The organism is Sorangium sp. So ce124 (assembly GCF_051525235.1).
Lineage (GTDB): Bacteria > Myxococcota_A > Polyangia > Polyangiales > Polyangiaceae > Sorangium > Sorangium atrum.
This window is the reverse complement of record NZ_CP150312.1, coordinates 749,728-1,672,473: the sequence shown is the minus strand read 5'-3', so window position 1 is coordinate 1,672,473 and position 922,746 is coordinate 749,728. Positions and strand designations below refer to the sequence as shown.

The following is a 922,746-nucleotide window of genomic DNA, read 5'->3' as shown; positions in this document are numbered from 1 at the left end:
AGAACGTCAACCTCGATCCGCGGCTCTTGCGTTACGGGATCGGCGCCGGTCTGCGGGTGAACACGCCCATCGGCCCCCTCGCCTTCGACTACGGCTTCAACCTGGATCCGCGCGACGAGCTGGACGAGATCGACGGTGCACTCCACTTCTCCGTAGGGCTCTTTTGACAGGCCGCGTCGCGCGCGAGGCGGCTCCCAACCGCATGATGATAACGAGGCTCCCCTGATGAACCGTTCACTCCGGATATGTGCTCTGCTCGCCCTGACATCGACCCTCACGATCGCCGGCTGCGGCGACGACGAGAGCGCCGCGCCGAGCAGCGCGGCGAGCACGTCCGGCGCCGGCGGGTCCGGCGGGCAAGGCGGGCACGGTGCGGCCGGCGGATCGGCGGGCAACGGCGGAGAGGGCGGGCAAGGCGGCTCGGCTGGCGGCGACGCCACTGGCGGCGGCGGAGCGGACGGACAAGGCGGCGCGACGAGCAGCGCTTCGGCAGGCGGCGATGCCGCAGGCGGCGGCGGAGCGGACGGGCAAGGCGGCGCGACGAGCAGCGCTTCGACGAGCAGCGCCTCGACGGGCGGCGGCGACGCCGGCGGCGGCGGCGCCTCGACGAGCAGCGCCTCGACGAGCAGCGCTTCGACGGGCGGCGGCGATGCCGGCGGCGGCGGTGCCTCGACGAGCAGCGCCTCGACGAGCAGCGCCTCGACGGGCGGCGGCGACGCCGCTGGCGGCGGCTCGGTGAGCAGCGCCTCGACGGGCGGCGGCGACGCCGCTGGCGGTGGCTCGGTGAGCAGCGCATCGACGGGCGGCGGCGACGCGGCCGGCGGCGGTGGAGCGGGCGGGGCGGCGGAGTGCGGCGACCTGCGGTGTGACGCCGGCGAGACGTGCGATTCGTGCGCCACCGACTGCGGCGTGTGCCCTCCGATCCCGCCGGTCTGCGGTGATGGCGTGTGCGAGGCCGGCAGGGAGAACTGTCAGGCGTGCGCCACCGACTGCGGCGTGTGCCCGCCGGCCGAGTGCAGCCATGACCTCTGCGAGGAAGGCGCGCCCCTCCTCATGGGCTGCGACCCGTGCGTGACCGAGCTGTGCGCGGAGGACCCGGCGTGCTGCATGAGCAACTGGGACACCCACTGCGTCGCCGGCCTCACCGCCGCCTGCGGGCGGGCCTGCGGGTGCGCCCACGACCTCTGCGAGACGGGCGCGCCGCTCGACGCGTCCTGCAACAGCTGCGTCGAGACCGTGTGCGGCGAGGACGGAGACAGCTTCTGCTGCACGATCGGGTGGGACGAGAGCTGCATCGCGCTCTCGGAGATACTCTGCGACGCCACGTGCCTGTGAGCTCGGCTCGCCGCCCGAAAGGCGAGCCACGCATGGCGCTGTAGCGACGGCGCTCCGCCGTGGACCCGACCGGCTCGACGGATGGAACGCCATCGTCCCATGCCGCCGGGCCGCGCGCCGACGCCGCACGATCGGCGTCGGCGCCCCTGGCGAGCCCCCGGTTGCCCCCTCGGACGGCGGCCGGCCGACGTCGCGCCCTCGGACCGCCGCCGGCCCCGCGCTCAGCGCGCCGTCGCCGCCTTCATCTCGCGCACGAAGCTCGCGACGGCGCGCGCAGCGGCCTCGGGATCACCGACGTTCGCCGAGACCCGCTGGACGACCGCGGACCCGCTGACCACGCCGAACGCCCCTGCGGCGAGGGCGTCGCGCACGTGCTCGGGCTTCGAGATGCCGAACCCCAGGATCGCGGGCGGCGCGCCGAACCGGCGCAGCGTCTCGAAGAGCGCGCCGTGGCCGAGGCGCAGCTGCTCGTCCGCCCCCGTCACGCCCTTGCGCGTGACGCAGTAGGTGTACGCGTCGCACCGCTCCGCGAGCCGCTGCAGCGTGGCCTCCGAGGCGTTGAGCGGCGCGATCAGCACCGGCGCCACCCCCACGGCGCGCGCCGCCGCCACGTACGGATCCGACTCCTTCACCGGCACGTCGGCGACGAGCACGCTGTCGACCCCGGCCGCGGCCACCGACGCGTAGAAGCCCGCCAGATCGCGGTGCTTCACGAGGTTCGCGTACGTCAGGATGCCGATCGGCACCTCCGGCGCCTCCGCCCGGAAGCGCGCCAGGAGCTCGATGCAGTCGGACGGCCTCACGCCGGCCTCGAGCGCCCGCACGGCGGCGGCCTGGACCGTCGGGCCGTCCGCGATCGGATCCGAGAACGGGATCCCGACCTCGATCGCGTCCGCGCCGCCCTCCACCGCCGCGCGCAGCAGCCGCGCGCTCGTGGCGAGGTCGGGATCCCCCAGCATCAGGAAGGGGATGAACGCCCCCTCGCCCCGCTGCCGCAGCCGCTCGAATGCGCGATCGTAGCGCGTCGTCACCGTCTCCCGACTCATGTCGACCTCCCGGGATCGAGCAGCCTCTGCGCCTGCTCCATGTCCTTGTCTCCGCGGCCCGACAGGTTCACGACGAGCACCGTCTCGCGCCCTGCCTGCGCCGCCTCCGCCACCATCTTCAGCGCGTGCGCGATCGCGTGCGCCGACTCGAACGCCGGGATGATGCCCTCGCTCCGCGAGAGCCGCTGGAACGCGTCGAGCGCCTCGTCGTCCGTCGCCGCGACGTACGTCGCCCGGCCCGACGTCATGAGGTGCGCGTGCTCCGGCCCGACGCCGGGGTAGTCGAGCCCCGCCGAGACCGAGTGCGTCTCGGCGACCTGCCCCTGCTCGTCCTGGAGGATGTAGGTCTCCGACCCGTGCAGCACCCCCGGGCGGCCCTTGAGGAGCGTCGCCCCGTGCTTGTCGGTCGACAGGCCGTGGCCCGCGGGCTCGACGCCGACGAGCGCCACGTCCTTGTCCGGGATGAACTCGGAGAAGATCCCCATGGCGTTGCTGCCGCCGCCCACGCACGCGACCACCGCGTCGGGCAAGCGCCCCTCGGCCTGCAGGATCTGGGCGCGCGCCTCGCGGCCGATCACCCACTGGAAATCGCGCACGATCGTGGGGAACGGGTGAGGCCCGGCGACCGTCCCGATCAGGTAATGCGTGTCCTCGTAGCTCTCGGTCCAGTAGCGCAGCGCCTCGTTGAGCGCGTCCTTCAGCGTCTGCGAGCCCGAGGTCACGGGCACCACCTCGGCCCCCATGAGGCGCATCCGGAAGACGTTGAGCCGCTGCCGCTCGACGTCCTTCGCGCCCATGTAGATGCGCGTCGGCATGCCGAGCAGGGCCCCGATCATGGCGGTCGCGACGCCGTGCTGGCCGGCCCCCGTCTCGGCGATGAGCCGCCGCTTGCCCATGCGCCGCGCGAGCAGCCCCTGGCCGAGCGCCTGGTTCGTCTTGTGCGCGCCGCCGTGCAGCAGGTCCTCGCGCTTGAGGTACAGCTTCACGCGCGGGTCGCCGGTCAGGTTCCGGCACAGGGTGAGCGGCGTCGGGCGCCCCGCGTAGGTCGTCAGCAACGCGTCGAACTCCGCCGCGAACGACGGATCGCCGCGCGCCTCCAGGTACGCGCGCTCGAGCTGCTCGAGCGCGGGCACGAGGATCTCGGGGACATAGGCGCCGCCAAAGGCGCCGAAGCGGCCGCTTTGCTGCATGGTGATTGCCTCGATCGTCGGTTGTGCGTTGTGGGTCGTGAGAGGTGCCGTCAGGGGGAGGGGCGGTCCGCCGGGGCCGCTGGGTCAATGTCGTGGCGCGACGGGCCGCGCGCGCTGTCGAAAAGGCGCACGAGCAGGTCGGCGCACTTCTCGCCGGGCGCCCGCTCGACGCCCGACGCGACGTCGAGCCCCCACGTCCCCACCCGGCGCGCCGCGGCGATGTTGTCCGGGTTCAGCCCGCCCGCGAGCAGGCTCCGGGCGCGCGCCGGGTGGCCGTCGATCGCGCTCCAGGCGAACGTCCGCCCCGTGCCTCCCCGCGCCTCCGCCGTGCGCGTGTCGAAGACCAACCGATCGGCGCTGCGCTCGGCCTCCGCGCCAGCGCCCGCCTCGCCGGCCGCGCTGGCTGCCTCCCCGGACGGCGCCATCGGGACCGCCTTCCAGACCTCGCACCCCTCGGGGAGCGCGCGCCGCAGCGCCTCGATGAACGCCGCGTCCTCGTCGCCGTGGAGCTGCACGGCGCGCAGCCCGATCGCCCGCGCCGTATCCGCGACGAAATCCACGGATTGATTGAGGAAAACGCCGACGAAGGGCAGCCCCGCGGCCGTGGCGACAACGATCTCGGCCTGCTCGCGCGTCACCCGCCGCGGCGAGGTCTCGGCGAAGACGAGGCCGCCGAAGCGGGCCCCGAGCCGCTCCGCCTCGCGCGCGTCCCCGGGCCGGGTCAGGCCGCAGATCTTCACCCTGCCGGTCACCAGCGCGCGCGCGGCGTCCGCGATGTCGGGGCTGCGCATGAGCGACGTGCCGACGAGGAACCCGTCCACCGAGGGCGCGAGCCGCTCCACGTGGGCGCGCGACTCGACGCCCGACTCGGCGATGACGATCCGATCGCGCGGCACGCGCGGGGCGAGCCGCTCCGAGACGGCGAGATCGACCTTGAGCGACTTGAGATCGCGGTTGTTGATGCCGATCACGGGCGCGGGCAGCGCGAGCGCGCGCTCGAGCTCCGCCTCGTCGTGGACCTCGACGAGGCAGTCCATGCCGAGCGCCTCGGCGGCGCCCAGGCACAGGAGCGCGGTCGCGTCGTCCAGCACCGACAGCATGAGCAGGATCGCGTCCGCGCCGTGCGCCCGCGCCTCGATCACCTGGTAGGGCGTCACGACGAAGTCCTTGCAGAGGATCGGGACGTCCACGACCGCGCGCACGGCCTGGAGGATCTCGAAGCTGCCCTGGAAGAAGGGCTCGTCGGTCAGCACGCTCACCGCGTCGGCGACGCCGTAGTACGCGGCGGCGACGGTGTGCGGGTCGAAATCCGGCCGGATGAGGCCCTCGGACGGGGAGGCCTTCTTGCACTCCAGGACGAACCGCGCGCCCGGCGCGGAGAGCGCGCGCCGGAGGCTCCGCGAGGTGGGCGGCGCGCTCGCCCGAAGGCTGGCGAGCGGGTTCCGCCGCTCGCGCTCCGCCACGTCCGCCCGCTTCCGCTCCACGATGCGCGCGAGCACATTGCCCTGCTCAGCCATGTTTCGCCTCCTTCCGCGCTTCCTGGGCCCCGTCCCGGCTCAGCGCCACGAAGCGCGTGAGCCGCTCCGCCGCGCGCCCGGAGCCCAGCACGTCGAGCGCCAGGGCCGTACCTTCCCGCAGCCCCTCCGCGCGCCCGGCGATCCAGAGCAGCGCGCCGGCGTTGATCGCGACGGCGTCGCGGTGCGCGGGCGCCCCGCGCCCGGCGAGCAGGTCGCGGAGCCACGCCGCGTTCGCCGCCGGGCCGGCGCCCCGGAGCGCGTCGATCGGCGCCGGCGCGACCCCCGCGTCGGCCGGATCGATCGTGAGCTCCTCGACGACCCCATCGCGGAGCCGGGCCGCGCGCGTCGGGGCGTGCAGGGCGACCTCGTCGAGCCCCCCGCCGTGGACGACGAGCGCGGCCTGGCACCCGAGCATGCCGAGCGTGCGCGCGGCGTGGGTGACGAGCTCCGGATCGTAGATGCCCATCACCTGGATCGGCGGCGCGCTCGGGTTCACGAGGGGGCCGAGCAGGTTCATGATCGTGCGCACCTTGAGGGCGCGGCGCACGGGCATCGCGTGGCGGAGCCCGGCGTGGTACTGCGGCGCGAAGAGGAAGCAGAAGCCGACCTCGTCGAGGCAGCGGCGCGAGACCTCGGCCGGCGGGTCGAGCCGGGCGCCCAGCGCCTCGAGCGCGTCGGCGGACCCGCACTGGGAGGAGACCGAGCGGTTGCCGTGCTTGGCGACCGGCAGGCCTGCTTCGGCCGCGACGAAGGCGACGGCCGTCGACACGTTGACGGTGGACTGCCCGTCTCCGCCGGTGCCGCAGCAGTCGGCATAGGCATAGGTCGGCCGCGCGAACGGCACCGACGTCCCCCGGAGCGCGCGCGCCGCGCCCGCGATCTCCGCGGGGGTCTCGCCCTTCGCCTTGAGCGCGACGAACAGCGCGGAGAGCTCGATCTCCGTCAGCGCCCCGGCGATCAGGTCGCGGAACAGCGCCTCGGTCTGCTCCGTGGAGAGGTCCACGCCGGCGCAGAGCGCATCGATGACTGCATGCATCATGGTTCTCTCCTCATGTTCACGGCTGTTCTGGCAGACACTGATCCTCGGGACTCGGGCGTCGCGCCGCGGCGCACTGCATAGCGGACAAAAGCGAAAAGGCCCACCGTTGTTCCGGCGGGCCCTCTTTCTTCTTTCCTTCAGGTCGTCCTCCCCGCAGGGAGGCGCTTTACCCGGGATAAGGGCCCGCCGTGGTACAGCACCAGCGCCACCAGCGCAGCCCTGCCACGCACGAACCCACCTCGACGGCCGAGCACGACGCGCCGCCGAGGACGAAGGCCTCGGAACAGCAGCGAGCGCAGGACGCGGGGAGCGCGCGGGACATGCGGGGAACATAGCTTGCGGGTGCGACGAGCGTCAAGCGGGTTCCGCGGGCCTTGAGCCGCCGCCGAGCTGCCGCTTCAGCCGCCATGGCCCGAGCTTCCTCGGATCAGCGAACCTCCGAGGCCTCCGCGCTCTCCACCGCCATCCGCGGGCGGCGCCTCCGCTGGACGGTCCTCGTGCCCTCGCAGGCGGCCAGCGCCGGCATCGCGACGGTGAACAGCGGCCCGGAGGCCGGCGCGGGATACCGATTCTCGCCGGCGCTTCGGTAGGCTCTGACGATCGAGAGCGCGCTGTCGAAGATCGCTGCAAGCTCGGGCCGGCGCCGCATCCCATCCGTCCTATGGCAGACGAGATGACAGGCGCTGAAGTTCGCAGGGAAGCCATCGCTTGGCGCCAGCTTGTGTCGCGCAAGGAGCGTCGGTCACCGTGCATTGGTCAACTGAGCGTCAACTGCACGCGCGATGATTCGCCGTTGACACCAGCACATCGTCTGGCGTTCCCTTTCCCTCCATGAGCACCATGGAACTCGAGGGGGCGCTGGACGGCGCTCAGCTGCGCCCGGTTGGCGTGATCCGGTCCTTGCTCAAAGAGCGCAGCGAGGCGCCGAGGCAAGGATCGGAGGGAGCGCCGGATGCCTGGCTCGAGGTGTACCCGTGGGCGGCGGAAGGACTGCTTGGCCTCGCCGTCGGCGACGAGATCATCGTCATCACGTGGTTTCACCAGGCGCGTCGCGACGTCCTCCAGGTCCACCCACGGTCCGACGCGCGCAGTCCTCTCACGGGCATCTTCGCGACGCGATCTCCGGACAGACCGAACCCCCTCGGCCTCCATCCGGTCTTCGTGCGCGCGTTCGACGGAGTCCGCCTGCGGATCGGCCCGATCGAAGCCATCGACGGAACACCGGTCGTCGACATCAAGCCAGCGCTCAGGTGAGGCGTGTGGTATGCAACCACAACCAGCGTCGTTGCAAGGGTCGTGGTCGCAGGTAGGCCACGAGAGAGCACGGAAAGGTTCATGTTGAGGATAGCCATTCTTGGAGGCGGGATCGCCGGGCTGGGCGCGGCGATCGCCCTCGCCGGACGGGGGTTCGACGTGGAGGTCTTCGAGAGGCACGCTGCGCCGACGGACATCGGCGCGGGGATCGTCTGCTGGCCAAACGCCTCGTTCGTGCTCCAGGAGCTCGGGCTCCTGGACTCCGTCGCCGGGCTGGCAGGGCGCCCGACCCGGATGCGGAGGGTCTCGTGGACCGGCGAGGAGCTCGGCGCGCTGGACATCCGGAAGCTGGACGAGCTCATGGGGTCCCCGAGCCTCTCGGTGCTGAGGAGAGAGCTCCAGGCGGCGCTGCTGTCCCGTGTCGACGGGCTGGGTGTCCGCGTGCGGTACGGGCACGCCGCCGATCGCATCGAGCCCTCGGCCGCCGGCCCGGCGAGCGTCCACTTCGCGAACGGAGCGACCGTCGCGGCGGACGTGATCCTCGGAGCGGACGGGCGGATGAGATCGGTCGCGAGGGCGTTCGTGCACGGCGACAATCGCCCGAGATACCAGGGCTTCGTCAACTGGCTTGGCACATTCGAGAGCGATCGCGCGGTGTTCTCGGAATCGCAGATCGAGGTGATGGACTGCTGGGGTGTCGGCGTGCGCTTCGGCGTCGTGCCCGTATCTCGGTCGAAGGCGTACTGGGCCGGCGCCGCGGCCTGCCCTGAGGCTCGGGGCAAGGAGCCAGCAGATTACCGGGCCGAGCTCCGCGCCCTCTTCCGCGGGTGGCCGAGCCCGATACCGGAATTGATAGAGGAGACGCCCTCCGAGCGCATGAACAAGATCTATGTCCACGATCACGATCCCATCGACACGTGGCATCGAGACAACGTCTTGCTGATCGGCGACGCCGCGCACGCGGCGCTGCCCACGTCGGGCCAAGGCGCCAGTCAGGCCCTCGAAGACGCGTGGCACCTGGCCGAGTGCCTGAGCAGCGCGGCCTCCCTCGAGGAGGCGTTCACCGCCTTCACGAAGCGCCGCCACGCCAAGAACGCCGCGATCAACGCGGGCGCCCGCGACCTCGCGCGCTCGCTGTTCGCGACCGATCCTGCGCTCTGCGAGGCGAGGGATCGCAGGAGCAAGGCGACCGACTACGAGGCCATGGTCCAGGGCATGGCGAGGGGCTGGTCCAGCGGACTGCCGATGAGCGGGCGTCCGGGCGCCGCGTCGGCTCGGCCCCAGGCCTGACGAGCCCGGGAGGGCCGCGGCGCCGGCACGTTCAAATTCCGGCTGCCGCCGCCCCCGGCTCGTCCGCTCCCGCAGGATACTTTGCGGCCCGGTACACCGATGGTAGGCCCCGTTCTCCAGGGCGCACGACCTCGCAGCCAGGCGCGACCGGCCCTCGCGAGGCGCCCGCGCGGCCCTCCCCCCTGCGTGCCCATGATCACCGCCGAACCAGGTCCCCCGCCGCCGCCGAGCGCAGCCGGCTCTCATGACAGCGTCCCGCCGCGATCGCAGAGCGGTCCGTCCGCCCGGCAGAGCGCGCCGCCGGGGCGGTCCCTCCCCCCGCCGGGGCGGTCGGCCCCTCCGCCGCCGCGCCGCAGCGCCTGGACCACCCGCCTCGGCGAGGCCTGCGTGCTCGGCCTCGGCGTCGCCTCGCTCTCCGCCGTGCCGACCGCGCTGCGCACCGCCCGCGCCGGCGCGTCCTTCCTCGACGGGCTCCTCGTCGGCACCGCCGTCCTGCTCCCGCTCGTCACGCTCGCGCTCATCCTCTCGCGCGCCGCCGGCCGCGGCTTCCGCGGCATCGTCGGCGCGGGCGGCGAGCGGCTCGCCGTCCTCCGCGTCGCGCTCTGGATCGGCGTCGCCTTCCCGGTGCTCGCCGCGCTCGCCGCCCTCCTCAAGGCGACGACCCACCACCGAGGCCTCGCCGGCGCGACCTTCGGCGTCCTCGGCCTCGCCGGCGTCGCGGCGGCGGCGCTCGTCACCCAGCGCCTCGTCGCGCTCGGCGATCGCCTCGCCGCCCGTGGCGTGAAGCCGTGGCTCCTCGCCGTCGCCGGCACGGCCATCGGCGTCGTGCCCCTCGTCGCCGCCCTCGCGCCGCTCGCCGCCCACGCGGGCAACACGAGCGGCGACGCCGGGGCCGCCGTGCGCGCCGCCATCGTCGACGGCGCCATCGCGCTCGTGGCGACCGCGCTCGTCTCCAGCGTCGACCTCAGCGCGGCCGTCGGCCGCCTCGCCGGCATCGCGGGCGTCCCGCTCGCCGCCCTGGTCCTCATGACCGCGACCGCCCGGATCGAGTCGTTCCCCCCGCTCGGCCAGGCCGTGCGCGCCGGCGGCGGCCTCGCGGCCACCCTCTTCAGCGCGCTCGAGCAGTGGACCGACCGCGACGGCGACGGGATGGGCTCGCACTTCGGCGGCCTCGACTGCGACGAGGGCGACCCCACCCGGTATCACGGCGCGCGGGAAACGCCGGGCGACGGCATCGATCAGGACTGCAGCGACGGAGCCCACGAGGGCGCCGCCCCCCTGCCCACCAGGGCCGTCGCTGGCTCGCCTGCCGGCGCGCTGACGACCGCGGCTGCGGGCACCAAGCCTGCCGCCGCTTCCAGCGCCGCGTCGACCGCTCCCGCCGGCGTCCCGCCGGCCGCTCCCGCAGGCGCCACGACGGCCGCGCACGTGCGCGCCGCGTCGGCGCCTGCCGCGCGCGACGAGGGCGGCGCGGTCATCCCGGCCGTCCTGACGAAGTCCATCTCTCCCGCCGGGACCACGCCCGCCGCGCCCGCCGCCGCGCCGACGCGCCCCGACGTCCTCCTCATCACGCTCGACACGGTCCGCGCCGACCACACCTCGGCCTACGGCTACGGCCGCGACACCAGCCCGCGGCTCGCCGAGCTCGCGGCCCGCGGCGTGCTGTTCGAGCGCGCCTACGCCGCATCGAGCGAGACGCAGCGGGCCATCTCGCCGCTCGTCACCGGCCGCCGCCTCAACCGGGCGGCGCGCGACCGCCGCGAGTGGCCGACGCTGCTGCCCGAGAACGACACCCTCGCGGAGCGCATGAAGCGCGCCGGCTACCTCACCGCCGCGGTCAGCTCGTTCACGTGGATCAGCCAGGAGCGCGGCTTCGATCAAGGGTTCGACCGCTTCGAGACCGTCTACGGCGACGCCCACCCGGAGCGCGAGGCGACAGGCCACCTCGCGGTCGAGAAGGCCATCGAGCTCCTCGACGGATACGCCCAGCGCACCCAGCCGATCTTCCTCTGGCTCCACCTCTTCGACGCCCACGAGCGCTACGTCGCCCACCCCGGCATCCGCTTCGGCTCCGGCAGGACCGCCGCCTACGACGGCGAGATCGCCTACGTCGACCGGCAGCTCGGCGCCCTGCTCGACGCCGTGGCGAAGGGCCCCCGCGCAGGCCGCACGGCGGTCATCGTCCACGGCTCGCAGGGAGAGGGGCTCGGCGAGCACGGCCCCGTCGGGCACGGCGTCGAGCTCTACGAGGAGGCGATCCGCGTCCCCCTCGTCATCGCCCTCCCCGGCGCCGCGCCGGGCCGTTACCCGCATCCCGTGAGCACGGTCGACATCGCGCCCACCGTCCTCGACATCGGCGGCGCGGAGGCCACGGCCGTCGAAGGCGCCTCCCTGACCGCCATCGCCACGGGCGCCGAGCGCGCGCCCCGGGGACCGGTGTTCGCTCGCACGGCCCGCCGCGCCGCGGTCGTCGACGGGCAGCTCAAGCTCCTCGTGATCGAGCGAAAGAAGCGGGCGAAACAAGACCGGCTGCTCCTGTTCGATCTCGGGAGCGATCCCCGCGAGACCCGAGACCTGTCCGGCGAGCGGCGCTTCGAGGCCGACCTCGGGCGGCTCCGCGAAAAGTTGTCTGCCTTCGAGTCTCCCTCGCAGTAGAGTTTACTGCGAGGGATCATGCACAGATTCGCCCCTTCGACGCGGAAGCCCGCGCCCCCGCGCGCGAGGGCGCTGCGCGCCGCCGTCGCCGTCGGCTTCGCGGTGGCCCTCGCCTCGCTCGCGCTGCTCGTGGTGCGGCTCGCGGATGCGCCGTCCGTGCCGCTGACGCTCGGCGCGGGCGCCATCACGGGCTCGCTGCCGCGGCGCCTCCGGTTCGAGTGGCGCCTCGTGCGCGATCGCCACTGGCAGATCGCCTCGTCGCCTGCCGAGTCGCGCGAGGCCACCGACCAGATCGAGGGCACCCGCGGCGCCTGCCCGACGGGCATGGTCGAGGTCTCCGGCCTCATGAAGCTCGACCCGGCGCCGAAGGCCCAGGGCGACCTGCGCTCCATCGACGAGATGCAGCGGACCACCTGCAAGCACTGGATCAGCAGGGACTACCCCGAGCGGTGCGCGGAGTTCGATCGCGAGAAGTGGCTCTCGATGTCGAAGGACCTCGACACGAAGCCGATGCACTTCTGCATGGATCGCTACGAGTACCCCAACCAGAAGGGCGTCTATCCGTTCATCCTCGTCTCGTTCTACGAGGCGAACGAGCTCTGCGCCGAGGAGGGCAAGCGCCTCTGCGACGAGGCCGAGTGGACCTTTGCCTGCGAGGGCGAGGAGGCGCGCCCCTACCCCTACGGTTACATCCGCGAGCCTGAGGCGTGCGTCGTCGATCAGGCATGGCGCCCGTACATCGAGACCGCGCTGCGCCCGCGGGGCGGCCCCGCGGCCATGGCCGAGATGGACCGGCTCTGGCAGGGCATGGCGTCGGGCGTCCAGCCCCGCTGCCGGAGCCCCTTCGGCGTCTACGACATGACCGGCAACATCGATGAGTGGACCCGTTCCGTCCGCGAGGGCGAGCGCCCCTCCATCCTGAAGGGCGGCTACTGGGGCCCTGTCCGCACGCGCTGCCGCCCCTCGACCCGCTCGCACGACGAGAACCACATGTTCTACCAGCAGGGCTTCCGCTGCTGCGCGGACCACGGCGCCACGATCGGCGTCCCCGCGGAGCGCGCCGTCTCCGGCGACCCTGCCGCCGCCCCGCTGCCGCGCGAGCTCCGCTGACGCGCTCGCCGCCGCGCACACGAGCGCGCGGCCGCTCGCGCTCGCCGCGCAGTCGACCGCGCTCGCCGCAGCGCGTATCCTCTGCGCTGATGGACCACCCCCCCGCCGGACAGGGTGCCTCGCCTGGCCCCCGCGACGTGCGCGCCGAGCACGCCGGCACACGCCTCGCTGCCCGGGCGGAGCCGCCGGGCGCCGCGCCGGCCCCGCCGCGCGCGCGCCAGCTCGATCGGCTGACCGGGCTCGTGCTCCTCGCCGCCGCCGCCGTCGTGCTGATCCCGATGGCGCCTGTCGTGTTTCGGGCGGTCGCCGGCGATCGCTCGCCGGTGCAGAGCGCTGGCCGGTTCGCGCACGTCCTCGACGGGCGTCCCCCGGCGGATCGGGGCGCGCAGGTCCACCCTCGTTTCCCGTTCGACGAGGATCCAGGCTCCGACGAGCGCCCATCACCTCACGACGACGGCCCTGCCTTCGACGACGAGGAGGACCCGGGCGCGCCTGGGCGCCTCCAGGCGGGCATCGCCGCGCGCGGCATCACGCTGCTCGACGAGCCGCGGGCGGACGGCGCCCGGGTCGGCTCCATCGCCGCCGGCGAGATCGTGATGATCGTGCGCGAGGCGGGCGCGTGGGCCCTCGTCATGAAGAACGGCGGGGGCGACCTGCTCATGGGCTGGGCCCGCCGGAGCGAGATCGCCATCCGATGAGCGCGCGCTCGCCGGAGTCGCCGCGCGCCTACCGCGGTCGCCTGCTCACCCCGATCCCCGCGTCGCCCGACGGCGCTCAGGTCCGGACCATCGACGACGCGCTGCTCGTTGTCGGCGGCGACGGTCGGATCGCCCAGGCAGCGCCGTTCGCCCCGGGCGCGTTCCGCGGGCCGGTGCTGGACCTGCGGCCTGCGGTGTTGATGCCGGGCTTCATCGACGCGCACGTCCATTTCCCGCAGACGCGCGTCATCGGCAGCGCCAGCGGCCCGCTGCTCGACTGGCTGGAGCGGTCGGTCTTCCCCGAGGAGGCCCGCTTCCGCGACGAGGCCTATGCCACGCTCGTCGCCGGCGAGTTCACGGGTCGGCTGCTCGCGTCGGGCACGACCACCTGCATCGTCTTCTCCAGCTCGTGCGCCGGCGCGACCGACCGGCTGTTCCGCGCCCTGCTGGCCGCCGGCCTGCGCGGCATCGCCGGCCTCACGCTCATGGACCAGAGCTGCCCGGAGGCGCTCCGCGTCCCTCGCGACGAGGCCATCCCCGCCGCCCGGGATCTCGCGCAGCGCTGGCACGGCGAGGGCGGCGGCCTCCTCGAGTTCGCGATCACCCCCCGCTTTGCCCCGAGCTGCTCCCGTCCCTTGATGGAGGCGGCCGCGCGGCTCGCCCGCGATCACGGCCTCCTCGTGCAGACGCACGTCGCCGAGAACCCGGCCGAGGGCGAGGCCACGTTGCGCGCCCACCCCTGGGCGCGCGACTACGTCGACGTCTACGACCGCGTCGGCCTGCTCACCGGGCGCGCCCTGCTCGCGCATGCCATTCACCTCTCGCCGCGCGAGTGGGACCGCCTCGCGGAGACGGGCTCGTCGGTCGTCCACTGCCCCGACTCGAACTTCTTCCTGGGCAGCGGCCGCATGCGCCTCTCCGACCCGCGCGCGCGCGGGGTCCCGGTCGGGCTGGGCAGCGACGTCGGCGCCGGCCGCAGCTTCGACATGCGCCGCAGCATGTCGAGCGCCTTCGACAACGCCCTCTGCCTCGGCGACCGCCTGACCCCCGCCGATCTCTTCGTCATGGCCACGCAGGGCACCGCCGACGCCGTCGGCCTGGGCCGCGTCGTCGGCAGCCTCGACGTCGGCAAGGAGGCGGACTTCATCGCCGTCCGTTTCCCCGAGCACGTGATCGGCGAGGCCGAGACGCTGAACCACCTCGTCTTCGCGTCCGACGCGACCGTCCAGCGCGCCTTCGTGCGCGGCCGGCCTGTCTACCCCTGACCGGTCCCCCTCTCCTCCTCGGCGGCCTCATAGACCTCGAGCTCCCAGACGAGGATCTCGAAATCCCGCCGCAGGATGTACCGTGCGCCGTCGTCCCCGCGCACCTTGAAGTAGAGGTGATCGCCCCCGGGCCACCGGTCGAGGATCTCCGTCACCCGCACGCGGCGCTCCCCCAGGGTGACCGTCTCGGGCTCCTCGCTCCCGCCGTGGCCGGCACGGCACGCCACATCGACCCGCATCTGCCTTTCGCGCAGGGTAGCAGGTGCGGGCGCCCGGCTCCCGCGATCCCTCCACGGAGAGGGCTCGCTCGGCCGGGCGCCCCGAGGTGGCGGCGCTCCCGGGGCGTCGCGCCCGGGAGCGCCTCCTCGCTCAGTTCGGGTTGACCGAACAGCCGTAGAGCAGCTCCATGCCCGCTGTGTTGTCCTGCGCCGCCATGGCGCACGTGTCCTCGCACAGCTTGATGATCCCCTCCTCGATGTAGAAGGACGAGGACGTCCCCGCGCACTCCTCGAGGCTCTTCACCTGCGAGAAGGTCCTCTTCTGCCCGCCGTTGCTCGGCGTGAACTCGATCTGCACCGTCTTCAGGTCGATCGAGTGCCCATCCGGCGCCTTGGGCACCTCGATCTCACACGACAGCTTGGCGCCCGAGATCACGCTGTCCGCGATGGCCTGGAACACCGCATCGTAGGTGGCGTGCTGCTGGATCGGGTATCTCAGCCCGCCGGTCATGACGCTGAGGACCTGATACGTCGTCCCGGGATCGACCGAGTCTGGCCGGCACTGCTCCCAGGTGGCGGGCGCCTCCGGCGGCCAGGGGGCGGTCGGCGGGTTGTTCTCCTTGATGCCAACGAAGCTGAAGAACTTGTAGTTGCGCGCGTCCTTCGAGCCGAAAAGTTCCGGCGCGATCGCCGTCAGGGCCGCGTCGAAGGCCTCTGCCGATTTGGTGCCGCCGGCGACGTTCTTGTTCGCGGGCTCGTCATCGTCGACGTCGCGGAGCTCGATGTCAGCCCCCTCGTCGAAGACCGCCTTGTCCGCGCCGAGCGACTTCGTCGTGCAGTCGACGCCGTCATCGGTGATCTCGACGAACACCTTCAGCGAGTCCGTCCGCAGCCACTGCGACCACCCGGCCGACGTGGTCTCTCCCTTGGGCGGGATCGCCCCATTGAACGTGTCGATCGCCAGACAGAGCGAGTCGAGGCTGCCGATCTCCAGGCTGTACTGGTAGAAGTGCGGCGGGTTGCTGTTCGGGTTCTGCGGGACCGGCGAGCAGCTCCCGCTGCCGAGCGGCGCCTCGATGCAGACCGACTGCTCGACGTCCGAGCTGCCGTGCTTCGAGAGCATGATGACGCGGTAATCGATCTTGCTCGCCGCGATGATCGAGGCGAAGTTCTGGTTGATGTTCCGCTGAACGCTGTTGATCTCGTCCGTCATGCTCCCCGAGTTGTCGATGATGAAGATGATGTCGGCCGGGCGCTGCTGGTAATCGGCCTGCAATCGGGTCGCGATGCACGCCGTGTCCTCGTTGAGCCCCGCGTCCTTGTCCCCGGTCCCTGAGCCGACATCGAACTCACCGCCGTTCCCGAACCCGCTCCCGGACGTCTCGCCGCTGCCGCCGCTGCCGCCGCTGCCGCTGCCGCTCCCAGAGCCGCTGTTGCCGGGGCTCGCCTCACCACCCCCGCCGGAACACCCGCCGATGGCCGCCGCGGCCGCAAGCAAACCCAGACCAACCAGCCCAACAAGCGTCTTCGTCGAGAGCTTCAAATTGACCTCCAAATCGGGGAACGCGACAATGCGCAGCGACGGATGTTACCAGACTCACGTCCCGATGGACGCGATCGACATGAAATAATCTAGCCCGACAGGAGGTAGACAACCGACCACCGTTGTCGGTCCAGGGACCTTGTCCACGACCATTCGACTCGCCCTCTGGGACAGGCTCACCAAAGGAGCGAGGAGATGGCCGAGGGCGGGTGAATGGGAGCGACGCCCGACGAGGCGGCCCGGGGCAGCCCGGCGAGACCACCCTCGGGCACACGCGGCGAGCGCGGCGCACAGCGATCCTGGCGGCTCCCCTCGTCCGTTCCGCGGCGGGACTCGCACCTTTGCGACGGCCGGGGGGAGCTAGACTGCGCTCTTCGAGGCGACGAGTTCGCGCGCCGCCGCGAGCAGGCGCTCGGGCGTGTTCGCCTCGGGCTCTTCGGTGACGAGCTCGACGAGGCGCTCCAGGAGCTCGCCGACCAGCCGGCTCGGCGGAATGCCGAGCTCCTTCATCAATCGATTGCCGTTCACGGCGAGATCCTTGGCGGAGAGCGCCGCGCCGGCCGCGAGCAGCGCGTCCACGCGCTCCCGGAGCCGCCCTATCGTGGCGATGTCCTCGGTCGCCTCGCGCCCCTTGCCGAGCGCGTCGGCGAAGCCGATCTCGTAGAGATCCGGCGCCAGCGCCGGGGTCACCCGGCGGAGCCAGCGGCGCACCGCTGCGTCCGTCCAGGTGTCGTCGTAGCAGATCAGGTGGTGTCGAATGAGCGCCACGATCCGCGCGCGCTCGTCGTTCGAGAAGCGGAGCCGCGTGAGGATCGGGTCGGCCATCTCGGCCCCGACCCGCTCGTGCTCATAGAACGTGTAGTCCTTCGTCTTCTCGGAGAACTCGCGCGTCCTCGGCTTCCCGATGTCGTGCATCAGCGCCGCCACGCGGAGGATCGGCTCGGGCTTGCACGCGTCGAGGCAGGCCATCGCGTGCCCCCACACGTCGTAGGCGTGCCACCGGTTCTGCTCGCACCCGACAGACTCGATCATCTCCGGGCAGGTGATCGCCAGCAGCTCCGTCCGGCGCATGATCTCGAACGCCACGCTCGGGCGTCGCGCGCGCATCGCCTTCAGCCACTCGTCGCGCACCCGCTCCGCGCTCACGCAGCGGAACGTCTGGTGCGACCGCGCGGTGCCCATGGCGCGCTCGGTCTCGGGGTCCAGCGTGCCCTCCAGCGTCGCGGCGAAGCGCGCCGCGCGCAGCACCCGCAGCCCGTCCTCGGCGAACCGCGCGCCCGGATCCCCGACCGCGCGGATGATCTTCGCCTCGAGATCGCTCCGCCCGCCGAACGGATCGATGAGGTGCCCGTCCACCGGATCGATCGCGATGGCGTTCATGGTGAAGTCCCGCCGCGCGAGATCGGCGGTGATGTCGTCCACGAACTCGACCCGATCCGGCCGCCTGCCGTCGCTGTAGGTCCCGTCGCCGCGCAGGGTCGTGACCTCGTACGGCACGCCGCGCACGAGCACGGTCACCGTCCCGTGCTGGATCCCGGTCGGGATCACCTTCCGGAACGCGGCCACGACCTCTTCCGGCCGCGCGTCTGTCGCGACGTCCCAGTCCTTGGCCTCCTGCCCGCGGAGCAGGTCGCGCACGCAGCCGCCCACGATCCAGCCGCGCTTGCCGCGCTCGCGGAGGCGGCGACAGATGCCGAGCACGTCCTCGGGGACGGCGTCGATGAGGTGATCGATCGGGGTCACGCCTGCGGCTTATCACGGGCCACGGCGAGCAGGGCCCCCGCCGAGCGCGCGCTCACCTCTTCGGGTGAGCCCAGGGGTCCCGGACATCCGGGTTCTTGGGGGTCCGGGTCGCCGGCACCGCCGGCGGCCGGCCCGCCCCGGGCCTCGCCTTCGGACCGCTCTTCTCGTCGGCCTCGAGCTTCACGAGCTTGCTCGGCTCGGTGCCGTCGAGCACCACCGTGCTTGTCTGGTACCCCTCGGCCCGGATGTCGATCGTGACCGTCTGCCCCTGCTCCACGTCGATGCTCGCCGGCAGCTTCAGCTCCACGCCGTTGCGGTAGCCGACCGCCGTCTCCGGCACCGCGGCCAGCGCGACCGCCATCTTCTGCACCGGCGGCGGCTCGGGGGGCGCCGGCTTGGCGGGCGCCTCGACCGGCGGCTTCTGCGCCTTCTGGGCGTTGTCCCTGGCAGACCCGCTCGCGCCGATGACGAAGATCGCCGTCACGATCCCCACCGCGGCCGCCGCCCCGGCCACCCACACGTAGCGGGGCCAGTGCGAGCGCGGGGGCGACGGCGGCGTCGCGGGGACGATCACCTTCGAGGTCTTGAAGTAATCGTGCGGCACGTTGAAGCCGCCCGAGCGCGCCATCATCTCCGCGACCGCGCCAGGCACGCCCCCGCACTTCACCTGCTCGAGGTCGGTGTGGAGATCGCCCATGGTCTGGTAGCGCGACTCCGGCTTCTTGGAGAGGCACTTCAGGATCACCGCCTCGAGCCCGGGCGGGCAGTCGGGGCCGCCGACGAGCGCGCGGATGGGGACCGGCGCCTTGTACATGTGCTGCGTCAGGATCCCCATGAAGTTGTCGGCGTTGAACGGGAGCTGGCGGCTCACGAGCTCATAGAGCATCACGCCGAGCGAATAGATGTCGGTCCGGTGATCGATCGGCGCCCCCGCGGCCTGCTCCGGGGACATGTAGTGCGGCGTCCCGAACACCGCGCCGGCGCGCGTCAGCTTGGTCGTCGTGCTCGTCGACACCTTCGCGATCCCGAAGTCGAGGATCTTCACGAAGTTCGGATCGCTGCCGCGGGCGACCACGAAGACGTTGTCCGGCTTGAGATCGCGGTGGATGATGCCGGCGTCGTGCGCGGCGGCGAGCCCCGCGGACAGCTGCAGCGCGATGTGGCAGATGCGCTCCATCGGCAGGTCGTTCGGCGAGTCGATGAGCTGCGCCAGGCTCACGCCTTCCAGGTACTCCATGACGAAGTACGTGGAGCCGTCCGGCAGGTCGCCGAAATCGGAGATGTCCACGATGTGCGGGTTGCCGATGCTCGACGCGGAGCGGGCCTCCTGCACGAAGCGCTCGAAGATCTCGCGGTCCCGCGCGAGCTCCGCGCGGAGCACCTTCACCGCGACGCGCTTGTCGATGACCTTGTGGCGGGCGAGGTAGACGAACCCCATCCCGCCCTCGCCGAGCAGCCGCTCGATCTTGTACCGGTGATCGAAGGTCGTCCCGATGTAAGGGTCCTTGGCGCCCGGCGGCCGCCGCTCGCGCGGCTCGACCTCGTCCGGCGGCGGGATCTCCAGGGAGGGCTCCCCTTCGCTGATCGGCACCGGGCTCGTTCGCCCGCTGATCTCGTCGGCGTCGGGCTCGCTCTGCCGCCCGAGCCGCGGGGCCATCTGGCGCAGCGGCGGCGGCGCCCGGAAGCTCGGCGGAGCCCGGAAGCTCGGCGGCACCTCGCTCGCGGGCCCCTCGACCCACCCCGCCCTGGAGGGCCTCGACGAGGGGCGGAGCTCGACCTCCACCGGCACGTCGTCATCGGCGCCGCCCGGCTCCACGGAGGACGGCGCGAACGCGGCCGCGACACCGGACGAACGAGCCCCGCCAGCCGCGCTCGTGGGGCGCGACGGCGGTGCCTCCTCGAGCGCGCCTTCCTCGGCGTTGAAGACCCTGCTGCGCGCGGTGTGGTGCTCGTTTTTGGTGGCGCTCATGAAAGGCTCGCGGGCAGAAGTGCACGCCACATGCCGGCAGCTGCGACAGGATTGGATTCTAGCAGGCGTTCGGTCCGGGAAGCGAGATCATGCGGACCCCGCGCGCGAAAGGCCGCGGTGAGCGCGCGTCGACCGCGGGTCGGCCCGTCGCCGACCATGGCGGCCCAGCGTGCCGCGCGCGCCGCGTTCTGCTAGGAGGGCACCGCGATGAGCTACCCTATCGAGGTCGCGCTGCGATATCTCGGCTCCAAGAAGCGGGCGTTCATCTCGGTCGGCACCACGTTCGCGATCCTCGGGGTCGCGCTCGGGGTCGCGGCGCTCGCGACCGTGATGAGCGTGACCGGGGGCTTTCAGGCGGAGTTCCGCGAGAAGGTCCTGGGCGTCAACGCGCACGTCCTGGTGATCAAGTACTCGACGGACTTCCGTGAGTACCGCACGATCATGGAGCAGGTCTCCAAGGTTCCCGGCGTCATCGGCGTCGCGCCGTTCAGCATCAACCCCATGATGCTGACGCACGGCGACGCGACGGCGACCGGCGTCCTGGTCAAGGGGGTCGACCCGGCCAGGAGCCTCGGCGTGGGGGCCGAGGGCGCCTCCACGGCCGTGCTCGACCTGCCCCGTCACATCCTCCCGGGCGGCGATCTCGCCGGGCTGCGGCGCCCTGGCTCGAAGCCCGCCGAGCGCGCCGTGCCGTCGTTGCCCGACGTCCCCGTCCTGGAGCCGGACGCGGGGGCGCGGGGCGCGCTCGCGCCGGACGCGCCCGCGCCGGACGCGGGCGCCGAGATCGATCTGCTGAAGGCCTACGAGGCGCGGATCCGCGAGGACGAGCGCGCCGCGGCCGCGCGCGACGCCGCGCTCGCGCCCCCGACGTCGCGCGCGGCCGAGGCGGACGGCGCGCCGGACGCCAGGGACGAGGAGGCCGAGGTCGCTGTCGCCGAGGGGGCCCCGCGGGGCGCGATCGAGCCGCAGGGCGGCTATGGCAGCGTCCTCCCTGATGACGACGAGCTGCCGCCCGAGGTCGATCCGGACCCCTGCGCCGACAAGGAGCAGATCGCCAGGATGCCGGGCATCGTGATCGGCGCCGCGCTGGCGAAGAACCTGTCCCTCGAGCTCGGCCAGTGCGTCACCGTCACCTCGCCCACGATCGGCTTCTCGTTCGCGAACGGCGCCATCAAGCCGCCGGTCGCCAAGCGATTCCGGGTCATCGCGATCTTCGAGGCCGGCTTCGAGCAGTACGACACCAAGCTGGCGTACGCCGATCTCTACGAGACGCAGGCGTTCTACGACCAGGGCGACACGGTGACCGGCGTCGAGATGAAGGTCGACGACATCGACAACGCGAGCGGCATCGCGCGCGAGATCAGCAAGCTCCTCGGCAGCGGGCTCTATTACACGATGGACTGGGAAGAGCTGAACCACGGGCTCTTCACGGCGCTGCGCATCCAGCAGATCGGCATGAGCGCGGTGCTGGCGCTCATCATCGTGGTCGCCGCGTTCACGGTGATCGCGACGCTCATCATGGTGGTCCTCGACAAGAAGAAGGAGATCGCGGTCCTCAAGGCGATGGGGGCCACGGACGCCGCCGTCCTGCGCATCTTCCTCTACCAGGGCGGGATCATCGGCGTCGCGGGCACCACGCTGGGCCTCCTGCTCGGCGTGGCCGTGTGCAAGGGGCTCCTTGTGTACGGCTTCCCGCTGGACCCGAAGGTCTATTTCATCTCCCACCTCCCCGTCCAGGCGCGCCCGCAGGAGTTCATCATCACGGGCTGCATCGCCATCCTCATCTGCCTCGCGGCCACGATCGTGCCCAGCCTCTACGCCGCGCGCCTCCGCCCCGCCGAGGGCTTCCGCGCGCAGTGAGCCCCCGCCTCCCCGCGCCCCTGTAGGCCCACCTCGGGCCGGGCGACGCTGAAGGCCTCCCCCTCGATCCCAACGCGTCGCGCCGGCTACCGCCGAGAGGCGGAGTAGAGCTTCTGCTGCCCGTCCTTGTTGGACGCCAGGTAGAGCGTGCACTCGTCCGGAGAGAGCGACGGGGTCATGACGGCGACGGTCGGGGCCAGGTTCGGCAGCAGCATCCTCGCCGGCTGACCGTCCACGGGCAGCCCGTCGTCCCCGAGCGCCACATAGAAGCTCCGCAGCACCGACGCCGCCTCGCACTCGCCGCGCGCGCTGTAGGGCGCCTGGAAGAAGAGCAGGCTGCCGTCGGGCGTCACCCACGGGGCGAGGTCGTCTCCCTGCGCCGGGCAGTCGCCTGGCAGGTGGATGTCGAGCACCTGCACCTCCGCATCCTCTGCGCGCTTCGTGACGAGCCGGCTCGTGGTCCCGCCGCCCTCCTGGTGCCTGCTCATGAACCAGTACCGGTAGGAGGGCCGAAGCCCGTGGGCGACCGCCACGGAGCGGCTCCCCCCGTCCGGGTTGAGCGCAGGGAGCGCGTTCGCCTGCGTCGCCTCGATCCCATCCGCGACGAGCAGCTGCGGGAGGCTGCCCGGCTCGGTGGGGAGGCGATCGAAGAGCAGCGAGCCCGCAGGGAAGCCTTCGACCGGCGAGGGCGCGTCCAGGGGCAGGAGGAGCGGACCCGACTCCTGGCCCGCATCGTCGACCACGAAGCTCGAGACGGCCTCGCCAGCCGTCCAGGGCCGCCCGGTGGCCGTGGCGATCTTCGTGTCGTCCGATCCGAACTTGGCCGTGTAGACGAGCCGGAGCGTCGCCTCGCCCTCTCCGGCCTCGGCGCGCACGCGCGGGAACGCGGGCATCGCCCCCGCCACCTCGACCTCCGAGAGCGCGCCGAACGACAGCACGCCGCCGCGGGCCGCGCAGGAGACGCACGTCTCGCTGGCCGTGCAGAACTCCCCGTCCTTGCACGCGCCGCACCCGCCCGCGCCGCCCCCGCCCGACGTGGCGGACGACGAAGCCGGGCCCCCGCCTCCCCCGCTGCCCCCGCCCCCATCGCCGCCGGCGCCGCCAGCGCCGCCGGCGCCGCCCTCGCCGCCGCTCGACGACGTGGACGTGGCGTCCGCGCCGGCCGCCGTGAACGGCTCGCCGCAGCCGGCGAGCGCGCACAGCGCGGCGAGCGAGAAGGTTCCGTAGAAGCGAAGCGTGCGCACCCGAGCTGCCTCCTGTCGTGGTCCCGCCGCGCGGAGCCGGCGTGCGCGGTCAAGACGCCTTGTTGTAGTCCGTGTCCTCGAGAAGGATGACGTTCGTCTTCGAGCGGGTCTCGCCGACGCTGGTCACGTAGACCGCGGGCTTGTCCTGCACCGGACACACCTTCTCGCACGCGCCGCAGCCGATGCACAGCGACGGATCGACGTGCGGACGCTGCACGTGGACCATCTTCATCGGCGGCTCCTTGCCGCTCTCGGCCGCCACCGGCTCGCGCTTCGGGATGTCGACCTCCTCGACCCAGATCGCCTTGGGCGACGTCGGGCAGAACTCCTCGCAGACGATGCACGGCACGCTCATCGACCAGGGCAGGCAGCGCCCCTGATCGTAGAACGCGGTGCCGATCGAGATCGGCTTCTGGCCGACGCCCATCTTCTGCTCCTCGGTGATCTTCTGGATCGCTCCGGTCGGGCAGACGTCGCCGCAGAGGACGCAGGAGTGCTCGCAGTACCCGATGCGCGGGATGACGATCGGCGTCCAGAGCCCCTCGATGCCCGCCTCGAAGAACGCGGGGTGGATCGCGTTGTTGGGGCAGACCTTCATGCACTCGGCGCACCGGATGCACCGCTCCAGGAACTCGCGCTCCTCGACCGAGCCCGGCGGCCGGATCACGCGGTGGTCATAGTTCGCGTCGAGCACGTCGGCGATGCGCGCCGTCGGGATGATCACCGCGCCGGCCGCGGCGGTCGCGAGGGCGGTGCGGCGGCCCGTGTCGGGCGTCACGAGGGCGCTCTTCCGGTTCGGCAGGAAGCGGAACTTGATGACGTCCTCGGGGCAGGCGCTCTCGCAGTTGAGGCACATGTGGCACTCGTCCTGCCGCCACTTCACCCCGCCCTGGGGCGAGTCGGCGCCCTGGCAGTGCACGAGGCACAGATTGCAGTCGGTGCACTTCGCGTGATCCTTCTGCATCCCGAAGAGCGCGAAGCGCGCGAACACGCCGAGGAACGCGCCGAGCGGGCAGAGCACGCGGCACCAGAACCGCGGAATGAAGCGGTTCATGAAGAGGATCGCGACAAACAGGATCCCGACGAACCACGTCTGGTGGAAGTAGAACTGCTTCGTCTGCCACACGCTCGCCGCGAGGAAGTCCTGCGTGTGGTCCGCGGCGAGCTGCACCGATCGGCTCCCGGTCCCGGCCGCGGAGCCGGTCACCACGCTGGCGACGTACTGCGCGGCCGGGATGACGGCGAGCCCGATCGCCCGGACCGCCACGCAGATCGGATCGAACAGCCCCCCGATCGCGCTGCCGGCCACGCTCGCCGCGAGGAAGGCGTACATCAGGTAGTACTTCACCCGCTGCCGCGTGTACGTCTTGTTCGCCTCGACGCGCTTGCCGCCCTTGCCGTAGCGCGACGGGAAGATCCACCCGAAGAAATGGTGGAGGGTGCCGAAGGGGCAGATCCAGCCGCAGAACACGCGCCCGAAGACGAGCGTCAGCGCGAGGATCCCGAGCGACCAGAGCAGGCCGCGGTAGACGGTGTGCGTCGAGAGCAGGGTCATCGCGCCGACGAACGGGTCGGCGAGGAGGAAGCCCTCGACGGGGAGCGGCAGGCGCACGCGCGCCTCGGCGGAGGCGAACGAGCCGCGGAAGCCCGTCTGGAACAGGAAGTAGAGGAACAGCCCGAGGCAGCCCGCCTGCACGGCGCGGCGCACCCAGACGAGCACCTGGATCACCTTGCGCGCCGGCAGCCCGGAGCCGGGCCGGCGCTTCGGGGCGGGCCGGACGATCGAGCCGGCCTTGCGCACCATGCGCGACAGCGCGCCCCAGCGGGCCTCCTTCGCGGACGCGGCGGGCGGCGCCGCGCTCCCCTTCGCGGGCGGCGCCGCGCTCGGTGCGGCGGGCGGCGCCGCGCTCGGTGCGGCGGGCGGCGCCGCGCTCCCCTTCGCGGGCGCCGCGCCCGCTCCTGCCGCCGGTTCACGCTGCGCCGGCGCGGCCGGCGTCGGATCGAGGTTTGCCATGAGTACTACACCTCGGCGAGCCGCAGGTTCTGCCAGTGCATCGTGCCCAGGCCCCGCTCGTGGCCCATCTTCAGGTACGGGATCTCCTCCGGCTTGCGGCCGATGAGCTGGCAGCCGTACGCGTCGGCGGCGACCTGGTCGGTCGTCGCGATCACTGTGTGCATGTCCTTCGCGTCGGCGACGTTCCCGCCCTGCGGCCCGTTGCGCATGAGGACGCGGACGGCGTCCACGATGGTGAGCGTCGGCTGGATGAACGTCGCGAGATCGGCGATCGACACGTCGATGTTCTGGTGGAGGCGGTTGCGCCGGCCGCCGAGCGCCCCGTACCAGTTCTTCATCGCCGCGGTGTACCTGGACAGGTTGTGGTGCTTCGCGATCGGGACGTTGATGACCTTGTCCGCGTTGACGAGCGGCGTGTAGACGGGCCAGTCGTCGAGCACCTCGCCCTTCAGGCGCATGCCGCGGAAGCGGTGCGCCGCGGGGATGACGACCTCCGCGCCGACGTCGTAGGCGGCCTTCCAGATGCCGGAGCGCTGGAAGCAGCGGTTCGGCTCGTTGCACGAGGCGTCCGTCACGATGACGGTCTTGGCGCCGGCGTCGTAGGCGAGGCGCACCACCTCGGCCACGACCTTGGGGTTCGTGTTGGCCGCGTGGATCGGCGTGCGATCCCAGCCGATGTTCGGCTTCACCACCACGATGTCCCCGCGCGAGATGAAGCGCCGCATCCCGCCGAGGGCGTCGACCGCCTTCCGGACCAGGGCGGCCGGGTCCGGTGCGCCCCCGGCGACCGCCTCGGCGCCGGCGCGGGCGACGACGAGCTGCGGCAGGTCGGCAGGAGCGTCGCGGAGCCGGTAGTCCCGCGTCTGCTGGCGCTCGGCTGCGGCGGCGGCGCTGCCGCCGCGGTCCCACCGGACCGCCGCGAGCCCGCCCGCGCCCCCGAGGACGAGGCCCGCCGCGCTCAACCGACGCAGCATTTCACGTCGAGAAATGTCACCCATGGCCCTCGCCTTCCCTGGACCTACGGATAGCCTCCCCGGGCGATCGCCACAAGCAGAGGTGGCCTGGCGGCAGCGACGTGCGCCGCCTCCCGGCGCTTCCAGCGACGGCGCTCAAGGAGGAGCCGCGGTGGACGTCGCTGGGGCCGCCGGGGTTGCTGGGGCCGCTGGCGTCGCCGGAGCGCCTGCGGCGGGGGAGGCGCCCGTGTTCGCCGGCTGCGGCGCTTGCGGCGCCTGCGGCGGCGAGCCGCTCGCGGCGGGCGGCGCGTGCGCAGGCGGCGCGTGCGCAGGCGGCGGGGCGGCGGGCTCGTCCGGCTCGTACGGGTCGGCCTTCAGGCGATCGCGCTCCGCAAAACAGCTGGCGCGCTCCGCGTCGCACGCGGCCCGCAGCTGCGCCGCGTTGGCGAGGTCCGCCGAGCGCTGGTCGGCGAGCGCCCTGGCCTCGTCGCGCTCGGCGGTGACGGCGGCGCGCGCCTTCTCGACCTCGGCGAGCCGCTCGTGTTCGGCCATGGCCGCCTTCTGCGCGGCCGCCGCGCTGTCCTCGCACGTCTTGAGGCGCGCCGCCTGGGTCGCGTGCAGCGCCTGGATCTCGCGGGCGTGCTCCGCCTCCGACGTGGAGCCGCTCTTCTGGAGGGTGGCCAGCGTCGCGTTGAAATCCGCGCGATCCTGCTCGCGGGCGCCGCGGCACGCGATCGCCTCGGACTGGGCGATCTGGTGGCTGGCGACGCAGGTATCGAGCTTGTCGAACGACTCGGCGCCCCGCTGGCGGGCCTGCTCGAGCTCGTTCGCGAGCCGCAGCGTCTCGCGCTTCGAGAAGCCGAGCAGCACGACCGCGCAGCCCACGAGGGTCATCGCGCCGGCCGCGATCCGCGCGCGCAGGTAGGACGTCTTCTGCTTGATCCGCAGCCGCTCCGCCTCGCGCTCCGCCTCGCGCTCCGGCTCGAGCAGCACGTCGAGCTCCTCGGCGAGCTGGGTCATCGACGGGCGCTCGTTCGGATCGATCGCGAGCCATCGCCTGAGCGCGGCCTGGAACAGCTCGCGCGGGCGCCCGGTGAGGTCTGGCAGCGCGTTGTCGGCGAGCGGCTTGTCGGCGCGGACGTCGTGCGCCTCGGCGAGCTCGGTGCGGCTCTGCGCGGACTCGCCCGGGAAGTCCCTGGGGTTCACGAGCGAGTAGAGCAGGGTCGTGGCGAGCCCGTACGTGTCCATCTTCTCCGAGAGCGGCACGGCGCCGGGGAAGCCGTTCAGCGCCCGGAGCTGCTCGGGCGAGGCGTAGAGCGCGGTGCCGGCGCAGAAGGAGGCCTCCCGCTCCGCGGCCACGCCCAGGTCGAGCAGGATGGGGTGGACGCGGCCTGCGAACCTCGCGAGGAAGATGTTGTCGGGCTTGACGTCCTGGTGCCGGAGCCCGGCGGCGTGGAGCGCCTCGAGCCCGCGCGCGACGGCGAGGAAGATGTCGTGCGCCTCGCGCAGGCCGAGGGGGCTGCGCTCGAGCCGCTGGGCGAGGGTCTCGCCCTCGTAGACCGGCATGGTGAGCCACACGTAGTCGGCGTTCATGCCGTGGTCCTTCAGCTGGACGACGTGCGGGTGCCCGACGGTCGCGAGCATGACGAGCTCTCGCTCGACGTTCCGCATCGCGTACAGCGAGCGGGGCATGAGCTTGAGGGCGACCTGGTGCTCGGGGACGTCGATCCGCTGAGCGACGTAGACCTTGCCGAACATGCCCTGCCCAAGGAGGCGCCCGAGGCGGTAGAGCCCGCCGACGATCTGGCCGACCTCGGGGAGGATCGACGGGCCGCGGCTGCTGCTCCTCGCGGGGTCGTCGGTCCCGCCGCGCGACGTGGTGCGCACCAGGCTGGACGGATCCGCCACCGTGACGGCGAACGCGTGGACGATCGTGGTGCGGAGGTTGGGGTCGACGGGCGGCACAGCGATTGCCAGAGTAGCGGAAGCAGCGAGCGCTGAGAAAGAAGCCGGCGGACGGAAGACGGCCGGCGCGGGGCGTTTATTCGCGGAGGCTGGCAGAGGCGCCGGCGGGCTCACGTCCTCTCGCTCGGAGCGTCGCGTCGACGCGGAGGTGCGCCACCGTGGCTATCCTGGCGCTACGGCTCCGGGAGAAAACGGACGTCGAGCGTCGCGCCTACGTGCACGAGTCCACCCGGCTGCCGCTCACTCCAGCGAGAGCTGCGGCGGCCGCCCGCGCAGGGCGCTCCAGACGGCCAGCACAAGGACCTCTCCGCTCTCGCGGTCAACGACGTAGTAGACCAGGTAACGCGATGTCGGGAGTGGAGCGCGGCGAACGCCTTTGATCCGCCGGTGCGCGTGCGGTGCTCCGGCCTCGGGCGCTGTCCTGAGCAGGCTGAGCAGGGCCGCGAGCTCCTCGCGGAACAGGGAAGGAGCGGCAGGTCGGTTCTCGATCCACCATGCGGCCGCTTCCCTCGCCTGGCGGACGGCTTCTCTGGTGAGCCGGATGCGGGCTCGCTTCATCCGCGCGCCGGCTCGAGGCGCGCGATCTCCTCCAGAAACTCGTCCGCGTCGATCGTGCCTTCGCGCGCGCTCGCCAGCGACACCTCGAGCGCCTCGTCGAGACGAGCCCGCTCTTCTCCGTCCAGGTCGTCGTTGTCGGCCACCACGAGATCGATCACGGTCCCCTCGGCAAAGCTCGTCGGCTCGTCGAGGATCAGCCGGCCGCCGTGCACTTTGGCTCGCAGCGCGCTCATGACCGCAGCGTACCATCCGGGGTCCGCCCAGGGAAGCTCAGCAGAAGCGCTGGGCTTCCCTGGGGGCAGCGTCGCTCGACGCCTGTGTCTCGGGCTGCGATCGCGCTCTGGATCGCTTGCCGCGGCGAGGCGAGCCCCCTCGCCTGCCGCTCAGCCTTCCAGGGGCATCGCTGGCGCCGCCGGCGAAGGCGTCGCCGGCGCGGGTGCTGCGGGCGAGGGTGCCGCCGTCGCCTTGGCCCGCCGGGCCGCTGCGCGCTTGCGGCGCTCGTACGCGCTCGTCACATCGCGCACGATCTCCGGCTGGCCACGGAACACGAAGCGCGCCGCGTTCCGCACGAGGCCCATGCGCTCGACCAGCAGCGTCGCCAGCTTGTTGCGGAGCAGCAGCGCCTCCTGTGCCTGCCTGGAGATCGCCTCCGCCTGCGCCGGCCGGCTCCGCAGCTCGACCGCCACGGCGCGCGCCTCGTCGAGGTGAGCCGGCTCGAAGCCGCCGAGCCCGTCGAGCGCGTCGCGGTGCTTCTCCCCGAGCAGCGCGTAGTCGTCCAGCGCGCTCGCCAGGGCGTCGGCCGTGTCGGGATCCTCCGCGTGCGCCGCGTCGATGCGGGCCAGCATCTCGTCCTTTGCGTCGTCCACGCCGTCGTCGAAATAGAAGGTCAGCGTCGCCGAGATCTCCCCCAGCAAGAACTTCCCGCGCTCGCGAGGGCTCTTGTTCTTCTCGACGGTCAGGAGATACCGCGTCTGCGCCTCCTGCGTGGCGCGCTGCAGCGAGAGGATCTCTTCTGCCGTCCTCGGCCCGAGGCGCGCGGCGTCCCCCTTCTTGCCGTCCTTCGGGACCGCCGACTCGAGGCCCAGGCGGGTCACCCGCTTCTGGGCATCGACCTGTGTCTTCCAGTACTTGTCGCAGAACTTCGCCACGTCGACCGCCTCCCCGAGGAGCACGTGCAAGGGCACCGTGATCGCCGGGAGATTGCCGGCGCTCATCTGCTGGACGACGTCCGACCACTGCTCGATATCGCTCTTCTTCTTCGCCATTTCGACCTCCCCTGGGTCGCGGCGCCGGACCCCCTGTCCGGCGCGGCAATCCCGGGCATCCATTCCGGAGAGCCGTGAACCGGGCTCCCCTTCACAAGGACCTCGACGCGTCACTCCCGAGCTCGTGCGCCCCGAGAGGCGCAGGGCCGTTATCGAAGCGCGCGAGGCTCGGGAGCTTCGCGACACGGCCACAGGGATACACGTGGCGTGCCTGGACAGAACGGCTCCAGGGACAGAGGACGATGCGTCGGGATGTCCCTGGCGCGTCGCCCCCTGTCCCTCGCGGCACGCATGTGGGTCCCTGACGCTTCATCGCACGTCCCTGATACGCAGCCTCCCTGTGCCTTGCGGGAGCACCTCGGCCCGCGCCCGGCTCTTGCCCATGTCCCTGGTGGCGATCTCTGTGTCCCTGGCCGCCGTCTGCCTGTCCCTGGAGGCTTCCCTCGGCCATCGGATCGGTGGGATGGTCGAGGTCGGGAGTTCACTCTCCTGACAACTTGCCGCAAGCGCTGTTGCACGCGACCGGGGTATCGCGCGGCGCGAGGGGCGCGTGCCGTCGGAGGCGCCGTAAGGCGATGCGGGATCACGCAATCCTTTGCGCGAGCGCCGGAAACGGCACGAGGGCCGCGGCATGCATTCGGGCCACGCAGCGGAACGCCCCCGCTGGAGCGAGAAGCTCGCGCGCAGGGGAGCGCGCTGGCCTGGTCGATGCACAAAGGCGCCCGAGATGCGCCACGGTGCACAACGGTGCCACCTGGCGCTGTGAGATCGGGAATCCACGCAAATGTTCGCCAAAGCCGCGCTCGTGCTCGCCGCCCTGGAGCTCGCCGGATGTGCCGTCCTTCGATCGCCGGCGGCGCCGCCCGAGCTCTCCCACGCGCTCTCGGCGATCCGCGCGGCGGAGCGGGAGGGCGCGGGCGCGGACCGGCGCTCGGCGATGCACCTCGCGCTGGCGAAGAGCGAGCTCGCCCAGGCGAGGCGGCGGCTGTCGGTGGGCGACAAGGAAGGAGCCCGCTGGCTGCTGCGGAGGGCCGAGGTCGACGCGGAGCTCTCGACGCTCATGGTGAGGGAGGCGGGGCTCCGCGACGCCGCGAGCCGCACGCTGGACGAGGCGAGCACGCTCGCGGGGCGGGCCGAGTGACGGGCCGCGCGCGCGCCGCGGTCCCGCTCGCGCTGGCGCTCTCGCTCGCGGGCTGCGCTCGGAGCGCGGCCGGGCCGCCTCCCGAGCTCGTCACGGCGCGCGCCGCCGTCGTGCAGGCGCGGGACAACCCGCTCTCCCCGCTCGCGATCGCCGAGCTGAAGCAGGCCGAGCAGGCCCTCGCGATCGCCGAGCGCGAGGAGCGGAAGAACCCGCGCTCGCCCTCCGCGCGCGACGCCGCCTACGTGGCGCGGCGGAGGGCGCAGTGCTCGCTGCTGTCCTCGCTCGTGCGCGCGAACCAGAGCGCCCTCGAGCGCGCGCGGCAGAGCCAGCGCTCCGCGGAGCACCGGCGCGCGCGCGCCGGCGGCGAGCCTGCCCCCGCGGCGCCCGCCCCTGCCGACGACGTCGATCTCGACATCGCGCTCGATCGCGCGCGCATGCGGCCCCAGCAGTCCGCCAGGTGATCGCGGCCGCGCTCCTGCGCTGCCGTGCTCGCCGCGGCGCGCCCGCGTGACGCCTGATTTGCCGCGGAATCCGGGCGGATCGGCCCCAGCGCCCCAGCGCGCTGCATACCGCCCAGGGCGTCAGCGCGGCCTCGGCGGGACGATTTCTCCTGGGAGTGGCCAATTTTTGGATCCAAGATGCGCGCGACGCGCCTCCGCCAGCGGCGAAAGCGTCCCGGAGGTCAGCGGCGGTCGAGGTTCGATGGGACACCCGTCCCGCGAGGAGAGCGCGATGAAGGAAGGCGCGAACGTGATACTGGTGCCCGTCGACTTCGAGGCGGCCTCGATGAAGGCCATCGAGCTCGCGAGGGATCTGGGCGCGAGGCTCGGGCACCGGGTCGTGCTGCTGCACGTCTATCAGCTCCCGGTCTACACGTACCCCGGGCTCGAGCCGGCGCTGATGCCCGGGTTCCACGCCGAGGTGAGCGCCGCCGCGTCGCGCGCGGTCCAGCAGCTGTCGGCGCAGACAGGGGGGCTCTCGACGGCGCTGCGCGAGGGCGACCCTGCGACCGAGATCCTCGCCGCCGCCGAGGAGCAGGGGGCGGCGATGATCGTCATGGGCACGCACGGCCGCCGGGGGATCACGCACCTCTTCCTCGGGAGCGTCGCCGAGCAGGTGATCCGGAAGAGCAACATCCCCGTGCTCACGGTGCGCGTGGCCAGCTGATCCTCGGCGGCGCCTCGCGGTAAGCGGACCGGCGCGGCTGCCGGCCGGGGCGCGGCGGGCAGGGCCGCGCTCGACTGGGTTAAGGCAGGCTCGACCGCGCTCGACGCGGGTCAGGGCCCCGGCTTCTGCGTCGCATGCGGCGCGTGGAGTTCCTCGCATGTCGCCCCTGTCTCCGCGCGATCTCGCGCTTCCGCCGAACCTCCTGAGCTTGGCCCGGCTGCCGCTGGCGGCGCTGTTCCCGATCGTGGCCACGCAGCCTGCGCTCGCCCTCACCGTCCTCTGCTGCGCAGGCCTGACGGACGTGCTCGACGGCTGGCTGGCCCGCCGCTCCGGTCAGGTGACGCCCACCGGGGCGATCGTCGACCCGATCGCGGACAAGGTGTTCGCGCTCGCGGTGGTGGGCACGCTCCTCGAGAGCGGCGCGCTCCCCCTCTGGGGCATCCCGGCGCTGCTCGCCCGCGAGCTCCTCGAGCTGCCGCTCGCGCTCTGGATCGCGGTGAGCCGCCGCTTCCAGGGCGCGCGCCTGTCGGCGGCGAGCGCCAACATCCCTGGCAAGCTCGCCACGGCGGTGCAGTTCGCGGCGGTCTTCGCCGCGATCGCGCTCCCCTCGGCGCTGACCGCGATGCTCGCCGCGTCGGCGATCGCGGGCGCGGCCGCGGGCGTCTCGTACTGGGCGCGCCAGCTCCGCCGCGTGCCTGGGGCGGCGGCGTAGGCGACGCCTGGAGGCGCTCCTGGTGTAAGGTCGGCCGAAGCGGCGCGTTGAGCGCCTGCCACCGGCTCCATGCTCCGAGGAACCATGCGAAGAACGCTGCCCGTCTGGGCTCTCCTTGCCTCGCTCGCCGGCCCCACCGCCTGCAGCTCCGCCCCTTCGGCGGCGCGCGACGCCTCCAGCTCGCCGTCGTACGGAGCGGCGCCGGCCCCGGTGGCAGGGATGCCTCCTGGCGTCATGCAGACGACCGGCGCGTCGACGCGCTCGGGATCGGTGCGCGAGGAGTCGTACGACGCCGAGGTGTCGGCGGCGGGGGATTTCGCCAAGGCCGCGCCGCCGCCGGCGTCCGGCGGCGGCGCTCAGCCCCCGGCGGCGAGGCCGGCGCCGACCGCCGCTACGCCGCAGCCGGCGCCGACCTCGTCCGGCGCCGCGCCGCAGGGCGCGCCCCAGGCCGCCGGCGAGGTGAGCGCGGCGCGCGCGCCCCTCCTCGTCTACACGGCGGACATCGCGATGGCGGTGTTCGAGGTGGGCGCGTCGCTCGGCAAGGTCGAGGCGCTCGCGCGGGATCTCGGCGGCTTCCTCGCCCGCCGCGACGATCGGACGATCACGATCCGCATCCCCGCCGCGCGGTTCGACGAGGCGCTGAAGCGCCTGGAGGGGCTCGGCGACATCCTCCAGCGCAACGTGGTCGCCGAGGACGTGACCGAGGAGTTCCTCGATCTCGGCATCCGCATCCGGAACGCGCGTGCCGTGCGCGATCGCCTGGAGAAGCTCCTCGAGAAGGCCGCCAAGGTCGAGGAGTCGATCCAGCTGGAGCGCGAGCTCGCGCGCGTCTCCAGCGAGCTCGAGCGCCTCGAGGGGCGGCTCAAGTTCCTGCGCGATCGGGTCGCGTTCTCGACCCTCACCGTGACCTTCCAGCCGCGCTCGACGGAGACCCTCGCCCCGTCGGGACCGCGGCTCCCCATCGACTGGCTCAACGAGCTCGGCCTCTCGCGGCTCCTCAACCTGTGAACCGGGCGCCTCCGATGAACCACTCCCTTCGCCACGCCTTCGTCCTCCTCGCCTCGCTCGCCGGAGCGGCGGCGCTGATCGGCTGCGGCCGGCCCTTCGTCCCGGCGACCCCGCCGGGGTTCGTCGACCTCGGCGATCGCTACGGCGACGACGAGTACCGCGCGACCACCGCCGAGGGGCTGGTGATCGGGATCCGCGCGTTCGAGAACGATCCGAAGGGCGACCTCGCCTTCTGGTCCCGCGTGATCGAGAAGCGGCTGCGCGAGGGCGGCGGCTACGCGCTGCTCGGCAAGACCGACGTGAAGGCCCGGAACGGCCAGCCGGGCGTCCAGCTGCGCTTCGGGCACGACGAGGGGAAGGAAGCGCACCTTTATTACCTCTCCGTCTTCGTCAACGACGATCGCGTCTTCCTCCACGAGGCGGGCGGCGCGAAGGCGCTTGTCGAGCGGCATCAGCAGCAGATCGACTGGGCTATCCGCAACTTCCTTCCGGAGTGACGCGCGCTGCCCGCGTCGGCCGCGCGCGCGTCCCTGCAGCCGCGGCGCCGCTGCGCTTGCTCGCGGAAGCCCTGTTTGCTACCTGGCGGACGTGCGTTCCCGCCCCATGCCCTGTGACGCGCGGCAGCGCCGGTCGAGCCAGGCGCTGCTCCTCGCCCTCGCGGCCACGCTCGGCAGCGCCGACGCCCTGGCGCACGGCGGAGGAGAGAAGCCGCTCGCCGCCGTGCCCGCGCCGCCCCCCGGCGACGGCGCCAAGGCGGCGCAGATCCTCCGCGAGATCGAGGGCCGCGTCGCGCCCCCGCCCGCAGCCGTCGCCGGCGAGAAGGCCGCCGACGGCGAGAAGGGCGCTGTCGGGGCGCCGCCCGTCGAGCCGATCGCAGCGAGCGGGCCTTCGCCGACCGCCGCGAAGGTCGTCGCCGAGCCGGTGGCGCAGGCGAAGCGCGCGCTCCAGCGCGCCCACGGCGCGCGCGCTGCGGGCGACGCGGCGCACGCGCGGCAGCTCGACGCGGTGGCCCTCGAGTGGGCGGAGACGGCGAGGACGCTGCTGCGCGCCGCCGCGGCGGAGGCGACGGCCGTGGAGGCAGCGAAGCGCGCGCGCGAGGTCGAGACGAAGCTCGAGCGGGCGCGCGCGCTGCTCGAAGAGACGCAGGCGCGGCGAGGCCGCGCCGCGGCGGAGCTCGATCGGATCGAGGCCGAGGCGCGCGAGGCGACAAGGACGGCGGCGGACGTCGAAGCGCAGCGGATAGAGGCCGGCAAGAGAGGGGCGGCGCCCAAGGAGGCGAGGCCGGCGACGCGGGGGGCCGAGCGGGCCGCCGCCGCGGCGCCAGGCGCCGGGCCCAAGGGCGGCGCCGCCAAGGCGACGGCTCCCGCGGGCCAGGAGGGCAGGCCTTGAGCGCGCGTCGCCTCGCAGGGGTCGCCATCGCGGCGGTGCTCCTCGGCGCGTGCGCGCCGATCCCGCGGCCAGCGGTGCTCGATGATCTCGAGCATGTCCGCGCGGGGGCGGTCGCCGCCGAGTCGAAGCGGTACGCGCCGGGCGCGTTCGCGCGGGCGGAGAAGCTCCGCGGCGACGCGCTCGCCGCGCTCGAGAGCGAGGATCGATCCGGGGCGCAGATCCTGGGCGAGCAGGCCATCGCGGCGCACGCGCACGCGCACGCGCTCTCGCGGGTGGCTCGGGCCGAGGCGGCCGAGACCGAGGCGAAGGCGCAGCGCTCCGCCGGCGAGGCGTCGCTCGCGGGCATCGAGGCCGAGCAGTCGCGCGTCGCGGCCGAGGTCGACGCGCTCGACATGCGGACCAAGGTCGCCCGTGACGCGCAGCCCGTGGTCCCGTCGGGCAAGGCCGACGCGGATCGCGAGAAGGCGCGCCTCGCCGCAGCGCGCTCGCTCGCGCTCCAGGCCCGCCTGCTGTGCGGCGCGGCGCGCCTCCTGATCGCGCCGGCGCCGCCGGACGGCGCGCAGCCCGCAAGCGCCGGCCCTGCAGGCGCGCAGCCCGCTGCCGCGACCCCTGCAGGCGCGCAGCCCGCTGCCGCGACCCCTGCAGGCGCGCAGCCCGCTGCGGCGAGCCCCGCCGGAGCCCAGCCCGCGACCGCGAGCCTCGCTGGCGCCCAGCCCGGCAGCGCCGAGCTCGCGGCGCAGCTCGAGGGAGCGACCGCCGCGATCAAGAAGCTCGACGCGGAGCTCGCGGAGGCGAGCGGCTCCACCCGCGCCATCCCGGCGCCGATCGACCAGGCTTCCCGCGCCCGTGCGGGCTGCCTCGCCGCGCTGACGGCCGCGCGCCGCGCCGCCACGCCGGTGACCCGCGCGCCTGGCGCCGGTGATGCGCTCCTCGCAGAGCTGTCGGCCGCAGGCACCTGGTCGCCCGTCCGCGACGATCGCGGCATCGTCGTCACGCTTCGCGGGCTGTTCGCCGGCAACGCCCTCACGAAGGCCGGCGAGGCGCGCCTCCACGACCTTGCGCTGGTCGCCGCGGCGCACCCCTCCTTTCCCGTGGCCGTCGTCGTGCACACGGACCGGGAGCTCAGCGCCAGGGAAGAGCCTGCATGGGCGGCGCGGGCCGATGCCGTCGTCCGCGCCCTGGGCCCGGCGCGAGGAGCGGTCGCCGCGGGGGCGCCCGCGAGCCCGTCCATCGCGCCGTTCCTCGCGGGATCCGCGTCCCCGGTCGTCGATCCGGGGGGCAGCGAGCGCGCCCGCAACGCCCGGGTCGAGATCATCTTTGTAACCCCGGAAACCCTGTGAGGCGCGATGGTCCCGGCCGCCGGAACTCCGCTCGCCTCGGAGAGTCGTTCTCGATGATGCGCTCTTCCACCTTCGCCCGAAGCGAAAGCAAGCCTGCCGTGCTCGCCTGTGCGCTGGCCGCCGCCCTCGGGAGCGCGTGTCAGGAGGACGGCAAGACGTCCCAGAAGCACGCCGCGGAGCTCTGCGCCAAGCTCGCGCCGCTGGTCGCGGAGGACGTCGGCCAGGTGCGGACCGGCCTCCCCGCGGGCTCGCAGAAGCTCGCGGCGCTGGTGGACACCGACCCGGGCGCAAACCTGCTCGGGCTCCAGAAGGCGATCGCGGGAGCGCGCGCCTCGGTGAAGGAGCTCGAGTTCGCCAAGAGCACCTTCTTCTCTTTCGCCGATCCGAGCGGCACGGTGCTGCGCAGCGAGGCCGATCCGGACATGCTCGCGAACAGGTCCGTCCTGGCCTCGTTCCCCGAGCTCAGGAAGGTGCTGGCGCCGGGCAGCGGCGTCGTCGAGGCGTTCGGGGAGATGCAGGAGATGCGCGGGGTCAGGAACGGCCCCGATCTCCAGTGGGTCGCCGTGCACCCGGTCACGCGGAGCGGCGGCGAGCTCCAGGGCCTCTTCGTCACGGGCTGGTCGTTCCGCGCCTACGCGTACCGGCTGCAGGAGGCGGCCAAGCGCGACATCGCCGAGCTCGCCAAGCGCGACGGGTTGAAGTCGACGCCGCTGCTCTACGTCTTCGCGTGGAAGGGCGCGAAGGCGTACGGCGGACCGGTGACGCCCGACGTCAACACCGAGGCGCTCGAGAAGCTGGACCTGCCGGCGAAGACCGCCTCGGGCCCCTGGAGCGGTACGGTGGAGATCGCCGGCCGCACCTTCGGCGCTGCGGCGCAGCGCGCCCCGGAGCTCGCCGCGGACGCCGGCGTCGCCGCGCTCGTCTCGACGCTCTGAGCGCGAGCTCCGGGGCGGCCCCCCGGCCTGCGGCCCGGGTGCCGTGACGGTCGGCGGCGGGCCTGGGGGAGATCTCCTTATCGAGCGCTACCGTGCTAGGCTGTGGCGACTGGCTCGCGCTGCCGAGCTCACCCCCATGCCGGCTTCCATCGATCAGCTTCTCAAGGTTTGCCGCGAGGTGATCGCGCCGCTCGTCCGAGCCGACGGCGGTGAGCTCTACATCGTGGCCGTCGAGCCCGATCACCTGACGCTCCACCTGGCCGGCGCATGCTCGGGCTGCCCCGGAGCCATGCTCACCGCGCGCGCGGTGATCGAGCCAGCGGTGCTCGCTGTCGCGCCGTCCGCACGGGTCATCGTGACCAACGGCATGCGTGTCCCCGATGGCGCCTCCCTCGCTTGAGGCGGGCACCCGCTGCGGAGACGGGCCCATCTCGACGTTTTCGGTGCTCAGCGCACTGGAGTGCGCTTGCGCGCCGAAAACGCCGATCTGGGCCCGTCTCCTGTGCGGGTGACCGCCTCAGCTGGGGCTACCGGGACGGGGCCGGAAAAGAGCTACTTCTTTTTGCCGGGCTTGTCGGCGGAGGGGGGCGGGCCGGGAGGGGGCTCTTCCTTGCGGACGGCGGAGGCGACGGCGGGGTCGATGGCGTTCGTGTCGGCCGGCTTGTTGGGGCGAAGCGACTCGAGGCTGCCAAGCGTCACCAGGTCCTCGTAGGCGAACGCGATCTCGGAGTCGCTCCGCTCGATCGCACGGAAGTGCGTGGCGGCGTCCTTCCAGTCGACCTCGTTGACGTAGCGGCCCTTGTCCGGAGCGGGCGGCGTCACGCGGCCAGGCACCCCGAACGCCGTCGCGAGCTTGACCACGGCGGACGCATAGTCCTTCCCGCGGGCGGCCTTCTCGCCCAGCGGGTGCTCGTCGATGATCTTCCAGAGCTTGTCCTGGATGAAGAAGAAGTACCGCTTCCCGCTGTCGCGGGTCAGCGTCATCATCGATTCCTTGTTGAGGTAGGTGTACTCGCCCTTGAGCGGCGTCCCGTCGATGCCGGTCGGCAAACTGCCGAAGTCGATGCGGCTGCGGCGGAACGCGCTCTTCTCCTCGGCGAGCTCCGCGTCGAGCGCCCTCATCTTCACGCCGGGCGAGATCGCCTTGTAACGCGGCACGTACGCCTCATCGAGCATCTTGTCGATGACCGCCGCCACCTGCTTGGTGGTCATCCCCCAGGCGATGCCCGCAGGCGTCAGCGCGATCGTCTTCTTCGTCACCGGCGTATCGGCAGGCTTGGCAGGAGCCGCGGCAGGCGCCCCGGCCGTCCCCCGCTTCTGCTGGGCAGCCGCCACGGTCGCACTCGTGATCGCCGCAAGGCCCAGCCCCAGAGCCAGCGCCGCTCCCAGGAGCCTCTTCGCTTTCATGTTCCTCCTCCAGCCGGCGCAGGCCCTGTCCCTGCGCTCTGTGCAATCGCAAAAGCCAGGAAACCCAGCCCGGCAAGCCGGAGAACGCTAGCACCTGCGGTAGGACAGGAGAATAGGTTCTCCGCACCGAGCGGGGTCGACCGCCGTTGGACGATCGCTCGGGTGGATCGATGGAGAGCGAGCGCAAGGCGGATCGCGAATCGGATCGCGACGAGGGCAAAACAGGCTCGGCAGCGCGTGTGGCCGGTGTGTGCCGGGTCCTGACAGGGAACGGCCGACGTGCTACGAGCTCTGGCCCCAAGGATGATCCCTGCCGCCGGTGCTGCACCTTTGCGCCTTGCGCTCGCCGCGCTGGCGGCCCTTGGCCCCGCCGGCGGCTGCGTCGCCGATCACGAGCGCCCCGCGGCGTCCGTCGATCCAGAGGCCGGCCTGCCCGCATGGGAGGGGCGCGCGCGCGAGGTCTTCGACGACAACATCGAGCCGGCCGCCGTGGGCTTCTCGCTGGACGGCCCCTCGCCCAGATCGGACCCGTTCCTGCGCGAGAGGGCGCAGACGGCAGACGTTGTCGCGCGGGTCCGCGTCAACACGGTGACCGTCGACTCGATCGGCGAGCAGAGCACCTACCACCTCGGGATCCAGGTCGGCTACCCTCCGCTGGCCACACCCCGGGCGTCGGACCGGACGTTCGAGCTCCACATCCGGCCGCAGAGCCGCGCGTTCGGCGTCGCGAAGGCGATCGACGCACGGCTCCGCGGGCTCACCTTCATCGCCTTCATCCGGCGCTTCGCCGGCGAGGCTGGCGAGCCGGAGATCCACTGGCACCTTTCACCTGATACAGCGGAGGTCGCCGCGGCCGTCAAGGAGGCCGTCGTCCTCGGGGAGCTGTCTGCGCCGTGAGCAACGTGAGCATCAAGACGGTCAAGGAAGTCGACGCCCTCCGCACAGCCTCGCAGATGGCTGCGGAGACGCTCCTCGGCGTCGGCGAAATGATCCGCGCCGGCATCACCACCGAGGACATCAACACCTTCGTCCACGAGGACACGATCCGCCGCGGCGGCTACCCCGCGCCGCTCAACTACCACGGGTTCCCGAAGAGCGTCTGCACCTCGATCAACGAGGTGGTCTGCCACGGCATCCCGTGCGACCGCGTCCTCGTTCCGGGCGACATCATCAACGTGGACGTCACCACGATCTACAACGGCTTTTACGGCGACACGTCCGCGACCTTCTACATCGGCAAGCCGTCGGCCGAGGCGAAGCACGTGACCGAGGTGTCCCGGCGCAGCCTGCAGCTCGGCATCGCCCAGGTCCGGGACGGGGCGCGCCTCGGCGACATCGGGGCCGCCATTCAAGAATTCGCCGAGGGCGAGGGCTGCTCGGTGGTGCGGGCCTTCGTCGGGCACGGCATCGGGCGGCGCTTCCACGAGGCGCCGCAGGTCTCGCACGTGGGCAAGTACGGAAGCGGCGCCCGCCTCCGCGCCGGCATGTGCTTCACGATCGAGCCGATGATCAACCTCGGCACCTACGAGGTCGAGATCCAGGAAGACAAGTGGACCGCGCTGACGGCCGATCGCTCGCTGTCGGCGCAGTTCGAGCACACCATCGTCGTGACGAGGAACGGCTGCGAGGTGCTGACCCGTCGCAGCCGGCCGCTCGCGAACAGCGAGATCTTCGCCGATCCGTTCGCCGTCTCCGCGGCGCGAGCGCTCTGACGCAGAGCGCGCTCGACGCGCTCGACGCGCTCGACGCGCTCGACGCGCTCGACGCGCTCGACGCGCTCGACGCGCTCGACGCGCTCGACGCGCTCGACGTCAATTGCGCGCCGCGCCCGGACCACGCGCGCCGGCCAGCCCCGGCCACGAGGGCCGACGCGGCGGTGAGCTGACGTGGGCCGGATCTGTCGATCGGGACCGAGTTTTGTCGACCGTCCAGCCGGCGATTGGGAGTAGAAGCAGGGGCATGGCCTTGGACGAAGCGTCGCGTGCCCGCATCGCGCCGTATGTGTCGAGCCCGACGGCCGACGTCTTCTCGCTGTCGGGTCTGCCGGAAGAAGTCATCGCCGTCCTGTTCGCGTACTACTCGCGCAGCCGGGACGATCTGCGCACCAACCTGGCGCGCCTGCTCGGCGACGAGGAGCTCGACGTCGCCCCGGAGGCCGACGGCCGGCCGCGCCGGGGCCTCGCGTTCGCGTCGGACAAGGCGCGGAGCTTCCACGAGAAATGGGTCGTGGGCTACGGCCACGCGTCGGTCGCCGAGCACGCCGTCGTGCACCTCGCGATCGAGAACGTCAGCATCGTCGCCTCCAAGGTGATCGAGGACCTGCGGCTCGGCTCGTACACGGAGAAGAGCACGCGCTACGTGGTCTTCGATCAGCACTCGTTCATCGATCTGCCGGAGCTCGACGCCGAGCACGCCGCGAAATACAAGGCGTCCAGCGAGCGGCTCTTCGCGACCTACCTCGACCTCGTCCCCAGGGTGACCGAGCGGCTCGGCGCGCGCTCGCCGAAGCCCGAGAAGATGTCGGACGCGGCCTACAAGGGGGCGCTGCGCGCGCAGGCGTGCGATCTCCTGCGCGGCCTCCTGCCGGCGGGGACGCGGACGAACATCGGCCTCACCGCGAACGCGAGGGCCCTCGAGATCCTGCTCACGAAGATGCTGTCGCACCCGCTCGAGGAGGTGCGCAGGGTCGCCCGCGACATGCACACGGCGGCGCTGGCCGTGACGCCGACGCTCGTGAAGTACGCCGCGCCGAACGAGCTCCGGCAGACGCTGCAGGCCACGGTCGCCGCGGCGATGAAGCGGGTCTACACGCCGCCGGAGGAGGGCGTGAGCGCGACGATGGTGATCAACCAGCCCGTCCGGCTGGTGCGCTACGACAAGGACGCGCTGGAGCGCGTCGCGCTCGCGCTCGCGTACGACGGCAGCGATCCGGGCGTGCACGCCTACAACCTGAGCGACGCGCTCCGCCGCGCGACGCTGCCGGAGCTCATCGGGATCGCGAAGGCGGCGTGCGAGAAGCGCGGCCCGTACGACGCGCCGCCGCGCGCGTTCGAGGCGTCGAGCATGACCTTCGAGCTGATGCTCGACTACGGCGCGTACCGCGACCTGCAGCGCCACCGGATGCTGACGCCCGCGACGCAGCGGCTCACCTGCAGGCTCGGCTTCGAGACGCCGCAGGCCCTCTCGGAGCTCGGCCACGCCGAGGCGTATCAGGACGCGATGCTCGCCGCGCGCGACGCGTGGAACGCGATGGAGGAGCGCTACCCCCTCGAGTCGCAGTACGCGGTGCCGCTCGGCTTCCGCGTGAGGACCCTCTGGACGCTGAACCTGCGCGAGCTCTTCCACGTCATCGAGCTCCGCTCGGCGAAGCAGGGGCACACGAGCTACCGGCGCATGGCCCAGGGTCTCTACCGCACCGCTATCACGGTGCACCCCTGGCTCAAGGACCTGATCCGCGTCGATCTGAACGACTACGCGCTCGCGCGTAGCTGATCCGCGCCAGGCCCTGGGTACGCCGTCGCAGAGCGGCGGTCACCCGCCTCGGGTAGGCCGTCGCAGAGCGCCGGTCCCCCGCCTCGGCTACGCCGTCGCTCTAGAGCCGCGCCGCCTCGATGAGCTCCGTCGCGGCCCGGATGGACGCGCCGGTGACCTTCGCCCCCGACAGCATCCGCGCCACCTCGGCGATGCGGTCCTTCTTGTCGACGCGCGTGACCGAGCTCTTGGCGATGCCGCCCGCGTTCTCCTTGGCGACGACGAAGTGAGCGCCGGCGAACGCCGCGATGGGCGCAAGGTGGGTGATGCAGAGCACCTGGTGGTGGCGCGCCACGTCGCCGATCGCGCGCCCGATCTTGTCGGCGACGGCGCCGCCGACGCCGCTGTCGACCTCGTCGAAGACGTAGAGCCCGGCGGGCCCGCACTCCGCGAGCACCCGCTTCAGGGCGAGCAGGGCGCGCGAGAGCTCGCCGCCCGAGGCGATGCGGCGCAGGGGGCGAGGCTCGATCCCCTTGTTGGGCGAGATGAGGAACTCGACGCGGTCGATGCCGTCCTGGCCGAGGCGGGCGCCGTCGACGACCAGCTCGGCGCGGTCGCCGCCGTGCGGCTCGATGTCCACGACGACCCGCGCCCCGCCCATGCCGAGATCGGCGAGCTCCGTGGAGATCGCGGCGCCGAGCTTCTCGCCGGCCTTCCGCCGCTTCGCCGAGAGCTTGCGGGCGCGCTCGGCGGCGACGGCGAGCAAGGCGTCGCGCCGCCGCTCGAGCTCCGCGACGTGGCTCTCGACCCCCGTGAGGCGCTCCAGCTCGGCCGCGAGGCGCGCCCGCGCGGCGAGCACGTCGTCGAGCGTGGGGCCGTGCTGCCGGAGCAGGCCCTCGAGGCGGTACATGCGATCCTCGATCTCGGAGAGGCGATCCGGATCGGCCTCCGCGCGCTCGGCGTAACGGGCGATCTGGCGGGCCGCCTCGCTGAGCTCCGTCCAGCAGCCGTCGACCGCGCGGGCGACATCGTCGAGCGCGGGATCGATCTCCGCCGCGGCCCGGAGCTCCGAGGCGAGGCGCGCGAGCTCGTCGCACATCGCGTCGTCCCCTTGATCGAGGCGGGACGCTGCGCGCCGCGTGATGTCGTGCAGGCGGCCCGCGTGGCGGAGCCGGTTGCGCTCGGCCGCGAGATCGGCGAGCTCGCCGGGGCGCGGCGACAGCGCGTCGATGGCCTGGAGCTGGAAGGAGAGGAACGCCTCGCGCTCGCCGCGGCCGCGCTCGAGCTCGCGGGCGGCCCTGAGCTCGGCGGTGAGCGCCTCGAGCGCGCTGACGTCCGCCGCGAGCTCGCTGCGCGCAGGCACGAGGCGGCCGAAGCGATCGAGGTAGCCGAGGTGCGTCGACGGATCGGTCAGCGCCACGCTCTCGTGCTGCGAAGCGACGTCGGCGAGCTCCGGGGCGAGCGCCTGGAGCTCGCCCGCGGTGCAGAGGCGGCCGTTCAGGTAGGCGCGCGAGCGGCCAGTCGCCTGGACCACGCGGCGGACCACGAGCTCGCCCTCGCTCGCGATGCCGGCGGCGTCGAGCATCGCCATCGCGCGATCGGAGCCGCGCACGTCGAAGAGCGCCTCGATCTCGGCCTCGTCCGCGCCGGGGCGGACCTGCTCGGCGCTCGCGCGGCCGCCGAGGACCAGCGAGAGCGCACCCACGACGATGGACTTGCCCGCGCCCGTCTCGCCGGTGAGCACGTTGAACCCAGGCTCGAGCCGGAGCTCGAGGGCGTCCATCAGGATGAAGTTCTTGACCCGAAGCGCTACCAGCACAGCGGCGGGAGGATAGAAAGCTTTCGACCCGTCGTCAGCGGATCTTCACCTGCTTCATGACGGTGACCGGAATTCCTTCGAAAGGCGGCACCGCGACGTCGCGGAATGCAGCGGCGATGCACCCGGCGGTGGCGGTCCCGACCAGGTCGCCCCCCTCCACGCGCGCCGACATGGCCTTCCCCGTGGGCGCGAAGGTGACGGCCACGCGGGCCGTGCCGGTGAGGCCCTCGCCGGTGCACCCGGCGGCGGCCGCCGCCGCGGACGCGAGGACGCTGGACGCCGCGCTCTGATCGAAGCGCGCTGGCTCGTCCTTCGCCGGAAGGAGCGGCGCGCCCGGCGGCGGCTGCTTGCCCGTCGGCTTGGCGCGCTCGGGCTCGCTCGGCGCCGTGGCCCGGGCAGGGCGCTCGGCACCATCAGGCTTCTCGCTGGCTCGCGGCGCGGAGGTCGCCGCGGGCGCGGCGGTCGCCGTTGGCGCAGCGGTGGCCGCTGGCGCGGCGCTCGCCGCCGGCGCGGTGGTCGCTGCTGGCGCGGCGGTCGGCTCGGGTGCCGCCCCAGGAGCAGCCCCTGCCTGCACGGGCTGCGGCGGTGCAGCTGGCTCGCCGGCCGGACCGGCGGAGGCGGCCAGCGCCTGCTCCGCAGGGCCGGGAGCGGCGGCCGGCGGATCCGCGGCCGGCTCGTCATCCAGGGACGGCTCCCGGTCGGCGGTCTGGCCAGCGGGAGCCGTCGCGGCCGGCGACGGAGGCGGCGCCGCTTCGAGCGCGCCGCTGCTGTCTGCGTGGGCGTTCTGGGTCGCCACGGCGCTGGACGAGCGGCCGTGAGCCTGCGCGAGGTAGAGCGCAGCGCCGAACACGATGAAGACGACGGTCACCCAGCCGGCGAGCGCCAGGTTCTGGCGCGATGCCGGCGTCGAGAAGGCGCGCAGCTTCTCGGATACGAGGGAGCCGGCCGTGATCGAGGTGCGCACCGGCGTCTCTTCCCCGGACGACGTGTGTCCCTCGACGGCAGGGAGCTCGGGCTCGACGGGCTGCGCGGGGAACGAGGGGTCCGAGCTCCGCCCAGCCGCGGCGTCGTCGAACAGCCCGCCGTTGATGCTCAGGATCTCGTCATCGGCCCGGTCCTCGTTGCGGCGCGCTTCACCCTCCGCGCCGGGCGGCGGCGCCATGCTGCGCAGGTCGATCAGGCCCGAGGTCTCCTTGCGCTCGGCGCGCCCGCGAGGCTCGGTCTGGCTGGGCCAGTCGCCCGCCGCGTGGGCCGTCGACCGCGGGGAGAGGTTCGTGAGCGCGAGGGGCTCGTACGACGGCCGCTCGTCGCTCCCCTGATCCCGCTGCCCTCCCGCGGCGCCCTGCGCCTCGGCCGCCTTGGACCTGGCGCGGTCTCGCCGCTGCTCCTCGGCGGCGCGCGGCGAGCTCGCGGCCGGCGACGGGGCGAGCGAACCCAGCAAGGCGAGGTCCGCTGGAGAGGCGTCGGCGGGCTGCGCGGCGCTCGGGCCGGACCGGGCGCGCCGCGCCGACGGCATGGGCTGCGGGGCGAGCGCCGCCATGGCCTGCACATCCTGGAGCCGGAGCTCGGGCGACGAGCGGTGCGACGACGGCCGGCCCTCGTCGATGGACAGCGGCGCCGACGGTATCTCGGAGAGCGGCGCCGGCGGCATCTCCGACGGCGGCGCGATGGGCCGCGAGGAGCCGCCAGCGCGCGGGACAGCGGCGCTCCGCGGACGCGCGAGCGCCGCCGTGACGCGCTGCTCGCGCCGCGCAGGCGGTCGCGCCGGGACCGGCGTGCGCGGGGTCGCGCGGGGTGCGGCGGCGGGCTCGAGCGGAGGCGCGGGCTGGCTCGCGCGCTCCTCCTCGAGGGCGTGCGAGCCGAACGAGAGCGAGGGCGGCTCGATCCCCGGAGAGAGCATCTGCGCGAGGTCCTGGATCGAGACGGGATCCGAGTCGGCGGGAGGGAGCGCGGACGGGCTCCGGCCGGCCGGCGCCGCCACGGCGCGGGGCGCGTCGTCCCAGGAGAGGCCGGCGAACGTGCGATGCCGCGCCGGGACCTCGCGCCGGCCCAGCCCGCCGTCCGGCGTCACGACGGCGTGCTCGAGCGAGGCCTCGGCCGCCGCGTCGAACGCATCCAGCGGGTGCGCCCTCGGGCTGGACTCGGGCGCGGCGTCCAGGTCCTGCTGGGCGATCCGCTCCGCGAGCGTGAGCCCTCGCCTGCGCGCGGCCGGCGCCGGCGCTGCGCGCCGCTCCGTGTCGCCCGCGGTCTCCAGCCGGCGCTGGATGTCAGCGCCCGGGAGCGTCGTCTCGGCGTCCAGCACATCGCTCGACAGCCCGGCCCCCGTCTCCGAGCGGCGCCCGGAGGAAGGCTTCACGCGCTCGGGCTCGCTCGATGGTTCCCGCCGGTCGCGTCCGTTCGCGGAGCTCGGAACGCCCGAGGGGGAAGACCGTGGCTCACCCCTCTCGGACGCTGACTGCTTGCTCTTCGCGCGACACGTCTTGCAGACAAACGGCAAGGACGGACGCATCTCGCGTCCTACACCGATCTCCACGTAGGTCCTGCAGAGAGAGCAGGCGAGTTGCACCTTGAGAAGAGAATCGCGCAGCTCGCCAGCACGCGCAATCTTCTTCACAGGTGACCAGGGCGGTCGTCCTCGGGTCCGCCCGCTCCGCCCGGCTCGGGGCCGCGGGATTCCGCCGGATCCCGCTGGATTTGCCTAAGCGGAGGGTTCGTCGGCGAGCGCGGGCACGGGCGCGGGCGGGCGCACCCAGCGTTGCTCCAACCACTCCAGCGAGACCGGCGCGCTCCGCAGCGCCGCGTCGACGGCCCGCGCGACCGGATCGGGGGCGGGGGCGGACCCGGAGGCGCGGGTCGACAGGATCCAGTTCGACAGCTCGTAGTGGTGGAGGAGCGGCGCGAACCGGTGGGCGTCGAAGCCGGCGAGGATCTCCGCGGCGCGGCTCAGGCGATCGCAGCGCACGAGCGCCGTGGTGACGTCGAACAGCAGGGCGCGGAGGTCCTCGAAGGCGCGCTCCGGGTCCGCGGACACGCCCTCCAGGAGCGCCTCGAACCCGGCGTCGGAGAGGCCGGCCGCCTCGGCCGCCTCGGCCATCGCGGGCACCTGCGTGGCCAGGAAGTCGGAGCTGGGAGCGTGCCCAAGGAGGCGCCCGACGAGGTACAGATCGAACGCGCTCGCGATGGCCTCGGCGAGCAGGAGCGACTCCGCGCTGGGCGGAGCGCCGCCGCCCGCGGCCGTGAGCGCGCGGTGGGCGAGGTGGTGCCACGCGACGTGCGCGACGACGTCGGCGGCGACCTGATCGCCGGCGATCAGGTCGCCTTGCTCGCTCTGGCTCCAGAACGTCAGGTTCAAGAAGACGACGCGATCCCAGCTCGCATCGCCCTCGGGCACGCGAAAGCGGTACCCGTCGCGCCGGAGTGCCTGCTTCAGATCGTCGTAGAGCGCGACGTGCCGGAAGGAGCGCTCGTCGTCGATGGTCAGCTCGTCCAGGGTCAAGGTTCGCAGCTTCACGCGGCGGACATTAGACCCGGAACGTTTCGTCAGCCACAGCGGAGGCCGGGGGAGGACGGCCCCGGCGGAGGCCTGGAAGAACCGGGCGGCGTCGCGTGTTTTGGGCCGAGGGCGGGGTTTTCCCGACCAGGGCCGCAAGTTCTCGCCCCTGGCCGGGTGTTGCAAGCGCCGCCGGCTTAGGCATGATGCGCCCGTTCCTGCGCCAGCCGAGGAGGCACACCGAATGATTTCCGTCAGGTCTCTCTGTTCTATCGCGCTCGTGCTCGTCGCCAGCGGTGCTGCCGGCTGCAAGGAGGACCCGCCTCCTCCCCAGCCGGAGCCGGCAAGCTCCGCGGCGGCGAACGCGAACAAGGGAAAGGCGAGCCTGCGGACGCCCGTGTCGCCGATGGCGAAGGTCGACCCGCAGTCGATGAAGGAATACCGCGTCGACGTTTGCTACTTCGGGACGCTCTCGCTGAAGCAGGCCCGCGACGCGTACCTCGCGAGCCTCGGCAAGGACGAGCCCAGCGAGAAGAAGATCCCGAGCTTCGGCAACGACGATCAGGCGAAGGCCGGAGACGCCGCGAAGGGCCCGCTCCCCGCGAAGGCGCCCGCCGCCGCCGCCGCGCCGAAGACGACAGGCCTGCCCGGCACCGCTGCGGCGCCGGGAGGCACCAGCGCCCCCGTCGCCAAGGGCCCGACGGCGCCGCCCGGCAAGGTGGATGAGCGCCGGCCTATCAACTTCAGCGCGCGCGCGCCGCACGAGCGCAACGCGCGCGCCTGCACCGTCGCCCTCAGCCTCAAGGAGCCGGCCATGGCGGACGTCGACGCCGCGCTCGCCGAGTACGCGCCGTTCGCGACCGAGCTGGCGAAGAACATCGCCGCGGCGGCCAACTACTACCAGCGCGAGGAGTACAAGAAGGACAGCTTCGCGAAGGGCAAGGAGCTCCACGCGAAGCTCGTCGCTGACTTCCAGAAGCTCGACGCGCACTCCGACAAGCTCGGCCTCGCGGTGTCCGCGTGGCACTCGTCCCACCTGCCCGACCTCGCGAAGGCGGAAGCGGGCCAGAAGGAGGCGATCACGGCCCTCGAGGACGCGCGCGCGCTCATGCTGATCCTCGCCAGCAAGAGCGTCGATCCCGCGGCGGAGAAGACCGCGCTCCAGAAGCTGGAGACGTCCGCGGCCGCGCTCAAGGAGTACGGCTCGACCCACCAGACGGACCCGTGGGCCAAGATCATGGAGCCCGCCCTCGCCGGCTTCATCCGCGACGTGAAGGCGGCGGAGCCCAAGCTGACGGACAAGGGGATCACCTCCCCTGCCCTGTTCCTGCCGGTCGTCACGAGCTTCGTGTCGGTGATCGAGGGGAAGCACCGCGCGCTCTCCCGCTCGCTCATGGCGAAGAGCCAGGCGGCGACGCGCGAGGCCGCCGGGGCCGTGCAGCCTGCCGCGCCTGCCGCGCCGGCCGCCCCCGAGCCCGAGAAGGAGTGACGCGCCCGGGCGCGCTCCCCGCGAGGGGGGCGCGCGCCTCCCTCGAGGGAGGCACGAGCGCGACCGCGCCGCGCCTCCGCCGGGGGCGCGGGCGCGATCAGAACGGGCGGCCTGTGCGGCGGGCGATCGCGAGGCGGTAGAGGGCCTCGTACTGCCGCGCGGCTTGCGCCCAGCCGAAGTTCTTCTTCATCGCCCGCAGCTGCATCGACCGGAAGTAGGCCGGGTCGGCGCGGTAGAGGTGCACCGCCCACGCGACGGTGTTCCCGAGCGCGCTCGACGACATCTCCTCGAACTTGAAGCCCGTGACGTTGTTCTCGACCGTGTCGTCGAGGCCGCCGACCGCGCGCACGACCGGCAGCGTCCCGTAGCGCTGGCTGTACATCTGGTTCAGCCCGCAGGGCTCGTAGCGCGACGGCATCAGGAAGAGGTCGGCGCCCGCCTCGATGCGGTGGGCGAGCCCCTCGTTCATGCCGACGTAGACGCGGAAGCGGTCGCTCGCGCCGGAGATCCGCGAGAAGAGGTCCTCCGCCCAGCGCTCGCCGGAGCCCAGGACGATGAGCTGGACGTCGAGCGAGAGGATGTGATCGAGCGCGCCCGCGAGGATGTCGATCCCCTTCTGGGTCGCCAGGCGGCTGATGAGCCCGAGGAGCGGGACGTCGGGGCGCTCCTCGAGCCCCATCTCTCGCTGGAGCGCCGCCTTGCAGAGGCGCTTGTTGCCAAGATCCTCGGCGGAGAACGGCGCCGCGATGTGGGGATCGGTCGCGGGGTTCCAGATGGAATCGTCGATGCCGTTAAGGATCCCGATCACGTCGGTGCCGCGATCCCGCAGCACGCCGTCGAGCCCCTCGCCGCCCTCCCACGTCTGGATCTCCTGCGCGTACCTGGGGGAGACCGTGGAGACGAGCGTGGCGTTGTAGATGCCGCCCTTGAGCAGGTTGATGCTGTCGTACGCCTCCAGGCAGAACCTGTGGAACTGATCCCATCCGAGCCCGGTCGTGGGGAGCTGTCCCTTGTTGAACCAGCCCTGGTAGCCGAGGTTGTGGATGGTCAGCACGGACGCGGCGCGCGCGAGCGGCGACCGGTGCTCGAGCACGTTGAGGTAGAGCGGGACGAGCGCCGACTGCCAGTCGTGGACGTGGACGATGTCCGGCCAGAACTCGAGCGCGTGGCAGAGCTGCAGCGCGCCGCGCGAGAGGAGCGCGTAGCGGGCGAGGTTGTCGCCGAACTCGCCGTGCGCGTCGCCGTAGATGCCGTCGCGATCGTAGAGCACGTCGTGCTCGAGCAGGTACACGCGGGGCGCAGGCGCGCCGGGCGTCCCGGGATCGAGGCGCGTCTCCCAGACGGCGGTCCACGCCTCGCCGCCGCCGAGGGGCACGCCGAGCGAGAGCGGTAGGCGGTGCGGCACGAAGCGCTCCGCCGGAGGCTCGCCGTCTCCGCCTCGGGCCGCGTCGGCCGCCGGGACGGCGTCGGCAGCCGGGGCGGCATCGGCAGCCGGGGCGGCATCGGCAGCCGGGGCGGCATCGGCCGATGGAACCGCGTCAGCCGCTGAGCCAGCGAGCCCATTGCCGGCGGCCGCAGCGGCGACGGCCGGCGCGGCGACGGCCTCGCTGCCCGCGGGCCGCTGCTCGGCGAGCGCGATCTGGCGGGCGAGGTAGCGCTTGGCGACACGGTACGCCGGCATCACGACGCGCACGTCGTGACCGGCCGCGGCGAGCGCGATCGGCAGCGCGCCCGCCACGTCGGCTAGACCACCTGTCTTGCTGAAGGGAACGCACTCGGACACCACGAAGAGAATTTTGAGGCGCGGCATGGACATGGGGAGGAGGGGGAGCGCGCCCCCGACTCAAGGCGAGCGCGTCGCGTTCCTTCTACCAGCTTCGCGCGCGATCTTGACCACGCGATCGACAGAGCGCGCGAGACCGAGCGCCGACGTGTCCACCGCGAAGTCGGCCTGCTCATAGAGCGCGCGCCGCGCCTGGAAGAGCGCCCGGAGCTCCTTCATGGCGTCGGCCCGGTTGGCCATGGGGCGCGCGTCCCCCTGCTCGACCACACGGCGCCAGTGGTCCTCGGGTGTCGCCCGCAGCCACACCGTCACCGCACAGCGCCTCAGCCGCTCGAAGGTCGCCGGATCGGTCACCAGGCCGCCGCCCGTGGCCACGATCCCGTGGACGCGCGCGCCTTCGAGCCGCGCGAGCTCCTCGCGCTCCAGCCGCCGGTAGTAGGCGTTCCCGTGGATCTCGAACAGGGCGGCGAGGGTCATCCCCGCGCGCGAGGCCACGAGGCCGTCGAGCTCGAGGAAGGGCACGCCGAGCCGCGCCGCGGCGCGGCCGCCGATCGTGGTCTTGCCGGCCCCGCGCAGGCCGAGCAGCGCGACGAGGGGCGCGCCCGCCCCTCCCCCCGCCTCGCAGGCCGACCGGCCGCGCGGCGGCGCCTCCTCGCCGAGCTCGCCCGCCGAGAGCAGCGCGGCGGCCGAGGTGCCCAGCGCGCGGCCGATGTCCTCGAGCCGCACCACGGAAACGTTCGCCCGTCCGCTCTCGAGCAGCACCAGGAAGCGCTCGCTCACGCCGGCGAGCTCGGCGAGCTCGCGCAAGGTGAGCGCGAGCTCCGTCCGCCGCTGCCGGAGCCGACCGCCGAGGCGCGCGAGGATCGGCGGCGCGCCGTCCGCCTCGCCGGCCTCCGGCCCCTGGCCTGCGCGCGCCCTGCGCGATGTCTGACGGGACGCCATCTCGTCGGTGCAATATATTTCATGAAAGCCGGACCAACAAGAACTATACTGCTTGACTGAACCCCGGCGCGGTGGTGGGCTCGTCGGGTATGGAAGCGACCACCTCTCCTCCTTCCGCGGCGCCGGCGCCGCAGACCAGGGCCCGGGAAGACGGCTCGTCCGGCGAGGACGCGCCCCTCCGCTTCGAGACGGAGCCAGGTCGTTACAGGCACTGGAAGCTCTCGTTCGAGGGGGCGATCGCGCGCGTGGCGATGGACGTCGACGAGGACGCGGCGGCGCGGCCCGGCTACCAGCTGAAGCTCAACAGCTACGACATCGCGGTCGACATCGAGCTCGCCGACATCGTGCAGCGGCTGCGCTTCGAGCACCCCGAGGTGAAGGCGGTCGTCGTGACGAGCGCGCAGCCGCGGATCTTCTGCGCGGGCGCGAACATCTACATGCTCGGGTCGTCGACGCACGCGTTCAAGGTCAACTTCTGCAAGTTCACGAACGAGACGCGCCTCGCGCTCGAGGAGGCGTGCTCCGAGAGCGGGCAGCGCTACCTCGCGGCGCTGAACGGCGTCGCCTCGGGCGGCGGCTACGAGCTCGCGCTGGCGTGCGAGGAGATCTTCCTCTCCGACGACGGGAGCAGCGCCGTCTCGTTCCCGGAGACGCCGCTGCTCGCCGTGCTCCCGGGGACCGGGGGGCTCACGCGGCTTGTGGACAAGCGCAAGGTGCGGCGCGACCTCGCGGACGTGTTCTCGACGCTGGCCGAGGGGGTGCGCGGCAAGCGCGCGGAGCAGTGGGGCCTCGTCGATCGCTCGATCCCGAAGAGCCGCTTCGAGCAGGCGGTGGCCCAGCGCGCCGCCGAGCTCGCGGCGGCGACGCCGGACAGGGCGGGGCCCGGGGTGAGGCTCCCGCCGCTCGAGGCGCGGCGCGCCACGGCGGGCGACGTGTCCACCTGCGACTACCGCCACGTGTCGATGAAGGTCGACCGCGCCGCGAGGACCGCGGAGATCCGCGTGCTCGGGCCGGACGGCGAAGGGCGCGAGGTGTCGATGGACGCCGCGGAGATGCGCCGGGCGGGCGCGGACCTGTGGGCGCTCCGCGCGTTCCGCGAGCTCGACGACGCGCTGCTCGACCTCCGCTTCAACCACCCGACGGTGGGCCTCGTGCTCCTGCGGACGTCCGGCTCTCCCGCCGCGGTGCGGGCCGCGGACGAGGCGCTGTGGGCGAGCCGCGACGACTGGTTCGTGAAGGAGGTGCTGCTCCACATGCGGCGCGTGCTCAAGCGGCTCGACCTCACGGCGCGCAGCGTGTTCGCGCTGATCGAGCCAGGCTCCTGCTTCGCGGGGAGCCTGTTCGAGCTCGCCCTCGCGGCGGACCGCTCCTACATGCTGGACGGCGGAGGGGACGAGGGGCAGGCAGGGGCGCCCGCGTCGCCCGCGTCGCCCGAGTCGCCCGCGTCAATTGCGCTGAGCTCGCTGAACTTCGGTCCGCTCGTCATGTCGAACGGCCTCACGCGGCTCGCGTCGCGCTTCCTCGGCGCGCCGGAGCGCGTGGCAGCGCTGAAGGAGAGGACGGGCCTCCTGTCCGCCGAGGAGGCGCTGGAGGAGGGCCTCTGCACCTTCGCGCCGGACGCGATGGACTGGGACGACGAGGTGCGGCTCGCGATCGAGGAGCGGGTGAGCCTGTCGCCCGACGCGCTCACCGGGATGGAGGCGAGCCTGCGCTTCTGCGGACCGGAGACGATGGAGACGAAGATCTTCTCGCGGCTGTCGGCCTGGCAGAACTGGATCTTCCAGCGCCCCAACGCGGTGGGCCAGCGGGGCGCGCTGACGGTGTACGGGCGGCCGGAGCGCCCCGAATTCGACTGGAGGCGGACATGAGCGCGGTGGTCAACTCGGAGAGGATCCCGAACAACGTCGACCTCGGGTCGGACAGGAAGCTGCAGCGCGCGCTCGAGGCGTGGCAGCCGAAGTTCCTGGACTGGTGGCGGGAGACGGGGCCCGAGGGCTTCCAGGCGGACGACATCTACCTGCGCACGGCGATCAGCGTCGATCACGAGGGGTGGGCGCATTTCGACTACGTGAAGATGCCGGAGTACCGCTGGGGCATCTTCCTCGCGGATCGGGTGGCGGACCGGACGATCGGCTTCGGTGACCACCTGGGCGAGCCGGCGTGGCAAGAGGTGCCGGGGGAGCTCCGGAACATGCTGCGGCGCCTGGTGGTGACGCAGGGGGACACGGAGCCCGCGAGCGTGGAGCAGCAGCGGCTGCTCGGCCAGAGCTGCCCGAGCGTCTACGACCTGCGGAACCTGTTCCAGGTGAACGTCGAGGAGGGGCGGCACCTCTGGGCGATGGTGTACCTCCTGCACAGCCACTTCGGCCGCGACGGCCGGGAGGAGGCGGAGGCGCTCCTGGAGCGGCGCAGCGGCGACCCGGACAAGCCGCGGATCCTGGGCGCCTTCAACGAGCCGTGCACGAACTGGCTCTCGTTCTTCATGTTCACCTACTTCACGGATCGCGACGGCAAGTACCAGCTGCTCGCGCTCGCGGAGAGCGGCTTCGATCCGCTGTCGCGCACGACGCGGTTCATGCTGACCGAGGAGGCGCACCACATGTTCGTCGGCGAGACGGGCCTGCTCCGCATCGTCGAGCGCACCTGCGAGCTGATGAAGCGCAACAGGAACGAGGACGCGCGCGCCGAGGGCGGCATCGATCTGCCGACGATGCAGAAGTACCTGAACCTCTGGTACTCGCTGTCGCTGGACCTCTTCGGCGGGGAGATCTCGTCGAACGCGGCGTCGTTCTTCGCCTCGAGCGTGAAGGGCCGCGCGAAGGAGGCGTCGTACGACGACCACCGGGCGCTCGACGGCGTGTACGTGTTCGACGTTCCGCACGTGCCGCACGTGCCGCAAGCGCCCGCCGCCGGGGGCGGCGCGGTGACCGGTTGGCGGCGCGAGGAGGTGCCGCTGAGGAACGCGATGAACGAGGTGCTGCGCGACGAGTATGTGGCCGACTCGCAGCGCGGGATCGACAAGATGAACCGGGTGATCGAGGCGTCGGGCGTGTCGTTCAGGCTGAGCCTGCCGAGCCGGCGCTTCCACCGGAGCTCGGGGATCTACGCGGGGCTCCACTTCGACGTCGACGGCAACCCGCTCTCGAAGGAGGAGTGGGAGCGCCGGCGCGACGCGTGGCTGCCGACCGCGAGCGACGAGGCCTACGTGAAGAGCCTGATGGAGAAGCCGGTGTTCGATCCGAAGCAGATGGCGAACTGGATCGCGGCGCCGGCGAAGGGGCTCAAGGGCAAGCCCGTCGACTTCGAGTACGTGCGGCGCGGCTAGGGCGCGCCCGCGTCAGGGGGAGGGGCGCCCGCGTCGGGGGGAGGGGCGCCCCCGCCTGCGGGCGCCTTCTTCGGCGGGCCGCCGTGCTCGGCGGCGAGCTTCTTCACGAGCCCGTCGAGGAGCACCTGCTCGTGGTACTGCGGCATCGCCGGGAGCTGCACGGCGACGTGCACCCCGGCGCGGCCGTCCACGACCTCGATCGCCCCCTGCGTCGCCCTGCCGCCGCTCTCCGGGCTCCGGTACTCGAAGAGCAGGTAGCCATTGGAGACGTCCTTCTCGACGATCTTGAAGCCGAGATCGACGCGCACGAGGCGCAGCGCCGTGCCGAAGGTCTGCTCGAAGGTGTAAGGCGACTCATAAGCGACGCTGGCGCTGGCGTGCCGCTCGCCGAGGCCGCTCGCCACGGGGACGGCGAGCGCGATGAGGACGACGAGCGCGATCGACGGGAGGCGGCGCATGACCGCGGCGTAGAGGGGCTGGCGAGGGCGGGCCAAGTTCCTTGCTGCCGAGCGAGCGGCTATGCTGGCGTCGACCTCGATGGACCGACCCTACGTCGAGCAGCTCCGCATCCGGGGCTACGGCTGCGTCCAGGACGCGACGCTGGAGCTGACGCCGCTGCATGCGCTCATCGGGCCCAACGACAGCGGCAAGAGCACGGTGCTGCGGGCGCTCCGCACGCTCTCCTCCGTCCTCGAGCGGGCGCTCGGTGCGCCGTCGCCGGACACGCTCGGGCGCGCCGGCCCCACGAGCAAGGCCCCGGACGGCGCCGTGTTCGAGGTGTCGGCGGCGAGCACGACGTGGCGCGTCGAGCTCGACGCCGGGGGGCGGGTCCGGTCGATGTCGTTCCCCAGGGACCTCGAGCCCCCCTCCCTGCTCGACGACGCAGGCGGGGACGACGACGCGGGCGGCGGGCCCAGCCCCGAGCGCCCTGCCATGGACATCGTCCAGGCGCTGCGCGGGGCCCAGATGCTCCGGCTCGATCCCGACGCGCTGAGGGCCCCGCACCCGCTCATCCCCGACGGGCACCCGCTCTGCTTCGCCGACGAGCGCGGCACCGGCCTGCCGGCCGTCTACGACGCCGTCATCAGCCGCGACCTGTCGGCGTACGTCGATCTGAACGAGGAGCTCACCCGCCTGTTCCCCAGCGTGAAGAGCCTCCACCTCGCCAACCCGAGCTCCACGACGAAGGCCATCGGCGTGAAGCTCGAGGGCGGCGCCGTCGTGCCGGCGTCGCTGATGAGCGAGGGCATGCTGTACTACCTCGCCTTCGCGGCGCTGCCGCACCTCGATCCGATGCCCCTGCTCCTCGTCGAGGAGCCCGAGCACGGGCTGCACCCCGCGCGCATCGCCGACGTGATGCGCGCGCTGCGCCTCGTCTCCGAGAAGACCCAGGTCCTCCTCGCGACGCACAGCCCGCTCGTCGTGAACGAGCTGCAGCCGGAGGAGGTCACGGTCGTCACCCGCGCGGGCGAGCACGGAATGAGGGCCACGCGCATCCTTGAGACGCCGGGCTTCGAGGATCGGGCGAGGGTGTACGCGCTGGGGGAGCTCTGGCTGAGCTACGCCAACGGCGGTGACGAGGCGCCGCTCCTCGGAGGAGGGCCGCGGCCGTGATGAAGGCGCCCGAGCGGATCCGGGTCTTCCTCGTCGGCGAGGGCGAGAGCGAGCTGGGCAGCCGCGCCGGGGCGCCCGCCTACCAGTCGGACAAGCACCCCGGCGTGCTCTTCACGCTGCTCTCGCGCGTCCAGCCGAGCGGATGGGTCGTCGGCGGCGCCCGCGAGTGGAAGAGCATCCGGAAGTACCAGGCGCGCGGCGCGGCCCACGAGGACACGCACCACGTGCTGGGCGCGGCGCTCGACGCGCAGGAGGCGGGGTGCGAGATCCTCGCGTTCGCCCGCGACATCGACCGCGATCCGGCGCGCCGCGAGGCGATCGCGGAGGGCATCCGGCGCGTCTCGTCGGCCCTGTCCTCGCCGCCCGACGTGATCGGCGGCGTGGCCGCGCCGGCGCTCGGAGGCTGGATCCTCGCGCTGCTCGGCGAGAAGGCGACCGAGGAGATGTCGCCCCTCAGGGCGCAGGCGATGCTCGCGGCGAAGGGCATGATGCCGGGCGACGGCGCCGCCATGGTGCGCGTGACGGAGGACGCCGACCTCGACGCGGTCCCCCCGGACGCCACGTCGCTCGGCGAGTGGCTCGCGCGCGCGCGCGCCGTGCTGCCGCGGCGGGCAGGCCGCGGCGTGAGGTGAGCGCTGACGCTCTCACGATGGAACAGCCGTGGTCGGAAGGGGCTACCCCAGAAGTCGAGGCGCGCGAGCTGCTTCGGCAGCGACCTTGCCTAGCGCGCGAACGGCGCGCGCGGAGGCCGGCCTGCCGCGTCAGCGGCGGCGGCACTGCGGCGGCGCGGAGAGCGCGGCCCTCGCCGCCTCGCGCAGGCCGTGCGGCGTGTCCTTGTCGAGGAGCGGCTTGAGACGCGCGGGCAGATCCGCAGGGTGCACCGACCCGAGCGCCGCGAGCGCCGCCGAGCCGAGCCGCTGATCGTGCTCGCCGATGGGCGACTTCGCGCGGAGCGCGAGCCGCGTCCACAGGTCGACCGAGCTCGCGTCGCACATCGCCCCGAGCGCGAGGATCGCCCGCGCGCGCACCTCGACGTCCTCCTCCTTGTCCTCCGCCCGGTCGCGCACGACCTCGATGTGCGCGGTCGCGCGGTGCGCGCCGAGGCCGTCGAGCGCGTGCTGGCGCACCTCGGGCGAGCTGTCGGCGAGCGCCCCGACGAGCGCCCGGTCGCCCGCCGTCGTCGCCGGCATCGCGCCGATCGCAAGCGCAGCGCCGCCCCGGATGAACGTCCACGGGTCCGAGGTGAGCCGCGCCGCGAGCGCCTCGCCCGCGCCAGCAGGCAGCTTCGCGCCGGCAGAGACCGCGCGCGCGAGCGCCACGATCGCCGCCTCGCGCACGCGCGCGTCCGGATCGGAGGCCGCCGCGAGCAGGTCCGGCGCGAGCGCCGGCACGTCCGCCGCGACCTCCGCCGCGCGGAGGCGCACGTGCGCGTCCGCGTCCTTCCGGAGCGACGCCCGGAGGTACGCCTCCGCCGGCGCCTCGCCCGCGCGCGCGAGCGCCGCGGCCGGCGCCTGCAGCAGGTATCGCCGCTCGAAGGGAGCGCCGCCCGCCGAAGCGAGCGCCTGGAACGCCGCGCCGCCGCCCTTCACCCGCCCGAGCGCGGGCCCGAGCGCGCGCAACAGATCGAGCTGCGCGTCCTCCGGCCGGGCGCGGAGCCGCTCGAGCTGCACCTCCTCCTCGACCACGGAAGCGGCCCGCTCGCTCCGCGCCGCGAGCGCGAGCGCAGCGCGGAGCTCCCTCCGCGCTCCGCCGCGCGCCCCGGCGAGGGCGTCGAGCAGCGCCGGGATCGCCTCGGCCGGCGCAACGAGCGCGAGCTCCCGGGCCGCCGCCACCCTGGCCGCGGGCGCGCCCGCCTTCACGATCTCCGCGAGCGCCGGCGCGGCCGCGCGCCCGCAACGGCGGATGCGATCGCGCGCGTGGTGGAGCTCCGGATCCGGCTCTGGCGGCGCGGCGCGAGGGGCGCGCCCCGGCGCCGATGCCAACCCGGACGCGCGCCCCGCGGATGCCGCGCCGGGTGCGAGCTGCGCCGCCGACGCCGCGCCGGACGCCAGCCGCGCGGTGAGGAACGGGATCTGCACCGCGCATGGCGCCGTGTCGATCACGCCCCGGGCGAGCTGCCTGCCCGCGGGGTCGAGCCTGTCATAGCCGGCGATCGCCGCCTCGACCGCCTCCGGTCCGCCGCGCGCGAGCAGCGCCGCCGCCGCCCTGGATCGCTCACCGCCGCCCGCGAGCGCGCCCACGAGCGCCGCCGGGTTCTGCCCGTCGAACGCCGTGCGCGCCGTGACCTCGGCGATCGTGACCCGCACCTCCGGAGCGGAGGGCGCGCCGCGGCCCCCGGCCCCCGCCGGCGCGTACGCGTCGTCGAGCACGACGGCGATGCACGAGGCCTTGATCTCCTCGGGGAGCTTCACCTCGTAGCCGGCGGACTCCTTGAGCCACGCGTCCTCGGGCAAGCTCACCTGGAAGAGCCGATCGGGCGTCGCCACGAAGAGCGTGCGCGGCGCGGCGCCACCCTCGACGCCATCGGACGGCTTGATGCGCAGGCCGAGGCCCGTGATCCCGACCTCGTCCGCCGACGAGAACGACACGAACTCGCCCCGGCCCGCGCCCACCTTGCCCTCGGACCACGCGGTCTTCGGATCGCCGTCGGCGATCTCCGCGAAGCGCTTGCCGACCGCGCTCGACGCGGCGGTCGGGCGCAGCAGCCGGAAGGTAGCCACCGGCGCGTCGGCGTCGCGGCGCTCGGCGACCACCTTGCCCGCGGCGCGCCGCTCCTCCGCCGAGAGGTTCTGGAAGCTGGCCCCCTTCAGGAGCATCATCGTCCGGGGATCGACCTCGCTCGCGCCGACAAGCGCCGGCCGCCCGCAGAGGGTCACGTCGTCTCGCAGCTGCCCGAGGAGCACGCGGTTGCCGCTGCCGAGCGGCTCCACGACCACGGCGTCGCTCCGCCCCTCGCCGTGCTCCCCGGTCGCGACGCCGGTCCAGCCGCTCCAGAGCACGAGCGGCTCCGTCCCCTTCCCCGCGAGCGGCGCCGCGAGCAGCATCACCCAGCTGCCGCCCGCGCCTTCCGGCGCGCCGGCGCCCGCCGGCTTTCCTGCGGCCGGCACCTCGATCTTGGCGAGGCGCTTGCCGTCGGCCAGGGTGACCGGCACGACGCGCGCGCCGCCGAGCAGCGGCGCCACCTCGGACGGCACGGCGAGGACCTTGCCTCCGTCGGGCGCGCACGCCGCCGCGGCTGGACAGGCGCGGGCAGTGACCCCGCCCGCATCGATGCGGACAGCGAGCGCCTGCTGGCCCGCCGCGTGAGGGAGCACCACGGGCGCGACCTGCGCGGCGGCGCTGCCACCGACGGCGGCGGAGGCTGCGATCAGCCCGGCCGCGGCGCCAAGGCGAGGCCGCCGGAAACGAAACGGCGATCTGGACATGCGCGCCATCCTAATCGCCCGGCGCGGCGAGACCCCTCGAGAGTTGGCGCCTCGAGCACAGCGCCGCTCCCACCCGGACCGGCGCTGCGTCGCGTCGTCCGGGCTTGCCCGCCGCGCCCGGCGGGCCCGCGCGCCCTCGCTACTTCGGCGTCTCCGAGGCGGGGATCCAGAAGCCGCCCTCGTCCGGCGGCGTCATCCCGAGCGCCTTCGGGAGCACGTTGGTCCAGCCCGCCACCGTCTCGAGCAGGTAGATCTCCGCGCCGGCCTCGATCTCGCCGATCGGCTTCTCCTTCTCGTCGCGCCGCGCGCGCACCGGGATGGCCCTCGTCGCCTTCACGATCGGCGGCGCCTTGTCGAGCGCGAGCTGCGCGCCGGCCACCGCGGTCGTCGGCGGGATGTACTGGTCCATCATCTCGCCCTTCTTCAGCGGCTCGAGATCCTTGAGGCGCGCCCAGGCGTCGATCGTGAGGTCGCCCCGCGACATGATGTGGACGAAGCCGGGCTTCGCCTCGGTGCTCCAGAAGAGCTGGGCCGCCCCCTCCAGCATCTTCAGCGTGAAGATCACGTCGCCGCCAGCGCGATCGAAGAGCTCGATCGTCGACGTCTTCATCAGGTAGCCGCGCGCGCTGCCGGGGATCTCCATCTTCATGGAGACGCCGCGCTGCAGCGCGAAGGCGTCGCAGGGCGCCGAGGCCTTCGCCGTCTGCCCCTCGGACCCGGAGATCAAGAGCTCCGCGCGCAGCGAATCACCCGTGGCCGCGACGAGCTTCACCTTCTGCGCGCTCGAGATCCACACGTGCCCGGCGATCACCGGGATGTCGCGCGTCGTGAACACAGCGACGTCCGAGGGCGCGATATAACCGTCGATCCGCAGCGCAGGCGAGCTGTCCGACGTGCTCAGCCGCGCGCGGCCCGCCGCCGGATCGGCCGGGATCGCGCTCAGCGTCATCGGGACCAGCGCGCCGGTGAAGCTCGCGACCGCCCGCCCGCCGCTCGGCGCGTCATGCAGCCGGGCGCCCTTGGCCACCGGCGCCGTCCCCTTCAGCTTGCACGCCGGCCCCGACACCGCCTGCCCGACCGTCGCGGTCGCCTGTGCGGCCGCCCCCGTCACCTGTGCGGCCGAGACCACCACCTGGGCGGGCTCTGCCCTCGCCTCGGAGACGGCCGGCGCGCCCGGGAGCCCCGCGCAGAGCCCCCCCCCAAGAGCCAGAAGACCGAGTCCCAGAACGTTGCTTCTCATCCACTTCCTCCGACACAGGCCGGCAGCCCGGCTCGCGCGGCGAGCCCGAGCGCGGTCTCCACCTGTCGAGTCTCCCTGGAACCGCCGGCCAGCTCTGCGCGGCGGAGCACTTCAGGGCCGCCCGGCACGCCGAGCCGCCCCTGCCGTTGGTCGGATCATCCTAGCGGATCATTCAGGCCTCGCCCGAGAAAGGTCCTCCACCGCAGCGCTTCGAGCGTTTCGGGTGTATGGAGCAGGGCGCCCGACGCGGCACGCGCCGGGTCGCCCGGCTGGACGGTACCTGCCTCCCCGGGAAGCCACGCCATGCACGGATTCGATCTCGCCTTCGCCTCCCCCCGCAAGCTCCCCCGCGCCCGCGATCTGCGCGGCAACGTCGCCGTCCTCGATATCGCCTTCGCCTCGGAGGCGGGGGGCAAGAGCTTCGAGACGGTCACTCTCCCCCTCATCCAGGACCTCGGACCGCGGCTCGCCGCCTGGGTCGACCACCACGACAGCGCCCACCACGCGCGCTTCGCCGGCGATCCCCGCTTCGTCCTGTCGACCAAGGCCGAGCACGGCGCCTGCCCCGAGATGATCACGCCGGAGCTCGTCGCCCGCGCCGGGCGCGTCGACACCCTCGTCTGCCACGTCGACTTCGACGGCCTCGCCAGCGGCGCGAAGTGGATGCGCGGCGGCGTCGAGCCCTACCCCGGCTGCGACGACGACGCCCGCGCCATCGACACCCGCATCGGCGTCCCGGGCCCGGCCGCCACCCGCATGGACCGCGCGCTCCGCGCCCGCCCCCGCGATCAGGCCCTCTTCGGCCTCATCGTCCGGCACCTCGCGTCAGGCCTCTCCGACCCGTCGCTCTGGACCCCCATCGACCAGGCCGGCGCCGAGCTCGCCACCATGGAAGCCGAGACCCGCCGGATCGCGCTCCGCTACGAGCGCGTCGAGCCGGGCCTCGTCCTCGTCGACGCCTCCCAGCGGGGCGGGGCCTACGACAAGACCCTGCTCCTCCTCATCGGACAGGAGCGCGCGCCCATCTCCGTCGTCGTCGACAACGACAGCATCACCTTCGCCGCCCGGTTCGACAGCGGGGTGAACTTCCTCGAGACCTTCAAGATCTCCGGAGGGATGCCGACCCGCATCTCCCTCCAGCGCTCCCGGCTCCAGGACGCGCTCGTGGCCCTCGGGGTCAAGCCGACCGACGCAAGCCGGCTCGCCGCGACCCCCTGATCCCCCTCCTCACCGCGATCCCACCGACATCGTTGACGCTGTGGGCCTCGGCTGCTAGGGGGCATTGCAGATCTGCAATTTGCAATTCTGCAATGACCATCTGATCCGAGGCGTCACGTCTGCGCCGAGCGTGAGGGGTATGGCAGCGACAAACTTGTCTTCGACGGCGAGCAGCGGTGTCGACGAGCTCCTGTTCCGGAACGACTCCGTCTCGCTCTGTCTCCTGGTCAATCGACGGCACCGGACGCTCCGCATCGTCGACTTCCGCGCGGGACCTACGCCGTCCAAGCGGAGCTTCGTCCTGTCGACCGCCAAGCGCGAGGGGGTCGAGAAGATCTTCACGCTGGTCGAGCGCGACGAGGTGCCGACGTGGACCCGCCTCGGGTTCACGCGGGAGGGGTCGATCCCCGGCTTCTACAAGCGCAGCGACGCCTGGATCCTCGGGGCGGTCGTGTCCGAGATGACGTCGCGGCTGCGCGCGAGCGGCGACGGCGAGGAGGGCGGCGAGGGCGACGACGTCGCGGCCTCGCCGGCGGTCCTGCTCGCGGAGCGCACGATCGCCCGCGCGCGGCGGCTGCTCCGGGAGGCCGAGGGGCGGCCGCTGCCCGCGGTCAAGATCGCGCCCGCGAGCGGCGTCGAGCTGCGGCGCGCGGCCTCGGCCGCGCAGCGGGCAGGGCGGGCGCTGACGGGCTTCGAGCCGTTCGGGCGCGACGCGGTGCGGACGGGCTACGTGCTGTCCGCGCGGGGCGGCTTCACGCTGCACGCCGCGTGGGAGATGCAGTCGTGCTTCGGCAACTCGTTCCTAGAGCTCCTGAGCTCGCCGCGCCACGAGTCGGAGCGGCTCGCCACGACAGCCGCCATCGGCGCGCTCTGCGACCGCCTCGTCGAGGAGAAGGCCGTGAGCACGTTCACCTTCGCCCCTGCCGACGACCAGGAGCTGTGCGCCGCCCTCCTCGCGAACGGCTTCCGCCGCTCGGCCGTGCTGGCGCGGCACCTCGTCGTCGGCCGCGCCCGCAAGGACGCCATCCTCTGGGCGAAGAAGCTCGTCGCGCCCGAGGCCTGAGCCGCCGCCCGCGGGGCCAGGGCTACGGCGCGATCGTGACCTCGTACTCCTCGATGACGGTGTTGGCGAGCATCTCGTCCGCCATCGTCTTCAGCCGCTGCTCGAGGTCGGGCGCGCTGCCGAGCGAGGGGTCGAGCTCTATGCGATGGCGGTGCGCACCTGCGCCCCGCGACGATTCATGGGCGCGGCCGCGCCCGCCTCACACCCCCAGGTTGCGCGGGATGCGCACCGCCGGGTCCTCGAGGTCGGGGACGAACGCCGCCCCGGTGATCCGCTCGAACGCCTCGATGTAGCGGCGGGACGCCTCGATCCGGACCTCGTCCGGGATCGAGGGGATCGGCCCGTCGCCCTGGAAGCCGCGCGCGGCGAGCCAGCGGCGCACGTACTCCTTGTCGAAGGACTCCGGGTCCTCGCCGGCCGAGAAGCGCTCGCCGTAGGACGAGGCGAACCAGAAGCGGGACGAGTCGGGGGTGTGGATCTCGTCGATGACGACGATGTTCCCGTCCCGGTCCTTGCCGAACTCGTACTTGGTGTCGACGAGGATGAGCCCCTGCTCCGCGCACGCGCGGGCGCCATGCTCGAAGAGCGCGAGGGCCATCTCGGCGGCGGCGTCGAAGTCGCGCGGCGCGATGGTGCCGAGGGCGAGGATCTCCTCGCGCGAGGCGGAGATGTCGTGCCCGCCCTTCGGCGCCTTGGTGCTCGGCGTCAGGATGGGCTGTGGCAGGCGCTCGTTCTTCCGCAGGCCGTCGGGGAGCCGGTGGCCGCAGAAGACGCGCTCGCCGCGCGCGTAGTGCGTCCAGATGCTGGTCGAGGTCACGCCCGTCACGTAGGCGCGCACCACCATCTCGACCGGCAGGGGCACACACTCGATCGCCTCGAGGACGTTCGGGTCGGGCTGGGAGATCATGTGGTTCGGCGCGACGCTCCGCGTGCGCTCGAACCAGAAGGCGGACAGCCGGTTCAGCACCTGGCCCTTCAGCGGCAGCGTGCCGAGCACGCGATCGAAGGCGCTGATGCGGTCGGTGACGACGAGCAGGCGGCGGCCGTCCGGCGTCGTGTAGCAGTCCCGCACCTTGCCCTCGTAGCGGGCGAAGGGGCCCGCGAGCGAGGTGCGCTCGAGCACCCTGCCGAGCGCGGTGCGCAGATCGTCCTCGGTGACCATGGGGCGCGGCTTACCCGGGCTCGCGGGCCGAGTCGACAGGTTTCGCAGGCGCCGGCCGAGTTCCCTCCCCTGCGCCCGCCCTGGAGCCCCGTTGGTCTCCGGCCGGGGGGGTGGTAATAGGGCCGCCCATGGCAAACCGAAGAAAGATCGCCCTTATCGGCGCCGGCAACATCGGCGGGGAGCTCGCGGCCCTCATCGCGCGCAAGGAGCTCGGGGACGTCGTGCTGTTCGACATCCCCCAGAAGACGGACTTCGCGAAAGGCAAGGCGCTCGACCTCGAGCAGAACGGCGCCGTCCTGGGCTACGACGCCTCGATCAAGGGCACCTCGAGCTGGGCGGACTGTGCAGGGGCCGACGTCCTCATCGTCACGGCCGGCATCCCGCGCAAGCCGGGCCAGAGCCGTGACGACCTGGTCGCGACGAACCTGCCGATCATCCGCAGCGTGGCCGACGGCGCGAAGGAGCACTGCCCGAACGCGCTGGTGATCGTCATCTCGAACCCGATCGACGCGATGGTCTACGAGTTCAAGCGCCGCACCGGCTTCCCGCGCGAGCGCGTGCTCGGCATGGCGGGCGTGCTCGACAGCGCGCGCTTCCAGCTGTTCCTGGCGCGCGAGGCGAACGTCTCCGTGAAGGACGTGCGCGCGATGGTCCTCGGCGGCCACGGCGACGACATGGTGCCCATCCCGTCGGCGTGCACGATCAACGGCGTGCGCGCGACCGAGCTCATCAGCAAGGAGAAGCTCGACGCCCTTATCGCGAGGACCCGCAAGGGCGGCGGCGAGATCGTCCAGCTCATGGGGACGAGCGCCTACTACGCACCCGCCTCGAGCGCCGTCGCGATGGCCGAGAGCTACCTGCTCGACCAGAAGCGGCTGCTCCCCGTCGCGGCCTACCTGGACGGCGAGTACGGGTACAAGGACATCTTCATGGGCGTGCCGGTCATCCTCGGCGGCAAGGGCATCGAGAAGATCGTCGAGCTGCCGCTGACCGCAGAAGAGAAGGAGATGCTCGCGAAGAGCGCGAAGAGCGTGCAGGGCATCACCGACGTGGTGAAGGCCTCGAGCTAGCGCCGGACGCGCGGCGCGCCGCGCGCCACGAAGAGCACGCGCGCCAGGAGCGAGAGGGAGAGGAGAGAGCGAAAGGCTCTCCCTCTCCCTCGGCGTTTCAGCGGTTCACATCACACCGCCGTAGAGGCCATCCAGCACGGCCGTCAGCTCGCGCCGAGGATCGCGGGCGAGCTCGCCGGGGCTCGCGCCGCCCGCCGGCATCTCGGTGGCCGCGTCGCCGTCCCCCGCAGCGATGTCGCTGATGCGCTGGCAGATCAGGTTCATCATCTGCCAGCCCTCGGTGAGCGCGCCCCGCAGCGGGCCGAGGTCGAGGCCGGGGAAGCCCTTCAGAAGGCTGTGCCCGAGCTTGAAGTGCTCGGCGTCCACCTCGGCGTGCGTCGCGAAGTAGTCCGAGTCGGGGAAGATCTGCTGGGCCGCCGTGAGGAGGACGTCGGCGCAGCGCTCGATGACGAAGTGGACGAGGACCGTCCGCTCCTCGGTGGACGCCGAGCCCATCCGCTCGATGAACCAGGACGACGCCGCGGCGATGCCGCGGTCCCAGGACGGCGAGCTCCGCGGATCGTGCATCCGGGAGAGCCTCCGGTTGTGCCCGACCTCGTCGGCGAGGTGGCGCTCGGCGATCGCGATGGCCCCGGGGTGCGACTCGAAGACGACCCTGGCGCACAGGACCTTCTGGAACGCGTTCGACCAGATCTGGAGCGCGCCGAGCATCCGCCGCTTCACGTCGTCCCGGAGGGCGCGCTCGGACCGGATGAGCTGCATCAAGGGGCTGCCCGCGAACTCCCGCGCATGGACCTCGTTCTCCTCGACGAGGAGATCCACCGGGGACACGGCGCGATCCGGGGCCCCCTCCTCCACGCTGTCCTCCCGCCCGAGCGCCGCGCACAGACACGGCGTTTCCCAGCGAGCCTCGCTTTCATCGAACTCCTCGAAATGGACGGATAGAGCGGAGAGCCCGTCCGGCGCGCCGCCCACGAGCCCCTGAAGCCCGCCGGGAGGGACCATCACGACGTCTCCCGCCCGAACGCCCCGGCGCGAGTCCCCGATGACCTCGCCTGCGCCCTCTGTGATGACGAGCATGCCTTTGCCGGGGAGCGAACGAGGCTTGAGCGGCTGATCTTCGAGGAGGCGGATCCATCTCAAGGAGAGGCGGCAAGCCTCCGGCAGGTAAGCCGAGAGCTCCGAGTGTTTCCGGATATCCTTGAATAGCCCTAGCAGGGTGCGCTCATCCGCCTTGAGAGGCTCGATCGCGAGGATGTCGGCTGTGTTGACTACGCGCATCTACACGGTCCTCCGGGTCGACATGATGGTGTGTCGACTCTGCACGGCTTGATCGCTTGTGTCTAGATCACACTCGGGCATGGAGGCGAATCCTACGGGCCTGAAAAGGAAGAACTCCTGCAGTTCTTTTCATTCACACTTCCCGCTCCCCGCGCCGCTGCTTCTCAACATCTATGCTTTCCTGCTCGTCTGTTTCTCTGCGCCTCTGCTTCCCTGCCCCTCTGCTTCCATGATTCCATGATTCCATGATTCCATGATTCCGTGCTTCTATGCTTCCCTTGCTTCCCCGCTCACGTGTTCGGCCGCAGCGGAGGCGCCTGCGCGCCTATGGTCGGCGGGGGGCGCGGCCAGCGCGGGCGGACGACGCACGAAGCCCGGGACGGCCATGCGTTGTGGCAGGATGCGTGCATGAGCCAGCCGCAGCTCGTACCCGCCATCCGCCGCGCCACCGAGGCAGACCTGCCCGTGATCGTCCATCTCTTCTCGATCCCGGACGAGGGCAACGCGAAGACGGACCACCCCGGCCCGCCGCTCGATCCGCGCTACGGCGAGGCGCTCGCCGCCATCGCGGAAGATCCGAACAACGCGCTGCTGGTCGCCGAGGTCGACGGGCGCGTCGCCGGCGCGTTCCACCTGACCATCATCCAGTACGTGGCGAACCGCGGAGCACGCGTGGCGCAGATCGAGAACGTCATCGTGGACCCGGGCCTGCGGGGCCGCGGGATCGGCGAGGCGATGATGCGATGGGCCATCGACGAGGCGCGGCGGCGGGGGTGTTTCCGGGTGCAGCTCACCTCGAACAAGGCGCGGCTGCGCGCGCACCGCTTCTACGAGCGGCTCGGCTTCGTGGCGAGCCACGAGGGGATGAAGCTGAAGCTGTAGGCACGAGCCGCCGCGCGGCGGGCAGGATCGCCATGGCCCGAGAGGCGCCGCCTCAGCGGCCGCTCACGAGGAGCGGCTCCCCCTCGGCCCCGAGCAGCGACAGCGGGAAGACCTGCGCTCCGGCCAGCACGTCGCCGCAATAGAGCTCCACGTCGGGGCCGCGCAGCGGCAAGGCCGCGATCTCCTCCAGCGTGACCCAGCGCGCCTCGAGCGAGTGCTCGTCCGGCTGGCTCTTCGGGGGCGTGGCGTCCCGAGGGCGCGCGAGGAAGATCACCCGGAAGCGCGCCTGCAAGGGGCCCGGGCTGTGCTCGATGCGCAGGATGCCCTCCAGCTCCACCGGCACGCCGGTCTCCTCCAGCGCCTCGCGCCGCGCCGCCTCCGCGAACGTCTCCCCGGGCTCGACGCGGCCCGCCGGCAGATACCAGCGCTGGTCGTGCTTGCGCTCGTGCACGAGGAGGAACCGGCTCCGGTGCCTCACCAGAACCACAGCGATGCACCAGGTCGGGATGGCCGTGCGCGACATGATCGAACCTGCGACAGCTTATCCGGGGGCGCCGTTCGCCAGAAGGGGGGACGCGCGGACCGCCCCGGCGCCGCGCCAGCCGGAGCCGCAGGCCCGGGGGGCTCGCTCGGCACCGCGAACGCGGCGATGGTGAGCACCGCCATGAGGGCGCCGAACACGAGGAGCCCCATGAACAAGGCGATCCCGGCGTGCAGCGCCACGGTGGCGACGACCCAGGGCAGCCGCGTGCGGCGCGGCCAGATCAGGAAGCCATAGCCGATCTCCACGAGCAGCACCGTCCACCCGGCGACCGCCGCGAGCCAGGGGGCGTGGGCGAGCCACGAGAGGTCGAACTGCCGGTATTCCGGCAACATGACCGAACGCCAGATCGCCTCGCCGTCCCACCACGGCTCGCCCGCGGCCTTTCCCAGCCCGCTGACCAGGTAAGCAAACGAGAGATGCAGCTGCACCACGCGCAGCCCGAGCCGGGCCGCCGGCGTGGGTCCTCCCTGCACGCGCCCGAGCCGGCGATCCATGGAGAAGGCGGCCTCCGAGGGCACCCAGAGGAGATAGAAGAGAAAGATGCTGGCGAAGCTGTCCACGCCATAGACGGTGGAGCTCGCCGTCGTCACCAGCACCAGGTGGGTGAGCCACGCCAGGAAGGCCGCGGCCCTTGTGCACCAACCGCCCAGGAGCGCGGCGAGGGCAACCACGTAGATCACCCCCGTGCCCAGGATGACCGGATCCTCCCCGATCCCGAGCGGGGCGAGCAGCTCCACCGCCCAGCCGATGCGAGGCAGCTCGGTCCTCGCGAACACGTCGCGCAGGGGCCCCTGGAGGATCCCGGACCGACCGTAGAGCTCGAAGAGCGCGGGCGCGACGAGCGCCGCTTGAAGCAAGAGCACGGCCGCGAGCCCGATGCGGAGGGCCGCGAGCGGCGCCGCCGAGGCCGGCGCCAGCGCGAAGCGCTCGATCGAGCGGAGGACGCGCGCGCGCTCGCTGCCTTCGGCCGGCTCGTGGACGCAGTTCGAAGGGTCCTTCACCGCGCACCGCCGCTCGCCTCTCGAGAGGTCCGGAGCTTCGAGCGGATCATGAACTTCGCCTCGTACTGCAGGTTCCAGCTGGACCTCTTCCCCTCCCGGTACTCCCGCATCGACGGTAAATCGTACGTCTCCAGTCGGACGAGGACGCTCTCGGCCGCGGGGTGTCTCGCCAGCACCTTGCCCGCCCACGAGGCGGCGATCGAGCGCTGGATCGTCGGGTCCTCCACGTTCAAGAAAGGCGTGATGAGGTTCAGGATCCGGATCTCCGTCTCGCGGCTGGCGCCCGACTCGAGGGCGTCGGTGATGGTCGCGCCGCCGGCGTCCGAGACGTGAAAGCTGGCCCTCGGCAGCGGGGTGATGCTGTCAGCAAAGAAGGCATAGCCGCTCTCGGCCCCGGAGAGCGCGCCGTAATACGCGAGCGCCCGCGCCGGCCAAACATCTCCCTCGGGATAGATCTGGAGAGCCCCCATGACGACGAGGCCTAGATGGCCCACGACGGCGACCAAGGCTGCGGCGTGGCTCCGGCTGTTCGGTTTTTCCTCCATGCTGCTCCCTCCGGTAGTACCCGCTCGCGATCCTGACCGACGAGAGCGAGGCGAGATGGGGCCGCCCGTCGCGCTCTCCTGCCTCGCGGCGCCAGCGCCGCCACGCCGGCGCGCTCAACGCTTCATCCTGCCCCCATCGGGCGTCCACCGGCCGAAGGTGTGAGGCCCCATCGGACCGCCACCGGCCATGTCACCGTCAGTACCCGTACCAGAGACGATGCCAATGACCGTGCCAAGGACGATGCCAGTACCCGTGCCAATGACCGTGCCAGTACCCGTGCCAATGACCATGCCAGTACCCGTGCCAATGACCATACCAGTACCCGTGCCAGGGCCTGTACCAGGGCCGCTGGCGTGCAGGACGAGCGTCGGGTGCATCCGCGGCGACGGGAGCTCGTGTTTCCGCGACGAGGACGAGCTCCTCGACGGGCGTCGTGGTTGCGGCCGAGGCGAGCTGCGCTACCCCGAGGCATGCGAGCGTCGCGGCCAGCATGCCGATGATGTTGATGCGCTTCATGTTCATCCCCCCGTGCGACGGCTGCTCATGATGAGCGCCGAACATGGCCGTGCGTCCTCAACGTCCATGCAAGCCGCACGCCCCGGCCGCATCCGGCGGAGGGCCGTCGCTTCCCCTCTCGCGGGGTGACAATCACGATAAAAGACCCCATCGGCCGAGTATCCCGTCGGCGCACTACGCGATGTGTGACGAGAGAGGGAGAGTGCTGATCATGCAAGACAACCGGATCTCTCACGGGGCAAGCGCGCAATGAGGGCACACATCGTCCTGCCCTCGAACCACGCGGAGCTCATCGACCAGAGGCCGCGACCTGCCGCTCGAGGGTCACCTCCACGCAGCGCTCGCCGAGCACTCGGAGCCCCCGGGCGCTCCGGCCCACCGCGACGCCGACCATAGCTCACGCACCCTGCCCGGTGCGCGCGCCGCTCGATCCCATGAGGGCGCGCGGCTCGACGCCGGACGGCGACGGCAGCTCCTGCGCTATTCCTGCCAGAGAACGCCGAGCTCGATCTCCACGGCGTCGAACGGCGCCGCGCGCACGGTGACGTCACCCTCCCACGCCCCCACGCGCGCGAACCGCCCACCGTCGATGCGGTAGACCTCCAGGAGCCGGAGCCGCGGGTCGATCAGCCAGTAGTGCGCCACGAGTTCGCGCGCGTAGATCTCCATCTTGTCGCGGCGATCGAGCGCCTCGGTGGACGGCGAGATCACCTCGCACACCCAGTCGGGCGCGAGGAAGATCGCCGCGTTCCGCATCGGGATCTGCGGCATCCGGTCGCGGCGCCACGCGGCGATGTCAGGGATCACGATGTCCGGATCGGTGCCGAGGTGCAGCTCGGGCTCGACAAGCAGCGCCCACCGGCCAGGCCCCTTGATGCCCCGACGGAACGGCAGGTAAAGCTCGCCCGCGAGCACCGACGTCACGTTGCGGGAGAACACGGAAGGCCGCGGCGTCGCGTGGAGGACGCCGTTCAGGACCTCCGCCACCTGATTCGGCGGCGTGTCAAGCACATCCTGGTACGTGGCGCGACGGGCGCAGTCGGACATGCTCGGATGTTAGCATGCACGCCGCGCGCGGCGGCTCGCCCGGCGAAATTCCGTGAGCAGCCCCCCTCCGATCGCCGCGGGTTCGTTGTAGATTCCGCCGCCATGAGCGAAGCAGCCCCCTCCCCCACGCAACGCCCCCGTCCGCTCGTCCTCTGCATCCTCGATGGATTCGGCGAGCGCGAAGAAAAGGACCAGAACGCGATCGCCCTCGCGGCGATGCCGAACCTCGACGCGATCAAGCGGGACTCCGAGAAGACGCTGATCGGGACGAGCGGCCCCGACGTCGGGCTCCCGGTGGGGCAGATGGGCAACAGCGAGGTCGGCCACCTGAACTTCGGCGCGGGGAGGATCGCGCTGATGGACATCTCGCGCATCGACGTCGCGATCGCCGAGAACAAGCTCGGCTCGAACGAGATCATCGACCGGACGTTCCGCGTCGCGCAGGACCGCAAGTGCCGGGTGCACCTCTTCGGGCTCGTCTCCGACGGCGGCGTCCACTCGTCGCTCGACCACTTCCTCGCGCTGATCAAGCTCGCGAAGTTCCACGAGGTGCCCCTCGTCCTGCACGCGTTCCTCGACGGCCGCGACACGCCGCCGAAGAGCGCGTGGGGCTACGTCGAGAAGATCGAGGAGGCGCTCCAGGGCATCGGCGTCATCGGCACCATCTCGGGCCGGTACTACGCCATGGACCGCGACAAGCGCTGGGACCGCGTCATGAAGGCCTACACCGCGATCGTGCGCGGCGAGGCGCCGCGGGCCGACACCGCGTTCGACGCGATCCAGCAGTCGTACGCGGCCGGGAAGACGGACGAGTTCGTCGAGCCCGTCCGCATCGGCGACTACAGCGGCATCAAGGGCGACTTCGTGGCCGACTTCGCCTCGCAGGAGCCCCGCTGGGAGTGGCAGGGAGAGGAGGTCGGCCTCTCCGTCAACTTCAGGCCCGACCGCATGCGCGAGATCTCGGCGATGCTCACGCGGCGGAACCTGCCGGCCGAGGTGCTGGAGCTCCTCTCGGACCGGGGCAAGCCGGTCTTCGCCTTCCAGGAGCACTGTTACAGCGGCATGACGGAGTACGACGCGGCGCTGAAGCTGCCTGTCGCGTTCCCGAAGGACGAGGTGACCGAGTCGTTCCCCGAGGTGATCGCCCGCGCCGGGCTCACGCAGCTCCGGTGCGCGGAGACCGAGAAGTACGCGCACGTCACGTACTTCTTCAACGGCGGCCGCGAGGAGACGTTCCCGGGCGAGGACAGGAAGCTCGTGCCCTCGCCGCGCGACGTCGCCACCTACGACAAGAAGCCGGAGATGAGCGCGGCGGGCGTCGCGAGCGAGGTCGTGGCCGCGATCAAGAGCGGCAAGTACGACTTCATCCTCGTGAACTTCGCGAACCCGGACATGGTCGGGCACACCGGCATCCTCGAGGCCGCCATCCACGCCAACGAGGCGGTCGACAAGGGGCTCGGCGCCATCGGGGACGCCGTGCGCGAGGCCGGCGGCGCGCTGATAATCACCGCGGACCACGGCAACTGCGAGCAGATGAAGGACGAGCACGGCAACCCGCACACCGCCCACACGCTCAACCCGGTGCCGCTCTACTACCTGAACAAGAACGACCCCGGCATCGTGCTCCGGTCCGGCGGCCGCATCTGCGACGTGGCGCCGACGATGCTCGAGATCCTCGGCCTCCCGCAGCCCGCGGCGATGACGGGGCGCACGCTCCGCGTCCGACAGCGGTAAGTGGGCGCCGACCAGAGGCAGCTCGGCCCGTACATCCTGCGCGAGGCCGTCTCGTCGCGGGCGCTCACCGTGACGTACCGGGCCGAGCACGCGGGGCTCGGCCGGGCGGCGCTGATCAAGACGCTCAAGCCCACGGTGTCGGCCGCGAGCGCGTTCGCGGCCGGCCTCGAGCGCGAGGCGAAGATCCTCGCGCGCATCCGGCACCCGAACATCATCGACATCCACGACTTCCAGCGCGACGAGGACCGGATATGGCTCGTGCTGGAGCCGCTCTCGGGGCCGACGCTCGCGGCCCTGTGCGCGCGCGCCGGCCGCCTCGACGAGGGCGCCGCGGCGGCCATCGCGCTGGAGATCGCGCGCGGCCTCGGGCACGCGCACGAGCGGGGCGTCGTGCACCGCGAGCTGCGCCCCGAGCGCGTCATCGTCACGCCCGCGGGCGGCGTGAAGATCCTCGAGTTCGCGGCGGCGTCCGACGGCCGGCAACCCTCGCTGCCGGAGCCGTTCGAGGGCAGCGACACGTTCGCGCGGCCCGACTACATGGCGCCCGAGCAGATCCTCGGGGCGGAGCCCGGGCCTCAGGCGGACGTGTTCGCGCTGGGCGTCGTGCTGTTCGAGATGCTCACCGGGGTGCGCCCGTTCGACGAGCCGAAGGGGGGGCCGGAGGACGCAAGCCGTGCTTCGAACCACGCGTCGAATCAAGCGTCGAAGCGCGCGTCGGCCGCGCCCGGCGCGCCGCGCGAGCGCGAGGAGGACCGGTGGGCCGAGGGCAGGGCCGTCGCGCACCGGATCCGCAACGCGCCGCCGCAGCCGCTGCGGGGGCTCGTGCCCGACGTGTCGCGCGGCCTGGAGCGCGTGGTGCTCCGGTGCCTCGAGAAAGAGCCGGAGCAGCGCTACGACAACGGCCGCGCCGTCGCGGACGCCCTGGCCGAGGAGCTCGCGGAGCGCGGTCATCCGCAGCCGCGCGCGCTCATCGCGAGCGCCCTCGCGGCTGCCAAGCTCGGCGGCGACGAGCTGCCGCCCGCGCAGGCGCCCTCCGCGCGCCCCGCCGTCGGGCAGCGCAGCGCGCCGTCGCTCGCGCCCGACGTGGGCCGGCTCGTCGGCGTCTTCGCGCTGATCGTCGCGGGCGGCGCGCTCATCGAGCTCAGCCTCCGCCAGCACGACGCCGCGGAGCCGCCCAGCGCCGAGGTCAGGCAGCCCGGCGAGCGCTCGGAGGAGCGCGGCTACCTGAAGGTCCTCGCCAGGCCGTGGGCGGAGGTCGTCATCGACGGGGAGCTCATCGACGTGACGCCGATGGCGCGGGCGATCCCGCTCCAGGCCGGACGGCACTACGTCACGTTCCGGCACCCGAACGCGCCCGAGGAGAAGCGCACGATCACCGTCTCCGAGGGGCAAACGGTCACGCTCGACGTGAGCATGCGGATCGATCGCAGCGCGATCGACGCGGGCGCGCCGCCGGTGGAGGACAGGGACGCGTCGCCCTGACCGCGGCGCCGGCCACGCCTACACGGCGCCGCCGGCTGTCCCCGCGCCGTTCGCGCCGCAGGCGCCCGCCGCGTCTCCCTCGCCGCTCGCGCCGCCCGCGGAGACCGCAACGCCGTCGCCTCCCTCGCCGCCCGCGCGGCGGCGGAGCGCCTCGAGCGCGAGGAGCGGCCGCTCCCGCTTCTCGTTCAGCTCGCCGAGGCACTGGCCGCTTCCGCGCTCGAGCGCGCGGCAGCAGTCGGGCCGCACCTCGTAGATCGAGCACAGGAAGCGGCCGAGCTCCGCGTCCAGCGTGAGCGCGGCGCAGCGGCCGTCCTCGATGCGCATGTAGCAGCGGTTGCCGATGAAGCGCGTGAGCCCTCGCGCGCGATCGTCCATGCGATCGTAATCGCAGCCGAAGACCCGGACGTACTCCGGCAGGGTCGAGAAGCAGCAGGTGCCGCACGCGGTGCACTCGGGGACGGCCGCATCTCCCTCGCCGCTCGCGCCGCGCGCGCGCACCGCGCCCGTCGCGGCCCGCTCGCCCTTGCGCGTCAGAGCCGGACCTCCACGTGCGTCCCGCGCTTCAGATCGTCGAGCCACTTCTGCTTGGCCTTCGTCATGATCTCCGCCTGCAGCCGCTGGAAGACCTCCGGGCGAGCCGCCTCGAGCGTCGTGAAGCGGGACGGCTGGCGGCTCAGGAGCTTCATGACCACGAACGCGTCGCCCGCGCGCATCGGCGCGGTCACGCCGCCCGGCTCGATCGCCATCAGCGCGGCCTCGAGCTCCGGGGCCATCACCTCGCGCTGGCCGGTCGCCGCGGCCTGCGTCCCCTGCGGCGCGCGGACCCCGAGGTCGCCGCCCTCTTCGCGGGTCGCTGTGTCGTCCGAGAACTGCCGCGCGAGCGCCGCGAAATCCTCGCCGCCGCGCGCGCGCTCCGCGAGCGCCGCGGCGAGCGCGCGGCGCTCCTCGACCGCCTCGGCGCTCGATCCGGGCAGGACGCGCAGGACGATCCACGCCGGGTGGTAGTCGCGCCGCCGGCGCTCCTCGCGCACCAGCCGATCGAAGGCGGACCGCACGTCCTGCTCGGTGATGCGCACCCGGCCCTTCACCCGGAGCTGCAGCATCTTCCCCTCGAGGATCTGCCGGCGGATCTCGTCGCGGTACTCCTGATCGGTGAGCCCCGAGCTCGCCCGCGCCATCCGGAACAGCTCCTCGACCGTCACTTGCTCCGCGGCCGCGATGTTCCGGAAGGCGTTCTCGATCTCCTCGGAGGTCACGCGGATATTGGCCTTCTCGGCGGCCTGCCCCTCGAGCTCCTCGTCCACCATCTTCTGGAGGAGATCGCGGAAGACCTGCGACTCGGCCGCCGCCTGCTGCGCGCCCGGCGGGACCCGGGCCTGGATCTGCAGCAGGAAGGGGCGAGCCCGCTGCCGCAGATCCGAGAGCAGGATGGCGCGATCGCCGACGACGGCGACGATCCGCTCGCTCACGACCGCGTGGGCGAGCGGCGAGGCGAAGGCGGCGGCGGCGACGAGCCCGGCGAGCGCGAGGCGGAGCGGAACACGCATCGCGCGCCTCTACCACTGGGCCCCGGGCGGTTCCACGCGTTTCCGGCCCCGCGCGGCCCGGGCTCAGCCGGAGCCGGGGTACACCGTCCGACGGGACGCACGCTCGCGGACGGCCTCGCGCGCGAGCGCGTCGGCGCGCTCGTTGAGCACCACGCCCGCGTGCCCCGGCACATACACGAGGCGCGCGCGCGGCCGCGCGGCGAGCGCCTCGCGCAGCGAGGCGATGAGCTCGGCGTTCGCCTTCGCCTTCCACCCCTTCTGGAGCACGCCGATCGAGTACTGGCTGTCCGTGTGGATGACGATGGGCCGCCCCGGCTCCTCCACCTCCTCGAGCGAGCGGAGGATCGCCGTCAGCTCGGCGATGTTGTTGGTCGCGGTGCCGAGGAACTCGCTGCGCTCGATCCGCCGGCCGCCGTCGATGATCACCACGCCGAGCCCCGCCGGCCCCGGGTTCCCCGAGCACGCCCCGTCCGCGTAGACGATGACGGCCCCTTCCGGGACGGGCGCCGCGCCGGACTCCCCCCGCGCCGGCGCCTTGCGCTGCGCGCGCCCGGCCGGCGCCGGGGCGGCCGCGCCCGCCTCGGGCTGCTCGCCGGCGCGCGCCTTCACGACCGCTTCCGCAGGCCCACAGGTGTCGTCGGGCAAGACCTTCGGGTCGACCACGGTCAGGTTCTCGGCGCGCGCCTTGTATCTGCGGCCGTCGTGCGGCTTGTAGCGGATCTCGACGCCACCGCCCTCCTCCGCGACAAAGGCGCCGGCGGCGTCGGCGCGAGCATAGACCGTTTGACCTCGAAGCGATGCGCGGACCCAGGGCACGGGCGCACCCTGGCATGGATCGAAGGCCGCCGGTACGGGGACCATGCCAGGCGAGCGCGGCCGATCGGGCCGGCCGGGCGCGGCCGCGCCTGCCCTCGTCGCAGCCCTCAAGGCGCGCTCGGCGGGCGGCCCGCGCGCGGCGGCGCCGCCCTGCGATCACGGCTCGATGCAGAGCGCGAGGGACCACGCGGTCAGCGTGCCGGAGTCGGACCCGGCGTCGTCCCCGACCCGGAGCGTCCACGTGCCGTTCGCCGGCCCCGAGAGGAAGGCCGCGAACGACGCCTCCGGGCGGAAGCAGCCGCGGAACGGCGCCATCGCTCCCGTGACCGCGGTCGCGCAGCCCATGTCGAAGACGGTCTTCCGGTAGTTGTCGCCGGAGCCGCCGTTGTCGCTCGACACATCGACCGTCGTACCCGACGGAGAGGTGAGCGAGATATCGAGATCTCCGTCGAACGAATGCGCGATATCGAGCTCGAGCGTCACGCGCCGGATCGTGCCCCTCGAGACGACCGGGAGGACGCTGGCAGCGACAGCGCGATCCGTGACGGTCTTGGGTATGTCCGTGGACGACTGCACCCACAGCACCTGCCCGGGCGAGCACGCGCCGACGGCATTGTCGCAGCCGAGCGCGCAGTCCGGGTCGGCGCAGTCCGTCTCGCCATCGAGGTCGTCGTCCTCCGCGTCGCCGCAGTTGCGCTCCTTCGAGTACGAGCACACGCTCGGCGTGCCCCGGCAGGTGTACCTCGCTTCCACGACGCAGCCCGCGCTGCAGCCGTCACCGCTCGACGTGTTGGCGTCGTCGCAGCCCTCGACGCCGTCCCGCACGAAGCCGTCGCCGCACCTCGCGGCGCGGCAGGTGATGGGGCAGGCGTCGGTGCTGCTCGTGTTTCCGTCGTCGCACTCCTCGCCGGCCTGGATCACGCCGTCGCCGCAGCCGTCGAGGAGGCACCCTGGGCTGCACCCGTCGCCCGCGTTCCGGTTCCCGTCGTCACACGCCTCGACGCCGGCGCGGACGAATCCGTCGCCGCACACGGCGCGCGCGCAGCTCGTGGGGCAGGCGTCGGTGTTGTTCGCGTTGCCGTCATCGCACGCCTCGACGCCCGCGCGGACGAACCCGTCCCCGCACGAGGCGGCGACGCACGTGGTGAGGCACGCGTCCGTGTTGCTCGTATTGCCGTCATCACACGCCTCGGCGGCGGTGTTGACCACGCCGTCGCCGCAGACCGGCGCGGCGCAGGTGCCTGCCGAGCTGCACACGTGGCTCAGGCAGTCGCGCCCGACGGCGCAGCGCATGCCGGCGGCGCACCCGACGCACGCGGGGCCGCCGCAGTCGATGTCGGTCTCCGCGCCGTTCCGGACGACGTCGGTGCACGACGGGAGGCACGTCGTCCCTGAACAGCGGCCGCCCAGGCAGTCGCCGTCCGCGGCGCACGCCTTGCCGGTGGCGCAAGGCGAGCACGCCGGTCCGCCGCAGTCGACGTCGGTCTCCGCCCCGTTCGTCGCGCCGTCGGTGCACGACGACGCGCGGCACCTGCCGTCCTCGCAGATCCCGCTCCGGCAGTCCGCGCCGGTGAGGCAGGCCTCGAGATCCGCGCACGGCACGCAATCCGAGCCGCCGCAGTCGACGCCGGTCTCGGCGCCGTTCGTCGCGCCATCGCCGCAATCGGGCGCGACACAGCGGTTCTCGACGCAGACGTTGCTCAGGCAATCGCCGGCGACGAGGCACTCGACACAGGCGCCGTTCCCATCGCAATAGCGCGCTCCGGTCGCGTCGGGTCCGCCGCACTCCGTCGTCGCCGGCGCCGGAAGGTTCTTCGGCGCCCCGGCGACGCAGACGTCGGCCGAGCACGGGTCTCCGTCGGAGAAGGCGTCTTGGTCGTCATCGAGCTCGATCACGGCGCCATGCCCATCGCAAACGCGCGCCTTGCAGTCGCCCAGGACCTGCTCGCCCACGGGCTTTCCCCGCGGCGCGGCGTCGAGGCCGCACCGGCCGCCTTCGCACGTGCGCCGCTGACACGCGCCGTCGACGCCGGGACAGTCCGCGGCCGTGGCGCAAGGCGCGGCTTCCCCTCCGCCCCCGCCGTCCTCGCCGCCTCCGCCGCTCCCGCCGCTCCCGCCCTCGCCGGCCTCCGGCCCCGACGCCTGCCGGGGACGATCGCAGTCGACCGCGATCAAGGCAGCAGCGATGACGAGCGGCGACAGGACCTTCGTGAACGGAGCGCTTCTGAAGAGGTCCGCTCGCACTGACACCTCGATTCCTCCGCTTCTGGCGGGAACGGCGACGTCCCTTCAAGGCTCGATCCGAGCCTGACGGACGCGCAGGCGGTCGTTCATCGGCGCACTAGACTGATATGGAATCGAGAGGACGCCAGCAGCCAAACTGCTCGGGAGAGCCCCTATCGCGACGCGCGGCGCCCGCAGCGCGCCGGGCCCTCCACAACGCCCATGACGGCGGACAGCGCGCCGAGGAGTATGCGGCCCGGGCGCCGGATGAGCTCCAGCGTCGACCAGGAGACGAGGCGCCCGCGAGCACGACGGGGCGCGGGCGCACTGCATGCCGCATGCCGATGTGAGGCAGCCCTCTCACCTCCGAGCAGCGCGCCCGGCAGATGCTTGACATCCCCAAGCCGTTCTGGATTTCATTCCTTCTTCTGCATCCGTTCGGGATACCACCTTGCTCCTCCGAGCCGCTCTGGATTTGATTCTCTCTCAAGCTGTCCCCGCTGGCGGAACCCATGTGCGCTCTCCTGCCCACCACCGGCCTCGATCCACGCAGGCGTAGGCGATGCAACCACTGCTGAGCACCTCGCTCCGCCCTGTATGGAGCAATCTACGCGCGACCCGAGCCTCGGTACGCGAAGCCCTCGCGCAGTACCCGAGCGCGCTCGTGGACGCGGCAGAGATGGCGGCCTGCGAGCTGCTGGAGAACGCCATCAAGTACGGCGAGGAAGTCCCCGCAGCGCGCGCCATTCGCTTCACGCTCAGCATGACCGAGGACAGGATCGAACTCGTCACGATCAACGGCTGCACCGATCACGGATCGGTCAATCGGCTGCTCTGCCGGATAGAGTCCCTGCGCAGCGCCCCCGACAAGACGGAGCTCTACATCGAACAGCTCCACGAGCTGCTCGCCAGCCCGCGCGACGGCGCCAACGTAGGGATCTACAGGATCACGATGGAAGGCGGCTTTGCGCTCGACGCGACGTACGCAGACGAGACGGTCACCGTGACAGCCACCAGGAGAATCCATGACCGAGTCGACATTTGAGCGCGACGGGCTGAAAGTGCGCATCTCGGTGGCCGCGGACTCGTCGCGAATCGAATGGTCGGGCGTCAGCGACATCCGCAGCCCCGCCATGTTCCTCAATCCTCTCTTCGAGGACTGGACCGGGAAGACCAAGAACACGGTCGTCACGGTGGATCTGACCAGGCTCGAGTACATGAACTCGGCCACGGTGAAGCCCCTGGTGGATCTGATAAAACTGCTGGATCAGACCAGCCTCGGCGTGGTCGTCGTCTTCCGCGACAACGACTGGCAGCGAGCGCACCGCAACTGCATGTCGGCGCTGGCGCGCACCCTGAAAAAGACAAAGGTGCAGTGATCTGGGGTGACCAGACCATCAGCGCGCGTGCAGCCCAGCTCTTGGAGCGAGACCGATCCCCATGAATCCACCATGATCACCTTGTCCGACCGGTACACCCTGAACGCGAAGGTGCGCGAGACCCAGAGCTCCGAGGTTTACCGCGGCTACCGCACAATCGACGGGGCGTCGGTGCTGGTCAAGCTGCTCAGGAGCGAGCGGCCGACGGCGCTCGAGCTTGCGCGCCTCCGCCATGAATATGACGTGTTGACGTGGCTCGACACGCCCGAGGTCGTCAAGGCCATCGGGCTGGAGCGGCACGGGCACGGCCTCGCCCTGGTCATGGAGGACGCGGGCGACGCGTCCGTCGACAAGCTGATTCGATCGGGCCGCCTGGCTCTGCCGCGCGCGCTCGAGCTGGCGCTGGCGATGGCGCGGACGCTCGCGGCGGTCCACCGCAGGCACGTCATTCACAAGGACATCAAGCCCCATCACTTCTTCGTCACGGACGGCCCGAGCTCGCTCGTGCTCGTCGACTTCGGGATCGCGACCCGCCTCTCCCAGAAGGTCGACGCGCTCTCGGGGGTCACGCAGCTGGAAGGCACGCTGGCGTACATCGCGCCCGAGCAGACGGGGCGGATGAACCGGAGCGTGGACTTTCGAGCCGATCTGTATTCGCTCGGGGTCACCCTGTACGAGCTCTTCACCGGCGCGCTGCCCTTCGACGCCAGCGATCCGCTGGAGCTGGTGCACAGCCACATCGCTCGCAGCCCCCGGGCGCCCGTGGCATCCAGGCCGGACCTGCCGCCGGTCCTGTCGGACATGATCCTCAAGCTGCTCAGCAAGACCGTGGAGCAGCGCTACCAGACCGCAGCTGGGTTGCAGCACGATCTGCAGCGCATTCTGGATCAGGTGAAGCGGGCTGGCGCGGCGGAGGTCTTCGGTCTGGGCCAGCGCGACAGATCCGATGAGCTCTCGATCCCCGAGAAGCTCTATGGCCGGGAGCGCGACCTCGATGCGCTCCTGGAGGGCTTCGGCCACGCCAAGCAGGGCAGGAGCGAGCTCGTCCTCCTGTCCGGACAGGCGGGCGTCGGGAAATCCGCGCTCGTCGAGGAGCTGCACCAGCACATCCTCGGCCGGGCGTACTTCGGCGCAGGAAAGTTCGACTCCCTGGCGCGGAGCGTCCCCTACGGCCCAATCGCCCACGCTTGCCGTGCTCTCGTCCGGTCCGTGCTCGCGGAGCCCCCGGGCGTGCTCGAGCAGCGGCGGCGTGAAATCCTCGAGGCGGTCGGCCCGAACGCGGGTCTCCTCACCGATCTGATCCCCGAGCTGAAGCACGTCGTCGGCGAACACCCCCCCGTGCCGGCGCTGGGGCCGACCGAGTCGCAGCGCCGCTTCGAACATGTCTTCTTGAGCTTTCTAGGTGCGCTGGCGGCTGAAGAGCACCCGCTGGTGCTCTTCCTGGATGACCTGCAGTGGGCGGACGCCAGCTCGACCCGCCTCTTGCTGCACGTGCTGACGGCCGCCGGCGCGCGCCACGTGCTCGTGATCGGAGCTTACCGGGAGCTCGAGATCGACGCCGCGCACCCGCTGTCTCTGTTGCTCCAGGAGCTGCGCCAGGCCGGCGTCCGGAGGCGTGAGATCACGCTCGGCCCGCTCGGGCAGCCGGACATCGCGCACCTCCTCAGCGACACGCTCGGGTGCGGCTTCGAGGCGGTGAGCGGGCTCAGCGCTGCCTTGCTCGAGAAGACCCGCGGAAACCCCTTCTTCCTCGCGCAGTTCTTGACCGCGCTGCACCGAGACGGCCTGCTGCGCTTCGACCACGCGGACCTCGCCTGGAGGTGGGACACGGGGCGGGTGTGGGAACGGCTGGCGACGGACAACGTGATCGATTTCATGGTGTCCGAGCTGCGGAGATTGCCGCAGTCGAGCCAGGACGTGCTGCGCTTCGCCGCGTGCGTGGGGCATAACTTCGACATGGCCACGCTGGCCGTCGTGTCTCAGCGCTCTCACAGCGACGTGGCGGACCACCTCTGGGAGGCGCTGCGCCAAGGGTTCATCGCCTCGCTGGACGGCAAATACCGCTACAGGGCCGAGGCTCATCACGACGCGACCGGGAGGGTCGACGGCGCGCTCGACGCCACGTTCCGCTTCTCGCACGATCGCGTCCAGCAGGCGGCCTACTCGCTGTTCGGCCCGGAGGAGCGGGACGCCGTCCACCTGCGCATCGGTCGGCTGCTGCGGGAGCGCGGCGGCGCAGATCCGGGCGATCGTGAGCTGTTCGCGATCGTGGATCACTTGAACCGCGGCGCGCGCCTGATCGTCGAGCCGGCCGAGCGGCGCGGGCTCGCGCGCTTGAATTTGAACGCTGGCCGCAAGGCGCGCGCTCGCGCGGCGCCCGACGCGGCGGTGCACTACCTGAGGGCGGCGCTCGACGTGCTCGGGGAGACGGGGTGGATTGAAGAGTACGAGGTCGTCTGCGCCGCTCACCTGACCATGGCGGAGTGCGAGTACCTGACCGGGAACCTGGACTCCGCGTTCGGGCTGCTCCAGGTCGTGGAGCGGAACGCGCGGTCGGTGGTGGATCGGGTCATGGGGCGCAACCTCGAGGTGCTCCTGCTCACCAACACAGGCAGGCTCGACGTCGCGTGCGCGAAGGGCATCGACGCGCTGAGACTCCTGGATCTGGAGTTGCCTCCTCTGGAAGACAAGACGGCTCTCGGCGCGGCGATCGGCGCCGAGTTCGGAGCGTATCAATCCGCGATAGCGGAGTCGGAGATCGAGTCTCTGGAGACGGTGTCGGTGATGAGCGACGCCCGCGAGCTCGCGGTGCTCCACACCCTGGCCACCAGCATTCCGGCAGCGTTCCAGGCCATTCCAGAGCTTCATTTCCTCCTCGTGCTCAAGGGAGTCCAGCTGCTCCGTCAGGGCACGGCGCCGCTCGCGGGCTTCTTCTATGCGCAGTACGCGATCGTCCACCTCGCCATCACGGGCAGCCGGGAGCACGCGTTTCGCTTCGGCCGGCTGGGCCTGGAGCTGGCTACCCGTGGGGGCAGTCCGGCCAGCAAGGGCCAGGTTCATTTCCTGTTCGGGGTCTTCATCGCCCACTGGCGTCAACACATATCGCACAGCCTGGAGGTGTTGCGGTCAGGGCTGAGGATCAGCCTCGAGATGGGCGACCAGATCTACGCGTCTTACTGCGCTGCGTTCATCCTGTACTATCGCATGTATGCCGGCGAGAGCTTGCACGACCTGGAGGACAGCCTCTCGACCGCCCGCGACCTCGCGGACAGGACGGGTGACGTCGTCAACCAGGGCATCTGCAAGGTCGCCCAACAGGCCATCCGTGCGCTGACTGGCCAGACTCGACACCCCGCGACCCTGGAGAGCGCGGATTTCGACGAGAGCGCCTTCATGGCCTCTGCGCCGCTGCCGACGCTGGCGATTTACGGGGTCGCGAAGACGACCGCCCAGTATCTCGCTGGCCGCTTCCGGGATGCCCTGGCCACCAGCGACAGCTGCAAGCTGGTCCCTGGCTTCTTCTATCACGCCGAGCACGTCTTCTATCGGGCGCTGATCCTGGCCGAGCTGACCCGCACGGCGGCTCCGAAAGAGCGCGCCGGACTCCTGGACCGCCTGCGCGCCGACGCTGCCACGCTCGAAGCCTGGGCGCAGTCCTCGCCCGCCAACTTCGCGCACCGCGCTGCGCTGGCGCAGGCGGAGATCTCGCGGATCGAGCGGCGCACCGAAGGCGCGCTGGATCTGTACGATCGCGCGATATCCCTCGCCCAGGAGCACGGCTTCGCGCACGCCGAGGCCATTGGCAACGAGCTGGCTGGCCGATTTCACCTGGACGAGCGCAGGAGCAAGGTAGCGGGCGCCTACCTGGCCGAAGCGATCTACGTGTACCAGCGCTGGGGTGGGACGTGCAAGGTCGAGGAGCTGAAGTCGAAATACGCTCACGTGCTCCGGAGCAGCGCGGCGCGCTCATCCCCCCTCAATCCAGCAGACGAAACGGCAGCGAGCCTGCCAAGGACGACAAGCCAGACGACCGGCCAGACCTCCAGCACGCTTCGTCCCGGCGAGAGCCTCGACCTCACGGCGGCCATCCGCGCGACCGAGGCGATCTCCACGGAGCTCGTCATCGATCGGCTGCTCGAGCGGCTGATGCGGACGCTGCTCGAGAACGCCGGAGCGCAGCGAGGGTGCTTGATCCTCGATCGCGCCGGGGTGCTCACCCTGGAGGCGAGCATGACCATCGATCCCGATACGATAAAGCTCGACGCCCGTGCGCTGCGGGGCGGCTCGGAGGTCCCGGAGTCGCTCGTGCGCTACGTGGCGCGCACGGGCGAGCTGACGGTCCTCACGGACGCGCACCGTGACATGCGCTTCGCCTCTGACCGGTACTTCACGCAGGCTCGGCCCAAGTCGGTGATGTGCGCTCCGATGCTCCAGGGCGGAAAGGTCACCGGCGTCCTGTACCTGGAGAACCGTATCACCGCGGAGGCGTTCAGCCCTGCACGGTGCGGGCTCTTGCAATTCCTCGCGACGCAAGCCGCCGTGTCCCTCGAGAACGCGATGCTCTACGGGCGGCTGGAGGCCGCATCGCAGGAGCTCCGGCGCGCGAACGAGAACCTCGAAGCGCTCGTCGCCGAGCGCACCGCCGAGCTAAGGCGCCTGGTCGCGGAGCTGTGGAGCGAGATGGATCTCGCGCGCAAGATTCAGACGGTGCTCCTTCCGCAGCAAAGTCGTCTGAAGGACTACGACATGGCCGCCCTGATGACGCCGGCCGAGAGCGTCGGCGGCGACTACTACGACGTGGTCCAGACGGGCGGGAGCAGCTGGGTCCTCATCGGCGATGTATCCGGCCATGGTGTCACCGCCGGCCTGACGATGATGATGGTCCAGACCGCCGTACGGACCATCCTGACGACGTCGCCGCGCGACGGCGAGCCTCTCACCCCTGCAGTCGTGCTGAGCCGGGCGAACCGCGCGGTCCGGGAGAACCTGCTCCGCGTGAGCCCCGATCAGTACATGACGATCGTCGCGCTGGAGCTCGGCCGCGGGGCGGTCCGCTACGCAGGCCTCCACCTGGACATCTTGATCTACAGGGCGCTCTCCAACACGGTGGAGCTCGTCGAGACCAGCGGGATGTGGATCGGGATCGAGGACGACATCACGGCGCTGCTCCGGGACGACGTGATAGAGATAGGCGCCGGGGACACGATGCTGCTGTACACCGATGGGCTCACGGAGTCTGTCACCCCCGCAGGCGGAATGCTGGAGACCCAGGGGCTGGCAGAGCGGTTCCAAGCGCTCGCGGCGCAAGGGTTATCGCCGAGCACCATCGTGAAGGGCCTCGTGGGCCCCATGGCAGGGCAGCGGCTTCGTGATGACGTCACCGTGATGGTGCTCCGCTACTCTCCGACCGAACGGCCGGCGGCTGCGAACTAGGGTTCAGAAGCCCGCTGCGAGCTGCGCATACAGCGCGGCGTACTCCGCCATGATCGTCCTGCTCGCATAGCGGTGCACGGCGCGCCGGCGCGCATCCTCGCCGAGCTGCGCCCGCAGGGAAGGGTCGTCGCGCAGGGAGCGGAGCGCACCCCGCAGCGCCTCCTCGTCTTTCGGCGCCACCAGGAGGGCCACCCGACCGCCCTCGCCCTGGATCACCTCCGGCACTGCGCCGACCGGCGTGACGACGCAGGGCAGGCCGCTGGCCATCGCCTCCAGCAACGCGTTGGGCAGGCCCTCGCCATGGCTCGGTAGACAGAAGACGTCCGCGTCGCGGTAGACCGCGGGCATCGCGTCTTCGGGCATCTCGCCGAGCACGTTCAGGCGGCCCTGCCGCTCGAGCTCCGCGAGCACCTCGTCGAGGCGGCGGGACGGGCCGGCAGCGCCGCCTGCGTCGCGAGGCCCCACCAGCGCGAGGGTCAGGCCATCGACCGCCAGCACGGCCCGCGCGAGCTCGAGGACCCCCTTCTGCGGCGTGACGAGCCCCGCGAAGAGCACCCGCAGAGGCTGGCCGGGCGAGCGCGGCGCGGCTGCGGGGTGGAAGCCGTCGGTGTCGACCGGGTTGGCGATCCGGACGACATGGTTCCCTGGAACCAAGGCCCGTACGTAACACCGCAGCTCCTCCGAGAGCGTGATGACGGCTGCAGCGCGGCCCAGCACGGCGCGCACGGCCTGTCGAGCCGGCCAGGGCAGGGCCCGATGCCAGGCGATGATCTGCGGTGACAAGCGCAGGTGGAGCACGGCGGGCACACCCGCGCGACGACACAGCTCCACCGCGAGGCCGTCGCGCGCGGTCGCCCAGAACAGGGTGGTGCACAGATGGACGACATCCGGCCGGCGTCGCGCGAGCAGACGGTGAAGCGCAGCCAGCGCTTCGCCCGCGCGGACCACGCGCGCGGGGCGAAGCCTGCTCGTGGGGTCGATCGAGGCGCCTCGTGGCGAGGTGTCGATGACGTCCGCCTCGATGCCCGCCGCTGCCGCCGCGTCGAGGTAATTGCGCATCCACCGCGTGATTCCGCCGGCCGGCGGCGGGAGGGGGCCCCAGAGCGCGACGCGCATGTCCCTAGAAGCGCGCCTCGGCCTCGATCTGGTCCCAGCGCTCGCGGAACCACGCCACGGTGCGCGCGAGCCCCTCGCGCAGGCCCGTCCGCGCCTCGAAGCCCAGGACGCGACGGGCCTTGTCGGTCGACGCGACCCGACGGCGCTGCGTATCCCACGCTCGGCGCGCGACGAACCGGACGCCGGCGCGGTTGCCCGTCATTTCATTGATGGCTTTCGCGACGTCGATGATGGCGATCTCCTCGCCAGACGCCAGGTTGAACGCCTCGCCCGAGGCGGCCGGCGCGGCGCCCGCCCGGAGAAACCCATCGACGATGTCGCCCACGTAGGTGAACGAGCGGGTCTCCTCTCCCGTCCCGGTGATCGGCAGCGGCTCGCCGCGCAGGGCCCAGTAGACGAAGTTGGGGATCACATTGCGGTATCGGCCAGGGACCTCGCCCGGACCATACGAGTTGAAGGGGCGCACCCGCACGGTGCTCAGCCCTTCGTGGCCGGCCGAATGATCGCAAAAGTAATTGCAATAGAGCTCGCCGAGCAGCTTGGTCGCCTGGTAAGGCGTGTGGACATCGAGCGCGAGGTGCTCCTCGTGGACGGGCCGCGGCGGGTCGCTGCCGTAGGGCGCGCACCCGGACGAGGCGAAGACGACGCGCTGGGCCCCGCTGCGCTGCGCGTGCTGCAGCACCCGCAAGGTGCCGAGGCCGTTGACCTCGAGATCGCGCTCCGGGTTGTCCACCGAGTTCTGGTTCGCGAACAGCGCGGCGAGGTGGAAGACATGCGAGGGCTGCTCCCGGAACACCGCCGCGAGCAAGCCGTCATCGACGACGCTCCCCTCCACGAAGCGCACGTTGCGCCGCGCCGGGATGCCCCAGCGGGAGGAGGAGGAGAGGTCGTCCACCACGATCACCTCCGCGCCCGCGTCGGCCAGGGCCGCCGTGAGCGAGCCGCCGATCGCGCCCGCCCCTCCGGTCACGATGATCCTCCGGTCCTTGTAAAGCTGCATGGTGCTCACCGTTGTGTCTGTCGTCTCGCCCATGAAACGTTGCTCACCGCAATGCACCGGTGCATTGCGTCCCTCGATAGCCCCCCCAGCCCCGCGCCGGTGCCCGAGGGCGCCGGCGTCTCCACGACGACGCTTCACCGCGCTGCGCGCGCGAAGATCTCCTCATAACGACGCACGAGCGGCTCGCGCGTGAACCAGCGAAGGAAATAGAGCCGGCCGGCCTCCCCCATCGCGCGCCGCGCCTCCGGCGTCATGCCGTGCAACCGCCGCACGGCGTCCGCGAGCACCGCCGGGTTCTCGGGCTCGCAGGCGAGCCCCGCCCCGCTGCTGCGCACCAGATCCGCCGGATCCCCGCCCGCCGCGACGAGCACTGGTCTGGCGGCGGCCATGTAGGCCGGGATCTTCGAGGGGATCGTGATCTCGAAGCGCGGATCGCGCCGGAGGTGCGAGAGCGCCACATCGGCCAGCGCGAAGAAATGCGGCATGCGCTCGTGGGGTTGCTGGCCGATGAAGACGACGTTCGAGAGGGCCCGCGCCGCAGCCTCGCGCCGGAGCCTGGGCGCGTCGTTCCCGTCCCCGACCATCACGAACCGCACGTCGGTGAGGTCGCGCAGCCGATCGGCCGCGTCGAGCACGCTGGAGAGGGCCTGGGCAGGGCCCATGTTGCCGGCGAAGAGGACGACGAACCGCCCTGACAACCCGTGCTCCGCCGCGAGCTGCGGGTCGGGCTCCACCGGCCTGTATATCCGATCGTCGGCCCAGTTCGGGATCAGGTGCACCTTGTCTGTCGACACGCCTTTGCGGGAGAGCTCGCGCTCGAGCCCCGGGCTGATGACGGTGATCGCCGCGGCGCGCCGGAAGAGGGCGCGGTTCACGCGATCGATGCCAGCGAACACGAGCCTGTTATCGAGCATGCCCGAGGCTGCAGCGGTCTCGGGCCACAGATCCTGGACCTCATAGACCCACGGTATCCGGCGGAGCGCGGCGAGCCAGGAGGCGGCGATGGCGTGGCTCGGTGGGGGATTGTGGACCCAGGCGACGTCCGCCGGCCCGGAGAGGGCGGCCCCGAGCAGCGCTGTCGAGGCGGCGAAGCTCGCGTAGTTGAGCGTCCGCCGCACGCGCGATCGGCTGTGATCCGGGTAGCTCGGGAGGCGTATCACCCTGGCGCCGCTCGCGTGCTCCACGTCCCAGAGGCGCTGTCGGTAGCCCGGGTAGGTGCGGCCATGCGGGTAGTTCGGGAACGCGGTCACCACCGTCACCTGGTGCCCGCGCTCGGCCAGCGCCTCTGCGAGCAGATGGGGGCGCGCGACCGGCTCGGGGTGATACCACTGCGACAGGAGAAGAATCTTCACTTCCCGCGCTTCGATGCACCGGAGCTCGCGGGCATTCACGCGATCCACGGCGGACGGCACGGTGATGCCGCTGGCGCCGCGGGTCGCGCCGGACGGCTGCGACGCGCACGCCGGGAGCGCTTCGAGCAGCGCTGCGAAGATGCACCCCCGGCGGCGAACGCCGTCTCGTCAGTACTCGACGTCCTGCTTGAAGATGAGCTCCGAGGACGGCGACTCGGGATTGGCGGTCTTCTCGAGGCTGATGACGAGCTCGAACCGGGTGAGCGGCACGCTCACGTCCTTGAGCTTGCCGGTGCGGGTATCGGGGTCGAAGTTGAGCGCGCCGATCCGCTGCCAGGGCGAGTCGCTGTCCGGGCGCGCCCAGACGACGTAGGCGGTGCTGCTCGAGTCGAGGCGATCGGGCGGCGGGAGGTCCTTCGCGTTGATGTCGAGGCGGGTCATGGCCGCGTCGAAGTTGACGTCGGCGATGATCACGGCGTCCGCGCCCGGCGCCTTCCCGATGCCCTGCGGCGTGTAGCGCAGCGGGCCGCCGCAGCCCGCCATCAGCGCGCACGCAAACGCCACGACAGCGAGCCGCAGCACCCTGGAAACATGTCCTCTCATCTCGGTAGCTCCTCCTTCGTCCCTCTGCTGCGGGCGAAGACGCCTCGCGAACCGCCAGCACCGGCCGGCGGCCGAAACAGCCGCGGCATCATAGCCGCTTTCGGCCACGCCGACGGCGCTCGACGCAGCAGGAGGCGGCCTGGCCCGCCGGACGTGCTCGACACGCCGCCGCCTCGCGCCCCCCGCCGCCTCGCGCGCCCGGCCGGCGAGGCGCCGTCCGCGAGCGCAGTCCAGACCCCCAGCGTCGGGGAAGGGCGCGGATCGGACGGATCGCATGGCGGAGCGCCGCCTATAGACTAAAGTCTCGAAATCGAGATGGATTTGGCACACACACGGCTCGGAGCGCGGGGCGACCGCTGGTCGACCGGGCGCGGAGTCCTCGATATTCGAACGCCCGCATCCGACGTCGTGACGAGGCGCCTCGAGGGGTACGCGTCGCTCGATCTCATCGAGCCGGCGATCAGGCACCTGGAGACCCTCGTCGAGGCGGGCGTGCACCCGGTCGTGTTCGACGATTTCGAGCTCGGCACCGGCTATGACAGCGACGTCCGGGCCAGGCTCACGGCGTGGCACCTGCGGAACCCCGGCAAGCTGAAGGAGGTCCATATCCTCGTGCGGCCGGGGCTCGTCGCCATGGGCGTCACGGTCGCCAACCTCGCCACGGGCGGCCGCTTCAACGTGTACACCGACCGCTCCGCGTTCGAATGGGCGCTCGCTGGCGTGCTGACGACGAGGATCACGGCGGGGCCCGCCTCGTCGGTCCGCGCGCCGTCCCCGCGCTGACGAGCGCCCCCTGGCGCGCGGATAGGCGGATCGCGCGCCCTCGACCCGAGCTCAGGGGTGCTGCACGACCCCGTTCGCCGGAGCACCCCTGGCGCCGAGCGTGATCTCGCTCATCCGCTCCGGGTGCTTTCCTTCGATGCCATCGTAGTGATGGCGGATCGCCGCCATGTCGGCCTCGATGTCGCCCGTCGGGTGGAACACGTGGAGGATCCCGCCCCGCTTCCGGGGAAAGTCGAGGTATCCGAGGAGGATCGGGACGCCGGCGCCGAGCGCGACGTAGTAGAAGCCCGTCTTCCAGCGCTTCGTGCGCGAGCGCGTGCCCTCGGGCGCGATGACCAGGATGAGCTCGTCGCGCTCCTTCAGCACGTCGACCACGGCCGCGACGAGGTTGTTCCTGTCGCGGCGGTCGACGGGGACGCCGCCGAGCCACTTGAAGAAGAAGCCGAACGGCGGCTCGAAGAGGGTGTGCTTGCCGAGCCAGGAGAACTCGAGGTCGAGCACGTAGCTGACCGCGAGCGTGAACGGGAAATCCCAGTTCGAGGTGTGGGGCGCCGCGATGATCACCGCCTTCGACGGGAGCTCCGTGATGCCGTCCACGCGCCAGCCGAACACGGACAACCAGGTGCGGCCGACGAACCGGCGAACGGCGCGGCGCGCGGCGAAAAAGCGTGGAGCGGGTGCGTTCGGCATGGAGGACCTCGACGGTAAGCAGCCGGAGGTTCGTCGCTGCCCAGGTGGAAGTCACGTCACCTTTCCGTCATCCCGCGCCGCTCGATCAACGCCGTTCGATCAACGCCGCTCGATTCCGTGCGGCTTGCCCTCGCCGTAGCCCGCCAGCGTCTGCACCCCGATGACGGCCTTGTCGTGGAGCTCGTCGAGGTTCGCCGCGCCGGCGTAGGTGCACGCGGACTGCACGCCGGTGATCATCTCGATCAGGATGGCGCCGACGCTCTCGCGCCCCTCGTGGATGTAGATCCGCGACGTCGAGATGCCCTCGCGGAAGAAGGCCTTCTTGGCGCGCTCGAACGCGTCGAGCTCGGCGGTGCGCTCGCTGACCGCGCGGGCGCTCGCCATGCCGTAGTTCTCCTTGTAGAGCAGCCCATCGCGGTCCTCCATGACGTCGCCCGGGCTCTCGTACGTGCCGGCGAGCGTCGTCCCGACCATGACGCGCGAGGCGCCGGCGGCGAGGTAGAGCGCCACGTCGCGCGGGTGACGGACGCCGCCGTCGGCCCAGACGCGCTTGCCGTGGCGGCGCGCCTCGCGGGCGCACGCGAGCACCGAGGAGAACGTCGGCCGGCCGGCGCCGGTCTGCATGCGCGTCGTGCACATCGCGCCGGGGCCGACGTTCACCTTCACGATGCCTGCGCCCGCCTCGATGAGAGCCCGCGTGCCCTCCGCCGTGCACACGTTGCCGGCCACGAGCGGGACGGCGTCGCCGACGGCGCTCCGCACCGCGCGGATCGCCTCGATCATCCGGCGCTGGTGGCCGTGCGCGGTGTCGAGCACGATCGCGGAGACGCCGATCTCGATCAGGCGCGCGGCGCTCTGGGCCGCCTGCGCGGAGATCCCGATCGCCGCCGCGACCATGAGCTCGCCGCCGCCGTCGAGCGTCGGCTTCAGCAGCTCGAGGCGCACGGCGTCGTCGCGCGTCAGCACGCCGTGGAGCCGCCCGTCCCCGTCGAGCACGGGGACCGCCTTCACGCGGGCGTCCTCCATCAGCAGGAAGGCCGTCCGGTTCGGCGTGCCGACCGGGATGGTGATGAGGCGCGACGACATGAGCGCGGACGCGGGCGTGTACTGGTCCCGGTCGCGCAGGTCGGCGTGGGTGACGATGCCGATCGGCCGCCGCTCGTCGTCGACCACGACCACCATGTCGTGCGATCGCTTGCGGATGATGCCGTGCACGTCGCGGAGCGTCGCCCGCGGGGAGACCGAGAGGGGCGTGTCGTAGCGCGGGTCGGCGCGCTTGATGTGGCGGACGATGCGCTCGACCGTGTCGAGATCCATGTCCTGCGGGAGCACGCCGAGGCCGCCGAAGCGGGCCATCGTCTCCGCCATCCGCTTGCCGGTGACCGCGTTCATGTTCGCCGAGACGATCGGGTGCGAGCCGCCAGGGAAGTCCGCCGGGCGCAGGTCGGTCTCGAGGCGGGAGCCGCCGGCGAAGTACCCGGGGGTCAGGAACACGTCTTCGAGGGCGAGCTCCAGGCTCTCGTCATGCTCGGGGTGGAGAAAGCGCATGCACAGCTCCGAGGGAGGGGGATGGCGCCGCGAAGGCGGCGCGGCGCGCGCCAGTCTAGTGCCTGACGGTAGGGCGCGGTCGACGCTGGTCGCGCGACGAGCGCCCTCCCCGCCGGCCGACCGCTTTCACGGGGGCTGGCGGGCGCGATGGGTGGAGGACGCGTCGGCGATGACGCGGTCCAGGATCGCGGCGATTCTGGCCGCGGCCGCCTCGGACGACAGCTCGGCGGGCGGAGGCGCCGGGACCGGAAGCGCGCCCGTCTCCCGGAAGCGCGCGAGGTGGCGCGCGAGCGCGGCGGCGATGCCGTCCGCGTCGTCCGGCGCGACGCGCGCGTTGTCGCTCCGGTACGAGAGCAGATCATCGACCTCGCGGTTCGCGGTCACGCTGACGACGGGCATCCCCGACGCGGCGTAGTCGTAGGTCTTGGCCGAGACGCGAAGCACGACGTGGGGGCTGAGCATCGCGAGCAGGACGTGCGCCCGCCTGAGCTCGCCGAGCACGTCGCGCTGCGGGACCGGGGGGAGCGCCTCGATGTACGGCGTGAGCCCCATGCGCTCGAAGCAGGCGCGATCGTGATCGGACATCCGGCCGATCTGCCGGAGGACGACGTCGTCGGACGCGAGCCGCTCGCGGTCGATGAACCGCCGCAGCGCGGCGCCTATCTGGTCGGCGGAGGCCTCCTCGCGGATCGTGCCGAGGTGGAGCACGACGAAGCGGCGGGGCGGCTCGGGCGCCGGCGCTGGCGCGTACAGCGCGAGATCGAAGTGGTTGCGCACGAACGAGGACTTCGGCGTGAGCTCGGGGAAGCGCGCGCGGTAGGCCTCGAGCGCGGCCCGCGTGTTGAAGATCACGTGGTCGGCGCCCTCGAGCCAGCGGCGCTCCAGGCGCGGGACGATGGCGCGCCGGGCCCGCTCGGCCAGGCCGGACGGCGGGCCGTTCCCCGTCTCGTGCAGCGAGTACGGGTCGCGCATGTCGAGGACGAGCGGCACGCCGAGCGCCCGCTTCACATGGAGGCCGACAGGGCAGGCCGAGTACGGCCCGGCGCTCACCACGACGGCCCGCGCGCCGGTGCGGCGGGCCAGGGCCACCGCCGCGCGCGCCCCGCGCGGGGCGTGCGCGATCCAGCGGTCGGTGATCGCCTGGAAGGGGCGGAGCCCGACGAGCGGCCCCGCGCGCCCCGCGGGCAGCGGCGCCCGCGCGCGGAGGGCGCGCAGCGCGGCGCCCACGGCGAGGACGGCCGGATCGAGGTACTCGTCGAAGACCTCGACCTCGGGCGGCAGCGCGGCGAGCAGCCCGTCGTCGCGCTGATCCTCGGGGAAGGTCCCCGACAGGACGGCGGGGCGGAAGCCGTGGCGCGGCAGGTGCCGCGCCAGCTTCACCCAGCGGAAGGCGCCGACGCTCGTCTGGGGAGCGAAGGCGGGGGAGATCAGCAGGAAGGGGCGCACGTTCGATCCTCTCGCGGGCAAGCGGGCGTCCACGACGTCAGCCCTCGCCGCGCACCCCGCGCTCGAGCAGGTCCGCGTAGAGCGCGAACAGCGCGTCGAAGTGCTCGTCGCTCGTGGGCAGCCGCTCCCCGGCGGCCCGCGCCGCCGCGACGCGCTCCTCCCGCGGGCGCGCGAGCACCCGCTCGATCGCGGCGGCCACCTCGCCGGGCGAGGCGCGCGGCGCGTACACCTCGGCGGCGCCGGGCTGCACGAAATCCAGCGCGGCGCCGGCGGCAGGGACGACGAGCGGCAGGCCCGAGCACAGCGCCTCGCCCAGCACGAAGCCGAACGTCTCTGCGGCGCCCCCGTGGACGAAGACGTCGGCGCTGGCGTGCAGCGCCGCGTAGGTGGCGCGGTCCTTGGCGAAGCCGAGGAAGGTCACCTGCGGCAAGGCGGCCGCGCGGCGCTCGAGACGCGCCCGCTCGGGCCCGTCGCCCAGCACCGCGAGGGCGATCGGGCGCCGCGCGGCGAGCTCCCGCGCCGCGTCGATCACGAGCGCGACCCGCTTCTCGACGGCGAGCCGGCACGCGACGAGCAGCAGCGCGGCCGACGGTTCGTCCGCGAACCGGCCGAGCAGGCTGCGGCGCAGCGCCGCGTCCGCGCGGGAGGGGCCGAAGTCGCCGCGCTTCACGCCGAAGGTGACGCGGTGGACGCGCTCGCAGCCGTGGCTGCGGAGCTGCTCCGCGATGAACGTCCCGGGGGCGATCGTCGCGTCGAACCGCCGCGACAGCGCGCGCGGCCAGGCGAACAGCGCGCCCTCGAGCGCCCGGGCGACCGCGCGCGGGCGCACCCGGTCGAGCAGCGGCGCCGCGTAGGTGCTGATCTGATCCGAGTGGTAAACGAACGTGCGGAGCGGGACCTCGCGGGCGCTCGCCGCGACGAGCGCGGCCGTGTACGGCGCGCTCGCCTGGACCACGTCCGGCGCCTCGCGGCGGATGATCGCCCGCGCCGCGCCGAGCCGGAGGAGCGCGTGGTAGGTCGGGTCGTACGGCATCGGCGGGCCGGCCACCCGCACGATGCGGCCCCGCTCGAGCGGCACGACCTCGTCGCGCGGCCCGGGCGCCACGACGACGATCTCGTGGCCGCGCCGGCTCCCCTGGCGCACGAGCTCCTCCAGGTACGACCGCACGCCGCCCCCGCGGGACGAGAAGAACTCCGCGACGTCGAGGATCTTCACGAGTGGTTGCTCCCGCGCAGGAGGAGGCCGCCCTTCCACGAGCGCCGCATCCGCGCAGAGCGGTTCATGAGGTGGAGCAGCGCCGGGAGGAACAGGAGCGCGCACGCCACGCACGCGATCTCGCCGCTGACCGCGACCCAGCCGAACGAGTTCAGCGCCTGGTTGTCGGCGAAGATGAGCGATCCGTAGCCCAGCACGGTCGTGTAGCTGCAGAGGGCCACGGGGCCGGCCGAGCGCTTGACCGCGAGCGACACGTCGCCGCCGAGCAGCCGCGCGCGATCGAAGACGTTGAAGGGGTACTCGCAGCCGATGCCGAACGTGATCGGGAGCGCGATGAAGTTCAGGAAGTTGATCTTGACGTCGTGTATCGCCATCGCGGTGGCCGTCCCGAGCACGCCGAGCACGAGGGCCAGGAGGACCGCGAGCGCGCCCGCGATGCTGCCCGTCGCGAGCACCACGACGGCCGTGACCGCGAGGAGCGAGGCCGCCGTCGCCAGCGGGCCGTCGCGCTCCATCGACCGGATCATCTCGGCGAAGACCGTCGGCCTGCTCGCCGTGACGACGTGGGTCCCGTCAGGGAGGACCACGTTGCCGGTCGTGTCGGCCATCCGCAGGAGGTTCCTGCCGTTCGAGAACGAGACGTTGTTCTTGTACTTCACGTAGAACACCGTCCCCACGACGCCGTTGTTCTCCTCGAACCTGCGGCGGATGAGGTCGGGCAGGTCCTTGGGGCCGATGACGCGCAGCGACTCCGGCGGCTTCATGGCGAGGACGCGCTCGCGCTCCTCGGGGCGCAGGGCCTTCAGCACCCGCGGGGTCAGCCGGTCCCGGATGCGCTCCAGGATCTCGATCTTCCGCTGCTGCTCCTCGGCCGTGCCGGGGAGGGCGTCGGCGATCGTCGCGACGTCGGCCACGAGCTGGCCCTGCGGATCCTTCGCGTCGTTCGCCAGGATCTGCGCCTTGATGGCCGGCACCTGCTCGGGGGCGTCCGCGAGCATCATCGCGCCGGCGACGTTCATCTTCCCGCCGAAGACCTCGGACGCCTTGAGCGACCAGCTCCCCGCGCCCTTCTCCCGCGAGCTCTTCGAGCCGAGGCGCGCGAAGTTGTACTCCCAGGGATCCCGGATGTACGCGGGGAGCTTCCACGCCGCGAGCGCGACGATGACCGGCGCGACCGCGAGGAACGCGAACGGCCACCGCGACGTTACGCGCGCGAGCGCCCGCGCGCCGGGCCCGGAGGTGCCCTCGTCCGAGACGCGCGGCGCCGGATCGCGCATCCAGCGCGGGAGCCTCGCCTGGATGCGCTCGATCGCGACGAGCGTCGCGGGCACGAGCGGCACGATGGACGCCCACACCATGAACATCCCGACGAAGCCGATCGTGCCGAACTGGCTGAAGCCGCGGAAGTGCGTGATCGTGAGCGATCCGTACGCGATCGCCGCCACGCTCGCCCCGACGAGCTCGGCGCGGAACGCGTTGATGACCGCCTCGCGCCGCGCCTCGTCCGCGGGCATGCCGCGCGCGCGGAAGTCGCGGTACCTCGACAGGAGCACGATCGGGTAATTGACCCCGTTGCCGACGATGATCGCCCCGAGGAAGGCGCCGACCGTGTTGACGTAGCCGTAGGTCAGGGTCGCGAACGCGTACCCGGCGCTGGCGCCGAGGGCCGTGGGGAACATGATCACCACGAGCGACCAGGGCGAGCGGTAGTAGATCATCACGCCGCCGACGATCAGCACGAGCGCGATGACGGTGGCCCACACCGCCTCGCTCACGAGCGACTTCTGCTCGGCGATGGCGTTCGGGATGTCGCCCGCGTACCCGACCTGCATGGCCGGGTGGAACGCCGCAGGATCGAGGCGCGAGACGAGCGCGGTCACCTGGTCGAGGAGCTCCGCCGCGCGGCGATCGCCCATCCCGGCGCTGCGCGAGACGATCCGGAGCGCGACCATGCGCCCGTCGGGCGTGGCGAAGTAGCCGCTCGGGAACTCGTCGATCTTCTTCAGGCGCCGCTGGAGCTCCTGCCACGTCTCGTCGAGCGACAGCCCTTTCTTCGCTGGCGCCGGCGCCGCCGCCGCGCCCGCCGCGCCCGCGTCACTCCCAGATGCCCCGCCAGCCTCCAGGTCCTCGATGAGGCCGCTCCGCAGCGCGAGCTCCAGCTCGATCGCCTCGTCCGCCGCCTCGAGCTCGCGGACGCTCGCGTAGAGCCACTTGTTCGCGTCGAAGAAGCTGCGGACCTCCTTCGTGCCGGACTCCACGTAGCGGATGAGCCCCGGCGGCCCGCACGCCGCCCGGCAGGCGTCGTCGCCGCACGCCGCGGCGCAGGCCGCGCGCTTCCGGAGCGGCTCGTTCAGCTGCTCCGCGAGCGCGTCGATGAACCGCTCGTTCGCGCCGCGATCCGGCGACTCGGCGATGACGATGAGCTGCGCTCCGCCGTCCACGCGCTGGGCCTGACGCTCGTAGGCCTGGAACGCCGGGCTGTCGCGCGGCAAGAGCTCCCGGAGCTCCGTGCGCAGCTCGAGCCGCGACGCGTACCCCCATAGCCCTGCCATGGAGAGGAGGGCGAGCGCGATGATGAGCCAGGGACGGCGCCCGCTGAAATCGACGAGCGCACCGATCATCCTGAGGAGCATTCGAAGGACACCTCGAAACCGGGAACACCTCGAAGCGGCCGCGTGCGGGCCGGCTTCGGGCCGGTCTTACCACGCGCGCTAGGCGCAGAACGACGGCTGGATGCCCTTGGGCCGCGGCGCCGCCGCAGGGCGCAGGTGGCCGAACGCGAAGAGGCCGCCGGTGAAGCCCATCCAGGTGCGGAAGTGCCGGAAAGTCTCCAGCCACTGGAGCGCCTTCGGCCCGTCGACGAGCGGGCGCAGGTTGGACTGCCTCGCGTGCTCGCGCGCGTTCGCGAACGCGTTCGCGAGCATCCGCTGCACGACGAGGGGCGAGGACCGCTCGCGCGCCCGCTGCGCGGCCGCGTTCCCGAGCCGCGCGGCGGCGAGCGGGTCGCGCGCGAGCGCGATCACGGCCTTGCCGAACGCAGCGTTCGCGCTCTCCTCGGCGATCGGCCCGCGGCCCGGGTCGATCAGCAGGCCGTTGTGGCCGCTCTGGATCTGCGAGCTCACGCCCATGCCATCGGCGAACGCGACCGTCGGGGAGCCGCACCACAGCGCCTCGCTGAGCACGTTTCCGAACGTCTCGCTCAGCGAGGAGTGCAGGAAGAGGTTTGCGTGCCGGTAGTAGTCCGAGATCTGGCTGTACGGCACCTCGCCCGTGAAGATGACCCGGCGCGCGACGCCCAGCTCGCGCGCGAGCGCCGCGTACGCCGCGCTGTCCGGCCCGTCGCCGACGAGCGTGAGCGTCGCCTGCGGCTCGTGCGGGGCGATGTGCTCGGCGAAGATGCGGATCAGCCGGTGCTGCGACTTCTCCCGGGTGTGGCGGCCCGCGCAGACGAGGCGCGGGCCGCGCGTGTCGAGCCCGCGCTCCTCGAGCAGCTGCACGTACGGGTCGGGGCCGAGCGGGCGCTCGAACACGTCCTCGGGGACCATCCGCGGGATGACGTGGATGGGCACCGTCACGCCCCGTTCGCGCCAGTAATCGCGCAGGCCCTCGCTCAGCACGACGAGGCCGTCTCCCTGGTTGTACAGGTCCACGAAGAGCCGCTCCATCGGCGCGCGGAGCGTCTTGTGGAGCACCGTGTGGACCGCGCCGATCCGGGAGACCCGCTCCGGCAGGAGCACGTCGTACGCAGCCGCGAGGTGCGTCGTGTTCACGCAGAGCAGCGGGACGCCGCGCATCTTGCGCAGCCAGATGCCGAACTCGATGAGCAGGGTCGTGGTCTGCGCAAAGCAGATGTCAAAATCCCACCGCATCGGATCGAGCACCGAGGATCCCACGGGGATCGGCAGGTGCACCCCCGGGTAGGTGCGCAGCGGCAGGCTCGGTAAGGCGACGGTCCCGGGAGGGACCTCCTCGGCCGAGGCATCCGGATCCCGAGGTCCGATCAGTGTTGCCTGGTGACCACAGGTGTTGAGCGCGCGATACAGGGCGCGCGTCTGGAAGACCGCGCCGTTCGCGTAAGGAATGCGCGTGAAATCGCTGAGGATGGCGACCTTGAGCGGCCGCCCGTTGGCGCCGGAGAGGGCAGCGAAGGGATTCTCTGGAATGGCCGCTTGCGCCCTGACGGAGGCGTGCCCTCCCCGCGCGGGTCCCGTCGACGGCGTGTGGCGCGCCGGCGCGATCGCCTCGTGCGGCGCGCGATCGCTCCGGTGGTCGCTGAGCGGCAGAATTGCATCCATCGTCATCTTCGTTGCTCCTGGAGAAGCGGCGCGAACCGTGGTCGATGGCCGACCGAGGCGCGCGGCGTGACGGGCGGTAGGGCGTTCGTGTCGCGCCTGCGACAGCCGTGTCGCGCTGCGGCCGCGAGCGCGGCCTGTTGCTCGGCACAGCAGCCGTTCCTCGTCGGCCGATCGGCCTGTCGGCGGTGGGCGTAATTAGCAAACCTTATGCCGCTAGTGTTGACTTCGGCCATGGCGCGAGGTGCGAACGTCGCGATGCACCTCATCACGAGGCGCCCGCGCACGCCTCGTCCAGCAAAGCGAGCACGGCGGAAGGCGCGCTCGGCAGCGCGCGCTCCAGGTCGATGCGAGCGAAGTCGGCGGCGCGGCAGCGATCGAAGAAGCGCCCCACGACGGCCGGCGAGAGCGCCGCGAGCGAGCTCGCGACGGCGACGCCGGCCCGCTCGGCGAGGAGCGCGTTGAGCGTCTGCTCGTTGTGGCGATCGTCGTAGAGCGCGAGCACGGGCTTGCCGGCGAGCACGCACTCGGCGAGGACGTTGCTGCCGGCGGTGGTCACGACCGCCGACGCGCCCTCGAGGTGAGCGAGGAACGCGCCCGGATCGAAGGGGCGCGCCTCGACGCCGGGCACGTCGAGGCCCGGGTCGCCGAACGCGACCACGCGCCGGCCGTCGCGCGCGACGAGCTCGAGCACGCGGCGCGCGTCGCACTCGCTGAAGTAGCAGACGACGGCCCCGGGCTCGCCGGCGCGCGCGGGGGCGAGCCGGCGCTCGGGCCGCGCAACGAGGGTGCCCGGCGTCTCCGGCTCGATCGGCAGGAAGTGGACGGCGACCGCGCGGCGCGCCCGGCTGGAGGCCCAGGTCGTGCGCCGGCACGCGAGCACCCGCAGCCTCGGCAGCCCCTCGGGCAGGCGGCAGCGCGAGAAGACGAGATCATGGCCGAGCGCGACGGCGGGGATCCCGAGCGCGCGCGCGGCGAGCAGCGACGGGACGTCGCCGTCGCTCACGATGGCGTCGGGCCGGAAGCCCGCCTGCTCGACGATCTCCTTCGCCAGGCGGCGCGGGAGCTCGATCACGCCCGCGAGCCCGCGGCGGATCGGCCGCACGAGGCGGTGCTCCGGGAGCGCGCCGAGCAGGTCCGCCGCCTGGCCGCCGCCGTAGATCCGGAGCTCGTCGCCGCGCTCGCGGAGGGCCCCCAGGATCGGGAGCGCGCGGCTCGCGTGCCCGCGCCCGCGCCCGTGGACGTAGTAGCCGATCTTGGCCACGGGCCGTCAGAGCTCGATCTGCTGGCTCGGGACGGCGCGGATCTCGCGCGGGCGCCCCGCCACCATGACGCCGAAGCCGTCCAGCAGCCGGTTGTGGTGTGCGACGATCGCCGCCGCCGCGAGCGCCGGGCTCTCCGAGGTGCCGTGCGCGTCCGCGGCGAGCGTCACGTCGAAGCCGAGGGTCACCGCGCGCCGGCAGGTCGTGTCCACGCAGAACTCCGTCTTGCAGCCCGCGATGATGAGGTGCTCGACGCCGAGCTGCTCGAGGCGCTCGGCGAGATCGGTCTCGAAGAACGCGTCGCAGGCGAGCTTGCGCACCCGCGCCTCGCCGCCCGCCGGCGCGACCTCTCGGTGGATGTCCCACGCGGCCGAGCCGACCTCGCCCACCTCGTCGTCCTGCACGAAGATCACCGGCACGCCGCGGTCGCGGGCGCGCGAAAGGAGCGCTGCGATGCTCGAGAGCAGGCCGCTCGCCCCCTGCACGGGAGCCTCCCCGGCAAGCACGCCATTCTGGACATCGATGATCACCAGCGCACTTCTCGGCTTCATCTCATTTCCTCGTGGATCGCCGCCATTGCCGAGGTCTCGGAGCGAGCGCGGAGCGCCTCTACAACGGACGCCCCGCCGGCGGAACCCCGGAGGCGCGCGCCGTCCGACGGTGCGCGCTCGCCGGGTCGCGCTCGCGCCGCGCGGCAACGCGTACCACGTGGGCAGCGCGTACGACGTGTGCGATGCGCGCCACACGTACATTGCGTTCGACACGTGCGTTGCGTCATTTCTCACTCCTCCAGACAGGCGACGCGCGCTTTGACTCCGCGCCAGCGCAGGGCTCCAATGGCCTGCGATACGGCCTGCGCCGCACCATGACCGCCTCGAGCAGCTTCCATTCGACGGGATCCCAGGGACCTCGAAGCGCCAGCTCGGCGGACGAGCGCCGCGCGATGGCGCGGGGCCTCCCCACGGCGCTCGTGACCTGGCCCACGTTCGCGGCGCTCGACGTGTTCGTGGTGCTCGCGGTGTTTCCGAGCGCCTCGGTCGCCCGGCTGCTGCTCTACCGGCTGCTCGGCGAGGTCATCCTGCTCTGGCTGTACCTCCTCGCCCGGCGCGAGCAGACCTCGGCAGAGCTCCTCGACGCGGCGCACGTCTTCGCGGTCTGGAGCACGGGGGGGCTCATCTCCGTGATGGCGCTGGAGTTCGGGGATCTGACCTGGAACTACATGCACGGGCTGTCGATCGTGATGCTCGTCGACGCGACGATCCTGCCCACGCACTTCTCGCGATCGCTCCGGATGACGATCCCGGTGGCGCTCAGCTTCCCCATCATCATGGGCGCGGGGGCGTCCCTCGACCCGGCGCTCGCGGCGCAGTGGACGTCGCCGCGGTCGCTCGTGATCTTCGCCTGCAACTACATCTTCGTGCTCGCCACCGCGATCCTGGTGTCGGCGGCGAGCCACGGCCTCTGGTCGGCGCGCCAGCAGGTCTACGAGGCCCGCAAGCTCGGCCGCTACCGGCTCGTGGCGCCGGTCGGTCGGGGCGGGCAGAACGAGGTGTGGCTCGCCTGGGACGAGTCGCTCCGCCGCGACGTGGCGCTGAAGCTGCTCCGCAGCGAGAGCAAGTCCGAGGGCGACGTGCGCAGCTTCGAGCGCGAGGCGCGCGCGACGAGCCGGCTCACGTCGCCGCACACGATCCGGATCTTCGATTTCGGCGCGAGCAGCGATGGCATCTTCTACATCGCGATGGAGCACCTGGCCGGCGCCGACCTGGCCACCCTGGTGCGCGATCACGGCCCGATGCCGCCCTCCCGGGTCGTCCACTTCGCGCGGCAGGCCTGCCTCTCGCTCGCGGAGGCGCACGACGCCGGCGTCATCCACCGCGACATCAAGCCCCACAACCTCTACATCACGCGCGTGGGCGACGATCAGGACGTGCTCAAGGTGCTCGACTTCGGGATCGCGAAGCAGGTGAGCCTGGAGGGAGACGCGAGCATGACGGACGTCGGCGTCATCAAGGGAACGCCGACGTACATGTCCCCGGAGATGATCTCGGCCGGCGCCGTGGACGCCCGGAGCGACATCTACTCGCTCGGGGTCACGCTCTATTACCTGCTGACGGGCGTGGCCCCCTTCGACGGCCGGAGCTTCGGCAAGCTCGTCTACTCGCACCTGACGATGCCGCCGATCCCGCCGTCGCTGCGCGCGCCCTGGCCGCTGTCGTCGGAGCTGGAAGAGGTGGTGATGCGGTGCCTCGCCAAGCGGCCAGGCGACCGTTACCAGAGCGCGCGCGAGCTTCTCGCGGCGCTCGACGCATGCGAGCCGACGCCGGCGTGGACTCCGGACGACGCAAGGAGCTTCTGGACGGCGCGCGCCGCGATGCCGCGCGCCGAGCCGCCGCCCCCGGATCCCGGCCCCACTGTGCGCCTGCGGCCAGAAAAGGCCGTGCCCGTGACCTAGAGCGCGGGGTGCAGATTCGTGGGATACGGGCTCAGCCGCTAGGCAGGCGAGTGAGGCGTACGAAAGTACGCCGCAGCGAGCCGAACGACGCGGATGAGCCCGTAGCGCACGAAGATGCGCCCCGCGCGGCCCTTCAGGCCTGGCTCACCCCGAGCTGCGCGCCGTCGGGGAACCGCCGCGAGGGGGGCGGCGCCCATCGCACGGACGCAGGGGGTTGCGCGTCCGCCTGGAGCGCGGGGCGTTTGTCGATCACGGGCACGCGCAGCGGCGCAGGCGCGAGCGCCGGCGAGCGCCGCTCGCTCCGCGCCAGGACGAGCGTGTCGTGGAGCGCGCGAGCGCTCTCGTCCCACCCCTTGCACCCGGAGAGCGCCGAGATCCGCTCGGGATCGTAGGGCGCGTGCGCCGCGCGCTCCATGGCGCCGGCCAGGGCGGGGAGATCGCCGGGCGAGACGAGCTCGCCGAGCTCGGGGCGGCTGATCACGTCGGGGATGCCCCCGACCCGCGTCGCGACCACCCGGCGGCCCGACGCGAGCGACTCGATCACGACGTTGGGCGTGCCCTCGTGGTGGCTCGGCAGGACCAGCGCATCGCAAGCGGCGACCCAGCGCGCCACCTCGTCGTGCGGCAGGCGACCGGTCATCAGGACGCGCCCGCCGAGCCGCTCCGCCGCCGACCTGCAGGCCTGCTCGTCCGCGCCGCTCCCGACCAGCGCGAGGTCGATGTCGGGGTGCGCGGCGGCGATGCGCTCGAACGCGGCGATCGCGTCGAGCGCGCCCTTGTCCCGGAGCAGGTGGCCGACGTAGAGCAGCAGCCGGCGCTCCGCAGGGCGGCCCAGGGCGGCGCGGGCCTCGCGCCGGTCGCGGGGGTGGAACATGCCGCGATCGACGCCGTTCATGACGACATCGATGCGGTCGCGCGGGACGCCGAGCGCGTGGACCCCCTCGGCCAGCTGCTTGCTCACGGCGACGACGCGGGCCGCGCGCTGGAGACCCCACTCGAGCGAGGGCCTGACCGCCGGTTGCCGCGAGAGCACGTCGACGTCCGAGCCGTGCACCTTGACGACCGCCGGGACGCCGAGCAGCTCCGCGAGGCACACCGCGGCGAACCCGTCCGGATAGGCGAACGAGCCGACGATGACGTCCGGCGCCGGACGGTGGCGCGCCAGCTCGAAGAGCATGGACGCCGCATAGAGCGGGCCATTGAGATAGGGCGCCACCTTGGGCACATAGAGGAACCGCGGGTGGCGCACCGGCAATCCCTCGATCACGTCCTCGCGAGGCGCGTCGCTCGACATGGACCACCGGGAGAACCTGGAAGCCCACGGAAACCAGGGGATCGTCGCAAAGACGTCGATGTCGCAATACCTCGAGAGCGCGGCGAACTGCCGCCGGTTGAACGGCGCCTGTACCGGGTTTGTCGCGTTCGGGAAGATCTTGGTGATAAGCAGGACGCGCATACCTCTGCTCCTTCGGACTGGCCCGCTCGGTTCGACGGAAATCCTCCGATCAAGGGAGCATCTCGCCGCGCGGTCGAGCGGTGTCGAGCAGAGAACATGCCACTGCGAGAAAGCTGGAAACGGGGCAAGGAATGGGAGGAGCGCGCCCATACGAGCGATGAGTGAACAGCCATGCTGCCCCAGCGAGGCAAATTGCCACGCGCCGTAGGTGACCTCGGCAGAAAAGGTGGGCAAACAGCGCGCAGCGCCGCCGAGCGCGGCATTTGCAACGAGAACGGTATTTACAAAGAGAGCTTCGCGACGAACGCGTCGCCCTGGCCTGCGCTCGAGAGCGATCCTTGACCGAAGTTGATGGCGCCGTAGAAACGGCCGGCGATCAGCACGCTCGCGCCTGAGCCTGCCGCCACGTCGAGGCCGACCTGCGTCTGGACGTCGCCGAACAGCTTGCTGAACACGTGACCGCCGGAGGCGCCGAGCTTGACCAGATAGACATCGGTCTTTCCTCGGCTCGTCAGCGGCCCTCCGCCGAAGTCCGCCGAGCCGAACAGCGGCCCCGCGAGCAGGAGATTGCCGGCGGAGTCCACCGCGACGCTCGCGCGCGCCCCGGTCTCGAAATCGGTGAGCAGCTGGTCTTCGGCGTCGCCGAAGCGCCGGCTCATGAGGTGCGCTCCGGCGCCGGAGAACCTGGCGACGAAGAGATCCCGCCCGCCGGCGCTCACCAGCGGATCGCCGCCGAGGTCGATGGTCGACGCGAACGTGCCCGTGAGCGCCACGTCGCCGGTCGCCTGGTGGACCGCGACGTCGTGCGCCTCGTCGGCCTCGGCGCCGCCGAACCGGGCGCTCCAGACGTGGTCGCCGGAAGGACGGAGCTTGGCGAGGAAGATGTCGGAGAGGCCGGCGCTCTCGAGCGGCGCGCCGCCGAGATCGATGGATCCCTCGAAATAGCCCGCGACGAGCAGGTTGCCGTCGGCGTCGGCCGCGATCCCATGGGCGTAGTCGTCGCCTTCGCCGCCGGCGCGCACGGCGAGGAGCGTCCGGCCGTCCTCCGAGGCGAGGCGCAGCACGAAGGCGTCGCGCTTGCCCGCGCTCGTGAGCTCGCCGGCGCCGAAGTCGACGGTGCCGTTGTAGCCGCCCGCCACGAGGACGTTGCCCGCCGCGTCGACGGCGATGCGGTCGCAGCGATCCGCGCCGGATCCGCCGAAGATCTTGCTCCAGATGTGCTCGCCGTCGCCGCCCAGCTTGACGACGAACACGTCGTCGCTCCCACGCGACGCGAGCTCTCCGCCGCCGAGATCGACGCGGCCGAAGGCGCGGCCCGCCACGAGGACGCTGCCCGCCGCGTCGACCGCGAGCGCCATCGCGAACTGGTTGCCCTCGCCCGGGAACACCTTGCTCCAGAGGTGCGTGCCGAACCTGTCGAACTTCGCCACGAAGGCGTCCGTGCCGATGGCGGTGAGCGGGCCGCCGCCGAAATCGACGGTCCCCTCCAGCTGGCCGGCCACGATCACGTTGCCGTCCGCGTCGAACGCGACGGATCGGGCGTACTGGCCGCTCGCGTCGCCGAAGCCGCGGCTCCACACGTCCTCGCAGGCGGGCGTCGCGCCGTCGCAGTCCTCGTCGTCCGGCGTGTCGCACGCGTCGAACGCGGGCACGACCTCCCCCATGCACGGGCCCCACGACGTGCCCTCGGCGTTGCAGACGCGCGTGCCGGCCGCGCAGCGCCCGACGCCGCTCGTCCCCTCCGGGCCCGTGTAACACGCCTCCTGCGCGCTCGGCGTGCACACGCAGCCGGGACAGCCGCAGTCGAGGCCGCTGCACGAGGCCGGCGTGAGCTCCGCGATCCAGGCGGCGACACACGCGATCTCCTCGGACGAGTACGGGGCCCCGCCGAGCGGCATGCGCGCGCCGCACGAGGGCGCGTCGGTGAGCCGCACGTAGAGCGCGCTCTCCTCCGGCCGGTCCGGGTCGGCGAGCACGCCGGCGCAGCTCGTGGCCTGGCGGCCGGCGACGCGAGCGCCGACGCCGAGCGTGACGAGGTCGAGGCCAGCCGCGGGCTCGCCCGGTCCGTGGCAGTTCGCGCCGCCGCACCGCTCGGCGAACACCGCGGGCACGTCGGCGCACGCGGGCTGCGGGCCGCCGTCCCGCCGGCCGAACCGCTCCTGGTCGTCGATCGTCCCCGGACACCCCGCGAGCAGCGACAAGGCCGGCGCGACGAGCGCCGCCGCCGTGAAGCGCCCGCCGCGACGGGCAGACACGGCGCGCGCCGTGCGCGCCGAGCGCACCTCACTCCCCATAATAAGCCACCCCCAGGTGAACGCTGAAGAGCTGATCGAGCGCACCGCCCGCGATGTACGTGTCCTCTGGCTCGGAGTCGAAGTCGTAGAAGAACCGCGCGTACGACGCGCCGGCGCGCGCCTCGAGCCCCGGCGCGAACGGGGCGGCGACCGCGATCCGGAAATCGACGCCTCCGGCGCTCGGCGCGCGAAAATGAGACGCGAGGGCCCCCATCGAGAGGGGCGCCTGAACCCCTCCCCCGGCCTCCAGCGCGACCGGGCCGACTGGCAATCGCCCTTCCACGCCGACGCGCAAGGCGAGGTACGACACCGACGCGGCGTCGCGCGACGCGTCGCCCGTCGACTCGATATCGAAGTCGGTCCAGCGGAGTCCGCCGCCCGCGAACAGGACCGGCCCGTCCTGCCCGGCGAGGCGGTAACGGCCCCGGAGGCCGGCGTGGAGCCGGCTCCACGAGGTCGATACGCTCGCTCCCCCGGCGCCCTCCGAGTCGAGGCCGAGCGCGCGAGCGTACGAGAGCTCGACACCGAGGTCGCGGAGCACCGGGACGGCGCTTCGCGCGAACGGGTACAGCTCGCCCCGGAGGGACGGCATGGGCACGCCCAGCACCTCGTAGGTGCGGAGGTTGTCGGAGAGCAGATCGCTATAGGACAGCGTACGACCCGCTATCTCGAGATCGACACCCGCGCTGAAGAGCGCGGTCCCCGCGGCGGGCGGCCGGGCGCCCTCATCACGCTGAGCGCGATCGGCGCTGGACGCCGCGCCGGCATCGGCGAGCGCGGAGCCTGGCGCAGACAACGCCAGGAGCGCCGACAGCGTCGAGAGCGCCGCGCCGAGCAGCGCGGCCGCAGAAGAGCGGCGCGCGCGGCGCCGCGACCCCCGAGGAGAGACAGGACAGGCGAGCGTTCGCCTTTGCATTGGGCGCGAGCATAGTCGCTCCGCACACCGCAGGTCGAGCCGCCTTCGAAGGCCGGAGTCCGCGGCAACGCCGTAAGACACGCGCGCACGGGATGATCACATCGGCCCCGTGCTCCCACTTGATTCGGCCGCTCCGAGCGCGGCTCCTATCCGGGAGCGGCGGTTTGCCATACGCTGCCTCGAGGATGGCGAGTTGGCGCGCCGCGCACACGGCTGCGCCGCGCACGCTGCACGGAGGGGAGCGCACCGTCCCGTGCTCGCGCTCGCGCTCGTCGAAGAGGCACCATGGCTGAACCAAGAGCTCTCCGCTGGCCCATCGGCCTGCTCCTCCTCGCCTCCTGCACAGGGCAGTTCGGCGATCTCCCCGCGAACGACGAGGGCGGCGAGGCGACGGCCCCGCTCTGCGCCTCGATCGAGCCAGGCGAGTCGCCGCTCCGCCGCATGACACGGGTGGAGTACGACAATACGATACTTGATCTCCTCGGCGACGACAGCCGCCCTGCGAGGGGCTTCGTGCCCGAGGAGGAGTCGCTCGGCTTCAACAACCAGGCGGCGGCGCTCGTGGTGAGCCCGCTGCTCGCGGAGCAGTACATGACAGCCGCCGAGGGCATCGCGGCGCGCGCGGCGGGCAAGCTGCTCGGCGAGGCGCCCGCGTGCCGCGAGGCCGCGGCGGGCGCCGCGTGCCGCGGCGAGATCGCGGCGCTCATCGCGTCGCTCGGCAAGCGGGCGTTCCGCCGGCCCCTCGCCGAGGACGAGATCGCCGAGCTCGCGGCGCTCTTCGACCGCGGGCTCGGCCTCGGGGACACGCCCGACGACGCGTCGACCGGCCTCTCGCTCGTCGTCCAGGCGATGCTCCAGTCGCCGCACTTCCTCTACCGCGTCGAGCTCGGCATGCCGGATCCGGTGGAGAGCGACGTCGTGCCGCTGACCTCGTACGAGATCGCCTCGCGGCTCTCGTACCTGCTCTGGGGCACGATGCCCGACGACGCGCTCTTCGCGGCCGCCGAGAAGGGGACGCTCGGCACCGCCGAGGAGATCGAGGCGCAGGCGCGGCGCATGCTGGACGATCCGCGGGCGCGCGAGGCCGTGAAGAACTTCCACCGCCAGTGGCTCGGGCTCTCGAAGATCGACGAGATCGCCGCGGGCGGGAGGGACCCGGAGCTCTACCCCGAGTACCGGGACGAGCTCCTGCCGCTGTTCCAGGCCGAGACCGAGGCGTTCCTGGATCACGCGATCTTCGAGGAGGACGCGAGCGTGAGCACGCTGTTCACGGCGTCCTATTCGATGATGAACCGGGAGCTCGCCGAGCTCTACGGCATCAAGGGAGGCCCGAAGGGCGAGGCGTTCGAGCGGGTGGAGCTCGATCCGTCGCAGCGGGCCGGGTTCCTGACGCACGCCGGGCTGCTCTCGCTCTACGCGAAGCCGAACCGGTCCTCGCCGGTCCACCGCGGGCGGTTCGTGCGCCAGAGCCTGCTCTGCCAGATCCCGCCGCCGCCGCCGGACGTGGTCCCGGAGCCGCCGATGGTCGACCGGACGAAGACGACGCGCGAGCAGTTCTCGCAGCACGTGTCCGACCCGGGCTGCAGGAGCTGCCACGCGCTGCTCGACCCGATCGGGTTCGGCTTCGAGCACTACGACGCGCTCGGCCGCTGGCGGGACGCCGAGAACGGCATCCCTGTCGACGCCAGCGGCGAGCTCACGCAGACCGACACCGACGGGCCGTTCGACGGCGCGGTCGAGCTCGCGCACCGGCTCGCGGAGAGCGAGCAGGTGCGCGCGTGCGTCGTGAAGCAGTGGTTCCGCTTCGGCTACGGCCGCGCCGAGCAGCGCGAGGACGCGTGCAGCCTCTCGCAGGCGACGGAGGCGTTCGAGGCGTCCCGCTACAACATCAGGGCGCTGCTCGTGGCGCTCACCCAGACCGACGCGTTCCGCTACCGGCGCGAGATCCATGTGGGAGGCGACGTGGGAGACGACGCAGGGGGCGCCTCGGAGAGCGCCCCGGAAGGAGAGCCGTGATGAAGCCGTTCCGACTCAGCCGCCGCGCCGTGCTCAGGGGCCTCGGCGGCGCGGCGCTCACGCTGCCGTTCCTCGAGGCGATGGGCTGCTCGAAGCGGCTCGCGCCGGCGTCGGAGCAGACGGGGCGGGCCGCGTTCGGGGTCGAGTTCCCGAAGCGGTTCATCGTGCTCTACACGCCGAACGGCACCGTCCCGCCGGACTTCTGGCCGTCGTCCTCGACGTTCCAGAACGGCGAGGAGCTGTCGCCCATCCTCGCGCCGCTCAAGGATCACAACAGGGATCTGCTGGTGCTCGGCAACGTGAGCGCGCTGTCGGCGCTGACGGGGCCGGGCGACGCGCACCAGAAGGGCACGGGGCAGTGCCTGACGGCGCGCGCGATGCAGGAGGGCGACTTCCCGGGCGACGCCGGGCTGTCGTGCGGCTGGGCCGACGGCATCTCGGTCGACCAGGAGATCGCGAACCACATCGGCACGAAGACCAAGTTCCTCTCGCTCGAGCTCGGCGTGCTCGTCTACGGGGCGACCGTGGGCGCGCGCCTCGCGTACCGCGGGCCGGCGCAGCCGCTGCCGCCGGAGAACAGCCCGTACGCCGCGTTCGACAGGCTCTTCTCCGACCTGTCGGTCGCGCCCGCGGACGCGATGCGGAAGACCGAGCAGCGCAGGGCGGTGCTCGGCAAGGTGGCCTCGGACTACGACCGGCTGCGCAAGCGGCTGGGCGCCGCGGATCGGCTGAAGCTCGACGGGCACCTCGCGTCGGTGGAGGACATCGCGTCGCGCCTCGATCGCGGCTCGGCGCCGGCCTCCCCGGCGTGCGCCGCGCCGACGCTGACGCCGGATCTCGACGTCGACAAGGTCGCCAGCATGCCGGAGCTCTGCCGGCTCCAGCTGGATCTCATCGCGATGGCCCTCGCCTGCGATCTGACGCGGGTCGCGAGCCTGCACTTCACGAACTCCGCGACGACCAAGGTGCTGAGCTTCCTCGGGCCGGACATCACCGAGGGCCACCACCCGATGGCGCACAACGGCTACGCCGATCAGGTGAACCGCGGGCGGCTCACCAGGATCAGCCGCTTCTACGCCGAGCAGCTCGCGTACCTGATCGCCAAGCTGAAGAGCATGCCGGAGGGCGACGGCACGGTCTTCGACAACACGGTGATCTTCTGGACCAACGAGCACGCGGACGGCAATCACCTGCGCAAGAACATCCCTTATGTCGTCGCCGGGAGCGCGGGAGGCCACTTCAAGACGGGCCGATACGTCGTCCAGAAGAAGGAGGTCGCGCACAACGACCTGCTCCTGTCGCTGCTCCACGCGATGGGCGTCGAGGCCGACACGTTCGGCGACCCGGACTACTGCACAGGACCGCTGGTAGGGGTCTGACGAGCCGAGGGGCGCGGGGCGCCCCTCGAGGCGGCGCGGGGCTCACGCCGTGGTGGGGGTCGCGCGGGGCGGCGCACCACCGCGGCGCGCGAGCGAGACGCCGGCGCACCCGCCACCGAAGCGCAAGCGCGCCCGGCTTGCTGCTCACTGCACGATATATTCCCAGACGGGGGTGGTCTCGACCTTGAGGTCCGTGCGCTGGGTGTCGTTGCAACCATCGGAGAAGGCGCAGAAGAGGTTTCGCGCGGCGACGCGAACCTTGTACTTTCCATCAACGTACGGCGGCGCTCCGACGTAACGCGGGAAACAACCGGCGCCAAAGATCTCGCCGCCGCCGTTGCTCCACTCCCCATGGGCCTCGACCGTGCTGACGGTGGGCGACAAAGAGAAGTTGGTGCTCCATACGTAGTAGCCCGCTAGCACGTGAGTCCTCTCGCAATCAGCCTCATTGTCGATGTTACCCCAGCCGCCCTTGGGCTGGGCCCAGATCTGAAGATCGGCGAGGCTGGAGGCAGCCGGCAGATTCCTGTATTCGACGACGTACTGGTAAGGGCAAGTCGGGGGGTTGTACGTCCAATCCGGGCTTGTTTGCACGCTGAGGGTCGTGTTGATGGCCCCGTCCGCGGCGTCCAAGGTGGACATGTTGAGCGTCCCGCAGCCCTCGTCGCCGATGGCCTGCGGGGCCTCGCCGACCCGCTCGCCGGCCAGCTCCGACTCGAGCGATTCACCTTCAACGCAGCCGACGGCAAGCACAGACAACACCGCCGCAGCGGTCAAGAACAAGGCTTTCATGTGTTCCTCGATGGTTTGGAAGAATTCAGTCACGGCCTCTGCTCTCCGGGAGGCGGGCCGCGCGCCGCACATTGCAGAGACCATGCCGGATCCGCGATGCCCGGAGCGCGTCGCCCATGACCCGCGACTCCGCGGTTGTCAGGTGGGCTTTCCTCGACGCAAACGCGAGAAATCCCGCGACTGAGCGAGCTCTGCCGGGAGGAGATACCGGCATCGCTGCCTGCCACCGCGTGTCGCGTATGTCACGATGGATCCATGACATGTCACGCTGGGGCCGTGACATGTCACGCCGCTTGTCTCAGGAGGCCGAGGAATACGCGACCATGGCAGCACGCGAGCGCACCACCCGATGGCGCACGACGGCTATGCCGACCCGGCGAACCGACAGCGGCTCATGAAGCTCAGCCGCTCCTGCGCCGAGCACGAGCTCCCGCCCCGCCGCCTCCAGCCCAGCGCCACGACCACAACAGGCCCCTCACCAGCGGCCTCCGAATCCGGTAGGACGGGGCGCTCCCATGGATTGCTCGGCCGTCCCCACCTGCGCCGTATCGGGATCGTGCGCGAGGAGGAGGCCGGCCGACAGGACCGCCGCGACGACCGCACCGGCGCCGGCGATCCATACCCACGGCGGCGTCCCGCCGTGCTTCTCGGCCGGCACCAGGCCGACGTGGACGCTGCTCAGCGCCTCGTCCTGAATCAGGACCCGGGCCTGGTAGGGCACCTTCCCCGGCGCCGTCACCCTCACCACGTGACGGCCGCTCGGCACGATGCCCTCCCACTGCCCTTCGCCCAGGAACTCCCCGTCGAGCGCGAGGCGATCGCCCGGAGAGGCGAGGATGGAGAGCCTGCCGCCGTTCATCGGCCGCGCCAGCCGGACGTCGAGCGCCAGCTGGGCGCCAGGGGCCACGCTCTCCACGCGGAGATGCTCCTTGAACCCCGGCTTGAAGACACGGATTCGCCTGGTGCCGGCGTCGACGATCACCTTGCCCGGGAGCGGCGTCTTCCCGATCGGCTGGCCGTCGATCGTCACCTCCGCGTCCTGCTCGCTCACGGCGATGTCCAGGTGACCGACGAGGGCGCGAGCGTTCCGCTCGACCTCGGCGATCGTCGCCCAGTCCTCCGGGAGCAGGACGCCGCGGTCCTCCTGCTTCAACCTCTCCACCAGCGCGAGGAGCCCGCTGTACCGGTGCATCTTCGACGTGCAGGCGATCATGTTCCAGAGGAGGCGCGCGTCCTTCGAGCTCTCGTACGCGCTCTGGAACTTGAGGAAGGCGCTGGCGAAGTCGCCGTTGCGGAAGAGCGCCTTGCCGGACTCGTAATCGGCCCTGGCCTCACCGCTCAGCCGCTCGGCGACGGGGGCAGCAGGGGCCTCGGTCGGCGCGGGGGCGGTCGGCGCGGGGGCGGTCGGCGCAGGAGCCTCCGCCGGCGCGGGCTGGGGTGGCTGCGCGGCCGCGCCGCCGGCCGTGGTCAACACCACGATGGCGACCGCTGACGCGAGCCCCGTCGCCGGGCGGCGCGAACGCACCGGCGCCTCGGCTGCATCCGGCTGGAATGCGAGATGCCGCCGGTCGGACGCGGGAGGTTCCTGTCTCATTGGATAGGTAGTTCCAAGGGATTCGTCCCTCCGGGCGCCGACGGCGCCTTCGGCGTTGCCGACGCGCTCGTCGCCGGGGGCGCGCGCCGGCCCTGAAGCGCCGCCCCGGAGGGCGCCGCATCGGTGGCCGGCGCGACGACCGGGGAGACAGACGGCTGCTGCGGCGGCAAGGCGTCACGGACCGCCGGCGGCTCCGGCGCGATCAGCGGGTCCGCGCCCCGCGCCCCGGTGTCCTGCCGCGCGCGCGCCGACACCGGTTCGTCCCGAGAGGCCGCCGCGGCCTGCAGCGCCGTCGCCTCCGGCGCTCTGCCGGGCAACGCCACCGCGCCCCAGAGGGCGAGCGCGAGCACGGCGATCACGACCGCCCCGAGCGCCACCCCGAGGACCCTGCGCGACCCAGGCTGCGCGGGCGTTCGCGTGAGCCCCCGCGTCGTGGGCAGGAGGCTCGCCATCGTGCCGGACGGGGCGCTCGGAGGGCCGCTGGCCGGCACGGCCCGCGGCGCCGGCACGGAACCGGCCGTCGGCAACGCCGGTTGCGCCCCCGCCCCGAGGATCCGCGCGGCGCGCTCCGCGCGCTCGTGCCCGCCCGCCGGCGCGAAGGGGACCAGCGCGCGCGCCAGATCGGCCACGGTCTGCGGCCGCCGGGCCGGATCCTTCTGGAGGCAGTGGAGGATCGCAGCCTCGAGCGCCGGTGGGATGTCGCTCCTGAGCGCGGTGGGCGGGATGGGCTCGGCGCTCGCGACCTGCAGCACGAGCTCGGCGAGCGCCGGGGCATCGAACGGCGGCTGCCCAACCAGGAGGCGATAGAGGAGCGCGCCGAGCGCCCACACGTCGGAGCGGGCGTCGACCGAGCGCGACGACCGCATCTGCTCCGGAGACATGTAGACGGGCGAGCCGAGCATCTCCCGCGTCTGCGTCAACGACCCGCCGACGCCCTCGGTGCTGCCCGGCACCTCCTTCGAGACCCCGAAGTCGAGGACCTTGATGAGCGTCGCCCCGCCGGGCGTCGTCGTGAGGAAGAGGTTCGCCGGCTTGAGATCGCGGTGCACGATGCCCGCGGCGTGCGCCTCGGCCATCGCCAGGCAGGCCTGGAGGACGTAGTCGGCCGCGTCCACGACGCTGAGCGTGCCGCGGGCGCGGAGCACATCGGAGAGATCTTCGCCGTCCAGATACTCCATCACGATGTACGGGATGCCCGAGCCGAGCTCGCCGACGTCGAACACCCGCACGACGTGCTCGCCCTTGAGGCGAACCACCGCGCGCGCCTCGCGGAGAAACCGCTGCACGAGCGCCGGGCTCTCCGTGCTGAGAAGGAGCTTGATCGCGACACGCTGCGGAAGGAACAGGTGGCTGGCGGCGACCACGATGCCCATGCCGCCTCGGCCCACGACGCGATCGACCCGGTACTTGCCGGCGATCACGTCTCCTTCGACGACAGGTGGCTTCATGAGAGCTCCGCGCTTCACGCCCGGCCACGGGGCGTGCTGCCATCCGAGCCTGCTGTGGTCGATGGTAGCACAGGTGCGCCCCGGCCGGTCCATCGACGGATGGCTTGCCCTCGTCTGCGATCGCCGGCCAGAGGGCGATACGATACGACGATGAAGCGCTCACCTCGATGCATCTCAGTGGCGGTAAGCTCGCTCGCGCTGCTCGCCCAAAGCGCGTGCGGCGGCGCGGTGGTCATGGACGGAGGAGGAGGCGGGGCCGGCGGCGCGGGCAGCACGAGCAGCACGAGCGGCCAGGGATTTCCGGATGGCCCGGATGGCCCGGATGGCCCGGTCTCGACGACGAGCTCGGTCACGCCGTCGCCGACGACCTCGGGCGGCGGTGGACGCCGGGTGAGCGCGATCGTCTTCGGCGACTCGAGCGTGACGCTCCGTATCGCCACCCTGGCCCTGTCCTGCAGCGATCCCGACGCGAACCCCTCGTACTCGCCCTGCAGCGACTGGTGGGACCTGGAGCTCCGCATGCCCGAGTCGATGCTCGCCGTGGGCGAGGTGGACACGGCGAGCGGAGATCTCACGATCTTCGGGACGTCCTCTCGCGCGGACTGCAGCAGCACAGGGGCCGTCAGCGGCGGAGGCAACGCGGGATTCGGCAAGCTCACCATCACGGCGATCGACCCGACCTCGGTCACCTTCGAGCTCTCCGACGTGGGCAGCGTGTTCGTCGACGACGACCCGAACGGCCGCTACGTCGCGCCCCGGTGCGCCCCGCGGTAGTGCCGCGCTGCCCAACGACGGATCGGCCGGCGAGACACCGATGGATCCCCACCGAGGTCCCGCCGCTGGTCGGCCTCACCGGATCACCGGCCGCACAGGCCCGATGACGGGGGCGCGGCGCCTGCGCAACGCCGGTCGACGCGTAGCACGGTTCGATCGCCATCGTCTCTTGCGCGCCAGACAGCATCGCTCGTACGGTTCGCAGGTCGCGCCACGCACGCGCCCCTCTCTCTGGACATCGCATCTGTTCCTCGTTCCCCGAGGGGCGTGACATGCCTGTCGATCCGCCGCGAGGCGCTCGCTCGGGACGCCGCGCGCCGGACCGACCGCGTTTCGCTGGAGATGCCCATGCCGCACGCCCGAACGCTCGACGACGATCCCCTCCGCCCCTCGGCGCGGCGCGCGGCCGCAGCCCCCCTCCTCGTCGCGCTCGCCTTCGCCGCCTGCGCCGGACACGAGCCCGCCGGGACCGAGGCGGGCCGAGCGCCGCCGGAGGGCGCGCCGGGCGCCTCCTCCTCGCCTGCCGCGGCGCCGGCGCCGCACGCGCCGCCGTCGTTCGATCTCGATCAGGTCATCGAGCGGATCCACTTCGCGTTCCGGCCCGACACGGAGCGCGCCGCGACATGGACCGGCGGCCACGCGACGTACGCCGTGCGCGCCGACGCCGGCGGGTTCCGCGTCGCCCCCGTGGCGCACGACGCGGACGCGCCCCGCAGAGGCGCCGCGGCGGTGTTCTCGACCGTCGCGATCGGCCGCGCTCCCGCCGCCGGCGCCGGCTCGCGCGCGCCGCACGGCGAGCCTCGCACGGCGCGCGAGCCGGACGAGCCGGCGCGCGCCACACGCGTCGCGCGCGTCGCTGACGACGGCCACCTCGTCGTCGCCCGCGCCGGCGTCGCCGAGCACCTGCGCAACGGGCCCGCCGGCGTCGAGCAGAGCTTCGAGTTTCCCGCCGCGCCGGCAGGGGACGGGGATCTCGTGGTGCGCGTGCGGGTCGACGGCCTCCGCCACGCCGGAGCCACCGAGGGCGGCCACCACTTCATCGATCCGGCGAGCGGCCTCGGGCTGCGCTACGGCGTCGCCACCTGGATCGACGCGCGCGGGGCCGCGACGCGGGTGCCGGTGGCGTGGGACGCGGCGGGGGAGCTCGCGCTCCGGGTGCCGGAGGCGCTCGTCGAGACGTCCGCGTACCCAGCGGTGCTCGACCCGATCGTCTCGCCGGAGCTCGTCATGGATGAGCCGATCGAAGCGCCGTCGCTGGCCGCCCAGAGCGACGCCGCGGTGGCGTCCGACGGGACGAACTTCCTCGTGGTGTGGTCCGACTGGCGGGGCGATCTCACGACCTCCTCCGACGGCGCCGACCTCTACGCGGCGCGGATCGCCCCCGACGGTACGGTGCTCGATCCGCACGGCATCCCCATCAGCGCCGGGCCCGGCGCGCAAGAACAGCCGGCCATCTCGTGGGACGGGACGAACTACCTCGTCGCCTGGAGCGACCATCAGACCGGGACCAATTCGCAGGTCTACGCCGCGCGGGTGAGCCCCCTCGGGTCGGTCCTTAACCCCGGGGGCATGCTGCTGAACCCGGGCTACAGAAGCGGCGCCTCGCCGAGCATCGCCTTCGACGGCACGCGCCACCTCGTGGTGTGGATCGGGGTGCCGCCGGACAGCGCGACGAGCTCGCTCGTCGGCACCTTCGTCACCCCCGAGGGGGTCGTCACGATCGCGCCCGCGTTCACCGGCATCAGCGGCAGCAGCCCGGTCGTCGCGTCGGCGGGGGGCTCGTTCGTCGTGGCGTGGTCCAGGTACAACAGCGGCACGCTCGACTACGAGGTGCGGATGTCGCGCGTCTCCGCCGCCGGCGCGATCCTCGACCCGGCGGGGATCCTGGTGGGCACGGGGGCCTGCCCTCGCCTGGCGACCGATGGATCCCAGTACGCCCTCGCATGGGTGAGCAAGTGGGGCTCTGTCGAGCTGACGCGCGTCGACGCCGAGGCGACCCGCCTCGACACGACCTTCGTCAACTCCGGGACGCTGGCGGACTTCACCTGTGCCGCCGTCGCCTTCGACGGATCGAACTACCTCGTCGGCTGGCCGACGGACTCACAGCAAATGACGATCCGGCGCTTCCCCCCCGCCGGGCCGCCCCTCCCGGGGACGATCGTCGCCGGGCAGGCGAGCCAGCGAACGAGCCCCGCGATCGCGTCGGGCGGCGGACGATCGCTCGTCGTCTGGCGGCGCCCGAGCCCGTCCGGCCGCCCCCAGCCGCGGGAGCTCACCCTGTCGCGGATCGCCGCGGACGGGGCGCTGCTCGCGCCGAGCGACGTGCCGCTGACGCCGGGGTCGAACCGCCAGCTCGCGCCGGACGCCGCGTTTGACGGGACGAACTACCTCGTCGTCTGGGACGACACGGGCGCCGACGGCGATCGCGATATCTATGGCACGCGCGTCTCGCCGGCGGGGGAGCTCCTCGATCCGGGCGGCATCGCCATCGCCGACGCGCCCGGGGAGCAGGCCGCGCCCCGCGTCGCGTTCGACGGCGAGAACCACCTCGTCGTCTGGCAGGACGATCGCAACGCCGCGGCCTCGATGACCGACATCTACGCCGCGCGGGTGACCCCGCGCGGAGAGGTGCTCGCCGCGAGCCCGCTGTGCACCGCCTCCACAGCGCAGACCTCGCCCGACGTGGCGGCTGGGAGCGGCGCCACGCTGGTCGCATGGACCGACGCGCGCAACGGCGGAACGAGCATCTACGCGACCCGGGTGGAGGGCGGGCGCTCGATCGACGGGAGCGGCTTCGGCGTCACGGCGCATCGGGGCTACAAGCCGGCGGTCGGCTTCGGCGGGGGCCAGTTCCTCGTGGCCTGGACGACCGGCGGAGTGATCGTCGCGAGCCGCGTCGGCGTCGATGGTCTCGTGCTGGACCCCACGGTCATGCAGCTCTCGGACAGCACCTCGTCAGCCCCGGACGACAACAGCCCCGGGCTCGCGTTCGACGGGGTGAACCACCTCGTCGTGTGGCTCCATCCGAACTCGTACAGGGTCCAGGGCCGCACCGTCCCGACGTCGGGTCGACCCGGGGAAAGCTTCCAGATCCACTACGCGCAGAGCCAGCAGTTCAGGGGCGTGACCGCCACCTTCGACGGCGTGGCCCCCGTCATCGCGTGGGAGCAGGTGACGGGGACCCAGTCCGCGATCGTCGCAGCCCGGCTCCTTTCAGGCGGCGCGCTGGCTCCTCCCGGCGTCTTCGCGATCGAGAGCGCGTACGGCCCCGCACGCGGCCCCTCCCTCACCACGAACGGCGCCGGGCAGTCGCTCGTCGCGTACGCCCACTTCGACCCCGCCGCGGGCGTCGGATCGTACCGCACGCGCGGCCGCTTCATCTCTCTCTCCGAGCGCGGCGCCGCGTGCTCGAGCGCGCACGACTGCGTGACCGGCTTCTGCGTGGACGGCGTCTGCTGCGACAGCGCGTGCGGCGGCGATGTCCGCGGCGACTGCCAGGTCTGCAGCGTCGCGGCGGGGGCGGCCGTCGACGGCGAGTGCACGCCGCTGAACGGCGTCGCGTGCGACGACGGCGCCGTCTGCACGACCAACGACACCTGCCAGGCTGGCGTCTGCGTCCCGGGAACCCCGGTCACCTGCGCGCCCCCCGATGCCTGCCACCAGCCGGGGACCTGCAACACCGCGAGCGGCCGGTGCCGCTACGCGGAAGCGCCGAACGGCACCGCGTGCGACGACGGGGACGCGTGCACCCAGACCGACGCCTGCCAGAGGGGCGCCTGCGTCCCGGGAAGCCCGGTCACCTGCGCGCCCCCCGACGCCTGCCACGAGGCCGGGACGTGTGATCCTGCGACGGGCGCGTGCTCGAACCCGGAGCGGCCCGACGGCGCGCCCTGCCCCGGCGGCACCTGCGTCGACGGCCTCTGCAACGACTCCATGAGCGGAAGCGGCGGGGGGACCACGAGCGGCGCATCGGCGACCTCGGGCGGCGCATCGGCAGGCTCGGGCGGCGTAACCGCGGGCTCAGGCGGCGGCGCAGGCGCTGGCGGCCCAACCGCGGGCTCAGGCGGCGGCGCTGGCGCCGGCGGCGCAACCGCGGGCTCAGGCGGCGATGCGCCGGGGGCAGGTGCCCCGGACGACAGCGACGGCGGCGGATGCGGGTGCCGCACGACGCCGGCCGCACCGGCCGCCCACGGGGCGTCGCTCGCGCTCCTGGCGCTCGCGTTCCTCACGCGCCGGCAGCGGCGTTCCTGAAGCACCGAGCGCGTCGATCGAGCGAGAGATGAACCGCCATGACGCCAAGGACGCCAAGGACGCCAAGGTGCGTCTCTCTCCCTGGCGTTCTTGAGCTCCGGTAGCGCACGTCATCGGATTGACAGAGCATCTGCTCGCAGGCGAGCGGAAGATCGCAATCGAACAGACTGATGTGCTGCTGGACGACATCGCCAGCCGTCTTGGCCTTGGCCGGCGCTGTCGGGGATGGCAGCCGAGGTGGGGGTTCTTCACTCCAGCACGATGCTCACGCTCTTCGTGCCCTCGTATCCGTCGCCGCGCACGGTCACCGCGAGCTCCAGCTTCTGACCTTCGAGGGCCTCGCGGCCCCACGCGAAAGGGTGGTAGAGCGCGCCGTCCGACACCAGGAAAGAGCCGGTCTTGATGAACTGGACGTTGAACTGCGCGGCGGCGATCCCCTCGGGATCGTCGGCGAGCGGGCCCTCGAACGCGTTCGCGAGGCGCACCACATGGCACGTCTCCTCCGCGTCGCCGGGCAGAGCCTCCACCTGGACCCAGGGCGTGATCATCATCGAGCCCTGATTGCCGAGGATCAGTCGCACGCCGGTGCCGTTGGCGTAGGGCACGAACGTCCCGGACGACGCGTCGCCGATGTCGACGGCGCGGGTCTCGGTGAAGTCCTCGCCGAACAGCGTGGGACAATCGCTGGCTTCCGCGGGGATCGACGGCTCACGGTCGACAGGGCCACACCCGGAGAGGGACGCGAGAAAAGAGAAGGCGGACGGTAACAGGCAGGATCGCATTGCGCGCGTAGAGCTCCGAAAAAGCCGGGACGAGCCGGGCAGGAGAGACGCCGGCTCGCAGAGGCGCGAGGGCGAGGGGGAGCTGTAGCACGCCGGGTCCGGAGCAACCTCGGCGAGCAAAGCGCGTCCGAGTGGCACGCACGCTGCTATCGGCTCGCTGCGATGCTGAACTCATCACGGCGAAATGCCGGCGGCCCCGCGGATGCTCTGACGTTGCTGTCACGATCACGCCGATCTGTGTCGCCTCGATTCGCGCTCCTCCGCCACCCCCTCTTCCTTGGCGCCCTGGCGCTCCTGGTGGTCAACGACCACCTCCTGAAAGGCGCCGGGCTCTTGCCGGGCGCCCTCACTGGCAAGCTCAGCGACCTCGCCGGCCTCGTGGTCGCCCCCGTCCTCGCAGCGGCGCTCGTGGACGCGCGCACGTCGCGCGGGCGAGCGCTGGCGTTCGCTGCGGTGGCCGCGCCGTTCGCGGCGATCAAGCTGTCGGCCGCAGCCGCGCAGCTCCTCGTGGGGCTCGTGGGCCTCGCGGGGATCAGGTGGCGTATCTGGCAAGATCCGACGGACCTGGCCGCGCTCGTAGTCCTCGTCCCGGCATGGCGCCTCTCGGCGCGCGCCGCTTCCAGCCCGGAGCTCTCCGCCCGGAGCGTCGAGGAAGGCTCGCGCACCGCCTGGGTGCTCGAGCGCGCGATCCTGGGGGCGTCCGCCTTCGCCTGCGTCGCGACCGGCACCCCCGCACCCGAGGGCTACTCCACGGACGCCTATCTCATCAATGCCACGCCCGGGACCGTGGACGTTCGCGTGCGCTGGGTGGACGCGTCGCTCGATTGCTCCGCCGTCACCTCCGGCGATCCGACACGCATGTTCGGGCCGAGCGCGTTCAACCTCGGGATCACGTATCGGCTGGACCCGCAGGACACGCTCCCGCTCAACCGGACCGAGGCCCACCTCGCCACAGGCACCTTCGAGGAGACGGCGCCGACCTCGGAAGGGCCTTGCGAGGTGGTGCTGATCGAGACGGATGGACTGCGGCCTGTGATGGCATGGTGGTCCGACCTGCAAACCGTCCAGATTCCGCAGAACGTGAACGACAACAGCGATTTCTGGCAGGACACGGAGACGGTGGCGGGGCGCGTCGCGCTGAAGTCGAACATGGTGGTGGCGCCCGGACAGGTGAAGACGGGCGCGCTGCAGACGAACGTCGCACCCTCGGTGTGCGCTGGCGCGCCTCAATCGTCCTTCCAGTGGGCCGCCCCCTGGCCGAAGCCGGTGGTCGGCGAGATCGCGAACATCGATGCACTGTCGGACGGCTGCATCGAATTGGCCATGATCTATCCGAGGCTCGGTTCGGGCGATGGCTCGGGCGGCGCAGGCGGCGTGGGCACAGGCGGCGCGGGTGCTGGCGGAGCCGACGGCAGCGGCGCTGGCGGCGCGGGCGCTGGCGGAGCCGACGGCAGTGGCGCTGGCGGCGCGGGTGCTGGCGGAGCCGACGGCAGCGGCGCTGGCGGCGCGGGCGCTGGCGGAGCCGACGGCAGTGGCGCTGGCGGCGCGGGTGCCGGCGGAGCCGACGTCGGTGGCGCTGCCGGCGCGGGTGCCGGCGGCACCGGCGGCGAGGGTGGAATGGGCACCGGCGGCGAGCCGGACCCGAGCTTCACCCCTCGGACTTACTATCTGTGCATTCCGATCGAAGACTTCCCGTTCTCGGCGGGCGAAACGGTGCAATGGTCCGACGACGGCGACCACCTCGAGGTCTCGGCCGTCGACTCGGCGAAGCGGCTCGAGGTCTATCACAACGTCGTCGACCTCCAGCTCGGGGGCCTCACTGCCTCGCTCGAGGCGACCGGGTGCGAGGGCGATCGGCTGGACTGCGGCGCCTACGTCACCGACGCGATGGTGGCGGTGCAGAACGGCGGCGAGAAGACCCTGCTGAGACCTGGAGACGCCCTCGAAGGGCCGAACTTCCGCGTGCGGGTGGGCCGCGCCGAGCGCGTGCTCGCCGGGCGTGACGAGTGCGACGCGGGCTACCAGACGCCCAACGCGTCCGCGGACCTGTTGATTGCTTACGAATGAGGAGGAGTCACATGCTGTCGAAGAGGAAGCTGATCTCACTCGGTCTCTGCGCCGCCGCCGTCGGTTGCTCCACCCAGAGCGACGACGGCGCGGGCAGCGAAGCCCCCGCAGGCTCGGTCAACGTGGCCCAGGGCGGCGCGCAGGACATCTCCCAGTTCCGCGCGATCGTGAAGGCGGGGAAGGTGCCCACGCTCGACACGCTGGACCCCGTCGGGTTCTTCGCCGAGCACGCGATCGACCTGCCCGACGCCGACTGCGGCAAGGACGTCTGCGTTCACCCGTTCCTCGCGGTGGCGCCGCGCTTCAACGGGGGCAACTGGACGATGGCCTTCGTCGCGATGAACACCGCGGTCGACCCTTCGACGCTGGACAGGCCGCCCGTTCACCTGGCGATCGCCGTCGAGAGCAGCAGCTTCGCCGGCATCGATGAGGACGCGCTCGACGCGGGGATGGGAGGGCTGCTCGCCAGCCTGCGTCCCGAGGACCGCGTCAGCGTCATCCGCTATGGCGAGAGGGTCGAGCGCCGCGCCTTCCTCGCAGCGCCGGGGTCGGCGGAGCTCACGAGGCTCATCGCCGACGAGCGCCTCGGCGACGGCACCGGCGAGCTCGTCGGCCTCTACGAGGGGATCGCCGCCGCCGAGAACGCGTTCGAGGAGGGCGACGCGGCCGGCTTCGAGGGCGCGCACCGCGTGCTCCTGCTCACGAGCGGGCACGCGACAAGCGGTATCACGGACCCCGACCGCATCCTCGGCCTTGGCGAGGCGCTTGTGGAGAACGGCACGGCGTTCGGCGTGATCGGCGTTGGCGAGAGCTTCCTGGTGAGGATCCCGTCGGCGCTGGGCTCGATGGGCGCGGGCACGTACGCGTACGCGCTGACCGCGGGCGACCTCGGCGGTCTGCTCTCGGAGGAGGGGAAGACCACGCTCTTCCCGCTGGCGACGGCCTTCAGCCTGGAGGTGATCCCGTCCGCCGGCTACAAGGTGGGGCGCATCTACGGGACGAAGCGGGCGACCGCCAGCTCCGTGGGGGCGACCCTGGAGATGCCGGCGCTGTTCATCGGCCAGCGCGACGGCGCGACCGACGTGGGCGGCAGCCGCCGCGGCGGCGGTGGTGGTCTGTTCGTGGAGCTCCTCGCCGACGCCTCCCTCGCCGACGACATCGGGCCGGACAAGGCGGCCTTCCAGGTGACGGCAGGCTGGACGTCGGCGAAGGACGGAGCCGGGCAGAACGTCGACACCACGCTGCTCAACGCGCTGCCTCCGGGGCAGAACCCCGACTCGAGGTGGTGGAACATCTCCGACGGCGGCTCGGGCAAGCCGTACATGATGCTCAACATGTACCTGGCGCTGCGCGGCGCGCTCGACTTCTACCAGGCGGGCGACTGCCGGCGCTCGCTCGGGGTCATCGAGATGATGAAGGCGCCGATTGCGGCGTGGCTCGGGAAGTACCCGGACACGGACATCCAGGACGACAACAACCTGATGTTGACGTTGCGACAGAACATCGAGGATGCCTGTCGTGAATCGCAGTCGTCCACGGAGCCCACGCCGCCCCTCGACTTCGACGGCGGCTGCGGCTGGCTGTGACCGCCGCCTTCGCCCGCTGAACGTCGCTCGGCGGCGGCGCAGGTCGGACAGGCGGTCACGGAGCGCCGACGTGCATCACGGGTGCCCGATACCAGCGATCGCCCGGAGCGCCTGAACCGTGTTGTCGAGGTGCCCCCTGGCCTGGATGAGGTGGCTGATCGTCCTTCGGATCTCGCGCACCGCCGGGCGGAAGATATAGAGCCCCTCGAGGAAGAGGACCCCCAGGGTCACACACAGCAGGATCAGCTCGACGAGCCGGAGCCGCTCGATCCGCGCCGTCGCCTCCTGGGCATACTGGGAGACGACCCGGTCCATCCCGATCAGGAAGCCCGGCTCCGCCGCGAGGATCGCGGCGACGATCGGCTGGATGGCGGCCGCTTCGACCGGCTTTTCACCGCCGGCGCCGACCGCGGCGAGGAGATCCTTCGCGTCCCGGAGCATGCTCTGGTGCAATGGCTCTATCGCCTGGAACATACGGGTCACCTCCGGCGTGTTCTTCCCCGGCAATCCCATCCCGGGATCGCCGTGCTGGAGAGCGCGATGCGACCGCTCCCAGAGCGCCATCGCCTGCGCCAGCTCGTCGGCGCGGCCCTTGCGCTCGGCGGGGTCGGTCGTCACCTGGAACGTGAGCGCGGCCTTGCTGAGCCGCTGGCTGAGCATTCGCTGGCGTCCGGCCACGTTGACGATGTGCGCGTCGCTCGTCTGCTGGTTCAACGCGTGCTGCACGAGGAGCTGCGCCACGACCGACAAGAGCGCCACGGCGCCGAGCGCGCTGACGTACAGGCGCGTCAACCGGCGGGTCGGTGCCAGGAGCTCGGAGGAAACCTGCGCCATTGTTCTCCCTCCATGGGCGAGGATGGAGACATTAGCCGAGCGTCGGAACGAACATGTATCGCTCATGTTTCCGGAGATTGCTTTGCGCGCGTTGCTCCGCGCTCCGCCATTTCAGGCGGACGCATTCAAAAAAGCTGAGATCTCATGACCGCTCCATGGTAAGACTCGCACGAGAGCGCTCCTCGCGAGGCCCCTTTGCGCTGGCCTTACAGTGGCGTCCATGGAACCAGGAGAATGTCTCATGCAAGAGCGTACCGCGTCGGCCGCGGGCGGCGCGCCGCCGAGCACGGCCGGAAACGCACCTGAGCTCTTGCCGAAACAGTTCGGCAAATACACGCTCCTGTCGAAGCTCTCGTCGGGGGGCATGGCGGAGATCTTCCTCGCGCTGCATCGCTCGTCCTTCGGCTTCGAGAAGCTCGTCGTGATCAAGCGCATCCTGCCCTCGATGAACCAGGATCCGTCGTTGATCGACATGCTGCTCCACGAGGCGCGCGTCGCGGCGACGCTCTCGCATCCCAACGTCGTCCAGACGTTCGACGCCGGGCAGGTGGACAGGACGTATTTCATCGCGATGGAGCACATCCACGGTGAGGACGTCGGCTCGATCGGGCGCGAGGCGGCGGAGCGCGACCCGGGAGGGATCCCGCTCGAGCACGCGCTCAGCGTCATCCTCGGCGTCTGCGCGGGGCTCGCGTACATCCACGACAAGCGCGGCCTCGACGGCACGCCGCTCGGCATCGTCCACAGGGACATCTCGCCGCGCAACGTGGTCGTGAGCTACACGGGCGACGTGAAGATCGTCGACTTCGGCATCGCGCGGAGCGGGCTCGGCGACGTCGAGGAGCAGAAAGAGAACGTGCTGATGGGCAAGTTCGCCTACATGGCCCCGGAGCACGTGGCGGGGGATCGCATCGACCATCGCGCGGACATCTTCGCCGCCGGCGTGGTCCTGTTCGAGATGACGACGGGCAAACGGCTGTTCAAGGGCGGTACCCAGATGCGGACGCTCCTCCAGATCCACGGGTCGGAGTATCCCCTCCCGAGCGCGATCAAGCCTGGCTACCCGAAGGGGCTGGAGAAGATCGTCCTGCGCGCGCTCGAGAAGCGGCGCGAGGATCGCTACCAGTCGGCCCGCGAGATGCACGCGGCGATCGAGGAGCTCATCCGCGACGAGCGCATCCCCGTCTCGCCGATGGGCCTCACGGCATGGATGGAGTCGCTCTTCCGGGACAAGCTCGCTCGCCACAAGGAGGCGCTCCTCGGCGTCAGGCAGCTCATCGACGTGATCGCGGCGCAGCAGCAGCGCTGGTCGCTGGAGATGAGCGGCGGCGCGACCGTCTCGCAGAGCGGCGTCCCGACGAGCACGGGCCCGACGACCTTGAGCAGCCCGCCGCCGCTCGCGGGCAAGGGAGGTGTTGCGGCGCTCATCCCGGCCGCCAGCGCGCTCGCGCTCGTGCCTGGGTTCCTCTACATGCAGGGCCAGCTCTCGGAGCGGCACGCCGAGTTCATGACGATGGTCCACGACGCCCAGGCGAGCCGTCAGGAGCCGCCCGCGCCGGTCGAGGCGAAGGGCTCGCTGGAGATCACGAGCAAGCCCGAGGGCTGCGCCATCTGGGTGAACGGCGAGCATCACCCCGTCGCCACGCCGGCCAAGCTCCGCGAGCTTCCGCTCGGGCGTGAGCTCCACATCAAGCTCACCAAAGACGGATACAAGCCGTACCGCACGGCCGTGAAGCTGAGCGATGAGGTGCGCTTCAAGGAGGTCGTGGCCGATCTGGAGAGGCTCACGGCGACGGTGGTGCTCTGGGTCGATCCGCCGGCCAGCGTCTTCGTCGACGGGAAGCTCTGGAAGGGCAATCGCACGAGGATCGAGGGGCTCACAGTGGGTGAAGGACACCGTTTCGTGCTGTCCGCCCCTGGGCATGCGTCCAAGACGCTGATGGTCAACGTGGAGCCAGGGGAGATGAAGACGCTGAGCGTCCGGCTGCCGAAGCTCGGCGCGCAGGCGCCGGTGGAGGAGCGCGCCGAGGGCGCGCAGTGACGCCGCGCAGCGCGCGTTTCCCTCGTCAGGCCTGGATCACGGCCTGCTCGCCAGGATCACCGCGCAGGAACGCCAGCGCCGCGCGGGCGAACGGCTCCTTCCACTCCCCGAAGATGGGGCCGTGTCCGCCGTTCGGCAGGATGCACAGGCAGGAGCGCGGGATGGCGCGGTACATCTGCAGGGCGATCTCGGCCGGGTAGAGGGGATCGCGGTCGCCGCTCACGATCATCGTGCGCGCCGTGATGGTCGACAGGTGGGGGGGCGTGAAGCTCATGTCGTCGTGGCTGGCCGCGAAGCGGCGCGGCTGATTCCACAGCGCTCGGATCTGCGCGTCGCCGAGCGCGTGGCGGCTCCTCATGTCCCGCCATTCCACCTCGGAGCGGCCCTCGTCGGAGACGAGGCGCATGATCGCCCTGGCCTGCTCGGGGAAGTACGGTGTCGCGGACACGAGGACCATCGACTCCATGCGGTCCGGTTGCTGCGTGGCCAGGTGCAGGAGGCACTTGGCGCCGAAGCTTAGGCCGATGGCCCGGAACGCCTTCACCCCGAGGTGGTCGAGGAGGGCGAAGACGTCGGAGGCGCACTGACGGATGGTGAGGGAGCCCGCCGGGTTGGTCGAGCGGCCGTGGCCGCGCAGATCGGGGGCGATGACCGTGTGTCCACTCCCGAGCTCCGCGAGGTCGAACACGTGATCCCAGTCGCCGCTCGCCCCGGTGAAGCCGTGGAGCAGCACGAGCGGCGGCCCTTCGCCGCGAAGCTCGTAGTACATCTCGATGTCGTTGATGGGCGCGGTGCGCCCGGTGGCCGTCGCTGTCGCCATTCGCTCCTCCGATCGCTCGACCGCGGCTGATCCGCGGCCGGTCACACGCGATCTGTAAGCGACGCTCTTCGCTCTTGATAGCTGTGCCCTTCTCGCATAGAATGCCAGTCGGTCGGTGAGGGGACGGTCCGACCGGCGTATTGGGCGGAATGTACTGAACACACGCTCAGCGTTCGCGGTCCTGGTGACAGCGCGTGTTCGTCAGCCGCCGACGAAATGGCGCAGGAACTCGTCTGCCTCACGGAGGATGCGCGGGATCGAGGCGACGAGCTCGTGGCCGTCGTCCACCTCGATGAGCCGGACATGCCGCTTCCCCGCGGCGAACGTCCGCGAGAGCTCGATGTCCACCACGTCATCGCTCCGGCCGTGGACGATCAGCGTCGGTACCCGCACGTCCGGCCAGCCGCCCGAGCGGTCATCGACCTCGGCCGCGTCGACGGCGAAGCCGAAGTCCACCCGGGCTCGCTTCTTCTCCGCGTAGTCGTCGACCTCGAGCCACCCCCGCTCCTTCCACGCCTGAAAGCCCTCCTCGCCGAGCCGCTGCCGCCATCGCTCCATGATCCGGAACGCCGGCGCGAGCAGCACCAGCGCGCACACCCGCGCGTCCTCCTCGGCGACGCGGCACGCGGTGAGGCCACCGAGGCTCGATCCCATCACGACGGCCCGCTCGCGCTCTCCGCCGAGCGCTTGCTTCACGGCGTCGATCATCGCGCTGAGGCGCAGACGCTCGAGCGAGGGTATCCGCAGGTTGAGCCGCTCGACGGCGACCCCGCGCCGCCCGAAGTGCGCGGCGACCTGGACGCCCTTGGTCGAGCTCGGGCCCGAGGCGAAGCCGTGCAGGTAGAGCCAGCGCGGGCCGGCGGCGGAGGGCGGCGTCTCCCTGGTCATGCAGGCGGGGAGCCTACTCCCTCCACCGCTGCGCGACGATGCGGTATGACGCGCCGGAGAGACGCCATGATCCGCCCCGCGACCGCCGCCGACATCCCCACCATCGCCCGCCTCATCCGGATGCTCGCCGAGTACGAGCGGCTCGCGCACGAGGTCACCTTCGAGGAGAGCGAGCTCGAAGCGCACCTCTTCGGCCCGAGGCCGGCAGCCGAGGTCGTCCTGGCCGAAGCGGAGGGGATCCCGGTGGGATTCGCGCTCTTCTTCCAGAGCTTCTCGACCTTCCTCGGCAAGCCCGGGATCTACCTCGAGGACCTCTTCGTGCTCCCCGAGCACCGCGGAGCGGGCCACGGCAAGGCCTTGCTCGTGCACCTCGCGAAGCTCGCGGTGGACCGCGGCTGCGGGCGCTTCGAGTGGTCCGTGCTCGACTGGAACGAGCCGGCGCTCGGCTTTTACCGGAAGCTCGGCGCCAAGCCCATGGACGAGTGGACCGTCCACCGCGTCACCGGCGAGGCGCTCGCCCGGCTCGCGCAGGGCTGACGCGCCCGCGGCCTGCGTTGCTCGTGGCGGCGCAGCGGAGCACCACCGGCTGCTGCTGGAGCAGCAGCGACCGCGATCCCTCCGCGCGCCCGCGGCCTGATCGCGCCTGGCGCGCCCCGCTCCGGCGGCCGCCGCGCGCGCGGGGATTTTGGTACGGATGTTGCGGTTCATGGCGAATCGCCCGTCGCACACGCCGGGTGTGCTGGCAACGGCAGCGCGACTCCTGGACTCGGTCGCGACATGCCCTAGTGCTCATCGTACATGAGCGAGAGTCCACATCGCCCCTCCAGGGCCGCCGCAGGCGCCGAGATGTCTTCCAACAACCTCACCGGGCTCGGCGTGCTGCGCCACCGGAGCTTCGCGTTCTACCTCGCGGCGAGGCTGCTCTCCGCGGTCGCGGTGCAGATGCAGAGCGTCGCGATCGGCTGGCAGGTCTACGCGCTGACCGGCGATGTCTTCGATCTGGGCCTCATCGGCCTCGCCCAGTTCGCGCCCTTCTTCGCGCTGATCCTCTTCGCCGGCCAGGCGGCGGATCGGTTCGACCGGCGCCGCATCATCACGGTCGGCCTCGGCGTGGAGCTGGTCTGCTCCCTCCTGCTGCTCGCGTTCACGGTGTCTGGCCTGACCGTGGTGTGGCCCGTGTTCGCGGTGCTCGTGCTGTTCGGCAGCGCGCGCGCCTTCATGATGCCGGCGCAGCAGGCGATCCTGATGAACCTGGTGCCGCAGGAGAGCTTCAGCAAGGCGGTCGCGCTCAGCTCATCGAGCTTCCATGTCGCGGTCATCGTCGGGCCGACGCTCGGCGGGCTCCTCTACCTCGCCGGGTCGAAGGTCGTGTACTCGATCGTCGGGGCGCTGCTCCTCGTCTCTCTCGCGCTCATGAGCCTCGTGCGCGCGGCCCAGCAGGCGAGGCGCGCCGAGCCGACGTCGTGGAGCGCGGTGCTGGAGGGGCTGCGCTTCGTCTGGTCGAAGCCGGCGGTGCTCGGCGCGATCTCGCTCGACCTGTTCGCGGTGCTGTTCGGCGGCGCGGTGGCGCTCCTGCCCGCGTATGCGCGCGATGTGCTCCACGCCGGCCCGACCGGCCTCGGCCTGCTCCGCACGGCGCCGGCCGCGGGCGCCGCGATCACCGCCGGCGTCCTCGCCTTCCGGCCGATCACGCGCCAGGTGGGCCGCTGGATGTTCGGCGGCGTCGCCGTGTTCGGGCTCGCCACCATCGGCCTCGGGCAGACCCGGAGCTTCACCGTCGCGCTCATCGCCCTGTTCCTCGTCGGCGCAGGCGACATGGTGAGCGTCTATATCCGTCACATCCTCGTGCAGTTCGAGACGCCGGACTCCATCCGAGGGCGGGTGAGCGCCGTCAACGCGGTGTTCATCGGCGCCTCCAACGAGCTCGGCGAGTTCGAGTCCGGCCTCACCGCCAGCTGGCTCGGCCTGCTCCCGGCCATCCTCCTCGGCGGCAGCGCCACCCTCGTGGTCGCCGCGCTGTGGGCCCTCGGCTTCCCCGTGCTCAGCCGCATGGACCGCTTCCCGCACGCGAAGCGAGATCCCGAGGAGAGCGCGGACGGCGGCGGAACGGCCGAGGCCGCCGCGACGACGTGAGGAGCTGCCCGGCGCCTCGCCGCGCGACGCCGTCCTCGGGAGCCGCGCTGCTCGTCGTCGAGGGACGACCTCAGGCCAACACGGCGAGCAGCTGCGCAATGAGGATCTTGCCGATCATCGCCAGCGGATACACAAGCGCGTACGCGACGTACGTCTCCTCGGAGCGCTGGGACAGCTCGAAGGCCGCCGCCAGCGTGGCCGGCTGGGTCTGCAGGCCGCTCGCGCCTCCGAGCGCCGCCACGACGCCCGCCCCGCCCCAGCGCCGCATCAGGACCAACGCCAGCGCGCTGGTCGTCACGGTGACGCAGGCGCCGATCGCGATGATAGCCAGGCCCTCCCGGTTCATCAACCCCGCGAGCTTGCCCCCCGCGTTCACGCCGACCCCCGCCAGGAACAGGAGCAGTCCTATCTCTCGCAAGCTCAGGTTCGCCTCGTAAGGCAGCGCCCACATCAGCTTGCCGGTCCGCCCCAGGCGACCGAAGATCAGCGCGGCCACGAGCGGCCCTCCGGCGGTCCCCAGCGTAACGGACGTCCCGAAGAGATGGATGGGCACCCGCGCCAACAGCAGGCCGACGCAGAGGCCCACCGCCAGCGCGACGTAATCGACATCGATCTCGCGCTCCGAGTCGCCGAGGAAACTGCTGAGCTCGCCCAGGCGCTCGACGGGCGCCACGACGCGAAGGCGGTCCCCCAGCTCGAGGCGGAGCTCGTCGGAGGGGATCAAGTCGAGGTCGGCCCGGCGCAGGCGCGTCACCTGGGCGTTGAAACGGCGCGCGAGGTCGAGCTCCCCCAGCGTGAGCCCGACGAGCTCGCGCTTCGAGACCAGGACCCGGCGCATGTCGACCCTGTCGCGGCGCAGCTCCAGACGCTCGCTCGAGACCCTCCCGAAGAACTCGATGGCGGATTGAATCGACGAAAGGGTGCCGACCACCGTGATCACGTCACCCGCGTGAAGCACCGTATACTTGTTCGGGACCGAGTCGACCTCACCACGCCGAAGGCGGGAGACAACGACGCCGAACTCGTCGCGCACGCGCAGCTCCCCGATCGAATGTCCCAGCACGCGGGGGTTCGTGACCTCGACGCTCCTCGACGCGATCGCGACGCGCGACGCGGCTTGCCGCGCGACCTCGCTGGCGAGCTCGTCGCGGCGCCGCTTCGCGAAGCCACGTCCGAGCAGGAGCGCCCCCAGCACGCCCGCCGGGTAGGTCAGCGAGTAGGCGAGCGCGGGGATCGCCTCGAGCGCGGTGCCGGAGAGCCGGCTGCTGACGGCGCCGAGCGCCGGTGTATTGGTCAGGGCCCCGCAGAACAGGCCGGCGATCTGCGCGCGGTTCAACCCGAAGAGCCAGCCTGCGACACACGCGAGCAGCGCCCCCCAGGCGAGCGCCGCGGCGCACGCCAGGTTCATCCCCAAACCGCGGCTGCGCCACGCGGCGAAGAAGCCGGGGCCGCTGGTGAGGCCGACACAGTACACGAACAGCAGCAGGCCGAGCTCCTTGATCTGCGGCGCCAGCTCCAGCTCACCCAGAGGGTGCAGCCAGGCGCTGAGCCCCAGACCCGCGAACAGGACGCCGGCCGTCCCGAGCCGCAAGCCGCGATATTCCAGCCGCCCAAGCATCAGCCCGAGCAGGATGACGGCGAAGAGCAGGAGCAGTTCTTCTCTCGCAAGAAGCTCGTACAGGCCGGTCATGGTCTTCCTCTACATGTCGAACAGCTCCTCATGCAGACGGACCTCCTCCTCCGCCGCGCCGCGCGAGATGCCCATCAGATCGGAGAACGCATCGATCGAGCTCCCTCTGCGACCTGACTCGACACAGACCAGTACTCAAGAAGTCAATGCCGCCAGGCTATACATTCGAGACGTCACGCTCCAACCAGATGCATCACGCGTACCGGAGAGGCGATGCCCCGCGTCGCCTCCCCCGCGCTCGCGCGAGCGGTGCTTTTGCTGCGCTGAGCGCGCAGAATCCGCGCCGGTTCATTCGACCCACGCAGCGCGCGATCGCCCAGGAACGCCCGCTCCACCGACGCCGCCGCGACCCCCTTGGTCCTACCGGCGCGAAGGACGGCGAGCCGAGGTCCACGCCGGCACGCCCGCGCCGCGCCGCGCGCGAGGCGAGATCGCGGCGAGCGCGCGGGCAGGGGCGCTCGACCCCGGGCGGCCCCCCTCCCCTGCCCGACGCCACGATGAGGTCGCGCCGGATTGTCGCGCTCCGCGGCGTCCCCTATCCTGGCGAGCGTCTGTCGGGGGCAGCGCACGTCGGGAGGTTTTCGGATGGATTCGGAGGAGCAGTCCTCAGCCGGTGAGTTCGAGTTCGATATCGGGGTGTTCAACCTGGATGAACGCGGCCTGGACGCGCAGCCCTTCGGGATCATCCGGCTGGATCGCGAGGGCACGGTGCTCTCCTACAACCTCTACGAGGAACGTCAGGCACGCCGGAATCGTCAGGACGTCATAGGAAAGAACTTCTTCACCGACATCGCCCCCTGCAGCCGGGTGAAGAAGTTCCACGGGCGCTTCCTGGACGGGGTCGAGCGGCGCGAGCTCAAAGCCACCTTCGGCTTCGTGTTCCACTTCCCTCACAAGACACGGCACGTCGACGTCTCGCTGTTCTACAGGGCGGCCCCGCGACAGCAGGACGATGCGGTCTGGGTGTTCATCCGCGGTTGACCGGCGTTGACCGGCGTGGACCGAGCCGGCGTCGCGCCGCCGGCCGGCGCTACTCCGAGCGGAGGGCCTCGATCGGGTCGAGCCGCGCGGCGCGCCAGGCAGGGTAGAAGCCGAAGACCACGCCGATCGTGACCGAGAGGCCGAGGCCGAGGAAGAGCGACCAGGGCTCGACCTGGAACGCCCAGCGGCCGACCACCTGCGCGAGCAGCGCGCCGGCGAGCCAGGAGAGGGCCAGCCCCGAGAGCACGCCGAGCACGCCGCCGAGCAGCGAGACGGCCGCCGCCTCGCACAGGAACTGCAGCAGGATCGCGCGCGGCGAGGCCCCGACCGCGCGGCGGATGCCGATCTCCCGCGTCCGCTCGGTCACGGTCACCAGCATGATGTTCATGATGTTGATGCCCCCCACGATCAGCGCGACCACGCCGGTGCTGAGCAGCAGCATCTTGATGATGTCGATGACGAGCTGCTCCTGGCCGTGGCTGTCCTTGTCCTCGATCCTGAAGTTCTTGACCCCGTGGTGGCGGCGCTGGAGCGTCGCGTCGATGACGCCGCGGAGCGCGGCGAGCGGCGTCCGGACGGTGACGAGCGGATCCTGCCGGACGTACAGGCGGTCGGTCCTGTGCGACGGCGCGTAGAGCGCGTCGTAGGTGGTCTGCGGGACGAGGACCTTGCGGTTCCAGATGTTCGTGTCGTCCGTGGAGCCGAGGATCGGCCGGTCCTGGAGCACGCCGACGACCGTCCACACGTGGCCGTCGGCCGTCATGTGGAGGGGCTCGGCCTGCGCGGCCCGCGCCGGAGGGCCGCCGAAGAGCTCGGCCCAGACCTCGTGGCCGACGACGCACACGCGCCGCCGGGCCGTGAGATCCGCCTCGACGAGGAAGCGGCCCGCCGCGAGCTCCAGGTCGTAGAGGGCCGGTGCCGCCGGCACGGCGCTGACGAGGGAGATCCGCTTCTTCTTGCCGCCAGCGCGGGCCTCGGTCGGGCGCACCGACTCGCTCAGGGCGGAGGCGCCGCCGAGGGCGCGCGACGCGGCGAGCGCGCTGGCGTCGTCCCGCGAGAGATCGCGCCGGGTGCGGCGCCGGTCGCCGACGCTCACCTCCGCGGGGTGGACCTGGATGAGGTCGGCCTCCACGGCCTGCTGGCCTGCCCGGAGGAGCGCCTCCTCGCCGCCCGCGAGGAGCGAGGCGAGCAGCACGATCGAGCCGGTGCCGATGATGATGCCCAGCAGCGTGAGCGCGGCGCGGGTCCGGTCGGTGACCACGGCGCGCGTCGAGTGGAGGAGATCGTCGAGCCTCATCGCCGCATCGCCGCCACGGGGTCGAGCCGGCCCGCGCGCTGGGCAGGCAGCCACCCGAAGACCACGCCCACGCCGGAGGAGACGAGCAGCGCCGCGACAACGGCCGGCGTGGAGACCGCGCCGACCCAGCTCGGCGTGAAGCGGAGGATGATCGACGAGGCGAGCTCGGCCGCGGCGGCGCCGCCGACGACCCCGAGCAGGCCGCCGAAGCCCGAGAGCAGCGCCGCCTCGGCCAGGAACTGCGCGCTGATGTCGCGCGGCGACGCGCCGAGCGCCTTGCGGATGCCGATCTCGCGCACGCGCTCGGACACGCTCACGAGCATCATGTTCATCACGCCCACGCCGCCGATGAGCAGCGCGACGCCCGCGATGAGGCCGACGATCGCCTTCATCGTGGCGAACACGGCCTCGAATTTCTGCATGATGCTGCTGAAATCGAGGAGGGTGAAGTCGTCGACGCCGTGGTGGCGGTCGACGAGGAGCGCGTTGATGATGCGCTTCACCGGGTCGTTGTTGCGGACGTCGTCGGTCTTGATGACGAGCAGCGCCGAGGTGCCCACCGCCTTCTCGACGTCCGCCGCGGTGTCGAACGGGGCGACGAGCAGGTCGACCCAGCTGAAGCCGAAGTTGACGCCCATCCGATCGGCGTCGGCGAGCACGCCGATGACCCGGCAGCGCAGGGTCCCGACCGTCACCCACCGGCCGATCGGGTCGCCGCGCCAGAGCCGCGCCGCGAGCTTCGGGCCGGCGACGCAGACCCGGGCCCTGCGGCGATCCTCCTCGTCGGAGAACGTCCGGCCGCGCGCGACGTGCATCCGGAAGGCGTCGAGGAAGCCGCTGTCGGCCGCGACGAAGTCGGTGCGATCCTCCTTGCCCTCGTCGGAGGTGACGTCGCGCGAGCCGAGCATGGCGTACATCGTGTGCTCGGCGACGTGGGGGACGCCGCGCGCGAGCCGATCGCGATCCCGGCGGGTGAAGCCGGTGACGTACATGGTCTTCTTCCGCTCGGCGCGCTCCGGCGCCTTCGGGGCGACGAGGATGAGCCGCGCCCCGCCGAGCTGCTCGATGCCGCGGCCCAGCGTGAGCAGGCCGCCCTCCGCGAGCGAGGTCATGAGCACGATGGCGAAGGCGCCCAGCGTGATGCTGAGCACGGTCAGGAGCGACCGCAGCTTGTGCGCCGAGAGGGCCTTCGCGGCGATCGCGAGGTAGGCGGACCACCTCACATCTTCGTCTCGTTCGCGGCCGCCGAGGGCGGGTTGATGAGCACGCGGGCCCCCTCCGGGACGCCGTTCACGATCTCGACGTCGCGATCGTTGCGCGCACCGAGCGCGACCTCGACCTTCTCGGTCGTCTGCTTGCCGTCGGGGCCGTCGACCACGCGCGTGACGAGCTGCTTGCCCCCCTCGTCGGCGACGGCCTCGATGGGCAGCGAGACAACGCCCGGCCTGCTGTCGAGCCGGATGCGCACGTCGGCGGTCATGCCGGGCTTGATGAGGCCGTCGATCTGGGTGAGCTCGGCCTCGACCGGGAAGACGTCGACCTCGCGGCCCTCGAGCTTCACCGAGGCGGGCGCGATCTTGGTGACCCTGGCCGCGTACGTCTTGCCGGGGAGCGCGTCGAGCGTCAGCGTCGCCGTCTGGCCGAGCGCGACCTTGGCCACGTCGATCTGGTTGAGGTCGACCTTCACCACGAGCGTCGAGAGATCGGCCACGGTGAGCAGCGCCTTTCCGTTGAAGGTCGACTGCACCCCCGGCGTGACGACCTCGCCGGGCTCGATGTTGCGCTGGATGACGGTGCCGTCGAGGGGCGAAGAGATCTTCGTGTACCGGAGCTGGTCCCTGGCGGCGCTGAGCGCGACCTCGGCGAGCCGGATGGCGACGGTCTTCTCGGTGAGGTCGTGCTTGGCCACGTCGAGCTCCTGCGCGGGGACGACGCTGGCCTCGACGCCGGCGGTCCGCTGCGCGACGACGCGCTTGGCGAAGCCCGCGGCGGCCCTGGCCCGGGCGAGCTCGGCCTCGGCGCGGGCGACCTCGCGCTCGTAGTCGGTCGGGTCGAGCACGAGCAGCAGCTGGTCCTTCTGGACCCGGGCGCCCTCGTCCGCGAGCACCTGGGCGACCTGGCCCGCGACCTTGGACTTGAGCTCGACCTGCTCGCGGGCCTCGATGCGCCCTGTCTCGAGGATCTCGACGGCGAGGTCGCCGCGCTTCGCGGTCACGACGAGCGCGGGGTCGATGGGCGCGGGGCCGGAGCCGGCCTTCGCGAGGACGACGGCCCCGCCCCCGGCGAGCGCCAGCGCCCCGACGAGCCACGGCCAGAGGCGCCGCCGACGCCGGGCGCTCACGAGAGGCCTCCGGGAGGCGACGACGACGGTCCGGGAACCGATGGCGCTGGTGCAGGAACCGATGACGTTGGTCCAGGAATGGGCGACGAGACGTCCACGCGACGGCCGCGAGGGCCGGTGTCCTCGACGATGGCGCCGTCCCTGAAGGTGACGACGCGGGTGGCGTAGTCGGCGATCGAGCGGTCGTGGGTGACGACGACCACCGTCATCCCCTGCGCGTGCAGCGCGCAGAAGAGCTCCATGACCTGCCGGGTGGTGGCGGAGTCGAGCGCGCCTGTCGGCTCATCCGCGAGGAGGAGCGGCGGCTCGTTGACGATGGCGCGGGCGATCGCCACGCGCTGCTGCTGGCCGCCGGACAGCTGGTTCGGCAGGTGGTGCGCCCGGTCGTCGAGGCCGACGCGCGCGAGCGCCCGCGCGGCCCGCGCCCGCCGGTCGGTCGGTCGGACGCCGGCGTAGACCATGGGCAGCTCGACGTTCGCGAGGGCGGTGTCGCGCGGCAGGAGGTTGAACGACTGGAAGACGAACCCGATCTTGCGGTTGCGGAGCTGGGCCAGCTCGACCTCGTCGAGCTCCTCGACCGGCTCGTCGTCGAGGAGGTAACGGCCGCCGGTCGGGCGGTCGAGCGTGCCGATGACGTTCAGGGTCGTCGATTTGCCCGACCCCGAGGCGCCCATGATGGCGACCATCTCGCCCCGCGAGAGCTCCAGCGAGACGCCACGGAGCGCCTGCACCTCCACCTCGCCCATCCAGTAGACCTTGGTGATCGCGTCGAGCTTCACGAGTGCAGACATGAGGGTCCTCGGCGGTGGCCTGCGCGCCGTCCACGGGGACGGCCGCGGCGCGCGCGAGCCCGGTTCACCTGACCCGCGCGTGACGCACCAGGGTGCGCCGCGCTCGTCGCTCCGGCCATCACGCTGCGAAGGCCGGCGAGCGCGCTGAGGCGTAGGCGAAGCGCAGCAACGAGGCAACCGCAGCGCAGGAGCGCGGCGGTCGCGCGCCGAGGCCACGGCGAGCGCGGCGTTGGCGGCGCTACAGCCCGGACGTTTCGACGAGCGCCAGGATCACGGCCCCGACGCCGTACGAGAGGTCGTCGCGGAGCTCGACGGTCGCGTAATCCTCGAGCTTTCCCACCGTCGTGGGCCCCGAGGTTCCGGTCACGACCGGCCGCCCGGAGCCGTCCTCCTCGATGCGCGAGCGCACGCCCGTCATGGCGCGGTCGATGGCGGGGCGCACCGAGGCGTCGAGAAAGCCGTGGCGCAGCCCGCGCGCGAGCCCGACGGCGAAGAGGGCCGTCGCGCTCGTCTCCAGGTAGATCTCGCCCGGGCGGTTCATGATGGTCCACCACAGGCCGCTGTCCTGGTCCTGCGCGCCCAGGACCGCCGCGACCTGCCGATCGAGCGTCCCGGCCACGGCGTCGTCGCGCTCCCCGCGCGCCGCGCGCACGCGGAGGTACTCGTAGCCGGCCGCCGTGACCCAGGCGTTGCCGCGCGCCCAGTACACGTCCGGATCCTGCGGCGCCGGCCAGTCGTACGCGTGCCGGAAGAGCCCAGGCTCGTCCTGGAGGAGCGACGTGAAGATCTGGAATTGATTCGAGAATTCGTCGAGCGGGCGCGCCTCGCCCGAGCGCTCTCCGGCGCGGACGAGCACGTTGCCGAACATGAACAGCGAGTCGACCCAGAGGGTGGGCTCGAACAGCGGCGACACGCCGAGGTGGCTGATGCCGCCCTGCTCCGTCCGGCGGGCTTCCTCGTAGAGGTAGCGGAGCACGTCGTCGACCACCTTCGCATAGGGGGCCGCGCACGTTTCCTCGTGGAGCTCGAGCGCGGCGATGGCCGGCGGGCACCGGTCGCTCGTCGTGATCTCGTAGCCGTACTCGAGGTGGTGGTCGATGTAGCGCCGGTAGTAGTCCCGGTAGGGGGAGTGCTGCGTGACGCGGTACAGCTCGACAAGCGAGAGCACGACCGTGCCCTCGCCCCAGTCCCACGGGAGCGCCTCCGCCGGGTGCTCGGCGATCCAGCGGTCGGCGACGGCGCGCGCCAGCGCGATGCTCTCGGAGTCGGGCGCGCGCTCACGCGCGAACGCGTCGTCCGCCGACGGTGACGTCGGCGTGCACCCCGCGCCGGAGCTGGCCGGCTGCCCGGCGTCCGGCTCCCCCGCGCACCCTCCGGCCGCGGCGGCGCTCGCCGCGACGGCGACGAGCACCGCGCGGAGGCGCGACGACCAGCGCGACATGGGAGTGCGAGCGCTCGGGGGCATCTGGTCGTGGCCGTGAACGTGGTCGTGAACGTGGTCGTGGTCGTGAACATGGTCGTGGTCGTGAACGTGGTCGTGGCCGTCGTCGTGAACCGAGGGATCGGCAGAACGTGCACGTCCACGCTCTTGTCGTCGATGACCACGACCACGTTCACGTCCACGTTCACGTTCAGGTCGACGTTCGCGACGGGGCATCTCACTCCTCCACGGCGAGGCCGCTCGCGTCAGGCGAGGTGACCCGGGGTTTCCCGTCGACGACCACCCTCGTGCCCCGGGCCATCAGCGCGAACGGCCGCTCGCCCTCGATCCGCAGCACGACGAGCTCCGCGTCGGTCTCGAGGACCTGCCCCCCGGGCAGCTCCAGCGCCTCCGGGGCTCCCTTGCTCCTCAGCACCGCCACGTCGGTCCCGCCGTCGCTCTCGATCTGCCACGCGACGACGCCGGGCCCCGCCTCGATCGGCGCCGCCTGGAGCGGCGCGTCGGGGCCGGCGTCCACGCCGACCTTGTACGGCAGGAGCACCGCCAGGAACCCCGGCGCCTCGGCCTCCACCGTCGCGTCGATGACGGCGTGGTCGGCGGCCTTGCGGTCCTCCTCGAACTCGTGGACGTGGGGCACCGTGAGCGGCGTGTACGGCGGCTCCACGACGGCGAGCCCCGGCGACGTCGACTGCACGCGCGCCTCGACGCCCGCCCGCGCCCGCTCCCATCGGCCGCCGTCTGGGAGCAGCTCGAAGGTGCCGCCGGACGTGAGCCCCGCGTAGCCGTGCAGCCGCCACGCGTGCTTGCGGGCCGCCGGGTGCGACGTCGAGAGGCGGTCGCCGACCACGAAGTAGCGGCCGTCGATGAAGGCCACGGATCGCTCGACGTGCGTGTCCTGGTAGTCCTGGTGCGCCTCCGCATAATCGACGGCGTCGCCGTCGTGGGTGTTCCGGAGGAAGGCGTCCGCGTCGCCGAAGTCGTCGAAGAGCCCCTTGTCGGGCGCGGATCGGCCGTCGATGAGGATCACGTTGTGCGACGGCGACTGGCTGGTCTTGGCGTTGTCGAGCGAATCGGGCTTGTAGTAGCCCGCGTCGATCAACAGGTACTCTCCGTAGGCCGCGAGGGAGAACGACGTGCCGTCCACGTGGTCGTGGATCGCCTTGCGCGCCGAGCCGTGCTCCGCGAGGAGCAGGAGCCAGCGCGCGTCGTCGCCCCAGTCCGAGCGGAACACCGCGTTGCCGGCGTCGGGGAAGAAGCGCGTGAGGAAGCGCGGCGCCTCGGGGGCCACGGCGTCGTCGAGGTAGAGCAGATGATGGGCGATGAGGTCGCTGCCGAACTCCATGGCCTGGGGGTCGCCGCGGTTCTGCTCCCAGTCCCAGAGGTACTCCCCACCTCCACCGAAGGAGGTGAGCAGCGGGCCCCCGTTGAACGGGGTGAAGACGCCGTCGTCGACCGGCGGCCGGCTGCCCCAGGGGAGGCGCAGCGAGAGCGACCAGTCGACGGCCTTGGTGAAGAGCCCGCCGCGCAGCGGGACCTCCAGCGCGCCCTGCTCGCCCTCGACGCATTCATGTCCGGCCCACGGGTCCTGGTCGGAGCGGGTGCGGCAGTCGCGCGTGAAGGCCACCTCGCCCTCGAGCGCGTTGTCGAGGGCGATGAAGAACGCCGCCGTGGGCCCCCAGGCGAAGCCGGAGTAATACGGGCCTTCGGACGCCCCGCCGTCGGGCTGCACGTACTGGCCTTCCGGGCCCCAGAGGTAGTCGAGCTCCGAGATCGACCAGTTCCACCAGGTCGAGGCCGCCGGGTGGTCGGGGAACGCGAGCGCCACATAACCGATCGCGTCGGCGGTCCGGATCGGATGGTTGTTCTGCGCCGGGCGCAGCAAGAGATCTCGATAGAAATCCTGCTCCAGGTATTTGGCGAAAAACTGACCGGTGATGTCGGTGATCTTACTCTCGGCCTGGGCGGACTCCTCGGCAGGGAACCACGGCGTGGCGCTCAGGAGATCCCACGCGTTCGTGTACCCCATGAGGACCTTCGCCATCCGGATGTTCATGTCGAGGACCGTGTTCGTGTCCCAGTTGGTCTCCAGGCGGCGCAGGAACTCGCGCGCCTTGTCGGCCGCCGCCCGGTCCTCGAACGCCCAGGCGAGGAGGGCATTCGCCTGCGCCGTCGAGGCGTTGTTGCCGTTCGTCTTGTAGTCCCATGAAGCGGGGTCGGGCTCCTCCTCGTAGGGGCGGCCGGCGCGGCGCTTCAGGGTGGCGAGGATCGAGGCGTAGGGCTCGCGATCGACCCGCGAGCGCAGGAGATCGCGGTGCTCCGGGCGCGCGAGGAGCCGAGGATGGACGCCGGTGTCCCGCGGCTCGCTCGGCCCGGGGGCGTCCGTGCCGCACGCCGCGGCCGTGAGCGCGGCGCACGCGAGCGCCGGAGCGAGGGTGTGAAGAGGGAGAGGAAAGCCGCGAGAACGTGATTTCATGGAAGGATGGGTGCGGGCTCAGAGGGACGAGCTGGTGCGTGAGGCGCAGCGTATCAGCTCGTCCGGGCCTCGAGCCGCCCGAGTTCTCGCTGCCGTGGGGGCGATCACCACGTGCCCGCGATAGGCAGTCTCGGCAGCCAATGGCACACTGGAAGATCCGACCAGAGCGGAGAGAACAACGTTGGCTACGCGCGGTCGCGAGGAGAATGCGGGAAAGGAGGAGCCTTCTGTGAGGCCGCCTGGTCAGCGCGGCAGGCGCCACGGGGAGCGTGTCCTGCGAGCTGAGCAGCGCCTGTTGCGGTGGCCTGGCGCGGGCTGCGTCGAGCGCGCCCGCGGCCATCTCCGCGTGAGGGGGTGCGCGCGCAGGGTGGTGCGATCCTGCGCGAACGTCTGGCTGCTGTCGCGGAACGCGACGGGCGGGGCGGAGCGACCGCGCCGCTCGCGCAGGGCCCTCGACACAGGGGCTTCCCGCTGCGCGGTCTCCCGCTTGCATTGCCCGGTCCCGGTGGGGGGAGTCGAGGAGGTTTGATATGGCGACCGAGCAGAAGCAGGGACCGGGGGCGCAGGGGCAGCAGGGCGCCGGCCTACAGGAGGGCCGCAGCGAGAGCAGCGTGGTCCCCGACAAGGACTACAACTTGGTCAGCGTGCTCTACCATGTGCTCAAGGGCGCGGAGACCCACTCACAGTACATCCAGGATGCGAAGAAGCAGGGTGATCAAGAGCTCGCCTCCTTCTTCAGCGAGGTCCGGCAGGAGGAGCTGCGGCTCGCGGAGCGCGCGAAGCAGCTCCTCGGACAGCGGCTGAGCGGGGGGCGCCAGGGCCAAGGAGGGGCCCGCGCGAGCGCGTAGTACCGACGCCGCCCCTTCGGCCTGCGCGGTTACTGGAGGGTCGGCGCGGTCCACTTCATCCACTTGGCCAGATCGGCCGTCGCCCCGTCGCCCTTGAGCAGGTTGGTGTCCGCGGTGCCGCCGCCGACGAGGAACTTCTTCACGTACGCCTCGAGGGCCGCCCTCTGCGAGGACGGGAACGCGCAGTGGTTATGGCCGGTGGTCTGCCAGTAACCCATCCTGTCCTGCACCCCGAGCCCCTTCCAGATCTGCTGGGCGATCGACCCCGCCGTGAAGGTGCTGTTGATGCCGAGCCAGTCGATCCTGTTGTCGATGACGAGCAGGGCGCGCGGCGCGACGAGCCCCATGACCATGTGATGATCGAACGGCAACGACGTCACCCGGTTGCCGAAGGTCGAGCCGAAGTTCGCGCGGAACCACGGCTGCTCGTTGGCCGCGTTGGACAGCGTCTGCACGTTCTCCCCGGCGCTCGCGCCCGCCTGCGAGACGCGCCAGCTCGCCGAGCCCCCGGCGCCCGACTCCTGGGGGATCGTCAGCACGATGCGCTCGTCGAACGCGCCCACCGTGAGGGCCCCCTTGCCGTTGCGCGAGCAACCCGTCACGGCGATGCGCTTCGGGTCGATGTTGGCGCCCGGGGTCTTCTCCAGAGCGTCGATGATCCGGCTCACGCCCCAGGCCCACGCGATCATCGAGCTGGCCGAGTGGTTGCTGCCGTAGAGGTTATAGAACGTGCCCGTCCCGCGCGAGCCGGCGCCGCTCTGGGCGCCCATCGCGTTGTTGTCGAAGGTCGCCATCGCGACGCCGTTCTGGCTGAACACGGTGTTGTCCAGATTCGAACCGCCGATGCCGATGACGAGCGGGATCGGACCGGCAGGCGCCCCGGCAGGCCGGCTGATGTTGATGGAGAAGGAGGCGCTCTTCCCTGCGTCGTTGACGTTGACCGTCAGCTTGTTCGCCGAGAACTGCCCCGTGACATTGTCCTTGGACACCACGGGCTTCGATCCGGACTCATACGTCTCGACCTGCGACTTGATCTCCGCGCGCCGGCACGCCCACTCCGACTTCTTCGTGATGCGTGAACCGCTCAAGCTCAGGAACGGATCGTGATGCGTGTCGAACACCGGGAGAGACGAGGCGGCAGGCAACGTCGGCATGGGGCAGCTCGCGCCGCTGTCCTCGACCGCGCCCGTGCTCCCTCCGGCACCGCCGGAGCCGCCCGACCCGCCCGAGCCGCCCGCACCGGAGCCGCCCGCACCGCCGGAGCCCCCTGCCCCGCCCGAGCCGCCTGCCCCCGAGCTGCTGCTCGACGAGGTGCTGCTGCTCGACGACGAGCTCGCGCTGCTGCTCGACGAGGTGCTGCTGCTCGACGACGAGCTGCTGCTCGACGACGAGCTGCTGCTCGACGAGGAGCTCGCGCCCGTGCCGACCGTGCCTCCGCTGCCGGTGACCGACGCGACCGCGGGCCGCCCGCTGCCGTTTGCGCAGAACCCCCACGTCGTCGAGCCGTTCTGAGCGATCGCTCCGTTGTGGCTCACGTTCGTGGCGGTGAACTGCCCGCTCGACCGCGTGACGTTCACATTCCACGAATTGGCCAGGGTCGCGCCGTTGAGCCTGACGCCCACGTTCCAGGCGTTGGTGGCCGGGGAGCGGGACTTGTTCTTCACCGTCACGTTCGCGCAGTAGCCGCTCCCCCAGTCCGACTGAATCGCGATATCCGCCGACATCGAGCCGTCGGCGCTGTCCAGTGCGCCGTCCAGCGTGTCGAGCTCCTCTTCGTCGATGGGCTCGACGGCGCACGCAAGCAGACCGAACGCGAACGCAGCCGAGATGTAGCCAAGCAAGTGAGTGGTACGCATAAGGTTCTCCGTGATCGAAAAAGCTGAGTCGCAGGCTTCTGCTCAAGGTGGATACATGCACCGGTGAGACGCCTGCGAACCCTCGTTCTATTGGTAGAGCTCAATATTCCCGGCCAGCGTGCGCCTGATCATCAACGCCTCGCGGACCTTGCCGATCCCATGCATGGCAACCACGGTGCTCGTCGGACAGCGACTCACATGCGGATACCCCGCGGTGGGGCGGGGCACCATGAGAAAGCAAGAGCGACTCGGAAACGCAGCCGCAAGGAGCGAGCGCTCCGGGCAGCGATCTCCCCCTGAGTCGATCCTCCGGATCGTGCCGTCGTCGCTCAGGCTGCCTGGGCGAGCGCCATCGTCGAACTACGCCGTTCCGAGGTTGGGCGTCACGCCGGCTTGCGCCCCGACACCAGATAGAACGTCACCCCGCCCGCCCCGCCGAGCGTGCGTGCGAGCGCGGCCTGCTTCCACGCGCGCGCCTCCTGCATGGCGATCGCCCACAGCCGCTCGAACTGCGCCGGATCGCCGCCGCCGGCCAGATACCAGGCGTGGGCCTGGTCGCGGGTGCCGCCCGTTCCGAGCCAGATGCCGCCGTCGATCCACGCCAGCACCTGGCGCAGCTCCGCGCGCTCCGTGGGCGTCTCGTACGGCGGGATCAGCGCGGCGCACTTCTCCGACTGGCACACGTGGAGATCGCCGAGCCCTGCCTCTCGGAACAGGCCTGGCAGCCGCTCGCCCACGGAGCTGTCCCCCTGTCCCAGCGCGCGCTTGCCGTCCTGGCAGATGGCCTCGAGCTCGATCAGCGCGAGCCGGTCGGCGCGCGACAGGCCGGGCGCGGTGACCAGGGCGGTGGCCTTCTCGGCGAAGTTGTTCGGCTCGACCGCCAGCAGGAGGCCGCCGGGGCGCAGGACGCGGCGCATCTCGCGCAGCACCCGCAGCGGGTCGGCGACGTGCATCAGGACCGTCTGGCAGGTGGCGAGGTCGACGCTCGCGTCGGGCAGCGGGAGGGCCTCGGCGAGGCCCTCCCGGTACGACGTGCGCGCCGCGACCCCGTACGCCTCGGCCTCGGCGGCGGCGCGCGCGACGAACGACGGTTCACGATCGACGCCCACCAGGGTGGCGTCGCCGTGCAGCACGGGCAGGAGGGTGCGACCCCAGTGCCCTACGCCACAGCCGACGTCGACCGCCGCGCGCACCTCGTCGAGCCGGAGCCGGCGGGCGATGAGCTCGACGAAATCGCGGTTCCACCAGGTATCGCGCCAGTCACCCTCGAAGCCGACGAGCCAGCTGTAGTCATTGGCCTCGAAGGCGGGCGGCGGCGGAGGAGCCGAGGGATCAGCGGCGCTGGACACCGCCATGGCATAACACAGCCACCGCGCGGCCCGGCGCCGATCCACGATGCGGCGCCACGCGGGGCCTCTGGAAGCGAGCCCGGCCGGCAGCGGTCACCCGAGCGTCGGCGCCGTCCACTTCATCCACCTGGCCAGATCGGCCCTCGCCCCGTCGCTCCAGAGCACGTTGGTGTCGGAGATACTGGACCGCAGCGCGATCGGGTGAGCATTCCCCGGGGAAGGCGCCTCGATCAGGGTTATTGGCCGCTTCAGCCCGCATTTCTGACGGTTTTTGCCCTGACCCCGCCCAGATGCAGGAGCGTTGAACACTTCGCGTACGACCGTACAAGGAGCAACCTCTGGCGAGGCGGGGCAGGGATGGCGGAGCCGCGGTGCTCTGCGGTCTTTCACGGCGCGTTTAGCCCTTGACGGGCGTCGAGATTCACCCTCGAGATCGGTGAACCGGTTTGCTCACTCTATTTCCCAAGCCACCTTCCATGGAAAGGCTGATTCAGATGGCGCCTCCTTCGGAAAACAAGATGTCACGTTGCGCGGGTCGACCGCCCACCAGACGGCCGCATTCGATGAAGATCCTGAGGGTACCGCTCCTCGTTGTCGGGCTCTTGAGCGCGGCGCTCGCGGGCGCCTGCTCCTCGAGCGGCACCGATGAGCCGAACGAGGTGACCGGCAGCGGCGGCTCCAGCTCGTCGGGGAGCCCCAGCGGGGCCACCGGCACAGGCGGCGCGAGCAGCGGCGCGAACGGCAGCGCGAACAGCGGTACGGGCGGCGGCGCCTCGGTCGGCCAGGGTGGCGTGGACACGGGCGCATCGACCGGGAGCACGGGCGGAATGCCGGGCTCCGACGAGGAGTACCCCGTGCCGAACGCCCTGCCGGACGAGACGGGCGCAGACCTCTGGCTCAGGTACCCGAAGGTGCCGATTCCGGGGCGCCTCGCGGAGTATCAGGCGGCCTTCAAGCGCGTGGTCAAGTCGGGGACCGGCGCGAGCCTCGACGTCGCCCAGGCCGAGCTCGTCAAAGGGCTGAGCGGATTGACGGGCGGAACCGTCGAGACCGGCGCGGCCGTCGAGGGACCGGGCGCCGTGGTGATCGGGACGGCCACCTCGGACGCCATCAAGGGCCTGCCGCTCGCATCGCGCCTCGGAGCCCTGGGCCCCGAGGGCTACCTCGTCGAGGCCGCCGACGTCGGGGGCCAGCCGGTGATCGCCGTGGCGGGCAACTCCGAGGTGGGCGTGCTCTATGGCACCTTCGCGCTCCTCCGGCACGTCCAGAGCCACAGCTCCCTCGACAAGCTGTCGCTCACCGGCTCTCCGAAGATCGGCCACCGCATCCTGAACCACTGGGACAACCTCGATCGCAGCGTGGAGCGCGGCTACGCGGGCCGATCCATCTGGGACTGGAGCGCGCTGCCCGGCACGATCTCTCCCCGTTACAAGGACTACGCGAGGGCCAACGCCTCCATCGGCATCAACGGGACGGTGCTGACGAACGTGAACGCCAACGCGCAGGTCCTGACGCCCTCGTACCTCACGAAGGTCAAGGCGCTCGCCGACGTCTTCCGCCCTTATGGCATCAAGGTCTACCTCACGGCCCGCTTCAGCGCGCCGGTCGAGATCGGCAACCTGAGCACGGCCGATCCGACCAACTCCAGCGTCAAGCAATGGTGGACGAACAAGGTCAACGAGATCTACCAGCAGATCCCCGACTTCGGGGGTTTCCTTGTGAAGGCCAACTCCGAGGGGCAGCCGGGGCCGCAGGATTACGGTCGGACCCACGCCGACGGCGCCAACATGCTCGCCGACGCCCTCGCGCCGCATGACGGCATCGTGATATGGCGCGCCTTCGTCTACTCGGACACCAGCCCCCCGGACCGCATCAAGCAGGCTTACGAAGAGTTCAAGCCTCTGGACGGCAAATTCAAGAGCAACGTCCTCGTGCAGGCCAAGAACGGCCCGCTCGATTTCCAGCCACGAGAGCCGTTCCATCCGCTGTTCGGGGCCATGCCGAAGACGCCCCTCGCCCTCGAACTCCAGATCACGAAGGAGTACCTCGGCGAGGACACGCACCTCGCCTACCTCGGCCCGCTCTACGAGGAGGTCCTCAAGGCGGACACCTACGCGGCCGGCGAGGGCTCGACCGTGGCGCGGGTCATCGACGGCACCCTCCACAAGTATACGACCACCGCGATCTCGGGCGTCGCCAACGTCGGTGACGACGCGAACTGGACCGGGTCGCAGATGAACCAGGCGAACTGGTACGTGTTCGGGCGCCTGGCGTGGAACCCGGACCTCTCCTCGGAGGCCATCGCAGAGGAGTGGGTCCGGCAGACCTTCTCGAACGACCCCGTCGTCGTCGAGCCGGTCGTTCAGATCATGATGGAGTCCCGCAAGGCGCTCGTCGACTACATGACGCCCCTCGGCCTCGTCCACATCATGGGCAACGACCATCACTACGGGCCAGGGCCGTGGCTGAACAGCCTGAGCCGCGCCGAGTGGAACCCGGTCTACTATCACAAGGCGGACGCGAACAGCATCGGCTTCAACCGCACCTCGTCGGGCAGCAACGCTGTCGCCCAGTACGCTGCGCAGGTAGGACAGAAGTTCGGGAGCCGGGACACGGTGCCGGACGATCTCCTGCTCTTCTTCCACCGCGTCGGCTGGCAAGACAAGGCGAAGTCGGGGAGGACGGTCTGGGAGGAGCTCGTCCATCGTTACAGCCAGGGCGTCGATGAGGTGGGGGTGATGCGAGAGACATGGAAGTCCGTCGAGGGCCGTATCGATGGCAAGCGCTTCGGTGACGTGAGCGACTTCCTCCAGATCCAGCACTACGAGGCGCGCTGGTGGCGCGACGCGTGCCTCGCCTACTTCGGCTCGGTGTCGAAGCTCCAGGTCCCGAGCGGCTACGCTCCCCTGGCGAACACGCTGAGCTTCTACCAGGGGCTCCGCTGCCCATCCGACGTGAAGAAGCCCCGCTGCTCGCAGGTCTATACCGGGAATCCGTCCCCGGCCATTCTCCAGTGAGAGCGCAGTGAGCGCGGCGGGCCGGCTCGATCTGGCCCGCCGCCTGCCAGCGATCTTCACGCCCCTGCCCCTGTCGAGCGCACAGCATCCTCCGGATCTCGCTGGCTCCGCGATCGGAAGCGGGGTGCAGGTTCGTGTGATAAGGGCTCAGACGCCAGGCAGGCGAGTGAGGCGTACGACGGTACGCCGCAGCGAGCCGAACGACGCGGCTGAGCCCGTAGCGCACGAACCTGCACCCAGCTGTAGTCCGGTCGTAATATCGGAGTCATCGCATGACCTCGTCGTGGTCGGCGATCGACGTGAGCGCACGCGCGCTGTTACCGTCCCGCTGGCTCATCCATCAGAGAACGGCGTGATGCGCGTTGGCTGCCAAGGCCGTCAGGAGGTGCCTTATGACGCTGGCTTCGAGTCGAGCATTGTTGTTGTTGATGGCAGGATGCGCCTCGGCCTGCAGCGCGCCTGGACCGCAGGCGGCTGGGAATTGTCGTGCCGAGCGGCCCGCGGCGCGCGCGCTCCGGCCGAGCGGCGCCGCGCCGGTGGAGCTGGAGCGGATCGTGAGCAGGGCGCGGGCGAGGTTTCGATCCACGCGACGAGGGCTCTCCGCCGAGGGCGCCGCCCATCGGATCGACGTCGAGGGCGGCGCGGCGCGGATCCGCGCGAAGCCCTCGGCGAGGGCGGCACGCAGGGGGCGAGCGAGGCAGCTCCAGGCGCTCGTCGAGGCGCGCTCCGCCGCCGAGCTGGCGGCGCGCCGCCGCGCGCTCCGCGGGCCTCCCCTCGAGGGCGCGCCCGGCGAGCTCCAGCCAGGAGGCGCGCTCACGCTGACGACGCGATCGATCGCCCGCGCCGGCTACGAGTGCGTGGACGGCGATGGCCGCGCGCGCATCGCGGCGGACGGCGGCGCGGAGCGCGCGTTCGCGACCTGCAGCGAGCTATGGAGGAACCACGAGGCGAACGCCGAGCAGGCGTTCCGGTTCCCCGCGCGGCCCGGGGGGCGCGGCGATCTCGTCGTGCGCGTGAGCGCCCGGCTCGGCGCCGCGGACGCCGCGCCGTCGGTCGCGAGCGACGCCCGCGGCCTCGTCCTCGGCGACGCGCCCGGCCAGCGGTTCGTGTACGGCCACGGCGCGTGGATCGACGCGTCGGGCCGCCGCACGCCGGTGCCCGCCCGCTGGGCAGACGGCCACATCGAGCTGCGCGTGCCCGCCTCGGTCGTCGAGGAGAGCGGCTATCCGGCGCTGCTCGATCCCGAGGTGGGCCCGGAGATCGGGACGGAGCCGCCCGTGTCCGTCCAGCAAGACGTCGGGGTCAATCCGGAGATCGCGACCGACGGGACGAGCTACGTCGTCGTCTTCGAGGATCTGTCGCGCATCCGCGCGGTCCGCATCGGCGCGCGCGGGGACGTGCTCGATCCCGACTGGCTGGATCTGGGTGAGGCGTCCGCCGGGCAGTACCTGCCCAGCGTGGCGTACGGAGGAGGCCGCTACCTCGTCACCTGGAGCCAGTACGGCGACGACGACCGGATCACCATCCGCGGCCGCGTGATGCGACCCGACGGCGCGCTCGAAGGGTCGGCGAGCTTCGCGATCTCGACGTCGGACGAGGGCGTGTATCCCTCGGTCGAATGGAACGGGGAGCGCTTCGTGGCCGCCTGGCTCAGCCTCGCCGACGATGGGGCCGACGACGTCCGCGCGACCCTCATCGACCCGAGCGGCAGCGCCGTTCCCGGCGCCGAGCGCGTCCTCTCCACGAGCGGCCGCGCGTCGCGCCCGGCGGTCGACGCCGGCGCGGACGTCTCCGTCGTGGCCTGGGACGACGACGTCGCCGGCGGCGGTGCGCGCGCCGTCCGCGCGGCGCGGGTGGCCAGCGACGGGACCGCGCTCGACGCCGGCGGCGTTCCGATCTCGGAGGGGCCGGACAACGCTCGGCTGGTCGCGCTCGCGTCCGGCGGGACGAGCTTCCTGGCCACATGGGTCCGGGACGATCCCACGAGCACGATCCGGGGCGCGGTGCTGCGCGCAGACGGCACGATCACGGCAAGGGACTTCCCGATCTCGCGGCCGAGCCCGGGCACCGGGGCCCCCGCCGCGGCGTTCGACGGCAGCAGCTATCTCGTGGCGTGGGCCGACGAGCGGGACGGTCGCGCGATGTACGGGGCCCGCGTCTCGGCCGACGGCGTCGTGCAGGGGACCGACGACGTGAGGCTCGCGGACGGGTCGCCTGGCTCCGTCCGGGATCCGGACCGGAGCTCGCTCGCGTGGAACGGCTCGCGCTTCCTGCTCGCGTTCCACGGCCAGGGCATCGAGGGCAGCCTGATCACCCCGGATCTCGAGGTGGCCGCGGGTCGGCTCGGGCTCAGCCCCCTGCCGAGCAGGCAAGGCACCCCGCGCGTGGTCTGGACCGGCGAGAGCTACCTCGTCGCCTGGACCGACGAGCCGGACCCGGAACCGGAAGGAGAGCGGACGACCGCGCGCGCTGTGCGCGTGAGCGCGGCCGGCGAGGTTGTCACCCCGGTCGGGATCGAGCTCGCGAGCAGCGCCTTCGCGATCGACCTGGCCTCGAACGGCGAGGGCGCGTCGATGCTCACCTGGAGCGCGATGGGCGCCGGCGGGGATCACCTGCGGCGGGTGTCGGGCGACGGCGCGCTCGGGGAGAGCGTCGCTATCTCGTCGCTCCACCTGTCGGCGACACCGTCGGTCGCCGGCAACGGCGACGGTTATCTGGTGACCTTCGTGGAGAGGACCGCGGAGGAGCCCTTCGTGTACACCGCGTCGGGCCGTCTGCTCGACGCTTCGGGGAGCGCTGGCCCGGTGTTCCCCATCGCGCCCTCGGTCGGGGCGGAGTCGCACGCGATGCCGCTCCACGCCGGGCAGGACTACCTGGTGGCCTACTGGAATGCGGGCCTGCGTCTCGTCCCCGTGAGCCGCACGGGGGACGTCGGGGAGAGCTTCCTGCTGTCGAGCGCATCGGCCGCCATCGCCGGGGCGACGGACGGCACGGACACGCTCGTTGTCTGGACGGAGTCCGTCGATGGCTGGCCGGAGGGCGGTGATGGGCCGGTGCGCGGTCGAATCTACGGCACGGGCGGCTGGCGGGGCGAAGCGTTCCTGATCTCGCCGACCAGCGCTGGTTACGCGGCGGCCGTGGCCTGGGGCGGAGCGAGCTACCAGGTGGTGTGGGAAGAGGCGGAGACGCACCGGCTCCGGATCCGCGCCGTGGCCCCGGATGCGACGCTGGGCATGGAGGCGCTGCTCGTGGATGACGATTGCAATGCGCCGATGCTGGCCCGCGGCGAGGATGGCCGGTTCCTCCTGAGCTATTGCAAGCTCGGCCCTGCTGCGCGAACGCGTCGCGTCGTCTCGCGGCTGCTCAGCTGGGAGCCCTCGCCCGGACCCGGCGCAGGCGGCGGCGATGCGGGTGGAAGCGGCAGCGCCGGGCTCGGTACGGGCGGAGGCGGCAGTGTGGAGCCGGGCGCGGGCGGAAATGGCGGTATGGATCCGGGGGTGGGCGCAAACGGCGGCCCGGAGCCGGGCGCGGGCGGGAACGGCGGCGCAGAGCCGGGCGCGGGTGGCCGAGCAGCGAATGGCGGGGGCGGCGGCACCTCCAGCGTTGCCGCCGACAGCAGCAGAAATGACGGGACCGACGACACAAGCAACGACGCACGATGCGGCTTTCACCGCGCTGGCAGCAGGTCCGGGTACCTCGGTCTCACCGTCGCCCTGTTGGGCCTCGCCCTCATCGCGCGACGCCGCGGCGCCAGGTGGTCCTCCCCCGCCTGCGCGGCCGCGCGCAGCTGCTCGCCGGGCATCGTGCCCCAGAACAGGTACGAGAGCCACGTCGCCATCCCGTCGCCCTTTACCGGGCGAGCGCGATGGCGAACGGCGCGAGCCCTCGCCTTCGCAGCACGGAGGGGACGAGCAAGGCGATCGCCTCGGGGCCGCGAGCGGTCTCGATGTCTCCGAGATCTTCGATCCAGTCGGCCGGCCAGCCCAGATCGCCCAGCAACCGTCCGACGACCGCCTTCGCGCCCTCGTCGTTGCCGGAGAGGAACGCGGTCGGGGCCGCGCGCAGGCTCGTGGGATCCGCCATGACGGTGAACAGCATGGTGTTCAGCGTCTTGACCACGGCCGTCTCGGGCAGCGCAGCCTGCAGGCGCTCGGCGACGCTGCCGTTCGGGTAAAGCAGGCTGCCGGGGAGGCCGTCTCGGCCGCGCAGCGTCGCGTTGGAGACGTCGACGAGGATCTTTCCCTTCAGCGCGTCGCGGAGGGCGCCGAGCCGCTCCACGCTCGTGTCCCCCGGGGTGGCGTTGATGACGATCGAGGCCAGGCGCGCGGTCTCCGCGTGATCCCTGAGCTCGACGCGCGCCCCCGACCATTTCACCGCCGCTTGCGCCGGGTCTCTGGCGCCGATCGTGACGGCGTGCCCGGCGCCCGCGAGCTTGTTCGCGAGGACGGTGGCGACGCGGCCCGAGCCGAGGATTCCAATGCTTCCCATGACGTGATCCATGTTCAGCCCCCTCCCCTCATCGGATGGTCGACAGGACGAAGGCCGCGCCGGCGTGGAGCCCGGGCGCCGCGGCCAGGAAGTCCTCGCTGGCCAGGCTCCAGCGCTCCCCGCGTGTGTCCGTGACCGCGCCCCCTGCCTCCTCGACGAGCAGCGCCCCCGCGAGGAGCCCGGAGCGGATCTGGCTGTACTGCCAGAAGACGTCCATCCGGCCGGCCGCGACCCGAATGAGCTGGAGGGTGGCCGGGACCGAGACGCGCAGGACGAGCGCGCTTCGGAGCATCGCGGTGACGGACATGCCGATCCGCCGGTACGTCTCCTCGTCCTCGCCCGGCCTCGCCTGGCCGGTCCCGACGAAGGCAGCGCCGAGCTCCGTCTTCGCCGACGCTCGAATCCTCCTGGTCCCGAGGGTCGCGCCGGCGCCCTTCCGGGCTGCGTACGTGTCGCCGGTCAAGGGCAGGTGCACCGCTGTCAGGACCGGCTCGTTGTCGCGGACGAGGGTCGCCGTGACGCACCAGTCCGCCATCCCGTGAACGTGGTTGATGTTCCCCTCGACGGTATCGGTGACCCACCACTCCCCTGGCGGGAGGGGCCCGCACTCGAGCTCGTCCTCGACCCACCGGGCCTCCGGGCGAGCGCGCGACAACGGCTCGCGAAGCGCCTCGAGGGAGACCGCATCGTTGGCGCCGAGCGCGGCGAAGATGTCCTCTCGGCTCCTCGGGCGCGGCTCTGTCGAGAAGCGGCCGACGAGCCGCTCGCCTGCCACGGAGAGCGCCGCGACGACCGCGGGCAGCAGGGACTCGTCCTCCGCGCGGCCCGCGCCTCGGCCTCGCCCCATCGCATCGTTGTTCATCTGCTCGGAATGAATCGACATGAATCCTCCTCGGGCGAGCGGCTCGCGCGTGCTCGTGAGCCGCTGAGCCACTGAACCGCTGAACCACCGCGCGGAGGAATAAACCCTGGACGACTCATGCCGTCCAATGCATAGTTGATATGAGGAAGAATTACCTCCATGCATATCGACCTGAACCTGTTGCCGGCGCTGGACGCGTTGCTCGAGGAGAGGAGCGTCAGCGCTGCGGCGGCCCGCTTGCATCTGTCCCAGCCCGCGATGAGCCGGACGCTGGGGCGCATCCGGGACGCCACGGGGGACCCGATCCTGGTGCGCGCCGGCCGGACGATGGCGCTCACGCCCCGCGCGCTGGCCCTGCGACAGGAGGTCCAGGCCATCGTCCAGCGAGCGCACGCGGTGTTCGCGCCCGAGCGGGAGCTCGACCTGGCGAGGCTCGAGCGGACCTTCACGGTCCGCTGCCACGACGCCCTCACGACGGCGCTCGGCGCGCGGCTCTTGCGAGCGGTGCAGGAGCAGGCCCCTCTCGTGAAGGTCCGGCTCCTGGCCGAGCCTGCGGGAGATACGGACGACCTGCGCCAAGGGCGCGTGGATCTCGAGATCGGCTCGACGGAGCCCGCGCTCCCCGAGATCCGCGGGGAGCTCGTCGGCGAAGATCGCGTCGTCGTCGCCCTCCGCCGGGCTCACCCGCTCGCGCGCGGCCGGCTCACCGCCAGGCGCTACGCCGAGGCGCACCACGTCACCGTCTCGCGCCGTGGCCGCCTGCGCGATCCGATCGACGACGCGCTCGAGGCCCTGGGGCTGCGGCGGCGCGTCGTCGCGGCGGCTCCCACGTGCGCGGCGGCCATCCATTTCGCCCACGAGAGCGATCTCGTCGTCGCGCTGCCGGCGCGCGTCTGTGGTCCCGTCGTGCGGGCGCTGGGCCTCGGCACCCGTCCGCTGCCGCTCGACGCGCCGGAGCTCAGGATCGTTCAGCTGTGGCACCAGCGCTGCGAGGGCGACAAGGCGCATGCATGGCTGCGCGGGCACACGCGCGAGATCCTCCGAGCGATCTGTCGTGGAGAGGCGTGATCCAGGAGAAGCGTGCCAGTCGGCCGGCGCTCACGGGCATGGCGTTGGCCAGCCTTGCGAGCGCGCTCCGCCGCCGGAGGTCCGGCTGGCGCGGCCCTCACCCCCTCCGCCGGCGGCGCGGGGCCTTCTCGGCCGCCGCCGGCGCCCCGGCGCCGTGGCCGCAGCGGCCGAGCTCCTCCCAGAGCGCCTGCGCGACGACGCCGTGCGGGCGGTCGCGGCGGCGGATCACGAAGAGCTCCATGGTGTCGGCCACGAACTCGGGGACCTGCAGCGCCACGAGCTCACCCGCCGCCAGCGCGCCGGCGGCCACGTGCTCGGGCAGCCCGCCCCAGCCCATGCCCGCGAGGATGACCTCCTTCTTCGCCGCGACGTCGGTGACCGTCCAGCGCAGGCCGCCCTCCAGCACGTTCAGGGACGGCGAGGCGCTCCCCCGCGCGCTGTCGCGCAGGATGATCTGCGCGTGCGCCCGCAGCAGCGCGGGCGGGATCGGCGCGCCGCAGGTGGCCAACGGGTGATCGAAGCGCGCCACAGGGATCACCCGCACATCGCAGAAGCGCGCCGTCTCCACCGCTGAGCCGTCGATCCCGAGCTTCGTGGCGACCGCGAGATCGGCGCGGTCCTCGCGCAGCGCGTCGGCGGCGCCCGCCAGCCGCTCGGTGCCGAGCTCGATGCGCACCAGGGGATAACGCGCCTGCAGCGCCCGGAAGATGTCCATGACGGGGCCGAGCGGCGTCACCGCTTCGACGGCGAGCCGCACGATCGGCTCCGCCTTGCCCGAGAGGCGCATGCCGAAGCTGCGCAGCGCCTCGGTGCCCTCGATGACGGCCGCGGCGCGCTCGTGGAACAGGCGGCCGGCGTCGGTGAGCGTGGCGCGGTACTCCCGGCGATCGAACAGCTCGACCCCCAGCTCGCGCTCGAGGTTGCGCACCAGCTTGCTCACGGCCGGCTGGGACTTGTGCAGCCGCGCGGACGCGGCGCTGAACGTGCCCTCGCCCGCGACGGCGAGGAAGGCGACGAGCTGATCGTAGGTCATGGCGGTGCCCCGCAGGATCAGAACTTGTGGTTATGGAGTTGATAGAAACATACCACTTTCTTGGTTCGAGGGGTGGTCCTAGGTTGTCGGTGCGAAAGGAGCGACACTCCATGTCCACCAGAATCGATCGCGTCATCATCACGGGCGCCAGCAGCGGTATCGGCCTCGACCTCGCAAGGCGCTTCCTGGCCGAGGGATCGAGCGTCGTCATGAACGGCCGCGACCCGGAGAAGCTCGAGCAGGCGCGGCGGAGCCTCGACGGCGGCGCGCGCGTCGTCGCCGTGCCGGGCCACGTCGGTGATCGCGCCACGGCGCGGGCCGTCGCCGCGGCCGCGCTGGAGCGGTTCGGCGGCGTCGACGTGCTGATCAACAACGCCGGGGTCTTCGGCGTGAAGCCGTTCCTCGAGAGCACGGAGGAGGACCTGGAGCGGTTCTTCACCACCAACGTGAAAGGGACGTTCCTGATGACGCAGGCGGCGGTGCCGCTGATGATCGAGGGCGGCGGGGGCTCGATCATCAATGTCGGCACGGTGCTCGTGCAGCAGGCCATGGCGCGGATGCCGGCCTCGGCCGCCATGGCCAGCAAGGGCGGCGTCCACGCGCTCACCGTCTCGCTGGCCGCCGAGCTCGCCGCCCACAACATCCGCGTGAACACGCTGGCGCCCGGCGTCATCCGCACGCCGCTCATCGGCGAAGGTGCGGACTCGCTGGCCTCGATCCACCCGCTGCAGCGCGTCGGCGAGGTGCGGGATACGACGGAAGCGGCGCTGTTCCTGGCCAGGGCCGGCTTCGTGACAGGCACGACGCTCGACGTCGATGGAGGCTACTCCCATGGGCGCTGACGGCCGGCAGCGCGTGCTCCTGATGGGGCTCCAGCTGGCGGACGAGGCGTCCTACGCCCGCTACCGCGCCGGCATGATGCCGATCCTGCTGTCCCACGGCGGCGCGTTCGGCCACGATTTCGTCGTGGCGCGCGTGCTGAAGGGGGATGAGCGGATCAACCGGGTCTTCACCCTCCTGTTCCCCGACCGCGCGGCGCAGGAGCGGTTCTTCGCCGACCCGCACTACCGCGCCGTGCGCGCCGAGCTCTTCGAGCCGGCGGTCGCGGCGGTCTTCGTCCTCGGCGAGCTCGAAGCGGCGGCGGGGTGAGCGCCAGCGCGGTCTGACACGCCCGCTCGATACAAGCAGGCTTCGTTGCGTTCTCGCTGCGCGACACGGCGGTGCTCCTCGTGGAGCCGAGAGCATCCGTGACCTGGGAGCTCACCATGCCCTCCCCAAGCCCCCCGCGTCGTCAGGACCGGCGCGGCCTCGGGCCTCGGCCGAGCGCTCGCCCGAGACGTACGCGCAGGGCATCCGCGATGGGGCGCCGAAAGCCATGCAGGTGGCCGGCTGATGGCACCTGCTCAAAAACGTTGCGGAAGTTCCGGTAGACGCTGACCCCCTGCTTCAGCAAGAGTGCGGGAGAGCCATTTTTACTGTCGCTCTACACCCCGCGGGGACGGCGCCGGGCGAGCCGTCTATCGCGCATCGAACACCCGCTCGCCCCGTCGCACGGCGCGCGCGCCGTGCAGCGCGAAGGCCGGGCGGGAGCAGTGCGGCACGAGCCTCTCGCGCCCCTGATCGTCATCCGCTGCGATGCGCCTCCGCTCCTTCGAGCGCACCGGCAAAGAAAAGGCTCGGGGGAGCCACGGATCCCCCGAGCATCGAGCTCCCTCATCGAGGGCGCTCTGCGCACTGGCGCCAGCTGCCAGGCGCCCTCAGCGGTTCTTGTGGCTCTGCTCTCCGGCCCTCACGTGCTGCTCGTGGCTGCCGCCGCGCTGGCCCTGTCCGCTCCTGCTGCGCCCGTCGTCGTTCTCCGCGCCATCGCCCCGCGCCTCCCCGCCCTTGCGGCCGATCTCGGCCATGTGCTCGCGGTCCTGGCTCACGCTCTCGCCGCCCTTGCGGCCGATCTCGGCCATGTGCTCGCGGTCCTGGCTCACGCTCTCGCCGCCCTTGCGGCCGGCCTCACGGGCCTCCTCGGAGCTGAACTCGTGGGCCGTGCCCTTCTCGTGCGCGGCCCTGCCGCCCGTGCTCGCGATCTCGCGCTGGCGGTCGTCATCCATTGCAGCAAACCCACGGCTATTACCCTGATTCTGTGCCATGTTACACCTCCAGTGAGCTTCTTGCGACGCAGTCTATACTGCGTCTTGTTTGTTCCACGCCGGCGATGCCGGCGCGTTCACCACGGGGCCAGTGCAACGGCAGTGCCAGAGCGGAGCCCGAGAGCGCGGCTGTCACCCGCGGACCCGACGAAGAAGGGCAACCGTTCCCAGGGGATCATGCCGACGGCGGTGATGGAGTGATGAGGGGAGCGCGGCGTTCGATGGGAAATTACGTATCGTTGAGGCGCGAGCGGCGCTCGACGAGGCGCCGTCAAGGGGACATCGCCGCGCGCCGCGCTCTGCCGAAGCGAGCCGTCACAGGCGGGCTCTCCGCGGGGCAGACTGCCTCATGGGGTGAGTGCTCACGGGACATCGCGCCTCGCTTCATCTGGCCAACGAACGAGACAGGACACGATGCATTGCCGTGAAGCGAGAGAGATTATCACTAAATCTTGTGCGAACGTCCATGAGGAGCTTTTTTCTTGCAGCTTCCGTCACGCTCCACGCTCGTGAGTGCCTCGGCGCCCGAGCCACGTCCGCATGGTCATCGCCCGCGCCAAGTACCGCGAGGCCGGCGCGGCGGACACTGCCGAGCCGACGATCGTGACCGCACCTCTGCCGCCGCAGATCCTGCCGCGCGCGCTCGCGACACCTTCGCCCCTGGCGCACATCCTCAGCGACAAATTCTGCGACGGCCTGCCGTTCCATCGCCAGGAGTGCTAGACTCGCCGCATGGGACTCTTGACCTTCAGCATCAACGTCACCCTGGACGGCTGCGTCGACCACCAGGAGGGAATCGTCGACGACGAGACACGCGCCTTCTTCACCCACCTCATGGACGAGGGCGGGGCGATGCTGTGGGGCCGCGTCACCTACGAGATGATGGAGAGCTACTGGCCGGCGGTCGCCCGCGGCGACGAGGAGGCGCCGCCGGCGATCCGCGAGTGGGCGGTCAAGCTGGAGGCCAAGCCGAAGTACGTGGTGTCGTCGACGCGAAAGGACTTCCCGTGGACCAACAGCCACCACATCGCCGGCGACCTGCGCACGGGCGTGCAGAAGCTCAAGGACGCGACCCCGGCCGGCGTGCTCCTCGGTAGCGGCAAGCTCGCGGCCGAGCTGGACCGGCTGGATCTGATCGACGAGTACAAGTTCCTCGTCCACCCCAGGATCGCCGGCCACGGCCCGACCCTGTACCAGAGCGGGCTGCCCAGCACGCGACGGCTCGAGCTGGTCTCGGCGAAGCCGCTCCGCGGCGGCGCGGTCGCCATGCACTACCGGCGCGCGCGCTGACTCAGAGCAGCCCCATCGCGCCCAGCTCGCGGGCCAGCGCGTCGTCGGGAGCCTCCTTGCCGCGCGCCAGTGACATTCTGAGCGCCAGTGGTGACGTTGTCGGCTATGTTCGCTGCTCCGATCGCGACGGCGCGGAGGACGATGGCCCGGCCGAGCACGACCGTTCCTGGAAGCCGCCTGGCCGGGGCGCGGTGGACGCGAACCAGCGCTCAAGCGCGTCCACCAACCCCTCGACGCCTCCCACGTCGCCGGCCCAAGCAATGCACCCGTCGGGCCGGATCAGCATCGACGGGCCTGCGTCGGCCGGTAAGCAGCGCACCCGCGTGAACCCGGCGGCGAGACCGGCCGCGTGCCCGTCAGGAGACGCGTCGAGCAATATGCCTTCGCCTTCCGCCATCTCCGCGAACAGCGATGTTCGAGCGTCGGCGCGGCCGACCGGGCGATCGCCGGTGAGGCGTCCGACCAGGTCTCGCTCCGCGCCGAGGTCGTAGCGCGTGGCCAGACCGCTCGTCAGTCCGTCGAGATGGCCATTCACGGCGTCGATCTCCATCAGCTTCGCGAAGATCTGCCGCATTGCGCTCGACTGCGGGTCGGACCGCGTGAGCGCGACCTGGGCGAGCGTGTTGGCCAGCACGGCCTCGGCCACGGGCCGCCGCTCGGACGTGTAGCTGTCGAGCAGGCTGTCCGGCTTGTCGCCGCGAACGACGGCGGCGAGCTTCCAGCCGAGGTTGGCCGCGTCGACCAGCCCAAGGCTCAGCCCCTGGCCGCCCAAAGGCGAATGGATGTGCGCCGCATCACCCGCGAGCAGGACGCGATCCCGGCGGTACGTGTCGACAAGACGTGCGCTGTCCGTGAAGCGATTCGCCTGTTCCATCGCCGTCACGCGGACATCCGCGCCGCTGATTCGGCGCAGCACGCCTTCGATCTCCTCGCGCGTGACGGGCGCATTGCGATCGACCGGCGGACCGCTGAAGTCGTGCATCGCAAGCCAGCGAGGCCGAGGTCCGTTCATGACGACGCCCTCCGGCGTGCGGGTCGACCCGCGCGGCAGGCGCTCGGGGTGGTCGAGGTCGAGCACGGCCTGGTACATGAATTGGCTCGGCGGCGTACCGGGGAAGGCAAAACCGGCCATCTTGCGGATCGAGCTGCGCCCTCCGTCACATCCGACGAGCCAGGCGCAGCGCGCATGCTCCGGCCCGTCCGGGGAAGCCCAGTGGAGCGCGACGCCATCGTCATGCTCGTCCAGGCCCGTGACCTCGCACCCGCGCCGTACCTCTATGTCGAGCGCGGCCGCCCGCGCGCCCAGGATCGCCTCCACGCCCTGCTGGTTCACCCAGAGCATGCGCCGTTCGGGCTCGCCCACTGCTTCTGATCGGAGGGGGAGAAGGGCGAAATGCCCCCTGGACCTGTGTGCCTGCACCCGCCTCTCTGCGCCCACCGGTCCCATGGCCGCGAAGTGGCGTTCCTCCGCCTCGGCGAGCGCGGGGCCCATGCTCCGGCGCTGGAGCGCCTCCACGCCGAGCGGTCCGACTGCAGTCCCCTTCAGGGCGACGCTTGGCGCAGTGAGCCGCTCGAGCACCATCACACCGGCGCCGCCCAGCTGGAGCTCGATCGCGAGCAGGAGCCCGACCGGCCCGGCGCCCACAACCACGACATCGACTTGCTTGTCCATCGGCTATGAATCCATCGAGCACTACGTACAAACACCGATCAGCTATCGGCCACAGAAGGCACTGAGAAGTTGTGAGTCTGTCCAGCCATCAGTCGATTGGTCAGCCGAAGCCGCCGGACCAGGTCCATCGAGCTCGTCGCCTCTGGTGATCTCCCCCACGAAAAGTCTCACGGATCGGCTCTGCGCCGCAAGGCCCAGATGCTGTTTAGCGCCATAGAGCAGCTCCGTCAGTCCGACCGGTGACTGCTTATCGGCATGCAGCCACTGCCGCGGGCGATCTCAGCAGAGCCCGCGGGGGGATGATGCCTGTGATGCCTCATCCCATCTAGAACATCCCCGGATCAAGCCGCACCCCTTCGGACCAGGGCCCGCAGGCGCGGCGAGAGGGCGCGGCCCGAGAAGAAGAGGTCGCGGAACCAGCGCTGCGCCGGGTCGTCGTCGTGGCGCTGCGACCACACGGCGACGACCTGGGCGGCGGGCAGCTCGAAGGGGGGCGCGAACACCCGAAGCCCGAAGAGCTCGCGGGCGCGCTGGGCGACGCTGCTCGCGATCGTGCAGAGGAGGTCGGAGCTGCGCACGGCGAGGGGCGCGGACATGAAGTGAGGCAGCCGCAGGGCCACGCGCCTGGTCTTGCCGAGGCGGGCCAGGGCGCGGTCGACGGCGCCGTCGCGGTGGCCCTCGACGCTGACGAGGACGTGGCCGAGGGCGACATAGGTGTCGAGATCGAGGCGGCGCTTGATCGCCGGGTGGCCTTTGCGGGCCATGACGGCGAAGGGTTCCTGGTAGAGCGGGGCGCGGCGGAGGCCGGCGGCCGGCACCGGCTGCGAGGCGCCGAACAGGGCCAGATCGATGTCGCCGCGGACCAGCGCGGGGGTGACGTCAGGGGAGAAGCGCTCGATCTCCAGGCGGACGAAGGGGGCGTGTTCGCCCAGGTGGTCGAGCACGTCGGGCAGCGTCGTGAGCTCGAAGTAGTCGACGGTGGCGACGCGGAAGGTGCGCGCCGAGGTGCGCGGCTCGAACGGCTCGGGGCAAGCGAGGGCGCGGCGGAGGTGCTCGAAGGCGGCGGGCAGGGCCGCGCGGAGCTGGAGCGCGCGCGGCGTGGGGGTGAGACCGCGGCCGAGGGGGACGAGGAGGGGATCGCCGAAGAGCTCGCGCAGGCGCGCGAGGGAGTGGCTCATCGCCGACTGGCTGACGTGGGCGCGGCGCGCGGCGGCGCTGACGCTGCCCTCGACGAGCAGCGCCTCGAGGGCGGGGAGGAGGTTCAGGTTGATGCTCCGTATATCGATCTCGCTCATGCCTGGTATGAGATACATCCCATTTTCCTCATGGGTCCAGCGACGCATGCTGGGCGGCCTATGAGAGCATGCGACGCCGAGGTCATGGTGACGGGGGATACGGGGTTCATCGGGCGCTGGCTGCTGGCCGAGCTGACCCGGACGAAGTCCGTGGCAGCGCCGGTGCGCCGGGCGCGGCAGCGGGCCGCCGAGCTTTCCGCGTTCGTCGACGCGCACGGCGGCGATTCGCGGCGGCTCCTGGTGGTCGAGGGCGACGTCGAGGCGGCGTCGCTCGGTCTGTCGGAGCGCTTCGAGCAGGTGCGCGACGTCTATCACCTGGCGGCGCGCTTCGCCTTCGGGCTCGGCGTGCAGGAGGCGCGGCGCTGCAATGTCGAGGGCTCGCTGCACGCGGCCGAGTGGGCGCTCGGGCGGCCCCACCTGCGGCGCTTCGTCTATCTCGGCGGCTACCGCATGATGCACGCGAGCGCCCGGCCGGGCGCGGAGAGCGTGCTGACGCAGCGAGCGCGGGACCGGCTCTATCGCCAGCACGGCGCGTACGAGGGGTCGAAGCACGAGTCGTTCCTCGCCGTGCGCCGCTTCGCGGCCGAGCGCGGGCTGCGCTGGACGGCCGTGCATCCGAGCAGCGTCATCGGCGACTCACGCACCGGCGAGACCACGCAGCTCACAGGCGTCGGCGAGATGGTCGAGCAGCTCTGGCGGGGCCGCCTGCCGGCCCTGGTCGGCAGCGAGCGCACCTTCCTGCCGCTGGTGACGGTCGACTACCTGGCGCGCTTCCTGGCGAGCGTGCCCGAGCGCCCGGAGACCGCGGAACAGGACCTCTGCGTCCTCGACCAGGCGACTCCGCGGCTGCCCGCGCTGGTCCGCGGCATCGCCGCCCACCTGAGGCGCAGCCCCCCGGCGTGGGTGCTGCCCCTCGGCCTGGTGCGCCTGTTGCCGGAGGCGCTCACCGGGGTGACGCGAGAGAGCCTGTCGTTCCTCGCCGAGGATGCGTATGACACGAGCGCGGCCGACGCCCACGCCCGCGCGGTCGGTCTGGCGATGCCGCCGATCCACACCAGCGTGGAGCGCTGGTGCGACTACCTCGTGGCGACGCGCTTCGGCGCCACACCCGGGAATGCGCCCGGCCGCCGGCCGGCGTCCTCCGTCGCCTGATCCGCGATCGGGGCCGCCCCATGGTCAGCGACGACTCAGGGCATCGGGTACACGAGCGAGAGCCCGGCGACGCACATCTCGTCGAACGTACTCCCCTCGCCGTAGGCCACGTCGATCGTCGAGATCATATTCGCCTCCTTGAGCGCCTTGACCACGTACGGGTTCTCCGTCGAGTTATTGTACGTGCACCGGATCTGGAGCACATCGCCCGGCTCGAGCGTCGGGAGCATCTCGATGGGCGCGTCGTAGGAATACGAGCGCTGCCAGGAGAACTCCCACTTCGGCGCGTGCGCCAGGCACTCCTCCTTGGGTTGATCGGGTGAGCCGTTCGCCCGCGTGACCGTCACCTTCTCGTCGAAGCCCAGGTAGTGCATGTGCAGAAAGTCGCCATAGATGCGCGTGCCCGGCGGGAACGGCATCTCTTGCGCTGCGGGCGAGTCCGGGGCCGGGATCGTGAGCTGCTCCGTCTCGACGTGGCTCTTGCTGTCCGCGGGGATCAGGAACTCGACGCCGTTCTTGTCGTCCGGACCCGGCAGCAGCCCGAAGCCAAGCTGGCCGACCGGATCATCGAAGTTGCCGATCAGGTGGTACAGGAAGCCGTACTTCGGCTTCTCTTTGGTGAGCCTGAGCTGGATGCGCGTCAGGTCCGGGTCGGCCGTCGTGCCGGCGGGGTGGTAGTGGATCTGCATCATGATGAGCGACCCCTTCGGGATCAGCTGACCCACCCCCTCGGGCAGATCGACCGGGTCGGCGCCGGGAGCCCAGGCTGTGAGCATCTGGAGCGATCCAATCTCCACGCCATTCGGGACCTCGCCGGCGCCACACGGAAAGCTTCCGTCGGGGCCCGCCAGGCTCGCGGACTTCCCCTCCGGATCGATGGAGATTATCCCATGGTGAACGACCTTGTGGTTGCCGGGCACCATCTGTAAACCATTGAGGTACTGGTCCTCGGTGAGCCCGGGATCGATGATGAAGCAGCGGAACTCGTCCTGCTCACCGGAGGTGACGTAGGGCTCGTTCGGATGAACCTCGAGGGTCATGCCCGGCAGGCCGGGGCTCTTCGGCGCGAACGGGGCGGGCGCGTCCTTCGGATCACCCTTGGGGGTGCCGGCCTCGCTCCAGGCCTCCAGCGTTCTGATCTCCTCGTCGGAGAGGCGGATGTCGCCCTTCCACGCGTGACGGGTCGAGCACTCGTCCGTGTCACGCACGGCGAAGGGCGGCATCGTGCCCGCCTTGGTCGTCTGGACCATGAGCGCCGCGACAGCCTTGGCGTCGTCGTACGCGGTAAGGCTGAAGGGCGCGATATTGCCCGCGGAGTGGCAGCCCATGCAGCTCTTCTGCAGGATGGGCTCGACGTCTTTGTGGAAGGTGGGGCTACTCCCGGTAACCTGGGGCTCCGTGGGCTCGTCGCCCCCGGAGCAGCCGGTGAACGAGGCGACGCCTGGCAGGGCGAGGGCGAGGGCGGACAGCGAGGCTCGGACGAAGGAACGCGAGCGTATTGAAGCAGGCATGAGACCTCCGGGCAGCCGGATCCATCACGAGCGGAGGGTCCGGGCGCTTGGCAAGGAGCCACGTTTTGTTCGACGGCGTTTCAGATATGTGTACCATGCATATAACCGCCCCCTCCGAAGCGTCAAGGAAATTTGTGCAAAATACACGGATCACAAAAGAGACGCTCCGCGAGCTCCACGGAGCCATGGTCGACCTGATCGCGCTCGTGAATCAGCCGCAGCGCGATCAGGCGCTGCTCGCGGAGGCGGGCATCTCCCTGGATCGAGCCCTCTTTCCGCTGCTGGTGGGGATCGAGCGCTTCGGGCCGGCTGGCCTCCTCGGCGACCCGGGGGACCAAGGTAAGATTCAGACAGCTCGGCGCGGCGGCGGTCCGGCGCGGGCCGCGGTGGCGTCTGCGTGTCATGCTGGCCCAGACACCGCGCCAAGGCACGCTCCCTCTTGCCGGTCGTGCCCTGGCCCATGCTGCCGCGAAAGGAGCTCCGAACCCTACCTCGCTTGACGACGTGCTGTTCCGGCCACCGCGTCGCGCGACGACACCGCCGGGGTGGCTCGCTTCCATCCTACCAAGGAGCGTTCATGCGACTGTCATTCTCTTCGGCACACTGCGTCCTCGCCTTGGTCGCCGGGCTCACGGGCATGCTCGGGTGCTCGGACGACCCTGGTCCCGGCAGCAGCGCGCCCGAAGCGGGCCCGCCCAGCGAGCCCGACGCGGGCGCGCCCGACGGCAGCCCGCCCTCCTCCGCGACGTTCGGTCCACTCGGCGATCGGCCGGATCTGCCCGTCGACGGGCGGCTCACCATCGACGGCCTGCTCTCTGCGGTCGATGTCGTCCAGGACAGGGACGGCAGGCCCCATATCTATGCCGAAACCCTCGTGGACGCGATGCGCGTCGAAGGGTATCTGACGGCGCGCGACCGCGCGCTTCAGCTCGAGATCTTGCGGCGCACCGCCGAGGGGAGGCTCGCAGAGCTCTTCGGCGACCTCGATCCCACCACCGTCGATCAGGACATCGCTCTCCGCCATGTCGGGCTCGGTCGGATCGCCAGGGCCCAGTACGACGCGCTCCCCGAGGGGGAGCTCCGCCAGATGCTCGACGCGTACGCGGACGGGGTGACCCAGGTGTTCAGGAAGATCCGCTCCGGGGACATCCGCCTCCCCGAAGGCGCGGCGGGGATACCCGCCAAGGCGTTCACCGACTGGAGCGGCGTCGACTCGCTCGTGATCAGCCGCTTCCAGAGCTACCTCCTGTCGTTCGACGCCGAGCTGGACATCACCATGCAACAGCTCTTCGACGCCGCCCGGACGACGTTCGCGTCGAGCAGCGCAGATCCGCTCGCGCAGAAGCGCGCCGGCTTCGAGCGGGACTTCCTGAGGTTCGCCCCCTCCGAGCCCGCGGTGACCAGCAGCGGCTACCCCGCCTCCCCGGCGCGGGAGAAGGCGCAGAAGGCGGGGGACAAGGCGGCGAAGAGAGCGTCTCGCGCGCGACGACCGGGCCGCGCCGCGCCGGGCCGCGCGAAGCTCATTTCGTCGCTGACCGGCTATCTGAGCGCGGTCCAGCGCGCCAGGAGCAAGGTCGCCCCGGAGGGCTTCGGCTCGAACAACTGGGCCATCCACGCGAGCCGGAGCGCGACGGGGCACGCGCTCGTGGCCAGCGATCCCCACCTGTCGCTGAGCGCGCCGGCCGTCTGGTATGCCGTCTCGATCCATGTCACCGCGCCCGAGGGCAAGGACGCGAGCCGCGATGTTCACGTCGGGGGCGTCGCCTTCCCCGGGATTCCGGGGATCATCCTGGGCCACAACGAGCACGTCGGGTGGGGAGCGACGGTCGCGATGTACGATGTCACCGATGTCTATGCCGAGAAGCTCACGCCCGACGGCAAGGCCGTGCTCTTCAAGGGCAATCCAGTGCCCCTCCAGACGGTCGAGGAGGTCATCGCGATCGCTGGCAGGGAGCCCTATACCTACCGTGTCCCGATCGTGCCCCATCACGGCCCGCTCCTGCCGACCATCGTCGACCACGCGGTGGTGGATCCGGACCCGGCCGTGGGGGCGCTCAGTGTCCGCTGGACGGGGCTGGAGCCGACGAAGGAGCTGGAGGCCATCTTCGGCCTGCTGCGCGCTCGCTCGGTCGATGATGCGCAGGAATCGCTCTCGAAATTCAGCGTCGGCGCACAGAACTGGGTGATGGGCGACACAGCGGGCGACATCCTCTGGACGACGCACGCGGCGATCCCGACGCGGTCTCCTGAGGCGTTCGCCTGGGACGCGGCCACCTCTACGGGCGTCCTCCCCTGCATGGTGCTCCCCGGCGACGGGACCGCGGAGTGGACCGGGACGCTCCCCGAGCACCTCATCCCCCGGGCGAAGAACCCGCCGGCGGGATACGTCGCCACGGCGAACAACGACCCCATCGGGGACTCCCTGGACAACGATCCATCGAACGGCGCGCTCCCCGACGGCACCCCCATGTACCTGGCTTGCAGCTTCGACATCGGGTTTCGCGAGGGCCGCATCCAGGAGCGGATCGATGCCCACGAGGGACCTCTGTCGCCGGAGGATTGCGCGGCGATCCAGGGCGACATCAAGTCGGCGCTCGGCGCGAGGCTCGTGCCTCACCTCCTCCGCGCCATGGACCGCGCCGAGGAGGAGCGCTCGACGCCCGGTACTCACCCCGATCTGAGCGCGATCGTCGCGGACGCCGCATACGGCCCGCAGCGCCTCGCCGCCCTGCGGGCGCTCCTCGACGGCTGGGGCAAGGAGGCGGACTACAAGGCGGCCGCCGGCATCGATCTCGACACCGCCATGCCGCTCGCGGACGAGGGCGATGGCCCCGGCGCGCTCGACGCCCGCGCCTCGGAGGCGGCCTTGGTCTTCAACCTCTGGCTCGTCCGGGTGGCGCGCCGGGTGCTGGGCGACGAGCTCGGCCAGATGGGCTTCTCGTCGTTCTCCCGGGAGCTGTCGGCGAAGGCGCTCCTCCATCTGTTCTCCGCCGATCGGGAGCAGCTCGCCACCTTCGATGCGGCCGTGCAGGACAGCGCGCTGTGGGACGACATGGGCACGCCAGCGGTCGAGTCCAGGGACGAGCGCGTGCTGCGCGCCCTGCTCGACGCCCTCGCCTGGCTCGATCGACAGGGCGGCTCCGGGGCTGCGGCGCCCCGCTGGGGCGCCTTTCACACGGTCACCCTCGACGCGGCCCGTCGCAACGGCTCGTCGTGGAGCTCGACCCGGCGGGGCCGAAGGCGTGGAACGCCATTCCCGGAGGCAATGTCTGGGACGCCGAGAGCCCACATTTCCGCGATCAGGCGGAGCTCTGGCGAAAGAACCAGACGCACCTCGTGCCGTTCCTGCTCCCCGACGTGATCCAGGCGAAGGAGTCGCGCACGGTGGTCGAGGCGCCGTAGCCGGCGCGTCCTCCGAGGCCCACCCCGGAAGTCCGGGCTGCTCTCGGGGCAGCGCTTCGAGGCGAGGGGCACGAAGTCCATCCAGCTGGTCAAGACGCCCGCCGGCTGGAAGATCAGCGCGGTTGCCTGGGACGACGAGCGGGAAGGGCTGAGCGTCCCTCCGGCGCAGGACGTCACACGACGCAGCCTGTAGCCGATAGGCGCTCGCTCCTCGGAAGGCTGTCGCGAGGTCAGGAGCGCGTCGCTGGAATGCCGAAGCCATGCCCTTGCGCCGGCAGAGACCGCCCGGCGGAGACCGGCGCCGTTGGGCATCGGTGCGCTTCATGGAGTGAACGCCGGCCGCGACCTCTCTCTCCCCTCCGGTGCTGGCACCAGGCCGAGCAGCCGGCCGAAGAAGGTCACGGCGAGCGGCGCTCCAGCGGCCCTGGCCAGCCGCGACCCGGGTAGCTACCCCTCGGCGCAGCGCTCGATCAGGACTGCGAGCTGCTTCTTGCTTGCGGCGTAGCGGTGCCGCCAACGAAGCGCGCGACCTCCATCGCGTCGCGGGAGCCGCCGCCGAGCCAGCCAATGCGGGGTCATGCCAATAAAGGTCGTTGGCTGACATGGATAACCAAGTCACGCTGGGTGCTCACCAACATTTCTGTCGATTTCGTATACATCCATACATCCAAGCGAGCGAACGATCGCTTCTCTACACCTTACTTCACATCGGCGGGCGGGCTGATCACTTCAGCTCTGCATCGAAATTTGCAACCCTGATGTGAAGAACGACCGAAGTATGCGACCTAATTGGGCGGTCGTTTGATCTTCGAAAGTGTTTCGTCTTGACCGGACGTATCGATCCGAGAATAAGTCGTTGTACGAGAGCGCCGGTATCCGCACCCTCTGGTGCTGGATGGTCTGCACCGATGGTTCGCGGCGCGAAGGCATGCAGCGGGAGGCTCCTCTTCTGCCCCCTGGTGCCTTCGCCCGTCACGGTCCTGTCCACCACAGCGGTTCGACGACGCCGGGGGAGGAAAAGCCATGCATTCGATTTCTCGAGGCTTCGGGTCGCGGTCGTTTGCCGCCGGGAAGCTCATCGCCGCGCTCGTGGCGATGACGATCGTCGAGCGCCGCTCGATAAGGACGTGACTGCGGAGGGGCCGCCCAGGCCCCGATTCGAAGTCAGTCGCTGAACGGGTAACCCCACAGACGAAGCAAGTCTGCGACGGGGCACGTGTGTGCCTTCAGTCAAAGGAGACTCAATGCGTAAAATCAGCCACTTCCTTGCCTTGACCTTCTTGGCCGGAATCTCCGGCGCGCTCGGCTGCCTGGGCGGCCCCGATTCGGACGAACCGGCTGAACTGGCAGAAGAAGACGTGGGCGCGAGCGAGGAAATGCTGGTAGCGCGCCCCGCCGCGCGGCTCATTTTGACCGACCCCGTCATCGCCCGCCTGAAGGCGCGCGCCGCGGCCGGCGACGCCGCTTGGACGGCATTGAAGAAGCGCTGCGACGATTACACGACCGGCACGATGTACCCGCCGAGCGGCAGTTCCTACCCGGGCTACCCGAACGTCGGGCAAGGCTATCAAGGTGACGAGTATCCGCCGGTCGTGCGCGCGCTGGGCATCTGCTATCGCGTGACGACCGACACGGCCGCGCAGGCTCGCTACGGCGAGGCCGGCGTTCGCCTGCTGGAGGCCATGAGCACCCCGGTCGCGTCCGGGGGGCAGAAGCCGTCGACGGACCAGGGTTACGGCATCCGAAACTACGTGGTCGGTATGGCGTTCGGCTACGACTGGCTCTACCCGGCGCTGCCGGCCGCGACCAGGACGCGCCTGGTAGCTTCGATGAACACGTGGATCGATTGGTACGACGAGAGCGGGTTGATCAAGAACGACCCGATCGGCAACTACTTCGCCGGCTACTACCTGGCCAAGACCGCGGCGGCGCTGGCGACCGAGGGCGAGAACCCCAAGGCCAGCGTGTACTGGAGCGACGTCGCGACGCGCATGTGGGGACAGCTCGTGAAGCCGAAGTTCACGAGCATGATGGGCGGCGGAGGCTGGCCGGAGGGCTGGGGCTACGGCAGCAGGGCCGTCTTGTACATGGTCGAGGCGCTGTGGGCGACCAAGACGGCGACCGGCCTCGACTGGTGGAAGGAGCTGCCGCTGGCCCGCGAGGAGGCGACCTATGCCCGGTACTTCACGTGGCCCTCACTCAAGCACATGGACGACCAGGGCACGATTCGTGCGGGCATCGACATGCGTCCTTCTGCGGCGCTGTTCCTCGGTCTGGCGACCATGCTCGAGCAGCAGGGTGACACCTCGGCGGCCGTCGCGCGCGGCTTCGCCGCCGACGTGATCGCGGCGGCAGGCGACGACTCGGCGCCGTGGTCCAAGTTCTTGTATGGCGATACGGGCGCCGCCAGGAGCGGGTACCAGTCGAGCGCCTTGTCGCACTTCGCGGCCGGCCCTGGCCACGTCGGCATGCGCTCGTCTTGGGACAAGACGGCCGTGTGGGGGGCGCTGTCCGGCGGCGCGTACATCAACGCCGCCTACTCCGGTGAGCAGATGTTCAACGCCGGCGGTCTGAGCGTGGTGGTCGGCGATCAGCCGGTACTGATGAACGCGACCGGCTGGTTGCCCCAAAACTGCGGCAACGCCTGCGAGAACCTGGTGAACGACGACAGCTACGGCACGAGCCAGCGCCGGCTGCACAACACATTCTTCGTCGACGACGCCACGAACCGGTACAACCCAGGACAAAATTCGCTCTCACCGGTCGATTCGAACGCCCATGTAGAGCGGTACGAGGACCGCGGCGCGTTCGTGCGCGCGCGCGCCACGGGCCTCGGAGACCAGTACGGCGGCCCCACGGTCAAGCCGGTCTCGCAGTTCACGCGCGACGTGGTGTTCTTCCGTCCAGGCAGCTTCGTGCTGTTCGACCGCACGACGGTGGCGAAGGCCAGCGCCGACCAGTGGATGAGCTTTCACACGCCCGTGGCGCCGCGTCAGGTGACCACCGCCGATGCGACACAGAAGCGCTTCGACGTCGTGGTGGGTACGACGCTGGTCGGAAGCGTGCGCACGCTGCTGCCGAAGAGCGCGAGCACGACGACGACGACTCTGCCGGCTTCGACGGCGCGGCTCGAGGTGCACGCTCCGGTGCGCGCGGCGGCGCAGCAGTGGCTGACCGTCGTCTCGGCGGGCGCGACGCTGGGCGAGCAAACGCGGCTGTCGTCCGCGGACGGCAACGTCCTCGCCGGCAACGTGGTGGGCGTCGAGCTTTCGGCGCCGCAGAATCAGGTCGTGCTGTTCTCGGCCGATCAGGCCGCGACCGGCGCCGTGTCGAGCGCGGAGTACCTGGTCTCGCAAACGGCAGCCGAGCACGTGCTGGTCGACGTTGCGCCCTCCAGCTCCGGATATGCGGTCACGGCCGTCGCCTCCGGCGGAAAATGGCGCATCCGCGTGAGCGCGGGCGGCGCGCTGCAGGTGTCGGGCGCCAGCAAGACCTTGAGCTTCAAGGTCAGTGCCACAGGCGCTGTCACGGCGGGCTCCTCGACGCCTCCGACGTCGACGCCGACCACACCGACGCAGCCGACGCCGACCGAGCCGACGCCGCCGACGCCGACCGAGCCGACGCAGCCGACGCAGCCGACGCCCAGCGGTACAGCGCAGACGTTGACCTTCACTCAGGGCGTCAATGGTTACACCGGCGTGCAAGATCTGAGCATCTCCAGTCTGAATTACTCGTCCAGCAACCCTGTCGGTACGGTCTACAAGATTTACGACGTGCTCCTCGCCGACACGCGCAGCTACACCACCAAGGCGCTCATTCGCTTCGACGTATCGCAGATCCCCACAACCGCCACGGTGACGGCCGCCACGCTCGACGTGACCTTCGAGAGCTGGGTTGGGCCGCAAGCCCTGAACGGCAACTTCATGAAGACGCCGTGGAGCTACAGCTCCGCGACGCTGGGCTTCACCAGCGGGGGCGCGGGCAGCAACTGGACCGCGCCGGGCATCGGCTCGGGCGACGTGCAGGGACCGACCTTTCAGTTCCTGAACATCGACGCCAGCGGCTATCAGCGCAGATCGATCGCGCTCGACCCCGGCAGCGTGCAGAGGTGGGTCCGGAGCAGCGCCGCCAATCAAGGCCTCGTGCTCGCCAACGCCGCGACCGGCAAGGATCTGCGCATCTGCTCGAGCGAGGTGGCCAATGCCGCGAGGCGTCCCACGCTCTCGGTGACCTTCCAGTAGCACCGCGCAGCCGAGCACAGGGGTGAGTCGTGCGAGAGTCGCATTTCGGCTCCCCCGCCCTGCGCCGGACTCCCGCGCGTCATCAATTATCCATACATCGACGATGAGGCAGCCCTGAGGTCAAGGCCGGGGGACGACCTCGTTCGTGGGGTTGCCGTCGATGTCACCGACCACGTTGTTGGACCAATCAGCGTACGTACACGTCGCGCACGACGTCGTGTAGCCCCAGTGGCTCGGGCCGAAGACGTTGTTGCGCAGGATCATGTCCTTGCCGTTCTCGGGGTAGAAGTCGTAGGCGCCGAGCGAGACGAAGTTGTCGTGGACATCGTAGTTCTGCAGCGTCGAGCCATCGACGCCCTGGGTGAAGAGCACCGCAGTGATGGCTTGCCAATAGTTCGGCACTTCGTTGCCCGTGGCGGCGTCGACGCCGGGCTCGAGTCGGTTGTGGCTGATCTCGAGCGGCCCGCTGCCCCCGTACGGGAAGATACCGCCCGTATGCGCGAGCGAGGGGTCCGCCAGGTGCGCGATGTAGTTGTCGTGCAACCAGCTCTGCTCGACGGTGGTGTTTTGGCCGCAAAGGCACATGCCACCGGTATTGGCCACGTCCACCCGGGTCAAGCGGATGGTGCACGTCGCGCAGGCGTTCACGGCATGCTCGGTGAGGGCGGCGTTCGTACCTCCGAGGCCGACCGGCTCGGGGCGAATGGTTGTATCGCTGATGTTCAAGGTGAGCGGCGCGGACTCGTCGGCGTTGACCAGGATGCTGCGGTTCGTGGAGCCGGGCGGCGGCGCGATGATCGAGTTGGTGATGTTGACCGTGCCGTGGCAGCCGGTGCCGATGTAAATGAACGCATGGAAATACATGTGGTCCAGATTGACAGTGCCGTCGCAATCGTACAGATCCCACTCTTTGCTCTGGTCGTCGCTGGGCCACACTTCCGTGTACCCGGGCGGCACCGGGAGCTGGGGATTGGATTGGGCGTAGGTGCCCACGCCGGGTGCGCCGACGGTGAAGCGATCGGGGTAGCCCTTGGCGCTTGGCGCGTCGCCGCCTCCTGCTCCGCCACCGCTTCCGCCGCTCGTGCCTCCGCCGCCGCTGCCTCCGGCGCCTGAAGACATGGATGAGGAGCTCGACTTCATCTCGTCGTCACCGCACCCTGCGAGGAGGGCGCACAGCAAGACCACCCCCGGCAAGCTCGGTCCGAGACCCGCTGCAGGACGATTGGTCGCTCTCTTCATGAGATCTCCTTCGCTTTCGGGGACGTCGCGTCGCTCGTGTTCGGGGTTGCAGCCGAGCAGTCTACGGCCTGCTGCACGCCGGTCCTCAGCCTCATGGGCCACTCGTTTTCGGGGTCATGGGATCCGGAGGACGGGCCGAAACGACGGTCGGTGAACGTGCCGCGTATCGAGGGCGGCGTCGATCGAATTCATCAACGCCCGGCGCCTTGAGGCGACGTGAAAGGGGATCCCTATCGGCTGTGGACGGCGCTGACCGAGTCGGCGCGCCCAGCATAAAAATGCAATTCGGTGCGAACAGGGGGATGCCGCCTCGTTCCACGTATCGAACGCGGCTGTTCCAGATCGTCGCCTGGCGCCGCTCGGAGTAGCGCAGCATACTCTGGACGTGATTTTTGAGCCGTCGCGGGCGGATTTCGTACGCCCGCCTTCGGGCCTGCCGCTCCGGCCGTCCCTTCACCGGTTTCAGCCAGGTGCCCCATGGGTCTGCTCGGAGACGCCGTCGCCGAGCCTGGCGCGCCGCAATCACAGGCCCCGTCACGTTGATTGCTGACGAGCGCTGGCTGCTGGCGGAGGCGGACTCCGTCGGTGCGAACGATCGTCTGAACAGAATCATGATGTGGAGGCAGAATGAAGAAGAGAGAACTTGGTCATAAGCTTGGTCTCGCGGTGTGCGCGGGCGCCGCGCTCGGCCTCTCCACGGGCTGCTCGATTGAAGGCGCGTCGGACGAGCCGCTCGAGGCGTTCGCGTCGCATTCGTCCGCGATCATCGGCGGCCAGGTCGCCGAGGCGAGCCCCTGGGCCGTCCAGGTCTTCGACGTGCGCGGGAGCACCGGCGACTTCTACCAGTGCACCGGCACCCTGGTCGCGGCGCGCTGGGTGCTCACCGCGCAGCACTGCATCGCGGACGAGGGCGAGACGTCGGCGGTGCGCGTCGGCAGCAACACGTACCGCGAGGGCCGGCGCATCGCGGTCGACGCCGTCGAGGTGCACTCGGCCGACGCCGACATCGCGCTGCTCCACCTGACCGAGAACGCCGATGGACCTTTCGTCCAGCTGGCCCAGGCGACGTCGGTCGCGACCGGCAGGGACGCCACGGCCTACGGCTGGGGGAGCGAGGGCACGCCGCTGGTGATGGCGCCGTCGCTCAAGAAGGCGACCATCCACATCGACGGCTGGTACTCCGCCGAGGAGCTCATTGCGACGGGCGTGACGGGCGCGGGCTGGAGCGGCGACTCCGGTGGCCCGTGGTTCGTCGACGGACGTCAGGTCGCCGTGTTCACGGCCTCGAACGGGCAGGACGGCACGAACCTGCACGCGAGGCAGCTCGGCGTCGACGTCGCGCGCCACCGCGCTTGGATCGACGCCACGATCGCCGGCGGCCCCACCGTCCACCCCAGCGGCCAGGTGGTGCTCCACGATCTCTCGAACTTCTCCGGCGTCTCGCAGGGCTTCGGGATCGGTCGCTACGACCTGCCGAACATGACGATCATCGGAGACAACCGCGCGAGCGCCATCAGGGTCCCCGCCGGGCTCCGGGTCACGGCCTTCATGCACGGCGACTTCGGGGGCGAGGCGCGCGTCTTCACCTCGGACACAAATCTCGTGGCCGCGGGCTTCGACAACACCATCTCGAGCATCGTCGTCGCGAACGCCTCGGACCCGCAGCCGGACGTGGTCACCTTCTACGAGAACGCCAACTTCTCGGGCGCCTCGGTCGTGTACGGCGTCGGCTCCTCCCTCTTTTACAGCACCCCATGGGACCAGAGGGCCAGCTCCGTCCGCGTCCCCTCGGGCTTCAGGCTGACGCTCTACAACGGGCTCTGGCGATACTCGGGCGAGTGGCGCGTCTTCACGACGGACGCGAACCTCGCGCCCCAGAACTTCGACGACAAGACCCGGAGCTTCCTCATCGAGCGCTTGTAGGAGCGAGCGCGCGGAGCGGCCAGCGCTCCTCGCGCCGCGAGCCGAGCCCCGAATCGTCCCCGCGCCGGCCGCGCGAGGCATGAATACGCCACTGTCGCCACCTGGAGCGGAGCTGTCGACGCTCCCGTTAGATGATGGGTGGGGGCCGCTTTTCGCTCACGCAGGACCTGTCCATGGTCCATTCGACAGCTGTCCGCCTGGGTTGCGCGCGTTTGCCGAAACGCCCTAACAGGATGGAGATGCCTTGCGGCTGGATCCCGTCCTTCGAGGCTCGAGCTCAAGATGATTTTCGCCGGCGTTGCGCCGATGCCAGCGCTCGATCACGTTGACCAGGGCCGCGTGGATCCGGCCCAGCGCTGCCCCGAGTCCGGGCGGAGGCTCGTCGCACAGCGTCGGCGCGGCCGAGAGTCCCAGCCGGTCCTGGATGATCTGCTGAGCGCGGCGAATGGATCGTGGATCCCGGCGGTCGAAACAGATGGCTTCGCCAAACGACTCGCTGGCCTCGGGGCCTTCGTCCTCCGCGGGCCCGATGTACAGGGTCACGGTGTGTCGTCCCACTGTGGCTGGTGGATCGATCAGCATGTTCCTGCAGCGTGACCCGCGCTCGTGACAGAACGGTGGCGCAGGCGAAGACTCTCCGTTGCAGCGCGGCGCCCGCCCCGCAGGCCGTGGAGTGGACGTTGCCCCCGATGCACGGATAAGTTGCTGATACAGCGTCACTTTTCCGGGAGGGATGCGGATCGCGTAGGGTTCTCCAGCTCAACCAGAGCGTCCAGCGTGGCTGTACGGTGGGACGGCAACTACGAGGAGATTGACTTTCGGAGCCGCGCGCGGCGTCGTTCCACGCGCAGCGGGAGCCGTCGGGTGCCGCGCGTCCAGGGCGGCGATCCGCCGGTGCACGGTTGGCTGTAGAGGGGGTTGACCACCGAACGGCCAGAACGGCCCTGGGGATCGAGGCGAGCCTGGAGAGGGGGGAGGGGCCAGCGCAGGTCGCGCTTGAGGTGGTTCGCTCGGGGCGGGCGCTGGCCTCGGGGGGGCTCTCGTGTTGCTGGCCGATTACCGGTTATCGACCGATCATCGGTCAGTCACGGTGCGGCGCGCAGAGCAGGCCGTTGTTGTAGTCGTCGAGCTTCGTGGCGAGCGGCTCGCCGGTCGACCAGGGCGAGTTCTTGCCACCCTCCTTCACGTTGCTGCCGAGCGCGTTCTTCTTGAGCCAGGCGTCGGCCGCGGCGATGGTGTCCTCGATGCAGCTCGACTGGTTGCCGATACCGACGTTGAGCTTGGCGACGATGAGGTGCTTCGCGATGATGTAGGTGACGTCGCCCTTCGTCGGACGGCTGATGATGTCGAGCAGCTGGGACTTCGTGTACGTCTTGCCGCCGATGGTCAGCTGCGAGACCTTCCACGCGCTCTCGTGGTTCTTCCAGTAACCGGGGGAGCCGGTGCCGGGAGAGGCGCTCTGGCAGACGCCGCAGTCGGCCGCGCAGCTCGAGCAGTCCTCGGAGCCGGCCTTGCAGACGCCATCGCCGCAGACCGGCGGGCAGGCGCCGCAGTCGGCCGCGCAGCTCGAGCAGGTCTCACCGACCGCGCATACCTTGTCGCCGCAGACCGGCGGGCAGATGCCGCAGTCGCTCGGGACCTCGAAGCAGTTCTCACCGGCCTCGCAGACGCCGTTGCCGGGGACCGCGGGGCAAGCGCCGCAGTCGCCGGTGCAGGTCGCGCAGTCCTCGCCGTTCTCGCAGACGTTGTTGCCGCAGACCGCGGGGCAGGCGCCGCAGTCGTCCGAGCAGGTGCCGCAGTCCTCGCCGGCCTCGCAGGTGCCGTTGCCGCAGACCGGCGGGCAGGTGCCGCAGTCGGCCGCGCAGGTGCCGCAGCTCTCGCTTCCGTTGCAGGTGCCGTCGCCGCAGGCGGGCGGGCACACGTCGCAGTCGGCGCTGCAGCTGCCGCAGTCCTCGCCGGCCTCGCAGGTGCCGTTGCCGCACTGGGGCGGGCAGACGCCGCAGTCGACGGCACAGGTGGAACAGCTCTCGTCGCCGCCGCAGACGCCGTTGCCGCAGGAGAGCTGGTAGCCGAAGTCCGCGTCGAGGAGGTCTTGTGCCCAGCCGAGCGAGACCACGCCCACGTTGTCGAGCCCGCCGTCGGGGTCGGCCGTCGGCTCCTGTCCGGCGAGCGGGCCGCTCGCCATGAAGTTGTCGGGCGTGATGACCACCGAGTAGGTGCCCGCCGGGAGCGTGTCGAAGAGGTAGAAGCCGGGCTGGCCGGTGTAGGGGCTGGTGCCGGTGATGGTGAAGTCGATCAGCTGGGTCCCCTGGAACAGCTCGACACGGACGCCGTTGACGCCGAGCTCGCCGGTCTCCGGCTCGTAGAGCCCGTCGGCGTCGCTGTCGAGCCAGACCGTGTCGCCGATCGACGAGTAGGTCACGTAGCCGAAGTCGGCGTTGGTGATGTTCTCACCCACGCCGAGGGACACGCCGAGCGGCTCGTCGTCGCTCGTCAGGAGGTGGCCGAGCGGGAGCGTCGTGTCGTCGACGTCGACGACATAACAGCCCGCGTTGAGCTCGGAGAACCGGTAGATGCCGTTTGCGCCGGTCACGGTCGTCTGGAGCGCGGCGCCCTCGGCGACACCGTCGCAGTTCGTGTCACCGAAGAGGTCGACGACGACGCCGGAGATGCCGAGCTCGGAGGCGTCCTCGATGCCGTCCGCGTTCGCGTCGAACCACACCTTGTCGCCGATCGAGCCCTTCGGCACCGTGTAACAGACCTCGAGGAGAGGCCGGTAACCCAGGTCGGTGTGGGCGCTGCCCTTGTACGACGTCTTTCCGCTGGCGCCCTCCTCGAGGAGGATCCCGTAGCTCGGCGCCGTCCCGCTCACCCAGCTCTGCACCATCCCGGTGAGGTCGACGGTGGTCCACCCCGTGACGTTGGGCACGAACGAGGTGAACGCGGCGGGGTCCATGCCGCCGAAGTTGTTCCACGTGACGAGCTCCTCGCTCCAGGGGGCGAGCACCTGGTGGACGTACACGGTCTTCGCGGTGCTCGTGTACGTCAGGGCGTAAAACTTGGCCGACGTGACGAGAGAGCCGGCGGGGATCGGGCTCAGATCGAAGCGGAACAGGGCGCGCTTCTCTCCGACCGAGCTGGAGTACCCGGTGTTGACCTCGAAGGGGGACGGGACGTGGTAGCTCGGAGCGAGGCTCCATATCTCCGCGTTGTAGATGTCACCCAGGACACCCCGCTTGATCACGGTGCACGTGGGAGACGGAGCGGTGGTGTTGGCGAGGCTGGTGGCGGTGATGAACAGCGTGGCGAGCGCGGCGGAAGATGCGATTACGATCTGCTTCATTGGTAGCTCCTTGAGGTCCTCACGGGTGAACCATTGCTGGAGCGTCATCCGAATAGCAGGCACCATGACACACGGGTCAGGCGAGGTCGGTTTCGCGGGCTCCGGTCGGAATGGGCCCCCGCGGGCTGATCAGGATCGGATCAAGTACGCGGGTGCTTTTGCTTCGATCGGAGAGCGGATGCGCAAGGTGACAGTGTTTAAGTTAGCAACTCAGAGATGAAGATGTCCAGATCTTTTTGAAGACGGACAAGAAAAATGCATCGAGTCGCGCAGTGACAATTTTGGGTCGTGCGGTGACGCTTTTCGTCGTCTCGCGTGGCCTCGCGTCTTCTCGCGTCTTCTCCCGTCTTCTCGCGACCCGTGGGGAGGAACGCAGAGATGAGCGCGGTCTGTCGCATCGATGTCGCGTCGAGTTCGATGGCCAGTGCGCGGCGCGCGGTCCGCGGATTCTCGCGTGCCTCGCGCCGCGCGTTCGGCGGTGGCGCGCCACGACGCCCAGCGGGCCCAGCGGCCCTCTCCGACCCTTCGCAGGGGCCGAGGGATGAACAGGATCGGATCAGGTACGCGGGAGTGCCTGACGAGATTTGATGCAGAATGCGCACGGGACCATTTTTCAAGATAACGAGTCTTCGCGTCGCCTGTCTAGATCCTTTTTTTGCGGCGTGAGCTTTTTGTGCGGCTCTTGGCCTCGCGTCTCGCGTGCGGGTGGGTGTTGGGTGCCGGGCGCAGTTCGTCGCACATCGTTCGTCTCGCACGTCTCCCACGCGCCCATCGCGCCCGTCGCGCCCGTCGCGCCCGTCGCGCCCGTCGCGCCCGTCGCGCCCGGGGCCGTGTGCCTCGGCCGCCCGCCAGCGCCCGCGGGCTTTGCTGAGCTCGCCCGCACGCTGAGGGGCGGTGAGGTGGCCCACCGGATGAAGTACCCGACGGCGTCGCGGTTCGGGCATCACGTCAACGGGCACGTGGGGCAGGATGGTACTGGACCGCCGGGAGGCGTTTGGACGCGATACCCTCCTACCCTCTACCCTCTTTCCCCGACAGCGTTCGGCGCGCGCTCGAGGGTCGACCGGCGCTAAGGTCGCGCTCATGACGTCCACCGTGACCCGCAACACCGGCTCCACCATCAAGTACGCCGTGATCACGGCGGTGCTCGCCGGCCTCTCGTTCCTCTGTTTCCACGCGATGGTCGGCCGCTCCGGTCCGCTGTGGCTGCTCTGTCTCGTCGGCGGCCTTGGGCTCGCGGTGTTCGCGCTCGGGTCGCTCCTCGCCGCCAAGGATCTCGCCGGCACCGCGACGTGCCCCCGCTGCCAGGCGACGCTCGTGGAGATCGAGCTCAACCATACCGACGACCCGGCGTTCTGCGACAAGTGCCAGGCCGCGTACCTCGTCGACAAGCGCGTCCTCACCGTGCTCGCCGGCGACTACGTCCACCCCAAGCCGGGCTTTCCGGTGCCGGTGACGAGCGAGACGATCCGCTGGCCGGAAGGCTGCTGCGTGTGCGCGAAGCCGGCGACCCGCGGCGTCGAGGCGAAGGCGCACGACGGCGAGACAGGGACCAACGCGGCCGTCGCCGCGGCCGGGCTCGCGCTCGGCAGCATCGCCGTGCGCACCGGCGGCGGCACGACCTACACGCTGCGTATCCCGCACTGCGCCGAGCACGACGACGGCGCGAAGGTCGAGATCCAGAGCAACAACAAGCCGCCGCTGCAAATCCGCTTTCGCTCGTACGCCTACCAGCGCCGCTTCCTCGAGCTGAACCCGACGCCGGCGAAGGCCGCGTAGATCCGCTTCAGCGCTTCACGTTCGCGCACGTCTCTTCCGGGCGCGGCGAGCGCAGGGTCGTCTCGAGACGACAGCGTCCGGAGACGGCGACTTCGTCGTTCGGGTCGAGCGCGCTGCCCTCCTCGAGGTCTTCGACCGCACCCGCCTCGTCGTGGAGCAACTCACGCAGTCGCATCCGGATAGGCGCTCACCCCGCGGGCCCTGCCGCCGGGATCGGCACGCGGCCGATCGCGTAAGGCAGGATTCGTGCGATGTTGCGCGCGTCGTCGATCCCGCGGTGGTGTGTCCCGTGGAGCGGGAGTCCGAGCCGCTCGAGCGCGCTCGCCATGCCGTAGCGCTGGGTCACCCCGAGCGCCGCGGAGAAGCGCTTCTTGATGTTCATGTGCCCCTGCAGCGGCAGGGGCACGCCCCAGCGGGCCGCGTCGATCTCGAACTGCTTGCGATCGTAATCGCCCCACGAGCAGAAGAGCGCCTCCCGCTGGCCGACGAAGCGCCCGAGCGCCGCGATGGCTTCGGGGAACGTGGGCGCGGAATCGACGTCTGCTTGCGTGATCGTGGTGAGCTTCGTGCAGAACTCGGTGAGCTTCGGCCGGATGACCGGGCGCACGAAGGTGGCGAGCTCGCTCACGGGCTCGAGCGTCGCGCCGTCCACGAGGACCGCGCCGATCTCGATGATCTCCATGATGCGCTCGGGGATGCGGCCCTCCTCGTCACATGTCGCCTCCAGATCGATCACCAGGAAAAATGCAGGATCCTTTCCCATGTCCGTCCTCCTTTCTGCTGAACCTTGATACGATCCGCTCTCAGAAAATGCCCGGACACGAAACCGGACAGGCCGCTCCCGCAGGCTTTTCCTGGGAGGATTACGTCGCCTGGCTCGTCGCGCAGCACGGCTCGTTGACCGCGGTCGCCGAGCGGCTCTCCTCCCTGCGTGGCTACGAGGACGACGTCACCTCGATCGAGCGCGCCCTGCGCCGGCTGCGGACGCGTGGCCAGCGGGACGGCGGGACGTGGGGGGCGCGCGCGCTCGCGGCCTTCGGCTTGCCGGACGCGCTCACCGAGCGCGCCCGCTGGATGGGCGCCTATCACTCGCGGTTCACCGACCTGCCCCTGCCCCTCGCCCAGGACCTCTTGCGCCTCTGGGATCGGCCGCCGGTGAGCGAGGATCCGACCTCCCACGTCTTCCTCGCCCTCGCCCACGCCACCTGCGCGCTGCGCGGCGACGACCGCGAGGCCGGAAAGACGCACCTCGCCCGCATCCGGCCGCTGCTCGGAAAGGCCCCGCCCGAGGCGCGGGTGGAGGCTCTGCTCACGGAGGCCTTCCTGGCGAGCCGTGATGACGTCGCGCGCGTGGCCGGCCTGCTCGACGAGCTCGAGCCGCTCTTCGAGCTGCCGATGCCCGCCCACGACCGAGCCTGCCTGTTCGCCCGGTGGATCGATCAACGCGCCTTCGAGCGGAACCGTTCCTGGGGCGGCAAGCAGCCGGATCCGGCGGCTGCGGAGGCGCTTTACCGGCGCGTCCCGGAGGACGGTCCGGCCTTCGCGCGGGCGCGGCGGGCGAACGGGCTGGCGTATGCGCGGTGGAAGCAGGGTTTCCCCGAGGAAGGCGCGGCGCTCGCGCGCGAGGCGTGCCGGCACGCGGGGGACGGCGGGCACATGCGGATGCGCGCGATGGCGCTGAACATGCTGGCGCGAATCGTGGCCGGCGAGGAGGGCGCGGAGGCGAGGCGGCGGGCGATGGCGATCGCGAACGAGCTCGAGGACGAGGTGCTCAGGCTGCGGTTCGAGCGGCGAGCGGGAAACAAGGGGTGAGGCGGATCATGACGCCTGCTCGACCTTCTCCTTATTCTTATTCCTTCTCGGCATCGGCGGCCCCCGGGGAGCAGCTTCTGGTCGTCGCGCAGCTTCCCCTCGATCCCCCGGAGCGCGCAGGAAAAAGAAGCCGGATCGCTGCGCGAGAAAGTGTGACGCGGCGAACCGAAGTGGCGGGATCGCGAGCGTCGGAGTAGCGGCATGGGCTTGACGACCATCCCCCCGGCGGAAGGACAATCCTCCACGATGATAACGGCCCGTCCTCCTCCGATGACGGCCGAGCTGCTCGAGCGCACGGACGGATACGTGGTGGCGGTGTGGCGGCGGCTCATGCTGCTGGTCTGGCAGGACAAGGCCAGCGCAGCCGGGATCGATCGCTCGCGGGAGCACTTCGCCCGCTGGTCGGCGAGCCAGCCGGACGGCGCGGTCTTCGTCGTCGTCCTCCCCCGTCATCTCACCGGACCGCCGGACGAGGAGAGCCGGGCCGCGATGCAGCGGGCGGTGCGCTCCCCTTCCCGGCACCTCAGGGGCACGGCAACGCTCGTCGAGTCGGAGGGGTTCATCGCCTCCTCGGTCCGCTCCATCATGATGGCGCTGACCACGGGGCGGGCGCCCAACGTCTTCCGGACGACCGGCGAGCTCGCGACCTGGGCGGCGACGCTCCTGAAGGACCCCGAGCTCACCGCCGTCGGCCTCGCGGAGGCGATCCGCGTGGCGCGCGAGGGTTGAGTCAGCCCGCGCGGCTACGCGGCGTCCCCAAGCGCCTTGCGGCGCAGGACGGGTGCTCTCCCAGCGCGGCGGCCCTCGGGTGGGCGAGCGCGCTGAACATCGGTGGGCGCGCCGGATCAGTCCTCGTCGACGGTCTGGCGCCTCTTGGGAAAGACAGGCCATCGTCAGCGGGACCGTCGCCGGCGCGCGCGTGAAGGGGTGATGAGGGAAGACGGCGCGCGAAGGAGCTCGACGAAGCGCGCGAGCGGAAAGCGCGCAGCCGCGTCGCGCCTGTAGACGGCCGCCCACTGCTCCGGGAGGCCGTCGCGGGTGAGGCGGCGCGCAGCGACCTCGCCGCGCGCGATGTCCGGCGCGACGGCCCACCGGGAGACGAGCCCGACGCCGAGGCCGGCCTTGACCAGATCCACGAGCGCGTCGGTGAGCGGGATGCGCGCGGCGAGCGGCATCGGCGCGCGCTCGCTGGCGATGAGCTCGCGAAGTCGCTCGACGTCGCTCCGCGGGGCGTCGTGGGTGAGGAGCTTCTCGTGACCGAGCTCGATCGCGGTGACGTACGGACGCGCGGCGAGCGGGTGCGACGGTGAGACGATGACCGTCCACTCGTCGTCGAAGAGCGGCTCGACGACGAGCGCGCGATCGCGCACCGGCGAGCTCACGATGGCGAGCTCGATCTCGCCGCGAAGGAGCGCGGCGACGGGCTCGCGCCGCGCCTCGATCACGATGCGCACGTCGACGTGCGGATGGTCCTTCGCGAGCGCCGAGAGGACCGGTGGGAGCCAGTAGTACGTGGTGAAGCACTCGACGGCGATGCGGAACACCTCGTGCCTGCGCGATCCGGCGTACTGCAGGTCCCGCTCGATACGCGCCAGATCGACGAGCATCGTGCGCGCGGCGTCGAGCAGCCGCGCGCCGGCCGGGGTGAGCTTGAGCTGGCGCCGGACGCGCGTGAACAGGACGACCCCGAGGCGGCCTTCGAGCTCGGCGAGCTGATGGCTCACGGCGGACTGCGTCAGGTGAAGGCGCGCCGCGGCGCGCGTGGGCCCGCCCTCTTCGGCGATGGCGCGGACGAGGCGGAGGTGGCGGATCTCGAGCATCTGGGACATGAGCTGCCCTCATGAAGCCATGCGAAACATGAGTTTCTCACATGCCGATACGACGATCATAGTGGATTCATGAACACGACGACCTTCCGCCCTCAGCAAGATCAGTCCTTCGAGACCGTCGCGCCTGGCATCCAGTTCAGCTTCCTGCGCCGCCACGACGGCGGCAGCGGGCTGACGGTGCTCGTTCGCATGGAGAAGGGGGCGCACGCGCGCCGCCACGACCACCCCGGCGGCGAAGAGACATACCTCGTCTCGGGGAGGCTTCGGATCGGCGAGCGGGTGCTCTCGCCAGGCGACTACCTCTGGACGGCGCCGGGCGAGCGCCACGACGGATACGCCGAGGAGGAGAGCGTCTTTTTCGTCGTCCTCCCAGGCGGCCTCGACGTCATCGACGCGCGCTGAGCGGCGGCCCTCGGGGAAGTACTGCGGTGAGCGCGTCCCCGCCGAGGTGTCTCACGCGCGCGTCAGCACCTCGAGGAGGTCACGCCGGGTACGCGGGGAGCACGAGGTCGCTGGCGGCGCTCGTGACCATCTTCTCGAACCAGCGGGAGAGCGGGCGCGAGGTGAGCGCCCGGTACATCGCGTTGCGCAGCGCGAGCTGCACGCGGGTCGGCGGTGCGTAGAACGAGCCGACGTGCTTCGCCCCCTGCTGGCAGCGCCGGGCATACCGACGGATCCGCGCTTCGTAGCGCTGGAACGCGGCGCGATGGTCTCCCTGCGCGACGGCGAGCTCACCCGCGAGCACGTATGCGCAGACCACGGCGAGGCCGGTCCCCTGTCCGCCGAGGGTGCCGCCGTAGCCGGCGTCGCCCAGGAGCACGACGCGACCGCGTGAATAGCAATCCATGTCGATCCGCCCCACGGCGTCGAAATACAGACTCGGACTCTGCCTCATCGCCTCGAGCAGACGCGGCACCTCCCACCCCATCCCCGCAAAACGCTCGGCGAGGATCGCCTTGTGCTGCGCCACGTCGCGCGGATCGTGGTCGAGCGGCCTGGAGGCGAACATCAGTAGCGCCGTTGCCTCCTCGGGGCGGCGGGCGCTCGCGATGCTGGCCGCCCGCCCCGGCTCGCTGAAGATGAGGCCCTGGTGATCGAGGCCGAGGTGGTTCGGCGCGGCGAACGTCGCCACATAATGGCCATGGAAGCGCAGGAACCTCGATTCGTCGCCGAACGCGAGCGCGCGCACGCGGGAGTGCAGCCCGTCGGCGCCCACGACCAGGTCGAAGCGCCGCGGCCGGCCGCGCTCGAACGTGACGTCGACGCCGCCGGGCGTCTCGGTGAACGAGGCGATGCTGTCGTCGAACACGAACTCGGCCGCGTCCTTCGCGGCCTCGTGGAGGATGCGGCTGAGATCGCCGCGCTCGATCTCGACGTCGCCGCTCGCAAACGCCGCGGGGAGCGTGACGATTCGCCGGCCGGCCTCGTCCACCATGGCGAGATCCCGCATGTGGGTCTGATGCTGTCGAATCGCGTCGAGCACCCCCATCTCGCCGAGGACGCGCAGGTGCGTCGGCCCGCGGAAGTCCACGGCGTTGCCTCCTGCCCGCAGGGCGGGGGCGCGCTCCACCACGGTGGGGGTGAACCCGCGACGCGAGAGCCAGTAAGCGAGCGCGGGGCCTGCGATGCCTGCGCCGGAGACGAGGACGGTGCCGTTCGACATGGGGACCTCGGGGAGGAAGGTTGCGTACGACGTACGCAACCTGTCGCGTACGACGTACGCACGAGCATGGCGACGACGGCGGCGCCCGGCACCCCCCTAGGGCGCCATGGCCGAATATTCTAGGCTAGAACAGCTGCGGCCGCGCGCTGTATCCCGGCGGCATCGCGCGTTCCTTCAGCGGACCATCTGTGCTAGTACAGTCACCATGCCTCCGGTGAAGCGCGGTGCGTCGACGAACCGTCGCAAGTCGGGCGAAGGACCGCCCTACGTGCAGATCGTGAACGAATTGCGCGCCCGCATCGCGTCCGGGCGCCTCCGTGCGGGCGATCGCATCCCATCGACGCGCCAGATCGTCCGCTCGTTCGGCGTCGCGCACGCCACCGCCACCAAGGCGCTGTCGACCCTGCGCCACGAGGGGCTCATCCGATCGATCCCGCGCTCGGGCCACGTGGTGGCCGAGGGCGATCGCGCGGCGCGCGAGCCGTCCGAACGAGGCGGCGCCCTGACGCGCGAGCGGATCGTGCAGATCGCCATCCGGCTCGCCGACGACGAGGGGCTCGACGCCCTCTCCATGCGCGGTGTCGCCGCGAAGCTCGGCGTGCCGACGATGTCGCTCTACCGGTACGTGGAGGGGAAAGACGCGCTCGTGCTCCTCATGATCGACGAGGTGTTCGGCGAACACCCGCTGCCGAGGTCGCCTCCTCGCGATCTGCGCGAGGCCCTGATCCGCGCGGCCCGCGCGCAGTGGGCGCTGTACCGGCGGCACGGGTGGCTCGCGCACGTGATGCCGCTCGCGCGGCCGGTCGCGCTGCGCAACGTGATCGCGCACGCCGAATGGATCCTGCGAGCCATGGAAGCCCCCGGGCTCGACGCGGTGACCCGGATCGAGGCGCACATGACGCTCTACAGCTACGTTCGCGGCGTCGCCGTGAACCTAGAGTCGGAGCGCGAGGCCGAGGCGACAACGGGGATGACCGAAGCGCAGTGGAACGAATCGCAGGGGGCCGCGTTCCTGGCGATCGCGACGTCGGGGCCGTATCCGAGCTTCGCCAGGCTGCTGAACGAGCTCTCGGGCGGGTACGACTTCAACCTCGATCGCGTGTTCGAGTTCGGCCTCCAGCCGATGATCGACGGCCTCATGAAGACGCTGCGGCCGCGCGAATGAACGGGCGCGCGGCGCAAAGCGCGCGATGAGCGAGCGGGCCCCCGCCGTGAAGGCGTAGCGCCGAGGCCTCGACCCGGCAGCCGAGGCGTTCACCAGGGCGAGGGGGGCAGATAACTACCCCCGTGGCGGCGTGTGCATTTTTGCACGGGCCTGGGCGCACATTGCGAATCGACGGTTCGTCCGCCGGCGAGTACCAAAGCATTGCAACGACGGCAGGGCAGGCCCCGCGCCGCCCGCCCCATCGCGGGGGCGCGCGCCGCCCCGACCCGTTCAGGGCGCCGTCCTCCCACGCACCAAGGAACCCCAATGACATTTCGTTCGACTCACCTGTCTCTCCTGGCACGATCCCTTCCGGCATCCATTCTTTTGCATACAGCTTGCGGCACCCCTGGCGTCGATCTCGAGCCCGCGCCCGACGACCCCCCCGTGGCCGAGGTGTCAGCCGGGCTATCGTCTTCGACGACCGTCATCCACCGAGAGATTCCAGTCCGGTTCGTTCAGTTCGTCGACGGCACCGACGACTCGCTCGGCCGCACCGCCCTGAACGAGCAGATCGCCGGCGCGAACGCCGCTTTCGTCAAGGCGGGCATTCGCTTCTCGCTGGCCGCATCGGTCGTCGTCACGAGCCCGACCTTCACCACGATCGGCGGCAGCTACGCCTGGCCCTCGCCCCCCTCGTCGGCGCCCCCCGTCGCCTTCAACCCCGGCTGCGCGGCACCGGGGCTGAGCGGCACCGAGTCGGAAGAGATGGCCCTCTTTCGCGCCGCCTCGCTCTGCGGCAACGAGAACGAGATCGTCGTCTTCACCGTGCGCTCGAGCAGCCAGGCCTGGGGCGCCTACCCGTGGGAGGGCAACGGCATCATCATACAACGCTACAACATGGGCGCGGGCAACCGCACCTTCGCCCACGAGCTGGGGCACTACTTGGGCCTGTCGCACTCGTTCCGCGGCGCGGGGCTCGGCTACGATCTGTCGAACCCCAACCTGAAGAACCCCGCGACCGGCGCCCCGGCCAAGCTCGCCGACTTCTGGGACCTCGTCTACAAACCCGCCGACCTGCCCCCGGCGACCACGACCAACGTCTACTTCTCGAGCCGAGCGCAGGCCGCGGGCTACCCCGAATCGTCGCTGCGGCCCATTCAAGGCAACAGCGCCTGGGCGCAGAACCCGCTCGGCTTCGCCTGCTACGCCTCGCTCAACAACTGCCCCCCGGCCGAGCCCGACCGCACGTTGCGCTTGGCCGTGCCGCGCACGGGCTTCGAGTACGCCGACTGCAACCAGGCCGACCCCGGTTACAGCCAAACGTGCCTTTGCGTCAGCTTCCCTTCGGCCTGCGACATTCTTTATACGGGCGACGACGGCTTGAAGGGCCTCGGCCTCACGCTGCCCGGCCACACGCCGTCGGCGCCGAACCTCGGCGCCAACCTCATGAGCTATAACTACGATCCGGGCTACACCGGCGACCGCTGGTCGCTCAGCGACTCGCAGGTCGAGCAGGTGAAGCGCGTTCTGAGCTACGACGTCGACTCGTCGTGGTTCGCCGGCGCCCGGGGCAAAAGGCCCGCGCTCGGCATCGGCAGAGGCTGGGGCGACTGGGAGTCCGTCGGCGCCTGGGCACGGGGGCTTCCTGCCGCCGCGACCAAGCCGTCGGGCCAGCTCGATCTCGTCGTCAGAAACGCCGACGCCACCTTCGGCAACAAGGTGCAAATCCCCGGATCGCCCCCCTCGTGGTGGCCGTCGCAGCTCGGCCTGGCGGGCCTAGGCGGCTCGTCGAGCAAAGCGCCGGCGCTCGTCCGGCGGGGCGACCACCTGAACGCCTTCATGCTCGGCAACGACAACTCGGTTTACCACAAAGTGTGGGATCCACTCCTCGCCGGCTGGTGGCCCTCGCAAACCACGTGGGACTCTCTCGGGGGCCCCGCTTCGGCACCGCCGGTCGCCGTCTCGCCCGACCCCGACTCGCTCGACGTATTCACGCTGGGCGCGTCGGGCAAGGTCTTGCACAAGTCGTGGTCGACCTCGACGGGCCAGTGGTCGCCCTCTCCATCTGACTGGAACGACCTTGGCACGATGGGCTCCGCGCCGACGGCCGCCTCGTGGGGCGCCGGCCATATCGACGTCATCGCGCTCGACGCGAGCAAGCGGGCGTACAACAAGGTCTATAACGCGTCGGCCGGCTGGTGGCCCTCCCAGACGGGCTGGCAGGGTCTCGGCGGCAAGCAGTTCGCCGAAACCCCGGTCGTCGATTCGTGGGGCGCCGGCCACCTCGACATCGTCGGCCGCGGCGCTGACGGCCGCGCGTACAACAAGGCCTGGGACGCCTCGGGTTGGTCCCCCGGCCAGACCGAGTGGTATGACATGGGCGGCAATCTCGCGGGGCCCCCGTCGCTGGTCTCGTCGGACGTCGGCCACCTCGAAGTCGTCGCCCGGAGCACGGATGGTCGATTGCTTTACAAAGAGTGGAGCGCGGGCAGCTGGTGGCCCGGGCAGACCGCGTGGGCGACGCTCGCCGTCGATGTCGGCGGCGACCCCGTCATCGTGAGCTCGGCCCCGGGCAAGCTCGACGTCTTCGTCGTGGGGCCCGACGGCACCCTCTGGCACCGTTCGCGGGACCTTTAACCCCGAATGGCCCAGGGCAGGGCGCCGCTCGTCAGCGGCGCCCTGGGGTCCCGAGGTGCCCGCGCAACGCCTCGGTGACGAGCTCGATGACCGCCCTCACCGGCTCGGCGAGGGGCGCCTCTTTGCGGTACACGATCGAGATCCGGCTCTTCCCGAGGCTCTCGCCCGTGAGCCGCCGGAGCGAAGGCTCGAGCGAGGCGAGCAGGCAAGGCAAGATGGCGATGCCCATGCCCGCGACGCAGGCGGCCAGAAGGTCGCTCACCTCGCGGTACCGCATGAGCACGCGGGCGCCCTCGCTGCGCTCTTCGAGCCACCGGGCCAGAGGGGCGTTGCTGACGCCCGCCTCGAAGCCCAGCAGGTCGTGCCCCCGGAGGTCGCACGAGCCAGCCGAGGCCGGGTGCCGCGCCAGGTAGGCTTCCGAGGCATACAGCGACCAATCGAGCTCGCCGATCTTCTTGGCGATGAGATCGTCGCCGTCGACCGTGCCCGAGCGCAGCGCGACGTCGGCCTCGCCCTTTCTGAGGTCGGCCGGGCGGCTACCGCTGAGTATCTCCAGGACGATTTCGGGGCGGGCGGCCTGGAAGGCGCCGATGTGCGGGGCGAGCAAGCGGCCGAAGGCCGAGGGGGTGGCCAGCTTGACCCGGACCGTTTGCGACCGCACGGCCGCTTGCACCGCGAGCGCCGCCTGCTCCATTTGCTCGAGCAGCGGCGCGACCGTCTGGCCTATCGCCGTGAGCGAAAGCCCCTCGGGGCCGCGCGTGAGCAGCGGGGCGCCCAGCGCCGATTCGAGCGCCACGAGCCTGCGGCCTACCGTCGAGTGCTCGACGCCCAGCGAGCGCGCCGCGCCAGCCAGCGTTTTGGCCCTCACCGCGGCGAGGGCGTAGCGAAGGTCGTTCCAGTCGAGGTCTGACGGCTTGGTCACGAGGGGTAGAGCTTAGCCCAGTGTGCCTTCAGGTGGAACGCCATGAGGCTGGCCGGCACGGACAGCGCCCCGGCATTTCTGGCGGGACGATTCCGCGGCGCTGAACCGTCGCGATCCGTCGTTTTCCCGGGGATTTTGGGAGAGCGTGACGACGGATCGCACCCCCTGGATGGAATGAGGCAGCCGAAGCGGCGCCTGGACCCATGATGCCGATTGCACCGACCCGAGCCTCCGCTCGACGCGTTCGCGCGGCAGGGCCTGCGAAGACAGCCCGCAGCAGCGTGGACGTCGGCCCATCGGCAGCCGAGGGTGCAGGAGGCTCGGAGGCGTCAAGGGTTCGCGAGCGGAGCTCGCCGGCTCCGCCGCCCTTGACTCCCCCTGCGCGCTCCGGCCGGACAAAGCTGCGGGCGCCAACTTCTCTGACACGGGGGGAATATGCTGGATATCGAATCCATTCGCGTGCATGACGACATCGACGAAAGGAAGCTTACGACCGTGAGGTGGCCCGATTTGAGGAGCCGGATGCTAGCTTCACGAAGGCGCGCACAGCGCCGGCGGTCTCGTCAGCGCGGCCGATCAGGAGCAGCTCGGCGAAGACGTTCTTCGGCGCGACGAACGAACGATAGACGATGCGGGGAACCTTCACCTGAGTCAGCGGTTTTGGAGCCAGCGCCACGCCCAGGCCTGCGCCGGCCAACGACAGCATGCTCAAGGTGGTGTCGGCGCGGTGGACCCGGCGCGGCTCGCGTCCTATCACGAGAATCAATCTCTTCAGCACGTCGCCACCGGCCTCTTCCGATGGGAACATGATGAGCGGCTCTCCGGCGAGCATCTTCGGCGTCACGCGCCTGTGCGCCGCGAGCGTGTGCTCCTCTGCCATCGCGACCACCAGCGGCCAAGCGCCGATCGGTTGGACGCTCAACCGCGGATCTACCTTGAGAGCGAACGCCGGGCAGTAGCCGACGTCAACCTCGCCGGTCAACACGGCTTCCGCCTGCCTCGAAGGTGGCATCTCGCGCAGCTCGATCTCCGCGGCAGGATGGGCTTTGCGGAACGCTCGCAGGTGGTCCGTCATCTTGCCAGTGAGGATCGCGTTGCCCGCGTAACCGATGCGAACTTCGCCGATGTCGCCGCGCAGCGATTGCTGGACGATCGCCTTGGCCCGCTCCGCCTGCGCGACCGCCCGCTGCGCCTCGACGACCAGCAATGCGCCGGCTTCGGTCAGCTCCACGCGCCGGCTCGTCCGCACGAACAGCGCGCCGCCGATCTCGCTTTCGAGCGCCCGAATCTGCATGCTCAGCGCCGGCTGAACGATGTGCAGCCGCTGCGCGGCGCGGCCAAAATGGCGTTCTTCGGCGACGGCCAGAAAATAGCGAAGGTGTCGTAGGTCCACGACATTCGACCGTACCATGAATCAATCAGCAGATCAAATCGATCGATTGTATCAATATATTGTTATTTTGGTGAATGGGCAGCTATGGTCTTCCTGGCCGACGCGCCCGCTACCTACTGGCCAATGCTGATAGCCAACGGAGTCACCGGTGTGCGGGAAATGGGCGGCTCGTCACAGCGGATCGATCGTGCCCGCCGGCTCAATGACGCCAGCGCGGCAGGGCGCGTCGACGCTCCCGAGATCGTGCTCATCCCCGGGAACATCATCAGCTCCACCGCATCGCCGCGCGAAGCGATCCAGACCGCGAAGAAGCAAGTTACTGTGAATTTCAACGCAAGGTGGCCGCGCCGATGAGGGAATCGGGCTATTCAACCAACGAGAGTCAGGAGCCTATCACCATGAACCGAAGTACCCTGGGAAGAGTAGTTCTCACGTTCGTTCTGGCGAGCAGCGCCACCGTCGCTGTCGGCGTGGACTGGAATAAAACCCACCTGTTCAACCCTGCATGGCATGAGCATGCGCGCTTTCACGACGCCCTCATGCTGCTCATCCTGTGTGGCGTGACGATCGTCGGATTGTGGATGGTGTGGCGGCGGTCCATGGAGCCGCAGGTCGGGTTCAACGTGGCGGCCTGGATCGTCGTCATCATCTGGACGCCCTTCTTCTACATTACGTGGCTCATCCCGGGGACCAGCCTGCTCGCGGGACCCGACGTGCCGCTCCCGGTCGTCGCTGGCATCCCGCTCTACCCGAACGTGCTCATCGCAGGTACCGAGCTCTTGCTCGCGGCGCTCGCCTACAAGCTCTTCCACAGCGATCCTGCATCGACGGCAGCGCGCGTGGCGAACGCCTGACGAGGAGAGGCGCTTCATGAAATCCACGATCCAAAAGACGATGGGATGGGCTTCATGTCCCGGCGCGCGCGCCCTGCTCGTCGCCACGCTCGTCTCGTGGCCCTCCGTGAGCTGGGCGCACCCGGGCGGCGCCGATGCGGGATTTCTGAAGGGCCTCTTCCATCCCGTGTTCGGCGCGGACCACCTGCTCGCGATGGTGAGCGTCGGTGTCGTCAGCTCGCAGCTCGGCGGAAAGCACCTCCTCCGGATCCCCGCCACGTTCGTCGCCGCGATGCTGGTCGGCGGCCTCCTGGGGATGGCGCGATGGCCCATGCCCCTGGGCGAGCTTTGCATCGCGGCGTCGGTCGCGGCGCTCGGTCTCGGCATCGTCACCACGACCCGTGGCTCCTCACCGTTCCTGCTCTCCGGATGCGTGGCGATGTTCGGTGTCTTTCACGGACATGCTCACGGCCTGGAGATGCCTCATGCGGTCAGCCCGGCGCTGTATGCCATGGGCTTTCTGCTGAGCACGACCGTGCTTCATCTGTGCGGTCTCGTCCTCGGCGAGCTCGCCGCCGGTCGAGAGTCCCTGTCGCGGGGGCTGCGCTATGCCGGCGCCGCCGTGATGGGGACGGGGATGGTCCTTCTGGTGCGCGGGGCGGGCATCTGACTGGAAGCGGCTCGCCGCGACGGATGCAAGGCGAAGAGGGCGCGCGCCCACGCGGTCAGCGACTGGATGGAAATGGTGCGCGAGCGTCGGCACCCAGGACACGCCATGCGGCCGCGCGCGCCATGCGGTCGCGCACGTCGTGGCCGACCCATGCGGCACTTGCAAGGGGCGGATGAAGCTCGTCGCCATGGTCACTTGGCCAGGGCGTGAGTCATCTCGTGGCCCAGGATCACCTGCGGCGGCTGCGCGATCATCGCGCCGGAGGCATCGAAGGCATTGGAGCGATCATCTGGATTGTACTGAATGACCGAGCCCGTCGAAGACGGCGGCTCGCCGGGGGCGGCGATGGCTTGGTACGATGCGTAATTCGCCGAGTCACCGGGCGGCCCGTTCGCCGCCGAGGCGCTCGGCCGCAGGATGGTCGCGGTCGAGCGCACGGGCGGCCTTCGGCTCCTTGCCGCGCGCAGCGAGCCGGCCGGCGGATGGCGCCGCGGGGCGGCGGCGCCGACGCGCTGACGCAGCTCCGCGCGATGTCCCTCAGGGATCACCCATGGAGGGCGCGGCGGTGCACCAGGTCCCGCCCAGACAGGCGGAAGCTATGGCAATCGCTACTGTTTCCGGCGGTTGCCCGTCATCGATCGGTTTCTCGGGCGGGACTGTTGCGCGAAGGCGAACCGGTGCGATCCGTCGTTCCCCCCGGAATTTGGGGAGAGCATGAAGACGGATCGCACCCCCTAGATGGGATGAGGCAGCCCACGGGGCGCCTGGACCCATGATGCCAACTGCACCGACCCGAGCCTCTGCTCGACGCGTTCGCGCGGCGGGGCCTGCGAAGACAGCCCGCAGCACCGTGGAGGTCGGCCCATCGGCAGCAGCAAAGCGTGCTGGAGTGCTCGGAGGCGTCAAGGGTTCGCGAGCGGAGCTCGCCGGCTCCGCCGCCCTTGACTCCCCCGGCGCGCTCCAGCCGGACAAAGCTGCGGGCGATGGGCGGACGGAGGCCTCCGGCGGGGGCTCCAGGCTCCGGAGAGGAGCGAGCAAGAAAGAGCCGCTTGGAGCAGCGAGCAATGTGGCTGACCTCTCGCCTGCAGGGTTGCCTGCGGGCACCCCCACGCGTTCGAAGACGCAGAAGACGGGGGCCCAGGAGAGGTCAGCCATGCGAAGTGTAGCGCTGGATCTGGGGGTGCATGAGATCTCATTCTGCGAGGTGGCCGGCGGGGCCGTGATGCTACGACGCACGGTTCGCTCGCTCGATTCGCTCCAGGATCTCCTCGGCCCGTCGTCCTCGCCGGCCCGGGTGGCGATCGAGGCGTGCCGCGAGGCCTGGGCGGTGCACGACACGCTGCGCGACTGGGGTCACGACGTGCTGGTCGTCGACACCACGCGAGCTCGTCAGCTCGGCATCGGCCAGCACGGCCGCAAGAATGACCGCCTTGATGCCGAGGCGTTAGCGCGCGCCGTCGAGCGCGGGGGCATTCCACTCGCTCACGTGCTGTCGCCTCACCGGCGGGCCATTCGCCACCAGCTGGCTGTCCGGCGCGCGTTGGTTGAGACGCGGGCCCAGTACGTCACCACCGTGCGTGGCATCCTGCGCGCTTGCGGACACAAGCTCGCGACGTGCGCCATCGAGGGCTTCCTCACGGTGCTGAGCGCTGCAGCCTTGCCGGCCGAGACTCGCCAGCTCGTTGGACCTCTGGTGACAGCGCTGGAGATGCTCACCCCTCAGATCGCGCTGGCCGATGCCGCGCTCGAGCAGCTGTGCGCCCACGAGCCGGTGATCGTGCGGCTGACCACGGCACCCGGCGTGGGGCTGGTCGTCGCCGCCGCGTTCGTCTCGGTGGTGGACGAAGCCAAGCGCTTTCACCACGCCCACCAGCTCGCCTCCTATCTCGGCCTGGTCCCCCTGGAGGACACCTCCGGGGGGCGCGACAAGCAGCGGCTGGGCTCGATCACCAAGCAAGGCAACGCCTATCTGCGCGCGCTGCTGACGCAGGCTGCGCACACGATCCTGCGGCACAAGAGCGGCGACGACCCGCTGAGCCGATGGGCCAAGGCCATCGACGAGCGCCGGGGTCGCCACATTGCGGTCGTGGCGCTGGCGCGGCGGCTGTCGGGGGTGCTGTGGGCCATGTGGCGCGACGGCACGGTCTACGATGCGCAGAGCGCAGCGGTCGCTTCGGCCAAGGGCCTGCGGCTGCAAGCACAGTCGATCGAGCAGCAGGCGCAAAGCATGAAGGAGGCCGCGGTCAAGGCGCGCCGCCGGCAGCGCTCGATCGACAAGGGACTCGGCGCCGCTCGGGCAACGGCTCGGTCGAGGCCGGTCTCGACCCCAAGGAGGGTCTCGATGCACTGACTTTCCCCCTACGGGAACGTGCGCCACGAGCGCGTCACGCTGGGAGCGTGAAAGAGGGCCACGTGGATGAGCGCGGAAGCCGTCCGGGTGATCGGCCTGTGGGTCGAACATGCCGTCCCCTAGAAGGCGCCTCCACGGTCCCGTTTCGGACCCCAGCATGCATCCAGGCCACCAGGGCGACCGCCGGCCTGTGAATGCGGATCGTCGATCGAGCCACAGCTCGCTCCTGCGGACGCGACGAGGTGCTCAAGCACAAGCGGAACGACGCCCGACCAGGACGAAGGGAGATGTCCATGCCGAAACGACCCGCACTGACGAAGCCGAGCGCCGTCGCTGCCGAGCCGAAGCCGGCCAGCCGCGCAAAGAGAGCGCTCAAGCCCTTGACCTCAGGGCTGCCTCATCGTCGGACGGCATGGGCCCAACCCGGGCCCAGCGGTCAAGCCCCGGGCCTGGGGAGCTCGCCGTGACCGATCCGTCGCCTCGGGCCGCCGTGGTCGCCTCGCTCGCCAGCACCCTGAGCCGCGCCGTCGCCCTCGGGGATGAGGTGGCGGCCCGGGTCGTTCACGAGGCGATCGGTCGGCTGCTCGGGCTGCCGGTGACACCGGAGGGGTGAGCAAGCTCGGGCCGAACGTCGAGCCACGGCTTTGCGGCATCGACGCCGCTGCCAACCTCTTCTCGCTCATCGCAAGCTGCAAGCTTCACCGCCTCGACCCCGAGGCCTACCTCGCCGACGTCATCCGCGTGATGCCCTACTGGTCGCGCGAGCGCTACCTTGAGCTCGCCCCCAGGTACTGGGCGCGCACCCGCTCTCGCCTCGTCGCCAAAGAGGTGAAGCTGCCCCTCGGGCCGATCACCGTCCCGCCTCCGCTTGCCGCGGAAGAGCAACGCGCGACGAGCTGACCGGGCCGGTTCCATCGCGCCCATCCTGCACCAGCTGACCGAGCTTGGGGGCTACGGCGCTTCATACAGCGCTTACACTTTTAGTGCCTCGCGTGCCCCTTAATTTGTAGGGTTTCAAGTGCCTGGACGTGCGCAGCGGCTCGACCGCCGACGGCGCGGCCGTGAGGCAGTACACGTGCAACGGGGGCAACAACCAGCCGTGGGAGAGCTGGTAACGCAACGCCCAGGTCCAGTCCTGGCGCCGTCCGTTGCAGCCGATGGACCTCCTGCAGCGTCAGGGGATGGGGTCACCTTCACGCCACAGCCTGCGGGAGTGAGCGCCCCGCGCCGTGGCGGTCCTTCGCGGCGCCAGGACGACTTGAGCGAGTCTGGCGCAAGTCGGCCCGGTCTTGCGCAACCTGGGCCTCGTTGCTGAAGCTCCTCTGCGCCGACGAGCACCGGAGCGCCGGCGCTCCGGGGAAGCGCGCCGCCCACCCGCATGGCCTCGAGGTTGCTACGCGGCGAAGGAGCGCTCGGCGCGCGCTCGCGAGCCGAGGCGTTGCCTCGTGCGCGAGGGCGCCGCCCGTCGCGGTGCGACATCTGCTTACCGGAGTATCATGACAAGAATCACTGCGTTCTCGCTCGTGCTGGCTACCAGTGGTCTCGTGCTCGCTTCCCGTGCAGGCGTGGCCCAGGCGGCTGCGCCGTCCGCCCAAACCCTCGTATGGAGCGATCCGTACGATCAAGCGTACTGGTCGCGGCCGCACAACACGTACCAAAAAGAACAATTCGACCACCTCGACTACGCCCTCTGGGACGGCTTTTACGCCCTCGAGCTCGACATCCACGAGTACAAGTCCGTGGGCGGCCTCCGCCAGTTTCCGGTCAAGCACGACTCGGGCGACGGCGACACCAACAACAACTGCACCTGGGGCGCGGGCGGGTACTTGCGCGACTGCCTGAACGACATCCGCAACTGGAGCGACTATAACCCGTATCACCCCCCGATCTCGGTGCAGATCGACCTGAAGGTCGGGTTCATCGGGGACGCCTGGCGCGACGAGCAGTTCGACGAGCTGCACCGGCAGGTCGCCGCGGTCTTCGGTGACAAGCTGTACCGGCCCAATCAGCTCCGCATGCGGACCACGCCCGCATACGACAGCCTCCGCGCGTCCGTCGCGATCAACGGCTGGCCGTCGCTCGCCGAGCTGCAGGGCAAGGTGCTCGTCTTCATCATGGGCGGCCCGCTGCTCGACAAGAACGACACGCAGGAGAACTATGTCCGGCGCTACCGCGGCGACGCGAACTTCTTCGTCTGTCCGAACGCCAACAACCCCGACGACTTCTACTATTACGGGAATGCCGAGGATTTCGACGAGTACGAGACGAACAAATGGGTCGTCTGCGGCAACGTTGGCTCGCCGAAGTACTGGAAGGACATCGCGGCGGCCTCTCACGCGAACCGTCAGCTCATGAACCTGTGGGAGAGCGGCATCGAGTACGACGAGTTCTCGAGGATGTACCGGGCCGTCGGCTGGGGCGCGTCGATGATCAGCCGCGGCAACAGCGACACCTTCGGCGGCAAGCTGCCGCTCAACGGCCGGCGCCGGTCGGTGCCGGTCGAGTTCTCGATCGCCAACGAGGGCAACAACAAGTGCGTCGACGTCCGCTACGGGAGCTACAGCAACGGCTCTGACGTCATCCAGTACTCGTGCACCGGCGCGACCAGCCAGCGCTGGATCTACAGCGACGAGGGGCAGCTCCGCGCCAAGGGGGACCCCGATTACTGCTTCGATATCGAGGGCGGCGACGGCGATCTGGAGGACCGGTACCACCTCTGGGACTGCGACGGCGGCGAGAGCGAGAAATGGCGCCTCACGCCGGAGGGGTTCTGGGTGGGCATGAACGGCCGCTGCATGGATGTGCCTTATGGCAGCACGTCGAACAACGTCCGGCTCTGGCACTACGACTGCAACCAGAGCACGCCCCAGAGGTTCTACCTGAGCTGGTGAGGACGCGCGGGACCGCGGCTTGCCGGCCTCATTGGGGTCAGGCTCGGCGCGACGTGCTGAGTGCCAGTCCGAGGGCCGCGGTGTCCTCGGCCAGCCGGCGGCGAACCTGATCGAGGACGTCCTGCCCGAGGTGGCGCACCGTCCGTGGGTGTTGACGTTTCCGTGGCGGCGCAGGCTCGCCCAGGACGGGGCGTTGTTCGGCGTGCTGACCCGCCTCTTCGTCGAGAGCGTGGAGCGGTTCTACGAAGAGCGCGCCGCGCGCCGAGGCGCGTGGGGCGTGGCCAAGAGCGGCGCGGTGACCGTCGTGCAACGCACGTCCGGCGACATGCGGCTCAATCCGCATCTGCACGTGGTCTTCCTCGACGGGGCTGATCACGACGACGGCACCGAGCTCGTGTGGAACGAACTCGGTCACCTGCGAACGCGCGAGGTCGGTCAGGTCCTAGAGCACGCCGTCGGGCGGATGCTCCGTTACCTCCGGCGGCACGGGCATCTCGAGATCGAGCACGACGTCGAGGAGGACGACGAGCCCGAGGCAGCGCTCTGTGCCTCCGCCGTCTCGGGACGAGAGCCGCGCCATACGTCGTCGCCCCGCAATGGCTCCGCGGGCTCTCGCCGTCTTGTCCGAGCGCGCTCGCGTACGACAAGCCGCTGTGCGCTGCGCTCGATGGCTTCACCTTGCACGCAGCGACGCGCGCCGGTGCGCACCATGCCGCGGCGAGGGAGGCGCCGCTGCGTTACGTGCTGCGACCCCCGATCGCAAAGGAGCGCATCGAGCCGCAGCAGGACGGCCTGGTGCGGCTCTCGCTCAAGCGCGCCTTCGCCGACGGGACTGCCCTTGTGGACATGGATCCGCTCTCGCTCCTGTGCCGCCTCGCGGCCAGCGTCCCGCCGCCGCGCTTTCACACCGTCAAGTACGCTGGCGTGCTCGCCTCGGCAAGTCGCCCACGTTGGCGCGCAAGCGCATCGGACCGCGCCCTGCGAAGCCACAAGAGCCTACGAAGGCGGACGATGACGCCGCTCCGAAACGCAAGCGTGGCGGCTATCGGGCGGTCGACAAACCGCGCCGAGCTCTTGCGCCGCACATGTGCGATCGATGTCCTCGAGTGCCCAGCTTGCAAGGGGCGGATGAAGCTCGTCGCCATGGTGACCGAGCCAACGAACATCGCCCGCTTCCTCTCCGCGCTCGGCGAGCCGACCGATGTTCCAGCACGCTCTCCCAACCGGGGGCCACCGTACTGCAAAAGCACCGTTCTGCGCCGCAAGGCGCCCGGTGACGCCGCATAGCGTCTCGCGACGCGCCTCCCGGGCCAGACCAACGCCCGGACGGACACGTGTGCCACGGCACGCCGACGCGCCCCCGCAGCGCGCTCGGCGCCGCCCGGACCACGCTCTTTCGACCCAGGACCGAGCCATCACGACGCTCGCGGTCCCACCCTTTCGTTTTGCTGCGCTACACTTCTTCGCGCTGCGATCCGGCTTCTTTTACCTACGCGCCACCTCCTCCGGGACGTGGATCAGGAGCGCGCGCGGCATGTCCGGGAAGACGAACACGCGGAGCGGGGCATCGGAACTCGCCAAGACCGGCGCCTGGCAGTCGCGCGGCGCGATGCCGACCACGGCCGCCAGCCGGCCACGTTCCTCCACGTCGTAGACCATCACGCCACGTCCCATCGTCTACCTGCCTCCTGCGAAAGGCTCTGTGGTTCGCTCCAGCGGAGCGAGCTCGATCCCGAGCTCCGCCGCGAACCGCGTGACCTTCTCGTCGAGCCGGTACGCCTCCCCGAAGACGACGCGCGAGAACTCCCCGTCGTGGACCCGCCGCATCAGCTCGGCCTCGAGGTTGGGCGTCATCGGTCACCTCACCACATCGCCGGCCCGTCGAATTCGAGCATGTCGGTGGTTCATCAGAACCGTGCCGAAGCACTAGGCTCGGAGCCGCTCCGTCCCCCGCTCGCCCAGACCGGCCAAGACGAGCGCCGCCTGCTCCGAGGTAACGCCAGGTGCAGCACCCGTAACACGATCCTCCTGGACACCAATTCACCTACATGATTCATTGGATTCATCGGAACAACCCAGGCTTTTCAGGAGCACCATGGAAGAGACGAGCAGGGAACTCTACTCCGCTGTGATGTCCGCAGGAGCGAAGCCCATCCTCGATGACGCCGCTTACGTCGGCACCATCCCGGACCACTACCATCATGAGATTGGCCCATTCCTATTCGAACCCTACGCACGCCACACCGCCGAGCGGCTCAAGGCGCTGGCCCCGAGGCGCGTCCTCGAGACGGCGTGCGGCACCGGGATCGTGACCCGCCGGCTGCGCGAGGCGCTGCCGGAGGGCGCCCAGCTCGTCTCGTCCGACCTGAACGAGCCGATGCTGGCCGTAGCCCAAAAAACTGTGGGCCCCACAGCGGCCGTTGAGTGGGTGCTGGCGGACATGTGCAAGCTGCCCTTCGCCGACGGCGAGTTCGATGCGATGGTGTGCCATTTCGGCCTGATGTTCGTGCCCGACAAGCGGGCCGCGGTGCGTGAGGCGCGGCGGGTGCTGAAGCGCGGAGGTCGCCTGCTGCTCACCACCTGGGCCCCGCTCGAGAGGAATCCGATCGTCAAGCTGGCCCACCAGACCGTGGTCTCGCTGTTCCCGGAGGATCCGCCGGAGTACCTCCGAAGGGCGCCGTTCGGCTATGGAGATCCGGACGCGCTGGCGGACCTGCTCATCGAGGGTGGCTTCGGGGACGTCAGCGTGGACGTGGTGGAGAAGGCGGCCACGTCCCCCAGCGCGCGCCAGCTGGCCGCCGGGCTGATCGAGGGCTATCCCCTCGCGGACGAGATCAAGGCGCGCGACCCGTCTCGCCTCCCGGCGGCGGTGGACGCGGTGGCCAAGGCAATCGCCAGGCAGTTCGGCGACGACCCGGTGAAGAGCCGGATAGCGGCGCTCGTCGCTGCGGCAACGGCGTGACCGCGTGAGCTGAAAAGTAGGCTGTCAATAGGCGCGCCTTCTCACACCGGTCCCGCCGTCGGCCCCTCGTAGGAGGGCGTCCACGCTTGCTTCTTTCTTTGGAACGTCGTCGCTACTTTGGGCGGGCGCCTGCGTGCACAGACCGGACAGCCCTGCCCATGGCCCGTTCGGCGGGTGACCCTTGACTTCCAGACGTGTCCAAACTGGCACCTCCACCAGACGGATCGAAAGCTTCCTGTGGTCACCCATTGGGGGGTGAGCGCCGCGTTCAGATTGGGGTGCCACTCCGATGACCGTGTGGATTGCGATGATGCTGTTGGCTTAGGCCGTAGAGATCAGCGACACACGAACGGCACGAACCAGAGGGCCAGCACGGTCGCTGCGAGCTTCACGGCTTCACCTCGTCGTACCGACCCGCCTCGATCGCCTTCAGCGCGCGCGACACGGCGTTCTCGCCGGTGCGCATCGCCCGGATCGTTGGCAGGTCCGCCTCGCGGATGCGCCAGTAGCCGTTGAAACCGCTGGCGCCGCTGCGCGCAGGCTTCCCGTCCGCGAGCTTGTAGTAGTCGTCCGCCGAGTAGTGCCCGTCCTGCATCTTCCTCCGCACCACGACCTGAGTCGCCGTCCGTCGAACGACCTCGCCCGGGAGCACCTCCCTGCTGGACGCGTAGAAGGACGCGAACTCGAGCGTCACCTGCGGCCCTTTCGGGCGGCGCTCTTCGGCCAGCGCTCGCCGCACCCCGCCAGAGGCCACATCAGCGGCGCGCTTCTTCATCTGCTCGACCGCCAGCCTCACGACGCCGGATTCCGCCACCGCCTCGCGCTCCAGCACGTTCAGCGCATCGCGACGCTTTTGGGCTGCCTCCTCGGCCGCCCGGATTGCGTCGTCGATGCTCACAGGCCGCCTCCGGCGTCCACCCCGATGAGGCCGTCGGCGGGCGCCAGCGCGCTACCGGTCGAATTCGCCAGCCGCTTCGCCCACGGCGAGGCCTCGGACTTCCCGGACGCAACCTCGGAGGCTCTGGGGTTGGCAGCGGGCGCGCCGACGAAGGTCCATTCCTCTGGCGCCGCCGCGCCGTCGAAGAAGTACACGCGTTGGCCGAACGGAAGCAGGCACGCCAGCAGGCCTTCGCGGTCCTCCTGCACGGAGATCTCCCGGCGCTTCGAGTCGCGCCAGGTCTGCCCCGCTGCGAGGTGCGGCCTCGGCACCTCCACCCTGGCGACATCGAGCCCCTCCCGCACGACGCGCTCGACCACCGCGTCGAGCGACTTCTCGACAGGGCGCGCCTCGCCCTCGACCGGCAGCGCCAGGATCGCCTCCGCGAGCTTCTGCAGCGGCTCCCACGGCTCCCAGTTCAGCACCAGCGACGCCGCGCGCTGCCGCATCTCGGCGGCGCCTTGTTCGCTGGCGCGCCGGACCTGTTCCACAAGCGCATCCAGGTCGCCGCGGAAGCGATTGCGGATTTCACGCCATCGTGATCGCTCGGATCACCGCATCGTGATCGCTCGGATCACCGCATCGTGATCGCTCGGATCACCGCATCGTGATCACCCGGATCACCATCGTGATCAGCGGGATCACGGTCGTGATCGCGCGGATCGCCGCTCGTGATCGCGCTGGTGCATCCTGCGCGGCGCACGAGGCTGAGGCGTAGCGGCGCTGGACGTCGGGTCCACCCACCCGGGCCTCGAAGGAGGGTCCCAGGTGGCAACGGAGCGACTGTCCATGCACAAAACGCGAGAGATTCTTCGGCAGAAGTGGCTCCTGAGCCGTACGCACCGGCAGACGGCGACGAGCAACGGCACGAGCCCAGGGGCGGTCGGCAGCGTCCTGGCGCGCGCCAAGGCTGCCGGCCTCACGACCTGGGAGCAGGTCATGCAACTGGACGACGAGGCGCTCGAGCGAGCGCTATACGGCACATCCGTCGCCATGCCGGGGGTCGCGCCCACCGAGCCCGACTGCGCCTGGATTCACCGCGAGCGGCACCGGCCGCACGTGACGCTGGAGCTACTGCACCTGGAGTATCTGCGGCAGCATCCCAACGGCCTCCGGTACACCGCGTTCTGCAACCGGTACCGGGCGTGGCTCGCGCGGCGCGGCCTGGTGATGCGCCAGGTGCACGTCGCGGGCGAGAAGATGTTCGTGGACTACGCGGGGAAGAAGCCGACCCTCGTGGACCCTGCCACAGGCGCCATCACCGAGGTCGAGCTGTTCGTCGCCGTGCTCGGCGCCTCCAGCTACACGTACGCCGAGGCGACGCGCAGCCAGAGGGGACCGGACTGGATTGGCAGCCACTGCCGCGCCTTCGCATTCTTTGGCGGTGTACCGCGCGCTGTCGTGTGCGATTACGTGGCGCGTCACATAATCGCACAGCAGCACGCGCGGGACGCCGTCGAAGTCGGCGAACGCCTCGACGTGCCCGCGCACGAAGAAGGGCATCGCCGCGCCCGGGAAGAAGCGCAGGAAGATCCGCCGCGAGTAACTGAGCACCATGACGAAGGCCCAGAGCGGGCGCAGCGCCCGGCCGACAGCCATCTTGCCGAAATGCGCCCAGTCGACCTGCGCTTGCTCGCCGGGCAGCGTGCGGAGCCGCTGGAATGCCTCCGCCGGCTTCTTGGGGCGCAGACGGCCGATCACCCGGCGCAGATGATCGGGACCGCCCGGATAACCGCGCTCCTTCAGCATGCCGAAGAGGCGACTCGAGCGCAGCGAGGGATACCTGCTGAGCTGCTCAACGATGAAGGGCACGAACGGGTCGACCATCGACGGGCGCGGCGCGACGACCTTTGGGTCGACGCCCGCTTGCCCGAGCACGCGTTGCACGGTGGTGTGGTGCAGCCCGAGCTGGGCGGCGATGGTGCCGATAGGCCACTTCTCGCCGTGGTAGAGGCGCAGGATGTCGGCCTCCTTGTCTTTGGCAATCACCGCCGCCTCCCGTCACCGCGGAGGCCCGCGTGGGACGCGGGGAGCGCGTTGGTGAACAGTTGGCCGAGCGCGCCGCTCGCGTATGGCCCAGGGCGGAAGCCGCGCTCCGCAGAGCGAGCAGCGGCCGACATCTCGGATTCGATCGTCATCGTCGTCCTTTCGGCCGGGGGTGATCTCCGGCGCGAGTTGGGACATCGATGCGACCGCGGCTTCCGTCACCCCGTGATGCGTCACTTTCCGCGCGGAGAACTTGTCCCGTTGCCGATCGCGATACCGGGCCTGGCGAGCGGCATGGAGGCGGCGAGCGCGAGGCCGGGTCCGGTAGGCGGCGCCGGCGCGGCGGAGCGACTCACGACGCCGGATCGGACGGCAGTCGGGGCAGAGGTGCTGGCCGCGATCGCAGCGACGGCAGAGGCGCAGCTGGACGCGGCAGCGGGTGCAGAGGGCGAGGCGGTAGGCGGACGAAGGCAACGGGCTCCATGCCGCCGCTTTCTGGACCTGGAGCCCGGCTTGTGATGAAGGTGGGGGACTCCGGCAACGCGGAGCTCCAGAAGGCCCGAGGGTGGCAGCCCTCGGGCCTTCGACTTTTCGGCGGGCGCAACATCTACGCCGCCGAGGCGCGCGCGGCCCAGATCGGCGTAGGTGCCGGCGGTGAACGGTGAACGCCGGCGATCACGTGGCCGCGATCTTCACCGGCCCGACGCGGAACGCGATGATCACCGACAACACGTGTGCCCACGGCACGCCGATGCGCCCCGTAGCGCGCTCGGCGCCGCCCGGACCACGCTCTTTCGGCCCAGGACCGAGCCATCACGACGCTCGCGGCCCCACCCTTTCGGTTTGCTGCGCTACGCTTCTTCGCGCTGCGATCCGGCTTCTTTTACCTACGCGCCGCGGCTCATCGCGGTGAGCGGCTACGGCCCGCCGACCGCCGACGCGGAGGATCCCGGCGTGTTCGACGCCTACATGGTCAAGCCGATCAGCATGGAGCGGCTCGGCCAGCTTATCTCAGGCGCTGGAGGGCCGGCGGGTGGTGGAGCCGGCGTCCGGTGATGGGGCGCTCGACGCGAGGGCCCGGGGGCCATCGCGCGCCCCGGCGCGCTCAGCCCGCCTGCCGGAAGATGACGGCGGCGCCGAGCGCCGCGCTGGCCGGAACGAAGATGTCCCCGGAGGCCGATACCCTCAGCGGGAAGCCGTTCTCCTCCAGCAGCTTCCGCGCGGCGCCGACGTCCCGCACCGCGACCGCGTAGGCGACGAAGGCCGGGAGCGCGGGGGCGCGCTCGCCCGGCAGGATCGCCTCCAGATCGGCGCTGGCGACGAGGGTGATCCGGGAGCCTTCCAGATCGAAGACGCGCGCCGGTCCGTCGGCGCGGGCGGGGCGGCCGGTGTACTTCTCGTAGCGGTGCTCGACCTCGGGCAGCGTAGCCTCGGCCACGCAGAGCACGGCGTCGACGAGGTCCACCGCGCCGTTCGGATGATCCATGTGCAGCTGCGCCTGCAGCAGCTCCGCCTGCACGTCCTCCACCATCGCGATCCTCCCCTCGGGGACGTTGCCTGACCCGGCCTCCTCCGGATCGCCGCTGTCGAGCTCGATCAGGCGGACCGGCGCCATCCGGAGCCCCTCCGCGGTCTCCACCGGCCGCTGCACGGTGTTGACGCCCCCGTGACGGACGCCCTCCGCGCTGAGCCGGCCGGCGACGGCCGCGGCGTCGGGCGTGCCGAGCACGAGGATGTGCAGGCCCTGGAAGCGCGCGAGGCACGCGGCGATCCGGGCGACCGTGGCGCGGATGGCCTGCATGATCCGCGGCAGGTGCTCGGGGGGAGCCTGGAGGGGGATGAGCTTCGCGCCGGCGGGGATCCGGGTGGAGCCGTCGTCCCTGACGCAGGTCATCAGCTCGACGAAGCTGCGCGGGAAGTTGGCGTGGGTGTTCGCCGCGCCGAACGGCCGGGGAGGCTCGCCCTCCGCGGGCGACAGCGCGGGATAGGCGGGCGGCGACAGGTGAAAGCCGAGGCGCCGGTAAAGCTCGAGCCCCTCCTCCATGTCGCTCACCACGTGGCCTACGTGATGCAGGTGATTGATGTCACGGTCCATTCCAGATCATCTCCCGTTCAGGTCGCCGTGGAAGGCGTAGCCGGTGTGCAAAGGATCCATGACCATCTTGATGAGCGAGGCGCCCACCTGGGCTCGCCTCGCGCCGTTGTCGAGGCCGCGCCCCACGCAGCCCGAGAACGATACGTAAATCGTGCCCCGGCCGGCGGCGTCCTCCACGATCAGCAGCGCGTCGGCGGGAGGCGGAGCGGGCGGGTGCAGGCACATCTTCGGGTCGGCGTCGGGGTTCGGGCCGGCGGGCGCCTGGTTCAGCACGGCGGCCAGCGCGGCGGCCTCCGCCCCGGTGAGGCGCGCGGAGGACTGGAGGGCGTCGCCGTGCTCGCCGTAATAGCAGACGGCGATCGAGGTCGGGCTGGCGGGCGATAGCGCCGACGGCGCGCTCGGGTGCGTCGCCTCGGGGCGCCTCGACGGCGGGCGCCTGTCGGGGCAGCCGTTGTGGTCGACGGTGGCGAGCTGCGCGCTGTCGAGGATCCGGCGGGTGACCTCGGGGTCATGGGTCCGGACGGAGATGAGGATCTTGCGCGAGGGGATCCTCAGCCAGCCGAAGTAGCGGCCGTCCGCGCCCCGCCCCTCGATGCGCTCGGCGCTCACGCCACCGAGCGACACCTCGCGGCGCGCGAACGCGGGGTCGGCCCCCACGGCGCCCGGCGCGTCGAGCCCTATCTCGGCGACCTCTTTCGTCGGCTTCTCCGGCGTGAGGCACTGGCGCTGCGCCCCCTGTCCCCGGACGGCCGTGGGCCTGTCGCTCAGGCCGCAGCCGTAATCGTTGACGGCCCAGTGGGCCGGGACCGAGATCTGCACGCCGAGGGAGCTCTCTTGCCGCCACGCTGCAGGGGCAGCAGGCGGCGGGGGCGGCGTGGCCGGAGCGGCGCTGGAGGGCGCCTGCCCGGGGCGCGCCGGGGCCGGCGCGGCGCTGGAAGGCGCCTGCCCGGGGCGCTCCGGGGCCGGAGAGGCGCCGCAGGCGGCAGATGCCAGCGCGATCAACGCTGCCGCGAGCCCCCGCCGCGCCGTCGCTGCTTCGTCATTCCAAGATCTCTCTGCCACGCTGCCCCTCCTCGGCCCAACGATGGCCCAACCCGGACGCCGGGGCCAGGGGTGGGAGAACGGGCGGCTGGGCTCAGTCCTTCGTGGCCATCAGCCAGTCGTAATAACCAAGGTACGTCGGCGTGATCCGCGTCGCCCGCAGCGGGCGGGCGTCCGAGGAGGTGCAGGGCGTGTCGGTGGCGGTCTTCCCGCAGAGCGACCCGAAGTGCACCGCGCTGATCGACCACTCGCCGTCGTGCAGCGCGTAGAGCACCGAGCCGCTCTGCCCGGCCGACGCGTCGCAGGAGTGCTGGTAGTTACGATTCCACCCGTCGGCGTCAATGCCGCTGTAGTTGCCGATGCTGCAGGAGTTGGTGTCCCCGTACACGTGCGCCGGCGCGCAGGTGTCGACCCCGGGCGTGACCGTGCACGACTCGTTCGAGAGGCCCTGGCAGGGCTCGTCGATCCGGCTCACGCCATTCTGGACGAAGTTGTCGCAGGCCGGGTAGCCGCGATTGAACACGTTCACGCTGCCGAGCGCCGTCGCGTCCAGCAGCTTGGCGATGAAATGACTCTGCCCGTCGAACGTGCCGCCGTTGAGATCGTCCCACATCACGACGAAGCCGATGTCGTAGGGGTCCGTGTCCGAGTTGTTCGTGTCCTGCCACTCCGGCGGGACCAGGTACCACTTGATGTTCGACGTCGTGGTACCGAGCACGCTGCTCCCGTTGCTCTGCACGTGGTCTTCCTCGACGGGGCTTATCACGAAGACGGCACCGAGCTCGTGTGGAACGAACTCGGTCACCTGCGAACGCGCGAGGTCGGTCCGGGCTGGGGTCGTGAGGGGGTCCCCGAAAGGATGGCGGGGATCCATGACCCAGCGTGCATGGAGGATCGAGTGGAGAGCGCGGCCCCAGCCGACGGTTCATCTCGGCTCAGCCTGGCGGTCGGCCTCGTGATCGACGCCGCGGAAAGCCCCCCGCTCGGGCTGCGCAGGAGCGGGGACGACGGCGCCAAGAGGAGCAACGAACCCAACGCAAGCAACAGCAACGAAAGGAGAGACCATGAGCCAACGAGCCGCCCTCTATGCGCGCGTCTCGACGGCGCGGCAGGAACAGGAGCAAACGGTGGCGTCGCAGCTCGAAGCGCTCGAGAACGCAGCGACCGCCATGGGACTCACGGTGCCGGCAGAGCGACGGTACATCGATGACGGCATCAGTGGCGCTCGCCTCGATCGGCCGGGATTGGACGCGTTGCGCGACGCAGCGGCCGATGGGCTGATCGACGTGGTGCTCGTACACGCTCCCGATCGGCTCGCGCGCAACTACGTGCATCAGGTTGTGCTGGTCGAGGAGCTGACGAACCGGGGAGTCCACGTGCACTTCGTTGAATGCCCCGCGACCGAGCGTGCCGAGGACCGCCTGCTCGTGCAGATGCAGGGCATCATCGCCGAGTATGAGCGCGCGAAGATCATGGAGCGCACGCGCCGCGGTCGTATTCACAAACTGCGTGCCGGGCAGATGCTCCCTTACAGCTCTGTCGCACGCTATGGCTATCCCATCGAACGCTCTGCCGATGGGCTGCGGCGCACGGTCGTCATCGACGAGGTCGAAGCCCAGCATGTACGGGCGATGTACCGGTGGGTGCGTGAGGAGGATCTCAGCTCACGCGCCGTCGCCAGGCGACTGAACGCACAGGGGATACGTCCTCGCAGGGCGGCGCGGTGGACCGAGGGCCGCGTCTATGGGGTGCTGACCGACCCCACCTATACTGGCATGGCGACCTACGGTCGTCGGATGTCGGTCGAACCGGCACGACCGAAAAAGCCGGGCTCCTACCGAAAGCACCTCAAGAGCTCCAGCCGCTTCCGTCCCAAGCAGGAGTGGCTCATCATTCCGGTCCCTCCGATCGTTGACGAAAAGGAGCAAGCCGAGGTCCGCGCGATCCTCGCGAGGCACCGGTGGCAGGCGCCGCGGCACCTCAAGTACGACTACCTTCTCCGGTCGCTCGTCGTCTGCGGTGAATGCGGGTGGCGCATGGAGGGCCATCGACAGGCCCCGCGGTCCGGCGTGCCCTACGAGTACTTCTATCATGGATGCCGACGCCGCCTCGCCGAAGTGCGCGGCCATGACAAGCGGTGCAAGGCCAAGTACATCCGTCGCGACGAGCTCGATGCGGTGGTGTGGGACGCGCTGGTATCGTGGATTCAGCCCCCTGAGATGCTGCTGCAAGAGGCTGAGGCATGGCGCTCGAGCCGCGCAGGAGAGGACCAGAGTCGCCGTGACCGTGCCCGTCTCGAGAGCGCCGAGCGCAAGCTCCAGACTCACGTCGAACGGCTGGTCGACGCCTATCAGGCCGGCGCGATATCCGTCGAGGAGCTCAAGGCGCGGCGCGATAGGCGCCGCGCCCCGCCGCGATCGAGCTGCTGCCGGGGTGCGCCACGAGCCACCTACCCCGAGGCCCGCAGGGCCGACTTCTGATGACCTACAAGTTCCTCACGCAAGCTGTGCGGTGGTAGCGGCTAAATCGCTCGCCGTGGCGCTTGGGAGGTATGGGGTCAACGCCGGGACTTGATTACCTCGTAGAGGGCGGTCCAGTTGTCGGTGCCGTGGCCGGCGGCGATCGTCCGGTCGTAGTGCGACTTGACCGCCTTGGGCACGTCGACGTCGACGCCGAGCGTCTCGCTGGTGCGCACGATGTGATCGGCGGTGGCGCCCATCATCAGCACGGTGCTCAGGTCGCCGGGGTGCACGCCGGTCTCCAGGCTCTTGGCCAGCTCTTGCCCGCCTTCCAGCATCACCGGGATGCCGGTGAACGTGTCGAGCGCGTCGGGCAGGAAGTCGCCCACCGGCACGCCCGCCGCGCTCACCAGCGCCGCCGCCTGGAGGAGTCCCGACAGCGCGGTGAGGAAGACGGTCAGCTGCGCTTGGTACCACAGCTGGGCCAGACCGGGATCCTTGCCGACGTAGCGCGGTGCGCCGAGGAGTCGGAGCACCGACTCGTGCTCCCGGAGCAGCGCCTCTGGACCGCTGTAGTACACATACGCGGCCTCGGTGCCGACCATCGGGGCGGGCACCATCACGCCGCCGGTCAGGAAGCTGGCGCCGTGCCTGGCGGCCCACGCCGTAGCCTCACGCGAGGCCTCCGGTGTATCGGAGCTGAGGTTGACGAGCACTTTGCCGGCCAGCGTGCCGGTGGAACCACCGAGGATGTCGTACATCGCCGGGTAGTCGGTGAGGCTGAGGATGATCAGCTCGCTGGCCACAAGGGCGTCGGCCGGCGTGGGTGCCAGCGTGGCTCCCGCAGTGACGAGCTCAGCGGCCCGGCTCGGCGTGCGGTTCCATACCGTCACGGGGTGCCCGGCGTTCATCAGCGTGGTCACCATCGCTCGACCCATCGGGCCGAGGCCGATGACGGTCACCGGGGCGAGATCGTGAGATGAGTTCATCGGGTGCTCCTCAGTTCTTCGAAGATGCGGGCGAAGCCTTCCTTGCCGTGCCCGGCGGCGATCTGGCGGCGGATCATCTGGTGCACCGGTTGCAGCACCTCGGCGCTCACGCCCTGCTCGGTGCTCGCCGCGACGAGCTTGGTGAGGTCGGAGAACTCCAGACTTTGCTGGCCCTCGCCCGCGTAGTCCTTGGCGTCGATTGTGGCGGCGAACCCGGCGAACGCGCCCGTCATGGCGGCAAGGAACGGGGTGGCGCGGGCGGCGAACTCGGTCGCCGACACCCCCTCGGAGCCGACCATCGCCGCGCCGTGCAGGAAGCCGGCGAACATCGCGTGCATGCCGGCGAGCATCGCCAAGTCGTAGAGCGAGGCCATGCCGGCGTCGGATCCAAAGTAGGTGCTCTTACCCCACAGGTCGAGCAGCGCCCGGTGTGCGTCGAACGCGGTCTGCGAGCCGCTGTAGAGGATCGCGGAACCCGGGCCGCCAATCATCTCGGGGACGGCCATGATCCCGCCGTCGAGGTAGTCGATGTCATGGGACGCCGACCACGCCGCCAGCTCACGAGCCTGGTTCGGCGTGGTGGTCGTGAGGTTCACGAGGGTGCGCCCGCGCAGGCTCCCTGCGGTCGGGCCGAGCACCTCGTGGACCGAGGCGTGGTCGAATAGGCAGGCGACGATGAGGGGGCTGGCGGAGACGGCAGACTCGGCGGAGCCCGCTGCGGTAGCGCCGCGAGCGACGAGCGGCCGTGCCCTGGCGGGCGAGCGGTTCCAGACGGTGGTGGGGTGCCCGGCGTCGATCAGCGCGGCAGCGAGAGCGGACCCCATCGCGCCGAGGCCAAGCACCGTAGTCGGGGTGGTGTTGTTTCTCATGCCAAGCCATCATTGGCTCGCACCGCCGAGCTGACAAGTACCTACTTTTTTGTTTGATACACACCTTTTGGTAAGGATCGAGCGGGCGCAGTCATGACGCAAAGGAGTTCGATGGCAACGACAGCAAGACGTGGTCCGTACATCTGCGGCATCGACGCCGCGATGGACGTGGTGTCAGGCAAGTGGAAATCGCTGATCCTGTGGGAGCTAAACAATCACGGCACCCGCCGCTTCGGCGAACTGAAGAGTGGCCTGCCGGGCGTCAGCGAGAAGATGCTCATCCAGCACCTGCGCGAGATGGAGGAGGACGGACTGATCCATCGCGAGGTGTACCGCGAGGTGCCACCAAAGGTCGAGTACTCGCTCACCGAGCACGGCCGCACGCTCAATGAAGCTCTCCGCCCGCTGGGCGCCTGGGGCACCGAGCGGATGAAGCGCCTCAAGGCCGGCCAGCGATGATCCCGCCGGGATCTGGGCAAGAGGGCTCGGAGAGAACACGGCTTGTGCTTGAGCGCCTCGTCGCGTTCGCAGGAGCGAGCTGTGGCTCGATTGACGATCCGCATTCACAGGCCGGCGGTCGCCCTGGTGGCCTGGATGCACACTGGGGTCCGAAACGGGACTGTGGAGGCGCCTTCTGAGGGACGGCATGTTCGACCCACAGGCCGATCACCCTCGATGCTTCCGTGCTCATCCACGTGGCCCTCGTTCACGCTCCCAGCGTGACGCGCTCGTGGCGCATGTTCCCGTAGGGGGAAAAGTCAGTGCATCGAGGCCCTCCTTGAGGTCGAGACCGGCCTCGACCGAGCCGTTGCCCGAGCGGCGCCGAGTCCCTTGTCGATCGAGCGCTGCCGGCGGCGCGCCTTGACCGCGGCCTCCTTCATGCTTTGCGCCTGCTGCTCGATCGACTGTGCTGGCAGCCGCAGGCCCTTGGCCGAAGCGACCGCTGCGCTCTGCGCATCGTAGACCGTGCCGTCGCGCCACATGGCCCACAGCACACCCGACAGCCGCCACGCCAGCGCCACGACCGCAATGTGGCGACCCCGGCGCTCGTCGATGGCCTTTGCCCATCGACCTAGCGGGTCATCGCCGCTCTTGTGCCGCAGGATCGTGTGCGCAGCCTGCGTCAGCAGCGCGCGCAGATAGGCGTTGCCTTGCTTGGTGATCGACCCCAGCCGCCGCTTGTCGCGCCCCCCGGAGGTGTCCTCCAAGGGGACCAGGCCGAGATAGGAGGCGAGCTGGTGGGCCGACGGAGCGCGCCGTGATAAACCGCGTTCTCCAGCAGCGGCTGCAGCAGCAATGCCGGAAGGACGCAGTCCTCCGCCGAGCGGCTCACGTCCCACTCGAACGCGAGCCGCCCGACGTGCCGAGACTCCAGGATCCGAGCGAAGCCCCGGAGCCAGCTCACTTCCTCGCGCATCGTGTGATGGTGGCGTCGCGACTCCTGCATGGCGTCTCGCAGCAGGTCCCCGAGCGTCCTCGCCGGGCCCGGCGGCGCCCGTCTTGCGGATCGCCTCGAGCCGGCTGAGCGTCCACAGGAGCGCGGCCGCCGCCGGCGTGGGCAAGCGGCTCGCGCATTGGTGTCCCGTGCAGATCCTTTGCATCCACGATTGTGGCCGTGTCGGGATCGAGTTACCGAATCCCCTCGAGTAGGTGTTCCTTGCTCTCCCGTGCCGCCATCCCCTCCTCGGTGCCAGGTCGCGGATCGGGCGACTCAGGATCTAGCGGAGCGGCCATGAGAATCTCGGCGGAGCGGTATCGCTGTGCAAAGTAGGCAGAGGCACTGCGCGCGGTGATGCGGTACATCCACCCCGCAAACAGCGCCCACCGCCGCCGAGTCTGCGCCGGTTTGGTCTCGTGACCGAACTTGTTGAAGTCAGGATCGAACGGCGCCGACCCCGACCGATGATGCCGCGGTCCCCTCGACAGCGAGCGACGGGGCGGCAGAGGGCGGCCCGTTGGACCCGCGTTGGGCCACGTCGGAGCCGCCCTCGGCGGTGAAACCGGCGGAAGCTATCGGAATCACTATGATTTCTGACGACCGCCCCTCTCCGACCGGGAATTCCTGGCGGGATTTCTGACCCGCGATCCCAGCGCGCTCAGCGCGCGGGCCGGTCGAGCGCCGCGAGCGCCTCCTGCGCGCCCCGGTGTTTGGGATCGAGCCGCAGCGCCTCCTCGAGGTGCTTCTTCGCCTCGGCGAGGAGCTCGGCGCGCCGCTGCTGCTCCTGCTCCTTGTCCGCCAGCGCCCGGAAATACAGCGCCATGCCGTGCGGCGCCTCGGCGCTGCCCGGATACGCCTCCTTCGCGGCGAGGAACTGCGCCCGCGCGCCCTCGAGGTCCTGCCGGGCGAGGAGCTGCCGGCCCTTGCCACACAGCGCGCTGGCCAGGATCGTGCGCCCTATCGGGTAATCGTTCGTGGCGAGGGCGGCTCGCGCCATGTCCACCGCCCGATCGTGCTCCTCTCTCCACGTGAGAAAGTTGGCGTAGTTGCCCTTGGCCCAGGCGGACTTCGGATCGAGGCGAACGATCGCCAGGTAGGTATCCTCCACCGCCTCCCACTCACGCATGGCCTTGTAGACGTCCGTGAGGATGTCGTAAGCGCGCGCCAGCACCTGCGGGTTCTTGCTGGCCTCGATGATCCGCTTCGCGCCCGCGAGGGCCTCCTCCGTCTTCCCCTCGCGCTCGGCGAGGGTGGCCGAGAGGAGGATCACGTCGTCGGCGTCGGGACGGAGCGCCTCCGCGGCCTCGACCATCCTGCGCGCCTCGCCGTGGTTCTTCTGGAACATGTAGGCCCAGCCTTTGACCACATGGGCGTCCAGACATCTGGGATCGAGCTCCAGCGCCTTGTCCGTGTGCTCGTGGGCGCGCACAAGGCTGTCGGGCTCGTACTCGTTGCCACGGAGATAACCGCTCTTGTAGGCGAGGCGGCCGAGCGCCGCGTAGGCCGGCGCGTAGGCGGGGTTCGTGCGGATCGCCTGATCGAGGAGCGCGCGCGCCTGCTGGCGGACACTCTGCGATCTGGCCTCATCAAGCAGCGCGTTGGCGTCGCGGACGAGCGACGCCTCGACGGAGGGCGACGGCTCGGGGACAACCGGCGCTGGCGTGTAGTCGGCGGGCGGCACCGGCGGCCTCCACACCTTGCCCGGCGCCGCCCAGATGCGGATCTGGTTGTTCCCGCCCCCCGCGGCGAACTGCGCGCCGCCCGGGTGGAAGGCGAGCGCGATGACGCCGTTCAGGCCGGCGCGCAGCTCTCTCGTGAGCTTGCCCGAGTAAACGTCCCAGACCCGGATCCTGTCGTCCTTGCCGCCGCTCACCAGGGTGTCGCCGTTCGGTGAGAGCGCGAGCGACCAGACCTCGTCGGTGTGCCCGGAGAGCGTGGTGAGCGGCTTCCGGCTGCCGAGGTGGGAGAGGCGGATGGTCCGATCGTCGCTCGCGCTGATCACGGTCTGCCCGTCGGGCCCGATCACGATGCGGTTCACCGGCCCGGCGTGGCCCGAGAGCACGCCGATCTCGCTGGCCGTCTCGACCGACCAGACCCGGACGGCCCCGCGGTCGTCGCCGCTCAGGACCACGCGGCCGTCGGCCGTCATGGCGACGGACATCACGCGCCCGCCGTTCTGGAACGTCTTCTCGTTCTGGCCAGTCCGGATCGAGAACACCCGCACGGTCCCATCCATGCTCGAGACGGCGACCCGGCCGCCGTCGGCGGACAGCGCGAGATCGGTGATGACCCCGGCGCCGGCGTCGAGCGTCTTCAGCGGCGCGCCGGAGTCGACGTCCCAGAGGCGCACCGTCGAGTCGGCAGCAGAAACAAGCGTCTTGCCGTCCGGCGTGAACGCGATCCCTCCGATGCGCTTCGTGTGCCCGGCGAAGGAGCGCAACGGCTGGCCGTCGTCGAGGTTCCAGAGCTTGAGCGCGAGATCGTTGCTGCCGCTCGCGAGGCGCTTGCCCCCCGGGTCATAAGCGACCTCGAAGATCGCGGACCAGTGCCCCGAGAGCGTGCGCAGAGGGGCGAAGGACGCCCGTTCCTTCGCTTCCTTCGCGGCGGTCGTCGCGGGCGCGCCAGGCGCGTCGCGCGAGACGGCCGCGGTGGGGAGCGGGACCGATCGGGTGCGATGGACGACCAGGGCGGCGCCGCCGGCGGCCGTGAGGCCGAGCGCGACCGCGGCCGCCGCGAGCAGGCCCCGCCGGGGGCCACGTTCCGCCGGACGATCGAGCGCGAGGAGCGCTTCCCTTGCCGTGGCGAACCGGCGATCCAGGTCGGGATCGAGCATGCGATCGAGCCAGTCGGCGAAGTGGGGCGAGACCTGGACGCTGCCGCGGACATCGAACCGCATGCCTTTCTGGGGCAGATCCGCGGGATCGCGGCCGGAGAGCACGTGCAGCAGCGTGGCGCCGAGCCCGTAGAGATCGCTCCCGGGCGCGGCGCGGCCGCGGAACTGCTCCGGGGCCATGTAACCGTACGTGCCCACCACCGTGCTCCCTCCCGACGTCGTGTCCCGCGCCTCCCCCACGGCGCCGAAATCGACGAGGTACACGGAGCCGTCCTCGTGGCGGAGGAGGTTCTGCGGCTTGATGTCGCGGTGAACGATGGGCTGGCTGAAGCCCTGGAGATAAAGCAGCGTCCGCAGGACGTGCCGCGCGATGGTCGACGCCTCGGCCTCGTCGGCGCGCCATCCGTCCTTGACCCAGGCCGAGAGCGGTCGCCCCGGCGCGAGCTCCTGCACCAGATAGAAGCAAGGCCCCTGCGCGCCGTCGAGCTTGAGGTAATCGATATAGCGAGGAATGCTGGGGTGGGTGAGGTTCGCGAGGACCCTCGCCTCGCGCTCGAACAGATCGAGGGCCTTCCACTCCGCGCGCTTCCAGATCAGGAGCTGTTTGACGGCGACGCGCCCCCCGGTCGAGAGGTCCTCGGCCTCGTAGGTGATCGCGTTGCCGCCGCGGCCAAGCACGCGGACGACGCGGTACCGGTCGGCGAGCACATGACCTTCAGGGTACGCAAAGTCCATGACGAGCGAGAGGATAACATGCTGCGTGCGCGGCTCTCCGCAGGGTCCGCTCCGCCGGAGCGCCGGAATCGTGCCCGGAGGCGAGGGCAGCTCCGGGGCCCAGGGACGTCGTGAATTCACGCAAATGAGCCAATTCGTTCAACAATGCCTCGATCGAGAGGCGCTGTCGCTCACGTGAGCAGCGCCGACATCGCGCGGCGGGATCGGTGGTCCGACCAAGCGCTGATCGCGAGGAGCCTGGCAGACGCGCCGGGCGATCGCCGAGCCGTGGAGCCATCTGCGCCAGCCGCCGGAGCCGGACGGGCAAGCGCCCTCGAACGCCGGGGCCTTTCTGCCTGGGACGCCGGAACCACCCCGGATCGCCCGGCGTGTGGCGGCGCCCGCTGAGCCGTTGTAAACGCGGGGCGTGACCCAGGTGCGCTCGATCTTCGCCCCAGGACTCTTCGGACACCAGGTAGCGATCGTCACCGGCGGGGGCAGCGGCATCGGCCTCGCTTGCGCGCGTGAGCTCGCTTACCTCGGCGCGAAGGTCGCCCTCTGCGGCCGCCGGGCCGACAAGCTCGAGGCCGCGGCGAAGGCGCTCGCGGGCGACGGCGTCTCCGGCGACGACGTGCTCGCCGCGCCGTGCGATATCCGCGAGCCGGAGCAGATCGCCGCCTTCGTGGGCCAGGTCCTCGGGAAATTCGGCCGCGTCGACGTCCTCGTGAACAATGCCGGCGGCCAGTTCCCGAGTCCGGCCATGGACATGACGCCGAAGGGCTGGGAGGCGGTCGTGCGCAACAACCTGAACGGCACCTTCTACATGACGCGCGAGGTCGCGAGGCGCGCGATGCTCCCGGCGCGCCGCGGCCGGATCGTGAACGTCACCGCGTCGGTGAGCCGCGGCTTCCCGGGCATGGCGCACACGGGCGCCGCGCGCGCCGGCGTGGAGAACCTGACCCGCTCGCTCGCCGTCGAGTGGGCGGCGCTCGGCATCCGCGTCAACGCGGTCGCGCCCGGCAGCAACATCCGGTCGAGCGGCACGTCGCAGTACGGCGACGAGCTGCTCGAGCTCGCGCGGCGCGCCACCCCGCTCAAGCGCCTCGCCACCCCCGAGGAGGTCTCGCGGCTCATCGTCTTCCTCGCCAGCGACCAGAACGACTTCATCACGGGCGCGGTCTACGGCATCGACGGCGGGCAGCCGCTCTGGGGCGACATCTGGTCCGTCCCCGAGCCGGACGGCGCGCCGAGCGCCCCACCGGACGCGAAGGGCTGAGAGGGCGCGGCGTGACCTATCCGCCCCCGTCCCCTTCCGCCGAGCACGACGTGCCGGAGCTCATGCCCGACGCGCTCGACGACGACACGACGACGCCGTACGGGCCGCCGTCCTCCGGGATGCCGCCGTCCGCAGGGCCGCCGCCGTCCTCCGGGATGCCGCCGTCCGCAGGGCCGCCCGCCGAGCCGTCGTTCCTCGGGGACGCCGCGCGGCGCGTGCGCGACTACTTCCTCGCGCTCGACCCGACCTTCCTGTCCGCGATCGCGCCGCTCGCGCTGATCGCCGTCATCCTCTTCACGCGCGCCCCGTCGACGAACTACATCTTCGACGAGCAGGAGGCGCTCCTCGCCAACCCGTACGTGAACGCGAAGGGCGGGATCGGCTTCCTCGACGCGATCCATCGCGATTTCTGGGGACTGCCGCCCGACCGGAGCGTCGGCTCCTACCGCCCGCTGCCGAACTTCCTCTGGCGCACGATCTGGGCGGTCACGAAGCAGCCGTTCTTCCACCACTTCTACAACGTCCTCTTCCACGCCGTGAACGGCGCGCTGCTCACGTGCGTCACGTTCTGGCTCACGCGGCGGCGCGGGCTCGCCTACCTCACCGGGCTCCTCTTCGTCGGCTGCGCGGTGCTCACCGAGGCGGTGAGCGGCATCGTGGGCATCGCCGACGTGCTCGGGGGCATGGGGGCGATCGCCGCCCTCGCCGCCCTCGCGCTGCCCGCGTGGGCGATGCCGTTCGGCGTGTTCGCGGCCGTGCTCTTCGGCCTCTTCTCCAAGGAGAGCGCGCTCGTCTGCGTGCCGCTCGTCCCGTTCGCCGCGCTGATCGCCGCGCCGCTCACCCACCCCACGCGGCCGGCGCGGCTCGTCCGGGCGCTGCTCGCGCTGCTCGCCGCGGGCGCGGCGTTCGTGCTCTACGTCGAGCTCCGGCGGCGCTGGTTCCCCGCGCCCATGCCGGCCGAGCTCGCCGCGCCGCTCCCCGAGGGCGCGCCGCTCGTGAAGCGCGCGCTCCACGAGGCGCTCGTCTGGTTCCACCAGGCGCCCCTGCCGCGCGATCCGCTCAACAACCCGCTCGGCGCCGCGGACATGCCGCACCGGATCGCCGGCGCGCTGCGCGTCTACTGGCGCGGCCTCACCCAGATCGCGTTCCCGTGGACGCTGAGCGGCGACTACTCGTACCCGCAGGAGCCAGTGCCGGACAGGCTCGTCTTCTTCGGCAGCGTCGCCGGCGCCGCGATGATGGTGCTGCCCCCGCTCGGCTCGCTCGCGCTCTGGATCGCGGCCCTCCGCCGCGAGCACCTGGAGCGGCGCGAGCGGCGCTCGGTGCGCGCCGCCTTCCTCGTCGACGGCGGCCAGGCGACGTCGCGGAGGTGGCCGCTGCTCCTCGCGGGGGCGCTCCTCGCGATCGCGGCGGCGGCGCTCGCCGCGTACGACTGGCACGTGCTCCGCCCGGCGGGGCGCGTGCCCCTGCTCCGGGCGCTGCCGCTCGTGCTCTGGCCGCTGCCGTTCCTGCCCGCGTTCCTCCTCGGGCTCGGGCTGCTTGTCGAGGGCGCGCGCCCCCTGCCCTGCCCGGCGACGGCGGACCGGAGCGCCTGGGTGCCGCTGCGCCGCGGCTACGCGGGGCTGTGCATCGCGGCGATCGGGCTGACCTGGGTCGTGGTCAGCTACTTCCCCCACTCGAACATCCCGGTCGTCCTGCCGACGGTGCGCGCCGAGCGCTTCTGGTACTTCCCGGCCATCGGCTCGTCGCTCGTCCTCGCCGTCGCCTTCTCGTGGCTCCACGAGGCGCTCGCGGGCTCGACCCTCACGCCGCGCGCGCGCTGGTCGTGGAGGGCGTGGGTGACGCCGGCGCTGTTCGTGCTCTTCTTCGGCTTCCAGTGCGCGCAGGCTTACCGGCACGCGATGGACTACCGCAACGACCTCGATTTCTGGGCGGCGACGAAGGAGGCGGTCCCGAACAGCGCCAAGGCGCACCTCAACTACTCGGTGATGAAGGGCGCCCGCGGCGACCTCGAGACCCGCCTCGCCGAGAGCAAGATCGCGATGGATCTCGCCCCGACGTGGCCGATGGCGCACGTGTACACGGGCGACACGCTGTGCCGGATGCACCGCCCCGACGAGGCCTTCCCGCATTACCAGCGCGGCATGGAGCTCGGCCCGAACGAGCTGAGCCTGATCGCGCTCGCGCTGCAGTGCCTGCACGACGAGCAGCGGCTCACGGCGCACGACGCGGAGCTCCGGCGGCTCGCGGAGGAGCACCCCGGGACGTGGCTCGCGTACCTCGCGATCGACACGCTCGACAACGGGGCGACGCACGGAGGAGTGGACCCGAAGTACCGGCCGCGCGGCTACAACGAGGGGCCGAAGGAGTGACCGCGGCCTGGCACGTCTACATCCTGCGCTGCGGCGACGGGTCGTTCTACACGGGGATCGCCCGCGACGTGAAGGCGCGCGTGGCGCAGCACGCGGCGGGGCGCGGGGCGCGGTACACGCGCGGACGGGGGCCGCTCGCGGTGGTCCACGTCGAGGCGGCGGCCGACAGGGGGGAGGCGCAGCGGCGGGAGGCGGCGATCCGGAGGCTGGGGCGCGCGGGGAAGGAAGCGCTCGCCGCGGGGGCGGCGGGGGTGAGCCGGGGCGGCGCGGGAGCGAAGGAGGAGACGCCCTCGTAGCTCGTCGCCCAGGTGCGTCTCTGGTCATGAGAGGTCGTCGAGAGCTGCCCGGCCCTCTTAGCCCCTGTTCGCCGCGAGGTGCGGGAGCCCGGCCGCTGGCGCCCTACGTCAAACGGGTCGACGACCTCGCGAGATCCCGTCGAAGAGCCCCCGCCAGGAAGCCCGAAGCCGTCCCGGCGCCCCCATTCGGGGCGGGCGGGACGCCGTGAACCCATCCGGGTGACGTGGGTCGTCCACGCGGGAGATGGGTAGCACCCGTCTCCCGGTGGACGTGCCTCCAAGAAAAGACGAGCAGCACTCGTCTCCGCGGTGGACGCGCCTCCAAAAAAAGACGAGTTGCACTCGTCTCCCGGTGGACGTGCTTCCCCCCAAAGACGAGTAGCACCCGTCTCCGCCGTGGACGTGCCTCCAATAAAGATGGCTCGTACCCATCTCCGCGCTGGAGAGGCCGCCGCCGGACGCCGCGATGCCCTGGCCACCCCACCTCGCCGGGCGCCGCGGTGCACGATGAGGCTCGCCCTGCTCCCATCTGGGACACCTCCGCGCTGTACTCGACCGGCGAGACGCCGCCGTGCCCGGCTGATCACGGCCGAGCCCGCGGCCCGTCGCCGCTGCGAAAACTTCATTCCCGTCCGACTCGCGATCGGTCGGCACGCGGCCCCAGACATCCGTCCCGCAACCGAGGACATCCGCACCGTGCGCAGAGACGAAAGCACCGCGGGCAGAGACGCCGGCCCTGCGCGACCTCCTCGGCGAGGCGCGGCTCTCCACTGTAAGGAGCGCTGTGGGGGCACGGTTGATCCCCGCCGCGGGAAGCATGGTCCTCGCACCCATGATCGACATGGCGCCGCCCTATCAGCTTTCGGTCGACGGGCTCGCGGGTGACCTGTTCCAGATGCGGTCGTTCTCGGAGAACGAGACGATCTCCAAGGCGTACGATCTCGAGGTCGTGGTCACCGCCGAGGCCGGCGACGCCGTCGAGCGGACGCCCTGGGCCGGCGCGCGCTCTTCACCGCTCCACGTCGGGCCCCAGCCGCGCCTTTTCCACGGTGTCGTCACCGCTGTACGCGTCGCCGGGGGGGACCGGGGCGACCACCAGATCGAGTACGCCCTCCGCCTCCCCCGCCTCTGGCTGCTCAAGCGCCGCTGGCGCACCCGCATCTTCCAGACGATGCGCGAGTCCGATGTGGTGACCCGAGGTCCTGGGCGAGGCCGGGATGGCCGCGCGCTGGACGTCCAGAGAGCCCGCCCGGCCGCTCCACATGCTGTGCCGAATCAAGCAGTTGCGCTAAATGCTGGCCGATGTCGATCGAGCAGAACGGCGCCGAGCCTCCCGCGATCACGGGCAGCACCCGACGGATCGTGCGCGTGGCCGTCGCGCAGCTCGCGTACCATCCGGCAATCCACGGCTCACTGGCGGATCCACTCGGCAAGTCGGATCCGGAGGGGAAGCTGCCACTCTCGACCCTGCCGCCCGGCCTCGTGCCGCCGCCGGACGCGCTAGGGAAGGCCTACAGTGAGCTCTCGAAGCGCGTCGAAGCTGCGTACCTCGGCCAGCTCGTCCAGAAGCTCCGCGCCGTCGTCGAAGCGTGCCGTGCCTGGCGCGTGCGGCTCCTGGTGCTCCCCGAGTACAGCGTACCCGTGGGAGCGCTCTCGGCCATCGCCGCCGCGGCCGGCGACATGGTCGTGGTCGCGGGCTCGTGCTTCGTCGACGCGGCGGTTCGCAAGAGTCCTGTCTACGAAGCGCTGGGCGCGCCGCGCAAGCCACAGCTTCGCTGGAACGTCGCGCACGTCCTCCATCAGGGGCGCATTGTGAAGCTCGTCCCGAAGCTGCATGCGGTGGGCAAGGAGCAGCGGCTCATGATGGTAGGGGCGACGGAGTGGACTCCTGTCGAGATGCCGGACGATTTCGGAGGCCCGCTCGGTATCTTGATCTGTCTCGACTTCCTCGATCGCACGTCGGACCTACACGGCGAGCACGTTCGCCCGAAGCTCGATCTGTGCCGCGCCCTCGCCGTCCCAGCGCTCACGCCCGAGGGCTCGCGCGTGTTCTTCGAGGGGCACCACATCGAGGAGAGCGGCCCCGAGCGGCGACCGGTGCTGTTCGCCAACCACGCTCCCGGCGGCGGGTCCACCATCGTGGCCGGCGAGCGGACCATGCAAGAGGCGCGCGAGTTTCCGCTGCACGCAGGCGTGCTCGACAAGGACGAAGAGGGGGTTCTGGTGACCGACCTCGACTTGGCGGTGATCGGGATCGGCAAAGGAGGTCGGTACGGCGAGTCGCTGCCATGCGTGCCCTTCGCCGCGGCGTCCCTCGTATATACTGGCATCACCCCGGAGCTCGCGAGCTGGCTCTCGGAGTTGCGCGAGGTGCTGCCGGAGACGCCGAGCGACGACGAGGCCGACGTGCTCGACCGTGCGATCGAATGGCTGAGCAATCATCCCCCTCCGCGCGCGAGCGCTGCTCCAACACAGAAGCGACGATGGGATCGGATGCTCGGAGGCCTCGCGCACGAGAACAGCCTCGAGGCCCTGCGGCGTCTCACCCGAGAGATAGTGCTTCCGCCGGAGGTGCTCCCGCTTCCCGCCGTGCAAGACGCGCTCGCGAGCGGCGCGGCGAGGGAGATCCAACGATGGATCCTGGGAGGCTACGCAGGCGCCGAGCCCTTCGCGACTGTCGCCGCGCAGCTCACCGAGCACGCTCGCAAGGCGGAGGCTCGACGCGCCGCCTGGGCCGACGCCGCGCGGAGCGCGTGGGCGGGCATCGCCGACGCGACGCGCGGCCTCGCAGGGCAAACGCCGCACGCGATCGTCACGCCGCTGGATCGCGCGACCGACACGGTCGAAAGCCAGGTGGTGAAGGCGGCCCTGGACGAGGGTAACGCCCTTGCTGAAAAAGGACGGCTCGAAGAGGCACGCACGGCGTTCGAGCGCGCCCTCGTCGAGGCCGAGCGACAGGGGGAGGCCAATGAGGTCCACGGGGACAAGTGGCGCGGGTGGGTTGCTCGCGCGGCGATCGGCGCCGCGATGTGCTCGGCGAACTTGCAAGACACGGATCGGGCGCGCGCACTCCTTGACCGTATGCCCACGGACGCTCTCGACGCACGCAGGCGCGTGCGCGTAGCCAACCTCTGGGCGGGGCTCGGAGAGGTGGAGCAGGCGCGCGCGCTCCTCCCCGCCGCGGAGACGCTCTCCGGGGAAGGTGCGCGCGAGGCGCGCGACGTCTTGCTCCGCATCGAGCTCGCTGAGGGACGCATCCCGTCCGACGAAGACCTCGTGTCCTCGCCGGACGTCGCCCTGCTCGCGGCGGTCGCGCTTCTTACGAAAAAACACGATTCGGAACGCGCGGCTCAGCTCGCGCTCGGAGCGCTCGATGCGCCGAACGCAGGGCCGTTGATCCATGCAGAAGCACTGCGCGTCTTGATCGCGTCGCTCGTGGAAACGACGCTCGAGCGACCTCCGTCGGTCGCGCGCATTCCGCGGGAGGTGCGGCCCAAGGTCGTAGAGGCCATTGAATCCCGGCTGCCGGAGGTCATGTCGTCACCGCTGCCCGCAGCGACGCTCGATCCATTGCGCACCGTATGGCAGACGCTCCTCCAGATCGCGGACGACACGGACGCGCTCTCAGCGCTGGCGGAGATGGCCACAACGGGTCAGGTTGAAACGGAACAACAGGCGGCGCTTCGCGCGGCGATGCAGACCGCGGAGCGCCTGGCGCGCGAGGGGCACGTCGAAGCCGCGCTCCAGGTGTTTCCGTCGGATGATCACCCGTGGATCAGTCGGCTCTACCGCGTCGATGTCCTCCGGATCGCCGGCCAGCAGGATCGCGCACTGGCCGAAGTCCTGCGCCTCTCGAATGAGCTGCCCGGGCGCGCGCGGATCGAGCTGAAGACGACCCTCGTCCTCTCGGAGGCGGGCCGGCAGAGCGAAGCCTTGGAGCATGCCCAGGAGGCCTACAAGGCCCTGCCTACCCGTGGCCTGCGCGTGCTGGTCGCGGAGCGCCTCCTCGCGCTCCAGCGCGGTGATAAAGCGTGGGACCTCCTCGAGGGAGACGAGCCGTCCGCCGGGCCACGCATCCTCCGAGCGCTCGCCGTCGCGGCCGACCAGGCGCACCCCGAGCGTGCGCTCGATCGCTGGCAGAAGTACGCAGCGGCGAACCCGCACGACGTGTCGGCCAAGATTCACATCGCTCAGATTCTCTTCGCCCAGAACCAGTCCGAACGAGCGGCCGAGGCAGCGTGGACGACGTTCGAGGCCCACGCGGATGTGCTGACGGTGGCCGATCTTCATCGGCTCGCCGTGCTCCAGGGCGCTCCGCTGTTGGACGCCGAGCAGCGGCGCCGGGTTCAGCTCATCGCCGCCACGCTGCGGCGGAGGTTCCCGGGAGATCCGAACGCGGAGCGGGTCCGGCTCGCACTGCTCACGAGGATCGGAGCGCTGGAAGGAGGCGGCGAGCGCATCGACTTCGCGCTGCTTCAGGGCACGGGCTTCGTGCAAGCGATGACGACCACCGAGATGATCGGCTGGATGCGCGCGCAGAGCCAGTTTACGACCCTGGTACAGCGGCTCGGCAAGCAGGGGAACTTGCCCATGGCCCTGCTCTGCGGTGCCGTCGCGCCACCCGTCGCCGTGCCGGTGGTGATCGCTCGTCTCATTCATGGCAACTCGGGCGAGGTCCCGTTCTCACCTCCGGTGGGCCTCAACGATGTACCGTCGGGGTTCCGGCTGGAAGCATCACAGCAGCTCGTCTCCGAGGTGGAGCTGTACCTCCTCGGCGCGCTCGGGTTGCTTGCAGCAGTGCGAGAGAGGATCGCGGGAGGGAGCGTCCACCTCTTCCGCAGCGCGTGGATGCGCGTCGTCGAAGATCGCGGGGCGCTGAACGCCCAGGCGGACGAGCAGCGCCGCGAGGGGCTGAACGAAACGGTGGCCGCGCTGGCCCCGTTGCCGCGCCTCGTCGCCGGGCCGGAGCAGAAGGGGATGTCCGACGAGCAGATCGCGTTGCAACGCGGTCTGATGATCCTCGCTTCGGCAGGTGATGGAGAGCTGCGTGATGCGAGCGGCCGCACCGAAATACCCGAGGAGCGACGAATCTCTCCACACGTGGTCATCCAGTGGCTCGCGGAGGACGGGCATATCTCGGCAGGCGTCACGTCGGCTCTCGGCCCATTCTTCGAGCGGGACAAGGAAACTCCGCGCCCCGACCCGATCCCGGCGCAAGTGCTGGTGAGCGCATTTTTCCTGGAGAGATTGCACGAGCACGGTGCGCTGAGGCCCTTCCTCGATCTGTTCCCGGGGGCGCACATCGGCGAGAACGAGTGGAGGAGCCTGCTCGGGCGACAAGCCGAGGCGGTCGCGGATCGGAAGGCGGCAGAGCTGGCGGCGGACGTCCATGCGTGGATCGTCGACGGCATGCGCGATGGTGTCGTGCACATCCTTCCGGATCCGAACCCGCAAGGCCTGCCCGCGCTGCTGGATCCGGAAAACGTCGACGCTCGGCGGCTCATCGAGGAGCCGCTTCGGTGGGCCGCCGGCTACGCGGACACGCTCGCCGCCCATCCTTCGTGGTGGCGGCTGACGGCGGACTTCTTCGGCTCGACTGCGCCGCTCTCCGCGGAGGCGGCGCCGTTCCTCGCGTTCCACGATCGAGCGAGCGAAGGCGCGGCGCTGATCAAGCGCCTGCGCGCCGGCGCCGAGCGGCACGTCTCGCTGCCGATCCTGCTTCGCGCACTGCTCGGCTCCCCGGTCGAGAAGACACAACGCCATCAGGCGCTCTGGAAGCTGGCGGAGCTCGGTTTCCCTGATGCGCTCGGAGAGGACGACATCCTGGCGCTCTTCCTCGAATACAAGGGGCTCGACGGTGCCGCCCCGGCGCGCATCCTGGATCGGCTGGAGTGGATGGCTCGGGAGCCGGGCCACTTGGGTGGCGACACAGCACGCCTGCGCCTTGCCGCCGCGTATGCAGCGGCCGTGTTCCGTGCGTTCTGCGGCACGCCTTCAAGAGACCTGGATGACCGCCCGACGAGCGCCGAAATGCCCGAGGTCTCTCCACTCCCCGTCGCGGACGCGACGGCGCTGAGCCGGACGCTACTCGGTCGCGCGGAAGCCCTCTCCCAGCGACAGAGAATCGATTTCCTGGATACGGTGATTCGCTTCTTGGCGGCCTCCACGGCGTCGAATCCGCGGCTCGCCTGGGAGCGCAACGCAGCCAGCGACGACTGGGAGCGAAAGGTCGATGGCCCGCTGACTACGCTATGGGAGTTCGTTCAGTCCTGGGCGGGGCCCGATGGACAACGACGCGCCGCGTACGAGCGTGGGGTTCGCGAGGTCTGGCTCCTCGTCGACAGCGAGAGTGACGAGGCGCGGCGCCCGCTCATCGCCGCGGCGCTCGACCACGCGGTCGAGGTAAGGCACCCGCCCGGCGGACTTCACTTCACGAGCGTGGCGATCGAGGCCGAAGCCATCCTCTCCGCGCTCTGGACGTGGCGACCCACCAGCGTCCGCGGAATCGATCTTTCGGGCCCAGGCATCCCGAAACGAACGATAGCGGAGGAAGACGTGCTCGCGTTCGGCGCACGACCGGAGACGCAGCTCGATTCGGATCCAAGCGGGCGTTTCGTGGGGTTCGGGTTTCCGGTGGAGCGTACGTCGGCGAGCCTCGACGTGATCGCCCCCTCCGAGGCAATCCTCCTGCGGCAAGCGCCCGATGACGACAAAACGCGGGAGCTCGCGACTGTGCTGATGCAGGCGCAGGGGCCTCACGATGGTCGCGCGTATCGCTTGCTCGCCGGCCTCGCGCGCCATCCCTCGCGGAGGTCGATCCGCCGCGCGGTCGCCCGTAGGGCCGCGTCGGCGCTCTGGCGAGCGGTGCGCGACGATCCCACGTACCTGGTGCGCTGGCCGCGCTCCCGAGGTATTGGTTCGAGCGGCGCCAAGCCGACGCTCCACGAGCTTCGCTCCATCCTGTCCGAGCCGAAGGAACTCGGCCCGGAAGACGAGCAGCTCGGCCGTCTCGTGTTCGATCGTGCTTACGACGAACATGGCTTGTGGTACGCGCGAAAAGATGATGATTCGTTGTTGAAGATGGCTTTCGATGTGCCGGGGGATCTCATGTTCGGGGCCGTCAGGCACATGCTCGCGGACAATTACGAGGGGCGCGTCGCCAGCGCGCTCGATATCGTCGAGAATTGCGAGGATCACCCCATCGCGCGGGTGGGCCAGTCTATCTTGCTGCTCCGCGCGGGCGCGGCTCGAAAGCCACTGCTGAAGCTGCCCTCCGGTGAGAGCATCGATCTGAGGGAGAAGCTGCCGGACGTGCTTCGGAAGGTCCTCGCTCGAACGATAGCCGCGCCTGCCCCAGGTACGCTCGCCGCTGCCGAAGCTTCACTCCTGCGCCTTTGCACGCAGGTGCTGTTCGATATCGCGCGCAGCCAGGTTCTCTCCATACGCGACGGGCTCTGGCTCACGTACCGACTCTTCCAATGGCTGTGCGCTCAGCTCGACGCGCTTCCCTCGGACGCCCGCAACGCCGCGCTGCTGAGCCTTACGGCGCTCGCACCGCCGAATGCGACCCCCATGGACCGCCTCGACCCGCGCGGATTCGGCCGCGAGAAGTTCGATCATCGGCTCGCCACGGCGCTCTATGCGCTGGCAGCCATGCAGCTCCCCGATCTCCTCGTCGACACCGCGATTCCGTCGCCCGGCGCCATCCCGTATCGCCTCGCATGGCAGCCCGCCATGATCGATAGCCTTGTCGGTCTCGCAAGTCGGCTCGATGAGAGCCCGGGGCTTCGGTCCGTGCTGCCTTGGTACGCGCCCGACAACATCAGCGATCTGGCGCTCGTCGCGCTACTCCGCATCGATCCCAATGCCTTCGCTCGCGTACCTGGACCCGCTCGGCTTGCGCGCATTCGACGCCTGCCGGAAAACCCCGAAACGATGGATGCGGGGGAGCAGGCGTTGTTCCTACCCGTTGTGATGCAGGCCGGCGTTCACGCCGGCTCTCTCTCGGAGGAAGAACGTCAAGAGCTGCTCTCGCGGATCCGCGCCCTACCGGCGGGAGGGGATATTGCGAGCAGGTGGCGCATGCAGGTGTTGCCGGCCCTCTATCCGACCCGTGGTACGGACGTCACCGAGGCGGAGGCGACGCACGCCGTGCAGGAGCGGCTCGGCGATCCGCTGGCGCCCATGGCGCTGACCTTCCTGCTGCTCGGCACTGCAGCGCGCGACCCCAACCGAACCGGCGCCGTTCTGGATGGCGTGCTCGAGGAAGCGGCGCGCCGGAATGTTGATGCCATGCCACTGGTAGCCGGCGTTGGACGGGTGGCGCTCTTCGTCAACGCGCCCGTAAGAACCACGCTCGTGGAGCAGATCCGGGCGCTCTCCACCAAGCCCGCGTTCAAGGACGATGAGCGCATGCGCGAGCTGATAGCGGCGCTGGAGTCCAGATGATCGAAGCGATCAGGTCCGGATTTGCGCCAGCAGATCCCGGATGGTTCCTGCGTGCTTCACGGCGAGGTCAGCCTGACCCTTCCAATAACGTTGTCGCGCTTCGGGTGTAGATGGTGGCGCGGAGGGCGGGCGATCGATCTCGTAGTCGGCGTCCTTGCGCGCCTTCATCAGTGCGAAACCCTTTACGCTGATGGCAATTTCTTGGCGGGGTCTCGGTTTTCCTCGGGTGGCTTCAAGCGCCTTCCACACGGACGTATGGGACTCCAGTTTGCCCACGGAAGCTAAATTTTTGCTTTCGACATACTCGCGCGCGAGGTGATACGCGGAGTAATATGCTCGACTCACCGCGGTTCGCAGAGCGGCCTCCGAGGGCCCCGGTGGTGCTGCGGGCGGCGGTGCCTGTTCCCCGCCCTCGCCCTCCGGCGGGGCTGGCGGCGCCACCGGTCCCATCGCCAGCTGCTGCGCGAGATCGAGATACGCTTCCCATCGAAAGCTCATAGAAGCTCCAGACCGATGTGGACACTCCCCTGTCCCCGCTCGACGTTGTCGATCCACCACTCTTCCTGAAATCGATCGAGCGCTCGTCCCGCATCCGATGCATTGAGCTCCGCCACGATCACGAGATAGAGCAGGTGGTCCACCGTGACCTCACCTACATCGACCATCGCGTCGAGGACGAATCGCGCACCTGCGCCGAAGAACTCGGGGATCTTACGGCAGGTTTCGGCGATCAAGGTGCGCGCCGGCCCTGGAATCCGCAAGAGCAGCTCGCGGGCACCTGGGCGGTAGACGAGCTGGGGAGGAAGCCGCATGGGCGGCTCGCCGCCTCCCGTCAACAGCGCTTGCGGCAACGGCTTGGCGCGAGGCGGGGAATCGTCGTCTCTCGGAACGTAGGCCACGGCACTCACGCAACGACCTCGGAGGTGAAGAGGGTGGCCAGCCGTCGAACATCGTCGTCGACACGCAACGCGCCGTCCACGAAGATCCTCCCCAGCGTCGGAGTCAGCAGAGGGACTTGATGAAGGCGTCGCTCGTCGATCAGGAGCCCCAGCGTTTCACCCACGATCTCAGCCGGCTGCGGAAGCGGAGCAACGCTCTTGTTCACCAGGACGTGGGCGGCCCCGAACGTGCGCGCTTGTAGGATGACGTTCTCGTAGACGGGCAGCAGATCGTTGTCGTCCGGCGTCGTGACGACGTAGACCCGCGCGTCCCAAACGACGTCGCCGCTCGTCCAGTCGGGGTACCCTTCGAGCCGCTCTCGTTGCTGGATCGCGCTGGCGAGTCGCAGCATCTCCGCACCGAAGCCGAAGAGCCCGGGAGGCAGATCCACGACGACGTCCGAGACCTCGGGCCACTGCACCGACAGACGATGGAGGACAACCGTCATAGCGCCCATCCAATCGTACGGTTCGAGGGTGAACCATCGCAGGCTCTCCACGACGTCCTCACGAAGGGCGGAAGAGGGCAAGTACCAGACGTCGTCATCGGCTTCGTGGTGCCACAGCAAGCCGTCGATTCGTGGATCCTTCAGCTCCTCCGCCTTTCCCAGAAGGAATGGCCGAAGCGCGTCGTTCAGAAACGGCGGAGGTAGCCCGCGCTTGTCCCTGGAATCGCGCCGGAGCCGCCGGAGGCGCTTGACATCTTCGCGCGACAGGAACCTGCCGGTGGGCGCCGCCTCGATGTCAACCGTCCCATCCGAGAGCAGCGTTGCGTCGGGTGCGAGCAGGCGCAGGCCGTCCGCGAGCGAAGTGCCGGTCATGTCCGCATCGACGACGACCGGGAGGCGGTCGCGCCCCTCAGCGAGCAGCTTGGCGCACGTGACCGCGAGCGTGGACTTGCCAACGCCCCCTTTGGCCGACGCAAAAACGTGTAGAGTGATCTCCCTCGGCATAGCGCTCGTCCGGGCGGGCATGGGACGTCTCTTCGCCGGGTCACTACCGCTTCTAAGCATGCGCTGCAAGTCGCTTCGCCCTTCGACAGCGGGAGGAAAGCCTCCGCGCAAAGCCATTCCGACCTGTCAAGAATTCCCGCCAACGACCGGCAGTTCACGTAACGTACAAAAGTGCGGGGCCTGCCGGCGAGCGTGCGCGTTGCGCTCGATGACGGGTGGAAGAGCTGTATCGAGGCGCCGCTCCGTATCCGGTCCTACGGGGAGCTACGCGCGCACCTGACCAGCGAGGCGTGAGGGAGTCGCCGCCGCGAGCGCGCCTCGGGGACGCCGGCGCCGAGGCGGCCACCGCCCACGTCGTCGATCTCGGAGCGAACGACGCCGCGGAGCGGCACGCCTGCCTTGCCCACACGCTCGGTCGCCTGGCTTAGCAATGCTTTCGTTTCCCTTCAACCCTCGATCGGGTACCTCCTCCTCCGATCCCGGCTGCCCGGGGCCTCGCGCCGTGGATGCCGTGGTGATCGGGGCGGGCCCGAACGGGCTCGCCGCGGCCGTCGCGCTAGCCGGCGCCGGGCTCGCGGTGCGCATGTTCGAGGCGCGCGACACGATCGGCAGGGGCGCGCGCACGGCCGAGCTCACGGGCCCCGACTTCCGTCACGACGTCTGCTCCGCCATCCACGCCACCGCGGTGTTCTCGCCGTTCTTCCAGATGCTGCCGCTCGCGGAGCACGGCGTCGCGTGGATCCACGCCGAGGCGGCGCTCGCCCACCCGCTGCCCCACGGCAGGGCCGCCCTGCTCTATCCGGATCTCGGCCGCATAGCGGAAACGCTGGACGAGGAGGACTCGGCGTCCTGGCGCGACCTGTTCGCGCCGCTCCTCGCGCAGGGCGACGCGCTGCTCGCCGAGCTGCTCGGCCCGCGGCGCCTCCGGCCGCGCCACCCGCTCCTGCTCGCGCAATTCGGCATCTCCGGCGTCCGGTCGGCGGCGGGGCTCGCGCGCGACACCTTCCGCGGCGACGCCGCGCGCGGGCTGCTCGGTGGCTGCGCGGCGCACTCGTTCCTGCCGCTCGAGGCGCTGTTTTCGGCGTCCTTCGGCCTCGCGCTCGCGCTCGCCGCGCACGCGGCGGGCTGGCCGATCGTGCGCACCGGCTCGCGGGCGCTCATCGTCGCGCTGGCGGCCATCCTGCGCGCGCGCGCGGCGGCGAGATCGAGACCGGCCGCGTGGTCTCCTCGCACGGATGGCCCCGGGCACGCCGGCCGGGCGCTCCGCATAACCGGCAGGCGTGATTGCGAGCGCGCTTTCCGGCAGGCGCCGTACTACAATCGCCGACGTGAAACCGTGCCCCTTCTGCGCGGAGCAGATCCAGGACGCCGCGATCAAGTGCCGCTTCTGCAGCAGCATGCTCGATGAGCGAGCGCCCGTGGCCGCCACGGCCCTCGCTGCGCCGCTCGCCCCCGCTCCCGGCGCGCTCACCCCCGCCGCCCCGGCCGGCGGCGCGCTCGCCCCCGCGCCGGGCGCGGCGCGCGTCCTCTTCGAGGGGACTCCGAGCTGGAAGGCGTGGTTCTGGTCCTACCTGGCGGCGGGCGTGCTCTCGCTCGTGCTGGTGGGCCTCATCTGGCTCGGCATCCTGCACTGGAAGCGCAAGAGCCTCCGCTACAAGATCACCGATCGCACGATCGACTACGAGGCCGGCCTGCTCACGCGCCGGATCGAGACCCTGCAGCTCTGGCGGGTCCTCGACATCGACCTCCGCCAGACGTTCATGCAGCGGCTGCTCGACGTCGCGGAGATCCGCGTGTTCACGAAGGACGCGAGCGACCCGGAGCTCGTCATCCGGGGGCTGCCGGCGTCGCGCGAGCTGTTCGAGGCGCTCAAGAACGCGGCGGAGCTCGCGCGCCAGCAGCGCGTGCTCGGCGTCGTGCAGTGAGCCCGCCCCACGAAGCCTAGATCGGAGCCCGACCATGCCCCCGAGGCGATCCCCTCTCGACGAGCTCCCGGACGTGCGCGACGGCCTGACCCGCGCCGAGCGCATCATCCTCTGGAAGCTCTCCGAGCTCGAGAAGGAGTTCAACGGCCGCAACGTGCCCACGGCCACGCTCTACGGCCGCGTCGTCGAGCACATCGACCTCTCGGTCCCCGAGTTCCAGCGGCTCATGCAGCGCCTCGTCGGCGTGCGCTGAGGGCGCCACGCACGGCGCGTCACGCCCCTCGGCGAGCTCGCAGCGCGCACCCCGTCCTGTGACGGACGACCGCGGAGAACTCGCCGGGCGCTGCCGCCGGGCGACCCCGAGCGCCGCGCGGCGGACCTGGCGGTCGCTCACGCCGGGCCGCCGGCCGTGAGCCGGCTGGACGTGCGGTGGCGCGCGCTCCTCGATGCCGGCGCAGCGCGACGGCGCGGCGGAGCAAGCTGCGCGAGGCCGCGGCGGAGCGCGACGCGCGCGGGCGCCGGGTCATCGGAGGCTGCATGGCCACGCAACCTCCGAACGCGCGGCGAGAATCCCCGATCGGCCTCTATCGCCGCCCCTCGCCGCTGCTACTCGCAGCCCCGCTCCTCTTCCGGTTCCGGTCCGGGCGAGCTGCAGCCCCGCAGGCTGACGGCGGCATGGAGGCGGGCCTCTTCGATGCGTGGATAAACGATAGAGGACGTCGGCCGTGAATGGCTCCTCTTACCGATTACCGAGGACCATCGAAGAGGGTCGTGACCGACGCCTGACCCGTGTCGATTCTCCTTCTTCGTCGTCGATCTCCCACGTTGGCGGCCGGTGGACGGCAAGAGCGCGAGCGCGGAGGCCGCGCGGATCAGCGCTACGCCTTTGACGCCGGCGCCTGTGACGATGAAGACAAGTTTGATGAAGCCGCGCTCAGAGCCTGCCCGTCCCGGGCTGCCACGCAGGGTCATGGGAAGACGAGCACCCCTCCGCACGCCGGAGGCTGGAGAGCGGAACAATGGCGGATCCCAAGGAAAGCGACGCGAACGAGCCTCCGAGCGGCCGAAACGTGCGGCCGATCAGCCCTTCCTTCTATGGCAACTACGCGGAGAAGTGGGCCGTGATCGTGGGGATATCCAGGTACAAAGATGCGGGCCTCAACTTGAGATACGCGGCTCGCGACGCGGAGGACCTGGACAAGCTCCTCAAGACGAGCTGCGGCTTCAAGAGCGCCAATGTCCAGCTCCTGCTCGATGAGCAGGCGACGACAGGCAGGATCACCTGGGCGCTCCGGAGCTTCCTCAAGAAAACTGCCAGGGACGATATCATCGTCCTCTACTTCGCGTGCCACGGCCAGCCGGACGTGGGGGCTCGAGGCAACATCTTCTATCTGATCACATGGGACACCGACCCCAGAGACGTCGGGTCCACGGCCCTGCCGATGCGGGAGGTGCAGAACGCCCTGAACGACTACGTGCTGGCCGAGCGAGGGCTCATCCTGGTCGATACCTGCCACGGCTCGCCGATCGGCGGCTCGACGCGGGCGCGGAGCGTCGACGCGGGCGACGTGATGAACCAGCAGGCGGAAGCGCTCAGCAAGGCGCAGGCGGGGATCGCGACGATCTCGTCGACGCGAGCGAACGAGACGGCGCAAGAAGGCGCGCAGTGGGACGGCGGCCACGGCGTCTTCACCTACTTTCTCCTCAAAGGGCTGCGCGGCGAGGCCGCCGAGGACGACACCGGCAAGGTGACCGTGAGCAGCCTCTACGATTACGTGAGCAAGAACGTGACGGAGGCCACGGAGCCCACGCCGCAACACCCCTGGATCAGCGGAAACGGCTTCGACAACAGCCTGCCACTCGCCTGGAGGTCGACGCTCGACATCGAGGAGCGGCTGGTGCTCGGCCGCCATCTCGCCGACATCGCGCGGCTCCTGGCCGATCGGGTCAGCATGGACCTGGCCAGCGCGCTCTTCGTCGAAAACACGGTGGACCTCGGCCTCGCGCGCCTCGATGCCGGGGACGTCGACCGCGCCATCCCGATCTTCCAGGCCGTGGTGAGCCAGGGCGGAGAGGGCGCCGTCGAGTCGGCGTACTACCTGGGCCTCGCGCTCGCGAAGGCGCACGGCGAGGGCGCGGCAAGGCAAGCTCTCGAGCTCTTCCTCGCGAAGGCCCCCGACGACCCGCGAGCGACCTTTGCGCGCGATCTCTTGACGAATCCGGAGCGCCGCGCGAGCGCGGGCACCCGGCGCGCGCTGCTGATCGGCGTCAACCACGATGCCCGGGGGACGAGCGAGGACGTGGGGGAGGAGAAAGACGCGCGCTCGCTCCGCGAGGTCTTGATCGACCGGTGGGGCTTCGCCGCCGGCGACGCGACCTTGCTCTGCGGGCCCCAGGCAACGCGTGACGGCATCCTGAGCGCGCTGCAGAAGCTCGTCGATTCAGCGTCCGAGGATGACGCGGTGGTCGTCTTCTACAGCGGCATGAGCGGCCCCTCGCCCGCCGGAGCCTCCATGATCCTTCCCTACCGCGTCAGCAGCGGCGGCGCAGCAGCGGACGCCGGGCCCCCCGACGCGTCGATCGCGCAGGACGAGGTTCATAGGAGCCTCCAGCGCATCCGCTCACGGCGCAAGACGCTCATCCTGGACACGAACATATCGCCGAAGCTGATCGAGCTCGCCCGCGGTGCATCCTACGCCGCCCTGTTCGGAGCCGGCGCCGGACAGTATGCCATCACCGTGCCCATCGATGAGCGCTACGGCCGCCGCGGGCTCTTTTCATGGGCGCTGGTCGAGCAGCTCAAGACGGCGCTACCTGGCACCACGCTGGACGAGCTCAGGGACAGAATCGCGGCGACCATGCACACACGTTGGAGCAAGCGTCAGCAAGATCCGCACCTGAGCGGGACAGGACCTCTGTCCCACCGCCTCGATCCGGTGAGCATTGACCATCTCACCCTCTTCGAGCTGAGCCGGCGCCGACGCTTCGACGGGTTCGCGCGCCACGAGCTCGAGGCGCGCTACGCTGCGGTCCTTCGCACGTTCCCCGCGCCGCCGCCCGAGCTGCACTACGCCGCCGGTCGCGGCTTCCTCGAGCAAGGAGCGTACGTTCGGGCAGCGGAGGCGCTGGCCGCGTCGGCGAGCGCGCGCGCGCCCACCGAGCCGGAGGCGCTCATGGCGGTCGGCGTCGCCCAGATCGGCGCTGGACAGCGGGAGGCCGCGGCCGGCTCGCTCCATGGATACCTCGGCGCCTTTACCCCGACGGAGCAGGCGCCGCTGGCAAAGGACGTGACCACGCTCATCACGCGGCTCGAGCAAGGCAACCGCTTCGCTGTCATCGTCGGAATCGACGCGTATGGCCATCCGGGCGTGCCCCGCCCCCGGGGCGCGGTCAACGACGCGCACGCGCTGGTTCAGGTGCTCATCGATCGGTACGGGTTCCTGTCGGAGAACGTGTGCTTGCTCCTCGACGGCGCCGCGAGCCGCGCCACGATCGTCGCGGCGTTCAAGGACCTCGCCGCGAGGCCGGAGGACGCTGCCGCGCTCTTCTATTTTGCCGGCAACGGCTCCTTCGACGCGAAAGGTGATCCGACGATCGTGAGCGCGGACGGGCGGAGCGAAGGCGTGCTCGACATCGCGCTGCGCGAGCTCGACGAGCTCGCCGGTCGGGGCTCGGCGCGGCTCGTCACCATCATGGACGCCGGCTGGACGAGCAGGACATCCGCTGAAGGGGCGAGGTACGTCGAGGCGGATCCGCGGCCGGTCCCGCTTCGACGCGTCCTGATCGGGCCCCGGGGCTTCGAGGTTCCCCCCCGCGTCGGCAGGCTGACCGCGCTCAATGGATCCATCAACATGGCAAGCACGAGCGACGACTGGCCGATGGTCGAGAAGCTCATGCCCCTGTCGCCGCCCGGCTCCGGCGACGCGGTTCACGGTCTCTTGACCTACGAGATGGTCAAGGTGCTGAGAGCAGCCCAGCCGACCGCGCTGACGTGGCGAGGGCTGTTCGGGATGATCCCGGCGACCCTTAACGTGGACATCACCGGAGAGGGAATGGAGGAGATCGCGTTCGACGACAGGCTCCTCGACAGCGCCCGCGCGTGCCTCACGAACCTCGATCGCGAGCCGGCCCGCCGTGCGCTCGCCGTGCTCGAGCGCGCTGACATACCCAACCGACTCCTGTGGCGTGGGATCGCCTACTCCATGCTTGAGAACTACAAGGACAGCATCGAGGCGCTCGAAGCGTTCATCCAGGAAAAGGAGGGGAAGCTGTCGACCGCGGCGCACTATCACCTTGGCCGCGTGCTCTTCAGGAGCAGGCGTGACCTGGACCGCGCAGTGAGCGAGCTGCGATGGGTGACGCAGCAGGATCCCACGGACTCCGCCGCGTTTCTTTATCTGGGCAGGGCGCTCCGTGCCCGCGCCAGGAGCGACATCCGAGGGGAGGCGGCGATGGCCTACGCCAAATACCTCGAGTCCGGCGCGCCTCCCGGCTACGAGAACGAGGCATGGAGTTTCCTGACAGCGAGAGGAGAGTAGCGCGCCTAGATCTAAATGGTCGAAGCGCGATCATATCGACTTCATCAAGATCGCCTATCCCAGGTGATCTGCGCCGAAGCCCGACATCGATAATCCACCCGTTCGAGAGACCTCATGAACGACCAACGCAGCTCCGGCCCCCACGACGCGAGGATGAGCGAACCGCGGACGTCGAGCCCGACGTTCCGGGCCTTGCTCATCGGCATCGACTTCTATTTTCGGAACTCTCTCCCGAACGGCGCGACGTACTTGTCGCTGCACGGCTGCGTGAGCGACGTCGACCGCGTCGAGAAGGCCCTGCGCGCGCGGGTGACCATGCCGCACGACATCAGGACGCTCCTCTCGTCAAACGTCGGGGACGAGGTGCCCGGTGGGCCGGAGAGCGCTTGGCCTACCTACAAGAACATGAAGGCGGCGCTGGATGGGCTGCTCGCCCGTACGCAGCCGGGCGACCACGTGTACATCCACTACTCCGGCCACGGCGGCCGCGTGCTCACGAAGTTCACCGACCTGAAGCCCGGCGGGTTTGACGAGACGCTCGTGCCGACCGACATCGGCGACGGCTCGCGCTACCTGCGCGACCTCGACCTCGCGTATTACCTCGACCAGCTCACGAGGAACAACCAGGCGACCGTGACCATCGTGCTCGACAGCTGCCACTCCGGCGGCGCGACGCGTGGAGTCAGCATCGCGACGCGCTGCGCGACGGGCGCCCGCGAGGGCACGGATCCCACGCTCGATACAGCGGAGCGCCCGACGGACGGCGTAGCCCCCGACGACGAGCTGTTCGCCGCGTGGACGCGGCTCGCAGCGACGGGCAGCGGGCGGCGCGCGGCGATCGCCACGACCTGGCTCCCCGAGGCCAGGGACTACGTGCTCCTCGCGGCGTGCCGCGACGTGGAGACCGCGCTCGAGGTGCGCTCGGAAGGTGGCCAGTCGACGGGCGTGCTGACCGCGGCGTTCCTAGAGGCGCTCGAGGGGCTCAGCAAGGACCAGACCTGGAAGGCGCTCTACGAGGGCGTGCTCGCGAGCGTGCACGGCAAGTATCCGTCGCAGACTCCCCAGCTCCTGGGTCAGGAGGAGCGGCAGGTCCTCGGGGCCGAGCTGCGGCCGGTCGTGCACACGGCGAGGGTCGACGGGATCGACGCTCCGAACCGGAACGTGAAGCTGAGCGCCGGTCTCGTGATGGGCACCCCCGTGGGCGCGAAATTCGGGATCTACCCCCCGGGGACCACGGACTTCACGCAGGTCAACCTGCGCGCGGGAGTCGCCACCGTCTTCAAGGTGATGGCCGTGGAGAGCTGGGCGTCGCTGGAGGAGGGCGCCGCGATCGATGCTGTAGCGCTGGGCGCGCCCGCGCTCCTCGAGGACCTGGGAGCCATCGAGCTGCGGCGAGCGGTCAACCTCTTTCACCGGAACGACCTGCCGCCCGAGATCGATCAGGATCAGGCGCTCGGCGCCGTGGGCGCGGAGATCAAGACGAGAGGGCGAGGGTTCCTCGAGCTCGTCTCCGGCGGGACACCGCACTACCAGGTCGCTCTCGACAAGGATCGTCGCTACGAGATCTGGGACCCGTCGGGAGAGGCCATCCGGAATGTGGGGACGGTGGCGATCGGCGCACCGGATGCCGCCAAGGTCGTCGTCGATCGGCTGATCCATCTCCTCCGGTATCAGGCCATCCTGAAGGTCGCCGATCCGACCTCGGGGCTCAAGGACCGTATCCGCATCGAGCTTCTCGCCCCGCCGCAGGGGTGGTCGGAGAGCAGGCCGCCCGAGGGCGGGACCGTGATCAAGCCGGACGGCGACGCGTGCGTCATCGAGCCTGACAACTGGCTGTTCGTCCACGTCGTGAACGAGAGCGACAGCCCTGTCAACATCGCCGTCGTCGATCTCGGCGATGACTGGGGGATCCGTGCCCTCGAACCTCCGCCGCCTGAGGGGCACATCCTCCCCACGCGGCGATATTCCACCGTGGACGCCAGGAGCGAGGCCCGTTTTGCGTTGCAGTTCTTCCTTTCCCAGGGGCGCGCCTCGTCGCTCGACGTCATCAAGATCTTCGCGACCCTCGGCGATGCGGATTTCTGGTGGCTCCTGCACACGTCGATCGACAGCCCCGTGACCCGGTCGCTGGCCACGAGGGACGCGGCCGCATACGACGCGCTGTTCCGGCTACGCGAGGCGCTCGACGCGGAGGAGAACACGCTGCGCGACGTGCGCCCCAGGTCAGCGCCGGGTGAGGCGTGGACCGCGAGACAGCTCCGCGTCGTCACGCGGCGGAAGTGAGCCTCGATGGAGCGGGTACGTGACACGGAGTGCCTGCTCGTCCCGGCGCGCGACGCCCCTCGTCAGGCGGCCCGCTGCTCGAGCGCGGCCCGCAGCGCCGAGACGGAGGCGCTGCGCAGGTACACGACGGGCGCCCCGTCCGCCGCGAGCGTCTGCATCTGATCGCGCAGCGCGTGCGAGACCATCGTCACCATGATCACGATGAGCGCGATCCTCCCCACGCCGTGGCGCGCGCCCGGCGGCACGCGGTTCTCGTAATGGCGCAGCGACCAGCCGTGCTTCTCGACCACATCGCGGTAGCGGCTCGACATGCCGCCGCTGCCCCCGATGACGAGCACCGTCTGATCCTCGCGCTTCCTGTCGACCGCCTGGGAACGCCGCTCCGCCTTCATGCCGTGTCTCAGAGCAAGGCGTAAGCCACGCTTCTCGAGCGGTCATCTCGGCGCAAAACCCGTCGTTCTGGTCTATTCCCGGGGATTTCCGGGCAAATTGTCGGTGAGGCGCCGGGACCTTTGTCATCGTGACAGGGCGACCGCGCGGGCTCCGCAGTGCTGGCCACGAGGGCGCGCGGGCGCGCCGGCGCTGTGGTACGAGAGCGGCCCGCCCTCTCCTGCCGCCATGCCGTCTCCCCCCGCACCGCCCAGCGACGCGCCCCCGCCCGGCACCGTCGAGCGCTGGGCCTGGGATTACGTCCTCTCGACGGACCTCGAGCACAAGCTCGCTCCGCCGCCCGTGCCCTCCCTCTGGGAGTCGGATGCCAAGCTGTCGGCGCCGGGCGCCGCGCCCGCCCCGCCGCGGCGCCTCGAGCGACCTGGACGGCCCGCCGCGCTGCGCATCTCGGAGCGCGCGCAGAAGAGCCCGGGGCCCGAGGCGCTGCGCAATCCGGCGCGCCGCGCGCAGCTCTTCCATGCGTTCCTGCACCACGAGCTCCAGGCGGCGGAGCTCATGGCCTGGGCGCTGCTCGCCTTCCCCGAGACGCCGCGCGCCTTCCGCGGCGGCCTCGTCAGGATCGCCCTCGACGAGGTGCGCCACATGCGGCTCTACGCCGCGTACCTCGCCGCGATCGGCCACCGCTTCGGCGACTTCCCTGTGCGCGACTGGTTCTGGACGCGGGTGCCCGCCGCCGCGTCGCCCGCGCAGTTCGTGGCCGTGATGGGCATGGGCCTCGAGGGGGGCAACCTCGACCACACGGCGCGCTTCGCCGAGCGCTTCCGCGCCATCGGCGACCTCGAGGGCGCCGCGCTCACGGAGCAGGTCGGCGCGGAGGAGATCCCGCACGTCCGCTTCGGGGTCCGCTGGTTCCGCCGCTTCACGCAGGCGAGCGGGACCGCCGGCCAGGCCGCGCCTTCCACGTCTGCCGCAGGCGCTCCGGCCGCCACGGGCGGAGCCGCGCCTCGTGGGCCGGACGACGCCGCGCCGCCGCCCGGTGCGAGCGATTTCGAGGCCTGGGTCCGTCACATCCCGCCGCCCCTCTCGCCGCTGCTGATGCGGGGCGAGCCGATGAACCGCCGCGACCGCAGCCGCTCCGGCCTCTCCGAGCCGTTCCTCGACGCGCTGGCCTCATGGACCGAGCGAGCGCCTGGGTCCTGAACTTCGACGCCGACGAGGAGCTGGCGCGCCCCGCGGGGTACACCCCGCGCGCCGCGGTCGCCGGCCGGGCGCCCGAGCTCGCCGGCCGGGTCTCGGCCCTGCTGCGCCCCGGCGACGTCGTGCTGAGCCCCGAGCTCCCCTCGCCCCTCGTGCCGCCGGCGCCTCCTGGAACGCCGCTCGTCGGCCGCGCGTGGTGCCCAACGCCCCGCGCCCGGCGCCTCCTCGACCGCGCCGGCGTCGCCCTCGCGGAGGCGCCGCCGCTCGACGTGCTCCGGCGCGTCAACCACCGGAGGTTCTGCGCGGACCTCGGCCAGACGCTGCCCGGCGCGCGCTACGTCGCCTCGCTGGCCGAGCTCGAGGCCGCGATCGCGGAGCCCACGCCGACGGGCCACTGGCTGCTCAAGCGGCCGTTCGGGTTCGCCGGGCGCGGCCGGCGCCGTGTCGCCCGCGGCGCCCTGCTGCCCGACGCGCGGCCCTGGGCCGTCGCGTCGCTCGACCCTGCGTCGCCGGACAGCGGCCTGCAGGTCGAGCCCTGGGTCGAGCGCCGCGGCGACTTCTCGCTGCACGGGCACGTCGCCCGCGGCGGCGCGGTGCGCCTCGGAGACGCGTGCATCCAGCGCTGCGACGCGAACGGGGCGTACCTCGGGGCCTCCCTGGCCGGCGAGGGCGACCTCGGCGACGGCGAGCGCCGGGGGCTCGTCGAGGCCGCGCTGGAGGCGGGGCAGGCGCTCGCCGCGGCGGGCTATTTCGGGCCGTTCGGGATCGACGCCTTCCGCTGGGAGGGCGAGCGCGGCGCGCTGCGCTGGAACCCGCGGTGCGAGATCAACGCGCGTTACACGATGGCGTGGGCCATCGGCATGGGCAGCGCGCGGCCTGATCTGGAGTGACCGAGGCCGTCCCCCAGGGCAGCGAGCACGAATTCTGGCAGCGGCGCCCTGCAGTCGAGCGCAGCGTCCTCCGGAGCTGCTCTCTTCCTCGCGCCAGACGCTCCTGGATCGTGCTGGGGTCCTGACCGAGCTCGGCCGCAATCTCCTCCACCGTATGTCCCAGAGCGGCGTCCACCACGACGTCGCGCAGCGCAGGATCGATCCGGTCCAGGTGGCGGAGGCTGAGCCGCGCCTCCACCTGCCCGAACGGCGACGGCATAGGGTCATCGATCGCCGCATGCGCATACGAATCGCGGCCTTTCTCCCACCAACGCTGGAACTCTCTGTAATGCGTCGTGTGGTGCCACACGACCACATCCAGCCAGCGCCTCGTGGCCTGCTTCATCGACAGGTGCTCGCGCGCAGGGACCGCTCCTGCCTCGACTGTCCTCCATACGGAGAGCAGGATATCCTGCATCACGTCATCTCGGTCGCACTCTGGAACCTGGAGCCGGCGCAGCCTGTCCCTGATCATGGGCCTTTGCTGCACGATGGAATCGAATGCAACGCGCACCTCGGGGCGCATGCCCACGTCCACCGCATCCGAGGCACGGTGGCGCTCACCCATGGCTCCCGACTCCCGGAAGTGTCGTGTTCAGCGGAGAGCGCTCTGCGTCCTCCCAATCGGACGCGCTGGCGGAGCTCGCCCCCGCTTCATCACGCTGCAGTGGGAAGCTCGTCAACGTCGCAGCTCGCCCGGCGAGCTCCGCCCCTGCGGGGGCGCGGACAGGGATCGGCGATCGAAGCCGCGGCACCGGTGGCGGCGGGAGCTTCGCCCGCGGGCTCCTGGCCGCGAGCTCGGGAGACGGCACCACGGGCGGAGGAACGTCGAGCGCGCGAGGAGGCATCGTGGGCGGAGGCGGCGGCACCGAGCTCGGCGCCGGTGACGATGCCGACGCGGGACGCGCCGAGCTCTCGCGCCTGGTGACGGGCTCGCCCACCTGGATCACCGCGGTCTCCTCTGCGTCGGTCCGGTAGTCGTCGTGCAGCCGCCACAGGCGCTCCCAGTACCGAGCAGGCGTGCCGGTGAACGCCTCCAGCTGCCGGGCAAGGCCGGGCGTCATGGGAAGGTCGCTCCTGAGCAACCTCTCCACCTCCCTCGACGATAGCCCCGTGCTCTCGGCCAGCTTTCTCCTCCACGAAAGGTTCGTCGCGCAGAGCGACTCGAGGACCCTGCCTGGCCTGGGGACGGGGCGCGCGCGGACGTCTGTCAGCTCTGCGAGCGCCGCATCGATGTGACAGTCCAGCAGGCGCCGGTATCGATCCCGCTCCGCCGCTGCCTGCTCCTTCGCATCGGTGAGGGCTGCCGCCTCGTCATCCTGCGCGTGCTCGCGCGCCTCGCGAAGCCCGCGCTCGCGTCCGAGCGCTTCGCGCGCGGTGACCGCGAAGCCGATCGCGACGCAGGCTATCATCGCGAGCCCGAGCGGCGAAATGAGCCACATCGCACCGAGCAGATCCTCCATCGTAGTCATCGCGTTTCGTTTCCTGGACCTGACCGTTCTTGTCGGGAACAAGGCGGATCGAAGCCTTGTGGTGTCCAAAGACATCACAAGCGTCACCGCCTGCTTGCCGTCAGAGCACTGCCGGGGGCTCAGCGCAGCTGTCGGAGCATTGCCTCGCGCTCGGCGGCGAGCAGCCCATCGGGGAACTCCCGCGCGTGGGCGTGCAGCAGCTGGAGCGCCTCGACGTCGGCCATGGCATTGCCGGCCTCGATAGCCCTCCGGGCCTGGTCGATCAGGCTCCTCTCGTGCTCGCTGATGACGGTCGGTCGAATGGCCCTCGCCGGAGACGCGGGCCGGCCGCTGGTCCTGGTCGAGGGAGCGGGCGTGCTGCTCGCCGCCGCCTGCGCACGTGCGCTTCCTTGATCGCTGACCGACGAGCTCTCGTGCGCGATGGGCGCGGCGGGAATCGCGGCGCCGTGCGCGCCGTCTCGCGCAGGGGACGCCACAGCATCCTTCACCTCAGGCGGGGTGACAGGGACGCGGACCACCGCCCCCCCGAGCCATGATTCCAGGTCGGCCAGGGGCGGCACGGCGGAGACGATCGCGCCGGTCAGCAGGACGAGCGCCGACTGAACGAGGATCCTCACCCCCAGATGGCGCAGCGAGGCCACCCACGACGCGCGACGTCCGAAACCCAGCGCGAGCGACAGGAAGGCGCTGTCGTCCCTTCCGTGCGAGCGCTCCTGCGCCTGCCATCGCTCCCGCTGCACCCGGAGCTCCTTGTGCGCCCGCCAGTGTCGCGTCTTCACCGTGGCCAGCGGGAGTCCCTGCTCGGCGGCGATCTCGGCGAGCGGGACGTCCTGGAGATCGTGCTTGATCACGAGATCCCTGTACTTGGGATCGAGCTGGTCTATCAGCTCCCGCGTGAACTCTTCCTGCTGCCGTCTCCGGAGCAGCTCTTCCGGGGTGGGGCACTCGTCTCGGATCTCGCACTCATCGAACGACGTCAGCACCTCGCCGCGGCAGCGGGCGTCACGTACGTGGTTGCGCGCCTGGTTGACGGCGATCGTGACGCGGTACGGGGCTGGGTCTCCCCCCGGGTCGAGCCGCTTGTCGGCCTCCAGCCCCCGCAGCAGCGCTTCCTGGGCGACATCCTCGGCGTTTCGCTCCGGCACGCCGTGGCGCCGCGCGAGGCGCCGGAAGAGCTCGAAGCCGGGGGAGACGGGAGCTGGCTTGTCCACGGTATGCAGCACACTTGAGCGGGTCGAAAGGCTTCAAAGAAATGAGCCGACGAGCAATTTTGGTCGGACAATGTAGACAAATGTAGCATTTATAACCCCATTCAGTCAGGCATGGCGGTCGGCTGAGTGCATTCAATCAACCGACCAAAAATTCTCACCAAAACGGATCTAATCTGGCGATTTCTGTCGGTTGACGCCAAGAGGACGGCATCACTAGCGTGACTGGATGCGTTGCATCGCGCATTCGCTCTCGATCTTTCTTGCGCTCGGGGTCGCGACAGGACTCACGCGCTCGGCCAGCGCGGACGACATTCAAGCGAAGGCGAAACCGAGCGGCAGTTCATCGGTCAAGGACCATGTTCGCCGTGGTCAGAGAGCGCGCACTGCCGGGCTGTGGGTCGAGGCGCACGCTGCCTACAAGGCGGCTTTCGACGCCGCCGACCCGACGACCAGCACCGAGCGAGAGCGCGCGGAGCTCGCCGGCGAGCTCGGCCTTTGCGAGGTCGCGCTGCACAGGTACCGCGACGCGGCCGAGCACCTTGCCAGGAGCCTGGAACAGCGCGAAGCGCTGCCGGACGCGCTCCGGCGGCGATTCGAGGCAGGACAGCGCGAGGCAGCGAAGCACATCGCGACGCTCGTGCTCGGGATCGATCCCCCCGACGCCGAGGTGTTCATCGACGGCGAGCGAATCGACCACGTTGCACGGACCTACACGCGCTTCTTCGAGCCAGGCAAACACATGGTCCGGGCCCGCGCACCGGGCCGTGAGGACGCGCTCCATTCGTTCCTCGCCGTGGCAGGCGCGGAGCATGAGATCACGATGCAGCTGTCCCGTACGGCGGCGAGCAGCGCCAACGAGGCGAGCCGCGCCAACGAGGCGAGCCGCGCCAAGGAGACCGCGACATCGGCGCCGGCCTCCACGCGCAGGTTGCCCGCCGCGCGCGCGCAGACTCCAAGCCCGTGGGCCTCTTGGCCGGGGACGCTGCGCATCACGGGGATCGCCGTCACGACGGCTGGCGTGGCGGTGGGCACCATCCTCATCGTTCGGGCGGGCAAGCTCGATGACGACCTGAGCGCCCGGCGTGACCTGCTCCAGGCCGAGCCGTCATCGAGCGCGTCGATGTGCTGGCACGCGCCTCGAAACTCGCCGTGTGGCGAGCTGGCGCGCCTTCAGGACGCGCGCAACACGTACGGCCGCGCCGGGCTGGCCGCGGTGATCACGGGCGGTGTCCTCGGGGCCATGACCGCCGCGTCATTCCTCACGGACTTCTCGTTCCTGGGATTCAAACCTGCTGGCGATCGAGTCAATGTCTCGCCTGTGGCGAATGGAAGCGAGCTCGGCGCGCGAATCGAGGGGAAATGGTGAGCACGAGGGCGGCCGAGAGAATGGGAGCGCTGACAGGCCGAGGCGCCGTGAGGTCGGTCATCGCCCTCGCAGTCTGCTTGTGGGGAGCCGGTACGCTGACGGCTTGCGCTGGCTATTCCGATGATTGCTCGGAAAAGCTGGCGTGTGCTCCCGAGCCGGAGCCTCCGCTCGACCCGTGCGCGGGAGAGCCCAGCACAGCGCCAGCGCTCGACAAATGCGGCGTGTTCGTCAGCGAGAACGGTGACGACAAGCACCCCGGCACGAAGGATGCGCCCGTGAAGACCTTGCAACACGCGGTCGGGCTCGCCGCGCACGGGCGAGGCCACGGCGAGGCAGCGACCCGGCGCGTGTACGCTTGCGGCGGGAGGTTCGAGGAGGCGCTCGCATTGCCCTCGGGCGTCGATCTCTGGGGCGGGCGGCGCTGCGAAGACGGCGGGTGGTCGTACGAGGGGTCGTTCGGCGGGCCGGATCACCCGACGATCATCGCTCCGGCGGAGGGGATCCCGCTGCGGGTCCTCGGGGGGAACGACGCGGTCATCGCAGGGGACGACGCGACCTCCGTGATCTTCGGCGTGCACGCCGTGGCGGCCGACGCCTCCGCGAGCGATGGAAAGTCGTCGATCGCGATGATCTTGAGTCCGGGTGCCAAGGCAAGAGTGGCGTCGAGCGATGTCATCGCGGGCAACGGCAAGGACGGGGAGGCGGGCAAGGACGCGCTCAGCGTCCGCGCGAAGGACGGCGAGCAGGGGAACCACGGCGCGGACGCATGTACCGCGGACGCCGCCGTGGGCGCCCTGCCCGTCGTGACCATGTGCGACGATGGGAGCGAGTCGACGGGCGGATACGGCGGCGATGGCGGACTCGACGTCGGCCGCGATGGCATGCCAGGAAAGCCGGAGCCTGCGGAAAATCCGCAAGGCTACGGGATTGCGGGGCTCGGCGCGGGCAGCGATCCGTGCACGAAGGGGGGAGACGGTGCGCCCGGTGCCAGCGGTGGCCGCGCTGACAGCGCGGCAGGTGAAGGCTACCTCGACATCCACGGATGGGTGGGCGTCCGGGGTGAGGATGGAAAGAAGGGCGGCGCCGGCCAAGGGGGGGGCGGCGGCGGCGGCAGCAAATCGCGTGGGCCCATGGTTGCGTGTCCTGGAGACCGCCCTCAAAGCGGTGCGGCCGGCGGCTCGGGGGGGAGCGGGGGTTGCGGCGGCCAGGGAGGCCGGGGCGGCGGCTATGGCGGAGCGAGCATCGCCATCGTTGCACTGGAGGACTCGGAGCTAGAACTCGACGCCACGAAGGTTGTCGCAGGCAACGGCGGCAATGGCGGGGTCGGCGGAACTGGTCAACCAGGCGGCGTTGGCCGGTTCGGCGGCCACGGGGGGAAGGGCTTCACTAACACGAACATGTGGGAGGCATGTGCTGGTGGCCTCGGCGGCGACGGCGGCCGCGGAGGTGATGCGGGCGGCGGGCTCGGCGGCGCTGCCGTCGGCATCGCGTACGTGGTCCCCCATCTGGCCATCCTGCCCGGCACGACCTTCGAGGTTGGGGGAGCTGGAGAAGGCGGCCCCGCAGGCAACGCCGATGTCAATGAGGAGGTGGGCAGCGGCGCGCGCGGCCCACGAGGTCAACTCTATCGTTTCGGTGCGGCAAACGAGCCGCCCCGTTGAGTCGCTCACCGCGGCGCCGCCGTCGAGGAATACCGATGATGTCAAAAGACACGATGGTCTTGCCCCTTGCCCTCTCTCTCGTCACGGTTGGCTGCGAGAGCGCGCCAGGCCCCATCGGCGCCGATGATCCGCCGTGTGCGCTCACATCGTCGTGCCAGGACGAAGCACCGCCGGAAGCCCTCTGCCTCGAGCACCTTGCGGCCGATCGGTTCGACGACGGCTGCGGCATATTCGTCAACACTTTTTTCTTTGGCGGCGATGACGCGAATCCAGGCACCAAGGCCAAGCCGGTTGGCTCGCTCCGGCGCGCGATTGCCCTGGCGCGCATCGGTCGAGGAAGGGTGTTCGTGTGCAGCGACGTCTTTGAAGAGTCCGTCATCCTACCCTCTGGCGTGGACCTCTACGGAGGCCTTCATTGCCAGACATTCGAACGCTTCAAAGAGAGTGTCACGACCGGCATCACCATCCGGGAGCGCCCATCTCCCATTGTTCTGACGGTCGAGCCGGCAGGCGCAGGCGACACCGGGGCGGCCGATGGCGTCTCGACGATCGACCACGTCGACATCTCCGGCGGAACCCATATCGGGATGCTCGTTCGTTCGGGCTCCGCGGTCGAGTTCACCCGGGGCGCGATCCACGGATCCTACGGAGTTGGTGGCGGCCATGGCGAGAGGTGGCCCGGGTTGAATCAAGCCCCGGACGGGCGGCACGGAATCTACGGGGGGGATGCGTGCTCGGCAGCCACCGTCGCCGGCGGACCCGCGGTGGTGAACCCGTGTGAGGACGGGCTCCCGAGCGTCGGCGGCAAGGGAGGCGACGGGCGCGCCAACGGCGCTGGAGATGGAGAGGCCGGCGAGCCCGTACCCGCGCCGAACCCCGGCCACGAGGGGCAGGGAGGACTCGGCAACCGCGAAGACGGTGGTTGCGCCAGCGGCTTCTCCGGGAAAAGCGGCACGTGGGGCGCGGCCGGCGCAGCTGGCAAGGGCATCGGGCGGCTCACGGAGACCGGATGGGAGGGCGACAAGGCAGCCGAGGGGGGCCGCGGCATGCCGGGCCAGGGCGGTGGCGGAGGAGGCGGGCGTCGCGGCGGGCTCGCTGTGTGCGACGTGGCCTCCAAGGGGGGCGCAGCGGGCGGTTCGGGCGGCGCGGGGGGCTGCGGAGGTCGAGGCGGCCAACCGGGCGGGAACGGCCGTCCAAGCATCGCCATCGCCGTGCTTCACGCCAAGCTGACCGTGCGCGACAGCCTGCTCACGACGGACAACGCCGGGGGAGGTGGTGACGGCGGGCCGCCCGAGCGAGGCGGCGACGGCGGTCGAGGTGCACCGGGCGGGGCCGTGGGGGACGGCACCTGGTCGTGTGGCGGCGGCGAGGGAGGCCGAGGAGGCGACGGCGGCTACGGCGGCCCTGGACGCGGCGGCGACTCGATCGGCATCGCCTACCTCGACGAGGACCAGCTCACGCTCGAGGGCGTCAGGTATGAACTGGGACCGCCGGGCAAGGGCGGAGTGAGCTGGGATTGGTCTGGCGAAGAGATCAAGGGGGAGGACGGCATCGCCGTCAAGACGCTTCGCTTCCGCGAATAGGAATCGACACGCTCGAGTCATTGTCAGCAGCCTGCCGCAGGCGCGGCGCCATACGGTCCCATGGCTGCCCCCCCGCAACGTCAGCGCCTACGACAGCTGCTCTTTGCCTCTCCACCTGCAGGTCATCATTGTGTTGTTAAGCCAATTTTTGTCCTGGTCCATGCGAACCCGGCTGAGCTGCGCTCTGCCTCCCAATCAATTGGAAGATCGAGGACCTCCCGCAATGAAGGGTCAGCGTCCAGGATGTGGTTCATTCCTACCACCCGTGGAATCGCATCGGAGCCGTGGGAATCGCCACACAAAAACTGCCAGATTCCACCCTCGTGCGCCACCAGCAGTACAGGGCGGCTCCCCTCGAAGATGTGTTCGCAAACATATGCTGCACATTCGCAAACAGGCATCGGCTTCTCCACTCCTAAGGCGCCAAAGCCCCGAGCGTCAGGGCAATCCCACCAGCGGTCTACGTCCACCCTAGCCTCCGGTGTTCTATGGGCCAGCACGCCTCCGGCGTCCAGCTGCTCGTGACCCACGCCGGCGAAAGGAACGGACCCGAGCAGCAACCCGGCGACGAACCCTCCCTCGATCTGGACATAGGGGTTCTGCGACCAGTCGATCGGCGCCGTGGTCATTGGCTGGGGCACATACCCGGACGAGTTTCCGGTCGTGCTGACATCGACAGGCGGGGCCGCCGCGCCGACCTCCGCAGCTTCCCGCGGACCTTCTACCAGGTTGGGAACCGTCTTGAGGCATTCGAGGCCCATGCAACCGGACTCGATGATGCGCTGTACTTCGGGATCCGTGGTATACTCCGGATCGGCCGGAACCGGGGGATCCGGTTCGAACCCGCTCGGATCCACGAAGTTGAGCGGGCTGTTGAGCACGTAGCTGTACGGATTCCAACTCTGCCCGAAGGACGGAATCGAAACGATCGGGTCGGTCGTCAAGAACCGCCCGATCCTGGGATCGTAGATCCTGCCCTTCATGTTCACGAGCCCGAGGTCGTCGTCGCTCTCGTGCCCGGTGAACCCCTGCGTCGTCTCGCTCGGGAACGACGCCGGCGGGCGCTCTGCCCACACGGGGTTCCTGCGCTGCCCGAACGGGCCGTAGCTCCGCCGCTCGATCACGTCGCCGTCCTCGTCGGTGACCGCATCGACCGAGCCGAGATGGTCGACATGCACGTAACGGGTGCCGTCGTCCGCTCCTCCCCGGGTCACGATCGCCACCACGCGCTCCGGCGAGTGGACGTGATACCGATGCTGCACGGTGCCTGACGCCGCATCGGTGACCCGCTCGTACAGATCGCCGAAGTAGAGCGTCTCCTTTTCCGGCGTGGTCTTGCGGATCCGCTGCTGGTCGCCGTCGTAGCCGAACGTGATGGTGCTCGCGCCCTGCGTGATGCGCTCCGGCAGATCGAACGGCGTATAGCGCACCGTGGTGCCGCCGGGCCGCGCCGTCTGATTACCGACAGCGTCATGCGCGCAGGTGTCCGTACCCGCGCCGGTGATCGCATGTGGGTGCAGCGGGTCGTCATACGAGAGATCACCGACGTCCGACTTGAAGGTGAGATTGCCGTTCGGGCGGTAGTCGTAGCGGAGCGCGCAGGGCGCCGCCGAGCTCTCGATATCGCCGAAGTACGCGCACGTCAGCCGATGGAGCGAATCGTACCGGAAGCGCTCCGTCGTGTTCTCGGGCTGGAGCGCATCGGTGCGGCGCGTGAGATTCAGGAGATCGTCGAACCCATAGTCCAGGTCTTGCACCTCCCCCGCGCCGCTCTGCGTCGCCATGTGCCTCAGGCGCTGCTTGTCCGCGAAGTACCTCCGCTCCGTGACGGCGCCGTTGCCGAACACCTCCTCCCGGAAGCGCCCCGCATCGTCCACGTCCGTCAAGCGCCAGTAGGCGAGGTTCGTTCCGCTGTCGCGCACGGCGATCACGTGGCCGTGCGCGTCGTGGCCGTGCGCCACGACGAACGGCGTCGCGCCGGCCGGCGCCGGGTACGCGACCGTCTCGACGCGGCCGAGCTCGTCGTAGCCCACCCTGGCCTCCAGGGGAGAGCGCTCGCCGTCGATGCGGAGCGCGATCGTGTCGAGCTGGCTGCGGCCGGTGTACACGTACGTTTTCTCCCCGTCGGGGCTCGCGAGCGTGTGGAGCTTGCCGACGCCGTGCGCCGCGGTGTCCCATGTCCACGTGGTCGTCAGGCGCTCGCCGCCGTCCTGGTCCACACGCGAGCGGGGTCGACCGAGCGCGTCGTACGTCCACGAGACCTTTCGCTCGAGCGCATCGGTCGACGAAATCAGCTCGCCGAAGCCGTCATGGATCGAGACCGTCGTGCCCCGATCGGGATCGTCGAGCTGCCGGACGCGGCCGAATGCGTCGCGCGTCGTGCGCGTCACTGCCTCGCCCGGATCGGTGACCGTGTGCAGCAGGCCAAATGGGCCGTACGCGTAACGGGTGATCCCGTCGGCCGCGTCGGTGATGGTCTTGATGCGCCCCAGCGGGTCCTGCTCGGTCACCGTCACATGATCGAGCGGGTCGGTGACGCGCACCAGCAGGCCATCGTACGCCGTCGTCGTGACCGCGTTCCACGGCGTCGTATGGCGCACCTCGCGGCCTACGGCATCGTACTCGTAGCGATCGTACAGGATCGCGCTCTCGGGCGTGTACTCCCTGACCGGCACCGAGCGCCGCGCGATGCGCTCGCCCAGCGCGTCGTAGCCGATCTCCTGCATGATGCGCTTCGCACCGCCCGAGTTCTCCGACGGCTCCGGTTCGGGCCCGTATCCTAGCCACCGGATCGGGCGGCCGAGGCTGTCGAACTCCACCGTATCGTCGGCACCGCCAGCCGTGGTGCTCCGCTGCCTCGCCCGCCACGCATCCTGCGCCGGGCCACCGTCCTTGGTTCGGGAGAGCGCGACAGTCGTCGTCGTGCCATCCGGGCGCGTCTCGCGGCCGAGCCGCCCGAAGCCGTCGTGCGCCCACGTCGTCACGAGCTGATTCGGATCAACCTGCTTGAGGAGCACGCCTAGCGCGTCGTCGAAGTCCACGAGCGTGGCATGCCCGGCCCCGTTCACGTGCTTCTCGGGGAAGATGCCCTCCTCGTCGAAGTCCACGCTGGAGGTGCGCTTGTGCCCGAAGGCGTCCTCCGCCGTGACGCCGATGATGGTTCCGAAGTCGTCGCGCGCATAGGTGAGCTTCAGCTTCGTGTCCGGCAGGCCATCGTCGCTCTCGGTGGATTCGGTCTCCACCTCGCCGTGGATCGTGCTCGTTCGCTTGAGGGTCCGGCACTGCGACATCCCCGCCGCCGCGCTGCACTCCTTCTGCGTCTCGAGCTGGCCGAGGACCCAGCGCTCGGTGTCGTTCTTGAACGACCGCGTGACCTTGAGCGTCAGGTCGACGCCCTCCGTCCAGACCTCCTCGGCGCGCACGTTGCCGAACGTGTCGAAGTCCGTCACCTTCGATACCGAATCGCGCAGCAGCGTCGCGCCGTCGCCGCCTCGCCCGATCTCCCGGACGTACGCCTCGACAGAGGGCGTCGCGCCGCTCGGGGGCGGATAGACCCCTTGCGCTCGCCTCACCCGGCGCTCGGTGGGTAGCGTGGAGTACGTGGCGCCGTCGTTGGTCGGCACGAGCGTCCGCGTCACGTCGCTGAACGAGAGCTCGATCTGCTCCGGTCTGAGCTGGCTGGGCAGCCCCGGAGCGCCGTGCCACGTCCGCTGCACACTCCCCGCGAAGGGAAAGATCTGCAGCTCGTCGTCGAAGGTGACGTGGTCGTAGACGTCGATCGTCACGGCACCCGTATCCAGATCGGTGACGATCCGCTCGCCGAACCCGAGAAATCCGCGGCCCAGACGGTGGTAGCGTCCGTCGCGGTAGCCGACCTCGAAGCGCCTTGCTCGATCCGCGCCGTTGTTGAGCGCGTACGCGCTGACCACCCGGCGAGGGCCCACGACGCAGCGCCGCGGATAGCCGCAGTCGTCCGCCGCGCTGGACCGCGCGACGTAGAGCGCGCTCCTCCGGTCCGGATCCTCTTCCGCGCCTCCGCTCGTCACCGGCGCATCGATCAGGTGGCCATACGAGATGCTCACGTTGGGCACGAAGCCCGGCTCGGTCGGCTCGTGCGCGTTCATCCCGTCAGAGACTGCGACCAGGAGATCCTGGTCGGCCGAGAGGTTCTGGAAGACGTTGAACACGCCGCCGAGCGGCAGGATCACGTCCTGGGCCCCGTCCCCGTTGAGATCGCCGGTGCGCGGCCCGTGCGGATCGGCGAGCGTGATCGCGTCACCGAGCTTGGCCTCGAAAGGAACCCCTGCGTCGACGAGCTCGAACGGCGGCCCCGCCAGGTCGCCCGTCGCTTGCAGGACGGCCCAGGAGGGGAGGACATTGGAGCCACTCAGCAGCATGCCTGGTGGGACGGGCATGAGGAGATCCTGCCGTCCATCGCCGTTGAAGTCGAGCGGCACCGCCAGGCGGAAAAGCGCGTCCTGGTCCGGGACCCCCAGCACATCGCCGAAGCTGAACGCGTCGACGGTCCGGAACGGCGATATCACGAACGTCGACCCTGTGTTGAGGTAGGTGTAGAGCTGGCCACTAAAGCCGGATTCGACGGCATCGGGCAGGCCGTCGCCGTTGACGTCGAGAAAGACGACGCGGCCCTCGCGCGGCACGACAGGGAGCTTGGTGTCGATGACCCCCCAGCGTCCCTCGCCCCGGCGCATGATCGCCTCGTAGCTATCTTTGATGAGGGCCGTCCCGTCGTCAAACAACCTCACGGAGGGCACGATGAGATCGATCTTGCTGTCGGCGTCGACGTCGAGCGTGTGGAGCTCCATTGCGCAGGGATAGCCGGTGAGCAGCTCGATCGACTCGCCCGTGGGGTCGAATCCCGCGGGCGTCGCGCCGCGCGCGGGCCTCCAGAGGTGGACGGTCCACACGGCGGAGAGCGGGTCCGGCACCAGCTCCTCGGCGTGGTCCTGACACTGGATCAGATCCGGCACCGAGTCGCCGTCGAGATCGGCGAGGTGCACCGAGGCGCCGGCGCGTCTCAGGCTCGGCGGCGCAGGCGTGACCCCGAGCGGGAACGGCCGGCGGATGCCCGTGTCATGGAGCGCGAAGGTCCGGTCCGACTGGGACAGGAGCACGTGCCATGTGGTCTTGGTGTCGAAGACGTCGTGGAGAAAGACGTCCATCTGCCCATCGTCGTTGTAATCGAGGACCGTCCCGAGCTCGGGCTGAAGAAGGGCCGGGTCGGACGGTCCATCCGGATCGGCGACGAACAGCCAATCCTCTAGGAAGGCGAGCTCCGGCGACGCGAGAAAGGACGGCGAGGCGCGTGGCCCGAGGTTGCGCGCCACCCGCCACGCGGTGATCGGATGCGACGGCGTGCTGGGCCCTGCGACGATGTCCGGAATCACGAGATCGTCGAGGCCGTCGGCGTCGATGTCGAACACCATCGGGCTCGCCTTCTCGGAGACCGGCTTGTCGATGTCCGTCGTGAGCCGCTCGAATCCGGGCTTTCCGCGGCTGTACTGAAACCGTGTCGGGGGCTTGCAGACCCCGTCGCTCGCGCACTCCTCGACCTGGGTGAGGAGGGTCCGGCTCGTCGTCGGGCTCAGCTCGTAGCGGAAACCGTAGCTCCGGACCAGCGCGTCGCCCGGACCGAGCATCTGGATCTCCTCCAGGCGAAGCGAGCGCTGGAGCGCCATGCCGCCCGAGTAGCCCGTACGAACCGCGGCCGAGTCCTTGGTCCCGTACACGAATCGCACCGCCCGGGAAGGCTCGAGCGACGGCGTGCCCTCGAAGCCCGTGTATCGAATCTCATCCACCGCGTATTCGGCGGTATGGCCGTCCTCGGCCTCGGCGAGGCAATATGCGTACGTCATGGCGTTGCCGCGGCCGTCTCGGGCCTCGTTCGCGAGCCATGCGCGCGGGACGCCACCTCGCGCGAGCGGCTTGCTGCCCTCGGTACGCCCGTACTCCACGACGCGGCCAGAGGGCAGATACGCCTCGAAGAAGAGCGCCTCGGCGTGCCCACCACCGTCCGGCGGATAGTGACCGACCACCTTGACGAAGGTATCCGGAAACGTCCGGTACTCGATGGTCCCCGGCGCCTGCCTCACGGGCACGAGGCGCTGGCCGTCGAGGCAGAGCCCGTCGTCTCCGTCGTAGCGCACGCCGCGGATCTCCCCGTCTTGCGCGAGGCTCTTCGGACATGGTGTGATCGCGGACAGCCCGGTGAGGGAGAAACCGTTGCCGAGCACGCCGTCGCCGCCGTCGCTGCGGTAGACGATCTGGAGCCCAGGCCCCATGCCCGCACGCGAGGGCGGGGTGGCCAGGTCCATGGTGTACACCGACTCGCCGGTGCTCGTGGTGGAGAACGTCCCCGGGATGGTGCCGGCGGCGACGGTCTCTACCTCTGGCGCGGGGCGGGACGTGGCAGGGCTGTGCGCGCGCTGTGTCCGGCAGGCGACGAGGCCAGGCGGGTCCGGAGGCGGCTCACCGAAGACGCACTGGCACCCGCCCGACCCGAGCACGCAAGCGAGAAACATCCAGAGCGGGATGGATGCCCGGAGCAACCAACGCGGAACTGGCGCCATAGTAGCCTCCCCGGCGGACAGCAGTACCACAGCGTCGCATCGCAGCGACGACGCGATCGGCGTTGCCTACCTCGACGAGGACCAGCCCACGCTGGAGGGGGTTACCCACGATGTGGAACCGCCGGGCATCGGACGCTGGAGTCTCTGACACGGGCGACGATCGGCGCGCCAGCGCCGGCGCGACCCGTGTTAGGATCTCATCATGGCCGAGCTCATGCCGACGCCGGACGCCGCGCCTTCGCATCGCCTCGGAGCGCGTCCGGCGCTCGGGGCACGCGCCCAGGAGCTCTTCGAGGAGCTCTGCCCCTACCGCGGCGACGGGCTGCGCAACCACTGTCTTCGCGTGTTCCACTTCACGATGCTGCTCCTCGAGCGCCGCCGCCAGAAGGCCGATCCCGACCTGCTCTACGCGCTGGCGATGATTCACGATCTCGGGCTGCTGTGCCCGGGCGAGCAGGGCGGAGACTACATGCAGCGCAGCCGCTCGCTGTTCCACCGCGCCTTCGCCGCGAGGTCGTTCGAGCTCTCCCCGTACGACCTGCGCGTGGCCGACGAGTGCCTCCTCTACAACCATCGCTTCCGCCCGACGCCGGCGTTATGCCCTGAATCCACGGCGTTCCGGCAGTCGGTGTGGATGGACCACTCCCTCGGTGTGCGCCGCTACGACCTCGACGCCACGTCGGTGCGCGACGGCTTCGCGCGTTATCCCCGGAGCGACTTCAACGCGGTCCTCCTCGACTTCGCCCGGCGCGTCCTCACGCGCGAGCCCTGGACCCTCGTCGACGGCATCTTCATGTGAGGGGTGGACGGCATGTCGACCCCGCGCGGCGCCATGTTCCAGGACCCCGCCGACGCGCGGCGGCTCGCCGTCGTCGCGATAGCCGAGGTGACCCTTCTGGGGATCGTCGTGTGGAGCGGAGTCGGCGCCCTCGCCGGAGGGCTCCTCTGGGCGGCCGGACTCGCGGGCTGGACCTTGATTGAGTACCTGCTCCACCGCTTCCTCTTCCACCTGCCGGCGGAGCACCCGCTCGCCTTCGTCGGCGCCCGTATCCACCTCGCGCACCACGAGGCCCCTCACCGAACGCCGATCGTCAAACCACCCGCTGCCACGCTCGGGGCCTTCTCTGCCGGCTTCTGCGCGACCGCGGCGGCCGCCGGGGTCTCTCGCGCCGCGCCGCTCTGGGCCGGGCTCGTCGCCGGCTATTTTCTCTATGAGCTCTCCCACCTCGCGGCGCACCTGCTCGGCGAGGCGGAGCACCCTCTTCCAGCGCAACGCCGCCACCACCTCCGGCACCACGCCGCGCCGCGCGCGCGCTTCGGGGTGAGCTCCGCGCTCTGGGACCGGGCGTTCGACACCGGGCGCGAGGCAGGTCGGTGAGCGCGGCTGGACACGGCGGCTCGCCCGACCCTGCCCCGCTCGACGACTCGGGCCGGGCCGAGCTCCGGCGGCGCAGGGTGATGTCGATGCCGCGGTGGTACTCTCCCTGGCTCCACCTCGCGAGCACGGTCGGCCTCGGCTGTGGGCTCGCGGCGCTCTCGCTCACGCGGTTGCGAGGCCTGCGGGCCTGGGAGCTCGCCGCGATCCCGCTTTTCTTCGTCTTTTGCAACGCCGTCGAGTGGCGGGCGCATCGGGGTCTGCTCCACCGGAGGCGGCGCTTTCTCGAGGCCTTCTACGACCGGCACACGCCGGTGCATCACCGCGTGTTCGTCGAGAGCGACATGGCGATCCGCGCACCGCGCGAGCTCGGCTTCGTTCTGATCCCTTCCTACGGCATCGCGGGAGTCTTCGCGCTGACCCTGCCGCTCGCGCTCGCGCTCGGCGCGGCCGGTCAAAGCAACCTCGCGTCGCTCTTCGTGGCGACGTGCATGGCGTACATGGTGCTGTACGAGTGTCTCCATCTCTCGTACCACCTCCCGCCGGACAGCAGGATAGGCCGCAGCCGCCTCGTGGCGCGGCTCCGGCGTCACCACAGCGCGCACCACCGGCCGTCGTTGATGCGGCAGTGGAACTTCAACGTCACCTTCCCGCTCTGGGATCTGGTTCGCGGGACGTACCACCGCGGCGGCGGCGCCGCGGACGCGGCGATCCGGGATGGGCGCTCCAGATCTGCGCTCGAGCGCCAGGAACGGTGATGTCCAGAAGACATGCAGGTCGTCACGAAGGGCAACGAGGTCGGCTGGAGCGCGTACCAGGAGTGAATGAACGCCGGCGCGCTCGCCTCGACCGGCCAGAGCCACGCGATTGTGATCGCTCACATTTTTTCTGATGTCAGCGATGATCCGTCGGTCCACGGCCAAGCTCGACGTCGGATGGCTGGCAAGTCTCCTCCGGAGCGGCGCGTCAAGAGGGCGGGCGCAGGGCCACGGTATTGTTCGATGTGGATTCCAATTTCGGGATCGAGGCTCGCCTCGCGCCGGTTCATTTGAGTTGACATGGACAATGTGAACGTTCACAATTTCGTCTCCGGGTGTCGTTCCGCTTTGTCCCGGGTAGCCGTCGTGCGCACCGGACTCTTGATCCTTTGTATCGGGATCGATCTCTGCGCCGACTCCAACCGGGTGTCGTGAATGCAAGCCATGGCGAGATCGCGGGGGCTCACCCGCGCTGGGCTTGCTCAGGTGGAGCCGATCCAGGTGAGACAATCCTGGCGGAGGGAACAGCATGGCGATAGATAGGACGAGATCGTGGTTCGGATTGACGATGACGGCGTGCCTCGCCGGCGCATGCGGCGGCGCGCAGACCGTCGACACGCCCCCTGCGGCGGCGCCGCCCGCGCCGGCGGCGACCCCCGCGCCGGACGCCTCTCCAGCGGCCCCGGCCGCCAAACCCGAGCCACCTGGTGGTGAAGCCGTGAACGCAAAGCCCGCTTCCGTCTCCAAGGCGCCCTTCGGCAACGCCGATGGCAAAGAGGTCATCCTCTACACGCTCACGAACGCGAACGGCCTGGTCGCGAAGGTGATGACCTACGGCGCGACGGTGACCGAGCTCCACGTCCCCGACAAGACAGGGAAGATGGGCGACATCGTCCTCGGCCACGACAACCTCGACGGGTACCTGAAGAGCAGCCCGTACTTCGGGGCGACGGTCGGCCGCGTGGCCAACCGCATCAAGAACGCGCAGTTCCAGCTCGATGGCAAGACCTACAAGCTCTCCGCGAACAACGGCGCCCACACGCTGCACGGCGGCAAGAAAGGCTGGGACAAGGTCGTCTGGGACGCGGAAGCGACCGAGACGCCGGACGGCCCGTCCGTCAAGCTCACGTACGTATCGAAGGACGGGGAAGAGGGATACCCCGGCACGGTCAACGCGACCACGACCTACACGCTCACCAACAAAAACGAGCTCAGGGTCGAGATGTCGGCCACGACCGACAAGACCACGATCGTCAACATGGCCCACCACAGCTACTTCAACCTGGGAGGGCACGGCTCGGGCTCCGTCGCCGACCAGGAGCTGACGCTGCACGCCGACAGCTACACCCCGCCGGACGCCACCGGCGTCCCCTCGGGCCAGATCAAGCCGGTGAAGGGGACGCCGCTCGATTTCACCGCCGCCAAGCCGCTCGGCAGGGACCTGGAAGCCATGGGCGGCAAGCCGGTCGGATACGACCACAACATGGTCGTCAGCGGCGACCCGCACACGCTCCGCGAGGCGGCTCGGGTCAAGGATCCGAAGACCGGTCGGGTGCTGACGATCGAGGCCGATCAGCCGGGGATCCAGTTCTATACAGGCAACTACCTCGACGGGTCGATCAAGGGCAAGGGCGGCGCGGTCTACAACCAGTACAGCGGCCTGTGCCTCGAGCCGCAGAAGTTCCCGAACTCGATCAACGTCCCGGCCTGGAAGAACGAGGTCATCCTCAAGCCCGGCCAGCGCTACGCGCAGACGGCCGTCTTCCGGTTCACCGCCGAGTAGCTCGTCGACGGTCACCCGCGCGGCCTCGCGGCGCCTGCGCGCTCACACGAACGTCACGATCGGCTTCACGTCCGCCGACCGGCGCGCGAGCGCCCCGGCCCGACGTCGGTGCCGCACACGCCGATGGCGTGCAACGCAATCCAATCCCAGGAGGATCCATGACCCGCTCGATCCCATGCAGTATCTCGCTCCTTGTCGCGCTTTCAATCGCTGCTTGCGGGTCCGACAAAGACGCCGCCGACGGCTCGGGCGGCAGCGGAGGAAACGGAAGCAGCAGCAGCAGCAGCTCTTCGAGCAGCAGCAGCAGCAGTTCTTCGAGCAGCAGCAGCAGCTCTTCGAGCAGCAGCGGCAGCACCTCGGGCGCGGGCGGCACAGACGACCCGAACCCGAGCGGCGGGGGAGGACAGGGCGGGACGGTCGATCCGGTCGGCACCGAAGGCGACGGCGATTTCGAGATCGGGCCCAACTACCAGGACGCCCCGGAGATCAAGAGGATCGACGGCGTTCCCCAGGGGCGGACGTTCGCGTTTTCCCTGTCGTCCCGGGAGAGCGAGATCTTCACCGGCCACGATTCGACGTTGAACGACAACGCCAAGGGGGATTTCAACCGCCGCGTGGAGGTCGCGATCCCCGCGACGTACGTCGACGGCGCGGAGGCGCCGTTCATGGTCGTCCAGGACGCGCGCGACAGGAACGAGATCATCAACACGATCAACAACTTCGTCGCGGACCCGAACAGCCGTTTCCCGAGCGTCATCGCCATCTTCGCCGCGAGCGGAGGGGGCGACTCGTACGGCAGCGAGCGGGGGCTCGAATACGATACCATGTCGGACGCCTATCAGAGGTTCGTCGATACGGAGCTCCTCGAGGCGGTCAAGAACGACCGAGCCGTCCACGCCGCGTACCCCAACCTGAAGTTCACGAGCAACCCGGACGGCCGCGCCACGTACGGATGCAGCTCGGGCGGGGCGGCGGCGCTCACCATGGGCTGGTTCGGCCACGACACCTACCGCAAGATCGTCACCTACTCCGGCACGTTCGTCGACCAGCAGAACCCCATCGCGCCCAGCGAGGCCGAGTATCCCGACGGCGCCTGGGAGTACACGGAGGGGCTCATCCGGGAGAGCCCGCCCAAGCCGTTGCGCGTCTTCCTGCAGGTCGGCGAGAACGACCTCGGCAGCACCAGGGATGAAGCCAGCCACCACAACTGGCTGATGGCGAACCAGCGCGTGGCGGCGATCCTCAAGGAGAAGGGGTATCATTACCGCTTCGTCTACGCGAAGGGCGCCAGCCACTGCGACGGGAGAGTGATCAAGCAGACGCTCCCCGACACGCTGCGCTGGATGTGGCGAGGATATCCGGTCGATTGACGGTACGGACCGGCGGCCTGGGTAACGGTTCAGACCGGCAGCCTCAGCTACCTGGCACGGCCGTCACGTTGCCCGGCGGCGGCATGCGCCCATACGTGTAGTCCTCCAGGATCTGCATCATCTCCTTGCGGCGAGCCCGCCACTGCTCCGCCGTGCTGACGTTGCTCCTTCGACCATCGTGAGCGGATCGGGCACCTCGGGGGTGACAGGGAGCTCGTCGACCGGGATCGGGGCGGAGTCGTCGACCGTCCCGCACAACGCGCCGATGCACAGACGCGTAAAGCGGGTGCTCCGACGCTCGATCCTGGATGTCGCTCCAGGCGAGGATCAGGGCATCGGGATGACGAAGGTGGTGATGGAAAAGGCCGGGACCGTGACCACCAGGCGATAGTCTTCGATCGCCATGTCGGGGAGCCGATCGAGGTCCTCCGTGCGCGAGGTGCGGTGCACTTCCGCGGCGGGGCCGACCGCGGGGAGCCGGGTGAGATCGAGCGTGTAGCCGCGGCTCGCGTTGCGATCCCCGTTGCGGACCACGAGCGAGAGAGCGCTCCCGTCGGCGCTGACCGCGGCCACCATGTCCTCGCTATCGACGTCGACGAAGCGCGCGCCGGGCCGGATGTAGCGGCTGAAGCCGGCATGCATGTAAAAGCGCTTGAGGGGCGCGTAGGACTGCTCGCTGTCGTTCAGCGTGAAGCTCGCCCAGCTGCGCGACGGATCGCCCGACTGCCAGTCCACCCAGGCCTCCGGCTTCAGCTCGCGCAGATCCTTGATGATGCGCTCGGCCATGAACAGCGCCGCGTCCGTGTCGTCGCTGATGTTCTGCCCGAGCGGCCCCGACTCCGATTGCCACAGCCGCTTGCCCAGCCTGGTCGCGAGCTGCCGGAGCTGGTCGCGCTGGCTGCCGGCGTACGAGTGGACGTTGAGCTGCTGGAACGCCGCGTTCGTCTCCGCGCCGAAGGCGCCGATGTTCCGGACGGCGTCATCCATGCTGTTCTCGTCCGACGCGCTGACCACCGTCTCGCCGAGGCCCTTGCTGGTCAGCTGCCTGGCCACCTCCTGGATGATCTTCTCCTGACTCGCCCGGTCGAAGTGGCAGCCCTCCTGGGAGCCGTTCGATTTCCACCAATCGGCGAAGGGCTCGTTCAGCGGCTCCAGCGTGCGAAAGGTGATCCCGTACTCGTCCCTGTAGTGACGGACGACCTCCGTGAGGTAGTGGGCGAAGTCGTCGTAATGGTCCGCTTTGAGGTTGTCTTTGCCGTTGCTGCTGCCCGAGGCGCAACCGCTGTTCGTCATCCAGTAAGGGGGAGAGTTGGAGAACGCCTCGAAGATCAGATCCGCTCCGCGCTCCGCGATGCGCAGGAGGACGGCGCGCTGCCTGGCGTCGTTCGCCCACGTGAAGGTCCCGTCGGCGCTCTGGAACCCCGGCATCTCGCGGTGCTCCTTCATGTGGTCGTGGGACGGGTTCTCCCCGCCGCCGATGTTGTAGCGGAACACGTTATAGCCGAGCCCATTCACCGGATCGACGACCGCCTCGACCACGGCGTTGCGCTTGGCTTCCTGCCATCCGCCCACGTGATCGGCCCACCAGCACAGGCTCGTGCCCCAGCCCTCGAAGGATTGGTGCGCCACGCTCGTGTCGACCGTGACGAGCTCCGTGCCCGGAGCGGCGGTCACCGTGGGGCGTGGCTCGCTCGGCGCGCCCCCGCTCGCGCCCGACGAGCCGCCGCTGGTCGAAGCCGCGCTCACCGCCCCTGCCCCGCCGGAGCCCGCCAGCGCCCCTCCCGAGCCCCCCTCTCCTCCTGCTCCGGTCGAGGGCGCGCCGCCGCTTCCTCCGTGCGACCCGGCCTCGCCCGAGGGAGCTGCCGAGTCATGGCCGCAGCCCGATACGAGGACCAAGGCGATCGCGAGGAGGGACGAGGTTCTCGACGTCCTGGTCATCATGGGCCGTTTCCGAGCTCGGGCGCCTCCCGGTCGCTCCACGGTGAGAGGTCTCAACAGCTCTCCCAGGTGGTCGATGATCTGTCCGGCCGGACATGGCGCCGAACAGGCAGCGTCTTCCCGAGAGCGGCAACATGAGAGCATGACGGCGCGGAGCGTGGAAGATGGGACCCGAGCCGCCCCCGTCTTCCCGCCCTCATGTAGTTCTCTTGCGCTGTTTCACAAGGCTCGGCGCGTCAGGTATCCAGCGCGCCAGGGATCCAGGGCGACGGGGTGAAGCGCCTGCCACGGCAGCTGTTCGCAGCCCCACCGTACCGGGGGGCGGTTGCGCGACCTCGTCCGCGGCTCGGCCGGGTCGAGCCTTGGACCAGCGGCAGGAAGGGCTCTATGGGCCGTTGTCGCCACCGAGCCCTGGTGCTAGCCATGATCACGAGATCGGCTGCAGGGAATTGAATCACTTCGCCAAGGAGGAGCCGTGAATTTAACTTTGTTAAAACATTTTACTATCATCGTGGGTTTGGTTGCCGTGGGCTGCGCGGGGCCGGACGACGACTCCTCTGCAGAGACCGGAGCGGGTGGCAGCTCGTCTGGGACGGGCGGCGTGACCGCGGGCAGCACCGGCACCACCGGCACCACCGCCACCACCGGCAGCACGGGGGGCCCGGGCGGGTCGACGACGAGCGGGACCACGGGCAGCACCACCACGAGCGGGTCGGCCACGAGCGGGTCGGCCACGAGCGGGTCGGCCACGAGCGGGACCGGGGGCTCGGACGGGGTCGGGGGCTCTGGCAGCACGACGACGAGCAGCTCCACCACGAGCAGCTCCACCACGAGTAGCTCCACCACGAGCAGCTCCACCGCGAGCACCACGGCCTCGACCGGAACCGGCAGCACGCCTGTGGCGTGCACGGAAGGCGACGCGAAGATCTGCGACAACAAAACCGGCCAGCACTGCGGGTACACCTACGAGTACTGGAAGGACAACGGAAGCGGCTGCCTGGTCAACACGAATGAGGGCTTCAGCGTAGACTGGAGCAACATCAACAACCTGTTGGGTCGTAAAGGCATCAGGCCCGGAACCAAGGACCTGGTCGTCACCTACGATGCCGACTACCAGCCGAACGGGAATTCCTACCTGACCATCTATGGGTGGACGAAAAACCCGCTCGTCGAGTATTACATCGTCGACAGCTGGGGCAACTGGCGTCCGCCGGGCGGAGAAGGAAAGATGGGCACCGTCAACAGCGACGGAGGCACCTATGACATCTATCGGACCCAGCGTGTCAACCAGCCTTCCATCGAAGGCAACAAGACGTTCTATCAGTTCTGGAGCGTTCGCACGCAGAAACGCACGAGCGGAACCATCACCGTCGCCAACCACTTCGACGCATGGCAGAAGGCGGGGATGAGCATGGGGAGCTTGTACGAGGTCTCGATGACCGTGGAAGGATATCAAAGCAGCGGGAAGGCCAACGTGAAGTTCTCGATGGAATGAGCGCTGGGCCTTGAGCATCGTCGTTCCGGCCAACCGCGAGAAAACATAGGCGTTCACGCGCTGAGGGGGCTCCGGCTCATCGGAGCCCAGGACGAGTGAACGGCGCTTTCCCGGAACCTCGGTTGGCAGGGCGCGGTGTCAGGCGGCTCGCGGCGGGCGGCGGCGCGATCGGTGGAACGGGCGAACGGGCGAACGGGCGGCACGTGCACGAACGTTCGCCCGACGGGAGCGAAAGTCCGGATTTCTGGCGGGCGGAACCCGTGCGGCGCTCGAAGGTGGACCGCCCGTCGGGTACGCTGCGGCCCGGACATGAAACAGCACGCGCCGCGCTCCCCTGACGCCCCGGCCCCCGGGGCCCACGCGAACGCGCCATCGCTGCCGTCGCCGCCTTCCAGCGCCACCACGCGGGTCCACAAGACGCGCGTCCCCGAGGCGTTCGGGGAGGCGCCCACGATCATGTACATGCCGGGCGACGAGCCCGATCGCGCGCCAGAACCTGCCCCGCCCGCCGCAGCCAAGCAGGCCCAGCCCACCGCGGCCGGCGGCGCCGCTGCGCCCGGAGACCGCGACCGAGGCGCTATCGACGAGGTCACCTTGCGCATACCCTCCAGGGCCGGCGCCCAGGCCGGGGACGAGGCCACCCTGCGCATGCCCTCCAGGGCCGGCGCCCAGGCCGGGGACGAGGTCACCCTGCGCATGCCGCCCAGAGCCAGCACCCCGGGCGGGGAGCACGACGACCGCACGCTCAAGATGCCCGAGCGGCCAGCGCGCGGCACGGCGACGGACGAGGACAACGCGCCGACCGTCAAGGCAGAGCCCAAGGCGTCCTACGTCGACCTGAATGCCGAGGACGAGGACAAGCCCGGGGACCTCAGGTCGTCCGCCCGCGCCTTCCTCAAGCGCCATCACAAGAAGCTCTGGTGGCTGCACACCGCGTATGCGCTCAGCCTCGGCGCCTTCGTGGTGACCTTCGCGCAGAAGGGGTTCCAGCACGCCCGCTTCCTCGCGGTCACGGTCAGCGTCGCCTGGCTGCTCGTGCTCCTCTTCTTCCGGCTCTTCGGCACCGGCGCCCGCCAGGACTTCGCGACGGCGTGGCGCGGCGCCCGGCTGCGCTTCCTCGTGATGACCTATGTCCTGAAGAACCTCTATCAGGGCATGCTCTTCTTCCTCCTCCCGTTCTACTGGAAGAGCGCCAGCCTGGACGCGCCGAACCGGTGGTTCGTCCTCCTCCTCGCCGCCTGCGCCGTGCTCTCGACGCTCGATCTCGTCTTCGACCGCGTGCTCATGCGCTGGAAGACCCTCGCCTCGGTGTTCTACGGGGTGACGCTGTTCGCGTGCCTGAACCTCGTCATCCCCGCGCTCCTCCCCGACACCCGCACGCTGTACACGCTGCTCTCCGCCGCCCTCGTGTCCGTGCTCGGCTTCTGCACGCTGCACCTGCCGTTCGGGGCGCTCTGGAGCCGGATGGGCGTCGTGTTCCTCGTCGTCGCGATGGCCGCCGGGGTGGGGCTCGCCTACGGGACGCGCGAGCTCATCCCTCCCGTCCCGATGCACCTGTCCTCCGCGGCCGTGGGCCCCTCGGTGCTCCCGGACGGGCGGCTCGCCATGTCCGTGAAGTCGCTTCATTTTTCCGTGATCCGCGAGCTCCGCGCGGTGACCGACGTGGTGGTGCCGGGCGGCGACGGCGATCGCCTCCTCCACGTATGGCGGCGCGAGGGGCGCGAGGTCCTCCGCGCGCCGGAGGAGACGCTGCGCGTGCCCGGCCCGGAGGGCGCGGTGCGGCTGAAGTCGCAGCTCGTGGGCGGGAGCCTGCCGCGCCGCCTGGCAGGACACTGGACGGTGGATGTCGAGACCGAGGACGGCCAGCTCGTCGGCCGCACCGCGTTCGAGGTGACGGAATGAGCTGGCCGCTCCGGGACGAAGGTGGCGCGAGCGCCGCAGAGCGGGCGCGCTGGGTCGACGCCGGCAACATCGCGAACGGGTTCCTCGTGTTCGGCAACGTCGTCACGGGCTTCATCGCGATCGGCAACGTCGCGCGCGGCTTCATCGCGATCGGCAACGTCGCCGTCGGCGTCGTCGCGATCGGCAATGTCGCCCTCGGCGTCGTCGGCGGCTTCGGCGCGACGATCGCCGTGGGCGCGTTCGCCGGCGCGGGCGTGCTCGCCCTGCCGGTGCTCGACGGGGTGGCGGGCGTGGCCAGCCTGCTCGATCTGAATCCGTTCCTGTCGGCGCTCCCGATCGCCCTCTGGCTCCTCGCCGCGCGCGTCTTCCGCGGGCAGCGCGCGCCCCGGCTGGGGCCGGATCCCGAGCTCGCGCCGCTCTCGTCGGTGCTGGGCGGCGAGCGCTCCGAGGGCTGGGTCCGCGGGCGGGTCGAGCGCGCGGGGGACGGCGCGCTCCGCCTCACGCAGCGCGGCCGAGCTGTCGAGCTGCCCGCGACCCCGGAGGCGCTGCGCGCAGCCGCGGCGCTGCTCCCCGAGGGCCGCGGCGCGCGGCTCTTCGCCCTCGTGCGGGCGGAGGAGCACGTCCGCGGGGGCGAGGGCGGCTACCGCGCGGCGCAGGAGCGAGAGCGGGTTCTCACCGTCGCCGATCTGCTGGCGCCGCCGGCGTGGGTGCCGCCGTGGATCAACGGCGCCGAGGTGCAGTGGTGGCTCGCGCGCGCGTGGAACGTCGGGGCGGTCGTGGCGCTCGTCCTGAGGGCGGCGCAGCTCATCGCGGGCGCGATGCGATGAGCGCCCGCTGCTTCCCGACTCCGTTACTCGTTACTCGTTACTTCGTTACTCCGTCCCTCCGTTGCTCCGCTCCTCCGCCGCCTTCCGCTCGCTCTCGGGCACCATGGCGGAGTCGCCTCCCTCGATCTCCGGAGGCAGCGGCAGCCGGACACGGAACGTCGTGCCCTGGCCAGGCTCGCTGTCGACCACGATCTCCCCGCCGTGCGCCCACACGATCAACCTGCAGACGTAGAGGCCGACGCCGAGCCCGCTGTGCGCCTCCGGTGTCCACCGGAACGGCTCGAAGAGCCTGTCCCGCTGCTCCGGCGTGATGCCGACGCCGCGATCGTGCACGGAGATCACCGCGAAGCCGGCCTGCCGGACGACCGACAGCGTGATCGGCTGTCCAGCGCCGTGCCGTGACGCGTTCGACAGCAGGTTCGTGATGACCTGCTCGATGCGCGCGTCGTCCCAGTAGCCAAACACGGATCGGTCGAGCTGGAGCTCCAGGGAACACCCGTCGGCCTCGAGCTGCTCTGCCACCTGCCGGGCGGTCCTGCGCGCGATCTCGTTGAGCTCCGTCCTCGCCAGGTTCAGCGCCGGCGGGCCGGTCGCGAAGCTCGCGACGACGAACATGTTGTTGATGACCTGCGTGATCCGGGCGAGCTCTCGCGACGACACCTTCAAGAAGCGGCTGATGTCCTTCGGGCCCAGCGTCACCATGAGCGGCTGCGATCGCGATCGCAGCATGTGCTCGTACAGGAGCCGCAGGCTCGTCAGCGGCGTGCGCAGCTCGTGCGAGGCGAACCGCAGGAACTCCTCGCGGACGCGGATGGCCTCTTTCAGCTCCGCCTCGGCGCACTCCAGGCGACGGACACGATCCTCGAGCTCCGCGCGCAGCGCCTGCTCGCGCCGCACGCCGGTGGCCAGGTCCTTGGCGCGCCGCTGCAGCAGGATCGTCAGGACGAGCGTGGCGAACACCATCACGCCCCAGGCGGTGAGGACCACACGGCGCGTCACGACATACACGCCATAAGCGCTGGATTTGTCGATCTCGGTCGCCAGGCCCAGGTCGAGCTCGTGATCCCACAGCCACGAGCCGACGACCTCGACGCCGCGGTAATCGCGGTATCCCTCGACGTCGACCCCGGCGATCCCCGCGACGGCGCTCGTTGCCATGCGCGTGAGCGGCTGCTCCATGCGAGGCAAGGGGCGCGCGGAGCCGTCCGGCACCTCGCCCCCGGGATCGCGTATCTCCACGTTGAGGCTCGTGCGCTCGCCGGCCGCGAGGAGGCCCATGTCGCGGAGGTTCTGGGCGAACCTGAGCTCCGTGACGACACGGCCGTGCCTGTCGAACGCGTAGGTCTCCCCTGCCGCGCCGACCTGTCCGCGATGGGCGATCTGCGTCAGCTCCTTCCCTGGATCGATGCGGAAGGCGAGCGCCGCGATGATCTCCCCTTCCCCGGCGATGGAGCGCACCGGCGCCGCGATGACGAGGACGGGGGTGACCCTGCCGAGGACGGGAGACCGCATGGCGAAAGGGGTACCCATGACGGTCGAGCCGCGCAGGGCCGCGGCGATGGTGTCCGGATCGTGGGCGCTCAGCGTCTTGGTGGCGAGGAGCTCATCGCGATCCGAGGCGATGTGGGTGCCATCCAGCGCGATGACGTCGAAGCCGAGGAACTGCTCCCGCTCGACGACGTTCTCCAGCTCCAGCCGCAGCTCCTGGAGGTACGGGCTATCGCGGAGCGAGCCATCGCTGCGGCGCAGCTCGACCTGAGCGGCGATCGCGCGCCGCACCCTCGGCTCGTTCGCCCAGAACCCCGCGGCGCCCTTCGCCTGCCGCGCCCACGTCAAGAGCCCTTCGCGGGTCGTCGAGAGCACCGCCTGCAGCGTCGCCGCGATGTTCCTGCGATGGACGTCCTGGATCTCGTGGAGGCTCAGGAGCAAGACGACGCCGATCGGCAGCAGCGCCGCGAGGGGCATCCAGTCGAGCCATTCCTTGCTTCGCCGTTCGTTTCCCATGCATGACGCAGGCGAGACGCAGGGAACGGCTCCTCACAAACCACGCCACACACCACGTGTGAGCGCGCTTCACGCTCGCCCGCTCGGCCCGGACCCGCCTCGATCCCCCGGCGCCGAGGCGCGCCGGCGCATCGTGTCGATCCATCAATGCGCAGGCGGGCCCGAGGGCGCGGGGCTCCCCTCCACCATCGAGGGGCTCCCGCTGTACACCACCGCGTCGAGCAGCCGCTCCTCCCGCACCAGCGCGAGCGCCGGCGCGTCCCGGCGCACGGAGATGCTGCCGCCGGGATCCGCGAACCCGCACGCCTCCGCCCCCCGCTGCGAGCCGATCTCCCAGAGCGCCTCGGCCGGCGTCGCCCCGCCCTCGCCCCGCAGCGTCACGCGCCGGCCCGTCCGCAGCCGCTCGCCCAGCTCGACGCCGCGCATGTCCTCGAACGGATCGGTGATCACGTGGCTGTCGATCCCGACGCACAGCCGGACGCCCGCCGCGCGCAGCGCGCCCACGTCGGGCAATCCATCGCCGAGGTCGCGCTCGGTCGTCGGGCACAGGCACGCGAACGCCCTCGCCGCGCCGAGCAGCGCCGGCTCGTGCGGCGCGAGGTGCGTCGCGTGCACCGCAACGAAGCGCTCGCCGAGGACCCCGCGCTCGGCGAGGAGCTCCACCGGCCGCCGGCCCGTCTCGGCGAGGCACGCCTCGATCTCGGCCGGCTGCTCGGCGACGTGCATGTGCACCATGAGCCCGCGCTCCGCGGCGTACCGCGCGATCTCGCCGAGCCACGCCGGGGGCACGGCGCGCACGCTGTGGGGCGCCACGCCGACGCGCACGTCCTCGCGGCCCGCGTAGCGCGCCCGGAGCGCCTCGACGTCCGCGAGGGCCGCGTCGAGCGAGGCGTCCGAGAAGCGCCGCTGCGCCCCCTCGGGCGCCCTGCCCGCGCCCGCGCGCGAGTAAACGACCCGGAGGAGCGCGATCCGGAGGCCCTCCTCGCGCGCGGCCTCGATCACCGCGTCCGCGAGGACCGTGCGATCCGCGTAGGGCGCGCCGCCGGGCTGGTGGTGCACGTAATGAAACTCGCCCACCGTGCGCACGCCCGCGGCGCGGAGCTCGCGATAGGCCACCTTCGAGATCGCATGAATGGACTCCGGCGTGAGCGACTCGGCGAGCGCGTACATGGCGCTGCGCCACGACCAGAAGTCGTCCGCCCCCGACGGCCCCGGCCGCTGCGCTTCACCGCGCATCCCGCGCTGGAAAGCATGGGAGTGGGCGCTCGCGAGCGCCGGCAGCTCGATGGCTCGCTCGGTCAGCCTCATGCCGCACGTCGCTCCCGTCGGTCCCGTCCATCCCGTCTATCACGCCGGGATGGCCGGGGAAAGGCGCGGTCGGCAGCGCGGCCGGCGCTTGGCCGCGAGCCAGCGCGGAGTTCGGTGCCGGAGCGGGGAGCAGGCGGCCCGAGGCGGGCCGCGTCCGCCTCCGATCACCCGTCGTTCGGCGTCGTGAAGAGCTGGAAGCAGCCAACGCCGAGCTTGCCGCAAGCCCCGTCGAGCAGCGTGTCGCCCCTGTCGGTTTGCTCGTAGAAAGCCATGGTGAGCGCGCTGCACGCGGGGAGCACACCGCGCGTGTACGCTCGCATCTCGGCGGCGCAGGCGTCGATCTCCGCGATGGTGGCCGTGCACTGCCTCGGCTGGCCGCAGGGCTCTGCTTCGACCTCCACGAGGGCCTGCTCGATCAGCTGCTCTGCCTGGCTCGGGTCGGCCATGCACCCCTCGACCAGCTCGGAGCACTTCGCCTGCAGCTCGGCGTCGTTGGTCCCGGGATCGTCCCCGTACGCCGCGCCGAGCACGCCCTGCATGAGGCACACGTACTCGACGGTCACCTCCTCGGCGCTGCAGCGGCGATACCCCTTGCACGCCTGCTCGACCTCCGCTGGCGAGAGCTCGCTGACGAGCGCCGACGTGTCGAGTCCGGAGCAGGATTCAGCCCCGGAGCCCCCGCCCTCCGTCGAACCCGTCGAGCCCGTCGAGCCGCTCGGCGTCGCCCCGTCGTCGTCTCCCCCGCAGCCCAGCCCCGAGAGGCCGCAAGCCAAGCACGCCCCCACCACCCCAGCCCAGAACGTCGTTCGCATTCCTCTGCACTCCCGATGAAAGGTCAAGAATCGAGCCCTGCCGCGGCAGAACCACGTTTCCTTACGCCGGGCGGCTTCGATTCCTCCCTGACGAGTCCGTCACGATGCTGCTCGCGGCGCCGCCGCAACCCCAGAACGTGGTCGTGGTCGTGGTCGTGGTCGTGGTCGTGGTCGTGGTCGTCAACGATAGGCCGTGAACGACCACGGCCACGACCACGTGAACGACCACGACCACGTAAACGACCACGTAAACGTAAACGTAAACGACCACGACCACGATCCGGCCCCGGCCATCTGGACCTTCCCCGGGCCTTCGTGGCCCGAGCGCGCCTCACCGCTTCGGCTCGACCTCGAGCTCGGGCAAGCCCGCGAGCTTCACCTCGACGTCCGCCGCCGGCGGAGCTTCACGCGCCTCCTCGCGGCGGGGCGCCATGACCATCAGGGCGCGCGGGAGGCACTCCACCACGAGCGGAGTCGTCCCGGACTCCTCGCCGTCGATGAGCACGTTCTGGGGCGGCTCGGTGGTGATGCTGACCCGCCGGGCGGCGAGGAAACCGACGTTGTCGCGCTCGGCCGGCTCGCCGTCGATCGCGGTCCTCAGGAGGTGCAGCCCGGTCGCGACCGCCTCGACCAGCGTCGTGGCCGACACGATGGTGAGGTCGAGCCGCCCGTCGTCGGGGGACAGGACGGGCGGCCCCTGCGCCAGCACCGTGCGCGGAGGCGCCATGTTCGCGACGGTCACCGCGACCGCACGGCAGTGGATCCGCTGGTCCTCCGTCTCGATCTCGACCGCGAACGGCTCGAGGCTCATCAGCTTCTTGAGCCCCGTGCGGATGTACGCGAGCACACCCCAGCGCTGCTTCTCGTCCTGCGGGGTCTCGCCGACCGTGTCGGCGTGCAGCCCGACCGCCGAGAGCAGGATCATGGTCTTCCCATTGGCGCGGGCGGCGTCGATGCGCGTCGGCTCGCCGTGGACGAGCACCTCGATCGCGCCCTCCAGGTCGTCGGGGATTCCCAGGGAGTGCGCGATCGAGTTCGCCGTTCCGAGCGGCAGGATGCCCAGGCACGCATCGGTCCCGAGGAGCGCGGACGCCACGCTGGAGATCGTCCCGTCGCCGCCCGCCGCGATCACCAGCGAAGCGCCTTCGCGGCGCGCTGCATCGGCGCAGGCGGCGGCAGAGCGGTCCGCGCTCGTCTCGTAGACGCTCAGCGTGAGCTCGCGCTGGAGCCGGGCAGGCAGCGACTCGACCACATCACCCGCATGGCCCGCAGCAGGGTTGACGATCAGCGCCGCTCTCCGCTCGGTCATCGCGGCATCGTAGAACGCCGAACCGGTTGAAACCCCAAGAAAAATCGGCAGGGTGGCCGCGAGCGGCGCCAGCGCGAGCGGCTATCGCCGCGGCCGTACGGCTGTGCCTGCGTGCGCCACGCGCGCGACAGCGACGCCCCGCCGCGCAGCCCCGAGGCGCCGCTCATCGCACGGTGGCACGGCAGTTGTACCGCGATGTTGTTCATGAGACTTCAGCGAATCGGTCGACCGGCTTGCCTTGCGCTCGCGCTCCTCGCCGCGGGGACGCTCGCCGCCTGCGGAGAGGACTCGTCAGAGGCGACGGGTGGCAGCGGCGCCACGAGCAGCGGGGGCGCCACCGGCGGCGAAGGAGGCGCGGGCGGCGACGGCGGGGGGAATGGCGGGAGCGCCGGAGGCGGCGCTTCATGGCCCGTCGACACCTACCCGATCGACATCACTCCATCGGAGGACTGGAAGAACCAGATCACCTTCCCCTTCGAGCCCTTCGCCGCCTGGCCCCCGACCTTCCAGACGCCGGGCTGGGTGAAGTTCACCGTGCTGATGCACGATCCCACCAAGGTCTATTACCAGGACAGCAACAAGTTCCCGTTCCACGGCGAGTTCGCCACGACGCGGCTCGACCCGTTCTTCGACATGTCGCAGGCCGAGTTCGACCAGGTCTCGCTGCACGAGGAGGGGCAGAAGGCCATCCTCGGCGCCGTGCTCTTCCCGCCGACCCCGGAGAGCGTGCCGGAGTACGGTATCCAGCTCGTCCGCCAGGAGGCCTACGATCCCGAGGTGGCGCGCGTCGTCCTGGAGCTCGTGAAGGACAGCGTCATCGCGCCCCAGGGGGCGCAGCCCTTCTATTTCCCGACGTACGAGCAATCGGCGTCGGCCGCGGAGAACAGCGCGTTCTTCGAGGCGAGCGGGTTCCCGGTGAGCTCGGTCGAGCGGTGGCTGGACGGCGACGCGTGTTATGCGACGGGCTGGGCCGTGGGCCGGCTCCGCTATGTCCCGCCGGACGCGATCGACGCCGCCTATGCGAGCGGCGAGCTCCGGGCCGAGGACATCCTGCTCACCGACTCCATCCCTGCGGAGGTGCCTTATGTGGCGGGCATCGTCTCGCTGTCGCCCGCGACGCCGAACGCGCACACCGCCCTCCTCGCGACCTCGTTCGGCATCCCCTTCGTCTACCTCGGCGATCCGGCCGCCGCGGAGGCGGCGAAGGCGCTCGACGGCGAGGAGGTCGCGCTGCGCGCCTCGCTGCAGTACGGGGCCATCTGCCGCGCCGCGCTCTTCGAGGCCGGAGGGATCGCGCCGGCGGACAGGGAGCAGCTCCTCGCGCTGAAGCGGCCCGGCGAGCTCGGGATCCAGCCCAAGGAGCCCCTCGGCGCCTACGCCGGGTCCACCGAGGATCTCGGCCCCGCGGATATCGTCCATTTCGGGGGCAAAGCCGCGAACTATGGCCTGCTGCGGGACGCCATCCCGGAGAGCTCCGATGTCGCGGTCGCGCTGTCGTTCGATCTCTGGGACGATTTCCTCGATCAGGTCATGCCCGGCGGCCGCACGCTGCGCGCCGAGATCGCGGAGCGCCTCGCAGGCCACAGCTACCCGCCCGACATGCTGGCGCTCAAGGCCGATCTCGCGGCCATCCGCGCGCGGATCACCGGGGAGACCGCCTTCTCGGCGGGGCAGCGGCAGGCGATCGAGGCGGCGCTCGAGGGCTTCACGCCCACGAAGAAGATCCGGTTCCGGAGCTCGACCAACGTGGAGGACAGCGCCGTCTTCACGGGCGCGGGCCTCTACGACAGCTACAGCGGCTGCCTGGCCGACGATCGGGACGCGGACCAGGAGGGGCCGAGCCTGTGCGACCCCGGCGAGGCCGGCGAGCGCGGCGTGTTCCGCGCGATCCGCAAGGTGTACGCGAGCTTCTACAACGACAACGCCTTCCTCGCCCGGCTCCTCCATGGCGTGGACGAGGCGGAGGTCGGCATGGGCGTCCTCGTCCATCACTCCTATCCCGACGAGGACGAGATGGCGAACGGCGTCGCGACGCTCACGCGGCGCGAGCTGGTCAATGACCAGATCCAGATCGTGACGCAGCTCGGGGCGACGTCCGTCACCAACCCGGAAGGCGGAGCGCAGCCGGAGGTCGTGACCGCGAGCCTCTTCGACCAGGAGACCTCCGTTTACCTCCTGTCCGGCTCGACGCTCGTCCCGCTCGGCGGCCACGTGATGCGATGGGAGGACGATTACCACGCGCTCGCCGCCCTGCTCGGCCGCGTCGAGGCGCGGTTCAGCGAGCTGAACCCCGGCAGGAAGTCGTTCCTGCTCGATTACGAGTTCAAGAAGATGAAGCCTGGGAACCTCGTCGTGAAGCAGGTGCGCGAGGTCGCGCTCCCGGACACGACGCCGAGCCTCACGCCGTTCCTGCTCGACGAGCCCCGGGAGGTCTGCACCTTCCAGGGCGAGTTCGGCGACGTGTTCGCGAACCACCGGCTCAAGGTGCGCGCGAGGCTCTCGGCGAAGAGCGGGTTCCTCACGCCGGCGGCGCTCGCCGGCACGCTCTTCGAGGACGCGCGGCTCGACTACCTCTCCGGTGGATCGGTGGCGACGCTCTCGGGGAGCCCCGCGGCGTGGCCGGCCGCGTCCCACGCGTACGATAGCGAGACGACCACGGACTCCTTCGTGGACGGCGCCGGGGCCTCGGAGATCACCTATTCGCTCGCCGCCTCCCCGGTGCCCGAGCTCCTGCCGCCGTCGCTGGGCCCGCTGGTCGCGCTGCGCGACGTCGGGATGATGCTGAGCGCCGCTTACGCCACGCCCGCGCCGGCGCTCGACTGGGACGGCACGCCGCTCGCGGTGTCCTCGGAGGTGGTGCAGCTCGACGCTTGTCCCGCCGACGGCCCCCCGGTGGCGGGCGCGCTGCTCCAGGAGCGCTCGCTCTCATGGACGTCCGGCGTCACCGTGGAGACCGCGTTTTACTGGCCGCCGGCCCCCACGGGCCCCACGGCGGGGTACACGGCGCCGCTCCACAAGTGGGTGGGGACGCGCATCGAGGGGCTGACGAGCGCTCCGATCGTGCTCAAGGGCTATCACGCGCAGACGTACCACCCGCAGCACCACAACTTCTCGGAGGACTTCATCTTCGAGCCCCGCCTCGAGCCCGGTCTGGATCCGGCGATCCTCGCCGAGCTGGAGCAGAAGGGCATCCGCCTGATCTACGTCCGGACGTCGGACGGCGGCGGGGAGAGCGCGAAGCTGTGGACCCTCGATCCAGCGGGCGTGTTCCACCAGATCGACTGATCGGCGCACGGGCGGCCTGCGGAGCCCCGGCGAGCCCCGCCGCCGCCTGAGGCTCCGCCGGGCGCGTCACTTCTCCTCGAAGCGTACCACCGGGCTCGACCGCCGCTCCAGGCGACCGCGCGATGTGGACCGTGGCCGGCGCGCGCGCGGAGTTGACGCGCGGAGGCCGCGGGTGGACCAGAGGCGCCGGCTGTTCCTGCTGACGAGGAGAAGATCATGAGCCTTTACGACAGCTCGTTCCCCCAGATGACTCGCATGCTCGGCCAGGTCCTGGTCTGGCTCGACAAGGCGGAGGCCTACGCGCAGCAGAAGAAGTTCGATCCGGAGGTGCTCCTCGCCGCGCGCATCGCGCCCGACCAGTGGCCCTTGAGGCGTCAGATCCAGACCCTCATCGCCTGGCCCGTGAGGCTGGGCGCGCTCCTCACCGGCGTGGAGCCGCCGCAGTTCGAGACGCGCGACGAGACGATCGCGGAGCTGCGCGCGCGCATCGGCAAGACGATCGAGCAGGTGAAGGCGCTGAAGCCGGAGCAGCTGAAGGGCGCGGAGGACCGCACGCTTCCGCTCTTCTTCCTGCCGGGCAAGGGCATGAAGGCCCCGGACTTCGTGTTCCAGTTCGCGCTCCCCAACTTCTACTTCCATGCCACCACCGCGTACTCGATCCTGCGGCACAACGGGCTCGACGTCGGCAAGGGCGACTTCATCGGGTCGCTCGACCTCCGCGACCTGTGACCGAGGCCGGCCTCGGCCTCCCCGCCGGCCTGCGACCCCTCCCCGCCGGCGCTGGACGTCGGCCCCACGCGGCGCCCGCTCAGCGCGCGCTCCCCTGCCGGTCGGCGAGCGCCGCGAGCGTCTCCTGCGCGACCAGCGCCGAGGACGCCGGGTTCTGTCCGGTGACGAGCCGACCATCCCGGACGGCGAACGGCTTCCACACCGGCCCTCGCTCGTAGCGCGCGCCCAGGGAGCGCAGGCGCGATTCGAGGGCGAACGGGACGACGGCCGCGAGGCCCACGGCCTGCTCCTCCTCGTCCGAGAAGGCGCTCACGCGCCGCCCCTTCACGAGCGGCTCGCCGCTCGCGAGCCGGACGTTCACGAGCGCGCCGGGGCCGTGGCACACGGCGGCGACCACCTTGCCCTGATCGAACGCGCGGCCGAGCAGCCTCGCCGTGGCGGCGTCCTCGGCGAGATCCCACATCACGCCGTGGCCACCGACGACGAAGTACGCGTCGTGCTCACCGGCGATCCCGTCGATGCGGAGCGTCGACGAGAGCTTCGCCTTCGCCCGCTCGTCCTCGAGGAACGCCCGCACGGCGTCGGACGGATCCTCGGCGCTCTTCGGGTCGGCCGGCGGCTTGCCGCCCTGAGGCGACGCGATGTCGACGTCCGCCCCGGCCTCTATGAACGCGCGGTACGGCGCGGCGAGCTCCTCGAGCCAGAACCCGGTCGGTTGCCCGGTGTCGCCGAGGCGTGCGTGGCTGGTGACGATCAAGAGAACCCTCGCGTTCATGGCGTCTCGCTCCTCTGGGCGCCTCTGCGCCCGTTGCGGTCGCGCCCCTCGCGCCCGAGGCGCTCGGGCCCGCGGTGACGGGATGAACCTAGGCCTTCGAGTCGATGCAAACCAGCGAGATGATCTCACGCTATAGATGAGCCATGCTCATCAATTACGAGCTGCTCCGCACCCTGCTCGAGGCCGGCGTCGCGCCCACGTTCGCCGAGGCGGCGAGGCGCCGCCGCGTCACGCCGTCGGCCGTGAGCCATCAGATCAAGGCGCTGGAGGCGCAGCTCGGCGTCCCGCTGTTCGAGCGGGTCGGGCGCAACGCGCGGCTCCTGCCGGCGGGCGAGGGCCTGGTCGGCGCGCTGCGCGAGGCGTTCGCGCGCATCGACGACGCGCTCGCCGCGGCGTCGGACGACCACCGCGAGGTCCGCGGGGCCGTGCGCATCGGCGGCCCGGGCCCGTTCTCCCGCATGTGGCTGCGGCCCCGGCTCGCTCGGCTCCTCCGCGAGCACCCCGAGCTCGTCATCGACGTGCGCTTCGACGTGCCCTCGGTGCTCACGCGGCGCCTGCTCGCGGGGGACGACGATCTGAGCCTGCTCGTGGGCGCCGAGGACACCCCCGGGCTCGAGGCGCGGCCCGTCTACGTCGAGGAGTTCTCGGCTGTCGCGTCGCCTGCACTCCTCGGAGCGCGCGGCCGCCCGGAGACGGCGCGGGAGCTCGCGGAGCACAGGTTCGTGGTCTTCGACGCGGATCTCGCGATGCACGCCGCCTGGTGGCGGGCCTCGTTCGGCAGGAAGGCCCCGCTGCCGCCGAAGATCGCCTGCCGCATCACGAGCCTCGACGAGATGCTGGCGCTCGCGATCGCGGGCGTCGGGATCGCGGTCCTGCCGAACTACTTCATCGCCGAGGCGGTCGCCGCGAAGCAGGTCGTCGTGGTGGGGCCGCGGCCGGCCAAGGGGCGCCGGGGCGCCCGGAACACGATCCACCTGGCCTGGCGCAAGGGCGCGGCGCAGAGCGCGCGCTTCCGGGCCGTGCAGGCGGCGCTGCTGGAGGAGGGCTGAGCGCCGAGGCCGAGCGCGGGCTCACCGACCCGTACCGCGGGGAGTGCTGGGCCTGGAACGTCCGCCGCCTGTCCAGAGTCCGCACGCTTCACCAGGCGCGGGCGCACCGTCGAGCGATTCAGCCAAACGACGGGCAGCGCGGCAGCTACACTCCACGCCGAGAGCCCATGCTGACCTCGATCACACTCGAGAACTTCAAGAGCTTCCGGAAGGCGGCGATCCCGCTGGGCCCCTTCACCCTGCTCGTCGGGACGAACGCCTCCGGCAAGAGCAACCTCCGCGACGCGTTCCGCTTTCTCCATGGCGTCGGCCGCGGCTATTCGCTGGCGGAGATCTTGGGAGAGAAGTACGGCGAGGGCGGCGAGCTTCAGTGGAAAGGGCTCCGAGGCGGTACAAAGGAGGTCGTCTTCGGAGGAGGAGCGGAGTTCTCGATCGGAGCAGAGCTCAACGAGATTGAGAACCAATACCACATAAAGTATCGAATCTCCGTCGCGACCGGGCTCTCGAACGCTGCTCCCAGGGTCATACGCGAGGCCCTCTACGGGAGCACAGACATGGACTTCGACTCGCACCCCGCTGAAAACGCGCCTACGCAGAGAGACAACGACCGCTTGCTCGTGCGCCTCGCGCGAGGTGGTGAGGAATCCACGTTATCAAGCTCGCCTGCGATAAGCTCGCCTGCGATCGCGCAGGTCAGGGATCCCCGTTACGTCCGGAGACAAGCAAAGCGAACGCTGCACACGCTGCGCTCGATGCGCTTTTTGGATCTCTCACCGGACGCTGCCCGGCTCCCCTCGTTGCCAGGCCGACAGGTGCTCGGGGATCGCGGCGAAAACCTCTCGTCCGTGCTGCAAGCGATCTCCCAGGATCCGAAGCGAAGAGACACGCTCCTCGAGTGGATCCGCGCCCTCACGCCGCTCGACGTGATGGATCTCGAATTTCCCCAGGATTTCGCCGGACGCGTCCTCGTGCACCTCGTGGAGCAGGGCGGGCGCAGGATCTCGGCCTACAGCGCCTCGGACGGCACGCTGCGCTTCCTCGCGATCCTCGCCGCTCTTCTCGACACCGACTCTGCTCATTTCTATTTTTTCGAGGAGATCGAGAACGGCATCCATCCGACGCGCCTTCACCTCCTCGTGCAGCTCATAGAACAACAGTGTCGCACCAGGGATGTCCAGGTCATCGCGACGACCCATTCGCCCCAGCTCCTCGGCTTCCTCAGCCCCGAGTCCAGGGAGAGCGCCCTCCTCATCTATCGGCTCCGCGGCGCCGACGAGTCCAGCGTGCGCAAGGTGGTCGATCTTCCCGACCTGAACCGGGTCCTCGAGACGCAGGACCTCGCTCGCCTCCACGCTTCGGGCTGGCTCGAGGACATGGTCGAGCTCATGGCTGACGACGCAGGCGAGGCCGCCCAGTGAGCTATCGCGTGCTCGTCATCCCCGAGGACTTTCGCAAAGATCAGTACGTCCTCGAGCCCATCATCACAAAGATGTTCGAGGCGATCGGCCGTAAAGCCAAGGTGCTCGTCTGCCGCGATCCGCTCCTCGGCGGCGTGGACCAGGCGCTTCGGTGGGAGCGCCTCCGGGAGATACTCCTGCGCTATCAGGCTATGATCGAGTGCTTCCTGCTCATCGTCGATCGCGACGGCAAACCGGGGCGGCGCGAGGCCCTCGATAGACTGGAGTCGCTGGCCAGCACCGCTCTTCCCCCGGGGAAACGCTTTCTGGCCGAGAACGCCTGGCAAGAGGTTGAAGTGTGGCTCCTCGCCGGGCACGATCTGCCCTCCGAGTGGGCGTGGAAGGAAGTACGGGCCCACGAAAACCCGAAGGAGCAATACTATCAACCCCTCGCCGAGAAGCGCGGTGTCCTCCAGGAGCCGGCAGAGGGGCGCGGGCTCCTCGCCCGCGAAGCGGCCTCGCGGTACAGCCGCATTCGCTCCCTGTGCCCGGAGATCGCGGACCTCGAGCGACGCCTCGGCGCGTAGCGCCCCCGCGCCCCGTACAGGCTCACCCGCCCCAGTCGACCTTCGGCCTCCCCGGCGGCGTGACGTTCGGCATCTCGTGGAAGAGCCCCCGCGCGAGGTCGGGCAGCGGCGCGCACGCCTGCTCGCCCAGGTTGGTGAGCTCCAGCGGGTCGTCGAGCACGTTGAAGCAGTGGTACTCGCCGTCCCACTCGCGCGCCTCGATCTTCATCGGCCCCTGCATCATCCCCCAGTTGCGGAACGCGCAGCCCCACACCCACGTGCAGTTCGTGAGCGGCATCGGCGCGACCGTGCGCTCCGGCCGCGTCAATGGATGCCCGATCATCCGCCGGCGGAACGGATCGAGGCCGGGCTCGTCCCAGAGGCCCATCAGATCGAGGAACGTCGGCGCCAGGTCGAGGTGCCACACGAACGTGTCCTTCGCGCCCTCGATGCTCGCCCGCTCCTCCGGCGCGAGCGTCCCCTCCGGCGCGTCGACCCACGTCGGGACGAGGATCTCCTCGTCCCAGAGAGAGCTCGTGTGGCCGAGCTGCCAGTGCTCCCGGAACGACTCGCCATGATCCGACGTGTAGACGATGACCGTGCGCTCGCCGCTCGGCGTCCCGCGGATGTGCTCGATGAGCCGGCCGACCGCCATGTCCGACAGGTAAACGACGTTCTTGTAGTAGTTCTTGAAGTGCTCGTTCTTCTCGGGCGCCTTGGTCAGCTCGCTCGGTTGAAACGGCGAGTGGAGCGGATCGCTCACGTACGGGAAATGGACGTTCGAGTAATGGACGACCGCGAAGAACGGCTCGACGAGCTCGTCCCACTCCTCGATCACCCGATCCGTGAGCTGCCGATCATAGGCGCCGTAATCGAGGTCGGCGCCCGGATCGAGCTGGGTCGCGACCGCGCGGTGCGAGACCGGGATATCCTGCACATAGAGCCGGGCGTTCCCGAACATGAGGTTCTGGCTCGTCCAGTACGCGGTGTCCCACCCGGCCGCGTGGGCGTAATCCCAGAGCAGCGGGGCAGAGCCGAGCACGGCGAGGCTCTCCGTCGGAGGGACGCCGGACCAGATGTTCGAGATCGAGATGGCCGTCGTCGAGTCGTGAGCGCGCATCTGCAGGAGCGGCATGCGGCGGGGCGCGGCGGCGTTGGAGAACGGCGTCGCCTTGTCGCAGGCCGGGTCGTACGCGACGCACGTCACGTCCGCCCGCTGGCTCTCCTGCAGGATGAGCACCACGTTCCGCGGCCGCGCAGGCCGCGCCGAGAGCCGCGGCACGCGCTCCGGGTGGCGGCGCTGCACCCGCAGATCCGGGGAGTCGTTCGTGATGCCGAGGTGCTCCTTCACCAGCGCGGTGATGCCGTGGAAGTAGATCATGTCGGCCGACGACGACTGGATCACCCGGTAGCTCACCGGGATCATCGCCACGCCGGCCAGCGCGAGCGGCACGACCGCGGCGGCGAGGCGCCGCCGGAGCCGCCGGGGGCGCACGAGCCGGCGAGAGAGCCGGAGCGCCCCAAGGGCGAACCCGAGCGCGACGGCGAAGTGGGCGATCACGCTCGGGTGCCCGAGCGGGAGCGTGCCCACGATCGACCAGGGGATCGACTGGGAGTGGATCTGGGAGTCGATCGAACAGTAGATGTTGTAGAGGGCGTGGAAGCCCCCCTGGACGCCGCACGCGAGCGTGAAGAGCGCGACGAACAGCGCGCCCACGGCGCCGCGCGCCGCGCCGCGGCGGCCCGAGGCGACGTAGAGCAGCAGGCCCCAGAACCCCAGCGACGCCGCCACGGTCGCGGCGTACCCCGCGGCGTGCGGCCGATCGAACGTGGTCATGTGGCGGGCCCGGCGCAGCACGTCGAGGACGAGGAGCCAGAGCGCGGGCGAGGCCAGGAGGGCAACGCGGATCAGCCGGCCGCGGCGGAGCGCGGCCTTCCGCGCGGCGCGCGGGCGGGCGCGGGCGAGGTCGCGAGCGGCGCGAGCGTCGGCGCGCGCGGGGCGATCGTCCGCGTGCGCGGGCAGGCTGATGGCGGGGGACGCGGGCGGCTCGGCGAGCGCGCCGCCCTCTCGGTCGATGTCCTGGGTCATCCGGATCAGTCGTGGCGAGGCACCGCCGCGAGGTCGCGGAGGTGGGCGGGGACGTCGACGCTGCCGGCGGGGCCGCCGTAGAGAGCGTCCGCGAGCCGGGGCAGGTCGCCACAGGCGGCCGGCCCGAGGTCGCGCTGCTCGCGGGGGTCGGCGAGCACGTCATAGCAGTGCCAGGCGGTGTCCCAGGCGCGGGATTCGAGCTTCATGTTGCCGCGCATCATCCCCCAGTTCTTGAACGCGCAGCCCCAGATCCCTGTGCAGTTCGTGAGCGCCAGCGCCGCCGGCCCCGGCGACGGCCGGAGCAGGCTGTGCCCGACCATCGCCGCCCGGTACTCCGCGAGCTCCGGCTCCTCCCAGAGGCCCATCAGGTCGAGCACGGTCGGCGTCACGTCGGTGTGGAAGACCGGCTCGTCCCGGGCCGCGCGCAGCGCGCCCTCCTCCGCGGCCGTCAGGGTGCCCGGCGGCGCGTCGACCCATCCGGGCACCCGGATTTCCTCGTCGAGGATCGAGCCCGTGTGGCCGAGCTGGCCGTGCTCCCGGAACGCCTCGCCGTGGTCCGACGTGAAGACGATGACGGTGCGCTCGCCGACCGGAGAGCTGCGGACGAAGCGGATGAGCTCCGCGATGGCCGCGTCCTGACGGTGGACCGCGTTCCTGTAGAAGTTGCGGTACGCCTCGTTGTCGTCCGGCGCCTTGCTCTCGAGGGCGGGCTGGAACGGCGCGTCCTCCGGGTCGACGAGGTAGGGGACGTGGGTGTTCCCGAAGTGAGCGACCGCGAGGAACGGCTCGCGCAGCGAGAGCACCTCGGACTGGACGTGCGCCGACAGCAGCCGGTCGTCGGCCCCGAGATCGATGTCGGCGAGCGGATCGAGCTCGGTCGCGCCGCACTGGTGCGAGACCGGAAGGTCCTGCACGTAGAGGCGCGAGTTGGCGAACATCATGTGGTGGCTCGTCCAGTAGGCGCTGTCGAAGCCGGCGGCGTGCGCGTAGTCGAAGACGAGCGGCGCCGTGTGGAGCGCCTCGCGGGTCGCCGTCGGCTGGAGGCCGGACCAGAGCACCGCGAGCCCGATCGCCGTCGTCGAGGCGTTCGAGCGCATCTGCGTGAGCGGGAGCCGATCGGGGACCGCCGCGTCGATGCGCGGCGTGCCGGGGCACGCGACGGGCGCCTCGCCGGCGTCGACAGGCACGGGCACGCGCGCGGAGCACGTCGCGTCGGCGCGCACGCTCTCGGTCAGGATGAAGAGGACGTTGCGCCGCGGGCCCGGCCGCGGGGTGACCGGCGGCAGCGAGGGCGGCGTGCGGAGCCCGGGGCGCACCTGCGCCGTGGTCTGGACGCCGGCGAGCTCCTTGAGCAGGCCGCCGATCGCGTGGAAGTAGATGACGTCGGGCGTGGAGGCCTGCACCGTGCGGTAGGAGCACGGCAGGACGAACGCGGCCACCACGACCGCGGGCGCGGCGAGGCGGGCGGCGCGGGCCCACGCCGTGCGGCCGGGCCGCACGATCCGCCGGCCCAGCCACACGAGCGCGATAGCGAGCAGGAGCGGCGGGAGGACCGAGCGGAGGAAGTTCTCGCCGTCGGCCCGGAGCTGGCCGAAGAGGCTGGCCGAGAGCGAGGTCCCGAAGAGCGTCGCGTCGAGGTTGAGGTACGTCGCGTACTGGCGGTGGAAGTAGAGCTGGCCGCCGAGCGACAGCGTCGCGAGCGCCACGAAGAGCAGCGCCGCGAGCCACCGCGACGCGCCCCGCCGCGACGAGGCCGCGAAGAGCAGGAGCCCCCAGAGCGCGGCGCTCTCGACCATCGCGCCGACGTAGCTCGCGATGTGCTTCCCGCCCAGATCGAGCAGGCGATCGCCGCGGATGTGGACGTCCGCCACCACGATGAGGAGCAGCGGGAGCGCGAGGAACAGGCGGCCGTAACGGCGGCGGACGCGGGCGACGGCGCGCAGCCGCGCGCGCGCCGCGGCGCGATCTGCGCCCAGATCGCGGGCGAGGCCGCGAGACGAGCGGCTTGCGGCGTCGGCCTCGACCGACGGGGGATCGTTGAGCGCCTTGGAGCGGAGCACGGAGGCGCGCGAGTTTACCGAGGACGTGGCGTATCGGGAACGTTTCTGAGTCGGCTCGGTGGCATCGGGGTGACGGCGCCGGCCGGGATTGCCCGCCCGGGGGACGAGAAAACCCTTCGACCGCCGCGCGAGGCGTGCCATGGAGGCGTTCGCATGGCGGAGCAGCTCTTCCTGAACGGGATCCGCGGCGCGCAGCAGGCCTCCGGGGCCGCGGCGCCGCCGGCCGAACCCGCGTCGACCGAGGCCGCCGCGCAGCCCGAGCCGCGGCCGGCGCCGGGCGCGCCGACGCCCGAGCCGCCGCTCGAGACGGCGGCCAGGCTCAGCGCCGAGCTGGAGGCCGCGCTCGTGCGCGAGCTCATGGCGGCGTACCAGAGCCTGAACTACACGCATTTCCGGCGAAAGCTGCGGTCTGCATCCATCGAGCTGTCCGACGCCGCGAGCCGGCTCGGGCGATGGGTCTCGGAGGCGCGCGCGATCGAGATCTCGCGGCCGCTCGTCCTGACGCAGCCCTGGGGCGTCGTGATCGAGGTGCTGAAGCACGAGATGGCGCACCAGTACGTGCACGAGGTGCTGGGCGTCAGGGACGAGGCGGCGCACGGGCCGGCGTTCCGCGAGGTGTGCACGCGCCTCGGCATCGACGGGACGGCGGCCGGGATGCCGGCCGCGGGGCGCTCGCCGGCGGATCCGGCCGCGCGCGGCGACGGGGACGCGTCGGAGGCGAGCGTGGACGCGCGGATCCTCGATCGCATCGCGCGGCTGCTCGCGCTCGCCGACAGCCCGAACGCGAACGAGGCGCAGGCGGCGATGAGCGCCGCGCAGCGGCTGATGCTGAAGTACAACCTCGACGTCGCGAAGGCGCGCGCCGCGCGGCAGTACGGCTTCCGCCACCTCGGCGCGCCGAGCGGCCGCGTGGGCGAGACCGAGCGGATCGTCGGCGGCATCCTCGGGAAGCACTTCTTCGTCGAGGCGATCTGGGTGCCTGTCTACGTGCCTCTCGAGGGCAAGCGGGGCAGCGTCCTCGAGATCTGCGGGACGCCGGCGAACCTTGAGATGGCGGCCTACGTGCACGCGTTCCTGCACCACACGGCCGAGCAGCTGTGGCGCGAGCACAAGCGGACCCACGGGGTGAAGGGCAACAAGGACCGGCGGACCTACCAGGCCGGGGTGATGCTCGGGTTCCTGGAGAAGCTGAACACGGAGCGGAAGGTGTCCGTGGAGCAGGGGCTCGTCTGGGTGAGGGACGCCGATCTGGACGGCTATTATCGGACGCGCCACCCGCACGTGCAGCACCTGCGCCACGCGGGCAACCAGCGGACGGCGGCGCACGCGCACGGGCGCGAGGCGGGGCGAAAGATCGTCCTTCACCGCCCGATGCAGGGGGCGACGGGCAACCGGGGCATGCTGCTGCCGCCGGGCAAGAAGGGCTGAGCTCGCGACGCTGGATCCGGGCCGCGCGACTCGGACGGACGACGGGGACGACGAGAACGACGGGAGACAGCGCAGCGCCGGCGTCTCGGCGGCGGCGCGCGCTCGACGCGCTCGTTGACGGAGAAGGAGCGGTTCCGGCACGATGGCACGGCGCGCGGGCCAACCTGGGAGAAGAACGAGATGCCGCTCCTGTTCACCATTGAAGAGCGCTTCGATGCGTCGCCCGAGGACGTCTTCCGGCTCGCGACCGACATCGATTCGTTCGGCGACTGGATGCCCAATTTCGTGCGTGCAGAGAAGCTCACGGGCGCCGTCGTCGGCAAGGGCGCGATGTGGCGTGAGACCCGCAAGATGTTCGGCAAGGAATCGACCGAGCTGTTCGAGGTGACGGCGGCGGAGCCCGGCAAGCGTCTGGACCTCTTCGTCGACGGGCAGAAGGGCACCACGGGGCGGGGGGCCTACCGCTTCCGGTATGTCTTCGAGCCCGAGGGCGCCGGCACGCTGCTCAAGATGGAGGGCGAGATCGCCGGGATGGGCTGGTTCATGGAGACGGTGGGGCGGCTGTTCATCGGCAGCTTCAAGAAGGCGGTGCACGGGGATCTCAAGGCGATGAAGACGCACCTGGAGCGACGGCGGGCGAGCTAGCGCTGCGCCGACTGGCCCCTGGAGGGGCGCTGGTCCCGGCCGCCCGGCCCCCGGAGAGGGTGTCCGTGGGGCGGCGCGGGGGCCCCACCGAACTCGCCCGATCGACGTCCTCTCTCCGGCGCGCTGCGCACGCCGGAGAGAGGACGTCGATCGGGCTCAGACAGCGGTCCGTCCCCCGCGCCGCCCCACGGACACCCTCTCCGGGGGCCTCTTCGGTGTTCATCAAGCTCGTTCGGTCGCGCTCGGGGCACCAAGCGCGACCCCCCAGCGCTCACCAACGTAATCGTGGACGTGGTCGGTTTATCATCCCTCGACACGAGCCCAGCGGACATATCGCTCGACACGAGCCTAGAGGACATCCGCTGATGCAGCGAGGGCGATCGTGCGCGGCTCCGGCGCGCTTCCTGCGTTGCGCTGGGGCGGAGGGCGTAACAGCATCCCGGAATGGCGATGCGACGGCGGAAGGACGCGGCGAGGTCGAAGTCTTCTCTTATGCTCGATCGGCTGCCGTCTATCCTGCTGCCGCTGTTTGCGGCGTTCTTCGTGGCTATCGCGAGCTTCGTGATCTCCGCTGGCTACGCAGAGCACCGGGCCACCGAGATCGACGCGGCGGCCATGAGCCTGGCGGAGAACGCCACGCCGAGCATCATGGCCCTGGCGGCCGCGCGCGCCGAGCTGAGGCATACCCAGGCGCTCCTGAGCGACCTTGTCAACGACGCCGCGCTGGGCCGCCCGCGCGACCGCCGCGAGCTTGACGAGGCGCGCGACAATCTATCCCGGAGCATCGACGTTTACCTCGGCATGCCCGTCTATCCGGGCGAGCTCAAGCAATGGCAGACCGTCGCGCAGGCGCTCGGCAAGCTCGATCTGGACACCGATCGGGCCCTCTCGCTGGTGGCGAACGGCCGTCCGGACGAGGCCAACAAGCTCGTGGATGGCGCGCTGCGGGCGGACTTCAATTCGACGAGCGAGGCTGTGATGGACAGCATCGAGATCAACGCGCGGCAGGCACGTCATCTGGCGATCGAGATAGCAGCCAACCGTGTCCGCTCTCGTCGGATCGCGTTCGTGCTCAACACGGCGAGCGTGACGTTCGCGGTGCTGGCCTGCGCGGCGGCCGCCGTGCAGATCCGGCGCCATGTGAGGCTGCTCTGGCAGCAGGGCGTGCTCCTGGAGCGTCGAGCGGATGAGCTCGAGCAGTTCGCCGGCCGGGTCGCGCACGACGTGCTGAGCCCCCTCGGCGCGGTTGCGCTCGCGCTCGACCTCGCCCTGCGGCGGTACGGTGAGGGAGAACCGGCGCGCAAGGCGCTCGAACGGGGCCGGCAGGCCATCATGCGAGTCAAGCGCATGACCGACGGACTCCTGGAGTTCGCTCGCGCGGGCGCGAGGCCGGAGCCAGGCGCGCGCGCCGAGGTGCGCCCCGTCGTCGACGATCTCATGGCCGAGCTCGTCCCTGCCGCGACAGAGCTCGGCGCGGAGCTCTGCGTCGAGCCCTTCGCTCCGTGCGCGGTGGCCGCGAGCCCCGGCGTGCTGACCAGCATCCTCGCCAACCTGATCCGCAACGCGCTCAAGTACCTCGGCGACGCGGCGGTCTGTCGCGTCGTGATCCGGGTGCTCGACGAGAGAGATGCTGTGCGGATCGAGGTGGAGGACACCGGGCCCGGCATCGCGCCGGCCCTCGAGCAGATGGTGTTCGAGCCCCATGTCCGAGCGCAAGGCGCGCGAGTGCCGGGCCTCGGCCTGGGACTCGCCACCGTCAAACGCTTGACAGAGGCGCACGGCGGCCGCGTGGGGCTCCGCACGGTCGTGGGCAAAGGGAGCCTCTTTTGGTTCGAGCTGCCCAGAGCGAGCGCCGCGTCAGCGCGCGCGTTCGAGATCGGCTCGAGCTCCAGCGCGTGACCTCCGGGATACTGCGCCCGGTCGCTCTGCGAGCGACGCGAGGACGCCGCTCGCGAAAGAGCGAAAGAGCGGCGCATCGGCGAGCGGGAGACCCACAGGCCGTGGAGCGAAGGCTGCCTCATCGTCGATGCATGGATCCCCATGGCGCCTCGCACTTGTACAAGGATGCCCCCTCGGGCGACCCGCGGCGCCTCGCACTTGTGCAAGGTTGCCCCCCTCGGACGACCCTGGTCTCTTTCCGTTCACACCGATCCGTCTTTGTTGACCCGGTGCGCGGCCCCAGGCACCATCGGCGCGCAGCGCCCGGCCGGCCTGCATGGCTGGAGGCTCGACTCCGGCTCGCTCCCCTTCCCTAACAAGCTGTTGAGGTGCTTTGATGCCCGTTCGTACAATGCTCTTGCTCTGCTTCGCGCCCTTCGTCATTGGCGCTCTCCAAGGTTGCGGCGGTGATGACGGCGGGGGCGACACCTCCGGGGGATCGCCGCTCGGTGAATGTCCGCCGGACTCGGCCGCGCAGGCGGATACGGGCTACCAGGCGCTCCAGACCCAGTGCGCGCCCTGTCATTTGTCGACCTCGGAGGGCGCGTCGCGCATCGGCGCTCCGGAAGATGTCAACGTCGACGACGCCGCCAGCGTCAGGGCCGAGGCGGCGGAGATCCTCGCGGAGATCCGGATCGGCGGGGCGAATGGCGGGGACGGGATGCCCATCGGCTCGAAGCTCTCCGACGACACGATCGAGGCCATCCGGGTCTACCTCGCCTGCGACGCGGCCCAGTAACGCCGCGCCCGCTTTTCTCACGTCCGAACGCCGGAGCGCCAGCTCACGAGCGGGCGCTCCGGCGGCTCCCCGGCGCGCCGCTCGCCTCGATACGCTGTGCGACCGCGCGATCCGGAGTATGGTGCAGGCATGTTCAGGCTGGATGCCCGCTCCGGGGCCGCCGCGCTCGCGCTGGCCACCACGCTCGCGCTGACCGCCTCGCTCGGCGCCTCGTGCGTCGGCGCGCCCGCCGCGCAGCGCGGGGCGACGGCCTGCCCGCCGCTCTGCCCACAGCCGGCGGCCCCGCCGAGCGCAGCGCCGCCGGGTCCCGTCGTCCCGGGCACGCCGGGCGAGGCGCCGGCGTTCGACCCCGAGCGCCTCACCCTCGTGCTCGACGACCCGCGGCTCGCGCAGGTGCAGAAGCTCGTCGAGCAGGAGGCGTACGCAGGCGCGGCCGCGGCGATGGCCCAGGCGCTCTCGGCGCCCCTGTCGCCCGCGGACGCGGCGGCGTTCCGCTACCAGCTCGGGCGGCTGCGCGCCCTCGGGGGCGATCCCCTGGGCGCCGCGAAGGAGTACGACGCCGCCGCGGCGGCGGGCGGGCCGCTCGCGGATCACGCGAGGTTCGCGGCGGCCGATCTCCTGGCCAGGGCGGGGCAGCCCGACGCGGCGCTCGAGCGCGCGCGCGCCGTCGCGTCGGACGTCGCGATCGCCGACGAGCTCGATCGCGTCGTCGCCGGCGCGCTCGCCGACAAGGGCGACATCGAGGGCGCGGCCGCGCGCTGGCGCGCGTACCTCTCCCGCAGCTTGCCGGCGTCGACGTGGGTGCCCGAGGCGCTCCGCTTCGCCCGCGCGCTGCTCCGCCACCCGAGCGAAGACCACGCTGAGGAGGCGATCCGTGTCGCCCGGCGCGTCATCGACGAGGCGCCGGGCGGCGCCGGCGCCGGGGAGGCGAAGGAGATCCAGGACCAGGCCCTGTCGACGCTGCCGTTCGCGCGGCGCAAGCCGTTCCTCGATCTGGGCCCCGCCGATCTGCTCGCCCGCGCGCGCGCCTTGCTCGCCTCGCGCCAGGACAAGGAAGCGCTCGCCGTCACCGACGCGCTGATCGCCCTCCCCGAGGCGCAGGCGCCCTCGGCCTTCGCCTGCGACGCGTTCGCCGCGCGCGGCGAGGCGCTCGGGCGCCTCCGGCGGCGGGCCGAGGCCGCCGACCTCTTCGGCACGGCGATCGAGCGCTGCAGGCCGGCTGCGCCCGCCGCCGCAGGCGCCAGCGCGCCCGCCACCGCAGCCGTGACGCCCGCCCCCGCGAGCGGACCGCCCGCCCCGCGGCGGCCCGAGACCCTCTACAACGCCGGGCGCGCGTCGCTCCGCGTCGATCGGCACGCCGAGGCGGCCGCGCGCTTCGCGCTGCTCGAGAAGGAATACCCGGATCACCGGCTCGCCGACGACGCGCGCTACCTCGGCGCGCGCGCGCTGCTCGGGCTCGGGGACCAGGCGCAGTTCGTGCAGCTGCTCACCGCCATGCCCGACGACTACCCGTCGGGCGACATGGTCGCCGACGGCCTGTTCGAGCTCGCGCTCTTCGAGATGGAGCGAGGCGACTGGGCGGGCGCGGTCAGGCCGCTCGAGCGCGCGCTGGAGCGGTTCCCGCACGAGCGCGCGTACCACGCCGCCGGCAGGCTCCCCTATTACCTCGGGCGCGCCCACATCGAGACGGGCTCGCCAGACAAGGGGAAGGCGCTGCTCGAGCAGGTGATCCGCGACTACCCGCTCTCTTTCTACATGGCGCTCTCCCACGCGCGGCTCGCCGACGTGGACCCGGCCGCCGCCCAGCGCGCCCTGTCCGCGGCCCTGGAGCGCGACGCGAGCGCGCCGTACACCGAGCTCAGGAGCCCGCTCTTCGCGCAGCCCGCCTTCACGCGCGCGGTCGAGCTCGCGCGCCAGGGGGAAGCGAGGCTCGCGCGGCGCGAGCTCGACCTGCTCGGCGTCGGGGGCAAGACGGCGCCGCGCGAGGTGATGTGGGCCTCGGCGTTCCTGCTGGCGCGCGCGGGCGCGCTGCCGCAGTCGTACAGCATCCTGCGCACCGCCATGGCGGCGCCGACGGCCGTCGAGCTCGCGGGCGAGTGGGTCGATCACTACCCGGTCGGGCGCTGGCGCGGCGCGTGGGAGCTCGCCTTTCCGCGCCCCTTCGTGGACGTCGTCACCGCGGAGACCAAGCGGAGCGGGATCCCCGAGGCCCTCGCCTACGCGATCATGCGCGAGGAGTCCGCCTTCGACCCGAGGGTGGCCTCGCCGGCTCAAGCGTTCGGGCTGATGCAGCTCATCGTGCCGACCGCGAAGCGGGTGGCCAAGCCGCTCGGGCTGCCGTGGAGCGCCGACGCGCTGAAGCGCCCCGAGGTCAACATCGCGCTCGGCTGCCGTTACCTGTCGGAGCTGCGCGGCCAGTTCTCGGACAACCCGCTGCTGGCGATCCCCGCCTACAACGCGGGGGGCGGCGCGCCGAAGCGATGGATCGCGGAGCGCCCCTCGCAGAGCTTCGACCTGTGGGTCGAGCGCATCCCGTACGAGGAGACGCGGCTCTACACGAAGCGCGTGATGACGAGCCTCGCCGTCTACGAGCTCCTCTACGCCGGCGCTCAGCCGGGCGAGGCCCTGCGGACGCCGCTCCCCGCGAGCCCGGCCGCGCGCTCGGCCGTGGCGAACGCCGCGCCCTGACCCGCGCCGGCGGAAGCCGCGCGCCGAAGCGCGCGCGGAAGCCGTACGCCGCCGAGGTTTCGGCGAGCGGGCCGCGGTGAAGCTTTGGTAGAGTCCGCGTGTGATCGACCCATCGAGCCCTTCCCATCAGCTCGTGGGCGCCGTGCTCAACGGGCGCTTCCGGATCGTGCGTCTCCTCGGCGAGGGGGGCATGGGCGCGGTCTACGAGGCCGAGAGCCTGCGCGGCGAGGGCAAGCGGGCGATCAAGGTGCTCCACCCCGAGTTCACGCAGGAGGAGCAGGTCCTCCAACGCTTCTTCGCCGAGGCCGAGGCGACGAGGGGATTCGCCCACCAGAACATCGCCTCGGTCTTCGAGGCGACCCGCGCCGAGGACGGCACGCCCTACCTCGTCATGGAGCTCCTGCAGGGCGTCCCGCTCTCCGCCTACATCGACGCGGGCAACCCGATCCCGCCGCAGCAGGCCGTGCCGATCATCCACGAGGTGCTCCAGGCGCTCATGGCGGCGCACAGCCACAGGGTGATCCACCGCGATCTGAAGCCGGAGAACCTGTTCCTCATCCGCGATCCGCGCGGGGGCTTCCGCGTGAAGGTGCTCGACTTCGGCATCGCGAAGGTGATGGACGCGGCCGGCGGAATGGGCCTGAAGACCCGCGCTGGCACGCTCCTCGGGACGCCCGGCTACATGAGCCCCGAGCAGATCAAGAACGCGCAGGGCGTCGACGCGCGCGCCGATCTCTGGAGCGTCGGCATCATCTTCTACGAGATGCTCACGGCGACGCAGCCGTTCCCTGCCGAGAACGAGTTCGCGCGGCTCACCGCCGTGCTCGCCAAGGAGGTGCGCCCGATCGAGCAGGTCGCGCCCCACCTCGCGGCCTGGGGCCTCTTCTTCCAGCGCGCCCTCTCCAAGGACGTGGCGGGGCGCTTCCAGACGGCCGAGGAGATGGCGCAGACGCTGGGCGCCATCGCGCACCGCACGGGCATCGCGACGCCCAGCGCCCGGCCCGATGCGCCGGCGTCGCCCGCGCTGACGCACCAGCTGCCCTCGCTGCCGCAGCCGCAGCCGCTTCCGAGCGCGACGCAGCCGCCGCAGAACATGGCGCTGCCGCCGCAGAACGTGGCGCTGCCGCCGCAGAACGTGACGCAGCCGGTGCAGAGCGTGCCGCCGGTCGGGTCCAGGATCCCGTCGGTGCCCCCGCCGCGCATGACGGCGCCGCCGGGCCAGGCGTCCCCGTCGGTGGCGCCCACGGCGACCTTCTCGGTCACCAACAGGCCAACCCACATCAGCGCGCAGCAGCCCGCCGGCGTGCCGACGCTCACGGGCGGCCACTACGACGTGCGGGTCGTGGAGGTCCCCCTGGCTGCCGAGGGCGGTGGCTCGGAGGGCGCTGCCTGGTGGCTCGTGGGGCTCATCGGGCTCGTGTGCCTCGGGGTCGGCTTCGCGCTCGGCGTGCTGGTGAGCCGGTGAGCGCATGAACGGGAGCTCCCGGCTCCGCGCCCTGCTCGCCGTCACCTGCGCCGCCGGCGCCTTGGGCGCGCCGCGGCCCACGCTCGGCGACCCGCCCGCCGAGCCCCCCGTGCCGGTCGTCGATCTGCACGTCGACGTGCCCTGGCAGGTCCACTTCAAGGGGCGCGACAGGCGCCTCGGCGAGGGCCACGCCCGCAGGGAGACGCTCGTCGCGGGCCACTACCTCGGCATCGTGCTGCCGATCTACCTGCCCGACCAGGCGCGCCCCGAGGGCCCGCAGATCGAGGACGCCAGCGCGGTCCTCGCGACGATCGAGGCGATCATCGCCGCGAACCCGGTGTTCCTGCCGCTCGGCGCGGCGCGGGCCGAGCCGGGGAAGATCAGCACCTTCCTCTCGATCGAGGGGGCCGGCGCGTTCGCGGCGGACATCGCGCAGATCGACCGCTTCATCGCGCGCGGCGTGCGGCTCATCAGCCCGAACCACGCGAAGAACTCGCGGCTCTCGTCGTCCGCGACCGGCGAGCCGGCGGCGTACGGGCTGACCGAGCTCGGCAAGCGGTTCTGCGAGCGCGTCTACGACCAGGGCGCCCTGATCGACGTCTCGCACATCTCGGACGCCGCGTTCGCGGATCTCGTCCCGATCGCCGCGGCGCACGGCGCGCCCATCGTCGCGACCCACTCGAACGCGCGCGCGGTGGCGAACCGGCCGCGCAACCTGACGGACGATCAGCTGCGGCTCATCGCGCGGAGCGGCGGGGTCGCGGGGCTCAACTTCCACGCCCCCTTCGTGAACGGCACGAGCGAGGCGGACGTCGACGACGTGGTCGCGCAGGTCGATCACATGGTCCGCGTGGCCGGCGTCGATCACGTCGCGATCGGCTCGGATTTCGACGGCGGCATCGTCCCGCCGAGGGGGCTCGGCGACGCGTCGGCGCTGCCGGCGCTCGCCGCGCGGCTCAGGCAGCGCGGCATGTCGCGCGAGGACGTCGTGAAGATCTTCTCGCAGAACGCGCTGCGCATCCTCGGCTGGCGGCCGGCGATGGATGCGAAGAGCGCGAGCGCGGCCGGCGGCGCGCGCCCGTAGCCGGAGGCCGCCGCGCGCCGCCCGCGCGATCGTGGTAAACGCCACGCATGCGCCGTGAAGTCGCTCGATCGGCGCAAGGGCTCCTCGCCCTCGCGCTCTTCGCGTCCATCGCCGGCCCGAGCTGCGCCGAGCTCCCGCACGTCGAGGGCGCCGCCGAGGCCTCCCGCCCCGAGCTGCGCGGCCTGGGCGACGTCCTCGGGGCCCAGCTCGCCGCGAACCTCGCGCACGTCGAGGGCGCCGGCGAGGCCTCCTGCCCCGAGCTGCGCAGCCCGGGCGACGTCCTCGGGGCCCAGCTCACCGCGGACGCCCGGGCGAACGCGAAGGTGAGGACGTTCGTGCAGGCCGCCAAGGACATGGCTGTCGTGTCGGTCGTCATCGAGGCGCAGGTGGCCGACGCGTGCCGCCGGATGGGCGCGGATCTCGGGGTACCACCCGCGCAGATGGCGCCTCGCGACGAGGTGGGGGGCCAGGCCAGCGGCGCCTGCGGCCCGGTCTCGGCGGCGCTCGACGCCATCTTCCTCCAGGACGCCGGGGTGGGGGTCACGCTGATGCAGCCGGACTGCGAGCCGAGCGGCGCGCGGTGCAGCGGCTCGTGCAACGTGGAGCTGACCCCAGAGGATATCGTGGTGTACTGCGAGCCCACGCAGCTCTCCGGCTACTGCCAGGGCCGCTGCTACGGGCCGTGCGACGGGCGCTGCACCGGGCAGTGCTGGGGGGGGCAGTGCTCCGCCTACGACGCGCAGGGCCGCTGCGTGGGGCAGTGCGACGGCAAGTGCGACGGCGGCTGCGACGACACGTGCCACGAGCGCTGCGCGGGCACCTGGCAGGCGCTGCAGTGCTCCTGGATCGAGTGGCCCCCGAGCGGCGACGCCGAGTGCGAGGCGTGCTGCCGCGCGCACGCGGCCGTCCACGCGGCCTGCACGCCCACGCTGATCCAGACGCGCGTGGTGCAGGGCGGCGAGATGGCCGCGCGGCTCGCGGCCACGCTGCAGGCCAACCTGCCGGCGTTGCTGCACGCCCAGAAGGCGCTCGGCCACCGGCTCCTCGGCGACGCCCAGGCGGTGGTCCAGGTCGGCGCCGCGCTCCCGCGGCTCGTGGGCGACGCGGGAGCGCGCGCGCTCGCGTGCGTCGCCGGGGCGGCCGAGGCCTCGAAGAGCGCGTCGGAGCGCATCCAGGTGAGCGTGCGCGCGAGCTCGAGCGTCACGGGGCTCGTCGGGTACGGGTTCACGCACCAATGATCGCGGGGCTGCCGCGGGAGAGCGCGCGCGCCGCGCGGTGCGCGCGCTCTCTCCCGCGGCAGCCCCGATCGACGCGCGCTCGCGCCGGCGACGTGCGCTCGCGCTGACAAGGACGTCCCGGTCGCAGCGCCCGGCGCCCGCGCCCGAAGCGGCGCCGAGCGCCTTCGCCTGCATGGATGGCATGGACGGCGCCGCGCCCCTCGGACTACCCTCCGGCTCCCGCCGGGAGGATCCCATGACCGATCTCGACGACCGCTGTCTCGACACGTTCCCCGAGTGGCTGCGCAGCCTCGCCTCGGACGCCACGGATCTGGCGAGCCTGCTCGCCTCGCCGGACAGCCCGGAGGCCACGCGCCGCTCGCTCGCGGGGGGCCTCAACTACCTCTTCAAGTCGCTCGACCTCATCCCGGACGGCATCGAGGATCTCGGCTTCCTCGACGACGCCTTCGTGCTGCGCGTCGCCGCGTCCTTCGCCGCGGCGGAGAGCCCGGAGCTGCGCGACCAGGCGCCGGCCCTCGCGCGGCTCGCCCGCGACGCGGAGCTCATCGCCGAGCTGCTCGGCGGCGACTACGCCCGGCTCAAGGGCTACGTGCGCTCGCTGGAGAAGGGCGCCGCGCGCGGCCGCACCGTCGACGACATCCTCGGCGACGAGCAGGTCCGCACCTTGTTCATGCACGAGATCACCGGCTGGGCGTCGAGCTACACCGCCCCGAGCTTCAGCCGTGACGCGAAGAACCTGATCAAGCTGAAGTCCTTCCTCTCCGCCAAGCTCCCGGCCTGATCGCGCGCGTCGAGGCGCCGCCGCGGCGCGTCCACCGCTCGCCATGGTACACCCCCGATCATCCCCCGGAGGATCGCGTCCGATGTCAGCCGCTCCCCGCCTCACCGCGCTGCTCGCCGCACTGCTCGCCGCGGGCTGCGACGCCGACCGACCCGCCTCGACGGCGCACGGCCCGGCCGCCGCCGCCTCGTCTCCACCCTCGCGCTCCGCCGACGCCACGGCCTCGCCGCCGCCCGACGCGGATCGCTCTTACGCCTACCCGGCCGCCGAACGCGTGGTCGCCATCGGCGACGTCCACGGCGACCTCGCGGCGACGCGCGCGGCCCTGCGGATCGCGGGCGCGATCGACGGCGCGGATCGCTGGATCGGCGGCAAGCTCGTGCTCGTGCAGACGGGCGACGAGATCGACCGCGGCGACGGCGAGCAGGAGATCGTCGACCTCTTCGATCGCCTCGCCGTCGAGGCGCGCGCCGCCGGCGGCGCCGTGTACGCGCTGAACGGCAACCACGAGGTGATGAACGTCCAGCTCGATTTCCGCTACGTCACCGAGGGCGGCTTCAAGGACTTCGAGGACGTGCCGGGGCTCGACACGTCAGGCCCTCGCCTCACGCCGGTGCCGCCCCCCGCGCGAGCCCGCGCCGCCGCGTTCGTCCCCGGCGGTCCCTACGCCAAGAAGCTCGCGGCGCGCGACGTGATCATCGCGGTCGGAGACACCGTCTTCACGCACGGCGGCGTGCTCCCGGCCCACACGCGCTACGGCGTCGCGCGGATCAACCGCGAGGTGCGCGCGTGGATGGAGGGCAAGAGCCCCTCCGCGCCGGCCGTGATCGCGGCCGAGGACAGCCCGGTGTGGGCGCGCCTCTACTCGAGCGAGCCGCCGCCGAGCCCGGGGTCACCCCCCTGCGCGGCGCTGGACCAGACCCTCGCGGCGATGTCCGCGAAGCGCATGGTCGTCGGCCACACGGTCCAGAGGCACGGCGTCACGTCGGCCTGCGGCGACAAGATCTGGCGGATCGACGTCGGCATGGCGTCGCATTACGGCGGAAAACCAGCGGCGCTGGAGATTGTCGGTGACACCGTGCGCGTGTTGACGGCCGACGCGACCAAGGCGGCCGAGGCGCCCAGCGCAACCGACGCAACCGCAGCCAGGCCGACCAACGCGACCAACGCGACCAACGCGGCCAAACCGAAAAAATAGACGTGATGGTGAGAAAATTTCAGCGCCGTCCGCAACGCGATCGCGTGTCGTCATCGACCATGTTTACGTTCACAGTCACGCCGAGAAGCGCTGGGGGGGGCAGAAGCGCCCCGGGCGCGGCCCTGAGCTCCATTGACGGGCGCGATGAGAACCGGATAACGTGAATAGCAAACTGGGGTTCTTCGATCCCCAGGGGAAGGGAATCAGATGCCCGAGCGACCGCTCGCGCTGATCCACGAGGCGAATCTGAGCGACGGGGTGACTACCCTGACGCTCGGCGAGCGGCGCCCTCCCCTCCCGGCCCCCCCTGCTGCGCCGGCGCTCCTGAGCCGGTGCCGGCGGCTCGAGCGCGGTGCTGCGCGGCTCGACGTGGGGAGCTGTTGATGGACGACGACGAGCTGCTGCGCGCCCTGACGCGCATCGCACAGCGGGATCCGACGACCGATCCGCGCTGGCGCAGGCTCGCCGAAGAGACGCGCCCGGAGGACGCGCAGAACGCTCCCGGAGACGCCGCGGAGACCGCGGCGCGCCCGAGCGTCGAGCGCGAGGCGCGCGAAGTCCGGCCGCCCCTCGACGACGAGACGCGCGCCCGGCTCGCCGACCAGCTCCTCGCCCAGCTCCGGGAACCGCGCGGCGGTGCGCCCGCGCCGTCTCCGCTGGCGCGTCCAGCGGTCGATCGGAAGTCCGGGATCCGCTTCCGGTGCCCCGAGGAGTGGGACTGCGACGCGGAGGAGGCGAGCGACGTCGCCGACGCCTCGCCGCTGGGCGCGGACGCCGACTCGCTCAGCGGGACGAGCGCGCCGTCCACCACGGACGCGCCGGTGTGTCGCGCGATCGACGGCGAATCGGTGCCGCCCGGGACATCGGAGCCGCCGCGGGATGCGCGCTCGAGCGCGGCGCCCGGGCAGCCTGCCCAGCGCGCGCAGGACGGCGCGGACGCCATCGCCAGGCCGCCGCGCAAGGGCCTGCCATACCCCGAGCTGGCCGTCGAGCGGCGGACCGCGCGGCGGACGGCTCCGGCGGCGCGAGCCCGGGCGGCCGTGGGCGTGGTCGGATGGGTCGTGTCGGCGGCGCTCGTGTCGCTGCTCGCGCTGCGGCCCGCGCCGTTCGCGCCGGGCGCCGCCCCGCTCCCCGACTACACGCTCGCGACGACCCTCGGCGACGGCCAACAGCAGGGCGACCGCGGGCCGGGCACCCCGCGCCACGTCGGCAGGGGCGCCAGGCTCACGATGGCGCTCTCGCCCGGCACGCGCGTGCCAGCGCCGGTCGCGGTAAGGGCCTTCCTTGTGCAGGGCGGGACCACACGCCCGTGGTCCGTGGAGGTGGCGCTGGACGGCGCCGGCGGCGGGCGCATCTCGGGCACGCGCGAGGAGCTGTTCCGGGACGTCGCCGAGGGCCCCTGCGAGGTCGTCCTCGTGGTCGGCCACCCCGACGCGCTGCCGGGCGCAGACGACCCGCTGCCCGACGAGAACGCCATCCACCAGGCGGGCGGCCGGCTCCTGCGGCAGCGATTGTTCCTTGACTGACCGACGCCTGCGCGCATGAGGTAGCCCGTCCTTTCCCTGGCGGGGGAGGTCCGCCTCGCCCGCGGGCCTGCGGCGCGCGCTCGACCCGGCGCGCGCGCCGCCGTCCCTGGTCGGGAAGGGCAGAGGGCATCACGCATGAACCGACGGATGTTCAAGAGCAAGATCCACCGCGCGACCGTGACCCACGCGGATCTGCACTACGAGGGCAGCGTCACGATCGACGCCGACCTCCTGGAGGCCGCCGACATCCTGCCGTACGAGGCGGTCGACATCTGGAACGTGACGCGCGGCTCGCGGCTCACCACGTATGCGCTCGCGGGGGCGCGCGGCTCGGGCGTCGTGTGCATCAACGGCGCGGCGGCGCACCTCAATCAGCCCGGCGACCTCGTGATCATCGCGACGTTCGCGGACATGGACGACGCCGAGGCGCGGCGGCACACGCCGCGCGTGCTCCGCGTCGACGGGCGCAACCGGCCGCTCGCCGACCAGCCGCCCGAGACGCCGGGGCCGCTCGCCCCCAACTGAGCGCGGGCGGGCCGGCCGGGCGCCTCGCCGAGGCGCCGGCGCCGCGCGCCCAGCCAACCAACGGAGCGCGCACGTCAACCGGCGTGCGGCAGCGCCCGCGTCACCGGCGCGCGGGCCAGCCGGACGAAGCGCGCCGAGAGCCCCGCCGCGACGGCGATGAGCCCTGCGGTGAGCCCGAACCAGAGCCCGCGGACGCCGAGGTCGAGCCCGAAGGCGAGCCCGATCGACAGCGGCAGGCCGAAGGCCCAGTGGGCTCCGAGGTTGGCCCAGAAGGGGAACCGCACGTCGCCCGCCCCGCGCAGCGCACCGGCGGCGACCGCCTGGACGCCGTCGAACAGCTGGAAAAGCGCGGCGATGCGGAGCAGCGGGACGCCGATGGCGAGGACGTCGGCGTCCGGGGTGAACGCGCCGATGAGGGCGCGAGGGAACGCGGCATACATCGAGGCGCTCACGCACATGAGGCCGGCGCCGAGCAGGAGCCCGAGCACGCCGGGGCGCAGCGGCGACCGGCCCGCGCCGACCGCGTGCCCCACGCGGACGGCGGTGGCGCCGCCGACGCCGATGGCGCCCATGAACGTGAAGGAGGCGAGCCCGATGGCGATCTGGTGCGCCGAGACCACGGTCGCGCCGAGCCGCCCGGCGAGCAGCGCCGTCATCCCGAACACGCCGACCTCGGCGAGGAGCTGCAGCCCTATCGGCACGCCGAGCCGGTAGACCACCGCCACCGGCACCTCGCCCTCGCCCTCGCGGGGCGCGGCGCGCCGGCGCCGCGCGGAGAAGAGCACGATCGACGACAGCACCGCGCTGGCGAGGCTCGCGGCGAGCCCCGCGCCGAGCGCGCCGAGCTGCGGCAGGCCGAGCGGCGGCAGGCCCACCCAGCGCAGCGCTTCGTCGCCGCGGACCATCAGGTTGCAGGCCACGACGTTGACCGCGTTCGCCGCGATGACGGCGACGAGCGCGGGCCGCGTCGCGCCGTGGGCCTGGAGGAAGTTTTTCCCGGCGAGGAACACCGGCCAGAGGAAGATCCACAGCGCGTGGCCGAGGATGTACCGGCGCACGCCGGGGACGAGCGCCGGATCGACGCCCATGGGCGCGAGCGCGAAGGTCGCCGCGAGCGCGGCTCCGAACGCGACGGCGCTGACGGGCAGGCTCGCGCGCAGGGTCGCCCGCAGCGCCGCCCACGCCAGCCCCGGGCGACCGGCGCCGAGCGCCTGCGACGCGAGCGGATCGACAGCGGCCGAGACGCCGGTCCCGAGCGCGTTGCTCGTGTGGACGAGGGTCCTCCCCATCGCGCAGGAGGCGAGCTCGTTCACCGAGACACGCCCCACGATCGCGACGTCGACGAGCGCCATCGCGATGAGCCCCGCCTGCGCCACCGCGATCGGCAGCGCAAGGCGCGCCAGGACGCGCAGCTCGGACCGCGTGCTGTCCGCGGCGAGAGGAGCGGAAGCAAGGCTCAAGGGTTCACCGGCTCGATAAAGGGGCGCCACCATAGCGCGCCGGGGTGGGAGCGCTCGCCGGAGGTGGGGCGGACATCCAAAAGATCAACAATTACGATATTTTATCAAGACACGAACGAGCCGACTCGAGAGGGAGAGAAGAAGAAAAAACGCAAAGGCGCAAAGGCGCAAAGACGCAAGGGAGAGAGATAGAACCTCTCTCAGCTCCGGGCGTCGTCTTGCACGGACAGCACATTTCCGTGCCTCGGCGCGTCGCCGTGCGCCCAGCAGCGCTCACTCATTTTTCTCTCTTTTTTGCGCCTTTGCGCCTTTGCGCCTTTGCGTTTTTTCTCTTTCCCGCCGCGCGTCGCGCCGCCCTCTTCGCGCCCGCGCCCCAGGCCTCACCAGGCGAGGTGGACCCTGCCGTCGAGGTACACGCGCTGCGCCTCGCCGAGGCCCGTCGACTCGCCCTCCACGACGCGCAGGATCCCCGTCGCGGGCCCGAGCGCCACATCCCGCCCCGCCTCGAAGCGCTGCGCTCGCACCAGGGCGCGGTAAGCCTTGTCCAGCAGGAGAGCCCGCTCGCGCGACGGCGCCACGAGGTACGCGAGATCGCGGTCGCCGCCGGGCGCGCCGCGCCGCACCTCCGCCTCATCGAGCGCGCCGCCCGGGAAGAAGCGGGCGAGCATCTCCGCGTTCCCGCGGTAGTCGTCGGCCCCGCGGGCGCGGCGCAGGTAGGTCAGCACCTCCGGCTCCGCGTGGCCGGCCTGCGGCACGTCGGGCATGCCGCGCAGGTCCTGGTGCCGCCATCCGGCGGCGCCGGGCACCTTGCGCGCCAGCGAGAAGGTGTGATCCACAGTCACCCCCACCGCGCCGTGGCAGCCCATGCACGCCCGGTGCTCCTCCGCCGTCTGCAGCCGCAGCCGGCCCTGCTCGTCCTCGATGAACGCCTGGATCTGCCAGCCGAACGCGTTGCGCAGGCCGACCTCCGGCCCGCCCGGGTGGAACGGCGGCTGCCCCTCGTCCTTCTCTTCCGCCTCGCGCTCGTACGCGCGCGCGATGGCCCAGTCGTCCGGCTCGTCGATCTTGCGCGCGTAGCGCAGCTCCTTCATCCGCGCGGCGAGCAGCGCCGGGCGATCCGGGTCGAGGTACCGCACCGAGTGAAGGAGCTCCGCCCCGCCCGGGTAGAGCCACGCCCGCACCGGGATACCGGCCGCCCCGCCGGCGTACCGCGCGGGCAGGCGGACGATCCGCGTCACCGCGGGCTCGAGCGCGCCGTCGCCGTCGAGATCGACGCCGGCGAGGAGCTCGCTCACCGGCTCCACCTCCCGCCCGGCGGCCGCGTCAGCGGGGCCGGCCGCGCCCTCCCTCGGCAGGGGCGACGGCGACGCGATCGCCGCCTCGAGCAGCGCGAGGTTCAGCTTGTACACCTCGCGCGACGGCGCGCCCGAGGCATCCTCGCGGAACGCGGCCGGCAGCCGGAGGAACACGTCGCCGGCGCTGCCGTTCGTGGGCCAGAAGCTGCCGGGGAACGGCTTGTAGCGGACCGCGCGGAAGCCGCTCCCGTCGCGCGCGAAGCCCTCCTCGTCGAGCCCGGCGCCGAGGTCGAGATCCGGCACGTAACCCGGGTAATCCCGGCGCGCGGCGAGCGCCTCGCGCAGCGGCGCGTAGTTGTCCTCCCGGATGTACTCGAGGATCTCCGCGTCGCTCGTCCGGGCGGCGGCGGCCGAGAGGTCCTCGAGCAGGTTCGTCCAGGGGTTCTTCCGGGCGGCGTCCGAGAAGGTGTATTCGCGCTGGAGCTCGTGATCGGCGAGCGTGTTCGGTCCGATCCCGATCGTGTGGCACGTCCAGCAGCCGTTCGCGCCGCCGGCCGTGGTCGCGTAACACATCGGCGGGATCGACGCCTCGGGGTTGCCCGCGTGCCCGGCGCGCGCGGCCGCGGTGGCGAGCGGGTCGTAGCCGCCCCCGCCGCAGCGCGCGCCCGCGGCGAGGACGGCGGACACCGCCGCGAAGGCCAGGGACGCGGACAGCAGGCGCGCGCGGCGAGCGGGCATGGAGGAGGTCACTCGGGCAGGAAGGTGACCGCGATCACGCTCGACAGGGAGGCGTCGCCCTTCGGCCAGGTGCTGTAGGCGTTCTCGCCGGGATGCTGCACCGACATGAAGATCGTGCCCATGTCGGGCGTGAAGGACGGGCCGGTCGCCTCCGCGTCGCTCGGCAGCGCCACGACGCGGAACGCCTTGCCGAAGCTCGGCTGGGTCACGCCCGGCTGGCCAGCGCGGTGGGCGGGGTCGAGATCGAGGTAGTAGAAGGCGTCCGCGTGGGAGGCCACGCCGAAGTTGCCGTCGGTGCCGAACCACACGCCGCCATCGCGGTCGAGGAGCAGGTTGTCCGGGCAGGAGGCGTCGAAGTCGCCCTGCCCCTTCGAGCCGTGCCACACCTCGAAGTACAGGAACTCGGTCGACGCGCCCGGGTTCTCGGGGTCGGACTCCTCCAGGGCGAAGATCGAGCCCACCGCGTCCGCGCGCTTCGGGGACTGGGTCGCGTGGGTCGCCGGATCGTAGACCGCGCCGCTCTGATCGAGCGACGTCTGCCCCGTGTGGTTGGTGAACGCCACGTAGAGGCGCGGCTTGCCGCTCGGGTCGCGCGGGTTCCACTCGATGTCCTCGGGCCGGTTCAGCTCCATGATCCCGACCTTGTTGCTCACCGTGAACAGCGCGCGCCAGACGTCGTAATCCGTCTGGAAGCCGCCGATCCGGTTCCATTTCACGTCGCGCAGCGCGTCGCCGACGGTCTTGGCCGGGTCGCCGAGCGCGGCCGCGTTCGGCGCGATGGCGGCGCTGTCGACGGAGAGCTCGATCCACTGCCCCGTGCCCGGGGCCGCCTCGGTCGGGGCCGCGTGGGTCGCGACAAGGGTGTTGCCGGTCGTGTTGTCGAGCCCTGCCATGTGCGCCGCGTAGAGCTTGCCCTCGTCGAGCAGCGCGCGGATCGCCGCCCGCGTCATCCCGGCCGTGTAGTTGCCGCTGGTCACGTACTTGTAAATGCGGCCGCCGCGGCGATCGTCGGTCCCGTAGACAACGATCGGCCGGCCCGGCACGAGCCTCCACGCGTCGTCGACAGCGAACGTCGCGGCCTCCCAGCGGGCGCGGCCCATGAAGCCGAACTTCTTGTGGCCCGTGCCCGGCTGCGTCTTGCCGTCGTACTCACCCGCGGGCTGCCCCGGGTCGATCTCAGTGAGGTAGCCGTAGTGGTCGCGCGGCTGCCGGCCGTTCGGATCGGAGATGCGCCCGAACTCCGCGCTGGTGCTCGCCTCGAAGACCGGGCTCACGGGCGCGCCCGGGTCGAAGCCCCGGCCGGTGAGGAACCGCTGATCTCCGGACCAGCTCGCCTCGAGATCACCGTAGTAGTCCTGCACGTTCTCCTCGGCGGTGATCACCGTGCCCCACGGCGTCTGCCCGCCGGCGCAGTCGCCCATGATGCCGGCCACGAGCCCGCCCGCGAGCGCCGCGCCGGTCGTGTCGTCGTGGCCCGGGCTCGAGAGCTCGTGCCCCGCGAGGCGGCTCAGCGTCTTGCTCGTCGCGTCGTAGCGCACGGCGGTCGCGCTCCTGTCGATCGACCATGCGCCCGTGGCCGGGTCCTGTACGGTCCGGAGCCAGGAGCCGCCGACCTCCTTCTTTTCCCAGCGGATATAGGTGTCGACGTCCGCCTGCGACCAGACGTTCGACTCGACGTCGTTCGTGAGGACGCCGAGCTTGCGCAGGTGCCGGGCCAGCGTGAGGTGCTGCCCTGTCGGCGCGGAGCTGACCGTCGGGCTTCGGCCGGAGACATACTCGTGGTTGACCCAGAGCCACCCGGCCATGGCGGAGCCGTTCCACTGCGGCGCGTCCCCCGCGGTGGCGGCCCACCCTTCGCCGAAGAACGCTGTGTAATCGTTGTTGGCGCCGAAGCGGGGCGCGTCCGGCGCGGTGCTGAAGGTCAGCGGATCGAGCCATGTCACAACGATGTCGGAGCGCACGCCGGCGAGCGCCCGGATGGTGTCGGTCGCGGCCGCGCGGAGCGGGAACTGCTCGCCCTCGGGCAAGGTGCCGGTGGCGAACAGCGCGACGCGCTCCCTCACGTAGTCCGCGAGGTTCCCGGCGCTGCTCCACACCGGCGCGTCGTCGCCGGGCGCCCCGGGCTCACCGGGTGCTCCGGGCTCGCCGGGTGCTCCGGGTTCACCAGGCGTCCCAGGCTCACCGGGCTTCCCCTGCTCACCGGGCGCTCCAGGCTCACCGGGCGCCCCGGGTTCACCCTGCTCACCCTGCTCACCGGGCTTCCCCTGCTCACCGTTCGCGCCGTCCTTGCCCGGTGCGCCCTGTTCACCGGGCGCGCCGGGCGCGCCCTTCGCGCCATCCTCGCCGCAACCGCTCCCGATCGCGGCAAGGCCGCCTGCGAGCACCAGAAGCAACGCCGTCCTCAGGGTCCGCCTCGTCATCATTTCCTCGTCTCCGCCGGGTAATGGCCGCAGACGATGCCTGGTGACGGTGGCGCCCCAATGCCCCTCACGCGACGAGTTGTTGTCAGAGACCGCCCGACCCTCGAGCAGGCGTGTCATGAGCACCACACGACCGGCGACCACGCGCGGAGGCCACGGCGAAGATCCCTCGGAGGACCGGCGCCGCCGCGCTGCTCGCCATCACCGCGCGCCCGTCATCACCGCACGGTTGTCGTCACCGCGCGTCCGTGGTCGCTGCGCTACTCGTCGTCCTCGTCGGGCACGACGACGTCTTGACCGAAGCGCGCGCGCGCTTCGAGCAGCTCCTTGTCCGAGATCCAGGTGCGCTCACAGCCGAGGAGCGGCTCTACCTGATAGACGTCCTTGCGCTGCTCGCCGTGTCCGTCTTCGAGGACCCGGACTACCTCGTGATGGAAGCCGCAGGCGGGGCAGAGCGCTCGCATGAAGGGTCACTATAGTGCGGGCGCGCTGGGCGCAAGGCCCTCCCCCCGCGCGCCGTCGACCGCGGAGCGGCGTCGGGCGGCGGGGGAGGTCAGCGCGTGTGAGGGGAGCGCCGGGCGCAGGGAGCGCCGAGCGCGAGAGGAGACGCCCGGCTCAGGCCGTGGCGCGAGCGCCGGCAGCGGCGGTCGTCTTCTCGTCCGACTTGATCCGCATCCCGTAGAAGGAGCGGTACACGAACACCATCGAGAGCACGAAGAAGATGCCCGCGAGCACGAGGCTCGTCCCGCGGTCGATCTCGATCGCCAGCTCGACCGCGAGGAGGCCGAACAGCGTCGTGAACTTGATGATGGGGTTCATCGCGACGGACGAGGTGTCCTTGAAGGGGTCGCCCACGGTGTCGCCGACGACCGTCGCCGCGTGGAGCGGCGTGCCCTTCTCCTTCAGCTCCACCTCGACGAGCTTCTTCGCGTTGTCCCAGGCGCCGCCGGCGTTCGCCATGAAGATCGCCTGATAGAGCCCGAAGAGCGCGATGCTGATGAGGTAGCCGATGAAGAAGAACGGCTCGAGGCAGGCGAAGGCGAGCGTCGAGAAGAAGACGCCGAGGAAGATGTTGAACATCCCCCGCTGCGCGTACTGCGTGCAGATCTCGACCACCTTCTTGCTGTCGGTGATCGAGGCCTTCTCCACGCCCTCGAGGCGGATGTTCGCCTTGATGAACTCGACAGCGCGGTAAGCGCCGGTCGAGACCGCCTGGGTCGACGCGCCGGTGAACCAGTAGATGATCGCGCCGCCCGTCACGAGGCCGAGCAGGAACGGCGGGTGGAGCAGCGAGAGCTTGTCCACGTTCGACGTCAGCTTGTTCGTGAGCACGACGATGATCGAGAAGATCAGCGTCGTCGATCCGACGACCGCCGTCCCGATGAGCACCGGCTTGGCCGTCGCCTTGAAGGTGTTGCCCGCGCCGTCGTTCTCCTCGAGGTAATGCTTCGCCTTGTCGAAGTTCGGGGTGAAGCCGAAATCCTTCTTCAGCTCAGCCTCGACGTTCGGGACGTTCTCGATGAGCGAGAGCTCATAGACCGACTGCGCGTTGTCGGTCACCGGGCCGTAGGAGTCGACCGCGATGGTCACCGGGCCCATGCCGAGGAAGCCGAACGCCACGAGGCCGAAGGCGAAGACGCTCTCGGCGATCATGAGCTGCCCGAGGCCCTGGGCGGAGAAGTAGTACGAGATGCCCATCAGCGCGACGAGGACGAGGCCCATCCAGTACGCGCTGAAGTTGCCGGCCGTCAGGCCCGACAGCACGTTCAGCGAGGCGCCGCCCTCGCGCGACGCGGTCACGACCTCGCGGACGTGGCGCGACTCGGTCGAGGTGAAGATCTTGATCATCTCCGGGATGATGGCGCCCGCCAGGGTGCCGCAGGTGATGATCGACGAGAGCTTCCACCAGAGCGTCGTGTCGCCGCCGAGGTTCGGGATCATGAACGCCGACACGGCGTAGGTGAGCGCGACCGACACGATCGAGGTCAGCCAGACGAGGCGGGTCAGGGGCGCCTCGAAGTTCATCTTGTCGGCGTCGGCGTAGGAAGCCTTCGCGATCGCCTCGTTGAGGAGGTACGAGCCGATGCTCGCGAGCACCATCACGATGCGCATCACGAAGATCCAGACGAGCAGCTGGACCTGGACGGCGTGGTCGGGGACGGCGAGGAGGATGAACGAGATGAGCGCGACGCCGGTGACGCCGTACGTCTCGAAGCCGTCGGCGCTCGGGCCGACCGAGTCGCCGGCGTTGTCGCCGGTGCAGTCGGCGATGACGCCCGGGTTGCGCGCGTCGTCTTCCTTGATGTTGAAGACGATCTTCATGAGGTCCGAGCCGATGTCGGCGATCTTCGTGAAGATGCCGCCCGCGATGCGGAGCGCGGAGGCGCCGAGCGACTCGCCGATGGCGAAGCCGATGAAGCACGGGCCCGCGTAGTCGGCGGGGATGAAGAGCAGGATCACCAGCATGAGCATGAGCTCGGTGCTGATGAGGACCGCGCCGATGCTCATCCCGGCCTTGAGCGGGATCGCGTACGTCGGGAACGGCTTGCCCTTGAGGCTCGCGAACGCGGCGCGCGAGTTCGCGAAGGTGTTGATGCGCATGCCGAACCACGCGACGCCGCAGCTTCCGGCGATGCCGATCAGGCTGGCCAGCAGGATGACCACGACCTTCGCGGCATCCATGTGACGCAGCACGCCGAAGTAGAGAACCATGACCGCGCCGATCAGGATCTCGAGGACAAGGATGAACTTGAACTGCGTGACCAGGTACGTCTTGCAGGTCTCGTAGATGAGCTCCGAGATCTCCCGCATCGAGCGGTGGACCGGGAGCTTGTTCAGCTGCGAGTAGATGACGAGCCCGAACACGAACCCGAGCGCGCAGACACCGATGCCGCCCATGAGGAGCGTGCGGCCGTCGACGCCGCCGAAGGACTGGGTGCCTAGGTCGGGGAGGATCAGATCGGATTCACTGGCGCTGGCGAGCCCGCCGCTGAGCAGCAGGGCAAGCGCAGCGAGCCCGGCCAGCAGCGGCGCGAGCCAGGCCTTGTGGGACCGGAGAACGTTCATGGACGGTGTGCCTCCATCGCAAAATCAGAGGCAGAAGACGGCGCCATCGCCGCCCGCTGCTTCGTGGTTCCGAGGGGTTGGCCGCCTGCGTAAAGGGGAAGGGGACCGGCGCGTGCCGGAGGGGCTCTTGCTCTAACGCCGACGCTTCAGCACAGCCTCGTCCCTCGACGACCGGAGGGTGACGGAGTGCCCAGTGCTGCCAGGCATGCCTCCACCGTGACCGGACCCCCGAGGCGCGCGCTAGCTACCATGCACCAGAGACGCCGTCGAGAGGGCGCGATGCGCGCCCACGACGAGAAGGCCTGTCAGCAGCGCGACGTCAGGAGATGGCGTAGGGGAATTACGTACGATGATGGGAGATTGCGTACGATGGTGGGAGAAGAAACGAGCGCTCACGACCGAACGCCGTCACACGCTGTCGCGTTCGGTCGCATTCAGCTGCGCTCGGACGCTTTCAGCCGCGCTCGATCGTGTTCAGCTGTGCTCGGCCGTGTTCAGTTGCGCTCGGTCGCGTTGTTCAGCCGCCGATCCGAGCCGGAGAGCCGCTGATCCGAGCCCGAGTCCGCGCCAGGGCTGGCGTGGGACGTGAGGAGCTCCGCCACGAGATCCCGACACTCCGGCTTGTTGCGGAGGTGGCTCAGCAGCAGGTTCGACGCCTCGCTGAACGACTTCTCGTAGGCGAGCCCCTCGCGCGTGCGCGCCGCGACGCGCTCGCGCCCCTGCGCCAGGTCCTCCTCCAGGGCCTCGGCGTAGCGGGCGAGCTGGGCGCGGAGCTCGTCGATCTGGCGGCGCAGGTCGCGCGCGTTCGCCTCGCGCGTGTTCTTCTTGTGCTCGTAGCGCCCGAGCTGCTCGCGCTTCGCCTGCGCTGTCGCGCCGGCCGCGCCCGCGCGCTCGTAGACGAGCGGATCGTGGTTGCCCTGGCGGGCCGCCCCGTCCGCCAGCTGGCGCGCCGACAGCGCGAGCTTCTCGGCGGCGGCGAGCTCGACGCGGACCTTCTCGACGTCCTCGCCGTCGGCCATCGCCTCGCGCATCACGCGCGACTCCTCGTGCGCGAGCTCCTCGACCTTGCGGCCGATCTCGGCGCGCAGCGCGCGGCCGCGGCGCTCGAGCGCCTCGAGCTTGCGGGTGAGGCTCGCGACCTCGCCCTCGAGCTTGTTGGCGCGGGCGGCGAGGTCCCAGGCCTGCGCAAGGCCGTTCTGGACCTCCTGCGGCACCTGCCCGGACGGGTAGGCGCGGGAGACCATGCGCGAGAACAGGGCCGCCCGGCTCGCCCACTCGATGACGCCGGCGCTCTGCGGCGGCGGCGGCGGCGGCGGCACCGGCACGCCGTCGCTCCCCTCCACCTCCCACGCGTGGGCCGGGAGCCCGCGCTGGAGCGCCTTCAGCTCCTCCTGGAGGTGGTGGGCGTCGCGGTAGCGCTTGCGGATGTCCTTCTCGAGCAGGCGCAGCACGATCGCCTCGCCCTGCGCGTGCGCGTCGGGGCGGATCGAGCGGGGCCGCGGCGGCGCGTGGGTCCGCTGCATCTCGAGGAGCGTGTCGCGGTCGTTCGCGCGGAAGGGGAGCTGCCCGGTCAGCATCTCGAAGAAGAGCACGCCGAGCGCGTAGAGGTCGGACTGCGCCGTCGCCTCCTCGCCGCGCGCCTGCTCGGGCGACATGTACTCGGGCGTCCCGAAGACCGCGCCCTTCGGGGCGAGGCGCGGGTCGCGCGCGATGGCGGCGAGGCCGAAGTCGAGGATCTTGACGAAATCCTTCCGGCCGCCGCGGTGGGTGAGCAGGATGTTGTCGCTCTTCAGGTCGCGGTGCACGACGCCGAGGTCGTGGGCGCGCGCGAGCGCGGCGCACATCTGCTCGAGGATGTCCACCGATCGCGCGATCGGCATCGGGCCGCGCGCGAGCTCCGCCGAGAGCGGCGTGCCGACGAGGTACTCCATGACGAGATAGAGCTCGCCCTCCTCGGTCTCGCCGATGTCGTGGATATCGATGATGTGGGCGTGATCAACGCGGTTTGCGGCGCGCGCCTCGCGCAGCATCCACGCGCGGAGGTGGGTCTCTCCGCGGAGATCGGGCCGGATGAGCTTCAGGGCGACGACCCGGTCGATCAGCACGTGGCGAGCGCGATAAACGACGCCCATGCCGCCTTCGCCAAGCCGTGCCTCGAGCCGGTACCTGCCGGCCACGACCTTGCCGATCAACGGATCGGTGCTCGAAGCCTTGGGACCTGCCGGTCGCTGAATCGCGCGCTCCATGGTGCCTTCGTTTCTCCTCAGCGCTTCCCCAGAAGAGCCGTTCGCGTCTCTCAGGGCCTTATTGCGCTGTGCGGTGAGTCGGATCGCTCGCTGAACGTATCCGGTTTGAAACAGCTGGTCTACGGGCCCGCGGTCGGGTTGCGATGAATCTCTTCGCGCTCCGTTTGGAGGTGGGGTGGGAGACCGGCGCCGATGGCGCGCGCGTCAAGCCTGCGCGACAGGTCGTACGGGCGGGCACGCCTCTGCGGGCGGCCGTGCGGGCGGGCACGCCTCCGCGGGCGGCCGTGCGGGAGGGGGGGCATCGCCTTGCGGACGGGCGCTCGCTGGGCGAGGATCGAGGGGTAAGCGACAGACGAAGCGCGCGCCGTGGACCGAGGCTTTCGCGCCGGCGGAGGACGGGCGCGGGCCTGCGCCGCGCCCGTCCTCCGCCGGCGCGAGGGCGAGCGTGCCGCCGTGCCTCCGGACGATGTCGGTCGAGATCGACAGCCCGAGGCCGGTCCCCTGCCCTCGCGGCTTCGTGGTGAAGAACGGATCGAAGATGCGCTGCGCGAGGTCCGGCGGGACGCCCGGCCCGCTGTCCGAGATCGCGACGGCCGCCATGTCCTCGTCGATCCAGGTCTCGACGCAGATCGCCGGCGCGCCGGGCGTCCGCGGCGCCGCGCCGCCGCCGGAGGCCCCCTCCTCTGCCGGCGCGGCGGGCGCCGGCGGCGCCTCGAGCGCCTGGATGGCGTTGACGAGGAGGTTCATGAACACCTGGTTGATCTCGCCGCCCCGGCAGGTGACGGGCGGCAGCTCGCCGTAGCGCCTGATCACCTCGATGCGGGCCTGCCGGAGCCGCGGGCCGAGCAGGAGCAGCGTCTCCTCGAGCCCCGCGTGCAGGTCGACCGGCAGCGGCTCCCCCGAGACGCGCGAGAAGCTCTTCAGGTTCGTGACGATGCGGACGCTGCGCTCGACAGCGCGGTGGACGACGGTCGAGATGCCGACGAGATCGTCGAGCGCCGCCTCGGTCTGGAGGCGCTCGCGGAGCGCCTCGAGCGCGCGGCGGCGGTCTTCCGGGAGATCGCGCTCCGCCTCGCGGTACGCGTCGAGGACGGCGCGGAGCTCCGCGGCGCGCTCCTCGATCGGCTGGGCGGCGCCGGCGATGGCGTTCAGCGGGTTGTAGATCTCGTGCGCCACGCCGGCCACGAGCTCGCCGATGGAGGCGAGCCGCTCGCCCTGGATGAGCGCGGCCTGCGCCCGCTTCAGCTCGGACAGGGCGCGCGTGAGCTCGGCGGTGCGCGCGGCGACGTTCTCCTCGAGGCCGGCGCGCTCGGCCTCGAGCTCGGCGATCGTCCGGGACAGGGCCTGCCGCATGCGCTCGACGCTCTCGCCGAGGCCCACGACCTCCTTCGGCCCCGACAGCCGCGGCACGGCGGCGTCGAGCTCGCCGCGCGCGACCTCGTCGGCGGCGCGCGCGAGCCGCGCCATCGGCCGGGAGAGCTCGCGCGCCGCCCGCGCGACCACGCCGAGGGCGGCGAGGACGAGGAGGGACAGCGAGGCGAAGAGCGCGGCGATGGCGTTGAAGTCCTCGTCGAAGGACGAGCCGGTGGCGAGCGCGCGGTAGAGGCCGATCGAGGAGAAGAGCGAGAGGAGCCCCGTGAACAGGAGGGGCAGCCCGAAGTCGCGGAGCATGCGCCGCCGGAGGGGCATCGGGGGCGCGCCGCCGTGCTCGGGCGCGCCCGTCCAGGCGCGCAGGAGGTCCACCGCGCGGGAGACGGAGTCCTTGTGCCAGGCGCGCTGGTAGAACGAGACGCCGAAGGCGAAGAGGGCGCCGAAGCCGAGCTGCATGAGCGCGTCGGCGACGCTGGAGGTGGCGCTGACGCGCACGTAGGCCATGCCGATCGCGGTGCACCCGAGCCACAGCGCGAAGTTCAAGGAGGCGAGCACGTCGGGGAGCCGCTCGGCGCCGGCGAGGCCGCGGCCGAGGAGGGCGCGGTCGCCGGAAGGGCCGGCCGCGAGGGCGGCCACGGTCGGGCGCGTGGCGGGGCGCACGGCCAGGGTGAAGCCGAGGGTGCCGGAGAGGGCGAGGAGGGGGACGACCTCGAACCACGCCTGGAACACGACCTGGCTCTGGGTGCGGAGGAACGCGACGCAGAAGAGCAGCATGACGTGCCCGCCGACGATGCCCGCGGTCGCAGCCGACTCCGCGAGCCTCGGCCGGAGCGCCGCGGCGAGGGCGCGCGCCGAGGCGGCGTCTCCGGCGCCGCCCTCGACGGCGCCTTCGCGGAGCAGGGCGCGGTAGATCGCGCGGCGCATGCCGCCCGCCATGACGCCGAAGGCGACCGCGGTCACCAGGAGGCCGAGCCACGACGGCGGCGTCGCGCGGCCGATCCCGAGCGGCCCTGGCCAGGAGGGGGGCCCTGTCGGGGCGCCTCGGAACGCGAGCGGCAAGACCGCGAGCGGCCACGAGAGGGTGCGGATCGCCGCGGCGACGGCGAAGCCGCGGTCGCCGCGGCGGGTCAGCGCGCCCGAGAGCGCGGCCGAGGCGGCCAGGGAGGCGAGCAGCAGGATCGCCGGCCACGGCGTGGTGAGGGCGGCGGGGACGACGGCGGAGAGGAACAGGAGCGCCGAGAACAGCTCCCAGCCGGTCGCGACGAGCTCTGCGCGAACGCGCGGGGCGCGGAGCACGGCGGTCGGGGGCGGCGGCGGCGTGGTCACGAGGCGGGCGGCATGGAAGCGCAGGGCGCGCGCCCTCGCAACGGCGCCCCCGCCTCGCGGCGGGGCGCGTCAGCGGCCGGGGAGGCGGACGCCCGGGAGGACGGTGCGGCGCTCGACGACCTCGTCGAGCGCGTCGGCGTCGATCAGGAGGTGCGCCCGCAGGCTGTCCTCGATCGCCGAGAACACCTTGCCCTGGTAACGGATCTCGCGGCCAGGCCCGGCCGCGAGCCAGTAGTTGCCGCCTGGTTCGCCGCCGTCACCGGCCGCGCTCGGGCTGGCGAGGAGCGGCTCCGCGTTGCCGGGGAACGGGTCGGGCGGGGTCGCGAAGCCCGGGAACGACGGCGCGGGCGGCGAGGAGGCGAAGGGCTCGGGGCTTGCGGAGAACGTGAGCGACGCGCCGGGCTCGAAGCTCACCGACAGGGCGCCGCCGCGGGCGGCGACCACGACGCCGGGCGTGCGCTCCTCGACGACGACCTCCTCGATGACCTTCCCGGAGATGAGCAGGAGCTTGTGGCTGCTCGTCACCTGCGAGCTTTCCGCTGTGAGCTCGCGTCGCAGCGCGATCTGGTGCGAGACGTAGAATTGGAGGTTCTTCACGTCGCTGTCGCTCAGGTCGTGCTGCACCCGGAGCTCGTGCGTGAACGGGACGAGGCGGGGGCCGCAGCCCGCGAGGAGGAGGAGCGAAAAGAGCGCCAGGAAGAGCGGGGCGGACGCCGTGGACAGGCGCCAGCGCGCCGCGGCGTGGGTCGTGTGGACAGAGAACGGCATGGGAGCCCTCGTTGAAGAGGCCTCGGCGAGATGGCCGTGGCGCACCTCTCCGCAACGGGGCGGCCGGGCGCAGCTTACAGCGGGCGACGAACCGCTCGGATGGTGCCTGCCGACGCCACGGCGGAATCGCCCCTACCTCGGGGGCGCGCGATGGGATGAGGCGCTCAGCCGGCTCCGGAACGAGCGGCGATGTCCGCCAGGTGCTGTTTCAGCACGTCCGCGCGGATCGGCTTGACCAGGTGCACGTCGAACCCGGCCTCACGGCTCATGCGGCGGTCCGCTTCCTGGCCGTAACCGGTCATCGCCAACAGCGATATGCCCGCGAGGCCCGGAATGCGACGCAGCGCGCGCGCGACGTCATACCCTGTCATGCCCGGCATGCCGATATCGAGCAGCACGACGTCCGGCTGGAGCTGCGCCGCGAGATCGAGCGCTGAAGGACCGTCGAACACCGCATGCACGTCGTGGCCCATGCGCTTCAGCAGCAGCGCCATGCTCTCGGCCGAGTCCCGGTTGTCGTCGACGACGAGGACGCGCAGCTTGCGCCCGGCTTGCGTTGCGGGCGCGCCCACCGTCGGCGGCGCGAGAGGGCGCGTCCGCCGCGGCAATCGCACGATGAACTCGCTGCCGCGGCCGGGCCCCTCGCTGAGCGCCTGGACCGTCCCGCCGTGCAGCTCGACAAGCCGGCGCACGATCGTCAATCCGAGGCCCAGCCCGCCCTCGGAGCGATCGAGGCCGCGATCCCCCTGCGTGAACAGGTCGAACACCTGGGGCAGCAGCTCGGGCGATATCCCCGCGCCGTTGTCGCGGACACGGAGCGTCGCGTGCGCGCCGTCCGCCTCCACGGTGACCCGGATCGAGCCGCGGAGCGGCGTGAACTTCGCCGCGTTGTGCAGCAGGTTGCTCACCACCTGCGTGAGCCGCGCCAGGTCGCCCTGGACGATGGCGAGCGGCTCGGCGGGCAGCTGCACCTCGAGGACCTGCTCGCGCGCGTCGATCCAGGTCCGGGACGCCTCCGCCGCGCGCGTCACCACGTCGGCGAGATCGATGCGCTTGGACTCGAGGGCGATCTTGCCGCGCGTGATGCGGCTCACGTCGAGCAGGTCGTCGACGAGCCGCACGAGCTGACCGAGCTGCCGTTCCATGAGGCCGGCCGCCCAGACGACCTGGGCGTTGTCCTTGCCTTCGAGCTTGAGGACGCTTGTCGCGTTGGCGATCGGCGCCAGCGGATTGCGCAGCTCGTGCGCCAGCATCGCCACGAATTCCTCCATCTGGCGCGCGTTGGACTCCATCTGCTCCAGGCGCTTGCGCTCGCTCAGGTCGCGCGTGATCTTGGTGAAGCCGCGCAGCTCGCCGCTCGGGCCGCGGATGGCCGTGACGAGGACGTTCGCCCAGAACGACGAGCCGTCCTTGCGCACGCGCCAGCCTTCGTCCTCGAAGCTGCCTTCGCGCCGCGCTTCGGCGAGCACCGTCTCTGGCCGGCCGCGCTCGATCGCCTCGGCCGGATAGAAGCGCGAGAAGTGCGTGCCGATCACCTCTTGCGCGGAGTATCCCTTGATCCGCTCCGCGCCGGCGTTCCACGTGGCCACCCGGCCCTCGGGGTCGAGCATGAAGATGGCGTAATCCTTCACGCCTTCGACCAGCGTGCGGAAGCGCTCCTCGCTGTGCCGCAGCGACTCTTCCTGGCGCTTGCGCTCGGTCAGATCGCGCGTGATCTTGGCGAAGCCGCGCAGCTCGCCGTCGGGGCCGTAGAGGGCCGTGATGATGACGTTCGCCCAGAACATCGAGCCGTCCTTGCGCACGCGCCAGCCTTCGTCCTCGAAGCGGCCCACGCGCCGCGCCTCGGCGAGCTCTGTCTGTGGCCACTTCCGCTCGATCGCCTCGGCCGGATAGAAGCGCGAGAAGTGCGTTCCGATCACCTCTTGCGCGGAGTATCCTTTGATCTGCTCGGCGCCGGCGTTCCACGTGATCACGCGACCCTCGGTGTCCAGCATGAAGATGGCGTAGTCCTTCACGCCTTCGACCAGCATGCGGAACTGCAGATCGGCGCCGAGCCCTGTCGGATCCATGCGGCACAGCCTACAGCATGGTTACACGTTCGCCACGCCATGCTCTCCCTTCCTGCCCTGCTCTCCGCGTCCGCGAGCCGTCATCGCGGCGGCTGGCAGCGGCGAGTGACGAGCACAGCAATGGCCATATGAGCCGGCGTCGAGAGCGTCCGCCGGCGGCCGCGCAGGGCCACCGCGACCCGCTGGAGCGGCTCGAGCGTGTCAAGGCGGACTCATCGATTGTGGAGCCATCGAGCGTGTCCAGCGCGAGCCACCCGACCTCGAGACACCGCTATTGGCGAGCGCCACGGCGCCCCAGCTCCCCGGCCAGCCGCAGCGTGGAGGGGCCATGACGGCGCCGTGGATGGGTCGAGAGCAGGGTTGTCGCGCATTCCTGCGGACCACCCGGCATGAGTGGAGTGGAGCGCGCGGCGGGGACGGCGCGGGCCGTCGGAGTCGACATCGCTTCAGGCGGCGCTGCTTCTACTCCCAGTAAAGCGTCGCCCGCCCGATCGCCGTGAACGGCCACCCCGGCGAGTAGTGGATCCCCGTGACCGCGGCCGGCTCGTACGGCAGCCGCGACTCGCTCGCGAACTGGACCTCGCGCCACGTCGTGTCGAAGAGGTTCTGGATGTCCACGGCCACCTCGACGTGCTTCCACCGCAGCCCGGCGTTGGCGTCGACGACCGTGAACCCCTCGGCGGTGAGCGACTCGTCCTCGGTCGCGGGCCGCGCGCCGATCGCCTTGACCCGCAGCGCCGCGAACGGCGTGAACGCGCCGAACGTCGGGCGGACGCCGACGCCCGCGGTCAGCGTCCGGGTCGGCGCGAGGGCGACCGCGCTCGCGTTGCCGGCGTTCTCGCGGAAGCGCGCGCGGGTGAAGGTCGCGTCCACGTCCGCGAAGAGCCAGCTCCCGAGCCGGTAGCGCCCGCCGATCTCGATCCCGTAGCGCCGCGTCTGCCCCGACGGCTCGGTCGCGCCCGCGTCGCCGCTCCACACAAGCTCCGAGTCCACGTCGAGGAGGAACCCGGCCCCGCTCAGCGACAGCCCGCGCAAGGGCGCGACCCGCACGCCGACCTCGTAGCCCGTCGCGGGCGTGATCAGCGTCGCCGCCCCCTCGCCCAGCACCGCGCCCTGCGCGTCGTTCGAGTGGAAGCCCCGCCCGAAGTGGGCGAAGAGATCGAGCCCCTCGACGGGCGACACGATCGCCGTGAGCTTCGGGAGCAGCTGCATCTGCCCCCGGGTGCCGCTCGATCTGTTCCCCGTCGCCTCGAGGTCCTCGCCCGGGTCGTCCACGTTGACGTCGATCCACTGCCCGCGCGCCCCGAGCACGACGCGGAGCCAGCGCCGGAGCCGGGCGTCCTGCTCGATGTAGACGCCGATCTGGCTCTCGTCGACGTGGGTCCTGCTCTTCTCCTCGAGCCGCTCGCGCGCCTCGTCGTGGTGGAGGGACTTGTCGATCGCGTCCGCGCGGATCTGCGCGCCGAGCGAGGTCGTGAACCTCGCCCCGCCGATCTCGTATTGCCTGCGGAACCGGAGATCGGCGCCCCCGACGGTGCGGTCGTCGTTCTGCTCGATCTGGTCGCCGTGGACGGCGTCCTCGCTGAAGAACGTGAAGTTCGAGTACAGCGTGAAGCGGTAGCGGACGAGGTAGGCCAGCGCGCTCAGATCGGCGTCCCGCCACGCCGTCGAGTAGGCGAGGGACGCCATGTGCCGCTCGGTCGCCCCGCCCTCGGTCGGATCCACGGCGCCGAAATGGTCGATGCACGGCTGTCCGAACGCCGACGGCGGCGGGTTCAGCCCGCCCTGCTCGCCCTCGCCGCAAACGGCGCGCGCGGGGATCTGGCCGGAGCCGTGCCAGGTCGATCCATACGACATCCATGTCATCTGGACCTTCCCCGTGTCACCGAGATCGTGCGTGGCCCGCAGGTACACGTTGAAGCGCTTGAGCCGCTCCGGGCTCAGGAACGGCCCGTCGTTCCGGTAGATCTCCGCCGCGGCCACAGCGCGCCACGCGTCGCCGAGATCCGGCGAGGCGATGACGAGGCCGCGCTGGATACCGTACTGCCCCAGGCTGACCTGCGCGTAGCTCTCCTCGAGCTTCTCGGCGAAGCGCAGGTTGACGGCGCCCGCCGTCCCGAAGTCGCCGATGCTGGCGTAATAAGGCCCCTTGTAGCCGTCGAGCCCTGTCACGAGCTCCGGGATCATGAAGTAGAGATCGGTGAAGCCGTGCCCGTGGCCATGGCTGACCATGTTGACGGGCACGCCGTCGACGAAGAAGGCGACGTCGGTCCCGTGGTCCGCGTCGAACCCGCGGAGGAAGTACTGGTTCGCCTTGCCGCCGCCCGCGTGCTGCACGGCGAAGAGCCCGGGGACCGACTCGAGGATGTCGCCCGGCCGGAGCCTCGGCCTGAGCTCGAGCTCCCGGTGTCCGACGGAGACGCGCGACGCGGCCTCGCTGCCCGGCTTCTCCGCCTGGATCGTGACCTCGATCGCGGCGTCGCCCGCGGGCGTGCCCTCACCGGAGGGCTCTGCAGCGGCGGCCTCCGGCGGAGCAGCGGGCGCCTCGGGGGTGTCGCCCTCGGCGCGCGCGGGCCGCGCGGCGGCCAGCACCATGGATAACGCGGCGAGCAGATGAAATGGATGGCGGTGCCCGTGGCTCGTCGTGACCGTCTCGCGCAGCATTCGTGTCCTCCTTCGCCGCAATCGCGCGGAGCGGCTTCGGGCCGCTCGCGTCGAGCTCCGCGAGGACGAAATGGCTGGCCATCGCACGGTGCGCTGGACCGACCTCTCGCCCCCGCGGGCGACCGGAAGGCGACGCGGGGGCGGTTCGGTATCCGGGACGTGGCAGAGGCAAAGCTGCACCGGCTCGGACCTCACCGCCTCCCTCGAGGCTCCCAGGTCGAACCGGCGCCGGATGTCTCCCGCCGCCGGGCGCTGGCAGGTCTTCGGGCTCGCGAGCGCTCCGGCCTGGCCGGCTCCCTACTGTCCACCGCTTCCCAGCCCTCGTCGGGCCAGTGCTTGGGGTGGAGGTCGTTCTCGCTTACCGCTGCGGGGCAGCCCCGGAATTTCACCGGGTTCCCTCTTCGGCCCAGGCGAACGCCCGGGCACCAGCGCGGCGCGCACCCTATGGCCGCGCGCCTTCGGCTGTCAATCGCTACCGCTCCCCTCGCCCGCCCGGCGCGGGCTCGCCCGCGCCACGCGCGCGCCTCGCGCTCTCCATCCGAGCGCCTCCCTGCGCGGCTGCCGCGCCGCTGCCGTGCAGGCCGAACGTTCGGGCTCTAGCGAGGATGGGCTCGCTCCTCCGTGGGTCGCGTGCTACACGGCCGCCGCCGTATATGCCCCGTAACGATCTCCGCAATATCGCCATCGTCGCCCACGTCGACCACGGGAAGACGACCCTCGTCGATCACATGCTCCGCCAGTCGGGCGCCTTCCGAGAGAACGAGGTCGTGGCCGAGCGGGTCATGGACTCGAACGACCTCGAGCGGGAGCGCGGCATCACCATCCTCGCGAAGAACACGAGCATCCGGTACCGCGGGGTCAAGATCAACATCGTCGACACGCCCGGCCACTCCGACTTCGGCGGCGAGGTCGAGCGCACGCTCATGATGGCCGACGGGGCGCTCCTCCTCGTCGACGCCGCCGAGGGCCCGCTGCCGCAGACGCGCTTCGTGCTCTCGAAGTGCCTCCAGCGCGGCTTCCCGGTCATCGTGGTCATCAACAAGATCGACCGGAGCGACGCGCGCGCCCACGAGGTGCTCTCCGAGGTGTTCGACCTCTTCTGCGACCTCGAGGCGAGCGACGCGCAGATGGACTTCTCGACGCTCTACGCGATCGCGAAGTTCGGCCAGGCGAAGCGCGAGCTCGAGCACGAGGCGAAGGACCTCGAGCCGCTCTTCGAGACCATCCTCGAGCGGGTCCCCGGCCCCTCGGGCGACCCCGACGGTCCGCTCCAGGTCATCGTCTGCAACACGACGCACGACGAGTACGTGGGCCGGCTCGCGGTCGGCCGCGTGGTCCGCGGCACCGCCCGGTCCGGCGCCGACGTCGCGCTCCTCGGCGAGGGCGGGCAGTCGCGCGGCTACGTGAAGATGCTCTACGCCTACGAGGGGCTGAAGCGCGTCGCGGTCGAGAGCGCCGTCGCGGGCGAGGTGATCGCGATCGCCGGGATCGACGCGGTCACGATCGGCGACACGATCACGGATCCGGCGCACCCCGAGGCGCTGCCGCGGATCGTCGTCGAGGAGCCGACGATCAAGATGAAGATCGGCGTCAACACGTCGACCTTCGCCGGCAAGTGCAAGCAGTCGAAGTACCTGACGAGCCGTCACCTGAAGGAGCGGCTCGAGCGCGAGGCGATGAAGAACCTCGCGATCCGGGTGGAGCCGACGGAGGTGCCCGACACGTTCGTGGTGCTCGGCCGCGGCGAGCTCCAGCTCGCGATCCTCGTGGAGACGATGCGGCGCGAGGGGTACGAGATGCAGCTCTCGAACCCCGAGGTGGTGACGCGCGAGATCGACGGCGAGGTGATGGAGCCGCTCGAGCTCGTGGTCGTGGACGTGCCGGACACCTACGTCGGCATCGTGACCGAGCGCCTCAGCTCCCGGCGCGGCCGGATGGTGAAGATGACGAACCCCGGCTTCGGCCGCGCCCGCCTCGAGTTCCGGGTGCCGTCGCGCGGGCTCATCGGCTTCCGCGGCGAGTTCCTGACAGCGACGCGCGGGACGGGCCTGCTCAACACGATGTTCGACGGCTGGGCGCCCTGGGGCGGCCCGATGATGCGCCGCCCGACAGGCGCCATCGTCGCCGATCGCGTCGGCGTGGCGACCCCGTACGCGCTGCACCACCTGCAGCCGCGCGGCATGTTCTTCATCGTCCCCGGCGTCGAGGTCTACGAGGGGATGATCATCGGCGAGCACAACCGGCCGAACGACACCGACGTCAACGTCATCAAGGAGAAGAAGCTGTCGAACGTGCGCAACCACGGCAAGGACGAGAACGTCCTCCTGGCCAGCCCGCGGCTGCTCACGATCGAGACGGCGATGGAGTGGATCGACGGCGACGAGCTCGTCGAGGTCACGCCCGACGCGGTGCGCGTCCGCAAGAAGGTGCTCGCGTGCAACCGCCGCGAGCGCCGCGAGGACGCGATCGAGCAATCGCAGGCGGTGGAGTGAGCGGCGGGGGGCGCGCGGGACGTCCGACGCGCGCCCCTGCCGTGCTTGCCGCGCTATAAGATGCCCTGATGAGAACGACGCCGCTCTTCGCTCTCCTAGCTTCGGTCGTCGCGCTCTCGGGGGCGGGCGCTTGCGGCGGAGCGGTCGTCGTCGACGGGCTCCCCGAGAGCTCCGACGGCGCCGGGGGCGCTGGCGCGGCCGTGGGGTCGCCGTCGGCGAGCTCCGGCGGGCCATCCATCGAAGAGCAGAAGGCCTCGTGCGATTTCTTCTGCTCGCTCTTCGACGGCGTCACGTGTCCGGAGCTCCGGTGTCACGAGCGCTGCGCCGACCTGCTCTCCGAGCAGCGCCCCTGCAACGCGCAGACCGCTCCTTTCTTCGATTGCATGGGCGAGACCATCGTCTCCGCGGACCGGATCCCCTGCGAGTTCCTCGCGCCGTCGATCGCGTCGCTCTTCGATTGCCTGAGCGGGCGAGATCGGGAGTGCAGGACCGATTTCCTGCCCCAGACGTGCGACGCGCCGTTCGAGGAGCTCAGGGCGTGTCAGCGCGATCAGGGCCGGTAGCGGGGGCGCTCGCCGCCTGACGCGCGCGGCCGCGCGCCGGGGTCGAGGGCGCTCCGGAGCGGCCCGAGGGCGTCGGCGACGAACGCGACGAGCGCCTTCACGCGCGGCACCCCGCGCGTATCGCGGTGCACCCCGAGCCACAGCTTGCGCCCTGGCGGCGGCGAGGGCGGCGAGAGCAGGCGGAGGCCGGCGGTCGCGTCGCCGAGGTAGCGGGGCAGGCAGACGAGCTGACGAATCGTCGTGAGTTTCTCCACCGCGTGACCGGCACGGCCGCGGCGGGCTTCCTGGGCTCTGCCCCGGCCGCGAACACCTCCTGTGCCGCGCAGCATGGGCCGGCGCCGCCGCGACCCGCGGCGGGGTCGAGGATCAAGGCGGTCGCCTTCGACGCCTTTCCGATCTTCGATCCGCGGCCGATCGCCGCGCTCGCGGAGGAGCTCTGCCCTGGCAAGGGGGCATTGCTGAGCGAGGCGTGGCGCACCCGGCAATTCGAGTACACGTGGCTCCGGGTCGCCTCCCACGAGTATGCCGACTTCTGGCAGGTGACGGCGGATGCGCTGGTGTTCGCCGAGCGCGCGCTGGCGCTCGATCTCGGGGAGGAGAAGCGGGCGCGGCTCCTCGGCGCGTACCTCGATCTCCGGGCGTGGTCTGACGTGCTGCCGGCGCTCGGGGCGCTGAGGGGCGCGGGGCTCCGGCTCTCGTTCCTGTCGAACTTCGCCCCGAAGATGCTCGGGGCCGCCATCGAGAGCTCCGGTCTGGGTGGCCTGTTCGAGCACGTGCTCAGCACGGACCGGGCGAGGACGTACAAGCCGGACCCTCGCGCGTACCGGATGGCGCTCGACGCATTCGGCCTCACGCGCGAGGAGATCGCGTTCGTCGCGTTCGCCGGCTGGGACGCCGCGGGGGCCCGGTGGTTCGGCTATCCCACGTTCTGGGTCAACCGCCTGGGCCTGCCGGCCGAGGAGCTCGGCGTGAGCGCCGACGCGACGGGAGCGAGCCTGTCGGATCTTGTGGAGTTCGTGAAGGAGAGGGCATGACCGGCGGGGCCCCGCGGCCTGCGCGATCAGCTGGTCCCAGGGCTCCCGGCGCGCCTCACGGCGGCGAGGTCACGGCGCTGCACATGGCGCGCATGGAGTCTCGGGCGAACCGCGCCTGGACCCGGCGCGCGTAGGGAAAGCCGATCCGGGCGAGGAGGTGGTTCGGCCGGGAGACGGCGAAGATGTCGTAGGCGACCTCGCCGGAATGCTCGTCGTGCTCGACGAGAAAGCGCTCCTCGCCGCGCTCGCCGTGCTCCTCGAGCGTCCCGTAGGCGAAGCCGAACCGGCGCACAGGGCCGCTCGTCTCATCGACCGTGTAGACGATCCGGCACGCGTTGAGCCAGTGAATCCCGAGCACGCGGACGAGGATCGCCACGGTGACGCCGGTCTGGAGGGGAGCGTCGGGATAGCAGAGCTCGACCCAGCCGAGCCGGAACTGTGCCCAGCACCGCATCGCCTCGACAGCGCGGTCGAAGAGCGCGGCGCCCCGGCCGAGCACCACGCGGTGGTGGTCGACGTTGAAGCCGGCAGGCGGCCGCGGGCGGCCGTCGCCGGCGCCGGTGCAGCCGACCTCCGCGTAGGAGAGCGGCCGATCCGCCTGGCGAGCGAGGAAGGCGTGGATCACGGCATCCGAGGGGCGAGCGAGGGAGAGCACGAGGGGCAGGATAGCTCGCACGGCAGTATGTTCCCGTCACCTCCGCCTCGTGTGTCTTTGCAGTCACGACGACGCGCAAGGAGCACCTTCGCTGCTGGCCGACCTGCACGGATCCGCCAAGGCCTCTCACGTGGGAATCAGCATGGACATGAGATGGGCTGGACGATCGCGAAGCAGGCCTCAGGCGCGCTCCGCAGGTCGAGACAGCGCCGCGCGCACCACGCGACTCCCCCGCGCGGCTGGCACCTACCGGCGAGCGCTGATACGCTCCTCGGCGACTCGTAACAGCGAGGAGGTGCATGGCCGATGGACATGCAATTCAATTTTCACGACGCCGAGGTCGAGGCGGACCAGCTGGACGCGATGCTCGAGAGCTTGATGCGCGACGTCGGCACCGCAGGCGCGACCCCGGCCCGCGTCGTCGAAGGGCGCCTCCCGAAGAACGCGAAGGGAGACGCCTTCACCGTCGGCGCGATCGCGGTCGCCGCGCTCCCCGCGGTGCTTCCTCAGGTGATTCAGCTCGTCAATGAGTGGGTCGTCCGCGCGCCGAAGCGCCGCATTCGCATCCGGGGGAAGAACGGTCTGGAGGTCGAGTTCACCTCGGACAAGCCGCTCGGGGAGAAGGAAGTGCTCGACCTCGCGCGCCGCATCAGCGCAATCAAATGACAGCCCTGGACAGAGATCTACTGCTCGGTGGACGGGACCGCATCGCGCTCATCATCGCGAACGGAATGTATTCGGACGACAAGTTGCGCTCGCTTCAGGCGCCCGCCCTCGACGCATCGAAGCTCGCCGACACGCTGGAGAGCCCGGACATCGGCGATTTCCGCGTCCAGCTCTGCGTCGATGGCAGCCAGCTCGAGGTCCGGAAGGCCATCGGCGCGCTCTTCCATCGTCGCCATCCGGAGGATCTGCTCGTCCTCTACTACTCCGGTCATGGCCTGAAGGACGACTGGGGTCACCTCCACCTCGCCGCGCGCGACACGGAGAAAGAGCTCTTCAGCGCGACCTCTGTCGACGCGGCGTGGATCAGCCGCCAGATCGATCAGTGCCCCGCGAAGCGCATCGTCCTGATCCTCGACTGCTGCTACAGCGGCGCGTACGAGAACTCCGCCAAGAGCGAGCAGGACAGCGTCGACATCGCCGGGACGTTCATGGGAGACGGCTCGGGTCGCGTCGTGATCTCCGCCACGACGTCGGTCCAGCTGGCATGGCAGGCCGACCAGCCCGTGGGGGTGCCCTCGCAGTCGATCTTCACGCGCCACCTCGTCGAGGGCCTGTCGACCGGCACAGCCGATCTGGACCGAGACGGATACGTCGATGTCCACGAGCTCTGCGAGTACGTGCAAGCGAGCATCAAGGCCGAGGGAGGCCGGCAAACCCCGCAGATGTGGACGCAGAAGTACGAGGGGCGGCTGCGCATCGCCAAGGCCCCGCTCCGGCCCACGATCCCGGCGTCGGGCGGGAACGCCGCGATCACCTACGAGCTCTTCGTGTGCAACGGGCCTCTCGAAGGTCGGCGGTTCGTGCTCCACCCTGGAGAGTTCAGGGTAGGGCGAGAGCCCGACTGCTTCATCCGCCTCGATGATCCGAAGGTGTCGCGAAAGCACGCGACGATCGTCGTCGGAGCGGAGGAGGTGCGCGTGATCGACCAGGGAAGCACGCACGGGACCAAGATCGACGATCAGCGCATCACGAGCGCCTTGCTCCCGCAAAACGGCCAGATCATCGTCGGGGGCACCGTGCTCCGGCTGGTCCGCCTGGATGCTGCAGGCGCACGTCAGACCCAGGACACGGCCGCGCACCCGCCAACCGCGCCGAAGAAGCGATCGGCCACCCTGTTCACTCCCTGACTCCTGGCGCAGACGCGCCCGCGCTATGCTTCGGCTCGCCCGGCGAGCGCGGCCTTTCGGTGGGTGTGACCGCGCCCCAGGGTGAAGGGGCACCGCTCGCCCGCAGCCCGCGGGCGGCCTGACCGCCCTCCCGTCGATGCACAAGGACCTCCTCGATCTCCTCCTCGCCCTCGACCGCGTGCCGCAGGATCCGCGCTGGCACCCCGAGGGCGACGCGCTCTTCCATTCCCTGCAGGTATTCGACCTGGCCCGCCGCGAGACCGCGGATCGCTCGCTCTGGGCCGCGGCCCTGCTCCACGACGTCGGCAAGGCGTTCGCCTGCGCCGACCACGCCGAGGAGGGGGCCGACGTGCTCGCGGAGCTCGTGTGCCCGCGGGTGGTCTGGCTCGTGCGGCACCACCTCCACCTGCTGCGCGCGCCCGGCGCGACCAGGCGGCGCCTGCGGCGCACGAAGGCGCTCGCGGATCTCACGCGGCTCCGCCGCTGGGACGTCGGCGGCCGCTCGCCCGAGGCGACCGTGCTCCGCCCCGAGGCCGCCGTGGAGCTCCTGCTCGACGGCGCAGACTGGACCCTCCTGTCGATCGGCGGCGAGCCCGCCCCCTCCGATGACCTGCGAAAGGAGCCGCTCGCCTGAGCGCAAGATCCGCCGTGAGGTCCTCTGCGACGACGTCGACCGCTGGGGCGACGATCGCCGGCTCTGGGGCGGCGAGGCCGAGCCGCCCGGGCGAGAGCGGCTCTGCGCCGCGGTGCGGGACGCTGTCGAGACCGCGCTGACGGCGAAGCAGCGGGAGGTCGTCGAGGCCTATTTCTTCGACGGCCTGTCGCAGGGCGAGATCGCGCGCCGCCTCGGCGTGGCGCAGCAGGTCGTGCAGAAGCGCCTGTTCGGGGCGCCGCGGGGCGGCCGGGTGGTCGGCGGCGCGATGCTCCGGCTGCGGCAGGCCCTCGAGCCGGCGGTCGCCGCGGCGGCGGCGCCGGCGACGCGCGCGGCGCGGGTGGCGCGGGTGGCGCGGGTGGCGAGATGAGCGCCGAGCGCTTCGGCGGGCTGCGGGCCCGCATCGCCGCGGAGGCCGCGCGCCTCATGTACCAGGAGGGCGTGGACCAGTACTTCACCGCGAAGCGCATGGCCGCGAAGCGGATCCTCGGCGCGGTGGAGGGGCGGCGGGCGCGCTACCGGCCCGCGGACCTGCCCTCCAACGGCGAGATCCGCGAGGCGCTGCTCCTCTTCGCCGAGCGCGCCGAGGGGAGCCAGCGGACGCGCCGGCTCTTCGCGCTGCGCATCGTGGCGCTGGAGGCCATGCGCGCGCTCGCGCCGTTCTCGCCGCGGCTCATCGGCTCGGTCTCCACCGGCCATATCCGCCGCGGCAGCGACGTCGATCTGCACGTGTTCCCCGCCGACGAGGAGGCGCTGGAGCGGCACGTGCGGGCGCTCGGCTGGACGTTCGACCGCGAGCGCGTGACCCTCCAGAAGGGCGGAGAGCTCCGGGAGTACGTCCACTACCACGTGGCGGACGCGGCGCCCCTGGAGTTCACGGTGTACGCCCCGCGCGATCTGAGGACGCGGCCCCGCAGCAGCACGGATGGCAAGCCGATCGTGCGCCTGGGCGTCGCCGCGCTCTCGGCGCTCTGCGCCCGGGATCACCCGGACGCGTGGGAGCGTTACCTGGAGACCGGCGAGGTGGAGGGCATGGACGCGCTGCTCGAGGCGGACGAGGACGAGCCGCTCCCCGGGCCGTTCGATGGGCTGCTCGACGACACCGGCAGCACGGGAGAGGACGGCGACGAGCCGGTCTGCGCCGAGCCCGGCGAGGAGGACGACCCCGATCAGGACTACGATCCCCTGCCCGGCTTCGAGGGCGCAGCCTGAGGCCCCCGCCCCCCGGAGGGCCTACCGCCTTCACTCCACAGCCTGCGGGGCCGAGCGGCGCGGCGCCGGCGATGCGCCGAGCACGGCTCAGAGCGGGCCCGAGCTCCCGCCCGGAATCGAGGGTGTGACGGCGCTGCGCGTGCCCCGATACGGGCGCGGGGCAAAAGCTCATGATCCGGAGGAATGTCCGCCGCTTCGAGCGGCGCTGCGAAGCCTCGGAGCGACATCGCAGGCGTGACACTCACACAGATCTGTTGGTCACACCACGCCGCCAGGATTCCTTGCCTCCGCGGAGCCAACGTCGATTGGGGGGGGCGAGAAAGCATTGCTTTTAACGCAAATTTGCGGTTGGCTGAGCTCGACGGGGGATCCATGAGCCATCACGGCCATGCACAATCCATGAGCGCCACTTGAGCGTGCTGCGATCAGACTCAAGCGGGTCCGTGTCCCCACTCACCCAACGACAAGGAACGAGCACAATGTGCGCGAGACTGCCACATGAATCGCCAGCGTCGGCGTCACGGCGATGGGGCCGAGTCTTCCTGATGGCGACTGCCGTCACTCTCCCGATCATTGGCTGCGTCTACGACAGTGATCAGCCGTGTGGGCCCGGCCAGACCCTGAAGGCCAACTCCGAATACTCGGCGCTCTGCGTCTGCGCCGAGGGCTATGCCGCGACGAAGAAGGGCTGCGTGCGCTGCCTCGAAAACGAGGAGGCCGGGGCCAATGGCTGTGTCTGCAAAGCCGGATATGGCCGCGCTGACGCCGCGGCCCCCTGCGATGCCTGCGGCGAGAACGAAGTGACTGGAGCGACGGGGGCATGCGAATGCGCGGCCGGGTTCAGCAGGGCGTCCGCCGGGTCGCCATGCACGGCCACCCCCGCCGGCCTGGACGCGGCATGCGATACCGCGACGACGCCTTGTCCCGACGCAACGTACAATCACTGCCACGCCGTCTCGGGGACCGCTGGCTACTGCACCAGCCAAGGATGCACGAGCTCCGCCGACTGCGCCGGCGGACACATGTGCGATCTCACGGTCACCCCATCCTACTGTCGCCGACCGCCCGTCGGGGCGGGAAAACCCTGCGCCAGCGACGCGGAGTGTGCAGGGACCGAGGCCACGTACTGCAATACCGCCGTGACGCAGAAGTGCCAGGTTCAAGGCTGCACGCTCTCGCCGGACAACTGCTTCACCGGCACCGTATGCTGCGACTTTACCGCCTATGGTGTTGCCCAGTACCAGTGCGTCGCGGAAGGGAGCTGCATCAATTGAGAACGCGATCCGTTGCTTTCCGTGGCGTGCCCATTCACGTTATCTTGGCCATGTCCTCCGCGCTGCTGCTCGGGTCGTCGTTCGCGGCGGCTCAAGCAGCTCCGACGCCTGCGGAGACGGCTGATCCAGCAGCCCCCTCCGGACCGGCTCCGGCGCCGGACGCGTCGGGTGCGGCTCAACCTTCGGAGCCAGCCTCCCCGGCTCAACCCGGCACGAGCGCGCAGCCGGGCGCAGCGAGCGCGCCTGCGCTGGCGGCCAGCCCGGCCCCGGGCGCCGTGGCACCTCAACCAGGGACAGGGGCTGCCGGCACGGTCGACGCCAGCGCTACCCCGAAGGCCGGCGAAGGAGCGGATGCGTACGCGCCGGCCGCCGAGGCGGTCGCGGAGGACCTGACCGACGAAGCGACCAAGATCAGCATCTATGGCTTTGCTGATTTCACGTTCTCCACGCTGCTCAGCGACGCGAAGACATCGGGCGCCTCGACCGGCGTGGGCCCGAACCCGAGCTTCTACGTCGGCAATCTGAACGTCTACCTCGACTCGAATCTGGGCAAGAAGTTCCGCTCCTTGATCGAGGTCCGATTCACTTACCTGCCCGACGGGGCGATCATGTTCGATCCGGCGACGTTCCAGAACACCCGCGTCAGCGCCGCCTTTCCGGACTACACCGACTTTTCCAGGACGAAGAAGGTGGGTGGGGTGATCATCGAGCGCGCGTGGCTCGAATACGCAGCCCATCCGCTCTTCAACATCCGGGCCGGACAGTGGCTCACCCCCTATGGGATCTGGAACGTCGACCACGGGTCACCGGTCATCCTGAGCAACACGCGCCCCTATATCATCGGCGCCGAGTGGCTGCCGCAACGACAAACCGGCATCGAAGCGTATGGCAGCCATGGCATCAGCGACACACAGGTGGGCTACCACCTCACCGTTTCAAACGGCCGCGGCCCGGTCGACAGCTACATGGATCTGGACAAGAACAAGGCCGTTGGCTGGCGTCTCTGGCTCCAGCAAGACACTCCCTACGGCACGTTCACGGTCGGCACATCGGGCTACAAGGGCCGCTACACCGACGCCGGGCAGGTCGCAGCGCTGGAGGACGGCGCGTTTGTCACCAAGTTCCCCGTCACCGCGAGGTACGACGAGCTCGGCCTGGCCGCCGATCTCAAGTACACCTGGGGCGAGTTCCTGTTCCAGTCCGAGTACATCATGCATGACGTACGCTACGACGACGACTATCGGCCGGCTGGGATCATCCCGGGGACATGGGCTCCCGACAACCGCGCCTGGGGCGCTTACTTTCAAACGGGTTACCGATTGCCCTGGTACGGCGTCATGCCCTGGTTCGGCCTCGAATACGACCACCTCGGCAAGTCCAGCCCCGTGTACGAGGCAGCCGCTCTCGTCGGCGGCTTGAACATCCGCCCCACGGACAACGTCGTCCTGAAGCTCGTCGGCGTGCATGTATGGATGCCCTACCTGAAGAAGAAGAGCCTCGACATGGATCAGCTGGTCGCGCAGGTCGCGTGGAGTTTCTAGGATGATCGATCGAAGAACCCTCCTGATATCGTGCGCATTCGCATTCGCGGCGATCACCTCGGTGACGCTGGCCGAATCGTACGGCGCGGAGAACGTGGGACCTCTGGCGATCGTCGTCTCGAAGAGCTTCCCCACCAACGAGATCTCGTTTGGAGATCTGAAGCGCGCGTACATGGGCAGCCCGGTCGTAGCCAACGGGAAGCCGCTGGTCCCTATCACGTATCCCAGGGGTTCTCCGGAGCGCATCGGCTTCGACAAGGCGGTCCTCGGCATGTCGCCCGAGCAAATTGGCCTCTACTGGATCGATCGCAAGATTCGTGGACAAGCCGGTCCGCCGAAGCACGTCCCGGATGCGGCTGCGGTCCTGTGGATCGTGGGCAGGGTGGACGGGGCCATCGGATTCGTTCGCGCATCCGCGGCCGGGAAGGACGTCAAAATTCTTCGCGTCGACGGCAAGCTGCCAGGCGATCCGGGGTATCGTCTCTAGCGCATCGATTTCATTCGTTCGAACCACCGACGGCAGCCCGAGGCCGCCCCACGAGCGAACGCTCCCCGGGCGGTCGGCTGAACCCCGCGACGACGCTCCGGTGTCGTTGCGGGGCAGGCTTGACCCTCGTGAAGCCCCGGTGCTCTCATGGCACGGTGACATCGGATGCCTCGCCCACTCCCAGCGCGCCCGCGGCGCCTTCCGGAACGGCAGCAGCGGGGGTCCTGTGGCGCGCGCGCGGGCGGCTCCACCTCACGGTGATCGCCAAGTCGACCTTCGCCTTCGTCGACGGCGCGCCGATGGTCCCCGTCGAGCCGCAGCCGATCATCGACGCCGACATCCACCATCACAACAACCCGGGCCGCAGCGTCCGGTTGACGAGCGACCTCGCGCCCTACCTCGCGCGCATCGACGTGTTCTTCACGGGCCACGCGCACGCGCCGCCGGGCCCGCCTGCGGCGCCCTTCTCCGTGCGCCTCGCGCTCTTCGCCGGCGAGCGCCCGATCCTCGACAAGGCGCTCTCGATCGAGCCCGGCGGCGCGGAGAAGGCGGTCCCGCTCGCCTACGAGCGCGCGTTCGGGGGGATCGGCATGGCCGACAACCCGTTCGGCACCGATCGCCCGGCCGTGCTGGACCCCTCGCGGCGCGACCGCCCGGCGGGCTTCGCGCCGATCGGGAGCGTGTGGCCGTCGCGCAGGCGGCTGCTCGGGCGTACGCCCCACAAGGCGCTCGAGGGTCCCCTCCTCGAGATCCCCGACGATTTCGACTGGAGCTACTTCCAGGCGGCCCCTCCCGATCAGCGCGTCGAAGCGCTGGTCGGCGACGAGTGGCTCGTGCTCGCGGGGCTCCACCCGACGCTCGCTGCGCTGCGGACGCGGCTCCCCGGGGCGCGCGCCCTCGCGCGCGTGCATGGCCTCTCGGCGTTCGGCGTCACGGAGGGGCAGCCGCTCGATCTGGTGCTGGACACGCTGCACATCGACGGCGACAGGCAGTCGTGCTCGCTGGTCTGGCGGCGCAGCTTCCCGCTCGCGGAGGAAGCAGCGCTCGCGGCGGTGCGCGTCGTCGTCGGCGTCGAGGTGCCCGGCGCCCCGCCCGCGTGGCTGGCTCCTGCCGAGATCGTGATGGCCGCCCCGAGCGCCGTCGCGGCGGCCGATCCGACCGAGGTGACGCTCAACCGGTCCGATCAAGACGTCGAGGCGCGCGATCGACGCGGCGGCGCCCGGCGCCCCGAGGCGACCGTCGCGCAGACGAAGCGAGCCCCCGTCGGGTCGGCGGCCCCGCTCCCGCTCCACCCGGGTGCGGAGCCGTCGCCCGCGGCGGCGCCCAGCCCGCAGACGCCACGCCCACCGAAGGGGCATTCCATCTCGTAGATCCGATTCGCTCTCCTTCGAGGAACAGGAAGATGTGGTATCTGGCCCCTCACCAGACGTCTCACTGGGTGCGGCCAGGCGCTCGATCTGGAATGGAGCAGTCTTGATGAAAACGCATCGCGAATCTCAGGGCGTCGTTGCTTCGAAGGACGGGGCGCTTCGCGGCGTGCGCTGCATCCGCCGTGCGGGCATGATGCTTCTTGCGGCGCAAGTGTTGGTGGCTTGCTCGAATGACACCGCCGCCAACGGCAGCGGTGCCGGAAGCACCGGGGGCAACGGCGGTGACGGTGGCAGCGGCGATGCCGGGGGCAACGGCGGTGACGGTGGCAGCGGCGATGCCGGGGGCAACGGCGGTCATGGCGGCAGCGACGGTAACAGCGGCACCGGCACCGGCGGTGACGGCGCCGGCGGTAACGGCGGTGGCGGCGCCGGCAGTGACGGTGGCGGAGGTGGCCACGTCACCGTGTCGGCCGAGCTCTTCGACGATTTCACCTACACCGGCATCACCGACAACGACCTCACGAGCTGGTGGTGGGTCCGCGCGGAAGACGGAGCGCCCGGGGTCGACGGGGCCCGATGGCTGCCGTCGAATGTATCGTTCATCGATGATCCCGATCTCGCCTCGAACAGGCTGCTACGGCTCGAGGCGACAACACGCGGGTCCGGCGAGAGCACCTCGCACGCAGAGCTTCAATCGAACGACGACAAGTTCCGCCTGGGGACGTACTCCGCTCGGGTAAAATTCAGCAACACGCCTTTGACCGGGCCCCGGCACCTCGCCGACAAGCCGGTCGAGACGTTCTTCGCGATCAGCCCGTGGATCAACGACCCCGAGACCGATCCCGGCTACTCGGAGCAGGATTTCGAGTACATGCCCAACGGCGGGTGGGGTCAGGAAGACACCAGCACGCTGTGGCTGACCTCGTGGGAGACGGCGACGCTGGAGAACACGCAGTCGAACCATGTGGCGGGGGACCAGTCCGGCTGGAAGAGGCTCCTCATCCAGATCACCGAGTCCGACATCCGCTACTACATCGAAGGCGCGCTGCTCTGCACGCACGGCGCGACGTACGTCCCCGAGACCAACCAGCACCTCGACTTCAATCTGTGGTTCGACGAGCTCGCCGCTGGGCAGACCGAGCCACGGACGTACGCCGAGGACGTCGACTGGGTCTATTTCGCCAAGAATGCCATCCTGTCGCAGGCCGAGGTGGACGCGCAGGTGGCCCGCTTCCGCGCGTCGTCGATCGCCCGCGAGGACACCCTGCCCTAGCGCTGCGTCGCCCGGGTTCGGCCTTGGTTGCGCGTGAGGCATCGCCGAACGCCCTCCACGGAGGCCAGGCCTTGGAGTGAAGGCGGCCCCTTCGACGGCCCGAGGCCGCCCCAGGGACGAGCGCTCCCCGGGGGCGAGATGGAGCGGGTCAGTACGTGAGCGAGGCCGTCACGCAACCCATGCCGAAGGCGCTGACGACGGTCGCGATCACGGTCTGAACGGCGTTCGGGACCTGGGCGCCGTCGCAGAGGGTGTCCGGGAACGGCTCGCCGCCTTCGCCGCCCGCGCCGCCCGGAAACGAGAGGGGCCCGAGCTCGACGCGGAGATCGCCGGGCTCCCCCTTCACGAGGAGCGGCGCACAACCGATGGAGAGGAAGTCCACGAAGCTGCCAGCCCGGCCGCCGAAGCCCACGACCACCTCGTTCTCAGGGCACATGATCTCCCACGGCTCGTCGCCATAGTCGCCCCGGACCGGCGTCGCGTCGCCGGGCGTCGTGGTGATCGCGTACGGACCGGCTCCGGTGAGCTCCAGGTGGCCACACTGCGCCTGGATCCTGCCGAGGACGAACGACTCCGCCAGCGGCGCCACGGCCCCTCGATAGCCGAGGGTGACCTGTCCATCCGGGCACACGTCCATGACCGCGGTGCCCGCGCCGGGACTGCCGCGCAGCACGGTGAACGTCTGATCCACGAGCTCGACGCCTCGCGGCACCGGGCACGGACTCCCGTCGCACTCGCCACCGCCGCCTCCGCCGTCCGACGCATCGCCGCCGCCCGACGCATCGCCGCCTCCGCCCGATGCATCGCCGCCTCCGCCCGATGCATCGCCGCCCCCCGATGCATCGCCTCCGCCGGAGGCATCGCCGCCGCCCGACGCATCGCCGCCGGCGCCAGGCGCGGCACCACCACCTCCGCTCCCGCCCACGCCCTGGAAGGTCAGATCGTCGATACCCGAGATCGCATTGCACCCAGAGAGCACGAGCGAGGCGATCAGCGCACACAGGCCGAGGTCGTGGAGCGTCACGGAGATGCGCAAGCGGTACCTTATCCGTAACCGGCCTGGTAGGGCGTCGCCGGAACGCCACGGGACTGTCGAGGTCGACGGAGCGCGCCGGCCCGGAGCGGCGGGCCGAACCGGACGATGCAGGTGCAATCGGCTCACGGCGGCTGCGTCTCGCAGGCAAGACGCCCGAGGAGCCAACGCCATGAACGCACACCTGGCACGGCCGCCGCGCGGCGGCGGCGGCGTAGGGCGAGCGCTGGGCGCGTTGCTCGGCCTCGCCGCCGCAGATACATTCGGTGACCCATGGAGGTCACGACGCTGGTGCGGGGCGAGGCCATCTCGGTGGTCGACTACCGGTGCAGCTCTGGACCTGAGGACGCGCCGTTCGCCGAGCTCCACCGGGGCTTCTCCGTCTCCTACGTGCGCAAGGGCAGCTTCAGCTACCGCGTCCGGGGGGAGGCGTTCGAGCTCGTGGCCGGGTCGCTCCTGGTCGGCCACCCCGGCGACGAGTACACGTGCTCGCACGAGCACGTCGTCGGCGACGAGTGCCTGTCGCTCCAGCTCGCGCCGGCGCTCGTCGAGGCGCTCGGCGACGGCGGCGGCGCGTTCCGGGCCGGCGGCCTGCCGCCGCTGCCCGAGCTGATGGTGCTCGGCGAGCTCGCGCAGGCGGCCGCCGAGGGCAGGAGCGACATCGGCGTCGACGAGGTGGGGGTGCTCCTCGCCGCACGCTTCGTCGAGGTCGCCTCCGGCCGGAAGCGAAGGCCGCGGGACATCGGGGCGCGCGACCGCCGCCGCGCCGTCGAGGCGGCGCTCTGGCTGGACGAGCACGCGCACGAGCCGATCGACCTCGAGGGCGCGGCGCGGGAGGTGGGGCTCAGCCCGTTCCACTTCCTGCGGGTCTTCGGGAAGGTCCTTGGCGTGACCCCGCACCAGTACCTGGTCCGCGCCCGCCTGCGCCGCGCTGCGCGCCTCCTCGCCGACGAGGCCCGGTCGATCACCGACATCGCGCTCGACGTCGGGTTCGGCGACCTCTCCAACTTCGTCCGCACCTTCCACCGCGCGGCCGGCGTCTCGCCCCGCGGCTTCCGGAAGGCGGCGAGGGGGGATCGCAAGATCTTCCAAGATCGCCTCGCCGCGCGCTCCTAGGATGGCCGCCGGACGCGGGCGCCCTGCCTGCCCGCGAGCATCCCCATGACAGCAACGGCACACGGATTCCTCCTGTTCGACACGGCGATCGGCCGCTGCGGCATCGCGTGGGGCGAGCGCGGCGTCGCCGCCTTGCAGCTCCCCGAAGCGCGCGAGCCCGAGACACGATCACGCCTGCTCCAGCGCCTCCCGGGCGCCCGGGCGGCGGCGCCGCCGCCCGAGGTGCAGCGCGCTGTCGACGCGATCGTCGCGCTCCTGCGCGGCGAGGCGAGCGACCTGTCCGCCGTCGCGCTCGACATGGATCGGGTGCCGCCGTTCCACCGCCGCGTCTACGAGGTCGCGCGCACCATCCCGCCGGGCGCGACGCTGACCTACGGCGAGGTCGCGGCGCGCCTCGGGGCGAGCGGCTCGGCGCGCGCCGTGGGGCAGGCGCTCGGGCGGAACCCGTTCGCCATCATCGTGCCGTGCCACCGCGTGCTCGCCGCCGGCGGCAAGGCAGGCGGCTTCTCCGCGAACGGCGGCGTCACGACGAAGCTCCGCCTCCTCGCGATCGAGAGGGGCCAGGCGCGCGGCGCTCCGGAGGCCGCGCCCGGCGGCGATTTCGGCTTCGATCCGGGCGCCGCCGTCGATCACCTGCGCGCGTCCGACGCGGCGCTCGCGCGCGTCATCGACGCGGTCGGGCCGTTCGCCATGCGGATCGACAGGACGTCGAGCCTCTTCCTCGCGCTCGCGGAGTCGATCGTCTACCAGCAGCTCACCGGGAAGGCCGCCGCGACCATCTTCGCGCGCGTGCGCGCGCTCTTCCCGCGAGCGCACGAGGGCCCCACGCCGGCGCAGCTCCTGCGCGCCTCCGACGAGAAGCTCCGCGGCGCCGGCCTCTCGCAGGCGAAGCTCCTCGCGCTGCGCGATCTCGCGCGGAAGACGGAGGACGGCGAGCTCCCCACGCTCGCGGAGGTCCACGGCATGGAGGACGGGGCGATCATCGAGCGCCTCACGCGGGTGCGCGGCATCGGCCGGTGGACGGTGGAGATGCTCCTCATGTTCCGCCTCGGCCGCCCGGACGTGCTGCCCGTGGACGACTACGGCATCCGCAAGGGTTTCGGGATCGCGTTCAAGCGACCCGAGCCGCCGGCGCGCGCGGACCTCGAGAAGCGCGGCGCGCGATGGAAGCCGTACCGCACGGTGGCGAGCTGGTACCTCTGGCGCGCTGTGGATCTGGCGCGGGGCGGCTGAGGCCCCGCCCCCCGCGGCGGCGCTCGGGCTGCCCAGCGGGGCGCCTCCTCCGGCGCGGCCGCCGCCCAGGCGGGCTGCCTTCGCGGCGCGGCCCTCGGTCGGGCTCGCCATTGCGGCGCGGCCCTCGGTCGAGCTCGCCATTGCGGCGCGGCCCTCGGTCGGGCTCGCCATTGCGGCGCGGCCCTCTGTCGGGCTCGCCATCACGCTGGCCGGCGTCGAGGCTCGGGGCTAAGTTCTCGCCGGCCCGAGAGCGCCGCGTGGAGCGCCGCACGACGCTGGACAAGGTTGCCGTCGCCGATGGCGACGAGAAGAGCACGCAAGGAGCACGACAGTCATGCTGAAGAACCTCGAAGGGCAGCGCGTTCCGGATGTCACGTTTCGCACCCGTGTCGACGGTCAATGGAAGGACGTGACCACCAAGGACGTGTTCGCTGGCAAGAAGGTGGTGGTGTTCGCGCTGCCGGGCGCCTTCACGCCGACCTGCTCGAGCAGCCATGTGCCGCGCTACAACGAGCTCGCGGACGAGTTCAAGCGGCGCGGTGTGGACACGATCGCGTGCGTGTCCGTGAACGACGCGTTCGTGATGGATGAGTGGTGCAAGGCGCAGGAGGCGGACAAGGTCCTGTTCCTGCCCGACGGGAACGGGGAGTTCTCCGAGAAGATGGGCATGCTCGTCGACAAGGCGAACCTCGGCTTCGGCAAGCGCTCGTGGCGCTACTCGATGCTGGTCGACGACGGCGTGATCAAGAAGATGTTCATCGAGCCCGAGGTCGCGGGCGATCCCTTCGATGTGTCGGACGCCGACACGATGCTGAAGTACCTGGATCCGTCGTCGAAGGCGCCGCACGACGTGCTGCTGTTCACGAAGCCGGGGTGTGGCTACTGTACCAAGGCGAAGCAGCTCCTCGACGCGCGGAAGATCCCTTACGAGGAGGTGGCGGCCTCGCCGCGCCGCCTCCGTGCGGTGAGCGGCAAGGGCACGACCCCGCAGGTCTTCGTCGACGGCAAGTACATCGGCGGCGCCGACGAGCTCGAAGCCTACCTCGCGAAGGCCTGATTCACGAAGGCGGCCTGGGCGTCCCCCGTCGCCGGGGGGCGCCTACGCGCCGCCCTCCGGGTCCGACGGCTCGGCGCGGAAATGGGTCACCGCCGGCGCCGAGGCCGGCGCCGCCGCCGAGGGCGGGGACGCCGCCGCCGCCGCCGCCGCCGGGGACGCCGCCGGCGCCTCCGCAGGGACGACGGCCGGCCTGCGGCGCGAAGCGGTCGTGCACCTGTCGCTCGCCATCGCGAACTCCCCGATGCTGTTCCAGAGCTTCTCGAACTGGCTCTGATCGAAGCCGGAGCGGGACTGGAGCAGGTCGTAGCCGCCGTAGGTCGGATCGGCCCCGTCGCCGTCCTCCGGATCGATGAACCGATAATGGCCCATGACGTCCGCGTGGTCGGCGTCGACAAGGATGCTATGCGCCGCGTCCGGGTAGACCATCGATACGGAGTTGACGATCCCGTCGTTCATCTCGGGCGTGAGCCGCTCGCTCCGGCTCGGATCATCGAGCCAGGGGACGGCGCAGGAGGGCCCGAGGGCCTCGACCACCTTCGGACGCCCCGCCACGTCGGCCGTGATGCCGTAAAGGAGGCTGAAGACGCCCAGGAACGACCCGCCGGGATCGCGCTTCGCCCGGGTGACGATCGACCTGAGCGCGATGCCCTTCTGCCTGTAGTAGTCGCTCAGGTCCTCCTCGACCTCGGCCCCGAGCAGCCCGGCTTTCCCTGTCTTCTTCGCGCTCTCGGCGCAGACGGCGAGCTCGCGCCGCCAGGCGGCGACGCTGCTCACGGCCAGGCGACGTCGGGAGTGGCCCCCGGCGCGCCGCGGCGTGCCTGAGGACGACAGCGGATCGAGATCGTCGAAGGCATCGGTGTCCTCCGCGACGTTCAGCAACCAGCAGAGCACGTTGAAGTACTCGCTGCGCGCCTCGGCCATGGAGAGGCCGTCGCGCTTCGCGGCGTGGAAGCGATCGATCGTGTCGAGCGCGGCGCGGGCGATGCCATCCGACTGGCCGAGCGTCCGCAGGGCGCTCCTTGCGAGGCGGGCCGTGACGCTCGCGTACTTTTGGCCAGACAGGCTGAGCAGACCGTGGGCGACGCCGGCCGTGGACATGACGCCAGGCCTCCACCGGCGGAAGACGTGGGCGAGGTTCGTCCCGCGGTGCGGCGTCGAGAGGAACTGGATCGAGCAGATGCTCTCGAGGAGGGTCTGCGCCGGGACGCCGTAGACCGACCGGTCCTGCTCGGTCGCGGCCAGGAGCAAGAGCATGAGCGTCTTGATATCCCTGCCGCCCGTGGAGTGGCCGACGAGATGGAGGCAGTCCCGCTGGTCAGTGCCCACGCCCCCGTAGAACACCCCCTTCCTGAAGCGATCCGCCAGCCAGTGAAGGAGCCCATGCGCGCGCGTGTCCACGCTCGCCGTGGGCAGGTTCGCAAAGCAATGCACCGAGAGCGGGGCCCGATACGCCCCGGCGGCCGCCTTCCGGAGGACCTCCGTGACGCCGTAGTAATAGGAGACCGAGCCCAGGATATCGAAGCCCGCAAAGCCGGGCACGAGGACGAGGTGGCTTCTTGACTGACTCATGCCTTTTCCCTCCCACTTGACGAGCTGCGCTCACCCGCTCCGGATACGAGCACAGCCAGACGATCTCGTATCGAGCAGGCGCCCCCAGCGCTCCGGGCTCCGCGGCCCCCGCTCACTCGGCGGGATACATCTCGTCGATGGTCCCGCGGAAGCGCTGCTCGATCACGTTGCGCTTCATCTTGAGCGTCGGCGTCATCTCGCCGTCCTGCACCGAGAACTCGCGGCCGAGGACCGTGAACCGCTTGATCTGCTCGAAGCTGGCGAGCTCCGCGTTCAGGGCGTCGACGTGCGCCTTCACCTGGCCGACCACCTCGGGGCTCGTGATCGCGGCGTCGCCGCCCAGGGCGCCCCGCTCCTTCAGCTCGGCGAGCTTGCCCTCGGTCAGCGTGATCAGCGCCGAGAGGTACTTGCGGCCGTCGCCCACCATGCACACCTGGCTGATGATCTCCGCCGCCTTGAGCCTCTCCTCGATCGGGAGCGGCGCGATCATCTTGCCGCCCGAGGTCTTGAGGATCTCCTTCTTGCGGCCCCGGATCTTGAGCTGCCCGCGCTCGTTCCACTCGCCGAGATCGCCTGTGTGCAGCCAGCCGTCCTCGAGCGTGGCCTCCGTCGCCGCCTTGTCCTTGTAATAGCCGACGAACACGTGCCGGCCGCGCGTCAGGATCTCGCCGTCCTCGGCCAGCTTGAACTCGACGCCCGGCACGGGCTTGCCCACGGTGCCCGCGCTCTCGATGCCCGGCTCGGTCATGCAGATGACGCCGGTCGACTCGGTCTGGCCGAAATCCTCGAGGATCTCGAGGCCCAGCGCCCGGAACCACGTCGAGATGTGCGGCGCGAGCGCCGCCGCGCCCGAGGCGAGCACCTCGGCCTTGCCCAGGCCGAGCGCCGCGCGCACCTTGCCCAGCACGAGCTTGTCGGCGAGCGCGAGCTGCAAGGCGTCGAGCGCGCTCGGCGCGCGCTGCGCGTACTTCGCCTGGGCCACGCGGGCGCCCACGGCGAGCGCCCACTCGGCCAGCTTCTTCTTGGCGCCCTTGCCGCCGCGCACCTTCGCCATCACGCCTTCCATCATCTTCTCCCAGAGCCGCGGCACGCAGAGCAGCAGCGTGGGCTGCACCTCGGGGAGCTCGCTCGAGACGTTCTCGAACTTCGAGCAGAAGCTGACTGTGTAGCGCTGGGTAAGGCCGGCCCCGACGCACTGCAGCTTCTCGGCGATGTGACAGAGCGGGAGGAACGAGAACATCGTGCCCCGCGCGAACGGCAGGTTCCAGTACTTCACGGCCATGTCGGCCGTGTAAGCCAGGTTGTCGTGCGACAGCATGGCCCCCTTGGGGTTGCCCGTCGTACCCGAGGTGTAGATAAGGAACGCGCCGGCCCTGGGGTCGATCTTGGCGAGGTAGTCGGCGAACGTCTTCGCGCCCGGCTGCCCCGCGAGCGCGCGGCCCTCGGCCAGGGCCTGTTCGTACGAGATCGCCTTGGGAGAGATCGACGTGTCGCCATCGAAGACGAGGATCCACTTCACGCTGTCAGGGGCGGAATACTCGCCCTTCTCCCCGGAGATCTTCTGAAAGTACTCCTTGTTTTGCACCGAGAGCAGCGTCGCCTCGGTGTGGTTCAGGATGTACTGGATGTCTTTCGCGGTGGAGTTCGGGTAGAGGCCCGCCGACTTGCCCCCGACGAGCAACGCCGCCAGGTCGACGTGGACCCACTGCGGGCAGTTGTACGAGAGGATCGCGCCGACCTGGCTCGCGTCGAAGCCCTTGGACTCGAGGAACAGCGCGATGTGGTGGACCCGGTCACGGTACTCGCGCGCGGTCAGCGTCTTCCACTCGCCTTGAGATTTGAAGCGCTGGGCCGGCGCGTCAGGAGATTCGTTAGCCCACTGTTCCAGACGGTGGAGGACGGTGCTCATGGCATCTCCTGCGGCTCAAAGCCTCGGGGGGGGGTCGCGGGATGGCCAGGATGCGGGAGCCGCCGGGGCATTGTCAATCAGCGTCGCGGAGCCCCTCGGAGCGCCGGCGACGAGCCGCCGGTCGTCCTGTTCCGTGCGCCTCGCCCTCGCCTGCCGGCGCCGCATCGAGCGCGGCGGCGAAGTGCTCCGCGGCACGATCGAAGGCGAGGGCCTCGCGCCGAGGAAGGCCAGCGCGAGGGCGCGTCCCTCCTCGGGGATGGGGAGCCGACGGCGAGGGGGCGCACGTTGCCCGCGTCCGCGTCGCTCGGGGCTGCCGGGAGCAGCCGCGTGACGAGCTCGCTCCGGTCGGCGTGTGTCCGGCGCCCGACCCGAACAGACGAGGCGCCGCGCGGGGCCGACGAGGGCGGCTCGTACCCTGCTCGTGGTGCAGGGGAGCTCCTTTTCGGTGCTCCGCCTGCCGCGGAGCGGCGGGGTGCTCCTCGGCCTACCGCGCGGGTGGGCGGGGTGCAACGAGGCCCGCCCTCGTCGAGGAGGCAAACGGCCCGCCGATCACTTCGAAATGACCTTCGTGCACGTCGCGCCGAAGTCGACATAGCCGACCGGGCAGCTCCCCCAGCACACGGGGCCCGCGCCGCTGTAGCCGGAGGCGCAGGCGGGATAGCAAAGACCCGCGTCGAGCTGCTGGCCCGCGCCGCAGCTCGTCGGCACGGAGCCGGCGCCGCGCCCGTAAGAGCTCTTGGCGAAGATGTGCGCGTCGCGACGGCACGTGCAGCCGTCGTTGGTATACCCCGTCGGGCACGTGGAGCAGCCCTTGGCGAAGGTCAGGCCGCAGGCGTCATACCAGGGGCACGCGGAGTTGTTGGCGTTGATGATCTGCGCGTCGCGCCGGCACGTGAGGCCGTCGTCCGAGTACCCGGACGGGCAGCTCTGCCAGCACACCGGGCCGACCCCGTAGTAGCCCGACGCGCAGGCCGGATAGCAGAGACCCGCGTCGTATTGCTGGCCCGCGCCGCAGAGCGTCGGCGCCGTGCCGACGCCGCGCCCGTAGCTCGGTTTTGCCACCGTGGAGGAGCACGTCGCGCCGTCATCGCTGAAGCCGGGCGGGCAGGCAGGCACCGCGGCGGGGGCCGGGACGGCGGGGTTCTGCACGTGGAGCCGCGCCTGGAACTCGTAAAGGCTGTGGATCGCACCCGGGTTCGCCTCCAGCACCTGGATCATCGCGCCGTCGCCCACGACATCGGAGAGATCGAGCAGCGCGTTGGCGATGCGCTTCTCGTTCCAGTCCCGGTACTGGGTCGACGGGCACGCGGCCCCGCCGCCGCGGAGGCGTCCGCGCGCGCCGACCCGGGCTTGCTCCCAGTAGTTCGCGAAGCCCTCGTTGAAGGCGTACCCCGGGTTGGCGATCTCGGAGCCGTCGTGAGATCGTCCATAGACATAGGCCACGTCGTCACCATTCCAGTGGTTCAGATCGCCGTCGGCGACGTGCCGCACGCTGTGCCCGAACTCGTGGGTGATGACCCTCCGGCGCGCCGCGGCCGTGCTCCCCCAGGTGCTCGTGAGGAAGTCCGTGCGAATGTTGATGTAATCGTAGAACGTGAAGGGCGTGCCCAGGTAGACCCCGCTCCAGCGCAGCATGCGCAGCGCATGCGCGGGCGGCTGGGCCCCGCGGGCAGCGTGGCGGTGGTTTCGCGCCACCGTCCGGCTTCGCGGTGGCCGAACCAAGCGACGACCGGCGGCGCGCCCTCCGCGCCGCCGGAGCGCCGACTACCGGTTGACGGCGCTCACGACAGCTTGCCACTCCGTCGAGAACGAGCCGTCCGTGCGCTTGATGTCCGTCCCCGTGTCCCACAGCACGGGGACGACGCCGCGCGACTTCGCCGCCTCCACCACCGACCGCATCCACAGCGTCCGCGACGCGGGCTCACGGGGGTAGTTCGTGCCCAGCGTGACGCCGAACTCGCCGAGGATGATCGGGATGCTCCGCTGCGCGCTGAACGCGCCGAGCGTGTCGAACTTGCTCTTCAGCTCCGCCTTCTCGGGCTCCGAGCCCCACGTCGTCTTGGGAGAGCCCCAGCTCTCCACCGTGTCGAGGCCGCAGAAGGTGTAGGGCGTGTAGTAATGGATCGAGAGGAAGAGGCTCTTCGTGCCGGCCGGATCGGTCGGCACCTTGAAATCGCTCACACAGGTCCTGTCGATGTCCGTCACGAAGCCGGCGATGAGCAGGGCGCGGCTCGCGTTGTAGCCGCCCTGCTCGCGCACGGTGGTGACGAAGAGCTGGTTCATCTCGTTCAGGGCGGCGTAGTCCGGCGTCCCGCCGTCGTGAACGCCGTTGACCCAGTAGTTCCCCTCCTCGTTCATGCCCTCGAGGATCAGCTTGTGACCGACGTCGCTGAAGGCCGTGGCGATCTGCGTCCAGTAGGACGCGAACCTGGTCTTGACGGCGTCGGTGAGCTTGTACTTATCGGCGTTGTCCTCGTTGTAGATCCAGCCCCCGTCCCAGTGGATATTCACGATCGAGTACATTCCGGCGGCCTCGATCCAGCCCACCACCTCCTTGACTCGGGCCATCTTGGCGGCGTCGATAGTGCCGTTGGCGGCGTAGGTGTCCCAGGCCACGGGCACACGCACCGTCTTGATGCCGTGGCTGGCCATGCCGTCGATGAACGTCTTCGTGATCAGCGGCTGGCCCCAGCCCGTCTCCCAGGCGGTGGTGTTCTCCAGCGTGTTGCCGATGTTCGCCCCGATACCCATGTCGGGGACCATGGCCGCGGCATCCGCCGGCGTCGCCGCTCCGCCGGCCCCGCCGGAGCCCCCGGTTCCCCCCGTGCCGGCGCCGCCCGCGCCGGCATCGCCCGTACCGGCGCCGCCCGCGCCGGCGTCGCCCGTACCGGCGCCGCTCGTCGTGGCGTCGCCCGTGGCCGTGCTTCCGCTGCTGCCGCCGGTGGCTCCTCCAGAGGCCGCGCCTGCGCCCGACGTGGCATCGGGATCCGTCGAGCTGCAAGCGACCAGCAAGCCGAGAATCGAGAAGGAAGCGAGTCGATACGCGTGAGTCATGGGTCCTCTGCGGGTGATGGGAAGGGAGCTCGTCTCGCTCAGGTTGCGCTGCGCCCCTGCCGGCCGTCACAAATCGTACGGAGGCTCCCGGTCCGCGCTCCGCGCCGGATCCTGGGACCCCGAGCTCCACCTTCGCGGCCAAGGGGCGCCGCGGGGCTCGCCGTCACCCTGCCGCCGCTCGCGGACGGTGCGCCGCCTCGGCCCTCGGGCTCGGATGACTCAGCCGCTGGCCCAGGCGTTGATCCGCTCTGCCCAGCCGGCAGCATCGTCGATGGTGAGGACGAGCCGCCGATACCACTCCCCCTCGAGCTCGATGGTCAGCGGGTGCTCCTTCCGGCTCCGCACCCAGTACCAGAACTCCTTGCCGTGCGCGGTGAAGTACGTCCCCGCCTTGATGACCCCCGGCAGGGCCGTCCCGGGCGCGCGGATCTCCTTCCATGTGGAGGGCGGCAGCGCCGCCTCCGCCCGCGCCACGTGCTCGCGGGGAACCACGATGGGCCGGAGCCTCACGGCCCACAGCCGCTCGGCGCCTTTCAGGGTGAGCGTCAATCGATCCCCTTCGATACGAAGCTGCACGGCCACAGTCTAGCCGTTCGCGAGCGCCTGGCGAACAGGGGCCACTGCACGACGCGCGCCGGCGCTCGCCGACGCTCGCTTACCCCGGATCGCGCCCGGGGATCTCCGGCCGCACGCGCACGCTCTTCCACCGCGCGAGCTGAACGAGCCCCGCGGGCGACCCCCGCGGCTTGCTCACGTCGGCCACACGGCAGACGTGGACCTCCACCTTGGCGGCGCTCCTCGCCTTCGAGTACCACGCCGCCGCCGCCGCGGCGCGCTCGACCACCTCGCGCGGGACCTCCACGCGCTCGGGGTTGCGCACGATCACGTGGCTGCCCGGCGTACCGCCGGCCACGTGCAGCCAGAGATCGTGCGGCTCGGCGATCTCGAAGGTGAGCGCGTCGTTGTCGTCGTCGCCGCGGCCGACGAGCACCTCGAAGCCATCGATCGTGAGCGTGCGGTACGGCCGCCCCTTGCTGCCCATGCCGGCCCCCGCCGTCAGCCGGGCGCGGCGCCGGCGCGCGGCCCGGCGCCCGATTGCGCGGGCCTCTCCGGAGCTCTCGCCTCGCTCGCCACCTCGGCGGCGAGCCACGCGAGCAGGTCCCGCACGACCTCCTCGCGGTTGATCTCGTTCAGCATCTCGTGGCGCCCGCCGGGGTAGAACCGCTGCGCCACCCTGCGGAGGCCGGCGGCGCGGTACGCCTCGATCATCTGGGTGACGCCCTTGAGCAGCCCGCCGACCGGATCGCGAGAGCCGGAGAAGACATAGAGGGGCAGGTCCTTCGGGATGCGCGAGAGCCGCTCGGGGCGCGCCAGCGCCGCCATCCCGTCGAGCAGGTCGACCCAGAGCGAGGTCGTCGCGGGGAAGCCGCAGCGGGGATCGGCCATGTACACGTCGACCTCGGCGCGATCGCGAGAGAGCCAGTCGAAGGGCGTGCGCGTCGGCGCGAACACCTTGTTGAAGCTGTCGAAGCTCATCGTCTGGAGGAGCTGGCTCTTGCCGCGCTCGCCCAGCCGCCTCCGCTCCGCGCGGGCCACGAGCCGGCCCGCGTCCACGAGCGCGTTCGCCTTGCCCGCGGCGCCGGAGAGCACCGCGCCGTCGATCGAGCCGCCATGCTCGATCAGGATCTCCTGCGCGAGGGCGGCGCCCATGCTGTGGCCGAAGAGGACGACCGGCAGGCCGGGGTGCTCGCCCCGCGCGCGCGCGAGGAGCTGCGCGAGATCGCGGACGACCCGCTGGAAGCCGCCCTGGCTCGCGAAGAAGCCGAGCTCGTCGCTCCCGCGCGCCGTCGCGCCGTGGCCGCGGTGGTCGTTCGCGTAGACGGCCCACCCGGCGGCGCAGAGCGTCTGCGCGAGGCGCGCGTAGCGGCCCGCGTGCTCCGACATGCCGTGCGCGACGTGGACGACGCCGCGCGCCCCGCCGTCCGGGAGCCAGCGGTACACGAAGAGCTCTCGGCCGTCGTCCGCCTGAAACGTGAAGGTGTCCGCGGGCATCGCGAGCCGACCCTACCACCGCTCCGCGCTCGGCTGACCACGATTCTCGATGCTTCCGCGCCGAAAGGAGTTTTCGGTACGGTCCTCCATGGCATGACGTTCGCACAAAGGCCGGTCATGCCCGAGCGCCGATCGTTGCCCGTGCTCTCGTTGCGCGACACCGTCCTCTTCCCTGGGATAGCGACGCCCATCACTGTCGGACGGTTGAAGACGCTCCGCGCGGTGGAGGCCGCCCTCCGGGTCGAGGGAGAAGACAAGCGCATCTTCGCGGTCGCCCAGCGCGACGCCGCCGAGGAGCCCACCGCGGGCGGCCTCTTCTCGATCGGCGTGATCGCCCGCATCACCCAGGTGCAGCGGTTCGGGTCGGGCCTTCAGCTCGTGCTCTACTGCGAGCGGCGAGCGGCCGCGCCCCGCTACACCGAGGTCGACGGCGTGATCCGCGCCCCCGTCATCGAGCTCGCCGATCTACCCCTCCGTCCAGAGGAGGACGGCGCCCTCGAGGCGCTCTCCCGCGAGGTGCGCGAGCGCGCCGTCGAGTACGGCCGGCACCGCGGCGCGCCGGAGGACGTGCTCAAGCAGTTCGTCGGCAGCATGTACGGCCCGGCCGAGCTCGTGAACCACATCGCCTTCTACCTGGACCTCCCGACCCCCGAGAAGCAGGCGCTGCTCGAGATCCTCTCGACGGAAGAGCGGATGCGCAGCCTCGCGCTGCACCTCTACCGGCAGATCGGCATCGTCGAGACCCAGGAGAAGATCAGGACGACCGTCGAGGAGGAGCTCGGCGAGCGGCAGCGGGAGATCTACCTGCGCGAGCAGCTGCGCGCGATCCAGAAGGAGCTCGGCGAGGAAGACGACGAGAACGCAGCGGCACGTCTGGAGCACAAGCTGCAGCGGGCCAACCTGCCGCCGGAGATCCTGCAGGAGGCCCGGCGCGATCTCGCGCGGCTGCGGCGCATGGGGCGGGAGACGTCGCCCGAGGCGCAGGTCCTCATGACGTGGCTCGAGTGGGTGGCGGATCTGCCCTGGAACCAGCGGACCGACGACCACGTCGATCTCGATCGGGCGCGGGCGATCCTCGACGAGGATCACTACGGCCTGGGCGACGTGAAGGACCGGGTGCTCGAGTTCCTGGCCGTCCGGAAGCTGCGCCTGGAGCAGGCGAGGAGCGAAGGCGAGCGGAGCCGCGCGATCTCCCGCGGGCCGATCCTGCTCTTCCTCGGTCCGCCCGGGACCGGCAAGACGTCCATCGCGGAGTCGATCGCGCGGGCGCTCGGGCGCAAGTACGTCCGCGTCTCGCTGGGCGGGGCGCGCGACGAGGCGGACATCCGCGGCCACCGGCGCACGTACGTGGGCGCGATGCCCGGCCGCATCCTCCAGGGCATCAAGCGGGTGGGCTCGAAGAACCCTGTGATCGTCCTCGACGAGGTCGACAAGCTCGGCGCCTCCTACCAGGGCGATCCCGGCGCGGCGCTGCTCGAGGTGCTGGATCCGGCGCAGAACGACGGCTTCGTCGACCACTACCTCGGCCTGCCGTTCGACCTGTCCGAGGTGCTGTTCATCTGCACGGCGAACTTCCGGGAGACGATCCCCCCTCCCCTGTTCGACCGGATGGAGCCCGCGCTGTTCGCCGGATACACGGAGCAGGAGAAGCACGAGATCGCCCGGAAGTACCTGCTCCCCCGGCAGCGGAAGGAGTGCGGGCTGCGCGAGGAGCAGCTGCGCGTGACGGGCACGGCGCTCGGCGGGATCATCAGCGGATACACGCGCGAGGCGGGCGTACGCCAGCTGGAACGGACGCTCGGCGCGCTGGCGCGGAAGGCCGCGCGCAGGATCGCGGGCGGCGAGATCGAGCGGGCTGTGGTGGGCGCCGATGAAGACGTGAAGGAATTGCTCGGCCGAGCGAAGATGCGCCTTGAGCGGAGGCTGCAGTACGATCAGCCGGGGGTCGCGACCGGCATGTATTACACGCAGATGGGTGGCGACATCATGCACGTCGAGGCGAGCGTGATGCCCGGCAAGGGCGATTTCGTCCTCACGGGGCAGCTGGGCGACGTCATGAAGGAGAGCGGCCGCGCGGCGCTGAGCTATGCGCGCGCGCACGCGGCGGAGCTCGGCGTGCCGTCCGATCGGCTGCAGCGGCGGGACGTTCACATCCATGTTCCGGCGGGGGCGGTGCCGAAGGACGGGCCGAGCGCGGGCGTGACGATGGCGGTGGCGCTGGTGAGCGCCCTGTCGGGCAGGCCGGTCAGGAGCGACATCGCGATGACGGGGGAGATCACGCTTCGCGGGACGGTGCTGCCGATCGGGGGGATCAAGGAGAAGGTGCTGGGGGCGCACCGCGCGGGGATCTTCGAGATCCTGCTGCCGGCGGACAACGAGGCGGATCTCGACGATCTGCCGGCCGAGGTGAGGAGCTCGCTCGAGTTCTACCTGGTGAACACGCTCGACGAGGCGCTCGCGCTCTGCCTGCGGCTCCGCTCGATCCGCCTGGAGGCGCCCGAGGAGATGCCGCACGCGCGGGCATCCTGACGCGCGTCAGGTGGGCGGCGGGGAGGCCGGCGCGCCGGCGCCGCCGAGCGCGCTGGCCGGCGCCCCCGCAGCGCCGAGCGCATCGGCCAGCGCGGCGGCCGCAGCGGCGGCGAAGGCGTCGAGCGTGGCGGGCTCGGTCCAGCGGGTCGCCTCGCGGGCGTCGAGCGCGTGGTGGGTCTCGACGAGGATGGAGGGCATGGAGGGGCGGCGCAGCACGAAGATGCGCTGTCCCGGGGGGCGCCTGTCGAGGAAGACGCCGGGCTGGGCGGTGTCCGGCTCGTACAGGCCGCTGTACGCGGCGCCGTCGTAGGGCAACAGGCCTGCTTCTTCCATGCGCCTCGCGAAGCCGCGCGCGAGCGCGAGCCGGAGGGCGCAGAGGGCAGGCTCGCCTTCGTCGGACCACAGGACGGCGAACCCCGGCGCGGCGAGGCTGAGCGGGCACTGGCGGCCCTGGCCGGGCGACCACGTCTCGGTCCTGCCGCGCACGTCCGAGTGCAGGCTGACGAAGGCGTCGGCGCCCCACCGGGCGGCGTCCTCGACGCGCTCCGCGTAGGGCAACGGCCGGTCGCCGGTCCTGCCCACGCGCGCCTCGAAGCGCCCCGTGGCGACGAGCCGCTCGGCGAGGGCGCGCGCCGCGGCGAGGGTGAAGTCCTGCTCGTCGACGCAGAAGCACGAGAGGTTGCCGGAGTTGCCAGGGGCGCCATGTCCGGCGTCGAGGTAGACGCGGCGGACCCCGAAATCCGGCGGAAAGACGGCGGAGGGGGCGACGACGCGGGCCCCTGGAAAGGGCCACCCGCTCGGCGCGATCGGGAGCTTGAGGGCGCGCCGCGCCGCGATCTCGCGCGGGGAGCCCGGGGCGAGCGCCCGTGAGAGGGCGGCTGCGCCGGCGGCGCCGGCGAGACCGAGGAGGAGCTTCCTGCGCGAGATCACCGCGGCTCCGCTTGCTATCAAAGGCGGAGCGCGGCGTCAGGTTCTCGGCAAACGAGCGTGGCCGAGGTGACGAAGGAGGCGCGACGTGGCGACATCCCGAGATCGCCCGGGACACCCGAGGGATCGTGCCCCGGCGTGCCCCTCCGCACCTCGGCCGGATCCCGCTACTGGGCCGGCGTGTAGCAGACCTCGAGCTTCGGCCGGGGGGCGATGTTCGTTTGCTCGCTCGATCGGATGTCGGTCCGACCGTTCACATCGTGGAGCGCGACGCCGTAGTTCGGGGAACCATCCACCCAGGACTGCACGAGGGCCGCCACGTTGGCGGTCACGACGGCGCTCGCCTGGGCGACGGTGGAGATCGAGGCCTCGACGGCCGCGTTGTACCCGGGGAAGTTGCCGGCGTGCACGGTCGACTCCTGCCAGGGTCCGTTCACGCGGTGCAGCTCGATGGTGCTGGCGCTCTCCTTCCACGTGTGAGACAGCGAGAGGGTCGCGGACTCGACGTCGGAGCCCGCCGGGATGAACGACAGATCGAAGGCCAGCACGCCCAGCTGCACGCCCTCGGGGAACGTGTTCATGACGACATACGGGTAATCGCCGTACGGCCACGAGACGCCGGGCTGGATATGCGCATCCTGCACGCTCCCGTAGGTGCCGCGCTGCACGACCACGCACAGGGGCTCGGCCGGCGGGGGGGGCTCGCAGGCGTCGCCGATGCCGTCGGCGTCTGCGTCGGCCTGGGAGGGGTTGGCCTGCGCCGGGCAGTTGTCGCATGAATCGAACACCCCGTCCTGGTCCGTATCGGCGGCGACCACGGTGACATTGTCGAGGAGCGTCCCCTGGCCGTTCGAGATGCCCAGATCGTTGAACTGGAGGCGCGTCGTCGTGCCGGAGGCCACGAGGGTATAGGTGTAATTGACCCACGCGGAGCTGGCGGTCGTGAGGGTGGCCACCTGCTGGCCGCCCCAGACGACGCCGAGCACGTTCTGGCTCGCGTTGGTGCCGGGGCGCGCGGCGAAGGCGAACCGGAGCTGGTAGGTCGCTCCCGGCACGGTCGTGAGGTTCTGATAGATGCCGCTCGAGTCCGTGGCGTCCAGCTCGACGTGCTGGCTGCCGTGCGCGGGGCTCATGCCGTTCGAGTGGTCATGGATCTGGATCTGACCATAGGCGGCCTGCCAGCCGGTGATCGAGCCGTTGTATATCGACGACGTGCCGGACGACACGTTCGGCGATTCGAAGCTGCCGTTCGTGACGATGTTGCCGGAGGGGAGCACCGAGCAGGAGAGGAGCGCCGCCGCGCCCTCGCCGATGGCGTCTTCGTTATCGTCGTGTGGCTCGGCTGTCGCCATGCAGCCGGAAATCATCGAGGCGAGCGCGAGCGTAGAGGCAGAGATCGACAGATAGGCGGTTCTCATGGGAGAGCTCCTCGTCGCGGCGACCGCATGGCGGCGCCGCGCAGTGCGGCGAGCTGCCGCACGCTGTGGACTTATAAAATACTATTTACAAATAGGGCGATGCTGAGATGGTGCTCCATTTGCCCGAAGGCGGAGCGCTGAAGGCGTCATTCATCAACCAGCGCGTGCGGCACGACGGCACGGCCGTTACCAGGCGCTCGCCTCCCGGATCGTGGCCGACCTCGAGCTCCCTGGCCCCCAGGAGGCTCTCACCCCCCTGGGGGGATGAGGGTCGTCGCCGGCCGGGCGATCGATGGATGAAGTCGGGCGAGCGCGGTCACGAGCGATTCTTGCAGCGGTCAGCCGTAGCGCTGTCTGGTTATATCATGAAGTGGGCGCGCGGATCATCGTCTTTCGCACCAGCAAGCGCCGCGACGAAGAAGGCTGTCCCCTGAGCTCGTGAGAAAAAGAGCCATCGTGGGCACCGTTGGCGCCGAGGGAAGAGGAGAGAGCAAAAATTCTCCATCTCTCCTCTTTCCCTCGGCGTTTCGGCGTCTTCGGCGTCTTCGGCGTCTTCGGCGTCCTACTTGCCTCTACGATTCAATTTCGCCACGTCACGGAACTGGGGCGAAATGGGGCAGTGGGGCAAAATGGGACGGCCGGGCCCGCTCACCCCTCGCCCGCTCTCCGCTCGCGCAGCGGCAAGAGCAGCCCGAGAAAGACAACCGAGATCACGGTCCCCAGGGCGAACAGGCCTGCATAGCCGAGCCGCTGGGCGAGCGCGCCCGAGAGCCACACCGCGGGTGATTTGCCGAGCACCTCCACGCTGGCCAGCAGCGTGTAGTGCGTCGCGCCGACCGACCGCCGGACACGCGACATCATGAAAGCGAACACCGCGGTCGTGAGGGCGCCGCCGAAGAGGTGCTCGGCCACGGTGACCGCGACGACGGCATTCGCGGTGGGCGCCCCCGCCGCGGCGAGGTACCACTCGCCCGCCATCGCGACGGTGCGCAGCGCCGAGGTCACCCCGACGGCGGCGAGCAGCGGGATCCGGTGCGACAGGAGGCCTCCCGCGAGCGAGCCGGCGATCGACGCGACGAGGCCGTACGTGCCCACCCAGAGGCCGATCTGGTGCGGCAGGAAGCCGGCGTCGACGAGGAACGGCTTGAACATCATGTCGACCATCGCCTCGCCGAGCTTGTAGGTCCCGAGGAACGCGACGACCCAGAGCGCGCCGGGCGCCCGCAGGGCGGCGAGGACCGTCGCGAGCACCTCGCGGAGCGACCGGCGCGCGTGCGCCTCGACCTCGCCCGCGGGAGGCTCGCGCAGCGCGAGCGAGGCCAGCGCCGAGAGGAAGACGAGCACGGCCATCGCCCCGAACTGACCGCTCCAGCCGATCCAGGCGCTCGCCCAGACGAGCAGCCCGCCGGCGGCGAGCATGCCGACCTTGTAGCCGACCACCTGCGCGGCGTTCGCCAGGCCGAGCTCGCCGCGCCCGAGCAGGTCGATCGCGAGCCCATCGACCGCGATGTCCTGGGTGGCCGCGAGCAGGTTCATCAGGAAGACCAGCGCGAGCAGGGCGCCGAGGTGGCGCGACGGCGGGACGAACGCGGCGGCCGCGCACGTGAGCGCGAGCAGCACCCCGAGCGGCAGGATCCACGAGCGGCGCCTGCCGATCCGCTCCCAGCCGTAGCGGTCGACGAGCGGCGCCCACAGCGCCTTTGCCGCCCACGGGATCGCGAGCGCTCCGGCGAAGCCCACGCCGGAGAGCGAGACGCCGCTCGCCCGAAGGAAGACGGGGAGCGCCGTCGCCTGGAAGCCGAACGGGATGCCCTGGGCGAAGTACAGCGCGGCGAGGGCGGCGATCGTGCCGGCGCGCGTTCGGTCTGCCACGACGGACAATCGTAACCGAGCGGACGAGCTTCGGTCGCCCGAAACAGGGACACTGGCGTACGTTTCGATCCCGATCCGGTCTCGATCTCGATGAGCACGCCGCACCGACTCACCCCGTCTGCCGGCCGGACGAGCCCGCGCCGATGCCCGCACCGATGATCGCCGACACGTTCTCCCCGCGGTCGCTCGCGCCGGCGGGCGCGGTCCGGGTACGGTGGCTGGGCACGGCGGGCTTCGCCATCGAGCACGCCGGCGCGGTGGTGCTCATCGATCCGTATCTCACGCGCGCTCCGCTCCTCCATTGCGTGGTTGGCCAGCTCGTCCCCGACGTGGCCGCCATCGCGCGCCACGCGCCGCGCGCCGACGCCGTCATCGCGGGCCACACCCATTTCGATCACGCGCTCGACATCCCGGACATCGCTCTTCGCACCGGGGCCACGGTCTTCGGCTCGCGCTCCGCGGCGGCGCTCTGCCGCGCTTCCGGCGTCCCCGCGGCGCGCGTGCGCGACGTCGAGCGCGCGCCGGGCGGCGAGCCCGTGGTCGCCGAGGTCGGCCCGTTCCAGCTGCGCTTCTTCCCGAGCGCTCACTCCCGCCTGCTGCTCGGCCGGGTCCCCTTCCCCGGCGACATCTCCGATTGCGACCAGGTCCCGCTCCGGGCCGAGCGTTACCGGTGCGGCGCCGTCTTTGCGGTGGAGATCCGGGTCGCGGGCCGGCGCATTGTCCACCTGGGCAGCGCGGAGCTCGTCGAGGCGGGCCTCGATTGCAGGGAGCCCGACCTGCTCCTGCTCTGCGTGGCCGGATGGACCGCCTCGCGCGATTTCCCCGAGCGCGTCGCGCGCGCCCTGTCGCCGCGCGCGGTGCTCTTCTCGCACTGGGACAATTTCTTTCTGCCCCTCGATCGCCCCGCGGTCGCGCTCCCAGCGATGCAGGGAGAGCGCCTGGCGGAGCGCCTCGGGCGGGCGTCGCGCGACGTCAAACTGGGCGTGCTGCCGCTGCTGGGCGAAGTGTGGATCTAGGTCGAGGCGCGTTGTCTCCTCGCCGTCCCCCAGGACCTTGTACCAACGTGGGGTGAGGGCAAGGAGGCCTTCTCCGGCCAGCGCGCTGCGTGCGTGAGGCCGGGCGGCGTCGTCTCGGCACTCGCTTGCGGCGATGGCGGAGCTCCGGCTAGATTCGCGCGCGCATGAGCGCTTCCCGTCGCTGGCCCTCCTCGCGCGCGAAGCGCTCATCGCGGCCGCTCGCCATCACTCGCTTTGCTGGGCGGGCATCACAGATCAGGTGAGGAACCCTTGATTTCGTTCATCGCCGCCTTCAACCTGCCGGACGCGCGCGACAGCGATCCCGGCGCGTTTCTTCGCCGCGCGGCGCTCCTCGTCGGCGAGCGGATGTCCTCCATGGGCCCGGAGCCCCGGATAACGGTGGAGATCCTGCCAGAGGTGGGCGGCGGGTGGGCGCTCCTCACGCCGGAGCCGCGGGCGCGGCTCGACCTGCTCGATCAGGTGGTCACCGACACGCACGCTGTGCTGTTGTTCGGCGAGCTGCAGGGCGAATCCAGGGCTGCGCCCGCGAGGGCCGTCCTCCGCGCCTGGATGTCGGGCGGCGGGGACTCGGTGGCCGCGCTCGACGGCAATTTCTCCGCCATCGTCGTCGATCGCGTGGAGCGCACGGCCTCGGTGATCTCGGATCTGCTCGGCCGCCGGGCGCTGCGCACCCTGCACGAGGGCGGGGCCCTTTACGTCTCACCGCACGACGTCGCGCTCGTGGCGACCGGGGCGTGCCCTGTCGAGATCGACCACGCCTCGGCGTGCTCGATCATCACCGCCGACTGGTCCATCGGCGGGCGGCCGCTGCTCGCGCGCGTCGAGGCGAGCGATCCGGCGCGCTGGCTGCGCCTGCGGGGCGGCCGCCTGGAGCGGCTCCCCGCGCCGCTCGGGCTGTTCGAGCGCCGCATCGATGCGCGCGACGCGGCCGCGGTCCGGGAGCAAATCGACCGGATCGTCGACACCATGCGCGAGAACACGCGCTTCGCCGCGGCGGGCAGCGACACGGTCCGGGCTGACCTGACCGCGGGCATCGACAGCCGCGCGGCCTTCGCGCTCGTCGCGTCGGTCGTGCCTGCGGAGCGCATCGTCGCCAAGACCACCGGCGCGACCGAGAGCCTCGACGTGCGCGTGGCCAGGCGCATCGCCGCCCTCGCGGGCGTACGCCACGAGCACCGCGAGCTGGATCTGCCGGTCCACGACGATTTCAGCCGTCACGCGGATCTCATCGCGTTTCACATGAACGGCGATTCAAGCGCCAAGCGCGCGATTGACAGGTATCCGAGCTGGGACGACCGCCCCCTGGGCTTCGAAGGGGGCGGAGGCGAGATCTTCCGCGGCTATTACTATGCTCGCCCCGGCCAATACTCGCGGGTGGCCCGCGCCGACGCGGACGACGTCGCGGCATTCTTCGTCCGGAAGTGGCGCCGCCTGACCGCGCTGAGCTTCCGCTCGCCCGATCCTCCGGCCGCCGTCCGCGAGCGCACCCGTTCGGTGGTCGAGGGGATGTTCCGGCGCTCGCCCGATCTCCACGACGTGCTCGATCAATTCTACCTCTTCGAGCGGTATGGCCGCTGGGGCGCGATCACGTCGCGCTTCGCCTGGTGGAGGACCTTCTCCCCGTACGCGAGCCCATCCATCGTGCGGCTGGCGTTCGGCCTGCCCTCCCCGATTGGCATGCACGCGGGCCTCCACGACGCCATCGTGCGCCGCTTCTTGCCGTCCGCGCGCGGCATCCTCGTGAACGACAACTCCCTGCTTGCGCTCCAGGGGCCCGGGCTCTCACGCCTGCTCGCGCGTGATCTGCTCTATGTCACCGGCGAGCTCTGGCGCGCGGCGACCGCGTGGCGCGGCCGCTCGGGCAAGAAGCGCCGCTCGGCGGACGCCATGCGCGCCGACATGCTCGCGGGGCCGCTCCACGACCACGCGCGCGACGTGCTCCTCTCGCGAGACAGCATCGCCGTGGATCTGCTCGGGCACGAGCTCGTCGCCCGCCTGCTGGACGAGCACAGGGCGCGCCGCCAGCACCTGGAGACCCTGTGCAACCTCCTCGGCATCGAGCATTTTCGGCGCCTCGCCGCGTCCACCGCCGCGGCCGCATCCAGCCGCTGACACCGGGTCGCTCAGGCCCCCTCCCGAGGAGCCGGGCCGCTTGGCCGCACGTCGCCGGCCGGAACCGTCCCTGGCGAACGCGCCACCAGCTCCGCGCCCTTCTCACGGCCCGGCGCGCAGGAACGCCACCTTGATCCGCTTCTTCCCCCACCCGGAGAACTTCACCGTCGCGATCGGATCCGCCCCAGGATCCACGCTCTCGACCACGCCCGGCCCGAACCGCTCGTGGTACACCCGCATCCCGCGCCGCAGCGCGAGCCCCTCGCCGCCCTCGGCGCCCGGGTCGACCGCCTCCCGCTCGACATACCGCTCGCCCGGCGCCCGGTCGGGGACGTCCATGCTGCGCCCCATTGCCCCCCTCGCCGGCTCGCCCTCCCGCGAGAACCGCGCCCCTGCGAACCGCTCTTCCCCCTGCGCCTGCGCCCCGGGCCTCCGCTCGCGGCCCTCCCACGAGCGCTCCGGGCCGCCGAAACGGAGCCCGGACGCGGCGTACCCGCCGCCCCCGCCGAACCCGCCCTCGACCCGGCGCTGCGCCATCATGCTGGCGGGCGTCGCGATCGGACGCACCGAGGCCGGCGGCAGATCCGCGAGGAAGCGGCTCGGCAAGCCGTAGCGCGTCTGGCCGAAGATCGCCCGCCGCGCCGCGTGCGTGATCCAGAGCCGCTCGCGCGCCCGCGTGATCGCGACGTAGGCCAGGCGGCGCTCCTCCTCGATGTCGCCCTTGCGGTTCGGATCCTGGCTCCGGAACGGGAACAGATCCTCCTCCATGCCCGTCAGGAACACAGCGTGGAACTCCAGCCCCTTCGCGGCGTGGATCGTCATCATCGCGACCTTGGGCACGTCCGCGAGCGCGTCGACGTCCGACACCAGGCTCACCCGCTCGAGGTAGCCCGCGAGCGTCGCCTCGTCGCCCGCGGCGGTCGCCTCCTGCTCGTAGTCGACGAGCGACTGCACGAGCTCGCGCAAGTTCTGGAGCCGCGCCTCCGACTCGACGCTGTCCTCCTGCTCGAGCGCCTTGGCGTAGCCCGACCGCGCGAGCACCTCCTCCGCCAGCGCGCTCGGCGACGCGCTCTTCGCCTCGGTCATGAGCCCGAGGATCAGATCGCGGAAGCCGAGCAGGCTGCGCTTCGCCGCCGGCGCGAGCGGCGGCAGCTGGCCCCCCGGCATCGCCGACGGCGGCACCCTCCCCTCCAGGATCGGATCGATCGCCTCGAACAGCGACACGCCCAGCAGGTCCGCCGCCTGGATGAGCTTGTCGACCGTGCTCTGGCCGATCTTGCGGGCGGGCACGTTGATGATGCGGTTGAGATCCACGTCGCTCTTGGGGTTCGCGATGACGCGCAGGTACGAGAGCAGGTTCTTCACCTCCGCCCGCTCGAAGAAGCGCGTGCCCCCGATGATCTGGTACGGGATGCGCGCCTCGCGCAGCACCTCCTCCAGCACGCGCGACTGCGCGTGGATCCGGTAGAACACCGCGATCTCGTTCGGCGAGACGCCCTGCGCGATGAGCTCGCGGACGCCCTCGACCACCCACGCCGCCTCGTCGTGCTCGCTGTCCGCCGCGACCACGTCGATCGGCGTGCCGTCCTGGTTCGCCGTCCAGAGCTCCTTCGGCTCGCGATCCGACGCGTGCCGGATCACGCCGAGCGCGCCCCGCACGACGTGCCCGATCGAGCGGTAGTTCTGCTCGAGCTTCACCACCGTCGCGTGCGGAAAATCGCGCCGGAAGCCGCGGACGATCCGGACGTCGGCGCCGCGCCACCGGTAGATGCTCTGGTCGTCGTCGCCGACGACGCAGAGGTTGTCGTGGCTCTTGCAGAACGCCCGGACGAGCCGGTACTGCACCTGGTTCACGTCCTGGAACTCGTCCACGAGCACGTGGCGGAAGCGCCCCCGGAGGTCCTCGCCGGCGTAGCTCGTCGGGTCCTCCGCGATGCGCAGCACGGAGAGCAGGAGGTCGTCGAAGTCCACCGCGCTCGCCGCCTTGAGGTGCCGCTCGTACGCCTCGAAGCACCGCGCGATCGCGTCGTCGAAGTAGCCCTTCCGCTCGAACTCGGCGGGCCCCCGCCCCTCCTGCTTCTCCGCGTGGATGCGCGAGAGCACCTGGCGGGGCGGATAGCGCCGATCGTCGAGGTTGAGCTCCTTGAGCACGCGGTTCATGACCGCCCGCTGATCGTCGTCGTCGTAGATGATGAAGTTCTTGTCGAGCCCGGCCGCCTCGTGGTGCCGGCGCAACAGGCGCGCGCACACCGCGTGGAACGTGCCCACCCAGAGGTCCTTCACGATGTCGGCCCCGATGAGCCCCTCCAGCCGGCGCTTCATCTCGGTCGCCGCCTTGTTCGTGAACGTCACCGCCAGGATCCGGTAGGGCGGGACACGGTGCGTGACGATGAGGTTCGCGATCCGGTACACGATGACCCGGGTCTTGCCGCTCCCCGCGCCGGCGAAGATGAGGAGCGGCCCCGCCGCGTGGCTGGCCGCGCGCGCCTGCGGCTCGTTCAGCTCCTCGTGAGGGAGGCCAGGCTCGGGCGGCGGAGAGCGGTCGGCGTCGTGTGCGGCGAAACGATCCACACGGGGTCGCTAGCACGACCTCCGCGCGAGCGGGAGCCCGCCGAGCCCCGGAGCCCCCATCGGCGCTTCCCGTTTTTTCCGCGGCAAATCACGCCCGCTGGCCGTAACCTCGCACGTCCGTGCGCCTCCGGCAGAGCACCGGGGGAGCAGCGGCCCGGACGACCGGCCCAGGAGAGACCATGCGCATCGCGCTGACGCACAACCTGAAGATCACGAGCTCCGCCGAGGAAGCCGAGTTCGACAGCCCGGAGACGATCGCCGCCATCGCCGGCGCGCTCGAGCGGGCCGGGCACGAGGTGGAGCGGATCGAGGTCAGCGGCCCGGCCTCCCGGGTCCTCGCCCGGCTCGAGGCGCTCCAGCCGGATCTCATCTTCAACACGGCCGAGGGCCACAAGGGCAAGACGCGCGAGGCCTTCTATCCGTCGCTCTTCGACGAGCTCGGCATCCCGTACACAGGCTCCGACGCCTACACGCTGAACGTCGCGCTCGACAAGTCGCTCACGAAGCGCGTCCTCGCGAGCTACGGCGTCGCCACCCCGCGCGCCCGCCTCGTCAACCGGACCACCCTGGAGAGCGGCGCGCTCGACGACGTGAGCTTCCCCGTCATCGTGAAGCCGAATTTCGAGGGCTCCTCCAAGGGCATCTTCCGGGAGTGGAGCGTCTGCGAGGACGCGCACCACCTCGCCGAGGTCGTCGAGCGGCAGCTCGCGCGGTTCGAGGCGGGCCTGCTCGTCGAGCACTACATCGCCGGCATCGACGTCGCGTGCGCCTTCGTCGACGGCCTCAAGGACACGAACGGCGCGCGATCGAGCGGCACCGGCATCCCCGAGGGCGTCCTCACCCCGATCGAGTTCGTGATCGATCCCGCGGTGCCGGGCAGCTACAACGTGTACGACTTCAACCTGAAGCACGCGAAGCCCGAGCAGGTCACGCGCCGGCCCGCGCAGCTGCCCCCGGCCACGATCGAGCGCATCCGGTCGCTCACGGCGCGCGTCGTGCGCGCCCTGGACCTCAAGGATCACGCCCGCTGCGAGTTCCGGGTCTCGTCGTCCCCCTCGCGCAGCCAGGGCCACGACGTCCACTTCCTCGAGGTCGACGGGCTGCCCACCCTCCAGCCGGGCGCCAGCGTCTTCGTCGCGGCGGCGCAGCGCGGCGTCGACTTCGACGGCGTCATCCGGGCCATCGTGAGGAGCGCCTGCAAGCGGCGGGGGCTCCTGCCGCTCCTGGAGAGCAACCAGCAGCGCCGGGCGAAGCGCACCGCGCTCCGCGTCGGGTTCACCTACAACATGAAGCGGAGCGACACGGCCGCCGCGGCCGACAAGGCGGGCCCCGGCACGATGCACGACCTGGAGGCCGAGTTCGACTCGCCGCGCACGATCCAGGCGATCACGAGCGCCATCGAGAGCTACGGCCACACCGTGGTCCCGCTCGAGGCGACGCCGGACCTGCCGCGCGCGCTCGCGGCTTCCGGGGTCGACGTCGTCTTCAACATCGCCGAGGGGCTCCGCGGCCGCGGCCGCGAGGCGCAGGTGCCGGCGCTCTGCGAGCTGCTCGGCATCCCCTACAGCGGCTCGGACGCGACCACGCTCTCGCTCGCGCTCGACAAGGGCCTCACGAAGCAGATCCTGCGGGCGGCCGGCATCGAGACGGCCGAGTGGCAGGTGGTCACGACCGGGCGCGAGAAGCTGAAGCCGTTCCGCTACCCGGTGATCGTGAAGCCCAACGCCGAGGGGACCTCGAAGGGGATCACCTCCGCGTCCGTCGTCAAGGACGAGGCCGCCGCGCGCGCCGCGGCGAAGCAGCTGGTCGATCGCTACCACCAGCCGGCCCTCATCGAGGAGTACATCACGGGCCGCGAGTTCACCGTCGGCCTGCTGGGCGAGCGGCGGCCGAAGGTGCTGCCGCCGATGGAGGTCGTCTTCGTCGACCCGCCCGCCTACCCCGTCTACGGCTACGACGAGAAGCAGTCGGACACGCCGCGCGTGCGCTTCGAGTGCCCCGCGCAGCTCACGCCGTCGGAGCTCCGCCGCGTCGAGAAGGTCGTGCGCGACACGTTCGCGGCCCTCGCGTGCCGCGACGTGGCCAGGGTCGATCTGCGCATGACGAAGGACGGCAGGGTGTACGTCATCGAGATCAACCCGCTGCCCGGCCTGACGCCCGACTTCAGCGATCTCTGCGTGATCGCGAAGGTCGCGGGGATGGATTACCGGATGCTGATCGGCGAGATCCTGGCCGGCTGCCTCAAGCGCCACCGCGACGCCCGGGCCGCCGCGGCGCCGCGGCCCGCGTTCACCGCGGCGGCGCCTGCGGCGAGCGCCGCCGCGCCCTCCGCGAGCGCGGCGGCCGCCTCGCCGGCCGCCGACCCGGGCCTGCTGGCCGCGCCCTGCCCTGCGCACGCCGGGCCCGCGCCGCTCCCGGCGGAGCCCGCGCCGCTCCCGGCGGAGCCCGCGCCCCTCTCCGACGCGGTCTCCGCCGCGAACGGCGAGGTCGCCGGCCCATGAGCGCGCCCTCGGCCGCGCTCAGGCGCCCTCGGCTGCGCGATCTCGGCGTCGCGATCGGCCGCTTTCCGACGGGTCCGGACAACGCCATCACGGACGTCACCGGGGTGCGGGTCCACCACGTCACCAAGATCGAGGGCGAAGGCGAGCTCGTCCCTGGCCTCGGCCCCGTGCGCACGGGCGTCACCGCGGTCGTCCCGGCCGACGGCGACGTCTTCCTGGATCGGGTGTTCACCGCGAGCTACGTGCTCAACGGCGCAGGCGAGGTGACCGGCCTCTCGCAGATCAACGAGTGGGGCCTCTGTGAGACGCCGATCCTGCTCTGCAGCACGCTCTGCGTCGGCCGCGTCCTCGACGCGACCGTCGCGTGGCTCTCGCGCCGCCATCCCAAGATCGGCAAGGACTACGATGTCGTGATCCCGGTCGTCGCCGAGTGCGACGACAGCTTCCTCAACGACGCCGTGGGGCGCCACGTGACGCAGGCCGACGTCGACGAGGCGATCGACGAGGCCCGGAGCGGCCCCGTGGCGGAGGGGTGCGTCGGCGCCGGCACGGGCATGCAGACGTTCCACTTCGCGGGCGGGATCGGCACCTCGAGCCGGTCGGTCCCTGTCGGCGGGGTCGATGCCGTCGTCGGGGCGCTCGTGCTGTCGAACTTCGGCGATCGCGAGCTGCTCCGCGTCGATGGGGTCCCGGTCGGGCGGCTCATCAGCGATCGCTTCAACCACGTCCCGCGGCGGGGCCCCGCCGGCTCGATCATCGTGCTCGTCGCCACCGACGCCCCGCTCATCCATCGTCAGCTCGCGCGCCTAGCGCGGCGCGCCGCGCTCGCGATCGGCCGGACCGGCGGCTACGCGGCCAACAACTCGGGCGAGATCGTCCTCGCCTGGAGCACCGCGAACCGTGTGCCTCGCGTCCCCACGGAGCAGTGGAGCGCCCCCCGCTCGAGCCGCTCGCTCAGCGTGCACCCCCTCGCGCCGGGCCGCCACATGGCCGAGCTCGTCCTCGACACCGAGATCGACGCCCTCTACGAGGCCACCGTCGACGTCGTGGAGGAGGCGATCCTCAACGCCATGTTCGGCGGCGTCGACATGACCGGCCACAGCGGCCACCACGCGCCCGCCCTCCCGCTAGACGCCGTGGCCGAGATCCTGAAGCGATACCGCCCCCCGCACCCCTGCGACCCGCCGCCCCTCTTCTAGCGACGCGTCGCCCGCGCCTCAGCGCTATTCAGGATCACCGTGGAGGAGCCACTCGTGGGCGGCGTCCTCGTCCCAGAAGCGCCGGAGGACCTTGTCCGTGCCGCTCTCGCGCGCCACGCGGTTCAGCTGGAGCGCGACGATGTCGCTCTCGATGATCTCGGCGACGCGCATCACCCCGAGCTCCAGGCCGAACTCCTGGACGGCGCGGATCTTCTCCGCCACATCGGGGGACATCGGCCTGAACCCGCGGACATCGGCCTTGATCTTGATCTCCCGGCCCTGGAGGCTCTCGCACGCCTTCCTCAGCTCGCTGACGAAGTTCTCCATCTCCTCGAGGCGGACACGCCCCTCGAGGACGAAATCCACCATGGCGATGATCCGGTCGACTTTGATCTCGAACACGTTGAGAGACCTCCTGCCAGTTCCCGAAGGGGCGGGATGGGGCCGCGCGATCATACCCCGGATCGCGCAAGGACGCGCCTAGGGATCGCGACGCTCACGCGGCAGCGACGCTGGCCGTCGGCCGTGGGAAGCTCGGGCTGGCGTCGCCGCCCTTCACGCCGCGCGCGGCTCGCCGACGCGCGACTTGCCGTGTCCGCGCCGCACGGCGATGGCCTGCTCGTAGATGGTCTCGTACCGCGAGAGCAGCGTGGGCCACTGCCGCTCCTTGAGGATCCACGCCCGCGCGTTCTTGCCGACCTGCTCGAGGCGCGCCGGATCCTTGAGGGCCTCCACACACCGCTTCGTGAGGTCGGCGCTGTCGCCCGCCTTGAAGACGAACCCGGTCTCGCCATAACGGACGAGCTCCCCCATGGCCGCGACGTCGCTCACCATCACGGGCCGGGCCATGGACATCGCCTCGAGCGGCTTCAGCGGCGTCGTGAGCTCGGTCGTCCGGGTCCGGATGCGGGGATACACGAGCAGGCTCGCCATCGCGTAGATGTTGAACACCTCGTCGTGCGGCACCCGCCCGGTGAAGGTCACCTTGGACTCCACCCCTCGCTCGCGGGCGAACGCCTTGAGCTCCATCTCCTGGCCGCCGGCCCCGGTGATCACGACGTGCGCGTCCGGGATCTCCCGCGCGATGTCGCCGATCGCCGCGATGAGCGTCTGGAGCCCCTCGTACGGCTGGAAGGTGCCGACGTAGCCGATGAGCTTCTTCCCGGCGAGCCCGAAGCGCTCCCAGGCGCCGGGAGGAGCCTCCCGCGGCGCGAACTTGTCCGAGTCGACGCCGTTGCCCACGACGTGGAGCGCGTCCGTGCTGCGCACCCGCGGCGCGACGGCGTTCTTCAGGGCCTCGCAGATCGTGACCGTCGCGTCAGCGTACTTGTAGACGATCGTCTCGAGGCCGGCCGCGATCTTGTAAGGCGCCGAGTCCTCTTTGAATTTGCCCCGGTCGACGGAGGCGTTCTCCCAGAGATCGCGCACCTCGTAGACGAGCGGCAGCCCGAACCGGCGCGCCGCCGCGAGCGCCGGAAGCCCGACGAGCATCGGCGAGTGCGCGTGAACGAGATCGGGCTGGAACTCCCGGATCGCGTCCTCGACGCGCGCCTCCAGCGCCCGCACGAGCGAGAGCTCCCTGATCAGCGGCAGCTTCTTGCCGGTTGGCTCGCGCGTCCGCCAGTACGAGATGCCGCCGATCTCGTCCTTCAGCGCATCCCCGGACCCCTGCTGCGCCGACGTCACCACCGCCGGCCGCATCCCGTGCTCGGCCTGATGCTTGATGATGTAGTCGCTGCGGATCGTGTACCCCGCAATGACAGGCAGCGACGTATGAAGAACATGGAGCACGCGCACGAATCACCACCCTTCTTTATGCTGCGCCGCGCAGCCTACCCGAGGCCGCCGCGACCGTCATCAAGCTCCTCCACGCGCGTGGATGCGCGTGGAGGATGCGCGTGGAGGAGCGTGGACGCGTCCACGCTGTTCGGCGGGCCGGCGGAGAGCCTAGCTCTCGGCTGCCACGTTGCGGTACGCTCCGCCGCCGCATGACCCTCAAAATCGCGATCGTCGGCTGCGGCAAGATCGCCGACGGCCACATAGAAGAGATCCAGAAGATGCCGGAGCGGGCTCGGGTCGTCGCCGTATGCGACCTGGAGCTCCTGATGGCCGAACAGATCGCGGTGCGCTACGGCATCCCGAGCCACTACGACTCGTTCGACCGCCTGCTCGACGTCGAGAAGCCCGACGTCGTCCACATCACCACCCCTCCGCAGTCGCACCTGTTCCTCGCCCGGCGAGCCATCGAGGCGGGCGCCCACGTCTACGTGGAGAAGCCGACTGCGCTGAACCTCGCGGACGTGCGGCGCCTCATCGAGCTCTGCACCGCCGCCGGGAAAAAGATGACCGTCGGCTGGGAGTACCAGTTCGATCCCCCGGCCGTCGAGATGCGCAGGCTCGTCGGCGACGGCGTGCTCGGCGATCCCGTCCACGTGGAGAGCTGCTTCGGCTACAACCTCGCCGGCCCCTTCGGCGCGGCGCTCCTCGGCGACGGCTCGCACTGGGTCCATCGCCTCCCGGGCAAGCTGTTCCACAACAACGTCGATCACCTGCTGAACAAGATCGTCGAGTTCGTGGACGACGAGCAGCCGAAGGTCACCGCGACCGCCTACGCGCTCCGGGAGAAGCGGTTCGGCGACTCGCGCGACGACATGCTCGACGAGCTGCGCGTCACGGTGCAGGGCGCGCGCGTCAGCGCCTACGGGACCTTCTCGTCGCACGCGCGGCCGCCCGGGCACTTCCTCCGCGTCTACGGCACGAAGAACACGCTCCACGTCGACTTCACGAGCCGCACGGTCACCCTCGACGCGTCGCCGAAGCTCCCGAGCGCCATCGGGCGCGTCGTCCCGGCCTTCGATCAGGCCCTCTCGTACCTCCGCGAGGGGGGCAAGAACGTTGTGCGGTTCGCCCGCAGCGACTTCCACTTCTTCTCGGGGCTGAACCGCCTGATCGGCCTCTTCTACGACAGCATCACGCGGGGCGCGGAGCTGCCCATCTCGTACCGGGACATGATCCGGGTCGCGTGGATGATGGATGAGATCTTCCGCCAGGTCCCGCAGGAGAAGGCGCGCACATGAAAGTCCTTGTCACCGGCTCGAACGGCTTCCTTGGGTCGGCCCTCGTCGACCGGCTGCTCGCCCATGGCGAGACCGACCTCCGCTGCCTCGTCCGCCCCGCGAGCAACCGCTCGCGGCTCGAAGAGATCGAGAAGCGGCGGGGCGTCCCCCTCGACATCGCGGTGGGCTCCCTCGCCACGAAGGAGGCCGCCGAGCGCGCTGTCGAGGGCGTGGACGTCGTCTACCACGTGGCTGCGGCCATGGGCGGCGCGCCCGCGGACATGTTCCTGAGCACCGTCGTCGCCTCGAAGAACCTGCTCGAGGCGCTCGTCCACACCGGCCGATCGCCGCGCGTCGTCCTGGTCAGCTCCTTCGGCGTCTACGGCGTCGCCGATCTGCCGCGGGGGTACATCGTCGACGAGAACACGCCCCTGGAGGCGCGGCCCGCGCAGCGCGATCTCTACTCGCAGGCGAAGCTCCGGCAGGAGAAGCTCTTCTGGGAGTACCAGGCGCGCTACGGCTTCCCGCTGACGGTGCTCCGCCCCGGCGTCATCTACGGCCCCGGCGGCAACGCCTTCTCCAGCCGCGTCGGGATGAGCCTCTTCGGCGTGTTCCTGCACCTCGGCGGCCGCAACATCCTCCCGCTCTCGTACGTCGACAACTGCGCCGAGGCGATCGCCGTCGCCGGCCGGAGCGACGTCGCGCGGGGGCAGGTCTACAACGTCCACGACGACGACCTGCCCACGGCCGACGTCTACCTCGCCCGCTACAAGCGCGAGGTGAAGCCGATCCGCTCGCTCACGGTGCCCTACTTCGCGCTCACCGGGATATCGAAGCTCGTCGAGCGCTACCACGCCTACTCGAAGGGGCAGCTGCCGGCCATCTTCACGCCCTACAAGAGCGCGACCTCGTGGAAGGGGAACCGGTTCGACAACACGAAGCTGAAGGCGCTCGGGTGGAAGCAGCTGGTCTCCACGGAGGAGGGCCTCCAGCGGACGTTCACGTACCTCAAGGAACGCGCGACATGACGGGTCGGCGGTCGCTGGCGTCGCTGGCGTCGCTCGGGCTGGCGCTCGGCCTCGCGGGTCTCCTCGCCGGCTGCGAGCGGCGGCAGACCCCGGGGCCGCCGGCGGTCCACAGCGGCGAGGGCGCCCAGTCCGCCACCGCGGCCCTCGCGGTCGCGGCGCCGCGCTTCGAGGGGCCGCCCGCGCCGCCGGCCACGCCGACCAAGGGGCACCCGCGGCTCTGGGTGCGCGCGGCCGATCTGCCGAAGCTCCGGGCGCGCGCCACGCAGGCGAACCCCCTGTTCAAGGAGCTCGCCGCCGTGACGGCCGAGGCCGCGGCGGCGATGGACAAGGGCAACATCCCCTCCGAGGGCGACTGCACCCACGCCCGCATCTACTGCGAGGCGCACGCGGAGCTGTTCGCCTTCATGTCGCTCGTCTCGAGCGACGAGGCGGCCCGCAACGACTACGCCGCCCGCGCGCGCAAGATCCTTCTTTACATCGTCGATCGCGTGAACAAGGGGGATCCGCAGGATCCCTTCGTCCGCAGGTTCTCGACCGGCGACCGCGCCCGCTGGGCCGGCGAGTCGTTCGGCCTCACGGTCGACTGGATCTACGGGTACCTCTCGGCCCAGGACAAGGCGGCGATACGGCCCGTCTTCCTCCGCTGGGCGGAGGAGCAGCTGCAGTCGTCGACGACGAGCCACGATCACCCCGAGCCCGTGGGCAAGCTGAACGACCCGGCGATGCTGAAGGAGCCGAGGAAGCGCAGGTACGCCGTGAACAACTACTTCACGTCGCACATGCGCAACCTGACGCTCCTGTCGCTCGCGTTCGACGAGGCCGACGATCCGCCGGATCCGAAGCCGAGCGGCACCTACCCGCGGCTCAGGGACTACTTCGCCAACGTCACCGGGGCGTGGCTCTACATGACCGACAGCGTCCTGCGGAACGACGCGCGCGGCGGCGCGCCGCCGGAGGGCTTCCAGTACGGCCCCGCGACGCTGGCCTACGTGAGCGAGACGCTGCTCGCCATCCAGACGGCCGGCGAGGCCGATCCGGCGAAGTGGGGCCCGCAGGTGCACCTCGACGGCAACCCGTTCTGGCACGAGTTCATCCCGGCCCACCTCCACAGCCTGAGCCCCGCCACGCCGGCGGGCCGGCTCGGGCCGACCCACGAGGCCGCGTGGACGGGCGACGGGGAGCGCTACGAGTACACGGATCACATCGACCCGTTCGCGGCGCTCGGCCTCCACGCCGAGAACAGCGGCAACGCCGAGCGCCTGAACGCGCTCCGCTGGATGGCCATCCACGCCGGCCCTGGCGGCGCCGCTGCCCTCGCGCGGCGCGCCCGCTCGCAGCTCGGCCAGACCCACAAGCGCCACTCGATCCTGTACTTCCTCCTGCTCGACCCGGCGGTCACTCCGACCGACCCGCGCCCCTCCATCCCGCTCACGCACTACGGCCCCGGCCTCGGCCAGGTCTTCGCGAGGACGAGCTGGGGGCCCGAGGCCACGTGGCTCCAGTTCCAGCTCGGCTGGGAGCAGATCGACCACCAGCACGGCGACGGTCTCAGCTTCGGCTTCTACCGCGGCGGCGAGTGGCTCACGAAGGAGCGCGTCGGGTACGGCGCCTTCATGGGGAACTCCGAGCAGCACAACACCCTCGCGGTCGAGAACGACAAGAACCGCCGCCACGACGACCCGAACCGCGGCGAGCTCTGGCGGCGCGGATCCCAGTGGCCGCTCGTGCACACGGGGGATCCCAGGGTCCTCGCGAAGAGCTTCGCGCAGGACTACGTCTACGTCCTCGGCGACGCGACCCCGCTCTACAACTCCGAGTACGAGAACATCCGCGACGTCACGCACGTCAGCCGCGCGCTCGTGTGGCTCAAGCCGGACCACCTCGTCCTCTACGACCGCGCCGCGACGGGCAAGGACGGGCGCTTCAAGCGCTTCTTCGTGCAAACGCCGAGCGCGGCGCAGGTCGCGGGGAAGCTCGCGACGGCCACGACCGCGAAGGGGCAGAAGCTCTTCGTGACCACGGTCCTGCCGGAGAGCGCCGTCGTCTTGGCCGAGCCGTACAAGCCGACGGGCACCTGGGACACCAAGCCGGCCGAGAACGAGCCGATGCTCGGGACCCTGCGGGTCGAGCCGCCGGCCCCGATGCCGAAGGACGCGCGCTTCCTGCACGTGCTCCAGGGAGCGGCCGGCAACGCGACGGCGGATCCGGTGACGCTCGTGCGCACGAAGCGCGGGACGCCGTTCGTGGGTGCGGCGGTGAAGGGCACGCTGGTCCTGTTCCCGGTCGAGCTGGGCGCAGTGTCCGAGGTGCAGTTCACCTCGCTCCCCGGCGTGGCGAAGCACGTCGTCACGGGCCTCTCCCCCGGCACGTCCTACGACGTGATCAGGAAGCCCGCGACCGACGGAGACGAGATCACGATCCGCGCCGGCTCGGCCGCCAAGGCCGACGAGGGCGGTGTCCTCTCCTTCTGAGCGCCGTGTCGCAAGCGGCAAGCGGCAAGCGACAAGCGGCAAACGTGGCGATGGCGCCGTCCGCGCCACGCTTGTCCTCGGCGTGGCGCGCTGCAATAATCCATCTTCCTTGCCCACGTCCTGTACGGAGATGCCATGAGCAAGAAGCGACTCGTCTCTGCCGGCGCATTCCTCGTCGCGCTGGGCGCCCTGTTCATCCCCATCGAGGGCACGGCGCCGGCCGCGACCGGCCCCATCGCGAAGGCAGGCTCGCTCGATCTGTCGGGCTTCGCGAGCACCCGGCCCGATACCCCGCTGGATCTCCTGTTCATCCATCACTCGTGCGGCGGCCAGCTCCTCACGGAGCCGGGCGCCGAGAAGGAGAAGGCGTCGTGCGTCTACGAGGCGCACCCGAACGGAGGTGGGCTCAAGAAGAAGCTCACGGAGCAGGGTTACCGCGTCCACGAGGCCTCCTACGGCAGCGAGATCGGCGAGAACACCGACCTCTTCGACTGGGCGCCCAAGTTCCGCGACAAGATGGACAAGGTGCTCCGGGTCGCGCTGAACGACCAGATGCACCCGGACGGCGTGGTGAACCGGATCGTCGTCTTCAAATCCTGTTATCCCAACAACCGCTTCGTCGGCGAGGGCTCCGCCCCCGGCAACCCGGCCGGCCCGGAGCTCACCGTCTGGAACGCGAAGGCCACGCTGGCGTCCATCCTGCCCGACCTTGCGAAGCGGAAGGACACGCTGTTCGTCTACATCACCGCCCCCGCCAACGTCCTCAAACGCTCGAAGGAGCCCGCCTGGAAGTGGACCGCCAAGCGGCTCCTCGGGAAGCCCTCCGACGCCGAGATCGCGCAGCGCCAGGCGGATCTCGCCCGTTCGTTCAACAACTGGGTCAAGTCGCCCGACGGCTGGCTCAGCGGCTATCCGGAGAAGAACGTCGTCGTCTTCGACTACTACGACGTGCTCACGAACAAGGGCGAGTCCAACTTCTCCCTCCACGGCTCGGAGGGCAACACCGACAACCACCCCTCGAGCGCGGGCAATGCGAGGGCGGCGGATGAGTTCGTCCCGTTCCTGAACCAGGCCGTGCGCCGCGTGGGCCTCAGCACCTAGCGTCGAGGGCCCTGCAACCACGCCGGAGGGAGCGAGCGCAAGTCGCTTGACGCGAGCCGCGATCCTCCGGAACGTCCCCCACCACCCGAACGGCGTCTCCGCCGAGGACCCTCGACATGCTCGCGCTCCCCGGGGTCATCCTTCTCATCATCTTCATCTACGGCAGGCCCCAGGAATGGGACGAGCGCTTCGAGAGCCTGCCGTTCCTGTACCTCTGGCTCGGCCTCGCCTTCATGGGCATGGGCCTCGACCTCGCCATGGGCAAGGTCAGGCTGAAGGCGACCCCGCAGCTCCGGTGGGCCATCGTCGTCTACTTCTGGTGCGTGTTCACGCTCGGCTTCCGGAACCCTGCCGAGTTCTCGGAGGGCTTCGTCTCGATCAGCGTGACGTTCGTGCTCTTCTTCCTGATCGGGCACAGCACCGACGGCTTCAAGGGCTTCCAGAAGCTCGCCTCCACGGTGCTCGTCATGGGCCTCTTCGTGGCGGGCGTCGCCGTGCACCAGGGGTTCTCCCCGTCTCAGTGCCTGGCGGTATCCCAGACCATCGGAGGCTCGCGCGGCGAGTCGGGTATCCCTGACGGCCGGTCCTGCGAGCTCCGCGTGGACTGCCGCGAGGGGCCGGGGGCCGATCCCGAGGTCGAGTACCTGTGCGAGCGCGTCGGCCTCTTCAAGACGTCGACGATCAACGGCCGCGTGCGCTGGCGCGGCGTGCTCCAGGATCCGAACGAGCTCGCGCTGACGTCAGGCATCGTGCTGCCGTTCAGCTTCGCGATGTTCGAGCAGAAGCGCTCCTTCCTGCGCGCGCTCCTGGTCTTCGCATCGCTCCTCGTGATCGCGACCGCGATCATCCTCACGCAGTCCCGGGGCGGCCAGCTCGTCTTCGCGACGGTGCTGGGCGTCTACTTCGTCAAGAAGTACGGCGTCCGCGGCGCGATCTTCGGCGCGATCTGCGCGGCGCCGCTCATGATGCTCGGCGGCCGCGGCGGCGAAGAGGCCGACGAGTCGGCGGGCGAACGCACGGAGATCCTGGGCGAGGGCCTGAACATCTACCGGATGTTCCCGCTGATGGGGGCGGGCTTCCGCCAGTTCACGGAGCACCACTGGCTCACCGCGCACAACGCGTACCTCCTCGCGCTCGCGGAGCTCGGCCCGCTCGGGATGTTCGCGTGGTCGGCGATGATCTACCTCACCCTCAAGATCTCGCTGGTCGCGCTCAAACGGTACGAGCACGGCGCCCAGTTCGCGATGATCCGCGCCTGGGCCATGGCGATCATGGCCGGGTTCTGCGGGATGATGGTCGGGATCTTCTTCCTCTCGTTCACCTACCACTACGTGCTCTGGATCTACTTCGGCCTGGCGGGGGCGCTGTATTGCGCCATCAGGAGCGTCGATCCGAGCTTCTCGATCCAGTTCGAGAAGCGTGACGTCTACCGGCTCATCCTGGCCGATCTCGGCCTGGTGTTCGTGATCTTCTTGCTGAGCAAGAGGCACTAGCTGCCGCGGGGAGCCGCCCGGCTCCGCAGAGAGAGCGCCATGACGCGCGGAGCCATCGCGGCCGCGGCGCCCGCGCCGGGGTCCGGAGGCGCGGCGCCCGCTCAGCGCCCGAGGCCGAGGACCATCACGAGCGGCGTCTTCACGATGATCGAGAGCTCCATCTGCAGGAACGTCGAGAGCTTCTCGAGCGACGCGGCGTACGCGAGGTCGAAGAGCAGCTTCATCCGCATGTCGTCGGCCTCGGCGCCCTCCGCCTCCTCGAGGCCGAACGGGTTCGTCAGCGTCGCCTCGAACGCGGCGACCTCGCTCTCCGCCGGGGCGCGCCCGGTATACCCGAGCGACACCTGCGCGAGCCCCGTGATGCCCGGCTTGATGTCGCGCATCCGCTCCTCGAAGAACGGAATGGCGAGCGCGAGGTTGACGAGCAGCTCGGGGCGCTCGGGGCGCGGCCCCACGATGCTCATGTCCCCCATGAGCACGCTCCAGAACTGCGGGATCTCGTCGAGGCGCGTCTTGCGCAGGAAGCGGCCGACCCGGGTGATGCGCGGGTCGTCCTGCTGGGCGAGCACGGCCCCCGTCAACTTCTCGGCATCCACGCGCATGGAACGAAACTTGCGCATGTGGAATTCGACGAATCGCGGGTAGGCCACGCCGTCCCGCACTTCCGTGCCGATGAGCATCCCGGCACGGCGCTGCATGTAGAAGATCGGCCCGGGCGACTCGAGGTAGATAGCCGCGCCGATGAGAGGGTAGAGCGGGAGGGTCAGCGTGAGACCCACGAGCGAGCCCGCGATGTCGATCGCACGTTTCGCTACACGAACGCCAGGTGTCACTGTTTACCTTGTGGCTCCCATAGTCGAGAACGTGGTAGGGTACAAGCTCGGATGGAGGTTTGGGCGTGATCCGACTCCGCGTACCAGGTTCGTTGACCTATCGCCACCTCGCCCTCCGCGTGGTGGCGGCCGCATGCAAGATGGCCGCGCCTGGGAGGGTCGAGGGCGGGTCGCCCGGCCTCACCCAGGAGGATTTCGAGGACCAGACCGTCTCGGCGTTCGGCGAGGCGTTCAACAACATCGCGATTCACGGATACCGCGCTGGCCCGCCGGGCGACGTCGACATTGAGATCGAGTCCGACGCGGACGGCATTATCATCCGCTTGATGGACACGGGCTGCAGCTTCGATCCCGCGGCCATCGACAACCCTCCCATCGACGACCTCCCCGAGTCCGGGATGGGCCTCTTCATCATCAAATCGTTCATGGATGAGGTCGACTACTGTCCCGGCAGCCCGAATGTCCTGCGTCTGGTGAAGCGGAGGGAGGGCAGCTCGTGTATTGCCGGCGACGGGGGTGAAGGCAGCAGCGAACAAGAGCATTCCGACGCCGATTTCGCCGGGGCGACAGGGCATCGGACAAGCAGTTTTCGAATGCGGAGCGTCTCCCGTTCGGGCGCGACCCGCGCCGCAGGGGGAATCAAAATCCAATGAGCTATACGCGGACCGATAACGGCAGTGAGACGGTCGTGCAGTTCGAGGGGACCCTCGACGCAGTGACCGCACCGGAGTTCAGGACATTGGTGGACGAGCTGGTGGCCGAGAACCGGCAGAACATCACGCTCGAGCTCTCGTCCCTCCGGCTGATCGACAGCTCGGGCGTCGGCGTCATCGTCTCGCTGTTCAAGCGGGTACGAGCCAACGGCGGCCAGGTGCGCATCGTCGGGCTGAGGGATCAGCCGCGCGCGATCTTCCGCCTGCTGCGCCTCGATCGGGTGTTCCCCACGTGACGCTCGGTGGCGGCGCGCGCGCCGCCACCCCGGCCCCCCGGCCCACCCGTCGACGACGGCCGCGGTGGCAGCGCCGCGCGGCAGGTGTCGCGCGGACGTTGCCGAGCGGCTGGAGTCGCCCGGGCGGCGCTCCCCCGTCGCCGCGGCGCTGGTTGCGCGTGCTGCGCGTGCTGCGCGTACCGGAGGCGTGTTAGGCGTAGGGTTGCGCGCGGCGGGCACGCGGCGGGCGCAGCCGAATGCAACAAGCTGGCGCTCGGGCGTCGCACGTCTACCATAGGCAACCAGCCTGCCAGACCGGGGTGCGCGTCCTCCGGGCCGGGCGGAGCAAGGCAACCTTCGAGGAGCGGGGACCATGGACAAGAAGATGAACCAGCAGCCCTCCGGGCCTACCCCGCCCCAGGAGGCGCTCGGGGCGATTCCCGCCGACGCATCGGCGCGGCCTGCAGGTCCGCAGCCGCCCAGCGTCAGCGCGATGATCAACCGGACGCTGGCGCACTGGTACGTGGCGGTGCTGGTGGCGATCGCGGGGCTCGGGTTCACGGTGCTCGTCGTGCAGTCGAGGAAGCCCGCGTACCGCTCCGAGACCGTGATCTTCTACCGCGAGGGCGTCAAGGCGACGTACCTCGGGCCGGACGGGCCCGACCCGCTCCGCACCCTCTCCGCGCGCCTCAAGGAGACGCTGCTCGCGCGCTCCAACCTCGAGAAGGTCGTGACCGAGTTCAACCTCTTCCCCGACGTCCTCGAGAAGCGGGGCATGGTCGACGCTGTCGATCGGCTCCGCGCCAAGATCACCTTCAAGGCCCGCTCGCAGGACACCTTCGCGATCTCGGCCGAAGGGGAGACGCGCGAGCAGGCGCAGGAGGTGACGCAGCGGCTCGCGGACATCCTCGTCGAGGAGACGACGCGCATGCGCAGGTCGCAGGCGAAGCTGACGAACGAGTTCCTCGATGCGGAGCTGAAGCGCGCCGAGCAGGACGTCGAGAAGGCCGAGACCGAGCTCGCGGCGTTCCTGGCAGAGCACCCCGAGTTCGCCACCGAGCAGTCCACGCCCGGCGGCTCGCAGGGCGGCGCCGCCATCCGCGAGCGGGAGCGGCGCGCCACCGGGACCGACCCGACCCTCGAGGCGCTCGAGCGGCAGGTGCCCCGCCTGCGCAGCCGGCTCACCGGCAAGCCGGAGCAGCCCGCGGTGAGCGCCGCCGGGGTGCCCTCCCCCGCGCTCACCCGGCAGCGGGATCAGGCCGAGCAGGAGCTCGCCACCGCGCGGCGGGATCTGGCCGACAAGCAGTCCCGCTTCACCGAGCAGCACCCCGACGTCCGGGCGGCGGCGGCCCGCGTGACCAACGCCGAGGCGGCGCTGCGGCGCGCCGAGCAGGCGCTCGTCCTGCCGCCGGAGCCGGTGGTGGAGGTCCCCGCGACCGACGAGGCCGAGAAGGCGAAGATCAAGTCCCAGCTCGCGGCTCTCGAGCGGGAGATCGCGGTGCGCAGGGGCGCGAAGAAGGGCAACGCGGCCGACGCGAGCGAGGCGGCGAAGCAGATCATCAACACCGAGACCGACTGGTCGCGGCTCACCCGCGAGAAGGCGCGCGCGCAGCAGCGCCTCTCCGACCTCGAGGGCAAGTCGTTCCGCGCCGAGATCGCAGCGAGCTCGGAGCAGGGCGGCTACTCGGCGCAGATCGAGGTGCTCGACCCGGCGTACCGGCCGAGCGCGCCGTCGAGCCCGTCGCGGTTGATCATCGCCATCGGCGGGCTGTTCTTGTCCGTTGCGGCCGGCATCGCGGCCGCCGCGGCGCGTGGCATCGTGTTCGACGATCGGGTTTACGACATGGAAGATATCGATCGAATGGCGCTCGCTCCGGTGCTCGTCGTCGTACCGCCCGCCGCGCGCGCGCCCCGAGGGCGCCGTGGCTGAGGCAGGCGGAGCTGAGCCGGGAAAGCCGCCGCCGGTCGCTTCCCTCGAGCGGGCGCTCGATCAGGTCTGCGACTTCCTGAGTCGCGCGGAGCAGACCGCGCGGGTCCGCGCCCTCGTCATCGAGGCGCGCCGACTCCGCAACGTGGTCGGCAACTGGCGCTCGATCGCGCCGGATCCGGACGTGCGCGAGGAGATGATCGCCCGCGTCCTGCGCCTCGCGAACGACGCGGAGGACGTGGTCTCGGCGGAGCGCCCGAGCTCCAGCCAGGACGACCCGAGCGCCGCGTTCGACTCGCCGACCATCCGGCAAGATCTCCCCCCTTCGCCGCAGCACCCGCAAGCGATGGGGCTGCGCCTCGGCGCCGCGCAGGCGCCGGGCGCTCACCCCGGCGCGCCCCAGCCGCTCAGGGGGCCGTCGCCAGCGACGGCGCTCTTCCTCGGGGGTCCTGCGGCGGACCACGGCGAGCACCGCGCGCATCCGGGTACCGCGACGGTGCTCGGCATGCCCGCGCCGGCGCTGCCGCCCGGCCCCGACCGGCAAGGCTCATCCCCGGCGATCGCGCGCGTCGTCGATCTGAGCGCGACGCTGAGCAGCCCCGGGCTCGTGTCGAGCGGCGGGAGGCCGGGCAGCTCGCCGGCGCTGCCGGTGCCGATCGACCGGGTCATCGCCCCGCCGGCGCGCGACGTGGGGGTCCGTGACGCGGCGGCGCCCCCCGGGGGAGCGCCGCCGCTCGAGCGATCGTTCAGCGGCGCGTTCACCTCGCCTCCTTCGCTCGTCTTCGATCGCGTGGTGCCGCCCGCGACGCGCGAGGTGACCGTGCGCGAGGTGCCGCAGCCGCATCAGCAGCCGCCGCCGCAGCAGCCGCCGCCCGAGAGGCCGATCGAGCGCTCGCTCACCAGCACGTTCAGCTCGCCGCCCTCCCTGATCTTCAACCGCGTGGTGTCGACCCCGGCGCACCAGGCCGTGGACGCGAAGCTGCAGTCGCTGGATCCGACGTTCGAGGAGCCGCCGTCGCTGCACATCGAGCAGCTGCGCTCCCTGCCCACGACACCGGAGAACGCCGGGCTGCTCCCGGAGGAGTCGCTGCGCGGCCAGGGCGAGATCACCGTGCGCCCCGTGCCGATGCCGGACGCCGTGGATCCGAACATCGTGATGCTCCGCGCGCCCTACTCGCCCCAGGCCGACGCGTACCGGACGCTCCGGCGCAAGCTGCCGACGGGCTCGGGGATCACCATCGCCGTGACGAGCGCGGGGCCCGGCGAGGGAAAGACGTCCTGCGCCATCAACCTCGCGCTCGCGCTCCGCGAGACCGTCCGCGGGAAGATCCTCCTCGTCGAGGCGAACATCCGCAAGCCCGGCATCGCGAAGGCGCTGCGGTTCGAGCCCCCGAGCTGCTTCACGGAGCAGCTCCAGCGCCATGTCAACGACCGGTTCGCGCCCTGGGTCGTCGTCGATCAGGCGGCGCCCGCCGTGACGCCCGGCGACGAGGGCGGCGAGACGTCGTCGGACAGGAACGCCGCGCCGATCGGCGGCAGGTCGCCCGACGCGAGGCTCGCCCTCCAGACGCCCGTCCACATCCTGGCCGTCGATCCGCGCACGGAGCGGCCGCCGATCTTCGACGGGGTGGCGTTCTCGACCGCGATCGAGAGCCTCAAGCGCGCGGGCTACTCGTACATCATCATCGACACGCCGCCGGTGCTCGGCAGCATGGACCTGAACGTCATCGGCGACTCGGTGGACGGCGTGGTCCTGACCTCGCTTGTCAAGAAGTCGACCCGCAAGGCGATCCGCCAGGCCATCGAGCAGCTCCGACCGGCGCCCATCCTCGGTGTCGTCCTGCTCGACGCCTGAACGGCCGGCGCGCGGCGCTCGCCTCCTTTCGCCGAAAGGTCGGGGAGGCGTAGCCGAGCGCCGGCTCCATTGTTACCTTGCAGCCCTCATGCGCTCCGGACGAGGTATTGCGGTCGCGGCCTTCGGCTGCGCGATCCTCACCCACCACGACGCCCGGGCGCAGGACGCAACCCTCCACGGCGTCTTCACCGGGTCGATCGGCGTCACCGACAACGTGACCTCCGCGGCCGAGCCCCCGGCCGGGCCCGGTCCCGACGCCGACGGCTTCGGGACCGCGAGCCCCGGCCTGATCTTCACCTACACGACGCCGCGGACCGCGCAGACGCTGTCCTACACGTTCTCGACGAGCTTCTTCTTCCGGCACGCGGAGGCGAGCTCGTACTCGAACGTGGCCGTGTGGTCCGGCCGCTTCGTCACGTCGCCGAGGACGTCGCTGACGCTCGGGGCGTCCGGGTCGCAAGGTCAGCTCAACACGTTCCAGCTCGAGCAGACGCCGGGGACCACGACGCCCCAGGGCACCGCGGGCGGGACGACGACCTTCGTGCAGGGGTCGTTCAACGAGGGGTTCTCGTTCCAGCCCTCGCCGGTCTGGTCGCTCGGGCAGGCGGCGGCGTTCGCCGTCTACAACCCGCTCCTGGATCGCCCGCAGCGCACGTACAGCGTGACGAACACGCTGAACGCGAACCGAAGCTTCCGTCACGACGTCGCGGCCCTCGCGCTCTCGGTCGGCTACACCCATTTCGACAACGTTCCGGTCACCGACACCGATCCCGCGACCGAGGACACGTACACGTCGCGCGATCAGCTCCTCAGCACGCTCGTGGCGAGCTGGCAGCACGACCTCGGGCGTCGCTTCTCGAGCCAGGTCGACGTCGGCGGGGTCGTCGCGACGGACCTGGCGGGCGGCGCCGGGTCGCTCGCGCGCCCGACCGGGCTCGCGGCGCTGCGCTACTTGCACGAGCGGGGCGACGCGGCCGAGCTCGCGTACACCTATGCGGCCACGCCGAACGTCTTCCTGCAGCAGATCCAGCTCTCCCACATGCTGACGCTCCGCGCCGCGGTGCCCGTCCACGCCGCCTGGCACCTGTCGGTCGAGGGCTCGGCCAGCGCGCAGCTCGCGCGACCTCTCGAGACGAACGCGGAGGGTGATCTCGACACGGGGCCGAGGACGCTCGCGGTGCTCACCGACGTCGGGCTGCTCTACAGCCCTGTCATCGTCATCCCTGACTTCGCGCTCGCGCTCCGGTACCAGCACGCGAACCAGCGCACCGAGGCGAGGACGGCGGAGCTCCCCGACACGCGCGTCGTCCGGAACACGCTCCTCCTGTCCGTGTCGGGCGCGTTCCCGCGGCGGATGGCGCCGGGCTCGCGCATCTTGATGACCCAGCCCTTCGGCTCTGCAGGCCCTTCCGGCGCGACGCGCCGCCAGGAGACGCCGAGCGAGCCGCTGGAGGGCGAGGCGCCGGGGTCTGCTGGCGCGGGCGACGCCGCTCGCTGAGCGCGACGGGGCGCGCTCCCCAGGGGAGGCCGGAACCCCGCCCTCGGCGCGCTCAGGGGCTCCGCCGGGCTGCCGAAGGCGGCGCGCTCAGGTGCGCCGCGCGAGGAGGAAGGCCCGATCGTCCTCGGGCAGCTGGTCGCCGCGGAACTCCTCGAGCATGTGCGTGAGCTTGTCGGCGATCGACGCGACCGGGCGGCCAGCGCTGGTCGCGCAGAGCTTGGCGAAGCCCGTGCCGAGCGCGTGCAGGCCGAGCATCTGCTTCGACGAGTTGCGCAGCTCGGTGAGCCCGTCGGTGTACATCGCGAGCACCTCGCCCGGCGCGAGCACGCTCTGGTGCGCCTCCATCGGCACCGGGCCGACCCCGAGCGCCGGGTTGACGGCCGCCTGGAGGTGCCGCAGGCCGCCCTCCGCGGTCGCCACCAGCGCCGGTGGGTGCCCTGCGTTGACGCACTCCATGCGGCCCGTCGCGGGGTCGAGGGCGACGGCCACCATCGTGACGAACGAGTGCTCCGGCAGGTACTCGCAGAGGTAGGCGTTCAGCCGGTCCATCATGCCCGTGATCCCGCGGCCGGCGTCGACCGTCGCGCGCACCATCGTGTGGACGCTCGAGCCGATGAGCGCGGCCTGGAGCCCCTTGCCGCAGACGTCCGCCACGGCGAGCATGAGGCGGCCGTCCGGCATCGGGACGATGTCCACGTAGTCGCCCCCGACCCACCGGCACGGCTCGAAGCCGAGCGCCACGTCCAGCGCCTTGAACTCAAGCCGCTTCGGGACGAAGGTCCGCTGGATCTGGTGCGCCATCTCGAGCTCGCGCTCGATCGCCGCGTGCGCCTGCGCGTGGCGCCGCGCCTCCCAGGCCGACTCGGCCTGCTGATAGACCTCCGCCGCGAGCGCGATGAGCCCGAGCCACTCGACGCTGCCGAAGTCGGGCGGCAGGGTCACGTAGAGCAGGTTCATCATCTGCTCCTCGACGCGCAGCGGACAGGCCACGACCCAGAGGGCCATGACGTCGCGCGACATCGTGAGCTCGACCGTGGCGCTGTCGCTCACCAGGTTGCCGGCGAGCACCGGCTCGCGCGTGTCCTGCACCGCCGCGAGCACCCGGCGCGAGATGTACGGCGGGGCGACGGAGTCCTCGCGCCGGAGCGACTGGAATGGGCGGTGCGGCCCGGACAGGATCGTCAGCGCGCCGTTCTGCCGGAGCCGCAGCGCGAGCGCCATGCTGCCGTGAAAGTCCTCGCGGACCATCAGCTGGCAGAGCGCGTCGAACCGATCCGTCGCGTCCTCGATGCTGAGGAGCCGCCGCGACAGGTCCATTAGGGTGAACAGGTGCTTCGCCGCGATCCGCGGAGGGTCGAGCTCGCCGAGCTTGCGGATCGCGGTCGGTTTGTCCTCCTCGAAATGGAGGCCGCCCGGGTCGATCGGCACGCGAGGGGCCCGCGCCGTGAGCTGGAACTCGAGGACGTAGTCGCCGATCCCGATGCGATCGCCCGGCTTCAGCACCTTCTCGTTGATCCGCTCGTCGTTGACGAGCGTCCCGTTGGTGCTGCCGAGGTCGCGGATCCACCACCGGCCGAACGGATCGCAGAAGAGCTCCGCGTGGCGCCGGGAGACCGTGTAGTGGTCGAGCGTGAGCTGCACGCCCGGCGCCCTGCCGATGACGATGTGGGACTCCGTCAGCGGCCGGCGCGTCCCCGGGAGATCGCCGAGCCGGATCTCCAGGTGGCCCTTCCAATCCGAGCTCGATGGCGCAGGGCCCAGGCTGTCATCTGCAGGCGACATCGTTCGACCTGGCCCGACCATGGGCGGCGGCGTGGACATGGACCGTCTTTGATGGGTACCGAACCGGCGCCCTGACATCAAGGGGATGCTCGCGATTTCGCGAACTCGGCAAGAGCCGCATCCGGTTACCGGTTACCGGTTACAGGGTTACGGGTTACAGGGATACGTGGTTGCGAGGATACGCGGACACCAGGTGACGCGGCTACGATGTCGCGAGGACACGCGGAGCCCCCGCGGTTGTCGAGGAGTCACCCAGGAGCTCGACCTTGACGCGCCCGCGCGGTGGCGTGGGCAGCACGCGGGCATCGCCGCGGCGCGCCGCCCACAGCGCGGGAATTGAGCGACACGCCACCGGGCCAGCGGCGGCGGGCAAGGACGCCGCCGCTGGATGCCTGGTCACCAGGAGCGCCGCGCCCGCGTGCGAGCCTGCCCGCGCCGCTCGGGGCGCCCTCCGTCAGGCCTTGACGACCTTGGGGTTCGCCGCGCGGTAGACGCCGCGGGCGTCGACGATCAGGGCGGCGTGGTTCAGCACCAGATCGTAGTCGACCACGGAGTGGTCGGTGACCAACATGACCGCGTCGTGGCTCTTGAGCGTATCCTCGTTGAGGGGGATGGACGAGAGCTCCGGCAGATGCGGCCAGGTGCGCATGCGCGGCAGCTTGGGCACGTGCGGGTCGTGGAAGCTCAGCACGGCGCCGAGCCTGCGCAGGAGCTCGATGATCTCGAACGCGGGGCTCTCGCGCGGGTCGTCGATGTCCTTCTTGTAGGCGACGCCGAGGAGCAGGACCTTCGTGCCCTTCAGCGCCTTGCCGCGCTCGTTCAGCGCGAGCTGGAGCTTGTTGACGACGTAGTGCGGCATCTCGACGTTCACCTCGCCGGCCAGCTCGATGAACTTGGTGGACACGCCGTACTCGCGCGCCTTCCACGCGAGGTAGAACGGATCGAGCGGGATGCAGTGGCCGCCCCAGCCCGGGCCGGGGTTGAACCGCATGAAGCCGAACGGCTTCGTCGACGCGGCGTCGAGCACCTCCCAGACGTCGATGCCCATGGCGTCGTAGACGACCTTGAGCTCGTTCACGAGGGCGATGTTGATGGCCCGGAAGATGTTCTCGGTCAGCTTCGCGGCCTCGGCCGCGCGCGCGGAGGAGACGGACACGGTGCGCGCGATCGCCTGCGAGTAGAGCGCCACCGAGAGGGCCAGCGACGCGCGATCGACGCCGCCGACGACCTTCGGGATGGTCGCGGTGCTGTGATCGCGGTTGCCCGGATCCTCGCGCTCGGGCGAGAAGGCGAGGTAGAAATCCTCGCCCATGCGCAGGCCCGATTGCTCGAGGATGCCCTTGACGAGCTCATCGGTCGTGCCCGGGTACGTGGTGGACTCGAGCACGACGAGCTGGCCCTTCCGCAGCCGCTCCTTGATCTTCTGGGCCGAGCCGACGACGTAGCTCATGTCGGGCTCCCGCTGCGCCGTCAGCGGGGTGGGGACGCAGATGAGGATGGCGTCGGGCTCGTTGAGCCTCGAGAAGTCGGCCGTCGCCTCGAACAGGCCGGTCTTGGCGGCAGCCGCGACGCGCGCGGGATCGAGGTGCTTGATGTAGCTCTTCCCCTCGCTGAGCGCGGTGACCTTCTCGGGGTCCACGTCGAAGCCCAGCACGCGGAAGCCCTTCTCGATGAACGTGAGCGCCAGCGGCAGGCCGACATAACCCATGCCGATGATGCCCACCTGGGCTTCGCGAGAGTTGATCTTGGCCAGGAGGCTCTCGACCGCAGCGGGATGCGTCTCTGCCATTTCCTTTTATCTCCAGTGGTGGAGGGGAGCCGCCATGCGGATCCCGACCCAGTTTCGAAGAGAGGGGCCCGACGCTACCACAGGCCCCTAAATTTCGCTCGAGTGTCGCGTGGGACCTCAACGATTGGGCGGGGAGAGGTGCTCCTCGTCGCGCTGCGCGCCGTGCGCTTGTTGAGCCCGTTGCGCTCGCTACGCTCGCTACGCATGTTGCGCTCGCTCACGCGCGTTGCGCTCGTCACGCTCGTCACGCGTATTGCTCTCGTCACGCTCGCCGCGCGCGCCTCGCTGGTCACTCCGGATCGGTGACATTCAGGAAACGCCTTAACGGCGGCGGCGGACCGCCTCGCGGGCGAGCTGGAGGAAGTCCCGTGATGCCTGCCGCGCGATGACGAGCGCGGAAGCGACGAAGGCGAGCCCGCCGACCACCACCTCGGCGCCAAGGCGGCACCCGCGGGGCAGGCCGTGGAGCGACTCCATGCCGTAGCGGACGGCGAGCACCGCGGCGACCATGGGCAGGCACGCGAGGAGCGGGCGGACCAGCGGGCGCAGGAGCCGCATGTACGGGACGCCATCGGCGCGCTTGACCACCCAGAGGCTCGCCAGGGCGTGCACCCCGAACGCGACGCCGACGCCGGCGCAGGCCCAGAGGACGCCGCCGATCGTCCCGAGCAGCGCGATGCCGCCGACGATCGCGGCCACCTTGAGCCACTCCAGGACCATGATCGTCCGCGTCCGCCCGTAGACCTGCATGTACGAGGACAGGACCCAGCCGATCGGGCGCGTGACGCCGAGCGCGGACAGCACGGCGAGGAGCGGGCCGGCCGGCTCCCATGCCTCGTTGAAGAAGGTGTCGTTCAGGATCGTCGGGGCGACCGCGCCGAGGCCCACGGCGAGCGGGAAGATGAGGAGCGCGAGCAGCGTGAGCGCTCGGACGAGCGCCGCCTTGCGCTGCTCCGGCTCGAGCTTCGCGAACGACGGGACGAGCACGTCGCCGATGCGCTCGCCGACCTGGGAGGCCGGGATGTCGGCGAGGTTCCACGCGAGGTTGTAGAGCCCGCCGACCTGCTCCCCGAACAGTCGGATCATGACGAGGTTGTCCCACTTGGAGGCCCCGAAGTTCGCCAGCGACCCGAAGTTGAGCGGGATGCCGAAGGCGAACAGCTCGCGCGCCTTCTCGCCCGACAGCGGGCTCGGCGTCAGCCACTCGGAGAGCTTCACCGCCGGGACAGTGGTCACCACGCGCACGACGGCGCGCAGGAGCGTCGCCACCACGATGGCGTTCCCCCCCCAGCCGAGCATGGCGAGGGAGACGGACGCCGCGGTGTAGGTGAGCTCGCCGGCGGCGTTCCGGAGGCTGACGCTGCGGAAGCGCATCTCGCGGATGAGCAGGCGATCGGGGACGTACCAGATCCGATCGATGAACATCGCGAGGATGAGCCCCGGCATGAACTGGAGCATCCCGGGCGCGCCGACGAGGTGCACCGCGATCGGCTCCCGGAGGAGGTAGACGGCGGCGATGGCGACGAGGCCCGCCACGTGGAAATAGACGGTCGCGTTGAAGACCATCTGACGGTCGAGGTTGGGCCTCGACGCGATGAACTGGCCGGTCCCGAGGCTCGACATGAAGTGCGCCGTCATGATCACGACGGACGCTGCCGAAACCTCGCCGTACACATCCGGCGCGATGAACCGGGTGAGCACGAGGGTGCCTATCAGGCCGAGCACGCGCGAGCCGAGCCCGGTCGCGATGGTCCAGACCGCGCCGAGGACGGCCTTTCGAGCAAGCGCGGAGGAGCCGGCCACGATCAGGGCACGAAGACGGTATCGCCGGCCTTGAGCACGAGGTCTTGCTCGGGCCGCTTGCGCGAGGCGATTTCGTCGTAGTTGATGGGGATGTGCCGGAATTTGCCCGGGCTATCCATGCGGATGAGCAGGATCTGATCCGTCGAGGCGAACTGGTTTGGACCGCCGGCCAGCGCGAGCGCCTCGGAGACGGAGACGAAGTAGTTGGAGGCGAAGATGCCGGCGCGCGCGACGTTGCCGCTGACAACGAACCGGTAGCTGTTGATCCCGGTCACGGCGACGGTGATCACGGCCGTCTCGTCCTTCACGAACTCGGCGAGCCGCTTCTTCAGCTCCTCGCGCACCTCGGTCGGGGTCCTGCCGGCCACGTAGACGTCGCCGATGAGCGGCATCGTGATGACGCCATCGGCCCGGACGAGCGCGTCGCTCGACAGGTCGGCCATGCGCCAGACGTTGATCCGGATCTGGTCCCCTACCCCGATCGTGTATTCGTGCTTACGCGGGTCGTACTCCTTCGCGTAGTTCGCCGGATTGTACACGTACGTGGGCGCGCACCCGGCGGAGAACGCGGCGAGGGCGAGCCCTGCCGCTGCCGTCAGAAGCACTCCTCGCATGAAGGACCGTTTCGAGGGACGGGTTGTGCCTTCCATGGGCGTCTGCATTGAGGAGGATGTCAGGCGGTACGGGGTTGCGATCAAGCGGCGATCACGGGGCCACGAGGTGAACTCGACCGTACGGCGGCGCGATTCACCGAGCGGCGCCAGCATTGCAGGAAGGCCGTCCGCCGCCAAGGGGAAGTTTTCGTACCGCGGCAAGACGCGGGATCCTCGCGAGGAACCAACTTGACGGGCCGATGACCTCTCTCGAAAGTCGGCTTTGATGCTGCTTCATCTGCAACGGATCGCGGTCCCCTTCGAGTACCCCGTCTACTTCACGGAGGGCGTCTTCTCGCCGAGCAACGCCGACCTCGCGGCCGCCATCGCCGCGAAGGAGCCGCGCCGGCGCCACCGCGTGCTGCCGGTGATCGACGGCGGCGTCGCGGCGGCGTGGCCGTCTCTGGCGGACGACATCGCGCGGTACATGGGCGCGCGCCCGGACCTGCTCACGCTCGCGGCCGAGCCGATCGTGGTCCCCGGCGGCGAGGCGGCGAAGAACGACGGCGCGGCGACGGCCGCGCTGCAGGCGAGGCTCGACGCGCTGGGGATGGATCGGCAGTCGTTCGTGATGATCGTCGGAGGCGGCGCGGTGCTCGACATGGTCGGCTACGCGGCGGCGACGGTGCATCGAGGCGTCCGGGTCGTGCGGATCCCGACCACGGTGCTCGCCCAAGCCGACTCCGGGGTCGGCGTGAAGAACGGCGTCAACGCGTTCGGGAAGAAGAACCTGCTCGGCACGTTCGCCCCGCCGTTCGCGGTGCTCATCGATCCGCGCTTTCTGGAGACGCTGCCCTTGCGCGACAAGGTGGCGGGGATGGCGGAGGCGGTGAAGGTCGCGCTGATCCGGGACGCGAGGCTGTTCTCGTGGCTGTCCGAGCACGCGCCCGCGCTCGCGTCGGGGTCGCTCGCGCCGCTCGCGCAGCTCGTGCGCCGCTCGGCGGAGATCCACCTCCAGCACATCGCGAGCGCGGGCGACCCGTTCGAGCTCGGGAGCGCGCGGCCCCTCGACTTCGGGCACTGGGCTGCGCACAAGCTGGAGTCGCTCACGAAGCACAGGCTCCGCCACGGAGAGGCGGTCGCGATCGGGATCGCGATCGACACGCTGTACGCCGAGCTGGCCGGCCTGTGCAGCCAGGCGACGGCGGCCGCGGTGGTGGCGGCGCTCGAGGCGCTCGGCTTCACGCTGTGGGACGACGCGCTCGCGCTGACGCGCACGTGCGAGAGGGGGGAGCCGGGCGAGCGGGGCGAGCGGCTCTGCGTGCTGGATGGCCTGGACGAGTTCCGCGAGCACCTCGGCGGGGAGCTCACGGTGACGTTGCTCGAGGACGTGGGGCGCGCCCGCGAGGTGCACGCGATGGAGGAGCGGCACGTCGTCGCGGCGATCGCGCGGCTGCGCGAGCGCGCCGCGAGGCGGGGCGCGCTCGCGGCGGGCGCGGCCACGGGAGCGGGGGGCACGGCCATGGGAGCGGCGGGCGTCGCCACGGGAGCGGCGCAATCATGAGGCTCGCGTGCGCGGGCGCGCCGCACCTCACGTACTGCACGAACATCCACGCGGGCGAGACGTGGTCGGAGGTGAAGCAGAGCCTCGAGACGCACCTGCTCGCGATCTGGTCGCGCGCGGCCGGCGGGGAGGAAGGGGCGCTGCGGGGACGAGGCGACGGAAGCAGCGGAGGAGGCAGAGGGGCGGATGGCCTCGGGCCGAGCGAGCGCCGCCGGTGCGGGGTGGGGCTGCGGCTCTCGGCCAGGGCGGCGGCGGAGCTCGCCGAGCCGGCGGAGCTCGAAGCGTTCCGCGATTTTCTCGAGCGGAACGGCCTGTACGTGTTCACGCTGAACGGCTTCCCCTACGGCCGGTTCCACGGCGCGGCGGTGAAGGAGCGCGTGTACCTGCCCGACTGGCTCGCCGAGGAGCGGCTCGCGTACAGCAATCTCCTGGCGACGCTCCTCGCCGAGCTGCTGCCGGCGAACGAGGGCCTGATGGGCAGCGTCAGCACGGTGCCCGGCGCGTTCAGGCCGCGGGTGCGCACGCCGGGCGACGCGGCTGCGATGGCGCGGCGGCTGGTCGAGCACGCGGCGCACCTCGTCGAGATCCGCCGCCGCACGGGCAAGCACGTCGCGCTGGCCCTCGAGCCGGAGCCGTGCTGCTTCCTCGAGACGACGCCCGAGGCGATCGGCTTCTTCACCGATCACGTGTTCGCGCCGGAGCGCGCCCGCGAGCTGTCGGCGCTGGCCGGGATGAGCCTGCCGGACGCCGAGGAGGCGCTCCGGAGCCACCTCGGCCTCTGCTTCGACGCGTGCCACATGGCGGTGGAGTTCGAGGACGCCCCCGCGTCGCTCGCGGCGCTCCGCGCGGCGGGGATCGGCGTGCACAAGGTGCAGCTCAGCGCCGGGCTGCGCGCGCGCGTGGCGGAGCGCGAGCCGGCGACGATGGCCAGGCTGCGCGCGTACGCGGAGGACGTCGTCTACCTGCACCAGGTGGTCGAGCGGCGCGAAGGCGGGGGCGAGCTCGTTCGCTACCTGGATCTGCCCGAGGCGCTGGCGTCGCTCGAGGGCGCGAAGGCGGCGCCGCCCGGAGCGCAGCCGGAGGAGTGGCGCGTCCACTTCCATGTGCCGATCTTCCGGGAGCTCGAGGGCACGCTCGCGACGACGCAGCCGGAGCTGGCAACGCTGCTGTCGCACCTGCGAGACGCGCCTGCGACGCAGCACCTCGAGGTAGAGACCTACACCTGGGATGTACTGCCGGAGGACCAGCGCCGCGGCGGTCTCGTCGAGGCGGTGGCGAGGGAGCTCCGCTGGGTGGAGGAGCGGATGGTAGGTAACGGGAGCGTTGGCGAGGGCCGGGGCGTTGGCGGGAGCGGTGGAGTCGGGGGCGGCCGCGAAGTCGGGGCAAGCTCTGGTGGGCGAGCGGACTCCGGAGTCGGGGCGAGCTCCGGTGGGCGAGCGGACCGCGGAGTGGGGGCAGGGCGATGAGCTCGCGCGCACGGGTGTATCTGCGGCTCGGCCGCGTCTCGAACCTGCCCACGGTGTGGACGAACGTGCTCTGTGGCATGGCCCTGTCGGGGTCTGGGCCGCGGGCGTCCGAGGTGGCGCTGGTGGGGTTCGCGGTGTCGCTGATGTACGTGGGCGGCATGTTCCTCAACGACGCGTTCGACCGGGAGATCGACGCGCGCGAGCGGCCCGAGCGGCCGATCCCATCCGGGCTGGTGAGCGCTCGGGAGGTGTTCGCGGTCGGCTACGGCCTGCTCGGGGCGGGGGTGCTGATCGTGGGCGGCCATGCCTATGTGGCGAACCGAGGGATGGCGCCCGCCCTGGCGAGCGCGCTGCTCGCCGGGGCGATCGTCCTTTACGATGCCTGGCACAAGGGGAACCCGCTGAGCCCGGCGTTGATGGGAGCATGCCGCGTGCTGGTCTATGTGAGCGCCGCGCTCGCGGCGGGCGGGCAGCTCGGGAGCGCGGTGCTCGGCGGCGGCGTGGCGCTGCTGTTCTATCTGATCGGGCTGACCGCGATCGCGAAGCAGGAGAACCTGCTGGCGGTGCGCAGCCTGTGGGCGCTCGGCTTCATGGCGGTCCCGTTCCTGGCGACGCTCGGTGCGCCGCTCACGGGGATGATGGGGACGATCGCGTACGGGGCGCTCGCTGGCTGCGTGATCCACGCGGTGAGGTTGCTGCGGGGGACGCGGAAGGACCGCATCCCTCGCGCCGTGGTGACGCTCATCGCAGGGATATCGCTGCTGGACGCGGTGCTCATCGCGAAGAGCGGAGCGCCGGGCGCCGGCGGCGCTGCGGCGCTGGCGATGATGGGATTCCCGCTGACGCTGGCGATGCAGCGGGTGGTGAGGGGGACGTGAGATCCGACCTAGGGATGCGCCCAGATCCATCGGCGACACCCGCCACATTCCACTGGCAAGAGGCCATGCGAGCGCGCGTAATTTATCTCTGATACAAAACAGGAGAATTCGTGATAACGAGATTAGGATCGCATCACCTGATTTGTATCGGGTTACTTCACCTCTCCATGGCAGCCGGCTGTGCGGTCATTCTTGGGCTGGATGAGTTCCATGACGCCGACGCCGAGGGGAGCGGGGGGCCGCCCAACAACCAGCCATGCGAGCCGAGGACAACAGCCGCTTGCTACAGTGGTCCCGAGGGAACGGAAGGACACGGGCTGTGCCAGGCTGGGACGAAGACCTGTCGGGAGGACGGAAGCGGCTACGGCGAGTGTGTTGGCGAGGTCCTTCCACAGTCGGCCGAGGTGTGCAGCCAGCCCGGCGACGAGGATTGTGACGGCATTCCGTGCAGTGATGCCCTGTGGAGCAGGAGCTACGGATCAACGAACGACGAGGCTCCAATCAAGCTCGCGATAGACGGGCAGGGCAACATCTTCCTGCTCGGTACGTTCACCGACACACTCAGCATAGGCGCGGAAACCCTGACATCCGATGGTGGCCCAAGTTACTTCATCGCGAAGCTCGACAGCACCGGGACGGTCGTCTGGGCCCGAAGCTTGCCAGGGATCATCACAGACATCGCCGTCGACTCTTCAGGGAACATCGTAGTATCCGGCGGCTTCAGCAACTCCATCACCATTGACGGCCAGACCTTGTCCGCGTCCGGTGACTCCGACGCGTTGGTGGTCGCGCTCGACCAGGCCGGCGAACGCATGTGGGCCACGCAGTTCGGTGACGACAAAGCACAAATTGCCAACGGGATCACCGTTCGTTCCGACGGAGACCTCTTGGTCGTCGGGACATTCGAAGGTACGACGAACTTTGGCGGTCCGACGTTCACGAGCAAGCACGAGGACATATTCATCGCGCGTTACAGCATGGCCGACGGCGCACATCGGTGGAGCACGACGCTCGGCGATGCCGCTGGGGTGGACGACGCCGATCAGCGAGGGACGAGGATTGCGGTAGACTCGTCCGACAACATCATCATCGCAGGCACGTTTAACCAATCGGTCAACCTGGGCTCACTCTCGCTCAGAGAGCCCAACTTTCGGAACAACGGATTCTTCACCAAGCTCGACAGCACCGGAACTCCGATCGCGGGCCTCTACTGCCGTGAGTGCGAAATATTCGGAATAACCGCAGACTCGCGGAGCAATTTCACAATCGCAGGACGTTTCAGCGAAGCGCTCGACTGGGGCTGCGGAAGGCTAGAACCGCACGACGACTCGAGCGCCGCGCTCGTCGTTCAGCTAAGTCCCCGCGGGTTCTGCCTCTGGAACTACTCTTTTGGTGGCGGTGGACCCGACAGCGCGACCAGCGTCGCTAGCGATAGTTCTGACAACATCGTCGTATCCGGATACGCGATTCAGTCCATCGATTTCGGCGATGGCGAGATCAAGACTCGAGACGCACCGGATCTGTTCGTCGCAAAATTTAACAACGCCGGGAAGATCTATTGGAGCAAGCTACTCCCAAATCAGAACGCTCAGCAAGGGCGGGCGATTGTCGCCGACCCGTCCACCGACGCCGTCGTCATCGCGGGAACCAACTCAGGATTGACAGATTTCGGAACCGGAATCCACGAAGCTTTGGGAGAAAACGACATCGTCGTTGCCAAACTAGCACCGTGAGCCACGCATCACAGGGGCTCTAGCGGGGTGCGGATTCGTGTGGTACGGGCTCAGCCGCCGGGCAAGCGAGTGAGGTATACGAAAGTACGCCGAAGCGAGCCGGTCGACGCGGATGAGCCCGTAACGCACGAATCTGCACCGCTAAAGAAAGAGGTGACGCAGGACGAGTTCCTTGACGAGGCTCCCTGGTACCACAGGGGGCAAGTCCCCGGGCTCCGTCGAAATGAACACCGGCATCGCCTCGGTCCGCTCTGTCAAGCGCCCGTGGGATCCTCTCACCAGAGATGCGTCCAACGGAATCACGTTCATCAAATACCTGTAGCCGAGCTTCTTCTTCAACAATGTCCACGCCACACGCAAGGGCACCATCGACAATGCCGGATCCAGGAATAGCTCTACAGGGTCATACCCGGGCTTCCGATGAATATCGACCGTACGCGCAAATTCCGGTGCTTTTTCATCGTCAGTCCAGTAGTAATAGCTGAACCAGCTGTCTTCCTTCGCGATGGCCACGAGCTCGCCTGAGCGTTCGTGCTCAAGCCCGACAGCGCGCTTCTCTTCCTGACCCAACACCGAATCTACCCCCGGAAGTCGCGCGATCAGTTCTCTCACCTCGGCGATGCGATGCGGGTTCCGCACATAGACGTGTGCCACCTGATGATCCGCCACAGCGAAAGCCTCGGATGCGCCGGCATCGAGCTTCTCAAGCCCACGCTCGACTCGAACGCGTAGAAGGCGCTGTTCTCGCAGCGCCCGGTTGATGTGCACCACCCCTGACACACGCGTGATACCGTACTCGGACAGGACGATCACCCGCGCTCCGTCCTTACGCACGTGGTCGATGAGCTCCCCGCATACGGCGTCCACCGCGCGAAGGTCATCCTTGATCGTTGGATGATCGGGCCCTAGCCGCTGCAGGTTGTAGTCGAGGTGCGGAAGGTAGACCAGCGTCAACGTTGGTCCGCGCGTGTCGTACACATGGCGCGCGCACCGTGCAATCCACTCCGTCGATCGGATGTCCGCGTTCGGACCCCAGAAATTGAAGAGCGGGAACTCACCTAGCCGAGAGACGAGCTCATCGCGCAATGACGCCGGTTCGGTGTAGATGTCCGGCAGCTTGAGCCCGTCCGCCCAGTAGATCGGCCGCGGCGTCACCGCATAATCCGCCGAGCTGTACATGTTGTACCACCAGAACAGCTTGGCGCAGGTGAACGCCGGATCGCGACGGCGCGCAGCCTCCCAGATCTTCTCACCCGTCACGAGCTGGTTCGCCTGGCGCCACAGGTTCACCTCGGCGATGTCGCGGAAGTACCAGCCGTTCGCGACACAGCCGTGCCCGCTTGGGAGGAGCCCTGTCGTGAAGGTCGACTGGACCGTGCACGTGACCGCTGGCAGCACGGTCTGGAGCGGGCGCATCGCCCCTTCCCGAGCGAGCCGCTTCAGGTTCGGCGTGGCGTCGCCGAGGAGCTCGCCGGTGAGCCCGACGACGTTGAGGACGACAGTGCGGTGCATGCGTGCGCTCGATCAGCCTTTCACGACGGGGGCCTGTCCACGGAGGACCGAGTTCCCCTCGAACAGCGCGCGCTGATCCACCGCCGGCGCCTCGCCGAAGTCGGCGAGATCGAGCCGGCCGCTCTGGGCGAAGAAGGCCAGGGGGTTCTTCCAGACGATCCGCTCGATCGCCTCGTCCGAGATCCCGTTCTCACGCATCCTCGCAGCTGTCTTCGGGACCTTGAGCGGATCGCTCACGCCCCAGTCCGCCGCGCTGTTGATCAGCATCCGCTCGGCGCCGTAGTTCTTGACCAGCGCGACCATCCTGTCCTCGTCCATCTTGGTATTCGGGTAGATGGAGTGACCGGCCCAGCAGCCCGTCGCGAGCACGAGCGGTAGCGTCTCCTCGTTGTTGTGATCGACGAGCACACGCTCTTCGGGGAACTGAAGCTCCTTCACCAGCGCGAGCGTCCGCTCCGTACCGCGCTTCTTGTCGCGATGCGGCGTGTGCACCAAAATCGGAAGATCGTGCTCTCGGGCGAGCTCGACCTGCTGGGCAAAATACTTCTCTTCCTCCGGCGTCATGTCGTCGAACCCGATCTCACCGACGGCGACGACGCCCTCCTTGTCGAGATAGCGCGGCAGGAGCTCGATCACGCCTTGCGCCACGCGGGGGTTGTTGGCCTCCTTCGGGTTGAGCCCCAACGTACAGAGGTGGCGGATACCGAACTGGCTGGCCCGGAAGCGCTCCCAGCCGAGCAGGGACGTGAAGTAGTCCTCGAAGGTGCCGACATGGGTCCTCGGTTGGCCGAGCCAGAACGCCGGCTCGAGGACGGCGACGATACCGGCCGCGGCCATCGCCTGGTAGTCGTCCGTCGTCCGCGATGTCATGTGGATGTGAGGATCGAATAGCTTCAAAGGTCCCTCCGCATCGCGCCGCTTCACTCGGGGATCCGCGTCGCGCGCTCGCGCTCATGGTCCAGGGAGAGCAGGCCGATGTCGGCCGGGATGCTCCGGCCAGCCGCCCTCCGTTCGCTCGCGAAGTCCTCCGCCATCCTGGCGAGCTCGCTCGATCGCCGCCGGTCGAGCCCGACGATCCGCGCGAGCGCCACGCCCATGAACATGGCCTTGAGGACCATCTGATTAAAATTGAGATCGGGAAAATAGGCCGCTGGGTAGGGATTCTCGCAGGCGATCGCCTCGAGGATGGGTAGTTCGTTCGTGCGGCACGCCTCGACCGCCAATGGAACGAAGCGCTCTGCCTCGACCAAGAACGGCAGTGCCCGCAAGAGCGCCTGCCGCTCCCGTCCATCTCCCTGCTCGTAGCAAACCCGGAGCAGCAATTCGAGCTCCGGTGCGGGAAGGCGCCTCGAAACCTGCGCGAGCATCAATACCCGGCCGAGCTCATCCACGCCTCGCCCATCGACCGCCCGGGCGACACCGGCAGCCTCCAGCGCATCCCGCTCCTCGGCGTGAAGCCCGAGCGGCGCCTTGCCGAGCGCGCGTACCGCCGCAGTGAACGTTGCGAGGAAGCGGTCGCGCTCGAACCAGGTCGACGCCTCGCTCACCGGTGCACCAGACCCGCCGCCAAGGCGCGCACCGGTTCCGGTCAACCTCTCGACGCGCTCCAGCCAGGAGCGCGCCGCCGGCGGAATCCGGCGCGATAGAATTTCACGCAGCAGTAGGGAAGAATCTTGCATTGTAGCCATGCCCGCCAATTCAGGGCGCCTGCCGCAAGATGCCGACGTCGCCGAGCGGTGGAAAGTTATACCAAGGGGCGCGCTGTTCGGATAGTGTCCTACTGCATGATAGACCAGAAGCGTTTCCGTTTGTCTTTCATGCCCATCGCAGCCGCCGTCGTCGGGATCGGCTTCATGCTGAATGGCTGCGGCGGCAGCGACTCGGGAGCAGGAGGCGGCGGCGGGGGAGGCTCCGGTCCCGGTACGACGGGCACCGGCGGCGGCAGCACCTCGGCGGGCACTCCGACGAGCAGCGGAACCAGCTCGGGCACCAATTCGACCAGCTCGGGCGCCAACTCGACCAGCTCGGGCACCGACGCGACCAGCTCGGGCACCGACGCGACCAGCGGAGCGGGAGCCGGCCCTGCGACCGGAACTGGCGTGGGGGGGAGCGGGACAATCGAATGCGACGAGCCGGGCGGGACCGTACCGCCGCTCCGCCTCACCGAGGTAGCACGCGGCCTGAACCAGCCCTTGTTCGTGACGAGCGAGCCCGAAGATCCCAGCCGGCTCTACGTCGTGCAGCAGGGCGGAACCATCCGCCTCATCAAGGGAGGGGAGCTGCAGAGCGCTCCGTTCCTCGACATCACCGCGGATGTCCAGGGCAGTGAGTACGATGAGGACGAGCGAGGGCTCCTCGGACTCGCGTTCCACCCGCAGTATGCGAGCAACGGAAGATTCTTCGTCTACTACAACTCGAGGTCACGTACGCTGGTCCTCCGAGAGTTCAGGCGTTCACCGGACAATCCGGACCGAGCTGAGCCGCAGGTGGGGCAGCAGGAGCAGACGCGACATACCCTCTTCTCAATACCGGTGTTGGTCGGCAACCACAACGGCGGGATGCTCGCGTTCGGCCCCGATGGGATGCTCTACATCGGCGTCGGCGACGGCGGCGGGGACACCTCGAACCCGGATCCGGACGACAATGGGCAAAACATCGAGGTAAAGTACGCCAAGATACTTCGCGTAGACGTCGAGAATCACCCGACGGCGCCGGCCGGGAATGTCCGCGGCGGAGACCCGTACGTATGGGACTACGGACTGCGCAACCCGTGGCGCTTCAGCTTCGACCGCTGCAGGGGTGATCTCTACATCGGAGACGTCGGTGGGCGCCTTTTCGAGGAAATCAACATCGAGCCGCGCGGCCAGGGCAACAAGAACTACGGATGGAGCGTCACCGAGGGGGGTACCTGCATCAAGGATGACCAGGCGATCAGCTGCGACTCGCCGACGATCACGCCGCCCGTGGTGGCGTACGACCACGACAACAGCGATGGCTCCGTGACAGGCGGCTATGTCTATCGTGGGAGCAGGATCCCCGCGCTTCGTGGGAAGTACCTGTTCGGCGACTACGCGTCAGACCGGGTCTGGATGCTCACCTGGAAGGACGGCGTCGCCACCCCGAGGAGCTCGCTCAGCCAGGACCTCGCCTCTGAGAGCACCATCCAGGGCCTGGCTTCGTTCGGCGAGGACGCTGCCGGCGAGCTGTACATCGTCTCCTATGGAGGCAGCATCTTCCGGATCGATCCGGAATAGATTGGCACGTGGTCCGCAGGGACCAGCGCGGCCGTCCGTCGTTGGTCCCTATTTTCCGAAGAGCAGCTTACCAGATCTGGATTCGAGCCATGCAGAAGACGCGGAGACTGGCGGTAGGTTGGGCGCTCGCGCTCGGGTTGCTGAGCCACGAGGCAGCAGCTGGAATCGATGACCTCCAGGGCACGGGCCCCCACGAGATGCCACAGCCAAACAACCTGGGCACCGCTGAGCGCTGCGCCGGCTGCCATCGAGCAGAGATCCAGGAGCACCAGGATTACATGCCCACCGACACGTGGGCAGGCACCATGATGGCCAATGCATGGCGCGACCCCGTCTTCAAGGCCGCTCTTGCGATTGCCAACCAGGACGCGCCGGGGGTCGGGACCTTCTGCCTGCGATGCCACTCCCCCATCGGGTTCCTGAACGGGAGGGCGACGCCCCCGGACGGCTCTGGATTCGACCCCGAGGCGTCGGTCGACGGCAAGATCATCGACGGCCAGGGGGTCAGCTGCAGCGCTTGTCATCGCGCGCTGACGACGCCAGGCGCTGACGACGCGTACATCATCGGCAATGCTCAGCTCGTGTTCGACGTCACGCCCGCGGTTGCCGGATTCACAGCCACGCCCATGGTGTCTGGCCCCTATGAGGACGTCGTCTCTGAATCTCACACTGGAGAAAGGACGCCCGAGCTCGCCGAATCCGCGTTTTGTGGCCAATGCCATCAGGTCACCAATCCGGAACGCAAGCTGAAGGACGCGGACGGAAGCGACACCAACTTCGAATTTCCGCTCGACACGACCTACGAGGAGTGGGCTTCCAGCGACTTCCGCAATGGCGGATCGAGCGGTCAAAGCTGCGTCGATTGTCATATGCAGAGGAGGACCGGCGAGGTGCCTGTCGGCGATCGCGGGCCGGTTCGAACCGATCCGCGCACGCACATCCTCGTCGGCGGCAACCACTGGGGCATCCAGGCCGTCATGGCGGCCGACCCGGCGCGCGCCGCGGACTACGCCGACTCCTTCCAGCTCGCGCTCGACAGTACGCTCAAGAGCCTCGCCTCGGCCGCCTCGGTCACGCTCGTCGAAGCCCCGCAGGAGGCAGCGCCAGGAGACGAGATCGCCATCACCGTCCGGGTCGAGAACCTCACCGGCCACAAGTTCCCGACGGGCTATGCGGAGAGCCGGCGCGCCTGGATCGCCGTGTTCCTCGTCGACGAGGACGGCGTCGAACGGCCGCTGCTCGGCGGCTACGACGCCGACACCGGCGAGATCCAGCATGAGCCGCCCACCCACGAGTACCGCGCCGTGCACGGGCGATGGAACAGCGATGCGGGCGTGGGCGAGAAGGAGGAGCACCTCGCGCTCCACGACATGATCATCTCCGACACGCGCATCCCGCCGAAGGGCTTCGTCCCGTCGCGGACCACCCAGCCGACCCAGGAGATCGACTTCGCCGATGGGAACGGCGGATACCGCAACTACGACGAGGCGCGCTTCACGCTCACCGTCCCGGCCGACGCCTTCGGCAGGCAGACGCTCTCGGCGCGCGTGTACTACCAGTCGATGACGAAGGAGTACATCGAGTTCCTGCAGTCCGCGAACAGCACGGACGAGACGGGAGACGATCTCCTGGCCATCTACGAGCAGACCGGCGAGGCGCCGCCCATCCTCGTCGCGGCCGATGACGCGGAAGCGCCGCTCGATCTGGGAGAGCCGCCCGTCAACGCCAGCAGCGGCAACGGCGCTGGCGGAAGCGACAGCAGCGGCAACGGCACCGGCGGCGACAGCTCGACCGGCGGCAACGTGGGCCGCTCCGGCGACGACGACGGCGGCTGCGGCTGCAGGATGCCCCGCAACGCCCCGAACGGGTGGCTCCCCGCGGGCCTCGCGGGGCTCGCCCTCGCGGCCACAGCCAGGCGCCGGCGCACACACCGGCGGCATTGAACCTCGCTCCATTACGAGCCGCCGCGAGCACGCATCGCCTCGGGGCGGACGATCCCCGATCGATTCCGTCCCGCCGTTCACCTGGAGACGGCCCCTTTTTCGCTCGCATCACCTCCCCGGCGCCTGCATAGATCGAGCGTACCCAGCGCCTCACGGCGAGCATCGCCTTGCCCATCTCCCGCCTCGTCGATCCCCTCCTCGTGCTCCTCGTCGCCGCTGGCGTCGGCCTCGCGCTCTCCGGCAGCGACTGGAGCTTCCGAACACGCGGGGCGAAGATCGGGCGGGCGCTCGCGTGGAGCGCTTGGCTCGCGCTGTGGCTCCTCTCCACGCCCTGGCTCTCCAGCACGCTCGCGCGCCGTATCAGCACGGTGCCGAGGGACCTGCACGCGGATCTCGCCGGAAGCTCACCCGAGCGGCGGGTCCTCGTCATCCTCACCGCCGGCATCGACGCCGACGAGTTCGGCGAGCCGCCCATGGAGCGGCAGTCGGCGGAGGGCCTCGAGCGCGGCCTCGCCGCCGTGCGCGTCTACCGCGAGTACGGCTTCGGCCACATCATCGTCTCGGGGAAGGACCTCAGGAGCGCGCCCACCGAGCTCGCCAGCGCCATGGCCGATCTGCTCGTGGAGCTCGGCGTTCCCAGGAAGAAGATCATCCTGGAGACCGAGTCGCGCGATACCCGAGAGAACGCCCTCCACTCCACGCGGATCGCCCGCGGCCTGTCGGCCGACGCCGTCGTGGTCGTGACCAGCGCGCTCCACATGCCGCGCGCCGTCCGCATGTTCGAGCGCGCAGGGCTGGACGTCCTCCCCGCGCCGGTCAGGTTCCAGTCGCGGCCGCCCGACGGGCTAGAGCAGCTTCTCCCGGAGTCGCTCTCCCTCAGGCGGTCGCATCGCGCCGTTCACGAGCTCGTGGGCCTGCTGGAGCCGTAACCCCGGCGCGCCCCGCGCTACCAGGTGACCTTCTGCGAGCCGCGGAGGTATCGCCAGAGGCCGACCACCGCCGCCGCGTTCAGGACCACGAACGTCCGCGCGAGCGCGCCGAGCTTGCCCGCAGCGCCCCCGAGCGCCGCGAGCAGGTAGAAGGCCACCTGTCCGCCGAACAGCGCGCGCGCCGCGTAGAGCGTCCACGAGGCGTCGCCGCTCATCTCGGCGCCCATCCACGCGACCGTCGACGTGATCAGCAGCGCGGCGAGCGCCCAGGGGCACACGAGGCGGAGCAGCTTGTGCGAGAAGATCTCGAACCAGGACGGGTTCCTGAACGGGACGAGGAGCGCCGGGAGCAGCGAAAAGAGCTGATAATTGCCGGCCAGCGTGCGCACCTTGCGGCCGAACTCGCGCTCGTCGCCGAACGCGTCGTCGTACGCGATCGCGTCGGGTGCAAACAGGATCGAGCGCCCCTCGAGGCGGAGCCGCATCGGCACCCACATGTCGTCGAGGATGACGCCCTCCGGGAGCTGGCTCATGTCGGCGCGGCGGATCGCATAGATGGGACCGGTCACGCCCACCATGCTCCTGAACCGACCCTCCTGGAGGCGAATCCAGTTCTCGTAACGCCAGTAAGCCCCCGACCCCGCCGACCCCTTCAGCACCAGGTTGCCAGAGACGCAGCCCGCGTTCGGATCGGCCAGGAGCCGCACGAGCGCGCGCAGCGCCCCGGGCACGAGCGGCTGGCGGATGTCCGTCATCAACAGCACCTCGCCCGTCGCGACCTCGAGCATCTTGTTCACGCCGATCGGCTTGCCACGGCGCGCCTCGCTGACGATCACCTTCACCCGAGGATCGCGCTCGGCCAGCTGTCGCGCGACGAGCACTGTGTCGTCCGTCGAGCCGTCCGAGAAGAGCAGGACCTCCAGCTTGTCCTTCGGATAGTCGAGCGCGAGGAGGCTCTCGACCTTCGCCGGGAGATACGACGACGCATTGAAGACGGGAATGCACGCCGTCACCGTGGGGACGTAGTCCGGATCCTCCTTCCGCTGCGCAGGCCAGAGGCGCGCCAGGATGCCGATAACGATCGGGTACCCGAAGTAGGTGTACACGAGCACCGCGACGGCCAGAAAGGAGGCAATGACCACGCTAAACTGTAGAGCGCCGGTCGGGGGCGGTTGTCAACCGACATGGAAGGGCCACGCCGCGACACGGCCGTTCACGTTTGCACGCGCACGCGCGTCACGCTCCGCACAGGAGCGATGCGTGGCGCATGTCGCACACTCCTTGAAGCGCGCCGCGTGAGGCGCGTCGTGCACCGCGCGCACGCCACACAGGCGCCGCGCGCGCACGCCACACAGGCGCCGCGCGCGCACGCCACACAGGCGCCGCGCGCGCACGCCACACAGGCGCCGCGCGCGCACGCCACACAGGCGCCGCGCGCGCACGCCACACAGGCGCCGCGCGCGCACGCCACACAGGCGCCGCGCGCGCACGCCACACAGGCGCCGCGCGCCCGAGGTCGTCGCAGGACGCGCGCGCCGCGCGCCGACCGCGATCAGTCCCGCACCTTCACGCTCCGGATGACGTCCCCATCCGCGAGCGCAGCCCACGGCCCGGCGGCGACGCCGACGGCCGCGTACTGGCCGTCGAGATGCGGCGCGCGCGCGTGCATCACGAAGAGCTGGCTCGATCCGGTGTCGCGGCCGGCGAGCGCGACGCCGACCCGGAGCGGCTCGAACGCGACCGGCGACGTCTCGCAGCGCAGCGCCGGCCTGCCGGGCGGACCTCCGGCGCCGTCGCCGAACGGCGCGCCGAACTGGGTGACGAAGCCGGGCACCACGCGGTGGACGATCTTGCCGTCGTAATAGCCGGAGCGCGCGAGGTCGACGAAGCGGGTCACCGCGACCGGCGCGAGCGCAGGGTCGAGCGTCATCGTGAGCTCGCCGGCGTCCGTGTCGAAGATCAGCGCAGCGGGCGCGCGCACGAGCGCGGAGGCCTCGGCCGGCACCTCGCCGACCGGCGGCGCGACGGCCGGCCGCCCCGCCGCGCCTGCGTCCCCCGGCAGACCGGCGTCGCACGCGATCTTGCGGCCCCTGAGCACGCCGAGCGCCGTCCCGGCGCGCGCCCGCGTCGTGGGGTGGCTCGATCGGCAGAGCTGCTCCAGGCGAGCCTCCGCCGGCTTGAGCGCCAGCGCCCCGACCGCGTCGACGACCGCGCCGATCAGCTCCGGATCGTCGCGCGCGCCCGGGCGGTCGAGGATCGAGAGCAGCGCGCCCTCGATCGCCGGCGACGTCACCGCGGCGGGAGCGTCCTTCTCGTCGCTCCGCTTCCTGCGCTTCCGCTTCCCCTGCCCCGGCGCCTCCGACGCGCGCTGCGGCTGCCGCGCGATGACCTCCGCCGCGGCGGCGACGAGGCCCGGCTCCTCCGCGGCGAGCGCCTTCGCGAGCAGGTCGGGCGCGCCGGCGATCTCTTCATGCGCGGCGATGAGGTCGATCGCGGCCTCCCGCGCGCGCAGCTCGCCCGACGCGGCGTACGCGCGGAACGCGGCGAGCCGCGCGCCCGTGATGGCGTCGCGGCCGATCACCTCGACGACCGCCCGGGCGCCGATCGAGCCGCGCACCGGCGCGCCTGCGTCCGGCTTGCTCCCCGGCTCCGCCGGCGCCGTGACGTCACAGCCGAGGAGCAGCGGATCGCGGTAATCCCCGCCCGCGAGGAGCCTGGCGGCGCCGCAGCGGAGCCACGCGACGCGGCGGAGGATCGCCGCAGGCGCGCTCGGCGGCGGCGGCAGGGCGGCGAGATCGCGGAGCGCCTTGCGCGCGGCGCCCGCAGATCCGAGCGCGTCGAGCGCGGTGAGCAGCACGCCGAAGTCCTCGCTCACGAGGCCCGTGAGCGCGATCGGGTCCGCGCTCGGGGCGAGCGCGGCGACCGCGTCGGCGAGGGCGCGCTGGCCCGGCGGGCCGAGCCGCTTGAGGGCGCGCGCGGCCTCGGCGCGCTCGCTCGCGGTGAACACGCCCTTCGCGGAGAGCACGCGCGCGAGCTCGGAGGCGGCCGCCTCCCCTGCCCGGCCGAGCGCGCGCACCGCGAAGAGCCGCGCGTCGGAGGCCTCCGCGAGACGCGCGGTCGCGACGTCGCGGATGCGGGGGATGACCGTGAGCGGGACGTGCTCGAGCCGCCCGATCGGGTAGAGCGCCTCGGGGACCGGCGGGCTCGCCGCGCTCCCCGAGGCGAGGTTGAGCAGCGCGACGAGCGTCTCCTCGCGCAGCTTGAGCTTGATCGCGGCGAGATCACCGAGCGCGTACGCCGCGTGGATCGCGCGCTCGCGCGGGCCGTCGAGCCACGCGACCAGCGTCGGCTCCGACGCCTCCGCGCCGCACCGCCCGACGGCGCGGGCGAGCGCGCCGCCCGCGTCGAGCGGCGGCGCCGCCGCGGGCGCGCCGCCGCTCGACGCCGCTGCGGGCGCGCCGCCGCTCGACGCCGCCGCGGGCGCGCCGCCGCTCGACGCCGCCGCGAGCGCAGCGGCGCTCGCCGCGCCCGCGGGGCTCGGGCGGGCGTCGCGGGCGAGCGCGCGCGCGACGAGCGCCGAGACCGTCTCGGCCTCGCGCTCCTTGCACGAGAACCCGAGGCCGTAGGCGGCCCACGCGACGACCTCGTCGTCCTCGTCGGCGAGGGCCCGCGCGAGCCCAGGCCACGCCGCTTCTCCGCCGATGCGCGCGAGGGCCCGCGCGGCGGCGCGCCGCACGCCGACGTCGCGGCTCTGCTGGTCCGCGGGGCTCACCTCCAGGGCGGCGCGGCGCTGCTCGGCCGCGAGGAGGGCGCCCCGCCGCTCCGCCGCCCCGGCGCTGGCGGCCGGCGCCGCCGCGGAGCTCCCCGCGTCGGGCGCGGCGCCCGGGGCCGGCTCCCCGGTGCAGGCGGACAGGGAGAGGAGCAGCGCCAGGACGAGGGGAGGAGAGGAGCGCCTTCTCGGCATGATCACGGTTCACCCTGACGAGCGGTGTCGAGCAGCCAGGCGGCGCTCTCGCTGAGGATCCGCCTGCGGCGCATCGCGCGCGCGTCGAGCCACATCGAGATCACCTCGTGACCGCGCTGCCACGCGCGCGCAACTGCCGGCTCGCCCACGCGCGACGCCGGCAGCCCGCAAGCGTCGATCCCGACGTCGTGGAAGTTCTGGAGAGCCCTGGCCATGTGCCAGGAGCAGGTGACGATCGCCGCTCGCCGCGCGCCCACGCGGCGCAGGAGGGCCGCGCTGAAGATCGCGTTCTCGTGCGTCGTCAGCGACCAGAGATCCTGCAGGATCGCGTGCGCCGGGACGCCGGCGCGCCGCAGCTCGGCGGAGAGCACGCGCGCCTCGATCTGCGCGCCCCAGCGGCGCCCGCCGCTGGCGATCACCCACGGCGCGACGCCGTCGCGGTAGGCCTCTGCGGCGCGCGCCGCGCGGCGCGCGCCGGGGGCCGCTGGGCGTCCGGATGGAAACACCCGGCAGCCGAGGACGACGATGGCGTCCGCGTGGAGCGGCATGCGACCGACCATAGCCCATCGGCCGCGGCCTTCGCGTGCCCGCTGCGCTCGATCGTCCTGCCCTCCCACCGCCGTCCGCGGACCGTGCCGCTGCCATGCCTGCGCCGCCCTCGGGCCAACCTGGGGCCGCCACCTGCGCCCCCGCCCCGCCGCCACCGCCTCTGCCCCGCCGCCACCGCCTCGCCTCTGCCCTGCCGCCACCGCCTCTTCCCCGCCGCCCGCGCCTCCGCCCAGCCGCCGCGCGCTCCGGCCCTTAAGAGGCGGGAGCGGGCTGCCGCCGGGCCGCGACCTATCCTCTGACTACATTGGCGCCTTGGCCCTGCTCCCCCGGCCAGGTCTCCACGTCTGCGACCTTCCTTGCTCCCGGTGCACCAGGCGGCTTGACGCTGCCCGCGCTCGGAATCTAATAGCTCTACCTTGAAACGGGCGGGGTTCAGCGAGCGAGGCAGGATGCGGATCAAGATGTGGGGGGTTCGCGGAAGCATCCCCACGCCCGGTGCAGGCACGGTCGAAGTAGGCGGCAACACGAGCTGCTATGAGATCCGTGCCGGTGAAACGCTGGTCATCCTCGATGGCGGGACGGGGCTCCGTCTCCTCGGCCAGGATCTGGTCAAGGAGATGCCCTTCGAAGCCTGGATGTTCTTCAGTCATGTGCACTGGGATCACATCCAGGGCTTCCCGTTCTTCACGCCGGCGTTCGTGCGCGGGAACAAGATCCATCTCTACGGTGGCCTCAACGTCTCCCGGACGCTCGAGGAGACGCTGGCCGGGCAGATGGACTACCCGAGCTTCCCGGTGCACCTCACGGAGATGGGCGCGGCGATGACCTTCCGCGATCTCTACGAGGGCGAGGTGGTCACGATCGGCCCGAACGACGATGTTCGCGTGACCAACGCGCGCGGCAACCACCCGAACGGCGTCTACGCGTACCGCGTCGAGCACGAGGGCAAGGTCGTCGTGTACATCACCGACTCCGAGCACTACGCGATCGTGGATCCGAAGCTGAAGAAGCTCGCGATGGGCGCCGACGTGCTGATCTTCGACGCGATGTACACGCCCGAGGAGTACGCGGGCGAGGTGGGCGGCGGCCCGAAGACGGGCTGGGGTCACGCCACGTTCGTCGCGGGCTGCGAGCTCGCGAAGGCGGCGGGCGCCAAGCAGCTCGTCCTGCACCACCACGACCCCAACCAGACCGACGCGATGGTGCGCGAGAAGGAGATGCGCGCCCGCGAGCTCTTCCCGAACACCATCGCCGCGCGCGAAGGCACGGTCATCGAGATCTAGGGCGCCGCCTCCGGCTCGAGGCGGCAAGGAGCAGTGCGCGGCCAGACGCGGCGCTGGAGCGCGCCGCGTCTCGCTGCCACAGGCGCCTCAGGCGCTCTTGGCCATCGGCTCGCGGGTGATCTCCTCGATGCGCGCGCGCATCCGCTTCTTCGCGCGCTCCTCGATCTGCCGCACGCGCTCCTTGCTGACGCCGAAGTCGGCGCCGAGCTGCTCGAGCGTCACGGGGCTGTCCGTCAGCCAGCGCTGGTTCATGATGGAGCGCTCGCGCGGCGACAGCTCGTTCACGACCTGGAGCAGCGCGCGCGAGAGCTGCGCGCGCTCGTCGGCGGCGCAGGCCTCCTCCTCCGGCGTGTGCCCGCTCGACGCGAGCCGCTCCACCGGAGCGACGCCGTCCTCGGTCGGAGAGCGCTCCAGGCTGACGTCGCGCGCCATGAGCAGCGGCAGCAGCTCGGCCGCACGCTCCTCCGACAGGCCGCTCAGCTCCGCGAGCACCGCCGGGTCCTTCTCGTGCGTCTTGCGGTAGATGCGCAGCGCGCGCCGCTCGCTCTTCGACGACCCGAGGCGCACGATCCGGTACCCCCGCGCCACGTGCTCGCGGATCTCCGCCCGGATCCAGTAGGCCGCGTAGGTCGCCAGGCGGCAGCCGCGGTCCGGATCGAAGCGCTCCGCGGCCTTCAGGAGGCCGATGTTCCCCTCCTGCACGATGTCCTCCATCGGCAGCCCCCAGCGGCGGTACTCGAGAGCGATCGTCATCACGAAGGGCAGGCACGCCTCGATGAGGCGCCGGCCAGCGTCCCGGTCACCAGCTCGCCAGCGGAGCGCGAGCTCCCGCTCGGCGTCCGGGCTCAGGGTGGCGTAGTTCGCGAGCTCTGTACGATAAGCCGAGAATGCCGCACGATCCCAGGTGGCGCTCATGATCTCTCCGCTCTCCACCGCGCGCGCCGATCAAGGAGGGCTTGCGAGCCCCTGCGAGCCGGCGGGCGGCACCGGGGCAGATGCAGGCGTGATGCCGGGATAAACCCTAGGAAATCGCCTTTTTTTGCGCTGGAATGCGCAACGTGTTCGGATCCCTCGACGGAAGCGAAAGCTTTGCGGGAAAGCGGAGGAGCACGGATGCGCAGCGCTGAGCCCAGATCCACGGCGCACGAGCGGCGAACGAGGCGGACGAGGTGCGCGCAGAGGCCCCAGGCCGCGGGCGACGGCGCCGCCCGCGCGGCGCGCGCGCTCGCTCTCCGCGCGCACGCCGCCGCGGTCGCCCCTGCCCCCGCGCGCCGCATCGTGATATCCGGGGAGCAGTGAGGACGCGCGTCGCGGGCTCCGTCGCGTGCATCGCCGCAAGCCTGGCGACGCTCGCCTTGCTCTCGCGCGAGGCGGAGATCCCCCTCGCGAGGGCGCGGCGCGGGCTCGCGCAGCCCTTGCTCCACACCGTCGCGCCGGACGACGAGGAGATCGACGGCGTCGGATGTGACCCGAACGCCCTCGACCGCGGCATGGCGGTGCCGAGCGGAGCGCCGACGTCGCTCGACTGCGAGCAGGCCCGCGCCATCGTCGCCCAGGCCCGCACCACGCTGGCCGCTCCGCCGCTCCGCGTCGATCCCGCAAAGTTTGCCGAAGCGACCTCCGACTGGCTGGATCCGCACGGGCTGTGGTCGGTCGCCCCCGACGCGCCCGTGGGCGCCTCGCTGCGGCGGGAGGCCGCCGCGCTCCTGGACGAGCTGCAGGCACCCGTGGGCAGCGGGCCGTGCGCGGCGGCGCTGCGCGTCGGCCAGGAGCTCGCCCGGTGGTCGCGCGAGCTCGATAGGCTCTTCGACGAGGGCTACCGGCGCGGCCTGGCCAGCCCGCCCGCGACCCACGCCGCGGCGTGGGAGCTGGTCTCGTCGGCGCCGTTCGAGGACGGCGAGGTGACGCGCAGCGCCCGGGACCTCGCGCGCAAGCTCGGCCGGGAGGTCGGCGGGCTGCGCGCGCACCTCGGGGAGCCGCTCGCCCGGTACGCCGACGCCGTGCGCGAGCGCGCCGCGCCCTCGATGAGCGAGGACGGCTGGGCGCGCACGGTGATCGCCGCCGCGGTCCGCGCCTACGTGCCCCAGCTGGACGCGCACGGCGCCTGGGCGCCGCTCGAGGAGGAGGTCTCCATCTACGATCTCGACCTCGAGGCGCACCCGCCGGCCCGGCTCTGGCAGGAGATGACGCGCACCGCGATCGGGGTGCGCATCGACCGCGGCGCGCTCGCGCCGCTCGAGGACGGAGACGTGGTGATCCGGATCCAGGATCTGCCGATCTCCGGCATGAGCGTCGAGCAGGCCGAGCAGCTCGCCGTGCTGTCCGACGTGCACCCCGGGACGACCGCCCGCGTGGCGCTGCTGCGGCGCGGGGCCGCGGCGCCGCTCGAGCTGACCGTGGCGCCGCACCCGGTCGGCCCCCAGCCGCCCGAGGCGGCGCCCTCCGAGCTGCCGCTCGATCTGGTGCGCTACGGGGACGGCAAGGTCGCGGTGATCGCCATCCCCGACGTGCCCGACGACCTCGGGGATCGGGTCGCGGCGGCGCTCCTCCACGCGCGCGCGCAGGGCGACACGCGGGGCGTGATGCTGGACGTGCGCGCCAACGGCGGCGGCTCGACCGACGGCGCGATCGCCGCGCTGGCGCTGTTCCTGCCGGGTGTACCGCTGTTCCCGATGCGGCGCCGCGACGGCGGCGTCGAGGTGGAGCGCTCGCCCGACGTCCCGGAAGAGCGCGGGTGGAGCGGGCCGCTCGCGGTGCTCGTCGACGGCGACTCCGCGAGCGCGGCGGAGATGATCGCCGGCGCGATCGGCAGCTACCGGCGCGGCGTGATCATCGGCGATCGGACGTACGGCAAGGGGTGCGCTCAGGAGTACCTCGACGACGACGCCCACGTCGGCGTGCTGCGGCTCACGACGCTCCTCTACGCGCTCCCCGACGGCGCGCCGGTGCAGAAGGTGGGCATCGTGCCGCAGGTGCAGCTCTCGCTGCCGGCGACGAGCGAGCGCGAGGCGCGCGTGGATCGGGCGCTCGGCCCGTGGCGAGGCCCCGACGTGCGCGATCTGCACCGCGTGCGCGACGTGCCCTGGCCGGCGCACGCCGGGCGGATAGGGCCCTGCCGCGACGAGACGGTCTGCCGCGCGCTGCGGTCGCTCGGCGCTGTGCCCGCGGCAGCGCGCTGACGCGCGTCAGCGCTTCCAGAACTTGCCGAGGAGGCCGCCCGCGGGCGTCGGATCGCTCGTCGTGCGGCTCCGCATCTCCTGCAGGCGGACCTCGCGGATGGCGTCGAGGTTCTTCGGGTTGAGCTCCGCCGCCAGGCGGAAATCGCCGATCGCCTTGTCGATCCTCCCCGAGCGCTTGAGGAGCATGCCGCGGTAGAAGAGCGCCCGCTCGTAGCGAGGCTCCCTCTCCAGGACGGCATCCAGCGTCTGGATCAGGTCGTCGTAGTGCGCGCTCGTGGCCCCCTCCGCGAGCACAGGCGGGTCGCCGCGCCGCTGCGCCTGGATCCATACGAGCAACGTCATGTACTCGGGCTGCTCCGGGTCGGCGTTGAGCGCGCGCCGCGCGCGGGCCTCGGCGCCCGCGAGGTCGTTCTTCTTGAGCAGGATCTCGGCCTTCTGGAACTCGAGCGCGGCGTCGACGGCGCGGGCGATCTTCTGCTCGTCCTCGGCGGGGGGCGGGGCCTCCTTCGACGCGCTCTGGTACTCGGCGCGCCGCTTCGGATCGCTCAGCGTCTGGTAGGCCTCGCTGATGCGGGCGAACACGCGCGCGACGAGCGGCTTGACGTCCTGGAGCTCCGCCGGCGTCCGGTCGGGGTGCCACCGCTTGGCGAGCGCGAAATAGGCGCTCTGGACGCGCTCCGGAGGGACGTCCTCCGCGACGCCGAGCATCTCGAAGAAGCTCTCGCCGTCGATCGACGCGGCGCGCGCCTCGATCTCCGCGCGGCGCGCGGCGAGCTCGGGGTTCGGCGCGGCGCGCGGCAGCGGCGGGAGATCGGGCGCGAGCGCCGCCGGTCCCTGCGGCTTCGCTGGCTCCGCGGCGCGCGCCGGCGGCACGGGCGACGCCGCCTCGGCGCGCCCTGCCCCGCGCGCGGCCCTGACCTCCGGGCCGACCGCCGCCATCTTGACGGTGGGCGCCTGCTGGGGCGGCGGCTGAACGCGGGCGCCGGTGAAGGTCGGCGCAGGAGGCGGCCTCAGCGCCTTGGGGTCCACGCCGCGGTAACCGCCGCCCGGATCACCGCCGGACGCGCGCGGGTCGAAGGGCGCCACCGGGCTCGGGGTCGGCGCCCCGCTCCAGGACGCCGCCTCCGGCGCCGCGGCCGGGGGCGGCGCCGTGGAGCGGCGCGGAGCGACCGGGGCCCCGGCGCGCCTGCTGGACGGCGCCGCGACGTCGTCGGGCTGCCGCAGCGGTGCGCGGCCGTCGGCCTCGCCACGCGCCGGGCGTGGACCAGGCATCGTCGAGCCCGCGGCGGGCCGCGGCGAGCGCGCCGCCGCGCCGGACGGGTCGCGCTGGGGCGCTGGCGCCGCGTCGGCCGCTGGCGCGCCGGCGGCCCGCTCCCGGCCGGGCCCGGCGGGGCCGCCGACCCCGACAGGGCGCCGGCCCGGCGCGCCGAGATCGAGGTGCCGCGTGATCGCGAGCGCATAGATCATCAGGCGCACCACGCGCTCCTGCGCGACCCCCGAGGCGAGCAGCTCGGCCAGCGTCATGCGCCGCATCCGCAGGAGATCCACGATGGCCGCCTCGTCGCGATGGAGCTGGAACCGCTTCATCTCGGCCTCGGCGTGGAGCCCGAGCTGCCGGTTCTGGATCCGGTCCAGGGTCGTGTCGATCAGCGGATCGTCGGCGTGGAGCCGGACGCCCGCCATGATCACCGCGAGGGGCTCGCACCCGATGAGATCCGGACCGCCGTAGGACGACAGCAGGTTCTGGGCGTCGTAGTAGGCGTAACGCGTCTCGGGCGGGAGATCGTAGAGCGCGACCAGCTTGCGCACGAGCTGCTCGCGCAGCACGCCGAACACCGTCTCCCTGTCGAGCAGGCCCCGGGAGACGAGCAGCCGGCCATGCAGCACCCGTCGCTTGGTGATGTCCCGGAGCGTCTCCCGGAGCGTCGCCTCGTCCAGGAGGCCGAGATCGAGGATCACCCGATCGAGCGGGGCGATGATCGTCCCGGTCCAGATCTTGGCCGGCACGCCGTCGCTGAAGAAGATGCCGTGGCGGACGCCCTCGGGGTTGATGAAGCACGTCGTGCCGGTGAGGCGCCGGTCGAGCATGTACACGAGGAGGTGGACGAGCGGCGTGCGCGCGAGCGTGCCCTCCGCGGTCGGCGGGTCGCCCGGCAAGGAAAGCACGGCGATCGGACCGGCCATCGCCGACGGCGGCAGATCAGACACCGGGTTGCGCTCGCGCCGCTGCGGCGGATCTCCCCAGCCGCGGGTTCGCACCGAAGGCGGCCGCGCGCTCTCCTCGGGGACCTCGTCCGGATCGCTGTCTGTCTGCACCGACCACGACTCCTCTCCATGAGCGCCCGGGGCGGGCGAGTACGGGTCCGCCACCGCGGCGGGCTCCAGATGCGGTGGATCGGGCCAGCGCGCCGTCGTGCGCCCTGGCCGCAAGGTCGGAGAGAGCCTGCCGGACGGCGCAGGCGGCAGATCCGCGAGCATCCTGGCGTCCGCGCCGTCGCCGGGCAGACCCCCGAACGTGGCCTCGGGCGGCGAGGCCGGCCCGCGGGCGGCGTCGCTGGCCCGCGGCTGCGTCCTCCGGCTCGCCGGCGCGTTGGTCATCGGCAGCGTGGGCGACGAGGGCCGCGTGATCTGCTGCTGCGGCGGCATGCGCAGGTTGCCGAGCGGCGACGCCGGCGCGGAGCGGATCGGCGGCGACTCCGCCGCGAGCGCCGGCGTGCGGAGCGACACCTGCGGCGCCTCCTGGATCGCCGCGTGGGCGCGCATCGACGCGGCGGCGGGGTCGTCGCTCGTCGCGACGATCCGGCGGATGTGCCGCGGCGGCTCGCCCTGGCGAGGCCGCTCGGCGAGATCGACCTCGAGCGCGCGCGGGATGGGGCCGCCGGAGGCGTCGAGGACCAGCCGGACGCGCGGCTGCGAGTACCGGGCCGGGTGCGCCGGCGTCTGCACGACGAGCGCGACCTCCCCGGTCGAGAGCTCCACGAGCGTGCCGGTCGGAAAGATGCCGAGCGCGCCCACGAGCAGCCGCAGCACCGTGCGGTCCGCCGGATCGGCCGCCTCCTGCTCGAGCTTGGCGATGGCCTCGTCGGCGGAGAGCGGCGCCTGGCCCGGGGCCGCCGTCAGGAGGTCGTTGAAGGCGCGGGCGGTCGCGAGGATCCGCGCCTGGAGCGTCGGCTGGCGGAGGCCGCGGTAGACAGGGCCGAGCGCCGGCTGGCGGCGCACCCAGTGCGCCTCGTAGGCCACGACGGTGCGCATCACGCTGGGCTCGTTCACGAGGCCGAGCGCGGTCAGCACGACCGCCGTGCCCGCCGGGACGTCCGCCTCCTGCTGCTCGCTCAGCTGCGGGACGAGCCCGCCGGAGCCGCTCGTCGCGGCGCCCGTGAGGCGCGGCCGGGCGATGTCGAAGAGCAGCGCCGCCATCGAGAGCCGCTGGAGCAGGACGACGTCGCCCGTGATCTGCCGCGCCATCGCGAGGCTCAGGATCGCGGTGTTCACGGCGCGCCCGGCGTCGTCGTGGTTCTGGTTGCGCAGCGCGGTGACGCCCAGGAAGGCCGGCGTCTCGTTCGAAGACAGGTCGACGAGGCGCTGGGTGATGCGCTTGACGCCCTGCCGCAGGGTGTACCGGCCGTGCCGCAGGTCGTCGTAGAACCGGCGGATCATCACGATCGCCGTCGCGTAGGTGCGCACGATCGCGGAGGTCTCGTCGCCCTCGCGATCGATCGCCACCTCGCGGCGGAGCACCGCCTCGTCCACGGCGCGCAGGCGGACGCGCGGCGCCGGGCGGTCCGCGAGCGCCGGCTTGCTGCTGCGGAGGGCCTCGGCGAGCGCGGAGGCCAGCGCGTAGAGATCGCTCGCGCGGACGTCCTTGGCGACGCCGATCTCGGAGTAGCCGCAGCGGCTCAGGACCTCGCCGAGCTCGAGCGCGCCCTCGTAGACGGCGCGGTTCGCCTTGAGGAGCTGCCCGGAGACGAACACCGAGCCGCGGGTGAACAGGATCGAGACGTTGTGGCCGGAGCGCTGGCCGAAGTCCTGGACCAGCGAGACCGTCTCCTCGACCTGCCGCACCATGGCCTGGTTGTCGATCGCGTGCAGCGTCGAGAGCTTCACCAGCCGGAAGAGGGCCTGCACCACGCTGGCGGCGAGATCGCGCGCCTGCTCGCGGCGGATGTTCTCCGACACGTTCTGGCTGATGACGTCGACCTGGGGCGCCATCACGGGACCTCCCCGGCGGTCGAGATCCGCTTGCCGAGGCGCGCGGCGATGGCCTCGGCGGCGGCGCCCGCGGCGTCGCGCAGCGCCTGGCTGTTCCAGGGCCGCCGCTTCGTCGCGGCGAGCGCCGCGTCGAGCGCCTCCTGCGAGCGGGCCTCGCGGCCGAGCAGCTCCGCCGAGAGGCAGCGTGTCTGCTCCGCCGCGTCGTCCGCGAGGAGGCCGTGCCGCTGGAGCAGCTCGACGGCGACCGACTCGCCGCGCGCCGGGTTGAGCGTGTAGAGCGCGCCGAGGAACTCGCGCCGCTCGTCGAGCGTGAGCTGGTGGAACGAGCTGTCCTGCACGCGGCGGACGAGCAGCGGGCCGGCCGCGCGGACCTGGTGGTGCGCCAGCGTGCGGAGCGCCGCGACGCGCACGTCGGGCGGCGCCGACTCGGCGAGCGAGAGCAGCTCGTCCCGGATCTGCTCGGGGCTCGTCGCGAGGTGCGCGATCGCCTCGCAGCGGAGCGCCGCGTTCGCGCACCCGGAGAGCCGCTTCAGCGCGCCCAGGGCGCCCTGCGTCCGCGACGCGGCGAACATCTTGAGGATCGGGCGGGCCACGTCGAGATCCAGCGTCATGAGCGCGTCCACGACCCCCTCCTCGTGCCCGGGCAGCGTCCGCTCGACGTGGCCGAGCAGCGCGCGGCGCAGCGCCTCGTGGCCGGTGTGCCCCACGACCTCCATCGCGACGGGCAGGGTCTCGCTGCCGAGCTTGTGCAGGATGGGCGCGAGCCGCTGCGCGACCAGATCGAGGTCCACGGGGGCGGGCTGCGCCGCGCCGCCGGGGGCGGCCGTCGTGACGACGCGCGTCGCCTCGCGGAGGAGCAGCCGCATCGTGTCGGGCGGGAACATCCCCCGGGCGAGCTCCGTCGCGAGCGCGCCCCCCTGCTGCTTGGGCGCGAGCGCGTCGAGGGCCTTCTCGATCGCGTCGTGCATCCCGAAGAGCACCTCGAAGCGGCGCGCCAGGATGAGATCGCGCGCCGAGGCGGCCATCGGCTCCGTCACGAGCTCGACGTCCTTGTACCGCCTGGCGTTCAGGAAGGCGTCGGCCACGACCTCGACGAAGCGCTCGCTCCAGCGGTCCGGGCTCATGACGAGCTGCGTGCCGAGCGCGCGCTGCGCGACCGGGTCGAGCGCGAGCGCGCTCGCGGCGCGGCGCGCGGCCCGCAGCGCGGCGGCGTCGGTGTCGATGACCATCGCGGCCGCCTCGGCGCGGTTCGCCTTCTCCTCGGCGGCGCGCCGGGCCATGCCCTCGAGGTCGTCGGCCTCGTGCCAGAACTGCTCGCGATCGGCCGCGTCCCCCTCGACGAAGACGCTCACCACGTCGTAGCGCACGTGCTCGAGGCGGCGCTCCCACAGGGCGGCCGCGACGTCGTCCTCGGGGGCGAGGTCGCGCAGCGGATCGAGCAGCAGCACCTCGCAGAGGGCGCGCAGCTCGTCCTCCGTGATGCCGGGGAGCAGCTGGACGCGCCGCACGCCGGCCGCGAAGAGGTTGTACGGGACCAGGTCGAGCGGGTGCTGCGGCTCCCACACCGTCCGCCGGCGATGCTCGAAGGCGTACGGCGTCAGCGTCCAGTGGACGAGGGTCCCGTCAGCGCGCAGCGCCTCCACGATCGCCTGGAAGGTCGCGCGGAGCTTGTTGTCCGCGTCCGGATGGCGAAAGCCGTAGTGGCGCACCGCCGGGAGCAGCCGCTCCATGCGGCGGAACACCTCGGTCAGCCGCGTGACCGCGGGGTCGTCCGGCTCCGCCTCGCCCGGCTCGTCCTGGGGCGCGGGCTCCTCCGCCGCCCGCATCCCGACGGCCGTGGGCGAGTCGTCCGGCGGGGGGCGCCTCGTGCTCGTCGGCGAGGAGCGGCGGGGCACGGACGCGCCGACCTCCTCGAGGACGCGCAGCACCTCCTGCCGCATCTGCGCGGCCGACTCGAAGCGGTTGCGTTTGTCCCAGGCGAGCGCCTTGTCGACGAGGCCGATGACCGAGGCGGGCAGCTCGGGCGCGATCCGCGCGAGCGACGGCGCCGGCGTCGTCGCGGCGAGGATGAACGCCTCGTTGTCCGAGCGCCCCTGGTGGAGGCGCTGCCCGCTGAGCACGGCGTACAGGGTCGCCCCGATCGAGAAGAGATCCGCCCGCCCGTCGACCCCCTCGGTGAGGCCCATCGCCTGCTCGGGCGCCATGAACGACGGGGTGCCGAGCGCCGTGCCCGCCTTCGTCTTGTCGCCGGGCGCGCCGCGCATCCTCGCCACGCCGAAGTCGAGCAGCTTCACCACATTGTCCTTCGTGACGAAGATGTTCGCGGGCTTCAGGTCGCGGTGGACGATGCCCTCCGCGTGGAAGCTCTCGAGCGTGAGGAGCACCTCCCCCGCGATCCAGAGCGCCTCGGCGACGGGGAGCTTCCGGCTCTTGCGCTTCCAGAGCTGCTGGACGGTCTCCCCGTCGAGCAGCTCCATCACGAGGAACGGCTCGTCCTGCTCGGTGATGTCGTCGTCGAGGATCGCGACCCGGCCGGGGTGATCGATCTTGTTGGCGACGTAGCCCTCGCGCAGGAACCGCTCGCGGATGCCGACGTCGCGCGCGAACTCGGCGTGCAGGATCTTCAGCGCGGCGCGCGAGCCGTTCCGGTGGTGCGTGGCGGCGTACACGGAGGCCATGCCGCCCACGCCGAGGAGCGAGTCGATCCGCCACTTGTTCTTGACGGTCATCCCGAGGCGGGCGCGCGCCCGCTGCTTCTCGTCCGGCGCGTCCGTGACTTCCGAGGGCGGAGGGATGACGGACTCGGGGATGACGCCACGTGAGGTCATTCGGCCACCGGAAGGCGGGAAATCGTATCACCTCCCCGCCCGCACGAGGTTCCGGATTTCGGCGGGCAGGCAGTGCACCTTACCGTTTCCTGGCGCCGGGCGGGTGCAGGGCGACGCTGGTACGGTAGCTCGTTCCGCCCGCCGGAAGTCCCGCCAGGGATGCGAGGGAGCGCCGCACGGGCGGCGAGCCGGCCGGGATCACGAGGGCTGGCCGCCGGCCGATACGGCACCAGGGCGGGGCCCTACGCGTCGCTCGGGGAAGCGATCGCCAACGCGAATGGCAAGCGGGTGCTTGCATGCGCGAGCGACACGTTCGCGGAGAGCGTGACGATCCGGGTGGGGGTCGATCGGGGGCTTCGCGCGCGGCGGCGACCCCGGCGTGACGACGTGCGGGGACGGGGCTCAATTCCTGGCTGCGATGGTGGTCGAGGCGGTCGAGGTGGAGACGGAGGCCCCGGCGCTGGCGGTCGAGGCGGCCACGCTGTAGGCATCGCCCATGCGGCCGCCCCGAGCGACGCGCCGGCGGTACAGTTCACTCCGGGCACGGCCGGCGACGGCGGCAGCGCCGCGCCCGGCGGTCCGTCGAAGAGCACCGGCGCCGGGAAGTGCTGGGCTCTGCTGGGATTTGCGGCGCAGACGCCGTGTGGAGGATGACCGCCCATGAACACACCGAAGTATGTCCGCGCCCGGCTGCTGGCGGACCCGGCAGCCTCGCTCGATCCGTGGATGGATCCGGTGTGGTGCGCGACGACGCCTGAGGCGGAGAAGCAGCAGCATGCGGAGAAGCGTGCCCGCCGGGTCATGGAGATCTACGGGGTCGAGGACCCCCGGATGGAGGCGCTGCTCGTGCGGCTGGCGAGCCAGGTGGAGCAGTGGGCCGCCGAGGAGCGAGCCACCACGCAGGAGGCGGACGACGAGGCATGGGTGAGCGCGGTGCCGGACAAGGGCGAGACCGAGCGGCGCAGCTCGCGCCTGGCGCTGATCGGCGCGGTGCTCTTCGTGCTGGGGGTCTTGTGCGGCGTGGCGCTGGCGGCGCTGCGGCTGCGCTGAGACAGCGGCGTAGCGAAGCCGCGCACGGCGCGGTTGGATCAGGAGCAGAGGAACACGCGCCGCGGAGGGCGGCGCGCCATGGCTCGGCTCGTCTCGAAGACGAGCGCGCGAGGAGGATGAAGGTGTATCCACAGCTCGCCATCGAGGCGGCAGCGCATTCCGACGTGGGCCGGCGACGGAGCCACAACGAGGGCGCGCAGCCGGTACGCGGAGCTAGTACGGCCCGGCAGCGCGCCCGAGCGCGCGGCACCGGGCGTCCTCGAGCACCACACGCACGCCGCGGTTGGAGGCAAAGATCGCGTTGAGGCGCGCGGTGACCGAAGGATCGCCGGTGAAGACGTCGATCTGCCGTCCGACGACCTTGATGCCGCGATCCTCGGCGACGAAGCAGCCGTCGTGTCGGCCCCCGCCCGGGAGCGGCAGCCCGACGAGCTCGGGCACGAAGAGGGACGTGCCGAGCGGAATGACGCTCGAGTCGACCGCGACCGTGCGCAGCGGCGTGATCGGACGCCCGGTCGCGCCGCGGCCATACGGGAACCGCCGCGGATCGAGCCGCTCGAAGCAGACCTGCTGGCCGGTGCGCGGGCAGACATCGGCGCATGCGCAGCCGCGCCGCGCGAAGCTCACCGTGTCACCCGAAGCGAGCCGGCCGCTGCCCTGGACGCAGACCTGGTCGTGGAACGCGCGCGCGACGCTCGCGAGCGGCGCGCAGGCGGCGTCGTAGAGGACCGCATCCTTCGGCCCTCCGCCCTCGCTCGGGAAGTCGTAGTAGGTGTTCCGGAACATCCCGGGCGCGAGCCCCGGCGCCACCTGTGGCACCGGCGCGGCCTGCGGCGCCGGCGTCGCGCGCGCGGGCCGGCCGTGCTCGCGCACGAGGATCGCGGGGTCGCCCTCGCCCGCGGCGCCGCCCAGATCGGCCTGCGCCACGTCGGGCGCCTCGCCCGGTGCGCCGTCGACAGCGGCGCTGACGCCCCGGTCGCGATCGCCGTCGTCCGAGGAGGGCTCGTGGAGCCACCCGCCGCCTCCACGCGCGATCTGCGGCTCGCTCGATCCGTCGTGGACCCAGTCCGCGCCTCCCTTCGTCGTGCACCCCGCGGGGAGCGCGAGAAGGAACGCCTGGAGCCCGCCGAGGACGAGCGCTCGCGCGCGTGCCGCGCTCGTCAAAAGGCGCCTCCGAGCCGGGCGAGCTCCCGGAGCGCCGCGGCGGCGATGTCGGCGCGCGCCCAGAACGCGGCGGGTGAGCCGGCGCTCTCGGGCGCGGCGCCGGCGGCGATCACCACGGGCGCGGTGTCGCCCGCGCCCGGCTGGCCAAGGCGGCTCGCGACGAGCCGCAGCGGCTCGACCACCAGCGCGAACGCGATGTCCGAGCCGAGCGGCGCCAGCGCCTTCTTCATGGACGGGACCTCGCCGAGGCGCTCTCCCTGGAGCACGGCGACCACGCCGCGGAGCCCCGCGCCCGGATCGTTGCCGACGGCCGCGAAGAGGCCGTCGTCGCGGACCAGGTAGAGCAGCTCGATCGACGACGGCGGAAGCGACGCTCCCTGCGCGGCGGGCCCGCCCTTTCCGCCCTGCGGCCCCGCGCCCTGCGGCCCCTTGCGCGCCTGCGCCCCTCCGGCGCCGGCGGGCGCGCTCGCCCCGGCGGTCCGCTCGAACCGCACCCGCCGCACGTCGCCGTCGAGCAGCGGAAGCGCCGCCTTGCCCGCGGAGACCCGGAGCCCCTCGCGCTGCAGCGCGGCCTTGAACGGCGGGAGCTCCGCGGTCCCGAGGAGATCCTGGATGGAGGCCTCGAGCTTGGCCCGGTCGCCCACGGCGGCGCGCACGAACGCCGTGGGACCCGCGCCCTCGAAGCGGAGCCCGCCGGCGAACCAGTCGCCGCGCGCGTCCGACGCCGCGCGGATCGCGGCGCCGAGCCGCTCCCGCTCCGCCGCCGGGAGGTCGCCCTCGACGAGCCCAGCGAGGGCGTCGACGAGCCTGGGCACGTTCTCGGCGCGCGTCGCGGCCCGATCGCGGACGAGGACCCCGACGAGCGAGTCGGCGGGCAGATCGAGCAGCGGCTTCACGTCGCCGACGGCGAGATCGGCCGACGCCTTCGACGCCGGGCCGCCCCCTGCCTTCGGCGTTCCGGAGACGCGCAGGTGCGCGTCCTCGTCCAGCACCAGCGTGAGGCGCGCCCGCTCGAGATCGCCGAGCATCGCGAGCGCGCCCTCGATCATCGGGCCGAGCGGCACCGCGGTGGCGCGCGGCGCGCCGTCGGGGCCGCGCGCCTTGTCCCAGGCGCTCCGCGCCGCCTTGAGCACCGGGCCCTCGAGCGCGGCCCTCGGGAGCTCGACCGCGAGATCCTCCTTCGGCACCTGCGCTTGCGGCATCGTCCGCGCGACGTAGGGGCCCAGGGAGATCAGGTCCCCCGGCGCCTCCGCGACGAGCAGGTAGTTGCCGAGGACGCCGAGCGCCACCGGGCTCGCCCCCTGGAGCGGCTCGAGCAGCGCGATGGCGGTCGCCGCGTCGGGCTTCGCGCGGAAGCGCGCCCCCTCGCCTCGCGTGAGCTGGTCGATGAAGCGCCCCCCGTCCTTCACGTGGATGCCGAGCGCGGCCCGCGGGCGCGCCCCGTCCGCGGCCTCCACGGCCGCGCCGAGCACCGGCACCGCGCCGTCGATCTCGGACGCGACGGTGATGGGCAGGCCGAACAGCGACGCCGCAAGGGCGCCGGCGCTGCTCGGGAGGAGCGCCGCGGAGCCGCCGACGAGGGCGCGCGCCTTGGCCCACGTGGCGTCCGGCGTCGGGAGGAACGCCTCGGCGATGAGCCCCGCCGGCGCGGGCACGGGGCTCATCGCCGAGGCGCCGGCGTCGGACGGCGCGCCAGGCGATTTGCAGCCCAGGGCGCCCGCGCCCAGGCCGAGGGCGATGGCCAGCAGCGCTGCAGCGCCGCGGCGCACGGCAGAGGTCGATCGCACGATCACGACCCGAACGGTAGCGCCTTCTCGCCGCGGTCGACCACGAACCTGCAAAATCGCCGCGCGCGCGCCGGGCGACGCGCGTGAGATCCTCGCCGCCGAGCTGCTCGTGCGCGAGGAGGCGACTCCCGGGCACATCGCATCGACCGGCCGAGGAACCATCGAGCCGCGGTCGCGGACAGGGGAAGCCCTTGGCTGCAGCCGCGGGCGCACGCCCCGGCCGGACAGCGGCGCGCGGCGTGGCAGCTGCCCGCATCACCCCTGCGCTGGTGCGAGGCGGCGTCAGCGGAAAGCTGCGGAGCAGGCGCACCGCTGCGGTAAGCTCCAGCCGATGCCTCGCCCCGGCTACGACAGCGTGGTGCTCATCACCGGCTTCCCCAAGTTCATCGCGCGGAAGATGCTGCAGCACATCCTCGCGTCGGAGCCGCGCACGCTCGTGGTCGCCGTCGTGCTCGCGAAGTCTTCGGCGCAGGCCAGCGCGGAGCGCGACGCGCTGCCGGCGGCGGACCGCGAGCGCCTCGTGCTGCTCGAGGGGGACGTCGCGGCGATGGATCTCGGGCTGTCGGGCGCCGAGTTCCGGCAGCTGGCCCGCGAGGTCGACCGGATCCATCACCTCGCGCACGTGGGCCACGCCGGGGCCGACCAGAGCACCGCCCACGCCGTGAACGTCGTCGGGACGGCCGAGGTGATCGAGCTCGCCCGCGCCTGCACCTCGCTCCAGTGCCTCGTCCATCAATCGACCGCGTTCGTCGCAGGGGACCGGACGGGGACGGTGTACGAGGACGATCTCGAGGCCGGCCAGGCGTTCCGCAACCCCGTCGAGGAGACGCGGATGCGCGCGGAGGTGCTCGTGCGGCGGGCGATGCGCCACGTGCCGGCGGCGGTCGTCCGGCCGACCACCGTGGTGGGCGACGCGACGACCGGGGAGATCGACCGGCTCGACGGCCTGTACCTCCTGGTGCTGCTCATCATGGCGGCGCCGGCCGACATGGCGATCCCGATGCCCGGTCGCGGCGACGTGCCGCTCAACATCGTCCCGATCGATCACGTCGTCCGCGCGTCCCACGCGATCGGCCTGAACCGCCTCGCGCTGGGTCGCACGCTCCACATCGCCGACCCGCACCCGCTGTCGGCGCGGCGGGTCTTCGATCTCATCGCGCGGGCGAGCGGCCGCCGCGCAGCGCGCGGTCACATCCCGTCGAACCTCGCCAAGGCGCTGCTCCGTACGCCCGGGATCGAGCGCTTCGTCCGCAGCCCGCGCGCGTTCGTCGAGCAGCTGATGACCCCCGTGCGCTACGACGCCCGGAACGCGGATCTCGTGCTCACGGCCGCGGGGATCGCGTGCCCGCCCTTCGAGTCGTACGTCGACGTGCTCGTCGGCGCCGTCCAGGAGCGCGTCCGCGAGCGGCGCGAGCGCCAGGAGATCGAGGTCAGCGCGGACGCCGAGCTCGACGTCGAGGACCCGCTGTCGTGAGCGGCGCAGCCCGCTCCGCAGCCCGTGCGGAGATCCCGGAGCGCCGCGCGGCGCCCTGCAGCGCCCCGCACCGGCGCGCGCCGGCGCGGCCCTTCACCGGGGCGTCGCGGCGCGCCCTCGCGGCGCTGCTCGCGGCGCTGCTCGCGACCGCTGCGCTCGGCTGCAGCGCGACGCGCGAGCACGTCGCGCCGCCCGCGCCCGAGGTGGGATCCGCGCCGCCCGCGCCAGCGCCCCCGCCGCGCCTCACAGAGGCCCCCGCCCCGGAGACAGCCGCGCCGCGCCCCGCGGAGGCCGCGCCGGCGCGCCCGCCGGAGCTGGATCTGCTGCGCCCCGAGGACGGGGTTTACGCCCACTTCTTCGCGGCGCTCCGCGCGCTCGAGCAGGGTCGCCGCCGGGATCACGTGCGCATCGCCTGGCTCGGCGACTCGCACGCCGCAGCGGACTTCTGGAGCGGCGCGGTCCGCGCCGCGCTGCAGCGGCGCTTCGGCGACGGCGGGCTCGGCTTCGTGCACCTCGGCTATGCCGCCTACCGCCACGACGGCGCGCGGCTCACGGCCGACGGCAAGTGGCGGACCCGCCCGAAGTCTCCGGGCGGCTCCGCGCCGGCCGACGACGGCGTCTTCGGGCTCGGGGGCATCCTCTTCGGCGCGCAGGCGGCCCCGGTGCGCGCGGAGATCGCGCTCACCTCGGCGCGGCCCCCGGCGCGGCTGCTCTGGGACGTGTGCTTCCGCCCGAGCGCGCCGAGCGACGAGGTCGCGGTGACGATCGAGGGCGGCCCGAGCGAGGTGCTCCGCGCGGCCGCGGGCGAGGCCCCCGGCGCGCTGCAGCACGCGCGGCTGGCGAGCGCGGGCGCGGTGAAGCTCGGCGTCGCGCCGTCGGGCGGGGCCGAGCTCTGCGGGCTGGTCGTCGAGCGCGATCCGGAGGCCGGGGCCGGGGTGGTGCTCGACACGCTCGGGATCAACGGCGCCCGCCTGGCGACGCCGCTCCGGTGGAGCGAGCTCGGCTGGGCCGCCGAGCTCGCGCGGCGCTCGCCGGAGCTCGTCGTGATCGAGTACGGCACGAACGAAGCGGGCGACGTCACCGCGGATGCGTCCCTCTACGCGAAGCAGCTCGCCGAGCTGCTCGCCCGCGCCCGCAGGGTGGAGCCCGACGTCGACTGCCTTGTGCTCGCGCCGACGGACCGGAGGGACGCGCCGGAGCGCACGCCCGTCGTCCGAGACGTCCTGCGCGACGCCGCGCGGGAGGGCGGCTGCGCGTTCTGGGACACGTACGAGGCGATGGGCGGAAGGGGCTCGATCGAGGCCTGGTACCGCGAGCGCCCGCCGCGCGCGTCGCGCGACGGCGTCCACCTGACCTTCCGCGGCTACCAGGAGCTCGGCGTGAAGCTCTCGAACGACATCCTGGAGCGCTATCGCCCCTGACGAGCGGCCCCGCCTCCGGGGCCCGTTCGACGCCGACGGCGGACGGCCGGCCCGGTGGCCTTGCTCGTGCTTTTCGGTCTCGTCGCTCGATCGGCGTGAAGGCTTCTCACGCGCGATGGGCGAAGGGGGCACATGCTTCATGCCGGGGACGTTGCAGGAGGTCGCTTCCGGCTGATCCGGCAGATCGGCGCGGGTGGGATGTCGAGCGTGTGGTGGGCGCGCCACGAGCTCATCGGCCGGGACGTGGCGCTCAAGCTGTCCCCGGCGCTCCGGGACGAGCAGGTCGTCGGGCGGTTCATCCGGGAGGCGAAGATCATCGGCAAGTTCCAGCACCGGAACATCGTCGGCGTCGTCGACGCGGGCGAGCTCCAGGACGAGGGCTACCTCTTCCTGGCCCTCGAGCTCCTGCGGGGCTCGCCGTTCGCTGACCGCCTCCAGCCGAACCGGCCGCTGCCGCCCGAGGAGGTGGTGCCCGTCCTCATCGAGGTGTGCTGCGGGCTCTCGGCCGCCCACGCCGAGGGCGTCGTGCACCGCGACATCAAGCCGGAGAACATCATGATGGCGACGGTCCCCGGCGAGGGGATCGTGCCGAAGATCGTCGACTTCGGCATCAGCCAGCTCACGGGCGCGGGCGACGCCATCACCATCGACGGACAGCTGCTCGGGACGCCCTCGTACATGAGCCCGGAGCAGGCGCTCGGCAAGCGCACCATCGACGCGCGCGCCGATCTCTGGGCCGTGGGCGTCATGCTCTACGAGGCGCTCAGCGGCGCGCAGCCGTTCACGGGAGGCAACCACCACGCGGTCCTCCGGCGCATCCTCGAGACCGAGCCCGCGCCGCTGCCGGCCTCGATCCCGCCGCGCCTCCGGAAGATCGCCGGCCGATGCCTCGAGAAGGACCCGGCGCGGCGCTACCCGGACGCGGCCTCGCTGCGCGCGGATCTAAAGGCCGCGCTCGACGATCTCGGCGCGAGCGCGCCCGCGCCGATCGTGGTCCTCTCGCCGCCGGCCTCTGGCTCGCGGCCCGGGGAGATGACGCGAGCCCGCGGCGCGCTCGCCGCGCCCCCGAGGCTCGCCGTTCGCGCGCTCGAGCGGCTCTGGACCCGGGCGCCGCGGGCGCCTGGATGGCGGGAGGCGACGACGATCGGGCGCACGCAGGGCGCCGCCGCCCCGCAGGACGCGGCGCGCCGCGCAAGGACGATCCTGGCGATCCGGCTCGCGGGCGCGGCGGCGCTCGCGGCGACGCTCTGCTCGGCCGCGCTGCGGGAGCAGGCCGACGCGGGGCCCGAGAGCGCGGCGCGCGAGAGCCTCCGCCCCGTGCTGGCCACGGCCTTCGCCGACAGCGGCGCCGCCTGGCGGCGCGGCGCCGGCGCGCCCGAGGCGACGCGCAGCGACGCGCCGCCACGGAACGCGGCGAGCCACGACCGCGCGCCGGGCTCGCCGGAGCGCGCCTCGAAGGACCCGGGCAGCGACGAGCTGGGATCGGCCTCCGAGGACAAGCCCCCGCGCTGGCAAGCGCCGCGCGGGCCATCTCGACGCCGCATCACGAGCCCCGGGTTCTGATGACCAGCGCCACACCGATCACCGCTCTTCGCCGACGCCGCTGGCGGCGCGCCGCTGCGCTCGGGCTCGTTTGCTGGGCGCTGCTCTCGCCATCCTGGCTGCACGCGCAGGACGACAGCGCGACGCGCGCGCTGAGGCTCCAGTTCGCGCAGGGGCTGTCGCTCGAGATCGCGGGGCGCTGGGCCGACGCGCTCGACAGGTTCGAGGCGATCGCCCGCCGGCGGCCGACGGCGAACGTGACGTACCACATCGCCCTCTGCCACGAGCGGCTCGGCCGGCTGCGCACGGCCGAGCGGACGTACCACAACGCGCGCGCGATCCTCGGCGCGGACGCGGACGCGCGGAAGGCGTCGCCGACGGTGCTCGCCGAGATCGACGCGCGCCTCGAGGACCTCGCGGGACGGATGCCGAGGATCGTGCTGAACCTCGCCGGCGCGACCGACGGCGTGACCTTGCTGCTCGACGGCGAGGTGGCGCAGCCGTCGCGGGCGATCCGGGTCGATCCGGGCCCCCACGTCGCCGTGGCGCTCCGGCACGGGATCCCCGTGGCCGCGAGCGCCTTCTCGAGCCACGAGCGCCGAACCAGGTTCGTGACGCTGACCGTTCACCCCGTCGCGCTCCGCGTGTCCAGCGTGTCGCGCCCCTGAGCTCGCTGAGCCTGGACGGCCCGCACCGAGCTCCCCACACCCCGGCACCTGTGTGTGAGCGGCGGGGCCCGCGCCCCTCGCTCCGGACGTGATCGCGCTGCGGTGGCGCGCCCTTCGAGGAGCGTCCTCTCCACGCGGCCCTGCGGCTCGTCGCGGGCGTGTGTCCGGCCGCGCGCGGAGCGCCCACACGCCGGCGAGATCTCGCGAGCCGTGGCGCTTTGCCGCACGCCCGGCGCTGGCCCGACCGTCCAGCGCCCGCTTGGATCCCATGCGAGGCGCGCCTGACAGGGCGCTCCGGACACGCCCAAACTCGCCGAGTCGTCGGCCGTGAACGCTGGATCCAGCTTCTGACGTCCTGATAGCATGCGAGACCCATGGCGCTCGACAGGCCGCCCGGTGCGGGCTCTGCTTCGCGACTCGGCAACTATGAGCTGCTGAGAGAGCTCTCCGGTGGCGGCATCGGCTCCACGTGGCTCGCGCGGGCGTCCTCCGACGACGGCGAGGCGAAGAGCGCGCCGCCGGTCACGATCCTGCGCATCTACCGGCACCTCACGAAGAAGGCCGAGACCGCCGACAGCATCCTCCGCGAGGCCGGGATGGCGCAGCAGGTCCGCTTCCCCAACGTGCTCTCGGTGCTCGACGCCCGCACCGCCGACGGCGAGGTCTTCATCGTCTCGGAGTACGTGGAGGGCGAGCCGCTGGGCGCGCTTGTGTCGGCGGCCGGCGCCGAGGGGCTGCCGCCGCCGGTGTCCCTCCGGATCGCGATCGACGCGCTGCGCGCGCTCGCGTCCGCGCACGCGGCCCAGCCGGCGCCGCTCGTTCACGGCGAGCTGAACCCGACCCACGTCTCCGTCGGCATCGACGGCGTCACCCGGGTCGGCGGGCTCGGCGTCGCGCGAGCGATCGCCGGGCTCGCGCCCATGGGGACGAGGAACCCCGATCGGCTCGCCTATGCCGCGCCCGAGCGGGTCAAGGCGATGGCAGCGCACGCGGAGGCCCCGCTCGATCCGCGCGCCGATCTCTTCTCGGTCGGCGTGATCCTCTGGGAGCTGCTCGCGCGGCAGCGGCTGTTCTCGTCGAAGCTGGAGGCCGCGGTCATCCAGAAGGTGCAGTCGGCGCCGATCCCGCCGCTCGCGGGGCTCGCCGGGGGCGCCGTCCCGGCCGAGGTCGTCGACGTCGTCCAGACGGCGCTGGAGCGCGATCCGGCGCGCCGCTTCGAGAGCGCCTCGGCGATGCTGGCGGCGCTGGAGGCCGCGGGAGCGGGGCGGATCGCCGGGGATGACGACGTGGCGGCGGCGGTGAGCAGGCTGGCCGGCAAGACGATCGAGCCGCGCAGGACGATGATCGCGGCGGCCATGGCGAGCCCCGCCGGCGCGGACGGGTCGCGGCCGCCGCCGCGCGCGCGGGGCATGACGCTGGTGGGCGTGGCGATCCCCGCGGCCGACGGCGCGCTCTCCCCCCGCGGCGACGGCCCGCGCCAGGCGATCACCGCGCCGACGCCGCGCGCGCGCACGGCGACGCCGGGCGCGCCGCCGGTGGCCGCGGCGGGCGCGCTCGCCGCGAGCCAGGTTCGCCCGACGGCGGCGAAGGACGCCGCCGCGCCGAAGAACGGCCTGGCAGCCAAGCCGGCGGCCGGCGCAGGCGCGTCGAACGGCGCCGGGCCTGCGGGCACCGATGCGGCGCACGCCAGCATCGACACCGAGTGGGGCTCGGTGGACGACGTCCCGGCCCGCGACCTGCCCGGGCCGCGGCGTCCCGCAGCGACCCTTCCGCGGATCGAGCTGTCGGGCCAGGGCACGGAGGATCGCGCCGCCGCCGGTGCGAGCCCCGAGCGCGCCGCTGCGACGGGGGCGGCCACGGCGAAGGAGCAGCCGCCCGCGCGGCCGGCCGCGCCGCGCCCGGGTGAACCGGGCGACGCCCTCGCGGCGGCGCGGGCGACGCCGACGCCGGCCGAGGGGACGGTCCCGAAGCCGCCGACGCCGGCCCCGGGAGGGCCGTCCCCGAGGCCGCCACGCCCGCCGCCGCCGGCTCGCGCGGCGTCGCCGGCGCAGCCCGAAGCGCACGGCAACGTCGCCGCTGCAGCACCCGCGGCTGTCGGGCCAGCGCTCGCGCCGAGCCCTCCGACGCCTCGGGTGCCTGTGCCGCCGGGGCCGCCGGCCGCTGCCACGCGCCGCACGCCCGTGGTGCCCGCCGTGACGCCGGCGCCACGCGCGGCCGCCACGCCCCCGCCGCCGCCGGTGAAGACCACGAGCCGCGCGCCGGTGACACCGTCGGCGCCCCTCCCGCCGGCGGCGCCCGCGCCGGCCGCGTCGCCCGAGCCTTCTCAGCCGCTGCCCCCCGCTGCGCCCGCATCGGCCACCGCGCCTGCGATCCCTGTCCCCGCGAAGACCCCGCCGCCCCCGCCCGTGGCGGCCGCGCTTCCTGGCGGGGCGCCTGCGACGCAGGAGAGCGCGCGCGGCAACGGTCCGGCATCGACCGCCACCAGGACGATCCCCACGCCGACCGGAGTCCAGGGCCAGACGAAGCTGTGGGGTCGCGTGGCGTCGGCCGTGGACCAGCTGGGCCCGGGGAGCACCCTCGGCCGCTACGAGATCCTCATGCCGGTCGCCAAGGGCGGCATGGCGGCCGTCTGGGCCGCGCGCCTGCAGGGCACCCGCGGCTTCAGGAAGATCGTCGCCATCAAGACGATGCTGCCCGACGTCTCCGACGACCCCGACTTCGAGTCGATGTTCCTCGACGAGGCGCGGGTCGCGGCGCGCATCAGGCACCCCAACGTGGTCGAGATCCTCGACCTCGGCGAGGAGGACGACGTCCTCTACATCGTGATGGAGTGGGTCGACGGCGAGACGGCCGGCACGCTTCAGAAGGCCGCGAAGCGGCTCGGCGGCATCCCGCAGCGGATCGTGCTCCGCATCGCCTCGCAGATCTGCGCGGGGCTCCACAACGCGCACGAGCTCCGCGACGACAGCGGCGTGCTGCTCGACCTCGTCCACCGGGACATCTCGCCGGCGAACGTGCTCATCTCGACCGCCGGGTTCGTGAAGATCGTCGACTTCGGCGTGGCGAAGTCGAAGGGGCGCCTGCACGTCACGCGCGCCGGCGGCATCGTCAAGGGGAAGACGCCGTACCTCTCGCCGGAGCAGCTCGGCGGGCTCCCCATCGATCGCCGGAGCGACATCTTCTCGCTCGGCGCGCTGCTGTACGTGCTCACGACGGGGCTGCACCCCTTCCGCGCCGAGACCGACCTCGCGACCATCGAGAACATCACCATCAAGAACCCGCTCCCCCCGCGGGAGCTGAACGGCGCGATCCACCCCGAGCTCGACAGGATCATCCTCAAGGCGCTCGAGAAGGATCCCGAGAGCCGCTTCTCGACGTGCGCGGAGATGCAGCGGGCCATCGATCAGGTCGCGTCGACGCTCGGCGAGCCCACGACCGACGAGGACGTGGCGGCCTTCGTGCGGCAGGCGATCGGCGAGATCCAGTCGAAGCGCGCGCAGGAGCTCCGCGACGCGATCGCGGCCGTCGACGCAGGCGCCGCCGTGAACTCGGAGCGCCGGCCCGCGGCCTCTCTGGAGGGCCACGCTGCGCCGGCCGACGTCGGCGTGGGCTCGCACGAGGGCGGTCCCGCCGCCGCGCCTCCCCCTGCGGCACCGGCGCCGGCCGGCGCCGGCCCGGCGTCCAGCAGAGGGGCGGCATCACCCAGAGGGGCGGCATCACCGATCGCGGAGGAGGAGCCGCCGGTCAGCCTGGAGCCGATCTCGTTCGAAGAGATCGCCGTGCCGGCGCAGCCCGCCGAGGCGCCGCCGCGGCTCATCATCGCGCCCGCGCTGCAGCCCGACGGCGAGCCGGCCGAGCCGGTGAGCCCGCGGCCCGCCGCCCGGGAGGGCAAGCCGCTCGGCCCGTCCGCCAAGCGGATCCTCCCGGCGGCCGGCGTGCCCGCCACCAAGGTGCTCGCGGCGGCGGATCCTCCCGCGTCCCGGGCCGCGGCGCTCAGCGAACGCCTCGCGAGGCGCGGCTCGCGGAGCCTCGCCAACGACGTCGGCGAGGTCACGGCCGTCGACCGATCGTTCGAGACCGGGCAGCGACGCAAGCGGCTCCAGCTGATCGTGGCTGGCGCGGCGATGTTCTGCGTGGCGCTCGGGGCCGTCGCGCTGGTCGTGCGCGGCGGCGACGAGCGCTCGCGTCCGGAGGTCGGCAAGGCGCGCGTCGATGCGTTGCCCGCGGCCACGGCGGCCGACACCACCGCCACCGCGGCCGCCGCGGAGGCCGTCCCGGCTCCGCCCGCTTCGCCGGTGGAGCCTCCTCAGACGGCGCAGCCGGCGTCGCCGCCCGCTCCCGAGGCGTCGGCGACGCCTCCCGAGGCGGCGCCGGCGCCCTCGCCGACGCCTCCCGCGGCGGAGCCGACGCCTTCCCCGACGGCCAAGGCGCCCGCGGCCGCGGCGGCGCAGCCCATCGCCGCGCCGCAGGCGTCGCGCCCCCCGTCGACCACGCGCCCCCGGACGACGTCCACGCCGTCGAAGCCTGCGCCCAAGCCAGCGACGACCGGCAAACCCAGCCCCAAGAAGAAGTACAACCCATCGGGTATCTGAACACCGTGCGATCTCGACCCTGGCTCCGTGCGCTGCTCTTCGGTGCGGCATCTTGCGTGTGCTTGTGCGCGCTCCCCGGGCCCGCGGCCGCCGCGGACGGCGCCGCGGCGACGCCCGCGCCGGACGCGGTGGAGAAGGCGCAGAACCACTTCAAGAAGGGCGCTGCCCTCTACGAGAGCAAGCGCTACGCGCTGGCGCTCGAGCAGTTCCGGGCCTCGTACGCCACCGTGCCGAGCCCGAACTCCCGCCTCTACATCGCGCGCTGCCTCGCGGATCTGGGCGATCACATCGAGGCGTACCTCGAGTTCGATCAGGTCGCGGCGGAGGCCGCGTCCCGGGCGAAGGACGAGCCGCGCTATGCCCAGACGGAGCAGACGGCGCAGCTCGAGCGCGACGAGCTCGCGCGCAAGATCGCCCTCGTCACGGTCACTGTCGCGCACCCGGACGCGGCGACCTCGCTCGCGGTGGCCGGCAAGGACGTCCCGCGCGAGCGGTGGGGCAAGCCGTTCCCGGTCAAGCCCGGCAAGACCGAGATCGTCCTGCGCACGAAGCTCACCTCGACGCCGCAGACCCTCGATCTCTCGGCGGGGGAAGCGAAGACCGTCGCGCTCGACGCCGAGCCGAGCGGCCCGACCGAGGCCGTCGCCGGCTCTCCGGCGCTCCTCGACGAGGGCCCGAGCCCGCCCTTCTCGGAAGCGCCCTCGCCGCGTGCGTACCTGCGGCCTTACGCCTACGCCGCTGGCGGCGTGGGCGTGGCGGGGCTCGCGATGTTCACCGTCGCCGGGCTGATGGCGAACAGCACCTACAGCGATCTCACCGAGACCTGCAGGGGCCCCTGCCCCGCCGATCGCCAGGACGACGTCGACGCCGGCAAGACCCAGAAGACGGTCGCGAACATCGGCGTCGTGGTCGGCGCGCTCGGGCTCGTCACGGGCACGACCCTGCTCATCCTGAGCTTCACCGGAGGCGGCGCTGGCGGCTCGCAGAGCGCCACGGCCTCGACGCAGCTGCTCGTCGGCCCGGGCTTCGCTGGTCTACGCGGCACCTTCTAGGCGCGAACGCCGTGCTCTCGGCGCTCAGGCCGTAGCTGCGCAAAAAGAAACGGGCAGGGCCGCTGCTGCGACCCTGCCCGCTTCATGTCGATGCCCTCGCGGTTGACGCGGAGCGATCAGCGACCGCCCGGGCCGCCCTTGGCGACCTTGGCCTTCTTGTCCCCGGAGTGGCCGTGGAACGTGCGCGTCGGGGCGAACTCACCCAGCTTGTGGCCGACCATGTTCTCCGTCACGAACACGGGAACGAACTTCCTCCCGTTGTGCACGGCGAAGGTCAGGCCGACCGACTCGGGCAGGATCGTCGAGCGGCGCGACCACGTCTTGATCACCTTCTTGGCATTGGTCGCCTGGGCCGCCTGGATCTTCTCCAGCAGGTGACCGTCAATGAAGGGCCCTTTCTTGATGCTCCTCGGCATGACTAACCCTTGGTCCCGCGCCGCCGGACGATCATGCCGTCGGTGCGCTTGTTGTTCCGCGTCTTGAGGCCCTTGGAGAGCTGACCCCACGGCGAGCACGGGTGGCGCCCGCCGCTCGTCCGGCCCTCACCGCCGCCCATCGGGTGATCGACGGGGTTCATCGTGACACCGCGGTTGTGCGGCCGGCGCCCGAGCCAGCGCGAGCGCCCCGCCTTGCCGAGGCTGATGTTCGCGTGCTCGGAGTTCGACACCTGCCCGATCGTGGCGCGGCAATCGAGGTGCACCTTGCGGATCTCACCGCTCGGGAGGCGGACCTGCGCATAGTCGCCGTCCTTCGCCATGAGCTGCGCGGCGACGCCGGCCGAGCGCACGAGCTGACCGCCCTTGCCCTTCTTGACCTCGACGTTGTGGATCGAGGTGCCGGGCGGGATGTAGCGGAGCGTCAGGCTGTTCCCAGGCTTGATGTCCGCGTTCCGGCTCGCGAGCAGCGTCGCCCCGACCGCGAGGCCGTCGGGCGCCAGGATGTAGCGCTTCTCGCCGTCCACGTAGTGAAGGAGCGCGATGCGCGCCGTCCGGTTCGGGTCGTACTCGATGGCGGCGACCTTCGCCGGGACGCCGATCTTGTCGCGCCGGAAATCGATGATCCGGTAGCGCTGCTTGTGACCACCGCCGCGGAACCGCGACGTGATCCGGCCGTTGTTGTTCCGGCCGCCGGTGGACGTCTGCTGCTCCAGCAGCGACCGCTCGGGCTCGACCTTCGTGATCTCCTTGAAGTCGCTGACCGAGTAGTAACGCCGCGCCGGCGAGGTCGGCTTGAAGGATCTGATTCCCATCGCTATTCCGCCTTCTCGTCGAAGAACTGGATCTCGTCACCCTCCTTGAGGGTGACGATCGCCTTCTTCCAATTGCGCAGCTTCGCGTAGCCGCGCCCCATGCGCTTGTCCTTGCCGCGCATGATCAGCGTGTTGACGTCCACGACGCCCACCTTGAAGAGCGTCTGGATGGCGTCCTTGATCTGGATCTTGTTCGCCTCGCGGCGGACCTCAAAGATGACCTTGTTGCCTTGGTCGCGGAGCCGGCTCGACTTCTCCGTGAGGATGATTGGCCGGCGGATGATCTGCTCGGGCTGCATGTCGGACTCCCCTGACTAGCGAAGGCAACGCGCCTCGAGCGCCTTGGCGGCGTCCCTCGAGACGATGAGGTGGTCGTGCCTGAGGAGGTCGTAGACGTTGACCCCTTCCGGCGGCAGGTACTGGTGGTTCTCCAGGTTGCGGAGGCTCTTCACCAGCTTGTCGTTGCCGGCCGTGTCGACGACCAGCGACTTCCGGTCCGCCTGCAGCGTCGTCAGCGTGGCAGCGATCGCCTTGGTCTTGATCTCGGAGACCTCCAGGCTGTCGAGCACGATGAGCCGCCCCTCCTTCGCGAAGAGCGAGAGAGCGCTCTTCAGGGCGCCGATCCGCACCTTGCGCGGCGGACGGTATGACCAGTCCTTCGGCTCCAGGGCGTGCGCCATGCCGCCGCCCGCGTGGTGCGGCGCGCGGATCGAGCCCTGGCGAGCGCGGCCGGTGCCCTTCTGGCGATAGAGCTTCTTCGTGGAGCCGGCGACCGCGCTCCGCTCCTTCGTGGCCTTGGTGCCCGAGCGGCGGGACGCGAGCTGCGCCTTCACGACCTCGTAGAAGAGGTGCTCTTTCACCTCGGTCCCGAAGACCTCGTCCGAGAGGTCGAGTTCGCCGACCTGCTCCCGCTTGAGGTTGTAAACGGTAACCTTCATGGTACCTGGACTCCTAGCTCTTGATCTCGACGTCGACGCCGGCCGAAAGGTCGAGCTTCATCAGCGCGTCGAGGGTCTGCTGAGTCGGCTCGATGATGTCGAGAAGCCGCTTGTGCGTCCGGATCTCGAACTGCTCGCGCGACTTCTTGTCGACGTGGGGCCCCCGAAGAACCGTGTAGCGGCGGATCTCGGTGGGCAGCGGGATGGGCCCCGCGACGTGCGCTCCGGTCCGCTTCGCCGTCTCGACGATATCGCTCGTCGACTTGTCGAGCAGCTGGTGGTCGAAGGCCTTGAGGCGAATCCGGATCTTGGTTGTATCAGCCATGGTGCTCTTCCTACGCGAGGATCTTGGTGACGACGCCGGCGCCCACCGTCTTGCCGCCCTCGCGGATGGCGAAGCGCATCTGCTCCTCCAGCGCGACCGGCGCGATGAGCTCGATCGTCATCGTGATGTTGTCGCCCGGCATCACCATCTTCACCCCCTCGGGGAGGTTCACCGTGCCGGTCACGTCCGTCGTCCGGATGTAGAACTGCGGCCGGTAGTTGGTGAAGAACGGCGTGTGGCGCCCGCCCTCCTCCTTCTTGAGGACGTACACCTCACCGGTGAACTTCGTGTGCGGCGTGATCGACCCGGGCTTCGCCAGCACCTGGCCGCGCTCGATCTCTTCCTTCTCCACGCCGCGGAGCAGACACCCGACGTTGTCGCCCGCCTGCCCCTGATCGAGCAGCTTGCGGAACATCTCGACGCCGGTCACGACCGACTTCTTCGTGTCCTTGAAGCCGATGATCTGCACCTCGTCGCCGACCTTGATGATGCCGCGCTCGATGCGGCCCGTGGCCACCGTGCCGCGGCCCTTGATCGAGAACACGTCCTCGATGGCCATCAGGAACGGCTTGTCGATGTCGCGCACCGGCTCGGGGATGTAGCTGTCCAGCGCGCTGAGCAGCTGCTGGATCGTCTCCTCCCACTTCGGGTCGCCCTGCAGGGCGGGCAGCGACGCGCCACGGACCACCGGCGCGTTGTCGCCGTCGAACTTGTACTTCGACAGCAGCTCGCGGACCTCCATCTCGACCAGGTCGAGCATCTCCGGGTCGTCCACCGCGTCGCACTTGTTGAGGAACACGACGATGTGGTTCAGGCCGACCTGCCGGGCGAGCAGCACGTGCTCGCGCGTCTGCGGCATCACGCTGTCGAGCGACGACACGACGAGGATCGCCCCGTCCATCTGCGCCGCGCCGGTGATCATGTTCTTGATGTAGTCGGCGTGCCCGGGGCAGTCGACGTGCGCGTAGTGGCGGTTCGCCGACTCGTACTCGACGTGCGCCGCCGCGATGGTCACCGTCTTGGTCTCGTCACGGACCGTCCCGCCCTTCGCGATGTCGGCGTACGAGATCGCCTTCGCCAGGTTGCGCTTCGACTGCACCTTGACGAGCGCCGCCGTGAGCGTGGTCTTGCCGTGGTCGATGTGACCGATGGTGCCCACGTTCACGTGCGGCTTCGTACGAGTGAATTTCTCCTTGGCCATGGCGTCTTTTTAACCTCGCTGCTTGGCGACGATCTCTTCCTGGATCGCTGCTGGAACCGGTGCGTAATGAGAGAACTGCATCGAATGGGTCGCGCGGCCTTGCGTCTTGGAACGGACGTCGGTCGCGTAACCGAACATGGTTGCGAGCGGGACCTCCGCGCGGATCACCCGGGTGTTCGCGCGTTGCCCCATATCGAGGATGCGGCCACGCCGCGAGTTGAGGTCTCCGATGACGTCCCCGAGGTAGTTCTCGGGCGACACGACCTCGACGGCCATCATCGGCTCGAGGAGCACGAGCCCCGCCTTCTTGGCGCCGTCCTGGAAGGCCATGGACGCGGCGACCTCGAACGCGGGCCCGGAGGAGTCGACCTCGTGGTAGCTGCCGAAGTGGAGCCGCACCTTGATGTCGACGACGGGGTAGCCCGCGAGCACGCCGCGGCCCATCGCGTCCCGGATGCCCTTCTCGATCGAGGGGATGAACTCCTTCGGGATGATGCCTCCGACGATGTCGTTCTCGAACACGAAGCCCGCGCCGCGCTCGGCCGGCTCGATGTCGATCCTCACGTGACCGAACTGGCCGTGTCCGCCCGACTGCCGGACGAAGCGCCCCTCCACGTCGGTCGCCTTCTTCGAGATGGTCTCCTTGTAGGCGACCTCGGGCTTGCCGACGTTGGCGTCGACCTTGAACTCGCGCTTCAGGCGGTCGACGATGATCTCGAGGTGGAGCTCGCCCATCCCGGCGATGATCGTCTGACCCGTGTCCTCGTTCGTGAAGGTGCGGAACGAGGGATCCTCGTAGGCGAGCTTCTGCAGGCTGAGCCCGAGCTTGTCGAGATCGGCCTTGGTCTTCGGCTCGATGGCGATCGAGATCACGGGGTCGGGGAACTCCATCCGCTCCAGCACGATCGGGTTCTTCTCCTCGCAGAGAGTGTCCCCGGTGCGGGTGTCGCGGAGCCCCACGGCAGCGTAGATGTTGCCCGCGTAGCAGACGTCGATCTCCTCGCGCTTGTTCGCGTGCATGCGGAGGATGCGCCCGAAGCGCTCCCGCTTGCCGCGCGTCGAGTTGAGCACGCTGACGCCGCTCTTCGTCGTGCCGGAGTAGACACGGAAGAAGGTGAGGTTGCCGAACTGGTCGTTCATGACCTTGAACGCCAGCGCCGCGAACGGCTCTTCGTCGCTCGCCTTGCGCGAGACGACCTTGTCCTTCTTGTCGGGCAGCGTCCCCTCGACGGCCGGGATGTCGACCGGCGACGGCAGGTAGTTCACGACGCTGTCGAGCAGGAGCTGGACCCCCTTGTTCTTGAACGCAGAGCCGCACAGGACCGGGACGATCTTGAAGCCGAGGGTGCCCGCGCGGATGGCCGCGTGGATCTCCTGCTCGGTGATCTGGTCGACCTCGCCGGCGATGAACTTCTCCATCACCTTGTCGCTCGCGTCGGCGCACGCCTCGATGAGCTTCTCGCGGAGCTCCTTGCACCGCGGCAGCAGGTCGCCCGGGATCTCCTGCCAGTCGTAGCGCTGGCCCTTCGTCTCCTCGTCGAACACGGCGGCCCGGAGGGTCACGAGGTCGATCACGCCGCGGAACGAGTCCTCAGCGCCGAGCGGGTAGTGGATCGCCACCGGGTTCGCGCCGAGGCGCTCGCGGATGGAGTCGACGCACATGTCGAAGTCGGCGCCGACCTTGTCCATCTTGTTGATGAACGCGATGCGCGGGACGCCGTACTTGTCCGCCTGCCGCCACACCGTCTCGCTCTGCGGCTCGACGCCGTTGCCGCCGTCGAACACCGCCACCGCGCCGTCGAGAACGCGGAGGCTCCGCTCTACCTCGATGGTGAAGTCGACGTGACCGGGCGTGTCGATGATGTTGATCCGGTGAGAGACGCCCTTCTCGGGGCCCTGCTCCGGCGCCCAGAAGCAGTTCGTCGCGGCGGACGTGATGGTGATGCCGCGCTCCTGCTCCTGGACCATCCAGTCCATCGTGGCTGCGCCCTCGTGGACCTCGCCGATCTTGTAGTTGACACCCGAGTAATAAAGGATGCGCTCGGTAACCGTGGTCTTGCCCGCATCGATGTGGGCCATGATCCCGATGTTGCGCGTCCGTTCCAGGCTGTACTCGCGTGCCACTATTCCTTCTCCGTCGTGTGATGCGTGGGGTGAGGGTTCCGGACTCAGGATGCAAAACACCCTCTCCAGCCCGGCCCGCCTCCGTTGTGGCGGGCACTTGAAACCTGGAGAGGGTGTCGGGGTACAGCAGCAGCTTTTCTAGGTCCCGCGAGGGCGGCGCTGTCGCGCTCCCTCGAGAGGACCGGCTCTGTAACCCGATCCTTATGTCAGCTGTGCCATCTCGCTCTACGCGTCTCCTCGCCTGGGGATGGGACCTGAAATGACGAACCAGCGCAGATCCGGGATCCGCGCTGGCCTCGCTGACCTACCAGCGGTAGTGGGCGAACGCCTTGTTGGCCTCCGCCATCTTGTGCGTGTCGTCGCGCTTCTTGACCGCGTTGCCGCGGTTCTGCGCCGCGTCGACGAGCTCGGCGGCGAGCCGCTCGCGCATCGTCTTCTCGCCGCGGCCGCGCGAGTAGGTCACGAGCCACCGCATCGCGAGGGCGACGCGGCGCTCGGGGCGGACCTCGACGGGGACCTGGTAGGTCGCGCCGCCGACGCGCCGGCTCTTCACCTCGAGCTTCGGCTTCACGTTGTCGAGCGCCTTGCGGAAGACGTCGATCGGCTCCTCCTTGAACCGGTCGCGCACGATGTCGAACGCGCCGTAGAGGATTCCCTCGGCAGTCGCCTTCTTGCCCGACTGCATCAGGGAGTTCGTGAACTTGGCGACGAGCTTGTCCTTGTACTTCGGGTCCGGAATGATCTTCCGCTTCGGGACTTCGCGACGACGGGGCATCTTCGTTCCTCTGTCAGGCCTTCGGGCGCTTCACGCCGTACTTCGAGCGCTTGCGGTTGCGGGTCGCTTTGTTGGTGGAGCTCGGCCCGGCAGCGCCGGACGCGTCGAGCGTGCCGCGGACGACGTGGTAACGCACGCCCGGCAGGTCCTTAACACGGCCGCCGCGGATGAGGACGACCGAGTGCTCCTGCAGGTTGTGGCCTTCGCCCGGGATGTAGCTCGTCACTTCCATCTGGTTGCTCAGCCTGACGCGGCAGACCTTGCGGAGCGCCGAGTTGGGCTTCTTCGGCGTCGTGGTGTAAACACGTACGCACACGCCTCGCCGCTGCGGGCAGGACTTGAGCGCAGGAGAGGCCGTCTTGTAACGAGCGGCCTCGCGGCCTTGGCGGATGAGCTGGCTGATGGTCGGCATAGTGACGCGGATTTCCCCCTGAGGGATGGGGACGCGCAGGATACCCAGGAGGCGACCCATGTCAAGCGGGACGACACCCGTTCGTGTTGGATACGCCAGCGAGCCGTTCGTTCGCGTCGATTCGCGTCGATTCCCGTAGGTTCCCGTAGGTTCCGTCGGTTGCGTCGACGCGTCCGCCGCGTGGGTCGCATCGTTCACGTAGGTTGCGTCGGTCCCATCCGTTGCGCTCGCCGAGGCGCTGCATCGTTCGTGGCGGTCGCATGGGTCGCGTCGATCCTGCTGCGCCGGCGGGGGCCGTGCTCTGCGCGTCCTGGCGCCGCGCGACGAGCTCGTGGGTCGCGGCGCGCTGCGGGGGCCGTCCACGCACGTCTCGTTCGACGGGGCGCTCGGCGTGCGCCGGCGGCTCCCGGATGCGCGGGAGCCTGCGCGCGCCGCACGAGTCGGACGCCGACGCGCCCCGCGGGCCCCTTGGCGGCCCGCCTGCTGTTCGGTACGGTCGCTGCGTGACGAAGAAGCTTTCACGCGCCCAGCGTAAAGAAAGCCGGCGCAAGGCGCCGCAGAGCAGCGCTGCGTCGCGGACGGCGTCAGGCGTGGATCCGGGGAGCGCGGGGCCCTCGTCGCGAAGCGATCAGGGCGACAGCGCGACGGCACGAGGCCCCGCGGGGGCGCGCGTCGATCCGACGGCGAGCCGAGGCGGCGACGGCGCGCGGGCGCGCGGCGCCGCTGCTCCGAGCAGCGCGGAGCCCGCGCGGGCGCGCGACGCCTCGGAGCCCGCGCGGGCGCGCGACGCCTCGGAGCCCGCGCGGGCGCGCGACGCCTCGGAGCCCGCGCGGGCGCGCGGCGCCGGCGATCGCTCCCATCGGAGAGGCGGCGTCGAGGCGCAGCCCGCGCGGGCGCGCGGCGGAAGCGCACAGACGAAGCCGAAGCGAGATCGCGTGCTCCTGGTCTTCCTGGGCCTCGTAGCGCTCGCCGCGGTGATCGTGTTCGCCGCGCAGTCGCCCCGCACCCCGGAGCGCGCCGCGCCGGACCCCGCGAGAGCCGCTCCGGCAAAGACACACACGGCGGAGCCGTCCGCCGCGTCCCCTGACACGCCGACGGATACGGCCGAGCTGCCAGCTCCACCTCCCGTCGACTCGTCGCCGCCGACGATCGTCACGGCCGAACCGGCCGCAGCGGAGACGGCGCGCGCTGCAGCCCCGCAACGTGCTGAAGCCGGCGCCTCGCCAGAGGGAACCGCTGCCAGCGCCTCTCCGAAAGGAGCAGCCACCGGAGCAGCCGCAGCCGCCCCGCCGAAGAAGCGCACCAGCGCACCGAAGCCGGCCGCCGCGCCGCCCGTGGCGACACCTTCAGCGGGGGCGACGCCGACAGCGGAGGCGCCGACGACAGCGGGGGCGCCTCCGCCAGAGCCGGCGCAGAAGCCTGCCGAGCTTCCACACGAGTGATTGCAACCGCCGTGATGAAAGGACGCCCGAGATGCTTCGCTTGAATGCTTCGCCCGACGCCGTCCGAACGCCGGGCCGCTCGCCGCGCACCCGCGCGCGGGCGCTCGCCCTGCCGCTCGGCGTCGCGCTGTCCGGCCTCCTCGCCGCGGCGACTGCGGGCGCGCAACCAGCGCCGCAACGACAGCCTCCTGCAGGGTCGCCCGTGGCGCCGGGCGTCGCGCGGCAGCAGCCCGGCGCCGCCGCTGCGCCGCCGGCCGCCTCGCCGCCAGCCGCGCCGCCCCCGGCTGCTGCGACGCAACAGCCCGGCAGCGCGCCTGCTGCACCGCCGGGCGCTGCGGCGCCGCAACCCGCTCCGCCGTCTGCCTCCGCGCCGCCGGGTGCCTCCGCGCCGCCGTACCCTGCAGTCCCCTACCCGGCGCCGCCGCAGGAAGCCCCTCAGGCTCCGCCAGGCGCCTCGCCGGGCTATCCGCCCCCGGGTCCCCCGGGCGGCTACGCTCCGTACGGCGGCGCTTACCCTCACGGCGGCGCTTACGCCCCGCTCCCGCCGGGCTACCCCGTGAGCCCGTCGGAGATCCCGCCTGCTCCGCCCCCGGTTCCCCTGCGCCGGAAGAGCCCGGGCCTGATGCTGGGCGGCATCGCGCTCACCGCCGGCGGCACGATCGCGTTCTTCACCGGGACCGGCCTGCTCGCGTCGGCGAGCAACCGATACGAGATCTACTGCGATTTCGGGGGCTTCACGGGCATCTGCGAGACGCGCACCGACGGGCGCCGCCAGCTCGCCGGCGCGCTCGTCTCCGTGGCGGGCGGCCTCATGATCGCCGTGGGCATCCCGCTCTGGGTCATCGGCGGGAAGAAGGTGCCAGCCGGCGACGCGGCGCCCAAGGCCTCTGTCGAGACCACGCTCTCGCTCGGCCCCGGCTCCGCCGCGTTGCAGACGCAGTTCTGAAGGGCTCCCGTGGCCCGATCCTCCCCGCCCTCCCCGCGCGCGAGGCCGCGGGGACGCCTCTCCTGCGCGCCGTCGATCAGAGCAGACCCTTCTTCTTCTTGGCGCCCTTGCGGTGGCGAGGCTCGCCGTCGTCCGCGCCCGCGGGCATGCGGAGGATGTGGAAGCGCCCGCCGCCGCGCGCCAGCGGATCGCTGAGCTTCACCCGCTCGCGCGCGAGCTCGATGAAGCGGTGCTGCGACCGAAGCAGGGGGGCGCCGGCGGGCTGCTGGAGCTTGTGGTAGCTGCCGTCGCTCGCGAGCTCCCAGGTCTTCGCCGTGTCGGACATCACGGTGTTCAGCATGTCCTCCACGCGCGCGCGGGTGGCGGGCTCGACGATCGGGATCATCAGCTCGACGCGGCGATGGAAGTTGCGCGGCATCCAGTCGGCGCTCGACATGTAGATCTCCTCGCTGCCGCCGTTCGCGAACCGGAACAGGCGCTTGTGCTCGAGGAAACGATCGATGATCGCGCGCACCTGGATCCGCTCCGAAAGGCCCGGGATCCCCGGCCGGAGGCAGCAGATACCGCGCACGGCGAGCTTGATGTCGACCCCGGCCTGCGACGCCGAGTAGAGCGCGTCGATGACGTCGACGTCCACGAGCGCGTTCATCTGCGCCACGATCTCCGCCTTGCGCCCGGCCCGCGCGTGGGCCTCCTCGCGCGCGATGAGGCCCAGCACCGCCTGGTGCAGGCCGAGCGGCGCCACGAGGAGGCGGTTCCACTTGGGCGGCGCGCTGTATCCGGTCAGCAGGTTGAAGAGCGACGTCATGTCCTCGCCGATCTCCCGGTTCGCCGTGAACAAGCCGATGTCGGTGTAGAGCCGGGCGGTCTGCGGGTTGTAGTTGCCCGTCGACAGGTGCACGTAGCGGCGCAGCTTGTCCTTCTCGCGCCGCACCACGAGCAGCGCCTTCGCGTGCGTCTTCAGCCCGAGCAGGCCGTAGATCACCTGCACGCCGCTCTGCTCGAGCGTCCTCGCCCACTGGATGTTGCTCGCCTCGTCGAACCGCGCCTTCAGCTCGACGATGGCCGTCACCTGCTTGCCGCTCTCGGCCGCGCGCGCGAGCGCCTTCAGGATCGGCGAGTCGCCGCCGGTCCGGTAGAGCGTCTGCTTGATCGCGAGCACGTTCGGGTCGTCGGCGGCGCGGGAGACGAACTCGGCGACCGGATCGAACGACTCGTAGGGGTGGTGCAGGAGCACGTCCTGCTCCCGGATGACGGCGAAGATGTCCTCGACGTCCCGGAACAGCGGCGGGACCTGCGGGGCGAACGGCTCGTCCCGGTACTCGCGGCGCTCGTCGTCCGCGACGATGCCCATGAGGTCGGCGATGTGGAGCGGCCCCGGCACCCGGTAGACGGCGTGCGACGCGTCGACCTTGAGCGCGCGGCAGAGCCGCTGGACCGAGGTGCCGGCGCCCTCGCCGAAGCCGATCTCCAGGCGCACGGCGTTGCCGCGATCGCGCCGGCGGAGCTCGGCCTGGATCGTCTCCAGCAGGTCCTCGCCCTCCTCCTCGTCGATCTCGAGGTCCCAGTTCCGGGTGACGCGGAAGGGGTACGTGCCGCGCAGCCTGCCCGAGGGGAAGAAATCCTTCACATGCCGGGCGATCACGTCCTCGAGCAGGACGAACGCGCGCGCCGCGCCCTCCACGCGCACCCGCATCAGCCGGCTCAGCCCAGGCGGCACCTGGATGACCGCGAAGCCGGGCTCCTGCGCTTCATGCTCCCGGGAGAACATGATCCCGAGGTTGATCATCTTGTTGCGCAGGTGCGGGAACGGGTGCCCCGGATCGATCGCGATCGGCGTGAGGATCGGGAAGATGTCCGTGCGGAACCGATCGTCGAGCGCGCTGAGCTCCGTCGCGCCGAGCTCGTCGGGCCGGACGATCACGATGCCGGCGCGCTGGAGCGCCGGGATCAGATCCGAGTGCCACAGCTGGTAGGCGTCATCGACGAGCGCGTGGACGCGCGCGCTGATCGCCACGAGCTGCTCGTGGGGCGTGAGCCCGTCCGGCGGGACCTCCGCGATCGTGCGCTGCGTCTGCGCCTGGAGGCCGGCGACGCGCACCATGAAGAATTCGTCGAGGTTGGAGAAGAAGATGCTCAGGAACTTGAGGCGCTCGAACAGCGGCACCTCGTGCGACCTGGCCTCCGCCAGCACCCGCGCGTTGAACTCGAGCCACGAGAGCTCGCGGTTCAGGTAGTGCGTCGGGTCCCCCTCGATCGCGATCACCCCGGGGGCGGCCGGTATCGACACCGGGCCGCTGGACGGGGCGGAGCTCCCCCCGGACCGAGCGCTGGAGGGGCCGCCCGGGCGCGATCCAGGCTCGGCGGCCGGAGCTGAATCGATGGCGTCTTCGGAGTCGGGAGCGATGGCGTTGTCTGGGCTGGACGGCGGGTCGACCATGATCGAAGCTCCGATTTTGCCGTACGTCTGATAGGATTCCATTATGGAGTTTTGGCGACATCCTGGCGACCTCAGGGTGGCGTGCGAGCGGGCTCGTGCGGCAGGGCGCCGCGTCGGCCTCGTCCCGACGATGGGCGCGCTCCATGCAGGCCACCTCGCCTTGATCGCGGAGGCGCGGCGGAGGACGGACTTCGTGGCCGTGACCGTCTTCGTCAACCCGACCCAGTTCGGCGCGGGCGAAGACCTGGCGCGCTACCCGCGGACGCTCGAGCGAGACCTCGCCGCCTGCGCGGAGGCCGGCGCCGACGGCGTGTTCGCGCCGGACGTCACCGCGATGTACCCGCCCGGAGAGGAGACGCGCGTGCGCGTCGGCGCGACCGCGGGCCCGCTCTGCGGCGTCCATCGGCCCGTGCACTTCGAGGGCGTCGCCACCGTGGTGACGAAGCTGCTGTCGCTCGCCGGCCCGTGCGTCGCCGTCTTCGGCCGGAAGGACTACCAGCAGCTCCAGGTCATCCGGCGGCTCGTCGCCGACCTGTTCCTGCCCGTCGAGGTCGTCGGGGCGACGACGGTGCGCGAGCCGGACGGCCTCGCCATGTCGTCCCGGAACGCCTACCTCTCGCCCGGGCAGCGGAGCGCGGCGCGCGCCATCCCGCTCGCCCTCGCCGGCGCGTGCCGCGCGTTCGCCCGCGGCGAGCGGCGCGCCGCGGCGCTCCTCGAGCCCGCGCGCGCGCGCCTCGCGGCCGTCGCGACGAGCATCGATTACGTGGACCTCGCCGATCCGGAGTCCCTGGCGATCTGGAGCGACGCACCGACGATCGGCGATCGGGCGCTGCTGGCGGTCGCCGTCCGCGTCGGGACGACGCGGCTCATCGACAACGTCGTGCTCGGGGAGGACGCGCCGCCCGTCGCGGAGGGGAGCGAGGAGGCGGTCTAGATGCCGAAGACGAGAGGCGAGCAAGAGAGCCCCGCGTCGCGCCCGGCGGGCGAGGCGGGCCGTGGCGTCTTCGTGGTGCTCGAGGGCATCGACGGCGCCGGCACGAGCACGCAGGCCGAGCGCTACGCGGCGCACCTCAGGGCGGCGCGGCGCCTGGTCCACGTCACCCGAGAGCCGAGCGCCGGGCCGGTGGGCGCGCTGCTCCGGCAGGTCCTGACCCACCGGATCTCGCTCCCCGGCGCCCACCAGGCGGAGATCATGGCGCTCCTCTTCTCGGCCGATCGCCTCGATCACCTCGGCGCCGAGATCGAGCCCCTCCTCCGCGACGGGTACGTCGTGATCTCGGATCGCTACGACCTGTCGAGCCTGGCCTACCAGTCCACGACGGCGAGCGAGGACGGGGGGCGCTCCGAGGGGATCATCGAATGGATCCGTGAGCTCAACCGCCACGCCCTGAGGCCCGACGTCACGGTGGTGATCGACGTGACGCCCGAGATCGCCGAGAAGCGCCGCCGCGGTCGCGGGGGGGCGGAGGAGCTGTTCGAGAAGACAGAGCTGCAGGCGCGGCTCGCGGAGGCGTACCGCCGGGCGGAGGAGCTCGTCCCGGGGGACCGCATCATTCATATCGACGGGGATGGCCCGGTCGACGAGGTCTCCCGGGCGATCACGGCGGCGCTCTCGGCCGTCGTGGAGCGGTGAGCCGAGGGCCCCGGCCGAACATCGGAGTCGAGCCACCGAGGGCGCAAGGTCCCTGTGGCTCCCCGCGCCCGCGCCGCGCGCTCTACGGGCAAGCAGCGTTCGCGATCTCCACATCGTCGATGTTCCAGCTCGACACGATGTCGACGAACGACTCCCGCCCGATCTCGTAGCCGAAGCGGACCCGCAGGCTGGCGTTCTTGTAGGGCGTCAGGTCATAGACGACCTTCGTCCAGGCCGAGTCGCGGACGCCGGGGTACGCCCCCGACTCGAAGAGCACCTTCCAGCGGACGCCGTCGTAGACCTCGACACGGTTCGTCATGTGGGGCGCCTCATCGCTGTTCAGGAGACGCCAGAACGTCAGGTACACGCCGCCCGCGACATCGGCGTTGACGACCGGGCTCGTCAGGTAGAAGTACGGGTGGACACCGACGGGCGCGTTCCCTCCGATGACCACGCCGGCCACCCCGTTGTCCGACGTCGCCGTGTGATCGAGCGCCGGATCGGCGTGCCCGTAGGTCTGGCCGGTTGACGCCTTCGCCGCGCCGATCTGCCAGGTCGGACCGAGCTCCCACCCGGCCGCGTCGCTCTCGAACGTATCCCGGAAATAGACCACCGGCGCCGCCGCGGCGGCGCCGCCCTGACAGACGCCAGCCAGGCAGGACTCCCCCACGGTGCACGAGTCGCTGTCAACGCAGAGCCCGCCATCGGCGACCGGGCGCGCCGTGCACACCCCGGACTCGCTGCAGACGCCGCGCGTGCAACCGATCGCCTGCGAGGGGCACGACTCTCCGGGGGTGGGGATGGAAATACAGGCGCCGCTCTCGTCACAGACGCCACGATTGCACTCGTCGGTCCCAGAGAGGCAGGCGCCGCCCGGTCCGATCGGCTCAGCATAGCAATTGCCAGAGCCCGGATCGCAGGCGCCATCGTTGCACCCGACGCTCAGCGCGCTGCAGTCCTTCGGGACGCCCCCCTCGCAGCGGCCGCTCTGGCAGGTCTTGCCGACCATGCAGAGATCGCCGGAGTCCGCGCACGGCGCCCCCTCGTTCCCCGGAACCGCCTCGCACGCACCGGAGGCAGGGTCGCACGCACCAACATGACAGGAGTCCGGCACGTGGAAGAAGAAGCAGTCCCGCGGGGTCCCGACGCAGGCGCCGTCCAGGCACGCCGCGTCGAGGAGACAGCGGTCTTCCGTCGCGCACGGGGCCCCGTTCGCCCTCGGCTCCACGCCGCAGCGAGGAGCGCCGCCCGCGTCGACGCACGTGACCACGTGACAGGCGTCCGGCGCGAGGCCGCAGTCTTCCTGGGCACCGCCCTGACAGACACCCTCCTCGCACACCTCGCCGACCGTGCAGGCGTCCCTGTCGTCACAGGGCTCCCCGCCCGCGCTGGGGACGAGCTCGCAATCGCGCGTCGCCTCGTTGCACACGGCCACGACGCATTGCGATGTCGGAACGAGCGAGCAGTCGATCCGGCACGGCGCGCCGTCCCCGCCTGCGCCGCCCCCTCCGCTCGAGACAGCCGCCCCAGCGGCGCCGCCGGCCCCCGCCGGGCCCGAGCTGCCCGCGGATGTCGCAGTCGAACAGCCGAGATCCGTCAGGGCGACAGCGGAAAGTACCCATGGAATCCACCTAGTCATGTTCGCCTCTTTCCAGCAAGCGTGACGCACCTCGTGGGAATTACGCGTCCATCGCGGCTGCGCAAGGAAACATGATGTTCCCGCGCGCGAGCACCCGGAACGGTCGGCGCGATCAGCGACGAGCGAAGACACCGAGCCCCGCCGCGCCGACGAGCGCGCGAGACCCTGCGAGAGCGACGAGAGCTGCGACAAGCGACGAGAGCCGTGACAAGCAGCGAAAGACAAGAGAGCAACGACAGCGCGACACGAGCCAGGCTTACAAACCGGAGAGCCCCTATCGCGCCTCGATCGAGATACGCATACACTGACGAGATCGTCTCGGAGCTCGGCCATCCCTCGATAGACAGACCACTTCGCGCGTGGAGCCCCGCGGCCCCGACCCACGTCGCACCCATTTCCAGAGGAGCGCAGAGATGTCCTTCCGACGTCATTTCGTGTTTGCCCCTATCCTCGTCGCCGCCGGGATCGCGGCTCAGTCGGGCGGCTGCGCGGCCACCGAGGACGAGAAGCCCGCGCGCATCCCCCGGCCGGATGACGCCGCGAGCGGCGGCGACGGCGGCTCGTTCGGCGTGAGCAGCGCGAGCGGAGACACGTCGCTCGGCGAGGGGGGAGGGCTCGGCGGCGCCGGCGAGGGCGGCCTCGGGGAGGGGTCCTCCTGCGCCCAGGCGAGCGCGGAGGCCACGCTCCTGCCGCTCGATATGCTCATCCTGCTCGACCGATCCGGCAGCATGCTCGGCTCGAAATGGGTCGGCGTCACGAACGCGCTCTCGGCGTTCGTCACCGACGCCGCCTCGGCCGGGATGAACGTGGGACTGACCTACTTCCCGCTGAGCAGCAACGGGCAGAGCGACTGCAACCACACGAGCTATGACGAGCTCGCGGTCGCCATCGGCGAGCTGCCGCTGAACACGCAGGAGCTCACCGCCTCCATCCAGAGCACCTCGCCGGGCGGCGGGACGCCCATGCGGCCGGCGCTCCAGGGGGTGCTCACGAACGCGACCGCCTACAAGGACGCGAACCCTTCTCACAAGGTGATCGTCGTGCTCGCGACCGACGGCGATCCCTCGGGCTGCTCCGGAAACACCGTCGCGAGCACCGCGGAGATGGCGCAGAGGGCCCTCCGCTACAACGGCGTCCAGACCTACGTCATCGCGGTGCAGGGCTCGACGCTCACCAACCTGGACCAGATCGCCGACGCCGGCGGGACGACCCGCGCGTTCGACGTCACGGCGGACATCACGGCGTTCTCGGCGAAGATGGCCGAGATCCGCGCGTCGGCGCTCCCGTGCGAGCTCCTCATCCCCGCGCCGCCTGCGGGCGCGGTCCTCGACACGAGCCGGGTCGCTGTCAGGTTCGCGCCCGAGGGCGCGAGCCCGCTGGAGGTCCCGAAGGCGGACGACGCAGGGGACTGCGGCACGGGGCCGGGCTGGTATTACGACGACGAGGCGCTCCCGAAGAAGATCATCCTCTGCCCCGCGTCCTGCACGACGGTGCAGCACGAGGTGCGCGCGGAGCTCGACGTGCTCTTCGGGTGCGCGCCGACGCTGAACTGAGCCGGGCGGGCCCCTTCCCCGCCGCCCGGGCGGGGCTCACGGCCGCTTCGGCGCCTGCGTCTTCAGCGCGTCGAGCGCCGCGAGGAGCTCGGCCTCGGTGAACGGGAGCCTCGCGAGCGCCGCCTGCTCGTCGGCGAGCGCGAGCTCTATCTCGCGCTGCGCGTCGCGGGCGCGGAGGACCCACGCCGACGACTCCCCGGTGCGGTCGCCGAGGCGCACGGTGCCGGCGAGCATCTTCTGCCCCTTCTCCAGGAGCACGCGGTAGCGCAGGCGCATCGCCCCCTCGAACAGCTGCCTCTCCCTCGGGGTGTCGGCGCTCCGCGGCGGCGGGACCTGCATCACGTCGCGGTGGAGCTCCTTGTAGAGCTGCCCGATGCGGTAACCCGCCATCGCCGACCAGTGGGCGTCGAGGCTGCGCATGGCCTCGGTGTAGGCGCTCTGCGCGTCGAGCAGGCCCTGGCAGCGGCGCTCGAGCGCCTCGGCGAAGCTCGCCGGCACCGGCACGAAGGTGATCGCCTCGCTCCGGCGCCGCCGCACCTCGCCGAGCGCGAAGCTCACCTGCGCGAGCTCGATCGACGGCTTGCCGGACTCGCCCAGCCGGTGCTCCTCGATGAGATCGCGCGCGAGCGCGACCTGGCGCGCCGCCTCATCCACGAGATCCTGCTCGACAAGGCCGAGCGCGAGCGCGCCGCGCGCCTCGATCGCCTCCAGCACGCTCAGATCGCCGAAGCGGAGCAGGCGGCGCGACACCTCGACGAGCTCGGGCCACCGCTCGAGGGCCGCCGCCGCGCGCGAGAGCCGGAAGAGCGCGCCGCGCGCGACCGCGTGGTCCGGGAAGCGCTGCGCGACCTCGCGGTAGCGCTCGGCCGCGAGCGCGCGGTCGCCGAGCGCCTCGTGCGCGAGGCCGGCGTTGAAGAGGCTCGGCGGCGCGACCTCGCCGCCCGGCGCGAGGCGGGCGAGCCGCTCGAACAGGGGCGCCGCCTCACGCGCCTTGTCGGCCAGGAGCAGCGCGCGCGCCCGCTCGAACTCCGCCGCAAGCTCGGCGTCCGAGTAAGGCGACACGACGACCGGCGCGAGCTCGACCGGCGCGCGCGCCGAGGCCGGCTGCGGCGATCGCGCCCGCGCCGGCACGGTGGCCTGCGAAGTGCATCCGCCCAGGACGACCGCAAGGGCCAGGAGGGCGACCGAGGTGGCGCTGGAACTCGACATTGCCGGGGAAGAATAGCCCCGCGCTCGAGGTTGTTCCGCAACGTGCATGGACGGAGAGTCCGGCCCGGCCGTCTGGGACACCGGTGGATTGCTGTACGCCTTAGGGCAATCCCTGGCTACAACGGCCGCTCTGTGAAATTGCAGAATGGCCTCGCCCGACAAAATGCCTGCATGGATCCGCCATGTTGCGGTAATCTCGCATTCGTTCATCAGGCCGCTGTCTCGGCGTGTAGCACGGTCGGCGGCGGTCTCCTCTCCAGCGACGATCAGGACGAGGGCTTCTGTTGTGGGCCCTCGAAGGCATCACGGCCCCGTTGTGGGGCCTTGGAGGTGGGCACATGAAGCATCAGATGATCTCTCCTCGCGCGGTGACTGCAGTCGGCCCGGAGCAGCGGCTGAGCATGGTGGAAGCGCGTCATCGCGAGCTCGACTCGCGCCTCAGGCAGCTGGGTCGACGGGCGTTCCTGACACCGGGGGAGAGAATGGAAGCTGCCCAGCTCAAGAAGCACAAGCTCGCCGCGAAGGACGAGATCGAATCCCTGCGCCGGCGGTTGTCGTAGCGAGCGACCCCTAGCCGACCCTCGATCCTGCGCCACATACGGCGCACCCCCGCCCCTTTCCGTTCCATTCCAGACATCCAGCGCGCCAACGCAATGGGCCGCTCGCACGCTGTGCACGCCGCACGGCTATGGACGCGCTGCAGGGACGCGCGCACGCCCGATCGCCACGGCGGATGCACCGGCGGGGGCGCGCGCACGCCGCGGGAGGCTCGCACCCGATTCGATGCCCGCGAGGCGCGACGTGCGAGGGCGCCTGCGCGCTGCGGTCAGAGCGCGGGCGCCGACGGCTCGGACGGCGGCTCCTCGGGCGATGCGGGAGCGTCGGTCTGCGGCGCGGCGCCCCCCTCGGGCAGCGCCTCGGCACCGCCGTACACGTCGCGGTTGAGGTCCGCGAGGGTCTCGGTCAGGCGGTTCTTCTGCTCGCTGGTGATGCCGCCGGGGGCCTGCTTCTCGGTCGCCGCGGCGAGCCCGAGCCAGTGGCGCGCGTTGTCGCGGTAGCCCTTGCGCGGATCGGCGACGCCGGTGCCCTGCGGCGCCAGGTCGGCCAGGCGGTAGTCCGTCATGCCCCGGAGGTAGGCGTACTGCGCCCGCTCCGGGACCGAGAACGAGTCCTGATCGTTCTCGAGCACCCGGAACAGCGCCAGCGCCTGCTCGAACCGGTTTGCCTCGTAGTGGCTGCGGGCGCGATCGAGATCCTGCGTGTAGGTCGCGCAACCCGACGCAAGGGCGAAGGACGAGAGAAGGAGGACGCACGGGACGAGGCGGCGCATGCGCGCAGGGTATCTCCCGCGTCGCCGGGCGATCAAGCACGAAGGCAGCGCACCACACACCACGCGCCACGCCGGCCGCTGACGCGCGCCGTCGTGCGCCGCTCCGCATCCAGCGGATCGCCGTCAGCGCAGGAGCGTCGCGGCGAGCACGCCGCTCACCGCGAGCAGCGCGATCGCCAGCAAGACGACCGCCCAGACGAGGCCGCGCGCGGGCGCAACAGGGCGCGCGGCCGCGACCGGGCCCGGCCCCGTCGCCGACGACAGGGGGGCGACCGGGGGCTGCGGCGCAGCGGCGACCGGGGGCTGCGGCGCAGCGGCGACCGGGGGCTGCGGCGCAGCGGCGAGCGGCGCCCGCCCGTCGCCCGAGGGCAAGGCCACCGTGTCGGCCGTCTCCCACACCCCGGCAGGGGGCCGCACGGCCGAGGGCGGCTTGCCGTCCGGCAGGCCCGCGGAGGAGCCGCGATCCATCGAGTCGGCGACGCCCGACGCCACCATGAACGCCTCGGAGAGCTCCCGGGCCGAGGCGAAGCGCGCGTCCGGCTCGACGGCGAGCGCCTTCCGCATCCAGGCCTCGACCTCCACCGGGATGCCAGCGCCCGGCGCCGCCGCGGACAGCGCGGGCGGGGGCGTCCCCAGGATCTTGGCGATGAGCGGCCCGAGCGCCGGGGCGGTGAAGGGACGTGCCCCCGTGAGACACTCGAAGACCACGACTCCCAGGGACCAGAGATCGGACCGGTAATCGACGCTCTTCAGGCCTTTCGCCTGCTCCGGGCTCATGTAGTAAGGCGTCCCGAGGAGCGCCCCCGTGCGCGTGGGATCCATCCCGGTGATGGCGAGCGCGTCTGTCACCTTCGCCACGCCGAAGTCGAGGATCTTGACGATCTCCCCATCATCCTCGCGCGCGATGAAGATGTTCTCCGGCTTGATGTCGCGATGGACGAGCCCGACCTCGTGGGCGCGCGAGAGGGCGCGGCAGATATGAGAGACGATCTTCGCCGTCTCCGCCGGCGTCAGGCGCCGGCGCGCGGAGAGGCGATCGCGCAGGCTCTCGCCTGCCAGGCACTCCATCGCGATGTACGGCAAGCCATCGTCGGTGAGCCCATGGTCGAGCACCTTGACCACATGGGCGCTGCGGATCCGCGCCGCGATCTGCGCCTCACGATCGAAGCGGGCCCGGGCGGTCGCGTTCTTCGCGGCCTCGACGTCGATGAGCTTGATGGCCACCGGCGTGCGCAGCGACAGGTGCTCTGCCAGCCACACCGAGCCCATCCCGCCCCTGCCGAGGAGCCGGGCAAGGCGGTACTTCCCGGCGATGCGTTGACCTTCCATGGCCGGCAGCAGGGTAACGCGCTGCGCGCTCGCCGTCAGTACGGGAGTTGGTCGACGATCCCCCTCGCTTGCGTCGTCGGCGCCGACGGCGGCGGCGGTGTCGCTGATGTCGCCGGTGTCGCCGGCGCCTTCAGCGTGCCAGAGAGCGCTCTCGGTGAGGGCCGCCTGGACGACGGCGCCGCGGAGGGCGCGACGCCTGCAACGGCAAGGTCATCCCGAGCGGGAAGGGGCGGGGGCGGCGAGCTCGACATGGATGCTGGAGGCGCCGCGACCGCCGCGGGCGGCGGCTGCACCGCCGCTTCCGCCGAGGCGGGGACCGGAGCGGCAGGCCCGTCCGCCGTCGGGCGGCGGAGCGCAGCGAACGCGGCCACGAAGGCCACCACGAGGAGCGCCGCGACCGCGACGACCCTCGACGGCGATCTCGCGCGCCCGTCGGAGGCCGCGAGGGGCGGGGGCGCCGCGACGGCTCCCGAGCTCGGAGACGCGGCGAGCGGCGCGAGCGCGCCGACGACCTTGCCTCCAGCGAGCGCGCCCGCCGACGTGGGATCGGCGTAGCGGCCGAGGACCTCGACGAGCGGCCCCAGATCGTCGAGCCGATCCTCGCGCCGCTTCTGCAGGCAGCGGTCGAGCACCCCGGCGACGTCCGCGGGCAGGTCGGGCACGGCCGAGCGGATCGACGGCACCTCGCGCTGCAGGAACGCCGTGTACATCTCGCCGAGGTTCTCGAACTCGAGCGGCCTCCGGCCGGTGAGCGCCTCGAAGAGGATGACGCCCATCGCCCAGATGTCCGCGCGATGATCGATGTCCTTCTCGCTCATCGCCTGCTCGAACGACATGTAGTGAGGCGTCCCGAGGATCGAGCCGGTGCTCGTGTTGCCTCCCTGCGTCTCCGAGCTGATGGAGGTCGGGTCGAGCACCTTGGCGATCCCGAAGTCGAGCACCTTGGGCACGCACCCGCCGGCCTGCGGCTCCGAGAGGAAGATGTTGTCCGGCTTGAGGTCGCGGTGCACGATCCCCTTCTCGTGCGCGGCGCGGAGCGCGGAGGCGACCGGCGCGAGCAGGCGCGCCGCCTCGTACAGCTGCAGCGCGCCCCTGCGCTTGCGCAGCCCGGAGAGCGGCTCGCCGCGGAGCAGCTCCATGACCATCACGGGCGTGTGGTCCTCCTCCTCGAAGACGTCGAGCACCTCGATCACGTTCGGGTGCTGGATCGCGGTCGCCGCCTTGGCCTCGCGGAGGAAGCGCCGGGTCTGCGCGGCGTCGACGACGCCGCGGATCATCTTGAGCGCGACGTCGCGCCCGGTGCCGACGTTCCTTGCCGCGTAGACCTCGCCCATCCCGCCGCGGCCGATGGGGCGCTCGATCCGGAAGCGCCCGGCGATGATCTTGCCGGCCGGGAGGGAGCCCTGGAGATCGTCCGACACGAGCGGCAGCGTACCGTGGTTCCCGGCCAGACGCAGCGGTTCGCGGTCGCGGGCCGGCCCCGATCCGCGGCAGCGCGGTCACATCGACTGCGCGCAGCGGAAGCCGGTGGCCGGATTGAACGCCGACGCCCTCTCATGGCTGCGCGCCGTGGCCCGGGCCCCCAGCTTGTAACCCGACCAGGAGCTCCCGCGATAAGAGAAGCTCGGCGCCGCGCCGGGCGCGGGCTCGCGACACACCGGATCGACGAGGAGCGGCCCGGCCGACTGCCAGCAAGGCGCGGTATAGGGAGCGAAGGTGTCGGCCACCCACTCGGACATGCTCCCGGCGAGGTTCCGGATGCCGAGGGCGGTCACGTCGCTCGGGGCTCCTCCGGCGACAGGCCCCCAGGGCACCGGCGCGTCGAGCGGGCGACAGCCGGAGTTCTCGAACACGCCTTGGTCGACCTCCCCGCTGCGCCGGCCCCTGCCGAGGAGCGCCATCGCGCAGAGATCCCCGCCGTTGCCCCAGGGATAGGCGGTCTCGTCATCGAGGTTGCCGGCCGCAACCTCCCATTCAGCCTCTGTGGGGAGCCGCAATCCCCGCGCGGAACAGGCCTCCTCCGCCAGCGCGTGGGTGACGCAGTTGACGGGCAGCGCGTCGTTCGCGCCGTCGGACGCGCCGAGGTACGTGCAAGCGCCCAGGTCCGACCCCGGCGCGTCGAGGTCCCTGGCAACGGGCTCTGACCGGATCTGCCCTGTCGCCACGAGCTCCCGGACGGTGCCCACCGTCACCTCGTCCGCGTCGACGGCGAACGCGCCGAGCTGCACGAGGCGCTCGGGCTGGCTCAGCTCGTCGAGATCGACGGTGTAACCGGGTCGCGGCGTCCCGAGAAGGAAGACCCCTCCGGGCACACACACCATCCCCGCCGGCGCCGGCCCCTGGCAGGGTACCGGCGCCGCGCTCGGCCAGGAGCCGGGCTCTGGCCGGGCCTCGACCTCGGACAGCAGCGGGAGCACCGGCTCCGGCGCGAGCACGCCCGCCTCCGGATCGCAGGTCGCGCGCTGCTCGGGGAGGCTCGGGACGCCGAAGCAGCGCATGGACAGATCGAGGGCGACGCGCGTCTCGCCGTCGAGCGGCGGGAGCCTGGCCACGGCGTCAATCAGCGCAGGACCGCGGGGGAGGCCGTCGGGGCCCGCCTGCTCGGCCCGGTAGAGCCGCGCGCGTACCCGCACGGCGGCGCCTTCCTCCCGCGGGACCACGCCGAAGCTGACGGGCAGGCTGTCCGGCCCATCCACCCCGATGAGCCGCATGCACCCGGTGCATATCGCGCCCTCGCCCATCACCTCGAGCAGCAGGTGATCGCCGAAGCGGGGCGCCGGTGCGTCCGTGGAGACGCTGACGAGCCACTGGCGAGGCTCGGGCTCGCACGCCGAGAGCGCCGGGAGCAGAAGCCCGGCGGCCGCGAGCGCCGCCGACAGGCAACGAGCCGTCACGGCGCACCTCCTGCGTAGACGCACCGGAAGCCGTGCAGCGAGTCCAGGACATCACCTCTCCGGAACGCGGGCCTGGTGTTCGCGGGGCCGCTGGCCCAGTCTCCGCCGCGGGCGGCATGGGCGTTGATGCCGTCATCATCGCAGCGGGGCTCGACGAAGATCCCGGGCGCGCTCCAGCAGCCCTCTCCGTACGGAACCAGCTTGTCGGCGCACAGCTCGCTCAGGCTCCCGCCGAGATCCAGGACGCCATCCCTGGAGCTGTCGCCCAGGCCACCGCACGCCGCCGAGGGCCGATGCGAGCCGACCTCCTCCGGCCCCGGATCGCCAGGGCACAGCGTCCCCCGCCCGGCGCTCGCCGTGCAGCACGCGGGAGACGTGTCACCCCACGGATAGATCCGCCCCTGGCCTCGACCCCGCGCGGCGTGCTCCCACTGCGCCTCCGTCGGCAGATCACCGCCGCTCGCTCTGCACGCCTCCCGGGCGAGGCGCCACGAGATGCAGTTGAGGGGATACCCATCGTTCGCGCCGTCGGCGGCGCCCAGCCAGCGGCAGTCTGCGAGCCCCGCCCTGCTCGGATCAGGCCCGGCGAGGTCATCGCCCTCCGCGTGGAGGAGCCCCTCGTTCAGCAGCGCACGGAAGCGACCGACAGTGAACTCCGTCCTGTCCATGAAGAACGGGCCCACATGCACCGGCCGCGGCGGCACGACCGAGACGTAGCTCTGCTCGTCGACGCCGGCGAGCTCGGCCTGGCCGAGGACGCTGAATCCGCCGGGGATGCAGACGGCATCGGCGCCCTCGGGCGCGGCGCCGCAGGGGATCTCCCGCGCGCGCGACCACGTGCCGGCGCGCGTCGCGACCATCTCTGCCTCCGATCCGACGAGGACGCCATCCGACGGGGCCGCCGTGCGCCTGGAGGCGTCGATGCACGTGTGCGGCGGCTTGCGCAGCGACGCGGGCACGCCCAGGCAATCGGCCGAGAGCACGAGTTGCACCGTCTCCACGCCGGACACGGGGAGCGCGACCTCGATCAGCCGGTCGATGGCAGCCTCTGGCGGAGGATCGATGGTCGAGAACACCCTCCCCTCGATGGAGTCCTTACCCCGCGTCGCGACGGCGCCGCGGAACGCCCGGATGCGCAGGCGGAGCACGGCGCTCCCCTCCTCCGGCGCGGCCACCCCGAAGGAGAACGGCCAGGACGAAGGGTCCGGCAGGACGAAGTTCGCCGTGCAGTCGACGTCATCGATGCAGCCGGGGCGCCACGCTTCGTCGAACCCGTCGATACGCACCGTATCGATGACCGCCTCCGGAGAGATGGAGGGGTCCGCCAGGAGCTGCGCGGCGACCGGCGCGTCGGTGTCCACGACGACGAGGAGCTGCCGGCGCTCTCGCTCGCCGCAGGAGGCGGATAGCCCAGCCGCAGCGAGCACGGAGAGGATCGAGAGCGCGCGTGTCGGTTCGACCACCTGCGGCCTTTCGCCTTTCTCGTTTCTCGTTGCCGCCCGACAGGACCCAGGAGTAGTCTCCTCGCTATCATCGAGGAGCGGCGAGGCCAAGAGGGTTCTTTCGCTGCTTCACCCGAATCACGCCAATCACCCGAATTACCCGAGCATCGCTCTGCCGCTCGCGAGGAGATTGTATGTCGTGGGTCACCCGGCCAGTGCTCGCCGCGCTCTCCGTAGCCCTCGCGGCGGCCCTCTCCCCCGCATGCGACGGCGATTCCCCATCCGAAGCTCCGGGAGCGGCGGCGAGCACGGGATCGGGCGCCGGCGGCGGCAGCGGTGGTGGCGGCGGTGAGGCCACGTACGGCGCGAGCGCGTGCGGCACGTGCGTCGAGCAGACAGCGTGTTTGTCCCAGGTGAACGCCTGCGCGGCCGACCCGGGCTGCGCCGCCTACCTCGACTGCCTCGACGCTTGTCCGCTGGGCCCCAGCGGGGACGCGGACATCGCGTGCGAGCAGGCGTGCCCGCCCGTCACCGGCTCTCTCGGCCAGAGCGCGAAACAGGCCTTCATCGACTGCCGCCTCTCCGGCCCGGGCGCGGCGTGCGCCGGTTGCGGTCAGATCCCCGCCCCGACAGACCCGGATTTCAACCAGACGTGCTCGCCGTCGACGGATCCGAACACGTGCTATCGGTGCGAGGACGAGCGCTGCTGCGAGACCTACCAGGCGTGCAAAGACGACCAGGATTGCCAGGACCTTGTCACGTGCGTCAAGGCGTGCGCCGAGGACCCGGACGAGGCGGCGTTCTCGCCGTGCGAGAGCGCGTGCTACCAGGCTCACACCGCAGGTTACGCCGCCTACAGCCACCGGATGGCGTGTATGCAGTACTTCTGCTTCGACGACGACGCTTGCGGCAACGAGCCGCTGGACCCCTGCGTCAAGTGCCAGAACCTGCACTGCGCCGATGAGATGGCGGCTTGCCAGCACGAGATCGAGTGTGCGTTGCTGGACAACTGCCAGGTCCCGTGTGACGTCGCGGACCAGGCCTGTCTCCTGGAGTGTGACGCCATGTTCCCGGACGCGGTGGCGACCCACAAGGCCGCGCTCGATTGCGCGCTCGCCAACTGCGAGATCGCTTGCGCCGGGACGGACTGAGGAGAGACGGCCAGGGACGAGGGGTACGATGCGGACGCGATGGATGCTGGGTGGCTTGGTCGTGGCGGCGCTCGATCTCTCGACGGCCGGGGGCGCGCGCGCCGAGGTGCCGGGTCCGGCGGCGCCGGCAGAGGCGCCGGCGATCGATGAGCGCACCGCGCGCGGCAGGGCGGCGTTCCTGCTCGGCGTGCAGCGATCGAAGGACGCGCAGTGGGGCGAGGCGCTCGCCGCCTTCGAGGAGGCGGCGGCGGCGCGGGACGCGCCCATCGTCCAGTACAACATCGGCTTCTGCGAGCGCGCCCTGGGCCGCTACGTCGCCGCACGCCGCACCTTCCGCCGCGTCCTCGCGGGCACCGAGGGCCTCGCGGCCGCGCAGATCAACGACGCCAGGGCGTTCGTCGCCGAGCTGGATCAGCTCGTGGTCCGGGTGGCGGTCACGCTGGATCCCCCGGGCACCCCGCTGACCGTCGACGGGCGCGCGCTCCGGCCGGCCACCGACGATGGGACCCGGGTCTTCGTGACGCTCCCCGGGTCTGCCGAGCGCGCGGCGGCGCCGGTGGAGAAGACCTTCACCGTGGAGCTCGATCCCGGGGTCCATCTCTTCCGCGCGGCGCGGCCAGGGCGCCAGGATGCGTTCGTCCAGAAGACCTACCGGCCGGGGGAGAAGGCGACGCTCGATCTGCACCTCGACATCCTGCCCGCACGCGTGGCCGTGCGCGCGGAGCCGGCGCAGGCGCTCGTGCGTGTGGACGGCCGCGAGGCCGGGCTCGCGCCCATCGACATCGAGCGACCGCCGGGGAAGTACAGGATCGAGGTGGTGCGGGACGGGTTCGAGACGTACGCGGCGACGCTCGATCTGCACGCGGGGCAGCGGGCGGATATGACGGCCAAGCTGATCCATGTGCGGCCGTCGCTGTGGACGCGGTGGTGGTTCTGGACGGGCGCTGCGGCGGTGGTGACGGGAGGCGTGGTGCTGACGTACGCGCTGACGCGGCCGGAGCCGGACTACAACGGGGGCAGCCTGAACTGGGTCGCGGAGCCGGCGGCGATCAGGTGGTGAGGGGCCAGGGCGCGCGCGTGTCGCCTCCGAAACGGCAGCCGTGAGATCCGCGCGGCGCCGGCTTGTTCCTAGGACCGAGCAGCGGCTCACCCCCCGAGCCGCCTCCCGAGGAGCCGCGCCGCGAGCTTCCGCAGCCAGTCCGCCCGCCGCGCGTCGGGCGCGACGAGCCGCCCCGTGCGCGCGGCCTCCAGGATCGCGGCCGTCTCCGGCGTCGGGTCGGCGCACGCCTGCAGCACCCGGAAGACCGTCGCGTCCTCGTGCGCGACGCCCGCCTCCTCCACCCAGGCGTCCACCGACGCCGCGAACGCAGGATCCCCGGGGAACGGCTGCTCGACCGCGTTGCTCGGGCCGAGCCCGTTGATGCCGCCGATCACGAGGTCCTTGCGATCCTTGTAGGTCAGCCCCGCGAGCTCCTCGGGCAGCAGCGGGCGGCCGATCCAGATGTCCTGCACGCCCATGCCGAGCGGGAACTCGAGCCGCCGCTCGAGCGGCTCCGGCGGCAGCGCGCCGGAGAAGCGCACAGGCACCACCGGGACGCCCACCGCGAGCGCCATGTCGATGAACGAGCCGCTCATCTTGCGCACCGGCGTGCGGCACTCGAGCGACCGCGTGCCCTCGACGTGCACCATCACGCCCTTGCCAGCCCCCTGCATCTCGGCCCCGAGCTCGGCGATGATGGTCCCGAGCGACGCCTTGTCCTCGCGGTCGAAGTACGTGATCACCTTCGGATCGCGCGCGCCAGGATACGCGAAGCAGTGCGCCAGCATCGTGCCGAGCCACGTCGTCCGGTGCTCGGCCTTGGCCAGAGTGACCGTCGAGACCTCCGTCAGGCCGGACACGGCGATGCCGAACAGCAGCGACTCCACGCCGACCTGGTGGTTGCCGAGGTAGAGCAGGCTCCGGCCCTTCACGGCGCCGAACGCCGCGGGATCGACGACGTGCACCCGGCGGATGAACCGCTCGATGAGGCCGAAGTACAGGTCCTCCGCCGGCCACCGGCCGATGCCCATGGCCGCGCCCCAGTAGCGGCGGACCGGCGCGATGTCGATCACGGGCGGGCCCGCGTCGCGGACCACGACCTCGGAGCCCTCGCGCGCCACGGTGAACGGCCAGCGCGTCAGCGGCTGCGCCGACGAGACGCCGGCGAGGGACACGGTCGACGGGTGCACGCCCGCGCGCCGCGCGACGTGATCCTTCACCGCCGCCGCCTCGACGAGGTCGCCCGACGCGGCGTAGAGCTGCGCCACGGTGCCGGGCATCCAGTCCATCGTGCGCACGTCGGCGGGGCTGCAGCGCGCCTCGCCCGACGCCGCGTCGACGCGCGAGACGGCGAGGTCGACCGGCGCGCGATCGCGCAGGAACGCCCGGCGGATCCCGGGAGGCGCGCCGCCGATCGGCCCCTGCGGGAGCAGCACCTCGACAAGCCGGAGCTCCAGCCAGACGCGCTCTCCCGCCGCGGCCCCGACCTCGGCCCCGGCCTGCGCGATGGCCTGCACCCGGAACGAGACGAAGCGATCGTCGCGGCCCTCGTAACGCACCTCCACGCGCACCGGCGACCCGGGCGCCGGCCCGTACACGCGGAGCGACGGGATGCGCGACGGGAACGCGATCTGGGCGGGCGGGCACCCTGGATCCCACAGCGACAGCCGGTCGTGCGGGATGGTGTGGGTCAGCGCGTCGAGCATGCCCTGGTGCAGCGTCCCGGGAGGCACCGAGCCCCTCCGGGGGTCCAGCACCGCCGACGAGCCACGCGCACCGAGCCTGAGCGCGGTCAGGTACTGGAACGCAGGGCCGTGGAACAGCGTCCCCGCCGCGTACGGATCGTCCGCCTCGGGCGCGTCGAGCGCCGGCTCCGGCGCCGGGGCGGGCGGGTATTCACGGGCCACCCGAACGCGGCCGGTGCACACGGGCTCGAACCGCGAGAGCGCCGGGTTCGATGCCTCGCGCCACGCGAGCAACCGGACATCGAGGACGTCGCCCGAGCCGGTCGCCTCGGCCTTGACGCGCACCGGCCCCGGCACGGGCAGCCAGCGCTGCACCACCACGTCCTCCACGGCCACGACCACGCTCCCCGGGCGCGCCCGCAACGCTGCGCCGGCCAGCCGGTCGACCATGCTCATCCCGGGGAGCGCCGGGAGCGTCCACGTGGGGCGATGGTCCGCCACCCACCCGTCCGGGTCCAGCACCTCCTCGGCATCGTCGAGCGCCGGCGCCGGCGCGGCCTTCGCCGCGGGCGGCTCCTGCGGGCGCAGGCGAGGGCTCCCGCCCACGGCGCCGGGGAGCGACGCGAGGCGGCGCGCGCTCGCGCGCGGGTCGAAGCCGACGTCGCGCCGCGCTCGGGGCGAAGCGCCGTCGACGATCCGCACGCCGAGCGTCGCGCCGTAGATGCGCAGGCCGTCCACCCAGAGGTAGGACTCGGCGATAACGTAGGGCCCGCGATCGTCGCGGCCGACCTCGAGGATGTCGGTGTCGACCGTCACCCGCCGGCTGGCCGGCAGCACCTGGCCCCGGTACCGCCAGGAGTGCTCGTGCCCCGTCATCACGGGCTCGAACCGCGGATCGCGCAGGCCCGCGTGGAGGTCCTGGTGCAGCATCCAGAACTGGATCGTCTGCAGCATCGCCTCGATGCCGAGCGAGCCTGGCTGCACGGGATCGCCAAGGAAATGGGCCTTGAAGAACCACTCCGACGCGTGGACGTCCCGCCGCGCGCGGAGCCGGCCGAGCCCCTTCCGGCCGCCGGCCTGCCACAGGCCGTCGATCCGGTCGATCATCAGCAGCGACGGCCGCGCGAGCCCGAGCTTGCCGCCGCAGTACCGCGCGGGGCGCTCGCGGAGATCGACCTCGAAATCGGACGGCTCATCGAGCGCGGCGACCTCCTCGGGCCTCGGCGGGATCCCGATCTGCGTCGCGAGCGCGGCCTTCGGGAAGAAGCCGAACACCGTGTCGAGCTCGTACACCCGCGCGCCGCCGAGGCTGCATTCGACCCGGAACGAGAGGATGATCATGCCGCCCGACCGGGACATGTTCGTGAGCCGCGACCTGGTGCGCAGCGCGCTCACTGCCGGCGCCGGCGCCGGCAGGACCTCGGCGTGCAGCGTGCCCTTGCCGTCGAGGTTGCGGAAGTACAGCGCGCCGTCGGTCGAGAGCGCGCAGCCGGCGTAGCTCGCGAGCCAGCCGCACGTCTGGAGCGCGGCCTCGAGCACCACCGCGAACGGCATCGTGAGGCTCGCGTTCTCGTCGAAGTACCACGCGTCCTCCGGGACGTCGTACTCGACCTCGACCTCGGCGCCGGCCTTCATCGCCGCCATGGGGCGCGAGACCGACAGGACCCGGCTCATGAAGTGGTACGGCGGCCCCGGGAGCCGGGCGACGTGCTGTCCCCCGTCGAACCTGCGGTAGAGCGGGCCGAACGCGTCCGACGGCCTGCCCCAGGCGCACGAGAGCAGGCTCCGGTAATCGAGCGGGAAGCCGCCGGCGTCTGCAGGAGCGCCGTCCGGCGGCGGCGCGCCCGTCTCGGACCAGGGGACGCGCGCGACCGGCACCGGCTCGACGTGGCCGTCGAGCAGCTCGGGCGCGCTCGTCAGCGGCCAGTCGGGGCTGAGGCGCAGGCCCACGCGGCGGGCGTGGAACGCCTTGAGGCCGTCGACCGTGCACAGGAAGTCGGCGAACACCGTCGGGCACGGGCCGTCGTGGACCTCCTCGACGAACACCTCGTAGGTGAGCACGCGGCTCGTCGGGACCACCTGGCCGCGGCAGCGGAGAAGGTAGGGGATCTCCGGCACGGGCTCGAAGCGGAAGCCGTCCGCGTCCACCGTGAAGCCCATGGCCGCCATGTAGAACGCGAGCGCCTGCAGGCAGCCCTCGAACATGAGCGTCCCCGGCATGCAGGGGTCGTCCTTGAAGTGGCCCTCGAAGTACCAGCCGTCCTTCGTGATCGGCAGCGTGGCCCGGAGATAGCCGCGCTTCCACGGGCCGCCCGCCGGGTCGAACACGTCGACGCGATCAAAGAACAGCATGGGCGGCGCGCTGATCCGCGGCGTCCTGACGTGGGTGCTCAAACGATCGAAGGCGGGGCCGAACGCCGCCGCGCCGTCGCCGGCCGCGAACGCGAGGAGGTCGGCCCTGTCGAACGCGGACTTCTGGCACGCGATCCGGGGCGGATCGAGGCGGGCGGTCTTCGCGTGCTCGGCGGTTTCCGCGTCCCAGAGGACGCCGCCGGAGCTCGCGAGCTCCTCGTCGGTGAAGAAGCCTGCCTGGCCCTTGCGCGTCTTCAGGCGCAGCTCGCCGCCGATCCGGCAGTCGTAGTGGAAGAAGAACAGGCGGACGTCGCCGTGCTTCGCGTGCCCGTCGACGTGGATGTCGTAGACGAGCGTGTCGCCCGGGCGCGGCAGGCCGCCGTAGAAGGTGAGCTCGCAGCCGAGCAGGCGGTAGACGCGCTCGCCCTTGTTCTCGAAGTCCGCGCCGAGCCAGCTGATGAGCAGCAGGTCGGCCTGGCCGCTCTCGATCATGACGCCGGCCGGCATCGCGCCGTCGTGCAGGTACCAGGAGTCCCACCGCACGTCGGTCTCGGTCCACATCGTGCCGAGCTTCATCGAGCCGGGCTCGGCGTCGATCCCGGTGACCCGATCGGCCAGCAGGAGCGGCGGCATGGGCATGCGCACCTGGCGTCGATAGGCGTCCTGCCGGGCGAAGAGCGGGCCGAACACGTCGGAGATCCGGCCCGAGGCGAGGTGCTCGAGCTGCTCGCGGCTGAACCGCGGGCCGCGGGGCGCGAGGGAAGACGCCGCGGGGAGCTCCGGCTGGGCGGCGGGACGGGGCGCAGGCGGCGGCGCGGCGGCGGGGCGCGGCGGCTCGACGACGCGCGGCTCGAACGAGCGCGGCGGCTCGGCGCGGGCGGGCTGCGGCGGCTCGGCACGAGCGGGCTGCGGCGCAGCGGCGGGGCGCGGCGCGTCGAGGCGCGCGAGAGGCGGCGTGTCGACCGGCTGCGGCACCGCGGCGGGGCGCGGCGACTCAACCGGGCGCGGGGCATCGATCCAGACCGGTGCAGTGTGGGGCACCTGCGCCACGGGGGCCTCGACCACCACCGCGGCCGCGCCCGACGACGCCTGCACGAGCGAGTCCAGCGCGCGCTGCCGCATCTGAAGGAACCGACGGTGGACCTGGGCCTGCTGCTCCGCCCACTCCTTGTGGATCTGCGCAAGCTGCACGGTGAACGCCGCGGCGCCGGCGATCACGTCGCCGGGGATATCCACGGCAGCGGCCGCGACGACCGCCGGTCCGACCGGCGGCGGCTCCTCTGCCAGGCTCGCGGCGACGGCCGCGACGACCGCCGGCTCGACCGCCGGCGGCTCGTCCCAGGACGGCGCCCGATCCGCGTCGGCGGCAGAGAACCCCGTGGGCCCGGGGTACAGCGGCGGCAGGTCGTCGAGAGCGGACGGCAGAGGCGGCGCAGGTTCCATGGAGTCTCCGGGGGATGAAGAGGCCGCGCCGGGCACGACGATCGCCGGCGGGTGGGCGGGGAGCGTGAGCATCGGCCCCTCCGCCGATCGCGGCGGCGGGAGCGGCGCGGCAGGGCCGCCGGCCCCGATGCGGACCGACAGCGAGCCGCCGCCGAGGCCGGCGCAGCGGACCTCGGCGACCCGGATCTCGTCGGACCACGGCGCCCCGTCGGGCTTGCGGCCGTGACGGCACGCGAGCACCGCGGCGGCCACGTGCAGCAGGCCCGAGGCGGCGTGCGCGTGGCCGAACCGCGGCGCGAGATCCGTGGACGACAGCACGAGGCCAGGATCGCCCGGCTCGTCCACGACCACCGCCAGGACCGGGTGCCGCTCCCGGACGGCGTCGTCGAGGCGCTCGAGCACGAGCACCACGGCGGCGTCGCCGGGGGGCAGGCGGACGCCGAGCGCCTCGAGCGCGGCCGCGTGGGCGGGCTCGCACGAGAGATCCACCGCGCCGACGATCGCCGCGTCCACCGCGCCGGCGCGCAGGGCGCGGGACGCGACGCGCAGCGCCCAGGGGCCGGACAGCTCCTCGGCGGCGATCGTGAACGACGGTCCACCGACGTCGAGCTGGCTGTTCAGCCGGTTCGCCGGGATGTTGGGCATGTTCCCGACGACGCCCGCCGCCTGCAGCGCAGGGATGATCGCGTCCTGGAGCGCGCCCACGTCGACCGACGGACCGAGCCGCGCCGGCGCCGTCTCGGCGAGCCGCCAGCGCGTCATGTACCTGCACACCTCGGTGTCGGCGCCCATGCCGATGAGCACGGCGGTGCGATCGCGCGGCAACGCGAGCCCCTCGGTGGCCTCGATCGCCGCCTCGAGCAGCAGCGTCTGCTGGGCGAGCGCCTGCTGCAGATCCCGCGGCGGGAACCGGAGCCGATCCGCGGGCAGCGCGACGGCCGCGCGGCGAGGATCCGCGCCGCGGCCCGAGAGGAGCGGCTCGGCGAAGGCCCGGACGCCGCTGAGCTCGCCGACGCACAGGCCCATGGCCACCACGGCCAGGTGGCCTGCCGGCGCGGGGCGCGCGGCAGCGACAGGACGCGAGGCCGCTGCAGCGGCCTGCGGCGCGGCGTGGGCCGCTCGGCTCCTCGGCGAGGACGGCTCGTACGCCTCCACGAGGAGGTGAGCGTTGTTCCCGCCGAACCCGAACGCCGACAGGCCCGCGAGCCGACGCCCCTCCCACGGCTCTGCGCGCTGCAGCACCCGGAAGGGGCTCGAGGCCACCGCCTCGCTCAGCGGATAGGCGTGCAGCGTCGGCGGGCGGACGCCGGCCGCCATGGCGCCGAGCAGCTTGAGGAGCCCGGCCGCGCCGGCCGTCGTGACGAGGTGACCGAGGTTCGACTTGAGCGAGCCGAGCGGGACCTCGCGGGAGCCGAACACCTCCTTGAGGGTCGCGATCTCGGTCGCGTCGCCGAGGGGCGTGCCCGTCGCGTGGCACTCGAGCAGCGACACCTCGCGAGGATCGAGGCCGGCCATCGCATACGCGGCCCGCATCGCGCGCAGCTGGCCCTCGACGGCGGGCGCGAGGAGGCCGCGGCCGCGGCCGTCGTTCGACAGGCCGACCCCGCGGATCACGCCGAGGATCGGCCTGCCCGCGGCCTCCGCGTCCGACAGGCGCTCCAGGACCACGAACGCCGCGCCCTCCGCCGGGACCAGGCCGTCGGCCTCCGACGAGAACGGGCGGCTCTGCCCGGTGCGGCTCATGGCCGACAGCGCGCAGAACCCGATGTGCATGAAGAGGTCGTCCGAGCGGCACACCGCGCCTGCGAGCATCCGGTCGGTCTCGCGGTCCTGCAGCCGCTCGCAGGCGAGCGCGATCGCGTACAGCGACGACGCGCACGCGGCGTCGAGCGCGAACGCGCCAGCCCCGAGGCCGAGCGCGTCGGCCAGCAGGTGGGCGGGCAGCCCCGACATGAACCGGTTGCGCGGATCGGGGCGCGGGACGCCGGCGAGATCACCGAGCCACGTCGACTCGACCCACGCCGACATCGCCGACGAAGGGAACGAGAGGTTCCCGAACACCGCGCCCGCGCGATCGGACCGGCCCTCGTGGCCCGCCTCGCGCAGCGCCTCGCGGCCCGCGTGGAGCACCCACTGGAAGAGCGGGTCGAGCGCGAGCAGGGACTCGGGCGGCCCGGCCGGCCGCGGGAACGGGTCCCTGGCGAGCACGCGGCGGAAGTGCTCGTCGAACCCGGCGACGTAGCCGCCGCGATCGCTCCACGCGCGGTCCTTCGCGTCGCGCACGTCGCGCGCGCCGCGCGCGGAAAGCCCCTGCTGCGCGAGCGCGCGCTCGCGCGAGAGGCGCCAGCGGCCGTCGGGGGCGGCGGACAGGAGGTCCCTGCCGGCGAGCACGTTGTCCCAGAGGGCCGCGGGGTGGAGCGCGCCCGGGAGGACGCACCCGCGGCCGACGATCGCGATGGGCTCGAACACGCTGGCCTCGATCACGCCTGGCCGCGCGCCGTGTCGGGGCGCAGGACGTACTGCACGTCGCGCAGCTCCGCGACGAGCGAGCCGCGGTCGTCGACGAAGGCGATGTCGGCCTTCGTGCGATCGCGGGCCACGATCTGCCCGCGCACCACCGCGCGCAGCGGGCCGTCGGACGGCCCCTCGGCGAAGGTGTGCAGCGCGCCCACGGACATCGGGAGCGCCGCGCCGCCGAGCACGTGCTGCGTCCACAGCGTCGCGAGCTGCAGCCCTCCGTCGAGCGCCGCTGGATCGGTCTTCCACGGCTGGGCCACCCAGCCGGCCTCGCGGAGGCCCACGACCGTCCCCGCGATCCCGTCGCGGCTCACGCCGTCGAGCCGCCGGATCACCTGGAAGTCGCGGCCGTGGAAGAGCGTGCGGCCGTCGTACAGCTCGCCGCCGGCGGGCCACGGGCCGAGCTCCGGCGCAGCCGGGCCCTTCGGGGCCACGCGCCCCTCGGGCTGCTGCATCTGGATGGTCGCCGCGTAGTGCAGCGCCCCCTGCGGCCCGCGCAGCTCCGCCGCGAGCACCGCGCCGTGGCCGTTGCTCACCTCGCGGCAGTCGACGCGGAACACCTCGCCGCCGGACTCGTACGCGGCGAGCTTGATCCCGCGCAGGACCCGCACGTCGCGGAGCTCGGTCACGACGAGATCCGGCCGGCACGCGCGCGCGGCGCGGGCGAACCACTCGAGCGCGATGACCACCGGCACCACGGGGACGCCGTTGATGGCGTGATCGCCGAGGTAGGGGTGCGTCGCGCGGTCCGCGCGGACGGCCAGCGCGACCCGGCCGCCGTGGCCCTGGGCCGCGAGCGCCTTCGGCTCCGCGCCGAGCACGAGCTCGACAGCGCCGGGCGGGGCGCCGCCTTGCCCGCGATCGCCGCGATCGCCGCGATCGCCGGATGCGTCGCACAGCTCGTCGAGGAGCATCTTCGCGCCCGCGGCGAGCGGGATGAGCGGCACGCCGAGCTGCGCGAAGTGGGCCTCGAGCGCCGCGTTCACCATGCCGCCTTGCCAGGGGCCCCAGCCGAGCGACTTCACCCGGCAGCCGGGGCGGCGGGCTGCCTCGGCGGCCGCGACCTTGTTCAGAACCTCGTTCGCCATGGCGTAGTCGCACTGCCCCTTGTTGCCGCCGCGCGCGGCGATCGAGCTGAAGAGGACGATCGCCTTGAGCGGGTCGCCCGCGGTCGCGCCGAGCAGGGCCCGGAGGCCGTCGACCTTCGTGCTGAACACGCGCTCGAACTGCTCGACCGTCTTCTCGGCGACGAGCTTGTCGGCGAGCACGCCCGCGCCGTGGACGATCGCCGTGACGGGGCCGAGGGCGCGGCGCACGCCGTCGAGCGCCGCGGCCACCGCCCGCGCGTCGTTCACGTCGGCCGGGACGTAGAGGGCCTCGCCGCCGGCGGCGCGGATCGCGTCGAGCGTCGCGCGGACCTCGCGGTTCGCGAGGATCTTCGCGACGCTCCTGCCGATCTCCGCCGGGGTCACCCGCTGGCCCGCGGAGGTCGCCGCCTTGACGAGCGCCGCCTTGAGCGCGGCCTCGCCGTCGGCGCCGCGGCAGGCGACCGGCTCGTCCTCGAGCGCGGTGCGGCCGAGCAGCGCGAACCGCGCGCGGCTGGCCCTGGCGAGCGCGATCAGCGTCGCCGCGGTGACGCCGCGGGCGCCGCCGCTCGCCACGACCACGTCGGACGGCCCGAGGGGGAGCGGCCCGGGCTGCGCGTCCTGCCGGACGCTTCGCGGCGCGGTGCGCCGGCCGTCCGCGCGCAGGCCGATCTCGAGCTCGACGCCGCCGGACAGGAGCTCCGAGGTGATGGCCTCCGCGAGCTCGCCGGCGGGGCGGCCGCCGCGCTCGAGGTCGATCGCGCGGCAGGACGCCTCGGCCCACTCCAGCGCCGCGGTCTTCACGAGGCCCGGCAGCCCGCCGACCCAGGCGCGGTCCGAGCCCGCGACACCGAAGTCGCCGCCGGTGTCCTGGACCGTGACGAACAGGGCCGGCTTCGCCGCGATCGCCTGGGCAGCGAGGAACGCCTCGCGGTGGACGGCGAGCGCCTCGTCGGCCGTGGCCAGCTCGCGCAGGCCGCCGAGGAACACGGCGCCGCGCGCGCCGTGGGGCACGGCGGGGGCGTACTCGGCGGCGATGCCGCGCGCCGCGAGGGCCGCGACGAGCGCGGTGCCGATCGCGTCGTGGCCAGTGACCACGATGGTGCCTGCGTCGAAGAGGCCCGGCATCGCGAGGCCGGCGGCGGGCGCCGGCTCCTCGACGAGCGTCCACCGGCCGAGGGGTGAGGAGGCCGGCTCCTCGGCGGGCTCCGCCGGGGCAGCGCCGGCGGCAACAGCGGCGGAACCGAGGCTCGCGCGGAGGTGGTCGACGACCTGCCCCAGCGTGCGCAGCTGCGCCAGCGCCGAGGCGTCGACCTCCGCGAGGCCGGGCGTCCGGTCGCGGACCGCCGACAGGATCTCCACCCGCTTGATGCTGTCGATGCCGAGGTCGCTCTCCAGCTCCATCTGCAGCCCCAGCATCTCCGCCGGATAGCCCGTCGTCTCCGCGACGACCGCCATCACGACTCGCTCCACCTCGGCCGCACCAGGCGCTGCGCCGGACGCGCCGGACGCGCCGGAAGCGGTGGCAGGCGCGACGGCGACGGGCGCGGCGGCGACAGGGGGCGTGGCGAATGCCGGGCTGGCGCTGGCAGCGCTGGCAGCAGGCAGCGAGGCGCGGAGGTGGTCGACGACCTGCCCCAGCGTGCGCAGCTGCGCCAGCGCCGAGGCGTCGACCTCCGCCAGTCCGGGTGTCCGGTCGCGAACTGCCGACAGGATCTCCACCCGCTTGATGCTGTCGATGCCGAGGTCGCTCTCCAGCTCCATCTGCAGCCCGAGCATCTCCGCCGGGTAGCCCGTCGTCTCCGCGACGACCGCCATCACCACACGCTCCACCTCGGGCGCGCCGGGCGCCGCGCCGGACGCGACGGCAGGCGCCGCGACAGCAGGCGCCGCGACGGCAGACGCCTTCGCCGCGGACGCGGCGACAGCGGGACTGGCGCTGGCGGCCGGTAGCGAGGCGCGGAGGTGGTCGACGACCTGCCCCAGCGTGCGCAGCTGCGCCAGCGCCGACGCATCGACCTCCGACAGCCCCGGCGTCCGGTCGCGAACCGCCGACAGGATCTCCACCCGCTTGATGCTGTCGATGCCGAGATCGCTCTCCAGCTCCATCTGCAGCCCGAGCATCTCCGCCGGGTAGCCCGTCGTCTCCGCGACGACCGCCATCACCACACGCTCCACCTCGGCCGCACCAGGCGCTGCGCCGGAAACGACGGCGGGCGCGGTGGCGACGGTGGGCGCGGCGGCTGCCGGGCTAGCGCTGGCGGCAGGCAGCGAGGCGCGGAGGTGGTCGACGACCTGCCCCAGCGTGCGCAGCTGCGCCAGCGCCGAGGCGTCGACCTCCGACAGCCCCGGCGTCCGGTCGCGGACCGCCGACAGGATCTCCACCCGCTTGATGCTGTCGATGCCGAGATCGCTCTCCAGCTCCATCTGCAGCCCGAGCATCTCCGCCGGGTAGCCCGTCGTCTCCGCGACGACCGCCATGACCACCCGCTCCACCTCGGCCGCGCCAGGCGCGGCGCCGGAAGCGGCAGCAGGCGCCGCGACGGCAGACGCCTTCGCGGCGGGCGCGGCGACAGCCGCACTCGCGCTGGCGGCCGGCCCGGCGGCCGGCAGCGAGGCGCGGAGGTGGTCGACGACCTGCCCCAGCGTGCGCAGCTGCGCCAGCGCCGAGGCATCGACCTCCGACAGCCCGGGCGTGCGGTCACGGACCGAGGACAGGATCTCCACCCGCTTGATGCTGTCGATGCCGAGATCGCTCTCCAGCTCCATCTGCAGCCCGAGCATGGAGACGGGGTACCCCGTCTTGTCCGCGACGACGTCGAGGACCAAGCGCTCGATATCGACACGCGGCGCAGCGGCGACCGCCGCCTGCGTCGCCACGGCGGCGGCAGGCGCGATGACGGCCGTGGACACTGCCACCGCGGGCGCAGCGGCTGCCGCCTTCACAGCCGCAGCAGGCACCGCGATGGCCGCTTTTGCTGTCACGGCGGGCGCTGCAGCTGCCACCTTCGCTGTCACGGCAGGCGCCGCCTGCGCCGGCAGCGCGACAGCCGTGTGGAGCTCCCCACCTGCCCCGTTCAGGCCGTCCAGGGTCACGGTGCTCCTGCCCTCACCGGGGCGAGCGGCCGGCGCCGCTGCAGGCCGTACGGACGCCTCCGAGACAGGCCCCACATGCACCGGAGCGAGGAGAACCGGCGAAGGCCGTACCTCGGACACCGTCGTCGCAGCGACGGGATACGGAGCACCGGTCGCCAGCGCAGCAAGCCCTGCGAAGGACGCCTCGGCGGCCTGAAGGAAGGCGATGTGGCTCTCCGCCATCGTGCGCTGGTACACGCTGTGGGCTTCCGCCGTCGCGCGCTGCGCCTCCTGGTACGCGGCCAGCCACGACGCGCTCGCCGCCGGCCGCGACGCGCTCACCACAGGCGCCGGCGAGCTCACTGCCGGCCGCGGCGCGCTCACCACAGGCGCCGACGAGCTCACTGCCGGCCGCGGCGCGCTCACCACAGGCGCCGACACGCTCGCCAGCGCAGGCGCGGACGCGCTCACCGCCGGCTGCGACGCGCTCACCCCAGGCGCGGACGCGCCCACCGCCGGCTGCGACGCGCTCACTGCCGCCTGCGACGCGCTCACTGCCAGCCGCGACGCGCTCACTGCCGGCCGCGACGCGCTCACCACAGGCGCCGACGCGCTCACCGCCGGCTGCGACGCGCTCACTGCCGGCCGCGACGCGCTCACTGCCGGCCGCGACGCGCTCACTGCCGCCTGCGACGCGCTCACTGCCGCCTGCGACGCGCTCGCCACCGGCCGCGGCGCGCTCGCCACCGGCTGCACCGCCTCCGTCGCCGGCTTCTGCGCCGCCCGCGGCGGGCTCGCCGCCGGCAGCGCCTTCGCGCCCCCCTGCGGCGGATACGGCTTGCCGTAGTTGCTCCCGTTGATCTGCAGCGCCAGCTTCGGCTTCGACTGCGCCCGCGGATCGCTCGGCGCCGCGAAGCCTTCCCAGAGGACCCGCGTGTCCAGCGGCACCCCGGCCACGGCGAGCCGCGCCACCGCCTCGAGCAGGCTCGTCACGCCGTGCTTGCCCTTGCGGTCGAGCGCCACCGCCCGGTGCGGCCGACCGCTCAGGATGTCGCCGACCAGGTTCGTCAGCACCGAGCCCGGCCCGACCTCGACGAACGTGCGCACGCCGTCCGCGTACATCCGCTCGATCTCCTCCACGAACCGCACCGGCTCCGCGAGCTGCCGCGCCAGCCGGTCGCGCGCCGCGTCGCCGCCGCCCGCGTACGGCTCGATCTCCGCGTTGCTGTACACGGGCGCCGCCGGCGCCTCGACCGCGATGCCCGCCAGGAACTCGCGGAGCGGCGCGCTCGCCTCCGCCACGAGCGGCGAGTGGAACGCCGCGGCCACGTCGAGGCGCCGCGCCTGGATCCCGACGCCCTTCAGCCGCTCCTCCGCGGCCTCGATCGCCGCGACCGACCCCGACAGCACCACCTGCTTCGGGCCGTTGTGGTTCGCGATCACCACGCCGGCGAGGCCGAGCGCCCGCACCTCGTCGATCCCCCGCGGGACCGCGATCATCGCGCCCCGCTCCGACGACGCGGCGCCCATCAGCTCGCCGCGCCGCCGCGCCACGCGCAGGAGGTCCGCCGCGGAGAGCGCCCCGGCCGCGTGCAGCGCCGTGATCTCCCCGAAGCTGTGGCCCGCGAACGCCTCGGCCCGCACCCCGAGCGCCGCGAGCAGCGCGAGGTGCGAGAGGCTCGTCGCGCCGATCGCCGGCTGCGCCCACCGCGTCTCGCGGAGCCGCGCCTCCTGCGCCGCCCGGTCCTCGTCCGAGAACACCGGCCGCGGGAACACCACCTCGTGCAGCGGCGCGTCCGCGATCGCGACGCCCGCCGCCGCGTCCCAGGCCGCGCGGGCCGGGTCGAACGTCATGAGCGCGTCCGCGCCCATCCCGACGTACTGGCTCCCCTGCCCCGGGAACAGGAACGCCACCCGCCCCGGCGCCTCCCCGCTCGCGCAGTGCACGAGCGGCGCCGAGAGCGCCTGCTCCGGCCTCGCCGCGAGGTGCGCCGCGACCTGCTCGAGCTTCTTCCTGAGATCCGCCTCGTCCGTCGCGCACAGCCCGAGCCGCGCCGGCCTCGACGCGTCGAACGAGAGCACCGACTCCCGCGCCAGGAAGCGCAGGATCTCGGGCACCTCTGCCTCCTTCGCCAGCGCCCGCGCGCGATCCGCGAGCGCCGCCGGCGTGTCCGCCGACAGGAGGAAGAGCTCCGCCGGCAAGGCCCGCACCCGCCACGCCTTCGGCGCCGGGCCCGTGTACTCCTCCAGCGCCACGTGGAAGTTCGAGCCGCCGAAGCCGAACGAGCTCACCGACGCCCGCCGCGGGTGGTCCCCCGGCCGGATCCACGGCCGCGCCTGGGTGTTGAGATAGAAAGCGGTCTTTTCTATGTCGAGCTTGGGGTTCGGCTTGTCGACCTTGATGGTCGGCGGGAGCACCTTGTGGTGCAGCGCCATGATCGCCTTGAACAGGCCGGCCGCGCCGGCCGCCGCCTTCGTGTGGCCGATCTGCGACTTCACGCTGCCGAGCGCGCACCACTGGCGGTCAGCGCGCCCCGACGCGTCGAACATCGCGCGCAGGCCCTCGAACTCGGCCGCGTCGCCGGCCTTCGTCCCGGTGCCGTGCGCCTCCATCAGCTCCACGGTCTCGGGGCCGTACCCCGCGGCGGCGTACGTCCGGCGGATCGCCTTCGCCTGCCCTTCCGGCACCGGCGCGTACACGCTCTTGCTCCGCCCGTCCGACGACGAGCCGATCCCGCGGATCACCGCGTAGACCCGGTCCCCGTCGCGCTCGGCGTCGTCGAGCCGCTTGAGCGCGACCATCGCGATGCCCTCGCCGAGCAGCGTGCCGTCGGCCTTGTCGGAGAACGGCCTGCAGTCGCCCGACTTGGACAGCGCGGGCGTCTTGCTGAAGCACATGTACATGAACGCGTCGTTCATCGTGTCGCAGCCGCCCGCGATCACGAGATCGGACTGCCCGAGCGCCAGCTCGTTGATGGCCATCGACATCGCTGACAGCGACGACGCGCACGCCGCGTCGGTCACGCAGTTCGTCCCGCCGAGGTCGAGCCGGTTCGCGATGCGCCCGGCCACCACGTTCCCGAGCAGGCCCGGAAAGCTCGACTCCTGCCACGGCACGTAGTTGCCTGCGATCTTGTCGCAGGCGCGCTTCACCTCGTCCTCCGGATACCCGAGGTCCCGGAGCGCCTTCGCCCACACCGGCCGCTGGATCCGGCTCACCATCGACGCGAGCAGCTCCTGCGCGGAGGTGACGCCGAGGATCACGCTCATCCGCTCGCGGTTCATCGCCTCGAACTGCCCCTGCGCCGCGTCCTCCAGGACCCGCTTCGCCACGATCAGCGCGAGCAGCTGCGTCGTGTCCGTCGCCGGCACGATCGAGGGCGGGACGCCCCACTCGAGCGGATCGAACGGCACGTCCTTGAGAAAGGCGCCGCGCTTCGCATATGTCTTGTCCGGGGCGGACGGGTCGGGATCATAGTAGTCCTCGACCAGCCAGTGGGTGCTCGGGACATCCGTGATGAGGTCTGTCCCGGACAGGATGTCACGCCAGAAGCCGTGCGCGTCGAGCGAGCCGGGGAAGATGGCGCTCACGCCGACGACGGCGATGGACGGGATACGCGAAGACGAAGGGTGCATGAGGACCTCGGCAGATGATCAGGCGCTCAGGCGAGCGGGCGAGGAGTGAAGTGGAATGCGGCGCTCGGCACGGGGACGCCGTACGTCCGGAGCTGCTGCGCGCGCGTGACGACGGCCGCGCCCTCGAGCAGGTTGCGCGCGACCTGGACCGCCGTGCGGCGCGCCGGGTCCTCGAGGAACGACCCCTTGACCCAGCGGTTGAACGCGCCCATGGCCGGGCCGCACCAGATCTGGTAATCGGCGCGGCGCTTCGTGTCCCCGGCGATCGCCCACTTGCTGGACATGCCGAGATACCAGCGGAAGATCAGCGCCATCTTGTGCTTCGGGTCGCGCGCGGCGCGCTCGAGCTCCGCGGGGTCGCGCTCCGTGAAGAACCGCTCGCAGCCCGCCCACACCTCGTCGCACGACATCTGGAACAGCTCCCTCTCGATGCGCGCGCGCACGTCCGTGGGCAGCGAGTCGATGGAGTCGTGGGCGACGTAGATGTCGTAGAGCCGCTGCGCGCGGACACCGAACATCGTGCCGCGCTTGAGCACCTGGACCTGCACGCCGAGCTCGAACATGTCGGCGGCCGGCGTCATCACCACGTCCGGGAGATCGGCCTGGGCCAGCATCTTCTTGCCCTCGTCGGACAGGCCCGACTCGATGCACGACTGGTTGACCGAGCCCGTGAGCACGTACGCGGCCCCGAGCGCGAACGCGGCGGCGACCGACTCCGGCGTGGAGAGCCCGCCGGCGGCGCCGACGCGGATCGGCCGGTGATACCCGTACTTCGCCGCGAGCTCGTCGCGGACGCCGAGGATCACCGGGAACAGCGCGACGAGGGGCTGGTTGTCAGTGTGACCGCCGGAGTCCGCTTCCACGGTGATGTCCTCGGCGACCGGCAGGCTCCGCGCGAGCTCCGCCTCGTCGCGGGTGAGCCACCCGTTGCGAACGCAGGTATCGAGGATCTCGGCCGGCGCGGGCGACAGGAAGCGCGCGGCGACCTCCGGGCGCGAGATCTTCGCGAACAGGTGGTTCTTCCGGTCGACGCGGCCGTCGGGCAAGCGCTTGACGCCGCTGTAGGCGAACCGCACGACCATCGGGTTCAGGCCCATGTAGGCGGCCGCCTCGGCCCGCCGGACTCCCCTCTTCAGGTAGAGCTCCACCGTGTCGCTCTCCAGCCTGGGCTGGTTCGGAGCGTGGATGAGGTTACAGCCCCAGGTGGGGCCGTCCGCGCCGAGCGCCGCGGAGATCTCGTCGATCGCCTGCTCGATCCGGTGAAGCCCGAGGCCTGCGGCGCCGAAGAACCCCATCATGCCTGCCCTGGCCATCGCGATCGTGAGCCGCGTGGTGTGGATCCCGTTCGCCATCGCGCCGGCCACGTAGGGGAAGCGCAGGCCGTGGACCTCGACGAAGGAGCGGTCTCCGAGCCACTCCGGGTACAGGGCGGGCAGCGTGCCGAGGAGCGGGAACGTGGGGACCCCATTGACCTGATCCTCGCGGAGGACAGCGCCGCCCCGGGACACGCCGACGCGCCCATCCGGCGTCTCACGCACCACGTGCACCGGCTCTCGCACGCAGGAGACGGCCTCCCGCAAGTCTGTCGATGTGAACGCGGGGAGCCAGGGCCCGCTGCGCCAGATGCCGATCGGCTGGAGGCCGGCGCTGCGGATGACCTGCGGATCCTCAATCATGCTGAGCTGCCTCCTAATGACAAGGACGGCCTCTATAACACCCGTCGTGAGCGGCCTGCGGTAATGGTTCGGTCACGGCGCAACGGCGCGCCGGACCCGTTCACCAGGCGATGGAAGCGCTTTCCCTCGGCTCCAGCGGGCCTGACGCGCCCTCGTGACGCACCGCGCCTTTGTTTCGTGTCTGTCACACGCGCCGCAGCGCGGCGCTCACCCCTCCGCATCGATCCCCCACGCGCTCGAGGAGACGAAGGCCCGTCCGGAGCGTCAGAGAGACCCCCATCGAGGTTCACGGAGAGGACCCGTCGCCGCCGTGCGCGGGCGCCGGCTCAGAGCGCGTGGGACGAGGGCGGCGATGTGCCCAGGCCCGCGCCGCCGGGAGGGCTCGACGGGACCGACACCAGGCGCTACCACAGCGCCCGGCGGCGAGGTGAGCGGCGGATCCGACGCGCCAGCCTGCTCGGGTGTCATTTTCCACGGCCGTGCGTGCTCGGCGGCGGCGTTCCCGTGCCCAGCAGGTTTGATGTCGCCCGCGCTCGCCTTATGCTCCTGTGACGATACGACGATGAGACGTCTCTACCGCCTCTCCGCCAAGATCAGCAGGCTCCTCGCGGCCCGTCGGACGCGCGAAGCACGCGCGAGGACGCCCCGTGTGGCGCCGCCGGACGAGGCCCCGATTGGCACCGCCGCCCAGGAATGGACGCCGCAGCCCGTCGATCAGCAGCAGGCGGTGCTCAAGTACGTCATCGCCAACGTCCCCCACGCCATCTTCTGGAAAGACCGTCATGGACGGTTTCTCGGGGGAAATCAGAACTTCCTCAACGACACCAACACGAAGGTGCTGGAGAACCTCGTCGGCAAGACCGATTTCGACGTGTGGGGCAGCAAGAACGCGGAGTGCTTCGTGCGCATCGACCGGGAGGTCATGGAGGGTGGCACCCCGATGCTCGACGTCGAGGAGCCGCTGCTCCGCCCGGACGGCGAGCAGCGGTTCCTGCTCACAAGCAAGGTGCCCATCCGCGACGAGCGCGGCGATGTGACGGGGATCCTCGGGATCTACGCGGACATCACCGAGCGCAAACGCATGGAGATCGAGCTCCAGAAGGCCAAGGAGGCGGCGGACGCCGCGGCCTGCGCCAAGGGAGAGTTCCTCACGGTGATGAGCCACGAGCTCCGGACGCCGCTCTCCCTCATCCTGGGACCGCTCGAGTCGCTCCTGTCCAACCGGGACGAACCGCTCTCGCCGCGGGTGCGGGCCGACCTCGAGCTCGTCCAGCGCAGCGGGCGGCGGCTCCGCCGGCTTGTCGATGATGTCCTCGATCACCAGAAGATCGAGGCCGGCAAGATGCAGATCGACTGGGAGGCCGTCGACGTCGGAGAGCTGGTGTCGGACATGGTGGAGGAGGCTCGCCCGGCGGCGGCGCGCGGTGGGCTCGATCTGTCGATTCACCTGGATCCCGAGTTGCGGAGGGTCCCCGCCGACCGGCGCAAGCTCGAGAAGATCGCGCTCAACCTGCTGGGCAACGCGCTGAAGTTTACCCCGCCTGGCGGGCGCATCGCCGTCGACCTGCGGGCGCTCGATGGCCAGTTCGAGCTCTCGGTCGAGGACACCGGTCCTGGCATCCCGGAGGACAGGAGACACCTGCTCTTTCAACGGTTTCAGCAGATCGACGCCTCGGCGACGCGAAAGCACGAGGGGACGGGGATCGGGCTGTCGCTGGCCAAGGAGCTCACGGAGCTCATGGGCGGCACGGTCGGCGTGGAGAGCGAGCCCGGGGTCGGCTCTCGCTTCTTCGTGCGGCTCCCGCGCGCCGCGGATTTCCTGGCAGCGCGGCGGGCGCCCGTCGCGCCGGAGCCGCCGAGGTCGGTCAACGGCGCGGGCACCTCCGAGCCCCCCCCGTCGTCGATCAACCTCCGCGGCTTCGAGATGCCTCCGCCGCCCGCCGCAGGCGCGCCCCGCGGCAACGGCGGCGCGGAGGGGCCGCGCGTGCTCGTGGTGGAAGACAACCCCGACATGAGATCTTACCTGGCAGACATCCTGTCGGCCGGACACGAGATCGTCCTGGCGACGAACGGCCGGGAAGCGCTCGAGTCGATCGCGACGAAGAGGCCCGATGTCATCGTCTCGGACGTGATGATGCCGGAGATGGACGGATTCGAGCTGGTCAGGCGGATCAAGGGGGATCCCGCGCTCCGGGCCATCCCGATCCTCCTCTTGACGGCCAGGGCGAGCGGCGCCGAGGCCGTCGGGGGGCTCGACGTCGGCGCCGACGAGTACATGAGCAAGCCGTTCGACCCCCTGGAGCTCAGGGCGCGAGTCCGCGCCGCGGAGCGGCTGCACCGCGCCTATCTGGAGCTCGCAGCGAAGAACCGCGAGCTCGCGGCGGCGCTGGAGCGGCTCTCGGAGACGCAGCAGGAGCTCCTCCAGGCAGGCAAGATGGCGGCGATAGGGACGCTGGTGGCGGGGCTGTCGCACGAGATGAACAACCCGGTGTCGGCCATCCTGATGAACGCCCAGCTGCTGCTCAGGCGGCACCGGAAGGGCCACGGGCTGCCGGACGAGGCCACGATCCTCAAGGCGCTCGGCACCATCGAGCGGCAGGCGAACCGGTGCTCGGATCTCGTGACGGCGCTGCTCGAGTACGCGCGCGGCAAGCCGATCGGCCGGGAGCCGTGCGACGTGCGCGCGGCGCTCCGCCGCGCGGTCGACCTGTCCGCGCCGCGGGCGCGCGAGCGCAGGGTCCACCTCGAGGCGGACAGCACCACATCGGCGCTGCCCGACGTGCTCGTCAACGCATCGCAGCTCGAGTCGGCCTTGCTCAACGTGATAGGCAATGCGCTCGACGCCAGCCCGCACGGAAGCGCCGTGGTGGTCGAGGCTCGCCCGCTCCCGCGCGGCGACATCCACGGCGTGGAGATCGACGTGCACGACCACGGCTGCGGCATCCGCGCCGAGGATCTGAGCCGCATCTTCGAGCCGTTCTTCACGACGAAGCCGCCCGGGCAAGGGACCGGGCTCGGGCTGTCGCTGACGCACCGGTTCATCGAGGAGCACCACGGCAGCATCCGTATCGAGAGCGCGCTGGGCGAGGGCACGACGGTGCGCATGTGGCTGCCTGCGCTGCAAGCGGACGGGGCGGAGTGAGGCGAGGGAGCGCGCCCTCACGACCACGCACGACCACGCCGGCCCCGCGGCGTCAGTTCGCCGGCGAGGCGCGGAGCTCTGCGGCGAGCGCCGCGCCCAGGGCGAAGAACGCCGGACGGGCGGGCTCCGGGCCGCCGCCCAGCCGGCGCTCGAGCCGCGCAGGATCCCAGCCGCAGGCGTCGTAGGTCTCCAGCGCGTGCCGGTCGCGCCTGGACAGCCGGGCCCTGGCGCCACGGAGCGCCGCGGTCATGGCCGGCAGCACCGCGGAGAGCGCGCGGCCGGTCTCCCCCCAGTCGTCGAGCGACGATGGGCTCTCCAGCACATCGTCGACGAGGCCCGTGAAGAACAGGCCGACGATGGCCTCGCAGAGACGGTCCAGCGAGCCGTGCACGGCGTCATCGCCCATCGTCCAGAGCGCCGGGTCCGGGTTGAAGTAGCCCAGGAACGCCTGCAGCATGAGCATCGGCGTCTCGGGCATCAAGAAGCGATGCTCGCCTCGCTCTCGCGCCCGCCTGCGGAGCACGCGCATCATCGAGATCATGATCTCGCCGACCGCGAACCCCTGCCGCGCCTGCTCGGCGAGGTCGTCGTCCATGTCCACCTCGGCGCGGACGCCGGGGCTGAGCCGGGCGACGAACGAGATCCCGAGCGGGTGCACGAACAGCGTCCTCGTGGCGAGCATCTCGACGTCACGGAGGACATCTGCGGGGAGAATCACGGCATAGGCGACGAGCGCACGCTGGACCGCGCCGGTGATGAGCGGGTCCTCGTGGACGTCTTCGAGCAGGTCGTCCAGGCTCATGATCGACTCCGCATGATCGCGGAATAGCACAGCTGGACCTGGACGAGGAGCGGCGCCCGCTTCGCGCCGAACGCTCGCGCTGCGGCCGGCGGCAGCGCGACATCGAATCTTTCATTTATTTGCGACGAGCGATCTGTCATTTATTTGTGACGAGAAATCTCGTCATTTATTGATGATGAAAAGGGAGGCCACGGCGCCCCGCGACCCCCTCGAGCCTACATCGCATCGCATCAAGCTCGCCCTCGAGGCGGAGCTCGCTCTGCTTCAGGCCCTCGAGCTCCCCCACCCTCTCCTTGACGGCCGAGCGCCTCTCGGCGATCTGATCGTGGCGAGCCTCGGATCTCCACGCCGTCGCGGTAGGGGGGTGGGCATGGCGGCTTGGATGCCCGGGGCGGCCAGAGATTTGCTCGGAGCCTGCGGCGCGACGGCAACGGATTTTGGCAGCGCCGCCGGTGGCCGAGCGCGCGGCGCGCGCGCCGGACGGGCGCCCCTGTGTGGTAGCTTCGGCGCATGACCAGCGCGGGAGCGACGCTGCCAGTCCCGGTCGCGACGCCGCGCGGAGCCGCGCTTCGCGCCCATCTCATCGAGTTCCTGCTCGTCGGGGGCGCGACGCTCGTTCTCTTTCCGCTCGCGTGGCTCGCCCGCAGGGCCGTCGGGCTCGACGCGGCGGAGCTCGCGATCGGCTTCCTGACGTTCCACGCCGCGTCCCTGATCAACGATCCTCACTTCGCGGTGACGTACCTGTTGTTCTACAAGGACGCGAGGCGCCGCGCGTTCGGCGGCGCGTTCGCCCCGGCGCAGCGAGCCCGCTACATCGTCGCCGGTCTCCTGGTCCCGCTCGCGCTGCTCGCGTGGGCGATCGGGGCGCTCTCAACCGGCTCGGCGCGGGCGATGGGCTTCATGATCCAGCTCATGTTCCTCCTGGTGGGCTGGCACTACGTGAAGCAGGGCTTCGGTGTCCTGACGGTGCTCTCGGCGCGGCGTGGGTTCCGGTTCGACCCCCTGGAGCGCAAGGTGATCCTCGTGCACTGCTTCGCGGCCTGGGCTTACGCGTGGGCGAGCCCGGCGGATCCAGGCAGGGAGGTCGAGGAGAAAGGCGTCGTCTACACGTCGCTCGCGCACCCGCCTGCGCTCGAGCCCGTCACCGGGCTCGCCTTCGGGCTCAGCGCGCTCGCGCTGCTCTGGGTCATCGCGCGCAGGTGGCGAAAGGAGCGGCGCCTGCCGCCGCTCGCGCCGCTGGCGGGTTTCCTCATCACGGTCTGGCTCTGGACGGTCTACTCAAGCCTCGACCGGCTCATGGTCTACGTGATCCCGGCGCTCCACTCGGTTCAATATCTGTATTTCGTCTGGCTCCTGAAGGGGAACGAGGCGCGCGCCGCCGAGGGCCCGCCGCTGTTCGGGCGGCCGACCGGCCTGCGCCTCGGGATCCTGGCGGCGACCGCCATCGGCCTCGGGTGGGTCGTGTTCCGCGGCGCGCCGGCGCTCCTCGACAGCGCGCTGGTACTGAGCTCGAGCGACGGCGAAGCGATGTCCGACCTGGGCCCGACACCGTACTTCGCAGCCGTCTTCGTGTTCGTGAACATCCACCACTATTTCATGGACAACGTGATCTGGCGCCGGGAGAACCCCGAGACAGCGTATCTGCTGCGACAGGACGACCGAGGCAGCGCGGCCGGCTGAGCGGGCAGGCCGGCGCGGCGGCGCCTCGGGCCCCGCCCCGGCCCTGCGAAGACCGGAGCGCCGGCCGTCCTCAAGACCGCTTCACGCCCGCCTCTTCGCGACCGCCCCTGCCGCGACCAGGGAGACCCGCAGCCACGCGGCGGCGCCCTTCTCTGGCCGGTAATCGCGCAGGTACGGGCGGGCGGCGCGCGGCAGCACCCAGGCCTCGCTCCCGGGGCCCTCTCCGCCGATCGCGTGCACCACGCGCGCGAGGCGGGTGCCGGGATACGAGCGGCTCTGCAACCAGGGGATGAAGCGGAAGAAAGGGACGTGGCCGCCGTGCGCTTCGAGGAAACGGAAGACGGCCTCGGTCGGGCTCGGCAGGTCGACGAGCACGCCGCCGGGGCGCTCGATGAAGTACGCCGTCGCGCCCGCGTTTTCGCGCGCGGGATGGCCGAGGGCCCAGACGTCCTCTTCGATGCGGCGCGGCCAGGCGCGGAACGGGGCGCCGAGCGCCCCCAGCCCGGCGCGCGCGCGGGACGGCGACGATCGGAGGCGCAAGGCGTTGACCGGGCAGGCGGCGACCGCCGAGCGCGCCGCCTCGAGATCGGCGCGGCACCGGGGCTGGCGCAGGATGCCGGTGAAGGCCCCTTCATCCTAGGTGCCCGCGAGCACGGCGGGGCCGCGGCGCCGGACGTCGCCGTCCATGGCCGCCCAGTGCGCGGGCGCGACCTCGCCCAGGAGCTCTGGAGCGAAGTTCCTGCAAACGCCTGCACCACAGCAGGCGCGCGTGACGCTCTGCCGTCCTGTCTCCCCGATTTCTCGGCGTCCTCGCCGAGGCCGCGCGCTCAAGCGCGCTCCATGACCATGATCCATGGACAAATGAACCGGTTAATAACACACAGGGGTGCTGATCGATTTTGCCCGAGAAAGATCGCAGGGAGACGGGGAGGCGGGGAGATTTACCAGGTTTTTTCTCCCCGCCGCCCCGTCTCCCTGTTCAAATTGGACCAGGGCCACGCCGGGCCTGCAGGCCACCCGCCCGCAGCACATCGACAGGCGCCAGCGGCGACGCGCTGCGGCGTCACGCCAGAGGCGCGCGCGGCGAAACCGGCGGCGACGGCGCGCCCATCACGTGGCCGTTGACACTGAACCGATTAACACGCTCTATTTCGCCCGTCGCTGCCACCGTTCGCAGGGAAGAACCCATGAATCTCATCCAGCTCAGCCCACGCTTCCATGCCGCATTCCTCCTGTGCTTGACGGCCGCTTGCGGGTCGTCGAGCGACGACACGCCGCCGGAAGGCTCGGGGGGCGGGTCGTCAAGCACGTCCGGAGGCACGTCGTCGAGCGCCTCGGGAGGCGGGTCGTCCAGCGCGTCCGGAGGCGCGTCGTCGAGCACCTCGACAGGCACGCCGGACGACACACCGGAGTTTCCGGACACGCCGAGGGGCGACCTCCTCGAGGACCTCTGGACGTCGTCTCGAGCCGGCAAGTTCCGGTTCGGCTACGAGAACGCCATCACGTGGGGGCTCTACGATCCGGGCACCAAGCAGCTCGTGTCGACCAACGACTGGTTCTCGAGCATGGCGGGCGCCGCCAGCCGCGGCGAGCGGGGCTGGTCGTCGGACGCCGGCGCCACCGTGGGAGAGAACCCCGGGCTGCTCGGCATCTCCCTCGACGCGATGGTCTTCGATCCGGTCCCCTGGAATCGCCGCGACGTCACCGCGAACGCCGCGGCGTACATGCTGGAGCAGCCGGGCGGGATGGTGGCCTTCGACTGGCACACGCCCCCGTGCAACTACGACGTCAGCACCTCGGACTTCGCGGACGCCATCGAGACGCCGCTCGCGACCATCACGGTCGACGGCCAGAGCGTCCCGATCCACGCCCAGGGCGGAGGCACCCCGTTCTACGCCGAGACATACTATTCGCGATCCCTCGGCTCCAGCGCGGACATCCCCGAGAACCTGAAGTGCATCTGCAAGATCGCCAACGACGTGCCGATCGAGCAGGGCACCCACGCCGGGATCTCGGCGCGCGACTGGCTCGTGGCCCACGCGAAGTACGTGGCCCAGTTCTTCCGCGAGCACGGGCTCGACGGCAAGCCGATCGTCCTCCGTCCGTTCCACGAGCACACAGGCGGATGGTTCTGGTGGGGTCAGCCCTACTGGAACTGCCAGGCCCTGCTCGACGACGATCGAGCCGTCACCGGCCCCGCCGCCTACAGCGCCGCGTACCGCACGTTCGCCGAGGCCGTCCGGAGCGAGCCGGGGATGGAGAACGTGATCTTCGCGTACTCGACGGACAAGGTGCGAAAGCTGAGCGACAGCTCGGTGACGCCCGCCGAGGCGAAGGTCAGGGATCCGGAGAGCCTCTCTCGCGACATGCTCCGGGCCCGCCTCATCGAGGAGCTCACCGAGCTGGGCGCGGCCTACGAGAGCCCGCCCCAGGAGGCGATCGCGGCGCTCGAGAACGACGCCCAGCCGCCGTCCGCCCTGCTGGAGGAGTACTACCTCGAGGCGTACCCTGGCGACGATCTCATCGATATCCTCGGCATCGATCTCTATTACCCGTACGAGCGCGCGGCGTCCTCGGCAGATCTCGAGGACATGAAGGCGATGGCGAGCGCCGTCGCGGCGATCGGCGCGGAGAAGGGCAAGCCTCACGCGCTCACCGAGACGGGCACCTACCGGCTGCACCTCCTCCACCGGGTCAGCAAGCTCGCGGCGGGCGCGTCGCTCGCGCTCTACCCGGCAGACCACGTGAGCAAGTGGCACGACGCCCTGTTCGATCAGAGCCTGCGGACGGAGTTCCTGGCCAACTACGGCCTCGGCTCGGCGGGCGCCGTCACGCTCTCTTCCGCCGAGGTAACGAGCCTGTTTCCGGACGCGGGGCGGGGTGCGCTCACCGAGGACTGGTACAACACCCACCTCCTCGATCTCGCCAAGAGCGCCGGCGTCGCTTACGCGCTGACGTGGCAGACCTACTACGACGGCAGCGGCTTCGACGACAAGGCCGTCTACTACTATGTTCCGTTCCCGGGCCACCCGGAGGCGGACAACTTCCGTCGCTTCGCGGCGGATCCGGCGGTCTGCTTCGGCGCGACAGCCTGCCAGTAGCCCGGCGAGGACGGGGGCGCGGACATCCGCTCTAGACGTGAAAGCTGCGTCGAGCCCCGGGCCTCGCGGTCAGGCGTCCGGGTTCAGGCGGTGCCAGGCGGTCTGGAGTCGCCGGAGCGAGGGAGCTCCGGCGGCTCTTTCACTGTCATCGTCGCCGCGGCCGAGGCTCCCTCCCCGGCGCGCGCTGGCCTCGACGACCGCGCTGGAGTAAGGGGAGATCGTTCAGGAGGCACCATGGGCATCTCCATCGCGTACTCGGGCAAGCTCCGCGACCCGAACGTCGTCCCCGAGCTCGTCGCGGATCTCGCCGCCAAGGCCGCGGCCGCCGGCTGGCCCAGCAAGACCATGAAAGAGCTCATCGAAGACCGGCGCGTGACCTGCTCGGGTCTCGAGGGGATCACGCTCTATCCCCACCGCGAATGCGAGCCTCTCCACTTCCACTTCGACGGTGAAGGCACCTTCATCAACCACACGTACCACGCGCTGCTCAGCGACCCGAAGATGGCGGACATGATGCGTCAGGCGCTGGCGGAGTCCGCGGCCATCACGCGCAACCTCACCCGCGCAGCGCAGGACAAGTCGGGGCGCGGCGGAGGGCCGCGCGTCAGCGTCAGCGTCCCCAGCCTGCCAGAGGCGCCGGGGGTCGAGTTCTTCAAGGAGGGGAGCCGCTACAACTGGACGAAGACCCAGTTCGCCGGCCCCAAGGTGCACGTCGCCGTGTGCGCCATCCTGCGGTACGTGAAGCAGCGCTATGCGCCCGAGCTCGACGTCAAGGACGACAGCGGGTACTTCGTCGATGGGGACTACGAGAAGCTCGAGGGCCAGCTCGCCTACGTCGAGCGCCTCACCTCGCTCGCATCGCAGGCCATCGAGGCCGCCGCCGCCGCGAGCAAGGGCCCGATGACCCTCGACGCGTTCGTGGACCGGATCAACGAGGAGCTCGCCGAGGCCAAGGACAGGCTGCACTGACGAGCGCCGGCGCCGCCGCGCCGGCCGCTTCGACGCCCGCCAATGTCATCGATGATGACATCATCACGACCCCGATGTGATCGACGCTCACATCGGCCGCCCGGAGGTCCCATGTCCATCGCCGTGTCCGCCCCCGACTTCGACGCCGCCCTCGACGCCGCCTTCGCCGGCGCGGGGGGCGCCTCCACGGACGCCGCTCGCGGAGCGCGCGCCTTCGATCACCCGCTCGACCTCGAGGCCGAGTACGGCTTCACGCCGCTCGCGGTCGAGGGGACGCTGCCCGAAGGCCTCGAGGGCACGCTCTTTCGGGTGGGCCCGGCCCGCGCGACCCTCTTCGGCGTCCGCGTGCCGCACTCCTTCGAGGCCGACGGAGGGGTGCTCGCGGTGCGGCTGTCTGGCGGCCGGGCGGAGGGCGCGCACCGCCTCGTGCGCAGCCGCGGCCTGGTGGAGGAGCTCGCGGCCGGGCGGCGCCTCTACGGCTCGACCCTGTCATGGCCGAAGCGCGTGCTCCACGCGCTGCAGGGCAAGCGCAGGGGCAAGAACGTCGCGAACACGAGCCCCTTCATCGCCGGCGGCCGGCTGTACGCGCTCGTGGAGTCCGGCAGGCCGACGGAGCTCGATCCGGCGACGCTCGACACGCTCGGCGAGAGCGATCTCGGCGGCGTGCTGGGCCCCACCTTCTCGGCCCACCCGCACCGGGTTGCCGCCAGGAAGACGAGCTACAACTTCGGCGTCCGCTACGGGCGCAGGACCCAGCTCGACCTCTACGCTGTCGACGACGACGGGCGCGCGCGCTCGCTCGGCGCGGTGCCCTTGCCGGCGCCGGTGATGCTCCACGACTTCTGCGCCACCCGCCGGCACCTCGTGTTCTTCGTCTCGCCCGCGATGATCCGGGTGGGCCGCGCGATGCTCCAGTGGGGAGGGTTCGAGTCCTGGGTGCGCTTCGAGCCCGGCCGGGGCACCGAGGTGATCGTCGTCGACATCGACGACGTCTCCCGCGTGCGCCGCTTCGGCGTCGACGCGTTCTTCCAGTGGCATTTCGCGAACGCCTACGACGACGGCGAGGACCTCGTCGTCGACCTCGTCCGCTACCGGACGCTCGCCACGCTCGGCGCGATCGGCAAGGACCCCGATCGGCCCGAGCTCGCCTCCGTCGACGCCGGCGTCCTCGTGCGCCACCGCGTGCGCGCGAGCCGCGAGCAGCTGCTCGTGGAGGACCTCGGCGGCGTCGTCGGCGAATTCCCGCGCGCCGACCCGCGGGTCGAGGGGGAGCGGCACGGCGTCGTCTTCCTCGCCACGAAGGGGCGGGCCGACGACCCGAATGGAAACGGCATCGCGCGCGTCGACGTCGACACGGGCGCGATCACCCTGGCGCGCATCGCGCAGCACGAGCGCCCGTCCGAGCCGGTCTTCGTGCCGCGCGCGCCCGGCGCCCCCGAGGGCGACGGCCACGTGCTCGCCGTGGTCACCGACGCGAAGGCCGGGAAGAGCGCCATCCACGTCTGGGACGCTGCGCACATGGACGAGGGGCCAGCGGCGCGGGTCCACCTGCGCCACGCCTCGCCCCAGACCTTCCACGGCGCGTTCCTGCCCCGCGCGCACTGAAGGCCGCTGCTTCCGCCCCGACTGGCGCGTCGCCGACAGGCAACGAGAGGAGGTGGCGCCGCGCCGAGCGAGAGGCTCGTCAAGCTTCGAGACCGCGGTGAGACGCGGCGCTGCGGCGACAAACGGGTTGAAACCACGAGAAAAAGCAGAAATTTCACGGGGAGGCGGGGAGGCGGAGAGCGAGAGACGGCAAGAGGGAGAAATTCATTTCTTCTTCCTCCCCGCCTCCCCGCCTCCCTGTGAAATTTATCCGGGTTTCAACGTGATCGGTTTTCTAGAAGATCGGGAGCCCGCTCATGGTCGAGTTGGGCACGGAGCGCCGCGAGTCCCAGTGCTCGACGATGTCGCCGCCCTCGACGCGGAACAGATCGTAGAAGCCATAGGCGGCGTTGTTGCGCTTCCCTTCCGACAGGGTGAAGACGAAGTTCCCATCGGCGATGAGGTGGTGCACCTTGACGTAACTGATGCCCTCGTCCTTCACGTACTCGACGAGCGCGGCGGGGCCGCTCGCGTCGGTGTCGCGGTGCTCGACGTAGCTCGCGCCTAGGAACTCCGACGCTCGCGCGTGCGCCCCTCCGATGAGCACGGCGTCGATGAAGCTCAGCACGTGCGCGCGGTTCTGCCCCGAAGGAGCCTTTCGAATGGCGAGCTCAGTGTCTGCGCCGAGGAGTGGAGCACCACCTCCCCACGCTCGAACGCTCACCGTCGCGTCGCTCGCTCTTTGGCGATCTCGCCGCGGCCGCCCTTCTCGACGAGCGCCGGGAACATCCTGCCGAGGCGCCAGAGGAAGCGTGCGCGCGAGGGCAGCACGATGACGGGCTCGTCGTCGGCCGCCGCATCGAGGGCCTCGCGCGCGAGCGCGTCGGCCGGGTAAGGCGGGCCGGCAAGGGCCTCGAGCAGGCGTCGTGCGTTCGGAACCCACGGGACCGCCGGCAAATCGGGGGGGTTCTCGGAGTCCAGAATCGGGGTCTCGACCGCGGCCGGGCAGAGCACGTTGACGTGGACGCCGTAGGCCGCCGCCTCGATTCGCAGGCTCGTGCTGAGGCCGACGACGGCGTGCTTGGTCATCGCGTACGGCGTGAAGAGCGGTGCTGGGCCCAGGCCGGCGAGCGATGCCACGTTGAGGATATGGCCGCTCTTCTGGCGCACCATGATCGGGTAGCCCGCCACGATGCCGTGCACCACGCCGCGCACGTTGATCTCGAGGACGCGGTTCCAGTGCGGGAGCGGGATCTCGTGCGCCTCGCCGGCGACGCCGATCCCCGCATTGTTGATGAGCAAGTCGAGGCGCCCGCCGCGGGCAGCGGTGTCCTCGATGGCCTCGCGCATGCCCGCTTCGTCGCGCACATCGAGCGCGCGCGACGAAGCGCCGTTTCCAGCCTCGGCCGCCACCTTCGCAGCGGCGTCGCCGTTCACGTCCGTCACCGTCACGCGCGCGCCGCGCCGCGCGAGCTCCAGGCTGAGCGCTCGACCGATCCCCGAGCCGCCGCCTGTGATAAAGGTGACTGCATCCTTCCACGTTTTTTTCATGGGCTCTCCGAGACGGACAGGCAACAAGATACGCTCGCTCGTGTCAAGCTCCCGTTCGGCTTATTCGGCATCGTCCTCGTCGACTGTTTTAAAGAAAGCGTGCCCCGTGTTCTTGAACCGCAGAAATCTCCACCAACTTAAGGCGTCGATGCCCTCCACCTTCAGCACCGGTGCCCCACCCTGATTCAAGAGTGCATACTCCCCAGTGGTCCAGTCCGCGAGGACCATCGCCTTGGCGATTTCTTCTGCTTGCTTCACTGAGCGGGCTCGAACCGCGCGCGTCGCGAAGAAGCCAATGATCGGTGGTTCCCCGTCTGCCCCTTGGACCTTTATACCCTTCCCTTCGAGAATCACGCTGTAGTAAGGCATCGACCCATTCCTGCTCGAGAGGCCGAACGTCTTGCCGGTGTGCCACCGCGCGAAGCGCCGCCGGCACCAGCGGTTTGTTGGGCGGGAGACAGCGGAAGAGAGAGAGTATACAGGGAGACGGGGAGACGGGGAGGAAAGAAGAGAAAGAGAGAGACCAAGGTGGAGAGGCAAGAGGTGGGGAACATCCTTCGAGCCTGCTCGCTTGGGGTCGACTGCTTTCAGGTCGGTCGTTTGCAGGGCGGTTCCCGGCGATGTCAATCTCGCGCAACCAGAGCTGGCCCCGCGTCGACATATAGGCATGAGCATGGACTTGGTACAGGGAGACAGGGAAACGAGGAAATTGTGGGATCTGTCCGAGCGAGTCATTGGAGCGTGCATCGAGGTGCACCGTCACCTCGGTCCCGGGCTCCTGGAGTCTGCCTACGAACAATGCTTGTGTCATGAGCTGTCGCTCATGGGCTTGAGCTTCGCCAGGCAAAGGCCACTTCCAGTGACCTACAAGGGAGCCACGCTCGACTGTGGCTATCGACTCGACGTTGTCGTCGAGGGAAAGCTCATACTGGAGCTCAAGCCTGTCGATCACCTGCTGCCAGTCCATGAAGCTCAGGTGCTCACATACCTGAAGCTGATGGACCTGGACGTCGGGTTGCTCGTCAACTTCAACACGCCGGTGCTCCGCCGTGGGATCCGACGACTGGTACGCCGCGGTGCGGAGTCTGTCCGGTTCTCCCGATGTCGAACTGAAGACGACCACCCCGGCACCACCAGCCGCCCCGCATCGATGCCGCCCGAAGCAGTCGCCGCCGAGCCTGATGGTTCGAACGACTGATCCCCATCTCTCGCCTCCCCGCCTCCCCGCCTCCCTGTGAATCTTTCCTTCTTCCTCTCCGCCCAACACCGGCGCTAACCTGCACCGAGGTCCGACGATACCGCAAGCTCACCGCGAAGGATAGACTCTGGCAGACTGATGTGCCAAAGGCACGTCAGTCGAAACAACCTCGGACCGGCCCCGGTGTCAGGTTCAGCGGCTCGTTAGGGGGCGTCCACACGTCGACCAGTCACCTGTGTTGCTGAAGACGTTCGAGCTCCACGGTCGCACGCGCGGCCTCGTCACGCAGGCCAAGAACCCCGACGGCATCTCGCCACAGCTCAAGGGACGACATGTGTTCGGACCGGAGCTCGTCGGGTCGGCTGCCGGCAAGCGCAACTACGGTCTTCGCGATGGCGGCCGCCTTGAGATGCTGGCCCTCGGCGAAAAACTGGCGAGCGACCTCGAGGTATGCGGCAGCAGCACCACGAAACTCGTTTCTTTTCGCGAGTTCGTCGGCCTGGCGCAGCGCATCGCGATGGTTCGTTCCGTCGGTTGCCACTCCAGGTCCCCCTAACGAGTTGCCACTCTGCCGCGCCGCGAAGCGGCGTCGGCAGCAGCGGCAGGTTAGCCGACGCACTCGCCGAGCACCACCGCGACGTCGTCGGGCCGGTTGCCCGATGGAAGAGTCACCGCCTGGATCAGTGCCTCGACCGCCGTCTGCACATCGCCTGTGCGAGCGAGAGCGCCGAGGGTCGCCCACGACGCGTACTTCAGGAGGCCGTCGGTTGCGACCAGGAGGCGCCCCGTGAGCGGCCGTCGGGGGATGCCGACGGGGCTGCACGCACCGCTGCCGACCAGCGGCTTCCGAATCTGCCCTGAAGTCAGGTCGACCAGCCCGTCCGGCTCGACGACGAGCGCGCCCGAGTCCCCGACGCTGGCCCCCCAGAGTTCGCCTTGGCTCACCTGGACGACGACGAGGGTCGTCTCGCCGCACCTCGGCTCCGCTTCCAGCTCACCGTCGAGTCGGCGGATGCGCTCGCACCAGGAGTCCGGATCGAGCTCTCTCTCCGCGCCGAGCGCCACCATCGCGCCCGCCGCCGTGCTCGCCGCGGCCGCACCGCCTGCGAGCCCGCCGGCGCCGTCAGCGACGGCCACGGTCCATCGATCGCCGCGGCAGCTCAGATCGAGGCGATCCTCGTTCCTGCTGCCTGCCACGCGGCGTGACCAGAAGCGCATCCATCCAGACGGGCGCTCGAGCTGCGCGTACTCGTCGCCTCCCACCGAGGACCTGATCTCCACGCTGGAAGCGACATTGTTCTCGAAGCGGAGAACGGCGCCCTCTCCCTGGCCGCACCTCGAACAGCCGGTCTCGACGAACCCGGGGACGGCGACGAGTCCGCCGACATTTTCGCCGTCGTCTTCGAGCGGCGCCGGACGCCCGGGCGGATCGAACCAGCAGAGCGCGTCACCGAGCCTGTACTCGTGCTGCCTGCAACGGCCGTACTTGTACTGGATGCGCCACTCTTGGGAATGCCCGCAGCCGGGGCAGTCCGCTCGGGCGATGACCACATCAAACAATCCCATGGTGCTTCGCCCGGCTAACGAGTAGTCGACAGGTCAACCGAAGCCGGTGGACCAGGTCTGCCCATTCGGGCGCCCTTGGTGACTTTCCGCACAGAGAGTCACACGGATCGGCGCTACGCCGCAAGCACCGAGCGCTGTCCAGCGCCGCAGGGCAGATCCGCCCAACCCCGGCAGCAATCGCCGATTTTCGGTTGTACCGGGGAGCGCCCCTCGATCGGGCCGATCTCGCGGGGATGGCCGCCGCGCGCGGCAGCAGCTTCAGGGCTCGCCGGCAAGCTTCTTCACCGCCGCGAGCAACAGATCCGGCTTGAACGGCTTGATGATCCAGCCCTTCGCGCCGGCCTTCCGGGCCTTCTCGATGAGCTCCGGCTGCCCCTCGGTGGTCAGCATCAGGATCGGAACGCCCGACGCGAGCCCCTTGTCCCGCAGGCTCTGGATCATCTCGATGCCGTTCATCACCGGCATGTTCACGTCCGCAATGATCATCGCCAGGTCATCCTTGTGGGCGGCGACCGTGGCGACCGCATCTCGGCCGTTGTCCGCTTCCAGCGTGCCATAGCCCGCCCCCGACAGGAGAATGCCGACCTGCTGGCGGACCGTACTCGAATCCTCGACGAGAAGAATTTTCTTGGCCATGTGACGTGTCTCCTCTTGCGTGTACGGCCATCCGGCTCAGAACAGCAGCACTTCGCCCTCGGGCTGCGGATCGGGCATGTTCACTTCCTCGAGCTCCAGCGCGGTGTCGGGGGCCAGCGCGTCGAAGAGCACGACGAGCCGGTCGGGCCCCGCGGCGAACAGGAGCCGCCGGAAGCCCTCGCTCTGCTCCTCCCTCGCGCGCAGGTGCTCGCCGATCGCGGCGCTCGGCGTCGAGAGCACGATGACCAGCCCTAGGTGGCGCAGGCGGTTCTTCACCCGCCCGAGGAGCTGGTTCGAGAGCTCGCTCGCCCAGTCGCACACCATGTCTTCGTCGATCTCGCGCTGCTCTTTCAGCGGGTGGCTGCGCATGATGAGCGCCACGGGGGCGACGAGCGTCAGGCTCCCGCGAAGGTGGTCGCCCGTGAAGCCGATGAAGGAGACCACCGCGTTGCCCGGCGTCGCCTCCGACGCTGCGTCGTCCAGCCGCAGGAGCTCGACGCCGTTGTCGCGAAACAGGTGCACGCACGACGAAGCGAGCTCCTCATGGATGCGGTCCCAGCTCTCCGAGTTCATTCCCCTCTCCTCGATCTCTCGCTCTGCATTGTCGATGTGCTCACCGCGTCACGCGCTCCCCGACGCCATGCCCGGGCTCGATCCGCCCCGCGAAGGGGGAGGTACGAGCGAGCCCCGCCCGCTCGGAGGCGGCAGCGAGGCAGTCGTCAGCGACACCCCCGCGGCGTCGCTCGGATCCCGGGGGAACCGGAAGCGGAAGGTCGTCCCCTGGCCTCGCTCGGTGTCGAGCTCTACCCGGCCCGCGAGCCGCCGGCACTCGTGGAGCGCGACGCCGAGACCGACGCCGCGGCCGGAGACGTCCGTGACCTGCTCGGCCGTGCTGAAGCCGGGCGAGAACAGCGCGGCCTCGAGATCGCGCCGCGTCGCGCCCGGCAACCCGACAGCCACGGCCTTCTCGCGCACGCGCTCCCAGTCGATGCCCGCCCCGTCGTCGCCGATCTCGATGACGATCTCGTCCGCCGTCATCCGCGAGCTGAGCGTGAGCGTGCCCCTCGACGGCTTGCCCGCCGCCTCGCGCGCCTCCGGCCGCTCGATCCCGTGGTCCATCACGTTGCGCACGACGTGGCCCAGCGCCTGCCACATCCCGGCGAACCGCGACGCGGGCAGCCGGACGCCCCCGGCGTCGATGCGCACGTCGGGCTTCGGCTTGCCGAGCTTCCGGGCCAGCGTCTCGGCCTGGTCCTTCATCCGGCTGAACCGCACCTCGGTCCGCTCGTCGCGGAGGGCCGCGATGGCCCGCTCGATCTCGGCGGGGTCGCGGCGCTGGCGCACCATGGCGAGCAAGGCATCGACCTCTTCGTGGCCGACGTCGGCGCGCGAGGACTGCGCCGTCGACGCGAGCAGGACGCTCACCCGCCCCACGAACGCGAGCCACACGTCCCTCAGCGCGTCGATCTGCTCGTCGGACGGCAGCGCGCGCTCCTCGACGACGAAGCTCTCGATCTCGTGCGCCACCCTCGCCACGCTCGTCACGTCCCAGAGCCCGGCGTTCCCCTTGATCGTGTGCACGAGGCGCATCACCTCGTCCACCTCGCCGCTCGACCGCGCGCTCACGGCGTCGACGAGCTTGGTCGTGTCGTTGACGAAGCCGACGAGGCCGAGCCGGTCCTTCACGGCCCGCTCGAACACCTGGATATACTCGTGCTGCTGCTCGGCCTCGCGCACGGAGGCGATCGTGGACGTGACGTCCGTGATCACCATCAGCGCCCCGCTGAACTGGCCCTCTCCCGACAGGATCGGCTTGAAGCCGAGCGCGAGGTAGCGCCCCTCGCGGTGCAGGGTCTTCGGGAGCTGGTCGAGGACGACCTCGAGCGGGAGGAAGTCGTCGCAGGCGGCCTCCCACCCCATCCTGAGGAACGCGCGGGCCCGCGGATCGTGGCCGGCGATGCGATCGGCGAAGTGCTCATCGCGCGCCGGTACGCCGAAGAGGCGTTCGAAGGCGGCGGAGTGCACGGGCTCCATCGTGCCGTCCCTGTGGATGGTCACGAGGGCCTGATCGACGTTGTCGAGGACGAGGCGCATCTCCCGGTTGCGCTTCTCGAGCTCCGAGGTCCGCTCCGCGACAGTGGCCTCGAGGTTCTGCCTGTGGCCCTCGAGGACCTCGTCGCGCGCCTGGATGCCCGCCAGCATCTCGTTGAAGGCGTCCGTGAGCGCCCCGAACTCGTCGTCGGCGGTCTTGCGGGCGCGCGTCGTGTAGTCGCGCGTCCGCCGGACGTGGGCCGCGGCCTCGCCGAGGACCTCGAGCGATCGGGAGATCCCCCGCACGAGCACCAGCGCCAGCGCCACCGACACGAGGAGCACGAACGCCGAGACCGCGATGCCGTCGCGCACCGTCCGCCGCGTGTCCGCGACCCTGGCCGCCGCCGCGCGCCTCATCCCGGAGATCGCCTCCTCCTCGATCGCGGCGAGCCCGTCGACGCGCCCCTGCTGCGCCTCGAACCACGCGTCGTGATCGATCGCCAGCGCATCGTCCGTCGACGTGATCGCCGCGGCGCGCAGCTCGTCGGCGCGCCGCACGCGCGGGTCGGAGCGGGCGGCGTCGTAGAGCGCCCGCGCCGGCTCCGACGCGTTGGCGATGAACTCCTCGTGATAGAGCTGCTCCTCCGTCATCAGCGTCACGAGCGTCTTGAAGGCGCCCGGCTCGAACTGCGTGGACGCGAAGGCGTGCGCGAGCAGCGCGTGCTGGCGGCTGGCGCGCTCGGCGAACTCGTGGACGGCGACGATCGACTGGATCCTGCGCAGGAGCTCGCCTTCGTCGCTCAGCTCGGAAAGACCGGCGTTGGCCCGGATGAGGCTCACGTTGATGCCGCCGAAGACCCTCAGCACGCCGTCGAGCGGCACCGTCTTCGCGTCGGCCTCGCTGCGGAACGCGCCGAGCTCGCCGACCTTGGCGCGCGCCTCCGCGAGATCGCGGGCGAGCCGGCGCGGCAGCCCGGAGAGGTCGCGCGCGGCCAGGAACGCGTCGAGGTCGGCGAGGCTCTCGTCGGTCGCCGCCCGCGCGTCCCGGAGATGGCCGCCGGCGCGCAGGAGCTCCGCCGCGCGATTGAGGGGCGGCGTGGCGCGCCGCTCGCCCTCGACGTCGATCGCCTCCGGAGGCCGGGCCTCCAGCCCCTCGACCAGCGCGGTCCACGCCCGCTCCTTCTGGAGGGCGTGCAGCGGCTTCGCCATGATCGAGGAGAGCTGCGCGAGGTCCTCGATGGAGCCTATCCCCGCCGCCCTCGCCGCCTGCTGCCGCGCGTCGCCGACGATCATCGCCGCCAGCAGCAGGGCCCCCGCGACGGGGACGCCGGCGAGCGACCACAGCTTCAGTCGAATCGAAGCGCTACGCAATGTCGGCATGCCCCCGTCCCTCCGGCGTGGCCCGCGCGGCGCGGCGCCCGCGCGCATCTCGTGTGCTTCGTGACGAGGGATCTCGCGCGAACGCCTGTCCCCGCGCGCGGCGCGCTCAGCACGGGCACCGGGCGAGCTGAGCCCCGCGCGCGGCGCTGATGATGCTGATGATGCAAACGACAATCGACGCGTGCACACGTGGAGTCATCATCGACGTTCGCCCGCACACCATGTGTGCTCTCCTGATTCACGTTCTTTCCTGTTGTGATGTCTCACCCAACTGTGGTGCGAGCGTGATGGAGCGCGTCGAGTTCCCCGCCCGTCCTCGTCGCTGTGTATGCTACGCGTGAAGTTCGCAAGTCCGCAAGAGCGCGTGCGACGTCGGCTGGAACCGCAACGAAGGCTCCGCGGACGGGGAGAAATCAATGATGATGGGTCGGAGTTCACTGCCGCGAGCGCCGGCACGGCGCCTCGCGCGCGCGTCGAGCGCGTCCATCGGAGCAGTGCTCGTCACGGCATCTCTCGCGCATGCGCAGAGCCCTGGCGCCGGCGTCGCCCCGGCGCCCGCCGCGACCGGAGCGCCTGCCGCCCCCTGCCGCCACCGGCAGCGGCGCCGCGGCAGCGCTGTGCCGCGCAAGAGGGCTCAGAACAGGATCACCTTGCCATCGAGCGGGAGCGGCGACGAGTTCGAGAACACCAGCGAGCTCTCGTCGAAGTCGCCGCCCAGCGTGACGACCACCTCGCCCTTCAACGTCCGGAAGGCATAGCAGAACTGCTGTTTGCTGCCCCGGTACCGGCGCGCCACGTCGGTCGCGCGGCGCAGCTGCGGCAGCTCTGCGTGAAGCGCTATCTGGAACCGCGCGAGGCGGCTCTTCACCTTTCCCATGAGCTGATTGACGACCTCGCGCATCCAGTCGTCGACGCTATCGAGCGTGGGCGGCAACCCCGTCATCGCGCGAAACACGCCAGGGTGCGCCGACAAGGCCAGCAGGCCGGAGAAGCCGGGCGCAGAGAACTCGACCGTGCTCGCAGGATCGCTGTGGACGAGCGCCTCGTCGCGGCGCTCCCCGAGGTCCGCAGGCGCTATGGCGACGCCGTAAAAGTGGAAGAGCTCCACGGTCGCGCCCTGAACGAGGACGTCGATGGTCCGCACCTTGCGCGAGGAAGCAGACCTCGAAGCAGGCGACCGCTCGCTGGACGGGCCGGAACGCCCGGGCCCGGAAGGCTGCCCGGGTGGAGACGGGAGGATCGAGTCGCGACGCTCGGCGCCAGGACGGTCAGGGACGCTGTGCCCCGACCTCATGTCGGACTCGCCCTCCGGTGTCCTGCCCCGCTGCCGCATGATAAACGCTCAACTTAGCTCATCTATCCCTTGAAGACCAATGCGGTCCTAGGGCAGGACTCACGAGCGCCCGACAGCTTATCTACCACGTTTGGTCACGTTTGACCACGCCCGTCAGCGCTTGGCCATGCTCAGCCATGCTCGGCAATGCGTAAGCACGCCCACTTACCTCACCCACCGGACGCCGCGCTTTGCGCTTTACAGGCGTGGCCGCCAGCGCGCGAAGCGGCTGGGTCCACGAGGAGATTGACATCGGCGAAAGTTCCAGGATTCCCTGGTCGCCCGATGCTGAAGCGCAGAGATTTCCTTCGAGCCACGCTCGTCACCGCCGGCGCGCTGGTCGTCCCGGCTTGCGGCGACGATCCCGAGACGATCAACCCGGTCGAGCTCGATAACGAGCGCGAGCTGGCAGACGGCTCCGAGTTCTTCCCCCAGTCGGTCGCCTCCGGCGATCCACGCCCCGGCAGCGTCGTCCTCTGGACCCGCGTGCAGGACGGCGCAGAGGATCTCGATCTCGAGGTCGAGGTCGCGACCGACGCCGGGTTCGCGCAGCGGGTGGCGCTCGACGCCGGACAGGCGAAGGTGAAGGCGCTCGCGAGGCACGATCACTGCGTGAAGGTGAAGGTCCGCGGCCTCGCGGCGGGCACGGTTTACTACTACCGATTCATCTACGTGAAGGGCGACACGAGCTATGCGTCTCGCGTGGGGCGCACCAAGACCGCCCCGGCCGAGGGGGCCGACGTCAAGGTCCGCTTCGCCTACGTGTCTTGCCAGGATTACGTGGGGCGGTACTACAACCCCTACCTGGCGCTCGCCCAGGAGGAGCTCGATTTCTTCGTCCACCTCGGCGATTACATCTACGAGACGGACGGCGATCCCAGCTTCCAGAGCACGAGCGGGCGACGCGTCGTCTTCACCGACGTGGCCGGCAGCATCTCCCTCGGTGACGGCGACGGCGCCTACCACGCGGCGAGATCGCTCGATAACTACCGCGAGCTCTACAGGACGTACCGCTCCGACGCGAACCTCCAGAAGGTCCACGAGAGCTTCCCGATGATCGCCACGTGGGACGATCACGAGTTCTCGAACGACTGCTTCGGCGCGACGGCCACGTATTTCGACGGCCGGCAGGACGAGACCGACGCGGACCGCCGCAAGGCCGCGAACCAGGCCTGGTTCGAGTACCAGCCCGTCGATTACGGCGACGACGTCGAGCTCGACCCGGGCGCCTCGCTCCCGGACGAATTCCACATCTACCGCGACTTCGTGTTCGGCCGGCACGTCCACCTCGTGATGACCGATCTGCGCAGTTACCGGCCGGATCACCTCATCCCCGAGGACGCTTTCCCCGGCAGGGTCGCGCTCGATCAGCCGAAGCTCGTGGCCGAGCTCGGGGAGGTCCCCGCGGCCGCCCTGCCCTATGTGGACGTGGAGACCTACGGCGACGGCATCTATGCGCCGGTCCTCATCGGGGCCGCGGAGGCCGTGGGCTACGATCCCGCCGAGGTGACGGGGAAGATCAGCGTCGCCTTCATCAACGGGATCGTCGCCGCCGCCAACGAGGGCCTGCCGGCGGACATGCAGATCCCGCTCATCGACCCCGCGGAAGCGGGCCTGGAGCGGGGCATCGCCTACGTGGATTTCGGCAAGATCAACGCATACGGCATCATCGGTACCCGCTACTTCACGGCCAAGGACACCTTCGATATCTACGCTGCCATCCGCTACAAGGAGACGCAGGGCGCGAGCGAGGACATGATGGGCGCCGAGCAGGAGGCCTGGTTCCTCGACACCATGGAAGGCTCGAAGGCGACCTGGAAGGTCTGGGGCAACGAGTTCTGCCTCGTCCAGCTCGCCGTCGATCTCAGCCCCTATTCCCTCCCCGCCCAGTTCAAGCGCAGCTTCTATCTGACCACCGACGCCTGGGACGGCTTCCGCAACAAGCGGGACGAGCTGCTCGAGAGGCTCGTCGGGCTGGGGGGCGTCGTGGCGATCACCGGCGACGTCCACGCCTTCTACGCTGGGACGCCCGGCCCGAGCGGCGATCCCACGAAGAAGATCGTCGAGCTCGTGGGCGGCGCCGTCTCCTCGGCGTCCTTCCGCGAGATCCTGACGAGCCAGGTCGCGAGCGATCCGACGCTGCGCGGGCTCCCGGGCGCCGCGGCGCTCGCCCTCAGCATCGACTCGCTGCTCACGTCGCCCGAGACGAAGATCAACCCGCACCTCGCCCACGCCAACAGCAACGCCCACGGCTATGTGGTGGTCGAGGCGAGCGGGCAAGAGCTCGTCGCCGACATGCGGAGCATCAAGGGCGCCGAGGCGCAGACCGACTACTCGGGGAGGATCGGAGATCTGAAGATCAGCAGCAAGCGCTTCCGCGCCCTCCCCGGGGAGAGCGAGCTCTACATGGACGACAAAGGCACCTGGAAGCGCTGGGATCCCTCGACCCAGGCGTGGGTCTGACGCCCGGCAGCCGTCGCACCTCATCGGAGGGACCGTTCACGGCATCAGGTGGAGCATCGCCATCATCCCCAGATCCGCGTGGTCGAGGATGTGACAGTGGAACATCCACATGCCGGCGCGGTCGTCGAACGGAATCGCGATCCGCACGGTCTCTCCAGGCACGAGGCTGACGGTATCGCGCCATGCGCGCACGGGCGGCCCGGCGCCGTCGATGTCGAGCACCTGAAAGAAGAACCCGTGCAGGTGGAACGGGTGATCGTAGTTGGTTGTGTTCGTCAGCGTCCAGATCTCGACCGTGTTCGTCTTCGCAGAGAACATGAGAGAGCCGCCTGTCTGGCCGTTGATCCCGAGCACCGCTCCGTCGGCGTCGCCCTGCTCCATGAACTCCACCGCCTGCCGCTGCGCGCCCGTCGTGTCGATCGAGGCGATCTCTGCCAGTCGCTCGGGAAGCGGCGGCGCGCCGTACCCCGGAGGCTCGTCGGCCAGCTCGAGGCGCATGAGGTCCTTGGGATCATTCTCGCTCGGCAGGTGGAATCGATTCGCGTCCAGGAGCGGGATCACCACCGACTGGCCCTCGACGGGCAGCAGGTAGAGCTCAGCGCGCTCCCCCGGGGCGAGCGTCACCTCGTCCACCGGTAGCGGGCTCTCCGAGAGGCCCCCATCTCCACCGATGCTCACGAGCGGCTGGCCCGGCACCGCGAAGCGAAAATAGCGGCTGCGCGCGGCGTTGACCACCCGCCAGCGCTGCGGAACGCCCTCTCGCGCCGCGACCGTCGGCAAGATCTTCCCGTTGACCAGGACCCTCGATCCCTCGCGCCCGAAGTAATCGCCGAACCATCCGCTCTCGTCGGCGGCGGTGAGCGAGCCGTCTTCCTCGATGCCGATGTCGCTCATCACGAGCAGCAGCTCGTCGCCGAGCGGCGCCTCCTCCGGAGCCTCCTCGACGACGAACGCGCCGTAGAGGCCCGCGCCGACCTGGGCGCTCGAGCGAAGGTGCGGGTGGTACCAGAACGTGCCCGCGTCCGGCACGGTGAAGGAGTACTCGAAGCCCTCGCCCGGCTCGATGGGCTCCTGCACGTGCTGCGTCCCATCCATGGACGCCGGCACGCGCAGACCATGCCAGTGGACCGTCGTCGCCTCGGGCAGGTGGTTCTCGAACTTCACCACCACGCGATCGCCCTTCTTCGCGCGGATCGTCGGACCGGGGAGCATCCCGTTGTAGGTCCAGACCTCGGTCGTGAGCCCTGGGACCACCTCGATCTCGGCCACCTTGGCCTCGAGGTGCACCTCGACAACGTCGGGCGCGGGGTCGTGATCTTCGGCATCCGGCAGCCGCAGCGCGTCGTCCCAGCCCGCCGGCTGCCGGAGGTCCGGCGGCGGCTCTTCCGCGCCGCACCCCGCGAGCAGGCCCACGAGCGACAGGGTGACCGCAACCTCTCCGGCAAAGCGTGCCGAGGACACGCATCCTTTGCGCCTCGCGCGGGGCAAGGCGCATCCGATCCAGCGCATGCGCCGCCCTCTGCAAGGCGTGAGCCCTCACGGGCGAGCCGACCTGGTTGTGGGAGTCGACCCCGCGGGCTGCGGGGTGAGCCTCGCCGCGCGGGGCTGCGCGGCGCGGGCTACCGCCCGAACGCGCCGATCGTGAAGCTCGCGCCGTCGTTGCGCGCCCTGGCCTGCTGGTGCGGCGTGTACTGGTGCTCGACCGGCGGGAGGCCGTCGAGCGAGGCGCCGGCGCCGATGAGCGGCGCGCTCGCGGCCGGCATGAAGTCGTGGTCTGCCTCCGACGCGAACGCCGGATCGACGCCGAAGAGCGAGTCGTCCAGGCCGTCCACCCGCCCGACCACCTTCACCACCTCCCGGACCGGATCGAAAGGCAGCCACCCGTTCGTCACCCAGTTCCCGGACAGGGTGAGTGCCCCGGCGGCCACGCCGTCGCGGTCCCCGAGGAAGGTCACCGCGCGGAGCTCGGTCGGCTGCAGGCTGCTGGCGAACACGTTGTTGCGGGCGTCGATCCGCTCGTCGTTGGTCGAGGCCTCGAACATCGAAGAGCGATCGTAGTCCTCGTAGTCGTCGTTGTTGACGAAGACGGTGTTGGCGAAGAAGTGGAGCGTGCCCTTCCTGTAGTACTCGGTCTCCCCGCTGTCCCCGCCATAGTGGATCATGGACGGGCCGTAGCCGTTGCGCAGGAGGACGTTGCCGTAAATGAACGTCTCGTGGAACGACGGCAACGCGACCGAGTCGGTCGCCTCCTGCGCGTCCACGAGATCGATCAGGTGGGCGCCGTCCTCGATCCAGTTGTACCGGATCACCACGCCGGCCGAGCGCTCCTTGATGTTGTTGCCGTGGCCGCCGCGCGTGGGGCCGAAGCGGTTGAACTGGTAGATGACGTTCGACGCCTCGTTGTAGACGTTGTGCTCGTTGTAATCATCGAGGCCGTTGTCGTGGATGTAGTTCGACTCGATGAGCACGTTCGTTGTCAGGATATCCCCGCCGGCCGTGCCGACGAAGAGGCCATTGGCGTTGTCGTGCACCTCGCAGGCGCGGATGGTCACGTGATCGCCGCGCTCCACGAAGACGCCGGCCGCGAAATCCGCGTAGGTCGCCCGGGACCCCGACTTGTCGGTGAACCCGTGGGGGGGCGCTGCGTTCTTGATCTCGAGCCCCTCGATCGTGATGTGGGTGGGCTCGAGCTCGTACGGGTCGTCGTGTTTGTGACCCACGATCACGACCCCCCGCACCTGGTGGCCGTCGAAGGGGAAATCGAGCTCGGGCCGGGTGGTCGCGTCCTCACCGTCGATCACCGGCAGCTCGCCGTTCGGCCCGGGAACGCCACAGAGCCGGATCGGCTGCTCGGCCGTCCCCTGGCCCCCGAGCATGATCTTCTCGTGGTACCCCTCGGCACGCCAGAAGATGCGCACCGTGTCGCCGGCGACGAGCGATTCAAGCGGGACGTCGCCGATCGCCTCGAACGCCTTGCCAGGGCCGACCTGGTAATCCTTGCCGCTTCCGACGTGGCTGCAATCGACGTGAATCGGCGGAATGTTCACGACGGGCGGAGGGAGCGGCGCCGGACCGCCGTCGGCATACGTCGTTCCGCCAAGCTCGCCGGTGCAACCGGCGGCGAGGAGCAATCCGGTCACGCAAGCTCGAACCTTCACAGAATTCTCCACGATATGGGCCATAGAAGCTCCATTGTAATTTTACACATTGCGAGGCCTTCTCGCCTCAGTGCGGCAAGATGACACGCCGATGCACTTTGTCATGCGACCGGACATTGCTGTTGTCGCATCTTCCGCCCCCGATGTAGCAGGATGTAATCCAGACTCGCGCCCGATGTCGCTTTCGCGTCATTCGAGACGATGACGTAGGATATGCAATGGGTGCATGAGCTCCATGCGGCCTATGAGCTGGATCCCGCCGATGAGCTGGTTGATTATCCACGATGGATAGAAGCCCCGGTTCGGCGATCGCTCGATGCCGATCCCCGACGGACAGCGAACACGCAGCACAGCGCGGCTCGATAATTCCCAGGAGAATCGAGTTGACGCCCCTGCGATCCAGCCCGCTGTGTTCAGCGACCGCGCGAGGACTGAAGCCATGAAGCGAACGAAGCCGAGCCGCGTGAGACCCCTCGACGTCCTCGATAGAGTCACCGCGCCAGGGCGGCGCGCGACGGGTGTCGCCGGCGCGGTTGTCCTCGCGGCGTCCCACCTGCTCTCGGGCTGCGTCGGCGACCTCGGAGGCGACCGCGGCGGGTCGCCGAGCGCGAGCGGGCTGGTCGACGTCGCTCCAGCGGGGATGCGCCGGATGACACCGGAGCAGTTCACGAGCTCGATGCGCGACCTGTTCGGCGATCCGGGGCTCGAGCTCGACCTCGACCCGGACGCGGGAGAGGTCGCCTCGCTGCTCGCCGTCGACAAGCTCAACGCCGCGGCGGAGGCGATCGTCGCGCGGCGCGCGTCGTGGGGGACACCGGTGTTCCCGTGCGACACGAGCGGCCCGGAAGACGAGGCGTGTGTGGACAGCTTCGTGCGGACGTTCGGGCGCCGCGCCTTCCGGCGCACGCTCGACGAGGCCGAGGTCGCGATGCTCAAGGGCCAGTACGCCCGGGCGCGGGAGGAGCAGTCGTTCGAGGACGCCCTCCTCGTCGTGCTCGAGACCATGATCCAGTCGCCCGCCGTCTATTACTTCGTCGAGCTCGGCCGCGACGGGGACGGGAGGGAGCCGCTCGCCTCCGGCGTCCGTACGCTCACGGGCTGGAGCGGGCGTCGCGCCTGTCGTATTTCCTCTGGAACACGACGCCGGACGACGCGCTGCTCGACGCCGCGGAGTCCGGCGCGCTCGACACGGCGGAGGGCGTGCGCGCCCAGGCGGAGCGGCTCCTCTCGAACGACCGCGCCCGCGCCACGGCGAGGCGCTTCTTCGCCGATTGGCTGGAGCTCGACGGCACGAACAAGCACGCCTCGCTCGAGAGCGCGCCGAAGAGCCCCGAGTTCTATCCCGAGGATTCACCCGCGCTGCGCGCTGCCATGCGCGCCGAGCTCGAGGCCCTCGCGGAGCGCGCGCTCTTCGAGGGGGACGGCAGGTTCGAGTCGTTGCTCACGACGACGGACGCCTATGTGAACGGGCCCCTCGCCGCGCTCTACGGGGTGGAGGGCCCCGCCGACGAGCGCACGTTCTCGTGGGTCTCCCTCCCCCGCGATCAGCGCGCGGGGATCTTCACGCGGGCGGGCTTCCTGAGCGTGTTCGGCAGCATCGAGGTCAAATCGCCGATCCGCCGCGGCGCGTACATCCTGGAGCAGGTGCTCTGCCACCCCCTCGGCCCGCCGCCCCCCAACGCGAGCGACGTGCCGGTCAAGGGCGGAGCCGTCGAGGAGAACGGCGAGGTGGTGCACAGGACGATCCGCCAGGACGTCGAGGCCAAGACGTCGAGCGGCGCCTGCGCGAGCTGCCACAGGATCATCAACCCGATCGGCTTCGCGTTCGAGCATTACGACGCGCTCGGACGATGGCAGTCGCAGGAGGCGGGCGGAGACGCGCAGGCACCCTACAAACTCGACATCGACGCGCGCGGCAGCCTCCCTGCGCTCGCTCCGGACGAAGATGGCGTGGAGGTCGACGGCGGCGTCGGGATGTCGGCGGCCCTCGCGGCGAGCCCCGCGGCGCGCGCTTGCCTCACGAAGCGCTTCTTCCAGACGGCGCTCCGGCGCGTCCCGATCGACCAGGATCTCGCGTCGATCGAGGCGGCCACGCCGACGCCCGAGAGCGGCGGCAGCATGCGTGATCTCATCCTCTCCCTCACGACCAGCAATGCCTTCTTGCACCTGCGCCAGAAGGAGGAGTGAACCCATGCGCCGCGCCGCTTTCAGCCGAAGGAATTTCCTCCGCACCGCGACCGGTCTGTGCGTCGCCCTGCCGTTCCTCGAGGCGACCCATGGGGACGTCTGGGCCGCGAATGGCAGGGCCAGGCGGTTCATCGTGTTCTTCAGCCACGGCGGCACGATCACGTCCCGCCACGCCTCCGGGGAGAAGGGGGATCCCTGGAAGCCGGGCGCCTGGAGCATGCTCGACCTCTGGGCCCCCGGCGACGAGGGGTCGGCGCTCGAGGCTCTCGGCGAGGAGATGGCGCCGCTCGAGGCCCACAAGGGCGACCTCACCCTGCTCCGCGGCGTCGACGACGCCGCCGGGATGCTCCAGGGAGACTACGGCGGTCACCACGGCTGCTCCAACGCGACCGTGCTCACCTGCGCCGATACGACCTCGGGAGGCGACGATGCCAGGGCGCTCGGCCCATCGATCGATCAGGTGATCGCGCAGCGGCTCGCCGGCGAGAGCCCGGCGCCGTTCTCGTCGATCGATCTCATGGTCGACGGACACAACTACGGAGAGCCGCTGTACAACGCGGCGGGCGAGCAGGTGTCCAGCGAGAAGGACCCGACGAGCGCCTTCGACCGGCTCTTCCAGGATGTCACGGAGACCGGGGCGGGTCCGACGCCCGAACAGCTCCGGCTCCGCGCCCACCGGAAGAGCGTGCTCGACGGCGTGAGCGAGCACCTCTCGGCCCTGAAGGGGCGCGTGAGCGCGGCCGACAGGCACCTGCTCGACGCGCACGCCGAGCACATCCGGAGCCTGGAGAAGAAGCTCGAGGGCATCGCCAACCTGGCGGCCTGCACGAAGCCGGACGTCGGCGGGGCGCCCGTGTACCAGGGATACGGATCCTACACGGGAGGGGGGATCAAGGAGGCCGCTCCCCTGCTGGTCGACGTCCTCCTGCATGCGTTCCGGTGCGGCCTCACGCACGTGGCCACCTTCCAGGTCGCCGACGTCCTGACGAGCTGGCTGCCCCAGCCCTACAGCACCGACCTCGGCCACAGCCTCGGCCACGCCGGCCTCGACGTCGGCCCGAGCGGCGCAGAGCCCGACAGGCTCGAGGACTGGCGCGCGACCATCCTCGCGAACCGCAACTGGCGCATGGAGCTCTTCGCACGCCTGCTCGATGGGCTGAAGAGCACCCCCGAGGGCGACGGCACCATGCTCGACAACAGCGTCGTGCTCTTCACGAGCGAGTTCGGGTGCGGAGGCGGGCACTCGCCGCGCGATATCCCCGTCCTGCTCGCCGGCAAGGCAGGCGGCAGGTGGCCGGGCGGCCGCCACGTCAACTACAACAAGCGCGCGAGCGCGGATCCCACCCAGTCCGAGTACGAGACCGACGCCTCGATGCACAACGTCTACACATCGATCCTGCGCGCGTTCGGCTCCGAAGATGAGCACTTCGGAAATGAAACGGCGTACAGGAAGGGCCCGCTCGCGGAGCTGCCGTGAGCGACGTACGACGCTCCTTCAGCGCGCGGCCCCGGAGAAGGCGGGGTTGTCGCGCTTCGCGGGCAGCTTGCTCATCGCCCGTTCGGCCATCGCGGTGATGGTGAGCGACGGGTTCACGCCCAGGTTCGAGGGCACCATCGAGCCGTCGACCACATAGAGGCCCTCGTGGCCGAACACCTGGTTGCGATGGTCGATCACCCCGCGCTCGGGGCTCTCGGCGATGGCGCAGCCGCCGAGGAGATGCGCCGTGGTCGGCACGTTGAGCACCGCTTCGTTGATGGCGTTGCGCGGGGTGCCGTCCATCAGCACGGCGAGCCGCTTGCCGACCTCGTTGGCGACGGGGATGTACGCCGGCGGCTTCGGCTGGTCGGGCGGCCTGCGGGTGGTCATGCCGCCGCGTTTCCAGACGAGCTGCATGTAATTGTCCAGCGTCTGCATCACGAGGAGGATCGTGGAGCGCCTGGCGAATTTGAACGGCAGGAGCCCGGAGATCAGGTCGATGGGGTGGAGCAGCCGTCGCCCCAGCCAGCGCAGCCAGCGCGGCAGGCCCGGCGCGTCGTCGGTGAGCACCGTGCCCAGCGCGCCCATCACGTCGGAGCCGGCCGGGTATCGCACCGGCTCGATGTGCGTGCGCGCGTCGGGGTAGATACCGCTCGTGATCGCGATGCCACGGGAGTAGTCGATCCGATCGTCGCTGGCCGTCACCCCGAGGATGACCTCGCTGTTGGTGCGCACGTAATGACCGAGCTGCTGGGAGAGATGGGGTAACCGGCCCTCGGCCCTCGCCTTCAGCAGGAGCTTCACCGTGCCCAGCACGCCGGCGCTGAGCACGACCGCGCGCGCCCGGAGCCTGCGGCGGCGCTTCCTGAGCAGCGCGGTGGAGCGCTCCAGGATGAGCTCGTAGCCGCCGCCCGGGAGCGCGTCGATGGCGGTGACCATCGTCTCGGGCTGGATGGTACAGCCCTTCTTCTCGGCCAGATAAAGGTAATTGAGGTCGAGCGTGTTCTTGGCGCCGAAGCGGCAGCCCACCATGCAGCCGCCGCAGTGGACGCACGTGGCGCGCTCAGGGCCCTCGCCGCCGAAGAACGGGTCCGGCACGCGCTGCCCTTCCTGCTCGCCCTCCTTCGCGAAGAGGACGCCCACGCTGGCGACGTGGAACGTGTCCCCCCGGCCCATCTCGTCGGCGATCTGCCGGAGCTGCCGGTCGGCCGGCCAGAGCTTCGGGTTCGCGGTCACGCCGAGCATCCGCTTTGCGAGCTCGTAGAAGGGCATCAGCTCGTCGCGCCAGCTCGTGCCGGCCGGCCAGCCGGGGCTGGTGAAGGCCTCGGGCGGGGGCACCAGCAACGTGTTGGCGTAGACCAGCGAGCCGCCGCCCACGCCCGCGCCCGAGAGGATGAGCGTGTCCCTGAGCAGCGTCAGCCGCTGGATGCCGTGACAGAGCAGCCTGGGCGCCCAGAGGAACTTCCGTACATTCCAGTTGGTCTTCGGGAAATCCTCCTTGCGCCAGCGCTTGCCGCACTCGAGCACGGTGACGCTGTAGCCCTTCTCGGTGAGGCGCAGCGCGGAGACGCTGCCGCCGAAGCCGGAACCCACGATGGCAAAGTCGACGTCGAAATCCATGTCGCCTGCTTCTCGAGGGGGAGTATGGCCCGGCCGGTCCCCCGAGCCCACCGGAGGACGCGGCTCGTCCTCGCGCCTCGCGCCTCGCGGACGGAGCGCCCGCGCTCCACGCCACCGCCGCCGCGAGCGACGCGCGCCTTCCTGGAGAGGCGCACGCCTCCGCACGGATCTCGGCGGCCGGAGGACGCTCTCGACGTCCCCGGTGCGCCCAGGCCAGCGCCGGTGCTGGTCGGCTGCTCGCTGCGCAGCAGCGTTGCGCGGCGACGCCCGGCGTGAACGTTTACGTGATCGTTCACGGCCTGCCGTTGACGACCACGACCACGTAAACGTTCGGATGTAGGAGAACGCAGCGGGAAGCTTGGTTAACGCCTATGCCGGGGTCACCTTCTATGACCCGGACCGGAGCTGGAACGGCTATACGATCTTCCAGGCCGCGGGGAGGTCGCGGACGGCGCAGCCAACGGTACGCGGCTCATCGAGGCTCATCACACCTCCGAGTGGTGAGCGTGCGCCGGAGCAGCCCGCTCTTCCGTGTCCTCCACTCCCCTAACGGCAGATACCCGTGGTGCAGTTCTGTCCCTCGTTGCAAACCCTACCGCATCCTCCGCAGTTGCTCTCATCGTTGCTGAGATTCACACATCGGCTACCGCAGTACGCCAGCCCCGCATTGCACGTGCACTCGCCGGCGGTGCAGAACGAGCCGCCGCCGCATGTGTTGCCGCACGCGCCGCAGTTGAACTGATCGAGGTTCGTGTTGACGCAGAGCGGATCGCAGTAGGTCTGCCCCGCCAGCGGGCATGTGCAGGCGCCGGCATGGCAGGTCGAGCCCGCCTTGCACGTGGTGCCGCAAGCCCCACAGTTCATGCTGTCCGTCTGCGTATCGACGCACGCGGGATCACAGAACGTCTGGGTCGGGGGACACGGAGGTTCGCTGGCTCCACCCTGCCCCCCCGCGCCGCCGTCACTGCTCCCGCCTTGTCCGCCGGCACCCCCGAGCCCGCCCGCGCCGCCGGTGCCACCCGCGCCGCCGTCACTGCTCCCGCCTTGTCCGCCGGCACCCCCGAGCCCGCCCGCGCCGCCGGTGCCACCCGCGCCGCCGTCACCGCTCCCGCCTTGCCCTCCAGCGCCCCCGCGCCCGCCCGTGCCCCCCTGCGCGTCTCCACCACTCCCCGCGTCTCCGCCGGTAGCGCTAGCCGTGCTCGTGGTGGTGGAGCCTGACGTGGCGCTCGTCTCCTCCTGAGTGCTCTCGTTGCTACTACATCCGACCATCGGTACCAAACAGACGCCCACGCCCGCCAGCCAACCCAGGATCCACATGTTCACGCGCGCACGATGCATGCCGTCCTCCAGGTGTAAGAGGTAAGTGGAGTCGTGCCAACATCGAGGCTTGCTCTGGGCAGCTTCGACGACTCCCACGGACCTCTGTCGCTGCAGACGACGCGCGCGGCTCAGCTTTCTTTCATCTCGAGTCCCGATAGCGTCAGCCTCTGTTCGGGGAGCCACGGAGAGCCCAGGACGACACGTTCGCTCGCCGCTCGCATCCCCATGAAAGATCGCCCGTATTCAGCAGGACACACCTGAGCCTCGATAACGGCCGACCGGCCGCGTCCTCGACAACGAGGCGCGCAACTCCCACTGTTGCGTCACCACGGCGGTGTCGGCCCACGACGAGGGTCGGCGGCGCACATGCGACGATGGGCTCTGCTCGCCGCGCAGGCTCGGCCCCCTCCCGCGACCGGCAATGGCCAGCGCAGCGCGCTTCGCAGGAGCTCCTGATCACCCGACTACAGATCGCCCCGCCGCAGGCGCGCCATGATGAATGTCCGGGCGAGGATCGCGACGGCGACCGCGATGCACTCGATGTTCGAGGGCATGACGTGCAGCGTTGTCGCCTTCCGCCTCGCGCGCCTCATCCACCGCGCCCAGCGGGCTCAACCATCGTCGCGGCCAGGATCCAGCGGCGCTCCGCCCGCCGCCCGCGGCCGCCTCCGGTAGAGCAGCCGGCTCACCGGCAGCCCGTCGGCGATCGCGTGGTGCTCGCGGGGGCTCCGCGCGCCGTAGGGGTTCTCGGCGAGGTGCGGAGAGCCGGGCGCGTCGCCCGCCGGCTCGAACGCGGGGTGCGCGCCGATCTGCTCGGCGTAGAGCGCGCCGCGCTCCTCGACGTCGGTCTGCACGAAGAGCTCGCCGCCGTCCACGAGCAGGCGCGCGAGGCTGTCGAGCAGCGCCGGGCCCATCACGAGGCGCTTCGCGTGGCGCTTCTTCCACCACGGATCCGGGAAGTGCAGGAAGAACCGCGCGATCGACGCGTCGGGCCGGAGCCGCGCGAGCGCCTCGCGCGCGTCGGCGTTGAGCGCCCGCACGCGTCCGCCGAGGCCGCCCTTCCTCAGGCGCCCATCGACGATCGCCGCCCACTTCAGGCGGATCTCCAGCCCGAGCAGCCGCGCCTCGGGGCTCGCCGCCGCGCGCTCGAACAGGAAGCCGCCGCGGCCAGGGCCGATCTCGATCTCGACGGGGCCGGCGCCCGGGATCAAGGCGTCGATGGAGACGTCGTCGCCGTCAGGGAAGCGAGGCGCGTCGGCGTAGGGGTGGTTCGGGCGCGGCTGGAAGACCATGGAGCCCCGGCGCTCTACCAAATGCCGGCCGCCCCCGCGCGGGAAATCCGCCGGCCACCGGGCGCGGGAAATCGCTGTCCCCGGGCGGCACGGTGGTATGCGTCGGGCCCCATGGCGGCTCCTCCGGCCCCCTCCCGGCTGCGCGCCCTCGCCGCGCGCGCCCTCCCCTATGCGCCCGCCCTCGCCGCGAGCGGCACACTCGGCGCGCTCTGCGTCCGGGCGATCCTTGCGCAGGCCGGGGGCCCGGCCCTGCCGCTCGACGACGCGTTCATCCACATGCAATACGCCCGGCGGCTCGCCGAGGGCGGCTTCTTCAGCTTCGTCGCGGGCGACGGCTACTCGAGCGGCGCCACCAGCCTGCTCTGGCCCGTGCTGCTCGCCCCCTTCCACGCGCTCGGCCTGCGCGATCTCTCGCTCGTCTATGCGGTCTGGGCGCTCGGGCTCGTGTTCCACGCCGCGCTCGCCGTCGAGACCGCGCGCCTCGCGCGCCCCCTCGCCGGCCCCGCGGCCGCCGCTGGCGCGGGCGCGATGTGCGCCGGGTTCGCCGCGTTCGCGTGGTTCGCCTGGAGCGGGATGGAGACGGTCGCCTTCGCCTGGATCCTCACCCGCACCGCGCGCCTTGCGGCGGCGCTCTGCGAGCCAGCTCCGCCGGATCCCGCCACGGACAGCGCCGCCCCGGCGCAGCCGCTCAGCGCGCCCGCGCAGCCGCCCACCGCCGCGATCGCCCGCTCCCTCGCGCTCTGCGGCTTCATCGCGCCCCTGCTTCGCCCGGAGGGCGCCCTCGCCTCCCTGCTCGCCGCGGTCGCGCTCGCCTTCTCGGCGTCACGCCCCGCGCCTCCAGCACCGCTCCCGGCGCCGCCTCTCCCCGCTCCGTCGCCCTCCCGCGGCGGCGCTCTCTGGCACTCCGCGCGCTCCGCCGGGCGCCTGCTCGCCCTCGCGCCGCTCCTCGGTCCGCTCGTCGTCCCGGCCTTGAACCTGTTGCTCGCGGGCCACCCGACCTCCTCGACGACCTCCGTCAAGTGGCTGATCGGCAACCCCAACTACGACGGGCCGACGCTCGGGGCCGCGCTCCTCGACAACGTCCGGCTGCTCGTGACCGACGTGATCGACGGAGGCCAGTGGACGGCCGTCTTCCTCCCCGAGGGCTCCGCCGCCGTCATCGCCCTCGGCGCCGTCGCGCTCGCCGTGGCAGCGCACCGGAGGGGCCGCCCCGCGCACGCCGCGATCGTGGGCGCCCTCGCGCTCGGGGCGCTGCTGCCCTGCACGTACCTCAGCTTCCTCTGGAACCGCGTGCGGTACGTCTGGCCCTTCGCGCCGGCGTGGATCGTCATGGCCGCCTGCCTCACGCGCGAGCTCGGCGACGCCGCCCGGCGGCTCCGGCCCTCGCTCCACTACGTGACGCCCCTCCTCGCCGGCGCGTTCGCCGGCGCCCTGGCCGCGCGGCTGCCGTGGGCCATCGGCGACCTCGCCAACTCCGCCCGCGCCATCGATCGGCAGCAGGTCTGGCTCGGCCGATGGGCCGCGCAGCACCTGCCGGAGGACGCCAGGATCGGCGTCAACGACACGGGCGCGCTCGCCTACTTCAGCGGCCGCAGGACCTTCGACGTCGTGGGCCTGACCACCGAGGGCGAGGCGCGCTACTGGGTGGCCGGCGCCGGCTCCAGGTTCGAGCACTACGAGAAGCTGCCCCCGGAGCGCCGGCCGACCCACTTCATCGTCTACCCGCACTGGATGGCGTGCGCGCCGGTGCTGGGCCGCGAGCTTGTCGACGCCACCGTCGAGGACCAGGCCATCCTCGGCGGCACCACGATGATCGCCTACGAGGCGCGCTGGGACCTCCTCGGCTCAGGGGCGCTGCCGGTGCGATCCGTGCCCGGCGAGCGGATCCTCGACGAGCTCGACGTCTCGGACCTCGAGTCCGAGGCGGCGCACGCCTACGCGCTCGAGCCGCTCGCGGACCAGCGCAACATGGCGATCGCGCTCGCCGCGCCCGAGAGCAGCGCGCCGGGGGAGCTCGACCTCACGCGCCCCGAGCTCGCGGACGGCGGCCGGCAGCACCGGACAGCCGACCGCTTCGTCGCCCGCCTCGCGGCGCCCCCCGCCGAGGCGCGCCTCGTGCTCCGGGTGGCCTCGGACGAAGGCGCCGAGCTCGCCGTCTCCGTGGCGGGCGAGGAGATCGGCACCGTCGACGTGCCGCGCGGACCGTGGGTGGAGCGGGCGCTGCTCCTCCCCGCCGCGCGCCTCTCGACGCCGACCCCGATCGCGATCACCCTGCGCCGCGGCGCTGGATTCCACGCCTTCCATTACTGGATCACCGGGCGCTGACGCCGGCCACCCACGCGGCCGGCCCCCGAGGAAACACCACACCTTCTCACATCGAGCTCCCATCGAGTCGCGCCCTGGAGCAACCCCCAGCTCCCAAGATGCGCTCTGGAGAGCACGCCGGCGGGCTCGCGGCCCTCCACGTCGAGCGTTCAGGACAGCCATTGACGCATCCGGGCATTCGTGTAACATCGGGATGTTCGCGCAATACAGCAAGTCAGCGAACAATTCCGTCGCAGATTCGTGGGGGGAGACCGGGCAGCGCGCGCCCGCCGGCGCCGTCGCGCACAGCCATGGTCGGCGATCCTGGCGTGCTCCAGGACCTCGGGCCATCGGCACGCCGGCTCGCCCCGGTCGTGTGCGCCCTGCCCGGCGCTCGAACGTGGGGAAATCCATGCGCAAGTCGGCTTTGCTCCTCTGCTCGCTGCTGTGCCCTCTCGGGGCGGCGGGCTCCGCCTGGGCGCAGAGCCCGGGGAGCGAGGCGCTGGCGAGCGGCGATGACGGCGGTCAGGGGCAGTTCCTCTCGCTCGATCTCGAGGAGCTGCTCAACGTGAAGGTCTCGTCGACTGGCTTCTTCGAGACCGAGAGCAAGACGTCGACCGGTCAGGCGAGACTCTACGATGCGCGCACGCTGAAGCTCTATGCCGTGCGCTCCCTCGACGACCTCTTGCAAGCCCACCAGCCCGGCGTCCTGATCGGCGAGCACGAGCGCACCTCGCGCCTCATCGGCGTGCGCGGCGTGCTCATCGACAACAACGCCAAGACGCTCGTCATGGTCGACGGCGTGAACACGAACATGCGCGCCCATTTCGGCGCCATCGGGAGCACGCTGGCCGTGCCCCTCACCGGAGACATCGAGCGGGTCGAGGTGATCCTCGGCCCCGGCGCCATCGTCCACGGCTCCGGCGCGATCAGCGGCTTCGTCAACGTCCTCAGGCCGACGGGGATCACCCGCCCCGGGCTCTGGGGCAAGGCGTCGTATGCCTCCGGCGACACGCGCACCCTGGAGGCCAGCTACGGCGGCCTGCTCAGCGAGAAGCACAACGCCGATCTCTTCCTCTACTTCGGCCACGCCGACAACGAAGGAGAGCTGCCCCAGGCGCCCCGGCCGAACACGGCGGAGCTGTATGGCAAGGGCTACGCCGGCGTCACGACGTCTCCCTTCCTGCACCACACGCGCGTCAACGCCCTCGGCGAGCCGAGCTACAAGGGCTTCGGCCGCCTCCGCTACGGCTCCGAGCGCAGCCCCGTCAGCGTCGATCTTCGGCTCGACTACGCGCAGACGTCGATGATGGGCAACGCCCCGAACAGGGCCATGACCCGCGAGCAGCTCGCGGGCCAGTGGTCCGACAGCAACACTGGCCATGTGCGGCAGAGGACGTTCGCCGTCACGCCGGAGATCCACGTCCACCTGTCCGAGCAGCACAAGATCGAGCTGGTCCCGACCTTCTCGGCCTTCGAGACGGCCCTCGTCCCGGCCGACTGGGTCGCAGACGAGATGGCGAAGGCGTCCAATCCGGTCCCGGGCGGAGGGCTCCTGCCGGTCGGGGGCCTCGGCGAGGAGCACCGGGACATCAAGGCGGTCTACAAGACGACGGCGCTGCCGAACAGCCAGATCGCCATCGGCGCGTCGGCGAGCCACAAGCGCTTCAGCGGCCAGAGATCCCGCTGGGGACGGCTCTACGGGACCGCCTTCGAGTCCCCGGAGAGCTTCTCGTGGACCGAGCTCGCCGCCTTCGGCGAGAGCACGGCCACCTTCCACGATCTCACCGTCTCCGCGGGCCTGCGCTTCGATCACACCGAGTTTGGAGAGCTGAACCTCCGCGGGGGCCTCTCGCGCGAGCCCGAGCCGGTGAACAGCCCCTCCTACCGCGTCGCGGCCGCCTACGCCATCAGCGACACGCAGAACGTCAAGCTGTCCTACCAGAAGGGCTTCCGCTTCCCGGACGCCGCTTACTTCAACTGGCTCGAGCAATTCAACGCCGCCTTCGAGGACGAGCCCATCGCGCCGCTGCCCTCGCTCGTTCCGGAGTCCTCCCACCTCGTGGAGCTCGACTATGTCGTGGGCCTGCTCGACGAGCGCCTCGCCCTCGACGTCGCGGTCTTCTATGAGCGCTACAGGAATACCCTTGGCTGGGTGTCGTGGGATCAGGTGCGACCCGAGGACTTCGAGGAGCATGTGGCCCACAACCCCAGGCACCCGTCCGCGGGCGGCTGGTGGGGCAGCTTCTCGAACAGCGCCGCGGACGTCGACGCCCTCGGCGGCGAGATCGGCGCGATCGGCGACCTCGGCGGCGGCTTCGCGGGGGACCTCTGGTACAGCGTGTCGAAGCCGTTCGGCGCCGAGAGCGATCTCAACATCCTGACCAACTGGGACGGCGAGACATGGGCCAACTACCCCATTCACCTCGTCAAAGGCCACCTGAGCTACAGCGCCAGCCGGTTCACCGCCGGGCTCGCCGCGACCTTCCGGACTGGCATGAACAGCCACGGCTCCAGGGACGCGCCCGCCCACGACACGGACGAGCTGCCGCCCAGAGATCGGCTGGCGGCGCGCTCGGCGTTCAACCTCGACGCCTCTGTGTCCTTCTCGCCGATCGATCGCGTCTGGGTCTCCGTGTTCGGCAAGAACCTCACGTTCAACAAGGTCCCTCCGCCGTCCTACGCCTCGCACCGGCTGATCATCACCACCGGTCGCCCCTACGTGGGCGCCTCGGTCGAGGCGTCTTACTGACGCCGCCGGGGCATGCGCGGGAAGGCAGACGCAGGAGCACACACGACAGCGACAGCAGAACCGACGTCAGAAATCTCCTGACACCGTGCAGCCCGATACGAATGCACCACCCCGGCGTCTGCCCTTGTGGTAAATCGAGGACACCTTGTCCGAAGCAATCAGCCAGGTTCACGATCTGCGCGACGACGCCCCGGACAAGGGCCTGCGCGAGAGGGCCGTTGTCGATTTCCTGCTCTTCGACATGGGCGCGGTGACCTTCGCGCTCAGGGCGCAGCAGGTCGAAGAGGTGATCGCGTGGCGCGCCCCCTTGCCGCTGCCGCGCACCGACCCCCGGGTGATGGGCATCCTCCAGGACCGGGGGAGGATCATCGTGATCCTGTCGCCCGCCGTCGCGGAGCCGGCGGCTACCCCGCTCCGCATCGTCGTCTGCCGCGCTGCGCGCGGCTACCTGGGACTGCCCGCCGGCAAGACGCGGTGTGTCGCCGCGGTCGAGGTGTTCGGTGAGCCTGCGCCGAACGCCGTCGTCGACACCAGCGAGGGAGCGGTGACCTTCCTCGACGCAGCCCACCTTGTCGACGCTTCCGACGCTGCGCCTCGGCCCTCGGCGGCGACGCGCGAAGCTCAGGCCATCTGGTCGAACCCATGAGCGTTCCGAGCTCCCGATCGCCTGCGTCCAAACCCAGACCGCCGCTCGATTCGGCCGTCGAGGCGTCCCCGGCGAGCGGCGCCCCGCTGTCGCGGTCGCCGGCGAGCGCTCCGGCGAGCACGCCGACAACCGCGCCGACCAACGCGCCTGTGCTCGTGATCGACGACAGCGAGATCGCCCGAGAAGAGGTGTCTCGCGTGCTGCGCTCTGCCGGTTTTCAGGTGCTCGCGCTCCCCTCCCCCATCGGGGCGACGCAGGCCATCGTGCGGCACCAGGTGCGCGTCGTCGTCCTCGACGTCTTCATGCCCACCATCCGTGGGGACCGGCTGCTCACCCTGTTCCGGAAGAACCAGCGGCTCGGGCAGCTCAGCGTCATCCTGATGTCCGGACACTCCGAGCGGGAGCTCGAACAGCTGCAGCTGGAGGTCCAGGCGGACGCGGTCCTCTCGAAGCGCCACCTCGATCGTCTGCCGGCCCTGGTCAAGCGGCTCGCCGCCAAGGAACGTTGACGTGGGGTCCGCGGTCGCCTGATGCCACGCTTATCGAGGATCCGTCCGCGCTCCTACGAAGCTCGCCAGCGGAACATGGTATCTCCGATCTCGTCGATTCGAATGCTGATGGCCGCGGCGCTCCTCACGACCGTGAGCACCGAGAGCCGCTCTGCCGCCTCCGTCCCCTACGAGCTGCGGGGCGCCATCCTCCTGCGATCGATCGGCTACGAGAGCGGGTTCGCGAGCCGCGCGGGCACGGCCGTGCTCGCGGTCGTCGGGGCGGAGTCGGGCGCGAGCGCCGAGGACGCGAGCGCGATGGCGGCCGTGCTCTCCAGGCTGGCCGCGAAGACGACCGTGGCCAAGCGGCAGGCGTCGGTCCTGCGCGTGACGTACAGCGGAAGGGCCCAGCTGCAGGAGGCGCTGCGCGCCGCCGGCGCCGAGGTGGTCTATGTGGCGCGCGGGCTCGCCGCGGCCATCCCGGACATCCCGTCGCGCGAGGGAGCCGTCGTCCGCATCGTCGTGTGCGGCGACGGCGACGACACGAGGCGCGGCTGCGCCGTCGCCGTGGGGCTCTCGGGCGCCAAGCCCGAGCTCCTGCTGAACGTGAAGCACGCCAACGCCGTCGGCCTCCGCTTCGACCCGCAGCTCCTCCGGCTCGCCCGCATCGTCGACTGAGGCCCTCGCGACGTCCGCCACCGGACACCGCGCATCGCCGCTCGCAACTTCACCGCTCACGGCTCACGACTCGCGATCTCCCATCTCTCAGCCAGCGCTTCTCGTTCAGCGTCCGCCATCGCCGCCCCTCCCCCGCCATGCTCAACTTTCGCTCTATCCGCTGGAAGATCGCCGCCCTCGTCGCGTTGGTGGCCATCGTGCTGTCGGCGCTGGATCTGTGGCTGATCCCCGAGCACGCCGCGCGGGCGAGCGAGGCCGAGCTGCGCGAGCGCGCCGGGATCCTCGCCACCATGCTGAAGGAGCCCATCGGCGTGGCCATGGACCTCGAGCAGCCGCCGGAGACCTTCCCGGACACCCTGCGCACCGCGATGACCGATCCCCTTGTGAGCTGGGTGTCCGTCTACGACGCGAGGGGGCAGCGCATCGCCGCGATCGGCGCAGCGCAGGCGCCCGAGGGCGCGCGGGGCCGGGGCGACGCCGGCGTCGTCGTCAGCGAAGCCCCGATCCGGTCGCGGAACGGCGATCGCCAGCTCGGGACGCTGGCCGTCGGGCTGCGCAGCGACCGGATCGCCGAGCGCCGCGCCGACGCGCGCAAGACCATCGCTCTGCAATCGGCGGGGATCGCGCTGCTCGGCCTGGGCCTCGCCTGGGTCATCTCGGCGCGCATGACGCGCTCGATGGCGCACATCAAGGAGGCGGCGGACCGGATCGCCCGCGGCGACGTGTCGGCCCGGCTGTCCCTCAGGATCTCCGACGACGAGCTCGGGGACATGGCCAGCGCGTTCGAGCGGATGAACACCCAGCTGCGCGAGCTCCAGGAGACGGCCGCGCGGGTCGCCGGCGGCGACTTCACGTGCAAGATCACCGGCGACGGGGAGCTCTTCGCCGCGTTCCGCTCCATGGTGACGAGCCTCCAGGAGCTCGCCTCGCGGATCGGCAACACCTCGGCGGAGGTCGCGTCGGCCGCCGCCGGCATGTTCTCGTCGGTGCGCGAGCAGGAGACGAGCGCGAGCCAGCAGAACGCGGCGCTCGAGGAGATCCGGCGGACCGTCGAGGCCCTGACCGCCAGCGCGGATCACATCGCGAAGGACGCGGCGACCGTGCACGAGATGGCGCAGCGGAGCCTCGTCAGCGTCCAGCACACCGCGGAGCAGACGCGCCTCGTCAGCTCCCACTCGGACCGCATCGGCGAGATCCTGTCCTTGATCCAGAGCATCGCCGACAAGTCGGACCTGCTCGCGCTCAACGCCGCGCTCGAGGGCACGAAGGCCGGCGAGGTGGGGCGCGGGTTCTCGCTCGTGGCCGCCGAGATGCGCCGCCTGTCCGAGCACGTCATGGACTCGGTGCGCGACATCCGGAAGCTCGTGGCGAACATGCACGCGGCCTCCCACGCGTCCGTGCTCGCGACCGAGGACGGGATCAAGCTGGCCCGCGACACGGCCGCGGCCGCCGCGCAGATCTCGGACGCGGTGGACCACCAGCGCGAGGGGACGGCGCGGGTCAAGACGGCGATCGTCGACATCGTCGGGGCGGTGAACGACGCGCTGACGAGCAGCGTGGCCGCGACGCGCTCGGCCGAGTCGCTGCTCCAGCTGTCGCACGTGCTCAAGACGACGGCGAAGGCCTTCCGGGTCAAGCCGCTGGGGACAAGGGCCGGCAAGCCCGAAAGCGCGGAGGCGGACGCGGATGAGGAGCCGGGCTGATCTCGTCGCCGCGTTCCACCGGACCATGCCGGACCGCGTGGCCCAGGCGACCGACCTGTGGCTCGGCTACGAGCAGGGCCAGAGCGGCAACCTGCAGGTGCTGCGCCGGCTCCTGCACACGCTGAAGGGCGAGGCGCACATGCTCGAGCTCGCCGCGTGCGGCGACCTGGCCGAGCTGGCGGAGGACGTCATCGACGCGGTGCGGGGCGGCGCGCGCCCCACGCAGCTCACCGGCGACAGCCTCCTCGGCGCGCTGGAGGGGCTGGGGCTCCTGTCGGCGAGCCCCCGCGACGACGCCGCGCCAGAGCTCGAGATCGTGAAGGAGACCCTCCGCGCGGCGCGCGCGGAGCTCGGCGGCAGCGGCCCGCCCGCCGGCGAGCTCGCGCCGCCGCTCGTGCCGCCGCCTGAGTCCGTGCACGAGAGCGTCCTGCCGCCGCGGCTGGACCCGCCCGACGCGCCGCCCGACCCCGCCCAGCCGACCGCCCGCGCGGCCCTCGACGTCGAGGCCGTCGGGGCGCTCTTGCAGGAGCTCCAGCGGCTCCACGGCGAGCGGGAGGTCATCCAGCGGCGGCTCCGCGAGTCCCAGCGCATGCTCCGCGCGCTGCTCGTCGAGATCGACCCCCGGGGCGCGCCGGACCGCTTTGCGGAGCGCATCGCGAAGACGCTCGGCTATGGCGCCGAGATCGAGCGCCTCCTGGGCGCCGTCCGGGCGGACTGGTCCAGCAACGAGTTCGCGGCGGGGCGCGCGCTCGGCGAGCTCGACGAGGTGGTCCGGAGGGCGTCGGTCGTGCGCACCGAGCGCCTGCTGAACCAGGTGTCGCTCGCCGCCCGGAGCGCCGCGCGCATGCTGGGCAAGGACGTCGAGGCGCGGGTCGAGGGGACCGGGCTGCTCGACGCGGCCGTGGAGCGCCGCCTCGAGCCGGCGCTGCTGCACCTCGTGCGCAACGCCATCGACCACGGGATCGAGCCGGCGGACGTCCGGGCGCGCCGCGGCAAGCCCGCGCGCGGGACGGTGGCGGTGACCGTGATCCAGACCGACGCCGCCGTGCGGATCGAGGTGAAGGACGACGGCGGCGGGGTCGACTTCGCCCGCCTGCGCGAGGTGCTCGCGCCCTCGGTCCCGGGCGCCTGGTCCCTCGACGACGCCGAGCTCATCCCGTACCTGTTCGCGCACGGGCTCACGACGAGCCGCAGCGTCGGCGCGATCTCGGGCCGGGGCGTCGGGCTCGACATCGTTGCGCGCGAGATCGGCGCGCTGGGCGGGCAGGTACGGGTCGACTCGAAGCCCGGGCTCGGCACGACCATCCTGCTCGTGGTGCCAAAGAACCTGCACGGCGAGGAGGTCGTCCCCATCTCCAGCGGGCGCTTCCGGTGCGCGGTGCCGACGCACGCCGTGCACTCGGTCGTGCTGCTGGAGGACGAGGAGCTCCTGCACACCCCCGACGGGCCGCGCGTGCGCCTGACCAGCGGCGCCGGCGCCGAGCTCGTGCCGCTGTACGCGCTCGGGGCGGTGCTCGGCGACGGAGGCCAGCCCGAGCCCGGGGACGCGGCGCTCGTGCTGCACCACGCCGCGGGCCTCTTCGCGGTGAGCGTCGGCGGCTACGAGAACCCCCGGCTGGTCGCGCTCGTGCGCTCCGAAGAGATGCCCGTCACCTCGCCGCTCGTGCGCGCGGTGGCGCCGACCGCGGACGGCGAGGCGATGCTGCTCCTCGACGTGGAGCGGCTGTTCGCGTGCGCCCGGCAGGCGCCGCGGGAGGCGCCCTTCGCCGCCGCCGCCGAGCAGAAGCGGGAGCCGCTCGCGCTGGTCGTGGAGGACGCGCCCGTCGCGCGGGAGCTGCTCTGCGGCATCCTGCGGTCGCTCGGCTTGCGCGTCGAGGAGGCGAGCGACGGGCGGGAGGGCCTCGCGCGGGCGCGGGCGGCGCCGCCCGACGTGGTGCTGACCGACCTGGAGATGCCCTACATGAGCGGCCTGGAGCTGGTGGCGGAGCTCAGGCGCTCGCCCGGGCTCGCCCGGGTGCCGGTCGTCGTGCTGACGACGGCGGCGCAGGAGCAGAGCGAGGCCGCGCTGCGCGGGCTCGGCGTGCGGGCGGTGCTGTCGAAGCAGCGGTTCGTCGAGGAGGAGCTGCGCCGGATCATCGCGGCCAGCCTGGGGGGCGCGTGACGACGCGCAGGTCGAGCGCCCCCGCGACCGTCACTTCGCCGCGGGGGAGGCCCCCGGCAGCGCGACGGAGATCTCGACGCGCCCCGGAGGCAGCTTCGTCTCCCCGAGCGCGGCGGCCGCGGGGTCGTGCTCGGCGTGCCCGACCGCCGACAGCCGGGCCCCTGCCACCGAGCATTTGTCCTGAAGGGTCTGCGTGACGGTCGCCGCCCGGACCGCCGAGAGCTCCCACGGCGTGGGATAGGCGGCCTGCAAGGGCGCAGGGACCGAGGCCGGAGGACCGCTGACCGCGCCGACGCGCAGCGGCGCCTGGCCGCCGCCGCTCGCGGACAGCGCCCCCGACACCTGGCACAGGAGGGCTTGCCCCTGCGGGCTCACGTCGACCGTGTTGGGGAGGAACACCGCGCTCTCCGAGAGCGCGACGAACGCCTGTCCCTCCGCGACCGCGACCGCCGCGACCCCTTTCTTGACGTGCTTGTCGAGCTTCCCCGCGAGCTCCGCCTTGATCTGCTCGACCCGATCGACGCCCGATTTCTTCGCGGCCTCGGTCTGCTGCCGCTCCGCCTCGCTCTTCTCGATCTGCGCCGTCTTCGCCTGGAGCTCCCCGCGCACCTGGCTCAGCGTCTGTTCGAGCTCTTTGCCCCTCTGGTTCGACTTCCGCTGCTCCTCCAGCAAGAGCACGTGAGCGCGGTGGAGCGGGACGTAATATGCCGCCACGAACGCCGCGGCCGCGACGAGGAGGAGCGCCGGCATCACGCGCATCCAGCGTCGGAAGCTGGACGATCCAGCGCTGTTGCCGGCCCCGATCGCCTCATCCGCGATGTTCATGACTGCCTCCATGCTCCGCCGCCATCGCCGGCGAGAATACCGGCATGGCGAGGATCCCGCCAGCGCCACGGGTCACAGCGTTACAGCTCACACCTCACTCATTGCAAAAATCCGCACCGTCTCGAAAGCACGCGGAGGCTCATGTCGGTGTGTACGGTGCGCGCGCGCCGTGGCATCCTCGTGGGCGCAAGGGAGGACTTTGTATGAAACCGCCGCCCCTTCCGGCCAGGCGCCCGGCGCCGCCCGTCCCGGCAACCGATGATCGCGAGAGTCTCTGGCATGTCGCGATCGCGCCTGACGACATCAAGGTGCTGACGTTGGACAAGCTCGACGACCTGTTCCGTCTCGATGTGATCGACGAGACGACGAAGATATGGCGCCCTGGGATGGCCGCCTGGCAGCCGCTCGGCGTCGTGGCGGGAATCGAGCCGACGCCGCCCGAGCCGGCGCAGGTCCAGGGTCCTCCGCCGAGCACGGCGCGTCGGGGCCCGCCTCCCCCGCCCCCGCGCGCCCCTGCGCGGCGGAACATGGACTCCGACCATCCGACGCCGGTGGCGTCGAACATGTCCTCCACGATGCCGCTCGGCGCCCCGATGTCGCTGGGCGACACGATGCCGCTGGGAGCGCTGGACGACAGCTCGCCCAACCTCGTGACGCGGACCGAGGTGCAGGCGCCGCCCGCGGCGATGCTCGCGGCGTCTCGGCCCACCTCGCCGCCGTGGATGCCGGAGGCGCGGGAGCCGGAGTTGTTCAACGAGTCGCCCTACGCGGCGCCCCGCGCGCGCGAAACGGGCCGGGCGCAGCGCCTGACGCTCGCGCTGTCGGTCGTCGCGGGGCTGGTCGTGACGCTCTACCGCAATGACGTCCTCCTCGACGCCGCGCGCTCCTCCGGGCATCAGGGTGAGTATCTGAAGATCGAAACCGCGCTCGGCGGGCCCGGCTTCGGGACCCCGCGCTCGATCGAGAAGCTCAGCGTGACCGCAGAGCAGGCGCCGGCGAAGTAACCCCACCGACATCCAGCGCTCCTTCGAGCGTCGCACGGCACGCGTCATCGCGAGCGCGGCCGCGCTGCGGCGTTCGGCCGCCCTGGCACAGCGACCCAGACACGAAAGCCGCCGAGGCGCAGGCGACGCCAAGAGAGCGAGAAGGGCTCGCTCCTCGGCGCCCCGGAGGCTCGTCTCCGGGTGGTGGTCGACTTTGCCCGAGAACGATCACAGGGAGACCGGGAGGCGGGGAGATTTACTGAGTTTCTTTCTCCCTGCCTCCCCGCCTCCCTGTCCGAAACTGACCAGTCCCCGTCTTCGTCTCGCAAGAGCACCTCCGCGGCGCCACGCGCTGTCAACGGAGGATCGCCCCGAGGCTCGCCGCAACGCAGGTCGCGCTTCGCGCTGGGGCTTCGAGCCGACCGGTGCAGCCATGTCTGCGCCAGGAACGACACAGTGGCTCGTCCGCGCACAATGTCGTCCACCAGTATCGCAAATCAACGTTGTCAGTGCAGACGAGCTCCAGATTTGCTATAGTAAAGACCTTACTCTAATCGGGGAGGGCACTACCGGATCTCATGCGATCCCCGGTTGCACGCCGAAATTTGCCCAACGCGTCCGCCACGCCGTGGCGCGGTGGGATCTGGTCAGCACCGATATTTGAAATCCCTTGAACAAGACAGGGAGGTGGTCCTATGTCGCCCTTTATCTCACGCAACCTGGCTGTCGTTCTGGCTCAAGTTGGTTTGCTTACCACGGCTTCGTGGAGCCTCACCGGATGTGACCAGGCGGGTCACGTGGACGAACCGCTCGAATCCGATGCTCAGGCCATCGTCACCGAGGAGGCCGACGAGGCCGGTGATACCGAGGATCTCGGCGATGGCGACGAGGCGTGCTCCGGCGAGGAGCCGACGTTCACCTCGCGCGAGATCGTACGGGATCTCTCGTTTCCGATGCGGATCGTCTGGGGGCCGGACGGCTACCTGTGGCTGACCGAGCGCACCGCGAAGCGGGTCGTGCGCGTGAGGCCGGAGGACGGCCTTCAGAAGACCGCTATCACCATCCCGGAGGCGTTCCAGTCGGGAGGTCAGGACGGGCTGCTGGCCCTGGCGCTGCACCCGGATCTGCTCAAGCACAAAGGGAAGGACTACGTGTACGTGTCCTTCACCTACAACGTCGCGGCAGATCCGGCGGTGGACCGCAGGACGAAGATCCGCCGCTACACGTACAACCGGGCGACCGAGACCCTCGGGAGCCCTGTCGACGTCATCACGGGCCTGCCGGGGAGCGACGATCACAACTCCGCGCGGCTCCTGTTCGGCCCCGATGGGAAGCTCTATTACACCATCGGGGATCAGGGGAACAATCAGTTCGCCAGGATGTGCAACCCGAACCGCGCGCAGGAGCTGCCCACGGCGGCCGAGGTCGCGGCGCACGACTGGTCGAAATACGTCGGCAAGATCCTGCGCTTGAACGTCGATGGCTCGATCCCGAAGGACAACCCGAAGATCGACGGGGTCCGCAGCCATATCTACTCATACGGCCATCGCAACGCGCAGGGCCTCACGTTCGGCCGGGGCGACAAGCTCTACGCGAACGAGCACGGGCCGAAGAGCGACGACGAGCTGAACCTCATCCAGGCGGGCAAGAACTATGGCTGGCCGTACGTCGCCGGCTACAAGGACGACCAGGCGTACACGTACGACAACTGGTCGGCCTCGAGCCCGACGCCGTGCAACGAGCTCTCCTGGAGCGACTTCGCGCCTCCCCCGTCCGTGCCGCGGCAGCTGGAGAGCGCCTTCAGCCATCCGGACTTCAAGGAGCCGCTCCTCACCTTCTACACCGTCCCCAACGACTACGTCTTCTTCGACTGGGCGTGCGGGTTCAGCCAGTACATCTGCTGGCCGACGATCGCGCCCTCCTCGCTCCACTACTACCCTGCCGGGCACGGCATCCGCGGGTGGGGGCACTCTCTGCTGATGACCTCCCTCAAGAAGGGCGCTGTGTACCAGGTGAAGCTGAGCCCGAACGGGAAGTCCGTGGAGGGCGAGCCCACCGTCCTCTTCCAGACCACGAACCGGTACCGCGATCTCGCGATGAGCCCGGATCGCAAGACCTTCTACATCATCACGGACACCACGGGGAACACGAGCGGACCGACCGGCGGCGTCACGACGGTCCTGGACAACCCGGGGGCGATCCTCGAGTTCAAGTACACGACATCGCACTGAGCCAGCAGACGGCGGGCGCGCCGCCGGCGCGCCCGCGCTCAGGCGCTCGCGGGCGCCCTGTGGAGCTGCAGCAGGTCCCTCGACGGCGCCCTGCCGGTCAGCCGGAGATCGTAGCGCTGCTGCAGGACCCGCAGCACGTTCGGCGAGAGGAACGCCGGCAGGCACGGCCCGAGCACGATGCCCTCCGGCGCTGCCCCGCGCCGGCCCAGGCGCAATCACGGCGCAGGGGTGCAAACGGTGCGCGCGCCCGAAACGGATAGCGCGGCAGCCCTGTGTGTCAGTAGAATGGAGGATCCTTGAACTCTGAATGAGGTCGAAGTGGAAAATCATACCATGGTCAAACGAGGGCGCTTTGCCCGGTTTCACCGTTCCATCTCGCTCGCCCTGATCTCTCTGAGCGTCGCTTGCGGCCAGGCACCGGCTGGCGACGGCAACGGCGACGGCAACGCGGCGCCGCCCCCGTCCCTGATCGGGGATGTGTCGTTCTCCACGCCCAGCCAGACATTCAGGGATCAGATCCAGGTGGGGATGTCCTCGGCGATCGAGGGGGCCGAGATCCGCTACACGCTGGACGGGCTGCTGCCGACAGCGTCCTCCACGTTGTACACGGGCGAGCCCGTGACCCTCACCGCCACGACGCAGGTCCGCGCGCAGGCGTTCGTGGGAGGCGCCGCGACCGGCGCGGTGAGCACCGGCCTCTACATCGCGCGCACGATCGACGCGACGTCCGATATTCCCATCGTGATCGTGGACGGTTACGGCATGGGCAAGCCGACCGACAAGGAGGTCTACTTCGACGCGGCGGTGATGATCTGGGAGCCGGTCGACGGCGTGGCGTCGATCGCCTCGCTGCCCACGATGGCGATGCGCGGCGGGTATCACGTGCGCGGTCAATCGTCGCAGAACTTCCCGCAAACGCCGTACAAGCTCGAGCTGTGGGGCAACGACGACAAGGACCTCGACTACCCGGTGCTGGGCATGCCCGCCGACTCGGACTGGGCGCTGATCCCGCCCTACTACGACCGCACGTTGATCCGTAATCCGTTCACGTTCACCCTCGGCCGCGACATGGGCCTCCAGGCGCCGCGCGTCGAGTTCGCCGAGGTCTATCTGAACTACGACGCGCGCGCCATCGGCGAGGCGGATTACCAGGGCATCTACTGGGTCTCGGAGACCATCAAGAACAACAAGGTCCGCACCGATCTCAAGGAGCTCAAGGAGACGGACCGGGGACTGCCGGACATCAGCGGCGGCTACATCTTCAAGTTCGACCAGGCGGCCGCCGAGGAGCCGAAGCTCGCCTGCACCGGGTCGGATCCGCTCCCGTCGTTCGGCGGGTTCGGCGGCCCCCGCCCCGACGAGGGCGGCACGTGCTGGATCGATCTCGAGGTCGTGGATCCCGATCCCCTGAACGACGAGCAGAAGACCTGGCTGACGCAGTACATCCAGCAGTTCCACGACAGCGTCCATCAGACGCCGATCGGCGATTACTCGTCGTACATCGACGTGCCGTCGTTCATCGACTACCTGATCATCAGCGAGCTGACGCTGAACGTGGACGCTTACGTGCGGAGCGCCTATTACTTCAAGGATCGCGATCAGAAGCTCAAGGCCGGCCCGCTGTGGGATTACAACTTCGCGCTCGGCGGCGTGGGCGCCCAGAGCGCGACGCCGCAATCGGGCGACGACACCGGCTGGCGCTTCAGCGGCACGAGAAACGTCAACAACTGGTATCGGAAGCTCACCGCGGATCCGAGCTTCATGGCGCAGGTGAAGGCGCGCTACACGGCGCTTCGCCAGACGCACCTGTCCGAGGCCGCGATCGAGCAGCGCATGAACAGGCTGAGCGCGCCGCTCTCGCAGGCCGTCGTCCGCGACTTCGCCAAGTGGCCGGTGTCGGACGTCATCGAGTCGAGCGAGGGATTCCTCGGCGGCCCCACCGCGCCGACGTGGGAGGGGCAGCTGCAGGGCATGCGCGACTTCCTGCGGGCCCGACTCGCCTGGATGGACGCCAACTTGCCGTGACGCGGCGCGAGCGGCCGCGCAGTTCGCGCGGCCCTCCTCGACCGTGCGCGGCGAGGCGCTAGCTGCGCTGCAGCCGGCTCGCGGCGAACGCGCCGTCGCCGAGCAGGGCCTGCGCGCCGAGCGCGATCATCAGGAAGGCGACGTACTCCCAGCCGCCCCCCTGGCCGGCGAACATCCAGCCGTTCGGCAGGTGCACGAGCAACGCGCCGATCATCACCGGCAGGAGCAAGAGCGAGACCAGGCGCGTCCTGAGCCCGGCGAGGAGCGCCGCGCCGCCGAGCAGCTCGGCGAGAAACACCGGATACGCCGTCCAGCCCGGAAAGCCGCTCGCCGCGAAGAACGCGACGGTGCCCGGCAGCGTGTACACGAGCGGCTTGGCGAGCGCGTGCGCCAGGAACACGGCGCCCAGCCCGAGGCGCAACGTCAGCGCGGCCAGCTCGGCCGAGCGGGGAACGGAGAGGATCGTGTCGACACGGTTCATGGGTGATGCCTCCATGACCCGATGAGTAAGCCCTGGCGCCGCGCCACGGTAGAGCGCGCCCGGGAACGAATTGTTCTCCGAGGAGAACGATCTGCCGCTACGCCCACGAGATCCCGCGGAACGCAGCCGCCAGGTGCTCGACGAGCCGCCGCACCCGCGCGGGCGGGCGCCGGCCGGCCGCGTGCACCGCGTAGATGCCCATGGGCCGGGGCGCGAACGCGTCGAGCAGCGTGACCAGCCGCCCGGCCGCGAGGTCCTCGTCGACCATGAAGCGCGGCAGCACCGCGAGGCCGATCCCGGACACGGCCGCCTCGCGGAGCGCCGTCCCGTTGCTCGCCGTCAGCGGGCCGGAGACGGGGACGGAGATGCGCCCGCCGGCCCCGTAGAAGCGCCACTCGTCCTCGACGCGCAGGTGGAGGTAGCGCAGGCAGTCGTGGCGCAGGAGATCCCCCGGCTGCTCGGGCCGCCCCCGCCGCTCGAGGTAGCCGGGCGCGCCGACCACGTGCAGCGCCGTCGTGGCGAGCTGGCGCGCGACGAGGCTCGAGTCCTTGAGCTTCGTGATCCGGATGGCCAGGTCGACGCGCTCCTCCACCAGGTCGACGAGCCGGTCGTTCAGCATGAGCTCAACGTGCGCGCCCGGGCTCGCCCGGAGGAACCGCGCGAGCGGCTCCGCCAGGTACATCTGCGCGAAGCTGACCGGCGCGTTGAGCCGGATGCGGCCCCGGTCGGCGTCGGACGCGCCCCGCACCGCGGCGGCGGCCTCCTCGAGCACGCGCGCGCAGCGCGAATAGAGGTTCATGCCGGCGTCCGTGACGGTGAGCTTGCGCGTGGTGCGCACGAGCAGGCGCTCGCCGAGGCGCTCCTCCAGGCGCGCGACCCGGGTGCTCACCATCGACTTCGACACCCCGAGCTCCGCCGCGGCCGCGGTGAACGAGCGGCGCTCCACGACGCGCGCGAAGCACAGCAGGGCGGGCAGATCGTCGAAGAGCGGGTCGACCATGCGCCCACTGTGCACGGCGGGGCGGATTGTTCGCAACGGCGAACATCCGGGGATCGGCGTCGCCCGCGGCGGCCCGGCGAACGCGCACAGCGCGGCGGACGGCCGGGGCCTCTTCGCGGAGCGCGATGCTCAGCGGAGACCAGACGACAACGCCGTGACGCTCCCATGGCCGGGTGACGCGGTGCGCGACCGCCGTACGCCTAGCGCGCGGATCGGCACCCCGCTATAAACGAACAAACCACGAGAGAGGGGGTTTCATGGCCAGCTCATTCAACTACCTGAGCACGAGCGTCGACGTCTCGTCCGTATCGTTCGACGCGATCAGCAAGTACATGCAGGTGCTCCTCCTGCGGAACTTCGCGACGGGGACCTGGGTCTTCAGCAAGGGCGCGATGCAGTCCGTCAAGGGGTGCGTGCTCGCGTCCCCGTCCCTGCCGGACGACAGGGGTCAGACCGACCAGGACTATGTGCACCACTGGATCCGGGACGCGGCCATCTGCATTCCGGAGGCGCTCGACAACCCGGTCTTCATGGCGCGGAACATCTGCGAGGATTACACGATGTTCTCGGCGCTGTGCCAGGAGAACGCCGAGCGAGCGAGCAGGTTCGCGCTGGCGTGCTTCCACATCGACGGCACCGTGCGCGACAACTGGACCTCGCAGACGGATGGCCCGGCGCACCGCATCCTGTCGCTCCTCGCCATCGAGGATCGGCTGTCGCTGCAGGCGCTCGCCACGGCCAGGTCCATCATCGAGAAGGACACCCGGTACCTCCTCTCGGCGTACAAGGAGCAGACGCACAACCTCTGGGAGGAGACGGCCGGGTTCAGCTTCTATGCCCGCTCCGTGCAGCGGAAGGCGTTCCTCTCGCTGATCGGCCGCGCCGACGAGCTCGGGCTCTCTCCGTACACCAACGACATGTGGGCGGCGGCAGAGTGGCTGGGCAGCCAGATGGCGACGCACCAGGGCACCTACGACGGGCAGCCGTACTACGCGTCCATCACCGGGCCGAACGGCAAACCCAGCGATGGGAGGGGAGCGACGCTCAACGTGGATGTCGTCATGTCGGTCGTCTACGGATCCACGAGCTGCGCGGACCCGGTGCTGCTCTCGACGGCTGCGCTGGTGCGCGAGGCGTTCGTCCAGGGCGACCTGCGGTACCGCATCAACGACGCCGATCGGGCGCTGCCTCGGAGCAGGGGGCCGATGATCGGGCGGTACCCGGAGGATACGTACGACGGCAACCAGTCGGATGCTGGTCCGGACGCCGGTCACCCGTGGGCGCTCACGACGTGCAACTTCGCGGAGCTCTACTTCATGCTCGCGGCGAAGATCAAGAGCTCGCCCGGCGCCGTGGTCGTGAACGCCACGACGCAGAAGTTCTTCGCGCAGGTGGGCGTGAGCGATCCCGCCGATCCGGACATCGCGGCGAAGCTGATCGACGCGGGCGACAGGATGCTCGAGGCGGTGATCTACCACTCCGATCGCCTCCAGCTGAGCGAGCAGTTCGATCGCGACAACGGGTATGAGTGCAGCGTGAGCGATCTGAGCTGGAGCTACGCCGCCTTCCGGAGCGCTGTCAGGGCGCGCGAGGCCGCCGTGGGAGATTTTCCGAGCCGCCACGGGTAGCCCGAGCGCGGCGCGCCCCTACGAGGTGCCCGGCGGCGAGGCTCGACCCATAGCGGGGTGCAGGTTGGTGCACTATGGGTTCAGCCGCCATGCAGGCGAGTGAGGCGTACCAAAGTACGCCTCAGCGAGCCGAACGACTCATAGCGAATCCTGACGGTTGAGGACGGCGTTGAAGACGACCGCCGGCACCCGCAGGCGCTCGTCGCCCTCGTAGAGCTGGCGCAGCTCGGCGAAGCGCGCGTCGGGCGCTCGGGTGATCGCGGCGAGCCGGTCGAACAGCGCGAGCTGGTCGTCCCGCAGGGGCTCGTCGGCGAGGAGGCGATCCAGCGTCCGGTCCGTCGGGCGGAGGTGGGACTCGCCGCGACGCTCGTCCGAGAGCTCCACGCCATAGGCCTGCGCCCAGTGCAGGTGCAGCAAGAGGCCCTGCACGACGCGCACGAGCGAGGCCACGTCGCCCGGCAGCTCGTCGAACCTGGGCGCGTGCGCGCCGCCGGACGTCATCGCCGCAGGGCGCGTGTAGAAGTCGAGGATCTCTCGGGGGGTCGTCATCGTTCGTTCTCCACGAGGTGAACCGTCCGGGGAGACGGTGTCGTCTGCCCGGAGATCTCTAGATGAAGACGGGAGGAATATCGACCTCTCCGAGCTGAAGAACGTCCGGTGGGCCGTATTCCGTGGCCACGATCGCCTTCATGTGCTCCTCGAAGCTGGCAAAGACCGATGGCGCCCTCGCCAGCCGTCCCCTCGCCGGAGAAGGGCTGATCAGCAGGCGAGGCGCCGCGGGGCGCACGCTCACGTACCTATCGGTCCTCCTTCATCTTCCGACGACAGCACGGTTCCGCCACGACCGGTCCGATGTTCACCGCTCGCGGTGAGCCCCTGGACGAGGCGGCGATCGAGCAACAGGAACCTGCCCTCGCTGTCGCCGGCTGCGCAGCGCTCGCCCGCTCGCCCGATGCGGCGCTGGACAGCGCGGCGCCGCTCGGAGAACACTCGGGCATATGGGATACGAGGGGGACGACGATCGCGCTCAGCTGGTTCGCCGCCTGGAGGCGATGGAGCAGGAAATGGAATCGCTGCGGGCGGACGCGCGCAGATGGCGCGCGCTGATGGCGGCGCGCTGCTTCAGCGTGTCGATCCACCATCCCGTCGGCAGGACCCACGCCGTCAATCCCGGCTGGGAAGCGCTCTGGCGGGCCCCAGCCGAGGCTTTCTTGCAAATGAACTACAACATGCTGGAGGACCCGCAGCTCGTCGAGAACGGCATCATGCCGCACGTCGAGCGGTTCTTTCGCGGCGAGGAGGTCGCGATCCCGCCGATCAGCTACGACACCGATCTCGTCGATGACCTCACGGGCAAGGCGGGCGGAGCGGTGTGGGTCTGCTCCTTCGGCGTGCCGGTGCCCGACGCACGGGACGGCTTCGAGGGCGTGCTGTTCCAGTTCGCCGTCCCGGAGGCGGCCGATATCCAGCACAAATACGAGGCCCTGATCGAGGAGCAGCGGGCGCTCCAGGCGTCGCTCGAGGCGCGGAACCGGGAGCTCGAAGAGACGGTGCGGGTGATCGCGGCGCAGCGGGACGCGATCCAGGCGATGAGCGTCCCGGTGATCCGCGTCGCGGACGGCGTGCTCTGCCTCCCCATCGTGGGCATGATCGACGACGCGCGGGCCAGCGCGCTCCTCGAGCGCCTGCTCGAGGCGATCGCCGCGCAGCAGGCGGCGCAGGTGCTGCTCGACATCACCGGCGTGCCGGCGCTCGACGCCCGGGCCGCCGCGCAGCTCGTCGGGGCGGCGTCCGCAGCGCGGCTCCTCGGCGCGTCCTGCACCCTGGTGGGCGTCTCGCCCGCGCTGGCGCAGACGCTCGTCGAGCTCGGCGTCGACCTCGGCGGCCTCGACACCGCGGCGACGCTGGCCGAGGGGCTGACCCGGGCCCTCGCCGCGCGCCGCGGGGCGGCGCAGCGGAGCGCGGCGGTCGCGGCGCGCGCGCCCGAGCGAGGCGAACGGGGAGCGGCGCATCGGCCGGCGGCGCTGCCCCCTGGAGAGGCTCCCTCCCGCAGGCGGTGAGCGCTCGTCCGGCTACGGCGCCGTCAACCCGATGGAGAACGGCGGGCAGGTGAGGTTCAGGCCGCGCCGCGTCCCGTGCAGCGCAAGGCCGGCGCGCGAGCAGAAAACTTAATCGGTTCATAAATCACCGCCGTGAGCGGACGGCGCGCCCCGCCTGACCCTGGATCGCGGCCGTGGAGGCGCCGGGGCGCCATGGCCGGCGCGGCGAACTGCGGGGGCACGGGCGGCGCTCCTTCGGTTGGCCTCCGGCCCCTGGCTCCTGCGACGCGGTCGTGGCGATCTGGCGACGGTATGCACGCCTTGCATGAGGTCCATGATGCATTCGAGTTGGAAGGGCGCCAACCGTCGCCATAAACACTCCCCGTCGCACCGATACGACGCGGGGGGCGCGAAGCGTCGAGACGCTCGGGGCGACAGGAGAAGCAACCAGTGCGCGCACCTGTATATGCTTTGCTCTCATTATGCTTGGTCGCCTGCAGCGTGGAGGGCTACGACGAGACCTCCGAGGAGATCGGCGCGGCGGATGACGCGCTGATCGGGGGACGACCGGCGCTCGAATCGGAGTATCCGTCGACGGTCCTCGGCCCGGGATGCACCGCGGCGAAGGTCGGACCGCGCCACTTCCTCACCGCCGCTCACTGCGTGGATGACGAGTACAACGCCACCGTGTCCCCGAGCTACGGGCCAGGCGGCTCCTACTGGGTCAGCGCCACCAACACGCCCCCGATTTGGCCCTACGTCGAGCTGACGATCGAGCAGACGTACATCCACCCGCAGTGGCTCGCGGACTGCGCCGCCGCGCTGGCGGGGGGAGCGACCGATTGCGCGGTCAACGTCCTGAACCCGGGGCACACGCCCGACCTCGCGCTCGTCGTCGTCAACGAGCTCTCGCCGACGATCCCGGCGGCCGTGGTGGACGGGGCGCCGGTCGCGGTGGGGGATCCCGTCGTGGCGACCGGCTACGGCTGCGAGGACCCGAGCGGCTCGGGCGGCGGTCTCTTCAAGCTCCAGGAGCTCACCGCGTCGGCCTCCTCGATCCTGAATCACCCCGGCTCCTACGTCTCCGGCCAGGACATCATCGACGTCGCGGCGGCGTACGTGCTCACGCCGGGCTACGCCAGCAGCACGAGCTACGCCAGCCTGTGCCCCGGCGACTCGGGCGGCCCGCTCTATCGCCAGAGCGCGACCGACCTCGTGGTCGTGGGCGTCAACGCCTATTACACGTTCCCGTCCGGCTGGAGCGGCCCGGCTCCCTCGCAGACCAACTGGCATACGCGGCTCGACACCGCGGCGCGCTACCCGGTGACGACGTGGCTCCAGGGCCTCGGCGTGAGCGTGATCAACGGCGGCACCGCGCCGACCTGCACCGACGGCGTCAAGAACGGCACCGAGACGGACGTCGACTGCGGCGGCACGTGCACGGCCGACTGCGCGAACGGCAAGGCGTGCGTCACCGGCGCGGACTGCACGAGCCAGAGCTGCGTGGCCGGCGTCTGCCAGCCCAGCACCGGGACGGCGCCGTGCAGCAGCCTGTGCACGGGGCCCACCGTGTACTCGAGCGCGAGCTACAGCTCGGGCAACCTCGGCACCGGCGCGCGCTGCTTCGAGACCACGGCGAGCCTGAGCGGCGCCAACTGCGGCAACTTCGCGGGCGGCCGGACGTTCGCTGTCAACGGCACGAGCGTGACGTGCAACGGCGGCAACATCACCCTGCCCGCGAAGCGGAACGGCGGATACTGCTTCCAGGCCTCCGCCGGAAACGAGGCGTGGGCCTACTTCACCAGCTGGTAGAGGGAGACGCGCAGCGAGCGAACCGCGGCCGCGCCCCGGGCGGGGGCGGCCGCGGCCGTTCCATCACCTTTCATCACCGGGGCGCCGCGTCCCCCTTGGCCGGCGGGGCGCCGAGGCCGAGCTCCTTGAAGAGGAACGCGAACACGTCGGCTTGCTGCTCGATCTCCTCCGAGAGCGGCGTCCCGGCCCCGTGGCCCGTCGAGCCGCTCGCCCGGAGCAGGATGGGCGCCGAGCCCGACGAGGCCGCCTGCAGCCGCGCCGCCATCTTCCGCGAGTGCCATGGATCCACCCGCGGGTCGTTCGCGCCGGTCAGGAACAGGATCGCCGGATACGCGGTGCCCTCCTTGACGTGGTGATACGGCGAGTAGGCATAGAGCGCCTTGAACTGCTCGGGATCCTTCACCGTGCCGAACTCGGTGACGTTGAACGCCCCGTTCGGCGTGAGCTCCACCCGGAGCATGTCGTAGATGCCGACGTGCGACACCACCGCCTTGACCATCTCCGGGTGCTGCGTGAGCTGCGCTCCCATCAGCAGACCGCCGTTCGAGCCGCCGAGGATGGCGAGGCGCTGTGGGCTCGTGATCCGCTCGTCGACGAGGTGCTGCGCGCACGCCGCGAAGTCGTCGAAGACGTTCTGCTTCCTCGTGAGGTTGCCGCCGCGGTGCCACGCCTCCCCGAACTCGCCGCCGCCGCGCAGGTTGGCGATCGCGACCACGCCCCCCTGGTCGAACCACAGCCGCCAGAGCGGGTTGAACCCGGGAGCCATGCTCGTCCCGTAGCCGCCGTATCCCGTGAGGAGCGCCGGCGCGGTCCCGTCGAGGGGTGTGCCCTTCCGGCGCAGGATGTTGATGGGAACCTTGGTCCCATCCTTCGATGTGCACGCCTCCCGGGCGACCTCCACGTCGGCATAGGAGACAGGGGCCGTCATCGCGAGCGGCGTCTTCGTCACCTTGCCGTCCCTGGCCGAGTACGCGAACCAGGCCCCCGGCTCGGTGTAGCTCACGCCGCGAAAGAGCATGTCGTCGCCCTGCATACGCACGAGCTGCCGCACCGAGGAGACCTGCGGGATCGGCACCGTCCCGAGCGCCTTGCCCTTCAGATCGAAGACGCGGACCTGCGACGGGCCGCCGAGCAGATCGCGGACGTAGAGCCGCCCTGTCGTGGGCAAGAAGTCCTGGATCACCGCCTCGCTCTCGGGCACGACGAGCTCCGCCCTGGCGAGGTCCAGCTTGCCCGGCGAGAGGCGCAGCACCTTGCCGCGCGGCGCGTCCTTGCGCGACAGGAGGTAGAGCCGGTCGTCGGCGCCGAACACGACCCGGATGACCTTGTCAGGCAGGTCGGCAAAGCGCGTCCACTTGCCCGAAGCGTCGAGGAGATAGTGCCAGTACTCGCCTCCATCCCCGTTCTGCACGCTGGCGAGCACGAGCTTGCCGCTCTCGCTCGTCGTGAGCTCCACCTCGGCGATGCGGGGGAATTCCTTGCCGAGCGCGTACTTGTCGTCCTTGTCCGGCGTACCGAGCTTGTGGAAGTAGATCTGCTGAAAGAAGCCCATGTCCTCTCGCGGGCGCTCCCCGGGCCGAGGGTGCCTGGTGTAGTAGAACCCCTTGCCGTCGCCGGTCCACGCCAGGCTGCCGCCCGCGGTGCCGCTGTTCGCGTAAGGGACGGTGTCGCCCGTCTCCTTGCCTGTCGCCACGTCGTAGACGCGCACGGTGCCGCTCTCGGTGCCGCCTTCGGACAGGGAGACAGCCACCTTCTTGCCGTCGCGCGAAGGGACGAACCAGTCGATGGTCGTGTGCCCTTTCGGGTCGATGACCTCTGGATCGACGAGGGTCCGCGCGGAGGCGGGGTCGTTCACGGCGCTCAGGACGACGAGGAAAGGCTGCTGCTTCGGCGGCTGGTTCTTGAGCGCGAAGATCCGCCCGCCGGCCTCGTCGAGCGCGTAGTGGTTCGCGGAGGTCGCCGACAGGATCTCCTGCACGCGCGCCCGGATGGCGCCGCGCGCCGGCACGGCGTCGAGGTAGGCGCGCGAGAGCTGGTTCTGCTCGGCGACCCAGCGCTCCACCTCGGGGGAGCTCGCGTCCTCCAGCCACTGGTAGTCATCGACGACCCGGGTGCCATGGTACTCGCTCGCCACGGGCCGCTTCGCGGTCGCCGGATAACGAAGCCGCCCCGGTCCGGGGGGCGCCTCCGGCGCGGCGTGGGGCGAGGTCGCGGCGACCGGGGACGCGGCCGGCTTGTCCAGCGGCCTCGACGCGGGGGCGCTGCACGCCGCGAGGAGCGGCAGCGCCAGGGTGACGGCGGGGGTCGTGCGCAGGCGGTTCATGTCGCCGACGCTAGCCGGCGACGGGGCGGTCACGGAAGAGGGCGAGCGACGTCGCGATCCTGCAACCGTGCAAGCCGGCTCCTCGCAGAATCGAAACCCGCCCGATCGGCGCCCGAGACATAAGTAGGGGATTTTCCGAAGGGTGTACCTGGTACGGAGAATGCTTAGTCCTGGACCAGCTCCGCCGGCGGCCTCCGCCTAACCCCCCGAGGCGCCCGGCGGCGCTGCTATTTTGTCCTCTTGATTTCGGGCAGCCGCTCTGGTCGCGGCGCCTCGGTGGTCGAGGCCGGTGGGCGCTGGCGTCCCTGCATCGATGGCAGAGGTCGCCTGGGTCCCGGGCACCGCGAGAGGCGCGGCGCCGTTCCTGCTACCGTGCGCCGCATGGCGACTCACGGGAACGAAGGGGCGGCTGCGAATGGCGAGGTCAGCGAGGTCGACGAGAGCGTCCTGAGGGATCTCGAGTCCAGGTACGCCGAAGTGGCTTGCCCGGTGCACGGCGACCCGCCGAGCTTCGAGCTCGCGCCCGACGGCTCCGTTGTCGAGCGCTTCTGCTGTCCAGCGCTCCTCTCGATCGTCCGCGAGCTTCAGGTCGCCGCGGGCGAGCGCCCTCCGCCTCCAGGAGACGGGGACGAAGAGGTCAGAGGCTGATCGCCGCCTCGACGCCGCGATCCGCTCCTTCGTCGATTCTTTGTTCGCCCTCTGAAGCTCTCCGAGCTCCTCCTGCCGCTACTCGCTACTCGTTGAACGCCGCGCCCGCGATGACGTCGCAGAAGTGGATGGGTCGAAACCCGTCGAGCCTGCGCTCGCCGACGTCGGCCACGACCGACGAGGTGGCCGCCGCCTCGTTTCGGCGGAGCAGCCCGCAGAGCGCGGAGGTCATCGCCTCCTTGAAGCCGAGCCGCGGATAGCGCCCGAGCGCCTCCCCGACGAGCCCATCGGGCAGGAGCGTCCGGGGCGCGTAACCGACGTCGATGGCCGCGCCCATCTGGCAGAGGGCGATCTCGGGGCGCTTTCGCTGGGGTATCACCACGGTGGTGTGCAGGGCGATCGCGTCCCAGACGATCTCCTGCTCGCCCGCGCCGACCCCGCGCGCGGCCAGGAAAGCCCTCGCCGCGTCGGCCCCCTCGACCTCGAAGCGCGTCTCGACGGGGGCCGAGTCGGTGAGGCCCAGGTCGTGGAACACACACGCCAGATAGAGCAGCTCACGGTCGTACGACAGCCCCCGGAGCCGCCCCAGCGCGTCGCCGAAGACGTACGTGCGCGCCACATGGTTGAAGAGGAACGGGGCGCTGACGGCCCTGGCGTGCTCGGTCGCCTCGGCGCAAAGGTTGCTGTCCAGAATCTCGGGTAGCTCGATCGCATTCATTGGCTCCTCCCGGGTTTGCTTGGGCCTGGCTCGGGACATCACGAAGCGCCGTCACGGCGGCGCAGCGCCCGAGCCCGCAGACGGCCCGCGGCCGCGTCGCCAGTGGGTACCAGACGGCGCGTCTGTCCCAAAAGACAATGAAGCTGCAATTTCGGCCAAGGCCGACACTCGCTCTGTGGCGCGCGCGGCCCGGTCGGCCTGGTTCCTCGTCTTCCCCGGCCCCGCCTCGCGCGCCCCTCCGGCGGGGTCGCTTGAGCCCGCCGCCGCCACGCTCTATCCTGGTCGCCGGCGATGCTGCTCGGACATGACGCGCTCAGGAACCTCTGCCGGGCGCGGGACCTGCTCTCCGAGGTCCGCGAGTCGAGGCTCTCGATCGAGGACGTGGCGCGGGAGGTGGCGATCTCACCCTACCACTTCATCCGGCAGTTCGAGGCGGTGTTCGGCGTGACCCCGCACCAGTACCGCATCCGGTGGCGCCTTGATCTGGCCAAGCAGCTCCTGGCGGCTGGACATCACTCGGTGACCGACGTGTGCATGGAGGTCGGGTTCTCCAGCCTCGGCAGCTTCAGCGCGCTGTTCGCGCAGCGGATCGGCGTGCCGCCGTCGGCGTACCGGCGCCGCGTGCGCGCGATGGTGCAGGTGCCGGGGAGGCTCCCGTGGGAGCTCGTCCCCGGCTGTCTCACCCTGATGGGCCGGCTGCCGCCGGGCGCGTTTCGCAGTTTTCGAGAAGCGTGAGCCGGGCGGCCCTGGCAGAGTCGGCCCGAACCGTCAGCTCAGCGAGGCGATCGATGAGGATCAAGCTCAACAGCATCATGGTCGAGGACCAGACACGCGCGCTCAAGTTCTACACGGAGGTGCTCGGCTTCAAGAAGAAGAGCGATTTCCCGGTCGGGGAGTACCGGTGGATCACCGTTGTCTCGCCGGAGGGCCCCGACGACCTGGAGCTCGTCCTGGAGCCGAACGCCAACCCGGCGGCGAAGACATTTCAACAAGCGATGTTCGCGCAGAACATCCCGCTCACCGCGTTCGAGGTGTCGGACCTCAAGGCCGAGTTCGCTCGCCTCAAGGAGCGCCAGGTCGCGTTCACCCAGGAGCCCACGCCGATGGGCCCGGTCATGATCGCGGTGTTCTCGGACACCTGCGGGAACCTGATCCAGCTGTATCAGCCGCTCTGATACCACGTCGCCAGGGCCATCCTGGCCCTGATAGGGTATCGCCCAAGGACGAGCGGCGCGCAGGGCGTTGCGTTCGTCACCGCTGTGGCGCTGGCTCGGCCTCGCCGTCGCGCTCCGGATCGCGCCGGTCTCGACGACACGGGCCGAGGTTCTTCAGCAGCTCGACGGGCAGCGCCACGTCGACCGAGAAGCGCTGCTCCTCCGGCTTGCTCGCCCAGGGAGGGCGCCGCGTCTGCGTCTCAACCTTCGCGTGGTCGAGCAGCTCGGCGAGCTCGTCGTTGTCTTCGCGCTTCGCGTTGAGCCGCCCCATGGAGAGCGCGGCGCCGAACAGCTTCGACAGGTCCTCCATCTCCTGGCCAGCGGGCCCGGCGACCTCGGCGACGACGGCGACATCCTCCGAGGCGTCGACGTGGATCTCCACCCGCTCGACGGTCTCTCGGATCCGCTCGGCGAGATTGTCCTGGTCCGACGGCAGCATCCTCGAGAGATCGTCGGGCGAGAGCACTCCATAAACGTCGCTGTAGGCCTGGTGTTCCTGGAGGATGGATCCCTGCGCGGGATCGGTCGATTCGAGCCGATCGATCGCATCCTCGACGAGGCCGGCCTCGGCGCGCGGGTCCACGAGCAGGACGTCAGGCCCCCACGTCGCGACGACCCTGCCCGTGTCCTTTTCTTCGTAAAGGATGCCTTTCTCCCCGTACGTCCTCGTGGTCCATCGCTCGCGCTCGAACTTTGCGCCCTCGAACGACCCCTGGAGCACCATGAGCCCCGTGCTCGACGTGGCGACGCGCTCCACGTCTTCCAGCACATCGATCCCGTATCGGTCCTTCAAGCGCGCGACGCCGGCGCGCTCGTCGCCGCGCGCCAGCATGCAATCGAGCCAGATCTGCATGATCGGCGACTCTTTGAGCGCCTCGATCTCGAACACCATGGCCGAGCGCTTCGGATCTGCAGGCAGGGCGGCGAGCACCGGGTCGCGCTTCCATTGCGGCGCTTCGACGCCGGGCGGCGGGGCAGACAGCGGCGGCAGCGTGCGGCGACGGCTGGCGCGCTCCACCTCTGCCGGCTTCGGGTAGCGCGGAAACTCGATCTTCCGGGGCCGGACCGTGGGCTTCTCCTTGTCCCCACGCGACATCAGCCACGCGGCGAGCGCGAGCAGGACCATCGCCGCCGCGAGCCACACGCCCCGCTTCTTCATCGGTCTCATCGCGTCGTCACCCCCGCCCAGGCGCCGCGGAGCTGCCGGTTCCGATCGCTCACCGCCTCGTCGAGCATCGCCGCTTCACCCTAGAAATCCTTCTCTTCGAACACGTGGATGCCCACCGCGAGCGCGGCCAGGCCGAAGATGAGCAGCCCTGCCACCTGGCTGGCGAGCACATCCCCCTTGATCGCCGTCGCCACCGCGATATCCGCGGACGCGTCGGCGAGCGCCGACACCCGCGGAAGCGCGAGCGTCGCCGCGCGGAAGGCCCAGCGGGCCAGGCCGGGCTCGAAGAACGAGTCGAGCTGCTCGCGGTACCCCGCGATGATGCCGAGGAAGAACAGGGCGATCCCTACCGCCGCGGACAGCGCGGCGCTCCGCACCATCACCGCGGTCGTGAGCATCGCCCCGTAGATGCCGGCGAACGTCGCGCTCGCGAGGAACGCGGCCACGATCGGGCTCGCCATCCACACGCCCGCCCTCAGCCCGAAGATGACCGTGATGCCGACGGCGCCGTACAGCGTGCTGACGAGCGAGAGCGCGAGCACGCCGAGGAAGGTGCCGAGCAGGAGCTCGAACCGCCGCACGGGCAGCGACAGCAGGTGCTCGATGCGCCCCGGCGCCAGGAGGCTCGGGCCGAAATCGGCGCAGGAGACGATCCCGAACGCGAGCCCCCCGTAAAACAGCACATACGCCAGCGCGCGGCCCACGTAGCGGAGCGCGACGTCGACCGAGCGGATCTCGCCGCGGCCGACCTCCTTGCCGAAGAGCCGCGTCGCCGCGAGCGCGCCGTCCACCACCTCGAGCTGCAGCGCGCTCCCGATCACCACGAGCGCGAGCGTGACGCCGATCCCGAGGGCGAGGAACCACCTCCGCGACGAGGCCTCGCGCAGGAGGTCGCCGGCGACGCTCAGCGCCGCCCTCACGCCGCACCTCCGCGAGCGCCGCCCGCGCCCAGCGCCTCCGCCAGCACGTCCTCCAGGTCGCGCAGGTCCCGCGACAGCTCGACGAGCAGGGCGCCGGCGCGCCGCGCCTGATCGAGCGCCTCGTTGAGCGCCGCGGGGCTCTCGGCCTCCAGGCGCCACCCGCCCTCCCCGTCGACATGACGGAACCCGAGCGCGGCGACCCTCGCCGCGTCGACGCCGTCCGCGAACCGCACGCGGTACGCCGTCTCGCTGCCGCACAGCTCGACGAGCGCGCCCTCGCGCACGAGCCGCCCGCCCGCGAGGATGCCGATGCGGTCGCAGATGCGCTCGGTCTCCGACAGGAGGTGCGAGTTCAGGAACAAGGTCGCCCCCCGCGCGCGCTCTTCGCCCAGGATCCTGCGGATCTCGGCGCGGCCGAGCGGGTCGACGCCGTCGGTCGGCTCGTCGAGCACGAGGAGCTCCGGCTGCCCGAGCAAGGCCGCGGCGAGGCCGAGGCGCTGCCGCATCCCCTTCGAGAACCCGCCGATCTTGCGATCCGAGTCGGCCCCGAGCCCTACCCTCTCGGCCAGCGCGCGCAGCGCGCCCTCGCCCGGCGAGAGGCCCTTCATGCGGGCGACGCTCGCGAGGAACTGCCGCGGCGTGAACGCGCTGGGCAAGAAGAGCCGCTCCGGCAGGTACCCGATCCTGGCGCGCACGCCCGGGTCCTCCGGCTCGCCGCCGAGCACGCGCACGGCGCCGCTCGTCGGGCGCACCACGCCGAGCAGCGTCTTGATGAACGTCGTCTTGCCCGCGCCGTTGAGGCCGATGAGCCCGAACGCGGCGCCGCGCTGGATGGCGAGGTCGAGGCCTGCGAGCGCCGTCTGCCCGCCGCTCCGGCGGAAGAAGCCGCGGTAGACCTTCCTCACGGAGGACGCTTCGATGGCGAGCACGGCGGCGTAGTCTGGCCGGCCGACCGCCGCACGCAAGCGGAATGCCCGAGGCGAGGGAGAGCGGAGCAGGAATCCTTCAGTCGCGACGGCGCGACCAGGCGCGTGCCGAGTCGACCGCGAAACACAGGCTCAGCGCAGGGCCAAACACATCGTGAGGGGGCGGGAAGTCCAGACGCTCCGGGGGCGTTCCGGCCCCATCCTCCGCCCGCGGGCAGCGTCAAGCGCCAAGGAGCACGTGGTTATGACAGACCATGTCCGACCGGGTCCACGCCTCGATCACGCCCCCTCCTCTCCAGTTCTCCACAGGGGTTCTCCACAGGAGATCCCCTGGACAACAGCTGGATTCTGTCGATTACCTTCGCCGCGCGCGCCACCTCTCGTCATGGCCACTCGCGCGGCCGGGAGGAGCCCCGCGGCGCCGGGTGAGCCGCGCCCGATCACCCACGTAAATAATTGTAATTACAATACTTTTTCGACCCGCGACGCATCCGTCCGCCCTCGACAGGTTGGGACAATGTCCGTCCGACCGATCCCTTTCCCGACGGGTCCAAGATGACTATCCATGGTAGACACCAAGGACGCGGCGCGACGGCGTGTCTCTCGTACGACGCGTGTCGATGGCGCGCCCGAATGCTTCGTTTTGCAGGAGATTTCATGGAAAAGATCTCGCTCACGTACTTTGTCGACTTCGTTCTCAAGGCCGGCACGCCCAAGCTGACCGGCGTCAGGGAGTTCAAGGAACGGAAGGACGAGCTCTACACGGACTTTTACAGGCAGGTGCGAGAGGCGATCGTTGACATGCACAGGAGCGGAAAGCCCACCAGCGTGCTCGACGGCTTCCTCGCCGCGCAGCACGACGAGCGGCGCCGCCGCATCTACCCGTCGGTCGTGAATGGATATCGCAAGTTCCTCGCCTCGGCGAAGATGACGTGGTTCGAGCCGCCGGCGTCGACGTACCGCCTGGGTGATCTCGAGATCAACGTCAATCCGGAGCTCGGGCTCGTCATCGATGGGACGCCCCACGTCATCAAGATGTATTTCCGCGGCGAGCCGCTGTCGTCCAAGCGCGTCTCGGTGGTGCTGAACCTGCTGATGAACGGGCTCGCGGAGAGCACGCCGGGCGGCGCCTTCGCGGTGCTCGACGTGCGGAACGCCAAGATTCACACCTTCAAGGTGCCGAACCCGCGGCTCAGCCTGCTGCTCCGCGGCGAGGCGGCCTCCTTTGCCACCATCTACACCGGGCTCTGATCGCGGCGGCGCCGCGCGAGGCGGTGCCGCGCGAGACGGTGCCGCGCAGCGCGGACGTCACGCCACGTCAGCTGTCGATCACCTTTCCGGGGTTGAGGAGGCCGCCCGGGTCGAAGGCGTGCTTGATGCGGCGGTGCAGCGCCAGCGACGCCGCGCCGAGCTGGCGGGTGAGGAGGCCGCGCTTGAGCGTGCCGACGCCGTGCTCGCCGGTGATCGTGCCGCCTAGGTCGAGCGCCTGCGCCATCACCTCGTTGAAGGCCGCGACCGCGCGCGCCTCGGCCGCGGCGTCGTTTCCATCGAACACGACAAGAGGGTGAAGGTTGCCGTCGCCCGCGTGCGCCACCGTCGCGATGGTGGTCTGCGTCGCGGCGGCGATCGCCTCGATCCGACGGAACATCTCCGGCAGCTGCGGCAGCGGCACGGCGACGTCGTCGACGAGCACCGTGCCGAGCTTCTCGAGCGCCGTGAGCGCGAGGCGGCGCGCGGTGAGCATCATCTGCCCCTCGCTCTCGTCCTCGGTGGTGGCGATCACCGTCCCGCCGGCGGCCTCGCAGGCCGCCTGCATGCAGGAAAGCTCGGCGGACCCGGGCGCGTCGCTCTGCGCGATCAGCATCGCGGCAGCCTCGGTGTCGAGGCCGAGAGGGCGGAAGCGCTCGACGGCGCGGAGGGTCGTGCGGTCCATGATCTCGAGCATCGACGCATCGACCGAGCGGACGATCGCTGCGACCGCCCGGCCCGAGGCCTCGAGCGAGGTGAACGTCGCGACAAGCGTGGTCGCCGGCGGGGGCCGCCGCCGCAAGCGCAGCGTGATCTCGGTGATCAGCGCGAGGGTGCCCTCGGAGCCGACCAGGAGCCGAGTCAGATCGTAGCCAGCGACGTCCTTGCGGCTCCTGCCGCCCGTGCGGAGCGGCGTCCCGTCGGCGAGGACCGCCTCGAGGCCGAGCACGTAATCGGACGTGACACCGTATTTCACGCAGCACAGGCCGCCGGCATTGGTGGCGACATTGCCGCCGAGGGTCGAGACGGCGTAGCTCGACGGATCGGGCGGGTACCACAGCCCCCGTTCGTGCGCGGCGGCCTTGAGCTCGCCGTTGAGCACCCCCGGCTGGACGACTGCGAGCATCGAGGCCTCGTCGATCGCGAGGATCCGGTTCATGCGCTCGAAGCTCAGCACCACGCAGCCGTCGGTGGCGGTCGCCCCGCCGGCCACCCCGGTCCCGGCGCCGCGCGGCACCAGCGCGGTGCGGTGCCGGGTCGCCCATTGAGCAAGCGCCTGCACCTGGGCGGTCGAGGCCGGCCGCGCCACCGCGACGGGCCAGCCGCCAGGCGCCCAGAGAGCCTGATCGCGGCGATAGCCCTCCATGATGTCACGATCCGTCACCAGGCCGTCGCCCAGGATGAGGGCAAGTTCGTCGAGCGGGTTCATGTGCCGTAGAACTCCGAGAGGTGCGCCCTGAGGAGCGTCGCGGCCGACTTCGCGTTACCGCGCTCGATCGCGCGCAGGAGCGCCCGGTGCTCCGCGACGACCCGCGGGCGGATCGCCGCGAACGAGCGCGCCTGCAGCGCCTCTTCGAGGTGGAGTCGGATGCTGTCCTTGACCGCGACCATCACGAGGGCGAGCGCCTGGTTGCCAGAGGCCGCCACCAGCGCGACGTGGAATGCGATATCGACGTCGTGGAACTCGGTGGGCGAGATCTGCTCCCGCTCCATCTCCTCGAGCGCGGCGCGCGCCTCGTCGAGGTGAGCGGCGACCGGCGCGGCCGCCGAGCGGGTCATCGCGGCGGTCTCGATGGCGACGCGCAGCTCGATGAGGTCCGGGAGCGACACATTCCGGAGCTGGACAACGTGGGTGAGCGCCTCGCAGAAGCGGTCGACGGCCGCGTCAGGGCTCGCGGCCTGCATCGGCGAGGTCCGGCCGCGCGACGCGAGCAGCCCCTGCGCCTGGAGGTGGCGGAGCGCCTCGCGGATCGTCGCGCGGCTGACCCCGAACTGCTGAGCGAGCTCGCGCTCGGGCGGCAGGCGCTCGCCTGACGAGAGCGAGCGATTGAGGATCGCGTCGCGGATCTGGTCGGCGACGTCGACGTAGATCGCCGGACGGGACACCGTCCGGAAGCGGGGGGCGCTGGTCATGTTGTCCGTTGGTCAGACCAAAGTGCCGCGGGCGATCTTCGCCGTCAAGACAAAATCGGGAATCCATGACGGTCAGGTGGAATAGCTCCGGAGGAGCCATCGCCCTCTCCTTGGGCCAGGGAAGGAAGAAGCCCAAGGACTTCCCTGGTACGAAGGAGTGCCCGGGTATAACTTTAACGATTTCGAAAATATCCACTTGAGACTCGGCCCCCTGCGTCGCGAAAGATGGCGCGGCCGCGTCAGCGCCGCCGGGCGGCCGGCGGTGCACCGACCCGGCGCCTAGCTCAGGAACGCCTCCTTGGAGACGCTGATCCACATACGCCGGAGGTGCCCACACGTCCCCACCACGAGATTGATGAGCCGCGGCGCCCCGGAGGGCGCACTGCTTCCAGGAAGTCGAGAGGATCCCACGACCGAGCCGGCACTCGCCGGCGAGGCACAGGATGGCAACGGAGGAATCGATGATCCGTACGGCTCGTATCGCGCTGGTGGCTCTCACGCTCGCGCTCCTGCCCGCCTGCGGCGAGGCCACGGCGACGGCCAGCGCGGAGATGGCCCTGAGCGAGGAGCTCGGCGCCGCGGCGCTGGTCGAGGAGCACGACGAGGGGAATGTCGCCTGGCGCATCGACGGCGACGGCCAGGTGAAGGCAGCGATCACCGCCAGCTCCGGTGTGCGCATCAAGGAGGACGTCGGCGGCACGCTCGTCTGGAAGCTGCCGTCCGGAGAGGCGCGGACCATCCCGCTCGCGATCGACGCGAGGACGGGACTCCTTGTCGCGGCGGGGCCGAAGCTGGAGGCGGACCTGACGGAGATCAGCTACACGCTCACGGTCTCGGGCAAGCCGTGGAGCGGCGTGCTGCACGTGCCCGCGGGCGGCACGGCGGAGCTCGTGGCGAGCGCCAGGGTGAGCGCGGAGAGCAAGGTGTCCGAGGTCACGGTGGGCCCCCACGGCGGCTCCGTCCAGGTGGTCGGCGACGACCGGCTCGAGATGGTCGCGAACGAGGCCACGGGAGAGGTGCGCGTCTATGTGCTCGATGCTCGCCTCAAGCCGGTCGCCATCGAGGGGCGAACGCTCAAGCTGGGTCTCGTGGCCGAGCGACCCGAGGTGCTGGTCCTCGCGCCGGCTTCTGCTGGATTCTACTTCGTGGGCAAGCTCGCGGCGGTGGTGAACCCGTTCCGACTGACGGTCGCGCTCGGATTCCACGGCACGACGCGGGTAGCGCTCTGGGGCTACCGGCCCGGCGTGCGCGTGATCGCGACGGCCGCGCGGGCCCCGCGGGTCAACATCCTCGTGAAGAGCTTCACTGATGGGCCTGACATCGACCTGCACGCCGGCGCGCGCGCCGGCGTGAACGTGAAGGTGCATGACCATGATCGCGGCGGCGACAAGGTCAAGGTCATGATCCATGACAAGGACCATGGCGGCGGCGACAAGGTCAAGGTCATGATCCATGACAAGGACCATGGCGGCGGCGGCACCAAGGTCATGATCCACGACAAGGATCATGGCGGCGGCGGCACCAAGGTCATGATCCACGACAAGGGCCATGGCAGCGGCGGCACCAAGGTCATGATCCATGACAAGGACCATGGCGGCGGCGGCAAGGCGAACGCGCATGGGAGCAGCGGCGGCGGGGCAAAGGCAGGCGGCGCCAAGGGCAAGCGCTGAGCTGCGCCGAGCCCGCAGGTGCCGCAGCTGGCCTCGCGCGCTCAGGCGGCCTCAGGTGCCGGGCCTGTCGCGCGCCGCCCGCTCGATCTCCTCGATGACCTCTTCGGGTCGGACATCCTTCTTCAATTCGTCCAGGTTTGCGTCCTCTCCGCTGGTGACACCGAGATGACGAGCGATGTCGTCCACGAGGCCGATCAAGCGCGTGACCTCGTGCTCGGCGAGGAGGTTGATCTGAAGGTCCAGATCAGCCCGTTTGTCCGCGAGCGCCTGCATCCGGTTCTGGCTGATGAGCACGAAGGTCGACAGGAAGATCGCCTCGACCGACGCGATCATCGCCAGCATCACGAACGGGAATGGGTCGAAGGGCTTGATCCCGGGGACGATGCCCAGGTTCAACAGGATCCAGCCGCCGAACAGGAGAGCGTGGATATAGACGAAAGTCATGCTCCCGGCGAAGCGGGTGATCGTGTCTGCCACCATCTCTCGATGGGTCTTTCCACGTTCCATCTTCTCTCGTACGGCGAGCAGGGTATCTATGTTGCGCCGAACCAGGTTGTTCAGCTCGCTCGCGTTCGCGTGACGTCGATTCCGATCCATCGAGGCCATGCGGGATGCAAGTTTCGCCCCCACGGGACGGCCTGCGCCCTTCGCGGCGTGGCCGTATCCGCAGGGGATGGCTGGCCGCTGCGCCAGCCCGCAGGGCGTCGGGACCGTGTGGCCCCAACCCGGGCACGATCGCCGGTGCCTGGGCCTGGTGCGCGCTGGCGAGCCCCCGCCCTCAGGGCGTGAACATGCCCGTGTACGTCTGTGCCTGGGCCAGCGTCGCCCCTCGGTACTTGAAAGGCGCCTGTCGCGTGTGCTCGCCCAGGTACGCGGTGATCTGCACGCTGTAGTACCGCCCGCTCTCGAGCACGCCCTCCGGCACCTTGACCGTGGTCGCCGTGGTGTCGACGCTGAGGACGCTCGTGCGCTGGCTCAGCACCGCACCGTCCGCGTCCTTGACGTCATCGTAAAGGAAGACGACGACGCGGTATCCGTCCGGCTCGCCCAGATCCGGCGGCTCGAAGGTGATGGTCGGTGTCGCGCCGGCGCCCTCGGTCACCGTGTCCACTGGCAGGCTCACGCCGTCGATCCGCGGGTCCCGCGGCAAGCCGAGCAGCGGCTCCACCGCCGCGCCGTTCGCGTCCTCGGCGCTCGTGACGACCGCAACGAAGCCGCGCAGGCTCTCCTGGACCTCATCGACGGGATGCATCACCCGCGTGCGGAACGTCACCCGCACGTCGAGCAGCTCCATGCCTCTCCCGGCGTACGGGTTGCCATACTGGTACGTCGCCGCGTGGTCGCCGGGGTGGAACGTCGTCAAGGCAGCGTTGCACCCATCCGGGCAAAGCTCAGCTTCGCACGTGTCGTCCGTCGAGAAGCAGGTCGGGTCGACCGGCTCCTGGCCGCTCGTGACCTGCGCCTGGAACAACGTGGGTGTGCTTCCATAGAGGGGCACGCCGGTGCCGGGCTCCTGGTACATCACCATCGAGGTGACCGTGCTCGAGAGGACGGCCGGCGCGTTCGCCGTCACCTGCGCGATGAACCGCGATATCCGGAGGTCGGCCGCGAAGGTCGACAGATCGAGCGGCGCGAACGAGCCGCCGAAGGCGATCGCCTCCCCGTCTTGCATGTTCACCTCCCGCGTCGAGAACGACGCTTCCGCCGCCTCGTACGGGAACGAGGACCAGGGATCGTGCGGGTCCGCCTGCTCCGGTGGCGAGCCCGCCTGGTGCTCGACGAGCTGGGTGACGTGCAGGACATCGCCCTTGGAACCATCGACCAGCGGCCGCCCGCCGTCATGCGACGCCGGGAAGACCTTGTTCCGCCAGTTGAACGCCCAGCCCGAGCAGGCCGTGTCCCGGTCGGCCGGCGCGCCTTTCGTCCCCTCCTCCGGGACGAGCGAGGCCATCGCGTCGACATTGAAGCTGTAGAGCTCGATCCTGTCCTGGAGCGGCTGGACCAACGCGCCCTCCGCGTCGCGGCTGAACTGGTGCCAGGGCTTGAGCCCGTCCGCTGTGAGCGCAGCCTCGGTGTCCTGCGTCGCGTTGCCGTTGTCGGGCCGCCCGGAGTACGCGCGACCGAAATCGACGGTGCGCGCCGTCGCCTGCAGCATCGCGCGGCTCTTCGGCGCGTTCGTCGCGCGCTCGTCCGGCGCGGTGGTCGTCACGATCCAGTACTCGCCCTCGGGCACCGCCGGGAGCTCCCAGCGCGAGCCGTCGGCCGACAGCGCGCCCTGGAAGGTCTGCACCGCGCCATCCGCGGCGATCACCTGGGCCTCGACGGACGCGTACTCCGACATATCTCGGCTCACGGTGATCTCGCCGCCCTCGGTGACATACCGATCGATCAGGCCGAGGACCACGCCCTCGAACGACTCTCCGTCATCTCCACATCCCGGCACGGCCGCGAGGATCGTTATCACCAGCACTGAAGAGAGATGAGTCCACGTGCGCATCGTCCCAGTAGACGAAAGCGTGCACAAGCAGCGCAAGTGGAAAATTCCACCCGATGCGGTTCTCCCTCAGGCGCCCTCGCCGCCGGGCGCGCCCGCCGCGGCCGCTCACGCGGCGACGAGCATCCGTTCCCCGTCGCGCCGCGCCGCCGCCCACGTCTCGTCCCAGGCGGCGTCGGCCTCCGCGCGCTGGAGCCGGCCGAACGCCTGCACCTCCTTCCGCTCGCCCTCGACCTCGGCGTCATCCGCCGGCGGCGCCGGCGCCGGCCCCGTCATTGCGTCGCCGACCGCCTCGCGCACCTCGCGCCCGCCCTCGGCCAGGCAGTAGGCGAGCACGCGCCACCCGAGCTCGGCGTGCAGCGCCTCGTCGCGCGCGATCTCGCCGAGGGTCGCGCGCACGCCCGCGTGCTTCGCCCCCGCGAGCGACCGGCGCGCACGGGCCGCCGCCGTACCCTCGCCAAGACAGCCGTCGTGCCACGCCTCGAGCGCCATCCGCACGAGCGCCGCCTGGCGGTCTGCGTCGCGCGCCGCCGGAGGCGGGAGAAGCGCTGGCCTGAGGCGCCACCCCGCGAGCTCGCTCGCGATCTCGCTGCACCGCGCCGTGTGGCGGACCTCATCGCCGAGCGCGGCGAGCGCCCGCGACACGAGCGACGCGGGCGCGCCCACCGCCATGAGGTCCCGCGCGAGAGCGACGAACGCCGGGATGGATCCGCACTCGGCCCGCGCGCAGTCCAGCCATGCCCCCGCGAGCGCCGCCCGGGTCGCGCGATCGAGCCGCGCCGGGCGCGATGCAGCAGGGCCCAGCCCGAGCACCGGCGGGAGCACCACCCCGTCGGCCGTGCGCAGCGGCCGGCCGTCGACGGCATGGGACCGCTCTCCGAAGGGCCGATTGGCGCGGACACCCATGCCAAACATCCCCTCGGGGACGAACAGCTCGCCCGACAGCGGAATGACCGCGCGCGCTGAAAAATCGACGACTACCGGTTCGAACAGGCTGGCCATCGCGCCGACGTGGAGCCCGTGCTGCGCCGGGAACTCGTCGCTGATGCGGGTGCGGTACGTCCAGCCGAGCTCACCGTCGATGCTGCAGGCGACGGCCTGGTCGGAGTTGCCCGAGGTATCGCCGCCGCCATGGCTGCCGATCGCGAAGCGGCCGGCAGAGAAGTCGAGCCATGTCGCCTGCACGAACGGACCGAATCCCATGCGACCCGAATCGAACACTCCGGCCATGCTGCCCTCCATGAGGAACGTCGCGCGGAGGTCGCCGCCAAGACCGAAGGCGAGCTTCTGGCCGAAGGAGACCGACACGGAGATCCCAACCGACATGGCAAAGGGATCGTCGGCGCGCGCCTGGCCGGGCAGCGAGACGAGGGCGGCGACACCGAGGGCGGCAAGCGTGGGCGGGAGTGCGCGGGAACCCAAAGACATGGAACCTCCGTAAAGCCAAAAGGGAGCCAAGAATCGATCTCGACTCCAAATTTACCAGATGGCGCGAATCGGGACGACCGCGTTGCGTGACGGAAAGCGGCTCTGGAGGGCGGGAGCACGCGCCGCGCGCGGTCCGCTCGAACCTCCATGCCGCCCGATCGACGGCGAGCGAGCTCGTGGCGGAGAAGGTGTCACACGCAACAGAGCGCGACCTTCTGGGCGGAACATCCCATCCAAGAGCCCGCGAAAAAGATTGACCTCCGATCCCGCGGCGCTGACACATAGTCATCTGGGTGTTGCAAAAAGTTTTCCGAATTGGGAAATTCCCACCGCCAGGCGGATGGGGCACCGGCGCCCTCGGCTGGATCATGATCCCCCTGTCTCACACCTGCTCGACCTCGGGGGTGCGGCTGGCAGCAACGACACGTCGGGCTCGGAGGGCGAAAGGCGGTGGGCTCCATGGCGATCGCGCGCGGCCGGGTCGATCGGGTCATCTCGTCCCCGATCGAACGGCCGGTGGTGATCGCGGGGCTCACCTCCTGCGACGACAGCTCGCAGCGCCCCGAGGGCAGGACCTGCCGCGCGCCCTCCCATGCCAGTGAGCCTCGCCGCCCCGCGGCGCGGCTGCCCTCCTGCTTAACACGAGAAAGGAAACGGAGACCATGACACGCACTTATCGCCACTTGCTGCTGCCTCTGACCGTCGCGCTCTTCTCGCACGTGGTCGGCTGCTCCGGTTCAGGCTCGGATGCGGACACCTCGAGCGACGGCTCGACCACCTCCGGCGGCGGCACCACCGCATCCACCTCCGGCGGCGGCACCACCTCGACCACCTCCGGCGGCGGCACCACCGCATCCACCTCCGGCAGCAGCACCACCTCGTCCACCGCGAGCGGCGACACCACCTCATCCACCGCGAGCGGCGATACCACCTCGTCCACCGCGAGCGGCGACACCACCTCATCCACCGCGAGCGGCGGGACGACCGAGAGATTCAGCTTCTTCGTGACCAGCCTCGCCGCCATGCGGGAGCTGTCGGGCTCCCAGGACGGCTTCGGGGGCGACCTCCGCTTCGGGGAGACGGGGCCGGGCGCCGGCCTCCGCGGCGCGGACAAGATCTGCGCGACGATCGCCGAGAAGAGCCTCCCGGGCGCAGGAAGCAAGATGTGGCGCGCGTTCCTGAGCGCCACGGCAGGCGAGGACGGGAAGCAGGTCAACGCGATCGACCGGATCGGCGAGGGGCCCTGGTACGATCGGCTCGGCCGGCTGGTCGCGAACGAAAAGGAGGAGCTGCTCAACACGCGTCCCAGCGGGGCCGACGCGGCGATCATGAACGATCTGCCGAACGAGGACGGCGTCCCCAACCACCAGCCCGATCCGGGCCAACCCGCGGTCGACAACCACGACACCCTGACGGGCTCCAACGCCCAGGGGCAGCTCCAAGGCGCCACGGCGACGTGCAAGGACTGGACGGCCAAGACGGGAGACAGGGCCGAGGGGGGACCGCAGCTTGGACACTCGTGGCCGCGGGGCGGCGGCGGCGGCCCGGGCGGGGGCGGGAGCGGGTCCCACTGGATAACATCTCACAATGCACCGGGGTGCGCGCCGGGGGTCACCATCGTGGACATAGGAGGCCCCCAGCAGGGCTCGAACACCGTCGGCGGCGGCGGCGGCTACGGCGGCATCTACTGCTTCGCCCTGACGCCCTGACGCAGGCAAAACCGACGCGCGCCGCCTCCCGGCCGACAACGCCATGAGCCGCCGCGAGCTGCGCGCTGAACGACCAGCTCGTCGAGCTCACCGCGGGGCCGCCGTGCTGGCTCTGGAGCCCCTCCTCCCGGCATCAGCGGCCGCCGAAGCCGGGAGCGAACAGGGCCGCCATCCGATCCGGACGGGTGACGCCGAGGCGGGCCATCGCCTCGCCGGCCGTCCGGACGAGCGCGCGGCCCTCATCACCGCCAAGCACCTCCCCTAGCCGCCTGCGCGCCGCCGCGGCGCTCAGCGCGACCTCGCTCGCGTCGAACCCGGCGATCGCCGCCTCCAGGTGCGTGCGCGCGAGCGCCGCGTCGCCGCGCGTCCAGGCGACGGCGGCCAGCGTGAGCCACGCCTGGGCGCTCGCCCAGCCCACCCGCTCCCGCAGGAGCGCGCCGGCCACGCCCAGGCCACCCCGGTGCACCGCTCGCGGAAGATGCGCTCTGCCTCCTCTGCGTGCATCACCGTCTCTCGAAACGACGTCTCGTGAGCGGCGATCGCCCGCTGGATCCGGAGCACGCCCTCGACGCGCGCGTCGCCCGAGCGCTGGAGGAGCGGCGTCACCGCGGCGGCGGCGCGCTCCGCGGAGCTGCCCGCCGACTTGCCGATGATCGACGCGAACAGCGCCATGAACGCGAGCCCGAGCGCGACGCGCCGCGGCTCCGCCAGAGCGCACGCCGCGTCGACGGCAGACGCCGGGAAGCCGTGGAGGCTGCCGGCGCCGCCCATCATCCTCCGCGCACCCCGGCGCAGTCGCGCGGAGCCATCACGGCATGACGGCGAGCGAGCCCAGCAGCCCTGTCCAACAGCGAATGGCCACGCTCGCCTCACGTGACAGGAGATCTCTTATGCGCCGCTCCACCGGAGAGGCGACGCCATATCAAGAGTCCGCTCGATACCCCAGGAACGATCTGGGCGCCCCTGTCACCACGCGCAGCGCGCGGACTTCACGCCGGCGCAAAATCCTCGAAAGATACGAGAATTCGGCATCGTTTCGGTGACATCGCGGCAAAATCGTTTTGGCAGATACGTCGCAGAGATCTTGATTGCACAGGAGACATATGCGCTGCATCATGACCTCGCACCCTCTGCGCAAATCCAGCCATGACGAGCAAGCTCGCCCTTCGCTCTGTAAACGGTGTGCAGGAGCCACCTACAGAGATCCCGTGCTCCCCGCCCGGCGCCCCGACGTCGGTGCGCGGGGACGACGGTGAGTCGCGTGCGTTCGTCGAGGCGCTGACAACGGCGATGAAGGCAGAAGAAGCGGCGTGCGCCGGCCTCCCGCACGAGCAGCGATGGGCGCTGGCAGAGCGTCTGGTCACCATGGTGCGGGAGACGCTGGAGCAGACCGCCCCGCCCGAGGCGGCGACCGGCGCCGTAGGCTCCACGGCGCTCTACGATCTCTGCTGTGCGCTCAGCTTCGCGGCGACCCTGGAAGAGATCGCGGAGATCGTCGCGGGCTATTCCGTGCCGCTCGGCGCCGAGGTGTGCATGCTCGTCACCTTCACGGGCCGAGCCGAGGAGGCGGCCGCCTCGGCCCAGCTCGCGGCGGCGTGGCCGCTCGGGGCGGAGCTCCCCGGCATCCAGGAGAGCTTTTCGTTGCGAGAATCGCCGCTGCGCCAGCTCCTGCTCGCCCAGGAGCTCGTGATCTCGGAGGACGTCGCGCGCAGCCATGCGATCGACGTGGCATCGCGGCGGGCGCTCCTCGCGGCGGGGTGGCAGTGCGTGCTGTCTGCGCCCCTCCTGCTCCGAGCGCGGCTCTCGGGGCGGCTGCTCCTGGCGTGGCCGGCGCCGCGCCGCTTCAGCGCCCAGGAGATGAGGCTCATCACGAGCCTCGCGAACCAGGCATCGGCCGTGGCGGAGCGCATCGTGCTGATGGAGGAGTCGGCGCGCCAGGTGCGCGAGCTGGAGCTGCTTCGCGCGGAGCTCGAGGCCGCGGTAAGCGCGCAGCGGGAGCTCGTCCGGGAGCTCAGCGCGCCGCTCATCCCGGTCGCGGACGGTGTGGTCGTGATGCCGCTCATCGGTCGGCTCGACGAGGCGCGCATGAGCCAGGCCCGCCGCGTGCTCCTCGACGGCGCGGGGCGCGGCCGCGTGACCGCGGCTATCGTCGATCTCACCGGCGTGCCCGCAGTCGATCCGCCCGCGATCGATGGATTCGCGCGGATCGCGCGGGGGCTCCGCCTGCTGGGCGCTCGGACCGTGATCACCGGGATCCGCCCGGAAGTCGCGCGGGCGCTGGTCGATGTCGGCCCGGGCCTCGGCGGCTTCGCGGTCCGGCCGACCGTCGAGCGCGGCATCGCGCTCGCCATGAGCCGATCGCTCCACCGGACAGCCTGACGAGCGGCCCGCCCGCCGCGGCGCACGCGCGAATGCAACCAAGAGGAGGCGCAGATGAGCACGACGAGCATTGATGTGAGGGCGCCGACGCTGTCGTCCGCCGGCCATTCCGCCCCGAGGACACCGGCGGCGAGCGGCGCCGAGGCGCCGTCTCACGTTCTCTTCCTCTGTGCCCACAACAGGGCACGTTCCCAGCTCGCGGAGGGCATCCTGCGGCACCTGAGCTACGGCCGGATCAAGGCGTCCAGCGCAGGCTCCGAGCCATCGATCATCCACCCCCTCTCGGTGCGCACCCTCGCGTCGATGGGAATCGACGCCAGCGGGCAGCGATCCAAACACATGGACGAGCTCGCCGGCGAGCGCTTCGATTACATCGTGACGGTCTGCGACCGCGTGCGCGAGGTGTGCCCCAGCTTCCCCGGCTCCCCGGAGAGGCTCCACTGGAGCCTCTCGGACCCGACCGCGGTCGTGGGCTCGGAGCCCGCGCTGCGCATGGCCTTCCAGCAGACGGCGCGACAGCTGGAGATGCGGATTCACCAGCTCATCACGCGTATCGCGGCGAGCCGACGCGCGGAGCGCTGAGGTCGGCTCGGCCCGCCGGAAGGATGGGCTGGGCCAAGTGTGATCTTTTCGGGCAAAGTCGACCACCACCCGGCGCCAGCCGTCCTCTCAGAAGGATTGCGGCGCGCGCGGCTCGCCGCCGCGCGCCTCCTCCGCCCCGGCGGGCTCGGTCGCCCAGGTGAAGCCCATCTCCTCGGCCGCCGGGCCGAGCGTGATCCGGATCGGCATGCCGCGCTCGCGTGCGACCTGCGTCGCGCGCGCCAGGAGCCCGGCGGCGACGTCCGGCGGATACGGGCCCGCTGCGGCGGAGCCCGCGAGGTGCACGGTCAGCATGAAGTGCGTCGCCTCGACCTCGTCCATTCCGAAGCAGTCGACGAGCAAGCGCTCCACGGCTTCCATCCTGGTCACGTCGTCGTTCCAGAACACGATCTCGACCAGCTCGCCTGCATGGTTGCTGCGCTCCGGGGCGCGGGGCGGCTCCCGGCTCGCCTGGTCGAGGTCGGGACACGCCCTCGTGAGCAGCGCGGCGGCGAAGCAGCGCTCCCCCGCCGACTGCGCCGCGACAACCAGGTCGATCGGCGACGGGCCCCGCCACGACACCGACCTCGACCAGGCGCGATCCACGATGGCATTCACGGCCGGCGATAACTCGAGCGTGGCGATGTCCGTGGGTGCCTCGCGCGGCCCCGCGAGGTGTCGAGTCAGCTCGCGCCGCAAGGACGCGGCGCTCGCGCCGGCCGATGCGACCAGCGTCGCCACCCGGCGATCGCAGAGCGCAGCGAGCACGACATGCTCCGGGAGCAAGACCCGCTGCCCGCGCCGGATGGCTTCGAAGCTCGCCGTGTGCATGACCACGGTGCTATCGCCGCGCGGGCGTGCGCGTGAGCGCCGCTTCCGCCGGCGGTGGAGGATGGCGAGCCCGGTCGCCAGCACGAGGAGCAAGAGCCCCACGAGGAGGATGCGCATGTGCCCTGCGCATCCTACGCCGAAAGGAGGGCTGCCTCCAGCGCGCCTCGTGGGGAGTGGGTTTTATGATCAGTTACACGGCCCGAGGTCGGCCCACTCGGCCGGGCACCAGAACGTCGGGTTGCTGGGCGGGCAATCCGGGTGCGACCACCAGATCTGCTGGGTCGCCGACCAGAGGTGGCCGCCGTTGGTGACCTGCGTGGAGGGCGTATACACCTGCGCCGACGCCCACGCGGGCACGCCGCTGCAGTTGTTCGTGGGCACGGTCGACGTGCAGGCCTCCCAGGTCGACGGCGACGCGCTGAGGTTCTTGTTCTGGTAGACGTAGGGAGCGGCGTCGTGGAACGACCAGGTGCTCGCGCCCGACATGTTCTGCCAGGCGCCCGCCGTCGTCTTCACCTGCTGGCGAAGCATCTTGATGGGCGCCTCGCAGGAGACCTGCGGCTCGGGGTACTGCGGGCCCACGTCGGCGAAATGCTCGATGTCGTGCGCATACATCTCGACGGTGCTGCGCGCGTCCTGGGCGAGGAACTGCCAGCCGGCGCCGTCCTTCATGTCGACATAGAGGCAGAGCTGGGCGCCGGTCACGCTCGCGACGCGCTCGGGCGTGCACCACTCGTACTTGAAGACGACCTGCTGCCCGGGCTGCAGGTTGCCGAGCGAGCCGCCGCAGGTGCCACCCGAGCCCCACTGGGTGTTGCAGCTCGAATGATTCCCCGTGACGCCGTTGTCATCTCCGAAGTAGTAGACGAACCACCCGTCCGGGCTGTGGTAGATGCCAGACTCCAGATTGTAGTACCACTGGCCAACCGCGGTCCAGGCCGTGGACGCGTTCAGGAGCTGGGGGACCTGCCACTCGATGAGCCAGCCACGGGTGTCACCGACGGTGCCCGTGTAGCTGCTCGTCAGATCGTAAGTTCCGCGCTGGCTCGCCACCCCGAGGCTCTCCTCGTCGTCCACGCCGGCACCGGCGGTGCATGCGGCGGCGCCGAGGGCTCCGAGGAGCAACAGCGCCGCGCCGATCCGCGGCAGGACAGCGCGTGACGGACGGAGAGAACAGGCATGCATCGACAGAGTGCTCTTCTCGATCATAAGGATTCTCCTGACAGCAATGTTTTCCCCCGCGGCCCTGAATAGCGCGGGCCGAGGCCGCCCACCGTTAAGTCGTGTTAAGGCGAACGACGTGATTCAGGGGTGAGGCGCTGGGCGCGCAGGAGCGGGTCGCGGCGTAGGTCGATGCGCTGGTGGCGACGTGGAGTACTGCTCAGCCCGCTTCAGCGTCGATGATCTCGATGCGGTTCCCGAACGGATCGTCGGTGTGGAACCGCCGCACGCCGGGCAGCTCGTCGCTCCAGCGGACGGCGTGGCCCGCGGCCAGGAGCGCGGCGGCGATCTCGTCGATGCCCCTCACGGCGAAGCCGGGGTGCGCCTTGCGCGCCGGCTGGAAGTCGCGCTCGACGCCGAGGTGCACCGTCACGCCGCCCGCGCGGAACCAGGCGCCGCCGCGGGACGCGAGCGGCTCGGGCTTGGGGAGCTGCTCCATCCCGAGCACGTCCCGGTAGAACGCCACGGCGCGCGGCTCCTGCCCGGGCGGCATGGCCAGCTGCACGTGATCGATGCACAGGAAGGTGAAGGGCATGCTCCACCCAGGATACATCGACGCGACGCGGCCCGCGAGCGGCGCCCTGCCTGCCCGCGCGACCTCGAAGCGCGTTCACCGGCGCGCCGCCTCCCACTCGGGGCTGCTCAGGAAGTACGTATCGTAGAGCTCCTGCACGTCGCGCAAGGTTTCGGGCGGCTCCTCGCCGCGGGCGATGCGCGTCAGCTTGCGGAAGTAGTCGAAGCGCTCGACCCCGGGGGTGATGACGACCAGGAGCTCTGCGCCCTTGCCGCGCGCGGCGGCGAACGCGTGGGCGACACGCGGAGGGACCACGAGGAGATCGCCCTTCTCGGCCGTCACGACGTCGCTGCCCGAGAGGACCTGCACCGCGCCGTCGAGCACGTAGAACATCTCGGCCGAGCCATCATGGCGATGGGGCCGCGCGCCGTCCGCGTCCTTCGCGAGCGTCACGCGCACGGTGGAGAGGGCTCCGCCCGTCGCGCTGCTGTCCGCGAGGAGCTGGATCCGCGCGGCGGGAGAGCCGACGATCTCGGCGTCGGCGCCACGGACGACGACCGACCGATCGAAACAAGGCTGGATGATCGACATGCCGCCCAGTGAAGCACCCGCGGGAGGAGCGCTCACCTGGAAAAGCCTACGGAGCGCGCCCGCAGGCGGGGCGCCGCATGCGCTGCGTTCCGCGCCGCCCGCGGGAGGCGGCGCCTGCTCACGTGAGCGGCAGGGCGCCCCCGATGTTCAACGCGCCCTCGCCGAAGCTCTTGACGTCTTCGAAGCCCATGTAGTGGAAGCAGCTCACGAGCATGTCGGCGAAGGAGCGATCGCTGCGGAAATCCACCAGCCGCCCGCGCCGGAAGTAGTCGTGCGCCTTGCCTGCGAACACGACCAGGCTGTCCTCGATGGTGTGGCTGTTGCCCTGCCCGAGCTCGTTCCAGTGCACGACGAGCGTATGATCCCAGAGCGTGCCGTCGCCGTCGCTCGTGTTCTTCAAGATCTCGTAGAGCTTCGTGTTCTGCTCCCAGAGGTGCCTCTGGATCTTGCGCACCTTGGCGAACGAGTCGTCGTCGCTGTTGTGCGAGATGTCGTGGTGCCCGTCGCTGAGGCCCAGGTTCGAGTAGACGCGGTTGCTGGTGTTGCCGCTCCAGTTGAAATGCACCACGCGCGTCAGATCGCAGGCGAACGCGAGGGCGCTGATCTTGAAGAACAGCTCGCCCATGATCGCGTGGTTCTCGTCGGCGTAGGGGTCGAGCCGCTCGCCGAGCGGGGTGTTCACGCACGCGGCCGCGCCGTTGCCGGCCTGGAGCGCGCGCTCGACGTCGCGCATCGCGTCGAGGTGCTGCTGGATCTTGGCGCGGTCCTCGGCGCCGACCCTCGTGAGGAGGGAGTTCCCCTCTTCGCGCACCAGATCGATGGCCGACTGCTTCTTCGCCAGGCGCCTCAGCACCTCTTGCTGCGCGCCCCCGCCATCGGGCATGGAGGCGAAGATCCGGGCGTAGGCCTCGTACGGGTCCGTCTCCGGCGGGATCGGGTTCTGCTCACCCGCGGGCCCCGCGTGGGAGTGCGTGTTCCAGATGTCGTTCCACTTGTCTCCGACGCGGTACACGAGGTGCCTGTGAGCGACGCCCTCGTTGGCCTCCAGCACGCGACCGCCGATCACATAGTCGGCGCTCGGCCCCTCCACGTAACCGATCGTGCTCTCGGTGCCGCCGATGGGGAACGACCCGGTGCCGGACTTCCACGGAGCGAGCGAGCTGCCGCCCTGCTGGTGGTTGTCGGCCCGCTCGGACTCCGGCAGATCGTAGAAGTGCTTGTGCAGGTTGTTGAGAAAGAGGAGATCCTCGCGGTACGGATCGAGCGGGGCGAGGAACTCGCCGAGCTGGAAGCTCGTCTCACCGCCGGCGTCGAAGCGCCTGTCCGTCTCGTCGCCGTTCGCCTGGAACACGAACATGATACGGCGCGGGGACGGCGTCGTCTGCGCTCGCGCGCGGCTCGAACGCATCGCATCGAGGAACGGGAGCGCGAGCGCAACTCCGGATGCGCCACGCAGGAAGGTACGGCGGCTCAGAGGTTTCATTGTTTCTCCGGGACGATGACGGGGCGGTAGCGGAAGGCGTCGGTCTGCGTGAGCGCGACCACGAGCTCGGACAGGCTGTAGCCGCTGTCCTTGAACGCGAGCGAGAGCGACGCCATCGAGCAGCGATCGGCGTCGGTCTTGTCGCGGCCGTAGAAGAAGCGGAAGTTTTGCAGCACGTAGCAGGCGCGCGCCTCCTCGCTCTGCGCGAGGCGCTGGCCCAGCTCGGCGGCGTTCGCCACAGGGCCGTTGATGTCGCGCGTGCTCGTGATGTCGCTCGAGGTGTCGATCGGCCTGCCGGCCTCGTCCGTGGTGCGGGGACGGCCCACGGCGTCGAACGACTCGAACACCACGCCGATGGGATCCATCAGCGAGTGGCACCCCGCGCAGCTCGGCTCGGTGCGGTGGAGCTCGAGGCGCTCGCGCTGCGAGAGCCCCTCTCCCAGGCCCTCGAGATCGAGCTTCACGTTGTTGGGCGGCGCGGGCACGATCTGGCACAGGAGATCGGTGCGCACCTTGAGGCCGCGGCGGACGATCGAGGTGCGGGTCGCCTTGTCGCGCGTGAGCATCATGCCCTGGGTCAGCACGCCCGAGCGGCCAGGCATGTCGACCCTGACGAAATCGTCGCCGCTCACCCCGCTCACGCCGTAGTGCTGCGCGAGCGCGGCGTTCACGAAGCTGTAGTCGCCGGCGAAGAGGTCGCCGAGCGAGCCGCTCGGGCCCGCGAGCAGGTCCTTCACGAACGCGCGCGTCTCCGCTCGCAGCAAGGCGGGCAGGTCGCGCGAGAGGTCCGGGTACACCTCCGGATCGCGGTTCATGCTGCTCAGGATGTCGGTGTCGAGCCACTGGTCGAAGTACTCGAGCAAGCGCTCGGCCTTGGGATCGGCCAGCATGCGCCGCACCTGGGCTTCGAGCTGCTCTGGCGTGCCGAGCTCGTCCGCCTCCGCGGCGCGCGTGAGCTCCTCGTCCGGCTGCGACTGCCAGACGAGGTACGAGAGCCGCGATGCCATCTCGTACGGCGTGGGCTCGGTGACGTCGCCCGTGCTCGCCTGGCCGAGCTCGACGCGATAGAGCACGTTCGGCGACTGCAGCATGCTGAAGACGACCCACTCGATGCCGTCGTCGAAGGTGTACCCGTCCGATCCTGCTGTGAAGCGCTCCTCGTAACTCTGGACCTCGGCCTCCGTGAGCGGCCGACGGTACGCCTTGGCGCCGAAGGTGCGGATGAACTCGCGCGCGCACTCGATCTCACCGAGCTCCTCCGGATCGCAGGAGACAAGGCCCGAAGCGCGGGCCGCGACAGCGGCCACCTGCTCCGCCGCGTCGAGGAACTTCTGCGCGACGAGCGAACCGACGGTCAAGAAGCTCGCGTTGTTGCGGAAGCCGAGCGACTCGGACTCGTTCGGGAACGTGGCGACCACCTTGTCGACGGTGGAGGCCACCCCCTGGACGCCGGAGAAGAGATCCTTCAGCGTGTTGGCGTACTCGTAGTTGCTGAGACGGCGGAGCGGCGCCGTACCGGGCTGCGGCGTCTGGCAGAACGCCGAATCCAGCACGTCTTCCGGGGGCTGGACGATCCCAGGCTCGTCCCCGCCGGGGCCTGTGCCAGACCCCGTGGACTGGCCGACCCCACCAATGTTGCCGTTGCAAGCCGCGACGAGCGCGAGCAAGAGCGGCGCAGCGTACCTGAGTTGTGAGCCGAAAAGCTCGAGATGCCAGCGATGCGTGTTTTGCTCGGGGTTCACCGTGTTCTCCACGCCGCGCCCGACGAAAGGCACGAGTTAGTGCGAGCGCCGACCACATGGATCGGCACCTGCACGGGTTTCCGACGCTGCGACTCAACAGCGTCGATTCGACATGATGTACCAGAACCTGTCCCGCCTGGATCACGGCAGAAGTCGATCACAGACATTTTTGTGCCCAAACGACCCACCAACCCACCCATTTGATCTACTGTCGTCGCGCTTTTGAATCCAGACGGTAGCGGCGCGTGGCACCTCACCGAATATCACTGCTGACAGCAAACACTTCGACCACCAACGACTTCGACGCCTGGACGTGGGTACTGATCAAATTTGGACAGGGAGGCGGGGAGGCAGGGAGAAAAACAAACTTAGCAAATCTCCATGCCTCGCCGTCTCCCTGTGATTTTCCTCGGGCAAAGTTGACCACCACCTGGACGTGGAGACGTCGGGATCGCGCTGGAGGAGAAGGCGCCTTCCTTCCGTCGTGAGGTCGTGGCACCATCGCCGCGCCAGGCGCGGTTCGATTCGACAGACGCTCGCGGAGGTGCGGCCGATGGGGGTCAAGGTTCTCTTCATCGTCAAGGAGATAGAGGGGGCCGAGCCGCTCGGCGCCCTGTACGTGGCGGGCTGCCTGGAGCAAGCGGGCCACGAGTGCAAGTTCGTCGGCACGCGCGGCAACGACGTCCTCGCCGAGGTGCGGCGGTACGGGCCGGACGTCATCGCCTTCGGGGCGACGACCGGGCTCCATCGCTACTATCTCGGGCTCAATCACCACATCAAGCAGCATTACCCGAAGGCGGTGTCGCTGATGGGCGGGCCGCACGCGACCTACTATCCGGAGGTGATCCAGACGCCGGGGCTCGACGTGGTGTGCCAGGGCGAGGGCGAGGACGCAGCCGTCGAGCTGTGCGACGCGCTGGCGCGAGGCGACGATCACCGCGGTATCCTGGACCTCTGGGTCAAGTCGGAGGGGAAGATCTACAGGAATCCAGCGCGCGGGCTGCGCCGCGACCTCGACGCGATCCCCTTCCCTCCGCGGCATCTGCTCTACGAGTACGACGACAGCCTGCGGCGGCGCCCCCTCAAGTCGTTCACCACGAACCGGGGGTGCCCCTTCCCCTGCAGCTATTGCTTCAACCCGTCGCTGGTCGAGCACTACGGCCCGAGCTGGAAGAAGGTGCGCGTCCGGAGCCCCGAGAACGTCGTGGCCGAGCTCGTCCACGTGATGAAGCAAGGTCCGCTCCAGTTCGTCGGCTTTCGCGAGAGCATCTTCGTGTACGACGCCGAATGGTTGAGGCAGTTCGGAGAGCTCTACCGTCGCGAGGTGAAGCTGCCTTATTACTGCCACCTGCGCGCCGACATGATGACCGAGGAGATGGTGGATCTCCTCGCCTGGTCTGGCTGTTACACCGTCAACGTCGGCATAGAGACCGCGAACCCCGAGCTCGCGAACGGCGTCCTGCGGCGCCAGATCCGGATGGACCGGCTCGTCCACGGGATCCGCCTCCTCAAGCGCGCGGGGATCGTGGTCTTCGCCGACAACATCCTCGGCATCCCGGGCGGGACGCTCGAGGACGATCTGGCGACGCTGGAGCTCAACATCGAGCTCGACGTGGACTACGCCGCCGCCACGTTGTGCACGCCCTATCCGGGGACGGGCATCGCTGCATACGCGGTCGAGCACGGCCATTTCAGCGGGGACTTCGACCTCATCGACGACAGCTATTACACCGAGTCGGTGCTGCGCTTCTCGTCCGACGAGGAGAAGCGGCAGATCGAGAACCTGCACAAGATGTTCGCTGTCACGGCCGCCATTCCTGCGCTGCTGCCGCTCGTGAGGCGGCTCATCAAGCTCCCGCCGAACGATTTCTTCTATGCGATGTTCCGCGCCTGGTACCTCGTCTGCCACATGACGGACGTGATGCCGCGCCGGCTCGAGCTCGCCGAGCTCGTCAACAGCGCGTTATCGATCTTCGGGGTGTACCGCGGCGCCGATGAGAACCGGTATCCCGCCCCGGCCCCCGAAGCGTTGCCCGTCGTTGCGCTGCCAGCGCAGGCTGCCTGCGGGGACACGAGGACCATCCAGCTGAGACGCCGCCCGCGGCACGGGGCGGAGAGCGCGGAGGCGCCGGATGTTCGCTGATCCGAAGAAGGTCGGGCTGCGGCGGCTGAAGAGGCGGCTCAAGGCGGGCGCGTCGATCGCGATCGCCATGGCCGCCGGGGCGTTCCTTGCCTGCAAGGGCGGCGCGAGCGACCCGGGCGCGTCGCCGAGCGGCCCCGACGCGCGGACCGGCCCTGACCGGCGAGGCACGGCCGGCGGGAGCAGCGGCCAGAGCGCGCCCGCCCCGACCAGCGGCTCCGTGAGCGGGGGCGCCTCCGACGCCGGCGAGGAGATGGATGCCACGGCGCCAGCGGACGCCGAGGCCGGTCAGGCCATCCTGGTTCGCGACGCCGGCGCCCCCGCGGACGCCGGCGCCGGCGGGGCGATGATGGTCCCGAGCGGCAAGCCTGATGCCGGCGTGAAGCCCCGCGCACCGCACGTGGACAAGGAAGAACACCGCAAGGGGATGCCGGTGCGGGACAACCTCCTCGAATGATCCCGGAGGGCGCGCGGCCCCGGGATGCGCCGCGCTTGCGGAAAAGAAGCGCGCCTGCCGGCGCCGAGGTCACCCGCGCGCCGTCGCGCCGCCGCACTCGGGCCTCGCGGACGGACGCGCGCCCGCGAGGTAGGCCCGCGGCGTCACCCCGAGCAGCGATCGGAACTCGGCCGTGAGGTGGGCCTGGTCGTAGAAGCCGGTCTCTAGGGCGAGCCGCGCGAGGCTCGTCGTGGCGAGGCGCTCGGCGGCGCGACGGATACGCGCGATGCGGGCGTAGCGCTTCGGCGAGATGCCGATCTCCTCGTGGAAGAGCGCGCGCAGCGTCCGCTCGGCGACGCGGAGGCGCCGCGCGAGCGCGGGGATGGAGGCGTCCGGGTCGGGTGCCTGCGCGGAGGCGTCGAGGGCATCGACGGCGCGGCGCAGGAGCGCCCGGCGCGCCGGGGCGTCGGCGCTCGCGTCGACCGCGCGGCAGAGGGCGTCCTCGAGCAGGCGCACCGCCGCGGCCGGGTCCCCGCCGGCGCGCGCGAGCGCTTGGCGGAGCTCGCGCGCGCGTGCGCCCCAGAGGTCGTCGAGCGGGACGACGCGATCGACGAGCTCGTGGGCGGCGACGCCGAGCGCGGGCCGGGCGCCACCGGGGTGGAACGAGAGGCGAGCATAGAGAGGCACCGCGCCCGAGGGCTTGAACGTGGCGCGCTGGAGCGGCCCCACGGCGGCCACGACCGGCTCGCCGCCGGTCCAGCACGCGACGAGCGACGTGGTCCCGCTCGGCAGCCGCGTCCACCCCGCTGGCGGCGAGGGGACGGCGCTCATCACGTGGACGTCGGAGACCCAGGAACGGAGCGGCGCGCGCGGCGAGAGGTCGCGGCGCTCCGAGCGAAAGGGCGGGAGCAACGGCGCAAGCACGGCGGCAGTGTAGCGCGCCCGGCCTCGGCCGCCTCGGCCGTCGCGCGCCGAAGCGCTCGACCTTCGTGCCGGAATCTCCAAGAGGCGGCCTCGCCGGGACAGCAGGCTTCGCTCTCGAAACGGAGGTGTTCATGATCCTTGTTGCTGGTGCGACAGGCACCATCGGTCGCGCGTTGATCCCACAGCTGCTCGCCGCCCGGGCCGACGTGCGGGTGCTCACCCGCGATCCCGCCCGCGCGCGTGCGCTCTGGGGGAGCGACGTCGAGGTGGCCTGCGGAGACTTCACGGATGCGCCGTCGCTCGCGCGCTCGCTCGACGGCGCCGACCGCGTCTTCTTGCTCACGGCGCCGGGGCCGACGGTGGCCGATCACGACCGCGCGATGGCCGCGGCGGTGGTGCGCTCGCGGGTCGAGCAGATCGTCAAGCTCTCGGCTTACGGCGCCGAGCAAGAGGACCTCATCGCGTCCAGCTGGCATCGGGCCGGAGAAGAAGCGGTGATCGCGACGGGGCGCCGCTTCACGCTGCTCCGGCCGGCGGGATTCCACTCGAACGCGCTCGCGTGGGCCCCCAACGTGCGCGCGGGGGCCCCGATCGAGATCTCGACCGGCACTGGGAAGCACGCGATCGTCGACCCGCGCGACGTCGCGGCCGTCGCCGCCCGGGCGCTCACGTCGAGCGATCACGACGGGCGGGCGTATACGCTCACCGGGCCCGCCGGCCTCGACGCGCACGAGCAGATCGCGATCCTCGCCGAGGCGCTCGGGCGCCCGATCGCCGCCGAGGACGTCACCGTCGAGCATGCGACGGCGAAGATGCGGGCGGCCGGCGCCCCGGAAGCGTTCGTCGGGGCGGTCGTCCAGGGCCTCACGTTCCTGCGCGACGGGCGCGCGTCGGCGCCGACCGACGACGTCGCCGCGGTCCTCGGCCGCCCGCCGCGGCCCTTCGCGGCGTGGGTCCGCGATCACCTCGACGCGTTTCGCTGAGCGCCCGCGATCGCGGGGGCACGCCGCCGAGAGGCCCACATCACGCGATCATGGGTAGAAGCCGACGTCGTCGATATAGACGTCGAAATCCTCCCCTTGCGTGAACCCAAACTCGATCGCGAAGAGCCCTGTGAGATCGATGGCCTCGGCGCTTGGCTCGGCGCCTTCACCACCGCGCGCGAACTCCTCGAAGGGGATAACGACCGGGGCCCACTCCGCGCCGAGGTGCGTGGTGGTTGACCAGTCGTCGAAGCACGGATTGGCCACGTCCTCTCCCGATTCATCGCAGATCCCGCCCGCGGGGTCCGAGGTCTTGTCCGTGATGTTGACCTTCATCGTCGTCGCCGCGCCCGCGTCGCCGAGCTTGGCCCAGAACACGATACCGCTGTACGCCGACGCGTCGTAGGCGAGCCGGCCCCCGTCGGGGCCGTTCAGCGCGAAGCCGAACCCGGCGCCCCAGTCGGTGAAGCCGGATCCGAACGTGTGCATCGCCATCGTGCTCTCGCCGCGCGGCTCCGCGAGCGTCTCCGGGATGAACCCGACGGGATTCTCTTCCGAGTAGACCGGGGGAGTCTGCGTGCCCGTCCCGTCATTGAAGCTGTACCAGTAGCCGACCCTGCCACCGGCCTCATCGATGGCGCTGTCGCCGTCTTCCATGTCGTCGATCAGCTCGACGTCCGTGGGGACGACGACCTCGCCCCCGCCCGCGCCGGCCTCGCCGCCCGTACCGGCCTCACCGCCAGCGCCCGCGCCGGCCTCGCCGCCCGTACCGGCCTCGCCGCCAGCGCCCGCGCCGGCCTCGCCACCCGCTCCACCCAGGTGGTAGCTATCGTCCAGCCCCACGAGCGTGGTGCATCCACCGGCTGTGAGCATCCACGCCGCGCACATCCATGCTGCACGCCTCGTCGCCATATCTCCTCCTACCACCACCGCGTGGGCGCGGTCCACCGCGGCCCCACCGCGCCCACGGCACCCCGGAAAGGCCGCCGGCGTTGGATGAACCTGCCCTGCGGCGCCGGGCGACACGCCGGCCTCGCGGCGCAGCGCCGTTCCGTGAGACCTTCTGTGCATGAGGTCGCCCAGAGCGCCTGAATCGACAGATGGGCTCCGGCGGCCTTGGTGGACCAGTCGTTGACTCGTCGGGCGGAGAGAACGAAGGAAAGATTCACGGGGAGGCGGGGAGACGGGGAGGCGAGAGATGGGAATCAGCCGTTCGACCCATCAGGCTCGGCGCTGACTGCTTCGGGCGGCGTCGATGCGGGGCGGCTGGTGCCTTCCACGACGAGACGTTTGAGTGCATCGCCCGGAGTCATTCTCTCGAACAGACCTTGTCGTCGTTCCCCGAAGCGCTCGACCTGTGCACAAAGCGCGTCCTGGCGTGACGTCGCCGCCCAACAAGCTGTTGAAGCGAGCGGCCGCGCGTCGGTGGTTGGGGATGACGAAGCGGAGATTGCCACGAAATTCTATCCAGGGCGTTCGAGGGTCTCGACGGCGATCGCGCACCGGGCCAAATGTGGACAATGCGTATATTATGGAGTTTTGTCGACTTCTCGATAGCCGACCGTGAGCCGTTACAATCGTGACGCGTGAGCGCTACAATGAGCTCAGCCCCTATGCCCGTCCATGCCATCCGAATCGAAGAGCGCCTCTGGTCGAGCGCGTCGCCGCTCCGCAGGCAGGAGTGGCGCACGATCACGGCCGATATCGTCTCCGGCGAGCCGCCCTGGCCCTCGCGCGAGCCCTGCACCCTCGTCGCCGGTTGCGACGACAAAGATCTCCACTTCGTCTTCACGGCGAGCTCCCTCCCGGTGGACGCGCTCGCCCTCGCGCGGGCGGACGTCGCGCCGCTCGTGGGCGAGTACGTGGGCCTCATCAGAAAGCTCTCCGGGGACGACCTCTACCCCGCCCACATCGAGCCGCTCGACATGGCCAAGCGCGTCCTCCACGACGCCGGCGCAGGGCGGATAGGCGCCCTCCTCCCCGACCTGAGCCCGAGCTTCGAGACGCGCCGCCGCTTCTTCTCGCTCGTCGTCTCGCTCCTCGTCGACACGACGCGCCTCGGCCCGCTTCCAGCGCATCAACACGATCGAAGGCGCACGCGGTAGTCAGCCCCCTGACAGCCACAGCGTCAGGGCATGCCCGCAAGAAGAGAAATCCCCGTCTCTTCTGACTCCGCCCCCAAAGCGACGAGCGGCGGTCACCCGCACAGGAGACGGGCCCAGATCGGCGTTTTCGGCGCGGAAGCGCACTCCTGTGCGCTGAGCACCGAAAACGTCGAGGTGGGCCCGTATCCGCAGCGGGTGCCCGCCGCGCGGGTGACCGCCGCTCGGATTAGCGGGCGCCTAGGAAGTCCATCTTGCCGATGTCGAGGCCGTTGTGGCGCAAGATCGCGTAGGCGGTCGTCACGTGGAAATAGAAGTTGGGCAGCACGAAGTTCAGCAGGTAAACAAGGCCCTTGAACTGCAGCGTCTGGTCGCGCGCCGGGATGGAGACATCGCGGTCCTCGGAGCCGTCGATCTGCTCGGGCCGGAGGCTTTTCAGGAACGCGACAGTCTTGGCGATGCGGGCCTGTAGCTCATCGAAGCTGGCCTCGTTGTCCTCGTACTTCGGCAGGTCCACGGCCGCCAGCCGCGCTCCACAGCCCTTGGCCGAGTCGGTGGCGATCTGCACCTGGCGCGTGAGCGAGAGCATGTCCGGGGCGAGGCGCGCGTCGAGCAGGACGCGAGGCTCGATCTTCTTCGCCTCGGCGTACGCGGCGGCCTTGGTGAGGATCGCCGAGAGGTTGCCGAGCATCCTGACGAGCACCGGGACCGAGGCTTGATACATCGAGATCGTCATCTTCTCATCTCCTTGCTATCGCACGGTTCAGGCAGCGCGTTCCCCGCACGGCGCACGCGGCGCGGCGCCGACGTACCCCCCGGCGGGGACGCGAGCAGGCGCGAACATAGGGCATCCTGCTCGTCAGGCAAGCACGCTCTCTCACGCGGGGCCGCCCGCGACCACCCGGGCGCCCGAGCACGCGCCCGTTCGCCGGGATCCACGGACTCCAGCGCTGAGGACACGCCCGCCGGGCGCTCCGCGTCATGACGCGCTCGTGAAGTAATGTAAAGGGCATTGACGAACCAGACTCCATGACGGGATGCCGCGGCGAGCGGCTCGGTGCCGGGGAGGGCGCGGGACGGGAGCGCGCCGTGATGGCCCTCGACGGCCGCGAGGGCGGCGCGCTATACGGGGCGCCGATGCGGAACATCCTTTTCCTCTGCTTGTTCACGGCTGCGCTCGCGACCGGATGCGGCTCCACGACGACCGACCCCGACCCGACCGGGAGCGGCGGGTCGACCGCCAGCTCGACCAGCGAAAGCTCGACGGCCTCCAGCTCGACCAGCGAAAGCTCGACGACCTCCAGCTCGGCCACGGGCGCGACCTGCGTTCCTGGCGAGACCATGTCCTGCACCTGTCACGCCGTGAGCGCGCCGGGCGTCGCCACGTGCCTCGCCGACGGCAGCGGCTACGGGCCGTGCATGGAGCAAGGCGGCGGCGCCTGCCGCTGTCCCCTCGGGCGCAGCGACGGCTGCTGCCCTGGCGACGGCATCTGCTGCGCGTGCGTGCAAGGCTGCGATCCGAACACGGATCCCCTGCAAGATGCCGAGACGGACGCGCTCATCGCCTGCGTCTGCGCGACGGGCGTGTGCGCCGAGGAGTGCGAGACGGAGTGCGCCGGCCGGGGCATCGCGGCGGACTGCAGGGCGTGCGTGCAGCAGGCGGGCGCGGACGCGTGCAAGGCGGAGTACGAGGCCTGCGGCGGGACATGAGCCCGCGCCGCGCGCGGCGCGGCCGATAGCGCGCCGGGGGGCGGGGTCCCACTCCCCCCTTCCCGGTCGGCCCCGATTCCCACCTTCCCGCCCCCGGGCTCGCCGCTACATCCTCTCGGGCTCTGCCGCTCTCGCCTGCAGCAGCGCCTCGATCCGCCGGAGCAGCTCCGCCGGGTTGATCGGCTTCGGCAGCACACGTCCCGCGCGGGCCGAGAGGAACCGCCTGCTCACCTCGCTCGTGCCCCCTCCGGTCATGAACAGCACCCGGTCGACGAGCGCCGGCAGGTCCGCCTCGATCCACTCGTGGAGCTCTATCCCCGTGCCCTCCTGCATCACGATGTCGCAGAGCACGACATCGAAGGCCGAGTCCAGCCGGAGCGTCCTCTGGGCCTCTCGGCCCGAGCGCACGCAGACGACCTCGTGCGACGCCTCGAGGAGCCCGCGCAGCGCGCGCAGGAGGAGGGGCTCGTCGTCCACGATCAGGATCCGGGCGCGCCGCGTCGGCTCGTCATCCCGCGCGGGCGCAGGCCGCGCGGGATGAAGGGCGCGCTCGGCGCTCGCCCAGGCGGGCAGCCGGACGCGGACGCAGGTGCCCACGCCGGCCTTGCTGCTGACGCCTATCGTGCCGCCGCACGACTCGACGATGCTGCGGCAGATCGCGAGTCCGAGCCCCGTCCCCTCCCCCGCGCGCTTCGTGGTGAAGAACGGCTCGAACAGCCTGTGCATGTGCTCTTCGGGCACGCCGCAGCCAGAGTCCACGATCTCCGCGACGACCTCCCGGCCCTGATCGCGGGTCCGCACCTCGACGACGTTGTCGGCGACGCGCCCCTCCGCGATCGACTGCGCCGCGTTGATGAGCAGGTTGACGAACACCTGCGTCAGGCGCCCCTCCGCGCCGCTCACGGGAGCCACCGAGGCGAGCTCGCGCACGACCCGCGCGCGGTGCTTCATCTGGGAATGCACGATGTTGAGCGCGCTCTCGATCACCGCGTTGACGTCGGTCGGCCCGATCGCCTCGTTCGCCTCCGCGCGCGCGAACACCCTGAGATCCCGGACGATGTCCATCACGCGCGCCGCGCCGTGGCGGGCGTCCGCGAGCGGCTGGGCGAGGCGCTCGGCGGCGACGCCCTTGTCGGCCAGCCGCCGCACCTCGCGGGCGAGCAGCTCGAGGTTGGCCACCACGTACGCGAGAGGATTGTTGATCTCGTGGGCCACGCCCGCCGCCAGCTGGCCGACCGCGGCGAGCCGCTCGCTGCGCTCGAGCCGTGACCTCAGCTCCTCGGCCCGGCGCCGCCCGGTCACGTCGCGCAGCAGCGCCATGCGCGAGGGGCGCCCCTGCCAGTCCACGTCGACCCAGCGAACGTCGATGACGACCTGCTGCCCTCCGATCTCCAGGCTCGTCTCGCCGGCGCAGAGCGCGGCCGGACAGCCCCGCCCGGCGACGGGGCGCCCGTCGCCCAGCAGCGACTCTGCAGCGGGGTTCGCGAAGAGCACCGTCCCGGAGGGATCCAGCACGATCACCCCATCGGCGCTGCGGGCGATGAGCTGGTGCAGGTTGGCCTCGTTCTCCCGGGCCTCCGCCATCGCCCGCGCGAGCTGCGTCAGGAGCTGCTGGCGGCTGACCGCATAGCGGATGGCTCGCCACAATGAATCCGCGTCGAGGCCCCGCTTCACGAGGTAGTCCTGCACCGAGGCGCCGAGCGCGCGCTCCGCGAGGCGGACGTCGTCGTGACCCGTCAGCACCACGATGGGCACATGGGGGTCCACCGCCCGCACCCGCTCGACCACCTCGATGCCTTCCCCATCGGGCAAGGACAGGTCGAGGAGGACGACATCCCACCCCTCGTTCACGCGCGCGAGCCCGGCGGCGAGCGTCTCCGCGTGCGCGAGCTCGGCGCGCTGCCACGGCACGGCGTCGAGGTGGCTTTGCACGACCGAGGCCGCGATGGCGCTGTCCTCGATCAGCAGGAGGCGAAAGCAAGGCGCAGGCGGCGCCCGGCTGGGTTCAGCGGACATGGTGACCCCCTGACGGCTAAGGAACTCCTACGCTTTCCCGGAAGTCAAGCGCCTCGCGCGCTGGCCGCGCCAGCGGATCGCAGCACGGGCGGAGCGGGGATTGGCGTGCTCCTCCGCGGTGGACGACGCGACGCGCCATCCCGGCGCCGGTGGGGGGTCAATCTTGCCCGGGAAAGATCACAGGGAGACGGTGAGGCGGTGAGATTTACTAGGTTTTCTCTCCCTGCCTCCCCGTCTCCCTGTCAAAGTTTGACCGGTACCCCGGCGTCCGAGGAGCGGCTGCGCCGTCGGCGCTATCGTCGCTGGAAGCCGCGCCGTCGGCGCTATCGTCGCCGGAAATGGAGTTCCTTCCCTTCCCGAAGATGCCGTGCCTCGGCGCGAGCGAGGCCCCGACCTGGGTCGCGCTCGAGAAGATCCACGGCGCGCAGCTCGTGATCGGCGTGGACGCGGCCGGCGTCCATTTCGGCAAGCGCAAGGAGTGGCTCCGGGACGAGGACCCCTTCTTCGGCTGGCAGCTGCTCCGCGCGTCGCTCCGGGACGCCGCCCGCGCGGCGTACGCCGCGGTCGGCGCGGCGCGGCTCGTCCTCTACGGGGAGCTCTTCGGCGGCGGCTACCCGCATCCGGACGTGCCCTCGGGCGGCGTGAGCCCCGTGCAGACCGGGGTCTGGTACGCGCCCGACCTGCGGTGGGCGCCCTTCGAGCTGCGCGCGGTCGATGCCGGCGAGGACGCCTTCCTGGCCTGGAGCGAGGCAGCCCCGGTCGCCGCCGCGGCGGGGCTCATGATGCCCCCGCTGCTCGCCCGGGGGCGCAAGGCGGAGATCGCCGCCGTGCCCGAGCGCTTCCCGTCGCGCGTCGCGTCCGCCCTGGGGCTGCCGCCCCTCGGCCCGGAGAACCTCGCGGAGGGGCTGGTGGCCAAGCCCGACGTCCGCATGCCCGCCGGGGCCTACATGGCCTTGAAGCGCAAGATCGCCGAGATGCGCGAGGACCGCTTCGACGAGAGCGCGCCGTGGGACCCGGAGCGCCCGGTCGACGTCGCCACGCTGATCCGCTGGGGGGAGCGGCTCGTGAACGGCCCGCGCCTCTCGTCCGCCGCGTCGAAGGTGGGGCGCCACGATCGGACCGCCGTCGACGAGGAGGCGGCCCTCGACGTGCTCGTGGACCTCGAGGCGGCGTTCCCCGGCGCGATGCGCGCCCTCTCGCCCGAGGACGGCGAGGCGCTGGAGCGCGCCGTCAGGGCCGCCGTCGCGGCGGAGCGGCTCTGAGCCGCGAGGCTGCGCGCTGCGCTCGCGCGCGAGCGACGCCGGCCGTTCGCTGTGAGGCCGAGCGCTCGCGCGCGAGCGACGCCGGCCGTTCGCTGCGGGGCCGAGAGCTCGCGCGCGAGCGACGCCAGGGGTTCGCTATCATCGCTCGATGCTGCCCCACCCCCCGCGCGTCGTTCGGCTCGTCCTCGTCACGGCGAGGGGTGAGCTCCTTGGCGCGCTGCCGCCCTATCCGGTCGCGACGCCGTGGTGGCAGGACGCGCAAGCGGTCGTCCAGGGTGCCCGCGAGCGCTTCGGCCTCCAGGTGACGGTCCTCCGGATGCTCGCCGCCGAGCTCCCGGCCCCCCACGGCGGGGCGGTCACCTACCTCGCGGAGGCGGAGATCGAAGCGTCGCCGCCCGATGTCGAGCCCTGGCGCGGGGCGCTCGACGACCACCCGCTCCGGCAGCCGTGGGCGCGGCCGGGCGGGCCTGCAGACGACCTCGCGTGGGCGGACGCCGTCCTGCGGGATCGAGGCCTCGCGCGGACGGCGCCCGCCGAGCAGGTGCGGTCGTGGAACCTGTCGAGCCTGTGGCGCCTCCGTGCTGGCGACCAGACGGTCTGGCTGAAGCACGTCCCTCCCTTCCTCGGGCACGAGGGGGCCGTGATCGCGCGTCTCTCGGGCGGACCCGTGCCGGCCCTCCTCGGCCACGACGGCCGGCGGATTCTGATGCTCGAGATCCCTGGCGAGGATCTCTACGAGGCCGAGCTGCCCGTCCGGGAGAGGTTGGTCTCGCTGCTTGTCGGGCTGCAGCGCGACGCGAGCCGGAAGGTCGACGAGCTCCTTTCGCTGGGGCTGCCGGACTGGCGTGGGCCGGCCCTGACCCGGCTCGTCGCGGACGTGGTGGCTCGGACGCCCGAGCTGTCCGCCGGCGATCGGGCGACCCTCGACAGCTTCGTCGATGGCCTGCCCGAGCGCTTCGCTCGCCTCGCCGAGGCCGGGCTGCCCGACACGCTGGTTCACGGCGACTTCCACGTCGGCAACGCCCGCGGCGACGCGACGTCGGCCGTCCTGCTGGACTGGGGCGACAGCGGCGTCGGGCATCCGCTGCTCGATCAGCCAGCGTTCCTCGACGGGGCCCCGCCCGGCGCCGTCGAGCCGCTCCGGAGCTTCTGGAGCCGCGCGTGGCGCGCCGCGATCCCGGGCTCCGACCCCGAGCGCGCCGCCGAGCTGCTCGCGCCCGTCGCCGCGGCCCGCCAGGCGACCATCTACCGCAAGTTCCTCGACGACATCGAGCTGTCGGAGCACCCCTACCACGCGAGAGATCCCGCGGCGTGGCTCGCGCGGACAGCCGCGGTGGTGCGCTCTCGATCCTGCTAGTCTCGACTTGAGCAAAGCTGCCCGGTGTCGGGGAGCTGTGTCCAAGTCGAGAGTCCATCCGGCACGGGACCGTGAACTTCGTGGCGTTCACGAGGCGATCGGTCGACCGCTCGGCCTGTCGCCGGCCTCGAAGGTGCGAGCAAGCTCGGGCCGATGGTCGATGCGCCGCTCGCCTGGAGTCGCCGCCGGCGCCTTGCAGCCCCCGCGCCGAGCGGCTGCCCGGTCAGGTCCTGCTGTTCGACGCCGCGGGGCCCCTCCCCATCGCAAGCACGCTGCACCAGGCTCTGGGCGGGCAAGAGCCAAAGGACCGCCGTCACAGAGCTTGCCCGGAGGCGCGAATGGCTGACACGACCGACATCAACAAGGCGGGCGCGGATGAGTTTCAACGGGTGAGCCAGGTGAGCGAGGAAGGCGCGCAGGCCATCGTTCAGAAGCGCGAGGAGCTCGGGGGGTTCAGCAGCTGGGAGCAGATCCAACAGGTGACCGGCATCAGCACCATGATGATAGAGAGCCTGAAGGACGCGGGCTTTTACGTGACGCACGCGAGCACGCCGGCGCCCCGTACACAGTCCCGGTGACGCAGCGAAAGAGCAGCCTGAGGCTGCTCTCGAGGCTGGGCGCGTCGAGACCCCCTACGAGGCCTTGAGCGGCATGGGTCGGCCCGGCCGGGGAGAGAGCGGCGGGGCTGCTGCTCGCCGCGGCGAAGCGGCTCCGTTCGACAGGGTCGCGAAGCGACTTCGCCCATGCCGCCCCGTTCGCCCTGGTCGCTTGACGCGCGCAGGCGCAGGCGCGCAGGTTGGCATCGAGGACCTGCCGGCGGTAGGCTCGTCGAGCGCGCACACAGGATCCGTGGCAGGGTGCTTGCCTGTCCGACTCGCACGAAGCGGCGTCCTGGGAAGCCAGGCAGCTTGATGACGGGAGGGCTCATGACCGATTCCATCGTTGCCACGCCGTGTCTGGAGATAGCGGGGCCGTCGGCGGCCCCCGGATCGGATGCCGAGGCTGAGCCATCCGCCGAACGAGGCACGATCCAGCGGATGTTGCGGGTGGATCCGGCGGTGCGCGAGCCCGACGCCGAGGCGACGCTCGTCCTGTCCCTGGCATCGGCGTGGATGTACTCGGATCTGGACACGCTGGAGAAGGCGATGTCGGTTTACGGCGACTGGGACCTCGCGAGGATCAGCGTGCGGAACGATGCGCTCTTCGTGGCGAGCGACGTCTGCTTCATCCAGAGCAGGTGCAGGCGGCTTCTCATCCTGTGCGTCAAGGGGACCGAGCCGGGGAACCTCTTCAACTGGCTCACGGACGCGAGCGTCGTGTCGCAGCGATATTGCTCGCTCGGGCACGTCCACGGCGGCTTCGCCCGCAACGTCGATGTGATGTGGTCGATCATCGACAAGCACCTCGGCGCGGCGCTCCGCGGCGAGCACATCCGCGATGTCCTCCCGGGCACCGAGGTATCTCCGCGCCCCAGCGTCGCGTCGACGCCTGCTGCCGGGCATGCGCCCGAGGCCCAGGGCAAGCTGGAGGCGCTCTTCATCACCGGTCACAGCCTGGGCGCAGCGATGGCGGCCCTCATCGCCGCGCGCCTGTTCACGGACAGCAAGTACGGGGAGATCCGGCAGCGGCTCCGCGGGGTTTACACGTTCGGGCAGCCGATGATCGGCGACGCGGGCTTCGCTGCCAGGGCCGAAGAGCTCTTCGGGGACAGGCTGTTTCGATTCGTCTATGCCAACGACATCGTGCCGCGCCTGCCGCCGCTCTCGACGGGGTACTTCGTGCACGTCGGGAGGGCGTACCGCTCGACGGGGCAGGGGTGGACGTACGAGGGCAAGATCGCGGGCCAGACGCGCACGTTCCTCGTGAGCGCGGCGGTCGGCATCTTCGCCTGGGTGAAGGAGCAGCTGCCCATCATCCGATGGGTGCCGGTGCCGTTCTCGTGGGGCGATCACTCGCCGGCCAACTACGTGGAGGCGTCGCAGGTAGGCACGGCCCAGCCAGCCATCTTCCGATTCAGGCTCGAGTAGGCGGGCACCGCGCCCCCGCCCCTCGGCGCGGCGCCGGGCCGCCGTGGGCGTCCGGCTCCGCGCGCCACGTGACGCGTCGATCTGACGGTGCGTGACCGCTCGCCCGAGGCCACCGCGCGAGGCGGCAGCGACCGGAGGGGCTGTGATGAACCAGGAGAACCTCGCTCCAAGGACGGTGTTCCAGGGCTGCTACGAGATCCTCTCCCTGCTCCGGGAGAGCAGGCTCGCCGTCGTCTACGAGGGGCGGCAGATCGCGAGCGGGCAGCCGGTCGTCCTCAAGATCATGCGCCTCCCCCGGGACGGCGGCCCCGCGGATCTGGCGCGCCGTCGCAGCGCGCGATTTCTGCGGGAGATGCGCCGCTGCGCGCGGCTTCACCATCCCGGCATCGTCCGGCCCATCGACGCGGGGCAGGCCGACGAGGGTCAGCTCTATGCGGTCTTCGAGCGCGTGCCCGGGCAGAGCCTGGCCGAGCTGCTGTCGGCCCGAGGCCCGCTCGAGCCGCCGGAGGCGCGGCACCTGATGAGGCAGGTCCTCGACGCGCTGGGCTGCGCGCACCGGCAGGGCGTCGTCCACGGGGATCTCAGGCCGGCCCACGTGATGGTCGTGCCCTCGGAAGCGCAGCGGAGCGCCCTGGTGCTCAGCTTTGGCTTCAGCGCGGTCGCCGCCGTCGCGCGAGCGGACCAGGAGGAAGCGCCCGTGTCCAGCCGCGAGCTCGTGGGCTCGCAGGCTTACCTGGCGCCCGAGCAGCGCCGGGGGTTCCCGCCGACCGCGCGCTCGGACCTGTACGCCTGGGGTCTCGTGTTTCTCGAGTGCCTCACGGGCAGGCGTGCAGGCCGCGGCGGGCCGCCGGAAGGAGCCTCACTCCAGCGAGATGGCCGTGAGCCAGCGAGGATGCCTCGAGCGCTCCTCGATCACCCGCTCGGCGCCCTCTTGCGACGGGCGACGGCCGAGGAGATCGCGGCGCGGTACGTCACGGCCGACGGCCTGCTGCGCGAGGTCGACGCCTGCGATGTGGGCGGGCTCCGCCGGGAAGACCTGATGAAGCCGGACGAGCTGGCGATCGGAGCAGCGAGAAGGACAGAGGAGCGAGCGGGCAGCGCCGCGCTTCCACCGGGACTGGCAGCGGCGCGGATGCCGGAGGAGCGAACAGACAACGCTGGGCCCTGCCAGGAGGAGGAGGAGGCGGCTGCGCCACCGTCCGCTGGGCCCTGCCAGGAGGAGGCGGCTGCGTCACCGTCCGCTGAGCCCTCCCAGGAGGAGGCGCCTGCGCCACCGTCTGCTGGGCCCGCAAGGGGCGTCATCCCTCTGGAGGCCGGCGACCGCATCAAGCATTACGAGATCATCCGCAAGCTGGGTCAGGGCGGCATGAGCGTCGTGTACTTGGCCCGCGACACGAAGCTCGGACGACTTGTCGCGCTCAAGCTCCTGCTCAGATACAGCGGGCACAGGATCGAGCGCTTCCTGGCCGAGGCGCGGGCCACGGCGCGCTGCAGGCACGACAACATCGTGGTCATCCACGAGGTCGACGAGATCATTGGATGTCCCTACCTCGTGCTCGAGTACATCAAGGGTCCCACGCTGCGCGAGTGGATGGCCCAGCGCGAGCACCCCGCGTCCGGGTCGCCCGGCGCCAACACGCCGCCCGGCCCGAGGGCGCCAAACGTCGTGATCGAGCTCATGACTCCGGTGGTCCGCGCGCTGGTGTGCGCGCACGAGCACGGGATCGTGCACCGCGATCTCAAGCCGGAGAACATCCTCCTGGATGACGCCGGATGCATCAAGGTGGTCGATTTCGGTATCGCCAAGCAGATCGAGACCAAGGTGGTCTCGACGATGACGAGCGCCCGGGCGGCGCTCGCCGGAGGCGCTGGCCAGCGCCGGAGAAGCGCGGCTGTCGGCACGCCACGGTACATGTCCCCCGAGCAACTGCTGGGCGGGGACGTCGATCATCGCGCTGACCTGTGGGCCGTTGGCATCATGCTGTACGAGCTGCTCATGGGGGAGCACCCGCTGGAGCCGTTCTCGCGCGCGCGGCTCTCGGACATCGCGAGCCTCGATGTTCCGATGCCCCGCCTCAGCGAGAAGCGCCCGGATGTGGGTGCGCTTGGCGCCCTGGTCGACCGTTGCCTGAAGAAGCGCAAGGTCGAGCGCGTCGGCTCGGCCCTGGAGCTCCTTGCCGAGCTCGAGGCGCTCTTGCCCGGTCGAAAGGCGCTCGACCTCGGCGAGGAGGAGAGCCCATTTGCCGGCCTGTCCGCCTTCCAGGAGGCGGACGCGGCGCGCTTCTTCGGCCGCGATCGTGAGATCGCCGCCACGACGGCGCGGCTGCGCAACCAGCCGCTCCTGGCCGTCGCCGGGCCCTCCGGGGCAGGCAAGTCGTCGTTCGTGCGCGCGGGGGTGATCCCGGCCTTGAAGGGATCCGAGGAGCGCTGGGAAGCGTTCGTTCTGCGCCCGGGGCGCCGTCCCCTGTCCTCGCTCCTCGATGTGCTCGCGCAGGTCGCCGGGGCGGAGTCCACGAGCAGCGCAGCGACGGGTCCGCCCGAGCTCTCCGATCACGACGAGCTGCTCGCCCCCCTGCGCTCCCAGCCGGGCTATCTGGGTGTTCGGCTGCGCGCGCGCTGTCGCCGTGCGGGACCCGGGCACCGTATCCTGGTCTTCGTCGATCAGTTTGAAGAGCTCTACACGCTCGGCGCCGCGCCCGAGGAGCGAGCGGCGTTCGTCGCCTGCCTGGAAGCTGCGGCCGACGACGCCTCGTCGCCCCTGCGCGTCCTGCTCGCCATCCGCTCGGACTTCCTCGATCGGATGGCCGAGGATCATCATTTCATGAACGACGTGACCGGCGGGCTCTGGTTCCTTCCGCCGATGGGGCGAGGCGGCCTGCGCGACGCCTTGACGAGGCCGATCGAGGCGGCCGCTCATCGCTTCGAGACGGCGGAGATGGTCGAGCACATGCTGAGCACGCTCGAGAGCACGCGGAGCCCCTTGCCGCTCTTGCAGTTCACGGCCGCTCAGCTCTGGGAGGCGCGGGATCGCGCGCGCCGGGTCTTGACGCAGGACAGCTATGACAAGCTCGGCGGCGTCGCCGGTGCCCTGTCCGCCCACGCGAACGCGGTGCTCTCGGCGCTCCCATCTCGCGCGCAGCGGCTGGCCCGGGCGGTGCTCTTGCGCCTGGTCACGCCTGAGCGCACGCGCGCGGTGGTGAGCCTGGGCGAGCTCCGCGAGCTGGCCCAGGACGGCGAAGGTGATGCCGGCGACGCTGTCGTGCAGGTGGTCCAGCGCCTGGCCGGCGCCCGGCTCCTGCTCATCGAAGCTGGCGAGGAGACCGGCGGTGCGTGTGATCGCGCGACGGTGGAGCTGGTTCACGAGTCCTTGATCGAGAGGTGGCCGAAGCTCGGGCAGTGGCTCGCCGAGAGCGAGCAAGATGCGCAGTTCCTGGCGCGGCTGCGCTCCGCCGCCCAGCAGTGGGAGGCGAGCGGCCAGGCCGAGGGGCTGCTCTGGCGCGATCGCACGGCGGAGGACGCCAGGGCGTGGCACGAGTGCCGCCGCGCTACCCGCGGAGCCGATGGGCGCGTCGGGCTCGGCAGGCGCGAGGAGCGCTATCTGCTCGCCGTCGTGGACCTGTCCGAGCGGGCGCGGCGCCAGCGCCTGCGCCAGCAGTTCCTGATGGGCGTGCTCGTCACGCTCGGCGCGGTCGCGCTCGTCGTGTCGCGCCTGGCGGTAGACGCCAGCCAGGAAGCCCGGCGTGCCGATCAGGAAGCGGCCGGTGCGCAGGCCGGAGCCCGAGAGGCACGCAACGCCACCCGCATGGCCACAGCGCGCGAGAAGCAAGCCGATCCCACGACCGTGCTCGCGATACTGCGCGAAGTCGAGCCGTTCGACGTGCCGCGAGGGTGGTCTGTTCTCGCGCACTGGGCGCTGCACAGCGGGATCGCTCGCGCGGTGCTCAGCCATCCCGACTTGGTCACGAATGCGCGCTACAGCCCCGACGGCGAGCGCATCGTCACGGCCTGCTCCGATGGGGCCGCGCGCGTGTGGAACGCCGATGGCACGGGCGAGCCCATCGTTCTTTATGGTCACGACGATCGGGTCACTTCGGCCACGTTCAGCCCCGACGGCAAGCGCGTCGTCACCGCGTCGTACGACAGGACCGCGCGTGTGTGGAACGCCGATGGCACGGGCACGCCCGTGGTCCTCCGGGGTCACGGCGATCGGGTCGATTCGGCCGCGTTCAGCCCCGACGGCAAGCGCGTCGTCACCGCGTCGCACGACGGGACCGCGCGTGTGTGGAACGCCGATGGCACGGGCACGCCTGTGGTCCTCCGGGGTCACGACGACCGGCTCACTTCTGCGGCGTTCAGCCCCGACGGCAAGCGCGTCGTCACCGCGTCGTACGACAGGACCGCGCGTGTGTGGAACGCCGATGGCACGGGCACGCCCGTGGTCCTCCGGGGTCACGACGACCGGCTCACTTCTGCGGCGTTCAGCCCCGATGGCAAGCGCGTCGTCACCGCATCCTGGGATCAGACGGCGTGGGTGCAAAACGCCGACGGCACCGGCGCGCCCCTGGTCCTCCGGGGTCACGACGAGCTGATCTATTCGGCCGCGTTCAGCCCCGATGGCAAGCGCATCGTCACCGCGTCCTGGGACAAGACCGCGCGCGTGTGGAACGCTGACGGCACAGGCACGCCCCTGGTCCTCCGGGGTCATGAGGATGGTATCGGTTCCGCGGCGTTCGGCCCCGACGGCAAGCGCATCGTCACCGCGTCGTACGACAGGACCGCGCGCGTGTGGAACGCTGACGGCACCGGCGCGCCCATCATCCTTCGGGGGCACGGGAAGGGGGTGCTGGGGGCGGCATTCAGCCCTGACGGCAGGCGCATCGTGTCGGCGTCCTTGGACAAGACCGCGCGCGTGTGGAACGCCGACGGCACAGGCACGCCCGTGGTCCTGCGCAGTCACCAGAGCGAGGTCTACTCGGCCGCGTTCAGCCCCGACGGCAAGCGCATCGTCACCGCGTCCTGGGATAAGACCGCACGCGTGTGGACCGCACGCGTGTGGAACGCCAACGGCACAGGCACGCCCGTGGTCCTGCGCGGTCACCAGAGCGCGATTGACTCGGCAGCGTTCAGCCCCGACGGCAAGCGCATCGTCACCGCGTCCTCGGACAAGACCGCGCGCGTGTGGAAGGCCGACGGCACCGGCGCGCCCATCATCCTTCGGGGCCACGAGGATCGGGTCGAAGCGGCGGCGTTCAGCCCCGACGGCAAGCGCATCGTCACCGCGTCCTCGGACAAGACCGCGCGCGTGTGGAACGCTGACGGCACAGGCGCGCCCATCATCCTTCGGGGTCATGAGGGCCAGATCTGTTCGGCGGCGTTCAGTCCCGACGGCAAGCGCATCGTCACCGCGTCCTTAGACAAGACCGCGCGGGTATGGAATGCCGATGGCACGGGCGAGCCCCTGGTGCTTCGTGGCCACGAGCACTGGGCCCTAGGGGCAGCGTTCAGTCCCGACGGGAGACGCATCGTCACTGGGTCCCAGGACAAGACAGCGCGGGTGTGGAACGCCGACGACTCGGGCAAGCCATTGGTCCTGAGCGTCTCCGATTCCGCGGTCAACGCCGTGGCCTTCAGTCCGGATGGCAAGCGCATCGTCACCGCGTCCGACGACAATATCGTGCGGGTGTGGACCGACCTCGATCCGCTTCGCGGTGTCGACGACCCGAAGCTGTGGACCGCGACCACCTACTGCATACCCGTCGAGCGGAGGATAGACCTCCTTCGCACGCCCGAATCCATGGCCCGAGCCGACCGGGAAGCCTGCCTGCACCGCGTGGAGGACGCCCGCGCGGCGGCCCGGGAGCAGCGGTGAGCTGTTTCCGCCCTTCGGTGGCCATCCATTCCGGTCTCGGATCCGCCGCCCCCCTCGCCATGCCACGCTGCCACGTCGCGACCTCGTCGCGCCCCCTCCGAGGCCGCCCGTTGCGGTTTCGACCTGGCCCGCCCCCCTCGCGAGGCCGCTCCGCCACATCGCGACCTCCCGGCGCTCCCTCCGAGGCCGCCCGGTTCGGTTTCAGACCGACCTGCCCCCTCGCGAGGCCGCTCCGCCACTTCGCGACCTCCCCGCCTCCCCCTCCGAGGCCGCCCGGTTCGGTTTCAGACCGACCCGCCCCCCTCGCGAGGCCGCTCCGCCACTTCGTGACCTCCCCGCCTCCCCCTCCGAGGCCTCCCGTTTCGGTCTCGACCCACCCCGCCCCCCTCGCGGGGCCGCCCCACCCCATCGCGACCTCCCCGTTCCGCCTCCCCTCTCGCGCCGCCCTACGCCCTCACGGCGGAAACCCCAGCGACTCCCCTTCCTCCCCGTCGTCTCCGCCGGAGCCCAGCACGTCCGGGGGACCGGGCAGGGCACGCCGAGCGGCCCAGTCCTGCGGCGGCTGACGCCACAAGGCCAGGCCGGAGCGCCCGCTGCACCGCGCCGCGCGCGTGCTGTCCCAGGCGCCCTCTGCTCCAGAGCGCCCTCTGCATTCGCTCCCTTCGCCAGCTGGCTTGATGCCATGCTCGTCCGGCAGTGCGGCCGGCGGCACGCGCACCGTGAGGTGCGCTGGTGCGCTGGATACACGCTTGTGCCGGACGAGGGGCGGAGACGACTCTATAGAAGGAGCGATGGGCAGCGAGGTTGGCTGCCCGAAGAAGAGGCGATAGGGCAGCGAGGCTGGCTGCCCCAGAGTCGGGCCGGCCACCTCATCGAGCTCTCTCCGCGGCGCAGGGCAAGCTCGACCGCCGGGCTCGCTGCGTCGGCGACATCGATCCGGATGAGGACGTTTCGCCCGCAACTGCCACGCGAGGCGGCCGCGACCGGAGGGACCATGATGAACCAGGTGACCCTCGCTCCAAGGACGTTGTTCCAGGATCGCTACGAGATCCTCTCCTCGCCCTGGGAGGCCCCCCACGCCGCGATCTACCACGGGCGGCAGATCGCGGGTGGGCGGCCCGTCGTCCTCGAGGTCGTACACATCCTCCCGGAGGGGGTCTCCGGGGGCATCGCGCGACGCCACCGCGCGCACTTCCTGCGGGAGATGGGCCGCTGCGCGCGGCTCCGCCATCCCAACATCGTCCGGCTCATCGACGCGGGACAGACGGACGAGGGGCTGCTCTATACCGTGTTCGAGCGCGCGCCCGGGCAGAGCCTGGCCGAGCTGCTGTTGGTCCGCGGCGCGCTCGATCCGCAGGAGGCGCGACGCCTGATGAGGCAGGTCCTCGACGCGCTGGCCTGCGCGCACCGGCAGGGCATGGTCCACGGGGACGTCCGGCCGGCCCACGTGATGGTCGTGCCCTCGGGGGCAGAGCGGAGCGCGCTGCTGTTCGGCTTCGGCTTCGCCGCGGTCGCCGCCGGAGCGCCCGGCGGAGAGGACGGAGCGCGCGCCTCCGGCACCGAGCTCATCGGCGCGCTGGCCTACGCGGCGCCCGAGCAGCGCCGGGGGTTCGCGCCGATAGCGCGCTCGGACCTGTACGCGTGGGGGCTCGTGTTCCTCGAGTGCCTCACGGGCAGGCGGGCAGCCTGCGGAATGTCTCGGGATGGAGACGCTCTCGCGCCGGAAGGCGGCGAGCCCGGCCGGATCCCGCGGGCGCTCCTCGATCACCCGCTCGGGGACATCTTGCGACGGGCGACGATCGAGGATGTCGCGGCGCGGGCAGGCACGGCGGACGATCTGCTGCGCGAGCTCGACGCCTGCGAGGTGGCCGGGCTCCGCCGGGAGGACCTGATCCTGGACGCCGCGCCGAGCGGGGCCGGGGCGCGGCGAGAGGAGGCAGCCGGCTGCGCCCTGACCGCCTCGGGACGGGACGCGGCGATCCACCCTGACGACCTGGGCGCGCTCGGGACCTCCGGTGAGGAGCCCGCGCGCACGCTCGCCGAGGTCCCGGCCAGCCTGACATCCAGCGGGCAAGCGCGCGACGCCGTGCCTCTCCGTACCGGTGATGCGGGGCCGCCGGCCGAGCCCACCGCGGGCCGCATGCACCTGAAGGCCGGCGACGTCCTCAAGCACTACGAGATCATTCGCAAGCTGGGCCGGGGCGGCATGGGGGTCGTGTACCTGGCCCGCGACACGAGGCTCGGCCGCCTGGTCGCGCTCAAACTCCTCCGCCGTTACACCGGGCAGACGATCGAGCGCTTCCTGGACGAGGCACGGGCCACGGCGCGCTGCAGGCACGAGAACATCGTCGTCATCCACGAGGTCGACGAGATCCTTGGATGTCCCTACCTCGTGCTCGAGTACATCAAGGGCCGCTCGCTGCGCGAATGGATGGCCCAGCGCGAGCAACCCAGCGCGCCCGGGTCGCCGGCCGCCCAGTTGCCGCCTGGCCCGAGGGCGGCCAGCACCGTGATCGGCGTCATGGTGCCTGTCGTTCGCGCGCTGGTCTGCGCGCACGACCTCGGGATCGTGCACCGCGATCTCAAGCCGGAGAACATCCGCATGGACGACGCCGGGTGCATCAAGGTGCTCGACTTCGGCCTCGCCAAGCGGATCGACGCGAGCGTGGTCGCCTCGGTCAGGAACGCGCGGGCGGCGCTCGCCGGCGACGCCGGCGGGCACCGGAAGAGCGCGATCGTCGGCACGCCGGGGTACATGTCGCCCGAGCAGTTGCAGGGCAGCGACGTGGATTGTCGCACCGACCTCTGGGCCGTGGGCATCCTGCTCTACGAGCTGCTCACGGGGGAGCACCCGCTGCACCCGTTCTCGTACGCGCGGCTCTCGGCCATCGTCGACGTCGATGTCCCCATGCCCAGCTTGAGCGAGAGGCGCCCGGACGTGGGCGCGCTCGGCGCCCTCGTGGACCGCTGCCTGAAGAAGCGCAAGGCCGAGCGCATCGGCTCGGCCAGGGAGCTCCTCGCCGAGCTCGAGGCGCTCCTGCCCGGCCGGAAGGCGCTCCAGCTGGGCGAGGACGAAAGCCCGTTCGCCGGCCTGTCCGCCTTCCAGGAGGCGGACGCCGCGCGCTTCTTCGGCCGCGATCGGGACATCGCCGCCATGACGAAGCGGGTGCGGAGCCAGCAGCTCCTCGTCATCGCCGGCCCCTCCGGGGCGGGCAAATCGTCGTTCGTGCGCGCGGGCGTGATCCCCGCCTTGAAGGGAGCCGAAGGCCACTGGGAGGCGTTCATCCTGCGGCCGGGACGCCGTCCGCTGTCCGCGCTCGCCGATGTGCTCGTGCAGGTCGCCGAGGCGGAGTCCACGCCTGGGGCGACGGCGGGGAGCGGGGCAGCGACGGGCGCTCCCGAGCTCCCCGATCATGACGCGCTGGTCGCCACCTTGCGCACCCAGCCAGGTGCCCTGGGCGCCCGGCTGCGCGCGCGCTGCCGCCATGAAGGGAGGAGGCGCCGTATCGTGCTCTTCGTCGACCAGCTCGAGGAGCTCTATACGCTCGGAGCCCCCTCCGAGGAGCTGGCGGCGTTCGTCGCCTGCCTGGAGGGCGCGGCCGACGACGCGTCGTCGCCCCTGCGCGTCCTGCTCGCCGTCCGCTCGGACTTCCTCGAGCGCGTGGCCGAGGACCGCAATTTCATGACCGACGTGATCCACGGGCTCTGGTTCCTGCGGCCCATGGGGCGCGATGGCCTGCGCGAGGCCCTCACGCGGCCGCTCGAGGCGGCCGGGGTTCGCTTCGAGACCGCAGAGATGATCGAGCACATGCTGGGCACGCTGGAGGGCACGCGGAGCCCGCTCCCGCTCTTGCAGTTCACGGCCGCGAAGCTGTGGGAGGCGCGGGATCGCGCGCGCCGGCTGCTCACGCGGAACAGCTATGAACGCCTCGGCGGCGTCGCCGGCGCGCTGTCCGCCCACGCGGACGCGGTGCTCTCGTCGCTGCCGTCGCGCGAGCAGCGGCTGGCCCGGGCGGTGCTCCTGCGCCTGGTCACGCCCGAGCGCACACGCGCGGTGGTGAGCCTGGACGAGCTCCGCGAGGCAGCGCAGGACGGCGAGGGCGCTGCCGGCGACGCGATCGCGCAGGTGGTCCAGCGCCTGGCGGGCGCGCGGCTCCTGCACATCGAGGCTGGCAGCGACGAGGCCGGAGGAGCGCGCGACCGCACGACGGTGGAGCTGGTCCACGAATCCTTGATCGACAGGTGGCCGAAGCTCGGCCAGTGGCTCGCCGAGAGCGAGCAAGACGCGCAGTTCCTGGCCCGGCTGCGCGCCGCGGCCCAGCAGTGGAAGGCGAGCGGTGAGGCCGAGGGGCTGCTCTGGCGCGACCGCGCGGCGGAGGACGCGAGGGCGTGGTACGAGCGCCGTCGCGCCGACCTGGGAGCCGATTGGCACGTCGGGCTCGGCAAGCGCGAGGAGCGATACCTGCTGGCCGTCGTGGGCCTTGTCGAGCACGCGCGGCGTCTGCGCCGGCGGCTCGCCGTCGGCACGGCCGCCGCGCTGAGCGCGATCGCTGTCGTCGTGTCGTTCCTGGCGATCCGTGCCAGTCAGCAGGCCACGCGCGCCGACCAGGAAGCGGCTCGCGCGCAGGTCGAAGCCCGGGAGGCGCGCAACGCGACCCGCATGGCCACGGCCCGCGAGCTGCAAGCCGATGCCACGACGGTGCTCGCGATCCTGCGCGAGGTCGAGCCGCCCGTTGTGCCGCGAGGGTGGGCCAATCTCGCGCACGGGGCGCTGCACAGCGGGCTCGCTCGCGCGGTGCTCAGCCATCCAGAGGCGGTCATGCATGCGCGCTATAGCTCCGACAGCAAGCGCATCGTCACCGCGTCATGGGACGAGACCGTGCGTGTGTGGAACGCCGACGGCACGGGCGAGCCCATCGTCCTTCGTGGCCACCAGGGAGTGGTTTACTCGGCGGCGTTCAGCCCCGATGACAAGCGCATTGTCACCGCGTCCTATGACAAGACGGCGCGCGTCTGGAACGCCGACGGCACGGGCACGCCCGTGGTCCTCCGGGGTCACGACGATCGGGTCGCTTCGGCCTCGTTCAGCCCCGATGGCAAGCGCGTCGTCACCGCGTCGCACGACAGGACCGCGCGCGTGTGGAACGCTGACGGGACAGGCGAGCCCCTCGTCCTCCGCGGCCACGAGGACGGGGCCTTTTCGGCGGCATTCAGCCCCGATGGCAAGCGCATTGTCACCGCGTCGCAGGACGGTACCGCGCGGGTGTGGAACGCCGACGGCACGGGCGAGCCCATCGTCCTTCGTGGCCACCAGGGAGTGGTCTACTCGGCGGCGTTCAGCCCCGATGGCAAGCGCATTGTCACCGCGTCCTATGACACGACAGCGCGGGTATGGAACGCCGACGGCACGGGCGAGCCCCTCGTCCTTCGCGGCCACGAGGATGCAGTTTACTGGGCGGCGTTCAGCCCCGATGGCAAGCGCATTGTCACCGCGTCCTATGACAAGACCGCGCGGGTATGGAACGCCCATGGGACGGGCGAGCCGCTGCTCCTTCGTGGTCACGAAGAAGCGGTCGTGTCGGCGGCGTTCAGCCACGACGGCAAGCGCATCGTCACCGCGTCCTATGACAAGACCGCGCGGGTGTGGCACGCCGACGTCACGAGCGAGCCCCTGCGCCTCCGTGGCCACGAGAATGGAGTGCTGGGGGCGGCATTCAGCCCGGATGGCAGACGCATTGTCTCCGCCTCGTATGACAAGACCGCGCGGGTGTGGAACGCCGATGGCACGGGCGAGCCCCTGGTGCTTCGCGATCACCAGGAGCGGGTCAAGTCGGCGGCGTTCAGCCCCGACGGCAAGCGCATCGTCACGGCGTCGTACGACAACACCGCGCGGGTGTGGAACGCCGATGGCACGGGCGAGCCCTTGGTCCTTCGCGGCCACGAGGGTGCGGTCTACTCCGCGGCGTTCAGCCCCGATGGCAAGCGCATTGCCACGGCGTCGAGAGACAAAACCGTGCGCGTGTGGAACGCCGATGGCACGGGCGACCCCCTGGTCCTGCGCGGCCACGAGGATGGGGTCTCCTCCGCGGCGTTCAGCCCCGACGGCAAGCGCATCGTCACCGCGTCCTGGGACAAGACAGTGCGGGTGTGGAACGCCGATGGCAAGGGTGAGCCCTTGGTCCTTCGCGGCCACGAGGGTGCCGTCTCCTCCGCGGCGTTCAGCCCTGACAGCAAGCGCGTCGTCACGGTGTCGTATGACAAGACCGCACGGATCTGGAATGCCGACGGCACGGGCGAGCCCCTGGTCCTGCGCGGCCACGAGCATTGGGTCCTGGGGGCGGCGTTCAGCCCCGACGGAGGGCGCATCGTCACTGGGTCGCAGGACAAAACCGTGCGCGTGTGGCGTGCCGACGGGACGGGCGAGCCGCTGGTCCTTCGCGTTTTCGATTCCCCGGCCAACAGCGTGGCCTTCAGCCCAGATGGCAAGCACATCGTCGCCGGATCCGACGACAAGCTCGTGCGGGTGTGGACCGACCTCGAGCCGCTCCGCGGCGTCGACGACCCGAAGCTGTGGACCGCGACCACCTACTGCATGCCCGTCGAGCGGAGGATAGAGCTCCTTCGCGTGCCCGAGCCCATGGCCCGAGCGAACCGGGAGACCTGCCTGCGCCACGTCGAGGAGGCTCGCGCCGCTACCCCGGAGACCCGACCATAACCGGCTGTCCGTCCGAGCGACTCAGCCGACCGGTGATGCCCAACCTGGGTCGGGTCGCCCCGCGCGATAGAGCCTGAGCCATCGAGAGCATCGCGGCCTGAAGGCTTGAGTCGGCGAGCCGGGACCGGGGCGCGTTCGCTTGCGGTCGCGTGGGGTCGGCGCGGCGCACGCGGCGCAGGCAGCCGCGCTGGAGAGGGCACCTCACCGGACGAGGTCGGCGCCGCTCAGGAGCTCAGAGGCGATGCCGGCGCCACGCCGGTGCACGCCCCGGCCTTCAAGCCACCAGGCGGAAGCTGGAGAGCGGCATGCCGTACACCCGCTGCGACCCTTGCACGTCGACCTCGGTGATCTCGAGCTCGGGGTTCCCCACGCCGCCGCAGAAATAGTGCATCACCGACCTGGGATCGTAGGCCGTGAGGTCGATGGTCTGCGACATGTCCTCCCGGGGGCAGGCGGGCGGAGCGCCGCTCCGGATGTGCTCATGCCGGAAGCCGAGGACGTGACCCAGCTCGTGCCGGAGCACGCCGACGGGGTTGAACCCGAGCGAGGGCGAGAAATAGGAGGGATTGATCAGGAGCTGCCTTCTCCCGACCGGGTCGTTCGGGAAGAAGGACGCGGCGATGAAAGCCCCGCCGGAGAGGTTGAGCCGCACCGGGAACACGACCTCTGCGGGGCGGCTCGTGCTCCCGTCGAGCTCGGCCACGTGGCGGAACGACACGCCGCAGGTCTCCTCCCAGTCGCGCGTGGCCGTCAGCATGTTGGCGCGCACCGTCGCGTACTGGCGCTCGTCCCGGAAGGTCGCCCTGAGTACGCAGTACGTGATCACGAACCCCGGACGCCAGCGCAGCGGCCTGCCGTCCTGCAGGATGCCGACCAGCCCCTCCCCTCCGGGGCCGGCGTCCAGGTTCGGCGGCTCCACGTTGGCGGCGTGAGGCACGTAGTCGGCGAGCTGCTCCTCTTCCAGCAGGAGGTCGCCCTCCGCTACATACATCAGCTTCCCATCGAGCTCGAACGTGGGGAGCCTCGTCTTGAGCTCCCCTACCTTCTGCGCGATGGCCGGATCGGTGATGGCCATGGCGATTCTCCTTGGCCCGGAGCACCCGGGCTCTTGGGTGATGGTTGTGGTTCCGATCGCGTGAGACCGCGGATCACCTCCTGAAGGTGTCCGGGCAGCTCAAGGAAGAGCGCGCGGCTGAGCGGGTCGGCGCTCTCGGGCGCGGAGCCGCGGACGAGCGCGTCGATGAGCAGCTCCTCGCGCGAGCCGAGCGTGTCCCCCCGCACGAGGTAGAGCGTTTGACCTTCGATCTCGATGCGATAGCGCTCCTCGGTACGGCGGAAGAGCTCGGACCGGTCAAGGAGCGCCCGCAGCTCGGGGTGAGCCTCAAGCAACGAGGGTTGCGTCGGCTCCTCCGGCCTGATCGCTTTCATATCGACCCCGGCGCGGCCTCATGGCAGCGGCACAACGATCGCATTGTTCCAGCCGCACATGAACAACCTCGGTTCGGATGCGAGCCCGTCAACCCGCAACTCGTACACGGCGGGGAACGCGCCGGGCAGCGTCAGGTCGACCTCGAACAGCGGACCAGCGCCGAGCGTCACCGGCTCTCCGGATGGGGCGGACGCGACGAACCGCACCTCGCCCGGTTGATCCAGGGCGAAGAACGCGCGCAGCCCAGCAGCCTTGAGCGCCGACGCCGGCCGGGCTGCCCGCACCGTGATCGCCTCGGCGAAGGACAGCCGTCCTTCCAGGCGCGATACGGAGACCGACCCCATCTGCTGGACAGACACCGTCACGGTGTCGCCGGGCTTCGCCTCGTTCCGCGCGGGCCACACCAGGGTGGCCCCCCCCTGCCGCCTGCGGTCGAGGAACGCCGATTCCACCGTATCGAGCATTGAGCTCGAGAATTGTCGCGTCTCCGGGGGCAGCGTGGCCGGCAGCTCGCTCCGCAACTTCCAGGCCTTCTCTCGCAGCGCCTGGTCGTGCTCGTCGAGCGGGTCGAACGCGGTCGGCGCGGTGCACAGGAAGTCGAACAGCGGCTCCACGTTCGCCACGCGGAAGAGGACGGGCGCCGACCAGCTGGGCGGATACGGCTTCTGCGCGAACATCTCCTCGCGTCCCGCCCGCACGGCCCGTTCGACGTCGCCAGGGCTCTGCTTGAACAGGCTGAGGACGAACGCCTGGAGGAAGCGCTCGGCGTCCACCGCCTCCAGCCGGTGACTCATCCCGATCGCGCACTGGACGCCGGATTCGCCGTGGATCAGCGAGTGCGCCACGTTCTGGTTGCCGCGCATCCACTGCGGCAGCCGCTCGCGCAGCGCCTCGCCCGCTGCGGTCATGCAGCCCGCGAGCACAACGACCGGCACGGGCCGGTTCAGGAGCTCGCTCCGGAGCTGATCGGCGCGGATCGGGTTGGCGAAATCGCTGCCTTCGAGCTCGAACAGGAGGACGCCGATCGGAGGGAACCCCTCGAACCCCACCTCCTGGAGGTCGCCGTGCCCCATGTAAACGAGGAGATCGTAGCGCACCTTGCGCAGCTCGGCGCGGAAGGCATCGTAGGTGACGGGCCCGCCTGCGCCCGCCTCGCTGCTCAGCACCGTGACCTGCACGACGTCGGCGAGCCCGCACCCGCGCGCGATCGCGACGACGCGATCGCGGATGGGCAGCACGGGCGGCACGTCCCCGCCGAGGTCCTTCGGGTTCGTGCGGACCAGGAGCACGCGGAAAGGCCAGCTCCAGCGCAGCGCCGGCGGCGCGGCCACCCCGCGGTGGCGCTTGTACGAGTGGACGATCCCCCGTACCCAGGGGTGCAGCGCGAGCGGGTCGGCGTCGAGCTTGAGCAGCTCGAAGGGGACGTCGTGCAGGTACGGAAGCACCGCCGGGTGCGGCCGGAAGACGATCCGGAAGGGCTGAGTCGCCGCGTTCACCGCGGTGCCCAGGTGGCCGCGGAGATCGTTCTGGAGCAGCCAGCCGGTGACCTGCTCGGCCAGGGACTCGGTCATCTGCTCCGACCCGTAGCCGCTCCGCAGCTCGTCGAGATCCGCGGGCGGGAGGCTCGGAAAGGGCCGTTCGAGCTCGTCATCGATGGGCGCGAGGTGGCAGGCATGGACGCACAGCCGCAGGTGCGAGCCCGCTCCAGGCTCGATGTCGACGACGAACTCGGGGTTTCTCATGGCTCCGTGTCCTCGGACAGGGATTGCTCGAGCGCCTCGTCGAGGGCGGCCTGCCGCTGGCCCTCGCGCTCGATGAGGCCCTTGCCCGGGAACTCGAGCCCGAGCGACGCGTAGTGGGCCTCCAGCATCTTCGCCGCGCCGAGCAGGTCGCGGGAGCACGAGAGATCGGCGGTCACCTGCGCCGGCGTGAGCGGCACGTCGTCCTCCGGGGTCTGCCCCGCGCCGAACGTCGGCCACGTGGGAGAGCGCCGCGCCTCGTCGCCCGGCCGGGTGAACTGCCGGCCGAAGCGGTGCCGGAGGAACAGGACGACGGGCGTCAGGAGGGGGCGCTGCGACGCAGCCATCATCGCGTCCTCCACGTCGAGCGACGCCGCGAGCCGCTCGTAGAACGCGCGCCAGAACTCGCGGTACACGCGGGGATGCATGGGACCGAGCTGGGCGGCGATCGTGGGGCCATCGCCGCTTTGATGGCCGAAGTGCGCGAACGCGTGGTACACGGCGGGCATGCCGCCGTGGCCCACGCGGGGAGTCTCCGGCGGGGTGAGCGAGAGGATCGTGGCGCTCGACCCGCGCAGCATGGCAGTGAGCTCCAGGGACGAGAGCGTGTCGTCCTCGTCCCCCGAGAACTCGAGGAGGCCCTCCAGGCCGAGCGGCACCATGCCGTCGGCCACCACGTGGATCACCTCGAATCCCGCCTGGATCGCCGCGGAGAGCGCTTTGCGCGCGTCGTCCTCCTCGATCCAGGCGACCTCGATGCCGGAGCCCAGGCCCTCCAGCGCCTCGGAGAGCGAGGCGGGCGCGCCGCCGGTCGGGTCGACCACGGCGACGCGCAGCGGCTGTCCCTCCCGCAGGGAGAGCGGCGGCACGACCCGCCCCGGGATCCCGCGCACGATCGAGAGGCGCGGCGGGCGGTGCTCGCCGTGGAGGAGGATCTCCCAGGGAAGCTCGTCGAGCTCGGGCGTTTCGGTCGACCACCAGATGCGCAGCCGCCGGGGCGCGTGCGGCCGGAGCCGCAGGATCGCCCGGAGCCCGCGGGAGATCGACCCGATGAGGCGGCGCCGCAGCTCGAGCAGGGCCTCCTCGCCCTCGTAAAAGATGCTCAGATACTCGGCGTAGCTGAGCCAGGTGACGGAGATCTCTTCATGGCCGATGAGCGGCAGCCCCGCCATCTCGGGCAGCGGCGACGCGCCGCCCGGCTCGACCGCGCCGGGGTCCCCGAGCAGCAGAGAGGAGATATCGAGCTTCGTGTAGATCCACGCGTGGTAGCGCCGGCACACGCGGCGGCCGGTCACGCGCGGCGTGACCGGCTCCGCGGGGCGGACCGGGGCGATGCGGACGAGGATCTCTGGATATCGAGAGAGCTGCGCGCTCCGCCTCGTGATCATCCGCAATCTCCGGCGAAGTCGACCGACCGCGCGATCCGCGCATAGGACGCGGCGCGCTGCGGGGACAGCGACGCCGCGCCCGCCAGCATCGGCGGCCGCGGGATCGCCGCGAAGAACTCCATCGTTCGCCGCTGGACGGCGCCGAGCTCGACCGGCGGCGGCGCCGAGGCGACCGCGAGCTGCGCCGCGACCGGCACGAGGCGGTAGGGGAAATACGAGGGTTTGTCCGGCGCCGGGCGGAGCTCACCGCTCCTGAGATAGCGCGCGAGCGCGTCTGCCCGCTTCACGTCGGCCGCGACGTCCGGGTGGAGCTCCCTGAGCGCGCGACCGCCGAGCGCGTCCAGCTTCCTCTCCAGGAACGTGCCCGCGATCGCGCCGAGGTCGCCGAGGAACGGCGCGACCCAGGCCGGCGCGGGCAGCGCCCGCCAGTCCTGCTCCATCTGGTCGGCCGCGCCGGCGAGCGCCGCGACCCCGAGCCGCCGCAGCAGCGCGGCGAGCAGCGGGACGCGGATCATCGGGTGCGGGTGAGGATCGCGCCGGTCAAGCTCGCCTTGCTGGCTCCCGGGCGCGAGCACCAGTTGAAGCGACCCGAGCGCCAGCGCGAAGCCGGCGTTGCCGAGGAGGACACCGATCGCGTCGGCGAGGATCTCCCGGGTCCAGCCGAACCAGATCTCCTGCCGGTCGGACGGGATCTCCCCGTCGGTGCCGAGGAGCAGCGCCCTGGTCAGCTCGCTCGAGAGCGCCAGATCCTGATCGACGTTGTGGCCGACCTCGTGGCAGAGCATGACAAGGAGCCAGGCGCACTCGGTCTGATCGGCCGGCAGGAGCACGATCGGTATCGGCAGCCGGAGGTCGCGGTAGCTCCGGAGCGAGCTGCGGAGGGCGCGGAGCGGGTTCTGGCGGCTCACGGCGACCGGCCCGTAGTGCGCCTCCAGGCAGACCAGCGGAGGCTCGCGCATCCCCTCGCGGGGGACGAGGCCCCAGTTGCGCGCCGTGTTCATGCACGCCTGGTAACACTCGGCGGCCACGAGGTCGGCCGCGTCGAGCGGGGGGGCGAGCGCCGGCTGCTCCCGCTGCGCGAGCGTCTGAGAAAAGATGTTCCACACCCCGTGCGCGCCCGCGATCTCGACGAGGAGCTTGCCGAAGCCATCCGCGAAGTCGGCGTCGGACAGGTCCGCTCCGAGCCGCTCCAGGATGCCTCTCTGGCGCTGGATCAGCTCGTTCATGAGGATCTTCAGCGCCAGCACCTGGCTCTTGTGGATCCCGAAACCTCGCGTGTTCGCCGCGGCGACCGCCTCGAACCGCGCGACGTCGCGCGGGAGCACGTCGATCCGACGCTGGAGCTCGGCGGTCGCCCTGGCACGCAGAGTGGACACGGCCCCTCCTCTCCATGTGTGCTTAACGGCGCAGGGCGGGATGTAAAGCCTGCGCTTCCGTTCTCCCGACTCTCCCGACGTCGCGCGAGCTCGGCAGCATCGCTGTCAGATGAGGGCGCTCGACGCGGGCTGCGCCGGCGCGGGCAGACCGAAGAGCCCCGCGAAGAGCCTCGGTCCTGAATAGGCGATCAAGAACCCGACGGCGACACCGCCCCAGAAATCCTCGATCGCGACGATGGGCTGCACGTCCCTCTTGCGCGCGAGCAGGACGACCGCCATCACGACCAGGACGAGCGACACGGCGAGGCTCAAGCCGGCCTCCACGTCGAGCGGCGCGGCGCCGCCCCGCGCGGCGAACCAGCCCCCGACGCCCCCGAGCACGGCGCCGCAGATCATGCTCCCCAGCGACGAGCTCACCTTGAGGACGTGCTCGATGGTATCGACGTTGCTCGCGCCGTCGATCTCGTACTCGACCTCGATGAGCAGCCGGTACGACGCGGGGCGGAACCACAGCGTGCGCCGCGATCGCACGGTGAAGCTGCGCGCCGTCGAGTTCCCGGCCTGGAGCACCGTGGGAGGATCCGGGGCCCCCGACGACAGGATGGCGTCCCGGACCGCGCCGGCGTCGTCGCCGAGGAGCCCCTCGGGCGAGGTGCCCCCCTCCTCGCCGTCCTCGTTCCACGCGCCCGCCGTGGGTTCCCGGCCCCGGAGGCCCGCGCTGTGCCGGAGCGGCGGGTGGAGCGCCGCGAGCGCGGCTTCGCCGCCTGCTCCGCGGAGATCGCGCGCGATCGCGGGCGCCCTCGGCGCCTCGCCGCGCCCGGGCGGGCGGCGCCGCAGCAGCCGCCGGACGGCGCGGCGCAGCCGCGAGCCGAGGGAGTCGCCGCCCGGCGCGAGCGCCCGCGCGGCGCCCTCGATCCCGGCGAGTCGGTCCTCGAGCCTCGCGATCCGCTGCTCTGTCCACTGCCGGTCGACATCGATGAGCTCGGCGGGCAGGCTCGTGCTCACGCGGCACAGCGAGAGCGGCGCCTCGAACGGGTTCTGCACCGTGACGAAGAGGGAGAACTCCTGTCCTGCGACCAGCCCGTCCGTCGATGTCGACACCGAGGTCCGGATGGCTCCCCTGAACGGCTTCGCTGGCTCCGGTCCTGCCATGAGCTCGTTGGATGAGCGCACGTCGGGCGGCGTGCCGCGCGCCGTCTCCGATCTCCGACGATCACGCCGGATGACCACGGCCGGCTGCCGCAGGAGCGCACGCTCCTCCATGCCCGCTTCCAGCGGTCGATCGGGTCCACAGGGGGACGTCGCGCGGCCGTGCGAGGCGATGGGTCCAGTTCGGGGGCCGTGGCCTTCGACCTCGTTCTGGACGAGCGTTCGCCCGGTCCTCGGCGACCCGGCGCGGATCACCGCGGGCCTCCCTTGACAACTTAGGACGCAGGGGCGCGCGCTCGCGCAGAAGGTGACGACGCTGCCCGACGCCATCGTGTCCGCGGTGGGCGCGCTCTCGACGCTGGAGCAAGAGGCCTTCCTGGCTGGGGTCGTGAAGATCATCCGTTCCTTGCAGCTCAGCGGGCATATCCCGGTGAGCCGCATGTGCGTCACCTGCAAGTACTTCCGGCCGAACGCGCATGAAGGGGCGCTGCCCCACCACTGTGCTTTCGTCGACGCGCCGATGGCGGGCCGACACCTGAGGATCGATTGCGGCGAACACGAGCAGGCTGAAGAGGCGCAGCGCGAAGACGCGTGGAGGCGCTTCGTCCAGCCCGAGTAGAGCGGTGCTCCTCCTCGCGGGATGCGGGCGCAGCCGCCAGGCAGGCGGGTGGCACCGCTGCGGGAGGTTGCTCCGGATCAGCAGAAAAGCCGCCAAGACGCCAGAAGACGCCAGAAGACGCCAAGATGATTGTGATTTTCTCGATCTCTTGGCGCCTTGGTGCCTTGGCGGTTCATTTCTCGGCTGATCAACGTGAGCGGTGCTCCAGAGCGCCGCTCTACATACGATAGCCTCTTCGAGGTCTGTTACCGGCCAGTCGCCGTCGCGACGACCGTTTCAACGCCCCGAGCGCGTCGCTCGGGGTGAGCGCGGGGTATTGCCCGCAGAAGGAGTGAACGATCATGACCGTCCATGGAGATACGTATGGAACAAGCGCCGTCGCGAAGTCCCCGGTTCTGCCAGCCGACTTCGAGGACATGAAGAAGAGCGCCCTCTTCGGGGAAGAGGACGTGAAGTACCTGCGCCTTTCGCACGACATCGTGAAGGATCAGGTCGAGCAGATCCTCGACGTCTGGTACGGCTTCGTCGGCGCGAACCCGCACCTCCTCGCGTCCTTCACCGGCAAGGCCGACGGCAAGCCGCTCGGCGACTACCTCGGCGGGGTCCGCAGGCGCTTCGGCCAGTGGATCCTCGACACGGCGCGCGCTGAGTACGACCAGAGGTGGCTCGACTACCAGCACGAGATCGGCCTCCGCCATCACCGCATCAAGAAGAACAAGACGGACGGGGCGCCGTCGACCGACCTGGTGCCGTTTCGCAGCCTCTTCGCGCTCATCTTCCCTGTGACGTTCACCCTGAAGCCGTTCCTCGCCAGGAAGGGCCACTCCGCCGAGGAGGTCGAGAGGATGCACGCGGCGTGGGTCAAATCCTGCCTGCTGCAGGTGACGCTGTGGAGCTACCCTTATGTGAAGGAGGGAGACTTCTGATACGCAGACCGCCCTGCGCCGCCTCGCGTGCCGTTCGGCCGGTGCAGCTCCGGCAAGTCACGATGTTCCGAGACCCCGTGTCCCTCGATGTCGCCAGGGACATCGACGATGAAGGATCGAGCGCGTGAGGAGCGTGCGGCAACGCAGGTGAGCTCGTGGGCGCGCTGCTACCCTGTCCTGCCGCTGCGGCGGAGAGGTCGAATGTGCCCCGACAGGCCGGTACATGTCGAGCGGTCGGGGATTGACATCTCCGAGGCGTTCGGATCTCATCCTTGCGCATGATGCGCGAAAAATGCGGACACGGCGGGCGCTCGGGCGCCAGGCCCAAGCTGGGTTTCATTCTGGGGCTCCTCTTCGTCGCGGCCTGCGGACAGAAGGTGCGAACATTCGAGTCGTCGTCGAGCTCCAGCGACGTGGGCAGCGGCGGAGGCGGCGGTCGTCCGGACAGCGTCGGCAGCGCGACAGGCGGCGATGGGACCGGAGGGGACGGAGCAGGCGGCGACGCGACAGGCGGTGACGGGGCGGGCGGCGACGGGGCGGGCGGCGACGGGACCGGGGGCGAAGCCCCCCGCCCCACTGGGATACGTTCGAGCGCGTCGGTCATGACGATCTCGCCAACCAGATCTCGAATTTCCTTCCGCAGATCGCGGTCTCGGCCAACGGCGACGCGCTGCTCGTGTTTTATGATCAGGACACCGTCTGGGCGCGCCGCTATGTCAAGAAGAGCGACAGCTGGGACCCGCTGCGGCAGGTCAACGACGCGGCCACGAGAGGCGTGAACGCCAGGGTCGCCATCGACGCCGATGGCAACGGGGTTGTCGTCTGGTATTCGGCCTCGGTGGGCGGCGCCGTGTTCGGCAAGCGGTTCACGGCATCGCTCGGATGGCCCGCCGGGTGGGGCACGGTCGAGACGATCGCCGAGGGCACCTCGGGGGTCTCGAAACATTCGACGACGGTCGCGATGACCCCCGCCGGCCATATCGCGGTGGGGATCGACGTGAACACCGTCGACACCTCGGCGCGTGAGGGGTACCTGGCCATTTACGAGGACGGGCAGGGCTGGCAAGCACCGGTGAAGGTGTCGGGGGGCACGGCCAGCTGCAACGGCACGGCTGTCGGCGTCTCGACCGTGGGCACGACGCTGCGCGCGGTGACAGCGTGGTACCAGTCGGACGGTGGGCGCCTCAACGTGCTGGGGAACGTGGTCAGCTACGATCTGACGACGCACAAGGGCAGTGCGGAAGGCCCGAAGCCGCTGGAGGCGGACGACACGCTCGACCACCTGAGCCCACGCGTCGTGATGGACGGCAACGGGAACGCGATGGTCGTGTTCCTCCAGCGCGACTCGACCTCCTCGGTGTCGCACGTGATCGCCAATTCCTATTCAGGGGGCGTGTGGGCCGGAGCGACCGGCGTGGACACCGCGGGCCAGAGGGCGAGTGAGTACTCCGTCACGATGAACGCGGAGGGTGACGGGGGCGTGGTGTTCCGTCAGTGCGGTGCCGGCTGCGCGATCTGGGCGCGGCGCTTCTCGGGGACGACGTTCCAGCCAGCCGACAAGCTCTCGGCCGACGAAGATAGCGTGAGCGGCCCCGAGATCGCCGTGGATGGGGCCGGGCGAGGGCTCGCCGTGTGGACCCAGAAAGCCGCCGCACTCCGGTCGATATTTGCCAGCGAGCTGTCGCCCGCGCAGGGATGGACGGAGGCCCACCCGCTGGAGGACGACAACGCCGCGGAACACTGGGAGCCGACGGTGGGCTTCGGCCCGAACGGGACCGGGATCGCCGCGTGGGTGCGCGAGACGACGACGAACGAGATCATGCGTCGCTCGATCTTCGCCGATGTTTACAAATACTGAGGACTGAGCTGGGCGCCCGGTCACCAACGTTAACGTGGTCGTTAACGTGGTCGTGGTCGTGGTCGTTCACGGCTTGTCGTTGACGACCACGACCACGACCACGTTAACGTCTACGACCACGTTAACGTCTACGACCACGTTAACGACCACGACCACGTTAACAAAGGGGCTCAGGGCGGGGGCACATTGATCAGGCGGGCCGCGCACCTGCCGCCTTGGCAGAGGCAGCCTCCGCCGCAATCCATCGTTCCGGGCCGGCACTCCTGCGTGCACATCAGGCCTCGATCACACGTCGGCGCGGTGGCCTTCGCGATGCACGCGGCCGCGTGGCAGGCGCACACAGGCACACAGTCTGCGTCGCTCTTGCACGGATCGCTGCCCACGACGATCCGCTCGCCCATCGGGGCGGCTGCCGGCGGCGTGGCGGGCTCTTCCGTCGGAGGGATGTTCGTGCCGGGAGATGCGTTCGTGCCGGGAGGCACGTTCGTGCCGGGCGGCGCGTTCGCGCCAGGAGGCGCGTTCGTGCCGGCAGGCTCATGCGCGGACGCCCTGCACCCGGCGCCGCAGAGCCCCGCGGCCAGGATGACCCCCATCGACCCATCGAGGATGTGTCTCATGCGCGTGCTCTCTCACGGATCGCCACGACGTTCCACCCCGCCCGCGAGCTCATCCTCGCCCGCCGCCGCCCCGCAGCGGCGGCCGACGGATCACGGCGGCCGCACGGCGGCCTGCCGCCCCGCCCCCCTCGGCCGCCCCGGCGACCCTGGAGCCCGGCCGCCCCGGTGGGCCGAAAAAAAAATCGTCGGCTCCATGTCGAGCCGGCGCACCGCGCTCCGACATCCAGGCAGAGCGCGGTCGCGGTGACCACGCCGTCCTCACCTCACCGCCGGGCCCGACCCCGGCCAGGAGCCCCGATCATGACCACCACGCAGAAGATCAAGACGTGCCTCTGGTTCAGCAACAACGCCGAGGAGGCGGTGAAGTACTACCTGTCCGTCTTCAAGGGCTCACGGATCCTCTCGGAGCTCCGCTCGGGAGACGCAGGTCCGGGGCCCAAGGGCTCGCTCGTGATGGCCGAGTTCGAGCTGAACGGCCAGCGGCTCATGGCCCTGAACGGCGCCAACCAGAAGTTCAACGAAACGTTCTCGCTCGTCGTCACCTGCGAGACGCAGGAGGAGGTCGACGAGCTCTGGAGCAAGCTCACGGCCGACGGCGGCGCCGAGAGCCAGTGCGGGTGGCTCAGGGACAGGTTCGGCGTGTCCTGGCAGATCGTGCCGTCCGCCTTGATCCGGCTCATCCAGCACCCGGACCCGGCCAAGGCGGGGCGGGTCATGCAGGCGATGATGCAGATGAAGAAGATCGACATCGCGCGAATCGAGGAGGCCGCCCGATAGGCGCCCTCCTCCCGCCCGCCCGCGGTCCGGCGAGGGCTCGCCGGACCGCGCCCCTCACGCCAGCGCGCGGATCGCGCGCAGCACCGCCTCGACGTCCGCCTCGGAGTTGAGCAGGCTCGGCGCGACGCGGACATACGAGGTCGCGTACGGCGACGTCGACGCGATGATCTTCCTCTCGCGGAGCCTCGCCACGACGGCCTCCGGCGTCATCCCCGCCACCTCGAAGCACACGATCCCCGCGGAGAGGGCGTCGTCGAGCGGCGTGTGCAGGGTGACGTGGCCCATCCCCTTGAGCCCCTCCTTGCACTGCCGGTTCAAGGCGTGGATCCGGGCCGCGACCCTGGCCTTGCCGATGCCACGGTGGAACGCGAACGCCGCGGGCAGCGCCCACCGGTGCTCGAAGGAGTGGAACCCTCCGGGAGACATCATGTCCGCTGTCGTGGGCGGCGGCGGCTGCTGCCGGAGCCAGGCTTCGTATGCTGCCTTTCCGAAGGACGGGATGCTCGGGCGCAGCATCGGCCAGAGCTCCCGCCTGCCCCAGAGCACGCCGGTGCCCCGCGGCCCGAACATCCATTTGTGACAGCCCGCGGCGAAGAAGTCGCAGCCGAGATCGGCCATCGTCACGTCCTCGACGCCGAAGCCGTGCACGCCGTCCACGCAGCAGACGACGCGCTCCCCCGGGGCCCGGCCCTGGTTCGCCCTGGCGACGACCTCGGCGATGGCGCGCACCGGCGTCTTCACGCCCGAGCTCGAGTGGACCCACGTGATCGCCACGACCCGCGTGGCCGGGGTGAGCGCCGCTTCGATCGCCCCCGCCATCTCCGTCGCCGTCGCCGCGCTGCCCCTCGCATAGAGCGCGATCTTCCGCACCACCGCGCCGGTCCTCTCCGCGGCGAGCCGGAGCGACTCGTGCGTGGAGTAGTGATCGTGCTCCGTCGTGAGCACCTCGTCGCCGGCCTCGAGCGGCAGGCCGAGGTACATCGACGCGAGCCCCATCGTCGTGCTGTCCGTGAGCGCGATCTCCTCGGCCCCGACGCCCATGTACGCCGCGGCGGCCTCCCGCACCGGCGCCAGGTCCTCGTGCGCGTGGAGCGCGTCCACCGGGTTCTCGTCGAGCTCCCTCCGCAGCCTCTCGATCGCCTCGCGGACGGGCCGCGGGTGCGAGGCCAGCAGGAAGCCCGTCATGTGGATCCACGCCGGCGACAGGTTGAACTCGCCCCGGACGCCCTGCCACGGATCGGCCGGCGCCTTCCGGCGAGCGCTCGCGCTCGTCATCCCCCCCGAGCCCGCGCAGCCCGCGGCGCCCATCGCCAGCAGGCCTGCGAGCAGGCTCCGCCTGGGTAGCTTGGTCATCATCTGATCCCCCTCCGTGCCGGCGCGGCGGCTGCCTGCCGGCGCCGCAGCATCGCTCGGCCGGGAGCGCTGCGCTCCCGCGAACAGAGAGGTCGGACCGCGCCGCCCCGGGCGAGCGGGGCCGCCGGGGCCGGCGAGATCAGGGCGCCGGGTTCGGGTACCGGGCGTGGATCTGGTCGATCTCGCCGAGCACCGCCGCGTCGAGCACCACGCCTGCGCTCTTCACGTTCTCCTCGAGCTGCTCGATCGTGGTCGCCCCGAGGATGGTGCTCGCCACGAACCAGCGGCTGCGCACGAAGGCGAGCGCGAGCGACGCCGGGCTCAGGCCGTGGGCGCGCGCGAGCTTGACGTAGGCCTGCACCGCCTCGTCCACGTTGGGCTTCCTGTAGCGCTGGCCGAAGGACTCGAACCGGGCGAAGCGCGAGCCCGGCGGCGGCCCGCCCAGGTGCTTGCCCGTGAGCAGGCCGAACGCGAGCGGGCTATAGGCGAGCAGCGGCACGTCCTCGCGGCGCGAGGCCTCCGCGAGCGCGGAGTCGAACGTGCGGTTGACGAGGCTGTAGGCGTTCTGGATCGACACCGGCCTGGGGAGCCCGAGCTGCGCCGCGACGCGGCTCCACTGCGCCACCCCCCAGGCGGTCTCGTTGCTGAGCCCGAAATACCGGACCTTGCCGTCGCGGATCACCTCCGCGAACGCCGCGAGCTGCTCGGCGATCGGCGTGCTCGACCGCTCGTTCGCCGGATCGTAGGCGCTCGCGCCGAACTGCGGCACGTACCGATCGGGCCAGTGGATCTGGTAGAGATCGATGTAATCGGTCCTGAGGCGCCGCAGGCTGTCCTCGACCGCGCGCCGGACGTTGGCGCGGTTGATCGCGAGCGAGCCGCCGCGGACCCACGGGATCGGGCGGCCCGGCCCCGCGATCTTCGTCGCGACGATCACCTTGTCGCGCGGCCGCTGGCTCAGCCACTCGCCCACGTAGCTCTCCGTGCGCCCCTGCGTCTCGGCGCGGGTCGGCACGGGGTACATCTCGGCCGCGTCGACGAAGTTGATGCCCGCGTCGAACGCGTAGTCGAGCTGCGCTCTGGCGTCCTCGAGCGTGTTCTGCTCGCCGAACGTCATCGTCCCAAGGCAGAGCTCCGAGACCCGGAGCTCGCTGTCACCCAGCTGTCGATAGTGCATCGCTATACCGTCCGTTGGATGCCAAGTACCACGGGGCAGCGTCGATGTCCACTATAACGGACGAAATTTCTCTTATCACGGACAAGGCCATCTCGGCGCTCGACCGCGTCCGGAGGCCTGAAGCTGGCCTCCTGCGGCGCTGGGGTCCCGGTCGCTGCCGCCTTGTAGAGGAGATCACCTCGCCGAGGAGCGGCGCCTCCGGAGACGGCCTTGCGAGGGATCAGGGCATTCCCAAGCAGTAGCGAGGCCCTTCGAAGCTTCGTATGGATTGACCATCTTCGCTGACGTTGAGCGTGAAGTAGCTGTAGGCGGAGCCCTCCTCACATTGCGCTCCGTACTCTTGCGGACCAGCCGTCGTCCCGCCGATGGGATCGAGCCATTGTTCGACGCTGGGCGTCGACGATTTCCATACCTCGGGCGTCGAACAACCAAACTGGACCTGGTACACGTGCTCCGCGTCGTACGTATACCTGAACGCCACGACATTCCTGGGGTAGTCGCAGAATTTGGAGACGTGCGAGCCCGTCATGCTGCCGGTCACGGGGCCGGCATCGTATCCGTCCCCCGTGTGGCCGTCGCTCTGAAAGTCGGCGCAATGAAGGACGAACCCGTTGAGCCACGCGTCACCCCAGACGCGGGCGCCCACGGCGACCCCCTCGCCGGGCACGCACTGCTGGATCATCACGTCGCCGCCCGTCACGCCGCCGCCCGTGCCGCCGCCGGCGCCGCCCGCCTCGCCGCCTCCCGCTTCGCCTCCGGCTCCACCGGCGCCGCCCGCCTCGCCGCCTCCCGCTCCGGCGCCGCCGCCACCGGCGTCACCGCTTCCGCCAGCTCCCCCGGCGGCCTCACCGTCGAACTCGAGCGTTCCTACCCCCGAGACCAGCGTGCATCCCGCGGTCGCGGCGAACCCTGCGACCAGAACACCCATCCTCGCACTTCGCATGCGTCGCGTATCCATGGTTCCTTCTCCCGTCAGAAGCTGCCCCGGTCTCGCCGCGGCGCGCGCCGCCAGGGCGCTCCGGGCGCGGTCACGCCGTGTCGTCGTCGAGGATCTCCGACGTGGATCACTCGGCCCTGGGAGCCGGAGGCTCCTCGATGAGCGACGTCAATCGATCGATCTGGATGGGCTTGACGAGGTGCGTCTCGAACCCTGCCCCCTCGGAGCGCCGGAGATCCGCCTCCTGCCCGTAACCGGTGATCGCGATCAGGCGAACGCGCTCACCCGCCGGCTGCTCGCGGAGACGGCGCGCGAGCTCGTAGCCGTCCATCACCGGCAGCCCGATGTCGAGCAGCGCGACGTCGGGCGCGAACTCTTCCGCGATCCGGAGCGCGGACGGGCCGTCGGCGGCGACGCGCGTCGTGTGCCCCATCGCGCCCAGCGACTCGGCCAGGAGCTCGACCGCATCGAGGTTGTCGTCCACAAGCAGGATGCGACGCCGTTCGACGAGAGAGGGAGTCCCCAGCGTCCCGGCCATCCAGCGCGCCGGCGCGGCCTCGGGCGAGCGCGCGCTCGCCGCGGCCGGTAGCCGGATGGTGAACTCGCTTCCGCGCGCACGGCCCTCACTGTGCGCGCTCACGCGGCCGCCGTGCATCGCGATCAGGTTGTGGACGATGGCCAGGCCCAGGCCCAGGCCGCCCTGGGATCTGTCGAGCGCCTGGCGCTCCTGCACGAAGCGCTCGAAGACGCTCGCCAGCATCTCGGGGGCGATGCCGATGCCATTGTCGCGCACGGACAGGACGACCTCGCCCCCCGTGCGCTCGGCACGGACCGCGATCGCGCCGCCGCTCTCGGTGTATTTCGCGGCGTTCGTGAGCAGGTTCGAGACCACCTGGGCGAGCCTCGTGACGTCGCCGTCCACGGCGAGGCCGCTCGAGGGGACCGTGACGGTGAGGTGGTGCCGGCGCTGCTCGAGCAGCGGGCTCGCCAGCTCGACCGCCTTGGCCACGACCTCCGTGAGCTCGATCCGCTGCTTCTTCAGCTCGACCTTGCCCCGCGTGATGCGGGAAACGTCGAGCAGGTCTTCGACGAGCGCCGTCAGGTGCTTGATCTGGCGCTCGATGACGAGCCGCTCGCGCTCGGCGTGCCCTCCGGCGCGGAGGCGCATCAGGTGGAGCGCCGTGACGATCGGGGCGAGCGGGTTGCGCAGCTCGTGGCCGAGCATCGCCAGGAACTCGTCCTTCGCGCGGTTCGCCCGCTCCGCGTCCCGCCGCGCGTCCTCCGCGCGGCGCAGCAGCTCTTCGCGCTCCCGCGCCGCCGCCTCGAGCTTCTTTCGCGCCAGCACGTACTCGGTGACGTCGAGCGCGACGACCAGGATCCGGGCGAGAGCAGCGCCCGGGTCACGCATGAGGTGAAGGTTGAAGCTCCAGTACGACTCTTCCAGGACGCCGCGCCCGCGATCGAGGTCAAACCGGCACTCGTAGGTGACGAACGGCTCGCCCGTCGCGTAGACCCGGTCGAAGATCTCGAGGAGCGGCGAGCCGACGATCTCCGGAACGGCTTGCGAAAGCGTGCGTCCGATGACGTCGCGATGGCCCACCATGGCCACGAAGTGCGGGTTCGCCATCTCGAACACGTGCTCGGGGCCACGGTAGACGGCGATCCCGACAGGCGCCTGCTCGAACACTGCGTACATCTTCTCGCGCTCCCGCTCCGCGGCCCGCCGGTGCGCCGCGAGCTGGAGGTGAGTCGCGACGCGAGCGACGAGCTCGCGCGCCGAGAACGGCTTCACGAGGTAGTCGTCGGCGCCGGCCGCCAGGCCCTCGATGCGAGACTCCTCGCCCGCGCGCGCCGAGAGCATGATGACCGGCACGCCCTGCGTCGTCGGCTCGGCGCGGAGCGCCCTGAGCAAGCCGAAGCCGTCGAGGCCCGGCATCATCACGTCGGCGACGATGAGATCCGGGGGCGATCGCCGGGCGATCTCGAGCGCGGCGGCGCCGTCGCTCACGGCCTCGACGATCCACCGCTCATCGAGGATGCGCCGCACGTACATGCGCATATCGGCGTTGTCGTCGGCGAGGAGGATGCGCGCGCTCGGCTCGAAGGGGGCCGCGACGTGGTCGGGCTCGACGTGATCGGCCGGGGCGGGCGCATCCGCGGTGAGCTGCCACCGCAGCGCCTCCTCGACGTAAGGCGCGGCGCCGGTCGCCGTCGACGAGAGCGTCTTCTCCGCGCGGATGCGCTCCGCGGGGAGGTGCGCGGACCCGCGCGGGATCGCGATCGTGAACGCCGTCCCCTCGCCCACGCGGCTCTCCGCCCGGACGCTGCCGCCGTGCAGGCGCACCAGCTCATGCACAAGCGCGAGCCCGATCCCGGAGCCCTCGTGCGTGCGCGCCCGCGCCTCCTGGACGCGGTGGAAGCGATCGAAGAGGTGCGGCAGCTCGTGCTCGGGGACGCCGGTGCCCGTGTCGCGCACCGCGAGCTCGACGTGGTCCCCGCACGTGCGGAGTGACAGGAGGATCTCGCCGTCGAACGTGAACTTCAGGGCGTTGGACAGCAGGTTCAGCACGATCTTCTCCCACATGTCCCTGTCGACGAAGACCGGCTCCGGGAGCTTCGGGCAGTCCACCTTGAACGCCAGCCCCGCTCGCTCGATCGCAGCGCGGAACGCGCTCGCGAGATCGACGGTGAGGCCGGCGAGGTCCGTCGACTCGTAGGACGCCTGAGCGCGGCCCATCTCGAGGCGCGAGAAGTCGAGCAGCGCGTTGACCAGCTTGAGCAGACGCAGCGCGTTGCGGTGGGCGAGCGAAAGGTGCTCGCCGGCCAGCGCGCGCTCCGGCGACGCGAGCGCGTCCTCCATGGGGCCGAGCATCAGCGTCAGCGGCGTCCGGAACTCGTGGCTCACGTTGCTGAAGAACAGCGTCTTCGCGCTGTCGATCGCGGCGAGCTCCTCGGCCCGCCTGCGTTCCTCCTCGTAGGCCCGCGCGTTCGCGATGGCGGTCACCACCTGATCGGTGATCAGCCGGAACAGCCCGCGATACGGCTCGTCGAGCAGGCGATGCGGGCTCACGCCGCCGATGAGGAAGCCATACGGATGAGGCTGTCCCGGCCGCGAGAGGGGCAGGACGATCGCCTGCTCAGGCGCGCTGCCCCAGCGGCTGAGGGGCAAGGCGCCGAAGCGGGCCGCGAGATCACAAACGAGGAGCTCGCCAGAGGCGCGCGCCGCCTCCGCGAGCGGCCAGGCCGAGACCTCGTCGCCTCGATCGTGGAGGGAGACGCGCGCCGGCTTCGCCGCTCCCTGGTATCCGTCGAGCCCGCTCGCGCCGACGAGGCGCGCCTCGCCCGTATCGCCGTCCAGCAGATAGAGCAGCGAGAACGGCAGATCAGCGTCGTTCGCCGCGAAGATCTCCACGGCCGTGCAGCACGCCTCCTCGGCAGACTTCGCGTGGGCAGAGCGCGTCGCGAGATCGCGCAGCATGTGGAGCTGGCGCGCGTCGAGCACTTGCTCCGTGGTCTCCTTCACCGTGATGAGGACGCCGACGACCCGCTCGGTGTCGCCGGGTATCGGGCTGAAGGAGAGCGTGAAGTACGTCTCCTCGACGAAGCCTCGCCTCTGCAGCGGGAGCAGGAGGTGCTCGCTCCACGTCGCGGGCCCCCCGGCGAGCACGCTCTTCGCCATCGGGCCGACGACGTCCCAGACCTCGGCCCACACCTCGGCCGCCGGGGCGCCCATCGACGCAGGGTGCTTCGTGCCCAGGATAGGCCGATAGGCATCGTTGTAGATCTGCAGGAGCTCCGGCCCCACCAACATGATCATGGCAAACCGATTGCCGAGCACGAGGCCGACCACGGTCTTCAGGCTTATCGGCCATGTCGCGACGGGGCCGAGCTTCGTCTTCGCCCAGTCGATTGAGCGCATCAGCGCGCCCATCTCGCCGCCCCCGGCGAGGCAGCCCTCGGCGCTCCCGTCCACGGCGTTGCCGTCGGGCGAGGGCGCGGCGACATCTGAGGATTTCTTCCGTATGCCGGCTGGCAGCATGCAGCGCCATGGTGGATGAGATCCACGGCTTATGCCACCGGGACACGCGCGCACGGCGCAGGCGCCGCCGGCCTTGAGCCGCCCCGGTGGCCCGGAAACGGGCGAGCGCGGCAGCCTCCGGGGGCGGCGCGGCGGCGCGGTACGGCAGAGCGTGATCGCCTGAGAAGGGCGGGGCGACGCCGGATCACTCGCGCAGCCGCGTATCCGTGTTGTATCCTCGCGGCGCGAGGGGCGAGAGCCTCTCCAGCCAGATCTGCTCGAGGAGCGTCAGCTCGTCCGCCACGGAGAACCCGGGCTCGTCCTTCTGCTGCACGACCTCGAGCACCTCGAACGTGAAGGCGTCGGCGCCGTGCTGCTGCCAGTCCCGCTGGAGAGCCTGGTTCTGGTGCCCGCCTATGGACAGCATGAAACGGTGCTTGTTGAGCGGCCCATGGAGGTTCGTGCTGCTGCCGAGCAGCACCTTGCCGTTCACCGTGTTCTTGACCTGGAAGATGCCCGCCTGCTTCGGGGTCTCGAGATACTTCCGCTTCATCTCCTTGCGCGTTTCCATCGTGCTCGCTCCTGCGTGCTCCGCCCCTGATCCGGGGGTCCTGTTCTCCGTCTCGGGTGTCGTGTCCTTCGCCTCGGGTGTCCTGGCCTCTGCCGCGATCAGCTCGTAGTGCTGGCCGTCGCGCGCCATGTATCCCTCGTCGACGAGCATGCGCCGGATCGTGCAGTGGTCGGGATACAGGGTCTTGATGATCTCGTTCACCTCCTGCTCGCGGTAGCGCCGGCCCGCCTGGAACTTGCCCAGGAACTGCTCGAGCACGATGCGCCGCTTGCGCCATTGCTTCGGCATCTGGACCAGCACGCCCCCGCGGAAGAAGGCGCGCATCACCTGGCTCCGGGCCCGCTCCGCGCGCCGCCGCGCAGCGCCGTCGGCGGCGGAGGGCAGCGAGACGAGCTCCTTCAGCGTGAGGCGGAGCAGATCGTCGCGCAGCGCGTAGACCAGGTAATACTGGGTCTTGCGCTTCGTCACCAGCCCGGCCTCGTCGAGCTTCCGGAGGTGGAAGGAGACCGTGGACGGCGCGCGCCCCAGCCGCTCGGCCAGCTCCTCGGCGCAGTGCGGCCGCTCGATCAGGGCGTTCACCACCTGGAGCCGCGACGCGTCCGCGAGCGCCTTGAGCACGCCGATGCGCGCCTCGACGCCCAGCCCGCGCGCCGGGGGATCTGATTCGACGGTCATCGAACTGAATCTAGACAGCGCGGCGGCGCCGTCAATCTGTTTCGACGGTCATCGAACCGGAAGCCCGCGGCGTGGCCGCCGCTCGTTCGGGCGCCACCGTGGACGAGCGCGCAGCCGGGCTCGGGCGCGAGCCGGACGCGGGCGGGAAGCGGACGAGGCGACGAGCATCGACCCCCGCAGGGGCGGCGAGCGCCGCCTGGGACCCTACTTCAGGAGCTCACGGCGAGCGGTGCTGCGTGACGATCATGGACGGGCGCTGGCCGACGGCATCGAACCAGCGCGAGAGGCCGCTCCGGCCGCCCCGCCACGCCCGATCCGGCCAGCGGAAGTCGAGGTAGCCGAGCGCGCAGGCGACCGAGATCGCGCCGATGTCCGCGAGCGCTCCCGACAGCGTACCGGCGTCGCGCTCCAGCCGGTCGAGGCCGGCCTCGATGGCAGCTGCCTGGCGCTGCATGACGCTGCTCGATCGCTCGTTGGATGGACGATGCTCGTCGGCGAAGAGGCGCCCGGCAGCGGCGTTGACGCCGTCCGCGATGCCCTGCCGGAGCAAGGCGCTCCACCGCGCCTCTCCCGGCGCTGGATACAGCCCACCGGCCACGAGGTGGTCCAGGTATTCGCAGAGGAGCGCCGACTCGAAGAGCACCTGCCCGTCCCCCAGGACCAGCGTCGGGACCTTGGCCAGCGGGTTCAGGGACCGCAGCGCCGCGTCCGACCAGGGATTGACCAGCACGAGCTCGATCCGGTCTCCCAGCTGCAGCTCGTGGGCGGTGACCCGCACCTTGCGGGCAAAGGGGGATGTGGGCGCGTAGAAGAGCTTCATGGCGAGCAGTACGCCACCGGGCGAGCAGAGGGACAAGGGAACGAGGATTCGAGGAGTTCACGCGCGAAGCGACGCGCCTCGGAGATCAGGAGTCATCTTGCGCGATCCGCTCCCTCCTGGACGACCGACACCCGCTAAGGCGGCGGCCAGCGGACGCCGAGCCCCTGGTGCAGCGAGTCGGCGCTCAGGCGGACGTCGTCTGCTGGGGCCGGCAGCGCGCGCCACACGTCGGGGTGCTGATCCGGCTGCTTGCCCTGGTTCTCGGCGAGCGCCTCGTAGAGCGCCCCCCGGTGGAGCACGTACGCGCCCTTGGGGTACGTCACGGCGCGCTCGTCCGGGCTGAGCGTCGCGCGGTCGGTCCACCACTCCAGGCGCCGGTAGTCCTCGTCGAGGGCGCCGCCCATGAAATCGCGGAAGCGGATCCGCTCCACCGCGACCGTTGGATTGTCCTCGGCCTGCACGCTGTCGAAGAGCCACATGATGAACGGATAGGGCCCGTCCACCCGGTTGCCCTTCAGGATGTGCGGGTTCGGCGCGTTGCTGCCCACCGCGAAGACCTGCACAGGCTCGTCCGCGTCGGGGTACACCTCGTTATAGTTGAAGTGGAACCCGAGGAAGACGTTGCGCTCGAAGCGTATCGTGGCGCCGGTGTCCACCGCATGTGTGTAGACCCCGCTCAGCGACGTGTCGGCGAAGTAGTTGTCCGTGAACGAGACCGTATCCGAGGGCGAGCGCGGATCGCCGTCCACGCGCGTCGGGAACAGCTCGACGAAGAGGTCGCCCGTCCCGATCACGACGTTGTGGTGGAAGCTCGAGCTGCCATAGCGCTGGCCGAACTGCACGTTGCCGTCCTGGTAATGGTCGAACGCCGACCGCCACCGGACCGCGCCCGGCCCGATGACGTTGTGGTGGATCTCGCAGTCCGAGCCGAGCTGCCCGACCTGCAGCGCCTCGGTGCCGGTGCGGAGGAACCGGTTGTCGTACACCTCGAGGCGCTCGAACGCGTGCTGCGGCTGCGCCTGGGTGCTGCCGAAGTAGATCCCCTCCGAGCCGACGTCGTGCACGTAGAGGTCGTGGATCTTGACGTTGCGCATCGTGGCCTGCCCGTCGTCGTCGGTCTTGGCGACGATGCCGGCGAACTCGGCGCGCGCGACCTCGAGGGTGTCCAGCTCGAAGTCCGAGGCTCCTCCGCCGATGGCCAGCCCAGAGAGGCCCTCCTTGCTGAACGCGTCGTCGATGAAGATGCCGTACGTCCCCTGGCCATGGGCGAACGCGCCCTCGGCGTGCCCCCGGAACCCCTCGTCTCCCGTCTTCGAGACAGGATCGTGGCGGCCCGTCAGGATCCAGCCCTTTCCGCCCTTGATCACGAACACGTAGTTGGCGGCGTCGCCCCCGACCTCGACCTGTCCGCCGAGGTTCGTGATCACGAGCGGGCGCTCCGCGCTCCGCTCGGGCAGGCCGCCGAGCAGGATGCTCCGGTAGCGGCCAGCCGGGATGTAGAGCCGATCGAGCGCGCTCCAGTCGACCTCCGGGAACGATCCGGCGAGATCGGGATAGGCGATCTCCGGGAGCTCGCCCTCCCTCGGCGCCGGCTCCGGCAGCGTGAAGGTGGTCGTGGCCTGGCCGAAACGACCGTAGGCCGGGAAGCCCGGCGTGGAGCCCCCGACGCCGCCCCCGCCAGAGGTGGCGCCTCCGACGCCGCCGGCGCCAGGCGTGGAGCCTCCGGCGCCGGCGGTGGACTCCGCATCATCGCCATCGCCGCCGCACGCCGCCATCGCGACGAGCAGGACACCTATCCTCGCGCCTTGCCGCATCCGCAGGAGGATACGGCATCAGCAGGGCGCGCCGCGCCGAAAGCCGCGCACCAGGCGCCGGTGCGTGGGAGCTGGTGTTCAGAGCCGGGTGGACATGATACCGGCTGCGCCGCTCAGCGGCGCCTGCCATCCCGTCAACCTGCGCGTCTGACGGTGGGCGCGCGGTCGTCTCGCCGCCTCGCCTGCCGGTAGCCGATGGGGCTCACGCCGTGGGCGCGCGCGAAGGCGCGCGCGAACGCGGGCTCGCTGTCGTAGCCGACGCGGGCGGCGACGAGCTTCACCGGGAGCGTCGTCTCGCCGAGCAGGACCGCGGCGCGCTCGAGGCGCAGCCGGCGCACGTGATGGCCGAGCGGCTCGCCGAGGAGCGCCGTCGCGCGCGCCGCGAACGCGGATCGCGAGAGCCCGGCCGCTCGCGCGAGGTCCCCGAGCTCCCACGCGCGCTCGGGCGAGGCGCGCACCCGCGCGAGCGCGGCCGCGATCGGCTCGTCCCGGAGCGCGTCCCGCCGCGGCAGCGACGCCGCAGGGTCGCGCAGCGCGCTCGCGAAGAGCGCGTGCGCCCACGCCTCGCCGACGGAGCGGCGCAGCGCCGCCGAGAGCGCCGGTGGACCGGCGAGCAGCGCGAGCGTGTCGTTGAGCCAGCGCGCGAGCCCCGGCGCCGCGCCCGCGACGTGCACCGCGGGCGGCAGCAGCGCGACCCACGGGGCGCCCGCCGCGTCGACGTGCAGGTCGACGACGACGAGGCGCGTCTCCGGCGGGGCCTCCGTGGCCAGGGCGTCGTCGGCCACGGCGCGCATCCCGCGACAGAGGGCCTCCGGGTGCGCGAGCGAGGTCGTCGGCCGGTCGCGGATGGCGTGCTCCTCGGCGCGCGGCAGGAACACGAGCTCTCCCGCGCCGAGCGCGAGCCGCCGGCGCGCGACGTCGATCCACCCTCCGCCGCGGAGCGCCGCGTACACGCGGGCGGAGGCGCGCTGCGCCGGCTGCCGCTTGCCCCAGCGATCGCCGAGCGCGAAGCGCTTCACCTCGGCCTCGCGGAGCACGACGCTCCGGGCCAGCTCGTCGAACGCGGCGGACATGGCGCGATCGACTCTACACCACGCGGCGGGCCGCGCCACGCCGGCGCGCGCGACCCGCCGCGAGGGCGGCGCCGGTCGCGGACGCGCGGATCGTGGAGCTGGACGCGCGGCAATCGCGGCGTCTCTACGCTGGCCTCGTCGACACGAAAGGAAAGGACACTCCATGACCCACCCCCTCCCGCATCCCCGGCCGCTCGACGCCGCGCAGGCGCTCGACGCGCTCCTCGATCTCATCGGTCGTGACATCAATCGCTGGCTCGACCTCTTCGCCGACGACGCAACCGTCGAGTTCCCGTACGCGCCGGCGCTCGGCGCGCCGGCGCGCCTCGAGGGCAAGGAGGCCATCCGGCGCCATTTCGAGGGCATCCTCCAGAGCTTCCACGGGCTCGAGCTCCGGGACGTGCGGCGGTATCCGACGACCGATCCCGACGTCGCGCTCGCCGAGGTGCACGGCTCGGCGACCATCGGGCCCGCGCGCAAACGCTACGAGCAGGACTATGTGATGATCGTCGCGACGAGGAACGGCCGGGTCGTGCGCTACCGCGAGTACTGGAATCCAGCGCCCGTCCTCGAGGCCTTCGGCGACGAGCTCAACGCACATCGCGAGGGGGCGTCATGAGAACGCGCGCGGGGAGCGACGGGCCGCTCGTCCTGGTCACCGGCGGGACGGGCACCACAGGGCGAGCCGTCGCCGCGCGGCTCATGGCCGCCGGCGCGCGCGTACGCACCGCGAGCCGGGCGGCGCCCGCCGCCCGCGACGGCGTGGAGCACGCCCGCTTCGACTGGGCCGACGCCGCGACGCACGACGAGGCGCTCCGCGGCGCCGATCGCGTGTACCTCATGGCGCCCGCGATGGTCGAGGATCCCTCGGCGCTCATGCTGCCCTTCGTCGAGCGCGCGCTCGCGAGCGGGGCTCGCCGTCTCGTCCTCCTCAGCGCGTCGGCCGTGGCGGAGGGGAGCCCCGGGCTCGGCCTCGTCCACCGCGCGCTCCGCGAGCGCGCTCCGGAATGGACCGTCCTCCGACCGTCGTGGTTCATGCAGAACTTCATCGACCCGCGCCACCCGCACGCGGCGGCGATCGCCGGGCGCGGCGAGCTCACGACCGCGACGGGCGGAGGCCGCGTGGGCTTCGTCGACGCCGACGACATCGCGGAGGTCGCCGCGCGCGCGCTCCTCGACGGCGCGCCGCACAACACATCTCACGTCATCACCGGCCCGGAGGCGCTCAGCTATGATGACGTGGCGGCCATCGTATCCCGCATCGCCGGCCGGGCGATACGCCACGTCCGCGCCGGCGAGGAGGACGCCCTCGCGTACCTCGTCCGGGCGGGGATCCCCGCGCCCTACGCCGGGCTTCTCGTGCGCCTCGACCTCGCCATCCGCGACGGGGCCGAGGACCGCGTCACCGACGTCGTTCAGCGCGTGACGGGCCGCGCGCCCCGCGCCTTCGGCGACCTCGCGCGCGCCCACGCGCATGTCTTCCGTGGGGAGCCCGGCGCGCGCCGCGGCGGCCCGGCCGCCTAGCGACGTCCGATCCGCCGGGCCCCGCCGCGTCAACCCGGCAAGCGAGCTCCACGACGAACCGCCTTCACTCTCTCCCGACGTGCCCGACCCCACTGCGGCGACCACACCCCTCGTCCAGCTACACGGGGCGTCACCGGTGCCAGAGCTCCTTCACGCCGTCGGCCATGAACTGCACGGCGATGGCGGCCAGGATGAGGCCCATGACGCGCTCGAGCACGGCCATACCGGACGCCTTGAGCGCCCGCTGCACCAGCCCTGCGCCGCGCAGCACGAAGTAGGAGGCCACGAAGGTGATGGCCACGCCCGCGAGCACCAGCCCCATGGCCACGGGGTCGTCGCCCCCGCGCGCCATCAGCACCATCACCGTGGCGAGGGCCCCCGGCCCGGCGAGGAGCGGCATGGCCAGGGGCACCAGCGCCACGTCCTCCTTCGCGATGCCCTCCTGCTCCTCGGACGGGGTGGTGCGCGTCGCCGAGGAGCGGGCGCGCAGCATGTCCAGCGCCGTGACGAGCAGCAAGAGCCCGCCCGCGACGCGGAACGCGGCCAGCGAGATGCCGAAGACCCTGAAGACGACGCCGCCGAAGAGGGCGAAGAACAGCATGAGCCCGCCGGCGACGGCGCACGCCCGCTGCGCCGTGCGCCGCACCTTCTCCGGCGGATCGCCCGCGGTCATCGTCAGGAACAGCGGCACGATGCCGAGCGGATCCACGACGAAGAAGATCGCCGACAGCGACACGAGGAAGACCGAGACGTAATGGGCCATGCTCATCGGATGGGTCGCGGCCCCCGCGGGCCAGGCGCATCTCCCACATCCTCGATGGCCGCGCCAGAACAGCGTCGTGGAGGGACGAAGCCCTCGTCGAGCCGCGCAGCGCGCCGCTACGCGGCCCCGTTCTCGTCATCCTCTGTCGAGATGCGGCGCTCGACGCGCCTCGCGACCGTGAGGACGAGCAGGGTAATTGCGCTCCCGGCCACGACGAGCCGCCACAGCCCGTATCCAGCGCTGATGCCGAGCGCAGCGGAGACCCAGATGGCCGCGGCGGAGGTGAGCCCTGTCACCTTCGGTTTGCCGCCGGAGTGCTGCGAGAACCGGAGGATCTCACCCGCGCCCAGGAATCCGATGCCCGCCGCGATGCCCTGGACGACGCGGCTGGCCGAGTCCGCCGAGGCTTCCAGCGCGGCCATGACGAAGATCGCGGAGCCGACGCTCACCAGCATGTGCGTTCGCAGCCCGGCCTGCTTGCCAGCGGCGTGGCGCTCCCAGCCGACGAGCGCGCCCGAGGCGAGCGCGAGACCGAGCCGGAGGAAGAGGTTCAACAAGGTGCTCCGGGACGGATCCAGCGGGCTCATGTCCGACGCCGTAAAGGGCTGAGCGCTTGAACGCAAGGGCCCTCGACAACGTGCCTGGCACGGTGCCTGGAACCGTTGGTGTCTGATCCGGGTCGGACCACAGGGGCTGTCTCTGGGGTCAGGCGTCGGGACAGTCGGTGTCGTCCGGCGCCTTGCGCGCGGCCCTCGCAAGCGCCTGATAGCGTTTGCGAGACCGCTCGAGCGCGCCCTCCTCCAGCTCCTCGAGATCCAGCAGCGCGTTGTGGGCGCCGTGCGTCGCGCGAATCAGCTCGTCCAGCTTGAGCTGCATCGCCTCGGTGTCGCGCGTCTGCGTGTTCTGGATCAGGAACACCATGAGGAAGGTGATGATCGTCGTCCCCGTATTGATCACGAGCTGCCACGTGTCGCTGAAGTGGAAGAGGGGTCCTGTGACCGCCCAGACGACGATGACGGCCACAGCGAGCACGAACACCTTGGGCCGCCCGCAGAGGTAGGACGTCTGCTTCGCGAATCGCGCGTACCACGTCTTGTTGTGCACCGTCGCTCCTTTCCACGACCGCTCGCTCGGGCTCGGGCCTCGGGCCTTGTGCCTCGTGAGTGCAAGCCCCGAGCCACGGCTCCGGCCGCGCGGGACTCCGCGCTTGAGCAGCGTCAGGGCGCGAGATCGCGAACCGCAGCCCGTGCGCCGCGAACAGCCGGCGGGGGCGGAACCTCCGCAGCGCTCGGGCACCGCCGCACAGAGCGTTCGTGGTCGAGGCCGGCGGGCCACTATAATGACGCGCGTGAAGGCGCTTCTGTAGCAAAATGCATCACTCGCCCGACTCGCTGTTGCGCGCGAGGAGCGGTAATCGGAACACCCATGCAGGACCGGATCGCGGATCCCTGGGGCGCCCGGACGCCGTACGGGCGGGACGAACCGTGGCCGACACGCGTCGATCAGCTCCTCGATCCCGGCCTCGCCGAGGGCGACGTGGAGCGCTGGGTGCATTCCGCCTGCGTGCTCTGCGCGAACGGCTGCGCACTCGACATCGCGGTCAAGGACGGGCGCATGGTCGGCGTCCGCGGGCGCGGCGCGGACCACCCCAACCACGGTCGCCTCGGGCCCAAAGGCCTCTTCGGCTGGCAGGCGAACCGCGCGCGCGACCGCCTCACCCGGCCGCTCGTCCGCCGCGGCGAGAGGCTCGTCGAGGCCGACTGGGACACCGCCATGGGCGCGATCGCCGCGCGCTCCAGGGAGATCCGGGCGAAGCACGGCGCCGGCGCGTTCGGCTTCTACAGCTCCGGGCAGCTCCTGCTCGAGGAGTACTACACGCTCTCGCTCCTCGCCCGCGGCGGCCTGGGCACGCCGCACGTGGACGGCAACACCCGCCTCTGCACCGCGACGGCGGCGCAGTCGATGCGCGAGAGCTTCGGGTGCGACGGGCAGCCAGGCTCGATGTCCGACGTGGACCACTGCGATACGCTGTTCCTCGTCGGCTACAACGTCGCCGAGACGCAGACCGTCTTCTGGATGCGCATGCTCGATCGGCTCGAGGGACCCGACCCGCCGCGGCTCGTGGTCGTCGACCCGCGCCGCAGCGTCCCCGCGCGGCGCGCCGACGTCCACCTCCCTATCAAGAGTGGAACCAACGTCGCCCTGCTCAACGCGATCCTCCACGAGATCCTCAGGAACGGCTGGCTCGATCGCGCGTTCGTCGACGCCCACACGATCGGCCTCGACGCGCTGGCCGCGCTCGTCGACCGCTACCCGCCCGCGCGCGCTGCGTCGATCTGTGGCGTGCCGGCCGATCGGATCCGCGAGGCGGCGCGCGTCCTCGGCTCCGCAGAGCGCCTCTTCTCTGCCTGCCTCCAGGGGGTCTATCAGTCGAACCAGGCCACCGCCGCCGCCGTCCAGGTGAACAACATCCACCTCGTCCGGGGGATGATCGGGCGGCCCGGCTGCGGCATCATCCAGTCGAACGGGCAGCCGACCTCGCAGAACACCCGCGAGACGGGCTGCAACGGCGAGATGCCCGGCTTCCGCAACCACCGGAACCGGCGGCACATGGAGGAGCTCGCGCGGATCTGGAACGTGGATCCCCTCGTGATCCCGAGCTGGGGAGCGCCCACCCACGCGATGAAGATCCTCCGCTACGCGGCGGAGGGCTCGATCAAGCTGCTGTGGATCATCGCCACCAACCCCGCGGTCTCGATCCCCGAGCTGCGCCGCCTCCGCTCCACCCTGGATCAGGAGCCGCTCCTCGTCGTCGTCCAGGACGCGTTCCTCACCGAGACGGCGCGCCACGCCGACATCGTGCTGCCCGCGGCGATCTGGGGAGAGAAGACAGGCACGTTCACGAACACGGACCGGACGGTGCACCTCACCGAGAAGGCCGTCGAGCCGCCGGGCGAGGCGCGGTCGGATCTCGACATCCTCCTCGATTACGCGCGGCGGATGGATCTCCGGGACAAGGACGGCGCGCCGCTCGTCAAGTGGCGCACGCCCGAGGAGGCGTTCGAGGCGTGGAAGGTGTGCTCGAAGGGCCGCCCCTGCGATTACACAGGAATCACCTACGACAGGCTCCGCGGCGGCGGGATCCAGTGGCCGTGCACCGACGAGCGCCCGGAAGGGACGCCGCGGCTCTACACGGATCACCGCTTCTTCAGCGATCCGGAGGTCGCGCAGGACTTCGGCCACGATCTCGACACCGGCGGCGCGCGCTCGGAGACGGAGTTCCGGGCGCTGAACCCGGCTGGCCGCGCGTTCCTCCGCGCATCCGAGTACCTGCCTCCCATCGAGGAGGCAGACGACGAGTACCCGTTTCTGCTCACCACGGGGCGGACGATCTACCAGTTCCACACGCGGACGAAGACGGCGCGCGCGCCGCAGCTCCAGCGGGCCGCGCCCGACGCCTGGGTCGAGATCGCCGCGCCCGACGCGCGCCGGCTCGCCATCGAGGAGGGCGACTGGGTCCGCGTCGAATCGCCGCGCGGCCACGTGGTGGTGCGCGCGCGGGTCAGCGAGATCCGCGAAGGCGCCGTGTTCCTTCCCTTCCACTACGGCACCTGGGACGAGGACCCCGGGAGCCACCGCTGGCCGCGCGCCGCGAACGAGCTGACGATCACCGCGTGGGATCCGGTGAGCAAGCAGCCCTATTTCAAGGTGGCGAAGGTCAAGCTCCTCAGGGTGGCCGCGAGCGGCGGGGTGCCCTCTCCCGCCCCGACGACGGGGGCCGCGGCGCCCGCCCCGGGCGTCGTCGTGCCGCCCACGGTGGGCGGTCCGGCGGCCGAGGAATCCAACCCAAGGCCAGGCGGCTGAGCGAGAGGAGGCCGAGTTGCTCCTGGGAAACGCGCTCCACAGGCTCCACGAGGCCGAGGCCAATCTCGGGGAGTCGTTCCGCGCCGCGGCCGAAAGGCACGCAGACCGCCTCGATATCGCCCATCTCTGCCTGCGCTTCGCCGCGCAGTGCGAGCGCCGCGCCGAGGGGCTGCGGCCGTTCGCCCGGAAGCACGGCGTGCGCCTCGCGGGGGCGCTGGAGCGCCGGATCGGCGAGGAGCTGCGGAGCGGCGCGCGCCGCGCCCTCGCCAAGGTGCGCCCTCGGACGGGCGTGGCCGGCGCCGAGCTGTTCGCCGACCTGCGGCGCCTCTACCCCATGGCGCACGACTGCGAGATCGGCTGGGTGCTCCTCGGCGAGGCGGGGCACGCTGCGCGCGACGAGGGGCTGAAGGCGTTCGCGGAGGCGGCGCTCCCGGAGAAGCAGGTGCAGATCCGGTGGATAAGGACGACGCTGCGCGAGAGCGCCGTGCAGCTCCTCGTCTTCTCCTGATCTCCGCGCTGCTCAGTCGAGCGGCACTGGCAAGGAGGCCGCGGCGACCAGGTAATCGCGCGCGCCGACACCGCGCTCCTGCGCGAGGGCGAGCGGGACGGGCCGGTAGAGCAGCGTGGCGGTGACGTTCGCGGCCGCCGAGCAGCCCGAGGGGATCGCGAAGCCGTGCGACGTCACAGCGACGCTCCCCGGCGCGATGCGGTTGTCGCTGGCGATGTCGACGGCGCGGTGCTGCGGCGCGTGCCGCGCGCCCGCCGGATCGACGAGCACCTTGGCGAAGGTGTAGCCCGCGGCCCCGGCGAACGCGGCCGCGGGCTGGCCGTCCGTGGCCGGCGAGGCGAGGGGCGCGCCGAGGTAGACGATATCCCCGTCCTGCGCGGGGATCGCGCCGCTCAGGGTGATCGCGCCGCCCCCCGCGGCGACCACCCGCGCCTCGCCGACCGGCGCGCGGATCTCCAGGCCCTTGTCCGCGGCGTCGAGCGACGGGTCCGCGAAGCGGCCGATGCCGGTGTACTCGTCGTAGACGCCGGTCGGGCGGACGATCCGCACCACGTCGCCCGCTCTCGCGCGCGCCGCGCCCTCCTCCCAGGCGAGCCGGGCGCCCGTCAGGGCCGCGCCCTGGCCCACGCGCGCCTCCGCGAGCGCGCCGCCGGTGTCGTTCACGGTCATGCCGCTCGACGGCGCAAGGGGCGCGCCGCACGCCTCCGCCGTGACGAGGAGCACGAGCGCGCGCATCGGCTCCCCGGTCGGGACGGCGTGGCCCGCCGCGCCGCCGGCCAGGGAGACCGTGACCGCGAGCTCGCCCGGCGCGGCCGAGGCGTCGATGCGGACGTCGACCGCGCCCTGGATGAGCCGCGGGGAGCCCTCCAGCGGGCCGCGGAAGAGGTGGGAGCGGACCGTCCCCGCCGGGCGGACGAAGCCGAGCGAGACGCTCGCGTTCGCCTCGTTCGTCACGTCGAGGCTGCTCTTCAGCGAGAGGACCCCCGGCATGTGGCAGGCCTGGCACTGCGAGGCCGGGCGGTTCCAGGAGCTCGCTGCCCACTCGGAGAACGTCTGATGGATCGGGAGCCCGCCGGGCCAGCGGACCGGATCGAGCGCCGCGCCCGGCAGGAGCGCCGCCTGCTTCTGCTCGTGGCAGCCGCCGCAGAGCTCCGAGGACGAGAACTTCGGCTGGTAGCTGCCGCCCATGAACCTGTTCGGCACGTCCGGCCGCGGGCCGAACATCACCTCCAGGAGCCTCGATGAAGGGTCGGGAGAGCTCCTCTCCTGCGGGCGCTGGACGATCAGGGCGCCGGCGACCCCGGGCGGCTTGCTCAGATCGACGTCGCGGATCTTGTGGCAAGCGTCGCAGTGGTCGCCCTTCTCGAACGCGATGCCGCTGGCCTCGAGGAGGTCTCGCCCGCCCGCGGGGCCGTCGATCCCCGCGGCATGGCAGTCGGCGCACGCGCCGAAGGCCGCCGGTCGCGCGGCCTCGGGCAGCGCGGGATCGTCGCACGAGGGCTGCGCTCCCCCGCCGCAGGACGTGTTGAGATCCGGCAGCACGCCGCTCCCGAGATAACACCGCATCGCGGCGGTCCCCTCGCTCCCGGGGACGCGGCCGGCCTTCCAGCGCCCGCCCGCGGCGCTGCACGAGGCCTCGTCCGTGTGGGCCATCGAGACGCCGGCGTAGATGGCCTGGAGGAGCGGGCTTTTGGCCGACCGCGCGTGCCCCGACTCGAGGAACTGGGCAACGAGCGTCGTGTGGCAGTGATCGCAGAACCGCGTCGAGTTGTGCGGGTCGCCGTCGCCAGGATCGCCGTAGGTGTAGCCGAGCGCGTTGTCCGGCGGCGACGCGCGGCGAATGGCGATCTCCACCGGCCCGTCGGGCACGACCTCGAACTCGATGCCGTCCGTCCGATATCCGATCTTCGCCGCGACCACGGTCGGCTGGCCCGGGATGTCCCGCGTGATCTCGATGGAGAACGCGCCGTCCGGGCCGGTCACGAGGGCCGGCTCCCCGCCGGCCTGCATCACGATGGCGCCCTCGAGCGGCGCCGCGCCGTCGGTGACGACGCCGGTCACCGTGAACACGCGCGGCAGCTCCTCCAGGGCGCCTCCAAAGCCCGTGGCCGCGCTCACGTACGTGGTCGTCGTCACAGGGTGCGCGCCGGCGCCCTGGCCTCCGCCGCCGTGGCCGCCCGGCGGCGGCGCCTCCGAGCACGCGCCGCCGAGCACGCAGGCGGCGAGCGCCGCCGGAAGCGTGGGTGATCGTGGCCGGGTCAGGGTTCGCGCCGCCGTTCGCATCCCGGAGGATCGCCACGGTAAACCCGGCTCGACCGACTGTCGACGGCGAGAGGCTACCGCGACAGCAGGAGCTCCGAGGACGGAGACTCCGGCGCTCCGGCCTTCGAGGGCTGCGCGACCGGTCGCTGCTGCGGCGAGGACGGCGGGACAACCCCCCACGACATCGGCCCCCGCGACGGCGGGGGCGCCGGCAGCAGGGGCTGCGTCGGCAGATCACCCAGCTCGGCCGCGCTGAGCTGCTGTGTGCTGCCGTCCCCGGACAGCGTGGTCTCCGTCGAGGCCGCATAGGCCTCGGCTTGCTCGAGGACCCGCACGAAATTCCCGCCCAGCAGGCGGAGGATGTCCGCATCCGAGTAGCCGCGACGGATGAGCTCCAGCGTGATGTTCGGGGCCCCGGCGCTGCCTGCGAGCCCCTCCTTGAGCGCCTCGTTCCCATCGAAGACGGAGCCGAGGGCGACATGCTCGATCCCCGCGACCTTCACCACGTGGTCGATATGGTCGATGATCCGCCACAGCGGCGGCGTTATCTGCCCTTCCTGGGTCCTGAGCTTCTCGATCTCCTCGCGGAGCGCCCTCGTGTCGCCCGGGAGCCTCTCGCCGAGCTCCTTGAGGTGCGCCCCGTACTTCTGCGCGAAGCGCGCCGACTGCTCCGCATACGCCTCGTCCAGGAAGAGCGCCCAGGAGTTCACCATGACGAGCCCGCCGTTCTCCGCGATCGCGCGCAGCATGTAATCGTCGAGGTTGCGGCGGCGGTGGCCGGCGGCGGGCATCGTGGAAGAGGTGATGATCGGCGCCCTGGCCACCTTCATGACGCCCTGGAACGTGCCGTCCGATGCATGCGAGACGTCGACCACCATGCCGATCCGTTGCATCTCGCGGACCACGGCCTCACCGAAGGGGGACAGGCCTCGGTCGCGCACATACCCGGGATCGAGCGCTCCTCCCGCGGAGCCTGCCCAGTCGTTCGTTGTCATGTGCGTGAGCGCCATGGTGCGGACGCCGAGGCGGTAGAACGAGCGCAGCGCGGGCAGGGAGTCCTCGATGGCGTGCCCGCCCTCGATGCCCATGATCACGGCGATCCTGCCTTCGCGCTCGGCGCGGCGCACGTCTTTCGCATTGCGCACGAGCGTCAGCGTCTCGCGGTGGCGCTCGATCTGCCGGTGGGTCGCCTCGATGAGATCGAGCGCGCGGCGCGCGGCGCTGCCGCCGAGCCGCGAGGACGAAGGCGGCGCGGACGCGCTGACGTGGATCGGGAAGAACGCGCCTGTGACGCCCGCCGCCTTGATCCTGGCGATCTCCTCGGCCATCAGCTCGTCGTCCTGGCTCACCTGAGCGAACGAGCCGCCGAGGAGCAGCGAGGGCACGCCGCTGTGGCCATCCACGAGGATCGCCTTGGCTTGCAGCCGCGCGGCCCGCTGCTCCGGCGTCTCGAGCCCCGGCGGGACCGCCGCGAGGTCGGGCGCCGACGTGTACCAGGGCCCGACGTCGTCGGCGGACGGCGCGACGACATCGGGCGCCGCGGCGGGCGCAGGGGAACGAACGCAGGCCGCGAGCGACGCGGCGGCGAGCAGCGCGAGCATTGGCGAAGTGCGCATGACCGGATCGTACCATGCGAGCTCGGCGGGAAAGCCAGCCATGACGGCGGCAGGATCGTGCGCCGGCGAGGCGAGGCAGCAGCGCCGCTCGGCACCGACATATCGGTCCTGGTGGTGGCCCCTGGCCTCGATGGAGCAGGATCTTGAACTGCCGGGGCGCCAAGCAAGCCGTGAGCGTGTTCTGTTCCTGGCGTCCCTGGCGGCTTGGCGGCTCATTTCTCGCTCGATCGACGAGCTCGGTGTCCTAGACTCGAACGAAAGACCCGATGTCGCTCCGACAGCGCGACTACATCCTCCGCATGATCGAGCAGCTCGCCGAGGCCATCGGCAGGGTCGCCGGGCTCCGGCGCGCCGGCCAGCTCGACGAGGCGGAGCTGCTCGTCCGCACAACGGCCGACGGGCTCTTCGGCCCGATGCGGGACATGCTCGACCGGCTCGACGCCGCGGGCGCGGCCACCCTGCTCGGCGACCACGAGAAGATCGGCGCGTACGCGGCGCTCTCCGCGGAGCAGGCCGAGATCCTCGAGCTCCGGGGCCGGGCCGCGCAGGCGCTCGCGGAGCGCAGGCGCGCGCTCGAGCTCTACCTCGAGGCGGTGAGCCGCGCGCCCGAGGGCAGCCCCCGCGCGCAGGAGGCCGCGCGCGCGCTCCTCGGCCGGCTGGACGCCGCGCGCCTGCCGGAGCGGTACCGCGCCCTCGCCGCGAAGCTCGGCTGATCGGGGCAGCGGGGCTCGCCTGCCGCGCGCGCTCGACCGCCGCGCGCGGGCTCGACCGAGGGCCGCGCTCCGCCGTGCGCGCTCCGCGGCGCGGTCCGCCGTGCGCGCCCCACGGCGCGGTCCGCCGCGCGCGCTGCGCTCCGCGCCGGATGCCGGGTTGCGGCCGCGCAAGCGCGCGACCATGACATGGGGAGCCCTGTGGAGACGCCCCCCTCGTCCGCCAGCTTCGCCGCGCTCGGTATCGCGCCTGCCCTCCTCGATGTGCTCGCCGAGCTCGGCTATGAGGAGCCCACGCCCATCCAGCGCGAGGCGATCCCGCACCTCCTGACCGGGCGCGACCTGCTGGGGCAGGCCGCCACCGGGACCGGGAAGACGGCCGCGTTCGCGCTGCCGCTGCTCCAGCGCCTCCAGATTGGCGGCGAGCCGCCCCGCGTCCCCGAGGCGCTCGTGCTCGTTCCGACCCGCGAGCTGGCCATGCAGGTGGCCGAGGCGATGCACCGCTACGGCCGCCGGCTCGGCGTGCAGGTGCTGTCGGTCTACGGCGGCCAGCCCTTCGGGCAGCAGCTCCGCGCGCTCCGCCGCGGGGTCCATGTCGTCGTGGCCACGCCGGGCCGGACGCTCGACCACATCGGGCGCGGCACGCTGGCGCTCGACGGCATCCGCACGGTCGTGCTCGACGAGGCCGACGAGATGCTGGACATGGGCTTCGCCGAGGCGCTGGAGGAGATCCTCTCGGCCACGCCGGCGGCGCGCCAGACCGTGCTCTTCTCCGCCACGCTGCCCCCGCGGATCGCCGCGATCGCCGGCCGGCACCTGCGCGAGCCGGTGCGGGTCAAGATCGCGGGCGAGAAGGCGGCCCCCGGCGAGCTCCCCCGCGTCCGCCAGACGGCGTACATCGTGCCGCGGGCGCACAAGTCCGCCGCGCTGACCCGGGTGCTCGACATGGAGGACCCGTCGTCGGCCATCCTCTTCTGCCGCACCCGCAACGAGGTCGACGAGCTGACCGAGGCGCTGCGCGCCCGCGGCTACGAGGCCCAGGCGCTCCACGGCGGGTTCTCGCAGGAGCACCGCGATCGCGTGATGGCCCGCTTCCGCGCCGGCACGGCCGAGCTGCTCGTCGCCACCGACGTCGCGGCGCGGGGGCTCGACATCGAGCATGTCTCGCACGTCATCAACTACGACGTCCCCTGCGCCCCCGAGGTGTACGTCCACCGCATCGGCCGCACGGGGCGCGCCGGCCGCGAGGGCGCGGCGATCACGCTGGTCGAGCCGCGCGAGCACTACCTGATCCGCAACGTCGAGCGGCTCACCGGGCAGCGCATCGAGGCCGCCACCCTCCCGACCGTGGCCGATCTGCGCGCGCGGCGCCTGGAGCTGACGCGCGCCTCGCTGCGGGAGGCGCTGATCGAGGGCGGCGCCGAGCGGTTCCGGGTCGTTGTCGAGGGGCTCGCGGACGAGTTCGACGTGATGGACATCGCGGCGGCGGCGGTGAAGCTCGCCCACGACGCGACGGAGGGGGACCGGGAGGAGGACGAGGCGGAGATCCCGTCGTTCCGGCCGCCTCCGCGCGGGCCGGAGCGCGCCCGCGACGACCGCGCGCCGCGCGGCCCCGCGGGGGCGCGTGGGCGCCCGGGCGAGGCGCAGGCGCGGCCGCGGCGGGAGGGGCGGGAGACCGACGGCAACGTCGCCCGGCTGTACATCAGCGCGGGGCGCGCCGCGGGCATCCGGCCGGCCGATCTGGTCGGCGCCATCGCGAACGAGGCGTCGCTGAGCTCCCGCGACATCGGCGCCATCGAGATCGCCGACGGCTTCTCCACGGTGGAGGTCCCGGCCGACGCGGCGGACGCCGTCATCGAGGCGCTGCGCGCCACACGGCTGAAGGGCCGCAAGGTCCAGGTCCGCCGGGATGACGCGGGGTCCCGCGATCCGCGAGGCGGGGCGGCCGAGACGCGCGGGGGCGTGACCGAGGCCCGCGGCGGGGCGGCCGAGGCCGGGCCGCGCGCCGGCTCAGCCGAGACCCGGGACGGCGCGGCGGGCATGGCGCCCCCGCGGCGTCGCCCTCGGTCCTGAGCTCCACGGAGGCCTCGGTCAGGATCCCTGTGGGATCCCCCCGCACGCACACTCAGCTCGGCGTGCCGTGGGAACCGCCAGGGACAGGCGAAGGCGCGCCGGGGTGTCCCTGAGCCTTCACCTCGTGTCGCTGGAGGCTGCCTCTGCGTCCCTGAGGGGGACGCTTCCTGTCCCCGTCATGGGCCGCCGTGTCCCTGGTTGCAATCCCGCAGTCGACCTAGATGCTTTTCTCGTGTCCCTGGCGGCACTCCACGCGTCCCTGGCGGCACTCCACGCGTCCCTGGCGGTTAGCGCGCCGCGCCGCCCAGGTCGCCAGGCTCAATCGGCGGTGGTCTTCCGCCGCTGGAACTGCGCGAACAGCGTAGCGCGGACGTCGTCGTGCAGCGGCTCGCCCGGGAGCCCCTGGAGCGCGTCGATCGTCAGATCCATCTGCTTCAGGTAGGTGCGGCACCTGTCGCACCACGCGAGGTGCCGCGCGCAGCCCTCCTCCTGCTCGGAGGACAGCTTTCCCTCGCTCCGGTCGGTGATCATCTCGGTCAGCTGACAGCATGTGACGATCATGCGCGCTCACCCCTCGTCATGTAGCGCTCGAGCGCGGCCCTGAGCTTCGATCGGCCACGGTGCAAGAGGACCCGCTGGTTCGCCTCGCTGATACCCAGGATCTCGCAGACCTCGTCGGAGGGACACCCCTCCACGTCGCGCAGGAGGACCACGGCGCGCTGTCCAGGCGCCAGCGTCTCGAGCTCTCGCTGCAGCAGGGCGCCCATCTCCTTGCGCAGCAAGAGCACCTCCGGGCTCTGCTCCGTCCACGGAACAGGTGGAGTCGACCAGTCACCGGTGCTGTCGAATCGGGCCGGATCGACCGCCGGCTCGCTGCCCAGATCCCCGTCCTCCAGCCAGGAGACAGGGACCATGCGCTTCTCCCGGGTGCCCAACGTCCTGGCGCGGTTCGTCAGGATCCTGAACACCCATGTCTTCAGCGCGGAGCGCCCCTCGAAGCGCACGAGCCCATCGAAGATCGCCGCCCAGGTCTCCTGGACGACCTCCTGCGCGCCCGCGGGACCGGCGACCGCGCGGGCGAGCCGGAGCATGGGTGTGTGGAGCTGGGTCACGAGCTGCTCGAAGGCCTGCTCGTCCCCCGCGAGCAGCCGGCGGACGAGCGCGATGTCGTCCGCCGACGCCGCGCATGCGGGCGCAGCCGCGCCGCCCGGCGCGAAGAGCGGGCCTACCTCGGCCGATGCGCGCTGCGCCGTTGCGGCCTGTTTGCCGTCGGCGGCGGCCGAGGGGTCGTGGGACACGCGGAGCACGGTATCACGCCGCCGAGCCCCGCATCAATCGACGCGGCTCTACGCAGCTCCGGAGCGGCTCGCCCCGCGGAGGCTCCGGAGCGGCTCGCCCCGCGGAGGACGACAGCCGCCACCCGGTCAAAGCGACGTCAGCGCATCCGCGACCTCCTTCGGCTTCGTCAGGAAGGGGGCGTGGCCCGCGTCGATCGAGATGACCCGCTCGCAGGGCAAGGCCGTGTACTGCTGCTTCTGCTCTGCAGGGCTGATGGCGAGATCCTTGAGCGCCTCGATGTAGACCCGGGGGACCCTCCCCCACCGCTCCTCCGTGACATGGATCGGCTCGTCGAACGGCTTCGCGGGCTCCTCGCGCAGGTGGCTCTCGAGCCGCGCGACGTCCTCCGGAGAGCAATCCTGGCAGAAGGCGTTCGCGGCCCACCCCTCCTTGAAGGTCAGCGTCGTGCCGTCGTCCGAAGCGGCCGCATACTCCTTGATCGCGGCCCCTTCGTCGTCGGCCCACTCCTGGCTCAGCGACTGGCCGTCTTTGAGCAGGAACGCGGTCAGGTACACGAGCTTCTTCACCTTGTCGGGCCGCTGCTCGGCGGCCTGGCTCACCACGGTGCCGCCCATGCTGTGGCCGACGAGGATCACGGGGCGCGAGGCGCTGTCGATGGCCTCCACCACGGCGTCTGTATAGGCCTGCAGGCCGGCGTCCACGACGGGCGTCTTGTCCTCGCCGTGAGCGGGGAGATCGAGGGCGATCACCTCGTTGCCGCCGGCCTCGAGGAGCGGCACCACCTTGTCCCATGCCCATGCGCCCACGAAGGCGCCGTGGACCAGAACATACGTGTTCTTGTCCGAGGGATGGGCCCCGCCGCCTCCCGTGCCCCCGTCCGTATCGCTGCCGCCGCAGCCGGGCAGCGCGGACGACATGAGCGCAGCGGCCGAGATCATGGTGGCAGACCGCAGGACCTTGCGAAGCAGACCGTTCATGGATGTCTCCTCATCGTCGCCAGGCTCTCCTCGAGCGCGACGTCATCGGTATTTCGACGTGCGATGGATGCGCGCGCCCCTGCGCCCGGGCGTGTCCCCGGCGCCGCGACGGCTATCCCGCTACCTGCACAGTCTCGGAGGGGGTCCGAACGTTACAGCCTGTTCGAGGAATCGTCCGGAGGGGGCCGGGGCCGCGTCCCGCCGCGGGACGGCGCCAGGCGCGGCGGCGCGGCGACCGCCAGCGCGCCCGGCGGACCTGGTGGCGATGGGCGTTCTGGGCTAGACGCGTCGCCATGCCCTCGGAGAGCGCCATTCCTGGCCGAGACGATCTCGTCGCCCGCGACCGCCGCTGCGTGATGCACCCCTACGCGGCGCCCCTCTCGAGCGCGCCGCTCTTCGCCGTCGAGCGCGCCGAGGGCGTCCGCCTCACCCTGACCGACGGCCGCGAGCTCATCGACGGCATGTCCTCCTGGTGGGCCGCCATCCACGGCTACGGGCACCCGGCGCTGACGGCGGCGATCAGCGCCCAGCTCGGGCGGATGAGCCACGTGATGTTCGGGGGCCTCACCCACGCGCCGGCGGTCGAGCTGTGCGAGGCGCTGGTGGCGCTCACGCCCGAGCCGCTGACGCGCGTCTTCCTCGCCGACTCCGGATCCGTGTCGGTCGAGGTGGCCATCAAGCTGGCTCTCCAGTTCTTCATCGCGCGCGGACAGCCGGAGAAGCGCCGCCTGGTCAGCGTGCTCGGCGGCTACCACGGCGACACGTTCGGCGCGATGGCGGTCACCGACCCGGTGAACGGCATGCACCACCTCTTTCGCGGCGCGCTCACGCAGCACCTGTTCGCCCCGGCGCCTGGTCCCGCGTTTGGCGCGCCGTGGTCGCCGCGCGCGCTCGACAGCATGGCCGAGCTGCTCGAGCGGCACGCGCACGAGGTGGCGGCCGTCATCCTGGAGCCCGTGGTGCAGGGCGCCGGCGGGATGCGCTTTTACCACCCACGTTATCTGCGCGAGCTGCGCGCGCTCTGCGACCGGCACGACGTGCTGCTCATCCTCGACGAGATCGCGACCGGCTTCGGCCGCAGCGGGGAGATGTTCGGCTGCGAGCACGCGGGCGTCGCGCCGGACATCCTGTGCCTGGGCAAGGCCCTCACCGGCGGCACCATGACGCTTGCCGCCGCGCTCTTCACCGAGCATGTGGCCGAGACCATCTCCCGGGGCGAGCCGCGCGTCTTCATGCACGGCCCGACCTTCATGGGCAATCCGCTCGCCTGCAGCGCCGCGCTGGCCAGCATCCGGCTCCTGCTCGGCTCGCCGTGGCGCGCGCGCGTCTCGGCCATCGAGGCCCAGCTCCGCCGCGAGCTCGCCCCTTGCCGCGCGCTCGACGCGGTGGCCGACGTGCGCGTGCTCGGCGCCATCGGCGTGGTCGAGCTCAAGCAGCCGGTCGACATGGCGCGCGTGCAGCCGGCGTTCGTGGAGCGAGGCGTCTGGTTACGGCCTTTCGGGAAGCTGGTCTATACCATGCCTCCTTACATCATCGAGCCAGCCGAGCTATCGCGGATCAGCGAGGCGATCGTGGGTGTGCTGTCGGGGATCTGAGCCGCTGGACGGCGCGCCTCGGGTGAAGGGCGCCCTCGAATCGAACGCTGGACGCGCGCCTGGACACCGCGCCGTGCTAGCGTGCACGCGCAATCCATCGCTCCTGCGCACACGGAGCACCCACGATCACGGGAGATGCGAACATGACCAAGGGCGCGTGTCTTTGCGGGACGGTCCGCTTCGAGATCGACGGTCCGTTCCAGACCATGCTGAACTGTCACTGCTCGATGTGCCGCAAGTTCAACGGCACGGCGTTCACCACGGCCGTCGTCGCGCCGCTGCCCGGCTTTCGCTGGCTCGCCGGCGAGGACGCCATCCGCCCCTCCTGCGCGAGCGACCGCCGCTCCTTCTGCGGCACCTGCGGCTCGGCCACGCCGATGCTCCGCCCCGAGAGGCAGCTCGCCGTGCTCCATGCCGGCAACCTGGAGGGCGATCTCGGCATCGAGCCGAAGTTCCACCAGTTCGTCGGCTCCAAGGCGCCCTGGTACACGATCACGGATCCCCTGCCGCAGTTCGAGGAATGGCGGCCCGAGATGCAGGCGCCGGTCGTCTCGCGCCCCGTGGCCCCGCCGAAAGAGGGCGTCACCCAGGGGAGCTGCCTGTGCGGCGACGTGGCCTTCGAGTTCGACGGCGCGCCCCTCCGCATGGTGAGCTGCCACTGCACGCGCTGTCGCCTCGGGCGCAGCTCCGCGCACGCGACCAACGTCTTCGTCGCCCTGGACAGCTTCCGCTGGATCCGCGGTGACGCGCAGATCGCGAGCTACAAGGTGCCCGACGCGCGGTTCTTCACCGTCGCGTTCTGCAAGCGCTGCGGCGGCGCCGCCCCCCGTCTGTCACCCGAGCGCGGCTTCGCCGTGGTGCCCGCGGGCACGCTCGACACCGATCCCGGCATCCGCCCCGCAGCCCACATCTTCGTCGACTCCAAGGCGAGCTGGTTCCCGATCACGGATGCCCTGCCGCAGTTCGCCGAGTACCCGCCCCAGGCCTGACGCCGCGATCGAGCGATCGGCCACGGCACCTTCACCGCACGGGCGTCCTGAAACGCCCCCGTGCTCACGCGCGGTCACTCAAGTGCCCGGGCCCCGCCCGGCCCGGAGCGCGTCTCGCCGAGCGAGCAGCCATGTGTGCGCCTCGGCCTCCGTGTCGAAGAACTGCTGCGGGTAGGGCTGTCCTGTGATCATCTGCACGCCCTTCGCCAGGAGCGCCACGATCACGCGCATGGAAAAGCTCGCTCCGATCATCGCGACCGCATCGACGCGCGTGCTCCGCACCTCTTCCGTGACCGCCTTACGCGCCGAAGCGGAGATAGGGCCCATGTGACGCGCGTCGGCGAGCACCAGGACGTCACGGCCGCTCTCCGCCACGCGCCGGATCGCGCCGAGGACAGCGCGCACCCGGTCTTCCGAGACCTCGCCGTGGATCACCACCCGCACGATGCCGTCGGGGTCGTCACGAACATCGGAGCTCGCGTCCTTCAGGCCGAGATCGCTCATGCCGACCATGCTAGCGCCTCGGCTGCGCGGCGGGGTGCAACCTCTCACGGTCCGCCGAGCTCGGCTGGATGTCCGAGGCGAGCCCGACCGCCGCGAGCGCGCGGATGAACAGGAAGGCGAGGTCGTGCTGCCCGGGCGCCATCGCTTGCCGGGCGGCGCGCGGGAAGGCGTGGTGGTTGTTGTGCCAGCCCTCGCCGAAGGTCAGGACCGCCACCCAGCCCACGTTGCGGCTCCCGTCGCGGGTATCGAACGCGCGGCTGCCGAAGCGGGGCGCGTGACAGACGGAGTTTACCAGGTAGGTCGCGTGCATCCAGCACACGAGCGGCACGAAGAACACGAAGGGCACCGCGGCCCAGCCGAGGGCGAGACCCGCGAGCAGGACCGCCGCGACCTGCGGGGCGAAGCGCCAGCGGAGCAGCCACCGGTAGTAGGGATCGCCGACCAGATCGCGGCAGTATTTCTCCGGATCGCGGGGGTCGGTCGATCCATCGTCGAGGATCCAGCCGAGGTGGGCGTACCAGAGGCCGCGGCGCGGCGAGTGGACGTCGCCCTCGCGATCGGTGTGGGCGTGGTGCCGCCGGTGCGTGGCCACCCACGCGATGGGGCTGCCCTGGCCGCTGATCATCGCCACCGACACGAGCGCGTACTCGACCCATTTCGGGCAGCGGAACGCGCGGTGCGAGAGCAGCCGGTGCAGGCCGACCACGGTCGAGAGCTGGAGCGCCGCGTAGAGCGCGGCGGCGAGGGCGATGGAGCTCGCCCGGATCGGCAGGAGCAGCCCGAGGAGGGCGCCGGCGTGCACCAGGGCGAGGTAGGCGATCGCGACGAGGCGCGTGCGGCCCTTCATGGCGGATCCTCCCATGGCCTCACGCGGCCGCGCTGGAGCGGCCCGCCCGGCGGGGCCGGATCCGCGCGAGGCCGCGCGGATCCGCGCGGCACGACGACGCCTCGATGCGCTGCGGCTCGAGGCCGAGCTCCCGCATCTTCTCCTCGTCCCAGGCCTCGATCGGATCGCGCCCGGCGATGTAGCTGCGTGAGCGGTTGGCGAGCGAAGCGCGCAGGCTCATCACCTCGGGCGCCGACATGACGACACACGCCTTGTAGCGGGGCAGATCGCTCGTCATCAGCCGATTCCACACGTGGCGGCCCACGTTGGGGAGGCTCCCCAGCGCGCGGCTCAGGCGCTGGAAATGGTCGATCACCTCCGAGGGGTGCAGCCGTGGCGGGCGGTGGCAGAGGGTGTATCCATCGAGGTCCCGGCTGATCACCCCGGGAAGGAGCCGGCCCTCGGCCGCCACCTGCGCGAAGAAGGGCGTCTCCGGGTACGGGCACACGATCCCGAGGAAGGTCGGGCAGTGATCGCCGAGGTCGTGGAGGTACTCGGGCACCCGCTCGAGGTAGTCGTTGGTGTCCCCGTCCGCGCCCACGAGGAGCCCGAAGGAGAGGACGATCCCGCTCGCGAAGGCCCGCTGGATGACCTCCCTGACCTCGCTCAGCTTGTTCTGGCCCTTGTTCATCGAGCTGATCGACTCGGGGTTCAGCGACTCGAGCCCTGTGTACACGTAGCGGCACCCCGCCCGCCCCATGAGGCGGACCAGCTCCGGGTCGCGCAGCACGTTGAACGTGAGCGCGCAGCCCCAGATCTTCTTGAGGGGCATCAGCGCCTCGCAGAGCTCGCGCAGGTAGCGGGGCGAGCCTCCCAGGTTGTTGTCGAGGAAGCTGAACACATTGTTGGTCACCCCCGGGATGCGCTGGTTGAAGATCATCCGGTCGCGGATGTCCCGGATCACGTGGTCGATGGGGCGATAGCGATACTGTTCGTGCCCGGTCAGAACGCAGAAGTTGCAGGAGAAGGGGCAGCCGCGCGACGCCTCGATGCCGGGCAGGCGGACGAGGTTGTTCCGGTAATCGACAAGGTCGTAGCGGTAGGTGGGGATCTGCTCCGGGGGCACCGGCGGGAGCGCATAGACGGGCTGGAGCTCGCCCCGCTGGAAGTCGGCGATGAGGGCCGGGAGGTTGGCCTCCGGATCTTCCGCGACCACCGCGTCGAAATACTGCAGCGCGTCCGCGCGGAAATGGCTCGCGTGCCGCCCGCCGGCCACGGTGGTCATGCCTTTCCGCCGGAACAGCGTGGAGAGGACCTTGGTGTGCTCGTAATACGCGTGCAGGTACGAGAAGAACACGAGGTCCCAGTGGCGGTCGAGCGGGATGTCCGTCTCCTTCTCGTTGTAGAGCTCGATCTCGGCGTCGGGCGGGCACAGGGCCGCGAGCAGCTCGGGCACGGACGATTGCATGATCGAGCGCTCCTTGCGGAGCAGTCGGCTCGGGTGCGTATAGGTCGAGATGATTGCGATGCGCATCGAGGACACTCCTGGTTCAGTTCAGGACGTATCACACCCTCGAGGCAAGGAGGGCGAATACGAGGAAGCGGGCAGGAGCGCTACAAATACGCCCTACACGGGGCAGGGGTCAGTCCAGCGAGCACTCCACACGACATGAGGACACAAGAGAACCTCGATCGGCCCCCTGGATCCCCAGGCGCTAACCAGGCTCGTCCGGTCGCGCTCAGGGGCACGAACCCCACCCCCTCCATCGGTCACCAACGTGAACGTGAACGTTTACGTTTACGTGAACGTGAACGTGGTCGTGGTCGTGGTCGTGGTCGTGGTCGTCAACGGTAGACCGTGAACGACCACGACCACGACCACGTAAACGTTCAGAAGCAGTAGAACGCTGCGCGAATCTTGGTTAACGCCTAGGCCCGGGCCCACCACCCGTCATGGTCGCACAGACGAATCGCACGACAAATGTAATTCAAATCACAACCACCAGCAAGATCATCACTGAATCGAAACATCTCCTCGCGCAGCATCCGGAGCCCCCGGGGTCGGCCGTACTGGCCAGTTGCGATTTCATGGAGACGTGACATTCACAATGCACGTCCTGGCGTAATGTGAAAGTGGCCGCCGCTGTAGGCTTCGGCCATTTCTTGCAATCGTCTTCGAAGGCCAACAGGTGTCATCGTGCTAAAGTCATCCTTGTTCCCGCGCGCCCTCTCGCGCGCGGGGTATTCTCTCCTTCGGCGTGACCGCATTCGATGGGTGTCGGCCATGGCGCTCGCGACCGCCTGGGGCTGCGGCGGCTCGCCGGAGCCCGGTGAGCTCGGGACCGCCGAGCTCGGGACCGCCGAGCTCGCCGCCTCCCTCCCGAGCGGGCGCGTGGTCATCAGCCAGGTGTACGGCGGCGGGGGCAACGCGGGGGCCGTCTACACGCACGATTTCGTCGAGCTGTTCAATCGGTCGGACAGCCCGGTGTCGCTCGCGGGGTGGTCCATCCAGTACGCGAGCGCCACGGGCACGGGCGCCCTCGGGGCAACGACGACGCAGCTCACGGAGCTGCCCGCGATCACCCTGCAGCCCGGCCAGTACTTCCTCGTCCAGGAGGCCGCCGGCTCGGGCAGCGGCGCGCCGCTCCCTGCCGCCGACCTCGTCGACGCGACCCCCATCAACATGAGCGGCTCGGCCGGCAAGGTCGCCCTCGTCCGGCAGGCCGCGGGCCTCGGCTGCAACGGCGGCACCGCGCCCTGCTCGGCGGCCCAGGAGGCGCTGATCGAGGATCTGGTCGGCTTCGGCGGGGCGAGCTACTTCGAGGGCGCCGCGCCGGCGCCGGCGACCGCCAACGCGACGGCGTCGCTCCGGCAGGGCGCTGGCTGCCAGGACACGGGCAGCAACGTCGACGACCTCTCGACCGGGACGCCCACGCCCCGCAACACATCGACCGCGGCGCTCGCGTGCGGGGGCGACACCCCGCCGGCGGTCACCTCGACAGCGCCCAGCGACGGCGCGACCGGCGCCGACCCGGCCGCGAGCCTGAGCGTGACCTTCAGCGAGGCGGTCGTCGCGGCCGATGCCTTCGAGCTCTCCTGCGCGGGCGGCGCGCGCCCGATCTCGGTCAGCGGCGGCCCCCTCGCCTTCACGCTCACGCCGGCCGAGCCGCTCCCCCCGAGCACGGCGTGCCTCCTCGTCGTCCGGGCGAGCGGCGTGCAGGAGCAGGACCCGGGGAGCAACGGGACGATCGACCCCTTGCCCGCCGACGTGTCGGTCTCGTTCACCACGGCGCGGGCGGCGCAGGTGATCGCGATCCACGACATCCAGGGGCGCGCGCACCTGTCGCCCCATTCGGGCGCGGTCGTGAAGACGACCGGCCTCGTGGCGACCCTGCGCAGCAACGGCTTCACCGTGGAGTCGCCGGCGCCGGACGGCGATCCGGCCACCTCCGAGGGCCTGCTCGTCTTCACAGGAGCCGCGCCGTCGGTGAGGGTCGGCGACCTCGTCGAGCTCACCGGCGAGGTCACGGAGTACCGCGCCGGCTGCGCCGACCCGTGCACCCCCTCCCGCGGCAGCGCGTACCACAACCTGACCGTCACCGAGCTCTCCCGCCCGCAGATCACCGTCCTCTCGAGCGGCCAGGCGCTGCCGGCCCCGGTCTCGATCGGCTTCGCGCCCGGCGCGCGCCGTCCCCCGACACAGACCATCGAGGACGACGTTAGCGGCAGCGTCGAGGCCGCGAACGGCTTCGACCCCGGGTCCGACGGCATCGATTTCTGGGAGAGCCTCGAGGGCATGCGGGTGAGCATCAACGCCCCGGCCGTCGTGGGCCCCACCCGCGAGTTCCCGAGCTCCGGGACCGCGGAGATCGCGCTGGTCCCGGGCGACCGCGACGCGGCCACGGGCGACGCGGCCGGCCTGCGCAGCGCGCGCGGGGCCGTCGTCGTCAGCCCCGGCGACTTCAACCCCGAGCGGATCCTGCTCCAGGTGCCCCTGCGCGCCTCGGCGCCCGCGCTGGACGTGGGCGCCACGTTCGCCGGGCCCATCGTCGGCACGGTCGACTACAACTTCGCCAACTACAAGCTCCTGCCGGTCGACGAGGCGCTCCCCGCGGCGACCTCGACGCTCTCGCGCGAGGTCACGTCGCTCGGACCGCGGACCGCCGACGACCTCGACGTGGCCGCGTTCAACGTCGAGAACCTCGATCCGGGCGATCCCCAGGAGAAGTTCGATCGCCTCGCGCGGATCCTCGTCGACAACCTCGGCAGCCCCGACCTCGTCGCGCTCGAAGAGGTCCAGGACAACAGCGGCCCGACCAACAATGGAGTGGTGGACGCATCGACAACGTTCGCGCGGCTCATCGCCGCGATCGCGGCCGTGCCGGGCGGGCCCAGCACCTATCGATTCCGCAGCATCGATCCGACCGACGGCACCGACGGCGGGGAGCCCGGCGGCAACATCCGCGTGGGCTTCCTGTTCCGGACCGACCGCGGGCTCGAGTTCGTCGATCGCCCGGGCGCCGGCGCCCTGACGCCGAACGAGGTGCTCGGCGGCGCGGGCGGCGTGTCGCTGCGCTACAGCCCGGGCCGCATCGACCCGGACAATCCGGCCTTCGCCAGCAGCCGCAAGCCGCTTGCAGGCGAGTTCCGCTGGAACGGCCAGCCGCTGTTCGTCGTGGCCAACCACTGGAACTCCAAGGGCGGCGACGAGCCGCTCTACGGGCGCTTCCAGCCCCCGACCCTCTCGAGCGAGGTCCAGCGGCGGCAGCAGGCCGCCGTGGTGGCCGGCTTCGTGCGGCAGATCCTCGACAGCGATCCTTCCGCCAACGTCGTGGTCCTGGGCGACCTGAACGACTTCCAGTTCTCGGCGCCGCTCGGCATCCTCAAGGACGCCGGGCTGACGACGCTCATCGAGACGCTCCCGCCGGAGGAGCGCTACACCTACGTGTTCGACGGCAATGGCCAGTCGCTCGACCACGTGCTTGTCAGCGCCAGCCTGGCCGGGCCGAAGCTCGTGGGCTTCGACGTCGTCCATGTCAATGCGGAGTTCGCCGATCAGGCCAGCGACCACGACCCCGGCGTCGCGCGCTTCCGCATCGCGCCCGCGCCGGACATGGATGGCGACGGCGTCCCCGACGCGAGCGACAACTGCCCGGCTGCCCCCAACGCCTCCCAGGTGGACTCGGACGGCGACGGCGTCGGCAACGCCTGCGACCTCGTGTGCGTCAGCCTGCGGCGCGGCGCGTTCGGCGGCGTGCAGGACTCCTTCGTCGAGGGCCCCACGACGGGCTGGGCGTACGGCGCGTATCCCTACCTCATCACCAGCGCCAGCGCGGTCCAGCCGGCAACGGCGGTCCTCGCCTACGATCTGTCGTTCATCCCGGAAGGCTCCAGCGTGATCTCGGCGACGCTATCGCTGTCCTATGCCTGGAAGCCCGCGGGCAGCGTCGTGACCGTGCACAGCGTGAACGGCGCCTGGGAGGAATCGACGCTCCATGGAGGCGGGTTCAGCGGATACAGCCCGGCCGTCGAGGCCTCCCTCACCACGCTGGCGCAGACCGACGCGTTCGTCACCGCCGATCTGACGTCCCTCGTGCAGGGCTGGGTCGACGGCGCGCAGCCGAACCACGGTGTCGCGCTGGTCGACGGGAGCAACAGGACCGACTTCCGCGCGAGCGAGTATCCCGACGTCGCGCGCAGGCCGAAGCTCGACATCTGCTATCACGCAGCCGAGTAGCCCGCCGGATCGACGGCGCGTGCCCGCCCGATCGCCCTCGGTGACATCCCTCAGCGGCCGCGCCGCCCGCGGCGCGGACCATGAGATCGGGATCGTTGCACACGAGAGGCCCGCTCACCGCGATATCGAAGTCCTTCCCGTCCTCGGTGAACTCCCACCTGTAGACGTTCCGGCTCGTGATCTGCCGGTAGTTGATGCACGCGTGCGCGTGCAGGTCGCGCGGGTGCTTCGGCTTCCCGCGCGCGGAGAGATACGCGGGCGACCCCACGACGGCGACGCGCTGTTCCTCGCTGACGCGGACCGCGATCATCTCGCTGTCGAGCGTCTCGCCGAGGCGGATGCCCGCGTCGAACCCTTGCGCGACGATGTCCGCGAGCCTGTCCTCGATCGCCACGTCGACGCGGATCGCCGGGTAGGCCGCGACGAACGCTCGTCCTGGATCATGAAGCGCAGCTTAACACCCCATGCAGATTCACCCCGTTTTTCGGCGCAGCGCCGCGACGTAGGCTCCCCGTCGAAGGCAGAGGAGAGAGACCCATGAGCACTGCAAACGACGGCTCCAAGGTCTGGTTCATCACCGGCGCGTCCTCCGGCTTCGGCCGCGAGATCGCCGAGGAGGCGCTCCGGCGTGGCGACTCGGTCGTGGCGGCGGCGCGCGGCGTCGACGCGCTCGCGGGCCTCGCGGCGGAGGCGCCGGGGCGCGTCGAGGTCGTGAAGCTGGACGTCACGAAGCCCGATGACATCCGCCGCGGCGTCGCGGCGGCGCTCGCGCGCTTCGGCCGGATCGACGTGCTCGTGAACAACGCGGGCTACAGCCTTGTCGGCGCGGTCGAGGAGACGAGCGAGGAGGAGCTCCGCGCCGCGATGGAGGCGATGTTCTTCGGCGCCGTGGCGCTCACCCGCGAGGTGCTGCCGCACATGCGCGGCCGCAGGAGCGGCGCGATCGTCCAGATCACGAGCATGGGCGGCCTCACGACGGGGCCCGGCTTCAGCGCCTACTGCGCCGCGAAGCACGCGCTCGAGGGGCTCTCGGAGTGCATGGCCGCCGAGCTCGCGCCGCTCGGCGTCCGCGTCCTCATCGTCGAGCCGGGCGCGTTCCGCACGCGCCTCTTCGGGGGCGCCTTCCGGTCCATGCCGGCGCTCGACGCCTACGCGCCCACCGTCGGCGCGACGCGCGCGTACGCGGCCGGGTCCGACGGATCGCAGCCGGGCGATCCGGCGAAGGCGGCGCGCGCGATCGTCGATGCGCTCGGGCTCGACCCGCTGCCGCTCCGCCTGCCGCTCGGCGCCGACGCGGTGAGCGGCATCCGCGCGAAGCTCGCCCGCGTCGCGGCCGACGTCGACCGCACCGAGGCGATCGCGCTCGACACCACGGTCGACGGCGGGGCGGGCGGCGCGGAAACTTCCTAGAACCCCAATCACGTTGTTCAAGCGAGGAATGAGTCGCCAGGTCGCCATAAGACGCCATACGACCAAATATCCTGGCGTCTTATGGCGCCTTGGCGGTTCGATCGAGGCCACTTACAGCAATGGTAAGCTGAATATCACCGTCTCGGACGCAGGGACGTCGATCCAGTTCTCGGTGACCATCGAGGCGGCCACGGGTGAAGGTGGCGGGCCCACGCCGGCGCTCTTCAGCGTCGGCGCGTCGGCGCCGGCCGGCGTGGCGACGATCGATGATGGCAGCGTCGGCGGCAGGACGAGGACATTCCCACGCTGCATCGAGGCCGCCTCAGGCTTGTCCCCCGCCTCGGGGCCGGCGCGTCACTTCGCGTTGGCCGCGCCAGCGCGCCGCAGCACCTCGGCGCGCTCGGCGTCGGTCGGCTCGCGCTGGCAGTCCTTCCCGGCGCTCTGCAGGACATCGAGCTGGCGGACGAGATCCTGAGGATCCACGCTCAGGCACCCTTCCTCGAACTCGGAGCACTCGGCGACCGAGAGCGCCGTCCCCGCGACATAGCGGCAATCGGGATCCCCGGGCGGATACCTCAGGAAGGTGGAGGCATTCGTGAGGAGACACGCCTCGTCCGAGGGTGTGTTCGCCTTCTTGCAGCGCGCGGCGGCGAGGCGCGCCATCCGGTCCAGCTCGGCCGCCGGATACATGGGGATCCGGGGGCGAGCGGGCTCGGCGCTCGCGGCGCCGACGGCCCGCGGGCCCGCGGCTGGCTGCGGCGCTCCGGAGCACGCGCTCGCGAGGAGCGCGCACGCGGAGGCGAGGACGAGCAAGGACCCCCCAGGCCTCATGGAGCGACAAGTACCATACCCGCTCCATCGCCCGCAACGCAGCGAGGTTCCTCCGGCGCTCGCCGTCCCGCCGTGCGCGCTCCCGCCCGCCGTGCGCGGAGACCACGACGGCGCGCCAGCCGGCGCGCGCGTGGCTCGAGACGTGGGCAGACGGGGGCGGCGCGGCGAGGTAGAACCAGGCGCAGTGAACAGGGAGAGAACCGTGGCCACCGCGAAGCCCACCCGGAACGATGTGCAGGGCGCCCTGGAGCTCGCGGTGTTCGCCGGGGGCCGCGTGACGCGGCACCCGCTGCCGGCCGAGGGCCGGGTGTCGCTCGGCCGGTCGACGGAGAACGACGTCCCGATCGACGACAGCTCCGTCTCGCGCCGGCACGCGATCATCCACCTCGGCCCGCCCATCGCGATCGAGGACCTCGGGAGCGCGAACGGGACCCGCCTCCGCCGCGAGCGCAGCGCCGGGCCGACGACCAAGCTCGTCGAGCTCCAGCCCGAGCAGGGCAAGACGATGGAGCTCTCGGTCGGGGACGCGGTGAACCTCGGCTCGACGCTGATCGTGATCCTGCCGCGCGAGGGCGCCCCGAGCGCGGCGCCGGGCCAGGGGGGGCAGGGCCACCCCATCGTGCTCGACCCGGCCATGGAGCGGCTCTACGCGCTGGCCGAGCGCGTGGCCGGCGCGCCGATCACGGTGCTCTTGCTCGGCGAGACGGGCGCCGGCAAGGAGGTGCTGGCCGAGCACATCCACCGGCGCTCGCCGCGCGCGCAGGGGCCCTTCGTGCGGCTCAACTGCGCGGCGCTCTCGGAGTCGCTCCTCGAGAGCGAGCTGTTCGGCCACGAGCGGGGCGCGTTCACGAGCGCGGTCCAGACGAAGCCGGGCCTCCTGGAGACAGCCGAGAAGGGCACGGTGCTGCTCGACGAGGTGGGCGAGCTGCCGCCCGGCATCCAGGTGAAGCTCCTGCGCGTGCTCGAGGAGCGGAAGGTGATGCGCGTCGGGGGGCTGAGCCCGCGGCCCATCGACGTGCGCTTCATCTCGGCCACGAACCGCGACCTGGCCGCCGAGGTGAAGCGGGGCGCTTTCCGGGAGGATCTGTTCTTCCGGCTGAACGGCATCGCGCTGACGATCCCGCCGCTCCGGGCGCGCATCTCCGAGATCGCGCCGCTCGCTCGTTCGCTCGCGGATCGGACCGCGAGCGCGCTCGGGCGCCCGGCGCCGGCGTTCGCCCGCGAGACGCTCGCCGCGCTGGAGGCGCACGGCTGGCCCGGCAACATCCGCGAGCTGCGCAACGTCATCGAGCGCGCGGTCGTGCTCTCCGGCGGGGACACGCTGCTCCCGGAGCACCTCCTGCTCGACGCCGCCGCCGCGCTGCCGCCCGTCGAGGCGCGCCCCGCGCCGGCGCCGGCCGAGCCGCGCCCCGCGACGGCGCCCGAGGCCGCCGCGCCGGCCGGCACAGTCCCTCCGGCCGAGGGCGCGGGCGGCCTGCGGGGCGAGCTCGACGCCATCGAGCGGCGGCGGATCGTCGACGCGCTGGAGCAGTGCGCGGGGAACCAGACGCAGGCCGCGGCGCTCCTCGGCATGCCCCGCCGCACCTTCGTGGCCCGGCTGAGCGCCTACGGCATCCCGCGGCCACGCAAGGGCAAGGCCACGCGCTGACGCGCGCCGGGGACGCAGGGCCTCACTTCGCGCCGAGGAGCTTCAGCAGCTCTGCCCGCTCGGAGTCGGTCGGCTCGCGATTGCAGTCCTTGCCGGCGGTCTGCAGGGCCGCGATCTGGTGGTCGAGATCCTTCGCGTCCACGCTCTGGCAGCCCTCCTCGAAATCGGAGCACTCGGCGACGGACAGCGCGGTCCCCGACACGTAACGGCAATCCGGATCCTCGGGCCTGTATTTGAGGAATGGTGTGGCCTCGGTGAGGAGACACCCCGAGTCCGAGGGCGCATTCGCCTTCTTGCAACGCGCGGACGCGACGCGGGCCACCCTGCGCAGCTCTTCTACCGGATAGCGGCGGCTCCGGGGACCGGCAGGACCCGCCGCAGCGGCGTCGTCGGCCGGGGCCGCCGGCTGAGCGACGGCCACCCCCGGGGCAGCACCCCCCACGCTCTGCGGCGTCGAGGGCGAGGGCGGCGAAGAGGAGGCGCACCCACAGGCGAGAAGCGCGGCAACTGTGATGAGATGAATTCCCCCAACCTTCATGGGCAACACATATCACACCTTGCCTCTCCCCTTCAATGCAGAGTGCACCCTCCGAGCGCCGATCCCAGGTATCGAGCATGAATGAATATTTACAGCAACAGCACCCGGCCAGAATTCCAGCAACAGCGCACCTTCGGAAGAGGAGGTGAGGTCCACGCCCGGGAAGGCTGTCGAGGATGGGCCGCGCGGCGCTCGCACAAGCGCCGCTCGCGCAGGTCTTGCTCAACTCGAGCGAGGGTGACTCGACCTGCCGCGCCGGGACGCGACAGCGCCACGGATCCGGCCTGATTCCTCGTTTCCTCGCGGTGGCACGACGCCTGCTGAAAGGCAAAGCGCCGCGCGCTGCGCCGCTATCTCGGCAGGAGAGCGCGCAGGCACACCTCGAAGGGAGCTCTATCATGATGCGTGCATTGTTTGCTTCGTTGTCCTTCTCGTTGCTCGCTGGCTGCGCCGTGACGCCCGCTGGAGAGTCGGCCGCAGAGGATCTCGTCCAGGAGGACGTGGACATCGACGCTGCGGAGGGAGAAGTGGACGGCGCCGCGCTCGCCCTCTCCTCGGCGGTGACGTTTCAGGCAGAGACGCCGTTCTACATCCCGCCGCGCGTCGGCGGCGATGCCGACTTCGGCGGGCACGGGCCGCGCACCTCTCTGGAAGTGGAGCTCCACGTCTTCAATGGCAATGAGGTCTGGGCGTCCGTCCATATCGACGCCATCGAGACGAAGAGCGACTGGACGCGCGCCGAGGGGACCGGCTGGTTCCACCTCTACACCGCGCCCCGGGAGATCACCGGCATCCTCAGCCCGACGTACTTCGAGCACGAGTACCTCGACACGAACCACAGCCACGACCTCTTCTCGTTCTCGACCGGCAACCTTGTCTCGCTGCTCGACTATGTCGGCGACACGAAGGGCAACGAGGCGGGGACCAGGACCGGCGTCCAGGTCTTCTTCCAGCCCATCACCGTGGGTCTCCTGTGAACCCCCGGCGCGAGCGCACGCCCGGCGAGGTCCGCCCCTCCGGATGTCGCGCTCGCGCCGGACGAGCCGGCTACCATTCCCTGTTCCACACACGAGACGAGGAGTTCATCAAGCCATGAGCATTGGATCAAGCACGGGCGACCTGGGGATCACGAGGGGAGACCTCCTGCCGAAGGGGACGGATGAGCCGCGCCGGACGCAGATCCCCATCGACTCGAAGCTCCGCTTCTTCGAGACGAGCACCGGGACCTCGCTCGTCCAAGTGGCCGTGACGGGCTTGACACCCCCCGGCGGGTACGTCGCGAAGACGGAGTACTGGTCGAGGCTCGCCCCCTTCAAGTCGAGGGCGATCACCCTGGTCTCGTCCGGGTTCACGAACCGCCCGGGAACGCCGGACTACCCCAAGGAGTTCCGGGACTGGCTCGTCGGGGGCAGCGTCCTCTCGACGAGCCAGGAGGCGTCGGGGCAGCAGTGGACTCAGGGCATCTACCAGCCGACCTCTCCGGCCAGCGCGCTCTACTGGGCCGTCGATCCAGACGGGCCGATCGGGCGCCGGATCGGCCTCCTCGTGGAGCTCGGCAGCGCCGGCGAGCTGCGCAACGCGATCTGGTACAAGATGGAGCGGCCCCAGAGCGGCCTCGTCTTCCAGAACACCCCGAGCAAGGTGAGCTTCGCGCAGCTGTTCGTGGGGGATACGCCGTCGATCGATCCGCGCGACATCGACCCTCAGAGCGCCTGGTACTACTACCATGGCGTGATGAGGCCCGCGTGAGCGGCCCGCGCGCTTGACGCCTCGACCGGTGGCGCCGCTCAAGGCGCGCCCGGGCAGGCCTCCAGCGCACGGCGGCGCGGCGCTGTGAGCCGCTCACCCCGGCGCCGGGCGCGCCAGCCGGAACCCGATCCCCCCGAAGCGATCCCCGGGCTTGCCCGCGAAGCGCCCCGCCGCGCGGCAGAGGTTCGGCGACGTCGACCACGCGCCGCCCCGCGCCGCGCGGAAATCCGCGTCGCCGTCGTCGGCCGGATCGAGCAGCACGATCCCCGCTTCGGTCCGCGCCCCCTCGCGCTTCCACGCGTTGATGCACCAGTCGCGCACGTTGCCCGCCGCGCCGCGAAGGCCATAAGGGCTCTCGTCCTGCGGGAAGTCGTCGACGGGCCGCCGGCCGGCGACGCCCTCGTGGCTGCCCAGCATGCAACCCCAGGTCGGCTCCAGGAAATCACCCCAGGGCATGCACCGGCCGTCGACGCCCCGCGCCGCCTTCTCCCATTCGAGCTCGTTCAGGAGGCGCCACGGCGCGCCGGTCCCGGCGGCGTACCACGCCGCATAACGCATCGCCGCCCGCCAGTGGACGAACGCGACGGGCATCCTCGGCTCCTCCTGGACGTCGGTCTGGATGCACCCGAGCCGGAAGCGGCCGTCGTCTCCCCGCTCGAACCGGAGCGAGTCCGGGCTCGATCCCGAGGCGGCGCGGCCGAGCGGGAGGCGCGGGCAGCACTCGAGGGCCTCGGCTTCCCGCCCGCTCGCGACGAGCGCGTTGAGGAAGGTGAGGTACTCGGCGTTGGTGACCGGGTGCCTCCGGACGATGAAGCCGTCGCACCAGAGCCGCGTCCGCGGGAGGCTGTCCCCCGCGTCCGGATCGCCGCCGGCGAGGAACCAGCCGGCGGGCACGTAGAGGTCGTCCTCGCCGAGCTCGCCGAGGCGAAGGAGGCGGACCGGGTGGGCCCCCTCCCCGCCTGGCCGGACGCCGTCCCAGCGCCGCCCGCGCTCGATGAGCACGGGATACCACGCCTCGTGGTACCCCGGCGCGCGCACCTTGAGGAGGTAGCTGCCGCGCGGGAGCGCCACCTCGAGCAGGGGCGCGGGGCCGAGATCGCGCGCGAGCTCGGGCACGAGCCTGCGGTCGCGCTCGACGTAGCGGTGGAGGACGACCTGCGCCCCCTCGGGCACGGTCGCCAGCGTGAGCGCCCCGTCGCCGGCGAGCAGCACCGCATGGCGCCCGCGGTCGTGCTGCCGGAGGAGCGCCTCGGCGCGCGCCGCGCCCCGCGGATCCCGCGCCTCCTCGGCCTCGAGGAGCTCCTCGGCGTAGTGGTCGGCCAGCGCCTCGTGCGCCTCGCGGAGGTCCGGCGCCTCGTTCAGCGCCGAGCGGAGGATCTGCATCCACTCGACCTGGCCGAGCGACGCCTCCCGCTCCAGGCGCTCCGCCTCGTCCTCGAGCCGCCACCCGCGCGCCTTCTGCTCGGCCGGATCGAACGAGCTCAGGCCGTCGAGGATCGCCCGCGCCTCGTCGCGCAGCGCGCGAGCGCGCGCCCGGGTCGCCTCGATCTCCGGCCGGATCGCGCGGGCATGGTCCACGATCGCGAGCGCGCGCTCGCGCCGCCGCGCGCCGTCGAGCCAGCTCCGGAGCTCGGCGGCGAGCGCGCCCGCGTCCGGGGTGCGAGCCTCCGGGGCGAGCGCCATCGCGCGGGCGCAGAGGGCCGCGAGCTCTGCGGGCACCTCGTGGGGGGCGCTCGCCTCGACCGGCCTGAGCGCGCCGGTGAGGAGCGCGCCCCAGACCGCCGCGGGCTGGCCGCCGTAAGGGTGGCGCCCGGCGAGGATCTCGTAGAGCACGACGCCGAGCGCGTAGACGTCGCTCGCCGCGCCGAGGCGATCGCCCTCACCTCGCGCCTGCTCCGGGGCCATGTAGAGCAGCGTGCCCAGCACCTCGCCGGGCTGCGTGAGGGGGGCCGCCTCGATCACGTCCGCCGCGCCCGCGGCGCCGGGCGACCCGCGCAGCGGCGCGGCGGGCCGCGCGAGGCCCCAGTCCATCACCAGGACCTCGCCGAACTCGCCGATCATCACGTTGGCGGGCTTGAGGTCGCGGTGCATCACGCCGCGGCTGTGCGCGTACGCCACGGCCTCGCAGACGCGGAGGAACGTGTCGACGGCCCGCCGCAGCGCGACGGGCGAGAGGCTCCCGCCGCCGGCCGCGTACGCGTCGGCGATCACCTCGCCGAACGTGCGCCCGCGGACCTCCTTCATCGTGAACCACAGCCGCCCGTCGGCGAGCTCGCCGCACTCGTGCACCGGCACGATCCCCGGGTGCTGGAGCGCCGCGGTCAGGCGCGCCTCGGCGAGGAAGCGGGCGCGATCGGGCGTCGCGTCGCGCGTCTCGGACGACTGGATCTTCATCGCGAGGACGCGCCCCAGGATGCGATCGCGCACGCGGCGCACCTCGCCCATGCCCCCGCGCCCGATGCAGCCGAGATCCTCGTAGCGCTCCTCCGCGGACAGGCGCTCGGGGGCCGTGACGGAGATGGGCGGCAGCTCGGGCGCCGTGGAGCCCGGGGTCTCGCGCAGCCTGAACGTGACGTCCGACGCGGCGCCGGCCGGCGGCGCGCTGCCCGACTCGGTCGAGGCGGGCGCGCTGCCTGCGGGCTGCGTCAGCGCCATCCGCTCGCGCTCGCTGAGGCTCATGCGTCGTCCATTCCGCGGATCGCGCCGGGGAGCTCCCCGGGGCCGAGGTCCGCGCGGACTCTATCGTCCGGGCGCGCTGGGCTCAACCCGACAGGCGCTGTGAGACCCGATTTTCGCCCCCGTTGAGCCTATCCTCTCGCAAGCGATCGCTCTTCGCAAGACTGGTTCTTCGCGAACGTGGATCCACCTTGTCCGCCCCGCCGCGCCGACCCGGACCCGGGCGCGGCGGCACCCAGGAGGACTCCATGAGCGACGTCACCATCCTCTTCGGAAGACCCCATGTCCCTCAGCTCGCCGAGGATCGCTTCGAGATCGACGTGCTGGCCGCCGAGGAGCTAGGCATCGAGTCGTACGCGATCCCGCTCGATCCCGTCGTGAACGGCGAGCCGGAGCGCGCTTTGCGCCGGCTGCCTAGGCCCCGGTACCGGACGTGGCTCTACCGGGGGTGGATGTTGAGCGAAGAAGAATATACAGGCCTGTACGAGGCCATGCAGGACCGCGGCGAGGAGCTCGTCGTCGATCCGGAGAGCTTCGCCGAGGCGATGTACATGCCCAATTACGTCCCGCTGCTCGGCGACGAGACGGCGCCCACGCGGTGGACCGAGGGCGAAGACATCCGGGAAGCGTGGGAGGCGGCCCTGGAGCTCGGGCCGCCGCCGTGGGTGGTCAAGGACCATGTGAAATCGGTCAAGGAGCTCTGGCATCGTGCGTGTTTCGTGCCCGAGGGCGCCACGTACGACGATTTCGCCGAGGTGTGCGAGAAGATCCTCGAGCTCCGCGGGGACCGCTTCGAGCGGGGGTTCGTCGTGAGAAAGTACCTCGACCTCGCGACGTTGCCCGGCTGGGCGCCCGGCCAGCGCCGCGTGACCGACGAGCATCGCCTCGTGTTCTGGGAGGGGCGGCTCGTGGCGCACGCGCCGTATTACGACGTGGACTCGACGCTCGAGCATCCGGGGCAATTCGCCCATCTCGGCCAGGTCATCGGCTCCCCCTTCTTCACGGCGGACGTCGCCCGGCTCGAGCGCGGTGGAGCTACGGTGATCGAGATCAACGACGGCGGCTGTTCGGTCTTCCCCGAGCAGATGGATCCGCGCGACTTCTACCGGGCGGTGCTTGGCTGAGGCGCCGCGAGGGTGGCAGGCGCGAGGCTCTCGGGTCTGAAGACGGCGGCGCGGAGCGCGCTGCCCATCCGAGGTCCTGCCGAGGGTGAGGGCGCCCCGGCGCGCCGGGTAGACCAGGGTGATGAGCGCCGGCAGCCTAGCCGCGCAGCGCGGCCGTCGCCTGGGGCCGGAGCGCGGGGCGCGGACGCAGCGCGGGGCGCGGACGCTTGGCCATCTCGGCCTTCCTCGGCACGGACGGCCTCGCGTCGGCTCTCCAGGGCTGGAACCGCTCGTCCTTCCACATCACGAGGCCGCCCGAGAGGGGCGCATTGGGACCCGCGTTCTCCTCGGACCGCAGCCAGACGAGGGGGCGCGCCTCGAAGACGGGCTTCGTGCACGCGATGTCCTCGAACGCCGCGGACCAGGAGCCGGTGTTCCCGAAGAACACCCCGGCTTCCCAGCTCCCCTCCGGGTTGTGGGTGTGCCCGAAGATCACGGCCTTGGCGCCGTGCGCCCTGGCCACGGACCGCGCCGCCTGGTTCACGCCCTGCCAGACAGCATCGAGCGTGGGCTTCGGCACGGCGCACTCGTACGCGACGAGGAGCGTCGGCGCGAGCAACGCCGCCGCCGCGAGCCCCCCCGGCATCCAGCACAGGCACGCGAGCGCCGCGAGGATCCCGATCGCCGCGAGCCCGAGGCGATCCAGCCAGAGCTCGCGGGCCACGCGGCCGAGGCAGTCCTCGGCCGGCCGCGCGAACAGCCGCGCGTGCTTGACCACCGCCGGGAAAGGCGCGCCCGTCTCGCGGGCGGCCGCGGCGAGGTCCGCGCGCCGGAGCGCCCGGCGGCTCGGGTCGCGCCGGCGCACGAGCTCGATCATCGTGCGCAGCGCGCCCACGCCGAAGGCAAACACGAGGGAGCGGCCAGAGAACAGGTAGTACCGCGTCCAGTGAGAGAGATAGCCGAAGCCGGAGAGCATGAACGACGAGTCGACGTGCGGGTTGAAGTACCCCATGCGCGACACGAGCAGGCGGCTCACGAGCGAGCCCATCGTCGGCTGGATCTCCCCCGGCTTCCGGCCGAACGGCGCCATCGGGTAGCGATAACAGCAGTAGGAGTCGTACTGATTGCCGTGCTCGACGATGACGCCGTCGTGCGTGCGGTGGAACCAGGCGCGGAAGGCCACCCGCGCCGCGAGCGCCGCGCGGAGCTCCTCGGCCGAGCCCGCCGGAGGGCCACCGTCCCGAGCGGCGAGCTCGTGCATGGCCGCGTCCACGATGCTCCGCTGCACCGCCTCGCGCACCTCGGGCAGCGTGAGCTGGATGTCGTGGTTGCCCGCCACGAAGACCGCTGTGTGCCCGTCCGCGACGATCCGTCCGACGGCCGCGACGAACACCGGGTGATCGCGGAGGATGGCCTCCATCGCCGGCACGGCGTGCTCGGCGGTGCGCGGCAGGTCGTGGACAACGCTCTCGTTTCCGATCACCCGAGGCGCATCTAGGTCGAAGATGTCTCCGTTCAGGACCAGCGTGAGCTCGTCGCGCTCCGCGCCGGGCCCCCCGGAGCCGCCCGCCCCCTTCCGGACCTCTCCCCGGAGCGCGTCGAGCATCGCCGCGATCTCCCCGTCCGGGGAGTACGGCGCCTGCCGATAGCGCATCCAGAGGCCGTCGGTCGGCTCGAGCTCACATAGATGGATGTCTGAGATAGCCACCGTGTGATGCATCGGCGGGAAAACTGACATGAGCACGTCTCCACGCCAGCCACAGGACCGTCAAGACTTGGTGTCACCGGGCGTGGAGAGCGCCCTGCTGCGGTGCGCCCGGAGCGTGATCCAAAGCGCAAACACGGTCAGCACACCTGTTCGCCACGGGGCATTCCCGTGAATGTCGCGCGCCCGCCACAGGCAAACTCGGGACGATGGAGCACGAAGAGCATTGAGATCTAGGCTCCTGGATTCTCACCAGGAGAGCAATCGACCGAGCGGCCCCCTCCGGTTGGGGCTCAGTGGCACCGGAACACATGATGTTGTGGTCGCCCCCTGACGCGGCGAAGCCTGGCGAGGTCGGCGAGCGGCCCCATCTTTCCTGGGCGGTCGCCGGCGCGATGTTCCGTCCGGGGTCGCGCGAGCCCGTGGGACGCCGGCCTCTGGTACGATGCACACTGGCGGAGCGAGGTGGGCGCAAACCATACTGGCTGGACGGACCGCTGAGCCCGTGTGGTGTTCCGCGGAGGGAGCTCCGCGACAGAGAGGTGACCATGTCGACCCATTTCATCGACGGCAGCTGGGTGACCGGCGCGGGCGAGCCGTTCGCGAGCCGGAACCCCGTGACGCAGGCGATCGTCTTCGAGGGGCGCGCGGCGAGCGAGGAGCAGGTCGACGCGGCCGTGACGGCGGCGCGCGGCGCGTTCGCTGCGTGGCGCGATCGCGGCCTGGAGGAGCGGGCGGCGCTGGTGAAGCGGTTCGCGGGCCTCCTGGGCGAGCACAAGGCCCGGCTCGCGGACGTGATCGGGCTGGAGACGGGCAAGCCGCGCTGGGAGGCGCTCACCGAGGTCCAGACGATGATCGGCAAGATCGACGTGTCGCTGATGGCCTGGCGCGAGCGGACGGGCGAGCGTCACGCCGAGGCGGGCGACGCGACGGCCGTGGTGCGGCACCGGCCGCACGGCGTGGTCGCTGTGCTCGGGCCCTACAACTTCCCGGGGCACCTGCCGAACGGCCACATCGTCCCGGCCCTGATCGCGGGCAATTGCGTGGTGTTCAAGCCCTCGGAGCTCACGCCGAGGGTCGCGGAGGAGACCGCGCGGCTCTGGCAGGAGGCGGGCGTCCCGGCCGGGGTGCTCAACCTGGTCCAGGGGGGGAGACGCACCGGCGTCGCGCTCGCCGGTCACCCGGGTATCGACGGCCTCTTCTTCACGGGCAGCTCCGGCACGGGCAACGCGCTGCACCGGCAGCTGGCGGGTCAACCGGAGAAGATCCTCGCTTTGGAGATGGGCGGCAACAACCCGCTCATCGTCCAGGAGGTCGCGAACACCGAGGCGGCGATACACCATATCCTCCAGTCGTCCTTCATCTCGGCGGGCCAGCGGTGTACGTGCGCGCGGCGGCTGCTCGTGCCGGCGACGCCGGAGGGCGACGCGCTGCTGGCGAGGCTGGTCGACGCGGCGTCCCGGCTCAAGGTGGGCAGGTACGACGACGCAGAGCAGCCCTTCATGGGCGCGGTGATCTCGCTCGCGGCGGCGGATCAGCTGCTCGCGGCGCAGGCGCGGCTGGTCTCGCTCGGCGGCGAGGTGCTGCTGGAGATGCGTCGGATCGAGGAGGGAACCGCGCTGCTCTCGCCCGGCATCCTCGATGTGTCGGCGATCAAGGAGCTCCCGGACGAGGAGCATTTCGGGCCGCTCGTGCAGGTGCAGCGCTACGAGAGCTTCGATGAGGCGCTCTCGCTGGCCAACCGCACACGTTATGGGCTCGCGGCCGGGCTGATCTCGGATCGCAGGGAGCTTTATGAGCGGTTCTGGCGGGAATCGCGGGCGGGGATCGTCAACTGGAACAAACCGCTGACGGGGGCGTCGAGCGCCGCGCCGTTCGGCGGGGTCGGGAGCAGCGGGAACCACCGGCCAAGCGCGTACTACGCGGCGGACTACTGCGCGTATCCGGTCGCGGGGCTGGAGGCGGCGAAGGTGGCGCTGCCTGGGCAGCTGGCGCCGGGGATGCGGCTCAGCAACTAGATCTCCCCGGCGGCTCCAGCGTGGAACGGGCGGGGTGGAGGATGGTCTGGCGAAGCGGCGATGGGTTGGGTCAGGAAGCGGAGCTCTGGGGGCCTAGCTCTATCGGGATGGCGGTGAGGCCGCGCATGCCGGGGTTCATGCGCCAGGTCAGCGGCCCGGGGGAGAGCTCGGCGTCGGGGAAACGGCGCAGGAACGTGGAGATGGCAGCTTGGGCCTCCACACGGGCCAGCGCGGAGCCGGCGCAGTAATGGACGCCCAGACCGAGCGAGATGTGACGGATGTCCGTGCGGCGGAAGTCGAGTTTGTCGGGGTCGGGGAACTGCGCGGGATCGCGGTTCGCCGCGCCGAGCACCAGGAAGGCGCGATCACCCTTCGGGATGCGCACGCCGTCGAGCTCGATGTCGTCGAGCGCGACGCGGCTCATCCACTGCACCGGAGAGTCGTATCGGAGCAGCTCCTCCACCGCCGGGCCGATCAGCGACGGGGTGCCGCGCAATGCTTCGCGCTCGGAACGGTGGAGAAGGAGCGCGAGCAGGCCATTGCCGATGAGGTTCTTCGTCGTCTCGTGGCCGCCGAAGAGCAACATGCAGCACGTGGAGAGAAGCTCCTGCTCGCCGAGGATCGTGCCCTGCTCCTCCGCGAGGATGAGCTGGCTGAGCAGGTCGTTGCCAGGGCTCTGCCGCCGGGCCGCGATCACGCCGCGGAAATAGTCCTCCAGCTCGGCCACGGCGCTCAGCGCGCCCCCCGCGATCTCCAGCGTCGGCCGGCCCGCGCCGAGGAAGCCGCTGAGCGCGTTGGACCAGCCCTTCAGCCGGTGCCGGTCCTCGACGGGCACACCGAGCACCTCGCCGATCACGAGCAGCGGCAAGAGGTCGCCGAGATCGCGGAGGACGTCCATCCGGCCCGCCGGGGCGACCGCATCGAGCAGCTCGTTGACCAGCGTCTCCACCCGGGAGCGCAACCCCTCGACGAGCCGCGGCACGAACGCCTTGTTGATCAGCGAGCGGATGCGCGTGTGCTCCGGCGGATCGAGCAGCAAGGCCCACGACGCCAGGTTGCGGCGCAACGGCTCCAGCCGCTGCCTCACCTCGTCAGGCAGCTTCGTCACGAAGGCGCTGGAGCGCTTCGCCGATAGGCGCGGGTCACGGAAGCCCGCCGCAACCTGGTCGTAGCGGGTGATGAGCCAGCCGTTGTAAGCCGCGCTGAAGTACACGGGCGCTTCCTGGCGCAACCTGGCGTACACGGGGTACGGGTTCGCGAGGGTCTCCGGCGACTGGAGGCGAAAAGGGTCGAGATCAGCGTCCGCCGCTGGATTGGCCGCGGGCGGTGCGTCGGGCTTCGGTGCGTCGGGCGAGTTCATCGGGCCAGGGTACGACGGTCACGCCCGCTTGGGAACCGGCGCGGCCCACCCCGCGCGGGCCCGCCCCGGGCCGGCGCGTTGTCTCAGGCGCGAAGACGGTCAGACGAGGAGGCCAGCCTCCCCGCCAGCGCACGAGCGCGCCGCCGCCCTGGGCTAGGCCCAGAGCTTGATTCCGCCGAGCAGGCCAGCGACGTTGTCCACAACGACGACGTTCTCGGGCAACCGCGAGGCGTCGAGCAGGCGCGCGTTGCCGCCGCCGAGGTAGAGCTTGCGGTAATTGAAGATCGGCTCGACCTGCGCGATCATCTTGCGCACGCGCTTGTTCCAGCGCTTCGGGCCGATGCGCTTGCACTCGGCGTCGAACACGCGGTCCTCGTACTTCAGGTCCCTCTTTCCGTACGGATGGTGCCCGAGCTCGAGGTTCGGCACGTAGCGGCCGTCGATGTACAGGGCACAGCCGAGCCCCGTACCGAAGGTGAGCACCATCTCGAGCCCCCTGCCCTCGATGACGGCGAGCCCCTGGATGCCCGCGTCGTTGGCGACGCGGGCAGGCTTGCCGAGGCGGCGCTCGACGGCCTCGCCGAGCGGGTAGCCCTTCCACTTCTCGTTGTCGAGGTGCGGCGCCGTCTTGGTCACGTTCTCCATCACGACGCCGGGGAAGCCGATCGAGACGCGATCGAACTCCCCTTGCGCGCGGGCGAGCTCATCGATGAGATCGAGGATGGGTTCGGGCGAGGCCGGCTGGGGCGTCGGCACCCGCACACGATCCGTCATCGGATTCCCCTGCTCGTCGAGGATGATGGCCTTGATCCCCGTTCCACCGATATCGATACAAAGCGTGCGCATGAATCCCTCTGTCTCCCCCCGGAGCTCTTCCTCCGGGGCCGCCGCGGATGCGCCCACGCGCCCGCGTTCGCGGCGGACATAATCTTGAGCTCTGGCTGCGCGTCAACTGCCGCCGCAACCGAACGCGTCCGCTCGGGCCACGACGCTTCCCGGGCCCACCCCCGCCAGCGCCCGCCAGCGCGCTGGCCGCGCCCGTCGGTTCCTCGGCCGCCGCGCCGCCCGCCCCCGGGCGACGCTCAAGGCGAGCCGCAAGCGTCGCAGGCGACGCTCGGCGGCTGCGCGCCGTTCGCGAGCCCGTCGAGCCATCGCACGAGGCGCGTCCCGCGCGACTCGAGGGTGTAAAATTCCGGCCGCCAGAGGATGCAGTGCGCGGTGCCGGCGGCAAGGAACGACCTGAAGTTCGGCGTCGATGCCTCGATTTCGGCGATCTCTGCCCTCATCGCGTCTGACCACGCCTGGGCGTCGCCGCCGCCCATCGCGCTGAAGAAGAAGGCCTGTTCCTCATCATAGGCTGTGTTGTACTGCGACAGGCGCATGTCGGGGTAATGGGCGCCGATCTTCTCGTAGAGCACCGACAGCCGCGCGATCTCGGCCGGATCGAGGCCAGGTATCCACGTGGGATAAGCGCCCTCGGGCTTCCAGGAAGGAAGGCTGTCCCTGAAGAACGTCTCGGTGATGATCCCTGCCCCGCTGTCGGCGAACTCGATGACCGACGCGCTCTTGTAGTGCTCCCGCAGGTGCGCGGACCAGAGGATGGCTCCATACGCGCCCGCGCTGCAGCCCGTCACGAAGATCGTCTCTGGCGCAGGGACGTTCTCGTAGATCCAGCCGAGCACCGCGCGGACGTTGACGGCGCCCTTGTGCTGGATGGTGACGGCCTGGCTCCCCTCCCCATACGTGGCCACATTGTCGCCCCAGTGGACGTCCCCGGTGCAATAGGGGATGTACACATGGTGCCAGTCCTTGAAGGGGTTGTCCGGGTTCTCATGATCGTAGATCCCGGTCGCCAGGGCGTCGTCGCCGACCGTCTCCTGGAAGAGCGATCCCGCGGCCGAGCAGGTGGTTGCGTTCCAGCACGCGCCGCCGCCGCGAAACTCGACGATGAGGCGATTGACGGTGCCCGGACGGACGAAGTACTTGAAAGGATCACCGCGCGAGCACGTCGTCTCGCCGCCCGGCTCGATGGAGTTCCAGCCGGACGGCAGGCTCAGGATCCCGTCCCGCGGCTCGCTGCTCGGGTCGTCGAGCTCGGCGGACGTGCCCCCGCAGCCGAGGATGGCGAGCGGGCAGAGCAGGAGCTGAACCGGCAGGGGCGGAACGATCTTGAATCGCATGGAGGGCAGAGACTACCACTCCACGACGCGCGGGCATCACCCGCCGGTGACGGCCAGCTCGGCGGTGCCGTCACGTCATGGCGCGGGGACGTGGTCTGGCCACAGCTGCGCCGCGGCCTCGCTGACCGCGCGGCGGATCGACCCCTCGTCGAGGCGGGCGCGGTCGCGCGGCGCGAGGGCGGCACAGATGCCGAGCGCGACGAGGTAGAGGGCGCCGATGAGGCCGATCCAGCGCAGTCCGGACGCACCCAGGCGTGAGATGATCTCGATGGGCACGATCTGCGCGCGGATCTGGACGGCCCCGATCACGAGCACGGCGCGATCTCCTTCCTGGAGCTCGATATCGACCGGGCCCGTCAAGAGGCGCGCGAGCCCGTCGGCGCCGTGGAGGCGCGCCCGCGTCCGCCGCGGCACGTGCAGCACGTAGCGGGCGCCGATCACCTCCGCGATGACCGGGGCCGCTCTATCGAGCTCCCCCGACGGCACGCGCACGATGGACGCGGGCGTGTCGCCGATGTGCGCGCGCCCCTCCGCCAGCACGTGGCGGACGCCGAGCACGTCTTTGCCTCGGACGGCGACGAGCTCCAGCGCCCGCCGCGCCGTGGTGCTCGCCGCGGGCGGCCGCGACCTCCGGTCGCTGACGGGTTCGGCCGCCGATGCCTCATTAGGCCCTTTCGCCATACTCTCCAGCCCCCTTCGTCGGCCACCGGCAGGGCTCGACTCGACATGTCACCCGAAGACCCTGCCCTCGGCGCCGCCCCGCGCGCTTCCGCATCACTCCCCTTCCCTGGCTCTCTGGCATGGAGCGTTCCGTGGCCGAGCGCGCAGGGACGTGGCGGCCCGACGGCCCGCGCCGGCGCGTGAGGCCCCGGAGGACGCGCCCTGCGACCGCGCGCCGAGGGTCGACCGGGGACGCCCGCCCCGGGGGAGCTCGGCCGCGCGGTCGCAGGGCGCACGGCGCACGGCGCACGGCGCGCGACGCGGCGCGCCGTGCCCCGGGGCTCCGCCCCTATTTCGTGGCGCCCTCCCGGCGCTGGTGTAGATCGCCGCCCGTGAGGAAGCGCCCCCTCGGCAAGACGACCCTTCAGGTCTCGGAGCTCGCCCTAGGCACCTGGGGACTCTCCGGCGACGGCTACGGTGCCATCGCCGACACCGAGATCGATCGCGTCATCGATCGCGCGCTCGCGGTCGGCATCGATCTCTTCGACACCGCCGACGTCTACGGCCGCGGCGAGATGGAGCGCTGCCTCGGCAGGCGGCTCAAGGGCGCCGGCACGACGTTCGTCGTCACCAAGATCGGCACCGTTCGCGACGGCGATCCCCCGACGAAGCGGTTCGACCCGGCCCACCTCCGCACCGCGTTCGAGCGGTCCCAGGAGCGCCTCGCCCGCGAGGTGGTCGACGTCGTGCTGCTCCACAACCCCACCGTAGCCGCGATGCACTCGAAGGAGGCGATCGGCTTCCTGAAGGACCTCAAGCAGGCCGGGAAGATCCGCGCCTTCGGCGTGAGCGCCGGCTCCGCGGACGTCGCCCGCTCCGCGCTGCGCGACGAGGTCGACGTCATCGAGATCGCCTACAACGCCTTCCTCCCCGGCGACCTCCACGAGGTCGCCGGGGACGTCTCCGAGTCCGGCGCGGGCGTCCTCGCCCGATCGGTGCTCGCGCACGGGCTGCTCGCCGGCCAGTGGAGCACCGATCGCGAGTTCTACCTCGACGATCACCGCTACCAGCGGTGGACCCGCGACGAGCTCAGGACCCGCATCCGCCAGCTCGACGCGCTCAGGCCGCTGGTCTCCGGCGCCGTCACCTCGCTCCGCTCGGCGGCCCTGCGCTTCGTCCTCGCGAACCGCGTCGTCTCGTCCGCCGTGCTCGGCCCCCGCTCGGTCGCCCAGCTCGACCAGCTCGTCCGCGAGGCCGGCATGCCCCCCTACCTCCAGGATTCGGCGCTCACGGAGCTGTCCGCGCGCCTCAAGCAGGCAGGGATCGAGGTGTGAGCAGGATGGACCAGAACGACAGGGAGCTCGACGAGATCGTCCGCATCGCGCGCGCCGCGGCGGCGATCGTGATGGACGTGTACGCGACGCCGTTCGCCGTCGAGATGAAGGGCCCCGGCGACCCGGTGACCCGCGCCGATCGCGAGGCGAACGCGCTCATCTGCAGCGCGCTCGAGGTCGCGTTCCCCGGCGAGGCGATCCTCGCCGAGGAGAGCGTCCCGAGCGGCGACGAGCTCGCCGCGCGCCTGCAGAAGGAGCGGGTGTTCTTCGTCGACCCGCTCGACGGCACGCGCGAGTTCGCGGACAGGAACGGCGAGTTCGCCGTGATGATCGGGCTCGCGGTCCGCGGCCGCGCGGCGCTGGGCGTCGTCGTGATGCCCACGACGGGCGAGGCGCTGGCCGGCCGCGCCGGCGAGGGCGGCGCCGCCTTCCTCGAGGCGAGGGACGGCAGCCGCAGGCCGCTCCGGGTCTCGGCCGTGAGCGCTCCGGCGGACGCGACGCTCATCATCTCGCGCTCGCACCGGCCGAAGGAGATCGAGCCGCTCCTCGCGCGGCTCGGCATCTCGAAGGTCGTCCCCTGCGGCTCCGTCGGCGTGAAGATCGCCCGGATCGCGACCGGCGAGGTCGACCTCTACGTGCACGGCGGCGGCGGCGCCAAGCTCTGGGACAGCTGCGCGCCCGAGGCCGTGCTCCTCGGGGCGGGCGGCAGCTTCACCGACCTCTCGGGCGCGCCCATCGACTACACCGGCCCCGGGCTCAAGCTCGGCCGCGGCATCATCGCCTCGAACGGCGCGCTCCAGGCCGCCGTCGTCGCCGCGGCGAGGTCGGAGCTCGGCTGAGGCGCGATGCGGGGGCAGGCCGAGATCGTCATCATCGGCGCGGGGATCATGGGCCTCGCGATCGCGTACAACCTCGCGCGGCACCACGGCATCACCGACGTCGTCGTCGTCGACCGGAGCTACCTCTGCGGCGGCGCCAGCGGGCGCAACGGCGGCGGCGTCCGGGCACAGTTCTCGAGCGAGGGGAACATCCGGCTCATGCAGGAGAGCATCCGCATCTGCCGGGATTTCGCCCGCGAGATGAAGATCAACATCTGGTTCCGGCAGGGCGGCTACCTCTTCCTCGTGCGCAGCGAGGCGGGCCGCCGGACGCTCGAGAAGAGCGTCGCCGTGCAGAACGCGTGCGGCCTCGGGACGCGGATGCTCACCGCCAACGAGGCGCGCGCGATCGTGCCGCAGCTCTCGACCGACGGCGTCGTGGCGGCGAGCTACAACCCCGACGACGGCGTCGTGTTCCCCTGGCCGTTCGTCTGGGGCTACGCCGAGCGCGCGCAGAAGCTCGGCGTCGACATCGCCACCTTCACGAACGTCCTCGGCTTCCGCACGCAGGGCGCGCGGATCGACGCCGTGGTCACCGATCGCGGCGAGATCCGGACGCACCGGGTCGTCAACGCGGCCGGCGCGTGGAGCCCCGAGATCGCGCGCATGCTCGGCGTGGAGCTGCCCAACCACCCGCACCGCCACGAGATCTGCTCGACCGAGCCGCTCAAGCCCTGGCTCGGCCCGCTCGTCGCGGATCTCTCGAACGGCCTCTATTTCTCCCAGTCGATGCGCGGCGAGATCGTGGGCGGCATCTCCAACGAGGACGTCCCCGACGGCCTCGACATGGGGTCGAGCCACAAGTTCCTCGCCCTGTACGCGCGGGCGCTCGTCGCCGCGTGCCCGATCCTCGGCAGCGTCAAGGTGCTGCGGCAGTGGGCCGGCTGTTACGACCTCACCCCGGATCAGAACCCGATCGTGGGCGGGGTCGACGAGGTCGAGCACTTCTACCAGGCCTCCGGGTTCATGGGGCACGGCTTCATGATCGCGCCCGTCATGGGCAAGCTCCTCGCGCAGCACATCGCCGAGGGCGCCTCCCTCCCCCTGTTCGATCGCTGGAACCTGCGGCGCTTCAGGGAGGGCCGGCTCCTCAGCGAGGCGATGATCATCGGCTGAGCGCCTGCCCCGGCGGCGCGGCGGCGCGGTGGCGCGGTGGCGACGACTCGACGTGCCGCGCGCGGCACATGCCGAGCTCCCCCGCCGCACCGCGCTTCGCCTATACTCGCGCCCCTTCGTCATGGATCACCTCGTCCTCGTCACCGGCTCCTCGAGCGGCATCGGCCTCGCGACGGCGGTCGCGTGCGCGGCCGCGGGCCATCGGGTCATCGCCACGATGCGCCGCCCCGAGAAGGCCGGCGCGCTCCTCGCCGCCGCCGGCGCGCGGGGCGTCACGCTCGAGATCGAGCAGCTCGACGTCGCCGCGGCGAGCGCGCCCGACAGGATCCGGGAGATCCTTGAGAAGCACGGCCCCGCCTACGCCCTCGTCAACAACGCCGGCATCGCGGTCGGCGGCGCCTTCGAGGAGCAGGCGGACGGCGACGTCCGGGCGCAGTTCGAGACCAACGTCTTCGGGCTGATGGCCGTGACGCGCGCCGTGCTCCCGGCGATGCGCGGCGCGGGGCGCGGCCGCATCGTCAACGTCTCGAGCATCTCCGGGCTCGTCGGCCTCCCCGGCGTGAGCGCCTACGCGGCCACGAAGCACGCCGTCGAGGGCTTCAGCGAGGCGCTGCGCTGGGAGGTCGCCCCGTTCGGCGTCCACGTCTGCCTCGTCGAGCCCGGCACCTTCAAGACCGAAATTTTCTACGAAAACCAGCGGCGCGGCGCCCACGTCTCCCTCGACGGCCCTTACGGCGCGATGACCAGGGCGATCGAGCAGATCGTCCTGAAGGACGCCGCCAAGGCGCCGCCGCCCGCCCCGGTCGCGGCGGCGATCCTCCGCCTCATCGACGACGCATCGCCGCCTTTCCGGACCCTCGTTGGCCGGGACGCACGGGCGCTCGTCGCGCTGCGCCGTGTCATCCCCGACCGGCTCTTCGCCACGGGGATCCGTCGGCTCGTCTCGGCGCCGCGCTCGCGTTGACACGTTCTCTGGCGGCGAATAGCGTCGGCTTCGCCGTTTCCATGGCGGAGCGGCGCCACGTCGTGGCCGAAGGGGGGCCGCGCCCCCTGCCGCGCGCTGTTTTTGTCCACTTTCGTCCCCTCAGGCTAACGAAGGCTAGCCGCTGACCGCCTCCCCCCGAAGCGCACCGTGCGACGGCGAGGTCAGGCCGGCAGCATCACCGAGGTCCCGGAGGAAACACCATGTCCCGCTCAGCACGCAGCATCCTGCCGCTCCTTCGCTCGCTCCTCCTGGGGGCCGCCACCGCGTCGTCGATGGCGCTCTCCGCAGGGGTCATCGTCGGATGCGGCGACGAGAACGACCCCGAGACGCACGTCAAGCGGCTCGACGACCCGGCCACGCTCACCGCCTCCGTCAACCGGCTCGTCCAGTTCTTCGAAGACGCGATGACGCGTGACAACAAGGACCGGACCGGCCCGACCGTGAAGCCGCTCCTCGACAAGATCATCGAGCCGATGACGCAGAAGTGCGTCGCCGGCGATCTCGACGAGCGCACGAACTCGAAGCTCATCAAGTTCATCTCCGACACGAGGGACCCGCGCGGCGAGGCCTGCCTCATCAAGGCGCTCAAGGACTACAAGCCCGAGTCGACCGAGGAGGACGTCCGCTGGGCCGTGCGCGGCCTCGGCGCGATGAAGTCGGAGAAGGCCGCCGAGCCGCTCATGGCCGTCTTCTCGAAGCTCCAGCACGGCAAGCCCAAGGGCTCGACGATCTCGCGCGACGTGCACGACGCGATGGTCGACATCAACAGCAAGTCCTGGGAAGACGGGCTCATCACGATGATCGGGCGCCCGATCAACGACCCGAAGGACGTCGCCACGATGCGGAACGAGCTGTTCTGGCAGATCACCGCCGCGGAGCTGCTCGGGTGGCAGCGCAGCGAGAAGGCGGTCGTGCCGCTGCTCAAGGTGGTGCTGTCGCCGCTCAAGGCGGACGCGGCCACGACGGCCATCCTCGCGCTCACGAAGATCGGCAAGCCCGCGATCCAGCCGACGATCGCGCTGCTCCAGGGCGACCAGAAGGAGCTCGTCGAGTACTCGAAGGTCGAGAACCTGAAGGGCGCCGGCGGCGACAAGGCGAGCGCCGACCAGAAGAAGGCCGCGGAGACCGCCCACGTGGCGGCGGCCGCGCTCGTCCTGGCGACGATCGGCCGGCAGGAGTCGTCGCAGCCGCTGCTCGCCGCGCTCGAGAAGGCCGAGGACGTGCCGCGCGCCATCATCGCGCGCGAGCTGACCAAGGTGCCCAAGACGCCGGAGACCCTCGCGGCCTTCCAGGCGGCCTACGACAAGACGCCCGCGGGGCTCGAGATGCCGCCGGCCGGGATCAACGCGCGGGTGATGCTCGCCGAGGCGGCGAGCAACTTCTTCGACGCGAGCCTCGTGCCGTGGCTCGTGAAGACCGGCCTCGAGGCGCGCGGCGAGGAGGACGACGTCGCGCAGATCCGCGACGTCTCGCTGCAGACGGCGCTCAAGCTGATGAAGCCCGACCAGATCGCCGACGTCGACCGGCTCGCGGGCACCAAGACGAGCGGCGGCGGCACGGTCGGCAAGTCGATGGAGAAGGAGATCAAGATCGCGAAGGATCTGCTCTCGGCCTGCGGCACCAAGCTCGACTGTTACGTCGGCAAGCTCGGCGATCCGGCGTCGCAGGCGAAGGAGACGCAGTTCCAGGGGATCAAGTCCGCCTACATGGCGGGCGTGCTCGGCACCCCCGAGGTCCGGCAGCAGATCATCGACGCGATGCCGAAGATCTCGAACGCGGCCGTGCGCTTCGTCTCGGTCTCGGTCATCGACGCCCTCTCGCCGAAGGGCGACGCCGAGGTCGCGACCAAGCTGCAGAAGATCGTCGACGAGGGCGAGACGTCGAAGGACGCCGAGAAGATCGCCGGCAACGCGCCCTTCAAGACGGTCATCTACCGCCTCACCGCCCGCGCGCAGTGACCCGAGCGCCGCGCGCCCCGTCCCGCGGTCGGCCGCGGGTCGGGCGTGCGGGGCGCGTGAAGCGCGTGGAGCGAGCGGAGCGCGCAAGCGGGCACATCACCCAGATCCAGATTTTCCTTGATTGGCGCCGCCCGGGCGCGATGCTTGCGGCGCTCGCAGGACGCTCTACTGACGCGCCTGGGTCCTGGTTTTTCCTGGCATCTCCGCCGTCTTGACGGTTTACTCCGGCCCTTGTCACGGGGTCTTCCCGGCTGAAGAACGAACCATGATCGTGCTCGAGGTAACCCAGGGTCTCGCTGCCGGGCGCACCTTCGAGCTCCAGGGCGAGCTGATCACGCTCGGGCGCTCGTCGGACAACCGCGTCGTCCTCGACGATCGCCACGTCTCCGGGGCGCACGCGCGCATCGTGAGCGGCGCGGACGGGGTGATCCTCGAGGATCTGCGCTCGACGAACGGCACGAGCGTGACGCGGCGGGGCGAGCGGCTGGAGCTCGGCGCGGGGCGCAGCGCGCTCGCCCTCCAGACGGGGGACGTCATCGAGCTCGGCTCCGGGGACGCGGTCACCCGGATGGTGGTGAAGATCCCGGAGGAGGCCGACGACGCGCGGGTCGTCTCGATCCGCCGCCTCGACGAGATCGAGCCTGCCGAGGCGAAGATCGAGCGCGATCCGAGCGCGCTGTCGGCGATGTACGCGGCGCAGAAGCGCATCGGTGCGGCGAACGATCTCGACGAGGTGCTCGCCGAGATCGCCGACGCGGTGCTCGCGCTGGTGCCGAGCTCGACCCACGTCACGGTGGTGCTGCGCGACGACGACCAGGAGCCGGGCGCGGCGCCGGCGGCGTTCGTGCCGGTGCTGACGCGGGTCCGGTCCGCGTCGGGCAAAGGGGGGCCGCCTGCAGGGCCGGTCCCGATCACGCGCAGCGTGTACCGGAAGGTGATCAAGGAGCGGGCGGCCGTGCTCGCCGCGGACGCGCCGATCGAGGTCGGGCAGTCCGAGTCGCTGATGGGCGCCTCGATCCGCAGCACGCTCGCCGTGCCGCTCTGGAAGGGCGAGGAGATCATCGGCGTGCTCCAGGCCGACAACCGGAGCGTGCCGGGGATGCTGAACGCCGGCGACCTGGAGACGCTCCTCGTGCTGGCCGCCAACGCCTCGCTCGCGGTGGCGAACGCCCGGCTCATCAAGCGGCTCGTGCTCGCGGAGGAGCGGCTCCAGAAGGAGAACAGCTTCCTCAAGGGGCGCGAGGAGCGTCGCCGGGGCGGCAGCGGGGGCGCGGTCGACATCATCGGCAACAGCGACGCGATGCGGAAGGTCATCGGGCAGCTCGACAAGGTGGTCGACACGCGCGTCACGGTGCTGATCGAGGGCGAGACGGGCACGGGCAAGGAGCTCATCGCCGCCGCCGTCCACTACCGCTCCCGCCGCCGCGACAAGCTGTTCGTGGCGCAGAACTGCGCGGCGCTGGCCGAGAGCCTCCTGGAGAGCGAGCTCTTCGGCCACAAGAAGGGGTCCTTCACGGGCGCCACCGAGGAGAAGAAGGGCCTGTTCGAGATCGCCGACGGGGGCACGCTCTTCCTCGACGAGATCACCGAGACCCCGCTGTCGCTGCAATCGAAGCTCCTCCGGGCGCTCCAGGAGGGCGAGATCCGCCCCGTGGGCGCGACGAGCCCGAAGCACGTCAACGTGCGCATCGTCGCCGCGACGAACCGGAACCTCGAGGACGAGGTGGCCAAGGGGCGGTTCCGCGAGGACCTCTACTACCGCCTCAAGGTCTTCCCGATCCGCCTGCCGCCGCTGCGAGAGCGGCGCGACGACATCCCGCTGCTCGCGACGCACTTCCTGGAGCGCTACGCGGACGAGATCGGCAAGCCGTGCGGCGGGTTCAGCCAGCAGGCGATGGAGCTGATGGTCGCGTACGACTGGCCGGGCAACGTGCGGGAGCTCCAGAACGAGGTGCAGCGGATCGTCATCCAGCTGGAGCCGGGAGCGTTCGGGACGCCGGAGCTGCTCTCGGCGAGGATCCGGCAGGTCGAGGGGCTCGTGGCGCGAGCGGGGACGCCGAAGGGGTCGCTCAAGGAGATGATGGACGCGGTCGAGAAGTTCTTCCTCCTGGAAGCGCTGCGCGGGCACAACAACAACAAGACGAACGCGGCGAAGTCGCTCGGGATCACGCGCGAGGGGCTCCACAAGAAGCTCCGGCAATACGGGATCTGACGGGACGGAGGGAGAGGGAGCCCTGGACGCGGGGGAGCCCTCGGGAGGGGGTGTCGCGCGCGGGGCCGGCGGGGGGCCCTTCCCACGAACTCGCGCCTTGTGGTGGCTATGGCCGGCTGAACGGGTGGAGGAGAACCGGGGGCGACTCGCTTCGATGCGGGCCGGCGCTCGGGTTCGTGGGGCCCTTCCCCCGCCGGCCCCGCGCGCGACACCCCCTCCCGAGGGCTCTCTCCTGGGGATGGGAAAGAGCGTTTTCGAAGGTGCGCGCGGGCGGACGGGGGCGGAGAGCGGGCGGGATGAGTCGGGGGATTTGCGGGCGGTCTCTACGCGGCGTGGCGGGGACGCTGGGGTCTGGCCGCGGGGGCGGGGGTCGGCTCTTATCGCTTCGGATTGGCGCGCATCTGCTTCGAGATCTGCTTCCAGCGCCGCTTTTCCTCGATCCTCGCGCGGACGTCCTGCTGCCCGGCGAGGTGGCGTCGCTCGGCAGCCAGCTTGAGGTAGCCGCCGAGGCGCTCGGGATCGAGATCGCCGTCCTTGATGGCACGGAGCACCGCGCAGCCGGGCTCGCCGTCGTGGGCGCAGTCCCGGAAGCGGCAGGCCGCGGCGTGGGCCTCGACGTCGTCGAAGCCGGCCGGGGCGCTGCCGCCCGCGGACCAGAGGCCGAGCTCCCGTATGCCCGGCGTGTCGATGAGGAGGCCACCTCCGGGGATCAGGAACAGCTCCCGGTGGGCCGTCGTGTGGCGGCCGCGCTCGTCCGACGCCCGGATCGCGCCCTCGCGCTGGACCTCCATGCCGAGCAGGCGATTGCTGAGCGCGGACTTCCCCACGCCGGACGAGCCGACGAGGGCGATGGTCTCCCCTGCCCCGATCTCGGCGCGGAGCGCGTCGAGGCCGGCGCCTGAGAGCGCGCTGACGAGCGCGACCCGCGCAGCGGGGGCGACGTCCCGCGCCGCGTCGATGTACCGCTCCGGATCCGGGCAGACATCGGCCTTGTTGAGCACGAGGACCGGGCGAGCGCCGCTGTCGAGGACGGCGTCGATGTACCGCTCCAGGCGGCGCAGGTTGAAGTCGGCGTTCAGCGACGTGACGATGAACACCTTGTCGATGTTGGCCGCGAGCACCTGAGCCTCCACCGCGGGCCCCGCGGCCTTGCGGCGCAGGCACGTGCTGCGCGTGAACGTGTGCACGATGTACGCGGGCCCGGCGCCGTCGCCAGGCCTGAGCCCCACCCAGTCACCGACGGTGGGGAGCGCCGCGCGATCCGCGGCCTCGTGCGCGAGGCGCCCGCTGACCACCGCGATGCGCGGGCCCTCGGCGGTCTGAACGTGGTGCCTGGACGCGGAGGCGAGGACGACGCGCGCAGGCTGCACGGCATCCTCCAGACAAGCGAGCTGGCTCGCGAAGAAGGGAGTCCATCCGAGCCCGATCAGATCGGGCTGCATTTCGTGCTGCGAAGACGGATCAACGAGAGAATCGAGGTCAGTTTGCATGACGGACGAGCGCTCCATGGCGTTCGGCCGCGCCCGAGCTCGGTGCGCGGCGATCGACGGACAGGGCGCGGCAGCGCACAAGCGCGCACGCGCCGGCCATTCCACGCGCGGGGCCGCCGCGGAGCGGAGCTCGTCGATCGATCAGGACGTCACGCCAGAAGGCACACCCGGCCAGGGCAGATCCCTGCGAGGGGCACGCGCTCAGGGCACACACGCGCCCATCAGGGCACGCGGGCGACGTCGCGGAGACGTGGAGACGAGCTCAGCCGGCCGCGGCGGAAACGACGGCGGCGGCGCAATGGGTGTGCGATGTGTTGGCACTCATGACCTGACCTCCGTGTCGGCTCACGTCACCACGACGCGACAGCAGCCAGAATCCTATGGTCCCGCGCCGACGTCAAGCGCTCTCGGGTCGGCCCGTCTGCAACGACAGCGAGCACAGCGCACGCGCACGGGGCGCAGGCGACGAGCGCACGGAGCCCGCGTTGGGGAGGCGACGAGCGCGCGGCGAGGTGCGAGGCATGCGGCGAAGCGGGGACGAGCGTGGGCCGGACGGAGGCGCGCGGGACATGGGACGCGCTCGTTCCAGGTGCGCTCGTTCCAGGCAACAGCGGGTCGACAATTTCCGCTCGGCCGATGGTTGCCAATGGTTGCCGATAGTTGGAAGACCGACGAAGCCGGACGAAGCCGGACGAGAGCACGCCTTCCCGGCGAGGCCACCCCGCCCTCCGGCCCTGACGGCCGGGGAGGTTGCGAGGAGCGCCTCGCCGCACTAGGGTCCTCCGCTCCATGCCCACACACTTCGAGCTCGTCTCCGAATTCAAGCCGTGCGGTGACCAGCCTCGCGCGCTCCAGGAGATCTGCTCCGCTTTCGAGCAGGGCGAGGCCTTCCAGGTCCTCCTCGGCGTCACGGGCAGCGGCAAGACGTTCACCGCCGCCAAGGTGATCGAGAAGCTGCAAAAGCCGACCCTCATCATGGCGCCGAACAAGACGCTGGCGGCCCAGCTCTACGGCGAGATGCGGGAGCTCTTCCCCAACAACGCCGTCCACTACTTCGTCAGCTACTACGACTACTACCAGCCCGAAGCCTACGTCCCGACGAGCGACACGTACATCGAGAAGGACGCGATCATCAACGACGCGATCGACCGCATGCGCCACGCGGCGACGCACGCGCTGCTCTCGCGGCCGGACGTGATCATCGTCGCCTCGGTGAGCTGCATCTACGGCATCGGCTCGGCCGAGAGCTACCACGGGCTCCTCATCAAGCTCGAGCGCGGCACCGAGATCCGCCGCGACGAGCTCCTGCGGCGGCTCGTCGACATCCAGTACACGCGGAACGACGTCGATTTCCACCGCGGGACGTTCCGCGTCCGCGGCGACGTCGTCGAGATCTTCCCGGCCTACGAGGAGGCGCTCGCGATCCGCGTCGAGTTCTTCGGCGACGAGATCGAGGCGATCAAGGAGGTCGACCCGGTCCGCGGCAAGGTGGTGGGCCAGCTCGATCGCTACGCGGTCTTCCCCGGCTCCCACTACGTCACCGAGCAGCAGCAGCTCAGGCTCGCGATCCAGGCGATCCGCGAGGAGCTGCGCGAGCGCATCGACTTCTACGACAGGGCCGTGCGCTTCCTCGAGAAGCAGCGTATCGAGCAGCGCACGATGTACGATCTCGAGATGCTGGAGCAGATGGGGTTCTGCAACGGCATCGAGAACTACTCGCGCCACCTCTCGGGCCGGAAGTCCGGCGAGCCCCCGCCGACGCTGATCGACTATTTCCCGAAGGACTTCCTCCTCATCATCGACGAGTCGCACCAGACCGTCCCGCAGGTCGGGGCGATGTACCGGGGCGACCGGGCGCGGAAGGAGACGCTCGTCGAGTACGGGTTCCGGCTCCCCAGCGCGCTCGACAACCGGCCGCTCAAGTTCGAGGAGTTCGAGCAGCACTACGCGCAGGTCCTCTTCGTGAGCGCGACGCCCGGCGACTACGAGCTGCAGAAGTCGGCCGGCTCGGTCGTCGAGCAGATCATCCGGCCGACCGGGCTCATCGATCCGCAGATCCACATCCGCCCGGTATCCGGGCAGGTCGACGACCTGCTCGCGCGCATCCGGGAGCGGGTCGGCCGCGGCGATCGCGTGCTCGTCACGACCCTGACCAAGCGGATGGCCGAGGATCTGACCGAGTACTACACGGAGCTCGGCATCCGGGTCCGCTACCTCCACTCGGACGTCGACACGCTCCAGCGCGTGGAGATCCTCCGCGATCTCCGTCGCGGCGAGTTCGACGTGCTGGTCGGCATCAACCTGCTGCGCGAGGGGCTCGACCTCCCCGAGGTGTCGCTGGTCGCCATCCTCGACGCCGACAAGGAGGGCTTCCTCCGGAGCCCGCGCTCGCTCATCCAGACGATCGGCCGCGCCGCCCGCAACGTGAACGGCGAGGTCGTGATGTACGCCGATCGCATCACCGAGGCGATGAAGCGCGCGATGGACGAGACCAACCGGCGGCGCGCGATCCAGGAGGCGTACAACAAGGAGCACGGCATCACGCCGGCAACGGTGAAGAAGGCGATCCTCGACCTGTCGCCCACCTCGGGCACGCGCGACTACTACGCCGTGCCGAAGGGGACGGCGAAGCCGGCGGCCGAGGCGGCGCGCGCCGCGATGGACCTTGTCGACCAGATCGACGCGCTCCGGCAGGAGATGTTCGCGGCGGCGGAGAACCTCGAGTTCGAGAAGGCGGCGCGGCTGCGCGATCAGCTCCGGCAGCTCAAGGCACAGCAAGGGGACGGGGACGCTGGCGCGGCGCGCGAGGCGGCCGAGGAGAAGCCGGCGCGGTCCGGGCGGCCGGCGAGCCGGCGCGGTCCGGGCGGTAAGGGGGGCGGACGGGCCGCGACGGGCGGCAAGGGGGGTGGACGGGCGGCGGCGGGACGAGGGGGCGGGCGCTACCGATAGCGACGGAGTCCGCGGGGGAGGAGGCTGCGCGCGCGGGGGGGCGGTGGGCCCTCCCACGAACTCGGGCCTTTTGGGGGGCTGTTGCCTGCTGGACGGGGTGGACGAGTCCGCACGGCAATGGCTGCGCTGCGGGCCGGCCCTCGGATTCGTGGGGCCCGCCCACCGCCCCCCCGCGCGCGCAGCCTCCTCCCCCGCGGGCTCTTTGTGGGGGGGATGGGGGGGTGGGGGGTGGGTGGCTGCAGGGGCTACGAAGCGGGGGAGCGGATGGGAGCGGAACGCGAAGGGGGGGAAGCGGTGGTTCGGTAAAGGAGCTTCTTTTCGGGAATGCATCGTTTTGCTTCGGGCGGCGCTGTATCGGCGTCGACCCTGGGGCGCGGCGCTGTTAAGGGGGCGCCGGCATGGCCGTCTCGCCCGATCCGATACTCGTCACCGTCACCGGTAGGGACCACCCGGGCATCACCGCTCGGCTCACGGGCATCCTCAGCGACATCGGCGCAACGCTGCTCGACATCGAGCAGGTGGTGGTGCACGGAAACCTGAACCTCGCGCTCCTCGCGCTCTTCCCCGAGACACGCAGCGGACTCAAGGAGCTGCTGTTCGCCGCGAAGGAGCTCGGCGTGACGCTGGACTTCAAGCCGCTCGACGGCGGCGCGCCGCGGCGCGCGCCCGGGAGCCGGTACGTGGTGACAGCCATCGGCCGCGAGCTCGGCGCGAAGCAGCTGCACGACGTGGCGGCCACACTCGCAGCCCACGGCGCGAACATCGAGAAGATCGCGCGGCTGTCGGTCGAACGCCTCTCCTCGGTGGAGATCCAGGTGCTGCTCCAGCGCGAGGAGGAAGCCGACGCCCTCAAGCAGGCCCTCCTCGCGCTCGCGACGCAGAACAGCTTCGATCTCGCGCTGCAACGCGAGGGCCTCTTCCGCCGGAGCAAGCGGCTCGTCGTGATGGACATGGACTCGACGCTCATCCGGATCGAGGTGATCGACGAGCTGGCACGCGCGAAGGGCGTGGCGGAGCAGGTGGCGAAGATCACCGAGCGCGCGATGCAGGGGGAGATGGATTATGACGAGTCGCTCCGCCAGCGGCTCTCGCTGCTCCGCGGCCTCGACGTCGGCGTGCTGCGGAAGCTCGCCGCAGAGCTCCCCATCACCGAGGGCGCGGAGACGCTCATCCGGGTGCTGAAGCGGCTCGGCTACCGGACCGCGGTGATCTCCGGCGGCTTCTCGATCGCAGCAGAGGCGCTGAAGGCACGGCTCGGGATCGATTACGCCTACTCGAACGCGCTGGAGGTCGTGAACGGACAGCTGACCGGCAGGGTCACAGGGCCGATCGTCAACGCGCAACGCAAGGCCGAGCTGCTCGAGACCATCGCCCAGGCAGAAGGCGTGTTGCTCGATCAAACCATCGCCGTGGGCGACGGCGCCAACGACCTCCTGATGCTGCAGAGGGCCGGCCTCGGCGTCGCGTTCCGCGCAAAGCCCAAGCTGCGAGAGGCCGCCGACACGTCCCTCTCCGCAAGCGGCCTCGACGCCATCCTCTTCCTGCTCGGCATCACCGAGCGCGAGCTCCTCGAGGTGGCGTGAGCGACACGACACGACCCGTCCGGCCAGCAGCGGAGTCCCGCGGGACGCTGCGCCGTCGCGCGGGCATGCCGCACGCCCGCGCGACGGCGCGGCGCCACGCTTGACAGGCGCGCGCGCCCACAGGCCTGAACCGATTCAGCTCACGGCTGGCCCGTCGACACCGGCGAGGGCTGCGGGACCCCCCCGGACGCCGCGGAGCACGAGGCGATGGCCGCGGAGCTCGCGCCGGCGATCACCGGACGCCGCGGAGCACGAGGCGATGGCCGCGGAGCTCGCGCGATCTCCGGACGCCGCGGAGCACGAGACGATGGCCGCGGAGCGCGCGCGATCACCGGACGCCGCGGAGCACGAGACGATGGCCGCGGAGCGCGCGCCGGGGATCGAGTCGGCCCCGGGCTGGTGATCCCGGCGCGCTGACGGCCCCTCGCGGCCGTCCGGCGCGGTGCCCCGCCCCCCGTCGCCTGGGCAGGAGACGGTGTGGGAGAGGCTGCGCCAGGGTCGTCGCTCGCTCAGGGCGCTCGGCCCTGCGCGGCGTTCGGCTCGCCCGCGGGCCGTCGTGCTATCCAACCGGGGCCATGCGGAGAAGCCGGTTCACACAACAGGCGCGATCCGTCGCCTGGAGCGGAGGTGATGCGTGAAGCGTCCGACGATCACGGACATCGCGTGGCGTGCGGGGGTCTCCAAAGGAGCGGTGTCGTATGCGCTGAACGGCAGGCCCGGCGTGTCGGAGCCGACGCGCGAGCGGATCCTGGCCATCGCGGCGGAGCTCGGCTGGCAGCCGAGCAACGCGGCGCGGGCGCTCTCCGACGGCCGCGCAGGCGCCGTCGGCCTGGTCATCGATCGGCCCGCGCACATGCTCGGCATCGAGCCGTTCTTCATGCAGCTCATCTCCGGCATCGAGGCGGAGCTGTCCGAGAAGGCCGAGGCGCTGCTGCTCAAGGTCACGGAGGATCGCGTGACCGAGGTGGAGACCTACCGCCGCTGGTGGGCCGAGCGGCGGGTCGACGGGGTGATCCTCGTCGATCTCTGCGACGACGATCCGCGCGTGAAGCTGATCGAGGAGCTGAAGCTCCCGGCGGTGGTGATCGGCGGGCCGGCGGGCAAGGGGCAGCTGCCCGCGGTGTGGAGCGACGACGCGAGCGCCATGCGGGCCGTCGTCGACTACCTGGCCGCGCTGGGTCACCGGTCGATCGCGCGGGTCGCCGGCCCCGCGGAGTTCGTGCACACAGCGGTCCGGACCAAGGCGTTCACCGCGGCCGCACGCCAGCGGCGCCTGGATCGGGTGCAGACGGTCCACGCCGACTACACGGGCGAGGCGGGCGGCCAGGCCACACGGCGGCTGCTGGCCGAGGCCTCGCCGCCGACGGCCATCGTCTTCGACAACGACGTGATGGCCGTGGCCGCGCTCGCGGTCGCCCACGAGATGCGCGTCCCCGTGCCGGAGCGCCTCTCGATCGTGGCCTGGGACGACTCGGCGCTGTGCCAGCTCGTCCACCCCGCCCTGACCGCGGTGCGCCGCAACATCGCCGAGCACGGCTCCCGCGCCGCCGCGCTGCTCCTCCGCCTCGTCGCCGGAGAGCCGGTCACCGACGACGAGTGCAGCGCGCCGACGCTCGCGACGCGGGGCAGCACCGCCCCGCCCCCCCGCGCATGAGACGGCCTCGCCCGAACGACGGCGCGGCCCTCCCGCACGGGCGCGTAGACTGAACCGATTAAGTGACGTAATCTGAACCGATTAAGTAGCCCGCCGGCCGCGCCTCGATCGCGCGGCCCGCGCCGCGAGCAGGGTGACGGACGGTGTTCGAGAGCGCCGCTCTGCATGACCAGGACGTGAGGACTATGCACCGCAATTTCGCCAAAGTCGCAGTTCGTCAACAGGCGATCGCCTGGCTGGGGGCCAATTTCTGGTCGAGGCGCGGCGGCCCGCTCATGTGGCAGAGCTATGATCCGTTCGTGGTCCGCGAGGAGCTCCGGGTGCTGGCCGATCACGGCCTGACCATGACCCGGTCGTTCTTCTACTGGCCTCACTTCATGCCGGAGCCGGACCGGATCGACGAGGACTGCGTCGCGCGTTATGCCGATTTCCTCGAGGCGCACGTCGAGGCGGGCCTCACGACGATCCCGACCCTCCTCGTCGGCCACATGTCCGGCGAGAACTGGGACCCGGCCTGGCGGCGCGGGCGGGACCTCTACGGCGACGTGTGGATGGTGGCCCGGCAAGCCTGGTTCGCCGAGCAGATGGCGCGGCGCTTCGCGGGGCACCGGGCGGTGACGGGCTGGCTCGTCTCCAACGAAATGCCGATCTACGGCGAGCGCGAGCGCTCGATCCGCGAGAACGTCACGAGCTGGGCGAGCCTGGTCGTGCAGGCGCTGCGGGCCGGCGGGGCGAGCCAGCCAATCTCGATCGGCGATGGCGCGTGGGGCATCGAGGTCACGGGAAACGACAATGGGTTCTCCGTCCGCGATCTCGGCGCGCTCGTCGATTTCCTCGGCCCGCACGTGTACCGGATGGAGAACGACCTGGTGCGCCAGCACTACGGCGCGGCGTTCGTCTGCGAGCTCACGGGCTTCCTCGGAAAGCCCGTCGTGCTGGAGGAGTTCGGCGTGTCATCGGCTTTCGCTTCCGACGAGAACGCCGCGCACTACTACCGGCAGGTCCTCCACAACACGCTGCTTGCCGGCGCCACGGGCTGGATCGGCTGGAACAACACCGATTTCGATCTCATCCACCAGGATCCCTACAGGCACCACCCCTTCGAGCTCCACTTCGGGCTGACGACCGTCGACGGCCGCCCCAAGCCGCAGCTCGAGGAGATGGCCCGCTTCGCGAAGGTGCTCTCCGATATCGACGTCCTCGGCTGTGAGCGCGAGCCGGCCGACGCGGCGATCATCGTCCCATCGTACCTGGAAGGCGCGTTCCCGTTCACGGAGGCCGAGGACCGCAGCTATCTGTTCACGATGCTGCGGCAGGCCTACATCGCGGCGAAGGAGGCGGACCTGCCGGTCGGGCTGACCCGGGAGCGAGACGGGATCGCCGAGGACTGCCGGCTTTACCTGCTGCCGTCGGCCAAGCAGCTGACCGCGCCCACATGGCATCTCCTGGAGCGGCTGGCGTCCGCCGGAGCGGTCGTCTACGCGTCGTACTGCCACGGCACGCACGGGTCGCAGCGCGGGCCGTGGTACGCGCACCTCAACGCGATGTTCGGCGTCGAGCACCAGCTGCGCTACGGGATGGTCGATCCGATCGAGGACGATCGCGCGAAGCTCACCTTCGAATGCCAGTTCGGCACGATCGCGGCGGGCACGACGCTCGCGTTTCCCGTCTCCGGCACCGAGCACAGCCGCGCTTACCTGCCCGTGCGCGCCAGGGGCGCGGAGGTCGTCGCGGTCGACCAGCGCGGCCGGCCTGCGCTGCTGCGGCGCAAGATCGGGAGCGGCAGCGTCGTGCTCTGCACCTATCCGATCGAGCACTTCGCCGCGGCGACCCCGCGGATCAACCCGGAGCCGACTTACCGGCTCTACGACGCGCTCGCCGAGCTCGCCGGCGTGAAGCGGCCGGTGACGGTGGACGACCCGCGCGTCGCGGCCGACACGCTGCGCCACCGGGATGGCCGCCGCTTCGTCTTCCTGGTCAGCCAGGCGGATCAGCCGCTCTCGGTGAAGCCCGCCGTGGCCTCGGGCCACCTGACCGAGCTGGGCGGCAAGTCCCCGGTCCACGCCGTGGAGCTCTCGCCGTACGACGTGCGGATCCTCGAGCTGCGATCAGGGCCGCGGTGAATCTTCTGGTTCCGGCGCGCCCGGCGCCGAGAACCGGAGCAGGAGCAGCCCGGCCAGCGAGACGACCATCCCTGCAAACGTGATGCTCCACGGCAGGAGCTCTCCTTCGATGACGCCTTGCCCCCACGACGGCTTGAAATAGAGGAGCGACACCGCGAGCCCGTTGTTCAGGGCGTGAAGCAGCGCTCCGGGCAGCGCGGAGCCGGTGCGGTGGCGCGCGTAGCCGAGCGCCAGCCCGAGCGAGAACGTCGGCAAGAGCCGGTACACCGACCCGTGCGCGAGCCCGAAGAGGAGCGCCGAAACGACGATCGCCACCGCGGGCCCGGCGCGGCGCAGGCCCGCGTAGACGAAGCCGCGGAACAGGAGCTCCTCGCAGACGGCCGGCGTGACGGCGACGAGCAGCAGGACGACCGGGTACGGCTGCCCGCCGAGCAGCACGAGCTCCCCTAGCTCACGGGCGAAGGGCTCCGGCGCGGGGAACCACCGGAGGACGGTGCCGCCGATCGCGGCCCACGCCGAGACGCCGAGGAGCAGCGCCCCGGCGAGGCCGCGGACCGAGGGCGCCCTGAGGCCGAGCGTCGCCCGCGGCGAGTAGCCGAAGCCGGCGACCAGCGCGAGGGTCGGGACCAGGAAGAAGCCGACCTGGGAGACAGCGAGCTGGACCGCCACGCTGGCGCGGGCGATGAGCAGGCTGCCATAGAAGAAAAGCACCTGGACGCCCGCGAACGCCGCCAGCGAGAAGCCCGCCGAGGGCACCCCGCCGGCCCGGCGCCCCAGGCCGAGCACGGCGCGCGCCGACTCGTGCCCCCCGAGGAGCACGCTCTCGCGCTCGAAGACGCGCGCGGCGAAGAGGAGCGCGAGGCAGGCATAGAGCGCCGAGGAGACGAGGGCCGTGAAGAGGAGATCGGCCGGCGCCTCTCCGACGAACAGCGCCTTGATCAGCACCGCGATGTTGAGGACCGGGGCGTAGGCCGTCCACGGGTTGAGCTCGACCACCGGCAGGGCCGTGATGCCGGCGAGCAGCGAGAGCGGCAGGTACGCCGGCATGAGCGCGTTCTGACCGTCCTTGAAGTCCTTCGCGAACACGGCGAGCGCGAGGAACAGCGCCGAGAACAGGAGCGTGACCGGCACGAGCAGCACGAACGTCAGCGCGAAGGTGCCGGGGCCGACCACCATCGCGTCGGGCAGCAACCGGCTCACCGTGAGCGACATGCTCACCACGTTGCCGAGCGCCGTGAGCAGCGAGATGACCCACACGGCCAGGAACTTGCCCGAGATGATCTCGATGGGCCGCACGGGCGCGCACAGCAGCGTCTGCATCGTGCCGCGCTCCTTCTCGCCCGCCGTCAGATCGATCGCGGGGAGGAAGCTGCCGAGGAGCGACATCAGGATCAGCAGCATCGGCATCATCGCGCCGAGGATCTGGCCGACCTTGCGGCTGTCCGCCGCGACGTCGCGGGGCACGACGTCGAACGCGCGCGAGAACCCCTCGGGCAGGCCGCGCTCCACCTCTCGATCCGCGATGATGGCCTTGCGGGCGCGCCGCAGCGCGCCCTCGAGGCGCGCCTCCGCCGTGGCCGAGTCGGCGCGGACCGAGTCGAAGTAGATCGCGACGGCGCCCTTCCCGCCGCGCCCGAGCTCGGCCCCCAGCGAGGGCCACGGGACGAGCACCGCGTCGACCTTGCGCTCGCTCACCGCGGCGCGCGCCGCGGCGAGCACGGGGTTCTCCGGCTCGATCCACCTCGGCGGCTCGGCCTCGGGGGGCGGCGCCTCGCCCTCGTCCGGCGCGGGCGCCGGCCCCGCCGGCGGCGCGAGCGCCCCGGAGAGGAGCCCTTCGCGCACGTCGGGGGGCGCGCCGGCCCACGGCGCGAGCTCGATCTTGCCCGCCGCCGAGAGCCTCGTCTGCAGGTCCTCGGCGAGCTCTCCCCAGACCGCGATCCTGGACGGGCGCGCCTCGCGCGCATCCGCCTCGAAGCCGACGAGCTTGCTCATCGCGAGCGCGAAGAGCGGGTAGAGAAGGAGCGGCACCACGACGAGGCGCACGAGCGTGCGCCGATCCCGGAGCGACTCGACGAGCTCCTTGCGGAGGATCGTCCAGACGATGGCGAGCCTCACGACGCCTCAGCCCCCTGGCGCGGGCGCGCTCGGGCGCTCGGGCGTATCGCGCGCAGCGCTCGGGCGGCTCCGCTCCACGTGGTGGAGGAAGGCGTCGGTCAGGTTCGTCGTGCCGGACCGCCCGAGGAGCTCGGGCAGGGTGCCGGCGTCGACGACGCGGCCCTCGTGCATGAGGGCGATGCGATCGCAGAGGTACTCGGCCTCGCTCATGATGTGCGTCGAGAAGAGGATGGCCCTGCCCGCGGCGCGCTCCCGCCGGATCGACGCGACGATGAAGCGGCCGCTGAGGATGTCGAGCGCGGTCGTCGGCTCGTCGAGGATGAGCACCTGCGGCTCGTGGAGGAACGCGCGCGCGATGTTGGCGCGCTGCTTCTGCCCCGTGGAGAGCGTGCCGCACGGCCGCGACGCGAACGCCTCCATCTCCAGGTCGGCCACGAGCGCGTCGATCCGGCGCGAGAGCGCCGCCTCTTCCATGCCGTACAGCCGACCGAAGTAACGGAGCACCTCGCGGGGGGTGAGCCGCTGGTAGAGCTGCGTGTCCCCGGAGAGGAAGCCGAGGCGCTGCTTCGCCTCGAGCGGCCTCGCGGCCAGGTCGACGCCGCCGACAAGGATCCGCCCCTGGTCCGGCGACAGGATGCCGGCGAGCATCCGCAAGGTCGTCGTCTTGCCCGCGCCGTTCGGCCCGAGCAGCCCGACGACCTCCCCGGCGTACACGGCGAGATCGACCCCGTCCACGGCCGTGACGCCGCCGTACCGCTTCACCAGACGCTCGGCGCACAGGGCGGGGCGCATGGGAGCGTCTCCTAGTTCGGTCGGCGGCGCGGCGCAAAGCGCCCTTCGTACGGGCCCGCACGCAGGGCGGCCCCGGCGCACCGCCGCCTGCTCGCGCCGCCCGGTCGCCCCCGTCCAGGCCGCGTGGCGGCGCCGCCTCTCGACGTCCGCCGCGGGCTCCCTAGACTACGCTGACGTCCATGCCAACGAGCCCGTCCTCGATGCCCTATCGCGACCGTACGACGCCCGAGCCGGTCCAGTGCCCCTGCGGCCACGGTCGCGATCATTACATGGTGAGCGCCGAGGCGGAGTACCGCGTCCTCGGGTACATCCAGCTCGCGTTCGGGATCTCGGCCCGGCCGACGAAGGTGAAGTACAGGTGCCGGCGCTGCGACTCGGTCTTCGCGACGACGAAGGATCCCGCGGTCCTCGACAAGCATTACTGACGTGCGGCGAAGCGAGCGCGCGTGAGCGACACATGGCCGGCCGCCACGCGCGGCCCGGAGGCTTCAGCTTCATGAAAGGACGCGTCCTCATCGTCGCCGGATCCGACTCGGGCGGCGGCGCCGGAATCCAGGCCGATCTCAAGGCCGTCACCGCGCTCGACGCGTTCGGCGCGACGGCGATCACCGCGCTCACCGCCCAGAACACCCGTGGCGTCGACGCCGTGTTCCCGGTGCCTCCCGACTTCATCGGTCGCCAGATGGAGGTGGTGCTCGACGACATCGGCGCGGACGCCATCAAGACCGGGATGCTCCACTCGGCGGAGGTCATCGACGAGGTCGCGCGCGTCTACGAGCGCCTCGGCCGCGGCGCGCCGCTCGTGGTGGACCCCGTGATGGTCGCCAAGGGCGGCGCCCGGCTGCTGAAGCCCGACGCCGAGGGCGCCCTGCGCGCCCGGCTCCTGCCGCTCGCCGCGCTGCTCACGCCGAACATCCCCGAGGCCGAGGCGCTGACCGGCGTGGTCATCGACAGCGTGGACGCGATGCGCAGCGCCGCCGCGCAGCTGCTCGCCATGGGGCCGCGCGCCGTGCTGCTGAAGGGTGGCCACCTCCCGGGCGCGACGGTCGTCGACGTCCTCCGGGCCGCGCCGGGGCCCGGCGCCTCCGGGCTGCCGGAGGGCGAGCAGCTGTTCGAGGACGCGCGCATCGAGACGCGCGCGACGCACGGCACGGGCTGCACGCTCGCCTCGGCCATCGCCGCTGGCCTCGCCCAGGGCCTCGCCCTCGTCCCGTCGATCGGGCGCGCGCGGCGCTACCTCCGCGAGGCGATGCGCTCCGCGCCGGGGCTCGGCCACGGCCACGGTCCGCTGAACCACGCCCACACGGCGCGGCCGTTCCCCTGAACAGCGCGGCGCGCCGCGCGCGACTGTGGACGGCCGCGACGACCGCGGCGGCCGCGCCCCGCGGGCCCCGCACGGTGGCCAGGCGGCCCTGCGCAGGAGCGGCGGGGCGGTCCCGTGCGGCGCCGAACGGGCCGCCTGCAGCCCTTGTGCAACGACTCGTTGCGCCCGGAGCTCGAATGGACGACCCTGCGCGCAGTCCGTATCGGCGTCCCGGCGCGTCTCCTTCGGCGCCGTCGCGGAGCTCTTCCTCACCCTTCGTGCGCCCGTGGCCGTGACCAAAGATCCCCTCCCTCCCATCGACGTCGGAACGGTCATCAACGACCGCTACGAGGTCCTGAAGAGCATCGGCAAAGGCGGCATGGGCGAGGTGTTCTTGGCCTTCGACCGCCTCACCCAGCAGCAGGTTGCGCTCAAGGTGGTGCCCGAGGCCTCCGCCATGCCCGGCGACGACGAGGCCCTGCGGCAGGAGGTGATCCTCGCGCAGAAGGCTCGCCACCCGAACGTCTGCCGCGTGCACGACCTCGCCCCGAGCCCGTGGGGGCCCATCCTCGTGATGGAGTACATCCCCGGGCAGACGCTCCACAACCACATCCGCAAGCGCAAGACGTCGGGCGGCTTCAGCGCCGACGAGTTCCGCAAGATCTCGACCGACGTCTGCGCGGGGCTCGCCGCGATCCACCAGCAGGGGCTCGTGCACGGCGATCTGAAGCCCGGCAACGTGATGGTCGCCGACGATCGCGCGGTCATCCTCGACTTCGGCTTCGCGAAGGAGCGCGCCCGCGCTGCCGTGCGCAAGCCGGGGGCGCCTCCGGACGGCGGCACGCCTCACTACATGTCGCCGGAGCGGCTGCGCAGCGGCGGCGCGAGCCCTGAGGACGACGTCTACGCCGCGGCGCTGACGCTCTGGGAGATGTGGACCTGCCGCGTCCCCGAGCCCGGCTACAAGCCGCGGCTCAAGACGATGAAGCAGCAGATCACGTTCGACGTGCCCGCTGCGCTGACGAACGACGAGATCAGGCAGATCTTCCGCGCGCTGAACCCGGATCCGCAGATGCGCCCGCAGGCGCGGCACATGCGGTTCTTCAACCCGACGCAGACCGCGACCGCGCCGATCCAGCTGCCGCGCGAGCGCATCGATCCAGGCCCGGCGCCTGGGCGGGCCATCAAGACGCAGTTCACGCCCGGCGCGCAGTCGCTGCTCATCACGTACGCCACGAACGCGCCCGACAGCGTCGCCACCCTGTTCCCGCTGCAGAAGCCGGTGCTCTCCATCGGCCGCCGCAGCGATCAGGATCTCGTCCTCGCCGAAGCGACCGTCTCCGGCTCACACGCGCTCCTCCGCTGGCAGACGGGCTCCTGGCTGGTCGAGGATCTGAACAGCACGAACGGCACGTACGCGGACTTCCCCTTCGAGCGCAAAGCGCAGGTCTCGCTGCTCCACGGGGCCGAGGTGCAGCTCGGCGAGTGCCGCCTCATGGTGGTCACGTTCGGGCCCGACTCGCCGCACCACGACAAGGCGAAGCGCTACCTCGCCCGGCGCGACGGCCTCACGGGGCTGCTCGTGCGCGAGCACCTGATGAAGGCGATCGACGAGGACGGCTTCTTCGCCGAGTGGGCCGAGGTGCCGATGCAGATCGCGCGCTTCGAGCTCCGCGGCCAGAACGGCCTCGTGAGCTTGCGACCGACGATCCTCGAGATGCTCGCGCTGCGCAAGGCCGCGCTTCAGGTCGTCGATTTGACCCAGACGCTGCTGCTCAGCCTGACGCCGGCCGCGGCCGGGCGCACCGGCCCGCTCACGTTCGTCGTCTCCATCGTGGGTCCCAACCTGGACGAGGCCCAGCACGTGGTCGAGCAGGTCGTCGCGCAGGTGCAAGGCACGCTCCCCGAGACGCTCGAGCTGACCGCCACGCTCGTGAAGTGCGAGCCTGGCCGCCCCGCGCGCACGCTGATCGACTGAGGCAGACCGCCGGGCCGTTGCTCGACCGTCGCTCGAGCAACGGGACCGGGCCGCGGCTCGAGCGCGTGCTCCGTCACGAAGACGCGGAGCCCATCACCAAGCGCAGCGCGCCGGTATCAGCCCGCGCAGCGCCTGCCCCCTGCGAGCGCTCTTGCGCGACGGGAGCCCGCTCCCAGGCCGGAGCAGCGAGCGGCTACTGAACGGCGAGCTGCTGGGCTGTGAGCGGCTGCTGGGACGGCCCGCTGCACGCCTCACCCGGAGCGGCGACGCCATCGAGCACCACCTCGCCGGTCGACTTCCGGACGTCGATCTCCCCCTGCCAGATGAGCTCTGCGCTGCCCTGAGTGTCGACGACGTCGCGCAGCAGCCGCACGTAGACCTTGCGCTGGGCGACCTCGGGAATCGCCACCGCGAAGTCGAACGCGCAGACCGAATCACACCTCGGATTCGTCGCGTCGGGCTCGTCCCTCTCGGTGATCTCGTAGATGCTGTCGATCCTGTCGACGTGCATCGCGCGCTGGCCGCAACAGTTCAGCAGGAGCCGGCTGTTCGCGATCTTCAGGGCCCCGCTCGCCCGGTCGTAGCGCCAGCGCAGGACCTCGGCCCCGCAGTAGCTCTCCTCTCCCTCGGAGGCGAGCCGCCGCTCCGGCTCCACGAACCCGCCGGCCTCGCTCACGAGCCCCACGTGCGCGGGCTCCGCCTCCAGGCACGCGCTCAGACCGAGCAGCGATCCCACCGTTGCAAGCGCTCCACAGACCCCCAGGTACTTCATGCCCCGACTTCCTTGGCTGTCCCGCGACACTGTTAAAATACGCCCAAAGAAAAAGAACCAGGGCCTCTAGATACGCGCTTCACGTGTCCGCTACCTGCGCCTAGGGATTCAGCTGCAAGCCGACGTACGTAAGGTGCGAACGCATGCCGCACCCCGGAGCAGCTGCACGCACATTCGAGTGTGATCTACGGGTTTCTGGAAACCTTGTCCAGGCGAAAGTGGCAGAGTTAGCCCGATTCTCTGACCATGAACGTCATGGTCGGTTCACCTGCTCTGCTATCCCACGCGTCGCCACACGCCGCGCGCCGACATGCGCGGCGGGACAATTCGCGAGCTCTCCCCTCCCCCTGCCGACCGCACCGCGGACTCGAGGTGCGGCGGCACGTTCGGGGGGCGCGTGCTCAGCGCCTCATCGCGCGGCGACGGTCTTGCTGCGCTGGCGCGGAAGGCCTTTCGCCTGGCAGCCGGCTTCCGCGGGGGTTTCGTCGAGGACGACCGCGCCGCCGGAGACGCCAAGATCGACCGAGCCGCTCCAGATCACGGCCGGGCCGCTCTGCTGATCGACCACATCGCGCAGCAGCTTCACGTAGATCTCGCCCCGCGGGACGTCGCGCACGCCGACCGACAGATCGAAGGCGCACTGCTCGCTGCAGCGACCTCCCGCGCCGTCCGGCGCGTCCTGCTCGGTGACCTCGAAGAGGTTGTCGATCCTCTCGACGTGGATGGCGCGCTTCCCACAGCAGTCGAGCATCAAACGGGCATCGGCAAGACGGAGCATCCCCGCCGGCTCATCGTACTGCCAGCGCAGCACCTCGGCGCTGCAGTAACCCCCGTCCTCCGCCGCGGTGAGCCGGTGCTCCGGGTCCCTGAACCCCCCCTGCTCGCTGATCCTCGCTTCCTGAACCGCCGCCACCGAGCTGCAGCCACCGGCGCAGAAGGCCCAGACGATCGCGATGGCGGTCCAGATACGGCTCGACACCATGCTCTTCTCCATTTCCCCTCGGCTGGCTGGCCAGGGCGGTTCGCCCCAATCTTGTTGCAATTTTCCAGCCAACTCTCCCCCTGAGCAGTCCGGAGGCTAACCGCGACCGACGCGGCGGGCCAAGGAAGCGGGGGCTGCGAGCGCGGACTCCCTTCGCATCCGCTCGCAGCAGCGGCGCGGAAGGGCGCGCACGAACTACCCACGTCAGACGTGCCTGGACGTAAAAAGTTGTCGTGGAGAGAACACCTGGCTCAGCCACGATGCGGGCGGCCCTCGATCGGACACTCGCCGGATGTCCGGGCCGTGCCCGCGGCTCGCCCGCGTCAGTTCTTCGCTTCGACGGCCTTGCCGGGCGGAAGAGGATCCCAGCGCAGCGAGTCCCCGAGGAGGTTCGAGATGCGCTTCGGGCGCTGCCCGTCGACGCGCATGACGTAGAGCCCTGGCCCCTCGCCGGAGGTGCGCGTGGAGAAGAACGCCACGAGCCGCCCATCGGGGCTGCAGGCCGGGTACCCGTTCCTGCCCTGATTCTGGGTCAACCGCACGAGGCCGCCGCCCGTCTCCCCCGAGGCGACGAGATCGGTGTTCTTTCCCACGCCGACGGCATAGACGGCCTTCACACCGTCGGGGTGGTTGCAGAACGTGGGCGCCGAGGCGAAGAGCCCGTCCGGAGAGATCGCCTTGTCGCCGACGTAGATGCGCTGTCCGTACCTGCCCTCGCCGGAGAAGGCGAGCTTGCCGGTCGGCGTGAACACCGGGTGCAGCGCCATCCCCACCTCGGACGCCGGCTTGATGCTCTGGAGATCGGGACCGGAGAACAGCTTGATCGTCGACCCCACCCCGATGCTGAGGGCGACCTGGGCGCGATCCTTCGAGAACGCGATCCCGTAGACCGAGCCCTTCACGGGCAGCGGGAGCGGGCCGCCGGCGGGCGTGAAGACCTTGTACTCGTCGCCCTTCACGCTCGCCGCGTAGTGGAGCTGCTCGTGCTTCCCGAACGCAGGGGCGATGGCGGTCTGGTCGGGCGGCGAGACGGCCCTGGCGTCGTGGCCGTCGGCGTCGATCGTGAAGACGCGTCGCAGCGAGCCCGAGCCCGAGGCGAACGTCATGTGGCTGGCGAAACCGCCGTTCTGACCGGTGAGGGCGCCGATCAGCTGATCGGCCACCCGGTGCGACTCGAAGCGCACGTCGCGGAGGGGCACGATGAACTTCTTGTCGAACACCGGGGCCTGCCCCCGGTTCACCAGGAACGCCTGGCCGACGAGCTCGACCTTGTCGGCGGCGACCTTCTTGCCGCTCACGCTCACGACCGCCTCGACCCCCTTCGCGGACCACGCCTTCACGTCCACCGGGCTGTCGGAGAGGTACAGGCCGTCGGGCGCGGCGCTGTCGGGCAGCACCTCGAACTCGCCGCACAGCTCGAGGTCGCGCCGGACCACGCTGTGGATCGTCACGTCCTCGGGGTCGGAGACGAGCGACGGCAGGACGCCGATCTTCGGGAGCGGGCGCGTCGCGCCGGCCACGACCGTGATGTGGCCGAGCAGCTCGTCCGGGTTGGGCGGCGCCGCCGAGGAGGCCGGCGCCTGCGCAGGAGCAGGGGGAGTGGCGAGCGCGGCGGCGGCGAGCGCCAGGGCGCCGAGGGCGTATCGAGCTAGTCGCATGTGGTCTCTCTACAGACGAACGTGACGCTGACCTGCTTCTGCCCGAGGTTGGGATAGTTCTCGGGCGGCGGCGGCAGCGCCTGCCCCTTCGCCGCCTCGAGGGTCGCCTGCGCGGCGGCGTCGAAGGCGGGATTCCCGCTCGGCGTCAGCGTGTAGCTCACCATCTGCCCGTCCGACAGGACGATCACCGCGCGCGGCTTGTGCTTCGTGAGCTCCTCCGGCGGGAGCCCCGAGCCGTTCACGCGGAACCTGCTCGAGAACCAGCCCGCGATGCGGGCCAGGTACAGATCCACGGCGCGCGCCTTGAGGGGATCGGTCTCGGTCCCCTCCTTCACGCCGTCCTCGTGGCCCTCCTGGTCGACGTTGGCGGCCGGGGCGGCGTCGGTCTTCAGATCGAGCTCGGTGTCGACCTGCTTCGCGACCGCGGCGTCGGGCGGCGGCGGCGCGGTGCCCGCGTCGGCGATCTTGACCTCCTTGGGCGGGATGTCCGCCTCGGTCTTGCCCGCGCTCGGCGACACGAACGCCTTCTGCTCGACGCGCGGCTTGGGCGTCTGGCGCACCCACCGGTCGGGCAGCTTCATCTTGTCGCGCTTGCCGCCCAGCTTGAGCAGCGGCGTGTCCATGTCGAGCACGGGCACGACCTTCACCGGGACGCTCGGCCCTTTGTCGATCTCCGGCGCCGCCGCGGGCACGGCGAGATCGGCCAGGCTGACCGCGACGGCGGCCCCCGCCTGCACGGCCATCGCCACCGCGACGGCGAGCGCGATGTCCCGCGGGCGGAAGTCGCTCGCCGGCCGGCGCTGCCCAGGCGGCGTCCTCGGTCCGGGCGCGCGCGCCGCAGCCGTGCTCACGGCGCCGATCCCCCCGGCCGAGGCGCGGCTCCGCCGGGCCGCGGCGCCGTTCCCCCGGGCGGCGGCGGCGCGCTCTCCGGCTCGATCTCCGGCTGGACGAGGAGGTTCAGCCCCTCGACCCCGGCGGCCCGGGCAGCGGCCACGACCCGCGCCACGGCCCCGTAGCGGGCGTCCTTGTCGGCGCGGATGTAGAGCTCCTTCTCCTTCTGCACGCGCCCGTTCGAGGCGAGCACGCCCTCGATGTCGGCGGTCGCGTCGTCCTCGCCGAAGAGGATCTTCTCTTCTTTCGTGACGGTCACGACGAGCTTCGTGTCCTTCGTCGGCGCCTCCTCGGCGGAGACGTTGGGCAGCTCGACCCGGAGCCCGGCCGTGAGCAGCGGGGCCGTGACCATGAACACCACGAGGAGCACGAGCATCACGTCCACGAGCGGCGTGACGTTGATGTCGCTGAAACCGCCGCCGCCCCGCCGCCTGCGCCCTCCACCGACCGACATGCCCATGACCGGCCCCGCCCCTCAGCCCTTCGGCATCACCGGCGTGGGCCGGTCGCTCGACCGCTGGAGCGCCAGCGGGATGGACTCCTGCATCCCCCGCGCGGAGAGCGACGCGATCTCCACCCAGCCCTCGCTCGCGGCCTCGAGCGCGGCGAGCAGGTCGTCGACGCGCTTGTTGATCCCGTTGTACGCGATGACCGCCGGGATCGCGGCGAACAGCCCGATCGCGGTCGCGATGAGCGCCTCGCCGATGGCCGGGGCGACCACGGGCAGCGACGCGCTCTTCTGCTGACCGATGCGGAGGAACGCGTCCATGATCCCGTAGACCGTGCCGAACAGGCCGATGAACGGCGACGCCGCCGCGATCGACGAGAGCGTCGGCATGAGCGCGCTCGCCCGCTGCGTCTCGGTCACGATCGCCCGCTTCGCGATCGAGTCGAGGAGCCGGCTCGTCCCGACGCGGCGGCTGAGCTCCATCACGACGCGGGCGCCGGGCGCGTCCGCGTGCCGCTGCGCGAGCGCGAACAGCTGATCGGGCGAGTGGGCGTGCGCCGACTCCTGCTCGAACCGCGCCTGAAGAGAGGCGAGCCGCGCGAGCTGGAGGACCTTGAGGACGGCGATCACCCAGACGAGGATCGCCGCGAAGATCAGCAGCCAGACGACGAGGAAGACGGGACCGGAGGCGTGAAGGACGAGGGAGACGGGATCGAGCTTGATCGGGACCGCCGTCGCCGGCTCAGGGGCGCTTTGCAGGAAGGCCATTTCGATCTCTTCGGGTCAGGGAGTCGGCTCGTCAGGGTTCCGCGCGCGCGGCCCAGTTCAGTGGAGTTTGCGGCCGCGGCCCCCTCCCTCGCCTGGAAGCGCGGCCGTGGCCCTCTTCAAGTTCGCCGAGCGCCGCGCGCGGCGCGGCGCTCAGTCCGCAAGCAGGATGTCGACCTTCCTGTCGCGTGCCCAGCCCTCTTCGTCCGTGCCGGTCGCCTCGAACTCGCCCTTCGACGAGGTCGCGATGCGGCCCTGCTCGAGGCCCTTCTTGCCGAGGTACTCGGCGACGCTGCCGGCGCGCTTCTGGCCGAGGCCCAGGTTGTACTCCGTCTCCCCCCGGGGGTCGGCGTGGCCGATGAGCTTCATCCCCTTGCCCTTGAGCGGACCCGAGACGAAGCAGCGCGCGAGCGCGTCGAGCGTGCCAGCCGCCTCGCCCTCGATCGCCGTCGAGTCGAACGCGAAGCGGGCGGTCGGCAGATCGCCGCAGGCCTTGAGGATCTTGTCGTCGATGCGGATCGATCCGCTCGTCGGCTTCGCGGTGTCCTGCTTCGGGGCAGGCGGGGCGGCGGTCTTCGCCACCGGAGGGGGCGCGACGTCGCTGGCGACATTCGCCGGCGGCTGCGGATCGGAGCCGCAGCCGGCCGCGAAGGCGGCGAGGGGCGCCGAGACCACGAGGATCAACGCAGGCAGTTTTGTCATGGGCATGCCGTTACCACGCCGGGAGGCGCGTTGCAGCATTTTGAGCGCCCGCCGGCGAGCCGGCGCGCCGCGATGACAGGCATTCCGTTAAAGTGCCGCGATGGATCGCCCGACCCAGGCGCGGGAATATTTTGGGCACCAACGTTCCGGCCCGCCCCGCGCCTCCCGGGCCCTCGGCTCCGCGCTCCTCTCGCTCGGCGCAGCGGCGTCGGTCGCGCTCGCCGCCCCTCACGCGGCGCGGGCCGAGGCGCCGGTGCAGCGCACGTTCTTTCGCCTGCCCTCGTCGAACGGGTTCGGCGCGGTGCTGCTCGATCTGGGCGCGGCGAGGCTCACCCACTTCCGCGAGCGCCTGCCCGCCACCGAGGAGCCGCTCCTCGACGAGCGCGGCGAGGAGGTCTGGATCGGCAACCAGCCGCAGGCCGTACGCACGCGCGATCTGCTCTACGACGCGTACTTCGGGCTGCGCTCCGATGGGCACCAGCGGTGGCTGACCGAGGTCCCCGTCGACCTCGACGCGAGCGGCTACGTCGGCTGGACCGACGGGCAGCGCGGCGGCACGGGCGTCGTCACGATGGTGCAGCGGGTCGGCAACCTCGAGTGCACGCAGCTCTTCTTCGCGCCGCAGGGCCTCCCGCAGGCCGGGTTCGTGATGGCGATGCGGATCGAGAACCGGGGCGAGGGGCCGGCGGAGGGCGTGTCGGCGTTCTCGCTGCACAATTTCCACCTCGGCTTCGGTCGCCCGGGCGTGATGGCCGACATCGGCGAGTCGGGCGAGACCGTCGCCTACGACGCGAGCCAGGGCCGGCGCGACTTCCTCGAGCGCGCCTTCGCCGGCGTGGTGGTCGCGCGCGCGCTCGAGCCCCCCGCGCGCCACGGCGCCTCCAGGGCGGGCAGCCCGCCGGACCTCGACGTCTACCGGATCGTCGCGGACGACGGCGGCGCCGATCTGCCGGACCTCGACGGGGCCGCGCCCACCGCGGACGGCTCCGTTAGCGCGTTCCAGTGGGACCTCGGCAGCATCGGCCCCGGCGAGGCGCGGTGGGTCGGCGTGGCGTTCGCGCACCACGGCGACCCCTCGGGCGCGGCGGATCCGCTCGTGCAGGGCGCCCTCGACGCGTACCTCGGCGCGAAGCGCGCGGCGGAGGTGGTCGCGGACGAGATCGCCGCGTACCGCGCGTTCCAGGGCTCGATCCGGGTGCCGCCCTCGGCGTCGCCCGAGGAGACGGCCTTGCTCCGGCAGTCGGCCGTCACGCTCCGGATGGCGCAGTCCCGCGAGAGCCACGCCTTCCTGCGCGAGCACCTGACGCGGGACTCCGAGCCGCGCGCCACGCGCTTCGGCACGACGCTCGGCGGCGCGCCGGCCACGCTGCCGGCCACCATCGCCCACCGCGGCCACGGCGCCGTCCTCGCGAGCCTCCCGCCGGGCGAGTGGACGGTCGCCTGGATCCGCGACGGCGCGTACGCGACCGTCGCGATGGCCGCCCTCGGCATGCAGGCGGAGGCGCGCGACGCGCTGCGGTTCTACCTCGACGCGGAGGCAGGGCGCTTCCAGGGCTGGAGCGAGCTCGCGTCGTACGACATGCCGCCGTACCAGATCAGCCTGGTGCGCTACCACGGCTTCGGGGTCGAGGAGACCGACTTCAACGACTTCGGCCCGAACCTGGAGTTCGACGGGTTCGGCCTGTTCCTCTGGGCGCTGCGCCAGTACGAGGAGCTCACCGGGGATACGGGCTTCGTGGACGAGCGCTGGGCCGCCGCGTCGACGAAGGTCGCGGACGCCCTCGTCGCGCTCATCGATCCGGACACGGGGCTCGTCCGGAAGGACTCGTCCATCTGGGAGACCCACTGGAAGGGGCGCGAGCGGTCCTTCGCGTACACGAGCATCACCGCGGCGCGCGGCCTGTGCGACGCGGCGGCCATCGCGGAGCGCCGAGGCGAGGCGGACCGGGCCGCGGGGTACCGCGGCGCAGCGGAGCGGCTGCGCGCCGCGATCGCCGCGCGGCTCACGGACGCCTCGGGCGCGCTCGCCGGGAACCTGGAGGAGCTCACGTCGGGCTCGGGCTACTGGGACGCGGCGGTGCTCGAGGGGATCGCGATGGGCCTGTTCGATCCGCAGGGGCGCATCGCCGCCGCCACGCTCGCCGGGCTCGACGAGCACCTGCGCGTCCCCGCGGGCGCCGGGTGGTCCCGGAACGACGATCGCACCGATCACGCCGGCGCGGACGACCTGAGCCCCTGGGGCAGCGAGTACGACAGCGCCGAGTGGGTCGTGACCGACCTGCGCGGCGCTGTCGCGGCGCGGCTCATGGGGGACGTCGCGCGCTCGGACCGGCTGCTCCGGTGGGTGCTCGATCAGTCGGCCGCGAACTACCTCGCGATCGCGGAGACCTACGACGAGATCCGCGGCACCTACAAGCTCAACGCGCCCATGGTGGGGTTCGGCGCGGGCGTCTACGCGCTCGCGCTCGCGGCGCGCGACGGGCTCGTCGTCGGCCCGGCCTGCGGCGCGTACTTCGAGGAGAGCGCCGCGAGCGGCAGCGGCGGCGGCCCCTCGAGCAGCGGCGCCGGCGGCGTGGGCGCCGCCGGAGCGGGCGCCGCCGGAGCGGACGCCGCCGGCGGTAGCGACAACGAAAGCAACGGCGGCGGCGGCAGCAGCGGCGATCTCCGGGAGGACGCCGGATGCGGCTGCCTCCTCGCGAGCAGCGGCCGTGACGCCGCGCCCTCGGCGCTCGCGGCGGCCGTGACCGCGGCCGGCCTCACGCGACGGCGCCGGAGGGCGCGGCGCTGACGCTCGCCGAGCGCGCGCGCCCTCGGCGCGGGTTATTCCTCGCCGGTGTCGGCCTGGGGCTGCGTCTCCGCAGCGGGGGGAGCCGGCGTGTCGGCGACAGCGGCGGCCATCGCGTCGGTGAGCGACACCGGCGGCTGGGGCCGCGACACCTCCTCGGACGCGGGCGGAGGTGAAGGCTGACGCTCAGGCCGGGCGCGCGCCCCCGACGCGGCGGGCGGGCGCACCCCCGCCCCGGAGGCCTCGCGCGCGCCCGTCTCCGGTGCGGCGCGCGCCTGCGGCGCCGGGACGGGCTCGGCGGCGCTGGCCTCGTCGTCGTCGGCCGCTGGCGCGCGCGCGTCGGGCCCGCGCAGCGCCCTCCTCCGAGGGCCAGGCGCCGCGACCGGCACGCTCACCTCCCGCGCGATCTCCCCGGCCCGGGACACGCCGCGCTGCGCTGCAGGCGGCACGTCATCCCCCGGCGCACGCGACATCCCGCCGACGATCAGCGTGAGCCCGACGGCGATCGCCAGGGCGCCGACCACGGTCGCCGCCGCGAGGACGCGCACGCGGGCTCGTGATCGCGCCCGCAAGGGCACCGCGACAGGCACGAGCGCGTCGTGGACGCGCATCACATCGCTCACGCTCGGCGCATCGACCCCGACCGGCGGCGTACCCGCGAACGCGGTCGACGCGATCGACGCGATCGACTCCGCGCCCCGGCTCGCCTGCGGCGTCGTCAGGCCCACCGCCGCCGGGGCGACCGGGCCGCTGCCCGGCGCGACCGAGCTCGCCGTGGACGCGCTCGACGTCGTCGTCGCGGCGGGAAGCGTCGCGATGAACGACTTCAGCGCGAGCGACCGGAGGTCCATCATCGTCGGGTCATCGTCGCTCCGTGGCACCGAGGGCGCGCTCGATCGCCGGAGCGGCGGAGGAGGCCGGCTCGATCGATGGCCGGCGCCTCCCGCCGGCGGCGAGGCCGCGCCCCTCCCGTGCGCACGGAGCATCGCACCGCCGCAGACGCTGCACTCGAGCGCAGCCCCGCCGCGCGCGTCGCTCGACACCGTGGTGACGATTCCGCAGATTTCGCAGGTAACGTCCATGAGCCCCCCGCAGGCCTCGCAACACGACAGCGGCGAGCGCCCGCCACGCCAAACTGTGATTCAAATTACATCTTGAGTATGGCGCGCGAGGGGCGGCCATGCATGCGGTCTCCGCGCGGCATTTCCGAGAATCGAGCGCGAGACGGCGTTGCATTGCCATCCAGGACGGCCGATGTCGGACGAGAGCCGTCCTGGACCGAAGGTTTCCCGGGTGGGCGCTTGCGATGCCGGCCTTCGGGCTGCTGTGGTAAGAGCCGCGCTTCGATGTGGTCGGGAGCGGACCACCTGTCCGCTCGACGGGGTCGCGGCTCCCTGCCGGGGGTCATGCTGACATGGGTCTGGGGGCCGCGACCGGTCTCCGAAGCGCCCGGAGGAGTTCGAGAATGGGTCTCAGCGAAACGCTGCTCGATGCGAACAAGAAATCCAAGGTCGTCGCCGACTGTTGCACGCTGGTCGACGAGGAGGTGGCTTCGAAGAGCGGACTCTCCGGCCTGGCGGTCAAGGCCGGCTACGCGGCCGTGAAGGGCATCAAGCCCGGCTTCATCCAGCAGGTGGTCGAGAAGCTCCTGCCCGAGTTCGCCAAGAAGCTCGATCCCATCTGGACCGAGGCCTCGAGCGGCGGGAACCCGAGCTCCTTCTTCGCGTCGAACCGCTCGCGGATCGCCGACGCGCTCCTCAGCATCACCGACGAGAAGGCGAAGTCGTCGTCGAGCAGCGTCGTGCGCGGCACCTACGAAAAGCTGCGCGGCTCGGCGAAGAAGAACGTCGAGGAGGCGGTCCCGCGCCTCGCCCAGCTGATCCAGAAGCACACGGCCTGAGCGGCTCGGCGCAGCAGGCCCGCTTCACGCCGGCCTGCTGCGCGCCGCAGCGAGGCGCCCCCGCGGCCGCGTGCGCGGCGGAGGGCGCCCCTGCGATCGGCGCTCAGCCAGGCTCGCCGAAGCTCCGCGCGAAGAGGTCGCGGATCGCGTCGCGGCCGGCGTCGTTGAGATCCTGCGTGCCGATGCCGGCGAAGTTCTCGCTGGCGATGCACGGCTGCCGCGCCATCTCCCAGGCCGAGCCGCTCCAGCGGAACCAGCCGCGCTTCTCCTGATCGTAGACGAACAGCTGCTTCTTCCAGAGGCGCGCGAGCTCCGCGCCCCAGCCGGTGCCGCCGCGCACGGTGCCGTCCTCCTGGAGCGTCCCCACCACGAAGACCTGGCTGGCCGCGTTGATCTGGTGCCAGATCGTCTGGAGGATGTTGCGCACGAGCGGGATCTCGCTCAGCACGCGGCCGAGGCGCCGCGACACGTAGACGAGGCTGAAGTCGCCCTTGCGCAGCTCGTCGTCCCCCAGCACGACCACGCCGCGCTGGCGCTCGAGGAGCCGGTGGCCCTCGAAGCTGTAGTTCAGCTCCTGCACCCCGTACCGCTCGGCGCACGCGCCGAACTCGGCCTCTGCCCCCTTGGCGCCGCCCGAGTGCAGGCGGAAGCTCCGCGGGTCCTTCGGCCGCTCCGAGGGCGGGCGCACGTCCTCGTCGATGACGCGCATCGAGTGAGGGTCGAGGCGCAGGTGGAGATCGGCGAGGTCCTTGTTGCCGTGATCCTTCAGCAGCCGCAGGCGGACCACGTCGCGCTCCGGCTGCAGGTACACGACCACGCTGAGGTGGCGCTCGACGCTCTGGAGCGCGGCCGGGAGCTTGCCCGGAGGGCCCGCCTCGTCGACCTGGGCCGCGACCCAGACCTCGGCGGAGCGCTCCTTCGCGAGCCGCCCGAGCGCCTCCATCGCCTGCTCCGACGCGACGGCCACGTCGAAGCCGTCGACGATGATCACGTCGGGCTCGAAGTGGGCGACGCCGCGCGCGAACGCCACGGTCTCGAGCATCTTCTCGACCCACAGGCGCGCCGCTTCTTCGGGCGCGGCGGCCGACGCCTTCACGTGGCCGAGGTGCGAGTAGATCTGCCGGTGCCGCTCGACCTCGAGCCGCACGGCCTCCGGCTCCTCGAGCCGCATCGACTGCGCGAGATCGTGGAAGATCTCGTCGTAGTACGCGCGGACGTGATCGACCGCGTTCTCGTGCGAGATGTGGAGCACCCGGCGGTCCCGGAGCAGATCGTCGAGCGCGATCTGCACGAGCAACGCCGTCTTGCCCACGCCGGGCCGGGAGACGATGACGCCGACGTTGCCGCGACCCAGCCCGCCGTGCATCGACCCCTCGAAGACCCGCATGGGGCTCCGCTCGTTTACCTCTTTGCGGTACATGCCGACCCCCTCACTTGGCCTTCTTCGCCTGCTCTTCCCGGTATTTCTTGATGAGCTCCTCACCAAGCGCCGCCGGAAGAGGAGCATAGCGCGAGAACTCCATCGTGAACTCGGCTTTGCCCTGGGTGGCGGAGCGGAGGACCGTCGAGAAGCCGAACATGTCGGAGAGCGGCACCTCCGCCTCGACGCGGCAGAAGCCGTCTGCCTCGGTCGAACCCACGATGATGCCGCGCCGCTGCATGAGGATGCCGACGATGCCGCCCTGGTACTCGCTCGGCCCCTCGCACGCGACCTTCATCAGCGGCTCCAGGATCTGCGGGCCGGCCTTGGGGTACGTCTCGCGCCAGGCGCCGCGCGCGGCCTCCTGGAAGGCGATGTCGGACGAGTCGACCGCGTGGGCCGCGCCGTCGTTCAGCGTGACCGACACGCCCGTGACGGGCGCGCCGATGAGCTGCCCCTTGGCGAGCATCGACACGAAGCCCTTCTCGACCGCCGGGATGAACTCGCGCGGGATCGCGCCGCCGACGACCTGGTCGTCGAACCGGAACGGCGCCTCCGTCCACGGCTCGATGAAGCCGCCGACCTTGCCGTACTGGCCGGAGCCGCCGGTCTGCTTCTTGTGCGTGTAGTTGAAGTCCACGCGGCGCGTGATCGTCTCGCGGTACGCGACGCGCGGCGGGCTCGTGACCACCTCGGCCGCGTACTCGCGCTTCATGCGCTCGATGTAGACGTCCAGGTGGAGCTCGCCCATGCCCTGGATGATCGTCTCGCCGCTCTCCGGATCGGCCCCGACGCGGAAGGTCGGGTCTTCCTTCGTGAAGCGGCGCAGCGCCTTCGACATGTTCGCCTGGGCCTTGTTGTCCTTGGGCGTCACGGTGAGCGAGATGACGGGCTCGGGCACGTGCATCGACGTCATCGCGACGCTCAGGGTCCCGTCCGTGAAGGTGTCGCCGGAGTTGCAGTCGATGCCGAACATCGCGACGATGTCGCCCGCGCCCGCGGAGTCGATGTCCTCCATCTCGTCCGCGTGCATGCGGACGAGCCGGCCGACCTTGTGGCGCTTGCCCGTGCGGGTGTTCGTGATCTCGCCCCCGCGGGCCAGGTTGCCCTGGTAGACCCTCAGGTACGTGAGCTGGCCGAAGCGGCCGTCCTCGAGCTTGAACGCGAGCATCACGAGCGGCTTCTCCGAGTCGCTCGACAGGACGACCTCGGCCTCGTCCTTGTCGAGATCCACGGCCTTGTTCGTGATGTCGGCGGGCGTCGGCAGGTAGCGGGTCACGCCGTCGAGCAGGACCTGCACCGCCTTGTTCTTGTAGGCCGACCCCATCATCACCGGGACGATCTGGAGCTTCACGGTCGCGTCGCGGATCGCCTTCTGGAGGAGCTCCTCGGTGACGCGCTCCTCGAGGATCGCCTCGGTGAGCTCGTCGGAGTACATCGAGAGCGCGTCGAGCATCTCCTCGCGCGCCGTCTTCACCTCGTCGGCCATCTCGGCCGGGATGTCGCCGACGACGATCTTCTCGCCGTTCGCCCCCTCGAACCGGTAGGACTTCATCGCGATGAGGTCGACGACCCCCTCGAACTTGTCCTCGAGCCCGATCGGCAGCTGCAGCAGGACCGGGTTCAGGTTGAGCTTCTCGCGCAGCTGCGCGCGGACCCGCAGCGGGTTCGCGCCGGCGCGGTCGCACTTGTTCACGAACGCGATGCGCGGGACGCCGTAGCGGCGCATCTGGCGGTCGACCGTGAGCGACTGGCTCTGCACGCCGGCGACGGCGCAGAGGACCAGGATCGCCCCGTCGAGCACGCGCATCGCGCGCTCGACCTCGATCGTGAAGTCCACGTGGCCGGGCGTGTCGATCACGTTGATCTGGTGCCCGTTCCAGAAGCAGTGCGTGGCCGCGGACTGGATGGTGATCCCGCGCTCGCGCTCGAGATCCATCGAGTCCATCTTCGCGCCGACGCCGTCCTTGCCCTTGACGTCGTGGATGGCGTGGATCCGCTTGGTGTAAAAGAGGATGCGCTCGGTCAGCGTTGTCTTGCCCGAATCGATGTGGGCGCTGATCCCGATGTTGCGCAGCTTGGACAGTTCGCTGATCACAGAAGGCTCCCCGCCGCGCACCCGTGAGGGCGTGCCCGTGGAGGGCGTGCGGCACGCATCGAACGTCAGCCGGGCGACGCACTCTTGCGATCGCCCAGTCAGAAATTCGGCGCGGCTCTTAATTCGGCCCCATGGCCAGCGCCAGGGGGAAAATGACCGCGCATGAACATTTCACGCTACTTGGCCTGAATCCTGGAAAGCCCGACCGTCTCGTCCCACTCCGATCCGTAGCCGTCGTAGTGGATGCGGTAGCGCTCTTGACCGACGATGCCGGTGACGACCGCCGGGTACATCTGCCCGTGCCACTCGACGCGGACCCTGTCGCCGATCTTGTAGACGTTCGTCTGCGATGCCTGCAGCCCCTTGCTCCGGACCTTCGGCGGCGGCGGCGGGTTGACGACGTTGCCCTCGACGAGGCCGCGGATCCGCTCACGAGGTACAACTTCGTCCCAGATGTCATCGTAGCCCTGGTAGTGGATCTTGAACTTCGTTGGACCCAGGACCTCGATGACCTTGGCCGGGTAGACGTTCCCTTCCCACGTCACGAGGACGTGATCGCCGATGGCGTATTGGCGCTTGCAGCCCCCCAGAACCAGGGCGAGGGCCAGGAGGAGGGCCGCGGCGTGAGCGCGCGCTGCGGGCATACTTCCCGCCCGCCTTACCGTCCTCGCCGGCGCCCCGCAAGAGGCTTCGCGTCAGGGACGCGGGCGGGTCGTCCGTGGACGGCACCAGGCCGTGCCGCGCCGTTCTGCCGCACACCCGCCGCGCCCACCTCGACGCGCCCAGGGCGCTGCAACGGCGCACGAACCCGTGTAGAGAACGCCCATGACCCGAGATGTTCGTCCTGGTACGGGGACCCTCTCCCGCCCGTGCCCGTGCGGCTCGGGGCGCTCGTACCGCGAGTGCTGCGCCCCCTGCCATCTGGGCGATCGCGAGGCGCCCGACGCCGTGGCGCTGATGCGCTCGCGGTACGCCGCGTTCGCGGTCGGAGACACCGCCTACCTCTGGCGGACGCTGCACATGGGCCACATCGACCGCGGGCGCGACAGGGACCAGGTGCTCCGCGAGCTGAAGGTGACGATCCACCACCACCGGTACCGGGGCCTCCAGATCCTCGACAGCGTGCAGAGCGGCGACTCGGCGTCGGTGCTGTTCCTCGCCAAGATCTTCGAGGCCGGCGTGGATCGCTCGTTCGTCGAGCTGTCCGATTTCCTCCACGACGGCGAGGGCTGGCGCTACCTCCACGGCGTCGCCATCCCGCGCGCCCGCATCAGCATCCCGCCCGACGAGCTGACGATCGCCCGGTTCTCGTCGCTCGCCAGCTGATCTCGCCGTCCGAGCGGGCCCTCGGCTCGCCGATGCGCCCTCGGCCGGCGCACCAGCCCCTCGCGCGGCCGATCCGCCTCAGCCCGTCGACCCGCCCGAGGCGCGGGCCTCGTGCCACCCCATCGCCTCGACCACCGCGCGGTTCTTTTCCATCCAGACCGCGATGCGCTCGCGCGTCGTCCGGTAGGCGTACTCCAGGATGGCGCGCCGCGCGCGCAGGTTGGCAGGGTTGTGGAGGAACAGCAGCGCGTCGTTCCGCGCGGGCTCGAGCACGAGGACCTGCATCTTGCCCTCGGCGAGGGTGCGCCCCACCGCCTGGTGGAGCCGCGCGTGCGCGCCGATCCGCATCGCCTGGTTGAAGATCCAGAGCATGCCCTTGTCGCGCACGCTCTCGCGCACCCCGTGCCCTGTCGGGACGGGGCGGTGCGCGGTGGAGACGGGCACGAGCGGGCTCACGACGATCGTGAGATCGACGCCGGCGGCCTGCGCGAGATCGAGGTGCGCCACGTGGCCCAGCCCGCCGTCGAGGTAGTGGCGGTGCTCGACGCGCACCGGCGAGAAGAACAGCGGGAGCGCGAGCGACGCCGCGCAGGCGAGCGACACAGGGACATGGTCGAACCCCTCGGCGCCGAAGATGACGCGCTCGCCCGAGTCGAGGTCGTGCGCCGGGATGCGCAGCGTCCGCGGCATCGCGCGGAACGAGTTCGGGATGCCGCGCCTCAGGAAAAACTCGGCGAGGAACCGCTCGTACCGATCGAGCTGGAAGAGCCCCGCAGGGAGCGAGTCGTTGAAGCGATCGAGCTGCTCGAACAGGTACTGCTGCGCCGGCGCGTTCGGGGTCGCGTCGCCCCGGGTCGTGAGCCGGACGATCGCGTGGCGGAGCGCGACCAGGCTGGTGCTGAGCGCGCGCCGCCACTCGCCGGCGTCGATGTGGAGGAGGTGGCTGCGCTCCAGCGGGAAGAAGTTGTCGACCGGATCGAGCAGGGCGCGGTAGAGCCGCTCGATCGGGATGCCGCCCGCCAGGGCAGCGGCGACCGCGGCGCCGCTGCCGTGCCCGAGGTAGAGCGAGAAGCTCTGGTTGTCGATCCCCTCGACCCCGTCCTCGAGCGCCGCGAGCGCGCCGATCTGGTAGAGCGCGCCCGTCAGGCCGCCCCCCGGCAGGCAGAGGCTGACGCGCGCCCGCTTCGCCCCGGCGCGCGGGGCGGCGCGGCCCTCGCCGCTCGCGTCCACGGCCCCGGCGGAGCGGCCCTCGCCGTCCCCCGCTGCGATCTGCGCGGCTCGGCTCTCGCCGCCGCCCTGGCTCCCGAAAGCGGGCATCATGAGAGGTCCTTTTCCCTCGCGCGGGCCGCCCCCTCGGCGCGATGGCCGAGGACGAAGGCGAGCGCGGTCAACACGAGCGCGGAGGCGGAGCTCACCGCCACGAGCCACACGGGGCTCGCCGCGGCGCCGGCGGCCGAGGACGCGTCGTCGACGGCCCCCGCGCGCGCCGCGGAGAGGAGCGTGAAGCACTGGATGGCGTTGTAGGTGCCGTGGAGGAGGATGGACGGCAAGAGCGAGCCGCTCGCGACGCGGAGGACGCCGAGGGCCACGCCGAAGATCCCGATCGGCAGGAACTTCTGCCACCCGACGTGGGCCGCCGCGAAGAGCGCGGCCGTGATCGCGATGACGAGCGGGGCGCGGTGCGTCCAGCGCAGCGGGCGGGCGAGCGCTCCCCGGAAGAAGATCTCCTCCAGCGCGGGGCCGAGCACGATGAAGATGAGGCCGAGCGCGGCCCGCTCGGGCGCGCTCGCGTCGACGAAGACCCGGACGAGCTCGGCGTCGTCGATCCCCGACGGCCAGCGCGCCTCGATCGCCGTGTAGAGCGCTGCGATGGGCCCCTCGAGCGCGAAGCCGAGCGCGATCGCGAGCGGGTAGAACGCCACGTGCGTCCTGCGCAGGCCGAGGAACTGCCGGATCGACGCGCGGGGCGCGTGCACCTGGAGCACGCCAAAGAGCCCGAGCAGGTACGCGGCGGCCTGGCACGCGAAGCTGCCGATGACGTCGAGCTTCGGCGCCGGCCGGAACGAGCCCGCGCCGTCGAGCGCCGGCTCCATCCGGAAGGAGGAGATCAGGCCGAGCAGGAACAGGAACAGCGCGGTGACGCCCACGGTCCAGCCGATGGCCCCGGGGATCGACATAGGTCGCTCCTCGCCGCCTCGCCGGACGAGCGGGCCGGGCCCTCCGCCGCTCGGCGGAGGGTCGGGGGTGCCGTGCAGATCGCTCATCGACCTCGCAGATAAGGCAGGACGCCCCGCTTCACGACCGTGTCCGTGCCGAGGCGATCGTTCGTCTCCGGGTAGTCGATCGTCGTGTGCAGCCCCCGGCTCTCGTGCCGGGCGGAGGCGCAGCCGACGATGAGCTCGGCCACGGTGGCGATGTTCCGCAGCTCGAGCAGATCCCGGGTGACCAGGTGCTTCCAGTAGTACTCGCGGATCTCCTCCTGGAGCAGCGAGATCCGCCGGGCGGCGCGCCGGAGGCGGGCGTCGGACCGGACGATGCCGACGTAGTTCCACATGGTGCGGCGCAGCTCGTCCCAGTTGTGGGCGACGACGACCTCCTCGTCGCTGGCGACCGCGTTGCCGACCTGCCACTCGGGCACATCGGGGAACGCGCTCTGCCGGAGCTCGGCGATCTGGGTGCCGAGGCGCGCGGCCGCGCGGTGGCCGAAGACGAGCCCCTCGAGCAGCGAGTTCGAGGCGAGCCGGTTGGCGCCGTGCAGCCCCGTGCACGTGCACTCGCCGATCGCCCACAGCCCGGGGATCGTCGTCCTGCCGTAGAGGTCGGTGGTGATCCCGCCGCACATGTAGTGGGCGGCCGGCACGACGGGGATCGGCTGCACGGTGATGTCGATGCCGTAGCGGAGGCACTGCGCGTGGATGGTCGGGAAGTGCTCGCGGACGAAGCTGGCGGGCCGGTGGGTGATGTCGAGCAGCACGTAGTCCGAGCCGGTCCGCTTCATCTCGAAGTCGATGGCCCGCGCCACGATGTCGCGCGGCGCGAGGTCCTTGCGCGGATCGTGGCTGGCCATGAAGGCCGTCCCGTCCGGCAGCCGGAGGATGGCGCCCTCTCCGCGCAGCGCCTCGCTCACGAGGAAGCTCTTTGCCTCCGGGTGGAACAGGCACGTCGGGTGGAACTGGTAGAACTCCATGTTCGCGATCTCGGCGCCTGCCCGGTAGGCCATGGCGACGCCGTCGCCCGTCGCGACGTCGGGGTTCGTCGTGTAGAGGTAGACCTTGCCCGCGCCGCCGGTCGCGAGCACGGTCGCCCGCGCGAGGTAGGTCTCGACGACGTGCGGCTTCGAGGCTGGCCGGTGCCGGGGCGCCGGCCGCTCCGAGTCGCGCAGCCGCGGCCCGTTCAGCGCGGCGTCGGTCTCGTCGAGCACGTAGGCGCCGGCGCAGATGTCCGGCCCGCCGAACCGGGAGAGCGGGATGAGGTCGATCGCCGTGTGGTGCTCGGCGAAGCGGATGTTCGGGTTCTGCCGGGCCTGCTCGAGGAGCGCGCGCTCGATCTCGAGGCCGGTGGCGTCGGCGGCGTGCACGATCCGCCGCGCGGAGTGCCCTCCCTCGCGCCCGAGGCGCACCTGGCCGTTCTCGTGGTCGAACTGGGCGCCCCGCGCGATGAGCTCGCGCACCCGCTCGGGCCCCTCCCGCGCGCAGATCTCGACGACCACCTCGTGGCAGAGCCCCGCCCCCGCCTCGAGCGTGTCGGCGATGTGCGCCTCGGGGGAGTCGTCCGGGGCGAAGGCCGCGGCGATGCCGCCCTGAGCGTACTTCGTGTTGGATTCGTCACGCGCGCGCTTGGTGACGATGATCACCTCGCCGTGCTCGGCCGCCTCGAGCGCGAAGGTCAGCCCAGCCACACCGCTACCGATGACGAGGAAATCGGTCGTTATCGCCACGGCCCGGAGGGTAGCAGGAGCGGGGCGCACGGAGGTAGGCCGTGGTGCGCTTCCTGCGTGCGACGGCGCTGCGGCCAGGCGTTCGGGCGGGAGGCCAGCGGGGCCGGGGAGAGCGGCGCGCCGGCGTGGGCCTGCGCGAGGCGTGGGCGCACGCTCGGGCCGATCGCGCTCATGGCGGAGCGCCTCGGCCGTTGCCGCCGCGCGCCAGGGCGCATGTATGCCGACGCGCCAGGGCGCATGTATGCCGACGCGCCAGGGCGCATGTATGCCGACGCGCCAGGGCGCACGGTGCGCGCTCGGGCTCGCGGCGCGGGCTCATGAGCGCAGTCCATCCATCCGAAGCCGCGACTCGCGCAGAAGGCGCGCTGCGCGCGGCAACCAGAAGGCGCGCCGCCCGCAACTCGCGATGTGCAGCGAGGATGCCGGAGATGCGGTGTTCCGGAACAACACGGCAGATTCCCGGAGAGCACATCAGAGCCAGCGTCCCCCATACCCTCTGGTCGACTCGCTCGATCCAGCCCCCTCGCGAAGGGGCCTCTCGCTCAAGAGTCCTCGCCCTTGCGGTGCACCGAGGGCACGAGCATCAATCTGGGGCGGCGCTTGCTGCGCTCTTTAGGACCACCTACCGGGCGTGGGTTCTTGGCCCACAAGAGGCTCTGCGACGCGGGCAGTCTGGGCCCTGACGGCGGCGCGAGCTCCTCCGCCGCCGCCTCTTCGCGAGCCGCCCGCTCCGCGATGCAGTGCATACAATACTTCTCGGGATCCCAGTCGATGTCCTCGAGACCCAGCCTCCGTACCCACATCCGCTCCCACTCCCCCATCTTGCTCAAGCTGGGGCGCTTACCAGAGGGAGGGGGGTCGTCTCCGCGGGACCTTCGGCGCTTCGGCATGGGGCTCCTTGAATTCGGGAGGCGCCCATTCTGCCGGCAACGAATGAGCTCGCCAAGGGGTTTCTTCGAATCATGGTTACCGTTTTGCCGTGTTACGTTCAGCCCTCCGGAATTGCCACGAAATCATACCACCTCTCATTTTTTCTACAGTGCTCCCCGCTACCAGCAATCCAGCGGGCACTGCTCGCTGCCGCCACATCGCTTGCTCAAGGAGACGCCTGCTCCGCCGCCCTGCGCGGGCAGCCCGCCGCAGCCGCGGGATCCGCCGCTGCCTCCGCTCGCTCCGGCGCCCGGCATGGCTCCAGGAAAGATCGCCGCCCCGCCCTTCGCGCCGCCATCTTCGTCCCCAGCTTCGTCCCCAGGAATGCTGCCCACCCCCGGCCCGTGCTCGGCCCTACGGGCCTGCGCGCGGTCCGCCCCTCCCAAGTCCCGCGCTACGCGCGGGACGGGAGGGGTCGCCTCGCCACAGCCTCGCTGCGCTCCGGCGCTTCTGCGCCGCTCCTCCTTACGAAGTCAACCCACGGACCCCGCCACACGGGCCAGGACGCACATTGCCTGCTCGAGCTCGCCTTTCTCATGAGCGCAGTCCATCAGCAGGCTCGCCGCCAGGCGCAGCTCACGGTGCGCTGCGAGGATGCCGGCGATGCGCTGCTCGGACACCGAGCCCCAGAGGCCCCCCGAGCACGCGAGGAAAATGTCGCCCGGCTCCGTGTTCTCGACCTGGGCCGTCATCTCCACCGCCGCGTCGCAGCCGAGCGCGCGCGCGGCCGCGCCGGCGTGTTGCACCAGCATGGCTGGGGCGTCCAGCGGGATGGATCCATCCAACGCCCCGCCGTCGAGCCCCGCACCATCACGCGGTCGCGCCTCCAGCTTCCCCCCACGGAACCGGTAGATGTGCATATCGCCGGCGTAGACGATGTACGCCGCCCCTGGCGCGAGCAGTACACCGGCGAAGGTCACCTGCACGCCGCTCGGTCCCGGCTGCAGACGCTCGTCCACGGAGCGGCCTGTTCGACGCGGGCTCATCGTGAGCCGCACTTCGTCCCGACACTGCGGCGCAATCATCTCACCAGCGCCAAGGTAGTCCACGCTGCCTGCCTCGACAGGGGGATGCACCATCTCGATCGCCGTGCGGGAGACGAGCTCTCCGCCGAGCCGGCCCGTGACCAGGAAAAGGCCCAGGCAAGGTAACTCACCAGAGCGCTCCTCGTTGCTCGCACGACGCCTCGACACAAGGGCATCCGCCCCGGCCTCGATGGCAAGCGTTGGACGCACCATCCTCCACCTCGCACGCTCGTCGCAAGGACGAGCCGAGTAGCGCGCACCACGCTCGCGGTGCGCCGGTCTCCTGCTCTGTCGCCCAGCGCGCCGCGCCGCCGCCGTGCGCTCTCGTCGAGTTCAGGCCGTCAGCGGCTGCTCGCTCGACCTGGGAGCTCGCGACGGGACCTTTCGCTCAAGCGCTCAAAAATCCTCGCGCACGAGACGCGCCAGTCGCACCATCTTCAGCAGCAGCCGCCTGCAGCGGCCCTTGCTCCGCCTGCCTCGCCTGCCCGCCCTCGGCGGGATCTTCTCCCACCCAGGGCTCAGCCGCAGCTTCGGTCGGTTCCCCGACCGTGATGCAAGCTCCTCCATCACCGCTTCCCAGGCCGCTCGCTTCGCGATGCAGTGCTCGCAGTGCAGTTCCGGGTCCCACTCCACGTCCTCGAGACCCAGCCTGCGTACCCACATCCGCTCCCACTCCCCCATCCCGCTCGGGCTGGGGCGTCTTCCGGAGGGAGGGACATCGTTTCGACTGGAATTCCGGCGCATCGGCGGGGCGCTCCTTGGATCGAGCGGCGCGCATACTGCCGGCCACGAAAGAGCTCGCCAAGCGTTTTCGTCCAGAAATCGATATCTTTCGACTACTTACGCGCAGCCAGGCCGGGTCGTCACAAAATCGTACGGTCGTCCTCACTTTCTCCACGCTCACCGGTGGCAGCGAGCAGCGGGCGCAGTTCGCCGCTGTACATGTGGCCTGCGGGAAGCGCCTCGCACGCTCGATCGCGCGTCGCGCGATCGTCGGGGTGGCCTGCCGCCACGCTTCGCGGCGGCAGGCGGCACCAGCGACGAGGCCGCCCGCTGCCTCGTCGCTCACTTACGGAAACTCCTGCTCCGCCGCCGTCGTGCCTGCTGCGCCCGCGTTGTGGGCGACGTTGTTGCTGGCGCCGGGGCCCCCGGCGCCCGGCGGCGTGCCGGGTTGCAGCGTGGTCTGCCCTTGCTGCTGCACCGCGTCGCCTCGGCACGCGAGGACGGGAGGTGGTCTCGACGGCGATCGCGGTTCGGAGCCCGGCGCCATCACGCCTCCGCCCCGGCGCCACACATCGCAGCTCCCTCGCCGCAAGAAAGTGATCTACTGCCGGACTGCCTTCAGCGACCGTTGGATAACATCCACGCTCGCGGCCCGACGCAGAAGGTTTCAGCAGATCAACGGTCCCTCCGCCAGCGCCCTGGGCAATCCACGCGATGGTGGTGCGGTTGTAAGCGCCTGGCAGCCCACCGTGTCGCGTCTCCGCGACAAAAGAGTCCCTATCACCCCGGCGCGGGGTGCGTCCAACCATTTCTTGTCTCCTCCTTCAACTCCGCTGCTCGCGGCACACCGCGCTCGTCCGCATTGCGTTCATCCATGAAGAATTATCACTCATCCTCACCGCGCTGCGCACTTCACTCGCCGCAGCTCGCATTACCTGTGAAGTCCCAGCATTCTCCGCTCACGCCTGCCTCGCCGGCGTTTCCTCCCGGCGCCGTGCCTCCGCCATCGCCCTCTGTGCCCCCCATGAAGGTCGCCAGCGTCGCCGTAGCACCCGGCGCCGCCCCATACGCGATGCCCACTGCGTGGCCGCCTCGGCCGCCTCCGCCGGGACCGCCAGCTCCGCCTCGGCCGCCTTTACCGCCATCGCAGCCGGGGATAGACGGCGGTTTCTCCGATGCTGCTCCACCCGCAGCGCCGGCGCCTCCGTTCGCCCCGTTCTGTCCGACTACGCCGTCGCCCCCCTTGCCCGCCTTGCCCACCGCGACGCTCACCTCAGTCAGCACCAGCTTCGTACCCAAGCTCACAATCCCGAGGCTCGACCCGCCCGCCTTCCCACCACCGCCGCCCTTGCCGCCGCAGCCACCCGCGCCGCCGCCACCGCCGCTCGCGCCGGGCCCCGCGAAGATGCCTGCGCCCGACACGCAGAACGCTCCCGCTTTCGCTCCGCCACCACCTCCGCCCCCTTGACCTTTCTTCCCGATTGTGCCTGTTCCACCGTCGCCGCCCGCGACGCCGGTCAACATCAGCGTCGTGCCGCTTCCGGCAGCGCCGGCGACACCGCCGGCGCCGAGCGCACCGTCTTCTCCACGCCGGCATTCACCAGCCACATCCGTTTGGCCGATGCCGCCGACGCCCTTGTTGTTCGGGTTCGCCTCCGGCAACGGCCCACCATCCGCTCCCTTCAGCCCATTGCCGTCCTCGGTCCCCGTGATCCCACCGAGCCCGCCGGCGCCCCCGCGTGTCTCGCCGTCCTCGCACACCGTCACGCCGGGATCGCCACCGTACACGAGTTCATCCCTTGCACACGCCTCCGATGGACTCGTCATCGACGCGCCCGCCCCGCCCTGCGGTGCTTCCGTCGGCGTCGTGCCCTCCTCTCCGGCCATTCCATCGCCCGCGGTCACCTCCACCTGCGCCAGTTCCGCCTCGATGTTCGCCACCGCCACGCCGATTGACGACCCGCCCAATTCCGTCGCGCTCGCTGCTCGGACCGAGAAGCTACGCACCTTCGCTCCGCTTGCGCCTTCCCTGAGCGTCAGCGCTACAGCGCCAGCAGGACCCTCAATCGCGCTTCGCGCCTGCTCGCTCCAAGTCCACTCCGCCTCGCAGTCGAAGCCACCGATCATCTCGATCCCAGCCTCGATCGCCACGCTCTCGGCGAACGCTCCGCTCGCGCAGGCGAGCACCCGCTTGTTACCCGCCTTCCCCACCGCCTCCCCGAGCGACGCGTACGGCCTCGCCTTCGTCCCGTCTCCCCCCGCTTCCGCCGTCGCGCTCGCGAACACGGCGCACTCGTCCGTCACCGTGCTCGCGTCCTGCGTCGGGTCCGCCTCACATGCAGGGTTCGGCACGCTGCCTCCAGTGTCTGCGGAAGCAAAGTGATCGCAGGTGAGCATCCGCTCGCAATCTCCTGTTACATCGCTCCAGATAATGTCACAGCTGCTCGCAACGAGGACGAGCACCACATTCGCCACAATCCAGCGCCTTGCTTTCTTCTTCATCACGTCCTCTCCCGAGCTCTTCACCACATACCGAGCACGACGACGCCAGCACCCGTCGGGAGCGCGGTGGCAGCCACGCGTGCCTGCCCGACAGCCTTGGTTTCATCTTCCGGCCACAGCGCGTACGTCAGTCCCGCGGCCGCAAGTACACCCGATGCGATATATGCGACACCTGCCACACTACCCATCGTATCGACTCGCTCTCCAGCACTGTTCAGCTCTGCACAACGGTTGACAAAAGCCGCCGGCGGCCTCGCGCACTGCCCGCTAGCGTCTCTGATCGCCTGGCTCTGCACGCGCAGCTCGCCGAGCACGTTGCTTCCCGCCACTGTCGCCCAGATCCCCAAACCGAGCCCCAACGCGCTCGCCACATCCAGCGCGACTACCGGCACCCAGCTCCTCTTTTTCGGCAGCGCTACCGGCTTCGCAGGTGCCTCCTGCGCAACCGGCCCGCCAGCCCGCGGCCCCGGCGCGGCTCCCTCTTCGCCTCCCTTCGCCGACGGTGTCGCCAGCTGCGCCTCGCTTCTCGCCAGCGCCACGTCGACCTTCCCTCCCTTGGCCACCTTCACCGTCTGGCTCGCTGGCGCATATCCCTCCAGCCTCGCCTCCGCCGCATGCATTCCTGCCGCCGTGGCGCGCGCAGCATCCTTTTCCTCGCACCACGCGGCCCGTGCCGGCGTGCAGAGCAGGACGGAGAGCACCATAGCGATACCCACCCCCGGCCCCTGCTCGGCCCTACCGGCCTGCGCGCGGTCCGCCCCTCCCATGTCCCGCGCTCCGCGCAGGACGGGAGAGGTCTCGCCAGCTAAGGTAGTCCGGATGCGAGCGTGTCCACGCTGCCGCCCCACCACCACGGCACCGCCCAGCTCTCCCGCCGCGCAAAAGCGATCTGCTGCCGGGCTCCCTTCAGCGACCGTCGGATAACATCCGCTCTCGCGGCCCGACGCAGAAGAAGTCAGCAGATCAACGGTCCCTCCGCCCGCGCCTTGGGCAGTCCACTCGCAGGTGGTGAAGTTGTCAGCGCCGGGAAGCCCACCGTGCCGCGTCTCCGCGACAAAGCGGTCCCTACCACCCCGGCGCGGGGTGCGTCCAACCATTTCTTGTCTCCTCCTTCAGCTAAGCTGCTCGCGGAGCACTACATTCGTCAGTCGCCCGTCCGCATTGCGCTCAGCTCTCGTAGATTCTCAATCATCCTCACCGCGTTGCTCACTTCACTGGCCACAGCTCGCATTGCCCATGAGGTCCCAACATTCTCCGCCCACGCTGACCTCGCCGGCATTTCCCCACCCGGCGCCGTGTCTCCGCCGTCGCCCGCTGGGCACCCTATGAAGTTCACCAAGGGCTTTCTTCCGAAATCAAAGCTTTTTCACCCAACTACGCGTAGCCATGCGGGATCGTCACGGAATCGTACGGTCGTCCTCGCTTTCTCCGCCACTCGCCGGTAGCAGCGATCCACGGGGCTCTGCCCACCGCCGCGCACGTCATCCGCGGGCACACCTCTCCCCTTCGATGGCGCTTCGCGCGATCGCCAGTTCCTCCTTCCGCCGCGCTTCTCGGGCCCGCGGGCGGCGCCATCGACGACGCCGCCCGCTACCTCATCACTCGCTCACGGAAATTCCTGCTCCGCCGCCACCGTGCCTTCCGCGCCCGCGTTCTCCAACACATTGTTGCTTCCGCCAGGTCCGCCGGTGCCAGGCGTGCCAGGTTGCAGCATCGTCTGCCCTTCCTGCTTCACCGCCTCGCCTCGGTAGGCGATCGCGAACGACGGCCCGCCGAGGCCTCCTCCTCCTGGACCGCCGTTGCCTCCCTGGCCTCCCTTCCCCCCATCGCACGCAGCCTTCGACCCGCTCACGCCCACGCCACCAACTCCGCCGAGACCACCGAGCCCGCCAGGCTGAAGGTCGCCCCCCGCGCCTCCCTTGCCTCCGTTGCCGGCCTTCAGCACGCAGTCCTGCAGCGTCACCTTCCCCTCAACGCTCGCCAGCGCGATGCTCGCTCCTCCCGCTCCGCCGCCTTGGCCGGGTAGCCCGCCGCAACCACCGGGGCCCCCGCTGCCGCCACTCGCCCCAGCTCCCCGCATGGCGCCTGGGCAGATCGCCGCGCCGCCCTTCGCTCCGCCGCCTCCGCCCCCACCTTGCCCGGGCGTGCCCGCTTTGCCGGATCCGCCGCTCACACCCGTGTAGCCCGATGAACTCAGCGCGCCGGGGCCGCTCGCAGCGGCGCCGGCGTTCCCCGGGGGACCGTTATCGCCGCCCTGGCCGGTGCCACCAGCGGCACAGCTCCAGGCGCCTGCCGCGGGCTCTCCAGTGCCTGCTGCGCCGAGGGTGCCAGGTTCTCCGACCTGTCCACTGCCACCGTTGTTCACCCTGCCAGCACCACCTTCTCCCCCGATCGACAACGCTTCGCCGCACGCATTTTCGACCTGCGCTCCCCCCGGTAGCGTCTCATCGGGCGCTCCTGATGTATCCAGATCGCTGCACGCATCGGTCCCGGCGTTCCCAGGCGACGCCTGCGCCGGCACCTCGTGCGGCGCATCCTTTCCCTCCGTCCCATCCGCTCCGTTACCCGCGACCAGCTCGCACCGCGCCAGTTCCACCTCCGCACCGTCCACCAACACCGCAATCGACGAGCCGCCCGGCTCCGTCGCGCTCGCCGCGCGGATCGCGAAGCTCCTCACCTTCGCCCCGCTCGCGGCCTCCGACACCGTAAGCGCGACCTGGTTCGCAGGCGCCTCGATCGCGCTCCGCGCCTCCTCGCTCCACGTCCACTCCGCCTCGCAGTCGAAGCCCCCGATCACCTCGATCCCAGCCTCGATCGCCACGCTCTCGGCGAACGCTCCGCTCGCGCACGCGAGCACCCGCTTGTTCCCTGCGTTCGCCACCGCCTCTCCGAGCGATGCGTACGGCTTCGCCTTCGTCCCGTCTCCCCCCGCTTCCGCCGTCGCGCTCGCGAACACCGCGCACTCGTCCGTCACCGTGCTCGCGTCCTGCGTCGGATCAGCCTCGCATGCGGGGTTCGGCACACTGCCGCCACCCCCGTCGAGATAATGAGGACACGTGAGCATGAACTCACAGTCATCCGTCAGCCCGACAGACAGGTAGTCGCAGCCGCTCGCCGCCATGGAAACTGCACTCCAGCTGATCAACCACCTCATCCATCTGTTACTCATTGTGCTCACCCTCACCCCGCTCACCAGACTCCCACCACGAAGACACCGCCCCCGTCTGCGTACGTCTGGGGCAAGACGCGCAGCGCGCGCCCCGCTGATGTGGCGCGTTGAGGCCACAGCGCATACGTGGCTGCGGCGATCGCCAGCGCCCCCGACACCGCATAGCTGACAACGGACACCGTACCGAAACGAGCCGCGCGCCCCGCCTCACGCTCCACGTCGCGGCATCTGTAGATCAAGTCGCTCGGCGGCTCGATGCACTGTCCGTGCATCTGCTGGATCCGCGCTTGATGTCCATCCGCGTCGCTCCGCGCATTTCTCGACGCCACCGTCATTCCGATTCCCACGCCGAGCCACACCGCACTCGCTGCCCCCAGCGTGATCACCGGCACCCAGTTCCTCTTGTCCGGCAGCCGTCGCGGCTCCACCAGCGCCGCTGGCGGCCCCGCCACGGGCCCGACGATTCCCGCACCCGTCGCGCTCTCGCCACCCTCCGTCGTCGCTCCCGGGGCTGTCGACGCCTCGTTCTTCGCCGGCGCCGCGTCGGCCGCCTCTCCCATAGCCACCCGAACTCGCTGCTCGCCCCACGCAGCGCGCGCTGGCGTGCAGCAAAGGAGGACGGATACAAGGATGCTGCCCACCCCCGGCCCGTGCTCGGCCCTCCGGGCCTGCGCGCGGTCCGCCCCTCCCATGTCCCGCGCTACGCGCGGGACGGGAGGGGCCTCGCCACCTACGGTCGTTCGGGTGCCAGTGTGACCACGCCTCCGCCCCGCCGCCACGGCACCGCGCGGCTCTCCCGCTGCGCAAAAGTGATCTGCCGCCGGGCTCCCTTCAGCGACCGTCGGATCATATCCGCTCTCGCGACCCGACGCAGAAGAAGCCAGCAGATCGACGGTACATCCGCCCGCGCCTTCGGCAGTCCACTCGTAGGTGGTGAAGTTGTCAGCGCCGGGAAGCCCACCGTGCCGCTTATCCGCGACAAAAGAGTCCCTATCACCCCGGCGCGGGGCGCGTCTAACCATTTCTTGTCTCTCCTTCAGCTCAGCTGCTCGCGAAGCACCGCGCTCGTCCGTCGCTCCTCCGCATTGCGCTCAGCTATCAAAAATTCTCAATCATCCTCACCGCACTACTCACGTCACTGGCCGCAGCTCGCATTGCCCGCGAAGTCCCAACATTCTCCGTTCACGCCTGCCTCGCCGGCGTTTCCTCCCGGCGCCGTGCCTCCGCCATCGCCCGCTGCGCCCCCCATGAAGTTCGCCAGCGTCACCGCAGCACCCGGCGCCGCGTACGCGATGCCCACCGCGTGGCCGCCTCGGCCGCCAGCTCCGGGGCCGCCCATGCCTCCTTGACCACCTCGGCCGCCGTCGCAGCCGGCCGAGCCGCCGAGGGACGACGGCGTTCCGCCCGTCGCGCCACTGCCGCCGAGAGCTCCGCCTCTCCCGCCGGCTCCGTTGCCCCCCTTGCCCGCCTTGCCCACTGCGATGCTCACCTCCCTCAGCACCAGCTTCGTCCCGAGACTCACGATCCCGATGCTCGACCCGCCCGCCTTTCCACCGCCGCCGCCCTTACCTCCGCAGCCGCCGGCTCCGCCACCGCCACCGCTGGCGCCGGGGCCCTCGAAAGTGCCCGCACCGACTTTGCAGAACATCCCGGCCTTCGCTCCGCCGCCGCCACCTCCCCCTTGACCTCGCTTCCCAAATGTGCCGCTGCTGCCATCACCGCCAGCGATGCCGGCCAGCGTCAGCGTCATCTCGCCACCGGCGGTTCCGGGGTCACCAGTAGCTCCAGGCGCGCCGGGCTCTCCCTGCCGGCAATTGCCACCGGTCTGTCCGGCTCCTCCAATCCCGTACTCCTCTGGATTCGGCTCCGGCAGCGGCCCGCCATCCGCACCCTTCTGACCATTGCCCTCGTCGGTCTCCGTCAGCCCGCCGAGCCCACCGGCGCCGCCGCGCGTCTCGCCGTCGTCGCACGTCGTCACGCCGGGGTCGCCGCCTCGCACAGCCGCTGGATGAGCACACGCATTCGAGGGCCGGGTCTCCTCCGCGTCTGGCGCGCTCGCTCCTGCCTGCGGCGCCTCCGTCGGCGTCTCGCCGTTCGCACCATCCATGCCATCGCCCGCGGTCACATCCACCTGCGCGAGTTCCGCCTCGATGTCCGCCACTGCCACGCCGATCGACGACCCACCCAGCTCCGTCGCGCTCGCTGCGCGGACCGAGAAGTTCCTCACCTTCGCCCCGCTCGCGGCCTCCGACACGGTGAGCGCGATCTGGTTCGCAGGCGCATCGATCGCGCTCCGCGCCTCCTCACTCCACGCCCACCCCGCCTTGCAGTCGAAGCCCCCGATCACCTCCACCCCAGCCTCAATCGTCACGCTCTCCGCGAACGCACTGCTCGCGCACGCGAGCACCCGCTTATTCCCCGCCTTCGCCACCGCCTCCCCGAGCGACACGTACGGCTTCGCCTTCGTCCCGTCTCCCCCCGGCTCCGCCGTCGCGCTCGCGAACACCGCGCACTCGTCCGTCACCGTGCTCGCGTCCTGCGTCGGATCAGCCTCGCATCCGGGGTTCGGCGGTCCACCACCACTGCCGGTTGGCAGGAAGTGTTCACAGGTGAGCATCAGCTCACAATCCCCTGACACGTCGTTCCACACGACGTCACAGCCGCTCGCAGCGAGGACAAGCACAACATTCGCTGCAACCCAGCGCCTTGCTTTCGTTTTCATCGCGTCCTCTTCCGAGCCCTTCACCATGCACCGAGCACGACAACGCCAGCGCCCGTCGGATGCGCTGTGGCCACTACGCGCGGCTGTCCCGCGGTTCTCGTCTCTCCACGCGGCCACAGCGCATAGGTCAACGCGGCGGCGGCCAGTACACCCGACGCAACGTAGGCCGCGCCTGCCACATGCCCGAGCGTGTCCACGCGCTCTCCGGTGCTGCTCAGCTCCGCGCAATCGTCGACGAACGACGCCGACGGCTTCGTGCACTGTCCTCCAGCGTTTCTGATCGACTGTCTCTGCGCGTGAACGTCGTCGAGCACATTACTTCCTGCAACCGTCATCGCGATCCCCACGCCGAGCCCCACCGCGCTCGCCGCGCCCAGCGCGATCACCGGCACCCAGTTCTTCTTCGGCGGCGGCTCCACCGGCCCCGCCGGCGGCTGCCCCATCACCGGCCCACCGGCCCCCACGCCCGCCGCGCCCATCCCGCCCTCCGTCTTCGCGCCCGCCGCCTGCGCCTCGCTCTTCACCGCCACCATCGCCATCCCCACGTCCGCCGTCTCTCCCTTGGCGCTCTTCACCGTCTGGCTCACCGGCGCATACCCCTCCAGCCTCGCCTCTACCCGGTGCTCCCCCGGCTCGACGAACACCTCCCCTTCCAGCGGCGCCCGCCCCACGGCCTTGCCGTCCACAAGCACTTCCGCCCCCGCCGCGCTTACCGTCACCCTCAGCGCCCCCACCTGCGCGCGCGACTCCGCCAGCCGCTGCTCCGCCGTCGGCTTCAGCTTCGCCACCGTCTTGACCAGCGGCCAGTTCCTCAGCGCGAACGGCAGGTGCTCCGCTGCTTCTCGGTACTTCTTCAGCTGGTACTTCGTGTTCCCGAGGTTGTACGCCACATCGAACGTCGGGTTCAGCTCCCACGCCGACTGCAGCTCAGCCTCCGCCTCCACGTACTTCCTCGACGCCATCGCAGTCGATGAGCCGCGTTCCTCGCCCCATGCGGCGCGCGCTGGCGTGCAGCAAAGAAGGACGGCCACAAGGATGCTGCCCACCCCCGGCCCGTGCTCGGCCCTGCGGGCCTGCGCGCGGTCCGCCCCTCCCATGTCCCGCGCTGCGCGCGGTACGGGAGGGGTCTCGCCAGCGACGGCGGCTCCTGTTCCAGCGCGGTGACGCATAAATCCCCACGCGACCGCGCCTTGAAGCACTCCCGCTGCGTAAAAGCGATCGGCTGCCGGGCTCCCTTCAGCGACCGTCGGATAACATCCGCTCTCGCGGCCCGACGCAGAAGAAGTCAGCAGATCAACGGTCCCTCCGCCCGCGCCTTGGGCAGTCCACTCGCAGGTGGTGAAGTTGTCAGCGCCGGGAAGCCCACCGTGCCGCGTCTCCGCGACAAAAGAGCCCCTATCACCCCGGCGCGGGGCGCGTCCAACCATTTCTTGTCTCCTCCTTCAGCTCAGCTGCTCGCGAAGCACCGCGCTCGTCCGTCGCTCCTCCGCATTGCGCTCAGCTATCAAAAATTCTCAATCATCCTCACCGCACTACTCACGTCACTGGCCGCAGCTCGCATTGCCCGCGAAGTCCCAACATTCTCCGTTTACGCCTGCCTCGCCGGCGTTTCCTCCCGGCGCCGTGCCTCCGCCATCGCCCGCTGTGCCCCCCATGAAGTTCGCCAGCGTCACCGCAGCCCCAGGCGCCGCGTAGGCGATGCCCACCGCGTGGCCGCCTCGGCCGCCGGCTCCGGGACCGCCCATGCCTCCTTGACCGCCATCTCCGCCTCGGCAGCCGGCCGAGCCGCCACGGGGCGAAGGCGTTCCGCCCATTGCACCGCCGCCGCCGAGCGCTCCGCCTCTCCCGCCGGCTCCGTTGCCCCCCTTCCCCGCGTTGCCCACCGCGACGGTCACCTCGGTCAGCACAAGCTTCGTCCCGAGGCTCACAATCCCGATGCTTGACCCGCCGACCTTTCCGCCGCCGCCTCCTTTACCTCCGCACCCGCCGGCTCCGCCTCCGCCGCCGCTTGCGCCTACGCCGTCTACCGTGCTTCCGCCGCCGGCCTCGCAGAACACACCGGCCTTCGCTCCTCCCCCGCCTCCTCCACCTTGACCTCGCTTGCCAGTTCCGCCTTCACGGCCATCGCCCCCAACAATGCCGGCCAGCGTCAGCTGCGTGTCACTTCTAGCCTCGCCGACCTCGCCGCCAGCGCCGGGCAAGCCATCTTCTCCGCGCCGGCAGTTGGCGTCGGCTTGCCCAGCGCCACCAATGCCGGACGCGTCCGGGTTCGGCTCTGGTAACGGCATACCATCCGCTCCCTTCAGACCGTTGCCTGCCTCCGTCCCCGTGATCCCGCCGAGCCCGCCGACGCCACCGCGCGTCTCGCCGTCCTCGCACGTCGTCACGCCGGGATCGCCGCCGAACACCCTATTCGTTGCAGTGCACGCCTCTGACGCCACCGCCAACGCGCTCGCTCCCGCCTGCGGTGCCTCCGTCGGCGTCGTGCCGTCCTCTCCGGCCATCCCATCGCCTGCGATCACATCCACCTGCGCCAGTTCCGCCTCGATGTCCGCAACCGCCACGCCGATCGACGACCCGCCCAGTTCCGTCGCGCTCGCCGCGCGAACCGCGAAGTTCCTCACCGTCGCCCCGCTCGCGCCTTCCGTCATCGTAAGCGCCACCGCGCCCGCGGGTCCCTCGATCGCGCTACGTGCCTCACCACTCCACGCCCAGTCCGCCTCGCAATCGAAGCCTCCTATCACCTCGATCCCCGCCGCGATCGTCACGCTCTCCGCGAACGCCCCGCTCGCGCACGCCAGCACCCTCTTGCCCTTCGCGTTCGCCACCGCCTCTCCGAGCGATGCGTACGGATTCGCCTTCGTCCCGTCACCGCCCTCCGCCGCATTCGCGCTCACAAACACCGCGCACTCGTCCGTCACCGTGCTCGCATCCTTCGTCGGATCAGCCTCGCATGCGGGGTTCGGCACGCTGCCCCCGGTGCCATCCCACAATCCGCGGTGGTGCTCACACGTCAGGGTGAACTCGCAGTCCTCCGCGACATTGCTCCACACCGTATCGCAACCGGCGGAGCAAACGACAAACCCCAAGGAGCACAGCTTCAAGCGCACTCGATTCCTCTTCATCGCACCCTCGTGTCGGCTCTTCACCATGCCCCCTGCACGACAATCCCCCTGTAACCCACCTGCGTTTCGGGCAGGACACGTACCTTGCCTGACGCCTTAGTCCCCGAGCGCGGCCACAGCGCGTAGGTCACGGCTGCAATGGCCAGCACGCCCGACGCCGTGTACGCCACGGTGGCTGCACGCCCGAACGTGTCGACCCGCGAAGCCGTCGATCGGAGATCAGAGCACGCTCGACTGTATGCAGCCGGTGCATCCGGGCAGCCACCACCCGCCTTGAGAATCGCATCCGCTTGCGCGTGCCCATCGGCGCTCGCGTTGTTCGACGCCACCGTCATCGCGATCCCCACGCCGAGCCCCACCGCGCTCGCCGCGCCCAGCGCGATCACCGGCACCCAATTCTTCTTCGGCGGCGGCTCCACCGGCCCCGCCGGCGGCTGCCCCATCACCGGCCCACCGACCCCCCCGCCCGCCGCGCCCGCGCCCCCCTCCGTCTTCGCGCCCGCCGTCTGCGCCTCGCTCTTCACCGCCACCATCGCCATCCCCACGTCCGCCGTCTCTCCCTTGGCGCCCTTCACCGTCTGGCTCACCGGCGCATACCCCTCCAGCCTCGTCTCTACCCGGTGCTCCCCAGGCTCGACGAACACCTCCCCTTCCAGCGGCGCCCGCCCCACGGCCTTGCCGTCCACGAGCACTTCCGCCCCCGCCGCGCTCACCGTCACCCTCAGCGCCCCCACCTGCGCTCGCGACTCCGCCAGCCGCTGCTCCGCCGTCGGCTTCAGCTTCGCCACCGTCTTGACCAGCGGCCAGTTCCTCAGCGCGAACGACAGATGCTCCGCTGCTTCTCGGTACTTCTTCAGCTGGTACTTCGTGTTCCCGAGGTTGTACGCCACGTCGAACGTCGGGTTCAGCTCCCACGCAGACTGCAGCTCAGCCTCCGCCTCCACGTACTTCTTGTCCGAATAGAGACGCAGCCCTCGTCGATAGGACTCATCGGCACGTGTCACCGCGTCGGCGTTGGCGGGCGCAGCCTGCGGCGTGACGGTCTGCGCGGCAGCGATCTCAGGGACGGCGATCAGCGTCGCGGCACTGAACAACACAGCAAAGGATCGGCGGTTCATCATCATGGCTCCACGCGGTTTCACTCCATCACGTCATCGGCGAGCGGCTTGTCGGTAGGCGCAGGCGCGACGGGCGTCTGCGGAACGTGCGGCGCCGCGCGCGTCGGCCGCGCGGGCACGGGCGACACCGGCCCTGGTGGCGGTGGCGGCGCTGGCGGTTGGCTCGCGGACGCGGTGTCATCGAGGCTTGGCTCGACCGCCTCCGGCGGTGCCGGCGCCACCGGCGGCAACAGCTCCGAGGCCTCGGGCGGCGCCTGCGTGCTCTGCGCTGGCGCCCCGCTCGGCGGCAGCGCCGGATCCTGCTCTTTCGGCGGCGTCTCTCGCCGCAGGAGCATCGCCAGCACGAACGGCATGCTCACCGCGAGCACGGCGAGCACCACCATGAGCCACGTCGGCATCCAGGGTCGGCGCCGCCCCTCCGCCTGCGCTCCAGCCGGCGGCTTCGGCGTCACCACCGGCGGCGGCGTCACCGGCAGCAACGACGACGGCAGCAGCGCCTTGTCGATCGGCGGCAGCGCCCGGTCCGCCCACTGGCTCTGCGCCATCGCGCCCTGCTGCACCGGCGCGCCCTGCTGCACCGGCGCGTGCTGCGGGGCCGCCGCGCCCCCGTATAACGGCACACGCTGCGTCACCTGCGCCCCCTGCTGCACCGGCGCACGCTGCGCTGCCATCGCGCTCTGATGCGGCACCGCTGCTCCGGGCAGCGCCCCCGCCCCGTGCTGCGGCAAGACCGCCCCGTGTTGCTGCACGACCGCCCCGTGCTGCTGCGCCCCCGCCCCGTGCTGCTGCGCCCCCGCCCCGTGCTGCTGCGCGACTGCCCCGTGCTGCTGCGCGACCGCCCCGTGCTGCTGCGCGACTGCCCCGTGCTGCTGCGCGACTGCCCCGTGCGGCGCTGCCTGCAGCGGCGCCTTCGCCGGAAACGGCGGCGGTACCGCGTGCACCGGCAGCGGAGTCCGCCCCGTTTGCGCCGACAGCGGCGGCGGCGTCGCTTGTGCCGGATACGGCGGCGGCGCCGCTTGCACCGGAAGCGGCGGAGGTCCCGTTCGCTCCTTGGGCAGCGCCGGCACCACCGGGAACTGGAACAGCGGCTGTCCCGTCGGCTTCTGTTGCTGCATCTCCGACAGCGCCCGGTCCAGCTCCGGGTTGTTCAGCGCCTGCTGCAGCTTCCGCTCCGCCACCTCAGGATCCGCCTCGCGCCGGATGCTCTCCAGATCCGGCAGGTACTGCCGGATGTCGTCGCTGTCCTTGTTGCTGCCCATCTCGAAGACCTCTCTCCTCAGCGACTAGAACGGCCTGCACCCCACCGCAGGGCACGGCTTGGCTGGCGTCGTGCCCCCTGCTTGCGCTGGCGCTGCCGCCTTGGCCGGCGCCGCCTTCTTCCGCTCCTCGATCACCCGCAAGAATGACGGCTTCTGCCGCTTCGGCATCGGGTAGAAGTCCTCGTCGTCGTCCGTCGCGGCCGGCGCTGCTTTCACAGGCGCTGCCTTCGCCGCCGCCTGCTCCTTCACCGCCGCCTGCTCTTTCACCGCCGCCTGCTCCTTCGCCGCCGCCGGTTGCTCCTTGGGGGCAGGCGCCTCTGCGGCCGCAGCCGCCCCTGCCTTCTCCGCTGCTCCGGCCTCCACCGCCGCCTCGGCCGTGCTCGCCGCCGCCGCGCTCGCCGTCGCCTCCGGCGCAGGCGCGGCGGGGCTCGCCTCGGGCGGCGGCGGCGCTGGCGCGACCGCTGCCGTCGCCGCGCTTGCCGTCGCTGCACTCGCCGTCGCGCTCTCGACCGACGCCGCCGAGGCCGGCGCCGCCGAGGGCGCCGGCTCTCCTGTCACCGGAGCCGACGCCGTACCGCGTGCGGAGCGAAGCGCCAGCACCACGCCCACGCCTCCCAACGTGAGCGCCAGCGCCACCAGCGGCGCCAGCACGTAGGCCCGCGGCGCGCGCCGCCGCTGCGTGAGCAGCGCCGCCGGAGCCGCCGTCATCGGCGTCTCTTTCCGCAACGACTCGGCCGGCACGACGCTCGGTGCCGTCACCGAGCTCGGCGCCACTGGCCGCGCCACGATCGGCAGCGGCGCTCCCGCTCGCGGCGACTCCATCGCCGAGAACTGCGGAGTCACGTACGGCAGCTCCACCTCCTGCGGCGGCTGCGGTGCCGCTCGCTGCGCATCTCGCCATGACGTGGCGTGCTGCGTCTCGATCACCGGCAACGGCGCCGACCCACCATGCCCCTGCGCCCCCGCATGCGACGCCGGCCCTCCGTACGATTGCGGAAGCGGCCTTCCGTACGACTGCGGCAGCGGCGGCGGCCCTCCGTGCGACTGCGGCAGCGGCCCTCCGTGCGACTGCGGCAGCGGCGGCGGCCCTCCGTGCGACTGCGGCAGCGGCCCTCCGTACGACTGCGGCAGCGGCTGCGGCCCACCATGCCCCTGCGCCCCCGCGTGTGATGCCGGCCCTCCGTACGACTGCGGCAGCGGCCCTCCGTGCGACTGCGGCGGCGGCCCTCCGTACGACGGCGGCAGCGGCCCTCCGTACGACTGCGCCTGCGGCCCTCCGTACGACTGCGGCAACGGCGGCGGCCCACCATGCCCCTGCGCCCCTGCATGCGATGCCGGGTACGACTGCGCCTGCGGCGGCGGCCCCGCATACGCCTGCGCCCTCACCTCCGCCGGCAGCGGCGGCGGCCCCGCATACGCCTGCGCCCTCACCTCCGCCGGCATCGGCGGCGGCCCCGCATACGCCTGCGCCCTCACTTCCGCCGGCGGCAGCGGCCCCCCAACCCCCTGCGCCCCCGCCTGCGGCATCGCCGGCGGCCCCGTCCGCTGCGCCATCCGCTCCGCCCACGTCCCGCCGAGCTTCGCTGTCGACTCCAGCAGCTTCAGCGCGGGCAGCGGCTCCGTATGCCCCACCCCCCGCCCCCGCGGCACGCGCGACGCCGGCGCGAACGGCAGCGCGCTCGCCGGCGCCACGAACTGCTCCAGCGGCGCCGTCTCCCCGTGCACCACCCGCCGCGCCCGCTTCTCGCCCTCCGCGCTCCCTCGGTCCATCTCGCCCTCCTGCCGCGCCTCCTCCGTCTCCTCCTCGCCCGCCCGGCCCGCTGCGCTCGTCTCGTCCTCCACCGGCGTGCTGTCCTCCAGCGCCACCCCCGCGAACGCCGCCTGCCGCTCCGCCTCCATCCGCTCCCGCGCCAGCCGCTGCGCCAGCACGTGGCCCGCCGGCACCGTGTCCCTCAAGAGCCCACGCAGGTCCCGCGCCACGTCGTCGAACCTCGGATACCGCTCCTCGCGGTCGATCGCGATGCACCGCGCCACCACGGGCCACAGGAACTCAGGGCAATCCGGCACGATCTCGTGCACCGGCTCCGGCGCCGCGACCAGGTGCCCCGTCAGCGTCTCCTCCGCCGTCGCTGGCTCGCTGTCGTCCAGGAACAGGTGCTTCCCCGTCAGCACCTCGTAGAAGATCGCACCGAACGCGTAGATGTCCGTTCGCCCATCCGGCCTCGCACGCTCCACGCGCTCTGCCTTCTTCGACGACGTGTAAAGCATCTTCACCTGCTCCGGCGAGATGTACCTCACCGTCCCCACGTCCGGCAGATCATCGGTGTTCATCCCGCCGTCCGCGAACTTCGCTATCCCGAAGTCGAGCAGCCACACGTGCCCTTTCGCGTCCGCCTTCGTCCCCACCATGATGTTCTCGGGCTTCAGGTCACGGTGCCATATCCCCTTCGAGTGCACGAACGTCATCGCGTCCGCCACCTGCAGCATCACGTGCATCGCGCTCAGGAAGTCCAGCCGGTACGCCTTGTTGAGCAGCTTCCTCAGCGTCCTCCCCTCGAGGTAATCCATCACGATGTACGCCACGTGATCCGGCGACACACCCGCCTTCCTCATCCTCACGATGTTCGGGTGCTTCAGCTTCGGATAGAACTTGCACTCCTGCCGGAACCGCCTCGCGAAGTCCTCTCTCTTCAGGTGCCGGGGCAGCATGCACTTGATCGCCACGACGTCTTCCGAGTAGTCCTCCACCGCCCGGTACACTTCCCCCATCCCACCCGCGTCGATCACCTCCGTGATCCGGTAGTCCAGGAACACGTCCCCGGCCTTCAACGCCTCCCGCGCCATCACAGGACCCCCATCCCGCGCAGCACCAGCGCCGCCAGCACCGAGAACACCACCGTGCTCGCCAGCGTCAGCCCGGCGAACAGCCGCGCGTCCACCGGCGCCTCCCCCGCTCCCGCCGCCACGCCCCCGCCGGCTCCCGCCCCGCTGCTCCCCTCCGGCCTCGCCTCGAACCACGCCCTGCTCTGCGGCCCCCACCCTGCCTCCGCCTCCGGCATCCGCGCCGCTCCTGCCCACGCCCCCGCCCCGCCCGGCCCTCCCACCACCCCCAGCTCCGCCCCGATCCGCCCCAGCGCCGCCGCGAACGCCTCGGCGCTCTCGAACCGCTCCTCCGGCCGCTTCGCCAGCGCCTTCAGCACCGCCCGGTCCAGCGCCGCCGGGATCCGCTGCGCGGCGTAGCGCGACGGCGGGGCCGGCGGCTCCACGACGTGCGCGCGCAGCAGCGCCAGCGCGTCCTCGACATGGGCGAACGGACCGTGCCCCACGACCAGCGTATACATCAGCAGCCCGACCGCATACACATCTGCCCTGGCGTCCACCGGCTGGCACTGCGCCTGCTCCGGCGAGGCCGTCCGCGGCGTCCCCACCAGCAGCCCGGCCTCGGTCGGATACGCCGGCGCGGGCACGGACGGCGACGGCTCCGCCCCAGGCGCCGCCTCGGCGACGGCGCCGTCGAGCACCTTTGCGACGCCGAAGTCGAGCACCTTCGCGACCCGGGCGCCGCCCGGCGCCGCCCCCGGCGCGCACAGGAACACGTTGTCGAGCTTCACGTCGCGATGGACAAGCCCCACCCGGTGCGCCGCCGCGAGCCCCGCCAGCACCTGCCGCACCAGATCGATCGCCTCGGCTACCGGCAGCGGACCGCGCCGCTCGAGCTCCTCCCCGAGCGTCGTCCCTCGGAGCCGCTCCATCACGAAGTACGGGCGCCCCGACGGCGTCTGTCCCAGATCGAGGACCGACACCACGTGCGGCGACGACACAGCCGCCAGCGCCCGCGCCTCCACCTGCAGCCGGTCCGCGAACCGCGGATCGTGCGCCAGCGCGCGGCGGACGAGCTTCACGACGACCCGCTTCCGGAGCGCGCGGTGCTCCGCCTCGACGACCTCCCCCATGCCCCCACGCCCGAGCACCCGGAGCGCCCGGTAGGGGGTCCCTTCCAGCGCATCCCCCACGGCGCCCGAGGGCCCTGATCTTTCCGACGTGCGGCGTGCCACCACCGGCGAGGTCTCCTGAGATGGAAATCACGAGCAGGGGGCCCGTTCAGACAAAGAAAATGCACGGGCGATGTCGATTCCTGAAAAACGGCGTCGATCCGGCGTGTTACCTGCCCACAGGGCCCCGGCTCACCCCGGCGCTCCGGTTCATGGTCCAGGCCCGCCGCCCGCTCCAGCGCCCCGCCCACGCCGCTCCTCCGGGGACGCGACAAAAAGATCCCGGCCTGTCGCTTTCCTTGTCTGAACGGACCACCCGGCAGTGATTTAGGAGAAGGAACGGGCGCCGCACGCACGCGGGCCCCTTCCTGCGCGAGGTCACCATGACGCACGACGCATCCGACGAGCCCGACGACCTGGAGCCGCCCGGCAACGCCGATCCCCTCCTGGAGGCCTGCCTCGCCGACGCGCTCGGCCCGTACCTCGGCGCGCTCTCCCCCGAGGAGATCGAGGACTACCGCAGGCTCCTCACGATCTTCATCAAGACGCACCCCGTCGCCGCGCCGCTCTACGACCGCTTGCGGGCCAGGCCTCCGGTCCCCTCCGAGAGCGGCGAGGTCGCGCGCGACGCGTCGTCCCAGCGCGCCGGCGGGCCCGCGGCCGGCGAGGCGGCGGCGCGCCGCGACGGCACCTTCGGTGGGCGGCGGTGACCCCCGGCCAGCGCCCGTCTCCACCTCTCCCTGACCAGGAGCGCGTGCTGGAGGCGCTGCCCATGGCCCGCCACGTCGCGCGCACGACAGCGCAGGTCCATGGCGTGCGGACGTCCCAGCGCCTCGAGGACTGCGAGCAGGCCGCCTATCAGGCGCTGCTGGAGGCCAGCCCCGGATACGACCCGACCCGCGGCGTCCCGTTCAGCGTCTATGCCTGGAAGCGGGTCGCCGGCGCCGTCCTCCGGCTGATCACCCGTGAGGCGTCGTTCCAGCGCGCCGGGCTCGACGCCTTCCTCGATGCGGCCGAGTCGGTGCGGGACACGAGCGACCCGTTCAGCGACGACGACGCCGACGCGCGGAGCCAGCTCCTGGAGCCGTGCCGCGCGCTCGTCTTCGCGCGCTTCGTCGCGCACACAGGCGAGCGGCTCAAGGCGCGCCCCGAGGACGCGCTCACGCGCACACGCGCGTTCGAGGCGCTCGGGATCGCGCTCCGCGGCCTCGACGAGCGGGAGGCGCGCCTCATCGAGCTCCGGTACTGGCAAGACCTCTCCTGGGCCAAGGTCGCGGCCGAGCTCGGCGTCCACGAGAAGCACGCCATGCGCATGGACGAGCACCTGCGCAGGCGGCTCCGGGGTGACCTGCAGGCGAGCCACGTCGAGGAGCCGCCGCCGAGCGAGGGGACCTGAAGGGACCTCCGCGCCGGACCACCCGAGCTTCCGGAGCAAAAGGCAATTACAGGCGATAACACCGTGCTTCCCCCTCGAGCCGTGAATCGGCTGTAATCGAGCGGTAATCAAGCCGGAATCGAGCAGCGGCGCCCCTCCCGGACGCGCCGCGGGCCGACTCGAAATCTCGCGCCGCGCAAAAGAGACTTTACACTGCCCATCCGGACTGAGAGCTTGACGAATGGTGCATTCCCCGGCGCGTCGCCGGAGGACAACCAAGGAGGCACCATGGCCCTCAAAGACCTCTCTCCTCGTCAGATGGTCCAGATCACCGGCGCATGGCTCGACCCGGAGCGCGAAAGGCCGCGCCTCGTGTCGCTGAAGCGGTGCGCCCCGCTCATCGACGATGTCGAGGAGGCGCACGAAGGCGTCTTGAAGTCGCACCGGCGGCAGAAGAAGGCGGGCGACGAGCTCGCCGAGATCCAGCAAAAGCTGGTCGCGACCGATCAGATCCATGATCGCAAGGCGCGCGGCGCCCATGCGGTGCTCACCGGCTTCGCCGATCTGGCCGACGATCCGGAGGACGCGGCGATCTACCTCGAGATTCGCGATCAGCTCTTCGCGGATGGGCTCAAGTTCATCGGGGCGAGCTACAGCGATGAGGCGGGCGAGGTGAAGCTCGCGCGCGACCGGCTGACGCCGGAGTCCAAGGCGGCGCTCCGGGCGCTGCCGACGCCGGGGGGCAACCTGCTCAAGGCGGTGCAGGCGTGGTTCGCCGCGGGCGACGAGCTCGGCAAGCTCGACGCGCAGCGGATCCACCTTTCGGCGGAGGACCGGCCGGGCGCGGCCGACTCGCCCGGCGGACAGCTCCGGGCACGCAATCGCTGGATCAAGGTGGTGCGCAGCGTCCTCCAGATGCTGGAGCTCGAGGGGGCCGACGAGGAGACGGCGCGCCGGCTGCTCGCGCCGCTCCAGCGGGAGGCGGCCAAGGCCGAGCGCCGGCGCTCGGGCGGCAAGGAGGAGAGTGACGTGGAAGGCGGCGCGCCGCCGGACGCCGGCGAGCCAGCGATCGACGAGGGAGCCCCTGCGACTGGCGTGGATTGACGGAGCCGCCCCTCCGTCGGGGCCTCCTGGCAGACTCGATCCGTTCACCACCCCCCTCCGACGGGGCCTCCTGGCGGACTCGATCCGTTCACCACCCCCCTCCGACGGGGCCTCCTGGCAGACTCGATCCGTTCACCACCCCCCTCCGCCGGGCCCTCTTGACGGACTCCATCCGTCAACCACCCCCTCCGCCGGGCCCTCTTGACGGACTCCATCCGTCAAGAGCCCCCTCCGCCACCCCTCTCTCAACGGATCAGATCCGTTGCGCACCCCCTCCGCCACCCCCCTCTCAACGGATCAGATCCGTTGCGCACCCCCTCCGCCACCCCCCTCTCAACGGATCAGATCCGTTGCGCACCCCCTCCGCCACCCCCCTCTCAACGGATCAGATCCGTTGCGCCCTCCTTCCGCCACTCCCTCACAACGGATCACCTCGCCTCTCCCCACCCCGCGAGGCCCCTCACAATGGCTCCCGCCCTTCGAATAGGCCGTCGCGCCTGCTTGACGCACCACGTCGGCGCTGCCATGACCGGCTCCCTCCGCCTCGGGCGTGCCGTTTCAGCCGCGCGCGCCGGGTCCACGCATGGGGCCGCCGGCCCGGCTGTCGCAGGCGTGGCGCGTCCTTGCCGAGGCGGACTACGCTCTGCGTTACCACACAGCAACAGGAGCCACCGAGCCGTGAAGATCCTCGTTCCGCTCAAGCGCGTCGCCGATCCGGATAACGCGAACAAGGTGAAGATCCCCGCTTCCGGGGACAAAATCGAGACGACCGGGCTCGAGTGGAAGCCGAACCCGTTCGATGAGTACGCGCTCGAAGCGGCGCTGCGCCTGACCGAGGACGGCAAGGCGCCGAAGACGCGGGCGGGCGAGGTCGTCGTCGTCACCTTCGGACCGAAGGAGACCGAGCAGACCCTCCGCGCCGCGCTCGCCACCGGCGCCGACAAGGCCATCCGGGTCGACGCCACCGACGACAAGCTCGACGGCGACCTCGTGGCCCGCGCCCTCAAGACGCTCGTCGAGCGCGAGAAGCCCGACGTCGTGGTCATGGGCAAGCAGGCCGTCGACGGCGACTCCAACCAGGTCGGCCAGATCCTCGCCGAGCTGCTCGACTGGCCGCTCGCCACGTTCGCCGCGACCATCAAGGAAGAGAAGGGCGCGCTCCTCGTCGGCCGCGAGGTCGACGGCGGCGTCTCCACCCTCCGCGTGCGCCTGCCGGCCGTCGTCACGGTCGACCTCCGCATCGTCGCGCCGACCAGCGTCTACTCCCAGAAGACGGCGCCCGCGTTCAAGTACAACGACGGCGTCCGCTTCGCGGCGCTCCCCGCGATCATGGCCGCCAAGAAGAAGCCCCTCGCCGAGGTGAAGCTCGCCGACCTCGCCGCGGACCAGGCGCTCAAGGTCCAGTACACAGCGTTCCAGCCGCCCCCCGCGCGCAAGGCGGGCATCAAGGTGAAGGACGTCAGCGAGCTCGTCTCGCGCCTCAAGAACGAGGCGAAGGTCATCTGACGGGACGCAGCAGGGACAAGACCGGACGCGACAAGAGGCCGAAGACATCGAGGGTGCCGCCGACGCGGACCCCGACCCGCAGCGGCGGGTCGTGCAGGAGGGATCATGGCTGACGTTCTCGTGGTGGCCGAGGCCGCCGATGGAAAGCTGAAGAAGACGACCCACTCCGCTGTCACGTTCGCGAGGCAGGCGGCGGCGGCGCTCGGCGGGACGTACTCGATCCTCGTGATCGGCGACGCCCTCGGCGACGCGGCCGCCGAGGCCGCGACGCTCGGCGCGGCCAAGGTGCTCGTCGCCCAGGCGAGCTCGCTCAAGGACTACGTCGCCGAGCGCTACGTGCCGACCGTCGCGGCGGCCGCCAAGGGCGCCGCCGTCGTCGTGGGCACCGCGAGCGCCTACGGCAAGGACCTGCTCCCGCGCGTCGCGGCGCGGCTCTCGGCAGGGTTCGCGAGCGACATCTCCGAGCTCCTCCCCGAGGGGGGCAAGCTCAAGTACAAGCGCCCCATGTACGCCGGCAACGCGTACGGCGTCTGCACCGTCTCGACCCCCGTCCAGGTCGTGAGCGTCCGCCAGAGCGCGTTCGCCGCCGCCGAGCCCACCGGGTCGAAGTCGCCGATCGAGCAGGTCGCGGTCGTCCCGCCGAGCGCGGCGGCCGAGCGCGTCGAGTTCGTCTCCTTCGACCAGGTGAAGAGCGAGCGCCCCGAGCTCACCGAGGCCAAGGTCGTCGTCTCCGGCGGCCGCGCCCTGAAGGAGCGCTTCAACGAGGTCCTCGACCCGCTCGCCGACGTCCTCGGCGCCGCCGTCGGCGCCAGCCGCGCCGCGTGCGACGCCGGCTACGCCGCCAGCGACCTCCAGGTCGGCCAGACGGGCAAGGTCGTCGCCCCCTCGCTCTACGTCGCCGTCGGCATCTCCGGCGCCATCCAGCACCTCGCAGGGATGAAGGGCTCGAAGGTCATCGTCGCCATCAACAAGGACGCCGACGCGCCCATCTTCCAGGTCGCCGACTACGGCCTGGTCGCCGATCTCTTCGCGACCGTGCCCGAGCTCGTGAAGCAGATCCAGGCGGCCCGCAGCTGATCGTCGCGCGGACGCAACGGACGCGACCGACGCGACCGACGCGACCGACGCGACCGACGCGGCCACCGCTACCGACGCGGCCACCGCTACCGACGCGGCCAGCGCGAACGAAGCGAACGAAGCGACCAGCACGACCGATCCCGCCGGGGTGCACCTCGTCCGCCCTCCAGGGATGCGGTCGTGCTCCGGCTCACCGGATGAGTCCGTCCAGCGAGGAGTTCACGTTCGCCGACGCGATTTCCGTGTCAGGTCGCGCACGTAGCATCTTGTTCGCGTGCTGCGGCCGTGGGATCCCTTGAGCTCTATGCCCGAACGCCCGGACATGCCGATCGTCGCGGCGCTCGCGCAGGCGCGGGCATTGCTGTACGACGCGGCCACGACCACCGAGCAGCGGCGGCTCATCGGCCCCACGGTCATGGAGATCGACCGCGCGATCGTGAGCTTCGACCCGACCGCGAGCTCCTCCTTCGAGCTCACGCCGCTCGCGGCGTCGGTGCCGCCGGTCGACACGGAGATCGAGGCGCTGCGCCGCGAGGTCGAGCGGCTGCGCGTGATCACGCAGCACGAGCGTGGGCTCCTCGACGCGCTCCTCAGCGAGAGCCCGCACGGCATCATCGTCTCCGACATCCAGGGCAAGCTGATCCTCCAGAACCGCGCCTCCGAGCGGATCTGGGCCGGCAGCTCCACCGCCGAGAACGTCGAGAGCTGGGGGCGCTACCGCGCGTTCCACCCCGACGGGCGGCCGTTCGAGGGCGGCGACTGGTCGATGGCGCGGTGCCTGTCGCGCAAGGAGACCGTCCCCGCGGAGGAGATCCACTTCCAGCGCTTCGACGGCACCCACGGGATGCTGCTCGGCAGCTGCGCGCCGCTGTTCTCGCCCGACGGCGAGATGCTCGGCGCTGTGTCCATCTTCGCCGACATCACCCAGTTCAAGCAGCTCGAGGCGGACCTCCGGGTCAGCAAGACCAAGTTCTCGACCACGCTGAAGAGCATCGGCGACGCGGTCATCTCGACCGACGGCTCCGGGCGGATCGACTTCATGAACGCCGTGGCCGAGACGCTGACCGGCTGGACGCTCGACGAGGCGAAGGACCGCCGCCTCTCCGATGTCTTCCGGGTCATCTCCGAGCAGACGCGCGACGACCTCGACAACCCCGTCACCGAGGTGCTGCGCCACGGCGGCATCATCGGGCTCGACGACACCACGCTGCTCCTGCGCAAGGACGGCTCGGAGCTCGCGATCGACTCGAACGGCGCGCCGATCCGGAGCGAGGAGGGCGAGCTCGTCGGGCTCGTGCTGGTCTTCCGCGACGTGACCGAGAAGCGGCTCGCCGACAAGCGGCGCTACTTCATCGGCGAGGCGAGCCGGCAGCTCGCGCTGTCGGGCCTCGACTACGAGACCACGCTGGCCAACATCGCCCGCCTCGCGGTGCCGCACATCGCCGACGCCACGGTGGTGGACATCGTCGAGCCGGACGGCGCGCTGAGCCGGCTCGCGGCCGTGCACGCGAGCGACACGAAGAAGGCGCTGGGGCGGGATCTCTCGGCCCGCTACCCGAAGGATCCCGACGTGCCGCGCGCGGTGCAGGCGGTGCTCCGGTGCGGCGAGTCGCTCCTGCTCCCCGAGGTCGAGGGCATGGCGTGGCAGCGCGCCGCGTCGCTGAAGCCCGGCAACGAGTGCTGGTCCGGCGCGCACGACCCGGCGTACCTCGCGCTGCTCCGGGAGCTCGGCGTCCGCTCGGCGATGATCGTGCCGCTGCGCGCCCGGGACCGGACGCGCGGGGCGATCACGCTGCTCTCGACCGAGTCGAGCCGGCGCTACACCGTCGAGGATCTCGCGCTCGCCGAGGAGCTCTGCAACTTCGCCGCGCTCGCGCTCGACAACGCCCAGCTCTACCGCGAGTCGCAGCAGGTCAACCGCGCCAAGGACGAGTTCCTGGCGACGCTCTCGCACGAGCTCAGGACCCCGCTCACCGCGATCCTCGGCTGGGCGCGCATGCTGCGGCAGGGCTCGCTGAAGCCGGACACGCACGTCCGCGCGCTGGAGGCGATCGAGCGCAACGGCACGCTCCAGGCGCAGCTCGTCGAGGACCTCCTCGACGCCTCCCGCATCATCACCGGCAAGCTGCGGCTCGACGTGATGCTCGTCGACCTGCCGCCGATCATCAACGCCGCCATCGACGCGGTCCGCCACGGCGCGGACGCGAAGGGGATCGAGCTGCTCGTGCAGCTCGACCCGAACGCGGGGCCGATCTCGGGCGACCAGACGCGGCTGCAGCAGGTGGTGTGGAACCTCCTGTCGAACGCGATCAAGTTCACCCCGCGCGGCGGCAAGGTCTCGATCCAGCTCGGCAGGGCCGAGGGCCTGGCCCGCATCCAGGTGAGCGACACCGGCCAGGGCATCGTGCCGGAGTTCCTGCCGTACGTGTTCGATCGCTTCCGCCAGGCCGACAGCACGAGCACGCGGCCGCACAGCGGGCTCGGGCTCGGCCTGGCGATCGCCCGCCACCTCGTCGAGCTCCACGGCGGCACCGTGAAGGCGGAGAGCGCCGGGGACGGCAAGGGCGCGACGTTCACGGTGGACATCCCGCTCGCGCCCCGGGGCGCCATCGCGGCGCTCCGGAGGGCCGATGGGCTGCTCCCTCTGTCCAACGAGCCGGAGCCGACGCTCCAGGGCGTCCGGGTGCTGATGGTCGACGACGAGCCGGACGCGCGGGAGCTCGTGACCACGGTGCTGGAACGGAAGGGGGCGAGCATCACGGCGGTAGCGACGGTCGACGAGGCGCTGTCCGCGATCCAGCGAGAGAAGCCCGACGTGATCCTGAGCGATCTCGGGATGCCCGGGGAGGACGGCTACAGCCTGATCCGGCGGCTGCGCGCGCAGAGCCCCGAGCAGGGAGGGCGCATCCCCGCGGCGGCGCTGACCGCCTACGCGAGCGCCCAGGACCGGACCCGCGCGCTGCTGGCGGGGTTCCAGTCGCATGTGCCCAAGCCGATCGAGGCGTCCGAGCTCGCGGCCGTAATCGCCAACCTGGCGGGACGTACGGGGTAGTACCTCAGCCGACCACGTTCACGTCCACAACCGCGTTCACGGCCACGTGAACCGTTCAGTTGAAACGCGGGGGGAAGAGGGAGCAGAGCGGGCGGGGCTGCGGGGGCGCGCCCAAACGACGAAGGGCGGCTATCAAGCCGCCCTTCGTGGAACCCCAGATGAACTGAGTCGGGGCGAGAGGATTTGAACCTCCGACTCCTCGGTCCCGAACCGAGTGCGCTACCAGGCTGCGCTACGCCCCGTTCGCTGCCGCAAGTGCAACGCCCGCTCAACAGCGGGCGCGCAACATCGCCAAGAGTGAGCCGCTTGTCAAGATGAAATGACCAGGGGTCCCCCGCTGCACCGCTGGCCCGCACCGCATCCCCGGAAGCACCTGCGCACCGCATGGCAGCCAGATGACAGAAAGCGGCAGGAATTCGCTCACTTCGGAGAGCGCCCGGCGCCCCGGACGTTTCACGAAGCCAAGAATCGTGGGAGCGCAAGAAAAAAGTCCCGTCCTAACTTGCTCAGGCCGTGTTAAAGTGTCACTGGAATCCCGATGTTGCCGAAAGGAAGCAGAGAGCGAGGCGTCTGGTGCGCCGGTGAGGGCCTCGCCACCTGCTCGCGCAACTCGAGCAGGGGACCGCACAGGCGGCCCCTTCCAGAACGGACCAGGGCGACCGGCCGGCTCCGGCGGTCGTGACGTGAGAGGAGGAACAGGTGGCAATTGAGCTTCCCGCTGTACGCATTCTGATCGTCGACGACGACCGCGCGATCTGTGACTACATGCAGACGCTGCTCGAGCGCGACGGGTACCAGGTCAAGACGCTGGGCGACCCCACGACCGTGGAGGAAGAGGTGCGCACCGGCGGCTACCACCTCATCATCCTCGACCTGATGATGCCGAAGCTCGACGGCATCGAGGTGCTCAAGCGGATCCGCAAGGTCGACAACGACATCGCCGTCGTCATCTTCACCGGCTTCCCCAACCTCGAGAGCGCCGTCGCGTCCATGAAGCTCGACGCGGTCGACTACATCAAGAAGCCGTTCAACGTGGACGAGTTCCGCGAGGTGCTCGCCCGCGTCATGCGCAAGAAGGGCCTCGCGCGCACGCCCGAGGAGCAGCTCCACCGCGTCATCGGCGACACGATCAGGAACCTCCGCAAGGACAAGGACCTCACGCTGAAGCAGATGGCGCGCCGCACGGGGCTCAGCGTGTCGCTGCTGTCGCAGATCGAGCGCGCCGAGTCGTCGGCGTCCATCTCGTCGCTCTACAAGATCGCGGTCGCGCTCGAGTCGCGCATCCAGGACCTCTTCGGCCACTACTGATCCGCTCGCCGAGCGGCGACGCCCGGGCGCGTGCGTGGACGCGCGCGTGCGTGGACGCGCGCGCCCGGGCCAGCGCCGGCTCAGCGCCGCGCGCCGCGCTCGATCGCCGCGTCGAGCTCGTCGGGCGCGAGGCCGGCGATCGCCTCCACCCGCGCGCCCGCTTTGTCGAAGACGATCACGTACGGCAGCTTCGAGACCTGCTTCAGGTACCGCCGGGCGAGCGGGCTGTCCCAGTCGACGATGTCGAGCTTGCGGTACGCGACGTCCTTGCGGGCCTCGAGCACCTTGACCATGTGCGCGTCCAGCTTGCGGCAGGGCAGGCACCAGGCCGCCACGAAGTCGATGACCGTGACCTTGCCCGGGACGATCTGCGCGCCGAGGTCGGGGATGTCCGCGCCGCCCTCCTCGATCGTCCGGGCGTCCGCGCCCTCGGGGAAGGTCGCCCAGCCGACGTACTGCCCCTGGCCGGCGCCGAGCACCGCCTCGAACCCCTCGTCGGCGGCGAGCCGCTTCACGGTCCCCGCGACGTCGAACGACCGCGAGGCGGTGACGGAGATCTCGGCGCGGCGCCTGTCGAACGCGGCCGAATAGACGCCCGGGCGCTCGCGGAGATCCGCGATGAGTTCGGCGCCGCACGCCTCGCAGTCGATCTTCCGCAGCGAGACGACCGTGGTGCGCGCGCCCTCCGGGACGGGCTGCGCGCCGCCGCAGGCAGCCAGCCAGCCGACGAAGGCCACCAGCCAGCCGCCGCAGGCAGCCAGACGAAGGGCCGAGGAGAGGGCGTTCGCGCTTCGCACCGCGTCCTTCGAGGTACCTTGCCCGCCTTCGCCGCGCGGCGCAACGTCGTGTAGGCTGGGCCGCGATGAGCTCCGTCGTGACCCGTACCCTGCCGGCCGATCACGTCACGCCGGTCCGCGCCTACGCAGCGCTCCGCGCCCAGTCGCCGGGCCGGTCGTCGTTCATGCTCGAGTCCGCCCTGCCCGGCGAGCGCTGGGGCCGCTATGCGATCCTCGGCTACAGGGCGCGCGCCGAGACCCTCCTCCCGAGCGGGTTCGACCCGTTCGCCACGCTCGCGGACGGGCTCGCGCAAGCCGCGGTACGAGAGACGCCGGACGCACAGGACGCGGCGCGCGACCTGGCCGCCCGCGTCTGTCAGGCCTGGGTCGGCTTCCTCGCCTACGATGCGGTGCACCTGCTCCTGGGCGTCGAGCCGTGGCCCGACGAGGCCTACCTCGGACGGGTCATGAAGGACGCGACCGTCGTCGTGTTCGACAGCGTGGCGCAGACCATGACCATCGCCGGCCAGTCGCAAGGCGCCGTGAGCCGATGCGCCTGGGAGCTGTCGCACGGGCCAGAGCAGATGAGCCTCCCCGCGCTCGATCCGCAGGCCCTGCCAGAGCACGTCGAGACGCCGGTGGCCGACGAGGACTTCGCCGCGAAGGTGGCCGCCGCGCACGAGCGCGTCGCGGCCGGCGAGGCGAAGGAGGTCGTGCTCGCCCGCAGGTTCCGAGCCCCGCTGCGCGGCGCGGATCCGTTCGACGTGTACCGGGCGCTGCGGGTGCTCGCGCCGTCGACCCACCTCTACTTCCTCGACTTCGCGGAGTCGCCGTTCGCGCCGGGGCTCACCGTGGCGGGCGCGTCGGGCGAGACGCTCGTCCGCCTCGAGCGCGATCCATCGGCGGGGGCGAGCGCAGGCGACGCGTCGCCCGTCGAGGCGCTGCGCGCCGCCTTCGCGTGCGGCAGCGCGGTCGGCGCGCCGGCGGCGCGCGCGAGCGGCGTCAGCCGTCGCCTCGAGGTCGGCCCGCGCCAGATCTACGGCGGCTCGGTCGGGTACTTCGGGCCGGAGGGCGCGGAGATGGCGCACACGCTCGGCGCCGTCTGGGTCGAGGCGGGGTACTTCGAGACGATGACCGGCGCGCGCATCGGGGACGGGAGCGACCCGCGCGCGGCGTCGGAACGGACGCGCGGCGACGCGCGCGCGGCGCTGTCGGCGATCCGCGCGGCGCAGGAGGCGCGCAAGGCGAGCGACGCGGCCGCGGAGAAGAGGGCAGCCGCCGAGAAGGCCGCCGCAGAGAAGGCCGACGACGACGCGGTCCGGAGCGCGTAGCGCGCCGCGCTCAGTCGTGCGCCAGGCTCTGGCGCGCGCGACCGCCCGAGGCGGCCGCCCCCGTGGCGGTGCCCGGCCGCGCGAGGCGCGACGAAGCGGCGGCCTGGGGCGCGGCCGCGGCCGCGCGCGCGCCGAGCTGAGAAGGCTCGGGCCGCGCCGGCGGCGAGGCGGCCGCCTCGAGCGCGGCGGTGCGCGCCGCCTGGGCCTTGCCGGCGGCGAGCACCGCCGAGTGCACGGCCGCCCTGGCGCCGGTCGCGGCCATCGCAGGCCTCGGGCGCTCGGGCCGCGTGAGCGTCACGAGCGTCGCGACGCCCATCAGCGCGACGAGGCCGGCGGGGAGGAGCCAGCCGAGGCGCGCGGGCGACGCGAGCCCGCGCAGGACGCCGGCGCTCTCGGCGGCGAGCAGGGTGTCCGGCGGCGTCGTCCGGCTCGCGGTCGGCGGCTCGGAGCCGGCCTCCAGCCGCGCGGCAGCGCGAGGGGCCGCCGCGCTCGCCTGCGCGAACGTCACGACCGGCGCCCGCACCGAGGCGACCCCGGAAGCGCGCGCCGACACGGGCGGGCGCTGGAGGCCGGAGGAGGGCGGCGGCGCGTGCTCCGCGATGCTGGCGAACGACCCCACCATCTCCTCCACCGAGCGGAAGCGCCGGGCCCGGTCGCGCGCGAACGCCTTCTCGAAGAAGCCGTCCAGGGCGGCAGGCAGCCTCGGCGCGAGCCGCGTCGCGACGGGCACCGGCGCGAGCAGGATCTTCGAGGCGACGACGCTGGCGACGTCGCCGGGGAACGGGAGGTGACCGGTGACCGCGCGAAACAGGATCGCGGCCAGCGACCAGAGATCGGTCTGCGCGTCGAGGGTCCGCTCCGCCCGGATCTGCTCCGGGCTGAGGTAGTGGAGCGCGCCCGCGCTCACCTCGGCCGCGATCTCGCCCACGAGCCGCGGCGCGAGCGCCCTCGGGAGGCCGAAGTCGAGCACCTTCACGACCTCCTCGTCGCCCTCCAGCGCGAGGAAGAGGCTCTCCGGCCGGAGGCTCTGGTGAAGGAGGCCCGCCGCATGGGCGGCCTGCAGGGCGTCGCCGGCCTGCGCCGCGATGCGCGCGGACTCCTCCAGCGAGAGCCGGCCGCGCCGGACCAGGCGCGCCGCCAGATCCTCGCCGGAGAGCAGGTCCATCGCCAGGTAGACGACGCCGTCCTCGATGCCGTGATCGCGCACGCTCACGACGTGCCGCGACGAGAGCTCGGCGGCGGCGCGGACCCAGCGGTCGAGCCAGAGGATCTCCCCCGTGGCGCCAGCGTCGGGGTCGAAGAGCTTCAGGGCGACGCGAACGCCCAGCTGCAGCTCGCGCGCGGTCCAGACCGAGCCGCGGTCGCGCGCGATCCGCGCGAACGGACGCGCGAGCTGCCTCTCCAGCAGATATTTCCCCCCAACGATGGTGCCCGGTGAGATGTCCATTGGTTACCTGAGCCTCCTCCCCCACCGTAAAGTTGCACATACGCCATGCGGCGCAATTTGGCGTTGCGGATCGCTGCACGGTTTGCTTGTCCGACCGCGTCGGCCGCGCAGGCGGCGGGAGCGTTCGCACCGCACGCCGCGCGCGGGAAGGGGCGAATCGTGTCGCGGAGCACACGGGGCTCGTCCCGGTTGGGGCGGACCGAATCCGGGCGCCGAGGTAGGTGCCGCGTCAGGCGGCGCGACTAGGGTGCTGAGGGCCGCGGCTCGGGCGAAAAACGGAGCGGCGCGACGAAGCGCAGGTCGCCGCCCTCCGGCGCCGGGAACGTGAGCGCTCGCGCGCGCCGGAGCACGCAGCGGGTGAGCCGTTCGTCCGGGAAGCGCGACTCGGCCTCGAAGGCCTCGTCGACGGCGCCGCTGTCGGTCACGTGGAAGCGGATCGCGAGGCGGCCCCAGAGCGCCGGCGCGCCCGCGAGGGCCTCTTCGTAGCAGCTCCGCCACGCCGGCAAGGCCTCGGCCAGGGCGGCGGAGATCGCGTCCGGCCCGAGCTCGCCAGGGCCAGGAGCGAGGACGGACGGCGGGGGCTCGACCGGCTCGTCGCCCGGATAGACCTGCAGCGTGGCCACGATGGTCGAGCCGGCCTTGGCCCCGGGGAGCGGGAGCGACCGCGCGCGCGCGGCGAGGCACGAGACGACGTCCGGCGCGGAGAGCGTGGACGAGGTGGCGCGCGCCCCCGTGACCTTGCCGGCGCGGCTCACCGTGAGCCGCACCGTCGTCTTGCCGTGCAGCGTCGGGTCCCGGTACGCGCGGAGGCGGTAGCACGAGTAGACGTGGATCCAGAGGTGCCGCCGGGCGACGCGCTGCACCTCGCTCGCCTTGAGCGGACCCTTCACCTGGTCGATGTCCACGATGATCCTCGGCAGCGGGTGCCCCTCGGCCGGAGGCGGCGGCGCGGGGGGATCCCCCCTGCCCCCGGCGTTCCAGCGATCCCGCTCCGCCACCTCGGCCTGGCCGCGGGGCACGAGGTGGCGGCCGAGCTTGTAGGGCGGATCGATCGCGACCGAGGGCCGCTGTGAGGCGCCGCCGCGCGCGTCGCCCTCGGCGGCCGCCGCGGAGGGGTCCCCGACGGAGGCGCCCGGCGCCGCAGGCGAGGCCGCCGGAGGCGCGGCCGGGGCGCGCGGCTCGGCGGAGGAGGCGGCAGGCGCCGGCGCGTCCACCCGCCGGGGCGGACGCCCTGGCTGGGCGGCGGCCGGGGCGGAGAGGCCGGCGGCGCGCGGGGCCGGGCGCGGCGGCGCCGGCGAGGCGCACGCTGTGAGCGCGGCGGCCGCCGCGAGGAGCGCGCTGTACGCGCGGCCCGCGCCGCGCCGGGAGGCCGCGCTCAGAACCGGAGATCGCCGCGCGGCGCCTCCACCTTGCCGTCGAGCGCGTCGATCGCCTTCGCGACCTCGGGGTCGTCGACGGTGGGGACGTGCACGACGAACTTCACGTAGAGATCCCCGGGCTCCTTCGCCTTGCGGGCGATGCCCTTGCCGCGCAGCCGCATCACCTGGCCGGTCTGGGTGCGCGCCGGGATCTTGAGCGTCACCTCGCCGTCGGGCGTGGGGATGCGGATCTTCTCGCCCCGGTAGGCCTCGGCCAGGGTGACGGGGACGTCGAGGTGGAGGTCGTCGCCCTCGCGCTTGAAGAACGGGTGCGGCGTGACGTGGATGTTGAGCAGCAGATCGCCGGGCTCGCCGCCGCCCATGCCCGGCGCGCCCTGGCCGCGGATGCGCAGGCGGCTGCCCTCGGCGGCCCCGGGCGGGACGCGCACCGTGACCGGCTCGGGATCCCCCTCGCGCTGGAGCTGGAGCGTCGTGCCGCGCACCGCCGACACGAAATCGATGGTGAGGTTCTGCTCGATGTCGCCGCCGCGGCCGCGCGCGGGCTGCGGGCGCCGGCCCGCGCCGGCACGGCCGCCGCGGCCAAAGAGGTCGCCGAGGATGTCACCGAGGTCGCCTCCGCCGGGGGCGTTGCCGAAGATCTCCTGGACGTCGAAGCCGCCGGGGCCGCGGCCCCCGCCGCCGGCCCGCGCGTTCGCGTAGCGGCGGTAGGCGCGGGCGCGCTCGGGATCGAAGTTCTGCGAGAGGCTCTCCTCGCCGAACTCGTCGTACAGCGCGCGCTTTGTCTTGTCGCTCAGCACCTCGTGAGCCTGGTTGATCTCCTTGAACTTTTGCTCGTTGGCCTTCCCCGGGCTCTTGTCCGGGTGGTACTTCATCGCGAGCTTGCGGAACGCCTTCTTGATGCTGTCCTCGTCCGCGTCGCGCGAGACGCCGAGCACGGAGTAGAGATCACGAGCCATGGTCGTCCGTCATCGTTCTGGTCCGCGGGAGGTGCGAGGCCTGCGGACCGCTACGGGCCTTCATCGGGCCGAAACCTAGATCCCCCGTCTGTCCTCGTCCACTGGGGCCGCCGCCTGCACGAGCCGTCAGCGGTGGAACGCGCGCGGCGCGGCGCGCCTCAGGCGCCCACCCGGAATGTCGTGCCGGTGGGAGAGTCGGCAACCTCGATGCCGTCGCGCTCGAGCTCCTTGCGGAGGGCGTCGCCCCGCGCGAAGTCCTTCGCGGAGCGCGCCGCGGCGCGCTCGGCGAGCTTCGCCTCGATCGCCTGCCGGGTCGTGCCGAGGAGCCCGAGGCGCTGCTCCTGCGTGCGGGCCTGGTAGACCGGCGACGGCGTCTGCAGCAGGCCGAGGGCGTCGAGCGAGGACCGCAGGGCCGCGTGGAGGCGGCGCGCGAGCGGCGGGGCGGCGCTGGCGACGTCCTGGTCCTTCCCCCGCCGCTGCGCGACGTCGGCGAGCTCGTTGGCGGCCTTGGCGACCTCGGCGATGATCGAGAGCACGACGGGGGTGTTGAGGTCGTCGTCGAGCGCGGCGGCGGCGCGGGCCGGCGCGCCGTCGGCGAGGGCGGCGAGCGCCGCGAACCCCTTCGGGAGCCGCGCGGGCAGCTCCGGCGCGGCTCCCTCGCCGGCGGCGGGCGGGCCGGCGAGCGCGGCGAGCGCGGCGAGTCGATCGAGCGTCGCGTACAGGTAGTCGACGCGGCGCTCGGCCTCGACAACGCCGGGGAAGACGACGCGGCCGTCGTCGCGCTTGTGGGTGTCGAACTCGAGCGGGCCCCGGTAGTGGACCGTGAGCAGGAAGTAGCGGAGCGCCTCCGGGTCGTTGCGCGCGTAGACGTCGCGGAGCTTGACGAAGTTGCCGAGCGACTTCGCCATCTTCTCCTTGTCGACGTTGACGAAGCCGTTGTGGATCCAGATCGAGGCGAGCGGCGCGTCGTCCGGATGGGCGGCCTCGCTCTGGGCGATCTCGTTCTCGTGATGGGGAAAGACGAGATCCATGCCGCCGCAGTGGACGTCGAAGCCGGCCCCGAGGTAGCGGCCCGCCATGGCGGAGCACTCGATGTGCCACCCGGGGCGCCCCTTGCCCCACGGGCTGTCCCAGCCCCACCCGCCGGGGGCGACCCCCTTCCAGAGCGCGAAGTCGAGCGGATCGCGCTTGTCCTCGCACGGACCGACGCGCGCGCCGACCCGCAGCTCGTCGAGGTTGCGCTTCGAGAGCTTGCCGTAGGAGGGGAAGCTGCGGACGGAGTAATACACGTCGCGAACGCCGCTAACGTCGCGCGCGTCTCCGGGGCGCTCGACGACATAGGCCGCGCCTCGCTCGATCAGCCGCTCGACGAGGGCGATGACCTCCGGGATGTGCTCCGAGACCTTCGGCTCGACGTCGGGCGCCAGACAGCCGAGGGCGGCGACGTCCTCCTGGTACAGGCGAGCCATCCGCGCCGACAGGTCCATGGGCGGCTCGCCGGACTCGGCCGACCGCTGGAGGATCTTGTCGTCGACGTCCGTGACGTTTCGAACGTAGACGGCGCGGAGGCCGCGCGCCCTCAGGTGGCGGACGAGGATATCCGGGGCGAGCGCGGCGCGGCCGTGCCCCACGTGCGCGACGTCGTAGGTCGTCGGGCCGCAGCAGTAGATGCGGACCTCGCCAGGCCGCCGCGGGGCGAGCGGGGCGAGCTTCTGGGTCAGCGTGTCGTGGAGGCGCAGGGCGGACATCGGCCGGGGGTCTATCAAGGCGGGCGGATGCTGTCACGGGCCCGCGTGCTTAAGGTGTTCGCGATGCTGCCCCTCCGTGACCAACTGCCCACCCGAAAGACGCCGATCGTCAACTACCTGCTGATCGCGCTCAACATCCTCGGTTTCTTCTGGATGCGGTCGCTGATCACGGGCGGGTTCCCGCCCGACCGGCTGCTCTCGGCGTGGGGCCTCGTCCCCCGGCAGTTCCTCGAAGCGCCGGGCGACGCGTGGTGGACGGTCTTCAGCAGCATGTTCCTGCACGATCCGACGGGGTGGGCCCACCTCGGCGGGAACATGCTGTTCCTCTGGATCTTCGGCGACAACGTCGAGGACGCGCTGGGCAGCGCCCGCTACGCGGCGTTCTATGTGCTGTCCGGGATCGCCGCCGCGGGCGCGCAGATCGTCATCGATCCCGGCTCGGCGATCCCGATGGTGGGCGCCTCGGGCGCGATCTCGGGCGTGCTGGCCGCGTACGCGTCGCTCTACCCGCGATCGCCGATCACGGTGCTGAACCCGATCTTCCTCCTGTGGTTCATCTTCGGGCTGTTCCTCGAGCTCCCGGCGTGGCTGGTCATCCTCGCGTACTTCGTGGTGAACCTGCTGAACGGGCTCGGCTCCATCGGCGTGAGCGGCGGCGGCGTGGCGTTCTTCGCGCACCTCGGGGGGTTCGTCGCCGGGCTCTTCCTCGTCCGCGTCTTCATGACGGGGCGCCCCCGGCGCGAGCACGAGCGCTGGCAGCAGTTTCGCCCCCGACGCCCCGCTGCCCGCCGGGCCGCGCCGTGGGACGCGCCGCGGCGGCGGGATTCCTGGTAGCGGTGACGCTCGGCCAGGAGCGCCCCGAGGCGCGGCCAGGAGCGACCCGAGGTGCGGCGCGCCGTACGCGGCGCGCGGCGAAAAGGCCGGTGAGATCCGAAGGATCTCGCCCGAACGGCCGGGCTGCTCGTGGTTCGCCCAGGATGCAAAAGCGTGATAGCGTCGGCCCGCAGCGATGCGACGACCCCTTCGAAGGCGCCTCACCGCCGCGGGTTCTGCGGGCGAGGCGGCGGACCCCCGAGCCTGGCTCCTCGCCGTCGCGATCGCGCTCGCCGGCTGCGGAGGGGCGTCGTTCGACGGAACGGTCTACCGCGGCAAGGACGTGGCGTTCCGCGTGCCTCCGGCGCCGGCGAGCTGGAAGCGGCTCGAGGTGTCAGACGCCGCGGTGGCGTACCGCGACGACGCGAACGGGGCGACGATCGCCCTCAACGGGCGCTGCCGGAACGAGGAGGACGTCCCGCTCGTCTCGCTGACCAACCACCTCTTCCTGCACTTCACCGAGCGCGAGGTGCTGAAGCAGGAGGTCGTGCCGTTCGACGGCCGCGAGGCGATGCACACCGTCATGTCGGCGAAGCTCGACGGGGTGCCGAAGGTCTTCGACATCTGGGTGCTCAAGAAGAACGGCTGCGTCTACGACATGCTCCTCATCGCCGATCCCGCCCGCTACGCCGCCAGCGAGCCGGCGTTCACACGGATGGTCCGCGGCTTCTCGACCCTGTCGACCGATGACGACTGATCGCAAACGGCTCCTGGCGGCGCCGCCGCCCGCCTCGAACAGCCCGCCGGCCGCCTCCTCCGGCGCGGGCTCGACCAGCGTGCCTCCGCAGAGCGTGCAGCCGAAGCCGACCAGCGTGCCCCCGCAGAGCCTGCCGCCGAACAGCCTGCCCGGTCCGCAGCTCCCCCCGCTCCTCGCCCGGCTCAACGAGACCGCTGTCGCGTTCGTCGAGCACCTCGGGCAGTTCGGGCGGATGACCTGGGGGGCGCTCAAGTCGATGTTCGAGCGGCCGCTCGAGATCCGCTCGACCCTCTATCAGATGGAGGCGCTCGGCGTCCGCTCGGCCGCCATCGCGTCGGTGACGGCGCTGTTCGTCGGGATGGTCATGGCGGTGCAGTTCGCCATCGGCCTGCAGAAGTTCGGCGGCATGGAGTACACGGGCCGCATCATCGGCCTGTCCTTCTCGCGCGAGCTGGCGCCGACGCTGACCGCGGTGATCGTCGGCGGCCGCATCGGCGCCGGCATCGCGGCGGAGGTCGGGTCGATGGCCGTCACCGAGCAGATCGACGCGATCCGCGCCCTCGGCGCCAGCCCGGTGAAGAAGCTCGTCCTGCCGCGGCTGCTCGCGAGCGTCGTGGTGATGCCCGTGCTCGGCGCGTTCGCGCTCGTGCTGGGCTTCGGCGGGGCGATGCTGGTCTGCGCGACCGAGTTCGGCATCCCCGCCGGCTTCTTCCTGAGGACGGCGCTCGGCTCCGTCACGTTCATGGATTACTTCAGCGGGATGTACAAGACGCCCTTCTTCGGGGCGATCATCGCGCTCGTCGGGTGCCACTTCGGGCTGATCACGCGGGGCGGGACGGAGGGCGTCGGCCACGCGACCACGCGCACGGTGGTGGTGACGTCGATCTCCATCCTGATCGCCGACTTCTTCCTGACCAAGATGTCCATCCTGCTCTTCCCGACCCGGTGAGCAGGGGCGGTCCGGGAGGCGCCCAGATGCCGCCGCCGACGCCGCAGCGAACGCTGGCCGGGCTCCTGCCGGTGCTGCTGGCCGGGGTGCTGTTCGGCGTGCCGTTCGGGGTGACCGCGTGCCAGGGGGACGCCGGGAGGGAGGGCGGGGTCGCGGAGGCGAGCGACGGCGGCGCCGCGCTGCCGGAGGGCGCGCCGGCGCCGCGGCGGCCGACGCGGCACTACCACCTCCGCCGGACGGACGACGGCTGCGAGCTCTTCTGGATCGACGGGGACCTCGTCTCCGCGTCCCAGGCGGTCGTGTGCCCGCCCGACCTCGAGGTGGGCGAGCGCCTCCGCCTGACCGGCAAGACATGCTTCCGCGAGTCGGCGCAGACCCCCGCGCGCGCCGTGCCCGTCGTCTGCCCGCTGCCGCTCATGAACATGGAGAAGGCGGACAGGGCGCCGCCCGACGCCGGAGCGCCGCCCGACGGCGGCAAGCGAGACGGCGGCAAGCGAGACGGCGGGTAACAGCGCGCAAGCGACCAGCGAGAGGCGGGGCCATCGCGGGCACGAGCGCGCACCCGACCACGCCCCTGGAGCATCGCAGTCCGGGGGGGTAGCGTCATGCGGCACGCGGATACCGTCGTGATCGGATCGGGCGCCGGCGGCCTCACTGCGGCGCTCGCGCTGGCGCGCGCGGGGCAGAAGGTGCTCGTCGTCGAGCAGCACTACCTCCCCGGCGGGTGGACCCACAGCTTCTCGTTGAACGGGTATCTGTTCAGCCCGGGCGTCCACTATATCGGCGGGCTCGGCCCGGGGGGCGCCGTGCGGCGGCTGTACGAGGGGCTCGGGCTCTCGGGAGATCTCGAGTTCTGCGAGCTCAACCCGGACGGGCTCGATCACCTGATCATCGGCGACGAGCGGCTCGACGTGCCCAAGGGCCTCGATCGGCTCATCGCCCGGCTCACGGCGCGGTTCCCGCGCGAGGCCGCGGGGATAGCGCGGTACTTCCGTGTGCTGCGCGGGGTCAACGACGATCTCGGGCGCCTCGAGGAGACGCTCGAGTTCCCGAGGGTGCTGCTCGCGCCGTTCAAGGTACCGAGCCTCGTGCGCTGGGGCCTCCGCACGCAGGAGGATCTGCTGGACGCGACGATCCGCGATCCCCTGCTGCGCGCGTTCCTGTCGGCGCAGGGGGGCGATCACGGCCTCTCGCCGTCGCGCGTGGCGCTGCCGGTTCACGCGGGGATCGTCTGCCATTACATGGACGGGGGGTACTACCCGCGCGGGGGCGCGAAGCGCATCCCGCTCGCGATGATCAGGGCCCTTCGCCGGCTCGGCGGGCAGGTGCGGACGCGCGCGCGGGTGAAGAGGATCCTCGTCGAGCGGGGGAGAGCGGCCGGCGTCGAGCTGGAGGGGGGAGAGGTCCTGCGCGCGGCGAGCGTCGTCTCGAACGCGGACCCGGCGATCACCTATGGAGAGCTGCTGCCGCCCGAGCTGACCGCCCGCGAGCGCCGCAAGGTCCAGCGGATGGAATACTCGGTGAGCCTGCTCAGCGTGTTCTGCGCGGTGGACATGGACCTCCGGTCGATGGGTTACGACTCGGGCAACTACTGGTGGTACCGCGGGCAAGACGTGGGGCGCCTCTACGAGCGCATGGAGCACCAGCTGCCGCGCGGGGCGGTGGACGGGCTGTTCCTGACCATCACGACGCTGAAGGACCCGGGCCACCCGACCCGGGGCAACCACCACACGATCGAGATGTTCACGTTCGTGCCCCACGGCCCCTTCACGCGCTGGGAGAAGACCCGCACGGGCGAGCGAGGGGCGGAGTACGAGGCGTTCAAGGAGTCGATCGGAGATCAGATGATCGCGGCGGCGGAGAACGTCATCCCGGGCATCTCGCGCGCGCTCGCGTTCCGCTCGGTGGCGACGCCGCTGACCAACGACTTCTACTGCGCCTCGCACCGCGGCGCCGCCTACGGCACCGCCAAGACGAGGTGGCAGCTCGGCCCGCTGTCGTTCTCGATCGGGACGAGGATCCCGGGGCTGTACCAGTGCGGCGCCAGCACGCTGAGCCACGGGGTGGCAGGCGCCGCGATGTCGGGCCTCATCGCCGCGCAGCGGATCACGGGCGCGGCGCGCACGGAGGATCTGCTCGGGCCGGCCGACGGCTCGCTGCGCGTCTATCCCGCCGATCGGCCGGAGGAGTGGCTTCACGAGCGGAGGAAGGCGAGCGCGGCGGCGCAGGCGGACACGGGCGACGAGCTGCCCGAGTGGACGTGAGGGGACGCGAGCCGCGCTCGAGCCGCGCTGTCGAGGGTTAACCGGCCGGCGTCCTGGACCGGAACGTGATCTGCACGAGCGGCATCACGTCGGGATCGTCCTGCGTCTCCCGCTCGAACTGGAGCACGTCGTAGTAGCCACACCGCGGCCTGCCCGGGTAATCGCGGCAGACCTCGGGCCGGGCCTCGTAAATGGTGCAGCCGCGGGTCGTGAGATCGAGGAAGCGGCAGACGCGGCCGAGCACCGGATCCGACTGCCGCCGGAGGATGCGCTCTTCGTTGTAGCGCTTCGTGAAGCGCGCCTCGGCGGCCTCGAGCGTGAGGCCGAAATGGCGGGCGAGCCGCCGCAGGTCGCGCGGCGTGACCTCGACCCGCTCGTAGATGGAGCAGCAGTACGCCGGGCACTTCGAGCAATCGTAAGAGACGCGGGGCTTGGCCTTGAGGGTCGTCGTCATGGATCGTGAGGGGACGTGCAGCCGATGTCGGGGCGGAGAGGCCGAGCGCTCGCTGGCGGGCAGCGGAGCATACGCGGCCGAGCAAGCCTCCGCGACGGCGAAGTGCTCGCCACGACGCGCGCTCAACATAGCGCCACGGTGCAATCCTGCGATGGGAACGCGTCAGGAACGCGATGCGCGATGACGGTGTGACGATGACGCGATGAGGCGCGGGCGGCGCGTAGCGCGCGGGCGCCCGCCAGCCTTCACTCGTTGAACCCGAGCTGCTCCCGCGCCTCGGTCAGGCCGTCGCTCACGGCGAAGACGATGAGGTCGCGCGCCTCCGCGTTGCGCCCGATCCAGGTGACGCGGTCCTTGCCCGCGGCGGGCGGCGCGTTCGTGTTGCCGCCGGACCAGGCGATGCCCGTGAGGACGACGTTGATGTCGCCCACGGCGAGGAACGCGGCCCGGTTCCCCCAGCCGTTGATCGCGGTGTTCAACGTCGAGGCGCGGTTGCCGATCGAGCCGATGACGTCGGCGGCGAGCACGCTGATCTTCGGATCCACGCCGCCCGCCATCACCCGCTCGATGCGGCCGTGGTACTCGCGCAGGCGCCCGGCGTCCGCGCCCTGCGGCGACCACGTCGGGACGAACGCCTTCAGGTAAGCCGCGAGCAGCGGCCAGAGATCGATCGGCGCCGTCCGCGAGAAGGCCGAGGCGTTGGTCTGGAGGATCTTGACGGCACGGTGGATGAGGGCCAGCCGGACGTCCTCGCGCGGCGAGGTGACGAGGGCCTGGCCGAGGACGATCTTGGGCGGGCTCGTGGACGCCGGCACGCAGACGGCGCCGAGCGCGCCCGTCATGAAGACCTGCAGGTTGGGGAGGCCGTACGCCGCGCCGACGCCGCGCGCGAGATCGGTGATCTCGGCGTGCTGGGGCGGCAGCGGCGTCGCGCGGATCGAGTCGAGATCGAACGGCACCGCGGCGTCGAGCAGCGGGCCCGTCTTGAGCAGGAGCTCCCGGAACGCCGGGGTCATGAGCTCCGGCGCGAGGTGGGCGTCGAGGCGGGCCGCGCCGGCGGCGTTGCCCGCGCCGCCCATCGCGGCGTCGCGGCCGTCGAGCGCGTCGACCGTCGCGCGCGCGATCCTCGCGGCGCCGGCGCGGCCGCGGAGCTCCGCGACCGTCGCGACCGTCGAGAAGAGGTAGGGCTCGAAGCGGCCGGTGTTGAGCGCGCGGCGCGCGTCGGCGAGCGCGCGATCGAGCAGGGTCGCCGCCGCGGAGGCCTGCTCGGTGCGCTGGTAGTAGCGGGCCAGCGCGCCGAGCGCGAAGTCGTCCTTCGGCCACGTCTTGCGGGCCGTGAGCAGCGTGGCCTCGGCCTTCTTCGCGTCCCCCATCGCCTCGTAGATCTCGGCGAGCTCCGCGGTGCGGCGGCACTTCTGCTCGGGCGCCTCCGCGGCGTTGATGAGGAGGTTCTGCTGCTCGAGCGCGCGGGCGCCGTCGCCGGCGCGCTTGTAGAGCGAGACGAGGCGCTCGCGCGCGCTCACGTCGCCCGGCGAGCGCTTCAGGATCTCCTGGTAGGCGAGCTCGGCGCGCTCCGCGTTCGGCAGGTGCTCGTCGTAGAGCTCGCCGAGGCGGAGGTAGATCGCGACCTGCTTCGCGGGCTCGGGCACGAGGCGCGCGAGGCGGATCCACGCCTGCTCGGCGCCGGCCCAGTCGCCCTCGCCGGCGCAGACGTCGGCGAACGCGGACAGGGCCTCGACGTGATCGGGGTTCGCGTCGAGCGCGGCGGCGAGCGCGCGCTTCGCGGCCGCCGCGTCGCCGACGTCGGCGAGCGCCCGGCCGCGCAGGACCTCCATCTCGACCCGCTCCGCGGGATCCGTCACCGCCTCGAGGCGGCGCTCGAGGAGCGCGGCGAGCTCGGCGCGCGCCCCCTCGGCGATGTAGATGGCCCTGAGCCGCGAGAAGACGTCGGCGTACGACGGATCGACCGTGGCGACCGCCTCGAGGACGTCGCGCGCCCGCGCGACGTTCTGGACCTTGTCCTGCCAGAGGACGGCCGCGGCGTAGAGCGAGTGCGCGCGCCCCTCGGGGCCGACGCTCGCGCCCGCGGCGGACTCGAGCGCCGCGGCGGCGGCCGCCGGGTCGCCGCCGCGATCGAGCGCGTCGGCGAGGTCGAGGTGCGCGACGAGGTAGTGCGGGACGAGCGTGATCGCGTGCCGGAAAAAGGCGACGGCGTCCTCGATCGAGCCGGCCAGCAGGGCGTCCCTGGCGGCGCGCACCGAGAGGGCCGCGGCCTCGGACGGGCGATCGGTGCGCTCGATGAGCTGGCGATCCGCCTCGATCGCGAGGGCGTGATCCGCCTTCGCGCGGGCCTGGGCGGCCATCTGGCGCAGCGCCCAGATGCCGCGGGGCTCGTTCCTGTACGCGATCTGGACCGGCTCGAGCGCCTCCTCCCACGGGAGCACGCGCAGGCGCAGCCGCGCTGACAGGAGCGCGTGGGCGATCGCCTCCGGGCCGTCGAGGACACGCGCGATCTCGAGGGCGATCGGCTCGAGCTCCTCGTCGCGGCCCTCGCCGATGAGGTAGGAGGCGACGCGGCGGAGCGTCGGCAGGTGGTGCGGCGTCTCCTCCAGGATGGAGCGGCGCCACAGCAGGGCGCTGCCGGCGTCCTTGCGCCCTTGCTCGTCGAGCTCCGCGAGGCGCTCGTAGATGTCGAGGCGCTCCGCCGCGTCCGCCGCCTCGCGGGCGCGCGGGATCAGGGCGTCGACGAGCTCTCCCGTGCCGTGGCCCGCGACGGCCGCGCGGTAGAGGGCGATCGGCGCGAGCGCCGTGTCCCCGGCGGCGATCGCCTGGCGGGCGCACGCGGCGGCCTGCGCGAGATCGCCGGCGCGCTCGTGGTCGAGGGCGGCCTCGAGCGCGAGGCGAGCGGCCTCGATGCCCGCGGCGGCGCGGTCGCCGCCGCCGTCGCCGCCCTCACCCTCGCTCTGGAGGGCGCGCAGGAGCTCGGCGGCGCGCTCGGCGCGCCAGGAGGCGCGGTCGGCGGGCGGCTCCGGCGCGAGCCGCTCGAAGAGCTCGCGCAGGCCGATGTCCTGCGGGCGCGAGCGGTGCGCCGTCTCGAGGAGCGACGCGGCGGCCGCGGGGTCGGCCTCGGCGACGAGGAGCGCCTCGCGGACGAGATCGTGGGCCCGCTCGAGGGGATCGGCGGCGCCCTCGCGGCGGGTCCTGAGCCACTCGAGGAGGCCGTCGCGGTCCACCCGGGCGCGCGCGCTCCGCTCGCCGAGGTGGAGCGCGACGGGGAGCTTCGGATCGATCTGCGCGGCGCGCGAGAGCAGGCGCTCGCCCTCCTCGTTGTCGCCGCCGTCGAGCAGGCGGATCGCCGCCTCGGTGACGAGCACCGCGGCCCGCGGCCCCTCGTCGAGCGTGAGCGCGTGCTCCGCGAGGATGCGGGCCGCGCCGACGCCGCTCTCCTGGGCGGCGCGGGCGCGCGCGGCGCCCTCGTGCTGCGGGTCCGCGGCGCGGGCGCGATCGAGATCGCCCATCGCCGCGCGCTGATCGCCGGCGATCTCCGCGAGGACGGCGGCGGCGAGCGCGCCGTCGCGCTCGGACGCGACCTCGCGCAGCGACGCCACGGCCCTGGCGACGCGGGCGCCGCGATCGCCGTCGAGATCGAGCTCGAGCGCGAGGGCCCGGAAGAGCGGGCTCTCCGGCGCGGTGTCGCCGTAGGTGACGACCGCGCGGGAGAAGGCGTCGCTCGCGTCGACGCCGCCCTCGGCGGGGACGGCCTCGCGCGAGAGCGCGCGGCCGAGGGCCGCGGCGGCGCGGGCCCTCGGGCCGCCGAGGGGGCGCACGCCCCTCGACGCGGGCGCGCCGTCCGCGGAGGCCACCGCGCCGTCGCCGCCGGCGTCGCTCAGGGCGGCGCTCGCCGCGGCGCAGAGCGGCGCGAAGTCGGGATCGTCGGCGAGGGCGTCCAGCCACGGATCGATCTCGCCCGCGGCGCCGCCGGCGAGCGCCGAGAGGACGATGCGATCGGCCGGCGAGAAGGCGCCGCCGGCGTCGCCGTCGTCGAGCGTCGCGTCGCGCACGGCGGCGGCGTCGCCGAGCTCGATCGCCTGCGCCGCGAGGGCGCGGCGCGCCTGGCCGCCGTGCGAGCCGGAGGCGACGCTGCGGAGCGCGCCGAGCGACGCCGGGCGGGTCTCCTTGCGCGCGGCGCTCAGCGCGGCGGTGAGCCACGCGACGGCGGGCGCGAGCGAGGTGCCGCGCAGGGGATCGAGGCTCGCGAGGCCCTCGGCGAGGTCGCCGGCGCGGAGCAGGGCGCGGGCGCGGAGCAGCGCCTCGTACGGCGTGGCGGAGGCGACGCGGCCGCGCGCGGGCCGCGCCGCGCCGCGGTGCGCTGCGACCTGAGCGCCCGCCGCGGCGAGCGGCGCGAGCTCGGGCGCCTCGGGGAGGCGGAACTTCGCGATCACGGCGGAGGCCGCCGCGTCCGAGTCCGGCGCGGCGAGCGCCTCGCAGAAGCGCTGGACGTGCGCGCGCGGATCGGCGGGGTGCGTCCGCGCCGCGAGCTCGAAGCGTTTGTGGGCGCCCTCGGGATCCGCGAGCGGGATGCGGCAGAGCTCCGCGCCGAGCACGAGGTTGTGGCAGCGCGCGGCCGGCGTGCCGAGGACGCGGGTCTCGCTCTCCAGCGCCTCGAGCGCGGCGGGCAGATCCCCCTCGCGCATCAGGAGGCCGCGGAGCTGGCGGTGCGCGAAGATCTGGCTCGGGGCGAGATCGCGCGCCTCGGCGGCGATGGCGCGGGCGGCGGCGTCCTCCCCGGCCATCACGTAGAGCTCGGCGACGGGGAGCTGCGCGCGCGCCCGGGCCGCGGGGTCCTCGATGAGCTCGGCCTCGGAGCGGAGCCACGCGGCGCGCGCCGCCCACACGTCGCGCTGCTGCGACTGGACGAGGATCGCGCTCGCGTCCTGCTCGCCGTCGAACACCGAGGCGGGCGGCGGGATCGAGGGCAGCGGCGGGAGGCTCTCCGGCGCGAGGGAAGAAGGAGGCGACGACGGGCCCGCAGGAGGCGCCGACGGGACGCGGGCCGACGACGGCCGCGGCGGCGGCGACGACGCCGCGCGCGGCGTCGACGACAACGACGACGACGTCGGCACGAACGACGGCCGGACGTGGGACGCCGAGAACGGGCGCGCCGGCGACGACGCCGCGCGTGGCGACGAGGACGACGGTCGCGGCGGCGACGACGACGGCGCGCGCGGCGACGAGGACGACGGCCGCGGCGGCGCGAACGCGACGCCGCTGTCCGGTCTCCGGGTCGCGACGCGCGTCTGCGCGAGATCGTCCTCGAGCTCTTCATCGGTCGGCTCGGGCGGCCCGCTCAGCAGGCTGGACTCGTCCACGAGCTCGCCGGGATCGCTGTCGGCGGCGGCCTGGTCCCAGCGGCTGGTGGAGGCGGACGACTGGCCGGCGTACGGCCGGGTCGTGGGCCCGGGCTCGTCGAGGGCGTTGGTCTCCTCGTCGTCGATGCCGTGCGTCTCCTCGTCGTCGAAGGCGGGCGCCTCCGCGAATCGGGCGCTGCTGGCGCCGCTGGGCGGCGCGAACTCGAACGGGGAGTCGCCGCCGTCGGGGATGGGCGTCGCGCGGTCGCCCGGCTCGGCGGTGTCCTCCTCGAACACGGGCTCCCGGCGCACGGACGGCGGCGGCAGCGGGGGCGGCGGGGCGGCGGGCTGCGGGCGCGGCGCCGTGAACCTCGCGGACGGGGCCGGCGGCGGGATCCTCGGCGTCCGATCGCCGGGCGTGGCCTCGGCGCCGAGCGACGCCTTCACGTCGCCCGGCCTGCTGCCCGAGCGGGGCGGGGCCGCGGGGCGGGGCAGCGACGGGGGGCGCGGCGGCGGGATGGGCGCCGGGGGCCGGCGCGTCCCGTGCAACGCCGGCGCCGAGGTCACGACCCCGTCGTCGGCGTCCTCGGCGCGCTGGTCCTCGAACAGCATGTCGAGCAGCGCGTCGCTCTCTCCGGCGCTCTGCGCGGGCCTCGCGGGCGCGGGCACGGGCTCGCGGGAGAACAGCTGCTTCAGGCCGCCTACCCCGGCGCGCTCGCCCTCCTCGGCGCCGCGGATCGACTGGATGAGCTCTTCGGGGATCTTCGCGAGGAGCGTGGCCTCCTCGACGTCGCCCTCCTCCGAGACCGCCGCGCCGTACATCGCCGGCGGGGGGACCGTGATCTTCTCCTGCGACGGCGCGCCCTCGTCGCCGCCGCCGCCAGAGGAGCTCTTGGATTGCGGATTCTTGCTCACCGGACCCCCATGCCGAGCTTCTTCCGGAGCTCGAGGTAGCTCTGCGAGAGGACGAACGCGACCAGCTGGCGCGCCCGCTCGCTCTCGGCGACGACACCGCCGAGCTGCTCGCGCGGGGTATTGAGGATGTCCGAGAGGACCAGCGAGACGTCGCCGGCGGCGATGACGGCCATGCGGTCGATGCTCCTGCGCGCGGCCTGCGCCCAGCGGAGCGGGTCCTGCTGGCTCGAGACGATGCGCTGGCAGACGTCGGCGATGGCCTTGCGGGTCGCGCGCGACATCTCCTTGTGGATGGCGCGCGAGACCTCGCCGAAGACGGCGTAGGGCGGCTGCGGGACCGTGAAGCCCGCCTCGATGCACGCGGCCGCGACGAGCGAGGCGACGGTGCTGTCGTCCCGCGTCCTGAGCGACGAGATGCCGCGGCGCAGCGCGAACGCCTCGCGCGCGATCGCCGAGCGCGAGGCGGCGTCGAGCGGCGTCGTGATCTCGGGGCCGAGCACGAGCGCCGGCAGCTGGCCATAGACGCCGGTCGCGCCGTGAGGGCTCGGGCCGCCGACGTAGAGCTCGAAGTCCGTCTCGAAGCTGAGCGCCCCCATCCACTCGGCGACCGCCACGCGCAGCGGGTGGCCGCCGCGCGAGTCGATGCGGTCCTTCTTGCCGACGCCGAGCGACACGAGCGAGGGGCCGAGCGCCATGCAGATGGTCTCGGCCATCTTCGCGAACAGCTCGCCGACGGGCCCGGTGTCGAGCGGATCGGCGATGTCGGCCATGGCCTTGGCGTCGAGGGCGATCTGCGGCCGCGCCGGGACGCGGGCGTCGATCTTCCTGAGCTCCGCGGAGATGCCGTCGTCGATGCGGACGAGCGAGACGAGCGCGCCGAGCGTGGCCTGCCGGAGCGCCGCGTCCTGCCCCGCGCCGGCGATCTTCGCGAGGAGCGCGACCCGGTCCGCGTCGATCGGCTCGACCGCGAGCGCCTGGATCAGCGTCGCCTTGGCGCGGCCGAGCACGCGGGTGCGGAACGCGGGCTCGTAGTCCGTCGTGAGGACGAGATCGATCGCCTCGCCGTCGTCCGGCGCCTCTTCGAGGAGCTTCGCCACGGCCCGCTCGGCGCGGCGCGGCGCGCGGAGCTGATCCCTGTAGATGGCCATCGCGAGGCGCGCCGCCTCGATCCGCCCCGCGGGGGTGTCGCGCTCGACCATGAGCTCCTCGAGCAGGCGCGTCGCCTCGTCCCAGGAGCCGACCCGGGCGGCGACGCGGACGAGGCGCTCGCGGACGACGAGCGTCGACAGCCCGGCCCGGTGCAGGCCGACCAGCACCTCGAGCGCCCTGTCGTGCTCGCCGAGCTTCTCGTAGGCGTCGACCGCGGTGATCCCCGACATGAGGCGCTGCTCCCCCGGCGCCTTCGCGACGCGCGAGAGCTCGGCGTAGAAGGCGGCCGCCTGGCCGAGGTCGCCCTGCGCCTTCGAGATGTCGGCCGAGAGCGCCAGCGCGCCGATGTGGTCCGGCTCGAGCAGCGTCACGTTCTCGAGCGCGGCGAGCGCGTCGTCGAGCTTGCCCTTCTTGCGGAGCACGCGCGCGCGCTCCCAGAACAGCTTGCAGAGCTCGAGGTCGTTGTCCGCCACGCCGAGCCGCCTCTCGATGATGTCGAGCAGCCGATCGTCCTCGTTGCGCGCGCGGACCCGGCGGAAGAGCCGGTCGAAGGCGACGCCGCGCCGCGGGTCGCGCGAGAACGCGCGATCGAAGGCGATCTCCGCGTCGTCGTGCGCCTCGGTGTGCTGGAGGAGCAGGAGCCCGGCGCTCTCCCAGAACCCCGCGCCGCGCGCGTCGTCCTTGCAGAGCGCCCCGAGCTGCGCCGAGGCGAGCGCCGTCGACACGGGGTCGCGCAGCGCCTCGGACGTCGCGCGGACGCCCTCCCACGCGGCGACGTCGTCGGGCCGCCGCTCGACGACCGTGCGGAACGCGGCGAGCGCGCGCTCGTGCTCCCCGGCCGCGAAGTCCGACCAGCCCGCGAGGCCGAGCGCGGTGAGCTGCGCGTCCTCGCCGAGCGCGTCCCCGAGCCCGTGCAGCGCCGCGGCGCGGCGCCGCGGATCGCAGCCGGGGAGCGCGAGCTCGAGGTTGGCGAGCTGCGCGGGGGCGTGCTCGCCCGTCAGGAACGGCCGCGGCAGGTTCGGCTGGTCGAGCGCGCCGACGATCGCGGCCGAGGCCTCCATCGCGGCGCGGGCCTCGCCGTCCATGTGCCGCGCGAGCGCGCTCCGCGCGGCCACCTCGGCCTCGCGGTCCTCGGCGCCGAGCGCGGCGCCGAGCCACTCGAGCTCGGCGTGCGGGCTCGGGTCGGCCGCGGCCCACGCCGCCGCGCGCGCCGCGGTGCTCGCGCGATCCTGGTCCAGGGTGCGCGCGAGGCGGAAGCGCTCGGCGTGCGCGATCGTCGCGGCGCCGTCGCCCCGCTCCTCGATGTAGTCGAGCGCGCGCTCGACGGCGCTCCGCTGCTCGAGGGCCGGCTGCCAGAGGAGCCGCCCGAGCGCGGCGGCCAGGGCGAGGTCGTCGCTCGCCTGCGACTCCAGCGCCTCGAGCGTCGCGAGCGCCTCGTCGGCGTCGCCGCCCTCGGCCGCGCCGACCTCGAGGCCGAACCGCGACAGCGCGAGCGCCGCCGGGTCCTCGCCCGCCTCGCCCGCCACCTCGAGGGCGCGGCGCCGGCTCTCCAGATCGCTCGCCTCGTGGCCGCGGAGGGCCCAGGTGAGCACCGTCGCGCCGGCCCGCGGCGCCTTGCCGCGCGCCGCCTCGAGCTCCTCGACGGCGCGCCCGCGCTCGCCGGCGCGCCAGAGCAGGATCGCCGCCTCGATGTGCAGCGCCGCCGAGAGATCGGCGTCGTCGATCGCCGCGGCGCAGGCCGAGAGCGTCGCGGCCGCGGCGGCGTGGCTCCCGGCGCGCCGGTGGAGCTCGGCCAGGAAGACCGCGATGACCTCGTCGTCCGCGGATCGCTCGAAGAGCGCGCGGAGCCGGCTCCGCGCGCGATCCAGATCGCCGCCGCGCGCGCTGCGCAGGGCGGCGACGAGCCACAGCCCGCGCGCGGTCTCCTCGCCCTCGACCTCGGCGAGCGCCTCGATGACCGTCGGCGAGCGCCGCGGGCCGGCGGCGCCGGGCTCGTCGCCGCGCTCGCGCCGGCTGCGGACGAGATCGACCGCGAAGGCGCCGAGCGCCCGCCCGAGCCACGCGTTCGGGGTGGCGCCGTCGTCCGCGCCGGCGTTGGCGAGCTCGGCGAAGGCGCCCTCGGCGCCGTCCGCGTCCCCGCGGAGGAGGCGGCTCCGGCCGATCTCGAACCACAGGCTCGCCTTCTCGGCCGGGTCGACGCCGGTCGAGAGCAGCCGCTTCGTCGACTCCTCGTACCAGGCCGCGTCGCCGCGGAGCGCCGCGAACGACCGGCCGAAGCGCGCGAGCACGCCCGGGTGGACGCCGGCCATGCCCGCCTGCGACAGGGCCGCCTTCGCCGCGCCGACGTCGTCCGTCCGCACCGCCCAGACGTAGGCCGCGAGGAGCAGCGCGCGCCCCCTCGCCTCTTCGCTGGTGTACGAGGCCGCCGTCGCCTCGAGCGAGGCCGCGAACGCGGACGGGTCCTGACCGTCTCCGAGCAGATCGATCTCCAGCGCGCGCGCCGGGATGCACTGCGGGTCGGCCGTGAGCGCGCTCCGGAGCGCCGCGAGCGCGGCCTCGCGATCGCTCGCGAGCGCCGCCGCCTCGGCGACGCGGAGCCACAGGGCCGCGGCGCCGGGCCCGCTCGCGCCGCGCGCGATCTCCTGCTTGGCCAGGCTGGCGGCGGCCTCGGCCTCGCCGGCCGACTCGAGCGCGGCGATGCGCGCCCGGCCGAGCAGCGTCGACTGCGGCAGCCGCTCCGCGGCCCGCTCGAGGAGCGACGCGAAGCCGCCCGTCCCGGCCCGCTGCGTCAGCTCGGCGGCGCGGAGCCACGCGTCGGCCGCGTGCTCCGGCTTGCGCATGTGCCGCGGGACGCCGTTGGCGTCGCCGCTCGCCTCGTCGTCGAGCGCGTCGGCGATGAGCTCCGCCTGCCCCTCGAGGGCGCGCGCGAGCGCGCCGAGGTCCTCCTCGCGCCGGGCGATGACCTCGAGCGCGAGCTGCGACCTGAAGCGCGCCCGCCCCTCGAGCGCGGCGGCCGCGTCGAGCAGCTCGTAGGCGCGCTCCACGTTCTCGGTCGCCGCGGCGAGGTCGGCGAGCTCGATGAAGAGCAGCCCCTTCCACGTCGCGTCCGTCGCGAGCTCCGCGCGGGCCTCGAGGGCGCGCATCCGGCCGGGGAGGTCCCCCTCCTTGGCCGCGATGAGCTCGAGCTCGAGCCACGGGGTCGCGTCCTCGGGGTTGCTGAGCGCCGCCTCTTCGAGCGCCTCCTTGGCCGCCGCGAGGTTCTGCTCGTGGTCCTGGAGGTACGCCGCGCGCTCCCAGAACGAGCGCGCCCGCTCCTCGGGCGTGGCCGCGGCGCGCGTGAGCGCGTCGAGCAGCTTGCCGAGGTTCTTGATGGACTTGCGCCGCGTGAGGATGCGGACCAGCGCCTCGAGCGGCTCGCGGAACTGCGGATCCGCGTTGAACGCGGCGAGGTAGTCGCGCGCCGCCGTGGGCTCCTCGCCGAGCGCCTCCTCGAGCGCGCCGAGCTCGTGCAGCAAGAGCGCCTGGAGCTGCCGCTCCGGTTGCTCGCCCTGCTCCGCGCGGAGCCGCGCGATCAGGGCCGTCATGCTCTCGGCCTGCCCCTCGGGTGCCTGAACCGTCATCTCGCTCGCGACGCCTCCGAACGGGGTCTCATGTGTGCGCACCGCATGACGATGGCGGAGAGTAGCGAACCGAACCTGACGGAGTAAAGCGCGCCGGGCAGGGAGCGGGCTCGAACAGCGTCGGGCACCCGGTCGAGCAGTCGGTCGAGCGCCAGACCGCGCGCCAGACCGCGCGCCAGACCGCGCGCGTTCCGTGGGTCGAGCGGCGGACACGAATGTGCGCGCGCCCCGCGCCCGGGGAGGAGATCCGCGGAGCGCGCTGGTCGACCGCGTGCGCCGCCGGAACCACCGGAAAGCGAAGAACGGTGGGCGCGCTCGCGGGCGCCGCGGCGCGGGAGAGGGAGGAGGTCGCCCGCTCGCGAGCTAGGCCCTGCCCAGCACGGCGTCGAGCTTGTCGTTGACCTTCGACTCGACCATGCCCTTCATCGCCTTCAGCAGGAACGGGAGGTCGATCTCGACGTGCACCGCGGACGCCTCCACGCGCACGAGGCCCTTCGTCCCCTTCGCGGCGCCGCCCGGCGCGTCGAACCGGATGACGTCGCCATCCCATCGCCACTGGATGCCGAGCTTGTCTTCCATGCCCCGCGCAAGCTCTTCCGCGCGCTTCCTGGCCTCGTCCTTGGTGAGCGCGTGCTGCCGGCGGATGTCGATCGTCGCCATGCGGTATCTCCACTCGTTCGCGTCCGCGGCGACGCGCCGCGCGCGGTACGCTCTACTTACTCGATCCGACGCGCGATCCAAAAGCCGCGCGGCGTGTCGACAGGGCCGCTCACGCCCCCCTTGGGGAGGCTGAACAGCTCGTACTCCGGCGCGGGCTCCAGCACGCCGCGCGGGATGTAGCCGAGGTCGTCGGTCGACCCCTTGTCGCCCTTCTCGATGGCGGCCTTGAAGTCCGTCTTGGCCACCTCCGCGAGCTCCCGGGCGAGCGCCAGCGCGGCGTCCTTGGAGCGCGCGGTCGGCGCCGCGCCCTGCGCGCCGCGGTATTGGATCAGCACGACGCCGAAGCGCACCTTCTTCGGCGCCTCGGCCGGCAGCGAGGGCGGCGCCTCGCCCGAGAGGAGCGTGACGCCCGCGTCGGATCGCCCCGCCGGCTCGGGGCCTCTCTCCTGGACGATGTCCTCAGCGCCGGCGTCGCTCCCCGCGTCGCCGTCGCCCGCCGCGGTCGTCGCAGGCGCGGCGGCGGCGTCGGCGGCGTCGGCGCCTGCGTCGGCGGGCGCGCTGGCCGCGCCGCGCCCCTTCGAGCCGCCGTTCGTGATGACGAACGCCAGCGCGCCCGCGAAGAAGAGCGTGTAGATGACCGCCGTCGAGCGCTGCATGGGCGGCAGCGCGTTAGCACAGGTGGAGGACGCTTGGCGAGGCCGCGATGGCGACGCGCCGCCGGTCGGACGGCGTCGCCGCTCCCTCGCCGCCCCAGCGTCCCTCCATCCCTCTCCGTCCCCGGCCGCCCCTCGTCCGCGTGCTGTCCGCTTGCCGTCCGCTTCCTGCTTCCGGACCAAGCACGCGATATGCCCGAGGAAGTCGCCGATTTGAGGGCAGCCGGAAGAAGAGGCGATCCAAGGACCACAACCCCTGCTAGTAAGGAGAGCGGATGTCGGGGCATCCCGGCCTTTCGCGGGCCGAACGAGCGTGGGGGCGCCTGCGAAGGCACTCGCGGCGCCGGCATCGGGTCGGGAAGCATGATCAAGGTCGAGTGCGACGGGTGCAAATCGCCGTACCAAGTCGACGAGAAGCGTGTCCCCCCTGCGGGGCTCAGGATGCGCTGTCCGAAGTGCGGTACGAGCCTGCTGGTGACCAAGGGGGGCGCGAGCGCAGCGCCTGCGCCGACGCCTGTGCCCACCCCCCCGCCGCGGGCCGGGGCGGGAGGTCTTCAGCTCTCGGAGCGGAGCGCCCCGGCGGGGCCCGAGGACGCCGATCTGCCCGTGGCGGCTCCGGAGGATGTCGCATTCCCCGCCGTCGTGCCTCCACGGCGCCCGGGGCCAGCGCCGGCGCCGGTACCGACGCCGCCGCGCCGCGCGGCGCCCGCGCCTCCCGCGCCGCCTCCTGAGCCCCCGGGGCCGGAGGTCTTCGGCGAGATCGGCCTGCCGGACGTCCCCGATCGCCCTGCGCCGTCCGATCGGCGAAACGCCAAGACCGTGCCGCAGCGGCGCGGCTTTGGCGAGATCGACCTCATGGTCGAGCTCCCGAGCCCGACGGACGCCGAGGTGCAGGGGCTCAACCCGGACGATCTGCCTGTCGTCTACGGCAATGCGCCAGGGGCGTCGGCGCTCCCGGCGCGATCGCGCGCGGAGTCCCGCACCGCCCCGGCAACGCCGACCGCGTTTTCCGGGGCCGACCTGCCGGCGCGGGTCGACCCGCATCCTCCGAGCAGCCGGCGCACCCTCGGGTTCGGCGAGCGAGAGTCGACGCCGGGCGCCCCCTCGGGGCCCGGCGCGCGAAACGCCGGGGCCGCCACGCAGCCGCTCGGGCGCGGGCGCACCCGCGGTGCGGGAGACGCGCCCCCGCGCGTGGCCCCGGAGTACGATTTCGGGGACCTGGACGACGACGCGCCCCCGGCTCCTCCGGCGCGCTCCACCGGCGGATCCATGTCGTTCGGCTTCGGCGAGCTCGAGCTGCCTCTCGAGGGCGACGGCGACTCCGAGCTGCCCTCGGCGTCCTCGGGCGACCTGCCCATCGTCGCCGGCGATCTGCCGAGCTCGGCCCCGGCCGTCATCGGCATGCCCGCTCCGTTCTCGAACACGGGCCTGCCCACGCCGGCTTCCGCGCCGCTTCCCTCGCCGGCTCGCGCCGGGCTCCCGGCCGCGGCCCAGGCGGGCTTCCCCGCCCCGGCCCCCGCGGGCTTCCCCACGAAGGCCACCGGCCCCGCCCTCCCCACGAAGACCACCGGCTCCGCCCTCCCCACGAAGACCACCGGCCCCGCCCTCCCCACGAAGGCCGCCGGCTCCGCCCTCCCCACGAAGGCCACCGGTGCCGGCTCGCCTGCCGGACCGGGGACCATCGTCGGCGCCGAGCTCTTCGACGAGGCCCCGCCGGACTACGACGACTCGCGCGTGGGCGCCGCATTCCAGGCGCCCGGGCCGCGCCCCCTCCCGCCGCAGGCAGCGCCCGAGCCGCCCAGCAGCGGCGCCATGCCGCCCGTCGACTTCGGCGCCCTGCCGCCCGCCGACTTCCTCGCCGCGCCGCCCTCCGACGTCCGCTCCGCGCCCACCACCGGCTTCGGCGCCGCGCCGCCCTCCGACGTCCGCTCCGCGCCCACCGCAGGCTTCGGCGCCTCGCCCACCACCGGCTTCGGCGCCGCCGACTTCGGCGACGAGATCGCGCTCGGCGAGAGCGTCACGCAGCTCGCCTCCGGCGCCGCGCCCGCCCCTTACGATCCGTCCGACCGCTCCGGGAACTTCACGCAATCGCCCGCGGACGCCGACGATCGGGGCATCGAGCTCAGCGAGCCGCACCCCAGCGTCGGGGACGAGGTCGACCTGACCGGCGCGGGCACGGAGATCGGCGACCTGAGCGCCGGTCCCGAGGCGCAGGTCGCGAAGCCCGCGGCGACCACGGAAGCGCCGCCGCAAAAGTCGAAGATCAAGCGCTACGTCGTGGCGGCGCTCGCGGTCGCCGCCGTCAGCGGCGGCGCGCTCGCGCTCGTTCCGGACGTCGGCGCCTTCGGCGTGAACCTCATCAGCGACCGGCTCAACGCCTTCGCGCACGAGGGGGCGCTCGCCGAGCTCCGCCAGCGGACCCAGGCGGCCTTCGGCAAGGACACCGCGTCGGCCGCCAACGGAGCGCTGAACGACGCCAACGCCACGCGCGGCAATGCGCCGCGCCACCGGCCGACCATGGCCTACGCCGCGTACATCGCCTTCGCGCGGAGCCTCCGCTTCGGGCACCGGACCGTCGACGACGCCTTCGGCAAGGAGATGCTCACGCTCGCGAGCTCCCATCCGAGCGACCTGCTCTCCCTGGCCGTCGCGGCGCAGGCCGCGGCCAGCGGCGAGCTCCCGCGCGCGCGGCAGGCCGCGCAGGCGCTCGCCGCGCAGCTCAAGGACGACATCGACCTCGCCGTCCTCGCCGCCGAGATCGAGCTCGCCGCGAAGGACGCCCCCAAGGCGATCGCGGCGTGGCAGCACGCGAGCGGCATCCAGAAGAGCGCGCGCACGCTCTACGGCCTGGCCAGGGCGCAGCTCCTCGCCGGGGACGCCGCGGGGGCCGAGGCGAGCGCCCGAGGCGCGCTCGAGGCCTCACCCGACCACGTCGGGGCCCGCACCCTGATCGCGTCGCTGCTCTGGCAGGCCCCGGGCCGCGAGCAGGAGGCGCTCGATCTGCTCGGCAAGGTCACCGGCGACGGCCCGATCCGGGCCGCCGCGAGCGACCCCGAGATCGTCGACGCGTACACGCTGCTCGGCACCATCCACCTCGCGAAGTCGCGCATGAGCGCGGCGGAGCAGGCGTTCGCGGCCGCGGTGAAGCTCGACCCGCAGGCGGTGCGCGCCCTGATCGGCAACGGCGAGGTCCTCTACCGGTCGGGCCGCTACTCCGAGGCGCAGGCGCGCTTCGAGGCCGCGGCCCGCGCCGACGACAAGAACCTCGCCGCGCAGCTCGGCAAGGCGAAGACCTGGCTGGCGCAGGAGCGCATGAAGGAGGCGAAGGACCTCCTGAAGGAGCTGCAGAAGACCCACGCGGCCGCTCCGCAGGTCGCTTACTGGCTCGGGCGCACCGAGCTCGCGCTCGGCAACAAGAAGGACGCGGAGCAGGCGTACCTCGACGCCGTGAAGTCGACCGAGAACCTCCCGGAGGTCGTCGACGCTTACGTGGCGCTGGCGTCGCTCCTGTCCAGCATGGGCCGCAACGAGGCGGCGGCGGAGAAGCTGTCGGAGGCGACCGCGAAGTTCCCGGACCTGCCCGCGCTGCACAAGGCCAAGGCGGAGGTCGCGCTCCAGACAGGGCGCTACGACGAAGCCCGGCAGGAGCTCGAGCTCGCGCTCGCGAAGGAGGACGACCTCGGCAGCCAGTTCAAGCTGGGCGTGGCGTACCGTCGCCTGCGCCGGTTCGAGGACGCCGCGAAGGTCTTCGACAAGGTCACGGCGGCCGACAAGGACTACCCGGGCCTCGCGCTCGAGCGCGGGCTCCTGTTCGAGGAGACCGGCCAGAGCGAGCGCGCGCTGGAGATGTACGCCGACGCGCTCCGCAAGGCGCCGAACGACATCGACCTGAAGCTGCGCGTCGGCTCGACCCAGGTCATGGCGGGGCACGCGAGCCAGGCGGAGCCGATCCTGCGCGACGTGCTCAAGGATCGCGCGAACTCCGCCGAGGCGAACCACTTCCTCGGCCGCGCGCTCCTCGTGCGCGGCACGAACATGGCCGAGGCGCTGCGCTTCCTGGAGCGCGCCGCGGAGCTCGATCCGAACCGCGCCGAGTACCACCTGTACGTCGGTTGGGGCGCCAACGAGACGGCCCAGACCGCGCGCGCGGAGATGGCGCTGAAGCGCGCGCTGGAGCTCGACGCGGAGCTCGGCGACGCGTACTGGCAGCGCGGCGTGCTGCTGCAGAAGCAGGGGGCGAGCCGGGACGCGCTCGCGGATCTGAAGATCGCGCTGGAGAAGCGGCCGTCCCGCTACGAGGCCTACGCCACGATGGCGCTCTGCTACCAGGATCAGGGCAACTGGGCGGCCGCGGAGGAGGCGTGGCGCAAGGCGATCGCGGCCAACGACAAGGTCCCCGAGTGGCACTACCGCCTCGGCAAGATCTACGCGTCGCGCGGCAACCGGGCCGGGACCGCGAGCGAGATGGAGCAGGCGGTCACCCTGGGCGAGGCGCCGGACCGCTCGACCCCGCCGTGGCTGTTCGACGCGCATTTCCTCCTCGCCGAGGCGCTCCGCGCTGCGAACAACCGCGAGAAGGCCATCCACCACTACGAGCGCTTCCTGGAGACGGCGCCGACCGACAACGCCTACCGGCGCGACGCGGAGCAGGCGCTGGAGAGCCTGGGGGCCGGGAAGGGTCGCTGAGGCGGAGCGAGCGGCCGCTGCTCGGCTATCCTGGCGGATGATCCCCTCCGTCAACGCCCGCCTCGCGGTGCGCGCCGACATGCCCGAGGTGGCGCGCTTCGCCGCGCAGCTCGTCCGCCTGCACCACGCCCTCGATCCGCGCCGCTTCATGTGCCTGGAGCCGATCGAGCCGGGCTACGAGCGATGGCTCACGAGCGAGCTCGCCGACCCCGACGCCGCGATCGTCGTCGCCGAGCGAACCGGCGCCGAGCCGGCGCTGGTCGGCTACGCCTACGGCCGCCGGGAGCCGCGCGACTGGAACAGCCTCCTCGACACCTGCGGCGCCGTCCACGACATCTATGTCGCTGAGCCCGCGCGCCAGCTGGGCGCGGGCGCGATCCTCCTGGAGGCCGTCATCGCGCGCCTCCGGGCCCTGGGCGCGCCGCGCATCGTGCTCCACACCGCGACGCAGAACGCCGCCGCGCAGCGCCTGTTCGAGCGGTTCGGCTTCCGCCGCACGATGATCGAGATGACGCTCGAGCTCGAGTGATCGCGGCGTCCGCCCCGCTATCGGCGCATCGGCCCCCCGTTATCGGCGCATCGGCCGCTCCGCTATCGGCGCATCGGCCGCTCCTCGATCCGAACCTCCGAATCCGATGGCGCTCCCGGGGCGCTGGCCGAGGGGGATGGACTCATGAGCTTCAGCCTCCCCGGCTCGACCCCGCGAGCTCCGCGGCCGTCTGCGCCCACACCATCGTGTCGCGCGGCTCGCCCGTGGGCGTCAGGGCGTCCGCCTCGAGCGTCGTCACATGCCGGTACCCGAGCCGCCGGGGCACGGCGGCGCTCGCGGTGTTCCGCGGATCGCAGCGGATCTCGACGCGGCTCACGCCGAGCTCCTCGAGCGCGACCCGGGTCAAGCCTGCCACCGCCTCGGTCGCGTAACCGCAGCGCGTCGCCGTCGCCCGGAGCCAGTAGCCGATCTCGATCGCGCCCGGGCCGATCCGCGGGTGGAGCCCCGTACCCCCGAGCACGTCGCGCTCGTCGCGCGTGAAGATTCCATAATGAAAGTCGCGTCCCGCCGTGAAGTCGTCCCGGAACTTCTCCAGGAGCGCGGCGGTCGCCTCCATGGAGGAGGGCTCGTGCACGGCCCACGGCATCCAGGGCCGCAGGTGCGCAAGGCTGGAGTCGATCGCTCCCCTGATCAAAGGTGCATCCTCGGGTCGCCACGCTCGCAGCGTCAGCCGAGCGGTCGGGATGCGCTCCGGCGGGCGTTCACCTGTCATCGCGTCGCTCCCTGCCTGTCGCCGTCATGCGCTCGACGGCGACAACACCGTCTTGCCCAGGCCATCGGACCACGCGGCGGTCACGCCCCGAACCCTGCGAACCATTGTGTGTTCCGGCGTCGAGGAGAGCAGTCGTCATGCCACGCAGCATACAACGACGACATGCCTCGCACATCCGGCCAATCCCCCGCCACAGCAGCGAGCATCGCCGTTGCACGTCGGTCCACACACATCTTGCCGAGGGCATCGACGCTGCCGCGGAGCGGCTTGACATGTCCGTCATAACAGATTAATATCCGCCATAGAAGAGTAAGGCGGAAAACATCAGCGCGCCTTCCCGCACACCGGGAGGAGATCCACATCCACGCCCGCGCGTGGACGACGGATGACCGCTCGAGCAGAGGTGCCATTGGCTGAGGTGGCGCGGGCTGCGAACCATGACACGAGGAGGAAGGATGAAGATCTGAGCACGCCTCGTCCCGAGGGGCCCGACGTCTCCCGGGTGCTCGACAAGGAGTCGACCTTCGATCAGCAGCGGCCTTCCCACGCCCCACGCCGGATTCACTGCTGCCTCCGCAGCACATCACCAGCAATCCCTGCTTCCGTCGCAGCAAGCGCGCGGCCGGCGCGAACGATTGCGATCCGTTCCTGCAACAGCGCTCTGGCACGCTCCCTGCTCTCTGCCACGACGACGGCCCGTGAGCTGAGCACACTCCCTGCCTGAGAGCAGGAGAGCTCTTCGCCTGGCGCACGCCATCAAGGAGAACAGGATGACGAAGCTGCGACTCTACAGCGCGAAGGCGTGCCCCTTCGCCCACCGCACCCGGCTCGTTTTACAGGAGAAGACGATCGACTTCGAGCTGACCGAGGTCGATCTGCAGAACAAGCCGCGGGCGTTCGTCGACGCCTCGCTCTACGGCAAGGTCCCGGCGATCGAGCACGAGGGCCACCGCATCTGGGAGTCGGCGATCATCAACGAGTACCTCGAGGAGGTCTTCCCCGAGCCGCGGCTCCTGCCCAGGGAGCCGGGCAGGCGCGCCCAGGCGAGGATCTGGATCGATTACTCGAACACGCGCCTCGTGCCGGCGTTCACCCAGCTGCTCAGGGCCGAGAACCGGGACCAGGAGGCGGAGGGGCGCAAGGCGCTCGGCGACGTGCTCGCGTTCATCGAGCGGGAGGCGCTGGCGAGATCGTCGGGCCAAGGGCCCTACTGGCTCGGCGCCGAGGTCAGCCTCGTCGATCTCTCCTTCTATCCATGGTTCGAGCGGCTGTCGGCGGTCGGCCGCCTCCGCGACTTCTCCATCCCGGCGGAGCTCACGCGGCTCCGGGCGTGGATCGAGGCTGTGCAGGCGCGCCCCGCGGTGCGCGCCATCCAGAATCCTGTCGAGTTCTACGTGGAGCGCTTCGCGAAGTTCGTGAAGCCGGCGACGACGGCCGCCTGAGCGCCGAGGGACAAGGGACATCATGTTGAAGCTCTGGGGTCACAAGAATTCATCGAACGTGCAGAAGGTCCTCTGGGCGCTCGACGAGCTCAAGCTCGATTTCGAGCGCATCGACGCCGGCGGGACGTTCGGTCGCGTCAAGGACGCCGACTATCTCACCCTCAACCCGAACGGGCTGGTTCCGACGCTCGAGGACGGCCCGCTGGTGCTCTGGGAGTCGCACGCGATCGTGCGTTATCTGTTCTCGCGCTACGGGTCGCCGCCGCTCCAGCCGAGCGATCTCGCCGACAGGGCGCGCGCCGACGCCTGGACCGACTGGCAGTTCGGTACCCTGTGGCCCCCGATCCGGACGCTCCTGGTGCAGCTGGTGCGCACGCCCGAAGAGCGCCGCGATCAGGCCGCGATCGAGGCAGCGCGCAAGTCGGCGCTCGCCGCGCTGGGGATCCTCGACAGGCAGCTGTCGCGGCACCCGTGGGCCGCGGGAGAGTACTTCACGTTCGCCGATATCCCGCTCGGGGTCGCGGCGCAGCGGTGGTACAACCTGAAGACCGAGCGGCCCGCGCTGCAGCACGTCGACGCGTGGTACGGCCGCATCAAGCGCCGGCCTGGGTTCGAGCGATGGGTGGATCTGCCCCTGGGATGAGAGCGGGGCGCGCCCCTCGGGCGCATGCTCGATCGCCCGCCCTGCCCTCCCGTATCCGCGTCTCTTCGCGCGGACGGCCCCTCAGAACATCGGCAGCTCGGTGTCCAGCCCGAGGAGCACACGGCCCTGGACCTCGCGCGTGTGCGGGGCGACGAGGGCGTGCTGCGTGACGGCGTGCACGTCGCGGAAGCTGCGTTGAAGAGGGCTCTCCGCGTAGAGCGCCGTGGCGCCGCCCGCCGTGAAGGCCAGATCGACGGCGCGCGCCGCGCCGAGGGCGGCGTTCGTCGCGGCGAGCCGGACGCGCGCCCGCTCCCGCAGCGAGATCGATCTGCCGGAGACCGCGGCGTCCCAGACGGCGCCGACGGCCTCGATAAGGTAGGCCCTGGCCGCGCCCAGCGTGGCCTCGGCCTCGGCCACGGCGAGCGCCGTCGAGGGCCGCGTCGCGAGCGACGTCGTCATGCCGCTCGGCCGCTTGGTCGCCGCGAGCCGGGTCAGCTCATCGACGGCCGCGCGCGCCATCCCGAGCGCGGTCGCCGCGACCGCGCTCGCGAGGAAGCCGAAGAGAGGGAACACGAAGAGAGGCCCTGGATGGGTCGGCGCCGTCATGGGGAGTCGGATGCACCGGCTGCTCGGCACGAAGACGTCCACGACCGCGAAATCGTGGCTCCCGGTGCCGGCAAGGCCGGAGACGCTCCACGTATCCAGGATCTCGCACTCCGAGGCGCGGAACATCGGCACGACGGCCTCGGGGACGCCCCCGGGCAGCATGCGCGGGGCCGACCCGTCATAGACCACTGCGGTGCCGCCCAGCCAGTCGCAATGATGACAGGCGCTCGCCATCGCCCACCTCCCGGCGACCCGATAGCCTCCCTCGACCTCGACGGCGCGCCCGCTCGGCGCGAAGACGCCAGCCGTCACGGCGTCCGGGCTCGCATGCATCTCTTTGCCCCCCTCCGCCGGGATGTACGCCTCGAACGCGCCGGTCGTGCCGCAGATCATGGCGCACCACCCTGCGGCGCCGTCGGCGCGCGAGAGCTCCTCGATGACCTGCAGCGCCGTGAGGGGGTCGGCCTCGAGCCCGCCCAGCGCGCGCGGACGGCACATGCGGAAGATGCCCGACTCCCGGAGCGCCCTCGCGACCGGATCGGGCAGGCGGCGCTCCCGCTCTCCCCGCTGGGCGTGCTCCTGGACGAGCGGAACGAGGCTGCGCGCGGCGTCGAGGAGCGACGCGGGCGCGGCGGAGGACATCGTGGCCATGGTGCTCGACTCACCCCTTCCTTGGCGGCTGCGCATAGCGCTCCTCTTCAGCGTAGTACTCGGGGAACCCCACGATCTCCTGGAGCGCCGCGAAGCTCATCCGCGGATCGGGGTGCCGTCCGGCGCGCAGGGACGCGAGGGCCTCGCGCATGGCGGCGGCGGCGACCGAGAGCAGGGTGAGCGGATAGGCCGCGATCTTGTAGCCGATCGCCTCGAGCTCGGCCGGCGGCAGCACCGGCGTCCTGCCGTGATCCACCATGTTGGCCATGGTCGGCGCGCGCACCTCACGGCAGAACGTTCGCATCTCGTCCACGCTCTCGGGCGCCTCCAGGAACACGATGTCTGCCCCGAGATCGGCGAACGCCCGCGCGCGGGTGAGCGCCTCATCGAACCCGTGCGTCTGGCGGGCGTCGGTGCGGGCCATGATGAGCACGCCGGCGCCCTCGTCGCGCGCGTCCACGGCGGCCTGGACGCGGGTGAACGCCTCGTCGCGGGGCACGACCTGCTTGCCGCGCGTGTGGCCGCAGCGCTTCGGAGCGACCTGGTCCTCGATCATGACGCAGGCCAGCCCGGCCTGCGCATAACCGCGCACCGTGCGCTTCACGTTCATCGCATTGCCGTAGCCCGTGTCGCCGTCGCCGAGCACCGGAATCGACACGGCGCCGCAGATCGCCCGCGCCTGATCGACCATCTCACCATACGAGATGAGCCCCGTGTCGGGCGCGCCGAGGCGCGCGGCGGAGACCGCGAAGCCGCTCATGAACGAGAGGGAGAAGCCGGCCTGCTCGATGAGCCGCGCCGACAGCGCGTCGCAGCAGCAAGGCATGACGAGGAGGCCGGGCGAGGCGAGCAGATCGCGGAGCTTCTGAGCGGGGGACACGGCGGGGACGATACCGCGATCGGCTGCCCGTGAGGCAAGCGCGAAGGCCTGAGAGGCGCCGCGCGCCGCCGCGCGGCCGCGCGGGCAAGAGGGATGGACGGGGGCGCGCGCCGGCGTGCGTTCCTGTTGCGGGCCCCCGGCGCCCGGGGGCAGGATGGGCCCGCGATGATGCCGCACAGGAGAGGGGCATGAGCACGGTTTCGTTGAAGGAGATCGCGATCGACGGCCGCCCTGCCAGCGTCCACGTGGGCGGGCAGGGCGAGCCGCTGCTGCTGGTGCACGGCGCCTGGGGTGGGGCGCCGATGCACTGGGGGCCTGTCTGGGAGCGATTCTCGGAGCGCTTCCAGGTGATCGCGCCCGATCTGCCCGGCGTCGGGCGCACGGACACCCCGGGGCTCGGCTCCCTGGACGCCTATGCGCGCTGGCTCGATCGGCTCCTGGACGAGCTCGGTGTCTCGAGCGCGTGGTGCGTCGGCAACTCCTTCGGCGTATCGGTCGTATCGAGCTTCGCTACCCTGTTCGCGTCCCGCTGCCGCGGGCTCGTGTTCGTCAACGGCGTTCCCATCCCTCCGCTGCCGCGCTTCGTCGGCTGGCTCGGAGCGCGGCCGCTGCCCCGCCGGATGCTGCGCGCGTTGATGCGGAAGCAGACCTATAGCCCGGGGGTCCTGGGCCGCGCCTACGCCGATCCCGGCCGCGCCCCGGCGGCCCTGCGGGACGTCCTGGAGAGCGCCAATCCACCTCAGCTGGAGGCGGTGCTCGACGTCGCCATCCAGGGAGGTCTCAGGGCCCCGCTCAGCCTGAGTCCCCTCCTCGTCTGGGGCGAGGCGGACCAGCTCCTCGGCAACAGCGCGGACGACGCGAAGAAGCTTCACGCTTCGCTGCCGGGGTCGCAGCTCACCTTCATCCCGGCGACAGGGCACATGCCGCAGGTGGAGAACCCCGAGGCGTTCGTCGACGCGGTGTCGCGGTTCATCGAGGCGCGCGCGGCCGCCGCCCGTCCGCGCGGCTTCGGCGGCCAGGCCAGCCCGGGCGCATGAGCGCCCGAGGCGCGCAGGCGCTTCGCCCTCAGGGCATCGTGGTGACCCGTTCGCGCTTTCCGAGCTGGACCGCAAAGTAGAGCAGGTAGAGCCCAGCGAGCCCGACGAGCACGTAGATGATGCGGCTGAGCGCGCTGAGCCTGCCGAACAGCCCGGCGACCACGTCGAACTCGAACAGCCCAACGAACCCCCAGTTGACGGCGCCGATCACGACGAGCGCGATCGCCACCCACGTTAGCCCTGAGATCCCACGGTTGACCTGCTCCATGGCCCCGGCAGAAGCACGCGCCGCGCCGCGCGGTGCGTGCACCGCGCGCCCGCTGCGACGTGACCGCGCGCCGCGCTGACGCCGCCGGCTCGCCGCGCCCGTCAGGCCGCGGCGCTCACGGCGCTCGGCCCGGCGTGACGTCGAGCAGGGAGGGCAGGATCGCGCCGGAGCCGCCGGTGAACACGACATCGCAGAGGCCGGAGATCGCGCTCGGCTCGACGTTGACCTCGGCGATGAGGGCGCCGTGGCGCTTGGCCATGGGGACGAAACCGGCCGCGGGATACACAACGGCCGACGTACCGACGACGAGCAGGAGATCGCAGCCCTCGACGCCGGCGGCCGCCGCGGCGAGATCGCTCTCCTGGAGGGCCTCGCCGAACCAGACCACGTGCGGGCGAAGGACGCCGCCGCAGCGGCAGCGCGGCAGCTCCGCCGCCGTGAAGCGGCGGGCGGGGGCCTCCGGATCGGGGGAGCCGCTGCCCGCGAAGGCAGGCGTGATGGGCACGTCGCGGTTCTCGGTCACGCTCCCGCACGAGAGACAGCGCACCTGCCACAGCGAGCCGTGGAGGCGCACCGGGCTCCGGGAGCCCGCCTGCTCGTGCAGGCCGTCGATGTTCTGGGTGATGAGGGTGAAGACCCTGCCGGCCTCCCGCCACCGCGCCTCCAGCTGCGCCAGCGCGTGATGACCCGGGTTCGGGGCGCAGCCGAGGGCGCGCTCCCGGCGGTGGTTGTAGAACTCCCAGACGAGGCCCGGATCGCGCTGCCACGCCTCGGGCGAGGCGAGGCTCGTCGCCTCGTAACGCCGCCACAGCCCCCCAGCGCCGCGGAACGTGGGGATGCCGGACTCCGCCGAGACGCCTGCGCCCGTCAGGACGGCGATCTTCCTGGCGCGGCACAGGGTGGACTGGAAGCGCTCGCGGCTCGTTTCGCTCATCACGCACCTCCTGAGGAGAGATCGAGAGGGAAGCGGGAAGGAAGGAGGACGGCCGTCGCCGCCCCGCCTCCCCGCGATCTTGCTCAATCTAGCGTGCGGCGCCACGCCACGCGCCCGCTCTCCCCCTCTGATTCCGACGGCGGAGGACCCGACGCCAGCTCCCGTCGATTTCGGGTGTAAGCCGGCCGAGACGACCGCGTTTCCCTGGCACTCGGACGCGCCGAGCCCCGCCACGGCGGGCCCCGGCCGCGAGAGCCCCTTCGTCGGCTCGCCGGACGACCGGCGACACGCGGCGTTCACGCAGCGAAAGCGGCGAAGGGCCCGTCTCGCCCGTGGAAAACGCACCATGGGGCAGCCGCGCGTGCGGCCCCCACGTGGACCTGTGTGGCGATCGGCGATGGCCGACCCACGAGAACGTACAGCAGGGATCCGCCCTCGCGATCCCCTTCAAGGAGGACACCTCATGCGCACCCGGCCCCTCGATCTCGTCGCCCCCGCCCTCGTCACCGCGCTGCTCATCGGCTGCGGTGGATCCACGCCTTCCCCCACGGCGGCGACCGCGTCGGCCGCGCCGACCGAGGCCGCCGCCGGGCGGGCCATGCAGCCGGAGTTCGACGCGCAGCAAGACGAGGGCCGCACGTCCACTGCCAAGCGCGAGGAGGCCGCGGCGAGCGATCCTGGCGCCGCGCCCGCGGAGCCCGCGCCGCCGCCGGCCCTGCCCGTGGCGGCCGCCCCTGTGGCGCCCTCGCCGGCCTCGCCCATGCCGGCGCAGTCGCGGGCGACCAAGGCGGGCGCCGCGCCCAGGGCGGACGCGCGCATCCAGGTGACGGGCGGCGCGCCCGCGCCCAAGAAGGCGCCCGCCCCGACGGCGACGGCCGTGGCGCGCCCCGCGCCCCCGCCCGCGTCCGTCGCCGTCACGGTACCCGAACCCCAGGGCAGCGAGACGTACCGGGACTACGGCGTCAACCCGGTCGAGGACCCCGCGAAGGACCGGCTCTCGACGTTCGCGATCGACGTGGACACGGCCTCTTACGCCATCGCGCGCCGCAAGATCATGGATGGCGCGCTGCCCCCGTATCAGGCCGTGCGCGCCGAGGAGTTCCTCAACTACTTCGATTACGGCTATGCCTCGCCCGCGACAGGCCCGTTCGCCGTGCACCTCGCGGCCGCGCCCTCGCCGTTCACGGCGGGCCACCACCTCGTGCGCGTGGCGGTCCAGGGCAAGCGCGTGACGGCCAAGGAGCGGACCCCGGTGCACCTCGTGTACCTCGTCGACACCAGCGGCTCGATGCAGTCGCCGGACAAGATCGAGCTCGCGAAGAAGAGCCTGAAGATGCTCACCGACACCCTCAAGCCGGGGGACACCGTGGCGCTCTGCACCTATGCGGGCAGCGTGCGAGAGGTGCTTGCGCCGACCGGCATCGAGAGCAAGGGGAAGATCCTCGCGGCCCTCGACGACCTCACCGCGGGCGGCTCCACCGCCATGTCGAGCGGCATCGATCTCGCTTACAGCCTGGCCGAGCGGACGCTCGTGAAGGGGCACGTCAACCGCGTCATCGTGCTCTCCGACGGAGACGCGAACGTCGGCCCGACCTCCCATGACGAGATCCTGAAGACCATCAAGCGCGCGAGGGACAAGGGGATCACGCTGTCCACCATCGGCTTCGGCCAGGGCAACTACAAGGATCTCATGATGGAGCAGCTCGCCAACCAGGGCGACGGGAACTACGCCTATATCGACAGCGAGGCGCAGGCGCGGCGGGTCTTCTCGGAGCAGGTCGGCGGGATGCTCCAGGTCATCGCCCGCGACGTGAAGATCCAGGTCGAGTTCGACCCGAGCTTCGTCAAGAGCTACCGGCTCATCGGCTACGAGAACCGCGACGTGGCCGACAGGGACTTCCGGAACGACAAGGTGGACGCCGGCGAGATCGGCGCGGGGCACAGCGTGACGGCCATCTACGACGTCGAGCTCAAGGCCCCCGCGCTGAAGGGCGAGGGCGCGGCCCCGGTCGTCGTGCGCCTCCGCCACAAGGCGCCGCTCGGCTCGAACACGGCCGAGGAGACCCTGGTCAAGATGGCCCCGGGCGCCATCGCCCCCACCTTCGACGCGGCGCCGGCCGACTTCCGCTTCGCGTCCGCGGTGGCAGGGTTCGCGGAGGTCCTGCGCCACAGCCCGCACGCGCGCTCCTGGAGGCTCGCCGACATCGAGAAGATCGCGAGGGCCGCCGCGTCCAGCAAGGGCGATCAGCAGGAGTTCATCGGCATCATCCGCCGCGCCGGCGCGCTCGCCAGCGGCAAGACCAACGCCGTGGCCGTGAACGCCGACTGACGCGCGCGCCGTGGGCGGCGCCGTGCGCCCGGGGACCCGGCCGGCGCCGCCGCGTTCGTGGTATGCGGCGGTGATGGGATTGCTCGCGATCTGCGGCTCGATCACCGCCGATCTCATCGGCTACGGCCCGCGGCTGCCGCGCCCCGGCGAGTCGGTGCTGGGCCGCCGCTTCCTCGTCGCGCCGGGCGGCAAGGGCGCGAACCAGGCGGTCGCGGCGGCGCGCTCCGGCGCGCGCGTGCGGCTCGCGGGCGCGCGCGGCGACGACGCCCACGGCGAGCTCTGCGCGGCCGCGCTCGCCGCCGACGGGGTGGAGCTCTCCGCCGTGGCGGTCCACCGCGGCGCGACGACGGGCGTGGCCCTGATCTGCGTCGACGAGGCCGGAGAGAACCAGATCCTCGCGATCCCCGGCGCCAACGCGCTCGTCACGCCGCCCTCGCCGTGCGGGGCCTCGGTCTGGCTCTGCCAGGGCGAGATCCCGGCCGCGGCGATCGAGGGCGTGCTCGCAGCGGCCCGGGCCGACGGCGCGCTGTCGATCTGCAATCCGTCGCCCGTCAACGCCATCGATCCCGAGCTCGTCGGCCGGTTCGATCTCGCCGTGGTCAACGAGATCGAGCACGAGGCGCTGCGCGGTCACCTGCCGGAGCGCGTGGTGCTCACGCGCGGCGCGCGCGGCGCGGTGCTGCTGCCGTCGGGCGAGGAGCTCCCCGCCCTGCCGGCCCGCGCTGTCGACACGACGGGCGCCGGGGACGCCCTCACGGGCGTGCTCGCCGGCGGGCTCGCCTCCGGGATGGCGATCGAGGCCACACTCCGGTTCGCGATCGCGGCGGCGGGCATCTCGGTCGAGCGCGAGGGGTGTCAGACCTCGTATCCGACACGCGCCGAGGTGGAGCGCCGCCTCCAGCGCTCCACGGCTCCGTGACGGCCTCTCCTCCCGGCGTCACAAGGGCACCTCGCCCATCACGCCCCCTCGCGGTGAGCGCCGCGCCTCCGGGACATGGCGATGCACCTCGCCTGCAAGGACGGCTATCCTGGCGGCATGACGAACTTTCGCGGGCCTGCGATAGCAGCGCTCGTCAGCCTCTCGGCCTGCAGCGTCCAGGAGCGCAACTTCGCGGGCGCGGGCGGGTCGGGCGGCGGTGATGGAGCCGGGACGACCGAACATTCCAGCGCGAGCGCCGGCACGAGCGCGACGACCGGCTGCACGCAGGTCGAGGATTGCTTCAATGGCTTCGACGACGACTGCGACGACGCCGTCGACTGCGCGGACTCGGACTGCGCGGAGGGCGCGGTCTGCCTGACGGCCCCCACGAACTTCGAACTCGGCGTCGTCGTGGACGCGACCGAGCCGTGCCCTGACGGGTTCACCGAGAAGGAGACGCTCCTCTTCCGCGGCCTCTCCGGCAGCGGCTGCGAGGGCTGCGGCTGCACGCCGAACCCCACCGACTGCGCGGCGGATCTCTACCTCTACGCCGACGAGTCGCAGTGCGAGGCCGACGAGGGCGGGACGCGCGGCACGCTCGCGAAGCGGGTCGGGTTCACGTGCGACGCGAAGCCGATCAACAACGGGTTCGTCGACTGGGGCGGCGTGCGCGCGGGCCTCTTCGACGTGATCCAGAGCTGCACCGCGACCGGGACGGCGATCCCCGCGCCGGCGACGTGGGCCGAGTCCAGGAAGTTCTGCCACGCGAGCGCCGGCCTGGGCTGCCGCGCCGGCGAGGCCTGCGTCCCGAGGCAGGCCTCGCCGGCGACGCAATGCGCGCTCGTGTCCGGCAGCGCCACCTGCAGCGGCTATGCGCGGCGCGAGAGCGACTGGTTCCGGGGGTACAACGACACCCGGACGTGCTCGTCGTGCTCGTGCACCGCGAGCGGCGGCGACTGCAACTACGTGCGCGTCGAGCTCGGCAACGACTACAGCTGCTTCGATCACGCCCAGATCTCGCAGGGCGGGCGGTACTGCGGGTACGCCTACTCGCCCCCGGCTCACCTCGTCGGCACGCCGACCAGCTCCACCTGCACCGCGCGCACGAACCTCAGCGGCTCGCTGGATCCCACGGGGCAGTCGACGCTCTGCTGCGTCGAGTAGCGGATGCTCGTGCCGCGCGCTCGCAGGCAGCTCCTCGCCGCGCTCTCGGCCGCCGCCGCGGCCGGCGCGCTCGCGGTGGCCGGCTGCGCCGAGCCCGCCGCGGTCCGCGCCGCGCCGGCCTCGCCGCGCAGCGCGGCGTCGACCGGCGCCGGCGCCGGCGACGCGTCGTCGCCCGCGGGCTCGCCGGCGGCGGGCGCGGGCCCGGCGGCGCCGGCAGCGGGCCCCGAGCGCCGGGCCAGCCTCCGGTACCACCTCGACGATCGCGCGTTCCCCTCGCCGCTCATCGACGCCGTCGTGGCGGGCCAGCCGGCCGTGCTGATCGTCGACACCGGCGCCTCCCACCACGTCCTCGCCCGCTGGCTCGCCGACGAGCTCGCGCTGCCCCTCTCGACCGCGGGCGACGTCGCCGTCGACCAGGCGGGCAGGCCCCTCGCGGTGTCCCGCCTCGAGGGCGCGAGCCTCGCGCTCTCCGGGTGGGGCCGGGTCGAGGTCTCCGCGTTGCTCGTCGTCCGCATGCCCGACGTCCTGCAGCGCATCGGCATCGGCGGCATCATCGCGCCTCAGGAGCTGGCGGGGCCGGGCCGCGCCGTCGTGCTCGACCTGCGCGAGGGCCGGATGACCGAAGCTCCGCGCGACGAGGCCGCACGCACGCTCCGGGCGCGGTTCGGCGAGGCCGCCGTCGTGGAGCTCGCCCGCTGCGGCGGCCCGAACCAGGGCAGCGGGCTCACCGCAAGGGCGAGCGTCGAGGGGATCGACGTCACGCTGAAGATCGACTCGGGGGCGTCGCAGAGCTCGCTCTTCGCCGTCTCCCCCGCGGGGAAGCGGCTGTCGCGCCGGGCGACCGGCGACAGGAGCGCCTACGCCGCCTCAGGCAGGCACACCGTTCCCGTCCTTTCGGGCGCTCGCCTCCGGATGGCGGGGTTCGACGCCGCCGCGGATATCGATCTTCTGCCCGGCGAGCGGCAGGCGACCTGTCCGTCGGACGGATTTGCCGGCATGGATGTGCTCCGCACCTGTGTGCTGGTGCTCGCCGAGGACGGCGGCGTCGCGGCCTGCGCCCCGCGGTGACCCGGTGAAGGACCGCGCGACGTGCGTTCGGCGCGAGCGCGGCGCGTGATCGACGAGGCGCGCTGCGGCAGCCGCGGCGCGCGGTCGACGAGGCGCCCCGCGGCGCGATCGGCGCCGAGCCAGCGTGCGGACCGCCATGCCTCAGCGGAGGCGCGATGCGTCGTGGTAGAAGGGGCGCACGCGTGGACGCCTCTGTCGCCGCGGCGGGGGGAGAGATCCGTTCCTCCGCGAGGCCGGGGCGCCCACGGCGGTCGGGAGGCATCATGACGACAGGTTTCGAGTTCTTGACCCAGGACGACGAGCGGCTTCTGCTGGAGAAGTCGAGCTGCGTCACCTACCGACCGGGCGAGCAGATCCTCGAGGAGGGCTCGCGAAGGCAGGGCATCTTCATCGTGCGCAGCGGCCTGGTCGGGGTCGAGGTCGCCCACCTCGGGCGCGGCGTGGCGCTCCGCCAGCTCGGTCCCGGCGCCATCTTCGGCGAGATGTCGTTCCTCGAGAGCGCCGCCGCGAGCGCCTCCGTCGTCGCCCGCGAGGAGTGCACTCTCGACGTCATCGAGGGCCCGTATGTGCACTCGCTCCTCGCCTCCGTCCCCGGCCTCGCGGCGCGCTTCTACCAGTCGCTCGCGATCATGCTCGCCCAGCGCCTCCGCGAGAACACCGCGATGCTCCCGCCGCTCCTCGTCGAGGACGTGCCGCAGGTCAACCGCTTTCACGCGGCGAGGACGGGCCAGGCCGGCACCAACAACATCCCTCCGAAGCTCATCGACACGGTCGAACAGTTCAAGTTCGAGATGATGATCGCCGACAGGATGGTGAAGGAGGCAAAGCAGCCCGAGGCGGAGATCCAGGAGAAGGTGAGCGCCGCGTGCCAGACGATCGTGTCCGCGCTGCGCGAGCACATCGAGCGCGAGCGCCACCTCGAGAAGGGCATCGGCGCCTATGTCTTCCGGGAGACCTTCTCGCTCTTCATGCTGAGCCGCACCGTCGACCGGTGCTACACGAAGCCGCGCGGCTACGCGGGCGACTTCTACACCATCGAGATGATGTACAACGACGAGCCCGCGGGCGACGGCCGCCTCGGCCGCTTCATCGACCAGTGGGGGCTCGCCATCGACGCCTGCCGCGCCGTCAAGAACAGGAGAGGCGTGCTGAGCCGCGCGATCCGGGAGGCCTGCACCGCGCACGCGTCCGGCCCTGTCCACATCACGAGCCTCGCGAGCGGCCCCGCCCGGGAGCTGTTCGACCTCTACGCTGAAGGGGGCGAGCCGCCCGACATCAAGGCGACGTGCATCGATATCGACAACCAGGCCCTCGCCTACGCGGCCGGCATCGCCGATCAGCTCGGCGTCATGGACCGCTTCAGCTTCGCGCAGGACAACGTGGTGCGGCTGGCCCACGGCCGAGGCAGGACGGTGCTCAAGCCCCAGCACATGATCTACAGCATCGGGCTCACGGACTACCTCCGCGACGACCTGGTCGTGGCCCTCCTCAATTGCATGCACGACAAGCTCCTCCCCGGGGGCGTCGCGGTCGTGGGCAATTTCGGGGTGAACAACCCGAGCAAGGCGTTCATGGACCACGTCCTCGAGTGGGAGCTGATCCACCGCAGCACCGAGGATCTCAGGACGCTGTTCGCCCGGTCGAAGTTCGGGAGCACCCCCGTCGAGGTGGTCGCGGAAGAGGCGCAGGTGAACCTGTTCGCCTTCTGCACCAAGTGGTGACTACCGAAGCCAGCGCACCTCGTACTCGCAGGTGGGGTGTCCCTCGAAACGGCACTTCGTGTGGAGGCTCTGGCCCCCTCGCGCGCCCGAGAGCCGGAGCGCGTTCTCCTGCCACGCCGGCACCGCGTCTCTGCAGATCTGGCGCCCCGGGTCGGACTGCGGGTCGACCCCTAGGTAAAGTATCAGCCGGAAGAACCGCTCTCCCTCGGCGAGAGGCGCGAGCCGGCCGCCGTTGAAGTACATGCCCCACATCACGCCGGCCTGCCGCATGACGAGCGCGGGCGTGCCGAGCTTGAGCAGCACCTTGTGCGCGAGCGTCAGGTCCTGCTCGGCCACGTAAGCCGCGAGATCGCGGATGACGCCGGACCGGTTGGGCCACCGCGAGATCTCGTCCGCGATCGCGTTCCAGACCGAGATGGGATACCAGCCGTGCGCCGCGAGATCGGGCGCCGTGAAGACCGCCCGCGCGGCGGCGGGCAGCTTGGCGTCGAGGGCGGACATGGCCTGGCTCCCCCACCGCGTCTGCAGGTAGGTCCTCGTGTGCATGAGCGCCGACCCCCGGATCTTCATCGCCAAAGCCGCCCGTCCAGGATAGATGCACCCGGCCGGTGGGGGCCAGCGTGGCGCGCCACGGACCGCAGCGCACGCGCGCGCACACGCGCCCGCACACGTGGACGACCGCTCGTTCCGGCGGCGTGAGCCCGCCTCCCGCGACGCACGAGCGCGCTCACTGCAGGCGCTCGGCGGTCGGAGCCGACGGCGGGGCGTCGCCGGAGCCCTTCGCCCGTCGCGCCTGCGCGGACGCGTCGAGCACGGCGCGCACCGCCTTCGCGAGCTGCGTCGGCGTGTACGGCTTGGCGAGGAAGTGGGCGACCCCGTCGAGCAGATCGCCCGGGAGGAGGGCGTCCTCCGTGTAGCCCGAGGCGTAGAGGACGGGCAGCGGGGCGCGCGCGCGGGCGAGCATCGCGGAGAGCGCGGGGCCGCGCGCGTCCGGCAGGACCACGTCGCTCACGAGCAGGTGGATGGGGCCGGGATAGGCGGTCGCGAGCGCGATCGCCTCCTTGCCGCTCCGCGCCGCGAGGACCGAGTAGCCGAAGGCGCGCAGCGCGGCGACGCAGAGCTCGCGCACCTGCGCCTCGTCCTCCACGACGAGCACGGTCTCCACGCCGCCGACGGCCGCCGCGGTCGCCCTCACAGGCTGCTCGCAGGGCACGCCGCGCACGCGCGGGAAGCAGATCGTGAAGCGCGTTCCCTGGCCGGGGGCGCTGGCGAACCAGATGTGGCCGCCGTGCTGCTTCACGATGCCGTGGCACGTCGCGAGCCCGAGGCCCGACCCCTTGCCCGGCTCCTTGGTCGTGAAGAACGGCTCGAACACGTACTGATGGACGGCGTCGTCGATGCCCTGCCCGGTGTCCGTGACCGTGAGCTCCACGTAGTCGCCGGGCTCGATCTCCGGCCCCCACCCCCCGTCGCCCCCGCCGAGCGCCCTGTTCGCCGTCTCGATCACCAGGCGGCCCCCGCCGGGCATGGCGTCGCGCGCGTTCACGGCCAGGTTCATGAGCAGCTGCTCGAACTGCCCCCGATCGATGTGGATGGGCCAGATCTGGCTCCCCGGCAGCACGACGAGCTCCACGTCCTCGCCGACGAGCGGGCGGAGGAGCGGCTCGACCCCGAAGATCAGCGCGTTCGGGTCGACCACGCTCGGCTGGATCAGCTGCTTGCGCGCGAAGGCGAGCAGCTGCCGCGTGAGCGCCGCGGCCCGCTCGGCGGCGGTGCCGATCTGCGTGAGGTGCTCGGCGACGGGCGACGCCGCCGGCACCTTGCGCACCGCGAGCTCCCTGTGCCCGAAGATCGCGGTGAGCATGTTGTTGAAGTCGTGGGCGACCCCGCCGGCGAGGCGCCCGATCGCCTCGAGCTTCTGGCTGTGCAGGAGCTGCTCCTCGAGGCGCCGGCGCTCGGTGATGTCGAGGCTCGTGCCGACCAGCCCGGTGATCGTCCCGGCGTCGTCCGTGACCAGCTGCGCCGCCATCTGCACGTGGCGCAGCTCCCCGCTGGACGCGCGCACGACGCGGCACTCGACGGGGCTCGCGATGCCGAGCGGCGACGCGGTCTCCGCGCCGCCGAAGACCCGGTGGCGATCCTCGGGGTGGATGAGGCCCGCGAAGAGCTCGAACGTCGGGCGCACCGAGAGATCGACGCCGAGGATGTGGTAGAGCTCCTCGGACCAGCGGATCGTCCGCGACGCGATGTCGTAGGACCAGCTGCCCACGTGGGCGATGCGCTGCGCCTCCTTCAGCATGCGCTCGCTGCGGCGGAGCTCCTGCTCGGCGCGGCGGCGCTCGGTCAGGTCGACGACCGCGCCGAAGAAGCGGGACGGCGACCCAGCGCCATCGACGAGCGGCAGGCTGCTCAGCAGGCACTCCCGCACCGTTCCATCCCGGTGGCGCACGCGGAACGCGATCGCGCCCGATCCCTCTCCTGTCTCGTTCGCCAGCTGCAGGCCGGCTTGCAGCCGCTCCCGGTCGTCGGGGTGGACGGCCTCGAGGAAGGTCTCCGTCGAGGGCGTATCCGTCTCGGGATCGCGGCCAAGGATCCGGAAGAGCTGCCGCGACCAGATGGTGCTGCTCTGGCCGAGCTCCCAGAGCCAGTTGCCCATCTGCGCCGCCTGCTCGCCCTCGTCGAGCTGCCGCCGCGCCTGCTCGACGAGCGCCGAGCCCCTCGCGCTGCCCGGGTCTCTGGCCGGCGCGTCCGGGCCTCGCGCGGCGATCCGACCTGGCGCGCGGGCGTGGGCCAGCTCCCGCTCCAGCTCGGCGACGCGCGCGCGGAGCGCGTCCAGCTCACGGCTCCCAGCTGCGCTCATGGCCGTCCCGTTCCTCGCTGGGGCAGAGCGGTCCTCATGGCCGGCCATTGTATGCCGCAGGCGGCCCGCCGGGGACTCCTCATTCTACGGCCCCCGCCGCAGGCGCGCCTGGTTGCGCCTGGTTTCCTCGGGGCTCCGCCCCGAGCCCCGGCGTCCGCTTCGCGGCCGCCTGCTTCTGTGCGTCAGCAACCCGCCAGGGATCGCTGGCGCACAGAGCTAGCTCCGCCGGCGCAGGAGCAGCGTTCGCGTGATCTCCACGACCTTTTCCTTCACCCTGCCCTCGGCCTTGCCGAGCTCGGGTGTGAACAGGTCGGCGCCCTGATCGAGCAGGGCGCGCGGCGGCGTGTTCTTCACGCCGACGATCCGGAAGGTGACGCTCCCGGCGCCGCTCCTGGCCTCTTCCATGGCGATCACCTTCGACGCGGCGAACAGCGTGTCGCCCGCGAGCACGCCGCTCGGGTGGGCCCCCTCGTCGAGGCCGAGGTCCCAGACGCCGCACCCGGCCGTGTCCCGGCTCGAGAGCGCGAGCACCCAGGACAGCACGAGCCCCCCGTGGACGACCCGCGTCTTCGCGAAGGAGCTCGACCTGGAGTACTGCTCGTCCACGTGCAGCGGGTGGGAGTTGCGCAGGAGGGTCGCGAGCTGCATGTGCTCGCTGTCGCCGATGGTCCTGCCGACCTCGTGGGTGATCACGTCGCCCACCTCGAAGTCGTCCCACGCGCAGGCGAAGCCGCCCTGGCGCGCAGGCGGCGGCAGCGGACCGTCGAGCTCCTTCGGGAGGCGCCCCGGCGGCGCGTCCGGCTGCGCGACCGCGTGCGGCGCGTCCTCGGGGCGCTCCGCGACGCGGCCAGGGGGCACGAGCGCCTTGCGCTCGAACGAGCAGACGAGCAGCCCGTCCTGGTTCACCACCTGGGTCCTGACGTGCACGACGCCCTTGTCCCCCGTCGAGACCGGCTTCTTGCCGATGACCAGCGAGCTCGCGCGCAGCGTGTCCCCCGGATAACAGGCCGCCGGGAACCGGACGTCGGTGTAGGCGAGGTGCGCGATCGCCTGCTCGCTCACGTCGTGCACGCTGAAGGAGATGCCGAGGTTGAGGAGCAAGAGCGGGCTCACCGGCCTGTCCCTGAGCCCCACCGACCGGGCCGCGACGCGGCTGGCGTAGGTCGGGATCGCGTCCTGGAACGAGGCCGCGAAGAGCGCGAGCATCCCCTCGTCCACGGTGACGTCCCAGGGGTGGGCATACACCGCGCCGACCGTGAAATCGTCGAGCTTGCGGCCGTAGCGAGGAGAGCGGACGCGGACCATCGGTCGGCGCGATCATGGCACAGGCGCGCTCGGCTGACGACGGCGCGCTGCGCGCCGCACCTCCGCGCCGTCCGCGCCACGCCACGCCACGCCACGCGGCGCCTCTGCGCACGCGCCCGCTCGCCGGTTCACACGCCCGGCCGCCCGTTCGCGGTCGCCGGTCGCTCGTACCTCCGCGCTGCAGCGCGCCGCGGCGGAGCGCGCCTCAGGGCAGCGGCCCCTCGAGCAGGGCGCGCGCGATGCCCTGCGCGAGCACCTCGTGCGGGCCCAGCTGGAAGAAGAGGCTTCGGGCGTCGAGCAGGAGCCTCGCCGCGGTCGAGCTCTCCGCGTAGCCGCTCGCCCCGTGGATCTGCATGCAGGCGTCGGCCGCGTCCCAGGCCACGCGGCTCGAGAAGAGCTTGGCCATCGCCGACGTGAGCTCGCACGGCTGCCCCGTGTCCGCCACCTGCGCCGCGGCGCGCGTGAGCTGCCGCGCGGCGGCGACGCGCGCGATGAGCCCTCCGAGCCGGTGCGCCACGCGCGGGAAGGAGATGAGCTGCGACCCGAACTGCACGCGCGTCTTCGCCCGCTCGAGCGCCAGCTCCAGCGCGGCCTGGGCCACGCCCACGCCGCACGCGGCCGCGTAGGTGCGGCCGGTCACGAGCGCCCGCTGGATCTGGGCGATCCCCTCACCCTCGCGCTCGCCGAGCAGGGCCTCGCGGCCGATCTGGAGCCCCTCGATCCGGAGCTCGTAGTGCCCCATGCCGCGCTGCCCGAGCGCCCGCAGCTCGGTCCCGGCGATCCCGGCGTCCGGGAAGTCGGCGCCCGGCGCGCCGCGCCGCTTCGCGATGACGAAGAGGCTCGGCCCGAGCGGCAGCTGCCCCTGTCCTCCCGGCGTCGTGGTCCTCGCGAGGGTGAGCACCAGGTCGGCGCGGGACGCGCCGGTGACCCACGCCTTCTTTCCGATGAGCAGATAGCTGCCGTCGGCCTGGCGCTCGGCGCGCGTGGCGACGCGCGCGAGGTCCGACCCGTACGCCGGCTCCGCGAACGCGAGGGCGCAGCGCGCCTCGCCGTTCGCGATGCGCGACAGCCACGTCCGGCGCTGCAGGTCCGTGCCGGATCGGGCGAGGAGGTCCGACGCGATGGAGGCCGTCATGGTGAGCACGCCGAAGCCGAGCGAGCCGCGCGCCAGCTCCTCGATGGCGGTCGCCATGGCGGCCACGCCGAGCCCGTCGCCCCCGTGCTCGGGCGCGGTGGCGAGGCGGAAAACCCCGAACTGCCCCATGCGGCGGACGATCGACTCGGGGATGAGCCCGTTGCGGCGGTGGATCTCGGGGGCGAGCGGCTCGACGAGGCGCTCGACGAAGTCGCGCATGTTGTGCCGGATCCAGCCGATGCGCTCGTCCTCCGCGCCGGCGCTGGCGGGGATGCCCTGCTCGGCGGCCGCGCGCGCGATCGAGGCGACGGCGACGCCGGAGCCCGCGTCGCGCGCCCACGCCGCGACCGCCGGGTGGCCGATCGCCTTGGCGACCTCGTCGTCGCGGAGCTCGAGCTCGCCGAGCGGCGCGATCTCTCCGCCGCCCAGATCGACGCCGCCGCGCAGCGACAGGAGCAGCGCCCCTGCGTGCGCCTCGGCGACGGCCCTGGCCTCGCCGCCCGCCTCGCAGGCCCAGCTGGCGAGCGAGCGGCATGCCTCGATCTCCGCGTAGAGGTGGGCGAGCGCGTGGGCGGCGACCTGGTGTCGATCGAGCAGCATCCGCGACACGTGCAGCGGCACGGCGGCGGCGCCCGCCCGGACGAAGCTCGCGCTCCTCGGCGCACCCCGGAGGGCGGTGCCCGCGGCGCTCCCGACGTCCACCACCCGATCGCGGAGGCGCCCGCGCGCGACGCGCGCGAGCTGCTCGGCGGAGGTGATCGCCTCGCGCATCCCCCCCGGACTGTCGGCCTCGAGCTTTCGAGAAACGATCGTGGCGTGTTGCTCCCGAATCGCCCTCATCCCCCAATCCCCCCGCTCGCGGACTATGACCCACGCCCCACTTCACCGGACGCAGGACACAGCGCCTCACCACCGCTCCACAGCCACGCTCCCCGCGGCAGACGCGGAAAGGCCCGCCGAGGATGCCACCTCGAACCGCGTTCGTCGAGCCTGGGCGCAGCCCCACTATCGCGAGGCGACAACGCATTAAGGCCCTTCCTGAATTTGCCTCGCGACGGTTGGCGACGGTTCGCGACGGTTCGCGACGGTTCACGTCGGCTTCACGTCGGTTCAGGTCGGTTCACGTCAGGTTCACACGTTCCGTCCCGCGACGCGCAAACAACCCAGCTTCCACTCCCGATCATCAGTCTCAGACGTCCCGAGTCGCTCCGACGAGCGCTCCTCTCGGACGTACGTCAGGCCGCCCGAGCCGTTACATGGAGCTCACGGTCGGCAGCGCCGCGGCCGGCGCCCTGCAGACCCGGAGGAGCCTGTCCCCCAGCTCGACGGCCCACGACCGCACGTCGTCGGCCCGCGGGCACTGCGGCACCGCCTCGACCGCGTCCTGGATGAGCCGCTGCAGCAGCCGGGTCGTGCCGGAGAGCCCGAGCTCCAGCGCCGTGTTCGGGCGCCCGAGCGCCCCGTCGCGCCCCGCCGGCTTGCCCATGTCCTCCGGCTTCCCGACCAGGTCGAGCACGTCGTCCGCGACCTGGTACGCCTCGCCGATGCGCTGCCCGAGGTCGCCCCAGGCGGCCCCGTCCTGGCCTGCGGAGAGCGCGCCGAGGGTCGCCGCCGCCTCGAAGAGCGCGCCCGTCTTCGCGCGCCGGTAGGCCGAGATCGCGACCTTCGCCTCCGACTCCCACGCCTGCCCGGCGATGATCCCCTGCGGCATCCCCACGCCGCCCGCGAGCACCTCGAAGAACCGGACCGCCCGGCGCGCGTCGATCACGCCGCTCGCCACGGCGTGGAAGGCGCCGCGCGCGAGCGCCTCGAAGGCGAGCACGATGAGCTGATCGCCGGCGAGCACCGCGATCGGCTCGCCGAAGGCGCGGTGGACAGACGGCCGGCCGCGCCGGATCGGCGCGTCGTCGAAGCAGGGGAGATCGTCGTGGACGAGCGAAGCGCAGTGGATGAGCTCCACCGCCGCCGCCGCGGCGTCGGCGGCCTCCGGCGCGGGATCGCCGTACGCCGAAGCGACGGCCAGGCAGAGCCGCGGCCGGATGCGGGCGCCTCCAGGGAAGACGGCGTGCTGCGTCGCGGCCAGGAGCCCGGGCGGCGACGCGGGCGAGGAGAGCGGCTCGATGGCGGCGAGGAGGACGCGCTCGATCCGGCGATCGAAATCCATGGGGCGCGAGTCTTGGCGAGGCTCAGGGGCTTGTCAACAGTTTGAACATTACTTAAACAAAGTATAGACAAACTACCTCCGACGCGTACACTCCGGCCATGACGGACGGGAGAGATCGCGTCGTGGTGATCGGCGGGGGTATCGGCGGTCTGACCTCGGCCGCGCTCCTTGCTTCGAGCGGGCTCGACGTGGTGCTACTCGAGCGGGCGCCGCGCGTCGGCGGAAAGATACGCGAGGTGGTCCTCGGGGACCGCCGCGTCGACGTCGGCCCGACGGCGCTCACGATGCGGTGGGTCTTCGACGAGATCTTCGCGTCGCTCGGGCTCCGCTTCGAGGACCACGTGCCGCTCCGCCGGGCCGAGACGCTCGCGCGCCACGCCTGGCCGGACGGCTCGACGCTCGACCTGTTCGCGGACGTCGAGCGCAGCGCGGACGCGATCGGCGCGCTCGCGGGGGCGCGGGAGGCGGACGGATACCGCCGGTTCTGCCGGTACGCGCGCGAGATCTTCGACGTGGTGGAGGCGCCGTTCCTGCGCGCGGAGCGGCCCACGCTCAAGACGGTCCTGAGCACGGCGGGCAGCCTGGGCCTCGGCGGGATGATGAAGATCGACGGGCACCGCACCCTCCACCGCGCGCTCGGCGACTTCTTCGCGGACGCGCGCCTCCTCCAGCTGTTCGGGCGCTATGCCACCTACTGCGGCTCGTCGCCGTACCTCGCGCCTGCGACGCTGAGCGTCATCGCGCACGTGGAGCGCGAGGGCCTCTGGCTCCCCGAGGGCGGGATGGGGCGCGTCGCCGAGGCGCTCGCCGCGGCGGCGGCCCGCGCCGGGGCGACCCTGCGCTGCGGCGCGCACGTCGCCGCCATCGAGGAGGGGCGCGGCCGCGCGGCGGGCGTCGTGCTCGAGGGCGGCGAGCGCATCGAGGCCGACGCCATCGTGCTGAACGCTGACCCGGCGGCGCTGCGGGTCGGCCTGTTCGGCCAGCGCGCCGCCCGCAAGGCGCCGGGGAGCGAGCCACGGTCGCTCTCGGCCGTCACCTGGGCGCTCGTGGCCGAGGCGAGCGGCTTCCCCCTCCTCCGGCACAACGTCTTCTTTTCCGGGGACTACGAGGCCGAGTTCCGCGCGCTGTTCGACCGCTCCGAGCTCCCGCGCGACGCGACGGTCTACGTCTGCGCCGAGGACCGCGGGCACGAGCCGCGGCCTGAGCCCGGCGAGGCCGGAGCCCGCCCGGGCGGCGAGGGAGGCGGAGAACGGCTGTTCTTCATCCTCAACGCCCCTGCGACCGGTGATAAACACACCCCTTCATCGACGGAGATCCACGAATGGGAGCAGCGCGTGTTCCAGCAACTGCAGCGGTTCGGGCTCTCGCTGAGGAGCACCGGCCCCTCCCCGGTGGCGACGACGCCGGCGGACTTCGAGCGGATGTTCCCGGCGACGGGGGGCGCGCTGTACGGGCCGGTGTCCCACGGGTGGAACTCGACCTTCGCGCGCCCGGCCTCGCGCTCGAAGCTCCCGGGCCTGTACTTCGCCGGCGGGAGCGCGCACCCGGGGGCGGGCGTGCCGATGGCGGCGCTGAGCGGCCAGCTCGCGGCGCGGAGCGTGATGGAGGACCTCGCTTCGACCTCGAGATCCCGAGCGGCGGCTACGCCTGGTGGTACCTGGACGCGGTGAGCGACGACGGCCGGAGCGCGATCACGATCATCGCGATGCTCGGGAGCGTCTTCTCGCCGTACTACGCAAAGGCTCGATCGCGCGGCGCCGCGGACCCGCTCATGCACTGCGCGATGAACGTCGCGCTGTACGGCCCGAGCGCCGATCGCTGGGCGCTGACCGAGCGGCCGCGGGGCGCGGTCTCCAGGTCGCCGCGGTCGCTCTCCATCGGCCCGAGCGTGGTGGAGTGGTCCGGGGGCGAGCTCCGCGTCTCCTTCGACGAGATCACGGCGCCTCTGCCCTCCCGGCTCTCGGGGACGGTGCGCCTCCGCCCGTCCGCGCCCAGGCCCGCGGCGGACGGCGCGCACGACGCCGTCGCCCTGGACGGGCGGGGGCTCCACCGCTGGGCGCCCATCGCGCCGATCGCGCGGGCCGAGGTCGAGCTCGCGCACCCCTCGCTGCGCTTCTCCGGCAGCGCCTACCTCGACACGAACGCCGGCGACGAGCCGCTCGACCACGCCTTCGAGCGCTGGACCTGGTCGCGCGCGCTCGGCGCGGACGGGATCGCCCTGACCTACGACGTCCGGCGCCGCGACGGCACGCGCATGCTCCTCTCGCCCGCGTTCGACGCGGCGGGCGGCGCGCGCGAGCTCCCGCCGCTCGCCCCTCGGCCGCTCGGCGGCACGCGCTGGGGCATGGCGCGGGAGATCGCCGCCGACCCGGGGTCCGCGCCGCGGCTCCTCCGCACCTTCGAGGACACGCCGTTCTACGCGCGCTCCCTCGCGGCCGCGACGTTCGGCGGCAAGCCGGCGACGGTCGTCCACGAGGCCCTCTCGCTCGACCGCTTCGCCAGCCCCTGGGTGCAGCTCCTCCTGCCGTTCCGCATGCGGAGGGCGCGATGACGCTCGCGATCTGGATCGCCACGGCGCTCGCCGCCTTCGCGACCATGGAGGTGTGGGCCGCGCTCCTCCACGGCAAGGTCTGGCACCACGCGCTCTGGAGCATCCACCGCTCCCACCACACGAAGCGGCGCGGCGCCTTCGAGAAAAATGACGCGCTCGCGTCCCTCCACGCCCCGATCGCCGCCGGGCTCATCATGTACGGATCCTGGGGCGCGCCGGGGCCGCTGCGCGAGGCCGCGTTCGGCTTCGGCCTCGGCATGACCGCGTTCGGCCTCGCCTACGTCCTGGTCCACGACGGCCTCGTCCACGGGCGCCTCCCGGTCTCGGGCCTCGCGCGCATCCCGTACCTCGCCCGCGTCCGCGACGCGCACCGCGTCCACCACGGCACCGGCGGCCCGCCGTACGGCCTGTTCCTCGGGCCCCTCGTCCTCGCGCGGGGCGCCGCCGCGGGCGCGCGGGGCGCACGCGCCGCCCGCGCCGCGCAGCGGGCGCGATAGAGCCTCAGCGGGCGCGATAGAGCTCCCTTGCGAGCCCCGCCCCCCAGCGGCCGATGGCCCGGAGCGGCAGCGCGCTCACGACCTCGCGGTACACCTCGGGCCGCCGCGCCGCCGTCTCCCGCAAGAACCTCACGAAATCGGCCGCCTGCATCTCGTCGCGCAGCAGCGCCGCGTACGCGTCGTTGCCCATCGCGTGGAGCACGGCGAAGGCCGTGTTGAGGAGCGCGTTCATCTCCCCTGCCCTCGCCCCGCCGGCGGGCTTCGCCATGAGGGCCGCGAGCGCGCCGGTGCCCACGTGCACCGGCGCGTCGCGCGCCGTGCTCGGCGCTCCCGGCTCCCGGACCGCCCGCGCCAGATCGGCGGCCGTCGCCGCGAGCTCGCGCACGTTCGCGCCGAAGCCGCAGAACGTCAGCGGCGAGTGCCGCGCCGCAGCGTCCCCCACGAGCCGCACCCGGCGCCCCGGCGCCCGCGGCGCGGCCGACAGCCGCGACCAGCCGGGGATGAGCCCGAAGGTCGGGCGGACGAGCCGCGCGTCGCCCTCCTTGTAGCGCGAGAGGAACCGGAAAAACCGCGCGTAGAGCGACAGGAGCGCGCCTGGCCCGACGTCCCCGGAGCGCGCGTAATAGAAGAGGTAGACCGTCGTCTCGCCCGGTCGCCCCGGGAACGCCTCCCAGAGGTGCTGCCTGCCCTCCTCGACGTCCTCCGTTGTGGCGAGGATCTCACCGACGTCCGGCCGGATCCGCCGCTCCCCGTCGCCCTCCGAGAGTCCGGTGAGCACGCCGCCGACGGTCGGGCAGAGGAGGTCCGCGGTCGCGTAGGGGCTCGCCGCGCCGCGCGCGTCGACGAGGAGCCGCGTGGACAGCGCGCGCGGCGCGGCGCCCGGATGCGCCTCGGCCACGGCGAGCGCGACCGCGTCTGGGCCCTCCGTGTGCCCGAGGAGCGCGTGCCCGTCGAGCAGCGTCACCCCCAGCGCCTCTGCCCGGGCCCGCGCCGCTGCGAGCAGCCCGCCCGCGTCGATGGCGTGGTCGAGCACGCCGCGCACCGGGTACGTCCCGCCGCCGTGCCAGCGGCAGAGCCCCTCGACGTACCGGGCGATCACGAGCCGCTCGATCTCGTCCCTCGTGAAGATCCCCGACGCCGACAGCGCGGCCACCTCGGCCGTCCCGGCGTTCCACTCCCGGTGCGCGGCGCCGATCCGCGCCCGGTCGAGCACCGCGACGCGCAGCCCGGCCGACGCGAGCAGCGGCGCGAGCAGGAGCGACAGCCCGCCGCCCGCGACGACCACATCGTAATCGGCGGTCGCGCCCCGATCCGGCGGCCGCGGTGAGGGTCCCGGCCGAGGCGCCGGGGCGGCCCGCGCCGCGTCGAGGTGCTCGAGGCGCGCGAGCAGCGCCTCGCCGCCCGCCTCACGCACGCGCCCCCGCGCCGCGTCGATCTCCCGCGCGGCTGAGCCCGGCACGCCGCCGGCGCTCATCCAACGGCCTCCAGAGCCCGCGTCGCGCCGCCGCCGATCGCGCCGCTCGCGCCGCCGCTCATCGCGCCGCCTCCAGGAGGAAGCGGACCTCGTCGAGCGGCGGCGCCGCGCCGTGCTCGCGGGCCTCCGCGGGCGCGACGGACCCGCGGAGCAGCGCCCGCAGCACGAGCCACGCCTTGCGGCCTGGCGACACCACGGCGCGCGTCGACACCGAATCGAAGCCGCGGAGCGCGATGACCCGCCCGATGTCGGCGTAGATGAGCCGCGCCGCCTGGATCGCGGGGCGGCAGTCGCGCGGCAGCATCGGGATGCCGGCGCCCGCGCGGAGGTACAGCGCCTCCGCCTCGGCGAGCAGCCGCGCCACGAGCCGCCCCAGCCGGTCGTCGAACACCGGCCGCGCGAGCCACCCGTCCGGCGCGATCCCGGCCTCCCGCATCCAGGCGAGCGGCAGGTAGATCCGCCCGCGCCGCGCGTCCTCGCCGACGTCGCGCGCGATGTTCGTGAGCTGCATGGCGACGCCCAGGTCGCACGCCCGCGCGAGCGCGTCGGGCCCCCGCGCCCCCATGAGCGTCGACATCGTCGCGCCGACGGTGCCCGCGACGCGCGCCGCGTAGGCGTTCAGGTCCGAGAGCGTCTCGTAGCGGCGCCCCTCCGCGTCCCACGCGAACCCCTCGAGCAGCGCCTCGATGAACGCGCGCGGCAGCCCGTGCTCCGCCATGACGTGGGCGAGCGCGCGATCGACCGGGCTGTCGTCCGGCCTGCCCGCCGCGGCGCGCGCGAGCCGCTCCCGCAGCGTCGCGACAGCGGCCGCGGCCGCGGACGGCGGCGCGTGCTCCCCCAGCTCGTCGACCGCGTCGTCGGCGACCCGGCAGAACGCGTAGAACGCCGCCGCCGGCTCCCTCACCCGCGCGGGCAGCAGGAGCGCCGCCGCGGCGAAGCTCTTCGACCCCTTGCGCAGGAGGTCCCTGCACGCGGCGAAGTCCGCCGCCGACGCCTCAGGCGAGCTTCGATGCATCCGGGACCACCCGATCCAGCACGCGGGCCGACGAGAGCACCCCGGGCAGACCGGCGCCCGGGTGCGTCCCTGCCCCGACGAGGTAGAGGCCCTCGACGTCCTCGCTCGCGTTGTGGGGCCGGAAGAAGGCGCTCTGCGTGAGCACCGGCTCCGGCCCGAACGCCGCGCCCCGGAACGACAGCAGCCGGTCCTGGAAGTCCTGCGGCGTGAGGAGCCGCGAGCTCGCGAGCGCGCCCTCGAGCCCCGGCAGGAGCGTCGCCTCGAGCAGCGCCGAGATGGAGCGCCGGTACCGCTCCTGGGTCGTTGGCCAGTGGGTGCCGCTGAGCAGGTTCGGCACCGGGGACAGCACGTAGAACGCGTCGCAGCCGGGCGGGGCGAGCGCCGGGTCGGTCGCGGTCGGGCGGTGCAGGTACAGGCTGAAGTCGTCGGCGAGCACGTGCTTCTCGAAGATGTCCTCGAGCAGCGGCCTGTACCGCGGGCCGAGGAGGATCATGTGGTGAGCGACGTCCGGGTACTGCCGGCGCGTGCCGAAGTACCACACGAAGAGGCTCATCGAGTAGCGCTGCCGCTCGATGCGCCGGTCGGTCCAGCGCTTCCGCGCCTCGGGGGGCACGAGGTGCCGGTAGGTCCACGCTGAGTCCGCGTTCGAGACCACGACGTCGGCGGCGAGCCGCTCGCCCGACGCGAGCTCCACGCCCCGGGCGCGCCCGCCCTCCACGGAGATGCGCCGCACCTCGGCGCCGCACCGCACCGTGCCGCCGAGGCCCTCGATGAGCGACACGAGCCCCTTCACCAGGGCGCCCGTGCCGCCGATCGGGAAGTGGACGCCCCAGTTGCGCTCGAGGAACGCGATCAGGCTGTAGATCGAGGTCGTCGAGAACGGGTTCCCGCCCACGAGCAGCGGGTGGAAGCTCAGCACCTGGCGCAGGCGGTCGTCCTTCACGTGCTTCGCGACGAGGCCGTACACCGTGCGGTAGCTCTCGAGCCGCACCATGTCCGGCACGATGCGCGCCATGTCCGCCCACGACCCGAACGGCACGTGCGCGAGCTCCTCGAACCCGACGCGGAAGATCGCCTCGCTCCGCCGGACGAAGCGCTCGTACCCCTCGACGTCCCCGGGTGACAGGCGCGCGACCTCGGCGCGCATCGCGGCGGCGTCGCCCGTGTAGTCGAACGTCGCGCCGTCGTGGAACCGGATCCGGTAGAACGGCGACACGGGCCGCATATCGATGTCGTCGGCCATCTTCCGGCCGCAGAGCTGCCAGAGCTCTTCCAGGAGGAACGGCGCCGTGATGACGGTCGGCCCCGCGTCGAAGGTGAACCCGTCCTGGCGGTGGACGTACGCGCGCCCGCCCGGCGCGTCGAGCTTCTCGACGACCGTGACGTCGTAGCCCCGCACCCCGAGCCGGACGGCCGCCGCGAGGCCCCCGAAGCCGCTGCCGATCACCACGGCGCGCGGCGCGCGCGCTCCACGGAGGACGCCGCGCGCTCGTGCCGCTCGCGGGGGAGCGGCCGTCTCGTCGCCCGGCGAGGCGTCAGGCCCCGCCGGATGCGCCGGATCCTGCGCCGAAGAAGCGCTGGTGTTTTGCATGACGCGCAGTATAATGTTTGTCCTAGCCTTTGACAAAGGCGAAAAACGCCGGCGGGAGGGTCTTTCTGGGCCTCGCTGCCCGCCGTTCCGATGCACCCCGGTGCGCCGGGCCGGCGTGGACGGCCGCGGCTCGGCGGGTCCTAGCAAGGTTTATCCAGTTGAGCCGCTACAGAATCCATGTCGTCTCGGAGATGTGCGGCGTGTCCTCGGCGACGCTGCGCGCGTGGGAGCGTCGTTATGGCGTGCCGTCGCCCGCGCGCACGGCGTCGGCCTACCGCCTGTACAGCGACGACGATGTGGCGGTGATCAAGAAGATGCGCGACCACGTGAACGGCGGGATCGCCGCGGCCGAGGCGGCGCGCATGGTGCTCGAGACGGCGAGGCCGCGCGCGCCGGTGGGCACGACCGGAGGCGACGCGTTCGCCGGGGCGAGCGAGCGCATCATCGACGCCACGGTTCGGTTCGATCTGGACGGAATCGAGGCCGAGGTGAACCGGGCCCTCTCGCTCGGCCCTGCGGTGATGATCGCCGAGCGCGCGCTCATCCCGGCGCTCGAGCGCATCGGCGATCTCTGGCACGCGGGGAAAATCACGGTCGCGCAGGAGCACCTCGCCTCGCAGGTGATCGGGGCGACGCTGCAGCACCTCTTGCGGCTCGCGCAGCCTGGCGAGGGCGGGCGGCGCGTCCTGCTCGCGGCCTTCGCCGACGAGGATCACGTGCTCGGGCTGTTCGGCATCGGCCTGCGCTTCTGCTCGTGGGGCTTCCGCTCCGTCGTGCTCGGCGCGAGGACGCCGCCCGCCGCGATCGCGCGGGCGGTCGAGGCGATCGCGCCGGACCTCGTCGCGCTGACGGTCGCGATCCCGCCGCTCCCGCCGGCGGCGCGCGAGCTCATCGACGCCTACGCGGACGCGTGCCGGGGCGTGCCGTGGATCGTGGGCGGCAGGGGCGCCGGGCCGCTCCGGACCTTCATCGAGGCGCGCGGCGGCCTCGTGGCGGCCGCGGAGGCGGCGGAGATCCGCGCGCAGGTCGAGTCCGCGCTGCACGCGCGGCGGCGCCGCAAGGACGGGAGCTGAGCGCAGCCGCCCCGCCGGCCGGGGCGTCCGTCGCGGTCAGCCCTCGACTTCCTTGCGAAGCAGGTCGAGGACCTTGCTCTGCGACTCCGGCTTGAGGGCGCCTTCGGCCGCGAAGAGCACGTGGCCGTTCTTGCCGACCACGACGACGTTGCTGACGCCGCGGCGGAGCTTGTAGGCCGTGCGGAAGGAGCCGTCCCAGTCGCAATAGATGGTCCCGCCGACCTTCCTCGACTCCTCCCGGATGGCATCCTTCACGAACCCTCTCGCCGGCCAGAAGTCGTAGGAGCTGACGTCGGCGATCGCGGCGACGGCGATGCCTCGCCGGTAGCGGTCGCCCTTCGCGAGCTTCGCCAGCGCGTCCTTGAGCGCCTGGTTCTGGGACTTCGAGTCCTTGTCCTCGTAGACGATGAGGATCGGCTTGCCTTGAAGCGCCTTGAGCTGGAGCTCGCGGCCGTCGGCGTCCTCGACGCGCGCGTTCGGCGCCCGGTCGCCCTCCGAGGGCAGCGCCAGGGCGGCGCCCGAGATCAGCGCCAGGGACAGCGCCGCGGCGGAGGCGACCGAGCGGAGGCGGGCGACGCGACGGCGGGAGGCGGGCGAGCAGGGCTGCATGTCCGGGGTTTCTAGCGCTTTCCGGGATGCGCTCCTAGGGCTGTTCATGGCGGCAGGCTCTACCGGGCGCCGGCGTGGCTGGCTCTGCCCACTGCCAAGCGCCAACGTGGCTCGGCCTGCGGGGCGGTAGCCAGCGGGGGGGCGCATGGAGCTGCTCCGGGGAGCCGGAGAGGTCGCGCTCGCCCGTCTTTCCCATCGGTCCGACGAGACCGGCCGCCACTGCCTTTCCCGCCGATCTGCCTCGGAGGGACGACCGCTGGCCGTGCTCTTGACACCCCACGTGCCGTGCAAAGATTGGGCGGTGCGAAGAGACCGGCTCTCGGAGCCAAGGTCCCGTAACGCTACAACAAATCGGCCGTCGCGAGCAGGGTGACGGCGCCGCGGGCGGAGCCCCGGCGCGCGCCGCGCGCGGTGGTCAAGGAGGATTGACCATGCTGCACCGTTATACGGATTTCGATCGCGCGTTTGCCATGATGGATGAGCTTCGCCGGCGCCTGGATTGGGTGTTCGAGGAGGCGGACGCGCCCCGCGCGTCGCTCCGCGGCGATTTCGACCAGACGGCCCGGTACGCGGGTGGTCCGCGCGTCCACCTGTTCGACACGGGGAGCGCGCTCGTCGTCAAGGCCGATATCCCGGGTCTGACGGAGAAGGACATCCAGATCTCGCTGAATCAGGACGTCCTGACGGTGAGCGGCGAGCGCAAGCCGGATGCGCCGGAGGGCTACCTCGTCCACCGCAAGGAGCGGGGCGCGGTGCGGTTCAGCCGGAGCTTCACGCTGCCGAGCAAGGTCGATCCGGAGAAGACGACCGCCGTCCTGAAGAACGGCGTGCTGACGCTCACGCTGAACAAGGCCGCCGAGGCCCAGCCGCGTCAGATCGCGGTGACGGCTCGCTGAGGGAGCTGGGAGCTGAGGAACGGACGAACAGCAGAGGAGAGCGACGATCCTGCGATGAGCGGGATCTGGAGTGTACCGAGGAAGGAGCGATGAACATGAGCACCGATCGCAGCTTGACCCACCGTGCCGAGAGCAACCCCGAGAAGATCCAGCAGCGCCCCGCCGTGGCGCCGGCGGTCGACATTTACGAGAGCGCCGAGGAGCTCCTGGTCGTGGCCGATCTGCCGGGCGTGACGCAGGATCGCCTGGCCGTCCGCGTGGAGAAGGGGGAGCTCACCTTCGAGGGCCGGCGGACCGAGGCGGCCGAGCGGGAGCAGGGCGTCGAGGGCCTGCCGGACTTCCGCCGCAGCTTCGTGGTCCCGCAGGGCATCGATTCCGAGAAGATCTCCGCGGATCTCCGGGCGGGCGTCCTGCGGATCCACCTGCCGAAGAGCGCGTCGCTCAAGCCGCGTCAGATCCCGATCAGCGTGAGCTGAGCTTCGTGTGCCGGCGCGAGCGTCCGGTTACGGCGCCCTACCTTCGACGGTCAGAGTCCACTTCGCGTCCTCGCCGCACGCGATGCCGTCCACATGACGCACCTCGATGATGAACCAGAGGTGATCGTCCGGCCCAGTGCGATCATTCCATGTCGTCGTGAACGACTCTGGCGTTCCTTGCCCCCTCACGCCGGACGTGAAGCAATCCGGCGCATTCACCTCGACCTCCCCCTGATAGACGATCAGATCGAAATTCATCCCCGGCGGGGAGGTGAGCGTCGCTCGAAAGCGCTCGGAGCCGGGCCAGTTCACCTCATCCATGACACGGACCTTGAACCACTTCGACGTGGTCCCTGTCGCTGTCTCCACAGCCCAATCGGCGCCGTCATCGCCCGGGAGCGTTCCTAGATCCGCTGCGAGAGCGCACGTGTTCGGCGCCGCATAGTCGCACTCGGCCGCCGCTCCCCCGTCGCCGCCAGCGGCCTCGTCACCTTCATTGCTGGCGTCGCCGCCCTCGCCCGCAGCGCCGCCGACCCCGGTGGAGCCGACGCTCGCGCTCGAGCTAGAGCTCACGGACAGGTCCTCCCCTCCGGCGCCTCCATCACCGCCGAGTCCGCCTCCGCCGGCCTGCTCCTCGTAGTACCCGGGCAGCAGATCGTCGGTGCCGTTGGCGCACGCGGCGAGGGTGAGAAGGACCGCAGGAATGACAAGCAGCCGGCCGGGCGTGTGCATTGCACGCATTCTATCTGCTCTCGCGACAGCGGTCCAAGGAAGCCACGAGGCAAAGTGAGATACCGTGGCGTCGGTCATCACCGCCAGAAACGGCGACGACCGTTCGAGTTGTTTTCATCACCAGGGGCCTGAATTTCCGCGAAAATCGATGTAGAGTCGGCCCAAAGCCGCTGACGATAACGTCCTCGTTACACATCGGGAACTCGATGCCTGACGTGCCGCCGCTGGATGAGAATGAGACCTCTCCTCCAGGCCCGTCCCGGAACCCTCCAGCGCAGCCCGGGCCAGGGACACCGCGCCCCCCTCCCCACCCGCCCGGAGCCCGCACCGTCCCGGCTGGTGTCGGCGCGCTTCCGCGCCGTCCCGCATTTCGATAGTCTCGGCGCCGCTGAAGCCCGCCCTCGACGCCTTGCTCTCGCTGCGCGCGAAGACGCTGCTGGCGATCGCCGCCACGCTGCTCGGGCTCAGCTTTGCCCTGTACGGCGTGTCCTCGAGGGCGCTCCTCGCCAACTCGATGGCCGCCGAGGCGCAGGACACCCGCCGCACCGTGCACGTGGCGCTCAACCTCTTCCGCCAGGCCAGCAGCGACTTCAACGCGCGCTGGACCGACTGGAGCCAGTGGGACGACGCCTACGCGTTCGTGCAGGACGGCAATGAAGAGTTCGTCCGCTCGAACCTCGTCGCCCAGCTCTTCGATATCGCCCGGATCGATCTCGCGGTCTTCGCCGGCGCAGACGGGACCCCCGTGTACAGCACCGGCTACGACCACGCCACGAAGAGCTGGGCCCCCGTGCCGCGCGGCATCGCCGAGCGGCTCCGCGTCGGCGATCTCCTCTTCGGGCGGGACACGCCCAGCAGCGCCGTCCGAGGGGGCATCGTCCTCCTCCCGGACGGGCCGATGCTCCTCTGCTCCCAGCCGAGCGTCGGCAGCTCCGGCCGCGGACCGGTCGCCGGCACCGTCACGTTCGGGCGCTTCTTGACCGACGCCGAGATCAAGCGCCTCACCGAGCCCGCCGGCCTCTCGCTCGCCGTGCACCGCCTCGACGATCCCCAGCTGCCCGACGACTTCCGCGAGGCGCGCGCCGCCCTGTCCGACCGCGACCCGATCCTCGTCCACCCGCTCGGCGCCGACAGGATCGCCGGGTACACCGTCCTCAACGACATCGACGGCCGCCCGGCGCTGCTCGTGCGGGTGGACAACGACCGGGCCATCCTCAGGATGGGCCATGACACGTTGCGTTATCTCGTGCTCGTGACGGTGGTCGTGGGCCTGGTCTTCGGCGGCGTCACGCTGCTGCTCCTGGAGAAGCTGGTCCTGTACCGGCTCGCCCGCCTCAGCCGGGAGGTCACGGAGATCGGCGGCGTCGGCGACCTGTCGGCGCGGGTCGCGATGCCGGGCACCGACGAGCTGTCGCGCCTCACCGGCTCGATCAACGGCATGCTCTCGGCCCTGGAGGCGAACGCGCGGCGGCAGAGCCAGCAGAAGGCGGCGCTCGAGCAGGCGAAGGCGGCGGCCGAGCGGGCCCACGAGCGCTCGGACCGGCTCCTCCTCAACATCCTGCCGAGGACCATCGCCGATCAGCTGAAGGAGCATGAGCAGCTCATCGCCGAGCACTTCGAGGAGGTGACCGTCCTCTTCGCGGACATCGCGGGCTTCACCCCGCTCGCCGCGCGCCTCCACCCGGCGGAGCTCGTCGGCCTGCTCAACCGGATGTTCTCCTCGTTCGATCAGCTCGCCGAGCAGCACGGCCTGGAGAAGATCAAGACCATAGGAGACGCCTATATGGTCGTCGGCGGGCTGCCGGCGCAGCGCCCCGATCACGCGAGGGCCATCGCGCGGATGGCGCTCGCCATGACGCACACCGTGCGCCAGTTCGTCGCCGACGACGGAGAGCCGTTCCAGCTCAGGATCGGCATCAACACCGGGCCTGTCATCGCGGGCGTGATCGGCAAGAAGAAGTTCAGCTACGACCTCTGGGGCGACGCGGTGAACGTGGCGAGCCGCATGGAGTCGAGCGGAGAGCCCGGCCGGATCCAGGTGAGCGAGGCGAGCTATTCCCTGCTCGCGCGAGATTTCCTCCTCGAGGAGCGAGGCCTCGTGGCGATCAAGGGCAAGGGCGCGATGAAGACCTATTGGCTCATCGGCGAGAACACACCGCAGTAGCCCAGCGCGCGGCCGCGACCCGCGCTCGTTTGCGTTCGTTTGCGTTCGTTTGCGTTCGTTTGCGTTCGTTTGCGCTCGTCACCACGCGATTGACAGGCCCCCGGCCGATTGACAAGGCGAGGCAGGCGTGCAATGGCTGCCCGCCCGATGTCAGACCAGGAGCGACGCGCCCTCATGGACAAGCAGGCCCCGAACGAGACGACGCTTCCCGTCACCGTCCGCGAACCGGGCCCCGGAGAGGACCGCGACGAGCTCGTGCGCCTCCTCTTCGGCGACGCCGCGGCGTCGGCCAGGCGGCCCGAGGAGTACGAGGCGCGCTATCCCCGGCGCGCGCTGCCCAAAGGCGCGATGGTCACCCGCTACGCGCCGAGCCCGACCGGGTTCATGCACATTGGCGGCATCTTCGTGTCGCTCATCAACAAGCGGCTGTCGCTCCAGAGCGAGGGCGTCTTCTACCTCCGCCTCGAGGACACCGACGTGAAGCGCGCCATCCCCGGCGCGCTCGACACCATCGTCGACTCCCTCGCGCGCTTCGATCTCTCCCCTCAGGAGGGCGTGCTCCGCGCGCCGGCGAAGGACGGAGGCGCGTCGCCGCGAGGCGAGTTCGTGCAGCAGGGCAGCTACGGCCCCTATATCCAGACGGAGCGGGTCGAGATCTACCGGGATTACGCGATCGACCTCATCCGCCGCGGCTTCGCCTATCCCTGCTTCTGCACGGTCGAGGAGCTCGACGCCATCCGGCAGGAGCAGATGGCCCTCACGGTGAAGCCCGGGGTCCACGGCCGGTGGGCGAAATGGCGCGACGCGCCGCTCGCCCGGGTGAAGGAGGCGCTCGCGGGCGGCACCCCGTTCGTGCTCCGGCTGCGCGCCCCGGACGACGTCTCCGGCCGCGTCGAGTGGAAGGACGGCGTGAAGGGCGTCATCTCGATGCCCGTCAACGATCTCGACACCATCCTCCTCAAGTCGGACGGCATCCCGACCTACCACTTCGCCCACGCGATCGACGATCACCTGATGCGCACGACGCACGTGATCCGAGGCGACGAGTGGATCTCGTCGATGCCGCTCCACCTGCAGCTCTTCCGCACGCTCGGCTTCAGGCCGGTCGAGTATGCCCACGTCCCGCCCATCCAGAAGCTCGATCGCGCGGAAGAGGTCGACCCGGAGACGGGCGAGACGAAGGTCTCGGACGCGCGGCGCAAGCTGAGCAAGCGCAAGGACCCCGAGGCGAACATCGCCTATTACCGGGAGATCGGCGTGCCGGAGACGGGCACCATCGAGTACCTGCTCAACATCGCCAACTCCGCGTTCGAGGACTGGCGCAAGGCGAACCCCGACAAGCCCTATTCCGCCTTCCCCCTCAAGCTCAACAAGCTCGCCCCCGGCGGCGCGCTGAGCGACATGGTGAAGCTGAAGAGCGTGAGCCAGGCGGTCGTGAGCCGGATGAGCGCCGAGGAGGTCTATGCCCAGGGCCTCGACTGGGCCAGGGAATACGACAAGGAGCTCGCCGCGCTGATGGAGCGAGATCCGGAGTACACGAAGCGCGCGCTCGGCATCGAGCGCGGGGGCAAGAAGTCGAACAAGCGCATCACCACCTGGCCCGACCTGCGGCCCCAGCTCTTCTTCTTCTACGACGAGCTCTACGGCGGCGTCGACGCGTTCGATTTCCCCGAGAACGTCCCGGAGGGCGATCGCCAGCCGCTGCTCCGGCAGATGCTCGACACGTTCGACCCGGCCGACTCGAAGGAGGCATGGTTCGAGAAGATCCGGCAGATCGCGGTGGCCACGGGCTACGCCGGCGAGGTGAAGCAGTACAAGGCCTCTCCCGAGTCGTGGAAGGGCCATGTCGGCGACGTCTCGATGCTCCTCCGGGTCGCGGTCTGCGGGACCAGGAACAGCCCCGATCTGACCGAGGTCATGGCGGTGCTGGGCGAGCCGCGCGTGCGGGCGCGCATCGCGCGCTTCCTCTGAGGCGCGGCGTGACGAGCCCGCGGGCCGCGCGACGAGGGCGCGGCCGGCAGCGGCAGGAGGAAGAGCGATGAGCGAGGTGTGCCGGTTCGCTCCGTCGACCACCGGGCCCGCCCACCTCGGCACGCTCGCGGCGGCGCTGCTCTGCTGGCTGGACGCGCGGTCGCGGGGCGCGCGGCTGGTCCTCCGGCTGGAGGACCTCGATCCGGACCGCTGCCGGCCCGAGTTCGCGCGCGCCATCGAGGACGATCTCGCGTGGCTCGGGCTCGATTTCGACGAGCGCGTCGAGCAGCACGCGCGGAGGGCGCACCACGAGGCGGCGATGGACCGGCTCGAGGCGCTCGGCGCGCTGTACCCCTGCTCCGCGACGCGCGAGGAGGTGCGCGCGATCGGCCGGCGCGCCCCGGACGGCGGCTTCGCCTACGACAACCGCGCCCGCGGCCGCGCGCTGCCGCCCGGCGGGTGGCGCGCGAGCGTGGAGCCGATCCGGGCGCGTCTGCCGGACGGCGTGTTCCGGCCCCTGGACGAGGGGGGGCTCGACCTGTCGCAGGAGCCCGCGTTCGCGATGGGCGATCCCGTGGTTCGCCGGCGCGACGGCGCCTTCTCCTACCAGCTGGCGGTGGTGGTCGACGACGGCGCGGCGGGCGTCACGCGCGTGGTCCGGGGGCGCGACATCGCGCCGAGCACCGCGACGCAGGCGGCGCTCCAGGCGCTGCTCGGGCTGCCAGCGCCTGTCTACCGGCACCACTTGCTCCTCCTGGAGGAGCGCGGCGGCAAGCTGGCGAAGACGCACGGCGCGGCGCGCGGGGCGGCGCTCGTCCGGAGCGCGCCCGCGCTCACCGGAGCGCTCGCGTGCTGCGTCGGCCTGCGGGATCGCCCCGAGCCGTGCACGCCGACGGAGCTGCTCCGGGAGTTCGACTGGTCGCGCGTCGCGACCGAAGACCGGGTGGTGAGCCTCCGCGACGGGTCGCTCACGCTGACGGCGAGCGGCCCCTGAGGAGCGCGTAGATCAGGCGGGCAGCGGCGAGACGGCGCGTCCCAGCATCGGGAGCCACGTGAGGACCGCGTTCGGCCGCGGGAAATCGTCGTCGTCGTCGTCGTCGCGCCGGCCATCACGCCCGCGGCGGGAGCGGCTGCCAAACAGCGTCCAGGCGCGCCACGCCTGCTCGGCGAGGTCGCGCGCCCGTCCCGACGAAGTGTCGTGTCCAAGGAGCATCATGTGTGGCTGCCGCTTACCACAGGTCCAGCTCGGCGCGCCAGTGTTCCACGTCGAGGCCACGCGAACGTGACCGTCGCGATGTCCGGCCGTGGTGCCTGGACGTCCCTGCTCCTTCACGGCGCGCGGGATGCGGCCGTCCACGGCGCGCGGGATGCGACCCTCCACGGCGCACGGGATGCAGCGACCCGGCGGTCGACCTCCCGGGTCGTGACCGCGGCCTCGCAGCCTGGCGACCCTCGCTGGAATGCGCCATGAACGTCGCCCGGACTCGTTCATGGCCACCGCCCCCGCCGCCCTGAAGCCGTCGTCGCCCTTCGCCGCCTTCACGTCGCGCGATTTTTGCGTTTACGCGGCGGCCCGCCTGCTGGCCACGGTGGCGTACCAGATGCAGTCGATCGCCGTGGGGTATCAGATCTACGACCTCACGCGAGATCCGCTGGCGCTCGGTTATGTGGGGCTCGCCCAGTTCCTCCCTGTGGCGGGGCTGTCCCTCGCGTCGGGGCACGCGGCGGATCGCTTCGATCGGCGGCGGATTCTCGTCCTTTGCTACCTCACCTCGGCGCTCGCGGCGCTCGCGCTCTTCTTCCTCGCGCGCTCGCCGAGCCCGAGCTTGCCGGCCATCTATGGGGTCCTCGTGCTCCTCGGCACGGTGCGCGCCTTCCAGGGGCCGGCCGGCTCGGCGCTGCTGCCCACGCTCGTGCCGACGGAGCACTTTCAAAACGCGGTGACGTGGCAATCGACGCTCTGGCAGGTCGGCGCCATCGGCGGGCCGAGCCTGGGCGGGCTGCTCTACGCGCTCTGGAAGGCGCCTGCGCCGGTGTACCTGAGCGCGAGCCTCGCGCTCGCCGCGGCGTGCGCCGGGCCCCTGGCCGTGCGGGCGCCCGCCGGCCGCCTGGAGAGGAAGCCGCCGTCGCTCGCCACGGCGCTCGCCGGGCTGCGCTACGTCTACCGGAAGAAGGTCCTCCTCGCGTCGATCTCGCTCGACTTCGTGGCCGTCTTCCTGGGCGGCGCGGTCGCGCTCCTGCCCATCTACGCGACCGACGTGCTCGGGGTCGGCCCGCAGGGGTTCGGCTTCCTGCGCGCCGCGCCGGCCGTGGGGGCCGGGCTCATGGCCGTGGTCCTCGCCTTCCGGCCCATCGCGCGGCGCGCCGGGTCGAAGATGCTCCTCTGCGTCGGGCTCTTCGGGGTCGCCGCGGTCGTGTTCGGCCTGTCGCGGAGCTTCCCCCTCTCGCTCGTCGCGCTCACCGTGATGGGCGCCGCCGACATGGTGAGCGTCGTCGTGCGGATGACCCTGGAGCAGCTCGCCACCCCGCCCGAGATGCGCGGCCGCGTGAGCGCGGTCAACATGGTGTTCGTCGGCGCCTCGAACGAGCTCGGAGAGCTCGAGTCGGGCACCCTCGCGAGGCTCATCGGGACCGTGCCCACCGTGGTGTTCGGCGGCCTCGGGACGATCGCGGTCGTGCTGCTCTGGGCATGGCTGTTCCCCGAGCTTCGCGCGGTCGACCGGCTCGAAGACACGCGCGCGACCTCCGAAGAAGACGCCGCCGAGAAGGCCTGACGCGCGCCTCGCGTCGAGCGCGCCCGCAGCACATCATCGCTCTCGGCCCGGTGAGGGCCAGTCGCTCTCTCGAGGACTGGAGGCGACCACTCGATTCGTGAGCTCCGCGGCGAGAGCGCGAGATGGCTCGGCGCGAATTTGACCGCGAGCTCACCCGCAATCTCGCGAGGCCGAGCGCAACAAATGCAACTGAACACAACCGAACACAACCGAACACAAATCCAGTGCGAAAACGATTGCGCACCACGTACGACGCACCGCTTCCCAAGATCATTCGCAATTTGACGAGGACGTTATAATGCACACTGAGCGGCACGCGATCATACAACGCACGACGACAATCCCAGCCAGGCTGTCCGAATCGCTTGACACAGAGGTATCCCAGGACCTTACATGTCTCATGGATACGATTATCGCGTGGGCTGTTGGTATCATGATGACATGGGCCCCGCCTGGGAAGAGCTTCATCAAGGACGCGGTCGAGACGCCCGAGGAAGGCCGCGCGCGCTACCACGAGATCGCGCGCGCGGCGGCGAAGGTCGCCTATGATCCCGCATTGAAGCCGCTCTTCGGCGGCCCGCGCGGTCGAGCCGAGACGATGGCGCTGCTCTTATCGATCGCGTATTTCGAGAGCGGCTACCGTCGTGACGTGGACCTCGGGATCGGGAAGCTCGCGCGCGGCTCGGGGCTCGACTCCTGTCTGCTCCAGGTCCGCGTCGGCGCCGGCAAGACCCGGGAGGGGTGGTCGCACGCGGATCTCGTCGGAGATCGAGAGAAGTGCTTTCGCGCGGGACTCGCGCTGATCAAGGGATCCTTCGGAGCGTGCCGCAAGCAGGAGCCGCGCGACCGGCTCAGCGCATACACGCGCGGCAGGTGTATCGACAACGACAAGCATTCGAGGGCGCGCATTGGACGAGCGCTGAACGTGCCGCGCGCGCCGATGACGGACGCGGCGGTGCTCGCCGCAATGCCCGGGCGCGCCCCCCTCCCCGCCGCGCCACCGAGCGCGCCGCCCGCGACCGGCGCGGCCGGAACGGTCGCACCAGTCGGAACCGCCGGAAACGATAGCTAGCGCGGCGAGGATGCGGGGGACTGTCCGGCGCGCGAGCGCGTGGAGATTGCCCCGTTCACGACGGCTCCGGCCGCGCCTGACGACGCGCCAGAGGCGCGCTCAGCCCCGGATCAGGTTCGTGGCCGCCTCGGCGGTGAGATAGCTCTTGCTCTTCATTCCCAGGCGGATGGACGACAGGCTCACGTCGGTCTCGCCCTGGAGCGCGGCGATCGTCAGCGCGTTGTGGCAGTAGATGTTGATGAGCTTCGGGCTGCCGCCGCTCCGCGCGTGCAGCAGCTGCTGCGACGCGAGGTCCAGCTGGAGCCCCCGCCGGCTCCCTCCGACCGAACGCATCCGGAAATCGATGTATTCGATCATCTCCTGCTGCGTCATGCCGGGCAAGAGGAGCGACTGAGCACCTGAGTAGAGCTCGCGCGGCACGCCGTTGGAGGCGAGGGTCGCGGGGAGATCGGGGGAGCCCACCAGGATCATCGAGAGCTTGCCCGCCGGGGCGCAGCGCAGGATGTCATGGAGCTCCATCAGAAGATCGTGGTCCTCCGGATCGACGCCGTCGACGACCAGGACGGCGATCGCGTCCGACCCGGCGCGGAGGAGCGCTTGCCCGAGGAACGCGTCGACGAGGAACTGCTGGCTCAGCGTCGGTGTGATGGCCGTCGCCCCCACCTGCCTGCACAGCGACACGAGCGGCCGCGTCCCGAAGAGCAGCTGCGGCTCGATCGAGAAGACATGGATCCGCGGGACCTTGTTCTTGATCATCTCACAGACGAAGGTCCGGCCGCTCCCCGGCTCGCCCACGAGGATCGCCGGGCGCTGCCCGGCGACGATCTGCGACGCCAGCGTCCTCAGGATCCAGGCGTAAGGGCCTGCGTCCCAGAAGAAGCTCGGCTGCCGGATGTCGCTGAACGGATAGCCGGTCAGCCCGAAATGATCGCGGTAGCTGTACTGGCCGGTGAAGTGCCCGACGGCGGTCGAGCTGTTCACCAGGATCGTGCCCGTCGGCGTCGCGAGCGTGCCCCTCGGCGGCGCCGGGAGCTCGCTGATCCTCGTATCGGCGAGATCCATGGGGGCGCCGAGCAGCGCGCTCTTCGACTCCGACATCTCTCGCGGCCTGACGCTGCTGCGCCGGAGCATCAGCATGTCCTCGAGGAACGCAACGATGTGCCCGGCCGACGGCCGCTCCTGCGGCCGCTTCGCCATGCAGCGGCGCAAGAGCTCCGCGAGGAGCGGATCGATGTCCGGCATCGCCAGCTTCGGATCCGGGACGGGCGCGTGGCAGTGCGCCTGGAAGCAGCCGGCGAGATCCCGCGCCGAGAAGGGCGTCCTGCCCACGAGCAGGTGGTAGAACGTGCAGCCGAGGCTGTAGATGTCCGACGGAGGCGCGATGTCCTGCCCGGTCCATTGCTCCGGGCTCATGTAGAACGGCGTGCCCTCCAGCGTGCGGGCAGAGCTGCTGCCGAGCGGGCCGCTCTCCGGATGGGACGCCAGGCCGAAGTCGGCGATCTTGAGCGTCCCCGACGCATTGAGGAGGAGGTTGGCGGGCTTGACGTCGCGGTGGGAGATGCCGAACGACGCCGCGAGCTCGAGCGCCGCCGCGGCCTCGCGCATCTTCTCGATCCCGAACTGCTCCGGCAAGCGGCCGCCGTGCTGCTTGGCCGCCTGCGCCATGGTGAGGCCGTGGACGTACTCCATGGCGATGTAGCGGACGTCCTCGTCCTCGCCGACCTGGAAGATCTGCACCACGTTCGGGTGGAGGAGGCGCGCCGCGGCGCGCGCCTCGCGCAGGAAGCGGTCGCGCCGCTCGGGATCGGTGTCCGCGCTCCCCTTCGCGATCAGCTTCACCGCGACGTCGCGCTGGAGCACGCTGTCCCTGGCCAGGTACACGGCGCCCATCGCGCCGATGCCGAGCAGCTGGATCAGCTGGAATGGTCCCAGCCACTGTCCCGCCAGGTGGGTCAGCGTACTCGCAGGCTCCGCGATCATCGGACTCTCATTCCCATCTTGCCATCAAACCCCAGCGCTCGCCGGGCGAATGTGTCGGCTCCAGCGCACGGCCCGCTCACGACCCGCCGGTGGAGCTCACAGCTGCCCCGCGCCGGGCCCCGCGTCGCTCCGGGCCCGACCCCGCCCCAGGATGTGTCCCATCGTGAACGCGGAGAGGACGAGGACCGTGACGATGATCGGCACGGCGTAGGTCGCGAGGGACGCGATGTTGGGCGCCGCGCCCGCGCCGGCCGCCGCGCCCACGCCCACCGCAGCCTTGTCGGCGCCGCCCACCGTCATCAGGATGGCCGTGGCCATCGAGGCGGCGATCGAGAGCAGGGCGATCGCGAGCCCCGCGGCGAGGCCGCTCGGGCCTGTCGGCTCCAGCGCGACAGGCGCCGCGGGCGACGCGATCGACGGCGAAGCGACCGGGACCGTCACGAGCGGACCGTCCAGCTTGACATGGACGTTGACGACCATGTCCTGGCCGGCCCACGGGATGACGAGCCCCTGCGGGCCCGCGCTCGCGGTGGCAGGGAGCGCCGCGGATGCCGGGCGCGCTCCTGCCCGGGACTCCTCATGGTTGATACCGCTGTTCATCAGGGCCTCATGGGCGGGGTTGGTCTGGTAGTGAAGCGTGTCGGCGTCCTCGTCGAGGGGGCCCGGGCGCCTCTTCGCCGGCATCACCTCCGTGACGCTCGACGGCGCCGGCGCGCGCTGCTCGGACAGGGGAGGCCGCTGCGCGGGCGCCCGCTCGCGCGCGGGCGCGGCGTCGGCCTTGCGAGCGCCCCCGCTCGCGACGTGATCTGCGGCCGCCTTCTTCATGACGTCCGCGATCACGCCGTAGACCTCGGTCCACGCCGACTCGACGTCGCGCGTGAAGCCGTCGCCCAGCCCTTCGCGCAGCGTCCAGAGCAGCGCCTCGCCCACCACGTCGTAATGGCGATCGACCACCATGTAGCCGTGGTGCCGCACGCCGAGCGCCTGGAGCACCGGCACGAGCCTGCCCAGGTTGTTCAGCCCGTCGACGGCCACGGCGAGCGTCTGCATGAGCTTCTTCTTCTGCTCGGCCATGTCGTTCTTGAACAGCGGCCGCACCGACGGATCGAGCTCGAAGAGGCGGTCGTAGAAGAGCGCCGCCGCGGCGTCCGAGATCGGCATCACCTTCGCCCACGATCGCTGCACGAGCTCGATGGTGCGCAGGCTGATCGGCGCGCCCGCGGGCGGGCCCGTGGGCGCGGGCGCGGGCGGCGGCGGATCGCCCTGCCAGGGCGGCACGACCCCGACGAGCGTCCGCGAGGCCTTGGTCGACGACGGCGGCGGCACCGACTTCGGCAACTGCACCGCCTGCTCCACGGGCGCCGAGCGCTGCGCCGGCTGCGACGCGCCGATCCGCGGGGCGTCCCTCCCGGCCGGCACCGGCGAGGGGCGCGCCGGCGCGGCGCCCACGGCCGCGTGCGCCGCGGCGGCCTTCTTCATGACGTCCGCGACCAGGCCGTAGACCTCTTTCCACGCGGACTCGACGTCGGCCGAGAAGGAGTCGCCGAGCCCCTCGCGCAGCGTCCAGAGCAGCGCCTCGCCCACCACGTCGTAATGGCGATCGACGACCATATAGCCCTGGTGCCGGACGCCGAGGCCCTGGAGCACCGGCACGAGCTTGGGCAGGTTGTTCAGCCCATCGACGGCCACGGCGAGCATCTGCATGAGCTTCTTCTTCTGCTCGGCCATATCGTTCTTGAACAGCGGCCGCACCGACGGCTCGAGCGTGAACAACCGCTCATAGAACAGCGCCGCCGCGGCGTCCGAGATGGGCATCACCTTCGCCCAGGACCACTGCACGAGCTCGATGGTGCGCTGGCTCAGGAGCTCCGGCGGCTGCGCGCTGCGCGCTTTGTTGAGGAACTCGGGCGCGCCGTAGGCCCCCGGCCCTCGCTGGGTGGCAGGCCCCGTGGAGGGCAACGCACGCGCCGCGGGCGCGGGCGCGCTGGCGCTGCGTTGCGGCTTGGCAGCATCCCCCGGCGTCGCGGCGCCGCGCGTGTTGGTCGAGGGTGCGAAGGGATCGTTCGGTTTGGCCATCGTGGTTGTCCGCTGGAGGTTACCGGGAATGCGCCGGTGAGGTGCGCGCCGCGGCGCGCGTGTTCAGAGCACAGGAGCCGCCTCTATCGCCATCCTACATCACGGGGCCGGCGCCTGCCTACGGCGCGGCGAGAGGGCTGCGCCGCCGGCGCGAGGCGCCCGTGGAAGCGCGGGCACCATGTCGACGAGCGCTCGACCAGCGCTCGACCAACGCGCAACGAGCGCGCACAGATCGCGGCGACCGTGCCCGGCGTGCGGCTGGACGACGAGCGGACCGAGGCCGGGGACGTGGTGCTGGCAAACCGCACCGGTGCGGGCCGCGTAGCGCTGCGCACTTTCCGAGCGACACCGGCCCGGCCGGAGCCACTTCTACAACCCGCAACGCGCGCAACGAGCGCGGCCGCGAAGCGACGGGTGGCGGGCGGCCCACCCGCGACAGGTCCGACCGGACCGGATCGCCCGCGGGCCCGACCGCGGCCACCTTCTCCCGAAGGATGCCGTGAGAAGGAGCGGCCTCGGCACCTCCACACCGCGAATCACCAGCTGATGGAATCAGCTCTCCCCAGCACATCTCGCGCGCTCCGCGCCACGCGCTCGCCGCCGACGGACAGGGCAACGGAGCGACAGCGCGCCGGAGCCGCAGAGAGCGATTGAGTCCGCGCCATCGACGCTCGGTGTTCCAGAAGGGGTGAGCCTTCTATCGTCCTTGCGCTCGCCCCGCTCCGTGTCGCCGCGCTCCGAGGGAACGACTGGGACCCAGGGCGCGCGACGCCGCCGGACCGACCAGGACCTCTCCCGAGAGGCGCACCAGGCGAGCAGGCAAAGCGAGCGACGAGCAGCGCTTGCCTGGAGGGGCCGGACAGCCGAATCGCTCAGACCGCCTCTCCGGCATCACGCTCGGCGCCAGCGGACGGACTCTGAAAACGAAAAACGCGAGGTGGCCTGTTCCGGCCAATCCTCGCGTCCTCTTGTTGCTTTTGCTGCTTGGGTCGTGGTTGCGCGGGCAGGATTTGAACCTACGACCTTCGGGTTATGAGCCCGACGAGCTACCAGGCTGCTCCACCGCGCGAGAGGGAATCTACTCACGGCCTCGCTCCGGTCAAGGATTCTCTCACGGCCCGGTGTCGATTGTGTCCATTCCCCTTTCCGAGGCTTCCGAGGCTTGCCGAGGGCGGCACACCTCGGCTCGCCCGAGCGGTGCTCCTTCCCCCCTCTTCCTTCCCTCCCCCCCGTCAGCCCAGCCAGTCCGGCACGAGCGGCGACGGCGCCGCCGTCGAGATCACCCAGAGCTGGTGCGCCGCGCGGGTCGCCCCGATGTGGAGCAGGTGCCGCGACTCGTCGTCCGCCGAGTAGGTCGACGCGTTCACGTCGACCAGCACCACGTAGTCGTACTCGAGGCCCTTCACCTGCCGGACCTCCGTCACCTCGACGCCGGGGCGGAACGCGAACTCGTAGGCGCGCACGCGCCGGAGGTTCGGGATCTCCGCCATCCGGAGGGCGTCGTAGTAGACGTCCGCCTGCTCGGGGTGGCGCGCCAGGATCGCCAGCGTCGCGCGGGGCTCCCGCGCGAACAGCGGGCGGATCGCGTCCGCCAGGAACGCGACGGCCGCGCCAGCGCTCGGGAAATGGTGGTGCTCGACCGGCGCCCCGCTGCGCGGGGCCAGGGGCGGCGTCGGATCCGCCAGCGGGCCCAGCACCGCGCGGGCGAACGCGAGCACCTCGCGCGTCGAGCGGTACGCGATGCGCAGCGGCTCGACGTCGACCCGCGACAGGCCGAGGTCGTCGAGCGTCGCCCGCCAGTCGCGGAAGCCGGAGTCCATGAAGAGCCGCTGCGCCGTGTCGCCCGCCAGCGTCACGCTCCGCGGCTCGGCCACGACGCCGAGCAGCACCGCGAGGTCGATCGGCGCGAGATCCTGCGCCTCGTCCACGAAGAGGTGCTCGTAGACGAGCACGTTCTTCCCCTTGCGGAGCTCGCCCCGGAGCAGCTGGTACGCGCGCAGGAGGAGCGCGTCGTCCTCGGGGTCGAGCACCGCGCGGTCGTCGCTCGAGACCTCGCGCCCGTCCCCGCCCCGGTCGTCGTCGTCGTCCGCGGGCTCGTCGGCCATCGCCGCCTTGCGCTCGGCGCGGTCGCCGGGGTCGAGATCGAGCACGGCGGGGCAGCGGTCCGCGCACCAGCGCCACGCGCGCTTGACCTGCTCCGGGCCGAACTCGGGGTCGCCCGCCGCCTCGAACGCGGCCATCACCCGGTCGAGATCGGTGAGCACGTCCGCCCAGAACGCGAGGGTGCCGCGCGAGTCGCGCCGCGCCCGCGCGTCGTCCTTGAGCTCCGCCGCGCGCTGCTCGAGGAGGTGGAGCATCGCCGGGTGGGTCTTGTAGCGGGTCACGACCGAGGGCGTGTTCTCCTCGACCGGCGCCTCGAGCCACGGGAACGCGCGCTTCCGGGCCGCTCGCGCCCACTCGGCGAACGTCTCGACCGCGATGCCGCCCAGGCCGAGCGCGGGGAGCGCCTCGCTGATGTACGCGCGGAGCGCGGGGCTGCCGACGATGACGAGCATCTTGTCGGCGGTGAAGCGGCGCCCTCCGTTGTAGGAAAGGAAGGCGAGCCGGTGGACGCCGATCGTCGTCTTGCCGCTGCCGGCGCCGCCCTGGATGACCACGATGCCGGCGTCCGGCTTCGAGATGAGCTCGAACTGCCGCGGGTCGAGGAGCGCCGCGATCTCCGGCAGGTGCCGGTCCTCGCGGGCGTGGAACGCCGCCCCCGTCCCGAGCCCGCCGCGCGCGCCGCCCGCCGCCGCGCGCGCGATGTCGCGCATGTCCTCGGGGCGCACCGCGCTGCCCTGCCCGCCGGAGAGCTCGGTCGCCCGCGTCGCGATCTCGCGGAAGCCGCCCGAGGGCCCGCGCACGAGCGTCCCCTGCGGCGCCGAGATGCGATAGAGCTCGCCGTCGTCGATGGTCACGGTGCGCCGCACGAGCACAGTGCCCTCGACGTCGCGCTCGCCGAAGGTCTCCTCGTACTCCGCGCCCTCCTCGTAGCGGTAGTAGATCTGGCTGACCGGGGCGTGGCGCCAGTCGACGATCCGCACGCCCGCGCTCGCGTCGACGAGCGTCGTGCGCCCGATGAGGACGTCGCGCTCGGGGCGGCCCTTCTCCCGGAGGCGCAGGTGGCCGAAGTAGGGAGACTTCGGATCGACGGGCTCGACGACGTTCTCGTTCCGCCGCGCGGCGATCCCTTGCAGCCGCTCCATCTGCTGCACGAGCGCCGGCACGTCCTCCAGCCGCGCCGCCGCGATCTGATCGCGGAGCGAGAGGAGCTGCTCCTCGTAGTTCTCCGCGGGCGGCGGGCGCGACGGCTTGGTCGCGGCGGTGGCGAGGTGCGCGGTGACGCGGGCGAGCAGCGCCTCCTCCTCGCGGACGATCGCCGCGCCGCGCTCGCTCAGCCCGGCGCCGGGCGCGCCGTCGGTCGGCATGGGCGACGTGGGCGGCGCAGGCGGCGCGGGCCGGGCGGACGTCGTGACGGTGGCCGAGGACGGCGCGGTGGACTGCTCTCGGGTGTGCGTGGGGCTCGTAGAACGATTCGCGGTCACGGGGATGCCGATGCGATGGAGGATGAGGTGACAGGCTGAGCCGGAGCGTCAGCACGCCAGACATCCGTCGCGGCCCGTTGACGCAGGAGGGTCGGACCTATTGACCGATCCGGCTCAGCTCCGCAACCACCGCGTGGGGCCCCCCACGCTATCAGCGTCTGAGCGCGTTTCGGCGCGCCTCGACAGGCCGGTTCGCGCCTCGGCGGGCCGCCGCGCGCCACGCGAGCGCCCTCGGTGCGTAACGTGCCCCGCGTCCGACGGCGGATCCGCCGTGGGCGGTGGCGTTCTGGATTGAGGTCACGTGGGCGGACGCCGTACAAGGCAGCGATGCAAAACTGCGCGACCCGGTCCGACCGGCTCCTCGAGCTGATCCTCTTCTCGCTGCGCGATCGCGGGGCGCTCTGCGCGCTGGTCCTCGCCGCCTACCGGGTCGAGCTGACCAGCCTGCTCGACCGTGTCTCCTCGGGCTCGATCGGGGACGATGACGACGATCGGGAGGTCGCGCCGCACACCCGAGGGGATCGCGCCGGCGGATCCCCGGCGCGCGCCCGCGCAGAGGGGCGCCGGACGGAGGCCCGGATCAGCGAGGAGGACGCGTTCCTCATCTACGATCTCGCCGGGTGCATCGCCGAGGCGGCGGGCGCGGCCCGCCTCCCGGTCGTCCGCCGCGACGCGCTCGCCCTCCGGGAGAAGGCGGCCGAGGTGCACGCCGGCGGCGAGCGCGCTGAGCGGGACATGTTCGCGGCCGGGCTCAGGGTGATCGACCGGATCCTCGACGCGGCCCGCGCGCAGCCCTCGCCGCGGACCGAGCCCGCGAGCAAGGACCTGAACTGAACGGAACCGGGGGGGACCGAGCGGGAGCGTGCACGCCGGGCGCTCCATCGATGGCCTGCTCCCTGCACGGGGTGCCGCCGCGGGGCGCTCCGCCTCGGTCCCTGGGGCGCGCTCGCGCCCCGGCGGGTCGCGCTCGCGCCGAAGGACAGCATGAGCATCCCCTGCGCCGGCTCCCTCTCCGCGCCGCGAACGCTGCGAAGCCCGCTGTGGCGCGCGGCCTCGAGCGCGCCGATGCGCGTCTCCTTCGCCGGGGGTGGCAGCGACCTGCCCGGCATCGCCCGACAGGACGGCGGGCGCGTCGTGGGCGCCGCGATCGATCTGCGCGTGCGCGTGATCGTGGAGCCGTTCGATCGAGGCTGGGTGCGGCTCGAGCTCGCCGCGCGCGGCGAGGGACGGGCGGAGCCGCACCCGACCGAGGGCGCCGGCGCCGCCGGAGGGGGGCGCGTCCTCCTGCGGCGCCGCGCGGATCCTCCGCGCGACGATGTCGCCTTCCGCCTGATCGAGGCGACGCTCTCCGCGGCGGGCGTGGGTGACGGGGTCGCCCTGCGGGTCGAGAGCGAGACGTCGCCCGGGGCCGGCCTGGGCGGCAGCGCGTCGGTGGCGGTGGCGGCGCTCTTCGCGCTGCGCGCCTCGATCGGAGAGGTCGTCGCGCCCGAGGATCTGGCGCGCGAGGCGGTCGCGATCGAGCGCGAGCGCCTGCGCAACGCGTGCGGCGCGCAGGATCAGGTGTTCGCGGCGTTCGGGGGGCTGCTCGATCTCGCCTTCGACGCCGGCGGCTGCTCGGGGGTGCGGCCGCTCGCGATCGGCTGTCCGGACCTCGTGCCCGCGCTCTCGGCGGGGCTGCTGCTCGTGGACACGGAGGTGCGGCGCGTGTCGGGCGAGGTGCTGGATCGGATGGACTCGGGCTCGGCGTGCGACGCGAAGGGCGAGCTCGTGGCGGCGGCCGGCGAGGTCGCGCGCGGCTTCGAGCTCGGCTCGCTCTCGCTGGTGCTCTCGGGCATGCGCCGGGGCGCGGCCGCGAAGGTGCGCCTCTCGAGGGCGGCGAGCGCGATCGCGCTCTCGCTGGAGCGGCGGCTCGACGGCCTCGGGGTCGAGGTCCTCCGGATGTGCGGCGCAGGCGGCGGCGGCCACATCCTCCTGTGGGCGCCCGCCGAGCGCCACGCGCGCATCCTCGAGGCGCTCGGCCCGTCCCTCGTGCGGCGGCCCGCGCTCGGCGCCCCCGGCGTGCGGCTCGACGGGGGCTGACGCGGGCTGACGCGCGCCGCGGCGCTAGGCGCTCGTCCCGAGGCGGGCCTTCCGCGCGGCGCTAGGCGCTAGGCGCTCGTCCTGAGGCGGGCCTTCCGCGCGCCGCGCTCGAGCGCGAGCGCGATGAGGCGCTCGATCAGCTCGCGCGCGGGGATGCCGCTCGCCTCCCAGAGCTTCGGGTACATCGAGATCGCCGTGAAGCCGGGGATCGTGTTGATCTCGTTCACGTAGAGCGCGCGATCGGGCGAGAGGAAGAGGTCGACGCGGGCCATCCCCGACGCCTCCAGCGCGCGGAACGCGCGGAGCGCGACCAGCTGCACGGCGTTCGCCTCGGCCGGGGAGAGATCGGCCGGGATCCGGATCGTGGCGCCGTCGGCGTCGATGTACTTCGCGGCGTAGGAGTAGAAGCCGTCGGCGTGCCCGACCACGATCTCGCCGGGCACGGAGGCGATGGGGTCGTCGTCGCCGAGCACGGAGCACTCGATCTCGCGCACGCCCTCGATGCCCTGCTCGCAGACGATTTTCAGATCGAACTCGAAGGCGTGCTCGACGGCCGCCTCGATCTCGGAGCGCGCCTTGACGCGCCGGACGCCGACGGACGACCCGAGGTTCGCGGGCTTGACGAAGATCGGCCCGAAGCCGGCGCTGCCGGGGGCAGAGAGGGCGGCGATCTGCTCGATGCACGCGCCGCGATCGCGGTCCCACGCAGCCCGGCGGAGCGTGACGTGGGGCACGATGGGGATCTCCGCCTCGCGGAGCAGGCGCTTCATCACGTCCTTGTCCATCCCCACGGCGGAGCCGAGCACGCCGGAGCCGACGTACGGGACCCCGGCGAGCTCGAGGAGGCCCTGGACGCAGCCGTCCTCGCCCGTGGGCCCGTGCAGGACGGGGAAGACCACGTCGATCGGGGAGCGCGCGCCGCCCGGCACGGTCAGCATGGCCTCGCCGGCGGGCCCAGGGTGGGCGTCGAGGGCGATCTCCGGCATGGCCTCGTTCAGCCGGGCGAGGCGGGGGTCGCGCGCCGCGCTGAGGAGCAGCGCCTCTTCCTGGAGCAGCCAGCGGCCGGACTTGTCGATGCCGATGAGCACCGGCTCGAAGCGGTCGCGGTCGAGCGCCTCGACGACGAAGCGGGCGGACAGGAGGGAGATCTCGTGCTCGGCCGAGCGGCCGCCGAACAGGACGGCGACGCGCACCTTGGCGGGGTTCCGCATGGCGGCACCCTAGCCGCGATCGCGCACGAGGGCGAAGAAGCCGGCGGATCGAGGAAGACGGCTACTCGGAGAGGACGCGGAACGACTTGCGGACCGTCGCCATCGCCACGCGCGCGATGTGGCCGTCCGCGAGCTCGACGTCGACGGCGGTGAGCTGGCCCTGGCGCTCGATCAGCCTGGCCACGCTCACCCTGGATCCCCGGGCGACCTCGGCGCGCGCGACCTTCACGTCCGAGAGCGCCTCCAGCTCGACGCCGACGGCGATGCCGCTCGCCACCTTCGCCGGCGTCTCCTCGCTGGCCCCGGCCGCTCCGGCGGGGACGACCACCGCGAGCGCCGCGACGACCGCAACGATGAGGCCGCCCGTCGTGCTCCTTCGACTGCAGGTGAGCATCGGGCCCGATTCTACGCGGAAGGAGAGCGATGTCACCTGCGTTGTCACCGGATCGTGGGGTCCGTCCAGGAAGCCCTCCGCGACGACATCGAGCGCGCCTGTCGGCACGGAACGCAGAGGCGCATCGTCCCCATGGGTGGCGCGTGCCCCAGGAGCGGGCGCCCCGAGCAGGGAGCTCAGCGCGCTCTCGCCGCAGCCGCCCCGGCCAGTTCCGCGACGCGCCATCGAGCTCGGCAAGAAGGGTCCCAATCCGCGGACCTCGCTCGTGTCCGATAAAGGCGAGGAGACATGATGAAGCCGCGATCGCTTATTTCAGTCACAGCCGCGCTGCTGTTTCTCGGCGTCTCGATCCCCGAGGCCGCTGCGGAGGACAAGACACCGACCAAGCAAGAGAATTACAGTTATACGTTCACCGACGATCTGCTGGATGCCTCGAACAGCTCGGCGACCGGCGCCATGCTCCAGGTCCGACAGCCCGGGCGCCGCGACAGGCTGCTCCGGCCGAGACTCCACTTCATCCCGGAGATGCTCAAGTCGGTCGAAACGATGTGATGGGGCGCGCAGCCTTCTCGACGGAGGAGGAGCCGACGAGGAAAGGATCGCACAGCGGTCGATCGGCCCCGCCCACGGGACGGAGCGGGCACCGCGCCGAAGCTAGGCTCCGGTCGATTTCCGGCGCCGCTCGCGCACCTCGCCGAGCTTGAGCACGATCTCGTGCATCCTGCGTTGCTCACTCTCCACCATCTGCTCGAGCTCGCGCTGAAACCATAAGCCGAGCGTGCTCTCGATCGGGCGCGGGAGCCCCAGATCGCCGGGCTCCTCGGTCATCCACAGGAGCTGCAGCCCGGAGGCCTCCAGCTGGTTGCGCGCGTACTGCATCGCGAGCTGGATCGCCTGCACACCGTCGATCCCGTACACGCACTTGCTGCATCCGTCGTCCAGGCCATCGAAGACGACGGGACACGCCCAGTCCACCCCAGGAGGGCTCACCTCGAATGGCCGCCCAATCTTCAAGATGATTTCTCGCCCAGGCTGACCTTCCACGCTGTAGCGACGCTCCGCGATCGGCGAATCCTTCTGATCCATGCGATGAGGCTACTACGAGAATTCGACCGTGCACTCCACGAGCCAGACAGGCCATGCTGCCGAGACCCGTAGAGCCTGCACGCTCGCGGCCTCTCCTGGGGCCGTGTCAGCGCGCTCCCCTGCCCTCGTCGAGGCTACGCGTCTCCGGAGCTCGGCAGCCCGGCCGGGGCCGGCGTGCGGGTCCTTCTCGCGGCGGCCGCGGCGGCGACGTTCTTCCGCATGAAGTCGACGACCGGCGCCAGCACGTCCATGACCTTCCGGTCGGTCTGCGCGTGCGCCTTGGCGATGCGGTAGGCGGCATAGAGCGACTCGCGGAAGAGCACGATCTCCGCGAGCGCGCGGCGCTCTCGCTGGGTCGCGAGCAGGGTGTGCTCGTGGATTCTGGACGCCGGCACGACCCGAGCCGGCGACTCCACCGAGCGCGCGAGGGTCGCCATCACCGGTCGATGATTGCCATCACCGGTCGACGTTCGCCATGGCCGGTCGATGGCTGCGATGACCGGTCCATTGTCACCCAAGGACCGCTCGATGGTCGCCAAGGACCGCTCGATCGCGGCCCTGGCCAGTCGATGATCGCCAAGAACCGAGGTCGTCCCCGCGCACGCGGGGGTGAACCGGACAGCACCGTCGAGGCGCTCGAGGCGATGGGGTCGTCCCCGCGCACGCGGGGGTGAACCAGTCCTCTTCTGTGGCGTGCTCCGCCCACCGGAGGGAGGACAATTGAACCTGTCCTCGTTGCAGAGCGGAATCCGCAGGATCCGAGATAGGGCGAGATGTGTGAAGCCCGCGGGGTCCGGCTCGTGTGGCCGGATACGTTCGCAAGCGCGCTGGATGAGCGGAATGCGTCCAGCCGCTGACGACCTCTCACGGCTCGACCTGGTAGACGCCTCCGACGCCGCTAGATCCGGGGTGCCGCGCGCCACGAACGCGACGCTGGCAGCGCCGCGATGTCTGATAGATTGCGCCAGTGATCAGCGACTCCATCGAGCTCCACGCGGGGCCGTTCACTCCTTCGGACCTGCGCGTCGTCTCGTTCCGCGGGCGTGAGGCGCTCTCCGAGCTGTTCTCGTTCCAGCTCGTGGTGCAGGCCGCCCCCGAGCTCGAGGGTCGCGACGCCGAGCTGCTTGGCCGCCTCGCCTCGTTCATCCTGCGCGACGGCCGCGGCGCCGAACGCCGCATTGAGGCGCTCGTCGACCAGGTGCGCGCAGACGCCACATTCACCCCGCGAACCGGTCCTACCTGGCACATCCGCCTCGTCCCCCCGCTCGCGCTGCTCAGACGCCGAACCACGAGCCGCATCTTCCAGGACGCGACCGTGCCGCAGATCCTCCAGCACGTCCTCGCCGCCGCCTCCCTCCCTGTCGAGCTCCGCCTCTCGCGGACGTACGCGGTCCGGAGCTACTGCGTGCAGTACCGCGAGAGCGACCTCGCGTTCGTGCGGCGGCTCGCTGCCGAGGAAGGCATCGTCTTGTGCTTCGCGGACGCGCCAGCCGGCGTTCCAGGCAGCGTGGCCCGCGCGCCGGTGATCTTCCTCGACGACCCGGCGCACTACCCCGCGGCGTTCGACAACGGGCCGGGCGTCCTCGTCCTGCGTCCCGAGGAGGGGCTGACATCCACAGGGATCGAGATCGTCGCCTTCGGCGTGCAGCGATCGCTCAAGCCCAGCTCCGTGCATCTCCGGGACTACGATTTCCGCCGGCCGAACCTGGTCCTGAGGGAGCGGGCCGGGAACGCGGCGAGCGGGCCGCCTGCGCTGGACGTGTACCAGCACCACGCCGACTACGACGCTCCGGAGGTCACGCCAGACCGCGCGCGGGTTTTCCTGGAGCAAACCCAGCGCCGATCGGTCGAGGGCAGCGGCGAGAGCTGGGTCCGCGCGCTCGCTCCTGGACGCCGCTTCGAGCTCAGCGCCGAGACCTCTCCCGGGATCGAGGGAGCCTACGCCGTGACCCGCGTCGCGCACGAGGGGCACACCCCCGAGCTGTCCGGGCGCCCCGCGGAGCGCACCTACCGCAACCGCTTCGAGTGCGTCCCCGCAACGGCGCTGCTCCGGCCGCGTGCGCCGGCGCGCAAGCCGAGGCAGGTCCTCGAGACCGCGGTGGTCACCGGGCCGGCGGGGCACGAGGTGCACACCGACGAGCATGCGCGCGTGAAGGTGCAGTTTCACTGGGACCTCGATGGACAGCGCAATGAGAAGAGCTCGGCCTGGCTGCGTGTCGCTCAGAGCTGGGCGGGCGCGTCGTTCGGCTCGCAGTTCATCCCGCGCGTGGGCATGGAGGTGCTGGTCGGCTTCCTCGGCGGGGACACCGACTGCCCGGTGGTGCTCGGGTGCCTGTACAACGCAACCCATCCGCCGCCGTTCCCGCTGCCGGCGGATAAGCTGAAGAGCGGCCTTCGAACCCAAAGCTCGCCGGGCGCGGGCGGGGCGAACGAGCTCTCCTTCGACGATCGTGCGGGCGAGGAGCGCATCGGCCTCTTCGCAGAGCGCAACCTCGAGGAGGTTGTCCAGCACGACCACACCACGATGGTCGGTCACAATCAGCGGATCACGGTGCAGGGCGAGCGCAGCGTCGTCGTAGGCCGGGGCCAGACGACCTCCGTGAACGGAAACCGCACCGAGAGCGCCGCCGGGTCAGCGATCGAGCGGATCGGCCAGAACCGGCTCCTCGCGGTGCAGGGGTCGCAGCACGTGGCCGTCGATGGCGACTCGAGCTGTGTGGTGGGAAGGGATCTGGACGTCGCGATCAAGGGCCGCCTGGGCGCGACGGTCGGCACCGAAGAGGACGAGGCCGTCGCGACGCTCGACGTGCATGGCGACGGCGCGGTGGCGACCACGGGGAGCGTGCGGGTCAAGGCCACCCGGTCGCTGCGGCTATCGTGCGGGGCAAGCACCATCGAGCTGACCCCGGACGAGATCAAGCTCGACGCCAAGGCCATCACCATCCTGGGTGGCAGTTCGGTCTCGCTCCTCGGCAAGGGACCGGCGCTCTACCTGACGGACAAGGCGCTCGTCGACGCCAAGGCCATCACCATCAAGACGCCGCAATCGTTCCTGAAGCTGGACGACGACGCGAGCCTTCAGGGCAAGCTGGTGAAGCTGAACTGCGACGCGGTGGATGACGGGGAGGAGCCCGAGCAAGAGAAGGAACCGCTGAAGTCGTTCCGCGTCCGCGTGGCGGACGTCTACGAGAAGCCGTACGCCCGCAAGAAGTACCGGCTCGTCGTTGATGGCGTGAACTACGAGGGGCAGACGAGCGATGACGGGATGGTCGAGCAGGACCTGCCGCCGACGGCGGAGACGGGCGAGCTCGTGGTGTGGATCAAGGAGCCTGACAAGGAGCCGGCGCTGAAGTGGCGGCTGAAGCTCGGCGACCTGCCGCCCATGGACACGCCGCACGGGATCCGGCTGCGGCTGAAGAACCTCGGCTACTACCGGATCACCGAGGGCCAGACCGAGCGCGCGGAGGTCGCTGCGATCAAGGCGTTCCAGCGCGATCAGGGCCTTGAGCCCACCGGCATCCTCGACGACGAGACGCGCGGGCGGCTCGAGGCAGCGCACGGGCATTGACCGGACCGATGATTTGATGCTGCGGCATGAATCCACGAAGAAGGAACTCAACCCATGCGTTCGCCGAGATCCGAGAACGGTGCTCGTTTAGCCGCTGTAATCGTGGCGTGTTCCCTTATTTCCTGCCGGCCAGGCGGCGCTGCGCCTGCTACCCCCGCGCTCGGCGGAGACGTCGCGCAGCATGCACCGGGCGCCTCGGGGCCATCTTCCCCGCGACCAGAGAGCTCGTTTGACAAGGTCGCTGATCTGCCCGGCCGTATGGCCCGTCTGTGGTCCCTGGAAGGCGGCCAGATCCTGCTGGAGCGCAACGGCACCTCCTTTGCATTGGTCGATGGCGATCATGTAGGGTCGACGGCAGAGATAGTCGAAGGGCTGCCTATGGAGTCCTCCGTACCAGAGGGAGAGGTGAGAACCATCGTCGGGCGCTGGCCGGATGCGGTGTGGATGGTCTTGCGCACCGCGGACAACTCGAGCCGGACCTATCCCTTCTATCAGGAGAGCGCGTTCCGCCTCGGAGGTGCTCGCTGGAAGATGGTCCACCAGGTACCAGAAGGCGACTACTCCGATGACCTCTACCAGGGCCTGTGGGATCAAGGCCGAGGGTGCCTGGTCGGCTTGCTCGTGGACAAGGAGGACGCCACCGACGCCTGGACGGCACACGAGGAGGTGCTCGATTGCCCTGGGCAACCCGTGCCGCGTCCTTCGTACAAGGCGACGAACGATAAGAAGTACGGGATAACCGCGGCGCGGGGCTGGCACACGGGAGACGTGCTGGCGATCGAGGCGCACGCTGCAATGAAGGAAGGCGAACCAGTTCCGGTCCGGCTCGTCCTGTCTCGACCGGGGCCTCCGAACAGGACCGAGATTCTCCTCCCGCTACCGCCCGAGATCCAGCGCGACAAGCGGAAATTCTACCCATGGGACGTCCGCCTGCTCGGAGAGAGTCCGACCGACGTCTACGTCGTCGGCAATCATGAGCTCGGTATGGAGGCGCCTTATGGGATCTATGGGCCTTACCCAGCGGAGGATAAGCCGCCGCCTATGCTCCTCCATTTCGACGGGACCACTGTTGCAGAGATGCCTGCTCCACCGACAAGGAGGATCCTGAATGCCGCTCGCGGGCAGGACGGCACGTTGGTGATCCTCGGCGTGGCGCGAGACGCTTCCCGAGGTGGGAAGGCTGTGGAGGTCTGGGCTCTCCCGCGAGGCGGCGCCTGGATGCAGGTACCGATGCCCGTCGATCCAGAGGCGAAGGCCGCGTACGTGCCGGAAAGCGTCGCTGTGCGGTCGCTGTCCGAGATCTGGGTCGTAGGCGTTCACGAGAAGAGTGAAAAGGATCGTCGGCTCGCCCTCTTCCGCTCCCACCGCCTGACCGAGATTGCGCCGGGCTCGAGCCCGACCCACGGTACCGGTAGCCAGCTCCGCAGGACATTCGGTCGCCCAATGCATGATCGCGTGCCGGCGATCCTTGCAAGCCGCCCCCCTGGCTCCTGGTACACTGCATCACTGACCAGCAATCTCTTCGATCTGGCACCGAACGGGTGACGGCGGAAGCGAGCAGCGACATGGCAGCACGAAGCGTACTGTGCAATCTGGTGAATCAGACCGGCGAGCCGCTCACGTTCGTGGGCCGTCCTCAGCTCGACCACGGGATCCTCACGCCGGGCCAGGAGCCGCCGCCTTCCTGCGCTGGGACGGCGGTCTGGTCAGCCGAGTCCGATGGCTTCATGACCGGAACCGAGGGCCGGGTGACCTACCGAGGTTCGAGCGGGTCGGTCACACTGTATTGGAACAACCCATTCATTGGCGGCAACGATTACGGCGCCACGCCGGGCGGCGACTACTTCCTGGTGAAGCTGCAGGGCCCGAAGGTGGGAAGCAACGTGAGCGCCACCTACGTGGTGGACCGCAAGAACAAGCCTCCCCCCGCTGCGCCACCGGAGACGCCCGCAACCGCTCAGGCCACACCCGCACACGCGCCCGCGCAGACACGGCCGACCGCCGCTGCGCCCGAACAGCCCGGCAAGGATAGCCACGTGCCGAAGCTCGGTGGCCAGGTCACCGTGATCAGCCCGAAGGACTGGCTGGTCGACATCGCGTGGCAGGCCGTCAACAGCATCGAATGGAGCCCGCTCATCCTAGAGATTACCGAAAACCGGCACGGTAGCCAGAGCGGCACTGAATGCCCGAAGACGCTACCCACCTTTCCGGGCGTCAAGGAGGGCGGGACTTGTCGACGGTCGCACGATGCGCTTGCGAAAAAGCGTACCGAGCGAGAGGCAGCCTACAGCGCAGAGGCAGCGCGACTGAAGGGGACAGGGATGGATGCTTCCGCTGCAGAGCAGGAAGCGCGAAAGAAGTACCCCCTGCTGTATAATGACTTTCATAGCTGGTGCGGTGACTTCGTGACCTGGGTATTCTGGAAGGCCTGGATGTTGCGCGGGATGCCAGAGGACAAGATCACAAAGTCGGAGCTCGGAAAGTTTCTCAATCGGGAGTCGCTCAACGGAACGTGGCAGTCGGGGGAGAACCTGAACATGGTGGAGGCTTACGCGAAGCATGCTGGCACCGGCCTCCTCGTCTGGCATCCACCTGGAGACGGCTATGCACCCAAGCCGGGGGATATCTACATGGCGGACCGTCAGGCAGGAGGACATATTTCCATCGTCGCCTCTTATGAACGCGACCCCCCCGATGCGCAGCCGAAGCGGGGGTTCGACCTGTTTATAACAATCGACGGAAAATCCTTCGATCAGGACAAAATTGGATGGATATCATCATTGGATAGACTCAAGAAGGAGGGACACGAACTCAAGCAGCCTAAGGGGAAGTGGCAAGGCGTCGCCCAGACAAAGCGCAAGAGCAACGACAAGAAGGATCCGCTACGTGGCTTCATTGATACATCGAAGCTCCGCGAAGTACTCGGTTATCGTTGAAGGCGAGAATTCCCCCATGCGCATCGTTAAGTCTACGGTACCCGTCCTGCTCAGCCTCGTTACGTGCGCGGTTGCTTCGCTGTCGTGCCGATCCGGCGGCGCATCTGCACCCACCCCGGTTTCCAGCAGCTCAGCGTCGCGCCCACCAAGCAAAGCCGAGATCGCCGAACCGCGCGCCCCGGAAGGCTCCCTGCACAAGGTCATGGACCTTCAAGTCAAAGCCGCCGATCTCTGGCATCTGGAAGGCGGGGCGATTCTTCTCGAGAGCGGCCGGAATTCCTTTGCAGTCATCCAGGGCGATGCCGTCCAGGTGTTGCCAGGAATGGGTCGAGGCTTACCGCCTGAGGACGGCACCGACGATCGGGGGGCCATCCAGATGATCACGGGGCGTTGGCCTGACGGCGTATGGCTGGTGTGGCGAGATTACGACACATGGAGCGCCCCAGACAACCTGTGGTACGAACGCCTGTTCCGCTATCGACGTGATCATTGGGAGCGTATACACGAGACGCATCACGATCAGAGCACCAACACCCTCTACCGCGGTCTCTGGGAGCAACCCGATGGCTGCCTTGTTGGCCTGCTCTCGGATGACAGGAACGAGAACAACGCCTGGCAGGCGGAGACGGAGGTCCTCGATTGCCCTGGGCGGCCAGCTCCGACCCTCTCGTTCAAGGCGGCAAAGCAGACGGAGTACGGGATTGCCGCCGCGCTCGGGTTCGCATCGGGACACGTCGTCGTGCTCGAGCAGCACACAAAGATGAAGGAAGGCGAGCCGAAACCTCCCCGCCTGGCGCTGTCCCGGCCTGGTCCGCTCAACCGGACGGAGGTCGAGCTCCCGCTCCCGCCCGAAATCGCACACGATCGGCGGAGATTCAGGCTACGCGACTGCAGGCTGCTCGGTGGGAGCCCGTCCGATCTATACCTCGTCGGGAACTATGATCTCGAAACGGCTACGATTCCTCTGCTCCTGCGCTTTGACGGGACGTCCTTCACACCGCTGTCGTCATCGCCGGTTTCGTACATTGGAGGCGTCGACCTGGCAGAGGATGGATCGCTGGTGCTGCTGGGCAGCCCGCCGAAAGACAACCCTAAAGCACGCTCCATCTGGATCCTACCGCGAGGCGGCACCTGGAGGGAGAGGCCCATGCCAGTCGATCGCCAGGTGGGTGAGCCTTACCGGCCCTGGGGCATCGCCGCGCGCTCGAGCGATGACGTCTGGGTCGTGGGCTACCACGAGAACAACGAGAGGAATGATGGCCGGCTCGCTCTCTTCCACAGCCACCCACCGGCTCCCGCTGGTCACGGCGGAGGCGCGGCAGTCCCGTAAGGGCGCAGGATAGCTCGGAGGAACCATGCAATCGCGATCCCCCAAGCCAGGTAAGCCCGCCGCGAAGCAAGGCGATAAGGTCGTCGGCGTCGACACACACCTGGTGATGGTGCCCTCGCCCGGAGGGCCTGTGCCCACGCCGATGCCGATGCCGTTCAGCGGGGACCTGTCCGGCGAGCTGAGCGCAGACGTCCTCATCGAGGGCAAGCCAGCCGCGGTCCAGGGCAGCACCGCGACGAACGCGCCCGCCCACGTGCCTGCGGGAGGCACCTTCCAGCGTGCCCCGTCGAACCAGGCGCGGGTTCAGGCGGGCAGCAAGACGGTGCTCATCAACAACAAGCCGGCCGCGCACCTCGGCGATCCGGCGCTGACCTGCAACGACCCCGCCGACGCGCCGAACGGAAGGGTGCTCGCATCCGGCACCGTGCTGGTCGGCGATTAGGGGCCAGGGGATGGCGGCAGCCACGAAGCCCGCATCGGGAGCGTTGGAAGCGAGCGGAGGGGTCTCGCTGGCGCGGTATGCGGCCGTTACGGCCGCGGTGACCGAGGGGTTCCCGCTCGCGGACGTGCTCGCAGTCGAGGGGCTGACGCCGCGTGCGTTCGCGCGGGCCGATCTCGCCTGGAAGCAGCGGCTGGTCGGCGAGCCGGAGGTGCTCGCGGCGTACGAGCTGGAGCTGGCGCAGGCGGAGGACTGGCTGGAGCGATCGGTCGAGCCGCTCGCGGAGGACGCGACCGCCTGGGCGAGCTTCCTCGCTGCCTTCGAGGCGCATCCGGAACCGTTCGAGCTGCTGCACGGGAACGACCTGGGCATGAACGACGTCTCCCGGCTCCGCCGCTGCTGGGCGCGGCGCGCCGAGGAGGACGCGAAGCTCGGCGAGCTCATTGCGGAGCTTCGTGCAAAACCCGGGAAGCTTGGACCGCTCCGGGTCGGCTCCCGTGTGCTGAGGCCGTCGAGGATGGCCGACGCACGGAGAGCGGCGAACGCGCCCACGAACGATCCCACCGCGGCGGTGATGCCCAGCGGGCCCGGTCTGGGCCTGGCCGAGTACGCGGCGCTGTGCGCGGAGCTCGCGGCGCTGCCCGAGCAGCGCGAAGGGGTGCTGCGGCGCCACGGCTTGGGGGACGAGGCGGCGCTCGCCGCGCTTCATCGGGGCTGGCGGGCGGTGCTGGGGCGCGATCCGGTGCTGGCGAAGGACTTCGAGCGGCTGGAGGCGCACCACGCGCACCGGCTGGAGATGCTCCTCGCCCGGGCGCAGGACGTCGCTGACGTCGAGGGCTCGATCGCGCCGCTCGCCGTCTCGTCTGCGCCGCCCGCGCCGTCTTCCGGCGCCGCGGCGCCCCCGAAGGCGCTGCAGGGCACCGGACCCCTGCTGGACGTGCCCCGAGCCGCGGTGGTGCCCTTCATGCCCGCGCAAGGCGAGATCGCGATCGTGAGGGCCGAACCAAAGCCTCCGCGCGCCGCGGAGTCGCTCACCGGCACGGCGCCCCTGCCCGACATTCCACGGGGGGCGGCGCTGCCATTCCCGCGGTCCACCGTGTCGGCGGCGGTGAAGCCCCCGCCACCCGTGGTCGCGGAGACAGGGCCGCTCGTGGACGTCCCCCGCGGCCCAGCTCTGCCGTTCGCGCCCGGGGCATCGGCGGCTCCTCGGCCACCCGCGCCGACAGCCCAGCCGCAGTGGCCAGGGGCGCCCCGGGAGGTCACGGAGACATCACCGGTGCAGGCGCTCCCGCGAGCCCCGGCCATTCCCTTTGCCGCGACGGCTCCGGCGAGGCCTGCCGGAGCGCCGGCCTCATCGAAACGGGCTCCGCAAGCTCCGGCTCAGCTCGGAGAGACGTCCCTGAGCCTCGAGATCCCCCGTGAGCTGTTGAGGCAAACCGCGAGCGCGCAGGCGGCGGTGACCGGAGCCACCTCCCAGAGCTCCACGACGCCGCCGTCTCCCGCGCCGTCGAGCAATGCTGGCACGAGCGGTCCAGCGCCCCTCGCCGAGCCGATCGACATCGTCCTGCCGCTCGCCCAGTACGCCGCGCTCTGCGCCGAGCTGTCCCTGTTCCCTGACGCGGTCGAGGAGATCTTCCGGCGATACGGGCTGAGCTCCGCAGAGAAGCGGTCAGCTGTCGATACAGCCTGGAAGGAGCGGCTCCGCGAGCGACCGACGGAGTACGCACGATGGCAGGAGATGTTCCGCCAGTGCCATGCGCACTTCGCGAAGCGCGGTAGGCCTGCGGGGTAATCCACATCGATCTCGCCATCGGGCTCGCCCGTTACTCCGCGACACGGAGCCGCTCAGCGAGCCGGCGCGAGCCCCTCATGGGCCTCCGCCACCTCCTCGTCGCCTGCCTTCGCCGCCGCCGCGTCGTGGTCCGCTGCCGCCGCCCCGCCGTCATCCGCTGCTGCCGCCTCGTTTTCATCGCCCGCTGCCGCAGCGAGCGCCGTCTCCTCGGTCGACGGCGCCGCGCCCGTCGGCGGCGGCGAGAGCGTGGTTCCCTTCTCGGTCAGCTGCACGCGGAACCGGAGCAGGAACGACAGCCCCAGCACGCCCGCCACGCCGGGGAGGTCCTCCACGATGGCGAGCTTCACGCTCGGGGCGGAGGCGCCTTCCACCTCCAGCCGGCCGGCGACGGCGAGCTTCGCCTCCTGAAGGCCGCTCGGCGTCCACACCCACAGCACACGCGGCCCGGCGGAGAGGCCGATCCGGTCCGCGAACGCCCTCTGTACAAGCACGTGGCTCACCATCGTATCGACGACGAAGACGCCCTTTTCCTTGCCGTCGATCGCTGCTTCGCTTCGATCCAGGCGGTCCTCCCCACGCGGCAAGAGCGCCTGTCCGGTGACGGCGAGATGCTGGCAGTCGGCCGAGGTGGCGAGCTGGCTCGCCATCTCCGTCACGGTGAAGCCAGACCACCCCACGAGCCGCGTCCCTTCATCGGCATTGTAACGGCGGAGCAGGACGAGCGGCGCGATGCTGTCGCACGGGCGGCGGAGATCCTGATAGACGCGCGCCAGGTGGACGGGCGCCCCCCGCTGGTACGGGCGGAGCGCGATGCATTGCTCGTAGTCGGCGGCCGCCTCCTCGAGCTTCCCCTGGCGCTCCCGCGACTCGGCGCGCCCGCAAAAGGCGTCCCCGTCGGCCGGGTTCTGATCGAGCAGCCGCGTCGCCGCGCGCTCCGCTCCGGAGTACTCTCCGCGGCGGTTGTGGGCGGCGCGGATCTTCCAGAGCACCCTGGGCTCGTGACCGCACGCCGCGAGGAACGCCTCGCTGCGCTCGATCACCTCGCGATCGCGATTGGCGCGACGGAGGAGCTCGGCCAGCGTGAGCATCAGGTCCTCCTCACAGGGGTTCGCCTCCAGCGCGCGCTCGGTCGCGGCGAGGCCCTCCGGCGGCATCCGCACGGCCGCGGCAGCGTGTATGTACGCCGCCGCGACGCCGCCCACCGCCGCGAGCAAGACCGCCGCGACGCCCGCGCTCCTGAGCGCGCGACCGCGCCGGATCGCTCGCTCGCAGCCAGGGCAGGCGACCCCGTGGGAAGCGGAGAAGGAGACACACACGTGGCAGACGGGAGCGCCGCAGCGCGCGCACTCCTCCGTCGAGGGGGCGAGACCATGAAAGCGGCAGCGCGGGCCTTCCTCGATACGAGTGCGATACGTCACCCTCATAAACTAGCATTGCTGGGGGAAGTCGGACGGGGAAGCGAACCGCCATGATGCATAGATGCCTACAGCACCCAGCTGCCGACGCCGCGGAGCGACACCAGCGCGCCGACCGGCGGCGACCTGTACGCGACCCCGACGCCATCCACCGAGAAATCATTGCGCCGGAGAGGCACCAGCGCGGCGGCGCCGACGTCGAAGCCGAGCGGACCTGCCAGGCTCGCCAGCGACAGTTCGAACGGTATCGCCAGCCACGTCTTCTCGACGGCGTCGTTCCGCGTGAAGCCGCTCGCCGCCGCCTTCAGCCGGCCAGCGTGAACGCCGGAGCACACGTCGAAGCGCAGCACCCCAACGCCCGCGGCCGCGAAGCAGGCGCGCACGACACCGCCGAACATCGTCTCGCGGAGCTCGCCCGGCCCGAGCTCCAGCGTCTGCGGGACGAGCCAGAGCGCGCCGATCGCCGCTCGAAATCGCGCACCGCCGATGCCGAGCTCGGTGGAGAGCGCGGGCGCGAAGGGACGCACCACGCCGAACAGGCCGGCAGCGCCCGCCGCCAGCGTGAGCCGCGTGGCGCCACGTTCGGACGTCGGCGCCTCGCGCTCGCCGCCGCCGGCGCCCGCTGGCGCGGGCCGCGCGACAAGCGGCCGCTCCGCCGAGGCGCTGGGCGAAGGCGCCGGCGCTGGAGGCGCAGGCGGCGGCGCGTCGCGCGCCTCGGCCCCGGGCCCCTGCGGGGACGACGCCTGCCCGTCGGAGTCGAGCAGCAGCGCGAGCGTCACCGCCGTCGCCTGCTCGAGCCCGGCGCAGCTGCGGCTGCGATCGCGCAGCTCGCGCGCGCCGCTCCCGCTGCGGATGGACGCGCGGAAGCCGTCGGCCTCCCGGGTGAACTCGACGACGTAGGCGCCGCTCGCACCCGTCTCCGGCCGACCGCGCAGCTGCTCGACGCGCTCGATGAGGCGCGCCGCGTCCGGGCAGCTCTCGGCGCCAGCGCCGCGCGTCACGCTCAGGAACGGCTCGGTCTGCGCCGTGGCGGTCCCCGAAGCCGCCAGCATCGCACCAAGAACCACGGGAAAAGCGCGACGCCTCCGCATGGGGACGACGCGAGGGTAACCGCCGCGCGGAGCACGCGCATTTTTTTGTGATCGTCTCGGGCCGGCGTCCCCACTAGGGGACCGAGTGGTATCGTCCCTGCACAATTCCGCGCTCGAGCTTGCGGCGTCGGCTCGTCTCGTTCGCTGACAGGTCACCGGGACGTGACGGCATGAGCACACCGGACCCCGAGTTTCGAGCCCTGTACGACGCGCACTTCAACTTCGTCTGGTGCTCGCTCAGGCGCCTCGGGGTGCGGGAGGCGGACGTGCTCGACCTGGCGCAGAAGGTGTTCTTGACCGCGCACTTCAAGCTTCCCGAGTTCGAGGGTCGATCGCTCCTCACGACATGGCTCTTCGGCATCTGTCAGCGTGTTGCGAGCGACTACCGGCGCTCCGCGCCGTTCCGGCGCGAGGTCACGACGGACGCCGCGGAGATGGACCTCTACGGCGGCGCGTCCGAGGAGCTCGCGCTGAGCGCGGAGTCGCGGCAGCGCGCGCAGGCGGCGGAGGCCATCTTGAACAAGCTGCCGGAGCCGCAGCGCCTCGTGTTCGTCCTGTTCGAGCTCGAGGAGAAGTCGGGCCAGGAGATCGCGGATCTGCTGGGCATTTCCGTGGGCACCGTGCGCTCGCGCCTTCGCCTGGCGCGCGAGACCTTCTCGCGCGAGGTCAAGCGCCTCGCGCTGGTACAGGACACGAGCCGAAAGGAGGCCGTGTGATGGGGGATCCTGAACGGCTGCTGAGCGTCAAGAGCGGAGCGGACTCGCTCGAGCGGGAGCTCCTGGGGAGCGTGCGCCACGTGGGTCCGCCCGAGGGCGCGAAGGAGCGCGCATGGCGCGGTATCGCGGGCCAGCTGGCGGCGGGGACGGCCGTCGGGGCCACGACCGGCGCCAGCGCCGCCGCTGCCACGAAGGCTGGAGTCGGTGGGCTGTTGCCGTCGGCGCTCTCGGTCAAGGCAGCGGCGGTGCTCGTGGGCGGCGGCCTGGTGCTCGGCGCAGGGTACTGGGCCCTCTCCTCCCCCGAGGAGGCGCCTGCGCCGCCCCGCGCGGCGGCCCCGGAGCGCGCGCCTGCGGACGCGCCGCAGGCCCCTGTGGCGCCTTTGGAGGAGCCCAAGGCACTTCCGGAGCCGCCGCTCGATGTACCCACCGAGGTGGAGCCGACCCGGAAGCCGAGCGGACCGAAGCCGACGGAGACCGATCTGCTGCGCGCGGAGAGCGCGTTGCTCACGGAAGCGCGCGCCAAGCTGCGCTCCGGAGACGAGGCGGGAGCCACGGCGCTCCTCGAGCGCCTGCGCGCGCAGTTCCCGAACGGCGTGCTCCGGCAGGAGCGCGAGGTGCTGGCCATCGACGTGCTGGCCGCGCGCGGCAACACGCAGGAGGCGAAGCGGCGCGCTCAGGCGTTCGTCAAGCAGTATCCCAAGAGCCCCCACAGCGCGAAGCTAAGGCGGCTCCTGGATCAGCCGTGAAGCGCTGGTCGGCCGCTCTCATCATGGCGTTCGGCTGCCTTGCGGCCTCCGGGTGTGATGCGGAGATCACGTCGGTCGGGGCCTGGGCTCCTGTCGTGTCCGGATCTTCTTATCTCGAGGCGGAGCTCGGAGAGCTGAGCGGCGGCTTCACCGTGGGTGAAGACAGCCGCGCTTCCGAGGGCCGCTTCATCGCTCCCCCGGCCGGGGTGACCTCGGACGACGCGCCGGGGCTCGCGCGAGCGCGCTACCGCTTCGAGGCGCCGAGCGGGGCAGAGTACCTGATCTGGGGGCGGATCCACGCTCCGGGCGCCCTCAACAACCGCTTCTGGTTCCAGGTGGACAGCGGCCCCTGGTACCTCTGGCGCATCAGCGTCGGCGACATCTGGTTCTGGGACGATTTCCACGACAACACGAGCTATGGCGAGCCGCTCCGCTTCCCCCTCTCGGCCGGAGCTCACGAGCTCGTCCTCGCGAACGCCGTCGAGGGCGTTCAGCTGGATCGGCTGTACTTCACGCCGGACGGCGACGAGCCTCCGGGCAACGACACGCCCTGCGATCCGCCGCATTCGATCGAGGTCGAAGGGGAATGCCTCCCGAGCTGCGGCGCCTTGAAGGGAACCGCGTGCGGCGACGTCCCGTGCGCCGGGCGCGAATTGCTCGAGGCCTACGATTGCTCCGTGTGCTGCAGCATCGAAGGACTGTGAGCCGGCGGCGCTCCCATCGGGTCGGAACTCGGCAACCGTAGACCCACCTCTCCGTACCAATCGAAACGTCCCCCACGTTTCGACGACGAAAAAGGTGATCGCGCCCGAGCGGGTCTCCCACCGAGCCGGAGTAGCCAACAGCCTCGAGCGGAGCCCTGAATGACTACATCATCGATTGAACAATTCAAGTCCCACGGAAGCGTGGGCCTGCTCGTCGTGGCGCTCGCGCTGTCGGCGTGCATCGGCAACCTGGGCAGCGAAGACGGCCAATCGCCCGCGGAGGGCACGAACGGCACGAGCGGCAGCTCGAGCAGCGGAGGTTCGGGCTCGGGGTCGGCGGGCCCCGGCGAGCCATTGAGGTGTGACACGAGCACCGTCGATCCTGGGCCTTCGCCGATGCGGCTGCTCTCGCGGGAGCAGTACATGAACACCGTGCGCGATCTCGTCGGCGACGTGCCCGGCCTCGATGCGGCGCTCGGCCCCGCCATGGAGGCATCGGCGTTCGGCCTCTTGCAGCCGGACGTGACGCAGGTCGAGCTCGAGCATTTCCAGGCCGCGGCAGACGCCATCGCCGCGGCCGTCGTCGGCAATCGGGCGGCGCTCGACGAGATCGCGCCTTGCGAGGCCGGAGCCGAGCCGAGCGAGTGCGCGCGCCAGCTGGTCGTGGGCTTCGGCGCCCGCGCCTACCGCGCGCCGATCACGGACGCGGCGGACATCGAGCGACACCTGCAGCTCTTCGACGTGGGCGCTGAGACGAGCTACGAGCACGGGATCGAGCTCCTGCTCCGCGGCATGCTGCAATCGCCGCGCTTCCTGTACCGCGTCGAGATCGGCACCTCGGAGAAGGTGAGCGATCGCGCCGTGAAGCTCTCCCCGCACGAGGTGGCCGCCCGCCTCTCGTACATGCTGTGGGGCACCCTGCCGGACGCCAGGCTGAACGAGGCCATCGAAGACGGCAGCCTGACCACGAAGGAGGGCGTCGCGGCGCAGCTCGGCTGGATGCTCGAGGACGAGCGCGGCCAGAAGCTGGTCCATCGCTTCCTCGGCAGCTGGACGCACATGAACGGCCTGAACAGCGTGGTGAAGGACGCGGACGCCTTCCCCGAGTGGCAATCCCGGTCGTTCCGCGAGTCGCTGCGCGGGCAGGCCGACGCCTTCTTCGACCACGTGCTCAACGACGAGGGAGGCAAGCTGAGCGCGCTCCTCACCTCGACGACCGTCTTCTACAACAAGGATCTCGGCGGGTACTACGGCGTCACCGGCGACGACTCCTTCCAGGCCCTGAAGCGCACGGACGGCACCGCCTCGGGCATCCTGACGCTCCCGGCCCTGCTCGCCATCCAGGCGAAGCCCGCAGAGAGCTCGCCCATCTACCGAGGGAAGTTCGTGCGCGAGGCGCTGCTCTGCCAGCAGCTGCCGGCCCCGCCGGCCAACATTCCCAAGCCGCCCGAGGTCGACCCGAGCAGCTCGACCCGAGAGCGGCTATCGCAGCACGAGGTGGATCCGAGCTGCGTCGGCTGCCACCAGCTGCTCGATCCGATCGGCTTCGGCTTCGAGCACTACGACGCGCTCGGCCGCTACCGCGAGCTCGACGGCGGCGAGCCTGTCGACGCGAGCGGCAAGATCATCGCCACCCGCGACATGAACGGCGATTTCGAGGGCGTGACGGAGCTCGGCGAGAGGCTCGCGGGCAGCGCCGAGGTGGAAGAGTGCGTGGCGCGCCAGTGGTTCCGCTTCGCGATCGCCCGCTTCGAACAGGACATGGATGGTTGCTCGATGGAGAGCTTGCTCGAGACCTTCAAGGCCGCCGGCCAGGATCTGAACGCGCTTCCCCGCGCCGTCGTGGAGACGGACGCCTTCCTTTACCGCCGCCCGATCGACGCGCACACGAAGGAGATGCCATGAACCGAAGAGGCCCGATCGATCTCCGCACCCAGATCAGCCGCCGCAAGCTGCTGGGCGGGCTCGGCGCCCTGACCGTCGCGCTCACGAGCCCCGTCTGGCGGAGCGCCACGGTGTTTGGACAGGACGCCAAGCAGCCGGGCGCCAGGCGCTTCATCGGCATCTTCTCGGCGAACGGCACCGTGCCGTCGGCGTTCTTCCCATCGGGGGACGCGCACGAGGCGCCGCTCTCGCTCGGCCCGATCCTGGCGCCGCTCGAGGAGCACAAGCAGAGGATGCTGGTGCTCAAGGGCGTGCACATGAACTCGACGGTCGAGGACGAGCTCGGCGTCCCGAGCGAGAACAAGCCCGGCGGCCCGCACATGAAGGGCCCCGGCGCGATGCTCACCGGCGGCTCGCTGCTCGCCGGCAGCTTCACGGGCGCGGGCGGCCCTGCCGGCTGGGCGGATCGCATCTCCGTCGACCAGCACATCGCCAACCGCATCGGCGGCAACAGCCAGTTCCCGTCGCTCGAGTTCGGCGTGCGCATCGAAGGGCAGGAGCCGCTCCGCGTCATCTCGTACCGCGGTCCGAACCAGCCGAACACGGCGGTCGACGATCCATTCCAGATGTACTCGCGCATCTTCGCCAACGCCGCTCTCTCCGAGACGGAGCTGCAGCGGCTGATCGCCGAGCGCCAGAGCGTCCTGGACTTCCTGAAGGACGATATCGGACGCCTGAAGGCGCGCGTCAGCTCCGAGGACAAGGCGCGGCTCGAGGCGCACCTCGGCGGTATCCGCAACATCGAGCAGCGGCTGCAGAGCTCGGCGGTCTCGTGCACGCCGCTCGCGATGCCGGAGAAGTTCGACACGCGAGCGATGGAGAACTATCCGAAGGTCGGCCGGCTGCAGACCGATCTGATGCTGCTCGCGCACATCTGCGGCATGACCCGCGTCTCCACGTTCATGTGGGCCAACGCCGATAGCTGGCAGTACTATCCATGGATCGGCGTGAACGAGGAGCACCACGAGCTCTCCCACGCCGGCGACGACGACGCTGTCGCGAACGAGAAGCTCGTGAAGATCAACGTCTGGCACAGCGAGCAGGTGAAATACATTCTCGACCAGCTGGCGCTCGCCAAGGAAGTGGACGGCAGCTCGGTGCTGGACAACACCCTGCTGCTCTGGGGCAACGAGCTGGGCGTCGGCAACACGCACACGTACAAGGACATCCCCTGGGTGCTCGCGGGCGGCGCGGGCGGCTACTTCAAGATGGGCCGTTACATGAAATACGCCGACCTGCCACACAACAACCTGCTCGTGTCGGTATGCAACGCCATGGGCCTCGACGACGTGACCACCTTCGGCATTCCCGGCGTCTGCACCGGGCCACTGCCGGGCCTCCTGGCCTGATCTCCCCCTTTTCGCCGCGCATCCCCGGGCGCCCCGCGCACGCCGCGAGCGGCGCCAGGATCCGGGTTGCCCCGGGCGGCTTCGGCCACTACGCTCCGACACATTTGGCTTGTGAGGAACCGTGGTCCATGCGCCGGCTCAGTCTGCGTTCTCTGATTTCGTCCTGCTCCTCCTCTCCGCAGCGCCCAAGCTCGGGCTGCCGATCGACGCGGTCCTGCGCGACGCCGCGCTCCCGCCGGAGGCGCTCCGCCAGCGCGGATTGCCGATCTCCCTGAGCGTGGCGCGGCAGATATGGTCCTCCGCCGAGAAGATGAGCGGCAATCCGCTGCTCGGGCTGCACGCCGCGGAGGGGCTCGAGGTCGGCTCGCTCGATCTCCTGGACTACCTGACACGCAGCAGCAGCAGCTTTGGCGCAGCGCTGGAGCGCGTCATCCGCTTCGCTCCGCTGGTCGCCAACGGGGGCGTCCTGAGCCTCGAGGTGACCGGTCGCCGCGCGCATTTCCGCCACGTCTCGCCGGACGGCGTGCCCGCCGTCGCGGATCTCATCGTCACCTTGATGGTGCTCCGGACCCGGGCGTTCTCGGGCGAGCACATCCGCCCTCTGGCGGTGCGCTTCCGGCACCGCCGCGAGCGCGTCGCAGGCGAGTACGAGCGCGTCTTCGACGCGCGGGTCGAGTTCGACGCCCCCTACGACGAGCTGGTCTTCGATCGGGATCTCCTGGAGCTGCCCTTCCATTCCGCCGAGCCGCGCCTCTGTGAGATCCTCGAGGATTGCGCGGCGGCGCGGCTCCAGGCGCTCGGCAAGGCCGCCGGCGGGGCGCCCGCGGCCGCCGCCGGCGCTCCGTCGAGCTTCGTCGTCGACGTCCGGCAGGCCCTCCAGCTCTGCATCGCCCAGGGCAACCCGAACATCGATCGCGTCGCCGAGCACCTCGGCGTGAGCTCGCGGACGCTCCAGCGGCAGCTGCGAGAGCAGGGCACGTCGCACCGCGCCCTCTTGACGGAGGCGCGAACCGAGCTGGCGAACCGCTACCTGGCCTCGTCCAACCCCACGCGACGCGCGCTCGCCGCCGGCCTCGGCTATACGAGCACGCGCTCGGTGTCCCGCGCGCTGCGCCGCCGGTGAGCCGGAGCTCACCGGCGGCCCCGACGGCGACGCCAGGCGCGCGGGGTTCATGTCGGGTCAGCGGCTCACCGCGCCGAGACCGTCGCGCAGCGTCACGGATACCATTGAATCCGAAGCTGCCTGTTGGTCGTCGTGGTCACCTGATAGATAACGTCGTTCGCGGTGCCCGGGAACGGGATCGTGGTCGTCGCGGACCAGCTGTTCGCCGGGGCGCTCTGGGGCGCCCCGCCGTTGGCCGACACGCTGACGCCGTTCAGCGGGACGCCGTCCGTCGGGCTCATCTGCAGCGTCAAGTTCGCCGGCGTCCAGCCGGTCGGGAGGCTCGTCCGATCGATCTGGAAGCAAGAGGTGCCGTTGACCGACGCGACGATCGCCGTGCTCATCGCCCCGAGGCTCTGGCAGGTGGGCGCGGGGTTCTTGTAGAACCCGAACGTGTGCTGCCGCGTGAACATAGGGACGGTGGCGCTGCCGGCGTGGTCCGCGAACACCGTGACCTCGTGGCTCCCCGTCTCGGCGAACTGGCCGATCTTCAGCGAGTAGACGCCGTCGTTGGCCGTCGTGTCGCCGTGCGCGGCGGCGCCGTCGTCATGGAACGACAGGGGCGTGACCGCGCCGCTCGGGCCGGTCATCTCCGCGCTGACCGTGGCGCCCAGGACCGGGCTGCCGAGGTGGCTCACCTCGGCCTCGACGATGAGCGGCGCCGTCCCGACGTTCAGCGTGCTCGGCGTGACCCGGAGCGAGATCGTGTCGGCCAGGGTCGACACAGCGGAGTAGAGGTAGATGGGCTGGTCCGAGGTGTTCGTGGCGCAGAACTGCCAGGACCCCTCCTCGTACGGCTGCGTCAGGTTCAGGGAGAAGCGCTTGAAGTTCTCGGCCGAGAAGAAGGTCAGGTCGGAGCCAGACGTGGCGAAGTTCGTCTCGGAGATCGGGGACGTCGGGTGCGTCGGCGGGGGCTCCAAATGCACCTCCGGCGCGGCCGCTCCGACGAAGATCATCGTGAAATCCACGATCTGCGCCGCCGAGACGAACGCGTCCGCGCACGACGTCGACTGCGGCAGGATCTCCGTCAGCACCTGATCGATCATGCCGCCGTCGCGACAGTCGTTCGCCATGCGGTTGAACGCGCCGATCAGCTCGAGCTGGTCGATCGCGGTGTCGCTGTCGGCGCGCAGGTAGAGCCCGGGCGAGACCCCGTAGTTCGCCGCGATGTCGCTCATCATCGCCTCGTCCGCCCCCGACCCGAGCGCGATCGAGTGGACCTCGTCCACTCGGTTGTAATAGTCCGAATAGAAGTCGCTCGGGGCGGGCGGCGTGTTGTGCTGCCCGTCCGACAGCAGGATGACGCACTCGCGCGCGCTCTTGGTCGGGCTCTCGGCGACCAGCATGTCGAGCGCCTCCTCCAGGCCAGCCCCGATCGAGGTCGACCCGTCCGCGACGAGCGCGTCGACCGCCGTGTCCAGGCCGGACGCCGGCAGCGCCGTCAAGGGGTACGTGATCGACGAGGTGTCGGAGTAGCTCGCCACGCCGAGCAGCTCCGTGAACGACTGCGACGCTGGCACATTGCTCGATACGAGCGTGTTCCAGTAGATCTTGGCCGCCTTCTTCGCGAGCTCGATGCGGTCGCCGTACATGCTGCCGGACCGGTCGATGATCACCACATGGTTCGTGTCCAGCGGGGCGACCTGGGCCAGCGCCGCCGACACCCCCGCCACGCTCGTGAGGAGACCGCCGGCGACGCTTGCGAACATTCTGAATGAGCTTCTCATCTTCTCCAATCCTTCTTGAGTGTCGATCAAAGCCAAAGATCGAGAGCGGGGCGCATCGTCGTGCCTGCGCCCCGCTCCATCGCGCCGGCGTTCAGGGCCTCCGGAACACCACCTCGAGCTTGGGGCGCCGCACGTCGACCGCGTAGTCGCTCGACGTGAACGAGACCTCCCGGTGCTTCACCACCTCGTCCTGGAGCCGCATCATGAAGCCGTGGTTGCTCGAGGGCGCGCTCAGCATGTCCCGCACGAGCTCCGTCACGTCCACGCCCGCGTAATCCTGACCGTCCGACGTGCTCCGCGGCAGGAGCACCTCGTGGAGCGACGTGGTCGTGGGCTGGTTGCCCCAGGTCACGGTGTTCTCCTGCCACGCCGAGGTGACGCGCTGGAGCAGGAAGGCGTTGGAGCCGCCGAGCGTCGCGTGCCCCGGGCCGAGGCCGTTCGAGGTACCCTGGCCGTAGAGGCGCGCAGCGGGATCGGCGTAGAGGCTGAGGCGCGCCCGCTCGATCGTGGAGCCCGCCGGGATGGGCGACAGATCGAAGCGGAGCAGGCCCCGGTTCGCGTATTTTGTGCCGCCAGAGGTCCACAGCCCCGCGGTCAGGTTCGGGGAATTCCCATTGTTGGTCCCGACACCCGAGCCCAGGTTGGTGATCGTCGCATCGACGCCGGCGCTGCCGGGCTGGAGCGTCAGCCGCTCCGGCTCGTTCTCGCAGTGGCCGCCGACGACGAACACGCCGCTCACCGCGTCGCACTGCGCCTCGTAGGTCGGCGTGTGACAGGCGCCGTCGGGCTCCGTACACGAGCCGATGGGCTCTGCCCCGCAGGCGTCGATCTGCGCGCAGGTGTAGCCGCTCAGGAAGTAGCCGCCGGCCTCACGGCAGCTCGCGCTGGAGCTGATGCCGCCCGTGCCGAGGTCGGTGCAGCCCTGGGACTGGCAGCACGCGCCCTTCGTCTCCAGGCGGCAGCTCGACGAGCAGCCGTCGCCGCTCTGCGCATTGCCGTCGTCGCATTGCTCGGACGCCTGCTGCACGCCGTCGCCGCAGCAGCGCTCGACGGTCACGCCCGCGTTCTTCACGACGGAGCACTGGATGATGTCCTCCTCGGGGCCCTGGCACGTCCCGCTCACGCAGGTCTGCCCCGGTCCCGTCGTGCAATCCGCGTCGTCGAGGCACGAGCAAGGCACGGTGTCCTCGGAGTGGTCGTCGAAGCAGGCCTCCACCTCGGCGAGCCACGCCTCGGCCAGGGCGCTCGGGTGCACCAGGTTGGACGCCTCGAGCCCGTTGCTCGTGTCGTACAGCAGCGCGGTCAGATCGAACGTGGGCGTCGGGGTGTTGACGACGGCGCCGCTGAAGGCGCCCACCCGCAGCTGGTTGGCGACGGCGGAGCCCTGCGCGTCGAGGCAGCCCCAGTGCTTGAGCAGGTTGATGTGCGCGTCCTGGCACGGGAAGCTGAGGTTGCCGCGCAAGCCGCTCACAAGTCCGACGTACGTGCAGGTGCCGGTCACGAACTTCTCGGCGAGCGCGTCCTTGTCCTGCAGCCACTCCATCATGGGCCGACCTTCGATGCAGAGGTTCTCCATCGTGGACACCTGCTCTCCCAGGTCGAAGCCGAAGCTGAGGACCTCCTGCACGCCGCCCGTGACGTCCTCCGTGGTGGGGGGCAGCGGGTCCTCCGCGTAGAGCGGCAGCTCGTCCTTGCACCACGCCAGGAAGTCGGCGGTCTCCGACGTGACGGTCGCGTAGCGCTTCACCTGTTCCGGCTGGTAGTTCGTCACCTGGCCGAGCGACGTGCTGTCCCACTGGTACGTCGCCTCGAGCCCGGGCTGGAACTTGGCCTTCTCGACAGAGCCGATATCCCAGGACCGGCGCCAGTCCCAGAGCGTGAACTTCTTCGGCTTCTTGAACAGCTTGACCTCGAGGCCGATGTGAATGCCCGCGTTGAGCGCGGCGATCAGCTCGATCTCGCTCATGCCGTAGGTGGCGATCGCGTGGGCGGGCGCCTCCTGGTTCTTGAGCCCCCAGATCACCTGCTCGGCGAACTGGGCGCCCCCCTGCGGCGCGCACGCTCCGTCAGGCGTGCAGACCTGACCGTAGCCGCAGACGGTGTCCGCGGTGGCAACGTCGTAGTTGCAGCGGCGGGCGCACGCGCCCTCGACGCACGTGCGGCCTGGCTCGCTCGCGCAGGTCGGGTTCGGGTCCGCGCTGCACAGGCAGTCGACGGGCGTTCCGCCGACGGTGCACAGCTTCTTCACCGCGTCGCACGTCTCGCCGCTCGCGCAGTCGGCGTTCGACGCGCAGCCGCACGCGGACTGGAAGCCCGAGTGGAGCGGGTGGCACCCGGGGCCCCTCCACTCGACGACATCGCTCTTTGTCTCGGTCACGCAGCGGTACGCGCCGAAGGTGCCAGGGCACTCGGCCTCCGTGACGTCGTAGGTGACGGCTCCCGGGATCGTCGAGTCGCAGTTGCTCCCGATCTTGCGGACCGTCGAGGGCAGCGTGTCGCTCACGTAGATGTCGCCGGAGGGCAGCACGGCCAGGCCGCCGGGCAGCTCGAGGACGGCGGTCGCGGCCAGGCCGTCTTGCCACACGGTGCCAGGCCCGCCGGCGACCGTGGACGTGGCGCCGAGCGCCGGGTCGAAGCGCCGGATGCGACCGGGCCTGTTGCCCTCGCCGATGAACACGCTTCCAGAGCCGTCGATCGCGAGCGCCTGCGGCGAGGTGAGCCGAGCGGCCGTCCCGACGCCGTCCGCGGAGCCCGCGGTGCCGTTGCCTGCCACGGTGGTGACCATCGAGGTCGCGATCTCGAACCGGCGCAGCGAGTGGTTGAACGCGTCGGCGATGTAGAGGTTGCCGCGCCCGTCGGCGACGATGCCGGACGGCTCCGCGAACCGCGCGGTCGTCCCCACGCCGTCGGCGTTCCCGGACGCGGAGGCCAGGCCGGCGACCGCGATGTTCGCGCCCGTCGCGAGGTCGATCCAGACCAGCGTGCGGTCTCCGCTGTTCGTGACGTACAGGCTGCCTCCGACCACGGCCACGTCACGCGGCGTGCCGACAACGGTGCGGTCGGCGATCGTCGTGACCTGGCCGCTGCTCAGCGTGAGCTTGCGGATCGTGCGGCTGCCGCGATCGGCGATGTAGAGGGCGCCGTTGTGGAGCGTGATGCCCGAGATGGTGTTGAACCGCGCGGCGGTGCCCACGCCGTCGGTGGTGCCCGAGGTCGTCGACCCCGCGATCGTCGTCACCGCGCCGCTCGTCAGGTCGATGCGGCGCACGGCGGTCCGGTCCGCGACGTAGAGCATGCGCGTCGACGCGTCGTAGGCCAGGTCGCCGTTCTGGAGGAAGCGGGCCTGATCGTACGTGCCGTTCACGAGGCCGTGCGACCCCGCCAGGCCGAAGGGCGATGACGCCACGGGGAGGCAGCAGACGCCGTGCTTCTGGCAGCCCGAGATGTCGCGGAGATCGTCGCTGCGCACGTCGGTCGCGCAGGTGCCGTCGCTGTCGCACTCGTCACAGGTCTTGTTCGCGTTCCACTTGGCGGTGAAGCCTTGCTGGAAGGCGGTCTTGAGCAGCTTGGCCTTCTTCTCCTTCATGAAGGTGGAGAACAGCTCGTACGAGAGCTTGCCTGGATTGCACAGCTCCTCGGTGATCCCCGTCCAGTCGTCGATGCAGGCGCGGCCGCCGGTGATGAAGGTGAGGCAGCAGGAGTTGTTCGTGTCGAGCGGGGAGCAGCCGAGGTTCATCCCGGACTCCTCGACGAAGCGGTTCGAGCAGTACGTCTGATCTTTGTAGTTGAAGACGGGCTTGCACTCGAGCGACTCGTCAGGGTTGCTGTTCACGAGCGCCCGCTCGAGCGAGGTGTTGAGGTCGACCACGCCGCCGGAGCCGCTCGGCTTGAGATCCACGGAGAAGCCGATGCTCGCCTCCACGCCGACCTTCAGCCGCTTGCCGAGCGGCACGCCGAGGAAGAGCTTCGCGCCGATCTCCGGGCGCACCGAGACCTCCGTCCCCGCCTCGCCCGTCACGTCCGGCGCCTGGAACGGGTGCATGTTGCGATCGAAATCGACGTTCTCGATCTTGTGGTTCGTGTGCTTGTTGAGCGCCTCCTGCAGGCGCTTGCGCATGAAATAGGCCTCGTCGTACCACTTGACCCCGGCGCCGAGCTTGAAATACGGGATGAGGAACGCGCCGGGGACCGGGGGGAGCGGGATCTTCGTCAGCTCCTTCTCGATCGGCTTCATCTGCAGATCCAGGTTGAGCGCCGCGGCCATGACGGCGGCGGAGCGCCCTTCCCAGTCCTCGACCGGCTCCGCCGCATCCCTGGGCCATGTGGCCGGGCTCGGAGCGCCGGCCGGCGTGTAGTCCGCCGTGTAAGAGAACGGCATGTAGGTCCCGATGAGGAACTCCTGCGGAGACACCCGGCCGTCGTGGTCGGTGTCGAGCGATTCGGTCTGATCCTCGTCCGCCAGGTAGAAGACCCCGTTCTTCTTGGCGGCGGAGAGGCTCAAGCCCCCGCCGCCCGAGTGGCCGAAGGCCGGGATGCCGAGGGGGGCTTCGCGGTTGAACCACTTGTAGCCGTCGAGCTGCATGTCGAACTCCATCCCCGGGAGGATGCTCAGCGTCTTGCCGAACGCCGTCACGGCGAAGCCGCCGGTGCGCATCTGGGCGCGCCGCTCCTCGCTCAGGTTATGCGACTCGTAGCGGCCGCCGATGCCCCACTTGCCGTCGCCGCTCTCGACCATCGTGGCGTACGCGCCGTGTCCCGCCCAGGGGATGCACATGTGCAGATCGGGCCGCTGCTCGGAGTAGCTGCCGAGGTGGTAGCCCTCGGTGTAGAGGTCGATATAACACTGGATCTTCGCGAGCAGCTCCGTGGCGTTCTCGAGCTCGCCGCCGACCTGCTCCAGGAAGTCGGCGAAGCGCCCGTCGGAGATCTCACCGGCGATCTTGTCGAGCCACTTGACGGTGGAGAAGGCCCATTTGAACTTGCCCGCTTCGGTCTGCTGGAAGTCGTTGGCGAGCCAGACGAGCACCCCGGTGCTGCAGGTGTTCGTCGGCGTCGTGACCGGATCGCAGAAGTCGGAGCACTCCTCGTAGGTCGTCTTGCTCTTCTGGATGACGTCCGTGCACCCGGCGACCACGCGCTGTGTGCAGACGCACTTGCCCTTGTCCGCGTCTGCGACGGTCTCCGTCTCGGCGGCGTTGATGGCCTCGGACGTCTTGTTGACGATCGACGAGAGGAGCTGCATCGACTGCAGGACGTGGAAGTTCGTCGTGATGTTCTGGAGATCCGCGCCCTTCGAGTTGGGGCTCTCCGGCATCTTGCCGAGCTGGTTCGGGTCGCACGCCTTGACCTTGAACTCGACGCCGGAGCCTCCGCCGGCCCCGCTCGAGCCGCTGGCGCTGCTCGACGCGCTGCTGGAGCTGGCGCTGCTCGACGCGCTCGCGGCGCCCGAGCCGGTCTCGAACTCGTCGAACACGGCGGCCGGCCGATCGGGCTGCTGGGACCACCTCGGCCAGCTCGGGGCGCCGCTCTGGCAGCCCACGTCGTCCGCGGAGCAGAGCGCTTGTTGCACGCTTCCGATGGGCTCGCTCGGCTCGCTCGGCTCGTCGGCGCCGCCCGCGCAGGCCGGTGCGACGATGCCCAGGCAGAGGAGGAGCGGGAGGCGCCCCGCGCGCCTCGAATGCACGAGGGCGTCTCGTGGTTGAATGAGCCGACGTATCAGCATGGACCTGAGAACTGTCATTGAATCAACCCCGACGGCCTGGTCGGCCGAGATGAGCGGACGTGACGCGGTCGGCCGCCGTGCCCGCTCGCGGAGCGGCTCGCGGTCTCCCATCGTTGCGTGGAGTAGCTGCCTCTGGAGCGGCGGCGAAGGCGACAAAACGCGCCAGGCGCTGACAAAACCCGCCACGCGCTGCGCAGGCGCGGTGCACCGCTTGAAAATGCGGTGGAAACTACCCCAGATAACCAGGCGTCCTCAGCGCCTGGAACCCCCACGACCCTCGGACCGCGACACCCATGACCTGCCCTGACGATCGCCTGACACCTGCTCTATCGACTCGCCCCGGCCCGGCGCCCCGAGAGCGCCGCCGGCGCTGGCCGCGCCCCTTCGCGACCGCGGCCCTCGCCGCCCTCGCCCTCATGACGTCCGCGTGCGACCCGGGAACGCCCTCGCCTGCCGGCGAGCAGGGCGAGACGGACGATCTCGCGCTCTCTGCCTCGCTCGGCCTCTCCGCCGGCGCCGCGGCGGCAGACGGCGCCGCGGCGGCGCTCCCCGTCCCCTCCGCGGCGGCGCTCGGCGGAGCCCCGGTGAGCGGGTTCGCGGATCTGCACTTCCACATGATGTCGGAGGAGGCGTTCGGGGGTGGATGGCTCCACGGCAAACACGACGGCGCCGGCGCGCTGGACGATTGCGACGGCGGCAGCCCAGGGAGCGATCACGGCCGCGTTCGACAGGATCTCAGCGCGCTCCTTGACCGGTGCCCTCAGTCGACGATGCTCGATTTCGCCAGCAGCGGCGCGCTTTCCGCGCTGCTCGGCCTGGGGGGCGGCGTCCTCGGCTCGGAGGTGATCGGCCAGACGGAGGGGACGAGCGGCGACACAGGGCTCCACCTCGGGCGAAAGCGCTTCTCCGAGGGGTGGCCGCGCTGGAACACCATCGCTCACCAGCAGGGCCATGTGAGCTGGCTGCGCGCGGCGCACGATCGCGGGCTGAGCCTCATCGTCATGTCGGCGGTGAGCTACGACTGGCTCTGCTCGATCCTGCCGGAGCAGAACCGGCAGCGGGCCTGCGACGAGATGGTGGATGTCGATCTCCAGATCCAGATGACCCGCGCGCTGGCCGCGCGAAACGCCGGCTGGATGGAGATCGCGCTCTCGCCGGCGCACGCCCGGCAGATCATCGGCGCGGGCAAGCTGGCGGTGGTGCTGTCCATCGAGGCCAGCCACCTGTTCGGCCGAGACGTCGACGCGGCGAAGATGCGCGCGCAGCTCGCCAAGTACCACGCCCTGGGGGTCCGGACGCTCCAGCCGGTGCACCAGGTCGACAACGCCTTCGGCGGGGCGGCGCTGCACAACCCGATCTTCCAGTTCGCGCAGTACACAGAGAGCTGCTTCATCGACACCGACTGCGGCGCCACCCTCGCGGGGGTCACGCTGGGCATGGATGTCGACGCGAGCTGCCGCAACATGCGCGGGCTGACGCCCCTCGGCGAGGCGCTCGTCGGCGAGATGATGGACCGGGGGATGCTGCTCGACGTCGCGCACCTCTCGGAGCGCGGCGTCGATCGGGTGTTCCAGCTGGCGCGGGCGCGCGACTATTATCCGATCTACATCTCCCACGGTCACTTCCGGGAGATCATGGCCCCGGCGGTGGCCGAAAAGGAGAAGTCCACGCCGGCGCGGGTGATCCGGATGCTCCGGCAGACGGGCGGCATCTTCGGCCTGCGCACCGCGCACGACGAGACCCGGCAGTACAGCCGCAGCTCGGTCGAGAACAGCTGCCAGGGCTCGTCCCGCTCCTTCGCGCAGGCCTACGAGTACGGGCGGCTCGGCCTGAAGGTCCCCATGGCCTTCGGGGCCGATCTCAACGGCTTCATCCAGCAGACCCGGCCGCGCTTCGGCGAGGACGGCGCCTGCTCGGCGGCGTTCCAGGCAGAGGCCGATTGCCAGGCCTGGGAGCAGCGCGCGCAGGGGCCCGGCCCCCTGGGGACGGAGTTCGACGAGAAGGGACTGGCCCACGAGGGGATGCTGCCCGACCTCCTGGCCGACCTGGATCGCCTGGGCGTGGACACGACCGGCCTGAGATCCTCGACGGAGTCCTTCCTCCGCATGTGGGAGCGCGCCCAGGGGCCGCGGGCCGGGATGGCCGATCCCGCCGCCGATCTCGACGAGACCGGCATCGCGCCCTTCGTGGCGGCGGAGGAGCGGGAGCTCGCCTATCCCACGAAGTGCGGTGCGGCCTACTGCCCTGGATTTCAGGTGCTGGGCGGGCGATGCCGGTTCGATGACGAGTGCGCGAGCGGCCAGTGCACTGCCGTCGCCTGCAACGCGATCCCGGGGCGCTGCGTCTGCAACGACGACGCCGATTGCGGCAGCGGCCTCCGCTGCGCGCTCAAGACACCTGGAGTCGGCGGCGACAACGCCTGCGAGCCGAAGAAGGCCGAGCATCAGCTGTGCACGCGCGACAGCGAGTGCGCCTCCGGCCGCTGCGGCGGGCTGATCGCCGGCGCGGGCTTCTGTTACACGCCCGGATCGAAGAGCATCGGCCAGGGCTGCCGTGTGAACGAGGAATGCCCCAGCAACCGCTGCGGCGATCTCACCCAGACCTGCCTCTGCCGCTCCGACGCGCACTGCGCGGCGAGCCAGTTCTGCGGGTGGGGTACCAACGAGGGTGAGTGCGTCGGCAAGCGCGGCCGGGGGGCGGCGTGCACGAAGGACAACCAGTGCGCGTCCGGGAACTGCAGGTTCCTCTTCTGTCGCTGACGCGCCACGCGACACGCCAGACGTCGCCAATCTCACTTGCCGGGAGGCAGGTCGATCGCCGGCGCCCGACTGACCGCGACGGGAGCGATGACGCGTGGACCTGCCCCTCGTCAACGAGCGCCCGCACACCTTCTTCAATGCCTCTCCGTCGCTGAGGCGCTGGTTCTGCGGGACAGAACCGTATGCGGCCGCGGGAGAACCCCGACGTTCGCGCCGGGGCTGGAAGTCGCGGACGGATCCCGTCCAGCCGGAGCGAGCGCACGCCGCGCGGCTCGGCCTGGACAACAATCCTCGTGTACCACCGTCTTACCATTCACCACCGTTTTCTATTGCCACATTCCGGGTTCGGCCTATATTCCACGCCAATCAACTTTCCTACCATCCGCCGCGCAGCGCCCTCGGCGTGCTGCAGCGCTTACGCTTCTCAAGCCCAGGACGCTCGTCCATCATCGCTTCGCTGCATTGGCCAGGGAGCGCCGCTCCGCCGATCGGAGAGGCCGGATCACGCCTTGAGGAGCCAGGCAGCGCAGGCACGCTGGACGAGCAGCGCGCGTCGACACTGTTCCATTCGTTCGAGGGGGGGAGACATGGATGTTCGTGACATTTACGGCGCGGGAGGCCGCGACCTTGGCCGGGCGGGGCTTCCATGGAAGCTCGGGATTGCGCACGTTGTGAGCAGCTTGAAGGCCGGCGACGCCGAGCAGGTGGTCGTCGATCTGGCGGCGCTCCAGCGCGCTGCGGGCCATGACGTGACCGTGATCGCCATCGCCGACGATCCGGATGGCCCGCGGGCGGAGCAGCTGCGGCGGCGCGGCGTCGATGTGCAGCTCTTGCCGAAGCGCCGCGGCTTCGACGTGAGCATGACCGCCCGGCTCGTCGCGCTCTTCAGGGCGAGAGGTATCTCGCTCGTCCATGCGCACAACCAGCAGCCGCTCATCTATGCCGCGCCCGCGGGCTGGCTGCACCGCGTCCCGGTCGTCCACACGAAGCACGGCGTCTCGGACGACCTGCAAAGCCGGCGATGGCTGCGCAGCGCCGCCGCCGCGTTCGTCGACGCCCACGTCGCGGTCTCGCGGCCGACGGCCGACATGCTGGTCAACCAGGGCCAGGTCAGCGCCGAGAAGCTGCACGTCGTCGCCAGCGGCCTCGACCTGTCGCGGTTCGCGCCCGATCCGGTGGCCAGGGCCCGTGTCAGGGCCGAGCTCGGCATCTCGCAGCAAGCCTGGGTGCTCGGGAGCGTGGCGTGCCTCTCTGCCGTGAAGAACCACGCATTGCTCCTGCGCGCGGCGGCGCACGCGCTGCCGGAGGACGGGCGGCTGCTCCTCGTCGGAGATGGCCCGGAGCGCGCGCGGCTCGTCGCGCTCGCGCGCGAGCTCGGCCTGTCCGACCGCGCGCTCTTCGTCGGCGGGCGGCACGGCGTGCCCCAGATCCTCGCCGCGCTCGACGCGTTCGCCCTCTGCTCCGTCGCCGAGGGCCTGCCGCTCGCCGTCCTCGAGGCGATGGCCGCCGGGCTCCCCGTCGTCGCGACCGCGGTGGGCGGCGTGCCCACGGCCCTCACCGACGGGTACACGGGCTTCCTCGTGCCTTCCGGGGACGCCGAGGCGCTCGCGGCCAGGCTGACGGAGCTCCGCGACGACCCCGCGCTCGCCGCGCGGATGGGGCGGTACGGCCGGAAGGTCACGCTCCAGCGCTACTCCGCTGCCCGCATGGTCGAGCGCTACATGGACCTCTACGCGTTGCTGCTCGTACGGCAGCTGCACCGCGGCATGCCTGCCGTCCGGCCGAGCGACCTGCTCGCCTATGCGCGGGGCTCATCGTTCTTGCAGCGCGCGCTCGGCGTGGGCGCGGCCGCCGAGGTCCCGGGCCGTGGCTGGGGCGCGCCGCGCGGCGACGCAGCGGCCAGCGCGCGGCGGCGCTCGCCGATCGCGCTGTCGATCTGAGCGGGCGCTCCGACGCAACGGATCGTGTTCCGCCGTCACGTACAAGAGAGCCAGTACACTCCGGGGACGCAAAGCCGGCGGGCGCGGTCTGCGGGGACACGCCTACGACATCAGCAGGTGTTCGAGGAGAATCTTGAACCCGAGCCCGATGAGAACGACCCCCCCAGCGATGTCGAGACGCTTGCCGAGCATCGCCCCGAACCGCCGTCCCGCGAACAGCCCCGCTGCGCTGAGCAGCGCCGTGACGACGCCGATCGTCACGACGGAGATCGCGAACGGGGCGTTCAACATCGGCAGCGTGATGCCCACGGCGAGCGCGTCGATGCTGGTGGCGATCGCCAGCACGAACATCGAGCTCCACGCGAAGGGATCGACCGTGGTCTCGCCCTCGCCGCTGTCGTCGCCGCGGGCTTCCCAGAGCATCTTTCCGCCGAGGAACGCGAGCAGCACGAACGCGATCCAGTGGTCCCACGCTTGCACGCGCGGACCGATCCGCGCTCCGAGCAGCCAGCCGATGACGGGCATCAGGGCCTGAGAGCCGCCGAAGAACCCCGCGACGAGCAGGACGTGGCGCGCTCGAATCGCCGGGACAGACAGCCCCCGTGCCGCCGCGACGGCGGTCGCGTCCATCGCGAGCCCGAGCGCGAGGAGCAAGATCGCGCTGTAACTCACGAGCCCCTCCGCGCGTCGCCGACAGAGAGCGGGTGAACCTCGACAGTTACGTGCTGGAGGCTCGCGATCGGGACGAGCGCGTCGCGGTAGGCGGAAGGCGCCAGGGGGCTCGGCACCGCGACCGAAACGATGCAGGCGCGCGCGCCGGGACCGATGTCCCACAGGTGGAGATCGACGACGCTCGCTCCAGCGAAGGTGGACTCGATTCGATCGCGGATGCGCCGAGCGAGGGACTCGGAAGGGACGACGTCGAGCAGCTGCCTGGCTGCCTGTCGGCAGAGCCCGTAGCTCCACTTCGCGACGACGAGCCCGCCGACGATGCCCATCCCGGCGTCGAGGAACGTCCAGCCAAGGTAGCGCCCACCGAGGAGGGCGAGGATCGCGAGCACGCTGGTCAGCGCGTCCGCGAGGACGTGGAAGTACGCCGCACGCAAGTTGTGGTCGTGCCCGTGGTGGTCGTGGCCATGGGCGTGCTCGTCGTCGTGATCGCCATGGTCGTGATCGTGGTGACCGTGGTGGCCGTGGTCGGGATGGTCGTCGTGCGCCTCGTGATGGTGCTCGTCGGCGTGGAGGAGCTTCACGCTGACGAGGTTGACCGCGAGACCGACGACGGCGACAGGAAGCGCCTCCAAGAAGGCGATCGTCTCGGGATGGAGGAGACGGCGCAGCGACTCGACGACCATGAGGAGCGCGATGAGCGCAAGCACGACAGCGCTCGTGTACCCGGCGAGGGCGTGCACCTTGCCCGTCCCGAAGGAGAACGCGCTCGACCCGGACTGCTTGCGCGCGAACCAGTACGCAAACGCCGCCATGCCGAGCGCGCCCGCATGCGTGGCCATGTGCCAACCGTCGGCCGTGAGCGCGAGCGAGTTCGTCGCATGGCCGACCACGAGCTCCGCCAGCATCATGGCGAAGGTCAGCGCGACGACCCACCGGGTCTTGGTTTCGTGCGAAGCCGCGGCCGCGCCGTGGTCGTGGGCGTGTCGAAGCTGGGCGAGCATGTCGGATCCAGTGGAGTCGCTCATCGTTGCTTCCTTCACTTCACATAGGCGCGGACGATCTGAACCAGCTCCTCCGCGGCCTCCCGCTGAGGTGCCGTTGCGCGCTCCCCGTCGATGACGTGGGTGCGGATGTGCCCTTCGATGAGCTCGCCCACGAGGCCGTTCAGCGCGCCGCGCGCCGAGGTCACCGTCTGCAGGACCTCCGAGCACCCCGCTTCGCCCTCGAGGGCTCGCTCCACCGCTTCGAGCTGCCCGCGGATCCGCCGGACGCGGGCGATGAGCTTCTTTTTGTTCTCGACCGTGTGCACGCATATAGCATAGGGGGGTATACTATCATGGTCAAGCGCCGCGCGCTGGCTCCGCTCGAAGCCCGGCGAGGGTCAGTGCAGGTCTGTCGCCCTCGCCGAGGTCGCTGAGGCCGAACTCCTAGAGGTTCGGCAGGGGGCTCGATCAGGTCCACGAAATGGGCGTGCGCCGGCTTGCGGTTCTCGACGATGGCCCGCAGCTGCCGGCGCTCACGGTCGGCAAGGATGCGCGCCACCTCGACGTTGACGGCGTAGCGGGCGAAGCGGCCGGACGGCCCGAGCACCCGGTCGGTGCCGAGCTCTGACTCGCCGAGCGTGAGCGCGCCCGCGCTTCAACGGCATGTTCGCTCGAGCGGCGCCTCTCGAAGCAAGGACTCCCGCATGGTCGTGACGAAACCGAAATGGCCGGCCTCACCATCGCGCATGCAGGTGCGCTCTCTGCCACGTCGCCAGCTCCCATTTCTTCCAAAATTGGAATTTTTACTCAGCCTATCAACCAGAATGACAGCAGGTAGGTCCAGTGGAACGTTTGGTAGATCCGACCGTGCGAAACCATGCAGGCGTCAATCTCCTCAATATAATTCTATCTATACGCCAATGAATCACGTGCGGAAACGCATGCTCCTCGCGCATGCGAAGGTGCACCGAGAGCTAGAATTGCCGTGATTCCATAGGCTTCTGCGCAGCGGCCTCATCAAATACATGCCGGACCCCGAACTGCGTAACGGCGTACGCTCCGTCCCCGTCCTGAACGGCTCACGACTCAGCAGCCACGTGCCATGTGATGCTTGCGAAATCTTTCCTATTTTTCTTGGAAAGCCAGTTTACATATGGAACAATCCACCACGCTCCTCGGATCACGCGCTATCCGGTGAGCCAAGATGATCGCAGAAGGGAGGGGATCTCTGCGTGATTCAGTCACTGCGGCTTATCTTCATTCTCTGTGCCTGTGAGCTCTTCGTCGTCGCGCCCAGGCCGGTACATGCGCGCGAGTTCAGCGCTGGTGTGAGCGTGGGCGGGATCCAGGTCGGGACCGAGTCCAGGCTCGCGTTGAGCCCGTTCGCCAAGGTGCTCTGGCGAAAGAGCAGCGAGTTCCGCCTCGAACTTCATAACATGTTCAGCATCGTCCCTGGCTCCCGCGTAGGCCTCTACGACCGAACGGCGGTCACGCTCGGGTACGACACGAAGACAGGCAGCGTCAGCCTCGGGCCATCCCTGTCGCTCTACTCGATGCCGGTGTGCGGTGCCGTGCTCTGTAACCGCGTGATGGGGCTCGCTCCAGGCGGGCGCGCACAGTCCGACTGGTACTTCGCTGGGCGCCTGGGGGCATCCACGAGCCTCAACGTGGACTGGGCTGGCGGGAGCAGCCGTGTTCTTCCTGGCAGCGTGGTCGTGATGGTAACTGCTGGGCCTATCTGGAGATTCGGGGGAGAACCGAGATGAACAAGCTGGTTGCTGTTCTATGTTTCGGTCTAGCGGGGTGCAACTTCGATGTCGGGGATTGCTACCTCCGGAGTGAGGGCGAGAGCGGCGCCGGCGGCGTCATCATCACCGCGACAGGGATCGGCGGCTACGGATTCGGCTCGACAGGGTCGGGAGGCTTCGGGCCTGTGCCGCCGCTGGAGCCGCAGGACATGGATCCGCCTTCTCCTCCCGTCTGTAACATCGCGAGCCAGACGCCATGCGAGGAGAAATGCGAGGCGGACTCCGAGTCTGACAATATTCAGTGTGGAAAGATCGAGGATGAAGCGCAGCGGACAGCGTGTCGGGATAGCGCATACGCTAGATACAAGGGCTGTCGAGAGGGCTGCGAGCGGACAAGCAATAAAAGCTGCGATGAGAAGTATCAGGATTGCATGGACCGCGCTCCGTGGCGGTCTTGTGCAAGTCCAAATTCTGGAGACCCAGGCGAGACGAAGTGTCGAACCTGCTATAGACGATGCGAGTCCGGGGATCCACCGTCGCCTAGCTGCAAAAAGTGTCTATTCTGAGATTTCAATGACTATCCACTTTACTACAAATGAGGACATTCGGAAAGCGATCCGGCGCGGGCTTCGCCTTCCTGTGCGTTTCGTGCGCGATAATGTGCTGGAGGGGCCGTGCGCGTCCGATCCCGAAGACCATTGTGAGCGGCGATGCGATTATTGGAAACTTCGGGGGCGGGAAAGGACACGATTTCGTTCGTCGTTTGATGATCTTATCGGCGCAGTGAAGTCGCGTCAGCGAATCGTCGTGTGGACGTCCGGGTTGTGGAGGGATAGGCTGATGCTGTGGGCGCTCTGCGCGTGGAGGCTCCGCCATCGGCCCGAGCACCCGGATCTCGACATCGTCGTCCTGGGAGATGCGCCGGAGGACGGGTTTAGCCGTGGATTCGTCCACGTGAAGCCGGCTGACGCTCGCCGCGGTCTGGACGACGCGCGCGCTCTACCTCGGACGCGCGTCCAGCACATGGCGCGCTCCTGGCGAAAGCTATCCGGTCGGTCTCCGGTGCTGGCCACCGAGGGTGGGCGCGCAGATCGAGTGCGGAAGGATCTTGTAGAGCTGGGCACCCACCAAGCTGCATTCTTTCCTCGGGTGGACGGTCGCGCGCTCACCCTATCTTGGGTTGACGAGCTCTTGTTCGCGTGTCTCGATAAAGACTGGTTGACGCCAGCGGACGTATTTATGCACCGTTCGTCGGCTGGCGAAGAGCTGCGTAATGGTTGGGGGGTGCGCATCGGCGATTGCTTTCTCGCCATGCGGCTGCGCCAGTGGGCCGAGCACCGTGGGCCTGAGGCCGCGCTGGAGAGTGTGCCCTATAGGACGGACAGACCACCTATGCTAGAGGCTCGCTATAGGTTGACGGCCGTCGGCGAGGAAATGAAGCGACACGGTCTTGCTGAAATCACCCAAGGGCCACCGCTGCCGATGTGGGGCGTCACGGCGTACGACCCAGGGGCTCCTTGGGTCGTGGTGGATGACCGCGGAGGTCAAGCGCGCCTCCAGCGGATCGGAAAGCGCGCCCCACAGGACGCGGGATGACCATCGAGACGCACCGCGCCCATCACGTCCGCTCCGGCAGACAGAGCACAGCGTCCTTCGTCCTTCCAGGCGCTGCTCACCAACGAGCTCGCCGGCGTTCGACGCTCAGCTCCCTCGCACAATGACGAGGACGCAGCGGCGCCAGCCTGTGTTGAGCCTCTCCGCGGCGACGATGCAGGTGGTGCCTTCGGCCGAAGCCAGGCCCGTGGACCCATGATTCTGCCGAGCGCATCGCACACATCATCACACGCCACCAGCATCCACACGCGGCAACGCCGCACGCTTTCGTCCATTTCATAGAAGCGTCCGCGCGCGAGCGAGCGGAAGATGGACGCTTCGAGCAGCGAGCGCCGCTCGAAGCACCACGGTGAACATCGTGGTGTTCACCCCGTTCCCATGGAGGGAAGCGCCTATGCTGGGATGGCTCGGATTTCTCGCGGGCAGCGCCTTCGGCGCGTACGACATCGCCTCGGTCGAGGTCACGCGACCGCATCCATCGCTCGAGAGGGTGGTCTACGAAGTGGAGGCCGGGGACAGCCCCCTCGATCGATTCTCTATCATCCACGTGAGCAGGCGCGGGGCCGGCCGCGGCTGCAGCGAGCCCGTGATCCTCTTCAGCCCCTTCACATTTCCGGGCGAATTCTACGAGATCAGCGAGACCGGGAGGTACGCGAAGTCCGCTGCGGGCGAGCTCGCCATGGCCGGCCACGACGTCTGGCTCGTCGACCAGCGGAGGACCGAGCTCCCGCCGGGCGCGTGCGAGTCCGGCGCGGCCGATTGCAGCGTGATGGCCGACTGGGGCTTCGACACCCTCTCGAACGACGGGCTCTTCGCGCTCTCCCTCGTGCGCTCGCAGAACCCCGGCGCGCGGCCCGTCATCGGAGGATTCTCCGCCGGCGCCAACACGGCCATGGCGCTCGTCAATCGCGCGCCCCGCGCCTTCTCGGGCGTGTTTCTCTACGAGGGCACCTTCTACACCGAGGATCCGGAGATCGCCGCGCACAACGACGCGATCTGCAGCAACCTCGAGGGGGCGCTCGCCGCGGGCTCGACCTACGATCCCAGCATCGCCGTCCTCGGGCTCGCGTTGCGCGGCGCCGCCGCCGATCCCCAGGGCGAGTTCCCCCTGCCCATCTTCCCGCCGGGCACGACCAACCAGCTCGCCATGCTGCTCGTCTTCGGCGCCCCGCCCCCTCCGGGCGCGCTCGCCCCGACGCCCTCGTTCGTGCGCACCGTCGCCGATTTCGAGACCCAGAGCCTCGTGTATAGCGACCAGTCCCGGCTCGAGCTCGTAGGTCCCCTCTTCGACAATTACGGCTCCCTCGCCGCCATCCGCGATCTCGCGTGCGGGCTCTCTGGGCGCGACGCGAGCCATTATTCTAACCTCTCCGCCTTCCGCGGCGACGTGCTCATCTACGTCGAGGGCACCGGCTTCGGCCCCGCCATGTTCGACACCGCCGGCCTCTTCGATCGTGCCGCGTCCGTCACCATCGATCACAACCCCGAGCTCGGCGAAGCGGACGTGTACTTCAACGTCCACTGGAAACGGACCTTCCTCGACCCCTTCACGCGGTGGCTTCGCCGGAAGATCTAGGACGCATTCCGATCAGGGGCGTCAAATTTCCAAAAATAATCGTCCTGTTTTCGCCGTTCTCGCGCCCATCGCACCTCGACATCCCGGAGCTGGAGGGATACACGCGGCCGAGTCATGCAGGTCTCGACGACGCCCATCACGTCGATCTCCGCAAGCGACGTGAACTGGCTGCTCGCCACGGAAGCGGCCAGTCGGCTGCTCTCGGGCGCTGATCTCTTCACCTTGGCGTTCGCGCTCTCGGGCCGGTCGCACCAGGAGCCGCTGACGCTCGACGAGGCGCATGACCTTCTCCTCGCGCACGGCCTTCCACAGGCGCTCGCGGGCAGCGCGCTCATCGAGCGGATGCGCGAATCGACGAGCGCGGATCCAGCGTTCCTTGCCTACAACGCGAGCACGTTCTGCATCGACCGCAACATCGGTATCCCGCGCCGGCTGGGGCAGCTCGTCTTTCGTCACGACGTCCAGCGGCTCCTCCTGGCTCATCGCGCGGAGCGGCCGCCGCCCCCGGAGCGCCCTGTCACCCGCGCTCAGGCCCGCTCACCCGCGCGGGCTCGACGGACCGAAGCGCCCGCTGCGCCGCCACGAAGTCCCCCCACCACCCCGACCCCGGAGCGCCCGGCGCGCGCCCGCGCCGCCGGCCTGCGCGCTACGCCCGCCGCCTCCAGGCCGCCCGCTGCCTCCCGGCCGCCCACCGCCTCCCGGCCGCCCGCCTCCCGGCCGCCCGCCTCCCGGGCGCCCGCCGCCTCCGGCGTGGTGGAGGCGGCGCCCCCGCCCGAACCGGCTCCTCTGCCGGCCCCGCCGCCCAGAAAACCGGCACCGCTCCTGATGTCCGGCCTCGACCGATCCGAGCTGCTCCAGCGGCTCGCGGGCCCGCCGTCCTCGCTCGCAGCGGTGAGCCACGCGCTGCGCGCCCACCTGCTCGCCTCGGCAGAGCAGTTCGAGGAGCTGCTCGCGCTCGCCGCGCTCACCGGCGTCGAGCCGCACCGCTACCAGATCGAGACCGCGCGCCGCGTCCTCCGCGTGTTCCGCGGGCGCGCGCTGCTCGCCGACGAGGTCGGGCTCGGCAAGACGGTCGAGGCGCTGGCGATCCTGCGCGAGTACCAGCTCCGCGGGATGGTCCGGCGGGCGCTCGTCCTGGTCCCCCCTGCGCTCGTCGGCCAGTGGACGGGCGAGCTCGCGGAGAAGGCCGGGATCGCCGCGCGCACGACCGACGACGCCGCGCGCACCGCGGATCCCGAGGCCTTCTGGCGCGATGAGGGCGTGGTCGTCGCGTCGCTCGCCCTCGCGAGGAGCGCGAAGCACGCGCCGCTCGTCCAGGCCGCCTCGTGGGACCTCGTGATCGTCGACGAGGCCCATCACGTCAAGAACCGCACGACCGCGGGGTTCAAGCTGGTCGACGGCCTGCACAGCCGGTTCCTCCTGATGCTCACGGCGACGCCGATCGAGACCGATCTCGAGGAGCTCTACAACCTCGTAACGCTGCTCAAGCCCGGGCAGTTCGCGACCCCGGCGGCCTTCCGCGCGCAGTTCGTCGACCCGAAGGACCCGCTGTCGCCGAAGAACCGGGAGCGGCTGCGCGCCCTGCTCGCCGAGGTGATGGTGCGTAATACCCGCGCCGACAGCGGCCTCGCGCTGCCGCCCCGTTACGTGAGCACGGCGATCGTCGAGCCGCTCCCGGAGGAGCGCGAGCTCTACGACCGCGTCCTCGCCCTCGTGCGCGCACACGGGGCCGACGCCGGCTCCCGGATGCTGGCCTCCACGCTCCTGCTCGGCGCCGGATCGAGCCCCGCCGCGGTGCGCGGCAGCCTCGAGCGCATGAGCGCGAGCGAGCGGCGCGTCCCCGCGCTGCGCGCCGCGCTCGCCGCCCTCGCGGAGCTCGCGGCCTCGGTCCACGCGTCCCGGAAGGGCCTTGCGCTCGTCGATCTCGCGCGCGCTCACGACGAGCAGATCCTCGTCTTCACCCGGTATCGCGACTCTCTCTCGTACATCGAGGCCGCGCTCCGCGGCGCAGGCGTCGAGCCCGTGGCGTTCCACGGCGGCCTCTCCGCCGCAGACAAGCGCGCGGCGCTCTCTTCGTTCCGCGACGGCCGCGCGCGTGTGCTCGTGTCCACCGACGCCGGCGGCGAGGGGCACAACCTCCATCACTGCCATGTCCTCGTGAACTTCGATCTTCCCTACAACCCCATGCTCATCGAGCAGCGGATCGGGCGATTGCACCGGATGGGCCAGCGAGAGGAGGTGCGCGTCTACAATCTCTGCGCGCGCGGCACCGCCGAGGAGCGTGTCCTCGATCTGCTCGACCGCCGCCTGCACCTGTTCGAGCTGGTCGTGGGCGAGATGGATATGGTCCTTGGCAACATGGCGGACGAGCGCGACCTGGAGGAGCGGATTGTCGCCCTCTACGCGACGTCGCGCTCGGAGGAGGAGATCGCGAGCGGCTTCGACGCCATCGCCGAGGAGCTCGCCGCGGCGCGCGGGCGTTACGAGCAGGTGAAGCGCCTCGACGCCAAGCTCTTTGGAAAGGACTACGAGGCGTGACCGCGGCGCTGGGGATGCCCTCGCCCGCGGAGGGCGCGCTGCCTTCTCCGCTCGATTTCGTTGTCGAGGCGCTCGCGGAGGCCGGAGCGCTCGCCGAGCGGGACGACGCGCGGGCGGTAGCGCTCCTGCCGGCGCAGCTCGCGGCCGAGATCGAGGTCCCGGAGGAGTGCGCCCTCGCGCTCTACCCCGATCGGGACGGGGACGTCGCGTGCGGCCTTGGCTCGACGCTGCTAGAGCGATTGATCGCGAGGGCGCGCGGGCGGCCCGTGTCCACCTCGGTGCGGCTCGCCGCGGATCCGCCGCGTCCTGCCCACGTGCGGGCCGCCGCGGACCGCTTCGCGCTGCGCAACGGGCTCTGTGAGCCCGGCCAGATCTCCGCGGGCACGGCGGTCTACATCGCTGCCAGCGTCGCTCATGGTGTCGAGGCCGACGACCGGCGCGAGGGGCTCGTGCGGGTCGTGCTGAACGCGCATGACGGCGGCGAGCCGGACGCTGCGGTGGGCGCGCACCTGGATCTCGCCTGGCCGAGCGCCCTCGTGCTCCCGAGCGCCCTGCCCCTCTCGACGGACGATCGCACGGCGGACTGGATCGCGCTCCGCGCCGAGCGGGCGGTGCGCGCTGCGGTGCAACCGCTGCTCGGCGAGGTCGAGCGCAGGCACGCGCGGGATCACGATCGTATCGTGTCGTATTTCGCGGACCTGATCGCCGAGGCGCGGGCGCCGCGGCGGCGCGCGGATCCGAAGGCGGTCGAGGCCAAGGTCGCGCACCTCGTCGCCGAGCGGAACGCGAAGCTCGAGGCCTTGCCCGCGCGGTTCGCTGCGAAGGTGACGTGCTCGGTCGCCGCGCTGGTGAGCGCCGAGGTGCCGGCGGCGCTCGTGAACATGCGTCTCCGGCGGCGCAAGGAGTCGCGGGACATCGTCGTGCGGCTTCCGGCGGGCGCCTCGAGCCTGGACAGGCTCACGTGCGAGGCGTGCGCCGCGGCGACGGCGCGGCCGGCGGCGTGCGACGATCGGATGCACCTGCTCTGCGAGGCGTGCGCGCCGAACGCGCAGGGCAGGATCGCGTGCCCGGCGTGCGCGAAGCGGCGCTGAGGACCTGTCCAGCCGCCGTCGCCGAACCGCTCCACGGTTGCCCCGAACTGCTCCGCGGTTCCCTTTTCGGTCTCCGATCCCAGGTGGCCCTGGCGACGGTGCCCTTTTCGCTTCGGTCCCCTGGTGATTCCCGGACTAGCCAGCGGGCGCGTCGAGCACGGGGAACTCCTTCACGGAGCGACCGCCCGCCTGCTCGACCGTCAATTCGCTCTCCACGTAGAGGACCTGGAGCCTGCTCGGCCCAAGGTTCTGGACGAAGACGACGTTGCCGTTGGGCTGGTAGGTGTCGGTGTGGCCCGTCTGGATGACGACGTCGGTCCAGACACCGACGTTGAGAATGGTGATGTTGTAGGTGGTCGCGCCGCCTCCGGGGTTGCCGGTGTTGTAGACGTGCATCGTCCCGGGGATGGGGCCGAGCTTGTAGATGACCTGATTGGGCGGGATATTGACGACGGCCATGGTTGTCTCCTGTCTTGTATAAAGGCACGACGAACAGGTCGTGCCGGTGCAACACGCGATGGCAGTGAATAGCAACGAATAGCAACGTCAATGCCAAGACATCGTCCTTCAGGGGCTCCGGACGACGAGCAGGGCGAGGATGTCCGCGCCGGCCGACACGGCCATGGCCCACGGCTCGGAGCCCCAGCTCCACCCCTCATTGATCTCGAACGCGAGCCGGCGGGTGCTCTCTTGGCCCAGCTCCACGAGCACGCCTGGCCCCGGCGACGTGGTGGCCGGGTCGCCGGGGCGGAGCCTCGACGCCGCGACGACGAGGAGCACCGTCTCCATGGGGTAGAAGACCTGGCGGGTCTTGCCATAGAGCGGAAAGGAGGCGATGGGCGCGGCGGTCTCGCCGAGGCGCTGCGCGAGGCCACAGGTGAACGGCGTCGACGTATCGTTCTGTATCGAAACGGCGTTCGCCGGTCCCCCGAGGAGCACGACCCCGGTGCCCGTCGGCTCCTGCACGTAGAGCGCCTGTCCAGGCTCGATGTCGTACGAGGCCGAGGCGTCCACCCGGGCAGACGGCAGGAGCGTGCGGGTCGCGGTGTAGGCCCGATAAAGCGCCGCCCACGACAGGGTCGTTGTGAGCGAGTAGGTCCTCGATTGGAACCACACGAGCGGCACGCCGGCGGCGTCCTCCGCGCCCACCGCTTTGAAGGCGTACAGCGAAATCGCCGAGGCGGCGAGCGCGCTCGCCGTCTCGGCGCTCATGGAGACGATCAGCCGTCTCTCGGTCGGCGCTGAGGGGAAAGTGGGCGGAGCGGCTTCGTCGACGCGCGCGGCCTTCGATGTCGCCGCGCCTGGCCGCTCGTCGAGCGTCCTGAGACCCGTGCCGCACGTGAGGGACAGCAACGACGCGGCGACGAGCGCTGCCTGTCCACGAAGAGGTCGTCGCATGAGGCCTCCTTGCCGCGTCGCGCTCGTCGCCCGACCGCGGAGGGTGAACCGGCAGCCGGTCGCCCCGCGGGCGCCACGTCAGGCCTGGATCAGGCCGCCATTGCTGCGGGAGGCGTGGCGCGCCTCCTGCGCCGGCGCGTGGGCGCTTTGCGCCGCGAGGATCCTTCGGTTCAGGCTGGCGGACGACTGGAGCAGGAGCGGCGCGAGGTTGGCGCCCGCGGGGACGAGCTGTACGTTCGGGTTGCCGCTGGAGTTCCAGCCTGTGTTGATGTCGAAGCTCAACGAGACCTCGGGCTCGCTGGTGAGGTTGATCAGGGCGGCCTGGCTGAACGCCTGGAAGATGACCGTCCCCGTGTTCACCGCCGTCGTGGCGAACTCCAGCAAGACGAGCTGGATGGGCGCGAAGACATCCAGCATGTTGCCGTAAAGCGGGAAGGCGCAGAGGGGCGTCGCCACCGGGCTGCCGCTCACCGACTGCACCTGCGAGATGCCGCAGACCATCTGCGTCGTGGTCTGGTTCGCGATCGAGATCGCGTTCTGCGTTCCACCGGTCACGACCGTGCCCGTGCCCGCCGGGCTCGTGACCTGGAGGATGTCGCTGAGGTTCATGTCGTAGGACGCGCTCGCCTTGATCTTGCCGCCGGGAATGATCGCGCTCTGCGAGGTGTACCCCTGATACTGCTCCTCCCACGAGATGGTGGTATCCAGGGAGAAGGTCTTGGTCTGGAACCACACGAGCGGCGCGCCGCCCTGGATGCTCGTCTGCACCCCCTTGAATCCATACAGATAAAATCCGCCCGCCTCCAGGGCGTTGAAGGTGTTCTGGTCCATCGCAATGTTGATCTGATAGGGCGTGGCCATGGCGATGCTCTCCTCTCCGAGAAATCCGCGTACATTCGCGTGGACCCGCCGGCGCCGCGCATCGACGCACGTCATGGGATCCGGGCGATGCTGCGTCCAGAATTGCAACCAGAATGCCAATCGAAAACCCAGCCTCACGGACGCGGGACCGGAAGAATGGGCAACACTTTGCCCGGCGGCCCCTCCCCTGAAGGCAACACTTTGCCACGGCAACAACTTGCCCTCGCCCCCGAGACAACCATTGACGTCCGACGTGAGGCGAGCGACATCGGCGCTCGAATGAAAGCCGCCGTGCTCCCCGAGCGGCCCCTACCGAATCAAGAGCGTCCTCGGCCAGGGGCCATGGGCGTCAGGGCCGTGAGCGCCGGGGTGGGGGGGTGTGCGCGGCAGCGCGCGGGGGGCGCGCTGGAGCACCGAACGAGGTGCCATAAGGTCCCAGCAGGCTCCACGTCCCAGGCGCGCCTTATGTGGCGCGCAACAAAACGTCTCAAAGGGCAAGGCCCGAAGTGAGACATGCCGGGCGGTGTCTCATGCGCAAGCTCCCCCGCCCCCGTCTTGGCGGATGGCCAGCGCCCCCCGCGCGCTGCCGCGCACACCCCCACCCCGGCGCGTCCCCCCGGATCCCCCGTCTCTCCCTCACTCACTCGTCCCGGGACCAGGGCATGAACCCGGTCTCCCTCACTCACTCGTCCCGGGACCAGGGCATGAACCCGGTCGCCAGGCACTTCACCGCCGCCGCCAGCTCGATCGGCTCGATCGGCTTGGGCACGTGCATCTGGTACCCGGCCGCGAGCGCCCGCACCCGGTCCTCGGTCCGCGCGTACGGCGTCAGCGCCAGCGCCGGCGTGCGCCCCACCTTGCGCGGCAGCAGATCCCGCACCCGCCGGATCAGCGAGTACCCGTCCTCCCCCGGCATCCCGATATCGACGACGAGCAGCGCCGGCTCCGACGTCTCCAGCAGCTTGAGCGCCTCGTTGCTGGACGTCGCCGTGCTGACCTCGGCCCCGCAGCGTCGCAGCACCGCCGAGAGCATCGCCAGCGTATCCGGATCGTCGTCCGCGATGAGCACCCGCACCCCGGTCAGCCGTGGGAACGGGTTGCGCGGATCCGGCGCGATCCCCGCGTTCGTGAGCGCCGTCGCGGTCGCGCCCGTCGAGAGCGGCAGCTGCACCGTGCACGTCGTCCCGCGCCCGGGGCCGGCGCTCGTCACGCGCACCATGCCGCCGTGCAGCCCGACGATGTGCCGCACGATCGACAGCCCGAGCCCGAGGCCCCCGTGCCGGCGCGCGCCGCTGTTGTCCTCCTGCCGGAACCGCTCGAAGACGTGCGGGAGCGAGTCCGCCGAGATGCCCTCGCCGTCGTCGATCACCCTGACCTCGGCGAACCGCTCGTCCTGCGAGAGCTGCACCTGCACGAGCCCGCCGGGGCGCGCGAATTTCACCGCGTTCGAGAGCAGGTGCCACACGACCTGCTGCAGCCGCGCAGGGTCGCCCTCGACGAACACGCCCTCCGGATCGAGCCTCGTCTCGATCGCCACGCCCTTGCCCGCGGCCGACGGGAGGATCGACTCGACCGCCGTCTGCACCGGCAGCGTCAGCTCCACCGCGAGCCGCTCGATCTTCAGCGTGCCCGTCACGACCTGCGACGCGTCGAGCAGCTCGTCGATGAGCGTCACCTGGTGCTCGGCGTTGCGCTCGACCGCCGACAGCGCCCGCGTCTCCGCGACCCGATCGAGCGAGCCCGCCTGCATCATCCTCGCCCAGCCGAGGATCGCGTTGAGCGGCGTCCGCAGCTCGTGCGACACCGTCCCGAGGAACTCGTCCTTCAGCCGGTTGGCGTCCTGCACCTCGCGGTAGAGGCGCGCGTTGTCGAGCGCCAGCGCGGCCCGGTGCGCCACCTCCTCCGCGAAGGCCACGTCGGACCGCTCGAAGAACCGGCCCGACTCCGACGACACGAGCGAGATCGCGCCGAGGATCCGCCCGCGCGCCCGGAGCGCCACCACGAGGTACGACAGCGGCGCGAGCGTCCGGTTGGCCGTGGCCTCCTCGCTCGTCATCGCCTCGTGCAGCAGCACGTCCCCGCGGACGTCCGCGTAGAGCTCCGACCGGCCCGTGCGCAGCACGCGCGCCACGGGGCCCGGCTCGCCGTCGACCCGGCTCGGGTGGAAGTACCGGAGCAGCGGCTCCTTCAGCGGGCTCACGTGCGCGGCCGCGACGTGGCGCAGCCCGAGGCCGTCGTCGATGTCGACCAGGCAGAAATCGGCGAGCACCGGCAGGACGAGCCGCGCGAGCGACTGGAGCGTCGCCGTGAAGTCCAGCGACGCAGCCAGCGCCGTGCTGAGCTCGGCCAGGAACGCGAACCGCCGCGCCGCCTCCTCCGCCTCGGCCCGCGCCGCCTGCACCCGGATCAGCCGGGCGCGCTCCTCCTCGGCCCGCTTGCGATCGGTGATGTCGCGGTGGATGCCGACGAGGAACAGCGGGCGCCCCTCCTGGTCGTGGACCGCGTAGGCCGTGATCTCGATCGGCACCTCGGAGCCGTCGCGCCGGACGCACGGGACCTCGCCGACGAAGGTGCGCGCGTCCTCGATCTGCTGGAGGATCCGGGCCGTGCTCTCCTCGCGGACGTCCTCGCGGTGGAGGAGCGCCATGCTCTTGCCGACGATCTCCTCGGACAGGTAGCCGAAGATCGACTCGGCCTCGCCCATCCAGTACCGGATGTTGCCCTCGACGTCCGTGACGAGGATGGCCTCGGGCATCTGCTTCAGCACCTCGTGCGAGAGGTGCATGGCCTCCTCCGTCTGCAGCGCGGAGAGGCGCGCCCGCTCGAGCGCCTGCGCGCTCTGCTGGACCAGCGCGAGCATGAACGCCCGGTCGTCCTCGGAGAACGACTGCGGCGCCGAGAAGCCGAACCCCACGGCGCCGAGCACGCGCCCCTCGAGGAAGAGCGGGATCGCGGCGTACGCGCGCTCGCCCGTCGCGACGCAGCACGACGCGAAGCCCGGCTCGAACTCGCCGAAGCGCTCCTCCGACTCGAGGAAGATCGGCTGGCGCTCCCGGACCGCGCGCGCGAGCGGCAGCTCCGCGCCGAGGTCGAAGCTCTTGAAGCGCGCGATCTGCGCCTCGAGGTAGCCCGTCGAGCGCACCGTCTCGAGCTCGCCGCCGAGCCCGGCGCGCAGCGCCACCACGCCGGTCATCGCCCCGGCGGCCGCGACGACGTCGCTCGCGAGCACGCGGAGCACCGCGGGCGGCGTGATCGCGTCGGACAGCGCGGCCGTCACCGCGAAGAGCCACGCGGCCCGGTCCGCGCTCCGCTCCGCCGCGTGGCGCGCCTCCTCCGCCTTCCGGTAGAGGTAGGCGTTGTCGAGCGCCAGCGCCACGCGGTGCGCGAGCTCGGCCGCGAGCACGAGGTCGTCCGCGGAGTAGATGCGGTTCGACTCGGACACGCCGAACGACAGCACGCCGAGCTTGCGGCCGCGCGCGATGAGCGGCACCGCCATCGCCGACCGCGTGCCCAGCTGCTCCAGCGCCGCGGCGCGCTCGGCGGCCTCCTCGCTCTTGTCGCGATCGAGCTCGTGCAAGAGCTCGGACTCGCCGCTGTGCAGCACCTTGGCGATGCCGAGGCGCTCCTCGGCGTCGGGCGAGATCGCGCGCAGGAGCCCCTCGCGCTCGGGGTTCACGTGCTTCGCGGCGACCCGGCAGAACCGCTGCCGCGCCGCGCCCGCGTGGCCCGCCCGAGCGGCGCCCGCCCTGTCGGAGTCCGCGGCGGCGCGCTGGCGCCGGGCCGCATAGATGCCCGCCACGGGCGCGGGGTCGAACCCGTCCGCCCCGGCCACGAACGTGGGATCGTTCGACGGCGGCGGCGGCGGCGGCACCGAGCCGACAAGGCCCATGGCGTCCGCGGCGCCACGCTCGATGAGATCGACCGTGCACCAGTCCGCCAGGTAGGGCACCGACAGACGCGCGAGCCGCTCGAGGATCGTATGAGGGTCAAGCGATCCGGTGAGCTGCTCGCTCGCGTCCGCCAGGAACATCAGCTCATTATGGATCGCCCCTCCGCGGGGCGGCTTCAGGACCTGCCATGCCATGGCGGTCTCGCTAGGGTTGCCTTCACGCTCCATGGGGTCGCCGGCGGCCCGCATCGTAGCGAGGGCCGATCGCAGAAGCCAGCGGCGCAGGAGAGAGCGCGGCGGCTAACCGTCGGCGACGAGCCGCGCGCGGGCGCGGTGAACGAGCGCCTGGACGGCGCGGTGCGACTCGTCGCGCACCTCGCCGACGTCCTGGCCTACCGTGGCGATGGGCGCGCCGACCTCGATCGCCACCGGGATACGTCGCGCACGGCTCACCCGGGCCATGTGCGCCGTGAACGACTCGTCGACGTAGGAGGACTCGGCGCCGCCGTACACGAGCCCCACAGGGACGATCTCCGCGCCGACGCGGCAGGCCGCGGTGAAGCCGCCCGCGCGGAACGGCCGCACCTCATCTCCGGAGAACGTGGTCCCCTCGGGGTAGACCATCACACCACGGCCGCCCTTGAGCGCGGCGCACATCGCCTGGACGACCGCAGAGCCGCTGCGCTTGCTGGAGCGGTCCACGAAGAGCGTTCCGACGCGGCGCGCCGCCATGCCGATCACCGGCCATCCGGCGAGATCGGCCCGGCTCACGACCGTGGCCTCGAAGAAGGCGAGCGTGATCATGATGTCGAGCGCGGAGCGGTGGTTCATCACGAACAGCCGGCCGACCCCGGCAGCGTCGCGTCCGGGGCAGTACCCGGCGCCCGCCGGATCGGCCGCGCCGGCGGCGCGCCCTGAGGCGAGCTCACCCTGGAAGAGGCCGCCCGCGCGCACGTCGAGCCCGTAGAGCTTCAGGAGCGCGCGCCCGTACCGGCGCATCCATGTGTGGAGGACCACTTCGCGGTCGGCCGCGGGTGAGATCGCTGTGTCGACCTCGAGCAGGCCGTACATGCCGAAGGTGAGGCCGACGAAGCCGGCCGTGCGGAGAGGGAAGCGGAGGGCGTCGAGTGGACGAGCGCTGACCATGCGTCGGATGTCCTGCCCGCTCGGGGCGATCGGAGGCGGGGCGATCGTTCAACGAGGGCTTCAGCGAGGCGGAGGCGCCGGGCGCGCCCCGGATCGCGCGGCGAGAGCGCCTGCCGGCGGTACCCTATTTCACGCTTGCGCTCGGAGAAAGAGCCGTCACCCGCCCGTGGCGGGAGCTCCCTCGAGCAGTCGCTTCAGCACATCGTTCACGACGGCCGGGTTCGCGCTGCCCCCCGTCTTCTTCATGATCTGGCCGACAAAGAAGCCGAACAGCGCGGTCTTGCCGGCGCGGTACGCCGCCGCCTGCTTCTCGTTCGCGGCGATGACCGACGCGGCGACGGCCTCGATCGCGGCGGCGTCGCTCATCACGGCCATGCCCTTGTCGCGGACGATGTCGCCGGGCGCCCGGTCCGTGCCGGCCATCTCCATGTACACCTCCTTGGCCTGCTTGCCGCTGATCGCGCCCTCGTCCACGAGCCGGAGCAGCGCGGCCACCTGCCCGGGGGCGACCGGGAACGTCGCCGAGAGCCCCGCCGTCCGGGTGTCGCGCAGCACCTCGCCCTGGACGAAGTTCGCGACCTTGACGGCGTCGCCGTGGAGGCGCGCGGCCTCCTCGAAGAACGCCGCGATCTGCGGGTGCCCCGTCAGGACCGACGCCGCGTACGGGGTGAGGCCGAGCGACTCGGTGAAGCGGCGCCGCTTGTCGGCCGGCGGCTCCGGGAGCGCGCCGCGCACGTCGGCGAGGAACGCCTCGTCCACGACGAGCGGCGGCAGATCCGGCTCGGGGAAGTAGCGGTAGCCGGACTCGTTCTCCTTGTCGCGGAGGAGGTACGTCTCCTTCTTCTCGGCGTTGTACCCGCGGGTCTGCTGCCGGACGCGGCCGCCCTGCTCGATGAGCGCGATCTGCCGCCGGATCTCGAGATCGATCGCCTCGGCGACGAAGCGGAACGAGTTGATGTTCTTGAGCTCCGTCCGCGTGCCGAGCTTCGTCTCCCCCGCCTTGCGGACCGAGACGTTGGCGTCGCAGCGGAAGCTGCCCTGCTCGAGGTTGCCGTCGTTCACGCCGATGAACATCAGGATCTCGCGCAGCCGCTTCAGGTACTCGGCCGCCTCCGCGCCCGAGCGGAGATCGGGCTCGCCGACGATCTCGATGAGCGGCGTGCCGGCGCGGTTGAGATCGACGACCGACAGGCCGCCGATGCCGTGGAGGTTCTTGCCGGCGTCCTCCTCCATGTGGACGCGCGTGATCCCCGCCCGCGTCTTGCCCGCCTCGGTCTCGATCTCGAGCTGGCCGCGCAGCGCGAGCGGCCGATCGAACTGGCTGATCTGGAACCCCTTCGGCAGGTCCGGGTAGAAGTAGTTCTTCCTCGCGAAGACGCTGCTCTCCTGGACGGCGCAGCCGAGCGCGAGCGCGGCGCTCACCGCCATCCGGACCGCCTCGCGGTTCAGGACCGGGAGCGCCCCCGGGAGACCGAGGCAGACAGGGCACGTGTGCGTGTTCGGCGGGTCGCCGAAGCTGGTCGCGCAGCCACAGAACGCCTTGGTCCGGGTGAGGAGCTGCGCGTGGACCTCGAGCCCGATGACCGCCTCGAAGGAGCCGTACGTCGTCGCCATGACCCGCCCTTCTAGCAGAACCTCGGCCGGACGAGAGGCGAGATGCCCGGGCTACGCCGCCCGGGAGCAGGCGGGAACAGGGCAGGAGCGCGCCGGCTCCGCTGCGCAGACGATGGATATAGGGTTCAGGAGCGCGCCGGCTCCACCGCGCGCCAGGCGGCGCGGCGGCCTGCCGGGGGATGCCCGGCTCAGTGATCCGCGTGGTCGCGCGACAGGCCAGGGTGCGTCGGGTCGCCCGGCTCGTGGCGCTTGTTCGCCGTCAGCCGCGAGCCCGAGCGATCGGAGAGGCTCATGAGGAGATCGCGCCTGTAGATGAACTGCTCGCGCGAGTCGTAGGGCACCGCGTGGAGGCCGGTGTCCATCCGGATGGCGTCGACGGGGCACGCCTCGACGCAGAAGCCGCAGAAGACGCAGCGGAGCTCGTCGATGACGAAGCTGCTCGGGTACCGCTCGTAGCCCTTCCGCCGATCGCCGTCGGGGTACTCGGCCGGCTCGATCGCGATGCACTGCGCCGGGCACGCCGTCGAGCAGCAGAGGCACGCGACGCAGCGGGGCGAGTTGTCCTCGCGCAGCGTGAGCCGGTGGATGCCCCGGAAGCGCTCCGGGTAGGGGCGCTTCTCCTCGGGGTAGCTGATCGTCGTGACGCCCGGCTCGAGCGCGTTCAGCACCGGGTCGGGCTTCTGGCCGAGCACCATCTCCTTCGTGTTCTTGAAGAAGTGCTTCATCGTGATCCCCAGGCCCTTGACCATCTCGGGGATGTAGGCCTGGACGTCGGCGCTCCGGGTCGGGCGCGGGATGGGCTTGCCGGCGATCGGCCGGCCGGCCGGCTTCGTCCACGTGTTGCTGGGGGTAGCTCTCGCCATGAGATTTTCCTCTACGCCTGCTGCGGCGACGCCTTGGTGCCCCCCGCCGCGGCAGCGAACCGGGAAGAGGTGGAGTTGACGGTGCGCTGGCGCTCGACCGGCTCGAGGAGGCCGGCGATCAGCGCCACGACCGCCGCGAACCCGCCCACGGCGACGATCGCGTGGGTGACGTCGGCCGCGACCTGGAGACCGCCGACGAGCCCCGCGGGCGCCGAGTCGACGGCCAGCACGACGATGCCCGTGACCATCATGTTGACGATCGTGAGCGGCAGGAGCTTCGTCCACCCGAGCCGCATCACCTGGTCATAACGGAAGCGCGGCAGCGTCCAGCGGAAGAAGACCTGCACCCACGCCATGAGGATCGTCTTGCCGAAGAACGCCAGCACGTACGTCAGGCTCACGGCGAAGTGGGTCATCTTGTACTGGAAGAGCGTCGCGTCGCCGAAGGCGACGTTGATGCCGTCGCGGTCCAGGAACGGCAGGTGGTAGCCGCCGAAGAAGAGCGTGACGAGGAGCGCGCTCGACGTGATGAGCTCCACGTACTCGCCGGTCATGAACATGCCGAACTTCATCCCGGAGTACTCGACGAAGTAGCCGGCGACGATCTCGCTCTCGCCCTCGGGCTGATCGAACGGGATGCGCTTCGTCTCGGCCGCGAGGGCCGCGAGGAACAGGATGAACGCGAGCGGCTGGACGAAGATCCCCCACGCGTGCTCGGCCTGCCACTGCACCATGTCGCCGAGCCGGACGCTGCCGTAGATGATGAAGAGCCCGACGACGCTGAGGCCCATCGCGACCTCGTAGCTGACCATCTGGCTCGCGGCGCGCAGGCCGCCGAGCAGCGAGAACTTGTTGTCGCTCGCCCAGCCGGCGAGCGCGGCGCCGATGATGCCGGTGCCCGCCATCGCGAAGATGTAGAGGATGCCGACGTTGAGGTCCGCGACCTGGAGGTTCACGACGTGGCCGCTGCACGTGAACGCCTGGTCGACCGTCCGCTTGAGCAGCGGGAGGTCCCCGAAGCCGAAGACCCCGTCGCCGTTGTCCTCGAAGCAGAGCTTGTCGCCGAACGGGATGACCGCGAACGTCACGAGCGCCGGGAACATCGCGAGCAGCGGCGCGAGCGAGTGGAGGAGCCGGTCGGCGTTCTTCGGGATGAAGTCCTCCTTCCAGATCATCTTGATCGCGTCGGCCGCGGCGTGGAGCGTGCCGAGGAGCCGCAGCGGGATCTTGCCCTCGGGCACGCGCAGGGCCGCGTAGGCGCCCGTGACGAGGAGCAGCGCGCCGAGCAGCACGCACGCGATCCGCGCGACGACGGGCGCCGCCGAGAGCGGAACCGCCTGCGTAAGGAAGAAGACCGCGACGTGGGCCATGACGCCGCCGTAGAAGATGCCGCGGGGCTCGACGCGGGCGAGCGCCTCCTCGGCCGGGTTGATCGGGCCGCCGCTGCGGGCCGACGCGCAGAACACGATCAGCCCGAGCCAGGCCACGGCCACCGCGAACTGCGCGGCGGCCACCATCGTCTCGGCCGCGGCCGGCGCGGACGCCGGGCGCGTCGCCGTGAACACGGAGAGCGCCGCGAGCAGCGCCGGGGGGAAGAACACGATGCCCCGCACGACCAGGGACGGCAGGTAGACGACCGCCCGGTTCGGGCCGACGCGGTCCTGCACCATCGCGCCCTGGCGCCGGTCGGCCCAGGTGGCGATCGCCGCCATGTTCAGCAGGAACAGGACGACGATGAGGATCTTGACGATCGCGAGAACGAGCTCGACGCTGGTCATGCCGTGGCCTCCGTCTTCTTCGGCTCGACCCGCGCGCCGTCGGCGACGGCGGGCACCGCGCCGAGCGCCGCGGCGGGCGCGGCTGCTCCACCAAGCGCCGCGCCGGGCGGCATCGCGCGGCGGAGCTCGGCCAGGGTCTTCCACCCGGTCTCGTACCCGAGCGCGCGCCCCAGCCGGCCGATGAGCTCCCAGGCCGGGCGCGCGTCGCCGTGCGGGAGCAGCGCCCGCTCGCTCCGCTGCGCCAGGCCCTTCCCGTTCACGTACGTCCCCTCGGCCTCGGCCCAGGAGCACGCCGGCAGCGCGACGCGCGCGGCCTTCGCGAGCGGCCCCTCGTGGGCGGCGATCGTCACCACCCCCTTCAGCCGCGAGAACGCCCGCTGCGCCTCGCCCGCGTCGACCTCGAGGTCCGACCCGAGGGCGACCACGTACGCGTAGTGCCCGGACGCGATCCCCTGGAGCAGCTCCGCGACCGGGCGCGGCGGGGTCGCCGCCGCGATCTGCACGGCGCCGCGGGTGTTCGGGTTCTTGTCCTCGCTGATGAGGATGTCGTCGCCCTCGCCGAGCGGCTTGCCCGACACGAAGAAGTCGGTCGCGCCGAGGTACGTCGTGGCGAGGTGGTAGAGCGCGAAGTTGTCCTCGTTCGAGTGCTGCGCCGACAGGACGATCGCGACCTTCGACGGGTCGTCGCCGTGGCCGGCGAGCTGCTCCTTGGCCGCGGCGAGCGCGTCGTCGAGGCTCGCGTCGTCGTTGCCGACGAGCGCCGTGAGCAGCCGCCCCTCGACCGCGTGCCGGTACGAGAGCATGCCCTCGTCGCACATCCAGTACGTGTTGACCGCCATGTTCTCGCGGGGGCGGTGCCGGTACGGCGTGTTGTTGCGCGGATCGTAGTCGAGGTAGGCGTTGCAGCCGGTCGCGCAGCCCTGGCAGACGGTCCGGGCGCTGCGGAGGAACCAGACGCGCGCCTTGAACCGGAAGTCGCGCGACGTGAGCGCGCCGACCGGGCAGACGTGCTCGGTCATGAGCGTGTAGTTGTGGTCGAGCTCGCGCCCCGGCGAGACCGTGATCTCCCCGAGGTTGCCGCGCTCGCGGACGGAGAGCACCGGATCCCGGGCGAGCTCGTTGCAAACGCGGATGCACCGCGTGCAGACGATGCAGCGCTCGGCGTCGTACACGATGGTCGGGCCGAAGGTGACCGCCTTCGGCTTGTGCACCGGCTCCTGCCGCATCCGCTTGCCCTTGCGCTGGTGCTCCAGCCAGTAGTCCTGGAGGCGGCACTCGCCGGCCTGGTCGCAGATCGGGCAGTCGACCGGGTGGTTCAGGAGCAGGAGCTCCTGCACCGCCGAGCGCGCCTCGGACACGTGGTCGCTGTTGTCGGACAGCACCTCCATGCCGTTCGCGCAGGCCATCTGGCAGGCCGGCTGGAGCTTCGGCTTCGCCGCCGGCACGTAGTCCTGCTTCGCCGCGTCCCAGCGGAGGATGTCGAGGCTCATCGCCGGCCGCCCCGGCGGCGGCAGCACCTCGACGAGGCACATCCGGCAGTTGGCGGCGACGCTGAGGCCCGGGTGCCAGCAGTAATGGGGGATGTCGATCCCGGCGCGGTGCGCCGCGCGGATGATCGTGTCACCGCTCTCGAAGGGGATCTCCCTTCCGTCGATCTTGATCGTAGGCATCGTGCTCTCGATTCCCGGCGGGGCCGCGGAGGGCCCTTGCTTTCCTAAGTCGATGACGGGAGCGCTCCTCGCGCCGTCGCTAGTGGTCGCACTCCCCGCCGATCATGTTGAGGGAGCCGAAGGTCGGCACGACGTCGGGGATCATCAGCCCGGTGATGAGCTGGGAGAGCCCCTGCGTCGTGGCGAAGCACGGCGGACGGATGCGGACGCGGTACGGCGTGCCGCTGCCGTCGGACACCAGGTAGAAGCCGAGCTCGCCGTTGCCGGCCTCGGTGTACGAGTAGCACTCGCCCGCGGGCACCTTGATGCCCTCCATGACGATCTTGAAGTGCTGGATGGTCGCCTCGATGGTCGTGTAGACCTCCTCCTTCGGCGGCAGCACGATGCGCGGATCGTCGATGTTGACCGGCCCCTCGTCGGGCATCTGCTCGAGCGCCTGCTCGATGATCCTCCCCGCCTGGCGGATCTCCTCCTGGCGGCACATGAACCGGTCGTAGTTGTCGCCCCGCGTGCCGACCGGCACGTCGAACTCGAAGCGGTCGTAGACCATGTACGGGTTCGCCCGGCGCACGTCGTACGGCACGCCGGTCGCCCGGAGCACGACGCCTGTCCAGCCGAGCGCGAGCGCGTCCTCCTGCGAGATCTGCCCGACGCCGTCGAGGCGATCGAGGAAGATGCGGTTCTTGAGGATGAGCTTCTCGGCGTCGTTGATGAGCGCGAGCACGCGCGCGAGGCCCACGCGGACCATCGCCTTGAAGTCGGCCGTGGGCGGCCGCGCCATGCCGCCGACGCGGCCGAAGCTGTGCGTCAGGCGCGCCCCCGTCTCCTCCTCGAAGATCTCCCAGAAGATCTCGCGCGCGCGGCACAGGTAGAGGAACGGCGTGAAGGCGCCGAGCTCCATGGCCATGGCGCCGCTGCAGATCATGTGATCGCAGATGCGCGCCATCTCGCCGAGGATCACGCGGTAGTACTGGCAGCGCTCGGGCACCGTGACGCCGAGCATCTTCTCGACCGCCAGCGCGAAGCCGACGTTGTTGAGCATCGGCGAGACGTAGTTGAGCCGGTCGACGTACGGGAAGACCTGCGACCACGTGCCGCGCTCGCACATCTTCTCGAAGCCGCGGTGCAGGTAGCCGATCTGCACGTCGGCCTTGTTGATCGTCTCACCGGACAGCTCGAGCACGATCCGCACCGTGCCGTGCATCGCCGGGTGAGACGGCCCCATGTTGAGGAGCATCGGCTCGCTCGGTAGGTCGAGCTCGGCCTCGTCCAGCTCGCGATCCAGGGGTTCCATGGGTCAGCTCCGCTCCTCCAGCGCGCCCGCGCGCTTGCCGTTGCTCACGGCCTCGTCTCCGTCGATCGACGCCCCGGGGCCGCGCAGCGCGAAGTCGTGCGACTGGCGGCCGAAGCTCATGCCCTCGTCGGGGCCGAACGGCGGCAGCTTGCCGGTGTTCGGCACGTCCCGGAACGGGATGAGCGGCTGGATGCGGTTGGCCGGATAGTCCTTGCGCAGCGGGTGCCCCTCGAACTCCGGGTACATCAGGATGCGCCGGAGATCCGGGTGCCCCTTGAAGACGATGCCGAGCAGGTCGTAGCACTCGCGCTCGAACCAGTTCGCGCCCTTCCACACCGGGACGATCGAGTCGATCTCGGCGCCGTTGCCCTCCTCGTCGCCGACGCGCGCCTTGATCCGGACGCGGTGGTTGCGCTCGAGCGACCGCAGGTGGCAGACCACCTCGAAGCGGGGCACGTCGCCGCGCCAGAGGTAGTCGACCGCGGTCAGGTCGACGAACATGTTCATCAGGGTCCGCGGGTCGTTGCGGAGGAACAGGGCGGCGTCGCGCCACACGGCGGGATCGAGCACCGCCGTGTCGTCGCCGAACTGCGAGTGCGTCTCCAGGACGGCGCCCGGGAACTGCGCCGTGAGGAGCTCTAGGACCTTCTTGCTCATGGCAGGCTCCGCTCCTTGCGCTGGAGGGCGATGAGCTGCTCCGTCGTCTGCGCGGGGTCCTCGCGCGGCTTGACGATCGCCGGCGTGCGATCGCCGCGCGCGATCTTGTCCTGGAGCAGCATGAGGCCGTCGAGCACCGCTTCTGGGCGCGGCGGACAGCCGGGCACGTAGACGTCGCAGGGGATGACCTTGTCGATGCCGGCGACGGTCGTGTAGTTGTCGTAGAAGCCGCCGCACGAGGCGCACGTGCCGAAGGCGAGCACCCACTTCGGGTCCGCCATCTGCTCGTAGATGCGGCGGAGCGCGGGCGCCTGGCGCTGGCTGATGGTCCCCACCACCCAGAGCAGGTCGGCCTGGCGCGGCGAGAAGCGCGGCACCTCGGCGCCGAACCGCGCCATGTCGAAGCGCGGGCTGGCCATCGCCATGTACTCCATGCCGCAGCACGCCGTCACGAACGGGTACTGGAACAGCGAGTACTTCTTCGCCCAGTTCAGCAGCGCGTCCACGCGCGTGGTCGCGAAGCCGTGCTCGGAGCCCTCCATCACCCGCGTCGAGGGCCCACCGGCCTTCATTTCTCCCATTCCAGAGCTCCCTTCTTCCACACGTACACGAGCGCCACGACGAGCAGCGCGATGAACGAGCTCATCGTCGCGAGGCCCGTCCACCCGAGGGAGCGGAACTGGACCGTCCACGGGTAGATGAGCACCGCCTCGATGTCGAACACGACAAAGAGGATCGCCGTCAGGTAGAACTTCACGCTTGGCTTGACGAATCGCCCGCCCGTCGACTCGCTGCCGCACTCGTACGGGATCATCTTCTCGGGCGTCGGGTTCTTCGGGCCGAGCAGCGACGTCAGCGTGAACATCGCGAGCGCGATGATCGCGGCGACGAGAAACAGCAGGAACAGGGGGATGTAGGTGGCCATCGAGAGAGCACTCCTACGTGTCGAGCCCCGGGAGGGGTCGACCACCTCGCCGAGGCGCGCGGCGTCTCGGGGCGAGACCTCGGGGCCCGCGGCCCCGAACCATGCAGTCCAAAAAGGTGAGAGCGACGCGGCGATGCTGCCTGAAGCAGCAAAAATCCGAGCGATCCCGGCTTAATCCGCGCCGGATCTAGTCGGCCGCCGCGGGGGTGTCAATGGAGGCGGTCGGCGGTCGGTCAACCAACGCGCGGGCCGCGATCCTAGGAGCGGTTCGCGGCCAGGACCAGCCCTCGCCACGCGGTGAGCGCCGTCCCCAGGGTGGCCTCGATCTCCCGGATCTCCTCCACCATGTCGGCGTCCGCCACGCCCACGCTCCGCGCCTCGCGGACGCAGGCGAGGGCGGCGACGAACTTTTTGCGCTGCACGAACGCCCGCGCGAGCAGCGGCCAGATCTGCTTCGGCGGGGCGCCGAGGTTGGCCGCGCGCCGGAGGGGGCCGATGGCCTCGCCGGCCCGGCCGTCCTCGAGCATGGCCTCGCCCAGCCGGCGGAAGATGTCGCCGGCCGCGGCCCCGTCGTGCGCGTACTGGACGGCGAGGCGCATGACCTCCTCGCCCTGGTGCTCCTCGCCGAGCTTGACGCACGCGGTGCCGAGGAGGCCGAGGCCCTTGGCGATCAGGCTGCGGGCGTCCGGGGTGAGCATCTGCCCCTCGGGCGTGCGCAGGAAGATGGCGAGCGGGGCCGGCCAGGTGCCGAGCAGCTGGATCACCTTCGGGAAGTCGCCGCGCTGCGAGGCGACCTCGGCCTCGGCGACCTTCGTGAGGTCGATGGCGGAGCGCGCGCCGGCCGAGGCGCGCTCGAGCTCGTCGCGCACGTGCGAGCGGATGCGGGCGCGGAACTCGTTGAGCTCGTGCGTCTCCTCGATGCCGTCGCGCAGGAGGAGGAGGCGCGACGTCTTCCCCTCGACGGCGAGCTTGCGGAGGCTGTAGCCGTAGAGCGGGGCGAGCAGCAGGTAGCGGACGCCGATGTGGAGCTGGATGCCCTCGAGGTCGGTGTCCCGCTCGGGCGCGGGCGGCGTCGTGTCCTCCGTGAGCAGGGCGCCGACGAGGCGGTGGCGGAAGTCCGCGAGCGTGAGCCGCTGGACGTCGCCGTCGATGTCCTCCTCGCCCGGCGGCGCGATAACGAAGTCGACCAGGGTGTTGTCCGGGTTGCGGCGGTCGACGGTGAGCGCCGTGATGCGGGCGCCCGTAATCATCGAGAAGGCAAAGAACGCCTCACCCACGATCTCGCAGAGCGCCTGGAAGCTGCCGATGCCGTCGCCTATGCGCTCGAACCAGCCGTCGGTCCTAACGGCATCGAGGGAGAACACGCGTTCCTTTGGCATGGTTCGACCCGGATCACAGGGGCGCGTCCCGGACGACGGGCGCAAGTCCCAAGGGGGCCGAGACTCGCACGGGCGGGCGCCGCTCTCAAGAAAACTCCTAGGGCGCGCGTCGCGTCGTTCACCGCCAGGGCCGCCCGCCGTCCATCGCTCCAGCCCGGTCCACCTGCCCCCACGTGCGGCGATCCCCACCCCCGACCAAAGCCGCGCAGCAGCCGACCCACCCCAGCGCCCGCACGGCCGCCCGCCGCGGCCCAGCAGATGCGCCGCCGAGCGGGGCGCGCCCGCTCAAGGGGCGAGGGCGATGTTGAGGGTGAGGGTGCCGGAGGAGGAGGGCCGGCTGTCGCCGATGATCGTGATCACCTGCCCCGCGGTGAGGGGCACGGTCACGCGCGAGGTGACCCCGTTCGTGTTGTCGTTGCAGGCGAGCTCGGGGCCGGTGCAGCTGTCGCCGTCGTGCACGTGAAGGACGGTGTCGAACGTCGACGACAGCGTGTCGATGACGTAGGTCCCGTCCGCCGGCGCGGTGAAGCGATAGACCCTGTCGTTGCCGCTCGACATGGTGCAGCTCGGCGTGCCCGAGTTCGGCTGGTGCAGGGTGGAGCCCGTCTCCGTCGACGGGACCGTCGAGCCGAGGTCGATGGGGGTCTCGCAGGTGCCGTCGCCCTCGAACAGGCCGATGTTGAGCGTGAACGCGCCCGTGGCCGCTGGCCCGGAGCCATCCACCACGACGACGGTCTCCTGCCCCGCGACGAGCGGCACCACGACCCGCGACTGGAGGCCCGTGGTGTTGTCGTTGCAGCCGAGCACCTCCCCGCCGCAGGTGCCGGCGTGCACGTGGACGAGCGTGTCAAAGCTCGATCCGAACGTATCGAAGACATACAATCCGTCGGACGGCGCCGTGAAGCCGTAAGCCACCTCGGCCCCGCCGACCTTGCCGCACGGCGCGGCCGCGAAGTCGCTGCGATCCAAGGTCGTCCCCCTCACGGTCTGCGGGACGACCGGCTCCAGCGCGTTCGCCGGGCACGGAGGGGCCGGGGAGCCGCTCACGTTGAGCGTGTACGCGCCGTGCCTCCCGGACGCGCCGTCGACGACCACAACCGCCGTCTGCCCCTGCGCGAGGGGCGTGGACACCGCCGACTGGTACGAGCCCTCCGCGTCGTCGTTGCACCCCAGCGAGGCGCCCGTGCAGCTGCCGTCGTGAACGTGGAGCACCGTGTCGAAGGTCGAGCCGAGCGTATCGAATGTATACCGGCCGGCGATGGGCGCCGTGAAGCTGTAGGTGACCTCGGGGGAATTGCCCGTGGCGCAGGCCGGCTGGAGGACCCCGTCGAGGCCTGACGTGTGACCCGTGACCGTCTGCGGGTAGGTGGAGCCGAGATCCACCATGGGGCACGCGGGCGGAGCCCACGCGGCGACGTTCAGCGTATAGGGCCCACGCGCGCCCTCGAAGCCGTCGATGACCGCCACGACCTTCTGGCCGGCGCTGAGCTCCACCGTCGCGCGCGACTGCGACCCTCCTCCCGAGTCGTCGGTGCAGGTGAGCACGTCGCCATCACACGCGCCATCGTGCAGCTCCAGGATCGTATTGAACCCGGAGCCGAAGGTATCGAATACATACTTCCCGGCCGCCGGCGCCGTGAAGACATAGCTCGCGTCGGGGCTGTCCGCAGCTCCGCACCTCGGCCTGATCGCGTCGCCGAGGTGCTCGGTGTTGCCGGTGACGGTCGTCGGGAGCGGAGCGTCGATCGTCCACCCAGGGCACTTCGGCGGCTCGGATTTCGCCATGTTGAGCGTGAAATCGCCTTCCCCTCCGTCGAAGCCGGTCACGACGATGAGGACCGGCTGGCCCGCCTCGAGGACCGCGCGGACCCTCGATTGGCCGACCCCGGTGGCGAGGTCATCGTTGCAGGCGAGCTGAGCGCAGGTGGTCGCTCCCAGCACCCCGATGGCCGTGTCGAAGGTGGACCCGACGGTGTCCAGCGTGTATGTCCCCGCCACGGACGGCGTGAAGCGATAGACCCGCTCCGACGAACTGGCGGCCACGCACGCGAGATCGTAGTTCGTCTCGCCGCTGATGGTGGTCCCCGTGACCGTCTGCGGGAACGTGTCGCCGAGCTCGTCATACGTGCCGAGGACGCAGGTGCAGGCGCCTGCCTGGCAGAGCGCCCCTCGCTCGCACGCGACGCCGCAATCGCCGCAGTGGAACGGGCTCGTCTGCAGATCGGCGCACGAGCCGCCACAGTCTGCGAGCCCGTCGGGGCAGGTGCAAGCGCCGTCGACGCACTGCTGCGCAGGCGCGCAGCTGGATCCGCACTCGCCGCAGTTGAGCCTGTCGCTCCGCACATCCACGCAGGCGCCGTCGCACTCGGTGAGGTCGCCCGCGCAGGCGCAGGAGCCGTCCGCGCAGACGCGCCCCTCCGCGCACTCGACGTCGCAATCGCCGCAGTTCCGCGGGTCGGTCTCGAGGTTCACGCATCTGCCCGAGCAGTCGGTCTGGCCTTCTCGGCACCCCTCCCCGCCCCCGACGCCGGATCCTATATCGCCGCCGCCCTCGCCGCCGCCCTCGCCGCAGCGCCCCTCCACGCAGAGCTGCCCCTCTTCGCAGGCGTCGCCGCACGCGCCGCAGTGCTCGGCGTTCGCCTGGAGCTCGACGCACTCGCCATTGCACCGCGACAGCCCATCGGCGCACTCGCCCGACGCCTCGGGGCTCTCGGCGCAGGACGCCGCGAGGACAACCCCTGCGGCCAGGAGCAGCGCGGCGGACGACAGGGCGGACCTGGGGCGCAATCCGGATCGGTTCATAGCCATCCTTGGGGGTGCCGGGCGTTCGAGGCGAGCGGATAACGAGGCGCGCGCCAGGATACGCCTGCGGCCGACGTATCCGCAACCGGCGGGGGCGCTCGGCTGGCTGCGCGCAGGCCGAGCCACGGCCCGGACCGCGCTCACCGCGCCGCGGAGAGGCGCCCTCGCCAGCTCGACGCGACGGACGCCGTCATCAGGCCGGCTCCAGGGCACATGCAGCGCGGACTCAGAGCTTTTGGATGTTCAGCGTGAAGTCGCCAGACGCACCATTATACCCATCGACGACCACGGTGATGGTCTGATTGGGGGCGAGATCGATCTGCACCTTCGACGCTCGCGAGCCGGTCAGATCGTCGTTGCACTGTTGCTCGGTGCCGCCGCAGCCACCCGTGTGTACGTGAAGGACGGTGTTGAACGACGAGCCGATCGTGTCGATGACATAGGTGCCGCGGATCCGGGCGGTGTAGGTGAACACCGTCTCCGGAGAGGACACGAGCGCTGCGGACACGCATTTCGGCCTCACCGCGTCGGGCTGGCCGCGCGTGGTGCCGGTCCTGGTGACGGACAGCTGCGATCCGAGGTTGATCGCCGTCGCGCAGGTCCCCGGGCCGGTGAACCGGTCGACCTGGAGCACGTAGTCGCCGGAGCTCGTGCCGCTGCCGTCGACCACGGCGAGGACGGTTTGACCGGCGGCCAGGCTGAGGGTGACACGCGACTGCTGACCGTCCGTGTTGTCGTTGCACCCGAGCGACGCCCCCGTGCAGCTGTCCTTCAAGATCTGGAGTACGGTGTCGAAGCTCGATCCGAACGTATCGAAGATGTAGAGCCCAGCCTCCGGCGCGGTGAAGCGGTAGATCATGTCCGGAGCATTAGAGAAGCCGCAGCTCGGGCGAACGGACTCGGGCCGCTCCGCGGTGCTCCCCGTCACGACCTGCGGGGTGACGGAGCCGAGATCGATCGCCGTCGAGCAGGTGCCGCCGCCCGAGAACCGCGCAATGTTGAGCGTGAAATCGCCCGACGCCCCTGCGGCGCTGCCGTCCACGAGGAGGACGATCGTCTGCCCCTCGGCGAGCTCCAGCGTCATCCGCGACTGCTCGCTTCCCGCCGCGTCGTCGTTGCACGCGAGCACGGCCCCGGAGCAGCTGCCCTCGAGGACGGAGAGGACGGTGTCGAGGCTCGATCCGAACGTATCGACGACGTAGGTGCCGGCCGCGGGCGCGGTGAAGCTGTAGGTCACCTCGCCGGCGCCGCCGCTGCCGCAGCTCGGGCGCAGGACGTCGGCCGCATCCGCGGTGGTCCCTGTCACCGTCTGAGGCACCGTCGACCCGAGATCGAGCATCGGGCACGGAGGGACGAAGGTCTGGCTCACGTTGAGCTTGAAGGCGCCGGAGGCGACTGCGGCGTAGCCGTCCACGACGACGGCTACGGTCTCTCCCTCGCGGAGCACCATCTTCACCTGCGATTGCCGGCCAGCGGTGTCGTCGTTGCACGCGACGCTCTCGCCGCTGCATGTCCCCTCGTGGACGTGCAGGACCGTGTCGAAGGAGGAGCCGAAGGTGTCGAAGGTATAGAGCGCGGTCGCCGGCGCGGTGAACCCATAGCTGACCTCGGGGCCGCTGTCGCTCGTGCAGGGCGACGGGAGGATGCTCACGCGATCCGGAACATCCGTGGTGCCCGTCACCGTCTGCGGAAACGTGGCGCCGAGCGTGAACTCCGGACATGGAGGCGGCACGTACTCGCTGACGTTGAGCGTGAATGGCCCGGATCCGCCGTCGATGCCATCGACGACCGCGACCACCGTCTGGCCCGCGGCGAGGTTCACGACGATGCGCGACGTCTTGGCTTCCACGGCGTTGTCGTTGCAAGAGATCAGCGTCCCTGAGCAGGACCCCCTGCGCAGCTCGAGGACGGTATCGAACGTGGAGCCGGACGTGTCGAAGATGTACCTCCCAGCGCGCGGCGCGGTGAAGCTGTAGCTCGCGTCGGGGGTGTCGATTGAACCGCAGCGCGTCGAGACGGCGTCGCCCAGCCCCCAGGTGTCCCCGGTGATCGTCTGCGGGAGAGCCGTCGCGATCCTGTCGAGCGGGCACGCCGGCGGCGCCACCCGGTCGACGTGAAGGGCGAAGTCGCCTTGCGCCCCGTCGTAGCCCGAGACGACGAGGAGGACGCTCTGCCCTCCCTCGAGGGCCACCGAGGCGCTGCCGGTCGCGGCTCCCCCGCGATCGTCATTGCACGCGAGCTCCTCGCAGGCGTCGAAGTCCAGGACGCCGATGGCGGTATCGTAGCTCGAGCCGGCGGTGTCGAACTTGTACCTGCCGGCCTCCTCCGCCGTGAACCTGTAGACGAACTCGGTCGAGCCGGCGGCCATGCAGGCGAGCGAGAAATAGGTCTCCGCGCCGACCGTGGTGCCCGTCAGGCGCTGCGGGACCGTCGAGCCGATGTCCTCGTAGTCGCCGACGGCGCAGGCGCACGCGCCCCCCTGGCAGAACAGCCCCGGGGCGCACGCCGCGCCGCACGCGCCGCAATGCGCCGGGTCCACGGCCAGGTCGACGCACCTGCCGCCGCAGACAGCGAAGCGCTCATCGCAGAGGCACGCCCCCTCCACACACGTCTCGTGGAGGGGGCAGCGGGCCTCGCAGCTCCCGCAATGCAGCGGATCGCTCTCCACGTCCACGCAGCCGCCGCCGCACTCGGTGAGGCCGGAGGCGCAGCGGCAGGCGCCGCCCTCGCACAGCTGTTCGGCCGCGCATTCCTGGCCGCAGCCCCCGCAATGGGCGGCGTCCGTGTCGAGGTCGACGCAGCCGCCGCTGCACGCCACGAGGCCGGGGGCGCACAGCGCGCCGCCCGCGCCGCCTGTCGAGGAGGCGTCCACGCCCCCCGCCCCGTCCACCCCGTCCACGCCCCCGCCCCCCGCCCCCCGCCCCGCCGACGCACACGCCTGCCTCGCACCGCTTCCCGCTCGCGCAGACGCCGTCGCAGCCGCCGCAGTGGTCCGGATCGACCTGCGTGTCGAAGCACGCTCCGCCGCACAGCGTGAGGCCGTCATCACAGGGCCCGTCGGACGAGTCCCCCGCGCAGGACGCGGCGTGGGCGAGGAGGGCCGCGACCGTCAGCCAGAGCGCCATCGACGACGGCTCGAACCTGGCGCGCAATCCGGGGTGACTCATGAACATCCTTCGGCGGACAGGCCGGCCACCGCGTGGCTCCGAGAGATCCGGCGTCGAGGATACGCCTCTTCGCTTTCGCTCTGCAATCGACCGTCAGGCGGCCGGGAGATCCGGCATCGGCGCGGTCTCGTCGGATGTCGGCTGACGCGCCTGGATGGCCTCCAGCGCCACGGCGCCCGTCTCGGGCCCAGACGCGTCTTCGGCCTGGGGACCGAGGAAACGAGCGATCGGCTCGAAGAGCTCGACGCCCGTATAGGCGCCGACGGCCAGATCGCCGTGACCGTAATCTTCCCGCGCTCCGAAGTCGCGCCCTAGCACGAGAAAGCGCTTCGGCGTCTCCGGGCGATCGCGCCCCCATGCGTCGAAGGCCGCGCGCACCGCCGTGGCGGGGGCGATCCTGTCGGCGCTGCCCGCGATGAACAGGGCTGGCGCCGCGACCGAGGCGAGGCCGTCCAGGACCCTCTCGCCGTCCACGCGGATCTCCCCGTCGCTCGCCATCCAGGCGGCGAAGTCGGCGTTCAGCGCAGCAGGGATGTCTTCGATGCAGTTGACGAGCGCGAGCCGCGTGACGCCGGGAGGCACGTTGCGCGGGTTGGCCACCGCGTGATGGATGGGCGTCGGCAACCACTCCGACGCGAACGCGAAGCTGCGTGCCATGAGGCGGAGCGGGACGCCCGGCAGCAGCCGGCCCGGCAGGAAGCGCATGAGGCGCACCGGCGTGGTGAGCCGGCCAGGCGAGCCGACGATGACGACGCGGCGGACCCGATCGCCGGGGACGCTCCGGCCAAGCGCGGCATAGAGGAGCATGCCGCCCATGGAGAAGCCGACATAATCCAGGGAACGGGCGCCGGTGCGCTCCAGGATCGCCTCGATGGCGCAAGGAAGATCGTACCGGACCATGGCGGAGAACCGGACGCTGCGGCGCTCGGCGCGGGTGAGGAGGCGGCCGCTGCGCAACGTCAACAACCACACGTCGCGTCCGAGCGTGGCAAGGTGGCGAGCCAGCGAGTAATCGGGGTGGATGTCCTGGTTCCTATGGTTCGCGGCGATCCCGTGGACCAGCAGGATCGGCGGCAGGTCCGGCTGGGCCTCCACGCCGTCCGGGCGTGGCACGCGGCGGATCTCGATCGGCGCGCCATCCTCGGTCCGCAGGACCTCTTCCACGCTGTACTCGAGCGGCAGGGTCAACCGTTTGACCCAGTAAAGGAGGTGCGCCCAGAGCCCGATCGCCGCCAGCACCGTGAGCGCCAGCGCCACCAGGAGGGTTGCCCCGAATGTCCAGACCATACGGTCAATCTACCTGCTGGCGCTGCTTCCGCATGCGAGCAACCTCGACATTCTTTTCACCAGGATGGACGGAATACAGACCAGCCGCTCGTCGAGGCCGCTCACCGGTTCGCTCGTCTGGATGATCATGAATCGATGGGAACAGCACGTTTCACGATCATCTCCTGCGCGCGCGAAAAAGTCACACAGCGCTCCGGAATCGACTCCACCCGACTGCGCCGGACAGCGCGCGGGGCGACTGCCCCTGGCGGAAACGCACGTTGGCAACGGCTCATTTTCCCTGGGATTCGCGTCTCGCGGGGACATGACCATGTGCCCAGGCCTACCGCGGCGCGAGATCGAGAGCTCCAGCACAGGCGTGCACAAAGGTTCCAGATCTACCAGCCCGGAACGTGGCATGCGGATCGCAATACACGAGGGCGAGGAGAGAGCTGGCAAGGGTTCCGTAAGCACCCCGGGAAAGGGGGCACGGCAAGAAGAACGTCGCAGCAGAGCTCGGGGGGGCTCCGTTGCGGCGCTCTTCTTGCCGTGCTGTCTGCCGAACGGCCGCGCTCATGCGCTTACCGGGGACAAAATGAAAAAAGCGCCTCGCGGACCTGGGGGGGGAAGGTCTCCGCGACGGCGCTCGCCCACCATTTTGCAGGCTCTGTGCCGCCCCATCCAGAGTAGAATTTCAAATACTTACACCAAGAACAACCAGCCACTATTGCATCCTTGAAAATCACGGTTGCAATCTGATTCAAATTCGAATGGCTTCACGCTCTCGAACTGATCAGGCAAGTAGCTGTTCCGGACGGAAATCCGACGTACAGGGCATGCTCACTCGTCCCAGTGACGGCAGACCGGCTTCACGCCGCACCCCTCGCAGCGGACCGGATCGCGCCGCGACGGGCATTGCTGGAGCATGCCGAGGTGGCAGAGGGCGAAGTCGTACTTGACCGGGTCGGCCGGATCGAAGCCGCGGAGGGCCGCGGTGATCTCCTCTGCCGTCTTCCAGGTGGCGCCCCTGCGATCGGTGAGCCCGATATTGTAGCCGAGCTTCTCGATGTGCGTGTCGACCGGGATGAGGAGGGCCGACGGGGGCACCGGCCACAGGCCGAGGTCCACGCCGTCGGCGGGGCGGATCATCCACCGCAGCAGGAGCATCAGCCGCTTGGCGGCGCTGCCCTTCTCGGGATCGGGGAGGATGTGCGCTGCTCCGCGGTCGTCCGGACGCCGGTCGAGGCCGCCGGCGCGTCGGATCGCCCGCACCCACGCTCCGAGGGCCTGGCGCAGGTCGCGGGTGCGCGAGAGCTCGGCCGCAAAGGCGGCGCCAAGCGAGCCCGAGGCCCGCTGCACCCGCCGGGCGCCGACGATCAGCCCGGCGAGGTCGCGATCGCGGTAGATCCGGTGCCGGAAGCCGCGCAGCCGCGCCGAGACGGCGCGGGCGTCGTCGGCGGTGTGGGCGATCTCCGGCCCGAGGCGGTCGAGCGCCTCGCCGATCTTGGCGTGAAGCGCCTTCACGTTGCCGAAGGCGAGCGACGCGGCGATGAGCGCCACGAGCTCCTGATCGGCCGGGTCCGTGTAGCGATGGACGAAGGAGACCGGGTCTCGCGCGCGGCGCTCCTCGACGGCGCACCGCGCGCGCACCCCGTCGAGCGCCGCCTGGACCGCGGCGCCCCGCGCGGCGTCCGTCCGCCGGGGCGCCGCCTTGACCGCGGCGTCCGTCCGCCGGGGCGCCGCCTTGACCGCGGCGTTCGTCCGCCGGGGCGTCGCCTTGACCGCAACGTCGCCCGGCCGGGGCTCCGCCTCGCCGCGCTTGCGCGCCCTCACGGCGACCCCGCGTCCGGCGCCGGATCGGCCGCGATCGGCTCGGCGTTCGCGGCGCCCTCTTGCGCCTCCCGGTCGTGCTCCAGCGCGGGGAGCGACACGACGAACGCGCTGCCGCGCCCGTCGTCCGTGAGCGGGCTCTCGACCCGCACGGCGCCGCCATGGCTCTCGGCGATGTGCTTCACGAGCGCGAGCCCGATCCCGCTGCCGCGCACCTGCCGCTCGCTCGCCCGCCGTCCGCGCGCGAAGCGCTCGAAGATGTGCTTCTGCTCGTCGGGATCGATGCCCGGCCCGCGGTCGCTCACCCGGATGGCGACCCGCCTCGCCTGGCGCGTCAGCGCGGCGAGGCGCCCGCCGCCCCCGCCCTCGACCTCCACCGCGACCGCGACGCGGCCGCCGTCCTTCGCGTACTTGAGCGCGTTGTCGAGCAGGTTCACGAGGGCGAGCTCGAGCGCGCGCGCGTCGATGAGCGCCTCGGGCAGGTCCTCGGCGATCGTGAGCTCCACGGTCATCTCCTCGCGCTCGGCGCGGTAGCGGTACATGTCGACGGCGCGCGTCGCCACCTCGGCGACGCTCCCGCGCGCGAACTCGTAGGCGGCCTTGCCCCGCTCGACGCGGGCGAAATCGAGGACGTTCTCGATGAGCGCGGTGAGCCGCTCGCTCTCGCTCACGATGATCTGCAGGTACTGGCGGCGCTTCTCGTCGTTGGGGACGCGGTCGCCGAGCAGGAGCTCGCCGAACATGCGGACCAGCGAGAGCGGCGTCTTGAGCTCGTGGGACACGTTCGCGACGAAGTCGCTCTTCAGCGCCGCGAGCCGCCGCTCGTTCACGGAGGCGAGCACCACGATCGCGAGCCCGGCCAGCGCGACGAGGGCCGAGAAGCCGACCATCAGGATCTCGATAAGGCGCTGCCGCTCGACCTTCTCGCCGAGCTCCTCGGCCGTGGTGAGCGCCATCTGGAGGCGCCAGTTGTAGAGCGTGGTCGGGAAGGGGCGCCCGACGGTGAACTCGCCGCCGATGATGGGCGGGCCGAACACGATGCGGCCCTCCTCGTCGATGACGTTCATCCGGCTCTTCTCGCGATCGAGGTCGCGGAAGAGCCGGGGCATCACCTCATGGACCAGGCGCGGCACCTCGTGCCACGCGACGATGAGGCACCTGCGCCCCACGTGCTCGCGCTGCCAGTAGCTCACGAGCAGGCTCTGCTGATCGATGACGTGGTGGAGGTGGCGAAGCTCGCCCGTGTCGCCGGTGAAGTTCATCTGCGGCAGGAGGCGGGCGAGCAGGAGCTTGCGGAAGGCGTCGTCCTCCCGCCCGGACGCGCCGCGCGAGGCGAACGCGAGCACGTCGTGCGCCTCGTTGTCCATGTCGAGGACCAGGATGGCGCGCACGGTCGGCGTCTCGCGGGCCGCCGTGGGGAGCCACCGCCGCGCGATGACCGAGAGGTTCGCCACGTCGACGTGCGCGGCGACGACGTTGTCCTGGGCGATGATCAGCTTGTCGAGCCGATCGACGCGCTCGTCGGCGAGGGTGAGCGTCGCGTCGAAGACGGTCTGCTGCCGCGCCTTCTCGATCTGCAGGGTCGTGCGCAGGGCGATCCCGCCGAGCACGAGCACGGCGACGACGATGGCGGGGACGAGGGCGAAGTACGGGACGCGATGGCGCTGCCCGGCGGAGGGGAGGAGGTCCATCGCTCGGCTCCGCTAGCGGGCGGCCTTCTTCGCCCCCGCGGTCACGAGGCTGGGCTCGAGGACGACGCCGCGCGCCCCGACGAACTCGGCGAACTGCTGGCCGATGTAGGTGAGCGCGTTGCCGTCGCTCTCGGAGAAGGGCTTGCCGTCGAGCGGGTTTCCGATCTCGAGGAGGCCGAGGTAGCGGCCCGCGAGCTCGACGGGCGCGCAGATGACGCTCCGGAGCTCGACGCCGATCGCCTTCCACCGCTCGTCCATGACGCGCTCGTCCTTGGCCGCGTCGGGCACCACGACGGCGCGCCTCGACCGCATCGCGGCCAGCGGGAGCGGCGCCCGCTCGGACAGCCGGGCGAGGAGCGCGCCCTTGCCGCCGTACTGCCGGACGACGACGAACTCGCGCCGGTTGATGTCGAACAGCGACACGAGGCCGAGGGCGCACGGGATCTTGTCGAGCGTGAGCGCGAGGATGAAGTCGGCGCCCGCGAGGGTGTCCTGGAGGAAGTGCAGGTCGCTGCACGCCTCGAACAGCTCCGCGATGAGGTCGTCGCCGGAGAGGCGCCCGCTCTTCGGAGGGAAGGAGGACCGCCGACGCGGCGGTGCCGGCGTGGGAGCAGCGACATCGGGCGCCTCCGGAACGAGCTGGAGGCGCGGCAGCCCCTTCTGCTCGTCGGACGGCGCGGCGAGCAACACCACATCGGCCGGCGGCGTGAGGGGCGGCCGCGGCACATCCGCAGGATACGCGGCGGCCGGCGGCGGCACGTCCGCAGCCGGCACGACGGCCGCAGGCGGCGGCGCGTCCGCAGGCGGCGCATCCGCGGGCGCCGCGGCGACCGGCGGCGCCGCATCCGCCGCCGGCGTGTCAGCCGGCGCCGTATCCGCAGGCGACGCGTCCGCAGGCGGCGCGTCCGCAGGCGGCACGGCGACCGGCGACGCCACATCCGTCGCCGGCGTGGCAGCCGGCGCTGCGTTCGCAGGCGGCACGGCGGCCGGCGGCACCGCGTCCGCAGGCGGCATGGCCGGCGGCGGTGCGGTGCCCCCGGTGCGCGGGCGGAACTGGATCTCGGGCTCGGCCGAGCGCCAGTCCTTCCAGGCGAGGGTCGCAAGCGGGCCGCGTTGAGGCCGGCCGTCGAAGACGTGATCGAACACGGCGATATGGATGAACTTGCCCGGGCGCGCGTCGTCGATGCGCTGCCGTGCGCGCTCGAGCCGATCGACCAGCAGCGCGCTGACGAGATCGCGCGGGGTGCCGGTCGCGACCGCATAGACGAGCTCTCGGTACGTGAGCGGCGAGCGCTCGGACGGGTTCTCCTCGCGCTGCGAGATGAGCTGATACGGCGGCAGCTCCGCGGGCGCTCGCTCCGGCGCGGCGCCTCGCTCCGGCGCGGCGCCTCGCTCCGGCGGCGCATCCCGCGCCAGCGCGGCCTCTCCGCCTTTCACCGGCTGCGCCTGGGCGCCCGCTGGCTCCGAGACGAGGAGCGCGGTCCCCATGGAGATGAACGGGACCGTGGGCGCGATCGGACGCTTCCCTGCGACGCGCCCCGCAGGCTCGGCCGGCCTGGGAGAAGCCGCCCCGGCCGGGGACGCGCCCGCTGGAGTGTCAGTCCCGTCCGTCAGCGCCGCGTCGTCCGGGGCGCGCTGCACGACGTACCGCACGCGCGTCGCCGGATCGATCGCTCGGTAGCCGCTCTCGAGCAGATCCACCGAGAAATTGTTGAGCGGGCCCCCATCGCCGCGGAGCGCCCGGGCCTTCTGCAGCGCGGGCTGCCACTGCGGGGCCTCGACGCACACCTTCCTGCTCGGCGGTGCGTTCTGGCCTAACGACGAGATCTCGACGAACCAACGCATCGTTTGCGGTTCCAATCCGCGCTGGCGCTGACTGGGTGGCGCGCTCTGGCGCGAAGATCGTTCTACTCGACGCGCGCGAGGGGGGTCAACGCGCAGGCCGCGCGGGGAGCGCGCGGAGGTCGCGCGGACGCCTTTGGAGGATGGCGCGAAATCTTCTCAACCGGGACCGGCAAGAAGAATCGGGCCTGACCTGAAATCGCGCCGCCCGCCGCGAGTCGCTGCGGACGAACCCGTTCGTCCACTGAACGGCCGCGGGGTGTCCCCCGTGGCAGGAGGTCTCCCGATGTCGAGCCGCGCCATCGCGCTGAAAGGGGCCACTCCCCCTCGCTCGTCGCTACGCGATCCGCCGTTCTCTTCGCGAGCGGGATACCCGTCCTACATCCAATCCAGCCGGAGGACGATCCGGGAGGCTCGACGTTGGAACTCCCCACGTGCGCTGCTTCCATCTCCTGCGGGGGCCGCGCACGCTCGCTATTGCGTCCGCAGGATGATGTGGAAGCCGAACGGCGTCTCGACGACCCCGCTCATCGCGCCGACAGCGAGGTTCTCCACCGCCTGCTCGAACTCGGGCACCATCATGCCCTTCCGGAACGTGCCGAGATCGCCGCCGCGCGCGCGGCCAGCCGGCTCGTCGCTGTACTGGGCCGCGAGATCCTCGAACCTCGCCCCCTGCTGCGCTCTCTTGAGCACTTGCTCGGCGAGCGCGCGCGCCTCGTCCCGCGTGCGAACGATGCGCGCCGGGGCCCGCAGTGATCCTGCATACATGATGAGGAGATGCTTCGCCCCCATCTGGCCGACCGTCGCAGGAGGCTGGGCCGGCGCAGGTTGCGCTGCACCTGGCTGGGCCGGCGCTGTACTCGGCTGAGCCGGCGAAGGTTGCGCTGCGCCCGGCTGGGCCGGCGCTGGCTGCGCTGCACCCGGCTGAGCCGGCGCAGGTTGCGCTGCGCCCGGCTGGGCGGCCCCCGGCGGGGCCGCGGGCTTGCCCGCGCCGTGAAGCGACTCCTTCGTGGGGGGATCGTGCGGGCCGAGCGCCCTGTCGACGAGCCGCTTGAAGTGCGCGGTCGGCTGCGCCCCGCTGAGAAAGTAGTCGTTGATGGCGAAGGACGGCGTGCCGGTGATGTGCAGGCGCTCGGCGAGCTTCAGGTCCGCCTCGACCGCCGCGCGGTGCGCTCCCGAGTCGAGCGCGGCGCGGAACTTCGCCACGTCGAGGCCGATCGCGGCGGCGTGGCCCTCGAGCGCCCCCCGGCCGAGCCCGCTCTCGGACTGGTCCTCCCACAGGCGCTGCGCCATCGCCCAGAAGCCGGCCTCGCCCTTCTGCCGGAACGCCTCGATCGACGCCTCGGCGGCGAGGGGCGCCCGCGTGTGGAAGGGCAGCGGCAGGTGCCTGAAGACGACGCGGACCTTGCCCGGATAGGCGGCGATGACCTCGTCGATCGTGGGCTGGACGCGCTTGCAGAACGGGCACTGGAAGTCGGCGAACATCTGGATCGTCACCTTCGCGCCGGGCTTCGCTCCCTTGCCGGGGTTGTCCCTGGTCGGCGCCGGGGCGAGGATCCGCTCGGGCGCGGTGCCAGCCCTCGCTTCCTTCTGCAGCGCGTCGTAGACCTTCGCGGGCGGCGTGCCCGCCGCGACGAGCGCCGCTGCGCGCGCGAGCTGCTCATCGATGAGGGCCTCGAACTTCTCTGCCGGCTGGGCGCCGGCGAGCCGCCTGCCGTTGATGAAGAAATGGGGCGTCCCCCTCGCCTGGAGGTCGTCGGCGAGGCGCTGATCGCGCTCGATGCGCGCCGCGTGGCGCCGGGCGGCGATGGCCCTCTGCGCGCGGGCCACGTCGAGGCCCAGGGACTTCGCGTGCGCCGCGAGGTCCGCGTCCTCGAGGCCCCCGGTCGTCAAGAGCTCGTACGCCTTCCAGAACGCCGCGTCGCCCTTCTGCGCCTTGGCCTCCAGCGCGAGCTCCGCGGCGGGCTCGGCCCGCTTGTGGAAGGGGAGCGGGTAGTGCTTGAAGACGACGCGCAGCTGAGCGCCGTACTTCTTCTCGAGGCCTTCGACGGTCGGGGCGACCCTGCGGCAGAACGGACACTCGAAGTCCGAGAACATGACAAGCGTGACCAGAGCGCCCGGGTTGCCCCGGATCGGCGACCCGTCGACAGGCACCTTCCACACGGTCGTGTCCTCGGGGGCCGGCGGCGAGGGCGGCGTCGGGGCCGGAGCGCGCGCCTTGTTCTGCTCGGACAGGGCCGCGTAGATGCGCTCCTGCGGGACGCCGGATCGCCGGAGATCCCCGGCAGCCCGGAGCTGCTCGTCGATGGCGGACCGGAACTCGGCGACGGGCCGCGCTCCGCTGAGGAACACCCCGTTGACGAAGGTCGCCGGGGTGCCCTTGACGCCCGCGGTCTGGCCGGCCTCGAGGTCCCGGTCGATCTTCGGCGCGTGCCGCTGCTCATCGAAGGCCGCGCGGAACGCCGCCCGATCGACGCCCGCCTCGGCGGCCCACGCCTCGAACGACTCCGGCGCGAGCGAGCGCTGGTTGGCGAACGCGAGCCGATGAAACTTCCAGAACGCCTCGGCCCCGCCGAGCCGGAACACCGTCTCGGCCGCCAGGTGCGCCGGGCGCGCGTTTTTGTGGAACGCGAGCGGGAAGTGCTTCCAGACGATGCGCAGCCGATCGCGGCCGTAGGCCTGCTTCAGCTGCTCCAGCGTCGCCATGTGCCGGGAGGTGAAGGGGCACTCGAAGTCGCCCCACACCACGAGGGTGACCGGCGCGAGCGGCTCGCCCCACCACGGATCGGCGCGGGTGACGGGCACCGCGGTGCCCGGCTCCGGCTCCGGCTCCGGCTCGGCCGCCACGACAGCGGCCGGCGCGGCGGGTGGCGGGAGGACCACCGTCTTCGGCGGCTCGACGGCGGGCGCCGTCGCGGAGCCCGGCGCGCACGCCGCGAGCAGGCTCCAGAGGAACAGCAGCAACGACAGGCGGGAAAACAGCCGCGGCGCAGGCATGGGCCTCTCGGGTGTCACGTTCGGTGGCTGGATCCTACACGGACGCGGCTCAGCTCGTCCGAGACGCGGCGCACCGGAGCTGGAACAGGCGCACGACGAGCATCGCGGCGGCACGGACAGCGAGCGCTCGCCGAGGCGCCGCCGTGGGTCGGTCCGCCAGAAGCCCAGAGGCAACGGACAAAAAAAAGAGCGCCCGCTCGACGGTGGGGGGGAGACCGTCACGGGCGCTCTGCGACTGCTCACCGAGCAGGATGCGGGCCAAGAGATTCCCTTCCGAATTCAGGGACTTTCGCTAGTAAAATGACTTTCCCATTTCACTCCTGAAGCAGCCGCTTGCAAACGTGCTGGGCAGAGCTGACCGCCTCTGCAGCCCTGGTAACCCTTCTGACCGGGAGCCGGGGCGGCACTCCCCTGAGCTACAGGCCCGTGCTCCCGGAGGACTGGACCGCAAGGACCGAGCACGGCCCGACGGGCTCTTCCCCGGATGGATCCAGCCACTCCCCGCGCGCCTTCGCGGACGGGCTCCACGGCTCGGGCCGCGTGAAAGTCGTGTAAAAGAGCCGCGTGTCACCGTCCAGCGCCGACCCCGCATCCTCCTCGCTGCCCGGAGGAGCAACGCCTCTGCCTCAGCCGAGCAGCGCCTCCCCCGACGTGACGGACGGAGCAGAGGGAACCGAGACCGCGGCCTCCCGGGGCGCCGGTCCGGCGGCGCCCCCAGGTCGGCTCGATCGCCTGGTCGCGGCCTGGCCGCGCGTCGATCCGGTCCTGTTCGCCGCCTACGCGGGCGCGTGCGTGCTCTACGCCGCCGTCGCGTTCTACAGCGCGATGCACCAGCAGACGGGCGGCATGTGGTCGGCGCCGCTCGACGACGTCTTCATCCACTTCGACTACGCCCGCGCCACCGCGCGCGGGTACCCGTTCGAGTGGTCCGAGGGCAACGGCTTCTCGAGCGGGAACACGAGCCTGAGCTACCCGTTCGTCCTCGCCCTCGGCTACCTCGTCGGCTTCCGCGGCGTCCTGCTGATGCAGTGGGCGGCGATCGTCGCGTGCACCTCGACGCTCGGCTTCCTGCTCGTCGGCGCGCGGCTCCTCGAGCCTGTCGGGCGCTGGGCGAAGTACCTGCTGCCGCCCGTGGCGCTCTCCATCGGCGCGCTCGACTGGTCGCTGTTCAGCGGGATGGAGAACGCCTTCCACCTCGGCGTCTGGGCGCTCGCCACCCTGGCCGCGCTCTCGGTCGCCCGCGCGGCCGCCGCGCCGCGGGAGCCGACGGCGCGGGCGACGCGGGCGACCGACGACGCGCGCGCCGCGGCGCCGCCGAAGCGCCTCGCCCACCTCGGCTGGGCCGCCGGCCTCGCCGGCGCGCTCCTCTACGCCACCCGGCCGGAGTCGGTCGTCTGCGTGGCGGCGCTGAGCGTCTACGCGGCCATCGCCGTGGGGCGGGCGCACGGCGCGCGCGCGGCGATCGCGACCTTGCTCCGGACGTCGGTGCCCGGCGCGCTCGCGTGCCTCGCCCAGGCGGTCGCCAACCGCGTGTTCACAGGCGAGTGGGCGGCGAGCGGCGCCATCGCCAAGCTGGCGCTGAACAACCCGTACATGACGTCCTCCGAGAAGTGGGACACCTACGAGTTCCTCGCGACGTACGTCGTCGCCCGCAACACCAACCACCACTTCTCGGACGCGCTCCCCTGGGGCTGGCTCGTGCCCGCCCTCGCGCTCGTCCCCCTCGCCTCGCGCAAGACCCGCGGGGCCGCGGCGCTGCTCTGGGTCCAGGTCGTCGGGTGGCTCGCGCTGGTGTCCCTGAACGGTCAGGTCCGCTGGCAGAACGAGCGCTACACCATGCCCGCGGTCGCCTGGCTGCTGGTGCTCGCGGCGATGGGTCTCGCGCTGCTCGTCGCGCGCGCCGCATGGGCCAGCGGCGACGAGCGCCAGGAGCGGCACGAGAGCGCCCCGGTCGGGCTCGGGGCCCTCGGCGGCGTCGCGGCCGCGGCCCGCGGCGGCGCCCTGGCGCGCGGCCTCTGGTGCGCGCGCGTCGCGCTCGCCCTCGCCGTGGCCGCGCTCTTCTGGGCCCACCAGCTGCCCAGGATGCGCGACCAGATCTGGTTCTTCGGCCGCGCCAGCCGCAACATCCGCGATCAGCACCTCGTCGCCGGCAAGCTCCTCGCCCAGCTCGACGTGCGCCGCGTCCTCGTCGGCGACGCGGGCGCGCTCCTCTACGCGTCGGACCGGCCCGGCCTCGACCTCATCGGGCTCGGCGGCTACCACGATCTCCCGTTCGCGCGCGCGGGCGTCCACGGCCTCGGCGCCTCGCTGGAGCTCATCGAGCGCATCCCCGCCGAGGACCGCCCCGACACGCTGGCCATCTACCCGGGCTGGTGGGGCGACCTCCCGGCCATCTTCGGCAAGCGGATCGCCGCGATCCCCGTCGTCGGCAACGTGATCTGCGGCGGCGCGGAGAAGGTCATCTACCAGGCCGACTGGAGCCCGCTCGCGTACGGCGAGCCGCCCGCGTCGATGCGCGCGGACGAGCGGATCGTCGACGAGCTCGACGTCGCCGACCTCGTGAGCGAGCGGGAGCACGGCTACGCCTTCCCGCGGCCACAGGCAGGCTTCGTCGGCTTCAGCGTCCTCCCGGATCCGCGCGGATCGGGGCACGATCGCTTCGACGCCGGGCGCGTCATCCCGGGCGGCCGGAGCGAGGCGGCCCGCCTGCGCGCCCCCCGCGAGGGCCACGGCAGGCTCGTGGTCCGCACCGCCGCGCCCCGCGCCGCCGCGATCCGCGCGACGGCGGACGGCCGGGAGATCGGCCACCTCGCGCTCAAGAAGGGCGACGGCTGGACCGAGGCCTCGCTCGACCTCCCCGAGGGCCTGCCCGAGACGTTCACGCTCACGCTCACGCCGGTCGACGGGGAGTGGGTCGATCACCACGTCTGGATCCTCGATCGCCCCGCGCAGGGCGCCGGCGCGCGCCCGCTCGCCGGACAGTGACGTGCGCGCCGGCCTGCCCCGCGACCCCGCGCAATGGATCGCGCTCGCGCTCGCCCTCGCCGCGGTGCTCGCCTGCGCCTGGCTCCTCCGCCGCAGCCGCTCGTCCACCATCGCACGGGCCGGCCCCGGCGCCGCGCGCTCGGGCCCCGACCCCGCGCCCCTCTCCGGCGCGGCCCTGGGCGCCGCGATCGCCGCGGCCCTCTCGGTCGTCGCGGCGCTGCTCTCGGCCGCGTACGTCGCGGTCTACCTGCGGGGCGGCCCCCGCATCATCGACGCGACGAGCTACTGGCTCGAGGCGCGCGCGATGGCGGCCGGCCACCTCGCGTGGCCGCTCGACGAGCCCGCGGCCTCCGTGCTCGGTCGCTTCCTCGTCCGCAACGACGCGGTGGGCGACGCGATGGCCGGGCCCTCCGGCGCGAACCGCGCGGCCGAGGTCGCGGTCCTCTTTCCTCCGGGCTACCCTGCCCTGCTCGCGCTGGGCTTCCTCGCGGGCGCGCCGCTCGCGATCGGCCCCGCGCTCGCCGCGGCGCTCGTGATCGCCACCTACGACCTGGCCGCGCGCTTCGCGCCGGAGGGCCCGGCCCCGGCCGGGAGCGCCGCGCCGATCCGCTTCGTTCCGCTCGTCGCTGCGCTCTTCTCGGCGCTCTGCGCCGCGCTCCGCTACCACACGGCCGACACGATGTCGCACGGGCTCGCGGCCCTCTGCTTCACGGTCGCGCTCGCGTCGGCGCGGCGCGCGCTCGACGAGGCCCGCGCCGCTGCAGCGACGGGCGCCGCGACGGGGCCCCTCGGTCCGGCGGTCCGCGCCGCCGCGCTCGCCGGGCTCGCCGCCGGCTGGCTCGCGGCGACGCGCCCGCCGAGCGCGCTCGCCCTCGCGGCGACGCTGCCCTTCGTGCTCCTGCCGGCGATCGCGCCGGGGAGCGCGGCGGCCGGTCCGCGCGAGGGCGAGCCGCCGCCGCGCCGCTCGCCGCGGCTCGTGCGGCTCGCCGCGGCGATGGCGCTCGGCGCCCTCCCCGGCCTCGCGCTGCTCGCGGCCCACCAGCACGCCGCGACGGGCGCCTTCGCCTCGTCGCAGGCCGCGTACTACGCGGTCTCGGACGGCCCGCCCGGCTGCTTCCGCTACGGCTTCGGCGCCGGCGTCGGCTGCCTCGGCGAGCACGGCGACTTCGTCCGTCACAACCTCGCGGAAGGATACGGCTTTCTGGCTGCTGCAGGCACGACGCTGCGCCGCCTGAAGCTCCACCTCGTGGACGCGCTGAACGCCGAGCCGCTCGCGCTGCTCGTGCTCGTCGGCGCCGTGATCGCCTGGCGTCGGCCGCGCTCGCGCGCCCTCGCGATCGCCCCGCTCCTCCAGATCGCCGCTTACGCCCCCTTCTATTTCGACGGCAACTACCCGGGAGGCGGCGCGCGCTTCTTCGCCGACGTGCTGCCGGTGGAGCACGTCCTCGCGGCCATGGCCGCCCTCGCGCTCGCGGAGCGCGCTGCGGCGGCGGCGCGCGCGGGGCGCGCTGCGACGGCGGCGCACGCGGAGCGCGGCCCCGCGCGCCGGCGTGGCGCGCTCCTCCCGGCGGCGCTCCTCGCGGCGGCGCTCCCGCTCGCCGGCTTCGCCTTCCGCGCGGGCTTCGACCACGCCGCGCTCCGCGATCGCGAGGGCGGCCTGCCCATGTTCGACCCCGCCGCCCTCGCGCGCGCGGGCGTCTCGCGCGGCCTCGTGTTCGTCGACACCGATCACGGCTTCAACCTCGGCTTCGATCCCGCCCCGGAGGACGTCGCGGTGCTGCGCTACCGGGGCGACGCGATCGACCGCATGGCGTGGGAGGCCCGCGGTCGCCCCCCCGCGTACCGCTACCGCTTCGCGATCCCGGACGGCGGCGGCCTCGCCACGGTCTCGATAACGCCGCTCGTCTTCGACGCCGAGCCGCCCGGCGAGGCCCGCATCGAGGGCGAGTCGCTGTGGCCGCCCCGCGCGCAGCGCGGCGCCTTCGCGCTGCCCGAGCACGCCGGCGGCACGTGCGCGTCAGGCGGGCGCCTCCTCGCGGTGCACGCGGCGGGGCGCGGCGAGGCCATCGTCCGGGTCGGCCTGCCCGCCCCCTGGCTCCGCGGCGCCCGGATCAGCCCGCGCGTGGCGCTCTCGGGCGATGGCGCCGGCGAGGTGCGCCTCCTCGTCGACGGCGCCCTGCTCCGCGTCTGGCGGATCGAGCCCGCCGCGCCGAGCCCCCCCGGCGCGCCGCTCGCCTGCGCCGACCTCCCGCCGTACCCGATCCCCGAGGATGCCGTCGAAATCGAGCTCGCCCTCGCCCTCGCCCGCGAGGCCAGGGAAACGTGCGAAACGTGCGAAACGTGCGGAACGAGGGAGACCCAGGGCCTCTTCGCGCTCGACGCGCTCTCCGTTGTGGGCGGGAATTCGGTTGACCGCTAGTCCCGTAACATGCGAGCTTTTCATAGGATTCTGTTGTCGTGCGGCTCCTGGAGCGGCGCATCCCCTGGAGCTCTGCGGTGGAAAGCGGCAAGTCGAGCGCCGGCGGCGGTCCGCTGGGGTGGGGGAGGTGGACCATGACGAAAAGCGAGCTCATCGACGCGATCGCGGGACGGGGGGAGCTCACCAAGGCTCGAGCCGAGCTCGTCGTGAACTGCGTCTTCGACGCGATGACGCAGGCGCTCCAGCGCAACGAAGGCATCGAGATCCGCGGGTTCGGCAGCTTCACGGTCAGGCCGTACAAGCCCTACAGCGGCAGGAACCCGCGCACGGGCCAGCCGGTGCCCGTGCCCGCCAAGCGCCTTCCGTTCTTCAAGGTCGGCAAGGAGCTCAAGGAGCTCGTCAACGCGAGCCGCGCGTACGCGATCTCGGGCGACGACGACGACGAGGACGAGGACGACGAGGAGACCGACGACGAATGAGGCGGCGCGCGGCGCGTGCGTGAGGTGAGGTGACGTGACGCGCCGCACGAGGTGACGACGTGACCTCGTCGCTCGGGGCGCCCTCTTCGCTCGCGCGCCGAGGCGCGTCGCCCCCCTGGCGGGCGGTTCCGCTGCGCGGTAGAAGCGGGCCCCCATGGTCCCCGCCGAACGTCAGCTCCAGATCCTCTGCAAGGGTGTCGTCGACCTCCACGTCCGAGCCGAGCTCGAGGAGCGGATCCGCGAGGGCAAGCCGCTGCGCGTGAAGGCCGGCTTCGACCCGACCCGCCCCGATCTCCACCTCGGCCACACGGTGGTGATGCAGAAGATGCGGGAGTTCCAGGAGCTCGGGCACCACGTGGTCTTCGTGGTCGGCGACTTCACGGCGATGGTCGGCGATCCGACCGGCAAGAACGAGCTGCGCCCGCGGCTCTCGCGCGAGGAGGTCGTCGCCGCGGCCGAGACCTACCAGGCGCAGGCGTTCAAGGTCCTCGACAAGAACAGGACCGAGGTCCGCTACAACTCCGAGTGGCTGAACAAGCTCGATCCGACGCAGATGATCGAGCTCTGCGCGAAGTACACAGTCGCCCGCATGCTGGAGCGCGACGACTTCAAGAAGCGCTACGAGGAGGCGCGGCCCATCTACGTGCACGAGTTCATGTACCCGCTCCTCCAGGCCTACGACTCGGTCGAGCTCGAGGCCGACATCGAGCTCGGCGGCACCGATCAGCTCTTCAACCTGCTCGTGGCGCGCGACCTGATGCCCCGCTACGGAAAGCGCGCCCAGATGGTGATGACGATGCCGCTCCTCGAGGGCACGAACGCGCGCGTCGAGGACGGGAAGGTCGTGGGCGCCAAGATGTCGAAGAGCGCGGACAACTACGTCGGCATCACCGAGCCGCCGTTCGACATGCTGCAGAAGCTGATGCTCGTCGATGACGGCGTGATCTGGCGGTACATGGAGCTCCTGTCGTCGCGCCCGCCCGAGGAGATCGCCGCCCTGCGGGAGGCGGTCCTCCGCGGCGAGCAGGGCGTCATCGCGGTGAAGGAGCTCTTCGCTCAGGAGATCGTCACCCGCTTCCACTCGGCGGAGGACGCGCGCGCGGCCCTCGAGCGGCGCCGCAGCGTCGCGGCCGGCGGCCTGCCGGAGAACATCGAGGAGCTCCACGTGGCGAGCGACCGCGACACGATCCCGATCGGCAACGCGCTGGCGCTGGCGGGGCTCGCCGAGTCGACCTCCGCGGCGCGGCGCCTCGTGAAGGGCGGCGCGGTGCACCTCGACGGCGAGGTGGTCAAGGACGAGCAGCTCAAGCTCGAGCGTGGGAAGCGCTACCTGGTCCGCGTCGGCTCGAAGAACCGCCGCTTCGCCCACCTCGTCGTTGGCTGACGCGCCCGGGCGAGCGCCTCGCCGGCGCGCCGTGCTCGGCGGCGCCCTGGGCTGCGCCCTCGGCCTCGCGCTGCCCTCGTGCGGCGGCGCGCCGCGGCCGCCCGCCCGGCCGAGCCCGCCGCTGCCGCCGCTCGCCACGGCGGACCTGACGCGCCTGCTGCCGCAGGCGGGGCTCAGGTGGCTGATCCTCGTCCGGCCCCGCGAGGTCGCGGCGGTGCCGTGGCTCATCCCGTCGATCGCGCTCGTGGCGCCCGAGGAGAACCTGGCCCGGCACGCCCGCGCGACCGGCGTCGATCTGCGGCAGGTCCGCGAGGCCGCGATCGCGTCGTACGCGGGCGCGGGGCCGGCGGGCGGCGCCACGCTCTACGTGGCGCGCCACAGCGGCGATCCGCGCGCCATCGAGCGCCTCTTCCGGCGGCGGCTCACGGGCAAGGAGCGGCGCGCGCTCGATCGCCCGGACGTCGTGCGCGTGACGGGCGACATCGGCACGACGCCGCGCGCGCTCGTGCTGCTCGGCGAGGACGTGGCCTGCGTGCAGGACGGCGGCAGCCCGCTGCGCGGGCCGGCGCGCGTCGCGTCGCTGTACGCGCTCGGGCGCCTCAAGCGCTCGCCCGCGGCGCTCTCGGGCGGCCCGCTGCGCGCGCTCGAGGCCCGCCTCGGCCCGGCGCCCGTGCGCGCGTTCGCGCCGGGGCCGTTCGACGGGGAGCTCGCCCGCGGCGCGCGGGGGCTGCTCGCGGCGGCCACCGCCGTGGGCGCGGCCGCGAGGCCGAGCGCGCGCGAGGGGATCGCGCTCGCGATCGCGGTGGCGGGCGACTTCTCGACGAGCGGGGAGGCCGCCTCGGAGGAGCTGCTCGCGGCCTGGAACGAGCTCGCGGGCGGCTCGTTCGGCCACCTGCTCGGGCTGGACGCGCCGGTCGAGCGGCCGCTCGCCACCCACGCGCCGGACGCGGTGGCCGTCGCGGTCGAGCTGAACCCGCGGGCGCTCGCCCGGGGGCTCGCGGCGGCGACCGGCGAGCGGCTCGCCGAGATGCTGCGGTAGGCGCGGCGGCGCCTCGCCGGTAAATTGGACGCCGTCAGCGCCATGCCCACCACGACCAGCGGCTTCTTCCTGCAATGCGCCTCCCGCGGCACGCTCGAGCTCGTCCTGCCCGCCGCCGACACGCCGTTCGGCGTCGAGCACCACCGCCGCGAGGAGGCCTCCGGGCCGTGGCGTCACGTGGCGACGTTCGCCAGCGGCCTCGGGCCGGTCGAGGCGGTGTCGCTCATCCAGAGCAACTTCGGCGATCCAGGCCACCTCGAGGCGGTGGTGCGCGCCGGGGATCGGCTGGCCGCGTTCTGGTGCGCGCCCTCGAGCGAGCCGTCGTGGAGCGAGCCGCGCTTCTTCGCGGAGGGCGCAGCCGGCGACCCCGCCCTGATCCAGGGAGGCTCCGGGGGCAAGGGCAACTTCGAGCTCGTGGTGCCCCACGCGAGCGGCGGGATCGCGCACTACCACCGCGACAACGACACCGCCGAGCTCGGCTGGCGCGGCCCGGTGATCTTCGGCGAGGGGCTCGGTCGATTCGAGGCGGTCGCGATGATCCAGCGCGTGGCCGGCGCGCCGCACGGACCGCACGCGCCCGGCGACCTCGAGGTCGTCGCGCGCGTCGGCGATCGCCTGCTGATGTTCTGGCGCTCTCCCGGGTCCGGGGCCGGGTGGCACGGCCCGGAGGAGGTGGTCTCCGGGGTCCGCGGGACACCGGCGCTCTTCCGGAGCGCGATCGGCGGATCTGCGACCCTCGAGCTGTTCTCGCCGCTCGCGCGCGTGGGGCTCGCTCGGTGGTGCCGCGACGACGGCGCCCACGGGGCGCGCTTCCGCGGCCCGACCGTGTTCGCCACCGATCTGGGCCGATGCGAGGCGGTATCGGTGAGCGAGAGCTGGCCGCTCGGGCGGATCGAGCTCGCGGTGCGCGCCGAAGGGCGGATCGTCCACGCGACCCGCGACGGCGCGCTGTGGTCGCAGCGCGCGATCCTCGGCAACGCGCCCCCTTCTCCGGCGGATGTCCCCTCTCCGGCGACGCTCCCTCCGCCTGCCGCCACGCCCTCTCGCCCGCCTGCCGCCACGCCCTCTCGCCCGCCCCCGTCCACGAGCTCGCCTCCGCCTGCGCCGCTCCCGACCAGCGCGTCGCCGCGGCTGCGCGCCGGACCGCATCGGGCGGGGTTCCGGCGCATCGGCGCGCTCTCGCTGTCGGCGGACGCCTGCTACCCCGACACGTGGCCGTTCCAGGGCGCGCTCTACCGATGCCCCGCGCGGAGCGCCGCGCTGCTCTACTACCCCGCGTCCGCGGACGGCGAGGAGGCGCCGCTCTCGGCGGGAGGCCCGTTCCCGGTCATCGCGATCGCCCACGAGCGGCGCCTCGCCACGAGCGTGGCCACCGCGGGATCCCCCGCGGGTCTTGCCCAGGACTACCGCCAGCTCGCCGGCGTGATGGCGCACCTCGCGCGCTGGGGCTTCGTCGTCGTCGCGCCCGATCTCTCGTGGCTCACGCCCGACGACGCGCCGCTGCGCCGCGCCGCGGTGCTCCGGGACGCGCTCACGCACCTCCGCGCCGGCTCCCGGGGCCCCCTCCTGGCCGACTTCGCTCGGGTGGGCCTGATCGGCCACGGGCTCGGCGCGCAGGCGGCGCTCGCGCTCGCGCTCGACGCCGCTTGCCCGTTCGATGTCCGCGCCCTCGCGCTCCTCGCGCCGGCGGGCGCCCCCGAGCGCGCGCTGCCCATCGACGCGCTCGCGCCTCGGCCGGCGCTCGTCGTCCGCGGCACCGCGGATCCCATCGCCGCCTCCGTCCCGGCGGCGCTCTACGGTAGCGCGCGCGCCCCGAAGCACCTCGTGACCCTGCCCGGCGCGAACCACTTCGGCTACACGACGTCGCTCGGCCTCGCCGAGCCGCTCGACGGCCACGCGGCGCTCTCGCGGCGCGAGCAGCAGGCGATCGCGATGGGCTACCTCGCCGCGTTCTTCAATGGCTACCTCCGGGACGCGCGCGGCGACCTCGACGCGCTGTCGGGCAAGGCGTCGCTCGAGGGGCTCGAAGCAAAGGATATCCCGGTCAGCTCCGAGGTGCCCTGACGCAGGAGCTGGGCCCTGGGGCTGGCCGCGCGGCGTGCCGCCGGCACAGCAGCCGCTGATCGATCGCGGCGCGCTCGACGCCCTGTACGCGGCGGACATCCGCGTGCTCAGCACGGCGAATCCCTGCCAAGGGAACCCCGCAGGCAGCGCAGCCGCGGGGCCGCGGCCGGACGCAGGATCGACGCGATGCTACTTTCAGCCGCGTGTACCAGCTCGGCGGCCTCGTCGTCACGCTCGTCAACGGCCTCCTCGGCCTGATCCTCTGGCGGCGGCTCCGCGCGGCGTTCCCTCGACATGAAGCGGTGGTCAGCGGGCTCTGCGCTGCTGGGCTGCTGCTGGCCGCGCTCCCGGCGCTGCTCATGGCCGCGGCGAGCTTCTCCGGGCTGCGCGCGCTCCAGCGCCACGCGCCGGAGCCGCTGGCGCTGATCGCCATGGGCGCGCAGGTGGGCCTGCTCCTCTACGGATTGCTCCTCGGGATCGTCACGCTCGCGTGCGCGGCCGCCCGGGCGCTCCACCGGCTCCAGCCGCGCCGAAACGCTCCGATTGCGCTGGAGGCCCAGACCGCCACGAACACGCAGGCCAGCGGCGGCGCCGAAGCCAATCCGGCCGCTCAGGACATCCCCGCGCCAGCGGATATCGAGGCCCGGCCGGAGGCCGTCGACGAGCGCCGCCGCCGCCTCGTCGTCGGCGCGACATGGGCGCTGCCCGCGGCGGCGGTCGCGGTCTCGATGGGCGGCGTGCTCGCGTCGCGGCAACGACCGGTCGTGGTGAGGCTCGCGCTGCCGGTGCGCCGCGAGCTGACGAGCCTGCACGGCGTCACCATCGCGCAGCTCAGCGACGTGCACGTCGGCAGCTTCATGGACGCGGAGCGCCTCGACGAGCTCCGCGACGCCATGAACGCGATCCGCGCGGACATCCACGTCGTCACCGGCGATCTGCTCGATCACCACGTCTCGCAGCTCGAGCTGTCCGCGCGGCTGCTCCGGGGCCTGCGCCCCGCCCGAGGGCAGCTCTTCTTCTGCATGGGCAACCACGAGTACATCGCCGCGCGATCGGCCGACGTGGGGACGATCGTGAAGGGCCTCGAGGAAGCGGGCGCCCAGGTGCTCGTCGACGAGGCGCGGGAGGTCCGCATCGGCGGCGATCACCTGTGGATGGGCGCCATCGACTACCCGAGCCGCGCGCGCCCGGGAGAGCCCGCCCGGCGCCCGACGCGCGACGGACTGGATCGAGCGCTAGGCCAGATGCGGGACGACGGCGCGCCGCGCGTCGTCCTCAGCCACCATCCGGGCACGTTCCGCACCGCCCGCGAGCTGCCGTTCGATCTGATGCTGTCCGGCCACACGCACGGCGGGCAGATCTCGCTCGGCAGGATCGGCGATTACGCCCTCACGCCGATGTTGCCCGCCGGGCTCTACCACAACGGTCACTACGAGCACCGCGGTCGGCGCCTCCACGTCAACGCCGGTGCCGGAGGCTGGCTGCCGGTCCGCATCAACTGTCCGCCGGAGATCACGCTCGTCGAGCTCGTGCCCGCCTGACGCCGCAGGAAGGGTCCTGCCCGCTGCGCATCTGCAAAGCTCTCGCCCGTGGACGCGCTCCGTCTCCCGGGTGAAACTGCGGGACATGGCACAAGCCGCGGTCCGCACCGGCCTTTCGCCGCAGGAATACCTGGACTTCGAGCGTTCGTCGCCGCTTCGCCACGAGTACGCGGACGGCGAGCTCTTCGCCATGGCGGGCGGCACGCTGGAGCACAGCGCGATCGCCGCGAACATCATCGGTGAGCTGCGGAACGCGCTCCGCGGCCGGGGGTGCCGGGTGCTCACCTCCGACATGCGCATCAAGATCGCCGCCACGCGCCGCTACGTGTACCCCGACGGCGCCGTCGTTTGCGCGCGTCCCGAGTTCGAAGACGAGCAGCGCGACACGCTCCTGAACCCACGCGTCGTCGTCGAGGTGCTCTCCGAATCCAGCGAGGCCTACGATCGCGGGGACAAGTTCGCCCAGTACCGGACGCTACCGTCGCTCGAGGAGTACGTGCTCGCATCGCAGAAGGCGCCGCGAATCGAGGTGTTCACGCGGCAGCCAGACGGCAGCTGGCTGCTCCGGATCCACGGCCCCGGCGAGCACGCAGCGCTGTCCTCCCTCGGCGGCGCGCTCGACGTCGACCAGGTGTACCTCGGCGTCGTCGAGCAGGATGCAACGGCAGAAGCGCCGCAGGACGCGCCCTGACGCTCTGACGACGACGGGCGCCTCCCGCGCCCAGCCGCCCTCGGCTACAGCGTCACCTCGAACGGCGCGCGCGCGAGCTCCTCACCCGTCTCCGACCGCACGACCGCCGTCCACTCCCCCGCCTGCCGTGCCCCGCGCGTGAACGCCCACGTCCGCCACCGCGGCGACGGCCCGACCCCGAGCGTCACGTTCCCCACCGGCGCCCCGCCGCCCGGCGGGACGAACGCCACCGTCACCTCGCCCTCCGCGTCGCTCCGGTTCTCGACCTCCAGGAACGCATAGAGCCGCGGGGTCTCCGGCGCGTGGAACGTCGTCCCCGGCGCCACCGGCTCGCGGTCCTTCACCCCCTCCGCGATCACCAGCCGCTTCACCTTCAGCTCCGCCGCCCCCCTCCCCTTCTCCTTGGCCTCACGGCTCCCCTTGCTCCCCTTGTCCGCCACGACGTTCGCGTCCGGCGCGGGCGCCGTCACCGTCGCGGCCGGCGGGCCTGCGGGCGCCGCCGCCGCGGCGGCTGCAGGCTCGGGGCACTGCGTCGCCGCGGGGCTCGCGGCAGCGGCCTGCGCCGGAGGCCGCGCGTCGTGACGCTCGCCGCAGCCGGCGAGCGAGACCGTGCAAAGCGCCAGAAAACTCATCCGTCGAGCCATCTTCATTGCCATCGAAGCACTCCTCCGCGATCCGGGGCGTCCCGGCCTCGCCACCGGATATGGCAAGGCGTGGACCGCTTCTGGCTCATTGAAATCGCTGAAGATTTTGGCTGACCTGTGGTCGCTCGACCGCGCCCCGTGTGTCCCCCCGTGTGTCCATCGAGACGGCCGACCCGCAACGCCGCAGGCAGCCCGAGCCCCCCCGGCCCTCTCGATTCGATGCGCGGACGAGATGCCGGCCGCGAGCTTTCGCTCACGCCGAGAGGTTCACCCGCCCGGCTTCCCTCCCGAAGCGGGGTCGATGCCGTCCGCCCGCATCCGCTCGGCGCTCGCCGGCCCGGCCACGGTGCCGGCCGGATGCGTGTACCACCCGGCCGGGTCCGCCTTGTCCGGCTCGTCGCGGACCTTGAGGACGGTGAACATCCCCCCCATGTCGATGTACGAGAACGGCCCGGCCCCGCCGCGCATCGGCAGGCTGTTCGCGGGGACAGGCATGGGCATCTCGCCCATGCCGCCCATCCCCGTGGTCCCCATCGTCATGTAGCCGGGCATCACGCGGCCCATCCGCCGATCGAGCGCGCCGGTCGCGGCGCCGACCATGTTCGGCAGGCCATGGCCCATTTGCATCATCGTGTGATGGGTCATGTGGCAGTGCACCGCCCAGTCGCCCGGCTCCTCGGGGACGAACTCGATGACCCGCGTGCTGCCGACCGGGACAAGGACCGTCGTCTCCGGGTACTGGGCCGACTCGGGGACGAACCCGCCGTCCGTCGCCGTGACCTGGAACGACAGGCCGTGCAGGTGGATCGGGTGGTGATCCATCGGGCCGAGGTTCCCGAGGCGCACGCGCACCCGCTCGCCGCGGCCGACGAGGAGCGGCGCCGTCGCGGGGAACGCCTTGCCATTGAACGTGAGGACGTTGAAGTCGCTCATCGCGTTCGGATCGGGCCGGCGCGCCCCCGCGTTGATCTTCCACTCGTGCGTCATCAGCACGAAATCCCTGTCCACGCGCGGCCCCCTGGGCCTCCTGGGGTGCACGACGAACATCCCCACCGCGCCCAGCGCGATCTGGGTCATCTCGTCGAAATGGGAGTGGTACATGTACGTCCCCGGATACCGCACGACGAACTCGTAAACATACGTCTCGCCGGGCGCGATCGGGCGCTGGGTGAGCCCGGCGACTCCATCCATGCCGTTCGGCAGCACGAGGCCGTGCCAGTGGACCGTGGTGGCCTCCGGCAGGGAGTTCGTCACGTAGATGCGCAGGCGATCGCCCTCGACCGCCTCGATGGTCGGCCCGGGCGTGCTCCCGTTGTAGCCCCACACCTCGCTCTTCAGGCCGGGGGCGATCTCGTGCTCTAGGGGGCCCGCGACGAGGTGGCCGACCTTCACGCCGTCCACCACCCGCAGCGGGAGCGTGCTGCCGTTCGGCGTCACCACGGCGGGCTGCCCCCCGGGCGCCGCGGTCCGGCGAGGCGGGGGCGTCGCGGCGCCCGCGGCGGGCGGCGCGCCAGGGCGCTGCTGCGCATGGGCGAGCCCTTGCGTGAGGATGGCGGCGCCGGCGGCCAGACCGCCCGCGTGGATGAAAGCACGTCGGTCCATGTCAATGCCCTCCTTCGCCGGTGGCCGAGGCCCTCGGCATCGCCGCGGGAGCTCCGGCCCCCGCGGCCTCGACGCGGCGCCCTGCCAGGAGCGCGTCGAACGCAGCCTTCGCCGTCCAGTGCTCGCGCAGCGCCTCGACCGCCGCGAGCTCGGCGTCGAGCTGCTCTCGGCGCGCCGAGAGCAGCTGGAAGACGCCGACCTGCATCGCGTTGTACTGGAGCAACGTCTGCTCCAGGACCCGCTTGCGCGCCGGGAGGATCACGCGCGCGTAGTGCTGCGCGCGCGCGTGCGCGAACAAGAGCCGGTTGCGCGCCTCGCGGACCGCCGAGCGGACATCGACGGCGCGCCCGTGGTAGCGCTCCAGCAGGCCGTCGAACTCCGCCGCCTGCGCGGCCTCGGCGCCCTGCCGCCGATCGAAGAGCGGGAGCGAGAGGCGGACCTCGGCGCCGACGACCCACGGGTGCTCGTGCGCCTCGTCGCTCGCGCCGAGCTCCCGCTCGCCGTGAACGCCGAGCGCCACGTCCGGCACCCAGCCCTCGGCGCGCAAGGCCCCGGCGCGCCCCGCCGCCGCCTCGAGCCGGCTGCGCAGCTCCGCGAGCTCGAGGCTCGCCCGCAAGGCCAGGGACTCCGCGCGCGGCGGCGTGGCGAGCGCGTCGGGCGCCGCCGGGACCGCGCCGGCGATCGTCCAGGAGGTCGCCGCGCCGGAGAGGCCGAGCAGCCGGGTGAGCCGCTCGCGCTGCGAGAGGAGCTCCAGCTCGATCTGCGCGGCCGTGACGCGCGCCTCCTCGTAACCCGCCTCCTGCGTCGCCACGTCGAGCTCCGGGACGTTGCCCGCCTCGAAGAGCGCGCGGGCGGCGTCGCGGGCCGCGGCGAACGCGTCGAGCGCGCGGTTCGCGATGCCCAGGCGCTGCTCCGCCGCCTGCACGGCGTAGAACGCGGCGCGCACCTGGTAGCCGAGATCGACGACCGCGCCCGCGGCGCGGTAGCGCGCGGCCTCGTGCTCCGAGCGCGCCGCCCTCGCGTGGAGCGGCGAGAGGAGCGCCGACGTGAGGTCGATCTCGACCCCGAGCTCGAGGTGCGCGTGCTCGACCCCCTCCTGCAGCGGCGTCACCCCGATCGCGATCTCCGGGTTCGGCAGCTTGCCCGCCTGCTCGAGGTTGCCCCGGGCGACGCCGACCTCCTTCAGCACGGCGCGCAGCTCGCGGTTGTTGAGCAGCGCGATCCGCACCGCGGCGTCCGCGGTGAGCGGCCGCCGCGGCGCCTGGCCGAGGGCGCGCGCGCCGTCGGCCGGCTCCGGATCGACCTCCTCCGACGCCGCGCTCGGCGGGAGCTCGAAGCGGGAGAGCTCGCGGATCCGCGCCATGTCGGCGGTCGACGACGGGGCGGCGCAGCCCGCCGCGGCCGCCGAGGAGAGCGCGAGGCCCGCCACGAGCGGCAAGAGGCGCGAGGCGAGCGCGCGCGATCGCCGGCGTTCAGTGCGCATGGACAGGCTCCTCGGGCCTGGTAGCCGCCGGGCCGCCCTCCGGCGGCGTCGCCGGCGCCGGGGCGTGATGATGGTGGTGGTGGTGCTGGTGAGGGTCGGCGCCGGCGCCCCCCGCCGGCTCGAGCCCGACCCAGCCCGCGGCGGGCTCGCCGGGCAGCGGAGGCTCCTCCGAGAGGGCGACGCCGATCCGCGGCGAGGGAGCTTCCGCGGCCTGCGGTGAGGCAGCAGAGGACGCGGGGAAGCTCGCGGGAAGGGTGCGCGGCGCGCAGCCGGCGAGCGCAGCGACGAGCATCAGCAGGGCGTTCGGACCGGCGAGGTGAGGTGATTTCATGGAAGCCGCTCCAGCGTGGCGAGTGCGATCACGTGCGGGGCCCGAGGACGACCGCGCCCCGCAGCGGCTTCATGCCGCATTTGAGCTCGACCGCTCCAGAGCTCAGCGCAGGAAGTTGGATCACCAACAGCGTCGTCCCGGGTTGCATGCATGGCCGACGCGCGCGGTCCGGCGGCATTACACGTCGCCGCACCGGGCCGCGCGCGGTCAGGCGTGGATGTACACGAGCGTCCCGCCCTTGTCGTTGAACGCGGCGTGCCAGCCCTCGGGGACGGGGGGATCGGTCCACGCGAACAGCCACGCCGCGTCGGCGGGCGCGAGGTTCACGCAGCCGCTGCTCCGCACCTTGCCGAACGCGTCGTGCCAGTAGACGCCGTGCAGCGCGTAGCTGTTATGGAAGTACTGGACATAGGGCACGTCCCGCAGGTCGACGGACGACTCGCTGAGCTCGTCGCCGTCCATCGTCGCCGTGACGTGCTTCTCGCGGATGAAGAACGTGCCCTGCACGGTGGCGCTGGTGGTCGCGGGATCGCCGAGCTCGCCCCTGCCCGTCGAGACGAGGGTCGCGAAGACGGGGCGCTCGCCCTCGTAGGCGACGAGCGTCTGGAGCGCGATCGAGATGTCGATCCACTTCCTTCCGCGCGCCGCGTGCCCCCAGAAGTCGCGGCCCAGCCGCGCGACCCGCAGCGCGGACGCGGGGATCCACACGCCCGCGTCGGTCTCCGCGTAGGCGCCGCCGGCGGCCGTCTTGCCGGTGAGCACCCAGCCGGAGCGGTGCGCCGCCCAGCCGTCCGGCCTGAGCTCGCCCGAGGCGTCCGGCTTCAGCGTGCGCACCCCGTGGTGCATGACGAACGCGGGGGTCCCCTCGCTCTTCACCTCCACGCCGCGCATCGCCGTGGGGGTGACGGCCGAGGTGCGATCGATCGGGATGAGGTCGAGCTCGGTCGTCAGGCCGAAGCGCCGCCCTGTCCACTCGAAGGTGGAGATCAAGCCGAAGGCCGAGTCGGCCCGCGCGCGCCCGCGGTGCGCGGGGAAGCGCACCTTCTCGGCAGCGCCGAGCGGCTTGGGCAGGTCGCGGCGGCTCGCGAAGAAGGGCGTGAGCGGCTCCGGCTCGCCCAGGAGCGCCTCGTCGCGGCGGGACCACGCAGGGGTGCCCTGGGCGCGCGAGCGCCCCTCGACGCGCCGCTGCTCGGCCTCGCTCGGCAGGTGGACGTAGAGGTGCGGCGGCGGCTTCCGCGACACGACGTAACGGTACGGATACGGCTCGCCGCGGCGCGGGCCGGCCGGCGTCGCGACGACGATCTCGTGGTCCAGGTCGAGCGAGGCGCCCTTGCCGACGCACACGAAGCCGCGGGGATGGATGGCGTACCATCCGCCCGCGCACCCCGCGTCGCCCGACGGCGCCGCGGCGCGCTCGACGATCGCGCCGGCCCGCAGGTAACCGAGCTTGAGCGCGCCGCGCTCGGGCGCGGCGTACACGAACGTGCGCATCGCGATGCTCGCGAGCTTGTCACCGCGCCCGGGCCGCAGCGCCTCCCTGGACGCCGCGGGCTCGGCCTCGACGGCCGCGCCGCCGTCCAGCGGCTCCACGACGCCCGCGTCGGCGAGCGCCGGCTCCAGGGCCGCCGGCTGCGCGGCGGCCGAGCGCCCCGGCGGCTCCTCGCCCGGGCCGCAGGCCGCCACGAGCGCCGCCGCGGCGAGCGCCGACGCGCGCCGCAGCCGACCACCGCGGCGGCGCGCGCGCGCATCCGGGAAAGAGCAAGCCATGACGAGCAACGGGCCTCGTCTAGCTCAGAGGCCGCCCGCCGACCAGGCCGCCCGCGCGGCGCGACATCTCGACCCGCCGAGCAGCCGCGGCAGTTCATCGCGCGCGCTCCCCATGCGCCACGCGCCGCTCCGGCTCACCAGCGTGGGTCGCCGTCGATCAGCCAGTCCAGCGCCCGTCGTGTCTCCTCGGCGACCGGCCCGTCGTACCGGTGGCCGGCCTCCTTGCTGCGCGCCACGCGAGCGAGCACCCCCGCCTTGTCGAGGCGCGCGGCGGCCGCGGCAGCGGCGGCGCCGCACCCGGCTTGCGCGCAGACGAAGAGGACCCGCTGCCCGCCGCCGTCCGCGAACGCCTTGGCCGTCGCCGGGGTCCACTTGTCGTGTCCGCCCTCGACCAGCACGAGGCGCGGGAAGAGCGCCGCCCGGCGCGCGGCGATCGCGGAGCCCATGATCGCGCCCAGCGAGAAGCCCGTGTAGAGCGCCGCGCCGGGATCCACGTGCTCGGGAAAGCGCGCCCGCAGCGCCGCGAGCCCCGCGTCGATCTCCTGCTCCAGGCGGGCGTTGCTCTCGTACGTGAAGCGGACGTCGCTCGCCGACGGCGAATCGCGCCGCGCGACGCCCCTCGGACACAGGACGAAGGCGCCGTCACCCACGATGTCGCGCCACACCTGGCACTGCCACTCGGGCCGGTCGTAATTGCCGTGCGACGCGATGAGCACGGGACGCCGCGCCGTGGCGCCGATCGGCACCGACACCACAGCGGTCGGGAACCCCTCGACAGGGAGCTCCACGAACGGCGCGTCCGCGCGGAGCGGCGAAGCCCCCGCAACAGCGGCGGCCGCGTCGGCGGCAGCGGGCGCGGCGTCTCTCGCAGCGGCCGCCGGCGTCGCGCCGCCGTCCGCGGCCTGCGCTGCCCCTTCCCGCGCCGGGGCGGGCGCGACGCTGGGCGGCGCAGGCGCCGGACCGACGGAGCGGCCTGGGCGATCACAGCCGAGCGCCGCCGCAAGGAGCGGGAGCGACGCGAGCGAGAGGGCGAGAAACGCGACGGGGGACGCCATCCGACCAGAGGATGACGCTTTCCTAGGGGAGCGCCTCCGCGAGCTTGTCCGCGAGCGGAGCGCCCCAGCCGGTCGGGTAGTCCCAGCCAGGCCCCGCGCTGAACCCCTCGGGCGTCTTGCCCTCGGTGATGTCGCGGAAGGCGGCCTGCACGCCCGCATCGGTGTACAGCGCCCGGTTCAGCCACCCGGCGACGGGCTTGCCCTGCGCGATCCGGTGGCTGTTCACCGACGCCATCAGCCCGGCGAACACCGGCGCGGCGAACGACGTGCCGCTGCGCCGCTCCCACTCGCCCAGGAAGTAGAGCCAGTACGGGGACTCCGACGACGCGCTCAGCGCGACATCGGAGACCGCGCGCGTGCCCTGCGCGTCCTGGACGACGCTCTCCTGCCACCACGGCGTATCGAAGGCGCGCGATCGGCCCGAGCCGGAGCCGCTCCACGCCACCTCGCGCGCGACCTCGCCCCCGGCGCCCAGCTCGAGCACCGTCCCGCCGACGCACGTCACGTACGGGCTCGACGACGGCACGTCGGGCCTGCTCGAGTCGCCGCTCGCGACGACGATCGTCATCCCGAGCGCCGCGCCCATGCGCGCCGCCTCGTTGTATTGCTCCCGGATGATCTGCCCCTCCGTCTCCTCGCGATGCGCGAACGACGTCGAGAGCACCGACACCTCGCCTTCAGCGATCGCCTCGTTCCACGCATAGAGGATGGAGTGGGTGCGCGCGTCCGGCCCCTCGTACGCGATGAGGTCCGCCTCGGGCGCCATCACGCCCGACCATTGCATGTCCAGCGTGGTCTCGACATAACGCGTGGAGATCGGATCCGCGGTGACCACCTCCACGGGGTTGTCGCGCGAGACGCCGAACGATCGCCAGAACGACTGGAGATCCCGGGTCTTGTACGTCGCGCCAACCACGACGCCGACCTTCACGCCCTGCCCGCTGTGGCCGCCGGTGTGGAGCGCCTCGACCCCATAGGCCCGCGCGATCTGCGCGGGCGTGTACCCCTTCTCCTGCTCCGGCGGAGGGTCCGTCTCGATCGAGCCCCCCTCGGCCGCGAGCGGCTCGGTGTCCGCGGGGATCTCGACCGAGACGACGCCCGACGCGAGGTCGATGATCCGCTGCGGCGGCCTGAGCGGATCGAGCGCGCCGAACGTGCGGAGCGGCTTGCCGCCGGCCGAGGGGTTCTCGCGCTCGAAGTCGCGGAGCTCCGTGTCGAACGCGGCGTTGAACTGCTCGACCGTGCCCGCGAACTCGAGCAGGAGCCGGTTGCTGGACCGCCGTCGGATCTCCATCTTCTGCTGGACGAGCCAGTCTTCGACGGCCGCGACGTCGCTCTCGGAGGGGGCGTGGCGCTCCATCCAGGTCTCGACCGACATGTACTTCCGGAACGTGTCCGGCTTCCCGGGATCGTACATGTCCTCGATCGCGCTCTCGAGCCCGGCGACATCCCGGGTCGGGAACCCCATCAGCGCGCGGAAGCGGTCCTCCTCCGGCGCCGCGCCGAAGTCGAAGTAGATCCCCCCGGCCGGCCGGGGAAGACCGCTCGGGAGCACGGGTCCGTCTTCTCCGCACGCCGTGCCCCCGAGGGCGAGCAACGCAACGCACCAGACCGAGAGCGAACGCATCGACGAGGCCCTGCGAGCGAGGGGGAAAGGAGTCCGTCAGGCGAGGCTCAGCACCACACGTGCTCGATGAGGTAGCAGGTGAAGGTCCCCGGCAGCCAGGTCTCGGGGTGCCCACCGGTCGTGTTGTCGGTGCAAATCTCGCAGTAGGCGTGGATGCAGTCGGGGTCGGTGCTCTGCGGCTTCGCCCCGGGGGTCGACACGGGCTTCTCGGAGTAGAAGAACCCGTCAGCCTTCAGCTGGTCGAGCTCGCTGTCCGACAGCTTCCCGAAGGCGGCCTCGTCCGAGGAGATGCTGAACCGCTGGTCCGACGCCTCCGTCAGGGCGGGCGCCGGGTAGTCGCCGTAGTCCGCCTGCTCGATGGCGGCCATCTGCTCCGAGAGCAGGATCTCCTTGCCGTTGCCGGTGGAGAGCTTGATGCGCGCGTAGTCGATCGGCCCCCCCGAGTAGTCGAGGGCGTAGACCGTGTCTCGGCTCATGTCGAGGTTCAGGAACTCGCTCGTCTCGAGGGCCTTCGAGACGTCCGCCTGGGTGATCCGCTCGTGCGCCACCGCGTCATCGACGGGAGCCTCCTCCGACGCGCTGCATCCGGCAAAACCGGCCGCTGCGATGACGCCGAGCGCAACACTGAGAGCGAGCGATTTGGAAGAACGGATGGTCTGTCGAATCATGATGGCGTTCCTTTCTTATGGGCTCACTGACGGCGCTCGCCTGGCCTCGCGCGGGCCAGCGGGAGCTCCCCCATGTCGATCCTGCGTCGGTCCTGCAAACGATCGCTTGCTTGTCGGACGCCACGACTCCGGCGAGTCGAGTGGAATGAGGGGAAGATGAATTCATTTCAACGGTGCCGCAGGCCCCCCATACCTGGCAAGTAATTTCCCGGCGCGAAAGAGAATTCCATCGTTCTTTCTGCCGCACAGTGGTCGGGACGGTGCGCTGTGAGGGGACTCGCTTACCCCGAGCCGCAGACGGGCCATGACCCGACTCAGGGGTTGCCGTGGGAGCCGGTCGCGGACATACCGGAGCCTACATGGTGGACGTGGCCAGATCGCCGCTCGGTTCAACTGCTGTGGCCGCCGAGGCTGCCATCGTGGTCCTCGACGGCCCGCTCGGGACCGAGCTCGCCGCGCGCGGGGTCGAGACGCCGGCGCCGCTCTGGAGCGCCGCAGCCTTGCTCGACGCGCGGGGCCGCGACGTGGTCCGCGCGATCCACCGGGATTACGTGCGCGCGGGCGCGACGGTGCACACGGCGAACACATTCCGCACAAAGCGGAGGCAGGCGGGCGCCGCCTGGGCCGAGCTGGCGGCGCGGGCGGTTTCGCTGGCGCGCGAGGCCGTGCGCGACGAGGGCCCGCAGCACCGGGTCGCCGGCAGCATCGCGCCGATCGAGGATTGCTACAGGCCCGACCTGAGCCCGGCCGACGCGCGGCAGGAGCACCGAGAGCTCGCGCAGGCGCTCGCGGGCGCGGGCGTCGACCTCCTCCTCTGCGAGACGTTCCCGCACGTCGGCGAGGCGCTCGTGGCGCTCGAGGAGGCGGTCGCCACGGGCGTCGAAGCATGGGTGTCGTTCACGGCGGGTCCGGGATCGGATCTGCTCTCGCCCGAGGACATCGGGCTCGCCGCGCGGGAGGCGGCCTCTCGAGGCGCGAGGGCAGTGCTCGTCAACTGCACCCCTGCGACTCGCACGCTCGCGCACATCGAGCGGCTCGCGGCGTGCGGCGTCCCGTTCGGGGCCTACGCGAACGCGGGCGCGGAGGCCGAGGGGCTCGGCTGGGGCGTTGACGTCGACCAGCGCGGCTCGGCGGCCGCGCGTTACGCGGCGCTCGCGCGCCCCTGGCTCGCGGCGGGGGCCACGATCGTGGGCGGGTGCTGCGGGACGGGGCCCGCGCACGTCGCGGCGCTGCGCGCGCTCGTCGACGGGGCGAGGCCCGCGCGCGCCCCGACGGGATCGCCGCGCTGAGGCCATGCAGCCGATCGCCGGTTGCTCCCCACGGGGCGACGTGCCACCGATTGCCCGACGGGCCGGGCGACGCCAGCGCGAAGCGGCGCGGCGCCCGGCAGACACGATCCATCGCCTGAGACAGCACGCCGCCGCGATCGGCGGCGACCCACGGACACGGAGCGCAAGATGATCGATCTCTATTACTGGCCCACCCCGAACGGCTGGAAGATCAGCATAATGCTCGAGGAGACGGGCCTCCCGTACAAGCTCGTCCCGATCAACATCGGGCGGGGCGAGCAGTTCAAGCCCGAGTTCCTCGCGATCAGCCCCAACAACCGGATGCCCGCCATCGTCGATCACGACCCTCCGGGCGGCGGGGCGCCGATCTCCGTGTTCGAGTCGGGCGCGATCCTGCTCTACCTCGCGGAGAAGACGGGCCAGTTCATGCCCTCGGACGTCCGCGGTCGTTACGAGGTGACCCAGTGGCTCATGTGGCAGATGGGCGGCCTCGGCCCGATGAGCGGCCAGGCAGGCCATTTCAATCACTATGCGCCGGAGAAGATCCCCTATGCGATCGAGCGCTATACCAAGGAGGTACGCCGGCTCTATGGCGTGATGGACAAGCGGCTCGCGGACCGGCCTTTCCTGGCGGGCGAGTACTCGATCGCCGACATGGCGAGCTATCCCTGGGCGATGCCGCATGACCGGTACGGGATATCGGCCGACGAGCTCCCGAACTTCAAGCGGTGGCTCGACGCGATGCGCGCGAGGCCCGCCGTCGAGCGCGGGCTCGCGGTCGGAAATGAGCTGCGGAACCCGAGCCAGCCCATGGACGACGAGGCGAAGAAGTGGCTGTTCGGGAAGAAGCCCGAGGCGTGAGCCGCCCGTCCCGCATGCGCAGCGGCCGCGCGGCGGTGCGCCCTGGGCGCGCGGCGCCTCGCTGACGGGCTGCGACCAGGGCGGACAAGCCACGATCGAACGAACCGTCCGGCGCGCCAGCGCTGCACGCGCGACGCACCACAGAGCGTCCTGAGCAGGGCGGGGCCACCAGCGCAGCCTGCCCTGCGGTAGGGCTTCACCGGGCGCGCCGAGCCGCTGGTGCGCCCTGGCTGGACCCGAGACGTCCTTTCACCGCAGAAAAGCAGAACGAGCGCTCCTCGACGATCCGCTCAGCCCGGATCGCGCGGGCCCCGCTGCGGGGCGCTGCTCGAGCGAGCGCGCTGCATTCACCCCTCGCGGACGTCAAGCACGCCGGGAGCGGAAACGTCTGCACAGCTCCGCCGGGCACACACTCTGCTCTGCGGTGAGCCAAGATGTCTGGGCCTGGTGGGCCCTCGCGGACATCGGGGGGAACGATCATGTCGATTCATAGCAAGATGCTGGTGCCTGCATTTCTTTTCGCTGCTCTGGCCGCCGGTTGTACGGTGAATACGGACGACGCGGACTTCGATCAAGCCGATCCCGGTGACGACGAGACCGGGGCCGTCAATCAAGCATTGGAGGAGGAGAGAGGCGGATACATGGGGATGGGCGCGGCGCAGCTCGCGCCCGGACAGGCCCAGATGGGCCCGAGCAAGGGGATGCTCGGACCGAGCAAGGGCGAGATGTTCCCCGGCAAGGGCATGCTCGGACCGAGCAAGGGTCAGATGCTCCCCAGCAAGGGCATGCTCGGACCGAGCAAGGGCGAGATGCTCCCCAGCAAGGGCATGCTCGGACCGAGCAAGGGTCAGATGTTCCCTGGCAAGGGCGCGCTCGTCCCGAGCCAGGCCGGGATGTTCCCTGGCAAGGGCGCGCTCGTTCCGAGCCAGGCCGGGATGTTCCCCGGGCAGGTGCCGTCCAAGGCCGGGTTCGGCGGTTATGCCGGCCAGCAATCCAGCCATGGGATCCAGGGCTATGCTGGTCAGCAGGCCGGCCTTGGCCAGGCAGCCATCTCCCAGTCGGGCGCTTATGGTCAGCAGGGCCAGATCAGCGCGCCCGGCCAGCAGGGCCGGCCGTAACGCCCCCGCGCGCGCTCGTCGGGCTCCCAGGAGAGCACGCCCTGCCGCGCGCACCTCACCCGCTCTCGATCGCCCAGAACGCCCCGACTGCCCGGCTCGGTCGGGGCATTGTTTGGAGACCTAAAAAACAACGGTGCGGCGGCCCTCGACGATGACCCGCCGCTCCAGGTGCGCCCGGACGGCGCGAGAGAGGACGAGCCGCTCCACGTCACGCCCCATCCGGGTCATCTCCTCGGGGCCCATCTGGTGATTCACGCGCGCCACGTCCTGCTCGATGATCGGCCCCTGATCCAGGTCCCGCGTCGCATAGTGCGCCGTCGCGCCGATGAGCTTCACGCCGCGCGCGTGCGCCTGATGGTAAGGCTTCGCGCCCTGGAACGCGGGCAGGAACCCGTGGTGGATGTTGATGACGGGCGGCCCCTCATCGAGCATCTGCTCGGAGAGGATTTGCATGTACCGCGCCAGCACGACGAGATCGACATGGTGCCTCTTCAGCAGGTGAAGCACCTGACGCTCCTGCTCGCGCTTGGTCTCCGGGGTGATGGGGATGCAGAAGAAAGGGATTCGAAAGCTCTCGGCCACCGCCTCGAGCGTGGGGTGGTTGGAGATCACGAGCGGGATCTCGCAGCGGAGCTCGCCCGCGCGCTGCCGGAGCACCAGATCGTAAAGGCACGCGGGATCCTTGGTGACCAGGATCGCCATCTTCGGGACGTGATCGCTGTATTCCACCGACCATCGCGCCGAGAGCGCCGCGGCGAGCTCGCGAAAGGCGGCCTCGATCGCGCCGCGGGTGGCGGAGCCGCCCAGGGCGGCGACGGCGGCCGGCGAGGCGAGGCCGGACAGATCGACGACGAGACGCATGAAGAAGCGCGGGCCCTCGTCCATGAACGCATCCGTGTGATTGCTCGCGTCGATGATGTTCAGGCCGATGTCGTAGAAGAACCCTGCGAGTCGCGCGACGAGACCGGGCTGGTCGGGAGCGGCGATGAGGAAGGTTGCGTGAACGGGACCCATCATACGGGTCATGTAGCTCGCCCCGAGGCGGAGGCGCAAGCGCGAGGGCCGGGAGGGACCGCGGGCGGGCGCTTGCCTGTCTGTCTACCCGCTAGCGCCCCTCGCCGCTCTCGGAGGACGGCGGCCCAGACGGATCCTCCGCGAGCCTCGGCGCCAGCGTGGAGAGCTCCGCCCAGGGGATGCGCACGGTCCGCTCGACGTCGCGCAGGTGCGCGCAGTCGTTGTAATAGATGAGGTGCCAGGCCTCGGCCCGACCCCAGCGCCGCCTTCGCTGCCAGTGGGTGAGCGAGGTGTGGCGGGTGGCGAAGTGCGCGCTCGGGAAGGCGAGCGCGTTCATCCGGAAGAAGTGGAGGAACGCGACGTCGATGAAGCCGCCGTGGGTGACGACGGCGATCGTCCGCCCCTCGTGCTCACGGGTGACGCGATCGAGGGCGACGGAGACCCGCAGCATGAACTGAGCCCAGCTCTCTCCACCGGGGCTCACCGGCCGGTACGGCTCGCGCTCGAAATCGATCGCATAGCGCACCATCGCCTCGCCGACCGGCATCCCGTCCGCCTCGCCGGGGCGGAGCTCCTGGACCTCGTCGTCGAGCGTGACGGGCAGCCCCAGGGCGGGAGCGACGATCTCGGCCGTCTGCTGCGCCCGGCGATAGGTGCTGGCGATCAGGACGTCGGCGGGGATCTCGCGCGTCGCGGCCAGGCGATCGCGCAGGCGCTCCGCCTGGAGGATGCCGAGCTGCGTCAACCCGGTGTCCCCGCGCATCCCGCCCACGATATGGTTCACGTTGACCAGCGCTTCTCCATGCCGGATGAGATAGAGGTTCGTCACGATCTGAGCCTCCGAGGCGCGCGACCTCGTGGGGGGAGGGCCGCGCGGGGCGGTCCGCGCTCGCTAGGAAGAGCAAGGCCCCCCTCGAATGTCAAGGGTTTGTACCGCCGCCGCGCGGGCGCTCAGGGGCAGCCGTGGAAGAGCGCGAAGATGGCCGCGCTCTCGGAGCAGACCTGCTCGTCACGCAGGGCGCTGCAGAAGTCGTCCTCCGTGAGGAAGGTCTTCTTTCCCGTGCTGCCCTCGATGCAGGAGATCGAATAGGCGAACCGCGAGGCGCCCTCCCCGGGCAAGCCTGGGATCTCGAGCTCGGAGCCTTGGCCCACCTGCGAGCCGCTGTCGCCGGCGTCCTCCGGCGGATCGGCGCCGAGCAAGGGGAGCACCAAGATGGGAAAAAGGCTGAAGAGACCGGCTACGAAATTCGGGATCATGGGTTTACCTCCAGCGTCGATAGAAAGGCATCCTCGTGCGAGGTAGCCATTGCAGCTGTCGAATCCAACATGCATCCGACAGGCCAGCTCGGGTCATGTCCGCCCAGTGCACAGGCGCGCGCGAGCGCGGTGCGAGCCCGCGCCGTCGAATACGCGGGCCGCGGGACGCCTGCCCCGTCCGGGTCGGAGGGCGCGCTCGAGCCGCTGCCGCTGCCGCGCCGGCGCGCGGCGCCGGACCGGCCCGCCCGGGCGCGGCGCGCTGCACCGCCCTTGCCAGCTCGCTCGGACATGGCCTACAAGGCGAGCCCTCTGAAGGAGACCCTCATGCACCGTCGCAGCTTCATCGCGGCCGCGCTGCTCGGCGTCGCGGCCCTCGCCGGGTGCGCGCCGCGCTGGCGCGTCGTGACCCAGGCGAGCCCCGACACGTTCGTCGGCCAGCGGTATTTCGCCCTGATGCCCATCGACTACGTGGGCCTCTTCATCCTCGACCAGCGCGAGGACCAGTACCTCGCCGGCAAGGACGCGGACGATCACCAGCGCTTCGTGGCGGACAAGGAGTCCATCAACGAGGAGTTCACGAAGGCCCTGGTCGCCACGGCCCAGGAGGAGGGCATCGAGGTCGCGCCGTCCGACGGCCCCACGTCGGCGCCGTTCGTGATCAAGCCCTATATCGGCTACATGAATCCAGGCTTCTACGCGGTCGTCTCCTCGGCCCCGAGCCAGATCCGGCTGACGCTCCGGCTCACGACGCCGGACGGCCGGGTGCTCGATGAGGTCCAGTTCTCGAGCCGCACGGCGTCGCCCATCCCGAACACGAACCTGAGCTCCGCGGAGGCGGACATGCTGAAGCCCGGCGGCCGCTGGCGCGAGGACGCGCGCGTGATCGGCGCGTATGTGGCGCGCTACCTCGCGTCGCGCGTCCACCCCTAGGCCCCGGTCGCCCAGGCTCTCCCCGGCCGCGCGCTTCGAGGAGGCTGCCGGGGCGCGCGCGGGGGGCGCTCGCCCGCTTCACAGCAGCACCCCGCGGAGCAGGAGCTCGGCCACGCTGAAGTAGATCACGAGGCCGGAGACGTCGACGAGCGTCGCGACGAACGGGGCCGAGGCGCTCGCCGGGTCGAAGCGGAGCGCCCGGAGCACGAACGGCAGGAGCGCCCCCGCCAGCGTGCCCCAGGTCACGACGCCGACCAGGCTGATCGCGACGGCCAGCGCGAGGAGCCCGTAGTGCGGGCCATAGGCCCCGAAGAGCTTCTCCCAGGCGATGACGCGCGCGAAGCCGATGGTGCCGAGGATCCCGCCGAGCGCGAGGCCCGACGCGAGCTCCCGACGGCTGACGCGCCAGAAGTCGGCGAGCCGGATCTCGCCGAGCGCCATGGCCCGGATGACCAGCGTCGTCGCCTGAGAGCCGGAGTTGCCCCCGCTCGAGATGATGAGCGGCACGAAGAGGGCGAGCACGACGGCGCGGGCGATCTCGCTCTCGTAGTGCCCCATCGCCGTGGCGGTGAGGAGCTCGCCCACGAACAGCGCCGAGAGCCAGCCCGCGCGCTTGCCGAGCATCCTGGAGATGGGGGTCCGGAGGTAGGGCGCGTCGAGCGCCTGCATGCCGCCGAGCTTCTGGATGTCCTCGGTCGCCTCCTCTTCCACGACGTCCACGATGTCGTCTGCGGTGACGATCCCCTTCATCCGACCCTCGCTGTCGACGACGGGTATCGCCACGAGATCGTGCTCCGCGAAGCGCCGCGCCACGGCCTCCTGGTCGGCGTCCTCGTTGACCGACACGATATCGGTCTTCATCACGTCGCTGACGCGCCGGTCGCCGGGGGCGATCATGAGCTGTCTCAGCGACACCACGCCGCGCAGCCGCTGCTCGGCGTCGAGCACATAACCGTAGTAGATGGTCTCGAGGTGATCCCTGGCCTGCCGCTTGAGGTAGCTGATCGCCTGGTCGACCGTCGCCTCCGGCCGCACGCGCGCGAACCACGGGCTCATGAGCCCGCCAGCCTCATCCTCGGCGTACGCGAGGAGCGCGGTCACCTCGCGCCGCGTCGGCTCGTCGAGCAAGGAGAGGAGCTCCGCCTGGTCGGCCGGCGACACCTCGAGGAGGATGTCCGCCACGTCGTCGGGCGCGAGCAGGCGAAGCCACAACCTGCGTTCGCCCTTCGTGAGGCCCGCCAGGAGCGCGGCCTGGTCGGCCGTGGGGAGACCTTCGAAGAAGTCCTCCGCCTCCTCGCGCCGCAGGCGGCGATAGGCCTGCACCCGCTCCTCGTTCTGCAGGGCCGACCAGGACAGGATCAGATCAGCCGCCGTGAGCGCCTCGGCCGCGTTGAAGGGCGGGCGTTCCATCATCGCCTCACCTCGTCGAGCGCCTGGCCCGCCCTGTCGGCGTCGCCCGGCAGAAGATGCGCATCCGCGAGGGCCCAGCGGCAGGCTCGACCCTGGAACCACGATTAGCAACGGGCGCGCCACGGCCGCCCCTCCCTGGAAGCCCCGGCACGCACACAGCGCAGCGGCCCCCCCGCCTGCGCCGTCGGACAGCGAAGCGCCTGGGGAAGCCGGCATATTCCTGGTTCCCTCGGACTTCTTCTCGGTGCTCGGATCGCGCCGACGCGCAATGGCGCGGTTTGGCGGGAACCTACCGTATCTCCCAGGATGCAGGCTCTTTGCGCGGCCTGCGTGGAGCCCGCCGGCGCGCTCTGACGCCTGCGCGCACGTCTGCGCTCATGCGCGCGCGGGCGGGCCGAGCGGATCGACCCCGAAGCGGCGCAGCAGGCGGCAGAGCGGGACGAGCGGCAGCCCCACGATGGCCGCCTCGTCGGCGTGGCGCACGTCGTCGAACAGCCACGGTCCGCGCCTCTCGAAGAGGTACCCTCCCGCGCTGCCGATCGGCCGATCCAGCTCGACATAGCGGCGGATCTGCGCGCTGCCGAGGGGGCGGACGCGGAGCTCCACGGTGACGATCTCGGCCAGCGTCCGCGGCTCGCCGGCCGCGAGCGGCACCGCCGGCGGCGCGTGCACCGCGACGGCGGTGTGGAGCGCGTGGACGCGCCCCGCGAGCCGCCCGAGCTGGTCTGCCGCCTCGTCGAGCGAGGCCGGCTTGCGGAGGAGCTCCCCATCGAGCTCGAGCGCCTGATCGGCGCCGATGAGCACGGCGCCCTCCCGCGCGGGCGCGAGGCTCAGCGCCTTGCCCTCCGCGAAGAGGCGGGCGCACGCGAGGGGCGACATCCCCTCGGGCGCGATCTCCTCGAAGGCCGGCGCGACGGCCTCGTACGCGAGCCCGAGGCGATCGAGGAGCGCCCTCCGGAAGGGCGACGTGGAGGCGAGGACAACCGGGAACATGGCCGGCTCCATGGCACGGAACGACGCGCGTGCCGAGAGGAACCGCCCGCCTCGCCCCTCGCGCTCCTCCCGCCCGTCGCGCTCCTCCCGCTCCTCCCGCTCCTCGCGCGCTTCACCCGCGCTTCACCCGCTCTTACCTGCTCTTCACGCTCTTCGCGGCGTTCGCACCGACTTGCTTTTATTTACCAAATTTTATCGAGAAACGGCAGACCACGAGGATTCTCAGCAATGGTGACAGCCGCTGGGCATGCGGGAATAACCACAGGAATTCCCGCCGTCAGGTGTCGCCTGAATTACCCATCATGCATTTCATTAAAAAGCAGCTTGCACTCGGACTCTACAGCACGCGACAGTACGCCAATGCAGCAACTCAACACAAGGCACCTCGTCACACTCTCTCTCGTCGCGCCGGGCATCGGGCTCTCCGTGCTGCTCGCCGCCTCGCCGGCGAGCGCAGCGACGTACGAGGTGGGGCGGGGCAAGCCTCATGCGAGCCTCGCGGAGGTCGCCCCTCGCCTCGCTGCCGGGGACGTGGTTCTGGTCGAGGGCGACGCGACCTATCCGGGGGATCTGTTCTTCAAGAAGTCGGGCACCGAGGCGCAGAAGATCACGATCCGCGGCGTTCGCGTGAACGGCCGCCGCCCGGTCCTATCCGGGGGGACGAACACCGTTGTCTTCGCTGGCAATCACTATACCTTCGAAGGCTTCGACATCACCGGCGGCTCGGGCCGCTGCGTGTTCAACAAAGCGCACGACATCACGATCCGCGACTCGGTGGTGCACGATTGCGCCGGGCACGGGATCCTCGGCGCCGACTCCGAGTCGGGCTCCCTCACGCTGGAGTACGTCGAGGTCTATGCCTGCGGCTCGGGCGACAGCAGGCACCCCATCTACATCGCGACCGACGAGGAGACGCGCCTCGGCTCGGTGTTCCGCATGCGGCACTGCTATGTGCACGACGGCAATGGCGGCAACAACGTGAAGAGCCGCGCGGAGCGGAACGAGATCTATTACAACTGGATCGAGGGCGCGAAATACCACGAGCTCGAGCTGATCGGGCCGGACGGCCAGGACGAGGGGCTCGCGCGCGAGGACTCCGACGTCGTGGGCAACGTCATCGTCAAGACCGGCCAGCACTTCGCCGTGCGCGTCGGGGGCGACGGCACGGGGCAGACGTGGGGCCGCTTCCGGTTCGTCAACAACACGTTCCTTCTCGCCCCCGGGTCGCGGCCGGCGCTCAGGATGTTCGATGGAATCGAGAGCGTCGAGATGAGCAACAACGTGTTCTATCGGCGCGGCGGCGGCGGCGTGGAGGTCTATGTCGACAGGAGCGCGACCTGGAAGACGGGAGCGGCGTTGATCTCGGGCGCGAACAACTGGGTCCCCACCGGCTCTTCGGCCCTCCCCGCGGCGTGGACAGGCACGGTGCAGGGCGCCGACCCCGGCTTCACCAACCTCGGCTCGCTGGACCTCCGCCCGGCGTCGAACAGCCCGCTCGTCAACGCCGGCTCCAGCGCGTCGCCGAGCCCGGCAGGGCACCCGTTCCCGAGGCCGCTCGCCGCGCCGCAGTCCTCGCCCATGAGGAGCATGCGCGCGGCCAGCCGGCCGCTGCAGCGGCCGGTCGCCGGCGCGATCGACATCGGGGCCTACGAGTCCGGCTCCAGCCTCGCGGCGCTCGCCATGAGGACCGCGGACAGCGATCGGGACCTCGGCGACAGCGACAGCAGCGCCGCGGAGGAGGAGTGGAACGTCGACGGGGACGCCGCCCCGAGCGACGGTGAGGCGGGCGCCGGCGACACCGACGACGTCGATGCCAGCGACGCCGACGCCGAAGGGAACGCGTCCGCCGGCGACTGCGCCGCGGACGGCGACACGGACAGCGACGACACCGCGGCGCGCGCCGCTGCGTGCCCCGAGGCCGCGCAGGGCAACGCGGACGCGCCGCACGACGCCCACGCCAGCGCGTGCAGCGTCGGCGGGGCGCTCGCGGGCGGGCCGGTCGCCGGCTCGGGGGCGTTCCTCGCCGGGGCGGCGGCGCTCCTCGGCGCCGCCCTCCGGCGGCGCGGTCGCCGCGCCGGGGCGTGAGCCGCAG

686 protein-coding genes, 2 tRNA genes, 10 pseudogenes and 1 riboswitch (1 of these 699 only partly in view) are annotated in these 922,746 nt (G+C 71.3%); of the genes and pseudogenes, 331 read left to right on the top strand and 367 right to left on the bottom strand.

Features of this window, described 5'->3' with window-relative positions:
• Positions 1 to 167 carry the 3' end of a POTRA domain-containing protein gene (locus WMF19_RS06250; protein WP_437898212.1) on the top strand. It extends 3,298 nt beyond the left edge of the window, so the window shows 167 of its 3,465 coding nt (coding positions 3,299–3,465); the start codon falls outside the window, past its left edge; the stop codon is at positions 165 to 167.
• Positions 168 to 225: 58 nt separating this feature from the next.
• On the top strand, positions 226 to 1,335 hold the full coding sequence (locus WMF19_RS06245; protein WP_437898211.1) for a hypothetical protein: 1,110 nt from the start codon (positions 226 to 228) through the stop codon (positions 1,333 to 1,335).
• Between the two features lie 221 nt (positions 1,336 to 1,556).
• Here WMF19_RS06245 and trpA read toward each other — a convergent pair whose 3' ends face one another.
• The 5 genes from trpA to WMF19_RS06220 all read right to left on the bottom strand — a co-directional run bounded on the left by trpA (position 1,557) and on the right by WMF19_RS06220 (position 6,776).
• A complete protein-coding gene (gene trpA, locus WMF19_RS06240; RefSeq protein ID WP_437799278.1) occupies positions 1,557 to 2,381 on the bottom strand; it encodes a tryptophan synthase subunit alpha in 825 nt (274 codons plus the stop codon).
• On the bottom strand, positions 2,378 to 3,571 hold the full coding sequence (gene trpB / locus WMF19_RS06235; RefSeq protein ID WP_437898210.1) for a tryptophan synthase subunit beta: 1,194 nt from the start codon (positions 3,569 to 3,571) through the stop codon (positions 2,378 to 2,380). Before trpB ends, trpA begins: the two co-directional genes overlap by 4 nt.
• A gap of 50 nt (positions 3,572 to 3,621) precedes the next feature.
• Positions 3,622 to 5,088: a bifunctional indole-3-glycerol-phosphate synthase TrpC/phosphoribosylanthranilate isomerase TrpF gene (gene trpCF, locus WMF19_RS06230; RefSeq protein WP_437898209.1), complete on the bottom strand. Its 1,467-nt coding sequence runs from the start codon at positions 5,086 to 5,088 to the stop codon at positions 3,622 to 3,624.
• Complete coding sequence (gene trpD, locus WMF19_RS06225) at positions 5,081 to 6,124, bottom strand: anthranilate phosphoribosyltransferase (RefSeq protein WP_437901600.1); 1,044 nt, start codon at positions 6,122 to 6,124, stop codon at positions 5,081 to 5,083. The genes trpCF and trpD overlap by 8 nt, the downstream gene beginning before the upstream one ends.
• A 430-nt stretch (positions 6,125 to 6,554) precedes the next feature.
• Positions 6,555 to 6,776 carry a hypothetical protein gene (locus tag WMF19_RS06220; RefSeq protein ID WP_437898208.1) on the bottom strand — a complete coding sequence of 74 codons (222 nt, stop codon included), beginning with the start codon at positions 6,774 to 6,776 and terminating at the stop codon, positions 6,555 to 6,557.
• A gap of 182 nt (positions 6,777 to 6,958) precedes the next feature.
• On the opposite strand from WMF19_RS06220, the gene tsaA reads away from it, so the two are divergent.
• The 6 genes from tsaA to WMF19_RS06190 all read left to right on the top strand — a co-directional run bounded on the left by tsaA (position 6,959) and on the right by WMF19_RS06190 (position 14,399).
• Positions 6,959 to 7,381: a tRNA (N6-threonylcarbamoyladenosine(37)-N6)-methyltransferase TrmO gene (tsaA, locus tag WMF19_RS06215; RefSeq protein ID WP_437898207.1), complete on the top strand. Its 423-nt coding sequence runs from the start codon at positions 6,959 to 6,961 to the stop codon at positions 7,379 to 7,381.
• Positions 7,382 to 7,462: 81 nt separating this feature from the next.
• Positions 7,463 to 8,671: an FAD-dependent monooxygenase gene (locus tag WMF19_RS06210; RefSeq protein WP_437898206.1), complete on the top strand. Its 1,209-nt coding sequence runs from the start codon at positions 7,463 to 7,465 to the stop codon at positions 8,669 to 8,671.
• A 387-nt stretch (positions 8,672 to 9,058) separates the two neighbouring features.
• Positions 9,059 to 11,326 (top strand): sulfatase-like hydrolase/transferase, encoded by a 2,268-nt coding sequence (locus WMF19_RS06205; protein ID WP_437898205.1) that lies wholly within the window; start codon positions 9,059 to 9,061, stop codon positions 11,324 to 11,326.
• An 18-nt stretch (positions 11,327 to 11,344) separates the two neighbouring features.
• Positions 11,345 to 12,436, top strand: a complete 1,092-nt coding sequence (locus WMF19_RS06200; RefSeq protein WP_437898204.1) for a formylglycine-generating enzyme family protein — start codon at positions 11,345 to 11,347, stop codon at positions 12,434 to 12,436.
• Positions 12,437 to 12,525: 89 nt separating this feature from the next.
• A complete protein-coding gene (locus WMF19_RS06195) occupies positions 12,526 to 13,134 on the top strand; it encodes an SH3 domain-containing protein (RefSeq protein WP_437898203.1) in 609 nt (202 codons plus the stop codon).
• Positions 13,131 to 14,399 (top strand): guanine deaminase, encoded by a 1,269-nt coding sequence (locus tag WMF19_RS06190; protein ID WP_437898202.1) that lies wholly within the window; start codon positions 13,131 to 13,133, stop codon positions 14,397 to 14,399. Before WMF19_RS06195 ends, WMF19_RS06190 begins: the two co-directional genes overlap by 4 nt.
• On the opposite strand, the gene WMF19_RS06185 is transcribed toward WMF19_RS06190, so the two are convergent.
• From WMF19_RS06185 to WMF19_RS06170, 4 genes are all read right to left on the bottom strand, one after another.
• Complete coding sequence (locus WMF19_RS06185) at positions 14,390 to 14,638, bottom strand: hypothetical protein (RefSeq protein WP_272100653.1); 249 nt, start codon at positions 14,636 to 14,638, stop codon at positions 14,390 to 14,392. The genes WMF19_RS06190 and WMF19_RS06185 overlap by 10 nt on opposite strands.
• 130 nt (positions 14,639 to 14,768) lie before the next feature.
• Positions 14,769 to 16,160 (bottom strand): hypothetical protein, encoded by a 1,392-nt coding sequence (locus WMF19_RS06180; protein WP_437898201.1) that lies wholly within the window; start codon positions 16,158 to 16,160, stop codon positions 14,769 to 14,771.
• Positions 16,161 to 16,520: 360 nt separating this feature from the next.
• Positions 16,521 to 17,903, bottom strand: coding sequence for a CCA tRNA nucleotidyltransferase (locus WMF19_RS06175; protein WP_437898200.1), 1,383 nt, complete (start codon positions 17,901 to 17,903; stop codon positions 16,521 to 16,523).
• 52 nt (positions 17,904 to 17,955) lie between these two features.
• Positions 17,956 to 19,872, bottom strand: a complete 1,917-nt coding sequence (locus tag WMF19_RS06170; RefSeq protein WP_437898199.1) for a protein kinase domain-containing protein — start codon at positions 19,870 to 19,872, stop codon at positions 17,956 to 17,958.
• 207 nt (positions 19,873 to 20,079) lie between these two features.
• Between WMF19_RS06170 and WMF19_RS06165 the strand changes: the two genes are divergently transcribed.
• Positions 20,080 to 21,732, top strand: a complete 1,653-nt coding sequence (locus WMF19_RS06165; RefSeq protein WP_437898198.1) for an ABC transporter permease — start codon at positions 20,080 to 20,082, stop codon at positions 21,730 to 21,732.
• Positions 21,733 to 21,818: 86 nt separating this feature from the next.
• On the opposite strand, the gene WMF19_RS06160 is transcribed toward WMF19_RS06165, so the two are convergent.
• From WMF19_RS06160 to WMF19_RS06130, 7 genes are all read right to left on the bottom strand, one after another.
• Positions 21,819 to 22,976, bottom strand: coding sequence for a hypothetical protein (locus WMF19_RS06160; RefSeq protein WP_437898197.1), 1,158 nt, complete (start codon positions 22,974 to 22,976; stop codon positions 21,819 to 21,821).
• 49 nt (positions 22,977 to 23,025) lie between these two features.
• Entirely contained in the window at positions 23,026 to 24,990 is a 1,965-nt protein-coding gene (locus WMF19_RS06155; protein WP_437898196.1) for a 4Fe-4S binding protein, read from the bottom strand.
• A 5-nt stretch (positions 24,991 to 24,995) separates the two neighbouring features.
• Positions 24,996 to 25,988: a DUF362 domain-containing protein gene (locus WMF19_RS06150; RefSeq protein WP_437898195.1), complete on the bottom strand. Its 993-nt coding sequence runs from the start codon at positions 25,986 to 25,988 to the stop codon at positions 24,996 to 24,998.
• A 111-nt stretch (positions 25,989 to 26,099) separates the two neighbouring features.
• Entirely contained in the window at positions 26,100 to 27,908 is a 1,809-nt protein-coding gene (locus WMF19_RS06145; RefSeq protein WP_437898194.1) for a serine/threonine protein kinase, read from the bottom strand.
• 240 nt (positions 27,909 to 28,148) lie between these two features.
• Positions 28,149 to 28,466: a type II toxin-antitoxin system RelE/ParE family toxin gene (locus WMF19_RS06140; RefSeq protein WP_437898193.1), complete on the bottom strand. Its 318-nt coding sequence runs from the start codon at positions 28,464 to 28,466 to the stop codon at positions 28,149 to 28,151.
• Positions 28,463 to 28,699, bottom strand: coding sequence for a hypothetical protein (locus WMF19_RS06135; protein ID WP_437898192.1), 237 nt, complete (start codon positions 28,697 to 28,699; stop codon positions 28,463 to 28,465). The genes WMF19_RS06140 and WMF19_RS06135 overlap by 4 nt, the downstream gene beginning before the upstream one ends.
• A gap of 150 nt (positions 28,700 to 28,849) precedes the next feature.
• Positions 28,850 to 29,731, bottom strand: a complete 882-nt coding sequence (locus tag WMF19_RS06130; RefSeq protein ID WP_437898191.1) for a hypothetical protein — start codon at positions 29,729 to 29,731, stop codon at positions 28,850 to 28,852.
• 784 nt (positions 29,732 to 30,515) lie between these two features.
• On the opposite strand from WMF19_RS06130, the gene WMF19_RS06125 reads away from it, so the two are divergent.
• The 10 genes from WMF19_RS06125 to WMF19_RS06080 all read left to right on the top strand — a co-directional run bounded on the left by WMF19_RS06125 (position 30,516) and on the right by WMF19_RS06080 (position 37,823).
• A complete protein-coding gene (locus WMF19_RS06125; RefSeq protein WP_437898190.1) occupies positions 30,516 to 30,872 on the top strand; it encodes a DUF4398 domain-containing protein in 357 nt (118 codons plus the stop codon).
• Positions 30,869 to 31,333, top strand: coding sequence for a hypothetical protein (locus tag WMF19_RS06120; protein ID WP_437898189.1), 465 nt, complete (start codon positions 30,869 to 30,871; stop codon positions 31,331 to 31,333). The genes WMF19_RS06125 and WMF19_RS06120 overlap by 4 nt, the downstream gene beginning before the upstream one ends.
• A gap of 271 nt (positions 31,334 to 31,604) precedes the next feature.
• The gene (locus WMF19_RS06115) at positions 31,605 to 32,039 is read left to right on the top strand and encodes a universal stress protein (RefSeq protein ID WP_437327860.1); all 435 of its coding nucleotides are present in this window, start codon (positions 31,605 to 31,607) and stop codon (positions 32,037 to 32,039) included.
• Between the two features lie 157 nt (positions 32,040 to 32,196).
• A complete protein-coding gene (locus WMF19_RS06110) occupies positions 32,197 to 32,751 on the top strand; it encodes a CDP-alcohol phosphatidyltransferase family protein (RefSeq protein ID WP_437898188.1) in 555 nt (184 codons plus the stop codon).
• Positions 32,752 to 32,835: 84 nt separating this feature from the next.
• Entirely contained in the window at positions 32,836 to 33,759 is a 924-nt protein-coding gene (locus tag WMF19_RS06105) for a DUF4349 domain-containing protein (protein ID WP_437898187.1), read from the top strand.
• Between the two features lie 14 nt (positions 33,760 to 33,773).
• Positions 33,774 to 34,256, top strand: coding sequence for a serine/threonine protein kinase (locus WMF19_RS06100; protein ID WP_437898186.1), 483 nt, complete (start codon positions 33,774 to 33,776; stop codon positions 34,254 to 34,256).
• A 106-nt stretch (positions 34,257 to 34,362) separates the two neighbouring features.
• Entirely contained in the window at positions 34,363 to 35,148 is a 786-nt protein-coding gene (locus WMF19_RS06095; RefSeq protein ID WP_437898185.1) for a hypothetical protein, read from the top strand.
• Complete coding sequence (locus tag WMF19_RS06090) at positions 35,145 to 36,488, top strand: hypothetical protein (protein ID WP_437898184.1); 1,344 nt, start codon at positions 35,145 to 35,147, stop codon at positions 36,486 to 36,488. Before WMF19_RS06095 ends, WMF19_RS06090 begins: the two co-directional genes overlap by 4 nt.
• A gap of 98 nt (positions 36,489 to 36,586) precedes the next feature.
• Positions 36,587 to 37,423 (top strand): hypothetical protein, encoded by an 837-nt coding sequence (locus WMF19_RS06085; protein WP_437898183.1) that lies wholly within the window; start codon positions 36,587 to 36,589, stop codon positions 37,421 to 37,423.
• Positions 37,424 to 37,559: 136 nt separating this feature from the next.
• Entirely contained in the window at positions 37,560 to 37,823 is a 264-nt protein-coding gene (locus WMF19_RS06080) for a NifU family protein (RefSeq protein ID WP_012233706.1), read from the top strand.
• A gap of 152 nt (positions 37,824 to 37,975) precedes the next feature.
• Here the strand turns inward: WMF19_RS06080 and WMF19_RS06075 are convergent, their stop codons facing one another.
• The gene (locus WMF19_RS06075) at positions 37,976 to 38,830 is read right to left on the bottom strand and encodes a hypothetical protein (protein WP_437327853.1); all 855 of its coding nucleotides are present in this window, start codon (positions 38,828 to 38,830) and stop codon (positions 37,976 to 37,978) included.
• A gap of 303 nt (positions 38,831 to 39,133) precedes the next feature.
• Between WMF19_RS06075 and WMF19_RS06070 the strand changes: the two genes are divergently transcribed.
• From WMF19_RS06070 to WMF19_RS06060, 3 genes are all read left to right on the top strand, one after another.
• The gene (locus WMF19_RS06070; RefSeq protein ID WP_437898182.1) at positions 39,134 to 39,727 is read left to right on the top strand and encodes a cobalamin ABC transporter substrate-binding protein; all 594 of its coding nucleotides are present in this window, start codon (positions 39,134 to 39,136) and stop codon (positions 39,725 to 39,727) included.
• Entirely contained in the window at positions 39,724 to 40,542 is an 819-nt protein-coding gene (map, locus tag WMF19_RS06065) for a type I methionyl aminopeptidase (protein ID WP_272100605.1), read from the top strand. Before WMF19_RS06070 ends, map begins: the two co-directional genes overlap by 4 nt.
• Before the next feature lie 247 nt (positions 40,543 to 40,789).
• A complete protein-coding gene (locus tag WMF19_RS06060; protein ID WP_437799249.1) occupies positions 40,790 to 42,322 on the top strand; it encodes an FAD-dependent thymidylate synthase in 1,533 nt (510 codons plus the stop codon).
• Between the two features lie 100 nt (positions 42,323 to 42,422).
• Here the strand turns inward: WMF19_RS06060 and recN are convergent, their stop codons facing one another.
• From recN to WMF19_RS06045, 3 genes are all read right to left on the bottom strand, one after another.
• Positions 42,423 to 44,120 carry a DNA repair protein RecN gene (gene recN / locus WMF19_RS06055; protein WP_437327851.1) on the bottom strand — a complete coding sequence of 566 codons (1,698 nt, stop codon included), beginning with the start codon at positions 44,118 to 44,120 and terminating at the stop codon, positions 42,423 to 42,425.
• Between the two features lie 34 nt (positions 44,121 to 44,154).
• On the bottom strand, positions 44,155 to 46,476 hold the full coding sequence (locus tag WMF19_RS06050; RefSeq protein WP_437898181.1) for a hypothetical protein: 2,322 nt from the start codon (positions 46,474 to 46,476) through the stop codon (positions 44,155 to 44,157).
• A 342-nt stretch (positions 46,477 to 46,818) separates the two neighbouring features.
• Positions 46,819 to 47,631 (bottom strand): hypothetical protein, encoded by an 813-nt coding sequence (locus tag WMF19_RS06045; RefSeq protein WP_437898180.1) that lies wholly within the window; start codon positions 47,629 to 47,631, stop codon positions 46,819 to 46,821.
• Between the two features lie 223 nt (positions 47,632 to 47,854).
• On the opposite strand from WMF19_RS06045, the gene WMF19_RS06040 reads away from it, so the two are divergent.
• The gene (locus tag WMF19_RS06040; RefSeq protein WP_437898179.1) at positions 47,855 to 49,099 is read left to right on the top strand and encodes a DUF3829 domain-containing protein; all 1,245 of its coding nucleotides are present in this window, start codon (positions 47,855 to 47,857) and stop codon (positions 49,097 to 49,099) included.
• A gap of 97 nt (positions 49,100 to 49,196) precedes the next feature.
• Here WMF19_RS06040 and WMF19_RS06035 read toward each other — a convergent pair whose 3' ends face one another.
• Both WMF19_RS06035 and WMF19_RS06030 read right to left on the bottom strand, forming a co-directional pair.
• Entirely contained in the window at positions 49,197 to 50,909 is a 1,713-nt protein-coding gene (locus tag WMF19_RS06035; RefSeq protein WP_437898178.1) for a glycogen synthase, read from the bottom strand.
• A 33-nt stretch (positions 50,910 to 50,942) separates the two neighbouring features.
• Positions 50,943 to 51,824, bottom strand: coding sequence for a shikimate kinase (locus WMF19_RS06030; protein ID WP_437898177.1), 882 nt, complete (start codon positions 51,822 to 51,824; stop codon positions 50,943 to 50,945).
• 89 nt (positions 51,825 to 51,913) lie between these two features.
• Between WMF19_RS06030 and boxC the strand changes: the two genes are divergently transcribed.
• Positions 51,914 to 53,692, top strand: coding sequence for a 2,3-epoxybenzoyl-CoA dihydrolase (gene boxC / locus WMF19_RS06025; RefSeq protein ID WP_437898176.1), 1,779 nt, complete (start codon positions 51,914 to 51,916; stop codon positions 53,690 to 53,692).
• Positions 53,689 to 55,149 carry a benzoyl-CoA 2,3-epoxidase subunit BoxB gene (gene boxB / locus WMF19_RS06020; RefSeq protein WP_437898175.1) on the top strand — a complete coding sequence of 487 codons (1,461 nt, stop codon included), beginning with the start codon at positions 53,689 to 53,691 and terminating at the stop codon, positions 55,147 to 55,149. Before boxC ends, boxB begins: the two co-directional genes overlap by 4 nt.
• Here the strand turns inward: boxB and WMF19_RS06015 are convergent.
• Positions 55,146 to 55,643, bottom strand: a complete 498-nt coding sequence (locus tag WMF19_RS06015; protein ID WP_437898174.1) for a hypothetical protein — start codon at positions 55,641 to 55,643, stop codon at positions 55,146 to 55,148. The genes boxB and WMF19_RS06015 overlap by 4 nt on opposite strands.
• A gap of 43 nt (positions 55,644 to 55,686) precedes the next feature.
• On the opposite strand from WMF19_RS06015, the gene WMF19_RS06010 reads away from it, so the two are divergent.
• Entirely contained in the window at positions 55,687 to 56,763 is a 1,077-nt protein-coding gene (locus tag WMF19_RS06010) for an AAA family ATPase (protein WP_437898173.1), read from the top strand.
• A complete protein-coding gene (locus WMF19_RS06005) occupies positions 56,763 to 57,395 on the top strand; it encodes a hypothetical protein (protein ID WP_437331084.1) in 633 nt (210 codons plus the stop codon). The genes WMF19_RS06010 and WMF19_RS06005 overlap by 1 nt, the downstream gene beginning before the upstream one ends.
• Positions 57,396 to 57,524: 129 nt before the next feature.
• On the opposite strand, the gene WMF19_RS06000 is transcribed toward WMF19_RS06005, so the two are convergent.
• Positions 57,525 to 60,188 carry a HEAT repeat domain-containing protein gene (locus WMF19_RS06000; protein ID WP_437898172.1) on the bottom strand — a complete coding sequence of 888 codons (2,664 nt, stop codon included), beginning with the start codon at positions 60,186 to 60,188 and terminating at the stop codon, positions 57,525 to 57,527.
• 139 nt (positions 60,189 to 60,327) lie between these two features.
• Entirely contained in the window at positions 60,328 to 61,428 is a 1,101-nt protein-coding gene (locus WMF19_RS05995; protein WP_437898171.1) for a hypothetical protein, read from the bottom strand.
• A gap of 303 nt (positions 61,429 to 61,731) precedes the next feature.
• On the opposite strand from WMF19_RS05995, the gene WMF19_RS05990 reads away from it, so the two are divergent.
• Together WMF19_RS05990 and WMF19_RS05985 are read left to right on the top strand one after the other, a co-directional pair.
• The gene (locus tag WMF19_RS05990) at positions 61,732 to 62,646 is read left to right on the top strand and encodes a hypothetical protein (RefSeq protein WP_437898170.1); all 915 of its coding nucleotides are present in this window, start codon (positions 61,732 to 61,734) and stop codon (positions 62,644 to 62,646) included.
• Between the two features lie 139 nt (positions 62,647 to 62,785).
• A complete protein-coding gene (locus WMF19_RS05985; RefSeq protein ID WP_437898169.1) occupies positions 62,786 to 63,709 on the top strand; it encodes a hypothetical protein in 924 nt (307 codons plus the stop codon).
• Positions 63,710 to 63,731: 22 nt separating this feature from the next.
• Here the strand turns inward: WMF19_RS05985 and WMF19_RS05980 are convergent, their stop codons facing one another.
• Positions 63,732 to 63,851 carry a phosphoribosylformylglycinamidine synthase subunit PurS gene (locus WMF19_RS05980; protein WP_437901599.1) on the bottom strand — a complete coding sequence of 40 codons (120 nt, stop codon included), beginning with the start codon at positions 63,849 to 63,851 and terminating at the stop codon, positions 63,732 to 63,734.
• Positions 63,852 to 63,908: 57 nt separating this feature from the next.
• The gene (locus WMF19_RS05975) at positions 63,909 to 64,871 is read right to left on the bottom strand and encodes a phosphoribosylaminoimidazolesuccinocarboxamide synthase (RefSeq protein ID WP_437898168.1); all 963 of its coding nucleotides are present in this window, start codon (positions 64,869 to 64,871) and stop codon (positions 63,909 to 63,911) included.
• 128 nt (positions 64,872 to 64,999) lie between these two features.
• Between WMF19_RS05975 and mdh the strand changes: the two genes are divergently transcribed.
• Positions 65,000 to 65,941, top strand: coding sequence for a malate dehydrogenase (gene mdh / locus WMF19_RS05970; protein WP_012233684.1), 942 nt, complete (start codon positions 65,000 to 65,002; stop codon positions 65,939 to 65,941).
• A 105-nt stretch (positions 65,942 to 66,046) separates the two neighbouring features.
• On the opposite strand, the gene WMF19_RS05965 is transcribed toward mdh, so the two are convergent.
• A complete protein-coding gene (locus WMF19_RS05965) occupies positions 66,047 to 67,222 on the bottom strand; it encodes a hypothetical protein (RefSeq protein WP_437898167.1) in 1,176 nt (391 codons plus the stop codon).
• A gap of 408 nt (positions 67,223 to 67,630) precedes the next feature.
• Between WMF19_RS05965 and WMF19_RS05960 the strand changes: the two genes are divergently transcribed.
• Positions 67,631 to 68,104 carry a GNAT family N-acetyltransferase gene (locus WMF19_RS05960; RefSeq protein ID WP_437327837.1) on the top strand — a complete coding sequence of 158 codons (474 nt, stop codon included), beginning with the start codon at positions 67,631 to 67,633 and terminating at the stop codon, positions 68,102 to 68,104.
• 52 nt (positions 68,105 to 68,156) lie between these two features.
• Here WMF19_RS05960 and WMF19_RS05955 read toward each other — a convergent pair whose 3' ends face one another.
• The 4 genes from WMF19_RS05955 to WMF19_RS05940 form a co-directional block, all read right to left on the bottom strand.
• Positions 68,157 to 68,627, bottom strand: a complete 471-nt coding sequence (locus WMF19_RS05955) for an NUDIX domain-containing protein (RefSeq protein WP_437799232.1) — start codon at positions 68,625 to 68,627, stop codon at positions 68,157 to 68,159.
• A complete protein-coding gene (locus tag WMF19_RS05950; protein ID WP_437898166.1) occupies positions 68,579 to 69,649 on the bottom strand; it encodes a hypothetical protein in 1,071 nt (356 codons plus the stop codon). The genes WMF19_RS05955 and WMF19_RS05950 overlap by 49 nt, the downstream gene beginning before the upstream one ends.
• Entirely contained in the window at positions 69,646 to 70,194 is a 549-nt protein-coding gene (locus tag WMF19_RS05945; RefSeq protein ID WP_437898165.1) for a hypothetical protein, read from the bottom strand. The genes WMF19_RS05950 and WMF19_RS05945 overlap by 4 nt, the downstream gene beginning before the upstream one ends.
• Positions 70,195 to 71,191: 997 nt before the next feature.
• Positions 71,192 to 71,758 (bottom strand): Uma2 family endonuclease, encoded by a 567-nt coding sequence (locus WMF19_RS05940; RefSeq protein WP_437532961.1) that lies wholly within the window; start codon positions 71,756 to 71,758, stop codon positions 71,192 to 71,194.
• Between the two features lie 102 nt (positions 71,759 to 71,860).
• On the opposite strand from WMF19_RS05940, the gene gpmI reads away from it, so the two are divergent.
• Together gpmI and WMF19_RS05930 are read left to right on the top strand one after the other, a co-directional pair.
• Positions 71,861 to 73,492 carry a 2,3-bisphosphoglycerate-independent phosphoglycerate mutase gene (gene gpmI / locus WMF19_RS05935; protein WP_437898164.1) on the top strand — a complete coding sequence of 544 codons (1,632 nt, stop codon included), beginning with the start codon at positions 71,861 to 71,863 and terminating at the stop codon, positions 73,490 to 73,492.
• The gene (locus WMF19_RS05930) at positions 73,493 to 74,974 is read left to right on the top strand and encodes a serine/threonine protein kinase (RefSeq protein ID WP_437898163.1); all 1,482 of its coding nucleotides are present in this window, start codon (positions 73,493 to 73,495) and stop codon (positions 74,972 to 74,974) included. It begins immediately after the preceding gene.
• A gap of 18 nt (positions 74,975 to 74,992) precedes the next feature.
• Here the strand turns inward: WMF19_RS05930 and WMF19_RS05925 are convergent, their stop codons facing one another.
• The 4 genes from WMF19_RS05925 to WMF19_RS05910 form a co-directional block, all read right to left on the bottom strand.
• On the bottom strand, positions 74,993 to 75,472 hold the full coding sequence (locus WMF19_RS05925) for a YkgJ family cysteine cluster protein (protein WP_437898162.1): 480 nt from the start codon (positions 75,470 to 75,472) through the stop codon (positions 74,993 to 74,995).
• Positions 75,473 to 75,504: 32 nt separating this feature from the next.
• Positions 75,505 to 76,521 carry a peptidylprolyl isomerase gene (locus tag WMF19_RS05920; RefSeq protein WP_437327829.1) on the bottom strand — a complete coding sequence of 339 codons (1,017 nt, stop codon included), beginning with the start codon at positions 76,519 to 76,521 and terminating at the stop codon, positions 75,505 to 75,507.
• Positions 76,522 to 76,584: 63 nt separating this feature from the next.
• Entirely contained in the window at positions 76,585 to 77,337 is a 753-nt protein-coding gene (locus WMF19_RS05915) for a ribonuclease HI (protein ID WP_437898161.1), read from the bottom strand.
• 156 nt (positions 77,338 to 77,493) lie between these two features.
• Positions 77,494 to 79,587: a DUF4215 domain-containing protein gene (locus WMF19_RS05910; RefSeq protein WP_437898160.1), complete on the bottom strand. Its 2,094-nt coding sequence runs from the start codon at positions 79,585 to 79,587 to the stop codon at positions 77,494 to 77,496.
• Between the two features lie 637 nt (positions 79,588 to 80,224).
• Between WMF19_RS05910 and WMF19_RS05905 the strand changes: the two genes are divergently transcribed.
• From WMF19_RS05905 to WMF19_RS05895, 3 genes are all read left to right on the top strand, one after another.
• Entirely contained in the window at positions 80,225 to 80,605 is a 381-nt protein-coding gene (locus WMF19_RS05905; protein WP_437898159.1) for a hypothetical protein, read from the top strand.
• Positions 80,586 to 80,939: a hypothetical protein gene (locus tag WMF19_RS05900; RefSeq protein ID WP_272100544.1), complete on the top strand. Its 354-nt coding sequence runs from the start codon at positions 80,586 to 80,588 to the stop codon at positions 80,937 to 80,939. The genes WMF19_RS05905 and WMF19_RS05900 overlap by 20 nt, the downstream gene beginning before the upstream one ends.
• Before the next feature lie 72 nt (positions 80,940 to 81,011).
• The gene (locus WMF19_RS05895; RefSeq protein WP_437898158.1) at positions 81,012 to 86,372 is read left to right on the top strand and encodes an AAA family ATPase; all 5,361 of its coding nucleotides are present in this window, start codon (positions 81,012 to 81,014) and stop codon (positions 86,370 to 86,372) included.
• Positions 86,373 to 86,375: 3 nt separating this feature from the next.
• Here WMF19_RS05895 and WMF19_RS05890 read toward each other — a convergent pair whose 3' ends face one another.
• From WMF19_RS05890 to WMF19_RS05875, 4 genes are all read right to left on the bottom strand, one after another.
• A complete protein-coding gene (locus WMF19_RS05890; RefSeq protein ID WP_437898157.1) occupies positions 86,376 to 87,488 on the bottom strand; it encodes a glycosyltransferase family 4 protein in 1,113 nt (370 codons plus the stop codon).
• A gap of 4 nt (positions 87,489 to 87,492) precedes the next feature.
• A complete protein-coding gene (locus WMF19_RS05885; protein WP_437898156.1) occupies positions 87,493 to 88,521 on the bottom strand; it encodes an NAD-dependent epimerase/dehydratase family protein in 1,029 nt (342 codons plus the stop codon).
• A gap of 101 nt (positions 88,522 to 88,622) precedes the next feature.
• On the bottom strand, positions 88,623 to 89,840 hold the full coding sequence (locus WMF19_RS05880) for a glycosyltransferase family 4 protein (protein ID WP_437898155.1): 1,218 nt from the start codon (positions 89,838 to 89,840) through the stop codon (positions 88,623 to 88,625).
• A 168-nt stretch (positions 89,841 to 90,008) separates the two neighbouring features.
• A complete protein-coding gene (locus WMF19_RS05875) occupies positions 90,009 to 90,443 on the bottom strand; it encodes a hypothetical protein (RefSeq protein ID WP_272100535.1) in 435 nt (144 codons plus the stop codon).
• 408 nt (positions 90,444 to 90,851) lie between these two features.
• Here WMF19_RS05875 and WMF19_RS05870 point away from each other — a divergent pair, with 408 nt between their 5' ends.
• Positions 90,852 to 91,226 (top strand): hypothetical protein, encoded by a 375-nt coding sequence (locus WMF19_RS05870; RefSeq protein ID WP_272100533.1) that lies wholly within the window; start codon positions 90,852 to 90,854, stop codon positions 91,224 to 91,226.
• A 51-nt stretch (positions 91,227 to 91,277) separates the two neighbouring features.
• On the opposite strand, the gene WMF19_RS05865 is transcribed toward WMF19_RS05870, so the two are convergent.
• The 8 genes from WMF19_RS05865 to WMF19_RS05830 all read right to left on the bottom strand — a co-directional run bounded on the left by WMF19_RS05865 (position 91,278) and on the right by WMF19_RS05830 (position 102,231).
• Positions 91,278 to 91,916 carry a lysophospholipid acyltransferase family protein gene (locus WMF19_RS05865; RefSeq protein WP_272100531.1) on the bottom strand — a complete coding sequence of 213 codons (639 nt, stop codon included), beginning with the start codon at positions 91,914 to 91,916 and terminating at the stop codon, positions 91,278 to 91,280.
• A gap of 99 nt (positions 91,917 to 92,015) precedes the next feature.
• The gene (locus WMF19_RS05860; RefSeq protein WP_437327822.1) at positions 92,016 to 93,464 is read right to left on the bottom strand and encodes a GuaB1 family IMP dehydrogenase-related protein; all 1,449 of its coding nucleotides are present in this window, start codon (positions 93,462 to 93,464) and stop codon (positions 92,016 to 92,018) included.
• A 126-nt stretch (positions 93,465 to 93,590) separates the two neighbouring features.
• A complete protein-coding gene (locus WMF19_RS05855) occupies positions 93,591 to 94,910 on the bottom strand; it encodes a glycosyltransferase (protein ID WP_437898154.1) in 1,320 nt (439 codons plus the stop codon).
• 37 nt (positions 94,911 to 94,947) lie between these two features.
• A complete protein-coding gene (locus tag WMF19_RS05850) occupies positions 94,948 to 96,126 on the bottom strand; it encodes a glycosyltransferase family 4 protein (RefSeq protein ID WP_437327820.1) in 1,179 nt (392 codons plus the stop codon).
• Positions 96,123 to 98,747 (bottom strand): MMPL family transporter, encoded by a 2,625-nt coding sequence (locus WMF19_RS05845; protein WP_437898153.1) that lies wholly within the window; start codon positions 98,745 to 98,747, stop codon positions 96,123 to 96,125. The genes WMF19_RS05850 and WMF19_RS05845 overlap by 4 nt, the downstream gene beginning before the upstream one ends.
• A 90-nt stretch (positions 98,748 to 98,837) precedes the next feature.
• Positions 98,838 to 100,421 carry a glycosyltransferase gene (locus WMF19_RS05840; RefSeq protein WP_437898152.1) on the bottom strand — a complete coding sequence of 528 codons (1,584 nt, stop codon included), beginning with the start codon at positions 100,419 to 100,421 and terminating at the stop codon, positions 98,838 to 98,840.
• A gap of 265 nt (positions 100,422 to 100,686) precedes the next feature.
• Positions 100,687 to 101,682 (bottom strand): glycosyltransferase family protein, encoded by a 996-nt coding sequence (locus WMF19_RS05835; RefSeq protein WP_437898151.1) that lies wholly within the window; start codon positions 101,680 to 101,682, stop codon positions 100,687 to 100,689.
• A 6-nt stretch (positions 101,683 to 101,688) separates the two neighbouring features.
• Positions 101,689 to 102,231: a cysteine hydrolase family protein gene (locus WMF19_RS05830; RefSeq protein WP_437898150.1), complete on the bottom strand. Its 543-nt coding sequence runs from the start codon at positions 102,229 to 102,231 to the stop codon at positions 101,689 to 101,691.
• A gap of 392 nt (positions 102,232 to 102,623) precedes the next feature.
• Between WMF19_RS05830 and WMF19_RS05825 the strand changes: the two genes are divergently transcribed.
• Positions 102,624 to 104,132, top strand: coding sequence for a serine/threonine-protein kinase (locus WMF19_RS05825; protein WP_437898149.1), 1,509 nt, complete (start codon positions 102,624 to 102,626; stop codon positions 104,130 to 104,132).
• A gap of 133 nt (positions 104,133 to 104,265) precedes the next feature.
• Here the strand turns inward: WMF19_RS05825 and WMF19_RS05820 are convergent, their stop codons facing one another.
• The 3 genes from WMF19_RS05820 to WMF19_RS05810 form a co-directional block, all read right to left on the bottom strand.
• Positions 104,266 to 105,588 carry a glycosyltransferase family 4 protein gene (locus WMF19_RS05820; protein WP_437898148.1) on the bottom strand — a complete coding sequence of 441 codons (1,323 nt, stop codon included), beginning with the start codon at positions 105,586 to 105,588 and terminating at the stop codon, positions 104,266 to 104,268.
• A gap of 281 nt (positions 105,589 to 105,869) precedes the next feature.
• Positions 105,870 to 107,843: a nucleotide-binding protein gene (locus tag WMF19_RS05815; protein WP_437898147.1), complete on the bottom strand. Its 1,974-nt coding sequence runs from the start codon at positions 107,841 to 107,843 to the stop codon at positions 105,870 to 105,872.
• A gap of 28 nt (positions 107,844 to 107,871) precedes the next feature.
• Complete coding sequence (locus tag WMF19_RS05810) at positions 107,872 to 108,798, bottom strand: hypothetical protein (RefSeq protein ID WP_437898146.1); 927 nt, start codon at positions 108,796 to 108,798, stop codon at positions 107,872 to 107,874.
• A gap of 285 nt (positions 108,799 to 109,083) precedes the next feature.
• On the opposite strand from WMF19_RS05810, the gene WMF19_RS05805 reads away from it, so the two are divergent.
• Together WMF19_RS05805 and WMF19_RS05800 are read left to right on the top strand one after the other, a co-directional pair.
• A complete protein-coding gene (locus WMF19_RS05805) occupies positions 109,084 to 110,814 on the top strand; it encodes a DUF1592 domain-containing protein (RefSeq protein ID WP_437898145.1) in 1,731 nt (576 codons plus the stop codon).
• Entirely contained in the window at positions 110,814 to 112,193 is a 1,380-nt protein-coding gene (locus WMF19_RS05800) for a DUF1552 domain-containing protein (protein ID WP_437898144.1), read from the top strand. The genes WMF19_RS05805 and WMF19_RS05800 overlap by 1 nt, the downstream gene beginning before the upstream one ends.
• 144 nt (positions 112,194 to 112,337) lie before the next feature.
• On the opposite strand, the gene WMF19_RS05795 is transcribed toward WMF19_RS05800, so the two are convergent.
• The 3 genes from WMF19_RS05795 to WMF19_RS05785 form a co-directional block, all read right to left on the bottom strand.
• The gene (locus WMF19_RS05795; protein WP_437898143.1) at positions 112,338 to 113,018 is read right to left on the bottom strand and encodes a hypothetical protein; all 681 of its coding nucleotides are present in this window, start codon (positions 113,016 to 113,018) and stop codon (positions 112,338 to 112,340) included.
• Between the two features lie 442 nt (positions 113,019 to 113,460).
• Positions 113,461 to 114,510, bottom strand: coding sequence for a PEGA domain-containing protein (locus WMF19_RS05790; protein ID WP_437898142.1), 1,050 nt, complete (start codon positions 114,508 to 114,510; stop codon positions 113,461 to 113,463).
• A 65-nt stretch (positions 114,511 to 114,575) separates the two neighbouring features.
• Positions 114,576 to 116,027, bottom strand: coding sequence for a protein kinase domain-containing protein (locus WMF19_RS05785; RefSeq protein ID WP_437898141.1), 1,452 nt, complete (start codon positions 116,025 to 116,027; stop codon positions 114,576 to 114,578).
• Between the two features lie 177 nt (positions 116,028 to 116,204).
• On the opposite strand from WMF19_RS05785, the gene WMF19_RS05780 reads away from it, so the two are divergent.
• Together WMF19_RS05780 and WMF19_RS05775 are read left to right on the top strand one after the other, a co-directional pair.
• The gene (locus tag WMF19_RS05780) at positions 116,205 to 116,801 is read left to right on the top strand and encodes a hypothetical protein (RefSeq protein WP_437898140.1); all 597 of its coding nucleotides are present in this window, start codon (positions 116,205 to 116,207) and stop codon (positions 116,799 to 116,801) included.
• Between the two features lie 348 nt (positions 116,802 to 117,149).
• The gene (locus WMF19_RS05775; RefSeq protein WP_437898139.1) at positions 117,150 to 121,052 is read left to right on the top strand and encodes an MYXO-CTERM sorting domain-containing protein; all 3,903 of its coding nucleotides are present in this window, start codon (positions 117,150 to 117,152) and stop codon (positions 121,050 to 121,052) included.
• A 248-nt stretch (positions 121,053 to 121,300) separates the two neighbouring features.
• Here the strand turns inward: WMF19_RS05775 and WMF19_RS05770 are convergent, their stop codons facing one another.
• Positions 121,301 to 121,834 (bottom strand): hypothetical protein, encoded by a 534-nt coding sequence (locus tag WMF19_RS05770; RefSeq protein WP_437898138.1) that lies wholly within the window; start codon positions 121,832 to 121,834, stop codon positions 121,301 to 121,303.
• A 237-nt stretch (positions 121,835 to 122,071) separates the two neighbouring features.
• Here WMF19_RS05770 and WMF19_RS05765 point away from each other — a divergent pair, with 237 nt between their 5' ends.
• The gene (locus WMF19_RS05765) at positions 122,072 to 123,901 is read left to right on the top strand and encodes a hypothetical protein (protein ID WP_437898137.1); all 1,830 of its coding nucleotides are present in this window, start codon (positions 122,072 to 122,074) and stop codon (positions 123,899 to 123,901) included.
• 11 nt (positions 123,902 to 123,912) lie between these two features.
• Complete coding sequence (locus tag WMF19_RS05760) at positions 123,913 to 125,487, top strand: hypothetical protein (RefSeq protein ID WP_437898136.1); 1,575 nt, start codon at positions 123,913 to 123,915, stop codon at positions 125,485 to 125,487.
• Positions 125,488 to 125,562: 75 nt separating this feature from the next.
• On the opposite strand, the gene WMF19_RS05755 is transcribed toward WMF19_RS05760, so the two are convergent.
• Positions 125,563 to 126,321 carry a type IV pili methyl-accepting chemotaxis transducer N-terminal domain-containing protein gene (locus tag WMF19_RS05755; RefSeq protein ID WP_272100494.1) on the bottom strand — a complete coding sequence of 253 codons (759 nt, stop codon included), beginning with the start codon at positions 126,319 to 126,321 and terminating at the stop codon, positions 125,563 to 125,565.
• 241 nt (positions 126,322 to 126,562) lie between these two features.
• On the opposite strand from WMF19_RS05755, the gene WMF19_RS05750 reads away from it, so the two are divergent.
• Positions 126,563 to 128,362 (top strand): protein kinase domain-containing protein, encoded by a 1,800-nt coding sequence (locus WMF19_RS05750; protein WP_437898135.1) that lies wholly within the window; start codon positions 126,563 to 126,565, stop codon positions 128,360 to 128,362.
• Between the two features lie 25 nt (positions 128,363 to 128,387).
• Here the strand turns inward: WMF19_RS05750 and WMF19_RS05745 are convergent, their stop codons facing one another.
• Together WMF19_RS05745 and WMF19_RS05740 are read right to left on the bottom strand one after the other, a co-directional pair.
• Complete coding sequence (locus WMF19_RS05745) at positions 128,388 to 129,182, bottom strand: alpha/beta fold hydrolase (protein ID WP_437898134.1); 795 nt, start codon at positions 129,180 to 129,182, stop codon at positions 128,388 to 128,390.
• Positions 129,183 to 129,383: 201 nt separating this feature from the next.
• Positions 129,384 to 130,070, bottom strand: coding sequence for a YqiA/YcfP family alpha/beta fold hydrolase (locus tag WMF19_RS05740; protein WP_437898133.1), 687 nt, complete (start codon positions 130,068 to 130,070; stop codon positions 129,384 to 129,386).
• A gap of 45 nt (positions 130,071 to 130,115) precedes the next feature.
• On the opposite strand from WMF19_RS05740, the gene WMF19_RS05735 reads away from it, so the two are divergent.
• Both WMF19_RS05735 and WMF19_RS05730 read left to right on the top strand, forming a co-directional pair.
• Positions 130,116 to 130,607: an N-acetyltransferase family protein gene (locus WMF19_RS05735; RefSeq protein ID WP_437898132.1), complete on the top strand. Its 492-nt coding sequence runs from the start codon at positions 130,116 to 130,118 to the stop codon at positions 130,605 to 130,607.
• A 309-nt stretch (positions 130,608 to 130,916) separates the two neighbouring features.
• The gene (locus WMF19_RS05730) at positions 130,917 to 132,203 is read left to right on the top strand and encodes an MFS transporter (protein WP_437898131.1); all 1,287 of its coding nucleotides are present in this window, start codon (positions 130,917 to 130,919) and stop codon (positions 132,201 to 132,203) included.
• 70 nt (positions 132,204 to 132,273) lie between these two features.
• On the opposite strand, the gene WMF19_RS05725 is transcribed toward WMF19_RS05730, so the two are convergent.
• Positions 132,274 to 133,893 carry an aspartate:alanine exchanger family transporter gene (locus WMF19_RS05725; RefSeq protein ID WP_437898130.1) on the bottom strand — a complete coding sequence of 540 codons (1,620 nt, stop codon included), beginning with the start codon at positions 133,891 to 133,893 and terminating at the stop codon, positions 132,274 to 132,276.
• Between the two features lie 585 nt (positions 133,894 to 134,478).
• On the opposite strand from WMF19_RS05725, the gene WMF19_RS05720 reads away from it, so the two are divergent.
• On the top strand, positions 134,479 to 134,874 hold the full coding sequence (locus WMF19_RS05720; RefSeq protein ID WP_272100481.1) for a PAS domain-containing protein: 396 nt from the start codon (positions 134,479 to 134,481) through the stop codon (positions 134,872 to 134,874).
• A 49-nt stretch (positions 134,875 to 134,923) separates the two neighbouring features.
• Here WMF19_RS05720 and WMF19_RS05715 read toward each other — a convergent pair whose 3' ends face one another.
• The 5 genes from WMF19_RS05715 to WMF19_RS05695 form a co-directional block, all read right to left on the bottom strand.
• Entirely contained in the window at positions 134,924 to 136,171 is a 1,248-nt protein-coding gene (locus tag WMF19_RS05715; RefSeq protein ID WP_437898129.1) for an ABC transporter permease, read from the bottom strand.
• Positions 136,168 to 137,394 carry an ABC transporter permease gene (locus WMF19_RS05710; protein ID WP_272100475.1) on the bottom strand — a complete coding sequence of 409 codons (1,227 nt, stop codon included), beginning with the start codon at positions 137,392 to 137,394 and terminating at the stop codon, positions 136,168 to 136,170. The genes WMF19_RS05715 and WMF19_RS05710 overlap by 4 nt, the downstream gene beginning before the upstream one ends.
• Positions 137,391 to 138,512, bottom strand: a complete 1,122-nt coding sequence (locus tag WMF19_RS05705; RefSeq protein ID WP_272100474.1) for an efflux RND transporter periplasmic adaptor subunit — start codon at positions 138,510 to 138,512, stop codon at positions 137,391 to 137,393. Before WMF19_RS05705 ends, WMF19_RS05710 begins: the two co-directional genes overlap by 4 nt.
• Positions 138,509 to 139,303 carry an ABC transporter ATP-binding protein gene (locus WMF19_RS05700; RefSeq protein ID WP_437898128.1) on the bottom strand — a complete coding sequence of 265 codons (795 nt, stop codon included), beginning with the start codon at positions 139,301 to 139,303 and terminating at the stop codon, positions 138,509 to 138,511. The genes WMF19_RS05705 and WMF19_RS05700 overlap by 4 nt, the downstream gene beginning before the upstream one ends.
• 238 nt (positions 139,304 to 139,541) lie before the next feature.
• On the bottom strand, positions 139,542 to 140,744 hold the full coding sequence (locus WMF19_RS05695) for a glycoside hydrolase family 88/105 protein (protein WP_437898127.1): 1,203 nt from the start codon (positions 140,742 to 140,744) through the stop codon (positions 139,542 to 139,544).
• A 30-nt stretch (positions 140,745 to 140,774) separates the two neighbouring features.
• Between WMF19_RS05695 and WMF19_RS05690 the strand changes: the two genes are divergently transcribed.
• Positions 140,775 to 141,002, top strand: coding sequence for a hypothetical protein (locus WMF19_RS05690; protein ID WP_437898126.1), 228 nt, complete (start codon positions 140,775 to 140,777; stop codon positions 141,000 to 141,002).
• On the opposite strand, the gene WMF19_RS05685 is transcribed toward WMF19_RS05690, so the two are convergent.
• Entirely contained in the window at positions 140,962 to 143,217 is a 2,256-nt protein-coding gene (locus tag WMF19_RS05685) for a heparinase II/III domain-containing protein (protein WP_437898125.1), read from the bottom strand. The two genes, WMF19_RS05690 and WMF19_RS05685, sit on opposite strands and share 41 nt — an antisense overlap.
• 530 nt (positions 143,218 to 143,747) lie before the next feature.
• Between WMF19_RS05685 and WMF19_RS05680 the strand changes: the two genes are divergently transcribed.
• Positions 143,748 to 144,065, top strand: coding sequence for a hypothetical protein (locus tag WMF19_RS05680; protein ID WP_272100466.1), 318 nt, complete (start codon positions 143,748 to 143,750; stop codon positions 144,063 to 144,065).
• Positions 144,066 to 144,094: 29 nt separating this feature from the next.
• On the opposite strand, the gene WMF19_RS05675 is transcribed toward WMF19_RS05680, so the two are convergent.
• Complete coding sequence (locus tag WMF19_RS05675; protein ID WP_437901598.1) at positions 144,095 to 145,153, bottom strand: glucuronyl esterase domain-containing protein; 1,059 nt, start codon at positions 145,151 to 145,153, stop codon at positions 144,095 to 144,097.
• 22 nt (positions 145,154 to 145,175) lie between these two features.
• Between WMF19_RS05675 and WMF19_RS05670 the strand changes: the two genes are divergently transcribed.
• The gene (locus WMF19_RS05670) at positions 145,176 to 145,577 is read left to right on the top strand and encodes a hypothetical protein (protein ID WP_437901802.1); all 402 of its coding nucleotides are present in this window, start codon (positions 145,176 to 145,178) and stop codon (positions 145,575 to 145,577) included.
• Here the strand turns inward: WMF19_RS05670 and WMF19_RS05665 are convergent.
• Positions 145,565 to 145,789 (bottom strand): annotated as a pseudogene (locus WMF19_RS05665) (cellulose binding domain-containing protein); the annotation flags it as partial. The gene WMF19_RS05670 and the pseudogene WMF19_RS05665 overlap by 13 nt on opposite strands.
• Positions 145,790 to 146,304: 515 nt before the next feature.
• Positions 146,305 to 147,315 (bottom strand): class I SAM-dependent methyltransferase, encoded by a 1,011-nt coding sequence (locus WMF19_RS05660; RefSeq protein ID WP_437898124.1) that lies wholly within the window; start codon positions 147,313 to 147,315, stop codon positions 146,305 to 146,307.
• A 518-nt stretch (positions 147,316 to 147,833) separates the two neighbouring features.
• On the opposite strand from WMF19_RS05660, the gene WMF19_RS05655 reads away from it, so the two are divergent.
• Complete coding sequence (locus WMF19_RS05655; RefSeq protein ID WP_437898123.1) at positions 147,834 to 150,287, top strand: alpha-glucuronidase family glycosyl hydrolase; 2,454 nt, start codon at positions 147,834 to 147,836, stop codon at positions 150,285 to 150,287.
• Between the two features lie 3,667 nt (positions 150,288 to 153,954).
• Here the strand turns inward: WMF19_RS05655 and WMF19_RS05650 are convergent.
• From WMF19_RS05650 to WMF19_RS05640, 3 genes are read right to left on the bottom strand one after another with little or no spacing between them, the layout of a single operon-like run.
• Complete coding sequence (locus tag WMF19_RS05650; RefSeq protein ID WP_437901597.1) at positions 153,955 to 154,089, bottom strand: hypothetical protein; 135 nt, start codon at positions 154,087 to 154,089, stop codon at positions 153,955 to 153,957.
• Positions 154,090 to 154,136: 47 nt separating this feature from the next.
• Positions 154,137 to 154,775 (bottom strand): NADPH-dependent F420 reductase, encoded by a 639-nt coding sequence (locus WMF19_RS05645; protein WP_437898122.1) that lies wholly within the window; start codon positions 154,773 to 154,775, stop codon positions 154,137 to 154,139.
• Between the two features lie 28 nt (positions 154,776 to 154,803).
• Positions 154,804 to 155,658, bottom strand: a complete 855-nt coding sequence (locus tag WMF19_RS05640) for an inositol monophosphatase family protein (protein ID WP_437898121.1) — start codon at positions 155,656 to 155,658, stop codon at positions 154,804 to 154,806.
• A gap of 138 nt (positions 155,659 to 155,796) precedes the next feature.
• Between WMF19_RS05640 and WMF19_RS05635 the strand changes: the two genes are divergently transcribed.
• Entirely contained in the window at positions 155,797 to 156,705 is a 909-nt protein-coding gene (locus tag WMF19_RS05635; RefSeq protein ID WP_437898120.1) for a LysR family transcriptional regulator, read from the top strand.
• A gap of 97 nt (positions 156,706 to 156,802) precedes the next feature.
• Here WMF19_RS05635 and WMF19_RS05630 read toward each other — a convergent pair whose 3' ends face one another.
• On the bottom strand, positions 156,803 to 157,738 hold the full coding sequence (locus WMF19_RS05630) for a LysR family transcriptional regulator (protein WP_437898119.1): 936 nt from the start codon (positions 157,736 to 157,738) through the stop codon (positions 156,803 to 156,805).
• A 110-nt stretch (positions 157,739 to 157,848) separates the two neighbouring features.
• Here WMF19_RS05630 and WMF19_RS05625 point away from each other — a divergent pair, with 110 nt between their 5' ends.
• A complete protein-coding gene (locus tag WMF19_RS05625) occupies positions 157,849 to 158,580 on the top strand; it encodes an SDR family NAD(P)-dependent oxidoreductase (RefSeq protein WP_437898118.1) in 732 nt (243 codons plus the stop codon).
• The gene (locus tag WMF19_RS05620) at positions 158,570 to 158,887 is read left to right on the top strand and encodes a DUF1330 domain-containing protein (RefSeq protein ID WP_437898117.1); all 318 of its coding nucleotides are present in this window, start codon (positions 158,570 to 158,572) and stop codon (positions 158,885 to 158,887) included. The genes WMF19_RS05625 and WMF19_RS05620 overlap by 11 nt, the downstream gene beginning before the upstream one ends.
• Before the next feature lie 608 nt (positions 158,888 to 159,495).
• Here WMF19_RS05620 and WMF19_RS05615 read toward each other — a convergent pair.
• Positions 159,496 to 159,840, bottom strand: coding sequence for a KGG domain-containing protein (locus WMF19_RS05615; protein WP_437898116.1), 345 nt, complete (start codon positions 159,838 to 159,840; stop codon positions 159,496 to 159,498).
• Positions 159,841 to 160,419: 579 nt separating this feature from the next.
• Between WMF19_RS05615 and WMF19_RS05610 the strand changes: the two genes are divergently transcribed.
• Positions 160,420 to 160,602 carry a hypothetical protein gene (locus WMF19_RS05610; protein WP_437898115.1) on the top strand — a complete coding sequence of 61 codons (183 nt, stop codon included), beginning with the start codon at positions 160,420 to 160,422 and terminating at the stop codon, positions 160,600 to 160,602.
• Positions 160,603 to 160,611: 9 nt separating this feature from the next.
• Positions 160,612 to 161,169, top strand: coding sequence for a dihydrofolate reductase family protein (locus tag WMF19_RS05605; RefSeq protein ID WP_437898114.1), 558 nt, complete (start codon positions 160,612 to 160,614; stop codon positions 161,167 to 161,169).
• 103 nt (positions 161,170 to 161,272) lie between these two features.
• Here the strand turns inward: WMF19_RS05605 and WMF19_RS05600 are convergent, their stop codons facing one another.
• Both WMF19_RS05600 and WMF19_RS05595 read right to left on the bottom strand, forming a co-directional pair.
• Complete coding sequence (locus WMF19_RS05600) at positions 161,273 to 162,841, bottom strand: FAD-dependent monooxygenase (RefSeq protein WP_437898113.1); 1,569 nt, start codon at positions 162,839 to 162,841, stop codon at positions 161,273 to 161,275.
• 341 nt (positions 162,842 to 163,182) lie between these two features.
• Complete coding sequence (locus WMF19_RS05595) at positions 163,183 to 164,154, bottom strand: LysR family transcriptional regulator (protein WP_437898112.1); 972 nt, start codon at positions 164,152 to 164,154, stop codon at positions 163,183 to 163,185.
• 42 nt (positions 164,155 to 164,196) lie between these two features.
• Here WMF19_RS05595 and WMF19_RS05590 point away from each other — a divergent pair, with 42 nt between their 5' ends.
• A complete protein-coding gene (locus WMF19_RS05590) occupies positions 164,197 to 165,288 on the top strand; it encodes an SDR family oxidoreductase (protein WP_437898111.1) in 1,092 nt (363 codons plus the stop codon).
• A gap of 35 nt (positions 165,289 to 165,323) precedes the next feature.
• Here the strand turns inward: WMF19_RS05590 and WMF19_RS05585 are convergent, their stop codons facing one another.
• Complete coding sequence (locus WMF19_RS05585; RefSeq protein ID WP_437898110.1) at positions 165,324 to 166,799, bottom strand: hypothetical protein; 1,476 nt, start codon at positions 166,797 to 166,799, stop codon at positions 165,324 to 165,326.
• A gap of 95 nt (positions 166,800 to 166,894) precedes the next feature.
• On the opposite strand from WMF19_RS05585, the pseudogene WMF19_RS05580 reads away from it, so the two are divergent.
• From WMF19_RS05580 to WMF19_RS05570, 3 genes and pseudogenes are all read left to right on the top strand, one after another.
• Positions 166,895 to 167,119 (top strand): annotated as a pseudogene (locus tag WMF19_RS05580) (MarR family transcriptional regulator); the annotation flags it as partial.
• Positions 167,120 to 167,259: 140 nt separating this feature from the next.
• Positions 167,260 to 170,201: pseudogene (locus tag WMF19_RS05575) on the top strand (penicillin acylase family protein).
• Positions 170,202 to 171,445: 1,244 nt separating this feature from the next.
• Positions 171,446 to 174,442 (top strand): DNRLRE domain-containing protein, encoded by a 2,997-nt coding sequence (locus WMF19_RS05570; RefSeq protein WP_437898109.1) that lies wholly within the window; start codon positions 171,446 to 171,448, stop codon positions 174,440 to 174,442.
• Between the two features lie 120 nt (positions 174,443 to 174,562).
• Here the strand turns inward: WMF19_RS05570 and WMF19_RS05565 are convergent, their stop codons facing one another.
• On the bottom strand, positions 174,563 to 175,681 hold the full coding sequence (locus WMF19_RS05565) for a hypothetical protein (RefSeq protein ID WP_437898108.1): 1,119 nt from the start codon (positions 175,679 to 175,681) through the stop codon (positions 174,563 to 174,565).
• Between the two features lie 627 nt (positions 175,682 to 176,308).
• Between WMF19_RS05565 and WMF19_RS05560 the strand changes: the two genes are divergently transcribed.
• Positions 176,309 to 177,604 carry a trypsin-like serine protease gene (locus WMF19_RS05560; protein ID WP_437898107.1) on the top strand — a complete coding sequence of 432 codons (1,296 nt, stop codon included), beginning with the start codon at positions 176,309 to 176,311 and terminating at the stop codon, positions 177,602 to 177,604.
• A gap of 225 nt (positions 177,605 to 177,829) precedes the next feature.
• On the opposite strand, the gene WMF19_RS05555 is transcribed toward WMF19_RS05560, so the two are convergent.
• Both WMF19_RS05555 and WMF19_RS05550 read right to left on the bottom strand, forming a co-directional pair.
• Complete coding sequence (locus WMF19_RS05555) at positions 177,830 to 178,147, bottom strand: hypothetical protein (protein ID WP_437898106.1); 318 nt, start codon at positions 178,145 to 178,147, stop codon at positions 177,830 to 177,832.
• Between the two features lie 538 nt (positions 178,148 to 178,685).
• Positions 178,686 to 180,947: an SdrD B-like domain-containing protein gene (locus WMF19_RS05550; protein ID WP_437898105.1), complete on the bottom strand. Its 2,262-nt coding sequence runs from the start codon at positions 180,945 to 180,947 to the stop codon at positions 178,686 to 178,688.
• A 1,083-nt stretch (positions 180,948 to 182,030) separates the two neighbouring features.
• Here WMF19_RS05550 and WMF19_RS05545 point away from each other — a divergent pair.
• The gene (locus tag WMF19_RS05545) at positions 182,031 to 182,726 is read left to right on the top strand and encodes a hypothetical protein (RefSeq protein ID WP_437898104.1); all 696 of its coding nucleotides are present in this window, start codon (positions 182,031 to 182,033) and stop codon (positions 182,724 to 182,726) included.
• Positions 182,727 to 182,733: 7 nt separating this feature from the next.
• On the opposite strand, the gene WMF19_RS05540 is transcribed toward WMF19_RS05545, so the two are convergent.
• Positions 182,734 to 182,901, bottom strand: a complete 168-nt coding sequence (locus WMF19_RS05540) for a hypothetical protein (protein ID WP_437898103.1) — start codon at positions 182,899 to 182,901, stop codon at positions 182,734 to 182,736.
• A 12-nt stretch (positions 182,902 to 182,913) separates the two neighbouring features.
• A complete protein-coding gene (locus tag WMF19_RS05535) occupies positions 182,914 to 183,489 on the bottom strand; it encodes an exonuclease domain-containing protein (protein ID WP_437327775.1) in 576 nt (191 codons plus the stop codon).
• A gap of 47 nt (positions 183,490 to 183,536) precedes the next feature.
• On the opposite strand from WMF19_RS05535, the gene WMF19_RS05530 reads away from it, so the two are divergent.
• Entirely contained in the window at positions 183,537 to 184,538 is a 1,002-nt protein-coding gene (locus WMF19_RS05530) for a hypothetical protein (protein WP_437898102.1), read from the top strand.
• Between the two features lie 246 nt (positions 184,539 to 184,784).
• Positions 184,785 to 185,267 (top strand): hypothetical protein, encoded by a 483-nt coding sequence (locus WMF19_RS05525; RefSeq protein ID WP_437898101.1) that lies wholly within the window; start codon positions 184,785 to 184,787, stop codon positions 185,265 to 185,267.
• A 164-nt stretch (positions 185,268 to 185,431) separates the two neighbouring features.
• Here the strand turns inward: WMF19_RS05525 and WMF19_RS05520 are convergent, their stop codons facing one another.
• Positions 185,432 to 186,367 carry a LysR family transcriptional regulator gene (locus WMF19_RS05520; protein WP_437898100.1) on the bottom strand — a complete coding sequence of 312 codons (936 nt, stop codon included), beginning with the start codon at positions 186,365 to 186,367 and terminating at the stop codon, positions 185,432 to 185,434.
• Positions 186,368 to 186,436: 69 nt separating this feature from the next.
• Between WMF19_RS05520 and WMF19_RS05515 the strand changes: the two genes are divergently transcribed.
• Positions 186,437 to 186,769 (top strand): cupin domain-containing protein, encoded by a 333-nt coding sequence (locus WMF19_RS05515; RefSeq protein ID WP_437898099.1) that lies wholly within the window; start codon positions 186,437 to 186,439, stop codon positions 186,767 to 186,769.
• 79 nt (positions 186,770 to 186,848) lie between these two features.
• On the opposite strand, the gene WMF19_RS05510 is transcribed toward WMF19_RS05515, so the two are convergent.
• Positions 186,849 to 188,030, bottom strand: coding sequence for an FAD-dependent monooxygenase (locus WMF19_RS05510; protein WP_437898098.1), 1,182 nt, complete (start codon positions 188,028 to 188,030; stop codon positions 186,849 to 186,851).
• A 106-nt stretch (positions 188,031 to 188,136) separates the two neighbouring features.
• On the opposite strand from WMF19_RS05510, the gene WMF19_RS05505 reads away from it, so the two are divergent.
• Positions 188,137 to 189,195: a TetR/AcrR family transcriptional regulator C-terminal domain-containing protein gene (locus WMF19_RS05505; RefSeq protein WP_437898097.1), complete on the top strand. Its 1,059-nt coding sequence runs from the start codon at positions 188,137 to 188,139 to the stop codon at positions 189,193 to 189,195.
• Between the two features lie 426 nt (positions 189,196 to 189,621).
• Positions 189,622 to 191,814, top strand: a complete 2,193-nt coding sequence (locus WMF19_RS05500) for a hypothetical protein (protein ID WP_437898096.1) — start codon at positions 189,622 to 189,624, stop codon at positions 191,812 to 191,814.
• 31 nt (positions 191,815 to 191,845) lie between these two features.
• Here WMF19_RS05500 and WMF19_RS05495 read toward each other — a convergent pair whose 3' ends face one another.
• Positions 191,846 to 192,736 (bottom strand): LysR family transcriptional regulator, encoded by an 891-nt coding sequence (locus WMF19_RS05495; RefSeq protein ID WP_437898095.1) that lies wholly within the window; start codon positions 192,734 to 192,736, stop codon positions 191,846 to 191,848.
• A 487-nt stretch (positions 192,737 to 193,223) separates the two neighbouring features.
• Entirely contained in the window at positions 193,224 to 194,129 is a 906-nt protein-coding gene (locus WMF19_RS05490; protein WP_437901596.1) for a LysR substrate-binding domain-containing protein, read from the bottom strand.
• Between the two features lie 84 nt (positions 194,130 to 194,213).
• Here WMF19_RS05490 and WMF19_RS05485 point away from each other — a divergent pair, with 84 nt between their 5' ends.
• Genes WMF19_RS05485 through WMF19_RS05475 form a run of 3 tightly spaced genes read left to right on the top strand, consistent with a single transcriptional unit; the run spans position 194,214 to position 195,632 of the window.
• Positions 194,214 to 194,483, top strand: a complete 270-nt coding sequence (locus tag WMF19_RS05485; protein WP_437898094.1) for a hypothetical protein — start codon at positions 194,214 to 194,216, stop codon at positions 194,481 to 194,483.
• Between the two features lie 44 nt (positions 194,484 to 194,527).
• Positions 194,528 to 194,983, top strand: a complete 456-nt coding sequence (locus WMF19_RS05480) for a DUF6640 family protein (RefSeq protein ID WP_437898093.1) — start codon at positions 194,528 to 194,530, stop codon at positions 194,981 to 194,983.
• Positions 194,984 to 194,999: 16 nt separating this feature from the next.
• Positions 195,000 to 195,632, top strand: a complete 633-nt coding sequence (locus WMF19_RS05475; protein WP_437549899.1) for a HupE/UreJ family protein — start codon at positions 195,000 to 195,002, stop codon at positions 195,630 to 195,632.
• A 191-nt stretch (positions 195,633 to 195,823) separates the two neighbouring features.
• On the opposite strand, the gene WMF19_RS05470 is transcribed toward WMF19_RS05475, so the two are convergent.
• Complete coding sequence (locus WMF19_RS05470) at positions 195,824 to 196,069, bottom strand: M91 family zinc metallopeptidase (protein WP_437898092.1); 246 nt, start codon at positions 196,067 to 196,069, stop codon at positions 195,824 to 195,826.
• A gap of 716 nt (positions 196,070 to 196,785) precedes the next feature.
• On the opposite strand from WMF19_RS05470, the gene WMF19_RS05465 reads away from it, so the two are divergent.
• The 5 genes from WMF19_RS05465 to WMF19_RS05445 all read left to right on the top strand — a co-directional run bounded on the left by WMF19_RS05465 (position 196,786) and on the right by WMF19_RS05445 (position 200,873).
• Positions 196,786 to 197,982: an IS110 family transposase gene (locus WMF19_RS05465; RefSeq protein ID WP_437895900.1), complete on the top strand. Its 1,197-nt coding sequence runs from the start codon at positions 196,786 to 196,788 to the stop codon at positions 197,980 to 197,982.
• A gap of 463 nt (positions 197,983 to 198,445) precedes the next feature.
• Positions 198,446 to 198,595, top strand: coding sequence for a hypothetical protein (locus WMF19_RS05460; RefSeq protein ID WP_437898091.1), 150 nt, complete (start codon positions 198,446 to 198,448; stop codon positions 198,593 to 198,595).
• Entirely contained in the window at positions 198,592 to 198,882 is a 291-nt protein-coding gene (locus WMF19_RS05455) for a transposase domain-containing protein (protein ID WP_437898090.1), read from the top strand. Before WMF19_RS05460 ends, WMF19_RS05455 begins: the two co-directional genes overlap by 4 nt.
• A 128-nt stretch (positions 198,883 to 199,010) precedes the next feature.
• Complete coding sequence (locus WMF19_RS05450) at positions 199,011 to 199,097, top strand: hypothetical protein (protein WP_437312328.1); 87 nt, start codon at positions 199,011 to 199,013, stop codon at positions 199,095 to 199,097.
• Between the two features lie 381 nt (positions 199,098 to 199,478).
• Positions 199,479 to 200,873: a Ca2+-dependent phosphoinositide-specific phospholipase C gene (locus WMF19_RS05445; protein ID WP_437898089.1), complete on the top strand. Its 1,395-nt coding sequence runs from the start codon at positions 199,479 to 199,481 to the stop codon at positions 200,871 to 200,873.
• 37 nt (positions 200,874 to 200,910) lie between these two features.
• Here WMF19_RS05445 and WMF19_RS05440 read toward each other — a convergent pair whose 3' ends face one another.
• On the bottom strand, positions 200,911 to 201,288 hold the full coding sequence (locus tag WMF19_RS05440) for a hypothetical protein (RefSeq protein WP_437901801.1): 378 nt from the start codon (positions 201,286 to 201,288) through the stop codon (positions 200,911 to 200,913).
• Here WMF19_RS05440 and WMF19_RS05435 point away from each other — a divergent pair.
• Positions 201,223 to 201,357: pseudogene (locus WMF19_RS05435) on the top strand (hypothetical protein); the annotation flags it as partial. The gene WMF19_RS05440 and the pseudogene WMF19_RS05435 sit on opposite strands and share 66 nt — an antisense overlap.
• On the opposite strand, the gene WMF19_RS05430 reads toward WMF19_RS05435, so the two are convergent.
• The gene (locus WMF19_RS05430) at positions 201,316 to 201,453 is read right to left on the bottom strand and encodes a hypothetical protein (RefSeq protein WP_437667832.1); all 138 of its coding nucleotides are present in this window, start codon (positions 201,451 to 201,453) and stop codon (positions 201,316 to 201,318) included. The pseudogene WMF19_RS05435 and the gene WMF19_RS05430 sit on opposite strands and share 42 nt — an antisense overlap.
• Between WMF19_RS05430 and WMF19_RS05425 the strand changes: the two are divergent.
• Both WMF19_RS05425 and WMF19_RS05420 read left to right on the top strand, forming a co-directional pair.
• Positions 201,417 to 201,800 (top strand): annotated as a pseudogene (locus WMF19_RS05425) (transposase); the annotation flags it as partial. The gene WMF19_RS05430 and the pseudogene WMF19_RS05425 sit on opposite strands and share 37 nt — an antisense overlap.
• A gap of 201 nt (positions 201,801 to 202,001) precedes the next feature.
• A complete protein-coding gene (locus WMF19_RS05420; protein WP_437901800.1) occupies positions 202,002 to 202,160 on the top strand; it encodes a hypothetical protein in 159 nt (52 codons plus the stop codon).
• Between the two features lie 198 nt (positions 202,161 to 202,358).
• On the opposite strand, the gene WMF19_RS05415 is transcribed toward WMF19_RS05420, so the two are convergent.
• Both WMF19_RS05415 and WMF19_RS05410 read right to left on the bottom strand, forming a co-directional pair.
• Entirely contained in the window at positions 202,359 to 202,547 is a 189-nt protein-coding gene (locus WMF19_RS05415; RefSeq protein ID WP_437898088.1) for a hypothetical protein, read from the bottom strand.
• Between the two features lie 3 nt (positions 202,548 to 202,550).
• A complete protein-coding gene (locus WMF19_RS05410; protein ID WP_437898087.1) occupies positions 202,551 to 202,727 on the bottom strand; it encodes a hypothetical protein in 177 nt (58 codons plus the stop codon).
• A 241-nt stretch (positions 202,728 to 202,968) separates the two neighbouring features.
• On the opposite strand from WMF19_RS05410, the gene WMF19_RS05405 reads away from it, so the two are divergent.
• A complete protein-coding gene (locus tag WMF19_RS05405; RefSeq protein ID WP_437898086.1) occupies positions 202,969 to 203,835 on the top strand; it encodes a class I SAM-dependent methyltransferase in 867 nt (288 codons plus the stop codon).
• A 41-nt stretch (positions 203,836 to 203,876) separates the two neighbouring features.
• On the opposite strand, the pseudogene WMF19_RS05400 reads toward WMF19_RS05405, so the two are convergent.
• The 4 genes and pseudogenes from WMF19_RS05400 to WMF19_RS05385 all read right to left on the bottom strand — a co-directional run.
• Positions 203,877 to 204,113 (bottom strand): annotated as a pseudogene (locus tag WMF19_RS05400) (zinc-ribbon domain-containing protein); the annotation flags it as partial.
• A 110-nt stretch (positions 204,114 to 204,223) separates the two neighbouring features.
• Positions 204,224 to 204,733 carry a hypothetical protein gene (locus WMF19_RS05395; protein WP_437901799.1) on the bottom strand — a complete coding sequence of 170 codons (510 nt, stop codon included), beginning with the start codon at positions 204,731 to 204,733 and terminating at the stop codon, positions 204,224 to 204,226.
• Entirely contained in the window at positions 204,730 to 205,263 is a 534-nt protein-coding gene (locus tag WMF19_RS05390) for a hypothetical protein (RefSeq protein ID WP_437898085.1), read from the bottom strand. Before WMF19_RS05390 ends, WMF19_RS05395 begins: the two co-directional genes overlap by 4 nt.
• 580 nt (positions 205,264 to 205,843) lie before the next feature.
• Positions 205,844 to 206,761 carry a hypothetical protein gene (locus WMF19_RS05385; RefSeq protein WP_437898084.1) on the bottom strand — a complete coding sequence of 306 codons (918 nt, stop codon included), beginning with the start codon at positions 206,759 to 206,761 and terminating at the stop codon, positions 205,844 to 205,846.
• A gap of 512 nt (positions 206,762 to 207,273) precedes the next feature.
• Here WMF19_RS05385 and WMF19_RS05380 point away from each other — a divergent pair.
• On the top strand, positions 207,274 to 207,423 hold the full coding sequence (locus WMF19_RS05380) for a hypothetical protein (protein ID WP_437898083.1): 150 nt from the start codon (positions 207,274 to 207,276) through the stop codon (positions 207,421 to 207,423).
• Positions 207,424 to 207,601: 178 nt separating this feature from the next.
• Entirely contained in the window at positions 207,602 to 207,814 is a 213-nt protein-coding gene (locus WMF19_RS05375) for a hypothetical protein (RefSeq protein ID WP_437898082.1), read from the top strand.
• A 49-nt stretch (positions 207,815 to 207,863) separates the two neighbouring features.
• Here WMF19_RS05375 and WMF19_RS05370 read toward each other — a convergent pair whose 3' ends face one another.
• The 3 genes from WMF19_RS05370 to WMF19_RS05360 form a co-directional block, all read right to left on the bottom strand.
• Complete coding sequence (locus WMF19_RS05370) at positions 207,864 to 208,853, bottom strand: VOC family protein (RefSeq protein ID WP_437898081.1); 990 nt, start codon at positions 208,851 to 208,853, stop codon at positions 207,864 to 207,866.
• 6 nt (positions 208,854 to 208,859) lie between these two features.
• Positions 208,860 to 209,915: a hypothetical protein gene (locus tag WMF19_RS05365; protein ID WP_437898080.1), complete on the bottom strand. Its 1,056-nt coding sequence runs from the start codon at positions 209,913 to 209,915 to the stop codon at positions 208,860 to 208,862.
• A 73-nt stretch (positions 209,916 to 209,988) separates the two neighbouring features.
• Positions 209,989 to 210,633, bottom strand: a complete 645-nt coding sequence (locus WMF19_RS05360; RefSeq protein ID WP_437898079.1) for a hypothetical protein — start codon at positions 210,631 to 210,633, stop codon at positions 209,989 to 209,991.
• Between the two features lie 325 nt (positions 210,634 to 210,958).
• On the opposite strand from WMF19_RS05360, the gene WMF19_RS05355 reads away from it, so the two are divergent.
• Complete coding sequence (locus WMF19_RS05355) at positions 210,959 to 212,374, top strand: recombinase family protein (protein WP_437898078.1); 1,416 nt, start codon at positions 210,959 to 210,961, stop codon at positions 212,372 to 212,374.
• A gap of 77 nt (positions 212,375 to 212,451) precedes the next feature.
• Here WMF19_RS05355 and WMF19_RS05350 read toward each other — a convergent pair whose 3' ends face one another.
• Together WMF19_RS05350 and WMF19_RS05345 are read right to left on the bottom strand one after the other, a co-directional pair.
• Positions 212,452 to 213,342, bottom strand: coding sequence for an NAD(P)-dependent oxidoreductase (locus WMF19_RS05350; protein WP_437898077.1), 891 nt, complete (start codon positions 213,340 to 213,342; stop codon positions 212,452 to 212,454).
• Positions 213,339 to 214,211 carry an NAD(P)-dependent oxidoreductase gene (locus tag WMF19_RS05345; RefSeq protein ID WP_437898076.1) on the bottom strand — a complete coding sequence of 291 codons (873 nt, stop codon included), beginning with the start codon at positions 214,209 to 214,211 and terminating at the stop codon, positions 213,339 to 213,341. The genes WMF19_RS05350 and WMF19_RS05345 overlap by 4 nt, the downstream gene beginning before the upstream one ends.
• Positions 214,212 to 214,322: 111 nt before the next feature.
• On the opposite strand from WMF19_RS05345, the gene WMF19_RS05340 reads away from it, so the two are divergent.
• The gene (locus WMF19_RS05340; protein WP_437507249.1) at positions 214,323 to 214,670 is read left to right on the top strand and encodes a winged helix-turn-helix transcriptional regulator; all 348 of its coding nucleotides are present in this window, start codon (positions 214,323 to 214,325) and stop codon (positions 214,668 to 214,670) included.
• A 299-nt stretch (positions 214,671 to 214,969) separates the two neighbouring features.
• On the opposite strand, the gene WMF19_RS05335 is transcribed toward WMF19_RS05340, so the two are convergent.
• Together WMF19_RS05335 and WMF19_RS05330 are read right to left on the bottom strand one after the other, a co-directional pair.
• Positions 214,970 to 215,812, bottom strand: a complete 843-nt coding sequence (locus WMF19_RS05335) for a transposase (RefSeq protein WP_437898075.1) — start codon at positions 215,810 to 215,812, stop codon at positions 214,970 to 214,972.
• Between the two features lie 495 nt (positions 215,813 to 216,307).
• A complete protein-coding gene (locus WMF19_RS05330) occupies positions 216,308 to 219,337 on the bottom strand; it encodes a protein kinase domain-containing protein (protein ID WP_437898074.1) in 3,030 nt (1,009 codons plus the stop codon).
• A gap of 286 nt (positions 219,338 to 219,623) precedes the next feature.
• On the opposite strand from WMF19_RS05330, the gene WMF19_RS05325 reads away from it, so the two are divergent.
• The 4 genes from WMF19_RS05325 (at position 219,624) to WMF19_RS05310 (ending at position 224,644) form a co-directional block, all read left to right on the top strand.
• Complete coding sequence (locus WMF19_RS05325; protein WP_437898073.1) at positions 219,624 to 220,472, top strand: SDR family oxidoreductase; 849 nt, start codon at positions 219,624 to 219,626, stop codon at positions 220,470 to 220,472.
• Positions 220,473 to 220,483: 11 nt separating this feature from the next.
• Complete coding sequence (locus tag WMF19_RS05320; protein WP_437898072.1) at positions 220,484 to 222,844, top strand: tetratricopeptide repeat protein; 2,361 nt, start codon at positions 220,484 to 220,486, stop codon at positions 222,842 to 222,844.
• Positions 222,841 to 223,140 carry a GIY-YIG nuclease family protein gene (locus WMF19_RS05315; protein WP_437898071.1) on the top strand — a complete coding sequence of 100 codons (300 nt, stop codon included), beginning with the start codon at positions 222,841 to 222,843 and terminating at the stop codon, positions 223,138 to 223,140. The genes WMF19_RS05320 and WMF19_RS05315 overlap by 4 nt, the downstream gene beginning before the upstream one ends.
• Before the next feature lie 817 nt (positions 223,141 to 223,957).
• Complete coding sequence (locus tag WMF19_RS05310; RefSeq protein ID WP_437898070.1) at positions 223,958 to 224,644, top strand: contractile injection system protein, VgrG/Pvc8 family; 687 nt, start codon at positions 223,958 to 223,960, stop codon at positions 224,642 to 224,644.
• Here the strand turns inward: WMF19_RS05310 and WMF19_RS05305 are convergent.
• Positions 224,641 to 224,940 (bottom strand): hypothetical protein, encoded by a 300-nt coding sequence (locus WMF19_RS05305; RefSeq protein ID WP_437898069.1) that lies wholly within the window; start codon positions 224,938 to 224,940, stop codon positions 224,641 to 224,643. The two genes, WMF19_RS05310 and WMF19_RS05305, sit on opposite strands and share 4 nt — an antisense overlap.
• A gap of 339 nt (positions 224,941 to 225,279) precedes the next feature.
• Between WMF19_RS05305 and WMF19_RS05300 the strand changes: the two genes are divergently transcribed.
• The gene (locus tag WMF19_RS05300) at positions 225,280 to 231,588 is read left to right on the top strand and encodes a hypothetical protein (protein WP_437898068.1); all 6,309 of its coding nucleotides are present in this window, start codon (positions 225,280 to 225,282) and stop codon (positions 231,586 to 231,588) included.
• 9 nt (positions 231,589 to 231,597) lie between these two features.
• On the opposite strand, the gene WMF19_RS05295 is transcribed toward WMF19_RS05300, so the two are convergent.
• The 3 genes from WMF19_RS05295 to WMF19_RS05285 form a co-directional block, all read right to left on the bottom strand.
• Complete coding sequence (locus WMF19_RS05295; RefSeq protein WP_437898067.1) at positions 231,598 to 232,086, bottom strand: hypothetical protein; 489 nt, start codon at positions 232,084 to 232,086, stop codon at positions 231,598 to 231,600.
• The gene (locus WMF19_RS05290; RefSeq protein ID WP_437898066.1) at positions 232,083 to 232,400 is read right to left on the bottom strand and encodes a hypothetical protein; all 318 of its coding nucleotides are present in this window, start codon (positions 232,398 to 232,400) and stop codon (positions 232,083 to 232,085) included. Before WMF19_RS05290 ends, WMF19_RS05295 begins: the two co-directional genes overlap by 4 nt.
• A 92-nt stretch (positions 232,401 to 232,492) precedes the next feature.
• Positions 232,493 to 233,500: a P-loop NTPase gene (locus WMF19_RS05285; RefSeq protein ID WP_437898065.1), complete on the bottom strand. Its 1,008-nt coding sequence runs from the start codon at positions 233,498 to 233,500 to the stop codon at positions 232,493 to 232,495.
• Between the two features lie 493 nt (positions 233,501 to 233,993).
• Between WMF19_RS05285 and WMF19_RS05280 the strand changes: the two genes are divergently transcribed.
• The 5 genes from WMF19_RS05280 to WMF19_RS05260 all read left to right on the top strand — a co-directional run bounded on the left by WMF19_RS05280 (position 233,994) and on the right by WMF19_RS05260 (position 242,225).
• Positions 233,994 to 234,887 carry an NAD(P)-binding protein gene (locus WMF19_RS05280; RefSeq protein WP_437898064.1) on the top strand — a complete coding sequence of 298 codons (894 nt, stop codon included), beginning with the start codon at positions 233,994 to 233,996 and terminating at the stop codon, positions 234,885 to 234,887.
• The gene (locus tag WMF19_RS05275) at positions 234,808 to 235,404 is read left to right on the top strand and encodes a PH domain-containing protein (protein ID WP_437898063.1); all 597 of its coding nucleotides are present in this window, start codon (positions 234,808 to 234,810) and stop codon (positions 235,402 to 235,404) included. The genes WMF19_RS05280 and WMF19_RS05275 overlap by 80 nt, the downstream gene beginning before the upstream one ends.
• A 34-nt stretch (positions 235,405 to 235,438) precedes the next feature.
• Positions 235,439 to 235,657 carry a hypothetical protein gene (locus tag WMF19_RS05270; RefSeq protein WP_012233609.1) on the top strand — a complete coding sequence of 73 codons (219 nt, stop codon included), beginning with the start codon at positions 235,439 to 235,441 and terminating at the stop codon, positions 235,655 to 235,657.
• A gap of 766 nt (positions 235,658 to 236,423) precedes the next feature.
• Positions 236,424 to 239,942, top strand: coding sequence for a caspase family protein (locus WMF19_RS05265; RefSeq protein WP_437898062.1), 3,519 nt, complete (start codon positions 236,424 to 236,426; stop codon positions 239,940 to 239,942).
• A gap of 153 nt (positions 239,943 to 240,095) precedes the next feature.
• Positions 240,096 to 242,225 (top strand): caspase family protein, encoded by a 2,130-nt coding sequence (locus WMF19_RS05260; protein WP_437898061.1) that lies wholly within the window; start codon positions 240,096 to 240,098, stop codon positions 242,223 to 242,225.
• A gap of 62 nt (positions 242,226 to 242,287) precedes the next feature.
• Here WMF19_RS05260 and WMF19_RS05255 read toward each other — a convergent pair whose 3' ends face one another.
• Positions 242,288 to 242,617: a DUF2325 domain-containing protein gene (locus WMF19_RS05255; RefSeq protein WP_437327760.1), complete on the bottom strand. Its 330-nt coding sequence runs from the start codon at positions 242,615 to 242,617 to the stop codon at positions 242,288 to 242,290.
• Between the two features lie 226 nt (positions 242,618 to 242,843).
• On the opposite strand from WMF19_RS05255, the gene WMF19_RS05250 reads away from it, so the two are divergent.
• Together WMF19_RS05250 and WMF19_RS05245 are read left to right on the top strand one after the other, a co-directional pair.
• Positions 242,844 to 243,815, top strand: a complete 972-nt coding sequence (locus tag WMF19_RS05250; protein ID WP_437898060.1) for a ferritin-like domain-containing protein — start codon at positions 242,844 to 242,846, stop codon at positions 243,813 to 243,815.
• On the top strand, positions 243,788 to 244,702 hold the full coding sequence (locus WMF19_RS05245; RefSeq protein WP_437898059.1) for a hypothetical protein: 915 nt from the start codon (positions 243,788 to 243,790) through the stop codon (positions 244,700 to 244,702). Before WMF19_RS05250 ends, WMF19_RS05245 begins: the two co-directional genes overlap by 28 nt.
• On the opposite strand, the gene WMF19_RS05240 is transcribed toward WMF19_RS05245, so the two are convergent.
• The 3 genes from WMF19_RS05240 to WMF19_RS05230 all read right to left on the bottom strand — a co-directional run bounded on the left by WMF19_RS05240 (position 244,638) and on the right by WMF19_RS05230 (position 247,424).
• Complete coding sequence (locus tag WMF19_RS05240) at positions 244,638 to 245,309, bottom strand: sigma-70 family RNA polymerase sigma factor (RefSeq protein ID WP_437898058.1); 672 nt, start codon at positions 245,307 to 245,309, stop codon at positions 244,638 to 244,640. The genes WMF19_RS05245 and WMF19_RS05240 overlap by 65 nt on opposite strands.
• Complete coding sequence (locus WMF19_RS05235) at positions 245,302 to 246,204, bottom strand: helix-turn-helix transcriptional regulator (protein WP_437901595.1); 903 nt, start codon at positions 246,202 to 246,204, stop codon at positions 245,302 to 245,304. The genes WMF19_RS05240 and WMF19_RS05235 overlap by 8 nt, the downstream gene beginning before the upstream one ends.
• Before the next feature lie 128 nt (positions 246,205 to 246,332).
• Positions 246,333 to 247,424, bottom strand: a complete 1,092-nt coding sequence (locus WMF19_RS05230) for an RNA polymerase sigma factor (RefSeq protein ID WP_437898057.1) — start codon at positions 247,422 to 247,424, stop codon at positions 246,333 to 246,335.
• A 226-nt stretch (positions 247,425 to 247,650) separates the two neighbouring features.
• Here WMF19_RS05230 and WMF19_RS05225 point away from each other — a divergent pair, with 226 nt between their 5' ends.
• The 3 genes from WMF19_RS05225 to WMF19_RS05215 are packed head-to-tail and all read left to right on the top strand — an operon-like array spanning position 247,651 to position 252,034.
• Positions 247,651 to 248,790 carry a hypothetical protein gene (locus WMF19_RS05225; RefSeq protein ID WP_437898056.1) on the top strand — a complete coding sequence of 380 codons (1,140 nt, stop codon included), beginning with the start codon at positions 247,651 to 247,653 and terminating at the stop codon, positions 248,788 to 248,790.
• Between the two features lie 20 nt (positions 248,791 to 248,810).
• Complete coding sequence (locus WMF19_RS05220; RefSeq protein WP_437898055.1) at positions 248,811 to 250,451, top strand: hypothetical protein; 1,641 nt, start codon at positions 248,811 to 248,813, stop codon at positions 250,449 to 250,451.
• A 35-nt stretch (positions 250,452 to 250,486) separates the two neighbouring features.
• Complete coding sequence (locus WMF19_RS05215) at positions 250,487 to 252,034, top strand: hypothetical protein (RefSeq protein ID WP_437898054.1); 1,548 nt, start codon at positions 250,487 to 250,489, stop codon at positions 252,032 to 252,034.
• A 125-nt stretch (positions 252,035 to 252,159) separates the two neighbouring features.
• Here WMF19_RS05215 and WMF19_RS05210 read toward each other — a convergent pair whose 3' ends face one another.
• Entirely contained in the window at positions 252,160 to 258,369 is a 6,210-nt protein-coding gene (locus WMF19_RS05210; protein WP_437898053.1) for an RHS repeat-associated core domain-containing protein, read from the bottom strand.
• Between WMF19_RS05210 and WMF19_RS05205 the strand changes: the two genes are divergently transcribed.
• The 6 genes from WMF19_RS05205 to WMF19_RS05180 all read left to right on the top strand — a co-directional run bounded on the left by WMF19_RS05205 (position 258,368) and on the right by WMF19_RS05180 (position 263,910).
• A complete protein-coding gene (locus WMF19_RS05205) occupies positions 258,368 to 258,772 on the top strand; it encodes a hypothetical protein (RefSeq protein ID WP_437898052.1) in 405 nt (134 codons plus the stop codon). The genes WMF19_RS05210 and WMF19_RS05205 overlap by 2 nt on opposite strands.
• 54 nt (positions 258,773 to 258,826) lie before the next feature.
• Positions 258,827 to 259,423 (top strand): HD domain-containing protein, encoded by a 597-nt coding sequence (locus WMF19_RS05200; RefSeq protein ID WP_437898051.1) that lies wholly within the window; start codon positions 258,827 to 258,829, stop codon positions 259,421 to 259,423.
• Positions 259,424 to 259,435: 12 nt separating this feature from the next.
• The gene (locus WMF19_RS05195; protein ID WP_437898050.1) at positions 259,436 to 260,002 is read left to right on the top strand and encodes a sterol desaturase family protein; all 567 of its coding nucleotides are present in this window, start codon (positions 259,436 to 259,438) and stop codon (positions 260,000 to 260,002) included.
• Positions 259,999 to 260,757, top strand: a complete 759-nt coding sequence (locus tag WMF19_RS05190; protein ID WP_437898049.1) for a sterol desaturase family protein — start codon at positions 259,999 to 260,001, stop codon at positions 260,755 to 260,757. Before WMF19_RS05195 ends, WMF19_RS05190 begins: the two co-directional genes overlap by 4 nt.
• A gap of 568 nt (positions 260,758 to 261,325) precedes the next feature.
• Complete coding sequence (locus tag WMF19_RS05185; protein WP_437898048.1) at positions 261,326 to 262,540, top strand: aldose epimerase family protein; 1,215 nt, start codon at positions 261,326 to 261,328, stop codon at positions 262,538 to 262,540.
• Between the two features lie 158 nt (positions 262,541 to 262,698).
• Complete coding sequence (locus WMF19_RS05180) at positions 262,699 to 263,910, top strand: alpha/beta hydrolase (RefSeq protein ID WP_437898047.1); 1,212 nt, start codon at positions 262,699 to 262,701, stop codon at positions 263,908 to 263,910.
• A gap of 327 nt (positions 263,911 to 264,237) precedes the next feature.
• On the opposite strand, the gene WMF19_RS05175 is transcribed toward WMF19_RS05180, so the two are convergent.
• Positions 264,238 to 265,851 (bottom strand): glycoside hydrolase family 30 protein, encoded by a 1,614-nt coding sequence (locus WMF19_RS05175; protein WP_437898046.1) that lies wholly within the window; start codon positions 265,849 to 265,851, stop codon positions 264,238 to 264,240.
• A gap of 414 nt (positions 265,852 to 266,265) precedes the next feature.
• A complete protein-coding gene (locus WMF19_RS05170; RefSeq protein ID WP_437898045.1) occupies positions 266,266 to 266,757 on the bottom strand; it encodes a hypothetical protein in 492 nt (163 codons plus the stop codon).
• Here WMF19_RS05170 and WMF19_RS05165 point away from each other — a divergent pair.
• From WMF19_RS05165 to WMF19_RS05155, 3 genes are all read left to right on the top strand, one after another.
• Positions 266,747 to 267,343 (top strand): glycoside hydrolase family 11 protein, encoded by a 597-nt coding sequence (locus tag WMF19_RS05165; RefSeq protein WP_272100330.1) that lies wholly within the window; start codon positions 266,747 to 266,749, stop codon positions 267,341 to 267,343. The genes WMF19_RS05170 and WMF19_RS05165 overlap by 11 nt on opposite strands.
• Positions 267,344 to 267,652: 309 nt before the next feature.
• Positions 267,653 to 269,245 (top strand): DUF5924 family protein, encoded by a 1,593-nt coding sequence (locus WMF19_RS05160; RefSeq protein ID WP_437898044.1) that lies wholly within the window; start codon positions 267,653 to 267,655, stop codon positions 269,243 to 269,245.
• Positions 269,242 to 270,072, top strand: coding sequence for a hypothetical protein (locus WMF19_RS05155; protein WP_437898043.1), 831 nt, complete (start codon positions 269,242 to 269,244; stop codon positions 270,070 to 270,072). Before WMF19_RS05160 ends, WMF19_RS05155 begins: the two co-directional genes overlap by 4 nt.
• Positions 270,073 to 270,117: 45 nt before the next feature.
• On the opposite strand, the gene WMF19_RS05150 is transcribed toward WMF19_RS05155, so the two are convergent.
• The 5 genes from WMF19_RS05150 to WMF19_RS05130 all read right to left on the bottom strand — a co-directional run bounded on the left by WMF19_RS05150 (position 270,118) and on the right by WMF19_RS05130 (position 275,505).
• Positions 270,118 to 272,076 carry a sensor histidine kinase gene (locus WMF19_RS05150; protein ID WP_437898042.1) on the bottom strand — a complete coding sequence of 653 codons (1,959 nt, stop codon included), beginning with the start codon at positions 272,074 to 272,076 and terminating at the stop codon, positions 270,118 to 270,120.
• Between the two features lie 144 nt (positions 272,077 to 272,220).
• Positions 272,221 to 273,384 carry a formimidoylglutamate deiminase gene (locus WMF19_RS05145; RefSeq protein ID WP_437898041.1) on the bottom strand — a complete coding sequence of 388 codons (1,164 nt, stop codon included), beginning with the start codon at positions 273,382 to 273,384 and terminating at the stop codon, positions 272,221 to 272,223.
• Positions 273,385 to 273,548: 164 nt separating this feature from the next.
• Positions 273,549 to 274,196, bottom strand: coding sequence for a hypothetical protein (locus tag WMF19_RS05140; protein ID WP_437898040.1), 648 nt, complete (start codon positions 274,194 to 274,196; stop codon positions 273,549 to 273,551).
• Between the two features lie 61 nt (positions 274,197 to 274,257).
• Positions 274,258 to 274,467, bottom strand: a complete 210-nt coding sequence (locus WMF19_RS05135; protein ID WP_437898039.1) for a hypothetical protein — start codon at positions 274,465 to 274,467, stop codon at positions 274,258 to 274,260.
• 60 nt (positions 274,468 to 274,527) lie between these two features.
• Positions 274,528 to 275,505, bottom strand: a complete 978-nt coding sequence (locus WMF19_RS05130; protein WP_373372267.1) for a YegS/Rv2252/BmrU family lipid kinase — start codon at positions 275,503 to 275,505, stop codon at positions 274,528 to 274,530.
• A gap of 204 nt (positions 275,506 to 275,709) precedes the next feature.
• Here WMF19_RS05130 and WMF19_RS05125 point away from each other — a divergent pair, with 204 nt between their 5' ends.
• The gene (locus tag WMF19_RS05125) at positions 275,710 to 278,790 is read left to right on the top strand and encodes a PEP/pyruvate-binding domain-containing protein (protein ID WP_437898038.1); all 3,081 of its coding nucleotides are present in this window, start codon (positions 275,710 to 275,712) and stop codon (positions 278,788 to 278,790) included.
• Positions 278,791 to 279,006: 216 nt separating this feature from the next.
• Positions 279,007 to 279,519, top strand: coding sequence for a DUF1993 domain-containing protein (locus WMF19_RS05120; protein WP_437898037.1), 513 nt, complete (start codon positions 279,007 to 279,009; stop codon positions 279,517 to 279,519).
• 79 nt (positions 279,520 to 279,598) lie between these two features.
• On the opposite strand, the gene WMF19_RS05115 is transcribed toward WMF19_RS05120, so the two are convergent.
• Positions 279,599 to 280,294 carry a type 1 glutamine amidotransferase domain-containing protein gene (locus WMF19_RS05115; RefSeq protein WP_437898036.1) on the bottom strand — a complete coding sequence of 232 codons (696 nt, stop codon included), beginning with the start codon at positions 280,292 to 280,294 and terminating at the stop codon, positions 279,599 to 279,601.
• A 143-nt stretch (positions 280,295 to 280,437) separates the two neighbouring features.
• Here WMF19_RS05115 and WMF19_RS05110 point away from each other — a divergent pair, with 143 nt between their 5' ends.
• The 3 genes from WMF19_RS05110 (at position 280,438) to WMF19_RS05100 (ending at position 283,327) form a co-directional block, all read left to right on the top strand.
• On the top strand, positions 280,438 to 281,343 hold the full coding sequence (locus WMF19_RS05110; protein WP_437898035.1) for a LysR family transcriptional regulator: 906 nt from the start codon (positions 280,438 to 280,440) through the stop codon (positions 281,341 to 281,343).
• A 167-nt stretch (positions 281,344 to 281,510) separates the two neighbouring features.
• Positions 281,511 to 282,761 carry an AAA family ATPase gene (locus WMF19_RS05105; protein WP_437898034.1) on the top strand — a complete coding sequence of 417 codons (1,251 nt, stop codon included), beginning with the start codon at positions 281,511 to 281,513 and terminating at the stop codon, positions 282,759 to 282,761.
• The gene (locus tag WMF19_RS05100; RefSeq protein WP_437898033.1) at positions 282,758 to 283,327 is read left to right on the top strand and encodes a hypothetical protein; all 570 of its coding nucleotides are present in this window, start codon (positions 282,758 to 282,760) and stop codon (positions 283,325 to 283,327) included. Before WMF19_RS05105 ends, WMF19_RS05100 begins: the two co-directional genes overlap by 4 nt.
• A 22-nt stretch (positions 283,328 to 283,349) precedes the next feature.
• Here WMF19_RS05100 and WMF19_RS05095 read toward each other — a convergent pair whose 3' ends face one another.
• Positions 283,350 to 285,395, bottom strand: coding sequence for a sulfatase-like hydrolase/transferase (locus tag WMF19_RS05095; RefSeq protein ID WP_437898032.1), 2,046 nt, complete (start codon positions 285,393 to 285,395; stop codon positions 283,350 to 283,352).
• 5 nt (positions 285,396 to 285,400) lie between these two features.
• Entirely contained in the window at positions 285,401 to 287,455 is a 2,055-nt protein-coding gene (locus WMF19_RS05090; RefSeq protein WP_437898031.1) for a sulfatase-like hydrolase/transferase, read from the bottom strand.
• 153 nt (positions 287,456 to 287,608) lie between these two features.
• Between WMF19_RS05090 and WMF19_RS05085 the strand changes: the two genes are divergently transcribed.
• From WMF19_RS05085 to panD, 13 genes are all read left to right on the top strand, one after another.
• The gene (locus tag WMF19_RS05085) at positions 287,609 to 288,883 is read left to right on the top strand and encodes a SprT-like domain-containing protein (RefSeq protein WP_437898030.1); all 1,275 of its coding nucleotides are present in this window, start codon (positions 287,609 to 287,611) and stop codon (positions 288,881 to 288,883) included.
• A 114-nt stretch (positions 288,884 to 288,997) separates the two neighbouring features.
• Positions 288,998 to 289,528 carry an SRPBCC family protein gene (locus WMF19_RS05080; RefSeq protein ID WP_437799097.1) on the top strand — a complete coding sequence of 177 codons (531 nt, stop codon included), beginning with the start codon at positions 288,998 to 289,000 and terminating at the stop codon, positions 289,526 to 289,528.
• A gap of 492 nt (positions 289,529 to 290,020) precedes the next feature.
• Positions 290,021 to 291,427, top strand: coding sequence for a sensor histidine kinase (locus WMF19_RS05075; protein WP_437898029.1), 1,407 nt, complete (start codon positions 290,021 to 290,023; stop codon positions 291,425 to 291,427).
• Positions 291,428 to 291,803: 376 nt separating this feature from the next.
• Positions 291,804 to 292,205 carry a c-type cytochrome gene (locus tag WMF19_RS05070; RefSeq protein ID WP_437898028.1) on the top strand — a complete coding sequence of 134 codons (402 nt, stop codon included), beginning with the start codon at positions 291,804 to 291,806 and terminating at the stop codon, positions 292,203 to 292,205.
• Positions 292,206 to 292,334: 129 nt separating this feature from the next.
• Complete coding sequence (locus tag WMF19_RS05065; RefSeq protein ID WP_437898027.1) at positions 292,335 to 294,893, top strand: transglycosylase SLT domain-containing protein; 2,559 nt, start codon at positions 292,335 to 292,337, stop codon at positions 294,891 to 294,893.
• Between the two features lie 100 nt (positions 294,894 to 294,993).
• Entirely contained in the window at positions 294,994 to 296,358 is a 1,365-nt protein-coding gene (locus tag WMF19_RS05060) for a protein kinase domain-containing protein (RefSeq protein ID WP_437898026.1), read from the top strand.
• 4 nt (positions 296,359 to 296,362) lie between these two features.
• Positions 296,363 to 297,442, top strand: a complete 1,080-nt coding sequence (locus WMF19_RS05055; protein WP_437898025.1) for a dipeptidase — start codon at positions 296,363 to 296,365, stop codon at positions 297,440 to 297,442.
• 47 nt (positions 297,443 to 297,489) lie between these two features.
• Positions 297,490 to 298,680, top strand: a complete 1,191-nt coding sequence (locus WMF19_RS05050) for a hypothetical protein (protein WP_437898024.1) — start codon at positions 297,490 to 297,492, stop codon at positions 298,678 to 298,680.
• A gap of 235 nt (positions 298,681 to 298,915) precedes the next feature.
• Positions 298,916 to 299,461 carry a DUF1232 domain-containing protein gene (locus tag WMF19_RS05045; protein ID WP_437898023.1) on the top strand — a complete coding sequence of 182 codons (546 nt, stop codon included), beginning with the start codon at positions 298,916 to 298,918 and terminating at the stop codon, positions 299,459 to 299,461.
• Positions 299,462 to 299,543: 82 nt separating this feature from the next.
• On the top strand, positions 299,544 to 300,659 hold the full coding sequence (locus WMF19_RS05040; protein WP_437898022.1) for a metallophosphoesterase: 1,116 nt from the start codon (positions 299,544 to 299,546) through the stop codon (positions 300,657 to 300,659).
• A gap of 207 nt (positions 300,660 to 300,866) precedes the next feature.
• Positions 300,867 to 301,043, top strand: coding sequence for a hypothetical protein (locus WMF19_RS05035; protein WP_437898021.1), 177 nt, complete (start codon positions 300,867 to 300,869; stop codon positions 301,041 to 301,043).
• Positions 301,043 to 302,185 (top strand): hypothetical protein, encoded by a 1,143-nt coding sequence (locus tag WMF19_RS05030; protein WP_437898020.1) that lies wholly within the window; start codon positions 301,043 to 301,045, stop codon positions 302,183 to 302,185. The genes WMF19_RS05035 and WMF19_RS05030 overlap by 1 nt, the downstream gene beginning before the upstream one ends.
• Positions 302,186 to 302,320: 135 nt before the next feature.
• The gene (gene panD, locus WMF19_RS05025; RefSeq protein WP_437297999.1) at positions 302,321 to 302,710 is read left to right on the top strand and encodes an aspartate 1-decarboxylase; all 390 of its coding nucleotides are present in this window, start codon (positions 302,321 to 302,323) and stop codon (positions 302,708 to 302,710) included.
• Between the two features lie 74 nt (positions 302,711 to 302,784).
• Here panD and WMF19_RS05020 read toward each other — a convergent pair whose 3' ends face one another.
• The 10 genes from WMF19_RS05020 to WMF19_RS04975 all read right to left on the bottom strand — a co-directional run bounded on the left by WMF19_RS05020 (position 302,785) and on the right by WMF19_RS04975 (position 322,133).
• On the bottom strand, positions 302,785 to 304,170 hold the full coding sequence (locus tag WMF19_RS05020; RefSeq protein WP_437898019.1) for an MATE family efflux transporter: 1,386 nt from the start codon (positions 304,168 to 304,170) through the stop codon (positions 302,785 to 302,787).
• A gap of 380 nt (positions 304,171 to 304,550) precedes the next feature.
• Complete coding sequence (locus tag WMF19_RS05015) at positions 304,551 to 306,203, bottom strand: hypothetical protein (protein WP_437898018.1); 1,653 nt, start codon at positions 306,201 to 306,203, stop codon at positions 304,551 to 304,553.
• 8 nt (positions 306,204 to 306,211) lie between these two features.
• On the bottom strand, positions 306,212 to 308,626 hold the full coding sequence (locus tag WMF19_RS05010; RefSeq protein WP_437898017.1) for an alkaline phosphatase PhoX: 2,415 nt from the start codon (positions 308,624 to 308,626) through the stop codon (positions 306,212 to 306,214).
• 257 nt (positions 308,627 to 308,883) lie between these two features.
• Positions 308,884 to 309,087, bottom strand: coding sequence for a hypothetical protein (locus tag WMF19_RS05005; protein ID WP_437898016.1), 204 nt, complete (start codon positions 309,085 to 309,087; stop codon positions 308,884 to 308,886).
• 151 nt (positions 309,088 to 309,238) lie between these two features.
• Entirely contained in the window at positions 309,239 to 311,689 is a 2,451-nt protein-coding gene (locus tag WMF19_RS05000; protein ID WP_437898015.1) for a sodium-translocating pyrophosphatase, read from the bottom strand.
• 494 nt (positions 311,690 to 312,183) lie between these two features.
• On the bottom strand, positions 312,184 to 313,935 hold the full coding sequence (locus WMF19_RS04995; protein ID WP_272100271.1) for a serine/threonine-protein kinase: 1,752 nt from the start codon (positions 313,933 to 313,935) through the stop codon (positions 312,184 to 312,186).
• A 204-nt stretch (positions 313,936 to 314,139) separates the two neighbouring features.
• Positions 314,140 to 316,632: a sensor histidine kinase gene (locus WMF19_RS04990; RefSeq protein WP_437898014.1), complete on the bottom strand. Its 2,493-nt coding sequence runs from the start codon at positions 316,630 to 316,632 to the stop codon at positions 314,140 to 314,142.
• 69 nt (positions 316,633 to 316,701) lie between these two features.
• Complete coding sequence (locus WMF19_RS04985; RefSeq protein WP_437898013.1) at positions 316,702 to 317,400, bottom strand: DNA-directed RNA polymerase; 699 nt, start codon at positions 317,398 to 317,400, stop codon at positions 316,702 to 316,704.
• A 164-nt stretch (positions 317,401 to 317,564) separates the two neighbouring features.
• Entirely contained in the window at positions 317,565 to 319,469 is a 1,905-nt protein-coding gene (locus WMF19_RS04980; protein WP_437898012.1) for a hybrid sensor histidine kinase/response regulator, read from the bottom strand.
• Positions 319,470 to 319,931: 462 nt separating this feature from the next.
• Positions 319,932 to 322,133: a TonB-dependent receptor gene (locus WMF19_RS04975; RefSeq protein ID WP_437898011.1), complete on the bottom strand. Its 2,202-nt coding sequence runs from the start codon at positions 322,131 to 322,133 to the stop codon at positions 319,932 to 319,934.
• A gap of 237 nt (positions 322,134 to 322,370) precedes the next feature.
• A riboswitch (cobalamin riboswitch) is annotated at positions 322,371 to 322,578 on the bottom strand.
• A gap of 160 nt (positions 322,579 to 322,738) precedes the next feature.
• Here WMF19_RS04975 and typA point away from each other — a divergent pair.
• Together typA and WMF19_RS04965 are read left to right on the top strand one after the other, a co-directional pair.
• Positions 322,739 to 324,625 (top strand): translational GTPase TypA, encoded by a 1,887-nt coding sequence (typA, locus tag WMF19_RS04970; RefSeq protein WP_437898010.1) that lies wholly within the window; start codon positions 322,739 to 322,741, stop codon positions 324,623 to 324,625.
• 68 nt (positions 324,626 to 324,693) lie between these two features.
• Complete coding sequence (locus WMF19_RS04965; RefSeq protein ID WP_437898009.1) at positions 324,694 to 325,188, top strand: hypothetical protein; 495 nt, start codon at positions 324,694 to 324,696, stop codon at positions 325,186 to 325,188.
• Here WMF19_RS04965 and WMF19_RS04960 read toward each other — a convergent pair.
• A complete protein-coding gene (locus tag WMF19_RS04960) occupies positions 325,176 to 325,442 on the bottom strand; it encodes a hypothetical protein (RefSeq protein ID WP_437898008.1) in 267 nt (88 codons plus the stop codon). The two genes, WMF19_RS04965 and WMF19_RS04960, sit on opposite strands and share 13 nt — an antisense overlap.
• Before the next feature lie 3 nt (positions 325,443 to 325,445).
• Between WMF19_RS04960 and WMF19_RS04955 the strand changes: the two genes are divergently transcribed.
• On the top strand, positions 325,446 to 326,222 hold the full coding sequence (locus tag WMF19_RS04955; protein WP_437898007.1) for a haloacid dehalogenase type II: 777 nt from the start codon (positions 325,446 to 325,448) through the stop codon (positions 326,220 to 326,222).
• 55 nt (positions 326,223 to 326,277) lie between these two features.
• Here WMF19_RS04955 and WMF19_RS04950 read toward each other — a convergent pair whose 3' ends face one another.
• Positions 326,278 to 326,898, bottom strand: coding sequence for a DUF1990 family protein (locus tag WMF19_RS04950; RefSeq protein WP_437898006.1), 621 nt, complete (start codon positions 326,896 to 326,898; stop codon positions 326,278 to 326,280).
• A gap of 285 nt (positions 326,899 to 327,183) precedes the next feature.
• On the opposite strand from WMF19_RS04950, the gene WMF19_RS04945 reads away from it, so the two are divergent.
• From WMF19_RS04945 to WMF19_RS04905, 9 genes are all read left to right on the top strand, one after another.
• Entirely contained in the window at positions 327,184 to 327,543 is a 360-nt protein-coding gene (locus tag WMF19_RS04945; protein WP_272100248.1) for a hypothetical protein, read from the top strand.
• On the top strand, positions 327,540 to 328,730 hold the full coding sequence (locus WMF19_RS04940; RefSeq protein WP_437898005.1) for a caspase, EACC1-associated type: 1,191 nt from the start codon (positions 327,540 to 327,542) through the stop codon (positions 328,728 to 328,730). The genes WMF19_RS04945 and WMF19_RS04940 overlap by 4 nt, the downstream gene beginning before the upstream one ends.
• 136 nt (positions 328,731 to 328,866) lie before the next feature.
• The gene (locus tag WMF19_RS04935; protein WP_437898004.1) at positions 328,867 to 329,364 is read left to right on the top strand and encodes an HD domain-containing protein; all 498 of its coding nucleotides are present in this window, start codon (positions 328,867 to 328,869) and stop codon (positions 329,362 to 329,364) included.
• Positions 329,336 to 329,752: a sigma factor-like helix-turn-helix DNA-binding protein gene (locus tag WMF19_RS04930; RefSeq protein ID WP_437898003.1), complete on the top strand. Its 417-nt coding sequence runs from the start codon at positions 329,336 to 329,338 to the stop codon at positions 329,750 to 329,752. Before WMF19_RS04935 ends, WMF19_RS04930 begins: the two co-directional genes overlap by 29 nt.
• The gene (locus WMF19_RS04925) at positions 329,749 to 330,594 is read left to right on the top strand and encodes a nucleotide-binding enzyme (protein WP_437898002.1); all 846 of its coding nucleotides are present in this window, start codon (positions 329,749 to 329,751) and stop codon (positions 330,592 to 330,594) included. Before WMF19_RS04930 ends, WMF19_RS04925 begins: the two co-directional genes overlap by 4 nt.
• A gap of 1,324 nt (positions 330,595 to 331,918) precedes the next feature.
• On the top strand, positions 331,919 to 333,409 hold the full coding sequence (locus WMF19_RS04920) for a hypothetical protein (RefSeq protein ID WP_437898001.1): 1,491 nt from the start codon (positions 331,919 to 331,921) through the stop codon (positions 333,407 to 333,409).
• A 1-nt stretch (position 333,410) separates the two neighbouring features.
• The gene (locus WMF19_RS04915) at positions 333,411 to 333,896 is read left to right on the top strand and encodes a hypothetical protein (RefSeq protein ID WP_272100236.1); all 486 of its coding nucleotides are present in this window, start codon (positions 333,411 to 333,413) and stop codon (positions 333,894 to 333,896) included.
• 155 nt (positions 333,897 to 334,051) lie between these two features.
• On the top strand, positions 334,052 to 335,266 hold the full coding sequence (locus tag WMF19_RS04910; RefSeq protein ID WP_437898000.1) for a DUF2169 family type VI secretion system accessory protein: 1,215 nt from the start codon (positions 334,052 to 334,054) through the stop codon (positions 335,264 to 335,266).
• Between the two features lie 217 nt (positions 335,267 to 335,483).
• The gene (locus WMF19_RS04905; RefSeq protein ID WP_437897999.1) at positions 335,484 to 336,539 is read left to right on the top strand and encodes a glycoside hydrolase family 16 protein; all 1,056 of its coding nucleotides are present in this window, start codon (positions 335,484 to 335,486) and stop codon (positions 336,537 to 336,539) included.
• 148 nt (positions 336,540 to 336,687) lie between these two features.
• On the opposite strand, the gene WMF19_RS04900 is transcribed toward WMF19_RS04905, so the two are convergent.
• Positions 336,688 to 337,575 (bottom strand): hypothetical protein, encoded by an 888-nt coding sequence (locus tag WMF19_RS04900; protein ID WP_437897998.1) that lies wholly within the window; start codon positions 337,573 to 337,575, stop codon positions 336,688 to 336,690.
• Positions 337,576 to 337,845: 270 nt separating this feature from the next.
• Here WMF19_RS04900 and WMF19_RS04895 point away from each other — a divergent pair, with 270 nt between their 5' ends.
• The 3 genes from WMF19_RS04895 (at position 337,846) to WMF19_RS04885 (ending at position 340,978) form a co-directional block, all read left to right on the top strand.
• On the top strand, positions 337,846 to 338,688 hold the full coding sequence (locus WMF19_RS04895; protein WP_437897997.1) for a helix-turn-helix domain-containing protein: 843 nt from the start codon (positions 337,846 to 337,848) through the stop codon (positions 338,686 to 338,688).
• Positions 338,689 to 338,733: 45 nt separating this feature from the next.
• Positions 338,734 to 339,921: a methylated-DNA--[protein]-cysteine S-methyltransferase gene (locus tag WMF19_RS04890; protein ID WP_437897996.1), complete on the top strand. Its 1,188-nt coding sequence runs from the start codon at positions 338,734 to 338,736 to the stop codon at positions 339,919 to 339,921.
• 334 nt (positions 339,922 to 340,255) lie between these two features.
• A complete protein-coding gene (locus WMF19_RS04885) occupies positions 340,256 to 340,978 on the top strand; it encodes a glutathione peroxidase (protein ID WP_437897995.1) in 723 nt (240 codons plus the stop codon).
• Between the two features lie 42 nt (positions 340,979 to 341,020).
• On the opposite strand, the gene WMF19_RS04880 is transcribed toward WMF19_RS04885, so the two are convergent.
• The 7 genes from WMF19_RS04880 to WMF19_RS04850 form a co-directional block, all read right to left on the bottom strand.
• Positions 341,021 to 342,547, bottom strand: coding sequence for a hypothetical protein (locus WMF19_RS04880; protein WP_437897994.1), 1,527 nt, complete (start codon positions 342,545 to 342,547; stop codon positions 341,021 to 341,023).
• A 112-nt stretch (positions 342,548 to 342,659) separates the two neighbouring features.
• A complete protein-coding gene (locus WMF19_RS04875; RefSeq protein WP_437327692.1) occupies positions 342,660 to 344,456 on the bottom strand; it encodes an AMP-dependent synthetase/ligase in 1,797 nt (598 codons plus the stop codon).
• Between the two features lie 549 nt (positions 344,457 to 345,005).
• Positions 345,006 to 346,091: a hypothetical protein gene (locus tag WMF19_RS04870; protein WP_437897993.1), complete on the bottom strand. Its 1,086-nt coding sequence runs from the start codon at positions 346,089 to 346,091 to the stop codon at positions 345,006 to 345,008.
• 129 nt (positions 346,092 to 346,220) lie between these two features.
• Positions 346,221 to 347,510: a glycoside hydrolase family 5 protein gene (locus tag WMF19_RS04865; protein WP_437897992.1), complete on the bottom strand. Its 1,290-nt coding sequence runs from the start codon at positions 347,508 to 347,510 to the stop codon at positions 346,221 to 346,223.
• Between the two features lie 219 nt (positions 347,511 to 347,729).
• Entirely contained in the window at positions 347,730 to 348,086 is a 357-nt protein-coding gene (locus WMF19_RS04860; RefSeq protein ID WP_437897991.1) for a hypothetical protein, read from the bottom strand.
• A 79-nt stretch (positions 348,087 to 348,165) separates the two neighbouring features.
• Entirely contained in the window at positions 348,166 to 348,552 is a 387-nt protein-coding gene (locus tag WMF19_RS04855) for an NFACT RNA binding domain-containing protein (RefSeq protein WP_437897990.1), read from the bottom strand.
• Between the two features lie 14 nt (positions 348,553 to 348,566).
• Positions 348,567 to 349,562 carry a lysophospholipase gene (locus WMF19_RS04850; protein ID WP_437897989.1) on the bottom strand — a complete coding sequence of 332 codons (996 nt, stop codon included), beginning with the start codon at positions 349,560 to 349,562 and terminating at the stop codon, positions 348,567 to 348,569.
• A gap of 117 nt (positions 349,563 to 349,679) precedes the next feature.
• Between WMF19_RS04850 and lon the strand changes: the two genes are divergently transcribed.
• Positions 349,680 to 352,091, top strand: a complete 2,412-nt coding sequence (lon, locus tag WMF19_RS04845) for an endopeptidase La (RefSeq protein ID WP_437897988.1) — start codon at positions 349,680 to 349,682, stop codon at positions 352,089 to 352,091.
• A gap of 6 nt (positions 352,092 to 352,097) precedes the next feature.
• On the opposite strand, the gene WMF19_RS04840 is transcribed toward lon, so the two are convergent.
• The 3 genes from WMF19_RS04840 to WMF19_RS04830 form a co-directional block, all read right to left on the bottom strand.
• Positions 352,098 to 353,021 (bottom strand): N-acetylmuramoyl-L-alanine amidase family protein, encoded by a 924-nt coding sequence (locus tag WMF19_RS04840; protein ID WP_272100210.1) that lies wholly within the window; start codon positions 353,019 to 353,021, stop codon positions 352,098 to 352,100.
• Between the two features lie 164 nt (positions 353,022 to 353,185).
• The gene (locus WMF19_RS04835; protein WP_437897987.1) at positions 353,186 to 354,436 is read right to left on the bottom strand and encodes a DNRLRE domain-containing protein; all 1,251 of its coding nucleotides are present in this window, start codon (positions 354,434 to 354,436) and stop codon (positions 353,186 to 353,188) included.
• Positions 354,437 to 355,084: 648 nt separating this feature from the next.
• Entirely contained in the window at positions 355,085 to 356,308 is a 1,224-nt protein-coding gene (locus WMF19_RS04830; protein ID WP_437897986.1) for an MFS transporter, read from the bottom strand.
• 143 nt (positions 356,309 to 356,451) lie between these two features.
• Between WMF19_RS04830 and WMF19_RS04825 the strand changes: the two genes are divergently transcribed.
• A complete protein-coding gene (locus WMF19_RS04825; protein ID WP_437897985.1) occupies positions 356,452 to 357,324 on the top strand; it encodes an MBL fold metallo-hydrolase in 873 nt (290 codons plus the stop codon).
• A gap of 270 nt (positions 357,325 to 357,594) precedes the next feature.
• Complete coding sequence (locus WMF19_RS04820; protein WP_437897984.1) at positions 357,595 to 359,457, top strand: hypothetical protein; 1,863 nt, start codon at positions 357,595 to 357,597, stop codon at positions 359,455 to 359,457.
• A gap of 102 nt (positions 359,458 to 359,559) precedes the next feature.
• Here WMF19_RS04820 and WMF19_RS04815 read toward each other — a convergent pair whose 3' ends face one another.
• Positions 359,560 to 362,028: an ATP-dependent helicase gene (locus WMF19_RS04815; protein ID WP_437897983.1), complete on the bottom strand. Its 2,469-nt coding sequence runs from the start codon at positions 362,026 to 362,028 to the stop codon at positions 359,560 to 359,562.
• A 179-nt stretch (positions 362,029 to 362,207) separates the two neighbouring features.
• Here WMF19_RS04815 and WMF19_RS04810 point away from each other — a divergent pair, with 179 nt between their 5' ends.
• Both WMF19_RS04810 and WMF19_RS04805 read left to right on the top strand, forming a co-directional pair.
• The gene (locus tag WMF19_RS04810; RefSeq protein WP_437897982.1) at positions 362,208 to 364,529 is read left to right on the top strand and encodes a D-alanine--D-alanine ligase family protein; all 2,322 of its coding nucleotides are present in this window, start codon (positions 362,208 to 362,210) and stop codon (positions 364,527 to 364,529) included.
• A complete protein-coding gene (locus tag WMF19_RS04805; RefSeq protein WP_437897981.1) occupies positions 364,526 to 365,728 on the top strand; it encodes a P1 family peptidase in 1,203 nt (400 codons plus the stop codon). Before WMF19_RS04810 ends, WMF19_RS04805 begins: the two co-directional genes overlap by 4 nt.
• Before the next feature lie 24 nt (positions 365,729 to 365,752).
• Here WMF19_RS04805 and WMF19_RS04800 read toward each other — a convergent pair whose 3' ends face one another.
• Positions 365,753 to 366,130: an STAS/SEC14 domain-containing protein gene (locus WMF19_RS04800; RefSeq protein ID WP_272100194.1), complete on the bottom strand. Its 378-nt coding sequence runs from the start codon at positions 366,128 to 366,130 to the stop codon at positions 365,753 to 365,755.
• Positions 366,131 to 366,283: 153 nt separating this feature from the next.
• Positions 366,284 to 367,525: a glycosyltransferase gene (locus WMF19_RS04795; RefSeq protein ID WP_437897980.1), complete on the bottom strand. Its 1,242-nt coding sequence runs from the start codon at positions 367,523 to 367,525 to the stop codon at positions 366,284 to 366,286.
• Between the two features lie 191 nt (positions 367,526 to 367,716).
• Here WMF19_RS04795 and WMF19_RS04790 point away from each other — a divergent pair, with 191 nt between their 5' ends.
• The 5 genes from WMF19_RS04790 (at position 367,717) to WMF19_RS04770 (ending at position 374,877) form a co-directional block, all read left to right on the top strand.
• Positions 367,717 to 368,805 (top strand): Gfo/Idh/MocA family protein, encoded by a 1,089-nt coding sequence (locus WMF19_RS04790; protein ID WP_272100191.1) that lies wholly within the window; start codon positions 367,717 to 367,719, stop codon positions 368,803 to 368,805.
• A complete protein-coding gene (locus WMF19_RS04785) occupies positions 368,802 to 369,812 on the top strand; it encodes an NAD-dependent epimerase/dehydratase family protein (RefSeq protein WP_272100189.1) in 1,011 nt (336 codons plus the stop codon). The genes WMF19_RS04790 and WMF19_RS04785 overlap by 4 nt, the downstream gene beginning before the upstream one ends.
• Positions 369,809 to 372,283: a hypothetical protein gene (locus WMF19_RS04780; RefSeq protein ID WP_437897979.1), complete on the top strand. Its 2,475-nt coding sequence runs from the start codon at positions 369,809 to 369,811 to the stop codon at positions 372,281 to 372,283. The genes WMF19_RS04785 and WMF19_RS04780 overlap by 4 nt, the downstream gene beginning before the upstream one ends.
• Positions 372,284 to 372,418: 135 nt before the next feature.
• Entirely contained in the window at positions 372,419 to 373,384 is a 966-nt protein-coding gene (locus WMF19_RS04775) for a hypothetical protein (protein ID WP_437327677.1), read from the top strand.
• Positions 373,385 to 373,500: 116 nt separating this feature from the next.
• A complete protein-coding gene (locus tag WMF19_RS04770) occupies positions 373,501 to 374,877 on the top strand; it encodes an O-antigen ligase family protein (protein ID WP_437897978.1) in 1,377 nt (458 codons plus the stop codon).
• Between the two features lie 101 nt (positions 374,878 to 374,978).
• On the opposite strand, the gene WMF19_RS04765 is transcribed toward WMF19_RS04770, so the two are convergent.
• Complete coding sequence (locus WMF19_RS04765; protein ID WP_012233516.1) at positions 374,979 to 375,710, bottom strand: sugar transferase; 732 nt, start codon at positions 375,708 to 375,710, stop codon at positions 374,979 to 374,981.
• A gap of 92 nt (positions 375,711 to 375,802) precedes the next feature.
• On the opposite strand from WMF19_RS04765, the gene WMF19_RS04760 reads away from it, so the two are divergent.
• The 5 genes from WMF19_RS04760 (at position 375,803) to WMF19_RS04740 (ending at position 381,918) form a co-directional block, all read left to right on the top strand.
• Positions 375,803 to 376,363: an ATP-binding protein gene (locus tag WMF19_RS04760; protein WP_437897977.1), complete on the top strand. Its 561-nt coding sequence runs from the start codon at positions 375,803 to 375,805 to the stop codon at positions 376,361 to 376,363.
• Entirely contained in the window at positions 376,360 to 376,659 is a 300-nt protein-coding gene (locus tag WMF19_RS04755) for an STAS domain-containing protein (RefSeq protein ID WP_012233514.1), read from the top strand. Before WMF19_RS04760 ends, WMF19_RS04755 begins: the two co-directional genes overlap by 4 nt.
• A gap of 352 nt (positions 376,660 to 377,011) precedes the next feature.
• A complete protein-coding gene (locus tag WMF19_RS04750; RefSeq protein ID WP_437327674.1) occupies positions 377,012 to 378,568 on the top strand; it encodes a GumC family protein in 1,557 nt (518 codons plus the stop codon).
• Complete coding sequence (locus tag WMF19_RS04745; protein ID WP_437897976.1) at positions 378,561 to 380,420, top strand: hypothetical protein; 1,860 nt, start codon at positions 378,561 to 378,563, stop codon at positions 380,418 to 380,420. Before WMF19_RS04750 ends, WMF19_RS04745 begins: the two co-directional genes overlap by 8 nt.
• 88 nt (positions 380,421 to 380,508) lie before the next feature.
• Positions 380,509 to 381,918 carry a hypothetical protein gene (locus WMF19_RS04740; RefSeq protein ID WP_437897975.1) on the top strand — a complete coding sequence of 470 codons (1,410 nt, stop codon included), beginning with the start codon at positions 380,509 to 380,511 and terminating at the stop codon, positions 381,916 to 381,918.
• 87 nt (positions 381,919 to 382,005) lie between these two features.
• Here WMF19_RS04740 and WMF19_RS04735 read toward each other — a convergent pair whose 3' ends face one another.
• Together WMF19_RS04735 and WMF19_RS04730 are read right to left on the bottom strand one after the other, a co-directional pair.
• Entirely contained in the window at positions 382,006 to 383,700 is a 1,695-nt protein-coding gene (locus tag WMF19_RS04735) for a SpoIIE family protein phosphatase (protein ID WP_437897974.1), read from the bottom strand.
• Between the two features lie 454 nt (positions 383,701 to 384,154).
• Complete coding sequence (locus tag WMF19_RS04730) at positions 384,155 to 385,489, bottom strand: nucleotide sugar dehydrogenase (protein WP_437327671.1); 1,335 nt, start codon at positions 385,487 to 385,489, stop codon at positions 384,155 to 384,157.
• Positions 385,490 to 385,627: 138 nt separating this feature from the next.
• On the opposite strand from WMF19_RS04730, the gene WMF19_RS04725 reads away from it, so the two are divergent.
• Positions 385,628 to 385,795: a hypothetical protein gene (locus tag WMF19_RS04725; protein WP_437897973.1), complete on the top strand. Its 168-nt coding sequence runs from the start codon at positions 385,628 to 385,630 to the stop codon at positions 385,793 to 385,795.
• A 15-nt stretch (positions 385,796 to 385,810) separates the two neighbouring features.
• Here the strand turns inward: WMF19_RS04725 and WMF19_RS04720 are convergent, their stop codons facing one another.
• Both WMF19_RS04720 and WMF19_RS04715 read right to left on the bottom strand, forming a co-directional pair.
• On the bottom strand, positions 385,811 to 387,292 hold the full coding sequence (locus WMF19_RS04720; RefSeq protein ID WP_437897972.1) for an oligosaccharide flippase family protein: 1,482 nt from the start codon (positions 387,290 to 387,292) through the stop codon (positions 385,811 to 385,813).
• Positions 387,293 to 387,294: 2 nt separating this feature from the next.
• The gene (locus WMF19_RS04715) at positions 387,295 to 387,906 is read right to left on the bottom strand and encodes a polysaccharide biosynthesis/export family protein (protein ID WP_437897971.1); all 612 of its coding nucleotides are present in this window, start codon (positions 387,904 to 387,906) and stop codon (positions 387,295 to 387,297) included.
• Positions 387,907 to 388,168: 262 nt separating this feature from the next.
• On the opposite strand from WMF19_RS04715, the gene WMF19_RS04710 reads away from it, so the two are divergent.
• The 4 genes from WMF19_RS04710 to WMF19_RS04695 all read left to right on the top strand — a co-directional run bounded on the left by WMF19_RS04710 (position 388,169) and on the right by WMF19_RS04695 (position 393,526).
• On the top strand, positions 388,169 to 389,449 hold the full coding sequence (locus WMF19_RS04710) for a 3-dehydroquinate synthase (protein WP_437897970.1): 1,281 nt from the start codon (positions 388,169 to 388,171) through the stop codon (positions 389,447 to 389,449).
• The gene (eboE, locus tag WMF19_RS04705; RefSeq protein WP_437897969.1) at positions 389,446 to 390,915 is read left to right on the top strand and encodes a metabolite traffic protein EboE; all 1,470 of its coding nucleotides are present in this window, start codon (positions 389,446 to 389,448) and stop codon (positions 390,913 to 390,915) included. Before WMF19_RS04710 ends, eboE begins: the two co-directional genes overlap by 4 nt.
• Positions 390,912 to 391,793, top strand: a complete 882-nt coding sequence (locus WMF19_RS04700) for a UbiA family prenyltransferase (RefSeq protein WP_437897968.1) — start codon at positions 390,912 to 390,914, stop codon at positions 391,791 to 391,793. Before eboE ends, WMF19_RS04700 begins: the two co-directional genes overlap by 4 nt.
• A 167-nt stretch (positions 391,794 to 391,960) precedes the next feature.
• A complete protein-coding gene (locus WMF19_RS04695; RefSeq protein WP_437897967.1) occupies positions 391,961 to 393,526 on the top strand; it encodes a hypothetical protein in 1,566 nt (521 codons plus the stop codon).
• A gap of 141 nt (positions 393,527 to 393,667) precedes the next feature.
• Here WMF19_RS04695 and WMF19_RS04690 read toward each other — a convergent pair whose 3' ends face one another.
• The 4 genes from WMF19_RS04690 to WMF19_RS04675 all read right to left on the bottom strand — a co-directional run bounded on the left by WMF19_RS04690 (position 393,668) and on the right by WMF19_RS04675 (position 397,091).
• Positions 393,668 to 395,038: an alkaline phosphatase family protein gene (locus WMF19_RS04690; RefSeq protein WP_437897966.1), complete on the bottom strand. Its 1,371-nt coding sequence runs from the start codon at positions 395,036 to 395,038 to the stop codon at positions 393,668 to 393,670.
• Between the two features lie 12 nt (positions 395,039 to 395,050).
• On the bottom strand, positions 395,051 to 395,935 hold the full coding sequence (locus tag WMF19_RS04685; protein ID WP_437897965.1) for a TatD family hydrolase: 885 nt from the start codon (positions 395,933 to 395,935) through the stop codon (positions 395,051 to 395,053).
• A gap of 23 nt (positions 395,936 to 395,958) precedes the next feature.
• The gene (locus WMF19_RS04680) at positions 395,959 to 396,726 is read right to left on the bottom strand and encodes an EboA domain-containing protein (protein ID WP_437897964.1); all 768 of its coding nucleotides are present in this window, start codon (positions 396,724 to 396,726) and stop codon (positions 395,959 to 395,961) included.
• A gap of 89 nt (positions 396,727 to 396,815) precedes the next feature.
• A complete protein-coding gene (locus WMF19_RS04675; protein ID WP_437897963.1) occupies positions 396,816 to 397,091 on the bottom strand; it encodes a hypothetical protein in 276 nt (91 codons plus the stop codon).
• Between the two features lie 145 nt (positions 397,092 to 397,236).
• Between WMF19_RS04675 and WMF19_RS04670 the strand changes: the two genes are divergently transcribed.
• The 3 genes from WMF19_RS04670 to WMF19_RS04660 all read left to right on the top strand — a co-directional run bounded on the left by WMF19_RS04670 (position 397,237) and on the right by WMF19_RS04660 (position 401,164).
• Entirely contained in the window at positions 397,237 to 398,292 is a 1,056-nt protein-coding gene (locus WMF19_RS04670) for a PQQ-dependent sugar dehydrogenase (RefSeq protein WP_437897962.1), read from the top strand.
• An 89-nt stretch (positions 398,293 to 398,381) separates the two neighbouring features.
• Positions 398,382 to 400,235, top strand: a complete 1,854-nt coding sequence (locus WMF19_RS04665; RefSeq protein WP_437897961.1) for an MYXO-CTERM sorting domain-containing protein — start codon at positions 398,382 to 398,384, stop codon at positions 400,233 to 400,235.
• A gap of 167 nt (positions 400,236 to 400,402) precedes the next feature.
• The gene (locus WMF19_RS04660; RefSeq protein ID WP_437897960.1) at positions 400,403 to 401,164 is read left to right on the top strand and encodes a YdcF family protein; all 762 of its coding nucleotides are present in this window, start codon (positions 400,403 to 400,405) and stop codon (positions 401,162 to 401,164) included.
• A 17-nt stretch (positions 401,165 to 401,181) separates the two neighbouring features.
• On the opposite strand, the gene WMF19_RS04655 is transcribed toward WMF19_RS04660, so the two are convergent.
• From WMF19_RS04655 to WMF19_RS04645, 3 genes are all read right to left on the bottom strand, one after another.
• Entirely contained in the window at positions 401,182 to 402,306 is a 1,125-nt protein-coding gene (locus tag WMF19_RS04655; RefSeq protein WP_437897959.1) for a glycosyltransferase family 2 protein, read from the bottom strand.
• Positions 402,307 to 402,716: 410 nt separating this feature from the next.
• Complete coding sequence (locus WMF19_RS04650; RefSeq protein WP_437897958.1) at positions 402,717 to 405,128, bottom strand: peptidylprolyl isomerase; 2,412 nt, start codon at positions 405,126 to 405,128, stop codon at positions 402,717 to 402,719.
• A gap of 2 nt (positions 405,129 to 405,130) precedes the next feature.
• Positions 405,131 to 405,676, bottom strand: coding sequence for a YdcF family protein (locus WMF19_RS04645; RefSeq protein WP_272100143.1), 546 nt, complete (start codon positions 405,674 to 405,676; stop codon positions 405,131 to 405,133).
• A 462-nt stretch (positions 405,677 to 406,138) separates the two neighbouring features.
• Between WMF19_RS04645 and WMF19_RS04640 the strand changes: the two genes are divergently transcribed.
• Positions 406,139 to 406,960: an MBL fold metallo-hydrolase gene (locus WMF19_RS04640; RefSeq protein WP_237245092.1), complete on the top strand. Its 822-nt coding sequence runs from the start codon at positions 406,139 to 406,141 to the stop codon at positions 406,958 to 406,960.
• An 87-nt stretch (positions 406,961 to 407,047) separates the two neighbouring features.
• On the opposite strand, the gene WMF19_RS04635 is transcribed toward WMF19_RS04640, so the two are convergent.
• Entirely contained in the window at positions 407,048 to 407,875 is an 828-nt protein-coding gene (locus WMF19_RS04635) for a sigma-70 family RNA polymerase sigma factor (RefSeq protein WP_437327655.1), read from the bottom strand.
• 380 nt (positions 407,876 to 408,255) lie between these two features.
• Here WMF19_RS04635 and WMF19_RS04630 point away from each other — a divergent pair, with 380 nt between their 5' ends.
• Positions 408,256 to 410,139, top strand: a complete 1,884-nt coding sequence (locus WMF19_RS04630; protein ID WP_437897957.1) for a S41 family peptidase — start codon at positions 408,256 to 408,258, stop codon at positions 410,137 to 410,139.
• Positions 410,140 to 410,145: 6 nt separating this feature from the next.
• On the opposite strand, the gene WMF19_RS04625 is transcribed toward WMF19_RS04630, so the two are convergent.
• Entirely contained in the window at positions 410,146 to 414,348 is a 4,203-nt protein-coding gene (locus WMF19_RS04625; protein ID WP_437901594.1) for a DnaJ domain-containing protein, read from the bottom strand.
• The gene (locus tag WMF19_RS04620) at positions 414,348 to 417,176 is read right to left on the bottom strand and encodes a protein kinase domain-containing protein (RefSeq protein ID WP_437897956.1); all 2,829 of its coding nucleotides are present in this window, start codon (positions 417,174 to 417,176) and stop codon (positions 414,348 to 414,350) included. Before WMF19_RS04620 ends, WMF19_RS04625 begins: the two co-directional genes overlap by 1 nt.
• A gap of 660 nt (positions 417,177 to 417,836) precedes the next feature.
• On the opposite strand from WMF19_RS04620, the gene WMF19_RS04615 reads away from it, so the two are divergent.
• A complete protein-coding gene (locus tag WMF19_RS04615) occupies positions 417,837 to 418,226 on the top strand; it encodes a hypothetical protein (RefSeq protein ID WP_437897955.1) in 390 nt (129 codons plus the stop codon).
• A 213-nt stretch (positions 418,227 to 418,439) separates the two neighbouring features.
• Here the strand turns inward: WMF19_RS04615 and WMF19_RS04610 are convergent, their stop codons facing one another.
• Both WMF19_RS04610 and WMF19_RS04605 read right to left on the bottom strand, forming a co-directional pair.
• On the bottom strand, positions 418,440 to 419,390 hold the full coding sequence (locus WMF19_RS04610) for a 3D domain-containing protein (protein ID WP_437897954.1): 951 nt from the start codon (positions 419,388 to 419,390) through the stop codon (positions 418,440 to 418,442).
• Entirely contained in the window at positions 419,387 to 421,177 is a 1,791-nt protein-coding gene (locus tag WMF19_RS04605) for a hypothetical protein (RefSeq protein WP_437897953.1), read from the bottom strand. Before WMF19_RS04605 ends, WMF19_RS04610 begins: the two co-directional genes overlap by 4 nt.
• Before the next feature lie 331 nt (positions 421,178 to 421,508).
• Between WMF19_RS04605 and WMF19_RS04600 the strand changes: the two genes are divergently transcribed.
• The 6 genes from WMF19_RS04600 (at position 421,509) to WMF19_RS04575 (ending at position 431,926) form a co-directional block, all read left to right on the top strand.
• The gene (locus WMF19_RS04600; RefSeq protein ID WP_272100121.1) at positions 421,509 to 422,651 is read left to right on the top strand and encodes an SDR family oxidoreductase; all 1,143 of its coding nucleotides are present in this window, start codon (positions 421,509 to 421,511) and stop codon (positions 422,649 to 422,651) included.
• A complete protein-coding gene (locus WMF19_RS04595) occupies positions 422,648 to 424,072 on the top strand; it encodes a GDSL-type esterase/lipase family protein (protein ID WP_437897952.1) in 1,425 nt (474 codons plus the stop codon). Before WMF19_RS04600 ends, WMF19_RS04595 begins: the two co-directional genes overlap by 4 nt.
• A gap of 132 nt (positions 424,073 to 424,204) precedes the next feature.
• Positions 424,205 to 425,635, top strand: a complete 1,431-nt coding sequence (locus tag WMF19_RS04590; protein WP_437897951.1) for a protein kinase domain-containing protein — start codon at positions 424,205 to 424,207, stop codon at positions 425,633 to 425,635.
• Positions 425,635 to 426,282, top strand: coding sequence for a tetratricopeptide repeat protein (locus WMF19_RS04585; RefSeq protein ID WP_437897950.1), 648 nt, complete (start codon positions 425,635 to 425,637; stop codon positions 426,280 to 426,282). The genes WMF19_RS04590 and WMF19_RS04585 overlap by 1 nt, the downstream gene beginning before the upstream one ends.
• A gap of 374 nt (positions 426,283 to 426,656) precedes the next feature.
• On the top strand, positions 426,657 to 430,874 hold the full coding sequence (locus tag WMF19_RS04580; RefSeq protein WP_437897949.1) for a protein kinase domain-containing protein: 4,218 nt from the start codon (positions 426,657 to 426,659) through the stop codon (positions 430,872 to 430,874).
• Positions 430,875 to 430,879: 5 nt separating this feature from the next.
• Positions 430,880 to 431,926, top strand: a complete 1,047-nt coding sequence (locus WMF19_RS04575; protein ID WP_437897948.1) for a tetratricopeptide repeat protein — start codon at positions 430,880 to 430,882, stop codon at positions 431,924 to 431,926.
• 116 nt (positions 431,927 to 432,042) lie between these two features.
• Here the strand turns inward: WMF19_RS04575 and rpsS are convergent, their stop codons facing one another.
• The 9 genes from rpsS to rpsL all read right to left on the bottom strand — a co-directional run bounded on the left by rpsS (position 432,043) and on the right by rpsL (position 438,950).
• A complete protein-coding gene (gene rpsS, locus WMF19_RS04570) occupies positions 432,043 to 432,342 on the bottom strand; it encodes a 30S ribosomal protein S19 (RefSeq protein ID WP_012233480.1) in 300 nt (99 codons plus the stop codon).
• Between the two features lie 2 nt (positions 432,343 to 432,344).
• Positions 432,345 to 433,175, bottom strand: coding sequence for a 50S ribosomal protein L2 (rplB, locus tag WMF19_RS04565; RefSeq protein WP_272100109.1), 831 nt, complete (start codon positions 433,173 to 433,175; stop codon positions 432,345 to 432,347).
• A gap of 2 nt (positions 433,176 to 433,177) precedes the next feature.
• A complete protein-coding gene (locus WMF19_RS04560) occupies positions 433,178 to 433,474 on the bottom strand; it encodes a 50S ribosomal protein L23 (RefSeq protein WP_012233478.1) in 297 nt (98 codons plus the stop codon).
• A gap of 15 nt (positions 433,475 to 433,489) precedes the next feature.
• Entirely contained in the window at positions 433,490 to 434,113 is a 624-nt protein-coding gene (gene rplD, locus WMF19_RS04555) for a 50S ribosomal protein L4 (RefSeq protein ID WP_012233477.1), read from the bottom strand.
• A 13-nt stretch (positions 434,114 to 434,126) separates the two neighbouring features.
• Complete coding sequence (gene rpsJ, locus WMF19_RS04550) at positions 434,127 to 434,438, bottom strand: 30S ribosomal protein S10 (protein ID WP_012233476.1); 312 nt, start codon at positions 434,436 to 434,438, stop codon at positions 434,127 to 434,129.
• A gap of 10 nt (positions 434,439 to 434,448) precedes the next feature.
• Positions 434,449 to 435,639: an elongation factor Tu gene (tuf, locus tag WMF19_RS04545; protein ID WP_437327643.1), complete on the bottom strand. Its 1,191-nt coding sequence runs from the start codon at positions 435,637 to 435,639 to the stop codon at positions 434,449 to 434,451.
• Positions 435,640 to 435,648: 9 nt separating this feature from the next.
• A complete protein-coding gene (gene fusA / locus WMF19_RS04540) occupies positions 435,649 to 437,763 on the bottom strand; it encodes an elongation factor G (protein ID WP_437591010.1) in 2,115 nt (704 codons plus the stop codon).
• Positions 437,764 to 438,067: 304 nt separating this feature from the next.
• Positions 438,068 to 438,538 carry a 30S ribosomal protein S7 gene (gene rpsG / locus WMF19_RS04535; RefSeq protein ID WP_012233474.1) on the bottom strand — a complete coding sequence of 157 codons (471 nt, stop codon included), beginning with the start codon at positions 438,536 to 438,538 and terminating at the stop codon, positions 438,068 to 438,070.
• Positions 438,539 to 438,551: 13 nt separating this feature from the next.
• Positions 438,552 to 438,950 carry a 30S ribosomal protein S12 gene (rpsL, locus tag WMF19_RS04530; RefSeq protein ID WP_012233473.1) on the bottom strand — a complete coding sequence of 133 codons (399 nt, stop codon included), beginning with the start codon at positions 438,948 to 438,950 and terminating at the stop codon, positions 438,552 to 438,554.
• A 503-nt stretch (positions 438,951 to 439,453) separates the two neighbouring features.
• Here rpsL and WMF19_RS04525 point away from each other — a divergent pair.
• Both WMF19_RS04525 and WMF19_RS04520 read left to right on the top strand, forming a co-directional pair.
• Positions 439,454 to 440,392: a hypothetical protein gene (locus WMF19_RS04525; protein ID WP_437897947.1), complete on the top strand. Its 939-nt coding sequence runs from the start codon at positions 439,454 to 439,456 to the stop codon at positions 440,390 to 440,392.
• Positions 440,393 to 440,423: 31 nt separating this feature from the next.
• A complete protein-coding gene (locus tag WMF19_RS04520; protein WP_437897946.1) occupies positions 440,424 to 441,338 on the top strand; it encodes a hypothetical protein in 915 nt (304 codons plus the stop codon).
• Positions 441,339 to 441,414: 76 nt separating this feature from the next.
• On the opposite strand, the gene ppk1 is transcribed toward WMF19_RS04520, so the two are convergent.
• Positions 441,415 to 443,628, bottom strand: a complete 2,214-nt coding sequence (gene ppk1 / locus WMF19_RS04515) for a polyphosphate kinase 1 (protein ID WP_437897945.1) — start codon at positions 443,626 to 443,628, stop codon at positions 441,415 to 441,417.
• Positions 443,629 to 443,821: 193 nt separating this feature from the next.
• Between ppk1 and panC the strand changes: the two genes are divergently transcribed.
• Together panC and tmk are read left to right on the top strand one after the other, a co-directional pair.
• Positions 443,822 to 444,712 (top strand): pantoate--beta-alanine ligase, encoded by an 891-nt coding sequence (panC, locus tag WMF19_RS04510; RefSeq protein WP_437897944.1) that lies wholly within the window; start codon positions 443,822 to 443,824, stop codon positions 444,710 to 444,712.
• Positions 444,713 to 445,411, top strand: a complete 699-nt coding sequence (gene tmk, locus WMF19_RS04505) for a dTMP kinase (protein ID WP_437897943.1) — start codon at positions 444,713 to 444,715, stop codon at positions 445,409 to 445,411.
• An 82-nt stretch (positions 445,412 to 445,493) separates the two neighbouring features.
• On the opposite strand, the gene WMF19_RS04500 is transcribed toward tmk, so the two are convergent.
• A complete protein-coding gene (locus tag WMF19_RS04500) occupies positions 445,494 to 446,846 on the bottom strand; it encodes a hypothetical protein (protein ID WP_437897942.1) in 1,353 nt (450 codons plus the stop codon).
• 617 nt (positions 446,847 to 447,463) lie between these two features.
• Here WMF19_RS04500 and WMF19_RS04495 point away from each other — a divergent pair.
• Positions 447,464 to 448,603, top strand: a complete 1,140-nt coding sequence (locus WMF19_RS04495; protein ID WP_437897941.1) for a vWA domain-containing protein — start codon at positions 447,464 to 447,466, stop codon at positions 448,601 to 448,603.
• 36 nt (positions 448,604 to 448,639) lie between these two features.
• Here WMF19_RS04495 and WMF19_RS04490 read toward each other — a convergent pair whose 3' ends face one another.
• A complete protein-coding gene (locus WMF19_RS04490; protein WP_437897940.1) occupies positions 448,640 to 449,812 on the bottom strand; it encodes a tetratricopeptide repeat protein in 1,173 nt (390 codons plus the stop codon).
• 338 nt (positions 449,813 to 450,150) lie between these two features.
• On the opposite strand from WMF19_RS04490, the gene WMF19_RS04485 reads away from it, so the two are divergent.
• On the top strand, positions 450,151 to 450,372 hold the full coding sequence (locus tag WMF19_RS04485; RefSeq protein ID WP_437897939.1) for a DUF465 domain-containing protein: 222 nt from the start codon (positions 450,151 to 450,153) through the stop codon (positions 450,370 to 450,372).
• 266 nt (positions 450,373 to 450,638) lie between these two features.
• Here the strand turns inward: WMF19_RS04485 and WMF19_RS04480 are convergent, their stop codons facing one another.
• The 5 genes from WMF19_RS04480 to WMF19_RS04460 form a co-directional block, all read right to left on the bottom strand.
• Complete coding sequence (locus WMF19_RS04480) at positions 450,639 to 451,142, bottom strand: hypothetical protein (RefSeq protein WP_272100077.1); 504 nt, start codon at positions 451,140 to 451,142, stop codon at positions 450,639 to 450,641.
• A gap of 123 nt (positions 451,143 to 451,265) precedes the next feature.
• The gene (locus WMF19_RS04475) at positions 451,266 to 452,471 is read right to left on the bottom strand and encodes a serine/threonine-protein kinase (protein WP_437897938.1); all 1,206 of its coding nucleotides are present in this window, start codon (positions 452,469 to 452,471) and stop codon (positions 451,266 to 451,268) included.
• A gap of 35 nt (positions 452,472 to 452,506) precedes the next feature.
• Positions 452,507 to 453,892 carry a serine/threonine-protein kinase gene (locus WMF19_RS04470; protein WP_437897937.1) on the bottom strand — a complete coding sequence of 462 codons (1,386 nt, stop codon included), beginning with the start codon at positions 453,890 to 453,892 and terminating at the stop codon, positions 452,507 to 452,509.
• A gap of 78 nt (positions 453,893 to 453,970) precedes the next feature.
• Positions 453,971 to 455,365 carry a formylglycine-generating enzyme family protein gene (locus WMF19_RS04465; RefSeq protein WP_437897936.1) on the bottom strand — a complete coding sequence of 465 codons (1,395 nt, stop codon included), beginning with the start codon at positions 455,363 to 455,365 and terminating at the stop codon, positions 453,971 to 453,973.
• A complete protein-coding gene (locus WMF19_RS04460) occupies positions 455,362 to 456,828 on the bottom strand; it encodes a formylglycine-generating enzyme family protein (RefSeq protein WP_437897935.1) in 1,467 nt (488 codons plus the stop codon). Before WMF19_RS04460 ends, WMF19_RS04465 begins: the two co-directional genes overlap by 4 nt.
• A 173-nt stretch (positions 456,829 to 457,001) precedes the next feature.
• Here WMF19_RS04460 and WMF19_RS04455 point away from each other — a divergent pair, with 173 nt between their 5' ends.
• Together WMF19_RS04455 and WMF19_RS04450 are read left to right on the top strand one after the other, a co-directional pair.
• A complete protein-coding gene (locus WMF19_RS04455; protein ID WP_437897934.1) occupies positions 457,002 to 457,958 on the top strand; it encodes a hypothetical protein in 957 nt (318 codons plus the stop codon).
• Between the two features lie 43 nt (positions 457,959 to 458,001).
• On the top strand, positions 458,002 to 459,018 hold the full coding sequence (locus WMF19_RS04450) for a PEGA domain-containing protein (protein WP_437897933.1): 1,017 nt from the start codon (positions 458,002 to 458,004) through the stop codon (positions 459,016 to 459,018).
• Positions 459,019 to 459,104: 86 nt separating this feature from the next.
• Here WMF19_RS04450 and WMF19_RS04445 read toward each other — a convergent pair whose 3' ends face one another.
• The 3 genes from WMF19_RS04445 to WMF19_RS04435 are packed head-to-tail and all read right to left on the bottom strand — an operon-like array spanning position 459,105 to position 476,466.
• Complete coding sequence (locus WMF19_RS04445; RefSeq protein ID WP_437897932.1) at positions 459,105 to 466,946, bottom strand: beta-ketoacyl synthase N-terminal-like domain-containing protein; 7,842 nt, start codon at positions 466,944 to 466,946, stop codon at positions 459,105 to 459,107.
• An 11-nt stretch (positions 466,947 to 466,957) separates the two neighbouring features.
• Entirely contained in the window at positions 466,958 to 474,790 is a 7,833-nt protein-coding gene (locus WMF19_RS04440) for an SDR family NAD(P)-dependent oxidoreductase (RefSeq protein ID WP_437897931.1), read from the bottom strand.
• A gap of 26 nt (positions 474,791 to 474,816) precedes the next feature.
• Positions 474,817 to 476,466, bottom strand: coding sequence for a PfaD family polyunsaturated fatty acid/polyketide biosynthesis protein (locus WMF19_RS04435; protein ID WP_437897930.1), 1,650 nt, complete (start codon positions 476,464 to 476,466; stop codon positions 474,817 to 474,819).
• A 562-nt stretch (positions 476,467 to 477,028) separates the two neighbouring features.
• Between WMF19_RS04435 and WMF19_RS04430 the strand changes: the two genes are divergently transcribed.
• Positions 477,029 to 479,608, top strand: a complete 2,580-nt coding sequence (locus tag WMF19_RS04430; RefSeq protein ID WP_437897929.1) for an ATP-binding protein — start codon at positions 477,029 to 477,031, stop codon at positions 479,606 to 479,608.
• Positions 479,609 to 479,660: 52 nt separating this feature from the next.
• Here the strand turns inward: WMF19_RS04430 and WMF19_RS04425 are convergent, their stop codons facing one another.
• Positions 479,661 to 480,410 carry a hypothetical protein gene (locus tag WMF19_RS04425; protein ID WP_437897928.1) on the bottom strand — a complete coding sequence of 250 codons (750 nt, stop codon included), beginning with the start codon at positions 480,408 to 480,410 and terminating at the stop codon, positions 479,661 to 479,663.
• 510 nt (positions 480,411 to 480,920) lie between these two features.
• Between WMF19_RS04425 and WMF19_RS04420 the strand changes: the two genes are divergently transcribed.
• A complete protein-coding gene (locus WMF19_RS04420; RefSeq protein ID WP_437897927.1) occupies positions 480,921 to 482,090 on the top strand; it encodes a hypothetical protein in 1,170 nt (389 codons plus the stop codon).
• Between the two features lie 81 nt (positions 482,091 to 482,171).
• On the opposite strand, the gene WMF19_RS04415 is transcribed toward WMF19_RS04420, so the two are convergent.
• A complete protein-coding gene (locus WMF19_RS04415) occupies positions 482,172 to 482,630 on the bottom strand; it encodes a hypothetical protein (protein ID WP_437897926.1) in 459 nt (152 codons plus the stop codon).
• A gap of 647 nt (positions 482,631 to 483,277) precedes the next feature.
• Between WMF19_RS04415 and WMF19_RS04410 the strand changes: the two genes are divergently transcribed.
• The 3 genes from WMF19_RS04410 to WMF19_RS04400 all read left to right on the top strand — a co-directional run bounded on the left by WMF19_RS04410 (position 483,278) and on the right by WMF19_RS04400 (position 487,765).
• The gene (locus WMF19_RS04410; RefSeq protein ID WP_437897925.1) at positions 483,278 to 485,191 is read left to right on the top strand and encodes a glycosyl hydrolase; all 1,914 of its coding nucleotides are present in this window, start codon (positions 483,278 to 483,280) and stop codon (positions 485,189 to 485,191) included.
• Positions 485,192 to 485,425: 234 nt separating this feature from the next.
• Complete coding sequence (locus WMF19_RS04405) at positions 485,426 to 486,160, top strand: hypothetical protein (RefSeq protein ID WP_437897924.1); 735 nt, start codon at positions 485,426 to 485,428, stop codon at positions 486,158 to 486,160.
• 111 nt (positions 486,161 to 486,271) lie between these two features.
• Positions 486,272 to 487,765, top strand: a complete 1,494-nt coding sequence (locus WMF19_RS04400; RefSeq protein ID WP_437897923.1) for a carotenoid oxygenase family protein — start codon at positions 486,272 to 486,274, stop codon at positions 487,763 to 487,765.
• Between the two features lie 274 nt (positions 487,766 to 488,039).
• Here WMF19_RS04400 and WMF19_RS04395 read toward each other — a convergent pair whose 3' ends face one another.
• Genes WMF19_RS04395 through WMF19_RS04385 form a run of 3 tightly spaced genes read right to left on the bottom strand, consistent with a single transcriptional unit; the run spans position 488,040 to position 489,664 of the window.
• Positions 488,040 to 488,468, bottom strand: coding sequence for a nuclear transport factor 2 family protein (locus WMF19_RS04395; RefSeq protein WP_437897922.1), 429 nt, complete (start codon positions 488,466 to 488,468; stop codon positions 488,040 to 488,042).
• On the bottom strand, positions 488,465 to 489,295 hold the full coding sequence (locus WMF19_RS04390; protein ID WP_437897921.1) for an SDR family NAD(P)-dependent oxidoreductase: 831 nt from the start codon (positions 489,293 to 489,295) through the stop codon (positions 488,465 to 488,467). Before WMF19_RS04390 ends, WMF19_RS04395 begins: the two co-directional genes overlap by 4 nt.
• 60 nt (positions 489,296 to 489,355) lie before the next feature.
• Positions 489,356 to 489,664, bottom strand: coding sequence for a hypothetical protein (locus WMF19_RS04385; protein ID WP_437327613.1), 309 nt, complete (start codon positions 489,662 to 489,664; stop codon positions 489,356 to 489,358).
• A 304-nt stretch (positions 489,665 to 489,968) separates the two neighbouring features.
• On the opposite strand from WMF19_RS04385, the pseudogene WMF19_RS04380 reads away from it, so the two are divergent.
• Both WMF19_RS04380 and WMF19_RS04375 read left to right on the top strand, forming a co-directional pair.
• A pseudogene (locus tag WMF19_RS04380) lies at positions 489,969 to 490,367 on the top strand (GxxExxY protein); the annotation flags it as partial.
• Between the two features lie 361 nt (positions 490,368 to 490,728).
• A complete protein-coding gene (locus WMF19_RS04375; protein WP_437897920.1) occupies positions 490,729 to 491,049 on the top strand; it encodes a hypothetical protein in 321 nt (106 codons plus the stop codon).
• A 50-nt stretch (positions 491,050 to 491,099) separates the two neighbouring features.
• Here WMF19_RS04375 and WMF19_RS04370 read toward each other — a convergent pair whose 3' ends face one another.
• The 5 genes from WMF19_RS04370 to WMF19_RS04350 all read right to left on the bottom strand — a co-directional run bounded on the left by WMF19_RS04370 (position 491,100) and on the right by WMF19_RS04350 (position 497,250).
• Positions 491,100 to 492,059, bottom strand: coding sequence for a protein phosphatase 2C domain-containing protein (locus WMF19_RS04370; RefSeq protein WP_437897919.1), 960 nt, complete (start codon positions 492,057 to 492,059; stop codon positions 491,100 to 491,102).
• A 258-nt stretch (positions 492,060 to 492,317) separates the two neighbouring features.
• Positions 492,318 to 492,695: a response regulator gene (locus WMF19_RS04365; RefSeq protein ID WP_437549671.1), complete on the bottom strand. Its 378-nt coding sequence runs from the start codon at positions 492,693 to 492,695 to the stop codon at positions 492,318 to 492,320.
• A 36-nt stretch (positions 492,696 to 492,731) separates the two neighbouring features.
• Positions 492,732 to 493,268 carry a chemotaxis protein CheX gene (locus WMF19_RS04360; RefSeq protein ID WP_437327609.1) on the bottom strand — a complete coding sequence of 179 codons (537 nt, stop codon included), beginning with the start codon at positions 493,266 to 493,268 and terminating at the stop codon, positions 492,732 to 492,734.
• A 48-nt stretch (positions 493,269 to 493,316) separates the two neighbouring features.
• Complete coding sequence (locus WMF19_RS04355) at positions 493,317 to 496,106, bottom strand: nitrate- and nitrite sensing domain-containing protein (RefSeq protein WP_437897918.1); 2,790 nt, start codon at positions 496,104 to 496,106, stop codon at positions 493,317 to 493,319.
• Between the two features lie 634 nt (positions 496,107 to 496,740).
• On the bottom strand, positions 496,741 to 497,250 hold the full coding sequence (locus WMF19_RS04350) for a chemotaxis protein CheX (protein ID WP_272097904.1): 510 nt from the start codon (positions 497,248 to 497,250) through the stop codon (positions 496,741 to 496,743).
• Positions 497,251 to 497,724: 474 nt separating this feature from the next.
• Between WMF19_RS04350 and WMF19_RS04345 the strand changes: the two genes are divergently transcribed.
• Positions 497,725 to 499,902 carry an alkaline phosphatase D family protein gene (locus tag WMF19_RS04345; protein WP_437897917.1) on the top strand — a complete coding sequence of 726 codons (2,178 nt, stop codon included), beginning with the start codon at positions 497,725 to 497,727 and terminating at the stop codon, positions 499,900 to 499,902.
• 36 nt (positions 499,903 to 499,938) lie between these two features.
• On the opposite strand, the gene WMF19_RS04340 is transcribed toward WMF19_RS04345, so the two are convergent.
• Together WMF19_RS04340 and WMF19_RS04335 are read right to left on the bottom strand one after the other, a co-directional pair.
• The gene (locus WMF19_RS04340; protein WP_437897916.1) at positions 499,939 to 501,363 is read right to left on the bottom strand and encodes a multicopper oxidase family protein; all 1,425 of its coding nucleotides are present in this window, start codon (positions 501,361 to 501,363) and stop codon (positions 499,939 to 499,941) included.
• Between the two features lie 158 nt (positions 501,364 to 501,521).
• Positions 501,522 to 503,042, bottom strand: a complete 1,521-nt coding sequence (locus WMF19_RS04335) for a right-handed parallel beta-helix repeat-containing protein (protein WP_437897915.1) — start codon at positions 503,040 to 503,042, stop codon at positions 501,522 to 501,524.
• Between the two features lie 334 nt (positions 503,043 to 503,376).
• Between WMF19_RS04335 and WMF19_RS04330 the strand changes: the two are divergent.
• The 3 genes and pseudogenes from WMF19_RS04330 to WMF19_RS04320 all read left to right on the top strand — a co-directional run.
• A pseudogene (locus WMF19_RS04330) lies at positions 503,377 to 504,039 on the top strand (DUF1595 domain-containing protein); the annotation flags it as partial.
• Positions 504,040 to 504,158: 119 nt separating this feature from the next.
• A complete protein-coding gene (locus WMF19_RS04325) occupies positions 504,159 to 505,247 on the top strand; it encodes a DUF1592 domain-containing protein (protein ID WP_437901593.1) in 1,089 nt (362 codons plus the stop codon).
• A 4-nt stretch (positions 505,248 to 505,251) separates the two neighbouring features.
• Positions 505,252 to 506,724: a DUF1552 domain-containing protein gene (locus WMF19_RS04320; RefSeq protein WP_437897914.1), complete on the top strand. Its 1,473-nt coding sequence runs from the start codon at positions 505,252 to 505,254 to the stop codon at positions 506,722 to 506,724.
• Between the two features lie 18 nt (positions 506,725 to 506,742).
• Here the strand turns inward: WMF19_RS04320 and WMF19_RS04315 are convergent, their stop codons facing one another.
• From WMF19_RS04315 to trmB, 3 genes are all read right to left on the bottom strand, one after another.
• On the bottom strand, positions 506,743 to 508,344 hold the full coding sequence (locus WMF19_RS04315; RefSeq protein ID WP_437897913.1) for a GMC oxidoreductase: 1,602 nt from the start codon (positions 508,342 to 508,344) through the stop codon (positions 506,743 to 506,745).
• Between the two features lie 546 nt (positions 508,345 to 508,890).
• Positions 508,891 to 509,682 (bottom strand): MXAN_6577-like cysteine-rich protein, encoded by a 792-nt coding sequence (locus WMF19_RS04310; RefSeq protein ID WP_437897912.1) that lies wholly within the window; start codon positions 509,680 to 509,682, stop codon positions 508,891 to 508,893.
• A gap of 593 nt (positions 509,683 to 510,275) precedes the next feature.
• Entirely contained in the window at positions 510,276 to 510,956 is a 681-nt protein-coding gene (trmB, locus tag WMF19_RS04305) for a tRNA (guanine(46)-N(7))-methyltransferase TrmB (RefSeq protein ID WP_272097897.1), read from the bottom strand.
• Positions 510,957 to 511,067: 111 nt separating this feature from the next.
• On the opposite strand from trmB, the gene WMF19_RS04300 reads away from it, so the two are divergent.
• From WMF19_RS04300 to WMF19_RS04270, 7 genes are all read left to right on the top strand, one after another.
• Positions 511,068 to 513,281 (top strand): hypothetical protein, encoded by a 2,214-nt coding sequence (locus tag WMF19_RS04300; protein ID WP_437897911.1) that lies wholly within the window; start codon positions 511,068 to 511,070, stop codon positions 513,279 to 513,281.
• Between the two features lie 391 nt (positions 513,282 to 513,672).
• Positions 513,673 to 516,012, top strand: a complete 2,340-nt coding sequence (locus WMF19_RS04295) for a TonB-dependent receptor (protein ID WP_437897910.1) — start codon at positions 513,673 to 513,675, stop codon at positions 516,010 to 516,012.
• Positions 516,013 to 516,157: 145 nt separating this feature from the next.
• Positions 516,158 to 516,658: a chemotaxis protein CheW gene (locus WMF19_RS04290; protein WP_437798961.1), complete on the top strand. Its 501-nt coding sequence runs from the start codon at positions 516,158 to 516,160 to the stop codon at positions 516,656 to 516,658.
• Positions 516,655 to 517,167 carry a response regulator gene (locus tag WMF19_RS04285; RefSeq protein ID WP_276596890.1) on the top strand — a complete coding sequence of 171 codons (513 nt, stop codon included), beginning with the start codon at positions 516,655 to 516,657 and terminating at the stop codon, positions 517,165 to 517,167. Before WMF19_RS04290 ends, WMF19_RS04285 begins: the two co-directional genes overlap by 4 nt.
• Positions 517,168 to 517,242: 75 nt before the next feature.
• Positions 517,243 to 517,824: a YfiR family protein gene (locus WMF19_RS04280; RefSeq protein ID WP_437897909.1), complete on the top strand. Its 582-nt coding sequence runs from the start codon at positions 517,243 to 517,245 to the stop codon at positions 517,822 to 517,824.
• A gap of 137 nt (positions 517,825 to 517,961) precedes the next feature.
• On the top strand, positions 517,962 to 519,527 hold the full coding sequence (locus WMF19_RS04275) for a methyl-accepting chemotaxis protein (RefSeq protein ID WP_437897908.1): 1,566 nt from the start codon (positions 517,962 to 517,964) through the stop codon (positions 519,525 to 519,527).
• Positions 519,511 to 521,688, top strand: a complete 2,178-nt coding sequence (locus WMF19_RS04270) for a hybrid sensor histidine kinase/response regulator (RefSeq protein WP_437897907.1) — start codon at positions 519,511 to 519,513, stop codon at positions 521,686 to 521,688. Before WMF19_RS04275 ends, WMF19_RS04270 begins: the two co-directional genes overlap by 17 nt.
• A 30-nt stretch (positions 521,689 to 521,718) precedes the next feature.
• On the opposite strand, the gene WMF19_RS04265 is transcribed toward WMF19_RS04270, so the two are convergent.
• On the bottom strand, positions 521,719 to 522,513 hold the full coding sequence (locus WMF19_RS04265; RefSeq protein WP_272097889.1) for a hypothetical protein: 795 nt from the start codon (positions 522,511 to 522,513) through the stop codon (positions 521,719 to 521,721).
• 203 nt (positions 522,514 to 522,716) lie between these two features.
• Between WMF19_RS04265 and WMF19_RS04260 the strand changes: the two genes are divergently transcribed.
• Positions 522,717 to 523,517, top strand: coding sequence for a DUF4339 domain-containing protein (locus WMF19_RS04260; protein ID WP_437897906.1), 801 nt, complete (start codon positions 522,717 to 522,719; stop codon positions 523,515 to 523,517).
• Positions 523,518 to 524,293: 776 nt separating this feature from the next.
• Entirely contained in the window at positions 524,294 to 525,727 is a 1,434-nt protein-coding gene (locus WMF19_RS04255) for a glucose/sorbosone family PQQ-dependent dehydrogenase (protein ID WP_437897905.1), read from the top strand.
• Positions 525,728 to 525,765: 38 nt separating this feature from the next.
• Here WMF19_RS04255 and WMF19_RS04250 read toward each other — a convergent pair whose 3' ends face one another.
• The gene (locus tag WMF19_RS04250) at positions 525,766 to 525,903 is read right to left on the bottom strand and encodes a hypothetical protein (RefSeq protein ID WP_437897904.1); all 138 of its coding nucleotides are present in this window, start codon (positions 525,901 to 525,903) and stop codon (positions 525,766 to 525,768) included.
• 157 nt (positions 525,904 to 526,060) lie between these two features.
• Here WMF19_RS04250 and WMF19_RS04245 point away from each other — a divergent pair, with 157 nt between their 5' ends.
• Positions 526,061 to 527,752 carry a CotH kinase family protein gene (locus WMF19_RS04245; RefSeq protein ID WP_437897903.1) on the top strand — a complete coding sequence of 564 codons (1,692 nt, stop codon included), beginning with the start codon at positions 526,061 to 526,063 and terminating at the stop codon, positions 527,750 to 527,752.
• A 58-nt stretch (positions 527,753 to 527,810) separates the two neighbouring features.
• Here WMF19_RS04245 and WMF19_RS04240 read toward each other — a convergent pair whose 3' ends face one another.
• Positions 527,811 to 528,233 carry a DoxX family protein gene (locus WMF19_RS04240; RefSeq protein ID WP_437327585.1) on the bottom strand — a complete coding sequence of 141 codons (423 nt, stop codon included), beginning with the start codon at positions 528,231 to 528,233 and terminating at the stop codon, positions 527,811 to 527,813.
• Between the two features lie 97 nt (positions 528,234 to 528,330).
• A complete protein-coding gene (locus tag WMF19_RS04235; RefSeq protein WP_272097883.1) occupies positions 528,331 to 529,233 on the bottom strand; it encodes a LysR family transcriptional regulator in 903 nt (300 codons plus the stop codon).
• A gap of 257 nt (positions 529,234 to 529,490) precedes the next feature.
• On the opposite strand from WMF19_RS04235, the gene WMF19_RS04230 reads away from it, so the two are divergent.
• A complete protein-coding gene (locus WMF19_RS04230) occupies positions 529,491 to 530,861 on the top strand; it encodes a glycoside hydrolase family 15 protein (protein ID WP_272097882.1) in 1,371 nt (456 codons plus the stop codon).
• 138 nt (positions 530,862 to 530,999) lie between these two features.
• Here WMF19_RS04230 and WMF19_RS04225 read toward each other — a convergent pair whose 3' ends face one another.
• Together WMF19_RS04225 and WMF19_RS04220 are read right to left on the bottom strand one after the other, a co-directional pair.
• Positions 531,000 to 531,410 (bottom strand): hypothetical protein, encoded by a 411-nt coding sequence (locus WMF19_RS04225; protein WP_437897902.1) that lies wholly within the window; start codon positions 531,408 to 531,410, stop codon positions 531,000 to 531,002.
• 58 nt (positions 531,411 to 531,468) lie between these two features.
• Positions 531,469 to 531,654, bottom strand: coding sequence for a hypothetical protein (locus tag WMF19_RS04220; protein WP_437897901.1), 186 nt, complete (start codon positions 531,652 to 531,654; stop codon positions 531,469 to 531,471).
• A gap of 271 nt (positions 531,655 to 531,925) precedes the next feature.
• Between WMF19_RS04220 and WMF19_RS04215 the strand changes: the two genes are divergently transcribed.
• Positions 531,926 to 532,921 carry an STAS domain-containing protein gene (locus WMF19_RS04215; RefSeq protein WP_437327581.1) on the top strand — a complete coding sequence of 332 codons (996 nt, stop codon included), beginning with the start codon at positions 531,926 to 531,928 and terminating at the stop codon, positions 532,919 to 532,921.
• A 465-nt stretch (positions 532,922 to 533,386) separates the two neighbouring features.
• Positions 533,387 to 534,712 (top strand): trypsin-like serine protease, encoded by a 1,326-nt coding sequence (locus tag WMF19_RS04210; RefSeq protein WP_437897900.1) that lies wholly within the window; start codon positions 533,387 to 533,389, stop codon positions 534,710 to 534,712.
• Between the two features lie 73 nt (positions 534,713 to 534,785).
• Here WMF19_RS04210 and WMF19_RS04205 read toward each other — a convergent pair whose 3' ends face one another.
• On the bottom strand, positions 534,786 to 537,035 hold the full coding sequence (locus tag WMF19_RS04205; protein WP_437897899.1) for a prolyl oligopeptidase family serine peptidase: 2,250 nt from the start codon (positions 537,033 to 537,035) through the stop codon (positions 534,786 to 534,788).
• Positions 537,036 to 537,416: 381 nt separating this feature from the next.
• On the opposite strand from WMF19_RS04205, the gene WMF19_RS04200 reads away from it, so the two are divergent.
• Positions 537,417 to 537,683, top strand: coding sequence for a hypothetical protein (locus WMF19_RS04200; protein WP_437897898.1), 267 nt, complete (start codon positions 537,417 to 537,419; stop codon positions 537,681 to 537,683).
• Between the two features lie 85 nt (positions 537,684 to 537,768).
• Here WMF19_RS04200 and WMF19_RS04195 read toward each other — a convergent pair whose 3' ends face one another.
• Positions 537,769 to 538,401, bottom strand: a complete 633-nt coding sequence (locus WMF19_RS04195; RefSeq protein WP_437897897.1) for an HD domain-containing protein — start codon at positions 538,399 to 538,401, stop codon at positions 537,769 to 537,771.
• 291 nt (positions 538,402 to 538,692) lie between these two features.
• Here WMF19_RS04195 and WMF19_RS04190 point away from each other — a divergent pair, with 291 nt between their 5' ends.
• Positions 538,693 to 539,136, top strand: a complete 444-nt coding sequence (locus WMF19_RS04190; RefSeq protein WP_437897896.1) for a helix-turn-helix transcriptional regulator — start codon at positions 538,693 to 538,695, stop codon at positions 539,134 to 539,136.
• A 53-nt stretch (positions 539,137 to 539,189) separates the two neighbouring features.
• Complete coding sequence (locus tag WMF19_RS04185) at positions 539,190 to 539,576, top strand: VOC family protein (RefSeq protein WP_437327574.1); 387 nt, start codon at positions 539,190 to 539,192, stop codon at positions 539,574 to 539,576.
• Between the two features lie 76 nt (positions 539,577 to 539,652).
• On the opposite strand, the gene WMF19_RS04180 is transcribed toward WMF19_RS04185, so the two are convergent.
• The 3 genes from WMF19_RS04180 to WMF19_RS04170 all read right to left on the bottom strand — a co-directional run bounded on the left by WMF19_RS04180 (position 539,653) and on the right by WMF19_RS04170 (position 542,608).
• Positions 539,653 to 540,774: a hypothetical protein gene (locus WMF19_RS04180; RefSeq protein WP_437897895.1), complete on the bottom strand. Its 1,122-nt coding sequence runs from the start codon at positions 540,772 to 540,774 to the stop codon at positions 539,653 to 539,655.
• An 89-nt stretch (positions 540,775 to 540,863) separates the two neighbouring features.
• Positions 540,864 to 541,703, bottom strand: a complete 840-nt coding sequence (locus WMF19_RS04175; protein WP_437897894.1) for a hypothetical protein — start codon at positions 541,701 to 541,703, stop codon at positions 540,864 to 540,866.
• A complete protein-coding gene (locus WMF19_RS04170; protein WP_437897893.1) occupies positions 541,700 to 542,608 on the bottom strand; it encodes an ABC transporter ATP-binding protein in 909 nt (302 codons plus the stop codon). The genes WMF19_RS04175 and WMF19_RS04170 overlap by 4 nt, the downstream gene beginning before the upstream one ends.
• Positions 542,609 to 543,286: 678 nt before the next feature.
• Between WMF19_RS04170 and WMF19_RS04165 the strand changes: the two genes are divergently transcribed.
• Positions 543,287 to 543,880, top strand: a complete 594-nt coding sequence (locus WMF19_RS04165; RefSeq protein ID WP_044963911.1) for a hypothetical protein — start codon at positions 543,287 to 543,289, stop codon at positions 543,878 to 543,880.
• A 67-nt stretch (positions 543,881 to 543,947) separates the two neighbouring features.
• On the opposite strand, the gene WMF19_RS04160 is transcribed toward WMF19_RS04165, so the two are convergent.
• Both WMF19_RS04160 and WMF19_RS04155 read right to left on the bottom strand, forming a co-directional pair.
• Positions 543,948 to 545,306: an FAD-binding oxidoreductase gene (locus WMF19_RS04160; RefSeq protein WP_437897892.1), complete on the bottom strand. Its 1,359-nt coding sequence runs from the start codon at positions 545,304 to 545,306 to the stop codon at positions 543,948 to 543,950.
• Positions 545,303 to 546,010 (bottom strand): FadR/GntR family transcriptional regulator, encoded by a 708-nt coding sequence (locus WMF19_RS04155; RefSeq protein WP_437897891.1) that lies wholly within the window; start codon positions 546,008 to 546,010, stop codon positions 545,303 to 545,305. Before WMF19_RS04155 ends, WMF19_RS04160 begins: the two co-directional genes overlap by 4 nt.
• 461 nt (positions 546,011 to 546,471) lie before the next feature.
• Between WMF19_RS04155 and WMF19_RS04150 the strand changes: the two genes are divergently transcribed.
• A complete protein-coding gene (locus tag WMF19_RS04150) occupies positions 546,472 to 547,680 on the top strand; it encodes a hypothetical protein (RefSeq protein WP_437897890.1) in 1,209 nt (402 codons plus the stop codon).
• Positions 547,681 to 547,731: 51 nt separating this feature from the next.
• Here the strand turns inward: WMF19_RS04150 and WMF19_RS04145 are convergent, their stop codons facing one another.
• From WMF19_RS04145 to WMF19_RS04130, 4 genes are all read right to left on the bottom strand, one after another.
• On the bottom strand, positions 547,732 to 548,187 hold the full coding sequence (locus tag WMF19_RS04145; RefSeq protein ID WP_437897889.1) for a DUF1003 domain-containing protein: 456 nt from the start codon (positions 548,185 to 548,187) through the stop codon (positions 547,732 to 547,734).
• 271 nt (positions 548,188 to 548,458) lie between these two features.
• Positions 548,459 to 550,123, bottom strand: a complete 1,665-nt coding sequence (locus WMF19_RS04140) for a hypothetical protein (protein WP_437897888.1) — start codon at positions 550,121 to 550,123, stop codon at positions 548,459 to 548,461.
• Between the two features lie 159 nt (positions 550,124 to 550,282).
• Positions 550,283 to 551,500 (bottom strand): hypothetical protein, encoded by a 1,218-nt coding sequence (locus WMF19_RS04135; protein WP_437897887.1) that lies wholly within the window; start codon positions 551,498 to 551,500, stop codon positions 550,283 to 550,285.
• Between the two features lie 775 nt (positions 551,501 to 552,275).
• Positions 552,276 to 552,626, bottom strand: a complete 351-nt coding sequence (locus WMF19_RS04130) for a hypothetical protein (RefSeq protein WP_437897886.1) — start codon at positions 552,624 to 552,626, stop codon at positions 552,276 to 552,278.
• Here WMF19_RS04130 and WMF19_RS04125 point away from each other — a divergent pair.
• Entirely contained in the window at positions 552,607 to 553,311 is a 705-nt protein-coding gene (locus tag WMF19_RS04125; RefSeq protein ID WP_437897885.1) for a hypothetical protein, read from the top strand. The two genes, WMF19_RS04130 and WMF19_RS04125, sit on opposite strands and share 20 nt — an antisense overlap.
• A 133-nt stretch (positions 553,312 to 553,444) precedes the next feature.
• Here the strand turns inward: WMF19_RS04125 and WMF19_RS04120 are convergent, their stop codons facing one another.
• Entirely contained in the window at positions 553,445 to 553,756 is a 312-nt protein-coding gene (locus WMF19_RS04120; protein WP_437897884.1) for a hypothetical protein, read from the bottom strand.
• 701 nt (positions 553,757 to 554,457) lie between these two features.
• Here WMF19_RS04120 and WMF19_RS04115 point away from each other — a divergent pair.
• Both WMF19_RS04115 and WMF19_RS04110 read left to right on the top strand, forming a co-directional pair.
• Positions 554,458 to 555,690: a GAF domain-containing protein gene (locus WMF19_RS04115; RefSeq protein ID WP_437897883.1), complete on the top strand. Its 1,233-nt coding sequence runs from the start codon at positions 554,458 to 554,460 to the stop codon at positions 555,688 to 555,690.
• 54 nt (positions 555,691 to 555,744) lie between these two features.
• Entirely contained in the window at positions 555,745 to 556,272 is a 528-nt protein-coding gene (locus tag WMF19_RS04110) for an arsenate reductase ArsC (protein ID WP_437897882.1), read from the top strand.
• Between the two features lie 87 nt (positions 556,273 to 556,359).
• Here the strand turns inward: WMF19_RS04110 and WMF19_RS04105 are convergent, their stop codons facing one another.
• From WMF19_RS04105 to WMF19_RS04080, 6 genes are all read right to left on the bottom strand, one after another.
• A complete protein-coding gene (locus tag WMF19_RS04105; protein ID WP_437897881.1) occupies positions 556,360 to 557,217 on the bottom strand; it encodes an ATP-dependent Clp protease adaptor ClpS in 858 nt (285 codons plus the stop codon).
• A gap of 69 nt (positions 557,218 to 557,286) precedes the next feature.
• The gene (locus WMF19_RS04100) at positions 557,287 to 558,309 is read right to left on the bottom strand and encodes a hypothetical protein (protein ID WP_437897880.1); all 1,023 of its coding nucleotides are present in this window, start codon (positions 558,307 to 558,309) and stop codon (positions 557,287 to 557,289) included.
• Between the two features lie 172 nt (positions 558,310 to 558,481).
• Positions 558,482 to 558,856, bottom strand: coding sequence for a VOC family protein (locus WMF19_RS04095; protein WP_437897879.1), 375 nt, complete (start codon positions 558,854 to 558,856; stop codon positions 558,482 to 558,484).
• A gap of 75 nt (positions 558,857 to 558,931) precedes the next feature.
• Positions 558,932 to 559,426 (bottom strand): cupin domain-containing protein, encoded by a 495-nt coding sequence (locus tag WMF19_RS04090; protein ID WP_276597168.1) that lies wholly within the window; start codon positions 559,424 to 559,426, stop codon positions 558,932 to 558,934.
• A 118-nt stretch (positions 559,427 to 559,544) separates the two neighbouring features.
• Positions 559,545 to 560,834, bottom strand: a complete 1,290-nt coding sequence (locus WMF19_RS04085; RefSeq protein WP_437897878.1) for a DUF1552 domain-containing protein — start codon at positions 560,832 to 560,834, stop codon at positions 559,545 to 559,547.
• Positions 560,835 to 560,905: 71 nt separating this feature from the next.
• Positions 560,906 to 562,651, bottom strand: coding sequence for a DUF1592 domain-containing protein (locus WMF19_RS04080; protein WP_437897877.1), 1,746 nt, complete (start codon positions 562,649 to 562,651; stop codon positions 560,906 to 560,908).
• Between the two features lie 553 nt (positions 562,652 to 563,204).
• Between WMF19_RS04080 and WMF19_RS04075 the strand changes: the two genes are divergently transcribed.
• Entirely contained in the window at positions 563,205 to 564,794 is a 1,590-nt protein-coding gene (locus WMF19_RS04075) for a B12-binding domain-containing radical SAM protein (protein ID WP_437897876.1), read from the top strand.
• On the top strand, positions 564,784 to 565,248 hold the full coding sequence (locus tag WMF19_RS04070; protein ID WP_437897875.1) for a hypothetical protein: 465 nt from the start codon (positions 564,784 to 564,786) through the stop codon (positions 565,246 to 565,248). Before WMF19_RS04075 ends, WMF19_RS04070 begins: the two co-directional genes overlap by 11 nt.
• A gap of 69 nt (positions 565,249 to 565,317) precedes the next feature.
• On the opposite strand, the gene WMF19_RS04065 is transcribed toward WMF19_RS04070, so the two are convergent.
• Positions 565,318 to 566,151, bottom strand: coding sequence for a helix-turn-helix domain-containing protein (locus WMF19_RS04065; protein WP_437897874.1), 834 nt, complete (start codon positions 566,149 to 566,151; stop codon positions 565,318 to 565,320).
• Between the two features lie 131 nt (positions 566,152 to 566,282).
• Here WMF19_RS04065 and WMF19_RS04060 point away from each other — a divergent pair, with 131 nt between their 5' ends.
• On the top strand, positions 566,283 to 567,134 hold the full coding sequence (locus tag WMF19_RS04060; protein ID WP_437897873.1) for an NAD(P)H-binding protein: 852 nt from the start codon (positions 566,283 to 566,285) through the stop codon (positions 567,132 to 567,134).
• Between the two features lie 48 nt (positions 567,135 to 567,182).
• Here the strand turns inward: WMF19_RS04060 and WMF19_RS04055 are convergent, their stop codons facing one another.
• Entirely contained in the window at positions 567,183 to 568,046 is an 864-nt protein-coding gene (locus tag WMF19_RS04055) for a hypothetical protein (protein ID WP_437897872.1), read from the bottom strand.
• A 701-nt stretch (positions 568,047 to 568,747) separates the two neighbouring features.
• Between WMF19_RS04055 and WMF19_RS04050 the strand changes: the two genes are divergently transcribed.
• Entirely contained in the window at positions 568,748 to 569,239 is a 492-nt protein-coding gene (locus WMF19_RS04050) for a UPF0262 family protein (protein ID WP_437897871.1), read from the top strand.
• A gap of 226 nt (positions 569,240 to 569,465) precedes the next feature.
• Here the strand turns inward: WMF19_RS04050 and WMF19_RS04045 are convergent, their stop codons facing one another.
• On the bottom strand, positions 569,466 to 569,972 hold the full coding sequence (locus WMF19_RS04045) for a DUF1993 domain-containing protein (protein WP_272097846.1): 507 nt from the start codon (positions 569,970 to 569,972) through the stop codon (positions 569,466 to 569,468).
• Positions 569,973 to 570,265: 293 nt separating this feature from the next.
• On the opposite strand from WMF19_RS04045, the gene WMF19_RS04040 reads away from it, so the two are divergent.
• Complete coding sequence (locus WMF19_RS04040; RefSeq protein ID WP_437897870.1) at positions 570,266 to 570,946, top strand: hypothetical protein; 681 nt, start codon at positions 570,266 to 570,268, stop codon at positions 570,944 to 570,946.
• A 105-nt stretch (positions 570,947 to 571,051) separates the two neighbouring features.
• Here the strand turns inward: WMF19_RS04040 and WMF19_RS04035 are convergent, their stop codons facing one another.
• Positions 571,052 to 572,962, bottom strand: a complete 1,911-nt coding sequence (locus WMF19_RS04035; protein ID WP_437897869.1) for a response regulator — start codon at positions 572,960 to 572,962, stop codon at positions 571,052 to 571,054.
• Positions 572,963 to 573,300: 338 nt separating this feature from the next.
• Between WMF19_RS04035 and WMF19_RS04030 the strand changes: the two genes are divergently transcribed.
• The 7 genes and pseudogenes from WMF19_RS04030 (at position 573,301) to WMF19_RS04000 (ending at position 590,192) form a co-directional block, all read left to right on the top strand.
• On the top strand, positions 573,301 to 574,224 hold the full coding sequence (locus WMF19_RS04030) for an RNA ligase family protein (RefSeq protein WP_437897868.1): 924 nt from the start codon (positions 573,301 to 573,303) through the stop codon (positions 574,222 to 574,224).
• Between the two features lie 148 nt (positions 574,225 to 574,372).
• Positions 574,373 to 575,581 (top strand): aminoglycoside phosphotransferase family protein, encoded by a 1,209-nt coding sequence (locus tag WMF19_RS04025; RefSeq protein WP_437897867.1) that lies wholly within the window; start codon positions 574,373 to 574,375, stop codon positions 575,579 to 575,581.
• A 338-nt stretch (positions 575,582 to 575,919) separates the two neighbouring features.
• Positions 575,920 to 576,159: a ComEA family DNA-binding protein gene (locus WMF19_RS04020; protein ID WP_437897866.1), complete on the top strand. Its 240-nt coding sequence runs from the start codon at positions 575,920 to 575,922 to the stop codon at positions 576,157 to 576,159.
• A gap of 459 nt (positions 576,160 to 576,618) precedes the next feature.
• A complete protein-coding gene (locus WMF19_RS04015; protein WP_437897865.1) occupies positions 576,619 to 577,608 on the top strand; it encodes a lipase family protein in 990 nt (329 codons plus the stop codon).
• 145 nt (positions 577,609 to 577,753) lie between these two features.
• Positions 577,754 to 583,477 (top strand): nSTAND1 domain-containing NTPase, encoded by a 5,724-nt coding sequence (locus tag WMF19_RS04010; RefSeq protein ID WP_437897864.1) that lies wholly within the window; start codon positions 577,754 to 577,756, stop codon positions 583,475 to 583,477.
• A gap of 682 nt (positions 583,478 to 584,159) precedes the next feature.
• Positions 584,160 to 585,164: pseudogene (locus tag WMF19_RS04005) on the top strand (protein kinase domain-containing protein); the annotation flags it as partial.
• A gap of 453 nt (positions 585,165 to 585,617) precedes the next feature.
• Complete coding sequence (locus tag WMF19_RS04000) at positions 585,618 to 590,192, top strand: nSTAND1 domain-containing NTPase (RefSeq protein WP_437901592.1); 4,575 nt, start codon at positions 585,618 to 585,620, stop codon at positions 590,190 to 590,192.
• Positions 590,193 to 590,466: 274 nt separating this feature from the next.
• Here WMF19_RS04000 and WMF19_RS03995 read toward each other — a convergent pair whose 3' ends face one another.
• The 5 genes from WMF19_RS03995 to WMF19_RS03975 all read right to left on the bottom strand — a co-directional run bounded on the left by WMF19_RS03995 (position 590,467) and on the right by WMF19_RS03975 (position 597,387).
• On the bottom strand, positions 590,467 to 591,267 hold the full coding sequence (locus WMF19_RS03995) for a hypothetical protein (protein ID WP_272097838.1): 801 nt from the start codon (positions 591,265 to 591,267) through the stop codon (positions 590,467 to 590,469).
• Positions 591,268 to 591,638: 371 nt separating this feature from the next.
• Positions 591,639 to 593,363: a CHAT domain-containing protein gene (locus tag WMF19_RS03990; protein WP_437897863.1), complete on the bottom strand. Its 1,725-nt coding sequence runs from the start codon at positions 593,361 to 593,363 to the stop codon at positions 591,639 to 591,641.
• Complete coding sequence (locus tag WMF19_RS03985) at positions 593,360 to 594,748, bottom strand: hypothetical protein (protein WP_437897862.1); 1,389 nt, start codon at positions 594,746 to 594,748, stop codon at positions 593,360 to 593,362. Before WMF19_RS03985 ends, WMF19_RS03990 begins: the two co-directional genes overlap by 4 nt.
• Positions 594,745 to 596,124 carry a hypothetical protein gene (locus WMF19_RS03980; protein WP_437897861.1) on the bottom strand — a complete coding sequence of 460 codons (1,380 nt, stop codon included), beginning with the start codon at positions 596,122 to 596,124 and terminating at the stop codon, positions 594,745 to 594,747. Before WMF19_RS03980 ends, WMF19_RS03985 begins: the two co-directional genes overlap by 4 nt.
• A gap of 105 nt (positions 596,125 to 596,229) precedes the next feature.
• Entirely contained in the window at positions 596,230 to 597,387 is a 1,158-nt protein-coding gene (locus WMF19_RS03975; protein ID WP_437897860.1) for a hypothetical protein, read from the bottom strand.
• A 193-nt stretch (positions 597,388 to 597,580) separates the two neighbouring features.
• Here WMF19_RS03975 and WMF19_RS03970 point away from each other — a divergent pair, with 193 nt between their 5' ends.
• The 3 genes from WMF19_RS03970 (at position 597,581) to WMF19_RS03960 (ending at position 600,676) form a co-directional block, all read left to right on the top strand.
• Entirely contained in the window at positions 597,581 to 597,892 is a 312-nt protein-coding gene (locus WMF19_RS03970; protein WP_437798860.1) for a hypothetical protein, read from the top strand.
• A gap of 341 nt (positions 597,893 to 598,233) precedes the next feature.
• Complete coding sequence (locus tag WMF19_RS03965; RefSeq protein ID WP_437897859.1) at positions 598,234 to 598,818, top strand: protoglobin domain-containing protein; 585 nt, start codon at positions 598,234 to 598,236, stop codon at positions 598,816 to 598,818.
• Positions 598,819 to 599,494: 676 nt separating this feature from the next.
• Positions 599,495 to 600,676 carry a hypothetical protein gene (locus WMF19_RS03960; protein ID WP_437897858.1) on the top strand — a complete coding sequence of 394 codons (1,182 nt, stop codon included), beginning with the start codon at positions 599,495 to 599,497 and terminating at the stop codon, positions 600,674 to 600,676.
• A 170-nt stretch (positions 600,677 to 600,846) separates the two neighbouring features.
• Here WMF19_RS03960 and WMF19_RS03955 read toward each other — a convergent pair whose 3' ends face one another.
• Positions 600,847 to 601,293 (bottom strand): hypothetical protein, encoded by a 447-nt coding sequence (locus WMF19_RS03955; protein ID WP_437897857.1) that lies wholly within the window; start codon positions 601,291 to 601,293, stop codon positions 600,847 to 600,849.
• Positions 601,294 to 601,593: 300 nt separating this feature from the next.
• On the opposite strand from WMF19_RS03955, the gene WMF19_RS03950 reads away from it, so the two are divergent.
• The gene (locus tag WMF19_RS03950; RefSeq protein ID WP_437897856.1) at positions 601,594 to 602,070 is read left to right on the top strand and encodes a VOC family protein; all 477 of its coding nucleotides are present in this window, start codon (positions 601,594 to 601,596) and stop codon (positions 602,068 to 602,070) included.
• Positions 602,071 to 602,124: 54 nt separating this feature from the next.
• On the opposite strand, the gene WMF19_RS03945 is transcribed toward WMF19_RS03950, so the two are convergent.
• The 8 genes from WMF19_RS03945 to WMF19_RS03910 all read right to left on the bottom strand — a co-directional run bounded on the left by WMF19_RS03945 (position 602,125) and on the right by WMF19_RS03910 (position 614,508).
• Positions 602,125 to 603,426: an aminotransferase class V-fold PLP-dependent enzyme gene (locus tag WMF19_RS03945; protein WP_437897855.1), complete on the bottom strand. Its 1,302-nt coding sequence runs from the start codon at positions 603,424 to 603,426 to the stop codon at positions 602,125 to 602,127.
• 136 nt (positions 603,427 to 603,562) lie between these two features.
• Complete coding sequence (locus WMF19_RS03940; RefSeq protein ID WP_437897854.1) at positions 603,563 to 604,600, bottom strand: aldo/keto reductase; 1,038 nt, start codon at positions 604,598 to 604,600, stop codon at positions 603,563 to 603,565.
• Positions 604,601 to 604,820: 220 nt separating this feature from the next.
• The gene (locus tag WMF19_RS03935) at positions 604,821 to 605,528 is read right to left on the bottom strand and encodes a hypothetical protein (RefSeq protein ID WP_437897853.1); all 708 of its coding nucleotides are present in this window, start codon (positions 605,526 to 605,528) and stop codon (positions 604,821 to 604,823) included.
• 136 nt (positions 605,529 to 605,664) lie between these two features.
• Positions 605,665 to 609,576 (bottom strand): ATP-binding protein, encoded by a 3,912-nt coding sequence (locus WMF19_RS03930; RefSeq protein WP_437897852.1) that lies wholly within the window; start codon positions 609,574 to 609,576, stop codon positions 605,665 to 605,667.
• 184 nt (positions 609,577 to 609,760) lie between these two features.
• Positions 609,761 to 610,801, bottom strand: a complete 1,041-nt coding sequence (locus tag WMF19_RS03925; protein WP_437897851.1) for a metalloregulator ArsR/SmtB family transcription factor — start codon at positions 610,799 to 610,801, stop codon at positions 609,761 to 609,763.
• A gap of 217 nt (positions 610,802 to 611,018) precedes the next feature.
• Positions 611,019 to 611,621, bottom strand: coding sequence for a glutathione S-transferase N-terminal domain-containing protein (locus WMF19_RS03920; RefSeq protein WP_437897850.1), 603 nt, complete (start codon positions 611,619 to 611,621; stop codon positions 611,019 to 611,021).
• Between the two features lie 134 nt (positions 611,622 to 611,755).
• A complete protein-coding gene (locus WMF19_RS03915; protein WP_437897849.1) occupies positions 611,756 to 613,435 on the bottom strand; it encodes a right-handed parallel beta-helix repeat-containing protein in 1,680 nt (559 codons plus the stop codon).
• A 134-nt stretch (positions 613,436 to 613,569) separates the two neighbouring features.
• Positions 613,570 to 614,508 (bottom strand): helix-turn-helix domain-containing protein, encoded by a 939-nt coding sequence (locus WMF19_RS03910; RefSeq protein WP_272097820.1) that lies wholly within the window; start codon positions 614,506 to 614,508, stop codon positions 613,570 to 613,572.
• A 163-nt stretch (positions 614,509 to 614,671) separates the two neighbouring features.
• Here WMF19_RS03910 and WMF19_RS03905 point away from each other — a divergent pair, with 163 nt between their 5' ends.
• Both WMF19_RS03905 and WMF19_RS03900 read left to right on the top strand, forming a co-directional pair.
• On the top strand, positions 614,672 to 615,127 hold the full coding sequence (locus WMF19_RS03905) for a nuclear transport factor 2 family protein (RefSeq protein WP_437897848.1): 456 nt from the start codon (positions 614,672 to 614,674) through the stop codon (positions 615,125 to 615,127).
• A complete protein-coding gene (locus WMF19_RS03900; protein ID WP_437897847.1) occupies positions 615,124 to 616,032 on the top strand; it encodes an NmrA family NAD(P)-binding protein in 909 nt (302 codons plus the stop codon). Before WMF19_RS03905 ends, WMF19_RS03900 begins: the two co-directional genes overlap by 4 nt.
• A gap of 130 nt (positions 616,033 to 616,162) precedes the next feature.
• On the opposite strand, the gene WMF19_RS03895 is transcribed toward WMF19_RS03900, so the two are convergent.
• The 3 genes from WMF19_RS03895 to WMF19_RS03885 all read right to left on the bottom strand — a co-directional run bounded on the left by WMF19_RS03895 (position 616,163) and on the right by WMF19_RS03885 (position 617,899).
• Positions 616,163 to 616,795: a MarC family protein gene (locus WMF19_RS03895; RefSeq protein WP_437897846.1), complete on the bottom strand. Its 633-nt coding sequence runs from the start codon at positions 616,793 to 616,795 to the stop codon at positions 616,163 to 616,165.
• Positions 616,796 to 616,911: 116 nt separating this feature from the next.
• A complete protein-coding gene (locus WMF19_RS03890; RefSeq protein ID WP_437897845.1) occupies positions 616,912 to 617,382 on the bottom strand; it encodes an MgtC/SapB family protein in 471 nt (156 codons plus the stop codon).
• 118 nt (positions 617,383 to 617,500) lie between these two features.
• Positions 617,501 to 617,899, bottom strand: coding sequence for a low affinity iron permease family protein (locus tag WMF19_RS03885; RefSeq protein ID WP_437327526.1), 399 nt, complete (start codon positions 617,897 to 617,899; stop codon positions 617,501 to 617,503).
• Between the two features lie 321 nt (positions 617,900 to 618,220).
• On the opposite strand from WMF19_RS03885, the gene WMF19_RS03880 reads away from it, so the two are divergent.
• Both WMF19_RS03880 and WMF19_RS03875 read left to right on the top strand, forming a co-directional pair.
• Positions 618,221 to 620,659 (top strand): molybdopterin oxidoreductase family protein, encoded by a 2,439-nt coding sequence (locus WMF19_RS03880; protein WP_437897844.1) that lies wholly within the window; start codon positions 618,221 to 618,223, stop codon positions 620,657 to 620,659.
• A 16-nt stretch (positions 620,660 to 620,675) separates the two neighbouring features.
• On the top strand, positions 620,676 to 621,167 hold the full coding sequence (locus tag WMF19_RS03875) for a hypothetical protein (protein WP_437897843.1): 492 nt from the start codon (positions 620,676 to 620,678) through the stop codon (positions 621,165 to 621,167).
• Positions 621,168 to 621,179: 12 nt separating this feature from the next.
• Here WMF19_RS03875 and WMF19_RS03870 read toward each other — a convergent pair whose 3' ends face one another.
• Together WMF19_RS03870 and WMF19_RS03865 are read right to left on the bottom strand one after the other, a co-directional pair.
• Complete coding sequence (locus WMF19_RS03870; RefSeq protein WP_437897842.1) at positions 621,180 to 623,450, bottom strand: hypothetical protein; 2,271 nt, start codon at positions 623,448 to 623,450, stop codon at positions 621,180 to 621,182.
• A gap of 53 nt (positions 623,451 to 623,503) precedes the next feature.
• Positions 623,504 to 625,045, bottom strand: coding sequence for a dipeptidase (locus WMF19_RS03865; protein ID WP_437897841.1), 1,542 nt, complete (start codon positions 625,043 to 625,045; stop codon positions 623,504 to 623,506).
• Positions 625,046 to 625,311: 266 nt separating this feature from the next.
• Between WMF19_RS03865 and WMF19_RS03860 the strand changes: the two genes are divergently transcribed.
• Complete coding sequence (locus tag WMF19_RS03860) at positions 625,312 to 625,758, top strand: hypothetical protein (protein ID WP_272097810.1); 447 nt, start codon at positions 625,312 to 625,314, stop codon at positions 625,756 to 625,758.
• Positions 625,759 to 625,944: 186 nt separating this feature from the next.
• The gene (locus WMF19_RS03855) at positions 625,945 to 627,828 is read left to right on the top strand and encodes a DEAD/DEAH box helicase (protein ID WP_437897840.1); all 1,884 of its coding nucleotides are present in this window, start codon (positions 625,945 to 625,947) and stop codon (positions 627,826 to 627,828) included.
• A 318-nt stretch (positions 627,829 to 628,146) separates the two neighbouring features.
• Here the strand turns inward: WMF19_RS03855 and WMF19_RS03850 are convergent, their stop codons facing one another.
• The 3 genes from WMF19_RS03850 to WMF19_RS03840 form a co-directional block, all read right to left on the bottom strand.
• The gene (locus WMF19_RS03850; RefSeq protein WP_437531878.1) at positions 628,147 to 628,389 is read right to left on the bottom strand and encodes an anti-sigma factor family protein; all 243 of its coding nucleotides are present in this window, start codon (positions 628,387 to 628,389) and stop codon (positions 628,147 to 628,149) included.
• Positions 628,386 to 629,126, bottom strand: a complete 741-nt coding sequence (locus WMF19_RS03845) for an RNA polymerase sigma factor (RefSeq protein WP_437897839.1) — start codon at positions 629,124 to 629,126, stop codon at positions 628,386 to 628,388. The genes WMF19_RS03850 and WMF19_RS03845 overlap by 4 nt, the downstream gene beginning before the upstream one ends.
• Before the next feature lie 126 nt (positions 629,127 to 629,252).
• Positions 629,253 to 630,104, bottom strand: coding sequence for an alpha/beta fold hydrolase (locus tag WMF19_RS03840; protein WP_437897838.1), 852 nt, complete (start codon positions 630,102 to 630,104; stop codon positions 629,253 to 629,255).
• Between the two features lie 293 nt (positions 630,105 to 630,397).
• On the opposite strand from WMF19_RS03840, the gene bioA reads away from it, so the two are divergent.
• Positions 630,398 to 631,699, top strand: a complete 1,302-nt coding sequence (bioA, locus tag WMF19_RS03835) for an adenosylmethionine--8-amino-7-oxononanoate transaminase (RefSeq protein ID WP_437897837.1) — start codon at positions 630,398 to 630,400, stop codon at positions 631,697 to 631,699.
• 143 nt (positions 631,700 to 631,842) lie between these two features.
• Complete coding sequence (locus WMF19_RS03830; RefSeq protein ID WP_437897836.1) at positions 631,843 to 632,688, top strand: GFA family protein; 846 nt, start codon at positions 631,843 to 631,845, stop codon at positions 632,686 to 632,688.
• 78 nt (positions 632,689 to 632,766) lie between these two features.
• Here the strand turns inward: WMF19_RS03830 and WMF19_RS03825 are convergent, their stop codons facing one another.
• From WMF19_RS03825 to WMF19_RS03815, 3 genes are read right to left on the bottom strand one after another with little or no spacing between them, the layout of a single operon-like run.
• Positions 632,767 to 633,192 (bottom strand): STAS/SEC14 domain-containing protein, encoded by a 426-nt coding sequence (locus WMF19_RS03825; protein WP_437897835.1) that lies wholly within the window; start codon positions 633,190 to 633,192, stop codon positions 632,767 to 632,769.
• Positions 633,193 to 633,202: 10 nt separating this feature from the next.
• Entirely contained in the window at positions 633,203 to 634,039 is an 837-nt protein-coding gene (locus WMF19_RS03820) for an acyl-CoA desaturase (RefSeq protein ID WP_437798829.1), read from the bottom strand.
• Between the two features lie 19 nt (positions 634,040 to 634,058).
• Positions 634,059 to 635,552 (bottom strand): B12-binding domain-containing radical SAM protein, encoded by a 1,494-nt coding sequence (locus WMF19_RS03815; RefSeq protein WP_437897834.1) that lies wholly within the window; start codon positions 635,550 to 635,552, stop codon positions 634,059 to 634,061.
• 750 nt (positions 635,553 to 636,302) lie between these two features.
• Between WMF19_RS03815 and WMF19_RS03810 the strand changes: the two genes are divergently transcribed.
• Complete coding sequence (locus WMF19_RS03810) at positions 636,303 to 639,755, top strand: DNRLRE domain-containing protein (protein ID WP_437897833.1); 3,453 nt, start codon at positions 636,303 to 636,305, stop codon at positions 639,753 to 639,755.
• 127 nt (positions 639,756 to 639,882) lie between these two features.
• Here WMF19_RS03810 and WMF19_RS03805 read toward each other — a convergent pair.
• A pseudogene (locus tag WMF19_RS03805) lies at positions 639,883 to 640,149 on the bottom strand (LysR substrate-binding domain-containing protein); the annotation flags it as partial.
• A 143-nt stretch (positions 640,150 to 640,292) separates the two neighbouring features.
• On the opposite strand from WMF19_RS03805, the gene WMF19_RS03800 reads away from it, so the two are divergent.
• Positions 640,293 to 641,165: an oxidoreductase gene (locus WMF19_RS03800; RefSeq protein WP_437897832.1), complete on the top strand. Its 873-nt coding sequence runs from the start codon at positions 640,293 to 640,295 to the stop codon at positions 641,163 to 641,165.
• Positions 641,166 to 641,276: 111 nt separating this feature from the next.
• On the opposite strand, the gene WMF19_RS03795 is transcribed toward WMF19_RS03800, so the two are convergent.
• Both WMF19_RS03795 and WMF19_RS03790 read right to left on the bottom strand, forming a co-directional pair.
• The gene (locus WMF19_RS03795) at positions 641,277 to 641,477 is read right to left on the bottom strand and encodes a hypothetical protein (RefSeq protein WP_437897831.1); all 201 of its coding nucleotides are present in this window, start codon (positions 641,475 to 641,477) and stop codon (positions 641,277 to 641,279) included.
• A 42-nt stretch (positions 641,478 to 641,519) separates the two neighbouring features.
• A complete protein-coding gene (locus tag WMF19_RS03790) occupies positions 641,520 to 641,996 on the bottom strand; it encodes a hypothetical protein (protein ID WP_437327509.1) in 477 nt (158 codons plus the stop codon).
• A 202-nt stretch (positions 641,997 to 642,198) separates the two neighbouring features.
• Here WMF19_RS03790 and WMF19_RS03785 point away from each other — a divergent pair, with 202 nt between their 5' ends.
• On the top strand, positions 642,199 to 643,644 hold the full coding sequence (locus WMF19_RS03785; RefSeq protein ID WP_437897830.1) for a sigma 54-interacting transcriptional regulator: 1,446 nt from the start codon (positions 642,199 to 642,201) through the stop codon (positions 643,642 to 643,644).
• Positions 643,645 to 643,666: 22 nt separating this feature from the next.
• Here the strand turns inward: WMF19_RS03785 and WMF19_RS03780 are convergent, their stop codons facing one another.
• Positions 643,667 to 643,966: a hypothetical protein gene (locus WMF19_RS03780; protein ID WP_437897829.1), complete on the bottom strand. Its 300-nt coding sequence runs from the start codon at positions 643,964 to 643,966 to the stop codon at positions 643,667 to 643,669.
• Positions 643,967 to 644,580: 614 nt separating this feature from the next.
• Here WMF19_RS03780 and WMF19_RS03775 point away from each other — a divergent pair.
• Both WMF19_RS03775 and WMF19_RS03770 read left to right on the top strand, forming a co-directional pair.
• Positions 644,581 to 645,159: a hypothetical protein gene (locus WMF19_RS03775; protein WP_272097794.1), complete on the top strand. Its 579-nt coding sequence runs from the start codon at positions 644,581 to 644,583 to the stop codon at positions 645,157 to 645,159.
• 115 nt (positions 645,160 to 645,274) lie between these two features.
• Positions 645,275 to 645,931 carry a hypothetical protein gene (locus WMF19_RS03770; RefSeq protein ID WP_437897828.1) on the top strand — a complete coding sequence of 219 codons (657 nt, stop codon included), beginning with the start codon at positions 645,275 to 645,277 and terminating at the stop codon, positions 645,929 to 645,931.
• A 93-nt stretch (positions 645,932 to 646,024) separates the two neighbouring features.
• Here the strand turns inward: WMF19_RS03770 and WMF19_RS03765 are convergent, their stop codons facing one another.
• Positions 646,025 to 648,610: an SUMF1/EgtB/PvdO family nonheme iron enzyme gene (locus tag WMF19_RS03765; RefSeq protein ID WP_437897827.1), complete on the bottom strand. Its 2,586-nt coding sequence runs from the start codon at positions 648,608 to 648,610 to the stop codon at positions 646,025 to 646,027.
• A gap of 245 nt (positions 648,611 to 648,855) precedes the next feature.
• On the opposite strand from WMF19_RS03765, the gene WMF19_RS03760 reads away from it, so the two are divergent.
• Positions 648,856 to 649,731: an ATP-grasp domain-containing protein gene (locus WMF19_RS03760; RefSeq protein WP_437897826.1), complete on the top strand. Its 876-nt coding sequence runs from the start codon at positions 648,856 to 648,858 to the stop codon at positions 649,729 to 649,731.
• A 136-nt stretch (positions 649,732 to 649,867) separates the two neighbouring features.
• Here the strand turns inward: WMF19_RS03760 and WMF19_RS03755 are convergent, their stop codons facing one another.
• The gene (locus WMF19_RS03755) at positions 649,868 to 651,418 is read right to left on the bottom strand and encodes a hypothetical protein (protein ID WP_437897825.1); all 1,551 of its coding nucleotides are present in this window, start codon (positions 651,416 to 651,418) and stop codon (positions 649,868 to 649,870) included.
• Between the two features lie 545 nt (positions 651,419 to 651,963).
• Between WMF19_RS03755 and astD the strand changes: the two genes are divergently transcribed.
• Complete coding sequence (gene astD / locus WMF19_RS03750; protein WP_437897824.1) at positions 651,964 to 653,433, top strand: succinylglutamate-semialdehyde dehydrogenase; 1,470 nt, start codon at positions 651,964 to 651,966, stop codon at positions 653,431 to 653,433.
• A 70-nt stretch (positions 653,434 to 653,503) separates the two neighbouring features.
• On the opposite strand, the gene WMF19_RS03745 is transcribed toward astD, so the two are convergent.
• The 4 genes from WMF19_RS03745 to WMF19_RS03730 all read right to left on the bottom strand — a co-directional run bounded on the left by WMF19_RS03745 (position 653,504) and on the right by WMF19_RS03730 (position 657,654).
• Positions 653,504 to 654,793: a cytochrome P450 gene (locus WMF19_RS03745; protein WP_437897823.1), complete on the bottom strand. Its 1,290-nt coding sequence runs from the start codon at positions 654,791 to 654,793 to the stop codon at positions 653,504 to 653,506.
• A gap of 153 nt (positions 654,794 to 654,946) precedes the next feature.
• Positions 654,947 to 655,639 (bottom strand): ROK family protein, encoded by a 693-nt coding sequence (locus WMF19_RS03740; protein ID WP_437897822.1) that lies wholly within the window; start codon positions 655,637 to 655,639, stop codon positions 654,947 to 654,949.
• Positions 655,640 to 655,875: 236 nt separating this feature from the next.
• On the bottom strand, positions 655,876 to 656,973 hold the full coding sequence (locus tag WMF19_RS03735) for a pectin acetylesterase-family hydrolase (RefSeq protein WP_437897821.1): 1,098 nt from the start codon (positions 656,971 to 656,973) through the stop codon (positions 655,876 to 655,878).
• A gap of 75 nt (positions 656,974 to 657,048) precedes the next feature.
• A complete protein-coding gene (locus WMF19_RS03730; RefSeq protein ID WP_437897820.1) occupies positions 657,049 to 657,654 on the bottom strand; it encodes a hypothetical protein in 606 nt (201 codons plus the stop codon).
• 371 nt (positions 657,655 to 658,025) lie between these two features.
• On the opposite strand from WMF19_RS03730, the gene WMF19_RS03725 reads away from it, so the two are divergent.
• The 6 genes from WMF19_RS03725 to WMF19_RS03700 all read left to right on the top strand — a co-directional run bounded on the left by WMF19_RS03725 (position 658,026) and on the right by WMF19_RS03700 (position 666,116).
• Positions 658,026 to 658,967: an aldo/keto reductase gene (locus tag WMF19_RS03725; RefSeq protein WP_437897819.1), complete on the top strand. Its 942-nt coding sequence runs from the start codon at positions 658,026 to 658,028 to the stop codon at positions 658,965 to 658,967.
• A 5-nt stretch (positions 658,968 to 658,972) separates the two neighbouring features.
• Complete coding sequence (locus tag WMF19_RS03720; protein ID WP_437897818.1) at positions 658,973 to 659,806, top strand: 3'(2'),5'-bisphosphate nucleotidase CysQ family protein; 834 nt, start codon at positions 658,973 to 658,975, stop codon at positions 659,804 to 659,806.
• Between the two features lie 6 nt (positions 659,807 to 659,812).
• Positions 659,813 to 660,961, top strand: a complete 1,149-nt coding sequence (locus WMF19_RS03715; protein ID WP_437897817.1) for an NAD(P)/FAD-dependent oxidoreductase — start codon at positions 659,813 to 659,815, stop codon at positions 660,959 to 660,961.
• Between the two features lie 121 nt (positions 660,962 to 661,082).
• Complete coding sequence (locus tag WMF19_RS03710; RefSeq protein ID WP_437897816.1) at positions 661,083 to 661,925, top strand: SDR family oxidoreductase; 843 nt, start codon at positions 661,083 to 661,085, stop codon at positions 661,923 to 661,925.
• Between the two features lie 221 nt (positions 661,926 to 662,146).
• On the top strand, positions 662,147 to 663,904 hold the full coding sequence (locus tag WMF19_RS03705; RefSeq protein ID WP_437897815.1) for a hypothetical protein: 1,758 nt from the start codon (positions 662,147 to 662,149) through the stop codon (positions 663,902 to 663,904).
• A gap of 265 nt (positions 663,905 to 664,169) precedes the next feature.
• The gene (locus WMF19_RS03700; protein ID WP_437327495.1) at positions 664,170 to 666,116 is read left to right on the top strand and encodes a sigma 54-interacting transcriptional regulator; all 1,947 of its coding nucleotides are present in this window, start codon (positions 664,170 to 664,172) and stop codon (positions 666,114 to 666,116) included.
• 377 nt (positions 666,117 to 666,493) lie between these two features.
• On the opposite strand, the gene rsgA is transcribed toward WMF19_RS03700, so the two are convergent.
• Entirely contained in the window at positions 666,494 to 667,558 is a 1,065-nt protein-coding gene (rsgA, locus tag WMF19_RS03695) for a ribosome small subunit-dependent GTPase A (protein ID WP_437897814.1), read from the bottom strand.
• An 837-nt stretch (positions 667,559 to 668,395) separates the two neighbouring features.
• On the opposite strand from rsgA, the gene uvrB reads away from it, so the two are divergent.
• The 5 genes from uvrB to WMF19_RS03670 all read left to right on the top strand — a co-directional run bounded on the left by uvrB (position 668,396) and on the right by WMF19_RS03670 (position 675,915).
• A complete protein-coding gene (gene uvrB, locus WMF19_RS03690; RefSeq protein WP_437897813.1) occupies positions 668,396 to 670,555 on the top strand; it encodes an excinuclease ABC subunit UvrB in 2,160 nt (719 codons plus the stop codon).
• A gap of 398 nt (positions 670,556 to 670,953) precedes the next feature.
• Entirely contained in the window at positions 670,954 to 672,138 is a 1,185-nt protein-coding gene (gene serB, locus WMF19_RS03685) for a phosphoserine phosphatase SerB (protein WP_437327492.1), read from the top strand.
• 259 nt (positions 672,139 to 672,397) lie between these two features.
• Positions 672,398 to 672,541: a hypothetical protein gene (locus tag WMF19_RS03680; RefSeq protein ID WP_437897812.1), complete on the top strand. Its 144-nt coding sequence runs from the start codon at positions 672,398 to 672,400 to the stop codon at positions 672,539 to 672,541.
• Positions 672,542 to 672,772: 231 nt separating this feature from the next.
• On the top strand, positions 672,773 to 673,792 hold the full coding sequence (locus WMF19_RS03675; RefSeq protein WP_437327491.1) for a LacI family DNA-binding transcriptional regulator: 1,020 nt from the start codon (positions 672,773 to 672,775) through the stop codon (positions 673,790 to 673,792).
• 185 nt (positions 673,793 to 673,977) lie between these two features.
• Positions 673,978 to 675,915: a cellulase family glycosylhydrolase gene (locus WMF19_RS03670; protein WP_437897811.1), complete on the top strand. Its 1,938-nt coding sequence runs from the start codon at positions 673,978 to 673,980 to the stop codon at positions 675,913 to 675,915.
• Here the strand turns inward: WMF19_RS03670 and WMF19_RS03665 are convergent.
• Positions 675,901 to 678,030 (bottom strand): ABC transporter permease subunit/CPBP intramembrane protease, encoded by a 2,130-nt coding sequence (locus WMF19_RS03665; protein WP_437897810.1) that lies wholly within the window; start codon positions 678,028 to 678,030, stop codon positions 675,901 to 675,903. The genes WMF19_RS03670 and WMF19_RS03665 overlap by 15 nt on opposite strands.
• 6 nt (positions 678,031 to 678,036) lie before the next feature.
• Positions 678,037 to 678,822 carry an ABC transporter ATP-binding protein gene (locus WMF19_RS03660; RefSeq protein ID WP_437897809.1) on the bottom strand — a complete coding sequence of 262 codons (786 nt, stop codon included), beginning with the start codon at positions 678,820 to 678,822 and terminating at the stop codon, positions 678,037 to 678,039.
• A gap of 200 nt (positions 678,823 to 679,022) precedes the next feature.
• On the opposite strand from WMF19_RS03660, the gene WMF19_RS03655 reads away from it, so the two are divergent.
• The 3 genes from WMF19_RS03655 to WMF19_RS03645 all read left to right on the top strand — a co-directional run bounded on the left by WMF19_RS03655 (position 679,023) and on the right by WMF19_RS03645 (position 682,103).
• Complete coding sequence (locus WMF19_RS03655; RefSeq protein ID WP_437798798.1) at positions 679,023 to 679,247, top strand: hypothetical protein; 225 nt, start codon at positions 679,023 to 679,025, stop codon at positions 679,245 to 679,247.
• Between the two features lie 71 nt (positions 679,248 to 679,318).
• Complete coding sequence (gene thiD / locus WMF19_RS03650; protein ID WP_437897808.1) at positions 679,319 to 680,146, top strand: bifunctional hydroxymethylpyrimidine kinase/phosphomethylpyrimidine kinase; 828 nt, start codon at positions 679,319 to 679,321, stop codon at positions 680,144 to 680,146.
• 271 nt (positions 680,147 to 680,417) lie between these two features.
• The gene (locus WMF19_RS03645; protein WP_272097771.1) at positions 680,418 to 682,103 is read left to right on the top strand and encodes an FHA domain-containing serine/threonine-protein kinase; all 1,686 of its coding nucleotides are present in this window, start codon (positions 680,418 to 680,420) and stop codon (positions 682,101 to 682,103) included.
• A gap of 193 nt (positions 682,104 to 682,296) precedes the next feature.
• Here the strand turns inward: WMF19_RS03645 and WMF19_RS03640 are convergent, their stop codons facing one another.
• From WMF19_RS03640 to WMF19_RS03610, 7 genes are all read right to left on the bottom strand, one after another.
• Positions 682,297 to 682,875 carry a hypothetical protein gene (locus WMF19_RS03640; RefSeq protein WP_437897807.1) on the bottom strand — a complete coding sequence of 193 codons (579 nt, stop codon included), beginning with the start codon at positions 682,873 to 682,875 and terminating at the stop codon, positions 682,297 to 682,299.
• A 409-nt stretch (positions 682,876 to 683,284) separates the two neighbouring features.
• Positions 683,285 to 683,857 carry a hypothetical protein gene (locus WMF19_RS03635; RefSeq protein ID WP_437897806.1) on the bottom strand — a complete coding sequence of 191 codons (573 nt, stop codon included), beginning with the start codon at positions 683,855 to 683,857 and terminating at the stop codon, positions 683,285 to 683,287.
• Between the two features lie 323 nt (positions 683,858 to 684,180).
• Complete coding sequence (locus WMF19_RS03630) at positions 684,181 to 685,515, bottom strand: tolB protein (protein WP_437327485.1); 1,335 nt, start codon at positions 685,513 to 685,515, stop codon at positions 684,181 to 684,183.
• The gene (locus tag WMF19_RS03625) at positions 685,506 to 686,366 is read right to left on the bottom strand and encodes a TonB C-terminal domain-containing protein (protein WP_437897805.1); all 861 of its coding nucleotides are present in this window, start codon (positions 686,364 to 686,366) and stop codon (positions 685,506 to 685,508) included. Before WMF19_RS03625 ends, WMF19_RS03630 begins: the two co-directional genes overlap by 10 nt.
• Entirely contained in the window at positions 686,363 to 686,866 is a 504-nt protein-coding gene (locus WMF19_RS03620; RefSeq protein WP_437897804.1) for a biopolymer transporter ExbD, read from the bottom strand. The genes WMF19_RS03625 and WMF19_RS03620 overlap by 4 nt, the downstream gene beginning before the upstream one ends.
• A 15-nt stretch (positions 686,867 to 686,881) precedes the next feature.
• Entirely contained in the window at positions 686,882 to 687,622 is a 741-nt protein-coding gene (locus tag WMF19_RS03615; protein ID WP_272097765.1) for a MotA/TolQ/ExbB proton channel family protein, read from the bottom strand.
• Between the two features lie 150 nt (positions 687,623 to 687,772).
• Positions 687,773 to 688,327: an OmpA family protein gene (locus tag WMF19_RS03610; protein WP_272097764.1), complete on the bottom strand. Its 555-nt coding sequence runs from the start codon at positions 688,325 to 688,327 to the stop codon at positions 687,773 to 687,775.
• A gap of 94 nt (positions 688,328 to 688,421) precedes the next feature.
• Between WMF19_RS03610 and WMF19_RS03605 the strand changes: the two genes are divergently transcribed.
• Positions 688,422 to 691,109: a glycoside hydrolase family 15 protein gene (locus WMF19_RS03605; RefSeq protein ID WP_437897803.1), complete on the top strand. Its 2,688-nt coding sequence runs from the start codon at positions 688,422 to 688,424 to the stop codon at positions 691,107 to 691,109.
• 32 nt (positions 691,110 to 691,141) lie between these two features.
• On the opposite strand, the gene WMF19_RS03600 is transcribed toward WMF19_RS03605, so the two are convergent.
• On the bottom strand, positions 691,142 to 691,960 hold the full coding sequence (locus WMF19_RS03600) for a hypothetical protein (protein ID WP_437897802.1): 819 nt from the start codon (positions 691,958 to 691,960) through the stop codon (positions 691,142 to 691,144).
• Positions 691,961 to 692,571: 611 nt separating this feature from the next.
• On the opposite strand from WMF19_RS03600, the gene WMF19_RS03595 reads away from it, so the two are divergent.
• Complete coding sequence (locus WMF19_RS03595) at positions 692,572 to 693,006, top strand: DUF6918 family protein (RefSeq protein WP_437327479.1); 435 nt, start codon at positions 692,572 to 692,574, stop codon at positions 693,004 to 693,006.
• 103 nt (positions 693,007 to 693,109) lie between these two features.
• On the opposite strand, the gene WMF19_RS03590 is transcribed toward WMF19_RS03595, so the two are convergent.
• The 3 genes from WMF19_RS03590 to WMF19_RS03580 all read right to left on the bottom strand — a co-directional run bounded on the left by WMF19_RS03590 (position 693,110) and on the right by WMF19_RS03580 (position 697,168).
• Complete coding sequence (locus WMF19_RS03590; protein ID WP_437327478.1) at positions 693,110 to 694,426, bottom strand: hypothetical protein; 1,317 nt, start codon at positions 694,424 to 694,426, stop codon at positions 693,110 to 693,112.
• 10 nt (positions 694,427 to 694,436) lie between these two features.
• The gene (fusA, locus tag WMF19_RS03585) at positions 694,437 to 696,524 is read right to left on the bottom strand and encodes an elongation factor G (protein WP_437897801.1); all 2,088 of its coding nucleotides are present in this window, start codon (positions 696,522 to 696,524) and stop codon (positions 694,437 to 694,439) included.
• 176 nt (positions 696,525 to 696,700) lie between these two features.
• On the bottom strand, positions 696,701 to 697,168 hold the full coding sequence (locus WMF19_RS03580) for a Tudor-knot domain-containing protein (protein ID WP_437715567.1): 468 nt from the start codon (positions 697,166 to 697,168) through the stop codon (positions 696,701 to 696,703).
• Between the two features lie 181 nt (positions 697,169 to 697,349).
• Between WMF19_RS03580 and WMF19_RS03575 the strand changes: the two genes are divergently transcribed.
• Positions 697,350 to 697,850, top strand: coding sequence for a YchJ family protein (locus WMF19_RS03575; RefSeq protein ID WP_437897800.1), 501 nt, complete (start codon positions 697,350 to 697,352; stop codon positions 697,848 to 697,850).
• Between the two features lie 78 nt (positions 697,851 to 697,928).
• Here WMF19_RS03575 and WMF19_RS03570 read toward each other — a convergent pair whose 3' ends face one another.
• From WMF19_RS03570 to WMF19_RS03495, 16 genes are all read right to left on the bottom strand, one after another.
• Positions 697,929 to 699,170: a patatin-like phospholipase family protein gene (locus WMF19_RS03570; RefSeq protein ID WP_437897799.1), complete on the bottom strand. Its 1,242-nt coding sequence runs from the start codon at positions 699,168 to 699,170 to the stop codon at positions 697,929 to 697,931.
• Positions 699,167 to 700,027 (bottom strand): CPBP family intramembrane glutamic endopeptidase, encoded by an 861-nt coding sequence (locus WMF19_RS03565; RefSeq protein ID WP_437897798.1) that lies wholly within the window; start codon positions 700,025 to 700,027, stop codon positions 699,167 to 699,169. The genes WMF19_RS03570 and WMF19_RS03565 overlap by 4 nt, the downstream gene beginning before the upstream one ends.
• Positions 700,028 to 700,110: 83 nt before the next feature.
• Complete coding sequence (locus tag WMF19_RS03560) at positions 700,111 to 701,787, bottom strand: L-aspartate oxidase (protein ID WP_437897797.1); 1,677 nt, start codon at positions 701,785 to 701,787, stop codon at positions 700,111 to 700,113.
• Positions 701,788 to 703,190: 1,403 nt separating this feature from the next.
• Positions 703,191 to 703,910, bottom strand: coding sequence for a PP2C family protein-serine/threonine phosphatase (locus WMF19_RS03555; protein ID WP_437897796.1), 720 nt, complete (start codon positions 703,908 to 703,910; stop codon positions 703,191 to 703,193).
• Positions 703,911 to 704,811: 901 nt separating this feature from the next.
• Complete coding sequence (locus tag WMF19_RS03550; RefSeq protein WP_437897795.1) at positions 704,812 to 704,943, bottom strand: hypothetical protein; 132 nt, start codon at positions 704,941 to 704,943, stop codon at positions 704,812 to 704,814.
• A 434-nt stretch (positions 704,944 to 705,377) separates the two neighbouring features.
• Complete coding sequence (locus tag WMF19_RS03545; RefSeq protein ID WP_437897794.1) at positions 705,378 to 706,817, bottom strand: hypothetical protein; 1,440 nt, start codon at positions 706,815 to 706,817, stop codon at positions 705,378 to 705,380.
• A gap of 170 nt (positions 706,818 to 706,987) precedes the next feature.
• Positions 706,988 to 707,671, bottom strand: coding sequence for a hypothetical protein (locus WMF19_RS03540; RefSeq protein WP_437897793.1), 684 nt, complete (start codon positions 707,669 to 707,671; stop codon positions 706,988 to 706,990).
• Between the two features lie 902 nt (positions 707,672 to 708,573).
• On the bottom strand, positions 708,574 to 710,121 hold the full coding sequence (locus WMF19_RS03535) for a hypothetical protein (protein ID WP_437897792.1): 1,548 nt from the start codon (positions 710,119 to 710,121) through the stop codon (positions 708,574 to 708,576).
• Between the two features lie 35 nt (positions 710,122 to 710,156).
• Entirely contained in the window at positions 710,157 to 710,522 is a 366-nt protein-coding gene (locus WMF19_RS03530) for a hypothetical protein (RefSeq protein WP_437897791.1), read from the bottom strand.
• 749 nt (positions 710,523 to 711,271) lie between these two features.
• Positions 711,272 to 712,753 carry a hypothetical protein gene (locus tag WMF19_RS03525; RefSeq protein ID WP_437897790.1) on the bottom strand — a complete coding sequence of 494 codons (1,482 nt, stop codon included), beginning with the start codon at positions 712,751 to 712,753 and terminating at the stop codon, positions 711,272 to 711,274.
• Positions 712,754 to 712,878: 125 nt separating this feature from the next.
• Positions 712,879 to 713,820, bottom strand: a complete 942-nt coding sequence (locus WMF19_RS03520; protein ID WP_437897789.1) for a PEGA domain-containing protein — start codon at positions 713,818 to 713,820, stop codon at positions 712,879 to 712,881.
• Between the two features lie 579 nt (positions 713,821 to 714,399).
• Entirely contained in the window at positions 714,400 to 716,010 is a 1,611-nt protein-coding gene (locus tag WMF19_RS03515; RefSeq protein ID WP_437897788.1) for a hypothetical protein, read from the bottom strand.
• A complete protein-coding gene (locus tag WMF19_RS03510) occupies positions 716,004 to 717,080 on the bottom strand; it encodes a PEGA domain-containing protein (RefSeq protein ID WP_437897787.1) in 1,077 nt (358 codons plus the stop codon). The genes WMF19_RS03515 and WMF19_RS03510 overlap by 7 nt, the downstream gene beginning before the upstream one ends.
• Before the next feature lie 41 nt (positions 717,081 to 717,121).
• Positions 717,122 to 718,360, bottom strand: a complete 1,239-nt coding sequence (locus tag WMF19_RS03505; protein WP_437897786.1) for a hypothetical protein — start codon at positions 718,358 to 718,360, stop codon at positions 717,122 to 717,124.
• 24 nt (positions 718,361 to 718,384) lie between these two features.
• Positions 718,385 to 721,204: a protein kinase domain-containing protein gene (locus WMF19_RS03500; RefSeq protein ID WP_437897785.1), complete on the bottom strand. Its 2,820-nt coding sequence runs from the start codon at positions 721,202 to 721,204 to the stop codon at positions 718,385 to 718,387.
• On the bottom strand, positions 721,204 to 722,373 hold the full coding sequence (locus tag WMF19_RS03495) for a serine/threonine-protein kinase (RefSeq protein ID WP_437897784.1): 1,170 nt from the start codon (positions 722,371 to 722,373) through the stop codon (positions 721,204 to 721,206). Before WMF19_RS03495 ends, WMF19_RS03500 begins: the two co-directional genes overlap by 1 nt.
• A gap of 362 nt (positions 722,374 to 722,735) precedes the next feature.
• Between WMF19_RS03495 and WMF19_RS03490 the strand changes: the two genes are divergently transcribed.
• The 6 genes from WMF19_RS03490 to WMF19_RS03465 all read left to right on the top strand — a co-directional run bounded on the left by WMF19_RS03490 (position 722,736) and on the right by WMF19_RS03465 (position 730,466).
• Positions 722,736 to 723,062: a hypothetical protein gene (locus WMF19_RS03490; RefSeq protein WP_437897783.1), complete on the top strand. Its 327-nt coding sequence runs from the start codon at positions 722,736 to 722,738 to the stop codon at positions 723,060 to 723,062.
• Positions 723,063 to 723,124: 62 nt separating this feature from the next.
• On the top strand, positions 723,125 to 723,748 hold the full coding sequence (locus WMF19_RS03485) for a sigma-70 family RNA polymerase sigma factor (RefSeq protein WP_437897782.1): 624 nt from the start codon (positions 723,125 to 723,127) through the stop codon (positions 723,746 to 723,748).
• 267 nt (positions 723,749 to 724,015) lie between these two features.
• Positions 724,016 to 724,831 carry a hypothetical protein gene (locus WMF19_RS03480; protein WP_437897781.1) on the top strand — a complete coding sequence of 272 codons (816 nt, stop codon included), beginning with the start codon at positions 724,016 to 724,018 and terminating at the stop codon, positions 724,829 to 724,831.
• Positions 724,832 to 725,509: 678 nt separating this feature from the next.
• Positions 725,510 to 726,337 (top strand): electron transfer flavoprotein subunit beta/FixA family protein, encoded by an 828-nt coding sequence (locus WMF19_RS03475; RefSeq protein ID WP_437327459.1) that lies wholly within the window; start codon positions 725,510 to 725,512, stop codon positions 726,335 to 726,337.
• A gap of 105 nt (positions 726,338 to 726,442) precedes the next feature.
• Positions 726,443 to 727,414 (top strand): electron transfer flavoprotein subunit alpha/FixB family protein, encoded by a 972-nt coding sequence (locus tag WMF19_RS03470; RefSeq protein WP_437897780.1) that lies wholly within the window; start codon positions 726,443 to 726,445, stop codon positions 727,412 to 727,414.
• Between the two features lie 304 nt (positions 727,415 to 727,718).
• On the top strand, positions 727,719 to 730,466 hold the full coding sequence (locus WMF19_RS03465; protein ID WP_437897779.1) for an ATP-binding protein: 2,748 nt from the start codon (positions 727,719 to 727,721) through the stop codon (positions 730,464 to 730,466).
• Positions 730,467 to 730,634: 168 nt separating this feature from the next.
• On the opposite strand, the gene WMF19_RS03460 is transcribed toward WMF19_RS03465, so the two are convergent.
• Positions 730,635 to 730,708: transfer RNA gene (locus tag WMF19_RS03460), tRNA-Pro, on the bottom strand.
• A gap of 457 nt (positions 730,709 to 731,165) precedes the next feature.
• On the opposite strand from WMF19_RS03460, the gene WMF19_RS03455 reads away from it, so the two are divergent.
• Positions 731,166 to 731,774 carry a response regulator gene (locus WMF19_RS03455; RefSeq protein ID WP_012233257.1) on the top strand — a complete coding sequence of 203 codons (609 nt, stop codon included), beginning with the start codon at positions 731,166 to 731,168 and terminating at the stop codon, positions 731,772 to 731,774.
• Positions 731,775 to 731,854: 80 nt separating this feature from the next.
• Here WMF19_RS03455 and WMF19_RS03450 read toward each other — a convergent pair whose 3' ends face one another.
• The gene (locus tag WMF19_RS03450; protein WP_437897778.1) at positions 731,855 to 732,571 is read right to left on the bottom strand and encodes a TlpA family protein disulfide reductase; all 717 of its coding nucleotides are present in this window, start codon (positions 732,569 to 732,571) and stop codon (positions 731,855 to 731,857) included.
• Between the two features lie 77 nt (positions 732,572 to 732,648).
• On the opposite strand from WMF19_RS03450, the gene WMF19_RS03445 reads away from it, so the two are divergent.
• Positions 732,649 to 733,881 (top strand): chorismate-binding protein, encoded by a 1,233-nt coding sequence (locus tag WMF19_RS03445; RefSeq protein ID WP_437897777.1) that lies wholly within the window; start codon positions 732,649 to 732,651, stop codon positions 733,879 to 733,881.
• A gap of 10 nt (positions 733,882 to 733,891) precedes the next feature.
• Here WMF19_RS03445 and WMF19_RS03440 read toward each other — a convergent pair whose 3' ends face one another.
• The 4 genes from WMF19_RS03440 to cysS form a co-directional block, all read right to left on the bottom strand.
• A complete protein-coding gene (locus tag WMF19_RS03440; RefSeq protein WP_437897776.1) occupies positions 733,892 to 735,328 on the bottom strand; it encodes a protein kinase domain-containing protein in 1,437 nt (478 codons plus the stop codon).
• A gap of 242 nt (positions 735,329 to 735,570) precedes the next feature.
• Positions 735,571 to 736,542 carry an AgmX/PglI C-terminal domain-containing protein gene (locus tag WMF19_RS03435; protein WP_437897775.1) on the bottom strand — a complete coding sequence of 324 codons (972 nt, stop codon included), beginning with the start codon at positions 736,540 to 736,542 and terminating at the stop codon, positions 735,571 to 735,573.
• Between the two features lie 161 nt (positions 736,543 to 736,703).
• Complete coding sequence (locus WMF19_RS03430) at positions 736,704 to 737,663, bottom strand: J domain-containing protein (RefSeq protein WP_272097723.1); 960 nt, start codon at positions 737,661 to 737,663, stop codon at positions 736,704 to 736,706.
• Between the two features lie 158 nt (positions 737,664 to 737,821).
• Positions 737,822 to 739,411, bottom strand: a complete 1,590-nt coding sequence (gene cysS, locus WMF19_RS03425; RefSeq protein WP_437897774.1) for a cysteine--tRNA ligase — start codon at positions 739,409 to 739,411, stop codon at positions 737,822 to 737,824.
• 63 nt (positions 739,412 to 739,474) lie between these two features.
• Here cysS and WMF19_RS03420 point away from each other — a divergent pair, with 63 nt between their 5' ends.
• From WMF19_RS03420 to WMF19_RS03400, 5 genes are all read left to right on the top strand, one after another.
• Positions 739,475 to 740,245: a rhomboid family intramembrane serine protease gene (locus WMF19_RS03420; RefSeq protein ID WP_437897773.1), complete on the top strand. Its 771-nt coding sequence runs from the start codon at positions 739,475 to 739,477 to the stop codon at positions 740,243 to 740,245.
• 175 nt (positions 740,246 to 740,420) lie between these two features.
• Entirely contained in the window at positions 740,421 to 740,981 is a 561-nt protein-coding gene (locus WMF19_RS03415; protein WP_437897772.1) for a hypothetical protein, read from the top strand.
• Positions 740,971 to 741,930, top strand: a complete 960-nt coding sequence (locus WMF19_RS03410) for an MlaE family ABC transporter permease (protein WP_437897771.1) — start codon at positions 740,971 to 740,973, stop codon at positions 741,928 to 741,930. Before WMF19_RS03415 ends, WMF19_RS03410 begins: the two co-directional genes overlap by 11 nt.
• Positions 741,931 to 741,956: 26 nt before the next feature.
• A complete protein-coding gene (locus WMF19_RS03405) occupies positions 741,957 to 742,439 on the top strand; it encodes a hypothetical protein (RefSeq protein WP_437897770.1) in 483 nt (160 codons plus the stop codon).
• Between the two features lie 117 nt (positions 742,440 to 742,556).
• Entirely contained in the window at positions 742,557 to 744,194 is a 1,638-nt protein-coding gene (locus tag WMF19_RS03400; protein WP_437897769.1) for a phytoene desaturase family protein, read from the top strand.
• Between the two features lie 37 nt (positions 744,195 to 744,231).
• Here the strand turns inward: WMF19_RS03400 and WMF19_RS03395 are convergent, their stop codons facing one another.
• From WMF19_RS03395 to WMF19_RS03375, 5 genes are all read right to left on the bottom strand, one after another.
• Positions 744,232 to 744,648: a YkgJ family cysteine cluster protein gene (locus WMF19_RS03395; protein WP_272097716.1), complete on the bottom strand. Its 417-nt coding sequence runs from the start codon at positions 744,646 to 744,648 to the stop codon at positions 744,232 to 744,234.
• Positions 744,649 to 744,893: 245 nt separating this feature from the next.
• Entirely contained in the window at positions 744,894 to 750,911 is a 6,018-nt protein-coding gene (locus tag WMF19_RS03390) for a hypothetical protein (RefSeq protein ID WP_437897768.1), read from the bottom strand.
• Positions 750,908 to 755,680 carry a hypothetical protein gene (locus WMF19_RS03385; RefSeq protein WP_437897767.1) on the bottom strand — a complete coding sequence of 1,591 codons (4,773 nt, stop codon included), beginning with the start codon at positions 755,678 to 755,680 and terminating at the stop codon, positions 750,908 to 750,910. Before WMF19_RS03385 ends, WMF19_RS03390 begins: the two co-directional genes overlap by 4 nt.
• Positions 755,681 to 756,043: 363 nt before the next feature.
• On the bottom strand, positions 756,044 to 756,340 hold the full coding sequence (locus WMF19_RS03380) for a polyhydroxyalkanoic acid system family protein (RefSeq protein ID WP_437327445.1): 297 nt from the start codon (positions 756,338 to 756,340) through the stop codon (positions 756,044 to 756,046).
• A 56-nt stretch (positions 756,341 to 756,396) separates the two neighbouring features.
• A complete protein-coding gene (locus tag WMF19_RS03375; protein WP_437327444.1) occupies positions 756,397 to 756,996 on the bottom strand; it encodes a peptidyl-prolyl cis-trans isomerase in 600 nt (199 codons plus the stop codon).
• 360 nt (positions 756,997 to 757,356) lie between these two features.
• On the opposite strand from WMF19_RS03375, the gene WMF19_RS03370 reads away from it, so the two are divergent.
• On the top strand, positions 757,357 to 761,679 hold the full coding sequence (locus WMF19_RS03370; RefSeq protein WP_437897766.1) for a tetratricopeptide repeat protein: 4,323 nt from the start codon (positions 757,357 to 757,359) through the stop codon (positions 761,677 to 761,679).
• Positions 761,680 to 761,716: 37 nt separating this feature from the next.
• Positions 761,717 to 762,208: an N-acetyltransferase family protein gene (locus WMF19_RS03365; protein ID WP_437897765.1), complete on the top strand. Its 492-nt coding sequence runs from the start codon at positions 761,717 to 761,719 to the stop codon at positions 762,206 to 762,208.
• 151 nt (positions 762,209 to 762,359) lie between these two features.
• Here the strand turns inward: WMF19_RS03365 and WMF19_RS03360 are convergent, their stop codons facing one another.
• Positions 762,360 to 762,941, bottom strand: coding sequence for a GNAT family N-acetyltransferase (locus WMF19_RS03360; RefSeq protein WP_437897764.1), 582 nt, complete (start codon positions 762,939 to 762,941; stop codon positions 762,360 to 762,362).
• 770 nt (positions 762,942 to 763,711) lie between these two features.
• Here WMF19_RS03360 and WMF19_RS03355 point away from each other — a divergent pair.
• Both WMF19_RS03355 and WMF19_RS03350 read left to right on the top strand, forming a co-directional pair.
• Positions 763,712 to 764,383, top strand: coding sequence for a glutathione S-transferase family protein (locus WMF19_RS03355; RefSeq protein WP_437897763.1), 672 nt, complete (start codon positions 763,712 to 763,714; stop codon positions 764,381 to 764,383).
• Between the two features lie 22 nt (positions 764,384 to 764,405).
• Positions 764,406 to 765,026 (top strand): glutathione S-transferase family protein, encoded by a 621-nt coding sequence (locus WMF19_RS03350; RefSeq protein WP_437897762.1) that lies wholly within the window; start codon positions 764,406 to 764,408, stop codon positions 765,024 to 765,026.
• Between the two features lie 81 nt (positions 765,027 to 765,107).
• Here WMF19_RS03350 and WMF19_RS03345 read toward each other — a convergent pair whose 3' ends face one another.
• Positions 765,108 to 766,283, bottom strand: coding sequence for an acyl-CoA dehydrogenase family protein (locus WMF19_RS03345; protein ID WP_437897761.1), 1,176 nt, complete (start codon positions 766,281 to 766,283; stop codon positions 765,108 to 765,110).
• A 10-nt stretch (positions 766,284 to 766,293) separates the two neighbouring features.
• Complete coding sequence (locus WMF19_RS03340) at positions 766,294 to 767,163, bottom strand: isocitrate lyase/PEP mutase family protein (RefSeq protein WP_437897760.1); 870 nt, start codon at positions 767,161 to 767,163, stop codon at positions 766,294 to 766,296.
• A 188-nt stretch (positions 767,164 to 767,351) separates the two neighbouring features.
• On the opposite strand from WMF19_RS03340, the gene WMF19_RS03335 reads away from it, so the two are divergent.
• Positions 767,352 to 768,200, top strand: a complete 849-nt coding sequence (locus tag WMF19_RS03335; protein ID WP_437897759.1) for an alpha/beta fold hydrolase — start codon at positions 767,352 to 767,354, stop codon at positions 768,198 to 768,200.
• Between the two features lie 28 nt (positions 768,201 to 768,228).
• Here the strand turns inward: WMF19_RS03335 and WMF19_RS03330 are convergent, their stop codons facing one another.
• Positions 768,229 to 768,468: a DUF378 domain-containing protein gene (locus tag WMF19_RS03330; RefSeq protein WP_437897758.1), complete on the bottom strand. Its 240-nt coding sequence runs from the start codon at positions 768,466 to 768,468 to the stop codon at positions 768,229 to 768,231.
• Between the two features lie 115 nt (positions 768,469 to 768,583).
• Positions 768,584 to 769,402, bottom strand: a complete 819-nt coding sequence (locus tag WMF19_RS03325; RefSeq protein ID WP_437798734.1) for an SIR2 family NAD-dependent protein deacylase — start codon at positions 769,400 to 769,402, stop codon at positions 768,584 to 768,586.
• Between the two features lie 463 nt (positions 769,403 to 769,865).
• On the opposite strand from WMF19_RS03325, the gene WMF19_RS03320 reads away from it, so the two are divergent.
• From WMF19_RS03320 to WMF19_RS03300, 5 genes are all read left to right on the top strand, one after another.
• Positions 769,866 to 771,731 (top strand): vWA domain-containing protein, encoded by a 1,866-nt coding sequence (locus tag WMF19_RS03320; protein ID WP_437897757.1) that lies wholly within the window; start codon positions 769,866 to 769,868, stop codon positions 771,729 to 771,731.
• A 73-nt stretch (positions 771,732 to 771,804) separates the two neighbouring features.
• Positions 771,805 to 772,650, top strand: coding sequence for a ribokinase (locus WMF19_RS03315; protein ID WP_437897756.1), 846 nt, complete (start codon positions 771,805 to 771,807; stop codon positions 772,648 to 772,650).
• A 75-nt stretch (positions 772,651 to 772,725) separates the two neighbouring features.
• Complete coding sequence (locus WMF19_RS03310) at positions 772,726 to 773,814, top strand: hypothetical protein (protein ID WP_437897755.1); 1,089 nt, start codon at positions 772,726 to 772,728, stop codon at positions 773,812 to 773,814.
• A gap of 3 nt (positions 773,815 to 773,817) precedes the next feature.
• On the top strand, positions 773,818 to 774,882 hold the full coding sequence (locus WMF19_RS03305; RefSeq protein ID WP_437897754.1) for a retropepsin-like aspartic protease: 1,065 nt from the start codon (positions 773,818 to 773,820) through the stop codon (positions 774,880 to 774,882).
• Between the two features lie 263 nt (positions 774,883 to 775,145).
• Positions 775,146 to 776,603, top strand: a complete 1,458-nt coding sequence (locus tag WMF19_RS03300) for a cyclic nucleotide-binding domain-containing protein (protein ID WP_437897753.1) — start codon at positions 775,146 to 775,148, stop codon at positions 776,601 to 776,603.
• Here WMF19_RS03300 and WMF19_RS03295 read toward each other — a convergent pair whose 3' ends face one another.
• The 5 genes from WMF19_RS03295 to WMF19_RS03275 form a co-directional block, all read right to left on the bottom strand.
• Positions 776,604 to 777,173: a hypothetical protein gene (locus WMF19_RS03295; protein WP_437327428.1), complete on the bottom strand. Its 570-nt coding sequence runs from the start codon at positions 777,171 to 777,173 to the stop codon at positions 776,604 to 776,606.
• Positions 777,174 to 777,330: 157 nt separating this feature from the next.
• Positions 777,331 to 779,463: an ATP-binding protein gene (locus WMF19_RS03290; protein ID WP_437897752.1), complete on the bottom strand. Its 2,133-nt coding sequence runs from the start codon at positions 779,461 to 779,463 to the stop codon at positions 777,331 to 777,333.
• Between the two features lie 216 nt (positions 779,464 to 779,679).
• Positions 779,680 to 780,768, bottom strand: coding sequence for a MaoC family dehydratase (locus WMF19_RS03285; protein WP_437897751.1), 1,089 nt, complete (start codon positions 780,766 to 780,768; stop codon positions 779,680 to 779,682).
• Between the two features lie 205 nt (positions 780,769 to 780,973).
• On the bottom strand, positions 780,974 to 782,743 hold the full coding sequence (locus WMF19_RS03280; RefSeq protein WP_437327425.1) for an acyl-CoA dehydrogenase family protein: 1,770 nt from the start codon (positions 782,741 to 782,743) through the stop codon (positions 780,974 to 780,976).
• A 412-nt stretch (positions 782,744 to 783,155) separates the two neighbouring features.
• A complete protein-coding gene (locus tag WMF19_RS03275) occupies positions 783,156 to 784,067 on the bottom strand; it encodes a polyprenyl synthetase family protein (protein ID WP_437327424.1) in 912 nt (303 codons plus the stop codon).
• A gap of 98 nt (positions 784,068 to 784,165) precedes the next feature.
• On the opposite strand from WMF19_RS03275, the gene crtD reads away from it, so the two are divergent.
• From crtD to WMF19_RS03260, 3 genes are read left to right on the top strand one after another with little or no spacing between them, the layout of a single operon-like run.
• Positions 784,166 to 785,737 carry a 1-hydroxycarotenoid 3,4-desaturase CrtD gene (crtD, locus tag WMF19_RS03270; protein ID WP_437897750.1) on the top strand — a complete coding sequence of 524 codons (1,572 nt, stop codon included), beginning with the start codon at positions 784,166 to 784,168 and terminating at the stop codon, positions 785,735 to 785,737.
• Entirely contained in the window at positions 785,734 to 786,618 is an 885-nt protein-coding gene (locus tag WMF19_RS03265; protein WP_437897749.1) for a carotenoid 1,2-hydratase, read from the top strand. Before crtD ends, WMF19_RS03265 begins: the two co-directional genes overlap by 4 nt.
• Complete coding sequence (locus WMF19_RS03260) at positions 786,615 to 787,115, top strand: beta-carotene hydroxylase (protein ID WP_437897748.1); 501 nt, start codon at positions 786,615 to 786,617, stop codon at positions 787,113 to 787,115. The genes WMF19_RS03265 and WMF19_RS03260 overlap by 4 nt, the downstream gene beginning before the upstream one ends.
• Positions 787,116 to 787,119: 4 nt before the next feature.
• On the opposite strand, the gene WMF19_RS03255 is transcribed toward WMF19_RS03260, so the two are convergent.
• Genes WMF19_RS03255 through WMF19_RS03245 form a run of 3 tightly spaced genes read right to left on the bottom strand, consistent with a single transcriptional unit; the run spans position 787,120 to position 791,195 of the window.
• Positions 787,120 to 788,589, bottom strand: coding sequence for a lycopene cyclase (locus tag WMF19_RS03255; RefSeq protein WP_437897747.1), 1,470 nt, complete (start codon positions 788,587 to 788,589; stop codon positions 787,120 to 787,122).
• 58 nt (positions 788,590 to 788,647) lie between these two features.
• Positions 788,648 to 789,604 carry a phytoene/squalene synthase family protein gene (locus WMF19_RS03250; protein ID WP_437897746.1) on the bottom strand — a complete coding sequence of 319 codons (957 nt, stop codon included), beginning with the start codon at positions 789,602 to 789,604 and terminating at the stop codon, positions 788,648 to 788,650.
• Positions 789,585 to 791,195 carry a phytoene desaturase gene (locus WMF19_RS03245; protein WP_437897745.1) on the bottom strand — a complete coding sequence of 537 codons (1,611 nt, stop codon included), beginning with the start codon at positions 791,193 to 791,195 and terminating at the stop codon, positions 789,585 to 789,587. The genes WMF19_RS03250 and WMF19_RS03245 overlap by 20 nt, the downstream gene beginning before the upstream one ends.
• Before the next feature lie 158 nt (positions 791,196 to 791,353).
• Here WMF19_RS03245 and WMF19_RS03240 point away from each other — a divergent pair, with 158 nt between their 5' ends.
• Positions 791,354 to 792,268, top strand: a complete 915-nt coding sequence (locus WMF19_RS03240; RefSeq protein WP_437897744.1) for a MerR family transcriptional regulator — start codon at positions 791,354 to 791,356, stop codon at positions 792,266 to 792,268.
• 36 nt (positions 792,269 to 792,304) lie between these two features.
• On the opposite strand, the gene WMF19_RS03235 is transcribed toward WMF19_RS03240, so the two are convergent.
• Positions 792,305 to 792,877 (bottom strand): YtfJ family protein, encoded by a 573-nt coding sequence (locus tag WMF19_RS03235; RefSeq protein ID WP_272097683.1) that lies wholly within the window; start codon positions 792,875 to 792,877, stop codon positions 792,305 to 792,307.
• A gap of 431 nt (positions 792,878 to 793,308) precedes the next feature.
• Here WMF19_RS03235 and WMF19_RS03230 point away from each other — a divergent pair, with 431 nt between their 5' ends.
• Positions 793,309 to 793,773, top strand: a complete 465-nt coding sequence (locus tag WMF19_RS03230; RefSeq protein WP_437327417.1) for an Hsp20/alpha crystallin family protein — start codon at positions 793,309 to 793,311, stop codon at positions 793,771 to 793,773.
• Positions 793,774 to 793,868: 95 nt separating this feature from the next.
• Complete coding sequence (locus WMF19_RS03225; protein WP_272097681.1) at positions 793,869 to 794,249, top strand: Hsp20/alpha crystallin family protein; 381 nt, start codon at positions 793,869 to 793,871, stop codon at positions 794,247 to 794,249.
• 27 nt (positions 794,250 to 794,276) lie between these two features.
• On the opposite strand, the gene WMF19_RS03220 is transcribed toward WMF19_RS03225, so the two are convergent.
• Entirely contained in the window at positions 794,277 to 794,981 is a 705-nt protein-coding gene (locus WMF19_RS03220) for a hypothetical protein (RefSeq protein ID WP_437897743.1), read from the bottom strand.
• Between the two features lie 409 nt (positions 794,982 to 795,390).
• Here WMF19_RS03220 and WMF19_RS03215 point away from each other — a divergent pair, with 409 nt between their 5' ends.
• The 3 genes from WMF19_RS03215 to WMF19_RS03205 all read left to right on the top strand — a co-directional run bounded on the left by WMF19_RS03215 (position 795,391) and on the right by WMF19_RS03205 (position 800,110).
• Positions 795,391 to 797,145, top strand: a complete 1,755-nt coding sequence (locus tag WMF19_RS03215; protein WP_437897742.1) for an adenylate/guanylate cyclase domain-containing protein — start codon at positions 795,391 to 795,393, stop codon at positions 797,143 to 797,145.
• Between the two features lie 174 nt (positions 797,146 to 797,319).
• Positions 797,320 to 799,116 carry a glutamate--tRNA ligase gene (locus tag WMF19_RS03210; RefSeq protein ID WP_437897741.1) on the top strand — a complete coding sequence of 599 codons (1,797 nt, stop codon included), beginning with the start codon at positions 797,320 to 797,322 and terminating at the stop codon, positions 799,114 to 799,116.
• A gap of 67 nt (positions 799,117 to 799,183) precedes the next feature.
• Positions 799,184 to 800,110: a glutamate--tRNA ligase family protein gene (locus tag WMF19_RS03205; RefSeq protein WP_437897740.1), complete on the top strand. Its 927-nt coding sequence runs from the start codon at positions 799,184 to 799,186 to the stop codon at positions 800,108 to 800,110.
• Between the two features lie 12 nt (positions 800,111 to 800,122).
• Here the strand turns inward: WMF19_RS03205 and WMF19_RS03200 are convergent, their stop codons facing one another.
• Positions 800,123 to 800,332 (bottom strand): hypothetical protein, encoded by a 210-nt coding sequence (locus tag WMF19_RS03200; protein ID WP_272097676.1) that lies wholly within the window; start codon positions 800,330 to 800,332, stop codon positions 800,123 to 800,125.
• Positions 800,333 to 800,606: 274 nt separating this feature from the next.
• Here WMF19_RS03200 and WMF19_RS03195 point away from each other — a divergent pair, with 274 nt between their 5' ends.
• On the top strand, positions 800,607 to 801,890 hold the full coding sequence (locus tag WMF19_RS03195) for an MFS transporter (RefSeq protein ID WP_437897739.1): 1,284 nt from the start codon (positions 800,607 to 800,609) through the stop codon (positions 801,888 to 801,890).
• A gap of 433 nt (positions 801,891 to 802,323) precedes the next feature.
• Complete coding sequence (locus WMF19_RS03190) at positions 802,324 to 802,962, top strand: hypothetical protein (RefSeq protein WP_437897738.1); 639 nt, start codon at positions 802,324 to 802,326, stop codon at positions 802,960 to 802,962.
• Between the two features lie 99 nt (positions 802,963 to 803,061).
• Here WMF19_RS03190 and WMF19_RS03185 read toward each other — a convergent pair whose 3' ends face one another.
• The 4 genes from WMF19_RS03185 to WMF19_RS03170 form a co-directional block, all read right to left on the bottom strand.
• Complete coding sequence (locus WMF19_RS03185) at positions 803,062 to 804,942, bottom strand: protein kinase domain-containing protein (protein ID WP_437897737.1); 1,881 nt, start codon at positions 804,940 to 804,942, stop codon at positions 803,062 to 803,064.
• Between the two features lie 96 nt (positions 804,943 to 805,038).
• On the bottom strand, positions 805,039 to 807,018 hold the full coding sequence (locus WMF19_RS03180) for a globin family protein (RefSeq protein ID WP_437897736.1): 1,980 nt from the start codon (positions 807,016 to 807,018) through the stop codon (positions 805,039 to 805,041).
• Positions 807,019 to 808,010: 992 nt separating this feature from the next.
• A tRNA-Met gene (locus WMF19_RS03175) sits at positions 808,011 to 808,087 on the bottom strand.
• A gap of 163 nt (positions 808,088 to 808,250) precedes the next feature.
• The gene (locus WMF19_RS03170; protein WP_437897735.1) at positions 808,251 to 810,602 is read right to left on the bottom strand and encodes an ATP-binding domain-containing protein; all 2,352 of its coding nucleotides are present in this window, start codon (positions 810,600 to 810,602) and stop codon (positions 808,251 to 808,253) included.
• 327 nt (positions 810,603 to 810,929) lie between these two features.
• Between WMF19_RS03170 and WMF19_RS03165 the strand changes: the two genes are divergently transcribed.
• Both WMF19_RS03165 and WMF19_RS03160 read left to right on the top strand, forming a co-directional pair.
• Positions 810,930 to 811,436, top strand: coding sequence for a hypothetical protein (locus WMF19_RS03165; protein WP_437897734.1), 507 nt, complete (start codon positions 810,930 to 810,932; stop codon positions 811,434 to 811,436).
• A 150-nt stretch (positions 811,437 to 811,586) separates the two neighbouring features.
• Complete coding sequence (locus tag WMF19_RS03160) at positions 811,587 to 812,681, top strand: GHMP family kinase ATP-binding protein (RefSeq protein WP_437897733.1); 1,095 nt, start codon at positions 811,587 to 811,589, stop codon at positions 812,679 to 812,681.
• A gap of 68 nt (positions 812,682 to 812,749) precedes the next feature.
• Here WMF19_RS03160 and WMF19_RS03155 read toward each other — a convergent pair whose 3' ends face one another.
• Together WMF19_RS03155 and WMF19_RS03150 are read right to left on the bottom strand one after the other, a co-directional pair.
• The gene (locus WMF19_RS03155) at positions 812,750 to 813,892 is read right to left on the bottom strand and encodes a D-alanine--D-alanine ligase family protein (RefSeq protein WP_437798701.1); all 1,143 of its coding nucleotides are present in this window, start codon (positions 813,890 to 813,892) and stop codon (positions 812,750 to 812,752) included.
• Between the two features lie 61 nt (positions 813,893 to 813,953).
• On the bottom strand, positions 813,954 to 814,286 hold the full coding sequence (locus tag WMF19_RS03150; protein WP_437897732.1) for a hypothetical protein: 333 nt from the start codon (positions 814,284 to 814,286) through the stop codon (positions 813,954 to 813,956).
• A 288-nt stretch (positions 814,287 to 814,574) separates the two neighbouring features.
• On the opposite strand from WMF19_RS03150, the gene WMF19_RS03145 reads away from it, so the two are divergent.
• The gene (locus tag WMF19_RS03145) at positions 814,575 to 814,838 is read left to right on the top strand and encodes a hypothetical protein (RefSeq protein ID WP_437531525.1); all 264 of its coding nucleotides are present in this window, start codon (positions 814,575 to 814,577) and stop codon (positions 814,836 to 814,838) included.
• A 102-nt stretch (positions 814,839 to 814,940) separates the two neighbouring features.
• Here WMF19_RS03145 and WMF19_RS03140 read toward each other — a convergent pair whose 3' ends face one another.
• Both WMF19_RS03140 and WMF19_RS03135 read right to left on the bottom strand, forming a co-directional pair.
• Entirely contained in the window at positions 814,941 to 815,372 is a 432-nt protein-coding gene (locus WMF19_RS03140; RefSeq protein WP_437897731.1) for a DUF6968 family protein, read from the bottom strand.
• A 134-nt stretch (positions 815,373 to 815,506) separates the two neighbouring features.
• On the bottom strand, positions 815,507 to 815,809 hold the full coding sequence (locus WMF19_RS03135) for a hypothetical protein (RefSeq protein ID WP_437897730.1): 303 nt from the start codon (positions 815,807 to 815,809) through the stop codon (positions 815,507 to 815,509).
• A gap of 530 nt (positions 815,810 to 816,339) precedes the next feature.
• On the opposite strand from WMF19_RS03135, the gene tssI reads away from it, so the two are divergent.
• The 6 genes from tssI to WMF19_RS03105 all read left to right on the top strand — a co-directional run bounded on the left by tssI (position 816,340) and on the right by WMF19_RS03105 (position 825,437).
• Positions 816,340 to 818,940, top strand: coding sequence for a type VI secretion system tip protein TssI/VgrG (gene tssI, locus WMF19_RS03130; RefSeq protein WP_437897729.1), 2,601 nt, complete (start codon positions 816,340 to 816,342; stop codon positions 818,938 to 818,940).
• A gap of 258 nt (positions 818,941 to 819,198) precedes the next feature.
• Positions 819,199 to 820,485 (top strand): hypothetical protein, encoded by a 1,287-nt coding sequence (locus tag WMF19_RS03125; RefSeq protein WP_437897728.1) that lies wholly within the window; start codon positions 819,199 to 819,201, stop codon positions 820,483 to 820,485.
• 20 nt (positions 820,486 to 820,505) lie between these two features.
• Entirely contained in the window at positions 820,506 to 821,876 is a 1,371-nt protein-coding gene (locus tag WMF19_RS03120; RefSeq protein WP_437897727.1) for a hypothetical protein, read from the top strand.
• Between the two features lie 16 nt (positions 821,877 to 821,892).
• On the top strand, positions 821,893 to 823,206 hold the full coding sequence (locus WMF19_RS03115; protein WP_437897726.1) for a hypothetical protein: 1,314 nt from the start codon (positions 821,893 to 821,895) through the stop codon (positions 823,204 to 823,206).
• A 25-nt stretch (positions 823,207 to 823,231) separates the two neighbouring features.
• Positions 823,232 to 823,648: a PAAR domain-containing protein gene (locus tag WMF19_RS03110; protein WP_437897725.1), complete on the top strand. Its 417-nt coding sequence runs from the start codon at positions 823,232 to 823,234 to the stop codon at positions 823,646 to 823,648.
• A 10-nt stretch (positions 823,649 to 823,658) separates the two neighbouring features.
• A complete protein-coding gene (locus WMF19_RS03105; protein WP_437897724.1) occupies positions 823,659 to 825,437 on the top strand; it encodes a hypothetical protein in 1,779 nt (592 codons plus the stop codon).
• A 53-nt stretch (positions 825,438 to 825,490) separates the two neighbouring features.
• Here the strand turns inward: WMF19_RS03105 and WMF19_RS03100 are convergent, their stop codons facing one another.
• The gene (locus WMF19_RS03100; RefSeq protein ID WP_437897723.1) at positions 825,491 to 826,855 is read right to left on the bottom strand and encodes a retroviral-like aspartic protease family protein; all 1,365 of its coding nucleotides are present in this window, start codon (positions 826,853 to 826,855) and stop codon (positions 825,491 to 825,493) included.
• Positions 826,856 to 826,920: 65 nt separating this feature from the next.
• Positions 826,921 to 827,904, bottom strand: a complete 984-nt coding sequence (locus WMF19_RS03095) for a hypothetical protein (protein ID WP_437897722.1) — start codon at positions 827,902 to 827,904, stop codon at positions 826,921 to 826,923.
• A gap of 209 nt (positions 827,905 to 828,113) precedes the next feature.
• On the opposite strand from WMF19_RS03095, the gene WMF19_RS03090 reads away from it, so the two are divergent.
• The 6 genes from WMF19_RS03090 (at position 828,114) to WMF19_RS03065 (ending at position 834,525) form a co-directional block, all read left to right on the top strand.
• A complete protein-coding gene (locus tag WMF19_RS03090; protein ID WP_437897721.1) occupies positions 828,114 to 828,659 on the top strand; it encodes an RNA polymerase sigma factor in 546 nt (181 codons plus the stop codon).
• On the top strand, positions 828,659 to 829,405 hold the full coding sequence (locus WMF19_RS03085) for a tetratricopeptide repeat protein (protein ID WP_437897720.1): 747 nt from the start codon (positions 828,659 to 828,661) through the stop codon (positions 829,403 to 829,405). The genes WMF19_RS03090 and WMF19_RS03085 overlap by 1 nt, the downstream gene beginning before the upstream one ends.
• Complete coding sequence (locus WMF19_RS03080) at positions 829,402 to 830,109, top strand: hypothetical protein (protein ID WP_437897719.1); 708 nt, start codon at positions 829,402 to 829,404, stop codon at positions 830,107 to 830,109. Before WMF19_RS03085 ends, WMF19_RS03080 begins: the two co-directional genes overlap by 4 nt.
• Before the next feature lie 159 nt (positions 830,110 to 830,268).
• A complete protein-coding gene (locus WMF19_RS03075; protein ID WP_437897718.1) occupies positions 830,269 to 832,014 on the top strand; it encodes a DUF1592 domain-containing protein in 1,746 nt (581 codons plus the stop codon).
• Entirely contained in the window at positions 832,011 to 833,402 is a 1,392-nt protein-coding gene (locus tag WMF19_RS03070) for a DUF1552 domain-containing protein (protein ID WP_437897717.1), read from the top strand. Before WMF19_RS03075 ends, WMF19_RS03070 begins: the two co-directional genes overlap by 4 nt.
• Positions 833,403 to 833,523: 121 nt before the next feature.
• On the top strand, positions 833,524 to 834,525 hold the full coding sequence (locus WMF19_RS03065; RefSeq protein WP_437897716.1) for an AraC family transcriptional regulator ligand-binding domain-containing protein: 1,002 nt from the start codon (positions 833,524 to 833,526) through the stop codon (positions 834,523 to 834,525).
• 92 nt (positions 834,526 to 834,617) lie between these two features.
• On the opposite strand, the gene WMF19_RS03060 is transcribed toward WMF19_RS03065, so the two are convergent.
• Together WMF19_RS03060 and WMF19_RS03055 are read right to left on the bottom strand one after the other, a co-directional pair.
• On the bottom strand, positions 834,618 to 836,273 hold the full coding sequence (locus WMF19_RS03060; RefSeq protein ID WP_437897715.1) for a VWA domain-containing protein: 1,656 nt from the start codon (positions 836,271 to 836,273) through the stop codon (positions 834,618 to 834,620).
• A gap of 109 nt (positions 836,274 to 836,382) precedes the next feature.
• Positions 836,383 to 841,974: a DNRLRE domain-containing protein gene (locus WMF19_RS03055; RefSeq protein ID WP_437897714.1), complete on the bottom strand. Its 5,592-nt coding sequence runs from the start codon at positions 841,972 to 841,974 to the stop codon at positions 836,383 to 836,385.
• Positions 841,975 to 842,306: 332 nt separating this feature from the next.
• On the opposite strand from WMF19_RS03055, the gene WMF19_RS03050 reads away from it, so the two are divergent.
• Together WMF19_RS03050 and WMF19_RS03045 are read left to right on the top strand one after the other, a co-directional pair.
• Entirely contained in the window at positions 842,307 to 844,772 is a 2,466-nt protein-coding gene (locus WMF19_RS03050) for a membrane dipeptidase (protein ID WP_437897713.1), read from the top strand.
• A 671-nt stretch (positions 844,773 to 845,443) separates the two neighbouring features.
• On the top strand, positions 845,444 to 846,712 hold the full coding sequence (locus WMF19_RS03045; RefSeq protein ID WP_437897712.1) for a glycosyltransferase: 1,269 nt from the start codon (positions 845,444 to 845,446) through the stop codon (positions 846,710 to 846,712).
• A gap of 102 nt (positions 846,713 to 846,814) precedes the next feature.
• On the opposite strand, the gene WMF19_RS03040 is transcribed toward WMF19_RS03045, so the two are convergent.
• Genes WMF19_RS03040 through WMF19_RS03030 form a run of 3 tightly spaced genes read right to left on the bottom strand, consistent with a single transcriptional unit; the run spans position 846,815 to position 848,693 of the window.
• Positions 846,815 to 847,384 (bottom strand): manganese efflux pump MntP, encoded by a 570-nt coding sequence (locus tag WMF19_RS03040; protein WP_437897711.1) that lies wholly within the window; start codon positions 847,382 to 847,384, stop codon positions 846,815 to 846,817.
• A complete protein-coding gene (gene dmeF, locus WMF19_RS03035) occupies positions 847,381 to 848,409 on the bottom strand; it encodes a CDF family Co(II)/Ni(II) efflux transporter DmeF (RefSeq protein WP_437897710.1) in 1,029 nt (342 codons plus the stop codon). The genes WMF19_RS03040 and dmeF overlap by 4 nt, the downstream gene beginning before the upstream one ends.
• 11 nt (positions 848,410 to 848,420) lie before the next feature.
• The gene (locus WMF19_RS03030; RefSeq protein ID WP_437297622.1) at positions 848,421 to 848,693 is read right to left on the bottom strand and encodes a metal/formaldehyde-sensitive transcriptional repressor; all 273 of its coding nucleotides are present in this window, start codon (positions 848,691 to 848,693) and stop codon (positions 848,421 to 848,423) included.
• 155 nt (positions 848,694 to 848,848) lie between these two features.
• Here WMF19_RS03030 and WMF19_RS03025 point away from each other — a divergent pair, with 155 nt between their 5' ends.
• The 5 genes from WMF19_RS03025 to WMF19_RS03005 all read left to right on the top strand — a co-directional run bounded on the left by WMF19_RS03025 (position 848,849) and on the right by WMF19_RS03005 (position 856,934).
• On the top strand, positions 848,849 to 848,995 hold the full coding sequence (locus WMF19_RS03025) for a hypothetical protein (protein ID WP_437897709.1): 147 nt from the start codon (positions 848,849 to 848,851) through the stop codon (positions 848,993 to 848,995).
• 604 nt (positions 848,996 to 849,599) lie between these two features.
• Entirely contained in the window at positions 849,600 to 850,133 is a 534-nt protein-coding gene (locus WMF19_RS03020) for a hypothetical protein (protein ID WP_437798674.1), read from the top strand.
• Between the two features lie 1,990 nt (positions 850,134 to 852,123).
• Positions 852,124 to 853,305 carry a hypothetical protein gene (locus WMF19_RS03015; protein WP_437897708.1) on the top strand — a complete coding sequence of 394 codons (1,182 nt, stop codon included), beginning with the start codon at positions 852,124 to 852,126 and terminating at the stop codon, positions 853,303 to 853,305.
• A gap of 114 nt (positions 853,306 to 853,419) precedes the next feature.
• A complete protein-coding gene (locus WMF19_RS03010; RefSeq protein ID WP_437897707.1) occupies positions 853,420 to 855,843 on the top strand; it encodes a DEAD/DEAH box helicase in 2,424 nt (807 codons plus the stop codon).
• Entirely contained in the window at positions 855,840 to 856,934 is a 1,095-nt protein-coding gene (locus WMF19_RS03005) for an RING finger protein (protein WP_437897706.1), read from the top strand. The genes WMF19_RS03010 and WMF19_RS03005 overlap by 4 nt, the downstream gene beginning before the upstream one ends.
• Positions 856,935 to 857,069: 135 nt before the next feature.
• Here the strand turns inward: WMF19_RS03005 and WMF19_RS03000 are convergent, their stop codons facing one another.
• From WMF19_RS03000 to WMF19_RS02925, 16 genes are all read right to left on the bottom strand, one after another.
• Positions 857,070 to 857,393, bottom strand: coding sequence for a hypothetical protein (locus WMF19_RS03000; RefSeq protein WP_272097631.1), 324 nt, complete (start codon positions 857,391 to 857,393; stop codon positions 857,070 to 857,072).
• 108 nt (positions 857,394 to 857,501) lie between these two features.
• The gene (locus WMF19_RS02995; RefSeq protein WP_437897705.1) at positions 857,502 to 858,332 is read right to left on the bottom strand and encodes a hypothetical protein; all 831 of its coding nucleotides are present in this window, start codon (positions 858,330 to 858,332) and stop codon (positions 857,502 to 857,504) included.
• 78 nt (positions 858,333 to 858,410) lie between these two features.
• On the bottom strand, positions 858,411 to 859,193 hold the full coding sequence (locus WMF19_RS02990) for a hypothetical protein (protein ID WP_437897704.1): 783 nt from the start codon (positions 859,191 to 859,193) through the stop codon (positions 858,411 to 858,413).
• Positions 859,194 to 859,875: 682 nt separating this feature from the next.
• Positions 859,876 to 863,277 (bottom strand): GAF domain-containing protein, encoded by a 3,402-nt coding sequence (locus WMF19_RS02985; RefSeq protein ID WP_437897703.1) that lies wholly within the window; start codon positions 863,275 to 863,277, stop codon positions 859,876 to 859,878.
• A gap of 105 nt (positions 863,278 to 863,382) precedes the next feature.
• Positions 863,383 to 864,228: a lysophospholipid acyltransferase family protein gene (locus tag WMF19_RS02980; RefSeq protein WP_437327376.1), complete on the bottom strand. Its 846-nt coding sequence runs from the start codon at positions 864,226 to 864,228 to the stop codon at positions 863,383 to 863,385.
• A 156-nt stretch (positions 864,229 to 864,384) separates the two neighbouring features.
• Positions 864,385 to 865,842 (bottom strand): Asp-tRNA(Asn)/Glu-tRNA(Gln) amidotransferase subunit GatB, encoded by a 1,458-nt coding sequence (gene gatB / locus WMF19_RS02975; RefSeq protein WP_437327375.1) that lies wholly within the window; start codon positions 865,840 to 865,842, stop codon positions 864,385 to 864,387.
• A 188-nt stretch (positions 865,843 to 866,030) separates the two neighbouring features.
• Positions 866,031 to 866,705, bottom strand: coding sequence for a NuoI/complex I 23 kDa subunit family protein (locus WMF19_RS02970; protein WP_437897702.1), 675 nt, complete (start codon positions 866,703 to 866,705; stop codon positions 866,031 to 866,033).
• Between the two features lie 11 nt (positions 866,706 to 866,716).
• Positions 866,717 to 868,483 carry a complex I subunit 1/NuoH family protein gene (locus WMF19_RS02965; protein WP_437897701.1) on the bottom strand — a complete coding sequence of 589 codons (1,767 nt, stop codon included), beginning with the start codon at positions 868,481 to 868,483 and terminating at the stop codon, positions 866,717 to 866,719.
• On the bottom strand, positions 868,480 to 870,153 hold the full coding sequence (locus WMF19_RS02960; protein WP_437897700.1) for a 2Fe-2S iron-sulfur cluster-binding protein: 1,674 nt from the start codon (positions 870,151 to 870,153) through the stop codon (positions 868,480 to 868,482). The genes WMF19_RS02965 and WMF19_RS02960 overlap by 4 nt, the downstream gene beginning before the upstream one ends.
• Positions 870,154 to 870,232: 79 nt before the next feature.
• Positions 870,233 to 871,447 (bottom strand): NADH-quinone oxidoreductase subunit D, encoded by a 1,215-nt coding sequence (locus tag WMF19_RS02955; RefSeq protein ID WP_272097622.1) that lies wholly within the window; start codon positions 871,445 to 871,447, stop codon positions 870,233 to 870,235.
• A gap of 3 nt (positions 871,448 to 871,450) precedes the next feature.
• Entirely contained in the window at positions 871,451 to 872,104 is a 654-nt protein-coding gene (locus WMF19_RS02950; RefSeq protein WP_437897699.1) for an NADH-quinone oxidoreductase subunit C, read from the bottom strand.
• Positions 872,101 to 872,646 (bottom strand): NADH-quinone oxidoreductase subunit B, encoded by a 546-nt coding sequence (locus tag WMF19_RS02945; protein ID WP_437331076.1) that lies wholly within the window; start codon positions 872,644 to 872,646, stop codon positions 872,101 to 872,103. Before WMF19_RS02945 ends, WMF19_RS02950 begins: the two co-directional genes overlap by 4 nt.
• A gap of 26 nt (positions 872,647 to 872,672) precedes the next feature.
• A complete protein-coding gene (locus tag WMF19_RS02940; protein WP_272097619.1) occupies positions 872,673 to 873,029 on the bottom strand; it encodes an NADH-quinone oxidoreductase subunit A in 357 nt (118 codons plus the stop codon).
• 257 nt (positions 873,030 to 873,286) lie between these two features.
• Complete coding sequence (locus WMF19_RS02935) at positions 873,287 to 874,393, bottom strand: hypothetical protein (protein WP_272097618.1); 1,107 nt, start codon at positions 874,391 to 874,393, stop codon at positions 873,287 to 873,289.
• 300 nt (positions 874,394 to 874,693) lie between these two features.
• Positions 874,694 to 877,210 carry an MXAN_6577-like cysteine-rich protein gene (locus WMF19_RS02930; RefSeq protein WP_437897698.1) on the bottom strand — a complete coding sequence of 839 codons (2,517 nt, stop codon included), beginning with the start codon at positions 877,208 to 877,210 and terminating at the stop codon, positions 874,694 to 874,696.
• A gap of 226 nt (positions 877,211 to 877,436) precedes the next feature.
• Positions 877,437 to 880,082, bottom strand: a complete 2,646-nt coding sequence (locus WMF19_RS02925) for an MXAN_6577-like cysteine-rich protein (protein ID WP_437897697.1) — start codon at positions 880,080 to 880,082, stop codon at positions 877,437 to 877,439.
• 134 nt (positions 880,083 to 880,216) lie between these two features.
• On the opposite strand from WMF19_RS02925, the gene WMF19_RS02920 reads away from it, so the two are divergent.
• Positions 880,217 to 880,372 (top strand): hypothetical protein, encoded by a 156-nt coding sequence (locus WMF19_RS02920; protein WP_437897696.1) that lies wholly within the window; start codon positions 880,217 to 880,219, stop codon positions 880,370 to 880,372.
• 98 nt (positions 880,373 to 880,470) lie between these two features.
• Here the strand turns inward: WMF19_RS02920 and WMF19_RS02915 are convergent, their stop codons facing one another.
• The 5 genes from WMF19_RS02915 to WMF19_RS02895 all read right to left on the bottom strand — a co-directional run bounded on the left by WMF19_RS02915 (position 880,471) and on the right by WMF19_RS02895 (position 890,021).
• Entirely contained in the window at positions 880,471 to 881,664 is a 1,194-nt protein-coding gene (locus WMF19_RS02915) for an alpha/beta fold hydrolase (RefSeq protein WP_437897695.1), read from the bottom strand.
• 819 nt (positions 881,665 to 882,483) lie between these two features.
• On the bottom strand, positions 882,484 to 883,476 hold the full coding sequence (locus WMF19_RS02910) for a TIGR02757 family protein (RefSeq protein ID WP_437897694.1): 993 nt from the start codon (positions 883,474 to 883,476) through the stop codon (positions 882,484 to 882,486).
• On the bottom strand, positions 883,473 to 885,164 hold the full coding sequence (locus WMF19_RS02905) for a sensor histidine kinase (protein WP_437897693.1): 1,692 nt from the start codon (positions 885,162 to 885,164) through the stop codon (positions 883,473 to 883,475). Before WMF19_RS02905 ends, WMF19_RS02910 begins: the two co-directional genes overlap by 4 nt.
• Positions 885,165 to 885,176: 12 nt before the next feature.
• Complete coding sequence (locus tag WMF19_RS02900) at positions 885,177 to 887,009, bottom strand: GAF domain-containing protein (protein ID WP_437897692.1); 1,833 nt, start codon at positions 887,007 to 887,009, stop codon at positions 885,177 to 885,179.
• A gap of 471 nt (positions 887,010 to 887,480) precedes the next feature.
• A complete protein-coding gene (locus WMF19_RS02895) occupies positions 887,481 to 890,021 on the bottom strand; it encodes a thioredoxin domain-containing protein (RefSeq protein ID WP_437897691.1) in 2,541 nt (846 codons plus the stop codon).
• A gap of 633 nt (positions 890,022 to 890,654) precedes the next feature.
• Between WMF19_RS02895 and WMF19_RS02890 the strand changes: the two genes are divergently transcribed.
• The 8 genes from WMF19_RS02890 (at position 890,655) to WMF19_RS02855 (ending at position 902,605) form a co-directional block, all read left to right on the top strand.
• Positions 890,655 to 892,988, top strand: coding sequence for a hypothetical protein (locus tag WMF19_RS02890; protein ID WP_437897690.1), 2,334 nt, complete (start codon positions 890,655 to 890,657; stop codon positions 892,986 to 892,988).
• A gap of 1 nt (position 892,989) precedes the next feature.
• Positions 892,990 to 895,407 (top strand): hypothetical protein, encoded by a 2,418-nt coding sequence (locus tag WMF19_RS02885; RefSeq protein ID WP_437897689.1) that lies wholly within the window; start codon positions 892,990 to 892,992, stop codon positions 895,405 to 895,407.
• A 134-nt stretch (positions 895,408 to 895,541) separates the two neighbouring features.
• Positions 895,542 to 895,886, top strand: a complete 345-nt coding sequence (locus WMF19_RS02880; protein ID WP_437297590.1) for an HU family DNA-binding protein — start codon at positions 895,542 to 895,544, stop codon at positions 895,884 to 895,886.
• 154 nt (positions 895,887 to 896,040) lie between these two features.
• The gene (gene tyrS / locus WMF19_RS02875) at positions 896,041 to 897,270 is read left to right on the top strand and encodes a tyrosine--tRNA ligase (protein ID WP_272097607.1); all 1,230 of its coding nucleotides are present in this window, start codon (positions 896,041 to 896,043) and stop codon (positions 897,268 to 897,270) included.
• On the top strand, positions 897,263 to 898,309 hold the full coding sequence (locus tag WMF19_RS02870) for a hypothetical protein (protein WP_437327360.1): 1,047 nt from the start codon (positions 897,263 to 897,265) through the stop codon (positions 898,307 to 898,309). The genes tyrS and WMF19_RS02870 overlap by 8 nt, the downstream gene beginning before the upstream one ends.
• A 42-nt stretch (positions 898,310 to 898,351) precedes the next feature.
• Positions 898,352 to 900,373 (top strand): alpha/beta hydrolase, encoded by a 2,022-nt coding sequence (locus WMF19_RS02865; protein ID WP_437897688.1) that lies wholly within the window; start codon positions 898,352 to 898,354, stop codon positions 900,371 to 900,373.
• Positions 900,374 to 900,576: 203 nt separating this feature from the next.
• Positions 900,577 to 901,914, top strand: a complete 1,338-nt coding sequence (locus tag WMF19_RS02860; RefSeq protein ID WP_437897687.1) for a metallophosphoesterase — start codon at positions 900,577 to 900,579, stop codon at positions 901,912 to 901,914.
• Positions 901,915 to 901,999: 85 nt separating this feature from the next.
• A complete protein-coding gene (locus tag WMF19_RS02855) occupies positions 902,000 to 902,605 on the top strand; it encodes a Uma2 family endonuclease (RefSeq protein ID WP_437897686.1) in 606 nt (201 codons plus the stop codon).
• Positions 902,606 to 902,649: 44 nt separating this feature from the next.
• Here the strand turns inward: WMF19_RS02855 and WMF19_RS02850 are convergent, their stop codons facing one another.
• The 8 genes from WMF19_RS02850 to WMF19_RS02815 all read right to left on the bottom strand — a co-directional run bounded on the left by WMF19_RS02850 (position 902,650) and on the right by WMF19_RS02815 (position 911,782).
• On the bottom strand, positions 902,650 to 903,261 hold the full coding sequence (locus WMF19_RS02850; RefSeq protein WP_437897685.1) for a DUF2914 domain-containing protein: 612 nt from the start codon (positions 903,259 to 903,261) through the stop codon (positions 902,650 to 902,652).
• Positions 903,262 to 903,516: 255 nt separating this feature from the next.
• On the bottom strand, positions 903,517 to 904,851 hold the full coding sequence (locus WMF19_RS02845; protein WP_437897684.1) for a multicopper oxidase family protein: 1,335 nt from the start codon (positions 904,849 to 904,851) through the stop codon (positions 903,517 to 903,519).
• 1 nt (position 904,852) lies between these two features.
• The gene (locus WMF19_RS02840; protein ID WP_437897683.1) at positions 904,853 to 906,334 is read right to left on the bottom strand and encodes a TolC family protein; all 1,482 of its coding nucleotides are present in this window, start codon (positions 906,332 to 906,334) and stop codon (positions 904,853 to 904,855) included.
• Positions 906,324 to 906,665, bottom strand: a complete 342-nt coding sequence (locus tag WMF19_RS02835) for a hypothetical protein (RefSeq protein WP_437897682.1) — start codon at positions 906,663 to 906,665, stop codon at positions 906,324 to 906,326. Before WMF19_RS02835 ends, WMF19_RS02840 begins: the two co-directional genes overlap by 11 nt.
• A gap of 207 nt (positions 906,666 to 906,872) precedes the next feature.
• Positions 906,873 to 908,432 carry a L,D-transpeptidase gene (locus WMF19_RS02830; protein WP_437897681.1) on the bottom strand — a complete coding sequence of 520 codons (1,560 nt, stop codon included), beginning with the start codon at positions 908,430 to 908,432 and terminating at the stop codon, positions 906,873 to 906,875.
• A gap of 134 nt (positions 908,433 to 908,566) precedes the next feature.
• Positions 908,567 to 909,487 (bottom strand): hypothetical protein, encoded by a 921-nt coding sequence (locus WMF19_RS02825; RefSeq protein WP_437897680.1) that lies wholly within the window; start codon positions 909,485 to 909,487, stop codon positions 908,567 to 908,569.
• A gap of 22 nt (positions 909,488 to 909,509) precedes the next feature.
• Entirely contained in the window at positions 909,510 to 911,114 is a 1,605-nt protein-coding gene (locus tag WMF19_RS02820) for a S53 family peptidase (RefSeq protein ID WP_437897679.1), read from the bottom strand.
• Between the two features lie 47 nt (positions 911,115 to 911,161).
• Complete coding sequence (locus WMF19_RS02815; RefSeq protein WP_437897678.1) at positions 911,162 to 911,782, bottom strand: hypothetical protein; 621 nt, start codon at positions 911,780 to 911,782, stop codon at positions 911,162 to 911,164.
• A gap of 359 nt (positions 911,783 to 912,141) precedes the next feature.
• Here WMF19_RS02815 and WMF19_RS02810 point away from each other — a divergent pair, with 359 nt between their 5' ends.
• The 3 genes from WMF19_RS02810 (at position 912,142) to WMF19_RS02800 (ending at position 915,050) form a co-directional block, all read left to right on the top strand.
• Complete coding sequence (locus tag WMF19_RS02810; RefSeq protein ID WP_437897677.1) at positions 912,142 to 913,071, top strand: homocysteine S-methyltransferase family protein; 930 nt, start codon at positions 912,142 to 912,144, stop codon at positions 913,069 to 913,071.
• Between the two features lie 168 nt (positions 913,072 to 913,239).
• Complete coding sequence (locus WMF19_RS02805) at positions 913,240 to 913,932, top strand: glutathione S-transferase N-terminal domain-containing protein (RefSeq protein WP_437897676.1); 693 nt, start codon at positions 913,240 to 913,242, stop codon at positions 913,930 to 913,932.
• Positions 913,933 to 914,411: 479 nt separating this feature from the next.
• Positions 914,412 to 915,050 (top strand): hypothetical protein, encoded by a 639-nt coding sequence (locus tag WMF19_RS02800; protein ID WP_437897675.1) that lies wholly within the window; start codon positions 914,412 to 914,414, stop codon positions 915,048 to 915,050.
• A 120-nt stretch (positions 915,051 to 915,170) separates the two neighbouring features.
• Here WMF19_RS02800 and purU read toward each other — a convergent pair whose 3' ends face one another.
• From purU to WMF19_RS02785, 3 genes are all read right to left on the bottom strand, one after another.
• Positions 915,171 to 916,064, bottom strand: a complete 894-nt coding sequence (gene purU / locus WMF19_RS02795; RefSeq protein ID WP_437331075.1) for a formyltetrahydrofolate deformylase — start codon at positions 916,062 to 916,064, stop codon at positions 915,171 to 915,173.
• Positions 916,065 to 916,155: 91 nt separating this feature from the next.
• A complete protein-coding gene (locus WMF19_RS02790) occupies positions 916,156 to 916,893 on the bottom strand; it encodes a histidine phosphatase family protein (RefSeq protein WP_437897674.1) in 738 nt (245 codons plus the stop codon).
• A gap of 122 nt (positions 916,894 to 917,015) precedes the next feature.
• A complete protein-coding gene (locus tag WMF19_RS02785; RefSeq protein WP_272097589.1) occupies positions 917,016 to 917,321 on the bottom strand; it encodes a hypothetical protein in 306 nt (101 codons plus the stop codon).
• A gap of 324 nt (positions 917,322 to 917,645) precedes the next feature.
• On the opposite strand from WMF19_RS02785, the gene WMF19_RS02780 reads away from it, so the two are divergent.
• Positions 917,646 to 918,251, top strand: a complete 606-nt coding sequence (locus WMF19_RS02780; RefSeq protein ID WP_437798622.1) for a hypothetical protein — start codon at positions 917,646 to 917,648, stop codon at positions 918,249 to 918,251.
• A gap of 78 nt (positions 918,252 to 918,329) precedes the next feature.
• Here the strand turns inward: WMF19_RS02780 and mgtE are convergent, their stop codons facing one another.
• Positions 918,330 to 919,664, bottom strand: coding sequence for a magnesium transporter (mgtE, locus tag WMF19_RS02775; RefSeq protein WP_437897673.1), 1,335 nt, complete (start codon positions 919,662 to 919,664; stop codon positions 918,330 to 918,332).
• A gap of 372 nt (positions 919,665 to 920,036) precedes the next feature.
• Positions 920,037 to 920,654, bottom strand: a complete 618-nt coding sequence (locus WMF19_RS02770) for a Maf family protein (RefSeq protein ID WP_437897672.1) — start codon at positions 920,652 to 920,654, stop codon at positions 920,037 to 920,039.
• Between the two features lie 360 nt (positions 920,655 to 921,014).
• On the opposite strand from WMF19_RS02770, the gene WMF19_RS02765 reads away from it, so the two are divergent.
• Entirely contained in the window at positions 921,015 to 922,739 is a 1,725-nt protein-coding gene (locus tag WMF19_RS02765; protein WP_437897671.1) for a right-handed parallel beta-helix repeat-containing protein, read from the top strand.
• Positions 922,740 to 922,746: the final 7 nt, after the last annotated feature.

Bases quoted from the DNA above. Each gene is read 5' to 3' on its own strand.
- WMF19_RS05285 (WP_437898065.1), bottom strand. From the start codon at position 233,500: ATGCCCGCCCGGACGAGCGCTATGCCGAGGGAGATCACTCTACACGTT.
- WMF19_RS05345 (WP_437898076.1), bottom strand. From the start codon at position 214,211: ATGAGAAACAACACCACCCCGACTACGGTGCTTGGCCTCGGCGCGATG.
- WMF19_RS05700 (WP_437898128.1), bottom strand. From the start codon at position 139,303: ATGTCTGCACTCGTGAAGCTCGACGCGATCACCAAGGTCTACTGGATG.
- WMF19_RS05130 (WP_373372267.1), bottom strand. From the start codon at position 275,505: ATGACCGAGCGGAGAGCGGCGCTGATCGTCAACCCTGCTGCGGGCCAT.
- WMF19_RS05545 (WP_437898104.1), top strand. From the start codon at position 182,031: ATGACGTCCACCGTGACCCGCAACACCGGCTCCACCATCAAGTACGCC.
- WMF19_RS03430 (WP_272097723.1), bottom strand. From the start codon at position 737,663: ATGGCTCGTGATCTCTACTCCGTGCTCGGCGTCTCGCGCGACGCGGAC.
- WMF19_RS03790 (WP_437327509.1), bottom strand. From the start codon at position 641,996: ATGAGGCCTGGGGGGTCCTTGCTCGTCCTCGCCTCCGCGTGCGCGCTC.
- WMF19_RS03830 (WP_437897836.1), top strand. From the start codon at position 631,843: ATGACCAAGGGCGCGTGTCTTTGCGGGACGGTCCGCTTCGAGATCGAC.
- WMF19_RS03850 (WP_437531878.1), bottom strand. From the start codon at position 628,389: ATGATCGTCACATGCTGTCAGCTGACCGAGATGATCACCGACCGGAGC.
- WMF19_RS03220 (WP_437897743.1), bottom strand. From the start codon at position 794,981: ATGCACACGCCCGGCCGGCTGCTTGTCATTCCTGCGGTCCTTCTCACC.
- WMF19_RS05975 (WP_437898168.1), bottom strand. From the start codon at position 64,871: ATGGTCACCGAGGACGATCTGCGCACCGCGCTCGGCAGGGTGCTCGAG.
- WMF19_RS03620 (WP_437897804.1), bottom strand. From the start codon at position 686,866: ATGGGCATGTCGGTCGGTGGAGGGCGCAGGCGGCGGGGCGGCGGCGGT.
- WMF19_RS06185 (WP_272100653.1), bottom strand. From the start codon at position 14,638: ATGCGGGTCGATGTGGCGTGCCGTGCCGGCCACGGCGGGAGCGAGGAG.
- WMF19_RS03660 (WP_437897809.1), bottom strand. From the start codon at position 678,822: ATGCGCCCCGCCCTGTGCGCCGAGCGTCTGGTGAAGCGGTACGGCGGC.
- WMF19_RS05630 (WP_437898119.1), bottom strand. From the start codon at position 157,738: ATGACCTACGATCAGCTCGTCGCCTTCCTCGCCGTCGCGGGCGAGGGC.
- WMF19_RS05265 (WP_437898062.1), top strand. From the start codon at position 236,424: ATGGCGGATCCCAAGGAAAGCGACGCGAACGAGCCTCCGAGCGGCCGA.
- WMF19_RS03770 (WP_437897828.1), top strand. From the start codon at position 645,275: ATGAGCATTGGATCAAGCACGGGCGACCTGGGGATCACGAGGGGAGAC.
- tmk (WP_437897943.1), top strand. From the start codon at position 444,713: ATGCCGAAGACGAGAGGCGAGCAAGAGAGCCCCGCGTCGCGCCCGGCG.
- WMF19_RS03165 (WP_437897734.1), top strand. From the start codon at position 810,930: ATGCAAAACTGCGCGACCCGGTCCGACCGGCTCCTCGAGCTGATCCTC.
- WMF19_RS03370 (WP_437897766.1), top strand. From the start codon at position 757,357: ATGATCAAGGTCGAGTGCGACGGGTGCAAATCGCCGTACCAAGTCGAC.
- WMF19_RS04315 (WP_437897913.1), bottom strand. From the start codon at position 508,344: ATGGATTTCGACGTCGACTTTGCCATCGTGGGTTCCGGCTTCGGCGGC.
- WMF19_RS03985 (WP_437897862.1), bottom strand. From the start codon at position 594,748: ATGATCACGAGGCGGAGCGCGCAGCTCTCTCGATATCCAGAGATCCTC.
- WMF19_RS03440 (WP_437897776.1), bottom strand. From the start codon at position 735,328: ATGGACATCTCACCGGGCACCATCGTTGGGGGGAAATATCTGCTGGAG.
- WMF19_RS02850 (WP_437897685.1), bottom strand. From the start codon at position 903,261: ATGGCAATGAAGATGGCTCGACGGATGAGTTTTCTGGCGCTTTGCACG.
- WMF19_RS05590 (WP_437898111.1), top strand. From the start codon at position 164,197: ATGAGAGCATGCGACGCCGAGGTCATGGTGACGGGGGATACGGGGTTC.
- WMF19_RS06125 (WP_437898190.1), top strand. From the start codon at position 30,516: ATGTTCGCCAAAGCCGCGCTCGTGCTCGCCGCCCTGGAGCTCGCCGGA.
- WMF19_RS03150 (WP_437897732.1), bottom strand. From the start codon at position 814,286: ATGCTCACCTGCAGTCGAAGGAGCACGACGGGCGGCCTCATCGTTGCG.
- WMF19_RS05245 (WP_437898059.1), top strand. From the start codon at position 243,788: ATGGACCGAGCGAGCGCCTGGGTCCTGAACTTCGACGCCGACGAGGAG.
- WMF19_RS05215 (WP_437898054.1), top strand. From the start codon at position 250,487: ATGATGTCAAAAGACACGATGGTCTTGCCCCTTGCCCTCTCTCTCGTC.
- WMF19_RS05810 (WP_437898146.1), bottom strand. From the start codon at position 108,798: ATGCAAAGGCGAACGCTCGCCTGTCCTGTCTCTCCTCGGGGGTCGCGG.
- WMF19_RS05085 (WP_437898030.1), top strand. From the start codon at position 287,609: ATGGCGGAGCAGCTCTTCCTGAACGGGATCCGCGGCGCGCAGCAGGCC.
- WMF19_RS04730 (WP_437327671.1), bottom strand. From the start codon at position 385,489: ATGGCAGAGACGCATCCCGCTGCGGTCGAGAGCCTCCTGGCCAAGATC.
- panD (WP_437297999.1), top strand. From the start codon at position 302,321: ATGAACCGACGGATGTTCAAGAGCAAGATCCACCGCGCGACCGTGACC.
- WMF19_RS03905 (WP_437897848.1), top strand. From the start codon at position 614,672: ATGACCCACCCCCTCCCGCATCCCCGGCCGCTCGACGCCGCGCAGGCG.
- WMF19_RS03865 (WP_437897841.1), bottom strand. From the start codon at position 625,045: ATGCGCACTTCGCCAATGCTCGCGCTGCTCGCCGCCGCGTCGCTCGCG.
- WMF19_RS03360 (WP_437897764.1), bottom strand. From the start codon at position 762,941: ATGACAGGTGAACGCCCGCCGGAGCGCATCCCGACCGCTCGGCTGACG.
- WMF19_RS05260 (WP_437898061.1), top strand. From the start codon at position 240,096: ATGAGCGAACCGCGGACGTCGAGCCCGACGTTCCGGGCCTTGCTCATC.
- WMF19_RS04090 (WP_276597168.1), bottom strand. From the start codon at position 559,426: ATGTCGATCATCCAGCCTTGTTTCGATCGGTCGGTCGTCGTCCGTGGC.
- WMF19_RS05410 (WP_437898087.1), bottom strand. From the start codon at position 202,727: ATGACGCCCAACCTCGAGGCCGAGCTGATGCGGCGGGTCCACGACGGG.
- tuf (WP_437327643.1), bottom strand. From the start codon at position 435,639: ATGGCCAAGGAGAAATTCACTCGTACGAAGCCGCACGTGAACGTGGGC.
- WMF19_RS05840 (WP_437898152.1), bottom strand. From the start codon at position 100,421: ATGGATGCAATTCTGCCGCTCAGCGACCACCGGAGCGATCGCGCGCCG.
- WMF19_RS04070 (WP_437897875.1), top strand. From the start codon at position 564,784: ATGTTCGCTGATCCGAAGAAGGTCGGGCTGCGGCGGCTGAAGAGGCGG.
- WMF19_RS04400 (WP_437897923.1), top strand. From the start codon at position 486,272: ATGTCCATCGCCGTGTCCGCCCCCGACTTCGACGCCGCCCTCGACGCC.
- WMF19_RS04300 (WP_437897911.1), top strand. From the start codon at position 511,068: ATGGCGGCTCCTCCGGCCCCCTCCCGGCTGCGCGCCCTCGCCGCGCGC.
- WMF19_RS03185 (WP_437897737.1), bottom strand. From the start codon at position 804,942: ATGATCGCGGAGCCTGCGAGTACGCTGACCCACCTGGCGGGACAGTGG.
- WMF19_RS03155 (WP_437798701.1), bottom strand. From the start codon at position 813,892: ATGCGGAACCCCGCCAAGGTGCGCGTCGCCGTCCTGTTCGGCGGCCGC.
- WMF19_RS03160 (WP_437897733.1), top strand. From the start codon at position 811,587: ATGAGCATCCCCTGCGCCGGCTCCCTCTCCGCGCCGCGAACGCTGCGA.
- WMF19_RS05105 (WP_437898034.1), top strand. From the start codon at position 281,511: ATGCTGACCTCGATCACACTCGAGAACTTCAAGAGCTTCCGGAAGGCG.
- WMF19_RS04020 (WP_437897866.1), top strand. From the start codon at position 575,920: ATGGCTGACACGACCGACATCAACAAGGCGGGCGCGGATGAGTTTCAA.
- WMF19_RS03610 (WP_272097764.1), bottom strand. From the start codon at position 688,327: ATGCCCATGACAAAACTGCCTGCGTTGATCCTCGTGGTCTCGGCGCCC.
- WMF19_RS03250 (WP_437897746.1), bottom strand. From the start codon at position 789,604: ATGCATCGAAGCTCGCCTGAGGCGTCGGCGGCGGACTTCGCCGCGTGC.
- WMF19_RS04180 (WP_437897895.1), bottom strand. From the start codon at position 540,774: ATGAAGAAGCGGGGCGTGTGGCTCGCGGCGGCGATGGTCCTGCTCGCG.
- WMF19_RS03275 (WP_437327424.1), bottom strand. From the start codon at position 784,067: ATGGATTTCGATCGCCGGATCGAGCGCGTCCTCCTCGCCGCCATCGAG.
- WMF19_RS04110 (WP_437897882.1), top strand. From the start codon at position 555,745: ATGAGCACGACGAGCATTGATGTGAGGGCGCCGACGCTGTCGTCCGCC.
- WMF19_RS05510 (WP_437898098.1), bottom strand. From the start codon at position 188,030: ATGTCGAACGGCACCGTCCTCGTCTCCGGCGCAGGCATCGCAGGCCCC.
- WMF19_RS05045 (WP_437898023.1), top strand. From the start codon at position 298,916: ATGACCGATCTCGACGACCGCTGTCTCGACACGTTCCCCGAGTGGCTG.
- tyrS (WP_272097607.1), top strand. From the start codon at position 896,041: ATGGTCCCCGCCGAACGTCAGCTCCAGATCCTCTGCAAGGGTGTCGTC.
- WMF19_RS03775 (WP_272097794.1), top strand. From the start codon at position 644,581: ATGATGCGTGCATTGTTTGCTTCGTTGTCCTTCTCGTTGCTCGCTGGC.
- gatB (WP_437327375.1), bottom strand. From the start codon at position 865,842: ATGGCGACGACGTACGGCTCCTTCGAGGCGGTCATCGGGCTCGAGGTC.
- WMF19_RS02900 (WP_437897692.1), bottom strand. From the start codon at position 887,009: ATGCGTTGGTTCGTCGAGATCTCGTCGTTAGGCCAGAACGCACCGCCG.
- WMF19_RS04940 (WP_437898005.1), top strand. From the start codon at position 327,540: ATGACAGCCCTGGACAGAGATCTACTGCTCGGTGGACGGGACCGCATC.
- WMF19_RS06245 (WP_437898211.1), top strand. From the start codon at position 226: ATGAACCGTTCACTCCGGATATGTGCTCTGCTCGCCCTGACATCGACC.
- WMF19_RS03920 (WP_437897850.1), bottom strand. From the start codon at position 611,621: ATGAAGCTCTTCTACGCGCCCACATCCCCCTTTGCCCGCAAGGTGCGG.
- WMF19_RS05550 (WP_437898105.1), bottom strand. From the start codon at position 180,947: ATGAAGCAGATCGTAATCGCATCTTCCGCCGCGCTCGCCACGCTGTTC.
- WMF19_RS05445 (WP_437898089.1), top strand. From the start codon at position 199,479: ATGACAAGAATCACTGCGTTCTCGCTCGTGCTGGCTACCAGTGGTCTC.
- WMF19_RS03210 (WP_437897741.1), top strand. From the start codon at position 797,320: ATGGACAAGCAGGCCCCGAACGAGACGACGCTTCCCGTCACCGTCCGC.
- WMF19_RS05120 (WP_437898037.1), top strand. From the start codon at position 279,007: ATGAGCCTTTACGACAGCTCGTTCCCCCAGATGACTCGCATGCTCGGC.
- WMF19_RS03950 (WP_437897856.1), top strand. From the start codon at position 601,594: ATGACCACCACGCAGAAGATCAAGACGTGCCTCTGGTTCAGCAACAAC.
- WMF19_RS05340 (WP_437507249.1), top strand. From the start codon at position 214,323: ATGGCAACGACAGCAAGACGTGGTCCGTACATCTGCGGCATCGACGCC.
- WMF19_RS03490 (WP_437897783.1), top strand. From the start codon at position 722,736: ATGACGCACGACGCATCCGACGAGCCCGACGACCTGGAGCCGCCCGGC.
- WMF19_RS04920 (WP_437898001.1), top strand. From the start codon at position 331,919: ATGTCCTCCGCGCTGCTGCTCGGGTCGTCGTTCGCGGCGGCTCAAGCA.
- WMF19_RS03520 (WP_437897789.1), bottom strand. From the start codon at position 713,820: ATGGCGTCGAGGAAGTACGTGGAGGCGGAGGCTGAGCTGCAGTCGGCG.
- WMF19_RS04000 (WP_437901592.1), top strand. From the start codon at position 585,618: ATGCACCTGAAGGCCGGCGACGTCCTCAAGCACTACGAGATCATTCGC.
- WMF19_RS05885 (WP_437898156.1), bottom strand. From the start codon at position 88,521: ATGGGCGAGACGACAGACACAACGGTGAGCACCATGCAGCTTTACAAG.
- WMF19_RS02955 (WP_272097622.1), bottom strand. From the start codon at position 871,447: ATGGAACCCCTGGATCGCGAGCTGGACGAGGCCGAGCTCGACCTACCG.
- WMF19_RS02805 (WP_437897676.1), top strand. From the start codon at position 913,240: ATGATCGATCTCTATTACTGGCCCACCCCGAACGGCTGGAAGATCAGC.
- rpsS (WP_012233480.1), bottom strand. From the start codon at position 432,342: ATGCCGAGGAGCATCAAGAAAGGGCCCTTCATTGACGGTCACCTGCTG.
- WMF19_RS03145 (WP_437531525.1), top strand. From the start codon at position 814,575: ATGATGAAGCCGCGATCGCTTATTTCAGTCACAGCCGCGCTGCTGTTT.
- WMF19_RS04805 (WP_437897981.1), top strand. From the start codon at position 364,526: ATGAGCGCGCCCTCGGCCGCGCTCAGGCGCCCTCGGCTGCGCGATCTC.
- WMF19_RS04640 (WP_237245092.1), top strand. From the start codon at position 406,139: ATGTGGGGGGTTCGCGGAAGCATCCCCACGCCCGGTGCAGGCACGGTC.
- WMF19_RS04885 (WP_437897995.1), top strand. From the start codon at position 340,256: ATGCTGAAGAACCTCGAAGGGCAGCGCGTTCCGGATGTCACGTTTCGC.
- WMF19_RS05205 (WP_437898052.1), top strand. From the start codon at position 258,368: ATGGTGTACACCGACTCGCCGGTGCTCGTGGTGGAGAACGTCCCCGGG.
- thiD (WP_437897808.1), top strand. From the start codon at position 679,319: ATGAAAGGACGCGTCCTCATCGTCGCCGGATCCGACTCGGGCGGCGGC.
- WMF19_RS03190 (WP_437897738.1), top strand. From the start codon at position 802,324: ATGATGACATGGGCCCCGCCTGGGAAGAGCTTCATCAAGGACGCGGTC.
- WMF19_RS04030 (WP_437897868.1), top strand. From the start codon at position 573,301: ATGGAGTTCCTTCCCTTCCCGAAGATGCCGTGCCTCGGCGCGAGCGAG.
- WMF19_RS06100 (WP_437898186.1), top strand. From the start codon at position 33,774: ATGAACCACTCCCTTCGCCACGCCTTCGTCCTCCTCGCCTCGCTCGCC.
- WMF19_RS03715 (WP_437897817.1), top strand. From the start codon at position 659,813: ATGCGGGGGCAGGCCGAGATCGTCATCATCGGCGCGGGGATCATGGGC.
- WMF19_RS03280 (WP_437327425.1), bottom strand. From the start codon at position 782,743: ATGAGGGCGATTCGGGAGCAACACGCCACGATCGTTTCTCGAAAGCTC.
- WMF19_RS03380 (WP_437327445.1), bottom strand. From the start codon at position 756,340: ATGGCGACGATCGACATCCGCCGGCAGCACGCGCTCACCAAGGACGAG.
- WMF19_RS04360 (WP_437327609.1), bottom strand. From the start codon at position 493,268: ATGAACTCGGAGAGCTGGGACCGCATCCATGAGGAGCTCGCTTCGTCG.
- trpB (WP_437898210.1), bottom strand. From the start codon at position 3,571: ATGCAGCAAAGCGGCCGCTTCGGCGCCTTTGGCGGCGCCTATGTCCCC.
- WMF19_RS03325 (WP_437798734.1), bottom strand. From the start codon at position 769,402: ATGAGCGAAACGAGCCGCGAGCGCTTCCAGTCCACCCTGTGCCGCGCC.
- WMF19_RS05820 (WP_437898148.1), bottom strand. From the start codon at position 105,588: ATGCGCGTCCTGCTTATCACCAAGATCTTCCCGAACGCGACAAACCCG.
- WMF19_RS04975 (WP_437898011.1), bottom strand. From the start codon at position 322,133: ATGCTGCGCGAGACGGTCACGACGAGCCACGGGCACCGCCATCCATTT.
- WMF19_RS03680 (WP_437897812.1), top strand. From the start codon at position 672,398: ATGGCCGCGGAGCTCGCGCGATCTCCGGACGCCGCGGAGCACGAGACG.
- WMF19_RS05150 (WP_437898042.1), bottom strand. From the start codon at position 272,076: ATGGGAAACGAACGGCGAAGCAAGGAATGGCTCGACTGGATGCCCCTC.
- WMF19_RS03095 (WP_437897722.1), bottom strand. From the start codon at position 827,904: ATGCTGGCGGCTTCGGGGACCGCCACGGCGCAGACCGAGCCGTTCCTG.
- WMF19_RS04925 (WP_437898002.1), top strand. From the start codon at position 329,749: ATGAGCGCCGAGCGCTTCGGCGGGCTGCGGGCCCGCATCGCCGCGGAG.
- WMF19_RS04600 (WP_272100121.1), top strand. From the start codon at position 421,509: ATGCCTCGCCCCGGCTACGACAGCGTGGTGCTCATCACCGGCTTCCCC.
- WMF19_RS04425 (WP_437897928.1), bottom strand. From the start codon at position 480,410: ATGAGCCTGGACGACCTGCTCGAAGACGTCCACGAGGACCCGCTCATC.
- WMF19_RS02880 (WP_437297590.1), top strand. From the start codon at position 895,542: ATGACGAAAAGCGAGCTCATCGACGCGATCGCGGGACGGGGGGAGCTC.
- WMF19_RS04240 (WP_437327585.1), bottom strand. From the start codon at position 528,233: ATGAACCGTGTCGACACGATCCTCTCCGTTCCCCGCTCGGCCGAGCTG.
- WMF19_RS05890 (WP_437898157.1), bottom strand. From the start codon at position 87,488: ATGCGCGTCGCGCTCTGGGGCCCCCTCCCGCCGCCGGCCGGCGGAATC.
- WMF19_RS05940 (WP_437532961.1), bottom strand. From the start codon at position 71,758: ATGTCCGACTGCGCCCGTCGCGCCACGTACCAGGATGTGCTTGACACG.
- WMF19_RS04245 (WP_437897903.1), top strand. From the start codon at position 526,061: ATGGTCAAACGAGGGCGCTTTGCCCGGTTTCACCGTTCCATCTCGCTC.
- WMF19_RS04150 (WP_437897890.1), top strand. From the start codon at position 546,472: ATGATCCGTACGGCTCGTATCGCGCTGGTGGCTCTCACGCTCGCGCTC.
- WMF19_RS05200 (WP_437898051.1), top strand. From the start codon at position 258,827: ATGGCCGAGCTCATGCCGACGCCGGACGCCGCGCCTTCGCATCGCCTC.
- WMF19_RS04995 (WP_272100271.1), bottom strand. From the start codon at position 313,935: ATGGAGCGCGCGATTCAGCGACCGGCAGGTCCCAAGGCTTCGAGCACC.
- WMF19_RS02800 (WP_437897675.1), top strand. From the start codon at position 914,412: ATGTCGATTCATAGCAAGATGCTGGTGCCTGCATTTCTTTTCGCTGCT.
- WMF19_RS03135 (WP_437897730.1), bottom strand. From the start codon at position 815,809: ATGGCGACCCTCGCGCGCTCGGTGGAGTCGCCGGCTCGGGTCGTGCCG.
- WMF19_RS05255 (WP_437327760.1), bottom strand. From the start codon at position 242,617: ATGAAGGCGGAGCGGCGTTCCCAGGCGGTCGACAGGAAGCGCGAGGAT.
- WMF19_RS04770 (WP_437897978.1), top strand. From the start codon at position 373,501: ATGCTCGCGCTCCCCGGGGTCATCCTTCTCATCATCTTCATCTACGGC.
- WMF19_RS03245 (WP_437897745.1), bottom strand. From the start codon at position 791,195: ATGCAAAACACCAGCGCTTCTTCGGCGCAGGATCCGGCGCATCCGGCG.
- WMF19_RS03330 (WP_437897758.1), bottom strand. From the start codon at position 768,468: ATGGAGCAGGTCAACCGTGGGATCTCAGGGCTAACGTGGGTGGCGATC.
- WMF19_RS04370 (WP_437897919.1), bottom strand. From the start codon at position 492,059: ATGGGATTGTTTGATGTGGTCATCGCCCGAGCGGACTGCCCCGGCTGC.
- WMF19_RS03315 (WP_437897756.1), top strand. From the start codon at position 771,805: ATGGGATTGCTCGCGATCTGCGGCTCGATCACCGCCGATCTCATCGGC.
- WMF19_RS05140 (WP_437898040.1), bottom strand. From the start codon at position 274,196: ATGCGAACGACGTTCTGGGCTGGGGTGGTGGGGGCGTGCTTGGCTTGC.
- WMF19_RS03505 (WP_437897786.1), bottom strand. From the start codon at position 718,360: ATGGGCAGCAACAAGGACAGCGACGACATCCGGCAGTACCTGCCGGAT.
- WMF19_RS02825 (WP_437897680.1), bottom strand. From the start codon at position 909,487: ATGGCGTCCCCCGTCGCGTTTCTCGCCCTCTCGCTCGCGTCGCTCCCG.
- WMF19_RS05040 (WP_437898022.1), top strand. From the start codon at position 299,544: ATGTCAGCCGCTCCCCGCCTCACCGCGCTGCTCGCCGCACTGCTCGCC.
- WMF19_RS02845 (WP_437897684.1), bottom strand. From the start codon at position 904,851: ATGGACCGACGTGCTTTCATCCACGCGGGCGGTCTGGCCGCCGGCGCC.
- WMF19_RS06095 (WP_437898185.1), top strand. From the start codon at position 34,363: ATGCCCTGTGACGCGCGGCAGCGCCGGTCGAGCCAGGCGCTGCTCCTC.
- WMF19_RS03365 (WP_437897765.1), top strand. From the start codon at position 761,717: ATGATCCCCTCCGTCAACGCCCGCCTCGCGGTGCGCGCCGACATGCCC.
- WMF19_RS03410 (WP_437897771.1), top strand. From the start codon at position 740,971: ATGACGACTGATCGCAAACGGCTCCTGGCGGCGCCGCCGCCCGCCTCG.
- WMF19_RS04010 (WP_437897864.1), top strand. From the start codon at position 577,754: ATGAACCAGGAGAACCTCGCTCCAAGGACGGTGTTCCAGGGCTGCTAC.
- WMF19_RS03205 (WP_437897740.1), top strand. From the start codon at position 799,184: ATGAGCGAGGTGTGCCGGTTCGCTCCGTCGACCACCGGGCCCGCCCAC.
- WMF19_RS04450 (WP_437897933.1), top strand. From the start codon at position 458,002: ATGCTGGGTGGCTTGGTCGTGGCGGCGCTCGATCTCTCGACGGCCGGG.
- WMF19_RS04420 (WP_437897927.1), top strand. From the start codon at position 480,921: ATGACCAGCGCGGGAGCGACGCTGCCAGTCCCGGTCGCGACGCCGCGC.
- WMF19_RS04385 (WP_437327613.1), bottom strand. From the start codon at position 489,664: ATGCCTTACTACAGCGTGATTCTCGAAGGGAAGGGTATAAAGGTCCAA.
- WMF19_RS05625 (WP_437898118.1), top strand. From the start codon at position 157,849: ATGTCCACCAGAATCGATCGCGTCATCATCACGGGCGCCAGCAGCGGT.
- WMF19_RS04695 (WP_437897967.1), top strand. From the start codon at position 391,961: ATGGCAGCCGGCTGTGCGGTCATTCTTGGGCTGGATGAGTTCCATGAC.
- WMF19_RS05875 (WP_272100535.1), bottom strand. From the start codon at position 90,443: ATGAGAGGACATGTTTCCAGGGTGCTGCGGCTCGCTGTCGTGGCGTTT.
- rpsL (WP_012233473.1), bottom strand. From the start codon at position 438,950: ATGCCGACCATCAGCCAGCTCATCCGCCAAGGCCGCGAGGCCGCTCGT.
- WMF19_RS03930 (WP_437897852.1), bottom strand. From the start codon at position 609,576: ATGCTGCCAGCCGGCATACGGAAGAAATCCTCAGATGTCGCCGCGCCC.
- WMF19_RS05760 (WP_437898136.1), top strand. From the start codon at position 123,913: ATGCTGTCGAAGAGGAAGCTGATCTCACTCGGTCTCTGCGCCGCCGCC.
- mgtE (WP_437897673.1), bottom strand. From the start codon at position 919,664: ATGATGGAACGCCCGCCCTTCAACGCGGCCGAGGCGCTCACGGCGGCT.
- WMF19_RS02985 (WP_437897703.1), bottom strand. From the start codon at position 863,277: ATGGCATGGCAGGTCCTGAAGCCGCCCCGCGGAGGGGCGATCCATAAT.
- WMF19_RS04410 (WP_437897925.1), top strand. From the start codon at position 483,278: ATGAATCTCATCCAGCTCAGCCCACGCTTCCATGCCGCATTCCTCCTG.
- WMF19_RS04265 (WP_272097889.1), bottom strand. From the start codon at position 522,513: ATGAACATCGCGGATGAGGCGATCGGGGCCGGCAACAGCGCTGGATCG.
- WMF19_RS03935 (WP_437897853.1), bottom strand. From the start codon at position 605,528: ATGGGTGTTCTGGTCGCAGGGTTCGCCGCGACCGCGGGATGCACGCTG.
- WMF19_RS05595 (WP_437898112.1), bottom strand. From the start codon at position 164,154: ATGTATCTCATACCAGGCATGAGCGAGATCGATATACGGAGCATCAAC.
- WMF19_RS03605 (WP_437897803.1), top strand. From the start codon at position 688,422: ATGGATCGCCCGACCCAGGCGCGGGAATATTTTGGGCACCAACGTTCC.
- WMF19_RS02960 (WP_437897700.1), bottom strand. From the start codon at position 870,153: ATGCCTACGATCAAGATCGACGGAAGGGAGATCCCCTTCGAGAGCGGT.
- WMF19_RS03590 (WP_437327478.1), bottom strand. From the start codon at position 694,426: ATGTACCGCAAAGAGGTAAACGAGCGGAGCCCCATGCGGGTCTTCGAG.
- WMF19_RS02855 (WP_437897686.1), top strand. From the start codon at position 902,000: ATGGCACAAGCCGCGGTCCGCACCGGCCTTTCGCCGCAGGAATACCTG.
- WMF19_RS03465 (WP_437897779.1), top strand. From the start codon at position 727,719: ATGCCCGAACGCCCGGACATGCCGATCGTCGCGGCGCTCGCGCAGGCG.
- WMF19_RS02785 (WP_272097589.1), bottom strand. From the start codon at position 917,321: ATGATCCCGAATTTCGTAGCCGGTCTCTTCAGCCTTTTTCCCATCTTG.
- WMF19_RS04270 (WP_437897907.1), top strand. From the start codon at position 519,511: ATGAGGAGCCGGGCTGATCTCGTCGCCGCGTTCCACCGGACCATGCCG.
- WMF19_RS05770 (WP_437898138.1), bottom strand. From the start codon at position 121,834: ATGCGATCCTGCCTGTTACCGTCCGCCTTCTCTTTTCTCGCGTCCCTC.
- WMF19_RS04235 (WP_272097883.1), bottom strand. From the start codon at position 529,233: ATGGTCGACCCGCTCTTCGACGATCTGCCCGCCCTGCTGTGCTTCGCG.
- WMF19_RS05070 (WP_437898028.1), top strand. From the start codon at position 291,804: ATGCCCGTTCGTACAATGCTCTTGCTCTGCTTCGCGCCCTTCGTCATT.
- rpsJ (WP_012233476.1), bottom strand. From the start codon at position 434,438: ATGGCTGATACAACCAAGATCCGGATTCGCCTCAAGGCCTTCGACCAC.
- WMF19_RS04430 (WP_437897929.1), top strand. From the start codon at position 477,029: ATGAGACGTCTCTACCGCCTCTCCGCCAAGATCAGCAGGCTCCTCGCG.
- WMF19_RS05960 (WP_437327837.1), top strand. From the start codon at position 67,631: ATGAGCCAGCCGCAGCTCGTACCCGCCATCCGCCGCGCCACCGAGGCA.
- WMF19_RS06150 (WP_437898195.1), bottom strand. From the start codon at position 25,988: ATGGGTGACATTTCTCGACGTGAAATGCTGCGTCGGTTGAGCGCGGCG.
- WMF19_RS04280 (WP_437897909.1), top strand. From the start codon at position 517,243: ATGGTATCTCCGATCTCGTCGATTCGAATGCTGATGGCCGCGGCGCTC.
- WMF19_RS04680 (WP_437897964.1), bottom strand. From the start codon at position 396,726: ATGGCTACAATGCAAGATTCTTCCCTACTGCTGCGTGAAATTCTATCG.
- WMF19_RS03795 (WP_437897831.1), bottom strand. From the start codon at position 641,477: ATGCAGCGTGGGAATGTCCTCGTCCTGCCGCCGACGCTGCCATCATCG.
- WMF19_RS04915 (WP_272100236.1), top strand. From the start codon at position 333,411: ATGATCGATCGAAGAACCCTCCTGATATCGTGCGCATTCGCATTCGCG.
- WMF19_RS04440 (WP_437897931.1), bottom strand. From the start codon at position 474,790: ATGCACCCTTCGTCTTCGCGTATCCCGTCCATCGCCGTCGTCGGCGTG.
- WMF19_RS02945 (WP_437331076.1), bottom strand. From the start codon at position 872,646: ATGGAGGGCTCCGAGCACGGCTTCGCGACCACGCGCGTGGACGCGCTG.
- WMF19_RS03765 (WP_437897827.1), bottom strand. From the start codon at position 648,610: ATGAGCCTCAGCGAGCGCGAGCGGATGGCGCTGACGCAGCCCGCAGGC.
- trpD (WP_437901600.1), bottom strand. From the start codon at position 6,124: ATGCATGCAGTCATCGATGCGCTCTGCGCCGGCGTGGACCTCTCCACG.
- WMF19_RS04100 (WP_437897880.1), bottom strand. From the start codon at position 558,309: ATGATCGAGAAGAGCACTCTGTCGATGCATGCCTGTTCTCTCCGTCCG.
- WMF19_RS05110 (WP_437898035.1), top strand. From the start codon at position 280,438: ATGCTCATCAATTACGAGCTGCTCCGCACCCTGCTCGAGGCCGGCGTC.
- WMF19_RS05540 (WP_437898103.1), bottom strand. From the start codon at position 182,901: ATGCGACTGCGTGAGTTGCTCCACGACGAGGCGGGTGCGGTCGAAGAC.
- WMF19_RS04435 (WP_437897930.1), bottom strand. From the start codon at position 476,466: ATGATTGAGGATCCGCAGGTCATCCGCAGCGCCGGCCTCCAGCCGATC.
- WMF19_RS04945 (WP_272100248.1), top strand. From the start codon at position 327,184: ATGGACATGCAATTCAATTTTCACGACGCCGAGGTCGAGGCGGACCAG.
- WMF19_RS03500 (WP_437897785.1), bottom strand. From the start codon at position 721,204: ATGGCGCGGGAGGCGTTGAAGGCCGGGGACGTGTTCCTGGACTACCGG.
- WMF19_RS03060 (WP_437897715.1), bottom strand. From the start codon at position 836,273: ATGTTCGCAAGCGTCGCCGGCGGTCTCCTCACGAGCGTGGCGGGGGTG.
- WMF19_RS03635 (WP_437897806.1), bottom strand. From the start codon at position 683,857: ATGGTGTCGAGCCGTATCTGGACCGCCATCGCGATCGTCTGGGCCTTC.
- WMF19_RS05830 (WP_437898150.1), bottom strand. From the start codon at position 102,231: ATGAAGCCGAGAAGTGCGCTGGTGATCATCGATGTCCAGAATGGCGTG.
- WMF19_RS04755 (WP_012233514.1), top strand. From the start codon at position 376,360: ATGAGCTATACGCGGACCGATAACGGCAGTGAGACGGTCGTGCAGTTC.
- WMF19_RS03540 (WP_437897793.1), bottom strand. From the start codon at position 707,671: ATGGTGCTCTCCGTCCTGCTCTGCACGCCGGCACGGGCCGCGTGGTGC.
- WMF19_RS05525 (WP_437898101.1), top strand. From the start codon at position 184,785: ATGATAACGGCCCGTCCTCCTCCGATGACGGCCGAGCTGCTCGAGCGC.
- boxB (WP_437898175.1), top strand. From the start codon at position 53,689: ATGAGCGCGGTGGTCAACTCGGAGAGGATCCCGAACAACGTCGACCTC.
- WMF19_RS04165 (WP_044963911.1), top strand. From the start codon at position 543,287: ATGGAAAAGATCTCGCTCACGTACTTTGTCGACTTCGTTCTCAAGGCC.
- WMF19_RS03290 (WP_437897752.1), bottom strand. From the start codon at position 779,463: ATGAGCGCAGCTGGGAGCCGTGAGCTGGACGCGCTCCGCGCGCGCGTC.
- WMF19_RS03580 (WP_437715567.1), bottom strand. From the start codon at position 697,168: ATGCCCGCAGCGCGCGCTCACGCCGCGGCCCTCCTCCTGGCCCTCGCC.
- WMF19_RS05185 (WP_437898048.1), top strand. From the start codon at position 261,326: ATGACGGCGTGCCTCGCCGGCGCATGCGGCGGCGCGCAGACCGTCGAC.
- WMF19_RS05920 (WP_437327829.1), bottom strand. From the start codon at position 76,521: ATGCGTGTTCCGCTCCGCCTCGCGCTCGCCGGGCTCGTCGCCGCCGCC.
- WMF19_RS04260 (WP_437897906.1), top strand. From the start codon at position 522,717: ATGAAACCGCCGCCCCTTCCGGCCAGGCGCCCGGCGCCGCCCGTCCCG.
- WMF19_RS05535 (WP_437327775.1), bottom strand. From the start codon at position 183,489: ATGGGAAAGGATCCTGCATTTTTCCTGGTGATCGATCTGGAGGCGACA.
- WMF19_RS04895 (WP_437897997.1), top strand. From the start codon at position 337,846: ATGGAGGTCACGACGCTGGTGCGGGGCGAGGCCATCTCGGTGGTCGAC.
- WMF19_RS05560 (WP_437898107.1), top strand. From the start codon at position 176,309: ATGAAGAAGAGAGAACTTGGTCATAAGCTTGGTCTCGCGGTGTGCGCG.
- WMF19_RS03485 (WP_437897782.1), top strand. From the start codon at position 723,125: ATGGCCCGCCACGTCGCGCGCACGACAGCGCAGGTCCATGGCGTGCGG.
- WMF19_RS03700 (WP_437327495.1), top strand. From the start codon at position 664,170: ATGATCGTGCTCGAGGTAACCCAGGGTCTCGCTGCCGGGCGCACCTTC.
- WMF19_RS03120 (WP_437897727.1), top strand. From the start codon at position 820,506: ATGGCAGCACGAAGCGTACTGTGCAATCTGGTGAATCAGACCGGCGAG.
- WMF19_RS04320 (WP_437897914.1), top strand. From the start codon at position 505,252: ATGCGCCGCGCCGCTTTCAGCCGAAGGAATTTCCTCCGCACCGCGACC.
- WMF19_RS05065 (WP_437898027.1), top strand. From the start codon at position 292,335: ATGTTCAGGCTGGATGCCCGCTCCGGGGCCGCCGCGCTCGCGCTGGCC.
- WMF19_RS05680 (WP_272100466.1), top strand. From the start codon at position 143,748: ATGGCGACCGAGCAGAAGCAGGGACCGGGGGCGCAGGGGCAGCAGGGC.
- WMF19_RS03195 (WP_437897739.1), top strand. From the start codon at position 800,607: ATGGCCACCGCCCCCGCCGCCCTGAAGCCGTCGTCGCCCTTCGCCGCC.
- WMF19_RS04155 (WP_437897891.1), bottom strand. From the start codon at position 546,010: ATGACCAGCGCCCCCCGCTTCCGGACGGTGTCCCGTCCGGCGATCTAC.
- WMF19_RS05965 (WP_437898167.1), bottom strand. From the start codon at position 67,222: ATGCGCGTAGTCAACACAGCCGACATCCTCGCGATCGAGCCTCTCAAG.
- WMF19_RS03740 (WP_437897822.1), bottom strand. From the start codon at position 655,639: ATGCGCACGCTTTGTATCGATATCGGTGGAACGGGGATCAAGGCCATC.
- WMF19_RS05015 (WP_437898018.1), bottom strand. From the start codon at position 306,203: ATGCCCGCTCGCCGCGCGCGCCTGCTGTCCGCGTCCCTGGCCTTCGCG.
- WMF19_RS03640 (WP_437897807.1), bottom strand. From the start codon at position 682,875: ATGAAGTACCTGGGGGTCTGTGGAGCGCTTGCAACGGTGGGATCGCTG.
- WMF19_RS02865 (WP_437897688.1), top strand. From the start codon at position 898,352: ATGCCCACCACGACCAGCGGCTTCTTCCTGCAATGCGCCTCCCGCGGC.
- WMF19_RS06170 (WP_437898199.1), bottom strand. From the start codon at position 19,872: ATGAGCGCCACCAAAAACGAGCACCACACCGCGCGCAGCAGGGTCTTC.
- WMF19_RS03415 (WP_437897772.1), top strand. From the start codon at position 740,421: ATGCGACGACCCCTTCGAAGGCGCCTCACCGCCGCGGGTTCTGCGGGC.
- WMF19_RS03180 (WP_437897736.1), bottom strand. From the start codon at position 807,018: ATGGCCAAACCGAACGATCCCTTCGCACCCTCGACCAACACGCGCGGC.
- dmeF (WP_437897710.1), bottom strand. From the start codon at position 848,409: ATGAGCGACTCCACTGGATCCGACATGCTCGCCCAGCTTCGACACGCC.
- WMF19_RS04390 (WP_437897921.1), bottom strand. From the start codon at position 489,295: ATGAAAAAAACGTGGAAGGATGCAGTCACCTTTATCACAGGCGGCGGC.
- WMF19_RS03310 (WP_437897755.1), top strand. From the start codon at position 772,726: ATGGCGATGCACCTCGCCTGCAAGGACGGCTATCCTGGCGGCATGACG.
- WMF19_RS05725 (WP_437898130.1), bottom strand. From the start codon at position 133,893: ATGACCGGCCTGTACGAGCTTCTTGCGAGAGAAGAACTGCTCCTGCTC.
- WMF19_RS03630 (WP_437327485.1), bottom strand. From the start codon at position 685,515: ATGCGACTAGCTCGATACGCCCTCGGCGCCCTGGCGCTCGCCGCCGCC.
- WMF19_RS04485 (WP_437897939.1), top strand. From the start codon at position 450,151: ATGAAGCATCAGATGATCTCTCCTCGCGCGGTGACTGCAGTCGGCCCG.
- WMF19_RS03260 (WP_437897748.1), top strand. From the start codon at position 786,615: ATGACGCTCGCGATCTGGATCGCCACGGCGCTCGCCGCCTTCGCGACC.
- WMF19_RS05775 (WP_437898139.1), top strand. From the start codon at position 117,150: ATGCCGCACGCCCGAACGCTCGACGACGATCCCCTCCGCCCCTCGGCG.
- WMF19_RS03000 (WP_272097631.1), bottom strand. From the start codon at position 857,393: ATGGCCGTCGTCAATATCCCGCCCAATCAGGTCATCTACAAGCTCGGC.
- WMF19_RS04850 (WP_437897989.1), bottom strand. From the start codon at position 349,562: ATGCCCGCGGACACCTTCACGTTTCAGGCGGACGACGGCCGAGAGCTC.
- WMF19_RS03595 (WP_437327479.1), top strand. From the start codon at position 692,572: ATGGGTCTCAGCGAAACGCTGCTCGATGCGAACAAGAAATCCAAGGTC.
- WMF19_RS04285 (WP_276596890.1), top strand. From the start codon at position 516,655: ATGAGCGTTCCGAGCTCCCGATCGCCTGCGTCCAAACCCAGACCGCCG.
- WMF19_RS03235 (WP_272097683.1), bottom strand. From the start codon at position 792,877: ATGCAGCCCTGCTCGCCCGCCTCCCGCCGTCGCGTCGCCCGCCTCCGC.
- WMF19_RS03670 (WP_437897811.1), top strand. From the start codon at position 673,978: ATGCACCGCAATTTCGCCAAAGTCGCAGTTCGTCAACAGGCGATCGCC.
- WMF19_RS04275 (WP_437897908.1), top strand. From the start codon at position 517,962: ATGCTCAACTTTCGCTCTATCCGCTGGAAGATCGCCGCCCTCGTCGCG.
- WMF19_RS04055 (WP_437897872.1), bottom strand. From the start codon at position 568,046: ATGGCGACGAGGCGTGCAGCATGGATGTGCGCGGCGTGGATGCTCACA.
- WMF19_RS04045 (WP_272097846.1), bottom strand. From the start codon at position 569,972: ATGACGATCTCGATGTATCAAGCCTCGGTCCCGGTGCTCGTCAGGATG.
- WMF19_RS05010 (WP_437898017.1), bottom strand. From the start codon at position 308,626: ATGATGACGAGGCGGACCCTGAGGACGGCGTTGCTTCTGGTGCTCGCA.
- WMF19_RS03575 (WP_437897800.1), top strand. From the start codon at position 697,350: ATGACCCGAGATGTTCGTCCTGGTACGGGGACCCTCTCCCGCCCGTGC.
- WMF19_RS05115 (WP_437898036.1), bottom strand. From the start codon at position 280,294: ATGAACGCGAGGGTTCTCTTGATCGTCACCAGCCACGCACGCCTCGGC.
- uvrB (WP_437897813.1), top strand. From the start codon at position 668,396: ATGCCCACACACTTCGAGCTCGTCTCCGAATTCAAGCCGTGCGGTGAC.
- WMF19_RS05715 (WP_437898129.1), bottom strand. From the start codon at position 136,171: ATGAGGCTCGACGATCTCCTCCACTCGACGCGCGCCGTGGTCACCGAC.
- WMF19_RS03990 (WP_437897863.1), bottom strand. From the start codon at position 593,363: ATGAGAAACCCCGAGTTCGTCGTCGACATCGAGCCTGGAGCGGGCTCG.
- WMF19_RS05605 (WP_437898114.1), top strand. From the start codon at position 160,612: ATGGGACTCTTGACCTTCAGCATCAACGTCACCCTGGACGGCTGCGTC.
- WMF19_RS03945 (WP_437897855.1), bottom strand. From the start codon at position 603,426: ATGATGACCAAGCTACCCAGGCGGAGCCTGCTCGCAGGCCTGCTGGCG.
- WMF19_RS03925 (WP_437897851.1), bottom strand. From the start codon at position 610,801: ATGACCGTCGAATCAGATCCCCCGGCGCGCGGGCTGGGCGTCGAGGCG.
- WMF19_RS03230 (WP_437327417.1), top strand. From the start codon at position 793,309: ATGCTGCACCGTTATACGGATTTCGATCGCGCGTTTGCCATGATGGAT.
- WMF19_RS05030 (WP_437898020.1), top strand. From the start codon at position 301,043: ATGGACGACGACGAGCTGCTGCGCGCCCTGACGCGCATCGCACAGCGG.
- WMF19_RS05805 (WP_437898145.1), top strand. From the start codon at position 109,084: ATGGCTGAACCAAGAGCTCTCCGCTGGCCCATCGGCCTGCTCCTCCTC.
- WMF19_RS06075 (WP_437327853.1), bottom strand. From the start codon at position 38,830: ATGAAAGCGAAGAGGCTCCTGGGAGCGGCGCTGGCTCTGGGGCTGGGC.
- WMF19_RS03720 (WP_437897818.1), top strand. From the start codon at position 658,973: ATGGACCAGAACGACAGGGAGCTCGACGAGATCGTCCGCATCGCGCGC.
- WMF19_RS05305 (WP_437898069.1), bottom strand. From the start codon at position 224,940: ATGGAGGACGTGCGCGACGTTCCAGCGAAGCTGTGGCTTGCGCGGCGC.
- WMF19_RS04650 (WP_437897958.1), bottom strand. From the start codon at position 405,128: ATGCCGAGAAGGCGCTCCTCTCCTCCCCTCGTCCTGGCGCTGCTCCTC.
- WMF19_RS04865 (WP_437897992.1), bottom strand. From the start codon at position 347,510: ATGACTCACGCGTATCGACTCGCTTCCTTCTCGATTCTCGGCTTGCTG.
- WMF19_RS04735 (WP_437897974.1), bottom strand. From the start codon at position 383,700: ATGTCGCCTGCAGATGACAGCCTGGGCCCTGCGCCATCGAGCTCGGAT.
- WMF19_RS05050 (WP_437898024.1), top strand. From the start codon at position 297,490: ATGCGCCGTGAAGTCGCTCGATCGGCGCAAGGGCTCCTCGCCCTCGCG.
- WMF19_RS04615 (WP_437897955.1), top strand. From the start codon at position 417,837: ATGAACACACCGAAGTATGTCCGCGCCCGGCTGCTGGCGGACCCGGCA.
- WMF19_RS04475 (WP_437897938.1), bottom strand. From the start codon at position 452,471: ATGGAAGGTCAACGCATCGCCGGGAAGTACCGCCTTGCCCGGCTCCTC.
- WMF19_RS05195 (WP_437898050.1), top strand. From the start codon at position 259,436: ATGTCGACCCCGCGCGGCGCCATGTTCCAGGACCCCGCCGACGCGCGG.
- WMF19_RS04625 (WP_437901594.1), bottom strand. From the start codon at position 414,348: ATGGCGCCCCAGGTCGACGTCATCAGCCAGAACGTGTCGGAGAACATC.
- WMF19_RS05485 (WP_437898094.1), top strand. From the start codon at position 194,214: ATGGTCTTCCTGGCCGACGCGCCCGCTACCTACTGGCCAATGCTGATA.
- WMF19_RS04295 (WP_437897910.1), top strand. From the start codon at position 513,673: ATGCGCAAGTCGGCTTTGCTCCTCTGCTCGCTGCTGTGCCCTCTCGGG.
- WMF19_RS05235 (WP_437901595.1), bottom strand. From the start codon at position 246,204: ATGGAGGATCTGCTCGGTGCGATGTGGCTCATTTCGCCGCTCGGGCTC.
- WMF19_RS02950 (WP_437897699.1), bottom strand. From the start codon at position 872,104: ATGAGCAAGAAGGTCCTAGAGCTCCTCACGGCGCAGTTCCCGGGCGCC.
- WMF19_RS04215 (WP_437327581.1), top strand. From the start codon at position 531,926: ATGGAATCGCTGCGGGCGGACGCGCGCAGATGGCGCGCGCTGATGGCG.
- WMF19_RS04580 (WP_437897949.1), top strand. From the start codon at position 426,657: ATGGCGCTCGACAGGCCGCCCGGTGCGGGCTCTGCTTCGCGACTCGGC.
- WMF19_RS04130 (WP_437897886.1), bottom strand. From the start codon at position 552,626: ATGGCGGCGAGGCTGGTCACGAAGAAGCTGAATCTCTCGGTCGTCCCG.
- WMF19_RS04700 (WP_437897968.1), top strand. From the start codon at position 390,912: ATGAGCTCGCGCGCACGGGTGTATCTGCGGCTCGGCCGCGTCTCGAAC.
- WMF19_RS05995 (WP_437898171.1), bottom strand. From the start codon at position 61,428: ATGAGAAGCAACGTTCTGGGACTCGGTCTTCTGGCTCTTGGGGGGGGG.
- WMF19_RS05125 (WP_437898038.1), top strand. From the start codon at position 275,710: ATGAGACTTCAGCGAATCGGTCGACCGGCTTGCCTTGCGCTCGCGCTC.
- WMF19_RS02810 (WP_437897677.1), top strand. From the start codon at position 912,142: ATGGTGGACGTGGCCAGATCGCCGCTCGGTTCAACTGCTGTGGCCGCC.
- WMF19_RS03480 (WP_437897781.1), top strand. From the start codon at position 724,016: ATGGCCCTCAAAGACCTCTCTCCTCGTCAGATGGTCCAGATCACCGGC.
- WMF19_RS04495 (WP_437897941.1), top strand. From the start codon at position 447,464: ATGTCCTTCCGACGTCATTTCGTGTTTGCCCCTATCCTCGTCGCCGCC.
- WMF19_RS06195 (WP_437898203.1), top strand. From the start codon at position 12,526: ATGGACCACCCCCCCGCCGGACAGGGTGCCTCGCCTGGCCCCCGCGAC.
- WMF19_RS04870 (WP_437897993.1), bottom strand. From the start codon at position 346,091: ATGCTGCGCTGGAGCGGGGTCTACCTGGGCACGCCCTTCACGTTCTAC.
- WMF19_RS05955 (WP_437799232.1), bottom strand. From the start codon at position 68,627: ATGTCGCGCACGGCCATCCCGACCTGGTGCATCGCTGTGGTTCTGGTG.
- WMF19_RS03305 (WP_437897754.1), top strand. From the start codon at position 773,818: ATGCTCGTGCCGCGCGCTCGCAGGCAGCTCCTCGCCGCGCTCTCGGCC.
- WMF19_RS04095 (WP_437897879.1), bottom strand. From the start codon at position 558,856: ATGCCCTTCACCTTCCTGTGCATCGATCACGTGCAGCTGGCCATGCCG.
- WMF19_RS04310 (WP_437897912.1), bottom strand. From the start codon at position 509,682: ATGCATCGTGCGCGCGTGAACATGTGGATCCTGGGTTGGCTGGCGGGC.
- WMF19_RS05405 (WP_437898086.1), top strand. From the start codon at position 202,969: ATGGAAGAGACGAGCAGGGAACTCTACTCCGCTGTGATGTCCGCAGGA.
- rsgA (WP_437897814.1), bottom strand. From the start codon at position 667,558: ATGCAGCCCGATCTGATCGGGCTCGGATGGACTCCCTTCTTCGCGAGC.
- WMF19_RS06080 (WP_012233706.1), top strand. From the start codon at position 37,560: ATGCCGGCTTCCATCGATCAGCTTCTCAAGGTTTGCCGCGAGGTGATC.
- WMF19_RS03115 (WP_437897726.1), top strand. From the start codon at position 821,893: ATGCGCATCGTTAAGTCTACGGTACCCGTCCTGCTCAGCCTCGTTACG.
- trpA (WP_437799278.1), bottom strand. From the start codon at position 2,381: ATGAGTCGGGAGACGGTGACGACGCGCTACGATCGCGCATTCGAGCGG.
- WMF19_RS05505 (WP_437898097.1), top strand. From the start codon at position 188,137: ATGGCCGAATATTCTAGGCTAGAACAGCTGCGGCCGCGCGCTGTATCC.
- WMF19_RS05720 (WP_272100481.1), top strand. From the start codon at position 134,479: ATGGATTCGGAGGAGCAGTCCTCAGCCGGTGAGTTCGAGTTCGATATC.
- WMF19_RS03140 (WP_437897731.1), bottom strand. From the start codon at position 815,372: ATGGATCAGAAGGATTCGCCGATCGCGGAGCGTCGCTACAGCGTGGAA.
- WMF19_RS04050 (WP_437897871.1), top strand. From the start codon at position 568,748: ATGCCCGTCCATGCCATCCGAATCGAAGAGCGCCTCTGGTCGAGCGCG.
- WMF19_RS05685 (WP_437898125.1), bottom strand. From the start codon at position 143,217: ATGAAATCACGTTCTCGCGGCTTTCCTCTCCCTCTTCACACCCTCGCT.
- WMF19_RS06070 (WP_437898182.1), top strand. From the start codon at position 39,134: ATGATCCCTGCCGCCGGTGCTGCACCTTTGCGCCTTGCGCTCGCCGCG.
- WMF19_RS04775 (WP_437327677.1), top strand. From the start codon at position 372,419: ATGAGCAAGAAGCGACTCGTCTCTGCCGGCGCATTCCTCGTCGCGCTG.
- WMF19_RS05900 (WP_272100544.1), top strand. From the start codon at position 80,586: ATGACCGAGTCGACATTTGAGCGCGACGGGCTGAAAGTGCGCATCTCG.
- WMF19_RS04935 (WP_437898004.1), top strand. From the start codon at position 328,867: ATGCACAAGGACCTCCTCGATCTCCTCCTCGCCCTCGACCGCGTGCCG.
- WMF19_RS02915 (WP_437897695.1), bottom strand. From the start codon at position 881,664: ATGGTCTGGACATTCGGGGCAACCCTCCTGGTGGCGCTGGCGCTCACG.
- WMF19_RS03705 (WP_437897815.1), top strand. From the start codon at position 662,147: ATGTCCCGCTCAGCACGCAGCATCCTGCCGCTCCTTCGCTCGCTCCTC.
- WMF19_RS04490 (WP_437897940.1), bottom strand. From the start codon at position 449,812: ATGTCGAGTTCCAGCGCCACCTCGGTCGCCCTCCTGGCCCTTGCGGTC.
- WMF19_RS05225 (WP_437898056.1), top strand. From the start codon at position 247,651: ATGCGTTGCATCGCGCATTCGCTCTCGATCTTTCTTGCGCTCGGGGTC.
- WMF19_RS05035 (WP_437898021.1), top strand. From the start codon at position 300,867: ATGCCCGAGCGACCGCTCGCGCTGATCCACGAGGCGAATCTGAGCGAC.
- WMF19_RS04225 (WP_437897902.1), bottom strand. From the start codon at position 531,410: ATGACGACCCCCCGAGAGATCCTCGACTTCTACACGCGCCCTGCGGCG.
- WMF19_RS04985 (WP_437898013.1), bottom strand. From the start codon at position 317,400: ATGCCGTTCTCTGTCCACACGACCCACGCCGCGGCGCGCTGGCGCCTG.
- WMF19_RS03405 (WP_437897770.1), top strand. From the start codon at position 741,957: ATGCCGCCGCCGACGCCGCAGCGAACGCTGGCCGGGCTCCTGCCGGTG.
- WMF19_RS05895 (WP_437898158.1), top strand. From the start codon at position 81,012: ATGATCACCTTGTCCGACCGGTACACCCTGAACGCGAAGGTGCGCGAG.
- WMF19_RS04060 (WP_437897873.1), top strand. From the start codon at position 566,283: ATGATCCTTGTTGCTGGTGCGACAGGCACCATCGGTCGCGCGTTGATC.
- WMF19_RS04890 (WP_437897996.1), top strand. From the start codon at position 338,734: ATGACAGCAACGGCACACGGATTCCTCCTGTTCGACACGGCGATCGGC.
- WMF19_RS04355 (WP_437897918.1), bottom strand. From the start codon at position 496,106: ATGCCGACATTGCGTAGCGCTTCGATTCGACTGAAGCTGTGGTCGCTC.
- WMF19_RS03515 (WP_437897788.1), bottom strand. From the start codon at position 716,010: ATGGTGAAGAGCCGACACGAGGGTGCGATGAAGAGGAATCGAGTGCGC.
- WMF19_RS04135 (WP_437897887.1), bottom strand. From the start codon at position 551,500: ATGTCGGTTGGGATCTCCGTGTCGGTCTCCTTCGGCCAGAAGCTCGCC.
- WMF19_RS05825 (WP_437898149.1), top strand. From the start codon at position 102,624: ATGGCGCGGGGCCTCCCCACGGCGCTCGTGACCTGGCCCACGTTCGCG.
- WMF19_RS04205 (WP_437897899.1), bottom strand. From the start codon at position 537,035: ATGAACCGCCTGCGCACGACCCCCGCCGTCACCCTGGCGCTGCCGCTC.
- WMF19_RS03225 (WP_272097681.1), top strand. From the start codon at position 793,869: ATGAGCACCGATCGCAGCTTGACCCACCGTGCCGAGAGCAACCCCGAG.
- WMF19_RS06115 (WP_437327860.1), top strand. From the start codon at position 31,605: ATGAAGGAAGGCGCGAACGTGATACTGGTGCCCGTCGACTTCGAGGCG.
- rplB (WP_272100109.1), bottom strand. From the start codon at position 433,175: ATGGGAATCAGATCCTTCAAGCCGACCTCGCCGGCGCGGCGTTACTAC.
- gpmI (WP_437898164.1), top strand. From the start codon at position 71,861: ATGAGCGAAGCAGCCCCCTCCCCCACGCAACGCCCCCGTCCGCTCGTC.
- WMF19_RS03815 (WP_437897834.1), bottom strand. From the start codon at position 635,552: ATGCGCATCGCAATCATCTCGACCTATACGCACCCGAGCCGACTGCTC.
- WMF19_RS06190 (WP_437898202.1), top strand. From the start codon at position 13,131: ATGAGCGCGCGCTCGCCGGAGTCGCCGCGCGCCTACCGCGGTCGCCTG.
- WMF19_RS05565 (WP_437898108.1), bottom strand. From the start codon at position 175,681: ATGAAGAGAGCGACCAATCGTCCTGCAGCGGGTCTCGGACCGAGCTTG.
- WMF19_RS05250 (WP_437898060.1), top strand. From the start codon at position 242,844: ATGCCGTCTCCCCCCGCACCGCCCAGCGACGCGCCCCCGCCCGGCACC.
- WMF19_RS03615 (WP_272097765.1), bottom strand. From the start codon at position 687,622: ATGGCCTTCCTGCAAAGCGCCCCTGAGCCGGCGACGGCGGTCCCGATC.
- WMF19_RS05620 (WP_437898117.1), top strand. From the start codon at position 158,570: ATGGGCGCTGACGGCCGGCAGCGCGTGCTCCTGATGGGGCTCCAGCTG.
- WMF19_RS04930 (WP_437898003.1), top strand. From the start codon at position 329,336: ATGACCTGCGAAAGGAGCCGCTCGCCTGAGCGCAAGATCCGCCGTGAG.
- WMF19_RS03895 (WP_437897846.1), bottom strand. From the start codon at position 616,795: ATGGCCCATTACGTCTCGGTCTTCCTCGTGTCGCTGTCGGCGATCTTC.
- WMF19_RS02995 (WP_437897705.1), bottom strand. From the start codon at position 858,332: ATGCGACGACCTCTTCGTGGACAGGCAGCGCTCGTCGCCGCGTCGTTG.
- WMF19_RS05370 (WP_437898081.1), bottom strand. From the start codon at position 208,853: ATGGACCGTGACATCAATCACCTGCATCACGTAGGCCACGTGGTGAGC.
- WMF19_RS05175 (WP_437898046.1), bottom strand. From the start codon at position 265,851: ATGATGACCAGGACGTCGAGAACCTCGTCCCTCCTCGCGATCGCCTTG.
- WMF19_RS03350 (WP_437897762.1), top strand. From the start codon at position 764,406: ATGTTGAAGCTCTGGGGTCACAAGAATTCATCGAACGTGCAGAAGGTC.
- trmB (WP_272097897.1), bottom strand. From the start codon at position 510,956: ATGGTCTTCCAGCCGCGCCCGAACCACCCCTACGCCGACGCGCCTCGC.
- WMF19_RS04645 (WP_272100143.1), bottom strand. From the start codon at position 405,676: ATGCCGCTCCACGCGGACGCCATCGTCGTCCTCGGCTGCCGGGTGTTT.
- WMF19_RS03025 (WP_437897709.1), top strand. From the start codon at position 848,849: ATGGGCGTGCGCCGGCTTGCGGTTCTCGACGATGGCCCGCAGCTGCCG.
- WMF19_RS03735 (WP_437897821.1), bottom strand. From the start codon at position 656,973: ATGCGATTCAAGATCGTTCCGCCCCTGCCGGTTCAGCTCCTGCTCTGC.
- WMF19_RS06140 (WP_437898193.1), bottom strand. From the start codon at position 28,466: ATGAAGCGAGCCCGCATCCGGCTCACCAGAGAAGCCGTCCGCCAGGCG.
- bioA (WP_437897837.1), top strand. From the start codon at position 630,398: ATGCCCTCGGAGAGCGCCATTCCTGGCCGAGACGATCTCGTCGCCCGC.
- WMF19_RS04160 (WP_437897892.1), bottom strand. From the start codon at position 545,306: ATGAACCCGCTCGACGAACTTGCCCTCATCCTGGGCGACGGCCTGGTG.
- WMF19_RS04790 (WP_272100191.1), top strand. From the start codon at position 367,717: ATGACCCTCAAAATCGCGATCGTCGGCTGCGGCAAGATCGCCGACGGC.
- WMF19_RS03355 (WP_437897763.1), top strand. From the start codon at position 763,712: ATGACGAAGCTGCGACTCTACAGCGCGAAGGCGTGCCCCTTCGCCCAC.
- WMF19_RS03940 (WP_437897854.1), bottom strand. From the start codon at position 604,600: ATGCACTATCGACAGCTGGGTGACAGCGAGCTCCGGGTCTCGGAGCTC.
- WMF19_RS05650 (WP_437901597.1), bottom strand. From the start codon at position 154,089: ATGCCCGGCGAGCAGCTGCGCGCGGCCGCGCAGGCGGGGGAGGACCAC.
- WMF19_RS02905 (WP_437897693.1), bottom strand. From the start codon at position 885,164: ATGGACCTCCTCCCCTCCGCCGGGCAGCGCCATCGCGTCCCGTACTTC.
- WMF19_RS04115 (WP_437897883.1), top strand. From the start codon at position 554,458: ATGACGAGCAAGCTCGCCCTTCGCTCTGTAAACGGTGTGCAGGAGCCA.
- WMF19_RS03855 (WP_437897840.1), top strand. From the start codon at position 625,945: ATGGGGAGCCCTGTGGAGACGCCCCCCTCGTCCGCCAGCTTCGCCGCG.
- WMF19_RS05755 (WP_272100494.1), bottom strand. From the start codon at position 126,321: ATGGCGCAGGTTTCCTCCGAGCTCCTGGCACCGACCCGCCGGTTGACG.
- WMF19_RS03900 (WP_437897847.1), top strand. From the start codon at position 615,124: ATGAGAACGCGCGCGGGGAGCGACGGGCCGCTCGTCCTGGTCACCGGC.
- purU (WP_437331075.1), bottom strand. From the start codon at position 916,064: ATGGGTCCCGTTCACGCAACCTTCCTCATCGCCGCTCCCGACCAGCCC.
- WMF19_RS04230 (WP_272097882.1), top strand. From the start codon at position 529,491: ATGGCCAGCTCATTCAACTACCTGAGCACGAGCGTCGACGTCTCGTCC.
- WMF19_RS06135 (WP_437898192.1), bottom strand. From the start codon at position 28,699: ATGAGCGCGCTGCGAGCCAAAGTGCACGGCGGCCGGCTGATCCTCGAC.
- WMF19_RS06155 (WP_437898196.1), bottom strand. From the start codon at position 24,990: ATGGCAAACCTCGATCCGACGCCGGCCGCGCCGGCGCAGCGTGAACCG.
- WMF19_RS05745 (WP_437898134.1), bottom strand. From the start codon at position 129,182: ATGGCGACAGCGACGGCCACCGGGCGCACCGCGCCCATCAACGACATC.
- WMF19_RS05735 (WP_437898132.1), top strand. From the start codon at position 130,116: ATGACGCGCCGGAGAGACGCCATGATCCGCCCCGCGACCGCCGCCGAC.
- WMF19_RS04195 (WP_437897897.1), bottom strand. From the start codon at position 538,401: ATGAATGCGATCGAGCTACCCGAGATTCTGGACAGCAACCTTTGCGCC.
- WMF19_RS04855 (WP_437897990.1), bottom strand. From the start codon at position 348,552: ATGGGCAGCAAGGGGCGGCCGTACCGCACGCTCACGATCGATGGCTTC.
- WMF19_RS03800 (WP_437897832.1), top strand. From the start codon at position 640,293: ATGAGCACTGCAAACGACGGCTCCAAGGTCTGGTTCATCACCGGCGCG.
- rpsG (WP_012233474.1), bottom strand. From the start codon at position 438,538: ATGCCCCGTCGTCGCGAAGTCCCGAAGCGGAAGATCATTCCGGACCCG.
- WMF19_RS04880 (WP_437897994.1), bottom strand. From the start codon at position 342,547: ATGAGTCAGTCAAGAAGCCACCTCGTCCTCGTGCCCGGCTTTGCGGGC.
- WMF19_RS05480 (WP_437898093.1), top strand. From the start codon at position 194,528: ATGAACCGAAGTACCCTGGGAAGAGTAGTTCTCACGTTCGTTCTGGCG.
- WMF19_RS04835 (WP_437897987.1), bottom strand. From the start codon at position 354,436: ATGAGAACCGCCTATCTGTCGATCTCTGCCTCTACGCTCGCGCTCGCC.
- WMF19_RS03200 (WP_272097676.1), bottom strand. From the start codon at position 800,332: ATGATGCTCCTTGGACACGACACTTCGTCGGGACGGGCGCGCGACCTC.
- WMF19_RS04585 (WP_437897950.1), top strand. From the start codon at position 425,635: ATGACCAGCGCCACACCGATCACCGCTCTTCGCCGACGCCGCTGGCGG.
- WMF19_RS04875 (WP_437327692.1), bottom strand. From the start codon at position 344,456: ATGAGCACCGTCCTCCACCGTCTGGAACAGTGGGCTAACGAATCTCCT.
- WMF19_RS05655 (WP_437898123.1), top strand. From the start codon at position 147,834: ATGAAGATCCTGAGGGTACCGCTCCTCGTTGTCGGGCTCTTGAGCGCG.
- WMF19_RS04345 (WP_437897917.1), top strand. From the start codon at position 497,725: ATGCTGAAGCGCAGAGATTTCCTTCGAGCCACGCTCGTCACCGCCGGC.
- WMF19_RS03910 (WP_272097820.1), bottom strand. From the start codon at position 614,508: ATGTCCGCCGCGTTCGACGAGCTGGCCCGGAGCGTCGTGCTCCGCGAG.
- WMF19_RS05095 (WP_437898032.1), bottom strand. From the start codon at position 285,395: ATGACCCAGGACATCGACCGAGAGGGCGGCGCGCTCGCCGAGCCGCCC.
- WMF19_RS03420 (WP_437897773.1), top strand. From the start codon at position 739,475: ATGCTGCCCCTCCGTGACCAACTGCCCACCCGAAAGACGCCGATCGTC.
- WMF19_RS02815 (WP_437897678.1), bottom strand. From the start codon at position 911,782: ATGATTCGACAGACCATCCGTTCTTCCAAATCGCTCGCTCTCAGTGTT.
- WMF19_RS04185 (WP_437327574.1), top strand. From the start codon at position 539,190: ATGAGGATCAAGCTCAACAGCATCATGGTCGAGGACCAGACACGCGCG.
- WMF19_RS05610 (WP_437898115.1), top strand. From the start codon at position 160,420: ATGGTCATCGCCCGCGCCAAGTACCGCGAGGCCGGCGCGGCGGACACT.
- WMF19_RS03105 (WP_437897724.1), top strand. From the start codon at position 823,659: ATGGCGGCAGCCACGAAGCCCGCATCGGGAGCGTTGGAAGCGAGCGGA.
- WMF19_RS02770 (WP_437897672.1), bottom strand. From the start codon at position 920,654: ATGTTCCCGGTTGTCCTCGCCTCCACGTCGCCCTTCCGGAGGGCGCTC.
- WMF19_RS04665 (WP_437897961.1), top strand. From the start codon at position 398,382: ATGCAGAAGACGCGGAGACTGGCGGTAGGTTGGGCGCTCGCGCTCGGG.
- WMF19_RS02820 (WP_437897679.1), bottom strand. From the start codon at position 911,114: ATGCGTTCGCTCTCGGTCTGGTGCGTTGCGTTGCTCGCCCTCGGGGGC.
- WMF19_RS03975 (WP_437897860.1), bottom strand. From the start codon at position 597,387: ATGGAGGAGCGTGCGCTCCTGCGGCAGCCGGCCGTGGTCATCCGGCGT.
- cysS (WP_437897774.1), bottom strand. From the start codon at position 739,411: ATGTCCGCCCTGCGCCTCCACGACACGCTGACCCAGAAGCTCGCCCCG.
- WMF19_RS05270 (WP_012233609.1), top strand. From the start codon at position 235,439: ATGCCCCCGAGGCGATCCCCTCTCGACGAGCTCCCGGACGTGCGCGAC.
- WMF19_RS04015 (WP_437897865.1), top strand. From the start codon at position 576,619: ATGTTGCGGGTGGATCCGGCGGTGCGCGAGCCCGACGCCGAGGCGACG.
- crtD (WP_437897750.1), top strand. From the start codon at position 784,166: ATGACGGACGGGAGAGATCGCGTCGTGGTGATCGGCGGGGGTATCGGC.
- WMF19_RS02940 (WP_272097619.1), bottom strand. From the start codon at position 873,029: ATGGCCACCTACATCCCCCTGTTCCTGCTGTTTCTCGTCGCCGCGATC.
- WMF19_RS04635 (WP_437327655.1), bottom strand. From the start codon at position 407,875: ATGAGCGCCACCTGGGATCGTGCGGCATTCTCGGCTTATCGTACAGAG.
- WMF19_RS02930 (WP_437897698.1), bottom strand. From the start codon at position 877,210: ATGAACCGATCCGGATTGCGCCCCAGGTCCGCCCTGTCGTCCGCCGCG.
- WMF19_RS05695 (WP_437898127.1), bottom strand. From the start codon at position 140,744: ATGTCGCGCTGGTCGTCGCGCCTCCGCGCGGTGCTCGTCGCCGTCGCG.
- WMF19_RS05335 (WP_437898075.1), bottom strand. From the start codon at position 215,812: ATGCAAAGGATCTGCACGGGACACCAATGCGCGAGCCGCTTGCCCACG.
- WMF19_RS04025 (WP_437897867.1), top strand. From the start codon at position 574,373: ATGCTGCCCCACCCCCCGCGCGTCGTTCGGCTCGTCCTCGTCACGGCG.
- WMF19_RS04750 (WP_437327674.1), top strand. From the start codon at position 377,012: ATGGACAAGAAGATGAACCAGCAGCCCTCCGGGCCTACCCCGCCCCAG.
- WMF19_RS02765 (WP_437897671.1), top strand. From the start codon at position 921,015: ATGCAGCAACTCAACACAAGGCACCTCGTCACACTCTCTCTCGTCGCG.
- WMF19_RS05240 (WP_437898058.1), bottom strand. From the start codon at position 245,309: ATGGGTGAGCGCCACCGTGCCTCGGATGCGGTGGACGTGGGCATGCGC.
- WMF19_RS03890 (WP_437897845.1), bottom strand. From the start codon at position 617,382: ATGAGCCCGCTGGATCCGTCCCGGAGCACCTTGTTGAACCTCTTCCTC.
- WMF19_RS02965 (WP_437897701.1), bottom strand. From the start codon at position 868,483: ATGACCAGCGTCGAGCTCGTTCTCGCGATCGTCAAGATCCTCATCGTC.
- WMF19_RS05465 (WP_437895900.1), top strand. From the start codon at position 196,786: ATGCGAAGTGTAGCGCTGGATCTGGGGGTGCATGAGATCTCATTCTGC.
- WMF19_RS05530 (WP_437898102.1), top strand. From the start codon at position 183,537: ATGCCCGGACACGAAACCGGACAGGCCGCTCCCGCAGGCTTTTCCTGG.
- astD (WP_437897824.1), top strand. From the start codon at position 651,964: ATGTCGACCCATTTCATCGACGGCAGCTGGGTGACCGGCGCGGGCGAG.
- WMF19_RS03050 (WP_437897713.1), top strand. From the start codon at position 842,307: ATGACCTGCCCTGACGATCGCCTGACACCTGCTCTATCGACTCGCCCC.
- WMF19_RS02840 (WP_437897683.1), bottom strand. From the start codon at position 906,334: ATGCGCACTGAACGCCGGCGATCGCGCGCGCTCGCCTCGCGCCTCTTG.
- WMF19_RS04825 (WP_437897985.1), top strand. From the start codon at position 356,452: ATGCCCGCACCGATGATCGCCGACACGTTCTCCCCGCGGTCGCTCGCG.
- WMF19_RS04520 (WP_437897946.1), top strand. From the start codon at position 440,424: ATGCTTCGCTTGAATGCTTCGCCCGACGCCGTCCGAACGCCGGGCCGC.
- WMF19_RS06165 (WP_437898198.1), top strand. From the start codon at position 20,080: ATGAGCTACCCTATCGAGGTCGCGCTGCGATATCTCGGCTCCAAGAAG.
- WMF19_RS05520 (WP_437898100.1), bottom strand. From the start codon at position 186,367: ATGTCCCAGATGCTCGAGATCCGCCACCTCCGCCTCGTCCGCGCCATC.
- WMF19_RS03110 (WP_437897725.1), top strand. From the start codon at position 823,232: ATGCAATCGCGATCCCCCAAGCCAGGTAAGCCCGCCGCGAAGCAAGGC.
- WMF19_RS05600 (WP_437898113.1), bottom strand. From the start codon at position 162,841: ATGGACAAGCAAGTCGATGTCGTGGTTGTGGGCGCCGGGCCGGTCGGG.
- WMF19_RS06105 (WP_437898187.1), top strand. From the start codon at position 32,836: ATGCGAAGAACGCTGCCCGTCTGGGCTCTCCTTGCCTCGCTCGCCGGC.
- WMF19_RS05075 (WP_437898029.1), top strand. From the start codon at position 290,021: ATGCTCGATCGGCTGCCGTCTATCCTGCTGCCGCTGTTTGCGGCGTTC.
- WMF19_RS06000 (WP_437898172.1), bottom strand. From the start codon at position 60,188: ATGTCCAGATCGCCGTTTCGTTTCCGGCGGCCTCGCCTTGGCGCCGCG.
- WMF19_RS03915 (WP_437897849.1), bottom strand. From the start codon at position 613,435: ATGCGGCAAGGCGCGAGGATAGGTGTCCTGCTCGTCGCGATGGCGGCG.
- WMF19_RS03840 (WP_437897838.1), bottom strand. From the start codon at position 630,104: ATGAACGGTCTGCTTCGCAAGGTCCTGCGGTCTGCCACCATGATCTCG.
- WMF19_RS05800 (WP_437898144.1), top strand. From the start codon at position 110,814: ATGAAGCCGTTCCGACTCAGCCGCCGCGCCGTGCTCAGGGGCCTCGGC.
- WMF19_RS03335 (WP_437897759.1), top strand. From the start codon at position 767,352: ATGAGCACGGTTTCGTTGAAGGAGATCGCGATCGACGGCCGCCCTGCC.
- WMF19_RS05475 (WP_437549899.1), top strand. From the start codon at position 195,000: ATGAAATCCACGATCCAAAAGACGATGGGATGGGCTTCATGTCCCGGC.
- WMF19_RS02980 (WP_437327376.1), bottom strand. From the start codon at position 864,228: ATGGTCAGCGCTCGTCCACTCGACGCCCTCCGCTTCCCTCTCCGCACG.
- WMF19_RS05420 (WP_437901800.1), top strand. From the start codon at position 202,002: ATGAAGCTCGTCGCCATGGTGACCGAGCCAACGAACATCGCCCGCTTC.
- WMF19_RS05740 (WP_437898133.1), bottom strand. From the start codon at position 130,070: ATGACCAGGGAGACGCCGCCCTCCGCCGCCGGCCCGCGCTGGCTCTAC.
- WMF19_RS05585 (WP_437898110.1), bottom strand. From the start codon at position 166,799: ATGCCTGCTTCAATACGCTCGCGTTCCTTCGTCCGAGCCTCGCTGTCC.
- WMF19_RS04190 (WP_437897896.1), top strand. From the start codon at position 538,693: ATGCTGCTCGGACATGACGCGCTCAGGAACCTCTGCCGGGCGCGGGAC.
- WMF19_RS03010 (WP_437897707.1), top strand. From the start codon at position 853,420: ATGCAGGTCTCGACGACGCCCATCACGTCGATCTCCGCAAGCGACGTG.
- panC (WP_437897944.1), top strand. From the start codon at position 443,822: ATGGAGTTTTGGCGACATCCTGGCGACCTCAGGGTGGCGTGCGAGCGG.
- WMF19_RS05055 (WP_437898025.1), top strand. From the start codon at position 296,363: ATGAACGGGAGCTCCCGGCTCCGCGCCCTGCTCGCCGTCACCTGCGCC.
- WMF19_RS06130 (WP_437898191.1), bottom strand. From the start codon at position 29,731: ATGGCGAAGAAGAAGAGCGATATCGAGCAGTGGTCGGACGTCGTCCAG.
- WMF19_RS03385 (WP_437897767.1), bottom strand. From the start codon at position 755,680: ATGACGGTTCAGGCACCCGAGGGGCAGGCCGAGAGCATGACGGCCCTG.
- WMF19_RS05860 (WP_437327822.1), bottom strand. From the start codon at position 93,464: ATGCGCTTTCTCCACCCCGAGCATGACGAGAGCCTGGAGCTCGCCCTC.
- rplD (WP_012233477.1), bottom strand. From the start codon at position 434,113: ATGAAGGTTACCGTTTACAACCTCAAGCGGGAGCAGGTCGGCGAACTC.
- WMF19_RS03535 (WP_437897792.1), bottom strand. From the start codon at position 710,121: ATGAGGTGGTTGATCAGCTGGAGTGCAGTTTCCATGGCGGCGAGCGGC.
- WMF19_RS03255 (WP_437897747.1), bottom strand. From the start codon at position 788,589: ATGAGCGCCGGCGGCGTGCCGGGCTCAGCCGCGCGGGAGATCGACGCG.
- WMF19_RS04690 (WP_437897966.1), bottom strand. From the start codon at position 395,038: ATGCACCGCACTGTCGTCCTCAACGTCGTCGGGCTCACCGGCGAGCTC.
- WMF19_RS05210 (WP_437898053.1), bottom strand. From the start codon at position 258,369: ATGGACCTGGCCACCCCGCCCTCGCGTGCGGGCATGGGGCCTGGGCTC.
- WMF19_RS05945 (WP_437898165.1), bottom strand. From the start codon at position 70,194: ATGGAGGAAAAACCGAACAGCCGGAGCCACGCCGCAGCCTTGGTCGCC.
- WMF19_RS04980 (WP_437898012.1), bottom strand. From the start codon at position 319,469: ATGGATCCGACAGGGCTCGGCGCCGATCTGCAGTTCCGCATGCTGGTC.
- WMF19_RS03525 (WP_437897790.1), bottom strand. From the start codon at position 712,753: ATGCTCACCTGTGAACACTTCCTGCCAACCGGCAGTGGTGGTGGACCG.
- WMF19_RS05220 (WP_437898055.1), top strand. From the start codon at position 248,811: ATGGGAGCGCTGACAGGCCGAGGCGCCGTGAGGTCGGTCATCGCCCTC.
- WMF19_RS05155 (WP_437898043.1), top strand. From the start codon at position 269,242: ATGAGCTGGCCGCTCCGGGACGAAGGTGGCGCGAGCGCCGCAGAGCGG.
- WMF19_RS04145 (WP_437897889.1), bottom strand. From the start codon at position 548,187: ATGGAACGTGGAAAGACCCATCGAGAGATGGTGGCAGACACGATCACC.
- WMF19_RS04715 (WP_437897971.1), bottom strand. From the start codon at position 387,906: ATGCGAGGAGTGCTTCTGACGGCAGCGGCAGGGCTCGCCCTCGCCGCG.
- eboE (WP_437897969.1), top strand. From the start codon at position 389,446: ATGAGGCTCGCGTGCGCGGGCGCGCCGCACCTCACGTACTGCACGAAC.
- WMF19_RS03300 (WP_437897753.1), top strand. From the start codon at position 775,146: ATGACGACAGGTTTCGAGTTCTTGACCCAGGACGACGAGCGGCTTCTG.
- trpCF (WP_437898209.1), bottom strand. From the start codon at position 5,088: ATGGCTGAGCAGGGCAATGTGCTCGCGCGCATCGTGGAGCGGAAGCGG.
- WMF19_RS03810 (WP_437897833.1), top strand. From the start codon at position 636,303: ATGGCGCTCGCGACCGCCTGGGGCTGCGGCGGCTCGCCGGAGCCCGGT.
- WMF19_RS05145 (WP_437898041.1), bottom strand. From the start codon at position 273,384: ATGAGGCTGACCGAGCGAGCCATCGAGCTGCCGGCGCTCGCGAGCGCC.
- WMF19_RS03075 (WP_437897718.1), top strand. From the start codon at position 830,269: ATGACTACATCATCGATTGAACAATTCAAGTCCCACGGAAGCGTGGGC.
- WMF19_RS04085 (WP_437897878.1), bottom strand. From the start codon at position 560,834: ATGCGTTCGAGCCGCGCGCGAGCGCAGACGACGCCGTCCCCGCGCCGT.
- WMF19_RS03565 (WP_437897798.1), bottom strand. From the start codon at position 700,027: ATGTCGATCCCCGGGGCCATCGGCTGGACCGTGGGCGTCACCGCGCTG.
- serB (WP_437327492.1), top strand. From the start codon at position 670,954: ATGGCCGTCTCGCCCGATCCGATACTCGTCACCGTCACCGGTAGGGAC.
- WMF19_RS04965 (WP_437898009.1), top strand. From the start codon at position 324,694: ATGAGAACGACGCCGCTCTTCGCTCTCCTAGCTTCGGTCGTCGCGCTC.
- WMF19_RS06010 (WP_437898173.1), top strand. From the start codon at position 55,687: ATGGACCGACCCTACGTCGAGCAGCTCCGCATCCGGGGCTACGGCTGC.
- WMF19_RS03860 (WP_272097810.1), top strand. From the start codon at position 625,312: ATGTCGCTCCGACAGCGCGACTACATCCTCCGCATGATCGAGCAGCTC.
- WMF19_RS06030 (WP_437898177.1), bottom strand. From the start codon at position 51,824: ATGGCGTCCCGTCAGACATCGCGCAGGGCGCGCGCAGGCCAGGGGCCG.
- WMF19_RS05635 (WP_437898120.1), top strand. From the start codon at position 155,797: ATGCATATCGACCTGAACCTGTTGCCGGCGCTGGACGCGTTGCTCGAG.
- WMF19_RS03745 (WP_437897823.1), bottom strand. From the start codon at position 654,793: ATGAACTCGCCCGACGCACCGAAGCCCGACGCACCGCCCGCGGCCAAT.
- WMF19_RS03125 (WP_437897728.1), top strand. From the start codon at position 819,199: ATGGCCCGTCTGTGGTCCCTGGAAGGCGGCCAGATCCTGCTGGAGCGC.
- WMF19_RS04620 (WP_437897956.1), bottom strand. From the start codon at position 417,176: ATGACCTCACGTGGCGTCATCCCCGAGTCCGTCATCCCTCCGCCCTCG.
- WMF19_RS03600 (WP_437897802.1), bottom strand. From the start codon at position 691,960: ATGATGGACCTCCGGTCGCTCGCGCTGAAGTCGTTCATCGCGACGCTT.
- WMF19_RS03995 (WP_272097838.1), bottom strand. From the start codon at position 591,267: ATGGCCATCACCGATCCGGCCATCGCGCAGAAGGTAGGGGAGCTCAAG.
- WMF19_RS06110 (WP_437898188.1), top strand. From the start codon at position 32,197: ATGTCGCCCCTGTCTCCGCGCGATCTCGCGCTTCCGCCGAACCTCCTG.
- WMF19_RS02780 (WP_437798622.1), top strand. From the start codon at position 917,646: ATGCACCGTCGCAGCTTCATCGCGGCCGCGCTGCTCGGCGTCGCGGCC.
- WMF19_RS02990 (WP_437897704.1), bottom strand. From the start codon at position 859,193: ATGGCCACGCCCTATCAGATCAACATTGCGATGGACCAGAACACCTTC.
- WMF19_RS05430 (WP_437667832.1), bottom strand. From the start codon at position 201,453: ATGGCGCGGCTCTCGTCCCGAGACGGCGGAGGCACAGAGCGCTGCCTC.
- WMF19_RS04740 (WP_437897975.1), top strand. From the start codon at position 380,509: ATGCGCTCCGGACGAGGTATTGCGGTCGCGGCCTTCGGCTGCGCGATC.
- WMF19_RS03760 (WP_437897826.1), top strand. From the start codon at position 648,856: ATGAGCGACGTCACCATCCTCTTCGGAAGACCCCATGTCCCTCAGCTC.
- WMF19_RS03085 (WP_437897720.1), top strand. From the start codon at position 828,659: ATGGGGGATCCTGAACGGCTGCTGAGCGTCAAGAGCGGAGCGGACTCG.
- WMF19_RS03345 (WP_437897761.1), bottom strand. From the start codon at position 766,283: ATGGCCACGATGTCCTCCGCCGCGCCCGCGTCGCTCCTCGACGCCGCG.
- WMF19_RS04075 (WP_437897876.1), top strand. From the start codon at position 563,205: ATGGGGGTCAAGGTTCTCTTCATCGTCAAGGAGATAGAGGGGGCCGAG.
- WMF19_RS03015 (WP_437897708.1), top strand. From the start codon at position 852,124: ATGCTGGGATGGCTCGGATTTCTCGCGGGCAGCGCCTTCGGCGCGTAC.
- WMF19_RS03870 (WP_437897842.1), bottom strand. From the start codon at position 623,450: ATGCGAACGGCGGCGCGAACCCTGACCCGGCCACGATCACCCACGCTT.
- WMF19_RS05180 (WP_437898047.1), top strand. From the start codon at position 262,699: ATGACCCGCTCGATCCCATGCAGTATCTCGCTCCTTGTCGCGCTTTCA.
- WMF19_RS03070 (WP_437897717.1), top strand. From the start codon at position 832,011: ATGAACCGAAGAGGCCCGATCGATCTCCGCACCCAGATCAGCCGCCGC.
- WMF19_RS04780 (WP_437897979.1), top strand. From the start codon at position 369,809: ATGACGGGTCGGCGGTCGCTGGCGTCGCTGGCGTCGCTCGGGCTGGCG.
- WMF19_RS05350 (WP_437898077.1), bottom strand. From the start codon at position 213,342: ATGAACTCATCTCACGATCTCGCCCCGGTGACCGTCATCGGCCTCGGC.
- WMF19_RS06060 (WP_437799249.1), top strand. From the start codon at position 40,790: ATGGCCTTGGACGAAGCGTCGCGTGCCCGCATCGCGCCGTATGTGTCG.
- WMF19_RS03375 (WP_437327444.1), bottom strand. From the start codon at position 756,996: ATGCAGCGCTCGACGGCGGTCATCTACACGCTCTTCTTCGCGGGCGCG.
- WMF19_RS03320 (WP_437897757.1), top strand. From the start codon at position 769,866: ATGCGCACCCGGCCCCTCGATCTCGTCGCCCCCGCCCTCGTCACCGCG.
- WMF19_RS02835 (WP_437897682.1), bottom strand. From the start codon at position 906,665: ATGAAATCACCTCACCTCGCCGGTCCGAACGCCCTGCTGATGCTCGTC.
- WMF19_RS04590 (WP_437897951.1), top strand. From the start codon at position 424,205: ATGCTTCATGCCGGGGACGTTGCAGGAGGTCGCTTCCGGCTGATCCGG.
- WMF19_RS05290 (WP_437898066.1), bottom strand. From the start codon at position 232,400: ATGCGGCTTCCTCCCCAGCTCGTCTACCGCCCAGGTGCCCGCGAGCTG.
- WMF19_RS03710 (WP_437897816.1), top strand. From the start codon at position 661,083: ATGGATCACCTCGTCCTCGTCACCGGCTCCTCGAGCGGCATCGGCCTC.
- WMF19_RS05160 (WP_437898044.1), top strand. From the start codon at position 267,653: ATGAAACAGCACGCGCCGCGCTCCCCTGACGCCCCGGCCCCCGGGGCC.
- WMF19_RS06200 (WP_437898204.1), top strand. From the start codon at position 11,345: ATGCACAGATTCGCCCCTTCGACGCGGAAGCCCGCGCCCCCGCGCGCG.
- WMF19_RS04810 (WP_437897982.1), top strand. From the start codon at position 362,208: ATGCGCATCGCGCTGACGCACAACCTGAAGATCACGAGCTCCGCCGAG.
- WMF19_RS04560 (WP_012233478.1), bottom strand. From the start codon at position 433,474: ATGCAGCCCGAGCAGATCATCCGCCGGCCAATCATCCTCACGGAGAAG.
- WMF19_RS05615 (WP_437898116.1), bottom strand. From the start codon at position 159,840: ATGGATGACGACCGCCAGCGCGAGATCGCGAGCACGGGCGGCAGGGCC.
- WMF19_RS04040 (WP_437897870.1), top strand. From the start codon at position 570,266: ATGACGGGATGCCGCGGCGAGCGGCTCGGTGCCGGGGAGGGCGCGGGA.
- WMF19_RS05295 (WP_437898067.1), bottom strand. From the start codon at position 232,086: ATGAGCTTTCGATGGGAAGCGTATCTCGATCTCGCGCAGCAGCTGGCG.
- WMF19_RS05990 (WP_437898170.1), top strand. From the start codon at position 61,732: ATGCACGGATTCGATCTCGCCTTCGCCTCCCCCCGCAAGCTCCCCCGC.
- WMF19_RS03965 (WP_437897859.1), top strand. From the start codon at position 598,234: ATGACCGTCCATGGAGATACGTATGGAACAAGCGCCGTCGCGAAGTCC.
- WMF19_RS03655 (WP_437798798.1), top strand. From the start codon at position 679,023: ATGCCCTATCGCGACCGTACGACGCCCGAGCCGGTCCAGTGCCCCTGC.
- WMF19_RS04365 (WP_437549671.1), bottom strand. From the start codon at position 492,695: ATGGCCAAGAAAATTCTTCTCGTCGAGGATTCGAGTACGGTCCGCCAG.
- WMF19_RS06040 (WP_437898179.1), top strand. From the start codon at position 47,855: ATGATTTCCGTCAGGTCTCTCTGTTCTATCGCGCTCGTGCTCGTCGCC.
- WMF19_RS05785 (WP_437898141.1), bottom strand. From the start codon at position 116,027: ATGAAGCCACCTGTCGTCGAAGGAGACGTGATCGCCGGCAAGTACCGG.
- lon (WP_437897988.1), top strand. From the start codon at position 349,680: ATGCCCGAGCGCCGATCGTTGCCCGTGCTCTCGTTGCGCGACACCGTC.
- WMF19_RS04105 (WP_437897881.1), bottom strand. From the start codon at position 557,217: ATGCGCATCCTCCTCGTGGGGCTCTTGCTCCTCGTGCTGGCGACCGGG.
- WMF19_RS05005 (WP_437898016.1), bottom strand. From the start codon at position 309,087: ATGCGAGCGCTCTGCCCCGCCTGCGGCTTCCATCACGAGGTAGTCCGG.
- WMF19_RS05415 (WP_437898088.1), bottom strand. From the start codon at position 202,547: ATGGGACGTGGCGTGATGGTCTACGACGTGGAGGAACGTGGCCGGCTG.
- WMF19_RS02830 (WP_437897681.1), bottom strand. From the start codon at position 908,432: ATGGCTTGCTCTTTCCCGGATGCGCGCGCGCGCCGCCGCGGTGGTCGG.
- WMF19_RS05310 (WP_437898070.1), top strand. From the start codon at position 223,958: ATGGTCCTCGCACCCATGATCGACATGGCGCCGCCCTATCAGCTTTCG.
- WMF19_RS05515 (WP_437898099.1), top strand. From the start codon at position 186,437: ATGAACACGACGACCTTCCGCCCTCAGCAAGATCAGTCCTTCGAGACC.
- WMF19_RS05000 (WP_437898015.1), bottom strand. From the start codon at position 311,689: ATGAACGTTCTCCGGTCCCACAAGGCCTGGCTCGCGCCGCTGCTGGCC.
- WMF19_RS05845 (WP_437898153.1), bottom strand. From the start codon at position 98,747: ATGATCGGTGCGCTCGTCGATTTCAGCGGGCGCCGTCCCTGGCTCATC.
- WMF19_RS04200 (WP_437897898.1), top strand. From the start codon at position 537,417: ATGGCGACTCACGGGAACGAAGGGGCGGCTGCGAATGGCGAGGTCAGC.
- WMF19_RS03880 (WP_437897844.1), top strand. From the start codon at position 618,221: ATGCAGGACCGGATCGCGGATCCCTGGGGCGCCCGGACGCCGTACGGG.
- WMF19_RS05645 (WP_437898122.1), bottom strand. From the start codon at position 154,775: ATGGGAAGCATTGGAATCCTCGGCTCGGGCCGCGTCGCCACCGTCCTC.
- WMF19_RS05865 (WP_272100531.1), bottom strand. From the start codon at position 91,916: ATGCCGAACGCACCCGCTCCACGCTTTTTCGCCGCGCGCCGCGCCGTT.
- WMF19_RS06220 (WP_437898208.1), bottom strand. From the start codon at position 6,776: ATGCGGCGCCGGCCCGAGCTTGCAGCGATCTTCGACAGCGCGCTCTCG.
- WMF19_RS04035 (WP_437897869.1), bottom strand. From the start codon at position 572,962: ATGTCCGCTGAACCCAGCCGGGCGCCGCCTGCGCCTTGCTTTCGCCTC.
- WMF19_RS05640 (WP_437898121.1), bottom strand. From the start codon at position 155,658: ATGTCGATTCATTCCGAGCAGATGAACAACGATGCGATGGGGCGAGGC.
- WMF19_RS04480 (WP_272100077.1), bottom strand. From the start codon at position 451,142: ATGCGCCGCCTCGTCCCGTGCGTCCTCCTTCTCTCGTCCTTCGCCCTT.
- WMF19_RS05985 (WP_437898169.1), top strand. From the start codon at position 62,786: ATGGCAGCGACAAACTTGTCTTCGACGGCGAGCAGCGGTGTCGACGAG.
- WMF19_RS04455 (WP_437897934.1), top strand. From the start codon at position 457,002: ATGTCGTGGGTCACCCGGCCAGTGCTCGCCGCGCTCTCCGTAGCCCTC.
- WMF19_RS05355 (WP_437898078.1), top strand. From the start codon at position 210,959: ATGAGCCAACGAGCCGCCCTCTATGCGCGCGTCTCGACGGCGCGGCAG.
- WMF19_RS03825 (WP_437897835.1), bottom strand. From the start codon at position 633,192: ATGAGCGATCTCGGCCTGAAGGACGCGAGCTCCGATGTTCGTGACGAC.
- WMF19_RS03570 (WP_437897799.1), bottom strand. From the start codon at position 699,170: ATGATGCCCGCTTTCGGGAGCCAGGGCGGCGGCGAGAGCCGAGCCGCG.
- WMF19_RS06210 (WP_437898206.1), top strand. From the start codon at position 7,463: ATGTTGAGGATAGCCATTCTTGGAGGCGGGATCGCCGGGCTGGGCGCG.
- WMF19_RS03090 (WP_437897721.1), top strand. From the start codon at position 828,114: ATGAGCACACCGGACCCCGAGTTTCGAGCCCTGTACGACGCGCACTTC.
- WMF19_RS04405 (WP_437897924.1), top strand. From the start codon at position 485,426: ATGGGCATCTCCATCGCGTACTCGGGCAAGCTCCGCGACCCGAACGTC.
- WMF19_RS03730 (WP_437897820.1), bottom strand. From the start codon at position 657,654: ATGGCGAAAGGGCCTAATGAGGCATCGGCGGCCGAACCCGTCAGCGAC.
- WMF19_RS05570 (WP_437898109.1), top strand. From the start codon at position 171,446: ATGCGTAAAATCAGCCACTTCCTTGCCTTGACCTTCTTGGCCGGAATC.
- WMF19_RS06005 (WP_437331084.1), top strand. From the start codon at position 56,763: ATGAAGGCGCCCGAGCGGATCCGGGTCTTCCTCGTCGGCGAGGGCGAG.
- tsaA (WP_437898207.1), top strand. From the start codon at position 6,959: ATGAGCACCATGGAACTCGAGGGGGCGCTGGACGGCGCTCAGCTGCGC.
- WMF19_RS03295 (WP_437327428.1), bottom strand. From the start codon at position 777,173: ATGAAGATCCGGGGGTCGGCGCTCATGCACACGAGGACCTACCTGCAG.
- WMF19_RS04785 (WP_272100189.1), top strand. From the start codon at position 368,802: ATGAAAGTCCTTGTCACCGGCTCGAACGGCTTCCTTGGGTCGGCCCTC.
- WMF19_RS03395 (WP_272097716.1), bottom strand. From the start codon at position 744,648: ATGACGACGACCCTCAAGGCCAAGCCCCGCGTCTCTTACGATTGCTCG.
- WMF19_RS03955 (WP_437897857.1), bottom strand. From the start codon at position 601,293: ATGAGACACATCCTCGATGGGTCGATGGGGGTCATCCTGGCCGCGGGG.
- WMF19_RS03285 (WP_437897751.1), bottom strand. From the start codon at position 780,768: ATGGTCCGCGTCCGCTCTCCTCGCTACGGCCGCAAGCTCGACGATTTC.
- WMF19_RS05750 (WP_437898135.1), top strand. From the start codon at position 126,563: ATGCAAGAGCGTACCGCGTCGGCCGCGGGCGGCGCGCCGCCGAGCACG.
- WMF19_RS02970 (WP_437897702.1), bottom strand. From the start codon at position 866,705: ATGGCGAGAGCTACCCCCAGCAACACGTGGACGAAGCCGGCCGGCCGG.
- typA (WP_437898010.1), top strand. From the start codon at position 322,739: ATGGGCTCGCTCCTCCGTGGGTCGCGTGCTACACGGCCGCCGCCGTAT.
- WMF19_RS05730 (WP_437898131.1), top strand. From the start codon at position 130,917: ATGTCTTCCAACAACCTCACCGGGCTCGGCGTGCTGCGCCACCGGAGC.
- boxC (WP_437898176.1), top strand. From the start codon at position 51,914: ATGGAAGCGACCACCTCTCCTCCTTCCGCGGCGCCGGCGCCGCAGACC.
- mdh (WP_012233684.1), top strand. From the start codon at position 65,000: ATGGCAAACCGAAGAAAGATCGCCCTTATCGGCGCCGGCAACATCGGC.
- WMF19_RS06035 (WP_437898178.1), bottom strand. From the start codon at position 50,909: ATGCCGCGCCTCAAAATTCTCTTCGTGGTGTCCGAGTGCGTTCCCTTC.
- WMF19_RS03820 (WP_437798829.1), bottom strand. From the start codon at position 634,039: ATGAAGGGCCGCACGCGCCTCGTCGCGATCGCCTACCTCGCCCTGGTG.
- WMF19_RS03470 (WP_437897780.1), top strand. From the start codon at position 726,443: ATGGCTGACGTTCTCGTGGTGGCCGAGGCCGCCGATGGAAAGCTGAAG.